Below are 922,746 nucleotides of genomic sequence, written 5' to 3'. Positions count from 1 at the left end.
GGCGCCACGAAAAAAGCTCGAGCCGAAGTCCAGTCGGGCGTACTGGCTGAGCATCAGCCACAGGCGTTCGGGCGCCGACTTGTCGAAACCGTACTGGCGCTTGATGTCTTCCAGTAGCTTGGGGTCCAGGCCGCGACTGGCGCGGGAGCTGGCGTGCAGGGTTTCGACACTGGCTCCGGGGGCGCCGCCACCGATGCCTTGCAGGCGCGCCACTGCCTGCTCCACCGGACCACCGGGGGCGGCCTGAACGATGACGAAATTGACCAGCAGGATGATCAGCAAGGTCGGGATGATCAACAACAGGCGGCGCAAGATGTAGCCGATCATGGTTGGCTCCCCAGGCGCTCGGCCATCTGCGCGTTGGTCAGCGGTGTCGGGCTGACTTGCCACCAGCTGTCCAGGCCCTCGTCGTTGCTCGCTTGCACCTTGGGCAGACCGAAGCGGTTCCACCACACGGTCGAGCTGCCCGGCGGGTAGTAGTTGGGGATCCAGTAGTAGTTCCAGCTCAGCACCCGGTCCAGGGCATGAGCATGGCGGAGCATGTCGGCCTTGGTCTCGGCCTTGACCAGGCCGTCGAGCAGGCGGTCTACCGCGGGGTCCTGCAGGGCCATGTAATTGTTCGAACCCGGGTCGCTGGCCGCGGCCGAGCCGAAGTAGTTGTACAGCTCAAGCCCCGGTGACGGTGACACCGGGTAGCCACTGACGATCAGGTCATAGTCGCGGGCCATCAGCCGGTTGACGTACTGCGAGGCGTCGATGCGGCGGATCTGCAGGGTGATGCCGATCTGCGCCAGGTTGCGCTTCCATGGCAGCAGCAGGCGCTCGAACCCGGCCTGGCCATTGAGGAAGGTGAAGCTCAGCGGCTCGCCTTGGGCGTTGACCAATTGATCGCCCTGCGGTTGCCAGCCTGCCGCTTCGAGCAGGGCGAGGGCTTGCAGCTGCTTGTCACGGATCAGCCCCGAGCCATCGGTGCGCGGTGCCTCGAACACCTGGCTGAACACCTCGTCGGGGATCTGCCCGCTCAAGGGTTCAAGCAACTTGAGCTCCTGGGCATCGGGCAAGGCCCGAGCGGCCAGGGCACTGTTGGCGAAAAAACTCTGCTGGCGGATGTACAGCGAACGCATCATCTGCCGGTTGCTCCATTCGAAGTCCCACAGCAGCGCCAGCGCCTGACGTACTCTGCGGTCCTTGAACACCGGGCGTTGCAAGTTGAAGATAAAGCCCTGGGCAGTTTGCGGCGCGTCCTTGGCCAGGTGCGCCCGTTGCAGGCGGCCATCGTCCAGGGCGGGGCTGGCGTAGCCGAGGGTGTAGGCGGTGGCGGAGAACTCGCGGTTATAGTCGAAGCCGCCACCGCGCAGTACCTGGCGCGCGACTTCGGTGTCGCCGAAGTACTCGATGCGGATCTGGTCGAAGTTATAACGGCCGCGATTGACCGGCAAGTCGCGGCCCCACCAGTTCGGCTCGCGTTCAAAGGTGATGCTGCGGCCATTGTCGACCCGCCCGACCCGGTACGGCCCACTGCCCAGCGGCGCTTCGAAGCCGGCGCCATTGGCAAAGTCGCGGTCTTTCCACCAATGCTCGGGCAGCACCGGCAAGCTTGCAAGGTCCAGGGGCAGGGTGCGGTTCTGGTTGCTTTTGAAGGTGAACAGAATCTGCCGTGGTGCCTCGACTTCGACTCGCTCGACATCGGCAAACTGGGTGCGGTACTTGAGATTGCCCGCTCGCATCAACAGTTCGAAGGTGTAGCGCACATCCTCGGCGCGGATCGGCTGACCATCGGCAAAGCGCGCGCGTGGGTCCAGGTAAAAACGCAGCCAGCGACCGTCAGGGTCGCGTTCCAGTTGCCGCGCTACCAGCCCGTACACCGTATAGGGTTCATCCTGCGAGCGCACCGCCAGCGGCGCATACAACCAGCCATCGACCTCGGCAACGCCGATGCCTTTGTCGATGTAGGGAATCAGGTGGTCGAACTGGCCGATCTCGATGGCCGAACGGCGCAATGTGCCGCCTTTGGGGGCGTTGGGGTTGGTGTAGTTGAAGTGCCCGAAGCCTGCGGGGTAGCGCGGTGCTTCGCCATAGACGGTCAGGGCGTGAACAGGGGCTGACAGGGCGACGCACGACCAGGCAAGGAACAGGCCGAAGACGAACAACTGGAACGGGAAGGGAACAATTCGCAAGCGCCTGACTACCTGAACCACGACTGTGGCTGAAGCTTAGCAGGCCAGCTAAGTGAACAAACCGGCGCTGGGCCGGTTTGTCTGACAACGGTCAGTCCTGACGGCTGGTCACTTCCAGCAGGTGATACCCAAACTGGGTCTTCACCGGACCTTGCACGGTGTTGACCGGTGCGCTGAACACCACGGCATCGAACTCCTTGACCATCTGGCCCGGGCCGAACGAGCCCAGGTCACCGCCCTGGCGGCTCGAGGGGCAGGTGGAGTTGGCTTTGGCGATGTCGGCGAAATCGGCGCCGGCTTCGATCTGGGCCTTGAGTTCGTTGCACTTGTCTTCGGTGGCAACCAGGATGTGACGGGCAGTGGCTCTGGCCATGGGAGTGGCTCCTTGAGGTAAAACGCCAAGCCTAACGCTGATGGCAATCGCGGGGCAAGCCCGCTCCCACAGGCCTCACTCTGTGGGAGCGGGCTTGCCCCGCGAAAAGGCTCACAACCGCTCAGCCGCCTCACGCAGCAAACGCTCGGTCGAATCCCAGCCCAGGCAGCCGTCGGTAATCGACACACCGTACTTGAGCGGTTGTGCACCCAGCGTCTGGCAGCCGTCGAACAGGTGGCTCTCGAGCATCATGCCGACCAGCGAGGTGTCGCCTTGCAGGCGTTGCTCCAGCACCTCGTTGAACACTGCCGGTTGGCGCAGTGGGTCCTTGCCGCTGTTGGCGTGGCTGCAATCGACCATGATCCGCGCCGCCACACCGGCCTTGGCCAATCCTTGACGGGCCAGGGCGAGGCTCTGGCGGTCGTAGTTCGGGCCCTTGTTGCCACCGCGCAGCACCAGGTGGGTGTCGGGGTTGCCCAGGGTTTCGACAATCGCCGGGTAGCCTTGCATGTCCATGCCAAAATGCCGATGGCTGTGGGCGGCACTGCGGATCGCATCGCAGGCAATGCCAACGCCACCGTCGGTACCGTTCTTGAAGCCCACCGGCAGGCCCAGGCCGCTGACCATCTCGCGGTGAATCTGCGACTCGGTGGTGCGTGCACCAATCGCCGCCCAGCTGAGCACGTCATCGAAGTAACCGGCCGCCATCGGTTGCAGCAGCTCGGTGGCCACCGGCAGGCCGCGCTCGAGCATGGCCAGCATGAGGCCGCGGGACAAGGCGATGCCGCCGTGCATATCGTCGCTGCCATCGAGGTGCGGGTCGTAGGCCAGGCCTTTCCAGCCGACGGTGGTGCGCGGCTTTTCAATGTAGGCGCGCATGACCAGCAGTATCTGGTCGCTGACGTCAATGGCCAGGTGCGCCAGGCGTTGGGCGTATTCGCGGGCCGAACGCGGGTCGTGCAGCGAGCAGGGGCCAACGATCACCAGCAGACGCTTGTCTTCGCCATCGAGAATGGCACGTACGGCCTGGCGATGGGCCTGGACCTGGGCGGTGAGGGCCGGGGTGAGCGGCATTTGCTGCTTTAGCAGCAGCGGGCTCGGCAGGCGTTGGCTGACGGCGCTGTTGGCAGCGGTGGGTTCGGACAGTGGCAGAGCGAGGTTGGACGATTGCATGTTCTGGGTTCCCTGGGCGGATGGCGGGGTCTGGCCCGCGCTGTCGGCCCTATCGAGGTGTTCGACAGTTGGCCTGATTGGCGTCATGTGTGAGCGTGCCACCAACATGTGACCGATCGGAGGCGGCAGACTGGCCCGAACGGGATTGGCTAAATCGCCAGGTGCCAAAGCGTGGGTAACGGTGGTAGATGGTGTTCATGTGCTGTTCCTCAATTTGATATCTGTTGGGCCTTGAAACGCAAAACCCCCGGTCGGGGAGCCGGCCGGGGGTTGAGTAGTCTCGTGTTCGGCGGCCCCTTGAAAGTGGGCGCCGGTGTGGGTATCAGCGGCGCCTGTGGCTAAACCAATACCCAAAATAAAACGTTGCCGGGGAGGCCGTCGCGCACTCGCCAGCCACCACAGGGCGCGACAGGCGACCGGTGCTGCAAGCGTGAGTGAGGGTGGTAGGCGACATGTGACTCTCCAGTTGATGCTCCCGAGCTTACTTCAGGCCTTGCCAAGGTTTCAATGGCTAATTTGCATAATAGAGTGCCGGCGCCGCTTACCTAGCATTTCTGCCAGTTTCGTCACCTGGCAGTCAAGGGTTGAATAGGCTTTGCGCTCAGGAGGAATACCTATGACTTGGTTGCTCGAGTTACCTTTACCACGCTTGCCTGTTGGTGAACATCTTGCGGTCGTGGTGCAAGACGAGGATGGCCATGAGGTGAACGGCGACGCAGGCGTCAACCTGGCGATGCTGGACGCCAACGGCTCGCTGGCGCTTGCCATCAGCCCCTGGCAAGGGCAGCAGGCGGGCGATCTGTTGTGGCTCTATTGGGGGGACCAGCCTGCGATAGTCCAGATGCTGAACGACGTCGACGTTAGCAATACCGTGCATGTTTCGCTCCCGGCGCACTACCTGAGCGATGGGCAGATCAGCGTGTACTACGCATTATGGCAGCCCACCCGCGGCTGGCAGGTCAGTGCACCGATACGGGTGCTGGTCAAGCTGAGCCGGCCGGGGCAGACGGCACCTGGCGAGTTGTCGCAGTTGCCTGCGCTGGCGGTGAATGTCGAGGAGGTCACAGCCTCCAACATCAATAGAGTACAACTGAGTATCGAACCTTACCCAGGCATGCGCGTACGTGATCGGGTCGAGGTGGATTGGGGGGGGCAGCGTTTCAGCCAAGTGCTCGACCTTGAGCAAGTAGGCGTCACCTTGTCCTTGACGGTGCCAGCCGAAGTGATTCGTGCGGCCGGCGATGGTGATCGCGCCGAGCTCGCTCCGACCCGACACGTGCTTGTGCAGTACCGGGTCATTGATGAACTGCTCAACAGCAGCGAAGGTGAGCAAAAGAGCCCGTGGTCACCCCGGCTGGAGGTTCCGGTAAAGGTCAATGGCGATCCGTTGCCAGCGGCTTGTGTTGCGATCAGAGGCGAAGGAGGAGGTACCGGGTGCCGGGCGCAAGTCGGAAATCTTGATGAGCGCGACCTGCTGGTTGAGATCTTTACCTATGTCTATCATTTTAGAGTCGGTGATGTGCTGGCGTTACACTTTGACGGCTTTGCTTTCAACGGCGAGCCGGTGCCGTTCCAGCATGAGTCAACGGTGGCTCAGGTGCCGGGACCGGTGACGTTCGTCGTCCCCAACGCATTGGCCAGAACCTTGGGGCGAGGCACTGCAGCCGTGTCCTATCGCCGCCTGCGGGCAGAGACCCCAGACCTGGCATCACCCCAGGTGCCGGTGATCTTTACTGACAGCCGAACACCACTGGCACTGCCCGGAGTGGAGCAAGCCAGTGAAGAAAACTACCTGGAGCCTGACTCGCCAGCGACGGTGCAGATACGCCATTACCCCTGGATCAAGGCCGGGCAAACCGTGCGGATTATCTGGACCGGCAAGCGCTTTGACAACGCTCGGGTGTTCTACGAGCAGGTGCTGACCCTTACCGAAGAAGAGCTTGAGGTCGGCCCGGGCTTCATTGAACGTACCGTTCCCGAACACTATGTGGCGCAGCTCTGGGGCCAGCGTGCTGAAGTCTACTACCTGGTCAACAACGAGCGCTCGGCTTCGTTGTTTCTGCAAATCGGTGATGCGCTCGCGCTGCTCGAGGCACCCGAGGTGCAAGAGGCCCAGGGTGGCATGCTGGCACCCGGTGACATCGGTGAAGACGGCGCCACGCTGGTCATCCCGGCGGGTGAGGATGTACTGCCGGGGAGTTGGGTGACCTATTTCTGGTACGGCTTTGATGAGCAAGGCTTTGCCAGCGAACGACAACAGGTCGAAACCGCAGAGCAACCGCCGGTGTTCAAGGTCCCCCGTGAGATCGTCCTGGCCAGCCAGGGCCAGCACATTCACGTAAGCTACACCGTCAGCAATGCCGCGCGACCTGGGCGCGCCTCGCACGCCCTGAACCTGACAGTGGGCGAACTGGATATCGGCCTGCCGGCTCCCCAGGTGCCCGCAGCCCCCGGAGCAGTACTCGACCCTTTCGATGCGGTCGATGGACTGCAGGTGCGGGTCGTTTACGAGGGTATGCACGAAGGGCAGCAAATCGCGGTCGAGTGGCAGGATGAGCTGGACGAAGACAGCTGGGTCTCGCCGAGCAAGCCGGGCAATGCTACTGGCGTAGTTGACTTCGATGTGCCCGCAGCGGTAATTGGCAGCAGCATTCGGCCGCTGTCGAGCCCGGTCGTGATTCGCTATATCGTCACTGACGGCGCTGAAGATCCACGTTTCTCCATAAAGTTCGAGCTGTCTGTCAAGACGCTTGCTCAATTGCCGCCAACCCAGGTGCTTGAAGCGAACGATGGCGGCCTTGATCTGTCCGACTTTGATGAAAATGCGCATTTTCTGGTCGCGCCCTGGCCATTTATTGCCCTGGGTCAGTGGGCCTGGTTGCGTTTGCATGGCAGCAGCGAAGAGGGGCCGGTCAATCAGACGTTGTTCGAGGGTGTACTGGACGACCCCGAGCAACTCACTGACGGCTTGAACCTGGCGATCGCGCGCGTACTGCTGCTGCAGTTGATCTCCGGCAGCCAATTCACGTTACAGTTCAAAGTCTGTTTCGACGGCTCGGCACTGGAGGCCAACGCCCTGACCTTCGCCCCCCTGCAGCTGATCGTCAAGCCTCTGGGCTGGCATCCCTATGAGGTCAATGGCTGGATCACCGGGCGCTTTGCACCGGTCAGCGGATTTGCCGGAGCACGTTTCAGGCGCAGACCGATCGGCCTGGTGCCACCGATACGTTTCAGTGTCAGTCACCCCGAACTGGCGTCGGTGGACGAAACCGGCGAGGTGACCTTGCTTGCGCCTTTACAGCAAGCCCTGTTCATCTCTGCCGATGGTGCCGATGACCGCCACGCCAGCTATCGCCTGGATGCACCGCTGAAGTGGTACGAGAAGCCGTCCAGGCTGCTGTACACCTTTACCTCGGCACAAGACTACTGCCTGCGTGAAGGCTTGCAGATGCCGACCATTGGCGAGGTGATTCATCGTGAGGGGCAGCGAGGCCTTGGACAATTGTGGAGCGAATGGGGAGATTTGCGCGCGTGCGGCTGGCTGCAAGATGAAGAGGGTAACTGGCCTGGCAGCACCATCGTGTTTCTCGGCTCCCCACCCCAGCCAGAGTATGCCTATAGCCTGTCCATAGGGGTTGGCCGAATTTATCCCATAGCCCACGGCAACATGGTTTATGCAACGGGCTATCGGCTGGCTACGCTTGCCTGCCGGGCATGCACCCCTGCGCATGCGCCTTGCGAGCACGAAGGGTCCCGCCCGGCAGGGGATTCATAGCGGGTAGTGTTTAAGCTCCCGGGCAATCAACATACGCTGGATCTCGCTCGAACCTTCGTAGATCTGGGTAATACGGGCATCACGGTAGTAGCGCTCGACCGGATAGTCCTCCAGATACCCATAGCCACCATGCACCTGTATCGCCTTGGAACACACCCGCTCGGCCATTTCCGAGGCGAACAGCTTGGCCTGGGAGGCCTCGCTCAGGCACGGCTTGCCGGCGCTGCGCAGGCGGGCGGCGTGCAGGATCAACAGCCGTGCGGCGTTGATCTGCACCTGCATGTCGGCCAGCAGGTTGGCAATGCTCTGGTGTTCGTTGATCGGCTTGCCGAACTGGATACGCTCGCGCGAGTACAGCAGCGCCGCCTCGAACGCTGCACGGGCAATGCCCAGGGCCTGGGCGGCGATGCCGATGCGACCGCCTTCGAGGTTGGACAGGGCAATGGCCAGGCCCTTGCCGCGCTCGCCCAGCAGATTGGCCGCCGGGATGCGGCAGTTGTTCAGGGTGACCGCACAGGTGTCGGAGGCGCGGATGCCCATCTTGTGTTCGCTGCGATCGACCACAAAGCCTTCATTGTCGGTGGGCACCAGAAAAGCCGAGATGCCCTTTTTGCCCAACTGCGGGTCAGTGACCGCAAAGACAATGGCTAATCCTGCGCGGCGGGCATTGCTGACGAACTGCTTGGCGCCATTGATCACCCAGTGATCACCCTGCAGTTCGGCGCGGGTGCGCAGGTTGTGGGCTTCGGAGCCGGCTTGCGGTTCGGTCAGGCAGAAGCAGCCGATCACCTGCCCACTGGCCAGGCGTTCGAGCCAGGTCTGTTGCTGTTCGGCGCTGCCATAGGCGAGCAGGGGACCGCAGCCCACCGAGTTGTGAATGCTCATCAGGGCGCCGGTGGCACCGTCGCCGGCGGCGATTTCCTCAACGGCCAGGGCATAGGCGACATAGTCGGTGTAGCTGCCGCCCCATTGTTCGGGCACGACCATGCCGAGCAGGCCCAGCTCGCCCATCTTGGCGACCACGCCATCGTCGATCCAGCCAGCCTTCTCCCAGGCCTGGGCATTGGGGGCGATCTCGCCGCGGGCAAAATCCCGGGCCATGTCGCGGATCATGATCTGTTCTTCAGTCAGTTCCAGGTCTTGCATCTGCGTACTCCAGGCCTTAAAGGCCTTCGAAGAATTGATCCACGCGCGGGCGGTCGAGGCCGGCGAGGGTGGCGGGGTTCCAGCGCGGCTGCTTGTCCTTGTCGATGATCAGCGCGCGCACGCCTTCGATCAGGTCGCCGTGGTCGAACCATTGGCGGTCCAGGTGCAGCTCCATGGCGAAGCACTGCTCAAGGTTCAGATGACGGCCACGGCGCAGCATCTCCAGGGTCACGGCCATGGCCAGCGGCGAGCGCCTGTTCAGCAGCTCGGCGGTTTTCAGCGCCCAGTCGTGGCTGTCGGCCACGGTCACGGCCTGTAGTTGTTCCACGATACTGCCAACCTCGGGCAGGGCGAAGAAGTGATCGATGGCCGGGCGCAGCTTGGCCAGGGGCGCGTCGTCGAGCACCTGGGTGCCAAGCTTGGCCAGCACGCCTTGCAGGTCCTTTAGCGGGTGTTCGCCAAAGTGCAGGCTGTCCAGGCGTTCATCGAGGCTGGCGAGTTTGCTGCTGTCCAGGTACCAGTCGGCCAGGCCGCAGTACAACGCATCGGCGGCCTGCACCTGCACGCCGCTGACGCCCAGGTAAATGCCCAGCTGGCCAGGAAGGCGCGAGAGAAAGTAGCTGCCACCGACATCCGGGAAGTAACCGATGGCGGTTTCCGGCATGGCCAGGCGGCTACGCTCGGTGACCACCCGCAGGTCGGCGCCTTGGGCCAAGCCCATGCCGCCGCCGAGGGTGAAGCCGTCCATTAGCACCAGGACCGGCTTGGGGTAATGATGGATGCACAGGTCGAGGGCGTATTCCTCGACGAAAAAGTCTCGGTGCAGGCTGTCGCCGGCCTTGTAGCTGTCGTACAGCGAACGGATGTCGCCACCGGCGCAGAAACCCTTCGGGCCTTCGCCGCGCAACACCACTGCTCGCACGTGCGGATCATTGGCCCAGGCGATCAGGTGCTGCTGCAGGCTGCGCACCATATCCAGGGTGAGGGCATTGAGGCCGGCGGGGCGGTTGAGGGTCAAGTGACCGATATGGTTGCGAACCTCGGCCAGTACCTGGGCGTCGGTTGCCGCTTGAGCGTGCGCGGTCATCGCTGTCTCCCTGCTTTGTTATTGATTTTCCACGTGTTTTAACACGGTCTGGATAGACGCTAGAGGATGCCCGGATCGTATCAGTGCAATTTTGCTCAGTTCAATGGGTAAAACTGCAGGCTGAATCTGCATTTTTGCATGGGGTGCGGGGCTGATCATCGCGACCAGCCCGCTGCACTCAGCGTGGCAGGCGTCCGCTGACAAAATGCGCCGTGTCGTTGTAACCATGGGTCGAGGCGTGGCCGGGAGTAACCAGCGAATCGATGAAGGCTTCGTCTTCAGCGCTGATCTTCACTGCCAGGGCGCCGCTGTAGGTGTCCCACTGGGCTTCGGTGCGCGGGCCGACAATCGCCGAGCTGATCAGGCGGTTGTTGAGGACCCAGGCGATGGCGAACTCGACCATGCCCACGCCCTTGTCCTGGGTATAGGCGTGGATCTTCTGGGCGATTTCCAGGGATTCGGGGCGCCATTCGGTTTCCAGGATGCGCTTGTCCTGCCGCCCGGCGCGGCTGTTGGCGTCGGGGTTGGCATTGGGCGCGTACTTGCCGCTGAGCACGCCGCGGGCCAGCGGGCTGAAGGGGACGATGCCCAGGCCGTGGTGGGCGGCGGCGGTGAACTGCTCGGGTTCGGCCTGGCGGTTGACGATGTTGTACAGCGGCTGGCTGACCACCGGCTTGGCCACGCCCAGGCGCTCGGCCAGGTTGCAGATTTCGGCGATGCGCCAGCCACGAAAGTTCGACACCCCCCAGTGGCGGATCTTGCCCTGGCGCAGCAGCTCGCCGATGGCGCTGACGCTGACCTCCAGCGGAGTGTTGTGGTCTTCGCGGTGCAGGTAATAGATGTCCAGGTAATCGGTGTCCAGGCGGGTCAGGCTGGCATCGATGGCATTGAAGATGTGCTTGCGGCTCAGGCCGCTGCGGTTGGGCAGGCCGTCGGCGGGGCCGAAGCCGACCTTGGAGGCGAGGATCCAGTCCTGGCGGTTGCGGGCGATGGCTTCGCCGACGATTTCTTCACTGCGCCCGGTGTTGTACACGTCGGCGGTGTCGATGAAGTTGATGCCCTGGTCCCAGGCCTTGTCGATGATGCGCAGCGAGTCTTCGGTGCTGGTCGGCGAGCCGAACATCATGCTGCCCAGGGTCAGCGCAGACACCTGCAGGCCGCTTTGGCCCAGAGGACGGTAGATCATGATCGAAAGTCCCTTCGCGGTTGGAATTCGATCTGTTTTACACAGTTCGCCAAGGGATTAAAAGCATCGCGGGGCAAGCCCGCTCCTACAGATTCGTGGGAGCGGGCTTGCCCCGCGATCGACTCGCTTCAGTTCACCTGCTCAGCCACCGCGCTGGCAATCCGCACCCGCGAAACCCGCAAGGCCACCAGGCTGCCAAACACAATCAACCCCGCCAGCGAATACAGCGCCGCATCGGTGGAGCCTGTCTGGTCCTTGATAAAACCGACCAGGTAGGGGCTGAGAAAACCGGCCATCTGCCCGACCGAGTTGATGATCGCCAGGCCCGCTACCGCCGTACCGGCGCTGAGCAGCGCGGTGGGCATCGGCCAGAACATCGGCAGGCCGGTGAGGGCGCCCATGGTGGCGATGCTCAGGCCGATGATGGCAATGACCGGGTTGTGGCCGAAGTTCACCGCAATCAGCAGGCCCAGGGCGCCCATCAGCATCGGCACCACCAAATGCCAGCGGCGCTCGTTGCGCAGGTCCGCCGAACGCCCGACCAACAGCATGAACACCCCGGCCAGCAGGTAGGGAATCGCGCTCAGCCAGCCGATCAGCAGGGCATCGTTGAAGCCCAGGTTCTTGATGATCGAGGGCAGCCAGAAGTTGATCGCATAAACCCCGCTCTGAATGCAGAAGTAGACGAAACCGAAGGTCCAGATCAGCGGGTTGGCAAACACCGACAGCAGGCTGTCGCTGTTGGTGATCGGTTTGCTTGCGGCATCGGCCTTGAGGTCGGTTTCGATGATCTGCCGCTCGGCCGGGCTCAGCCATTTGGCCTTGGAGTAGCCATCGCTGAGCAGGAAGATCGCCAGAAAGCCCAGCAGCACGGTCGGCAGGCCCTGGATCAGGAACATCCACTGCCAGCCGGCCAGGCCGTGTTGGCCTGCGGCGAAATGATTGAGAATCCAGCCGGAGAACGGCCCGCCCAATAGGCCCGAGACCGGGATCGCCGACATGAACAGGGCCATGATCCGCCCACGGCGGGTCGCCGGGAACCAGCGCGAGAGGTACAACACGATGCCGGGGAAGAAGCCGGCTTCGGCGGCGCCGGTAAACAGGCGCAGCACGTAGAATTCCATGGGCGTGGTGACGAACAGCAGGCAGGTCGACAGCGCGCCCCAGGTGATCATCATCAGGGCGATCCAGCGCCGCGGGCCGAAGCGGTTCAGTGCCAGGTTGCTGGGCAGCCCGCACAACACGTAGCCAATGAAGAAGATCCCGGCACCCAGGCCGTAAATGGTTTCACTGAACTTGAGCGCATCGAGCATCTGCAACTTGGCGAAGCCGACGTTGACCCGGTCCAGGTAATTGAACAGGTAGCAGATGAAAATGAACGGAATCAGCCGCAGGGTAATGCGCCGGTACAGCGCATTGCGGGTGAGGTCGTGGCCTTGGTCAGGGGCAGGGCTGTGTGCCATGATTCTCTCTCTTTTGTTATGTTTATCGCCGCAGCCTGCATCAAGGCGGCTGCTGCAATGAGTCTCGGTGAGCGGGCCGTGGCTGTCTTTGTGCTTTTGCACAGCATTTTTCCTGGACGGCTGTGCCCCGGACCAATCATTGCGAAAACAAGGATCCTCCCATGTTCGAACTGGACCATGACCTGGCGCAAGACATCGTCGACCGGGCAATGGCGATCCTGCCGTGCAACGTCAACGTCATGGACAGCCAGGGCCTGATCCTGGGCAGTGGCGAACCTGAGCGGATCAACACCCGCCATGAAGGTGCGCAACTGGTGTTGGCCAACGGTCGCAACGTCGAGCTCGATGCTGAGGCGGCCAAGTGCCTCAAGGGCGTTCAACCCGGGGTCAATTTGCCGCTCATGCTCGATACGCGGCTGATCGGCGTGCTGGGCCTGACCGGTGACCCGCAGCAGGTGCGGACCTACGCGGAGCTGGTGCGCATGACCGCCGAAATGCTCCTGGCCCAGCGTCACTTGCAAGTTGAGCAACAATGGCGGCGCCAGCGCTGCGATGACCTGCTGGCCTTGCTGCTGGGCGGTGCAGGCGACTCGCCGAGGCTGGTCGACGAAGCCCGGCAACTGGGACTCAAGCCGCAGTTGCCACGTGTTCCCTGCCTGTTCGAACTCGATGCCGGGCTTGAGGCGCAAAGCCTGGCCGGCTGGTTGATGAGCCGTTACCCGGACAGCTGGTGCGTCAGCCCGGCGCGGCAATCGCTGCTGTGGTGCCGACCGGCCACGGTGGCGCTGGATGAACCGAAACTGCTGGAGCGCTTGCAGCGTCACGGCTGGCAGGTGCAGCGCCTGGCCGCAGGTTCGGCGGCGCAAAGCCTTGAGCAACTGCGCCGTGGCTATCGCCGGGTGCGCGACTTGCTGGCCTATGGGCGTGAGGTGGTGCCCGGGCAGCAGGTGCTGCTCCTGAGCCGCTACCGGCTGCCGGCGCTACTGTGGCGTCATCGCAACGACGACGCCCTGGACGAGCTGCTCGAACCGCTGCAACGCATTCGCGCCAAGGACAGCAGCGGCCAGTTGCTGGCTACCTTGCGTGCCTGGTGCGCCCACGACGGCCAGAGTCAGGCCTGCGCCGACGCCTTGGGCATTCATCGCAATAGCCTGCGTTATCGGCTTGAGCGGATTGCCGAGTTGAGCGAGGTTGATCCGCTGCGCCTCGAGGGCATGCTGAGCCTCTACCTGGGTTTGCAACTGTTGCCCGCCAACGTCTGACATGCGTACGGTTGGCCAAGCGCCCAAACCAGGTTGCTGCAGCTTGTGCATCTGACTAAGGCTTGCGTTGGGGCCAGCTGTCAGCATGCAGTCATCTGGATCAGGAGAATCCCCATGAAAATCGTCATCGCCCCCGACTCGTTCAAAGACAGCCTGAGCGCCGAAGGTGTCGCCGATGCCATCGCAAGCGGTCTTGCCCAGGTGCTGCCGCAGGCACAGCTGGTCAAATGCCCGATGGCTGACGGTGGCGAAGGCACCATGGACGCCATCGTCGCCGCCTGTGCCGGCGAACTACGCCACGTGCAGGTGCGCGGGCCACTTGGCGAACCGGTGCAGGCGGCTTGGGGCTGGCTGGGCGAGAGCCGCACGGCAATTATCGAGATGGCCCAGGCCAGCGGTTTGCAGTTGCTCAGCCTGGAGCAGCGCGACGCCTGTCGCAGCAGCACCTTCGGCACCGGCCAACTAATCGGCGCCGCACTGGACGCCGGGGCGCAGCGGATCATCTTGGCCATCGGCGGCAGTGCCACCAATGATGGCGGCAGCGGCATGCTCCGCGCCTTGGGCCTGCAGCTGTTCGATGCACAGGAGCACTCCCTGGCCGAAGGCGGCCTGGCCTTGGGCGGGCTTGCCCGTATTGACGCCAGCGCGCTGGACCACCGGTTACTTGAAGTGCAGTTAGAAGTGGCTGCCGATGTCGACAACCCACTGTGCGGCAGCAATGGCGCTTCGGCGATCTTCGGCCCGCAGAAAGGTGCAAGCCCTGCGCAGGTGCAGGCGCTGGATAAGGCCCTTGGGCATTTTGCCGACCACTGCGCGCAACTGCTGGGCCATGATGTTCGTGATTTCCCCGGGTGCGGTGCGGCCGGCGGCATGGGCTTCGCCGCCAAGGCCTTCATGCAGGCGGCATTTCGCCCGGGTATCGAGGTGGTGGCGCAACTGGCTGGGCTTGAGGTGGCGGTGCTGGGTGCTGACCTGGTCATTACCGGCGAAGGTCGCTTTGACGCCCAAACCTTGCGCGGCAAAACGCCATTTGGTGTCGCCCGCATTGCCCAGCGTCACGGCGTACCTGTGGTGGTGATTGCCGGTACCCTGGGCCAAGGCTATGAGGAACTGTACGGCCATGGCATTGATGCCGCGTTCGCCCTGACCAGTGGGCCAATGAGCCTTGAGCAGGCCTGTAGTCAGGCCGCTGCATTGCTGGAGGCTCGAGCGAGAGATATTGCAAGGTTGTGGCACTTGGGAAGGTGAGATATTCCTTACTCAAATAATGGCCTCTGGATGACGGAGGCTAGCGTCTTTTTGCTATTGCTTTACTCACAAATTCAGGAAATTAAACTGTTTCTACGGTATGAAACAGGTGTTTTTTCTTATGTTAAATAAAATTTACACAGAACGTTGACAGTTGTGAACGGCTAATGGCTCACTGAAAACCATATTGCCGGTAGGGGTTTTCGACCCTGGCAAAAGGAAGATGCATACCAGGGAAGGTAGCCTCGCAGCGCCCGGTTTTACTGCGCGTCAGCGATTTCGCCCTGAGTATGTGTGCGTGTTAATGGCATGACACTCAAGGTTGATAGTGATGTTTACAGAAGCGCTTTCGATTTCAGTCAAACGCAACACGCCCAGCAGCCCTTCGATCGTTCGAGGCAAGGGCTGCTTTCTTTACGACGCAGACGGTCGTGCCTTTCTCGATATGTCCGGTGGTAGCGGGGCGGCCAACCTTGGTTATCAACGCGATGACCTGATCGAGGTCACCCAGCGCCAGGCCGAACTGTTGGTGCACACCGGCTGGAACATCGACAACCCGCATCGCCACGAGATGGTGGCGAAACTCGCACGGTTGGTGCCTTACCTTCAAGCCTCTGTATTTGGCGCCGTGACCGGTGCCGAAGCCATCGAAGTCGCCCTGAAAATCGCCCGTGCCGCCACCGGCCGGCAAGGCGTTGTGTACTTCGACAACGCCTTCCATGGCAAGACCCAAGGGGCCCTGTCGGTTACCTCCAACCCCAACTTTCGCAAACACCTGGCACTTGGCGGCCTGCAGGTCAGCGCGCTGGCCCTGGACTACGCGGCCGAACACGACCCGGCCAGGGCCGCGCAATGGCATGAGCAGTTGTTTGCCTACCTGACCCAAGCCAAACAGACGGGCAGTTTGCCAGCTGCGATGATCATCGAGCCGATTCAGGCGGCTGAAGGCATGTATCCGGTGCCAAGGCCATTGCTGGAGTCGATCGTCGAGCTGGCCAGAACCTTCGGTGTTGTCAGCATATTCGACGAGATCTACACCGGTTTTGGGCGAACCGGTAAGCCGTTTGTCAGTGATCCGACGCTACTGCCCGACCTGTTGGTGCTGGGTAAGGCGCTGGGCAATGGTTTGCCGATTTCGGCGGTGGTCGGACGCACCGAGCTGGTCGATTGCCTGGGCTACGCCGAGCATTCTTCGACGTTTACCTTGATGCCTTTGGTCTGTGCGGTAGCCTCGAAAGTGCTGGATATCTTCGATCAGGAACAACCGTGGCAACTGGCGGCCAGTAATGGCGCGCACTTGCGCCAGGCACTTGAACAATTGGGTCGGGACGATGAGCGAGTGACCCATGTGCGGGGCCGCGGGCTGATGCTCGCCTTCGATTTTGCCGGCGATGTGCTGGCGCTGCGCAATGGCCTGCTCGATCACGGCGTCATCGTCCGCACCGGAGGGTGCAATTCGAACACGGTCAAGCTGACCCCACCGATTGTCATGTCTGGAAGCGAAATCCAGGCATTCATGCAGACGCTGCAAGGCGTTTGCCAAGCCCTCTGATAACAACAACAGGAAAGGGACATCATGTTGCAGGCCTATGTTCGCGCTGCGGGTTCTGATGTGGTTGGCGTAATTGATTCCAGTGGTAGCCACTCGTTTGCATCAATCGAGCGGTTGCGGGCGGCACTCAGCGCCGAAATCACCCGGACTGGACGGGGTGCGGTGGTGCTCTATGCCAGCCACGGGCACCTCATGTATGCCGCGCTGGTTGCCGGTTTGGCCAGTGCTAAACGATTGGTGTTCATCGATCCTGCCAGTGATTTGGCAAGCCTGCAGGCCACGCTCAAGTCGCTGGGTGTCAGCGTGATCCTCAACGGTTCGGTACAGTCGGGCCAAAACTTGGCCACCGATCTTGCGGTGATCGACCTGGGACTGTTCGAGCCTGCTCCGGTGCCAACTGGTGAGTCGCTGCAACTGTGTTGTGAAGACTATGTCATCTTCACCAGCGGCTCGACCGGCGAGGCCAAGGCCATCGTCCAGCGTATCGACGCGCTGAACCAGCATATCGACAACTATGTGGCATACGTCGGCATCTCAGCCCGCAATCGCTTGCTGCAATTGGCATCGGCGGGTTGGGACGCAGGCCTGATGGATATCTTTGCCAGCCTCAAGACCGGCGCAACGCTGTGCAGCCTCAACCCGCGGGAGATGGATTTCGCAGCCATCGACGCAATGATTGTTGCCCATGATCTTGATGTGCTGCACATGACCGTGCCGTACCTGCGCGCGTTCTACAGTCCGGCCTCAACTGCGTATACCGCTGCCAAGCAATTGGTGATTGGCGGCGAGATCATTCATCGCTCGGACATCGAACGTTTCAACCAGTGTTTTGCAGTGGGTTCACAACTGTTCAACGCTTATGGGCCTACTGAGTGCACCACCGCTTTGCACGCCCGTATCAATCAGGGCGAACAGCTACGTTCGGTAACCTGGGCCTTGGACAGTCCGGTTGACGGTGTCGAGGTGGCAGTAACCTTCGAGCCGCAGCAGCCTTACGGCGAAGGCGTCGGTGAATTGTTGCTTTACTCGCCGTGGGTAGCTCGGCGCCTGGACAGTACCAGCGGCCAGATCGTTGCGCTTACCCAGCCCAGCCCGCTTGATCCGCAGCGCCAGTGCTACCTGACCGGCGACCTGGCCTGCCGCGAGCCGGACGGCGCGATTCGCCTGCTTGGGCGCAAAGACTCTATCGTCAAGATCAACGGCCAGAAAGTCAGTTTGGTGCACGTAGAGTCCCAGCTCAAGCGCCTGAGCCAGGTGCAGGAAGTCTGCGTGATCGCCACTCAGGTTCAGGGCAACACAGCGTTGGTCGCCTTTGTCATCGCCAGCGCCCCAGAGATTGACGAAAGCGTTGTGCGTCAGGCGGCCAAGGCGCAACTCCCGGCCCAGCAGGTTCCGGCGCGGTTCCTGTTGCTGAAGCGCTTTGCGCTGAACAGGAACAACAAGATCGACCGTCAGGCATTGGCCGAGATTGCCGCCGGCATGGCCGAGCAACCTCTCGACGCGGGTCAGGCTGAGCCGTTATGGCAGGCAATTGTTCAGGTGCTCGGTGGGCATCAGCCTGATCCGACGCTGAGTTTTATCGACAACGGTGGTGATTCGCTACGGGCGTTACAGGTGGTTGCTGCACTAAAGCGCAAGGGCCTATTGCTGGATCTGGAGGCCTTGCTTTCAGACGGTGCTCTTGAGCAATTGCAGGTGCAGCCGGCAGTGAACAAAGCCCGTGGCAAGCGACAGGCTGCAAGTGAGGCCAGCTTGCCCAACCGGCGTTTCCTGCAAAGCCGGGGCATCAGCGATTTGGACCACTGGAGTCAGGCAATTGTCCTGAACATCAGCGGCGATTTGCCTGCTCAAGCCGTAAGCCAGGCGCTGCGCGCGGTGCTTGGCCATCATGCGATCGAGCAGGGCGTACACGACTTGGGTCAGTTGGGCGCATCGACCGACCTTGCGCAGGCCGTTAGCCAAACGTGCGCTGCCATTTCCTTGAGCAATCAACAGCGCGTCTGTTTCAGCCAGCTACAACAGGTCGACAGCCACCAGTTGATCATCGCTTGTCATCAGTTCGAGGTAGACCGTTATTCGTGGATGCTGCTGGTTGCCGAGCTCGACGAATGCCTGAGCCAGGGCCTGCACTGCATCACCCAATGGCATCGGGCCTTGCGCTTTGACGAGTGGCTGCAAAGCTACCAAGCGTTGCACGCCGAGGTGCGCAACACCGACTTCTGGCAAGCCTTGCCCTGGCAGCAGTGTGCTACGTCGAGTCATCGCGGTGTAGCGTTCCCACGTCGCGAAGCGTTTGTCCGTGCCGAGCTGTCGCTGGGGGCGATTTCGCGCCTGCCAGCCTCGGCACAGGGAATGGCCGAGATCAGTAACCTGCTGCTGGCTGCAATTCTCGGGGCGATGAGCGAGCACGATGACAAGCCTGTACAGAAAGTCCACCTGCTCGATCATGGCCGCGCCTTGGACAAGCAAGGTGCCGATCTCAACAGCGTGTTTGGCTGGTTGACCCTGATCTACCCGATGGTGCAGCAGGTTGGCGGGGTAGAGCTGTATGCACTGGCCGAGCGGATCAAGGCCTATCAGCAGGCAACACAAGGCTTTGCCCACAGTTTCGGCAACCAGTACTTCGGCACTCCCCGGGCCGAGCGTCTGACGGGCGATCTTGACTGCGACTACAGCTACAACTTTCTTGGCGCACTGCAGAGCCACATCGGTAGCCGGGTCAATGTCCACCCGCTGAGTGTGCAGTTGCTGCACGGCAGCCCCAGTCACCATCTGGAGTTCACCGGCTACCTGGTCGATGGCCAGTTGCTGCTCAAAGTCGACTATGACCCCGACCGATACGCCCGCCAGGACCTGGACACTGTGCTCGACAGGATCAGAGCAACCTTGGAGTAGAGAACAACCATGAACGCTGATCACAACAACAAGAAACCCCGTTCACTGATCGCACCGCTGATGTTCGTCGGTTGCCTGATGATCTGGTCGACCAACTGGATCGCCATCTCGCTACAGGTAGAGCGCTCCGACATCGGCTCTTCGCTGATGCTGCGGTTTTTTATTGCCTACCTGGTGTTGTGGCTGTGGCAGCGGTTGTTTGGCACCGTGCAGGCCAAGGTGACGCGTAGCGCTTACCTGCAGATGGCCACCGTGGGGGCGGTGTATTTTTATGCAGGTATCGGCCTGGCCTACCTGGCCACCGCTTATATGGGCAGTGCACAGATGGCGTGCCTGAGTGCGTTGGTGATTTTCTACATCATCGGCCTCAAGCGCCTGCTGTTCAACGCGCCGGTTGCCATACACAGCCTGGTTGGCGGCCTGGTGAGCCTGCTTGGCCTGGGGCTGTTCATGCTCGGCGACGATGCTCGGCCCTTGTCCCTGCCCGGCACCGTGCTGGCCCTGACGTCGTTTCTTGGCGTGGCCCTTGGCTCGGTGCTCTCGGAGCACATTCAGCGCAGCCATGGCCTGGGCACCTTGCACATCAACAAGGTGGCTGCCGGCTGGGCCTGTGCCCTCTACGCACTCAGCCTGCTGCTGACCGGCAAGGGCCTGCAACTGCCTTCGACCCTGGCCGATGCCAGCATCCTGTTGTATCTGGGGGTGATCTGTTCAGCACTGGTGTTCGTGCTGTTCATTGACCTGATCAAGCGGGTAGGGGCAGAGAACGCCGGCTATGTCGGCGTGCTGTATCCGATCGGCGCAAGTTACCTGTCGGTGTGGCTGGGCGAAACGCCCTTGGGCCTGCACATGATGATCGGCAGTGCGCTGGTAATGCTTGGCAGCCTGATCAACTTCAAATGTCGATACAACCCTGGACTGAAGAAACTGGAGTTTTCCTGAATGAACGACCTGCAGATTCGCTTGGCCACTGCGGACGACGCCAATGGCATTTTCAACGCCCATCGCAACTCGGTGGAGCGCCTTTGCACCCAGGATTACAGCCCCGAGCAGATCAGCATGTGGCTCGACGGGCGCTCACCGCAGACCTACCGTGAAGCAATTGACAAGGGCTTGCTGTGGCTGGCCGAGACCGATTCGATTCAGGGTTTCGTCGAGGTCGAGGGCAACGAGATCAGCAAGCTGTTCATTTGCGGTGACGGCGCCCGCCGCGGTATCGGCAGCCGATTGCTTGAGGTGGCTATCGAACACCTGCGCAATGGCGGTGCGCAAATGGCCTACCTGGAAGCCACCCTCACGGCCGAGCTCTTTTACGCCCGGCATGGTTTTCAGAAAATCGGCGAAGGCACCTTCAGCCGAGGGAGCAGCCCGGTCTCGCTGGAGATCGTAAAAATGCAGCGCAGCCTTTGAACTGACAGCTGCTTACTGACAACACATCGTTTTAGTCGCCGCCCTTGAGTCTTTTCGAGGGCGTGGCTTCCTGCACCCGAAAATCGGCACTTGAGGTTACTGAAAATGACAGGGATGTTGTTGAAACTCACCGTTCTTGACCAGAACCTTTGCGCAGGCTGCGGTGCTTGCGCCCTGGTCTGTCCGGAGCAGTTGATCAGCTTCGACCCCGACACGGTCACGCCGGTGCTGGACCTTGCGGGTGATCAGTGCGAGCCCTGCGGTGAATGTCTGGCAGTCTGCCCAGGGCTGCAGCCAGACACGGACCGCGCCGAACAGGAACTGTTTGGCCGCACGCGCACCGCCCAGGAGCGCTGGCTGGGGATCAATCGGGTGGCAATCGGCGCACGCTCGACCGACGCGCACATCGTTCGGCGTTCGGCCAGCGGCGGTACCGCAACCACCTTGCTGCTGACTGCGCGGGCGCATTTGGGCGTGGACCTGACGTTGACCATGGGCCGCCATGCACAGCAAGGCTGGCGCAGTGCTGCGCAAGTGGATGGTGCTGAGCAAGCGATTATCAACAACGCCCAGTCCACCTATCAACTGGCGCCGTACCTCAATGCCTTGCGCGAGTGCTTCGAGCAAACGCCTCAGGCGCGTATCGCCTTGGTTGGCCTGGCGTGCCATGTGCAGGCTATCCGCAAGCTGCAGCGTCGGGACACGGCCATTGGCCGCTGGGCGAAAAGCCAGATTGTCTGTGTGATTGAAACCGCCTGTTCGTCCAACACCTTGCCGGCCGGTACCCGCAGCATCATCAGTGATGTGCTGGCCCAGGACCCACAGCAGGTCACGGATATCAAGTACCGCGAAGGCGAGTACCCCGGACGCTTGCAGGTAACGCTGATCGACAACCAGACCTTGGGCATCGATTTCTGGGAAATCCTCGGCAAGCTCAAGGACAACAAGACTTTTCGCTGCCTGAGCTGCGGCGACTGGATGAGCGGCCTGGCGGACGTCAGCGTCTGTGATGGTGACCCGAATATCTTCGAAGCCAGCCTCAACGGCTCGCAAGAAAAGAAGCATGGCCGTGCGCTGGTGCGTACCGACATGGGCCAGTTACTGGTTGACAGAGCGATTGCCCATGGTCGCCTGGAAACCTGGGCGATTGACCTGAGCGGTTTCAACCTTGGCCTTGAGCGCAAGAAAAACCGTCGGCGTTTCTACGAGACGCAAGATCTGGTGCTGCCCGCCGGCCCAGGCATCGGTGACCTTTTCGACGAGATGGCGTTAGTGGATGACGCCGAACTGATCAACCCCGCCAACTACAGGAGTGCACAATGATCGATTACCCGGACCGACAGATAGATTTCAAACTCGATGGCGAACATCAGGTCTGGGTGAATGTCGATGAGCGCCTGCCTTCGGACAAATCCATCAGCCACCGGATGATTCTGTTCGCGGCACTGGCGGCGCACCCGGTCAAGTTGCGCTCGCTCAACCGTGGCAAAGCCGTGACGCTATTGCTGGATGCCTTGCAACAACTGGGTTTGCAGGTGAAGCAGGAAGAGACCCGCGACTGCGTGAGTATCAGCGGCGACTTCGCTGCTGATACCCACGAGACAGTGGTTGACCTGGGCCCTTCGAGCGCCGCTGCACGGATGCTGATTGGCATGCTGGTAGGCTTGAATGTGCCGTGCATCGTCGATGGCGATGAAACCCTGCGCAATCGCCCCTTCGACTGGATCGTCGAGCCGTTGAATCAGATGGGCGCTGACCTGCGCTACCTGGGCACGCCCGGCTCGCTGCCGGTGCGCATCAACAAGGCGCAATTCAACGGTGGCCATGCCTTGATCCGCATCGGCAGTGCCCAGGCCATCAGCACCTTGCTGTTTGCCGGTGTAGCGGCCCGCAAGGCCCTGTCGATCAGCTACCCGGTGGTGTCTCGGGATCACACCCAGCGAATCGTCAACAGCTTTGGCGACAGCCTGCTCGAACGCCATCACCACATCGAATATCAGCCACGCCAGTGCACGGTGCCCGAGGAGATTTGCATTCCACAAGACCCCTCGGCGATTGCCTATCCGGCTGCGCTGTTCCTGCTGTGTAACCGGGGCCGCGCGCAGCAGCAGTTGACCTTCGACAACGTCTGCCTGAACCCCACACGGCAGGGCTTTTTCACCTGGCTTGGCCTGTGCGGCTTCAAGCTGACCGTGGTGGTGGACAGCGTGCGTCATGGCGAACCGATCGGTCGGCTGATCCTTGAAGGCGGCGGTGAACCCAGGGCTCACGACCTGCGTGACAAGGACCTGTTTCACGCGATGATCGACGAAGTGCCACTGGCCTTGGCGATCGCCTGCCTGTTGCCAGGCCAGGCGACCTTCACCGACCTTTACGAACTGACCTTCAAGGAGTCCGATCGCATCGAGGCGACCCGCCGTACGCTCAATGCCTTCGGGCTGGACTATCAGGTACACGGCTATGACGTTCGTGTAGACGGCGCACAAGTCCCCCATGCGCCCAAGGCCGTGCCAACCTTCGGTGACCATCGACTGTCGATGACTGCTCACGTATTGCTGCTGGCCCATGGGTTACAGGGCACCGTTCTTGAAGGGCATTGCTACACGACCTCATTCCCGGGCTTTGCCGAATGCCTGGACACCCTCACAGGACGCAGTGGCTTATGAGCAGACTTCGATACACCCTCACCGCCTGCGGTGCTGACGGTGTGCAACGCTTGCAGGCGTCGCTGGGCGCGCCCGCACCGACTGAGGTGCAAGTGGCCGTAGACTACACGCTGGTCAGCCCGGGCACCGAGCGACACTACATTCGCCAGGTTGCCCAGAGCGGTGAGCAACTGCCGCTCGGTTACTGTGCTGCGGGCGTTGTCAGCGGGGTGGGTGCGCAGGTCGATCAGTTCACCCCCGGCGACCGGGTGGTGGCCATGGGCTGGAACATCGCCACCCACTCCAACTGGATCAACGTACCGCAGCGGCTGGTCTGCCGGGTGCCGGACGCACTCAGCCTGGACCAGGCAGTACTCGCCACCCTTGGCGCCACAGCGGTACATGCCGCTGACCGTGGCCAGTTGGAGGAGGGCGAGCAGATTCTGGTGGTTGGCATGGGACCGGTCGGCAAGTTGCTGAGCCTGGTGGCCGCGCGGCGCAAGGTTCAGGTCTGGGCGGCTGATCTCAACCCGCACGCCATCGAGACCGGCCTGCCGCTCCGTACCCTTGATCTGCAGGGTGACCTGCAGGCGCTGAGTGGGCGCTTTAGCACGATATTCCTGTGTATTGACGCCGACATCACAGCGCTGCTGCCGCGATTGATCAGCCTGCTCAACCCGCAGGGCAAGGGTCGCGGCCGTTCGCGGCTGGTCAATGTCGGGCGCGTCAGCCTGTCCCTTGAACTGTCCCCGCAGTTGGGCAATGTCGATATCGTCAATGCATCGCGCTGTGGCACAGGCTACCGCGATGACGACTACCACCATGGACGCAAGAGCCTGCTCAGTGTGCCGGGTGAATCAACGGTCGATCACAACATTGCACGCTGCCTGGACGATCTGGTGCACAGCCAAGTGTGGCTGGACTGCCTGCGACGCGAGCAGCAGCCTGTTACCCAAGCGTTGCTCCGCTACAACTCGGCGGCCTTCTTTGCCCCGGGCATTCAACTGATCAATCACCAGGAAGGTTGACGGCATGACGTGTGTATCAATACCTGAGCGCCTGGAGCAAATATTTGCCCGCCATGCGCACGACATTGCCCTGAGCTGCAATGGGCAGACAATCAGCTATGCCCAGTTGCAGGAGTGTTCGGCGGTTGTGGCAGCGCATTTGCTTGGCTTGGGCCTGGCACCGGGCACCACGCTGGCCTTTGATGTGCAGCGCTCGATCGAGCAGGTGGTGCTGATCGTCGGGATGGTGCGGGCGGGCTTGTCGTACTGCTATCTGGACCCAGGCAACCCGGCGCAGTGGAATGCGGCGATCGTCTCGCGCAGTGGCATCGACTGGACCGTCAGCGAAGTACCTTCGGCAAACCTGCTGCTCGCCGACCTGCTCGCGCCGGCGCCGCTGCCGTCGCACTGGCCGGCCTTGAGTGGCGAGGAAGCGGTGTATGTGAACTTCTCCAGCGGCACCACCGGTGCGCCGAAAATCATCCCCTGCACCCATCAGGGCGTGCTTGGCTTTTGTGATCGGCCGCAGCACTTCGCGCTGACCCCGGGCTTTGGCATGCTCTATGCCTCGAACCTGACCTTCGATGCGTCGCAGTTCGAGATCTGGACCAGCCTGCTCAATGGCGGGCAACTGTGCATTCATCCACCCGGGCCACTGACGTTCAGCGCCTTGCAGCGCTACGTCAGGGCAGGGCAGGTCGACAGCTTGTGGTTGACCTCGACGCTGTTCAACACTTTCATAGACATCGACGCGCAATGCCTGCAAGGGGTAAAGCGCTTGATGGTCGGCGGCGAGACATTGTCACCTGCGCACATTCGTCAGGCGTATGACGCAACCTGGGAAATGACGATCTACAACGGTTACGGGCCTACGGAAAACACCATGGGCACCTGTGTTTACGCCATTCCTCGAACCTTCGACGACCACCGCGACATTCCTATCGGCCATGCGGTGGCAGACGCCATCTTATTGGTGGTGCGTGACGATGGCAGTGCCTGTGCTGAGGATGAGCCTGGCGAACTGTTGATCGCTGGTGCTGGTTTGTCCCCGGGGTACCTGGGCGATGCGGCGCAGACACGGGACAAGTTCATCGAACTGGACTGGCAGGGCACTCGGCTGCGTTGCTATCGCAGCGGCGACCTGGTGTCTTGCGACAGCGATGGCCTTTATCGCTTTCACGGGCGTCGCGACGACCAGATCAAGCTGCGTGGCCAGCGAATATCCCTGAGCGAAATCACTGCGGCCTTCAAGCAATATCCGGGCATGCTCGACTGTGCCGTTGTGCTGGATGATCCGGGCGGCGTGGAACACTTGGTGCTGGTTTATCTGCGTAGGTCGGCAATTTCGCCAGCGGACCTGGCCGATTATGGCCGGACTCATTTGCCGCCGTTCATGGTCCCTCAGCGCTTTGTTGCGATCGAGCGGTTTCCCCTGCGCGTCTCAGGCAAGCTCGATACCCACGCCCTGCAACAGCACGTGCGCGGCACCAGCGACCGGGCGGGCGATTCGGGCTCGGACTTTCTGGCGAGCTTTGGCCTGCACAGCCGGAATCTGGCGGCCAGCTTTTTCGACAACGGTGGCAACTCGCTGGCGGCGATCAAGTTGATCGGCAGGGTTAACCAGCAGCTGGGTTGGGAGTGGCTGAGCCTTGCGCAGTTCTACCAGTTGGCCACGTTGGGTGAACTGCTGGCTGTGCTGGACAGTCAGCCGGGGTTGGGTGCATGGCGGCAGGCAAGTGTCGAGCGCTATTACGTGATTGCACTGGAGCAGGAGGCGATCAATGTCTGAGCCATCCGAGGTGTTTTCGATCAAGACTCATCTGGGGCGCTTTGCCGTGCTGCGCGCCACCTCTGAGCAGCAAGCCCGGCAACGGCTGTGGGCAACTGCGGGCAGGCTTGACGATAGCGACGACCAACACACAGTGGAATTGAACAAAAGCCAGTTGTCGATGGTGTATGCGCAACTGTTGGGCAAGCATCTCACTGCCAACAACGTGGTGTACCTGTTCAACCCCGAGCAGGTGGCCGCAGCGTCAGTGGACCTGGCATCGCTAGCCCAGCAACTCAAGCGCTTTCATCCATTGATTGCCTGTCGCGTTGTGCAGGTACAGGGCGAGTATGCGTTCGATCTTGACCCGTTGCCGCCTGCAACCTTGCTGCTGACTGACGTGCCCACCTTCCAGAGTCTGGAGGATTGTGTCGAACACTTCCTGCAGCAGCCGCTCTCACTGTTCAAAGACGATCTGTTCTACCTGTTCAAAGTGCGTATTGGTGAGACGTTGCACCTGGGGGCCTGTTTGCATCACATTCTTGGCAATCATGTCGGTCAGTTCAACGTGTTGCGCAGTGTCCAGCAACTTGCCCAGCAACTGCCAGGCACAGGACAGCCTGCCGACTTCAGCTTTGTCAGCAACAACCTGATGCTGGCCGATGAGTACGAGCGCCAGGTCGACGCTTGCAGTGCCGACTGGGAAGCGCAAAGTCACCGCTATACCCGGCTGGCACGGCTACCCGCACTACCCGCCAACGCCAAGGCACTGCAGTTGCGCGCGCCACTGGCGGTCGATAGCTTGGCACTGGAGGGGCCACAGCGGCTTGCGCAGCTCCTGCAGGTGTACCGGCAAAGCTGCGCCGCTGCCCTGGGAATCCAGGCGGCCATCGTCAATGTGCTGGTTGACTGGGCCGATAGCAGCGTCACCAGCGGATTTTCCACCTATACCGTGCCGATTGCCCTGGAGCCCACGGACAGCCACCTGCAGCAACAGGTGGCACAACTCAATACCACGCTTGCCCAAGCCCTGCTCGGTTATGAGGAGATTCTCGGCGCGTTGCAATTGTACGATTTCACCCCGTCGTTTCTGTTCAATCTGGTTGCACTGACGAGTCAGGATGCGGCATGGCTGCAGCGTTACATTGCCAACCCGGTGACTGAGAAGCCCAAGACCCTGCTTGACCTGACATTGATCAAGTCTGCGCTGGGCCACGAGGTGTTGCTCAATAGCTATTTGCCGGCGGCGCTGGCCGAGTCATTCCTGGCGTGCTTTGTCGCGGGAGTAAAGCAGCTATGAAGCTGATCTGTTTCCCCGACTTTGTCGGCCATCCCATCTGTTTCTCTGCGCTGGCGCGTCAACTAAAGGGCAGGGCGCTGCTGACGACACTCAACTACAGCGATTACTGGCCCTATCCGCGCATCGAGGTGCTGGCCGAACGGATTACTGACGACCATGACCTCGCGGCCATGGATCTGGTACTCGGCTACTCATTTGGTGCCCGGGTGGCTGCCTGTTGTGTGTCACAACAGGGCGCGGCACGGCGTCTGTGCCTGGTTGATCCACCTGCGGTTGCCAGCGTTCAGGGGTACAGCCTGCAGAGCATCGCCCAGCGCCTGGCAACCGACCCGCAATATGCCTACATCGATGACCTGGTTGATGCCCAGTTGGTGGAACGCGACTGCGTGCTGGGCAACATTCAGATGCTCGCGCACTTGCCGCGCCAACCGCTGCCGATTGTGCCGGTCGACGTGTTGCTGTCAGCACAGAGCAGCGTCAGCGAACTGGCCCAGGAGCTGGGACTGCATCGCGCTGCATGCCATCGCTACCACGTTGCGCCCGGCACCAGCCATGCCTCAGTCATCAACGATCCGTGTCTGGCAGCGCTGGTCATGCAAAGCCCAGCGCTGGCATGGCCTACCTTGGCAGGTTAAGGCAGGCTGGGCAGGGTCGATGTCGGCCCTGTGTCCAGCACGGCCAGCTCACCAAAAGACACTGCGGCATCGATGTAACGCAGCGCCGACTTGGCATCTTTCCAGCCCACGTAACCCATCAAGGCCTTGAGCTCCCAGCCGTTGCTGGTGGCCCAGGTGGCGAAGCCGCGACGCAACGAGTGGCCGGTATATAAGGCCGCGGGCACACCGCAGCGTTCGAGGAGGCGCCGCAGCAGGCCGATCAAGCTGTTGCTGTTGAGCGCCTGCTCGCCGAGGTTGCCCCAGCGGTCGAGCTTTCTAAACACCGGGCCGTGGGCGATGCCGGCGACTTCAAGCCATTGCAGATAAGCCTGTACCGGGCACAGCACCTTCAATGCCGGTGCCCGATGGCGCACGCCCAGCGCCTGCCGATCGCCTTTGCTACGCGGCAGGAAGATCGACATTCCGACCCCGGCCTGCGCCTGGATATGCTCGACCTGCAAGCGCGCCAGTTCGTCACCGCGAAAGCCACGCCAGAAACCGATCAACAGCAGCGCCTTATCGCGACTGGCGCGCAATAGCGCAGGCAGGTCGTGTTGGCTGCGGGCGTGTGCGGCTTCACCTTCAAGTACAGCGATTGCCGTTTGCAGGTGTTGCAATAGCAGCGGAGCAGCCTGCCTGGGCTCACTGGGGTGCAGGGTACGAATGCCTTTGAGCACCTGGCGTACCACCGGCGCCTTGGTCGGGTCGGGAAAACCCTGGCTGACATGCCATTGTCCCAGCGCGGCCAGGCGCTGCTTGAGGGTGTTGACCGAGTGAGTGGCAGCGTGGTCGACCAGGTAACGGGCGACGCTGTCTGCCGTGGCCGGAAGAAAGCCGCCCCAGCTCACTTCGAAATGTTCCACCGCTGCTTGATAGCTACGCCGGGTGTTGTCCCGGGTGGCAGCCTGCAGATAGCGCTCGATCGTGTTCATTGCCCCTCACTCGCCAAACGTACCGCACTTGGCACTTTAACGCGGCATTTTAGCCCTTAACATGCGATAAGCCGTGATTATTTTATCTGATGAATGCATTTATCAAGCGCATATGGGTCACTTAATATAGTATGTAAATACATGGTACGTATCACAGTACGAAATCGTAGGAGGCAGCATGGCCCGTGGTGGCATCAACAAGGCAGTCGTGCAAAAGGCGCGGCAGGCGCTGCTGGCACGGGGCGAGCACCCGAGCATCGATGCGGTACGTATCGAACTGGGCAATACCGGCTCGAAAACCACCATCCACCGTTACTTGAAAGAGCTGGAAAGCCAGCACTCAGCCGTGCCCGCAACCGCCGTCAACCTCAGTGATACCTTGGCGGTATTGGTCGAGCAGCTGGCTGCGCAATTGCAGGAGGAGGGTGAGGCGCGGATCGAGCACGCCCGCGAGGCATTCGAGCAACAGCGCCAGACGCTGCTGGCCCAGGTCCAGCTCAGTCAGCAAGCCCTGGCCGCGCTGCAACAGCAGCATGAAATCCAGGCTGCCGCACTGGCCAGCGAATCAGAGGCGCTGGCGACTACCCGCAGCACCTTGCAGAGTGAACAGACACGCAACGCCACGCTCAACCAGGCGGTAGGGGAGTTGAACCTGCGCCTGGCCGACAAGGACGAGCAGATCCAGTCCCTGGAAGAAAAGCACCGGCATGCACGCGATGCGCTCGAGCATTACCGCACGGCCAGCCGCGAACAGCGTGACCAGGAGCAGCGTCGCCATGAATCCCAGGTTCAGCAGTTGCAGGTGGAGGTGCGTCAGTTGCAACAGACCCTGATCGTCAAACAGGACGAACTGACCCGCCTGAACCGCGATAACGAGGGGCTGCTGGTGCAAATCCGCACCCTCAAGGATGCCCAGCGCAGCAACAAGACCCAGAACGAACGCCAGCAGGCGCAGATTCACGGCCTGGAGGTGAGGCTTGCACAGCTGGCGGGCTCACGGGACGAGCTGGAAAAACAGAACAAGGACCTGGCCCTGAGCCTGGCTGAGCGGGTGTCGGAGCTGCGTCGTCAGTTGCAACTGATCGGCAAACAGGAAGCGCTTTTGCGTCAGGCAGAACGCGCCAGCGCCCAGGCTCAGGACAACGGCTGAAGGTTCAGGCGCATGGCGCAGCGGGTGCTCTTGAACTGCAGTTGTTCGCGCCTGAGCTGTTGGCTCAGGGCTTGGCTGAGCTGTGTTTCAGTGAGCAGCTCAAAACCCAGGCGCGCATAGAAAGGCGCATTCCACGGTACCTGCACAAAGGTGGTCAGGGTCAAGCCCTGAAAGCCCTGATCGCTTGCCCACTGGCGGACTGTGGCGATGAGTCGGCGACCCTGTCCCTGGCCCTGGAGCGCCTGTGCAACCGACAGCTCATGAATGAACAGGTCTGTGCCCGCCGGCGTGGCGCAGATAAACCCCTGGGGCGGGTCGTGTTCGTCAGTCAGCAACCATTCATGCCCCGCTTCGATGAAGCCCAAATGATCCTCAAGGCTCATGACCGGGCCACGGGCAATCCACTCAAGGCCAGGATGACGGAGGAAGGCTTGCGCTGCCGAACGCTCGACGGTCGGGAGCAGGGGCGCATCTTCAGGGCGGGCTAGGCGGATGTTCAAGGGCAGGGTGGCAACTGTGCTAAGTGATGCCGCAGTGTGGCCAATTGCCGCTTTTTGCGCAACAGCGCCGGCGCTGCAAGCCTTTTGGACTAACGCGAAAAACGTTTAAGCGCGCTTAGGTATTAAGCCTAAAGCCAGAATCGTTTTTTTTTGCAGAACTGCTATTCATTCAGGCAGCAGTGTGACCCTTCGGTCAACTATAGGCAAAAGGACTGTCTAGCATGTCGATTCAGGCGCAGATTTCCCCTCTCAATCAAAATGTCTCCTCCGCTGCCGTCCTTGAGGTGCCGGACAAAGGCATTCTCACGCTCAGCGAAAGCAGTGAAGTTGCCCTCGACATCAATCCCGAAGCGGTCGCCAGCTATTCGAAAAGCGATGCGGACCTGGTGGTGCAACTGAAAAACGGCGAAAGCATTCGCGTCGCCAATTTCTACGCGCCTGGGCAAGCACCCAGCGAACTGTTTCTGGTTCAGGAAGGCAAGCTGGTGGCGGTTAGCCTGCCTCCGGTTGCGGCAGACGGCGTGCTGGCGGCGACTTACGTTGCCCAGGAAAGCGTAGCCGGTTTTGACTCACTGACCGCCGCCGGCAGTGCCGGCGCGGGTACCGGTGCTACCGTCGCAGGGCTGGGGATGGGTGGCATGTTGCTGGCCGGCGCCGCCGTGATCGGCGCGGGCGTGGCCATCTCCAATAGCAGCGGAGGCGGTGGTGGCGGTGGCGGGGGAGGTGCACAGCCAGGGGACACCACCGCCCCGGCCGCCGCAAGCGGGCTTCAGGTCGCCACTGACGGCAGTTCGTTGAGCGGTAAGGCCGAGCCGGGCGCCACGGTCGGGGTCGACACTAACGGTGACGGCAAAGCCGACACCAGTGTGGTGGTCGGCGCCGATGGCAACTTCCAACTGCCGCTGAACCCGCCACTGACCAATGGCCAGACGGTGACCGTGGTGGTCACTGATCCGTCCGGCAACAGCAGCTCGGCGACCCAGACCAAAGCCCCGGACACCACTGCACCGGCAGCGGCTACCAATGTTCAGGTGGCTGCCGATGGCTCTAGCGTCAGCGGCAAGGGTGAGCCGGGCGCAACTGCAGGTATCGACACCAATGGCGATGGTAAACCCGAGGTGAGCGTGGTGATCGCGCCCGACGGCACCTTCCAGATCCCGCTGACGCCGCCACTGACCAATGGCCAGACCGTGTCTGTGGTGGTCACCGACCCATCCGGCAACAGCAGTCCGGTGGCCCAGGCCAAGGCCCCGGACACCAGCGCACCGGCGCCTGCGACCGAGGTAGAAGTCGCGACCGATGGCACCAGCGTCAGCGGCAGAGGCGAGCCGGGGGCACAGGTAGGGGTCGATACCAATGGCGATGGCCAGCCGGATGTGACCCAGGTGATCGGTGCCGATGGCAATTTCCAGGTGCCGCTCAACCCACCGCTGACCAATGGCCAGACCGTAACGGTGGTGATCACCGACCCGGCCGGCAACAGCAGCGCTGGGGTCAGTGTCCAGGCGCCGGACTATCCCGATGCTCCTCAGGTCAATCCCAGCAATGGCAGCGTGCTGTCAGGGACTGCCGAACCCGGCATCACCCTGGTAATCACCGACGGCGACGGAAACCCGATCGGCCAGACCATGGCCGATGCCAGCGGCAACTGGAGCTTCACCCCGAGCACGGCACTGGCCGATGGCACCGTGGTCAATGTGGTCACCGAAGATGCCAACGGCCATAGCAGCCCGCCGGCCAGCACGGTGATCGATGCCGTGGCACCAAACGCGCCGCTGGTCAATCCGAGCAACGGCGCACTGCTCAGCGGTACTGCTGAAGCCGGCGCGAAAATCGTGCTCAGCGACGGCGACGGCAACCCGATCGGCCAGACCATTGCCGATGCCAACGGCAACTGGAGCTTCACCCCTGGCAGTGCGTTGCCCAACGGCGCGCAGGTCAATGTCGTGGCCCAGGATGCGGCCGGCAATACCAGTGGCCAGAGCAGTGTCAGCGTCGATGCCATCGCCCCGGCGGCGCCCACGGTCAATCCGAGTAATGGCAGCAGCCTGGGCGGTACGGCCGAGGCCAACAGCAAGGTGATCATCACCGATGGCAGTGGCAACCCGATTGCCCAGGTTACGGCCGATGGCAGCGGCAACTGGAGTTACACACCAGGCACGCCGATTGTCGATGGCACGGTCATCAAGGTGCTGGCCCAGGACGCGGCCGGCAACAGCAGCGCCCCCGCCACAACGACCGTCGACAGCTCGGCGCCTTCGGCACCGATCATCTATCCAAGCAATGGCAGCGTTATCAGTGGCACTACCGAAGCCGGCGCCACGGTGACGCTCAAAGACAGTAGCGGCAACCCGATCGGCCAGGTCACCGCCGATGGCAGTGGCCACTGGAGTTTCACCCCAAGCAGCCCGCTGGCCAATGGCACGGTCGTGGTTGCCACGGCCAGCGATGCGGCCGGCAACAGCGCAACCGCTACATCGATCGTGGACAGCGTGGCCCCGGGCGCACCGCTGATCAGTCCAAGCAATGGCGCAACCGTCAGCGGCACCGCCGAGGCCGCGGCCAAGGTGATCCTCACCGATGGCAGCGGCAACCCGATTGGCCAGGTCACCGCCGATGGTAGCGGCAACTGGACGTTCACTCCCGCCAGCCCGTTGCCCAACGGCACGGTGGTCAATGTCACCGCCACGGATCCGGCCGGCAACACCAGCGCCCCGGCCAGCGCTATCGTCGACGCTGTCGCCCCGCCTGCACCCACCGTCAACCTGAGCAACGGCAGCACCCTGAGCGGTATGGCCGAAGCCAACAGCAAGGTGATCCTCACTGACGGCAGTGGTAACCCGATTGCCGAGGTCACTGCCAATGGCAGTGGCAACTGGAGCTATACGCCCGCTTCACCGATCGCCAATGGCACCGTGGTCAATGTGCTCAGCAAGGATGCCGCTGGCAACAGCAGCGCACCTGCCACAGTGACCGTCGACAGTTCGGCACCGGCGGCACCGATCATCAATCCGAGCAATGGCGCCGTCATCAGCGGCAGCGCTGAAGCCGGTGCTACCGTGACCCTGACCGGCAGCGGCGGCAACCCCATTGGCCAGGTCACTGCCGATGGCAGCGGCAACTGGAGCTTCACCCCGGCAAGCCCGCTGCCCAATGGTACCGTGGTGATTGCCAAGGCCACCGACCCGACCGGCAACACCGGGCCACAGGCGGCAACCACAGTCGACAGCGTCGCCCCGGGCGCACCGGTGATCAGCCCGAGCAATGGCGCAACCGTCAGCGGCACCGCCGAGGCCGGGGCCAAAGTGATGCTGACCGATAGCGGCGGCAGCCCGATCGGCGAAGCCATTGCCGATGGCAGCGGCAACTGGACGATCACGCCCACCAACCCGTTGCCCAACGGCACCGTGGTCAATGCCGTGGCCCAGGACCCGGCCGGTAACAGTGGCCCGCCCGCCAGCGCCACCGTAGATGCCCTGCCGCCAGCGGCGCCGGTGGTCAACCCGAGCAACGGCAACACCCTCAATGGCATCGCCGAGGCCAACAGCACGGTCACTCTCAAAGATGGCAGCGGCAACCCGATTGGCCAGGTCCAGGCCGACGCCGGCGGCAACTGGAGCTTCAGTCCGGGTGCACAGTTGCCCAACGGCAGCGTGGTCAATGTCACCGCCACTGACGCGGCAGGCAACACCGGCGCGCCAGGTTCCACCACCATCGATACTTCGCTGCCGTCGATTCCTCACGTCGATCCCAGCAACGGCACAATCCTCAGCGGTACGGCGGATGCCGGCAATACCATCATCCTGGCCCTAAGCAATGGCACCCCGATTGGCCAGGTAACGGTCGATGGCAGCGGCAACTGGAGTTTCAGCCTGGGCATGCCGTTGCCGGACGGCACCGTGGTCACGGTCATTGCGCGCAATCCCACAGGCACCGACAGCGCCGCAGCGGTTGCCACCATCGATGGCGTCGCCCCGGGCGCACCCGTGATAGCCGCCAGCAATGGCGCCGAACTCAGTGGCAGCGCCGAGGCCGGGGCGACCATCATCCTCACCGATGGTGGCGGCAACCCGATTGGCCAGACCACTGCCAATGGCAGCGGCCAGTGGAGCTTCACCCCGGGCAGCCCACTACCCAATGGCACCGTGGTCAATGCCGTGGCCAAGGACGCCGCCGGCAACACCAGCGGGCCAGTCAGCACCACGGTGGATGCCTTGGCGCCATCAGTGCCGTTCATCAACGCCAGCACTGGCGTAGTGATTACCGGCACCGCCGAGATCGGTGCGAAAGTCATCCTCACCGACGGCAGTGGCAACCCGATTGGTGAAACCACGGCCAATGGCAGCGGGGTCTGGAGCTTCACCCCAGGAGCACCACTGGCCAACGGCACCGTGGTCAATGCCGTGGCCAGGGACGCCGCCGGCAATACCAGCGGGCCGATCAGCACCACCGTCGACTCGGTGGCCCCGGCCGCGCCGGTGATCAACCCGGTCAACGGTACGCTTGTCACTGGTACGGCGGAAGCGGGCGCCACCATCATCCTCAAGTACAGCAGCGGCAACCCGATAGGGGAGGTGACTGCCGACGGTAGCGGTAACTGGAGCTTCCTCCCGGGTGTTGGCTCATTGCCCCATGGCCAGGTGTTCACCGCCGTGGCCAAGGACGCCGCTGGCAATACCAGTGCGCCAACCACCGCCACGGTGGACGCGATGCCACCTGCCGCACCGGTAGTGAACCCGACTAACGGCAGCGTACTTGCCGGCACCGCCGAAGCGGGCGCCAAGGTTACCCTTACCGATGGCAGCGGCAACCCGATTGGCCAGGTCAATGCCGATGGCAGTGGCAACTGGAGCTTCACCCCGGCAAGCCCGTTGCCCAACGGCACCGTGGTCAATGCCGTGGCCCAGGACCTTGCCGGCAACAACAGTGGCCCGGGCAGCACCACGGTGGATTCGCAGGCACCCGCCGCGCCAGTCATCAACGCCAGCAATGGCGCGGTGATCAGCGGCACCGCCGAAATTGGCGCGAAGATCACCCTTACCGATGGCAGCGGCAACCCGATTGGCCAGACCACAGCCAATGGCAGTGGCAACTGGAGCTTCACCCCGGGCAGCCCGTTGGCCAACGGCACCGTGGTCAACGCGGTGGCCGAAGACGCCGCCGGCAACGACAGCCCTCCGGCCAGTACCACGGTCGACAGCGTGGCCCCGCCGGCGCCCGTGCTGAACATCAGCGCCGATGGTGCCTTGCTCAGCGGTACCGCTGAAGCCAACAGCCAGGTACGTATCGTGATCAACGGCGACAGCGCCAACCCGATCACAGTCAACGTCAATGGCAGCGGCAACTTCAGCTTGCCCCTGGCACCGCCGCTGATTGCCGGTCAGCCGGTGTCTGCAGTGGCGGTGGATGCCGCGGGCAACCTCAGCGGCCCGAGCAGCGTCACCGCGCCGGACCTGGCGCCACCGACCCTGAGCGTGGCGGAAGCGGCCGACACCTGGATCAACGCTGCCGAAATTGCCAACGGTATCCAGGTCAGCGTCACGGTACGGCCGACCCTGCAGGTCGGCCAGGTGATCACCGTCAACTTTGCCGGGCAGAACGGCTACCAGGTGCAGGCCAGCCATACCCTGACTGCCGGCGACATCACCGCTGGCACCGTCAGCGTGACCCTCAACCCGTCGGGCGGGCCGTTCCCCCAAGGCGCCTCGACCATCACCGCCGACATCAATGGCGGTACCGCCTCGACACCGGTGGCCTTCACCATCGACACCGTGCCACCGGCGACCCCGGTGCTGTCGCTGGTGGGCAACCTGCTGACCATCTCCACTGATCCTGGCACCGAGTTGACGGTGACGCTCACCGTCGGCGGGGTGACCGGAACGGTAACGGTGACGGCCGATAACAGCGGACTGGCGTCGCTGAACCTGCTGACCGACCTGGACATCGACTTCAGTTGGGACCAGTTGCTCAGCGCCCAGGTCTCGGTGGTGGGCCGTGACCCGGCCGGCAACCCGAGCAGCGTTGCGAGCATTGCGATAGGGACCAACATCGAGCAGCCCGTGACCATCGGCGGTTTTGCCGTGGACGTCAGCCTCAACCCGCTGAACCCGCGCTTTGGCTTTAGCGGCAACACCGAGGTGGGCTCGAGCCTGTTGATTCGCGTCATCACCCCGGCACTGGACGTGCAGTTGTTGCCGATTCTCGCCGACGGTAGCGGGCACTTTGCCCTGAACCTGCTGAGCCCGACCATCCTCACCCAACTGGGGCTGAACATTACCGACATCCTCAACCTGGGCTCACAGATCTCCTTCAACGTTATCGCCACCGACAGCCAGGGCAACGACAGCGCGGCCTATGGCATCACCCTGCTGCCCAACGGCTTGTCGTCGATCATCGGCCAGATCAATGTCAACGGCACTGCGGGCGATGATGTGATGTCCGCTGTCAACGGCAGCGCCGAGCACCTGAACGGCGGCGACGGTAGCGACCTGATCTTCAACGTCGGCGCTGGCGATCATGTGGCGGCGGGCAATGGCAACGACACCATCCAGATTACCGCGACCAACTTCGTCAGCATCGATGGCGGGGCAGGCTTCGACACGCTGTTGCTGGCCAATGGCATCGACCTGGACTACAACGCCGTCGGCGTCGGCACCCTCAGCAACATTGAACGGGTCGACCTGGGCAAAGGCGATGCGGGCAGCGTACTGACCCTTACCGCCGCAGAAGTGGGGCTGATCACCGATGCCAACAACACCTTGCAGATCACCGGCGAAAGCAACGACACATTGAATGTGGTGGGTGCGCTCAACACGGGTACCACGCAGACGATCAACGGCCTGGTGTATGACGTCTACGCATTTGGCGTCAACACGCTGCTGGTTGAGGAAAACACGGTCCAGGTCGTGGTTTGATGACGGCGCGCCAGCAGTATGCGCGCAAGGGACGGCAGCACGCGCAAGTAGCCTTGGGGTTACTTGTGCTGGGTCTGCCGATGGTTACGCCAGCCATGCCACTGGACCAGGCGGTCCGGGCCGGGCTGGCCATTCACCCCGAGGTGCGTTCGGCGATGGCCGAAGCCGATCGCGCCGGCACAGAAGTGGAGATTGCCAAGGGCGGCTATTACCCCTCGCTGTCGATGTCCGGCGGGCCCCAGGAGTTTGATTTTGGCGAGGTGGTCTATGACCTCACCGCGTCGCAGATGCTCTACGACTGGGGCCGGGTCAACAGCAAGGTCGACAGTGCCAGCGCCAACCAGCGCAAGCTGTCGGAGGCGGTGCTGGTGGCCCGCGACGATGCGGCGCTGGATATCGTCGAGACCTACCTCGACGTGCTGGCGGCCGAACGCCGGGTCGAGGCGGTGCGCACGCACCTGCAGCGCCTGGGCGGTATCCGCCAGATGACCCAAGACCGCGGTGGCGATGGTTATGCCGATCGCAGTGAACTGGACCGTGCCAATCTCGAACTGGCGCGGGCCCAGGAACAGCTGGCACTGGAGAAGGGCAACCTGCAGGACGCGCGCAACCAGTACCTGATTCTGGTCGGCCAGGAGCCGGATACGTTGAACGACCCCGAACCGATGTCGCTCAAACGCTACCTGGCCAACAGTGACCTGACCCGGGTGATTCACGACGCGCCCTTGCAGCGCAAGGCCCTGGAGGACGCCAACGTCGCCGAAGCCCAGGTCCGCGAGGCCAAGTCGGCGTTGCTGCCGCAACTGAACATCGAGGCTACAGCGCTGCGCCGGGAAGTCGGCGGGCACCCGGAAAGCGACTCGGTGGTGGCCTTGCGTTTACGCATGGACACCTTCCAGGGCTTGTCCAACTTCCGCCGCCCGACGGCTGCCCAGCAACGCCTGGAGTCGGCGCGCTTCAGCGCCGACGCCATGCAGCGCGATATCCGCCGGCAACTGCAAACCCTGTTCGACAATGGCGAAACCCTGGGTTGGCGGGAGCAAGCCTTGCAGGTGCAAGTGACGGAGTCGGCGCAGGTCAGCGAGCTGTACCGCGAGCAGTTCGAAGTGGGCCGGCGTGACGTGATCGACCTGCTTAGCGTGCAGCGCGAACGCTTCGAGGCCGAGCGTCAATTGATCAACCTGCACATCGAACGCAAGCGCATTGAATACCGGGCGGCCGCTCAGGTCGGCTTGTTGGGCCCACTGGTGGAGAATCGGTTGAATGGAAGCTGAGAACAGGATTGCCGGCAAGGTCGTGGCGCTCAATCACGAGCCGGGCAACGATCCGTTGCGCCAGGGCCTGCTGTTATTGTGCCGCCAACTGGGCCGCCCGCTGGGCGATGCCGAGCTGGTCGATGGCTTGGCGCTGGAGCACGGGCGGCTGCCGTTGCGCCTGGTCGCGCGAGCGTTGCGCCGCGCCGATATAACTGCACGGGTCGATCAGTTGCCCTTGGCACAGATGGACAACTACCTGCTGCCGGCGCTGCTGTTGCTCACGGACGGGCGCAGCCTGGTGCTGGTCAAGCTCGAAAATGAACAAGCCCAGGTCCTGGTGCCGCAAAGCGATGGCGGCGTCGAGTGCCTGGCGCTGAGCGAACTGGCGGCGCTGTACAGCGGCACGGCGGTGTTCGCCAAATGCCGTTTCCGGCCGGACGAGCGGGTAGGGGACTACGCCTCGGTGGTGCCCGAGCACTGGTTCTTCGGCCCGCTGAAAAAGCTCTGGCGCTCCTATGCCGAAGTGGCTGCCGCAGCTCTGATGGCCAACGTCCTGGCCATCGCCTCAGCGTTGTTCGCCATGCAGGTGTATGACCGGGTGGTGCCCAATGCCGCCTTCGACACCTTGTGGATTCTGGCCGGTGGCGTGGCCTTGGCGATTGTCCTGGACGGTGTGCTGCGGATCATGCGCGGGCACTTGCTCAACGTGCTGGGCAAGCGCCTTGACCTGCAACTGTCCAGCCTGCTGTTCGCGCGCGTGCTGAGCACGCGGATCGCCGCCAAGCCTGCGTCGATGGGGGCATTCAGCACCCAGGTGCGCGAATTCGAGTCGGTCCGCGAATTCTTTACCTCATCCAGCGCCGCGCTGATCAGCGACCTGCCGTTCGTGGTGGTTTTCTTGCTGATCATCGCCATGATCGGCGGCCAGGTGGTCTGGGTGCCGATTGTCGCTTGCGTGCTGATGGTGTTGCCGGGGCTGCTGACTCAGCGCCTGCTCGGCCGGCTGTCGCGGCAGAACCTGCGCGAAGGGGCAATGAAGAACGGCGTGCTGCTGGAAGCCTTCGAACACCTGGAAACGGTCAAGGCCAGCCGCGCTGAAGGCCGTTGCCTGCAGCAATGGGAAAGCCTGACCGGCGAGCTGTCGAGCACGGCCATGAAAACCCACGCCCTGGCCTCGACCCTGAGCTATGCCTCGAGCATCGTCCAGCAGCTGTGCTACGTCGGTGTGGTGGTGTTCGGCGTCTATCGCATCAGCGACGGTGCCATGACCGTCGGTGCCCTGGTGGCTTGCTCGATTCTTGCCTCGCGGGCAATTGCGCCGCTGTCCCAGGCTGCAGGTATTCTCGGCCGCTGGCAGCACACCAAGGTGGCCATGGAAGGCCTCGACCAGTTGATGGCCGCCGAACAGGAACGGCCCAAGGGCAAACGCTTCGTGCACAAGCCGCAACTGCGTGGGCACTATCGCCTTGAAGGTGTGCGCCTTAGCCTCGGTGATGGCCCGCCAGTGGTGGATATCCAGGCTTTGAACATTCAGGCCGGCGAGCGCGTGGCGTTGCTCGGTGGCAACGGTGCGGGCAAGTCGAGCTTGTTGCGTTTGCTCAGTGGCTTGCTCGATGCCCAGTCCGGGCGCCTGCTGCTCGATGATGTCAGCCTCAGCCAGATCGACCCGGCCGACCGCCAGCGCGGCATTGGCTACCTGCCCCAGGAAGTGGCGCTGTTCCAGGGCAGCCTGCGTGACAACCTCAATCTGGAGAACGCTGCCCTGAGCGACGATGAACTGTTGGAAACCCTCGATGGGGTTGGCCTGGGGGCATTCGTGCGCGGCCATTCGCTGGGCCTTGACCTGCCGATCCTGGGCAACGCCAGCCTGTCCGGCGGGCAACGCCAGGCCGTGGGCCTGGCCCGGGTGCTGCTGCAGGACCCACCGATCCTGTTGCTGGATGAGCCCACCGCAGCCTTCGACCAGACCAGCGAAAAACAGGTGGTCGACTACCTGCAGCAATGGCTGGGCAAACGCACGCTGGTCATCACCACCCACAAGAAGAGCATGCTCGCCCTGGTCGATCGCGCGGTGGTCCTGCGCCAGGGTAGGGTGATCATGGATGGCCCACTGGAGCAGGTGGTGCAGGGCAGCCAGGTGCAGGCCCCGCAGGCCGCAGGAGGTGCAAATGGGCTCTGAACGCAAGGCGGCCAGACTGCGCCGCGAACTGGCCGACCCGCTGCTGGCGGTCACTCACCCGGTCTACCGGCCGCTGTTGTGGCTGTTGCTGGCTTGCATCCTGATTGCTATCGCCTGGGCGGCCTGGGCCGAACTAGACGAGGTCACCCGTGGCGATGGCCGGGTGGTGCCCTACAGCCGCATCCAGAAAATCCAGAGCCTGGAGGGCGGTATCCTTGACCACCTGCTGGTCAAGGAGGGTGACCTGGTCGAGGTCGGCCAACCGTTGCTCCGCCTGGATGAAACGCGGTTTCTGACCACGGTCCAGGAATCGACCAACCAGGCTGACGGCTTGCGCGCAGCGATTGCCCGCCTGGATGCCGAAGTGCTCGGCAAGGCGCATATCGATTTTGCCGCCGACGTCGATGCCGACAGCCCGCTGGCACGCTCCGAGCGCGAGCTGTTCAAGTCGCGACGCGACAAGCTGGTGGAAAACACCCGCTCGATCCAGGCGCAGATCCGCCTGGCCCAGAGCCAGCTCGACCTGGTGCGGCCGTTGGTGGCCAAGCGCGCGGTGAGCCAGATGGAGGCGCTCAAGCTCAGCCAGGACATCGCCACCCTCAACGGCAAGCTCACGGAGCTGAAAAACACCTACTTCCAGGACGCCTACACCGAACGCTCGCAACGCAAGGCCGACCTCAGCGCCCTGGAGCCGATCATCAAGCAGCGCCAGGATCAGCTGCGCCGTACCGAAATCCTTTCGCCGGTGCGCGGGCGGGTCAATACCGTGCTGATCAACACCCGTGGCGGGGTGATCCAGCCGGGCGAGGCGATCATGGAAGTGATTCCAGTGGAGGAGCGCTTGCTGGTCGAGGCCCGGATCAAGCCCCGTGACGTGGCCTTCCTGGTGCCGGGCATGCCGGCCAAGGTCAAGATCACTGCCTATGACTTCTCCATCTATGGCGACCTCAAGGGCACCCTGGAACAGATCAGCGCCGATACCATCGAAGAAGACACCCCGCGCGGCAAGGAGTCGTACTACCAGGTGCTGATCAAGACCGATGGCAGCGTGCTCAAGCGCGGCGATGAAGTATTGCCGATCATCCCCGGCATGGTCGCCGAGGTGGATATCCTCAGTGGCAAGCGCACCGTACTCAACTACCTGATCCGGCCGCTGGTCAAGGCGCGGTTGTATTGACGATAAGCCCGCTCCTACCCAAATGTGTAGGAGCGGGCTTGCCCCGCGATAGGGCCGCAACAGCCCCCCAGTTTTTTACTCTCTAGCAACTACAAAAATCATAATTTCGCGTTTTCCCGCCTGCTCCCAGAATGCGACCTACTCCCTCCCACGGCCACCTGCGTGGGACAACTCAGTAGGGCGCAGACATGACAATCAATAAAACCAAGATCGATACGCTGGTAGTGGGCGCCGGCCAAGCCGGTGTAGCCATGAGTGAGCACCTGAGCCGCCTGGGCGTGCCGCACCTGGTGCTGGAGCGCAACCGTATTGCCGAAGCCTGGCGCACTGGCCGCTGGGATTCGCTGGTGGCCAACGGCCCGGCCTGGCACGACCGCTTCCCGGGCCTGGAGTTCGAAGGCCTGGACCCGGACGCCTTCGCCGCCAAGGAGCAGGTGGCCGACTACTTCGAAGCCTATGCCCGCAAGTTCAATGCGCCGATCCGCACCGGCGTCGAAGTCACCCAGGTGCTGCGCAACAGTGATCGCCCGGGCTTCACCGTGCACACCAGCGACGGTGTAATCGAGGCTCGCCAGGTGGTGGTCGCCACCGGCCCGTTCCAGCGCCCGGTGATTCCGCCGATTGCCCCGCAAGATCCGCGCGTGCTGCAGATGCACTCCGCCGCTTACCGCAACCCGCAGCAACTGCCCGAAGGCGCGGTGCTGGTGGTCGGCGCCGGCTCCTCCGGTGTGCAGATCGCCGATGAACTGCAGCGCGCCGGCAAGCAGGTGTACCTCTCGGTCGGTGCCCACGACCGCCCGCCGCGGGCCTACCGCAACCGCGACTTTTGCTGGTGGCTGGGAGTGCTCGGCGAGTGGGACGCCGAGGCCATGCAGCCGGGCAAGGAGCACGTGACCATTGCCGTCAGCGGCGCCCGCGGTGGCCATACCGTAGATTTTCGCAAGCTGGCGCAGCAGGGCATGACCCTGGTCGGCCTGACCAAGAGCTTTGACAACGGGGTGGTGCGTTTCGAGGCCAACCTGGCCGAGAACATCGCCCGCGGTGACGAAAACTACCTGGCGTTGCTCGACGCCGCCGACGCCTACATCGCCCGTAACGGCCTGGACTTGCCGCAAGAACCCGAAGCACGGGTGATGCTGCCCGACCCGCCGTGCCTGAGCCAGCCGATTCTCGAACTCGACCTGGCCAAGGCCGGCGTCAGCACCATCATCTGGGCCACCGGCTACTCGGTGGACTACAGCTGGCTGCAGGTCGACGCCTTCAAGGATAACGGCAAGCCCCGCCACCAGCGCGGCGTGTCCAGCGAGCCGGGCATCTACTTCGTTGGCCTGCCCTGGTTGTCGCGGCGCGGCTCGGCCTTTATCTGGGGCGTGTGGCACGACGCCCGGCACATCGCCGAACACATCGTCAAACAGCGCAGCTACTTCGATTACCGCGACGCGTCGCAGCGCCAAGCCGAACGCCAACCTGTCAGCCTCATGGGAGCCCGTTGATGCCTACTCATACCCGTATCCGCATGTTCAACACCAAAGACACCTACCCCAACCAGACCCTGGACAACGATTTGTGCCAGGCGGTACGTGCCGGCAACACCGTGTACGTCAGGGGGCAGGTGGGCACCGACTTCAACGGCCAGCTGGTTGGTCTCGGTGATCCAAGGGCCCAGGCCGAACAAGCCATGCGCAACGTCAAGCAACTGCTGGAAGAGGCCGGCAGCGACCTCAGCCATATCGTCAAGACCACCACCTACCTGATCGACCCGCGCTACCGCGAGCCGGTCTACCAGGAAGTCGGCAAGTGGCTCAAAGGCGTGTTCCCGATCTCCACGGGCCTGGTGGTCAGCGCCCTCGGCCAGCCACAGTGGCTGATGGAAATCGACGTGATCGCGGTCATCCCCGAATAAGGAGCCTGCCATGACCTTTTCCATCGTTGGCCGCTGCGCCGAAACCGGCCAGTTGGGCATTGCCATCAGCTCCTCGAGCATTGCCGTCGGCGCGCGCTGCCCGTGGCTGCGCACCGGCGTGGGCGCGGTGTCGAGCCAGAACATCACCTTGCCGGCCCTTGGCCCGCAGATTCTCGACGGTCTGGAGCAGGGCCTGGCACCGCACCAGGCGTTGGACCGCGCCCTGACGCGCAACGGCTACAGCCAGTATCGCCAGGTGGCTGTCATCGATGCCCAAGGGCGCACGGCGCTGTTCAGCGGTAATCACGCGCTGGGCATCCACAACGCGGTAGCCGGTGAACAATGCGTGGCAGCGGGCAACCTGTTGGCCAACAGCGCGGTGATCGAGCGCATGGTCGAGGCCTTCCAGAACAGTGAAGGCTGCCTGGCCGCACGTTTGTTAAGCGCCTTGCAGGCCGGCCAGGACGCTGGCGGCGAAGCCGGGGCGGTGCACTCGGCAGCACTGTCGGTGGTCGGCGAACTGGTCTGGCCGATCGTTGACCTGCGTGTGGACTGGGCCGAGGAGAACCCCATCGGCGAGCTGAGCAAACTCTGGAGCGCTTACCAGCCGCAGTTGCAGGACTACCTGACCCGCGCCCTCAACCCGACGCTTGCGCCCAGCTACGGAGTGCCGGGCGATGAGTGAACTGCGCAGCCGGGCGTTACTGGCCAAGCTGATCGGCTTTGCCACGGTCAGTCGCGATTCGAACCTGGCCTTGATCGAGTTCGTCCGCGACTACCTGCACGGCCTGGGGGTGAGCTGCGCGCTGATCTACAACGCAGAGCGCAGCAAGGCCAACCTGCTGGCCAGCATTGGCCCGGCGGTGGCGGGCGGGGTGGTGTTGTCGGGCCACACCGATGTGGTGCCGGTGGACGGTCAGCCGTGGACACTGGAGCCGTTCAGCCTCACCGAGCGCGACGGCAGGCTGTACGGCCGCGGCGCTGCCGACATGAAAGGCTACCTGGCCTCGGTGCTGGCGGCGGTACCGCTGTTTGTCGCAAGCCCCCTGCGCCGGCCGGTGCACCTGGCGTTCTCTTATGACGAGGAAGTCGGCTGCCTGGGCGTGCGCAGCCTGCTGGAGGTGCTGCCCCAGCGCATCCCACAGCCGGCACTGTGTCTGATTGGCGAGCCCACCGAGCTCAAACCGGTGCTTGGCCACAAGGGCAAACTGGCGATGCGTTGCCACGTACAGGGTGCGCCGTGCCATTCGGCCTATGCGCCCTATGGCGTCAACGCCATCGAGCAGGCGGCGCGGCTGATCGGCCGCCTGGGCGAGATCGGTCAGCGTTTGGCCGCGCCGGAGCATCAGGATGCGCGCTTTGACCCGGCGTTCTCCACCGTGCAGGTCGGCGTGATTGATGGCGGTACGGCGCTGAACATCGTCCCGGCCGCTTGCCGTTTCGACTTTGAAGTACGCGCCTTGCCGGCCTTCGAGCCGCAGGCGGTGGTGGACGAACTGCATACCTATGCGCAGCAAACGTTGCTGCCGGCCATGCAAGCGGTAAAGGCCGACACAGCGATTCGCTTCGAACCGATTTCAGCCTACCCGGGCCTGGCCACAGCACCTGAAAGCGCCGCAGCAAAACTGGTCGCGCAACTGTGCGGCAGCGATGCCTTCAGCACCGTGGCCTTTGGCACCGAAGGCGGCTTGTTCGACCAGGCCGGGATCCCGACGGTGGTGTGCGGGCCGGGCAGCATGGACCAGGGCCACAAGCCGGATGAATTTGTCAGCGTCGAGCAGATGGCGGCCTGTGACCGGCTGATGGACCGCCTGGCCGAGTACCTGTGCACCCACGAATAACAACAAGGAGTCTGCAGTGAAAGATTTCAACGAGTGGAGCAACCTGGCGCAACAGCTGCGCCTGATCGACAGCGCATTTATCCAAGGCCAAGCCTGTCAGGCCGCCAGCGGCGCGCGGTTCGAGGTGATCAACCCGGCCACCGGCACGTTGCTGGCCAAGGTCGCCGCCTGTGGCCAAAGCGACGTTGACCAGGCGGTGCGCAGCGCTCGCCACGCTTTTGAACAAGGCCCCTGGGCGAAGATGGCGCCCGGCGCGCGTAAAACCGTGCTGCTGCGTCTGGCGCAGTTGATGCTCGAGCACCGTGACGAGCTGGCCTTGCTCGATACCCTGAGCATGGGCAAGCCGGTGATGGATGCCTGGAACATCGACGTGCCGGGCGCAGCCCAGGTGTTCGCCTGGTACGGCGAAAGCCTCGACAAACTCTATGACCAGGTGGCGCCGACTGCCAGCAATGTTCTGGCAACCATCACCCGCGTGCCGCTGGGCGTGATTGCTGCGGTGGTGCCGTGGAACTTCCCGCTGGACATGGCCGCCTGGAAGCTGGCCCCGGCTTTGGCCGCCGGTAACAGCGTGGTGCTCAAGCCCGCCGAACAGTCGCCGTTTTCGGCGTTGCGCCTGGCAGAACTGGCCATCGAAGCAGGAGTTCCCAAGGGCGTGCTCAACGTCGTGCCGGGGCTGGGCGAGGAGGCCGGTCGCGCCCTGGGCCTGCACATGGACGTCGATGCCCTGGCGTTCACCGGCTCTACCGAGGTCGGCAAGTATTTTATGCAGTACGCCGCGCAATCGAACCTCAAGCAGGTGTGGCTCGAATGCGGTGGCAAGAGCCCGAACCTGGTGTTCGCCGACTGCCAGGACCTGGACCTGGCAGCCGAGAAGGCCGCGTTCGGGATCTTCTTCAACCAGGGCGAAGTCTGCTCGGCCAACTCGCGGCTGCTGGTGCAGCGTTCGATTGTCGATGCGTTCATCGAGCGCCTGATCGACAAGGCGCGCCAGTGGCAGCCGGGCAATCCGCTGGACCCGGCGAGCCGGGCCGGAGCCATTGTCGACAGCCGCCAGACGCAGCGGATCATGGCCTACATCGAGCAGGCCCAGGCCGAGGGCGCGCAACGGGTGTGTGGCGGACGGCAGCTGACGTTCAACGGTTCGAGCAACTTCATCGAACCGACGATTTTCACGGGTGTCACCGCCGCCATGACCCTGGCCCGTGAGGAAGTGTTCGGCCCGGTGCTGGCGGTCAGTGTGTTCGATGACGAAGACCAGGCGGTGGCCATGGCCAACGATCACATCTACGGCCTGGCAGCGTCGCTGTGGACCGACGACCTCAACCGCGCCCACCGTGTCGCGCGACGCCTGAATGCCGGAACGGTGTCGGTCAATACCGTCGATGCCCTGGATGTCACCGTGCCCTTTGGTGGCGGCAAGCAGTCCGGCTTTGGCCGCGACCTGTCGCTGCATTCGTTCGACAAGTACACGCAGTTGAAGACGACCTGGATTCAGTTGCGTGGCTGAGGGCCCCTGTGGGAGCGGGCGTGCCCCGCGATGAGGCCGGCATTCCAATAACAACAATTCGGAGCAACCGATGAACAGCAATGCAAGCGTGCAAACCGGCGCCCTGGCGCCACCTGCAAGTCGCAAGAAACTCGGCCTCACCGCACTGTTGGCCGTGGCCATCGGCCTGGTGGTGTCCCAGGGCGTGATGGTGCTGATGCTGCAGGGTGTCGGCATTGCCGGCCTGGGCTTCATCGTGCCGCTGGGCCTGGCCTACCTGCTGGCCCTGAGTTATGCCTGTTCGTTCTCGGAACTGGCACTGATGATCCCCCGGGCCGGTAGCCTGAGCAGCTACACCGAAGTTGCCATCGGCCAGTTCCCGGCGATCTTGGCGACCTTCTCCGGCTACATCGTGGTGGCGATGTTCGCGCTGTCGGCCGAGCTGTTGCTGATGGAGTTCATCATCGACAAGGTCTACCCGCACAGCATGCCACCCTTGTCCGTGGCCCTGGGGGTGCTGGCGCTGTTCACCGTGCTCAACCTGTTCAACATCGACATCTTCGCCCGCTTGCAAACCGTGCTGGCAGTGGTGATGACCGTGGTCTTGCTGGTGATGGGCTTGAGTGCGATGAACAGCGACATCGTCGCGCCCAACCCGACGCTGTTCGACAGCGCCCACTGGAACCCGATGGGCCTGGGCGTGATCGCCCTGACGGCAATGGCGGTGTGGGGCTTTGTCGGCGCCGAGTTCGTCTGCCCGCTGGTAGAGGAAACTCGCCGTCCGGAGCGCAACATCCCGGGCTCGATGATGCTCGGCCTGACCATCATCTTCGTGATCATCAGCCTGTACGCTCTGGGTGCCTTGCTCACCGTGCCCCAGGCGGAACTGGCCAGTAACGGCCTGCCGCATTACCTGTTCGCCACCACGGTGTTCGGCGAGGCCGGCAAGGTGTTTCTGGTCACCGCGGCGATCACCGCCACCTGCAGCACCCTCAACAGCTCACTGGCGGCGATCCCGCGCATGCTGTTTGGCATGGCTCGCAACGGCCAGGCGTTCGGCGTGTTCAAACGCCAGGGCAAGCGCAGCGGCGCGCCCTGGGTGGCGGTGCTGTTCATCGCCGCCGTTACCGGCCTGCCATTGCTGCTGATGCACGACCATGCCGACGCGATCAACCAGCTGTTGCTGTCGGCGGCCCTGGCCTGGTTGCTCGCCTACATCATCACCCACGTCAACGTCATTGCCCTGCGCCGGCGTTACCCGCAAGTGGCGCGGCCGTTCCGCACACCGTTCTACCCGTTGCCGCAGCTGTTCGGCATCGCCGGCATGCTGTTTGCGATCTGGAACGTCTCGCCCAGCCCCGACATGACCGTTTCGATTTTTGCCTACGCAGGCCTGGTGCTGCTGATCGTCTCGATCATTGCCGTGCTGTGGATCAAGGGCGTGATGGGCAAGCCGCTGTTCAAGCCCGAGCCGCTGGCAAGCGTGCTGGGCACTCAACACGATAAAAAACCGCAAGGAGACTCGCAATGACCGCTCAAGAGAAACCTGTCCGTAGCACCGGCGACTACCAGGCAGCGGATGCTGCGCACCACATTCATGCCTTCCTTGACCAGAAAGCACTGAACGCCGAAGGCCCGCGGGTGATCGTGCGTGGCGAAGGCCTGGCCCTGTGGGACAACGACGGCAAGCGCTACCTGGACGGTATGTCGGGGCTGTGGTGCACCAACCTGGGCTATGGCCGCAAGGACCTGGCTGCGGCCGCCAGCCAGCAGCTTGAGCAACTGCCGTACTACAACATGTTCTTCCACACCACCCACCCGGCGGTGGTCGAGCTGTCGGAGTTGCTGTTCAGCCTGCTGCCGGCGCACTACAGCCACGCGATCTACACCAATTCGGGCTCTGAAGCCAACGAGGTGCTGATCCGCACCGTGCGCCGCTACTGGCAGATCCTCGGCAAGCCGCAGAAGAAGATCATGATCGGGCGCTGGAACGGCTACCACGGCTCGACCCTGGGTGCCACGGCGCTGGGCGGGATGAAGTTCATGCACGACATGGGCGGGGTGATCCCGGACGTTGCGCACATCGACGAGCCGTACTGGTTCGCCCACGAAGGCAACCTGACCCCGGCCGAGTTCGGCCTGCGCGCGGCGCGCCAGCTGGAAGAGAAAATCCTTGAGCTGGGCGCCGAGAACGTCGCCGCCTTTGTCGCCGAACCCTTCCAGGGCGCCGGCGGCATGATCTTCCCGCCAGAAAGCTACTGGCCGCAAATCCAGCGCATCTGCCGTCAATATGATGTGCTGCTGTGCGCCGATGAAGTGATTGGTGGCTTTGGCCGCACCGGCGAATGGTTCGCCCACCAGCACTTCGGTTTCGAACCCGACACCCTGTCGATCGCCAAGGGCCTGACCAGCGGCTACATCCCCATGGGCGGCCTGATCCTGTCCAAGCGCATGGCCCAGGTGCTGGTGGAGCAGGGCGGAGTGTTCGCCCATGGCCTGACCTATTCTGGCCACCCGATGGCGGCGGCGGTGGCGATTGCCAACCTCAAGGCCCTGCGCGACGAAGGCATCGTCAGCCGGGTCAAGCACGAGACCGGCCCCTACCTGCAGCGCTGCCTGCGCGAGGTGTTCGGCAACCACCCGTTGATCGGTGAGGTGCAGGGCACAGGCCTGGTTGCCGCCTTGCAGTTCGCCGAAGACAAGGCCAGCCGCAAGCGCTTTGCCAACGAGAACGACATGGCCTGGCGTTGCCGCACCATTGGATTTGAAGAAGGCCTGATCATTCGCTCGACCCTGGGCCGGATGATCATGGCCCCGGCCCTGGTGGCCAGCCACGCCGACATCGATGAACTGGTCGACAAGACCCGTACCGCCGTAGACCGTACCGCCCGCGAATTCGGTCGCCTGTAAGCCCACAAGCGGCCGGCGCGCGCGGGCGTGCCGGCCTATTAGAGGAACCGCTTCATGTCCAGATCCTTGCGTTGCTGTGTTCCCTTTGCCTTGGTTGTGCTGTGCAGCGCCGTATCGGCTGCGCCGCAGAACCTCACCGTCATCTCCTTTGGCGGTGCCACCAAGCAGGCCCAGGACAAGGCCTACTTCCAACCCTTCAATGCCAGCGGCGCAGGACGCGTGGTTGCCGGCGAGTACAACGGTGAGCTGTCGAAAATAAAGGCCATGGTCGACGTCGGCCATACCAGTTGGGACGTGGTCGAAGTCGAAAGCCCGGAATTGCTGCGCGGCTGTGACGAAGGCCTGTTCGAACGGCTGGACCCGGCACGCTTCGGCGACCCGGCGCAGTTCGTGCCGGGCACCTTGAGTGAATGCGGGGTGGCCACCTATGTCTGGTCGATGGTCATGGCCTATGACCAGGGCAAGCTGGCCAAAGCGCCGAACTCCTGGGCGGACTTCTGGAACGTCGCCGACTTTCCCGGCAAGCGTGGCTTGCGCAAGGGTGCCAAATACACCCTGGAAATTGCCTTGCTGGCCGACGGGGTCAAGCCCGATCAGCTGTATGACGTGCTTGGCACACCTGAAGGGGTAACCCGCGCCTTTGCCAAGCTGGACCAGATCAAGGGCAACATCCAGTGGTGGGAAGCCGGCGCGCAACCGGCGCAGTGGCTGGTTGCCGGTGACGTGGTCATGAGCGCGGCCTACAACGGCCGGATCGCCTCGGCGCAGAAGGAGGGTATGAAGCTGAGCATCGTCTGGCCGCAAAGCCTGTACGACCCGGAATACTGGGCGGTGGTCAAGGGCACACCGAACAAGGCCTTGGCCGAGGACTTCATCGCCTTTGCCAGCCAGCCGCAGACCCAGAAGGTGTTCTCCGAACAGATCCCTTACGGGCCGGTGCACCGCGAGGCGTTGAAACTGTTGCCCAGCGCGGTTCAGCAACAATTGCCGACGGCGCAAAGCAACCTGGCCGGCGCCCGGGCGGTGGATGCCGGGTTCTGGGTGGACCATGGCGAGGAGCTGGAGCAGCGCTTTAACGCCTGGGCTGCGCGTTGAACTCATCGCGGGGCAAGCCCGCTCCCATAGAGGCAATGCAAAGCCTGTGGGAGCGGGCTTGCCCCGCGATGCGATTCAGGCCAACCAGGCAGCAAACTGCTCCTTGCAGTAATCGACAAACAACTGCGCAGGTTTGGTCAGTTGCGCACGCTTGAGCCAGCCAGCCACCAGTGCAGAACCGGTAACGTCCTCGGCAATCTCCACGCACACCACTTCCTGGCCGTCATAGCTGTAATTGCCATGGGGCTTAGTCACCAGCAGGGCAAAGCCAAAGCCCTGGCCCACCATGCCGCGCACCATCTCGATCGATGGCGAGCTGAAGACGATGTTCGGGCTCAGGTGCAACTCCTCGAAAATGCTCACGAAATAGGTCCGGCTCGGCTGCACATCCAGCAGGATCATCGGTTCCAGGGCCAGGTCGCGAATCGACACCTGGGCCTGCCCGGCAAAGCGATGACCGGCAGGTAGCAACGCATAGGGGCGCTGCGGTGCGGTCAAGGCTTCGGTTTCGATGGTGCTGTCCAGATCGTGCTCATAGAAGATCGCCAGGTCGAAACGCCCACCGGTCAGGCCCTGCACCAGTTCTTGCTGCTCACCGTCCTGCAGGCGGATCTCCACCCCGGGGAAGCGTTGGCGAAAGCCTGCGATCAGGCGCGGCAAGTAGAGTGGGGCAACGGTCTCGAAACAGCCGATGTCGATCTGGCCACAGACCACGTCGTTGTCGGCCAGGGCGTTCTGCTCGAACTCGCGGGCCATGCGCAGCAGCTCCTGGGCCTTGCGGTAGAAGCGTGCGCCACCGGGTGTCAGCGACACGCCCTGGGCGTGATGGCGGATGAACAGCTGTACGCCGAAACTGTCTTCCAGGCCCTTGATCGCGGTGGAAATCGACGGCTGAGCGATGTACAGCTTGCGCGACGCCTCGGCGACGCTGCCGCACTCAACGGTGGTGACGAAGTACTTCAGTTGCCGCAAGGTATAGGACGCCACAGTGCACCTCTGGCTGATTATTTTGCTACACGATACCCCTTGCGCAGCGAGGTGCTGCAGCGGATTTTGCTTGCCACTGAGTATATTTTCCCGGGCTTGCCGTTGATCGCCTGGGCGGCACTGCCGACAAGGGCCAAGCCTCGAATCTGTACGGCGGGCGTTTTTTGCACCGCCCTTGCGAGGTAGTAATCATGAACCAGCCACGTCCCGAAGATGATCCCCTCTGGAAAGATCCCCTGAACAATCCACAGCGTGAGCACGACCCGGTCAGCGACCCGAATGTGCCCAACGAGCCACAGCGCAGCGAGCGCCCCCAGGACATCGAGCGAGTGCCCGATGACCCGCAACTGGACGACCGTCTGCCCGAACCCGACCAACCGACCCCATTGTCGGACGAGCGGCGCTAATCGGCGCTCAGCTCCTGCACTTGCCAGCGCACGGAGCTGACGCCTTTCTCCAGGCTCACCCGGCTGACCAGGCGTTCGAGCTGGGTGGGCGCATCGGGGCTGCCCAGCAGCTCGGCGCGCACCTCAAGCTTGGCCGGGTTGGCCAGGTCTTCACTGTGCAGCGACTGCAGGCGCAGGCCGCCGTTGCCGAAGCTGTGCAGCATCAGGCTGCGCACCTGGATCTCGTCCTCGGCGCGGCAGGTGATACGCACCTCGAAGCGCTGCTCGGCCTCATTGGCCGGCAGCACGTCCTGATGATTCAGACGCTGGGCAATGTCGCGCAGCAGAATGTTGGCGCACAGCACCACGCAACTGCCCAGGGCCGCTTCCAGCAATAGCCCGAGGCTGCACAGCACGCCAATGGCGGCGGTGCACCAGAGGGTGGCGGCGGTGTTCAGGCCGCGCACGTTGAGGCCGTCACGCATGATCACGCCACCACCCAGAAAACCGATGCCCGAGACCACATAGGCGGCAATTCGCGAGGCATCGGTGGCGGCCATGCCCGGTACCGCCTGGGTCATCAGCACAAACAGGCAGGCGCCGGTGCTGACCAGGGCATTGGTGCGCAGGCCGGTCAGGCGCTGACGCAATTGACGTTCGGCGCCGATCAGCGCCCCAAGTACCAGCGCGACAGTGACGCGCAGCAGAAATACTTTCCAATCCATAGCAAACCTCGACTCCACGGCAACGCGCCGCGTTGTCATCGCCCATGGGGCGATGTACATGAACAAAGAGAATGCGCAGGGCCACGGGCCTTGAACACCGTTGAAGGTGCAAGGTGTGCGGGAGGGGAAATGAAGAATGGTCATCCGCAAGGGATGCCAATCGCCACTGACCGCCGGGTTCGGCGAGCCAGTGGCAGGGGAACCTGCTGAACTAGCGCGCCGTGTGGACCTGTCGCAATCGACCAGAGCTACTGTCCAATGCAGGACTCCTGTGTAGGCATGCAAAAATGCGGGCGAGAAACTAACCCTCGATCAGCGCAGGGTCAAGGGTAAAAACATGACAATTGTTGCATCCGCTGCGGATATGCTTTCGTGCTCAGCGGCTTTACCGCGGGCGCATTGTCAGCCTCAAGGTGACGGACAACCAGCACGTGGACAAGGGCGAGCTGCTGCTGGAGATCGACCCCGAGCGTTATGCCCTGGCTGCGTGCCGGTACCACGGCCACGGTGACGGTGCGCGAATAGGGTCGAGGTGGTAGGCTTTGCAGCGATTCTGCCACCCCACGCGAAGCTCGAACGCATGATCCTCAACCTTGTGGTATTTCTCTGTACCCTGATCGGCATGGAGGGCGTCGGCTACCTCGCGCATCGCTACATCATGCACGGCTGGGGCTGGTTCCTGCACCGTTCACACCATGAGCCGCAGCTTGGCGCGCTGGAAACCAACGACGTCTACCTGCTGGCCCTGGCCCTGATCGCCTTCGCCCTGGTGGTGCTGGGCCGCGCCGGGCATGCGCCGTTGCAGTGGGTGGGGGCAGGGGTGGCGGCGTTCGGGGTGATCTATGTGATCGTCCATGACGGCATCGTCCATCGCCACTGGCCGCTGCGGCCACGACCGCGCAACCGCTACCTCAAGCGCCTGTACCAGGCCCATAGGCTTCACCACGCGATCAAGGGCCGGGACAACAATGTGTCGTTCGGCTTTTTGTATGCGCCGCCGCTGCGCAGGTTGAAGCAGCAACTGCGGGTGCGAAGCAATCGTAATCGCGGCTAAATGTGTCGATACCCACGCCCATCGCGGGGCAAGCCCGCTCCCACACGGGAGTGCCTAGGCCCTGCGCGCAATTTCATACAAGATTCCAGCATCCCTCTGGCATTAGGCTGACGTGGTTATCACCTCAAGGCCACCTGCCATGTCCGTATCCCCTCATCAGCGTCTCGAACAACTGGGCATCACCCTCACGCCACCCAGCCCACCGGCTGCCGCCTATCTGCCGTGGGTGCAGAGCGGCAACCTGTTGTTCATTTCCGGGCATATCGCCAAGCACGAAGGCGCCCCCTGGGTCGGCCAGCTCGGCCGCGAACTGGACACCGCCACCGGGCAAAGCGCCGCGCGCAGTGTCGGCCTCGACTTGCTCGCCACCTTACTCGCCGCCACTGGCGACTTGAACCGCATCCATAAAGTGGTCAAGCTGCTGTGCCTGGTCAACAGCAGCAGTGAGTACACCGAACAGCACCTGGTCGCCAATGGCTGCTCGCAGTTGCTCGAAGAGGTCTTCGGTGAGCGCGGCAAGCATGCGCGCAGCGCCTTCGGTGCCAGCCAGATCCCGCGGGGTGCCTGTGTCGAAATAGAACTGATCGTTGAATTGACCAGTGGAGAAACCTCATGAGCCTGCACATCGAAACCCCGCTGCTGGCCTCGCGCCCGTTGAGCCTGGCCAGTGGCCTGGACATCTGGCTCAAGCTCGATGCGCTGCAGCCCAGCGGTTCGTTCAAGTTGCGCGGTATTGGCGCCGCCTGCCAGGCCTATGCCCAGCAGGGCAAGCGCCGGTTCATCTCGTCTTCGGGCGGTAATGCCGGTATTGCCGTAGCCTATGCCGGGCGCTGCCTGGGCCTGGCGGTGACGGTGGTGGTGCCAGAGACAACCACCGAACGGGCCAAACAACTGATCCGCCAGGAGCACGCCGAGGTGATCGTGCACGGCAAGGCCTGGCATGAAGCCAATGCCCTGGCGCTGTCGATGCTGGGCGAGGATGACGCCTATATCCATCCCTTCGACGACCCGCTGCTGTGGCAGGGCCATGCCAGCATGATCGATGAAGTCGCCGCCAAGGGTTTCAGCCCGGATGCGGTGGTGGTCGCGGTGGGCGGCGGTGGTTTGCTGTCTGGTGTCTGCGAGGGGCTGGCGCGCAACGGCTGGGGCCAGGTGCCCGTATTTGCCGTGGAGACCGCCGGCGCCGCATCGCTGGCCGCGGCCATGGCGCAACGGCAACTGATCGCACTGGAAACGGTCAACACCGTGGCCACCTCGCTTGCGGCCAAACAAGTCTGCCAACGGGCTTTCCAGTGGAGCCAGGCAAGGCCGGTGTACAGCCATGTGGTCAGTGATCAGGCGGCGCTGGATGCTTGCGAGCAGTTCCTGCTGGACCAGCGTATCCTGGTCGAGCCTGCCTGCGGTGCAGCCTTAGCCCTGGCTTATGCGCCGACGGCAGCGCTCAAGCAGTACCAGAAGGTGCTGGTCATCGTATGTGGCGGCGTAACCGCGACCCTCGACCAGATCCGCCAATGGCGGGCGGCCTGCTAGTTGGATAGCGTCGTCCATCAGGCCCCCGGGCATCCAGGTGTACGCCTGATCGATGCCCGCTACCAGCACTTTGCCTTTCCCCGGCATTTTCACCTGGAGTACCACATCGGCCTGATGGTCGTCGGTCAGCAGCGCTATGCCGCAGCCGGCACGCGGCAACTGGCAGGGCCCGGAGACATCCTGCTGATGGCCCCGGAGCAGGTACACGACGGTGCCAGCGCCGATGAGCAGGGATACGGCATGCGCATCCTGACCCTCGACCCGCTCTGGCTGGCTGAAGTCAGCCGCGATTTGAGTGACGGCCGCCAGGGCTTGCCTAACCTCAATGCCGCACAGCTGCGTCATCCGCAGTTGCAACAGCAGCTGGATGGCCTGCATCGCCAACGCGATCCGCTGGCATTCCACAGCCAGCTATTGGAAACCCTGGCGCTGCTGTTCGGGCTCGGCTCGACCCTGACGGTCAGCGACCACGGCCAGGGGTTTGACCCGCAACGCTGGCGGCAGCTGCGTGAATGGCTGGAGTCGCGCCTGGACCAGCCGCCAAGCCTGGAAGAGATGGCCGCTTTCGTCGACCTCAGCCCCTGGCAGTTGCTGCGCCGCTTTCGCAACCAGTGCGGATTGCCGCCGCAACAGTGGCTGACCCAATTGCGCCTGGAACGTGCTTTGCCACGGGTACTGGCCGGGCAGCCGTTGAGCACGATAGCCCTGGACCTGGGCTTTTACGACCAGGCCCATTTCAGCCGCCTGTTTCGCCGCACCTACGGTGCGCCACCTCGCGGCCTGGCGCGTTCAAGCTAGTCGCTGCTCGTGCCCACGCTCACGGCCACAGGTTCGCGGTCACGGCTTACCCACCAACCAAACCCCGCCGCCGTGAAGAACATGATCAGGCTGTAGATCGCCGCCGGGATCGCCATGGTCGAGTTGTTCAGCAGGGTAGGGCTCAAGGCCAGGGCGATCGCCAAGGTGCCGTTGTGAATGCCTATCTCCATGCCGATGGCAATCGCCTGACGCTTGGGGATGCGCAACAGCCGCGGCAGCCAGTAGCCGACGCCCAGGCTCAGCAGGTTGAACAATAGCGCCGCGCCGCCGACCACCGGGGCATAGTCCACGACCGTCTGCCAATCCTTGACCATGGCCAGGACGATGGTGAACACCAGAAACAGCGCCGCGATGATCTTCATCGGCCGCTCCATGCGCGTGGCAAACCCCGGTGCCAGGTAGCGAATCAACATGCCCAGCGCCACCGGCAGCAGCACGATGGCAAACACCTGCAAGACCTTGGCGAACTGCAACGGGATAGCCTGGTCGGCAGCCATGAAGTGCGCCAGCGACAGGTTGACCAGCAGCGGCATGGTCAGGATCGCAATCAGCGAGTTGACCGCTGTCAGGGTCACGTTCAGGGCCACGTCACCATGGGCCAGGTGGCTGAACAGGTTGGCCGTGGTGCCGCCGGGCGAAGCAGCCAGCAGCATCAGGCCCACCGCCAGCGCAGGCGCCAGGCCAAAGCCCTTGGCGATCAGAAAGCAGATAAATGGCAGTAGCAGAATCTGGCAGGCCAGGCCGATCAGCACCGGCCTTGGGAACTTCACCACCCGGGCGAAATCGGCCAGGGTCAGGGTAAGACCCAGACCGAGCATGATGAAACCCAGGGCGATGGGCAGGAAAGCACTGAGTAATGGGGATGCGGTCATATCGGTCAGCTCATGCCAAAAGGATGATCGGCAGTGTAGGCGAGGATAGCGTCCTGCGTCGGTAGCACAGCGCATTTGAGCCTGGACAGCGGCAATTTTGGTTTTGCACCTGGGTAGTGGCTAGTTACCATTACTCGACACAGTACTGGAGTTGCGCCGTGCGACGCACAAAACCGAAATGCCTTATCCACTATTCGTCCCAGCCGCTGCAGGTGTTCAACAACAGACGGTTTCAGGTCAATACTCAGCACCGGCTGTATAGCGTGGGTGTGAATCGTGGGATTACTACATGGGGAGGCACACCCCTTAGCGCTATCGTGTTTACAGGTGCGGCAGTTGATGAGTTCGTCCTTCACCCGTTTAACTTCCCTTTCTTTTTCAAGAACCTGATAGGCCAGTACTGGACGCGTGAGAAAGGCGACGTGCAGTTTACTGTCGCGCAGCAGGTCGGCAATGATGTGCTGCATGTCACAGGGCTCAGCTATCTACCCTCCAGTGCAGGCCGGGTCAGGAGCATGAACGCGCGCAGGCTGGCGCTGAACGCCGCGCTGGTGCTGGTGCTTCTGACGTTGATGACGATGGCGCTTACCGATTTCTGGGTCGATATAGGCAAACTGGTGGTCGATTGGCTCAAGGTAAGCTTTTTTGGGGTGTCCTTCGGCACTATGCTGGTGACTTTGCTTATCTGGGCAGTGCTACTGACACCTCAACTGAGCAATGATCATAAAAAGGCCGAGAAATTCAAAGCTGAGCTACAAACGCTGGGGGTTTGGCAAGCGCCATGGGCACGCTGGAAGCGTTTTGGCCTATTGGCAGCGACGGTATTGGGCGTGCCTGCGCTGGTCTGTTACTGGCCGGGTTGATTTCATTACATACCTTGCGGTTTATACGGGACAAACAGTAGCATCCCGGCTTTTACCCCAGGACCCGACTCCCGATGCAGTTTCAGCCCGGCATTCTTGCAGCTCCCGTTCCCGCCCAGGCCCGCCACCTGTTTTTCACCTTGCACTCGCCAGCCGCGCTGCCGGTCGTGCTCGATGCGTTGCTGCAACAGGTTGATGGCAGTGCTGTGGTGGCCGGCTTCGGTGCGCCGCTGGTGACGGCCCTGGGGGGCAGTGTCGACGGCCTGCGCGGGTTTCCGCAACTGACCGCGGCCGTCGACAACCCCTGCACCCAGCACGATCTGTGGCTGTGGCTGCGCGGTGAAGACCGTGGTGACCTGTGGCTGCTCAGCCAGACCCTGGAAAAACTTCTGGCGCCCGCCTTCAGCCTGGCCGAAGCCACCGACGCCTTCCGCCACAAGACCGGCCATGACCTGACCGGCTACGAAGATGGCACCGAGAACCCGGTGGCAGACGCCGCCATCGAAGCTGCGATCCTCTCCAGCGACGTGCCGGGGCTGAACGGCTCGAGCTTTGCCGCCTTCCAGCTGTGGCGCCATGACCTGGAGTGCTTCAAGGCGTTGCCGCAGGCCGAGCAGGACGACATCATCGGCCGCCGCAAGGCTGACAACGAAGAACTCGACGACGCGCCAGAATCGGCCCACGTCAAACGCACCGCCCAGGAAAGTTTCGACCCCGAGGCGTTTATTGTCCGGCGCTCGATGCCCTGGGCCGATGAGCGCGGCGCGGGCCTGGCGTTTCTTGCCTTCGGTCACGCCTTCGATGCCTTCGAAGTGCAACTGCGGCGCATGAGCGGCCTGGAAGACGGCGTGGTCGACGCCCTGTACCGCTTCAGCCGGCCGCTCACCGGTGGCTATTACTGGTGCCCGCCGCTGGGTGCAGGCGGACTTGACCTGAGCGCGGTGCTCGCACGGTAGATCAATCGCGGGGCAAGCCCGCTCCCACAGAGTGTAGGAGCGGGCTTGCCCCGCGACGAAGGCAGCACAAATGTAAGAAAATTTTACGGACTTTTTACGCAGACGCATTACGCGGACGGGGATACTGCCCGCGCATTTCTTCGAGACGTCCTGCCGTGAGCCAAGCCGCATCTTCAGCCAGCGCCCATTCCCCTGTAAAAACCTCGTCACTGAGCCTGTTGATCGCCGCCGCCGGCGTGGTCTATGGCGACATCGGCACCAGCCCGTTGTACACCCTCAAGGAAGTCTTTGCCGGCCATTACGGCGTGCAGGCCAACCATGACGGCGTGCTCGGCATTCTGTCACTGGTGTTCTGGTCGCTGATCTGGGTGGTGACCATCAAGTACGTATTATTCGTGTTGCGCGCCGACAACCAGGGCGAGGGCGGGATCATGGCCTTGACCGCCCTGGCCCGGCGCGCTGCGGCGCCTTATCCACGATTGAGCAAGGTGCTGGTGCTGCTCGGGCTGTTCGGCGCTGCGCTGTTCTATGGCGACAGCATGATCACCCCGGCGATTTCGGTGTTGTCGGCAGTAGAGGGCCTGCAACTGGCCTTCGACGGCATCAACCACTGGGTCGTGCCCTTGGCGGTGGTGGTGCTGGTGGCGCTGTTTCTGATCCAGAAGCATGGCACCGCGCGGATCGGCATCCTGTTCGGGCCGGTCATGGTCTTGTGGTTCAGCGTGCTGGGCGCACTGGGCATCTACGGCATCGTCCAGCGCCCGGAAGTGTTGCTGGCGATGAACCCGGCTTGGGCGGTGAACTTCTTTATTGTCCACCCCGGCATGGGCGTGGCGATTCTGGGTGCGGTGGTGCTGGCCCTGACCGGCGCCGAGGCGCTGTATGCCGACATGGGCCACTTCGGCCGCAAACCCATTGCCCGTGCCTGGATCCTGCTGGTGCTGCCAGGCTTGGTGCTCAATTACTTCGGCCAGGGCGCGCTGATCCTCGGCAACCCGGAGGCGGTGCGCAACCCGTTCTACCTGCTGGCCCCGGACTGGGCGCTGTTGCCGATGATCGCCCTGGCCACCCTGGCGACCATCATCGCCTCCCAGGCGGTGATCTCCGGTGCTTTTTCGCTGACACGCCAGGCCATCCAGCTGGGCTATGTGCCGCGCATGTTCATCCAGCACACGTCCAGCCAGGAACAGGGGCAGATTTACATCGGTACGGTGAACTGGGCGCTGATGGTCGGCGTGGTGCTGCTGGTGATCGGCTTCGAGTCGTCCGGCGCACTGGCGGCGGCCTACGGCGTGGCGGTAACCGGAACCATGCTGATCACCACCTTGCTGGCTTCGGCCGTGGTCCTGCTGCTGTGGAAAGCGCCGCGCTGGCTGGCGGTGCCGTTGCTGCTGGGCTTTTTGCTGGTCGACAGCCTGTACTTTGCCGCCAACGCACCGAAGATTTTCCAGGGCGGCGCCTTTCCGGTGATCGCCGGCATCGCCTTGTTCATCCTGATGACCACCTGGAAGCGCGGACGCAAGATCATTGTCGAGCGCCTGGACGAAACAGCCTTGCCGCTGCCGCTGTTCATCAGCAGCATTGCCGCGCAGCCACCGTATCGGGTGCGCGGTACGGCGGTGTTCCTCACCGCCCGCGCCGATGCGGTGCCCCACGCCTTACTGCACAACTTGCTGCATAACCAGGTGTTGCATGAGCGGGTGGTGCTGCTCACCGTGGTCGCCCAGGACCGCCCGCGGGTACCGGCGGCGCAACGCTTTGAAGTGCAGAGTTATGGTGAAGGCTTCTACCGGGTCAACCTCAACTTCGGCTTTATCGAAGAGCCCGACGTGCCGGCGGCGCTGCAGTTGTGCCACCTCGATGAGCTGGATTTCAGCCCCATGGTCACCACCTACTTCCTCAGCCGCGAAACCGTGATCCCCACCAAGCGTATTGGCATGGCACGCTGGCGTGAGGCGCTGTTTGCCTTCTTGCTCAAGAACGCCAACAGCAACCTCAAATACTTCAACCTGCCGTTGAACCGGGTAATCGAGCTGGGTACCCAGGTCGAAATGTAGGTGCGGCGGTGCAATGCCCCGCCGAGCCTACAGGCAGGTCAGACCTCGGTCAGGTCCGAGGTGAGCGGGGTGGGGGCGTTGACGCTGTCCAACTGCTGGTCAGCCAGGTCCTGGGCCAGGGCCACCATGGTCATGGTCGGGTTCCACGAACCACTGGCAGGCCACAAGGCGCCGCCGGTGACGTAGACGTTCTCTACCCCATGGGGACGGTAGTCGAGGCCGACCACACCTTCGTCCTTGTCACCGATCCACAAAGTCGACCCCTCGTGCACCAGCCCGGCTACCCGGCGTTCGGCAACATCCGGCCGCTGGCTGGTCCAATGGCCGAGGTTGGGGTCGCCATGCCAGTACTCGACCTTGCCCTCGGGGGCGAATACCCGTTCCATCATCTGGAACGTGCCCTCATCCATAGTGTCCCAGGTTTGCCGGTCGTTTTCGTTGGCCAGCACCTGCAGGTTGACGTTGGTGGTCGGGTCGGCCTGTTCGTTGAGGTGGAAGTGGTTTTCCGGGTTGCGGAAATCGAGCTCGCCGAGCACGGCGCAGACAAACACCAGGTAGTCCTTGGACGACTCCAGTTGCGCCATTGAAGCGGTGGCCACGACGTCAGGCATGTAGCGTGCGGCTTTCTGCGCATTTTTCGCAGGCTCCCGGTCCGAGAGCACCGACAACTGTACGTGGTACTGCATGCCATTGTGTTTGTTCTTGCCGGCCAGGTAGATCGCTGCCAGTTCCAGCTCGGCAAGTTTGCCGGCAAACGGATAGTCCTTGCGTGGCACTCGCGCCACCACCGAGGTGATGAAGTGCGCGGTGAATCGATCGCCGGCCCGCTTGACCTGCGGGAAGGAGTTCATCAGCAAGGTTGCCGGCGGCAGGGTACCCATGGCCAGAACAAGCTTGGCGTGGCCGATGTTGATCACCCCGCGCGAGGTTTGCAAAGCGGTAGCGGTGCCATCCTGCTGGTGGATGCGCTCGACAATGCACTCGGTGATGATGCGCAGCGGGCTGCCAGTGCCGGTGGCGGCAAGGTCGGCCTGCTTGCCGGCCAATTCCATGATCGAGGCCGGGGTCGAGAACTTGGCAAAGTCCACACCGCCAGCACGATCGGCAGCAGCGGCCAAGGGTGCTGGCAGCCAGCGCGTGGCCGAATCGATCTTGCCGATGTTGTGGTCGAGCATTTTCTGCAGTTCAAGCTGCAGGGTGCCGTACACCGGGCGCTGCTCGGTGACATGGGCGCGCACTTGTGGGTCGAGCTGGGTATCGATCTTGTCTGCCGGGATCACGTTGAGCAGTTGCTCGGCAGATTCAAAACGTGCCTCGGCGGCCGCGATGGTCTGTTCGGGCCAAAAGGCCATTTCATCCTTGGTCGGGCGCGGGCACCAGGCGCTCCACATGATGCTGCGCCCGCCGAAGAACGGCACCATGCCGTGCTGCCAACCGATATTGCCCGGTGGCTGGCTTGCGGTTCGGGCGGACAGCGTCCAGGGAAAGGTCTCGGAGAAACCGCCGAGGGTTTTCTGATAGGGAATTGGCAGGTTCTGAAAGTGCTCGGGAAGAAAGAACGGCCCGCGTTCGACCATCAGGATCCGTGCCTTGGGGTTACTGCTCAGGATTCGCTCGGCAAAGGCCAGGGAGCAAAAGCCGGTGCCGATGATGATGAAGTCGAACTGTTCCTCTTCACGGACCTGCTTCCAGGCGGATTCAGAGAGAAAAAACACATGGTCCAGCACCTTCTGGGCGTTGGGTGTTTGCGGACCGGGGGTAGGGTAGCCATGACCGAAGTTGGCCGAACTGGTGACTGCACTCATTGTTGCCTCCAATCATTGTTGGCAGAGGGTCTATCGTCCTTGTGCAGCGCTGCGGCTGCGCAGCTAACGCTAGCAGAGCGAAGTGGCAATTCAAGATCACTTGGTCGGGGCCGGGAGCCTCCTCGATCCTCAGGCAACGCCGGAGTATTTCACCGCTGCCGCCGCCCGCGACGGCACATTCAGCGTGCGCAACAACGACGACACATGGATGCGTACGGTGAACGGCGAGATGTCCAGTGCGCGGGCGATTTCCTTGTTGGTCTTGCCCTGGGCAATCAGCCGCAACACCTCTTGCTGGCGTGCGGTCAGGGTGGTTGCCACGGCGCTGGTGTCCAGCGGCAACAGCCCGGAGGGAGCAAAGCGCACCAGCACTTCGCCTTCGCGAATGGCCAGGATGGCCTGGCCGATCTGTTCCGGGGCGATGTTCTTGCCGATGAAGCCGTCGATACCGGCGGCCATCACCTCGCCGATCAAGGCTTCATCGTCGACCATCGACACCACGATCAGGGTGGTGCGCTGCAGTTGCTGACGCAGCTCGACCAATTGGGTGATGCAGGTAAGCCCAGGGAAACGCAGGTCGAGGATCAGGGTATCCGGCGCCTCGCCAGCCCCAGCCAGTCCCAGCACGCTGTCCATGTCGCCAGCTTCTTCGATGCGAGCGTCGGGCAGCAAACGCTGAACGGTACGTACCAGCGCTTCGCGAAACAATGGATGGTCGTCGGCGATGATGATCCGGCATGCCATGGTGAGTGCCTCCCTGGGCCTGGCGTTGCTTGCAGGCATGCTACTGTACCACCGGGTACAGGCGCTGCCCGTTGCGCGTACTGGATATGACGACTGCCGCACAAGGATGTTCCGATGAAGTTCGAGAAAAACACCGAGCTCGACCAGGCCAACCTGCGCATCATTGTCGCCTGCATCGCCGTGGTCTATATCGGCGTTTTGGGCTTTCTGCCCGGGCAGCAGGTCGACACCTACCTGCCGATCGTGATCTACATCATCCTGTTCCTGCTGCTGTCGATCATCCTGCGCCAGGTCATCGTGCGCTGGCCGGGGGTGTATCCGGCCCGGCGCGTTTTCAGCATGGTCCAGGACTACACCGGCACCTGCTTTGGCCTGGTGGTCGGCGGCGAGGCGGCGCTGCCGCTGTATGCGGTGATGGTCTGGGTCAACCTGGGCAACGGCATGCGTTACGGCTCGCGCTACCTGGCGATCGCCACCGTACTGGCGTTGCTGGCGTTGCTGGCCGTTTACCAACTGACGCCTTACTGGCAGGCGCAGCCGTTCATGGTGCTGATGCTGATGATCACCAGCACGGTCATCCCCATCTACGCCCACCTGTTGCTCGAACGTACGCGCAAGGCCTCCGAAGAGGCCACCGCTGCCAATCTGGAAAAATCGCGCTTTCTTGCCCAGGCCAGTCACGACCTGCGTCAGCCCATTCACTCCATCGGCCTGTTTACCGCGTGCCTGCGCGAAGCACGCCTGGGCGATGAAGAGCGGCGACTGGTGGACAACATCGACCGCTCGCTGCTCAACGTGTCGCAATTGTTTCGCTCCATTCTTGATCTTTACACCCTCGACAACGGTCGCCTGCAAGCACGCTTGCAGCGGGTGAAACTGGATGAGTTCCTCCACGATCAGGTACGCCAGAACGCCGAAGCGGCGCGCTGGGCCGGGGTGGAACTGCGCCTGCACCCCGGTGAACACTGGGTGTGGGTCGACCCGGCGCTGCTTGCCACCATGGTCCAGAACCTGCTGTCCAACTGCTTCAAATACGCCGCGCAACGGCCGGTGCTGATTGCCGTGCGCAGGCGCGGTGAGGGGTTGGCCATCGTCATCTACGACCAGGGCCGAGGCATTGCAGCCGATGAGCTGCCTAAAGTCTTCGAGGAGTTCTACCGCGTGCGCCAACTGCGCGACAAGGACGTCGAAGGCGTGGGCCTGGGGCTTTCGATTGTCAGGCGTCTGGGCCGGATGATGAACATTGACGTGGCGATCCGTTCGCGACCCGGCCAGGGCACAGCGGTCAGCCTCCTGGGTTTGGCTCGGGTCAACGCCCCCGCACAACAGGCACAGCGTGAGCACGCCAGCCAGGTTGGCCTGCTGACCGGTTTGAAAGTGTGCCTGGTGGAAGATGACCGCAACGTCCTGCTGGCTACCCAAGCCTTGCTTGAACGTTGGGGATGTGAGGTGCAGGCCGAGTCCAGCGGCCAGGCGCTGGTCAGTGACTGCGATATCATCATTGCCGACTATGACCTGGGCAACCACGCCACCGGCATCGAGTGCATCGACCAGATGCGGGCCCAGCGGGGCAGGGCAGTGCCGGCGCTGATCCTCACCGGGCACGAGGTACAGAAAATCCAGGCGGCCCTGCACGACCGCCAGATCGCGATTTTGTCCAAACCCGTGCGTCCGGCCGAGCTACGCGCGGCCTTGCGCGAGATGCACAAGGCCTCGCTGCCCTCGGCCTAGCTCAGGATCAATAGCGCTGCAGCGGGTTCTGCGGCCGGCCGCTGTTCTTGTTGTAGCAGTGCGCGCTCATGCCCATGCCCATGGAGGCAATGCCGATCATCACGCCGCTGGGCAGTTCGCAGTTGTAATCACCCGACGCGGTGCTGGCGATGTAGTAGGTAGCGCTGTTGTCGTTGCGCACGTTGGAAATCTTGGTCACCGGCTCACCGATGGTGGTCTGTGCAGTAGACTTGAGCCGGTCCTCGTTGGGTTTCATGGTCTGGCAGCCGGCGAGCGCTACCAGCAGGGCGCTGAGCAGGGTGATTTTGCTGAATGCAGGGTTGAGTTTCATGGCGCATCTTCCTTGGTGTTGTTCTGATTTTTACCGGCAAAACGATCCCTCACGTTGCATAATCGCGGCGTTGGGGAACACTGGGGTTGCAAGGAATATAGCGCCAGGGAGGAGGGGGGTCGATTAGCACAAATGGGCTAATGGCATATTGATATGGACTTTTTTGTCGACGACTATGTGGAAGAAATTCATCTGGCTGGTGGGGGTCTTGACCCTTGGTTTTGGCGCCTATGTCCAGGGTTACTGGTTTTTCAATCTCAGGCTCAATGGGGAATATGCAGATGCCCATGTCATCCGTACCTCGCCAGGTACCGTAAGCAGCAGAGGGCATATCGGCGAGAGCAACGGCACGACAGTGATATTCACGACCATTGCTGGCGACTTCGAGAAGGTGACGTTCAGCGGCGAGTTTTCCGGTGTAGAGAGGGGCGATGTGGTCGGGGTGTATTACGACCCAGCCGATGCAGACAACGTGATTCCCGATACCTGGACCCGTTTCATTTTTGCCGCCGTGTTTTTGCTGTTTGCTGCGCTGTGGAGCATCGCCTGGCTTACCTTCTGAGGCTGCATAGCTTGCGGGCAAGACGCTTGGTTAGGCATCATCGGCGCCTTCAATCAAGGATGTCCGCATGCCCATTTATCTTGCAGCAGAACAACAGCTCAACGTCGGAAGTGCCACCGTCATCGAGGCACCGGCGCAAGAGGGACCATTCGTTGTGGTTTTCGAGGACGATGAAGAAACCGGCTACTTTTATGCCCTGGACACCAGCGCTGATGACAACCCGATCCAGGATGCGCTGCATATCTACAACGTTGACGAAATATCCGATCGGGAAAAGCCCTCGACGGTGAAGATAGGTTGGTCCATGGACCATAGCAAGGCGGTGCTGCTGATCAATGACCATCCTCACGCCGTGTTTGATTTCGCCGGCAAGCAAGGCTATTGCCATTCCGGTTTCCCGCCATCGGTGGGCAAGGGCTGGTCGCTGGAGGGGCATGAGTGGAAGGATGACGTGCTGAAGTTGTTTGCCTGAGGGGAGCGAATATAACTCAACTAAATAGTTATTTAGTTGAGTTATACAAATAATGCATAGTTTCCAAACTAAAAGAGGGCGTCGTTTGAGCGAATGCAGTCATTTGAGCGTACTCAATGACTGTGTATCGAAGCAGACACGTTAAAACAGGCTGAATTTGGTCGCAACCTCTACGGTTTTACTGACGTTGTAGCCAACAACACGCCATTGTTCATCTTCTTCACCGAGAAGCACCGCCTCAGTGACGGTCATGTTTGCAAAGGTTGATTGAATCTGGATGGCGGCGTAATGGCCCGCAGGCGCATTGGGCAACTGCTTGGTGAACGAAATCAGTGCACGCTCACGCTGCTTCAATTCGCCCAGGCCCATGCGCAGGCCGCTGAGCCCCTTGACCCAATTGGACTCGGTCGTCGAGGCCTTGAGCGCCGACCCGGCCTCAGGCCAGGTCAAATCGGATCTGCCTGCATCGAGCAGCAGCAAGAACTCCAGGGCTTTTTCGCCAATATGACGTTGCTGTTGCACAGTGCCAGGTTCGGAGAGCGTTACCGTTGATGTGCTGGTGTCGGGCGCGTTGGTGTTGATCGAGATGTCGCAGCCAGCCAGCAACAGCAAGCTGGCGAATACGGTGACACATTGCTTCATGCAAAGCCTCGTGGGTTGAGGGGATCCAGCGGACGATTAAATCGAATACCAGGAGCGATGGCCAGTCGTGGGTGAGGAAAAGAGAAAGAGATTGCGCAGGTTCAGAACGGGCCTACCAAGGGTGTGACGATTCAATACAGCGATACGCATAATGTATATTATGTTAAATCAGGTGCTATGTCATTGCGCTTACAGCTGTCACCTGCACCCTAAAACCGGACTTTGCCACGAATTACCAGAATCTCTAGAAATCAACGACCTATATTCAGATGAGCATTTTTCAGTGTCGACCAATTAACTGTATTTGTATACAGTATAGTTGCTCGCGCCCGCATACCGGCCGAAAGCACCTCCAGAACCGAAAAAGGCCTGGTGCCTGCCCCGCTGATAATGGCTTGTAAACCTACTTTTTAACCAGTAAACCGGAGAGGTTTACAGTGCAAGGAATAGGTTTACAGTATTTAAATTACGCGCTAACTATGTTGTGACTGCCTTAAGGCCATGAGTACCTGATCGGAGAGGCATGCACACTTGCCTTCGATATCGTGGCTTACTCAGAAACAGGGCTGATGAGGGTGACACAGAAACGACTACCTGAGGCCCTCCACCTTGCCGAGGGAGTAATCATTGCTGCTGAGTAGAGAGCCACCGGCTCCTCTATCGCCGGCGCCAGCTTGCTGGAGATGCTGCGCCGGATTGATCACCACTCGCGCATGTTGATTAGTCGTTCCTTGAGCTCAGGTACCAGGAATGCAAATAAATGGTTGTATTGTCGATCGGGCCGATAGGCGTCATCCCGCTCTCTGAGCGCGGCGCGGATGATTGCACGTCGCTTCGCCCAGGTACCCTTCTTGTCTTGTTCGATCAACAGCTCATTTTGCTCAAAGAGTTCCAGTGTCCAACCGAACTGAAGCAGGAATGGTTTGTAGGAGTCGAAAGCCTGGTTGCAGACATTGAGCAGGCGCTCGAATCGGTATCCTATCGGCCGTCCGTATCGCGCACTTAGCATAATGGAAACGGCCCCTTGAAAAGGGTCTGACCAATGGAAGTTGGGAAGCTTGATAGCGGGAAATACATTTGCCATGCGCTCGCGCAAATCGAGCCAGCGTTCCCGGGACTCTGGAGTGTCCTGCCTGCTGAACTCCATCCAGAACGCATGAAAATCGCGGCGTAGCACGTCACTGTTGACCGATGCCTCCAGTGCTTCTCTCTGCGCCTGATAGTCGTTATAGAACACGATCTGCTTCCGGAAGCTAAACGTCAGCTCGTCCAGATAAACGTCAGCCCTCCTCCATTCGTTCACAATGGTGCGGCCGACCAACTGAGGCACGGCGTACCAGCAATCAAACGCCATGCGGCCAGCAGACCTGGACAGCGCCAGCGTCCGATCATTGACGATGAAGACGTTCAGATTGTTCAGGAAGAATATGTCCTCCTCCGCCGTTCTGGTTGCACTAGGGTCGAAATTCTCGAATACCCAGATCATCGATCCGCCGTTGGCCCTATAGAACTCGCGTCGACCGACGATCTCCGTAAGGAACGTCGTGGATAACTGTACTTCGAAGGCGATACGGTCATTGCCCCTCACCACTTGGACGTCTGGCTTGCGCCAGGTGGCACGTTCGGCGACCGCTTGGCCTTTCCAAACTTTCTCTACTTGAGGATCGCCGCACGATCTGTCTGCAACCAAGCTGTCGCGAATGATCCCCTTTAGCCGCAGGTGCGCCGCGCTCTCCTTTTGCGCGTTGTACTTGATCGCTGTGATCTGGGCTGGGCTGAGCTCACCTCTGGTAGAGATATCGCATTTGATGAGGCCTTCGATGGTCGGGTGATGGCGGAAATGGAAAAAACGATGGTGCGTGCGCACCAGTAAAAGAGCGGCGCCGCAGAGCTGACAAACTAACCAGGGCTTGTCTCGATCCAGTACGAAACGTGACGCAAGCTCCGCCCTATCCTGTATGACCAAGGACAATTCGCGGCTCAGGAAGCTGGCGATCTCGATAGGTGCGGCGCTGTCCAGATCCATAACGTCCGTCAGCTTCATGTGTTCAGTAGGCTGAGCGTATTCCAAGGTGCGCACGGCTTTCCTCCATCAGCATCGCAATTTTCGCTGCGATGCTGACCATTCGTAGACTCGGTTTCAACAGACTCAGGACATTAATGCCAACATGCTGCTGGCTAGCAGAGCATTTGACCAAGCCGCTCAGCTTGGCCCGTTAGCCTCTTGCGGTGGTTTACGTGATTTGGGCTGGAAGGCGTAGTGACCTTGTGGCCAAAGCACCTCAGCGACGTAATGGGAAATCGCCAGGCGCTCCTTCATAAAGTCGGGAGCATCGCCCTGCAGCTTATGTCCGATCACCTCATTGTTGTAAAAACGCAGCGTCCTTGAAAAGGCGTACAACATCGACCTGGGCTTGTTCGATTTAGGGTTTTCATAGAGAAGGGAAAAGGCGTTGGCAAACGTCCAATGCCCCTCGAGCTTGTCTTTGTCCGTGACCGATTTATGTCGATGGTACAGGTTGGTCAGGACGACCAGATCGACGTTGCCATAGCGCGCAGGGTCTACAAAAGAATCCTCGGTGAACATGCCCTGCTGTCCGGTCAGGTAGCCTTCCCACTGCTGCATATCCCACGCATCATCGCAGCCGACGACGAGAACGTTGTACTGGCTGAGGTCTGTTTCATCCGGGAACTTTTCATGGGCATCACACAGGTAGTCCTTCAGCTTGTTGTCCATGTGAAGCCCTTTCGTCAAACTGTTACCACCACTGGCAAAGGTCTCTTGAAGCTGAGCGACTGTGTCGTTGTAATCCGGCATCCGCCCTATGGCCCGGATGATGAATTGGCTGCCTGAATCGATTTCTTGCTTGGTCGTGTAGTCGGCACATTTCACCTCAACGTTGAATTTGTAGCCTTCGCTTCGGAAGGAGCAGTCCACATCACGAGGTGGTACCACCTTGTCTTCATAAACGAAGTCGCTGGGGAAATTCAGGGCGTAGTGCGTACATACAGTGAGTTCGACCGCCGCTTGGAGATACTGGGGTTCTGCCGGCGCTGAGTCCTCAAGGCGAAGCTTTTTGTACACCAGTGCCTCAAATTCACGCTGGGTCAGGTGCTCTCCAATACATTCCAATACGAGAGCCAACTCCCTGCGATATGCCGCAGGAGGGATGAACGGGTTGCTGACCGTCACCTCTAACTGTTTTCGAGCAGCAACCGGGTTTTTCATCACGTTCTCCATCGCAATCAGCAGACGATTGTCTGGCCAGGCGCCGGCATTTTTTTGCCGAAGTAGTTGATTGCTGAGGCCGAGCAGCGTGTTTCAAGTGCAGAATCAACCGTCCTGGGGCTCGCTCTCTACCTTGTTGTCACGCCACCGGAAGCAAAGCCTGTCATCATCGTCCATCACCCACAGACCAGACCAAATGGCTAGCCAGTATTGAGCCCTCACAAGGGTTGGCAGCGCCATTAACCGACCCAGCACCTGCAGTGTCGGGCGGGCGCTGAATTTCCGTTTTGAGTAAGCGAATGGACTGTAAACGCGGTACTCAGGTAGGCCGAACCTGAATCGCCAGTAAAGCGCGATCTCACTTTTGGCAAATTTGATCGCATTGCAATTCCAGCGTTTTCCCCAGCGGAATCTCCACTGATCATTCAAAAGCCAGCCCTGGGTCATGTAGGACTGTACGGAATCCAGGGCAGGTAACTCCGCGCCGGTTGATTGCTGGATCACACACTGCCGCAGCTGGATCTCCTCTACCGAGAATGCAATGTCATATTCCTCACCGCCCACAAATGCCTGTACAGGGATATTTGTGAGGTTCCATACGATGGGACGAGCGTCTACATCGCATACCGATACTTTTTCCTGATAGCGGATGCCTGCGCCGATCGCCTCAAAATACAAGTCAACCTTAGCGAGCCTCTCTCCGGTCGAGCGCAGCGCCAGGCGTGAGATCCGTGGCTTAGGGTCTGTGGGCAGTGCTAGGCGTACTGAGTACTCCAAGTGATTCCCTAGCGGATCCCATCGCGCTCCTAGCCGGTGGCGAATAGCCCATTTTTCATGTGACGCAGCGTAGGTTTTGTACAGCAAGGCCTTGGTGACCCTCTGCCAAATCCAGTCTGCAGCCTTGACGACGAGGTTGAACGGAACGGGGATATCCAAGCTTAACTCCTGGTTGCACTGCACAAGCTCAATGACGTGGGCAGTGGATCTTCGAGCAGTAGTGCCGCAGTCTTCGCATCAGCATCACAGCTGTCTCAGTACCCACGGATTTCAGCGCAATGGCCAGCAACGGTGGGTATCGGATGGTGCGCGCCCCAAGCTACAGCCCTAAGTCGATGGCAAAGTATTGATCGCACATTTCCTCTGAAGCTTGGCCATCATCGAGAAGGCGGCGACACAAGCTGTGAACCAGATGTAATCGCAGGGAGTGTCGTATTTCAATACTAGGGTTGAGCACGTGAAAGCGGCCGGCCCGGCTTCGAAGCAAGGCCCTGACAGCGCCTCCAGCCCCGTGGCGCCAATGTCTTTTGCATACAGCCGCGATGGGGGCTCAAGGCCAGGAGCTCGCTTGTAGCTCGAGATTGCTGAATCCAGGATGCGTTCCAAGTCAGAACCGTAGTGCTCAGAAGCCCGTGCCCACACAGCCGTTTCCAAGCTAGTGTCCAAATACTGTCCTTCCCTAATGGTCGTGCGCGAGGTTCGGGTCTGGCATCAGGTCGCTGCGGGCGCTCGTTTATACTGGCGACGACTGAAGCGTAAACCTGGAGGGTTTAGATGTTTATTGAGTTTGACCTCAACCGCAATGATTTCGATGCCCTGATGCGGCATTGCCTGACGTTCCGCCCGGACACAGGCGACCCCCGTGAGGATCAGCGGCTGCTAGATGGACTGCAGGCGCTCTTGGAGGCCATGCGAGAATCAGACCCGTCGCCTGAAGGCTGATGATTGTCACTGTACTCCTCCCCAGAGCTACCTTTCCTTGGCGCCGCCAGGTGATCCTACTCATCCTGCAAACGGTTTCGCATCACTTAACGTGGAGAAGCGTATGACGAGTGTAGTAATCAAGAAAATGGACTTGAAGCGCTTTTCGGCCCTCATCGGGCAGTCTCGTAGCCCGATGACTGAGCTTTTCACCAGGGAAATTGGGTGGTTCTCCAATGAGGACGAAACTGTCCTAGGCGTGCTTCTGATTGATTTCTTCGACAAGGATTTCACAGCTATCTTGCTTGGGAGAGATGCCGTTGGCCGCTATCGCTGCTTCGACCAAAAGGTTTCGATGCAAACGCCTCAACAAGCTCAGGGCTGGCTTGTAGATGGCATTACGGCTGTGACACTGAGCGGTCAGACGGTTTTCGAACAAGCCGATGAAACCGGTGAAGTGATGGATCTCTTCACCCCGATCAAAGCAGAAGAAAAGCTTCACCCCTATTTTCGACTCCTGTCATCTCAACCTTCCCATACAGCGGCAAGGGGCATCATTCGGGAGATGATGCCTCACTATGTGGATATCGACGGCAATTTCATCGAACAATTCCAGACCACAGGCTTTGATGCCAGGGTGTGGGAGCTCTACCTGAACGCCTACCTCGTGGAGGAAGGGCTATTCTTCGACCGCGACCACTATGCACCGGATTTCATCGTTCAAAAATACGGACACACCGTCGCGATCGAGGCAACCATCGTTGGGCGCAAGGGCCAAATTTCGGAGCTCGACTTCGACAAGATCCCTGAGATGACACCGGAGCAAATTAATGAAAAGACACGGGATGAAATGCCCATCAGGTTCGGGAGCCCGCTTTTCTCCAAGCTGCAGAAGAAGTATTGGGAGCTTGAGCACGTAGCTGGCAAGCCCCTGGTAATAGCCATCGCGGATTTCCACGAAAATCAGTCGATGCTTTGGACGTCCACAGCCCTGATCAACTACCTCTACGGTGTGCATCATGACCATCATTATGACGAGTCAGGGAAACTCATCATCACCCCGCAGAAAATCGATAAGCACATCCTAGGCAGCAAGGAAATTCCGTCCGGCTTCTTCTTCCAGGAAGGCGCAGAGAACATCAGTGCAATCATGTTCTCGGCAAGCGGCACCATATCCAAGTTCAACCGGATGGGAAAGCAAGCGGGCTTTGGAGACGACCACGTCATGCTGTTCCGTATGGGCACCTATCACGACCATGACCCCAACGCGTCGATGCCTAAAATGTTCGCTTATGAGGTCAACGAAAGTTGCGGGGAAACCTGGGCCGAAGGCATGAATATGTTCCATAACCCCAATGCCCTATACCCAGTGCCGGAGGGCCTCTTCCCGTCGATCGCACACCACTACTTTGAGGATGACCAGATTGTGAGCCATCTCCCTGAGTTTCACGTCTACTCCTCGATGACTACGATCGCCAACGTTGTGAGTGATGAGGAATGGGAGCGTAGAAAACCGGGTCGCAGCGACTGAGAGAGCAGCTTGGCGCTCGGCAATTCGGGTGCGTTTGAACGCTGAAAGCTAGGCATTCCGGTTGGCGTGCTCTAGCTCAACATGGCCAATCCAAACGGAGAGCCCTTCTGCTACTCACAGGGCCCTCCTGCCTCGATCAGGCTTTGGTAGTTTTCAGTTCAGGCTTCAGGGCGGTGAAGGATTTCTTCAGCTCCCTCCAGTTGGCATTGAGCCATTCCGTTACCTTGCCACGCCCAGGGGACGTCGACTTGAAATGCTCTTTGAGCATCCACTCGACGTACAGGCGGTTATCCTTCGACAAGTCGGATCCTTCCCCATACTCGACTTTCATTTTGTCAGACGACAGGCCTAGGTTGTTCAGGAAGGTAAGCATCTCGTAGCCCTCCTTACGGCTCAGGTGCTTCGCATCCTCATGGATCAGATGCGGATTGTCACCTTCCGTGGCCTTCCAGCTGTACTCGTACCGCAGATCGCTTTTCAAGAGCTTTGGCATGGTTGCAGAACTCATCATACCCGTTGGTGGGCAGTGTCAATATGGTGGCCACCTGGCGAGACTCAACCCCCTCCTGTGCAAAAACCGACATCAAACGCTTACCACGACTCCACGGCCATCGCGCAGGCTAGGTCTGCGTCCTACGGAGCCCGTCTGACCTGGCCTAAAACGTGACGCGCATCACATTTATCAAATATGTGTACCCCCTCCCCCCTTGAAAAACTTCAAGCGAGACGGAGTTTTTATATTTGAGAGCAAAGAAAAAGCGGAGGTCTGGGGCCTCCGCGTGAGCCAGTGCTGAAACGGAAACTTAGGTGCTACCTGTTCCTGTTTTTGCCCTGCTCTTGTCTTGGATCCTGTAATGAAACAAGTTGCATTGATACGGGTGCAGGAGAGGGTCGTCCTTCTTTGGCGGCTTTGCCGCCACCTTCTCTTTGCTGGCAAATACAACCTTACACTCGGAAAAAATTGAATGGAGGGCACCTGCGGTGGCGATTTGCAGGTACTCGTACGCCTGGAGTCAGCGTGTCTGCTGAGCTTGGCTTTGGCCTAGTGATTGTGATTCATTGGTGCCAAGGCTCATGACTTACCGCCGATCCTCTCGAGCAGCCTGTGAATCTGCTTCATGACTCGTCCCAGCTTGCCAAGCTTGTGGTAAAAGACGAGGGGCTCAAGGAAGTGTCCTAGCCGGACTCGAAGGAATTCTCTTTCTGATGCCACCTGATGAAATTCTGGGGTGTCCGCCAAGCCGGCGACGATCATGCACTGGTGGGTCGCCGTCAACTGGCGATGCCGCTCAATCTGATCGGCATGACGATTGCGGTACCAGCCCCCCAGTGTTTGATGTTTGCCCAGCAGGAAGATGTATACCCCGAGCCCCTGTAGGAAAAGCATCCACATGGTGACGTGCAGTCCCAGCCCATTCAAATATTCAGCCAGTTGAGGCGTACTCCGGCAGCACACAGCAAAAAGCATGGGACAGACTGCGGCAGCGATCAGCGCCTCGTTCGTAGAGGGGATTGCGGTAAGCCGAAGGCAGAGGCGTCGTAGCGGGGTCATTTACTGCTCCAGGGTTATAGACCGGTCTCGATCCCGGTTGGAACGAGGTGATGAAGCTTCTCGCCGTCAGGCGAGGCGGTCAAACCAAAACAGACCTACGTTTTTCCCTGCTGCTCCATTACTCAAACGGACACCAGGCAGCGCTATGAAGAGCTGCGTATATCTACGAGCCTGTAGCTGGTGATGCATCATTCCTCGGCGCGTCACCAGCAGGTGCGGCGCTCTTGGCAAGCGCCAAGGATTCCATGGCTTCTGCGAGCTGTTGGCTGAGCTTTTCGGAGGTCGATCTTAGCTGGGAGGCTTCTGCCTTGGCATCCTCGGCCTCTTTCTTGGCACTCGACAACTGCTCTTGAAGCATTTCTTTTGCGCCTTCGGCCCGGGCAGCAGTCATGTTCGCCAAGCCAAGGTCTCCCTCGAGACGCTTCAACGCGTCTTGGTTCTGATAAGCCAGCTTGCTGTGCTGGCGCGCCTCCCCCAGCAAACGTTCGTTGTCACGGATGAGTCGCGTGAGGTCATCCTGGCGCACCATGAGGGTTTGCTGCAGTTGCAGCAGTTCGTGCTGCAGTTGCTGAAGCTGTGTCTCGTGACGACGCTCTTCTTGTTCGCGCTGCTCCTTGATCGCACTTCGGTAATGCTCCATGGCATCACGAGCATGTGCATGCTTCTGTTCCAGATTCTGAATGATCAGTTGATTCAGGTCTATGAGGGTTGCCTGGGAATGCTGGACAAAGAGACGTTTGCCTTCTCATATACTTTTCAGCAGTTTTGCATCGTTCCTGTAGAAAGGACACTGAATGCAATGGAGCATCAGGTGCAACATGCCAGTTTAAAGATTGATATTGCAGCAATTAACCAGCTGGATGTGCTGCTCGACCTTTTGCGAGAGGATTATCGACAAGGGTTGATCGCCAATCAGATGACTGATTTTTTTGAAGGGGTCATCAGGGATAGCCAAAAGGCACTGTGCATTCCTAACAATTCTGACGCGTCTGCTGAAAGCTTGAAGCGGCTGCGCAAGCCAGCTGACGATGCAATGAACCGGCAGCTGGAGTTCTACTTCATCCTGCGCGATTTTATCTTGCCTGGGCTTCAATCCATGCAGGCAAATGTGCTAGTCGCAGCTCGGCAAAGTAACCGCCGAGGCCTATCAGAACAGATGCTGAGTGACGCGCATCAGTTAAGTGAGCTACTTAAGCAGCGCCACCAGTATCGAATGGAGGAGCCACAGCAGCCTTTCACTCTATCTGCTGTGAAGCATTTGAGCTCCCGAGGGATAACGATATCAGGCGAGATGGACACCATGATTGAAAAGGATGATTCTATGATCATTCGTCAGGCTATTAACGCCGACCATCCGCAACTGCTCAACATTTGGCTGCGCTCCGTTCGCGCCACACATCACTTCCTGCAAGAATCCGATATCGAGGCATTGCTTCCTCAGCTCCGCGATATTTACCTACCCGCTGTTGAATTATGGGTTGCGGTAGATGCCGAGGACTGCCCGCTAGGGTTCATAGGGCTCAATGAAAACCACGTAGAGATGCTCTTCATCGAACCAGATCTGCGAGGGAAAGGGATTGGCCGCGCACTGCTGGATCATTCCCGCAGTTCGCGCAGTCAGATGAGTGTTGATGTGAATGAACAGAACCCCGAAGCGGTAGGGTTCTATTTACATTACGGGTTTGTTCAAACAGGCCGTTCTCCGCTGGATGGCGAGGGCCGCCCCTTCCCCTTGCTGCACCTGAGTCTGCCCGGCTAGGGCTGTAATCGTGAATCGCTCCTAAGCTTCTGCTTCGGGGCGATTCATTATTCATCAGGCCGGCATCCATTGATTGGGTAGCAATTGCCCGATCTCACTGGCTCGCTGCGTTGGCAGCCGGGTCAGCACATCTCTGAGATAGGCATACGGATCATGCCCATTCATACGCGCCGATTGGATCAGGCTCATGATCGCCGCGGCTCGTTTACCACTGCGTAGCGATCCGGCGAAGAGCCAGTTCGACCTACCGAGCGCCCATGGCCTGATCTGGTTCTCCACGGCATTGTTGTCGATGGGAACGCCACCGTGATCCAGGTAGCGCGTCAGTGCTACCCAGCGTTTCAAGCTGTAATCCAGTGCCTTGACCATGGTCGAGCCCTCGGGCACAAGCTCACGCAGAGCCAGCATCCACTTATGCAACTTTCTGGCGTAGTTGATCGATGGACCCTGTAACCCACTGAGTTGATCAGTCTGAACTTCAACCAGCGAACCATTGCCTCTATCTATATCGCGCATGCTTGCCAAATGGCCAAGAGGTGAATCCTATGAAATTCGGTCGCCCTTCCCTGCTGTGTTTGAGCTTCCTGCTCCTGCAGGGCTGCTTCGATGAACCCAAGCACATCGACCAAGAGACTGACCGCAGCAAATCCTCGCTGCAAATGCAGCAGCCCAGCACCGATGAGGAAAAAGCGAATGAGCGCCGCTGACGTAGTCCTCTCAATGCAAAAAGAAAACATGAAAACTCGCTACGATGCGCTGCTTCGTGGTGACACCTCGGGCAGCGCTTCTTGGCTCGAAACGCAACTCGGCCAAGCCGACAGTTTGGAAAATGAGCTTCCTGACGATCCAACGAGAATTGCCGATTGGACTGCGCAACGCGCCGCCAATGTAGCCCACCAGTATGCCGGCTACCTCGAAAAACGTCGCCAAGGTGCTCCTCGACAGTATTTTAGTAATCGCGCGCACGCCCTCTATTTCCTCCAACATGTCGCCCCGACCAAAAACGTTGACGGCGCTTGGTTGTTCGGCACACTGCGCCATTGGGAGGACGCCCGTTACCATGGGCTGATCCGCATATACCTTGAAGAACTCGGCGACGGTAACCCAGCCTGCAATCATGTGCTGATCTACCAGCGATTGCTTTCCACCCTCGGCTGCCATGAGCTCATCCCTTTGACGCAAGAGCGCTATTTGCAGGGGGCACTGCAACTGGCATTAGGCTACAACGTGGACGCCTTTCTTCCGGAAGTGATCGGCTACAACCTGGGTTACGAGCAGTTGCCGTTGCACTTGCTGGTGACCGCATTCGAGCTGGAGGAACTGGGGATTGACCCACACTACTTCCGACTTCATGTGACCATCGACAACGCCAGTACCGGGCATGCGTGTAAGGCCGTGCAAGCGCTCCATCAGCTATGGCCCGACAAGGATCAGGGGGATTTCTATCGTCGTGTGAGCAGGGGTTATCGGCTCAATGACCTGGGCTTGGGCGCCGCCGATATCGCTGCTGGCTTCGATCTTGAAACCCAACTGCTGGAATCCTTCGAGCGTAAACGCAACTTTGGCAGTCGCATGCATTCGGACTACTGCCGCCTCGAAGGTCGCACGGTGAATCAATGGCTCGCGGAGCCAGGTCGCATGGGCGAACTCTTCAACGCGCTGCAACGCAAGGGCTGGATTAAACGTGGCCAGGATCCTGCCAACAGCCGCTTCTGGCGACTCGTCGAAGGGCCCACGGCGCTGATGTTCGGGGTATTCAGCCCTTATGAAAGGCAGTTACTTCACGACTGGATTGCAGGTGATTGGTGTGCGACTCGTCGCGCCTACAAAACTGTTCAGGAGAGCGTCTTCGAACAACTCGACGAAAATCTCGGATCGGAGGTCGCACTGGATGTCCTGCTCGCTCACATGGCAGGTGCGCGTCACGCCCTGCCAGACGGTTTAGCGGCGACCCGGCGCTATGGTCGGCTGACCGGGTTGAGTGGAGGTCATGAATGGAACTGACAGCCGAACAACTCCAGGCCGACAGCGCCCTCCTTCAGTTAGGACGGCGCTTGATTGCTGATGGATACACGTTTACCTGTGTAACCCCAGTCACTCAACAGCGCAACCTTGAGCGAACACCAGCGAACCAGAGCCACAGCTTGCGCGATGTGTTCGGCTGGAACCGGTCATTTTTTCCTGGCAACCTTTCACCTGACGAATTGAAACAGATGTGGCTGGCCAATATCCTCGACAAGCACGGCAGCCAGTTGCGTAGCACCGTGCGCTTTTCAACGCTGGGCGATTGGCTATTTCTCCATTCCGGATACCCCACCCTTTCGCACGACGCGGTGTTCTTTGGGCCTGACAGCTATCGCTTTGCTCACGTGATCCAGGCACATTTGCAGCGAGACGCAGGTGAAATAAACCACGCGATCGAGATAGGCTGCGGTACCGGAATCGGGGCCATCCTGATTGCCACCGCGCGTCGTCACGCCCAGGTAACGGCAGTCGACATCAACGATCTGGCGCTGCGCTATACCGCCATCAATGTCGCTCTGGCGGAGTTAGCCAATGTCTCGATAGAACACAGTGATGTGCTGCACGGCATCACTGGCACCTTCGATCTGATTGTCTGCAACCCACCCTACATGCTCGATGCGGGAGAGCGCACTTATCGTCATGGAGGCGGCACGCTGGGAGAAGGTTTAGCCCTGCGTATAGTGGAAGAGTCCCTAGAGCGCTTGGCGGCGGGAGGTACCCTGCTTCTCTATTCAGGGTCTGCAATAGTGGACGGCCAAGATCCGTTCTATAACGCGGTCAAAAGCCTGCTGCAGTCCTCAGAATGGGTCTGGAGTTACCAAGAGGTAGATCCAGACGTATTTGGTGAGCAGTTGCTCGAACCCGGTTATCAATACGTTGAGCGCATTGCTGCCGTTTCGCTCAGCGTGACTCGCCGCAAATGAAGCCGGGGTTCGGAATTGAGGAGGAATTCCTGCTGGTCGATCTGGATAGTCGGCGGGTAGTCGCTGAGCCTGCCGCCGGAGCCCTCACCGCTTGCCATGAGGCGCTTGGACAATACTTTTCTCAGGAAATGTACAAGTCCCAGATCGAAGTGGCGTCTCCGGTCTTTGGCGATTGGCTGCAAGCGCAAGACTTTGTATGTAGCGCTCGCCAACGCCTGTCATCGAGCTTGGCCACTTATGGCCTTGGCATCTACGCTGCCGGCAGCCATCCCTCGGGCAATTGGCAAGCCCAGCAGCCAGCGCCAGGCGAGCACTACCACCAGCTCTTCGAGGATTACCAGCAGGTTGCTCGGCAGAGTCTGGTGTGTGGCCTGCACATCCATGTGGGAGTTGCGCCAGGTTATGACCGAATACGGCTTATCAATCAGCTATTGCCGTGGCTGCCGCTTTTGCTGGTACTCAGTACCTCATCTCCTTTCTGGGAGGGGCAGTTAACTGGCTATCGCAGCTACCGTCGTGTGTTGTGCAACGAATGGCCGCGAATGGGCCTGCCTGAGCGTCTGCTCGACTGGACTGACTACGAACACTATCTCGATTTGCTGCAACGCACAGGGGCTCGACCAGAGTTTGATTGTTGGTGGGCTATCCGGCCTTCACGGCGCTACCCGACCGTAGAATTGCGCATCGCCGATGGTTGCCCGCGGCTAGCAGACGGGCTGTGCATCGCGCTCTTATTTCACCAAATGGTTACCCACTGCCTTGAGACCCGCTCGGAGGACGTTCAGCTCACACGTGAGATGCAATGGGTTACTCAGGAAAACCTCTGGCGTGCAATGCGCCACGGACGTGACGGACGTTTCATCGATCCGCTTTCGCACGCGCCATTGTCGGCTCAGGCCTGGCTGCTCCAGTTGCAGACCCAGTTCGCTGTAGCGCCCGACCACATCGATCACGCCCTGCACATCCTCACCTCAGGCACGAGCGCCGATGTGCAGTTAGCAACCTACGACCGCGCGTTGGCGCGAGGCCTGACTCAGGAACGCGCTCTATGCGATGTCATAGACGAGCAACTTACGCACAGTGCAATGTCAGCCCTCTGAAGGCGTATTCTTCTTCCATCCACGCAGGTTCATAAAGCATAGGCAGAACTGCAGCACTACCAGCGCCCATGCCTGCGTATGCCACCCCCAAATTACCCACAACACGTTGCTGCTGATGAAACAGCAGAAGCCAATCCGGCGGCGTCCAGCCTGCCGCGAACCAATACACCATGCCGCTGCAACCGTCAGCAGCATGGCAGGCCATTGCACCAGGTCAATCAGCGTATCCACTACGTCACCGCTCACCGTTTGTACGCCTCATTTGTCAGCGCTTTAAGGGTCAACCTTCGAAGTCTCTTTGAAGGTCTGAGCCTTGTCACGCAGTCATCGTTCCATTGTTCTGGATGTCGAAAAAATTAAACCTTTGCCAATCGAAAAGATCCCATTCTTTAACGACGCTGTCGTCGCGTCCCCTTCCTTGGAGCGAGCTATGTATCCATTCCTCAAGCGATTCGGTTTTTCCATCGTACTGGGCCTGGCTTCGACCCATGCTCTGGCGTCAACTTCATCCGACTTCGTCAATTCCGCCACCGAAGCAGGTATTGCCGAAGTCGTGGCAGGCAATCTGGCCAAGGAAAAGAGCAAGAATCCCGATATCACAGCATTCGCTCAACAAATGGTCACCGATCACACACGCGCAAACCAGGAGCTGGGGGATATCGCACGCAAGCATGACATCACCGTTCCAGATGAAGCCGCGATGATCGACAAGGCCAAGAGTGTGATATTGGAATGGCGCGAAGAGTCCTTTGACCGCTCGTACCTCAACAACCAGGTCGATGCCCATGAAAAGGCAGTGGCACTTTTCAAGAAGGAAGCCAATTCGTCCGACAATGCTGACCTCAAAGCGTTTGCCAGCGAGGCTTTGCCCAAGCTTGAGCATCACCTTGAACAGGCCAAGCAGCTTCAGGCCAAACATGGACAGAAGGAATGAAACCTGTGGAGGTGGAGCATAGCGAGGTGTAATTCCGCCTTTCAGGGAGGGCACGAAGGCGACCGGCTACTCACATGATGTAATGTTCCGGTCCTCGCTCCACACACGAAAACACGCCGGAAGTTGCGGAGCGAAGGGCATGAACTTCATTGTCTGGGTCGCTGTAATGGGTGTTGTCCTGCTGCTACTGGCCTTGACCTCCGCCTACCTGCGCTGGCTGCCGGTGTCCACCTCGGTAGTATGTCTTGGGTTAGGGGCTGCCCTGGGCCCCGCTGGCCTGGGCCTGCTGCGGCTTGATCTGTCCCAGGCCTCGGGCTGGATGGAACACCTCACCGAAGTCGCTGTGCTGTTTTCCCTTTTTGTCAGCGGGCTGAAGTTGCGACTGCCTTTGCGTAGCCGGAGCTGGCGGATTGCCTTCGGCCTGGCCGGCCCGGTCATGTTGATCTGCATCGCTGGCGTTAGCCTCCTTCTGCATTTCGGCCTGGGCATGGGTTGGGGTGTTTCGGTGTTGATTGGGGCGATACTCGCTCCCACAGATCCGGTGCTAGCGAACCTGGTTCAGGTCAGTGATGCTCAGGACAGGGATCCTGTACGCTTCAGTCTGTCCGGAGAAGCCGGACTCAATGATGGCGTCGCCTTTGCGTTTGTGATTCTCGGCCTATTGCTGGTGCAGCATGAAGGCGGGCATGAGCAATGGTGGCCAGCCTGGCTGCTGCACGATGTGCTCTGGGCCGTTCCAGCCGGCCTGATATGCGGGTATTGGATGGGCAGAGGTTTGGGTTGGCTGACCCTCTACCTACGTACCCGATACAACGAGAGCACCGTCTCACCAAACGATTACCTCACGCTAGCGCTCATCGCGCTGGCTTATGTGGTGGCCGCGTTGATCGGTGGTTATGGTTTCCTCGCCGTGTTCGCCGCCGGACTAGGATTACGCCAGGCGGAAGTACACACAACCCCGGTGACACATGAACCTGCTGAGCACCTGGTACAACCCGTGGTCGGGCATCAACATGTCGCGCCCGAACATGCAGTGAAAGGCGATATCGATGGGTTGGAGGATTCGCAGGTGGCGGCTGGGATCATGCTCGGAGACATGCTCGCCTTCGGCAACCTGGTGGAGCGAGCGATGGAGGTGCTACTGGTAACTCTTCTTGGCGTGGTGCTCGCGGACTACTGGGACGGCCGAGCGCTGATCGTGGCGGCGATGCTGTTTGTGCTGATCCGACCGCTGGGTGTGCTGCTGGTGACAGCGCGCAGTCGCCTGGACCTGCACCAGAAGAGCCTCTTGGGGTGGTTCGGCATTCGGGGCATCGGGAGCTTCTACTACCTTTTCTACTCACTCAACCACGGTTTGCCCCCAGGCATGGCGATGGAGAGCAGTCGCTTTGCGCTTTCAGTGGTGGCCTTGAGCATCGTACTGCATGGGATAAGTACCCAACCACTCCTTACCTTTTACGAACGCGCCAGGCCAGGTCAGCGAAGCCAGGCCGCTGTTCCTGACCGAAAATAGTATCGCTGAGCACCCTCTAGGGTATCTGCCACGATCCCGTGTTGGCGCTGTGCTCTGGCTACATCAGTCGAGGCCACTTGGGGGCTCTGGTGGTCGCCCCGTTTGAACTTCCGCACGTGTCCACTGGCCACTTGTAGAAAGTGGAGGAGAAAATCATGAATGAGTCGAAAGAGCTGCATTCAACGGTGATCTGCACGCAAGGGGGGAGGATTCTGTTCGTGCGTAAAGAGGCTCCCGAATGGTCACTTCCCGGTGGAAAGATTGAGCCCGGTGAGGAACACCTAGAGGCTGCCCGGCGTGAGCTGAGTGAAGAAACCACTCTGCAATTGAGTAGCGCCAAATTCATCGGCCACTACGTCTACCAATCCGAAGAACACTATCTCTATCAGATGCCGGTCGAGCCCACGATAGTGCCGCATCCGTCCGATGAGATTGTGGAATGCCGCTGGTTTACCCCCAGCGAACTGGAACTGGTCAACGTAAAGCCGAATAACCTCGATTTGATATCGCGCGCAGAGCGCTTTCTCAGAAACCGAAATTGAAACCCGCGTCACCCGAGCTGCGCCGAAACGTTATACACCGCTGAACAGGTTGCGCTGAACTTTACGCTACTTAACCGGTAAGCCTTGCAGGCATCAACCGCTGAGGCATTGCGCCGGAACTTTGCTTCCTTGCTGAGGGCCTTCTGGTTCAGACCTATGGATAAATGGAGATGAAGCGATGAGTGCACAATTGAATGGTAAACGTGTGGCCTTTCTGGTTACCGATGGTTTTGAGCAGGTGGAATTGACCGGCCCTCGCGAGGCTCTGGAACAGAGCGGCGCGGTGGTCGATATCCTGAGTGCAAAAGATGGCACGGTGCGCGGTTGGAATCATGACAAACCCGCCGACGAATTTGCGGTGGATGCAACCTTCGAAAGTGCCAACTTCGATCTCTACGATGCCTTGGTACTGCCCGGCGGCGTGCAAAACTCCGACACGATTCGACTGATCCCTGGCGCACAAAAGCTGGTCAAAAGCCATGACGCAGCCGGCAAGCCGCTGGCAGTAATCTGTCACGGCGCCTGGCTGCTGGTGTCGAGTGGCTTGGCCAAGGGCAAGCGGATGACCAGCTACAAGACCTTGCAGGACGATATCCGCAACGCCGGCGGAAATTGGGTGGATGAAGAGGTGGTAGTAGATGGCAACCTGATCACCAGTCGCCAGCCTGATGATATTCCTGCTTTCAATGAGCAGTTGATCAGGGCGCTCACGGGTTGAGCCTGGTGGCCCCTTGTCGGGTATTACCGGCCCGGAGTCAAACCTACATGAGCCTTCCCAACTGCAGGAGAGCTACCATGCGTACCTACCCTACCCCTCCCTTCCCATCCCAACCCCAAAGCGTCCCAGGCTCCCAACGCAAGATGGAGCCCTATCCTGACTGTGGCGAGGAAACTTATGTTGGTCATAATCGGCTTGAGCGCAAGATCGCACTGATTACGGGTGCCGACAGCGGGATCGGGCGTGCCGTGGCCATTGCTTATGCCCGCGAGGGAGCAGACGTTGCCATTGCCTATCTCAATGAACATGAAGATGCGCAGGAAACCGCGCGCTGGGTGGAAGCCGCAGGCCGACAATGTCTGCTTTTACCTGGTGACTTGGCTGAGAAGCGGCATTGCTATGACATCGTCGATAAGACCGTTGAAAAGTTCGGTCGTATCGACATCCTGGTCAACAATGCAGCGTTCCAGATGGCCCATGAATCGCTCGAAGAGATCGCGGATGACGAGTGGGTAATGACCTTCGACGTCAATATCACCGCCATTTTCCGCATCTGCCAACGGGCGTTGGCCTCGATGCCCGAAGGCAGTTCGATCATCAACACCAGTTCGGTGAACTCCGATGACCCATCGCCCACTCTGCTGGCTTATGCGACGACCAAAGGTGCCATTGCCAATTTCACGGCAGGCCTCGCTCAACTGCTGGGGAAAAAAGGAATAAGAGTAAACAGCGTGGCGCCCGGCCCGATCTGGACACCGCTGATCCCAGCTACCATGCCCGATGAAGCCGTCAAAAAATTCGGATCCGGCTACCCAATGGGGCGGCCCGGACAACCGGTTGAGGTCGCTCCGATTTACGTTCTGCTCGGTTCTGATGAAGCCAGCTACATCTCCGGCTCTCGCTATGGCGTAACTGGAGGAAAACCCATCCTCTGAGCGCAATGCTGAGGCTCGCCGACTCGGGCCTCAGCGCTTCTTGTGCACCTCTTCCCTGGCCGTCTTTTGCGCGGTCGAATCGTGGACAGTTCCTGACGTGCCATCTGGTCGGTGTGCATCGTTGTCACGTTCTTCTTCGCCCTGCCCCTTTGCCGGTGCTCCGGTTTTGGAATGACCCCGATCCTAAAACTCGAAAAGTTAAACCTTTGGCCAGAAGATAGACTCTACCCTGTAGCGCTACTCAGGTTTTGTGAGTTGGCGTAGGCATGAAACATCCATTTCTCAATTTCCAGACCAATGGACCGTTGTATCCGAAGCAAAAATAGAACTGAATAGCAGGGCTCACCGCTCGGGTAGGTGTCTGATGCGTACCACGTGTTCTCTCTTACTAATACTCGGCAGCCTGGTCACCAGCGAGGTCTTCGCCGATGCTTGTGATGTAGTCAGCCGCTCCTCCAGCGAGGCTGTAAAGTCGATTGAACGACATACTTGCTACAGTTACAGCAACATGCCAGCTGATGCCATCGACTGGTCCTGCAGCAACGAGAGTAAAGAAATGGTCAGCGCCGAAAAGCGCAAAGTATTGAAATGCGCTGACGGCAGTATTGGCGTTTGCAGTGCGCCGCTTACCCAAGAGTCCTTGAGCAACCCAAAATCCGCAGGACGCGACGTCACACCGGAGCGTCTACCGCTGACCAGCGATGCCCGTGTCATAACCTGGTACTACGACATGGAGCACCTGGGCCAAGCCCGCAGTGATTGCGAACGCAGCGACGGCACCTGGCAGACTCAATAATGAGGGACAAGTCGTTGCCATCGTTGACAATACCCGGCGCACCTTACCCTGGGGGGCCGACCTTTCCTGAAAACACCTTGAATCCCCAGGTGTTGTAAGCGAGCGTGATCGGCACCAGCAGCACCAAGCCGCTCAGCACGAAGAGCTGAGTCGAGGGCGCAGCCGCCGCTTGCGCAAGCGTCAGCGATGGCGGGATCACCTGCGGAAAGAGCGCAACCAGCATCAGCGTGAAAGCCATGACGATCATGCCCAGTGCACAACTCAGCGGCTGCCAGTGGCGCGCCGCGCGCCAAGACCGTGCGAACCCCGCCAGCAGCGCCACGCTCAGGCTCCCGGTGGCAATCAGCAGCCACGGCTGGGTCAGGCGCTGCCAATAACGCTCATCGAGTTGCAGGGTCAAGGCCAGTACCCCACCCAGCGCCAGGATGGACAAGGCGCAGAATATCTGGGCATGGTGTTTAGCCCGTCGCTGCAAATCCCCTTCGCATCGCCAGTAGAGCCAGCAGGCGCCCAGCCACGCGTAACCCACCACCAGCGCCACTGCACAGGCCATAGGAAACGGCGCCAGCCATTCCCGGCCATTGCCACTGTACTGGCCATCGTTGTGCGGCACGCCTTGCATCAGCGTGCCCAGAATCACCCCCTGGCACAGGGTGGCGATGAGCGAGCCCAACAGCAACGCCGCATCCGCTAAGCCCTTGTTCACCACATGCTCGCGGAATTCAAGGCCGACCGCGCGCAGGATCAAGGCCATGAACATCAGCAAAAAAGGCAGGTAGAGGGCTGGCAGCAAGATGCTGTAGGCCATGGGAAACAGGGCCAGCAGCCCGCCGCCGCCGAGCACCAGCCAGGTCTCATTGGCATCCCACACCGGCAGGAGCGTGCGCACCATGATCTCCCGCTGTTCGACACGCCGTTGACCCGCAATGAGCAGGCCGACGCCTAGGTCGGTGCCGTCCAGCAGCACGTAGACCAGCACCGAGAACGCCAGCGCGGCGGCGCTAAGCAGGTCAGCCAATCGACGCCGAGCATGCTTAGCGCCCCCCGCCAAGTTCGGGCTGCGGGCCGCGTTCTTCTTCCCCCGGCGGTTCACGCAACAGTCGCAACAGCAGCCACAGCCCCAGGCTGAATATCAACATATAGAACAGCAGGATGCCCACAGTGCTGGCTATCACCGTTTGCGCCGCCACCGGCGATGCGCTGTCGGCCGTGCGCAGCAGGCCGTAAACGGTGAAGGGCTGACGCCCCACTTCGGTCACCACCCAGCCACTGAGCATGGCGACGAAGCCCGCGGGTGCCAGTACCAGGCTTGCGCGTTGCAACCACTGGGCCTGCAGCAAACGTCCACGCCAACGCAGCACCAGGCCGGCGATACCTTGCGCCAGCATCACCAGGCCCAGGCCGACCATGATGCGAAAGGCGTAGAACACCAACGGCACCGGCGGCAAATCTTGCGCGGGAAATTCATTGAGGGCCGGTATGGTACCGCTCAGGTCGTGGGTCAGGTACAACGACCCCACACGCGGGATGGCCAGTTCAAGATGGTTGCGCTGTTGTGCCATGTCCGGCACGGCGAATAGCCGCAAGGGCTCCCCTGCGCCCGGCGGCGGGCGCTGCCACGAGCCTTCGATGGCTGCTACTTTGATCGGCTGCACCTGCAGCGTGTGCTGGCCATGCAAGTCACCGACGACGATCTGCAGCGGCGCCAATACAGCGATAGCCCACAGTGCCATCGAATACTGCAGCCACGCGCGCGGGTTGCCCGGTACGCGCAGCAATTGCCAGCCCCCTACCCCCGCCACCAGCGTCGCAGTGCCGAGCAAGGCTGCCAGGAGCATGTGCGAAAGGCGATAAGGAAACGATGGATTGAACACGATCGCCCACCAGTCCTGGGCCACGAAGCGCCCCTGGCCATCGATGGCATAGCCGGCAGGCGTGTGCATCCAGGAGTTGGCGCTGATGATCCAGAACGCGCTGAACAACGCCCCCACCGCCACCGCACAAGTCGCGAAAAAATGCAGCCTGGGCCCGACCTTTTTCAAGCCGAACAGCATCACCCCGAGAAAGCCTGCCTCCAGGAAAAACGCCACCAGCACTTCGTAGAGCATCAAAGGGCCGATGATCTCGCCCGCTGCCAGCGAAAGCCCTGACCAGTTGAGCCCGAACTGGTATTCCATGATCAAACCAGAAGCGGCGCCGACCGCAACGGTCAAGGCGAAGACCTTCAGCCAATAGCGATACAGGGTCATCAGCACGGCCTGACGGCGCCACAGCCACAGCGCTTCCAAGGCCATCAGCCACTGCGCCAGGCCAATGCTGAACGCCGCCAGGACAATATGAAAACTGATGGTGATGGCGAATTGAGCCCGGGCAGCCAGCAGCGCCGTGGCGGCATCGCCATATTCAGTCAAGGTACTCGCTCGCCGGCATCCCTACCTTCAACGACGGGCTTTTTCGTCGACGTCATGCAAACGCCGCTCGATCGCGCGCGCCTGGTCCTCCTGCTGCTTGATCGATGTCGGGGTGATCACCTTGTCCACCGCCTCGGTATCCGGGTCCGGCTGCTCGAGCACCGGATCAGGTGCGGGCTTGCCCTGCTGCGCCTGCTCGGAAGAAATGGGTCGTGGGGTCTTGTCGGCGGGTTTCGCTTGAGAATGCTTCATGGGGGTTCTTCCGTAGCAGAGGGCTGTATTCAGAAGAGCCCGGCCACAGCGGAAAGTTTAATCCGTTTGCTTCAGCGCATTTCACCCAGGGTCGCCAGTGCATTACCCAACGCCGCGCCGCGAGCGGTGTTATCGAAGATGCACCAGACCGGCACATTGCAATCGGCGCTGGTCTGCAACCGTGCGGCCAAGCCATGCAAGTACTCGCGGCCATAGGCGCTGTGGTAGATCTGCGGCTCCCCATGCAAACGCCAGTACACCAGCCCTGGCCAGCCTCCCGGTTGAGCATCCGCGGCAAAGCGCGACGGGCTGGCAGCTACTTGAGCAACCTGGAAATCGATGAGCAACGCGTGCGCCGTTGACCATGACCTATGCCGCGGCTCGACCGTTACCCACCCTGCATAGCGCTCACGCAGGTAGGCAAAGAATCGATGAGCGACCGCAGCGTCGTACTCCAGTGACGGCGGCAACTGCAGCAGGAGACAACCAAGACGATCGCCCAAGTGCGCGCATTCATCGAGAAATCTATCGAGCAATCCCTCGCAGGCGTCGAGCCGCTGTTCGTGGGTGATGACCTTGGGCACCTTGACCGAAAAGCGAAACTGTCCAGGCACCGAGGCAGCCCAACGGGCATAGGTTTGAGGGCGGTGAGAACGGTAGAAAGTGCTGTTGATCTCCACCGCGTTCAAGTGTGCCGCGTAGCGCTGTAACTGGCTACCACAGGGGGAAAACTCATCGGCGTGAAGGCGTGACAAGTTCCAGCCGGCGCAACCGAGATGAATCATTCTGACAACCCTCGGTTCAGCGAGGTATCGGCGTTGTGCCGAGACGTACTGCGGCGGCCACGTCCGTGCGCAATGATAAATTCTTCATGATGAATGTCCTCATAGGTGAGTACCTTCCTTGTGGCCGCACTCAACTCGGCTTGGGAGGCGAAAATATTTTAGGCTCCTGCCTCAGGATCGCTTGCAGGCATGTTGCGAGGCTCCTTTTCAAGGCCTGCCTGATCATTGCTCGGTGCGGCGCCACCCAGGGAATCGACGTGGCTGCTACTCCCTGGCGCAGGATGCTCGCGTGATACCGAATTGTTGGCTTCTACGTCAGAGAGTTCTTCCTCAACAGGTGTCTCATCATCTGGCGTGAGAGGGATCTGGGTTTCCTCTGCGCCGGGGGTATGACCGGCTTGATTGTCTGTGCGGGCGATCCCCTGCTGCGGCTTATTACCAGATGCTTGTTTTTCAGTTTCCATGCTGGTTCTCCTGTTGCGCGGAACAATCACGCTTAAAGCTCAGAGGCGCCATGCATGCGCAGAGTGCCGCGTAGCGGACGAATGGGGGCCGTTAAAAGAAGCCCAGCGTGGCGGCCGGGCTCGTGGCTTCACCGTCTGTCATCAGAAAGCGGTGTCTGCTCATCCGCCTCAGGGGTAACCCGTTCAGCGGGATCGTCCCAGTCTTGCGGGCGGTCGCTGTCGGGGCTTTTCAACGGGTCGTATTTGTTGGGATCGTCTGGATCCAGCGTCGGCTCATCGGATCCTGGTTCGGGCCGGGTTGGAACAGAGGATGAGGGTTGATCTTGGAAGCTCGAGTCAGTGGACATATTCACCTCGCCAGCAGGCCCGGTTTTTCCGGGACTTATTGATTCGAAGCGTCTGCAGTCGAAAGGTGCTTGCGGGCAGATGAACGGCTGCAGCTAGGGGGAATCCTGGCAAATGATGGAAATCTTGCCATTGCGCTCGACAAGCGCATATTTGATCTGCGTGACGTCTTCTACTCCCTGATTGGCACGGGCCGCCTCGAGGATGTCGTCCTCGGTCAAGCGGCAGTGACGCATTCGCCAGTGCAGGAACTTGCCGTTCTCGACGACGACCGTGGCGTGGCCATCGAGAAAACGGGCGACCTTGGGCGAGTTCAGTTTGGCCAAAGACAGGCCGACATCAAGAACGATCAGGGTGGCGATCACCAGCACGGCATTGGTGAAGGAAAAGTCTTCTCCAAGCAGGGCTTGCTGGGTGGCCTCGCCAATGATGAGTAAGAGCACAAAATCAAAGGTGGTCAGGTCGGAAAGTGACCGCCGCCCGGCGATTCGGAAAAGCACCATTAACGTAACGTAGATAGCCACAGCGCGCAGGACGGAATCCATGGCCAACTCCTACGGATAGACGAAGGTGGATAGACGAACGATGCTTCCCGAAGCCAGCGACACACGGCCATCGTAGGAGCCGACGCCGTCATTGGCCAAGAGGACATGCAGCGTCGCGATACCTTCCTTATCTGTGCCCAGGTGCAGAAGAAACGTCGGGCCATGAGACAGGGACAAAAAAGGCTGAGGCTGCAGTGACTCGATATTCAGATCACGAAACAATGAACCCTCGAGCAGCAACGCAACCTGGCTGTTCGGCTCACCCTGAGCACGGATGAGCATCGAGCTCGTCGACCCTGATCGCGTGAATGCCTGGTACTCGCAGGTGATTCGCCCATCCATGCTGCCAGCACTGCGCTGACTGAGCGGACCGTTACCAAACAATCCCGCCAGCGTGAGCACGACAATCCCCAGCAACACATACCAGCCGATTCGCTCAAAACGCCAAACGCGACACTGCGAGCGCATGTCCTCCTGGACAGGATGCTGGCGTGCAGGTTGTTCGTCTGCGGGTGACATGCCAATCCCTCCTTCAGCCCCGTTCACCCCGCAGCCAGCACTGATGACATTGCGCAAGCTGCTCCAGGCCGTAGAGCGCAGCCTGTTGGATAACGGCCTGGCGATCACCGCAAAAGCGACGAGTATGGGTAAACACAGCGATTGGTCGGTCGGCGAACGCCCAGGCGAAGCACACGGTACCCGGTGGAATATCGTCTTCTGCAGCTGGGCCGGCGACACCGGTAGTGGCAATGCAAACCTTGACCGGACTGTCGCTCAAGGCGCCGAGTGCCATTTCTCGCGCCACCTCTTCACTCGTCAGCCCAAAGGCTTCGATGGTAAGCGCCTGCACACCCAGAATGCGCTGCTTCGCCGCCGGCGAGTACACCACATAGCCGCTTTCAAACACCTCACCTGTACCGGACTTTTCCGACAGCATGGCAGCCATTCGACCTGCCGTACACGACTCAGCCGTGGTCAATGTCAGCTTGTGCGTCTTGAGGTATTCCAACACAGCATCAACGGAGTCTGGGTTCATGGCAGGCATCCTGTGCGGGATATGCGGTGGACGCGCCTATTTGATATAGGGTGGGCAACACCCTTTGCACAGGGTTCAACTTTTTGAGCGTTCCCCGACCACCCACTGAAAAGCATCGAATAATCCGAAGCAATCAGCCAATAACACTTCCCAAAAGATCATATCTTTGATGACTTCCTGCTAGCACTCGACCCGCGTGTCGGCAGTCAAATATTTCAGTGCCACTTGAAAAAGGTGACGTAGCATGATACGCAACCCGCCCCCTTACAAAAAAAGGCCTGCAAAGAATTTGCCCTTATACAGAACCAGCGGTTATTTGAACAAGCACATCAAATACTACTTGACGCCTACACGTTGCTCGACACTGACTCATTAGACGCTGAAATATTCATTGAATACCAAACGCTCAAAGGCAAAGCAGAACAACGATTTACAGAGGCAATCAAACATTTAAAACTGATCAATAGTAGTGAGTTTTTTGAATCTCCCTGCAACTGAGCCCTTGAAAATAAATGGGCCATTTCAGTGGCCGGAGCGTTGTCTTTCCACCGCTGCCTGAGCCGGAGACCGACAAATGAAATTCTCCAAATTTTGCCAAGCACTTTCCAACAGAGCGGGCAGTTCAAAAACATTCCTGGTTGCGCTAGGCTTGATTGTCGCATGGGCGATAACGGGGCCATACTTTCATTATAACGATACCTGGCAGTTAATCATCAATACCTCCACAACCATCATCACATTCCTAATGGTATTTCTTATTCAAAATACGCAAAATCGTGACAACGACATATTGCACCTTAAGCTCGATGAATTAATCAGGGCTACCAAGGACGCCAAGAATGTGGCTCTCTGCTTAGAGGACCTCGATACCAAAGACCTGCACGTGCTGCGCAAAAAATATCGCATCCTCGGGGAAGCGCAATATCAGGAACCCACCGTGGCAGAAGAAGGTGGCGATGCATTGATTACTAAAAAACTGATTATCGACGATCCTATCCCATCCATGCCTGCGCCGTGCCCAAATGAGGAAACGAAAAAACCATAAGCATTCGGGCTTCTCTTTGCGCACGAACAGTAGCTTTCCCGCCTGTTGGCAAATTACTGTTGAATGACGCTCTTTCATCGGGCTCAAGATGCTGCCTCCTCTACTACCGGAACCGGAAAGCCGGTGTCCGTTGTCGAGCCACAGGGCAGCGCGTAGAAAGGGAAGAACGCACCGCTGACTTACCCTCTTTTGCCCAGCGCCTCAATCAGTTGTGCCTTGGTCATGCTGGAGCGGCCTTTGATATTCTTGCTTCGCGCTTCTTTCAACAGGCTTTGCTTGGTTTGCGTTGCCAGTGACGAGCTTGAAGCGCGCGAATGGCCCTGACGCGTTTTCACGGCGCGCTTGGCCGAATCTGAACGTGCCGTCTTCTTCTCGTTCGAAGGAGTCTTGCTGCCCGACCCACCCGGCTTGTCGCCACCGCCTGACTGCTTGTTGACAGTAGCCCAGGCGCGAGACTCGGCTTCGTCCTTGGAAACCCCCTTGTTCTCATAATTTTGCTCGATGTGCTCGGCCTTACGCTTCTGTTTTTCGGTGTATTTATCTTTGTCTCCGCGGGCCATCGCGTTCACTCCTGAAGGGTGTTTGTTGAACGGTTGAAACCCATTTGATCGTAAAAGTGCGATTGACTGGACCAATGGTCAAACTGGCGCCTTGTGGGTGGATCCGTCCATCGTCGCCATTGAACCCTTCGGGCGACGGGCGACTCCATGTTAAGGAAATCGAACCATTAACTGCCTTCAATTAGGTATCGCCATGAATGCTATCGACCTGCTGCTCCAAGACCACAGGGTGGTAAAGAAACTGCTGGAGGAACTGTCCGCCACCACCGAGCGCGCCGTGAAGAAGCGGGCCGAACTGCTGCAGCGCATCGAGCAGGAGTTACAGATCCACACGGCACTGGAGGAAGAGATACTCTATCCGGCCATCAAACAGGCCGGTGGCAAGGAAGAAGCGAAAATGTACTATGAAGCCAAGGAAGAACACCGTACCGTCGATTCGCTAGTGCTGCCCGATCTGCTGCATACCGAAACCGGTACTACGGAGTTCGCCGGCCGGGTGAAAGTGATGAAGGAGCTCCTCGAACATCATATCGAGGAAGAGGAAAACGAGCTGTTCCCAACCGCCAGAAAGCTGCTCGGCAAATTGATCCTCGAAGAAATGGGCAACACCATGCAGACACAGAAAAAAATTCTCAAGGGCGATCAGCACGCAGCTTGAAAGCCACCCGCGCGGGTTCACTGCCAGGCAAGGAATAATAGCCTGTCATTTCCGTCGATGCCAAGAAAGCCTGGATTTGCACTGGCTATATTCGTCCCGACTCCGCCGCCGCGCTCGCCTCGCCCATGGTGTAAAGCAAGGCGGCCTGCTTAGGACAATACATCCTTGCACAGCGCCTCGATTGTGCCAACCAGCTCGTCGTACTGCACAGGCTTCATCAGATGCCTATCGAACTGCATGTCGTTGCCTTTATGTGGATCCGAATTCACGCCATAACCACTCAAGGCGATCGCCGGGGTGTATTTGTGCACCTTGCCCTGGCGCAGGGAGCTGATCAGTTCATGGCCATTCATGACGGGCATTCCGATATCCGTCAGGATGACGTCGAATCGCTCTTGAAGGGATTTTTCCAGCGCCTGCGTCGGATCGCTATAGCTCTTGACCAGGGCGTCCTCCATTTCCAGTAGCATGCGCATTACGTCGAGGACCTCGGGGGAGTCGTCGACCAGCAACACCTTCAGCCCCTTCAAGCGACCCTGGGGCTCGCCCTGCTCGTCCTCATCCTGTTCGTTCAGGCTTTTTTCAGAGAGTGGCAGGGTTACACTGAAATTGAGCACTATATCCAGAGCAAACGGCGCCCTCTACGTGACGGCAAACCGACGAAATTGCCGTACCGCTATCTGTTCATCTCTGACAGAGGCCGCCCGCTGTCGATTCGCGCATTGTCTAACGTCCTAGATAGGCTGTTTCTGACCATTGAACTGGCACATCCGGGGTTGTTGACTACTTTTTCTGCGCATGACTTTCGCCACACTTTTGCCGACCGCTTCTTGGCTTACCTGGTCGAGCAGCGTGGGCACGACCTGGAGCGCGCCACGGACGAACTCCGGCGAGTCTGCGGTTGGGCTGAGACTTCGGCGATGCCACGTCGTTATGCAAGTCGTTATCTAGCCGAGTCAGCCAACCGCCATAATGCGCAGCGTGCCTCGGCAGCGTGGGGCCGGCTTGACAGTTAAGGAGGCTCGTCGTGACTAAATCAGCCGATCACGAACAGGCATCACCCTCCTCCTCTCTCTCGGCCTACGTGTTCGAGGGTCCGGCTCTGGTTGCGATTCGAACTCGCACTAATGACCAGCCAAGGTATGTCGATACCCGATTGAACGTCTGGACGTGGTACGGCGGCGGCATGGGAATGAGTATTGATTGGCCTAGTCTAAAGTTGAGCTCGGAGTTTTTCGAAATAGCCAAAGCATTTATGGTCTACATGTTAGAAAAATACTCCCCTTCAACTGCATATAGGGCCGCCAGGATGCTCCATCGGATTTCAGAAAGTGACATTTCCTTGAAATTCACTTGGGCAGCCGACGAAATTATTAGCGCATTCTGCAGTTGGAGCAGTCCAAGAGAGTACGTAGTCGTCTTTCGCACGCTTTATCGCTGGGCACTGGATAGAGGAATCATCGGTTTTGATAACGGCATTTATCTAAATATTAAGGACTTTAAAACCGAACGTTCATCTCCCTACTCTCGAATTTTTCTCTCTCAGTCGGGCTTGGAACTCGATGAACGGTTAGCCCCTGGTCCGTGATCATCTTCACCACTTGCAGCTTGAAGCCTTCGTCGAATGTCCTACGTTTGTTGACCATAAAAACCTCCTCGATAGATGCATTTTCCACCTAACGAGGTTTACGCGAATAGCAAGCTCGCCCCAAAACAGTGCAGAAAAAGTGAGCGATTCAGAAATTCATGAGGTTTTGTTACAAGCCATTGTGATCTTATTTTTACTAAGATAGCGTGTCTGTCGTTGGTAGGAGATTTTGTAGGTTAGGAATCACATGCGTACTACATGTTCGTTGAAGGGTCTTACGGTTCTTATTTGGATCGTAAATCTGTGTGCCATCTGTGCGTCAACGCTAAGTTATATCTACCTGTCTTATTACACTTACAAGGAAACCGGCAGTCTGCTTTATTCGCAGATCGTGCTGTTTTCACCCATGGTATTACCCGTATTGTTTGTCGGGCAGATTTATAGGCTGTCCGATCGGATCTCTCCGCGTACGTTATTGATTTTATCCAATGCCTTGGCGTTGTTGGTGGCGGTGTTGGTTTATTCGTTACTGCCGACTGTTGCATTGATTGCGATCCTTGGCGGTATCGCCATTGGCACACTGGACGCGTTGCAGCGGGTGGGCCGAATCGTTGCCATCAAATGCTATTTCAATTCAGCAAATGTCGAATCCACCGTTCCGCTGACCCTGATGGCACAATTCATTGCCGGTGGCATCGCCGGTGCTACAATGGCACTGGTCAAGGGTGATATGATGCCTTGGCACGCGTTGGCAATCACTGCCGTGTTGTTCTCCATAGCCTGCTTCGCCGCCTTTCTGTTGCCCCGCGCGGAACGCCCGACTACCGCCACCACCCCCCAGTCTGCGGCGCTGATCAAAACATTTACGAATTTCATGAGAACCAGCCCGCAACTGCGCCGCAGTTTCTGGAGCTTCATTATTTTCGTCAGCGTTTATCAGGGTTTCTTCAACGTGTCGCGGATTATTCTGCCGGCCCATGTCCTGGGCTTGTCGGAGGGCTATGTGGGTCTGCTGCAAGCGGTCAACAGCGTGGCCGCCCTGGTAGGCGCGATCCTTTACTACAAGCTGAACAAGCGTGGCCACAGACTGGCGCCCCTTTCCATGGCTGCCGCCAGCGCACTGTTCATGATGGTGGCCGCCTATGGTGGAGGCTTGGCCTCTAGCTATGGCGCTTACTTTTTCTATATCTTTTTCTTTGAATTGGCATTTTTCAAGTTGCAATCCGATGTCGTGCTGGCAACACCGGCCAATGCCATGCCGCTGGTTGCGTCAGTACAATATGCGGGTGTTTATGCTGGGATGATTATAACGATATTCTTCGGTTCATTATTGGTCGAGCACATTGGGTTGCTATGGACTAGCGTTATTTTTGCCGTGTGTTATTTGGCGGCTACTCTACTGCTCTCGTTCAGTTTTAAACCTGCTGAACAAGTTATCTAATAGGTTTTCCAACGTTACAAGGTCATGAGATATGCGCCAGAAAGCGCCGATATTTCCGTTCGTTCGTTTTTTTGATCTGGCTAATGGGGTAACAGCATTAAACATTCTGTTGTCTTTTGCGGCGGTAGTCGTGGCGCATCAGGGACGCTTGTCTTGGGCGGCTAGTGTTATTTGTTTGGCGGCGATACTAGACTTCGTCGATGGACACATTGCGAGAACCTGGTTGGCCGGCGACGCGCCACGGCGCGCGTTTGGCAAGCATCTGGACAGTTTTGCCGACCTGCTGAATTTCAGTGTCGCGCCAGCACTTGTCCTGATCCTGCTGCTCCCTTCATCTCTGGCTGTACTGGCGGGTTCTGTCCTGGTGCTGTCCGGTGTACTGCGCCTAGCTGTTTTCGCCATCAATGACCCCGACGCCCCGGTGGGTTATCGCGGTTTGCCGACGACCTATTCCGGTTTGCTGTTCGCGCTAGCTTTCCAGTCAGTGGCGGCGGGCAGGGTCGGCGCTCATGACGTGCTGATGCTGATGTTCCTCATTGCCGTGCTTCAGGTCACGAACCTGAAATTGCCGAAATTCAAGGCCGTTCCCACGGTGGCCTTCATTGCGATTGTCTTTTCCCTCTGCAGTTTTCTCCTCTATCACGCATAACTATACGGAGCGCTTCATGAAACATGTCGTTTTGGTCGACAGCACGGTCAGTGGCCTGCTCGCCTTTGAAGCTGCCAAGCGCCTGGGTTGTCATGTGACATTTATTCACCAGCGCGATACGTCGTTTCTGACAATATCAGTCAAGGGGGATCACTCGAAAATCGAGCCGTACCTTAAACACGTCGACGAATACATTCGCGTCGATTCGCTTGAGGGGGACGAGTTTCACAATCTGCTGGCAAAGCTCAACGACACTCGAAAAATTGATGCGCTGATCTCTACGTCCGAGGCGGCGATTGTTGCCGTGGCCCGGGAAGCCGAGCTGCTCGGTACGCGTTACCCTAGCCATGAAAACCTTTGCGGCGCTGTTTACAAGAGTCGTCTGCGTGAAACCTTGCGCGCCAACAACGTGCGTTCTCCCGACTTCCAGGTCTTGACCGAAAGCCAACTGGCCGAAGGCATCGCGCCTCGGTTGGCGTTGCCGTTTGTGGTCAAACCCACACGTGGTTTTTCCAAACAGTTTTCGGCGATCTGTTTTACCCAACAGGATTTCGACGCATTCGTCGAAAATATCCGTCAGGCCCGTACTGATTCCAATCCGATGATAGATGCCCTGGTCAGCCGCGAATACCTGGTCGAGCAATACGTGAAGGGTACGCTGCACTCTGCTGAAGTCATCGTTCAGGACGGGGTAGTGTCGTGCTACGTTACCACCATTCGTTTCCGCGCCGACTACAACGAAATTCTTGAGATGACGGCAACCATGCCATCGGGTCTGAACACGGCAGCGCGCGATGAAATAAAGGCCTACATCCAGCAGGTATTCACTGCCTTGAAACTGGACATAGGCCTGTATCACGTCGAATTGCTCCGTGACGAAAACGGCCCGTGCCTGGTAGAGATCAATGCCCGCATGATGGGCAGTGTAGCACCGCAGATGTATCGGATGCTGACCGGTATTGATCCATTCGAAATGCTGATCCGTCTGCACTTGGGGGAGATCATCAAGATTGACGATTCGCTGATTGAAACCGCGGGCACCGTGGTCACGATCGCCTCGCGACATGGCGGACGGATTGCCGATAGCTACGACCCTCGAACGCTGCAACCGCTGCTGAATAAGTACGAGATCGAGTTCTGTACTGCCCATGTCGTCCCCGGTCAGCAGGTGAGCGTCTACACCGGCAATATCGGAACCATCGGCCATGTCATTGTGCTCGACAGCTGCCCCTACGCTGCCGCGAAAAAGGGCAACAGTTTTCTGGCTGAACTGTCCTTGCTGTACGGCAACGAACTGGCGAAATACACCGGTCCTGAACTGGCGTAAATCATTGTCATACCGATTTCTGGTGGTCATTGCTGCCCACAATGAAATGTATTTACCTCTATCAATGGAAGACGACATGCAGTCGATGACTTTAGCCGGTCCTTTCGAGTTTTCCGGTAAAGCCGGGACACTGGAAAGCCTTGCCCCGTTTCTGAAAACTGGCCGCGTGCTGCCATTACATCGGTTCACGGTCAGGAACTGGCGCAGTAAGCCACAGGCCATTCTGGATTATTGTGTAAAGCGCTTCGGTGATCATTCATTGATCGTGCGCTCCAGCAGTCTGTCCGAGGATCAGGATGGCACCTCGGGAGCCGGCATGTACGATTCGGTCGGTAATGTGCGCGGGGCAGTGGCATTGAATCAGGCCATTGAACAGGTGATCTGCTCCTACGGGCAAGCCAGCGATTTCGATGAAGTGCTGATCCAGAGCATGGCAACTGGGGTGCTGGCGTCAGGTGTAGCGATGACTCGTGATCCAGAAACCGGCCTGCCTTACTACGTGGTCGATTATGTGCCAGGGCACGAAACGGATGGCGTCACCGCCGGCACCGGTACTGTTCACTCGTTTGTGGCTCTCAAATCCCAGTGCAGTTCAGAACCGGTGGAGCTTAAGGGGTTGTTCGCCCTGCTGGCCGAAGTCGAGCAACTCACTGAGCGCGACGCGCTGGATATCGAGTTCGCGATCACCGAAGGCGGGCCGCTGCTGTTTCAGGTTCGGCCGATGACGGGACAAGGCGTGGAGTACATCGACCCGCACTCGGACCTAGCGTTGCGTTCGGTCCTGGATTCGGAGGTGGTGCTGCTTGAAGGGATGGACAGAAAGACGCGGGAGCCCGAGCACAGCTTCAATGCCTTTTTGGGGCTGATGCCGGACTGGAATCCAGCCGAGATGATTGGCGTCAAGCCGCGACCGCTGGCGTACTCGCTTTACAAGGAGCTGATCACCGATGTGAATTGGGCGTCGGCGCGGTTCCGCTACGGCTACCGCGACATGCGCAACAAACCATTGATGTATCAGTTCAGTGGTTCACCGTACATCTGCATTCCCTACAGCGTGGAGTCGTTCATTCCAGCGGCGCTGCCGTTGTCGATCGTAAACTCGGTGGTCACGGAGTGTTGTGAACACCTGGCAGCTCACCAGTCGTTGCACGACAAAATTGAGTTTTCGATTATTCCCACATGCTTTACACCACAACTGGCGGCCATGCCCGCGGGGTCAATTCCAGCTTTCAACGGATTGAACGCGGCTCAGCATGCGCTCTATCTGGCAGAACTGAAGAGCGTTACCGAGCACATCATCAGCGCCGATGGGCCGTTTTTTTCGGACCTGACGCGACTCCCCCGGATTGAACAAAAAGTCGAAAGACTGGGCAGCCATCAGCAGAGCGAGGATCCGCTTCAGCGATTGCGTCACTCCCTGGCTGACGCAAAGGTGGTAGGGGAAGTTTTTTCCGGCGTAGCGCGGGCGGCATTTGTTGCTACCGCGGTCATCAAGTCGCTGGAAACCATGCAGCGAATTCCAGCGGGTTTCACGGATTCGCTGATCGGCGGCGTATGCACCGTCGGACGCAAGATGGCCGACGACTTCCGGATACTGCACAAAGAAGCGTTTTTGCGTCTGCACGGCCATGTACGTCCCGGCACCTACGATTTGCGCGTGGCCCGATACGATGAAACCCCCGACGCCTATTTCGACTGGAATACGCCGCTGCAACGGGCCCATCGCGATGAGGGGCCGCGGGTGATCAGTCATGAAATCCGCAATGCCGTGCAACAAGCCTTCGACGAGTGTCAGCTACGCGTATCGGCCGAACACTTTTTCAAGTTTCTCGATGCCGCTGTCGCCGCCCGGGAGAAGGTCAAATACTTGTACGGTGCTTTCGTCTCGCAAGCCCTCAAGGCGCTCGGCAGTTGGGGGGAGAGTCATCAGCTGAATCGCGAAGAGTTGAGTTTTGCAAGGCTTGACGATTTTGTCGGCAACCTTGAAGAGGTTCGGCTGGAGATGATTCGCGACCAGATCGCCAACAACCGAGTGCGGTGGCAGTCGACTCAGGGTATCCGCACCCCGGTCATTGTTTGCAAGCCTCAGGATTTGCTGTCCCACGCCATCGAGACGTGCAATCCGAACTTCATCACCCGCAGTGCGACTAACGCGCCAGTGGCGGTGTTGCGGGCAGAAGAAACCAGCAAGCGCAACATCGAAGGCTGCATTGTGCTGATCGAGAGCGCCGACCCTGGTTTCGACTGGATTTTCACTCACCGTATCGCGGGGTTCATTACCGCTTACGGCGGCGAAAACTCTCACATGTCGATCCGTGCCCGGGAATTTGCCATCCCTGCTGCAATCGGCGTCGGGGAGGCGAAGTTTCGTAGTTTGCTGTCGAGTACACGGTTAATTCTCGATTGTGCTGAACGGCGTATCCAGGTGCTGTCGTGACCTTGATAGCCGTCACCATGCTTCGGCTGTTCGATACAACGCGAGAGGAGTGGAGGGATGCGATTGATGGGCGCTGGACATCCTTTCTGTCTCATTGCGGGGTGCTACCGCTTTACATGCCCAATGATGCCCACGTCAGTCGCGACCTGCTGGCGCGGCTTCAGCCGCAGGGTGTGCTATTGACCGGGGGCGGCAGTTGTCAGGCGTTGTCGGGTATTGCCGACCCGCGAGATGAAACCGAAGCCATGCTGATGGCGTGGGCTCTACAGCATCGCCTTCCAGTCCTGGGCGTCTGTCGTGGAATGCAGGTGATGCTCAGCCGTGCCGGGGCAACGCTGGAGCCCGTTGCATCCCACGTAGGCGCCCACGACATTCACTGTCACGGCGCGGTTCGTCGGGTCAACTCGTTTCACGATTACGGCTTTTATGCCGCGCCACCTGGCTATGAAGTCGAGGCAGTCAGTGAGGACGGTGTAATCGAAGCCGTCAGCAACCCCGGCGCAGGTCATAGCGCCGTGATGTGGCACCCCGAACGTAATCAACATTGGGACAGTGCTGACCTTTCCTTGGTCCGCCAGGTTTATGGAGTTTCACCATGAAGGCAATCATTCTTGCGGCTGGACGTGGCAGCCGATTGGGGGCGCTAACTGATCAGTGGCCCAAGGCACTGGTGACGTTCAACGGCATGCCGTTAATCGAGCGAACAGTTCGTACCTTGCGTGCCGCAGGTATTACCGAGATCGGCATTGTCGCGGGTTATCGCAGCGACATGCTCGCGCCCTATGCCGATCGGCTGTTTATCAACCCACTGTGGAGCACAACGGGAATTCGCCAGTCGCTGAGTGCGGCCCATGAATGGCTGGACTCGCAGGCGTGCGTGGTGAGTTATGGCGATATTTTCTATTCGCCTGAACTGGTCAGTGCCCTGATACAAAAAGACGAGGATATCGATCTGGCATTTGATCCCCAGGCGGTGAAACTCTGGCAGCAGCGCTTCGATCAACCTCTGGATGACATGGAGCGATTTGTTATCGATAACGGCAGGATCTGCGAAATCGGCCATCGTGCCGAAACGCTGGAGCAGATCCAGGGACAATACATGGGGCTGTTCAAGTTGACGCCGGCGGGTTGGCATGCACTCAATGGTCAACTGGAACGGCTGAACATCGAGCAGCGTGAACAAGTTGATATGACCTCGCTGTTTTCCTTGCTGATTGAGGCGGGTGTACGGGTCGGCGGGACACCCACAAATGCGCCGTGGGGCGAAATTGACTGCCCTTCCGACGTGCAATTGTATGAGCGGATTTATCCACAACTGTGAGTTTACAACTTAAACTGCCAGTACGTTTCGAAGAAAGTCAAAATCCCCACATTGCATGGCGACGTGGGGTTTCTCATGGGGGCGCCAGACATGACGCGTTGCGCGCAAGCGCAACCAGTAGGCTGATTGCCGAGACTGGTGGCATTAAACATGAAGCCGACCACATCGTGCCAGGCATGTATCCAGCGGGCCGAGAGCTCAAAGCCAAAAAAGGGGAAAGACCTTGAAAGTACTGGCTTTTAGAGCGACTCGACTTTTGAGGTCGGCGCACGGATGGCCAGACCGCCGAACGAAGCACTAGGCTCTGTCTGAAATTCGGAGAAACCGAACATTGCGCTTTCTCCTTTCTGGCGGTCAAGCCAGCGATATCAGCTACGCACAGCCATTGCTGAACGATGTCTGCATCCCGATGAGCAAACGCGGTCGACCTCGCAAGCGCTGCCGCTGGCTTTTGGCCGACAAGGGCTACGACGCTGATGCGCTGCGGCGTTTCTGTGACCGATACCGCATGCAGCCGGTTATTCCTTTGCGTTCGATGAAGCGCAAACCCAAGCCTGGATTGCCTCGCCTGTTTGATCGCCCAAAGTACCGCCAACGCAATGTGATCGAGCGTATGTTCGGTTGGCTGAACGAGAACCGCCGACTCGTGACACGCTTCGACAAGCTCGCAAAAAGTTATGGCGCGATGGTCTCACTGGCTTGCGTCATGCGGTGTCTGCGACACCTTTTTTCAGACAGAACCTAGTATCGACATAGCGCAATGCAGATTTTACGTCCCTCCAGCCCACATAGCTCATCAGTGATTTTAGATCCCATCCACTGGTAGAGGCCCAGCTCGCCCCCCCCTGCGCAGTGAGACCTCGGACGCTTTATCAAGAATTTACGCTCGCCAAAAGAAAACCGACAGCAACTTGATACGCAACCCAATACCCTTTTTGGCACATCTTCGCGTTCTCGAGAGTGCTACATGAACACCCCCACCGAGCAGTTGGAGCAACGGCTCAAGTATCAAGGCATCACCGAAGTCGAATGTGTCGTGAGCGATTTTTCCGGCATCGCCCGCGGCAAGCTTTCCTCGACCAGCAGATTCCTCGAGGAACGTGGCATGCGACTCCCGGAAAGCGTCCTGTTGCAGACGCTGACCGGCGACTTCGTCGAGGACCAGGTCTTCTACGCCCTGCTCGATGAGGCAGGCGTCGACATGATCTGCCGCCCTGCGGCAAATGCCATGTTCCTCATGCCATGGATCGCTGAACCCACCGCCATGGTCATCCACGACACGTTCGACAAGCGCGGCAATCCCATCGAGCTGTCGCCGCGCAACGTACTCAAGCGTGTGCTCAAACTCTACGCCGACAAAGGCTGGAGGCCGGTCGTCGCGCCGGAAATGGAGTTCTACCTGACCAAGCCCAGCAGCGACCCGGACCTGCCGCTCAAGCCCCCTGAAGGCCGGTCAGGCCGACCTGAAAAAGGCAGGCAAAGCTTTTCCATCGATGCGGCCAACGAATTCAGCGCGCTGTTCGAAGACCTCTACCACTGGTGCGAGGCCCAAGGCCTGGACCTGGATACGCTGATCCATGAGGGCGGCCCTGCACAAATGGAAATCAACTTTCGTCACGGCGACGCCCTGAACCTGGCTGACCAACTGGTTGTGTTCAAGCGCACCCTGCGCGAGGCCGCGCTCAAGCATGCGCTCAGCGCAACCTTCATGGCCAAGCCGATCGCCAACGAGGCCGGCAGTGCAATGCACATCCACCAGAGCGTACTGGACGTGGCCACAGGCAAGAACCTTTTCGCCGGAAAAGAGGGTGCCATGAGCGAGCGGCTGCTGCATTACATCGGCGGCCTGCAGAAATACACGCCGAAGCTGATGCCCCTGCTTGCGCCCAATGTGAACTCGTTCCGCCGATTCCTGCCGGACGCCTGTGCCCCGGTGAACGTTGAGTGGGGTGAGGAGAACCGCACCGTAGGCCTGCGTGTTCCAGCTGCGCCAGCGGCCGCCACGCGCGTGGAGAACCGCCTCCCGGGCGCTGATGCCAACCCTTACCTGGCGTTGGCCGCCAGCCTGCTCTGCGGCTATCTGGGCATGATCGAACAGATCAACCCCTCAGCTCCCGTGCAAGGACGTGCCTACGACTGCCGCGGTCTGCGCCTGCCGAGCACGCTCGAGAACGCGCTGGTGCAATTGGAGGATTGCGAAGTGCTCAAGGAGCACCTCGGGCACAGGTTCGTGCAAGGCTACGTCGCCGTTAAGCGTACCGAACACAACAACTACAAGCAGGTGATCAGTGCATGGGAACGTGAGTACCTGCAATTGAGTGTCTGAGCGCACCACCAGGCCATGCACAGCAAAAAAACTCGTTATCGAAAAGGGCTCACTCATCGAGCCACTACACCGTCACGTTTCCATCAAACCCCGCTGGGCAGCGAAATCGCAGGCAGGCCCTGGTGCCTTGCGGTTCAAGATTGAGCAACGAGGCCTCTCCGCCGAAGTGCTCCATGACCTGCCTGACCATCACCAGGCCGATCCCCAGGCCACCTTGCCGGGTGGTGTAGAACGACTTGAACGCTGAGATTTCCTGTTGACGGGTCAAGCCAGGGCCGGTGTCGTCAATGAACAACATCAGCTCGTCGCGGCCAGCGCGCTCCAGCGACAAGCGCAGCGCTCCGCCCTCGGGCATCGCCTCGATGGCATTGGCCAGGACGCTGTTCAGGACTTGCCCGAGCAGCAGCCTGTGGCTGATGACCATGGCCGTGTCGCCGATCTGCGGCTGCGCCTGTATCCGCAACTGGCGAAGTTGCGCCTCGAAGCCACTCAGGGCCTCATGTGTGATCGCTACGAGGTCGAGCGTTTCGGCCTCGCCTCGCAAGGGACGCAGGCATAACAGCAGATCATGCACCCAGCCCGACATTCGGTCGACCTGAGCAATGATATCGGTAATGTTACGAGCGGCCGGCTGATCCGGCGCCATCTGCGCAAGCTCTGCACTGCTGCGGATACTCGCCAATGGGTTGCGCAAACTGTGGGCGACTGCGGTAGACATTTCCACCAGGCCGCCATAGGTCTTGTTCGCTACCAACTGGTCCTGTTGTTCGGTCAACAGCCGCGCGGCTCGCCAGACAATCCAGAACAGCACGAAGTAGATGATCAGCCCACCCACTGTCGTCGCCACCCAAATGAGTCTGCGTCCGCGCTCCAGGCGCTCAATCAGATCGACCGGTTCCTTGTAGATTTCCACCATCACCAGGACCTTGCCCTGATCATCGAGCAGCGGAATGTAGTTCTCGACAAAGAACATCTTCGGCGGCCGGCTGAACTGTTGCTCCAGGCGGCCGGGCTCGACTTCATCGTACCTGGCACTGACACGACCGCCTGAGGTGAAGGCAATCTCCAGCGCCTCGTCGCCACGGACCTTGCGCCCGACCAACTGTGGGTTGGTTGACCAGATAACCTCTCGTTGCGCAGAAAAGATGGTTGCCAGCAGCAGGTCCGGGAGGTTGGACAGGTGATCGAGGAATTCCGAGCGTGCCCGCAGGCGGTTTGCTGCTGTTTCCGGCGTAAGCATTCCGTACTGCGCCGCAGCAAGCACATCGCCCATTTTCATGCCCGTCAGATCGTGGTGGCGGATTTCACCCACTGCGATGGACTGAATGAACTGTGCCGACAGCAGCGCATCGCGCTCCAGGCTTTCATTGACCAGAAAGCGCGTCGACAACCACGCCAACCCCACCGCGACAGCGCTGATGACAACAAAGCTGGTCAACGAGAAGCGCCGCATCAAATTGAACGGTTCGCAGGTGTCAGCGATCCTGGCTTGCAAGTGCATGGCGCCTCCAAGTGTTCAGGCAAAGCCCGAGGACGCCGCTGCCTGGAGGGATGCTTGAACATGACCAGTGTAGTGGTAAGCGAACCAACACCTCGCCGTTTGCGCAGCTCAGCTAGTCAAAAAACTCCATCTCGCTGTAAGGATGGCTTCGGCAGGTCGCCAACCGTGATTTCAGATCACCCACATGCGCTTCCAGCTGATGCCCGTCAGCATAAAGGCCGTCCCTGGGTAGATAGACGGCCCAAATGTAGATCAGGCTGTATTAAATGTCAGCTTTGGCAAAAGCGGATCCGATTGCCGAAAGGATCGTAAACCTCCAGCAGCTTGCCCCAGTCCTGCTCGACAATGTCGGGCCGGCCAAAACCGTAGCGTTTGCCAATCAGCTCGTCGCGAAATTGCTCGATATTACGCATGGGCACAAAAAGGGTGGTGCCTGGGCTTGCGTCGCCGTGATGTTCGGACAAGTGAAGTTGCACGCTGTCCCGGCTAAGGCCCAGATAGAGGGGAAGATCCGCTTCGAAGCGGTGCTCGAACTCAACACTGAAGCCGAGAAAGTCCAGATAGAATTCCCGCGCCTTGGCTTCATCGAACATGCGCAGTATCGGTATGGCTTTTTCAAGTTTAATGGCAGCGCTGCTCGGCTCTGGAGCCAGCAGGGCTGAAGCCGTATTCCAATCCTTGTAGCCCAGTTGCTGCGCCACCATTTCAAGTGCTGCGCTGTGGGATATCGGGTGATTGCTGGCCTCTAGCGAGGTGCGCAAACGCTTGGCCATCCGCTTGGCGTTCTCGATGGTCGACATGATTCCTCCTGGAGTCGAAGCATTTTGGTGCTCGCGTTGCCAAACCTCGACTATCAAGAGAGATGTGAAAGGGTTTGGAGCAGCAATACTTTCACCCATCCTTGACGGAGCGAGCGGCAGGCAGTATCAGCCTGCGCCGATAGTACAGCGCTGGCGCCCAAGCGCGCCATAGATCTGCGACACCACCTGCATCGTGGCGTCTTCGACAGTGCTTTCATTACGGCACAGCACCCAGCCGTGATCGGCAACCGCACGCTCGAACGCCCGGGTACAGGCGACCTGCTCTTCGAGCTTGTACATCACCGTGCTGCTCAACCCACGCGAGCGCGCCGCTGCCCTGGCCCAGGAAATATCAGGGGCGGTCACCACCCCGACATGCAGGTCGGGCACTTGCACGTTGCGCTCGATGTTCAACTGCAGAATCTCTGCGAACGGGACCAGCCGGCGAAACGCGGCATCAGACGGGTACCAGCGATCGATCAGAATGATGCTGTCCGCTGGCTGTTCAGGCAGCACATGCTGGGTAATCCAGGTGCGGCTATCGGCCAGGCGTTGGCACACCTCCAGCTCCAGCTCCCGGCTGGGATGTCTGACGAGTTGGTTGACCAGGGCCATGGTTTCGCCCCGGAAGGGATCGCTTTTTTTCTCGCAAAGCCGGATCACCTTGTTGTTGCCGGCCCGCAGTACTTGGGTGACGGCCTCCAACAGTGTGGTTTTACCGGTCCCCTTGGGCCCATCCAGAGAAACAAACAGCGCACGCTTCATTCTTCACATTACAGTTGGCAGACGGCTTGGATGAACACTCTAACAGGCTAAGGACTAAGCTAGTACGGTGGATCCTCGACTCTCAAGGTGAATGCCATGAGTACTGCCTTGTCGCTGTCTGAACTGGATGCCGCGTTACCCGGTTTGACTCGCAAGATCCGCGTACTCGATGCGCTGGCCTGGCCTGAGGGGGTTGAGGAGGTGTTCCTGGCCCAGTGGCGCAGCGGCAAGGCGCAACTGCCCAAGGTCAAGTTCAGCCCGCGCGAGCACAGCGCCGATATCGCAGCGCTGGAGAGCTTTGTCGGGCATTGCGACCAGGGCCATCCCGCCGGTCGCTTTCTTGCCAGGACCGCCCATAGCTATGCCACTGCCGGGCGCATGCTCGGCGCCATGGGCACCCCTGCCTTTACCCACTACTCGTCGGCGCTGTACCGCCGCCCGGACTTTTACTACCCCCGGCAAAAGCTGAGCATGCTCGACGCCGCCCATTTTTTTCTGAAAACCACCGATGCGCTGTTGGGTGGCAACTGTATTCCCCCCAGCCCTGCCGAGATTCCGGCTGATGTGTTTGCCGCCTGGCTGCAACCGGAGCTGGAGCGTTTTTTTGGTGCCGGGCAGATCACCATCAAGCTGGACCCAGGGCTTGCCGCCAAGGCCATTGCCGGCACCAGCCGAATTCGTCTGCGTGCCAGCGCCTTGTTCAGCGAGCTGGACAAGCAGCAGTTGCTGCAACACGAAGCCTTTGTACACGTGGCCACCGCGCAGAACGGTGCACGTCAGCCCAACCTCAAATGCCTGGCGTTGGGGGCGCCGCGCACTACCCAGACGCAGGAAGGCATTGCCACCCTGGCCGAGCTGCTCACCGGCAGCATGGACATCAATCGCTTGCGGCGCCTGGCCTTGCGCGTGCTCGCGGTGCAGCAAGCGCTCGATGGCGCCGATTTCATCCAGGTGTTTGAAGGCTTCATCAACGCCGGCCAGTCGCCGGAAGAGTCCTTTCGCTCAACCCAGCGGATTTTCCGCGGCGCCAACGTGCGCGGAGGGTCGGCATTTACCAAGGACGCCGCCTACCTGACCGGGCTGCTCGGCGTGCACACCCTGTTGCGTGTGGCGATCCGCGACAACCGCCCGGACCTGGTGGGGCACTTGTTTGCCGGGCGCCTGAGCCTGGGCGACACCCTGCACCTGGCGCCGCTGTTCGAGTCGGGCTGGCTGGTGGGGCCGACCTATGTTCCGACCTGGGCCAGCGACCTGCGACGGCTGGCCGCCAACCTTGCATTTTCGGCCTTTATCGCCCGCATCAAACTGGATGTACTCGACCTGCAACGCTTCATGGACTTTGAAGACGAGCATGAGTAACAGGGCCGCTTTGCGCCCCATCGCGGCGCAAGGCCGCTCCCACAGACTACGCTGGCCTCGCGAAAAATACGGGACCCGCTAATCTTCAGTCCAGAAAGGGACACACCAAGCAACAACCGGTTGGCGTGACAGCTACGATGAGCTGATACGCAAGGCATTCCAGAACGTCAGAGGCACGCCGATCCCCTAGGGAAGCCGATCTTGAATCTACGCATCAAGGGACAGAGCGATGGGACAGGCACTGCTGGTCAAGGTCCGTGGACGGTTAAACCCTGGGCAGAACCAAGGACTCGCAGCAGCAGTCGGCGGGCCTGCCCTGGAGGAGATCCTCAGGGTTCCCGCGCAACCTGCGACGTCCGGCGCAGCAGGCTTGGCAGCGGCGCAAGGGTCAACCTGGTACCGCGCGCAACTGCCGCCGGCCAGCAACCCCTGGGACGCCGCCCATGCAATGCTCTCCCACGGGGCCGCATTCGCAGCCACGGGCGGTGCGCAGATCGAGTTCGTCGAGCCGGACATCGAACAAGGCTGGTTTGCCGAGGTGGCAACGCCTGGGCCTGCGCTTGCAGCCGCTGTCTGTACCTTCCATCCGCAGGATGCGTCGGGACGCAAAGCCGTCTCGGTTGCAGGTAACGACTGGCACCTGCAGAGCCAACATTCACAGCTGGCCAACGCCAGAACCCGCGTCAGCCAGGCAGAGCAACAGGCCATCAGGATCGCTCACCTCGACACCGGTTATGACCCGCATCACGCAAGCCTGCCCCTGCACCTGGACCTGCAGCACCAGCGCAACTTTCGCGACCAAGGCCACCTCAATGACGCCACTGATCGCACGCCCGCCGGTTGGACAGCCATTCGCAACCAAGGCCACGGTCACGCCACGCTGAGCCTGCTGGCAGGCAACCAGATCAGCAACGCTGCGGCCGCCAACGGCTTTGTCGGTTTCATCGGCGGTGCCCCCCATGCGACGGTGATCCCCATACGCATTGCCGACTGGGTCGTGCGGTTCTCGACCAGCACCATGGTCCAGGGCTTTCAATACGCCGTGGACCAGGGCGCACAGGTGTTGTCGATGAGCATGGGGGGTCTGACTTCCCGTGCCCTTGCCGACGCCGTCAACCTGGCCTACGAGCACGGCCTGTTCATGGTTACCGCGGCGGGCAACAACATCGCCAAGGCGCCAACCCCGGGTTCTGTGGTCTTCCCTGCCCGCTTCCAGCGCGTGCTCGCGGCATGCGGCGTCATGGCGGACGGCCGGGCCTACGCCGGTCTCAGCCCGTTCACCCAGCAAGGCAACTATGGGCCGGCGTCGGCGATGCAGACGGCAATGGGCGCCTTTACCCCAAACGTACCCTGGGCTGAGTTTGGCTGCAGCAAACTGGTCAGCATGGATGGCGCCGGCACCTGCGCCGCGACACCGCAATTGGCGGCCGCCGTGGCGCTGTGGATGGGCAGGCACGCCCAGGCGCTCAAGGCTTATCCTGAACCGTGGATGCGTATCGAGGCCGCGCGCTCGGCGCTGTTTGGTTCGGCGTTAAAACACACAGCAGCGATGGGCGCAGATGAAACGCTTGAGAAGATCGGCCGCGGGGTACTGCAGGCCGACGCCATGCTTGAGTTGGCGCCGCCCGCCGCCCAGGACCTCAACAAGACCTCAAACGCTGAACCCAGTTGGGGCTGGCTCAACCTGATCTTCGGCGTCGGCGGCGTCAGTCTCGCGCCCGGGCTGACACCGGCGCAGGCTGAGATGTTTGCGCTCGAGTTGACGCAAATGGCGCAGCGCTGCCGTTTGGTGGACGAGTCCATCCCGGACAGCGATGCCGCCACCGGGATGGCACCTGCCCTGTTCAACCGCTACCTGGAGGCGGCACTTGACGCGGGCAACCCATCAACTGCGCTGAAAGCCTTTCTTGAGCAACAGCTGGGCCGCAAGCAGGCCAGCACAGGCGCTCCCCCTCCCCCTGCAACCCCGGGGCCTCAGATCGAGCGCAAAGCCAAAGTGCTGCCTACACCACCGCGACGCTTGCGGGTTTACGCCCTGGACCCTTCCATCGCCAAGACACTGGACGCTGTCGCGATCAACGAGGCGGTCATCAGCATCCCCTGGGAGGAAAACCTTGCACCCGGCCCGGTCGGCGAATACCTCGAGATTGTCGACATTGACCCGGCCTCTGATCGCCTTTACGACCCGGTCGACCTGAACGAGCCAAAGCTGTTGGGCCAGGACGGCTGGCCGCCCTCCGAGGGTAACCCGGCCTTCCATCAGCAGATGGTCTATGCCGTGGCCATGAAAACCATCAGGAATTTCGAGGAAGCGCTGGGCCGACGCGTTCTGTGGGCGGCACGCTGGGCGAAGTTCACCGATAGCAAAGGCCGCTCGCAGTACAACCCTTACACCGTTCGGCGCTTGCGAATCTACCCCCATGCACTGCGCACCGACAACGCCTACTACAGCCCGGACAAAGTGGCCCTGCTGTTTGGCTATTTCCAGTCTCAATCCGACCCAACCGGGGCCACGCCCGGGGGCACGATGGTGTTCTCCTGCCTGTCCAGTGACATCATTGCCCATGAAATGTCCCATGCCCTGCTCGATGGCTTGCACCGCCGTTTCCAGGACGCCTCGAACCCTGACGTGCCGGCTTTTCACGAAGCCTTCGCCGATATCGTGGCGATCTTCCAGCACTTCTCCCTGCCTGAGCTGGTGCGTTTTCAGGTTCAGCAGGCCCGTGGGCGATTGAGCGCAGCCCGCCTGCTGGCCTCGCTTGCCAAGCAGTTCGGCGAGGGCACCAACCGCGGCGGGCCATTGCGCGACTATCTTGCCGAGGGCGACAAGCCCAAGTATCCCGACGAAATGGAGATACATGCGCGCGGCTCAATCCTGGTGTCGGCGGTGTACGAGGCGTTCCTGAGCATCGTCGACCGCCGTACGGCCGACCTTATCCGTATCGCCACCAATGGCACTGGCCTGCTTCCAAAAGGTGCCCTCCCTCACGATCTGGTCGAGCGGCTGACGGAAGAGACCTGCAAGACTGCCCGACACGTGCTGCGCATGTGCATCCGCGCACTGGATTACTGTCCCGCAGTCGATATCACCTTTGGCGAGTACCTGCGTGCGCTCATCACCGCCGACATCGACCTGGTCGCCGTGGACAGGTTCCACTACCGCGTCGCCTTCATGGACGCCTTCCGAAAACGCAACCTGCTGCCGCGCGACGTGCGCACGGTCTCACAGGAGTCGCTGGCCTGGGGCACGCTGGCCAATCCAAGGCCGGCGTGGTTGGCGGAACTGGTAAAGGACCTTGACTTCGGCTGGGACCTCAAACTTGACCGCGAGGAGATCCAGAGGCTCAACGAAGCCAATCGCTGGAAGCTGTGGACGGGCCTTGACGCTCTTCTCAAACGCCATCCCGAACTGTACGGTGAGTTCGGCCTGCTGCCCGGTGTGCCTAGGTACTCCATTGATGGGGACGTTGTGGCCACTGCGGACAAAGGCAGTACTACCTTTGATGTGCCCAACGTTCGCCCTGCGCGCCGCGTAACGCCCGATGGCGGCTTTCAAACCGAGGTGGTGGCGACGATCCTGCAACGCCGTCGCGTGCCGGTTGACCCCAATGATCCGAACGGGCCGCAGATGTGGTTCCGGGGCGGTACGACGCTGATTCTCGATCCGCGCAAGAACGCCAGCGAAGTGCGTTACGCCATCGTCAAGAACAGTGGCAGCGAAAGCCGCCTGGCCCGGCAACGACAACAGGCCGCCAGCGGATCCCCGAGCGCGCTGCAAGCACTGTATTTTGCGGCAAACCCGAGCGAGCCGTTCGCGCTCCTGCACGCCAGCAATGGAGGGTTCGGCCATGCCCATTAAGCCTCCCGGCTTCACTGTCCGCCACTATTGCCAAGGCATCGGTGACTGTCATCTGCTGCGCTTTGCGCAAGACCAGGGTGCCCCTTACTGGATGCTCATCGACTGCGGCATTCACAGCTCCATCAAGGGCGGCTCGCAGATCATCGACGACATCGTCGCCGACATTCACCAACAGACCGGCGGCAACATCGATGTCCTGGTGCTGACCCACGAGCACACTGATCACAACTCTGCGTTCAGGGCATCCTCGAAACGCTTTGCACCGTTCAACATCGACGAAGTGTGGATGGCCTGGACCGAATCACCCAGCGACCCCGACGCGCAAAGGCTGGACAAGTTCAAGCAGCAGGCGCTCAACGCGCTGTCTGGCGCCAGCCGGCAATTGCATGGCGTGGCTCACCTGGACGCGGCCAAGGCGAGCGCGCCTCTGCGCGAAGGCATCGACGAGTTGCTGGCCTTCAGCTTCGGCGCTCAGGGCGAAACGGTACGCGGTATGCGCGATGCCGCCAGCAAGCTCGCCAATAAAGGCATCAAGTACCTTGAACCCAGCCACGCGCCGCTGAGCATTCCCGGTACATCTGCGATACGGGCCTATGTGCTTGCGCCGTCGCGCAACACCGATTACCTCAACATCGTCGACCGCGTGGGTGAACGATACTCGATGGCCAGCGATGAAAATGGATTGCGCGTTGCCCAGACGCTGTCAAACGCCTTCGCGGCAGCAGCACCCGAGAGTGACTTCACGGACCTGACTGCCCCCTTCGACCCCAGCCTGGGTAGCCGCTTGAGCGACCTTGAGCGGGCAACCAAACCGCACAATGCCATAGCCGCCTTCGCGCATTCGCACTACTTCGGGGCAAGTGAGCGTCAACCGCTGATTGCCTCGAAAAAGCGTGTACGCACCACTGACGCAAACGAGACCGATCAGGCATGGCGCCGGATTGACTTCGACTGGCTCGGCAGCGCTGGCACACTGGCGATGCAGCTCGACAGCAAGACCAATAACACCAGCCTGGTACTGGCGTTTGAAATCGTCGACAGCGGTCGGGTTGTGCTCTTCGCCGCCGATGCGCAAATCGGCAACTGGCTGAGCTGGCAGGACGCGGGCTGGACGCTGCCCGATGGCACCCAGGTGAGTGGCCCGGATCTGCTCAAACGAACCGTCTACTACAAGGTGGGTCACCACGGCAGCGAGAACGCGACGGCCAAAGCCAAGGGCCTTGAACTGATGACAAGCAAGGATCTGAGCGCCTTCGTCCCTACCAACGAGAGCGATGCGAAGAAGGTCAACTGGGGCGAGATGCCCTACCATTCGCTCCTCGCAGCGCTTGAGCAGCAGTGCGGCCCACGGGTTATTCGTGCCGACAACCCGAATCTTCTGGGCGGCCAGGCGCCCTTTACCACACCGTCCGGTTCGATCCAGGCGGTTCGAGTAGGGACTGTGGGTCAAGGCGGTGACCCACGTCGCGTGTGGGTCGAGTTCGATGTGGCCTAGATCGGCTATGATGATCGCCCTTCAGACAGCTGGAAGTCCGATCCCCCATGCTCAAGCCCCTGGTCGTCCTGACGCTCACTTGTGCTGCTGGCTACGTTAGCGCAGCGTCCTCCGAACTTGCCGGGGTCTGGACAGGTACCCTCGGCAAGGCCCGGATCACCGCCTGCTTCAACGCCGCCCCGGACAGCAACGGCAGTTACTACTACCAGCGCTTTCTCTCGCCGATCCAACTGACCCGGGAAAACGCCGACGAACCCTGGATCGAAGACGGCAACACCGGGCTCTGGCAACTGGATACGCCCCAGGGCGATACCCTGACCGGCACCTGGAGCAAGGCCCCAGGTGGCACGGCATTGCCACTGGCATTGACCCGCTCAAGTGCCGAAGGCTGTGGCGGCGACGCCTATAACGCGCCAATGGAAGCCGCAGCGCTGCCAGTCAAGGTGCAGAAAAAAACCTTCAATGGGCACGCCTACCAGGTCAGGACCCAAGGCGCTCAGGTCACCCTCAAGCTGGAAGGCAATGGCTCGGCTATCGGCAAGATCACTCAACACCTGGCACGCCTCGCCGCAAGCCCCGAGGGCCAGAGCGAATTCTTCAGCGAGCGTCGGGAGTTTCTCGGCCGCAACGGCTCGGCCAGCACCAGCGAAATCAGCGTCGAGCCCACGTACTGGTCGTCTGGGTGGATCACCGTCAGGTTCTACCGCTGGAGTGCAGGCTACGGTAGCAGCGGCATCAGTTGGGGCCTGCACAGCTGGAACCTGCAAACGGGCGAAGCCGTCGACCCCTGGACCTGGCTCGGTACGCGGTTTGAGTGGTACAGCCCTTACTCCGGGCACGTCACCCTGCCCAAAGCATTCGCCACCCGGCTCCAGAGCCAGGCCACGGCAGACGCCGACTGCCCAGGTGTGGCGAGTTACAGCAGCTACGACCTGAGTTTCGACACCCAGGGTATGCGCCTGGCCAACCGTCCCAGCGGCGATGGTTGCGACGTCGATGAAACCTTCACGTGGAAGCAGCTTGAGCCGCTGCTCTCGGCGCAGGGTCGGGCCGCGCTGCCAAGCTTGCAGGTGCCGTGAGCAGGCCCCTGAAGGCGAGCGAAGAGTGCCTTGATTGTCATTCGGGGAGTAAGGACTGAAATTTGGCTAACGCACTTTTTACCTGCGCAACATCCACGTCAGTCATTCCGATCCCGACAAGATTGCTGATCACCCGTTCGACCGGCGGTGCGTTGTCAGTGATAATCTTGACGGCCTCCTCGGGTGTATCCGTCTTGCGGATATAACGGGCAAAATCCTCCTTCGTCATCTTTCCTCCGCCGACGAAAAGCTGGAACAACAGATCGCAAACCGGTAGGTGTACTTTCTTATCTGGTTGCTCGGGCTCGGTCCAGAACGCAGAATCGAAAAACACCATTGAGGTGACGGGCTCACCCTCTTGGCGGTAGTAAATCTGAGACGCGTCCTGGAAAACCTCCTGCAAGGTTCCGGCTCGTCCCTCGGAATAGATGATCCCACTGCTCGCCAACGCAAGCAGCACATCCTCACGAATGCTGTTCAGAAAGTACTTGGCAATGTGCGTCGCGAGTGGGGTGAGAGGTTCATGGCCGTAGTGCCAGGTGGGAACGGCCAAACTCTGGTTTTCCGGCTTGAGCTGGGCTTTGCGTTCTTGAGCAATTCGCCATGCCGGCATCATCCAGACGGCCAACTCCTCGGCATATTCCTCGTTGATAAACCAGGTACGTGTATTCTTGTCCTGTGTCAGCACGCTCCCCATGTTCTTGGGCAGTGATGGCGCCTCTTTTTCCAGGCGGTTGATCGAGTCTGTCAGCGCCTTTTCTCCCTGCCCAGCGAATAGACTGCCAAGGTGCGCCGCCTCCATACATCCAGGGCCGCCGCCGCTTGCGACGAGGAAGCCACATTCTGAGAGCATCTGAGCGATCTTTGCTACGGCCCGGTAAGTGTCGCTACCCCGGTTCTCACGATGCCCCCCCATGATCGCGACAGGCCTGCGCCCTTTCTCAAGGTGGTCGTGCAGGAACTTGTTCATCCCCTGCACGATTGATGCATCGTGAAGGGCCTGCATCATTCCAGCAAAGGGATCGGTAATAGTGGTCCGACCGTTCTGCTGAAAATAGAGGTAGCTGAGATAGTCGGCAGTATCGATCACGCTCAGCGGATTATCAGGGGTGAAACCCGACAGCAATTCATCCGCGCTGTAAAGCCCATCGTGGATTGGATTGAATGGCGGATGGGGAACTAGCTTAATTGGCTTGAGCATCATCAACTCCTTCTGAGTTCTTCGCACGTTCCAAGACGTCAACCTTGTTGTCGAGCCCAACCACGACCTTATCTATCAGCGTAAGGAAAAGGCCATGCGCCAGGATTCCGGGCACGGCTTGCAGCTCCTTTGCAAGATCGTCGGGATTGCTGATCTTGCCGAATGAAATGTCGAAGATATGCGCTTGCTGGTCGGTCCAGAACACCGTACCGTCGGCTCGCAGGCGCAACGTTGCCGGAACGCCATAGCGGGCGAGTCGTTGCTCGACCACGCCTAGCGCAAATGGATGTACCTCGACCGGTAAAGCAAACCGCCCCAGCCGTTCAACCAACTTACTACTGTCCACAATGACAATCATCTGACTCGCTGCGGCAGCGGCGATCCTCTCTCTGAAAAGGGCTCCACCGCCACCTTTTATGGCGCGAAACTGGGCATCGATCTCGTCGGCACCATCAATGACAAGATCCAGTTTGCCCAGATCGCCCATCGGTCGAAGGGGAATACCAACAGATACGGCAAGTGCGCCAGTTGCGGATGATGTAGCCGTCGCCGTCAGTTTCAGCCCCTCTTCGGTCATTCGCCGACCGATCTCCCGGACCGCATAGGCCGCAGTACTACCTGAGCCCAAACCGACGACCATGTCGTCCCGAACCTCCTCTACAGCCTTCAGCGCAGCGCGCTGCTTCTGAGCTTCAAGATCTGGCATTGGCTAGCATCCTTGTATAGGCGTCCGCCAAGTTGCTGCTGCCACTAGCCTCAGCCCTCAAGATCTCGTCAGGCACACGGTCCAACAGCACACGTGCCTGCTCGAGCCGGATCAGATGCTCAGCGCTATCATCAGCATCCTCAAACGAAAAGCTCGCAGTTGATGCCACTAGAAAGGCATGTTCAATCATCGACGGCGTCACTTCATTGTCCGGGACCTTGAGCACTCGCCACGGCACAATCTTCCCCTCCCGTTCGAGTAATTCGCACACAGCAGCAACATCGCGGGCGATGGCCTTACCAATTTCTGAGTTTTTGATGGCGGGGTCTACAGCAAGGCGCTCTTCCAGCTGTGTGTACTCTCCTCGCGCTTCATGCCGGATGCCACGATGTTCCCTTGGGATGTGGTGAATCACGAAGTTCGCTGCGCGCTCAATCCAGTCGACGGGGCTTTCAACATTTCCCTGGTGATGCGCAGAGAGACGATGAGCGTCCATCGCGTTCTGCTTACCTTGCTTGGCGTCTCCCCATTTATACATTGAGGCCGATAGATGCGGATTGAAGAATCCAATATTGATCCACGCGCCGTCGTCAAGAGAGGTGACATAATCTATGTACCATTGATCAGCGTTGGATAGCTTTTCCTTGAGGTGCCGTGCAAGAACAAGTTCGTCAACATCATGGCGGTTCGCTGTAGGACGGGGTTGACCCAGGGCATCAAGGATTACGGCAAGATCGCGAGCATGCGACCACGATAAGATCATTCCCCGCCGCCACTCCTTGCGATCGAGTGGCGGAGTGTCCGCCAGCCCTCTATCTGCGAGTAGCTCCGCGGCACGCATCACAGACTGTATACGTGCTAAAACCTCAGCGGGAATCACGGCCTCCATTCTTTTGTCGAACTCAACGACCGACACACTGTCCGCGCCATCGTCGGTTGCGAAGATGTTTGGGTGATTGGCCGCAAGCTTAGTGCCATCCTGAGCCGGGTCAACGTTACGTGGAATTTGGCGAAAAACGGCGCCATCGGTACCTTCGTAGTACCCTCGCAATCCAGGGGTCATCGCAATATCTCCAGAAGTTCGGTGATGTCGTTCCGCACTAATGCATTGCGAAGGCGAGCCTCTGTGCGCAAGACCGGGGTCAAATCTACGCCCTCATTTTTCGGCTCAAATTCGCGGGCGATCAGGCGTCGCCTAGCGCGTGCCACTACAGGGTGATCCCGATAGCTCCGCGCTTTGTGTTCAAGCATGCGCTTCCAAAAGGGCACGCTTTCTAGCCGCAGCAGTACCTGCTCGATAGCCTCATCCAAAGGAGGCGCCGCAGAAAGCGTTTGGAAAAGCGCCTCGCGAATAGCCTCAAGATCCTGCGACAGGATTTGCTCGAAGTGTAGTCGGTCCAGCATGGCGAGGGCTGTCGCTCCGCGCCCGCGAGCCTGCATGGCAGCTGTATCGCGTGTTGCCAGTACGTCTAGTACTGCATCGGGCTTGAGCTCCCCCATGATGATCTTTCCATTCTCGTCCTTCTTCAGGTAATGCAGGCTGGTGCCGATGCCCACGCCATCCACGCCGCAATAGACACAGGCCTCCATATGGGTTCTGTCCATTCCAGCCGACACATAGGTTTCCAGGCCCAATTCGTGGGCGCGATGCATCAGCAACATCCACTCGGCGTCACTGAAAGTCAGAATGATCGGCTCGCTCTTTGGCAGGTTCGAAGCCCCATCCCAGGTGACCTTCTCAAATCCACCTGCCAACACAATGTCAATGGCGGTGTGAGCGATCTCCAGCTTCGCGCCTATCCAGCGAGGATTAGCCGAGTCGCGGTCGTCAAACAGAGGCACGTTCAAGTTGAACGCCGCCGACAGGAACTGGCGTGAACGATCACGCGAAACATTGCCTGCTATGGCTGCCATGAATCGAACCATTTGGCTGGTTGTCATTCGCTCCATGGCAATCTTGCAATCGGCGATACCGTTCACGAACATGACGTTACATGCGCTGGCGACAACGTGCGCAGTTTTGAGCAAGTCGTCCTCGAAGTATCGAGCCATTTGCACGTAGGTGGCAGGATGGGCAACAGAACCGTTATCGAATGGGGGGCGACCAATGTAGGCAGTGCAAGGTGCAGCCACCCCAGCCTGCAACCGAACACGAGCGGCATTGAGTGGCGAGGGCAAGCGATACGCTTCGGCAATTTCGCGGTCAGTCTGCTTGCCTCGATCAATATGCTCAATATGAACAACCGTCCCATCTAGCAGGCGGGCGTCCAGGCAGGTAACGAGGTTATGGCCTTCTCCCGGGTCTGCCAAAGAAAGGCAGGTCTGCCAAAGGCGCAAACCTGCGACGCCGATTCCTTGGTAGCCCGGCGGTAAGGTCACGCCAAACTCAAGCATGTTGTAGGCAACTGCTCTAGCGAGTTGCTCGACACCAGAGAGTCGACGATTGGTCGCTCGGGCACCGTCAATCATAATACTCGTTACGCATAGATAGCGCTGGGCATTGCCTGCCGCTTCAAGCGCAGAGCCAAGTTCGCGGGTACCGGGCGAGACCTTGGAACCGCTGCTCGCTCCGATCTTAATGTCGACGCCACCTTCGCCCGGGTCTATCACTACTGACGTCACATCGCCGGGAAGAACAGGCTGTTCAAAAAGACTCATCACCGCGACTGCCAAACTCACCAGTTCCTTGGCGTCTATGGAGGCCTGAATCAAGGTTGCCAGATCAATAGCAGCATTAGCCTTAAGACTTAGTCCCGGAAATGCAGACGCGACGGTACTCGCGAACGATGCAAGATCCCTTACACTTTCATCGATCGAGCGGCGCCGGATCAACTCTGCCTTCTCGCGACTGATGAAGTCCGGCGTGATTGACCGCTCGACCGCCTGGCGAGCTTCAGCGAGAAGGCGGCGAATCTCACCCAGCAGAACAAACCTGAAATCGCCAACGGCAACTCGCCCCACAGCATCGTCGATCTCGGTTTCCATTAGTACGCCTCCTGAATCTGGAAGGAACTGATGACCGTCTCCATAGAGACAACATCGATTTCTGGGCAGAAACCGTAGGCAGCACTCGCTATATCCATAATGCCTGCCAAACCAGCGTCGACTAGTCGGTCTGACGACGCGACCGCTGCCTCGATAATCTGCCGGCGGTTTTGCGCACGGTCGTCAATGACCGCTACAATCGCCTGTTGGCCGCGCACAGTGCTTGTGTCCTGAGCGTCGGGATAGATAGTCTGACCGTTCTGCGCGACACCGTAGTGGACCCCAAAGCAAACACCTGCCTCGATTTGGAACACTGCCGAAGCTTTTGAAGAGGCGTCGAAGGATGCACCTCCGGGGCCGAAGAATGCGAACGGTTGCTCCGCTCCCCCTAAGAGTCGCCTGATACAGGCAAGCGAAACTTCCCGCAAAGATGCGTCGCGATTCGAGAGAAAGACGATTGAGCCGCCCGCCTTCGCTACCCTGTCTGCAAAAGCGGTAAAGCCGGGAGATATCTGGTCATGTGCAAGATCGCGATCCCAGTAGCCCGCACGCAAGAGCGCATGGACCTTCGAGCAGACCCACTTTTCGCAAAGCGCGCAGGTCTGCGATTCGAGAGTGTTGCCTGTTCGCAGTTGTAGCTGTGCCAACATGTAGGCGCCGTAGGCCATGATCGAAGTGGAAGTGTATCCGGGCAGCAATGCTTGCTCCTTTCCACGCCAAATTTCCCCGAGGTGAGCCGTGAACAGTGCTCTTTGCGCTGCTGGCATAGGTAGTTCACTCGCGACAGGAGCCAGTTGCAGAAGGACCTCGCGCGACTTCTCAGGTGCCAACAGGCTCGTCAAGTCCAGGTCCACGCAGACCACAGGGCAAAGATCGGCATCGCTTGCCGCTCTGACTCGTTCAAGCAGGGTTCGCAGTACCTTCGCTTGTATTGCGGGTGAAGTCCAAGGCTCGGCGCCGATCTGATGCAAGGCCTGCGAGCGAAACCTGACCAGCTTCTGGTCAATCGACATGTCTTCTCTGGGCATAGTTACCACCTTGGACGGATTGATCACGGCGCGGTGAAGGCCTGCTCTGCACTGACCAGTTCGACGAGTCCACGTAAGCCGGTAATAGTCTCGCCCCGCGGAGCACGGCGCGTAGCAATATGCGCAAGCGCAGCAATCGGAGCATCTGCGTAAGCACTCGCTTCGATGACACGACTCACGTGGCCCACAGGATTGGGCCAACCATCAGGCAAACTGATTACGGGTTTGCCGAACACTACCCGTCTCTCCTCAGTAGCACTCAGCGACGCAGCGCATTGTGGCGCAAGAATATGTGTTTCCACATTCGGGCCCTGCCAGTTCCACGGCGGGGTAGCGCCGATACACAGCGCTCTTCCAGCGACCAGTGTCGGACGAGGCGCCCCGGCATACCCTTGCGTGGGATCAGCTGGATTCGTCAACCGTGTCAGAAACCAGAGTTCAGGATGGACGTCATCCAGAGCGATCGATCCGTTTTCTCCGGCGACTCGCCGTCCATAAAGGACCACGCCGGTACCAATGAAGGGCCTTAACCGCTCCTGAATACGGGTGTCAGCAATAGAAATTTGGCGCTGACCGTTAACACGCAAAACCACTGGACTACCGGCTACGCCATTGTCGAATAGCCGTCCCTGGGCCCAATCGCTCCACGTCAAATCAGGAAGATGCATGATCGGAGCCGCTTCCTCGACAAAGATCTGTCCTGCGTTGTCAGGCCAACCGACAACGGCCACATCATAGGCGCCGGCGAATGTACTTAAATCGGCCGCAAAGCATTCGAGGGCATTGTCGTTACAGACCAATGGGTACTCGCGAGCGCCAACAGAGAGCGCCAGCCTTACACCGAGTTCACGCGTGGTCGGGACAACCCGTACCGTCCCCCGCAGCATAGGTGCGGCGAGCGCATCGGGAACAATCAGCCCTAACTTGCGTACTGCGTCGATGGAAAATTGATTGAAAGGCGTGGTAAGTACCTTGCCAACTGTCTCGAGCTCTGCCGCGTGAGATGCAATCGCCGCCAAGTCAGGATTCGTCGTACGTAACTGTGTGATTAACTCCACGAACGGCCCACGTGCGGATGCGGAAGTTAGCACCGTGGCAAGCCATTTAACTGCACCAATGGGCTCGTCCTTAAAAAACGCAGCGTAGTCTTTCAGTCTATCGAATGTGATGGCGGCGTCGACTGGCATTTCCATCTCCCTGAATGATGTAGTCAAGCCATCATCACTATTGTCGAGGGTACGGGTTTTGTCCAGGCAAGGGGCGCGTGTCAACAAGGGTGGAGTAATCGCGAATCGCGATGATGGATAAGCGCGCATAAATAGCGACAAGTACAACCTTGTTAAATGCGATAACGGTACAAGTCAAATGCAATAAACATGCGTTGCCGGGTGCAAGATATTGATCTTCCGGACATTTGCAACATGCGTCTTTATTTTCCTTTGCAGCAGAAAATCCATGCTAAACCTAATGAACCCACGGTGCATTCGATCTGTTACGTGAGCTGCGTAAGCGGCTTCTGTAGGCGCGCGTCTGAGCAAAGCGAATTGTGTGACTCCGATTATTAGCATTGTAATAAATGTCTTGCATCACCCACCACCACTTGGGAGGTTCTGATGAAAAACCAATCGAATCTGGGTACATCCTCATCAGCCTTGCCCCCGCCTACGCGCGGCGCCCAAGCAGGACTCTTCGCGCAGGAATTTTGGGGCATCGATCGTCACCAGTTAATTGCCGGGGCGGCGCAGACCCTACTTAACGTCAGTGCGTGCGATAACATAGCGCGGATCACTTCTGCGCTTGGTAGTGACGTAGGGCTCGATCAATTGGCTGGTTGGGCGGACCAGATCAAGCGCCGAACAGCATCGCCTGACGACGATGCTGATACGGTCGAATTCCTCAATGACCCACGTAATAGCAGTCATGCTCAATGGCACTACGTCAATCTACCACTTCAGGCAACGGACTATAGCCGTGAGCGCTATCCGGCGTTCACGCGTGAGGACGATGTGGTTCAGACGATTACTGCCGGCATCCGAGTGCTGACGGGAAACTCTGACCGCTTCTCCAGGCTGAACGCGCTGCGCCTAGTTGTGCATTGTGTCGGTGACCTGTTTCAACCGGTTCATGTCGGTTGCTCGTATATCGACCTCAAGACGTCTCCACCGAGTCTCGTTTACGATCCGGCGGATGTGCTTTCACGACAGTTGCGCAGTGACACTGGCGGCAATGCCCTGCTGCTACCAATGGGTACCAAAGGCGTTAGCCTGCACAGCTATTGGGATAGCCGCCTCGGTGGGCGCGTGGACCTTGACGATATCGGTGCCGATGCGCGAGTCGCCGCATTTGAGCCAGCCGAGCCGGAAGATGCTTGCGTCTCTTTCAATGACCGGATCACCGAGTACACAGACATCAATGACGCTAAACGGTGTGAGCACATCGACAAACTAGTGGAGCTGATGAATGTGCCGGCTGCCATTGGACTCCTCGCACACACACCGTTGCCTGGACCTCTCGAAAGCTGGCCAGCTGTTTGGGCGACAGACTCACTAGCTGCTGCACGCGAAGCCTATAAATCCTTATCCATCGACCGACCGGTCGGCCCGGAAATGCGCAGCTTTTTCGTTCGCTGGGAGGGCGAGGATGCCTATGTAGCGCGTTGCAAGCCAATCATGTTGCAGCGACTCACCGGCGCGGCTCGTGGACTCGCCGATTTACTGAATGGTGTTTGGTCATGACCACGCCATCGAAACCGATCCGGGCAGTGTTCTTCGACCTGGGCGATACGCTTGGCGAGGCCACTGTCGAGGGCAATCCTCCCCAGCTCGTGCGCTTCGACGTCTTTTCGTATGCGCATCAAGTCCTCGCGCAACTTAAGGCCCATGGCATACGCTGTGGGCTCATCTCCAACACGGGGGAGACGCGCGGCGTTGCCATCGAACGCGTACTTGCCGCCACGGGTATTCTTGAGGACATCGACCCTGATCTACGACTTTACAGTGCTGACGAAGGCGTAACTAAGGCCTCTAGGGAAATCTACGAACGTGCAGCCGCCCGCTTTAACGGAAATGGGACGGAATGCCTCTTTGTTGGCGAGGACAGCAACGAGCGCTCCGTGGCGATGTCGGCCGGCTGGCACGTTTGCCTGCATCCGCAACTGGTCTTCGAGGTGCTCGATGGCGAGGCGTTGCAGTTCCTGCGCTTGACGGTGCCGCAGGCGCTGGCCCACAGCGCCTGGCGAGAAGCATTGCGATCGTTGGCTTTTGTGCCGCTGCATATCTCAGGGCGCAACGGAACGACTGTGATTGGCGCAACCAGCCTGCGAGTAATGCTCAAGTTGGTAACGATGCAGTTTGCGGTGGAGCTGCTGGGAATCGCAGACTTGCCTCAGAAAACGGACCTTTTCCTGCTGCGGGACGATGTCAGCCGCCGCACGGGCTTCCTGCAATCAGCAGGTGACGCCTCCCTCGTATTCACCAATCCAACTGCGCGCTCGCTAATGTTATCCGCTTCTGCAGAAGGCGTTCTGGCCGCCGTCCCGGGGGACCTCCATAATGGTGTCGACTCGCTTCATTTCGACAACGCGCGCCACGGACATGCGCTTAAATTGATGCCCGACCCCATGCTTTGGACCGAGCCTGCTGTCACGTCCGAGATGAGCGCAAGTTTAAGACCAGAGTCCGTGCCGGGGCCGATCCTGGAGGAATTGCGAAGTATCCGAGCCGAAGCGATCGCTCCCACAATCGAACGGTACACCGGACAAAGACCACTTGGTTCAGATGCCGCTAAGCGAATTCGCTCTCGGCATATCCTTTGTGCCGATAATACTCTGGCCGTCGAGCAACTCGTCGCCGATCTGACGGCCGCTGGTCAGGGGCTCTTGCAGGTCGGCTTGCACGCCTTCTCTCATGCTGGCCGTTTTCTGTACAACGTTGAGGCAGAGTTGAGCGGTACCTCGTCCGAACTTGTGTTGGTTACGGCGCATTTGGATTCGACAGCAGCCGTAGACACACACTACGACCCCCGCAAGGATCCAGCACCAGGTGCGGATGATGATGCTAGTGGTATGGCGGCCGTCCTGACGATTGCAGAGTGTTTCGCGCGGCTTGTGGCGATAGGTATTCCCAGGCGCACGGTGCGCTTCGTGCTATTCAATGCAGAAGAACAGGGGCTGATCGGAAGCCGCGCCTATGCGCGCCGGTCAAAGGCGCGCGGCGAAGCCATCGCTGCGGTTTGGCAGATGGACATGATTGGTTACAACCAAGACGCGCCACGCAAGTGGGAGCTACACGTCGGCTGTGAAACGTCGGCGGCGGTCGAGGAACGGTCGGCGCTGCTGGCCGAACTGCTGTCCGGCGTGGTGGCGCAAGTAGCAAATTCACTGCCAGCACCGGCCGTTTTCCGCTCGAACGGCCCAGTGGGGGATCCAGCCGCAGGCCGTAGCGATCATGCCTCATTCCATTCCCACGGCTTTCCAGCATGCTTGGTGAGCGAAGACTTTTTCGTGGACTCACCTGGTGGAGAATTGGCAGACGCGAATCCGAACTATCACGGCCCAGCTGACACGCTGGTCGACCTGTCCTATGCCGCTGAAATCACGCGAGCAGTTGCAGCGGCGGCTTGGTTGTCGGCGACAACTTAGGCAATCCGTTCGAACTCATAACGTGTAGAGAGGTGGCAGTGATGGCGATCGAACTCACCCCCGATATCCAGATTCGTAAAGACGATGATGGGCGCATCCGTCAAATGTCGCATACGCAACGTCAGTACTATCCAGCCGCCAGCGATTTGCTCGCAAGCGGCGTGTCGACTATTGCAGGGCCTCGCGCGCTGGCGGAACAGTACCTGCGCGACTCGGCGTATCTCTACGACTTCTCTGCCGAACAGACCAGCAACTTCGCGGCGACCGTAAGTTCGAGCCCGACCGATGCTGGAGTCGAACTGCGCTTCAAGGAAGAGAAAGTAGTCGGTTCCAGCGTCGCGATTTCCTACGACCAGACCCTGTATGGCTTACCGATCTGGCGCGCAGGCGTTACGGTGCGCATCGACAGTAAAAAAATGGGCGTGACCGGCTCGCACAATACCGCTCACTACGCAGTGCATGCTCAGCGCCCGGCAGCTGACGTCCGTTATTCTCCCAACCGCATGGATGCCGACACCGTACGTACACTCGTGGGGCTTGCGCCTGAAGCTGCTCTGACCGTCAGCGCCACCCGCGCTCTGGTCTACCTGTACAAACCGGCCGAACGATTGGACTCCCAAATTGCTGCGCATGCTGATCCCAATGTGTCGACGGGCGTTGGCGGCGACCTGGCGTTTCCACAATTGCCTCTGCCGCCTGTGCCGCAGGAGATCGTCGCTGGCATGCACTATGTCGTCACTGAAGTGCTGTTCACCTATGAGGCGCCCAGTTGGGGGGTGTTGAACTGGCGCGCCTTTGTGGAGCCAGAGACCGGCGCTGTGCTGTATCTGCGGGCCTTGGTCGCCTGTGCACGTTGCCGTGTGTTCCCCTCAAATCCGGTCTCTGCGATAGGGCAAGTACTTGGAGCGGGATCACCAATTGGCGACTTGGACAACTGCACCGTGCTCACCGATCTCCTCGGCCTGTCGCCCGTGACGCCTGCGGGACTGCAATCACTTGACGGCGAGTATGTCCGCCTGGTCAATCTGGAGGCGCCTGCTGGTACTCTCCCGTCTGAAGCCCCACCCTTCGATTTTGTGTACCCCGCAGACTCTCGCAACTTTGCAGCCTGCAGTGCGTACCACCACTGCGATAGCGTGTTTCGATTGATCCAAGGCATGGGAATTGACGTCAATTCATACTTTAACAACACTGACTTCCCCGTGCCGGTTGACCCGCACGCTTTAGGAGATGCAGTCAATGCCCAAGCGCCTGGGAATGCAATGGGCAATGGTTTGGGTCGACTCGTCTTCGGCGTTGCAAAAGCCGGAACACAATTTGGAATTGCCGCCGACTCACGGGTGGTATGGCACGAGTTCGGCCATGCTGTTTTATGGGAGCATGTTGACTCACCGAATTTCGGCTTTGCTCATAGCCCCGGCGATAGCCTTGCCGCTATCCTCCACGATCCTGGAAGTCGTGCGCCTGATCGCTTTGAAACATTCCCATTCATGAACGCATCCGCCGACATGAACCGCAGGCACGACCGCAAGGTCTCGGACGGTTGGGGCTGGTTCGGCACCAACTGGGATAGACAGTATGGAGGCGAGCAGGTCCTCTCGACGACACTGTTTCGCGTTTACCTTGCTGTTGGAGGCGATTCGGACGACCCCGCCGAGCGGCAGTTCGCCTCAAGATATATCAGTTACTTGATTCTCAAGGGCGTTGGCCTTCTGAGCTTTACTACCCAAGACCCCGATGTCTACGTCTGTGCATTGACCGAGGCGGATGCTACGACGCAAGCGTTTGAGGGGCATCCAGGTGGGGCCCTCAACAAAATCTTTCGCTGGTCGTTTGAGCAGCAGGGACTCTACCAGCCGGACGGAAGCAGTCCGACAAAGACCGGTGCACCACCAGAGGTCGACGTTTATATAGACGATAGTCGCGAGGGCCAGTACATGCCCTACCTCCAGGATCATCGAGGCAGTGCGGATATCTGGAACCGCATCAGTAGCGACAATCTGATAGAGCATCAAATAGCGGTTCCTGGAGTCGAGAGTTTCGCCTACTTACGCGTACGAAATCGAGGCCTGAGTCCTGCGACGATGGTCACGGTCCGTGGATTTCAGTCGCGTAATCCGCAAGCCTCCATTTGGCCGAGCGATTGGAAGCCGCTCGGCACACCCATACTCACCCTTGCGGCACCAATCCCACCAGGTGCTCACACGGTTGTTGGTCCCTTCCCTTGGACGCCCTCTAGTACTAGCGACAGTTTGCTCTTCTCAGTCAGTGCAGCGGGTGATCGCAGCAATCTTGAGGCCATCAATTCTGGCCCCATCCCGAATCGCCGACTTGTCTTGCTGGACAACAATATTGCTGAGCGGCGGTTCTGAGGTTTTGGCGGTGCGGCACCCTCCGCACCGCCAGAAACGCCAGAGCATTCAGCCAGCAGCCACCACACAGTGGCCATTATTACGCCATTACCGCCATTCACCCTACCGTCACCCAATCCTTGTACTAGGATACCTAGCACCCCCCGCCGCAAGCCCAGGATGAAGGCCCAGACGCCGGCGGGTCACTGCACCACCGAACCTCATGGATGACACGATGAATTCGCACTTGCTCTATCCGCAGATCGGCAAAGTCATTGCCAGCACCGGCAGCCGTCAGTTCCCGCGCATGCTGCACGACCTGATCCAGGCCCACCTGACCATCGACGCCACGCAGATCCGCCCGCTGTGTGTGACCTCTACCCCCAACAACGGCGACGCCACGCTGATCAGTGAAACGGTGTTTTCCGCCGACCCGCGTCCCGACGGTGACTTCAACGACCCGTCGTGCCTGCACCTGATTCGCCGCAAGGACGGCCACAGTCACGAGATTCGCGTGCTGCGCGCAGCTCACGGGTTTTCGGCGCGCGAGCGCGGCCACCTGGAAGACATCTCACCCTTGCTGCTGCCCATGCTGGACAAACACATCGATGCCTTGCAGCCCACTGCCGCCGAGCGCAGCGGACCGGAGCGCCTGCAGCAGCGTTTTCTCGAACGCCTGAGCCAGTCGGCCCTGGTACTGTCGCAACGCGAATGCCAGGTATGCCTGGGCCTGCTGGCCGGGCACACGGCGCCGGAGCAGGCCGAGCGCCTGGAGCTGAAGGTCAACACGGTAGAAAGCTACCTGCGCCGGGCGGCGATCAAGCTGGGGATCAGTGGCCGCCATGCGTTGTTGCGCTGGATGTATGCCGACGCTTGAGCAAGGGCCAGTGCCTCAATCACGCGCCAGGGCCTCGATCGGGTCCAGGCGCGCGGCATTGCGCGCCGGCACGAAGCCGAACAGCACCCCGATCAACGTCGAGCAGGCAAAGGCCATGACGATCGAGCCCGGCGAAAATACCATCTCCCATTGTTTGACGAACAATTCGAACAGGTAACCGATCCCGTACGACAAGGCGATGCCGACCACGCCGCCGAACAGGCAGACCATGACCGCCTCAACCAGGAACTGCTGGCGGATATCCGACTGGCGCGCGCCCACCGCCATGCGGATGCCGATTTCCCGGGTCCGCTCGGTCACCGAGACCAGCATGATGTTCATCACCCCGATGCCGCCCACCACCAGCGAAATCACCGCGATCAACGACAGCAGCAGGGTCAGCGAGCGGCTGGTCTTCTGCACCGTTTGCATGATGCTGTCGAGGTTGTTGGTGAAAAAGTCCTTGGTGCCGTGGCGCTGTAGCATCAGCTTGGTCACCTCCTCCTCCACCCGTTTGCTCGGCACACCGTCCTTGACCCGCACGCTGATGCTGTCCAGGTGGCGCTGGCCCAGCACCCGGCCCGCGGCCGTCTCGTAAGGCAGCCAGATGTTCAGGGTGTTGCTGGCGACGAACAGGTTCTTGTTCTGCGCAGTCACGCCGATCACCGTGCACGGCAGGTTGCCGACCAGGATCACCTGCCCAAGCGGGTCTACGCCCTGGCCGAACAGGCGCTTGCGGGTGTTGTGGTCGATCACCACCACCTGCGCCTGGCGCTTGGCATCCTCGGCACTGAAGACGATCCCGGCGGCCAGGGGAATGTTGCGCACCTGGAAGTAATGCTCGCTGACGCCGTTGAGTTGCACATCGACATCCAGGTTGCGATAGCGCACCAGGGTGCTCTGGCCGATCACCGGGGTGGCGCTGTCGACGTAATACAGCGCGTTGAGCGCGGCCACATCCGCCGGAACCAGGGTTTCGATGGCCTTGGCCCGGCTATCGCCGAAGTTGCTCCCCGAGAAGATATCGATGGTGTTGCTGCCGATCGCCTGGATGTCCTTGAGCACATAGCCCTTGGCGCCCTCGCCGATGGCCGAGATGGACACCACCGAGGTAATGCCGATGACGATCCCCAGCATGGTCAGCAAGGTGCGCATTCGATGCGAGAGCAAGGCGATCCAGGCCATCTTGAAGGCTTCGCGGAACAACCCCAGGCTGGCCACCAGACGGCGCCCTGGGCGTGCCGGCGCCGCAGGCTCGCCGACCGGTGTGGCTACAGGGGCGCGAACCGTGCGCCGGTCAGCGACGATTTGCCCGTCGCTGACCTCGATCACCCGTTCGGCGTGGGCGGCGACCTTGGGGTCATGGGTCACCAGGATCACCGTGTGCCCGGCGGCGTGCAGTTCCAGAAGAATGTTCATCACCTCCTTGCCGCTGTGGCTGTCCAGTGCCCCGGTCGGCTCGTCGGCGAGGATCACCTGGCCACCGTTCATCAACGCCCGGCAGATACTCACCCGCTGCTGTTGCCCACCGGATAACTGGCTGGGCCGGTGCGCCAGGTGCCCGGCCAGGCCCAGGCGGGTCAGCAGTTCACGGGCACGCTGGTGGCGTTGGGCCGGCGGCATGCCGGCGTACACGGCGGGAATCTCGACGTTACGCAGAGCGTCCAGGTGCGCGAGCAGGTGGTAGCGCTGGAAGATAAAGCCAAAATGGTCGCGCCGCAGCGCCGCCAGGGCATCGCTGTCCAGGGCGCGGGTTTGCTGGCCACCGACCTGGTAGCTGCCGCTGCTGGCGTGGTCCAGGCAACCGAGGATGTTCATCAGGGTCGACTTGCCCGAGCCGGAGGCACCGATGATCGCCACCAGCTCGCCGCTGTCGATCTGCAGGTCGATGCCCTTGAGCGCAAGAAACTCCCGGTCGCCTGCGCGAAAGCTGCGGCTGACGCCCTGCAGGCGCAGCAGCGGCTCCCCGGCCGTTGGCGCAACGGCGGTGTGCGGGCGCAACTCGGCGGTCATGTCCATACTCATGCGCCCGCCTCCTGGGTGACTGGATCACCGATCACCACCCGGTCGCCTTCGGCAAGGCCCTGGCTGATCTGCACCTTGACGTTGTTGTTGATCCCGGCCTGAACGTTGCGCACCTGGGCGAAGCCTTTGTCGTCGAGGACTTTCACCGGGTAGCTGCCATCGCCGTTACGCGGGCCCAGCGCCGCCACCGGCACAGTCAGCACGCCCTCGGCGGTGTCGAGGACGATATGCACCTGGGCGGTCATCGAGATGCGCAGGCGATGCTCCGGGTTGGGCACCTCGAACAAGGCGTTGTAGAACACCGCGCTGCTCTGCTTGGCGCCACCGCTGGCGTTCTTGTCGGCGCTTTGCGCATAGCCCTGGGGGGCGGGCTCAGTGCCGCGCAGCGTGGCATGGTAGCGCTTGTCCTCACCAAGGATGGTGAAGTACACCGGCTGCCCCGGGCTGATGTGGATCACATCGGCTTCCGAGACCTGGGCCTTGATCGTCATGGTATCCAGGTCGGCCAGCTTGAGCAGCACCGGAGCCAGCTGATTGGCAATCACCGTCTGGCCTTCCTGGGTGACGATGCCGACCACGTGGCCATTGATCGGTGCGTTGATGCGGGTGTAGCCCAGGTTGACCCTGGCCGTGTCGATCTCGACCCGCGCACTCTTGATCTGCGCATCCAGTGAGCGTACCGCCGCTTGCTGCACCAGGTACTCGGATTCGGAGTTCTCGTAGTCCTGGCGCGAGATCGCCTGGTCGCTCTGCAGCGCCAGGTAGCGCTCGTAAACGCGCCTGGCCTGGGTCAACTGAGCCTGGGCCGAACGCCGCTCGGCCTGCAGCTTTTCTTCGTCGACCTCGGCCTGGCGCAGGGTATTGCGCAGCACCAGCGGGTCGATCTCGGCCAGCCACTGGCCCTCGCTGACCTTGTCGCCCAGCTTGACCTTGAGCGACTTCAACTGCCCGGAGACCTGGGCACCGACATCCACCTGCTTGACGCCCTCGAGCATGCCGCTGGCCAGCACGGCATTTTCAATGTCGCCGCGTTCGACCACCGCAGTGATGTACTGCGGCGGTTTGGCCGGGGCCTGGACGGCATACAGGGTGATGCCGAGCACCAGGACTACGGCAGTGGCGAGGCTGATCTTGCGCACGTTGCTGGTTTTCATGACTACCTGCTGTTCAAGGGGGGGCACTACACGGCTCATGACAGTGTCACCTTGCTCGTCAGTGCCTGGCCGTCGTGCCACCACGCCGCCAGGCTGAACACATCCGGCACCTTGAGGATGCTGAAGTGGTTGCCCGGTCCCTGCCACAGCGCCAACTGCGGCAGCAGTGTGTGCCACCCGGCCTGCATGGCGGCATGTTCACGGGCGTTGCCGGCTTCATCCAGACTCGGGTCGTCCACCAGTACCAGGCCTACCGGGCCGCTGTAACGCAACAGCGGCCGGTAGGCGGTGCGCAGCGCCGTGGCGAAGGTACGCACGGTGCCGTCCAGTACCCGCGGGCTTGAACGCTGTGCCAGCAAGCCGTTGCCGACCATGGCGCCATGCAGCTGGCGTAACTGGTCATCGTCACTGGCCTCGGCAAAGGCCAGCGGCTCGATGCCCAGGGCTTTGCCGCTGGACAGTTGCAGCGCCTCGATCAGTCGCTCCAGCGCTTCGGTCAAGGTGTAAGGTCGGCCACAGCTGCTGCCCTCCCCGGGTGCTTCGCTGTCGACCAGGGTCAACGAATGCACCGGGCGCCCCTTGGCCTGGAAACGGGCGGCCATGGCATGGGCCACCCAGCCGCCGAACGAATGCCCGAGCAGATTCAGCGGCCCGTGCGGATACAGTGCCTCGATGGCCCGCACATGGCACTCGGCAGCCGCTTCCACCGAACTGTGCGGCACCGCACTGCCATCCAGCCCGCGCGACTGCAGGCCATACACAGGCCAGTCCGCGCCCAGCGCTTCGGCCAGGCCGATAAAGCTGGTGATGCTGTCACCTGCCCCCGGCACGCAGAACAACGGTGCGTGGGCGCCGTGCCCACTCTGGATCGCCACCGGCCCCAGCACTGGCGCTGCGCCTTGCCCCGTGGCCTGCTCCAGCGCCTGGCTGAGCAGTTGTCCCAGCACCTGAACCTGGGGCGCCTGGAGCATGCTCTGGTGATCCCCCGGCACCGCCACACACTGCAGCTGCTCGGCCGGCAACACCTCGGCCCAGCCCAGCGTCGGGCCGGCATGGCGCAGCAGCGGGTTGACCTGTTGCGCGCAGAACAACTGGACCGGCACCGCCAACGGCGCCACCCGGTAGTGGGCCAGGGCGTGACCATGGGCCAGTTCACGTTCGAAATAATGACGCAACTGCTGGTCGCTGGACGGCGCAAGGTTGGGTATCAGCTGCTCGGCCCGGCAATAGGCCAGCAGCGTTTCGAAATCCTGCACCTGGGGCCGTAAACGCTCGACCTTGGCCAGTTGCGCGCTGCCGGTCTCACCTTGGGCTTGCCAATAGTCGCGACAGTACGCCAGCAGATGCCGCTCAAGCAGATGTGCGCCCTGCCAGCGCGCCTTGCCGCGGTCGGTCAGGCGCGGCACATAGGTATCGATCAGCCCGATAAAGGCGACCTGTTCGTCGGCACCGAGCAACTGGGCGGCGATTTCGTAGGCCAGCACCCCGCCGAACGACCAGCCTGCCAGGCGATACGGGCCATGCGGCTGCAGCGCTCGAATCTGCTGCAAAAGGCGCGCCGCCAGGCACTCCATGGTGCGCAGTTGCGGCTGGCCGGCGGCGATACCCGGCAGGCCGTAGATCGGGAAATCGCCGTCGATGTGCCGCCCCAGCGCCGGGAAGTACAGATCAAAGCCACTGAACTCATGCATCAGGAACAGCGGCGCCTGGCTGCCACCGGCGCGCACGGTCACTACCCCCTGTTCTTCAGGCGGCGCATCGCGCGTTTCCAGGCACGCGGCCAGTTGGGCCACGCTCGGGTGCTGGAACAGCTCCACCAGGGTGGCCTGCGCATCAACCTTGGCCATCTCGGCGACCAGGCGGATCGCCAGCAGCGAATGCCCGCCCAGTTCGAAGAAGCTGTCATGGCGCCCGACCCGGGCCACTTCCAGCACCTGGGCCCAGCAATCGGCCAGGCGTTGTTCCAGCACCGTTGCCGGTGCTTCATAGGCCGTCACGGCCAGGTCCTGCTCCAGCGGCAGTGGCAAGGCCTTGCGATCGATCTTGCCATTGTTGTTCAGCGGTAGCGTCTCAAGGCCAACATAGGCGCTCGGCACCATGTACGGCGGTAGGCGCTCACTCAGAAACCCACGTACGGTCGCCGCTTGCAGCGCAGGATCCTGGCGGGTGAACCAGGCCACCAGGCGCAGCGGTCCCGAATCCAGGCGCAAGGCCATGACCACCGCCTCGTTGATGCCCGGGCAGTGGCTCAGCTGCTGTTCGATCTCACCCAGCTCGATGCGATAGCCGCGGATCTTGACCTGGTCGTCATTGCGTCCCAGGCATTCGAGCTGGCCGTCTTCGCGCCAGCAGGCCAGGTCACCGCTGCGGTACAGCTTGGCCCCGGCAAGCGCGCTGAACGGGTCGTCGATAAAGCGCTCAGCGGTCAATTGCGGACGATGCAGATAGCCCTGGGCGACGCCATCGCCACCGATGTACAGCTCACCGGCCACCCCCAGGGGCACCGGCCGCAGGTGCGTATCCAGCACGTAGACCTGGGTGCTGCCGATCGGTTTGCCGATCGGCACGCTGTTGGCCGCTTGGGCAACGGCCCGCACCCGGCTGGTGGTGGCAAAGGTCGTGGTTTCGGTGGGCCCGTAGCAATGCAGCAGGCGCAAATGCGGGGCGTGCGCCAGCAGGGTCCTGAAGGCTGCCGGGTCGCCGCGTTCACCGCCGCACAGCAGCACGCGCAAGCCTGCCAGGGCATCAGGGAGCAACTGCACGTACTGATTGAACAGTGCCGTGGTCAGGAACAGCACCGTTACCCCCTGCTCGCCCAAGGCCGTGGCAAAGCGTGGTGGATCGATCAGCGTCGGGTGATCGATCACCCGCAGCTGGCCGCCATTGAGCAACGCGCCCCAGACCTCCATCGTACTGGCATCGAAAGCCGGGTTGGCAGCAAAGGCGAAGCGATCCTGCGGGTTGAAGTCGGCATAACCGTCGTTGAGTACCAGGCGGGCAATGCCACGATGGGCCACGCGCACGCCCTTGGGCGTACCGGTGGAACCCGAGGTGTACATCACATAAGCCGCGGCATCGGTGCCCTGGGCCAGGTTCGGGTTGTACCTGGGCTGGGTATCGACGGCCACGGCATCCAGGTCAAGGCGGCGTACGCCCTGCTCAAGCGCGAACTGCCGCAATGTCAGCACCAGCACAGCCTGGCAGTCCTGGATCATGAACAGCTGACGCTCGGCCGGGGCCTGGACGTCCAGCGGCACATACACTGCCGCGCATTTGACAATGGCCAGTTGGGCGATCACCAAAGTAATCGAACGCGGCAGCAGGATCGCTACGTGATCACCCGGTTGTACCCCCTCGTCGAGCAAGTGGTGAGCCAGGCGATTGGCCTGTTCATTGAGTTCACCGTAACTCAGGCGCTGCTCGCCTTCTACTACCGCCACGGCCGAAGGATGGCGCGCCACCCGCTGCTCGAACAGACGCTGCACCGGCGCTTGCGGATACGCCTGCCGATGGCTGGCGTTGAAGGCCCGAACGGTTTGCTCGTGCTCATCCGCGGGCAGCACCGACAGCAGTTCCATGCCTTGCTCCGGCGCCTGGCGCAAGGCGCCGACCAGGCTTTGCAAGGCGTGCTCCTGGTAAGCGCAGATACGCCGCGCATCCACCCCCGGGGCGCATTGCGCCGTTAAGACAAAGCCCTCGCCCAGGTCGTCGATGCTCAGCGCCAGCGGGTAGTTGCTGCGTTCTTCGGCGTGTAGCAACTCGATGCCTTGCCAGGCTAGTTGAGTCTGGCTGTCGACAGCCTGCGCGGTGGCACTGTGGCGATAGTTGAGCAAGGCGCTGAACAACGGCGCACCGGCTGGCAAGGCACTGCAGCGTTGGGCCAGGCCCAGCTGCGCATGCTCGTGTTTGAGCAGGCCGACCAGCCGGCGATTGGCGTCGAGCAGCGCTTCACGTACTGGCAAGGAGCCCAGGTCGATGCGCAACGGCAGGGTGTTGATGAACACGCCAAAGGCCCGCTCCACCCCTTCACCGCCGTGCATGCGCCCCAGCAGCACGGTGCCGAACACCACGCTGTCGCGGCCACTGAGTTGCCCAAGGACCATGGCCCAGGCCAGGTGCATCAGGCTGGCGGCACTGACCCCCAACTGCCGGGCCTGTTCACGAACCTGGCGGGCGAGGTCGGCGTCTATCCAGCGACTGAGCTCGGCCTGCGCCTGCGGGTGTGGCGCGGGATACTGGGCATAGGGTACCGTCGGCTCGTCAATATCGCCCAACTGCTCACGAAAGAATGCTTCGTGCCCCTGCTCGTCGGCACCTTGCAGTATGTGGGCGATGTAGTTGCGGTACGGCACCGGGCTTGGCAACTGCTGCTGGCTGCCCAGCAGGATCGCCTGCAGCTCGGCGCACAACACATCCAGGGCGATATGGTCCATGACCGTGTGATGGAACAGCAGCGTGGCGATGAGCTTGCCGCTGTCGGCCTCCTCCTCGTACACCAGGCGCAGCAGCGGCGCCTGGGTCAGGTCCAGGCGCTGCAGTTGCGCAGCGTGTGCCGCCTCGACCTGCAGCGGTGCCTTGCGCCAGACCACCTGCAGCGGCTGCGCCAGCCCCTCCCAGTACAACGACGTACGCAGGCTGTCGTGGCGTTCGATGACGCGGTCAAGTGCCTGGTGCAGCGCACTCAGGCGCTGGCGGTCAGCCACCGCAAAGCGCGCCCGCAACAGGTAAGTGTCCTCGCCCTCACTGGCCAGGTGATGAAAGAGAATCCCGGCTTGCAAAGGCCCCAGCGGATAGATGTCCTGAACGTTGGCAACGCCACCGGGGACGCTGGCAACGATACGGTCGATGGCCTCCTGGGGTAACGTCACCAGCGGCAGCAGGTCGGGGGTGATGTGTTGGCAATCGGCCTCGATGCGGTTGGCCGGCACCTGCAGGCGCTGATACTGCCCGAGGGTTGCGGCCAGCGCAGCCAGGGTCGGTGTGGTGAACAGGACCTGGATGTCTGCCTGCAACCCTGCGGCGCGCAACTTGGCTACCAGGCTCACCGCCAACAGCGAGTGGCCGCCCAGTTCGAAGAAGTTGTCGTGGCGCCCTACCCGCTCCACTCCCAGCAGCTCGGCCCAGAGGCTGGCCAGCAGGGTTTCGGTCTCGCCCTCGGGAGCCTCGAACGCGCGGCTTGCGAACTCGACCTGCGGCAATGCCTTGCGGTCGAGCTTGCCGTTGGGGCTGAGCGGCAGCGCCTCCAGATGTATGAACAACGCGGGCAACATGAATTGCGGCAAGTGCGCGAGCAACGCAGTGCGCAAGGTTTCAGCAGGCTGTTGTTCACCGGTGTAATAGGCAACCAGTTGCTGCTCGCGAGCGATTACCACGGCGTCCCTGATGCCGGCAATACGGCTCAGGCCGGCTTGGATTTCCCCCAGCTCGATGCGCAAGCCGCGGATTTTCACCTGGTCGTCGTTACGGCCCAGGTACTCCAGATTGCCGTCGGCCAGGTGGCAGGCCAGGTCGCCGGTGCGGTACAGCCGCGCGCCGGGCCGGGCGCCGAACGGGTCATCGATGAAGCGCTCGGCGGTCAGTTCATCGCGGTTCAGGTAGCCACGGGTCACCTGTACGCCACCGACGTACAGCTCGCCCGCCACGCCCTGGGGCACCGGCTGCAACTGATCGTCCAGCACGTACAGGCAGGTGTTGTCGATTGGCTTGCCAATCGGCGGTGAGCCCGGCGGCAACGGCTCGCCGGGTGCCAGGGTCCACACGCTGCAGTCGACCGTGGTCTCGGTGGGGCCGTAGACGTTGTGCAGGCGCACCCCGGGCAGGCGTTGGCGCACCTGGGCGGCCAGCGCCGCCGTCAGCTCGCCACCGCCGCAGACGATATCGCTCAAGCCGGTGCAGCGCTCACTCTGCGGCGCGTCAAGGAACTGCTGCAGCAAGGCCGGGACGAACTGCACGACGCTGACCCGACGCGCTTCGATCAACTGCACCAGGTACTGCGGATCGTGCGCGTTCTGGGCCCGCGCCAGGACCAGGCGCATACCACTGCACAGCGGCCAGAACAGCTCCCAGACCGAGGCATCGAAACTGCTCGGGGTCTTGTGCAGCACCGCGGCCCCTGGCGACGCCGGAAACAGGCGCGCGCTCCAGCTCACCAGGTTGACCACATTGCGGTGCTCGACCATCACGCCTTTGGGCAGGCCGGTGGAGCCGGAGGTGTAGATCACGTAGGCAAGGTTTTGGGCGCTCAGCGCCGGGACCTGTGGTGTGCTGCTGGGCTGCTGCTCCCAGACGGGCTGATCGAGATCGATCAGTTGCCCTGGCCACGCCTGCAACACCTCACGGCTGGCGGCATGGGCCAACACCGCCAACGGGGCACTGTCAGCCAGCATATGGGCGATACGCTCGGGCGGGTAACTCGGGTCGAGCGGCACATAGGCGCCACCGGCCTTGAGAATCGCCAACAACCCCACCACCATCGACAGCCCGCGTTCGACGCAGATTGCCACACGGTCGTCCGGTTTGACCCCCAAGCCAATCAAGTGATGGGCCAGGCGGTTGGCCTGCTGGTTGAGCTGGCGATAGCTCAGTTCGCCCTCTTCACCACACACCGCCACGGCATCTGGCGTGCGGTCGGCCTGGGCCTCGATCAAGCCATGCAGGGTCTGGGTGAGGTCGTAGCCTACGGCCGTCGCGTTGAAGTCCAGCAACAAGCGCTGGCGTTCAAGCCCGTTGATCAAGCCGACATGCCCGGGAATGGCCGCGTCGCTGTTGGCAAACGACCACAACAGCTGCTCCAGATAACCCACGTAGCGCTCGATGGTCGCCCGCTCGAACAGCGCCGTGGCATAGATCAGCGCGCCGGCAAAGCCGTCACCCTGCTCGCCTACACTCAGGCCCAGGTCAAACTTGGCAATGGACGGTTGCCCGCCGACTGCGCTCACCGACAGCTCGCCCAAGTGCAACGCCTGCTGTTCGGTGCTGCCCTGCCAATCCATCGACACCTGATACAACGGCGTATGCGCAAGGCTTCGGCTGGGACGCAGCAGCTCCACTACCTGTTCGAACGGCAGGTCCTGATGTTCCTGGCCTGCCAGCACCACGGCCTTGACCCGCTCCAGCAGGGTTGCCACGTCAGGCGCGCGGTCGGTGTCGATACGCAAGGCGATGGAATTGACAAACATACCGATCAAACCATCCAGCTCAGCCAGCCGCCGGTTGGCGACCGCCGAACCGATGACCACCTCGTGCTGGCCAGACAGCCGCGCCAGCAATACCGCCCAGGCGGCCATGAACACCATATACGGGGTCACACCGTGGCGACTGCAAACGCCTTTCAATGCCTCACTCAGGTGCGGATCCAGGCTCAACTCGACACTCGCGCCACGGTAGTCCTGGCGTTGCGGTCGCGGCCGGTCACACGGCAGGCTGATCAACTCCGGAGCGCCAGCCAAAGCCTTGAGCCAGTAATCGGCCTGGCGCTGCCAGGCCTCGCCACTGAGCCAGCGGCGTTGCCACACGGCATAGTCGATGTACTGCACCGGCAGTGCCGGCAACGGATCGGCCTGGCCGCGAGCAAAGGCCTGGTAGAGCACGCCCAGTTCGCGCAGCAGTACCCCCATCGACCAGCCATCGGCGGCAATATGATGCAGGGTCAGCAGCAACAGGTGCCGTTGTGGCGCCAGTTGCACGACGCAGGCACGCAGCGGCAGTTCCTGATGCAGGGCGAACGGTTGCTGGGCGTGGTTTTGGACCAGGGTCGCCAGCACTTGCGGGTCGCCATCACTGCACTGTTCCCAGACCAGTTCAAAAGCGTCGGCATCGGCCAGCCGTACACAAGGCTGACCGTTCTCTTCGACAAAGCGGCTGCGCAGGCTCTCATGCCGCTCGACCAGGCGGCGTAGCGCCTGTGCCAGTGCCGGCCGCTGCAAGTCACCCTGCAGTTGCAGCACCAGCGGTATGTGGTAGGCGGCACTGGCCTGCTCGAACTGGGCCAGAAACCACAAGCGCTGCTGGGCGAACGACAGCGGCAAGGTAGCGCCACGGGGCGCTATCTCGATGGACGGCAGCAGTGCGCGGCGATTGCTTCCAAGGCTTGCGGCAACCCCCGCCAGGCTGTCATCAGCGAACAGCTCGCCGAGTGCCAGCTCCAGGCCCAGGCGCTGACGCACGTGGGCCAGCAAGCGCATGGCCAACAGCGAATGGCCACCCAGGTCAAAGAAGCGGTCCTGGCGGCCCACCTGTTCAACCTGCAGCAGCTCGCGCCAGACGTCGGCCAGGGCGCATTCCAGCTCGCCCGCCGGGGCTTCATAGGCGCTGCTGGCCAGGGCATCGCGAGTCGGCGCCGGCAAGGCCCGGCGATCGACCTTGCCATTGGCGGTCAGCGGCCAGGCGTCCAGGTGCACAAAGGCCGCTGGCAACATGTAAGCGGGCAAGCGCTGCTGCAAGCCCTGGCGCAATGTGGCGGCCGACAGCGCCGCTCCGTGCCCTAGGTAGTACGCCACCAGCCGCGGCTGGCCCGGTTGGTCTTCGCGTGCCAGTAGCAATACCTCTTCAACGCCTTCTAGCTGGGCCAGTTGACCCTCGATTTCCCCCAGTTCCATGCGTATGCCGCGAATCTTCACCTGATCGTCGTTGCGCCCCAGGTACTCCAGTGTGGCGTCGGCCTGCCAGCGGGCCAGGTCGCCGCTGCGGTACATCCGCGCACCAGGCACCTCGCTGAACGGATCATCGAGGAAGCGCTCGGCACTCAGTTCGGCGCGGCCCAGGTAGCCGCGGGCAACCCCGGCACCGCCGACGTACAGCTCTCCGACGCAACCAAAGGGCACCAGTTGGCGCTGCTCATCCAGCAGGTATACCCGGGCGTTGCCGATCGGCTTGCCGATATCCAGGGCTCCGCCAGGCATGACCTGGCCTGAAGTCGCCACCACCGTCGCTTCGGTGGGGCCATAGTTGTTGATCACCCTGTAGCCCGGATCGCGACTGAACTGACGCAGGCGATCGCCGCCGATCAACAGCGTGCGCAAGGTCGGATGGCGCTGGCCGCGGCTGAACAGGTATTCGGCCACCGGTGTGGGCAAGAAGGCCACTTTCAGCGGCTGCGCGCACCACCATTCAAGCAGCGCATCGAGCTGCTCGTTGCCCAGGTGCTCCGGCGGCAGGTGCAACTGCGCGCCGGCGCACAAGGCCGGCCAGACTTCCCAGGCCATGGCGTCAAAGCCAAAACCGGCAATGCTTGCGCTGTGATCGCCTGGCGTCAGGTCGAACGCGTTGCAGTGCCAATGCACCAGGTTGACCAGGGCCTGGTGCTCGACCATCACCCCTTTGGGCAGGCCCGTGGAGCCTGAGGTGTAGATCACGTAAGCAAGGTTATCGGCAGTCAAGCCTGGCACCCTTGGGTTGTCGTGACGCGCCGGCCAGCTCGGCTGATCCAGCAACAACAGTGGAGCGTCGACAACGCCCAGGCGCTCGCGCAATGCCACCTGGGTCAGCACCACGGCAGGTGCACTGTCGTCCAGCAAATAGTGCAGGCGCTCGTCGGGCTGGCCCGGATCCACCGGCACATAGGCAGCACCGGCCTTGAGCACCGCAAGCAACCCCACCAGGGTTTCCAGGCCGCGCCGGGCAACCACCGCGACCCGGTCGTCGGCGCGTACGCCAAGCCCGATCAGTTGGTGGGCCAAGGCGTTGGCCTGGGCATTGAGTTGGCCATAGCTCAGTGACCGGCTACCCGCCTGGGCTGCACAGGCCTGGGGCGCTTGCGCTGCACGGACCTCGATCAGGCCATGCACGGTCTGTTGCTGGGCATAGTCCTGATGCGTGGCATTGAAGCGGTGCACCAGGCGCTGACGCTCATCAGCACCGACCAGATCAATGTGCGCCAGTGGCGTCTGATCATTGCCGACCATGGCTCGCAGCAGAGTGTCAAAGTACCCCAGGTAGCGGCGCATTGTGTCTTCATTGAACAGTGCCGTCGCGTACTCGAGGGCGCCGACCAGGGTGTCGGCATACTCCCCCAGGGTCAGGGCCAGGTCGAACTTGGCCACTTGGGCGCTGTGCGCCACCGCTTCGAGTTGCAAACCCTCCAGCGCAAGGGCCGCTCCGGTAGTGGCCTGCCAGTTCAGGGTGGTCTGGAACAACGGCGTATGGCTCAGGCTGCGGGCCGGGCGGACAATTTCCACTACTTGCTCGAACGGCAGGTCCTGGTGCGCCTGAGCCTCCAGCAACTGACCCTTGACCCGCTGCAACAGGGACTCTGCGCAGACATCGGCAGTATCGATGCGGATTGCCAGGGTGTTGACGAACAACCCCACTAACGGCTCAAGCTCGGCGCGTATCCGGCCAGCTACCGGGCAGCCAATCACCACTTCGTCCTGCCCCGAAAGCCTCGCCAGGAGCGCAGACCAGGCGCCCAGAACGGTCATATAGAGGGTCACCCCATGACGTTGGGCCAGCATGCGCAGGCCGGCAACAAGTCGCGCGTCCAGTTGCACAGGCAGGCTGGCTCCAGCGAAGTCCTGGCGTTCCGGGCGCGGCCGGTCGCCGGGCACCTTCAACAGCGCCGGCGCCCCTTCAAGGGCGCCGCGCCAGTAGTCGGCCTGGCGTTGCAATTGCTCTCCGGCCAACCAGCGCCGCTGCCACACGGCATAATCGCCGTACTGCAGGGTCAAGGCCGGCAACGGATCTTCACGGCCATCGCGCAAGGCGCAGTAAAGCGCGCTCAGTTCAGCGGTCAACACCCCCAGCGACCAGCCGTCGGCGACGATGTGGTGCACGGTCAACGCCAATACATGGTACTCAGCCCCCAGGCGCAACAGACGGGCTCGCAGCAATGGCCCGTGGGCCAGGTCGAACGGTGCTTCGGATTCTGCACGCAGGTGCTCGGCGAGGGTCTGGGCGCTTACCTGCTCACACCGGAACCAGCCGGCCCTGACGCTTGCGGCAATCACCACCTCGGCGCTGTCCTCGTGGGGCACAAAACCGCTGCGCAAGGTTTCATGGCGCTCAACGATACGCAGCAAGGCACCTTCCAGTGCATCGACGTCCAGAGGGCCGCGCAGGCCCAGGGCCAGGGGCACGTTGTAGGCCTGGTTGCCGCCCTCCATCTGCGCCAGGAACCACAGGCGCTGCTGGGCAAAGGCCATCGGCAGGTGCGTGGTGCGCGGCGTTGCCAGGATCGGCGGCAGTGCACTGCGCCCGGCATTGCCCAGCGCCTTGGCCACCGCCGCCAGTTCGTCGCTGGCGAACAGTTCGGCCAGGGGCAGCTCCACCCCCAGGCGCAGGCGCACTTGCGAGACCATGCGCATGGCCAGCAAGGAGTGGCCGCCGAGGCTGAAGAAGCGGTCGTGACGCCCTACCCGCTCAACTTCCAGCAGCTCTGCCCAGAGCTGCGCCAGGCTGTGTTCCAGCTCGCCTTCAGGCGCCTGGTAGCCCTGTTCGATCAGCGCCGCGCGCTCAGGTTTTGGCAATGCACGGTGGTCCAGTTTGCCATTGGCCGTGAGCGGCAATGCTGTCAGCTCGACAAAGGCCGCCGGCACCATGTACTCCGGCAGATGTGCCTGCAACTGGGCACGCAAGCCCTGCGGATCGAGGGGTTCGACATCCGCCTGGGCAGTGAAGTAGGCCACCAGTCGCGGTTGCCCGGGCTGGTCCTCACGGGCCACCACCACGGCCTCGTTGATCCCCGCCAAGCTACCCAGGCGGCTTTCGATTTCACCCAGCTCGATGCGCACGCCGCGGATCTTCACCTGGTCGTCGTTGCGGCCCAGGTACTCCAGTGTGCCGTCTGCCAGCCAGCGCACCAGGTCACCGCTGCGGTACATGCGTTGGCCGGGCACTGTGCTGAACGGGTCGGCAAGAAAACGTTCGGCGCTCAGCTGCGGGCGGCCCAGGTAACCCCGGGCAACCCCGGCGCCACCGATGTACAACTCGCCCGGCACGCCCAGTGCTACCGGCTGCTGGCGTTCGTCGAGAACATACAGGCGGGCATTGTCCATGGGCCGGCCGATGTGCAGCACAGCGCCTGGCTCCACGGCACCGGAGCTTGCCACCACGGTGGTTTCGGTGGGGCCGTAGTTGTTGACCACGGCAAAGCGTGGGGTGCGGCTGAACTGGCGCAGGCGATCGCCGCCGATCAACAGGGTGCGCAGGGTCGGGTGCTCGATCTGCTGGCTGAAGGCGTACTCGGCCACCGGGGTCGGCAGGAAACTCACATCCAGCGGTTGTGCGCACCACCATTGCAGCAGCGCATCGAGATCTTCATTGCCGTCGGCCACAGGTGCCAGGTGCACGGTGGCGCCGGCACACAGCGCGGGCCAGAGCTCCCAGGCCATGGCATCGAAGCCGAAACCGGCCAGGCTCGAGGTCTGCCGGCCACGGCACAGGTCGAAGGCCCGACAATGCCAGTCGACCAGGTTGCCCAGGCTCTGGTGCTCGACCATCACCCCCTTGGGCTGGCCGGTGGAACCTGAGGTGTAGATCACATAGGCCAGGGTGTTCGCACCCAGCCCGGGCACCTGTGGATCGTCATCACGCGCCGGCCAGTGCGGGCGATCGAGCACCAGCAACGGCACCTCGACAGCCTCCAGGCGCCCACGCAACGCGTGCTGGGTCAGCACCGCCCGTGGCGCACTGTCTTCGAGCAGATAGCGTATGCGTTCATCCGGATGGGCCGCATCAACCGGTACATAGCAGGCACCGGCCTTGAGCACCGCCAGCAAGCCGACCAGGGTTTCCAGGCCGCGCCGGGCGAGCACCGCGACCCGGTCTTCGGGCTGCACTCCCAGCCCGATCAGGTGATGGGCCAAGGCATTGGCCCGTGCATTGAGCTCACCGTAGCCAAGCACCTGGCCAGCCTGGGTGGCCGCAGTATCATCGGGGTAGCGCCGGGCGTGCTCCTCGATACGCCGGTGCAGCGGCAGCACGCCGGTGTGCACGGCCGGGTAGTCGTTGAAGGTTTCCAGCAGTTCGTGGCGCTCGCTGTGCGGCAGCATTTCCAGGGATTTGACCGCCAGCTGAGGCATCTGCACCAAGCTTTCCAGGGTCTGTTGCAGGTAGGCGCACACGCGCTGCGCCGGCACCTGGGCACTGGCCAGCAGGGTCAGGCGCAACCCTTGGCCCAAGTCATCGACGCTCAAGGTCAGCGGATAGGTCGTCGCCTCGACCGCCTGCACCACCTCGATACCGGCCAGGGCGGCGCGCCGTGGTTGCTCGGCGGCCACGGCGCTGTGGCGATAGTTGAGCAAGGCATTGAACAGCGGTACGCCAGCCGTCATCCCGCTGCAGCGCTGGGCCAGCGCCAGCGACGCGTGCTCATGACGCATCAGTGCACTCAGGCGCTGGTGGCTGGCCTTGATTGCCGTTGCCAGGTCGACGTCGTCCAGGTCCACCCGCAGCGGCAAGGTGTTGATGAAGATCCCCAGGGCACGATCGACGGCTTCGGCGCCCAGCAAGCGCCCCATCAAGACCGTGCCGAACACCACCCGCTCGCGCCCGGTCAGGCCGCCCAGCACCCGGCCCCAGGCCAGGTGAAACAGGCTGGCGACACTCACTCCATGGGTTCGCGCCAGGGCGCGCAGGCTTTGGCACAGTGCATCGGGTAGTTCCAGGCTGTGTTCGTTGTGCACCAGGCCATCGCCCTGCATGTCCTGAATCGCGTAGGCCAGGGTCGGTTCGTCGACCTCGCCGAGCATGTCGCGAAAGAACCGCTCATGCTCGGCCTCGTTGATCCCCAGGACCGCCTGGGCCACATAGTTGCGAAACGGCACCGGCGCGCCCAGGCGTTCAGCTTCGCCGCTGAGCAGCGCGACCAACTCATGCTGGACGACTTCCAGCGCACTGTGGTCCAGGGCGATATGATGAAACTGCAAGGTGGCGACCAGCTTGCCGTCGGCTTGCGGCGCTTCGCGCAGCAGGCGGATCAGCGGTGCCTGGGTCAGATCGAAGCCGTCGCGGCGCGCATCGTCGGCCGGCAGATCCAGCAGTTGCAGTTCGGCATGGCGCCAGACCACTTGCAACGGGCTCTGCAGCCCCTGCCAATGCACCGAGGTGCGCAGGATGTCATGGCGCGCGATGACCCCGCGCAATGCAGCCGCGAAGGCCTGCAGCCGTCCCTCATCGGCAAACACGAAGCGCAGTCGTAATACGTAGGGGTCGTGCTCGGCGGCACTGGCATGGTGGAACAACAAGCCCTGCTGCAGCGGCGCCAGGGGGTAGATGTCCTGAACGTTGGCGGCACCACCGGGAATGCAGGCGACGATACCGTCGAGGCTGTCCTGGTCAACGCTGGCCAGATTGAGCATGGCCGGGGTAATGCGCGTGCAACCGGGCGGGATCAGATTGTCCGGCACCTGCACCGCGCCCTGTTTGACCGCCACATACTCACCACGCGCAATCATCGTCACCAGGGCGGCCTTGTGTTCACGCAGCTGCGCCACCAGTGCGGCGTCCGTCAGTACCTGACGGTTGCCTTGTACCGCCAGTTGCCCATCCTTGAGCGCCAGTTGCACATTGTTGGCTGAAAGTGTTTGCAATAGCTCATTGATACTCACAGGACGATCTCCATTCTGTCTGTGATGGCTGCGTAGCCGGCCAAGGTGGGGTAATCGAACAGCGCGCGCACATCGGCTTCCAGGCCGTGGTCACGCAAGCGCGAGGTCAGGCTCACCGCCAACAGCGAGTGGCCGCCCAGTTCGAAGAAATTGTCGTGGCGCCCTACCCGCTCCACTCCCAGCAGCTCGGCCCAGAGGCCGGCCAGCAGGGTTTCGGTTTCGCCCTCGGGAGCTTCAAAGGTGCGGCTTGCGAACTCGACCTGCGGCAATGCCTTGCGGTCGAGCTTGCCGTTGGGGCTGAGCGGCAGTGCCTCCAGGTGCATGAACAGTGCAGGCACCATGAACGGCGGCAGGTGCGCGAGCAGTGCGATACGCAAGGTTTCGGCAGGCTGTTGTTCACCGGTGTAATAGGCAACCAGCTGCTGCTCGCGAGCGATCACCACGGCGTCCTTGATGCCGGCAATACGGCTCAGGCCGGCCTGGATTTCCCCCAGCTCGATGCGCAAGCCGCGGATTTTCACCTGGTCGTCGTTACGGCCCAGGTACTCCAGATTACCGTCGGCCAGGTGGCGGGCCAGGTCGCCGGTGCGGTACAGCCGCGCGCCGGGCCGGGTGCCGAACGGATCGTCGATGAAGCGCTCGGCGGTGAGTTCATCGCGGTTCAGGTAGCCACGGGTCACCTGTACGCCACCGACGTACAGCTCGCCAGTCACGCCCTGGGGCACCGGCTGCAACTGATCGTCCAGCACGTACAGGCAGGTGTTGTCGATCGGCTTACCGATGGGTGGGGAGCCCGGCGGCAACGGCTCGCCGGGTGCCAGGGTCCACACGCTGCAATCGACCGTGGCTTCGGTGGGACCGTAGACGTTGTGCAGGCGCACCCTGGGCAGGCGTTGCCGCACCTGGGCGGCCAATGCCGCAGTCAGCTCGCCACCGCCACAGACGATATCGCCCAGGCCGGTGCAGCGCTCACTCTGTGGTGATTCGAGGAACTGCTGCAACAAGGCCGGAACGAACTGCACGACGCTGACCCGACGCGCTTCGATCAACTGCACCAGATACTGCGGATCGTGCGCGTCCTGGGCCCGCGCCAGGACCAGGCGCACACCGCTGCACAGCGGCCAGAACAGCTCCCAGACCGAGGCATCGAAACTGCTCGGGGTCTTGTGCAGCACCGCAGCCCCTGGCGACGCCGGGAACAGTCGCGCGCTCCAGCTCACCAGGTTGACCACATTGCGGTGCTCGACCATCACGCCTTTGGGCAGGCCGGTGGAGCCTGAGGTGTAGATCACGTACGCAAGGTTTTGGGCGCTCAGCGCCTGGACCAGTGGTGTGCTGCTGGGCTGCTGCTCCCAGACGGGCTGATCGAGGTCGATTATCTGCCCTGGCCACGCTTGCAACAGCTCACGGCTGGCGGTATGGACCAGCACCGCCAACGGGGCACTGTCAGCCAGCATATGGGCGATACGCTCGGGCGGGTAACTCGGGTCGAGCGGCACATAGGCGCCACCGGCCTTGAGAATGGCCAACAACCCCACCACCATCGACAGCCCGCGTTCGACGCAGATTGCCACACGGTCGTCCGGTTTTACCCCCAAGCCAATCAAGTGATGGGCCAGGCGGTTGGCCTGCTGGTTGAGCTGGCGATAGCTCAGCTCGCCCTCTTCGCCACACACTGCCACAGCATCCGGCGTGCGTTCGGCCTGGGCTTCGATCAAACCATGCAAGGTCTGGCTGAGGTCGTGGCCTACGTCAGTGTCGTTGAAATCCAGCAGCATCCGGCGCCGCTCTTCAGCTGCCAGTACCGGCAACTGCGAGAGCTGCCGTCCAGGTTCCTGTTCCAGGGCTTGCACCAGGCTTTGCAGCAACCTCGCCAGTTGCCCGCAGACCCGCTGTGCGCCGACCCAGGCGGTCACCTGGACCGACAGGCGCATACCGTCAGAAAAATCGTCGACGTTGACGCTGAACGGGTAGTTGCCGTGCCCGCCACCGGGCAACGACTCGATCCCTTCGAGCGCCTGATGTTGCGCCTGTTGTGCGCTGATACCGTGCCGGTAGTTGAGCATGGCACTGAACAAAGGCGCCGGTGCGGCCACGCCACTGCAACGCTGGGCCAGGGACAGCGACGCATGTTCATGGGCAAGCAGCTCATTGAGGCGCTGGTGGGTCGCCCGTACCCCTTGCACGACACTCATCCCCTCGAGGTCCAGGCACAGCGGCAAGGTGTTGATGAACATGCCCAGGCCCCGGTCCGCCCCGGCGCCGCCTTGCAAGCGGCCGAGCAGCACGGTGCCGAACACCACGCGGCTCTGGCCGCTGGTGGCAGACACCAGCCGCGCCCAGGCCAGGTGCACCAGGCTGGCGGCACTCACGCCCAACTGCTGGGCCTGGCGCCGCAGGCGGTGATACAGCCCGCTATCCAGTGCCAGCGAGGCCTGATCGAAGGTACTGCCATCGCCCTGGATATCGCTGAGGCCGAACGGCAGGGTTGGTTCGTCGATCTCCGCCAGTTGGGCGCGGAAGAACGCCTCGTGCTCGGCCTCACTGATGGCCAGGCGCGCCTGGGCCACATAGTTGCGGTACGGCACCGGCGGATGTTGCGGCGCCTGGCCACGCAGGTGCTCGCTGATTTCTTCGAGCACGACTTTCATCGCGGTGTGGTCAAGGGCGATGTGGTGGAACTGCAGGGTGGCTTCGATACGTGGGGTATCGACGGACTGGGTGTAGTGCAGGCGGATCAGGGGGGCGGCGCTCAGGTCCATAGCCGGGGGGACGCTATCGCGGGGCAAGCCCGCTCCCACCAAGCTATCTCCCAGCACAGAGGGGACGGTGCGCCATACCACTTGGACCGGTTGTGGCAGGCCGTCCCAGAGCACTGCGGTGCGCAGGATGTCGTGGCGGGCGATGACCTGGTCCAGGGCGCTGGCGAAGGCTTGCAGACGTGCCGGGCTGTCAAAGGCGATGCGCCAATGCAGCAGGTACGGATCCGCCCCGGCGGCGCTCAGGTGGTGGAACAGGATACCTTCCTGCAGCGGTGCCAGGGGGTAGATGTCCTGCACGTTGGCTGCACCGCCCGGCACTGTGGCGACGATGCGCTCGATCGCGGCCTGCTCCAGGGCAATCAGGGGCAGCATGTCCGCAGTGATGTGGCTGCAGCCGTGCGCGATAAGGTTATCCGGCACCGCTACTTGCCGGCCGGTGCCCAGCGCTGCGGCCAGTGCGGCCACCGTCGGTTGGCTCAGCAGCACGCGCACGTCGGACTGCAGGCCTTGCTGGCGCAGGCGCTCGATCAGGGTCACCGCCAGCAGCGAATGGCCGCCCAGCTCAAAGAAGTTGTCGTGACGCCCTACCCGCTCGACGCCCAGGACCTCGGCCCACACGACCGCCATCGCCGCTTCAGTGGCGTTTTGCGGCGCTTCATAGCCTTGTGTGAACAGATCAGCCGGATCGGGATCGGGCAACGCGCGGCGGTCCAGCTTGCCGTGGCTGGTCAAGGGTAGCTGTTCCAGGCGCATCAACGCTTGCGGCACCAGGTGCGCCGGCAATGTGCCGCGAAGGGCCTGGCGCAGTTGCTCAAGGTCGACCTCGGCGGTTGCAGTGAACCAGGCCAACAAACGCTCGCCACGCACCAGTACCACCCCATCGGCTACACCCGGCTGCGCCGCAAGCACCGCCTCGATCTCGCCCAACTCGACCCGCACGCCGCGGATCTTCACCTGGTCATCGTTACGGCCCAGGTACTCCAGCGTGCCATCGGCATTCCAGCGTACCAGGTCGCCACTGCGGTACATCCGTGCGCCCGGCTCGCGGCTGAACGGATCAGCCAGGAAACGCTCGGTAGTCAGTTCAGGACGGTTGAAGTAGCCACGGGCGACACCCGCGCCACCGATGTACAACTCGCCCACCGCACCGATCGGCAGCGGCTGGCGGCGCTCGTCGAGCACATACACTCGGGTATTGGCGATGGGGCGACCGATATGCAGCGCAGCGCCCGGCAGCAACTGCCCGGAGGTGGCGACCACGGTGGTTTCGGTAGGGCCGTAGTTGTTGATCACGGCAAAGCCCGGGTCGCGCTCGAACTGACGCAGGCGATCGCCGCCGATCAGTAGCGTGCGCAGGGTCGGATGCTGGCGTTCGCGGCGCAGGGCCTGTTCAGCCACCGGGGTGGGCAGGAAGCTGACTGCCAGCGGTTGCGCCAGCCACCAGTCGAGCAGCTCATCAACCAGCTCGTTGCCGATGTGCGCAGGCGGCAGGTGCAGCGTGGCTCCGGCGCACAGGGCTGGCCAGACTTCCCAGGCCATGGCGTCGAAACCAAAGCCGGCAACACTGGAGGTCTGCGTGCCAGCCCCCACGGTAAACGCCTGGCAATGCCAGTGCACCAGGTTGGCCAGGGTCTGGTGTTCGACCATCACCCCCTTGGGCTGGCCGGTAGAACCTGATGTGTAGATCACATAGGCCAACTGTTGGGCGTCCAGCCCGGCAACCTGCGGGTTGTGATCGGCTTCGTCCTGCCAGGCGTCGCGGTCCAGATCGACTTGCGGGGTATCGCCGAGCAAGGCCAACGTACTCGCCTGAGCCACCACCAGCGCGGGTAAGCTGTCGGCCAGCAGGTAGGCAATGCGCTCGGCCGGGTATGCCGGGTCCACCGGTACATAGGCGGCGCCGGTTTTGAGCACGGCCAGCAGGCTGACCAGGCGTTCCAGAGTGCGCGGCAGGCACAGTGCAACCCGGTCGCCGAGGCGCACGCCACGGCCGATCAGGTGATGGGCCAGTTGGTTGGCGCGGCGGTTCAGTTCGCCATAGCTCAGGGCCTGACCATCCTGGGTCACGGCCAGCGCTTGCGGAGCGAACTGCGCCTGGGCCTCGACCCTTGCCTGCAGCGTCTGCCCACGGGGGTAGGCCTGACGCGTAGCATTGAAGCCATCGAGCACGTGCTGGCGGGCCAATTCATCGACAATCGGCAACGCATCCACCGTTGTCTGCGGTGCCTGCTCCAGGGCCAGGGCCAACTGCGCCAGGGCCTCGCTCATCCACTGCGCGACCCGCTCGGCACCGATGCCTTCTTGCGCCAGTACACTCAGGGCAAAACCTTCACCCTGGTCATCGACGCTCAAGGTCAGCGGATAGTTGCTGCGCTCTTCGCCGCCCAACAGGCGCACGCCCTGCACACTGGCGTCATCCTGCGCAGGTGCACCGAGCGCGCTGTGGCGGTAATTGAACAGCGCACTGAACAACGGCAATGCCGCCGCCACGCCACTGCAACGCTGGGCCAGGGCCAACGAGGCATGTTCATGGCCCAGCAGCGCCGACAGCCGCTGATGAGTATGTGCCACGGCTTGCGCCACCGGGGCGCTGAGGTCGATGCGCAGAGGCAAGGTGTTGATGAACACACCCAGCGCCCGGTCGGCGCCTTCACCGCCCTGCAGGCGGCCCATCAGCACCGTGCCGAAGACCACGTCGCTGCGATTGGCCAGCACCCCCAGCACCCGCGCCCAGGCCAGGTGGGCCAGGGTTGCGGCGCTGACCCCGCGTTGCCGGGCCTGCTCGCGCAGGCGCCGGGCAACGGCCGCATCGAGGCTCAGGCGGGCTTCTTCGATGGCGCGACCATCGCCCTGTACATCGGCCAGGCCCAATGGCAGCGTCGGCTCGTCAAGGTCGCCGAGCATGTCGCGGAAAAACGCTTCATGGCTCGCATCGTCCGCAGCCAACCGGGCCTGGGCCACATAGGTGCGGTATGGCACCGGTGGCGCCAGTCGCTGGGCATTGCCTGCCAGCAGCGCCTGCATTTCGCCAGCGATCACAGCCATGGCGGTATGGTCGAGGGCCAGGTGGTGGAACTGCAGGATCGCCACCACACGCTGGTTGGCCGGATCTTCGGCGTACACCAGGCGCATCAGCGGCGCACGCGACAGGTCCAGGCGCTGGTGGCGGGCATCGAAGCGCGCCTGCAGGGCATCGATGATCGAAGCACCACTGAGACCGGCGACGGCCGTAACCGCCATGCGCGCCGTGCGCCAGACCACCTGCACCGGCTGCACCAGGCCTTCGCTGAGTACCGCCGTGCGCAAAATGTCATGGCGGTCGATAACCTGCTGCAAGGCCCCGGCCCAGGTGTGCAGGCGCGCCAGGCTGTCGAATGCCAGGCGTGACTGCAGCAGGTAAGGGTCGCCCTGCTCGGCACTCAGGTGGTGATAAAGGATGCCTTGCTGCAGCGGTGCCAGCGGGTAAATCTCCTGCACGTTGGCCGCACCGCCCGGCACCGTGGCGACGATGCGCTCGATACTGGCCTGGTCCAGCTCGATCAGGCTGAGCATGGCCGGGGTGATGTGCCGGGCATCGACCGGTACGCGGTTGGCGGGCACCTGCACTTCACGGCCGCTACCGACTGCCGCCGCCAGCGCCGCCAGGCTCGGCTGGTCGAACAGCACCCGTACGTCGGCGCTCAAGCCAGCCTTGCGCATGCGCTCGATCAAAGTCACCGCCAGCAGCGAGTGTCCGCCCAGCTCGAAGAAATGATCATGCCGACCGATGCGCTCGACCTTGAGCAGCTCTGTCCAGATCGCCGCCAGCGCGGTTTCCACCTCGCCCTGGGGCGCCTCGAACGCCCGGCTGAGCACGGCGTCCCTGTCTGGCTGCGGCAGCGCCTGGCGGTCCAGCTTGCCATTGGCGGTGAGCGGCAGCGCGGCCAGGTGCACATAGGCCGCCGGCAGCATGTAGTCCGGCAACTGCCCTTGCAGCTGGGCATGCAGTTGGTTAATGGCCAGCGTGCCGCCAACGGCGCTGTAGTAGGCCACCAGGCGCTTGTCGCCCGGCGTGTCCTCGCGCAGCACCACGGCCACTTCATCTACCCCGTCACAGGCGCCAAGGCGGGCTTCGATCTCGCCCAGTTCGATACGGAAGCCGCGCAGCTTGATCTGCTGATCGCTACGGCCCAAATAGAGCAAGGTGCCGTCCGCCTGCCAGCACACCCGATCGCCGCTGCGGTACATGCGCGCACCGGGCTCGGCACTGAAAGGGTCATCAAGGAAGCGCTCGGCGCTCAGTTGCGGCTGGCCCAGATAACCCAGGGCAACCCCCTCGCCGCCAATGTACAACTCGCCCACGGCGCCTACCGGAAGCGCTTGCTGACGGGCGTCGAGGACATAACAGCGGCTGTTGCCGATCGGCTTGCCGATGGGGATGCTGCCTGCACCCACGGTGGTGATTTCGTGGGTGGTGCTGAAGGTGGTGGCTTCAGTCGGGCCGTAGCCATTGAGCAGATGCGCCGGGGCGCCGCTGCGCAGCACACGCTCGATCACCGCAGGGTCCAGGACATCGCCGCCGACCAGCAGGTAGCGAAGGTTGCGCAGTGCCGGCAACAGGGCGTCGGCGAACTGATGGAACAGACCGGCGGTCAGCCACAGCACAGTGACCTTGTGTTCAAGCAGGGCAGCGCCCAGGTCCTGGCGCGACAGCACCTGGTCCTGATCGATCACCACCAGGGTGCCGCCGTTGAGCAGCGCTGCCCAGACTTCCAGGGTGCTGGCGTCGAAGGCCGGGTTGGAGGCGAAAGCTATCCGGTCCTGGCTGTTGAAATCGGCGAAGCCGTTGTTGATCACCAGGCGCACGATGGCCCGGTGCGGCACTTGCACGCCTTTGGGCGTGCCGGTGGAGCCGGAGGTGTACATGATGTAGGCCGCTCTTGCGGCGTCTACCCTCAGGCCCGGCGAGATGTGCGGATAGCCGTCGAGCGCAAGGCCGTCGAGTTCGATCCGTTGCGTTACGCCAACCTGCGGCTCGCTGCTGTGGGTCAACAACACCCGCGCCTGGCTGTCCTGGAGCATGAACGCTTGGCGTTCGACCGGCGCGTTGACATCCAGCGGCACATACACCGCTGCACATTTGCTTGCAGCCAGTTGCGCGGCCAGCAGGTCCATGCCGCGCGGCAACAGCAACGCTATGCGATCACCGGGGCACACACCCAGCGCCAGCAGATGATGAGCCAGGCGGTTGGCGCGCTGCTCCAACTGCTGGTAACTCCACTGCAACTGTCCGTGAACCACTGCCGTGGCATCGGGGCTGAGCGCCGCGTATGCCTCGAACAGTGTGTGCAGGGCATGTTCGCGCGGGTAGTCGCGCTGGGTGGCGTTGAAGCCCTGCAACACCCGTTCGCGTTCGTCCGGCGGCAGGCAACTGATGCCGTGCAGGGCGGTGCCGGGGGCCTGTTCAAGGGCCTGTGCCAGGTTGTCGAGTGCGCAGCCCAACAACTGACAGACCTGTTCGCCGTCTACCTGTGCCACGGCCTGGACCGTGAGGACCAGGCCCTCATCCAGGTCGTCGACGTTGACCACCAGAGGATAGTGGCTGCGCTCGTGCGCGCTCAGTTGTTCGATGCCTTGCCAGGCCTTGTGCAGTGGCGCCTTGGCCGGTGCGCTGTGGCGATAGTTGAGCAGGCTGGTGAACAGCGGTTGCGAAGCGGCTACACCGCTGCAGCGCTGGGCCAGGGCCAGGGACGCCTGTTCATGGGCCAGCAAGCGGGCCAGACGCTGATGGGTCAGGCGCACGCCCTCAGCCACTGCGCCAGCGCCGACGCTGACCCGCAACGGCAAGGTGTTGATGAACATGCCCAAGGCGCGTTCAGCCCCTTCGCCACCCTGCAGGCGGCCGAGCAGCACCGTGCCGAATACCACGTCCTCGCGCCCGGACAATTGCCCCAGCACCTGGCCCCAGGCCTGGTGCACCAGGCTGGCGAGGCTGACACCCAACTGGCGGGCCTGGGCGCGCAAGCGGCTGGCCAGGCTCGGCGCCAGGGCCAGGCGGCTGTCGAGCACCGCCGTGCCGTCGCCCTGGGCGTCGCGCAGACCGAACACTTCGGTAGGCTCGTCAATATCGCCCAGCAGTTCGCGGAACAAGGCTTCATCAGCCTGGGTATTGGCACCCAGACGGGCCTGGGCCACGTAGTTGCGGTAAGGCACGCTGTCGTCGGGCAATGCCTGACCTTGCAGCACCGTACTGATGTGCGCCACCAACTGCTCGACGGCGGCGTGGTCAAGGATGATGTGGTGCAGCAGCAACGTCGCTTCATGGCGGCCGTTGGCCTGGGTTTGCAGTAGGCGGATCAGTGGAGCCTGGTTCAGATCAAGAACCGCTGAGGATTCATCGCGGCGCAAGGCCACTCCTACAGAGGGGACGCTGCACTGGACCACTTGCACGGCTTCCTCCAGCCCTTGCCAATGGAAGCTGGTGCGCAGTATGTCGTGGCGTTCGATGACCTTGTCCAGGGCCGCAGCAAAGGCATCCAGCTCGGCTTGTCCGGCAAAGGCGAAGCGCGCCTGCAGCACATAGGGGTCCGCGCCCTCGCGGGCCAGGTGGTGGTAAAGAATGCCCTGCTGCAACGGCGCCAGGGCGTAGATGTCCTGGACATTGGCCGCGCCACCAGGGATCTGTGCCACCAGGCCATCGAGGGCCTGCTGCGACAGCTCGGCCAATGGCAGCATGTCCGGGCTGATGCGGCTGCAGTGCGCCGGGATGCGATTGTCCGGGACCTGTACCCCGGACTCGCGCCCCACCGCTGCCGCCAGGGCCGCGAGGGTCGGTTGGCCGAACAGTACGCGGATATCGGCCTGCAGGCCGAGCTGGCGCAGGCGTGAGGTCAGGCTGACCGCCAGCAGCGAATGGCCGCCCAGTTCGAAGAAGTTGTCGTGGCGTCCTACCCGCTCCACCCCCAGCAGTTCGGTCCAAAGGCCGGCCAGCAGGGTTTCGGTCTCGCCCTCGGGGGCCTCGAACGCGCGGTTTTCGACCTCGACCTGCGGCAGTGCCTTGCGATCGAGCTTGCCATTGGGGCTGAGCGGTAATGCGTCCAGGTGCATGAACAGCGCGGGCACCATGAACTCTGGCAGGTGTACGAGCAGTGCGGCACGCAAGGTTTCCACAGGCTGATGTTCACCGGTGTAGTAGGCAATCAAGCGTTGTTCACGGGCGATCACCACAGCTTCCTTGATGCCCGGCAAACGGGTCAGGCCGGCCTGGATTTCGCCCAGTTCGATACGCAAGCCACGGATTTTCACCTGATCATCGTTGCGGCCCAGATACTCAAGGTTGCCGTCGGCCAAGTGCCGGGCCAGGTCGCCGGTGCGGTACAACCGCGCGCCAGGACGTGAACTGAACGGGTCATCGATAAAGCGCTCGGCGGTGAGTTCGTCGCGGTTCAAGTATCCACGGGCAACCTGCACGCCACCGATATACAGCTCGCCAGCCACACCCTGGGGTACCGGCTGCAGTTGATCATCGAGTACGTACAAGGTGGTGTTGGCAATCGGCTTGCCAATTGGCGTATTGTCCGGTGCGCTGCTGCACTGCCAGGCACTGACGTCCACCGCAGCTTCGGTTGGACCGTAGAGGTTGTGCAGCTCGACCGTTGGCAATTGAGCGTGGAAGCGCCGCACCAGGCTGCCCGGCAAGGCTTCGCCACTGCACAGCACCCGCTTCAGTCGCTCAGTTGCTACGTGGCCATCCGCCAGGAACACATCCAGCATCGACGGCACGAAGTGCAAGGTGCTGACCCCTTCGCTACGGATAATCTCGCGCAGGTACTGCGGGTCGCGATGGCCGCCGGGGCGAGCCATGACCAGCCGGGCACCGGCCTGCAGCGGCCAGAGCAATTCCCAGACCGAGACGTCGAAGCTGAATGGGGTCTTTTGCAGCACCACGTCATCGCTGCCCAGCTGATAGGCGTCCTGCATCCACAGCAGGCGGTTGACCACACCGGCATGCTCGTTCATCACGCCTTTAGGCAAGCCGGTCGAGCCGGAGGTGTAGATCACGTAAGCCAGATGGTTCGCCATCAGGCCGTTGAGGCACGGATTGCGCTCTGGCAGTGCGTGCCAGGTCGGCAGGTCCAGATCAATGATGCCGATGCTGTCCGGTACATGTCGCGTGGCAGCATGCACCAGCACGGCAACCGGCGCACTGTCGGCCAACATGTGACGGATCCGCTCAACCGGATAATCCGGGTCCACCGGCACATAGGCCGCACCGGCCTTGAGAATCGCCAACAGCCCCACCACCATCGACAACCCGCGCTCGACACAGATCGCTACGCGGTCATCAGGTTTGACCCCCAAGCCGATCAGGTGATGGGCCAGGCGGTTGGCCTGCTGGTTGAGCTGGCGATAGCTCAGCTCACCCTCCTCGCCACGCACCGCCACGGCATCCGGGGTGCGCTCGACCTGGGCCTCGATCAGGCCGTGCAAGGTCTGGCCGAGGTCGTAGTTCACCTCGGTGTTGTTGAAATCCAGCAGCACCCGGCGTCGTTCTGCTGCCTCGAGCACCGGTAGTTGCTGCACCGGCAACTGCGGCTGCTGCTCCAGGGCCGTGACCATGGCCTCAAGCACCTGGACCATCTGCGCGCAAATCCGCGCCGCGCCCACTTGCGCAGGCGTCATGGCCACCAGGCGGAAATCTTCGCCCAGATCGTCCACGTTAAGGCTCAGGGGATAGTTGGTGCGCTCCTGGCCTTCGAGTACCTCGATGCCCTGCCAGGCCTTGCGCTGTTCTGCGCTGGCCAGTGCGCCATGGCGGTAATTGAGCATGGCGCTGAACAGCGGCAGCGGCGCGGCAACCCCGCTGCAGCGCTGGGCCAGGGCCAGCGAAGCGTGCTCATGGGCCAGCAGCGCACTCAGGCGCTGGTGGGTGGCATGGGCTGCATCGCGCAGGCTTACCCCTGCCAGGTCTACCCGCAGCGGCAAGGTGTTGATGAACATGCCCAGCGCCCGTTCGGCGCCCTCGCCACCTTGCAGGCGACCCAGCAGCACGGTGCCGAAGACCACGCTGTGCTTGCCACTGGCCGCGCCCAGCAGGCGCGCCCAGGCCAGGTGGAACAGGCTGGCGACGCTGATGCCCAACGCCCGCGCCTGGCGGCGCAGGCCGGCGGCAAGCTCGCCCGACAAGGGCATCTTCACTTCTTGCAGATCACGGCCATCGCCTTGTACGTCACTCAGGCCGTAGGCCAGGGTCGGTTCGTCGATGTCGGCCAGTTGCTCGCGGAAGAACGCCTCATGCTCGGCCTGGCTGATGCCCAGGCGCGCCTGGGCCACGTAGTTGCGGTACGGTACCGGGGCATGTGCAGGTGCTGCGGCGCCCTGCAGGTATGCATTGAGTTCTTCGCCGACCACCTCCAGGGCGGTATGGTCGAGGACGATGTGGTGGAACTGCAGGGTGGCTTCGATGTGCGCGGCGCCGGGAACCTGGGTGTAGAGCAGGCGGATCAGGGGGGCGGTGCTCAGGTCCATTGGCGGGGTGTAGCTATCGCGGGGCAAGCCCGCTCCCACAGATGTAGCTCCCAGCACGGAGGGGACGTTGCGCAGGACCACTTGCAGCGGTTGCGGCAGGCTGTCCCAGAGCACCACGGTGCGCAGCACGTCATGGCGGGCGATGACCCGGTCCAGGGCGGCGGCGAAGGTCTGCAGACGTTCCAGGCTGTCGAAGTTCAGCCGCGAGTAGAGCACATAGGGATCGTGCTCCTGAGCACGCAGGTGGTGATAAAGAATGCCCTCCTGCAGCGGTGCCAGCGGGTAGATATCCTGGATGTTGGCGGCGCCGCCGGCAACGCTGGCGACGATACGCTCAATGGCCGTCTGGTCCAGTTCGATCAGGCTGAGCAGGTCCGGGGTGATCCGGGTGCAGCCGTCAGGGATACGGTTCTGCGGCACCGTCACCTGACGATCATTACCCAGGGTGGCGGCCAGGGCGGCCACGGTCGGCTGGCCAAACAGGGTACGCACATCGACCTGCAGGCCCTCCAGGCGCAGGCGCGCCGTCAGGCTGACGGCCAGCAGCGAGTGGCCGCCCAGTTCGAAGAAGTTGTCGTGCCGACCGACCTGCGCCACACCCAGCAGCTCGGCCCACAGGCGCGCCAGCAAGGTTTCCGTCTCACCCTGGGGCGGCGCAAACGGGCGCTGCTGCAAGGCTGCCTCAGGTGACGGCAATGCCTTGCGGTCGAGCTTGCCGTTGCTGGTCAGGGGCAGTGTGTCGAGGTGAATGTACAGCGCCGGGACCATGTACTGCGGCAACTGCGTCAGTAGCGCCTGGCGCAGGGTGTCCGCATCCTGCGGCTCACCACTGTGATAGGCGACCAGGCGCGGCCCGCTGCTGGCATCTGCTTGGGCCATGACCACCGCCTCACGGACACCGGCCACACGGATCAGGCAGGCCTCGATCTCGCCCAGTTCAATGCGCAGGCCGCGGATCTTCACCTGATGGTCGTTGCGGCCCAGAAACTCCAGGGTCCCGTCTTCACGCTGGCGCACCAGGTCGCCGCTGCGATACAGGCGCTCGCCCTCGACGAAGGGGCTGGCGATGAAGCGTTCGGCCTGTTGCGCCGGCAAGCCCAGGTAGCCACGGGCAACCCCGGCGCCGCCGATGTGCAGATGGCCGACCACGCCCCAGGGTACTGGCCGGTCATGGCGGTCCAGGACATACAACCGGGTGTTGTCGATCGGTTTGCCGATTGGCAGCGCGCCCGGCGGCACCGGCTCGCTGGGCGCAAGGGTCCACACGCTGCAATCGACCGTGGTCTCGGTGGGGCCGTAGACGTTGTGCAGGCGCACCCCGGGCAAGCGTTGACGCACCTGCGCAGCCAACGCCGCAGTCAGCTCGCCACCGCCGCAGACGATATCGCTCAGGCCGGTGCAGCGCTCACTCTGCGGCGCGTCAAGGAACTGCTGCAGCAAGGCCGGGACGAACTGCACGACGCTGACCTGACGCGCTTGGATCAATTGCACCAGGTACTGTGGATCGTGCGGATCCTGAGCCCGCGCCAACACCAGGCGCACACCGCTGCACAGCGGCCAGAACAGCTCCCAGACCGAGGCATCGAAACTGCTCGGGGTCTTGTGCAACACCGCGGCCCCAGGCGACGCCGGGAACAGGCGCGCGCTCCAGTGCACCAGGTTGACCACGTTGCGGTGCTCGACCATCACGCCTTTGGGCAGGCCGGTGGAGCCGGAGGTGTAGATCACGTAGGCCAGGTTTTGGGCGCTCAGCACCGGGATCTGTGGTGTGCTGCTGGGTTGCTTCTCCCAGACGGGCTGATCGAGGTCGATCAGTTGCCCTTGCCACGCCTTCAACAGCTCACGGGTGGTGGCATGGGCAAGCACTGCAAGCGGCGTACTGTCCTTGAGCATATGGGCGATACGCTCGGGCGGATAACTCGGGTCGAGCGGCACATAGGCGCCACCGGCCTTGAGGATGGCCAGCAGGCCGACCAGCATCGACAACCCGCGCTCGACGCAGATCGCCACGCGGTCATCCGGTTTGACCCCCAGGCCAATCAAGTGATGGGCCAGGCGGTTGGCCTGATCGTCGAGCTGACGATAGCTTGACGCACCCTCCTCGCCCTCCACCGCTACCGCGTTCGGCGTGCGCCGCACCTGGGCCTCGAACAACCCATGCAGTGTTTGCCGAAGGTCATGGGGCTGCTCGCTGGCGTTGGCTGCGACCAGCAGGCGCTGGCGCTCTGCCGGCCCCTGCAGTGGCAGTTGCTGCAGCGCTGACTGCGGCTGCTGCTCGAGTGCCTGCAGCACACCGCTCAGCACTTGCAGCAACTGCTCACAGACCCGCTGCGCGCCTACCTGTGGGGTTACCTGCACGGTCATGCGCATGCCATCGCCAAGGTCGTCGACGTTGACGCTTAGCGGGTAGTTGCCATGGCCGCCGCTGGGCAGGGCCTCGATGCCTTCCAGGGCCTCGCGCTGCAGCGCCTGCTCGGCGGCGCTGGCACTATGGCGGTAGTTGATGATGGCACTGAACAACGGCGTTGGCGCGGCCACGCCGCTGCAGCGTTGGGCCAGGGCCAGGGGCGCATGCTCGTGAGCCAGCAGCGCGCTCAGGCGCTGGTGGGTCAGACGCACGCCCTCACGCACGCCCAGGCCGTCCAGGTCCAGGCGCAGTGGCAAGGTATTGATGAACATGCCCAGCCCACGGTCGGCGCCGGCGCCGCCTTGCAAGCGGCCCAGCAGCACGGTGCCGAACACCACGTTGTCGGTGCCGCTGGTGGCCGCCAATAGCCGCGCCCAGGCCAGGTGCAACACGCTGGCAGCGCTCACGCCCAACTGTTGGGCCTGGCTGCGCAGGCGCAGGTACTGGGCGTTGTCGAGTTGCACGGTGGCCAGTTCAAAGTTGCTGACCTGGCCCTGAAGGTCGCTCAGGCCATAGGGCAGGGTTGGCTCGTCGATATCCGCCAATTGGGCGCGGAAGAATGCCTCATGCTCGGTCTCACTGATGGCCAGGCGCGCCTGGGCCACGTAGTTGCGGTACGGCACCGGCGGGTGCTGCGGCGTCTGGCCACGCAGGTGGTCGCCGATCTCCTCGAGTACGACCTTCATGGCGGTTTGGTCAAGGACGATGTGGTGGAACTGCAGGGTGGCTTCGATGCGCGGGGTATCGACGGCCTGGGTGTAGTGCAGGCGGATCAGGGGGGCGCTACTCAGGTCTACTACGGCGGTGTGTTGATCGCGGGGCAAGCCCGCTCCCACAAGCACAGTGGGGACGGTGCGCCATACCACTTGAACCGGTTGTGGCAGGCTGTCCCAGAGCACGGTGGTACGCAGGATGTCATGGCGGGCGACGACCTGATCCAGGGCGTTGGCAAAGGCTTGCAGACGCGCCGGGCTGTCAAAGGCCAGACGCCATTGCAGCAGGTAGGGGTCGGCGTCGACGGCGCTCAGGTGGTGATAGAGGATGCCTTCCTGCAGCGGTGCCAGCGGGTAGATGTCCTGCACGTTGGCAGCACCGCCCGGCACGGTGGCGATGATTCGCTCGATGTCGGCCTGGCTCAGCGTCACCAGGGGCAACATGTCAGGGGTGATACGGGTGCAGTCGGCCGCAATTCGGTTCTGCGGCACCGCGACCTGACGCCCCTGGCCCAGCGCAGCCGCCAGGGCAGCGACAGTCGGTTGGCTGAACAGCACCCGTACATCGGTGGACAGGCTTTGCTGGCGCAGGCGCTCGATCAGGGTCACCGCCAGCAGCGAATGACCACCCAGTTCGAAGAAGTTGTCATGGCGCCCTACCCGCTCGACCCCCAGCACCTCGGCCCACACCGCCGCCATGGTCGCTTCGGCATCGTTTTGCGGTGCTTCATAGGCCTGACCAAGCAGCGCCGCCGGGTCTGGATCCGGCAGCGCGCGACGGTCCAGTTTGCCGTGGCTGGTCAGTGGCCACTGTTCCAGGCGCACGAACGCCTGCGGCACCAGGTGTGCCGGCAGTTTGGTTTGCAGGGCCTGACGTAACGAATCAAGGTCGACCGGCGCAGTTTCGGTAAACCAGGCCAGCAACCGCTCGCCGCGCACCAGTGCCACAGCATCGTCGATGCCCGGTTGCATAGCCAAGGCTGCCTCGACCTCGCCCAGCTCGACCCGCACACCGCGGATCTTCACCTGGTCGTCGTTGCGGCCCAGATAGTCCAGGGTGCCATCGGCATTCCAGCGCACCAGGTCGCCGCTGCGGTACATCCGTGAGCCCGGCGCATCGTTGAACGGGTCGTCGAGAAAACGCTCTGCCGTCAGTTCGGGGCGATTCAGGTAACCCCGTGCCACCTGTGCGCCGCCGATGTACAGCTCGCCAGTAACACCCACTGGCACCGGTTGCAGGCCCTCGTCGAGGACATACACGCGGGTGTTGGCGATGGGCCTACCGATATCCAGCGTGCCGTTCGGCATTACGCGTCCGGAGGTGGCAACCACCGTGGTCTCGGTCGGGCCATAGTTGTTGATCACGGCAAAGCCCGGGTCGCGCTCGAACTGGCGCAGGCGATCTCCACCGATCAACAGAGTCCGCAGGGTCGGATGCTGGCGCTCGCGGCGCAGGGCCTGCTCGGCCACTGGCGTGGGCAGGAAGCTGACTGCCAGTGGTTGCTCCAGCCACCAGTCGAGCAGTTCATCGACATGCTCGTTGCCGATGTGCACCGGCGGCAAGTGCAATGTGGCGCCGGCGCACAACGCCGGCCAGACTTCCCAGGCCATGGCGTCGAAACCAAAGCCTGCGACGCTTGCGGTATGCGTACCGGCCACCACGTCGAAGGCCTGGCAATGCCAGTGCACCAGGTTGGCCAGGGCATGGTGTTCGATCATCACGCCCTTGGGCTGGCCGGTGGAACCGGAGGTGTAGACCACGTAGGCCAGCTGCTGCGCGTTCAGGCCTGGCACATGAGGATTGTCATCGGCCAGGTGGTAGGCGCCCGGCTGGTCGAGGTCGAGCCGTGGCACGTTGTTCGCCAGCCCGTCGATGCGTGAATCGGCCAGCACCAGGGTCGGCGCGCTGTCGGCCAGCAGGTAAGCGATACGCTCGGCCGGGTAGTTCGGGTCCACCGGCACGTAGGCGGCACCGGCCTTGAGCACGGCCAACAGGCCGATGAGCCGATCGGCGCTGCGCGGCAGGCACAGGGCAACCCGATCGCCCAGTTGCACGCCACGCTCGATCAGGCTGTGGGCCAGGCGGTTGGCGCGCTGGTTCATCTCGCCGAAGCTCAAGATCAGGCCGTCCTGGCTCAGCGCCACAGCCTCGGGGGCACGGCGCGCCTGGGCCTCGACCAGGGCGTGCACAGTGTGCACCTGAGGGAATGCCTGTGTCGTTGAGTTGAAGTTTTCCAGTAGTTGCCGACGTTCATCGCCATCGTGGATCGGCAAACCATCGACTGCCGTCTCCAGCCCCTGCTCCAACACCTGCAACAGTTGCTCCACAGCATTGGCCATCCACTGGGCCACCCGCTGCGCGCCAATACCCGGCAGCGCCAGTACGTTGAAGCTAAAGCCTTTACCCAGGTCGTTGACACTCAGGGTCAACGGATAGTTGCTGCGCTCTTGGCCACCGAGCAGGCGCACGCCCGCCCAGATGCCCTCACCTTCGCGTGGCGCATCGTCGGCCGTGTGGCGGTAGTTGAGCAAGGCGCTGAACAACGGCGAGGACACCGCCACGCCGCTGCAGCGCTGGGCCAGGGCCAGGGGTGCGTGCTCGTGGCCGAGCAATGCCGACAGGCTGCGGTGGGTCGCGCGTACCGCAACACGCGCTGCGGCCCCCGTGTCGACCCGCAACGGCAAGGTATTGATGAACATGCCCAGCGCCCGGTCGGCGCCTTCACCGCCCTGCAGACGGCCCATCAGCACGGTGCCGAAGACCACGTCGCGACGGTTGGCAAGTACCCCGAGCACCCGCGCCCAGGCCAGGTGCATCAGACTCGCGGCGCTGACCCCGAGCTGACGCGCCTGGCTGCGCAGGCGCAGGCCAACTTCGACGTCGAGCGCCTGGTAAGCCGTGTCGATGCTGCGACCGTCGCCCTGCACATCGGCAAGACCCAGCGGCAAAGTCGGCTCATCGACGTCGCCGAGCATTTCACGGAAGAACGCTTCGTGGCCGGCCTGGTCGCCCAAGCGCGCCTGGGCCACATAGTTGCGATAGGGCACGGCGGCCGGCAGGGTCTGCGCCTGGCCGAACAGCAGCGCGCGCATTTCGCCGGCGACCACGTCCATGGCGGTGTGGTCGAGGGTCAGGTGATGGAACAGCAAAATCGCCAGCACCTGATGGTTGACCGGGTCCAGGCTGTAGTACAGGCGCGTGAGCGGTGCCTGGGACAGGTCCAGACTCGGCTCGTCCGGCAGCGTGTCGGTTTCGATCACGGCCAGCTCGGCGTTGCGCCAGACCACCTGAACCGGCTGTGCCAGCCCTTGCCAGAGCACTGCGGTGCGCAGGATGTCATGGCGATCGATCACTTGCTGCAAGGCTCCGGCCCAGGCCAGCAAGCGCTCGACGCTGTCGAAGGCCAGGCGGGTCTGCAACAGGTAGGGGTCGCCGTGCTCGGCACTCAGGTGATGATAGAGCACGCCCTCCTGCAGGGGCGCCAGCGGGTAGATCTCCTGCACGTTGCCAGCGCCACCCGGCACAGTGGCAACGATACGCTCGATATCGGCCTGGCTCAGCTCGATCAGGCTGAGCATGTCCGGGGTGATGCGCTCGGCATGGTTCGGCACCCGGTTGGCCGGCACCGCCACCTCGCGACTGCCGCCGGCCGCAGCGGCAAGCGCGGCCAGGGTCGGTTGGGCGAACAGTACCCGCACGTCGATAAGCAGGCCGGCCTTGCGCAGGCGCTCGACCAGGGTCACCGCCAGCAGCGAATGACCACCCAGTTCGAAGAAGTTGTCATGGCGCCCTACCCGCTCGACCCCCAGCACTTCGGCCCACACTGCAGCCATGGTCGCTTCGGCATCGTTCTGCGGTGCTTCATAGGCCTGACCAAGCAGCGCCGCTGGGTCTGGATCCGGCAGCGCGCGACGGTCGAGCTTGCCGTGGCTGGTCAGTGGCCACAGTTCCAGGCGCACGAACGCCTGCGGCACCAGGTGCGCCGGTAGCTTGGCTTGCAGGGCCTGACGTAACGAATCAAGGTCGACCGGCGCAGTTTCGGTAAACCAGGCCAGCAACCGCTCACCGCGCACCAGTGCCACAGCATCGTCGATGCCCGGTTGCATAGCCAAGGCTGCCTCGACCTCGCCCAGCTCGACCCGCACACCGCGGATCTTCACCTGGTCGTCGTTGCGGCCCAGATAGTCCAGGGTGCCATCGGCATTCCAGCGCACCAGGTCGCCGCTGCGGTACATGCGCGCACCCGGCGCATCGCTGAACGGGTCGTCGAGAAAACGCTCTGCCGTCAGTTCGGGGCGATTCAGGTAACCCCGTGCTACCTGTGCGCCGCCAATGTACAACTCGCCGGTAACCCCCACTGGCACCGGTTGCAGGCCCTCGTCGAGGACATACACGCGGGTGTTGGCGATGGGCCTACCGATATCCAGCGTGCCGTTCGGCATTACGCGTCCGGAGGTGGCAACCACCGTGGTCTCGGTCGGGCCATAGTTGTTGATCACGGCAAAGCCCGGGTCGCGTTCGAACTGGCGCAGGCGATCACCACCGATCAGCAAGGCGCGTAGCGTCGGATGCTGACGCTCGCGGCGCAGGGCCTGCTCGGCCACTGGCGTGGGCAGGAAGCTGACCGCCAATGGTTGCTCCAGCCACCAGTCGAGCAGCTCATCGACATGCTCGTTGCCGATGTGCACAGGCGGCAAGTGCAATGTGGCCCCGGCGCACAACGCCGGCCAGACTTCCCAGGCCATGGCGTCGAAACCGAAGCCTGCGACGCTTGCGGTATGCGTACCGGCCACCACGTCGAAGGCCTGGCAATGCCAGTGCACCAGGTTGGCCAGGGCATGGTGTTCGATCATCACGCCCTTGGGCTGGCCGGTGGAACCGGAGGTGTAGACCACGTAGGCCAGCTGCTGCGCGTACAGGCCTGGCACATGAGGATTGTCATCGGCCAGGTGGTAGGCGCCCGGCTGGTCGAGGTCGAGCCGTGGCACGTTGTTCGCCAGCCCGTCGATGCGCGAATCGGCCAGCACCAGGGTCGGCGCGCTGTCGGCCAGCAGGTAGGCGATACGCTCGGCCGGGTAGTTCGGGTCCACCGGCACGTAGGCGGCACCGGCCTTGAGCACGGCCAACAGGCCGATGACCCGCTCGGCGCTGCGCGGCAGGCACAGGGCAACCCGATCGCCCAGTTGCACGCCACGCTCGATCAGGCTGTGGGCCAGGCGATTGGCACGCCGGTTCAACTCGCCATAGCTCAGGGCCAGGCCGTCCTGGCTCAGCGCTACGGCCTCGGGGGCACGGCGCGCCTGGGCCTCGACCAGGGCGTGCACGGTGTGCCCCTGCGCGTAGGCCTGGGCCGTGGCATTGAAAGCGTGCACAAGCTGTTCACGCGCTTGCGCGGGCAGGACTGCAAGCGTCTGAACAGGCAGCGCTGGTGTGTGTTCCAGGGCCTCGACCAAGCTGGCCAATGTCTGTTCCAGCAGCCCACAGAGGCGCTCGGCACCCCATGGCGCGAGGGCCTGCACGCTCAAGCGGAAGTCTTCGCCCAGATCATCGACGCTCACGGTCAAGGGGTAGTCGGTACGTTCCTGGGCCCCGACGATATCGATGCCCGGTGCCACCGGGATGATCTCGGCAGCATCACCGCCCGCGCTATGGCGATAGTTGAGCAAACTGTTGAACAACGGCGTCGGCGCCGCGACCGCACTGCAACGCTGAGCCAGCGCCAACGAGGCCTGTTCATGGCCGAGCAAGGCGCTGAGCCGCCGGTGGGTCGTCAGCAGGGCATCACGCACGCCGTGCTGGCCCAAATCGACGCGCAGCGGCAGAGTATTGATGAACATGCCCAACGCCTGATCGCCACCGGCGCCGGTGCTCATGCGCCCCAGCAGCACGCTGCCGAACACCACACTCTGGCGGGCCGACAACTGCCCGAGCAGGCGGGCGAAGCCCAGATGCAGCACGCTTGCCGGACTCACCCCCAGTTGCCGGGCCTGCTCGCGCAGGCGGCGGCTGAGTGAGGGTGCCAGGCTCAGGCGCGCCTCTTCGAGCGCCTGATCGCCCTTGTCTTGCAAGCCGAACGCCAGGGTCGGCGCGTCGATGTCGGCGAGCATCTGGGTAAAGAAATCCTCATGGGCCTGCTCGTCCAGGGCCAGGCGCGCCTCGGCCAGCACATTGCGAAACGCCACCGGCGCCGCCAGCTGGGCAGTCTCACCGGTCAGGTGCGCGTGAATTTCGCGGCGCACGATATCCAGCGCGGTGTGGTCCATCACGGTGTGGTGGAACGACAGCAATGCCACCCACGCCTCACCTTCGCCGCGGGCATGCATCAGTTGCATCAACGGCGCCTGATGCAGGTCCAGGCGGTAGTGCCGGGGGTCAAAACGGCTGCACAACTGCGCCAACGCCTGGGCGCCGTCCACGGCAACGGCCTCGCGCATCAGCTGCGCCTCGCGCCAGACCACCTGCACCGGCGCGTCGAGGTACTCCCAGTGCAGCGCAGTACGCAGGATGTCATGACGCTGGATCACCCACTGCAGGCCGGCGGCAAAAGCCTCCAGGTGCTCGCGGCTGGCAAAGCGCAGCTGTACTTGCGACAGGTACGGATCACCGTCGCCGGCTGCCAGGTGATGGTAGAGCATGCCCTGCTGCAGCGGCGCCAGGGGGTAGATGTCCTGGACGTTCGCCGCCCCACCCGGGACGCTGGCGACGATTCGATCGATCGCGGCCTGGTCGAGGTCGACCAGCGGCAGCATGTCCGGAGTGATACGAAACGCCGGGCTCAACCAGTCGTCATCCTGTTCAGCGAGCATGGCCAGTAACGCTGGCTTGTGCCGCGACAGTGCCTCCCACAGGTTGTCGTCCAGGGTTTGGTCGTCGCCCAGGACAATCAGGTCCTGGTCTTCACGCTGGAGTCGGATTGCATGGGTGGAGAGCGCAGCCATCAGTTCGCTGAAGAGCATCGGTAAGCATCCTGCTTTGCCAAAAGGGAAATCGTCGACACGCTAATGGATCATGACCGGCCGGTCTGACATGGGAAGTCGGGACAAAGCCGCTCTAGCCCGGGGCCGCCAGGCGGCCCCCGGGTGTTTCACAGACGCCGCCGCGTGCCCAGGCTCGGGATGGTCGTCTCGGGAATCGCTACCTGCAACGGCTGGCGCTGGGTGCTGGCCGCAAGGCCCGCCAGGGTCGGCTGGCTGAACAAGGTCCGTGCATCGACATGCAACCCGGCCTGGCGCATGCGCGCCACCAGGTTGACGGCGAGCAGCGAATGGCCACCCAATTCGAAGAAGTTGTCGTCGCGACCGACCTGCTCGATTTTCAGCACCTGCGTCCAGATGTCTGCCAGCGCCGTTTCCAGCTCGCCCTGTGGCGCCTGGTAGCTGCGGCTGATCACCGCTTCGGCACCGGGGGCAGGCAACGCCTGACGATCCACCTTGCCATTGGCGCTCAGCGGCAGTTGCGCCAGCGCCACATACGCCGACGGCACCATGTACTCGGGCATGCGCGCCAGCAAGTGGTTGCGCAGGACCTCCAGGGCCGGCGCATGGGCACCTTCGCGGCAGGTGAAATAGGCCACCAGGCGCTCTTCGCGCATCAGCACCACGCACTGGCTGATCGCCGGGTGCGCGACCAGCCATGCCTCGATCTCGCCAAGCTCGACCCGCAGCCCACGCAGCTTGACCTGAAAGTCGTTGCGGCCAAGAAAGTCGAGCTGGCCATCCTCGCGGTAACGCACCAGATCGCCGGTACGGTACAAACGATCGCCGTCCACGAACGGGCTGGCGATAAAACGTTGCGCCTGCAAGGCCGGCAACCCCAGGTAACCACGCGCCACGCCGACGCCACCGATATGCAACTGCCCCACCGCACCCAGCGGCACCAGGCGGTCGTGGGCATCGAGTACATACAGGCGGGTGTTGGCGATCGGCCGGCCAATGGGCGGCACCTGCAGCGGCAGCGGTTCATCGGCCCGCAGGGTCCAGGCGGTGCTGTCCACAGTGGCCTCGGTAGGACCATAGACGTTGTGCAAACGCACCTTGGGCAGGCGCTGGCGCACGCTGGCCAGCAGTGCCAGGGTCAGCTCACCGCCGCCGCAGAAAATGTCGGTCAGGCTGGTACAGCGCTCGACACCTGGCACCTCGAGAAACTGATGCAGCAGTGCCGGCACGAACTTGATCAGGGTCACCTGGCGGGCCTGGATCAACTGCACCAGGTAGGCCGGATCGCGGTGCCCGTCCGGTCGCGCCAGGACCAGGCGCAGGCCTGCCGTCAGCGGCCAGAACAGTTCCCACACTGAGCCATCGAAGGTGAACGGCGCCCGTTGCAGCAAGGCATCGCCCGGCCGTGGCAGGCAGATCTGCGAGCCCCAATGCATCAGGTTGCACAGGCCGCGATGCTCGATCATCACCCCCTTGGGCGTGCCCGTGGAGCCCGAGGTGTACATCACGTAGGCCAACTGCGCCGGGCCCAACCCCGGGACCTGCGGATCGTGATCGGCGCCGACTTGCCAAGCGTCCTGGTCCAGGTCCAGCAGGGTTAACCCCGACGGTTCGAACAGGCCACGGGTGGCGCTATGCACCAACAGTACCTGGGGCGCGCTGTCAGTCAGCAAGAATTGCAGGCGCTCGGCCGGGTAACCGGGGTCCAGGGGCACGTAGGCACCACCGGCCTTGAGCACCCCGAGCAAGGCGACCATCATTGCCACCCCGCGCTCGACGCACACCGCCACCCGGGTATCGGGACCAACGCCCAGGCTCAGCAGGCGATGAGCCAGGCGATTGGCCTGGGCATTGAGGGTCTGGTAGTCGAGGCTGGCGTCCTCGCTCTGCAGCGCGATGGCCTGGGGCGTGCGCCGCACCTGGGCCTCGAACAGTGCCGGCAGCGTCTGGTCCAGCGGGCTGTGGCGGTCCTCGGTGCTGTTGAAATCGTGCAACAGGCGCTGCAACTCCGCGGCCGGCACACTGCACAGCGCCTCCAGCGCACCATGGCCACCCTCGGCCAGGGCCTGGCCCAGTTGCCGCAAGGCAGTCGACAGCGCGTCCAGCAGCCGTTGCGCACCGATCGCCCGTGGCGCGCGGACGGCCAACTGCAAGGTCTGCTCCTGATCGTCCACGGTCAGCACCAGGCCATGGCTGAGCACTTCGCTGGCCGCGACCAGGGTCACCCCCGGCAGCACCTGGCCCTGCACCACCGCCCCGTAGCGGTAGTTGATCAGGCTGTTGAACAACGGCGTGCCCGCTGGCAGACCGCTGCAATGCTGGGCCAGGATCAACGGCGCATCTTCATGGCCCAGCAGCGCAGCCAGGCGTCCATGGGTCGCGGCCAGGGCCTGGCTGACCGATTGCCCGGCGAGGTTGACCCGCAGCGGCAGGCTGTTGATGAACATGCCCATGGCGCGATCGGCGTCTTTGCCAGCCATGGCCCGCCCCAGCAGCACCGTGCCGACGGTGACCTCATCGACCACCGCCAGGGTACCGAGCACCTGGGCCCAGGCCAGGTGCAGGAGGCTGGCAAGGCTGGCGCCCTGCTGGCGGGCCAGGTTGCGCAATGTGGCGGTCAGTGCATCGTCGAGGCGCTCGCTGCAGGTGTGCAGTTGATCCTCATCAACGGTCGCACCGCCCAGTCCCGGGATGGGCACAGGCGCCTCGACGCCGACCAGTTGTTCGCGAAAAAACGCCTGGTGGCCAGCCTGGCGCTCGGCAGCGCCACTGAGGGCAACATAGTCACGGTACGCCACAGGCTCAGGCAGTTGCTCACCGCTCCCGGCCATGAACGCTTCAAGTTCGCTCAGTAGTACCTGGATGGACACCGCGTCGTTGACCAGGTGGTGGAAACGCAGCAACCCCAGCCAGCGCCCTTGCTGGCGATCTTCGGCGCTGACCAGTGCCATCATCGGCGCCCGGCGCAAGTCCAGCGGCCGTTGCTGCGGATCGTAATCACTGCGTAGTTGCGCACCGACGTCACCCGTCTGCGCAACCTGGCTCCAGGTTTCGACCTCCAGCTGAGCCTTGCGCCATACCACTTGCTGGGGCTGTTCAAGATCCTCCCAGACAAGGCTGGTGCGCAGGATGTCGTGGCGCTCGATCACCCGTTGCAGGGCCTGGGCAAAGGCTGCCAGGCACTGCGGGTCGGCAAAGGCGAACAACACCTGTTGCTGGTAAGGGTCGCGCACATCGGTGACATGATGGTAGAGCAGGCCCTGCTGCAGCGGCGCCAGCGGATAAATCTCCTGCACGTTGGCGGCCCCTCCGGGCACCGCCGCGACGATACGTTCGATGGCCGCCTGGTCAAGTTCGGTGAGTGCAAGCAGCTCGGGGGTAATCTGTTGGCAGTCGCTCGGGACCCGGTTGGCCGGGACCTGCGCAACCTCGCCAACCACCACGGCGGCGGCCAGGCTGGCCAGGGTCGACTGGCCGTACAGCACCTGCACATCAGCTTGCAGACCCTGCTGGCGCATGCGCCCGATCAGTTGCACCGCCAGCAGCGAATGGCCACCCAGCTCAAAGAAATGGTCCCGCCGCCCTACCCGTTCGACCTTCAGCAACTCGGCCCACAAGACTGCCAGGCGCTGCTCGATCTCACCCTGCGGCGCCTCATGCACGCGGCGGACCTTGGCCGCGTCATCGGCCACGGGCAGCGCACGACGGTCCAGTTTGCCGTTGGCGGTCAGCGGCCAGGCCGTCAGCCTCGTGTAGGCACCCGGCAACAATGCCGCCGACAGGCGCTGGCGCAGGTGCTCGTACAACTCCAGCGGGGTAGCCGCTGCATCGCCAATGAACCAGGCCTGCAACTGGCCGTCGCGCAGCAGCACCACGCACTCGCGCACCCGGGCATGGCTGGCCAGGGCCGCCTCGATTTCTGCAAGCTCGACCCGCACGCCACGGATCTTCACCTGGTCGTCGTTGCGCCCAAGGTATTCCAGGTTGCCGTCGGCGTTCCAGCACACCAGGTCGCCAGTGCGATACATCCGCGCATTGGCAGCCTCGCTGTGCGGGTCGCTGAGAAAGCGCTCTGCCGTCAGTTCCGGGCGATTCAGATAGCCACGGGCGACGCCGCTACCGCCGATGTAGAGCTCACCGACTGCACCGATCGGCAACAACCGGCGCTGGCCATCGAGCACATAGGCTCGGGTATTGGCCACCGGCGCGCCGATATGCAGGGGCTGGCCTGCCTGGACCTGCCCGGCAGTGGCCACCACCGTGGCTTCGGTGGGGCCGTAGTTGTTGATCACCCGGTAGCGCTGCTCACGGCCCAGACGGCGCAGGCGATCACCGCCGACCAGCAAGGTGTGCAAGGTCGGATGCAGCTCGCCCTGGGCAAAGGCATGTTCAGCCACGGGCGTCGGCAGGAAGCTCACATCCAGCGGCTGGGCACGCCACCAGCGCAGCAAGGCCTCGATATCCTCGGCGCCGTCGCGTACCGGCGCCAGGTGCAGGGTCGCGCCGCTGCACAGTGCCGGCCAGACTTCCCAGGCCATGGCATCGAAGCCGAAGCCGGCCAGGCACGACTGCTGGCGGCCGGGGCCCAAGTCAAAGGCAGTGCAACTCCAATCGACCAGGTTGGCGAGCATGCGGTGCTCGACCATCACCCCTTTCGGCTCGCCGGTGGAGCCTGAGGTGTAGATGACATAGGCCAGGCTGTCGGCACTCTGGGCCAGCGACAGCGGGCGACTGTCCAGCGCCTCGTTCCAGTCGCAGCGGTCCAGTTCGATCTGTGGCCGACCATGGGCAGGCAGGCGCTCGCTCAGCGAGGACTGCGTCAAGACCACCTGCGGCGCACTGTCATCGAGCAGGTAAGCCAGGCGTTCAAGAGGTTGCGCCGGGTCGATCGGCACGTACGCAGCACCGCTCTTGAGCACCGCCAGCAAACCGACCAGGGTGTCCAGCCCACGCCGGGCAACCACCGCGACACGTTGCTCAGGCTGGCTGCCCAGGGCGATTAGGTGCCGGGCGAGGATATCGGCCCGGCGGTTCAACTCACCGTAACTCAGCTGCTGGCCGTTGTGAAAGGCGGCCACCGCTTGCGGCCAAGCTGCAGCCTGAGCCTCGATCCGCCGATGGATCAGCGCCTGGCACGCGGCGGGCACCGAGGTGGCGTTCCAGGCCTGCAAACGGGCGTGTTCGCTGGCGGTCAGCACGTCGAAGGCGGCGATGCTCAGTTCCGGTCGTTGCAAACCCTGCTCCAGTACATACAGTAAACGCTCGGCCAGGGCCCGGACCTCCTCGGCACTGAACCAGGCGTGGTTGTAAACCAGGTGCAGGCACGCCTTGGCGCTGTGACTGTTGCCGCGCAGGTGAATACTCAAGGGGGTCGGTCCGTGGCCGTTGCAGATCATCACGGAGTGGCTGGCCGTTTGACCATAACGCAGGTCGTTGTCGTCTTCTTCGTAGGACAGCATCAGTTCGAACAGTTGCGAGCGTTCCTCACGCTGCGCACCCAGCGCCCGGTTCAGGTCACTCAGCGAGAAGCGCTGATGACGAAAATCCTGCTTGAGGGTATCGCCAATGGCGCCCACCAGTTCGGCGAACGACTGGCTGCGGCCGAAGTCCATGTGCAAGGCGCTGACCTGGCTGAACAAGCCCATGGTTGCCTTGAACCTTGCGTTGCTGCGGTTGCGCACCGGCAAGCCGAGTACCCACTCGTCACGTTGCCAGGTACGTGCGCAACACACATGCAGGGCCGCCAGCAACACGTGAAAAGCCGACGCTTGCAGGTCCTGCGCCAGTTGCCGCATGCGTGTAAGCAACCCGGCGTCGAAGGGCAGTTCCAGAGCAGCCGTCGGCTCGGCCGCGATCAGTGCGCCACGCTCACGAGGTGCCAGCAAGGGATCCGGAAGCTGCTTGTACTTGGCCAGCCAGTAGTCGCGATCGCGGGCCTGCCGCGTCGACTGCTGATAGTGGGCGTCGTCATCGATGAAATCGCGGTAGGACGGCGCCGTGTCGGGCAAGGGTTGGCCCTGTTCAAGCAAGCGATAGCAGTCGGCGGTCTGCTTGAACATCTGGTCTATCCCCCAGCCATCGAGGATCAGGTGGTGGGTATGCAGGACAAACAGGTAGCGCCGGTCAGCGATGCGAATCAGCATCGTCCCCCACAAGGGCGCTGTATCCAGCGCATAAGGGCGCTGCAGCCTGGCCTTCATCAAGGCCTGTGCAGCCGCGAACGGCTCGGGGATGGCGCGTAGATCATGCTCGCTAAGGTCGACCGCAAGCCCATCGCTAAAACACTGGCGCGGCACACCGCTGTCCTCGTCCTGCGCCACCAGCACCGTACGCAGGCTGTCGTGCAGGCCCATCAAGTGCACCAACGCCTGGCGTAGCCGACCGGCATCGATGTCGCCGTCGAAGTCGACATAGCCGCCGACGTTGTACCGCGGCGAGTCGCCATGGCTGATCTGGTCCAGCCAGATGTCACGCTGGGCGGCGGTGAGGGCAAAAGTGTTGGCGGCGGGCATGGGGCGGCGGATCCTTGTGGTTGATCATCTGCCGATTCAAGCATTGCCCTGCCAGCAGGCATGACCCCTTAAACCCGGACAGGCACAGGCCTGATGACGGCTGCTGAAAATCGCGTAGGAGATTGGCCATCAGCCAACATTCACCATTGCCTGAGTAGGAATAAGTGGCATTTTCTGTCCCTGTTTTCCATTACAGACGCATCAGCAACACCCGGGCTTGAATACCCTCACCCTTTGTACCGCCCTCGGAGAACTCGACCGCGAGACACCCGCCGTGATGCTTTGACTCAAGGATGACCAGGATATGAAGCAGACCGACAGCCTCGCCTACCGCCCCGACCCGCAGTTGTACCTGCAACTGGGCGAACTGATCGCCAGCACCGGCGCCCAAACCTTTGCCCAGCAGATGCTGCGCCTGGTCGATGCCCAGGTGACGATCCACAAGCTTGACCTCAGTGAGTGGACCCTGGACTCGCGCCAGGCCAGTGTCAGCCGCATCAAGGTGCTGGGCAGTGCCGGCCTTGAGCAGGATCTGCCGACCATGGACTATCTGCACCATCCGCTGCTGCAATCGATCATGCAAATGAAGGACCCGCTATTGATCGAGTTCAGGGCCCCACCCACCACCCGCCATCAACCCCACAGTGCCCACCAGTGCAACCTGGTTTCACGCAGTGGCAACCGCCGCTGGGTGATCTGCTTTCATCGCCTGCCCAGCCAGCGCGGCTTTTCCCTGAGCGAACTGTCGCAACTCAAAAGCCTGTCCGATACCTTGCTGCCGCTGGTCGAGCACCATGGCCAGCTCCTTGAACAAGGCGCCGGCTGCGCCCTGACAGAACTTGACGCCGGCACTTTGCGCCACGCCTTCGGTGAACGCCTGGCACAAGGCGCCATCAGTCTCTCGGTCCGCGAACAGGAAGTGTGCATGGGCTTGTTGACTGGCGGTACGGTTCCACAACTGGCGCAACGGCTGAACCTGAAGACCAGCTCAATCGAAACCTACCTCAAGCGCGCCACCGCCAAGCTGGGGGTCAGCGGCCGCCATGGCCTGGCGAAATGGATGGCCGGTGCCTGAGCTTTGCACCTTTGGTCGATGAATCCGACCAGCAGCATCCTGCATTACAGCAAGGCGGGCTAGTTTGAAAGGCAGTTGGTGTCAGCCTGATCACTCATTCGGGACGTCACAATGAAACGACACGCTCCCCTGCCCGCCCGCACACTCCCCTCGCTGCTGCTGTGCGGCGCTGTATTCACCGGCAACGCCTGGGCCGGTGGCATCCTCATCTACGAGGCCGGCCAGGAAGGCAATGGCCTGGCCAACGCCGGTGCCGCCGCCCTGGCCACCGACCCCAGCGTACTGATGAGCAATCCCGCGGGCCTGACCCAGCTGGCAGGCACCCAGGTCAGCGCCAACGGCCAGCTGATTCTCGGCAACATCCGCTTTTCTCGCGACAGCACCAACCAGTTCGACGGCAACGAAGGTGGCAATGCCCTGCAGTACCTGCCCGGCGCGAGCCTGTTCATCAGCCACCGGCTCGACGAACGCACCGCCATCGGCTTTGGCATGTACGGCAACTTTGGCCTGGCGCTGGACTACGACGATGACTGGGCCGGGCGCTATTTCACCCAGGAAGCAGCGGTGATCGGTGTGTCCTTGCAACCGACGCTCGCCTACAAGATCACCGACGATCTTTCCTTCGGTATCGGTCCGCGCATTCTCTACGGCTACTACCGCACCGAGATGGCGGTCAACAACAACCTGCTCGGCCTCGCCGATCGACCGGACGGCCAGCTCGAATACCAGGACACCGACGTCGGCGTCGGCGTCAACCTGGGCCTGCATTATCGCCTGTCACCGGCTACTCAGCTGGGCCTGGCCTACACCAGCAAGGTCAAGCTCGAGTTCGAGGACAAACCGCACCTGAGCGACATCAGCAACCCGCTGCTCAACCTGGCCTTGCGCCAGTTGGACGTCAACAGCCTGGAGCTGGACATGAATGTCCCGCAAACCGTGCTGCTGAGCGTTGCCCATGACCTCGATCCGCAATGGAAGCTGCTGGCCAGCCTCGGCTGGCAGGACTGGAGCGAGTTCGGCGATATTGGCGTTGAGGTGGATGCCGACGCTGCTGGCAACGTCAGCCGCAGCGTCGACCGCCACTACAAGGACACCTGGCACGCCGCCCTCGGCGCCCAGTACCAGGCCACACCGCGCTTGCGCTGGAGTGCCGGGGTCGGCTACGACACCTCGGCCGTGGACGACAGCGACCGCACCGTCGACAACCCGATGGGCGATACCTGGCGCCTGGCGGCAGGGGTCAACTACCAACTGGATGAAGGGCTGGACCTGCACATGGCCTACACCCTGGTCTGGCTCGGCGACATGGACGTCGAGCAAAGCAAGGCCCGCTCCGGCACGACGCTGTCCGGAAGCTACCGTGACGCGGCGTTGCACATACTCGGCGGTGGCGCCACCTGGCGCTTCTGATCAGGGCTGCCGATTACCGAGGAACCAGCGAAAATAGGGGTTGTTGCCGTCACTGCGCTGCAGCGCACGGGCCTTGCGCGCCCACGCCTGTCGATTGCCGTTGTAGGCGTGCAGGCTCAGGCTGTAAAAGCGCTGCAAGGTCAGCCACTGATCATTCACCGCCCCGGCAACGCCAGGGTCGGCGTTCAGCAGCGGCGGCGCCTGGCGTAACGCCAGCAAGGTTGGCAGGACCCGGGTAATTTCCCCTGGCCGCACCCATGCCGAGTACTCGATGCGCGGCTGATCGTCGGTCACCGCCGCTGCGGTGCCGGCATAGCGTTCAAGCCCCGTGCGATCGGTGATCCAGGTGGCCAGCAAGGCGTGCACCGAATCCACGCCCACCTCGGCCAGCGCGGAGGCCACGGCCGGATGGGAAAACCGCCGGGTGATGCGCGGCACATCCAGTTGCAAGGGCTGCAGCGAGCCGATCAGCAACATCTCGTGGAACTCCGTGGTCCACAGCGAAGCGTGGGGGAACACGTCGATGAAGCTGCGCACCAGTGAACGGCTGTCCTGATCATTCTGGGTTGGCAGCGGCAACCACTGCGCCACCAGCCCGGCCGCTTGCAGGCGCTGTGCGGCCAACTGGTAGAAATCCCGCGAATACAGGTTGACCACCCCGGCCGCAGACGGCGGCGGTGGCTCCAGAGTGATCAGGTCATAGCGCTCGGCGCTGCGCAACAGTTCGCGGCGGCCATCACGCAGGCGAATGTCCAGGCGCGGGTCGTGCACGGCATCGAAATTACCTTTGAACAGCGGCGCGGCCTCCAATACCTCGGGCAACAGCTCGGCCACCACCGGGCGCTCCAAACCTGGGTAACGCAGCATGGCGCCTGCCGTGATCCCGGTACCGAAACCAATCACCAGTGCCGAACGCGGCTCGCCGGCATGGATCAACAACGGCAGCAGTGCCTGCAAGCGCATGTAGCGCAACGACGGCATGGCATCGCCAGTGTTGGAGACACCCTGGATGTACAGGCGGTTGAAAGCTTGGCCCTGGCGTTGCTGGCTGACCACCGCCACGGTCCCGCCCTTGCCTTCGCGGTAATAGGTCAGTGCACCGTTGCGTGCCCCGGGCAGCAGTTCGGCCAGGCGCTGGGGCGGTGTGAGGATGCCGGTCAAGGCGCTGGCCAGCGCCACCGCCACCACCGTGACCTGTGCACCACGCCTCACGCCGTGGCCGCGCCATGTCGCCAGCAGGCCGATCAGCGCCGCAAGCCCGGCCAGCAGCGCCAGGGTGCGCACCAGGCCGAGCCCCGGCACCAGCACGAAACCGGTCAAAACGACGCCGGCGATACCGCCCAGGGTATTGAGCGCCACTACCCGGCCAACGTCACGGCCAACATGTGCGCCATCCACCCCAAGGCGGATCGCCAACGGGAACGCCGCGCCTAACAGCACGGTGGGCAAAAACACCATGCTCAGGGCTGCGGTGGCGAAACGCGCGCACATGCCGGCCAGTTGGTTGCCGGTGGCCTGCACGACGATCAGTTCCGCCTGGGTCTGGGCCAGCACCAGCCAGCGCCCCAGGCCCGCGACCTGCAACAGTGCCAAGAGGCCCGCGCAAGCGATAAGCACGCCAAACAGCCCCCAAGGGTCACGCACGCGGTCGGCGCGCCGTGCATAAAGGGCGCTACCGACGACCAGGCCGCACAGGTAAGTGGCCAGGACCACAGCAAAGGCATAGGCGCGGGTGCTCATGAATTGCACGATCGACTGGCTCCAGACCAGTTCGTACCCCAGCGCTACGCCACCGGCAAGACAGTACAGGCCGATGGCCAGGCGCGCCTTGGGTGTACGCGCGCGCGCGGTCGGCGCGACGGTGCGCACCGCTACCTGGTCGTTACGCCGGGCCAGCCAGGCGCCCAGCCCGGCCAGCAGGTTCATCGTGGCGGCGGCCAGGGCGCTGCCGGTCACCCCCAACTGCGGCAACAGCACAAAAGCGCCAAGCACGGTGCCGACAATGGCCCCGGCGGTATTGGCCGCATACAACCGCCCGCTGGCCTGCGCCAGTTGGCCGTCGCCCGGGGCCAGGGCCCGCACCAATACTGGCAAAGTGCCACCCATCAACAGCGCGGGCAGCCCCACCAGGGCAAAAGGCAACCCCCAGGCCAGCCAGCCAATGGACGCTTCCAGACGAGCAAACAGCGGCGCGCAAACCGCCAGCGCCAGGGTGCTGCCGATACCCAGCAGCGCCACCGCCAGTTCCAGCACGGCATACAGGCGAACCGGCCTGCGCAGGCGATCGGCCCAGCGCCCGAAGAGCAATCCGCCCAAGGCGAGCCCGGCAAAAAACGCACTGATACCGGTAGTCACCGCGTGCACTTCCACGCCCACCACCAGCGACAGCTGCTTGATCCACAACACCTGATAGATCAGCGCCGCAGCGCCCGAAAGCAGCAGCAAGACAGCGGGCAGCCACAGTGCCAGATGTGAGGGGGAGTCAGCGGTACATACCGCATTCGCAGCGCTGGGCCTGGCGGCTGAAGCCATTGACGATACCTGGGCGAGGTGTGAAAAAGGGCGTCCGCCCACAGGCGGACGCGTGTCATGCACTTACTTGGCTTTCATTTTTTCTTCGATCTTCTTGTTCACGTCAGACTCGATCTGGTCGATGCTGAAGCTCGCCGGACGCTGGCTGGGTGGGTACTCGATGAAGGTCTGGAGGAACATGGCGGACTTCTGGGTGCCCTGGAAGAACAGGTAATCGTTCTTCGTCAGCCAGTCGTAGTACTGGTCCGAAACCACGTCTGCACGCTCGTATGGATCCATGCGCAAGTTGAACAGTTTGGGTGCGCGCAGGCAGGTGAACGGTTCGCTCCAGACCGGGAAGCCACCCGGAGCGCGCTGTTCGCAATACACCACCTTCCAGTCGTTGAAGCGCATTGCGACCAGCTCGGCGTCATCGTTGAAGTAGTAGAACTCGCTGCGTGCGCTTTTGTCGGCCTTGCCGGTCAGGTAGTCCAGCTGGTTGTAGCCATCCAGGTGTACCTTGAAGTTCTTGCCGCCGACATCGGCGCCCTTGAGCAGGCGCTCCTTGATATCGGTGTCACCGGCGATAGCGAGCAAGGTCGGGAACCAATCGAGCCCGGAGAACATCTGCGTGCTGACTGTATCGGCCTTGATCTTGCCCGGCCAGCGAACAATGGCGGGAACCCGGTAGGCGCCTTCCCAGTTGGAGTTTTTCTCGTTGCGGAACGGCGTTGTCGCCGCATCCGGCCAGGACCACTGGTTAGGGCCGTTGTCGGTGGTGTAGACGACGATGGTGTTGTCGGTGATTTTCAGGTCATCGAGGGTCTTGAGCAGCTTGCCGATGTCACCGTCGTGTTCCAGCATGCCGTCGGCATACTCGTTGCCGACCATGCCGCTCTGCCCGCGCATCGACTCGCGCACGTGGGTAAAGGCGTGCATGCGCGTGGTGTTCATCCAGACGAAGAACGGCTTGTCGGCCTTGGCCTGCTTCTCGATGAAGTTGATCGCGGCCTGGGTGGTTTCGTCATCGATGGTTTCCATGCGCTTGCTGTTGAGCGCACCGGTGTCCTCGATCTTGCCATCGGCACTGGACTTGATCACCCCCCTGGGCGTGGCCGATTTGAGAAACTCAGGGTCGTCCTTGGGCCAGTACGGGCGCTCCGGTTCCTCTTCGGCGTTGAGGTGGTAGAGATTACCGAAGAACTCGTCAAAGCCATGGTTGGTCGGCAGGTACTCGTCGCGGTCGCCCAAGTGGTTCTTGCCGAACTGCCCGGTGGCATAACCCTGCGCCTTCAGGGCCTGGGCGATGGTTACATCACGCGCCTGCAAGCCTACCGGCACTCCCGGCATGCCGACCTTGGACAACCCGGTACGCTTGGCCACCTGCCCGGTGATGAAGGTCGAGCGCCCGGCCGTGCAACTGTTTTCGGCATAGTAATCGGTGAACATCATGCCTTCCTTGGCAATCCGATCGATGTTCGGTGTCTGGTAGCCAACCACGCCCTTGGAATAGGCGCTGATGTTGGTCTGGCCGATATCGTCGCCAAAAATCACCAGGATGTTCGGCTTCTCGGCCGCGCCGGCAATGCCGGCAGCCAGGGTCGCCGAGGTCGCGAGCGCGACTGCCGACAACCACGTTCTACTGGACTTCATGACGTTGCTCTCCGTTCACGTTACTGTCGCAAGGTCCGCGACTCCGTGCACGCATGATTCCGACTGCTGGCTGGGACCCAGTGCTCTGCGGTTCCGGTGTGGCTGTTACTCCTTGTCGAAGGGATAGACACGGCGCCATTCTTTGGCCATGTCCACCACTGCCCAACCCTGTTGGCCAGCGGCATCCAGCGCCTTGTCCAGGCGCCCTACGTTGCTGTTGCGGTCATAGGCCCACTCACGCTGGCCATCGGTGTGGTGCACCAGCGCGGCAAAGCGCCGGCCCTCACCGGCCATGGTCCATTGCAGCATCTGCAGGTCGCCGTCGGAGTTGCCAAAAGCCAGCAGCGGCCGGCGGCCGATCACCGCCTCGATGCTCACCGGCTTGCCGGGGCCGTCGTCGTTGTGCGCAAGTTTTGCCAGCCGCTCGATGATCGGTTTGCCGTCGCTGTCCTTGTACTCGGCCGCCAGGGTGGTGCCGATCACCTGCTCGGGCGGGATGCCATAGACTTCCTCGGCGAAGGCGCGCATGAAGGCGACCTCGCCGCCAGATACAATATAGGTACGAAAGCCATTGCTGCGCAGGTAATCGAGCAGCTCAAGCATGGGCTGGAAGACCATTTCGGTGTAGGGCCTGCCGGTCTTCGGGTGCCGGGCGCTGGCCAGCCAGCTGCGGCTACGGGCCAGAAAGTCCTCGGTGCTCATGCCGGAGTGGGTGGCGGCGACGATCTTGAGCATGCCGTCCATGCCCTGCTCGGCCAGGGCCTTGTGGTCGTCCTCGAGCACTGCCTGGAACGGCTGCTGGGTCTTCCACTCGGGATGCTCGGGGGCCAGGCGCTTGACCTCGGCCATGGAAAACAGCAGCTCGAAATACAGCGGCTGCTCGCTCCACAAGGTGCCGTCGTTGTCGAACACGGCAATCCGCTCGGCAGGCTTGCGGTAGTTCGGGCTGCCTTCGCCGGTCACGGCGCTGACGAAGGCCTCGATCGCCTGACGCGAAGGCCCGTCGCGCCAGGACGGCAGCGCATCTGCCGCCTGCGCCAGCACAGGTATCAACAACAGCAGGTACAGCATCGATCGCAGGACACTGCTTGGAACTAAACGCTGACCCATGGGACCGTCCTTGCCGCCTGGCGTTTGCCCACTTGGTTAGATCAAGGGTTCAGTGGCTTGAGGCCGTGTCGGACAGCGACCATCTGCCGACGCTGCCCAGCTGGCGGCAAGCGTTGCAAGCTGATGGTGACGTGCCCAGGCGCAGGATCGTTGCCATATCGGGACTTGAAGAAGGCTAGCAAACGATTCTCGGCTGCGCCGGATAATTGCGTGCGCAGCGACGCAAGCGTGTACCTGCCACTGCTGCGGCGCGCCCACAGGTACAGGGCATCGAGCCGAGCCGGCTGTTGCCCGCACTGGTGCCGGGCCAGTTTCCAGGCATAGGCCGGCGAGTCGTGCCAGGCCTGTTCGCGGCGTGCCCGCCCACGCAGGAATTGTCGCCAGAGCGCGCCCAGCTTGGCCCGTGCCAGCCACACCAGCGCTGCAAAGGCCAGCAGGCATCCGCCCAGCAGCAACCCGCCTTCACCGATCCTGATGCTGGCCTGATGGCCCAGGGCGTGCAGGTCTTCGCGGATGGAGAACGGCACCTGGTAACTGAGCGCGTCGGCCGCAAAATCGACCGCCGGCACCCGGGCCTGGTGCACCTCGCCACTTGCTGCATCGCGCCAGTGATAAACGATGGCCGGCAAGCGGTAATGGCCGGCAGCGCCGATCACATAGTTCACCGTATCCTCGCGCTCACCGCCCAGCGTGCCACCGCGCCCGTCGCTCAGTGGCTTGACCCTGGGCACTTGCACATAACGCTTGAGTCCCTCGACCTCGGCCAACTCCGGCGCCGGCAAGAGCATGGCCTGGGCCCCGGGCGCTTCGATACGCAGCCGGCGGGTAATGCTATCGCCGGCCCGTAGTGGTGTGTGCGAGCGCTGGATATCCTGAGTCAGGCTCAGCGTCCGCGCGACCGGTTGCGCGTCATTCGCATTGTCCGCACCGTCCCTGGCCTGAAACACCAAGGGCTGGCTGCTGACCATCAACGGGCCGCTGCCCTGCCCCGGCATGACCTTGAAGGCCAGCGCCGGAATTTCGAAACGCCGGGCCGCCTGCGGGATGATCTGGTAGCTATAGCGCAAGCCGAAGAAGCGCGTGCCGGCGATGTCCCGGTTCAGGTGCTGCGCCTCGCCACCGGGCGGCCCGACCACTGCGTCGGGCAGGTCCAGGGTGGGTAATACCGGGGCGTCGGTGAACCAGGTGTCCACCAGCAGATCGATCTCAAGGCTGACAGTGGCACCGACCATGATCGGGGTATCCGGCACCAGCCGCTGCTCCACCCGCACCTGGGGATCGGCCGCCAGCGCCAGGGGCGACAGGCAGATCAGCAGAGCTGCCAGCAGAGATTTCATTGGTGCCCCTGCGCGGACTGTTGCAGCTGGAACTTGCGTTTGAGGAACTGCGCCGGTGACGTGCCCAGGTTCTCCAGCCATACCTGGTCAGAGGCCGCCACAGGTGTGGGTTGCGCGTGCAGTTTGCCGCCTTCGACAGGTGTCTGGTCTTCAATCACCTTGTCCGGCTTGAGCTCGGGGTTGTCCTGCTGCTGGGCCTGGTAGTCCTTGAGCAGCGCCTGGGCCAACGCCAGGTTGGCCGTGGCCTCGGCGAACTGCGGTTGCAGGCGCAGTGCCTGGCGGTAGGCGGCAATCGCCTGGGCGAACCTGAACAGGCGCACGTAACAGTTGCCCTGGTAAAACCACGCCGAAGCTGTGTCCAGCCGCGCAAGGCTGGCCAGCGCCAACGAGTAGTCAGATGCTTGATAGGCGGCCACGCCTTTCCAGTAAGGGTCTTCGAAGTGCGCGGCGGCTTGCCCATAGCGGCCCTGCTCGAACGCCCAGCGCCCTTGTTGGTCGGCGGTAAAAAAAGCATCGGCCAGACCACTGGCACGCGCAGGCACAGGCCAGTTGCCCAGCAAAGCCACCGCAAGCACGCCGGCCAGCCAGTTGACCCGCCAGCCGCGGCGCACGCCGTACAGCGCCAGCAGCACCAGCGGCCAGCACAGCCAGTAGCCAGCATCCTTCCAGTGCACGCTTGCGCCATCGCCTTGGGCCGCCTGGAAATGCTGCTGGGCATGCAGTTCGATCCAGTCCAGATCATCGTCGTCCAGGGTCAGGCTGCCCAACGGCGCATCAGCCGCCGCAGCGAGGCCCTTGAGCGCCCGGGCATCAAAGCGGCCCTGCACGGGGCGGCCCTGAGCATCCAGGCGTGGCATGCCCTTGGCATCGTGCAGCACCCCGGTGTCCTGGCTGCCGACGGCCAGCACCAGTACCTGCAGATCGCTGTCGTTCAAGCGCTGGCTTAGAGCATCGAACTGGCCAGGGTCGGCGCCATCGGTGAACAGCACCAGGGTACCGGGAGTGTTTTCAGCCTCCAGCAGCTTATGGGCAATGCCCACCACCGCGAGCACGTCCTTGCCAGGTTGGGCAATCAGGTCAGTGCTCAGTGCCTGGATGAAGGTATCAAGCAAATCCGGATCGTCGGTGGCGGGCAACACCAGGTGCGCACTGCCGGCATAGGCGATCAGCGCCGTGCGGGCCCCGGCGCGGCGCTGGACCAGATCATGCAGGGTATGCCGCACGGCCGTCAGGCGGCTGGGCGGGACATCGTCGGCGTCCATGCTGGGCGACAGGTCCACGGCCAGGATCAGCGCTGCGCGGTTGTCGACAAAGTCCGGCAGGTCCTGGGTCCAGGTCGGCCCTGCGGCAGCCAACCCGCCGACGACCAGCACGGCGCCAAGCAGATGTGCCGGGCGCAAGCGCTGACTATCCTCGGGGCGAATCACCAGGTACTCGACCAGGTGTGGGGCTATGATGCCGGTCAGTTGCCGCTTCAGGTCATGCCGGCGCAACCAGGCCAGCGGCAGCAGCACGCCCGGCAACAGTAACAACAACCACCAGGGACGCAGAAAGTGCATAGCGCTGAGGTCGATGTCCATGTTCAAGGCTCCATCGCCACAGCGCGCTGCGCCAGCAGCCAGGCCAGGGCCTGAGCGCCGAGCAACGCCAATAGTGCAGCACCCAAGGGCCAGTAGAACAGGTCGCGCCGTGGCTGGTGGCTGAGGGTGGTCACTGCGTGCGGGGTGATGAGGTCGAGGGTCAGGTAGACGTCTTGCAGGCTATTGCTGTCGTCGGCGCGCCAGAAGCGTCCACCGGTGGTGCGGGCGATACTTTCCAGGGTTTGCAGGTCGACCTTGTCCTCGCCGCTGGCCTCGGGGTCGCCAATACCGATGGTGTGCACCACGATGCCCTGCTGGCGGGCGAGCCTGGCCGCATGCTCAGGGGTGATGGCGCTGCCAGTGTCATTGCCGTCCGTGAGCAGGATTAGCACTTTGTCCCGTTCCTTGGCCGCCGCCAGCAACTTGATGGTCAGGCCGATGGCATCGCCCAGAGCGGTGTTGGGGCCGGCCATGCCAACCCCCGCCTCGTCCAGCAGCGACAGCAGGCTGGCATGGTCGAGGGTCAACGGCGCTTGCGGATAGGCGCCGGTGCCGAACAGGATCAAGCCGATGCGATCGTCCTTGCGCCGCGCGATAAAGTCGCGCACCACCGCCTTGACCGCCGTCAGCCGGTCGCTGCGCTGGCCATCGGCGCCGGTGTAGTCGCGGGCCTGCATGGACTGTGAGATGTCGAGGGCGAGCATCAGGTCGCGGGTCGGTTGCTGATGGGTAATCGGCTGCTCGACCAGCACCGGCCGCGCACAGGCAGCCACCAGCAAGGCAAAGACCAGCAGGTTGAGCGGCAATTGCCAGCCCGCAGACAACACCCCGCTGCTCTGGGGGCGTTTGCCCAGTGCCCGGCTCATGGCCGAGAAGAACGGCACGCGCAGGGCGCTGCGGGCTTCATGATAGGGCTGTGCCCAGCGATACACCGCCCACGCCAGCGGCAGCAGAAGAAACACCCACGGGTACTCAAACCGCCACATGATGGGTCTCGATCCAGCGTCGGCTGGTGCTGAACAGCGCGGCCACCGACGCTTCATCCAGGCTCTGCAACTGGGCGTCCGGCCCGTAGGCGATCTGCTGCAGATCAAAGGCAAAGCCCGCCGGCAGCGGGTACCGCGCATGGGCGGCGAGAAACGCCTGCCAGGACGCCCCGCCAAGGCTGGCCACCGGCGGTGCACCAAGCATCGACAACGCCGTGCGCTTGAGCAGTTCGGGCAACTCGCGCAAGGCCGCCAGGCGCTGCTCGGCAGGCGCTGCGCGTAACTGATCGAGGCGCAGCAGTGCCTGGCGCCGGTAGCGGTCACGCCACCACTGGCGCCAGCGCCACGCGCCCCAGGCGCCGAGGCTGAACAACAGCACCGCCAGCAACACGCCCCAGGCCCAGGTCTGTGGCCAATAGCTGAACGGCGGCGCACCGCTCGCCAGTTCCTTAAGCTGGTCGATTGCCGGCCGCACGGGCGTGCTCATCGCGCCACCTGGGCCAGGCGGCCCAGCTCCTTGCGCAACTGCTCCAGACTGTCCTGACCGGTGCTGATCATCAGCAACGGTACCTGGCTGCGCTGCAGCAGTTCGGCGACATCGCGCAAGCGCCCGGCCAAAAACTCACTCAGGGGTCGGTTGACCTGGCGCTGGCCCACTTGCAGCTCGACCTGCAAAGTGCCCTGAGTGATGGTCAGGTGCCCTTTGTCCGGCACATTCAAGGCAATCGGATCGTAGACCTGAATGGCAATCACATCGTTGTGCGCGCGCAACTGGCGTAGCAACGGCAGGGTCTGTGGGCTCACGCCGGCAAAATCGCTGATGATGCAGATCAGGTGGTCATGCCCGGCCACTGCCACGCAGGTGCGCAGGGCCTGGTCCAGTTGCCCATCGCTGTGGGGGTCTTCGCCCAGCGCCGACAAGCTGTGGTTGGCCCGTGTCACCGCCGCGCACAGGGCCTGCACCCGGCTGCGGCTGCGCAAGGGGCGCACCTGGGCCAGGCCGTCGCTGCCCATCACCAGGCCGCCGACGCGATCGCCGGCGTGAAACGCCATCCAGGCGCACAGCGCCGCCAGTTGCGCGGCGGTCACCGATTTGAAGTAGCGCTGCGAACCGAAATACATGCTCATGCGCTGGTCGACCAGCAGCAAGGTCGGCCGGTCGCGCTCTTCGTTGAAGGTACGCACGAAGGGCTTGCCAAAACGCAGCGAGGCGCGCCAGTCCAGGTGACGCAGGTCATCGCCGGGCTGGTAGTGGCGCAGTTCATCGAAACTTAGCCCGCGCCCGCGCAAACGTGAACCATGGTTGCCCGACAAGATGCTCGACAGCGGCTGCCGGGCGACAAAACTCAGGCCACGGGCACGGGGCTCCAGCGCCATCAGTTGCTCGAGCGCAATGTAGACATAGCCATCTGCGGTCACGCGGTTGCTTGCCATGGGTCGCCCCGTCAGGTCGCAATAGCGACTCTGTCCAGTAAACGGTCGATCACCTGATCGGCGCCTACCCCATCGCTGATCGCGTCGTAAGACAGCTGCAGGCGGTGACGCAGCACCGGGTGGACGATGGCGCGCACGTTGTCCGGGGAGACGAAATCCTGACCGTTCAGCCATGCATGGGCCCGAGCCACGCGGTCAAGGCTGATACCGCCACGGGGACTGGCACCGATGCGAATCCAGCGCCTGAGGTCGGCGTCATAGGGTTCGGGGTGACGGGTGGCGTTGACCAGGTCGATCAGGTAACGGTCGATGGCCGGCGCCACGTGCACCCGCGCCACCTCCTGGCGGGCCGCGAAGATCACCTCCTGGTTCAGGCGCTGCGCTTGCGCAGCGGCGCTGCCAGCGCCCTGGTCTTCGCTGCGCACCAGGCGCAACACCTGGGCCTCGTCCTCGGGCTGCGGGTAATCAAGCTGCAGCTTCATAAGGAAGCGGTCCATCTGCGCCTCGGGCAACGGGTAGGTGCCCTCCTGTTCGATCGGGTTCTGGGTTGCCAGTACCATGAACAGCCCCGCCATCGGATAACTGTGCCCGGCCACGGTGATCTGCCGCTCCTCCATTGCCTCCAGCAGCGCCGCCTGGACCTTGGCTGGCGCCCGGTTGATCTCGTCGGCCAGGATTACATTGCCGAACAGCGGGCCAGGCTGGAACTTGATGCTGTTGCCTTCACTGCCCTGCTGCAGGATCTCGCCACCGGTCACGTCAGAGGGCAACAGGTCGGGGGTGAACTGGATGCGGCGCATTTGCGCGTCCAGGTGAGTGGCCAGGGCCTTTACCGTGCGCGTCTTGGCCAGCCCCGGCAGGCTTTCCAGCAGCACATGGCCGTTGGCAAGCAGCGCCAGGACGATGTGCGCAATGGTGTCGGCCTGGCCGAGGACTCTCTCGGCGACAGACGCTTGCAGCCCCAGGACCTGTGCATGAATGTTCACCCCTGCGCTCCTTGTGCTATCGGTTGTGCTACTGGTGTGAGGTTCGCTAACAATAGTTGCCATGACCTGCGCTGCAAGGCGCTGTTACTGGCCGTTGCGCCAATAGGGCTCGATCGCTTGCAGGCGCGGGTCGTCCGGGGCCACTTCGCGCAAGTGCCGGACATAGCCGAACGCTTGCTCGCGCTCACCGGCCAGGGCATGCAGGTAGATCAGCGAATACAGCAGGTCCGGGTCATCCGGCGACTGTTGCAAGCCACTGCGCAATGCCTGCAAGGCGTCCTCACGCCGTTGCATGCGCGACAGCAGCAAGCCCTGGTTATAGCGGATGCGTGGGTTGCCAGGCACGGCCTCGGCGGCCTGTTCCATCCAGCCCAGGGCCTCTTCGGCCTGGCCGCGCTCGACCAGCAACAGGGCGAGCATGTAGGCCAGGTTGCCACGGTCGGCCGCCGGCATCTTCGCCAGTGCCACGCCGTCGCGCAGCAACCGTTCGGCCTCGTCCGGACGCTGTGCGGCGTTGGCCAGGGTGACCAGGTTGACCCGTGCCGGAACAAAATACGGGTCCATGCCCAGGGCCTTGCGGTACTGCTCCATGGCCTGCTCGTCACGCCCCTGGCGCGACAGCAAAACGGCCAGGTTCAGGCGTCCGCCGGGCAGGTCGGCATTGCCGCGCAGACGCCGCTCGTAGTCGGCCAGCAGGGCCTGGAACATGGCCTGGTTGGCCTGGGGCAATTGGGTTTCCGGGATATCAGCCAGGGCCCGCACGGTTTCATCGCGGACCGCCAGGCGCGGGTCTTCGAGCAGCGGCAGCAGCGGCTGCAGGCGTTGTTCGGCAGGCACGCTGGCAAAACCCGCAACCGCGTAGGCGCGGATCAACGGTTCCGGGTCCTGCAGCGCCCAGCGCAACTGGCTGCTGGCTGCCGGGCCCAGGTCGGCCAACTGGTCGGCGGCGGTGGCGCGGACGATGGCCGGGTTGGCCGGGTCGGCCAGCAGGTAGCCCAGACGGCTGAGGGCGGTCGACGGGTCGGCGCGCACGCCCTGCAACGTCTGCCCGTAATGTACCGGGCGTTTCGGCGTGGCGAACCATTGCGCGATGGCACTGGCCGCCCAGGCCGGTTGGCGGTCCTGGTGGCAGCCGGTGCAGGCGTCGGGGCTGGCGCTCTGCGCGGCAAGGTCCGGGTGCGGGATACGCAGGCTGTGGTCTCGGCGCGGATCCACCTGCATATAGGTCTTGCTCGGCATATGGCAGTTCACGCACTGGGCGCCGGGTGAGCCTGGCACATGATGGTGATGGCTGGGGCTGTCGTAGTCCTTGGCTTGCAAGCCGGAAAAACGCGCAGTGTCGGGCCCGCTGTTATGGCATTGCAGGCACAGGCCATTGCCTTCGATGCGTACCTTGCCGGTGTGCGGGTTATGGCAATCGGTACAGGCCACACCCGCCGCGTACATCTTGCTCTGGGTGAACGAACCGAATTCATACACCTCGCCGTCAATCTGCCCGTCGCCATGGTACAGCCCCTGGCGCAGCGTGGCCGGCAGGCTCTGGTCCAGTTGCGGATGGCCTGGCAACTGGCCGTCGCCCAGCCCCTGACGGCGACTGTGGCAGTAGGCGCACTGCTCGACCATGCCACGGCTGCCCAGCGCCTTGAAATCCACGACCAACCCCTTGCCCGGCACGGCCTCGGCCGGCTTGGCCCGCGCCCAGTCGACATGCTTCTGGCCAGGCCCGTGACAGCCCTGGCAGCCGACGGTCTGCTCCTGCCAGGTGCTGGCGAAACTGTCCTGCTGGTCGTCATAGTGCTTTTGCAGGCGGGTGGAATGGCAGTCGGCGCACATCGCATTCCAGTTCTGGTAGCGGCCCGTCCAGTGCAAGGGGTCGTCGGGCGTAAACCGTTGGCCGGGGTACAGGGAGAACCAGCGCTGCCCGCCCTGCTCCTTGGTCCGGCTGTCCCAGGCGATGGTCAGTGCCTGCAGGCGGCCGCGCGACAATGCCACCAGATACTGCTGCAGCGGCCGGTGGCCGAAGGTATAGAGGATGCGAAATTCCTCGGGCTTGCCCTGCTCGCCTTCGATGTGGACGAAAAAGCCGCCACTCTTGCGGTAGAAGCGCGCCTTGACCCCGGCCTCGTCGAAGCGTACGTCGTCGAAGTTGCCCAGCACATTGGCGGCGTTGGCATCACGCAGGGCCCAGGCATGGTCCGAGTGCTGCCACTGCCCTGTTTGCTCGGCATGGCAGCCCTGGCAGCTATCTGGCCTGGCGTAGCCTTCGGAATTTGTGGCCGCCGCCGGCAAGCGGCCGACCTCGCCAGTTGCCCAGGCAACGCTGGTGACGGCCCAGACCAGCACCAGCAGGCCAAGCCTTGCCGCCGCCTTCAAGGTTCGCTGCTCTCAGGGCGGACCGCCGGCGCGTTGTACCAGTGTTCCCTGGGCACCACCTTCTCCTGCTGCGGGTCGCCCAGGTAGTGTGGCGACATGATCTGCACGCCGAACTCGTTGAACACGTCCTGGATGTTGGCGTGCAGCAGGGTCAGCAGTTCGGCCCGCGGCCGTGGTTCGCTGGGCACGGCCTGGGCCACCAGGCGATATTCGGGGTAGAAGTCTGACAATGCCGTCTGGAAAACCTGCGGCCGGGGTGACTCGAGCACACCCTCGGTGCGCCGCGCCGCTTCCAGCAGCATCGCCTCGACCTGGCGCCAGGGCGTGTCGTAGCCGATGGTGACAGTGGTGTCGACGACATACCCCTGGCCTTGCACCACCCGCGAGTAGTTCTTGGTCACCGCCCCGGTGATCATCGAGTTGGGCAGCGTCAGCACTTCACCCAGCCCGGTGCGGATGGTGGTGGTGAACATGCCAAGCTCGGTGACGGTGCCTTCGTACTCGCCGATGCGCACGTACTCGCCGGGCCGCAAGGTACGCGTGTAGGTGAGGATCAGCCCGGCCGCAGCCTGGCCGACGACGCTGGTGGCGCCCAGGGAAATCATCAGGCCGATCAAGACCGACAGCCCCTTGAACGCCTCGGTGTCGGCACCGGGCAGGTACGGATAGGCCATGGCCAGGGCGAACAGCCAGATCGCCAGTGACGTCAGCCGTGTGGTCGGCTGCAGGGTTTCCTGGTTCAACCAGCTGATCGACCCGGGCCGCGCCAGCCGTTCGAGCAGGCGCTTGCTGAAGGCGATGATGCCGCGCGCAATGAAGAAAATCAGCAGGGCAATCAACAAACCCGGGATGGCCTCGAGCATGCCCGTCAGCACATGGCGCAGCAGCCCATACAAGTAGAGGTTCAGGCTTTCGCCCCAGGGCCGGGTGTAGGGGAAGCGTTGCAGGACGAAGCTGAGCCATTCATAGGTCAGCAGCGCTACCAGAATCCAGCGCACCAGGCCCAGCAAACGCCGCAACAGCGGAAACAGGTTGCTGGCGTCGATCAGCTGGGTTTGACCAATACGCAAGGCGCTGGTGTGCTTACGCACATGCTGGGGCAGCCACGACAGCGCTTTGCGGTGCAACCAGCCCGCGAGCCTGAGCAGCAGCAGGTACACCAGGGTCGCCGCGATGCTCAGCCCCGCAGCACTGAGCAAAAACCGCGGGCTGCGTGCCTGCTGCGCTTCGGACACCACCTGACGCAAGCGCGAGGCCGCCGCCTGCGCCTCCTGCTGAATATTGAGTTCGCCGCCGACCAGGTCACCGGGCGAGACGATGAACGCCCGGCGGTCACCGAGCAGCACCAGGTAGTTGCCCTGGACGGCGTCGACACTGACCGTGTTGTCGAAGCCTTCATCCAGCCGCTCGTTGATCACCTGTTCGGCGCGCTTGACCCGGGCGGCAGGCGCCTCGCCGAGCAGGGTGGCGTGAAAGACCATGATGCTGCGGTTGGCGATCTTCAGTTCTGCAGGTTCTGCGTCAAGCAGCGCCGCTTCCACGGCAGCCCGGCTTGCGCCGCTGACCAGCATCGATGCCAGCAAACAGCATAGCGCCAGGCCGGCAAGGATTCGATTACCCATCTGAGCGCATGTCCACGAGTTGAGTGCTTCCTGGCAACTTTGGCTATCAGCAGCGTAGTACGGTGCCTGAAACCCGCAAACTGACCTACCCTCATAGGCTGGGAGATCAACCACCTGAGCGGGCAGTACCATGCGCAAGGCTTTGACGATGATCGGCATACTCGCCCTCACCCTGCTGTTTGCGGGTACCACCCGTTTATTGGCCGCCGAACCTGCGCAGGCCCCCGCCGACACCGCAATCAAAGTGACGCAGACTGACCTGCAGGCCTTGCAGTTGCGCCTGGACAGCCTCAAGCAGGAGATATCCCAAGCCAGTAACTACGCCCAGCTCGAAGGCCCGCAGGACCGCCTGCAAGTGCTGATGGTCGATATCGACCGGTTGTCCACTGCGCTGCTGCCCGAGCAAGCGCAGTTGCAAGCTCAACTGGAGGTGCTGGGCCCGGCGCCGGTCGACAGCCTGGTGCCGGGCACTTCGGATATCGCCACCCAGCGCACGGCCCTGAGCGAACAGAAAAACAGCCTCGATACCACCCTCAAGGCCCTGGCCACCTTGAAAGACAATGCCAAGAACCTGCTCACGCAGATTTCCGGTCTGCGCCGCAGCATGCTCGAAAGCGAACTGACCTTGAGCACCCACAGCCTGCTCAATCCTGCGTTCTGGTCGCCGCTGTTCCGACCTTCGGCGGACGACCGCCAGCGCCTGCAGGCGTTCATGGCCCAGGTAGGTGAAAGCGCCGCCGCGGTCTGGCAACCGGGCCAGCGGTTCTACACCGTGACGCTGGTGGTTCTGGCGCTGCTGATCTGGACAGTGGGCCGGCGCCTGGTCGACCGTTGGATGGCCTGGTTGTGCATGCACCGCGTACCCGAAGGCCGCCTGCGCCGCAGTTCGCTAGCCCTGGCCTCGGTACTGGCAACCCTGCTGGCCACCGGTATCGCCCTGAACCTGCTGTTCTACGCCTGTACCCACCACTTGCCATTGCCGTCGCCGCTGACGACGTTCTCCGAGGAATTCGAAAAGCTTGCCTACACCTGCGTGCTGATCACCGGCTTGAGCCGCGCGCTGCTTTCGACCACACACCCCTCCTGGCGCCTGCCGGACATTGCCGACCCGGTTGCCCTGGTGCTGCAGCCTTTCGCCCGCTGGCTGGCGGTCGCACTGCTGGTGCTGGTGGCCCTGGTGCAGGTCGCCAGCGCCGCCGGCATGAGCAGCCAGCTGCTGCTCGCCGGCCGGGGCATTGCTGCACTGACCATCACCGTGCTGATCATCGCCTTGCTGGTGCGCACCAGCAGCGCCCGGCGCAGCATGGCCGCCGCCGGAGACGTCCCCGAAGCCGCCTCGACCCTGGCCGGGTTGATCTACACCCTGGCCAGCCTGGCAATGGTCGCCTCGGTGCTGGCGCTGCTGACCGGCTATGTGTCGCTGGCACGTTTTATCACCTACGAGACGGTCTGGATCTTTCTCCTGCTGTCCGGCTTTTACCTGCTGATGCAGGTGTTCAGGGACAGCTGCGAGCACTTCTTTTCACCTCGGCAGGCCAGCGGCAAGGCGCTCAAGGAACTGCTGGGCATCGGTGACCGGCGCCTGGATCAGGTCGAAACCCTGATCAGCGGATTCGGCCGCGCCGCGCTGCTGCTGTTGGCGGTCGTCACCCTGTTCGTTGGCGGCATCGGCACCACCCTCGGGCAACTGGCGAGCAATATCATGGCGTTCCTCGGGGGAGCCGGCCTGCGCCAGTTCAACATCATTCCCGGGCACCTGTTCAATGCCCTGCTGGCGCTGGTGCTCGGCATCTACCTGATTCGTACCCTGCGCCGCTGGCTGGATAACGAGTTCCTGCCCAAGACCGACATGGACCCGGGCATGTGCGCATCCCTCAGCACCCTGTTCGCCAATATCGGCTATGCCCTGGTGATCCTGCTGACCTTGTCGGCGCTGGGAGTGAAGTGGACCAACCTGGCCTGGATCGTCAGTGCCCTGTCGGTGGGCATTGGCTTTGGCCTGCAGGAAATCGTCAAGAACTTCGTCTCCGGGCTGATTCTGCTCACCGAGCGACCGGTCAAGGTCGGCGACCTGATCAGCATCAGTGGGGTCGAGGGCGATATCCGCCGGATCAACGTGCGCGCCACCGAAATACAACTGAGCGACCGCTCCATCGTCATCGTGCCCAACTCGCAACTGATCTCGCAAAACCTGCGCAACGTGACCCTGGGCGGCAGTGCCCAGGGTGTGGCGTCGCTGGAGCTGGTGTTCCCGCTGGACATCGACCCCGAACAGGTGCAAACCCTGCTCTACGAGGTTTACTGCGAACACCCGACCATCCTCGACAAGCCCGCACCGTTCGTACGTTTCAGCAAACTCACCCCGGACGGCATCACCCTGACGGTAACCGGCTACGTCGCCAGCCCGCGAATCGTCGGAGTGACCAAGAGCGAACTGCTGTTCGAGATTCTCAAGCGCTTGGGGGCTGCGGGTATCGAGCTGGCCAAGCCTGCACAGCCCCAAGGCTAACAATGTGGGAGCGGGCTTGCGCCGCGCGGGCGGCGCTCGATCTCCAGAGCGCTGCAAGCCTTGCAGACTCTACCCCATCTCAAGCCTGCACCTTACCGCCATCAGCCAATCCACAGGCCTATAGATACCCATCGCGGGGCAAGCCCGCTCCTACATGGAATCCCCCATCGCTGGCATTAGTTAGCCTGCTTTCTTTTCTCCTCACACCCGGCGATCATAGCCCTCTCCCACCGCCCGCCAGCGAACGAGCTCATGTCCGTCGACACCCGGTTGATTACCCGGCAAATCCTTTCGATTGTCTTCTATACCTTTATCGCCTTCCTGTGCATCGGCCTGCCCATCGCCGTGTTGCCCAGCTACGTGCACGATGAACTGGGCTTCGGCGCAGTCGTCGCCGGCATCACCATCGGCCTGCAGTACCTGGCGACCCTGCTCAGCCGTCCGTTTGCCGGGCGCGCGGCCGATACCCTGGGCAGCAAGCGGGCGATCATCATTGGCCTGGTCGGTATCGCCGCCAGTGGCGCACTAACGTTCCTGTCGGCGCTGACTCTGAGCCTGCCACTACTGAGCCTGCTGGTGTTGCTCGGCGCTCGCGTGCTACTGGGCGTTGCCCAGGGCCTGATCGGCGTCGGCACGCTCAGTTGGGGGATCGGCGCGGTGGGCGCCGAGCATACTGCACGGGTGATTTCCTGGAACGGCATTGCCTCTTACGGCGCGATCGCCATCGGCGCCCCACTGGGGGTGAAGCTGATCGAGCAGGTCAACTTCGCCAGCCTGGGCCTGAGCTTGAGTGCCCTGGCGCTGCTGGCCCTCCTGGTGATCCGCAACCAGCCGTCGATCCCGCTGCTGCGCGGCGAACGCCTGCCATTCTGGGCCGCGTTTGCACGGGTGGCTCCCTGCGGCGTGAGCCTGACCTTGGCCTCGATCGGTTATGGCACCCTGACCACTTTCGTCACCCTGTTCTACCTCGAACAGGGCTGGCACGGCGCCGCCTGGTGCCTGAGCGCCTTCGGCATCTGCTTCATTGCGTCAAGGCTGCTGTTCGTCAACGCGGTCAACCGCTTCGGGGGTTATCAGGTGGCAATGGCCTGCATGGCCACCGAAGCCCTGGGCCTGGCCCTGCTGTGGCTGGCCCCCGTACCGGCGCTGGCCCTGGTCGGTGCGGGGCTGGCCGGTTTCGGCCTGTCGCTGGTGTACCCGGCGCTGGGTGTGGAGGCCATCAAGCAGGTGCCCAGCGCCAGCCGCGGCGCAGGCCTGGGCGCCTATGCGGTGTTTTTCGACCTGGCCCTGGCCATTGCCGGGCCGTTGATGGGCGCGATCGCCGTGTACCTGGGTTATGCCTGGATCTTCTGCGTGGCTGCCTTGTTGTCGCTGCTGGGCGTTGGTTTGACGATGCTGCTGGCGCGGCGCAGCCAGGTCTATTGATCGGCCATATGCAACCCGCCCTGGTGCTTGTCACCCAGGGCATGGTTGAAAAACCGCGCCGCTTCGGCCTGCAAGGACAGGTGGATACCCTCGCGGTCGACACCTTCCGGGTCGTTGCACAACGCGGCCATTTTCTGCCGTTGTTCGTCGTCGCACGGGGCCATGAAGACAAAGTGGCCGGCACCGGCGAGCAATTTATAGTTGGGGGTGACGGGCAGTTTGCGTGCCAGGGCCTGGGCATTCTTGTCGATCGCCAGCAACTGGTCCTTGTCACCGCTGTAGATCAACGCCGGCACCTTGACCTCGGCTAACGCATGGCGACCGAACATCAGACTCAAGGGCGCCATCAGTAGCACTGCCTTGACCCGAGGATCGGCTGTGGCGCCCAGGTCGCCACGGTCTGCGATGAGCACACCGCGAGTCTTGCAGGCGTCGGCATCCAGTGGCCGCTCCTTGCAGTAGCGTTGCAAGCGTTGCAGGTCCGGTTGCGCACCGGAGAGGATCAGCGCCGTCTCGCCCCCCGCCGAGTAGCCGATCACCCCGACCTGCGGGCCGCTGATGTAAGGGGCCAGGAAGGCATCAGCGAGGCTGGCGGTGATGGCGGCGCTGATCTGCAGCGGTCGCCCATAGAGGTTGCTCAGGGTTCCCAGGCGGCTGTGGTCCCGGGCGTTATCGCCTGGGTGAGTCACGGCGACAACGATAAAACCGCGCCGGGCCAGGGCGGTGGCCAGATCATGCAACGCCAGTGGCGTGCCGGTGTTGCCATGGGACAGCAACAACAGTGGATAGCGGCCGATGACCATCGGCGCGCCTTCCCAGGCCTGGACCCGATAGCCTTCCAGGCGGCTACTGCGCTCAGGGCCGCTGGAGGGGTAGAACGCCAGGGCCTGCACCGGTTGTGCATCCAGCGGGTCGGCGAAACTCAGCCGGTGCACCCCGACACTCCAGTGCGCAGCCGGCTCGGCGTGCACCAGCAGCGGGCCGCCCAGCAGGACAAGCATGAGCACTGCGCGAAGACGCCGCATGGGTGCGCACCCTCCCCGGCTGTTTCGATGAACGCTTACGCGTGAGCTTTAAGCGAGCATAGAACGGGCCAGATCGGCGCAGATGAAATCTCAATGAAAAAACCGACTGCGGGCACTGCCGGCAGTCGGTTACTCAGGCGCGGGGATCAGGCGGCGGCGAACAGCTCGTTGCTGATTTGTACCTGGGCGGCGTTGAGCGCCTTGACCCGGTGCTCATCGCCGTAGGCCAGGCCATGGGCACGGACGATCTCAAGGTCGGTGATGCCGATGAAGCCCAGGAACACCTTGAGGAAGTCTTCATGGCCGGCACCGGTAGGTTGACCGGCATGCAGGCCGCCAGCAGTCGACACCAGGATCACCTTCTTGTCGCCGCACAGGCCTTGCGGGCCGGCTTCGGTGTAACGGAAGGTCTTGCCTGCTACCGCCACGCGATCGATCCAGGCCTTGAGCTGGGTGGGCACGGTGAAGTTGTACATCGGGGCGGCCAGCACCACGGCATCGGCGTCGAGGAACTCCTGCAGGGTTTCGGCGCTGAGCCTGGCTTCGTGCTGCTGGGCAGCATCGCGCAGTTCTTCCGGAGTGCCGGCGGCCACCAGGGTCGCGGCGGAGAAGTGACTGATGGCGTCGCCCGCCAGGTCACGGTAGGTCACCTGCAGCGACGGATCGGCGGCTTTCCAGGCTTCGACCACGCTGCGGCTCAGCTGACGGGAGGCGGAATTGTCGCCCAGGATGCTCGAATCGATGTGCAACAGTTTCATGGGACTCTCCTGAATGAAGACCGCAAGTGGGCGATCACGATGGGGACAATCCTACTTGGGCGGCGAATAACTGATAAGTCTGCAAAAATGCGTTAGTTTGTCCTATTGGCAGGACAATGGTGAGCCACATGCAAGACCTCAACGATCTGTTCTACTTTGCCCGCGTGGTCGAAGCCGGCGGTTTTGCCGCCGCCGGCCGCCTGCTGGGCATCCCCAAGTCACGCCTGTCGCGGCGCATCGCCGAGCTCGAAGAACGCCTGGGTACCCGCTTGTTGCAGCGCACCACCCGGCAACTGAAGCTGACCGCCGTGGGCGAGCGCTACTTGCGCCATTGCCAGGCAATGCTGCTGGAAGCGGAAATGGCCGATGAAGCGGTGGCCAGCATGACCAGCGAGCCGCGCGGGCGCTTGCGGGTGTCGTGCCCGGTGGGGCTGGCCCATGAGTTCTTGCCGCAGGTGATCAGCCGTTTCCTGCAACAATACCCGCAGGTGCAACTGGACATGATCCTGCTCAACCGCCGGGTCGACCTGATCACCGAAGGGGTCGACGTTGCCCTGCGCGTGCGCGATCTGGGTGACGAGGACCCGGCCCTGGTCACCCGCCGTTTGCGCCAGGCACAAATGTTTCTGGTGGCCTCCCCGTCCTTCGTCGCTGCGCAGCCGCTCGATCACCCGCAAGACCTGGCCAGCCTGCCGGTACTTGGCGCAGTGGATGCCGACCGCCTGGTGCACCTGCGCCTGCTCGACGCCAAGGGCCGCAAGCATGAGCTGACCCTGGAAGCGCGGCTGGCGATTGACGACTTTGTCGTGCGCAAGGCCGCGGCCATCGCGGGCCTGGGCTTTACCGCGCTGCCGATCATGCACTGCGAAGAGGAACTTGCCCGTGGCGAGCTGGTGCGCCTGCTGCCAGACTGGTCGCTGCCCGGCGGCTACCTGCAGGCGGTCTATCCGCATCGACGCGGATTGCTGCCGGCAGTGCGGGTGTGGATCGATCATCTGGTGGCGGAATTCGCCCAATGCGGGGAGCGTTATGTCTGAAAGCAAACTCAGTGAAGAGCAGGCGGCAGCCTTCTGCCTGAGCCTGCCCGGTGCCCGTGAAGACTACAAATGGGGCGGCGTGCGGGTGTTCTCGGTGGCCGGCAACAAGATGTTCGCGGTGCTTGACCTGGCGGGCGCGGGGTTGTCGTTCAAGGTCGATGGCGATCTGTTTCTGGGCTATGTCGATCGCCCCGGGGTGCGCCCGGCGCCGTACCTGGCCCGGGCCCACTGGATCAGCATGGCAGCGCCCTACCCCATGGGCCGGGCCGAGCTGACCGATTTGCTGCAACGCTCCCACCAGTTGGTGGTCAGGCGCCTGCCCAAGCGCCAGCAGCCGGGCTTGCTTATCTGAGCACCGGCGCCAGGGCAGCGCCAAGCCAACGACCACCGAGCAGCAGGTGGTCGACCCAGAACACTTGATGCACAGCGACAATGCCCCAGAAGCTTGCCTGGAACGACAGCTTGCGGGTCTTGTGGCGAAAGCGTTGCTGCGCCAGCAACGCACCCGGCCAGCCGCCCAGCAGCTCACTGGCATGCAGGACCTTCTCCGGGGTACGCCAGGCCTGGTTGCGGGCCTGTTGCTTGTCGCGCCAGTACAGCAGGAAGCTCGCCAGGCTGGCCAGTGGGTAGGCCAGCGCCGGCAGCCACGACTGCCCGCTCAACAGCATCTGCAAAGCGCCCGCTACGGGTAGCACGCACAAGCCAGCGAAGGCCAGCCACTTGCTCCGGGGGTTGTGCAGGGCGCCGCTGGCAGAGGTTGCGCGGCGCGGTTGCGGCTGACGACGGCTCATGTTCAACCGTGCGCCGTGGCCCAGTCGACCCAGCCGAATGCCCAGGTGCCGAGGATGATCAAGCCAAACACGATGCGGTACCAGGCAAAGGCTGCATAGCTGTGGTTGGCGATGAATTTGAGCAGGCCGCGCACGGCGATCATGGCGAAGATGAACGAGACCACGAAACCGATGGCGAACACCGGGAAATCGTCGGGCTGGAACAGGTCACGGTACTTGTAGCCCGAGTACACCGCAGCACCGACCATGGTCGGCATGGCCAGGAAGAACGAAAACTCGGTGGCCGCTTTGCGCGACAGGCCGAACAACAGGCCGCCAATGATGGTCGAGCCCGAGCGCGAAGTCCCCGGAATCATCGCCAGGCACTGGGCACAGCCGATTTTCAGGGCGTCGCTCCAGCGCATGTCGTCGACCTGGTCGACGCGGATCACATGCTCGCGGCGCTCGGCCCAGAGCATGATCACCCCACCTACAACCAGCGCCGCAGCGACGGTAACAGGGTTGAACAGGTACTCGTGGATGAGGTCGGCGAACAACACGCCCAGCACCACTGCCGGCATGAAGGCAATCAGCAGGTTGACGGTGAAGCGCTGGGCCTGGCGTTGACGTGGCAGCCCCACCACCACCTCAAGGATCTTGCGGCGAAACTCCCAGACCACCGCCAGGATCGCACCCAACTGGATGATGATGTTGAAGGCCATGGCCCGTTCACCACCGAAGTTGATCAGATCGGCGACGACGATCTGGTGGCCGGTACTGGAAATCGGCAAGAACTCCGTCAAGCCTTCGACAATACCTAGAATGACAGCCTGCAGGCCGGTCCAAAGATCCATGTTTCCCCCGTGAGGCAATGCCTGCGGCACGCCCCGTTAAAGTCTTTTAATTGCCAATGGCTGTTCAACGCCTGGCCGTTCTACAAGCGACAGTTGGTCGCAAAGCCAGCAGAAAAGTTCACGCGGCCTTCAGGTTTATCCCGTCGAGGCCGAAATCCTATCAGACCTCTGGGCTAAACGCTGCTGGTACAACGCAACAGGGCTCAGCGAATCAGGCACTTAGCCCTTGGTCGAGTAGGTTCGGCGGATAAACCGTGCTTGCATGGGCAAGACAACAAAAAGAACTGGGGTACGCATTCCATGAAAACGCTTCGTAGTATGTCGATCAGCCGCCGCTTGTGGCTGATCCTGGTGGTGGCCGTGGTGATGCTGGTGACCCTCGGACTGCTGATGCTGCGCCAGATCCATGGCGACCTGTACCAGGCCAAGGCGGAAAAGACCCGCCACGTGGTGCAGACCGCTGCCGGCATCCTGGCCTACTACCAGGGCCTGGAGGCGGCCGGCAGCCTTACTCGCGAGGCGGCCCAGCAACAGGCCCTGAGCGTGGTACGCGGTTTGCGCTATGACCAGAATGACTATTTCTGGATCAACGACCTGGGGCCGAAGATGATCATGCATCCGGCCAACCCCAAGCTCGATGGCCAGGACCTCTCGGCGATTCGTGACCCGGACGGCTTTGCCCTGTTCAACGAGATGGCGGCGCTGGCCAAGGCCAAGGGCGCCGGCAGCATCGACTACCGCTGGCCCAAGCCCGGGGCCAGCGAGCCGGTGAAAAAAACTTCGTATGTGCAGCTGTTCCAGCCCTGGGGCTGGGTGATCGGCTCGGGGGTGTACATCGACGACATGCAGGCCGAGTTCCTGCGCCAACTGCGCGATGCCTCGATCCTTGGCCTGGGTATCGCCCTGGTCATGGCCCTGCTGGTGGTCCTGATCGCCCGCAGCATCGCCCGACCGCTGCAGGAAGCGGTCGACGCCATGGCCACCATCGCCAGTGGCGAGAGTGACCTGACCCGGCGCCTGGACACCCACGGCTTTGATGAAGTCACTCAGCTGGGCACCCACTTCAACAGCTTTACCAGCAAGTTGCAGGGGGTGATCAGCCAACTGCAGGGCGCGGTACATGCCTTGGCGCAATCGGCCAACGACGTCGGCAGCAACGCCGGCCAGGCCCAGCAGCGTAGCGAGCAACAGTCGCAACAAATGGAGCAAGTAGCCACGGCAATCAACGAAGTGACCTACGCGGTCCAGGATGTAGCCAAGAACGCCGAACAGGCTTCCAGCGAAATGCACGATGCCCAGCTGCGTGCCGAGCAAGGCCAGCACAGCATTCACGGCAGCCTGCAGCGCATCGACCAACTGTCGACGACCATTGACGAGGCGGTCCAGGTGATCCGCGCCCTGGCCGGCCAGAGCACGCGCATCGGCAGTGTCCTGGAGGTGATTCGCTCAATTGCCGAACAAACCAACCTGCTGGCCCTCAACGCCGCCATCGAGGCTGCGCGGGCCGGCGAGCAGGGTCGCGGCTTTGCGGTGGTGGCCGACGAGGTACGCCTGCTGGCCCAGCGCACCCAGCAGTCCACCGCTGAAATCCAGAGCATGATCGAACACCTGCAAGGCCAATCGGAAGCTGCGGTAAAAGCCATCGATGCCAGCAGCCAAGCCTCGCGCCAGACCGTCGAGCAGGCCAGTGAAGCCGGGGTCAGCCTGGATGCCATCAGCCAGGCCCTGCACAACCTGACCGCGCTCAACGCCTCGATTGCCAGCGCCACCTTGCAACAGTCGCATGTGGTCGAGGAGATCAACCGCAACGTCACCGAGACTGCCGACCTGTCGCAGCAAACGGCCCTGGCGGCGCAGCATTCGAGTGATTCGGGCAAGGCGCTGTTCCAATTGAGCGGGCAACTTGAGCAGTTGCTGCGACAGTTCCGGGTCTAATCGGGAAATGCTATCGCGGGGCGAGTCGAGGCGTCGCACCGCCGCTCCCACAGCGTGCAGACCCATCCCGCTTGCTAGTGGCGCCTGGCGCGCCACAAGGTACAATCGGCGCCCTTCCCTCGAATCTGCCAAGGAACGCCGATGTCCGGCCTCGAACTGTTCGCCGCCGTGCTCGGCGTCATCGCCGTGTGGCTCACGACCAAGCAGAACCCCTGGTGCTGGCCCATCGGCCTGGTGATGGTGGTGCTGTACACCTGGATCTTTTACGACGTGAAGCTGTACTCGGACATGCTCCTGCAACTGGTCTATGCCGTGCTGCAACTGTATGGCTGGTGGCAATGGACACGCCCGGACCGCCAGCGCGATGCGCGCCAGGTCAGCTTGCTGGAGCCGCATGCAGTGGCCTTCGGCTTGGGCCTGGGGTTGCTCGGCAGCCTCGGCCTGGGCGCGGCCATGGCGACCTGGACCGACGCTGTCCACCCTTGGCTTGACGCCGCCTTGACCGGCTTCAGCCTGGTCGCGCAATGGTGGATGGCGCAAAAGCGTCTGCAGTGCTGGCCGCTGTGGATCATCCTCGATGTGATTTTCGTCGGTTTGTTCCTGTCCAAGGCCATGTACCTGACTGCCGCACTTTACGCCCTGTTCACCCTGATAGCGGTGCAAGGCTGGCGTGATTGGCGACGCGATCCGGCGCTTGCGTTGCCATGAAGGTACTGGTGCTCACCGGCCCTGAGTCCAGCGGCAAAAGCTGGCTCGGCAACGAAATCCAGAGGCGCTTTGGCGGTGAGCTGGTGGGCGAGTACGTCCGTCACTTCATTGACCAACAGGCACGCGATACCTGCTATGCCGACATTCCGGCCATTGCCCACGGGCAGTTGGCCTGGGAAGACGCCGCCCGCGCCCGGCAGCCGCGACTGCTGATTCTCGATACCCACCTGTTGAGCAACATGCTCTGGAGCCGCACGCTGTTTGGCCACTGCCCGGCGTGGCTCGAAGACGCTTTGCTGGCGCGTCATTACGATCTGCACTTGCTGCTCAGCCCCGAGTCGGTCGCCTGGCACGACGACGGGCAACGCTGCCAGCCGCAACTGGCCGAACGCCAGGCGTTTTTTCAGGCTACTGGCGCCTGGCTGACCCTGCACCGCCAGCCTTGCCAGGTGCTGCAAGGTGACTGGCAACAGCGCAAGCAGGCGGCCTTTGCCGCCGTAGCTCACTTGCTCGGTACTTGAATCAATTTCCGCACAACTGTCCATTTCTGAAACACTCCCCTCTACGCAAAACCGCGATCTAAAGCGGCCGCAGTCTGTAAAGGTGAAAGTGTTAAGCGCCTGAGACACTCGACGCCTGTGGCCCTTGATACGCCATGGCGCCCGCAGGATCCAACCCTGCAGGCGGTGAGTGTCTCAGTGGCGTTACACTATTTTTTGACCCTTCCCGATCAATTGTCCCAAGCCGTTGTTTTCCAATAAAAAACAAAAACCGGCACAGCTTCTGCTCTCTTCCTCGCAACGCTGAACAAGGCCAGCGCACCGAAGAAGGAATTGCCATCGTGGGAAAAATTGATAAAGGCATCTACCGCCTCGTGCTGATCAGCTGCGTACTGGGAGCCAGCGTCAACGTTCCGGTCCAGGCAGAAAACGGGATCGTGGTGATTACCCGCGATGTGCAAACACGCAACGCCGTGCGCGCCCCCTTGGTGCCCGATCCGTACCCGACCACGGTCAATACCAACCCCTCGGTGCAGATCCTCAAGCAAACCAACGAGCTCAGCGACGGTGACTTTGCCACTATCAGCAGCGGTGCTGGCATCAGTTCCATGATCACGCAACAGACCAGCAACCTGGGCGGCAATATCAATAACCAGACACAACTGCCCAATCTGGCTGGCGGACGCTCCGGCAACTCCGGCAACGGCATATCCAACATGGTCAACTCTAGCGTGCAGAAAGGCCTGGCGCCCCTGCAGATCTTGACCGGAGGTCAGTGAGATGAAGCATCGGCTGCTGATTCTGGCCATGTTCTGCAGTACACCGGCCCTCGCCCAACCCCCAGTGATCAATAACGCCAACATCGACACCACCGGCGCCCAGTACCAGGGCAACCTTACGGTCAACCAGGCTGCCGGTGATCAACAGCAACAAGCCAACGCCCGGGCTATCGCTGTAGGCCATGGTGCCAGCGCCACTACCCAGATCCGCCAGCGCTTGCGTACCCAGGTCGACCCGAACATGGATGCCCAGTCCGGTATTCAGGGCAACTCCTTCAGCAATGGCAGCGGCGCACTGGGGGTCAACCAGAGCGCGGGCGCCGCCAACCAGCAAGCCAATGCACTGCGGATCAGCATCAGCAGTCAACCGCAAAGTATCGACGACAGCGTCCTCATGCAACAGAACGTGGCGCTGCTCAACAACTCCGATCCAACTGACTCGACACCCGGCTCTCGCCAGGTCACTACCAGTGACCAGGCCTTCACCGGCAGCCGTGGGGTCATTCAGTTGAATCAGAGTGCCGGGGTGGGAAACCGAACGGCCAACACCCTGAGCATCCGGGTCGCAGATTGACCCAAACAGGTAATAACAACACTTAACCTAAAATAAAGTACGGAGAATCACCATGAAACCTTCGATGGCACTCAAGCCTCTGGTTTTCGCAATTGCTGCGGTCATGGCTGTAGCTGTACAAGCAGGGAATGATCCACGTGGTGGCCACAATAACGGCCATAACAACAATGGCCATCACAACAACAATGGTCATCATACCCCTCCTCCTACTAAAATCCCGGTGACCGCCACCGCCAACGCCTGGGACAAACAAAGCAGCACCAACAACAAAATCCGCAACGAAGGTACCGTGAACGAAGCTGAAATGAGCAGCTCGGCCACCGGCACCAGCGGCAACGTCGGCGTCAACGTGGCTGCCGGTGCCGGCAACCAGCAAGACAACGCCGCCGCCATCGCCAACGCCGGTTCCGTCTCGGAAATTGACAACACCTTCGTGTTCGGCAATGCCACCTCGACTGCTAAAGTCTCGCAATACAGCAACCACAACCGCGTCGACAACTACGGCAGCACCAACTCCGCCGTCATGGGTGGCTCGGGCAACAACGGCAGCGGCAACATGGGCATCAACATTGCCGGTGGCGACCTGAACCAGCAGAAAAACACCATGGCGATTGCCAATACCAACGCTGCACTGGGTAACGCAACCGCTACTGCTTCTGCCGAGCAAAACGGCCCTGGCCTGACCGTCAACAACAACGCCGACCGCACCTACCGCGTCGACACTCTGACGGTGACCAAAACCGCCAGCGGCAGTGCTTCCTACGACAAGTCCTTCGAGGCCAGCGGCAGCAGGAGCAACTCGTCGAGCTTTGAAGTGGCCGGTGCCAAGCACTTCGAGGCCAGTGGCTCGAAGAGCTCTGACGCAAGCGGCTCCAGAAGCCATGAAGCCAGCGGTTCACGTGGTGCTACGCTGAACGCATCGCTGGACGTGCAATTCGACGCTAGCCGCGAACGTACCTGGGATTATGGCCGCCGCAACAATGGCAGCCGCACTGACGAAGCCAGTGCTTCGCTGACTGCTTCCCTGGATGCGTCGGTTGAAAAAACCTGGAACAAAGAGTCCAGCTCTTCGTGGGACAAGTCGTATGACTCCTCCTTCGAAAAAGCCTTCGACTCCTCGTTCGAGAAATCGGGCAGCAAGTCGTCCGAGTCTGAGTACGACAAAGCGAAAAGCTACAGTGAAAGCAGCTCTTACGATTTGAGCAATACTTTCTCTTATCAAGTGCTGACTCCAACTGGCTGGGCCAACCCTGTAACCAACACCGCAACCCTGAGTGGTTCGGTCAATGGCGGCAGCGGCAACCTGGGCGTCAACGTGGCGGCCGGTCAAGGCAACCAACAAAGCAACTCGCTGGCCATTTCCAACACCTCGATGTAAATGCTGTGGCCTGGAGGCCCCCTTCGGGGGGCCTTTTTTCAACACCGGCAGGGGGGCATCGAACATGCGCATTTTCGCCTTGGCATTTTTGCTGTGCCTGGCAAGCTTGAGCGAAGCGGCGCAACTGCCGCTTTCGGTGCTGCCAGGAGGCGCGGTGGTATTCAAACCCATCCAGAGCGTACGCGAACGCAAGTTCGCTGACCTTGTGCAACAAAAAACCGATTTCAGTTGTGGCGCCGCAGCACTGGCGACCATTTTGCGTCAGGCCTATTGGCTGGACGTCAATGAAGAACAGATCATCGAAGGCATGCTGGCCCACTCCGACCATGACATGGTCAGGGTCCAGGGCTTCTCCATGCTCGACATGAAGCGTTACGTGGAAAGCCTGGGCATGCGTGCCCGTGGTTACCGGGTAGAAATCGACGCCTTGCAGAATGTCCGTATCCCGGTGGTGGTGCTGATGGACATCCGTGGCTACAAGCACTTTGTAGTCTTGCAGAAAGTCCACAACGGCTGGGCTTACGTCGGCGACCCGGTACTGGGCCACAAACGCTACAAAGTCGGCGATTTCGTCAAAGGCTGGAACGGCATCATCTTCGCCGTCATCGGCCGGGGTTACGACAAGACCAATGCCTTGCTCGACCCGCCGCTGCCGCTGACCGCCAAGAACCGCATCAATACCTTCACCCCGGTGCAAGACGCTGAGCTGATGGATTTCGGGTTCATCCAAAGCGACTTCTTCTAATGACAAGGGAGCATGAGGCTCCGGGAGCATCCCATGAAGACTTCAATCTGGCTCGCCGTGGTTTGTCTGGCTGCCAGCCTGCCCACCCAGGCACAGACGCTCAAACCCATTGAATTGAAGGACCAGGAACTGGCGAACTTGCGCGGGCGCTTTGTCATGCCCGGACGCATCGTCAGCTTCGGCATTGTCATGAGCAGCACCTGGCAAAATGCCAATGGTGAAGTGATTGGCGCCAAATCCTCGATGCAAATTCAACAAACAACGCTAAAACCGCAGTTCTATGTGTCAATGATCGACGAAAAAGGCACCGGTTCCACCCACGCGCAAAGCACCGGCACCGGTAGCGTCAGCGGCGGCAACGGTCTCAACAGTACCGAAGGCGTGACCCAGGTGGTGCGGGCGGCCGGCGACAACAATACCGCCTACAACAACGTCGATATCAACGTCACCAAGGCCAGTCAGGCGCCGGTCACCGCGCAGGAAGGCCAGGCACTGGCCGCAGGCTCGACCCTGGTCGGCGCCAATGGCGCAGGCTCGTTGAGCGTTACGTCCACCGGTAGCGGTGTGCAATTCAACATCGTCGCCAACAACAACCAGGGCAACACCGTGCAACGCCTGGCCCAGGGCGGCCTGATGCAGAACACCACCTTGCTGGGCGCCGGCAACCGGGTCAGCAACCTCACCTCGCTCAATGTCGTGCTGCGTGAGAACGTACCCAGCGCCGGCTCGCTCAATGGCAACCTGGACCAACTCAAAGGCCTTCGCACTCTCGGATTCTGATCTACGCTCAGTCTCATCATATGTAGTCAGAAGGGACGGCTAACCCATGCACCGATCGTTAACGTTCAGAGCTATCGTCTGTTTGAGTGGCCTGACACCGGCAACCATGCTCTACGCAGCAGCCGATCCTCAGGTAGAAGTACTAAAACAAGAACTCATGGAGTTGAAACAACGTTACGAAGCACAACAGAACGCGCTGATGGTCCTCGAACAGCGCGTTCGCCAGGTTGAAGCAGCACCGCAAGCCCCTGCACCCAGACGCTTGACCAAGTCCCCGGCGGAGACCGTCAAGGGCGGCCAGACCGTGGCCAGCGGTGCACCAGGAACCACCGGCAGCTCCTACGGCCAGTCGCTCAAAGACGACTCGGAGCCGGCACAAAGCGTGTCCAACCTGTACGACGAGGCCAGCGGCTTCTTCGGTGGCGGCAGGTTCAGCGTCGAAACCGGCCTGACCTATACCCACTACGACACCCGTGCCCTGGTTCTCAACGGTTTTCTGGCGCTGGACTCGATTTTCCTCGGCAACATCAACCTCGACCGGATCAAGGCCGACAACTGGACCCTGGACCTGACCGCCCGCTATAACCTCGACCAGCGTTGGCAGTTCGATATCAACGTCCCGGTGGTCTACCGCGAATCCACCTATTCCTCGGGCGGTGCCGGTGGCGCCGGGCCGGTGACCTCCGATGCCACCGTCAGGCGCGACCCGACCATTGGCGATGTCAACGTCGGTATTGCTTACAAGTTCCTCGATGAATCGGAAAACTGGCCCGATGCCGTAGCCACCCTGCGGGTCAAGGCGCCCACCGGCAAGGACCCCTATGGCATCAAGCTGGTCAACGACCCGACCAACGACAACCTCTCGGTACCGGAGAGCCTGCCCACCGGCAACGGGGTCTGGGCGATCACTCCGGGCATCTCGCTGGTCAAGACCTTCGACCCTGCCGTACTGTTCGGCAGCCTGTCCTACACCTACAACATGCAGGACTCGTTCAGCGACATCAGCCCGACCATCAACACCAAGGTCCCCGGTGACGTAAAACTCGGCGACTCCTGGCAGATCGGTGCCGGTATTGCCTTTGCCTTGAACGAGAAGATGAGTATGTCGTTTTCGTTCTCTGACCAGTTTGCCAGCAAGAGCAAGATCAAGCCTGACGGTGGCAGCTGGCAGTCGGTGCCGAGCAGCGACTACAACGCGGCCAACTTCAACATCGGCATGACCCTGGCCGCCACCGACAACCTGACCATCGTGCCCAACCTTTCGATTGGCCTGACCGACGACTCGCCGGACTTCTCCTTCAGTCTGAAATTCCCGTACTACTTCTAAGCAAAAAGCCCGCTTCGGCGGGTTTTGATGCTGTGGGAGCGCTGTGGGCTTGCCCCGCGATGAGCATAGGTATCCATCCATCTCTAGCGAGTCAGCCTATTGGTTCTTGATAGGCGTGCTTATCCAGTTGATGTGGTGACGCTGCCGGCCCCTTCCGCCCTTACGTGAACTGACCCCCGAATGTTGGACAGGGGGCGCTAATGATTCAGCGCTTGGGTCCGAAACTGTACCGGACTCAAGCCATTCAGTCTGAGGCTTATGCGCTCTTGGTTGTAATAAGCGATGTAGTCATCTAGCCCTGATGCCAGTTGCTCGACACTTTCAAACGATTCCAGGTAGAAGAATTCACTCTTGAGTGTGCCGAAAAAGCTTTCCATGGCAGCATTGTCCAGGCAGTTACCCTTACGCGACATGCTCTGCTCAATGTTCTTTTCAGCCAGCATGTGCCGGTAGGTCGGCTGGCGGTACTGCCAGCCCTGATCAGAGTGCAGTATCGGTTTGTCATCTTGATTAAGCCGCCCAAAGGCTTGTTCCAACATACTCGAAACCATATTGAATTCGGGACGGCGGTTGGTCTGGTAAGCCAGGATTTCTCCGTTGTACAGGTCCATCACAGGCGAAAGGAACAGTTTCTGCCCCTTTACCTTGAACTCCGTCACGTCGGTTGCCCATTTCTGGTTGGGGGCTTCTGCTTTGAATTCACGCTTGAGCAGATTAGGTGCAACAAGGCCCTCATCGCCCCGATAAGAGCGGTATTTCTTCACCCTGACCAGCGATTTCAGGCCCATCAACTGCATCAATCGCTGCACTTTCTTGTGATTGACTGCCTCGCCATTGTGCCCAAGGGTCGCGGTGATGCGGCGATAGCCGTAGCGCCCTTGGTGCTTGTGATAGACACTGCGTATGCGCTCTTTAAGATCAGCATGCTTGTCAGTCAGCAGTGCTTTGTTTTGGTAGTAGAAAGTACTGCGCGCCAACCCAGCAGCACGTAGTAGCAAAGCAAGTGGATATACATGCCTCAATCCTTGGACGGCCTGCGCTTTTCTGACCGCGCAGTGCGAGGGTCCGCTTGGATCAAGGCATCGAGTTTTTTTAGATAGGCATTCTCTGCACGCAGATATGCCAGTTCTTTGAGCATCTGTTCAGGGGACAGCTCAGCGTCCGGGGGAACAGCAGCGCTCTCTTTGGGTTGTTTGGAAGGCTTGCGGGGCATGCTGGACTCTCGGTGACGATGCGGCTGAAGTGCTTCAACTCCGCCTTCATCGTACAACTTTTTCCATTGCCTGATGCTGCTCGGGCCACGGATATCAAACCGTATACAAGCTTGCTGGGCCGACAGCCCGTCTTGCTCGACGCACTGCAACACCTTCAATTTGAACTGGGCGTCGTAATGGCTGTATTTGGCAATCAAACCTGCAGCACCGTGCTTCTCATAGCCTTTGACCCAGCGGCGCAGGATCGACGGGCTCATGCCATGCTTGAGTGCCACCTCATGAACACTTTTGGCAGACAGACATTCTTCGATCAGTGATTGCTTGAGCGATAGGTTGTATTTCGTCATGGAACACCCTTCGGTGAGGTCAGGTGTCCAACATTCGGGGGGCAGTTCACGTAAGGGCGGAAGGGGCCGGCAGCCTCGCCAAATCAACTGGATAAGCACGCATGCGCAGACCACCCGTGAGCCCTCTTCATAGATCAGGATTAGAGAAGTGTAGATACCTATGCCGCGATTGCTATCGCGGGTCAAGTCCGCGCCTACTCAGCTAGCGAATCTGATGCTTGTGCAGCAGGCGGTAGAAGGTCGGCCGGGACACGCCCAGGACCTTGGCGGCAATGCTCAGGTTGTCGCTGTGGCGATTGAGCACATCGCACAGGGCCTGGCGTTCAGCACGGTGCTTGTAATCTTCGAGGGTGCCGATGCTCGGTGCGCTGGCCTCCTGGCTGAGCAGACCAAGGTCCTGGGGCTCAATTTGCCGACCTTCTGCCAGCACCAGGCCGCGCCGCACCCGATTGGCCAATTCGCGGACATTGCCCGGCCAGTCGTGCTTGCCCATGGCAACCAGGGCATCCTCGCTGAAACTGCGCGGACGACGCCCGGTTTCCAGGCTGTAGAAATGGGAAAAGTGACTGGCCAGCATCGACAGATCACCGTGGCGGTCGCGCAGTGGCGCCGTGACCACCTGCAGAACGTTCAAACGGTAATACAAGTCTTCACGAAAGCGCCCGCTATTGATGGCTTTTTCCAGATCAACGTGAGTTGCCGCCAGGACCCGCACATCCACGGCAATCGGCTGACTACCGCCGACCCGCTCGATGTGCTTCTCCTGTAGAAAACGCAGCAGGTTGGCTTGCAGCTCCAACGGCAGGTCGCCAATTTCGTCGAGGAACAAAGTGCCGCCGTGGGCAGCTTCAATACGGCCGATCTTGCGCTGATGGGCGCCGGTAAAAGCGCCCTTCTCGTGGCCGAACAACTCCGACTGGATCAGGTGTTCGGGGATCGCCCCGCAGTTGATCGGCACAAAAGGCTTGTCGCGGCGCTGGGACTGGCGATGCAGGGTGCGCGCCACCAGCTCCTTGCCGGTGCCGCTTTCACCACGGATCAGCACCGGCGACTCGGTGGGCGCCAGCTTGCTGAGCAGCTTGCGCAGTTCACGGATCGGCCGGCTATCACCGAGCAATTCATGTTCAGGCTCGTCGACATGCACATAGCCTTTGCCCCGCAGGCGCGCCATGCCGAACGCGCGCCCCAGGGTCACCTGGACCCGCGAGACATCGAACGGCAAGGTATGAAAGTCAAAAAACCATTCACAGACAAAGTCGCCAACATTCTGTGCCCGCAACTCCTCAGGGCTCAAGACCGCAATCCATTCGGTATTGCTGCGGCTGATCAGGTCCTTGACCGCATCCGGGTGCTGCAGGTGCGTAGCCTGCAAACGCAGCAGGCCGACATCGCAGGGATGCTCCAGGGCCGAGGTCAAGGTACAGCTGTGCACATCCCAACCGACAGTGCGCAAGCCTGGTAACAAACGATGGCAGTCATCGCACGGGTCGACGATCAGCAGGCGGCGGTTGGATGCAGGCTCTAGCATGACCTATTCCTTGGCGCCAATAGTTGGAATTTTAAGTAGAAACAGTGTGTTGGCAGGCCCGTTTTAACAGTAGCAACGATGCGTCAATCGCCCACTACCGTCTGTCTGCAAAGTATCGTTAGTTGCCTAAGGGCCGGGAATTTTTCTGCGTTTTCAACGTCTGAGGCGGCGACACTTAGTCGCGTTGCGCAAACACGGTTAAATAATTTTCAATAGAGATGTGACTCACCCTGGTGCTGCGTGCATCAGTACAAGTAACTCACCGCTGCGCGATCGCCGCACGGTTTTATTCGATTGTTTGGGCCCACAGAGAGACCGAACCCATGAACGCCCCGCTCCGTGTCAACGAAGCACTGCTGATTGCCGACCACGCCTTCGAACCGTTCCAGTGTGTCGCCTGGGATGTACCCAACGGTACAGGTGAACTGAGCCTGGCAGTCATCGACCGGACCAGCACCCGCATTGGCGCCAAGCAAGTACCCAGCAGCACCTACTCCGACCCTGCGCAACTGGCTCATTTAATTGAAGAAGTGCGCGCCGAGTTGAGCGAAAAAGGTTATGCGCTACAGCCTTGGTCAATGCCAAAGTAAGCACGCTTGTGAGTGTGAAGGCGCACTTCGAACGTGCGCCTTTGCAACTTTGTTAACACTTCCCGCTCAAGCTGCGACACTTGGCCGCAGCACTTTTTAATTTCCAAAAGTTACCTGGTGATTTCCGCCAGTGTCTCCACATGCCGGTAATCGGCATGCAACTGCTGCGCAAGTAACTGCGCCCTGCCCAGCCTGATGGGCGAACTTTCGATGTCCACCAACAGGGTCTGGCACGGCAGCGGCTGCAACGCGTCCCAGGTTTTAATCCGCCCGTCGGTGACGATCAAGCAACGTTGCAGTTGCGTCGGATAGCGCCGCTGGCGCTCCTGCAGCCACTGCCGCGCCTGTTCCAGCGCTGCCAGCAATGGCGTGCCGCCCCCCGCCCCAAGGTCCTGCAACCACGGCTGCAAACTGGCCGACGCCTTGAGCCCATGGCGTTGCCAGCGCGGCGCCGTGCCGCTGGCGGTGAGCAGGGCCAGCCGGGCGCGGTTGCGGTAGGCCTGGTCGAAAAATTCGGCAAGCATGCCTTTGGCGCGGCTCAAGGCCTGATGCCGCCGGGTCGAGGCCGAAGCATCGACGATTACCAGCCACAACTCATGGCTACTGGCCGTGCGTTGCTGCCAGCACAGGTCGCTGCGGGTGCGCGGGCGCCCCTTGAGCAACGTCAGCGGCCAGGCCACCGCACCTTGGCGGGCCGTTTTTGCCCGGCCACGCGGCCCTTGGGCAAGAGAACCTGGGCGGGGTTTGGCATCCGCCGTTGAATGACGACGGATGCTCAGGGCTTTTTTGCCCAGTTCGGCACCTCGCGCCGGGCAGCACTTGGGGTTGCCTGTGGCGCCAGTTCACCCCATTGGCCCTGGCCCTGCTGACCTGCTGATGGCTGCGCCGCAGCGCCGCTGTCGGGCGTTTGTGGCTGTGGTGCGGGAGCCTCGCGACGACGGTGGCGCAAGGCGAATTCGGCCACGGCATCGATATCCTCGGCGTCGATCGCCACGGCACCGCGCCAGGCGGCGTGGGCCCGGGCCGCCCGCAGCCAGACCAGGTCGGCGCGCAGGCCATCGACTCCAGCGGCGAAACAGCGCTCGGTGATCTGCTCCAGCGCCCGGTCGTCCAGGGCAATCTGTTGCAGCCGCTCACGGGCGCTATGGCAGCGCTCGCGCAAGGCGGCCTGGGCCGCTGCCCATTGGCCACAGAACGCCTCGGGGTCAGTGTCGAAATCCAGGCGCCGGCGAATGATCTGGCCACGGGCTTGCGGCAACGGCTGGCCTTCGAGGACCACATTGAGGCCGAAGCGGTCGAGCAACTGCGGGCGCAACTCGCCCTCTTCCGGGTTCATGGTGCCAATCAGCACGAAGCGCGCGCTGTGCCGGTGGGAGATCCCGTCGCGTTCAACCCGGTTGGTGCCGCTGGCGGCGACATCCAGCAGCAGGTCGACCAGGTGGTCCGCCAACAGATTGACTTCATCGACATACAGCACGCCGCCGTCGGCCTTGGCCAACACCCCGGGGGAAAACTGCGCCTTGCCCTGGCCCAGCGCAGCATCCAGGTCCAGGGTGCCGACCAAGCGCTCTTCACTGGCGCCCAGGGGCAATGTCACGAACGGCCCTTCGCCGAGCAAATCGGCCAGGCCGCGCGCCAGGGTGCTCTTGGCCATGCCCCGCGGGCCTTCGATCAGCACCCCGCCAATTTTCGGGTCGATGGCGGTCAGGCACAACGCCAGTTTCAGCTCATCGGCGCCCACTACGGCAGCCAGGGGAAAGTGTGCAGCTTCGCTCATGTCAATTCTCTTCTTCGCCGTCGAGCAACTGCTCCTCGAGGGCTTCACGGTAGTCGCCCGGATCCTGCCACAGCCCGCGCTGTTGGGCTTCGAGCAGGCGCTCGGTGATGTCGCGCAAGGCGTCGGGGTTGTGCTGGCGGATAAACTCGCGAGTCGGCCCATCGAGCACATAGGCATCGGCCAGCGCCTGGTAATGATGGTCGTCGATCAGGTGGGTGGTGGCGTCGAAGGCAAACAGGTTATCGACAGTGGCCGCCAGCTCGAAGGCACCTTTATAGCCGTGCCGCTTGGCCCCGTCTATCCATTTGGGGTTCAGCGCACGGGCGCGAATCACCCGGTTGAGTTCTTCCTTGAGGGTGCGAATGCGCGGCCGGTCCGGCTGGCTGTGATCGCCGTGGTAGCTGGCGACGCTGTTGCCGCCCAGGCTTTCCACGGCGGCGAGCATGCCACCCTGGAACTGGTAATAGTCGTTGGAATCGAGCAGGTCGTGCTCGTGGTTGTCCTGATTCTGCAGCACCGCCTGCACCTGGCTCAGGCGCCGGGCAAAGTCGGCTCGCGCCGGCGTGCCGTCATCGCCAGCACCGTAGGCGAAGCCGCCGTGATTCAGGTAGACCTCGGCCAGGTCCTGGCGGTCATTCCACAGGCGCCCGTCAATGGCGTTCTGCACGCCAGCGCCATAAGCCCCAGGCTTTGCCCCGAACACCCGCCAGCCGGCCTGCCGGCCTGCCTGTTCGGCGTCCAGGCCCTGGGCCTGCAACTCTGCCCGCTCGCTGCGCACCTTGGCCGCCAGGGGGTTGAGCTCATCTGGCTCATCCAGCGCCGCCACCGCTTGCACTGCAGCATCGAACAGCTTGATCAGGTTGCCGAAGGCATCGCGGAAGAACCCCGAGACCCGCAAGGTGACATCCACCCGTGGCCGGTCCAGCAAGCTCAAGGGCAAGATCTCGAAATCGTCGACCCGCTGGCTACCACTGGCCCACACCGGCCGCACGCCGAGCAAGGCCATGGCCTGGGCGATGTCGTCACCGCCGGTGCGCATGGTCGCAGTGCCCCACACCGACAGGCCCAGTTGGCGCAGGTGGTCGCCGTGGTCCTGCAGGTGCCGCTCAAGGATCAGGTTGGCCGAAGTAAAACCAATGCGCCAGGCGGTGGTGGTCGGCAGGTTGCGCACATCGACGGTATAGAAGTTGCGCCCGGTCGGCAGCACGTCCAACCGCCCGCGACTCGGTGCGCCACTGGGGCCGGCAGGCACGAAGCGGCCATCGAGGGCGGCGAGCAGGCCGTGCATTTCTGCCGGGCCGCAGCCGTCCAGTTGCGGGGCAACGTGCTGCTCCAGTGCCTCGAGAATGCTCCGTACCTGCGCCCATTCGGGGCCTTGCGCCAGTTGCACAGCGCCGTTGAGCGTCTGCTCGATCAGTTGGCCGGCATACAGCTCCAGGCGCTCGCGGGTATCGCCCGCGGTGCGCCATGCCTCGTCCGATGTCACCAACAGCGCAGGCCGTGGCCCCTGCCAGGGCTGGCCAAGGTCGCAATCGAGCGGATCGAAGCCCAGGTTCAGCGCCTTGGCCAAGGCCCGCAACAAACTGCCGTTGGCCCCGCGTCCATCGCCCCGCTCGACCCGCAACAGGGCCAGCAGGGTATCGATGCGCAAGCGCCCGGCCGGCGACTCGCCAAACACATGCAGGCCATCGCGGATCTGCGATTCCTTGAGGTCGCACAGGTAGGTGTCCAGGCGTGGCAGCCAGATGGCAGCATCGTCCAGCGCGCCTTCGATCTGCAGCTCGCGGTCAATGTGATTGTCGCGCACCAGCGCGAGGATATCGCGCTGCAACTCCCGGGCCCGGCGCGGGTCGAGCAACTGAGCTTCGTAGTACTCGTCAGCCAGTAGCTCCAGGTGGCGCAACGGCCCGTAGGTTTCGGCGCGGGTCAGCGGCGGCATCAGGTGGTCGATGATCACCGCCTGGGTGCGGCGCTTGGCCTGGGCGCCCTCGCCCGGGTCATTGACGATAAACGGGTAGATGTTCGGCAGCGGGCCGAGCAAGGCATCCGGCCAACAGCTCGCGGACAGGCCAACACCCTTGCCCGGCAGCCATTCCAGGTTGCCATGCTTGCCAACGTGGATCAGCGCATCGGCGGCAAAGCCATGGCGCAGCCAGAAGTAGAACGCCAGGTAACCGTGCGGTGGCACCAGGTCAGGGTCGTGGTAGACCGCGCTCTGGTCCAGCTGGTAGCCCCGCGCCGGCTGGATGCCGACAAAGGTCAGGCCATAGCGCAGGCCGGCGATCATCATGCGCCCGCTGCGAAACATCGGGTCCTGGCTCGGCTCGCCCCAACGTTCGCGCACGGCAACCTGGTTGGCTTCGGGCAAGGCGGCAAAAGCAGCCAGGTAATCGTCCAGGGCCATGCTCTGCATGCACGGGCGCAGGTCGAGGCTGTCGAGGTCGTTGCTGACCCCGCCGAGCAAGGCCTGGATCAGCGCCGTACCGCTCTCGGGCAAAGGCGCCAGCGGATAACCTTGTGCCTGCAAGGCACGCAGGATAGTCAGCGCGGCAGCCGGGGTATCGAGACCGACACCGTTGCCAATGCGGCCATCGCGGGTCGGGTAGTTGGCCAGGATCAGCGCCACGCGCTTGTGCCCATTGGGCAGGCGCGCCAGCTCGCACCAGCGCCGCGCCAGTTCAGCGACAAAGTCCATGCGCTCGGGTTGTGCCCGGTAGCAGACCACGTCGGACTGGCTGCGCTCGCTGCGCCAGGCCAGGTCCTTGAAACTGACCGGCCGGGTAATGATGCGCCCGTCCAGCTCCGGCAAGGCAATGTGCATGGCCAGGTCGCGGGCGCCCAGGCCCTGCTCGCTGGCCTGCCAGGCCGGTTCGTTGTCCTGGGCGCAGATCGCCTGCAGCACCGGGATATCGCGACGGAACGGGCGCAGGTGCGGCTGCTCGGGGCTGGACTGGGCAAAGCCTGTGGTGTTGATGATCAGCGCGGCATCGACCTGGTCCAGCCAGTCTTCCACCTGTTGCAGGCAACCGGCTTCCTTGAGGCTGGCCACGGCGATCGGCAAGGGATTGAGCCCGGCCAGTTGCAAACGCTCGCAGAAGGTATCGATAAAGGCGGTGTTGGCCGCCTGCAAGTGCGAGCGGTAGAACAGGATCGGCACCACCGGTTGCTCCACCTGCCACTGCCCGAACCAATCCTCCAGCACTGCAGCAGCCTTGCGCGGGTGATACACCGCCGTACGCGGCAACTGTTGCGGCTCGCTCCAGGGGTAGTCGCACGCCAGGTACTGACTGGCCAGGCAGTTGAACAGGTTCAGGGCATTGGCCTTGCCGCCCTGGCGCAGAAAGTGCCAGAGCCGCTCGGCCTGATCGGCCGGCACCGTGCTCAGGCTGCTCAGTTCCGGGTCCGGGCGGTCGTCGCCCGGCACCAGGATCAGCTGTACACCACGGGCTGCCAGTTCCAGCAACTGCTCCACACCGTAGCGCCAGTAGCCGACGCCACCGTGCAACGACACCAGGATGACCTTGGCATGACGCAAGACCTCGTCGACGTAAAGGTCGACCGAGGCGTGATTCTGTACCTGCATCGGGTTGGCCAGACGCAGGCTGGGGAAATCCTCGGGCAACTGCTGGGCGGTTTCGGCCAGCAGTGCCAGGTGCGAATCACCGCTGCAGAGGATTACCAGCTCGGCCGGGGTCTGGCCGAGGTCGGCAATGCTGTCGTCCGGTACAAAGCCACCGGGCTGGGTCCGCAGCAGGTGCATGACTCAAGCGCCCAGGGCAGCGCGCAGGCTCGCTTCCAGTTGCAGCGCATCCAGCTCCTGGCCGATCAGCACCAGGCGCGTGGTACGCGGTTCTTCGCTGCGCCAGGCGCGGTCGAAATGCTTGTCGAAACGGGTGCCCACGCCCTGGATCAGCAAGCGCATCGGCTTGCCCGGAATCGCTGCGAAGCCTTTGACCCGCAGGATGCCGTGCTGCACCACCAGTTGGGTCAGGGCGTCGAGCAACAGGCTTTCATCGGCTTGCGGCAATTCGATGGAGATCGAATCGAAGGCATCGTGGTCATGGTCGTCGTGATCGTCACCGTCATGGTGCGAGTCGTGGTGAGTACGGCGCCCATCGATGTGCGCCTCGGACTCGGCGCCCAGGCCCAACAGCACGTCCAGCGGCAGACGGCCGCTGCTGGCTTCGATCACCTTGACCGCTGGCGGCAGCTCTTCTTCGACCTCGGCGCGAACCTTGGCCAGGTCATCGGCAGCGATCAGGTCGGCCTTGTTCAGGACCACCAGGTCGGCGCTGGCCAGTTGATCGGCGAACAGCTCGTGCAGCGGCGATTCGTGGTCCAGGTTAGGGTCGAGTTTGCGCTGGGCGTCGACCTGATCCGGGTAGGCGGCAAAGGTGCCCGCAGCAACGGCCGGGCTGTCGACCACGGTAATCACCGCATCAACCGTGCAGGCGTTGCGAATCTCTGGCCACTGGAAGGCTTGCACCAGTGGCTTGGGCAGGGCCAGGCCGCTGGTTTCGATGAGGATGTGGTCCAGGTCGCCGCGACGGGCCACCAGCTCGCGCATCACCGTGAAAAATTCTTCCTGCACGGTGCAGCACAGGCAGCCGTTGGCCAGCTCATAGACGCGGCCGCTGGCCTCTTCTTCGGTGCAACCGATGCTGCACTGTTTAAGGATTTCGCCGTCGATGCCCAGCTCGCCGAACTCGTTGACGATCACCGCGATGCGCCGCCCCTGGGCGTTGTCGAGCATATGCCGCAGCAGCGTGGTCTTGCCCGAGCCGAGAAAGCCGGTAACGATGGTGACGGGGAGTTTGGCCAGTGTTTTCATGTCGATGCCCTTGGCAGGATGGCGGGCATGCGGGACGATCGCCAAAGGTGTCACGCACCTGGCCTGTTCGCCACCGGATCACCCCGCCCGGTTGAATGTCGGAAACTGTTCGAGGCAGGTCTCCTGGCTTGCATTGCACCGGCCCCGGGGCCAGTCGCACGACGCCTTCCCGCAAGGCTTGCAGTGGCTGTGTCGAACGCTTGAATGCTTACAGTTGCGGGGGCAGCCGCGGCTTGAACCGCGTTCCCGTCTTAGCTTCGGCCAACGCCGAAGAACCTCGAAGCGGCTAGGCTACGCAGTGCCCGGTGAGCGGTCAACTGCTGTCACGATTGACGCCTGCCTGCGCCCGTGATTTGCTAAGGCCATTCGTTTGGGTGCCCTGTAAGGGTGAAACTGGGAAACCGGTGCGTCATACGCTTCTTTATTGAGGTGTACGACAAGTCCGGTGCTGCCCCCGCAACGGTAAGTGAGAAAAGCGTCAGTACCACTGTGCCCGCTGTCTGGCATGGGAAGGTGACGCCTGTGGTGTGGCCACCTGCCCCACCCTCACCAGCCCGGAGACCGGCCCAACGCTAGACCGAACAAACCCGCGGTGGGCGGGCGCTGTTGCAACCCCTGGGCGAATCGCGTGCAGGGGCTCGCTGCGCTTGCCTGTTGCCGACAACACCAAGAGGAAAGCGCCATGCGTACCAGTACCGCCAGTCATTCAGCCGTTACCCCTTCAAGCCTCAGCCAACGCCTGCTGGTTGCTGTCGGCGCTTCGCTGCTGGGCCTGTGCCTGGTGTACTTCGCCGGTTTCTCGCACATCGAAGCGGTGCACAACGCTGCCCACGATACCCGCCACAGCGCCGCCTTCCCTTGCCACTGAGTGCTGCCCCGATGATCAAGCGTATTGCCAGTACCGCAGGCTTTACCGGCCTGCTGGCCGCCCTGCTGCTGACCCTGCTGCAAAGCTTCTGGGTCGCGCCGCTGATTCTTCAGGCGGAAACCTATGAAAGCGCCGCGCCAGCGGTCGAGACGGCCCATGAACATGCCGCCGGCACCGCCGAGCATCATCACGACAGCGAAGCCTGGTCGCCGGAAGACGGCTGGCAGCGGGTGCTGTCGACCACCGGCGGTAACCTGGTGGTGGCGGTCGGTTTCGCCCTGATCCTTGCCGCGCTCTACAGCTTGCGCGCACCGAAGACGGTGATCAGCGGTGCGCTCTGGGGCCTGGGCGGCTTTGCCGTGTTCTGCCTGGCACCGACCCTGGGCCTGCCACCGGAACTGCCGGGCACCGCTGCCGCCGACCTGGCCCAGCGTCAGGCCTGGTGGGTCGGTACCGCTGCCGCCACTGCGGTCGGGCTCGGGTTGATTGTGTTCGCTCACAACTGGCTGCTGAAAGCTCTGGGCGTGGTGCTGCTGGTGGTGCCCCATGTGATCGGCGCGCCGCAACCTGAGGTGCACCAGATGCTCGCCCCAGAAGCCCTGGAAGCCGAGTTCAAGGTCGCATCCCTGCTGACCAACGCCGCGTTCTGGCTGGCCCTGGGCCTGATCAGCGCCTGGCTGTATCGCCGCTCCAGCCAGGCCTGACGGGATGCAGTTGTACCTCGGCCTGGGTTGCCGTCGCGGCTGCCCGGCCGACGCCCTGGGTGAGTTGCTCACCCGCACCCTGCTCGCCCATGACCTGCCGCCCGGCGCGGTCATGGGCCTTGCCAGCATTGACCTCAAGCACGACGAACCCGGCCTGCACGCGCTGGCCCGGCGCCTGGGCGTGCCGCTGCTGTTCTACAGCGCGGCGCAATTAGCCGCATTCGAACACCACCTGAGCCATCGTTCTGCTGTGGCCTACCAGCACAGCGGCTGTTATGGCGTGGCCGAAAGCGCCGCCCTGGCCCTGGCCGCGCAGTTTGCTGGCCAGCCACGCCTGCTGGTACCGCGGACCTTGCAGGCCGACGCCAGCCTGGCATTGGCCTGCAGCAGTGATTTTCGCTGATAATCAGCGCTTTCCAGCCAAGGACACCCCATGACCGTCTATTTCATCGGCGCCGGCCCCGGCGATCCCGAGTTGATCACCGTCAAGGGCCAGCGTCTGATCCATCGTTGCCCGGTGATCATCTATGCCGGCTCCCTGGTGCCGGCCGCCGTGCTCGAAGGGCACAGCGCGCAGACGCTCATCAACAGTGCCGAACTGCACCTGGCGCAGATTATCGAGGCGATCAAACAGGCGCACGACCAGGGCCTGGATGTGGCCCGGGTACACAGCGGTGACCCGAGCCTGTACGGCGCCATCGGTGAACAGATCCGCTACCTGCGCGAACTGGGTATTCCCTATGAAATCATCCCAGGCGTTACCGCCGTGGCCGCCAGCGCCGCCCTGCTCGGCTGCGAACTGACCCTGCCCGACATCGCCCAGACCGTGATCCTCACCCGCTATGGCGACAAGTCACCGATGCCCGCAGGTGAGCAACTGGCCGACCTGGCCCGTCACCGCAGCACCCTGGCGATTCACCTGGGGGTCAAGCACCTGGAGAAGATTGTCGAGGAACTGCGCCCGCACTACGGCGGTGATTGCCCGATTGCGGTGGTTCATCGCGCTACCTGGCCGGATCAGGACTGGGTGCTGGATACGCTTGATGGTATTGTCCGGCAGGTACAGGCCAAGGGTTTTCGCCGTACTGCACTGATCCTGGTCGGCCGGGTACTGGCCAGCGACAGTTTTTCCGAGTCGGCGCTGTATCGCGCCAGCCATGCCCATCTCTATCGCCCCTGACAAAGGATCTGATCATGCTCGAACTGCGCCCCAACTGTGAATGCTGCGGCACTGACCTGCCCGGCGACAGCCAGGATGCCCTGATCTGCTCGTTCGAATGCACGTTTTGCAAGGATTGCGATGAGCGTCAGCTCAAGGGCCAGTGCCCCAATTGCGGCGGAGAGCTGGTCAAGCGACCGGCGCGCTCGGCGGCCAAGCTGGTCAACAACCCGGCCTCGACCCAGCGGATCGTCAAGGAACACGGCTGCACAAGCCACTGAGCTAGTGGGAGCGGGGTTGCCCCGCGATAGCTTTCTGTCAGCTATATCGCTTCGCGGGGCAAGCCCGCTCCCACAACAAGTCCGCTCTGCTCACGGGGTCTGGTACTGGCTCAGGTATTTGTCCAGGGTCGCCTTGTCGCCACTGTCATCCCCCGCCACCTGCCACAAGCGCCGCTCGATGCCCTGGGCCAGCAGGTGCCCCACCGCTGCCTCGATCGCCGACAGTACGCACAGCTGCGCCGGCTCGTTGGTGGTGTAGCCGACCTCGGCTTCCAGCAGTTTCTTGAATTCGATGAACTTGAACACCCCGGCGCTGCGCCCGACCGAGTAGATGGTCTTGCTGGTCATGACGTTGGCCAGGACCTGGCCGCTGCGCACGTCCACCGCCCGCAGGTTGACCGAGACCTGGTCGACCCGGTACTCGCGCGACAGGTCGATGCCCAGGTAACGCGCGCCCTCGCCGCCACTGCGCACGTTGGTGTCGTAGGCAATGATGCCGCCTTCCAGCATCAGGTTGGCCGCCTGCAGCGGTGGCAGTTCACCAAGGATGTTCACCGGGGTGTCGGGCTTTTTCTGCGAGGCGCGGATGATCTTGCGTTCGGTCAGCAGGTTCTGCAGCCCCTCGCGTTCGAGTACCACGAACCAGCCGCTGGCCTGCAGGGCATCCATCAGCATGCTTGCCGCACCCTGGGTGACGCTGGTGGAAAACGAGCTGGCCGGGGTCGGTTTGTATTGCCCGGTCTGGTCGCGAAAGCCGTACACCACCGCCATCAGCCGGCCCTTGGGCCGCGGCATGTTGAGCAGGTCGTAGTAGGTCGAGGCGCGTGGCGTCAGGGTCGGGCTTTCGCTGTCCTGTTCGGCCGACATCGGCTCGCGCAGGCTGCAGCCTTGCAAGGCGGCCAGGATCAGCAGTGTGCTCAGAAATCGTTTCATGGCTGTTTCTCCCCGTTGTCCCGCCCCGTCAAGGGGCCAGGCCGTTGACCTGGATTTCCGAAATCTCACCGGTGACCCGGTCGGTGACCTGAATACTCAAGGCCCCCGAGTCGTCGATGACATTGATGATGAAGGCGTCGGTCTGCAGGCTGCCGGTATTGCCGTTGTTGATGTTGGTCAGCAGTTGCGACAGCAGGCGCGATTCCAGCTGGCTGGTGAAGCGCTCCAGCGCCGAGGTGCTGGCGAAGGCCGAAGCGCGGTCCTTGATCGCCGGGTCGTCGTGATCGTTCTGCGCCTGGGCGTTGTTGAGCAACCAGGTGCCGTTCAACGGGTTGCCGCCGAACGCCGGGTTGACCGGGGTGTAGACCAGCTCCGTGGCGCCGGCCTGGCTGCCCAGGGCGGCCAGCAGCGCGAAGGCCAGGCGGCGGGTTTTGTTATTGTTCATAGCTCGTCCCTCTCCAGATCAGTGGTGTCCTGCAGCAGCATCTGCAGCTTGCGCTGGATGATCTGCGCCTTGACCAGGTCCGCAGCCTCGTAGGCGGCGTCCTTGAGTTCGGTGGTGTTGGGTGGCAGAAAACGCCGGTACATCACCCGTTGCTCGTACTCGACCGTCACCAGGCTGCCCCAGCGCGGGTCGGGCCGTTCGCGTACCACCAGGTTGAAATCCAGGCGGCTGGTGGCACGCAGTCGCTCGGCGAAGCTGTAATAGAAGTCATGGCCGATGTGCGAGATGGTGTTGTCGACGATAAAGCCCATCATCTCGTCCTCGGCGCCGCCCCGGGCGGTGCCGGCCAGCAGCACCAGGGCCAGGGCGCAGGCACTGAGGCGGTTCATTGCCCGGCTCCCTGGGCCAGGCCCTTGCGCGCACCCGCTGCGGTTTCGGCAAAAGCTTTTTCGGCAACGAACTGCCAGTCGCTGTAGTGCTCCAGGCCCTCGAACTCGGCCCACTGCGCGGCAAAACCGCTGCGCTTGCGCGGCATCGCCTGGGAGCGGCTGTAGACGCCAGTGATACGCCCATCGATCGAACGCAGCAGGCCCCAGTCGTCGCTGTGGGTCATCGGGTCCGGGTACAGCCTGCGCAGGTGGCGCCTGGGGTCGGGGTAACGGTTGTCTTCGAGCAGTTCTTCCAGGCTCTGCGGGTACTGAGCGAGTCCCGGCGAGCTGCGAAAGTAGCTGCGCAAGGCCTGGGCGTACTGCGCGCCGACCCACAGCAGCTCGCGTTCGCGTTCGCGCTGGGCGACGCTCGACCACAGCGTGCCGGTGGCCGCCAGGACCATGCCGGTGACGGCGATCAGCAGCAACACGCCCAGGTAGGTGAAGCCTGCCTGCCCGGCCTTACCACTCGGCATAAAGGCTGCCATCACGGGCCCTCCCGGTTGAGCCGCTCTTGATGTCGGCCACTGAACCTGCGACACCTTCAGGCGGCGCTACCACCTGCCACAGGTCGCGGCGTTCGGTGATCGGGTCCAGCGGCGCGCCGCGCAGGTAACGCTGCTCCACCAGTTGTTCGAGCGATTCGGGGTAGCGGCCGGTATCGCCGTAGTAGTGGTCCAGGGCCTCGCGCATCACCGCCAGGCTCTGGCGCAGAGTGGCCTCGCGCGAGGTTTCCAGGCTGTTGAAGTAGCGCGGCATGGCGATGGTCATCAGCGTGGCGATGATCGCCATCACCACCAGCAGTTCGATCAGGGTGAAGCCCCGGCTAGCTTTCATATTGTTCACCACTGCCCGTAGGCGATGCCGTTGAGGCCTTTGCCACGGGCCTGGGAATACACATCGAAAACGTCTTCGCCATCGCGCGGGTTCTGCGCCGGACTGTCATAGGCGCGCAGGCCCCAACCGCCTGGCTCATCGTCCTTGCGCGTCGCCACCAGCGGATCCTGTGGAATGCGTCGCAGAAAGTAGAACTTGGCACCCTTGGCACTGCGCACATCGCGCACGCCATCGACCAGCACCTGCAGGTTCGGCGGGTAGCCGCTGGCGTCGAGGGATTTTTCGATGTAGCCGGCATCGAACGCGCGCTTGTAGGCGTCGATGGCATCGCGCAACTGGTACAGCGCGGTGCGCAGTTCCTGCTCCTTGTTGCGCCGCACCAGGGTTTCGGTCAGCGGCGCGGCAATCGAGGCCAGCAACCCGAGCAGCGCCAGGGTCAGCATCACTTCGATCAGGCTGAAACCTGCCATCGATCGTTTCATGATTCAGGGCCTCACTGCGTCAGGCACAGCCACCAGCGCCTGGTCGTCCGGCACCTCGACACTGCGGTTGAGGTTGCGGATCTGCATGCTGGTTTCGGTGCCGGTGGCAAATTCCATGTCCGACGGGCTCTGGTACGGCAGGTTGCGGATGATCCGCGGGGTGATCGACAGCACCAGCTCCGACTGGCTGTTGTCGCTGCGGTTGCTGCCGAACAGCCGGCCCAGGCCGGGAATATCGCCCAGGCCGGGAATCTTGTTGCCGCTGCCGCCCTGGTCGTTGCGCACCAGGCCCGCCAGCACCTGGGTTTCGCCATCGTGCAGGCGCAGGCTGGTCTGGGCATTGCGGGTGTCGACCTGGACCGGAATGGTGCCCTGGCGGGTCGGCTCCAGCGGCTTGGCGTTGCTGACCTCCAACGCCACTTTGATCGCCACTTCGTTGTTCAGGTGCACCACCGGGGTCACTTCGAGCTTGAGGCCGACATCCAGGTAGGTAACGCTTTCGGTGATCACCGGGCCCTGGGTCGAGGGCACCGAGGTGGCGCTGATGATCGGCACCCGCTGACCGATGTGGATGCGCGCCTGCTCGCGGTTGCTGACGCGGATCACCGGGCTTGCCAGGGTATTGATGTCGTTGTCCTGGGCGTTGATCTTGGCTTGTGGCGCCGGCGCGATACTGATGCGCGAGGAGTTGATGCCGCGCAGTTGGTCGAGAGTGCCCACCGGATTGCCGTCGGCATTGAGAATGCCGAAGGTGTTGGGCCACTGCAGACCGAGCTCGAGAATCCGCGAACGGGCCACCTCCATCACCTCCACCTCCAGCACCACTTCCGGGTTGGACTGGTCCTGGGACTGCAACAGCTTCTCGGCCATGCGCACGGCGTCGGAGGTGTCGCGCATGGTCAGGGTGTTCAGGCGCTCATCAACAAACACATCGCGGGTCTTGAGCATGGTCTTGACCATGTTCAGCGCGGTGTTGGCGTCGATGCTGGTCAGGTAGAAGGTGCGCATCACCAGTTCCTGGTAATCCTTGGTCTTCTGCGGCGAATCCGGGTAGATCAGCAGGGTGTTGTCGTTCACCACCTTCTGGTGCAGCTGGTTCTGTTCCAGCAGCAGGGCCACGGCATCCTCGATGCGCACATCGCGGACGAAAATGGTCGCTTTCATGTCTGGACGCAGGTCCTTGTCGAAGATGAAGTTGAGCCCCGCCACCTGCGACAGCACCTCGAAGATGGTTTTGAGGTTGGCGTCGCGAAACTCCAGGGTCACCGGGCGTTCGAGCTTGGTGCGCAACTGCGGGTTGGGCTGCGCGGTGCGGCTTTGCACCCGTTCGATGTCCTTGCGCAACGCCAGGCCGCCTTCGTTCTGCGGGTCGAGCAGCAGCACTTCGCGCATGTGTCGCTCGGCGCCGAACAGATCGCCTGCGCGCAGTGCGGCCTGGCCCAGGGCGATGCGCTCGCCGAGGTTGCGCATCTGCTCGATCTGGCGCACCGCGTCCAGGGCCCGGCGATTGTTCGGCTCCAGGGTCAACACCCGGCCATAAGCGCTGCGCGCACCGCCGAAGTCATGGCGGCTGCGGTCGCTGTCGGCCTGGGTCAGCAGCGCTTCCACCGCCTGGCGCCGGCCCTGGATCAGGGCGATGTTCAGTTCGGTGTCGCGCGGGTGCTCCTTGAGCGCCTCTTCGAGCTGGGCAATGCCGGCCTCGTACTGGCCTTCGCCGATCAGCGCCTGGGCGTCCTTGCGTACCCCGGAGGTGCCGCATCCGGCCAGGGCGACACACAGGGCCAGCATCAGGTACGGCGCTTTGTTGCACAGCCTGGTGGAAATCATGGTGCGCTCCCTACAGACAAGGTCTGGGACAGGTGCAACGGCAGGTAGACCAGGCTCAGCTCCGTGGCGGAGATCTGCTCGATCCGGTAGGTGTCATCGATCACGTCGCCACGGCGCACGACGTAGAGCTTCTCGCCGCTTTGCAGGAACACCTGCTGATCGGCGCGATCATCCAGGCGGCCGACGAACTGGAACGGCAGCGCCGGCGCGGTGGGCGCCAGGGCCACCGGGGCAATCACCACCGGTTGCTCGGTGACCGTGGTCACTTGCACCGCAGGCTTCCAGCTCTTGCTCGGGAACAGGTCGCGCGGCGTGAGCGGCGCTGCTTTACTGTCCGACTGACCCGGCACCGGCACGCTTGCCGCCACCGCGCTGGCGACGGTCACAGCTGGCTCGCCGTCTTCAGCCGCGTCGTCGAAAAAGTACCCCGGCCCCCAGGCCAGCACCGCGGCGGTGCCGAGAAATCCCAGCCAGGCCAGGCTGCGTTGAGTGTTCATCATGACCTCGACAGATAAAGGGTCATACGGATGCGCCCGGTCAGCTCGCGGTCGCCGATCTTCTTGCGTTGCAGGTCGATGTCTTCGAGCACCAGTGCCGGCAACTGGCCGAGCAAGGCATGCACGTAGCGGCGGATCTGCGGGTAGCTGCCGCGCACCGGCAGGAGGATCTGGTAGCGCGCCAGTTGCGTCTTGGGGTCGACACCCAGGGCGTATTCACCGCGGGCCAGGGTGATCTGCTCGGCCTTGGCCAGGGCGTAGATGCGGTCGATGGCCACGGTGGCCTGGGGCTGGGCCGGCAACTGCTTGTGAAAGTCTTCCAGCTCGTGCCGGGGCACCGATGGCAGCTTCAACGTGCCCTGCTGCAATTGCACGACCTGCGCACGGGCCTGATCACGCTGTTGCTCAAGGCTTTGCAGGTGTTGCCATTGCCCCGGCAGCACCGCGGCGCCATACAGCAGGGCCAGGGCCAACAGCCCGGCACCGGCCAGGCCGACCACGCCAAGCTTATGGGCGCGCTCATGAATAATCAGGCTAGGGACGCGCATTGCCGTTCTCCCAGGTGGCCGACAGGTTGAACTGCACCGGATGCTCGGCCTGTTTGGCGATGATTTCGTGGTTGAGCAACGACACATCGCGCAGTTCGTCACTGGCCTCCAGGCGCTTGTGGAAAGCCAGCATGGCTTCCAGATCGCGCGCCTCGGCGCTGATGCGCAGTTGGCCCTTGCGTGCGTCGGGGGTCAGGGTAAGCAAGGCGACGTCGTCCTGCTCCAGTCCCTCGAGCATGCCGAACAGGCGCTCCCAGGGCCGTTGCAGTTGCTGCGAGACGCTGCGCATCTGCGCCAGCTTTTCAGCCTGCTCACGGCTTTGTGCGGCATTTAGGCTTGGCTCGGCCTGCGGGCGTTTGCCCAGTTGCCGGTCGAGCTGTTCGACTTGTTGCTCAAGCGCGGCCTGCTGTTGAGCCAGGCCATGCTGCAACAGCCCGGCGCCGAGCAGCAGGCTCAGGCCGGCAGCCAGCAGCGCCCAGGCGGGCAGCCCGGTGCGGGTGGGCTGAAAATCCAGCATCAGGCGGCGCATTTCAGGCCACCGCCCGGGACATGTTGCACAGCACGTCGCGTACCGCCAGCGCAGTCGGCGCCAGCTCGCACAGCTGCACGCCGTGTAGCGCTGGCGGTTGCTCCAGGCGGCCCGGCGCATGCAGGTACACCGGCAACTGCCCGTCGCCCTGATGCAGGCCGGCCTGGCGGGCGATCAGCGCCTGCAGGGCCTGATCACTGTCAGCGCTGCCCTGGGCACTGACCTGGTGCCAGGCGCCGTTCTGGGCCAACAGGCAGACACTGCGTTGTGGCTCGGCGAGGACGAAGAGAAAATCGCCCTGGCCCAATTGCTCGGCAAAGTGGTTGTAGGCCGCCATCAGATAGGGCCGCGCCGAGCGCAGGCGCACACCCAGGCTGCGGCACACAGCATCGAGCTGATCGAGCAAGGCTTGCGGCACGGCACTGGCGATACGCGGGCAACCGGCAGCTTCGGGCGAGACGACGATACGCCAGCCCTCAAGACTCTGGCCGTAATGCGCCTCGAAACAGGCCCGGGCATAGTGCTGCAGCTCCGCCGGGGTGCTGATCGCGGCGCTCCACGGCACCAGGCAGAAGCGGCTGTAGTGGGCCGACAGCAGCACCTGCAACTGCGCACCTTTGCACGGTTGCTCAGCCAGCAGGTGTTGCAGCGATTCCAGGGCAACCGCCCAGGCCTGGCTGCGCTCGGCGATAAAGTCCAGGCTGCCCAGCCAGTGCTGTCCTGTTCCCTGGCGTTGGCACAGACCCACTCCCTGGGCGCCGAGCACGGCGATAAAGCGATCAGGCGATAAAAGTGACACGATTGATCTCCTCCAGGGTGGTCCTGCCTTGCTGCACCAGTTCCAGTGCCGAACTGCGCAGCAGGCGCAGGCCGCGTTGGCAGGCCAGGGTCTTGATGTGGGCCAGGGGCTTGCGCTCGACGATCATCTGCCGCAGGTCGTCGTCCAGGTGCAGCAGTTCGGCAATCGCCGTGCGCCCGCGGTAACCACTGCCCCGGCACTGGCCGCAGCCGCTGCCGTGGACGAACCGGTAGTGGTCGACCTGGCCAGGCTCAAGGCCCGAGGCCGCCAGTTCTTCATCGCTCGGCTGGCGGGGGGCGGCGCAGTGCGGGCAGACCAGGCGGATCAGGCGCTGGGCCAGCACCGCGTTGAGCGCCGAGACGAAGCTGTAGGGGTCGACCTGCATCTGGCTGAAGCGGCCGATCACATCGAAGACGTTGTTGGCGTGGATGGTGGTGAACACCAGGTGCCCGGTCAGCGCCGACTGCACGGCGATCTGTGCGGTATCCGGGTCGCGGATTTCGCCGACCATGATTTTGTCCGGGTCGTGGCGCAGGATCGAACGCAGGCCGCGAGCGAAGGTCAGGCCTTTCTTTTCGTTGACCGGAATCTGCAGCACCCCCGGCAACTGGTACTCGACCGGGTCTTCGATGGTGATGATCTTGTCCACGCCGTGGTTGATCTCGCTGATCATGGCGTAGAGGGTGGTGGTCTTGCCGCTGCCGGTGGGGCCGGTGACCAGGATCATGCCGTAGGGTTCGTTGGCCAGGCGACGCAGGCTGCGCAAGGTGTGTGCTTCAAAACCCAGGGCTTGCAGTTGCACGCCGCTGACGCGGTCGGCCAGGTCCTGTTTGTCGAGCACCCGCAGCACCGCGTCCTCGCCGAAAATACTCGGCATGATCGAGACCCGGAAGTCGATCTGCCGGGCGCTGATACCAATCTTGAAACGGCCATCCTGGGGCACGCGTTTCTCGCCGATGTCCAGTTCGGCCATGACCTTGATCCGCGAGATCACCTGGTCGGCGAACTCGCTGCCATTGACCTTGCTGATGCTGTTGAGCACGCCATCGATGCGGTATTTAATCACCAGGCCGTTGCCGGTCACACCCAGGTGGATGTCGCTGGCGTGCATCTTCAGGGCGTCGTACAGGGTCGAGTTGACCAGCTTGACCACCCGGCTCTGGTCTTCGCTGATGCTGGCCAGCGACAGGCTCTGCAGGCTGTCGAGTTCGTTGGCCGCCTCGCCCTCGGTGTCCAGCGAGTCCACGGCGTGAAAGCTTTCTTCGTGGCGGGCCAGAAAGCCCTTGAGTTCGGCCGCCTGTACCAGGTACAGCGGCGCGCCTTGCAGGCACTCATCGATCCAGGCCAGGCGGGCATCGTCGAAGGGGTCGGCGAACACCCCGAGGGTCAGGCCGGCCTGCTGCAGGAGGATGAATTCACGTTTCAGGCACTGGGCCAGGCTGACCCGCTCGAACAGCGGCGTGGCGGCGAACAGGGCCTGAGCGTCGAGCACCGGGTAATGCAGGGTGGCGCCCAGGCTCTGGACGAAGTCGCCAGGCTCAAGGCCGCTGAGTGTTTGCAAGGTATCGAGCAGGCGTTCGCCACGCAGTTCGGCACTGGCCCTGGCCTGGGCCAGCAGCACGCGGCCAAGGGGCGCCGGGGTGCTGGCAACAACGGGGGCAACGCGCGACAACGGTTCCATGGCTTGCTCTCCAACGCGGGGCGCGAAGAGCCTGGTTCAGCCCTGCTCGCGCGTTATTCCCCGGTGAGCAGCTGGTCGTCGTCGGGCCCCGGCGGCCGTATGCCATTACGTCGGCGATCGGCCAGGACCCAGCTACCGTCGAACAACTGCAGGGGGAAACTCTCACTCCTGCTCTGGCGTCGTTCGACGAACCCTGTGTCCGTGTTGGCTGCGCGCGGGTTGTTTCGCGTGATGCCCATCAGGTCGAGGACTGCGCGGGCCAGTTCCGCCAGCGGAAAAGGCTTGAACAGGATATGGCTGACACCCAGTTGGCTGGCCCGCTCACGAACCTCGGCGGTCGGGTGGGCAGTGATCAACACGAAATGACAGTCCGTACCTTGTTGGCGCACAGTCTCCAGTACCTGAAACCCCTCCATGTCGGGCAAGCGATAATCCAGCACGACCACTTCGGGCCGGGTGCGCTCGGCGGCGCCGATTGCACTGTTTCCGTCGTGGGCAACGTGGACGTCGAGGCCTTGCAGAACCAGGTAATCCTGGATATTGCCGGCAAGGGTCTGTTCGTCATCGACTACCAATACTGTGTTCACCAAGGTCCACTCCCTGAAAGCTGCTGGCCCGGTTTCCCGGCCCGGCACGAGTGCGGCCTTGTAGAGGCTTACGCATGCTTCGTGCCAGCGTGATACGGCGCAAATCACTGTGCTATGTCGTTGATTCTGTAAGCATAGACGCAAACGGGTGCTCACCCCTTCCCCAATCCCGGGGGTAGATGGCGTTTTGCCCCTAGCCGTGGCCCCAACATTGGGGGCGGCGTTGCGCTCAGTCGATACGTTGCAGTTGACCGCTATCACGCAAGCGTTGCAACAACGCCTGACGCGCTTGCGTCTGCAGTTGATCGATAAGAAGGGTTTTAGCCAGTGCAAGTCCCTGCTCGCGTTGGACAGGGTCATCCTGGCTTTGGTTCTGCGCACCGGCAAAGGTTTTGCCATTGGCCTCATAGAACGCCAGCACCTGCGCCTGGCTTGGCTCCGGTACGCGGCTGGCGGCTTGAAAGACCTGCTGCGCGGCCATTTCCTGACGGGTGTAGGCGCTAAAGCTCTGGGCATCGAAACCCGCCTCGGCCAGGCGCCGTTCGAAGGTTTGCGCCGAACCGAATGCCTGGCGCAAGTGAGCGATACGCGCCGCTACTTCATCATCGCTGACCGTCACGCCCTGGCGCTGGGCTTCCTGCCACAGCAGTTCGCGGTCGATCAGGTCGTTCAACGCCTGTTGGCGCAGGCGCTTGTAGACGCTGGGGTTGCGGATGCTGGTCAGCGCCCTGCCCTGATCCTCCAGGTACTCGGTAAAGTAACGCTCCAGGCGCAGCTGGCTGATTTCCACGCCATTGACCCGGGCCGCGGGAGGCCCGTCGGCAGCGTGCAGCGACAGGGCCAACAGGCACAGCAGCAAGGGCATCAGGCGGTTCATGGCGACCTCGTTTCAACAACGCTCTGGTAGGCGGCAACCGGGTAGAACACCGGGCCGGGCATTTCAACGGTGACCACATGCGCGCCGTTCAAGCCCTGGCGCCGTCCGGGGCCAAAGCCCAGGGCCGGGGTCAGGCCGGTTTGCACATCATGCAGGCCTTCCAGGGCCAGGGTCAGTTTCTCGCGGCTGGCATCACGCCCGGCGCGTTTGAGCGCTTCTTCGAGCAGTTGCACCGCGCACCAGGTACTGACCTGCAACACGCCCTGACGGCCATCCAGGCCCTGGCGCTGGCGCATCGCAGTGAGCGCTTCGCGCCCTTGCGGCGTCCAGTCACTGGGAATGAACGGATAGGCAAGAAATACCCGCCGCGACCAGTCTTGCGGCACCAATAACAGCTCGCTGGCGACCTGGCTCGATACCGCAAACAGGTAGGGCGTGCGTCCGGACTGTTGCAGGGCCTCGGTCAGCCGGCTGAAACCCGATGCTTTGCCGAGGTAGAAAAGCGCCTGCCCCGGTACGGCCTGCTGCTCGAACGGCGCGACGCTGACGTTGCTCCAGCCACGCTCAAGCAGCGCCTGACGCAGGGTGGCCGCCAGGGCGGCAAAACTGGCGTCGGCATAAACGATGCTGACCTGGGCCTGCTGCAACGACAGGCTGCCTTGGGCGTAGTCGGCCAGGCTGAGCAGTTGCTCGCGTAAACCGGGCAACGGGTCGAACACCTGGGGGCTGCTGGACAACTGTGGGGCTGCGCCGATCATGGGCAGGCGCGCCTGCTCCAGGCGGGCTATCAGGCTGGCATCCAGGGCCGGCGCCATCGGCGCGACCAGGGCGAACACCCGCTCCTGGTCAATCAATTGGCCCAGCGCCTGCTCGGCACTGGCCTGATCAATCCCGGGGTCGAGGTTGACCAACTGCAAGGTGCGGCCATGAATGCCACCTTGGCGGTTGATCTGCGCCAGGCGATCGTTCAGCACCGCCGCCACCACCCGCGCAGGTTCGGCCAGCGCGCCGCGGGTCGGCAGCAAGGTCCCCAGGCGCAGGGTCTGTTCTTCCAGGCCCGGGTCGCGGTCATCGGCCAGGCGTTTGAGGTAAGCCGTCAGGTTGCGCTGATCGGCCATGCTCAGGACAAAGCGCGGCATCGCAGGATCCAGGCGATTGCCGGCCGGGTCGCGCCCCTCCTGAATCGCGCGGGCCACAAGACCCTCGGAATAGGCCGGGTAGCGGCGACCATTGACCTGTCGCGCACCCTGCCCGCCGGCCAGGCGTTGCCAGTTCAGCGACGGCGGGCGCACCCCGCCTTCGGCCCGGCCCAGGCCATCGTTACCGTGACAACTGGCGCAGGGCACGACACTGGCCGGCACCAGCATGTCGGCGGCGCCGACCCGCGCCGACACCTGGGCATCGCTGCTCGACAGGCCTTCGCGGTACAGGCGTTTGCCGGCCTGTTCCTGAGGGCTGAGGTCGAGGGCGCAGGCCAAGGTGCTGGTCACCAGCACGCTCAACAGCAGGCCGATGCGCAGGTGCGCGGGCATGGTCTTCAACGCCCCGCCAAGGGTTGCGACAGCAGCTGCAGGCGCTGGGCAATGGCTTGCGCCGGGGCGTCCGGGCGGATCTTGCTCCAGCGCTTGTTGGCCACGTCACCGGCAATCAGTTGCGTCGAGTGTTGCTCGGGGCTGGGAATCAGGTGGCCCAGGCGCGCCAGCACCCGATCCATCTGCGCCTTGTCGCCGGTCAGGAACAGCCAGTTGGCACTGTCTACTCCCTGTTTTTCGGCAAAGGCCTTGAGCACTTGCGGCGTGTCGTTCTGCGGGTCGCTGCTCAGGGAAATGAAGGTGACCTTGCTGGCAGCCTCCGCCCCCAGGGCCTCGCGCACTTCGCGCAGCTTGCGGGTGATCAGCGGGCAGGCGTCGTTGCAGTGGGTGAAAATCACATTGAGCAGCACCACCCGGTCCTTGAGCACATCTTCGTAAAAACGCAAGCTGCGGCCGTTCTGGTCCTGCAGCACGGTATCGGTGAAGTAGGTGCGGGCATCACGGGTGCCGCCCTCGCTGGCCACCGGCGCCTCTGCTGGCGGCTGCCCGTGCCCTTCATGGGCCAGGGCCACGGAACTGAGGATCCACAAACACAGGGCCAGCGCCAGCCAGTCGGTGCTGCGCATGCCACGTCGGACGGCACTCATGGTTGCACCTCCTGGGCAATGGCAGTGTGCTTGGCGTGCACCCGGCGGGCGCTGAGGCGATCGATTTCGCTGATCAGCGATTGCGGGTCGGTAAAGCCGTAAAAACGCGTCCAGTGGCCGCTGTGGCCATCACCGACCAGGATCAGCGGCGGATGCTGGCCAAGGTCGGCACTGAAGCTGCCCAGGCCCTTGAGGGTTTCATTGATCGCATACGGGGTGCCGGTCAGCCAGCTCCAGCCGGGGCCGTTCTGGAACGTCTGCGCGTAGCCCAGCAGGCGCTTGGGGTCATCGCGCTGGGGGTCGACGCTGATCGACACCATCTGCACCTCGCTGCCGACCCGGCCACCCAGCTGCTTCTGTACCTTGGCCATGATCGACGACACCACCGGGCACACCGTGGTGCAGCTGGTGTAGATAAAGCCCATGACCACCAGGTGGTCGGCCACCAGGTCCTTTTCCAGGCGGACCGGCATGCCGTTCTGGTCAAGCAGCGAGACATCGGCAAAACGCACCGAGGTTTTTTCCTGATGGGCCGCCGGCGCACCATGGGCGCTGTGGTCGACACCGTTATGGGCCAGGGCGGTGCCCAGGCTTGCGGCGAGCAGGCAGAGGCTGAACAGTCTGCAGCGATCGAGCAGTTTCATTGCACACTCCTTGAACCGGCGTCGGATGCTTGTTGGGCGGCCGCAGGCAGAACCCGCAAGCTGGTGTAGTTGTTTTCGGCAAAGCGCTTGCCCAGCGACGGCGCCTGCACGTGCAGGTACCAGGCGCCCGCTTCCAGCGGCTCCAGCGACGCCTCGTAGATGCCCTCGCCGACTTCCCTGACCACGCCGGTGCGGGCCCGCGAGGTGGGCGCAAGAAAGTAGCGCAGGCTCAGGTCCTTGATCCCGGTGCGCGGCGTGCCGTTGCCCTCGCTGATGCGAAAGCGCGCGACATAAGGCTGGCCCTGGACCAGCGCCGAGCGGTCGATAAGGAACTCGATTTGCGGCGCCTGCCGGTGGGGCGCGCTGCTGGACGCTGCCACCTCGGTGCTGAAGCAATGGATGATCTGCGGCTGGTTGAGCAGGAAGGCGACATCGAAGGTGCCCGCAGCCGGCAGCTTGACGGTCGAACTGTAGACCCCCGGCGCCACCTCGCGCAGGCTGCGGTCGATCACCAGCGCAGCACGGGCACTGTGGCCGCGGTTGGCGTAGCCGGACATCGGCGCGTTCATGCCTTCGGCGTAGAAGTAGGTGGTGTTGTCCACCGGGTTGACCACGAACACCGAGTTCTCGTCACGGGCCACGGTCAGGCCCTGGGCCAGCGGCAGGTCGCCGGCCTGGCGCGGCGCTGCAGGCCCGGCCTCGAAACCCTGGACGATGGGCTGGCGACCTTCGCCCAGGCTGCTCAGGTTGATCATGCTGACCTTGGGCGATGCCAGCCCGCGAATGTAGGCATAGGCCTGGGTGAAGGTCAGTTGGTAGGGTTCGGCGGCCACCGGCAGGCTGTGAATCAGCCGGTCGCTGCTGGCGTCGATGACCATTGCCTGGTTCTCCAGGGTATTGAGGACGATGCCGAAGCGCCCGTCATTGCTGAAGCGCATCGGCCCCAGGCCCTGCTTGCCTTCGATCAGATGGCGGCGGCTGTGACTGCGGGCATCGATGACGCTGATGCTGCCGTCACGCCCGTCGGCCACGTAGACCGCCTGGGACAGCTGTGAATAGGCCACCGACAAGGGGTGCGAGCCGACCTTGAGGGTCTTGACCAGGCGCATCTCGCTGGCATCGATCACGCTCAGGGTGCCGCTGTCGCGGTTGCTGACAAAGGCGTAGCGCGAATCGGCGCTGAAAGCGATCTCATGGTGGCCGGCACCGGTGGCGAAAAACTTCAGGGTCTTGCGGCTGGGCACGTCGATCACCGTCACCCCGCTCAGCGCCGGGTCGCTGGCGTTGTTGCCAACCCACAGCAGGCGCTGGTCGGGCTGCATCGCCAGGCGCAGCGGCTGGTTGCCGGCAGGCAGGTTGGCGACGCGCTGGAAGGTCTCGGTGTCGATCAGCGCCACTTCACCGCGCTCTGGTATCGACACATAGACTTGCTTATCGTCCTTGCTCGCCACCCAATCCATCGGCGTGCCCGGCAGTTCGATGCGGGCCAGGGTGCTGGTGACGCCGCCCACCGACACCGACGGGTCGATCACGGTGAGGCTGGCGTCCTTGTTGAGCACCAACAGGAAGTAGCTGTTGAGGTCCAATAGCGGCCGTGCGCCAATGCTGCTCTTGAGAAACAACGCCACCCGCGCCTTGCAGCTGGTGTTGCGGTCCTTGGCCGCCTCGCCGGTCAGCGCAGGGTCGAGCCAGGCGCCAGGAGACACCCCGGACAACGGCTGGCCGCTGTTCTGATCGGTGATCTTGAAGCGTACGCTGGCAAAGCTGCCTTCGCTCAGTACCCCGCCCGCCCCCAATGGCCGCGCCTCGAACTCGACAGTGACACCGTCGCGGCTGAGGGTGTGCAAGGCCTGCGGGTCGCTGTCGGCCAGCTCGCTGCGCGGGTCGCACCACAGGCTTTCATAACTCACCCCCAGGCCGATCAGAGTCAGGCCCGCCAGCAGGCCCAGGTACAGCGGTCGATTCTTCTTGTTCATGACCTCTCCCCCTCGTTTACTGCGCCGGCGGCGTGGCCGGTGGTGTTTCGTTGGTCACCCGCAGGATCCCCCACAGACCGGAGACGTTGCCGTAGGCGGCGTAGTCGCGGAACAGGTAGTCACCCGGCACCGCATTGCTGCCACCGGCGCTGGGCAGCATGAAGCTGAAGTGCGCCGCCGGCAGCACGCTCTCCTGGGCGCCGATGTACATGGCCTGCGGGTTGTAGCCAAAGCGCACCGAACCGATACCGGGCAGGTTCATGGGATAGCCACCGGTATCGGACTTCTCGGCCTGGTAGGCATGCAGCGGCCACAGGTGTCCGTCAAGCTGGTAGGTGATGCCGCGGCTGCCGCCGGTGGGCATCAGCACATGGTTGCGCAGCGGCTGGCCAGGCTTGGCCCAAAGCACCGGGGTTTGCGGGTCGCCGCCGACCAGGGCATTGCTGTAGGCCATGTGGGCGTTGGGCACATCCGCCCAGCCGTTGCCATCGGCATGGCCGAACGGCGCATCCGGGGCCAGGCCGAAGCGGAACCACAGCGGTTCGGTCTTGTAGTTGATGGCCATGTTCGAGTTGTCCTTCGGATCACCTGGCACGCCGTTGCCTTCGGTGGCAATGCCTTCCACCGGCCGGCCATCGGCCCAACGCATGTTGAGCGAACGCTGCCAGAGGGTGGCGAAGTCACGGTAAGTGGTTTGCCCCGGCACCTGCACCGTGGCCGAGGCGCGGCTGGCGCCGTCTTCGCTCCAGGTGGCGCCCAGCGGCAGGATACTCATGGCGCCGATCAGGCCCTTCTGCCCCTGCTTGATGACATCGGCCGGGGTGATGTTAAGGCCGCCGAACTCGATGGCGGTGGTGTTGATGTTGTCCACCGCCCGGCCCATTTGCAGCACCGGCTTGCCTTCGCGCTCCAGGTGCCCGGCGTAGTACTGGTAGACCTTGCTTGGGTAGGCGCCGCTGTTGCCCGCGCGCGGCGGCACGGTCTGCACCGGGTTCTGGCCGACGTTGACACCGTCCGACTTGGTGATGTCATAGGCCAGCAGTTGCGCATGCAGGCCGACATGACTGGAGGGGCGCATCAGGTTGTTGTTGAAGGCGGTGGAGCCTTCGCTGCCCTGGCGGTCGCGCTTGACCACGTTCTGCATCACCGCCGTGCTGGGCAGGTCCGGCATCACCAGGGGCAGGCGGTTCTCCAGGGTGACTTTCAGGCACTCGCCGGCGGCGGCGCGCAGTACCAGCGGCTCGATCGGCACGCCGGGCTTGAGCTTGCCGGTGCCTGGGTCGAGGTCGGCCTTGCGCACGTAGAGGATCGCGGTCGGGTCGTGCAGCGGCCCGCTGTGGCCGCCAATGGTGAAGGTTTCACCGTCTTCGGGGTCGGTCACCGTCACCTGTGGGATGCTGGTGCGCCGGCTGTTGTAGACCAGGGTACCGCCGTTGGCCTTGAGCGGCCCGCCGACATGCTGGCCGGCACCGGCCGGGTCGGTGATGCTCACCCCCAGGGTGTTGCCGAGGATATCGTTGGCCAGCGCCGCGACGATTTCGTAGCTGCGCTGGGTGGTTGGCCGGGTGCCGATACCGTTGCTGTTGGCGGTAAAGCGTGGGCAGATGCCATCGAAGGCCACGGTATTGCGTGCGGCCATCGGTAGGCTGTTGTTGGGCAGCGCGAACAGGTCGTTGCGGCTGGTGGTGTAGTTGCGCATGACCCCCCAGATGCCGTTCCAGTAGCCTTCATGGGCCGCGTCCAGCGAGTACAGATAATCACCGTTGGGCGAGGACGCACTGGAGATCATCGACACCGGCGCCATGAACCCCAGCTGTTCGGAGATCCCCACCATCTGCGAGGACTTCCACCCGGAGTTGGAGCTGTTGCCGAAGCCCGAACCATTCTGCAACCACTTGACGCCGTGCAGGGTCACGTTGTGTTCCTCTTCATGGCCACCGGCATGCATGCGCAGGCGCACGTTGTCACCGGAGTAGGTGCGCAGCATCGGTGTGAACGGGTCGCCCGGCTCTGCCCCGGCGACGTTGATGTGCGGCGGGAACAGCGTGGTGCCACCGGTGGGACCGACCGCCGAGGTGATGGCCGAAGGTGACAGGTTCATCGCCGGGATGGCGCGGTCGGTACGGGTTTGCATGGCATAAGCCAGGTCACCGCCCAGGCCGTCGGCCTGCATGCCGCGCTTGCCATCCGGCGCCACTTTGTTGGGGTCGTAGACACGCAGGGCCAGAGGCTCGTTGCGGTAGTTGACGACGAACATGCCCGGGTCATCCACCGAGATCGCCTGCGGGCACGGCCGGCTCGGGCAGCCCGGGTTGAGACCGCCGCGCGACTCGACCACCGATTCCAGCAGGTTCGAAGCTTTCTGCCGCACAGGCGGATTGATCGCATAGCGGAAGCTGTCGGCGCTGGCCGGGTAGGCCTGGGCATTGGGGATGCCGTCCGGGCCTGCACCGACATACACCCCGGCTTCATAGGCGTGCTGGAAGTCGCTGTACTCAAGGAAGAATTCGCGATAGCTGTCGTTGCGCCCGTCACCGTCGAGGTCGCCGGTTTTCACCACCGCCTGCCACGAGGTCGGCCCGCCGTCTTCACGCAAGGCGCTGTTGTACAGCAGCTCGCCGGTTTCGGCGTGGTACCAGGTGGAGCCGGCCGGTTCTGCCAGTACGGTGGCATACAGGCCCAGTTGCTGGTGAGTCGATGGGCCGAGGTGGTCGTGGGTGAAGATGGTGCCCAGGCCACGGTCGACGTTGTGCACGTTGACCACCGGGTCGACGAACCAGCGCTGCATGGCCGTGCGCGCGCCCATCCAGTCGGCCCGCCCGTAGCGGCCGAAGAACGGGTGCGCCTTGGCCACCGGGCACTGGGCCGTACCTTCGCGGGGGTCACCGGCGCGGCATTCATTGAACTCGCGAATCGCATGGATGCGCTCGACCACGGTGCCGGGGGAAAGAATGCCGTCTTCGTAGTTCCAGCCGTTGGCCGAGCCGTCGGCGGCAGTCAGGTCCCATTTGGGCAGGTGGATATGCTGGCCGATGACATCGGTCGGCGTGCGCACCTGGTAGTCATCCATCTCGTAGTACGAGGGGATCAGGTTGGTGTGCTGGTACATCACGCAGTCGAAGGTGTTCATGCGCATCACCAGCGGCTCCGGTGGGCGCTGCTTGTTGATCACTGCCCAGGCGTCCTCCCAGAGGCTGATGATCCGCGCTTGCGGGAAGTGGTAGCCGACCTTGTTGTACACCGCGTCGAACTGGATGTTGGCGCCTTTGTAGATACGCGGGCGGTCGGCGGTGAAGCTCGAGCTGCCGGTAAAGCTCATGCCGTCCAGGCGCTCGCCGCTGTTGAACTCCCCGGCACCAGAGAACTGGGTCAGGCGCTTGGCGCGGTCATCCATGCACGGCTCGTAGTACGGCGCACCGGCGGTGGGTGCGGCGCCGTTGGTGCGGAAGTTGCGCGCCACTGTCTGTTTGCCGGGCAGCACGGCGTAGCTTGGGTGTTCCAGCTTGGCATGAAAGCTCATGGCCGCCTGCTCGACGTCGGTGCCCTCCTCGGGCAGAAACACGGCCTTGGCCTTGGTGATCGCCTTGGTGAAGTCCAGCGCAGTGGTGGTTACCACAGCTTCGCCACCAGCAGACAGGCCATCCAGGGCGTGGCGCGGCAAGCCGCCGTCCCAGCCACCGACCTGGGCCGGGTCGAGGTTGGCCCACAGGGCGTTGCCGGAGTTTTTCAGCTGTTGCGCCTTGGCCGGGTCGAGCATGTCCAGGGGTGGGGTTGGTGGGCGTTGGCCCACGGTGTTTTCCATACCGCCGATCCAGAACGGAAAGCCCGGGTTCTTCAGGCTGCCGTCGGCGTTGCGGTTGGCTTCGCTGCGATCGACCAGGGCCAGGGAGCCAACAGCACGCGGCGCGGCATCGTGACCTGCATCGTCATCGCCCTCCTCATGCTCGTCGTCATCGTTTTCAGCAACCAGGGTTTGCGCAAGTTTCGGAATCACCGCGACCTTGCCTGGCATCGGCGCCATGGCCTTGCCGGGCAACGGCACCACGGCGGGAATCGGTGTACCGGCGACAATCTCGCCGTCCGGCAAGGCCCGGGCGCCAGCGGCCGGTTTGCCGCTGCGCAGGGCAAACGGCTGGCTGTGATAGCCGTTCTGGTTCTGCCCGGAGACCTCCAGGCGGGTGCCTTCTTCGAACACATCGTGGACCCGCCACATGCTCCACATGCCCTGGGCAAAATGCGGGTAGAAGTGGCAGTGATAGATCGCATCGCCTGCCACCCGGTTGCGGTTGCCCGAGCCGCCGTTGGCGATTTCGTAGGTGTAGCCCACGCCCGGGCCGATGCCCTGGGCATCGACATAGTCGGAGTTGTCGTCATTGGGGTTGAACAGCCATTGGTGACCATGCAGGTGGAAGATGTGCTGCTCGTGGCCGTTGTGGGTGTTGCGGAACTTGACCATGTCACCGATGTAGCTGTGGTTGACGTTGGCCGGTTCCGCCGGGTACAGGGCCATGCTGGCCTTGACCCCGACCTGCTCGGCGCTCGGAGTCTGGCCGGGGCGGATGTTCTCAAGGCCGACGTTGGCCGGCACGTCCACCAGCATCGCCACGTCGCCCACAGTGTGCGAACTCAAGAAGAACTCTTCATAGGCGCACGACAGGCAGTCGTGCATGGGGCCCACGCCCAGGCGGTTGGCCACCACCTCCGCGCCCATGCCGCCGGAGCCATAATTGATCATGAACGAATCGCGGGTCGGCTCCAGCACATGGCCCATCACCGGGTCTGCCCAATAAGCGGGGAAGGCCTGGGTGGAGGCGGCTTCATCGGTGAACTGCGCGGCAAAATCGCGGAACGGCTCCAGGCGGTTGGGTATCGCCGGGTTGCGCTTGCCGATGCTTTCCAGCGGGTAGGTCGAGGCCGGGAAGCTGCCGTCGGCGTTGGAGCCCATGACAATGGCGTCGGATTCGCTGGAAATGATCTCGTTGCCGTCGGTCATGGCAATGATCGGCGCGCCGGCCTTGCCTTCGCGGATCCACGGTTCTTGCTGCGGGTAGCGGGCCTGGTAATCGACGATCGGCTGGCCGGTGGGGGTGCGGCCGCTGCTGCTCAGGCGCATTTCTTCTTCGGTCAGGGTATTACGGAAGGTTCGCCCACCTTTGGGGACCACCACCACCTGGCCGAACAGGCCGTTGGCGACGTTACCGGCCGCACCTTCACCGCCGAAGGTTGCGCCCTGGCTGGTGGCGGCGAAAGCTCCTTCGCGCTCGGCATACAAGGTGTAGGAGCGGCTGGCGCCGGGGGCGATCAGGAAGTTGCCATTGCGCCCGGTGTTGGCGGCGATGTCGGCGATGCTGTTGACCGCCTGCATGCCGTTGACCTGAAAGCCGACATGGCGGTCGGTGACCTGCTCGTCGGCGATAAAGTGCTCTTCACCCTGCAGGTTGCCCTCGCCGGCTTCGTTTTCCTCGCCTTCGGCCTCGTTTTCTTCTTCGTGATCGATGCCGTGCTTGTTCGGGTTGGCCTGGTAGGCCAGCAGGTTCTGCAAGTTGATGGTCAGGCAGTCACCCGCCGCCACCCGCAGCACGATCGGCCGCGGGCGTTTGTCCGGGCGCAGGCTGACCTTGCCCGGCACGGCTGCGCCGCCCGTGGCCAGCGACACCTGGTGCTCATCGACCACGTCGCGGCGCAGGGCGAACATCATGCCATTGGCGTTCTGCGCGCCGAGTCGGTTGAACATCAGTGGCTGGTCCAGCGCCACCACATTGGCCACCAGGTTGCGCTCACAGCGCACGGCGGCTTCGCTGACCTGCTGCCAGCCGAAGGTGGCGGCGGCGATCAACAGTGAAGTCAGGACTGAGCCTTTGATTGGAGTCATCATGGCGTGCCTCTGTGGTGCAAGGGAACTCTGGAAGGGCTTGAGCAAGGCCCATGCCAGATTTTTTATCGTTATTTTTTAAACACTTACAAAGCCTAGTGAATCTTGATTGGGGGTGATTCCCCGGTATTCCCCACTAATCGGGGGTGACCCTATCGCGGGGCAAGCCCGCTCCCACCCACGTCCAAGCCCTGCAGTCGCCGGTACTGGCGCAGCACCTTGGGCACGTAGCGCTGGGTCTCGGCGAACGGTGGCACCACCCGGCCGCGGCGCATCACCGCATCGGGCCCGGCGTTGTAGGCGGCGACCGCCAGGGTGATGTCGTTGTCGAACAGCGTGAGCATGCGCTTGAGGTAGCGCGCGCCACCCTGCACGTTGGCGGCAGGATCAAGCACGTTCTTCACCCCCATGGCCTTGGCGGTGTCGGGCATCAGTTGCATCAGGCCCACTGCACCACTGCTGGAGCGGGCGTTGGGGTCGTAGCGCGATTCGGCCTGGATCACCGCGTGCAGCAAGGCCGCCGGCAGGTCGTTGGCTTGCGCTGCAGCCGCCACCTCTTCGGCGTAGGGCATGCCGGTGATCAATTGCGGGCCGCTGCTGGCCAGGCTCAGCGCCGTCTCGCTGATCACCCGCTGATAGCTGCGCCCCGGCCGGTGCACATTGCTCAACACATAGCTGCCATCGGCCTTGACCGAGATGTACACATCGGCCTGAGCCGGATTGCTGCTGGCCAACCAGGCCAGGATTCCCGCAGTGAGCCAGCGCATCGTGCCACCCTCCCCGTTGCATCCCCCAGAAAGTGGGGCATATGCCCCGATCGCCAGGGCTTTAGCCTACTGACGCAAGCACTGTGCCGCCTTGCCAGGGCCGCAGGGCAAAGGCCCGGCGCAGACGCGCACGGCATTTGCATAAGCCCTTGCAGCACACCTGTGGAGGGCCTGGCAATGAACAACACATACCGCACGCAACACGGCTTCACCCTGCTCGAACTGTTGGTGGTGCTGGTGGTGCTGGGGCTCTTGGCCGGCATCGTCGCGCCCAAGTACTTCAGCCAGTTGGGGCGCTCGGAGGCCAAGGTGGCCCGGGCGCAGATCGAAGGCCTGAGCAAGGCCCTGGACCTGTACCGCCTGGAGGTGGGGCATTACCCCAATTCCGAGCAAGGCCTGCAGGCCCTGGTGGTGGCGCCCAGCGACGAAGTGCGCTGGTCGGGCCCGTACCTGCAGAAGAAGGTCCCGCAAGACCCTTGGGGCCGCAGCTACATCTATCGCCAACCGGGGGAAAACGGCGAGTACGACTTGCTGTCGATGGGCAAGGACGGCCAGCCCGGCGGCGATGGCGAGAACGCCGAGATCACCAGCTGGCAATAACCGGAGGGCGTGCGCATGCGCTATGAACTCAAAGCCTTGGGCAAAGCCGGCGTGGTCGTGCTCCAGGTCGACGCCCAGGACCCGGGCCAGGCCCGCGAGCAGGTCGAGCAGCAAGGCCTGCGGGTGGTCAGCGTGCGCAGTTGCCAGCGCCTGGCCGGCTTGCGCTGGCGGCGCAGCGAGGTGTTCAACCTGGTGTTGTTCAGCCAGGAGCTGACCACCCTGCTCAACGCCGGCCTGCCCCTGATCGATGCCCTGGAGAGCCTGGCCGAGAAAGAGACCGCGCCCCAGGCACGCAAGACCCTCAGTGAGCTGGTGCGCCTGCTGTATGAAGGCAAGTCGTTGTCCCAGGCCCTGGCGCAGTTACCCAGCGTGTTCCCGCCGCTGTACGTGGCGCTGGTGCAATCGAGCGAGAAGACCGGCGCCCTGGGCGATGCCCTGGGCCGTTACGTCGCCTATCGCCAGCGCATGGACGCGGTGCGGCAGAAGATCGTCAGCGCTTCGATCTACCCGCTGTTGCTGTTGTTGGTGGGCGGCGGCGTGGTGCTGTTTCTGCTGGGCTATGTGGTGCCGCGCTTCAGCCTGGTGTTTGAAGGCCTGGGCACGGAGCTGCCATGGATGTCGCGCTGGCTGATGCAGGCCGGGATGTTCCTGCACGCCCACCAACTGGCCATGGGCAGCGGCTTTGTACTGCTGATGGCGCTATTGTTCGGCCTGCGCCGCAACTTGCGCGTGCGCCGCTGGCTGAACCGCCAGCTGCAGCGTTTACCGGCCCTGCACCAGCGCCTGGTGATGTATGAACTGGCGCGATTCTATCGCTCACTGGGGATCCTCCTGCAAGGCGGTATCCCGATCCTCACCGCCATGGCCATGGCCCGCGGCCTGCTCGGCGCGGCCAGTGCACTGCGGCTTGAGCAGGCCTGTGAACGGGTCAAGGAAGGCCTGTCGCTGTCGGCGGCGCTCGAGGCCGGGCAACTGGTGACCCCCGTGTCGCTGCGCTTGCTGCGCGCCGGCGAGCAGTCGGGCAATCTGGGGCAGATGATGGAGCGCAGCGCCGACTTCTACGACGAAGAAATCAGCCGCTGGATCGAGTGGTTCGTGCGCCTGTTCGAACCGCTGCTGATGACCTTTATCGGCCTGCTGATCGGCTTGATTGTGATCTTGATGTACATGCCGATTTTCGAGCTGGCCTCGAGCATCCACTAGATGACAATCCCCGGGCCTTGCTGTATAGATTCGGCCAGCCGAAAAAGGACAGCAGCATGACCGCGCGCTTTACCGACAGCCTTCGCCAGCACAGTGAACCGAGCTGGACCCAGTGCATCGAACACCGTTTCGTCAACGAACTGCTCGACGGCAGCCTGGCCGACCCGGTGCTGATCAACTACCTGATTCAGGACCACCGCTTCATCGATGCCTTCCTGACCCTGCTCGGCGCCGCCATGGCCAGCGCCGACACCTTCGAGGCACGCATTCGCCTGGGGCGCTTTGCCGGGATGATTGCCGGTGAAGAGAACACCTACTTCCTGCGTGCCTTCCAAGCCCTGGGCGTCAGCCAGGCGCAGCGCCTTGAAGCGCCGGATTCAGTGCCGACTGCCGGTTTCAAGGCGATCATGCGCGAGGCCGCCGCAACCCGCTCCTACGCCGCCGCCCTGGCGGTGCTCAACGTTGCCGAAGGCCTGTACCTGGACTGGGCCCTGCGGGCCCGCGAGCCCTTGCCGCCGCGCTTCGAGCACGCCGAATGGATCACCCTGCACAACAGCCCGGCGTTCCAGGACTTCGTCGCCTTCCTGCGCGCCGAACTGGACCGGGTCGGGCCGGATCAGGCGCAGCTCAGCCGCGATTTTTTCCTGCGCAGCGTTGCGCTGGAGCAGGCGTTCTTCGACGCCGCCTACGACCTCAAGGGGTAAGCCATGGATATCTTCGAGCGCCTGAAACAGGCCGCTGCCACCGACTGGCACAGCTACGTCGAGCACGACTTCGTCCGCCAGATGGGTGCCGGCAGCTTGGCGCAACCGGCGTTTCGCCAGTACCTGGTACAGGACTACCTGTTCCTGATCCAGTTCGCCCGCTCCTGGGCCCTGGCCGCCTACAAGAGCCGCACCCTCGCCGATATCCGTGCCGCTCAGGCCGGGCTTGCGGCGATTCTCGATGAAACCGAGCTGCACGTACGCCTGTGCCAGCGCTGGGGGTTGTCGGCCGAAGATCTGGCGGCAACGCCGGAGCATCAGGCCACCGTGGCCTACACCCGCTTCGTTCTCGACTGCGGTGCTGCCGGTGACCTGCTGGACCTGCACGTGGCCCTGGCACCGTGCGTAATCGGTTACGCCGAAATCGGCACCCAACTGACACCCAACGGTGTCCAGGCGCTGGGCGATCACCCGTATCGCGAGTGGATCGGCGAGTACGCCGGCGCCGCCTACCAGGGCGTCGCCACTGCTGCCCGTGCGCACCTGGACGACCTGGCCGCGCGGAGCATGACCGAACGTCGCTTCGAGGACCTGGTCAAGATCTTCGCCCAGGCCTCGCGGCTGGAAGCCGACTTCTGGCAAATGGGGCTGGATGCTGTGGGGTAATTCGCGGGACAAGTGGGAGCGGGCTTGCCCCGCGATGCGGCCCGCACTACCACTGCCGTTTGTCCGGCCGGGTCAGGCCAAGCTTCTCGATGCGGTAACGCAGCATGTCGCGGCTCAAGCCCAGCAACCGCGCCGATTTGGTCACGTTCCAGTCGGTGCGGTCGAGCATCTTGCGCACCATGTCGCGCTCCACTTCCGGCAAGCTCGCCGAGGCCATCTCGCCATTGCCATAGGCTTCGTGCGCCACTGGCGTTGGCATCTCCAGGGGTTCATCCACCAGGCTCATGCACACGTTGAGCTGATGCGGGGCAATCACCTCCTGCGGCGCGAGCAGTACCGTCTGCTCGAGCATGTTGCGCAGTTCACGTACGTTGCCCGGCCAGCTGTAGTTGAGCATCAACTCCTCGGCCTCATCGCTAAAGCGCAGGTTCGGTTTGCCATAGCGCTTGCCGTGCAAGGCCAGGAAATGCCGGGCCAACAGCAGGATGTCTTCGCCACGGGCATACAGCCTGGGCACTTTGATCGAGATGATGCGCAGGCGGAAAAACAGATCACGACGAAACTTGCCCTGCTGCACCATCTGTTCCAGGTTGCAGTTGGTGGCGCTAATGATGCGCAGGTCGACCTTGCGCTCTTTCACCGCACCAATGCGGCGAATGGTGCGGTCTTCCAGCAGTTTGAGCAGCTTGGCCTGGAGCAGCAGGTCCATCTCGCCGATCTCGTCGAGGAACAAGGTGCCGCCGTCCGCAGCTTCGACCAGGCCGACCCGGCGGTCCTTGGCATCGGTAAAGGCACCTTTCTCATGGCCGAACAACTCTGCCTCCAGCAAGTTGGCCGGGATCGACGCACAGTTGAACTCGATAAACGGCCCCTTGCTGCGCACGCCATCAAAATGCAGGGCGCGCGCCACCAGTTCCTTGCCGGTGCCGGTCTCGCCCTCCACCAGTACCGGTGGCAGGTCACCGCTGGCCATGCGCTGCTCGGCATCGAGCAACTGGCCGATGGTGTGCTTGAGGCCAAGCATGGCCGGTGATTCGCCGATCAATGCCTGGCCGCCGGATTTTTGCGCCTCGCGCTCCTGGTAGAACGACAAGGTGCGTTCCATACGTTCGGTGGCCAGGGCCTTTTCCAGCATCAGCTTGAGTTCGGCCAGCACCACCGGTTTGGTCAGGTAGTGGAAGGCGCCCTCTTTCATCGCCAGCACGGCGTCTTCAACATTGCCGTAGCCGGTCATCATGATCACCTTGAGCTCCGGCGCACGCTGGCTCAAGGCCTTGAGCAGCTCATGGCCGTTCATCCCTGGCAGCGAGTTGTCGGTCAGCACCGCATCGGGCTGGCAGCGTGACAGTTGCTCCAGAGCCGCTTCGGCGCTGTGGCAGACGGTGACCTCGAAGCCTTTGCGCTCAAGGTAGGTCTGGATGTTCTCGGCAAGGATTTCATCATCCTCGACTACCAGAATGCTCTGCTCCATGTTCCCCTCCCACTGCACCGTTGAAGATCAGGCAAACACGGGTTCCTTCCTCTTCGCGGCTGGCCAGGCTCACCGAGCCGCCAAAACGTTCCATGATCCGCTTGACCAGCACCAGGCCGACGCCGAGGCCGCCCTGTTTGGTGGTGAAAAACGGCTTGAAGACCATCCGTTCCTGCTGCTGGGTCATGCCCTTGCCGGTGTCGCTCAAGGTCAGTTGCAGTTGCCGGCCGTCTTCAAGGCTGTGCACCGCCAGCTCCAGCCGCCCACCGCTGGGCATGGCTTCCAGGGCGTTGGCGAACAGGCTGTTGAGAATCTGGGTAAGCAACACTGGTTGGCTGATCACCCAGGCCACCTCTGGCGTGTCGACCTGCACCAGGACCTTGTGCCGCTCCAGTTGCTGGGCATAGGCATGACGGGTGTCATCGATCGCCGCCACCAGCTCGACCGCTTCGGCATCGTCGTTCATTGGCCGCAGCGATACCAGCAAGTCGCGTACCCAACGCGACATGCGGTCAACCTGGCTGATGATGTCGCTGATGTTCTTTTGCGCAGGCGCGCTGGCAATGTCCTGGGCCAGCTCGGCGCTGGAGCGGATATTGGCCAGCGGATTGCGCAGGCTGTGGGCCACTGTCGAGGACATCTCGCCCAGGGCGACAAAGGTTTCGCTGGCCACCAGCTGAGTTTGCTGGGTCTGCAGCATGCTCGCCGCGCGGCGCACGATCCAGAACAGGCCAAAGTAGATCAACGCCCCTCCCAGCAGAGTCGAAGCCCAGATCAGCACATAACCGCGCTGGATGCGCCGCACCAGGTCCTGGGGTTCCTTGTACACCTCGACCATCGACAGCACCTTCTTGCCCTGGCTGTCGAACATGGGGATGTAGTTTTCGATGAACAGGTACTGCGGCTCGCGCTGGAACTTCTGTTCTTCGCGGTCTTCGTCGGCCTTGTGATAGCTGGCCGACACCGCCACCTTCGACTCGAAGGACTGGTCAAGATCATCATCGCCTTCGATTTTCTTGCCGATCAGTTCCGGGTTGGTCGACCAGACGATGGTCCGGTCCAGCGCGTAGACATTGGCCAGCAAGGTGTCGGGCAGATGCTCGACATGGTCGAGAAATTCCACCCGGGTGGATTCGGCCAGGGTCGGGGTGACGCTAGGGTGATGCTGGTCCAGGCGCGGGTCGAGCAACTCGCCCATGGTGGTACCCGGCGGGATGCGCGAGTGGCGCACTTCGGCCTGGGCCATGGCCTGGATGAACTGGGCGGTGAGCATGGCATCGCGCTCGACGCTGTCGGTGACCACGAAGCGCGTTGACACATAGCCCAACCCGCCTGCCACCGAAGCGATGATCAACAGGCTGACCAGCGAGAACCAGCGCAACAGGTTGAACTGGCGCAAGGGTTGGCGGGTAGCCTGACTGTCGGGGCCCTCATCGGCCAGTTTCTTGTTGAGCATCTGCATCGGGTCTGATCCTGCCGTGCATGCTTTTTTCTTAGAACTTATAGCCCAGCGCGCCGGCAGGCGTCGTATATCAAAACTAATGGCCTGGGGTGCAGTGATAGTATTTTGCCTCTATTGCAGCTGGCGCACGGCCTCCTCTTCAAGAAACGTCAGCAGGGCCTGGGCATCGTCCTCGCCCAGGCGCAGGTTGGGCATCGCCACGGCGTTGAACTGCTGGTAGAGCGCCATGGCCTGGGGGTCGTGTTCGGCGAGCATGCGGTCGGGCTCGCGAATCCAGCGGCTCAGCCAGCGGTGCTCACGGCGCCGGGTCACCCCCAACAGGTCGGGGCCGACCGCGCGCAGGCCGGAGCTTTGACCATCCTCCGGGCCAAGGCTGTGACAGGCCGCACAACGGGTGCGAAACAGCTCCTCGCCGCTGCTCGGCGGGCGGATCTGCGGGGCGTCGGCGTAGCTTTGCTCGCTGCTGGGCTGTTTCCAGTTCTGCAGGCTGTTGGCCAACTGGTCGGCAAGAATCCACGGGTTTTCAAAGGGCGAGGCCTTCATCCAGCGCCCGGTGGCCTGGTTGCCGACGATCAGGCTGAGGTTATGGTCGCGGCTGCGGCCGTTGTCGACACCTTCGATAAACAGGCCCAGGGTGCGCCGCAGGGCATCGATCTGCTGCTTGTCACCAGTCAAAAAGCGCCAGCCGGGCCCAACCTTGAACTTGCCGGCGTAGGCCTTGAGTACCTCGGGGCTGTCACTGAGCGGGTCGATGCTGATGGAGTAGAAGAACACCTCACGCCCGACCCGCTCGCCCAGCAGTTGCTGGACTTGGCGCAGGCGCGCGGTTTCCAGCGGGCAGGAGTCGCCACAACCGGTGAAGATGAAGTTGATCACCACCACCTTGTCCTTGATCAGGTCGTCGAAAAACCGCAGGTGTTCACCGTCCTGGTCGATCAATTCGGTGTTGGGGAAGTACTGCGCCCCCCAGGGTGTGGCCTCCTCGGCCAGCCCCGGCAGGCTCAGGCACAACCACAGCAACGCCAGGCACCGCGCGATAACGCCCATGGCAACCTCCCCCGGCTATTTGCCGACCTTGACTTGCGGGCCCTTGCCATCACCGCTGCGCCAGGTGGGCAGCGCTGCAGAGTTGACGTACTTGACTCCATCCCAACTGGGCAACGGCGTGGGCATCAACTGCAACTGCCCCGGGTGCTCGATGTCCCAGCGCAGCAGCATCGAGTTGTCCTCGTGCTGGGTGTTGTGGCAGTGCTCCATGTAGGTGCCGGCGAACTCGCGAAAATTGATCGCCACCTCGACGTTGTCCAGGCCATCGGCCTCGCTGCCGATGCGGTAGACGTCCTTGCGCGCCCATTTTTCCCATTCCGGCGGGGCCTTGCCGCCGCGGCTGAGGATGATGCCCTCCTCGAAGTGCACGTGCACTGGGTGGCTCCAGCCATTGCCGCCATTCTGGATCTTCCAGATTTCCAGGGTGCCGAAGCCGCTGGCGCCGGCATCGGTCGGGCCGCTGGCCAGTTGTGGCGCCGCGTTCAGCCGCCGTGGGTCCATGTGGAAGCCAAAGCCGTTGTCAGTCTTGACCGTCCAGGGCGCCTGGTCGGTGCCGTCGGAGCGGCCGAAAATGAAGGTGCGGTGACGAGCCTGGGCCAGGCGGGCAATGTCCGCTGGGTCGTCACGGTGCAGCTTGAGCGGGATCATCACCTTGCCGGCCGCCTTGCCAGGTTTGGCTGGCTCATAGGCACTCGGGTCCATGGCCAGGTCCTGGCCGCTGTAGGCCTTGACGTTGAACTGCAAGACCTTGGTCACCGTCGGGTCGCCCTTGTCCCACTGTGGGCCCTTGCTGGTCTGCTTGATCACCGCCAGGTATTTTTCCGAAAGCACGTCGGCCAGGGCGATCTCTTCCTTGGGACCCTTGCCGGTGTCGTGGGCCTGCAGGTTGACCAGGAACAGCTTGTCGCCGGGCTTGATGCCATTCCTGGCGAAGTTGATCACGATGTCGAAACGCTCGGCGATGCCCTGGGTCGGCAGGATGGCGTTGTGGTCCTGCCGGTCGCCGTCGGCGTCCAGGTCCATGCTGCCGTCGAACGGCACCGCATGCTCCATGATGTTGCCGTCGTTGGCGATCATGTGGAACGGCACCCGCGCATAGGAAAGCCCCGAGCCCTTGGGCCCGGCGAACTCACCCGCGCCGCCCTTGACCTCACGCACCAGCGCCAGCTTCAGGTAGCGCGACACCGAGCCATTGAGAATGCGTAAACGGTAGCTGCGCGCGCGTACATCCAGGTACGGCTTGTACTGCCAGTTGACCAGGATCTGGTCGCCCAGAAAACCGTCGGTGTTGAACGGGTTGAACCATAGCTGGCCGTTCTGGTTCCAGGCCTTGTCGGCAATCAACAGGTTGACGTCATAGTCGCGGTTGCCCCACGACAGCGCCGAACCGCTGGGCAGGCGCAGGTTGACGCCATCGTCAAAGGCCTCGTTGCCGCGGTCCAGGGCGCTGTAGTAGTTCATCATCGCAGCGTTGCCCTTGTAGACGTTCTGCGCGGTGAAATCGAGCATATGGTCGTGAAACCAGTGGGTGCTCATGGTTTCGCGCCAGTCGCCACGAATGCGGATGCTGCCGTTGTCACAGGCTTTGAGCCCCGGGTTGACATCGTTGACCCACAGGGTCTCGCCCGGCGTGCAGGGGAACGCTGCGCGCGGATCTTCGGCGCGGGTGTTGATGCTATCGTAGCCGGCCAGCTGGATCGGCCAGCGATAGTCGTAGTACTGGCCGGGGAAGAAGAACGCATTGGCGTAGCCGTCGCTTTCAGCCGGAGAGTGTCCATTGTGCTCGTGGGTGCTGATGGTGTGCAGGCCAAAGCCGTGGTTGGCTGCAGGATCAATCGGCAAGGCGTTGTAATGGCGCATCAACAGCGGCTGACCGTAGCGCACCATCAGCAGCTTGGCTGGCAGGGTGCCGTCGAAGGTCCATAGCGACTTGTGGTCCTGCAGCGGCATATTGGGATGAAAACGGGTGTCGACGCCCTTGGTAGTCCCCAGGGTATTGGCTTGGCCTGCAGTGTTGTAGTACAGCCCGCCGGGGCCGAATTCGCCGACGCTGTAATGGTGCATCTGCAGGGTATCGCGCAACCCGCCATTGATCCGCGCACCGGCCTGCGCCGTCTTGTAGGCCGCTTGCGGGTAGAACTCGTTCCAGCGCTGGTGCGACCAGCCCTTGCCTGGCGGCCGGCCTTCGGCGGCAGAGCCGATATGCCGGTTGAGGAACTGCTCGATCTGCGCCTGCCAGGGGTTGCGGTCGATGACATTGGCAAACTGCCCAGGGAAAGGTGTCAGTCCCGGTTGTTTGAGAAAGGCATCGAGCAACGCCCCGGGTGGTGAACTGCGTGCGACATTCAACGGGTCTTGCTGCGGCGCCGGGCCGCTGGCGGGTGCCGGGAGCACCAGCAACCCGGCCGGGGTGGTCGGATCCAGCCGCGCCGGGCCGAACTCTTCGAACAGCAACAACTGCTGGCTGAACGGCTGGGCGCCGAACAGCGGGCTGGGCACGCCGTTGGTGGGGTAGTTGAAGCTGGTCTGCAAGGCTGGCGGGCGTTCGTTTTCCTGGCGCGGGGTGTTGCGGTCACCCTCGCCTTCAGGCAGGTCGAAGGCGCCAATGTTGGCCTCTGGTTGCTGCAGGATGGCGTTCAGGGCCCCAGCGGCATCGGCAGGCGGGTCGCTGAAGGCCGACGGATCGCCAGGCTCGGGCGGGTCGACGTCATCGATGGGGCTGGCGCTGGCGTCGGCGAGCAAGGCGATGGCCAGCGCGATGCTCAGAACGCGTGGGGACAGGCATGGGGTTTTCATTATCTTCACCAGATTTGGGACCGGTAATGTCGTTGTGCAATTACTTGGCCATATCTGTATCAAGATATTTAGATGTTATTTATCAGATAGTTAACTCTAATACTTAATGTTTAATTTTATAAAAAGGCTCACCCAGAACCGGGGAAAGTAGGAGCGGGCTTGCCCCGCGATGGGTACCTGCACGTCTCTGGATTGGGTAATGGCGGCAAGGCGCACGGCTTGAGATGGGGTGGCGTCTGCCAGGTGTACGCCGCAAAGGTTTTAGCGCGCTTTAGATCGAGCGCCGCCCGCGCGGCGCATCGCGGGGCAAGGCCCGCTCCCACCCATGGCCTGTGGGTCTATTCGGCCAGTTTGAATGTCAGCAGCACACAGGTCCCCTGGCCCTCTTCACTGCTCAGTTTCACCGCGCCGCCAAAACGCTCCATGATCCGCCGCACCAGCATCAGCCCGACCCCGAGCCCGCCCTGCTTGGTGGTGAAAAACGGCTTGAAGGCCATGCTTTGCTGCTCCTGGGTCATGCCCTTGCCGCTGTCGCACAGGCGCAACGTCAAGCTCTGGCGGCTCTGCCGCACACGCTCGATGCGCAACTCGCCGCCCTCGGGCATGGCCTCCAGGGCATTGGCGATCAGGCTGGTGAAGATCTGCCCGAGCAACACCGGCTGGCAGGTCACCTGAACCGAAGGTATCTCACCCAACTGCAGGCGCACGTCGCTGCGCAACAACTGTGGGGCAAAGCCCTGCAGGCTGTCCTGCAACGCGCGCTGCAGGTCCACGGGCACCGCCGTGTCGTCGAGCGGCCGCAACGACTGCAGCAACTCGCGCACCCAGTGCGACATGCGATCGACCTGGCTGATGATGTCGCCGATGTTCTTCTGCGCCGGGCCCTCTTCGATTTCCTGGGCAAGTTCGGCGCTTGAGCGAATGCTCGCCAGGGGATTGCGCAGGCTGTGAGCCACCGCCGAGGACATCTCGCCCAGGGCCACGTAGGTCTCGTTGTTGACCAGGCGCTTTTGCTGCACCGCCAATTGCCGGGCGGCGCGACGCATGATGCCGTACAGGCTGATGTACACCAGCCCCGCACCGATGGCGGTGGCCAGCCAGATCAGCAGCAAGCCGCGCTCGATACGCAGGATCAGGTCGTGAGGCTCCTTGTAGATCTCGACCATGGCCGTGACGTTGTTGCCGTCGGCGTCGAACAACGGGATGTAGTTCTCGATGAACAGCTGTTCGGGCGGGGTGATGAACTTCTGCTCGGCACGCGCCTGGTCGACATTGTGATAGCTGGCCGACACCCGCATTTTCTGATCGAAAGCATGGTCCAGGTCATCGTCGGCTTCGATCATCTTGCCCACCAACGCCGGGTTGCTCGACCAGATCACCAGGCGGTCCGGGGCGTAGATATTGGCCAGCAGCACGTCAGGCAGGTGCGCGACATGGTCGAGAAACTCGCCCCGGGCGCTGCGTCGCGCCTGCGGGTCGACGTCGGGGAAGGCCTGGTCCAGCCGTGGGTCGAGCAGCTCGCCCATGGTACGCACGTTGGGAATCGAGACGTGGCGCACTTCAGCCTGGGCAATCGCCTGGATGAACTGGGCGGTGAGCAAGGCATCGCGCTCGACGCTTTCATTGATGACGAAGCGGCTGGAGATCAACCCCAGGCCCACCGCCACCGAGAGGATGATCGCAAGGCTCACGAAGGCATACCAGCGCAGCAAGTCGAACGGCTTGCGCCCGCTGGCAGGTGCTGGGCTTGCGATGCTTGCAGGCGACGAATCGAGGTGCGGCTGGCTGCTCATCACTGACTCCTGAATGAACACTCCATAGGTTATAGCCCAGCCCGGGAAAATCCCCGCAGGCTTTCCCCACTTGCCCCCAACCCTGGGGCTCACGCCCCTTCCCCTGGCCTGCGACGACGACCGGGTATTGCCCCGGCAAGCCCTTGCCCCCCGCGGTCTGCGGCGCTTTGACAGTGTGTTGGTACGGATGTTGCCGATGCCTGTGCAGACGACCCAAGTCCATGGGCCCGATTGCAAGAGGGAAGACTCATGCACCGTCCAACGCCCCACCCACTGGCTGTGCTGATCCTGGCGAGCATTATCCAGGCACCGGCCCAGGCCGCACTGTTCGAAGTAGACCCCGGCCCGTACCTGCCGGCAACCGGTGGCTTTGCCGCCTGGTACCAGGACACCCATGGCCGGGTGCTGGACTTGTGCCTGACCAAGGCGGTCAGTTCACGGGTGCCCGGCGCCCCCGGCGCGCCCTCCTACATGTGCGTGCTCAACCCGGCTCCCGGGGTGTTCGACGACACCCAGCCGATCAGTTTCCCGGGCAACTACCCCGATGAAACCTTCTGGTTTACCGCCGATGCCGCCATCGTCGACGCCGCCCGTGGCATCGACCTGAGCTACGGTACCGCCATCGAGGCCGCCTTCGCCGCCGAAGATGTAGTGGATGGTGATCAAGTCAGCTTCGCCCGGGTGCGTATCCGCGTCGATGTGCCCACTGCCGGCACCTACATCGTCACCCACCCCTACGGCGTCGAAGTCTTCGATGTGCCGGCAGCCGGGCGGCGGGCGATCAACATGACCCGCGACATCGGCATCGGCTCGCCGAAAACCTACACCGGCGCGCTCAAGGGCGATGTCGGCCCGTTCCTGCGCGGTGTGGGCGGCCCGTACAACGAAACCAATCCGGCCACCGGCGCCAGCGAACGCTTCATCGGCGACCCGAACCTTGAAGAGGCAGTGACCGGCAGCCCGTTCAACACCAACTTCGTGCGCATCGAGGGGCCCAACGGCCTGGACCTGCGCACCGAGCTGTTTGCAGTCTCGGGCAAGTTGTCGCAAGTGGCGCGGCCAACGCCGGTGATCGCCCAGCGCAGCACCTACTCGCGCCACAGCGAGAACGGCGACCTGCGCGCCCAGCAGGATGTGTTCGTGCAAGCTCCACCGCCACCGGCCAGCGCCACCCTGAGCAGCCAGACGCCCGTCCTGGAGTTAAGCGAGGCCAACAGTACCGGCGCCTGGTACGCCCAGTCGGTGCTCAACCCGGCGCTGCCGATGAACCTGCAGGTGACTGCCGACAACCACCTGGCGATCCCCAGCAGCACGCCCACCACCGTCACCCTGCCACTGACCGACCTGGTGGTGATCCAGCGCGCCGAGTTCAGCCTGGCTTCCGGGCAACTGACCCTGGTGGCCAGCACCAGCGACGAAACCAGCCCACCGGTGCTCAGCGCCAGCACCGGCAACGGCGCCACGATCGGCACCCTGAGCGGCAATGGCGCGGTCAAGACCCTCACCACCGGCCTGTCGCCGATTCCGCCCGCCAAGGTCACGGTGACCAGCGCCAACGGCGGTAGCGACAGCGAAGAAGTGGTGCTCGTGCCATGAACACTCTTACGCCACGTCCCGTAGCAGGAGGCAGCATGAACAATTGGCCACGCCTGGCGCTCTGCGCAGCCGGGCTTTCCCTTTCGCTGGCCGGCACTGCCTGGGCCGGCCTCAAGGCGGTCGACCCCGGCCCCTATACCCTGGCCACCGGGCGTTACCCGATGTGGTACCAGGACCATGGCAACTTGTCGCTGGAGCTGTGCCAGTCGCGGGCGGCAAGCTCGCGGGTACCGGTTTCGGTCCCGCCCAACTACATGTGCACACTGCTGCCCGAGCCTGGCGTCTATGACGATGCCCTGCCGCTGGTATTCCCCGACAACTGGCCGCCGGAGATGTTCTGGTACCTGGCCGAAACCGCGATCCCGGCGGTGGGCAACAGTGGCTATGAACTGGACGTTTATGTCGCCGGCATCGAAGCCGCGTTCGCCAGCGAGAACCCGGTGGACGGCGACCAGCAGAGCTTCGCCCGTATTCGCATCCGGGTCTCGGTGCCCCAGGCGGGCACCTACGTGATCACCCACCCCTATGGCGTGGAAACGGTCAATGTCACCGCACCCGGGCGGCGCGCGATCAACATCACCCGTGACGTCGGCATCGGCGCCCCGGGCGACTTCAGCGGCGTGCTCAACGGCGCCGTCGGGCCGTTCCTGCGCGGGGTTGGCGGGCCCTACAGCGAGATCAACCCGGATACCGGCGCCAGCGAAACCTACATCGGCGACCCGAACATCACCGAGGCGGTCACCGGCAGCCCCAACAACACCAACTTCGTGCGTATCCAGGGTCCGGCCGGGACGATCCAGACCAACCTGTTCACCGTCTCCGGCAAGGTCCTCGACCCCCGCCAGCAGACCCCGGCCGAACTGCAACGGGCCAGCTACCGTCGCACCAGCGCCGGCACCCGCATCGAGGTGTTCGCCAAGGCCCCGAACAATGCCAGCCTGTGCCTGCGGCAAACCCTGGCGCTGGTACCGGGCACACCGCCCTCGCCGTGCCAGTTCAACCTGCTGGCCGACAACAACGGCCTGTTCTTCGCCCAGCACCTGAGCAACGCCGCACCGCCTGCGGTGGTGGTACTGACCGCCACCGACCCGACCGGTGCCACCCGCCCTACGGCGCTGTCGAGCAAGCTCAGCGATGTGGTCAAGGTGACCACCGCGCGCTATGACTGGGCCAACAAGCGCCTGCGCATCGAGGCCAGTTCCAGCGATGAAGTGCAGGTGCCCGACCTGGTCGCCCAGGGCTATGGCCGGCTGTCTAAATCCGGCACCGTGCAGACCCTGACGGTCAACGACCTGACGCAACCACCGGCCACGGTCACGGTCAAATCCGCCGCCGGCGGCAGCGACAGCGAGCCGGTGGTGGTGGTCGGTAATGCACCGGTCGAGGCCGCCAACCGGCCACCGGTGGCCCAGGCCGACAGCGGCAGCACCAGCTTTGGTGTGCCACTGAGCCTGAGCCTCTTGGCCAACGACAGCGACCCGGATGGCGACGTGCCCCTGAGCATCAGCGACCTCACCCAGCCGGCCAGCGGCCAGGGCACGGTAGCGCTCAACGGCAGCGTCGCAGTCACCTACACCCCACCGGCGGTGGTCAATGCACCTCTGGTGGCCACCTTCAGCTACCGCGCCCAGGACAGCAAGGGGCTGAAATCGGCGCTGACCACGGTGACCGTCAACGTCGCCCCGAACCAGGCGCCGACCGCCGTCAATGACAGCGCCGCGACGCTAGGCGTGACCTTGCCGATCAACGTGCTGGGCAACGACACAGACCCGGAAGGTAACCTGCCACTGGCGGTCGCCAGTGTCGGCCAGCCAGCCCCCGGACGCGGCACGGTGAGCACCGACGGCAGCCAGGTCACCTACACCCCGCCGGCCACCGTCACCAGCGCCTTCACCGCCACCTTCACCTACATCGCCCGCGACAGCCTCGGTGCGTTGTCGGCACCGGCCACGGTGACCGTGCAGGTGTCGCCACGGCCCGCGGCGGAAACCTTCGCAGTGACGGCGGCAACGGTCACCGCACGGTCCAACAACCGCTACAACTGGGACATCTCCGGCACTTCGTCGGTGACCACCGGCAACACCATCACCGTGCAGGTCACCACCCCGAGCGGGTTGGTCACCCTGGGCAGTACACCGGTGCCACTGACCGGACGCTGGCGGCTGACGGTGAGCAACAGCACCACGGTGATCCCGACGGCAGCGCCGACGGCGACCATTCGCAGCAGCCAGGGCACCGTGCGCAGCGTGCCAGTCACCGTGCAATAACCGCAGGAGAACGACCATGGCGCGCCTGACCGGTTTGTTGTTGAGCCTGACCCTGATCGGTCAGGCCGCCCTGGCCGACGATTTGCTGGATAACGCTGACCTGGCCATGGGCAGCGACCTGGGCGAGCTGTCGATGCAGCCGCTGGCGCCTTCAAGCGGCCAGCTAGCCCAGGTCGAGCAGAACGGCCAGGCCAACCGCGCCGCCATTGGCCAGGACGGCCAGGCCCTGCTCGGGCGCATCGTCCAGCAAGGCGGCGCCCAGGAGGCGTACATCCTGCAACAAGGCAACGACCTGATGGCCACGATCAACCAGCAGGGCTACGGCAACAACGCCTCGATCAGCCAGAGCGGCAGCAACAACCGCGCGCAGATCGAACAGTACGGCAACAGCAACAGCGCCAGCATCGAACAAGCCGGCAGCGGGCTTTCAAGCTCGGTGATCCAGGCTGGCAACGGTCAGCGCGTGCAAGTCAACCAATACCGTTAAACCTGGAGGCACCACCATGTTCAAGCTCGCTCCTTTAAGCGCCGCCATTGTCCTGGCCGTTGCCGGCCAGGCCATGGCCGACGACAGCCAGTCGACCCAGAACCAGTACGGCACCGAGAACATCGCCGAGGTCAAGCAGATCGCCGCGCCGCTCAGTACCACCACCCAGAACCAATTGGGCCTGGGCAACAATCATGCGGCCAAGCAGGAAGGCGGCAACAGCCAGATCCAGCAAAGTGGCGCCGGTGACTACAACGCAGGTTACGCCGAGCAACTGTTCGAATTCGGCAGCCAGATCAACCAGCACAACGCCGGGGCCCTGAACAACACCCACGCCAGCCAGTCGCTGGGCGTCGAGAACAGCGCCCAGCAGCAGCAACAAGGCACGGGCAACTTCTCGTTCATCTATCAGGACAGCCAGACCGGCAGCCAGGGCACCACCCTGCAGTTCGGTGACAATAACCGTGCCTTTGTCGAGCAGCAATTTGGCGGAGGCGGCAACAACGCCTTGAGTATCCAGGCCGGTAGCGGCAACTACAGCGCCGCCGAACACCTGAACTACAACAATGGCCAGATCGGCATCTACCAGGCCGGCGATGACAACTGGGCCTATGGCGACCAGCGCGAGGGCCAGGACGGCAGCGTGACCATCAACCAGAACGGCAGCGCCAACTCCAGCGAAGTCTGGCAGGACACTCAGCTGGGCAGCCAGGCGGCGGTGACTCAGTACGGGCAGACCAACGAAAGCGTGGTTGACCAGAGCTTCGGCGAGGGCAACCTGGCCAGCATCACTCAGGCCGGCAGTCTCAACGCCAGCTACGCCGACCAGTACGAGTCGATGCAGTCGACCACTTCGCTGTACCAGCACGGCCAGGGCAACCTCGCCTACACCTATCAGCAAGGCGACAACCATGTGCTGACGGTGACCTCCACCGGCACGGGCAACAAGATCCTGGCCAGCAACTGGAAGGGCGACAAGCATGGCGGCCAGTTCGGCAGTGCCCAGCGCGCCGAAATCAACCAGAACGGCACGGGCAACACCGCCAACCTGACCCAGGTCGACAGCAACAACGAGCTGTACTTCGAACAGAACGGTAGCGACAACCTGCTGATCGCCGACCAGCGCGGCACCGCCAACTACGCCACTGGTCTGAGCAGCGGCGAGGCCAACAGCATCAAGGTCGAGCAATCGGGCAGCGGCAACCAGAGCCATACCTGGCAGCTGTACGGCGACAACAACCAGGCCAGTATCAAGCAGGCCGATGGCGTCAACGTCGCCTACGTGACCCAGGGCGGCTCGGTCAACCAGGCCATGGTTGACCAGAGCGGCGCAAGCATGACCGCCACCGTCCAGCAGTTTGGTGCGGGTAACCAGGCGACGGTGTTGCAGCAGTAATTTGGAGCCACTGCCTAGAGCGGGTGGGGGTGGGAGCGGCGGTGCGACGATTCGACTTGCCCCGCGATAGCGGTCTGTCAGTCACATCGCTTCGCGGGGCAAGCCCGCTCCCACAGAGATCGCGCAAGCTTTTTAGATTTTCATCAAGACAGTTGCTCCCACAAAGCCACCTGATTCTCCCCAACTTGACCGTGACTCACCGCAGGGTGGTCACGGTTCTTTTTTTACCCGTATAATGCGAACAATTCGCAACTGCATCTTTTATGTTTCAGGATCTCCGGGTGCCCCCTACCTTCCCCGCCCCCCAGCAACAGCTCCATGGCCTTTATCGCGATCACCACGGCTGGCTCCAGGCCTGGCTACGCAAGCGCCTGGGCGACCGCGAACGTGCCGCCGACATTGCCCACGACACCTTCCTGCGCTTGCTGGTCAGCGGTCGCCTGCCCGGCCACGACGAAGGCCGCAGCTACCTGGTGCAACTGGCGCGCAACCTGATGATCGACCAGTGGCGCCGGCAACGCATCGAGCAGGCCTACCTGGCCAGCATCGCCCACCTGGACGAACCGCAGACGCCTTCGTTGGAGGACCGTGCAATGATCCTGCAGACCCTGCAACAGATCGACCAGATGCTCGACCGCATGCCGGCCAAGGTCCGCAGCGCCTTCTTGCTGTCACGCTTCGAAGGCCTGGGCTACGCCGACATCGCCGAGCGCCTGGGGGTGACGGTCAGTTCGGTGCAGAAGTACATGATCCGCGCCATCCAGGCCTGCTACCAGGTGCTCTACAGCCAATGAACACGGCAAGCGATGCACCGATCGACGCGGCGATTGTCGAGCAGGCCAGTCACTGGCTGATGCTGCACTGGGACGGGCCGCTGGATGCGCAACAGCGCCTGGCCTTCGCCCACTGGCAAGCAGCAAATGCCGAGCACCAGCGCGCCTGGCAACGCCTGCAAGCCCTGCAGCAGACCCTCGCCGCAGTGCCTGCGCAAACCGCGCGCAGCGTGCTCGAAGAGCGCCAGGGCCGGCGCACCCTGCTCAGGCAACTGTGCCTGGTGCTGTTGGTGGGCGGCAGTGGCTACCTGGGCCAACGCCACTTGCCGTGGCGCGAGGCCATGGCCGATCAGCGCAGCGCGCCCGGTGAAGTACGCCGCCTGCAACTGGCCGATGGCAGCCAGTTACTGCTCAACAGCCGCAGCAGCGTGAATATCCAGTTCACCCCACAGGAACGACGCATCCACCTGCTTGAAGGCGAACTGCTGTTGACCAGTGCCAAGGACCCAAGGCCGCTCAAGGTCCAGACCGGCGCCGGTGAAATACAGGCCCTGGGCACGCACTTTGCCGTGCGCGAGCTGCAAGGCGGCAGCCGTGTCGAACTGTTCGAAGGCGCCGTGATGATCCGCCCCAGCGCTGGCCATGAGCAGTTGCTCAAGGCCGGCAACGGCCTGTGGTTCAACGCGCAAGGCTGTGGCCCGCAGCATGCGGCCGAGCGCAACAGCATTGCCTGGGAACACGGCCGGCTGATCGCCGAGCGTCAGCCCCTGGGGCAGTTCCTCGAAGAACTGAGCCGCCACCGGCGCGGTGTCATCCGCTGTGAGCCAGCCGTCGCCCAATGGCCCATTACCGGCGTGTTCGCCCTGGCCGACAGCGACCGCACCCTTGCCGCCCTGCGCGACAGCCTGCCGATCCAGGTGCACTACCTGAGCCGTTACTGGGTGAGCGTCAAGGCACGCTAAACACCTCCCCTGCTCGTTTGAAAAAATATTTGCGCAAACCATTGTCGGTTTGCGGCGCTCGTTCGGGTTAGTCATCAACGCTAACCAATTCGCATTCTCAAAGGAGCCTTCGGGATGCCGAACCTGCTGCCACCCTGCCCGTCCACCCTGAGCCTGGCGATCCGCAATGGATTGTTCGGCAGCCTGCTCAGCGCCGCCTGCTGCTGCCTGGCAATGCCGGCCCAGGCCGAACCTGCCCGCCAGGAACAACGCCTGTACCAGATTCCCGCCGGCAACCTCGACCAGGCCCTGACCCAGTTTGCCGCCAACGCCGGCCTGCTGCTGTCAGTGGATGCCCGCCTGACAGCAGGCAAGCCATCGCTGGGCCTGCAGGGCCACTACTCGCCCGCCCAGGCCCTGAGCAAACTGCTGGCCGGCAGCGGCCTGAGTGCCTACTTCAGTGACGACGGCCGGGTCCTGATTGAGCAGGCCGTGCAAGCCAGCGATGCCCTGGAGCTCGGCGCGACCCGGGTCAAGGACCAGACTGACGAGGACGGGCTCAAGGACTACGGCGTGCCGCGCTCCATCGAAACCCGTAACCTGGAACAGCTGGAACGTTTTCGCGGCCGCTCCAATGCCGACCTGCTCGCCGGTATCGCCGGTGTGCAGACCTCCGACGGGCGCAATGGCGGTGGCATCGAGGTCAACATCCGCGGTATCCAGGGTCAGGGCCGAGTGCCGGTAAAAGTCGATGGCAGCCAGCAATCGCTGGATGTCTATCGCGGTTACGCCGGCACCGCGCAACGGGCCTACATCGACCCGGACCTGATCAGCAGCGTCACCGTCAACAAGGGGCCCAGCCTGGACGCCGCCGCTTCCGGGGCCATTGGCGGTTCGGTAGAGATGCAGACACTGACCGTCGAGGACATCCTCAAACCCGGCGAAACCACAGGCTGGCGCCTGCGCGGCTCGCTGGCGGACAACAGCACAGCCGATGTGCCCAGCGATTACCGGGTGCGCCCGCGCACCGAGCGCAACGACCTGCTGCACGCCCACGACTGGTCACGCAGCCTGGCGTTTGCCCACAAGGATGAAGCCTTCGACCTGGTGGCCGCCTATGCCGAACGGCGCAACAACAACTACTTTGCCGGCAAGCACGGCTATTCGCGCTATGACACCTCGGAAATCAGCGGCGGCGCCCTGGTCGATGCCAACACCGTGGCGCGCAACTACTGGCCCGGTGAAGAAGTGTTGAACTCCAGCACCCACAACAAATCCTTCATGCTCAAGGGCACCCTGTACCGGGAAAACGGCATGGAACTGGGCCTGGGCTACCGCTACATGGATTCGAGTTTCGGTGAAATCATGCCCTCGCAGATTGGCCGCACCGGTCCGTCGATGACCTGGCCACTGGGCGACTTCAAAAAGGACATCGACCGCTACGACGAAGCGTTCTGGATGCGCGCCGACCCCGAGTACTACCAGCAGTGCTCGGCCATCGACGCACCGGTGCCGGACGGCGACAACATGTGGGACAGCACCGGCTGCTATGTGCGCGAGACCCTGGACCCGGTCTACGACTACAGCGGCGCCAACCGGATGGTCCAGTTCAAGCCCGGCAACATGAAGCTGCACACCCTCACCAGCGAATTCAAGTGGCGCCCGGAGGATGACAGCCTGGCGCGCTACATCGATCTCAACGGCCATGCCTGGGCGACCTTCGGGCGCAGCATCATGTACAACAACATCGGCTTTACCGCGCCGCAACGGGGCCAGGGTTACCAGGACGAACAAAGCGAGAAGTACCGCAAATCGCTCGAGTCGGACCTGACCAACCTCAAAATTGGCGGTGATCTGAGCAACACCAGCCGCTGGGTCACCGGTGTCGGTGACTATGCCCTGACCTATGGCGCCTCCTACCTCTATGAGACCATCGACCCCAGCCGCAAGCCCTGGCAGGACGACCTGGAAAACAACCGCATCGAACGCAACGCCTACCGTAACGAGTACAGCCTGAGCAGCGCCCTGGAATACAAGCCGATCCCGGAACTGACCTTCACCGCCGGTGGACGCTACAGTGCTTATCGCATCCACGACCGCAACCGCCAGGCGCTGTATGCCGCACCCGCTGGCGCCGCCCCCGACGCGCCGTGGTGGAACGCCGAGTTTGCAGGCTTTGCCGACAACGCCGAGTTGTCTGGCCACGGTTTCGCTCCGGCCTACAGCGTCAGCTACGCCTTCACCCCGAACCTGATGGCGTACGCCCTGTACAACCAGGGTATGCGCATGCCATCGCTGTTCGAGACCACCCTGGGTGCCTGGTCGGCGCAACCCAACTACGACCTGCGCCCGGAGCGGATGAAAACCTTCGAGGTCGGTGCCTCGCTCAAGGGCAGCAACCTGTTGCTGGACAACGACCAGGCCGGGATCAAGCTGGCCTACTTCAGCAACACCATCGACGACATGGTCACCCGCAACTACCGCTACAACCCCAAAGGCCGCCCCGGCTTCAACGGCGAGCTGAAGATCCGCAACGTCGACAGCTTCACCACCCAGGGCGTCGAGCTGCAGAGCCATTACGACAGCCACTGGTGGTTCGCCGATGCCTCGTACGTCTACAACATCAAGGCCGAAACCTGCGACCGCGCCTTTGCCCAAGCCTTGCGTGACGGCGGCAAAACCGAGACGCCGGACTGCACCACTGGCGGCTTCCAGGGCTCCTACACCAACACCCAGAACCCGCCGCGCTACAGCGTCAACCTGGTGCTGGGCGCCAAGGCCTTCGAGCAGAAGCTGGCGACCGGGATACGCATGCGCTACACCAGCGGGCCGATGTACGTGCTGGACAAGAGCTGGCACGTGGGCACCACCACACCCCAGCAGCACTACCTGGAAGCGCGGATCTACGACTACTTCGCCGACTACCAGGTCAGCGACGAACTCAAGGTCAGTTTCAATGTTTACAACTTCACCGACCAGTACTACCTCGACCCGATGTCACAGAGCATGATGCCGGCGCCCGGTCGTACCTCAAGCCTGGCAGCATCCCTGCAGTTTTAGTGGCTTTTAGCCTCTATCACACTCCAGTGCGCGTAGCAGGGTTTTTCCACCCTGCTTCGTTAATATTTTATTTTTCTTCTGAAGGGTTTACTCACGAATGGTAATTCTTATCATTCTCGACTCCCGAGCGAACCTGGCCTTTCCGTCCAGCCCGCTCACCCTTTGTTTCAGGAGAGATTTGACATGGCGTCGCGCTTCAAACTCAGCCGCATAAGCATTGCCTTGCTGGCGACCCTGGGCTCCACGGCACTCGCCGCGGCCCCGCTGGAGCTGCAACCGGACGAAGTCCAGGTGCAGCCCACCGACCTGCCCGTGGCCGGCAGTCGGCAGGCCATCGAGCTTGAGAACACCCGGGTGCTGGGGACCGCCGAGGAGGAGCTCAAGCAAGCGCCCGGCGTGTCGATCATCACCGCTGAAGACATCAAGAAGCGCCCACCAGTCAATGACCTCTCCGATATCATCCGCCGCGAGCCCGGGGTCAACCTCACCGGCAACAGCAGCAGCGGCGCCCGGGGCAACAACCGCCAGATCGATCTGCGCGGCATGGGCCCGGAAAACACCCTGATCCTCATCGACGGCAAGCCGTCCACTTCACGCAACGCCGTGCGCTACGGCTGGAGCGGCGACCGCGACACCCGCGGCGAAACCAACTGGGTACCGGCCGAAGAAGTCGAACGCATCGAGATCCTTCGCGGCCCGGCCGCCGCGCGCTACGGCTCCGGCGCCATGGGCGGTGTGGTCAACATCATCACCAAGCGCCCGACCCAGGACCTGCGCGGCTCCATGACCCTGTACACCATGCTGCCCGAGGATGATTCCGAAGGCACCGGCAAGCGGGTCAACTTCAGCCTTAGCGGGCCGCTGACCGACAGCCTGATCTTTCGCGTGTATGGCAACCTGAACAAGACCGACGCCGATGACATGAAGATCAACTCGGCGCACCAGGCCACTGAAGGTTCGCTGATGGCCGGCCGCGAAGGCGTACGCAACAAAGATATCAACGGCATGTTGAGCTGGAAGATCGACCCGGCCAACACCGTCGACCTGGAATCGAGCTACAGCCGCCAGGGCAATATCTTCGCCGGTGACACCATGCTCAACGCCGGCGGCGAGTTCGTCGAAAGCCAGGTGGGCAAGGAAACCAACGTGATGCAGCGCTCAAGCTTCGCCGTCACCCACCGCGGCGACTACGACTGGGGTACCTCCACTGCGTCCTTGTCCTACGACCTGACCCGCAACGGCCGCCTCAACGAAGGCCTGGCCGGCTGGGGTGAAGGCGCGCCATCAGGCAGTGCCGGGCGCTTCGAGTCGCGCCTGCGCAACACCCGCGCCACCGCCGAGGTCAACCTGCCCCTGAGCATGGGCCTTGAGCAGGTGCTGACCCTGGGCGGCGAGTACCTCTACGAGTCGCTCAACGACCCAGGCTCACTGCGCCCGCAAAGCTATGACCCGGGCGCAGAGTTGCCAAACTTCGATCGCACCCAGACCAAGTCCACGGCGCGCAGTTTTGCCCTGTATGCCGAAGACAACATCGAAGTCGGCGAAAACACCATCATCACCCCGGGCCTGCGCCTGGATCATCATGAAGACTACGGCGACAACTGGAGCCCGAGCCTGAACGCCTCGCACCAGATCACCGAAGCCTTGAGCATCAAGGGTGGTATTGCCCGCGCCTATAAAACCCCGAACCTGTACCAGGCCAACCCCAACTACCTGCTGTACAGCCGTGGTGCCGGCTGCAACTCCAGCGAAGTCAACGATGGCGGCTGCTACCTGCTGGGCAATGCCAACCTCGAACCGGAAACCAGCGTCAACAAGGAGCTGGGCCTGGCCTACGACAAGGGCACCTGGCGCACCAGCGCGACCTACTTCCGCAACGACTACAAGAACAAGATCGAGGCCGGCAACGACACCTTGTTCCGCCTGCCCAACGGCCGTCGCATCCTGCGTTGGGAAAACACCGGCAAGGCGGTGGTGCAAGGGGTTGAGGGCAACCTGTTCGTCGAGCTGACTCCAGCCCTGGACTGGAACACCAACTTCACCTACATGATCGAGTCCGAGGACAAGAAAACCGGCGAGCCGCTGAGCATCATCCCCGAGTACACGGTCAACTCGACCCTGGACTGGAATGTCACTGACAAGCTGTCGTTCCAGCTCAACGGCACCTACTACGGCAAGCAGGAGGCGCCGACCTACAACGCCCGGGCCAACGAAACCCTGGACAAGAAGGTGCAGAAGGACGTCGATCCGTATGGCATTGTCGGCATCAGCGGGGGTTATGAGTTCACCAAGAACCTGAGCATGCGCGTGGGTGTGAACAACCTGTTCGACAAGCGCCTGTACCGTGAAGGCAACTCGGATGAAGCCGGGGCCCTGACTTACAACGAAGCGGGCCGGGCGTACTTCGCCTCGTTTACCACTTCGTTCTGATGTAAAAAATCTGGGCAGTTGACCCGGTGGGAGCAACTGTCTTGATGAAAATCTAAAAAGCTTGCGCGATCTCTGTGGGAGCGGGCTTGCCCCGCGATAGCGATGTGACTGACACAACGCTATCGCGGGGCAAGCCCGCTCCCACCAGGGTAGTTGTCATGTGTAGGAATTTCCGACAATCCATACCAAAATTTTCAACACTTCTATACTTCCTATACTTTTGTACCCTGATTCGACGTATCGTTGGCGGCTCGCCGGCTCCGGCCCGACCCGTCTTCCTGAATGACTCAGGAAACGGCTTATCTCTTCGTCAAGGAGTTGCGAAAATGCCTACGGTACTGATCGTCGATGATCACCCCACGATTCGTCTTGCGGTGCGCATGCTGCTTGAGCGCGAACGCTACGAGATCGTCGGTGAAACCGGCGATGGCGTTGCCGCCGTGCAGATGGCCCGCGAGCTTCGCCCGGACGTGGTCATTCTCGATATCGGCCTGCCCGGTCTTGATGGCCTGAGCGTGATCAAACGCCTGCACCTGATGGACCACACCCCCAAGATCATGGTGCTCACCGGCCAGCCCGCGCCGTTGTTCGCCCGTCGCTGCCTGGATGCCGGCAGTTCGGCGTTCGTGCACAAGGACGAAGACCTGGAAGCCTTGATCTTCGCCTTGAAAGCCATGATCAAAGGCTACTCGACCTTCCCCGACATGTCGGCCAACCGTGGCCCGCTGGGCAGTGAAGAGCAACGCCTGGCCAGCCTGTCTTCGCGTGAGATGGAAGTGCTGCGCCGCCTCGCCGCAGGCCACTCCAACAATGAAATCGGCGCACGTATGCACCTCAGCCCGAAGACCATCAGCACCTATAAAAGCCGGATCATGGAGAAACTTCAGGTTGGGTCCTTGGTCGATCTTATGGGGCTGACCCATCGCAACAACGTGATCTGAGTCCCCATGAACCTTCGCGCTACCCTTGTGGCCCTGTTGTTCAGCTGCCTGCCGGCTGCGCATGCCAGCGAGCCTGGCGAACCGCGCACCCTACTGGCCCGCTCACTCAGCGGCGGCGAAGGCGTAGCACTGTCAGGCCAAGACCGGCGCTGGCTGACAGAAAAAGGCGTACTGCGCCTGGGCACCTCAAGCCCGGATTACCCGCCCTTTGATATCAATGCCAGCCAGTTCGACTATGAAGGCCTGACAGCCGACTACGCCGGACTGATCAGCGAACTGCTGGGAATACCGCTTGAAGTCAGGCGTTACAGTAGCCGCAAAGCGGCAATCGACGCCCTGCACGCCGGGGCCATCGACCTGCTCGGCAGCTCCAACGGCTTCGAGGCCGCCGATGCCCAATTGGTGCTCAGCCAACCCTATGCCGATGACCTGCCGGTGATCGTCACGCCCCAGGGCAGGACCCGCGCGGTCGACGACGAGCTGGACGGCGTGCGCCTGGCCATGGTCGACCACTACCTGCCCGATGACGAGGTCAAGCATCTCTACCCCAAAGCCCGTCTGCAGCTGTACTCTTCGACCATGGCCGGCCTCTCGGCGGTGTCCCTTGGCCAGGCCGACGCCTTTCTTGGCGATGCCATCAGCAGCGACTACCTGATTGGCAAGAGTTTCCAGGACAGCGTGCACATCTCCCACTTCGTCAAACACGAGCGCGAAACCTTCGCCTTCGCCCTGGCCCGCGACAACCCGGTGCTGTTGCGCTTGCTCGACCATTCGCTGAGTGTCACCAGTGAAACCGAACGCCTGAACATCCTGCGCCGCTGGAGCAGCGGCAGCACCAGCATGCTGCTCGATCGCGGCGCCCTGAACCTGAGCGCCGACGAACGCCGCTGGATCGACCAGCACCCGATTGTTCGGGTGCTGGTCAACAAGTACTTCGCACCCTTGAACTTCAACGACGACCAGCAACAGCCGCGGGGTATTACCGTCGATGTGCTGGAACAGATCAGCCTGCGCACCGGCCTTAAATTCGAGTTCGTCGAGGCCGACGCCGGGGCTGGCATGATCAGCCTGCTGCAACAGGGCAAGGCCGAGCTGGCCAGCACCCTGATCTACAGCCCCGAACGGGCTACCCAGGTCAATTTCACCCGGCCCTACCTGGTCGACCCCTGGGTCCTGGTCAGCCGCAGCGACAGCGACCCGGCGCAGCCACCCGAGCAACTGGCCGGCAAACGTCTGGCAGTGATTCGCGACTCGCCCCTCAAGGCGCAGTTGCTGCAACGCTACCCATCGCTGAACCTGGTCGAGGTCGATAACCCGCTGGCCTTGATGGAGGCGCTGGCACACAAACAGGTCGACCTGGTGCTGAGTTCGCGGATCAACGCCGCCTATTTCATCAGCCGCCTGTTCAAGGACCGCCTGCGTATCGCCTCGCTATACGGCGACCAACCGCTCACCTCGTCCTTTGCCACGCCCCTGGATGAGCCGGTATTGCACGCGATCATCGACAAGGCCTTGCTCAGTATCGCGCCCGATGAGCTGGCGAAGCTGACCAACCGCTGGCGCACCAATGCCCTGATCAGCGACAGCCCCTGGTACAACTATCGCTCGCTGATCTGGCAGATTCTCATCGTCGCAAGCCTGGTGCTGGCCGCGGCGGTGTTCTGGAACCGCTACCTGCGCCACCTGATCCGCCAACGCAGCAAGGCCGAGCAGGCACTGCAACATGAGCTTGGGTTCAGCAAGCGGCTGCTCGAAGAGCTGCGCCTGGCCAAGGATCAGGCCGAGGATGCCAGCCGCGCCAAAAGCACTTTCCTGACGACCATGAGCCATGAGATCCGCACGCCAATGAACGCGGTGATCGGCCTGCTTGAGCTTGCCGTCAGGGACGCTGAACAGGGCCGCGCCGACCGTGCCTCGCTTCAGGTGGCGTTCGACTCGGCCAACGGTCTGCTGGCGCTGATCGGCGACATTCTCGATATCGCCCGCATCGAATCCGGGCACATGCAACTGAACACCGAAGCCACCCACCTGAGCACGCTGGTCGCCGCCACCGTGCGGGTGTTCGAAGGCAATGCGCGGCTCAAGGGCCTGGCCCTGCGCAGCGACCTGCAAGCCATCGACGAAGCCGTGCTGGTTGACCCGCTGCGGTTCAAGCAAGTGTTGTCGAACCTGCTCGGCAATGCGCTGAAGTTCACCGAACAAGGCCAGGTCAGCGTCACTCTGCGCTATGGCCCGCAGCAGCCCGGACAGCTACGCCGGGTACTGCTGAGCGTGGAAGACAGCGGCATCGGCATCAGCGCCGAAGACCAGGCGCGCCTGTTTCATAACTTCGTCCAGGTGGGTGAGCAACCCGCACGCCAGGGCAGCGGCCTGGGGCTGGTGATCAGCCGCACTTTGTGCGAACTGATGGGCGGTCGCCTGAGCCTGACCAGCACCTTGGGCGTCGGTACGCGGATCGACATCGAGTTGCAGTTGCCGGTGGCGACCTTGGCCCAAGCCACACGGGAAGAAATCGAGCAGCCGCTGACCGACGCCGTATTGAACATACTGGTGGTGGACGATTACCCGGCCAACCTCATGTTGCTCGAACGTCAGCTCAGTGTCCTTGGCCACCAGGTCAGTCAGGCCAACGACGCTCATGCGGCACTGGTGCTGTGGCGCCAAGGGCAGTTCGATGTGGTTATCACCGATTGCCACATGCCCGGCATGGATGGCCATCAGTTGGCGCGCCGCTTGCGCAGCGAAGAACACCATCAACAACGCCGCGCTGGCCTGATCCTGGGATTGACGGCCAACGCTCAGGCCGAGGAACGCGAGCGTTGCCTGGCCAGCGGCATGAATGATTGTCTGTTCAAGCCGATCGGGCTCAATGAATTGCGCCGCCATCTGATCGGCATTGCCAGCCCGGCACCCGCCCCTGAGCCAGAGGCACATGCCAGCGGCTTCGATATCGACAACCTCAAGCACCTGACCCTGGGCGACCCGCAGTTGATCGAACGCCTGTTACGGCAACTGGCGCAAAGCAACCGTGACGACCTCCAGGCCCTGCGCGCCCTGGGCCCGACGCCGGCGCGCGATGCCTTGCGCGCCCTGGCCCATCGCATCAAGGGCGGCGCCAAGATGCTCAAGGCCCGTGGCCTGGTGCAACGCTGCGAAGCGCTTGAGCAAGCCTGCGTGGGCGATGCCGCCATCGAGCAACTGCAGGCACTGGCCACGGCCCTGGAGGCAAGCCTGCAGACCTTCGACGGCCAGCTCAAGCAGCGGGTCAGTGCAATTGCAAAGTCGAGTTGATCTGGCTGATCGCATCGACCACATGCTGCGAACCCTGCTGGATCTCCAGAATCACCTCACCGGCCTCATTGGCCAGCTCCACACCCAGGCCGGTACGGCTCAGGCTCGACTGCATGCTGGCCACCGCGGTCAGCGACAGGTCGTGGTTCTGGCGCACCACTTCGACAATCTCCAGGGTCGCCTTGCTGGTGCGCGCCGCCAGGTTGCGCACTTCATCGGCAACCACGGCAAAGCCGCGCCCGTGTTCACCCGCCCGGGCTGCCTCGATGGCGGCGTTGAGTGCCAGCAGATTGGTCTGGTCGGCAATGCCGCGGATGGTCTGAACGATCTGCCCGATCAGCTCCGACTGCTTGCTGACCGCATCGATGCTGCGTGCGGCGGCGTTGAGGTCCTGGGAGATTTCCTCGATGACCTGCACCGTCTGCTGCACCACCTGCGAGCCCTTGCGCGCGCAGGCATCGTTCTGCACCGAGGTGGCGTGGGCCGATTCGGCGGCGGTCTGTTGCGTGCTGACCTGTTGGGTGATGTCACTGGCGAACTTGACGACCTTGTACAGCCGCCCTCGGGTGTCGAAGATCGGGTTATAGGAGGCCTCCAGGTACACCATCTGCCCCAGCTTGTTGACCCGCTCAAAGCGATGGGAATGGTACTCGCCACGATTGAGCGAGGCCCAGAACGCCTTGTAGGCAGCCGACTCACTCTCGCTCTTGTGGCAGAACAGGCTGTGGTGCTGGCCCACCACCTCGTCGAGGCGATAATGCATGGTATTGAGAAAGTTCTGGTTGGCGGTGAGGACCTTGCCGTCAGGGCTGAACTCGATCATCGCCATGGAGCGGCTGATGGCGTTGATCAGGCTTTGGGTCTCATGCTCGTGCACCACCCGCTGGGTGATGTCCGAGGCCACCTTGATCACACTGGTGACATGCTGTTGGGCGCCGTACACCGGCATGTAGCTGGCTTCGAGCCAGATCTCATGGCCTTGTCGGTCGATGCGGGCGAAGGTGCCACTGCGCGGTTCGCCACGGCCCAGGTCACGCCATAGCTGGCGGTACTCCTCGCTTTTGCTGAACGCCTCTTCGCAGAAGATCCGGTGGTGTTTGCCCCGGATTTCCTCGACGCCGTAGCCCATGGTTTTGCAGAAATGCTCGTTGGCGTCGAGAATGATCCCGTCGGGGCTGAACTCGATCATCGCCATGGAGCGGCTGATCGCGGCGAGCTTGGCGGTCATCTGGCCCAGGGCCTGGGTGCAACGCTCGATTTCGGCCAGATCGGACTTGCGATGCAAATCAAACATTTTGCAACACTCCATGCTCGGGATTTGCTGAGCATAGATGGCCACGGGTGCCATGCAAGCACTCTGACATTACCGTATTGAGCCCGCCGACTGACGGTTTCAGCTGCTTTCGCGGACCACCAGTTCAAAGCCCAGGTCCTGGCATTGTGGCTGCCCACGCTTGCCATCGAGCAGGCCCAGCAACGCCTGGGCGGCGCAGCGGCCGATGGCGGCACGCGGGGTGCGGATCGAGGTCAGGCGCGGAACCATGTGCGCTGACGCCGGCAGGTCGTTGAAACCGACCATGGCCACCTGCTGCGGTACCCTGATGCCCTGGCGCATGGCTTCAAGAATCGCGCCCTGGGCCAGGTCGTCGTTGCAGAAGAAGATGCCGTCAATCTCCGGGTGGCGGCTCAGCATCTGGCCAAACAGCTCCCCGCCCAGGCCGATCGAGGACGGCTGCGGGGCGAGCATTTCCCGACCGTAGGCATCCAGGCCGGCCTCGGCCAGGGCCTGGCGAAAGCCTTCGGCACGCTGCATCACCCGCGGATCGAGTTGGGCTGCGATAAAGCCCGGGCGCTTGCACCCGCGCTCAAGCAAATGCCGCGCTGCCGCCCTGCCCGCCTGCTGCTGGGAGAACCCCACGGACATCGCCTGGGCTTCCCCGCCCAATTCCATCATGTGTACACACGGCACACCGCTGCTCGCCAGTAGCTGCTTGGCGGCGTCGCTGCGGTCGAAACCGGTGAGCAGGATGCCGCGCGGCTGGTAGGCCAGGTAGTTGCGGATCAGGTTCTCTTCTTCGGCGATATCGTAGTGATAGTTACCGATCAGCACTTCAAGGCCACGCGGGCGCATGACCTCGTGGATCGCTTCGAGGGTGTCGATGAACAGGTGGTTGGACAGCGACGGGATCAGCACCACGATCGACTGGCTCTGCTTGGAGGCCAAGGCCCGGGCTGCCGGGTTGGCCACGTAGCCGAGGCTGGCAGCGGCGACCTGGACCTTTTCCACCAGCTGCGGGGCAACCGTGCTGATCCCGCGCAATGCACGAGAAGCGGTGATCGGGGAAACCCCGGAAAGCCTGGCCACTTCAGCCAGGGTAGGACGTCCGGTAGTACGAGAGCCGATGCGGGTCATGACGGGTTTTATTTTCGACTTGCAAAGAATGGGGAACGGGCACTAAGGTAGCGCTGTCTCAGACCACAGGCAATGCAAAACTGCATGAGGCCAGGAATGAGCATCCAGACTGCTTTTACAAAATCAATAACATCTGGGTGGGAAGCGCCCGAGGCTCTAGCCGCCTCGCTTCAAGATAGCGCTATCTTGCCCTGCAGGAGGTACCGATGAACCCACCCCTCTCCGCGATTGTGGTCATGGGCGTCGCTGGCTGTGGCAAGAGCTACGTCGGTGCTGCCATTGCAGGCTTGAGCGGCGGTCGCCTGATCGAAGGCGACGACTTCCACCCCGCTGCCAATATCCAGAAAATGAGTGCCGGCATCCCTCTGGACGACGACGACCGTGCCGGTTGGCTGATTCGCCTGGGCGAGGAACTGCAAGCGTGCCTGAAGGCCGGCGAACGGCCCATCCTCACCTGCTCCGCCCTGAAAAAGCGCTACCGCGACGCCCTGCGTCACGCCGTGCCGGACCTGGGCTTCGTGTTTCTCGATCTCACCCCCGCACAAGCCAGCCGGCGCGTGCTGGCCCGCCCTGGCCACTTCATGCCCGCCAGCCTGATCGACAGCCAGTTCGCCGCCTTGGAACGGCCCAATGGCGAAGCGCTGACCCTGCCCCTGGACGCCACCCTGCCGGTGGACAAGCTGGCCATCGAGGTAGACCAGTGGCTAAAGCCCTGCGGTGAGCCGCTGCTGGCGCGAACGGCCTGACCCGGGCTGTTTTCTCGGCTCACCAAAGATAGCGCTGTCTCAACCCGTAAACGCTGCAAAAGTTCCGCCCACAAAAATGACAATACGAGGCACTGAACCATGTTTGGTTTGGCAACTGATACCTACCTGCTGCTCGATGCAGTGGTCACCATCATCGGCCTGGTGCTGCTGATTACCCACTTCAAGGTCCACCCTTTCGTCGCCCTGACCCTGGCGGCCGGCTTTCTCGGCCTGACCTCGGGCATGCCGGTGGCCAAGGTGATGAAATCGTTCCAGGACGGCTTTGGCGGGGTGCTCGGCTTTGTCGGCATCGTCCTTGCCCTAGGCACCATGCTCGGCAAGCTGATGGCCGACTCCGGCGGAGCCGACCAGATCGCCCAGACACTGATCCGCGCCTTCGGCAAGCAGAAGGTGCATTGGGCGATGATGTTCGCCGCCTTCCTGGTCGGTATTCCATTGTTCTTCGAAATCGGCTTCGTATTGCTGATTCCACTGGTGTTCATCGTCGCCCGGCGCTCCGGGGTGTCGCTGATCAAGATCGGTATTCCGCTGCTGGCCGGGCTGTCGGTGGTCCATGGCCTGGTGCCACCGCACCCGGGGCCGCTGCTGGCCATCGGCATCTTCAATGCCGACATCGGCAAGACCATTTTCTACGGACTGATCGTCGCCCTGCCCACGGCGATCATCGCCGGCCCCTTGTATGGCAACTTCATATCCAAGTACATCCCGGGCAACCCGAACAAGGAGCTGATGGACCAGATCGCCCGCGAGTCCGACCAGCAGAACCTGCCCAGCTTCAGCATCACCTTGATCACCGTGCTGCTGCCGGTGTTCCTGATGCTGCTCAAAACCTTCGCCGACGTGGTCTTGCCTGCCGAGCATATCGTGCGCCAGTGGATGGACCTGATCGGCCACCCGATCAGCGCCCTGCTCGCCGCCCTGCTCCTGGCCTTCTACACCTTTGGTGCGGCGCGCGGATTTTCCCGCCAGCAGATCATGAAGCTGCTCGACCAGAGCCTGGCGCCAACCGCGGCGATTGTCCTCATCGTCGGTGCGGGCGGTGGCTTCAAGCAGATGCTGGTGGATACCGGGGTCGGCAATGTGATCGGGCAGATGGCTGTACAGGCCCAGATATCGCCGATAATGCTGGCTTGGCTGGTGGCGGCGGTGATTCGTATCGCCACAGGTTCCGCGACGGTGGCGACCATTACCGGCGCCGGGATCGTTGCGCCAGTGATCGGCATGATGCCGGGGGTCAACCGTGAGTTGCTGGTGCTGGCGACCGGTGCCGGCTCGTTGATTCTGTCCCATGTCAACGATGCCGGCTTCTGGCTGGTGAAGCAGTACTTCAATATGACCGTGGCCGAGACCTTCAAGACCTGGAGCATGATGGAGACCATCCTTTCGGTGGTCGGGATCATCTTTATCATGCTGTTGTCGCTGGTGGTTTGAGGGCCTCTTCGCGGGGCAAGCCCGCTCCCACAGTAACCTCTGTGGGAGCGGGCTAAAAGGCTGCCTTGAAGATCGCCTCGATCTCGCCCTGACTGGCCACCCGCGGGTTGGTCAGGCCACAAGCATCCTTCAGGGCATTGCTGGCCAAGGTCGGAATATCCACCTCCTTGGCCCCCAGCACCGCCAACCCCGGCGGGATATCAATGGCCTGGGACAACTGCTCGATGGCCGCCAACGCCGCGTCGCTGCCTTGCTCGGCACTCATGCCGCCGACGTCCACCCCCAGGGCCTTGGCCACATCACGCAGCCGCGCCGCGCTGACGCTGGCGTTGAAACGCTGCACATGGGGCAACAACACCGCATTGCAAACACCGTGGGGCAAGTCGTAGAAGCCGCCCAACTGGTGCGCCATGGCGTGCACGTACCCCAGCGAGGCGTTGTTGAAGGCCATGCCGGCGAGGAACTGGGCGTAGGCCATGTTCTCCCGGGCCTTGAGATCGCTGCCGTCGGCCACGGCCTGGCGCAGGTTGGCGCTGATCAGCTCGATGGCCTTGATCGCGCAAGCGTCGGTGATCGGTGTGGCGGCGGTCGATACATAGGCCTCGATGGCATGGGTCAACGCATCCATGCCGGTGGCGGCGGTCAGCCCCTTGGGCATGCCGACCATCAGCGCCGGGTCATTGACCGACAGCAGCGGCGTGACATTGCGGTCGACGATGGCCATTTTCACGTGGCGCGCCTCGTCGGTGATGATGCAGAAACGGGTCATCTCACTGGCGGTGCCGGCGGTGGTGTTGATGGCAATCAACGGCAGTTGCGGCTTGGCCGAACGGTCGACACCTTCGTAGTCGCGAATATGCCCGCCGTTGGTGGCGCACAGGGCAATGCCCTTGGCGCAGTCATGGGGCGAGCCGCCGCCCAGGGAGATCACGCAATCGCAACGCTCGCGCTGCAACAGTGCCAGACCCTGCTCGACGTTGGCAATGCTCGGGTTGGGCTTGGCGCCGTCGAAGATTGCCGAATCGATGTCGCGCATCGCCAGCATTTCGGCAATGCGCTCGGCGATCCCGGCCTTGGCCAAGCCTGCGTCGGTGACGATCAAGGCCTTGCGCAAGCCGTATCCGGCAATGGCAGCCATCGCCTCTTCGAGGCAATCGATGCCCATGATGTTGACGGCGGGGATGAAAAACGTGCTGCTCATGGCGAGATCCTCATGCAATGTACCTGTGCCTTGAGGATCTGCCTGTCTGCCCTGCTGCGTGTTGATCTGAGTCAGCCGAGGAACAGCCGGTAGGCCGGGTTGTCGGTTTCGTCCCAGTAGCGGTAGCCCATGGCGTCCAGCGCCTCGGGCAGGCTGGCCTGTTCCTCGTGCGGCACTTCCAGTGCGGCAAATACCCGCGCCTCGGCGGCGCCGTGGTTGCGGTAGTGGAACAAGCTGATGTTCCAGCGCTTGCCCAGGCGCTCGAGAAAGCCCAGCAAGGCCCCCGGGCGCTCGGGGAATTCGAAGCGCAGCACCCGCTCGTCCGCCCCGGGGCCGGCATGCCCTCCCACGGTGTGGCGCACATGCAGCTTGGCCAGCTCGTTATCGGTCAGGTCCAGCACGCTGTAGCCCTGCTCGCGCAGGCCGGCCAGCAACTGCTCGCGGGGATCGGTCTGCGGGTGGGTCTGCACGCCCACGAACAAGCGCGCTTCCTTGCCCGGGTAGTAGCGGTAATTGAACTCGGTGATCTGCCGTCGGCCCAGGGCCTGGCAAAAGGCCCGAAAACTGCCCGGCTGCTCGGGGATGGTCACGGCGATGATCGCCTCGCGCTGCTCGCCCAGTTCGGCGCGCTCGGCGACATGGCGCAGGCGGTCGAAATTGACGTTGGCGCCGGAGTCGATGGCCACCAGGGTCTGGCCTTGCACACCTTCACGCGCCACGTACTTCTTGATCCCGGCCACGGCCAGGGCGCCGGAGGGCTCGGTGATCGAGCGGGTGTCGTCATAGATGTCCTTGATCGCCGCGCACAGCTCGTCGCTGCTGACCGTGATCACCTCATCGACATAATGCCGGCACAGCTCAAAACAGTGGGCACCGATCTGCGCCACCGCCACGCCTTCGGCAAAGCTGCCGACCTGGGCCAGCACCACCCGCTCACCGGCGGCCATGGCCGCTTGCAGGCAGTTGGAGTCTTGTGGCTCGACGCCGATCACCTTGACCTCAGGCCGCAGGTATTTGACGTAGGCGGCGATGCCAGCGATCAAACCGCCGCCTCCGACCGGTACGAAGATCGCGTTCAATTCGCCCGGTTGCTGGCGGAGGATTTCCATGGCCACGGTGCCTTGACCGGCGATTACATCCGGGTCGTCGAAGGGTGGCACGAAGGTCGCCCCTGCGCTGTCCGCAAGCTTCAGGGCATGGGCCAGGGCGTGGGGGAAGCTTTCGCCGTGCAGCACCACCTCGCCGCCCCGGGAGCGCACACCCTGGATCTTGAGCTCCGGGGTGGTGGTCGGCATGACGATGGTGGCGCGCATACCCAGCTCGCGAGCGGCCAGGGCGACACCTTGCGCATGGTTGCCGGCCGAGGCGGTGATCACCCCGCGCTGGCGCTGGGCCGGGGTCAGGCGGCTGAGGCGGGTATAGGCGCCGCGGATCTTGAAGGAAAAGGTCGGTTGCAGGTCTTCACGCTTGAGCAGCACCTGGTTGCCCAGGCTGCGCGACAAGGCCGGCGCCGCTTGCAGGGGCGTTTCGATCGCCAGGTCGTACACCGGGGCGGCAAGGATGCGCCGCACGTAATCAGACAGCAGGTTCAGCGCAGCGGACGGTGTGCGAGGGCTAACGGCAAGGCTGGTCATCAGTGACTCCTGGTTTTTTTAAAGTGCCCAGGAGAGAGAGAAAAAACCCGCCTCCAGGGCGGGTTAGGTGCAAGTGCCAGCTAGCCCGCCAAAACGATAATGGCGGTAATAATGCTGTGCTGAGGCAACTGCAGGAAAGTGTTCATTCCAGCGAAACTAGCGCAGGCGGCCTGGCAAAGTCAAGCCGGTTCGCGGGCCGAGTCCGGCACATCGAACAGCCGGTCGAAGGCCCATTGGAACACGAAGGCATAGACGAAGAAGAAGGCGAACAAACCAAGGTTGGTCAGCAGTGCGGCCCACAGACTGATCTGCAGCCAACCGGCGACCACCGGCAGGAGGATCAGGACCAGGCCGCCTTCAAAACCCAGGGCGTGGATCAAGCGCCGCCACACCGTGCGTGTGCGCAAGGCCTGGCGGGCTTCCCAGTACTCGAATGCCCAGTTGTAGAACATGTTCCAGGCCAGGGCCACGGCCGAGAGAATCAACGACAGCGCAGTGGAGTGGGCCATGCTGGCATCGAAGACCCAGGACAACACCGGCGCCACACACAGCACGGCGATGATTTCGTAGAGAATGGCCTGGACGACCTTGCGCCTCTTGCCTTGCATGAAAGGCTCCCAGTGATTGAACCAGGCCCTACCCTAGCGGCGTTGAGGCAGGGCAGCAATTGAGCTAAATTGAGCCTCCCTCAACTGGCTTGAGCACCGTGTTCGCCAAACTGCCGCTGACGGCTCTGCGCACCTTCGAATCGGCGGCCCGCCTGGGCGGCTTCAAGGCTGCCAGCGACGAACTGGCAGTCACACCGGCGGCTGTGTCGCATCAGATCAAACGCCTGGAAACCCATCTGGGCCTGCGCTTGTTTGTACGCAGCGCACAGGGTGTCAGGCTCAGTGAAGCCGGTGAGCGCCTGTACATCCAGGTGCATCAGGGCCTGGCAAACCTGCAGCGCAGCCTGACTGACCTGCAACCACCCTGCGATCGCCAGCAATTGACCCTGACCACGACTCCGGCGTTTGCCAGCTTGTGGCTGATCCCGCGGCTGGGCGCCTTCCATCGCCAACACGGCGATATCCAGGTACGGGTGCTGACCGGCGGTGATGTGGTCGACCTGCACCGCGACCAGCGTTTCGACCTGGCCTTGCGCGCCGAATTCAATCCCGACCCCGGGTTGCAACGCCTGCCGTTGCTGGCGGAACATTTTTCGGTTTATGCCCCACCCGGTTGGCAGGAACCGCCTGCACACCTGCCACTGTCGTTGCTTGCGGTGCCATGGACGGCAGTCAATGGCCTGGTCATCGACTGGGCCCGCTGGTGTGCCATGGCCGGATGCCAGGAGTGGCTGCATCGGGCGCGCATTCACCACTACGACGATGAACACTTTGCCCTGCAGGCGGCCGCCGCCGGTTATGGGCTGGTGCTGGCCAGCAATGTGCTGGCGGCCGACAGCGTCCGCCAGGGCCTGCTGCAACCCTGGCGCGAAGACGTGCGCCTGGCAGCGGCGCAGTACAGCGCAGTGTGGTTGCCGGGGCGTGAGCGTGAGCCTGCTCTGCGGGTATTTCTGGACTGGCTTGAACATCAGTTGAGGCCTTGAGCAATCGCGGCATCGGTATCTACACATCTCTAATCATGATCTATGAAGAGGGCTCAGGGGTGGTCTGCGCATGTGTGCTTATCCAGAACCAATAGGCTGACTCGCTAGAGATGTGTAGATACCTATGGCAATCGCGGGGCAAGCCCGCTCCCACAGGTTTGGGCCGGCTCATTGGACAAGCCTGTCTTCTGCTGCTTGTATCTAAATCCTACAAGTTTGGCAAAACGTACAACTTCTCTCTAAAGGACAGACGAGGAGCGGGACTATGGCGTACACAGTCATGATGGTGTTTGGCACACGGCCCGAAGCGATCAAGATGGCGCCGCTAGCCCGGGTGCTGCGCCAGTGGCCGGGTATCGAGCTGAATATCTGCTCCAGCGGCCAGCACCGGGAAATGCTCCAGCAAATCCTGCAGGACTTCGGCCTGAGCGTCGATGAAGACCTGCAGGTGATGACCCAGAACCAGACCCTCAACGGTTTGTCGCGCCAGTTGCTCGATCAACTCGACGACGCTTACGCCCGCGTGCAGCCCGACATCGTCCTGGTCCACGGCGACACCACCACCAGTTTCATCGCAGCGCTTGCTGCCTTCAATCGGCAGATCCCCATCGGCCACGTCGAAGCAGGCTTGCGCACCGGAAACCTCAAGGCGCCCTGGCCGGAAGAAGCCAACCGGCGCCTGACCGGGGTGATTGCCGACCTGCACTTCCCGCCCACCACTAAATCCCGTGACAACCTGTTGCGCGAAGGTGTGGTGCTGGAAAACATCGAAGTGACCGGCAACACGGTGATCGACGCCTTGCTGTGGATGCGTGAGCACCTGCACAACAGCCAATGGCACCCGGCGCCCGAATCGCCCCTGGCGCAGTTGCGCAACGACCAGCGCATGGTGCTGATCACCGGGCACCGCCGGGAGAATTTCGGCCAGGGCTTCGAGCGTATCTGCCTGGCCCTGGCCGAGCTGGCCCTGCGCTACCCGGACGTGCAGTTCGTCTACCCGGTGCACCTCAACCCGCAGGTGCAAAAGGCCGTGTACGGGGTGCTCTCGCACCAATCGAACATCCTGCTGGTCGCCCCTCAGGATTATCAGCACTTTGTCTGGCTGATGAGCCGCGCCTATCTGATCCTCACCGACTCGGGCGGGGTCCAGGAAGAGGCGCCGGCATTGGGCAAACCCCTGCTGGTACTGCGCAAGGTCACCGAACGGCCTTCGGTCCTGGAAGGCGGGACGGTGCTGCTGGTGGGCACCCAGACCGAACGTATCGTCAAGGAAACCAGCCGCCTGCTCGATGACAACGACGCCTACCAGCGCATGAGCCGGGTGTTCAGCCCCTACGGTGACGGGCATGCCAGCGAACGCATCGCCGAGCGCCTGAGCCGCTGGCTGGAGGAGAACGCCAGCGAGCCTGCACAACCATGAGCCTGGCCTGGGTCGACTTTCTTACTTATGTTTTGTTCGGCCTCAAGCTGCTGGCCATCACCCTCGCCTGCCTGATGTTCCTGCTCGGCCTGGATGACCTGTTCATCGACATCGTCTATTGGGGCCGCAAGCTGATCCGCCGTTTTCGCATCTACGACAAGTATGAGAAGGCCGACGAGAAACGCCTGTTCGAGGTCAAGGAAAAGCCCCTGGCGATCATGGTCCCGGCCTGGAACGAGGTCGGCGTGGTTGGCGAGATGGCGCGCCTGGCGGCCTCGACCATCGACTACGAGAACTATCAGATCTTCGTCGGCACCTACCCCAACGACCCACAGACCCAGGCCGACGTCGATGCCGTGTGCCTGCACTACCCCAACGTGCACAAGGTGGTGTGCGCACGGCCCGGGCCGACCAGCAAGGCCGACTGCCTGAACAACATCATCGACGCCATCTTGCGTTTTCAGCAGGACGCACGCATCGAGTTTGCCGGTTTCATCCTGCATGACGCCGAAGACGTGATCTCGCCCATGGAGCTGCGGCTGTACAACTACCTGCTGCCCAACAAGGACATGATCCAGATCCCGGTGTATCCCTTCGCCCCTAGCTGGCACGGCTTCACCGCCGGCCACTATGTCGACGAATTCGCCGAGAACCACGGCAAGGACGTCATTGTCCGCGAGGCCCTCACCGGCCAGGTTCCCAGCGCTGGCGTCGGCACCTGCTTCAGCCGCCGGGCGATCAGCGCCCTGCTTGAGGATGGCGACGGCATTGCCTTTGATGTGCAGAGCCTGACCGAAGATTACGACATCGGTTTTCGCCTCAAGCAAAAGGGCATGAAGTGCATCTTCGCCCGCTATTCGATGACCGACCCGCAACTGGCGCTCAAGCGCGACTGGCAGTGGGGCATGAGCCGCGAGTTCGCCCAGGTGATTTGCGTGCGCGAACACTTTCCCCGCGACTGGCAGCATGCAATCCGGCAAAAGTCGCGGTGGATTGTCGGCATCGTTTTCCAGGGCACCCGCAACCTGGGCTGGAGCCGTACGGGCGCACTCAACTATTTTCTCTGGCGCGACCGCCGCGGGTTGTTCGCCTACCTGCTGAGCTTTCTGGTCAACCTGCTGTTGCTGGTGCTGATTGCCATGTGGCTGGTCACCCTGATCGCCCCGAATGCCTGGCGTTTTGCGTCGATCCTCAGCGATAGCCCACTGCTGACCACACTGCTTTGGCTCAACGGCCTGCTGCTGATCAATCGCCTGTTCCAGCGTGGCTTTTTCGTCACCCGCTACTACGGCATCGGCGAAGGCCTGCTGTCGGCGCCACGGATGATGTGGAGCAACTTCGTCAATTTCTTCGCCAACCTGCGCGCCCTGCACCAGGTCATGCAGATGGGCGACTCGCGGCGCGTGGCCTGGGACAAGACCACCCACGAGTTCCCGGCGCTGGGGGCGCCGATGCGCACGCCATTGGGCCAGCACCTGGTAGCCAAGGGCCTGATCACGGACGAGCAACTGCAGGCGGCGATCACCAGCCCGGTGCATCGGCGCCTGGGCCGCCAGTTGCTGCTGCGCGGGCTGCTCGACAGCGAACAACTGGTGCAAAACCTGGCCGAACAGCTCGATTTACCCTGGGCCCCGTTAAATCCATTCAAACTTGAGCGCAAATTGATTACCCTGCTGCCCCGCCGCCTGGCCGTGCACTACGGGGTGCTACCGGTAGCGGAAAACGGCGATACATTGATCCTGGCCAGTGAGACCCCGGTCAGCCAGGTGTCCCTCGGGGTCATCAGCCGTCAACTCAAGCGCCCGGTGCACTACCGCCTGGCGCCCCAGGGCCGGGTTACCCTCGGCTTGCGTTACCACTATCCCAGCCCCTGGCAGAAGGAGGAGACCCGGCACATGCTCGCGGTTCTCGAAAAGCATCAGGACGATGCCGCGTTGCTTGAGCGGGTCAGTCATCACCAAATCATGCTCGGCACCCTGTTGCAGGTGCGCGGCATAATCCCCAGCACCTTGTTCAACCAGGCGTTGATTGATTTCAACCCTGAGCACATGTCCCTGGGCGAGCACCTGATCGCCCGCGGCATCATCAGCGAAAACGTGCTGCAGCGCGCCCTCGCCGACCAGGTCATTGAACAGCAAGCCGCCTATGACCTGACCCGGGAGGTGGCATGAGCTTGCGCCCGCCACTGACGCTGGCCAGCCTGCTGTTGTCGTTGTACACCGTGCATGGCCTGGCCGCGCCCCTGACCGACTTCGAACGCTTTCGCAGCTACCCCTACCTTGAACGCAGCTACCGCGAGGCCAAGGCCGACAACTGGAAAGAGGTCGAACGCCTGACCCGCCACCTGCTCGAACGAGTGCCCAACAACAGCGAAGCCCGCGCCCTGCTGATCCAGGCCCTGGCCCACCAGCGGCGTTACCGCGAGGCCGAGCAAATGGCCGAAACCGCTGACAGCCGCGATAGCGACGCCTTGCTGGAACTGCGCCTGACCTGGATCGAACAGGACCCGCCCGCTGCGAGCCGGGTTGAACACTGGATTGCCAACAGCGGCCTGAACCCGCGCATCCGCCTGTGGCAGGCATACAGCTTGAGCCTGGCCAAGTTTGGCGGTGCAGCCAAGGCCCTGGACTGGCTCAACCACCTGCCGGCCCAGGGCGACGACAACATCCTGCGCATGGCCCGAGCCACCTGGGCCGAGCAGTTGCACAACTGGACCCAGACCATCGCCGCCCTGGCGCCGCTGGCCGAGCGCGACGAACTGCCGGCGAAAGACTGGCAACGCCTGGCCAATGCCTATGTCCAGCGCCTGGACGAAGCGCCGCTGCAACAATTGCTCAAACAAGCGCCCTCGCCCGAGATCGCCCGCCAGACTCGCCTGGCCATGGCCAACCGGGCGATCGCCATGGGCCATGCGGGGCTGGCCCAGCGCTGGCTGCAGTCGCTACCGGAACAGGACCTGCAAGACCCGGCCAGTCGCCAGCAACTCTGGGAGCTGGCCCGCCAGGGTAATGATGCCGAGCTGGTCCGGCGCCTGAGCAACGACTTGCAGCGGCCCTGCCTGGAAACCACCGACTGGCTCTCGCGCCACGACCCCCAGGCGGCGCGCGCTCAGTTCAAAAGCTGCCGAGCCGATGAAGACCGTAAAGCCTGGCTGGTGCTCGAACAGCGCCTGCAAGGCGCCAGTGGCGAGGCCCTTACCGGGCCGATGTGGGAGCGTCTGTACCGCCAGAGCGGCGACCTGCAAGCCCTTGAGCAAGCGAGTTTCCTGCAGCTCAAGCAAGGTCGCGACGCCCATGTGCGGCAGTTGCTCGAACAAGCCTATGACCGCCATCAGGGTCGCCTGCCACAACCGTTGCTGCAACGCCTGGCCGGGCTCTACAGCCAGGCCGACGCACCGCTGGACAGCCGACGCATGAGTGGCCTGATCCCACGGGTCGACGCGGCCAATCGCGCCCTGCTGCTGGCGCGCCTGGCCGAAAACGGCCAGTGCGATGCCGTTCGCCAGGCGATTCCCGCCACCCCTACCGAGGTCGGCCAACTGCGCGCCCTGGGCCGCTGCGCCATGCCCGAGCGCCCCGGTGAAGCGGTCGTCTATTACCAGGCCGCCGAGCGCCTGGGCGATACGGGCAGCCGTCTGCCGCTGGCCTATGCCCTGGAAGCCTCGGGCGACTCCTATGCCGCGCAACCGCTATGGAAGAACCTGGCTGACAGCGAGTGGAGCAACAATGCCCGCCTCACCGCCGCGCGCAGCGCCCTTAACGCCAACAATCCGTACCTGGCCGACGAATACTGGCAAAAGGCGCAGCACCTGACGGCCGATGACTGGGCCCTAGGCGCAGCCATTGCCCAACGCCAGAGCCAGATCAACGAAGCCATGGACTACCAACGCGAGGCACTCAAGCACCAGCCCCGCGCCGACCATTACTACGCCGCCGCAGTGACCGCCGCCCAGGATCGAGACCTAGCGCAAAGTACTGCCTGGTTGGCCGAAGCGGTGCGCAGGGCGCCGGATCAACCGCGCTATCGCGCCGACTACGGCATGCGCCTGGCAGGTTCCCAAGAGCAAGCCACCCGCGCCCGTTCGATCCCCCACCTTGAACGCGCCACACACGACTTCCCCGAGGATTACCGCCTGGGCGAAACCCTGGCCTGGCGTTATGCCGAGGATGAGAACAGCGCAGCGGCGCGCAAGGAGTTGCGCCGGGTACTGGATCTCGAGCAGGACCTGGTCGACGGTGATGACCAGTTCGGCAGCCTGGAGGCGCGCAAGTACCGCCAGCGCCGCGCCCACGAGGCCTTGTCGCGACGCGACAGCTTCACCCTGGCCAGTACCTGGTCGCCAGCCGGGGTGTCGACCAACGACAACTTTCGCGACGAGCGCAAGGATCGCCGCGCCGCCTCGCAGAACGTGCAACTGGCAATGTGGGACCACGCCCTGGGTGAAGAACCGAGCCGCAACGGCAGCACCTTTTCGGTCTATGGCCGGGTGCTGTTTGGCGGCAGTGGCCGCAACGACTACGCGCAAAGCATGGGCACAGGCGTCGGCCTGCGCTACAAGCCGTTGGGCACCAGCAACCTGAACCTGTACACCGAGCTATATCACCAGCGCCAGATCGACGACACCCACTACGCAGGTTTGAGCCTGGGCCAGTTGCTCAGCCCCAGTAAAGTTGGCGACAACTATGGCGACCTGCGCGGCCATGCCGAGTCGAGCAACGATTTGCTGCTGCGCGCTACCGCCTCCTATCTTGATCAAGGCAAATGGCGCAACGACTGGCGGGTTGATGAAGACGAGTGGGACGAGCGCTTTCTCTACCTCGACGCCGCCTGGTGGACCCGCGCCGGCGATCACCAGTGGCTGTCGCGCTACCAGCGCGGGCATACCTGGAAGCTGTCCGGCAATTCACCGCAAACCCTGATGCCCTATGGGTTTCTCGAGTTCTCAAGCCAGGACCCAAGCAACGACTGGCGCCAGGACCTGCGCACCGGCCTGGGCCTGCGCTGGCAGTGGTGGTTCGATGACGACCGCTACAACGCCTATCGCGGTTCGCTGAAAGTACGCGCCGAATACCAGCAGTCGCTGGGCGGCAATCTTTATGAACACGCCAATGGCGTGTTGCTGGGTGCGGAGTTGAACTTCTGATGCGCCGCTTGATCGCTGTGATGCTGTTACTTCTGAGCCTGCCGGCAACGGCCGATGAACGCCTGTTCTATCAACCCCTGAACCGTGACGCGCAGCTGAGCCAGGCGCAATGGCAGGCACTGTGGCAAGCCACCCGCGCCCAGGGCGGAAAAACCCTGATCGTGCAATGGACTGCCTACGGCGACAGCGACTTCGGCGGCGCCCGGGGCTGGCTGGCCAACAGCCTGCGCCTGGCTCACGAACAAGGCCTGCAACTGGTGCTGGGGCTGCACATGGATGCCGCTTACTACCAACGCATCGACGAACTGGACGGCGTCGGCCTTGCCGCCTACTGGAAAGCGCAGTTGGGCAAGTCCCTGGCCCAGCAGCGCACCCTGCGCCAGGATTGGCAATTGCCGGTGGCCGGCTGGTACCTGCCGATGGAACTCGATGACCTGCACTTTCACAGTGCTGATCGCCGCCAGGCGCTGTATACCCAGTTGCAAGATTTCAACCGCCGCCTGGATGCGCCCTTGCACCTGAGCGCCTTCAGTGCCGGACGCCTGAGCCCGGCCGTCAATGCCCGCTGGCTGGAACAACTGGCCAGCCTCAAGCTGCAGGTCTGGTGGCAGGACGGTGCCGGCACCGCGCGCCTGGCGCCCCTGGTGCGCCAGGGCTACCTCGACGCCCTGCCCTGCACTGTCGGCATCGTCAATGAAGCCTTTCGCCAGACCAGCGCCGCCGGCCAGCCCTTCACGGCAATGCCAGCGCCGCCCGCTGCCGGTGCCGATTGTCATGCGCGGGCGATTTTTTCCCTGCGCTATCGCCCCTGGGCCCAGGGAGTATTGCCCCTGGCGGGTCACTGAAACCGTCGTATCGAGCAAGCAGGGGTGCCATGTACAAAACCATCGAACAGCAGGTGCGTCGGCATATCGCACCGCCTGAACTGCGCCAGGAGTTCCGCCAGCACGACTTCGAGCACCTCAAGTCGTTTTGCATACTGGTGTTCGCGGCTAGTCTTGGGATCTGGGTTCTCTTCGACCTGATCGTCAGTTTTCAGGGCAACCAGGGCTTCACTTACCTGTCGGCACTGTTCATTGCAGTGATGGGCATGCTCACCATCGTCCTGGGCTTTGTGCGAAAAGCCGCCCATTTCGATGTGCTCAACCTGATCTTCATCGCCGTGATCACCCTGGCCGTGCGCCTGGTGATCGACGGCCTGCCGCAAGGGCTGCGCCCGGCCTGGATGGTGCTCGGCGCTTCCAGCGTGCTCTACAGCGTGTCGGTATTGCCGGTACGGCGCTGGTCGTTCTTTGCCACGATGCTGATTATCTGGATCAACCTTAACCCTTACCAGGTGCCGGACGTGCACCTGTTCGAACTGCGCGGCAGCCTGTTCCTGTGCTATGCGGTGTTTCTCAACGGCCTGACCCTGTACACCTACCTGAAGATGCGCCAGGCCAAGCTGCACAACTTCTACATGGCCAAGCTGCTGCTCGAGCAGGCCTATGTCGATGCCCTGACCGACATCCCCAACCGCCGCGCGTTCATGGCCACGGCGCAAAAGCACCTGCAGGACGACCCGCCTGGCGCACGCTACCTGGCGATGATCGACATCGACAACTTCAAGAAGGTCAACGACCAGTTCGGCCACGACATCGGCGATGTAGTGCTCAAGCGCATCGCCGGCAACATCAAGGCGTCAATGGCCGAGTTCGAGTACGCACGGCTGGGTGGCGAAGAGTTTGTGGTCTATCTGTGGGGCCTGGACGAGGCCGACATCACCCAACGCATCGACACCCTGTGTCGGCGGGTGCGCGAAGACACGGCCGAGCACCCGGTGACCGTCAGCATTGGCCTTGCGCAAATCCAGCGCCAAGACAGCCTGAACCACGCGCTGGTCAAAGCCGATGAAGCCTTGTACGAAGCCAAGCGCAGTGGCAAGGATCGCTATGTGCTGTGGCGCGCAGCCCAGCCCCTGTAGGAGGTCACTGTGGGAGCGGGCTTGCCCCGGGTACAAACCGGACACATGGTGGACACAAATGTGGTGTGCGACCTCACCCAGCAAGAGCGAAGCGAATTGTGCTGTTGATCTGGCTTTTGATTTTTCGCGATTTCAGGAGGCCGAGTGGAGCGCCGATGGAGGGGGTGCAGGCCCATGGATGGGCCGCAAAGCACCGAGGGACATGGATGTCCCTTCGGTGCGGCCCCTGGAGTCGGTGCGTAAGGAGGGAACCCGGAGCGCAGCGCAGGGCCGGATGATTGAGCGAGCGGTTTTGCTCACTTTTTCCAAGAAAAAAGTGAGCCGCCGTAAGGGCGGAAGGGGTCGGCAGCGTCGCCACATCAACTGGATAAGCACGCCTATCACGAGCCAATAGGCTGACTCGCTAGAGATGTGTAGATACCTATGCTCATCGCGGGGCAAGCCCGCTCCTACAGGCCGCCAAAGCGCTTGTGGAAGCTTTCTGCGGCATCCGGCAGTGGCCCATCGGCCGTTTCCATGGCGCTTTCCAGCCATTGCTCGGCCGCGGTGACGATCAACCGATAGAGGTTGCGGCACAGTTGCCGGGCCGCGCGCCCTTCCCAATCCCCCGGCAGCAGTTCATCAGGCAGTTGCGGGTCGCGCAGCAACAGCTTGCGGTACTCGTGAATCAACAGGATACGGGCCAGAAAACAGGCCTGGGGATCGAGCTCAGGCTGCTCGCGCAGGCTCTGCCAGAGCGGACGGAACAGCTGGATGAACTCGCTGTACTGGGCCGCCAGCACCTCCAGGTTCCAGCTTTCGCGCACTTGCAGGCGCAATGCCTGCGAGGCCAGGACCTCTTCGGCGGTGGTCTGGAAGACGATGGTGTCGTCCTGGGCCCCCAGCTCCAACAAGGTGGCATTGACGTCGCCACGGTCAAAGCGTGGCGAGGCCAGTAGCGTCGGTGCCAATGCGGCAAACCCCTGCCATTCGAGCTCTTCGCGAACCTGTTTGCGCTTGTCGGCGCTCAGCTGGCTCAACATGGCCAGGCACCAGGAACCGTCCCAGGCCGGCAGGTTGGCACTGTAGACACGTTTGAAGGCCTTGTCGAAGCGTCGCCGGCCGGTCCCGGTCAGGCTGTAGTAGCTGCGCCGGCCGACCTTTTCCGCGGTCAGCCAGTTTTCCTTGGTCAGGCGAAAGATCGAAGTACGGATCAACCGCTCGTTGATCCCCATGGGTTCGAGCAACTGAATCAGGCTGCCCAGCCACACCGTGCCGCCATGGGGTTCGATGGCATCGCCATACAGGGTGATGATCAACGAGCTGGCGCGGATGGGTGTCTGCTGCTGAAAACGGCTGATCAGGTGGTTGAGCGGTGTCAGCGACGACATAGGCGGTCCATCGAAAAAGTTGAAATATACCCCGGTGGCTCAGGTGAGTGGAGAAAAATTTAAGACACGCATTACCAACTTTGTAGTTATATTTGCGTATCACGTTATACCTATCACTCACCTGCAGCCAAAGGCACACGCCATGCACTACCAGCACATCCTGTTTTCCATCGACGCCGGCATCGCCCAGCTCAGCCTCAACCGTCCCGAGCAACTGAACAGCTTCACCGGCCCCATGCACGAAGAAGTCCAGCAGGCGCTGGGCCTGGTACGCCAGGATGACAGCGTGCGGGTGTTGCTGCTGCGCGCCGAAGGTCGTGGCTTCTGTGCCGGCCAGGACCTGGCCGACAGCAGCGTGGTACCCGGCGCCGAGGCACCTGACCTGGGCCTGGCCATCGAGCGCTACTACAACCCGCTGGTGCGCAGCCTGCGCGACCTGCCGATCCCGGTCATCTGCGCGGTCAACGGCGTTGCCGCCGGGGCTGGCGCCAATATCGCGCTGGCCTGCGACCTGGTCCTGGCCGCACGTTCGGCAAACTTCATCCAGGCCTTTTGCAAGATCGGCCTGATCCCCGACTCCGGTGGCACCTATGCCCTGCCGCGCCTGGTCGGCATGGCCCGGGCCAAGGCCCTGGCCCTGCTGGGTGAGCGCCTGAGCGCCGAGCAAGCCGAACAGTGGGGGTTGATCTATCGCTGTGTCGAAGACAACGAATTGCATGACCAGGCCATGCTCCTGGCCCGCCACCTGGCCAGCCAGCCCACCTACGGCCTGGGCCTGATCAAGCGCAGCCTGCACGCCAGCCTGGACAACAGCTTCGAGGAGCAACTGAGCCTTGAGCTCGACCTGCAACGCCAGGCCGGACGCAGTGAGGATTACCGTGAGGGGATCAGCGCCTTCATGGCCAAGCGCAGTGCCCAGTTCAAGGGGCGCTGAAGCACCGTTGAGGAGCGCAGTGACGCTGTCGCGGGGCAAGCGCGCTCCTACCCTCCGACGATACGATACACGTTTCTGTATTTGATATTTATTGATGTATCGCATATAAATATCTCCAGCCTCAAAGCCCCCTTCATAAAAGGCTGGAGAACCCCATGTACGCACAACTGGTTGAAACCGGCGTCAAGCGCCTGAAGACCGAAGATGAGATGTCTGCGCAGGAGCGCGACTTCCAGCAGCGCATCGACGCCGAGATCAAGATCGAAGCCAAGAACTGGATGCCCGACGCCTACCGCCAGACCCTGATCCGGCAGATCTCGCAACACGCACACTCGGAAATCGTCGGCATGCTGCCCGAGGGCAACTGGGTCACCCGCGCCCCGACCCTCAAGCGCAAGCTGCAACTGATGGCCAAGATCCAGGACGAAGCCGGCCACGGTCTGTACCTGTACAGCGCCATGGAAACCCTGGGCGCCGACCGCGACAGCGAAATCGCCAAGCTGCACAGCGGCAAGGCCAAGTACTCGAGCATCTTCAACTACCCGACCCTGACCTGGGCCGACGTCGGTGCGGTGGGCTGGCTGGTGGACGGCGCGGCGATCGTCAACCAGGTGGTGCTGCAGCGCACCAGCTACGGCCCCTACTCGCGGGCGATGATCCGCATCTGCAAGGAAGAGAGCTTCCACCAGCGCCAGGGCTACGAAATGCTCCTGACCATGATGCGCCACGGCACTCAGGTGCAGAAGGACATGGTCCAGGACGCCATCAACCGTCTGTGGTGGCCATCCTTGATGATGTTCGGCCCAAGCGATGAACACTCGCCCAACAGTGCCCAGTCCATGGCCTGGAAAATCAAGCGCCAGAGCAACGACGAACTGCGCCAGCGCTTCATCGACCAGACCATCCCGCAACTCCAGGTGCTCGGCTGCAGCGTCCCGGACCCGGCCTTGCGATGGAACGCCGAGCGCGGCCATTACGACTTCGGCGAAATCCAGTGGGAGGAGTTCTACCAGGTGCTCAAGGGCAACGGCCCGTGCAACCAGGAACGCGTTGCCACCCGCCGCCAGGCCATCGAGGACGGTGCCTGGGTGCGCGCCGCCGCCGTTGCCCACGCGCGCAAAAAACACCACAAGAACGTCGCCTGACCGGAGAACCCGTCATGTCCGAATGGACCCTTTACGAAGTGTTCGTGCGCAGCAAGCACGGCCTGAACCACAAGCATGTCGGCAGCGTTCACGCCGCCGACGCGACCATGGCGATCGAGAACGCCCGCGAGCTGTACACCCGGCGCAACGAAGGGGTCAGCCTCTGGGTCGTGCCCTCGGCGTTGATCATCGCCTCGTCCCCGGACGAGAAAGAGCCGCTGTTCGACCCGTCCCACGACAAAGTCTACCGCCACGCCAGCTTCTATGAGCTGCCACCAGAAGTGGGGCATATGTAATGCACCAGCCACTGATACCCTTCCTCCTGCGCCTGGGCGACAGCGCCATGGTCCAGGGCCAGCGTCTGTGCGAATGGTGTGGCCATGCGCCGGCGCTGGAAGAAGAACTGGCACTGATGAACGTCGGCCTTGACCTGGTCGGCCAGGCCCGCAACTGGCTGGAGTATGCCGCCGAGCTTGCCGATGACGGCCGCGACGCCGATCACCTGGTGTTTCGCCGCGACCAGCGCGACTACCGCAATCTGCTGCTGGTCGAGCAACCCAATGGCGATTTCGCCGTGACCATGCTCAAGCAGTTTCTCTACGACGCCTGGCATTTCCAGGTACTGGAGCACCTGAGCCAGTCGCCTGATCCGCGTGTCCAGGGCATTGCCGCCAAGGCGTTGAAAGAAGTCACCTACCACCTGCGCCGCTCCAGCGAGTGGATCGAGCGCCTGGGCGATGGCACCGAAGAAAGCCACCAACGCATGCTTGCCGCCATCCCTCAGGTGTGGCGCTTCACCGTCGAACTGCTCGACAGCGACGCCCTCGAGCAAGGCTTGTTCGAGGCCGGCATCATCGGCGACCCACAGGCCATCGCCGCAGCCTGGCAGCAACAGGTCGCCGCCACCTTCGCCAGCGCCACCCTGCCCTTGCCGCCAGCGGCCAGCCCGTTCTACCTGGACAGCCGCCGCGGTGTGCACAGCGAACACCTGGGCCTGCTGCTGGCCGAAATGCAGTTCCTGCCGCGAGCCTACCCCGATGCCACGTGGTGAGCTGATTGTCAGCGATGGCGGCGCCCGGGATCTGCGCAGCGATGACCTGGGCCAGGCCTGGAACGTCCTGGCCCAAGTGATGGACCCGGAAGTGCCGGTGCTCAGCGTGGTGGAGCTGGGGATCGTCCGCGACCTGAACTGGCACGCCGGCCACCTGCAGGTGGTGCTCACCCCCACCTACTCCGGCTGCCCGGCCACCGAGGTGATCGAGCAGGACATCCGCCAGGCCCTGGAAGACGCAGGCTTTGTCAGCCCGCGGCTCAAGCGTCAGTTGCATCCGGCCTGGACCACCGACTGGATCAGCGCCAGCGGCCGCCAACGCCTGCAGGCCTATGGCATCGCCGCACCGCAAGGCAGCGCCAGCAAGCGCAGCCTGCTCGGCGAAAGCCCGCAGGTGTGCTGCCCGCAATGCGCCAGCAGCCACACCGAGATGCTCAGCCAGTTCGGTTCCACCGCCTGCAAGGCGCTGTACCGCTGCTGCGACTGCCGTGAACCCTTCGACTATTTCAAATGCATCTGAGCGCCCTTTGCCGCGCCTGATCGAGAGTGACCATGAGCCAGTTCCATAGCCTGACCGTCAAGCAAGTCCGCCCTGAAACCCGTGACGCCGTCTCGATCCTGTTCGAGGTGCCGGTTGACCTGCGCGAGCAGTTTCGCTTTGTCCAGGGCCAGTACCTGGTGATGCGCACGCACCTGGACGATGAAGAAGTACGCCGCTCTTACTCGATCTGCACCGGGGTAGACGATGGCGAGTTGCGGGTGGCGGTCAAGCGCGTTGCCGGTGGCCGTTTCTCGGCGTTTGCCAACGATGTACTGGCGGCCGGTGACCGGCTCGAGGTCATGCCGCCGGCTGGCCGTTTCAATGTCCCGCTCGACCCGACACGCCACGGCAACTACCTGGCGGTGGCCGCCGGCAGTGGTATCACGCCGATCCTGTCGATCATCAAGACCACCCTGGAGCACGAACCGCACAGCCGCTTCACTCTGCTCTACGGCAACCGCGCCAGCACCTCGGCGCTGTTTCGCGAACAGCTTGAAGACCTGAAGAACCGCTACCTGCAGCGCCTCAACCTGATTTTTGTGTTCAGCCGTGAACAACAGGACATCGACCTGTACAACGGGCGCATCGATGGCGACAAATGCCAGCTGCTGTTCAGCCGCTGGGTAGACGCGCCGCGCCTGGATGCCGCGTTTATCTGCGGGCCGCAGAGCATGACGGAAATGGTCCGCGACAGCCTCAAGGCCAATGGCCTTGCCCCTGAGCGCATCCATTTCGAGCTGTTTGCCGCCGCCGGCAATCAGCAGCGCCGCGAGCAACGTGAAGCCGCCCGGGACCAGGACCTGCAAAGCAGCCAGATCACCGTGATCAGCGATGGCCGGGCCCTGGCGTTCGACCTGCCGCGCAACACCCTGAGCGTGCTGGACGCCGGCAACGCCATCGGCGCCGAATTGCCCTACTCGTGCAAGGCCGGGGTGTGTTCGACCTGCAAGTGCAAGGTCATCGAGGGCGAAGTGGAAATGGACAGCAACCATGCACTGGAAGACTACGAAGTGGCTGCCGGCTACGTGCTGTCGTGCCAGAGCTATCCGCTGAGCGCCAAGGTGGTGCTGGACTTCGACCAGTTGTAAAGGCAGCGCCTCCTGCCATCAGCCCCGCGGCAACCTGATCTTGAACTGCGCCCCGCCCAGCGCCGACTGCCCCACCGTCAGGGTGCCGCCCTGGCCTTCGATGGCCCGGCGGCTGATCGCAAGGCCCAGGCCGAAGCCACCCGTGGTGCGGTCACGGCTGCGGTCCAGGCGGTAGAACGGCTGGAAGATCAGTTCGCGCTGATCGTGGGGAATGCCGATGCCGTCGTCTTCCACGGTGAGCAGGCAGTGGCCCTGGGGGTCCAGGCTCAGGCGCAGGAGGATCTGCCCGTCGCAGTAGCGCATGGCATTGCGCACCAGGTTCTGCAAGGCCCGGGCGGTCAGCCGGGGGTCGAGGATAAAGCGCGGCAGGTGCTCGTCGGCGCGCACCTGCCATTCAATACCGCGGCCATCGAGCTCCTCGGCAAAGCTGCCAAGGATGCTGTCGACCAGTTCCAGCAATGACACCTCGACCCGCTCGCGGGCCTGATCGGCATTCTGCAGGCGGCTGTAGGACAGCAGTTCAAGCACCAGTTCGTCCAGCTCGCGTACATGGCCAACCAACTGCAGCAAGCGCTTGCGGCAGTCTGGCGGCACTTCGTCGAACAGCAGCACCAGGCCAAAATCCAGGCGCGTCAGCGGCGTGCGCAACTCGTGGGACACGGCATTGAGCAGTTCGCGCTGCTGGGTCAGCAGGCGCTCGACGTCCTGAGCCATGGTATCGAAGACCTGGGCCAACTCGCCGATGTTCGAACGCAGCGGTATCTGCGTGCGCTCCGACAATTGCCCCTGGCCCAGGCGCCGGGCGGTTTCCTTGAGCCGCTCAAGATCTCGCCAGTGCGGCCAGACCCAGAACAGCAGGCAGCCGAGCAAGGCCGCACCAATCAATACCGTCACGCCCCAGGACAGCAGGCTGATGTCCATCGGGTCAGGCGGGGTGGTCAGCGCCACCAGCCAGGTGTCGTCCAGCGGCGCCAATGCAGTTTCGTAGTAGCCCCAGTCGCCCAGGCGCACCACGTTCAGGCCTGCCTTGAGGCGATCACGTTCTTCATAACTCAGGCCGATCTGGTCCTGGCGGCGCAACTCGATGTGCAGCGGGGCAAACTCCGCCGCCAGCTCCTGGGCCTTGGCCGGCCATTCGCTGGGCGCCAGCGCCTCGAACTGCTTGACGATCAGCCGTTGCACGCCTCGCGCCTGGTCCAGGTTGTAGGCGACAAAGCGCTGGTGGAACGCTGCGACAATGGCATCGGGGATCAGGAAGATCGCCCCGGCGTAGGCGACGATGGTGATCAGGTACAAACGGATGAGGATCTTCAGCATGAGCCGCTAGAACTCCCACTCGACCCGGCTGAACAGGTAACCCTTGCCCCACACGGTCTTGATCTTGCGCGCCTCGCCTGCGCTGTCGTCGAACTTGCGCCGCAACTTGGAGATGGCCACATCCACCGAGCGGTCGGTGCCGTTGAACTCGATGCCGCGCAGTTGCTGCAGGATCCGGTCGCGGCTGAGCACCACCCCGGCGTTGCGCGCCAGCACCACCAGCAGGTTGAACTCGCCGCTGGACAGCTCCACCGGTTGTTCACGCCAGAACACATTGCGCTCGGCCAGATCGATGCGCAGGCCGCCGACCACGATCAGCTCGCTGTCAAGGCGCGGCTCGTTGATGCAACTGCGGCGCAGCAAGGTCCGCACCCGGGCCAGCAACACCCGTGGTTCACAGGGTTTGGTCACGTAGTCGTCGGCGCCCATCTCCAGGCCCAGCACCTGGTCGTGGCTGTCGTCGCGGGCGGTCAGCATCAGGATCGGCAGGGCCTGGGATTCGGCACGCAACAAGCGGCACACCTGCAAGCCATCGAGGCCCGGCAGCATCAGGTCGAGGATCACCAGGTCCGGCTTGCTGCGCCGGGCTTCGGCCATCACGTGATCGCCACGGGCAATCACGCTGACGCAGAAGTCATTGCGCTGCAGATAGCTTGCGATCAGTTCGGACAGAGCGCAGTCGTCTTCGACCAGGAGAATGTTGGGCATGGGCAGTTTGACAGGCTGGGAAAGTCAGGCAGGATATAAGAGCTCACGCATTGGCTGGGAAAAGCTTCACACTTTTTTACACATGGCCTACACAGCTTAACTGTTGCCCGTCGGTCGCCTGCCTTAGCATTGCCGGGTCATTTTCGGAAGATCCGCATGTCCAGTTCAAGTCCCGTCCGTCTGCGCGCCCTGCTGCCGCTGTTTCTGATCACCGTTGCCCTGAGTGCCTGCGACGACAAATCGCCGGCCGAAGAGAAGGCGCCACCCAGCGCTGTGCGGGTCGAAACCGTGCGCGTGCAGCCGCTGGCGATCACCACCGAGCTCAATGGCCGCATCCTCGCCCCGCGCACCGCCGAAGTACGCGCCAGGGTCGCAGGCGTGGTGCTCAAGCGGGTGTACCGTGAAGGCAGCGACGTCAAACAGGGGGATGTGCTGTTTCGCATCGACCCCGCGCCCTTCCAGGCCGACTATGACAGTGCCCGCGCAAGCCTTGCCCGCGCCGAAGCCACGCTGTTCCAGGCCCGTCTGCAAGACCAGCGCTACCACGAGTTGATCGGCATCAATGCGATCAGCCGCCAGGAACATGACAACGCCCGTGCCGCCTTTATGCAGGCTGACGCCGATGTAGCCGCAGCCAAGGCTGCGCTCGAGCGCGCCAAGCTCAACCTCGGTTACGCCACCGTCACCGCGCCGATTTCCGGGCGCATCGGCCGCGCCCTGGTCACCGAAGGCGCCCTGGTGGGGCAGAACGAAAGCACGCCGCTGGCAACCATCCAGCAGCTCGACCCGATCCACGCCGACGTCACCCAGTCGACCCGCGAGCTCAATGCCCTGCGCCGCGCCTTGCGTGCCGGCGAGTTGCAACAGGTCGGCCAGGACCAGGCCAGCGCCACCCTGATCCAGGATGACGGCACGCCTTACCCGCTGCCGGGCAAACTGCTGTTCTCGGACATCAGCGTTGACCCCAGTACCGGGCAGATCACCCTGCGCAGCGAGTTCCCCAACCCTGACCTTGACCTGTTGCCGGGCAGTTTCATCCGCGTGCGCCTGGAGCAGGCGGTCAAGCAGCAAGGCATCAGCGTGCCGCAACGCGCCATCCTGCGGGACAGCGCCGGCAACCCGAAGGTCATGCTGGTGGATGCCGAGCAGCGCGTCAGCGAACGCTCGGTGGTGCTGGGCAGCGTGCAGAACGACCGCTGGATCGTCAGCCAGGGCCTCGCCCCCGGCGACCGGGTGGTGGTCGAAGGCCTGCAGCACATCAGCCCAGGCGACCAGGTAGAGGTCGACAACGCGGGCAAGAGCGCCCTCCCCATCGTTCAGTCCACCGGCCAGTGAGGGCCTGATTCATGCCGCAGTTTTTCATTGACCGCCCGGTCTTCGCCTGGGTGGTCGCCTTGTTCATCCTGCTTGCCGGCGCCCTGGCCATCCCGCAACTGCCGGTGGCCCAGTACCCCGACGTAGCGCCGCCGCAGGTGGAGATCTACGCCGTGTACCCGGGCGCCTCGGCGCAGACCATCGACGACAGCGTAGTCAGCCTGATCGAAGAAGAGCTCAACGGCGCCGACAACCTGCTCTACTTCAGCTCGCAAAGCAGCCTGGGCAGCGCCACCGTCACCGCCACCTTCGAGCCGGGCACCAACCCGGACCTGGCCCAGGTCGATGTGCAGAACCGCCTGAAAGTGGTCGAGTCGCGCCTGCCGCGCCCGGTGACCCAGCAAGGCCTGCAGGTGGAGAAAGTCTCCACCGGCTTCCTGCTGATGGTGACCCTCACCGCCATGGACGGCAGCCTCGACGAAGTCACCCTGAGCGATTTTCTCGCCCGTAACGTGATGAACGAGATCCGCCGCCTCAAGGGCGTCGGCAAGGCGCAGCTGTATGGCTCGGAACGGGCCATGCGCATCTGGATCGACCCGGCCAAGCTGATCGGCTTCAACCTCACCCCCGATGACGTCAACGACGCCATTGCTGCGCAGAACGCTCAGGTGGCGCCGGGCAGCATCGGCGATCTGCCGGGCGCCGGCAGCCAGGAAATCACCGCCAACGTGGTGATCAAGGGCCAGCTCAGCACCGTCCAGGAGTTCCAGGACATCGTCCTGCGCGCCAACCCCGATGGCTCCACCGTGACCGTAGGCGATGTCGCCCGGGTGGAGATCGGCAGCCAGGAATACCAGTACGGCACGCGCCTCAACGGCAAGCCTACCAGCGCCTTCAGCGTCCAGCTGTCGCCCGGTGCCAATGCCATGGAGACCGCGACCCTGGTCCAGGCCAAGCTCGACGAGCTGTCGCGTTACCTGCCGCCGGGCGCCAAGTTCGACATCCCCTACGACACCTCGCCGTTCGTCAAGGTCTCGATCCAGCAGGTGATCACCACCCTGCTCGAAGCCATGGCCCTGGTGTTCGCGGTGATGTTCCTGTTCTTGCAGAACATCCGCTACACCCTGATCCCGACCCTGGTGGTGCCGGTGGCGCTGATGGGCACCTTCGCAGTGATGCTGTCGCTGGGTTTCTCGGTCAACGTGCTGACCCTGTTCGGCATGGTCCTGGCCATCGGTATCCTGGTCGATGACGCCATCGTCGTGGTCGAGAACGTCGAGCGGATCATGAGCGAGGAAGGCCTGGAGCCGCGCGAGGCGACGAAAAAGGCCATGAGCCAGATCAGCGGTGCGATCGTCGGCATCACCGTGGTGCTGGTCGCGGTGTTCCTGCCGATGGCCTTCATGAAAGGCTCGGTGGGGGTGATCTACCAGCAGTTCTCGGTGTCGATGGCGGTGTCGATCCTGTTCTCGGCGTTCCTCGCCCTGAGCCTGACCCCGGCCCTGTGCGCGACCTTGCTCAAGCCGATCGCCCAGGGCTCGCACCACGAAAAAACCGGCTTCTTTGGCTGGTTCAACCGCCGCTTCGAAAGCCTGACCAATGGCTACCAGCGCTGGGTGATCCAGGCGCTCAAGCGCAGCGGTCGTTACTTGCTGGTCTACCTGGTGCTGGTGGCCGGGCTGGTGTACGGCTTCAGCCAGTTGCCCTCCTCGTTCCTGCCCACCGAAGACCAGGGCTACACCATCACCGATATCCAGCTACCGCCGGGAGCCAGCCGCGCCCGCACCGAACAGGTGGCAGCGCAGATCGAGGCGCATAACGCCAGCGAACCGGGTGTGGGTAACAGCACGCTGATTCTTGGCTTCAGCTTCTCCGGCAACGGCCAGAACGCGGCCCTGGCCTTCACCACCCTCAAGGACTGGTCCGAGCGCGGTAGCGATGACAGTGCCCAGTCGATTGCCGACCGCGCCAACGCCGCCTTCAGCCAGCTCAAGGACGCCATTGCCTATTCGATTCTGCCGCCGCCGGTGGATGGCCTGGGCACCTCCAGCGGTTTCGAGTTCCGCCTGCAGGACCGTGGCGGCCTGGGCCATGCCGGGCTGATGGCCGCGCGTGACCAGTTGCTGGCCGCTGCCGAAAAGAGCCCGGTGCTGGTCAACGTGCGTGAAAGCGCCCTGGCAGAAAGCCCGCAGGTGCAGCTGGAAGTCGATCGCAAACAGGCCAACGCCCTGGGCGTGTCGTTTGCCGATATCGGCAATGTGCTCAATACCGCGGTGGGCTCGAACTACGTCAACGACTTCCCCAACCAGGGGCGCATGCAACGGGTCGTGGTACAGGCCGAAGGCGATCAGCGCAGCCAGGTCGACGACCTGCTGAAGATCCACGTGCGCAACAGCAGCGGCAAGATGGTGCCCCTGTCGGCGTTCGTCCAGGCCAAGTGGATCACCGGCCCCGTGCAACTGACCCGCTACAACGGCTACCCGGCCATTGCCGTGTCGGGCGAGCCGGCGCCGGGCTACAGCTCCGGTGAGGCGATGAACGAGGTCCAGCGCCTGGTCGACCAGTTGCCACTGGGGATGGGCCTGGAATGGACCGGTCTGTCGCTGCAGGAGCGCCTGTCCGGCGCCCAGGCACCGATCCTCATGGGCCTGTCGCTGCTGGTGGTGTTCCTTTGCCTGGCGGCGTTGTACGAGAGCTGGTCGATCCCGACCTCGGTGCTGCTGGTGGTGCCACTGGGCGTGCTGGGCGCGGTGCTTGCGGTGAGCCTGCGCGGCATGCCCAACGATGTGTTTTTCAAGGTCGGCCTGATCACCCTGATCGGTCTGTCGGCGAAGAACGCCATCCTGATCATCGAGTTCGCCAAAAGCCTGGTCGATGAGGGCCATGACCTGGTCGATGCCACCGTGCAGGCCGCACGTTTGCGCTTGCGCCCGATCGTCATGACCTCGCTGGCGTTCATCCTCGGCGTGGTACCGCTGGCCATTGCCAGCGGTGCCAGCTCGGCCAGCCAGCAAGCGATCGGCACCGGGGTTATTGGCGGCATGCTCAGCGCCACCCTGGCGGTGGTGTTCGTGCCGGTGTTCTTCGTCGTCGTGATGCGCCTGACCGGCAAGCGCCAGGCCAAGGCCCAGGCCTCTGCTCCGGTCGCCAGCGACAGCTGATCTGGACAGACCGCGGCGTGCATGGGAAGGTGATCGGCTGATACCGCCAGGAACCCTGCCCATGCCCGCCGCCGCCCCCTGCTCCATCCTCATCCTCGCCGGCGGTCGCGGCCAGCGCATGGGCGGCCAGGACAAAGGCCTGCTCTACTGGCAAGGCCAGCCGCTGGTTGCCCACATCCACGCCGTGGTGCGCCCACTAAGCGACGATTTGATCATTTCCTGCAACCGCAACCAGGAGCGCTACCGGCCCTATGCCGACCAACTGGTGGGTGATACCGAAGCGGACTTTCCCGGGCCGCTGGCCGGGGTGTTGGCGGGGCTTGCGGTGGCGCGGCATGACTGGCTGCTGGTGCTGGCCTGCGATGCGCCGTTGATCGACCAGGCACTGATCCTTGAGCTGATGAACCTGGCCAACGACCGGCAGGAACCGGCGATGATCCGTCAGGGCGGTTACTGGCAGCCGATGTTCAGCCTGATACCCTGCGCCTTGCGCGCTGACTTTCAGCAGGCCTGGGAAGAAGGCGACAGAGGGGTGCAACGGACCTTGCGCAAGCACCCGGTGCGGGCGCTGGAGTGTGCCGAGGGGGATCGGCGTTTGAGCAATTTCAATACTCCGGATTTGCTGCAACCCTGAGGGACTCATCGCGGGGCAAGCCCGCTCCCACAGATCCTGTTGGAGCGGGCTTGCCCCGCGATTTGCCAGCTAGCGCAAGCGCGACCTGATCCGGTGGCACACGTCCAGCACCTGCTCCACCTCCCCCTCGCCCAGGTCGATCTTGCAGGCCATGTTACCGAACACCTGAGCTGCCAGTGCCTTGAGCTCGCGGCCCTTGTCAGTCAGCAACAAGTTGCGCCGGCGGCGGTCGCTGGGGTCGAGATAGACGGTGAGAAAGCCGTTGTCTGCCAGGCGCTTGACGATCGGTGTCAGGGTGCCGAGGTCGAACAGGGTCAGCTCGCTCAGGGCACTCATCGAAACATCGTCCTGGCCCCATAACCCGGCCATCACCAGCAGCTGCGGGTAGGTCACCCCACGCGCCTTCAGTGGTTCGGCATAGTCGCGGACCATGGCATTGGCGGTGGAGTACAGCGAAAAACAAAGCATCCGGTCGAAATCAAAGGTTGGATCAAGCATGGGCACCTCCGCGCACGCGACTGAATTCATGCACCGCCTCGACCAGGGTCGTGACGGCCTCTGGCGAAGTTGCCGGGCAAATTCCGTGGCCCAGGTTGAACACATGACCATAACCCGGCGCCGCAGGGCCGAAGGCCTGCAAGGTGCGCTGCACTTCGCGGCGAATGCAGGCGGTATCGCCGAGCAGTACGCTGGGGTCAAGGTTACCTTGCAAGGCCACGCTGTGGCCGACCAGTTGCCGGGCCATGCCCAGGTCACAGGTCGGGTCCAGGCTCAGGGCGTCGGCGCCGCTGTCGGCCATCTGCGCAAGCCAGGGGCTACCGCCCTTGGTGTAGAGGATCGACGGCACCCGTTGGCCCTGATGGGTCTTGTGCAAGCGTGCCAGCACTTCACGCATGTAGAACAGCGAAAAGCGCTGGTAGGCGCCGTCGGCCAGCGCGCCACCCCAGGTGTCGAAGATCATCAGGGCCTGGGCACCGGACTCGATCTGCGCATTCAGGCTGGCCGCCACCGCCAGGCTTGTGACCTGGAGAATCTGCGCCAGCAACTCCGGGCGGCGGTAGAGCATGTTCTTGATCAGCTGAAAATCACCTGGCGGCCCGCCTTCGACCATGTAGCAGGCCAGGGTCCAGGGGCTGCCGGCAAAACCGATCAAGGCGGTCCTGGGGTCCAGTTCGCGACGCGCCTGGGCCACGGTCTGGTACAGATACTCCAGGGCTTGGGGCGCGGGCACGCGCAAGCGTTTGATGGCCTGTTCGTCGCGCAACGGATGGCGAAAGCGCGGAACCTCGCCGCGCCCAAAATACAGGCCCAGGCCCATGGCATCGGGCACGCTGAGGATGTCGGAGTATACGATGGCCGCATCCAGGTTGAAACGGCGCAAGGGCTGCAAGGTAGCTTCAGTGGCGTAATCGGGGTTTCTCGCCAGGCTCAGCAACGACCCGGCCCGGGCCCGCAGTTCACGGTACTCAGGCAGGTATCGCCCGGCCTGGCGCATGAGCCAGACCGGCGTGTGCGCGGTCGGCTGACGCAGCAAGGCCTTGATGAAGGTTGTAGTGTGCAAGGACAGGTAACTCGTACAGGATTCGCGAGAATCGTTGGAAAGACCGCCTATCAGTGGCGGTTGGGCACAGCTTGGGCAATCTCGCGGCGCAAAGCCTCGATGGTAGCGCGGTAATCGCTCTGGGCAAAAATCGCTGTTCCGGCGACGAACATATCGGCGCCTGCGGCGGCCACCTGGCCGATGGTCTCCAGGTTGACGCCACCGTCCACCTCAAGGCGGATCGCCCGGCCACTGTCATCGATCAGCTTGCGCGCTGCAGCAATCTTGGGCAATACCGAGTGGATGAACTTCTGCCCGCCAAAGCCCGGGTTGACCGACATCAGCAGGATCAGGTCGAGCTTGTCGAGCACGTACTGTGCAGCATCCAGGGTGCTGGCCGGGTTGAACACCAGGCCCGCCTTGCAGCCCAGGTCCTTGATCAACTGCAGCGAGCGATCCAGGTGCAGGGTGGCTTCGGGGTGGATCGAAATATAGTCGGCACCCGCCTCGGCAAAGGCCTGGATCATCCCGTCCACCGGAGTGACCATCAAGTGCACATCGATGGGCGCGGTGATGCCATGGTTGCGCAGGGCCTTGCAGAACTGCGGGCCCATGGTCAGGTTGGGCACATAGTGGTTGTCCATCACATCGACATGGATGACATCGGCACCGGCGGCCAGTACCTGCTCGGCTTCAGCGCCAAGGCGGGCGAAATCGGCGGCCAGAATCGACGGTGCAATCCAGAACTCTTTCACGGGTGTACTCCATTACTCATTGACTAATCGTTGTCGCGGCCCGGCCTCACGCTGGAGCAGCGCCGCGTTGATCTGCTCGATCAACGCCGCGCTGGGCGCTTCCAGGTGAAAATGGTGGCCGCCCTCATGCCAGTGCACCTGGGTAGCCCAGGGCAAGGCGTGTTTTCTTTTGTCGAACTGGGCACCGGCAAACAACCCCTGGCGCCCGAGCATCAGGTGCAAGGGGCAACTGATCTGGCGTAAAAAATCACAGGCCTGGCGCTCGGTCAGTTGCATGGCCTCCGGCAGCACCAGCCGTGGGTCGTGGCGCCAGCGATAACCGTCGCCAACGCTGAGCAGGTCACGCATGGCCAGCAATCGCGCCCCCTCGGCACACAGGGTACCGTCAAGGCTGTTGCGCCGTTCGTTGATGGCCGCTTCCAGGCTGTCGAACTGCGCTGTCTGCGGTGCCGAAAAGCCATGCAGGCGGGTGCGTAAAGCCAGGCGCAGCAGGCGCTGGGATTTTTTCAGGTGCTCGACAGTATCTTCTTCGGCAATGGTGAACGGCGCTCCCATGCCGTCGACAAACACCATGCTGTCGATCGACTTGTTCAGCGCCGCCAGGATCGACGCTACACCGCTGCCCATGGAATGGCCAAGCACGGAAAAACGATTCCAGCCCAGGCAATCGACCAGGGCGTTCATATCATCGGCGTGCTCCCACAGGTAATAGCCGCTGTCACCGCGACGGTGCTCGGAGCGCCCGTGCCCGGCAAGGTCCGGGGCGACCACGAAACAGTCCTCGAGCAGCGGCGCGATGCGCTCGAACGAGGCGGCGTTATCGAGCCAGCCATGCACCGCGAGCACCGGGTGGCCGTTCTCGTTGCCCCAGATCCGCAGGGCAACATGGTTGCCATTGACATCCAGCGATTGATCGCGCCCTCTGTTGACCAGGCTCATATGCACACATCCCCTATGACTGACTCACCCATCGAAGGCACCCCTCAACCGGCCACGGCCAGTTGTGCGTTGCGCGCCGTCTGTTGCAGCTGTTGCAGGTCGAACTTGCCATTGGCGGTGCGCGGCAAGGTGCCTTCGACACTGATAGACAGTGGCACCTTGTGCGCTTCCAGGCCGTGCCGGCAACGTTCGAGCAACTGCGCAGCCGTCAGGCCCACACCTTGGCCCAAGGTCACGAAGGCCCACAGCCCCTCGCCGACCGATGCATGTTCGACTCCGACCACCGCCGCCGCCTCGACACCGTCGATGGCATAGAGAAAGCTCTCGACCTCGCTGGGGCTGACTTTCATGCCCCGGGACTTGATCACATGGTCCATGCGCCCCTGGAAGTACAGGTAGCCGTCCTGGTCGAGGCTGCAGTAGTCACCGGTGTAGAGCACGCTCTCGCCCGGGTAGGGGCCGGGCTTGAGTTTCTGCGCGGTGGCCTGGGGGTTGCGCCAGTAGCCGGCCATCACCGTGGCCCCGCGAATCACCAGTTGGCCGACCTGGTGCGGCTGGTCGATACGCCGCCCTTCGTCGTCCACCAGCCACAGCTCGGTGTTGGGAATGGCGATGCCGACACTGCCCGGCTTGTCGTCGATGTCTTCGGGCGGCAAGTAGGTGCAGCGCTTGCATTCGGTCAGGCCATACATGGAAAAGATCTGCGCCTGGGGGAACAGGCCCTTCATCTGCGCGATGTGGGTCGGCTTCAGGGCCGCGCCGGTGTTGGTCACCATGCGCACCTGGGGGAAGCTGGCTTCGCGCTTGTGCGCATACTCGTGCAGCAGCATGAGCATGGTCGGCACAAACGGAATCACCGTGACCTGATACTGACGAATCTTCTTGATCAGGAAGATCGGCCAGGTGAATTCCTTTTCCAGCACCAGGGTCGCGCCCGCGCTCAGGGCCATGATCATCTGGTACAGGCCGTAGTCGAACGACAGCGGCAACGAGCACAGCACGTTGTCGCTCGCCTGGTAGCCCAGGTAAGTGTGCAGGGAATTGAGCGCCGCCAGCATGTTGCGGTGGGTGAGCATCACGCCCTTGGGCGCCCCGGTCGAACCGGAGGTGTAGATGATCGCCGCCAGATCCAGGTCAAGGTTGCCGCACGGCAGCGGAATGCCGGCGCCCTGCCCCAGCAGGCTTTCGAAGGTCTGGGTGACTGCCGAGTCGGCTTCACCGTCGAGCAGCACGATGGCCTTGAGGTAACTCAGCTCGGCGGTGCTGGACGACAGGCTGGCGAATTTTTCCGAGGTGGTGATCAGCACCGAAGCTTCGGCATCACGGATGATGTAATCGAGGCTGTCGGCCGGGGTTTCCAGGCCGACATTGACCATCACCCCGCCGGCCCGCAGCACGCCCCAGAACGCGCAGACGGTTTCGACCCGGTTGCCCAGGCACACCACCACCCGCTCCTGGCGCTGCAAGCCATTGACCTGCAGGCCTGCGGCCAAACGGCCGCTGGCATCTTCAAGCTGGGCATAGGTGTAGGTTTCATCGGCATAGATGATCGCGGCTTTGTCCGGGTGCAGGCCGTTGGGGCCCTCCAGGACCTGCTGCAAAAGGACGTCAGACGCCTTCATGCTGCACCTCGTGACGCGCCCGACGCGGCGCGCTCGGCAGACGATGGGCGTCGATGTAGCCGGCCAGACTCGCAACGGTATTGAAGTGGCCAGGGACGATGGTGTCGGGATTGACGAAGAAGCCTTCGATATCGTCTTCGAGGTTGACCAACAGCTCCATGGAGGTCAGCGAGTCCAGCCCCAGGTCATCGCGCAGGTGCGAGTCGGCGTTGATCGCCGTGCTTTCCGGCAGCTTGAGCACCACCCGCAGGATCTCGCTGAGCTGACGCTGGGTCGCGGCCTGGGCGATCGGCGTCGGCTCAGCCACCGCTGGCGCACCGCCGAGCATGGCCGCCAGCGGTACGTCGGCATGGCTGTCGCGGATGTCCAGGGCAGTCTGCCGGGCGCGGGCGAGGAACAACTGACCGTTGCTGACGATCACTTCGGCCGGGTGGCCGTGGCTGTGAAACAGGGTGGGTGATGCCGATGGGCCATAGGCGCCCGAGGCGGTGACAGCAAGGATATCGCCTTCGGCCAGGGTCTCGATCTGCAGGTCACGGGCCAACAGGTCATCGGGGCTGCAGAGCGGCCCGGAGATATGGTACTCGCGCAGCGCAGCGCCGGTGCTGCCGGTGGCATGCACGATACGAAAGTTGCGTTTGAGCACCTGGCCGCTGCCAGCGGCGGCGCCGTGGCAGTTGGTGCCGCCATCGGTGACGGCAAAGGTCTTGCCGTGGTTTTCCTTGATGTTGTCGACGGTCACCAGCAAGGCGCCGCACTTGCCGGCAATGAAGCGCCCGGACTCGACAATGATGCGGGTCTGCGGAAACTGCTGGTTGAACGCCTCGAACAGGGGCACCAGCAATTGTTTGAGCTGGCGGGTGTCGAGTTCGTTTTCGTTCTCGTAGTACTTGATGCCCAGGCCGCCGCCGACGTCGACCATGCGCATGTCCAGGTTGTAGCGCCGGCTCAGGTTGCGGTACAGGCCGAGGATGTACTTGGCATTGTCGTAGACCGACTGCGCGTCGAGGATCTTGGTCCCGTTATAAACGTGGATGCCCTTGATCTGCAGGTTAGGCAGCGCCGCGTAGTCGCCGAAGTTGGCCACTGCGGTGTCTTCCTGGATACCGAAATGGGTCGGCCGACCGCCCATCTTCCACGGCGAGCCGGAGGCAGAGAAATTCGGGTTGATGCGGATCGCCACCGGGGCCACGCAGCCGAGCTCGCCGGCCAGTGCCGACAGCTTGCGCAGCTCGGTCTCGGATTCGACGACGATGGCAAACACCCCGACTTCCAGGGCGCGCCGGTGTTCCTCGGGCTTTTTGTACGGGCCAAGGAAAATGATGTCCTGGGCATCGACCCCGGCCTTGAGGGCGATTTCCAGCTCGCCCAGCGAGCAGACCTCGGTATTGCCGCCATAAGAGCGGATCAGTTTCACCAGGGACAGGTTCGGGTTGACCTTCAGCGCATAGAAGATATCCACGCAGTCCGGCAATGCGTCGCGCAATTCGTTGAAACTGCTGCGTAGCACGGCTTCATCGTAGAGGTAAGTCGGTGTCCCGAACGTCGCTTTTGCCTGGAGGACCAGTTCCTTGGAAAGCTTCATCTGTTGCTCCCTTCGTTCTTATAGTGTGCCGCCGCTGCGCGCGTACCCCGTCCCGGTTGGAGAACACCGTTACAGGGGCGTATAGCGGGATGGCGTCAAGGTTGGTTGCGCACCACTGCCGGGTTTGAGAAGGTCCCGGCATAAAACTTTGCGCGCAAAGTTTGAGAAATTCTGCGGCCGCATTTACCGTGATGTCAAGATAATTCCACGGGGTATGGTCTGCGACACAGCGACACGTGGTTTGCCCGAATTTTCACAGCAGCACAGAGGTAAATCGCCGCACCTGATTCATAACAGCTTCGATATCAGCCAATGAATACGGGGGTTTTATCTGATCCGGTATTAACGTCTGTTTCTGAGTCTGTTTTGTATGCCAGCAGCTTTCTAGAGTCTGCGCCTGTGCCCCTGCCCCACGGCAGGGCGAGCCATACAGGAACTGTGGAAACTAGCCATGAGCACACATCAACAGGCGCAGGCCTATAACTACAAGGTGGTCCGACAATTCGTCGTCATGACGGTGGTCTGGGGGATCGTCGGCATGGCCATGGGCGTCTGGATCGCCTCGCAACTGGTCTGGCCCGAGCTCAACCTCGACCTGCCGTGGACGTCGTTCGGTCGCCTGCGCCCACTGCACACCAGCCTGGTGATTTTCGGCTTTGCCGGTAGCGCGCAATTTGCCGCCAGTTACTACGCGGTACAGCGCACCTGCCAGGTGCGGCTGTTCAGCGACAAGCTCGCCGCCTTCACCTTCTGGGGCTGGCAGGCGACCATCGTGATCATGCTGATCAGCCTGCCCCTGGGCCTGACCACCACCAAGGAATACGCCGAGATCGAATTCACCGGCGCGGTGTGGATGGCCATTGTCTGGGTCGCCTACGGCATCGTGTTCTTCGCCACCCTGATGCGCCGCAAAGCCAAGCACATCTATGTCGGCAACTGGTTCTTCGGCGCCTTCATCGTGGTGATCGCCATGCTGCACGTGGTCAACCACCTGTCGATCCCGGTGAGCTGGTTCAAGTCCTACCCGGTGTACTCCGGCGCCACCGATGCCATGGTCCAGTGGTGGTACGGCCACAACGCCGTAGGCTTCTTCCTGACCACCGGTTTTCTGGGGATGATGTACTACTTCGTGCCCAAGCAGGTCGGCCGCCCGGTGTATTCCTACCGGCTGTCGATCGTGCACTTCTGGGCGTTGATCACCCTGTACATCTGGGCCGGTCCTCACCACCTGCACTACACCGCCCTGCCCGACTGGGCGCAGTCGCTGGGCATGGCCATGTCGCTGATCCTCCTGGCGCCCAGCTGGGGCGGCATGATCAACGGCATGATGACCCTCTCCGGTGCCTGGCATAAGCTGCGCAGCGACCCGATCCTGCGCTTTCTGGTGCTGTCGCTGGCGTTCTACGGCATGTCGACCTTCGAAGGCCCGATGATGGCGATCAAGACCGTCAACGCCCTGTCCCACTACACCGACTGGACCATCGGCCACGTCCACGCTGGCGCCTTGGGCTGGGTGGCGATGATCACCTTCGGTTCGCTGTACCACATGATTCCGAAAGTGTTTGGCCGCGAGCAGATGCACAGTATCGGCATGATCAACGCGCACTTCTGGCTGGCGACCATCGGCACCGTGCTGTACATCGCCTCGATGTGGGTCAACGGCATCGCCCAGGGCCTGATGTGGCGCGCCACCAACGACGACGGCACGCTGACCTACGCCTTCGTCGAGGCGCTGGTGGCCAGCCACCCGGGCTTTATCGTGCGCTTTGTCGGTGGTGTGTGCTTCTTGAGCGGCATGCTGCTGATGGCCTACAACACCTGGCGCACCGTGCGCGTGGCCGATGAAAAACTGGCGCTGAACAACGCCAGCCTGGCCTAGGAGACACGCACATGGATGACTGGCTGTATGCACTGTATTGCCTGAGCGGCGTACTGTTCTTCTACCTGGTCACCAGCGCCTGCCTGCAGCGCCACAGCAGCGAAGTGGACGATCAGGCCAGCCTGATGCCCTTCGCTGACGATCCGGCGGTTGCCCGCCGGGTCGAGGCTGCCACCGGCAAACCGGTGCCGGCGGTGGCGCCGGATGCGGCGCTGAAGGCCTGAACGGGCCTCATCGCGGGTCAAGCCCGCTCCTACAGGCCCTGCGCTGGACCGGTGGGAGCGCGCTGTGATCGCAACCCAACCCGTGCGCAATCAACTACCACCCCTCTCCCGCTCATCGTCGAAGAACGCCTTGCGCCCATCCACCTGGCTGGAGGCCCGTGGCAGGTTGGCCGCCTCTGCCGTGGGCTTCTCGACGTACCAGTAACAGTGCCTGGCGGCGCGGGTAATGGCCACGTACGCCAGACGCAGCACCTCATCCTTTTGCGCATTGTCGAACGCCTGGGCGTCGCCGTCGCGACCCAGCCCCGCCTGGCGATAGACCTGGTTCTTGTAAGGTGAGTGGGTCAGGTACTGGCAGTCGCCGAGCATGAACACCGCGTCGGCCTGCAGGCCCTTGGCACTGTGATAGGTCAGCTGGCGCAGGCGCCGTTGCCCCGCCGGCAAACCGGCCTCGTGGTTGACCAGCGCCTGCAGGTGCTCGGCAATCGCCGCCTTGTCGCTGCTCTTGCGGTACAGCAGCATCACCGACTCACCGTTGCGGTAATGTTCCAGCAGGGTCTGGGCCAGGCTCGCCTCGTCACGCTCGAGCACCTTGACCGGCACCGGTGTCTCGGCCGCCGGGCCGCAGGCCCTGGCCTTCTTGCCGCTGATGGCCGGCGCCGACTTAACGATATGCTCGGCGGCATCGATGATGTGCTGGTGGCTACGGTAGTTGTCGGCCAACATCACCCGCGTGTTGCTCGGCGCCGGGAATTCCTTGCTGAACGCCATGAAGTACTTCGGCGAACTGCCACGCCAGCCGTAGATCGACTGCCAGTCATCGCCCACGCACAGCAACGAGGAATGCTGCGCCACCCGCCCGACCTGCATGGCCGGGCCGCGACGACGGATCTCGCGCAGGCAGGCACGCAGCCAGGAAACGATCTGCGGCGAGACATCCTGGAACTCGTCGATCATCAAGTGCGCCAGCGGCCGCAGCAGCGGGTCGGGCAACAGCTGCAGGTTTTGCGGGTTGTTCTCGCCGAACAGGGCGAACATGCGGTTGTAGCTCATGATTGGCGGCGACTGGCCGAGCAGGTGCGCCTCCAGGGCTTTCCAGTACAGGGCCAAGGCCTCGAAGAACAGCGCGTCGCTGTCACCGGCCGGGAAGCTCATGGCGCCGACCGCCTTGTTGACCTCAAGGCCGAGGTTTTCGATAAAGCCGGCGGCGCCGACAAAGGCATCCAGCAGCGGTGCTGCGCCCAGCTCGCCCTTGACCTTGTAATCAAAGCCCGGACCGGCCACCGCATCACCGGCCAGAGACGAGGTCAGGCGCTTGGCGGCTGCATAGTTTTCTAGCCAAATCACTGGCTTATCACAGAAAGCTTGAAACAGGGTGCGCTTGATCACCCACTCCGCCCACACCGGCAGCTTGGCCCCTGGGCGCTTGTACTGCTGGTTTTCCTTGGGGTCGAACCCCAGCACCACGTAAGCGTCCAGCTCGGCGATATGGCCGTGGAAATGGAAACGGCTGCTGTTGATCTCGACGGTTTCGCGGCTCGGCTCGATACCCTTGATCGGCCAGGCGCCGGCGGCAAACCACAGGTCTTCGATAGTGTCGCAGAGTTCTTCGTCGCGGCTGGCCGACAACTGGGTCACCGCCACGCGCTTTTGCACATCGGGATGATCACGGTCCAGCGCCTTGAGCTGCAGGGCTTCGCGGCGCAGGCTGGCGATCAACTCGGCAAAACGTGGGCTGCTGCCCAGCAGGTCGCGGTAACACAGGTTCAGTTGCTGGCGCTGAGCGTCATTGATACGCAAGTCGAACGGGTTGCTCTCGGCGTTGGCTTCACTGCCGCCGGGCAGTTCGCTGCCCAGGGTCTCGAACGCGCGCACCTGGCTGAAACCCGGCAGGCTGCGCACCAGGGGCAGGATGCGCGAATGGAAGGTGCGTACCAGCTCGCGGGCCTGGACCGGGCCCAGATCCACCTGCCACAAGGCAAACACCTGCAGCAGGCGGTTGATGAAGTCCTTGCGCGACTCACGGGTGAAGGTCACCACGGTCATGGCGTCCAGCTCGTAGCCCAGGTAGTGACGCAGCAGCAGGATGCGCAGCACCAGCGACGTCGACTTGCCGGCACCGGCGCCGGCCACCACACAGGTCGATGGGGTATCGCTGAAGATCATCTTCCACTGCGCCGCACTTGGCTGCGCATGGGGCGCCAGACGCTGGGCGACATCGGCCTTGAAGCGTTTTTTCAGCTCAGCACTCAGCGGTAGGCGCCAGTCGTCGAACAGGCTGTCGTCGATACCCGGCACACCATGGCCCTCGGGCCGGGTGTCGTGGATCACCAGCACCTGGCGCCCGGCCTCGTAGCCGTCGATCCGCCCTTCTTCATAGCCTTCGCGCAGGCCGTCGGCGTGGCCGGTGCGCTGACCGCTGGCATGGCCCTGGAACCACGAGTCGCGGTGTTGCGCCTGCAAACGGCTCAGGCCGCGTCCAAGCATGCGCGCCGCCAGGCGCCTGAACCACGGTAATTGCGCGGGCGCAGTCAACTCCAGGGGTAGCTTGGGACGCTCTTCAGACACACCGACTCCAACAAAATGAAAACCAGCGGCCATGTTCGCTCCATCGGTTGAAAATCACCAGCCGATTGCTTGCAGATCAGTCAATTAGGCGATGAAGCGCACAAACTACCCTAGCTATATATATCGATATATATGATCAAAATCAGTCGAAATTTACGCTTATTTTCGATCAGTGCTTGAGGGATCATTTGCCCATCCACTCACTGTCGAGGACAGCCATCATGCTGCAACTGCGCCCCTTCAACAGCCTTGGCCACGCCAATCACGGCTGGCTCGATGCCCACCACCACTTCTCGTTTGCCCAATACCATGACCCGGCGCGCATGCACTGGGGCAATCTGCGGGTCTGGAACGATGACCTGATTGCCGCCGGCAGTGGCTTCGCGCCGCATCCGCACCGCGACATGGAAATCATCACCTATGTGCGTGAAGGCGCCATCAGCCATCAGGACAACCTTGGTAACAAGGGCCGTACTGAAGCCGGTGACGTCCAAGTGATGAGTGCCGGCACCGGCATCACCCACAGTGAGTACAATCTGGAAAAGGTCGATACGCGCATCTTCCAGATCTGGATCATTCCTGAGCGTGTTGGCCAGGCGCCCTCCTGGGGAACCCGCCCCTTCCCCACGGGTAATCGCGGCGAAGGCTTCGTGACCTTGGCCAGCGGCCGTGAAGGCGATGAGGATGCCTTGCAGATCCGTGCCGATGCACGGCTGCTGGCGGCGACCTTGCGCGCCGGGGAAACCGCCGAGTACCGCTTCACAGCCGGACGCCGCGGCTACCTGGTGCCGGCCAAAGGGCTGGTTGAAGTCAACGGCTTGCGCGCCGAAGCCCGGGACGGGGTGGCGATCGAGGATGAGCAGGTGCTCAGGGTGACGGCGGTGCAGGACAGCGAGGTGGTGCTGGTCGATGTAGCGTGAACTTCATCGCGGGGCAAGCCCGCTCCCACAGGTTAGCAACTACCTGTGGGAGCGGGCTTGCCCCGCGATGCTTTCAGCGATCAGGCAATCGCCGCATCCACCAGTTCCTGGGCCTCTGCCACAAGGCGCTGCAGATGCGCTTCATCGATAAAGCTTTCGGCGTAGATTTTGTAGATATCCTCGGTACCCGACGGCCGCGCGGCGAACCAGCCGTTGGCGGTCATGACCTTGAGGCCACCAATGGCCTGGTTGTTGCCCGGCGCATGGCTGAGGATCTGCTCGATCGGCTCACCGGCAAGCGTGGTCGACTTGACCTGCTCGGGTGCCAGCTTGCTCAGCAGGGCCTTTTGCTGCGGGTTGGCCCTGGCCTCGACGCGGGTGGCAAACGGCTCGCCCAGCTTGGCAGTCAGCTCGGCATAGGCCTGGCTCGGATCACGACCAGTGCGGGCGGTGATTTCCGCCGCCAGCAGCGCCGGAATCAGGCCGTCCTTGTCGGTGGTCCAGACGCTGCCGTCCTTGCGCAGGAACGACGCACCGGCACTTTCCTCGCCACCAAAGCCCAGAGAGCCATCGAACAGGCCGTCGGCGAAGAACTTGAAGCCCACCGGCACCTCATACAGACGCCGCCCCAGAGCCGCCGTCACCCGGTCGATCAGGCCGCTGCTGACCACCGTCTTGCCCACGGCGGCATCGCTGCGCCACTGTGGGCGGTGTTGGTACAGATAGTCGATGGCCACTGCCAGGTAGTTGTTCGGTGCCAACAGGCCATTCGGGGTGACGATACCGTGACGGTCGTGGTCCGGATCGCAGGCAAAGGCCACGTCAAAACGCTCGCGCAGGCCGATCAGGCCCTGCATGGCGTAGGGCGAGGATGGGTCCATGCGGATCTGCCCGTCCCAGTCGACCGACATGAAGCGGAAGGTCGGGTCGACCTCGGTGTTGACCACTTCCAGGTTCAGCTTGTAGTGCTTGGCAATCGCCGACCAGTAACGCACCCCTGCCCCGCCCAGCGGATCGACGCCCAGGCGCAGGTTGGCGCTGCGGATAACGTCGAAGTCGATGACGTTTTCCAGGTCGGCAACATAGTTGCCCAGGTAGTCATGCCGGTGGGTGGTGCTGGCCGCCAGCGCCTGCTCATGGGCAATCTGTTTGACACCATCAAGGCCCGCCGCCAGCAGTTCGTTGGCCTTGGCCTCGATCCACTTGGTGACGTCGCTGTCGGCAGGGCCGCCGTTGGGCGGGTTGTACTTGAAGCCACCGCTTTGCGGCGGGTTGTGCGACGGGGTGATGACGATGCCGTCGGCCAGGCCGCTGCTGCGCCCGCGGTTGTAGCAGATGATGGCGTGGGACACTGCCGGGGTCGGGGTGTACTCGTCATCCTTGGACAGCATCACCTCAATACCGTTGGCCGCCAGCACCTGCAGGGCGCTGGCCGCTGCGGGGGTCGACAGCGCGTGGGTGTCGGCGCCGATGAACAACGGGCCATTGATACCCTTGCTCTGGCGGTACAGGCAGATGGCCTGGGTGATGGCCAGCACGTGGTGCTCGTTGAAGCTCAGGTCCAGGGAGCTGCCGCGGTGCCCGGAGGTGCCGAAGGCAACGCGCTGGGTGGCAATGCTGGCGTCAGGCTGGCCAGTGTAATAGGCGGTCAACAATTTCGGGATATCCACCAGCACGGAGGCCGGGGCCAGTTTGCCCGCCAAAGGACTGAGCTTCATGCAAAACCTCAAAAAAGGATGTTCGGGGTGATAAAAGCACGCAGTTTACTGGCAGTTTGACCAGCAAGCGACCGCCGCTATCCCCAACGCCGTGATTATTTCTGCTGCGGCGCCCACCAGGCCGGAAACATGCGCTGTACACGGGCCTCGGCAAAACGCTCATCGATCAGCAACAGCGTGCCCCGGTCCTGGGTACCACGGATCACCCGGCCTGCCGCCTGGATGACTTTCTGCACCCCGGGATACAGGTAGGTGTAGTCGAAACCTGCGCTGAACAGCCTGGCCATGCGCAGCTTGATCTGCTCGTTGACCGGGTTGACCTGGGGCAGCCCGAGGGTGGCGACAAAGGCACCGATCAAGCGCGTGCCGGGCAAGTCGATACCCTCGGCAAAGGCGCCGCCGAGCACGGCAAAACCCACGCCCTGCCCGTTGGCAACGAATCGTTCAAGAAAGCCCTGACGCTGACTTTCATCCATGCCTGGCGCCTGACGCCATTGCTCAATAGCCGGATAACGCGATTCCAACAGGTTCGAGACCTGTTGCAGGTATTCAAAGCTGCTGAAGAACGCCAGGTAGTTGCCCGGCACGCGGCCAAATTGCTCGGCAATCAGCTCGACAATCGGTGCCAGGGACGCTTCGCGATGCTGGTAACGGGTCGAGACACTGCTGACCAGCCGCACTTGCAGTTGCTCGGCGGCAAAAGGCGACGCGACCTCAAGCCACGCCGTGTCGGCTGGCATACCCAGCAGGTCGGTATAGTAGCGTTGCGGGCTGAGGGTGGCGGAGAACAGCGTGACACTGCGCGCGGCGCTCATGCGCGGGCCGATCAGCGCCGCCGGCACCACATTGCGCAGGCACAGGGTCGACAAGGCCCGCTTGCCCGGGCCCGGGCGTGTGCTGATATCGAACAGAAAATGCTCATCGAACAGGTCGCTGACCCGGATGAACTGCAATGCCTGAAAGAAGAACTGCAACACCGCAGGATCAATGCCGGTCGGCGCCTGGTTGAGCTGCTCCTGGATCACAGAAACACAGTGCTGAAGGGCCTTGAGCAGGGCTTCAGGCAAACCTTCGACCACCCGGTACGGCGCAATTTGATCTTTGTGCAGGGCGTTCCACTGGCGGTTCAGGCGCTCCAGGGCGCTGACCAGGCCCGCCGGCTTGAGCTTGCGCAAGGCCAGCAACTGGCCCTGGTCGAGGCTTGCGCTGTACATCTGCCGGGCCCGCTCGACCAGGTTGTGAGCTTCGTCCACCAGCACGGCCAGGCGCCACTGGTTGGCCTGGGCCAGGCCATAGAGCAAGGCGCTCTGATCAAAGTAGTAGTTGTAGTCGGCCACCAGCACATCGACCCAACGGGCCATTTCCTGGCCCAGGTAATACGGGCAGACCTGATGGGCCAGAGCCACTTCGCGCAAGGCGGCCTTGTCGAGCACTGCCATCGCCTGGGCGGACTGGCGTGCTGCGGGCAGTCGGTCGTAAAAGCCCTTGGCCAGCGGACAGGCGTCGCCATGACAGGCCGTGCCCGGGTATTCACAGGACTTGTCACGGGCAACCAGTTCCAGGCTGCGCAGCGCGCCCTGGGTGCCCGTGGCCATCACCTGCTGCAGCGCCTCCAGGGCCAGGGCACGCCCAGGGGTCTTGGCGCTCAGGAAGAAAATCTTGTCCAGTTGCTGTGGGACTATGGCCTTGAGCAGCGGGAACAGGGTACCGAGGGTCTTGCCGATGCCGGTGGTGGCCTGGGCCATCAGGCAACGCCCGGTGCTGACCGCCTTGTACACGGTTTCGGCCAGCTCGCGCTGGCCCTGGCGAAACTGCCCATGGGGGAATGCCAGGGCCTGTAAACCCTGGTCACGCAAGGCCTGGCGCTGCAACTGCTGCTCGGCCCAGAGCAGAAAGAGTGCGCATTGCGTATTGAAAAACTGCTCCAGCGCCTCGGCGCTCCAACGCGCTTCAATCAGCGTCTGTTCGTCGTTGTCGACATTCAGGTAGACCAGCGCCAGGCGCAGGTGCGAAAGCTTGCGCTGCTGGCACAGCAACCAGCCGTACACCTGGGCCTGGGCCCAATGCAGCTGGCGATGGTTGGCGGGCTGGCGGGCCAGGTCGCCACGGTAGGTCTTGATTTCTTCCAGGCGATTGAGCTGCGGATCATAGCCATCGGCGCGGCCACGCACCTGCAGCGTGGCGTAATGCCCCTCCAGGCTGACTTCCGTTTCATAACCCTCGCCGCGCCCGGCCATGACCCGTCGATGGCCGCTGATGCCCTCCTGGGCGGTGGGCGACGGGGTGAAACGCAGGTCCAGATCACCGACCTTGGCGCTGAACTCGCACAACGCCCGAACCGCCACGCTGTAGTTCATGTTGACCACTGCACATGGCAGACGTCGACCGGCAGGCCGTGTTCGGCGCAGAATTCGATCCAGCGCAGCTGGCTGTCTTGCAGACGGTCGCCCGGGCCCTTGACTTCGATCATGCGGTAGCGCTGCTGCTCAGGCCAGAACTGGATCAGGTCGGGCATGCCTGAACGGTTGCCCTGCAGATCCTCGAGCAGGCGTTCAAAGCAGCGTTTCAGGTGCGCTGCCGGTAGGCAAGCCAGGGCCTGCTCAAGCAGCGTTTCGCTGAGCACCTGCCAGTAAACGAAAGGTGATTGCAGGCCCTGCTTGCTGAGGAAATGACTGCGTATGGTCTGCCGGTAGCGCCCATCATCCAGTTGCCCGAGGCACTGCGCGAACAGCTCACGTCGGCGCGGGTGAAACTCGGCGTCGTGCAGGTCCTGTGGCGCACTCTGGAACGGGTGGAAGAAGGCGCCGGGCAACGGCGCAAATATCGCTTCCCAGCACAGCAGGCCGAACAGGCTGTTGAACAGCGTGTTCTCGACATAGTGCACATGCCCGCCGTCCTGCTCCAGGTGCTGCTGCACCGCCTGCTCCACCCCCATGGCCGCCCATTGTGCAGGCAGCGTCAGGTCGATCAGGCTGACCTTGGGCTTGGCCCGCCGTGGCTGCGGCGGGCCGCCGAGCTTGCGCTGCAATCGCGGCAAGATCCGCGCCAGGGCCTGCACCTCGACTGCGTTGGCCGGTTGAAGGGCCACTTGCGAGGCCAGCGCGAAGGCCGCCGGCCATTGCTCGCTGCGTTCGAGCACACGAATGTGGCGAATCCGTGCTTGCGGGTGCTGGCTGCGCGGGTAGATGCGCAGCGCCAATGGCCAGTCCGCCAGGCGCTCGCTGTGCTGGCCGAGCTGGTACAGAAGGCGTGAACGCCGCCGCTGCAGCCAGGGGTTGTCGCTGTCCAGGGCTTGGACCTGAGCCACCACCTGTTCCAGGGCAGCGCCCTGTTCAAGCCATTCGCCGCACTGATGCAGAGCCAACGCCACATCGATGTCGGAGCGCTGGCGCAGCGCCCGGGAATCGTCGCTGAAGGCCACCTGTTCATAGCGCATCAGGCCAAGGTCGGCCAGCACGAACTCTGACCAGTCCTGATACAAGTTGCCGAAAAACAACAACCGCAGGCGGTCGCACAGTGCCTGCAAGCGCAACTCGATAACCGGCTCGGCAAAACCCGGCAGCCATTCATGCAAAGGCCGAGGCGGCAACTCAAGGGCCTGCAACTGCGCCAGCAACTCGCTTTTGGTGGCCCGTGGGCGGCTCAGCAACGGGCCAAAACCTGTGGCCAGCTCATCCTTGCGCAGCAGGTCAAACAATTGCTCAAGGCTCAGCGGGCTGTCATCCACGACCCAGCCCATGGCCAGGAGCGGCTCAAGCGCCGCCCGGGGTGAGCCGATTTCGGCATACACCAGCTTGCTCGGGCGAAACAGCAGACCCTTGCGCATCACCATACGCACCAGCAAGGCCTGCGCAGCCCGGGGCTGCTGGCGGAACTGCTGAATGAACGCCCGCTCTTGCGCGTCGAGCAGGTCGGCGTAGCGCAGCTCGATCCAGCCAAGCACTTGCTGGAAGTTGTGCAGGTAATAGAACGGCTCGTCGACGGAATGGGCGATCACGGGTTTATAGGCGCTAGCAACAGGAGTACTGGTTATACATACAGAGACGCCATCCTGGCAACCTGTGGGCGACCAACGTACCCTGCGAGCCTGCCACCTGACATCAAGGAACCTCGATGCGCATTCTGTTGCTCTGCCTGATCGGCCTGCTGGCGGCCTGCCAATCCCATCAGGTACTGCCACCACCGGCGCCGATTGCGCCGCAAGGGCGCGATCACCCGGACCTTGGTGTGATCCGCGACTTGGCCAGCGGCCGCAGCCTCACCCCGCAGCAATTGGTCGAGCGCCTGGCCGGGGTACCCAGGGTGCTGGTCGGCGAGCAGCATGACAACCCCGACCACCATGCCGTGCAACTGTGGCTACTGCGCGAACTGGCAAAGCAACGTCCGCAAGGCAGCCTGCTGATGGAAATGCTCACCCCGGACCAGCAGCCAAGGATCGATGCGCTGCACGCCGAAATTGCCGGCGGTGCGCCTGCGAACGACCTGATCCAGGCGCTGGCCTGGCAACCCGGCTGGGACTGGAGCCTGTACGGGCCGCTGGTGACCTATGCGCTACGCCAGCCCTACCCGCTCCTGGCGGCCAACCTTGAACGGGCGCAAATCATGCAAATCTACACCCAGCGCCCAGTGCTTGAAGGCAAGGCCTCGACCACCCGCCAGGTACAAAGCACCTTGCTCGACGATATCCGCCAGTCCCATTGCGGCCTGCTGCCCGAAGCGCAAATGCCGGCAATGCTGGCAGTGCAGCAGCAACGCGACCGGCACATGGCCGAACGCCTGCTGGCCGCGCAGGGCCCTGTCCTGTTGCTGGCCGGGGCCTTTCATGTGCGCAAGGACCTCGGGGTGCCCCTGCACCTGGACGACCTGGGCTCGGCGCAGGGTAACGCCGTATTGATTCTGGCCGAGGTCGGCAAAACCGTGACTGCCGAGCGTGCGGATTTCGTCTGGTACACCGCCGCGCAAGCGGAGCAGGATTACTGCGCCAGCTTGCGCCGCTAGACGACTCTCCGGTCAACGAACCTGCAGGGTACGGCGCAGCTCATCACTGAGCAGACTCAAACCGTACTGCAGGTCATCCTGTTGCCCCGCAGGCCAGCCAAGGCGCAGGTGCTGGTGAAAGTCGCCGCGCAGGCTGAACAGCTCGCCCGGGGCAATCACCAGGCCCTGCTGCAACAAGCGATGGAACAGTGGCCGGGTGTCCATCGGAGCACGCACCCGCGCCCAGATGCAGCTACCCCCTGCGGGCATCTGGAACGCCAGCTGACTACCCAGTTGCAACTGCATCAGCTGGTACAGGTGGCTCAGGCGCTCTTGCAAATACTCGCGTAGCTGCTGCAGGTGCAGGTCGATGCGGCCCTTGCTGTACAGCCGCGCTACTGCCTGCTGGCGCAAGGGTGGCAAGGCAAAGCCACGCAACAGGAACTCGCGGTGCAAAGGCCCGTGCCAGTGCCGGGAAAGCAGGTAGGCATAGGGCGCTTCGGCACCGATGCTGCGCTCCAGAGAAGAAAACACCATCACCCGCCGAGGGTCAACCAGCTCACGCAAGCAGGGCGCAGGCGTCGCGTGCACACACAAGTCGGCATCCTGGTCGTTTTCCAGCAGCCACACCCCGTGCCGGTTCAGCAGCCGGGCCACGGCCTGGCGACACGCCTCGGGCATCAGGCTGCCATGGGGGACGCTCAAGCGTGAGGCGAGCATGGCCAGGCGCACCGGCTCGGTTGCCAGCAACTGGGCAAAACGCGCAAGGTCCAGGCCACCGTCAGCCGCCAACGGCATTTCGATGACCCGCAGGCGCGCCGCCTGGAACACCCGCAACAGCCGCCAGGAACAAGGCGTGACGACCAGCACGGCGCTGTCGCGCAGGTCCAGGGCGGCCAGGGTAGTCTCCAGCAGCGCTCGCACATCCGGCGCCAGGTAGACATCCTCGGCGCTCCAGTACAGCTGCGCCGAGCGGGTGTAGCGCGCCGCCAGCACGGTGCGCAGCTCCAGCTCGCCACAGGGCTGGGGGGCACCGGCAAAGCGCGGGTACTGGCGCAGCAACTGGCGTTCGATACCCAGCAGCGAGGCTTCCAGCGATTTCAGGGTTTGCGCCTGCCCGCCACTAAGCACCAGCATCCGCGTCGATCGGGCATGCTGCTGCAGGTCCTGGAGCAGATCGTCGCCACTGCTCGGCGCAACCTGAGTGGGCGGCACCTTGGCGAAGTACCCGGACTTGGGCACCGGCTGCACCCGCCCTTCATGCTCAAGCATCGAGTAGGCGCATTGCACGGTGGAGATCGACACGTCCAGGCGCTCGGCAAGGTCGCGCAATGACGGCAGCCTGCTGTAGCTGCCCGGTGCCATCTGCTCGATCAGCTCGCCCAGGTAGCGATACACCGTCCGATAGGCAAACTCGCCGTTGTGCCTGGCTTTCATTTGCGCGTGCCAGGCTGGCCGGCCTTGAGCCAGGCCCATGCCGTGGCGGGCAGACGCAGTTGTCGCAAATCTGCCCCGCGACGCTGAATTTGCGCCAGCAACGAGCGGGGCCTAGCGCAAGCTTGCGGCTCGCGCTGGTAGAGCATCTGCAGCAGCGGCAGACTCAAGCCGCTGATGTCGAGCATCCATTGCACCACCGGCTCAGGGGCCGGCAGTTGCTGCAAAGCCTTGTGCATGTACGGCAAAGCCACCAGCATGCCGGGATGGCAGCGGCGCAGGAACACCTCAAGGCGCAGGCCGCGCGAGACAAAAGGCGCGAACAATTTGCACACCAGTTGCGCTTCACTCAGGCCATAGGCCTGCGAAGCAACGTCGTTGGCCTGGGCACGGCGCTGCTGCACTTGTTCGCTGCTCTGCCAGCGCCCCAGCGAGCGATTTTGCACGGCCCGCGGCAGGCCATGGCTTTGCATCTGCAGGCGCGCGCGCCGCAAATAGGCATCAACGCCCTCGCGGTACTCGCTGTCTTCGATGAACTGCGCGTGCAACCCGCTCAGGTGCGCCAGCAGCAGCGGGTTGGCTGTGCCCGAACGGTCACCGGCAAAATACTGCTCGTCGAACCGACAACCGAGGAAACGGTTCAAACGTTCATCGTGGGGCACATCGGGATCGTGAACCAGATCGTCAATGGTGATGAAGCGCATCGCTGGCGCACAGTAATCATCGGCCAGCGCCGACGTGACGGTGCGGGTCTGGCCGAACAACTGTTCCAGATAACGCTGGCGCAACTCGCTCATGCCCGCGCACAGCGAGGCGGCACAACTGTGGATAGGACGGATGCTGAGCAAGTCTTCTTCACGCAGGGCGCGCCGGCTCCAGGCCAGGTAACGCCTGCGCTCGGACAGTGGCTGGGCACTGATGAGGGCATCGATGCCGCCGCGCCAGCCCAGAGCCTGCCGACACAACTCGGCCAGACGCAAGTAGCCATGGCTACCGAAGCCGGCACGCGGCAGCCCTGCCAGCAAGTGCCCAAACAGTAGCAACTCGTTGCGTTCGGCCTGCTGCTGGCTGGCGGATGCCGAGTGCCGGCTGTCGAAAGTCCGCAATTGCTGGTCATTGAGCATCAGCAGTTCGATCCGCGGGTCATCGTGCAGAAATAACGCCGAGAAGCTCTGTTCGATGTTGCGTAGCGCCGTGGTACTCATGCCTGGCTGGCGCACTACGGCGATGCGCAGCTGAAAGGTGCCGGGTGAGCGCGCCGCGATACTCAACTGCGCCGCCCGCAGGCAAGCCAGCGCATGGCTGGAGGTCTGACTGCCATCATGGGCAGCCATCAGCTTGAAACCGGCAATGCGCTCAATGCCGCCAGCAGCAACGATCAGGCGTTGAATCAATAACTGCAAGGACGCCCGCTGCGCTTGCGACAAGTGTTCGAGCAAACGCTGGAGCACTTGCTGATAGATATACTGCATGGCTTGGTCGTGAATAATGCCCATAACGCGCACCTAATTTCCAGAAACGGCAAGCTGATAAAAGCTCTTCTATTTAAGAACTTTCAACCAACAAAGGAGGACGAAAGAATCTCCAATTAAAGAAACATCCTACAATCTCTTAGGAGTGCATCTTGTGAGACCTCTGCCCATGAAGCACCTGTCCTCCTCCGGCACCGCTCCACATCGCCTTGCACCTGACATACGACCTTTCATGCCTCGCTCCTTGAGACGACAGTTGACGAACTATTATCGGGTGCTGCCTGACGAATAACAGATACAGATTTATGTAAAAAAACCATTCAGACTCGACATGGCCGAGGTCATTGATCAGACAATCAATTGTTATTCTTCCTCACGAACAAACATAACGCACAGGCACGCCGCACAGTGCGCAAAGTTAACTGAGAAATATCCCAAACAGCGCGAGGAAAATACTTACAAGAAGTTTGATGTTGGGCTTTTCATGGGCAGCCGATCGCGGGGCAAGCCCGCTCCCACCGGTCTGGTGTAAGTGGGCTTGCCCCGCGATCGGCCATAAAGCTCAAAGAAGGGCATCAGCCCTCGAGGGAAAGGTCCAGCACCAGCCGGCCACCGCAGGGACACTCGTCCATGTAACGATGCGCCGCGACCACCTGTTCGAACGGGTAGGTCTTGATGATCAGCGGCGTCAGCAGCTTGTCGGCGGTGAACTGGTTGATATCGCGCAAGGCGCGCTGCAGGGCCACCTGGTCCTGGCTGATGCCCAGCTCCGGCTTGCCGGTGAAGTTACCGATGCAATGGACGAAGAACTGGATGTTCTTCTGGAACGCAGCGCACGCCGGGAACGGCGTCTGGTTGCCACCCTGCAGGCCATACAGCACCAGGCTGCCGCGCGGTGCCAGGGCATCGCCGAGCAGCGCCATTTGCGGGCCGCCAAGGCCATCGAGGACCATGTCGACACCGCGGTTGTCGGTGTACTTGTTGATCTGCATGAGCAGGTCCTGCTCTTCGGTGACGATCACCTTGTCGGCACCGAGCTTGATCAGGTAGTCGCGCTGATCCGCTTCTTTGGTCGCAGCGAACACCTTCAGGCCCAGGGCCTTGCCCAACTGCACGAAGGCGGGGCCGGCGCAATGGCTGGCGTCGGTGATCAGCGCGGTTTGCCCGGCCTTGGCCCGCGCCAGGTCGACGAAGGCAAAATAGGCGATCAGCAGCGGCGTGTAGTGCACGCTGGCCTCGACCGGCGAGAGAATCTCCGGATAACGGGTCAGGGCGTTGCGCGGCATGACGATGACTTCACCGTAGACCGGGTGCTCGTTGGCGCTGCTGGCCGGGAAGCTGGCAACCTTGTCGCCGATCGCCAGGTCCTCGACGCCCTCGCCCACAGCCGTGACCACGCCCGCCATCTCGTGTCCGATACCGGCCGGCAGGCGCGCCTGGGACGGTGCCAGGTTCTGCCGCCAGAGCACGTCGTACCAGCTGATGCCGATCGCTTCAACGCGAATCTGCACCTCGCCGGCAGCGGGCTGCGCCTGGGCCTGCTCTTCGATCTTGAGCACATCGGCCGGGCCGAACTTGTGGAAACGGATCATGCGGGACATCGCAAACCTCGCCAATTAAACCTCTAATGCCCTGAACTCTATCCGGGCTTTGATGGTTAGACCATCAGTGGCCATTAATAGTCAACATGCTTGTCATTGATTGAGGGTAATACCGCCTCCATCAAATTATGCGGTGCAGGGTAGCAGCCTTTACCCGTAAGATTCACCCCTGCCCCAACCGCATTGTGAAGCCGAGCCGATGAACCGTAACGACTTGCGTCGCGTCGACCTGAACCTGCTGATCGTCTTCGAGACCCTCATGCACGAACGCAGCGTGACCCGCGCGGCCGAGAAACTGTTCCTCGGCCAGCCGGCCATCAGCGCCGCCCTGTCGCGCCTGCGCAACCTGTTCGACGACCCCTTGTTCGTGCGCACCGGGCGCAGCATGGAGCCGTCGGCGCGGGCGGTGGAGATCTTCGCCCTGCTCTCGCCGGCACTGGACTCGATCTCCACCGCAGTGAGCCGCGCCGCCGACTTCGACCCGGCCACCAGCACCGCAGTGTTTCGCATCGGCCTGTCGGACGACGCCGAATTCGCCCTGCTGCCGCAACTGCTCAAACGCGTGCGCGCCGAAGCCCCGGGCATCGTGTTGGTGGTGCGCCGGGTCAACTACCTGCTGATGCCGGCGCTGCTGGCCTCGGGGGAGATCTCCGTGGGCGTGAGCTGGACCAACGACCTGCCGGCCAACGCCAAGCGCAAAGTACTGCGGCGCAGCAAACCCAAGGTGTTGCGCGCCGACAGCATGCCCGGCAGCCTGAGCCTGGACGACTTCTGCGCCCGCCCCCACGCCCTGGTGTCGTTTGCCGGCGACCTGGGCGGATTCATGGACGAGACCCTGGAAAAAGTCGGGCGCAAGCGCCACGTGGTCCTCGCCGTACCGCAGTTCAACGGCCTGGGCAGCCTGCTGACCGGCACCGACATCATCGCCACCGTCCCCGACTACACCGCCGAAGTCCTGACCGCCGCCGGCGGCCTGCGCGCCGAGGACCCACCGCTGGAAGTACAGACCTTCGAGCTGCACATGGCCTGGCGTGGGTCGCAGGATAATGATCCGGGGGAGCGCTGGTTGCGGTCGAGGATTCAGATGTTTTTCGGCAGCGATGAAAACATGTGAGCCAAAAGCTTGGGAGAGCCTGAGTGTAGCCCCGCGCTTTGAGTTACCAAATTTCTAACCACTGAACGAAAGTGGTTTGGGGGATCCGGATAGCCTATGAATGGATTCCACTGAGAGCAAAAAATAATATTAAATTCATGTAGTTATATTTTTATTGATCCATCACCGCCCGTCGTTTTCCACCTTTTTCCACCCTAGTGTACAGATCAACCACATAGGTAACAGAAAAGTACACTCACATAGGTAACACTTTGAGTCTCACGTAGCCATCAATTGCATCCCGCACATTGACTCGGCCTAGGATGATTGGGCCGAAAATCACATCCCAAATCCCATCCTCGATCTGCTCCAGTCCAATGGTCTGGTGTCTCAGAACATTGCCGACATAGATTCTCAGACCTCGACGATGGACGAGGCCAGAGCAGTCAGCGTGAAAGCTCTCAATATGGCTTGAGTAAGTCATCTCAGGAAGTTTCTCCGGAAAGGGACGAGGTGATGGCTCATAGCATGACGCGGGGGTTCTCTGATCCAATGCTTCGTGTAACCGCTCATGGTTGTAGTGCTGCAAGAAGCGATCAAAGTGTTGTTGTTGAGCGGCCCAGGCCAACGCCGGAGGCGATGGAAGCGTGCTTTTAAGCGTCCGATGCATGCGTTCATGCCGACCATTCTGCTCCGGTCTGCCGGGGGCGATTCGCTCAGGAATAATGCCTAGGCGCAGCCACCAGATGGACAATTGGGAAAGGCCTGCACAGCCCTTGCTGGCGAATGGGACACCATTGTCGGTTCTGATGCGCTCAGGCAGACCATTCTCTCGAAACACCCGGGTAAACTCCGCCTGGGTTTCCTCGAGGTTGGTGCTGGGCATGCTGTGGCACGCGAGCAAGAAACGACTGGCGTGATCCATGATCGTCAATGGATAGCACCATACGCCCGCCCCTGTCAGATATTGGCCTTTGTAATCGGCGCTGAATAGCTGGTTGGGCGTATCGGCTTGCTTCAGCGGTTTGGGATAAACCGCCACGCGCTGGCGAAGCCGCCGTGGTTTGACCAGCTCGGCTTGCTTGAGAATGTTGTAGATGGTCGTCTTCGACGGCGGGGCCTGGTCTGGAAAGCGCTTGAGCAATGCTGCCTGAATTTTCTTAGGACCAGGCTCTGTCTCGCCCCGACCACGCAGCTCTATGATCGCCTCGCGGACAGCAGGCGGCACCACCCAGCCCTGAGTCAATCGACGACGGCTATGCTCTTCCAGTCCAGCGGGCCCCTCTTTTTCATACCGCTCAACCCACTTGTAACCGGTCTTGCGACTGACTTCATAGGCTTGGCAGAGCGCACTGAAGCTGGGTGCGCCTTTGATGTAGTCCGCGATGAACAGCAATTTCAGGTCCATAGGTTTCAGCTCTCGCCATGGCATAGTCAGATCCTCACAAGCCGACCCTGCCAGTTAAAAACTGTTACCTATGTGCGTGAACTGATTTGTTACCTATGAGGGTGAGTCGTACCCTAGGTATCTTTTGGGGTACTTTTTACTTTCTGAAAACGATCCCCCAAGTCATGCCTATCGATCTTAAGCCTGCATTCCGGCGAAAACTCAGCGATGCGTTCCTCCCCGCTGTTCCCGATCTGGTAAATACACCGACGGCGAAGTTCCTGGTTTGTACCTACATGTCCAGGCCTCGCTTAAATCGACCAAGGCACCCCCAAGTACTGGCGGATGAAATACCGTTTGCACGGAAAGGAAAACGGGTACGCGATCGGACGTTACGCTAACATCGGATTGAAAGAGGCCCGCGAACTACACGTTGAATCCCGGAAAGACCGCACACGAATGATCAGCCTATTTGCCCGGCCCCATGGCCAGCCCATTGCATCGGATCCAAAATTGATCGGCTATATGTAACATACCGAACCTGCCACACGTTAGCCTGTAGACTCGCCTACATGCGGCTGTTGGGCGACGGACGCTGCACTGGCACTGCAAATTTTTCGAGTGGTGCCGACTGTAGCTGTTAAGCAAGCACAGTAGTCTGACGCCCGCCATTGATTGATAGAGGATGCATTAGGGACGATGTTGAACATCACTGCCGAGGACATAACCCAGCTTAATGATGAAGAACTGCGCAAGCTGGTAGGCGGCCTCTGTAAGGCGGAGTTAAAGGTGAAAGGCCTATCAACCAGTCATGTGCGATTCGGCGGTGACCAGAACGTCAGCGACGGTGGTCTGAACGTTGTCGTCAGACTGCCACCTGAGTACCAGATCGACGACTTCATTCCCCGTAACTGCACGGGGATTCAGGTCAAGAAGTCCACCATGCCCGCCGCAGCCATTCTTGAGGAAATGAAGCCAGCGCCGGAGCGCCAGTTGCGTCGCACGAAAATCATCAAAGGAGGCATGGAAAAACACGATGAGGCTTTTCGTCAGGATCCGCGGTTCAATGAGTTCCTAGCCTTCCTAGTGTGGGAGATCAGTGACAAGCTGCCTCAAGCCAGGGACTGGTGACGGGTGTAGGAATTTACCAATCATTAGCATAGCCGACAATCATCAGCGTCCGGTAAAGACGGCAACACGCGAAATCCGTTCAACCATTGTGCAAGGATGATTGACTTAGCCGGCCGAATGGCATCACGATCTTGCGTGGCGGCTTTCATGGATGGATGCCAGGCGCAGCGGGCGGTGTAGCCAAAGCTCTACGTCTAACTCTCGCATTAAGGCCATCCAGTCAGCTGGCGAAGTGAGGGGGCTGCGTTCACGGAACTCCTTCTAGTGCAATGTGAATGGCATACGAGCATGATTGAGGATTCCAAGATGGCTGAAAATGAGAAGTTATGTGCCCTTTGCTACGATGAGTTTGATCTACAAGACAGCCATCTGCTGCCAAAGCACTTTTATAAATACATAGATCGAATGAAGAAAAAGGGGACAAAAACTCAGTTCAAGACGGATGACAATCGCCTGAACAATCTCGGACGCCAAGTGACGCAGTATCTGCTTGGTAAAAACTGCGAAGGCCGTTTCTCCACATACGGAGAGGACTACTGCGCAAAGCTGATCGCACCCAGACCAAATGCAATGCCGATCATATATGATCATCTCAAGGGGCTTAAAGACTCAAGTCTCTATGCTAAAGATGTTCCAGGCCTAGAATCGCAGAAAATTTACTACCTTGCGCTCAGCATCATTTGGAGAGCATCGAAAGAGGGCTGGCCAAACTACAATTCTATATCCTTGCCAGAAGAAGACTCTCTTGCCATCAAGGACTATTTACTATCGGACGGCGCACCTAACTTCCCAGCAGGCTACTATTTGGAGGTTAGCGTTTCACCATCGACTAATATTTGGACAACAACTTTTCCCACACGCCTGAAAGACGGCACACTTTTCTTCAACTATAACCACCTCGAATTTCATATCAAAAAGGATCAGTTCCTGTTCGACCTGTATTCGCATCCCAACCAAGGTGCCGTACCAATCATTTATAAGCTGAACAGAAAGCGATCCAACAATTTGATGGCAGGCCAGATGAGGGCGTATAAAAACGCCACAGCATCCAAAAAGGTAGTCAGACTGGGTCAAAATTCGGAAAGTACCGAAGATTAAGAACCACAAAGCAGTGAGCGAGCACGTTGTGCTCACTCACTCAATCAACTGCTGAGCCCATACTGCTAAGGTGACCACGCAAAAAACCTCTCATCAAGTACTCGCGGAAAAATACTGCCAATTTCCAGATCATGTAGATGAATCTGATTAGCACAACAATTCCAAAAGCTCCGCCCGCCAACAAAGCGATGAAGCTTAATGGTATGAACAAGAGGTCCAATAACCCGCTGGCCAGCGCATTTTTTAATCCAGGTGGCGAAGCCGTCCTGCTCGTACATCTTCTAGCCCTCCGTGCTTTGACAGCAAACAAGATCTGCCCCATGCGGCCTGTGCAATTGAGGCGTGCAATTCCACGGAAGCGGGTTTTCACATAACCGAACTGGCGTTTGATCACACGAAATGGATGTTCGACCTTCGCTCGCGCCTGCGCTTTGACCTTCTCGATCTTGCGTCTGGCTTTGTAGAGCACGCTGCGTTTGCTCAAGTGTTTGTAGGTGCTACGCGTAAGTAACGCACATTGTAGCCAACCCTACGGGCCTAGTGGGCAAGTGCGCAGTCGAGCGAGGTTTCCCCCACTCCGATCTGGCCGCCGATTATCGATTCAACCCATCGCGCAGCCTCTGGCCCCTGTTCAGTTACAGGATCAGGGCCTTGGCCCGCTCGCGAGCGCTGCGGTAGTCGATGTCTTCTAGGCAGCCGCTGTGGTGCAGGCGATCGGCTTTGAGGCGGGTCACCAAACACCCTCTGGTCATTGTTGTCCTGTAGACGCGGCCCGCAAACTGACAAACATCTGGGCAATATCCTGACCATCACATCGTCGCGATGACAGTCTGCATTTATCGCCGTAACGGAGAAAAGCAAGGCGCGCTAACCTGCAAATCCGCCAACACTTTCTCATACTCCAAATCTCTCTCAGCCTCTCGTGCAGGGATCACCTCGCCATCTAACTGAGCACGCAGGTCATCCCACCGCTCCAATAAAACCTGCCAGTTATGTTCATCGTAGTTCCCTCGGAAGATCACCGGATGCACATCAATGCGTGGTAGCTCCGCCGCTGGAGTACCCCGCTCCAACGCTTCGTCCAGTTGGCGACTCCAGTGACTGCCCACCCGATCGACCCGGCCGATGTGCTGCTCGACCACGCCGGGGTTCCAATCCGGGTGCATGAGAATCACGGTGTGGCAGGCCAGGTGCAGGTTGAGACCTTCGCGATCGACGGCCGACTGGGCCAACAGCACCCGGGGGAAGCTGTCGGGGCGATTGAAGGCCATCTGCAACAGGCGGCGGGTGGACTGCTCCGTGCCGCCATACATCAAGCGGCGAAACCACCCTTCTGGTGGGCATATTCATCCTGCAGGCGGGCCAGAAGCGGCTCCCATTGCAAGGCCACTTCGTCCTGGGTGATGTCGCTGTCGTCCGCATACCGGTCGCTGGCGGCCTCCAGTAAATGGCGGAAGGCCGCGCAGACATGCTCGGGGGTCGGTGATCCGGCCTGATCGCCAGTCAGGCCGAGGATCGCCCGGGTGAACAGCGCCACGGGATGCTTCTCGGCTGCATCAGCCAAGTCCTTGTTGAGTTCGGCGCCCCTGAGGCATCCAAACATGGCCCGGGGCAGTTGCTCGTTTTGGCCCAGCCCCGCATCCAGCCACTTCAGCAGAGGCCGGCGCAGTTGAATTAGCAAGATGGCGCTTAGCTATCCCACATTGGTAAGATTATTACGAACTGCATTTATCTGTATATAAATACAGTATCGTGAATTCTACCGGCCAGGATGGCGAAATTAGCTCCTCGCTGGTCTATCTTGTTTATCCAAGATTGGATTGGAGTAGCTGTGAACGCGAAGCTAGATTTTGACGCAACGAAGCTCTACGAAGCCCTGAAGTACCAAATCCACGTAGCAATTGACTACTGCCACACGCTGGATAAAGACGATGTTCTCTGGATCGAGGTATTCGGCGACGTCACCATCGAAGGCCGAGATCAGATCGAAGTAAAGGAATACAGCGATAGCCTGACCGACAGCCATGAGAACTTCTGGAATACCCTCAATAACTGGCTAAAGCCAGAATTCGACCATTCGCAGTATGCCAACCTTATTCTGCTGACCACCCAGGCTTACGGGGAGCGAACGGCTATCAAGGGCTGGCCTCAATGGAGCGGTGATCAGCGTCTGGCCGCATTGGAAGCCATCCTCAAGGACGCTGAGACTCGCTTCGATAAAAAGCCCCCCGGTGAAGACAGCGAACAAGGTGAGGCTGGAGGAAAGCCGTCTGCCCCCTCAAAAGCGTTGACGCTGCAGCGCAAGGTCATGGCAAAAGAGATGCGCCGGTCGTTGATCGATGCGCTCCCCAAAGTCAAGATCATTACCGAACAGCCAGACTTAGCCGGCTTGATTTCCAGGTACAAAAAAGCCTATCTGAAAAGCATCCATGAGCATCGCACGGACGACTTCCTGAACGATCTCTTCGGGTTCATGACGAGTGCAGTCAAAGTTACTGAAGGCTGGCGATTCACCACGGCGGAGTTCAACAGAAAATTCACTGAGCTAACCGCCCGCTACATGATCGGCTCGGTGAGGTTCCCCCGGGTCAACACTGAATTGATAGAGCGAGAAGCGGCGATACTCGATGTGCGTGAGCGTCCCTATGCCCAGAAGCTGGATGAGATCGGCGGAGAGGAGGATGTAATTCTTGAAGCGACTGCCGATTTGCTGCATGCCCAGGAATACATAGCCGAACTCATAAAAGACTGCACCACCTCCCAAGAAGACGTGGATGGTTACAGCAAGAATCACATGCGCACCCACAGTGCCCACAGATCTGAAGTCATGAGCGACTGCGACCAAAGCTCGCCCCGCACCAAGCTTCAGCAGGCATCCTTGAAGTTTTATCATTCCAGGTGTCGTTTGGACGTTGTGAAATTTCGCAACTTTGAAGACACGCCCGTTGAGTTTCGCAACGGAATCTATCACATGCTCGCGGACGCGGTGCATGCCAGCCCAGCGAAGGAGTTCCACTGGAGGCTCTGGAAATGAGCGCAAAACCAATCGAGCATCTTTTCACGCTCCAGCGCTCTCCGATCGCATTGGCGCCGGTCATCCACAATTTCTTTGCCCATTCCAAGTCTCGGAAACGCGACTTGCTGTTGAGCTATCTGGTTCTGCCCATGGTGCTGTACCCGGCCATGCAGGAATACCTGCTAACCGTGAGGAAGACCAGCAACCTACGCACGCTATGCAAAGAACAGAAACGGCTGGTCGGGCTCACCTACAACACTCAGCAATTCAAATCACTGACAAACGCCGCCCTGCTTGTGCTTCAGACAGAAAAGAGCATCGAGCTCACCGACGATCTGATGGTGAGGTCCATCAAGGACGTTAAGGCTAGCAATGCCAACCCCAAACAGCTCGAAGCCGCCCGCCGGCTGTCCATGGTCTGCGCAGAAGCAGACGTGGTTTCCATCTACAGGACGTTAGGATTCAAGTCTCTATGAAATGCTTTTTGCGGTACATCGGCGTAGTCGACACTCAAGACAAAATTCACCAGGTGCGACTGGAGCCTGGACTCAACGTCATCACGGGCAAGTCGTCCACTGGCAAAAGCGCGATCCTGGAGATCTTCGACTACTGCCTCGGCAGCACCGAGGACACCATTCCAGTGGGGACGATCACCCAACGTGCAGAGACATTCTTCATCGCTCTGCAATTCCCAAGCTATTTCGTCGTGGCCGCCCGTAAGAAAAAATCCGATCGCTGCTTTTTGCTTGAAGTGCAAGGCTCAGACCCTGAGCGGTTGCTTGAGCTCATAGAGCAACCCAAGGCGTTCTTCGATCCCAAGCACTACATGCCACTGGCAGACTTCAAGAAAAGCCTCGGACGGTACTTTGCGATCACCCTGGAGAATGTCGACGAAGACCCCTACCTGAAAGCCGCCGGCCGTAATAAGTCTGCCACCCCGTCAGTACGCAGCTTTTCTTCTTTTATGCTCCAGCATCAGAACCTGGTGGCCAACAAGCACGCGATTTTCTACCGTTTCGACGAGAAGGAAAAACGTGACCAGGCAATCAACCACTTCAAGATCCTGATGGGACTTGTGGATGAGGCCTATTTTGACCTGTACCGGGATCATGAGGTTGCCAAGTACGAGCTCAAGAAAGTCCAAGCGCAGATTCCCAAGCAAGAACAGCGTAAAGAGAAAGTAATCACTCGTTACAACCGTCATCTGGTCGAGTTCAAGACCCTGGCAGGTCTTCCGTTGACCGACGCAACGGCGGAATATATCTACAGCAATCCGGTGCCCATGCTAAAGGCAATCTCTGAGCAGGCCGTAAAAATCGACGTGCTTTCCGATGAGGTCGAGAAGCGCCGAGCTGAGCTTCACAGTCAACGAATCGCTCAGCTCATCGAGAAGCGCAAGCTGCAAGGGCAGATGAGATTGGTCGGTGAGTCTCTGACCTCCGCGACTCAATTCAGCTTGAGCATGACGGCCGACACCTTGCCCGACTCCATTGAGTTATCGGAAGCACACTGCCCCTTGTGCGAGGCCGCCACCAGCACGCCTGCCATGGAGGCCAACAAGCTAATAGACGCGATCGACTGGCTGAATGATGAGCTCAAGTTGTCCGCCTATGCGCGGGAAAGCTTCGCCGCAGAACGCAGGAACATTCAAGAAGATCTCGATAAAGTAAACGCAGAGCTACGTCGCATCCAGGCGGATATCCAGCCTCTCGACGAAGAAATTGCCAAGCTCAAGACGTCCAAGTCGATCGACGAGCAGGCAATCAAGGCCAAACTACGACTTGAGATCGCCATTCAAGAGCAATTGGACAAACCTGAATCAGAGCTGCTCACCCAAGAGAAAAACCTGCGCGCAGAAGTCGATCGTCTTGCCGCCCTCCTGGCGAAATACGACATCAAAGACAGGCTCAAAGCCTTGAGCACCGAAATCGACGCCAAGATGTGTGAAATTGGCAACCAGTTCGATTTCGAAGAAACCTACAAGCCCTCGAAGCTGCGTTTTGACATCGAAACATTCGACCTTTGGTACCAGCAGACCCCGAACACTCGGGTCTACCTGCGCTCGATGGGCAGTGGGGCGAACTGGCTGTACTCCCACCTTGCCTTGTTCATGTCGCTGCATTACCAGTTCGCCGCGCATTCGAACAAAGGGTGCAAGATCCCCCCAATCCTGTTCCTTGATCAGCCTACCCAAGTGTACTTCCCTGCGTCACTGGATGATGCGGAAGACTTTGATGCAAAGGAGCTTGCGAAACAGGCCAAACGTGAAAACGTGGTCGACGCCGACATGAGTGCCGTGACCAACATGTTCACTCAACTGGCGAAGTTCTGCGATGAGACCGGCAAGAAAACCAAGGTAGTCCCGCAAATCATCGTCTCTGATCACGCAGACCGACTTACCTTGGGCGAAGGCTATAAATTCCCGGACTATGTACGGGCCACGTGGAGGACACGAGGCTTCATCGCCGACGAGTAATAGCGACAAGAAGATGGCCGCCGCATGCGCGGGTTACCCTAGCAGGACGGGGTGTTGCGGCGCGTTTGGGGGATCAGCGCTGCAGCATAAACTCCTTTTCCATAGGCTGTTCTGCGTAATGGAAGCTGTACAGACGCCCATCCGTAATCAGCGAGTTCAGCAGAGAGACCGCAGGATTGTTTCACAAACAAGGTCGCTAACCGCTACAGCAAAATTACGCTCAAATCGTATTGAAAGTTCTGCCCAATGGAACCGGGACGTCATGTCTTGGGAAGGATTGATGAAGAAGGAAATAATCGATGCGAAGGAATGATGCTGAGAAACTCTTAAAAGTCGCCGTCGACAACGAGGCTGCTGTATTCAGGGACGGCCAATGGGAGGCGATTGATGCCTTGATTAACCACCGCCAAAAGCTGCTGGTCGTTCAGCGCACCGGCTGGGGCAAAAGCTCTGTGTACTTCATCAGTACTCGAATACTGCGCGATCGCGGGCAAGGCCCGACGATCATTATCTCCCCTTTGCTAGCTTTGATGCGCAACCAGATCGAGGCGGCTCGCCGAATCGGTGTAAATGCCGTCACCATCAATTCCACCAACACTCAGCAATGGGAACAGGCCCGCCAGGACGTACTCGCCAACCGGGTGGACTGCTTGCTGATCTCGCCGGAGCGACTGGCAAACGACGATTTTATGGAAGATATTCTGCAGCCCATCGCAGATCGTATCGGCTTGATGGTCATTGACGAAGCACACTGTATTTCCGACTGGGGACATGATTTCCGGCCCGATTACCGACGCATAGTCAACATTCTGCGTTTCCTACCTGCCAACACGCCACTTTTGGGCACGACTGCGACGGCAAACACGCGGGTGGTGAACGATATCCGCGCCCAGTTTGGTGACATCCACATCGTCCGAGGCCCCCTGACACGTGAAAGCTTGTCGCTGCAAAACTTGACCATGCCGGATCAAGCTAGCCGTCTGGCCTGGCTCGCCCAGACCATCCCAACCTTACCAGGGACGGGCATCGTTTATGCGCTCACCCAGCGCGATAGTGAGCAAGTCGCGCGCTGGCTTCGTGCTAATGGAATCAATGCCGCGCCCTATCACAGCGACGTAGCCAACTCCGACTTTGCCAATAGCGATCAATATCGCCAATACCTGGAAGACCAACTGCTTGCCAACAATCTCAAGGTACTCGTGGCGACCACTGCGCTGGGTATGGGATATGACAAACCCGATCTGGGCTTCGTCATTCACTACCAAGCGCCGAGTTCAATTGTCGCGTACTACCAACAGGTCGGCCGAGCAGGACGGGCGATCGATCATTCTCTAGGCTTGCTGATGTCCGGGGAAGAAGACGAACAGATTCATGATTTTTTCAGACGCGCAGCTTTCCCGCCGCCTAGGCAAGTCAACCATTTACTCCGTGTCTTGGCTCAGTCCAATGGGCTGACGATTCGTGAGCTGGAGGAGCACAGCAATCTTTCCCACGGGCAGATAGAAAAAATCCTCAAGCTTCTGAGCGTCGAAAGCCCGGCGCCGCTCATCAAACACGAAAGCAAGTGGCTGCGTACCCCAGTTCACTACGAATTGGATGAGAACCGTATCAACAGGCTGACCGGGCTGCGGGAGCATGAATGGCAACAGGTTCAGGCATACTTGAGTGAACCTGGCTGTCTGATGGCGTTCCTACGACACGCATTGGATGACCCTGAAGATAGTGCTTGCGGGAAGTGTGAGCGCTGCCTGGGCAGGGAGCTAGTATCAAGTCAGGTAGACAGCCGACTGGTGCATCAAGCGGCAACCTTCATTCGCCATGCCGAGTTTCCGATCAAGCCAAAAAAACAGATCGCCAAGGGAGGCTTTGAGCACTACGGCTTCCCGACCAACTTACCTGCCAACCTTCAGGCAACGGAAGGTCGAGTACTATCCCAATGGCGTGATGGAGGGTGGGGAGAGTTGGCGGCTAACGGTAAGGAACGTGGCTACTTTGACGATGCTCTGGTTACCGCCATGGCTGAGATGATCCAGTCTCGCTGGCAGCCCAACCCCAAGCCTACCTGGTTGTGCTGCGTGCCGTCTTTGGGGCATCCAACGTTGGTACCTGACTTTGCTCAGCGCTTGGCGAATACGCTAGGAATTCCCTTCGTCAACTGTGTGACCAAGGTGAAAGAAAACGAGCCACAAAAGTGGCAGAACAATCGCTTCCATCAGTGCCGTAACCTAGATGGTGTGTTCGCGGTAAATGCGAGCATTCCCGCTGGCCCAGTGCTGCTGGTTGATGACATGATCGACTCAGGCTGGACGATGACCGTCATTGCTGCACTGCTCAAGCAAGCGGGCAGCGACCTAGTCTATCCGCTGGCAATCTCATCTACGGCAAGCAACGCATGATAAATACCAATACTCAGTCGATCCTCCTGTTGACGTCTCACTTCTCAAAATCTGTCGGTGGCGCCAAACCGCTCTCCCCAACGGAATGGGGACGATTTGCTCAATGGCTCAACGCTCATGGGAAGACGCCTGCAGAGCTGGTGACGGCTGATCCACACGTGGTGCTTGAGGGGTGGCAGGATGACAAAATACCGCTGAACCGCGTTGAGCAGTTGCTTGAGCGCGGCCATGCACTGGCATTAGCGCTGGAGAAGTGGAACCGGGCTGGATTGTGGGTGCTGACTCGATCTGACGCCGACTATCCGAAGGCGCTCAAGCACCATCTACGTAACACCGCGCCGCCAGTACTCTTCGGCTGTGGAAATCCGCGACTGCTCAATAAACGCGGTATCAGTGTCGTCGGAGCGCGCAAGGCGGATGATGCCGACCTTGCCTATGCCTCCTCTCTTGGTAAGAGGATAGCGATGGCCGGAATGACCGTCGTCTCAGGTGGCGCGCGGGGCGTCGATGAGGCTGCGATGCAGGGCGGATTGAAACAGGAAGGAACCGTCATCGGCATTATGGCGGATAGCCTGTTATCGGCAGCGCTATCCAGCAAATGGCGCGATGGGCTGATGAACAACAACCTAGTGCTGGTTTCACCATTTTTCCCCGAGGCAGGATTCAACGCCGGCAACGCCATGGCCCGGAACAAATACATTTACTGTATGAGCCAGGCCGCAGTGGTGGTTCGCTCCGAAACCAAAGGCGGAACTTGGAACGGTGCTATCGAAAACCTGAAAAAAGCTTGGGTACCCTTGTGGGTAAAGCAGGATGCAAATCCGGAATCTGGAAATTTCGCGTTGGTGTCGCAAGGCGCGCAATGGCTGGAGTCTTCAGCGGCGCATGTCGATGTCCACAGGCTGAATGCTCAAGCTAAGTCCGAGCCTGAACAAGACCTCGTGTCCGGGTCAGCACCTGCCGACCATAGCGTTTTGATCACGAAGGAAGAGCCCGCCAAAATGGCTCCCGTTGAGGACGACACGGTACAGCATCCCCCCACCAGAGAGGATCTGATCAATGAAGATTCGAGCTTGGCCTCAACTCAGGCTACCGACGTTGGTGAGCTGAGTTTTTATCAATTCTTTCTGCGAAAAATGGCATGTCTGGACGGCCCTGAAACCGCCGATGAGCTGAGCGAGCGCTGGAGCATTTCCAAGAAACAGATCAGCGAATGGCTCAAACAATCAGTCGATGAGGGTCGAGTTCAAAAGCTGACTAACCCGGTGCGCTTCCAGTCGCTGGCACGTGGGAAATCTGAGGACATCCCCGCAGCAAACGCGAGCCAAGTGACCGGTGGACAGATGGGATTCAAACTGGATTGATCGTCCACTCTACGCGCCACTGAGACAACTGCCACACGCTGTCGGATCGACTCCCTGCATCCTGAGACCGCCTCAGGGGCTTTTTCTGTATGAGGGCATAGGCGTGCTGATCGAGTTTGAACTGGTATGGCGCAGAGGCGCTCATGCATCATTGCGCTGACCACCAGCCAGACACGGGTGACCTCAAAGAAAACGCGCGTCTGGCAGAAGCCCTGGCATCAGCGATCAACGACGCCATGAGCCCCGAGCCTGCTTGCGGGGAATCGACAACCACGATTGACCCTCAGTTGTTGAGAGAGGCAATCGCTTTGTTTGGGACAAAGCGATTTCATTCGGGTACCGCTCTTCTATCACCAATGACGTGCACTGAACACCGTCGACCGCCACCCGGGTCCGTGGCAGAAATCGCCATTCGGGATCGCGCATCCTGCTGGGGGTATCAGAGGGCAATTTTGCGGGTATATTTCCGTTTTTTAGAGCCTGAAATCCCGCCCCAGAGCCCTGTCCAAATGTTCTTCGGAGATCCGGACAGTCTCTAACGTGGCGTAACGGCGATTACTTGGTTACTCACGCTGCAACAAGATGGCTCATCCCCCAGCGCCCACAAACGCTGGAGGCAACCAGAGCGACCATTTTTCATCAGACACTCATCGATCACACTGATGATTACTATCGAGACGCCCATCTGTAGGCTAGGCAAAACCGCCTCCTATAATCGCGTCCAAATTTTCCCGTTCCCGCGCCTGCTGCAGGCGACAGTCCCCTTTGGAATCCAGCACCATGTCACGCGTCAACCAGGGCCCTCACGGCCTCCTCGAACATAGTCAACAGAGCGTCATACAGCAGTGGCTGGCGATTCTCTCGGTCGCCGTGGGTGCCTTCGCCCTGGTAACCAGTGAGTTTCTCCCGGTGGGCGTACTCAACGATGTCGCCAGTGACCTGGGCATCAGTGCCGGCCAAGCCGGCCTGATGGTGACCCTGCCCGGCATCATGGCCGCCCTCGCCGCCCCCTTGCTGTCTGTGGGCATTGGCACGTTGGATCGTCGCTATCTGCTGATCGGCCTGACGCTGATCATGATCATCGCCAACTCGGTGGTGGCCTACGCCAGCGACTTCAGCCTGCTGCTGTTCGGCCGCGTGCTACTGGGCATCAGTATCGGCGGCTTCTGGGCGACTGCCATTGCCCTTAGCAGCCGCCTGGCGCCCAAGGGCGTGGGCGTAGCCCAGGCCACTTCGATCATCATGGTCGGTGTGACCCTGGCCACCGTGCTGGGCGTGCCCGTAGGCACCTGGCTCAGTGGCTTGATGGGCTGGCGCATGACCTTTCTGGTCACCGCGCTGGTGGGCGTACCGGTACTGCTGGCGCAGGTCTTCCTGCTACCGCGGCTCACCCCCGAAAAAGCCATTCGCATCGCTGACCTGCCGGCCCTGTTCATCAATCCACAGGCTCGAGTTGGATTGATCGCCGTACTGCTGATTGGCCTGGCGCACTTTGCCGCGTACACCTATGTCGCCCCCTTCTTCAAACAGAATGCCGGCTTCGATGGGCCGACCATTGGCTCACTGTTGCTGTTGTATGGCGTGGCCGGGGTCGCGGGGAATATTTTCGCCGGTTTCGCCGCCAACCGAAGCGTGCGTCACACGCTGTTGCTGGTCGCCCTGATGATCGCCATCAGCACCGCGCTGTTCCCGTACTACGCCACCAGCATGACCGGCGCGGCGATGCTGATCGCACTCTGGGGCTTCGCCTTCGGCGCCTTCCCCGCCTGCGCCAGCATCTGGATGTTCGTGGTAGCGCCCAAGGATGTCGAACGCGGCATGCCACTGTTCGTCGCCATGTTCCAGGTGATTATCGCCTTGGGCTCGTTCTTCGGCGGGCAGATCGTCGACCAGTTGGGTAGCTCGGTACTGCTGAGTTTGGCCACGGCCCTGGTGGGCTGCGGCTTTGTCACTGTGCTGGTCATGGGACGCAACGTCAGCAATAGCCTGGCGGCGCAACCCTGCTGACACAACAGGTAACTGCTGTCTCTGTGGGAGCAACTGTCTTGATGAAAATCTAAAAAGCTTGCGCGATCTCTGTGGGAGCGGGCTTGCCCCGCGAATACAGGCGTTACCCGTGTCAGGCGACTCCATTTCTGGGCCGGCCTCTTCGCGGGGCAAGCCCGCTCCCACAAAATTGAGCACTTTCATCACCTTCGAGTGGCCCTTTGGCGGCAGGGGTTGATACTTCTCTGTACAGGGGGCGTGTTGCGGCTTACGCGTGCCGCGGGAGGTGGTAGATGAACAAGCTTTCGATAGTAGGTGCCGGTATGGTGGGCGAGGCGGCGGCTCAGGTCATCGCCCGGCAAGAGTTGTGCCGCGAGTTGGTGTTGATCGATGTGCAGGGCGAGTTGGCGCAGGGTAAGGCGCTGGACGTCTGGCAGGCGGCCATCGAGTCAGGGTCCGATACCCGGGTCCGTGGCGGGGTCAATGCCCAAATGCTGCAAGATTCCGACCTGGTAGTGATTACCGCAGGCGTGCCGCGCAAGCCAGGCCAATCCCGTCAGGATGTGTTGAGCATCAACCTGCCCATTCTCGATGGCATCCTGCGCGATGTGCGACAGCATGCACCGGATGCGACGCTGTTGGTGGTGTCGAACCCGGTCGACGTACTGACCTATCGGGCCTGGTCCCTCAGCGGGCTGGGGCGCGACAAGGTGTTCGGGCAGGCCGGGGTGCTGGATACCGCGCGCATGAAGTGTTTCATTGCCGAGGCAACCGGGTTTTCCGCGCGCGATATCACCGCGCTGGTGCTGGGAGGCCATGGCGACAGCATGGTGCCGCTGATGCGGTACTGCGCGGTCGGTTCGGTGCCATTGGCCCATTTCCTGTCCACCGAGCAGATCGAGCGGATCGTGGAGCGCACACGCAAGGGTGGCGGTGAGATCCTGGGCTTGAAGAAGCTGGGAAGCGCCTGCGATGCACCCGGCGTGGCCATCGCACAGATGGTCGATGCAATCGCCAATGGACGAAACCGTATATTGCCGACCGTGGCAATCCTCGACGGCGAGTATGGGCGCAAGGGTATCGCCATGGGGGTGCCGTGTGTGTTGGCAGGGCAAGGGATTGCCCGTGTGATCGAGCTGCCCCTGGATGCGCAGGAACAGCGGATGTTCGATGAGTCTGCCGATCAGGTGATGCGTGATATTGCTGAAATGAACGCTCTGTGAGCAGGCGTGCGCTTGCGCACTGCCCTAAAAAAGTTGGACCGTCAGCTAGCCTCAGCGACCTGGGCTCTGTACCTCACAGGACTCAGGTCGCTAAGGCTTCAAGCAATGATACCTTTACCAGACGCGTCCAACCTCACCACTTGTAAGTCAAATCCGCCGTCACCGTCCGCTCCGCACCCAGCAGGCAGCCTACGCTGGCGAAGCATCCCGCAATGTAATACTTATCCGTCAGATTCTTAACGTTCAGCTGCGCCTTCAGGCCATCGAGGCTGGCGTCGGCCTTGCCGAAGTCGTAGCTGAGCATCGCGTCCATCACCGTGTAGTCCGGCACCTTGAAAGTGTTCTGCGCATCGCCGAAGGTCGAACCGGTGTAGCGCACGCCCGCGCCGAAGCCAAGCCCGGCGAACAAGCCACCCTGCACGGTGTAGTCGGACCACAGCGACGCCAGGTGTTTCGGGGTACGGGCCGGGGTCTTGCCCTTGTTGCTCATGCCGGCGGCGTTGGGGTTGTCCTGGCTGACTTCGACGTCGTTTAGGCTCCAGGAGGCGATCACATTCAGGCCGCTAGCCGGCTTGAGCACGGCTTCCACTTCGATCCCGCGCGAGGTGACTTCACCTTCCTGAACGCTGTAGCTCGGCGCCGAGACATCGGTGGTCAGGACGTTCTGCCGGCGCAGATCGAAGGCGGCGACGGTGAGGTAGCTGTCGTAGCCGCTGGGCTGGTACTTCACCCCCACTTCGTATTGCCGGGCGGTTTCCGGCTCGAACGGCGAGCCGCTGCGGTCGGTGCCCGAAGTCGGGATAAAGGATTCGCTGTAGCTGATGTAGGGAAACACCCCGCTGTCGAACAGGTAGCCAAGACCAAGGCGACCGGTGAAATCATCCGCGTCCAGCGTGGTCAGCCCGCCAGTGGTGCGGCCGCTGGCCACGCTGTAGGTGCGGCTGTCGGTGTCCTGGCTGGCCCAGTCGTAGCGCCCGCCCAGCGAGGCGACCCATTTGCCGAGCTTGATCTGGTCCTGCAGGTAGACACCCAACTGGCGGCTCTTTTCCGAGGTGCCGAGCAGGCTGGTGTAACGCGAGGTATCGATCACCACACTGCGGTCCGGCGAATAGATATTGATGGCTGGCGCGTCGCCGGTCTGTACGTCGTTGCTGCGCCGGCTGTGCTGATAGTCGACGCCGCCGAGCAAGGTGTGGTTCAGCGGCCCGGTGTCGAATTTGCCGAGCAACTGGTTATCGACCGCGAAATTGTCATTGCCGTAGTCACGCAGTTGGTAATAGCGATTGAGGGTGGTGCCGGCGATCACCGCGCTGTTGCGGTACAGCTGGTGCTCGTAGCCGGTGAAGTGGGTGTAGCGGGCGTTCTGACGCAAGGTCCAGGTGTCGTTGAGCGCATGGCTGAACTCGTAGCCGAGGCTGGTCTGCTCGGACTTCTCGGCATCGAAACCGGGCTCGTTCAACGAGCGGTGGCGCGGTACCCGGCCATTGGGGTTGGAGCCGTCGAACAGCGAATACGGCATGTTGCTGGTGAACAGGTTCTTGTTGCGCTGGTAGGACGCCAGGATCGTCAGCGAGGTGTCTTCGTCCGGGGCCCAGGTCAGGCTCGGCGCCACATAGACACGGTCGTCCTTGATGCCGTCGATGCTGTTGTCGGCGTCGCGGCCCAGGGCGACCAGGCGATACGCCAGGGTGTTGTGCTGATCCAGTACATCGCCGACATCGGTATAGGTCTGCAGCCGGTTGTCGCTGCCAGTGGAGAAGCCCACCTCACGATGGGCGGCGAAGGTCGGGCGCTTGGACACGAAGTTCACGGTACCGCCCGGCGAGCCCTGGCCGTACAGCACCGAGGCCGGCCCCTTGAGCACCTCGATACGCTCCATGCCCCACGGCTCCGGCGCGTAGTAGCCGATCTGATTGTTGCGCAGGCCGTCGGTGTAGGCGTTGGCGTTTATCTGCTGGAAGCCGCGCACCATGATGGTGTTGTCGGTGGGGTTGTTGCCGGCGACACCGGCGTGCACGCCGGCGGTATAGCCCAGGCCGTCACTGACGGTTTGCGCACCCTGGGCGGTCAGGCGGTCGCGGGTGACCACGGAGATCGACTGGGTGGTTTCCAGCAGCGCGGTGTCGGTTTTAGTGGCGCTGCTGGCGCGGGTCGCCAGGTAGCCATCCACCGGCCCGTTGGGGTTTTGCGAGGCGAGCACGCCCTGGATGCTGGTGGCGTCCAGTTGCAGCGCAGCGCCCTGCTCCGCTTGCGGCACCAACACAAAGCCTGCGGCGGTCTGGGCATAGCTGTAGCCACTGCCGGTGAGCAGATGACGCAGGCCCTCTTCCACGCCATAGCTGCCACGCAGGCCATTGCTGTGCAAGCCGGACACCAGGCGCCCCTCCACCGCCAGGTCGATGCCGGCCTGGGCGGCGAACTGGCTGAGTACGTCGCCCAGCGCACCCGGCGCAATGTTGTACTGCACCGCCTGCTGCTCGGCATGGGCCTGCACGGCGATCCCCAGCGGCAGTGCACAGGCCAGCTGGACAGCAAGGAACAGCGGTTTGAACCGGGCGCGGTTACGTGGTTGCGGCATGGTGAAGCGTCTCCCAGTGTTGAGTTTCATTCTCATAAACTCAACGGACCACCGGGAAAAAGGCGAACCACGCTCCCGAACTTTTTCGACGAATCTATTTTTCGCGCAGTTTTATCCGGGTAATCCACGGCGTCAGCCGGCTGACTTCGATCGGCAGACTGGCTTCGAGCAGTTGAACTGCGCGCTGCGGATTGTCCAGCGGCAACGAGGCGAACACCTGAATCTGCGCGAGCGCCTCGCGGTCGTAGCTGAGCACCCCGGCGTACTGCCGGCCCAACTGCTCCAGCACCTCGGGCAGCGGCACGCCACGGGCCAGCAGGCGGTGTTGCTGCCAGGCCTGGTCAGTGGCCTGTACGTCGATCGGCTGCACACCCTCGAGGCCGTCACGGCGGATGCGCAACTGCTGCCCCGCCGACACCACCGCCTCGCCCGGCCCTTCACTTGGGCGGGCCAGTGTTGTCGATTCGAGCATGCTCAGGTCAGTGGCGTCGGGCTGCCGGGTGACCACGAAACGTGTGCCCAGCGCGCGGATACTGCCGTCGCCGGTCACCACCCGGAATGGCCGTTGGGCATCGACGGCAACCTCGACGCGGATTGCGCCGCGCAGCAATTGCACTTCACGCCCGGAGGTGCTGAAGTGCAGGTTCACCGCGCTGCCACCGGCCAGGGTCAGGCGGCTGCCGTCTTCAAGGCGGGTTTCCTGCCACTGGCCGGGGCCCGTGTCGAGGTCGGCAAACAGCAAGGCATTGGGGTAGTGCTGCCAGGTCAGCCAGCCGGGCATCAGCAGCATCAGGCCGATGCCCAGTGCAGCGCCCAGTCGCTTGTTGCGCCGCCCCCGCTCACTGAACCGCATTTCGCCATCGATCAGCCGGTGCAGCCGGCGACCACCTTCGGGCGTCTGGCGAATGCCGCGCAGGCTGGCCAACAGCCGCTCCATACCTTGCGCGGCCTCGGCGTGCGCGGGGCTGAGTTGTTTCCACTGCGCGTATTCGCGTTCGCTGTGCTCGCGCTCGGCGACGTCATCGGCACTGAGCAGCACCAGCCACTCGGCCGCCTGACGAGCCAGGTCGTTGTCGTCACTCATGAAGGATCACGCAGCGTCTGACAATGCAGCAGCACCTGTACCAGGTACTTCTGCACCATGCGCACGCTGATCCCCAGGTGTTCGGCGACCTGTGCCTGGGGCTGGCCTTCGAGGTAATGCAAGAGAAAGGCTTCCCGCGGCTTGCTGCCAAGACCGTCGAGCAACCGGCAAATCTGCTCCAGCGCATCGAGGGTTTCCCAGATGCGCTCGGCGCTCGGCGCGCCAGGATGCTCCAGGGCAAGCAGGGCCAACTCTTCCAGGTAGGCCTTTTCCAGACGCTGGCGACGGGCGCGGTCGATCAGCAGATTGCGTGCGGTGGTCGCGATATAGCCCCGCGACTGACTGGCCTGCAGCAGCGCATCGCGGGATGAAAGGATGCGTAGAAAGGTGTCCTGAGCCACATCCGCCGCGTTGTGCGCACAGCCGAGTTTCTTGCGCAGCCAGCCAAACACCCAGCCGTGGTGTTCGCTGTAGACATCGTGCATCAGCTTGTTGGAATCAGCCACGGAAGCAGGCTCGGAGAGGGACGGAATTGAGAATTTATCTCATTATTGATTGAATGTGAAAGCGAAGAATACGTCGGGCCGGTGTCGCGCCCCCGCTCGCAAGCGGTGACCGTCAGTCAGCCCGATGCATGACAACGTCCAGGCCTTCTTCCTCGTTGGGAGGGCGAAAATAACTCGTGATCAAATCAAACTCCGCATCAGTGGCCGCAAAGTCATGTTCAGCACGCACGTTCCTGACGTGCAGCCTGCCACGGCAGGTGTCATCGTCGATCTCAATGTAGTGAACGCAGTGAGGCACTTTCGCGGCTTCAGCCAAGCTACGCAGCCATTGGCGGTCTGCGGGCGTATTGGCAGGAAAATCCAGCACGACGCTGACACCCGCCGCCAGCGTGTCGATGACAAGAGGACCCAAAACACCTCGGATACGATGCGCTAGCTGAACGTAATCTGTTACTGACTTGATCTGTTCGGGATAAAGTCTTGATAGCCAATGATCTTCACTCAGCAAAATGGCTGAATGCTCAGTCGCCAAAGACTTCGCCACCGTAGATTTGCCTGATGCAATCTTGCCGCACAGTAGATGAAGTACCGGAGTGTGCATGGGACGTTTCCTTATGTCGACGCACGATGATGGCCTGGTAGACGCGATTGGAACAACAAGTGGTCAGTTTCAAACATCCACTCTAGCCCCCAACGGCCACTCAACACATGAGTAATGCAAAACTTGGCGCGCTCAATTCAGGCCCGCTATCGCTTCAGCGGCCGTGTGCTATGGTTCACCTTCACTTCATCATTCACCGCCCCGAAGCATCTTGGTGCCACAACTCATGCAGTTCGTAAAATATCACGCGGCTGGCAATGACTATCTCGTCTATCACGACAACACTCCATTCGATTGTTCGGCCCAGGCTATCTCGCTGGTAAGCGACCGGCATAGGGGACTTGGCAGTGACGGCATCCTGGTTCCTGTCATTGCGCCCGGCGAGATGCTCTCGGTGCGCATCTTCAATACCGATGGCTCCGAGGCGGAGAAGAGTGGCAACGGCCTGCGTATTTTATGTCGCTACCTTTGGGATCAGGGGATCGTTACCCACGAACCGTTCGAACTGGCAACCAAAGGCGGGAGGGTGCGCTGCCAGGTGCTCGACAACGGCCGACGCATTGCTATTGCCATGGGAGTGGCGACATTTCCCGAGCCCGAACGACACTCAATGGAAGTCGACGGCATGCACCTGCACCTGAACCCAGTATCGATGGGCAACCCCCATTGCGTGGTGTTCGTCGATCAGCCGACTGAAGCACTCGCACGCAAATTCGGGCCCATCATCGAACATTTATCGCTGTTCCCGAACCGAACCAACGTTCAATTCGTGAACGTTGTCGATCGCCAAAACCTGATGGTGCAGATCTGGGAGCGTGGTGTGGGCTACACCCTGTCGTCGGGAACCAGCAGTTGCGCCGCTGCGGCAGTTTCACGCCGGCTTGGGTTCGTTGACGATCAGGTGACCGTGCACATGCCGGGCGGTCAAATCACTATCGAACTCGATGACGATAACAACGTCCTCATGCAGGGCCCGGTGTGCAAGATAGGGCGGTATTCGCTGGATCAAGAGTGTCTGACACAGATCGGTTGAATGCTCTCACACTCGCATATTTGGCCTTTCTCCCCCCAACACCAGCGTCGCTCCTGACCAAGTACACACTCGGGGGCATCCTCTTTTGGCCGAAAAGCAGCCAATCGCGAACGGCTGCTTTCGACCCATTGCAGCCGGTCAGCTTAGGGATAAATCACCCCAAAGCGCACGTTCAGAGCGCCAGCTTATTTAAGCAATGGCTCTCATTCATCCGCTTCTGTAATGGGCGCGTACGCGGCTTTTGCGCGTCTATTGAACGAAGCGATCACCGGTTTGATCGGTTTCACAAGCAGGCCTTGAAATTAGTTTCTTGCGCAAGAGCGCGCATTGCCGGATAATCTAAAAATGTCCGTCATTCGACGGCAACTGAGCAACTCCTATGCCTTCCCCATCAATGGAAGGTGACGGTCGAGGACCTACCCCCTGAGGCAACTCAGGGGGTGGATAGGTCTTAGTTAGGCTCAACCTTTTTTCGCTTTAAAATTCTTTTGTGCACGGGCATCTGCTTCTCTAAGCGGACGAATTTTTTCGATCGCTTCACTGGCATACGGGTAGTTCGTGACTTTGAAACTACCGTTTTTCCCTTCTAGATTTGCTCGAATTTTCGCTGTAATAACCGTGTTAAGAAGCAATAGTAACTCTCTGTCCTCGGAGATCAAAGCTAGTCGACCGTAATAATCGAGTAAGCGCATGCACTGATCGCACCCTGGCGCCTTGATGTCCCACTGAGTGATAAGATTGATACCCTCCAGAAAGAACTGACGATCAGCAGTTTTAGATGTGTCGGCCTGCTGGCTGAGGAAGAAAATACGTTGCTGTTTTGCCTGGTGAAAAGTGAAGAATAGAACGACTATAAGCGATAGCGACCCCGCGAATGCCGATGTGTGACCTCCAAAGAAGTCCCCAAATTGGCCAAGCTGAGAAAGATCAAGGTGAGACGAAAAACTAACCTTTAGATTATTATATCCAGCAACGATCATGTTTGCGACTGGAAGGATCGCGAACAGACTGACTACCAAGAGTAGATAAACCATCCAGCGTGGCGTTTCTTTCAGATAGTTGTAGCGCATAATTTTGTCGACTGCCTGTGGATGAGTTCTGATTGGCGGATAATGATCTTTTATAGACGGGCTCGAAATTTAACTTTCCACTGCGACAGTGGAGTTGCGAATTAACCTGACGAATCCTTTTGCCAGCATGCTGGTCGGATCGCGCGTTAGCTTTCAGTCTGAGCATTTGACAATGGGGTTTGAGCGCTGGGATGACTACGGCGTATTTCCATAAAATGGGCGTAGATTTCCCTATGCTTCCTTAAATGCCCTAGACGTAGCTGTTGCTGTGGCCGATAGCTGCCTGTGGTCTCAGGCAGGTGTTATCAGCTCTTTCGTAAAGCAGACCACCTTCTGGCAACACCTTCATGTAAAAGCCCCTTCGCAGGGGCTTTTTTTACACTTGGAATTTTCGACACTGGACTTTTTCGTGCGAGTCCGTGTACAGCATGAGCTTAATACACATAATAAAACGAGGGTCTTTCACCGAGTAGCCACCGGTATGCTCATTCTTTGAGATAAGGGGGGTTGATCCGGTAGCGAGGTCAGACAATATAGACCCTATACCCATGTTAGTGTTAGGTACGGTAAGAGGGAAATTTTCCCTGACAAGCTTGTCAATGTCATTCGAGTCGAACTCGTGCCTTTTAACCTTGCCGATGCAGTAAATAACCTGATTGCGTCGTGCGACGGTGGTCTCTCGGCTGTTTAGGTTTTTTTCTACGACGGAGTAAGCGTGTCGTAATCCGGCCGTCAGCCACGCACGATCAGCTGTCTGCAGCGTCTTCGGAAGATACGTCCAGCCATTATCCTGAATCGCGTAGGCGAGGTGCTCACAAAATTCATGGACGCGCTGTGCAATCCCTAAGGTTACGTCCGATACATGGTCCGATATTTCAATTAGCGAGGCCCCGGAAAGGGGGATTTGCAGATGAGCGAACCCTTTGCTCACGATTTCACGCACCTGACCTGAGTCAAGGCCGCTCACTTTTTGAATCTCCTGTAACCGGTTGGCTACGGATTCAGCGTTTTTAACATCACGGAAGTACTGGAGGACCCCGTTTGGAACACCCACAACAAGGAAGTTAATGTTACACTCGGCGTAACGCGAGTCGTCTAGGAGGATGATAATGTTCGAGAGCTCATCCATCAGATCGCTGGAAGCGAATATTGACTCCAAATTATCCAGAACAATGATTTTCTTCTCATTATTCACGGAGGCGTACAGCTTGAAGGCCATTAGTAACGGCTCTTCCTGGGTAATATCGAAGCGGTCATTCTGCTTCACCGAACCTTTCAGAAAAGCCGCAGAAAGCTCTCCTACCTTCTCAACGTTGTACCCGAGATTCAAGGCCGTGCCCGGGGCGATGAGGCAGTTGCAAATCTCAGTAGTCAGTGACTTGATGCGTGCAGCATTTGCGCAATTGACAGTCACATACGTGATCCCATCGTCTTCGAGAACTTTTTTGTAGAGCCACGATTTACCGTTGCCGCTTTCACCAAAAATTAGTGTGTGGGAGTTTCGCTTGAACGCCCGCGAAAGCTCCAGCTCGAGCCGGGGCCGCTGCACGTACATATTCACGTTCACTTCGCTGCGCCGAGGCGTAAATACCTCGGTAATCTCTTTCCTAAGCAACATAGAAGTCCATCAATGGTGTGTCGGGGCAGCCCGGCTTGTACCAAGCCTCTCGTCTTTGCATGGTACTCGATTATTGGCACTGATAGCTAAACGACAGCAGTGTTTTATAGGCCAATCGATGGCTCTTCTCTTAGCCGGCATGAGTCATCCAGCTGCGAGGGTGGCCACTGGATGGAACCGGTGCCCGACGTTGGTTCGGTCCTCAGGCTAGAGGACGGGTTCGTCTGCCAGAATCTCAGCTAAAACATCCTATGCAGCAGGATGATGGGCACGATGTTTTCCTCGGGACCGTCACAGATCATCTCGATTTAGAGGCCGTTTTTGGCCGATTGCAGCCTTTCGCGAGAGGCAGCTATGGGTCAAAAGCCGGCCTTCAATATTGGCCGCTTCTGGCCGCAAGCAGCGTCTCAGCCCGCAGGTTCCGGGGCTGCCCAAGTCTGCGCCCGCGCCCTGCCATGTTTCTCACCTTCCCCGCCGAGCCATTGCACATCCGCCGGAAGATGCCATAGGCTGCCGCCTCATCAATCAGTGCTACTGACGTTGGATAAACGATGATCGAACTACAAGGATGTTCCGCGTTTTCCGGTCTGCAGTGCCGGCCCGTTGGGCCCTCTGACGCAGAAATGATCTGCTCCCATCGCCAGGACATGTTTCTTGAGGCAGGCGGGAATCCTGAAGAACTGCGGGTCATGACCCAGCACTTTCGCCCATGGCTGCAAGAGCGGCTCGGTGACGGTCGGTATTACGGGTTCAAACTCCTGGATGGCGACCAACCGGTCGCGGCCATTGGCCTGATGAGCATCGATTGGCCGCCCCATCCAACGCACCCAACCCTGGATAAGCGTGGCTACGTGTTGAATGTGTACGTCCAGCCGGCCTACCGCCGCCGTGGCCTGGCGTCAGCCTTGATGCAAGCGGCTGACGCCGAGTTCGCTCGCCGAGGCATCACCTTCGCAGTCCTGCACGCCACCGAGACGGGCAAACCGGTCTATGAGCAGATCGGTTGGGCTGGAACGTCGGAAATGGCCAAATCCATTCCTTGATAGTGACCTCGCTCGGCCCAATGCTGCTCTTTGCGGTGGGAGGCTATTAGGAGAAGTTCACGACCTTTTCGAGAGCCACGATCAATGAACGTTATTCGTAGCAAAGATTTCACAGCCACTCACGCCTGGGGTGCAGAGGACATAGCAAACATGGATGGCACCACCTGGACCGACCAGCCGTACAAGTGGCATGTCAATGATGGCGAGGAGGTATTCGCTGTCCTCGACGGCACGGTAGATATGCATTATCGCGAGTCAGGCATTGAACAGGTCGTAACCTTGGGGGTGGGTGACGTGTTTTTCGCAGGGGTTGGTTGTGAACATGTTGCACACCCTCACGGCGAAGCGCGGATTCTGGTCATCGAACGTGAAGGCAGCGTTTGAGTTGAGCACCCGAGTGCAGCCGGCCTACCCCCGACTGCACTCCTATTTGACCTGCACGATTCGCAACAGCCAGGCGCTTCCCCCTGTCACAGCAACTCGGGGAAGGCAGCGCCCAGCAGGTCGGGGTCCTTCAGGATCGCTGCACTGCTGGCGATATCCGGTGCCAACCAACGGTCCTGGGCATAGGCCGGGACCCGTTTGCGCAACAACTGCCAGGCAACGCTGGTACCTGCGCCAAAGCGCTGCTCCTTGAGGAACTCGAAGGCCTGGGCCGCCAACAGGTATTCGATGGCGAGGATCTGCGTGCAGTTCTCCAGGGCGCGGTGCAGCTTCAACCCGGCATTGGTGCCCATGCTCAGATGATCCTCCTGCAGACCGGAGGTGACGTAGTTGTCGATGACGGCCGGTTGTGCCAGCTGACGGTTCTCGGCACAGAGTGAAGCGGCCACGTACTGGACAATCATCATGCCCGAATTCACACCCGGTTGACTGACCAGGAAGGCCGGCAAACCGCTGACCAACGGGTTGATCAGGCGATCGAGACGACGCTCGGCAATTGCCCCGATCTCGGCCACCGCGATGGCCAGCAGGTCGGCCGCCATGGCCACGGACTGGCCGTGCGGATTCGCCTGGGAAACCACCCGATACGACTCGGGTGTACCCAGCAACATCGGGTTGTCGGTGGTGGAGTTGAGTTCGGTCTCGATCTGCCGCGCCGCGTGTTCCAGCTGATCACGCGCGGCGCCATGAACCTGCGGGATCGAGCGAATGCTCAAGGCGTCCTGGGTGCGAATGCCATGGCTGCTGGCAATGATTTCGCTACCGTCGAGCAGGCGACGCAAGTTGCTGCCCACGCGCTGCATGCCGGGGTGCGGTTTCAGCGCAATGATTTCAGGGTCGAAGGCATCGAGTTGGCCGCGCAGGGCCTCGAAGCTCATGGCGCTGATAACGTCCGCCCATTGGCTCAGCCGAGTGGCATCGTCCAGGGACAGGCAGCTCAGGCCGGTCATGCAAGGGGTACCGTTGACCAGGCACAGCCCATCCTTGGCTCCCAGCTTGACCGGCGCCAGGCCGACCTCGGCCAAGGCTTGCTGCGCCGGCACGATCTGGTCGCGATAGCTGACCTGGCCGACGCCCAGCAAGCTGATGCTGATATGGGCCATGTGGGTCAGGTACCCCACCGACCCTTGTTTCGGCACCTGCGGGGTGACGTGCTGGTTGAGCAGGGTCAGCAGCGCCTCGACCACCTTGCGCTGAAGGCCGGAACGGCCCTGGCAGAAGTTGATGATCGCCGCGCACATGATGGCCCGGGTCTGCTCGTCCGACAGCGCGGTACCCACGCCGCAGGCATGACTGAGCAAGGTGTTTCGCGACAGCTGGCTGAGCTGTTCGTCCTGCAGCGAGACATTGCACAAGGCGCCAAGCCCGGTGTTGACGCCATAGGCGCGGTCACCGCTGGACACGATGCGCTGGACAATCGCCTGGGCGTTCTCGATCCGCGCCCAGGCCGATGGTGCCAGTTCAAGCTTCGCGCCATGCCGGGCCACAGCCACCACGTCCTGCCAGCGAACGGGCGCGTCGGCGATGATGATTTTTTCGGCAAACGACATACTCGCGATTCCTTAAAGCGAAGCTACGCGACGCTGCACGAAACGATCGACGTATTCGTCCGCAGGCTGGTAGAGGATTTCCTTCGGCGTGCCGACCTGGATCAGGCGGCCGTCCTTGAGAATGGCAATTCGGTTGCCGATGCGCACTGCTTCGTCCAGGTCGTGGGTGATGAAGACGATGGTCTTGTGCAGGGTCTTTTGCAGTTCCAGCAACTGGTCCTGCATTTCGGCGCGAATCAGCGGGTCGAGCGCACTGAAGGCTTCGTCCATCAGGATGATGTCGGTGTCGGCAGCCAACGCACGCGCCAGGCCCACGCGCTGGCGCATGCCGCCCGACAACTGATGCGGGTACGACTTCTCGTAACCCTTGAGGCCCACGGTGTTGATCCAGTGCAGGGCACGCTCTGTGCACAGGGCTTTGCTTTCGCCACGGACTTTCAGGCCGTAGGCGACATTGTCCAGCACGGTGCGGTGCGGCAACAGGCCGAAGCTCTGGAACACCATGCTGATCTTGCGCCGGCGGAATTCGCGCAGGGCCTGCATGTCGTACTGCAGGATGTCCTCGCCATCGACCAGGATCTGGCCGCTGGTGGGGTCGATCAGGCGGTTGAAGTGACGCACCAGGGTCGATTTGCCCGAGCCCGAGAGGCCCATGATCACAAAGATCTCGCCGCTGCCGATGGACAACGAGAGATCGTTGACCCCCACCACGCAGCTGGTCTCGGCCAGGACCTGCTCTTTGCTTTTGTTCTCGCAGATCAGTTTCAGGGCATCTTCGGCACGCGCACCGAATATCTTGAAGACGTTTTTGACTTCGATCTTGTTCATCGTCTGCTTGACGCTCATTTGCCCACCCCATGCCGTGGCCGGCCATAGGCCTGGGTAATGCGGTCGATCACAACCGCCAGAATCACAATGGCCAGGCCCGCTTCGAGGCCGCGGCCCACGTTCAGGGTCTGGATACCGACCAGGACGTCTTCACCCAAGCCACGGGCACCGATCATCGAGGCGATGACCACCATCGACAGGGCCATCATGGTGGTCTGGTTGATACCGGCCATGATGCTCGGCAACGCCAGTGGCAGTTGCACGCCGAACAGTTGTTGCAGGCGATTGGCACCGAACGCATTGATCGCCTCCATGACCTCGCCATCCACCTGGCGAATGCCCAGGTCGGTCAGGCGAATCAGCGGCGGGGCGGCATAGATGACGGTGGCAAAGATCGCCGGCACCTTGCCCAGGCCGAACAGCATCAGTACCGGGATCAAGTACACGAAGCTGGGCATGGTCTGCATGATGTCGAGCAGCGGCATCAACACCGCCCGCAGGCGATCGTTGCGCGCCGACAGGATACCCAGCGGAATGCCGACCAGGACCGAGATCAGCGTGGCCACCAGCATCAGCGCCAGGGTCTGCATCAACTTGTCCCAGAGCCCTACCGCACCGACCAGGAACAGCAAGCCGACGATCACCGCAGTGGGTACGATTCTACGGGTGGCGTGCCAGGCTATACCGCCGACGATGGCCAGCATCAGCCACCAGGGTGTTGCGCGCAGTAAACCTTCAAGATTGACGATGGCCCACAGCAGGGTGTCGGAAATGTGCCGGAACACGTCACCGTAGTTGGTGACCAGCGCATCGACCCAGCCATTGACCCAGTCGGCAATGGAAAACGTGAAGTTTTTGGGAAACATGGATTTCTCTCGAGCAAGTGCGTGAAGCGGACTGCTGTGTGGCATGCCCGGCAGCCGCCGGACCGGCCCACACCCTTCAGAGTGCCGCGTCTACCTTTTTGGCTGCGTCTTCGCTGACCCAGCTGTGCCAGACCTCGGGGTGCTCCTTGAGGAACACCTTCGCCAGTTCCGCCGACTCGATACGGTCCCTGGTCATACGCGCCAGGTTCTGGTTCAGCAGATCGATCGGCAGATTGACCTTTTCCAGCACCGCCACCAGTTCCGGCGCCTGCTCGTGGAAGGTCTTCGACACGCCCACCTTGATGGTCACGGATTTATCCACGCCAGGCTTCTCGTCCAGCTTGACCAGGTCGGCCTGGCCCATCAGCGGGGTTGGCGACCAGTAGTAGAAGAGGATCGGCTCGCCACGCTTGTAGCTCGACAGCACGGCGGCATCCAGTGCCGGGCCGGTGCCCGGACGGAAGTTGGTGTAGGTGTTTTCCAGACCGTAGCTTTTGAGCATTTGGCTGTTGTCCAGCTCGCAGGTCCAGCCGGCCGGGCAGTTGTAGAAGCGCCCCTTGTCCGGTTCTTCCGGGTCCTTGAATACCTGAGCGTATTGCCCCAGGTCGGCAATGCTCTTGAGGTTCGGTGCCTTGGCTTCGAGTTTGCGCTTGGCATCACCTTCGATCACATAACGCGGGACATACCAGCCTTCGACCGCGCCAACCACCGGCGAGCCGACACCGACGACCTTGCCGGCGGCCTGCGCCTTGTTCCAGACCTCGCTGCGCCCTACCCACTCTTCGGCAAACACCTGGATATCGTTGCTGCTCAGGGCGTTCTCCATGGAGATGGAGTTACCCGGCAGGCTGTCGGTGTCACAGCCATAGCCATTTTTCAGCACAAACTGCATCACCTCAGTGAGCAGCATCCCGCTTTCCCAGTTCAAACCGGCGAATTTCACCGGTTTGCCTGACTCGCACCAACCGGCCGCCTGGCTGGCGCCAGCGCACGCCAAGAGCCCTAAGGAAAGTGTCGTGGTCAGCAGAGCCTTTGTAATTGTCATTGTGACGCTCCCAAACATGATGATCACTGCGCAGGAGAAATATTTCACAACAATAAAAAAGGATAAAATAATAAGTCCTGATGAATCACCACGGAAAAAACTATGAAGTTCACACTGCGACAGCTTCGCTACGCGCTCGCAGCGGCCAAGCATGGAAACCTGACCACTGCCGCCATGGAGCTTCATGTTTCACAGCCCTCCATCTCGGCGGCCATCACCGAATTGGAGGAGGTGCTGGGCCAATCGATCTTCATACGCCAACGTGGCCTCGGCATCTCGCTGACCCCCTTCGGTCGTACCGTCATGGTCCAGGCCCGTCGCGTGCTGGCAGAAGCCCAGACCTTTGCCGAGATCAATACCAATGCAGGCGAGTGTGTCGGGGAACTGGTGGTCGGCTGTTTCGAAGACCTGGCGCCCTATTGCCTGCCACAAATCGTGCGACGAATGCAGGAGTCCTGCCCAAGGGTCACTGTCGATATGCGCGATGGCAGCTTCGATTATGTGGGCAAGCGGCTCAGTGAGGGCGCGATAGAACTGGCCATCACCTATGACCTGGGTTTACCGCCGAATACCCATTGCACCCAGCTGTGTCAGCTGACCGCCCAGGTATTGCTGTCAGCCGATCACCCGTTGGCCAAGCAGGCGCGTGTCAGCCTCAAGGCGCTGGCCGAATACACCTTGGTCGTCACCGATCAGGTCCACAGTTGGCAGCATGTGTTGGATCTGTTCAGCTTTTACGACCTGTCACCCGCCGTTGTGCACCGTGTGCGCACCTTCGAGTTGCAGCGCAGCCTCGTCGCCAATGGCTTTGGCGTGGCGCTGATCTATACCCGGCCCTTTGGTGACCGTAGTTACGATGGGCAAGCGCTGGTATGTCGGCCGACTCAGGAGAAGTTGCCAACCCATAGCATTGTATTGGCGCATGATCAGCGCTATCCGCTGACGCCTTCGGCCGAGGCGTTCAAGGAGCTGGCGGTGGCATGGTTTGCGGAGCGACCTTCGTTTGCGTCCGAATGAATAACGGGCGGGACTAATGCCGCATGACGGTGGTTGGTGGGTAGATGAGAGGCCCGGCGTGCTTAATCTAACGACCACAGAAGTGATCACGCGGAACCTGTTGGAGCGGGTTTACCCGCGAACACGGGCGAAGCCCGTGCCATCCAACGCGTTGCCTGCTTCGCGGCGGTTCGGCGTCCCGATGAACCCACCCCCACAAGTTCCCTGCTGACTTCACCAGCCGCGTCGGGCTGGAAGCAGCCGGTTACGATCGAGGGCTATCGACCCAAAGCTGCCTTCGGCGGAGGGCAGCAAACGGCCAAAAGCTGTCAATCAAATACATCTAAAAAACTAGGGCAACTCAGTGATTAATTAGATGGGGCACTGATTGAGCGACAATAAGTTATTATTCCATTGCCTATCGGCATAAGTGCGCAAATACGGAGCTCGACCAGGTTCGCGTACGACACCGATATCTGCACGGGCACCACTTACCGGATCAATCACATAAAAAGTGTTTGTACCGTAGCACGAGTGTGGCCATTGCCAAGTAAGCGCCGACCAAGTTACTTTCCGAACTCCAGACCACCACCGCGCCAATAAGGACTCAGGCCTACCGGGTCGGATCCGGACAGGCCTGACCAGGCGGCATCAGCGGCTCTCAGGCTGCCACCGCAAACTCTACAAACTCTCATCAAGAAACTTGACCACCGTCCCCATGCAAGCCACCCGCTCCTCCACATGGGGCATGTGGCTTGAGTTCTCGAACAATGCCCAGCGGATACCCGGGATCAGGTCCAGGTACGGTTTGACCACCAGCGGCGTGGCTTCGTCGTAGCGCCCTGAGATCAGCAGGCTGGGTACGTTGATTTGCGCCAGGCGGTCGACGATGGTCCAGTCCTTGGTGCTGCCAATGATGTGGAACTCGTTGGGTCCGGTCATGGCGTGGTACACGGTGGGGTCGGCGTCGACCTGGGCGAAGGTGCGGGCCACTTCGTCCGGCCAGGGGTTCAGGCGGCATACGTGACGGTCGTAGAACACGCGGGTGGCGGCGATGTAGTCGGCGGCGGTGTAGTCGCCCACGGCTTCATGGCGCAGTAGGGTGGCCTGCACGTCCTCGGGCAGTTTCTCGCGCAGGCGGTTGGCCTCCTTGACCCAGGTGCGCATGTCTGCCGGAGAGTTGGCGATCACCAGGCAACGCAGGCCCGCCGGGCGCCGTACCGCGTGTTCGCTGGCCAGCATGCCACCCCAGGACTGGCCCAGCAGGGCATAGCGCTGGCTGATACCCAGGTGTTCGAGCAGGTTATCGAGCTCTTCGAGGAACAGCTTCACCGTCCAGAACGACGACGGCATCTGCGGCAGGTGGGTCGAGCGGCCATTGCCCAGCTGGTCATAGTGGATGACCGGGTAGCCACCGGCCGCGACGTCCTTGTAGGCATCGACATAGTCGTAGGTGCAGCCCGGCCCGCCATGCAGGATGACCAGCGGGGTGCGACCACAATCCAGGTCGCCGGTGACGCGGTACCAGGTCTGGTAGTCGCCGAACGGGGCAAAACCTTCATGCGATTTGATGAGTTCCATTTCATCCGGCTCCGTGCGAATCGTGGAGTACACAATATCGCTACACACGGCCCGGCATAACTAGAGAGTTCTCTAGGTTTTCGGATTTTTTACCACTCAGGTGTCGAGCAGACGGTAGTGCACCGCCCGGGCGACCGCCTGGACCCGGTTCTTCGCCCCCAGCTTGTGCATGGCCGAGGTCAGGTGCAGGGACACCGTGGCCAGTGAGCGGTTGAGAATTTCGGCGATCTGCGTCGCGGTCAAGCCGTCGGCAGCCCAGCGCAGGCACTCGAGCTCACGGCGGGTCAGGCGGATGGCGCGCACGGCAGCCTCCTTGCCCAGCAAGGGATAGGCCGCCTCCTGCAAGGCATGGGCGATCAGGCTGAAGTCGCTGAGATTGTTGCGGGCATCGTCCAGGTCGCGCTGACTGGCCTGGGGCCGCAGCCCGGTCAGGGTCGCCAGCCCACCGCGTGGCAGGTGGATGGGCACGGTGACACCGCAAGCCAGCTGCGCATCGCACAGATAGCCCACCACCGGCGCATGGCGCTGGTCGAGCAGGCGCTGCAGGACGGTCTCGCCCTTGGGCAGGTACGACCAGGCGAAGGGTGCGATGGAAGAAACGGCCAGGTGCTGCACCGGGTCGATCTGGTAGAAGCCTGCAGTGCACCACAGCTCCTGCCAATCATTCGGGGTCTGGCGCAGCCTGACCACCGAGGGGGTGATCAGCCCGCCGAGATGATCCAGCGGCACCGGACTGTAGTCGTACACCAGGGCATCGAAGCCCAGTTGCGCCGCAAGGGCAGCGACGCTGTCCATCTGTTCGTCCAGGCTACTGGCCAACGACAGACAGGTATGGAGCTCAGCCAGCTTGGCCTGCATTCCTTGCACTCCTGTGTATATACCCTGTTGGATTTCCATCTTGAAGTCCGCCAAGTAGAATGCCACGGCTCGGCGCGGGACTGCCAGACAAAACCTATAAGAAATACTAGCTTGTAGGCGGCGCACTCTCCTGCGCAGGGTATAGCGCTAAGCCATGGCCAACAGGAGAGTAGCGATGTGGCGTGAGATGCAACCTGACCAGCAGTTCAACGTATCGGTCGATGGCCACAATCTGGTGGTGTACAGCTTTGGCGAAGGGGATGAGGTGCTGCTGTGCCTCAACGGCGGGCCGGGCCTGCCCTGCGACTACCTGCGCGATGCCCATGCCTGGCTCAAGGACAAGGGCATCCGCGTGGTTGCCTTCGACCAGCTGGGGACCGGCGCCTCCGACCGCCCCGACGACGACAGCCTGTGGAACATCACCCGTTACGTGGCCGAAGTCGAGCAGGTCCGCCAGGCCCTGGACCTGGGGCGTGTGCACATGCTGGGGCATTCCTGGGGCGGCTGGCTGGCGATCGAGTACGCCATCCACCATCCGCAGTCGCTGAAAAGCCTGGTCCTGGAAAACACCGTCGGCGACATCCCGCACCTGATCGGCGAGCTGGAACGCCTGCGCAGCGCCCTGGGCAGCGAAACCGTGGCGATGATGCAGCGCTTCGAGGCCATGGGAAACCTTGACCATCCCCAGTACCAGGCCGCCGTCACCCTGCTCAACTACCGCCATGTGTGCCGCCTCGACGAGTGGCCCGCACCGGTCAAACGCTCGCTGGGCGACTGGAATATGGGCCCCTACACCACCATGCAGGGCCCCAACGAGTTTCTCTACATCGGCAACCTCAAGGACTGGAACCGCCTGGAGCACATGGGCAAGTTCCAGATGCCGGTGCTGATCACCACCGGCCAGCACGACGAACTGACCCCTGCCTGCGCCCTGCGCATGAAACTGGCACTGCATGACCAGGCCGAGCTGCACGTGTTCGCCAACAGCAGCCACATGCCGTTCTACGAAGAGCCGCAAGCCTACTTCCCGGTGTTGCTGGATTTCCTGCAGCGCAACCGGGGCTGATCGATGAACCTGGCACGCTACCGGTTCGTCCTGATCCGCCCGTTGCAACTGCTGCCGGTGCTGCTGGGTATCAGCATCATCACCTTCGTGCTGGTCCGCTCGATTCCGGGCGATCCGGCGCGGGTGTTGCTGGGTGCGCGCAGCACCCCCGATGCGATCCAGAAGATCCGCGCCCAGTTCGGCCTGGACGAGCCGCTCTGGGTGCAGTACCTGTACTTCCTGAAGAACCTGCTCAACGGCGACCTGGGCAAATCGCTGCTGTACAAGATCGATGCCCTGCCCCTGATCGCCAGCCGCATCGAACCCACCCTGATGCTGGTGCTGGGCAGCGTGCTGCTGGCGCTGCTCATCGCCGTGCCGCTGGCCATCCTCGCCGCCCGCCACAAGGGCGGCTGGACCGACAACCTGATCCGCCTGTTCACCACCGCAGGCCTGGGCCTGCCATCCTTCTGGCTGGGCCTGATGCTGATCCTGCTGTTCAGCGTGCACTGGGGGCTGCTGCCGGTGTCCGGTTATGGCCGGACCTGGGCCGACAAGCTGCAGCACCTGGTGCTGCCCTGCCTGACCATCGCCCTGGCGCTGTCGGCGGTGCTGGTGCGCAACCTGCGCGCCAGCCTCCTGCTGGAGATGCAGGCCGACCACGTCACTGCGGCCCGCGCCCGCGGCCTGGGTGAAGGCGCGTTACTGCGGCGGCACATCTTGCCCAACGCTATGGTGCCGACGATCAACCTGCTGGCGGTCAACATCGGCTGGCTGATCAGCGGCACGGTGGTCATCGAGAGCCTGTTCTCCTTGCCCGGCATCGGCCAGTTGCTGGTGCGCGGCATCTTCACCCGCGATTACATGGTGGTCCAGGGCGTGGCCATGGTGCTGGCCTGTGCCACGGTGGCGGTGAACTTCATCGCCGACGTGCTGACCACCGCCCTTGATCCGCGGGTGAAGATCCAATGAGCCGCAGCCACAGCCCCACTGCTTCGATCCGCTGGCGCCTGAGCTGGAACCTGGGCAATGGCCGCCTGACCCTGTATTGCGGCCTGGCCATCGTCCTCGGTTGGTGCCTGCTGGCGCTGTGTGCGCCGTGGATCGCCCCGTTCGACCCGCTGTTGCAGAACGCCGAGCTGCGCCTGGCCGCCCCCAGCCTGGCGCACCCCTTCGGCACCGACAACTTCGGCCGCGACGTGCTGTCACGGGTGATCTGGGGCGCGCGTATCGACTTGCAGATGGCCCTGATCGGGGTGATCTTTCCGTTCCTGCTGGGCACCGGCATCGGCGCCATATCCGGCTACATCGGCGGCTTGCTGGATAACGCCTGCATGCGCCTGATCGACATCGTCCTGGCCTTCCCTTTCCTAGTGCTGATGCTGGCGATCATGGCCATTCTCGGCCCCGGCCTTGGCAGCTTTTACATCGCCATGGCGCTGGTGGGCTGGGTGTCCTATGCACGGCTGATCCGCTCACAGATCCTCGTGCTCAAGCACAGCGACTTCGCCCTGGCCGCCAGGAGCCTGGGTTTTAGCCACCGGCGCACACTGTTCGGCCATCTGTTGCCCAATGCCCTGTTCGGCTCGGTGGTGTTCTGTATGTCGGACGCCGTGCTGGTGCTGCTCAACGGCGCCGCCGTCAGTTACCTGGGCCTTGGCGTGCAGCCACCGACCCCGGAGTGGGGCACGATGGTGGCCGAGGGCCAAAGCTTTATCACCCGTGCCTGGTGGATCTGCACCTTCCCTGGCCTTGCCGTGGTGACCCTGGCCATGGGTTTCAGCCTGCTGGCCGATGGCGTCGCCGAACGCCTTGGAGAGCGCTCATGAGCACACCCTTGCTGCAAGTTCGGGAGCTGAGCGTGATCGCCCGCAACGACCGCCGTGAAGTCACCCTGGTCGAGCGCCTGTCGTTCGACCTTGGCCAGGGCGAGATCCTCGGCCTGGTGGGCGAAAGCGGCTCGGGCAAGACCCTGGCCTGCCGTGCCCTGATGCGCCTGCTGCCCTCGCCCGACCTGCGCATCGAGGGTAAGTCTGTGCACCTGGCGGGCCGCGACCTGCTGCAACTGGACGAGGCCGGTATGCGCCGCCTGCGCGGACGCGAGCTGGGCATGATCTTCCAGAACCCCAGCAGCCACCTGGACCCGCTGATGCGCATCGGCGAACAAATCGCCGAGGGCATCCGCCTGCACCAGGGCGCGTCGCGCCGCGAGGCACGGGCCGAGGCCATCGAGGTGCTGCGCCAGGTCGGCATTCCCGATCCGAAGTTGCGGGTCGACAACTACCCCCACGAGTTCTCTGGCGGCATGCGCCAGCGGGCGATGATCGCCGTGGCCCTGGGCTGCAACCCGAAAGTGCTGATCGCCGACGAACCCACCACCGCCCTGGACGTCACCGTGCAGGCGCAGATCCTGCGCCTGCTGCTGGAGCTGCGTGACCGTCGCGGCTTGTCGATGATTCTCATCAGTCACGACCTGGGGGTGGTAGCGCAGACCTGCGACAGCATCGCCGTGATGTACGCCGGACGGCTTTGCGAGCACGGCGACAAGCACGAGCTGCTGGCCCATCCACGCCATCCGTACAGTGCCGGGCTGCTGGCCTGCCACCCTGCGCAGCAACCCCAGGCGCGGCTGATGAATAGCATTGCCGGGCAACCGCCCTTGCTCGATGCCCTGCCCCCGGGCTGTCGCTTCGAGCCGCGTTGCGCCCAGGCGCTGCCGCGGTGCCGCGAGCAGCTACCGGAGCTGCATGAGAGCGGCCCCGGCCACCGCCTGGCCTGCCACACCCCGCTGCTGGCCGGAGGCCCGTCATGACCACGCTGTTGCAGGTCAATGACCTGCATGTGCAGTTTTCCACCGCCGGCGGCGGCCTGTTCGGCCTGCGCCCGCGCACAATCAAGGCGGTCAACGGCGCCTCGCTGACCCTCGCCGCCGGCCAGACCCTGGGCCTTGTGGGCGAATCGGGCTGCGGCAAAAGCACCCTGGCCCGGGCCATCTTGCACCTGAATCCGGTCAGCGCTGGGCAGGTGCTGTTTGACGGCATCGACATGACCCAGGGCCGCAAGGTCGACATCGCCCGCCTGCGCCGCGAGACGGCGATGATCTTCCAGGACCCGTACGCGGCGCTCAATCCGCGCCAGCGCGTCGGCCAGATCCTCGCCGAAGTCCTCCAGGTGCAGCGCAAGGTGCCTGCCGAACGGATCCCGGCGCGGGTCGCCGAACTGCTCGAGCTGGTCGGCCTGCGCGCCGAGCTGGCCGAACGCAAGCCCGGCTCGCTCAGCGGCGGCCAGTGCCAACGGGTCGGCATTGCCCGGGCCCTGGCCATCGAGCCGCGGCTGATCGTTGCCGATGAATGCGTCGCTGCCCTGGATGTGTCGATCCAGGGGCAGATCATCAACCTGCTGCTGACGCTGCGCGAACGCATGGGCCTGGCGCTGCTGTTCATCACCCACGACCTGGGCGTGGTGCGCCGGCTGTGCGACCGGGTGGCGGTGATGTACCTGGGGCAGATCGTCGAGGAAGGCCCGGTGGATGAGGTATTCGACGCGCCCCATCACCCCTACACCGCCGCGCTGATCCAATCGATCGCCGACATCGACCCGGCCCGCCGCCTGCCAGAACGCCCGCTGGCCGGCGAGCCACCGAGCCCGCTGCAACTGCCGTCGGGTTGCGCCTTCCAGCCACGTTGCCTGCATGCGCTGCCTACCTGCAGCGAAACCGCGCCGCCCAGCCACGTACAGGGTGCCCGGCGCCATGCCTGTATCCATCCGCGGCCGCCGTACTGACCCAACAACCATGACCATCAAACGGAGCTTGAGCATGAAACCCACCGCATTGAAGTTACTCACCGCCGCCGTGCTGGCCGCCAGCACCCTGGCCGCCGGCATGGCCCAGGCAGCCGGCGTGCTGACCATCGGCTGCCGTGAGGAGAGCACCACCTTCGACCCGATCAAGAGCGCGCAGAACCGCGACAGCTGGGTTTTTGCCAACGTCTACGACGTGCTGGTGCGCGTGGACAACAGCGGCACCCGGCTGGTCCCGGGCCTGGCCGAAAGCTGGAAGGTCTCTGACGACGGCCTGACCTATACCTTCAAGATTCGCGAGGCCAAGTTCTCCGATGGCTCGCCGCTGAGCGCCAGCGATGCCGCGTTTTCCCTGCTGCGCATCCGCGACAACCCCGGCTCGCTGTGGGCCGACTCCTATAAGATCATCGACAAGACCGAAGCACCGGACGAGCGCACCCTGGTGGTGACACTGAAGAACAAGTCGGTGCCCTTCCTTGCGCAACTGGCCACCGCCAACGTCTCGATCCTGTCGAAAAAGGCCATGGATGCGATCGGCGAGGAGGCCTACGCCCAGGAACCGGTGACCTCCGGTGCCTTCAAGGTTAAAGAGTGGTTGCGCGGTGATCGGGTGATCCTGGAAAAGAACCCGCACTTCTGGGAGGCCGACAAGGTCAGCCTGGATGGTGTGGAGTGGATCTCCATCCCCGACGACAACACCCGCATGCTCAAGGTCCAGGCCGGCGAGCTGGACTCGGCGATCTTCGTGCCCTTCTCCCGTGTCGATGCCCTGCGCAAGGACCCGAGCCTGACCATTCACATCGACCCTTCGACCCGTGAGGACCACCTGCTCATCAACCACGAGAAAGGGGTGCTGGCACAACCTGCGGTGCGCGAGGCGATTGACCTTGCGATCGACAAGAAAGCGCTGGTGGACACGGTGACCTTTGGCCACGGCGAAGTGGCCTATTCATACATTCCCAAGGGCGCGCTCTATCACAACGCCAACAACCTGCAACGCCCCTTCGACCCGGCCAAGGCCCGCGAGCTGCTGAAGAAGGCTGGCGTCGAGGGGCTCAAACTCAACTACGTGGTCAACGCTGGCAACGAGGCCGACGAGCAGATCGCCGTGCTGGTGCAGAAGCAGTTGGCCGATGTCGGCATCACCGCCAACCTGCAGAAGGTCGATCCGACCCAGAGCTGGCAGATGCTGGTCGATGGCGACTACGACCTGTCGGTGATGTACTGGACCAACGACGTGCTGGACCCGGACCAGAAGACCACCTTCGTGCTCGGTCACGACACCAACATGAACTACATGACCCGCTATCACAACGACAAGGTCAAGGAGCTGGTGGCGGCGGCCCGGGTGGAGATCGACCCGGGCAAACGCAAGCAGATTTATCAGGAGCTGCAGAAGCTGGCCAAACAGGATGTCCACTGGATCGACCTGTACTACAGCCCGTACATCAATATTTCGCGCAGCAATATCCAGAACTTCCTGCAAAACCCGCTGGGGCGCTTCACCCTCGAAGAGACGGTGAAACTGCAAGCCGGTGAAAAGACCGCGCAGAACTGAAGCAGCCAATGCCAGGGCCGTCCATCGGGGCGGCTCCGGCGCTGCATCTGGATGCAGCCGACCTGAAACCTGCTAGAAAAGTTTCATATGAGTCATTTTTAAATCATATGAGTGTCAGAGCTTGGCATTTGCGTCACAATGCCCGCTCAGCTAGCAATGTGAGAAACCTCAATGTCCCTTCCGGTAACCGACGAGCGCCTGCTCAAAGCGTTGGCCAATGCCATCGTCGTCCATCCCCGGGCCACGTTGAAAGAACTGGCCGAAGCAGCGGGTGTCAGCAAGGCAACCCTGCACCGATTCTGCGGCACCCGTGACAACCTGGTGAGCATGCTGGAGAGTCATGGTGAACGGACGCTGAATCAGGTCATCCTCGAGGGCGACCTGAAAAACGCCGAGCCGTTGACCGCCCTGCGCCACCTCATCACCGAGCATCTCAAGCATCGTGAGATGATGGTCTTCCTGCTGTTCCAGTACCGTCCTGACACATTCGACGATAGCGAAGCGAACCGACCCTGGCGATCCTATGCCGACGCCCTGGATGCGTTCTTTCTGCGTGGGCAGCAGGCCGGTGTTTTTCGCATCGACATCAGCGCCGCCATTTTTACCGAGATGTTCTTGAGCATGGTCTACGGCATCGTCGACGCCGAGCGCCGCGGACGTGCGGCCAGCGCAACATCGGTCCAGACTCTGGAACTGCTGTTCCTTCATGGTGCCGTGTCGCCCTGCCAGTGAGCGACTTTCAGCGCTCATAACAAGGCTCTTCAAGGAATCCCGGGGCGCCGCTGTAGAAGCTGAAACATTTAGGCTCTGTACGAAATGTATTGCCGCGAAGCCCATGAAAGAAACAGGCGAACAAGAGGATTTTACTGTTTGTAAAAATAATTCCAAACCCGTTTTCAATTCAGCATGGGCGGACTCTGATGCATTTCGCAGAGGGCTTACACAACGGCGACCAGGCACAAATTCAACAGCCACTAGAAAAATAGATATAATCAATCAACAACAAGGCAACAAAAAAGCCGACCACACAGTGCGTTACAAGCCTCCCCTTGTCTGACATATTCAGCGCTGGAAGTTGATCTCTCTCTGCCATTTCCACTCCGGGATCGTTGAGCACAGCATACGCAAACACAGCTGCATCCTCTCCAAAGTGCTTGTCAAATCTACTCAGTAGACGCTCATGCTGCGGGGTCAATATTGTGGGGTCTGCAGTTTTTGCTAGCAAGAAATCTCTAACATCAACTTTAGAATAGGATATAAATGGGTTGATGGGGACCTTGAGGTATTTGTACATTAAGAAGTTAATTTTTTCTTGTTTCAGCGCATAACTATTTGACCATATCTTACGAGCCCGCCTCCGCCCGACTGCGAGAAAAACTCCTAGCAGTATAAGATCCTTGAGCGTGGCAGGAACTGCAAATGGCAGCCAGCCCGTTAAAAAGTCGACTATAGGATGTAAAACGCTGCGCCATGTAACCGCAATACTATGAATAGCCTGTGGTATTTTTTCGAGAATGACAGCCAAACTCAAGCTAACTGAGCCTACCCATGCAATAGACGTATCCCAAAAAGCTTTCCACGCCTTAAGATCATCAAAGATACTGATAAGACCAACGAACCCTGAGAACTTAAGAAAAAACCCTATAAGAAGGCTTATTGCTCTCCACCTGGCCCCATCCAACAAACAACCCTTTTTTTTCATTATCACCCCGAAGACACGGCTAAATTCACTTCATTATTCTCTTATTATTTTTTTGACCTTTCAAGGCCGGCCAATAGTTTCTCCTGAAGAAATTTCCTGGCTTATGGCTATTTCAATATCTGCTCATTTTCGAATTCTCGCTTTCAAGGGATGCTAGGTGCCCAGAGCTTATCCATTCGATATGGCTGATGCACCTGGCCCCTTCCGCCCTTACGGCACTATGCTGCGCTTCGGGTTCCCTCGCTCCGGTGCCTTGCGGAGCATCGCGGCCTACGACTTGCTACGCCAAGTCTCCGTCTCGCGTCTTCGGCTGATGCCGAAGGTGCTACGCACAGCCCCTCCAGACACCTGCGCTCAGCCTTCTGAAGTCGCAAAGTTACGGGCGGCGTCTGGGCTGGCTTTATCTTCGATTGCCCGTTTTAGGGTGACCGTTACATCCATCGTGGGGCAAGCCCACTCCTACAGGAAGCCGGTAGCGACGCCACAGGAGTATCGTCCCTGTGGACTGCGTGAAGAACCATAAAAAAGCCCCTGGACATGATATCCAGGGGCAGGAGTTGGACAGGCCAACCAAAGGAGCCGTTGCCTAGGCCTTTTTCGACCAGCCCCCGCCCAAGGCGCGGAACAGGTCGACCAGTGCCAGCTGACGCTGTGTGCTGGACTGGATATAGGCCGCTTCATTCACAAAATGGCTGCGCTGTGCATCCAGGTAGCGCAGGTGACTGTCTACGCCGCCTTCATAGCGCGCCTTGGCCAGCGCCAGGGTCGCCCGACTGGTATCAACCAGCGCCCGCCGCGCGATTTCCTCACGGCGCAGCGTATCGGTCGCGGCCAGCGCATCGGCGACTTCACGGAATGCGGTCTGGATCGTGCCTTCATAGGCCGCCACCGCCGAGTCCTTGCGCACCTCGGCCAGGCTCAGCCCGGCACGGTTACGGCCGGCATCGAACAGCGGCAGCGACAGTTGCGGCATGAAGCTCCAGCTACGTGAACCGCCGTCGAACAGCCCGGACATCTGCGCACTGGAGGTGCCAAAGCTGCCGGTCAGAGTGATTCGTGGAAAGAACGCCGCCCGCGCCGCGCCGATATCGGCATTGCGCGCTTGCAGCTGTCGTTCGGCGGCGAGGATGTCCGGACGACGCTCGATCAGTGCCGACGGCGCGCCAGGCATGATGTCCTGTAGCACCATCGGCTGATTCGCTCGCTCGCCCGGAATCACCTTGGCCGCGTCCGCGCTGCCGAGCAGCAACACCAGGGCGTTGTAGGCCTGGCGTTGCTGGCGAAGCGAGGATTCAAGCTGCGCACGGGACTGCTCGACCAGCCCCAGCGCTTCCTGGTGGTCCAGCGCAGTGGCCGCCCCGGCGGCGCGCCGCTGGCCGACCAGTGCCAGCGAGTCCTCTCGACTGGCCAGTGTCTGGCGGGTCAGCGCCAGGCTCCGCTCGGCGCCATCGAGCGTCAGGTAGGTCTGGCTGACCTCAGCGATCAGGGCAATGCGCGCAGCGCGGCCAACCTCCTCGGTGGCCAGGTACTGCGCCAGCGCCGCATCGCTCAGGCTCTTGACCCGACCGAACAGGTCCACCTCGTACTCTGGCAGCGACAGCCCTACCTGATAGCTGCTGTTAACACCTTCACCTGCGTCGTTCGACAACTGCGCAGGTAGGTGCTGGCGATTGCCGGAGGTACCGGCATTTACGCCGGGCAGCCGGTCGGCGCGCTGGATCCGATACTGCGCACGGGCCTGTTCGATATCCAGCAGGCTCTGGCGCAGCGAACGGTTATTGTCCAGCGCGGTACCGACCAGCTGACGCAACACCGGATCGACGATAAACGCCTGCCAGTCCAGAGACTCGACCCTCTGGCCGTGATCTACTGCAGCGCCACCCCACTGTGCCGGCACCGGTGCCTCGGGACGCTGATAGGTCGGCGCCAGGGAACAGCCCGCCAGGGTCAAGGCCAGGACCAACGCAACAACACGATTACCCATGACCATCACTCGTTGACCTCGACAGCATGTTGCACAGGAGCAGGCTTGCTTTTAAGCAACGACAGTACCCAGACGAAACAGATCGGCACGAACACCACTCCCAGCAAGGTGGCGCTGAGCATGCCGCCGATCACCCCCGTGCCGATGGCGCGCTGGCTCGCCGCACCCGCACCGCTGGCAATGGCCAGCGGAACCACGCCGAGGATAAAGGCCATGGAGGTCATCACGATCGGGCGCAAACGCAGGCGTGCAGCCTCGATGGCAGCGTCACGCAGGCTGTAGCCCTTCTCCCAGAATTCCTTGGCGAACTCGACAATAAGGATGGCGTTCTTCGCCGCCAGGCCAATGATGGTGATCAGGCCGACCTTGAAGTACACATCGTTCGGCATGCCGGTGGCCATCACCGCCCACACCGCACCCAGGGCGCCGATCGGCACGATCAGCATCACCGTCAGCGGGATCGCCCAGCTTTCATACAGCGCCACCAGCAGCAAGAACACCAGGACGATGGCGAGGCCGAACAGGCCGGCGGCCTGGCCACTGGACACCTGCTCCTGGTACGAAAGGCCGGTCCAGGCATAACCGATGCCCGGCGGCAGCTCGCTGGCCAGACGCTCCATCTCGGCCATCGCCTGACCGGTACTGTGGCCCGGTGCGGCGTCACCGGCGATACGGATCGACGGGTAACCGTTGTAGCGCACCAACTGCACCGGCCCTTCCTCCCAGCGGGTGGTGACGAAGGCACTGAACGGCACCTGCTGGCCATTGGCGTTGGGCGCATAAAGGCGCAGCACACTTTCCGGCGTCATGCGTTCGCCTTGATCGGCCTGCACCACAACACGCTGCTGGCGCCCGGCATTGGTGAAGTCGTTGATCACCGCCGAGCCGAACGCCGTGGCCAGGGTGTTGTTGATCGCTTCGAAGGAGACGCCCAGGGCGTGAGCCTTCTCGCGGTCGATCTGCAGGCGCAATTGCGGCGCTTCGGCCAGACCTTCCATCATTGCGTAGAGAATCACCGGATTGCCGTTGGCTTGCGCGAGCAACTGATCACGAGCGGCCAGCAGCGCTTCGCGCCCCAGGCCGCCGCGGTCCATCAGGCGCAGGGCGAAGCCGCCGGAGTTGCCCAGGCCGTCGATCGGCGGTGGCATGACGGCGGTGATGGTGCCGTCGCCATTGGCTGCAAACTGCGCGTTGATAGCCGCGGTTTCTGCCTCCGCCGACTGCGCCTTGCTACGCACCGACCAATCCTTGAAGGTTGGGAATGCCAACGCCGCGTTATCACCCTGCCCCGAGAAACTGAAGCCACTGACGATGAACGAACTGGCCACCGCTTCACGCGACATCAGGTAGGTCTCAAGCGCTTGGGCCGTATGATCGGTACGCACCCGGCTGGCGCCCGGCGGCAGCTGGACATCGACAATGCTGTAGCCCAGGTCCTCCGACGGTACGAAGGCTTCCGGCAAACGCAGGTAGGAATAACCGAGCACCACCAGGATGCCGACGTAGGCCAGCATCCAGCGACCCGCACGGGCCACCAGGGCGCTGTTCATTACCGAATAACGCTCGGACAGGCGCGCGAAACTGCGGTTGAACGCACCGAAAAAGCCGCCTTTTTCATGGTGCCCATGGGGCACCGGCTTGAGCAGCGTGGCGCACAGCGCTGGGGTGAAGGTCAGGGCCAGGAAGCCGGAGAACAGGATCGACACTGCCAGCGACACGGAGAACTGCTGGTAGATCACCCCCACCGAACCCGACATGAACGCCAAGGGCAGAAACACTGCGGCGAGCACCAGGGTGATACCGATGATCGCCCCGGACACTTGTCCCATGGCCTTGATGGTGGCGTCCACTGGCGACAGGCCTTCCTCACCCATCAACCGTTCGACGTTCTCCACCACCACGATGGCGTCGTCCACCAGGATGCCGATGGCCAGCACCATGCCGAACATGGTCATCATGTTCACCGAGAAACCGAGCAGTTTCATCACCATCAGCGTACCCAGCAGGCACACCGGCACCACGATCGACGGGATCAGGGTGTAACGCACGTTCTGCAAGAACAGGAACATCACCAGGAACACCAGCACCATGGCTTCGATCAGGGTATGAATCACCTTTTCGATGGCCACGTCGACGAAGCGCGAGGTGTCATAGGGTACCGAGTATTCGACGCCTTCAGGGAAGAACTGCGACAGTTCCGCCAGGCGCTCCTTGACCAGCGTCGCGGTCTGGATCGCGTTGGCGCCAGGCGCCAGTTGCACGGCACCGGCAACGGCCGGATGGCCGTCCAGGCGCGAGGACAGGTTGTAGTTTTCGCTGCCAATGGCCACGCGTGCGACGTCGCCCAGGCGCACACTGGAGCCATCGGGGTTGGCGCGCAGAACGATACCGGCGAAGGCCTCCGGGGTATCGAGCGTGCCCTGCACCGCCAGGGTCGCGGTCAGTTCCTGCTCGCTGGCACCTGGCGTGCTGCCGAAGCTGCCGGCCGGCACCTGGACGTTCTGCGCCCGGATAGCGGTGTTGATGGCGTCGATGGACAGCCCGTAGCCCACCAGTTTCTGCGGATCGACCCAGACCCGCATGGCCGCTTCCGAGGCAAAGAACTGCAGCTTGCCAACCCCCGGCACGCGCAACAGTTCGTTGTTGATGTTGCGGGCGGCATAGTCGGCCAGCGCCGTGGTATCGCCACGCTCACCAGCCTTGCTGGTCAGGGCGTAGATCAGCAGAAAGCCGGAGCTGGCCTGCTCGACCTTCAGCCCCTGCGTCAGCACTGGCTGAGGCATGCGCGCCTCGGCTTTTTTCAAGCGGTTCTGCACATCGACCTGGGCCATGTCCGGCGTGGTGCCTGGCTCGAAGGTCACCATCACCTCGGCAACGCCGTTGGAGTTGTTGGTGGACTCGTAGTACAGCAAGCCCTTGGCGCCGTTGAGCGACTCTTCGATGATGCTGGTCACCGACTCCACCAGCACCTTGGCCGAAGCACCCGGGTAGGTCGCGGTAATGGAAATCTGTGGCGGCGCCACGTTGGGATACTGGGCCACCGGCAGCGCGGGGATCACCAGCAAGCCGGCCAAGGAGATGAGCAGTGCCATGACCCAGGCAAAGTTCGGCCGATTGATGAAGAACTTGGACATTCGCTTTACCCTCGCCTTACTTTGCCGCGGCCTGTTGTGCCTGGGTCGCCAGCACCGGCATACCCGGGGCCAGGCCGGCGGGGCTACCGACGATGACTTGATCACCGGCGCGCAGGCCCTCGATGATCTGCCAGCGCGCGCCCTGCATCACCCCGGTGCGCACACTGCGCGCCTCAGCCAGGCTACCGCTGCCGACCACCATCACCCGCGCCTCGCCATTGCTGTCACGCTGCACCGCGCGTTGCGGCACCAGCAGCGCCTGCTGAGCGGTGCCTTGGGGGGTTCGCACACGCACGTACATGCCCGGCAAGAGGATGCCGTCGGCATTGTCGAAACGACCGCGCAGGGTGACCTGGCCGGTACTTCTGTCGACTGCCACGTCGGTAAACATCAGCGCGCCCTGACGCTGAAAGTCGGTACCCTCTACCTGAGCGCTCAACGCCTTGTCGTCACCGCCAGCCAGGTCGCCATTGTTGAGGGACTGACGCAGGCGCAAGGCGTCCGCCGCTGACTGGGTGAAATCGACATAGATCGGGTCAAGCTGCTGGATACGTGCCATCAGCGTGGCGTCGCCCTGCCCGACCAGCGCGCCTTCGGTGGCCAGAGCCCTGCCGATGCGCCCAGAGATCGGCGCGGTGACGGTGGCGTAGCCCAGGTTCAGGCGTGCAGTCTGCACGTCGGCCTGGCCGGAGCGTACGGCCGCTTGCGCGCTGCGCAGTTCGGCGGTGGCGCTGTCGAAGTCCTGCTGGCTGACCGCCTCGATCTTGACCAGCGGTTCATAGCGCTTGAGCCGTGCCTGGGCCTCCTGCTGCACGGCCTGGGCGCGGGCCAGGTCAGCCTCGGCACGTGCCAGGGCAGCCTTGAAGGGCGCAGGGTCGATCTGGAACAGCACCTCCCCGGCGTTGACGTCAGCCCCCTCTTCGAAGCGCTTGTGCAAAACGATGCCCGGCACCCGCGCGCGCACCTCGGCGACCCGCATGGGCTCAACCCGTCCTGGTAACTCGGAGGCCAGGGCCAACGGCTCAGCCACTACGCTCACGACTTGCACCGGGTAGCTTGTGTTGGCCGCAGCAACCTGCTCCTCAGCCGGGCCGCACCCCGACAATGCAATTGCTCCTGCCAACACAACCATCCTTATTGCACCTGTCTTGCCCATCACTCACCCGCGCCTCGATTGAAAACGGTGCAGATGATGCCGACAAAACCCTAATGAGTCAATTTTGTCTCATTAGAATCCATTTAACACCTGTGAGGTAATTCGCAGACGATCCTCCCTATCCACCCAGCGCAGCGGCCTGCCAAGAGCATGCCGTCGCCCCTTTCGCCATTCTCCAGTGCTTTGTTACCCTGCGAGCACGTTGCATTGGAAGCGCTGGCCTTGCCCTCGCAGCAAGCCCCACTTAAACATCAAGGCAGAATGAAAATTAAACGATCACCCATCGCTTTGCTGGCGATCCTATCTCTTACGCCAACAGCGCCCGCCTTCGCAGACACTGCCAATGGCAAGAACCTCTTCGTGCAAAGGTGCGCCGTGTGTCACGGCGCTGATATCAAAGGGACGGGACCACTGGCCAATAAAAGCAGCCCGCCAACACCTGACCTTACCTCGTCGAACTTCAAGCAACGACTCAAGGCGTACCCGGGCGTTATTGTGTCCTCCGTGATACTTCGCCCCAATGGCAATCTGATTCCCAAAACGTTGCAGCAGAACGGTGTAAAGATACCGCCGCACGCCTGGAGCGTTCAGGATCTGCGCGACCTGAATCAATACATGAGCGATGTGATTTTAAAATCACGACGTGCCTAGCAACCTGCTGCGGCTACCGTCAGCGCGCCCGCAGCATCACCGCGGCACGCACGCGCTGCCTGCCGAAGGTGCTCATGCGCTGAAACTCGGCATGGCTCACCGGCAGGTGCTGGCAATCAAGACTTTGCCGCTGGCGGCTGTGATCCACATCCGGATCGTGCAGATAGACGAATTCCTCGTCGCAGCCGGTCACCACGACCCAATGAGGCGCCTTGAGCCGGGTAAATCGGTAGCTGCTGATCAGCACCAGCGGCTTGAAGCCTGCCGACAAGGCCGCCGCCAAGTCCAAGTGCACGCCAATGCGTTGCTCGACACCGGTATCTGCCAATGAGCGGGCAAAGCCGTCTTCGACCAATTGCATGACGGCCTTTTTTTCCGGGCTACGCACCCCATCGAGGAACAGCGAGCCTGCCTGGCTCAGCACCAGGCGCACCGCAAACCCGCGCGTCCAGGCGGCCAGCGCCAGGCCTTGGGGGCTACACCCGCCGTGACCGGCAGTCATGAATATCGTGGTCGCTTCACGCCACAACTGGATTTCTTCGGCGCGATTGAGCGAGCGCTTGCTGTCGATCGCCGCCATGGCCATCAACAGGCACGCCGCACCACAGGTGAATTCCGTGGTTTGCGGGTAATAAGGCACCTGCCGGGCCGGTGGCGGAGCATGGCGCAGGATGCGCTTCTCGTAGCGCAGCGCCTGGGCGTGATCCTCATAGTAGTCATCGACCACGGCAAAACGCCGGTAGCCGTTGGCCTCGTAGAGGCTGATGGCCGCTGGGTTGTCCGCACGAACCTCCAGGCGCAGCCAGGCGCAATTGCGCGTCAGCGCCGTCGCCTGGGCCTGCTGCAGCAAGCGCTGGCCCAGGCCATGCCCACGAAAGGCCCGCCCCACCGCAATGGAGTACAGGCGCGCCAGCGAGGTGCCGCGGTGAAACAGCAGCAGTGCATAACCGGCCAGTTGCCCGTCCTGCTCGGCAACCACCAGGCTGGCATTGGCACGGCTGAGCATCCAGTGAAAATTGCGCGGGCTCAGGCGATCGAGGGTAAAACACGCCTGTTCAAGCGCGACCAGATGGTCGATATCGGCCATCGATGCAAAGCGAAAATCAAAAGCCATGGCAACACCGTAATGTTTGAGTAACGAACCGGGACAGGGGGATTAACCCGTGATTTATTGAAGGTCTGTTCACTTCAACTGGGATCGACTACTCATGTCAGCGGTGCAAGCCAACATGGCCGAAGTATTGGACAAATCCGAACGTTCCACAATAACCCTCAGCGAAGAACCTCCCAGTACGCGGCGCGCCGGCAACCGCCTGCTGATCCTGGTGGAGCGCAAGGAAGACTGGGCCAGCTACCTGCCCAGCGAGAGCCTGATGCTCGCCCAGGACTACCTGGAACACAGCGACGACGGCGCCGGGCGGACCCAGGTCATCAACCTGTGCCGCAACTACAAGTACCTGGGCCAGGGCTATTACTGTTCGCTGCTGGCCGAAGCACGCGGGCACAAGGTGCTGCCGTCGGTACGCAGCATCAGCGAGCTGTCGCGCAAGGCGTTGTACGGTGTGGGCCTGGATGATCTGGAACGCACCCTCGAAGCTGCCCTGGTCAACCATCCCTATGGCAGCACCGAGGGTTTCACCCTGACCCTGTATTTTGGCAAGACCCTCATCACGCCGCTGCAGGCACTGGGCCGGCAACTGTTCGAAGCCTTCCCCTGCCCCATCTTGCTGGTGGAGTTTCGCCGCGGCGAGGCCTGGCAGATCGCCGGAATCAAGGCCGGGGCGCTGCACAAGCTGCGCGATGAGCAACAGCATGTGTTTGCCGACGCGCTGGATGCCTTCAACCGCCGCACCTGGCGCCAACCCGCGTCCAAGCGTATTGCCCGCTTCGACCTGGCGATACTGCACGACCCCGCCGAAGCCTTGCCGCCTTCCAACACCCTGGCACTGGAGCGATTCGTCGAAGCGGGCAAAGCGCTCGACATCGACGTCGAACTGATCGAGAAAAAAGACTATGCGCGGCTTGCAGAATTCGACGCGCTGTTCATTCGTGAGACCACACGGGTCGATGACCATACCTACCGCTTCGCCAAGAAAGCCGAGAGCGAAGGCCTGGTGGTCATCGATGACCCCTCCTCCATCTTGCGCTGCACCAACAAGGTCTACCTGGCCGACCTGCTCAAGCGCCGCAGCCTGGGCATGCCGGCAACGGAGATTCTCTACAAGGATCGGCCCCAGGAGCTGGAACAGGTGGGACGGCGCCTGGGCTTTCCGCTGGTGCTGAAAATTCCGGACGGCTGTTTCTCCCGTGGGGTCATCAAGGTCGCCGATGCGCAAGCCCTGGCCAACGCTGCCCAGGAGCTGTTCGAGCACTCGGTGCTGCTGCTCGCCCAGGAGTACTGCTACACCGAATACGACTGGCGCATCGGCGTACTCAACGGCGAAGCCCTGTACGCCTGCCAGTACTTCATGTCCAAGGGCCATTGGCAAATCTACAACCACAAGGCGCTGGCCGACGAAGTCAATGGCAAGTGCCGGGCGGTGCCTGTCGACCAGGCGCCGCCTGCAGTGGTCAAGCTTGCGGTCGATACCGCGCGCCTGATTGGCGAAGGCCTCTATGGTGTCGACCTCAAGCAGTGCGGTGAGCGGGTGCTGGTCATCGAAGTCAATGACAACCCCAACCTGGACGCCGGCATTGAAGATGCCGTGCTCGGTGATGAACTGTACCGGCGGGTGCTGCAGGCCTTCATCCAGCGCCTGGAACTCAAGCAACGTGGCCAGGCGTGATGATCGAAACCTATTGCATCCATGAGGGCAAGCTGTGCGCGAGCGCTGAACAGCTGGCAACGGTGTGGCTGTGCATTGCACCCGGAGCAGGCGAACGCCAGGCCCTCAACCTGCAACTGGGCATCAGCCTGCAAGCGCTGGAAAGCTCGCTCGATCCGGATGAAGTGGCGCGTATCGAGATCAAGCCCGATCACCTGTTCCTGGTCTGGAAACGTCCGGAAAGCTTCGACGGTCGTGCGTTCAACGTGTCGTCGTTTGGCGTGGTGCTGAGCGAGCAGCGCCTGGTGGTGGTGTGCGCAACCAATTCGTTATTGAACAGTCTGCATGGCGGCACGCTGCTGCAGAGCCCACTGGACGTGCTGATGGCCCTGCTCGATGAAAGCGTGCATCACTACCTGGGCCACTTGCGCGTGGTCAAGCAGGTGGCGCGCGAAATCCAGCAGCAGTTCAGCAGAACGATGGCCCCCGCGCGACTGGTGCAGATGTACAACTTGAGCGAGAGCCTGGTGTATTACGTCAACGCCATCCAGAGCAACGGCGCGGTGCTACAGCTGTTGCGCAGCCACGGTCGGCGCCATGGTTTCAGTTCGGCCCAGCTTGAAACGCTCAATGACCTGATCATCGAGAACGAACAGAGCTACCAACAGGCGAAAATCCACGCCCGGCTGTTCGACAGCCTGATCGAAGCCCGCGCCAACCTGGCCAACAACAGCATGAACCAGGCGCTGCGCAACCTCACCCTGATCAACGTGGTGTTTTTGCCACTGAACCTCATCGCCAGCATCGGTGGCATGTCCGAGTTCAGCATGATGACCTCGGGAGTGCCCTGGTGGCTGGCATTTCCCGGATTGCTGGCGGCCATGGCCGGTCTTGGCGCGGCCATGGCTTACGCACTCAAACGCATGGCGTGACTCATCTTCCTAGACACTTTTACAGGAGTACAACGGTGGAAAATTCAGACATCGGATTGTTCATGCTGGCCCTGATTGCAATCACCGGTGCCCTTATCAGTCTGCTCGAGCATCGCACCAGCAAACCCGCCAACCCTGAAGATCGCTCCCCCGAGTAGGCGCCAGCTCATGCTGGCACCCACCGGCAGCTCAAGGCTGTGAATTGACCAAGCGCAGCCCGGCCGCACTCCCCTGTGCTCGAACCACCGGGTCACAGGCCACAAAATCCTCCTTGCGCAACACCAGCAACGCCAGCAGCGAGACAACCCCGGTGGCCACGTAGAAGTACCACGGTGCAGTGATGTCGCCGGTCACCTTGATCAGCCAGGTGGAAATCAGCGGCGCACTGCCGCCGAACGCCGCCACCGGGATGTTGTAGGCCACGGCGATGCCGGTGGAGCGGATGCGGGTCGGCAGCAGTTCGCTCATTAGCGCGTAGGTCGAGGATGCGTAGAGCCCGAACAGGATCGCCACGGCCATCAGCGGCCAGATCAAGGTGGCCGGGGTGGCGCCGGGCGCGGCCTTGAAGAACCAGTACATGGCCAGGGTCGCCAAGGTGCCGATCACCATCAGGAACGGCTTGCGCCCGTAGCGATCGGTGAAGGCGCCGCCCAGGGGCATGACCAGCGCCGCCGAGAGGCTGGCGACGAACACGTAGAGCAAGGTGGTGCCGCTGTCGAACTTGAGGGTGTTGGCCATGTAGGTCGAGGCGAAGGTCAGCACCAGGTAGAAGATCGAGCTGTGCAGGGTGATGATGAAAAACACCAGGGCAATCGAGCGCTTCCACTGCCAGACTTCACGCAGCGGCGCCTTGGAAGTTTCCCCGGCCTCGACCAGGGCCAGGAACTCCGGGCTGTCTTCCAGCTTCAGGCGGATGTACAGCGAGATGAAGCCCAACGGCCCTGCGATCAGGAACGGAATCCGCCAGCCCCACTCCTGCATCAGCTCGGCGCCCAGGGCCCAGGTCATGCCGTTGGCCACGACGCCGCCCAGGACCAGGCCGAGCACTGCGGTGACCATCAGCCAGCAGGTGGCAAACCCTCGGCGCCCGGGGCCGGCGTACTCGGAAATGAAGCTGGTGATGGTGCCGATCTCGCCACCGGCAGAGAACCCCTGTACACAGCGGATCAGCACCAGCAGCACTGGCGCGGCGATGCCGATGCTGGCGTAGGTCGGCAGCAGGCCCAGCAGAAAAGTCGAGCCGGCCATCATCATCAACACGGTGATCAGGGTTTTGCGCCGGCCGATCTTATCGGCCAGGGGGCCGAAGAACAGGCCGCCCAGGGGCCGGATGAAGAAGCTCAGGGCAAAGGCGGCAAAGCTCGCCAGCAAACTGCTGGTGGGGTCGTCGGAGACGAAGAAGGCCTTGCCGATGTACAGGGCCAGAAAACCGTAGACGCCATAGTCGTACCACTCGATCAAGTGGCCGGAAGTGGCGCCGATGAAGGCCCGGCGCCGCTGGCGCTGGCGCTGGGAATTGGAAGATGACACGCCCATAGTGGGGACTCCTGTCGTGGTGCTATCCATGAAATGCCGTGCTTCAGAGGTTGCTCAAAGGCTCCGTGGGGTCCTGCAACCACTGGCGCAAGCGGGTCTTGAGGATTTTGCCATAGCTGTTCTTCGGCAGCTCGGGGCAGAACAGGTATTTTTTCGGCTTTTTGAACGAGGCCATGCGCGCCAGGAACCACTGACTGAGCCCCTGGGCATCGAGGCTGTGAGGTGTGCGCAACACCACGAAGGCCACCACCGACTCACCCCACAGGGCGTCGGCCTCGCCCACCACGCACACCTCGAACACCTCGGGGTGCTGCATCAGCACTTCCTCGACTTCGCGCGGGTAGATGTTGCTGCCACCGGAGATGATCACATCCTTGCAGCGATCGGTCAGGGTCAGGTAGCCCTGCTCGTCCAGCACGCCAATATCGCCTGTGAGCAGCCAGCCATTGACCAGCGCCTCGCCGGTGGCCTGCGGATTATCCCAGTAACCCTGCATCACCGTGGCCCCGCGCACGGCGATCTGCCCCGGCTCGCCCCGGGCCAGGGGCTGGCCTGCGGTATCCAGCACGCGCACTTCGATGCAGGCATGGGCACGCCCGACCGAAGCGGCGATGCGCGGCCAATCGGCGTGACTGCGGTCAGCGATGACCTCCCGGGACAGCGCGCTGATGGTCATCGGGCATTCACCCTGGCCGTAGATCTGCACCAGGCGCGGCCCGAAGGTGTCCAGGGCCTGGGCGAGGTCCGCCAGGTACATCGGCCCGCCGCCGTAAACGATGGTCTTGATCCCTTCGCCGTCATAACCCTGCTGCCGGGCCTGATCGACCAGGCGCTTGACCATGGTCGGTGCGGCAAACAGGCTGACCTGGCCCAGCTCCCGGGCCAGCTCGAACAGCTCCGCCGGCTCGAATCCTCGGGACACCGGTACCACGTGGCGGGCGCCACAGCGCACATGGATGAAGTTGTAGAGGCCCGCGCCATGGGACATCGGCGCAGCATAGACCACTGCGTCATCAGCGCTAACGGGGTCGACGTCCAGCGGATAGCACAAGGACATGGCGACCAGGTTGCCATGGGACAGCATCACGCCCTTGGAGCGCCCGGTGGTGCCGGAGGTGTAGAACAGCCAGGCAAGATCGGTGTCCGCCTGCGGATGCGGCTCCAGCAGTTCGTCGTCCGCCAACGGGCCTGACAAAGTCGGTTCGGGTACGCCCAGTTCGTGGCAGCCGGCCGGCAGGTTGGTCCCGGTAAAAACCTCGCCGTCATCGGTGTAGACCAACCGCGCCCCGGCGTTGTCAACAATCCAGGCTGCCTCCCGTGGGTGCAGCTTGCTGTTGATCGGTACCGCCACCGCCCCGCTCCACCAGATGGCATAGAGCAGCTCGAGATAGGCGCAGCTGTTTTTCATCAGCAAGGCCACCCGCTCGCCCGCCACGATGCCATGCTCATGGCGCAACTGCACGGCGCGGGCCCGGGCCCGGGCAGCGAAGCCCTGGTAGTCGGCGACCTGCCGGCACCCCTCGAAGAGCGCCGCCCGTCGCGGCCAGCGCTGCGCTGCATCGCGCAGCCAATGGGCGATGTTCATCCTCAGACCTTGATTGCTTGCAAGACGCTTGCGTAGTTGGCCACGGCCATGCCGCCCATGTTGAACAGCAAGCCGAACTCTGCCCCTGGCACACCCAGGCCGATGGGTTTGCCGGTCAGTTGGGCGAACCCCAGGGCATGCATCGAAACCCCGGTGGCACCCACCGGATGGCCCTTGGCCTTGAGCCCGCCGGACAAGTTCACTGGCAAGCGTCCGCCCGGGCGCACGCTTCCGTCGTCGATGGCCCGGTGCCCTTCGCCCCTGGGTGCCAGCCCCATGGCTTCGTAGATCAGCAGTTCGGCGATGGTGAAGCAGTCGTGGACCTCGGCGAAACTCAGGTCGCCCAGGGTCACCCCGGCCTCGCGCAAAGCGCCCTGGATCGCCCGTTGCGGCCCTTCGAAAGCCAGCACGTCGCGGCGCGACATGGGCAGGAAGTCATTCACCTGGGTCATGGCGCGGATCGCCACCTGGCGCTGCATGGAACGGGCGCGCTGCGGCGAGGCAAGGATGATCGCCGCCGCACCGTCACTGATCAGCGAGCAGTCGGTCAGCCGCAGGGGCGGTGCGATCAGCGGGTTGCCCTGGGATACGTTGTTGCAGTGTTCGAAATCCATTACCCGGTGCATCTGCGCCAGGGGGTTGGCCATGGCATTGGCGTGGTTCTTCACCGCGATCGCGGCCATCGAGGCCAATGGGCTGTGGTAGCGTTCGGTGTACTGCTGCGCCACCTGGCCAAACAGCTGGGCGAAGCTCAGCCCAGCCTCCTGCAGGGCATTCTGGTAGCCGGCGCCGGCCAGGGCGCGGGTGACTTCGACGGTGCTGTTGCCGGTCATTTTTTCCGCGCCGACCACCAATACCAGCTCGGCTGCACCGCTGCGGATCGCGTTGATCCCGGCCTGGATTGCCGCAGACCCCGAGGCGCAGGCATTCTCGCAGCGGGTCGCGGGCTTGAAGCGCAATTGCGGGTCAGCCTGGAGCATCAGCGAGGCGGGGAAACCATCGGCCACCAGGCCCGAATTGAAGTGTCCGAGAAACAGTGCGTCGATCTCGGCGGCGTCGATCGCAGCGTCCGCCAGGGCCTCGCGGGTTACCTTGACGATCAGGTCCTCGAGGTTCAAGCCATCCAGGCGACCAAAAGGGCTGTGGGCAGCAGCGACGATGGATACGGAATCGTGAGTCATGGTGATTTTCTTCTGTCCTTGAAGCGCGTATTCCCTACAATGATTCATCGCCTGAATCTCACGCTAGTTGGGGCAACTACGTACGTCAGTAAGTAGTAGCTCAGCAGGGGGCGCCGATAAACCCTAGGCAGGATGCCTGATGAGCGAACACCCGCAGCCTTTCCAGGATCTCGAACGCCTGGCCTTCCAGGTTTCCCCCGCACCGCAGCTGATTACCGGGCATCGACGGATGCTCGACTGCAACCAGGCCTTCGTCCGCCTGTTTGGCTACCCGCGCGAGCACCTGCAAGGCCACCTGACCCTGCTGTTGTACCCTTCTCACGCCGACTACCAGAGCATCGGCGATCGCAGCGAACACTGGCTGCGCAACGGCCCCGGCGCCTTTTACTCGGACGAGCGCTTCATGCAGCATCGCAATGGCGAGGTGTTCTGGGCCCGGGCCCACGGTTTTTCCCTGACGGAGGAGGATCCGTTCAAACTGATGGTCTGGCATTTCGAGCGCCTGGACCGCCAACCGGCGCCGACCATCCAGCTGACCCCGCGCGAACGGGAGATTTCGCTGCATATCGTCAATGGCCTGACCTGCAAGGAGGTGGCCCGCAAGCTGGACATTTCCCACCGCACCGTGGAAGTCCACCGCTCGCGGCTGATGAAGAAGCTTCAGGCCAAGAACAGCGCCGAGCTGGTGTCGAAGATCATCTTTATCAGTTGAGTAGCAGAGCACGCCTTGCGCAGACACTCAATTACCGCATTACACTCAAAGACACCACGCACCCTCGCGGACAGCCCCCGACATGAACAGCACCGCCCTCACCGCCTGCCTGCTCGCACTCTGCCTGGTACTGTCGGCCGGCTGTTCGAGCAAACCCAAGGCTCGCTACCAGGTCGCCAATGCCGGTTCCAACTGCCACGCCAAAGCCGTCCCCCGTGTCGGCGAAGGCGGCCTGGCCTGGGGCGCGACCTTGCAGATCGCCCGGCAGAAGTCCATGAACAACTGCATCCGCTATGCCGGGCGTTCCGGCGGCCTGCCCGATACCTGCAAGGTGGTGCTGGCCGAGTGCAAACGCTAGTCTCGCTGTAATCCATTCGCTATATATTTTTATATATAGCGTTGTCTATTTGCGCGCCTGGCTCTAGTATCCGTGGCGTTCTGCCATTGCGCGTGCCCGCTCGATCGATTCGACCTGACGGCCCCGGGGAGGGAGTTGTCGGTTGTATTGCGTCATGCGCTATATAAATAAATATATAACGATAACGACAAAGGAGCGCCATGACGCCGTTCGCCCCCCGTCCCCTGCTGCTCGCCCTGGCTGCCCTCAGCGCCCAGGCCGCAATGGCAGAGCAGAAAAACACCTTCAGCCTCGGTGAGATCCAGATATCGGCCCCGCAAGATGATGCCTTGGCCACCGGCAGCAGCGTCGTCGAGCTCGAAGACATGCGCCTGCATGATCGCGAAACCGTCGACAAGGCTCTGGCCCTGGCCCCCGGGGTGAACCTCGCCTACATGGGCGGGCGCGCCGAGCAAGTGGTGTACGTGCGCGGTTTCGACCGCCTGCAGGTACCGGTGTACATCGACGGCATCCCCACCTACGTGCCCTATGACGGCAATATCGACCTGGGCCGTTTCACCACCTATGACCTGTCACGCATTGAGGTGGCCAAGGGCTTTGCCTCGTTGCTGTACGGCCCCAACACCCTGGGCGGGGCGATAAACCTGATCACCCGGCGACCTGCCCAAGTGTTCGAAGGTGAAGTGGGCGGCGGCCTGGAACTGACCGACCATGGCAACCTCAACGCCCATCGCAGCTATGCCAACCTTGGTTCCAACCAGGGCAGTTGGTGGATGCAGGGCGGTGTGTCCTATGTCGACTACGACTATACGATGCTGCCGGACGACTTCGAGCCAACCAACAATCAGCAAGGCAAGGGCCGCCGCGAAAACAGCGACAAGCGCGATGCCAAGTTCAGCTTCAAGCTCGGATTGACCCCCAACGACACCGACGAATACGTGCTTGGCTATGTCCAGCAGCAAGGCCGCAAGGGCCAGCCACCCTATGCCGGCGACCTGCCTGCCACTGGCCAGCGCAAGCGCTGGTGGGAATGGCCGAAATGGGACAAGACCAGCCTGTTTCTGGCCACCAATACCCGCTTCGGCGAGCACGGCCTGAAGACCCGGGTTTACCACGATACCTTCAAGAACTCGCTGGAAAGCTTCGTCTACAACAACAGCATCCATGGCGCCATGCAGCCTGGCTTTCCGAGCAAGTACGACGATGAGTCCACCGGTTTCTCGGTCGAAGGCGACCTGGCCCTGAGCGCAGGCAACCGCCTGGGCATCGCCTACCACTTCAAGGAAGACGTGCACCGCTCGCGCGATGGCAGCGACCCGCAAACGCACTTTCGCGACCAGACCCAGTCCATCGCCCTGGAAGACACCCTGCGCCTGAACGACATCTTCAGCGTGGTCGGCGGCGTCTCGTACAATTACCGCAAGAGCCTTGAAGCCGAAAACTTCGGCACCCATGCCGCCTCGCCCAGGATCAAGACCCTGTATGACGAGCCCACCGGCAGCGATGATGCAGTCAACAGCCAGTTGGGCCTGTTCATCAACACCGGCCCGCTGCTGAACATCGATCACAATGGCCAGGTGCGCCTGACCGTCGCGCGCAAGAGCCGTTTCGCGACCATCAAGGACCGCTACTCGACCCGCTTTGGCACCGTGATCCCCAGCCCCGACCTCAAGTCCGAACGGGCCACCCACTACGAGCTGGGCTACAGCGGTGCCATCAACCGCCAATGGACCCTCGACACGGCGCTGTTCGTCAGCAACATCGAAGACTCCATCCAGCAGGTCACCGTCACCCCGGTAACCGGTTGCGCGGCGCCGTGCGGCCAGTACCAGAACATTGCCAAGGCACGTAACCAGGGCGTCGAACTGGGCCTGCGCGGTGATCTGGGCAACTGGGAACTCAGCAGCAGCTACACCTACCTGGACCGTGAAAACCGCAGCAACCCCGCGCTGCGCCCGATCGACACACCGCGCCACAACCTGTTCGCCTCGGCCAGCCTGAACCTCGACGCCTGGCGCCATACCGCCAGCATGGAAGCCGCCTCGCGGCGCTACAACCAGTCCGATGGCAGCCAGATGAGCGCAGGCTACGCGGTGTACAACCTCAAGAGCGGCTACCGCTTGAGCAACGACGTGCGCATCGAGGCAGGCGTGCGCAACCTGTTCGATCGCCTTTATGAATACAGCGAGGGGTATCCGGAAATGGGTCGCAGCTACTTTGTACAGTTCAATGTGCCACTGTAAGGCCTGGCTGCTGGCCCTGGCGCTGGGCGCGGCCAGTGTCCAGGCCGCAGCGCCGCAGCCGGTGGTGGTGCTGACCAGCTACCCGCAAGAGATGATGACGCGCTTCGAAGAGGCTTTCGAGCGCGCCAACCCGCAGTACCGCCTGCAAATCCTCTGGCGCCAGGGCTTCGATGCCCTGCCCTATCTGCGTCAGGCCGATCAGGGCGGCGTCGATGTCTACTGGGCGCCGTCGCCGGGCAACTTCCAGCGTTTGGCCCAGGGCGCCGGCTGGCAGCCGCTGGGTGTCGACCTGGACGGCTTGCCAGAGCGCATTGGCGGCATCGCCCTGCGCGACCACGATGCGCGCTACCAGGCCACGGAGCTTGCCGGTTACGGCTTTGCCATCAATCCGGGTGAATTGACCAAGCTCGGTATGCCTGCCCCGCAAGACTGGCCGGACCTGCTCGATGCCCGCCTGCGCGGGCGCATCGCCCTGCCGGATCCTGCACGGGTCGGCTTTGCCCCGGTACTGCTGGACATCGTCCTGCAGGCCTACGGCTGGGACAAAGGCTGGGCGCTGTGGAGCGAAATCGCCGGCCAGTCACGGCTGGTCGAGCGCGGTGGCACCCTGGTCAGTGACGAGGTGGTCAGCGGCCGCTCGGCGGTGGGTGTGTCGATCGACTTCTTCGTCGCCTCGGCCGTGAGCAACGGCGAAGCAGTCGAATTCGTCTACCCCGCCCATGGCGGGCTTAACCCGGCGCACATCGCCATCACCCGCCAGGCCAGGCAGGTCGAGGGCGCGCGGAGCTTTGTGCGCTTTGTATTGTCACCTGAAGGGCAAACCCTGCTGGCCGACCCGGACATTCGCAAACTGCCGGTACGCCCGGCCGTGTATGCCGATCTGCCAGCGGCCTATCACGACCCCTTTGCCGCCGCCCGCCACGGTGCCTATGCCTACGCCGATGACAGTTCACGCGAGCGCCTGGCGCTGATCACTTGCGTGTTCGATCAGTGGCTTGGCCAGCCCCATGAACGCCTCAGCGCTTTGTGGGCGCGGGTTCACGCAGGTGAAGCCCTGGGCCGTGATCTGGCAGCCGTGCGCGAACTTCTCAGCGCACCGCCCATCGATGAGCAGCAAGCTGCATCAGCCTCGCTGCTGGAACTGTTTGGCCAGCGTCAGGACCAGGGCATGCTGCGCCAGCCGGCCAGCGACCAGGACGCCCTGGGCCGCACGGAAATTGCCTGGCAGTTCCATAGCGCCAGGCAACAGGCGCAAGCCGAGCGCCTGCTGGCGGCCATGGGCCTGTGATGCGTGCTATCGGGATGCTGCTCGGCGTGCTGCTGAGTCAGTCCGCCAGCGCCGCCGCCACCCGCGAAGCCTTCGCCCAGCCCTTGCCGGGCCTGGATAAGCCGCAGCAGCGGGAGCGCTTCTTCCATGGCCGCAGCCTGTTCCGCCAGGCCTGGGTGGTGGCGCCCTCGCGGGACGAAGCGGTCGATGGCCTGGGGCCGTTGTACAATCGCATCAGTTGCATTGCCTGCCACCCCAAGAACGGTCGCGGGCAGGCACCTGCCAGCCCACACGAACCGCTGCGCTCGATGCTGGTCCGGCTGTCACTGCCCGGGCGCGATGCCCAGGGCGGGCCGCTGCCGCATCCTGCCTATGGTGATCAGCTCAACGAATCGGGGATTCCCGGTGTGGCGGCTGAAGGCCAGGCACATATTCGTTGGCAAGAGCAGTTTGTGACCTTGGCCGATGGTCAGCGGGTCGGCCTGCGCTCGCCACAGTTGAGCTTCAGCGAACTGGCCTATGGCCCGTTGGGTGACGTACGGACCTCGATGCGGGTCGGCTCGGGGGTGTTCGGCCTGGGCCTGCTCGAAGCCATCGACGCCAGCACCCTGCAAGCACTGGTCGACGTGCCCAAGCCCGATGGCGTCAGGGGCCGCGTCAACCTGGTGTGGAGCGTCGAGCGCCAGCGCCTTGAGCCCGGGCGCTTTGGCCTCAAGTCAAACCAGCCGGACCTGCGTCAGCAGATTGCCAGCGCCCTGCACGGCGACTTGGGCATTACTTCGCCGCTGTATCCCGAACAGAACTGCATGCCATTGCAAGCTGACTGTCGCCAGGCGGAAAGTGGCGGTGAGCCGGAGCTCGATGCCCTGCAGTTGGGCGACCTGCATTTCTACCTGGCGCACCTGGCACCACCGCCGCGACGTGATCAGGACAACCCCCAGGTGCAGCGGGGCGAGCGGCTATTTGGCGAGGCTGGCTGTGCCCAGTGCCACCGCCCACGCCTGACCACGGGCCAGCATCCGCTGTACCCGCTGTTGTCAGCGCGGCCGATCGAGCCCTACAGCGACCTGTTGCTGCATGACATGGGCCCGGGCCTGGCTGATGGCCGTGATGACTACCAGGCCAATGGCCGCGAGTGGCGTACCCCGCCACTGTGGGGCCTGGGGCTGCTCGAACGGATCAATCCGGGGGCCGGATACCTGCATGATGGCCGCGCGCGTACGCTTGAGGAGGCGGTGTTGTGGCATGGGGGGGAAGCGGCCGTGGCGCGGGAGCGTTTCAAGGCGTTGGTCGCCGATGATCGGCGGGCGTTGCGGGCGTTTTTACAGTCGCTGTAATCCCAATCGCGGGGCAAGCCGAGGGTGTCAGAAATTTTGTGTTTGAGCATAACATGAGTAAAAGGTGCATGTATGCCAACCAAAAAGAAACCGCTCCGAGAGTTACCAAAGGTTCCGAAAGAGCTGCTTGAGCGGTTTTCCGCTACCCCGCTGATGACCGCAGAAGCCATCGAAGAAGCCTCTGCGGCATTCTGAGCGGGTCCTGAGCGCCGAGCTGGGTCATCACCTGGGCTTATCCTCCGGGCGCGCAGCGTCCGGAGGATGAAACCAACCAGCGCAATGGCAAGAGCGGCAAGACCGTGCTAACCAGCGATGGCCCGTTACGGCTGGATATCCCGCGTGACCGGGATGGCAGTTTTTCGCCCATTCTGATCCCCAAGCATGAGCGCCGTTACACCGGTTTCGATGACAAGATCATCGCCATGTATGCCCGCGGGATGACGGTCAGAGAAATCCGCGTCTTTCTCTCCGAGCAGTACGGAACAGAGGTCTCGCCCGACTTCATTAGATCTGTGACCGACGAGGTCATGGAAGAAATTGGCGCGTGTCAACAGCGGCCCCTGGAGCCGATGTATCCGGTCATTTTCTTTGATGCTTTGCGGGTCAAAATTCGTGAAGAAGGATACAGTCAATGCACGAAAGGGCTGCACAGCAGCTCTTTCGTGCCCAGTACTACTTGACGTTCAAGTCACACCTAAGATCCTTTCATACCGGTGCCGCCGTGCCTGGCAAATAGAATGTCCACAAGCATGCTCTTCCAATCAGGTGCCCACTGTGGCCGAGGCCCCGAGAGCCACCCGGCCACGATGTAGCCTTTGGAACTGACATCGTTGGAAGCAAGGGACTTACCGTTAAAGAGTAGGATCTTGATATGCTCATCGGTGAACGTCTTTCCTGGGTTGTTGGCTAACCAACCTGGTCGCTGTTTCGGATACAACGCCAGCGAGCAGGCTGTAGCAAACCACCGTCTTGGCGCGTCTGTCTCTTCTTTCGCGGCATCAGCTGAGGTCTTGTCGTTCAAGAATGCCATGATCCCGATACTGGTCAGGTGAATGCCGTGGGTCTCATCCAGCGCTTGCCTTACTCCTCCCAGGGTCAACACCTTGTCATTGGCCTCAGCCGCCAGCAAAGCCGTTGAAAACGCTGAAACCGAGGTAGTATTCAGGTCGACGTGGACCTTTGATGTCCAGTAATTCATATCATCGAAGAGATTAATTACAGTCAAGGGTTCCCACAGCCCAGAAAAGTCCAGTACGTACTCTTCACCCACATTAAACGTCAGCTGCTTGACCTCGCCAGCAGCTAATGCCTCAAGCTTTCCACCATTTGCCATATAAAAAACGATAGTGCCGGAAGCATTACCATTCCTGCACGTCATGGTAATCGCGCCCACTGCTGGAGCATGTTCAGGACGCATATTATCGAATCTGAATCGATTTTTCCCTGCCTTAATTTCGTGCAGGCACTCATCCCTGTTCACCGTATACTGGCGCTCACCTACCCAAAGGAAAATCATATTATTAGAGGCTACATTCAACGTAACAGTCGAGTAATCCATAGCGTTCACCTTCAAGTTAAACTCATCACCCCAACGACCTCGCACGCACCAACAAGCGCTACTACTTATTGCTCTTGACGCTTGAGTTTTTTAAATTACAACAGCAGAAATCTTAACGCCATTACGGGGCGTATAACGTATGCTTAAGTCTATCGCCGGCCCCAAGCCTTCGCTGCCTGTCACAGTGGGCAAGGAAAAATGCCCTTCGAATAAATCTGTGTGAGTACTTACGTGAGAACACGTATGGCTAGTCGTATTGAAAACTTCAGGATTGTCGCCAGTAAGCGGACTAACACCCATTACATTAACCATACTCCACCTTACGTAGGTAAATTCACGCCGAGCCAAGGCATCCGAAACCCTTCAGTTGCACTGTTATCCAGAACCATGATCGTCGTCTACTGACAAAAATGTCAGGTCACGTGTGTTAACGCACAAACCATGCGGTCAAAACTGTGGTGTGAGTACTTTCGCTCACCGGCATATTCGAGAGGACGTGGCGTTCAACTCGCCGTTGTTTTCCTCCGGACTCACTCCCATCCAACACCGCCTCGACCAGCGCCATGGCCACCTCCAGCGAATGCTGGGTAGCCCAGGCATGGCCGCGACCAGAGGCTTCGGTATGTTCGACGATTTGGCTAAAGGTGGCCGTGGCGGCCTTCAGGTACATCAGCGCATGCACCAAGGCATCTTCGGCGCTGACGCCGCCCAGGACGCAGAGCAATGGCGGGTGGTCGGGGCAACTGTGCACGCTAGTTTCGGCGGTACGGGTGAAGGTGAAGCGCGGGGGATCGGGGACGGGCTTTTTCATGGTCAACTCCTAACTTGTGGAGCCGCCACGCCATCGTCGCCAAACAATCGGGTGGCAGCTGTACGCGGGTTGGCGAACCGGTAAGTTAGGCAAAACCGGCAGGGCCGAAACCCTCCCGCGCACAGCCACCATAGAAAAGCATACTGGCGCTCAAGCCAACTGCCACTACGCAGATGCCAAACGTGTTCAGGGTCGCAAAACCCAATCACCGAAAAATCAGGTGAACGAACGGGCCTAGTGCGCAGCTCTTCCCCGGGAAGCAGATGAAGCCGACAGGTTACGTAGGGTAGATCGAGCGCCGCCTCCGCGGCGCATCGCGGGGCAAGGCCCGCTCCCACCCATGCCTTGGTGCACGGCGACAGCGTGTCCGGTCAAGCAACCGAATCAACATCCAGATGTTAGCTATCTTCGCGGGTGTGCCACATGCGCAGCAGGTAAATGGTGGCGTCTGCGATCTCGTAACGAATCTCGTAGTGCCCGACCAGAATACGCCGTACGTCACGCGGTTTGAACTCTTCCAGGCGCTCGCAGAGGCGCGGATTAGTCAGCAGTGTGGTCGGTACTGTCGCAAGCCACTGCACCGTGTGGGCCTCTGCGGGCTGGTTCACCACCGCCAAATACTCGTAAAGTCGGGCCAGATCGGACAGCGCCTTGCTCGTCCACTTCAACTGCATCAATGCGGTACCGGCAGTGGGGTTTCGCTGCTCAGGCTCTCAGCCCAGGCCTGGACGGCCTGATGGTCGATCACACGGCCAGCATCCACATCAGCCAGGGCCTCGCGGGTCAAGCGGCTACGCTCCTCTTCCTGGTCGAGCCAGGCGTACAGCGCTTGCTTGACGATCCAGTTCTTGGAACGTTCCAGGCGCTCGGCGATTTCATCGACTCGTTCGGCCAGCGCTACAAACTGTCTTGCACCGCATTTTAAAAGCTGGCGAAATCCCTGTGGGAGCGGGCTTGCCCAAAACCATAGAATCTCCAACAGCGTGCCCTCATATCATTCCCAATGATAATAACCTTCGCCCCATTCGATTCGTTGTTAATAGTTACAAATCGCAGAATCCGCCCACTATCAATACATTGGCGGACTCCCCATGGAACAGTCACTCAAACCTTTGCGTTACCCCCTTGCTCTATTGGCTGTAGTGGTGATGAGTGCCTGCGGTCGCGCCCCGGAGGCCGTGCAGGCGCCGGCGGCGACCAAGGTCAGCGTGGCCAAGGTGCTGGAACAACCGATCAACGAATGGGACGAGTTCACCGGGCGCCTGGAGGCACCGGAAACCGTCGAGGTGCGTCCGCGGGTCTCTGGGCAGATCGACCAGGTGGCCTTCACCGAAGGCGCCCAGGTGAAAAAAGGCGACCTGCTGTTCCAGATCGACCCGCGTCCGTTCCAGGCTGAGGTCCGCCGCCTCGAAGCCCAACTGCAACAAGCCCGCGCCACCGCTATCCGCAGCGAAAACGAAGCCCAGCGCGGCGAACGCCTGCGCAGCAGCAATGCGATTTCCGCCGAGCTTGCCGAGTCGCGCACCAGCGCCGCCGCCGAAGCCCGTGCCGGCGTCGCCGCGATCCAGGCACAGCTGGACCTGGCGCGCCTGAACCTGAGCTTCACCCGTGTCACCGCGCCCATCGGCGGCCGGGTCAGCCGCGCCCAGTTCACTGCCGGCAACATCGTCAGCGCCGATGTGACGCCGCTGACCAGCGTGGTCTCCACCGACAAGGTCTACGCCTACTTCGACGCCGACGAGCGCGTGTACCTCAAGTACACCCAGCTGGCGCGCGATGGCCAGCGCGGCCAGAGCACCCCGGTGTACCTGGGCCTGTCCAACGAAAGCGGCAACCCGCACCTGGGGCAGATGAACTTCGTCGACAACCAGGTCAACCCCAAGACCGGCACCATCCGTGGCCGGGCGGTGTTCGACAACACTGACGGGCAGTTCACCCCGGGCCTGTATGCGCGCCTGAAACTGGTCGGCAGCGCCACCTATTCAGCGGTGCTGATCAACGACGAAGCGGTCGGTACCGACCTTGGCAAGAAGTTCGTGCTGGTCATGGACAAGGACAACAAGGCCGCCTACCGCGCTGTGGAGCTTGGACCGAAACTCGAAGGCCTGCGCATCGTGCGCAATGGCCTGAGCAAGGACGACCGCATTGTCGTCAAGGGCCTGCAACGGGTGCGCCCGGGCTCGCCGGTCGACCCGCAGGACACGCCAATGGCCAGTGACGCGACCATCGCCGCCCTCGCCCAACAACGTCAGGCACTCGAAGCCAGTATCCAGGGCAAAGCGGTAGCCACCCCCAGCGTAAAACTCGCCAGTGCTTCGGCACCGCGCGGTTAAGGGATCAGTTCGATGAATTTTTCCAAGTTTTTCATTACCCGGCCGATCTTCGCCGCAGTGCTGTCGCTGCTGATCCTGATCGCCGGCAGCATCTCGCTGTTCCAGCTGCCGATCAGCGAATACCCGGAAGTCGTGCCGCCCACCGTGGTGGTGCGCGCCAACTTCCCCGGTGCCAACCCGAAAGTGATCGGCGAAACCGTTGCCGCGCCACTTGAACAGGCGATTACCGGGGTCGAGAACATGCTTTACATGTCCTCGCAATCCACTGCCGACGGCAAAGTGACCCTGACCGTCACCTTTGCCCTGGGCACTGACCTGGACAACGCCCAGGTGCAGGTGCAGAACCGTGTAACCCGGACCCAGCCCAAGCTGCCCGAGGAAGTCACGCGCATCGGTATTACCGTCGACAAGGCCTCGCCCGACCTGACCATGGTCGTGCACCTGACCTCGCCGGACAACCGCTACGACATGCTCTACCTGTCCAACTACGCCATCTTGAACATCAAGGATGAGCTGGCACGCCTGGGCGGTGTCGGTGACGTGCAACTGTTCGGCATGGGCGACTACTCGTTGCGGGTGTGGCTCGACCCGAACAAGACCGCCTCGCGCAACCTGACCGCCAGCGATGTGGTGGCGGCCATTCGCGAGCAGAACCGTCAGGTGGCGGCCGGTCAACTCGGTGCACCGCCAGCACCTGGGGCTACCAGCTTCCAGTTGTCGGTCAACACCCAGGGCCGCCTGGTCAGTGAAGAAGAGTTCGAAAACATCATCATCCGCTCCGGTGCCAACGGCGAAATCACCCGCCTGAAAGACATCGCCCGGGTCGAGCTCGGTTCCAGCCAGTACGCCCTGCGCTCGCTGCTGAACAACCAGCCGGCGGTGGCCATCCCGATCTTCCAGCGCCCTGGCTCCAACGCCATCGAGATCTCCGATGAGGTCCGGGCAAAAATGGCCGAGCTGAAGAAGGACTTCCCTGAAGGCATGGACTACAGCATCGTCTATGACCCGACGGTGTTCGTCCGTGGTTCCATCGAAGCGGTCGTGCACACCCTGTTCGAAGCGCTGATCCTGGTAGTACTGGTCGTTATTCTGTTCCTGCAGACCTGGCGCGCCTCGATCATCCCGCTGGTGGCCGTGCCGGTATCACTGATCGGTACCTTCGCGGTGATGCACCTGTTCGGCTTCTCGCTCAACGCCCTGTCGCTGTTCGGCCTGGTACTGGCCATCGGTATCGTGGTGGACGATGCCATCGTTGTGGTGGAGAACGTCGAGCGTAACATCGGCCTGGGGCTCAAGCCCCTGGAAGCCACGCAAAAGGCCATGGGTGAAGTGACCGGGCCGATCATCGCCACGGCGCTGGTGCTGTGTGCGGTGTTCGTACCGGCCGCGTTTATCTCCGGCCTCACCGGGCAGTTCTACAAGCAGTTCGCGTTGACCATCGCCATCTCTACGGTGATCTCGGCCTTCAACTCCCTGACCCTGTCGCCGGCCCTGGCCGCAGTACTGCTCAAGGAACACCACGCACCCAAGGACCGTTTCTCGAAAGTGCTCGAGCGCCTGCTCGGTGGCTGGCTGTTCGGCCCGTTCAACCGCTTCTTCGACCGTGCCAGCCATGGCTACGTCGGCGCCGTCGGCCGGGTCATCCGCAGCAGCGGTATCGCCCTGTTCGTCTATGGCGGCCTGATCATCATGACCTGGCTGGGCTTCTCTTCGACGCCTACCGGTTTCGTGCCGGCGCAAGACAAGCAGTACCTGGTGGCCTTCGCGCAACTGCCCGATGCTGCAAGCCTTGATCGCACGGAAGCGGTGATCAAGAAGATGAGCGAGATCGCCCTCAAGCAGCCAGGAGTTGCTGACTCGGTGGCCTTCCCGGGCCTGTCGATCAACGGCTTCACCAACAGCCCCAACAGCGGCATCGTGTTCACCCCGCTCAAGCCGTTCGATGAGCGCAAGGACCCGAGCCAGTCGGCCGCAGCGATTGCTGCCGCGCTGAACGCGCAGTTCGCCGATATCGAAGACGCCTACATCGCCATCTTCCCGCCGCCGCCAGTACAAGGGCTGGGCACCATCGGTGGTTTCCGCCTGCAAATCGAGGACCGTGGCAACCTGGGTTATGAAGCGCTGTACAAGGAAACCCAGAACATCATCGCCAAGAGCCACAACGTGCCGGAGCTGGCCGGGTTGTTCACCAGCTACCAGGTCAACGTGCCGCAGGTCGATGCTGCCATCGACCGGGAAAAAGCCAAGACCCACGGTGTAGCGATCAGCGATATCTTCGACACCCTGCAAATCTACCTGGGTTCGTTGTATGCCAACGACTTCAACCGCTTTGGCCGTACTTACCAGGTAAACGTCCAGGCCGAGCAGCAGTTCCGCCTTGAAGCCGAGCAGATCGGCCAGCTCAAGGTGCGCAACAACCAGGGCGAGATGATCCCGCTGGCGACCTTCATCAAGGTCAGCGACACCTCGGGGCCGGACCGCGTGATGCACTACAACGGCTTCATCACCGCCGAGATCAACGGTGCCGCAGCGCCTGGCTACAGCTCCGGACAAGCGGAGAAAGCCATCGAGAAGCTGCTCAAGGACGAACTGCCCAACGGCATGACCTTCGAATGGACGGAGCTTACCTACCAGCAGATCCTGGCCGGTAACACCGCGCTGTTCGTCTTCCCGCTCTGCGTGCTGCTGGCCTTCCTGGTGCTGGCCGCCCAGTACGAAAGCTGGAGCCTGCCGCTGGCGGTGATCCTGATCGTGCCGATGACCCTGCTGTCGGCGATCACCGGGGTGATTCTGTCCGGTGGCGACAACAACATCTTCACCCAGATCGGCTTGATCGTACTGGTGGGGCTGGCGTGCAAGAACGCCATCCTGATCGTCGAGTTCGCCAAGGACAAACAGGCTGAAGGCCTCGACCCGCTGGCCGCGGTACTGGAAGCCTGCCGCCTGCGTCTGCGGCCGATCCTGATGACGTCGATCGCCTTCATCATGGGTGTGGTGCCGCTGGTGTTCTCTTCCGGCGCCGGTGCTGAAATGCGTCACGCCATGGGTGTGGCGGTGTTCTCCGGGATGATCGGGGTGACCTTCTTCGGTCTGCTGCTGACGCCGGTGTTCTTTGTCCTGATCCGCCGTTACGTGGAACGCAGCCAGGCCCGCAAAGCGGCGCGTGCGCTGAAGCTGGAGACTCATGCATGAACCGCAGTGTGAAACTCTTTGTGCCTAGCCTGCTGGCCCTGGCCCTGGCCGCCTGTGCGGTGGGCCCGGACTACCAGGCACCCGGCACCGCCGCTGCGCAACTGAGCGCGGCCAATGAGCCGACCGCCAAGGCTGCGTTCGACCGCAGCCGCTTTGAAAGCATCTGGTGGAAGCAGTTCGACGACCCGGTACTCAACCAACTGGTCAGCCAGTCGCTGGACGGTAACCGTGAACTGCGTGTGGCCTTTGCCCGTCTGAAAGCGGCGCGGGCGATCCGTGACGATGTCAGCAACGATGCCCTGCCAACCGTAACCAGCCGCGCCAGTGCCGACCTGGGTAAAGGCCAGGTCCCCGGCCAGACCGACGATCGGGTCAACAGCGAGCGCTATGACCTGGGCCTGGACATGGCCTGGGAGCTGGACCTGTTCGGCCGCATCCAGCGCCAGCTGGAAGCCAGCGAGGCTGAGCAGGACGCCGCCCAGGCCGACCTGCAGCAGTTGCAGGTCAGCCTGATCGCCGAACTGGTGGATGCCTATGGCCAACTGCGCGGTGCGCAACTGCGCGAGAAAATCGCCCTGGCCAACCTCAAGACCCAGCAGGATTCGCGGGGCATTACCGAAACCCTGCGTGACGCCGGGGTCGGCAACGACCTTGACGTGGTGCGCGCCGATGCCCGCCTGGCAGCGGTGGAAGCCAGCGTGCCGCAATTGCAGGCCGAACAGGTGCGGGCGCGCAACCGCATCGCCACCCTGCTCGGCCAGCGCCCGGATGCCCTGGCCATCGACCTGTCGCCTGCGCAGCTGCCGGCCATCGCCAAGGCCTTGCCGGTGGGTGACCCGGGCGAGCTGCTCAAACGCCGTCCGGATATCCGCAGCGCCGAACGCCAGTTGGCCGCGGCCACGGCCAACATCGGCGTGGCTACCGCCGACTTGTTCCCACGGGTCAGCCTCAGCGGCTTTCTCGGCTTTACCGCCGGGCGCGGCTCACAGCTTGGCTCTTCGGCCGCCAAGGCTTGGGCCCTGGGCCCGAGCATCACCTGGGCGGCGTTCGACCTGGGCAGTGTGCGCGCTCGCCTGCGCGGCGCCAACGCCGATGCCGAGGGCGCCCTGGCCAATTACGAGCAGCAGGTGCTGCTGGCCCTGGAGGAATCGGAAAACGCCTTCAGTGACTACAGCAAACGCCAACAACGGCTGCTGGCCCTGCTGCGCCAGAGCGAAGCCAGCCGCAAGGCGGCGGACCTGGCCTCGATTCGCTACCGCGAAGGCACGGTGGATTACCTGGTGCTGCTCGATGCCGAGCGCGAACGTCTGAGCGCCGAAGATGCCCAGGCTCAGGGTGAAGTCGACCTGTACCGCGGCATCGTCGCCATCTACAAGGCCCTGGGTGGTGGCTGGCAGGCCGAGAGTGTGGCGACGAACTGATTCAACGGCTCCTTTGGTTGGTTTCTGACCGGCCTTTTGCCCCGCTTGCGGGGCTTTTTTATATCCAATGCGCGGAAAACTGTGGGAGCGGCGATGCGGCGACCCGACTTGCCCCGCGATTGATCTCCACCCCTCTATTACATTTGACGCCACCGGCCCTGGTGACCCAAGCTCAACCCTTTGCAACCGCGACACGCTTCGGATTCACCATGTCCAAACAGCGCCAGTACACGCTCATCAGCCTGACCCTGCTCATCATCCTCGGCCTGGGTGGCTATTTCTGGCGTGACGACAGCCCTGCGCCCACCCCCGCGCTCAAGCACAGCTACAGCAAGGCACTGACCATGGCCCACGACGGCCAGCCCGGCGCTGCGAGGGTGCTCTACCAACAGTTGGGGCGCAGCGACCTGTCGCCGATCCGTCGCGCCAGCCTGTACAGCGAACTGCCCAATTATCCCTCGCCCCTGGCCCTGAAGCTGGCCAGCCGCGACCTGCAACATGACGATCCACTGGTGCGCCGCGCCGCCATTGCCAGCATTCAGGCCATGCTGCCCGGCGCCCAGCGCAGCCTGGTACTCGGCCCGCTGCTCGACGATGAAGAGCAAAGCGTGCGCTTTGCCGTGGTCGATGCCCTGCTCGGCCTGGGGCCGGATGACATCGGCCTGTACTTCGGCCCGCTGCAACAGGTGCTGGAGCAGTACCAGCAGATGCTCGCCCAGCGCCGCGACGATGCCAGCGCGCAATTGCACCTGGCGCAGCTCTACCTGCACGAGAACAGCTACCAGGAGGCGGCACAAGCACTGCAGCGTACCCTGCAATTGGCGCCGGACAACCTCGAGGCCCTGGCCGCCCAGGTACAGTTGCTGGAGCGCCAGAACCAGACCGACGCCTCGCGGCAGCTACTGGCCAAAGCCCTGCAACAACGCCCGGACTCCGCCTTCCTGCAGCACGAACTGGGCCGCTGGCTGCTGCGCCACGGCCAGGACGAGTACGCCCTGCTGGCCTTCGCCAGGGCCCTGGAGCTTGAACCGGACAACAGCGACTACCGCTACACCCTGGCCACCAGCCTGCACCAGCTGGAACAGGTCGATGCCGCGCAAAAACAGCTGGAAACCATCCTCGCCCGGCAACCGGCCAACCGCAAAGCCCGGGTACTGCTGATCGAGTACTGGAAAGAAACCGGTCAGTTGCAGAACGTGCAGGTGCTGCTGGCCCAACTGGAGCAGCAGAACCCCGACGATCCCTTGGTGCAGCAAGGTTTGTAAGACGTAAAGCGACCGCCTGAGAACCCGGTTGAACCCCTCGGCAACGGCCGTGGTCCAGAGAGAGTGTGAGGGCAACAGGCACCGACAGGTGTGCCTGTCCACGCATTATCGAAGGAGACCAGCTGTGGGCGACGCATTAGCCAATGCCGAACGAGCGTTGATTCTGGCTCCAGCGCAGTTGAGCCAACGGGCCCTGTGCCTGCTTGATCAGGCAGGCATCCAGGCCCTGGCGGCTGCCAGCATGGAAGAACTGGGGTGGGCGCTGGAGCAAGGTGTGGGCTTGGCAATCATTGCCGCTGCCTCGCTCAACGGTGCCACTCACTCGGCCCTGCATCAGTACCTTGGCAAGCAGCCACCTTGGTCGGATTTGCCGGTGGTATTGCTGACCGCAGCGCCCAGGCGCGGCCAACGTTCGCCCCACAGCCCTGACACCAGCCTCGGCAACCTGTTCCTGCTGCAATGTCCATTCGAATCTGCCAGCCTCGTCGCCCTCGCCCAATCTTCTTTGCGCGCCCGGCGCCGCCAATACCAAGCCCGCAACCAGAACCAGGAACTGGAACGACAACAGCACCTGCGCCAGGTCGAAAGAATGGAGGCTATCGGCCAGTTGGCCGGTGGCGTCGCCCATGACTTCAACAACTTGCTCACTGGCATCGGTGGCAGCCTGGCGCTGATGGGCACACGCTTGCAGCAGGGCCGCACAGACGCCCTGCCCGGCCTGCTGAACCTCAGCCAGGAGGCCGTCAAACGCGCTACACGCCTGACCCAGGGGCTGCTGGCGTTCGCCAGCCGGCAATCACTCGATGCCCAGCCGGTGCAACTGGGCAGGCTTTTGGGTGCTGAGTGCCTGAGGCCGGTGCTGGGCCCGCAGATCAAACTAAAGGTGCAGATCGCCCCTGACCTGTGGTCGGTCGAAGTCGATCCACTGCAGTTGCGCGAGGCCCTCGACAACCTGCTCAACAATGCCCAGGAGGCCATGCCCAATGGCGGCTGCCTGACGGTCAGTGCCCATAATCAGCACCTTGACGCCAGCCAGTGTGATGGCCATTGCCTGCCTGCCGGTGACTATGTACTGATCAACTTCCATGACAATGGCTGCGGCATGGCGCAGAGCACGCTGGAGCGGGCATTCGATCCATTCTTCACCACCAAGCCGATCGGCCAGGGTACCGGCCTGGGGCTGTCGATGGTGTATGGCTTCAGCAAGCAGTCCCAGGGCCATGTCCAATTGCACAGCCGCATCGGCCATGGTACCCAGGTCGACCTGTTCTTGCCGCGATACGAGCGCCAGCCTGCACCGTCAGCGCCTCTGCAGACGCCGGCATCGGCCACTGGCGCTGCGGCCAACGTGCTGATCGTCGAAGATGACGCTACCGTGCGCCTGCTGGTGCACCAGGCGCTGGATGAGCAAGGCTACGTGTGTAAGGTAGCCGCCGACGCCAATGCGGCCCTGGCGATCCTTCAGGGCGGGGAGCCGGTCGACTTGCTGGTCAGCGATGTCGGGCTGCCGGGCATGAATGGCCGTCAGCTGGCGGAAATTGCCCGTACTTTGCGCCCGGCGCTGAGAGTGCTGTTCATCACCGGCTACGCCGAAACCGCTTTGGTGCGTAATCGCTTTCTCGACCCTGGCATGCAGATGCTCTGCAAGCCTTTCGAGTTCGCTCAGTTGACCGCCAAAGTCGCGCAAATGCTCGGCAAGGGTGGCCAGCCATGAGCCAGATGGAACTCGATAGCCGATTGCAGGTAGCACCACCGGTGCATTCACTGCGAGTGATGACGGTCAACGCCCACAAAGGCTTCAGCCCGCTGAACCGCCATTATGTGCTGCCGGAACTGCGCGAAGCGGTACGCAGCGAAAATGCCGACCTGGTGTTTCTCCAGGAGGTGCTGGGCAGCCATCGCCAGCACGGCCGGCGCCACCGCAACTGGTCGGATGTGCCCCAGTACGAGTTCCTCGCCGACAGCCTCTGGCCGGTGTTTGCCTATGGTCGCAACGCCGTGTACCCCGAGGGTGAGCACGGTAACGCGCTGCTGTCTAAGTTCCCGATCCTGCGCCACGACAACCTCGATGTCAGCGTCCATGGCACCGAGCAACGCGGCTTGCTGCATGCGGTGCTGGCGTTGCCGGCAGACACCCAACTGCACACTGTGTGCGTGCACCTGGGGCTGGACGAACGCCAGCGCCAGCAGCAATTGCGCTTGCTCTGCCAGCTGTTGCACAGCCTGCCCGGCGACGCCCCGGTCATCGTCGCCGGCGACTTCAATGACTGGCGTTTGCGTGCCGACTTGGTGCTCGGCGAATGCGGCTTGCACGAAGTGTTCCGCCAAGCCCATGGCCGCCCGGCGCGCAGCTTTCCAGCACGCTGGCCGCTGCTGTGCCTGGACCGCATCTATCTGCGCAACGCCTGCGCCATGGCACCCAAGGTCATGGGCCGCAGACCCTGGACGCACCTGTCGGACCACTTGCCGTTGACCGTGCAGGTACTCTTGTGAACAGCCCATGGCGAGCGGACAACCAGGTGCAACTGCTGATCAACGGCGAAGACTATTTCGCCTGTGCCTTCGCCGCGATCGCGCAAGCCCGGGCGGAAATTCTCCTGGAAACCTTCATCATCTACGAGGACAAGGTCGGCCGGCAGTTGCAGCAGTTGCTGATCGCGGCGGCGCAGCGCGGGGTAAAGGTAGAGATGCTGGTCGATGGTTACGGCACAGCCGACCTCAGCGTCGATTACCTGCGCGAGCTCAGCGACGCCGGTGTCCACCTGCAGGGTTTTGACCCGAGCCCCAAGCGCCTGGGCATGCGCACCAACCTGTTCCGACGCCTGCACCGCAAGATCCTGGTAGTCGACGGCGAGGTTGGTTTTGTCGGCGGCATCAATTACTGCGCCGATCACCTGGCCGATTTCGGCCCCATGGCCAAGCAGGACTACGCCGTGCAGGTACGCGGGCCGATCGTCGCCGATTTGCAGCGCGCCACCTTGACATTGCTGGAGCAGCGCAGCGCACTCACGCCAGGCAGCCGACGCTGGTGGCAGCGTCGCCTGCCGATCGCCGCCGACAGCGAACAGGCCAGCATCACCCTGTGCATCCGCGACAACCAGGATCACCCCAATGATATCGAGCAACACTATCTACAAGCGATAAACACCGCCCGTGAGCGCATCACCATCGCCAATGCCTACTTCTTTCCCGGTTACCGACTGCTGCGGGCGATTCGCAATGCCGCCCGACGCGGCGTCACAGTCACCCTGGTGCTGCAAGGCATGCCGGACATGCCCTGGGTGCGTCTGTGTTCACGCCTGCTGTACAACTACCTGATCAGCGATGGCGTGCGTATTTTCGAGTACTGCGAGCGGCCGCTGCACGGCAAGGTCGCCCTGGTAGACCGGCAGTGGTCGACCGTCGGTTCGAGCAATCTTGACCCGCTAAGCCTGGCCTTGAATCTGGAGGCCAACCTGATTATCCGCGATCACGCCTTCAATGCCCGCCTGCACCAGCACCTGCACGACCTCACCGCTCATCGCTGCAAGGCGATCAGCCAGCAGCGGGCGTTGCGCGGCTACTGGTGGCGGGCACCGTTGATCTTCCTGACCTTCCACTTCATCCGCCATTTTCCTGGCCTGGTCGGCTGGCTACCCGCCCATGTACCGCGCTTGAAACCGCTGTATGCAGGCAACCGCGCAGCGCATAAAACCACATGAGCAGACATACAACCCCCTGGCGACGCGCCCGGCAACTGCTGACCCTGGCGTTCTTCGTGCTGGTGCCGGTGCTGCTGTTCACTTTGCTGCAGAACCTCGACTGGCAGGAGTTGCGCCGGGCGTTGGCCGCCTACCGCTGGAGTACCCTGGGCCTGGCGTTCGCGATCAGCCTGTGCAGCTTCGCTCTGTTCAGCAGTTTCGACCTGCTCGCACGGCACTACACCGGGCACCAACTGCCAGCACGTCGAGTATTGCCCCTGGCGTTCGTCTGCTATGCCTTCAACCTCAACCTCAGTGCCTGGGTGGGCGGTATCGCTCTGCGCTATCGCTTGTACAGCCGGCAGGGCCTCAAGGTCGCGACCATCACCCGGATTCTCAGCCTGGGCCTGCTGACCAACTGGCTGGGCTATTTTCTACTGGCGGGCAGCGTGTTCATCTGTGGCCTGCCCCGGTTGCCGACCGGCATGGAGATCGGCAACAGCGGTCTGCGCCTGATCGGTGCACTGTTGCTGCTGCTGGCGGCAACCTATTTGCTGGCCTGTGCGTTTTCCCGCCGGCGCACCTGGCGCCTGCACCGGCATCAGATCACCCTGCCCGGCATCCGCCTGGCGGCACTGCAAGCGCTGATGGGAGCCTGCAACTGGTCGTTGATGGCGCTAGTGGTGTTCAGCCTGCTGCCCAACGGCGCGGGCTATCCGACAGTGCTGGCCGTGCTGTTGATCAGCAGCATTGCCGGGGTCGTGACCCATATTCCGGCGGGGTTGGGGGTGCTGGAGGCTGTGTTTCTGACCCTGCTGCAAGGCACGTACAGCAAGGGCACGCTGCTGGCCGCACTGCTCGGCTACCGGGTGCTGTACTTTCTCTTGCCGTTGCTGGTCGCAAGCCTGGTTTACCTGGTACTGGAGCGCCTGGCCAGTCAGCGCGGCGCTGCGGCAAGGTCGGGCAGCGGCGGCTGAGCAGGCGCGAGCATCTCGTGCACCTGCTGGACCAGGTCTTCCAGGCCGAAGGGCTTGGTCATCAAGGCCATGCCCGGCTCGAAGACTTGCTGCTCGGTCACCGCTTGCTCGGCGTAGCCGGTGATGAACAACACTTTTTGTTGCGGCTGCTGCATGCGCAAGGCGCTGGCCACCTGACGGCCGCTGAAGCCGCCTGGCAAACCGATATCGGTGATCAGCAAGTCAACCGTACCCAACTGGCGATACTGCTGCAGCGCCGCATTGGCATTGCCCGCCTCGAAGACTTCATAGCCCTCTTCCTCCAATGCCTCCTTGAGCAGCAGGCGCAAGGTGTGCTCATCATCCACCAGAAGGATACGTTCACCATTGGCCCGGGCGAAGGTCTTGCGCACAGGCTCGTCTGCCAGGCTCTGGGGCAATTCACCCAGAAAACGGGGCAGGAGAACCTTCACCCGGGTACCCTCGCCCGGGCTTGAATCGAGCCACACCCGCCCGCCAGACTGGCGGACGAAACCATAGACCATCGACAAGCCAAGCCCGGTCCCCTGACCAACTGGCTTGGTGGTAAAGAACGGCTCGAAGGCACGGGCGACGACGTCGGCACTCATGCCATGGCCGTTGTCCTGCACCTGCAATGAAAAATAGTCGCCCGCGACCAGGCCATCTTCACCTTCCTGCGCAAATTCATGGCGTTCATTACTGGTGGTGATCCGCAGGCACCCGCCGGCGCCCATGGCATCCCGGGAATTCAGGCACAGGTTGATCAGGGCGTTTTCCAGTTGACTGGCATCGACCAACACCCACCAGGGAGCGGGCTCTACCTTGACCTGTAGGTCAATGTGCGCGCCGAGGGTCTGCTGGACCAGATGCTCGATGTCCAGCACCAACTGATTGACACTGACAGGCTTGGGATCCAGCGCCTGGCGTCGGGAAAAGGCCAGCAAGCGGTGAGTCAGCATGGCGGCCCGCTTCGCCGCGCCGCGGGCGGCATCAAGGTAGACCTGCAGGTTGTCGAAATGCCCTTGGGCGATGCGCCGCTCGAGCAACTCGATGCTGCCGCTGATCCCGGTCAGCAGGTTGTTGAAGTCATGGGCCATGCCCCCGGACAGTAGCCCAATGGCTTCCATCTTCTGACTTTGGTGCAGCAGTTCTTCGGCGTGGGACAACGCTTCTTCGCGCTCACGCTCCTGGGTAATGTCATTGCCAACAGCAGTGAAGCCAAGTTCCGACGGCGCGGCAACCCAGTTGAACCAACGGTAATGGCCATCCTTGTGGCGCAAGCGGCTGACCCTGTTCTCGCTTGTCTGGCCGGCGCGCAGACGCTCGATGACCGACTCGACCTCCTGAAGGTCATCGGCATGGATCAAGCCCATCACCGATGTTCCCAGAATATCCTCTTGCGCCCAGCCCAGCATCTGACTCCAGGCCGGGTTGACGGTGCTGATGCGCAGGTCCGGCAGGACGGTCAGCATGATATTGCTGGACATATGCCAGAACTGGTTGCGATCGGCGGTATGTTCGTGCACCTGGCGCTCGAAGCTATCGGCCAGATGCCGCCACTGCTGTTCGGCCTCGACGCTGGCGGTGGTTTCGATCACCGTGTCGAGAAAGCCGGCCACCGCCCCCCGCTCATCACGGATCGGGCTGTAGCAGAAGGTGAAATAGGTTTGCTCCATGCTGCCGTTGCGGTTGATCAGCAGCGGAAAGTTCTCGATGAAGATCGCCTCCCCGCCAAGGGTGCGAAAGACCAGGGCACCGATACTGTCCCAGGCCTCGCTCCAGACTTCGTCGAAGCCCCGGCCCAGCGCCTCGGGCTTGGCGCCGAGAATGGGCTTGAAGGCATCGTTGTAGATGGTCACCATCTGTGGGCCCCAAACCAGGCAGCCGGGGAACCTCGAGGCCAGCAACATGTCCACCGCGATGCGCAACGGCGCCGGCCACAGGTGCAACGGCCCAAGGGCCGTGCTGCCCCAGTCATGGTTGCGAACCTTTACACTCATCGATCCTGGCATGGGCGAGCTCGGTGGTTGCGGGGAGTCTGACAGTCGGACCTAAACGCCGATGTCTTCGTTCCAGAGCGTTGGCTGCTCTTCAATGAAATCGCTCATCATCTGCACGCAAACATCATTTTGCAGCACGTGCACCTCGACACCTCGGGCCGTTAGCAAGTCTTCCTCGCCCATGAACGTCTGGTTCTCGCCGACAATCACCTGTTTGATGCCGTACAACAAGATCGCGCCGCTGCACATCGGACAAGGCGACAAGGTGGTGTACAGGGTTGCCTGGGCATAGACACGGGCCGGTTGGCGTCCGGCGTTCTCCAGCGCGTCCATTTCACCGTGCAGGATCGCACTACCCTGTTGTACACGACGATTGTGGCCGCGGCCGATGATCTTGCCGTCGTGGACCAGCACCGAGCCAATCGGTATACCTCCCTCGTCACGGCCCTTTTGCGCCTCGTCGATGGCCGCCTGCATGAACTGATCAACGGGTTGGTTCGAAGTGCTCATCCGTTTGTCGACTCCTGTTGCAATGTTGATACGCTTGCCGGGCAGGCTAGCACATCGCTAGCGGGGAATGGCATCCACGGCCACCGCTACTATGCTGAACTGGTTTCTCCTCTGCGGCCTGGGCAGTCCGGGTCCGTTCCAGTATAGGGAGCATTGCAATGAGCAAGAAAATACTGGTGGTGCTGACCAACACGGCCAAATACCCGACGCTCAAGCGCGCCACCGGCCTTTGGCTGGGTGAGGCAGTGCATTTTGTCGACAAGGTCGAGCAGGCAGGCTTCAAGGTCGACTATCTCAGCCCGGCGGGTGGATACGTGCCGATCGACCCACACAGCCTGAGCATGGCCGCTGATGTTGATTGGAAATGGTACAACGACAAAACCTTCATGAACCGCTTGGGTACCACGCTGAGCCCCGGTCAGGTCAAGGCCCAGGATTACAGTGCCATCTACTATGCCGGTGGCCATGGCGTGATCTGGGACTTTCCCGAAAACAGCCAGTTGCAGGACCTGGCACGACGCATCTTCGAAGCTGGCGGCGTAGTCGCCTCGGTGTGTCATGGTGCGGTGGGCCTGCTCAATATCAAGCTCAGTGACAACACTTTGCTGGTCAAGGATCGCGAAGTCACCGGTTTTTCCAACATTGAAGAGCAACTGGCGGAACTGGACAAGGTGGTTCCCTACCTCACCGAAAACGAGCTCAGCGCCCGTGGCGGGCTGTACAGCAAGGCTGAAGATCCCTGGCAGGCCTACGCCATCGCCGACCAGAAAGAAGGCCGGCTGATCACCGGCCAGAACCCGGCATCCGGTGGCGCAGTGGCTGAACTGGTGGTGGAAGCGCTGAAAAAGCGCTGAAGCACTTACCTGGATTGCCGACGGGTACTTCAACTGCGGTAAACCCGGCCTACAGCCGCCGCAGACTGCACTCCTTATGCTGACAGGAACGAGCCGACCAGGAAGGTCGGCTTCCCGTTCAGCATAGAGGTGCAAACATGGCTCCACCCCGTCTTGCCGGCCGCAGTCTGCTCGAACTCCTGATTACCCTTCTGATTGGCCTGGCACCCGTGGCCTGCGGCCTGCTGGTGCTGGCCCTGCAGGTCGAGCGCAAACAGGAAGACACGGCTGCGGTGTCCGCCGTTGAGGCCATTTACGCCATCGACCGGGTCATCGATGCCATGCACAGCACCAGCAACGCCGTGCTCGGGCTGGCGGGGCAGCGTTGCGAGCGAGTCCTCCCGGCCCTGCGCCAGGCAGCCTTGAGGCAACCCAGCGTGCGCTCGCTGGTGCTGATCCGGGACAACCGTGCCTACTGCGGTACCGTACTCGGTAACTTCGATGCGGCCATCGACCCGGGCAACTACTTCAACCAGCGCCTGCGCCTGGACTTGCAGAACCAGATCACCCCGGACATGCCAGTGTTGCACTACCGCCTGCTGGAGCATCCGGTCGGCGTTGTCGCCATCAGCGATGCGAGCACTCTGCAACTGGAGCTGCAAGGCTTCAAGAACGGCATCGTCCTGGCCCTGCAGTTCGGCAGCGATTTTCTCTGGACCAACGGCAGCGGTAGTGACAGTCAAGTACCCAACCATGAAGAAAACAAGCAACGCCAGGTATCGGACAAGCACGGCTACACCGTGCATGCCGGCTACCCCGCCGGCCATACCCGGCAGATGCTGCGCCAGGCCCTGTACTCCACCGTGCCGTCATTGCTGCTGGTTGGCATCCTGACTTCGGCGGTGGTCTATTGGGGCCTGTTCAGGCAGCGGCGCAAACCGACACCGCACGCAGTTTGAACCCACGCCATGAAAAAAGGCCATTGAGCAAACCCTCAATGGCCTTTTTCAATGACCGATCAGATCAGTCGGTGCTCAGCACGCCACGACGGACCTGGTCACGCTCGATCGATTCGAACAGCGCCTTGAAGTTGCCCTCACCGAAGCCATCGTCACCCTTGCGCTGGATGAACTCGAAGAACACCGGCCCCATCAGGGTTTCCGAGAAGATCTGCAGCAGCAGGCGCTTGTCGCCGGCTTCGGAAGAGCCATCCAGCAGGATGCCACGGGCTTGCAGCTCGCCAACCGGCTCGCCATGGCCCGGCAGACGGCCTTCGAGCATCTCGTAGTAGGTGTCCGGCGGCGCAGTCATGAAGCGCATGCCAAGCTTCTTCAAGGCATCCCAGCTCTCGAGCAGGTTGTCGCAGAGGAAGGCCACGTGCTGGATGCCTTCGCCGTTGAACTGCATGAGGAACTCTTCGATCTGCCCGGCGCCCTTGGACGATTCTTCGTTCAGCGGGATACGGATCATGCCATCCGGCGCGGTCATCGCCTTGGAGGTAAGGCCGGTGTATTCGCCCTTGATGTCGAAGTAGCGGATCTCGCGGAAGTTGAACAGTTTCTCGTAGAAGCCGGCCCAGTACGCCATGCGCCCGCGGTACACGTTGTGGGTCAGGTGGTCGATGATCTTCAGGCCCGCACCCGCCGGGTGACAGTCGACACCTTCAATGAACTTGAAGTCGATGTCATAGATCGAGCTGCCCTCTTCGAAGCGGTCGATCAGGTACAGCGGCGCGCCGCCAATGCCCTTGATCGCCGGCAGACGCAGTTCCATCGGCCCGGTTTCGATTTCAACCGGTTGCGCGCCCAGTTCCAGGGCACGGGCATAGGCTTCATGGGCGTTACGCACACGGAAAGCCATGCCGCACACCGACGGACCATGCTCGGCGGCAAAGTACGAGGCGACGCTGTTCGGCTCGTTGTTCAGGATCAGGTTGATGCCGCCCTGGCGGTACAGGTGCACATTCTTGGAACGGTGGGTCGCCACCTTGGTGAAACCCATGATCTGGAAGATAGGTTCCAGGGCGCCCGGGGTCGGCGATGCGAACTCGATGAATTCAAAGCCCATCAGGCCCATCGGGTTTTCAAAGATATCAGCCATGCTCGTTTCCTCATCATCAAAGCGGGTAAATAACGGTCGTTAATTGCTATCGATGTCGAGCAGGCGTGGTGGCGCGCAAGAGATGCCCCTCACACTGCGGGCGAGGTAGTCACCATAGATCAGCTTGAACCCATGACACTTCATATGGACCCATTCTCGGCGGGTTGATTCCCCGAAGGTGGGGAACCTTATTATTGTATGCGTAACCTGATTCTACAGTGCGTAAGCGGTTTTGTCCGCACTTAAGTTGACGCCCGGTGTTAGACGAACGGCTATTCTAGGCAGACAAGCGTTGCCACTCTCCTCGCGTGCACAGGCCAGCCACCATGCCCCTTACGGTAAAACGCCCCGGACGCTGGACCCTGCGAGCCCTGCTACCCTGGGCTGTGGGCGCCATGCCGATACTCTGCGGCCTGTTGATCATGCACCTGCAAGCCGAACGCGAGCTCCAGGCACGCAGCCAGGACACGGCCCGCCAAGTGGTGGCGCAGGTGGAACGGATCCTCGACAACATCTCCGCCGCAGCCCAGGCCTTGCTGCCACTGGCCGGCTCACCTTGCGACGAAAAAAAGCTCGCCCTGCGCGACCAGGTTACCCGGCGCTCGTTCGTGCGCTCGACCAACCTGGAGTATCGCGGCGAGCTGTATTGCAGCTCGCTGTTCGGCCCTTACAGCGAACCCATCAACACCAGTGACTACGTCGACGGCAAACTCTGGCTGATGAACGGCAACTCGGTCACCCCTGGCCACCCCCTGCTGGTGTACCGGGTGGCCGACGGCGATCGCGGCGCCATCAGCACCGTCGATGGCGACCATCTGCTCACGGCCCTGCACCTGATCGGTCCGCACACCCAGTTGTCGCTGCAGGTCGGCCGTTTCTGGATGGACAAGGATGGCATCGTGCGCGAAGGCCTCGTCCCGGCCGCTGCGACGGCGGCGGTACGGCTCAGCTCGCAGCGCTACCCTTTTGCCATCCACAGTGGTTATGGCGCGGACAAAGTCGGCCAGGTGATGCGTGACGAGTACCCCGCCCTGTTCGGCCTGCTGGTGTTTCTCGGGGTGATTGCCGGCGCCGTGTGCCGCTGGCTGCTGCGCCGGGCCAGTTCACCGCGCGCCGAACTGCAACGGGCCATGGACGCCAATGAATTCCTGCCTTACTTTCAGCCGGTGGTGCGCAAAGGCGACTATCGCTGGGCCGGCGCCGAAGTGCTGATGCGCTGGCAGCACCCGCGTGATGGCCTGGTGCGCCCCGACCTGTTCATCCCCTACGCCGAACACAGCGGCCAGATCGTGCCCATGACCCGCATCCTCATGCGCCGCACCGCCGAGCTGCTGGCACCCCATGCCGCCTTGATGGACGAGGGCTTTCATGTCGGCATCAACATCACCGCCGACCATTGTCAGGACCTGGCCCTGTACGACGATTGCCGGGCCTTTCTGGCCGCCTTCCCGCCTGGGCGGGTACTGCTGACCCTGGAGCTGACCGAGCGCAAACTGATCGTCCCCACCGAGATTACCCAGGCGTTGTTTGCCAAGTTGCATGCCCTGGGAGTGATGATCGCCATCGACGACTTCGGCACCGGCCAGTCCAGCCTCAGCTACCTGCGTCAGTTCAAGGTCGACTACCTGAAGATCGACCAGAGCTTCGTCGCCCTGATTGGCGTCGATGCCCTGTCGCTGCACATTCTCGACAGCATTATCGAGTTGTCGGCCAAGCTTGAGCTGGGCATCGTCGCCGAAGGGGTGGAGAACCCGACCCAACGTGACTACCTGGCACGCCACGGCGTCGACTTCCAGCAGGGCTACCTGTTCGGCCGGCCCATGCCGATCGACAGCTTTGTCGAAGCCCTGGCAGCCCAGGTGGAACCCCGGGCACAGCGCGTGGAGGTTGCCGGCTAGGCAACCGCACTGTCATCTATTGCAACCGAGGCATTTGTGTCAAAAGGCATCATTACATCGGTCACGGCGTCGTTCCTGTTCGCCGTGATGTACTACTACACCTCGCTGCTCACGCCGCTCGATGGCGAAGAAGTGTTCGGCTGGCGCATGCTCCTGACCCTGCCCTGCGTGACCCTGTTCATGTTGCTGACCCGCGACTGGCCGCTGGTCACCGGGCTGCTGGCACGGATACGGCAAAAACCGCTGTTGCTGCTCGGCCTGTTCGGAACGTCGTCACTGATGGGCGTGCAGCTGTGGCTGTTCCTCTGGGCACCGCTGCACGGGCGTAGCCTGGAAGTATCGCTGGGCTACTTCCTGCTGCCGCTGACCATGGTGCTGACCGGCCGCCTGGTTTATGGCGAGCGCCTGTCACGCTTGCAAAAGGTGGCGGTGGCCTGTGCCCTGACCGGTGTCGGCCATGAGCTGTACCAGCATGGCAGTTTTGCCTGGGAAACCCTGCTGGTGGCCGCAGGCTACCCGTTGTACTTCGTGTTGCGGCGTCGTTGCGGCACCGACCATCTGGGCGGCCTGTGGGCCGATATGTGCCTGTTGCTGCCGGCTGCGCTGTATTTCGTCATCCAGGGGCCACTGTCGGCCCAGGACCTGGCCGCACACCCGGGGCTGTACGGCCTGATTCCACTGCTTGGGGTGATCAGCGCCCTGGCGCTGATCTGCTACGTGCTGGCCAGCCGCCTGCTGGCCTTCAGCCTGTTCGGCCTGCTCAGCTACGTCGAACCGGTACTGCTGGTGGCCGTGGCCTTGCTGCTGGGCGAGACCATCGGCCCCGACCAGTGGCTGACCTACCTGCCGATCTGGCTAGCGGTGCTGGTGCTGATCCTCGAAGGCGTCAGGCACCTGCTGCGGCACCGGCGGCGTTCGGTGTAAGGCGTACCTGGCGTACCCGGCGCTCTTCCACCGCTACCACGGTCATCTTCCAGTCGTTCCAGACCAGGCTGTCGCCCACCATCGGCAAGCGGTCGAGCAAGCTCATGACCAGGCCCGCCAGGGTCTGGTAATCCTCGGTCGCTTTGGCGGCAAAGCCGGTGCGGGCCTGGATCTGGCTGAGGTTCAGGGCGCCGCTGACGATAAAGCCCTGCTCGTCCTCGACGATGCCCGGCCCCTCCACTTCACTGGCATCGGGCAGCTCGCCGGCAATCGACTCGAGGATGTCGGTCATGGTCAGCACACCGGTGAAGTCACCGAACTCGTTGACCACGAAGGCAATGTGCGTCGACTGGCCGCGCATCTGCTCCAGGGCATTGAGGATACTGAAGCTCTCCAGCAAGTTCAGCGGCGTACGCGCCAGGCTCTCGAGGTCAGGCTGGTTGCCGGCCAGCAGTTCCTTGAGCAGTTCCTTCTTGTGCACGAAGCCCAACGGCTCCTCGATGCGACCGTCGCGGATCAGCGGCAGGCGCGAATAAGAGGAATGCATCAAAGCAGTACGAATCGCGTCGGCTGGCTGTGCCAGGTCAATGGCGTCGACCTCGGCGCGCACGGTCATCAGGGTCTTGATCGGCCGTTCGGCAAGGTTCAGCACACCGCTGATCATCACCCGCTCGCGACGGTCGAACAGTACCTGCTCCTCACCACCCTCGACCAGATCGGCAATCTCCTCGCCGACCTCGTCCGCCTCGATCCGCCGCCCGCCGAGCAAGCGCAATACCGCATGGGCAGTACGCTCGCGCAGCGGCCGATGCTGCTGCAGGCTGCGCTTGCGGCGGGCACGGGCCAGCTGGTTGAACAGCTCGATGAGGATCGAGAAGCCAATGGCCGCGTACAGGTAGCCCTTGGGTATGTGGAAGCCCAGGCCTTCGGCGGTCAGGCTGAAGCCGATCATCATCAAGAAGCCCAGGCAGAGCATGATCACTGTCGGGTGATTGTTGACGAAACGCGTCAACGGCTTGCTGGCAACGATCATGATACCGATGGAGAACACCACCGCGATCATCATGATCGACAGCTCTTCGACCATACCCACCGCAGTGATCACTGCGTCCAGGGAGAACACCGCATCGAGCACCACGATCTGCGCCACGATCGGCCAGAACGCGGCGTGGCGCAGGCTGCCGTTGTGCTGGGCGACATGCCCTTCGAGGCGCTCGTGCAGCTCCATGGTGGCCTTGAACAACAGGAACACACCACCCAAGAGCATGATCAGGTCGCGACCGGAGAAGCTCTTGCCGAAGATATCGATCAGCGGCGCGGTGAGGGTCACCATCCACGAAATACTGGCCAGCAGGCCCAGGCGCATGATCAACGCCAGCGACAGGCCGATCACCCGCGCACGGTCGCGCTGATGGGGCGGCAGTTTGTCGGCGAGGATGGCGATGAATACCAGGTTATCGATACCCAGTACCAGTTCCAGCACAATCAGCGTGGCAAGGCCCAGCCAGGCCGTGGGGTCGGCTAGCCATTCCATGGGCGATCACTCATGTGCAAGAACAGACGGGAAACGTCACAAGGACGGGAGAATGGCCGGGACGGCCAGGTACTGGGGGGCTCCGAGAACGAAGTCATATCAACCTGAAATCAATTGGGGATGTGATCCTACAATTGCAGCAGGCTTTTCTCACAGCATGAAACTATTTCAAATTCTGTATAGCGCTACCCGGTGGGAGCAACTGTCGGTGGGAGCGGGCTTGCCCCGCGACAGCCCGCTCCCACACGGGATCTGTGTTGAGGCCTTTCCATGGGCCATAGAATCTCCAATACCCGCACATCAGCTCTCGGCATCGTGCACGACCACCAGCAGTTGCGCCTGAACCTCGCCCAGCGAGCGCAGCCGGTGCGGGGTCTGGGCGTTGAAATACAGGGCATCGCCGCGCTCCAGGACCACTCGCTCATTCATGAAGTCGACTTCCACCTGCCCCTCATGGACGAACAGGAATTCTTCACCCAGGTGCTCCTTGAACGAAGCATCGCTGAATTCATGGGCCGGGCTGATGATGAACGGCAGCAGGCTGCGGCTGCCGATTTGCGTGGCCAGCACCGTGTAACCCGGCCCCGCCAGGGTCTGGCGCTGGTTGTTGCGCACCAGGCTGTAGCGGGCCTGGCCTGGCTGGTCTTCGGCGAACAGCTCCTCGACATTGACGTTCAAGGCCCGCGCCAGCTTCAGCGCCGCAGCGATTGACGGGGTATTCAGGCCGCGCTCGACCTTGGACAGGTAGCTCTTGGTCATGCCCGACAGTTCGGCCAGCGCTTCCAGGGTGATCCCCAGTTTTTTTCTCAACAGTTTCAATCGGATAGACATGTAACGCAGTTTTCCCAATGCCATGGGCATGTTTTTTCTTGCCAATGACACAATGTGTCATATAGCCTTTGTTGTGTCATGCGATTAACCACCCCGTCACCTTCCAAGCAACCGGGGTGGACACGCCCTGACGCCCCATCACGCCACCGAGGATAGCCCCATGGCCAAGACAATGGCACTCCCCAAGGACCAACTGATCCAGAAGGCCCTTCAGCAGATGCAAGGCTCGCTTGCCGATAATACGTGGACTGTGCGCGAAAAGCTGGCACTGACCTGTCGGATTCTGTTCGACAACGGCCACGATTCCGGCCTCGCCGGGCAGATCAGCGCCCGCGGCCCGCAACCCGGCACCTTCTACACCCAGCAACTGGGCCTGGGTTTCGATGAAATCAGCGCCAGCAACCTGTTGCTGGTCAACGAAGACCTGGAAGTGCTCGAAGGCCAGGGCATGCCCAACCCGGCCAACCGCTTCCACAGCTGGGTATACCGGGCCCGGCCGGATGTGAACTGCATCATTCATACCCACCCGACCCACGTCGCCGCCCTGTCGATGCTGGAAGTGCCGCTTGCGGTCTCGCACATGGACCTCTGCCCGCTCTACGACGACTGCGCGTTTCTCGAAGCCTGGCCAGGCGTACCGGTGGGCAACGAAGAAGGCGAGATCATCAGCGCCGCCCTGGGTGACAAGCGGGCGATCCTGCTCTCGCACCACGGCCAACTGTCGACTGGTGCCAGTATCGAAGAAGCCTGTGTGATCGCCCAGTTGATCGAGCGCGCGGCCAAGCTGCAACTGCTGGCCATGGCCGCCGGCACGATCAAGCCGATTGCACCTGAGCTGGGCCGTGAAGCCCATGACTGGATCTCCCGGCCAAAGCGCCACAGCGCCGCCTTCAACTACTATGCGCGCCAGTGCCTGCGGGTCCATGGCGACTGCCTGAACTGATTGCAGCCGTTCTCATCTACCTTGCGGAGCAAATTTCATGTCCAAGACTTTTCACGGCATCATCGGCTACACCATCACCCCGTTCAGCGCCGACGGCGAGCAGCTTGACCTCGACGCCCTGGGGCGCTCGATCGATCGCCTGATCGAGGGCGGCGTGCATGCCATCGCGCCGTTGGGCAGCACCGGCGAAGGCGCCTACCTGAGCGACCTGGAGTGGCAGCAGGTGGCCCGCTTCAGCCTGGAGCACATTGCCGGGCGAGTACCGACCATCGTCAGCGTCTCCGACCTGACCACCGCCGGGGCGATCCGCCGCGCGCGTTTTGCCCAGGCCCATGGCGCCGATGCGGTGATGGTGCTGCCGGCCGCCTACTGGAAACTCACGGAAGCGGAAATCTTCGAGCACTATCGGGCCATTGGCGCCAGCATCGAGCTGCCGATCATGCTCTACAACAACCCGGCCACCAGCGGCACCGACATGTCGGTGGAACTGATCCTGCGCATCGTGCGCGAGGTCAGCAACGTGACCATGGTCAAGGAGAGCACCGGCGATATCCAGCGCATGCACAAGCTGCAGCAGCTCGGTGAAGGCCAGGTGCCCTTCTACAACGGCTGCAACCCCTTGGCCCTGGAAGCCTTCGTGGCCGGTGCCAGCGGTTGGTGCACCGCAGCGCCAAACCTGATCCCGGCGCTCAACCAGCAGCTGTACCAGGCCGTGCAGGACAATGATCTGAAGGCTGCCAAGGCTGTGTTCTATCGCCAGTTGCCGCTGCTCGAGTTCATCCTCAAGGGCGGCCTGCCGGCCACCATCAAGGCAGGCCTGGGCATGAGCGGCTTGCCGGTCGGTGAACCGCGCAAACCGGTGTTTGCCCTGGACCAGGCCGGCCAGGCGTACTTGCAGGGCTTGCTCAAGCAATTGAGCTAAACGGCTCATGCGCTGTCCGGCGCTGGTAACGGCGCCGGATTTTCTGATTCGCCACAGTATCAGGGAGTACTCCTACACCTTGCGTTGAAATCCCATCTGGGTCGCCTCACGCCTCGCTCCTACCATTCGAAGGCCTTACTGGCCAAACCTTCGTAATGACAGGACCGTCTCAATGAACATCAGGACTTTTTCAGGCTACACCCTGGGCTTGCTTGCCTCGGCCATGGTGCTCGCCAGCACTGCCAATGCCGCACCGCTGACCCGTGACAACGGCGCTGCGGTGGGTGACAACCAGAACTCGCAAACGGCCGGCAGTAGCGGCCCTACCCTGCTGCAAGATGTGCAACTGATCCAGAAACTGCAGCGCTTTGGTCGCGAGCGCGTGCCTGAGCGCGTCGTGCATGCCCGCGGCACTGGCGTGCACGGTGAGTTCGTGGCCTCCAGCGACATCTCCGAGCTGACCCGGGCCAAGGTGTTTACCCCAGGTGAGCGAACCCCGGTGTTCGTACGTTTCTCCTCGGTGGTCCATGGCCTGCACTCGCCGGAAACCCTGCGCGACCCGCGCGGTTTCGCCACCCGCTTCTACACCGCCGATGGCAACTGGGACCTGGTTGGCAACAACTTCCCGACCTTTTTCATTCGCGATGCGATCAAGTTCCCTGACATGGTCCACGCCTTCAAACCCGATCCGCGCAACAACCTTGGCAACGACGCCCGGCGCTTCGATCTGTTCTCGCACATGCCTGAAGCCACCCGCACCCTGACCCTGCTCTACTCCAACGAAGGTACGCCACTGAGCTACCGGCACATGGACGGCAACAGCGTACATGCCTACAAGTTCGTCAATAGAGATGGCCAAACCACCTACGTGAAGTTCCGCTGGAAGACCCTGCAAGGCCAGAAGAATCTTGATCCCGCCGAAGTGGCCAAGGTGCAGGGCCATGACTTCAGCCACATGACCAGCGACCTGGTCAGCTCGATCAACCGCGGCAACTATCCGAAATGGGACCTGTACATCCAGACCCTCAAGCCCGAGCAATTGGCCGGCTTCGACTTCGACCCGCTTGACCCGACCAAGATCTGGCCCAATGTGCCTGAACGCAAAGTCGGACAGATGGTGCTCAATCGCAACGTCGGCAACTTCTTCCAGGAGACCGAACAGGTGGCCCTGGCACCGTCCAACCTGGTCCCGGGCATCGAGCCGTCGGAGGACCGCCTGCTGCAGGGCCGCCTGTTCTCCTATGCCGATACCCAGATGTACCGGGTCGGCGCCAATGCCGCCGGCTTGCCGATCAACCAGCCCAGGGTCAAGGTCAACAACGGCAACCAGGATGGCGCCCTGAACGCCGGGCGCACCGTCGGTGCGGTCAATTACGAGCCAAGCCGGCTGACGCCACGCCCCTCGAGCGAGTCGGCGCGCTACAGCCAGTTGCCGTTGAGCGGTAGCACCCAGCAGGCGGGCATCGAGCGCCAGCAGAACTTCAAACAGGCCGGCGAGCTGTTCCGCGCCTACGACAGCAAGGGCCGTCGCGACCTGATCAACAGCTTCGGTCAGTCACTGGTCACCGCCGATGATGCCAGCAAGCACATCATCCTTTCCTTCCTGTACAAGGCCGATCCGGAGTATGGCAAGGGCGTGGCCAAGGTTGCCGGCGGCAACCTGGTGCGGGTCAAGCAGCTGGCGGCGCAGTTGCAGGACTGAGCATGCGCTGGCGATAACTGCCGGGGCTCTCGCCGGTCCACTTCTTGAACGCCCGGTGAAACGCGCTGGGCTCCTGAAAGCCGGTGTGCTCGGCCACTTCGGCAATACTCAGGTGCATCTGGCGCAGGCATTCAAAGGCCATGGCCCGGCGCACCTGGTCCTTGATCTGCTGGTAGGAGCTGCCTTCGCGCTCCAGTTGCCGGCGAAAGCTGCTGGGGCTCAGGCCCTGGCGCTCGGCCATGGCCAGCAAGGTCGGCCATTGGCCGTACTGGCGAGCGCGCAGGTAGCGATAGACCTGGGCCACCTGGCCATTCTGGTTACGGTAGCGAATCACCAGCCATTGCGGTGCGCTGCGCAAAAAGGTCTTCAGCGCAGCCAGGTCCTGAACCACAGGCAAGCGCAGGTACTCGGCGGCAAACTCGATCTCGGTGTGGCCACAGCCCAGCTGCACGTTGGCGCCCCACAGCAACGGGTCGTCCTCCTGGGCCGGGCGCAGGTCGGTCAGCGCCGTGCGGTCGATGACGATGCGCCGCCCGGCCAGCCAGCACAGCAGGCTGATCACCAGGGCCAGGAAGGTTTCTTCGGCATAGACCCGGGTCAACGGGTCGGCAATAGCGCTGCGCAGGCTGACCACCGCACGCGCGCCCTTGATCGTCAGCGTGGCGCGTATGTCACGCAGGAACAGGGCAAAGTTGTTCAGGCACTGGCGCAGGGCCTTTTCCAGGTTGGGTTCCTGGATCAGGCCACGGCAGATCAGGGCAAAGCTGCCCAGCGGCATGCCATGGCTGTCGAGGTTGAAGAATTCATCGTCAAGGGCCTCGATCAGGATCAACCACAACCGCGCAAAGGCCGACGCCGGCACCCGCGCTGCGGGGACTTGCAGCAGTGCAGGGTCGATGCCGGCGCTGCTCAGCAGCACCGCTGCCCGTTCGGGCTGGGCACGTAGGGCGTGAAGCATGGTGTGGACGAAGTAGATGGCGACTGTATCGTTTTCCCGCATGGCGGTTTCCGCAAGGGTATGGCAAAAAATACCAGTGTCACTGGACAGTTATGGCATAGGCCCGCGCGCAGGCTTTGCCTAGACTCGAAAACAACCTGAAGGTGGCTGTGGGCAGCATTCTGGCAGAGGCCAGGCCTGCCCCGCCACGCTTTCGCACACTGGAGTCGACCATGAATACCCCGGACATCTACGTAGTCAGCGCCGTTCGCTCGGCCATCGGCAGTTTTGGCGGCGCCCTCAAGGACCTACCCTTGGCGGACCTGGCCAGCAGCGTGGCCCGCGCTGCCATTGAACGCGCAGGCGTGGCGCCGGAACAGATCGGCCATGTGGTGATGGGCAACGTTATCCCTACCGAGGCACGCGACGCCTACCTTGCGCGGGTGGCGGCAATGAATGCCGGCATCCCCAAGCAAACCCCGGCCTTCAACGTCAACCGTCTGTGCGGCTCGGGCCTGCAGGCCATCGTCTCGGCGGCGCAGAGCCTGCTGCTGGGCGATGCCGAAGCGGTGCTCGCCGCTGGCGCCGAATCCATGAGCCGTGGCCCTTACCTGCTGCCGCAAGCCCGCTGGGGCGCGCGCATGGGCGATCTGCAGGGCATCGACTACATGCTCGGGATCCTTCACGACCCCTTTGCCGGCTTTCATATGGGCATCACCGCCGAAAACGTTGCCGAGCGCAATGGCATCACCCGGCAGATGCAGGATGAACTGGCCCTGACCAGCCAGCGGCGTGCGGCCCGGGCAATTGCCGAAGGGCGCTTTGCCAGCCAGATCGTGCCGATCGAGATCCCCGGCCGCAAAGGCCCGGTGCGCTTCGAGGTGGACGAGCACGTGCGCGTCGACGTGACCGCCGAGCAACTGGCCGGCATGAAAGCCGTGTTCAAGAAAGACGGCACGGTCACCGCCGGCAATGCCAGCGGCCTGAACGATGGCGCCGGCGCCCTGGTGCTGGCCACCGCTGATTTCGTCAAACGCCATAACCTCAAACCACTGGCGCGCCTGGTGGCCTACGCCCATGCTGGGGTTGAGCCCGAACTAATGGGGCTGGGCCCGGTACCGGCGACCCGCAAGGTGCTGGAAAAGGCCGGTCTGACGGTCGCCGACCTTGATGTGATCGAGTCCAACGAAGCCTTTGCCGCCCAAGCCTGCGCCGTCGCGGGCGAGCTGGGCTTTGACCCGGAAAAGGTCAACCCCAACGGCTCGGGCATCTCCCTCGGCCACCCGGTCGGTGCCACCGGGGCGATCATCGCCACCAAGGCCATCCACGAACTGCAGCGCATCGAGGGTCGTTACGCCCTGGCAACCATGTGCATCGGTGGCGGCCAGGGTATTGCCATCGTCTTCGAACGCGTCTGAACCAAGGAATTGAATGTGACTATTGCAAACATTGCGGTGATCGGTGCCGGCACCATGGGCAACGGCATTGCCCAGGTGTGCGCCGTGGCCGGTTACCAGGTCACCCTGATCGATGTCTCTGACGCCGCGCTTGAGCGCGGTGTGGCCACCTTGCGCAAGAACCTCGAGCGCCAGGTCAGCAAACAGACCCTGGCCGCCGAAGACGCAGCCGCTGCCGTGGCACGGATCAGTACCAGCACAGACTACGCACGCCTGCAACACGCCGAGCTGGTCATCGAAGCGGCGACAGAAAACCTCGAACTCAAGCTGCGCATCCTCAAGCAGATTGCCGCAAGCGTCAGCGACCAGTGCGTGATTGCCACCAACACCTCGTCATTGTCGATCACCCAACTGGGCGCGGCGGTCAGCCAGCCTGAGCGCTTCATTGGCGTGCACTTCTTCAACCCGGTGCCGATGATGGCCCTGGTCGAGATCATCCGCGGCCTGCAAACCAGCGATGCAACCCACGCCAAGGCCCTGGCCCTGACCGAAAAAGTCGGCAAGACCCCGATCAGCGCCGGCAACCGCCCAGGCTTCGTGGTCAACCGCATTTTGGTGCCGATGATCAACGAAGCCATTTTTGTGCTTCAGGAAGGCCTGGCCAGTGCCGAAGACATCGACACCGGCATGCGCCTGGGCTGCAACCAGCCGATCGGCCCGTTGGCCCTGGCCGACCTGATCGGCCTGGATACCCTGCTGGCGATCATCGAGGCCTTCCATGAAGGCTACAACGACAGCAAATACCGCCCTGCTCCACTGCTCAAGGAAATGGTTGCCGCCGGCTACCTTGGGCGCAAGAGCGGCCGCGGCTTCTTCACTTACTCCTGATCCTAGCCCTACCAAGGAGCCCTGCCATGGACGCCGCTTTGCGCTGTGCGAACTTCGAAGAGCGGCGTGACAAGGCCCTTGAACTGTTCGCCGAGAAGGGTTTCGGCCAGGTCAGCATGCGCGAACTGGCCGCGCACCTGGGGCTGACCGCCGGCTCCTTGTACCACCATTTCCCAAGCAAACAGCACTTGCTGTTCGACTTGATCGAAGAGCTCTACGAAGAACTGCTGGCCACCCTCAAACCGCAACGCCGTACCCAGCAGCAATCCCTGGGCGAGGTCATCAAGGCCCACTGGCTCCTGCATACCGAACGGCCGCTGCAGTTTCGCCTGGCCGAGCGTGACCTGTGCTGCCTGAGTGGCGAACAGCAAGCGCACATCAGCCAACTCCGGCAACAGTACGAAACGGCCTTGCTGCGCCTGCTGGCGCCCAGGGCATCGCTGGGCAGCAAGGCACTGCACGCCAGCGCCCATGTCACCGCCAAGCTGCTCAACAGCCTGCCCGGCTGGCTGCAAGCCTCGCAATTGCAAGAGGCCGAGGGCCTTGCACTGATGGAAAGCCTGCTGCTGGGCGGGATTGAACGGACCTTACGGCCTGACGCCATGTGACAGGCCGGGCGCTACTCATTGGGAAACACACTGCGCTGGCCATTGTCACCCGGGCGATGGAAAAACATCACCTGGGCGCCGTCGCCGCCCAGATGGCCCGCGCGATTCCAATGGCTGGACAGATGAATGTAGCGTGTACGCAGCAACAGCTCTTCTTCTGCCGTCAACCCTGGCGCAGGTTGCTCACCCAGGACATACGCACGCAGCTTCGTGGCAATGCCCTGCAACTCCTCGGGCAAGCCTGGGCCTTGCCTATCGTCCAGCGCGCGCAACGGCGCACCGTTGCGGACCCCTAGTTCATGCATGATGCGCAAGTAGATCAACGATAAGCCGGCAAAGACTTCGCGCTCGCAGCGTAACAAGGCAATCACCCGCTTTTGCGGATATAGGTCGCGTTTTGGCACAAAGGGCAGGTCCTCTGACCAGGTCAGCGTGTCGACCGGCAACGCCTGCCATGCCAAGCGATTGTCCAGGTAGTCTTGTTGTGTTCGCAGATAGGCCTGGCTGCGTTCATTGGCCAGGCTGCGTGGTTCGACACTGGTGCGTGGGCGCACCAGCACCACCTGTTCGCGCACTCGCGCAGGGTAACCGCCCCCCACATCCGAATGCGCGCCGGGTACGGTGAAGTCGTTGTCGGTGCGCGTGAGCGGGAAATTCCTGCGCAGTTCATCCCGGGCCGCCAACTGCACGATGGTGCGGGCGGTTCCGGCCTCGAGTTTCATTTCGACACCGGAGTAATCAGCATTGGCAGGGCTGAAGTTACCGTTGAGCACCGCCACGATGGCTGCCACAGAATCGAAAAGGCCAATGAACTGGATGTTCAGATTGTCGTTGGCATTCCAGTCGAAGTGCTCGCAAAGCAGCGTTAGTCGTGCCGGCCAGCGTTTGGCCAGGCCGCTGTTGCTACCTTTGCGCAAGTCATTGGCAAAGTGCCTGGCGGCGGCAGCCCCTCGGCTGAAACCAAACAGATCGAACTGCAGTGCATGGACCTTTGCCTGCGGGTGGTTATCAGACCAGTGGTGCAACTGCTGCAGAACCTGCTGATGCGCCTGCGCTGTCCGAGCAATCACCCCGGTTCGGTAACGACCGCTGGCCTTGGCCAAGGGCGAATCTGCCCCTGCGTTCGTCGTACCGACTCCCTCGATGTAGACCTTGAGGACGTCCTGGCTTGGCTGATACGACTCGTACAAGCGCGCCACGTTGGTCTTGTCGCTGCCGTAGCTGTTGTCCGGGGCATTACCTTGCCCGTCATATCCATACCTTTCGCAATGACGCAGTATTGCCTCGCGTTGATCCTCAAGCCCGGCCCCCGGATCCAGGCAGTGCGCAACGAGACTGCTGTTGGCCAGGTTGTTGCCCGTGCCATCGAAGAACACACCGATGCGCAGGCTGATGCCAGTGTTCATATGCCCATTCCCGGTGACCATTCACAGGGTAGCTATCGAACATCTTCCGCATCGAGAAGGACATCAGCCAGCCACGATGGAGGCCGTAGGAAGTACCAACAGGCCACTAGCGCAACAGTTCCTGGATCTGCTCACCCAGTGTGTCCAGGTCAAAGGGTTTGGCCAGGATCGGCGCCTTGAAGGCAATAGGGCTGCCGGAGTCACGGATCTCTGCTGGGTAGCCGCTGATAAAAATCACCTTCAGGTCCGGTCGCAGCCTGAGCGCAGGTTCCGCGATCTGCACCCCGGAAATACCGCCGGGCAAGCGATAATCGGTGACGATCAGATCCAGGTGCGGCTTGCGGGCCAGAATGTCGAACGCTTGCTTGCCGTCCTCGGCCACCAGCACGTGGTAGCCCTCGCCTTTGAGATAATCCTCGAGAATCATGCGGATCGCTGGCTCGTCCTCGACCACCAGCACTACGTCCTGCGCATCTTCACTCATGCCATTGCCTTGTTCGCTGAAATACTCGATTGCCTGTCCATACGACCCCGGCCTCAGGCAGAGGTTGCCTGCTCCCGGTCACTTTCTCGCAGCACCCGGCTCAGCGGCAGGCGCACAGTGAAGGTCGCACCCTCGCCTTCGATGCTGTGCACACCGATATGGCCACCGTGGGCCAGGACAATCTGTTCGCAAATGTACAGCCCCAGGCCCAGCCCGGCGCTGCCCTGGCTGGAGGCGACCCGCTCGAACTGCTGGAAGATCCGTTGCTGGTTGTGCTCGCTGATGCCAATGCCGTGATCACGCACCTCGATGCAGGCCATGCCGGCGTGCTCGAAGGTACGTACCTGTACCGGGCTTTTTGCCCCGTAGCGCAAGGCGTTGGTCAGTAGGTTGGCAACCACCTGTTCGATCCGGAACTCATCCCATACCCCGTTCAAGGGCACACCTGCGTCAAAATCGATAGGCACCTGGACAGCCGCGGCCTGGGCCTGGAAGTTCTCCACCAGGCCGCCGACCAACTGGCCCAGGTCGAACGCGCTGGGGCGGATCGACAGCTTGCCGGTGCGAATCCGCGACACGTCGAGCATGTCCTCGATCAGGCGGATCAGGCTGTTGATCTGGCGCTCGTCGCGCTCGACCATGGCGCGCATCTTGTCCAGGGTAAAGGCTGCGGCGTTGTCCTTGGCCAGGTGCAGCTTGCGCAGCTGGGTTTCGAGGATCAGGCCGTTGAGCGGCGTGCGTACCTCATGGGAAACAATCGACATGAAGTCGTCACGCATGCGCACCGCATGCTCAAGCTCGCCGCGGGTTACCTGTAGCTGCGCCAGCAGCAGCTCTTGCTCCTCGCGGCTGCGTTCCAGAGCCTCCAACTGCTCGCCAAGGGCCTTGCGCTGGCGGAACAGGTCGACGAACACCGCCACCTTGCTTTTCACCGCCAGGTTATCCAGGGGCTTGTGCAAAAAGTCCACTGCACCGCTTTCATAGCCTTTGAAGGCGTAGTTCATCTCGCGCCCGGCGGCGCTGACAAAGACGATCGGGATATTCTTGGTTTTCTCGGTACCGCGCATCAACTCAGCGAGCTCAAAGCCGTTCATGCCCGGCATCTGCACATCGAGAATGGCCAGGGCGAACTCATGTTCGAGCAACAGTGCCAGGGCCTGGTCGGCAGACTGGGCCTGGTGCACCTCACGGTCTTCACCCTTGATCAACGCCTCGAGCGCCAGCAGGTTCTCCGGCAGGTCGTCGACAATCAGCAGTTTTGCTTGTATGTGCCTTAGCATTCAGGGGCTTCCAGGCTGGCGAGCAGTTGCCCGATGCCATTCAAAGGGAGTATGTAGTCAGGCTGGTGCAAGGCCAGCGCCGCCTGCGGCATGGTCGCCACTTGCGCCTCATCGGGGTCCTGGACGATGGTCCGTCCACCTTGCTGCTTGATCCGTGCCAGGCCACGGGCGCCGTCTTCATTGGCACCGGTCAGGAGCACACCGAGCAGGCCCGGGCCATAGGCGTCGGCCGCCGACTCGAAGAGAAAATCGATCGAAGGCCGGGAAAAGTGCACACGTTCTTCCTGGCTCAACGACAGGCTGAAATCACGCTCCACCGACAGGTGATAGCCCGGTCCGGCCACATAGATGATGCCTGCACCAATGTCTTCCTTGTCACAGGCTTCGCGCACCGGGCGCTTGAGCCTGCGCCTGAACACCTCGGCCAGGTGGCTGCGGCGATCGTCCGGCAAATGCAGCACACACAGCAGCGCAATGTCGAACATCGGCGGTAAGGCATGCAGCACCGTGAGCATGGCATGCACGCCTCCGGCCGAGGCGCCAAGGACAATCGCGCGGACCCCGTTCATGATTTGCGGTAGATCCGTTCGGGCTTTGCCAGTGCCTCGAAGGTGCGTGAGTAGGCGGAGAAATCCAGGGTTTCCTTGCTGCCCAGGACCAGAAAGCCGCGATGGCACAAGGACTCGTGGAACAGGCCGAAAGCGCGGTCCTGCAAGGTCTTGTTGAAGTAGATCAGCACATTGCGGCACGAGATCAGCTGGGTTTCGGAAAACACACTGTCGGTGGCCAGGCTATGGTCGGCGAAGGTGACGTTGTCGCGCAGGCTGCCATCGACCATGGCATTGCCATAGGCCGAAGTGTAGTAGTCGCAAAGTTCGCCACGCCCGCCGGCCTTGCGGTAGTTCTCGGCGTACAAGTGCATGTTCTGCATGCTGTAGATGCCCTGCTTGGCCTTTTCCAGGGAGCTGGGGTTGATGTCGGTGGCATAGATGATGGTGCGCTCGAGCAAGCCCTCTTCGCGCAGCAGGATGGCCATCGAATAGACCTCCTCACCGGTGCTGCAGCCGGCGATCCAGATCTTGATCGACGGCCAGGTGCGCAGCAGCGGCACCACTTCCCGGCGCAACGCCAGAAAGTGCTCGGGGTCGCGGAACATCTCGCTGACCGGAATGGTCAGGAATTGCAGCAACTGCATGAACATACCCGGATCGTGCAGCACCCGTTCCTGCAGCGCAGAGACGGTCTTGAGTTCGAACTGGCGCAAGGCATGCTGGATCCGGCGCTTGATCGAGGCGCCGGAGTAGTCGCGAAAGTCATAGCTGTACTTGAGGTAGATCGCTTCGATCAACAGCCGGATTTCAATGTCTGTGTTGCGTTCGATAGTCAAATTCGCTCCAGTTGCGGCAGCCAGACACGGATCAGCGAGAACAGGCGATCCAGGTCAATGGGCTTGGCCAGGTAATCATTGGCCCCAGCTTGCAGACAACGCTCCTGGTCATCCTTCATCGCCTTGGCGGTGACGGCGATGATCGGCAGCTTGCGCCAGCGCGGGTCCTTGCGGATCAGGCGAGTGGCTTCATAGCCATCCATCTCCGGCATCATCACATCCATCAGCACCAGGTCGATGTCTTCGTGCTGCTCCAGGCGTTCGATGGCTTCGCGGCCATTGCGCCCGATTTCGACAATCGCGCCCTTGTGCTCCAGGGCGCTGGTCAAGGCAAAGATATTGCGCACGTCGTCATCCACCAGCAGCAACTTGCGGCCTTCGAAGACCTTGTCGCGGCTGCGGGCGGTCTTGAGCATGCGCTGGCGTTCATGGGACAACTTGGATTCGACTTTGTGCAGAAACAGCGTCACTTCATCGAGCAGGCGCTCTGGCGAGCGCGCGCCCTTGATGATGATCGAGCGCGAGTACTTGAGCAGGTCGGTTTCTTCCTCGCGGGTCAGGTTGCGCCCGGTATAGACGATCACCGGAGGGAACGCGCGGATGTCATCGTCGGACATGCGCTTGAGCAACTCGTTGCCGAGCATGTCCGGCAGCTTGAGGTCGATGATCATGCAGTCGTAGATGTTCTCGCGCAGCAGCTCCAGGGCCTGCTGGGCCATGCCCACGGCGGTGATCTCGATGTCCTCGTCGCCGATCAGGCGGGCAATGCTTTCGCGTTGCAGGTCGTCGTCCTCGACCAGCAGGATATGCTTGAGCTTCTGCGTAAGCTTGGCTTCCAGGCGGGCAAACACCTGCTTGAGCTCTTCGCGCGTAGCCGGTTTCACCGCATAGCCGATGGCGCCCATGTGCAGCGCCGCCTCGACCCGGTCCTCGACCGAGATCACATGCACCGGGATGTGCCGGGTGCTGGCCTGCTCCTTGAGGCGCTGCAGTACGGTCAGCCCGGAGTGATCGGGCAGGCGCATGTCCAGCAGCACCGCATCGGGGATGAAACTTGCGGCCAGCTCAAAGCCTTCATCGGCGGCCTGGGCCACCAGGCAGCTGTAGCCCAGTTCATGGGCCAGGTCGAACAGGATCCGGGCAAAGTTCGGCTCGTCTTCGATCACCAGGATGCAGCGATTGCTGAACGGGGCCTGGTCGCGGTCGTCGGCAAAGCTTGGCGCCTGGCGTGGCACCGCTTCTGAGACAGGGTCCAGCACGATGGGCGTGGCGACGATCCGCGCAGGCTGATGAATGATCACCGCCCGGCCCTGGTCAATAATCGGCTCATAGCGCTCCGGCAGGATCAGGCTGAACACACTGCCGTTGCCCAGGCTGCTGTCGACGCTGATCTGGCCACCGAGCAACTGTGCCAGGTCACGCGAGATCGACAAGCCCAGACCGGTCCCGCCATAGCGGCGGTTGGTGGTGCCATCGGCCTGGTGGAAGGCTTCGAAAATACTCTGCTGCTGGTCGGCGGCAATGCCGATGCCACTGTCACGTACCGAAAAAACAATGCCGCTTCCGGCCTGCCAGCCTACGCTCAGGCTGACTTCGCCGCGCTCGGTGAACTTCACCGCGTTGGACAGCAGGTTCTTGAGGATCTGCTCCAGGCGCTGACGGTCGGTGTACAGGGTGGGCGGCACCTGCGGCTCGACCACGACGCTGAAGCTCAGTTGCTTCTCGCCGGCCAAGGGCTCGAACAGCGTGCGCAGGCCTTCGGCCAGGCGCGCCACATGGGTGGTTTCCGGGCGAACTTCAAGCTTGCCGGCTTCGACCTTGGCGATGTCGAGAATATCGTTGATCAGGTTCAGCAGGTCATTGCCCGCCGAGTAGATCGACTCGGCAAACTTGACCTGTTCGTCGGAGAGGTTCTCTTCGGTGTTCTCGGCCAACAGCTTGGCCAGGATCAGCGAGCTGTTGAGCGGCGTGCGCAGTTCGTGCGACATATTGGCGAGGAACTCGGACTTGTACTTGCTCGAGCGCTGCAACTCTTCAGCACGCTCCTGCAGCTCGACCTGGGCCTGGTTCAGCTCGCTGTTCTTGTGGTCCAGGGCATCGCGCTGATCGGCCAGGGCTTCAGTGCGCTCGGCCAATTGCTCGTTGGTCTGCTCAAGTTCGGCCTGCTGGATTTCCAGGTTGGCCTGGGACTCCTTGAGGACCCGCGACTGCTCTTCGAGCTCTTCGTTGGCGGTTTTGAGTTCTTCCTGTTGCACCTGCAGCTCTTCGTTGAGCTGCTGGGTTTCGGCCAGGACTTCCTGCAGGCGCTGGCGGTAGCGGGCGCTCTCGATCGAAGTGCCCATGTTGCCAGCCACCAGCTCCAGGAACTCGATGTCGCGTTCATCCAGGCTGCGCAAGAAGCCCAGCTCCAGCACGCCGTTGACCAGCCCGTCGTTGCTGGTCGGCATCACCAGCACGCTACGCGGCAAGCCTTCGCCCAGGCCGCTGCTGACCTTGAAGTAATCGCTGGGCAGTTCATCCAGGCGCAGCAGGCGTTCCTGCATGACCGCCTGGCCAAGTATGCCTTCATGGCTGGCGATGATCTGCTCCTGGGCCGCCTGCTCACTGGACAACCCGTAAGTCGCCACCCGGCGCAGGTTGCCATGCTCGTCGCGGGCATACATCGCACCCACCGCGCTGCCCAGGTAGCCGGCAAAAAACTGCAGGATGTTATTACCCAGCAGCGGCAGGGTCAGTTGCCCCAGCACCCGGCCAGCCAGCTCGGTCTGCCCGGTGCGCAGCCAGGCCTGGCGCTCCAGGCGTCGGTTGGCACGCTGCTGGTCGTCAAGGCTGGCCGCATAACTGCCGGACAAGGCCAGCAAGTCGCGGCGCCCCAGGTAGGCCAGCAAGCCACTGAGCAGGATGACAAACACCAGGTAGGCACTGATTGACACCACGGTGGTGGTGTTGACCGACTCGTTGCGCGCCACCCGCAACTGATGCTCCATGGCGATGAAGGCATCGAACTCCTTGCGGATCTCATCGGTTATGCGCTTGCCGCGCCCTGAGCCGATGGCCTCGCGATAATTGCCGTTGTCGCGGCGCAGGCTGATCATTGCACTGGCGTAGGTGTTCCACTCATCCTGCAGGCTTTGCACGCGCGCCAGGCGCTCGACTTGCTGCGGGTTGTCCGCCACCATCTGCTCCAGGCCCTTGATACCGGCGCCCACCCGCGACTTGGCCACCTCGTAGGGGTCAAGAAAACGCTCGTCGCCAGTGAGCAGGAAACCGCGCATGCCGGTTTCCATGTCGATCGACAACTTGATCGTCTCGTTGGCATTGTTGATGACCCGGTCGGTGTGCTCGACCCACTGGATGGCCGACAGCAGGTAGCTGATGATGGTGATGAACACCACGGCACTGAGCAGTCCGACCCCCAAAGGCAGACCGACGTTGCGGGCCAGCAGTTTACGGAAGCTACGCTGATCGATTGAGGCTGGTTGAATCATCTCAAGACGCCCAAGCAAAGAATGCAAACGAAAGAGTGTGGCCCAATGTGCGAGTAATCGTTCTATTTCCCCAGCAAAAGCCATTCTGCCAGCCTTTGCTACTCCGAGTCTAAACGCCTTTGGCAATTATGCAGGGCATTTAGCCAGCATTTGAGAGGCACCCGCGGCAAACGTTCCCTACTTTTTCATCAGCCGCTATGCTGATCAACCGCAGGTTTTTTGCACGCCGAGGGAACTTCGGGCGACCTGTGGCTTACAGATAGTGAACAAACCCTTGTACAGGAATACCGCCATGCCCCGGACATCCCCGCCCCTGCTCGTCGTCGAAGATGACGACATCGTGCGCATGCTGATAGTCGAGGTGCTGCAGGAGCTGGACTACGAGGTGCTGGAGGCTGCCAATGCGCAACAGGCGCTGACTATTTTGCAAGACTCGCAACAACCCCTGGCCTTGATGATGACCGACGTAGGCTTGCCGGACATGGACGGCAAGGCGCTGGCAGCAAAGGCCCGGGAACTGCGCCCGGAACTACCGGTGCTGTTCGCCAGCGGCTATAACCAAAGCCTGGACCTACCGCCAGGCATGCAGCAGATCGCCAAGCCATTCAGCATCGACCAGTTGCGCGACAAAGTGCAGGATGTCCTCGAGCAGCGCAATGGTGGGAGCGGCGGTGCGGCGGTCCGACTTGCCCCGCGATAGCGGTCCGTCAACCTCATCGCATCGCGGGGCAAGCCCGCTCCCACTGTGCCCAAGGCTGCATGGAATCTGCTTTAATACGCGCTTTTGCCAAGGTTCCCGATCCCATGCCCGCCACCGCCCTCAATGTCCTGGTCATTGGCTACGTCTGGCCCGAGCCGCGCTCTTCGGCTGCTGGTTCGCACATGATGCAGATCCTTGAAAGCTTCTTGCAGCGTGGCTGGCGTATTACCTTCAGCAGCCCGGCCACCGTCGGCGAACACAAGGCGGACCTTGCCAGCCTGGGCATCGCCGAGCAAGCCATTACCCTCAACGACAGCAGTTTCGACCGCTTCGTCAGCGAGCTGGCCCCGGATGTGGTGCTGTTCGACCGTTTCATGATGGAGGAGCAATTCGGCTGGCGCGTGGAGAAACACTGCCCCAACGCCCTGCGCGTGCTGGAAACCTCCGACCTGCAAAGCCTGCGCGATGCCCGTCAGCAACTGTTGCGCCGGCGTTTAATCGAAGGCCTGGACCCCAACGATTTTCGCGCCCTGTTCGCCACCTCCGGCCCCGACCTCTATCGGCAGATGGCCAGTGCCGACCTGACGCTACGCGAACTTGCGGCCATCTACCGCAGCGACCTTAGCCTGATGATCTCCGACGTCGAGATCGACCTGCTGCTCAACGGCTTCGGTGTACCCGAGCACCTGCTGCACTGGTGCCCGTTGATGCTCGACGCACCCAGCGAGCCGTTCAAGCCGTTCGCCGAGCGCGCACATTTCCTCAGCATCGGCAACTTCCGCCATGCCCCCAACTGGGACGCAGTGCTGTGGATGAAGAACAGCCTGTGGCCGATGATCCGCCGGCGCCTGCCACAGGCGCAGCTGCATATCTACGGTGCCTACACCCCACCCAAGGCCACGGCACTGCACAAGCCCGCCGAGGGCTTTCACATCATGAACTGGGCCGAAGATGCCCTTGAGGTCATGAGCAACGCGCGCATCTGCCTGGCACCGCTGCGTTTTGGCGCCGGGATCAAGGGCAAGCTCACCGACGCCATGCAATGCGGCACTCCCAGCGTGACTACTCCTATCGGCGCCGAAGCCATGCATGGCGCCCTGCCCTGGCCCGGCGCCATCGCCCAGACCGCCGAAGGTCTGGCCGAAGCCGCCGCCACCCTGTACAGCGACGAAGCGCGCTGGAACCAGGCACAACAGGACGCACGGCGCTTGCTCGGCGCACGCTACGACCGGCGCCAGCACGCCAGCGCTCTGGTCGAACGCATCGAGTACGCTCTGGCCGACCTCGACCAACACCGGCTGTTCAATTTCACCGGCGCCATGCTCCGCCATCACCAGCACAAAAGCACCCAGTACATGGCCCAGTGGATCGAGGCCAAGAACCGCCTGGCTACAGCGGCCGACGCAGCAGATAAGTGTCCATGATCCAGCCCTTGCGTGCCCGCGCCTGTTCGCGGGCAGCGAGGATCTGCGCCTTGACCTCCTGCAACGGCCCGGCAATCACCAGCTGATCGGCAGTGCCCAGGTAGGCGCCCCAGTAGATGTGCAACTGCGGGTCATCCAGCCCGGCAAAGGCGCACTGGCCATCGAGCATAACCACCAGGTTGTCGATACGCAGCTGTTCGTCCAGGCGCCGCCCGGGCAGCACGGTCAGCGGCTCGCCGATACGGTTCAAGGGGATGCGATGCGCAGCGGCCAGGGCCTGGACGCTGCTGATGCCAGGGATCACCTCAAGCTGCAGCGCGATGCCCATCGCCTGCACCAGCTCAAGAATCCGCAGAGTACTGTCGTACAGCGTTGGCTCGCCCCACAGCAGGAAAGCACCACATTCACCGTCAGCCAGTTCATTTTCGATCAGCTTGGCGTATAACGCCGCGCGCTGCTGGTGCCAGTCCTGAACAGCGCCAACGTAATCACTGGCAGCGCCATCGCGCAACGGATCCTCGACCTGCACCAGGCGATAGCCAGGCTGCTCGATGTAACGTTCAAGAATGTCCTTGCGCAGTTGCAGCAACTCATCCTTGAGCGCGCCCTTGTCGAGCACAAAGAACACCTGGGCACGGTTGAGCCCGTCGATGGCTTCAAGGGTTATCTGGCGCGGATTGCCCGGCCCGATTCCTATCAACAGCAGTTGTTTCATTGCACGTAGACTCCATGGCTCGGCCAGCCCCTATAGTCGGCTGGCCGAAGCACAATGGCAACGTACGGCTGTTTAGAGGATCGAGAAGTTGTAGCTGACGATCACCCGGGTTTCATCCATGTCGCGGGCATACTTCTCATAGTTGCTGCGATAGGTGGAGTTACGCAGGCGTACGCTGACATCCTTGAAGGTGCCACTCTGGATCTGGTACTTGAGCTCACTGTCGCGCTCCCACTCCTTGCCCTCGGCCAGGCTGCCCGGGACCTTGATATGGTCACCGTTGATGTAGCGGGTCAAGAAGCTCAGGCCGGGCACACCCATGGCCTTGAAGTCATAGTCATAGCGCAACTGCCAGGAACGCTCCTGGGCTGCGGCAAAATCGTTGACCTGGGCGTAGTTGACCAGGTACGGGTTGCTGCCATCGAGGTACGGCATGGCGTTCTCGCCATACATACGCTGCCAGCCGGCGCTGAGCTTGTGGCCACCCAGGCTGTAGCCGAGCATGCCGCTCAAGGCGCGGTGATCGATATCGCCGGCGCGGGCACGGCCGATGTCATCACTCTTGATCAGGCGCAAGTCCGCCGACAGGCTGCCGACGCGCAGCGGCTGGCTGGCAACCAGACCAAGGAAATGCTGGCGGTAGATGTTTTCAAGCTTGGCCACCTGGTACTGCGCGCTCAGGCGATCGTTGAACCTGTAGTCGACCCCGGCCATCTCGAAATGGTCGGCAGTCGTGTCGCAGGCATAGCGCTTGTTCTTGCAGTGAACGCGAATGTCCTGGCGGTCGGTAGAGTCCCGCGCGGTGTACTTGTCCAGGCGCGCGACGGTGAACTTCAGGTTGCTGATTTCTTCCGACGTCAGCATCGCCCCGTGGAACATGGTTGGCAGCAAACGCCCATCGTTGTATTTGAGCAACGGCATGTCGGGCATCATCGAGCCGACCTTGAGCACGGTCTGCGAGTAGCGCACTTTACCGGCCACGCCCATCTTCGCGTACTGGTCTTCAGATCGACGCGGATCATGCCCACTGGAAGGCAACAAACCACTGTTGCTGTCGGCGGGACTGGAGTCGAGTTTGATCCCGAGCATACCCACGGCGTCCACACCAAAACCTACAGTGCCTTCGGTATAGCCTGACTGAACATTCAGAATAAAGCCTTGAGCCCATTCTTCGCGCTTTGATGCCCCTTGAGCGGAATTGGTATGACCATCACGAAAGTCGCGATTGAAATAAACGTTGCGGGCTTCGATCTTGGCACTGCTGTCTTCGACAAAACCGGCAGCTTCTGTCGAGACGGCAGCAAACATCGCGAGCAGGCCAACAAGGCTGCGCCCGGGCGCGAGAGGGTATGGGGCAAACATGAGAAGCAACATCCGAAAGAAAGGCAAAAAACAACCGGCGCAGATCCCTGCACCGACAATGCAGCCAACGCCGATGGCAGTCGACGATGACCGACAATCATCGCGCAAGCGCTCTGCAACAGGCCATTGGACCATGGTCTAAGCCACCTGGGGCATCCTCGACTAGTTCCTTGGCCAGCGTCTAAGGCTAATTAATTAAGTTCCACCCCTGGCAATATAAAAGTTTAATGTTTACCCGCCGCGCGAGCACTACTACACTCTTTTTAGTGCGATGTTGTACCCAACCCGGTGGCGGCTGCGTTATTCACTTTGCAACTCATTTTTACGCATGCCGGGCCACTGCAGACTTAAAGGAGTGAAGACAGTGTCCAGACTTGCAGAGTTCCGCGCTGCCGAAAAGGCCCTTCAGGAACAAATGGCGCAATTGGAGGCGCTGAAAAAGGACGCCGGCCTGAAACGCGAAATCGAGTTCGAGAAAAAACTTGTCGACCTGATGAAACACTACAACAAGAGCCTGCGCGATATTGTCGCCATTCTCGACCCCAAGGCGGCCCACAAAGCCCCGGTCAGTGCACCGAAACAACGCCGCGCGCGCGTGGTGAAGGTCTATGAAAACCCCCACACCGGCGAGCTGATTGAAACCAAGGGCGGCAACCACCGTGGCCTTAAAGCCTGGAAAGAACAGTACGGCGCCAAGACAGTCGACAGCTGGTTGCGCACGTGAAAAACTTCTTCACACTTTTTTCACATCCACTGGCTCAGGATGAAGGCTGCTAACGGACTAGCGCCCCATACGCCCGCTTCGGCGGGCTTCTAATTCTTGCGCCCCGCCCCCTAAAGGCGGGGCGCAAATCGTTTGCGCAATCGCTTCAGTTCCGTATCATGACGCCCTGACTTTTTTGCTGGCCATACTGTTGCCAGCCCAATTGCGGAGAGCCCATGAGCCAGAACCCTCTCGACACCTTGCCGGGTGTCACCGCGCAACCGGATGCCGCGACCCACAACTTCGTTTTCAACCACACCATGCTGCGGGTCAAGGACGTTACCAAGTCCCTGGACTTCTACACCCGAGTGCTGGGCTTCAGCCTGGTCGAGAAGCGCGACTTCCCGGAAGCCGAATTCAGCCTGTACTTCCTCGCCCTGGTCGACAAGGCGCAGATCCCGGCTGACGCGGCCAAGCGCACCGAGTGGATGAAATCGATCCCCGGGATCCTCGAGCTGACCCACAACCACGGCAGCGAGAACGACGCCGACTTTGCCTACCACAACGGCAACACCGATCCACGTGGTTTCGGCCATATCTGCATCTCGGTGCCGGATATCCGCGCTGCCTGCGAGCGTTTCGAGGCGCTGGGCGTGAACTTCCAGAAGCGTCTGAGCGACGGCCGCATGAAGCACCTGGCGTTCATCAAGGACCCGGATGACTATTGGGTCGAGATCATTCAGCCAACCGAGTTCTGATTCAGTTCCAGGCTATTCCCTCGCGGGGCAAGCCCGCTCCCACAGAATACTGTTGAGCCTGTGGGAGCGGCGGTGCGGCGGTCCGACTTGCCCCGCGATTGCGATCTACTGATTCTCCCCTCCCCAATCCGCTCAAACCCCATATTTATCGGCGCGCCGCCCTATCGCCGAGGGCTGCTCACGGCAAAAATTCCTCTTGCATATTAGGTATTACGGTATACCATCAGACACATCTAACAATAAACGCGGACCACCGCTGTCTTCCGAGGACCACACCATGATCGACGCAACCGTCTACAAGAACGTCCTGGGCTCCTTCCCCTCCGGCGTCACCGTCATCACCACCCTGGACGACGATGGCCAGGTCGTCGGCCTGACCGCCAGTGCCTTCAGTTCCTTGTCCATGGATCCGCCGCTGGTGCTGTTCTGCCCCAACTACAGTTCCGACTCCTACCCGGTGCTCATTCGCAACAAGCGCTTCGCCATCCACCTGCTCTCCGGTGCCCAACAAGCCGAGGCCTATGCCTTTGCGCGTAAAGGCAAGGACAAGGCGCAAGGCATCGACTGGACCCTGAGCACGCAGGGCAATCCCTTGCTGGCCAACGCCACGGCGATCATCGAATGCGAACTGTGGCGCGAGTACGAAGGCGGTGACCACGCGATCATGGTCGGCGCGGTGAAGAACCTCATCGTCCCCGAGCAGGCCCCCAGCCCGCTGGTGTACTGCCGCGGCAAGATGGCCGAACTGCCGGCCTTTGCCTGAGCCGCACTATTCTCACGACAAGCTGCCTGATCCGACAGACGCCCCATAACAAGATCCGAGGAATGCGCCATGAAATTTTCGTTGTTCGTGCACATGGAACGTTGGGATGAACAGGTCAGCCACCGGCAGTTGTTCGAAGACCTGACCGAACTGACCCTGATGGCCGAAGACGGCGGTTTCAGCACCGTATGGATCGGCGAACACCACGCCATGGAATACACCATTTCGCCCAGCCCGATGCCGCTGCTGGCGTATCTGGCGGCGCGCACCACCACCATCCACCTGGGCGCCGGGACCATCATCGCGCCGTTCTGGCACCCGCTGCGGGTGGCGGGTGAATGCGCCCTGCTCGATGTCATCAGCAACGGGCGCATGGAAGTCGGCCTGGCCCGTGGCGCCTATCAGTTCGAGTTCGACCGCATGGCCGGCGGCATGCCGGCCTCCGAAGGCGGCCAGGCGCTGCGGGAGATGGTCCCGGTGATCCGCGCCCTGTGGCAAGGCGACTACGCCCACGACGGCGAGATCTGGAAGTTTCCCACCTCGACCTGTGTGCCCAAGCCGATCCAGCAACCCGTGCCACCGATGTGGATCGCCGCTCGCGACCCGGACTCGCACAACTTTGCGGTCAAGCATGGTTGCAACGTGATGGTCACCCCGCTGATGAAAGGCGATGAAGAAGTCCTGGACCTTACGAACAAGTTCGAAGCCGCCCTGGCCAACAACCCCGAGGTGGCGCGCCCGCAACTGATGGTGCTGCGCCATACCCACGTGCATGCCGCCCAAGACAGCGACGGCTGGAAAATCGGCGCCCAGGCGATCTCGCGCTTCTACCGCACCTTCGACGCCTGGTTCGGCAACAAGCAGGTGCCGGACAACGGATTTCTGGCGCCGAGCCCCGAAGAAAAGTTCAAGGAACGCCCGGAGTTCGACCTGGACAACATTCGCAAGAACACCATGATCGGTACCCCGGCAGAAATCATCGCGCGCATTCGCTACTACCAGGAACTGGGCGTCGACGAGTTCAGTTTCTGGTGCGACAACAGCCTGCCCCATGCCGAGAAGAAAAAGTCCCTGGCGTTGTTCATCAACGAAGTGGTGCCCGCGTTCCGCTGATGCTCACGTTCGTCGGCCCGGACCTATCCGGGCCGTTGCACGGGCATACTGGATCGGTAGGAGCGGGCTTGCCCCGCGATTGTGCCTTGCCCATTACATCGCCTCGCGAGGCAAGCTCGCTCCTACTTCGGTACCACAGCAGCGAGGTCAGGACGATGAAAACCCTTCAATGCGTGCATCGCAACCACACCATCACCGCCAGCGTCGAAACCCACCCAGGCATCCCCACGCCGTTCAACGCCGGGTGCCTGATCACCGATCCTGAGGGCCACACCAGTCGGCGATTATCGCTGCCGGTGAAGATGGCCTATCTGGCCGATCTTGAAAATGCCCAGCACGCGGCGCTGGCCCATGGCAAATGGCTGGTCGATCAGCAACTGGACAAGCGCCAGCACGTGTTCTGAAGTCTGCTTAGTGCGGGTTGGGCGCGGGCTGTTCCTGCGGCAATGCCAGCCCGTACTCCCCTTGCTGATTCCAGTCGTCGCCAAATAGCTCCGCCGGATGCATGGTTCGGTCGGCGCCATTGCCACACGCCAAGGCGTTGGCCGCGCAATAGCGGTCGCAGCCCCAGCAGATGCGCTCGGGGTGCTTGGGGTTGTTGGGAAAGGGCTTGGCCATGAAATGCCTCAGGCGGGCAATGGGCGAGCTTCAACGCTACTGCGCCGTTGCGTCGCGATCCTTGACTCACATCAAGGCCGGGATTGATCAGCGCTAAAATTGATAATAATCATTATTGTTCGCACAGAAGCTTCCTAGACTCGGGCTCCCCTGCCCAGCCCTGGAAGTCATCATGCGTAGCACCCTCTCGCTCCCTCTGCTGTTGCTGCTGATCAGCCCACTGACCCACGCCAAGGAATACCCCATCGGCGAACCACAGTCGTGCCCGGGCCTTGAAGTCAGTGCGGTGTACCTGCAACCGATCGAAATGGCCCCGGCGGGCATGATGCGCGCCACCGCCGACTCCGACATCCATCTGGAAGCCGACGTCCGCGCCACCGAGAACAACCGCCAGGGTTTCCAGGAAGGCAGCTTCGTGCCCTACCTCAACGTCGCCTTCAGCCTGCACAAGCAAGGCAGCGACACGCCCATCAGCGGTGACTTTCACGCCATGGTCGCCAACGACGGGCCGCATTATGGCGACAACGTCAAGCTGCAAGGCCCAGGCAAGTACCAACTGACCTTCACCCTGCTGCCACCGGCGGGCCACGGCTCGCTGGGCCGGCATACCGACAAGGAAACCGGGGTCGCGCCCTGGTTCGAGCGCTGCGAACTGCACTACGCGTTCGTCTATGCCGGGATTGGCAAGAAAGGCGGTTACTGACATGAAGGCCCTGGCCCTGCTGCTTGCCTGGGCAGCCCTGCCTTTGAGTGCCGCACCGCTGCCAAGCTTCGAGCTGATTTTGCGCGATGGTCACTTTACCCCCGCCCTGCTCGAAGTACCGGCCGGGCAGCGCTTCAAGATCGTCCTGAAGAACTTGGGCGAAGGCCCGGCGGAGTTCGAAAGTACGCCACTGCGGGTCGAGAAAGTGCTGTCGCCCGGGGTGACCAGCTTTGTCGTCATCCACCCCCTGCGCCCCGGCCACTATCCGTTCTTCGACGAGTTCAATCCACAGTTGCCCGAAGGCGGCATCCTCGCGAAATAACCTGTGCAGGAGGTTTCATGAACCAGGCACTGTTCATCGTCTGGCGCGAAAGCGTCGAGGCCTTGCTGGTGATCGGTATTCTTCAGGCCTGGGCCGGCCAGCAGCAAGGCGCCCGGCGCCTGCTCAGGCTTCTCTGGGCCGGCGTGGCCCTGGGCTTGTTGCTCTCGGGGGTGCTGGCGCTGCTGATCCTGGTTGCTGGGCAAGCCATGAGCGGCGCCGGCAACGAATGGTTCCAGGCCGCTCTGGCACTGCTGGCAAGCCTGTTGATGGTGCAGATGGTCGGCTGGATGCACCGGCATGGACGCATGCTCAAAGGTCAGCTGCAACGCCAGGCCCAGCGGCAATTGGCGCGCCAGGGCGGCCTGGGGCTGATGCTCCTGGCCATGCTTGCGGTCAGCCGTGAAGGCAGCGAAACCGTGGTCTTTCTCTACGGTGCCGGCGCCCGCCTGCACGGGCCGCAACTGGGCCTGTTCGCCGTGGGCGGCGTCGCCGGGCTGGTGCTCTCGGGCCTGACCATCGCCGTGCTGCAGGGCAGCCGCCGCTGGCTGTCCTGGCCACGTTTTTTCGCCTTGAGCGAGGCAGTTCTGCTACTGCTCGCCGCGGCCTTGCTGGTCAGCGCCAGCGAACGCATCGGCGGCCAGTTGCTGGCCCTGGAACTGCCCGAGATGGCCTACAGCCTGGTCGGTGACGCGCTGTGGGACAGCAGCCCCTGGCTGAGCGACAGTCATGGCCTGGGCGGTTTTCTCGCCGCCTTCGCCGGCTACCGGGCCAGCCCCAGCGCCCTGACCCTACTGGTGCTGGCGGGCTACTGGTTGAGTGTCGGCAGCTGGTTGCTGCAACGCCGAACAGGCAGCGCACCATGTCCGGCCTGAGCCTGCACAACCGCTGGCTGCAGCGCCTGGGCGACGGCATGCGCCGCCACGCCGGGATGATCCGGCTGCTGCAATGGACGGTGGTGCTGTGCTATGCCCTATTGCTGGTGCTGCCAGCGCTGTTGCCACTGCCCGATAGCCAGGCGCGGATGCTCGACAACCTGACGCTGTTGGCCCAGTTCCTGTTCTGGGGCATCTGGTGGCCATTCGTGCTGCTGTCGATCGTGCTGTTCGGCAGGCTCTGGTGCGGCGTGCTCTGCCCCGAAGGCGCGCTGAGCGAATGGGCCAGCCAGTATGGCAAGGGCATGGGCGTACCGCGCTGGGTACGCTGGGGCGGCTGGCCGACCCTGGCGTTCTGCCTGACCACCCTTTATGGCCAGTTGATCAGCGTCTATGACTACGCTCAGGCGGCGCTGTTGATTCTCGGTGGCTCGACCCTGGCGGCGGTGCTGGTCGGCCTGCTGTTCGTGCGCGGCAAGCGCATCTGGTGCCGCTACCTGTGCCCGGTCAGCGGTGTCTTCGCCCTGCTCGCACGCCTTGCGCCGGTGCACTTTCAGGTCGATGAACAACGCTGGCAAGCCAACGCCGGGCCGCGCCTGCCACCGCCCAACTGCGCCCCGCTGCTGGACATCCGGCGCATGCGCGGCGCCCGTGATTGCCATGCCTGTGGCCGTTGCGCCGGGCAACGCGGCGCGGTGCAGTTGATCGCCCGCTCCAGCAACCAGGAAATCCTTGAATCGGCCACGCGCGCGCCTTCGCCCTGGGATAGCCGCCTGCTGTTGTTCGGGGTGATTGGCCTGGCCATGGGCGCCTTCCAATGGACCGTCAGCCCCTGGTTCATCGCGCTCAAACAGCACCTGGCGCAGTGGCTGGTCGAGGCCGACCTGCTCTGGCCGCTGCAAGACAACGCGCCCTGGTGGCTGCTGACCCACTACCCGCAGCTCAACGACAGCTTCAGCTGGCTCGACGGTTTGAGTATTGTCCTGTACCTGAGTGGCAGTGCCCTGCTACTGGGAGGCCTGTTGTGGCTACTGCTGCGCCTGGCCGCACGCCTGGCGGGCGATCCGGCGCTGTTCTGGCCCTTGAGCCTGAGCCTTACGCCCCTGGGTGCTGGCGGACTGTTTCTGGGCCTGTCGGCGACCACGGTCAAGCTGTTGCGCTATGAAGGCTTGCTGCTGGAGTGGGTACAGCCGGCCAGGGCCACATTGCTGCTCGCGGCCATGGGCTGGAGCCTGTTGTTGGCGAACAAGTTGCTGGCCAGTCACAACCTGGGCAACTGGCGCCGTTGCAGCGCCAGCGCTTGTCTGCTGCTGGCCATAGCCGCAGTGGGCTATGGCTGGTGGTTGCAGTTCTGGGGCTGGGGTTAAACCTTGAAACGCGCCACGGTCTGGCTCAGGCTGCCAGCCATCTGCGCCAGGTCCTGACCGGCGGTGTCGGTGTGTTGCGCACCGAGCAGCACCTGTTCGGAGAGGTTGCGAATACCCACCAGGTTGCGGTCTACCTCGCGGGCTACCAAGGCCTGCTCCTCGGTGGCACTGGCAATCATCAGGTTGCGCTCGTTGATCTGCGAGATCGACCGGGTGATCGCCTCCAGCGCCTCGCCGGCACGTTGCGCCACTTCCAGGGTGCTGTGCACCCGCTCGCTGCTGCTGAGCATGGCGGTCACGGCCTGGCCGGTATCCTGACGAATATTGCCGATCATCTGTTCGATCTCCTGGGTCGAGGCCTGGGTACGATGGGCCAGCGCCCGCACCTCGTCGGCAACCACCGCAAAGCCACGCCCGGCGTCACCGGCGCGGGCCGCTTCGATGGCGGCGTTGAGTGCCAGCAGGTTGGTCTGCTCGGCGATGCTGCGAATCACATCCAGCACGGTGCTGATGTCCTGCACCCGGCCGGCCAGTTGCTGGATGCGCTCGGAGGTGTCCGTCACGCCTTCGGCCAGGACGCTGATCGAGGCCACGGTCTCGCGCACCTGTTCACGGCCACGCTGGGCGGTCTGCTCGGACACCTTCGAGGCTTCGCTGGTGCTCACCGCATTGCGTGCCACCTCATCCACGGCGGCGGTCATTTCGTTGACCGCCGCTGCCGCCTGTTCAATCTCCAGGCCCTGCAACTGCAGGCTGCTGCTGGTCTGGCTGCTGACCGCACTGAGCTCTTCACTGGAGCTGGCCACCCGCTCCACCGAGGCGGCGATGTGCTTGACCATGTTGTTCAGGCTCTGCTGCATGTGCTGCATGTTAAGCATCACGCTGCCCTCGGCACTGGCGTGGGTCGGCACCTCAATGGTCAGGTCGCCCTGGGCGATCTGGCTCAGTACCCGCGCCGCAGTGTCCGGCTCGCCGCCCAGGGGCCGGGTGACGCTGCGGGTCACCAGCAGCGCGGCCGCGATCACCGCCAGCAGGCACAGCACGAATAGCCCAAGCATGTTCAGCCGGGCGTCGTTGTACAGGGCCTGGGCGGCCTGTTCGCGGTCGGCGAAGATCTGCCCTTGCAAGGCCATGAGGGTTTCCAGGTTCTTGTAGACCTCAGCCTCGGCAGGCACTACGTGCTGCTTGAGCTGGGCCATGGCCGCTTGCCCGTCGCCCTGGCGAATCAGTTGCTGCACCTGGGTGAACGCCGCGACATAAGCTTCGCGGCTGCTCTTGAGCGCAGCGTAGGCAGCCTTGCCTTCAGGCAAATAGAACAACGGCTCAAGCGTTGCCAGGGCCTGGGTGATGCGCTGTTTGGTGGTGTCGATGGCCTGCTGTACCTGCAGGTTGTCCTTGTCGATCAGCAGGTCGCGGGTGTTGCGCGCGTTGTCGCGCACACCGGTGGCGATGACCATGATCGGCTCGATCTTCGGCCAGTCCTGCTGGACGATCACCACCGCCTGCTGCTTGAGCGTGGCCAGGTCGTGCAGTGCATAGAAAGCCAGGCCCAGAAGCGCCAGCGGCGCAATGGCAAAGCCGATGAGGATACGTTGTGCTGTGGTCAATCTGTTCATTTCAAAGCCTTACTAGTCGCGTACTTCGAACGCGGGAAACAGCGCGTGGAGGGTGCCCCACAGCTCGGGCAGCAAGCTTTGTGCCGAAGCACTGGGCAACTGCTCATCGAGCATGCGTGCCGTGCGCACCAACTGCACGACGAAGCGTTTGACCCCGAGCGCATTCAAGCGCCGGGCCAGGGTGATGAGTCGGGGGGGATCGATCAGGTGCCAATGCACCGTGGTGCGGCATTCGTAGTCGACGCCGCTGGCCAGCAGGTAGTCGAGGCTGCGCCAGTTGGCCTGGCCACTGCCGCGCACGCCGGTAACCGTTTGGCCGTCCTCGGCCAGGGCCTTGACGTCAAAGCCCACCCAGTCGGCGCCGGGCAGCACCCGGGCCAGGGCCTGGGGCTTGATCCCGGCACTGTGCAGGCCAACGGCAAAGCCCATGGCCCGGACCTGGGCCATGGCCTCGGCCAGGCTGTCCTGCAGGGTCGGTTCGCCACCGCTGAAGACCACGGCGTCGAGCAGGCCCTGGCGCCGTTGCAAAAACTCCAACACCTGCGCCCAGGGCAGCTCAGCGCAGCCCCGGGGCGGGATCAGTTGCGGGTTGTGGCAATAACGGCAACGCCAGGCGCAGCCCTGGCAGAACAGCACGCAGGCCAGCCTGCCGGGGTAATCGAGGGTGGTCAGGGGCACCATGCCCCCGACTCGCAGCGCTGGGGTCATGGGTGCCCGGCCGTTGCCACGCGCTCATTGAAGTGTTGTCGCTCGTTGTGCTCGGACTGTTTGCCGGGGTTGAATGCCGACACCGGGCGGTGATAGCCCATGACCCGGGTCCAGACTTCGCACCGTTGGCGTTGCGCCACGGGCAGGGTGTGCTGTGCAGTCATGATGAAGCTCCTTGCGGTTGAAAATAGGGGGTCAGTGCAGGCTGCCCTGCTGCTGGGCCAGCAGCAGCGCCTCGTCGCACTTGGGACAGAACTCGTGTTCGCCATCCAGGTAGCCGTGTACCGGGCAGATCGAAAAAGTCGGGGTAATCGTCAGGTACGGCAGGCGGAACCGCTCCAGGGCTCGGCGCACCAATTGCTTGCAGGCCTGGGCCGAAGAGATCCGCTCGGCCATGTACAGGTGCAGCACGGTGCCGCCGGTGTATTTGCATTGCAGCTCGTCCTGCAGCTCCAGGGCTTCGAACGGGTCGTCGGTGTAGCCCACCGGCAACTGCGAGGAGTTGGTGTAGTACGGCGCCTGGCTGCAACCGGCCTGGAGGATCTCAGGGAAGCGCTTGCGGTCTTCCTTGGCGAAACGGTAGGTGGTGCCTTCGGCCGGGGTGGCTTCAAGGTTGTACAAATGGCCGGTTTCTTCCTGGAAACGCACCAGAGTGGCACGCACGTGGTCCAGCAGGTTCAAGGCGAAGCGCCGGCCCTGGCCGGTGTGCAAGCCCATCTGGTCGTCGCTGAAGTTGCGCAGCATCTCGTGCAGGCCGTTGACGCCAATGGTCGAGAAGTGATTGCGCAAGGTCCCCAGGTAACGCTTGGTGTAGGGGTACAGGCCGGCGTCCATGTGGTGCTGGATCACCTTGCGCTTGACCTCCAGGCTCTCCATGGCCAGTTCCATCAGGGCGTCCAGGCGCTGCAGCAGGCCGCTGACATCACCTTTGTAGACATGGCCCAGGCGCGCGCAATTGATGGTCACCACGCCCAGCGAGCCGGTCTGCTCGGCCGAACCGAACAGGCCGCCGCCGCGCTTGAGCAGCTCGCGCACATCCAGCTGCAGGCGACAGCACATCGAGCGCACCTGGTTGGGCTGCATGTCTGAATTGAGGAAGTTCTGGAAGTAAGGCAGGCCGTAGCGGGCGGTCATTTCAAACAGGCGCTCGGCGTTATCGCTGTCCCAGGCAAAGTCGTGGGTGATGTTGTAGGTCGGGATCGGGAAGGTGAACACCCGGCCCTTGGCATCGCCGGCCTGCATGACCTCGATGTAGGCACGGTTGAGCAGGTCCATCTCGGCCTGCAGCTCGCCGTAGGCAAAGGGCATTTCCTCGCCGTCGATCACCGGAATCTGCTCGCGCAAATCTTGCGGGCAAACCCAGTCGAAGGTCAGGTTGGTAAAGGGCGTTTGCGTGCCCCAGCGCGACGGCACGTTGAGGTTGTAGATGAACTCCTGGATGGCCTGGCGCACCTGCTCGTAGCTCAGCTGGTCCTTGCGCACATAGGGCGCAAGGTAGGTGTCGAACGAGCTGAACGCCTGGGCCCCGGCCCACTCGTTCTGCAGGGTGCCGAGGAAGTTGACCATCTGCCCCAGTGCGCTGCCCAGGTGCTTGGGCGGCCCGGCCTCGACCCGCCCGGGCACGCCATTTAGGCCCTCGTGCAACAGGCTGCGCAGCGACCAGCCGGCGCAGTAGCCGGCGAGCATGTCCAGGTCGTGAATGTGCAGGTCGGCCTCGCGGTGGGCGCGGCCAATGGCTTCGCTGTAGACCTCGTCGAGCCAGTAGTTGGCGGTGACCTTGCCGGAGACATTGAGCACCAGCCCGCCCAGGGAGTAGCCCTGGTTGGCGTTGGCCTGCACCCGCCAGTCCTCGCGATTGAGGTATTCGTTCATCGAGGTCGCGACCTCGACCAGGGTCTTGCGGTCGCGGCGCAGGCGGCCGTGCTGTTCGCGGTAGACAATGTAGGCGCGCAGCGAGAGGAAATGGCCAGCATCCATCAGCACCCGCTCGACCCGGTCCTGGATCTGCTCGACGTACAGCTTCGAATAGCCTTCCAGATGGGCGAGCACGGCGTCGAGCAAGCCATCTGCTTCGGCCTCGGCATACTCGCCAGTGGCCTTGCCGGCGGCGATCAATGCCTGGCGGATCTTGTCCGCGTCAAAGGCCACCAGGCTGCCATCGCGCTTGTGCAACCGGTTATGCCCTACCCTGATCAGCGTGCTGTGCATTTGCCCTCCAGGCACTACATATAGATATTTATAAAACTGAAAACACAATATGCGGTGTAGGCTACGGGCAAAGCCGGTGGAAGGAATTGATCGATATCAAGTGTGAGAGCGGGATTGCCCCGCGATGAGCCTAGGTATCTACACATCTCTAACCCTGATCTATGAAGATGGCTCAGGGGTGGTCTGCGCATGCGTGTTTATCCAGTTGATTTGGCGAGGCTGCCGGCCCCTTCCGGGTACGACTCACCCAGCAAGAGCGAAGCGAATTGTGCTGTTGATCTGGCTTTTGATTTTTTCGCGATTTCAGGAGGCCGAGTGGAGCGCCGATGGAGGGGGTGGAGGCCCATGGATGGGCCGCAAAGCGCCGAGGGACATGGATGTCCCCTCGGCGCGGCCCCCGGAGTCGGTGCGTAAGGAGGGAACCCGGAGCGCAGCGCAGGGCCGGATGATTGAGCGAGCGGTTTTGCTCACTTTTGCCAAGACAAAAGTGAGCCGCCGTAAGGGCGGAAGGGGCCCGCAGCGTCACCACATCAACTGGATAAGCACGCCTATCAAGAACCAATAGGCTGACTCGCTAGAGATGTGTAGATACCTAGGCTCATCGCGGGGCAAGTCGGGTCGCCGCATCGCCGCTCCCACAGGTTCGGTGAACACAGGTTCAACGTTTCACCCCCCACTCATGTTCATGAAGCGCAAGATCTGCACCTCCCCCTGCGGATTGAAATCATGGCGCAAGGGCTTGCGCCGCAACGCTTGTTGCAGGGCATGGATGATCGGTTGGTCATCCAGCGGATAACGCCTTAACAAACCGCGCAGATCCAGCGAGTCCTCCTGCCCCAGGCACAGCAACAAGCGCCCTTCCACGGTCATCCGCACCCGGTTGCAAGTGGCGCAGAAGTTGTGGCTGTTGGGCGAGATGAAACCGATGCGGGTCGCCGGGTGGCGGGCCAGGCGCATGTAGCGCGCCGGGCCGCCGCTGTGCTCGGCGCTGTCGAGCAAGGCATGGCGGCTGGCAATCAGCGCCCGTACCTGGTCACTGCTGCAGAACGACTCACCGCGCGAACGGCCCACTTCACCCAAGGGCATTTCTTCGATGAAGGTGATGTCGATGCCTTGTTCGATGGCGTACTGCAACAGCGCCGGCACTTCATCGAAGTTGCGCCCCTGCATCACCACGCAGTTGAGCTTGACCCCTTCGAAACCGGCATCACGCGCCGCCTCGATGCCGCGCAGTACCTGATCAAGCTCACCATTGCGGGTAATCGCCCGGAAGCGCTCGGGGTCCAGGCTGTCGAGGCTGATGTTGATGCGCTTGACCCCGGCCTCTACCAGCGGCCGGGCCAAACGCTGCAGTTGCGAGCCGTTGCTGGTCATCACCAGTTCACGCAGGCCCGGCAAGGCGGCAATGTCACGGCACAGCTCGACGATGCCGGGGCGAATCAACGGCTCGCCACCGGTCAGGCGGATCTTGCGCACGCCCTGGCCGACGAACAGCGTGGCCAGGCGTCGCAACTCCTCCAGGGTCAGCACCTGCTGGCGCGGCAAGAAGGTCATGTGCTTGGCCATGCAGTACACACAACGAAAATCACAGCGATCGGTCACCGACATGCGCAAGTAATCGATCTGCCGCCCGAAGCCGTCCTGCATCACAGTGCTCATCGCCTTCCCCTTATTGCACCAGCGGTGAATCGGCGCCCTGCAAGCGGATGCCGCGAATGTCGGCGGCACCGATCAGGGTTTGCAGGTACTGCACCAGCGCTTTTTGCCACACGCCCTGCTGCAACTGGGTGCGGATCGCCGTGGCCACCGCTTCATATGGCAAGGCCTGGCCTTCGATACGCTGGTCGACACTGACCAGGTGCCAGCCGTAACGGCTTTCCAGGGGCTTGAGCGCCAGCCCCGGCGCCAGGGTGAACAACTGGCGCTCCAGCTCCGGCACCGTCTGGCCCTTGCTGATCTGCCCCAGCTCGCCGCCCTGGGCCTTCGACGGGCAGGCCGAGTACTTCTGCGCAAGTTCGGCAAACTGCTCGGGGAACTGCAGCAGGCGTTCATGGAGGATCTCGGCCTGCACCAGCGCCAGGCTGCGCGCCTCGGCATCGTCAGGCGCGCATTCGAGCAGGATGTGCCGCACCGCCAGCAGCGGCGCACTGTGAAAGCGCCCGCGGTTGCTGTCGTAATAGCGCTGGCAGGTGGCCTCGTCACAGATCGGCACCTGCACCTCGCGCTCGAGCAGCAAGCGCGTGGCCGCTTCCTCCTGGTGCTCACCGGCGCCGACCTGCACCGACAACCCCAGCTCGGCAATGCGCTGCTGCATCAGCTCGCGAATCACCAGGGCGCGGGAGGCCATGTAGATGGCCTCCTCGCGATCGGCGGCCGGGTGGTATTGCAGCTCCTGGGCCAGGGCCTCGGGGCTGATCGGTACAGCATTGACACTGATGATCGGCCATTCCTGTTCACTGCTGGCGATCAGTTGCACCGGCGGTTCGATTTCCACTGCCAGGGCACCTGGCCCGGCCTCAATGACCGTCGAATCAACGACGGTCGAAGACCCGCAACCACCGCCGCCACCGTTACTGCCGCCACATCCACATCCGCTAGCCATGGCAACCTCCTCAGACTTTCTGCCGAACGATTTGATAACGCCGCCCCAGGTACCACACCGGCGCGCTGACGATGTGCACCAGGCGGGTGAAGGGGAACAGCACGAACAGGGTCAGGCCCAGCAGCACATGCAGCTTGTACACCAGGCTCACCGGGGCAATCGCCGCCGCCGCTTGCACCGGGCGCAACAGCACGGTGTTCTGCGCCCAGTCGGCGAGCATGACCATCACCGAGCCATCCATATGGCCGGTGGAGGCAACGATGGTCAGCAGGCCCAGTACCAGTTGCGCCAGCAGCACCAGCAGGATGAGGATGTCCGAGGTGCTGGAGGTGGCGCGTACCCGTGGCTCGGTCAGGCGCCGGTGCAGCAGCATGATCAGGCCGATCAGGCACAGCAGGCCGAAGAAGCCCCCCGAAACCATCGCCAGCAGTTGCTTGTGCTCGGTGCTGATCACATGGTGATAGACCGACGCCGGGGTCAGCAGGCCGACAAAATGCCCGGCCAGGACGAACAAAACCCCGATGTGGAAGAAATTGCTCGCCACGCGCATGCCGCGCCTGTCGAGCATCTGGCTTGAGCCGGCCTTCCAGCTGTACTGCGACAGGTCAAAGCGCGCCCAGCTGCCGAGCAAGCAGATGGCCAGGGCCACGTAAGGATAAATCCCGAACAACAACAGGTTCCACTTAGACATTGCCCACCTCCGTGGCCGGCGCGCCGGCCTGGCCTTGATGCTGAAAATCGACCCAGTGCAGCGGTACTGCGCTTTCTTCGCGGGCCTTGCCCGGGGCGCTGGGCAGTGAACTGCAACGCTCCTGCTGCTCGGCCTTGAGAAAGTCCACCGCCTCCTCTTCCCAGATCTTGTCCAGGGCTTCGAGGGAGTCATCGCGTTGCTCGGCCGCCACTTGCTCGCGCAAGTCGGCCACCGCCTGGTGCGGTTCGGCGCCGGCGATCTGCAGCAGTGCCCGGAAGCAACTGGCGTAGGCGCTCTCGCGCTCTTCCAGGCGGGCGGCAAGCAACGCCAGCAGGTGCGCGACATCGGCCAGGCCCTCGCGGGCCTCGAGGTCTTCGCGGGTCGAGAGGTATTCCAGGTACAGCGGGATGTAGTCCGGCAGCTCCTTGACGCCGATGGCAAAGCCCGCCTCTTCATACTGGGCCAGCATGTCGACCATGGCCTGGCCACGGTCGCGGGACTCGCCATGCACGTGTTCGAACAGCAGCAGCGAAAGCGAACGGCCACGGCCGAACAGCGCACCGTAATGCTCCTGGCCATCCATCAGGTCGTTGTTGCAGATCAGCTCCAGCAGCTCGAACAGCGCGCCGCGCTGGCGCGGGCTGATTTCCCGCGCCTGGATGATCGCCTGCTCCAGCTCGTCGCGGCCGGCCACCAGGGTTTCGCTCGGGTAATCGAGCAGCAGCGAAATCACGTTGAGAATGCGCATGCTCATTCCTCCCACAGCTGTACGGTTTTGAGGATGTCGCGGCGGTTGGCTTTCTTTGCCCCGAACATGTTGGTATCGGAGCTGCCGCTGCAACCGCTGCCGAAGCTGAAGCCGCAACCTGCGCGCTCGGCAAAGGCATCGCTCATGGCTTCTTCGCGGTGGGCGCTGGGTACCACATAGCGGTCTTCGTAGTTGGCGATGGCCAGGTAGCGGTACATCTCCTCGACCTGGTTCACGCTCAAGCCGACGTCGCCAAGCACCTTGAGGTCCTGGACGCCTTCGACCTGCTCGGCGCGTTTGTAGGCGCGCATGGCCAGCAGGCGCTTGAGCGCACGTTTGACCGGTTTTTCGTCACCGGCAGTGAGCAGGTTGGCCAGGTAACGCAGCGGAATGCGCAGGCTGTCGACATCCGGAATCACCCCGTTCATGCCCACGGTACCGGCGGCTGCAGCGTTCTGGATCGGTGACAGCGGCGGCACGTACCAGACCATCGGCAAGGTGCGGTATTCAGGGTGCAGCGGCAGTGCCAGCTTCCAGTCGACGGCCATCTTGTACACCGGCGAGCGTTGCGCGGCGTCGATCACCGACTGCGGCACGCCGTCTTCCAGGGCCTGGCGGATCACCGCCGGGTCGTTGGGGTCGAGGAAGATCTCCAGCTGTTTTTCATACAGGTCGTGCTCGTTGGCGGTGCTGGCCACCTCGGCGATGCGGTCGGCGTCATACAGCAGCACGCCCAGGTAACGGATGCGGCCCACGCAGGTTTCGGCGCAGACGGTGGGCATGCCGGCTTCGATGCGCGGGTAGCAGAAGATGCATTTCTCGGATTTACCGCTCTTCCAGTTGAAGTAGATCTTCTTGTACGGGCAGCCGCTGATGCACATGCGCCAGCCGCGGCATTTTTCCTGGTCGATGAGAACGATGCCGTCCTCTTCGCGCTTGTAGATCGCCCCGCTTGGGCAGGACGCCGCGCACGCCGGGTTCAGGCAGTGCTCGCACAGGCGCGGCAGGTACATCATGAAGGTGTTTTCGTACTCACCGTAGATGTCGGCCTGGATCTGGTCGAAGTTCTTGTCCTTGCGCCGCTTGGCGAACTCGGTACCCAGGATTTCTTCCCAGTTCGGGCCCCATTCGATCTTTTCCATGCGCTTGCCCGACACCACCGAGCGCGGCCGTGCGGTGGGCTGGTGCTCACCCAGGGGCGCGGTGTGCAGGTGCTGGTAATCGAAGTCGAACGGCTCGTAGTAGTCGTCCAGGCTTGGCAGGTCGGGGTTGGCGAAGATGTTCGCCAGCACCCGGAACTTGCCGCCGATGCGCGGGTTGATCGAGCCGTTGGCGTTGCGCACCCAGCCGCCCTTCCATTTGTCCTGGTTTTCCCACTCTTTCGGGTAGCCGACCCCAGGCTTGGATTCAACGTTGTTGAACCAGGCGTACTCCATGCCTTCACGGCTGGTCCAGACGTTCTTGCAGGTGATCGAGCAGGTGTGGCAACCGATGCATTTGTCCAGGTTCAGGACCATGCCAATTTGTGAACGGATCTTCATGACAGCACTCCTTATTCGATGTCGGTCGGCAGTGGACGGGGCAGCTCATCGCCGCGCGAACCGTCGAGCCAGTCGACCTTGGCCATCTTGCGCACCACGACGAATTCGTCGCGGTTGCAACCGACCGTGCCGTAATAGTTGAAGCCGTAGGCCTGCTGCGCGTAGCCGCCGATCATGTGGGTCGGCTTGAGCACCACGCGGGTAACCGAGTTGTGGTGGCCGCCGCGGGTCTTGGTGGTTTCGGCGCCCGGCACGTTCACGATCCGTTCCTGGGCGTGGTACATCATCACCATGCCTTCCTTGACTCGTTGGCTGACCACCGCCCGGGCGGTCAGCGCGCCGTTGGCGTTGAAGCACTCGATCCAGTCGTTGTCCTCGATGCCGGCCTTTTTCGCGTCGATCTCCGAGAGCCAGACGATCGGCCCGCCACGGCTCAAGGTGAGCATCAGCAGGTTGTCGCTGTAGGTGCTGTGGATGCCCCACTTCTGGTGCGGGGTGATCCAGTTCAGGACGATCTCGGTCTCGCCGTTGCTGCGCTTGTCTTTAACCCCGGCAATGGTGCGGGTGTTGACCGGTGGCCGGTAGCTCATCAACTGCTCGCCGAACGCCTGCATCCACGGGTGATCCTGGTAGAACTGCTGGCGGCCGGTGATGGTGCGCCACGGGATGTTCTCGTGGACGTTGGTGTAGCCTGCGTTGTAGCTGACGTGGTCATCTTCGAGCCCCGACCAGGTCGGGCTGGAGATGATCTTGCGCGGCTGCGCCTGGATATCGCGAAAGCGGATCGCTTCGTGGGCCTTGGACAACGCCAGGTGGCTGTGGTCGATGCCGGTGAACTGCGACAGCGCCGCCCAGGCCTTGACCGCCACATGGCCGTTGGTTTCCGGTGCCAGCGAGAGGATCACCTCGGCGGCGTCGATGGCGCTGTCGATCTTCGGCCGGCCCTGGCTGATGCCCGGCTCGACTTCGCGGTAGTTCAGCTCACCGAGGAATTTCACTTCGGTGTCGGTGTTCCAGTTGATGCCCTTGCCACCGTTGCCGAGTTTTTCCAGCAGCGGGCCCAGCGAGGTGAACTGCTTGTAGATGTTCGGATAGTCGCGCTCGACCACCTGCAGGTTCGGCGCGTTCTTGCCCGGCTGCGGCGCAACGCCTGCGGTTTTCCAGTCGGTGCCGCCGAACGGCTGGGCCAGTTCACCGACGCTGTCATGCATCAGCGGCACGGTGACCAGGTCCTGCTCGATGCCCAGGTGCCCTTGGGCCATGGCCGAGAAGGCCTTGGCGATGCCCTTGTAGATTTCCCAGTCCGAACGCGACTCCCAGGCCGGGTCGATGGCGGCCGAGAGCGGGTGGATGAAGGGGTGCATGTCCGAGGTGTTCATGTCGTCCTTCTCGTACCAGGTCGCGGTCGGCAGGACGATGTCGGAATACACGCAGGTCGAGGACATGCGGAAATCCAGGGTGGTCACCAGGTCGAGCTTGCCGATGGCGCCCTCATCGACCCATTCGGCCTCTTGCGGCTTGCAGTCGCCGACCTGGCCGATGTCCTCGTTCATCACGCCGTTGCGGGTGCCGAGCAGGTACTTGAGCATGTACTCGTGGCCCTTGCCGGAGGAACCGAGCAGGTTGGAGCGCCAGATGAACATGTTGCGCGGGAAGTTCACCGGGTTGTCCGGCTGCTCGCAGGCAAAGCGCAGGCTGCCTTCGTGCAGGCCCTTGACCACGTAGTCCTTGGGCGCCATGCCGGCTGCAGCGGCATCACGGCAGATGTGCAAGGGGTTGGTGTTGAGCTGCGGCGCGCTGGGCAACCAGCCGGCGCGTTCGGCGCGGATGTTGTAGTCCAGCGCGTGTTCGGGGAACTGGCTCTTGTCGGCCAGGGGCGAGAGCACGTCGTGCATGCTCATCTTCTCGTGGCGCCACTGCGAGCTGTGGGCATAGAAGAAGCTGGTGCCGTTCATCTGCCGTGGCGGCCGGCTCCAGTCCAGGCCGAAGGCCAGGGGCAGCCAGCCGCATTGCGGGCGCAGTTTCTCCTGGCCGACGTAGTGGGCCCAGCCGCCGCCGGTCTGGCCGACGCAACCGCAGAGCATGAGCATGTTGATCAGCCCGCGGTAGTTCATGTCCATGTGGTACCAGTGGTTCATCGCCGCGCCAACGATGATCATCGAGCGGCCACGGGTCTTGTCGGCGTTGTCGGCAAACTCGCGGGCGATCTGGATGGCTTTCTCGCGGCTGACGCCGGTGATCTGCTCCTGCCAGGCCGGGGTGCCGGGCACGCTGGCGTCGTCGTAGTCGCGGGCCACGTTGGCGCCACCCAGGCCACGGTCGATGGCAAGATTGGCCGCCGACAGGTCGAACACCGTGGCCACCTTGACCTGGCTGCCATCGGCCAGGATCAGGCTGCGCACCGGTACGCGGCGGTACTGCACGGCATCGCCGGCAACGTGCTGGAAGTGCTCGTGGCTTTCACCGGCAAAATACGGGAAGGCCACCTCGGCGACATCGCCACCGATCAGGCTCAGGCTCAGGTCGATCTCGCGGCCCTCGCCGCCTTCACGGGCGAGGATGTTCCACTTGCCCTGCTCGCCCCAGCGATAACCGATCGAGCCCTGGGGCGAGACCAGTTCGCCGCCGGCATCGACAGCGATGGTTTTCCATTCCGGGTTGTTGTCCTGGCCAAGGTTGCCGGCCAGGTCCGAGGCGCGCAGGAAGCGGTCCGGCTGGTAACCGTTGCCCGGCGCGGTGCCGAGCATCGGCTTGAGCAGCACCAGCACCGGCAGGTCGGTGTAGCGCTTGGCGTACTCGGTGAAGTAGGCACTGGGCTGGTCCAGGTGAAACTCTTTGAAGATCACATGGTTGAAGGCCTGGGCCAGGGCCGCGTCGGTGCCCTGCTTGGGGTTGAGCCAGAGGTCGGTGAGCTTGGCCACTTCCGAATAGTCGGGGGTGATGGCCACGGTCTTGGTGCCCTTGTAGCGCACCTCGGTGAAGAAGTGCGCGTCGGGGGTACGGGTCTGCGGAACGTTGGAGCCCCAGGCGATGATGTAGTTGGAGTTGTACCAGTCGGCCGACTCCGGCACATCGGTCTGCTCGCCCCAGACCATAGGGGATGCCGGCGGCAGGTCGCAGTACCAGTCGTAGAAGCTCAGGCAGGTGCCGCCCAGCAGCGACAGGTAGCGGGCGCCCGCGGCGTAGCTGACCATCGACATCGCCGGGATCGGCGAGAAGCCCACTACCCGGTCGGGGCCGTACTGCTTGATGGTGTAAACGTTGGCGGCGGCGATGATCTCGGTGACTTCATCCCAGCTCGAACGAATGAAACCGCCCATGCCGCGCTTGCTCTTGTACGAGTCAGCCTTGGCCTTGTTCTCGACGATGCTCGCCCAGGCTTCCACCGGCGCCATGCTCTGGCGCGCCTCGCGCCACAGTTTGAGCAGCGGCTTGCGGATCTTCGGGTATTTCAGGCGGTTGGCGCTGTAGATGTACCAGCTGTAGCTGGCCCCGCGCGGGCAACCGCGTGGCTCGTGATTGGGCAGGTCGTTGCGGGTGCGCGGATAGTCGGTCTGCTGGGTTTCCCAGGTGATCAGGCCGTTCTTCACGTAGATTTTCCACGAGCAGGAGCCGGTGCAGTTGACCCCGTGGGTGGAGCGCACGATCTTGTCGTACTGCCAGCGCGAACGGTAGACGTTCTCCCAGTCGCGCGACTCTTTGCGGGTTTCGCCATGACCGTCGGCGAACTCGCCCTGCTTGCGGTTGAAGAACCGCAGTTGATCCAGTAAATGACTCATGGTGCTTTCCTCTCAGGCTTGCTGCTGCGGGGTTCTGTGCCCCGCCCGGGCAAGGTGTGAATTCGGGGTACTGTCAGCAGGGGGTCGCGGCGCCTTTGCGCGCGTACCACCACCAGGTCACGACGATGCAGCTCAGGTAAAAGCCGACGAACATGTAGAAGGCCATCTGCGGGCCACCGGTCAGGGCCATGGAGCTGCCGAAGGTCTTGGGGATGAAGAACGCGCCGAACGCGCCCATGGCCGAGCTGAAGCCGAGTACTGCGGCCGACTCCTTGCCGGCATCCTTGAGCGCCTGCTCGCGGGCGGCAGCGCCTTTGCCGCTGGCGGCTTTTTCGTGCAGGGTGCGGAAGATCACCGGGATCATGCGAAAGGTCGAACCGTTGCCGATGCCGGTGGTGATGAACAGCAGCATGAACATGCCGAGAAAGCCGTAGAAGTTGCCGCTCTCGCCCTGGGCCGGGATAAAAGCCAGCACGCCGAAGACCATGACGATCATCAGCACGAAGTTCCACAGGGTCACCCGCGCGCCGCCAAGCTTGTCCGCCAGCCAGCCGCCCAGTGGGCGTACCAGGGCACCGACCAACGGGCCAAGGAAGGCAAAGGTCAGGGCATTGACCTGCGGGAAAGCGGTCTTGATCAGCAGCGGAAAGGCCGCCGAGAAGCCGATGAACGAGCCGAAGGTGGCCAGGTACAACCAGCACATCAGCCAGTTGTGCTTGCGCTTGAAGATCACCGCCTGCTCGCTGAACGAGGCCTTGGCGCTGGACAGGTCGTTCATGCCGAACCAGGCCAGCACGGTGACCAGGAGGATGAACGGCACCCAGATGAAACCGGCGTTCTGCAGCCACAGCCGGCCACCGTCGGCCAGCACTTGCGGTTGGCCACCGAGGGCGCCGAACAGGCCGAAGGTGATCACCAGCGGTACGCAGAACTGCATCACCGAGACGCCCAGGTTACCCAGCCCGGCGTTCAGGCCCAGGGCGGTGCCCTGCTGCGACTTGGGGTAGAAGAAGCTGATGTTGGACATGCTCGAGGCGAAGTTGCCGCCACCAAAGCCGCACAGCAGGGCAATCATCACGAACACGCTGTAGGGGGTGTTCGGGTCCTGTACGGCAAAACCCATCCACAGTGCGGGCGCCAGCAGCGAGGCGGTGCTCAGGGCCGTCCAGCGCCGGCCACCGAAGATCGGCACCATGAACGAGTAAAACACCCGGAAGGTCGCTCCCGACAGCCCCGGCAAGGCCGCCAGCCAGAACAGCTGATCGGTGCTGAAGCTGAAGCCGATGGCATTCAGGCGCACGATCACCGTGCTCCAGACCATCCACACGGCAAAGGCCAGCAGCAGTGCGGGGATCGAGATCCACAGGTTGCGGGTCGCGGTTTTCTTGCCGCTGCGGCCCCAGAATGCAGGGTCTTCAGGGCGCCAGTCGTGAATCACCGGGCCTTTGTCAGGCTGTTTAAGAACCGACATGGTCTTCTCCTTGGGCAATACTGGAAAACGGAGGGGCGCCGGCTGCGGGCTGTCTGCCCAGCAGCGGGCGCTTGCGGACTTCGCTGAAGTACATCCAGATGAGCGACACCCAGACCACGCCGTACATCAACATGAAGCAGGAAGAGCGCACGCCGGTCAGGTCGACCAGCGCACCAAACAGAATCGGCAGGACGAAGCCGCCCAGGCCGCCGGCGAGCCCGACGATGCCGGACACCGCGCCCATGTTCTGCGGGTAGTCGTTGGCGATGTACTTGAACACCGAGGCCTTGCCGAAGGCGAAGGCGATGCCCATGACGAACAGCAGCACGGTGAACAGCGCGGGGTTCAGGCCGATGTGAAAATCCAGCGGGCCATTGAGGGTCTGCACCTGCAACTGGGTTTGCGGGTAGGACAGCAGGAACAGGCAGATCCAGCTCACCCACAGCACCCACCAGGTCACGCTCTGCGCGCCCCAGCGGTCCGACATCCAGCCGCCGACGGCGCGCAGCACCCCGCCCGGCAGCGAAAAGCAGGCGGCCAGCAGCGCCGCGCTTTGCAGGCTGAAGCCATATTCCTGGACGTAGTACTTGGTCATCCACAGCGCCAGGGCCACATAGCCGCCGAAGACAATCGAGTAGTACTGGCAGTAGCGCCACACCGCAGGCTCGGCCAGGGCCTTGAGCTGCTCGCCGAGGCTCGCCCCCGAAGCGCTGCGGTGGGCCTTGTTGTCGGCGCTGAGAAACCAGAACAGCAAGGCGGTGATGAACAAGATGGCGCTGAACACTTTCGGTACCAGTTGCCAGCTGCCGGCGGCAATCAGCGCCGGGGCAAGGAACTTGGTCACCGCCGCCCCGGCGTTGCCGGCGCCGAAAATGCCCATGGCCAGGCCCTGATTGTCCTGCTCGAACCACTTGGCAACATAGGCGATGCCCACCGAGAACGAGCCACCGGCAAGGCCGACGAACAAGCCCAGGACCAGGAACTGCCAGTACGCGGTGGCATGGCTGATCAGGTACAGCGGCAACACACAGGCCAGCATCAACAGGAAGAACACGCTGCGCCCACCGAAGCGGTCGGTGAGCATGCCCAGTGGCAGGCGCACCAGCGAGCCGGTCAGTACCGGGGTGGCGGCCAGCAGGCCGAACTGGGTTTCGTTGAGCTGCAGCAGGTCCTTGATCGGCACGCCGAGCACGGCAAACATCATCCAGACCATGAAGCACACGGTGAAGGCCAGCGTACTCATGCCCAGCACCAGGCCTTGGCGTATTCGCGGTTGAGTCATCTTGGGTCTCCAGTCAGGTAGCCATGGGCCGCAGACTAGAGAGGCAAACCCCGAGAAAACTTGACCCCGATCAAAGAAGCCCTGGCGCTACTGGGCCTATGCTTGGGCTGCCTACCTCCAACGAGGTAGCGCCGAAAAACCTCTAAACCCTTTGTTTATCAGGGTGTTGTCAGTTTCCCGCCAGGCTTGGCGGCCAAACTGGCGGTTGCAAACTCTTTAGAGGTAGAGCGCCAGGGACCGGCTGCGAAACGATCAGCTGCAACACCCTGGAGTGCTCCATGTGCCGTTTTCCCCACCTCGCCCCCGGCCCACGCCCATGATCGGCTGGCTGCGCAGCTCGTTGCCTGCCCGCGCAGGCCTTGCGGTGATTCTGATCGCCGTACTGGCCCTGGCCAGCTCGCTCAGCGCCGGGCTGATCGCCTGGTTCAGCCAGGGTGATGCGGCGGCCATCAACACCGCAGGCTCCGTGCGCATGGAGACCTACCACCTGGCCTGGAAGCTGGCCGCCGGCGCCGAGCCCGCCGAGCTCGAGCGCATCCGCGACAGCCTGCAGCAGCGGCTCAACAGCCAGGCGCTGCACGCGGTGCTCGAAGACGGCAAGAACCGCGAATTGCAGGCCAGTTACCAGCAGTTGCAGGACTACTGGCAGCAGACCCTGTTACCGGCCTTGCAAGGTGGCGACGCCGCGGGCTTTCAGGCCAGCACCCTGCCCTTCGTCGACCAGCTCAACCAGTTCGTCAGCCTGCTGCAACAGCAGAGCGAGCATAAACAGGGTTGGCAGCAGGTGATCCAGGGCGCGGCGCTGTTCACCACCATGATCGTCCTGCTGTTTGGCCTGTATGAGCTGCAGTACAACGTGATCAGCCCCTTGAAGGAGTTGGTGGACGCCACCCAGCGCTTTCGCCGTGGCGAGTTCCAGACCCGGGTCAATCATCAGTCCGAGGATGAGCTCGGCGAGCTGGCCACCAGCTTCAACGCCATGGCCCAGACCATCGAAGAATCGCACCGCACCCTGGAAACCCAGGTGCAGCACAAAACCCTCAACCTGCAACAAGCCAACGCCGCCCTCGAGCTGCTGTACCAGAGCAGCCGCAGCCTGGCCACGCGGCTGGCCAACGCCGAAGGCCTCGATGAGTTGATCCGGCGCTTTCAGCAGCGCCTGCCGGGGCTGCGCCTGTCGCTGTGCCTGCACGGCCAGGTGCAGGCACCGGACCAGCAACTGCTGGCCTTGCATGGCGCCGACAGCCGCAAGATCTGCGCGGTCAGCGATTGCGCCAGTTGCCAGCGCCACCAGCGCGGCAACCACCACGCCTTCAGCATCAGCAACCAGGGCAGCACCCTGGGTGAACTCAAGGCGCAGTTTATCGACAGCCATGACCCGCAAGCCTGGGAAACCGAACTGATCCAGGCCCTGGCCAACCTGATCGGCACCTCGCTGTCGCTCAAGCGCCAGCGCGAACAGGACCACCGCCTGGTGTTGCTAGAGGAGCGCGCAATCATCGCCCGCGAGCTGCACGACTCCCTGGCCCAGGCACTGTCGTACATGAAGCTGCAGGTCAGCCGCATGCAAACGCTGATGCGCCGTGGTGAACCGGTGGCGACCCTGGAGAACGTCACCGCCGAACTGCGCGAAGGCCTGAACAACGCCTACCGCCAGTTACGCGAGTTGCTCACCACCTTTCGCCTGCAGATCCACGACGCCGGCCTGGTCCAGGAACTCAAGGACACCGCCGAGGAGTTCTCCCGCCGCGGCGAGTTCCAGGTGCACCTGCACGTCGACAGCCTGGCGTTCGAGCTGTCGGCCAGCGAGCAGATTCACATCCTGCAGATCACCCGCGAGGCGCTGTCCAACTGCCTGCGCCACGCCCATGCGCAGAACGCCTGGCTGCAGTTGCGCCAGCATGGCGAGCAGGTGTGCCTGTCGATCGAGGACGATGGCCGTGGTTTTAGCGGCACCCATGACCTGCGCGAGCACCATGGCCTGAACATCATGGACGAGCGCGCCCGCAGCCTGCGCGGGCAGTTGCACATTGTTGGCCGGGAGCCCCAAGGCACCCGGGTACAGATGGCATTTCGCCCGGAATTTCTCGGGCACTTGAACGAAGGTAACCCTGTATGAACCCCTCCCCGCGCTACCGCATACTGCTGGTCGACGACCACCCGATGATGCGCCGCGGCATCCGCCAGATGCTCGAACTCGAAGACGACTTTGACATCGTCGGCGAAGCCAACCATGGCGAAGAAGCCCTGGCGCTGATCCCCTCGCTGCAACCGGACCTGGTGCTGCTGGACAACAACATGCCGCAGATGAACGGCATTGAAACCCTGCGCCACCTGCGCAGCCAGGGCTTTGCCGGCAAGGTGCTGCTGTTCACCGTGTCCGATGCCGAAGACGACATCCGCGACGCCTTGCGCCTGGACGCCGACGGCTACCTGCTCAAGGACATGGAGCCGGAGCTGCTGATCCAGTACATCCGCGACGCCATGGCCGGCGCCCTGGTGATCAGCCCCGGCCTGACCCGGGTCATGGCCCAGGCCCTGCGCTCGCCCCCGCGCCAGCCGGAAGTGGAACTCACCGAACGCGAGCGCCAGGTGCTCAAGACCATCGCCAGCGGCTACAGCAACAAGGTCATCGGCCACAAGCTGGGCATCACCGAGGGCACGGTCAAGGTGCATGTGAAGAACCTGCTGCACAAGCTTGGCCTGCGTTCACGGGTGGAGGCGGCGGTGTGGGCCATGGAGCACCTGCGCCACAGCGCCTGAACTGCAGACTGCCCCTTTGGAGGTAGACCGGCAGAGGCATGGGCCGCCGGCGCCGCAGGTTTTACCATAGGCGCCAGCGGAGGACGCCATGCTCACCCACCCTTCTACCGTTCTGGTTTTACGTCGTCACCACCTGTTCAGCCAACTGCCGGAGAAAGTCTTCGAAGACGTCTGCGGCCTGGCCATGCTCCGGCGCCTGAGCTGCCATGACACGCTCATGCACCAGGGCGACCCGGCCAAGCGCTTCTTCTTGCTGGTCAGTGGCCAGATCAAACTGTACCGGCTCAGCGCCGAGGGCCAGGAGCACCTGGTGGAAATCATCCAGCCGGGCCAGACCTTTGCCGAAGCGCTGCTGTTCAGCCAGGCCCGCAGCTACCCGGTAACGGCCACCGCGCTCAAGGATTGCGTGCTCATCAGCATCGACGGCGGCCACTACCGCAACGCCCTGGAAGACCAGCCGCAGGTGTGCCTGGCCATCTTGGCGAGCATGAGCATCCACCTGCACCAGCGCCTCAAGGACATCGACACCCTGACCTCGGCCAGCGCCAGCCGGCGGGTGATCAACTTCCTGCTGCAAGAGTGCGACCCGGACACTGGCCGGGTCGAGTTGCAGGTGTCCAAACGCCTGGTGGCCTCAAAGCTGGGCATCCAGCCGGAGACCTTTTCACGCACTCTGCACCGCTTGGTGGAAAGCGGCCTGATTGCCATGGAGCGGCGCAGTATTCATATCCTGGCTGCCAAAGCGCTGGCGGCTTATCAACAGTAGCCGAGTACTCTGCTCATGTTTGGGAGCAGTTGGAGGCCTCTGTACAGACACTGCAAAAATAGCCACCCGCCCCCTCTGAGCGTCTTCAACCAGCCCCCTCTCCGTGAGCCTTCAGCTGAAGTAAACAGACTGCATAGGGGGTAATTCCTAAGACCATCGCTGACCAGCCTCAAGCCGCTTCAGCCGATGCAGTGGCCGTTCAGCCCCGGTCACGGCGTCAGGACCTGTCATTTTTGTCAGTTGTCGGCTTTTGTCGTAGGCCGCTAAATACGGCGTGACCGGCAGAACACTGATCCGGATTGCAACGATTCGCTTATTGATAAGCGGCCAACTGCCGTCTTGACACGCTGTAAATTGCACTTCACGGAGAGAAAAATGGCTAACAATTTGATCCACATTGACGAGCACAGCGGTCACGGCGGACTGCGCATTGCGCTGGCCAGTTTATTGAAAGACGGGCAGGAAGCGGTGTTCGACGTTTGTCTTGTCAGTGACCTGCACCAGCCGGGCTTGCAATTGTTGTCACACGGCTCCTGGTCTGTCATCGGTCGCCCCGATGACCTGACGTTTACCTTGAGCGGCGTGCCTCTGTACAACGCCCCTGCGGCCGATTTCTCATTTGGCTCGCGTGACCATGGCTTGCTTAGAGGCATGGGATTGGCTCTGGATGCAAGAGCGTTTGTCAAGGCGATGTCCCAGTTGGCCAAGGAGATGCGGGACAAAGACGAGACCATGAGTGAGTCCGCACTGGACAGCATGACTGACATAGAGTTTAAGGAGTGGGAAGCCGCGACGGATTACACGCGCCAGGAAACGGGCGACCGGAGTGTGGCATTGATTGGTAAAAACGGCATCGCCCAAGTGTTCGAGTGCGCTGGCGGTGGCAATAGCCCCCACAACTCAAAGGTATTCTTGAAAAGCCTGGTGTTTCCTTCCGGACGTTCTCTGGAGTTTACCTGGCGAGACCGGACGACAGTACCGAAGCTGACCAGGATTGCGGATGCCAACGGCGCCTTGATGACCGCCGAATGGGCATCAGGGACAGGGGCCACCGCACTGCAGAAGGTGGTTGTGTTTCCGGGTTCCAATGAAGAAATCACCTGCACTTGCGCAAGCGAGGACAAGGCTCAGGTCATCACCTTGAAAGGCGTGGGCATCGGCGCGGATGAGCAGGAATACCGTATCGACACCACGGGCGGAAAAATCAAGCAGGTGGAGGTGAAGCGCGTCGATCAGATCACCGGCAGCAACGAAAACGTGACCCACACGGCGCTTGAAGCCGTGACCTATGGCAAGGATGGCAAAGTCGCCACCTACACCACCTCTGCGGCAAACCACTCGAGCGCAACTGCCAACGATGGCTATGAGCCCGTGGTGGCGACCTATACCTATGAAACCGGTAAAACCACGATCACTTATGTTCAGGGTACCGTCATAGGCAAGGATCACACCGGGAGCGAGGCCGAAATCGCCAGGGAGGTGGCGCGTGAGGTGTATAGCTTCGATGCCGACGGTTCGCAGTCGCTGACATCGACGGTTGAAGGTGAAGCCATTACCCAACGTCGTAACGTTAAGCTTGATAGCGCCTCACATACGGCAACTATTACGCTGTCCCGGGAAGTGTCGGGGGTGATGGTTGAAGAAGTGGTTCAGACCTTTGATGCTCGAGGCAATCTGGTGTCGCAGCAACAGGGGAATCAGTTCACCGAGTGGACCTATTACAACGACTACGATAAGTACGAGCTTACCGAGACCACAGAACGCGTCAGCAGCGTCAGCCTAGCCAGCGGCACTGCCAACGGCGTTACCACCGCCGCCCTGTCTCTCTTTGATTACGCCAACCCCATCGGTTGGGGAAATCTGATTTTTGGCAGCCGTGGACTGACCTGGAGTACGGTCAGCTATGTACGGGTGAGCACAACACCCACCGGCAGTCACTACGCGATGGACGCCTTTGAGTTGCCTGTGAAGGTTGGTTATCCGGGTAGCCCCGAGGGATTCTCCACCCACCTTGAGTCTGAGCTGGTCTATTGCAAGGAAGACGAACAAGTCCATGCCCAGCGGTTGACCTATTTTGGCTACGATAAATTTGTGCCTGCCAAACATGCGGCACTGACCCGTGCGTATGTACTGGTGCCGTCGATAAAGTTGACAGTGACCAACCCTTCCTATGAAAAAATCGATATTTCCGCCAAACAGCTGGAGATTGCCAAGGCCGCAGCGAAGACCTATGTCGATCATTTGAATGCGCGCATAAATGACAACAACCAAACGGATACAGACGCCTATAAAGCGGCACTGGCGTCACTGAATGACAATCTCAAGGCCCAGAGCAAATTCAATGGCAGTGGGTTCAAGCTGAAGAAACCCTGGGTGGCCGATACCCTGCAGCTTGAGGATCTGACCTATGAGACCGATGGTAACAACGCCGGTTTTGGCCAGGTCAAGTCGAACACGGTCCAGCAGTTGGACGCCGAAGGCAATAAAGTGGCGGCCTCGAAGGTCACCACCCTTATGACCTACAGCCGGGACAGCCAGAACAAGCGCAAACTCACGGTCAAAACAAGTGTGACGGCTGTGGGGGTGCCCACATTGAACTCAAGCAACACCCTGTCCGAGCTATCGGGCAGGCGCTACCAAACGATCGACAGCAACGCGATAAGCACTCAGATCGAATACGACGAAACGGGACGGGTCAAGACGCGGCAGGTCAAGCAAGGCGACACGCTGATTGTTGCGAACCAGTTCTCTCATCAGGTGCTTAAAGACAGTGTGTACCAGTTCGATCAGCTGACGGCTGATGGTAAAAGTGGCGAGCGCAGCGTATGGAGCCAGAATGGGCGGATGTTACAGTCCTGGGTCTGCGATGAGGGAAACTGGATTCTGCTGAGTGACATGCAACTCGACGGATACGGGCGGCCATCGGTTGATATCAAGTATGACTACGATGCGGCTAACAAGTGCATCCAGAAGTTGCAAACATCCTGGGCTTATCAGGCAAGTTCAAACGAAATCACCACCACACTGATGGATGGGCAAGGCAAGACCCTCGACAGCCAAAGCGTGACGTTCAGCGGCAGTGGCGGCGAGAAGCGAATGAAGCACGGCAGCTTTGAACTGTCACAGCGTCTTGATCTCGGCAAGCGCACCTTGACCCGACAAGTAGCAGATAGCAGTGGGCCGATGCTCAAGGAGACGACAACCTACGACAATCAATGGCGCCCGGTTGCGGCACGCCAGGACTCGGTCAAAGACAGCACGGTGACCCCTTTGACCAGCGCAAGAATGAGCTATGGCTGGAATGGCCTGCTCAGCAAACTAAGCGTACAAGATGGGGTGACGACCGCCTACGGCTATGACCACTTCGGTAGGTTGACAGAGCAAGATTCGGGTGGCGTGGTCATCAACAACAGCTATCAAGCCACGCTGGGGGGAAGTGTTGCAACAGAAGCGACAATCAAGGGGGCGGGCAAGGATGATGTTGCCATATCATTGGGGCGGCAAGCGGTAGACCCGTTGGGACGCTTGAAAAGCCGTACGCTCAATGGAGCGAAGCAAGATTTTGCCTACACCGGTAGTTCGCGGTTGCCAACAGTAGACGCTGCGCAGGGGCCTTCCGTCATGAAGGGGTTTACTTCCACCTGGGATGCCAAGGCCTACACGCTCAGCGAGAGTTGCGTTATCAGCAAGATCGACACAGAAGTAGGTGAGACGGCTACATCGAAAACGCGTTTGAGCCGGTGCGGGCAAGTGCTGGGTTTCACCGACATCAACGGCATCGACATCGTCTACACCTACGATGCATGGGGGCGGTTGACAAAGAGCAAAAGCAGTTTGTGTGAAACCGTATTGAAGTACGCTGACAGTGGCGTGTTGATCGAGGAAGAAGTGAAGGACCTGAGTCGCAAGCTCAGTATGACCATTGCCTATGGCTATGATGTTTCAGGCGATGAGATTTCGCGCTCTTTTACCTGCCCGGGTATGAAGACACTGGTGCTCACGTGTGAGCGCGACCAGACAGGACGCTTGCTCAAGTCGGTGCTGAGCGAAGGCGGGAGTGAACAGACCTGCAACGCCTACGTCTACGATAGCCAGGGGCGGCTAGAGGAGTGGACACGTACCAAAGGACCGGATAAGAGCAAGGTCAGGGAAGCCTATACTTATAATGTGCTAGGGCGAGTTGAGAAATGTGAGCGATCATTTGATGTTTTCAACGTGGTGTCTCAGTTCGAGTTCGATCCAAAACATGCGGATGTAATGAAAAATGCCACGCTCCGCGACATTGCGACGTCCGTAAGTCTTGACGACAAAGGAGCGTTGACATCGAGCGGTATTGAATATTACCCCAACGGGCAGTTGAAAGGCGCCGTGGTGGGGAATTCGCATCGCTATGACCTGAGGTATGATGAAAGTCGTCGTCTGCGTGCGATTTATAACAATTACTGCGGCGCGAACACGCCTGATCCGGAAGGCAGCTGGGGGTGTCAGTATCATTATCGTTTTGGCCGGATTTACGCTAAAACGGTTATCTCCGGGAAAGCGCCATGGGGTCAACGTGGCAGCATGTTGATGCTGAATGAAAGCCGTGGATGTTACTTGCAGCAAGAACATACACGCGAGCTCACCGAGCCTGCCGTTGACGATAGTTCTACAAGCTTCGTGCTGCGTGATTTAACGGGCACTGCCTTCGCCGCCGTGAACGGTACAAACATTAAACATATAGACTACTCAGCGTATGGTGAACGAGGGGCCGGAACGGATGCCGCACTGTTCGGATTCAAAGGCGAAGTTAACTTGCCAATGGACGTTTACTACCTGGGTAATTATCGTGTTTACGACCCGAAGTACTTTTCATTTCTGTCGCGCGATAGTGACAGCCCGTTCGGTCCAGGCGGGCCGTCGGCTTACGCCTACTGTGGTGGGGACCCGGTCAACTATCATGACCCCAGTGGTCATAACAGGGAAATCACGAGTTACAGCTACAACTCCAGCTATCCATTGATGTACAGCCGCGAATTTAGAATCGGTACAGCGGTGCTGGGGCTGTTGCTGGCGCCCTTTACGGGTGGCAACTCATTGGCGATATCGTTGGGGGTTACCGGCCTGGCAGTTGTCGCGGCGGGGTTCGATATTGCCTCGGCGGTGCTGGAGGAGAGTGATCCGGAACTGGCTCGGACCTTGGGGTATGTGGGGTTGGGGTTTGCGGTGGCATCAGGATTGGCAGCTTATGGTGCTGGCAAGCTGGCCTCCCATTCCGCTGGCAGGATGGTTACCCGTGCCGAAAGTAGTGCGCTGGGATGGAGGGCACCAAAAATAGCACCCGGTTCGAGCCCGGCAAAATGGCATGAAATGGTCCCAAGGGGCCGTAACGGGGTTCACATTTGGGCGGCTGATGGCCTTGTCGACGCCGAACGATTGAAGGCTCCTTTGAAAGCCATCGGCCGTAGGGGATCTGACAGTGATATTCACATCTATACTGGAGTACATGGGGAGCCCGCAGGAAAAAACTGGATGACGCAAAAAAACACGTTTATAAAGAGATACCCAGACTTAGACGCTACTCACTTTTACTATCAAGACATCAAATACGACACCCTCAATGTACCCTTTGTTGGGAATTGGAGGGAACTGGAGCGAGCAGTACGCCTTCATCCAAACCTTGGGGGACGGGGTATTCACGTTCACTACATTGGCAGCGAAGCCAAGGCTTTTCCCCTCAGCGTTGAGCAATTAAAAATGCACCATACACTCCCCGGGCATCACGTTCATGCCTATTGCTATAGTTTAAATGATTCTTGGTTACGGAGTACATTTAATCTTGGCCCCATAAACCCTACTAACGGACTTGTTAGAGCCTGGCGCTCGATGTTTCCAAACTCCGTAAATTCTATTATTCATGATCTCAACATCGGCTGGCTTCCATAGGTGATAGTGCGTGGTAAGGGAAGGGTTTTCAGCGTTTACAGAGCAATTCACTGGACCTTACCACGCTCCACGTCTCTCGCTACCTGGGGCGCCCATCACCCCGCCGCCAGACCCTTCCCTGCCCGCTCCAGATTGCGCCACAACCACACCGGCAATACCTCCGGGTCGAGGCTGTCGATCAGGTTCTTCAGGGTCAGGCCCAGCTCGGTATCGCCCTCGATCACCAGGCGGCGGCGAAAGAACAGGGTGTCCGGGTCTTCCTGACGGCTGGCCAGCAACAGGAACTCGCGCCAGTTGCCACGAATGGTCACGCAGGCCTTGGCCCGCTCGGCAATCTGCAGGCCTTCGCGGTTGCGGGTCAGGTACCAGGCCAGATCCAGGTCGGGGATGCGCAGGCACAACCAGCGCCCGCGCAACAGGTCGAACTCGCCGTCGCGCAAGGGCTCGGCCAGGCAGCGGTTGAGCGCCTGCTGCAAGGCCACGCGCTGGATCACGAACGGCACCCGGCGGACCAGCGGCAGCACCTTGTCGGCGCCCTTCAACAGCCATTGCGATCGGCTCAGCACAGGCCCACCTCCTCGACCCGCAACATGCCCGCCTGGCCGTGCCAGTAGCCGTTGCAACCCTCGACACACAGCGGCGGCGTCTCGCCCTGGCGCACCCGGGCAAACGCCTGGACCACCTCGACCATGCCCTGGGCTCGTGGGCTCAGGCGCAGCAAGTCGGCGCCGCAAGCTTGCAGCCCGGCATAATCGGCCAGCAGGTTAGTGACCTCGGCGGACATGGTCTGGATGCCGTTGAGGGTGAACAATGCCTGGCCTTCCTGGCTACTCAGGGCCAGGCCGTCGGGGTAGTTGATGCAGCAGAACTGGCAGTCGTCCTTGGGCCGGTTTTCTGCCCGGGCGGTAAAGCAGCGCGCCGAGTACGCCAGCGGCAGGTGCCCATAGGCAAACACCTCCAACTGCGGCAACGCCCGGCCCAGCTCGGCGATCTGATCGAGCACGGCGCGGATCAGCGTTGCCGAGCATTCCACCGGCGGCACCCAGCGGATCATCCCGCAGTCGAGCAGTTTGGCCACGGCATGACCGTTGTACAGGTTGAGCGCAGGCCCCGCCACGAACGGCAGCTTGCGCTCGGCCAGGTACTGCACCGCGCCCATGTCGTTGGCCTCCACCAGCAGCTCGCCGTTGTCGCACACGCGGCGCAGGCTGGAGAGCTCGGAGGCGGCTTCGATCAGGGTCAGGCTCGACAGCACGATCTGCGCCGGGCTTACCGCCTGCAGCTCGCGGCCCAGGCCAAGCCAGTGGTCGAGGCTCATGGCCCGGCGCTTGGAGCACACGGTTTCACCCAGATAGATGACATCCAGGGGCAAGGCCGACATTTCGCTGTAGAAACGCCCCAATTGTTCCTTGTCCCAGTAGTACAGGACGGGTCCCAGGCTGAGTTTCATGTGCAGTCCCTCATTGCCATGATCGATGGTAAGCACCCAGGGTGGTCTGGCTGCCTTCGGACAAACCGGCCAGCACCTGGCGCCACTGGTCCTTGACCGTGAAGCGTTGCGGCGCCAGGCGGTGGGCGTCGAGCGCGGCGCGCCAGACCTGGGTGACCTGCTCGACATAGGCCGGGCTGCGCTGGCGGCCCTCGATCTTCACCGCCTCGACACCCATGGCGGCAAGCTCCGGCAGCAGGTCGAGGGTGTCGAGGCTGGTGGGCTCTTCCAGGGCATGGAAGCGCTTGCCGTCGACCACGAAGCGGCCCTTGCACAGGGTCGGATAGCCGGCGGGCTCGTCGGGTTGATAGCGGTCGATCAGCACTTCGCTCAGGCGCGCACTCAAGCCCTCGGCGTCTTCGCTCCAGCGCACCGCCTTGGCGGGCGAGCAGACGCCACACAGGTTCGGCGACTCGCCGGTGATGTACGAGGACAGGTGGCAACGCCCCTCGGCCATGATGCACAGGCTGCCGAAGGCGAACACCTCGATCGGCACCGTGGCGCTGGCCGCCACCTGGCGCACCTGGGCCAGGGACAGCACCCGGGGCAACACCGCGCGGCGAATGTTGTAGTGCTCGACGTAGAACGCCAGCGCACGGGCGTTGGTGGCCGAGCCCTGGACCGACAGGTGCAGGTTCAGTTGCGGATGGCGCTCGGCCGCATAGCCCAGCACCCCGGGGTCGGCGGCAATCATGGCATCGACGCCATGGTCGGCGGCGCGATCCACCGCCCGTTGCCAACGCTCCCAGCCCTGGGGCTGCGGGTAGGTGTTGACCGCGACATACAGCTTGCGCTGGTGTTGGCGGATATGGGCGACAGCGGCGTCGAACTGCTTGTCGTCCATGTTCAGGCCGGCAAAGTGCCGGGCGTTGGTGTCATCGCGAAAGCCGACATAGACCGCATCGGCGCCATGGCGCACCGCGGCTTTGAGTGCAGGCAGGTTGCCTGCCGGGCAGACCAGTTGCATGGGTTTTCCTCATCAAAGAAACCTATCTCCACTGGCCTGCACGCGAAAACCTCGAGCCGGCCCGGAGCACTGGAAAAAGCGCTGCCAGTCTAGCCAGCGCTCCCAGTAGAACCTTGACGGCAATCAAGGCCGCTCACTGCATCAGCTCGGCAAATGACAGGAACTGCACGCTGTCGTGCTTGTGCACCTGCTGCTCGCAGTCCACCACTGCCAGGCCATCGGCCCAGCAGGCGGCGCTGAGCATTGCCGAGCTTTGCTGAGGGTGCAGTTGCACGCTGGACTGACCGCCCGCCTCGGGCAGCAGCCGCGCACGCAGGTACTGGCGGCGCTTGTTGCGCTGCAGCCAATCGAAACCGGCAGGCAGCGCCACCGGACGCGGCAGCACATCGCGCACGCCCTGGGCGCGCAACAGGAAGGGCCGTACCACCACCAATGCGGTGATCAGCGCCGCAGCCGGATTGCCCGGCAGGCCGATCCACGGCCGGCCCGCCACCTCGCCAAAAGCCAGGGGCTTGCCCGGCTGGATCGCCAGGCGCCAGAAATCGACACTGCCCAGTTCCTGGATCGCCTGCTTGAGGTGATCCTCCTCCCCCACCGAAACCCCGCCCGAGGTCAGCAACAGGTCGCATTCGGACGCCGCCAGGTTCAGCGCGTGCTTGCTGGCCGCCAGTTCGTCGGCCATCACGCCGTAGTCATGTACTTCCACGCCCCAGCCTTGCAACAGGGCGCTCAGGCAATAGCGGTTACTGTTGTAGATCTGCCCCGGGGCCAGGGGTTGGCCAGGCTCACGCAGCTCATCGCCGCTGCTCAGCAGGCCGACGCGTAAAGGCCGGTAGACCTCGACCCAGGCCACCCCGCAGGCGGCCAGCAGGCCCAGCTCCTGGGCGCGCAGGCGCTTGCCGGCTTGCAGCAGCAGGTGGCCTTCGCGCACCTCCTCGCCAGCCTTGCGCACGTGCTCACCCAGGCTTGCGGCCGGCAGCCAGACCTGTTCGCCCTCGACCCGGCACAGCTCTTGGGGGGCCACGGTGTCGGCGCCCGGCGGCAAGGGTGCTCCGGTGAAGATCCGCACCGCCTGCCCGGGCTGCAACGCAACGCTGGCCTGCTGACCGGCGGCGATGCGCCCGGCCAGGCTCAGGCAACCGCCAGCGGCCGACAGGTCGGCGGCCCGGAAGGCAAAGCCGTCCATGGCGCTGTTGTCCCAGCCCGGCAGGCTGCGCGGGGCATGGATATCAACGGCCAGTACGCGGCTCAGGGCGTGTTCGAGCACCAGCGTCTGCGCCGCCGGCGGTGCGGGTGCCTGTTCGAGCAAATGACGGATGGCCTGATCGACCGGTATCAGCTTGCCGCTGTCGCAGACCGGCGCGCTCATGGCCGCGCTCCACAGGCCTCAAGGGCCTGCTCGGCCTGGACCTTGAGGTGCGGCGCGAAGTTGCACGGGCCGGTGCGGCTGTCCAGCTGGTTTTCGAGGATCTGCGTCCAGGCCGTGCGACAGGCCCCGGGCGAGCCGGGCACACAGCACACCAGCACGCCGTTGCTCATCCCCGCCAAGGCCCGGGACTGCAGGCTGGACATACCAATCTCGGCCAGTGAGACCTGGCGGAACAACTCGCCAAAGCCTTCGACATGCTTGTCCAGCAACGGCAGCACCGCTTGCGGGGTGTTGTCGCGGACGGTGAAGCCGGTACCCCCGGTGGTCAGCACCACCTGCACTGCGGGGTCGGCGATCCAGCGCGAAAGGCTCGCACGGATCTGGTAGATATCGTCCTTGACCAGGTCGCGCTCGACCAGCACATGCCCCGCCGCTTGCAGCAGGTCGACCAGGGTCTGCCCGGAGCTGTCGGTGGCGAAGGTGCGCGTGTCGCTGATGGTCAGCACGGCGATGTTCAAGGGGGTAAAGCTGCGTTGCGCCAGATGGGCCATGGCCTGGGCTTCCCGTGAAATGTGGATGGGCCAAAGCCTGAACCTAAAGCCTGGGCGAACCTATTCCTCCTTGGAGGTATCTCTTGCGCTCAGGGCGCCAGGCGCTGGCGGGTCCACTGTCCGCCGTGATGGCGGTAGTCGAGACGGTCATGCAGGCGGTCGGCCCGGCCCTGCCAGAACTCCATGCGCTCGGGTTTGAGGCAGTATCCGCCCCAGTGCTCGGGGCGGCGCAGCGGCTGTTCGACGAAGCGGCGGATGGTCTGCGCCAGCAAGGCTTGCAGCTCATCACGGTCGGCCAGTGGCTGGCTCTGCGGCGACGCCCAGGCGCCCAGGCGGCTGGCTTCGGGGCGTGAATCGAAATAGCGATCGGAAAGCTGCGAATCAATGCGCGCCACCGGCCCCTCGATACGCACCTGGCGCTCCAGCCCCGGCCAGAAGAAGGTCATTGCCGCATAGGGGTTGGCCGCCAGCTCCTGGCCCTTGGCGCTCTGGTAGTTGCCAAAAAAAGTAAAACCCTCCTGGTCAAAGCCCTTGAGCAACAGCACCCGGCAGTGCGGGCGGCCCTCGGCGTCGACGGTGGCCAGGTGCATGCTGTTGGCCTCGACCGGCTCGCGTTCGGTCTCGCGGGCCTGCGCCAGCCACTGCGCAAACAGGCTCAGCGGCTCCAGGGGCGCAGCGGCCTCCTGCAGGCCACCGAGGGTGTAGTTGCGACGCATCTGGGCAAGGGACAGTGGCATGGCGGTGATCTCCTGTGAAGTTGTGCGCAGTCTGTAAGCTGCGCCCCCACCCCACCTTGATCACCATCAACACCGCAGCCGTTACTTGAGGCCCAGGCGTCGGGCCAGTTTGTGCAGGTTGCTGGGGTCTACCGCCAGCAAGCGCGCGGCACTGGCCCAGTTGTCGCAGCTTATGCGCAGGGCCTGGAGAATGGCCTGGCGCTGGCAGGCATCGACGGCCTCACCGAGGGAGGCAAAGGCCAGGCCGGGGTGCACCGGCACGTCGGCCAGCGGTGTTACGGACGGTGCGCTGTCGAGATCGAGCACCTCGGGCTCCAGGGTGATGATCAGGTTGCGGCTGCCGTCGCGGCTGAGCTGCTTGAGCGCGGCGCGGCTGATCACATGCTCAAGTTCACGCACATTGCCCGGCCAGGCATAGGCCAGCAGTGCCCGCTCGGCCGCCGCCGACAAGCGCAGGCCGCGCAGGCCCAGGCGCGTGCGGTTGAGTTCGAGAAACTGCCCGGCAATCATCAACACATCGTTGCCGCGCTCGCGCAGCGGCGGGATCGGCAGCGGGTACACCGACAGGCGATGGTAGAGGTCGGCGCGAAACAGGCCATCGCGAATGCTGTCGGGCAAATGCCGGTTGGTGGCGGCGATGATGCGCACATCCACGTGCAACGGCTTGTCGGCGCCCAGGCGCTGGATTTCACCGTTCTGCAAAGTCCGCAGCAGCTTGGCCTGGACACTCAACGGCAGCTCGCCGACCTCATCGAGAAACAGCGTGCCGCCGTTGGCGGCATCGAAGCGCCCGGCGCGGTCGCTGCTGGCACCGGAGAAGGCGCCTTTGACATGGCCGAACAGCTCGCTTTCGGCCAGGGATTCGGGCAAGGCTGCGCAGTTGACCTGGATCAGCGGCTTGTGACTGCGTCGCGACAGGCGATGCAGGCGGCGGGCGAACAGCTCCTTGCCGACCCCGGTCTCGCCCAGCAGCAATACGGGCAGCTCAGCGTCGGCCAGGACGTCTATTTCGTTGAGCAACTGCTGCAGCACCGCACTGTGACCAAGGATCTCGGCCTCTTCCACCGGCCTGCGCGGGTCTTGGGTGTCGCTACGCGACAGGCGCAGGCTGCGGTTCTCCTGCTCCAGGCGGGTGACCCGCAGGGCCGCTTCGATCTGCAGGGTGCAGCGCTTGAGCTCATCGCGGGCGTCACTGCCGAACGTCCCGGCCTGCAGGGCATCGAGGGTGATCGCGCCCCACAGCTGGCCCTCCACGTACAGGCTGACGCCCATGCAGTCATGCACCGCCAGGGGCTCGTGCACGGCGGTGTCGAGCAAGCCGTCGTAAGGGTCAGGCAGACGGCTGTCGGGCTCGAACCAGGTCGGCTCGCGCGAGGCCATGATCGCGGCCAGGCGCGGATGCTGGGCAATCACGAAACGCCTGCCCAGGGCCTCGTGGACCAGGCCGATGCAGGCCAGCGGACGCAGGCTGTCACCCTCCAGGCGCAGCAGGCCGACGGCGCCACAGTTGAAGTATTCGCGCAGGGTCTGCACCAGGCGCTGCAAGCGCACGGCATTGGGCAACTCGACGATCAGGTCGGCGGCCAGGCTTTCACGCAACATGGTAGTCATCACCCTCTGTGGTTGTCTCTACCCTGAAGTATCGGGTGAATTTCACCACACCCCGCACAATTGCCCTTGATTTCGCGCAAGTAAAGCTGGCATGGGCGATGCAACCACCTGGCAATCCTTACACACGAACCAGGAAGCCCGATGAACCCGACCGAACTGATCGCCCACATCCTCACCCGTTATCACGACCGCCACCGTCAGCAACTGCCGGAACTGATCCGCCTGGCCCGCCGTGTGGAGCAGGTCCACGGCGGCCATGAACAGTGCCCCAATGGCCTGGCCGATCACCTGCAGGACATGCAGCAGGAACTTGAAGGGCACATGCTCAAGGAAGAACAGGTGCTGTTCCCGCTGCTGCAACGGGGCATGGGCCGCCAGGCCTCGGCGCCGATCCAGGTGATGCGCCTTGAGCATGACCAGCATGGAGAGGCGCTGGCACGCCTGAGCCTGTTGACCCACGACATCAACGCGCCTGACGGTGCGTGCAATACCTGGCGCACCCTGTACCGGGGGCTGGAAGAGTTTCGCGAGGATTTGCTGGAGCATATTCAGCTGGAGAATGATGTGCTGTTTACCAACGCGCAGGCTTGATGTAGCGGCCTTATCGCGGGACAAGCCCGCTCCCACAGGGTTTGAGGTATCTCTGTGGGAGCGGGCTTGCCCCGCGATGCTAATGCCAATAAAACATCGCCTTGGCCAGCACCACGATCACCAGCATATGCCCAAGTATGCTGCAGCGAATCCACCACGCCCGGCCTTCGCTCAGCCGCCCGCGCTGCAACCAGTACGCCAGCAGCAGGTAGTGGCCAATGATGCTCAGGGCCAGGACGATTTTCAGGCTCAACAGGCTGGCAAAGCTGCTGGCCCACGGCTGGCTCAGTGCCGCGCGGTGGTGCCAGGCCAGCACCAGGCCTGCGCCATACAGCAGCAACACCACTCCATGCAGCACCTTGCGCGAACGCAGCGACAAGGCCTGGTCGACCCCGGACTGGGCCGCAGGCGGCACCTGGCGCCGTGCCACACGCCAGATAAACACCTCGAAAAACAGCGTGCCGATAAAGGCGATGGCCGCCAACAGGTGAATCACCAACACATACGGATAGATCATCCTTGCCCCTCCAGGCACTTAACCCGGGTGCCCGTCGACCCGGGCGCGCAGCAGCATCGGCCCATAGCGCCAGGCATACAAGGCAAACGCCAGCACCCAGCACAACCCTGCCAGCCACAAACCCCCCAACGGCAGCCACAGCACCAGCAGGACCCGGCTGACTGCGGCCAGGTTGAGCAGGATGAACGCCAGGGTCATCCCCGCCGGCGGCTGCAACGGCCGACCGGTGTGGCCAAGGCTGACCCGGGCGATCATCGCCAGGATCAGGCCGGCCATGGCGCCGATGGTCAGGCAGTGCACGGCCAGGCTCGGGTTCAAGCCGATGCCCACATGCCACAAGGCCATGCCCAAACACGCCAGCGCCAGCCAGGCGTAGGCCAGGTGCAGCGACCACAGCAGCGGTACCCGCCACAGCCCGCGATCATGCCAGCGCCACAGGCGTACGCCATGCCCCAGCGCCAGGGCGCCGAACAGCAGGCCGATCCAGGTACTGGCTGTCAGCGCCAGGCCTGTGGCATACAGCACCGCCACCAGCGCAGAGCCGCCCAGCAACAGCCAGTCGAGCCAGGGCCAGGGCACCACGGCCGTGGCCCGGCCCAGGCCGCGCTGGGTAAAGAACGGAATCACCCGCCCGCCAATCAGGCCCATCATCGCCGCCACCAGCCAGATACCCGCCAGCACGCCCTGGCGCTGCCAGCCGTCGTGGCCTTGCACCAGCCCATACACCGCCAAGCCATCGACGGCCGCCAGCAACAGCAGGACCATCACCACCGGGTAATTGCGTTGTTGCCGCACGCGCCACAGGGTACTGCCCATCAGTACCGCCACCAGCAGCGGGAAGCCCAGCTCCAGCAGCGCCAGCAACGGCCAGGGCGCATTGCCCAGCCATGCCAGCCGTCCTGCCAGCCACAGCAGCGCCAGGCCTGCCAACGGCTTGCCACTGAGGCCCGGTTGACTGGTCCAGGTCTGCACTGCGGTCAGCAGAAAGCCGGCAATGATCGCCAGGCCAAATCCGAACACCAGTTCATGCCGGTGCCAGGCCAGCCAGCCGCCGGCCGGCTGCCAACTGCCCAGAGCGCCATTGAGAGCGGCCAGCCACAGCGGTATGGCCAGCATCGCCAGGCCACAGCCGGCGAGGAACAACGGCCGGAACGCCAGCCGCAGCAGCGGCGCGATGGCCAGCGCTTTACGGCGATCAAGTACTTGCATCAAGCCTCTCCTTAACAGGGTGCCGGAACCGCACACAAACCCGGCGTCATCATCTGCCATTGGCGCTCGCTTGCCCTTGTCGCACGTCAAGGCGCCTGGCGTATAACCGCGTAGGCTGCCAATGGCTGTTGAACAACCCTGTGCAAGGGCCGTGCCCTGGCGCAATTGCAGGCCGGCGCAGGCAGCATCGGGGTAAAAATGACCCTGCCAGGGTAAATATCACCCAAAGACTCCGGGTATTTTCAACCCTGCCCCATCCGCAGCATGGATAACACGGCAAATGCCGACTGGCCCGGCTCTTGCTCATGCACCACCCCATTTCCCGCCTGAGGATGAACTGCCATGGTTCTGCACCGCGTCCACCACCAGATTTTGCGCAGCCACCACCTGTTCGAGCCGTTGAACGACGAGCAGCTCGATGAACTGATGGGCAACAGCCAACTGCTCAATGTCGACAAGGGCGAACCGCTGTTCCGCCAGGGCGAGCCGGCCGAGGCGTTCTACTTCGTGATCGCCGGGGCGGTGAAGATCTACCGGCTGACGCCGGACGGCCAGGAAAAGGTGTTTGAGGTGATCGGGCCGCGGCAGACCTTCGCCGAAGCGATGATGCTGATGGACACGCCCAACTATGTGGCCTCGGCCGAGGCAGTCGGCCAATCGCAGTTGTACCGGCTGTCGACCGGCACCTACATGCGCCTGCTGCAAAGCAACAGCCGGTTGACCTTCGCCCTGCTCGGCAAACTGTGCGTGCGCCTGCACCAGCGGGTCAATGAAATCGAAACCCTGTCGCTGAAGAACGCCACCCACCGGGTGGTGCGTTACCTGCTGGGGCAACTGATGCATGCGCAACCGGTGGCGCGCCAGTTCGAACTGCCGATGGCCAAGCAGTTGATTGCCGGGCACCTGTCGATCCAGCCGGAAACCTTCTCACGGATCATCCGCCGCCTGATCGATGAAAAGATCATCTCCCAGCAAGGCCGCTGCATCGCCATTCTCGATCGACCACGGCTGGAGCAGTTCGAATGAATGCCCTGCCCGTGTGCCTGTACTGCGAACACACCAACCCGGCCAAAACCAGCACCTGCGAGCACTGCGGCATGCCGTTGCCGGCCACCGCAGCGCTGGCCGGGGCGCGCCAGCAACTGCGTTTTCTGTGGTTCTGTATCGGCCTGACGCTGTTTTGTGTGGCGATGGTGCTGTGGTTGCCGCGCTAGGCTTGCGTCAGTTGCCGATACAACTGCGGCAAGCGCAACGGCAGCTGTTCGGGCTGGCGAATCAGGCTGTAGCCATTGCTGCCGAACATGTACGGCAGGTAGGCGCCGGCTTCCCGGTCGATGGTGATGCAGAACGGTGTGAGGCCCATGCGCCGGGCCTCGCGCACCGCTTCACGGGTGTCCTCGACGCCATAACGCCCTTCATACAGGTCCAGATCGTTAGGCTTGCCATCGGTGAGCAGCAGCAACAACTTGCGCCGCTGCTTGCACTTGCCTAGCACCTGGCTGGCCTGGCGGATCGCCGCACCCATGCGCGTGTAGTAACCGGGCGTGAGCCCCTGGATCGTGCCACGGGTCACATCGTCATAGCGCTGGCCAAAGGCTTTGACTTGCTGCATGCGCACCTGCTGGCGGCGCAGCGAAGAGAAACCGTACAAGGCAAAGTCATCGCCCAGCGTATTGAGGGCCTCGGCAAACAGCAACAGACTGTCGCGAATCACCTCGATGACCCGTTGTTCATCGTTCAGGTGCGCGTCGGTAGACATCGACAGGTCCGCCAGCAACAGACAGGCAAGATCGCGCCGGGTGCGGCGCTGCTCCAGGAACAGGCCACGCTCGACACCCTGCCCCTGCTGGCACTGGACGTGAAAATCCAGCCAGGCCTGCAGGTCCGGCTCGCTGCCCTGAGGTTGATGGCGCAACCACTGACGGTCAGTGCGCAATTGTTCGAACTGCCGGCGCAAGCGCCGCGCTGACGCCTGCAGGTGAGCAGGCAAGGCTTTGGGCGCGGTGTCTCGCGGCTCGAGCATCTGCACATTGGCGAAATCCGCCTGCAGGCGGCCCTGGCGATAATCCCATTCCGGCAGCTTGATGCCTGCGCCCAGGGGAATGTCGTCGACCTCCGCCGGCGGCAGGTCCAGGTGCAGTTTCAGGCCGCCGCCCTTGCGAATTCGGGTGCGCGACAGGGTCAGTTGATCGAGGTCTTCGGCAACCCGGGCGGCCTCCGGGTCTTCGCTGTCGTCCTCCCAACGGTCAAGGTCGACGTGTTCGGTCCAGCTGAACAGGTTCTCCAGGCGCACGATCAACAGGCCGCCCTTGGCCGGGCTGTCATCGATGCGGGTGGCGCGTTTGCGCCCACCCTGCTGCTGGCCGGGGGTGTCGGGTAGCGCGTACTCGGCCTCTTCCAGGTCACCCGCCTGGGGGCTGGCCAGGTGCAGGGGCGGATACAGCCACAGCGGTAGCGGCCAGGCTGCCCGTTCGCTGCGCGGAAAATCCTCGACGCTGCCCGGCGCGCGCAGGGCCTGACGCAAGGCGCGTTCAAGCCGCGCCTCATCGGCGCTCAGCGCGGCCGGATCCGGGCGCAATTGCAGGTGCGCCTCGACCAGCCGCTGGTAGCGGCCGGTCAAGCCGGGAAAGCGTTGCAGCAATGCCCGGGTCCAGCGCTGGTTGTCCCGCCCCCAATGGCGCATCGGCCCCGCCTGCGCCGCGAGCAAGGCCAGCCAGCGATACAGCTCCTCGTTCAAGGCCGCGTCAGGAAACACCGCCAGGTGAGCCGGCAAGCGCAGGTTGTGGGCGTCGCACCAGGCCAGTGGCGCCTGCTTGCAAGTGCCGGCGATCTGCTGCAACAGGCTGCGGCGCAGCAGCAGGTCACGCTCACTGGCCGCCTCCACACCCATACCGCCAGCCCCGCCCATGGCCCGGAACAACAGGGCCAGGCGCTGTTGCCGCGGTGCCAGTTCGACCTGGGCCTCAGGGAAATCGACACTTGCCCGGCGGGTGATGAAGCGATGCCAGAGACTACCGACCCATTCTTCCAATTCGACCGTGAAGGCCATTACGAGGGCACTACCCTGGCCGGTGCGCGCAAGGCGGCGCGAGCGCGCTGGCGAAAGCTCAGCAGGTAGCACACAAGTCCCGCAAGAAAGCCCACGCCACTGACCAGCCGCGCCCAGAACAACCCGCGCAACTGCTCGGTGGTGGACATGAACGGCAAGGCGCTGCCATCTTCGGCCCAGCGCTGCAACAGCACCTGGACCACGCCAGCGGCGGTGAGCAGCAAGGTGATCATCACCATCGACAGGGTCATCAGCCAGAAGCCCCACACTTCCAGGGTCTGCGAGCGCTCATCGGCGGCCTCGCCGAGCCCGCGCAGGCGCGGCATGGCGTAGCTGATCAAGGTCATGACGATCATCGCGTATGCGCCATAGAACGCCAGGTGGCCGTGGGCGGCGGTCAGTTGCGTGCCATGGGTGTAGTAGTTGACCGGTGCCAGGGTGTGCAAAAAGCCCCAGACCCCGGCGCCGAAGAACGCGGTCACCGTGGTGCCCTTGGCCCATAGGGTGGCGGCGCGGTTGGGGTGCTCGCGGCGACGGTTCTTGACCATGCTGAAGGCGAACATGACCATGGCCAGGAAGGGCAACGGCTCCAGCGCCGAGAAGATCGAACCGACCCACAGCCAGACCTCGGGCGCACCGATCCAGAAGAAATGGTGGCCGGTGCCGATGATGCCGGTGATCAGGGCCATGGCGATGATCACGTACAGCCACTTTTCCACCACTTCGCGGTCAACCCCGGTGATCTTGATCAGCACGAAGGCCAGCATCGCGCCCATGATCAACTCCCACACGCCTTCGACCCACAGGTGCACCACCCACCACCAGTAGAACTTGTCACGGGCCAGGTTCCCCGGGTTGTAGAACGAGAACAGGAAGAACACCGCCAGGCCAATCAGGCCGGTCATCATCACCATGCTCACGGTGGTCTTGCGGCCCTTGAGCAGGGTCATGCCGATGTTGTAGAGAAAGCCCAGGCAGACCACGACAATCCCAAGCTTGGTGATGGTCGGTTGCTCGAGGAACTCGCGGCCCATGGTCGGCAGCAACTCGTTGTGGGTCAGCCTGGCCAGCCCCGCATAGGGCACCAGCAGGTAACCGAGGATGGTCAGCACCCCGGCGGCGGCGAATACCCAGAACAGCACGATTGCCAGTTTCGGGCTGTGCAGCTCGCGGTCGGCCTCCTCCGGCACCAGGTAATAGGCCGCGCCCATGAAGCCGAACAACAGCCAGACGATCAGCAGGTTGGTGTGGACCATGCGCGCAACGTTGAAGGGAATGACCGGAAACAGGAAGTCACCGACCACGTACTGCAGGCCCATGATCAAACCGAACAGCACCTGGCCCAGAAACAGGATCAGGGCAAACACGAAGTAGGGTTTGGCAACAGCCTGGGAGGCAAATTTGAGATGGGGATTGGCAATGCTCATTACTCAGCCCTCCTGGTTTGGCGGCCAGCCATTGGTGTTGATGTTCGAGCTCCACTTGAGGAACTCGGCGATATCGTCGACCTCCTGTTCGCTCAGGTTGAACTGCGGCATGGCCCGACGCCCGGGCACGCCCAGCGGCTGCATCTTCATCCAGGCATGCAGGAACGGCTTGAAGCCCTCCTCGCCGCCACGGCGCTTGAACACGTTGCCCAGCTCGGGTGCAAAGTACGCGCCCTCACCCAGCAGCGTGTGGCAGCCGACGCAGTTGTTCTGCTCCCAGACCGTCTTGCCGCGCACCACCGCCTCGGTCAATTGCGCTTGGTTACTGCGTTCGGGAAAGGTCTGTTCGGTGTGGTAGGTCAAGGCCAGGAAAATCAGGAAGAAGAACACGCTTCCCCCGAAATAGATGTTCCTGGCCATGCCCTTGGTGAAGGTCTCTGACATGGTCGCGTCCTCATTGCTTGGCCTGGCCATGATAGAAAGCGCGGGGGCAAAACCTGCTTGATGGCAATCAAGAAACGTTGATGGTTTTACTCGGGTATTAACCGCGAAGGTACAAGCCAAGGCCCAACAGCGCCGCCAGCACCAGGGCCCAGCTGAGCATCAGCCAGCGCCAGCGCTGCGGGCCGTGGCGCAATTCCATGAAGCCATCGGTGATCAACCAGGCCTTGGCCACGGCCAACAACAGCACCAGCGCGCCCTGACCGAGCAGCACCGAACCCAGGCTCAGGCAGGCCAGGGCCAACCAGCACAGCAACAGAAATATCGAAGACGACATCCACCCTCCTCAACCGATCAGGTAGACCAGCGGGAACAACAGCACCCAGACCAGATCGACCATGTGCCAGTACAACACCCCGGATTCGAAGCCGCTGCAACGCTGCGGGCCGTAGCCGTGACGCCAGGCGGTGAGCGCCAGCCAGGCGAGGATCAACAGGCCCAGCAGCACATGCAGAAAGTGAAAGCCGGTGAGAATCCAGTACAGGGTGAAGAAGGTGTTGTGCTCGATGCCCAGGCCCGCGCCCAGCAGGTGGTGATACTCGAAAAGTTTGAGCCCGACATAGACGCAAGCAATCAGCATCGCCGCTAGCAGCAACCCGGCCGCCCGCCGCGACTGCCCCTGGCGTACCTGCACCTGGGCCAGCGCCGCCAGCAGGCCGGCGCTGAGCAGGCTCAGGGTCATGGCCAGGCCCGTGGAGATGTCGAGCAACTGGCGGCTTTGCCCGAACAGTTGCGGCTTGAGCTGCTGGGTAACGCTGAAGGCCAGGATCAGCAGGGCGAACACCGTAAGCTCGGCCAGGATGAACAACCACATCGCCAGGTCGCCCGGCAAAGGCCGGACGCCAGGTTCAAGGGAAGTGGACATCGACCACGTCCATCAGCGCCGCCACCGTCACCGGATCATCGCTCAGTGGCTCGGCCAGGCAGGCCCGGCAGGCTTCTTGCGGCCCCATGCCGGCGCCGATCATGCGCGCGGCAAAGATCAGCAGGCGGGTCGAGGGCACCTCTTCCAGGTCGTGCTGATCCAGCCGGCGCAGGGCCTGGCCGAGCTTGACCAGTTGATTGGCCAGGGCGCCATCGACGCCGGCCTCGCGGCGCACGATAAGCGCTTCTTCAGCGGCCGGCGGGTAGTCCAGGCGCAGGCCGACAAAGCGCTGGCGAGTGCTGGGTTTCATGCCCTTGAGCAGGTTCTGGTAACCGGGGTTATAGGACACCACCAGCATGAACGACGGCGGTGCCTGCAGCACCTCGCCGGTACGTTCGAGAAACAGTTCGCGGCGGCCGTCGGCCAGCGGGTGCAGCACCACCACGGTGTCCTGGCGCGCTTCGACCACTTCATCGAGGTAGCAGATGCCGCCTTCGCGCACCGCGCGGGTCAGCGGGCCGTCCTGCCACCAGGTGCCCTGGGCGCAGATCAGGTGCCGGCCAACCAGGTCGGCGGCGCTCAGGTCGTCGTGGCAGGCCACGGTGTGCAGGGGCAGTTTCAGGCGCTGGGCCATGTGCTGGACCAGGCGGGTCTTGCCGCAACCCGTAGGGCCTTTGAGCAGCACCGGCAAGCCGTGGCGCCAGGCCTGTTGGAACAGCGCCAGTTCGTTGCCTTGCGCGTGGTAGAAGGGTTCGCAGCGAGGTTCTGTGAGGTCCATGGCATACCTGGATAGACAGCGGGTTCGACCACCACGCTAAGAGCCCCTGCGACAACCTGGCAAGCACCGCAGCCGGCAAACTTGATCGCCGTCAAGCGGTCTGCGGCCTGCTCCGGCATAGCCTTTCCCGGCACCAAGAACCTGCGCTCTGTCCTGGCCTGCCAGCACATCGCAAAGGTCTAGCCTGAGGAGAGAAGGAATGCTGATCAGTACCCGAAAAACCTTTGCCCTGAGCCTCTGTTCGGCGTTGGCGCTGGCCTTGCCCGGCAGTGCCAACGCCGAGCAGAAACCCCCGACCGCGACGCCAGCGGCCATGGTCACCAGCCCCGGCGCGCCGGACATGAGCCAAACCGATTTCGATGCCTCCAAAGAGATCTATTTCCAGCGCTGCGCCGGATGCCACGGCGTGCTGCGCAAGGGCGCCACCGGCAAGCCGCTGACCCCGGACATCACCCAGGCCCGTGGCCAGGCCTACCTGGAGGCGCTGATCAGCTATGGCTCGCCCGCCGGCATGCCCAACTGGGGCACTTCCAACGCGCTGAGCAAGGCGCAGATCACCCGCATGGCCCAGTTCATCCAGCACACCCCACCCACCCCGCCGGAATGGGGCATGGCCGAAACCCGCAAGACCTGGAAGCTGCTGGTCAAGCCCGAAGACCGCCCGACCCGCCAACTGAGCAGCCTCAACCTGCAGAACCTGTTCTCGGTGACCCTGCGCGACGACGGCAAGATCGCCCTGATCGATGGCGACAGCAAACAGATCGTCAAAGTCGTCGAGACCGGCTATGCCGTGCACATCTCGCGGATTTCCGCCTCCGGGCGCTACCTGTTGGTCATCGGCCGCGATGCGCGCATCGACATGATCGACCTGTGGCCCAAGGAGCCGACCAAGGTGGCCGAGGTCAAGATCGGCATCGAAGCGCGATCGGTGGAGACCTCCAAGTTCAAGAGCTATGAGGACAAGTACACCATCGCCGGTGCCTACTGGCCGCCGCAGTTCACCATCATGGATGGCGAAACCCTGGAGCCGAAACAGATCGTCTCGACCCGCGGCATGACCGTCGACAAGCAGGAATACCACCCCGAGCCACGGGTAGCGGCGATCATCGCCTCCCACGAGTGGCCGGAGTTCATCGTCAACGTCAAGGAAACCGGCAAGGTCATGCTGGTCAGCTACCAGGACATCAAGAACCTCACCATCACCAGCATCGACGCCGCGCCGTTCCTCCACGACGGCGGTTGGGACAGCAGCCATCGCTACTTCATGACCGCTGCCAACAACTCCAACAAGGTCGCGGTGATCGACTCCAAAGAGCGCCGCCTGACCGCCCTGGTCGATGTCGGCAAGACCCCGCACCCCGGCCGTGGCGCCAACTTCGTGCACCCGCAGTACGGCCCGGTGTGGGCCACCAGCCACCTGGGCGATGCCGGTATCTCGATGATCGGCACCGACCCGCTCAAGCACCCGCAGTACGCCTGGAAACAGGTCGGCTCGCTCAAGGGCCAGGGCGGCGGCTCGCTGTTCATCAAGACCCACCCCGCGTCGCGCCACCTGTACGTCGACACCACCTTCAACCCCGACCCGAAAATCAGCCAGTCGGTGGCAGTGTTCGACATCGACAAACTCGATGCCGGCTACAAGGTGCTGCCGATTGCCGAGTACTCGGGGATCAAGCAAGGCGCCCTGCGCGTGGTCCAGCCCGAATACAACAAGGCCGGTGACGAGGTCTGGTTCTCGGTGTGGAACGGCCAGACCGAGGAGTCGGCGCTGGTGGTGATCGACGACAAGACCCTGGCGCTCAAGCAGGTGATCAAGGACAAGCGGCTGATCACCCCGACCGGCAAGTTCAATGTCTACAACACCCAAAACGACATTTATTGAGCTTCATCAACGCAAGGAGCCGTCATGAAAAATACTCTGCTTTCACTGCTTGGCCTGCTCGCCAGTGCCAGCCTGCAACCGGCAGTGGCCGCTGATGGGCTGGCACTGTTCCAGAGCAAGTCCTGCGTTGCCTGCCATGCCGTCGACAGCAAGCTGGTAGGGCCTTCGCTCAAGGACGTGGCGGTAAAAAACGCAGGTGTCAAAGGCGCCGCCGACACCCTGGCCAGCCACATCAAGAACGGCACCCAGGGCAACTGGGGGCCGATCCCGATGCCGGCCAACGCGGTCAGCGATGATGAAGCAAAACTGTTGGCCAATTGGGTCTTGAGCCTCAAGTAAGCCACCCAAGGAGGGCGTCATGAACACCTGCAACGGCGTTGTCAGCCTGACGGCCCTCCTGCTCTGCTTGCCTGTTTTCGCCGCGCCTGACGCCCAGCGCCAGGCGCAGCTCAAACACCTGCTGGCCCAGGACTGCGGCGCCTGCCATGGCCTGCACCTGACCGGCGGCCTGGGCCCGGAACTGACCCCAAAAGCCCTGGCCGGCAAACCCCGCGACAGCCTGATAGCCACGGTGCGCTTCGGCCGCCCGGGCAGCGCCATGCCCGCCTGGCAGGCGCTGCTCAGCAGCGAAGACATCGGCTGGCTGGTCGATCACCTTTTGCAAGGAGCACCCACCCCATGATCCGAAGCCTGATCCTGCCCGCCGCCGCGGCGCTGCTGCTGTCCGCCTGTGCGCAAGCGCCGCTGCGCGGCAGTGGCGACCTGGGCCTGGTGATCGAGCGCGCCAGCGGCAGCGTGCAGATCATTGAGACCAGCCACGGCCAGGCCCTGACGCGGCTCGACGGGCTGGGCGACTTGTCCCATGCCTCGGCGGTGTTTTCCCGCGACCAGCGCTACGCCTACGTGTTTGGCCGCGATGGCGGCTTGAGCAAAATCGACCTGCTCAAGCAGCGCATCGACAAACGCCTGATCCAGGGCGGCAACAGCATCGGCGGCGCGATCAGCCAGGACGGCAGCTTGATTGCGGTGTCCAACTACGTGCCCGGCGGGGTCAAGGTGTTCGATGCCGCGACCCTTGAGCTGGTCGCCGACATCCCCGCCACCCTGCTGGCCGATGGCAGCAAACGTTCGCGGGTGGTCGGCCTGGTCGACGCGCCGGGCCAGCGTTTCGTCTTCAGCCTGTTCGACAGCGGCGAGATCTGGAGCGCCGACTTCAGCCAGGGCAACACCCCGCAGATCACCCGCTACAGCGATATCGGCAAGCAACCCTATGACGCCCTGATCACCGCCGACGGGCGTTACTACCTGGCCGGGCTGTTCGGCGAAGACGGCATGGCCCAGCTCGACCTCTGGCACCCGGAACGCGGGGTCAAGCGCGTGCTCGGTGATTACGGCCGCGGCCAGGCCAAGCTGCCGGTGTACAAGATGCCGCACCTGGAAGGCTGGGCGCTGGCGGACAACCAGGCATTCGTGCCAGCGGTCGGCCGTCATCAGGTGCTGGTGATGGATGCGCGCAGCTGGCAGCAGACCGCCGCCATCGCTGTTGCCGGGCAGCCGGTGTTCGTCACCGCGCGCCCGGACGGCCGTCAGCTGTGGGTCAACTTCGCCTACCCGGACAACGACCGGGTGCAAGTCATCGACAGCGAATCCCACCAGGTGATTGCCGACCTCAAGCCCGGCCCGGCCGTACTGCACATGGAGTTCACCGGGCGTGGCGACCAGCTGTGGCTATCGGTGCGTGACGCCGATCAGGTCCAGGTCTGGGACCCCTACCGCCTCAAGCGCCTCGCCAGCCTGCGCGCCGCCGCGCCCAGCGGCATCTTCTTCAGCAGCCGCGCCCAGCAGATGGGGTACTGAGATGCCAGCGCACAGCCTTGAACGCCGCTTGATCGAACGCTTTCAGCATGGCATGCCGGTCTGCGCCGAACCCTACCGGGAGATGGCGCAGCAACTGGACTGCAGCCAGGATCAGCTCATTGCCTGCCTGCAACAGATGGCCGAGCGTGGCAGCCTGTCGCGCATCGGCCCGGTGTTCGAGCACCGTCACGCCGGCGCCAGCACCCTGGCGGCCCTGGCCGTGCCTGCCGAGCGCCTGCAGCAGGTGGCCGCGCGTATCAGCCAGTTCCCCGAAGTCAATCACAACTATGCCCGCGAGCATCACTACAACCTCTGGTTCGTGCTCACCGGGCCGGATCGCCCGCACCTGCAACAGGTCCTCGACGAGCTCGAGGCCGACACCGGCCTGACCCCGCTCGACCTGCCGATGCTCACCGCTTACCGCATCGACCTGGGCTTCGCCCTGGCAGAAGCACCATGAACCGCGCACTGGATGCCGGGCAAAGCCTGGCCCTGCGCCGTCTGCTCGAAGCGGGCCTGCCCCTGCTGGCGCGCCCCTATCAGCACCTGGCGCAGCAGATCGGTGCCGAGGAGCAACAGGTCCTGGCGCAGGTCCGGCAGTGGCAGCAGCACGGTCTGTTCCGTCGCCTGGGCCTGGTCCTCAATCACCGCGCCCTGGGCTATACCGCCAACGCCATGCTGGTGCTGGACATCCCCGATGCGCTGATCGACGAAGTCGGCCAGCGTCTGGGGCGCGAGCCGCAGGTCAGCCTCTGCTACCAGCGCCCGCGTCGTTTGCCGCAGTGGCGCTACAACCTGTTCTGCATGGTCCATGGCCGCCAGCGCGAGCGGGTCGAGGCGCAGATCACGGCGTTGCTCGAGCGGCACCTGCTCAGCGACCTGCCCTATCAGATCCTGTTCAGCACCCAGGCCTTCAAACAGTGTGGTGGCCGTTTCGCCCCCGCCAGCCACGGAACTTGCTCCCATGGATGAACTTGACCGGCGCCTGATCAACCGCCTGCAACTGGGCCTGCCGCTGGTGCCGCAGCCCTGGCAGGTGCTGGCCGAAGAACTGGGCAGCAGCAGCCAGCACCTGCGCGAACGCCTGCAGCGGCTGCTCGACGACGGCAGCCTGACCCGCTTCGGGCCGATGTTCGACATCGAGCGCCTGGGCGGCGCCTTTACCCTGGCCGCGCTGACGGTGCCCGAAGCACGCTTCGAGGCCGTCGCCGCCACACTGGCGGCGATGCCCGAAGTCGCCCACAACTACCGCCGCGAGCATGCCTGGAACATGTGGTTCGTACTCGCCTGCGCCAGCCCCGAGGCACTTGACCACGCCCTGCAGCGCATCCACCAACGCACCGGCCTGGCCCCGCTGAACCTGCCCAAGGAGGAAACCTACCATGTCGGTTTGTACTTCTCGCTCTGAACAGGCCCTGGCCCTGCGCCTGGTAGCCCTGACCCAGGCCGGCCTGCCGCTGGTGGACGATCCCTGGGCCTGGCTGGCCGAGCAGTTGCAGCTCAGCGTCGAGGCAACCCTGGCGCTACTCAAGGGCCTGCAGGCCGACGGCGCGATTCGGCGCATCGCCGCCGTGCCCAATCACTACCGCCTGGGCTATCGCTTCAACGGTATGACCGTCTGGGATGTCGACGACACTCAGATGCCGCGCCTGGGCCGGTTGATCGGCGCCCAGCCCTTCGTCAGCCACTGCTACCGGCGCCCACGTAACGGCCGCTGGCCGTACAATCTGTTCGCCATGGTCCATGGCCGCAGCGCCACCGAGATCGACAGCTACCGCGAACACCTGCGCTATTTGCTGGGCAATGCCTGCCGGGCCGACGAGATGCTGGTCAGCAGCCGCATCCTGAAGAAGACCGGCATTCGCCTGCCCGCCAGCGCCCTGGGTCAAGGAGCCTGACATGCTCAGAATCAGCCATTACCTGCGCGCCTTGGCCGGCACCAGCCCGGCGCCACGCAGCAGCCCACCGGGCAGCCCGCGCCCGCCGGTGGTGATCTGGAACCTGCTCAGGCGTTGCAACCTGACCTGCAAGCACTGCTACGCCACCTCGGCCGACAGTGTGTTTCGCGATGAACTGGACAGCGAGGCGGCCCTGCAGGTGATCGACGACCTGGCCGCTGCCGGGGTCAAGGTGCTGATCCTCTCCGGCGGCGAGCCGCTGCTGCGCGACGACCTGTTCCTGCTCAGCGCCCATGCCCGCGACAGGGGCATGTTCGTTGCCCTGTCGAGCAACGGCACCTTGATCGATGAAAGCAACATCGCCCGGGTGCGCGCCGCCCGGTTCGACTATGTCGGCATCAGCATCGACGGCCTGGAGGCCACCCACGACGCCTTTCGCCAGCTCAAAGGCAGCTTCGCCCGTTCGCTCAAGGCCATCCGCCTGTGCCGCGAACAGGGTATTCGCGTCGGCATGCGCACGACCCTGACCCAAGACAACCACGCCCAGTTGCCGGCCTTGCTGGCGCTGATGCGTGAGCACGATGTCGACAAGTTCTACCTCTCGCACCTGAACTACAGCGGCCGTGGCAAACGCAGCCGCAAGCTCGACGCCCTGCAGCAGATGAGCCGTGAGGCGATGAACCTGCTGTTCGACCGGGCCTGGGAGGATATCGAGCACGGCCGCGACAGTGACTTTGTCAGCGGCAACAACGACGCCGATGCCATCCTCTTGCTGCAGTGGACCGAGCGCCATCTGCCTGAACACGCAGCGCAACTTGAGCAGATGCTGCGGGCCTGGGGCGGCAATGCCTCGGGCAGCGCCATCGCCAATATCGACAACACCGGCGAGGTTCACCCGGACACCTACTGGTGGCAGCATTCGGTGGGCAATGTGCGCCGCACGCCGTTTCGCACCTTGTGGCTGGACGAGCCCGACCCGCTGCTGCTGCGCCTGCGCCAGCACCCTCGCGCGGTAACCGGGCGCTGCGCCGCCTGCCGCTGGCTGAGCATCTGCAACGGCAACACCCGTACCCGCGCCTGGGCCGCGGGTGACCTCTGGGGCCAGGACCCCGGCTGCCACCTGAGTGATGAAGAGATCGGCCTGCCGCCCTCGCCCGGCATTCCTTGCGTGATGACCTGACAACCTGACCGGGCAAGGCGCCGAGACAGCCGCCACCCCGGCACCCCTGATGATGGATCAAGGAGCGCCCTCATGCATTGTGCCTCTGTTCTACCCGCAGCCCTGCACTCGCCCTTCAACCCGGGCGAGGTGGCCCTGGTCGGCGCCGGCCCCGGCGATCCGCGCCTGCTCACCCTGCGCGCCTGGAGCCTGCTGATGCAGGCCGATGCGGTGGTCTATGACCGCTTGATCAGCAGCGAGCTGCTGGCGCTGATCCCGCCGGGTTGCAACCGCCACTACGTTGGCAAGATCAGCGGCTATCACAGCCTGCCCCAGGCGCAGATCAACCAGCTGCTGGTCGATCTGGCAAACCAGGGCCTGCGCGTGGTGCGGCTCAAGGGCGGCGACCCGTTCGTCTTCGGCCGCGGCGCCGAAGAGCTCGAGTTTCTCCTGCACCAGGGCATCGATTGCCAGGTGGTACCGGGCATCACGGCCGCTGCCGGCTGCAGTGCCTACGCCGGCATTCCCCTGACCCACCGCGAGCTGGTCAACTCCTGCCGCTTCGTCACCGGTCACCTGCAGCACGATGGCGAACTGAACCTGCCCTGGCAGAGCCTGGCCGACGACAGCCAGACCCTGGTGTTCTACATGGGCCTGGCCAACCTGCAGGTGATCAGCGCGCAATTGATCGCTGCCGGGCTTGCTGCCGATACCCCGGCGGCGCTGATCAGCCGCGGCACCTGCGCCGACCAGCAGGTGCTGCGCGGCACCCTCGGGCAGTTGCCGACGCTGGCCCGGCACTGCCCTGCCGCGACTCCGACCTTGACCGTGATCGGCAAGGTGGTCGGGTTGTTCGCCGAGCAGACGCTGCGCTACCCGGCAAGCTTTTCCAGCCGGCAGACTGCAGCGCAGCTTACGCCCGCTCAGACCGTCCTGGAAAACTGACCCTGGCGCCCGCCGCCAAGGTAGGCGTCAAACGCCATGGCGGTGTTGCGCATCATCAAGTGGCCCTGGGGCAGCAACTGCAGGGCATCCTGCCCCAGGGTCAGCAGTTGGTCATCCACCTGCTCGGCCAACTGCCCCAGGGCATCGGCGAAGTAGTCGTTGAAGCGGATCCCATGGGCCGCTTCCAACTGAGCGAAGTCGACCCGGCCATGGCACATCAGCTGGTTGATCACCTCGCGGCGCAGCACATCGTCGGCGTTGAGGCGGTAGCCGCGCTGGATCGGCAGCAGGCCCTGGTCGAGCCGCGCATAGTATTGGGAGAGCAGCTTGACGCTCTGGCTGTAACTGTCGCCGACCTTGCCGATGGCCGACACGCCCAGCCCGATCAGGTCACAGTCGGCATGGGTCGAGTAGCCCTGGAAGTTGCGCTGCAGGGTGCCGTTGGCGCGGGCCAGGGCCAGCTCGTCGTCGGGCAAGGCGAAATGGTCCATGCCGATGTACACGTAACCGGCCTCGGTCAGGCGCTGGATGGTCAGCTCCAGCAGCTCCAGCTTGCGCTCTGGTGGTGGCATGTCTTGTGGACGGATCATCCGTTGCGCCCGCACCTGTTCAGGCAGGTGTGCGTAGCTGTAGGCGGCGATGCGATCCGGGCGCAGGTCAATGATCTTGCTCAAGGTCACATCGAAGCTGTGCACGGTTTGCAATGGCAGGCCGTAGATCAGGTCGACACTGACCGATTTGAAGCGCGCCTGGCGCGCTGCCGCCACCAGGGCGTAGATCTGTGCCTCGCTTTGCCGGCGATTGACCGCCGCCTGCACATCGGCGTCGAAATCCTGCACGCCGAAGCTCAGGCGGTTGAAGCCCAGGCCGCGCAGCATTTGAACCTGCCCGGTGCTGATGGTGCGCGGATCGACCTCGATGGAAAACTCGTGAGCATCGCTGTCGTCGAGGTTGAACGCCTGGTGCAGGCAGTCCATCAGCTCGGCCAGTTGGGCGTTGCTCAGGTAGGTCGGCGTACCGCCGCCCAGGTGCAGTTGGGTCAATTTGCGGCTGCGTTCGAACAGCGCGCCCTGCATGGCAATCTCACGCTTGAGGTAGCCCAGGTACTCGGCCGCGCGATGGGTCTTGCGGGTGATGATCTTGTTGCAGGCGCAGTAGTAGCACAGGCTCTGGCAGAACGGGATGTGGATATAGGCCGACAGCGGTTTGGTTGCAGCGCCCTGGTTGCTGGCCTGCACCGCTTGCAGGTAATCATCGAGGGCGAAGGCCTGATGAAACTGCGGCGCGGTCGGATAGGAGGTGTAGCGTGGCCCCGGACGGTCGTACTTTTTCACCAGGGCGCGGTTGAATTCAAAGGCTGGCATCGTGGTCGACCCATTGCTGATGGAGGGAAAGCCCCGGGCTGCTCGGTGCGAACAACTGGCAGATGGCATCCACTTCCACACGGCCGGCGGGCAATATGCTGATGTAACGCACTGACAGCTCAACCAGCCCGGCCCGGCTCATGGCCTCCAGCTGGCACCAGGCGCTGGCGAAGTACTGGGTAAAGTCCACCCCGTAACGGGCCTCGAAGGCCTGGATATCCAGCTCCAGGTCACAGGCCAGGCGCTCGGCCAGCCGTTGGCGCAGCTGGTCATCGGCCTCACAGCGCCAGCCTCGACAGGTGGCCAGCTGGTCGTTGCCAAGCGCTTGCAGGTAGTGCGCAAGCGTCAGGGCATTCTGGGTGTAGAGCTCGTCGAACTGGCTGATGGCGCCAAGGCCCAGGCCAACGTGGTCGCAGTAACCGTGCCGGGTGAAACCCTGGCAATTGCGGCGCAGGCGCCCGCGTTCCTGGGCGATGGCCAGGTCGTCGTCGGCGCGCACGAACTGGCCCAGGCCGATGTGCTGGTAGCCTGCGGCGAGCAACTGGGCAAAACACAGCTGACGCATCCGGGCCTTGTCAGCCGGGCTGCACGGCGCTTGCCGGGCGCTGTGGGCATAACGCGCCGGTGGCTTTGCATAATCGAAGACCTGCAGGCGGTCAGGCTCAAGCTCGATCAGGGTGGCCAGCTTGCGGGCGAAGCTGTCCAGGGTCTGCCAGGCGTGACCGTAGCCAAGGTCGACGCTCACCGAACGAAAATCGAAGGTGCGCGCCGCATCGATCAGCGAGTGAATCGGCGCCGGGTTCTGGCAGCGGGCGGGCGACGGCAGCGCGTCCTGGCGACAATCGGGCACCCCGATGCTGACATGGTTGAAACCCAGGTCACGCAGCAAGCCCATGGTCGCCCAGTCGGTGTGGTGCAAATCGACTTCGACGCCGTAGTCGCCCAGTTCGTGTTCAAGAAAGTTGAAGCGCCTGCGCAGTTGCTCCATCAACCCTTGCAGCACCTGGGCACTCGGGGTGGCACCACTGAGTTGAAACTGCTCGATGCGCTGGTCGGCGCCCAGGTGGCAGCCCACCAGGGCAATCTCCCGTTGCAGGCAGCGCAGGTAGGCGTCCTGCTGCTCGCCACCGAGGCCGGCCGGCAACTGCACGCTCAACGACAAGGGCCGGTGCTGCTGGCGGCTGGCGCGCAGGGCACGCAGGGCATCCAGCGAACCGATGCCGGCATGGAACCTGCGGGTATCGGCATGCCCCCCAGGCTCACCCGGCCAGTGCCCGTGCGCGGTGGTCTGCTGCCAGTGGCGATGGAGTGGATCAAGCATGGCGGGGCTCCGAGACGGGCTACGGAGCCTCAGTGTCCGCCGAGTCCGGCCTGCAGGCCTTGATTTGCATCAAGCGCCGCGCGGGTGGCTACCAGCTCAGGTAGAACATGGCCTTGGCCAGCAACAGGATCAGCAGCAGATGGATGAACACACTGTGGTGAATGAACTTCACCCGGCCACTGCTCATGCGCCCGCTCCTGAACAACAGCATGGCCGCCAGAAAATGCACCAGGACGCTGGCAGCGAGGGCAATCTTGAGCAGCAGCAAGGTGGCAAAGGACGACGCCAAGGGCGCGGCCAGCAGCGGCGCATAGCGCAGGGCGACCATCCCTGCCCCGGCGCCGAACAGCACCAGCAGCACCCAGGGCATCAGTTGCCGGGCGCGTTGGCCGATGGCTTGTTCCAACAGCAGCATGAGCTTGGCCGGTAGCTGCTTGCGGATGTGTTCCAGGAACAGCACCTCGAAGAACACCGTACCGATGAAGATCACTGCGGCGAACAGATGCAGGGTTAACAGCAGCGGGTAGAGCATCGGGGCCTCGGCGGGTGGCTGGCGCTGAGGTCCAGACTAGCGCAGCGGCAGGCCTGGGCGGTTGACGGCAGTCAACTAATTCCAGGTGGGAGCGAGCTTGCCTCGCGATGCGATGTTCGCCTGGCAGAACGCATCGCGGGGCAAGCCCGCGCCTACAGCGCGCATGGCTTTTGCGATTCTGCGCCGCTTTTACATTTCTGTGCGACACATCCCATTTCAGGGGCTCCCGTGTCACCCGCCGTGGTGGTAGCTTGGAAAAGTTTTGTTGCATTCATCCTTTCTCATCACTTGCCTGCAAAGGAATGTCCCCCGCAATGAATTTCGCCCTGAAAAAACTGGCTGCGGCCACCCTTGTGTTCGCTGGCCTGGCATCGGTCACCTCGCCTGCCCTTGCCAACATCACCCCACAGCAAAGCGCGGCCATCCTCAAGAGTTTCACTGACGCTTCGGTCAAGGACTTCCGCCAGTTCCTCGCCAGTGTGGCGAAAAGCGATCTGGCCAAGGCCGACAAGCTCGACCAGAGCATCGCCGCGTTTCTCGGCAACAAGCCGCTGACGGCCGAGCAGCAGAACGAAATCCATCGCTTGCTGGGTATCTATGCCCGGGTCAAGTACGGCGCGGCGGCCACCCAGACCCTGCGTGAGCTGGTGGCCATTCCGACCTTCCGCGTCGAGGGCGTCGAGCAGCACGACAACCCCGAGTTCATCAAGATCGCGGCAAAGATCAAGGACCTGGCCCAGGCCTTCAACCTGAACTTCCGTAACATCGACAACCGTGTCTATGAAATCTCCCTGGAAGGCCAGGGCGATGAAGTGGTCGGTATTCACGCCCATGCCGACGTGGTGCCGGTGACGCCGGAGAACTGGGTGCTCAAGGATGGCACCCGCCTCGACCCGTTCAAGGTCACTCTGGTGGGCGACCGCATGTATGGCCGCGGCACCGAAGACGACAAGAACGGCATCGTCGTGGCGATGTACGCCATGAAGATCATCAAGGAAGAAAAGCTGCCGCTGGCACGCAACTTCAAGCTGCTGGTCGACACCACCGAAGAGACCAGCGGCGACGCCATCCCCTACTACTTCGAACGCAACCCGACACCCAACTACAACCTGGCACTGGACGGTGGTTACCCGGTGGTGATCGCCGAGAAAGGTTACGGCACGGTCATGGCCAGCTTTGCCCGCCGCGCAGGCGACGGCAAAGGCGCCGAAATCACCGGCTTGACCGGCGGCCTGGCCACCAACCAGATCCCTTCGACCTCGGTGGCCACTCTGGTGACCGACAAGCCTGCCGAGCTGGCGGCGGCCCTGCAAAAAGCCGGTGTTCAGTACGCCAAGGCCAATGGCGGCAACTTCGAGGTCAGCGCCAAGGTCGATGGCAAGGACGTCAAGCTGACGGTCACCGGCGTCTCGGCGCACTCCTCCGAGCCTGAGTCCGGGGTCAACCCGGTGGCGCGGATGCTCGACTTCATCAATAGCCTCGACGGCAAGGTCGCGCTCAAGCACAACCACATCACCGACGCCGCCCGTTACGCTGCCGACAACTGGGGCCTGGACTACCTGGGCGGCAAACTGGGTGTCGGCTTCTCCGACAGCTTCATGGGCCCGCTGACCACCTCGCTGACCTACGTCGGCCTGGACGACAAGGCCTTGAAGCTGGCGGTCAACCTGCGCGTGCCCAAGGGCAAGAGCCCGGAAGTCTTGAAGAAAGAAATCGCCGACAAGCTGGGTGCCTGGAGCAAGCAGAGCCATATCGCACCGACCTTCGATTACTCGATCGCCGCGCCGATGTTCCGCAACCCCGAGGGTGAATGGGTCAAGGCGCTGCTGGCCGTGGCCAGCGAAAACCTGGGGATGAAGCACGAGTTCGGCACCTCCGCCGGCGCCACCTCGGTGCACGAATTGCCCAATGGCGTGCAGTTCGGCCTGGCCATGCCCGACGTCAAGTACACCGGGCACAACGACAACGAGTTCAAGACCGTGGAGCAGTTCCTGCTGGACCTGCAGGTGGTGACGGAAATGATGGGGCGTGTGGGGCAATTGCCCAAGCTTTGATCCTGCTGCTGTCTACCCAGGGCTGCTTCGCAGCCCATCGCGGCGCAAGGCCGCTCCCACAGTGGGGGGCCTTGCGCCGTTTTTCTTCAGTGATATCATTTTGACGTCAACTAATTTACCATCGCCGCGCTCTTCTGCGTGGCACCGCCTTTTTTAATGCAGCGAAGTCCAGCCCCGCACGGAAGCGAAGCACTCAACACGCCGTTAAAGGATTAAACCGTGACTCCTGTGATGTTCCGCAAGACCCTGCTCGCCCTGGCCGTAACCGCCACTGCCCTGCCCGCCCTCGCCGAAACTGTCCAGCTGACCAACGCAGGCTTCAAGAGCGAACACCAACGCTACAGCGGCAATCTTGAGATCAACGGTGCCTACACCGGCGGCAGCGATGAAGATGCCATCGAACTCAATGGCTCAAGCATCGAGAAAGACCTGATTCTCAACGCCACCATCAACAGCACCGGTGACTTCGCCGGTGGCGTCGACATGGATGTCTGGGAAGGCACGCAACCCTGGGTCGCCAATAGCATCGGCGGCGACGTGATCAACAAGGGCAGCATCTCGGCCATCGGCGGTGGCGCCAACGCGCTGATGATCGACCCGGCCAAGATCGGCGGCAGCGTCATCAACCAAGGCCTGCTCTACGCAGAAGGTGCTCCACTGACCGACGGTGGCGGCCGCGACGTCGCCCGTGCCCTGGACTTCTCCGGATCGTCGGTGATCAAGGGCAACCTGCTCAATGACGCCAGCGGCAAGATCATCGCCAAGGGTGAAGATGCCAAAGGCATCAACCTTGAAGGCGGCGAGATCCTCGGCAAGGTCATCAATCGCGGCCTGATCGAAGTCACCGGCGCAGGCGCCACCGGCATCGACGCCACTAGCAGTGGCTCGGGCATGCACACCGACATGGTCGACTTGATCGGCATCGAGAACCACGGCACCATCATTGCCAATGGCGATGACGCCGAGGGCATCCGTATCGATGGTGCCAGCTTCACCGGTATGAACAACCACCTGATCAACACCGGCACCATCCGCGCCGAAGACGCCGCCATCGCCATCGGTTTCAGTGACTTCGACGGCCCGGGCGCCCAGCCCTGGTACAAGGAGCATGGCGACTTCAACGTTTTCAACAACGGTACGATCATCTCTGCCGATGAAGCCATCGACGCCTCGGAAAGCAACCGCCCGGTCGAGCTGATCTTGCGAAAAGGCAGCGTCATCGTCGGCAACCTGATCGACCTGAGCAACATCGATGTCGAAGGCGATACTTCCTTCACTGGCACCGACAGCCGTGCTGATGGCTCCAACATTCGCCTCAAGGACGGCGGCTGGATCGAGGTCGGCAGCGCAAGCGACGACCGCAAAACCACCCTGACCCTCGAAGCCCCACACACCAGCATCGACGGCAACCTGTACGTCGCCGGCAACTCTGCCCTGGGCCTGAACCTGAGCAACGCCACCAACGCCAGCAGCGCCGTGCTCAAGGTCACCGGCACCACTCAGTTCGGCCAGGGCGCGCAGCTGCAACTGGCGGCCAAAGGCGAAGATTTCAACGCCAATGGCAGTACCTACAAACTGCTCGAAGCCGGCCGGATCGAGCTGCTCGGCGCAGACGGCGAAACCGTCGACCCGAATGCCAAACTCAACCTGGTCAGCACTTCTGCGCTGCTCAAGGTCGACAGCTACACCGTCGACAACCAGCAGGTAGTGGCCGTCGTCACCGGCAAAGGCAAGGAAGAAGTCGATCAGATCATCACCAACCAGGGCGGCTCGGCCAACAGCCAGCAAGCCCTCGGCAGCCTGACCGCCGACGGCATGATCGGCAAGCTGGCCGACAACGACCCGTTCAAGCAGGCCCTGCTCAACGCCGATGAGGCCCAGGTCGCCAAGCTGGCCTCGGAACTGACCCCGGAAACCAACGGCGGCGCGACCCAGGCCGCCACCACCAGCCAGAACCTGGTGAGCAACGTCACCGGCAACCGCACAAGCGCCCTGCGCGGCGCCTCCTCGGGTGAAGGCTTCAAGGAAACCGGCGTCTGGGTGCAGACCCTGTACAGCGACGCCAGCCAGGACCTGCGCGACGGCGTGGCGGGCTACAACGCCTACAGTCGCGGTATCGCGGTCGGTGCCGATGGCAAGCTCAACGACAACCTGACCCTGGGCCTGGCTTACAGCTTCATCAATACCGACGTCAACGGCAAAAGCGGTAACCAGACTGAAGTCGACAGCCATGCCTTCACCCTGTACGGCGGCTTCGAGCAGGGCAACTATTTCGTCGATGCCAGCCTGACCTACGGCGTCAACGACAATGAAAGCACCCGCTCCATCGCCGGCACCCGCGCCAAGGCCAACTACGACAGCGACCTGCTGGGCCTGAACCTGGTCGGTGGCTACACCTACCACATCAACTCGCAGATGCTGGTTGAACCGCGCCTGGCCGCCCGTTACAGCCTGGTCAACATCGACGGCTACCGCGAGAAGGGTTCTTCGGCAGCCTTGAAAGTCGAAGACCAGCGTTACGAGGCCATCGAGCTGGGTGCAGGCCTGCGTGTGGCCGGCAGCTTCCCATTGGGCGCAGGTACCCTGGAGCCGCAAGCCAAGCTGATGGCCTATCACGACTTCGCCGCTGACGAAGCCAAGAGCACCTCGACCTTCCTGCTCGGCAGCACGCCGTTCGTGACCAGCGGTGCCAAGGCGGCGCGTGACAGCTATGAAGCCGGCGTAGGTGCCGATTACAAGCTGGGCGCGGTGACCCTGGGCGTCAACTACGACTACATTGGCAAGTCGGGCTTCGATGCTGACGTGTTCTCGGCGAAAGTCCGTTACGACTTCTGATGCGTAACCGCCTGGCCGGCCCACGCCTGTGGGCCGGCGCCTGTCGAGCCTTGGGGGCGCTGCTGGTCAGCGCCCTTCTTGGTGCCTGCCAATCCCCTTATTCAGCACTGCAGCAACTGGCGCAACAGCACGGCCGACACCTGGAAATCGTGCCGGGCCAGCCGTTTCCGCTAGCCCTGCTGGCGCCTGAACAACCTGCAAACAAGCGTCTACGGGTGTACCTGGAAGGCGACGGCCATGCCTGGGCCACGCCCAGCCAACCCAGCCTCGACCCGAGCCCACGCAACCTGTTGGTTGCGCGCTTGGCAATCAATGACCCAACACCCAATGCCTACCTTGCACGGCCATGCCAGTTTGTCACGGCCGCCGGCTGCACAGCCGCGCTGTGGACCGACCGCCGCTTTTCCCAGGAGGTCGTCACCAGCCTCAGCCAGGCGCTGGACCGGCTCAAGCAGCAGTTTGGCAATCGCGAGTTCGAGTTGGTGGGCTATTCAGGTGGCGCGGCGCTGGCCGTGCTGCTGGCCGGACAACGGGACGATGTGACGCAGATTCAAAGTATCGCCGGCAATCTGGACCCGCACTTGTGGGTGCAGCGCAAAGGCCTTTCGCCGCTGAAGGGTTCCCTGGACCCGATGGCGTACAAGGCGCGTATCCAGTCATTGCCCCAACGCCACCTGGTGGGAGGTGGCGATGCGGTGATTGGCGCTGAAATCATCAGCAGTTTTCGCGGCACTGCAGCGTCGCGCCCCTGTAATCAACTCCTGATCCTGCCTGACGCCACCCACGAGTCGGGTTGGGAACCGGTGTGGGCGACCTGGAGCACCCGGCCCATCGAGACCTGCCGCTAAGCTCGACAGCCACTGTGGTAAATGCCGCACCTGATAATTTTGCCAGTTACCCAGGACCTCATGCCCCTTTAGACTCCCATCGTGGTTAGCACTGGCATGCCGTGGGTCTATGCCTAATGTTCATTCGACACTGCAGGCGTCCTGTATGCAAACCCTGATTCGGAGCATGTCCGCAAAGAAATACATCGCATTGGCTGCGCATGAGCGATGCAAGAACACCCTGGTCAGTTGGGCCTTTGACAACCGCACCGCGCTAGCTCGCCACACACTCTTCGCAACCCGTGCAACAGGCAATCTGATCCAGCGTGCCACCGGCATCCACGTCAGCAAAATGCTCAGTGGCCCCCTGGGAGGGGACCAACAGATCGGCTCGCTGATAGCGGAGGGTAAAATAGATGTCCTGATTTTCTTCTGGGACCCCCTGGGCAACTTTCCCCACAGCTGCGACGTCAAAGCATTGCTGCGCCTGGCAACCGCCTGGAACATCCCGATTGCCAGCAACGAGACAACGGCCAACTTCTTGCTTCAGTCACCCTTGTTCGAGCAGCAGGTGAGGATCGCCATTCCTGGCGAAGCAATGTCCTAGGGACTTCACTGTGCCCAACGCGCCTCGCTGTTCTGCAACGCCGAAGCAATGGTCGCCAACGTGCTATCGGGCAGTGTGTCCGGCAACAAGTCGGTGCCGGAGCTGACATACAACTGCGCGTAGGCGTTACGCAACTCGGCGTACGAGAGGTCGCGTTTCAACTGCGTCTGCAGGTTGTTCAGCTCGCCCTGGATCAACTCCAGCTCACCGATGTTCTGGGTCTGGTAGCGGTTGCGCAACTGCTCTGCGATCTGCCCGTCCAGTGCCGCCAGCTCTTCGCTGGTGCGGAACTGACGCGCGGCCTCGTTGTAGTTGGCGTTGGCCACGTACAACTGCGCCAGTACCGCCATCGACATGGCCTGGCGTCGTGCCGCCGCGACGTCTTCACCGGCTTTGGCAACCTTGATCGCCGCCGGGGCCGACAACACGTTGAACAGGTTCCAGGTCACCTTGACGCCGTAGTCCGCCCAGCTCTGATTGACCAGAAAGGAGTTGCTGTCGTAGTGCCCACCGGCCGAGAACTCAAGGCCCGGTAGCAAGCGCAGCATGGCCTTGCGGGTTTCTGCGGCGCTGATCCGTGCCTGGTAATCCTGTTCGCGCAACTCAGGACGGCTGGCCAGGGCCTGCTGTTCCAGGCGGGTGAAATCCCCCTTGAACTGCGGTACCTCGTAGCCTGCTTCCGGTGCCAGGGTGAACTCGGTGTTCAGCGGCAGGTTGATCAAGGCCGCCAGTTCAGTCTTGGCCAGCGACAAGGCGCGGCGCTGCTCTTCGAGCTGGCGGGTGGCCTCGATCAGGGCGCGCTGATAGCTGAGCGACTGCACCGGATCGCCGATGCGCTGGCTGCTCATGTGCTGGCTGTTGTCCCGGGCCTCGGCCACCCGGCCCATCAGGCTGTCGATCTGGGTCAGCAGGCGCTGCGCCGCAACCGCCCGCCAGTACGCCGAACGTACGTCCTGGGTAATGGTGTGAATGACCTTGCGCCGCCGCTCCTGGAGAATCAGGCGCTGGTCGGCCTGCTGCTTGGCGCTGACGTAACTGACACCAAAGTCGAGCACGTTCCACACCATGGTCAGGTCCGCCACCTCGCGGTCGCGGTCCTGGGAGGTCGAAGGTTCCAGAGACTGGGTACCGGTCTGCACGCTCTGGCTGCTCGAGGCGCTGACATTGTTGCGCCCGGCATAACCGGCTTCCATGGCCATGCGCGGCAGCATGTCGAAGCTCGCCAGGTCGACCTGACGCTTGGCCAGGGCTTCCTCCATGACCTTGAGGCGCGATTCGAGGTTGTATTTCACCGCCCGTGCCATGGCCTGGTGCAAGGTCAAGGGACCGCTGAGCGGTTCCTGGTCCTTGAACATGTTGACCAGGTCAGTGCGCGCCCGCGCCTCGCTAAGGCTGCGGTCAATCGGCTCGCTGGTCACCGCACATCCGCTGATTGCCAGCGCGAGCACGCTGGCACTGAACAGTTTCTGACTTTTCTTCATCCTTGGGCCGCCCCCTGGTACGGCTCGATCATTTCTGAATAAGTGCTGGCGTTTCAGGTCCGGTTGCCGATCTGTGTCGGCTGTGCCAGAGCCATGGCCAATTCGCGTACAGGACGCTGTTCGGCGTCCTTGATGTTCTGCAACTGCTGCTCCAGCGAGGCGGCGCCAAACACTGCGCGCAAGCCTTGCGCAGGGTCGGTGGTGCGCCACTGCTTGCCGTCGAACACACGCATCGACTCCCCCTCCTGCGCCGCCTCCCGGGCGAACAGGCCGGCAAAGGTACTGCTGCCGAAGACCCCAGCGTCACCGCCACCAAAACCGAGGAAGCCCAGCCCTGCGCTGTCGCCACCACTGTCACTGCTGGCGAACACCTGGGCGATGAAGCTCGGCGCACTGAGGCCGTTGTGAATGAAGATATTGCCCAGGGTATCGATGCCGCTGCCCAGGGTGCGCTCTTCGAACAGCGGCGCGGGCAGCAAGGGCGAGGTGCTGGCAACCGCAGGCACCAGCGGCACCTGCGGTTGCAGCACTGGGGTCGTCAATGTCGGGTTGCTCAGAGGCGGGTTGACCCGGAACTCCAGATCACCGACATCCTGGCTCAGCAATTGGTACAGCGGGCTGTTCATCGACACTGCCAGGGCATTGCCGGCGCCATCGCGGATGCCGCTGTTCAGGGCGTTCAGGCTCACGCCCAGGCCGCCCTGCCCGCTGACATTGCCCAGGGTCACCCGATAGGTGCGGGCATCCAGTTGTTGTACCGATTGCACCACTGCGGTGGCACTGCCGCTGGCCAGGACGCTGAAATCACTGGCATCCACGCCGCTGACCGCCTCGTCGAAGCTTAAGGTGTAACTGAGCGTCGACGCCCCGGGTGCCCCCGGGGCATCCACGACAATCCCGGCCGGGCGTGGTGCCCGGGCATCGACGATAACCTCTGCGGTGTTGCCGACATTGTTCAAACCGATGCGTGCATCGTTGCCGCGGGCATCGCGCACGGTGCTGCCATTAAGCTCCAGGCTGGTCGCCAGGCTCAGGCCATGGCTGGCTTGCAAGCCCGGGGTGATGCTCAGGCGGAACACCAGGGTGTCGCTGCCGGAGCCGGACACATACTCGGCGTAGGCCACACGGCCATTGTCGAGGGTGACCGCCAGGCGTGGCGCACCGTCGCCGGTATCGACCAGTACCGTTTCATCCAGCTGCACGCTGAACTCCAGGCCCTGCCCGGCCACATAGCTGCCGGCTGCGGGGACCGCCACGGCGGTGACGCTCGGCGCCACCCGGTCGATACTGTAGGTGCTGCCTTGCAGGCCTGCACCCAGGGCGTTGCCAGCGGTATCAAGGATACCGCCGGAGACACCGACCAGGTCCAGGCGCACGCTGCCGACGCCGCTGAGGTTGTCGACCAGCACGCTGTAGGTGCGCCCATCGATCGCCGTGACGCTGCTGATGCGCCCGGCGACGCTGCCACTGAAGGCCAGGGCGAAATCGGCCGGGTCGACGCCACTGACGTTCTCGTCGAAGGTCACGGTGTAGCGCAGCGAGCTGCTGTTGCTTGGGCTGACATCCACCCGCACGATATCCGCCACTTGCGGCGCCGCGGTATCGACCAACACGCCGCTGGTGTTGCCGGCAGCACTCAGGGCCGGGTGCAAGGTGTTGCCCGCCGCATCGCGAATCGCACCGCCATTGAGGTCCAGGGTGCTGCCCAGCTGTATGCCATCGGCATCGTTGTTGCCCGCCTGCACGCTGTACTGGAACAGCAACTGGGCTGTGCCGGAACCGGAAACGTAGGTGGCATAGCGGGTGACCCCACCGATGCTCAACTGCAGGCGCGGCGTGCCCGCCAGGGTGTCGACGATCACCGATTCGCTGGCGTTGACGGTAAAGCTCAGGACGTCACCTTCGTTGTAACTGCCAGCACCGGGTACCGCCACGCTGGCAATCGTCGGCGCGACGCGGTCGATCTGCAGGCCCAGACTCTGCGCGGAACCGGGCAGCGCATTGCCGGCCACATCGGTAACATCGCGCGTGTTGGCCAAGGCCAGGTGAATTTCACCGACCCCGCTCAGTTCGGCCACGAACACCCTATAATTGCGGGCATCCAGGGCGCTGACGCTGATAATCCGCCCCTGCACACTGCCCCCCAGCAGCAGGGTGAAATCCTCGATGCCGACGTTGCGCACGTCCTCGTTGAAGCTGACGTCGAAGCTTGCGTTACTGGCATTGCTCGGTCCCTGGGTCCGGACCGTGATCGCCTGGACACTGGGTGCCACGGTGTCGATCACCACCCCGGAGCCATCGCCCACACCGTGCAGGCTCAGGTCCATCTGGTTGTTGGCCTGGTCGTGGAACGACGGCATGGCCATGATCGTGAACACCTGGATACCCGCGCCCGGCGCCGTGTTGTCGTTGGCCTGGACCTGGTACTCGAACACCAGCGCCGTGCTGCCGGAGCCAGACACATAGTGGGCGTTGACGTTGCGGCCACCGATATCGACGATGATCCACGGCACGAAGGTGACGTTGACGATTTCGCTGGTGTTGACGGTGAAGCGCAGCACATCGCCGGCGTTATAGGCGCCGGCTGCGGGCACATCGATGGAGACGATGGTCGGTGCGACCCGGTCGATGCTGTACAGCGCACCACCCAGGCCACCCGCCAGAGTGTTGCCGGCACTGTCGACAATGCCGGTGCCGCTGGCCTTGAGGTTCAAGGCCAGGGTGCCCTCGCCGCTCAGGCCACCCACCACCACGGTGTAGGTGCGCGCGTCCACCGCCAGCACCTGGGTGATGCTGCCACTCACGCCACCGGTCATCTGCAGGGTGAAATCGGTGGCATCCACACCACTGACCGCCTCGCTGAAGGTCACGGTGTAGCGCACGGAACCGGCGTTGCTCGGGCTGCTGTCGATGGCGACAATGCCGCTGGCCTGAGGCAGCACGGCATCGACATTGACCCCGGTGGTGCTGCCGACGCTGTTGAGTGAGGCCACGGCGCTGTTGCCACTGGCGTCGCGAATCGTGCCGCCATTGAGCAGCAGTTGGTTGCCGAGGCCGATGCCGTTGGCATCAAGTTGGCCGCTGCTCACCGTCAGGCGGAACAACAGCGCGCCAGTTCCCGAACCCGACACATAGTCGGCGAACACCGTACCGCCGGTGTCGAGGGTGATCTGCAGGCGCGGCGTGCCGCTGACCGTCACGGCCTCGCTGAGGTTGACGGTAAAGTCCAGGTTCTGCCCGGCAATGTAGGTGCCATTGGCCGGCACGCTGACGCTGGTGACCTGCGGCTCGATGCCATCGATGACCAGGTTGCGGTTGGCCCCCAGCGAATGGGCGCTGCCCGGCGTTGGCAAGCTCAGCACGGCGTCGTCTGAGGTAACGTTGCGAATCACCGCGCCATTGAGGGCCAGGGCGCTGTTGCCGCTGTAGTCCAGGTCGGCGCTGCTGTCGCCGGCCTGCACGGTGTACTGGAAGGTCAGGGTATTGCTGCCCGAACCCGACACATAAGTGGCATTGCGGTCGATGAGGCCGGTTTCCAGCAGCAAGGTCGGGATGCCGCCGGTAGTATCGACTGTAACCGCCTGATCGAAGGTCACGGTCAGGCTCAGGGTGTCGCCGGTCTTGTAGTTGCCATTGGCGCCGCTGCTCGACACATCGGTGACTTGCGGATTCAACGAAGCCACCTGGATGGCGATGCTGTCGCTGTCGGACAACGCCCCGCCACTGCCGCTGCCGCCCTGGTCGTTGGTGATGATCTGCAGGCTGGCCGCACCGTTGTAGCCCGCGACCGGTGCGAACAGCAGGCCATTGAGCGCGGCATTGATGTCGCCCTGGCTGCCGACGAAGGTCATGGTCCCATCGCTTGCGCCGCTGCCGACCAGGAAGGTCAGGCCACTGATGCCCGACAAGCTCAGCAGGCCGTGACTGGCGGTCAGGGTCACTTGCAGGTTGCCGCTGCCGGCATCCGGGTCGCTGACGCTGATCAGGTTGCCGTTGCCACTGCTGAAAATCAGCGAGCTGTCCTGGCGTACGCTCTGGCTGGCCGGTAGCTGGTTGACCGGTGCGTCGTTGACCGCAGCGATGGCCAGTGTCACCACCTGGTTGGTGACCTGCGCAGCGCCGGAACCGTTATGGCCGCCATCGTTGTAGCTCAGCGTCAGGTTGACATTGCCGCTGGCGTTGGCTGCGCCAATATAGGAAAGGCTGTTGCTGGCGATAAAGGCGTTGATGTCCGCCACCGTACCGAGCAGCGACAGGCCCGAACCCACACTACTGACCGTAACGCCTAGGCCGCTGCTGGCACTCAGTTGCCCGGCGGCCACGCTCAGGTCCAGGGTAACCAACCCGCTGCCGGCATCGATATCGGCGATGGAGATGCCCGAAACCGTGCCGGCGGTATCTTCGCTGAAGTTGAGGCTGCCGGGCGCGGTGATGGTGCCCGCGTCATTGACCGCCTGCACGGTGACGGTGCTGCTCGCCGCCGCGCTGTTGCTGGAGCCGTCGTGGACCGTGAAGGAGACGGTCCGCGCGCCGCTGTCGGGGTTGTCCGAGCTGTTGCTGTACGCCACCGCGCGCAAGGCGCTCTGCCACTGCGCAAGGGTGGCGGTGGCGCCGACGGAGTTCAGGCTGAGCACCCCGGTCGCGGCGTTGTAGCTGGCGCTGATGTTGCCCATGCTGGCCGGGTTGTTGATGAAGCTCAACACGTCCTGGCCGGCCTGGAAATTGGCGCTGATGCTGACGCTGGCGCTGGCCAGCGTGCCGCTGTCCGGGTCGCTCAGGGTCAGCCCGTTGTCGACGGCCACGGCCGCGCCATTTTCGACATAGCCTGAGGAGGCGCCCGAGGTATTGACCAGGGGCGTGTCATTGACCGCCTGGACGCTCACGGTGCAGGTCGCCGCAGGGCTGTCGAGGGCACCGTCGTTGACCACGAAACTCAAGGTCCGGGTGGCGGTGTTGGGTGTGTCGCTGGCGTTGCTGTAGGTCACTGCGCGCAATGCCGCCTGCCATTGCGCCAGGGTCGCGCTGGCGCCAGCGGAAGTCAGGCTCAGCACGCCCGTGCCGGCGTTGTAGCTGGCGCTGATGTTGCCCATGCTTGCCAGGTCGTTGCTGAAGGCCAAAAGGTCCTCGCCGGCCTGGAAGTTGCCAGTGATGCTGACCCTGGCGCTGGCCAGGGTGGCGTTATCCGAATCACTCAGGGTCAGGCCGCTGTCGACCGCCACCGGGGTCGAAGCGACATTGTTGCCCTCCACGAACACGGCGCTGCCACTGCTGCCGGTCAACGTCGGCGCATCGTTGACTGCAGTGACGGTGATGCTGGCGCTGTCGGTTGCCACGGAGAAGGCGCTGGTGCCACCGCTGGCCGTGGTGTCGAGCTTGCTGCCCTGCTGCCCTGCCGAGGCGCCGGTCTGGTCCCAGGCCTTGTAGGTCAGGCTCGCCACGGTGCTGGTGGAGCCGTCCGGCACCAGCCGGACCTTGTCGGTGCTGCGCAGGAGCAAGGCGCTGCTAGCGCTCACCGCGCCGATATCGGTCCAGGTGCTGCCGTCGGTGCTGTACTGCCAGGTGCCGCTGCCGCTGTTCAGGCCGAGGATGGCAATGCCGCTGACAGCACCCGTGTCGACATCGCTGACGCCGGCCAGGAAGCTGCCCACGGTTTGCCCGGCGTTGTTCAGTTGGCCATCGGTGATGCCGTTCAGCACCGGTGCGGTCGGCACCAGAACCGGCGCATCGTTGACCGCCGTGATGGTGATCTGCGCTTGTGCGGTACCGGACGAGAAGCTGCTGGTCGCACCGTTGCTGCTGGTGTCGGCAGTGCTGCGCACACCGTTGCTCGACGCCGTGCCGCTGGTCTGGTCCCAGGCACGCAAGGTCAGGCTGGCGCTGCCGGCGTTGGCACCATCGGGGACGAAACGCACCTGCGAGCTGCTCGACAACAACAGCGCGGCGCTACCGGACACTGCCCCCATGTCGGTCCAGGCCAGGCCGTCGCTGGAGTACTGCCAGACGCCGTTGCCCGTGGAGGCTATCACCGCGATACCGCTCAACGAGCCGGCACCGTCCACATCGCCATGGGTCAAGCCGGCGAGGATCGTGGCAACCAGTTGCCCGCTCGAGGTGCTGTCTTCGTTAGTGCCCGGCAGCAGGAACGGCCCGCCCGACAGGCTCGGCGCATCGTTGCTGGCCAGCACCGTCACCGTCGCGGCAATGGCCACAGACGTGGTGTCTACCCCGCCATTGCTGGTGCCACCGGTGTCCTGCAGGCTGCTCAGGGTGATCACCCGGCTGCCGGTGGTCGGCGCATTGCTCAGGTTGCTGTACTGGACACCGTCGATCAGGGTCTGAACCAGGCTGGTGCTGATGCCCGCCACCTTGCTCAAGGTGACCGTGGCGGTTGAACCGCTGAGTGTGATCGAGTAGCTGAAGCCGTTAATGGCCGTGGTGCCCGAGGCACCGTTGAGCAGGTCAAGGTTGCTGCCGTCGAGGGTCAGGCGCTCGTACCCCAGGTCACTGACGTTGCTGACCGTGAAGGTCAACTGGCTGATGCCCTGGCCGGCCTCGATGGTCGACACCAGCACCGTGTTGAACAGGTCGACCGGCGCGCCGCCTTCGGTAAAGGTCGGTGTGCCGGCGCTGGCGCTCACGGTGGGCGCATCGTTGACGGCGACGACCGCAATGGTCACCGAGGCGCTGGTGGTGCTGGCGCTGTCGCCGTCATTGATGCTGACCTGCACCGTGCGGCTCAGGGTCGAGATATCCGCGCCGTTGCTGTTGCTGTAGGTCAGGTTGCGCACCAGTGCCTGCACGGCAGCGGCTGTGGCATTGGCGTTGAGCGAGACCACCAGGTTGTTGCTGGCGCTGCCACCGGCGAAGGTGCCGATGAGCACCCCGCCGTAGCTCAGGTTGCTGCCCGAGACCCCGATCTGTCCTGCCCCGGTGCCCTGGTTGAAAATACTCAGCAGGTCCTCGCCGCTGGCCCGGTTACCGGTGATCGACACCGTGACGTTGCCACCGTTGAAGTCCGCCGAGTCGCTGTCACTGACCAGCGCATTGCCGCCGGCATCGAGCAGCACTGGGGATGCGCCTTCGACAAAGCTGGCGCTGTCGCCATTGAGGTTGCTCACCGTGGGCGGATCATTGAACTTGGTGGTGAAGTTCAGCGTGGTGTTGTTCTTCACCCCTTTGAAGATTGCGCCGTCGCCGTCGACAAAAGTCTTGGCATCCAGGCGGATGGCGTAACCGGTGCCCAACGCCAGGGTGATCGACGGGTCGATGGTCCAGGTGCTCCCCGAGCCGGTGATCTGCCCGCTGCCGATGGCGATGGTCTCGACCACGACACTGTCGGAGGTGCGCACGATATAGATGTTGCCCGTGCTGCCCTTGGTCACCGACTCATTGAAGGTCAGCACGATGTTGGCTTGGGGATCGACATTGACGCCGTTGTCGCTGGGCGTCGAGCTGACCACGATCGGTGGCCGGTCGTTCTGGATGTACTGGTTGCCGGCGCTGCCGTTGACCCCGCCATACAGGTCGATGTCGCCATCGCCGTCGAAGTCGGCGGCGCGGTAGGTGCTGCCGGTGTGATCGACCAGGGTCAGGCCGGCCAGCGGCGACTGGGCCAGGGTTTGCAGGGTGAAGGTGCCGTCACCGTTGCTGCGGGCATAGGCGAAGGCCGAACCGTTGGCGCCGGTCTGGTAAAGGATATCGGCGTCGCCGTCACTGTCGAAGTCGGCCACCACCATGCGCCCGAACGCGGCCGGTGACGGGAACGTGGCGGTTGACTGGCTGCTGAAGCTGCCGCCGTCGTTGCGCAAGTACACGCCGGTGCTGGCGTTGTTGCCGGCCAGCACATCGATGTCGCCGTCGCCGTCGATGTCGGCGGCGAAGTAGTTGCTGCCGTTGTGATCCGGTAGCGTCAGCCCGGCGAAGGGCGATTGCGCCAGGGTCAACAAGGTAAAGGTGCCGTTGCCGTTGCTGCGCGCGTAGGCGAAGGCCGTACCGTTGGCGCCGACCTGGTAGAGCAGGTCGGCGTCGCCATCATTGTCGAAGTCGCCGGCCAGCATGCGCGAACCGGCCCCCGGTGCCGGGAAACTCGCCGTCGACTGGCTGCTGAAGCTGCCGCTGTCATTGCGCAGGTAGGTGCCGGTGGTGCTGTTGACGCCCGCCAGCACATCCAGGTCGCCGTCACCGTCGAAGTCGGCGACATGGTAGTTGAAGCCGGTGTGGTCCGGCAGCGTCAGCCCGGCAAACGGTGACTGGGCCAGGGTTTGCAAGGTGAAGGAGCCGTTGCCGTTACTGCGCGCATAGGCCCAGGGCGTACCGTTGCCAACGGTCTGGTAGAGGATGTCGGCATCGCCATCATTGTCAAAATCACCGACCACTACCCGGCTGCCAGCGCCGATGGTGGTGCCGCTCAGCGGCGCGGTGCCGGTGCTCCAGGTGGTGGCCAGCAACCCCTGGTAATCATTGAGCGCCAAGGCGGTGGCCTGGACCTGGCCGCTGCTGCGTTCCAGGGTCCAGTTGCCGCCCAGTGCGCTGGCGCCGGTGTCGTCGACGGACGCACCGATGTCGGCGGCGGTCAGGCTCGCCAACTGGCTGACAAAGGCCTGGCCTGCGTCATCCTTGCCAACCTGGCAGCCATAGAGCATCAGGTCGCCGTCGGCCTTGAGCGACTGGCCGATGGACTGCAACGCCTCGCCATGATCGGCCAGGTTAGCGCTGTTCAACCAGACATTGCCCAGTTGCACGGTACCCGAGGCGCCGTGGGAAAACACGTGGATGGCATCCAGGTCGCTGCGGCCCTTGAGGTAGTCGGCCATCTGCTGCAGGCCGTCCTTGCTCGGGTCGAGCACCACCACCTCACTGCCCGCCGGCAGGCCTTTGAGGGCATCCTGCGGGTTGTTGATCTGGCCATCGACGAACACCACCTCATGACGCTGGCTGGCGCCGGCGGCGCCAGCATCTGCCGAGGCCAGCGCCGCCTTCTCGGCAGGGGCGCCGTCGGTTGCGGTGTCCTTGGCAGGGTCGGCTTCAGCCGTCGCCTCCTGGGCGACCACCGCGACCGAGGCGTCGAACATGATCCGCGGCTCCAGGGCCAACAGCAGCGGTGCCTGAGCGGCAGCAGCGCAGACGCCGGGCACTGGCTGGCCCGGGCGTTTGAATCGGTCGATGAACTTCATGGTGCACCTCACGCTGTACGGGTTGTTGCCCTGGAACTGCTATGGAACTGCGCTGGCAACGGTGGCGCAAATCAGGCGCCACCGCACCGTTTTGTCATCAGGGTCGCGAAGGGAAGATGCCTTCGGTGGCGATGATCATGCTTATGCCCAGGTACGGGCTGCGCTTGTCGAACGGCTGGCTGCCGCCGACATTGCTACAGGTTTGCGGCCACAGGCTGGTCAGGGCGGTGGGGTTGCCGTAAACGTTGACCGTCCCCAGGTTGACATCAGCGCTCTGCGCCAGCACCAGAGCGGGGCCGCCCTTGTCGGTGCTGGCCGCTTCGGTCGAAACCAGCACCTGATGGCTGTGAATCGGCATTTGCTGCACGCTCAAGGTCATGCTCTGGCTGCCTGCCGACTCGCCAAGATCCACGTTCACCAGGCCAGGCCCCTGGCCCCAGCCCACAGGCGAGCGGCCTTGCAGGTCGGGCAAGCCGAACGTCGTCTGGCCGTTGCCACCGTAGGTGACACCCAGGATGGAGAACAGCGCGGCGTTCTGGGAAATCGCCATCAACTGCCCCGTGCACATCGCATAACCACGCGGCGCAAAGTTGCCACCGAACATCTTGATCTCACCGATAAAGGGCTCACTCATCTGGCATTACCTGTTTTTGGGGTTGTGGGTGTGAACAGATCAGATCAAGGCGCTCAGGGCTGCGGCTCGCGCTCGCGGTGCAGCACAGCCTGCAGCACATGACGGCCATCGGGTTCCGGCTGCACCGGGGTCATCAACAGCAGCCATTCCTGCTGCTCTGGGCCAATGACGCGGTAGACGCCCTGCTGCGGCAACAGGCCGGCGGGCAAAGCGAAAAACACCAGGAAGCACTCGTGGCGGGCACTCATCGCCACGCCCTGGGTCAACTGCACGCGCTCGATGGCCACGCGGTTGTCCGCGCCCAGCCATAGCGCAAAGGCATAGGGGTCGGCCGCTTGCAACTGGGCAAACGTCGGCATGGGGAACTGGGCTGCTACGTTCATGAGGCCTCCGTGCTCAGGCAAACCGAGGTGTCAGCTTCACGGCGCAGGCGGCGGTAGACCCCCGACTCGCCAATCGGCACAAAACCGAGCCGGGCGTACAACTGCTGCGCCGGGTTGTAGTGCTCGACACTGAGCTCGCACGCCAGCCCCTGCTCGTCGGCGCGTTGCAGCAGGTTCGCGAGGATGGCGCTGCCGATGCCCTGGCCGATGCAGGCGGGCAACAGAGCGATATCGATAAGGTTGAGCGCGGTCTGCCCCCAGAACAGGTACAGACGGCCAATGGCCTGGCCCTGGCGCTCGATCAGAAGAAACTCGCCGTCCGGGTAATGGGCCTGGTAATACTGGTGCTGGGCCGCGAACTGCTGGCTGAGAAACTGCGCAATCTGTTCGGCCGACCAGCCGCTGTGGCGCATCTCGCCGGCACGGGTGGTGGCATACAAATGCTCGAGCAAAGGCAGGTCGCCTTGGTCGATGGGGCGGAAACTCAAACCGAGTGGGTTCATCGTGTGGAGCATCCCTGCGAGCTGCTGCGCGTTGATCCGTACGCCCCAATACCCCACGTCAGGCGTGAGATCATTGTGATGGCATCTTATGCTAATCGTCTGACAATCGCACTCTCAAAATCCGCTTTCTCTTACTCCTAACGCGGCCATTCGTCGCCAGGCCGCTGCCAGCAGCGACTGGCCTTGGCCTTCGACTACCACCAGCCCGCGAACCGGACGCTGGAGCGGGCCTGGCGCGCTGCTTTGCAGCGCAAAGCGCACACCGTACTGCCCGTGCAAGGGTTGCGCCCGGTGGTTCTCGTCACGGCGGATGGCAATGGGCCCCTGATGGTCGGAAACCAGCGCTTGCTGATCGATGGCGCCGACCCCGGTGGTATCGATTTCGCTCAAGGTGACCGGCAGTGAAGCACGCAACGGATCGTCGGCGACAAAGTGCCCGGACGCGCCGGCTTCGACCCGCCACAAATCCGCCTCGGCCAGATAACCCCGCAGGCGCACGCCCTCCTCGACCACGGCGGCCAGCGGCAATTGCGCGGCAATCCAGCGGCCTGGTGCCAGGCCTTCGGCCAGGTCGCGCACCACCCCGGCGTGCGGCGCGCGCAGGCTCAGGCGCTCGCGTTGGGCGGCGAGCCCGCGGTACTCGGCCAGCGCCTCGGCCAGCCGTTGCTCGATGATACCGCTGTCAGCGGCGGTTTCGCTGCGTCCAGCCTGGCGGCGCAACTGCACCTGAAGGATCTGGATTTCCTGGCGCACAATCTTCAGGCGCGAATCCAGGTCCGGTGACTGCAGCACTACCAGCAACTGATCCTGGGTCACCCGCTCGCCGTCCTGCACCTTTATTTCGCGGATACGCGCCGCCGTCGGTGCATGCAGGGCGCTGACCCGCGAGGCTTCGAGCAACGCCGGCACCTCGACGTCGCTGCGCCACGGCAGTACCAGCAACAGCAATAAGGCGAGAAGGCCAAGGCCGAGGCCCAGCACCTTGCGCGGCTGCGCCCGCTGGCGCTGCTGCCACCAGTGGCGGCCCTCCTGGTAGATCGGCAAGGCGATGAACCAGGTCAGCTCCACCAACATCAGGAAAATGCCCAGCGCCTTGAAGAACAGGTGATACACCGCCAGGGCAATGCCCAGGAACAGCACCGCACGCCACAGCCACGAGGCGTAGCCCCAGGCCAGCAAACGCCGGCGCAAGCCCGTCGACAAGGGCTCGGGCGCCGCCTCGCCATAACCGAACAGCGCCTCGCGCAGGCGCCAGCGGCACACGGCAAAGGCCCGGCCCTGCAGGTTGTCGACCGCCCACAGGTCGCTGAGCAGGAAGTAGCCGTCAAAGCGCATCAGCGGATTGAGGTTGATCGCCAGGGTGGTGATCCAGGTGGCGCTGGCCAGCATGAACGCCGCCGTGCGCCCTGCCCCATCGGGTAGCAATGACCAGGCCAGCAGCGCCACGCAGGCCAGCAACAGCTCGGCGAGCACGCCGCCTGCGCCGATCAGCAAGCGGCTGCGGCGGTCCTGCACCCGCCAGGCATCGCTGACATCGGTGTAGAGCATCGGCAACAGCACCATGAACGCCAGGCCCATGCTCGGCACCCGGCAACCGGCGCGCTTGGCCATGTAGGCGTGGCCAAATTCGTGGCACAACTTGGCAAAGCCCAGGGCAATAGCGAAGGCCACCGCGCCGCCCAGGCTCAACAGGTGCGGGAAGGTGGCAAGAAAGCGCTGCCAGTCACGCAGCACCAGAAACAGCCCCAGGCACAGCACCGTCGGCAGGCCGTAGCGCAACAAGGCCGGACCGAATCGCGCAAGCCAGGGCCAGGTGCGGTTGAGAAAGGCATCCGGGCGCCACAGCGGGATGCGAAAGAACAGGTATTTGTGCAGCAGCTGGGTCCACAAGCCCTGACGCTGGCGAGCGGCCTTGTCGGCGTAGCTGGCACGCTGCTCATCATCGCTGGCCGTGACCAGGTCATGGCCACGCAAAAAACGCAGCAACTCGTCGATGGCTGTGCTCGGCAGCGGCATGCCCGGTTCCTGGTTGGCCGCTGCCAGCACCCGCGCCGGATCACCCAGCGCCCAGTGACGCAACAGGCGCATGGCCGGCGCCCCGAGTTTGAAATAGCGCCCGCGCAGCGGGTCGGCCAGGGTCCATTGCGCCGCGCCGTCCAGCCCTGGCGCGGCGGGCGACAGTTGCAGGTCCGGGCGCAGCGCCGGCAACATCACAGGCCCACCGTCTGCCGTAGGGCCGCCAACGGTCGACGCAGTACATACAGCGCCAAAGGCGCGCGCTGGCCGAACAGTTTGGCGGTGCCGCGCAAGCCAATGCGCGGCGGTGCCTCGATGAAGCGCGCATCCAGGCGGTAGGCCAGTTGCCCGGCCGGGGTGGTCTGCGCCTGGTAGGCCGTACGTTCAAGCTCGGCGCCGTGGCGGTGCAGCGGGTCGCTGTCGAGAAACAACGCGACCTCGGCACCGGGCTCAAGGCTCAGGGCATCGGCCACCGGCAGCTCGATGCGCAGTTCGGCCTGGGCCGGGTCGGCGATTTCCAGCAGGCGCTCGCCGGTTTGCAGTGGCTTGCCGGTCAGGCGCTGGGCATCGGCGAACACCGCAATGCCGGCGCGCTCGGCGCGCACCTCGGCACGTGCCAGCAACTGGCGGGCGTAGTCGCGCTCGGCGCGCTTCTGCTCAACCCGAGCCGCCAGCAGGTCCAGCCGGGCGCTGGATTCGCTATCGGAAAAGGCCCGCTGGGTATTGGCCTTGAGCTCGGCCTCGGCAACCCCGAGGGTGCGCTCGGCGACGTCGGCCTGGGCCTTGAGGCTGGTGGCGTCAAAGCGCACCAGCACCTGCCCGGCCTGCACCGTCTGGTTGGGTTTGACCAGGAACTCGGCAATCACCCCATCCAGCGGCGCGGCCACCACCTGACCGTTGCGCGGCACCACTTCTGCCGGCGCCAGCACCGACTGGCGCACCGGCACCAGCAGCACCAGCAGGGCTGCGGCGGCTATTGCCCAGCGGGTCCGCGCCGGCCAGCGCAGGCGCCACGGCTTGTCCGGCTGCAAGGCCAGCCAGGCATGGCTGTAGCAGTCGCCCAGGTGGCTGAGCAAGCTGTGCTCGGCCTCGACCCAGGGGGTGTCGCGGGCCAGCCACACGCCACCAAAGACTTCGCCATTACGGTCCTTGAGCGGCAACCAGAAGGCATGCGCCGCCGACAACGACTGCCAGTCCTCGCGGCTGGCCTGATCGAAATCGTCCGCGCTCAGCGGCCCGCTGACACCCAGCCGCGCATGGTTAGCCAGCTGCGCGGCGGCATGCTCGATGAACGCCACGAACGGCGCATTCGGCTCGACCACGCTGATACCGGTCAACGCCCGCACCTTGCCGGCAATCAGCAACGCGGCGTGGCGAAAGCCGAAGAGCGCCTGGGAATCGTTGACCATGCTGAACGCCAGGGTCTGGACCGAAGTCGCAGCACGGGCCTGATGCTCCAGGCGCAAATACTGCGCCAGCAGTTGCTCCATGGCATTGGGAGCGGGCGCGTTCATGGCTGCGTGGCAAAGTGCGCGGTGCCGCTCATGCCAGCCAGCAGCCCGCGACTGTTGGCCGGCAGGGTGGCGATCAGCAGCAGTGTCTGGCTGCCTTCATCGATGCGCGCCCCCAGGCGCTTGACCACGGCCTCCAGCGGCGCGCCGGTTTCGTCGGGGACAAAACTGAAGGTCTGCTCAGGCTTGAGCTTGCCCAGCCAGCGCGAAGGCACTAACAGGTGGACTTCCAGGGAGCGGTTGTCGACGATCTCCAGCAACGGCGCGCCGTTGGCCACGCTTTCGTGGGCCTGGACCTTGCGCGCCACCACCTGGCCGTCGAACGGCGCCTTGACCTGGCAGCGTTGCACCTGCACCTGGTAGACCTGCGCCTCGGCCTGGGCCTGAGCCTGACGGGCCTCGGCCAGGGTCACTTCGAAACGCCCGACCGAATTGAGCGCGGCCAGTTGCTGCTTGTTGCGCAACTCTTCGCGGGCCGCACGCACGGCGGCGCCGGCGGCATTCTGTTGCGCCTGATAAGCGCTGCAATCGAAACGCACCAGCACATCGCCCTTGTTGAACGATTGGCCTTCGGCAAATGGCATGTCCACCACACGCCCGGCCAGCTCGCTAGCCAGCACCGCCTGGGAGCGCGCGCGCAGCACACCGCGCACTTCACTGGCGCTCGAAGTGGCGCCGTCGAGCAGCGGATCGCTCTCGGCAGCAGCCTGCGCCAGGCTACCGAACATCACCAACAACAGGCACCACGCTCCGTGCTTCATCTCGCTGCATCCTTTCATTGTTGGTTGTATGCGGTGTATATCGGTTGCAGCGGCGCAAAACTGACTGCCGTTGGTCAGCAGCCGATAACGAGCAGGCCAGGCACCACCCTACGCACCAGGCACAGGCGTCATGGCGAGTGTAGTAGCGCAAGAACGTGCGCGAAGAAATGCGCGACTGCATTTGAGGTAAGTGGCAGGATGCTATCAGTGTTTTTCGAAGCGCGGTAGCAGGCGCAAGAGGGGCTCAGGTATTTTTTATCGCCCGGCGATCTGGCCTGCGACAGCAGCCAGCACGGTGAGGGAAGGTGGGAACGGCCGTACTTGAGAACTCAGGCAGCCTGCGCCGAAACGAAAAAAGACGCCGAAGCGTCTTAATTCAATGACCTACAGATAAACCCTGTAGATCGATATTTGGAGCGGGAAACGAGACTCGAACTCGCGACCCCGACCTTGGCAAGGTCGTGCTCTACCAACTGAGCTATTCCCGCGTCGTGATGGGGGTTATTGTAACGATTCGAAAAATATCGTCAAGCCCTTGATTCAAAAAAGCTTTATTTCTGCTCCGAGCCTTCGCGCAGGTGCGGCCAGGCGGCGCGCAGGTAGTGCACCATCGACCACAGGGTCAGGCCCGCCGAGACCATCAGCAAGGCATAGCCCAGGATCACCCAGAAGGTCAGCACCGGCGGGTTGGCCAGCAGGATCACCAGGGCGAGCATTTGCGCTGCGGTTTTCCATTTGCCCAGGTTCGACACCGCCACATGCGCCCTCGCCCCCAGCTCGGCCATCCACTCGCGCAGCGCCGAGACCACGATCTCGCGACCGATGATCACCGCCGCCGGCAAGGTCAGCCAGAAATTGGCGTGCACTTGCACCAGCAGCACCAGGGCCACCGCCACCATCAGCTTGTCGGCCACCGGGTCCAGGAAGGCACCGAACGGCGTGCTCTGCTGCAGGCGACGGGCCAGGTAACCGTCCAGCCAGTCAGTGGCCGCGGCGATGGCGAAGACGCTGCTCGCTGCGATATAGCTCCAGTGATACGGAACATAGAACAGCAAAATGAAGATCGGAATGAGCAGGACGCGAAGAACGGTAAGCAGATTTGGAATATTCATCGGCACAACTGGCTGCAAAGTGAGCGGGCATTCTACTCGCTATGCAGGTTGGCATAAATCGACTCGGCAAGCTTTTTACTGATTCCCGGTGCCTTGGCGATTTCCTCGACGCTGGCGCGGGTCAGCTCCTGCAGGCCACCGAAGTGCTTGAGCAGGTCGCGGCGGCGCTTGGGGCCGACGCCGGCAACACCTTCAAGGGTCGAGGTACGCCGGGCCTTGCCGCGGCGGGCGCGGTGGCCGGTGATGGCAAAGCGGTGGGCTTCGTCACGGATCTGCTGGATCAGGTGCAACGCCGGTGAGTCGCCCTTGAGGGTGAACTCATGGGCCACGTCATTGAGGTACAAGGTCTCGAAACCGGCCTTGCGCGTGGCGCCTTTGGCCACCCCGAGCAGGATCAGGTCGGGCACCGCCAATTCCTGCAGCACTTCACGGGCCATGTTTAGCTGGCCCTTGCCACCGTCCACCAGCAACACATCGGGCAGCTTGCCCTCGCCGTCCTTGAGCCGGCCAAAGCGCCGGGTCAGGGCCTGGTGCATGGCCGCATAGTCATCTCCAGGGGTCACGCCCTCGATGTTGTAGCGACGGTAGTCACTTTTAAGCGGCCCTTCCGGGCCGAATACCACACAAGAGGCAACGGTGGCTTCGCCGCTGGAATGGCTGATGTCGTAGCACTCCAGGCGCTGCGGGGTTTCATCCAGGGCCAGGACCTGGGCCAGGGCCTCGAAGCGCGATGCCATGTGCTGACGGTTGGCCAGGCGTGCGCCCAGCGCCTGCTCGGCGTTGGTCACCGCCAACTGCTGCCAGCGCGCCCGGGTGCCGCGCACCCGGTGGCTGATGGTCAGCTCGCGGCCGCGCAGGGTCTGGATGGCGGCGCTGATGGCGGCGAAGTCCTCATGCACCACGTTGACGATCAACTCGCCCGGTAATTCGCGCTCGGCATTGGCCACATAGTATTGCGAGAGGAACGCGGCCATGACCTCGGCCACTTCCTCCTCGATACCCACTTGCGGGAAGAAGTTTTTGCTGCCCAACACCCGCCCGCCCCGCACGCTGATCAGGTGCACGCAGGCGCCGCCGGGGTTGACGAAAGCGGCGACCACGTCGACATCGCCGCTGCCGCCTTCCATGCTCTGCTGGTCCTGGACCCGACGCAGCAAGGCGATCTGGTCGCGCAGCTCGGCGGCCTTCTCGAATTCCAGGGCCATGGCCGCCTGCTCCATCTCGGCGTTCAGCTCGTTGGTCAGCTGGTGGCTGCGACCTTCGAGGAACATCACCGAGTGACGCACATCGACCGCATACTCCTCAGCCTCGACCAGGCCGACACAGGGCGCCTTGCAGCGCTTGATCTGGTATTGCAGGCACGGCCGGGTACGGTTGCTGTAGTAGCTGTCTTCACACTGGCGAACGAAAAAGGTCTTCTGCAGCAGGCTCAGGCTTTCGCGGATGGCCCCGGCACTGGGGTACGGGCCGAAATACTTGCCCTTTTGCTTCTTGGCCCCGCGATGGATACCCAGGCGCGGGTAGTCGCCGTCGGACAAAAACACATAAGGATAGGATTTGTCGTCGCGCAACAGGATGTTGTACGGCGGCCGCCATTCCTTGATCAGGGTCTGCTCGAGCAGCAGCGCCTCGGTCTCGTTGGCGGTGATGGTGGTTTCGACCTGGGCGATGCGCGCCACCAGGGCAGCCGTCTTCGGCGCCAGGCCAGTCTTGCGAAAGTAACTGGCGAGGCGCTTCTTGAGGTTCTTGGCCTTGCCCACATACAGCAGCCGGGCTTCACCGTCGAACATCCGGTAAACGCCCGGGCGACCGCTGCAGGTCGCCAGGAAAGCGCTTGAATCGAACACAGGTGTCATGAGTGCGCTCAGAGACTGGCGTCAACCATGCCGTGGCGGACCGCCAGCAGCGTCAGCTCGACGTCGCTGGTGACCGAGAGTTTTTCGAAGATCCGGTAGCGGTAAGTATTGACCGTTTTCGGTGACAGGCACAGCTTGTCGGAGATGATCTGCACCTTCTGGCAGCCAACGATCATCAGGGCAATCTGGATTTCGCGCTCCGACAAGGCATCGAACGGCGAGCCTTGCGGCTGGAACGACTTGAGCGCCAATTGCTGGGCGATCTGCGGGCTGATGTAGCGCTGGCCGGCAAACACCAGGCGAATGGCCTGGACCATTTCATCCAGCCCCGCACCCTTGGTCAGGTACCCGGCTGCACCGGCCTGCAACAGGCGGGTGGGGAACGGGTCTTCTTCACAGACAGTCACCGCCACCACTTTCACGTCCGGGTGGCTGCGCAGCAGCTTGCGCGTCGCCTCCAGGCCGCCGATACCGGGCATTTTTACATCCATCAGGATCACGTCGGGCTTGAGTTCACGCGCGACTTTCAGCGACGCCTCGCCGGAGTCGGCCTCACCCACCACCTGCAGGCCATCGATATCGGCCAGCATGCGCGTGATGCCCGTACGCACCAGATCGTGGTCATCGACCACCAGCACCCTAATCAAGCAGACACCTCGCACTGCGGCGGTAATTGGATCCCGCCACCTTAGCAAAAAATACAGCCGTAGACCTAACGGAACCCGTCATTTGTCTGACGTCATTTTTCATTTTCCTGACAGCCGTCCATACAGCCCGCGCCCATAGCCAGCCGCCCTGGTCGGCGGCCGCGGCGCGTGTTCGGCGAGGCTGCCGAGCAATTGCTGAACAGCGGCCCGGTCGGCCACTGCCGCCAGGCGAAAGCTGCTGAGCAGCTGTTCTTCCTCGGCATTCAGGCTGCTGTGTTGAACTGGCGTATGCACGCCGCTCAACACATACAAGGCATCGACCCCGCGCGCCGCCACGGCGGCGAGGTAGTCGGCCTTGGGTGTGCGTTCGCCGCTTTCATACTTGCCCTGGGCGTTGGGCTCTACCCCACCGATGTCGCCAAAGGCGCGCTGGGTGAGGCCCAAACGTTCTCTTTCTTCCCTGATACGCGAACCGATTCCGTTCATTGATCTGACGTCCCTTGTCCAGCATCCGGATGGATGAGCGCACACCCTTCAATGGCGTGCCTCGAACGAAGTCCGAACTATGCCGCGATCGGCTGCGCTGCACAAGTCGAAGCCCGAGCTACCTGTCCAGGCTTGTCAGGACAACCGCTACACGTCTTGCAGTGCACACCCGCACTTCATACACAAGGCCAGATTAAATAGACAACTTGGTGCAAAGACCAAAGTGCCATCACCCGCGCAATTGAACTCAATAAGACAGGCACGACAGGGAGAATAAAGAAGTCCAAAACAACAGGCAAAAGCACCGTCAAAAAAACCGTAAAAGAGGCGAAAAGCCACCAGGTCAACGACTTTCTGACGCCATTTTCACGGCAAAATGCCGATATCGGTTTTTTGACGCCCAACTAATATCAAACTTTAAGTTATTGTTTTTTAACGGTTTTTTAACTTTAACAGAGGCGGTTTAAACTTTATCAAACACAATGTTAGATCCCGCTTGCCGAAGTTAAAAAAACTCCCTTAGGATGTAATAAGACAACCAAAAACGCTTGCATCGCCTCCCGTTAGCGCGCTGCTTTTGCTTGCGCGTCTGCCACCTTGACCACACCGTTTAACTGAGTATCTCGGTCAGCTTGTGCTGCGCCCGGAGAGAGGGAACTATGAATATCAGTATCTTTGGATTGGGTTATGTGGGCGCTGTCTGTGCCGGTTGCTTGTCCGCCCGTGGGCACCAGGTACTGGGCGTGGATATCTCGCAGGCCAAGATCGACATGATCAACCAGGGCAAGTCGCCGATTGTCGAACCGGGCCTTGAACAGTTGCTGCTCGATGGCGTGCGCCACGGTCGCCTGCGCGGCACCACCGATGTCCAGGCCGCCGTGCTGGCCACCGAGATGTCGCTGTTGTGCGTCGGCACCCCAAGCAAGAAGAACGGTGACCTGGACCTGGTCTACATGGAAGCGGTATGCCGCGAAATCGGCACCGCCCTGCGTGACAAGGCCAGCCGCCATACCGTGGTGGTGCGCAGCACCGTGCTGCCCGGCACCGTCAAGAACGTGGTGGTGCCGATCCTCGAAAAGTACTCCGGCAAGCGCGCCGGCATTGATTTCGGTGTCGCGGTCAACCCCGAGTTCCTGCGTGAAAGCACTGCGATCCAGGACTACGACTTCCCGGCCATGACCGTGATAGGCGAGCTGGACACCCATTCCGGCGACCTGCTGCAGTCGCTGTACAAGGGCCTGGATGCGCCAGTGATCCGCAAGTCGATCGAAGTCGCCGAGATGATCAAGTACACCTGCAACGTCTGGCACGCGACCAAGGTCAGCTTCGCCAACGAGATCGGCAACATTGCCAAGGCTAGCGGTGTCGATGGCCGCGAAGTGATGGACGTGGTCTGCCAGGACTACAAGCTCAACCTGTCGCGCTACTACCTGCGCCCAGGCTTCGCCTTCGGTGGCTCGTGCCTGCCCAAGGACGTGCGCGCCCTCACCTATCGCGCCGGCCAGCTGGACGTCGAGCACCCGCTGCTGGCCTCGATCATGGCCAGTAACCGCAACCAGGTGAAAAACGCCTTCGACCTGATCGCCCGCCAGGATAAACGCCGCATCGGCCTGCTGGGCCTGAGTTTCAAGGCCGGCAGCGACGACCTGCGCGAGAGCCCGCTGGTGGAGCTGGCGGAAATGCTCATCGGCAAAGGCTTTGACCTGACCATCTACGACGCCAATGTCGAGTATGCCCGGGTGTTCGGCGCCAACCGCGAGTACATCGAGTCGAAGATCCCCCACGTGTCCTCGCTGCTGTGCAACGACCTGCAGCAGGTGATCCGCGAAGCCGAAGTGGTGGTGCTGGGCAACAACGACGACCGTTTCGCCCAGGCCCTGGAGGCCAGCGCCGACAAGCAGATCATCGACCTGGTCGGTTTTATGGCCCATGCCAGCGATGCCCGGCAAGAAGGTATCTGCTGGTAAGGCCCCGCTACGCCAGCCAGAGCGTACTCCACCCAGAAAGTACCCGGCGATTCACCCAGGCTGCGCGCCTGACTGACTGCCCACCCACTTGTCGCCCGGCCGACCCTGCCTTGGCCAGGCGCGAACAGTGCGCATGTCATTCAGGCGGGCGCGGCCCGAACACAGGAGCAACGACTACATGGAACGACAGCAACAGCCGCCTCACCTGCAGACAGCCGCGCGCTTTTGCGCCTGGGCCTGCCTGTTCGGTCTGATCGCGCTGGCGTCGCAGATGGTCGCGCCGCAGTACCTGGATCCTGCGCACCATAAGTTCATCTTCATCATCGGTGCGCTAGGTATGTGGCGCTATGGCAACGCCATCGTCCATTATCTGCGCGGCATGTACTTTTTGCACTGGAAGTTCCCGCGCATGCGCAAGGCGGTCGAGCGCATGGGCGATGCGGCGCTGCCGGCGCACATGTTCATGGTGGTGACCAGCTTCCGCATCCCCAGCCACACCACCTTCAAGGTCTACCAGTCGGTGTTCCAGGAGGTGCAGCGGCTGCAGGTGCCGTGCACGGTAATCGCCTCCATCGTGGAAAAGGGCGACGAGCAGTTCATCAAACAGATCATGCGCAACGAGGTCAAGGACCGCGACGACATCAAGCTGGTGATCGTCCGCGCCCGTGGCACCGGCAAACGTGACGGCCTGGCCCACGCCTTCCGCGCCCTGTCACGGCAGATGCCGCTGGAGGATTCGGTGGTCGGCGTGGTCGACGGCGACACCATGATGCTGCCCGGCTGTGTCGAGCGCGCGGTCAAGCTGTTCGCCTACCTGCCCAACGTCGGCGGCCTGACCACCAACGAGTTCTGCGAGGTTGAAGGCAGCAACCTGATGCGCCAGTGGCACTCGATGCGTTTTGTCCAGCGGCACATCAACATGTGCTCGATGGCACTGTCGCACCGGGTGCTGACCCTGACCGGGCGGTTGTCCTTTTTTCGCGCAAGCGTGATGACCGACCCGGATTTCATCCGCGACGTCGAGGCGGACTTTCTCCAGCACTGGCGCCTGGGGCGTTTTCAGTTTCTGACCGGTGACGACAAGTCGTCGTGGCTGAGCCTGATGCGCGCTGGCTGGGACACCTTCTACGTGCCCGACAGCAACACCCTGACCGTCGAGCATCCGCCAGACAACAGCTTCTGGCGCGCCACCCGCCAGTTGATGTTCCGCTGGTACGGCAACTCGCTACGGCAGAACTTTCGCGCCACCGCCCTGCTCGGCCGCGCCCGCCTGGGCCTGTTCACCCTGTACGTGCTGCTCGATCAGCGGGTGTCGATGTGGACCTGCCTGATGGGCCTGACCGCTTCGGTGGTGGCCGGCATCGTGTTCGGCATCCAGTACCTGCTGGTGTACCTGTTCTGGGTGCTGCTGTCGCGCAGCATCGTCACCGTGCTGTTCCTGTTTGCCGGCCACCCGGTCAGCCCGGTGTACCCCTTCGTTCTTTATTACAACCAGATCATCGGCTCGCTGATGAAAGTCTACGCGCTGTTCCACATGGACCAGCAAAGCTGGACCCGGCAGAAAACCACATTAAGCAACGGCAGCGTCAGCTTCGATGCCGCCCTGAACCGCTGGTCCTCGAAAGCGATGCTGCTGTCATCCATCGCGATTTTCTTCGGGGTCATCTCGGTTCTTCTCGAACTCACGCAACGTTAAGGAAAGGCGCCTGCCATGAGTAGCTCAAGTACACCCGCAGTACCGGCCAACGTAGTCCACGAAGCGATCGACGAACGCCAGTACGTGCGCACCAAACTCAACGCCCGGGTCAAGCTCAGCGCGGCCGGCCAGGCGCCGTTCGACAGCACCCTGCAGGACATCTCCCTGGGCGGCATCGGCCTGCTCCACGCCGAGCCGCTGAAGATCGGCAGCCTGTACCACGCCTCGATCCAGCTGCGCCTGAACCAGGTCGACCTGAACATCGACAGCCAGATCAAGATCGTCTCCCAGCGCGACCAGGAGGTCGGCGCCCAGTTCGTCGAACTCGACGCGCAGAAGCGCGACATCCTGCGCTACATCATCAGCGCCTACCTGTCGGGCGAGATCGCCGACATCAATGGCCTGTTCAACGTGATGCAGCGGGAAAACTACATCAAGGAGCGCAAGCACAAGTACGCCAGCCCGCGCAGCTCGAGCGAGCGCCTCAAGGCCACCCTCGGCACCCTGCTGTATGCCGCCGCGGGCATCGCCGCACTGGGCTTTGTCGCCTACAAGTGCTACCTGCTGTTCTTCCGCATCCCGGCCGTGCAGGCCCAGGTTTCGGCCAATGCCCAGGTCATCAGCATGCCCGACAACGGCTATGTGAAGTTCCTCCTGGCACCGGGGCAGACCGAGGTCAAGGCCGGCATGCCGGTTGCGAACATCTCCACCCAGCTGGCCACCAGCTTCACCCGCCCGGCCGACCTCAAGGCGGTCGCCGACCTTGCGCCCGGCGACCTGCAGACCCTGCTCGGGCGCGCCAGCATCGAGACCGTGATCAACAGCCCGTGCGACTGCGAAGTCTACTTCCCCAGCAAGCCCCTGGACGGCTACGGCTACAAGCAGGCGCCCCTGGTGCATTTGCTGCCCAAGGATGAAGGCCTGTTCGTCACCGCCAACGTGCCCTTCGACAAGCTCGCCGACATCAGCCGGGTGAGTTCGGTGGAGCTCAAGGTGTTCGGCCTCGACCAGGCATACAGCGGCAAGGTCATCGATTCGCGGGTGGATGAGGTCAACAAGAACCTGGCCCTGACCATCGCCCCCGACAGCCCGCTGCCCCGCGCCGCGTACCAGAAACCGGTGGCGGTGGACCTGTACCTGGGCCTGCCGTTCACCGCTTCGCGCTGAGCACCTGCAAGGAAGGAATAGGCAATGAATGCGAAGACGCCCTCCCGCCTGCTGCTGGCCAGCCTCGGCCTGGCCTGCGCCAGCAACGCCCTGGCCGGGCAAAGCCTGGAGCAGATCCGCTATGCGCTGTACAAAGACCCCAGCGCCAATGTCAGTGCCGACCTGCGCGCCCTGGCCGACCGCGGTGACCTGGCGTCCAAGCTGCTGCTCGGTGATGTGCTGGCCAACAGCGATGGCGCCAACCGCGCAGAAATCATCGGCCTGTACAAGGACGCTTTCGCTGACGGCCGTGGCCAGGTCCCGGCGCTGGCCTCGCTGGCGCGCCTGCTGGATCGCACCCCGAGCCTGCAAAAAGGCCAGCAGCCATGGATCGCCCAGGCCCTGACGCGCTACCCGGCAACTCTGGACCCACGCAATGCCAGCACCACCCTGGAGGTGTTCCTGGTTTACCCGCAGCTGGTCCCCACCGAGCAGGCGGCGCAGTTGCTGGCGCTGTACCAGCAGTCGTGCCTGCTCAATTGCCGCCCCGAGCTGTACCAGGCGGTGCTGGCCGAACGTCAGGGTGACCGCGCCGGCGCCGAACACTGGTACCAGCAGGCGGTACGCGTGGATGTGCGGGCGATCGATCGCTATTACCGTTTTCTCGGCGACGACCAGGACCGCGCGTTCCCGGCCTTTGCCCAAAGTCTCGAAGCGCTGCGCCCGACTCTTGCGGTAGAGATCGTGCACCGCATCGGCTCCTTGCTCGACAGCATCAACAGCGTGCAGCGCGCCGAACAGGAAGCCGACCGCTACCAGCGCCAGGCCAGTGCCATGGGCCCGGCGCGGGTGCAGCCGGACGCCGCGCAGCTGGCTCTGGAAAAACAACGCAGCGATGCCCTGGACCTGGCCCGGGCGCAAGCCCATCGCTGGCGCGACAACGCCGTCGAGCGCGGCTTCGTCCCGGCCATGGTGTCCAAGGCCAGCTTCATGATCTCCAACCCCACCGAGCACAACGCCGAAGAGACCCAGGCGCTGATCGACCAGGTCAAGCTGCGCGAGGCGACCCGGGCCAAGGCCCTGCAGGCCTCGTTCTACATGGTCAACAACTGGCTGACCCTGGACCCGGACAAGGCCCGCGCCTTGATCGACGAGCTGCTCGCCAGCCGCTACCCCGATGCCGAGCTGCTGCTGGCCGACTACTACAGCAAGGGCGTGGCCGACCAGCCCGACCAGGACAAGGCCCTGGAGATTTTCCAGGCCCAGGCTCAAGCCGGCTCCACCGCTGCCTGGTATCGCATGGCCACCCTGCACGCTTACGGGCGCGCCCTCTGCCATGACCCGGTCAAGGCCTACACCTATGCCCAGGTGGCCCTGGCACTGGGCGAGAGCGGTGCGCGCAGCCTGGTCAAGCGCCTGGAAAAGACCCTGAAAAAGGATGATATCGAGCGTGCCCTGGCGGCGCGTGCCGATCTGTTGAAGGAGGCAACCCTGTGAAAGCCCATCACACCCTGTTCGGCGCCCTGCTGACCCTGACCCCGCTGTACCCGGCGCAGGCCCTGGAAGAAGTCACCGGCCCCGAGGCCGACAGCAGCGAGCCGGTGCGGATCAGCGACGCCAGCACGCCGGTGATCACCTCGGAGTTTTTCAACAAGCTCACCGTGCAAACCGGCTACGGCCCTGAAAACTCCGAAGTCGGCCGCAGCCGCGAGATGTTCTACAGCTTGCGCTACGAGCCGTCGTTCGCCTGGTACTCGCCGGAAAAACGCTGGGCCAAATGGATGGTCTACGGACGCCTGTGGTTGAACTACGACTCCAGCGAATCGGCCAGCGTGCAGAACGAAAACGCCAACAACCTCGACCGCGAACAGCCCGAAGGCTGGTACGCCGAGCTGCGCGAGCTGTATGTCAAACGCAACCTGCTCGGCGACGACCCGCGCTTCTCGCTGTCGGCCGGGCGCCAGCGCTATTTCGACGACTACGGCATCTGGTGGGACGACAGCATCGAGTCGCTGCGTTTGAACTACAACGACACCTTCTCCCGTGGCTTCGTCGCCGTGGCGCAGAAGTTCTACAACTACAACAGCGACGTCAATCGCCTGGCCGACAGCGAAGAGCGCACCACCTACCTGATGGGCGAATACGCCTACCGCTGGAGCGAGCACAACTGGGCCGGCATGCGCCTGATGCACGAGAACGACCACAGCGGCCACGACGCCGAAGACCGCTATGACTTCAAGGGCATGCGCTACGGGCTGTTCTTCAAGGCCGATGACCTTAACGTGACGCCGCTATTCAGCGACTACCACCTGGAGCTCGCAGGCCTGGACGGCAAGGTCGACAACACTGACGTCAACGGCGTTACCAGTACCGGCCACAACGCCAGCGGCTGGGCGGCCCTGGGCGAGATCGGCAAGCGCTTCCACGACCTGCCATGGACACCCCGGGTGGCCCTGCGCGGCGGCCTGACCGACAAGCCGAGCAACGACAACGACGGCTTTCGCCTCAATGCCATCCAGTCCGACCGCATCACCCGCCAGGGCAGCTACAGCACGCGCCTGGCCAGCTCCTTCGTCAGCCTCGATCTGCGCAACCTGAGCTACTACGGCATCGCCCTGGAAACCAACCCGACGCCACGCAGCGCCCTCGATTTTCGCCTCACCGAGCTCAAGCTGCGCGACGCCAACGGCACCCTGCCAATCCGCCTCGAAGGCGACCAGCGCAGCGAGCGCAACCGCGCTATCGCCCAGGGCAACCACGGCGGCGGCAAGGAGGTCGGGCAGATGTTCGACCTCAACTACTACTGGAAGATGTTCCCGGTGGCCATCGACGGCAAGCACCTGGACGTCAACGCCCTGGTCAGCGCCAGCTACCTCAACGCCGGCAACGCCCTGGACAGTGGTGATGACTACCAGCTGACCGTCGGCGTCGTGGTCAGCTACTAAGGACGCAGCCCAAGATGATCTTCGCCTCCAACGTCTTCCTGTTCCTTTACCTGCCGCTGTTCCTGGCCGTGTACTTCCTCGCCCGGGCGCCGTGGCGCTCGACGGTGATCGTCGCCGCCAGCTACATCTTCTACGCCTGGTGGCGGCCGGACTTCTTGCTGTTGTTCGTCGCCATCACCTACTGGAACTACTGGTTCGGCCTGCGCATCAAGGCGCGCCTGGATGCCGGCGACAAGCGCTGGGCGTTTCGCCTGCTGTGGATCGGCATCATCGGCAACCTGTCGACCCTGGGCTACTTCAAGTACGCCAACTTCGGCGCCGAGGTGCTGGCCGCCCTGCTCGCGCCGCTGGGCATCAACACCTTCACCCTGGAGACGATCTTCCTGCCGCTGGGCATCTCCTTCTATGTCTTCCATGCCCTGAGTTACATCGTCGATATCTACCGCAAGGACGCTACGCCGACCAACAACTTCATCGACTTTGCCGCCTTCGTCGCGCTGTTCCCGCACCTGGTGGCCGGCCCCATCCTGCGCTACAGCCAACTGGCGCCACAGCTGCGCCAGCGCAGCCACTCGCTGGAGCTGTTCTCCCTGGGCGTGTGCCGGTTCATGCTCGGCTTCATCATGAAAGTGCTGATCGCCGACCAACTGGCGCCGATCAACGTGCTGTTCATCAGCGAAGGCACCCTGCAACTGAGCGATGCCTGGTTCGGCCTGGTGGTCTCGACCCTGCAGCTGTACTTCGACTTCGCCGGCTACAGCCACATGGCCCTGGGCCTGGCCTTGATGATGGGGTTTCGTTTTCCGGAAAACTTCAACCAGCCCTATGTGTCGCAGAGCATCACCGAATTCTGGGCACGTTGGCACATGACCCTGGCGCACTTTCTGCGCGATTACGTGTACATGCCACTGGTGCGCAAGCGCATCGCCGGGGCGCTGCCGGCGCTGGTCTACACCATGCTGCTGTCGGGCCTGTGGCATGGCGCCAGCTTCGCCTTTATCTGCTGGGGGCTGTTCTTCGGTTTGGGCATGGTCATCGAGCGCAAGTTCAACCTGGCGACCAAGGTCACCACGCCCTACCACCTGGGCCGCAACCTGCGCACTTTCGTGCTGATCATCCTGAGCATGCCGCTGTTCTTCACCAACGACCTGCGCCACAGCCTCGACATCTACCAGGCGCTGTTCGGCTTCAACGGCCTGGGTTCGCTGGAGCTGTACGTGCTCGGCGCCTCGAAGATGGCCATGTCGTTCGCCGCCATTGCCCTGTGCTGGCTGGTGCTGGCCGGCAGCAACAACGTGCGTTTTTACGCCGGCAACAAGCAGCAGTACTTCATGCGCCATGTCGGCGGCCTCAAGGCCCTGCTGCTCTGGGCCGGATTCGCCCTGGCGCTGAGCAGCCTGGCGGCGCATTCGTTCTCGCCGTTTTTGTACTTTCAGTTCTAGGAGCGCGCCATGTACCCGGTCATGAATTCGGCCAGCAAGGTCAACGGCATTGCCTTCGGCGTGTTGCTGGCGGGGATGTTCGTCTACTCGCTGCCACCGGTGTTCAGTTTTGCCCGCAACCAGAGCCAGGCCTGGAACCTGTTCGTCGACGGCAAACTGCTGCGCAAGTTCGAGCAGGTCTACGACAAGCGCTTTTTCCTGCGTGAGCCGTCGCTCGAGCTGTGGGCCAACGCCCAGTACCGGTTGTTCGACGAAGGCACCAAAGGCGTGGTGCTGGGCAAGGACGGCTGGCTCTACACCAACCAGGAGTATCGGGTGCCGAACGACCTTGAAGCCAACCTCGACGGCCAGCTCAAGCAGATCGCCGAGATCGAGCAGCGGCTCAAGGCCCACAACAAGCGCCTGATCCTGTTGCCGCTGCCGATGAAGGTCGATGTGTATGCCGCGCACACCGAGCGCGCGGTCGACCCACGGGCGATCAGCCTCTATGACCGTTTCGTCGAACGCCTGCAGGCACAGGACACGCCGGTCACGCCGCTGCGTTCGGCGTTCCTGGCCAACCTCGCCGGCCCCGCGCTGTTTCTTAAATCCGACACCCACTGGAGCCCCGAAGGCGCACGCCTGAGCGCCTATGAGCTGGCCCGCCAGCGTCCGGAACTGCTGGGCGACGAGCGCTACCTGTCGCACAAGGTTGCCGACAAGACGATCAAGGGCGACCTGATGAACTACATCCAGTTCAACCACGCGCAACTGGCGCCGCAGTTCGGCTCCAACCAGATCGCCCTGTACGAAACCATCAAGGCGCAGCAGGACGCCAGCGACCTGTTCGCCAACCAAAGCCAGAGCCTGATGCTGGTGGGCACCAGCTACAGCAAGATCGATGACTGGAACTTCACCGGCTTTCTCAAGGAAGCACTCAACCGCGACCTGCTCAGTGTTTCGGTGGAGGCCCGCGGGCCGTTCGAGGCGATGAGCCAGTTCCTCGCCAGCGACCAGTTGAGCAACCCCGAGATCGACACCGTGGTCTGGGAGTTCCCCCTGCGCACCCTGCTCGCCCACCGCCTCGGCGCCCTGAGCCGCCCCGGCCAGACCCAACATTTCTAAGGAGAGACTGATGAATACCGCACTGCAACGCCTGCTCGCCACTTCCGCCCTGCTGCTGGGCAGCGCCGCCCTTCATGCCGCCGAAGGCAACGCCGACCTGTACGACGCCGTGGCACCCGCCGACTCGGCGTTCGTGCGCGTGCTCAACCTGTCCAGCAGCAACATCGACGTCACCCTGAGCGGCAAGATCAACGCGCAACGGGTCGCCGCCGGTCAACTCAGCGGCTACCGCTTCACCCCGGCCGGGGTGCACAAGATCGCCGTCGGTAGTACCGCCATCGAGCCGCAGCTCAAGGCCAACGCTGCCAGCACCGTGGTCTTTGACGGCAGCACACTGACCTTGATCGCCGACAAGTACGTCAATGAGCCAAAGAAAGCCCAGGTTGCCTTCTACAACCTGACCTCGGCCCCGGCTGCGCTCAAAACCCTCGACGGCAAACACGTGATCGTCGACCCGTTGGGCAAGGACCAGACCGGCAGCCGCATGGTCAACGAGATCAAGATCGGCTTTGCCGCCTACGTCGCTGAGCAGAACGTGGCCAGATTCGATGAGCTGTTCCTGAAAAAAGGCCGCTCCTACAGCTACGTACTGCTGCCCAAGGGCGCCGGCTACCAGAGCATGAGCCTGGCCAACAGCATCGACCCGAGTGAGTGATCATGAAGCGCATTCTTCCCCTTGGCCTGGCGGCCCTGCTCGGTCCTCTGCTGAGCACCCCGGGCGTGGCCGCAGAAGCCGCCAAGGCCAACTGCACCAGCCTTGAGTGCATGGTCTGCCCGGGCCTTGGCAACCCGCAGAACTACGCCGAAGGACGCATGAAGCTGATGCGTGAAATCGTCCCGGGCAAGGAGCGCTGGCTGTTCCGCTCGGCGGTCGACCTGACCAACGATTTCGGTATCCCGACGCCCATGCGCCCGGAGTTCGCCCGCTTGATGGCCGCCTTCCGCCAGCAGGGCATCCACGTGGCCATGGCGGTGCAGCCGACCCGTGGCCTGATGCACCGCGACAAGCTTTACCCCGACAAGCTGCACGACTTCGACTTTGCCCGCGCCAGCGGCAACCTGGAAAGCTACCTGCAACAACTGCGCGCGGCAGGCGCGGTGGTGCCGCCGTTGATGCAATTGGTGCAGAGCCCGCCCAAGGGCGAGTACTTCTTTCGCCGTGACCACCACTGGACTCCGGCCGGCGCCGAAGCCACGGCGCGGCTGGTGGCCGAAGAGGTCCGCCGCCAGCCGTTTTACGCCCAACTGAGCAAAAAGCAGTACCGCACCGAACCTGGGGTCATGGTGCCCAAGGACGGCACCCTGAACCTGGCCCTGAGCTATATCTGCGGCAACAATTATGGTTTCCAGTATGTGCGCGGCTACCAGACCATCCCCGCAGCCGACGGCGCCGAGGCGCTGTTCGACGATGCGCCGGACCCTGAGGTGATCCTGGTCGGCGACAGTAACGCCGCCGCCCGTGAAGACGAGAGCAAGCAGTTCAACTTCGACGGCTACCTCAAGCAATACCTGCAAGCCGATATCCTCAACTACGCCCTGCCCGGCGTCGGCCAGGACGGCTCGCTGCTCGAATACCTGCTGTCGGAGAACTACAAGCCCAAGGCGCCGCCCAAGCTGATCATCTGGGAGTTGCCGGCCAACTACCAGTTGGAGTCCGAGGCGATGTACCGCCAACTGATTCCGGCGGTCAAGGGCGGCTGCCCGGTGTCTACCGAAGTCCTGGCCAACCGGGTGCAGCGCCCGCCGCTGCGGGTCAATGAGCGTATCGAGCTGCTCAGCAACGCAGGCGAAGGACGCAAGAACCTAAACAGCGGCCAGGGTTTTCTCGATATCCGTATCAGCGACAAGAACGTCAAGGATTTCTACCTGATCGTCTATTACGACAATGGTGCCCGCGACAAGGTCTGGTTTCGCCGCGAAGCGGTGGTCACTGGAGGTCAGTACTACCTTGAGCTGAGTAGGGCCAAAGAGTTCGCCGGGGCCAACCTGCTGTCAGTGTTCATGGAGCCGACCAAGCCCGGCACTGCCGCCACCCAAGTGGAAACCCGACTATGTCTGTAAAGACCTGGGCAGCGCTGGGCCTGGGCTTGTGCGCCAGCCTGCAGTTGGCCGACAGCCTGGCGGCCAGTTCGATCTGGCCGCCACGGGCCAGCGCGCAGTCGGCGATGATCGCCGACTACCGCACCCTGCGCTGCAGCAAGGAAGTACCGCCGCCCTACACCGGCAACTTGCAGCTGCAAAGCAAGTACGACCAGCGCGATGCCAGCAAGTCGACCCTGCGCAGCAGCCCGGACGCCAACAGCGAAGAGATCGGCAAGCAGGTCAAACCCTTCATCGGTGGCCTGATCTACGCCAGCAAGCGTTTCCAGCGGGCGAAGAGTCCACAGGAGGCGAACATGGCCCTGGCCTGCCAGGACCAGTGGCTGGAGCGCTGGGCCCAGGCCGGGGCCTTGCTCAACCCCGACGCCAGCAGCACCGGCATGGCCGCGCGCAAATGGGCGGTAGCCGCCATGGCCTCGACCCTGCTGATGACCCAGGCCGCCAGCGACGCCAAGCAGCAATTGACGCCAGCGCAGAAGGCCTGGTTCAGCCAGCTGGGCGAACGCATCATCACCGAGTACCAGCCACGTCGCACGCCCGGCTTTACCTGGTTCAACAACCATGACTACTGGGCAGCCTGGGCCGTAGCGGCGACCGGCATGCTGGTGCAGCGCGACGACTTCATCCAGTGGGCAGACGGCAACCTGCGTCGCGGCCTGCGGCAAGCGGTCAAAGCCAGCGACGGCAGCTACGCCTACCTGCCCCTGGAAGTGGCGCGCAGCAAACTGGCCGCCACCTACAGCCAATACGCCCTGGTGCCGCTGGTGCTGCTGGCGGAATCGGCGCGGGCCAACGGCCTGCCGTGGAGCAATGAAGATCAGCAGACCCTGGAACTGCTGGCCAATTTTGCCGCCCGCAGCATCCTCGACCCCGACGGCCTGCCCGAGCTCAAAGGCCAGTCGCAGGCCGACGTCGCCCCCTACAAACTGGCCTGGCTGATCCCCTTTCTGCAGCGCGCCCCGGGCCATCGCCTGGCCCGCCAGCTGTATGACAGCGAGGATGGCGAGGTCGACAACTACAGTCAGATCGGCGGCCCACTCAAGCCGTTCTATCCCAAACTGCCGTAACCCAAGGACGAACCGTCATGGCCATGCTTGCCCGCCCGCTTACCCTTTCCTGCCTGGCGCTGCTGTTCAGCGCCGTAGCCCAGGCTGCCAGCCAGAGCTTGCCGTTACAGCAATCGCTAAGCACAGTAAGCAGCGCCGAACACCAGCGCGACCTGCAGCACTTGCAGCAACAGCTCAGCCAGGCCGTGCAACTGCAGGTCGACGAACGCCCGCGCCCGGCGGGCCGCGCCAGTGTCAGCCTGCAACCGATGTTCTCGTCCCAGGCGGGCAGTTGGCCGTTCGAGCCGTTCGTCAACAACGGCCTGTTCCGCGCCATCGCCGGCTACCAGGCGCATCACCCGCAAGCGCTGTTGGTGCGTGGTGGCAGCATTACCCTGGCGCAGTTGCACGATGCCCTCAACGATCCAAAGATCCTCAAGCGCTACAAGGACGGCTACCTGCTCAGCTACCCGCTGGTGATCGCCAGCGACGGCGGCCTGCTGCTCGAAGGCACCAGCCTGTACCTGTACAGCTACTCCGGCACGGCGCTGATCAACCAGGGCTGGCTGGGCCTGAAGCAGTCGCGCCTGGAAAGCGTGGCCGGCGACAAACCCGGCAGCACCGACCGCGCCTGGCGGCCGTTCGTGGTGGCCTGGGCCGGTAGCCACACCCAGGTGCTGGGCTCGACCCTCAAGCGCCTGGGCTACAACGCCAACCTCTCGCGCGGCCTGACCACCGCCCTGAGCAGCCAGCAAGCAGCGACCACCCACCCGGCCACCGTACTCATCCGCGACAGCCAGTTCCTCGAGCTGTCCACGGCGCTAGAGCTACAGCACAGTCGGGCGCAGATCGACAACAGTCAGTTCGGCCAGTCCCAGCAATACGCCATCGACGTGCGCGACAGCCAGGTAAGCCTGCGCAACAACCAGCTGCGCGGCATCGACAACAACAGCGGCATCCGCCTGCGCGGCCAGACTCACGGGCGTATTGAAGGCAACCTGATCCTGGGTGCACACAAGGCAGCGATCGAGGTCAGCGAACAACAGGGCGCCCTGCTGCTGAGCGCCAACCTGATTGGCGACAGCCGTGGCAACGGCATCCAGCTGCGCAACCTGGCGCCGACAGCGGCGGCGGCGCTGCTGATCAGCGACAACCTGATCGGCAACAGCCAGGGCAGCGCCGTGGATGCCAGCGAAGTCGGCGCCGTGAACCTGATCAACAACCGCATCGGCAACACTCCCGAATACGCCGTCAGCCTGCGCAACGCCACGCCACTGGCCGGCCCCCTGACCTTGAGCGGCAACACCCTGGGCACGGCCGGCAAGGCGCTGGTGCGGGTTGAGGGTATGCAGCAGGTGGTGCTGGGGCCGAACACCTTCGAGGGCAAGCCGATCCTGCAGAACCTGCTGATTGGGGATTTGTTAGCCGTACAGGGGCCACTGTTACAGGCGCTCCAGCGCCCGGGATGCGTGGTGCGGGTCGAGCTAGTCAATCGCCCGCTGCATGCGCACAAAGCACTCGTCTTCGCCGACACAGACAAAGCCCTGGCGCAGGTACAGGAGCCGTGCCGGGTTGCTGCTGAACACCATCAGGCGCAGCAGCGGCAAGTGCCGTTGCCGGGTCCAGTCAGCCAGTTGCGTTAATACCCAACTGCCGATGCCCCGGCCGCGACAGCTTTCCAACAGGTGCAGTTCACGGATGAACAGGGCCTGGCGGTCCTGGCTGAGGCTGAAGTAGCCCACCGGTTGCTGGTCTTCGCTGATCAGCCATTGCTCGCGCCACTCCCAGGCCTGGTCGAAGGCCTCTTCCTGCCAGAGCAGGTCGAACTCGCGGTAATAAGGCAGCATGGCCCGGCGGGTGAGGTCGCGGGCGAAGGTGCGGTGCTGGTCGGTGGCGGGGGTCAGTTGCAGGGTCATTTATGGTTCTCTTCGCGGGGCAAGCCCGCTCCCACAGTGTAGGAGCGAGCTTGCCCCGCGATGCTGTTCAGGGTTCGAATTCATCGGCGTAGCATACTGGCGAACTCCCCGGCCCCCGACGCTCCAGCTCATCCTCAAGCCATTGCGCCAGCACCGTGGCATTGTTGCGTGCAGTGTCCTTGCCGGCATACAGCAAGGTCAGATCGCCCTGCCCGGCCATGCCCAGCAGTTTCCACCAATGTGCCGGCTGCGCGCTCAGTTCCTGGCGGTAGCGCTCGGCAAACCCGGAGAAATCCACTTCACCGCCATGAAAAGCCTGGCGCAGCACCGTTGAAGGCGCCACCTCAGGCATCCACACCGCCTGCAACTGGTCCTTGCGCTTGTTGCGCGGCCACAACCGGTCAACCAGCACGCGCTGGCCATCGCTGGCCTCAAGCGGATCATAAACACGTTTACAGCGGATCATCACTTCGCTCCAGCAGGTGGTTCACAGATCCTAGGACTTTCCTTGACCGAGGTCACGGTGCAGCCGGCGATTGTTTTTATCATGGCCAGGCAAGGCTTGATCCTTTCTGCTAACCCGGACCCGTCATCATGACCACCCCGACCCTGGCTGGCAGCCCATCGCTGACCAACCACGACCCACGCCCGCGTCTCGATCACAAACCCGGCCGCACCACCCTGACCCTGTTCTTCGGCCTGCTCGCAGCAGGCCTTGTGTATACCGCCTGGAGCCTGTTCCGCGACATCGATGCCACCGGCACTGTGGTCACCACCTGGACGCCCTTTTTATTGCTCGGCCTGGCGTTGCTGATTGCCCTGGGCTTCGAGTTCGTCAACGGTTTTCACGACACCGCCAATGCCGTGGCCACGGTGATCTACACCCATTCGCTGCCGCCGTCGGTGGCCGTGGTGTGGTCTGGCTGTTTCAATTTTCTCGGCGTACTGCTGTCCAGTGGCGCGGTGGCCTTCGGCATCATCGCCCTGCTGCCGGTCGAGCTGATCTTGCAAGTCGGCTCCTCGGCGGGTTTTTCCATGGTCTTCGCCCTGCTGCTATCAGCGATCATCTGGAACCTGGGCACCTGGTGGCTGGGCCTGCCGGCATCGTCCTCGCATACCCTGATTGGTTCGATCATCGGCGTCGGCATCGCCAACGCACTGATGCACGGGCGCGACGGCATCAGCGGGGTGGACTGGAGCCAGGCCAGCAAGGTCGGCTATTCACTGTTGCTCTCGCCCCTGGTGGGTTTTGCCTGTGCGGCGCTGTTGCTGCTGGCCCTGCGCATGCTGGTCAAGCGCCGCGAGCTGTACCAGGCGCCGGTGGGCAACACCCCACCGCCCTGGTGGATTCGCGGGCTGCTGATTCTCACCTGCACCGGGGTGTCCTTCGCCCATGGCTCCAACGACGGGCAGAAAGGCATGGGCCTGATCATGCTGATCCTGGTTGGCACCTTGCCCATGGCCTACGCCCTGAACCGAACCATGCCAGCCGAGCAATCCTTGCAGTTCGCCGCTGTGGCCGAAGCCACCCAGCAGGCCTTGCAGCGCAGTGCGCCGCACACCGCGGTGGACGACCCCCGCCAGACTCTCAGCGCGTTCATCCGCCAGCCGCAGGCCAGCGCCGAACTGCTGCCGGCCCTGGCAGAGCTGGCCGGCATGATCGGTACCGAGGTAAAGGGCTATGGTTCGCTCAACCGCGTACCCGCCGAGGCCATGGCCAACGTGCGCAACGATATGTACCTGACCTCCGAGGCCATCCGCCTGATCGACAAACACCAGTTGGGCAACTTCGATGCCGATACCCAGGCCAAGGTGCAGGTGTTCAAGCAACAGATCGACAGCGCCACCCGTTACATACCAGTGTGGGTGAAGATCGCCGTGGCCATCGCCTTGGGGCTTGGGACCATGGTTGGCTGGCGGCGCATCGTCGTGACCGTCGGCGAGAAGATCGGCAAGACCCACCTGACCTACGCCCAGGGCGCCTCGGCCGAACTGGTGGCGATGTGCACCATCGGGGCTGCGGACATGTACGGGCTGCCGGTGTCGACCACCCACGTGCTGTCGTCCGGGGTGGCCGGGAGCATGGTCGCCAATGGCTCGGGCCTGCAGATGCGCACCGTGTTCAACCTGATGATGGCCTGGGTGCTGACCTTGCCGGCGGCGATTGTGTTGGCTGGCGGGTTGTACTGGGTGTTGCGGCAGGTGTTCTGACTTGACTGTACCGGCCTTATCGCGGGGCAAGCCCGCTCCCACCGGTTAGCGCCGCGCGACCATCACCCAGTCGCGGTGGCGCTCCGGGCCGCACTCGAACAGCGCCTCGCCAACCTTGGCAAAGCCATTGCGCTGGTAGAAACGGATAGCCCGGGCATTCTGTTGGTTGACCGTCAGGCGAATGGCCCCGCACACCTTGGCCAAGGTGTCGTCGAGCAACAGCTGCGCAGCACCGAGGCCATGTTGCTCGGGCAGCACATAGCAGCGGCTGAGCTCCGGCAGGCCGTCTGCCTCGGCAATCCCCAAAACCTGGGGTGCCGTGTCGATCAGGCTGTAGCCCACCACTTTACCCAGGTACTCCAGCACCCGCAGGCGCTTGCGCCGGTTGAGCAGGTGCAGGACAAAATGCTCGGGCTGCAGCTGGGTGTCGATGTATTCCTGCAACGCCTGGGCGGCAGCATCCGGGGGGCTGGCCAGGGCGAAGGTCTGGCCGGCAACATGGCTGAGTGCCTCGGCATCACTGGGCCGGGCAACACGGGTAGTGAAGGGCATGCAGCAACATCCTGTCGATCGGGCGATACCTCCATGGTATGCCCGATCCCCTAGAAGGCAAAACAGGAACAACCAAAGGCGCCCCAAAAGCCCTGAAAGTCACTGACCGGTACCGAAGATTGCCGAGCGCGCTGATGGTGGTGGGCATGCACCGCACAGGCACCCACGCATTGATGCACCTGGGCGGTGAGCGCAGCGCCCTGGCGCCAGTGCCCGGGCACCTTGGCCACCGGCGACCAGTCGGGCAATACCGGCAGCGTCGGCGGGTCGAGCCGGGCGAACTCGGCGGCGCCGTACACCACCTTTCCATCGACCAGGGTCAGTACCGATTCCAGGTGCTTGATCGCTTCGGCGTCGATGCTGAAATAGTCGGCGCTCAACGCCGTCAGGTCCGCCAGTTGGCCGACCTTGATCTGGCCCTTGTTGCCCTGCTCGCTGGAGAACCAGGCGCTGCCATGGGTGAACAGCGACAGCGCGGTATCGCGGTCCAGGCCCTGCGGGTACAGCTCCAGGCCGCCGACAGTACGCCCGCTGACCAGCCAGTACAGTGAGGTCCAGGGGTTGTAGCTGGACACCCGGGTGGCATCGGTGCCGGCGCCGACCGGGATGCCTTCAGCGAGCATGCGCTTGATCGGCGGCGTGTGCTGGGCGGCCTTGGCGCCGTAGCGCTCGACGAAGTATTCACCTTGGAAGGCCATGCGGTCCTGAATGGCAATACCGCCGCCCAAGGCTTTTACCCGCTCGATGTTCTTCGGGCTGATGGTTTCGGCATGGTCGAAGAACCACGGCAGTCCGTTGAAAGGGATATCGCGATTGACCTTCTCGAACACCTCGAGCATGCGCGAGATCGATTCGTCGTAGGTGGCGTGCAGGCGAAACGGCCAACGCTGCTCCACCAGATGGCGCACCACCGGCTCTAGATCGCCCTCCATGCTGCCAGGCAGGTCCGGACGCGGTTCGAGAAAGTCCTCGAAGTCGGCGGCGGAGAACACCAGCATCTCGCCGGCACCGTTGTGGCGCAGAAAGTCGTCGCCCTGGCCGTATTTGACGCTGCTGGTCCAGTTCTTGAAGTCGGACAGTTCTTCCTTGGGCTTTTGGGTAAACAGGTTGTAGGCGATGCGCACAGTGAGTTGCCTTGTCTTGGCCAACTGCTCGATAACCGCATAGTCATCGGGGTAACTCTGATAGCCGCCACCGGCGTCGATGGCACTGGTCAGGCCCAGGCGGTTGAGTTCGCACATGAACTGGCGCGTCGAGTTGACCTGGTATTCCAGCGGCAGCTTCGGCCCCTTGGCCAACGTCGAGTAGAGGATCATCGCGTTGGGCCGGGCGATCAACATGCCGGTCGGGTTGCCGTTGGCATCGCGCTGGATCTCGCCTCCTGGTGGGTTGGGCGTGTTGCGGTCGTAGCCGACCACACGCAGGGCGGCTCGGTTGAGCAAGGCGCGATCGTACAGGTGCAGGACGAACACCGGCGTGTCTGGCGCCGCCTGGTTCAACTCGTCGAGGGTCGGCAAACGGCGCTCGGCGAACTGGAACTCGTTCCAGCCTCCCACCACCCTCAGCCACTGCGGCGCGGGCGTGCGCAAGGCCTGCTCCTTGAGCAGGCGCAAAGCATCGGCCAACGACGGCACGCCTTCCCAGCGCAGCTCCAGGTTGTAGTTCAGGCCGCCGCGGATCAAATGCAGGTGCGAATCGTTGAGCCCGGGGATCACCGTGCGTTGCTTGAGGTCGATGACTTGGGTCGCCGGCCCGCGCAAGGCCATGACCTGGGCATCATCGCCCACCGCCACGAAGCGTCCATTGCGAATGGCCACCGCAGTTGCTTGCGGCCGCTCGCGGTCTACCGTGTGCAGCAGGCCGTTATGCAGGATCAGCTCGGCCGCCACAGCCGTTTCGGTGCCGCGTAGAATGGCTCCGGCGGCCAGTGGCGCCGTCGAGTACATGGCCCCGGCGGCGCCCACCACGGAACTGGCAGCGATAAAACGGCGGCGACTCTGCTGATCCTGGTTCATGGCGGCTCCTGAGGCGCGGCATTGCCGGGCGAACAAAAGCTAAACGATAGACCAGCGCCGACGCCGTACCAGTCAACGCCGACGAAACAACGGCCGCGGCTCGATCACCGAACGCCCGTACAGCACGCTCATCCCCGCCAGCCCCTGCAACGCATCCGTAGCGCATTTGTCTTCACGCACCGCATAGCTGTCGAAGCCGCACTGGCGCATATGGCTGAGCTGGTCGCGCAGCACATCGCCAATGGCGCGCAGCTCGCCGTGCCAACCCAGGCGAGTGCGTAGCAGGTAGGCCTGGCTGTAGCCACGGCCGTCGCGAAAGCTGGGGAAGTCGACGGCGATCAGCGGCACCTGCGCCAGCCACGGCCGCAGCGGCTCGACTTCGTCGTCCGGCCCCAGCCACAAGCCGTCGCGACCCGGCAGGCGCTGGGCGCGAGTGGCGAGCCAGCTGGCCAGCGGCAAAATCAGCAGGCCGTCGGGCAGCACTTCGCCGGGTTCGCGCAACAACTGCCAGGGATCCGGCTCGATCAACTGCGCCTCGCCGTTGCGCAGGGCAATCACATTACGCATATCAACTCCTCCGGGCGCTTGCCGTAGACCCGCTCCTTGAAGGGTTCCAGGCCGACCCGACGCACGGTGTCGACAAACGGTTCGTCCAACTCGCGGTAGGCGCAATAGGTAGCGATGATCTGCTCGATCACCCGCGGAATCTGCGCAGCGCTGAACGACGGGCCGATGACCTTGCCCAGGGTGCTGTGCTTGCCCTGGGCGCCGCCCAGGGTGACCTGGTACCACTCGCTGCCGTTCTTGTCGACGCCAAGAATGCCGATGTTGCCGATGTGGTGATGGCCGCAGGCGTTGATGCAGCCAGAGATGTTCAGGCTCAGTTCACCCAGGTCGTGCAGGTAGTCCAGATCATCGAAGCAGCGCTGGATCGACTGGGCAATGGGGATCGAGGTGGCATTGGCCAGGGCACAGAAGTCGCCACCCGGGCAGGCAATGATGTCGGTCAGCAGGCCGATGTTGGCAGTCCCCAGACCGCGCTCGCAAGCCAGGCGCCAGAGCGCATGCAGGTCGCGCTTGCGCACGTCAGGAAGAATCAGGTTCTGCTCGTGGGCAATGCGGATCTCGCCGAAGCCGAACTGCTCCGACCAGTCGGCCACCGCCTCCATTTGCTCATCCGTCAGGTCGCCCGGTGGCGAGCTTTCCCCCGGTTTGGTCGAGAGCACCACGCTGGCGTAACCGGGGACCTTGTGCGGCTTGACGCAGCAGGCCACCCAGCGGGCGAAGGCATGGTCCTGGGCCAGGTGCGTGTCGTAAGCCAGTTCAGTGTCGACGACGCTGTCGTAGGCCGGCGGCTCGAATGCGCTAGCGACGCGCTGGAACTCGTCCTCGGTGAGTTGCGCCGGGCCATCCTTGATGTGCTGCCACTCCTGCTCCACCTCGCGGGAGAACGCCTCGATGCCCAGCGCCTTGACCAGGATCTTGATCCGCGCCTTGTACTTGTTGTCGCGTCGGCCATGGCGGTTGTAGACCCGCAAAATGGCCTCGACATACGACAGCAGGTGCTGCCACGGCAGGCCCTCGCGGATCTGCAAACCGAGGATCGGCGTACGCCCCAGGCCGCCGCCGACCATGACCCGCAGGCACATCTGGCCATGGCCATCGCGGTACAGGTAGAGGCCGATGTCATGCATCATGATCGCCGCGCGGTCCTCGATGGCCGAGCAGATGGCGATCTTGAACTTGCGTGGCAAGAACAGGAACTCGGGGTTGATGGTCGACCACTGCCGCAGGATCTCGGCCAGCGGCCGCGGGTCGAGCAGCTCATCGGCGGCGACCCCGGCAAAAGCTTCGGTGGTGATGTTGCGCACGCAGTTGCCCGAGGTCTGGATCGCATGCATCTCGACTTCGGCCAGGCGCTGGAGGATGTCCGGCACCTGGGCCAGCTCGATCCAGTTGAACTGGATGTTCTGCCGGGTGGTGAAGTGCCCGTAGCCGCGATCGTATTCTCTGGCGATCTGCGCCAGGGTACGCATCTGCTGCGCCCCCAGGGTGCCGTAAGGGATGGCCACACGCAGCATGAAGGCATGCTTTTGCAGGTACAGGCCGTTTTGCAGGCGCAGGGGCAGGAACTCTTCTTCACTCAGTTCGCCAGCCATGAACCGGCGTACCTGATCGCGAAACTGCGCCACGCGCTCGAACACCAGCGCACGGTCATACTCGTCATAGTGATACATGGTTCGGACCTCATCAGGGAGGCCCTTACTATGGCTTTTGGGTGTACTGGGTTACAGATTCAGGTTATCGGGATTAATACGGATCAGATGAGCTGGGCGCCTCACCTGGCAAGGCCTTGCGCCTGACGCTGGCGGTACACCCCCGGCGTCATCTGCGCGTAGCGCGCAAAGAAGCGGCTGAAATACGCCGGGTCCTTGAAGCCCAGGCTGTAGCAGATCTCGTTGGCCGAACTGCCGGTGAATAGCAGCATGCGCCGTGCCTCCTGCATCAAGCGTTCAAGAATCAGCCGCTTGGACGGCAGGTCGGCGATGCGCCGGCACACTTCGTTGAGCCGCGCCTCGGTGACACCCAGGCCCCGGGCGTAGCGCGCCAGCGGCCAGTGTTCGAGGTAGTGGGCCTCGATCAGTTCGTTGAAGCGGTGGAACAGTTGCAGGTCGTCATGGCGGGTCTGGCGTGCCGGCAGCGAGCGCGCGCACAGCCGCAGCAGGCTGGTCATGATCAGCCGCGTCAGGCTTTGCAGCGCCGCCTCGCGCCCGGCCTCGCCGGTGTTGATCTCACGGTGCAGCTCACCGAACAGCAGCGCCAGCCGCCGCGCCTCGGCGGCGTATTTGGGTTCCAGGCCGCTCAAGGCGACACAGGCCGGGGCCACCTGCGGCCCCGGCGCCAGGCTGGGATCGGCTTGCAGCAGTTGCCAGACCAGTTGCTGGCGCACGGTCAGGACATGGCCGTCGGCGTCGGGCTCTGTGACAAAAGAATGCGGAATGGTCGGCGGTGTCAGAAAGAACATCGGCCCCGATTCGACGTACTGCTGGTCATCCAGGTACACCCGCACCGTGCCGCTATTGACGTAATGCACCTGGAAAAACCGGTCATGGCGGTGCACCGGCATGTTGCGACCGAAGAACCCGGCCAGGTTGCCAAGCTTGTCGTAATGCACCTCGGCATCGCTGTAGCGCTGATCGTAGACCTGGCCGATGTTGATATTGGGGATTGGCTGGCGCTCGTTCATGGCCCTGCTCGCTGTTCTTGTTGTTGTGCCACCAGCTTACTCCTGCAGCAAGCCGCTTGCATTTCGTTAACATCTTAATTATAACGTTAACACATTAACAATTATTCGAGCAGGGACCCTGCCCTGCCCCAGCCAGGAGAACCCCATGAGCCGTGCCTTGCACGATGCTGCCAGCGGTACCCTGTTCGGCGTTGCGCTGAACTACCAGGGGCTGCTTGACCAGCATCTCGCCGCATTCGAGCAACCGCCGTACCAGAAGCCGCCGGTCAAGCCGGTACTGTTCATCAAGACTCCCAACACCCGTAACGGCCATGGCCAGCCGGTGGTCTATCCGCACGGCATCGAGCACCTGCAACCGGGCCCGGCCCTGGGCGTGGTGATCGGCAAGCGCGCTACCCGGGTCAGCGTCGACAACGCCCTGGCGCATGTCGCCGGCTACACCATCGTCAATGAATTCAGCCTGCCCGAAGACAGCTACTACCGCCCGGCGGTCAAGGCCAAGTGCCGCGACGGCTTCTGCGCCCTGGGCCCTGAGCTGGTGCCGGCCACGCAGGTTGCCGACCCGCAGCAATTGAGCATCAAGCTGTTCATCAACGGTGAACTGCGCCAACACAACAGCACCGCCAACATGGTCCGCAGCATCGCCCAGCTGATTAGCGAAATCAGCGAGTTCATGACCCTGCATGAAGGCGATGTGCTGATCACCGGCACCCCGGAAGGCCGCGTCGATGTGCTGCCGGGCGATCAGGTTGAAGTCGAGATCAGCGGCCTGGGTCGCCTGACCAACAGCATCGTTGCCGCCCAGGAGAATCGCTGATGAAACACGCACGTATCCGCTACCAGGGTGAAGTCCACGCCGTTACCGTCGAGGCCGACAATGCCGTGCGCCTGGCTGATGGCCGGCTGTTGCCGCAGCAGCAGGTCGAGTGGCTGCCGCCGGCCACCGGCAGCATGTTCGCCCTGGGCCTGAATTACGCCGACCACGCCGCAGAGCTGGCCTTCACTCCGCCTACCGAGCCGCTGGCGTTCGTCAAGTCGGTGGGCACCTACACCGGCCACAACCAGGTCAGCTGGCGCCCGGACAACGTCGCCTACATGCACTACGAGTGTGAACTGGTGGCGGTGATCGGCAAGCCGGCGCGCAACGTCAAGCGTGAAAATGCCCTGGAGTACCTGGCCGGCTACACGGTGTGCAACGACTACGCCATCCGCGATTACCTGGAGAACTACTACCGGCCCAACCTGCGGGTGAAAAACCGCGACGCCACCACCCCGGTCGGGCCATGGATCGTCGACGTCGCCGATGTGCCGGATGCCAGCAACCTGACCTTGCGCACCTGGATCAACGGTGAGCTCAAGCAGCAAGGCAGCACCCAGGACATGATTTTCGACATCCCCTACCTGATCGAATACCTGTCCAGCTTCATGACCCTGCAGCCGGGCGACATGATCGCCACCGGCACCCCCGAGGGCCTGGCCGACGTGGTACCGGGCGATGAAGTGGTGGTCGAAGTCGAAGGCGTCGGGCGCCTGGTCAACCGTATTGTCAGCGAAGCCGAGTTCTTCGCCCTCAACCGCCAAGAGGCATGAGCAAGATGATCAAACACTGGATCAACGGCCGTGAGGTCGAAAGCAAAGATGTGTTCGTCAACTACAACCCGGCCACTGGCGAGGCCATTGGCGAAGTCGCCAGCGGCGGCGCCGAGGAAGTCGCCCAGGCCGTAGCGGCAGCCAAAGAAGCCTTCCCCAAGTGGGCCAACACCCCGGCCAAGGAACGCGCCCGGTTGATGCGCAAGCTCGGTGAACTGATCGAGCAGAACGTGCCGCAACTGGCCGAACTGGAAACCCTCGACACCGGTTTGCCGATCCACCAGACCAGGAACGTGCTGATCCCTCGCGCTTCGCACAACTTCGACTTCTTCGCCGAAGTCTGCACGCGCATGGATGGCCACAGCTACCCGGTCGACGACCAGATGCTCAACTACACCCTGTACCAGCCGGTGGGTGTGTGCGGGTTGGTGTCGCCATGGAACGTGCCGTTCATGACCGCCACCTGGAAGACCGCGCCGTGCCTGGCACTGGGCAACACCGCGGTGCTGAAGATGAGCGAACTGTCGCCGTTGACCGCCAACGAACTCGGCCGCCTGGCCGTGGAAGCCGGGATTCCCAACGGTGTGCTCAACGTCATCCAGGGTTATGGCGCTACCGCCGGTGATGCCCTGGTGCGCCACCCTGACGTGCGGGCGATCTCCTTTACCGGCGGCACCGCCACCGGCAGGAAGATCATGCAGACCGCGGGCCTGAAGAAGTACTCCATGGAGTTGGGCGGCAAGTCGCCAGTGCTGATCTTCGAAGACGCCGACCTTGAGCGCGCCCTGGATGCGGCGCTGTTCACCATCTTCTCGCTCAATGGCGAGCGCTGCACCGCCGGTAGCCGCATCTTCATCCAGCAAAGCGTGTACCCGCAGTTCGTCGCCGAGTTCGCCGCACGGGCCAAGCGCCTGATCGTCGGCGACCCGCAAGACCCGAATACCCAGGTAGGCTCGATGATCACTCAAGCCCACTATGACAAGGTCACCGGCTACATCAAGATCGGCATCGAGGAAGGCGCCACCCTGCTCGCTGGCGGCCTGGAGCGCCCAGCCAACCTGCCGGCGCACCTGGCCCGTGGTCAGTTCATCCAGCCAACGGTGTTTGCCGATGTGAACAACGACATGCGCATCGCCCAGGAAGAGATCTTCGGCCCGGTGGTGTGCCTGATCCCATTCAAGGACGAAGCCCAGGCGCTGCAACTGGCCAACGACACCGAGTATGGCCTGGCCTCGTACATCTGGACGCAGGACATCGGCAAGGCGCATCGTCTGGCCCGTGGCATCGAGGCGGGCATGGTGTTCATCAACAGCCAGAACGTGCGCGACCTGCGCCAACCGTTCGGCGGGGTCAAGGGCTCGGGCACCGGCCGCGAGGGTGGGCAGTACAGCTTCGAGGTGTTTGCCGAGATCAAGAACGTGTGTATCTCGATGGGCAGTCATCACATTCCGCGCTGGGGCGTCTGACCCCCTGGAGGAGCGGGCTTGCCCCGCGATGCGGTGTTGCTGCCAATGCACAATCGCGGGGCAAGCCCGCTCCCACAACAAGAACAACAATTTTCAGGAGTTCCATCATGGGCGAAGTCGTCCTCGCAGCCAAAGTCTGCCACGTACCTTCGATGTACCTGTCCGAACTGCCCGGCAAACATCACGGCTGCCGCGCAGCGGCGATCGCCGGGCACAAGGAAATCGGCCGCCGCGCCCGCGAGCTGGGCGCCGACACCGCCGTGGTGTTCGACGTCCACTGGCTGGTCAACAGCGGCTACCACATCAACTGTGGCGAACACTTCAAGGGCACCTACACCAGCAACGAGCTGCCGCACTTCATCAAGAACATGGACTTCGAGTACCCCGGCTGCCCGCAGTTGGGTGAACTGATAAGCCAGGAAGCCAACGCCGCCGACGTACGTACCCTGGCCCATAACATCCAAAGCCTTGAACTTGAGTACGGCACCCTGGTGCCGATGCGCTACATGCACATGGATGTGCCAGACGAACAAAAGCTCAAGGTCGTGTCGATCGCTGCCTGGTGCGCCTGGCATCGCCTGGAAGACAGCTTCGCCTTCGGCGCCGCCGTGCGCCGGGCCATCGAAAAAAGTGACCGCAAGGTGCTGGTGCTTGCCTCGGGTTCGCTCTCGCACCGTTTTTCGGACGACCGCAATGCCGAAGCCAACATCCACAACTGGACCCGCGAGTTCGACAAGCAGATGGACCTGCGGGTAGTCGAGCTGTGGAAGCAAGGCCGCTTCAAGGAGTTCTGCGCGATGCTCCCGGACTACGCCAAGCACTGCTACGGCGAAGGCGGCATGCACGACACGGCGATGCTCCTGGGCCTGCTCGGCGGCGCCGACTACGACAAGCCGGTGCAAGTGCTGACCGAGCCGTTCGGCAGCTCCGGCACCGGCCAGATCAACGCCATCTTCCCCCTGTAACAGCCCCCTGTGGGAGAGCCTCATGCCGCATTTCATTGCCGAATACACCGACAACATCGAGCAACAGGCCGACCTGCCCGGCCTGTTCGAGAAGGTCCATGCCAGCCTGGGCGCCAGCGGCGTATTCCCGCTGGGTGGTATCCGCAGCCGTGGTGTACGCCTGGACACCTGGCGTATGGCCGATGGCAAGCATGACTACGCCTTCGTCCACATGACCCTGAAGGTCGGCCACGGTCGTGACCTGGCCACCCGCACCCAGGTCGCCCAGGCGCTGTTCGAGGTGATCACCGCGCATTTTGCCGAACTGCAAGGCCAGCGCCTGCTGGCCCTGTCATTCGAGATGATCGAGCTGCACCCGCAGCTGAACTTCAAACAGAACAACGTCCACGCCTTTCTCCACAACCAGGCGGGTTGAACCACAGCCACCCGCCCTACCACAACGGCCCTCTGACAAAAAGTACAAGATCATGAGCCCAGCCAATACCGCAGAACTCGCCGCCCTTGCCCAACATGACTCGACCCACAGCAAGATCACCTGGCGGCTGATGCCGCTGCTGCTGATCTGTTACCTGTTCGCGCACCTGGACCGCATCAACATCGGCTTTGCCAAGATGCAGATGAGCAGCGACCTGCACTTTAGCGACACGGTCTACGGCTTTGGTGCCGGGCTGTTCTTCATCGCCTACGCGTTGTTCGGAGTGCCGAGCAACATGGCCCTGGACCGGATCGGGCCACGGCGCTGGATCGCCACCTTGATGGTGGTCTGGGGCACGCTGTCGACCAGCATGCTCTGGGTCGAGTCGGCCCAGGGGTTCTATGTTTTGCGCTTTTTGCTCGGGATGGCCGAAGCCGGCTTCTTCCCCGGCATTCTGGTCTACCTCAACCGCTGGTACCCGGCCCGCCGCCGTGGGCAGATCACGGCGCTGTTCGCCATCGCCGTACCCATGGCCGGTGTGGTTGGCGGGCCATTGTCCGGAGGCATTCTTGAGCTGTTCCACGACGCCGCCGGGCTGCGTGGCTGGCAGTGGATGTTCCTGATCGAGGGCGCGCCGGTAGTCTTGCTCGGCCTGGTGGTGCTCAAGTGCCTGCCGGACAGTTTCGAAAGCGTCAGCTGGCTGAGCAGCGAGCAGAAACAACGCCTGCGCGAGCAACTGAGCCAGGAGGAGCAACGTAAATCCATCACCTCCTTCGCCGGCATCCTGCGTGACAGCCAGGTCTGGCTGCTGGTGGCGGTGTACTTCGCGGTGATGCTGGCGGTCAACACCCTGGCCTTCTGGATGCCGACCCTGATCCACGGTGCCGGCATCGGCAGCGATGGCCGGGTCGGCCTGCTCAGCGCTGTGCCTTACCTTGCCGGGTGCTTTTTCATGATTGCCTGCGGGCGCTCCTCCGATCGTCAGCGTGAACGCCGCTGGCACCTGTGCGTACCGCTGCTGATGTCGGCCATCGGCATTGCCATGGCAGGCCTGGTGCCGGGCAACCCGGTGCTGGTCCTGGGCGGGCTGATCATCGCCGGCATGGGCGCCAGCGCCGCCTTGCCGATGTTCTGGCAACTGCCCCCGGCGTTCCTGTCGAACACCACCCAGGCCGCCGGCATCGCCCTGATCAGCTCGTTCGGCAGCATCGCCGCGTTCCTCGCCCCTTACCTGATCGGCTGGATGCGCGACACCACCCAGAGCGCCAGCCTTGCGCTGTTCGTGCTGGCGCTGTTCATCACCCTGGGCGGCTTGCTGGTGCTGCGCACCAAGGCTGCCATCGTCAACCCTCAGTAAGAGACTTTGCCATGCTTGACCACAGCCAGATCCTGCACGCCGCCGCTCAGCTGGAGCGCGCCGAACGCAGCCGCGAACAGGTGCGGCAGTTCTCCCTGGAGCACCCGGGCATCAGCATTGAAGACGCCTACGCCATCCAGCGTGCCTGGGTTGCGCAAAAGATCCGCGACGGGCGCAAGCTGGTCGGCCACAAGATCGGCCTGACCTCGCGGGCCATGCAGGTGTCGTCGAACATCAGCGAGCCGGACTACGGTGCGCTGCTCGATGACATGTTCTTCGACGAAGGCAGCGACATCCCCTTCGAGCGCTTTATCGTGCCGCGGGTCGAAGTGGAGCTGGCGTTCGTCCTCGGCAAGCCGCTCAAGGGACCGAACGTGACCCTGTTCGATGTGCTCGACGCCACTGAATGGGTGATCCCGGCGCTGGAGATCATCGATGCACGCATCCAGCAGATCGACCCGCAGACCCAGGCCACCCGCAAGGTCTTCGACACCATCTCCGACAACGCCGCCAACGCCGGCGTGGTTATGGGCGGACGCGCGGTGCGCCCCGGCGATATCGACCTGCGTAAGGTGCCGGCGGTGCTCTACCGCAATGGCGTGATCGAAGAGTCCGGAGTCTCGGCGGCGGTGCTCAACCACCCGGCCAAGGGCGTCGCCTGGCTGGCCAACAAACTGGCGCCCTATGATGTCACCCTCGAAGCCGGGCAGATCATCCTCGGCGGCTCCTTCACCCGCCCGGTGGCGGCCAACCCCGGCGACACCTTCCATGTCGACTATGACATGCTCGGTTCGATCGCCTGCCGTTTCGTTTGAGGACTTGCCCATGGACATGCCCGTCAACCGCTTCAAACAACGCCTGCAACGCGGCGAAGCGCAAATCGGCCTATGGCTCGGCCTGGCCGAGCCGTACTGCGCCGAGCTTGCCGCCAACGCCGGCTTCGACTGGCTGCTGATCGACGGCGAACACGCGCCCAATGACCTGCGTGGCATGCTTGGCCAGTTGCAGGCCATTGCCCCTTATCCGGCCCAGGCGGTCATCCGCCCGGTAATCGGCGACACTGCGCTGATCAAGCAGGTGCTGGATATCGGCGCGCAAACCCTGTTGGTGCCGATGGTCGAAAGCGCCGAGCAGGCGCGCGAGCTGGTGCGCGCCATGCACTACCCGCCCAAGGGTGTGCGCGGCGTCGGCAGTGCCCTGGCGCGGGCCTCGCGCTGGAACAGCATCCCCGCTTACCTGGACCAGGCCGATGAGCAGATGTGCTTGCTGGTGCAGATCGAAAGCCTGCAAGGGTTGGAAAACCTCGACGCCATCGCTGCGGTCGAGGGCGTTGACGGGGTGTTTATCGGGCCGGCGGACTTGAGCGCGTCCATGGGCCATCGCGGCAATCCTGGGCACCCCGAGGTACAGGCGGTGATTGAGCAGGCGATCGTACGGATTCAACAGGCCGGCAAGGCGGCGGGGATTCTCAGTGCCGATGAGACCCTGGCGCGGCGCTACCTGGAACTGGGCGCCGGGTTTGTCGCGGTGGGAGTGGATACCACGGTGTTGATGAAGGGGTTGCAGGGGTTGGTGGGTACGTTCAAGGGGGATGTGGTGGCGGTGTCCGCTCCATCTGTGTATTGAATGGGCCGGCCTCATCGCGGGGCAAGCCCGCTCCCACAGGATTCTACCGCCGTACCTGCTTCAACTCCTCCAGCAAGCCCAGCAGCGCCTGCAGCTTCTGCTCGCCAAACTGCTCCTGGATCCGCTGGTAGTTGCCCTCCATGCACTGGCTCATCGAGGCAAAAATCTCCTCGCCTTTGTGCGCCAGGTTGACCAGCACCCGGCGCTGGTCATGCTCGGCCTTGCGCCGGCTGACCAGCCCGGCAGCCTCCATGCGCACCAGCACGCCCGTCATGCTCGGCTTGAGGATGCAGGCCAGCTCCGCCAGGCGGTAGATCTCCATTTCCCCCTGCTGGCGCAAGATACGGATCACCCGCCATTGCTGCTCGGTCAGCCCATGCTGGTTGAGCGAGGGGCGGAAAAAACCCATGGCCGCTTCGCGGGCTTGCAACAAGGTCAGGGTCAGGGAGGGGCGTGGCTGGGGCATGGAAGGGCTAATCTTCAGGCTATTTTGTTAACACTTTAACAAAATCAGTGCCTTGCCACAGCCCTGGCACCGGCAGTCAAGCCGTGCGGCAGGCAGGATCAAGACGCCCGCGTGCTACAGGGCCTTAATGGAGCCCATCAGTACTTCACTTTTCAGGCTGCGCCATGATCAACATCGAAACGCCGACCTACTACACCGCCACCAAAAAATACAACCTGAGCTTCCCCACCCTGGAAGAGGACGTGGACGCCGACGTGGTCATCATCGGCGGCGGCTTCTCCGGGATCAACACGGCCCTGGAGCTGGCGGAAAAAGGCATCACCAATATCGTCGTGCTCGAGGCCCGCTACCTGGGCTTTGGCGGCACCGGGCGCAATGGCGGGCAGATCATGGCCGGCATCGGCCACGACCTGGAGAAGATCAAACAGCACGTCGGCGACGACGGTCTGCGGCAGATCTTCGAGATCAGCGACCTGGGCGCCGACATCATCAAGAAGCGTATCGCCAAGTACGCCATCGACGCCGACTTCTGCCACGGTTACGGCTACCTGGGCTTCAATGCCCGCCAGGAAAAGACCCTGCGCGCCTGGGAAAAGGACTTCAAGTCGGTCAACTCCCAGCACGAGATCCGTTTTCTCGGTGGCAGCGAGGTCAAGCAGATCATCGGCTCCGACGCCTACAGCAGTGCCCTGCTGCACATGGGCGGCGGCCATGTGCATTCGCTCAACCTGTTGCTCGGTGAAGCCAAGGCGCTCAGCGAACACGGTGTGCGCCTCTTCGAGAACAGCCCGGCGCTGCAGGTGCAGTACGGCGAACGCATCCGCGTGCGTACCGGGCGCGGTTCGGTGACCGCCAGCAAGCTGCTGTGGGCTTGCGACAGCTTCCTCAACAAACTGGAACCGGAGCTGCACCGCTCGACCATCAACACCTACGCCTTCCAGATGATGACCGAGCCGCTGTCGGACGAACTGATCCAACGCATCAGCCCGATTCGCGGCGCCTACAGCGACATCCGCCCGGTGATCGACTATTACCGCGTAACCAACGAAAACCGCCTGCTGTTCGGCGCCGCCACGCCACTGGTGGAGCACATCCCCCGTGATCTCAAGGCCTGGAACCGCAACCTGATGCTGAAGATCTTCCCCTACCTCAAGGACGTGAAGATCGACCTGGCCTGGGGTGGGCCAATGGCCTGCAGCCCCAACCTGTTCCCGCAGATCGGCACCTTGCCCGGTCGGCGCAACGCCTTTTACGTGCAAGGTTATTCCGGCTTTGGCGTCACCCCCAGCCACATCATCTGCAAGGTCCTGGCCGAAGGCATGAGCGAAGGCTCGGCGCGTTATGACCTGATCAGCTCGGTGCCACGCCCGACCATCCCGGCCAAGGACCAACTGCGCTCAGTGCTGCTGACCGCTGGCAAATCCTGGCACCAGTTGTCCGGCTATTGGAATGGCCGGCGCTGAACTCATTTCCATTCAACCCTCAAGGAACACTGCCATGACCCTGACTGCCATCAAACAGACTATCCAGCTCAACGAACTCGACGCCTGGGGCACCGTAGCCGACCTGGGCTCGGAAATACTCGAAGGCGAAGTGCGCGCCTTCGGCAAGATGACCTTCGGCGCCCCGACCGACCCGGTCAGCAGCGCCTACTTCGGCACCACCACCGGCAAGTTCCGCATGGTCTACCCGTTCAACGAACAGGCGGTGGTGGTCACAGGCCAAGTGCGTTTGACCGATGAAGCAACCGGAGTGAGCCGCACCTACAACCCGGGTGACAGCTGGTTCGTCAGCAAGGGCACGCCTGTGTTGTGGGAGATTCTCAGCGAGAGCTTTGTGAAGCATTACTTTGCGGTGGTCTGACTAACAGCATCGCGGGGCAAGCCCGCTCCTACCAGTCCTGTGGGAGCGGGCTTGCCCCGCGAAGACTTTCCCCAAACACCCACCAAAGCGCCGCCAGGCGCCGCGCAAAAGCCCCCGCTCCCGCATAAATCAATTCGACATTCAAACTGTCGACAATCCCCAGGTACGCGTCGCCATACAAGCGCTGCTGCTGGTCATCCAGCTCCGGCCTGAAACGGCGCAACGCCTGAGCAAACAACTCGCCCAAACGCGCCAGGTACGCCTCGAACCCGGCACAGATCACCGGCCGTAATTCGCTCGGAGGGAAGAACGCCGTGCGTAGCATGAAGCGCAGATGCGCCGAGGCCTGGTAACGCTCATTCAAACGCTCGGCAAAGCGCTGCCCTGGCAGTTCACTGGCCGGCACCTGTTCGGCAAAGCAGGCCTCCAGGTACTCATGTTCGGTCTGCAACGCTCGCTCGTAGACCACCTGGAACAGGTCATCCTTGCCGGCGAAATGCGCATACAAGGATGGCTTGCGCATGCCCGCGGCGGCGGCGATATCGTTCAGCGACGACGCGTCATAACCCAGCTCGGCGAACTGTTCGACGGCAATCGCGCAGATCTTTTGCGCCGACGGCGTCAGGCTTCTCATAGCGGTGTCTCCCACAAACAAAACGGATCAGTGGCCAGCCAGGCCCTGCAGATGCGGCTCGGCATCGCGGGTACTCACATGCACCAGCACGGCGACGAATACCGCCGAACAGCCGAGCAACAGCGCCCAGTGCGCCGCGCCCAAGGGCGCCATGATGCCCGACAATGGCGTGGCGAACGACGAAATGATCAACTGGAACGCCCCCAGCAAGGCCGCCGTCGAACCCAGTGCCGTGTTCTGCGAAGACATCACCAGGGACATCAGGGTCGCTTCGGCAATGCCCAGGCCGAACATCGCCACAGCCATGCCGGCCACGATGCCCGCAAGCCCCGCCGAACTCAGCGCACCTGCCAGTACCAGTACGGCACCGACCAGCATGCAGGCCGCGCCCCAGCGCGCCAGGCGCACCAGGCCCTTGCGCGCCACCAGGCGGCCAGCAGTGATGGCGCCGAGCAAAATGGCCACGCCGGTAGCCCCGAACAACGTGCCGAAGGCCTCCACCGAAAGGCCGAAATGATGCTGGTAGACGAAGGCCGCCCCCCCGATGTAGGCAAACAGAAAGAAGAACACCGCCGACAAGGCCAGCGCCGGGCGCAGAAACTGGCGGTCAGAGGCGATACGCACATAAGTGCGCAGGAACGCCCGTGGCTGCCAGGCCATGCGCTTGTCCTGGGGCAAGGTCTCCTTGAGCATCAGCGCCGAGTTGATCAGCACCAGTACCCCCAGTACCGCCAGCACCAGCATGATCGCCCGCCAACCCAAGTGCGCACCGACAAAGCCACCCAGCGCCGGGGCGATCACCGGGGCCAGGCCTTCGATGGTCATCAGCAAGGCGAAGATCTGCGCGGCCCGCGCACCTTCGGCAACGTCGCGGACCATGCTCATGATCACCACCAGGGTCAGGGCGCTACCCAGGCCCTGGATAAAGCGCGCCAGCAGCAGGCTATTGAGGTCTGGCGCTGCTGCAGCGGCCAGGGAGCTGAGGACGAACACCAGCAAACCGGCAAGCAATGGTCGGCGCCGGCCGAGGGTATCGACCAGTGGGCCGAACAACAGTTGCCCGGCGCCCATGGCCAGGAGGAACACGGTCAGGGTCAGTTGCACACCGGCATAGGAGGTGGCGAACTCGCTGGCAATGCTCGGCATGCTGGCCAGGTACATGTCGACCGCCGAGGGCCCGAGGGCGCCGATCAGGGCCAGAGAAATGGCAAAGCCGACCCGGGCGGTCGGCGTGGAGGCTGCACTGTGCATAGGTTCGATTCCAGATAAAAACAAGACCCGGCTGGCGTTTACCGCTCAACCTACCTATCGGTAGGTAGCCGGATCAGGCGAGCCTATACAGACCGCATCCTGCGGTCAAGTCAGCGGTGATGAAGTGCTGCTCAGCCCAGGCTGCTGGCGCGGTAGTCCTTGGGCGATTGTTCGAACTGCTTCTTGAACGAGCGGCTGAAGTGCGCCGAGTCGGTGAAGCCCCATTTATAGGCAATGGTGGTGATCGATTCGCGCTGCAGCACCGGGTTGGCCAGGTCGGCGGCGCTGCGTTTGAGCCGCGCGCGCTGGATGTAGCGGCAGACACTGTCGTCCTGCTCTTCGAACAGGCGGTAAAGGTGGCGCACCGAGATATTCAGGCGGTTGGCGAGGCTGACCGGGGTCAGGTTGGCCTGGCCGAGGGAGTCGTCGATGACTTTCTGCACATAACTGCGCAGGTTGGCGCCTTGCAATGAAGCCGGCATTGCCGTGAGCTCATCGCTGCCTTCCAGGGCCGAACCGAGCAATGACAAAAAGGCACTGTGCAGGGCCTGGCCCTCGCCCTGCTCGCCTTCCCCGGCATGCTGCTCCTTGCACAGCTGGTCCATCAGCAGGTGCAGCATGCGCCCGCAGGCACGGGTCTGGGAAATCTTGCCGAAGGTGTGGCGCTCGCCGCCCAGTTGCTTGCACACCTCGGCCCGCGACAACGACAGCGAGGCGTGCTCGATCAGGCCGAAGGGCATGATCTCGCAGGCGCCGGCGGCGTCCATCAGGAGCATCTCGCCGGGTGCCAGCTGGATGCTGACGCCGTTCTGGGTGATCTGCGAAAAGCCGGTGCGCTGGCTGACCAGAAAGCAGTGCTGGTCGTTGTCGCGGTCGCTGTTCAGGCCCTTGCGGCGGATCAGCCCGGCATTGGTGCGCAGGTTGGCCAGGGCCAGGCCGCCGCGCGACCAGGTGGAAATCTCACCGATGAACAGCGCGGGGTTGAACGCCAGTTCCGTCTCGTACACCCCACAGATGTTCTGCATCGTTGCGTTCCAGCGTTCCAGCGCAGGGCTGCTGGCGTGATGGATACTCATGGGCACCTCCACAATGGCATCTTGTTTTTGTTGCGCAATAGTTAACATGTTATCTATGTAGGCGCAACGTGCTTGAAGCAGCCAGGGTGAAAGCAGGTTTGATGCCAGCTGGCCGGGTCAGAGCCCGGCCATCAGCGCCGCGAGGCCTTGCAGCGCAGCCAGCAGGTGCTGGCGTTGCTCGGGGCTCAGGCGGATGTAGCGACGAAAGGCCGGCAGACGGCTGACCACCTCGCTGGCGCCGATATGTTCAAGGGTCAGGGTCCACTGGCCCTCGTGCCTTTGCAGCCGCAGGCGCTTGAAGTCCAGGGGCATCAGCGCCTGCAGCAAGGCCGCCTGCGCCTGTAGGCGACCCTGCACTTGAGCCTGTAGCGCCGGTGTGCCCTTGCGCAGGCGCACCCGCAGCCCGCTGCGCCGCAACGACCCGCTGTGGTGCAGCTCCAGGTGGGCGTTGCCCTGGTCGCTGGCAGGCAGTTTCAGGCTGAACTCGGTCAGCACCAGGTGCATCAGCAGGTGTGCCTCACAGCGCTCGCGCACCTGCACCGTCTGCCCGGCCCAGTCGAAGCAGCCCTGCCCCGGAGCAAGTACGACAAAACTGTCCAGCCCCAGGTTGGCCTGCACCCGCTGCAGGGTCAGCCCCGGCCGATAGCCGGCCGGCGCCCGTTCAGACAGCCTTTGCCACAGTTGGCGCAGGGCAATAGCCATGTGCAGTCCCCGGTTGGTGAGCGAATTCGCGCGCCAGCACCTCTTCTACCGAGGCCGGCTTGAACGGATTGACCTTCTGCACCACCAGGGTCCAGAACAGCGCATACACCGCCGTGCCGCCCAGCATCAGGCCAAAGGGCACGTAAATGTCGGCCGGGTCCATGCCGGGCGGGGTGATGAAGCACATGCCCAGGACAATACCGACGCTGGAGAGGATCTGCGGCAACGGAAACAGCGGCGAGCGATAGGCCCGTGGCAAGTCCGGGCGGCGGATACGCAGGATCACCACCGACAGCGTCACCAGCAGGTAGGCGGTGCTCCAGGCACACACCGCCGCCAGCACCAGGTGCATGATGCGGTCGGTATTGCCGCCCAGCCACAAGGCATGCAGGCACGGAATCAGCGCGGCAACGAGGATACACAGCAGCGGCGTTTTAAAGCGCGGGTGCAGGTAGGTGAAAACCTTGGGCAAGGCGCCGTCGACGGCCATGCCGTAGAGAATCCGCGGCACCCCGGCCATCAGCGTGTTGATGGTCGCAGCACCGGCAAACAGAAAGCCGATGCCCAGCCACAGCGGGCCGATATCGCCCATCACTTGTTCGGCAAAGCGCGGAATGGCCATGGGCGTGTCCAGCAGGTGCACGCCGCTGGCGGCATCGAGCAGCACGTTCTCGACCTGGCGCTTCATCGCCGCGCCGTAGATGAACATGCACGTCGCCACCCCCAGCAGGCCCAGGGCCATGGCCCGCGGCATGCTTTTGGCCGACTGGCGCAAGTCCGGAGCCAGCGGCGTGACGAACTCGCAGCCGACGAACATGAACATGGCCATGCCCACCAGCGAAAGGATGGTCATCAGGTCCGTGCCCACCAGCGACACCCCGAACCAGCCCGAAAGCTCCACCGCCGGCGCGGCAACCAGGCCCAGCACGCCAAAGACCATCAGGGTGGTCCACATGCCGAAGGTGAGGATGATCTCGGCCTTGCCGAACACACTGACACCAAAGGCATTGAGGATGGCGAAGACGATCACGAAGCCCACGCCCAGCAGCCATGAGCCACCGGCCGACTCGGCCAGGGTGTTGAGGTGTTCGAAGTTCACCAGGGCCATGACCCCGGCCAGCATGGTCTCGGCGGTGCCGGCGAAGACGTGGACGATCAGGTAGGCCGACAGTGTGCCGGTAATCGCGAAAAAACGGCCCATGCCGCAGTTGATGTAGTCGTAGACCGCGCCGGTGGTCGGCAGGATCGACGCCGCTTCGGCAAAGGTGGTCGCCTGCGCCAGCATCATCACCACGGCGATCAGCATGGCCACGGCGAAGGCGCTGCCGCCGATACCAAAGCCCATGGTCGCGGTGAGGATTACCGGGCTTGCCATGATCAGGCCGATGGTACTGGCAAGGGCGGTGGGAAAGCCGACCGTGCCGCGATGCAGGTGCGCACTGAGCGTGTCGTTGAGCGACATGGCAAAAGACCTCGAGCAGAAGAAGACAGTGCGCCTACTCTGCTCCCGGCGGCAATGGCCGTCTTGCCCGAGGCTGCCGTAAAGGTTGTAGCTGGCTGCCAGGCTCAGAACTGCACGTCGAGTATGACGTTGTCCAGGTAGGTACCGGCGGGTGGTGTGGCCTGGTCGGTGTAGACCTTGGCGTTGTAGTTGAAGATCTGGCTGCCGGTGCCGGTGCCCGCGCCAGGGTTGATATCGGCGTCGGTACTGGCCCGACGGGCCGTGGTCAGGCTGCCCCAGCGCACACTGCCGGCGCTTTTGAAGATGTCATAGGCCAGGTAGTTGTTGGCCGCCGACTTCATCCGTCGGCGCCCGGCGGACACATTCTGGCCATCGTCCAGCCCCACGGTATAGTTGCTGCCCTTGGTGCAGGAGACGTTGACGTTGCTGCTGACCGTACTGAAGCCTGCCACCACCGGGGCGTTGCCGAAACTGATGTTGGGGCTGGTGATCTGGCAGTCGTTGGTCACCGTTACGCTCACCGTCAGGCTGGTGGTGCCGGTAAGGTTCTGCCGGCCCAGGCAGATGGTGCCGATACCAATCCCCCAGCAATAGCTGATGTTCCAGTACACCGACAGGGTTTCCTGGTAGAGGCCGGCGGCGACGTTGCTGCCGGTCAGGCTCTTGAGGTAGATCGGCACCGACTTGGGCGTAGTGCCATTGAGCAGGCCCAGGGCATCGAGAATGCCGTTGCGGGCAAAGTCGTAGGGCTGGCCACGGGTGATGGCAAAGTTGGTGGTGTTATTGGCATACAGGGTGTAGGCAATCACATCGCCAGTGGGCCCGACCATGCCGGTACTGCCCACCGGCGGGGTGAAGGTTGCATAAAAATGATCATCGCTGGCCAGCAGGCTCACCAGCGAGCCTGTGCATTGCAGCCCGCCATTGAGGGTCGAGGCCGACTGCACCGCGTTGCGTACCAGGGTCGAACTGACGCTGCCGAAACTGGCCGGCGCGGTGTCGATCACGCTGCACAGCGCCTGTGCCTGCGCGCTGGCCAGCAGTGCCAGGAGCGTCAACAGGCGTTTCATTGACACACCAACGGGCCGATCAGCGGCACCTGGTCCTGCTCGGGCGCCAGCGTGAACTGCACCCGGCAACTGCCGCCATTGGCGATTTGTACCTGCAAGCCGTTGTCCTCGGCAAGGCCTTCCAGGTACACCAGCCCGTCCCAGCCCACCACCGCCAGCGCCCCGCTCTGCTCGTGGCGTACCTGGCTGCCCAGGGGCAATACCTGGTTGTGGCTATCGACCAGGACGATGCTGGCCGCCACCACCCGGTGCAGCGGGAACTCCAGCAGGTAACCGCTGCCACGGCGCACCGCGACCCGCTGCTCGACCTGCGGGGACTGGACGTTGGCCGGCAGCTCCATCGGGTCGATTTCGTACTTGGCCCGGTAGTAGGCGCTGCTCCAGGGCACCAGCAAGTGACCATTGCTGTCGGTGCGCCCGATCAACTGGTTTTCATAACGCACCGGCACCTGGGCAAAGCCTGCGGTGCTGACCACCACAAACGCATCGTCGATGCGGTTGGCGGCGAATATCCCAGCGTCCATCCACACCAGCGAGCCACTGGCATCGGCCCAGCGGGTCATACTGTCACTGCTGCCGTAGGCACCGGCCTGCAGTTGCACCGACTGCAGGCGCCAGGTGAGGTCGGCCTGGCGATAGGCCTGGCGGTCGCCGTCGGCGTAACCGAGGTTGAAGCCGACCCCGCCTTCGCTGGGCACTGCGCGGCTGTAGTTGACCCGTTGCTGGCGCTCGCCGTCCTTGTTGCGCTCGACGCTGAAGCTCAGGGTGCCGCGCAAGTCGAACGGGATCACCAGTTGCGCCTGCACTGCCCATTGGCTGTCGCCGATCTCGCGGTTGGCCGACAGGTACAGGCTGCTGTTGCCCCACAGCGGCTTGCTCCAGCTGAGGTTGAGCAAGCGGGTGCGCGAGTTGTCACCGGCGCGCACATCGAAATAACCGGCGCCGAGGCTGCCGTAACGCTCGAGGTTGACGCTCAGGGTGACCTGCTCGCTGCGCTGGCTCAGGCGGGTGTAGGGGCTGTCGACCAGCGACAGGTCGGCATAGTCGCCGCGCCGCTGCAGGCGCTGGTAATTGAAACCCAGGCGCTGGCTGTTGTACTGGTAGCCGAAGCTCAGTTGCTGGCCGCTGCGGCTGTCGAAGCGGCTCTGGCTCAGGGCGGCGTTGACCACCCCCCAGTTGCCCACCTGCCAGTTGCCGCCCAGCCCGCCAAGGGCCAGGGATTGCGCCGCCTCGGCGTGGCTTTCGAGGGTGAAGCTGTCGCTCAGGCCGTAGCGCAGGCTCCCGGCAGCGACCCCCGGGCCATAGGCAAAGTCGCGAATCGCATAGTCCCGGCGCAGGCTGCCGGCGGCCAGCGAGAAGTCTGCCAGGCCCTTTTGCAACAGGCTACTGGTGACATAGAACGGCAAGGTGGTCGACACCTGGCGGCCGAGGGCATCGGTGGTGACCACCACCGCTTCACCTGCGCCATTGATAAATGGCACGTTGGTCAGGGTGTAAGGGCCTGGCTGCAAGTCGGCACTGGAGCTTTTGTAGCCATTGATGAACAGGTCGACCGACGACGGCACCGCCGCTTCACCGGCAAACGCCGGCAATGGGTAGGTGACCAGGTCCGGGCGCACGGCGAAGTCCCGTGACAGTTGCAGGCCACCCAGGCGCACCGAACTGGTCCAGGGCAAGGCGCCGCTGAGCACGTCACCGGCTTCCAGGGTCAGCAGGCGTGCTTCGTCGGTGTAGCGCCAGGTGGTGTCGTAGCGGCGAAAGCCTTCCTGGCTGTCGGCAAAATCGTTGCCGCCCAGCGACTGACGCCACTGGCCGGTGGTCGACAGCGTGCCCCAACCGTCGAACAGACGCAGTTCGTTCCAGGCCGCCAGATATCGGCCACCGTCGTCGGTATCGTTCAAATACAGGTCATAGTTGAGCAGCGCGCCAAAGCTACTGCGGGCCTCGCTGGCCGGGTACAACTGGCGGTTGCCGATGCGCTGGGTCGGCAGCCAGCTGGGCGGGACTTGCACGACCAGGCGCTGGCCCTGGCTGTCGTAGTCGGTGTGCAGGCCAGGGATGCTGTCCAGGGCCACTTCGGCGCCGTACTCGCCCGGCAGTTCGATACCGGCGGCCTGCAGATCAGCGCTGGCCATGTACAGGCGCCCGGCGCGCTGCTGCACCGCGACCAGCTCAGGGCTGCTCATCTGATTGACCACCAGTTCCAGGAACAGCGGCGCATCGGCAACCGCTTCGAGGGAGGCCGGAGGCGGCGGCAGCTCGCCGGCCAACAGCGAACCACAACCCAGCACGGTCAGGCCACAGGCCCGCAGCGCCGACGAGATGCTCACACACAGTATCCGACCATTACCGGGTCCTCCCTGGCCCCTGTTGTCTTGCCGCTAACAGTGCTTCATTGGCCCTGGCTCAGGGTCTGCGCCGGTTCCTGGCCGTTGACCCGGCCCTTGAGCACCGAGGCCGCCGTCATTGGCTGCGGCGCCGGCCAGCGCATGGTCGCGCCGGGCAGTACATAACCGAGCAAGCCATCCACCAGCGGCCGGCTTTGGCCGCCCTGTTGCAGCACCACATCAGTCAGGCGTGCATGCACAGGGCCCGTGTTGCGGATTTCCACATAGGGTTTGCCCTGCACCAAGACCTGACGCCAGCTCAGTGCCGGTTTGCCCAGGGCACTGGCACTGCGCTGGCCGCTGGCATCGGCCTTGCCCCAGAGGCCCTCGCCGTAGACGAACAGCGGCACCGAATAGCGCATCTGGAAGCGGATCGCCGCCTGGGCCTTGTCGGCACTGGCCGCTGCCGGCAACGCCGGGGGAATTTCATCGATGATGATCCGGTAGGCCTGTTCCTGGCCGATCGGCGAGGCGCCGGTGCGGGTCAGACGGATCAGTTGCTTTTGCCCCGGGGCGATATTGGCCACTGGCGGACTGCCGATAATCTCGCGCTGGGCCTGGTACTGATCGTCAAACTCGCCCTGGCGCCAGGCGAACACCCGCACCTGCAGGTTGGCCGGCGCATCGCCGCGGTTTTCCAGCCACAGCGCACCGGCTTTCTGGTTGGCCTCAAGGACCGGATCGATCGGCCAGATCAGCACCGACGTGGCAGCCTGCAGCGGTGCACTGCCCAGCAGCGCCGCCATGCAGGCCAAAACGTTGTAGCTCAAGCGCGAACTGCCAGCGCCTACTTCCATGCACACACTCCTTTGATTGAAATCTTCCACGGACGCCTAGAACGTCAGCACCACCTGCACCACATCGGTATAGCTGCCAGCCGGCAGGATGCCGGTCAGTTGCGCGCGGGCGTAGACCGGCAGCTTGATCGCCGTCGGATCGCCATAGCTCACCGCAACGCTCTGGTTGATGCCCAGGGCCTGGCTGAAGCCGGCGTCGCGAAACAGCTCATAGGCCACCAGCGATGTACCGCTGCTGCGCTTGAGGTTGCGCGTGCCGCTGGCACTGTTGAGGCCGGCATCGACACTCATGCTCAGGCTCACCCCCGGTGTGCATTGCAAGGTCACCGTGGTGCCGCCCAGGGCGGTCGTCACGCTGCTGCTCGACAGCGCCGAATAGCTGCCGAAATCCAGGTTGCCGTAGTTGCTCACTCCGCCCACCACCAGGCAACCGGCGGCCACCGTGGCGCTGACCTGGAAGGTGCTGGTGGTGACCGCCGCCAACGGCAGCGGCACGCCCCAGGCAACCATGGCCAGCAGCGCGGGCACACCGCGGGTCATGGCTCAGAAACTCAGCTCGACCGCGACCGTGTCGGTGTACACACCGGCCGGCAGCCCCGCCTTGCCCTTGGCCAGGCCATAGAGATTGACCGTCTGGGCCACGCCGGTGCTGGTGGGCAAGGTGATGGTGCCATCGATGGCCAACACCGTGCTGTGCCCGGCGTCGGTATAGAAGTCATAGGGTACGTAGTTGGCGACGCCGTCGTACAGCGCCCGTGTGCCACCCGCCGACTGGCTGTCGTGGGCGCCGGCACGCACCTTGACAGTCGGCACCGTGCCGCTGGAGCACAGAATGCTCATGGCCCCGCCGCCACCGCCCAGCACCTGCCCCGAGGCGTTGACGAACAGCGCATCCTGGGTGCCGAAGTTCAGCGCACCGAAGTTCAGGCCGCTGCTGCCACTGCCGCCGTTGACCTGGCAACTGGCGATCAGCGTCAGGGTGGCGGTGATATTGCCGGTCACCGTGGCCGCCTGGGCCTGGGCCGCGAGCGCCAGGCCGACACCGGCGAAGATCAAACGTGAAAGGTTTGGGTGCATGAGTCACTCCTTGCGTGCTACCAGTCCAGGGTCACCATCAGGGTGTCGCGGTAAATACCGGCCGGCAGCGCCTTGGGATGGGCGACCACCGCACCGTAGATCGGAATCGGAATCTGCGCGGCGCTGGTGATCGCAAAGTTGCGGCTCTGGCCGATGGCATAATGGGCGCGCCCGGAAGGATCGGCAGACAGCTCATAGGCAATCAGTTCGCGGCCATTGCTCAAGCGCCGGGTGGCGCCATTGCCGTTGGTGCCGCCATTGATGCTGACAGTAAAGGCCCCCACCGCCGGGTTGCAGCGTACTTGCAGGCTGCCGTTGCCGGCTGATTCTTCGATGGCCGAACGCAGCGGGTTGGTCCAGCTCGGGCCCTGGCTGCCAAAGTCCAGCACGCCGCCGCCGGAGGTTTCCAGAGCGCTTGCATCGCCACTGATCTGACAGGCACTGCTGATCACCAGGCGCGCCTGGATCTGCCCGCTCACGGCCGCGAAGGCCATGGGGCTGATCAACAGCATCGGGGCAATGCCCAACAGCAATACGTGTTTCATACTGCCAGTTCCTTTAGCAGGCGCCGCCCCGGTTACCAGGTGACGGTGACTTTGAGCAGATCCGAGTAACGCCCCACCGCCGGCACCTGGGCCAGACGATCGATACGCGCGTACAACGGCAGCGCCACCGAGCCGCTATCCGGCACCCGGGCATGCTGCACGACATTGACCGGCAAGGGCTCACGCCAGGCCGGGTCCTGATACAAACGGTAGGGAATGGGCTGCGCCGCAGGCTGGTTGCTGGTCAGGTAACGCACTTCGCCAATGCCGCCGTGCTGGCCGCCATCGACCTGCACCTGATACGCCGTGTCGGGGTTGCATTCCAGGCGTGGCGGGCGCAAGGCCAGCAGTTGGCTGCTGAGCGGTCCGGCCGGGGCATCCAGGCGCGTGGTGCGGCCGAAGTCGAGCATCCCCAGGGCCTGGGCGCCAGCATCGCGGGGTTGGTGGATGAGTACGCAGCCGCGCTGCACTTCCACTTTGACTTCAACCATGAAATCGGCGGCGCCTGCCATGCTGGCCGTGATCAGCCCAAGCAGTGTCGCCAGAACGCGTCCCTTCACCGTGTCATCCTTCAACGCAGGATTGATCTGACCTTGAGGGTAGCAGTGAAGGAAAAACCTGCCAGTTCGCAGGGAAATGTATAGCCCAGGTACAAGATTTCCCCGCCCCTGTTCGGTGTACACAGGTCCCGTGTGGGGCCGGTACAACCTGCACATCTGGAGTTGTCTGAATGACGACCGCTACGCGCTCGATCGCGGGGCAAGGCCCGCTCCCACCGGGACGGTGTACGCAGTTCAAGAGCGGGGCTTGCCCTGCGATAGAAATCATCACCTATCACCATTACAAGATCACTGGCCGCCCTCAATCATATTGGTTAAATTACCCGACCTCGCTCAAGGTGACGGGTGAGCAGCAGCGATTCAGCCAGGGCCGGCATGCGAGCAGCCGACGGCAGTGATCGACTATCTGGAACTGGCCAGGCCGCTAAGAGATAGCGTCGGCGGCAACGCCAGGTAATACACGCCGATGCAGGCGCCGCCCATCATTGGGAGCAAGAGCCATGAATGAACTGCTGCTGCGCCGCCTGCAACTGCCGGAGCCGATCGGCCAGGTGCTGATCGTCGGTGATGGCCAACGGTTGTTGGCGCTGGAATTCGATGAGCCCGAAAAGCGCCTGCTGCGGCTGCTGCGCACCCGCTTCGGCGCAGACGTGCAACTGCGCGAAACCGCCGGGCTGGCTGACCTCGCCGAAGCCGTGCAGGCCTACTGCTCGGGCCAGTTGCAGGCATTCGATAGCGTACCCTTGGCGGCGGGCGGTACCCCGTTCCAGCAGCGCGTGTGGGCGGCATTACGCGCAATCCCCGCAGGCAGCACCCGCAGCTACGGCCAGATTGCCGCAGCGCTCGGCAACCCGGCAGCCGCCCGGGCGGTGGGCCTGGCCAATGCCTTGAACCCGGTGAGCCTGGCCATCCCCTGTCATCGGCTGGTCGGCAGCAGTGGTGCGCTGACCGGTTATGGCGGCGGACTCGAACGCAAGCGCTGGCTGCTGGAGCATGAACGTCACTGGGGGTAATCGCCCGCTGCCACCTAGGCTGTTGCCGTTCAAAAATCCCAGCGAGTGGTCAGCATCAAATTGCGCGGATCACCATACGACATCGAGTTATAGAAACCGATGTTGGTGTAGTAACGCTTGTCGAACAGGTTGTTGGCATTGACCGTTGCCGATAGGTTCTCGGTGATCTGGTAACGGGCCATCAGGTCCACCAGCCAGAACGGATCCTGGGCAAATTCCTGGTCAATGTCCTTGGGCCGGTTGTGCAGCACCTGCCAACCCTTGCCCTGCCAGCGCGCACCGCCACCGACGGTCAGGCGTTCCAGCGCACCCGTAAGCTGGTAGCTGGTGTAGAAGCTGACCTGATCTTCCGGCTCCCAGGTCGACACTTTCTTGCCGTCGTCATCGCGGATCACCTTGTGGGTATAACCGGCCTGCAGCTGCCAACCCGGCGCCAGCTCACCCGATACTTCGGCTTCGAAGCCCTTGGTCTTGGCTTTCACGCCCATCCAGGCAAAACCCACAGCGGGGTTGGTCGGGTCGCCGTTGTACTGGTTGTCTTCGACGGTACGGTTGCTCTGGTGGATCTCGAAGTAGGCAAGGCTGGCGTTGACCCGGCCGTCGAGGAATTCACCCTTGAGGCCCACTTCGTAGTTCTGCCCTTCGTCCGGGTCCAGCAACCGGTCGTTGCGGTCGCGGAACCAGGCGTCCTGGGGCATGAAGATATCGGTGTAGCTGGCATACAGCGAGTAGGTGTCGTTGAGGTCATAGACTGCGCCCAAGTAGGGGATCAGGCGGTCGTTTTCCTTGTTGTTGGCATCGATCCCGTCGTAGCTGTAGTTGACCAGGCGTCCGCCGAGCAGCAGGGTCAGGTCGTCGGTCGGGTGCAGCCGTGCGGTAAGGTAGGTGCCGTTCTGCCGCACTTTGTCGTCGGTGCGCGCCGCCACCGGGCCCCAGTCGGGCTCGCCAATGTCACCGTTCCAGTTAGGGAAGTCCTCGATGATGTCGTCGGCGTAGGTGACATCGCGGTAGTCCTTGCCCTTCCAGCGCGAGGCCGTGTAGGAATTGCCGATCACCAGTTCATGCTCGCGGCCCAACAGCTGGAACGGCCCGCTTGCGTACAGGTCGAGGGAGTTGCTCACAGTCTCGCCGGTGTACTTCTGCGCATAGATATCGGCGGTGCCGTCCTTGCCTGGCTGGTAGCCCTGGATCGAGCCGAGCGGCGCGTGGTAGCCGTTGATCTTGTGATCAAGCTGGGCCTTGGCCACCCAGCCGTTGTCCAGGTGATGCTCAAGGCTTGCGAACACGGTGCGGGTGTACTGCTCCCAGGTGCTCCATTTGGCCGCGTTGTTGAAATGATGCGAGACATTGTTGGTGTCGCCATAGCCATTGTACAGCGGCACGGTGCCCGACCAGCTGGAGCCTTTGGGGTTGTTGTCCTGGTAGTCGGCGCCGACGGTCAGCAGGGTATCGGGGTCGAGGTCGAACTCGAGGATGCCGTAGTAGACGCTGGTCTTGCGCTCGTAGTGATCGAGAAACGAGTGCTTGTCCTGATAGGCTGCCACCGCCCGGCCGCGCACATTGCCGTTGTCAGTCAGCGGGCCGCTGACGTCCAGCTCGCTGCGGTAGTTGTCCCAGGTGCCGGCACCGAGGGCGAAGTGGCCCTTGAACTCGGCGGTCGGCTTCTTGCGCACCAGGTTGATGGTCGCGCCGAGGGAGCCTGCGCCAGTCAGCAAGCCGGTGGCGCCTTTGAGCACTTCGACGCGGTCGTAGATGGCCATGTCGCTGAGGCTGTTGCCGGCCGAGTAACCGACGTTGCGCGAGGTCGAGGGAATGCCGTCGTACTGGAAGTTGCTAATGGCAAAGCCGCGCGCGTAGTAGCTGTTGCGTTCGGTGTCATAGGCCGAGACGGTGATGCCCGGGGTGTGGCGCATCACGTCGTCGATGTTGTTGAGGCCAAAGTCATCCATGTGCTGGCGGGTCACCACGGTGATCGACTGCGGCGTCTCGCGCGGGGTCAGAACCAGGCGGGTGGCGGTGGCGATGGTGCCGGGGGTGTAGGACCGGCTCTCTTCAGTGATGGTGCCCAACTGGTTGCTGGTGACCTCGGTGGCACTGAGGCTGATCGCCCCCGCCTCGTTCACTTCACGCACCAGGCTGTAGCGCCCGTCCGCCTCCTTGATCAGCGCCAGGCCCTTGCTGGCGAGCAAGGCGCGCAGGCCTTCTTCGACCTCGTACTGGCCGTGCAGGCCTTCGCTGCGCAGGCCCTGGGTCAATGCCGGATCAAACGACAGCACCACCCCGGCTTCGGCGGCAAAGCGGGTCAGCACCTGGCCCAGATCGTCCTGCGCCAGGTCGTAAGTACGCGTGGCCGCTTCGGCCTGGGCCAGGCTCAAGGGCAACAACAGCGCGCAACAGCGCAGGGCGTGGTGGATCCGGCGACTTCTCATTCGATGCGTTCTCTTCTGGTTGGCATTCAGGCAGTGGGCCTGCCTTCCATGAGTCGAACGACAAGACGAATTAATATCATTTACATGAAAATTTATTTATCTAACGTGCCTCTACTGTCACCCAGTAGGGCGTGCGCTGGCTGACGCGTACCGGCAGCGTACTTTCCAGAGCACGGAAGATCTGCGCCTGGTCATCGAGCCTGAAGGTGCCGCTGATGCGCAGCCCGACCACCTCTGGCGCGCAGCGCAACCAGCCGCGTCGGTAACGCGCCAAGTCGGCGATAAAGGCCCCCAGGTACTGTTCGTTGGCGATCAGCAGGCCTTTGCTCCAGGCGTCCAGGTTACTTTCCAGTGGTGAACTGAGCACCAGCGCCGGGTTGGCAAAACGGCATTGCTCACCGGCCTCCAGCAGCGCCCCGCCACCCTGCTCGCCCGGCAGCACCCGCACCTGGCTTTCGAACACGGCCAGGCGAGAGGTGTTTTCGCCGGCCAGCACCGAGAAGCGCGTGCCCAGCGCCTGCAGCGTGCCGTGCCGGGTTTGTACCAGGAAGGGTCGATTGGCCGGGTCCTTGGCGGTCGTGACCAGCACCTCGCCATCGCGCAGCACCAGCAAGCGCTGCTGCGGGTCGAAACGTACATCCAGGGCACTGGCAGTGTTGAGCTGGACCTGGCTGCCGTCATCGAGGGTCAGGCTCAGGCGCTCGCCGGTACGGGTCTGATAGTCGGCAAACCAGGCGTCTGGCCGGGCTTGCTGATAGCCGGCCCAGCCCAGGCCACCGGCACCGGCCACCAGCACCAGACCCTTGAGTGCGCTGCGGCGGCTCATCGCCGACAGCGCCAGGGTGCGCCCGGCCAGGCCCGCAGGCATCTGCTGCAAGCGTTGCTGGACCCGCTCGACCTGCTGCCAGGCCCAGCGATGTTGTTCATCAGCCTGCATCCAGGCGTGCCAGGCGGCGTGTTCGGCGGCGCCTGCGCTTTCATCGCCCAGACGTGCGCGCCAGGCGGCGGCCTGTTCGAGGGCGGCGATTTGGCGCGAATCCAGTGCGGGCATCAATCGGCCTCGTGTTGCAGGCTGTACAGCGTGCAGTGGTGCAAGGCCTTGGCGATGTCGCGGTTGACCGTGACCACCGAGATGCCGAGGGTGGCGGCGATGGCCTTGTAGGTCATGCCATCGAGCTGCGACAGCAGAAAGGCCTTGCGCACCCGGGCACCTAAACCTGCGAGCATGGCGTCTAGCTCACAAAGGGTTTCCAGCAGGATGGCCCGGGCTTCGGCCGAGATGTCCAAGGCTTCGGGTTGCTCGGCCAGGGCTTGCAACCAGGCGCGTTCGAGCCGGGCGCGGCGAAAGTGATCGATCATCAGCCGGCGGGCGATGGTCGCCAGGTAGCCCCGGGGTTCGCGCACATCGCGTAGCCGGTCGCTGGCGTCGGCGGCGCTGAGCACCCGCACGAACACGTCCTGCATCAGGTCGGCCGCCAGGGCATGGCACGCCACCCGCGGGCGCAGCCAGGCGGTGAGCCAGCGGTGATGGGCCTGGTACAGATGGCTGACCTGCTGGTGCAGGGCGGGGTTGGCGTCGGACATGGTGATGTGAAAATTAAATGAGAATTTCTATCATTCTATGCGAATGAGGGAAGTGCTTGGAAGTGCAGTGGTGGCTCTATCGCGGGGCAAGCCCGCTCCCACAGGTGAAGTGATACGAGTGGGAGCGGGCTTGCCCCGCGATAGCGAGTGCAGCCATTACCCATTCAGGGTTACTCCATCAACGTGATTACCGCCTGCACCGTCGCGCCGCATACTCGTTTGCAGCCCCCCGCCAGGAATCTTTGATGAAAATCGAACTGATACAGCTCGCCGGCCGCGACGGCGATACCGCCTACAACCTGCAACGTACCCTCGAAGCCATCGCCAATTGCGCCGCCGACACCGATCTGCTGGTGTTCCCGGAAACCCAGCTGATGGGCTTTGCCAATGCCGAGCAGTTGCCCGAAGTTGCCGAAGCAGTGGACGGCCCGAGCGTTGCGGCCGTGCTGCAGGCACTGCGTGAACGTGATGTCGCGGCGGTGATCGGCCTGGCCGAAAAAGCCGACGGCCACTACTACAACACCTCCCTGTTGCTGACCCCCGAAGGCATCGCCCTGCACTACCGCAAGACCCACCTGTGGCCTTCGGAACGCGGCCTGTTCACTGCCGGTGATCGCTACGCCACGACCCGCTGGAAAGGCCTGCGTATTGGTCTGCTGATTTGCTACGACATCGAGTTGCCGGAAAGCAGCCGCGCCCTGGCGCAACTGGGCGTCGATCTGATCGTGGTCAGCAACGGCAACATGGACCCCTACGGCCCGGTGCACCGCACCGCGATCATGGCCCGCGCCCAGGAGAACCAGGCTTTCGCCCTGATGGTCAACCGCGTCGGCGCTGGCGATGACAACCTGGTGTTCGCCGGTGGCAGCGCCGTGGTCGACCCCCATGGGCGCCTGCTGTTCGAGGCCGGGCGCGAAGCTTGTCGGCAGGTCATCGAACTGGACCTTGCGCAACTCGACCACGCTCGCCGTGCCTACGACTACCTGGCCGACCGCCGCCTGCAACTGCCCGGCCAGCGCCTCGACCACGCCGATGGTCGCCGCGAACTGCTGATTCCCTGAGCGCTGCCTCTTACAACAACAAGATCCCGGAGTGCCCCCATGAAGTCGATCCGCCGCCTGCCCCTGGCCCTGGCCGCGCTGCTGAACCTCGCCGCCGCCCAGGCTGCCGCGCCCAGCGTGCACATCTACAACTGGTACGACTACATCGCCCCCAACACCACCAAGGAGTTCCAGCAGGCTTCGGGTATCGCCCCGGTGTATGACGTGTTCGACAACAGCGATGTGATGCAGAGCAAGCTGATGGCCGGGCGCAGCGGCTATGACGTGGTGTTCGCCAGTGGCGACCTGTTGCCCAACCTGATCAAGGCCGGGGTGCTGGCCGAACTCGACCGCAGCCAGTTGCCCAACCTGCCGCACCTGGACCCGCAGCTCCTCGCCAAACTGCAGGTCAACGACCCCGGTAACCGCTTCGCCGCACCGTACTTGTGGGGTACCACGGGCCTGGGCTACGACGTCGACAAGGTCAAGGCGCGCCTGGGCAGCGATGCACCGCTCAATTCCTGGGACCTGATCTTCAAGGAGGAAAACATCGCCAAACTGGCCGACTGTGGCGTGGCCATGCTCGATGCGCCCAACGAGATCATCCCCATCGCCCTGCACTACCTGGGCCTGCCCTACAACAGCAAGAACCCCGAGGACTACCGCAAGGCCGAGGCGCTGCTGCTCAAGGTGCGCCCGCACATCGCCTACTTCGACTCTTCGCGCTTTATCTCGGACCTGGCCAACGGCAACGTCTGCGTGGTGCTGGGCTGGTCGGGTGGCGTATTCGACGCAAGGCTCGCCGCCGACAACGCCAAGAACGGCCGCGATATCCGCTACAGCATCCCCCGCGAAGGCGCACCGTTCTGGCTGGAAAGCATGGTCCTGCTCAAGGATGCGCCCAACCCGCAACAAGGCCTGGCCTTTATCGACTACATGCTGCGCCCCGAGGTGATCGCCGCCTCGACCAACTACCTGGGCTACCCCAACGCCAACAAGGACGCCGCTCCACTGGTGAATGCGAAGATCCGCGACAACCCCTCGGTGTACCCGCCCCAGGCGGTGCTGGATACGCTGTTCGCCCTGGAGCCATTGCCGCTCAAATTTGAACGCATACGCACCCGGGTGTGGAGCAAGGTCAAGACTGGAAGTTAGTGGCTCAATCTTCCAGGGGCTTGGGTGGTGGCAGGGGCTTGGCAGGTTTTGCCGGCTTGGCCGGTTTGCCCTCCTTGCCTGGTTTGGCGTCCTTGGCCGTTGCCGCGTCGGCTTTCTGCTCGGCAACGGTCGGCGCCACGATGGCTTTCTCTGCGGCTGGCAACTGGTCGACCGCGTCGAAAATCGCCTTGGGCTCAACTGTACCGGTGTGTTCTATGCGGTGCTGTTCACCATCCTTGCCCACCAGTACCACCTGGGTGACCACCGTATCCCGGGCGCTGAACTTGAACTGGCGGATCAGCGCCATGGTCGCCTGTTGATCCAGAAACTTGTCATCGCGTTTGCCGATCATGCCGGCGACGCTGTAGATCACCAGCTTGCGCTCCTCAAAGGCAGCCTTGGTGGCCGGATCTTTCAAGGCCTCGTTCAATCCGCGCAAGGTCGGGTCGGCGGTGCTGGGGGCAAGGACAATCAAGGGACGCGCCTTGTTCAGGTCCTGGGCCAAGGGGTCGTCGCTCTCGGCAGCGAGGGCAGGACCGGCAACAACGGCCAACAAGGCGGCGAGGGTCAGTGACCGAACAAGCATGCGCATCTCCTTTCAATTTCCATGTATCAAAGACTACATATCGCGACGAAAGATTCGGGTTGCGAGCCTAAACTACAGGGCCAGATGAGTGGGCAAGGCAAAGGTAACTTCCGATTACCAAGTGCGACCTTGGAGGCATGCCGAAAGGCCTGTCATCCGATTCTGAGGATAGCTGAAGGCCGTCAGCCATGCCCGTAGACCACCCTGGAAAAAGGCCTTTACCATGAGCGTTGCTGACACCCTGCTGTTACTGCTGATCCTTGTCACGGCCCTGGGCTGCGGGTTGATGGGCGGGTTGTTCTTCGCCTTTTCCAACTTCGTCATGCAAGCCCTGGAGCGCATCCCGGCGCAGAGTGCGGTCAGCGCCATGCAGTCGATCAACCAGGTGGTGCTCAACCGCCTGTTCCTTGCGCTGTTTCTGGGCACCGGCGTGACGTGCGCGGTGCTGCTGAGCTGGGCCTGGCTGCGCTGGCCACTGCCCGGCAGCCTGTGCATCGGCATTGGCAGCGGCCTGTACCTGCTTGGCAATGTGCTGGTGACCTTGCTCTTCAACGTGCCGCGCAACCAGAGCCTGGCACGCCTGGACCCGGCCAGCAGCGAGGCGGCCAGCGCCTGGCCCAGCTATGCGCGGGTGTGGAAGCGCTGGAACCATGTGCGCACCATTACCGCGCTGGCGGCGACGGCGTGGTTGATGGTGGCGTTGCTGAGGGTGGTGTGGGCTCAATGAGACAGGGGGCTGCTCCCACAGGGATCTCTCCAGCTTTGAAAAAGCTGTGCAAGGCAGTTGCTCCCACAATGAGGCCTTTCCATAGACCATAGAATCTCCCACAGGGTTCGCTAGAACAGCCCCATCTGCCGATCGATCAGCGTCGTGAAGTCATCCTCCACGAACGGCAGAATCGCATCCGCCACCGGCTGCAGTTGCCGGGTCAGGTAGTGGTCGTAGTCGATCGCCGAATGCCGCGTCTCCAACGGCTCAGGCCCGGCCAGGGTAATCACGTAGCTGATCCACCCACCATTCTGGTACTGCCGCGGCCGGCCCTGGCGATCGTTGAAGTCGTCGGCCAGGCGCGCCGCACGCACGTGCGGCGGCACGTTGCGCTGGTAGTCGGCCAGCGGCCGGCGCAGGCGCTTGCGGTAGATCAGCAGTTCATCCTGCTCGCCGGCCAGGGTCTTGCGCACATATTCGCGCAAGTACTGCTGGTACGGCTGGCGCTTGAAGATCCGCTCGTATAGCTCCTGCTGGAACTGCCGGGCCAGTGGCGACCAGTCGGTGCGCACGCTTTCCAGGCCCTTGAAAACCATTTCTTCATGCCCCTCGCCACGCCGCACCAGGCCGGCGTAACGCTTCTTGCTGCCCTCCTCGGCACCGCGAATGGTCGGCATCAAGAAGCGCTTGTAGTGGGTCTCGTACTGCAGCTCCAGGGCACTGTCCAGGCCGAAGCTCTCGCGCAGATGCTCGCGCCACCACTGGTTGACCTGCTGCACCAGCTCACGGCCGATACGCGCCGCGTCCGCTTCGCCGTGGGCGCCCTTGAGCCAGACGAAGGTGGAGTCGGTGTCGCCGTAGATCACCGCATAACCCCGGGCCTCGATCAGCTCACGGGTGCGGCGCATGATCTCGTGGCCGCGCATCGTGATCGATGAGGCCAGGCGCGGGTCGAAGAAGCGGCAGCCACTGGAACCGAGCACGCCGTAAAAGGCGTTCATGATGATCTTCAGCGCCTGGGACAGCGGCGCGTTGTGTTCGCGCTTGGCCGTCTCGCGGCCCTGCCAGACCCGCTCGACAATGGCCGGCAGGCAGTGCCGGGTACGCGAGAAGAACGCGCCGCGAAAGCCCGGCACCGAGCTCTCAAAGCCCGGCTCGCGCAAGCCTTCGATCAGCCCCAGCGGGTCGATCAGGAAGGTGCGGATAATCGACGGATACAGGCTCTTGTAGTCGAGCACCAGCACCGACTCGTACAACCCCGGCCGCGAGTCCATGACAAAGCCACCAGGGCTGGCCTCTTCCGGACGCTCGCCCTGGTTCGGCGCGACGAAACCCTGACGGTGCATCAGCGGCATGTACAGGTGACAGAACGCCGCCACCGAGCCGCCGCTGCGATCGGCCGGCAAACCGGTGACCGTGGCCCGCTCCAGCAGGAAGGTCAGCAGCTCAGTCTTGGCGAAAATCCGCGTCACCAGCTCGCAGTCCTTGAGGTTGTAGCGGGCCAGGGCCGGCTTGTCCTCGGCGAACATGCGGTTGATTTCATCCATGCGCTGGTACGGCGTATCGATGGCCTTGCCTTCGCCGAGCAGGGTCTGGGCGACGTTCTCCAGGCTGAACGAGGGAAAGCTCCAGGTCGCCGAGCGCAGCCCTTCGATACCGTCGATGATCAGACGCCCGGCGGCACCGGCAAAAAAGTGCGCGCGGCTGCCGTGCTCGCGCCAGTCCATTGCCTCACCGCCGCGCCCCAGGCGCAGCGGCACCTTGAGCTGGGTGGCGTGGTGCTGCAGCACGCGCAGGTCGAACTGCACCAGGTTCCAGCCGATGATCGCATCGGGGTCGTGCAGGGCCAGCCAGTCGTTCAGGCGCTCGAGCAGTTGGCTGCGGCTGTCGCAGTATTCGAGGTCGAAGTCCACGCCCTCGGCCTCGCCATTGGCCGGGCTAAGCATATACACCTGGCGCTGGCCGCAGCCTTCAAGGGCAATGGAGTACAGCTCGCCGCGCTCGGTGGTTTCGATGTCCAGCGACACCAGCTTGAGCGTGGGGCGGTAGTCGGGGGCAGGCTTGAGTTGGGCATCGACCCACACGCCGCTGGCCTCGAGCGTACCGCTGAAACTGACCGGGGCGGTAATGAAACGCTCCATCAGGTAGCGCTCGGGCGGGCGTACATCGGCTTCGTAGATTTGCACTCCGCTTGCGCGCAGGCGTTTTTCCAGCTGGATCAACTGGCGGTGCTGGCGGCAGTACAGGCCCAACACCGGCCGCTGCTCGAAGTCGCGCAGGGCCAGTTCGCGCAACTCGACATCGCGCTCGCCGCGCAGCACGCTTTCGGCCTGCTCACGCTGCTCGGCGGGGATGAACGCCACCGAGGTCTGCGGCGCCAGCCGCACCCGCTGCGGGCCCTGATCGGTGGCCAGCCAGAACTCGACCACGGTACCGGCGGGGGTGTCGCGCCAATGCCGGGTCAGGACAAAGCCCTGCTGTAACTCCACCGCTGCAACCTCAAAAACACCTGTGTATGCGCCGATTCTACCCGTCCGCGCCGCTGCCTGCCGAACTTAGCTGAGCACCCGTGCACCCGGGGCGAAACCGTGCCCCTGGGCACGCCCGGCAATCAGCAAGGCCAGGCCGATCAGCGCCAGCAACACCCAGGAAAAACTGCCCACGCCCCACTGGCTGAGCAGCACGCCACCGAGCAGGCCGCCGGCGGCAATCGCCGAGTTCCAGACCGTGACGATCATCGACTGCGCCACATCCGCGCCCTCCCCGGCGGCGTCGGCGCTGGCGGTTTGCAGCAAGGTCGGCGCACCGCCATAGGTCAGGCCCCAGAGCGCGACACTGGCATACACCAGCGCTGGCGACTGGCTGACAAAACCGAGCACCAGCGCCACCACGGCAAAGCCGAACAAACTCAGCAGCACCATGTTGCGCAGGTGCTTGTCGATCAACGCACCAACCACGCCGATACCGGCCAAGGCGGCGATGCCGAAGGTCAGCAGGACCATGCCGGTGCTTGCCGCAACCCCCACTGAGGCCAGGAACGGCACGATGTAGGTGTACAGCACGTTGTGCGCCAGCACCCAGGTGAGGATCACCAGCAGCACCGACAACACCCCGGGTGTCCGCAACACCTGGACGATGCCCGGACGCTGGCCTGGAGCATGGCCATCAAAGTCCGGCACCTTGCACAACACCCAGACCACCAGCAGCAGGGTTGCGGCCGAGACCAGGGCAAAGGTCATACGCCAGCCCAGCAGCTCGCCCAGCCAGGTGCCCGCCGGCACCCCCAGCGACAAGGCCAGCGGCGCGCCGATCATCGCCAGCGCCATGGCCCGGCCCTGTTGCTCGGGGCTGACCATGCGCCGCGCATGCCCGGCAATCACGCCCCAGGCCAGGCCCGCGGCAACGCCGGTCATGAAGCGGGCGAGCAACGTCAGCCAGTAAGCACTGGACAAGGCCGTCACCGTGTTGAACAGCAAGAAGCCGACAATCGCCAGCAACAACACCGGCCGCCGGCGCCAGCCCTGGGTCAGGGTCACCAGCGGGATGGCGGTGAGCAGCGAGCCCAGGGCATAGACGCTGACCATCTGCCCGGCCATGGCCTCGCTGATCTGCATGCCGCTGGAGATCTGCCCGAGCAGGCCAGCAGGCAGGGTTTCGCTGAGGATGGCGATAAACCCGGTCATGGCCAGGGCCAGCAGGCCGCTGACCGGCAGGGGCTGAGCCAGTGCGGCGGGCCCATCGGCCGTGCAACTCATCTGGGTCATGGTGAAACTCCTGTAGGAAAGATGGGCAAACCTTAAGCTTGCGGCGACTACGGAAAAAGACGAGTACAATTCCGCTCATAACGGACATTGACGTCCGCAATCAGGGAACGCAGATGGATAGCCTCAGTGGTTTCGTGGTGTTCGTGCAGGTGGCGGAAACCGGCAGCTTCGTCGGCGCCGCCCAGTCGCTGGGGGTCAGTGCTTCGGCCATTGGCAAGCGCGTGGCGCGCCTGGAAAGCCGCCTGGGGGTGCGTCTGTTTCACCGCAGCACGCGCAGCATCACCCTGACCGCCGAGGGCAACCTGTTCCTGGAACGCAGCCGGCGCATCCTCGCCGAGATCGAAGCCACCGAGCTGGAACTGTCCCAGGCCCGCGAGGTGCCGCGCGGGCGCCTGCGTATCAGCCTGCCGCAGGTAACCGCACTGGTGATGCCGGCCTTGAGCGAGTTCATGGCCCAGTACCCGGCCATCGAACTGGACCTGGATTTCGACGACCGCATGGTCGATATCATCGGCGAAGGGTTCGATGTGGTGATGCGTGGCGGCACGCCCAGCGACTCGCGCCTGAGCGCGCGCTTTCTCGGCCACTTCCATCATGTCCTGGTGGCCTCACCGACCTACCTGGCAAACAATGGCACCCCTACCCACCCCGACCAGTTGGCCCGACACACCTGCCTGCATTACCGCTTCCCCAGCACCGGCAAGCTTGAACAATGGCCGTTGCGCCAGGAACCGGCCGGGCGTGAATACCAGATCCCGGTGTCGATGGTCTGCAATCACGTCGACACGCGCATCTGCTTTGCCGTGCGTGATCGCGGCATTACCTGCATTCCGGATTTCACCGTGCGTCAGCAGCTGCAGCGCGGTGAGCTGGTGACGGTGCTCGATGACTATATGGAGCGGCGCGGCAGCTTCTACCTGCTGTGGCCGTCCGGGCGGCAGGTACCGCCACGGCTGCGGGTGTTCATCGACTTCATGAGCACGCGGGTGCTGCCGCAATATTAGTCATATAAATAATCCAGCCCGTGACTGGGCCGCTGCGGCACATTTTCCAGCAAGAATTCACCCAGTGCCTGGACCTGGCGCGCCTTGGGGCTGGCCTGTAGCCAGGCCAGGTAGTAGCCCTCGCCCGTGGCCACTGCTTGGGGAAAGGGCGTAACCAGGCGCCCGGCGTCGAGTTCGCCACGGGCCAGCAGCAGGTCGACCACGGCCACGCCCAGGCCTTGCTGGGCCGCCGAGATGCCCTGATCCAGGGTATCGAACACTTGCCCACGCTCCAGGTTGACCCCTGCGCCCCCCGCCCGTTTCAACCAACGCCGCCAGTCACGGCGATCCGGCGAGGGGTGCAGCAGCTCGCAGCGGGCCAGGTCTGCCGGGTAACCGGGCTGGCACACCGGCACCAGCCATTCGTCAAACAGCTTGAGGCTGGCGATGTCTGCGCCGAAATGGCCGTCTGCCAGGAGAATTGCGCAGTCGTAGGGCTCGCTGTAGAAGTCCACCGTGTCGATGTCCATCCACACGCTGCTCAGTTGCACCTGAGGGTGCTCTGCACCTTGCTTGAACAGCGCCAACTGCCTGAGCAACCAGCGCACGGTCAGGGTCGAGGGCGCTTTCAGACGCAGATGCTGGCGGTCCTGCTTGAGCAGGCCACAGGCGTTTTCGATGATCTTGAAGCCGACCTTGAGCTCCTGGGCCAGCAGCCGGCCCGGCTCGGTCAACGTCACTTTCGGCCCGCGCCGCTCGAACAGCGCGCAGTCGAACAGACCTTCGAGGGTCTTGATGTGATGGCTGATGGCGCCTTGGGTCAGGGCCAGTTCTTCAGCGGCGCGGGTGAACGAGCCATAGCGCGCGGCCACCTCGAACGCCCTCAGGGCTGGCAATGCGGGGATGCGTTCGGTCATGGTCGCCCAAAGCATGAGTAAAACTAATAGAAAGCCACAGTAACAGGCGTTTTACAACCTGATGGGGCCTGCCGAGAATGCCGCTCCTGATAAAAACGCCGAGACATGCCGATGAACAGTGCCCTGCTTGCCACCTATGCTCTGACTGTCCTGCTGCTGATTGCCAGCCCCGGCCCGGTGGTGGCACTGGTGGTCAACACCACCGCCCGCGCCGGGCGCAAACAGGCGCTGCTGACCGCCCTGGGCACCAACGGCGCGTCGCTGGTGCTGATTGCCCTGGCGGCGCTGCTGATCATCAGCAGCGCCGCCCTCAACCCGCTGCTGCTCAGCGCCCTGAGCCTGTTTGGCTGCCTGTTCATCGGTTACCTGGGCTTGAGCGCCCTGGCCGAACTGCGCCAACCCGCCGCTGCAGCCGAGCCCCTGGCGCCTCGTCAGGGTGGCTTGTGGCAAGGCTTTGCCATCGGCCTGTCCAACCCCAAGGACATTCTGTTCTTCGTCGCCTTCTTCCCGCAGTTCATCCAGGTCACCGAGCACTTCAGCCACAGCCTGATGCTACTGGCGCTGGTCTGGCTGGTGCTCGACCTGGGAATCCTGGGCCTTTACATCCTGGCGATCGGACGCCTGGCCGAACGCATCAACCGGCGCCTGATCAGTGCCATCAGCGCGGTGGTACTGTTGCTCATCGCAGTCGTGGGCCTGGGTTATAACCTTGGGCAACTGCTGCCCTGACGGGCTACGCTTCCGGGCGCGGGCCCGGGCGGGTAGAATGACGCGCCACATCCCAGGCCAGCCACACTATGGACAGTCGGATTGAACCCTGAACAGCGCCGTCGTCTCAAAGGCAACACGCAACCCCGCCCAGCCCCGAATTGCAGAGGCACCTATTTGATCCGCTCGCCCCTTTTGCACGGCCTGCTCGCTGTCGTGCTACCTGCGTCGGCACTGGCAGCCGGCGTGCAGATCGATCCACATGCCGACCTGTTATACCGCCAGGCCCTGACCTTGCTGGAACAGGCCGACAGCCAGAACGCCAGCTTCAGCCTCAAGACCAGCACCACCGACCAGGACCTCGCCCAGCAAGGCCAGGCCCTGGGCCGCACCCTGGCTCCGGCGGTCAGCCTGTTGAAAAAAGCCGCAGACCGCAATCATCCGGTGGCCCAGTATCGCCTGGCGCTTTATTACATCACCTACCTGCCTGCCGCGCAGATCGCCGAAGCCGCCTGCCCGCTGCTCGAAGCCAGCATGAACCAGGGCTTCGCTCCAGCAGCCCTGGGCATTGAAAACTGGTGCCCCAGCTATAGCCGCAGCGAGTATCGCGCCGCCCTCGAAAGCGTGCCGAACATGGCCAGCCTCTACGCCTCCTACTACCCGCAACCGGCTGTGCGCCTGTTGTGCCACCGCGAAAAACCACAAGGCCTGGCCATGCAGTGGGGCCGCCAGCGCGACTACCAGGCCGAGGCCTACCGCCTGCTGGCCAGCGCCGACCCGGCGCAGAGCAAGGCCTACTGGCAAAAAGCGGTGGAGATCAATGGCTGCATCGCGGCGCAGCGGCGCCTGGTCAACAATCAATATTGACCCTGGGCGCCGGCGCTGACAGCAAGATCGTTCAAGCCAGTGGCCCATGGCTCTGGCATGCTGTACAGCCTTGTTCATTTGTCGTTGCCGCCGTCCATGTCCAGTCCGCCGTTTGCCCGTCAGGCTTTTACCCGTGGCGCCATCGCCATCCTGCCGTTGTCCCTGGCTGTCGCGCCCTGGGGCCTGCTCGCAGGTTCCATGGCCATCGAAGCCAACCTCACTCCCTGGGAAGGCCAGGGCTTGTCGGCCATTGTCTTTGCCGGGGCCGCGCAACTGGTGGCGATCGGCATGCTCAAGGGCGGCGCCAACCTGTTCTCGATCCTGCTGACCACCCTGCTGCTGACCTCTCAGCATTTGCTCTACGGCTTGTCGATGCGTCCGGTACTGTCAGGCCTGCCGACCCGCTGGCGGCTGGGCCTGGGCTTTTTGCTCACTGACGAATTCTTTGCCCTCACCAGCCAGTACGACAAGCAGCAGTTCAACCGCTGGTACGCCCTGGGGGTGGGCCTGACCTTCTACATTGCCTGGAACCTGTTCACCCTGGCCGGGATCATCCTCGGCCAGAACATCCCGCACCTGGACCAGTTGGGCCTGGACTTCTCCATCGTCGCCACCTTCGTCGCCCTGATCGCACCGCTGGTGCGCAATCTGTCGACGGTGGTGTGCGTGGCGGTGTCGCTGTTCTGCTCGGTGCTGTTCAGTTACTGGCACTGGGACATCGGCCTGGTCGCCGCCGGCCTGCTGGGCATGAGCGCCGGTTTCATCTGCCAGAAGTTCAGTGGAGCACGCGCATGATCTTCGCCCTGATTATCGGTATGGGCCTGCTGGTGTTCCTCAATCGCTATGCCTTTCTGGAGCCACGCCTGCCCTTGCGCCTGAGCTCCAATGCCCGGCAGTTTCTTGGCTTCGCCGTACCCGGCATGCTCACCGCGATCTGCGGGCCAATCGTCTTCCTGCCCGGGCACCAGCTCGACCTGAGCCTGAGCAACCCCTACCTGAGCGGATCGATTGTTGCCGTGGCGCTGGTTTTGTTGACCCGTAGCGTGTTGATCAGCATGCTGCTGAGCATGGCTTTCTTCTTTGTCTTTCGTTGGTGGTTGAACGGCAGCCCATGAACCCTGCACACAAGGAACAGACGCGTTTCTGGCAAGCCTCGGCGCTCGGTGACACCGAAATGCTGCATGCGCGTTATTTTCAGCAGCGCTTTGCCCCCCATGTGCATGAAGGCTACGTGATCACCATCATCGAATCCGGCGCCCAGCGCTTCTGGCACCGAGGCAGCGAACACCTGGCACCGGTAGGCAGCATGGTGCTGATCAACCCCGACGAGCTGCACACCGGCGCCAAGGCCAGCGAAGACGGTTGGCGCTATCGTGGCTTCTATCCCGACTGCGAGCGCATCACTGGGGTGCTCGACGAGCTGGAGCTCAAGCGCGACGGCCTGCCGCGCTTCGACGCCAGCGTGTTGCACGACCCACAACTGGCCAAGGCGTTCAGCTGGCTGCACTGCTCGGCCGAACAGGGTGCCAGCGCCCTGGAACAACAGACTGCCTGGCGCGAAGCCGTGTTGCTGCTGGTGCAGCGCCACGCTCGTAGCGGCGAGGCCCGAGCACCAGGCAACGAGCCCGGGGCCGTGGCCCGGGCCAAGGAATTGATGGACAGCCGCCTGGCATATCCGCCGTCATTGGAGGAGCTGGCCACGGCGGTCAACCTTTCGCCGTTTCACTTTGCCCGGGTGTTCCGCCAGGCCACGGGCTTGCCGCCCCATGCCTGGCTCAAGCAACGACGCTTGAGCCGCGCCCGCGAGCTGTTGAAAAACGACTGCCTGCCGTTCAACGTCGCCTTCGCCCTGGGTTTTGCTGACCAGAGCCATCTGAACCGCCAATTCAAGCAAGCCTATGGCGTAACGCCCGGCGAGTATCGGCGCGCCTGCACTCACTGACGGACTGACCCCATGCCCTACCCGCTTGCCTACCGCTGGTTCATTCACAAGGGCCTGACCGATTGGGAACCCTGGTACTTCTGCGACACCCAGGCGTCGCTGCAACAGGCGCCGGACCTTGGCAAGAACGCCTTTGCCACCCGCGCCTTCGCCAAGGAGACCGGGGCAGACTTCCAGGTGTACCTGTTCGCCCGCCGCCAGGACCGGGAAGACTTCGCCTTCTTCGTGGTGCGCGACGGGGTGATCGAGGACAAGGTGATCACCGTGCACCTTTCGTTTGCCGACAAGCTGGAGCTGCGTGAACGCCTGAGCCATGCACAGGTGACCCAAAGCTTCAGCCAGTGGGTCACCGAGGTGGCACTGGCCGATGCGCTGGAATGGATGAGCGAGGAAGACCTGGAGGACTGACAGGCGCCCTATCCAACCCGCGCCAGGCTCGCCAGCACCGCCTCGATCTCCACCAGTACCGCCGGATCATCCAGGGTCGAGGGCGCGGTATAGGGCTGCTGATCGGCAATCTTGCGTAGCACCGCGCGCAAGATCTTGCCCGAACGGGTCTTGGGCAGGCGCTTGACCACCCGCACCTGGTTGAAACACGCCAGGGCACCGATCTGCTCGCGCACACTGGCCACCAGCTCGCTCTGCAACTGCGCCTGAGCGATGTCCTGGCCGCCCTGGAGCACCACCAGCGCCAACGGTACCTGGCCCTTGATGTCATCGTGCACACCAATCACTGCACATTCGGCCACCGCCGGGTGGCGGGCCACCAGGTCTTCCATCTCACCGGTGGACAGGCGATGCCCCGAGACGTTGATGACGTCGTCGGTGCGGCCCATGATGTAGACAAAACCGTCCTCGTCCAGGTAGCCGCCATCGCCGGTATGGTAATAGCCCGGGTAGGTCTTGAGGTACGCCTCCAGATAACGCGAGTGATCGCCCCACAAGGTCTGGCTGCAGCCCGGGGGCAATGGCAAGGCAATGACGATCGAGCCTTGCTGGTTGGCGCCGAGCAAGTGGCCATCGTCGTCCAGCACCTGCACGTGATAGCCCGGCACCGCCCGGTTGCTTGAGCCCGGCCGTGCGGCACTGCCCTCAAGGCCCATGCACGGCGCGGTCACCGGCCAGCCGGTCTCGGTCTGCCACCAATGGTCGTGCACAGCCTTGCCGCTGGTTGCCTCCAGCCACTGATGGGTACTGGAATCAAGCTTCTCACCGGCCAGGAACAACTGGCGCAGGGAGCTCAGGTCATAGCGGCGCAACAGCTCGCCGTCAGGGTCCTCCTTGCGGATCGCGCGCATGGCGGTGGGTGCACAGAACAGGCCGTTGACCCGGTACTGCTCGACCACCCGCCAGTAGGCACCGGCATCCGGCGTGCGAATCGGCTTGCCCTCGTAAAACACGGTGGTGCAACCGTTCATCAGCGGCCCGTAGACGATCAGCGAATGGCCGACCACCCAGCCGACATCCGAAATCCCCCACCACACGTCGCCGGCCTGCATGCCATAGATATGGCGCATGGCAAACCCCAGGGCCACGGCGTTGCCGCCGTTTTCACGGACGATGCCCTTGGGTTTGCCGGTGGTGCCGGAGGTGTACATGATGTACAGCGGGTCGGCGGCTGCCAGCTCAACCGGTGCCACCGGGTTGGCTGTGGCGACGGTATCGAGCCAGTCCAGGTCACGGCCTTCGAGCAGCGCAGCGCGGGCTTGCGGGCGCTGCAACACCAACACCTGGCGTGGCTGATGCGTGGCCAGTTGCAAGGCGCGATCGACCAGCGGCTTGTATTCGATGACCCGGTCGAACTCCAGCCCGCAGGAAGCGGTGAGCAGCAGCGTGGGCCGGGCATCGTCGATGCGCAGGGCCAGCTCGTTGGCGGCAAAGCCGCCGAACACCACCGAATGCACCGCGCCGATGCGTGCGCAAGCGAGCATGGCCATGGCCGCCTGGGGCACCATGGGCATGTAGATGATCACCCCGTCGCCCTTCTCTACCCCAAGCTCGCGCAACAGCCCGGCCAGGCGCGCCACCTCATCGCGCAATTGCGCGTAGGTGTACTGTTGCTGGCTGCCGGTCACCGGCGAGTCGTAGATCAGCGCAGTCTGCTGGCCACGGCCTTGCTCGATCTGATGATCGAGGGCCAGGTAGCAGCTGTTGAGCTGGCCGTCGGCAAACCACTGGTGGCTGCCATCGGCATTTTCACTAAGGGTTTGTCGGGGCTTGCGGTACCAGGCCAGGTGGTCAGCCTGTTCGGCCCAGAAACTGGCGGGGTCGGCGATGGAGCGGGCATAGCTGTGCTGATAGGTCATCGACTGGAAACCCTGAACTTGTTGTTATTAATAAAGGGCGAGCTTCGAGTATGGACTGCAGCGGCCAGTCTGCCATGGGACTTAAGTCGCATCTTGCCGGTATGATGGGCGCCGTCCAATTTCGAGCCTGTCGCCACGCCCATGCATACCCTTGAAGACCTCAAAGCCGGCCGCCTGGCGGGCATCTCCCGCCTCGACCTGGCCTGCGGACTGAAGCAGTTCCCGCGGGAAATTTTCGACCTGGCCGACAGCCTGCAAGTGCTCAACCTGACCGGTAACCGCCTGAGCGACTTGCCCGAGGACCTGGGCCGCCTGCACAAGCTCAAAGTGTTGTTCTGCTCGCAAAACCGCTTTCGCCATTTACCCGAAAGCATCGGCCAGTGCCCGATGCTGGAAATGGTCGGCTTCAAGGGCAACCAGATCGAGCAGGTCAGCGCCGCCGCCCTGCCGCCGCGCTTGCGCGCCCTGGTGCTGACCGATAACCGCATCGAGACCTTGCCCGAGGCGCTGGGCAACTGCAGCGAGCTGCAAAAGCTGATGTTGGCCGGTAACCGCTTGAGTGAACTGCCGGCGGCCCTTGCACGCTGCACCAGGCTCGAGCTGCTGCGCCTGTCCGCCAACCGCTTGCCGGCCCTGCCCCAGTGGCTGCTGCAAATGCCGCGCCTGGCCTGGCTGGCGTACGCCGGCAACCCCATGGCGGCGGGTTTCTGCACGCCGGCAGATCCAGGCCATTGCCAGGTCGTTGACTGGCAGCACATCACGCTTGAACAGGTGTTGGGCCAGGGCGCGTCCGGGGTCATCCACCAGGCCCGCTGGCAACAGCAGAGCGCGCCGGTGGCGGTCAAGCTGTACAAGGGCGAGATCACCAGCGACGGCTTGCCGCTCAACGAAATGAGCGCCTGCATTGCGGCGGGCGATCATCCGCAACTGGTGCGCCTGGCCGGGCGCATCGACAACCACCCGCAGCAACTACCGGCGCTGGTGATGCAGTTGATCGAGCCGAGCTGGTTCAACCTCGCCGGGCCGCCGAGCCTGGACTCGTGCACCCGCGATTGCTATCCGCCGCAGCGGCGCTTGAGCCTGGCCTGCGTACGGCGCCTGGCCTGTGGACTTGCCTCGGTCGGTGCGCACCTGCACGGGCATGGCATCACCCATGGCGACCTGTATGCGCACAACGTGCTGTGTGATGAGGATGGCGATTGCTTGCTGGGGGATTTTGGTGCGGCGTCGTTCCATCCGCTTGATGGCAGCGTGGCAGCCGCCGCGTTGCAGAGGATCGAAGTGCTGGCGTTCGGGGTGTTGCTGGGGGAGTTGCTGGCGTGTTGCGAGGAGGATTGCGAGGTTTTGCGCGCGGTGCAGCAGGCGTGTGTGCAGGTTGAGGTGATGCGCCGACCGGCGTTTGCCGAGGTTTGTCAGCAACTTCGCGGCGTCTGAATCGCGGGGCAAGCCCGCTCCCACAGTGGGAGCGGGCTTGCCCCGCGATGAGGCCCGAAAGGCTTACCTCAACCCGCCAGACCTACGTAGACATTCTGCACGTCATCGTTATCGTCGATCGCGCCCAGGAAGGCTTCAACCTCTGCCATCTGCTCGTCGGTCAGGCCGCTGACCGGGTTTTTCGGGGTGTAGCCGATTTTCGCCGAAACCACGGTGAAACCTTGAGCAGGCAGGGCTTTCTGCACGGCATCCAGGTCGGTGGTGTCGGTGATGAACAGGGTCGCGCCCTCTTCTTCGCCTTCGGCAAAATCCTGGGCCCCGGCTTCGATGGCGGCCATTTCCGGGTCGGCGTCAGGGCTGTTCGGCGTGGCTTCGATCAGGCCGACATGGTTGAAGTCCCAGGCCACCGAGCCCGAGGCACCCAGTTGGCCCTTGCGAAACAGTACGCGGATCTGCGCCACGGTGCGGTTGACGTTATCGGTCAGGCACTCGACGATCAGCGGCACTTGATGCGGGGCAAAGCCTTCATAGGTCACAGCGGAGTAGTTCACCGCATCGCCGTCCAGGCCGGCACCCTTGCGGATCGCCCGCTCCAGGGTCTCGCGGGTCATCGAGGCCTTCTTGGCCTGTTCGACGGCCAGGCGCAGGCGTGGGTTCATGTCCGGGTCGGCACCGGCCTTGGCAGCGATCTGGATCTCCTTGGACAGCTTGCCCATGATCTTGCCTTTGGCGTTGGCTGCGGTTTCTCTATGCTTGGCTTTCCACTGTGCGCCCATCTCGACTCTCTTGTTTCAGGTGCCGGTCAGGTAGCGACCGGCCAAAGTGGCGAGCAGTTTATACGCTCTGCAAGCCATCGACAAAAAAACCCTTCAGGCCTTGAGATCGAGCGCCGGCGGTGCCCCGCGACAGGCCCCTAAGCCGCCTCCCTGCCCCGCGCCACCGCCTGCGCCGCTGCCAGCATCGAGCGCAACAGCACCGCGCAGCCATCGGCCAGGTCTTGCGGCGCGGCATTCTCGATCTCGTTGTGGCTGATGCCGCCTTCACAAGGCACGAAAATCATCCCGGCAGGCCCCAATTCAGCGACAAAGATCGCATCATGCCCGGCGCCACTGACGATATCCATGTGCGAAAGCCCCAAGCCCTTGGCCGCGCTACGCACCGCCTCCACGCAGCCCTGGTCGAAGTACAACGGCGGGAAGTCCGCTGTCGGCGTCAGGCTGTGGGTCAGCCCATGCTGCTGGCACGTGCTGCTGATGACATCCTTGACCTGGGCAATCATCGAGTCCAGCCGCGCCGGCTCCAGGTGACGAAAATCCAGGGTCATGCGCACCTCGCCCGGGATCACGTTGCGCGACCCCGGGTAAGCCTGCAGGCAACCGACCGTGCCACAGGCATGGGGTTGATGCTCCAGGGCCACGCGATTGACCGCCGCCACCACCGCACTGGCGCCGACCAGGGCATCCTTGCGCAGGTGCATGGGCGTGGGCCCGGCATGGGCCTCGACGCCGCGCAGGGTCAGGTCGAACCACTTCTGTCCCAATGCCCCCAACACCACGCCGATGGTCTTGTGCTGGTCTTCAAGGATCGGCCCCTGCTCGATATGCGCTTCGAAATACGCCCCTACCGGATGGCCGCTGACCGCCCGTGGCCCGGCATAGCCAATGGCATTGAGCGCCTCGCCCACCGTGATGCCCTCGGCATCGGTCTTGGCCAGGGTCTGCTCCAGGGTGAACTTCTGTGCAAACACCCCCGAGCCCATCATGCACGGGGCAAAGCGCGAGCCTTCCTCGTTGGTCCACACCACTACTTCCAGCGGCGCTTCGGTTTCTACCTTGAGGTCATTGAGGGTGCGCAGCACTTCAAGGCCGGCCAGCACGCCAAAGCAGCCGTCGAATTTGCCGCCGGTGGGCTGGGTGTCGATATGGCTGCCGGTCATCACCGGCGGCAGTTGCGGGTTGCGCCCCGGGCGGCGGGCGAAGATATTGCCGACGCCATCAATCGTGACCGTACAACCGGCCTCCTCGGTCCATTTGACGAACAGGTCGCGGGCCTGGCGATCCAGGTCGGTCAGGGCAAGCCGGCAGACGCCGCCCTTGACCGTGGCGCCGAGCCTGGCCAGGTCCATCAGCGATTGCCACAAGCGGTCGCCGTTGATATGGCGCTGAGTCGATTGCAGAACGTCCTGAGCGGTTTGCATGATTCTCTCCTGCATCACGGGCCTGGCCTCTGCGGGCCATGGCGGTTACACGGTAGGTTTGAGATTGGTCGCGCGGGCCGCCCTGAGGCTGCCAAGGCCGTAGTAGATCAGCCCGCCCAGGGCGGAGCCGGTGAACCAGCCAAAGTCGTAGAACCAGCTGAAGGCGGTGCTGTGCAGCGACAGAAGGGTCAGCGCCACCGGCACACCGAAGGCGATGAAGCCGGCGGCGTTCCAGGCCGGGTAAACGTCGTCGCGGTACAGGCCGGCCAGGTCCAGGGTCTGTTTGCGAGTGATGAAGTAGTCCACCACCATGATCCCGGCAATCGGCCCGAGCAGGCTGGAATAGCCCAGCAGCCAGTTGGAATAGACGCTCTCCAGGCTCACCTCACTGACGATCCAGCCGAGCTTTTTCAGCAATTCGTGGCCCATCAACAGCAAGCCCACCAGGCCGGTGAGCAGCACCGCCGTGGTGCGACCGATCCATTTCGGCGCCAGGTTCTGGAAGTCGTTGGTCGGCGAGACGATGTTCGCCGCGGTGTTGGTCGACAGCGTGGCGATGATGATCAGGGCCATGGCCAGCGCCACCCACACCGGGCTCTGGATATGCCCGATCAGGCTGACCGGGTCGGACACGGTCTGGCCCACCAGCGAGGCAGAGGCTGCAGTCAGCACCACGCCCAGGGCGGCGAACAGGAACATGGTCAGCGGCAGGCCGAAGATCTGCCCGAGGATCTGGTCCTTCTGGCTTTTCGCATAACGGCTGAAGTCGGGAATGTTCAGCGACAAGGTGGCCCAGAAACCGACCATGGCGGTCAAGCCGGCAAAAAAGTAACCATACACACTGGCGCCTTCGGGGCGCTTGGGCGGCTGGGCCATCAGCTCACTGATCGAGACGTTGGGCAAGGCCCACACCAGCAACCCGGCACCGACCAGCACCAGCAGCGGCGCCGACAGGGTTTCCAGCCACTTGATCGATTCGGCGCCACGCAACACCACCCACAGGTTGAGGCACCAGAACAGCATGAAGCCGATCACCTCGCCGGTGCCGCCCAGGGCTTTCCAGTCCGCCGACAGCGAGCCGAGGAACAGGTGAATGGCCAGGCCGCCAAACATGGTCTGGATACCGAACCAGCCACAGGCCACCAAGGCGCGGATCAGGCACGGCACATTGGAGCCAATGATGCCGAATGACGAGCGCAGCAGCACCGGGAAAGGGATGCCGTACTTGGTGCCGGGAAAGGCATTCAGGGTCAGCGGGATCAGCACTACGGTGTTGGCCAGCAGGATCGCCAGCAGTGCTTCGCCCACGCTCAGGCCGAAATAGGCGGTGAGTACACCACCCAGGGTATAGGTCGGCACGCAGATCGACATGCCGACCCACAGCGCAGTGATGTGCCATTTGTTCCAGGTGCGCTCGCGCACCTTGGTCGGGGCGATGTCGTGGTTGTACCGGGGGCTGTCGAGGACGTCGCTGCCGGCGTCGAGTTCATACAAGCCGTCGCGTTCGCTCACCTGCGATCTGGTCTGCTGCATGGCCGCTCCACTGTTGTTGTGTTTTTGGGAGTTGGTTGCATTGCACGGGCATAGGGGCAATCACGGTTACCCATGAGAAATCTTGACCATTTCCACAAGCTGTCAAGAACGACAGGACCACTGGTCGTTTTCTTTCAGTACGGCAAAAACGATAAAATCCTTTTTAATCAGTTATTTAACATTCGAATAAGCTTATAAATTAAATATTTGCCCTATCGAAAATCGCCGACTAGATTCAGTTCCTGACAGCGATGACAGGTTTTCACCTACGCTGAAAACAGTACAAAACCTAGAACCGGTAACAACCGGTCAAGCCTGCGAGGAGCATCTGATGACGCTTATGATTCGTGGCGCCACCCTGATTACCCATGAAGAAAGCTACCGTGCCGATCTGTTGTGTGCCGACGGCGTGATCAAGGCCATCGGCAGTGACCTGGAGGTCCCGGCCGGTTGTGAAGTGATCGACGGCAGCGGTCAGTACCTGATGCCTGGCGGCATCGACCCGCACACCCACATGCAACTGCCCTTCATGGGCACCGTGGCCAGCGAGGACTTCTACAGCGGCACCGCTGCAGGCCTGGCTGGCGGTACCACCTCGATCATCGATTTCGTGATCCCCAACCCGCAGCAGTCCTTGCTCGAGGCCTTTCACCAGTGGCGTGGCTGGGCCGAAAAATCAGCCAGCGACTATGGCTTTCATGTCGCCGTGACCTGGTGGAGCGAACAGGTGCGCGAAGAGATGGGCGAGCTGGTCAGCCGACACGGGGTCAACAGCTTCAAGCATTTCATGGCCTACAAGAACGCGATCATGGCCGCCGACGACACCCTGGTGGCCAGCTTCGAACGGTGCCTGGAACTGGGCGCGATCCCCACCGTGCATGCCGAGAACGGCGAACTGGTCTATCACCTGCAGCGCAAACTGCTGGCCCAGGGCATCACCGGGCCGGAAGCGCACCCGTTGTCGCGGCCATCGCAGGTAGAGGGTGAAGCGGCCAGCCGGGCGATCCGGATTGCCCAGACCCTGGGTACCCCGGTGTACCTGGTGCATGTATCGACCAAACAGGCGCTGGACGAGATCACCTATGCCCGGCAGCAGGGGCAAAAAGTCTATGGCGAAGTCCTGGCCGGGCACCTGTTGCTGGACGAGGACGTCTATCGCCACCCGGACTGGCAGACCGCCGCAGGCTATGTGATGAGCCCACCCTTCCGCCCGCGCAAGGAAGGTCACCAGGAAGCGCTGTGGGGTGGCCTGCAATCGGGCAACCTGCACACCACCGCCACCGACCACTGCTGTTTCTGCGCCGAACAGAAGGCTGCCGGGCGTGACGACTTCAGCCGCATCCCCAATGGCACCGCCGGGATCGAGGACCGCATGGCAGTACTGTGGGACGAAGGCGTCAACACCGGCAAATTGTCGATGCAGGACTTCGTCGCCCTGACCTCGACCAACACCGCGAAGATCTTCAACCTGTTCCCGCGCAAGGGCGCCCTGCGCGTGGGCGCCGATGCCGACCTGGTGCTCTGGGACCCGCAGGGCACGCGGACCATTTCGGCGGCCACGCACCATCAGCAGGTGGACTTCAACATCTTCGAAGGCAAGACCGTACGCGGCATTCCCAGCCACACCATCAGCCAGGGCAAGCTGGTCTGGGCCAACGGCGACTTGCGCGCCGAACGCGGCGCCGGGCGCTATATCGAGCGGCCGGCGTACCCGGCGGTGTTCGATCTGCTGAGCAAGCGCGCCGAGCATTCAAAGCCGGTCGCTGTTAAGCGCTGAAAAAGCATCGCGGGGCAAGCCCGCTCCCACAGACACCACCCAGGCTGTGGGAGCGGGCTTGCCCCGCGATCAAAAAAAAATAAAAAAAGAGGAAACCACCGTGATCGATGCCCTCAACCACCTCCCCCGACCGTCGCAAAGCAACGCCACCCTCGCCGAGCACTTCAGCGACCTGGCCCCGCCGCTGAACGCCCGCCAGGCCACCCTGGAAGCCTCACGCTGCCTGTACTGCTTCGATGCTCCGTGCGTCAACGCCTGCCCCAGCGAGATCGACATTCCCTCGTTCATCCGCAACATCCACCAGGAGAACGTCCAGGGCGCCGCGCAGAAAATCCTCTCGGCCAACATCCTCGGCGGCAGTTGCGCGCGGGTCTGCCCCACCGAGATCCTCTGCCAGCAGGCCTGCGTGCGCAACCATCACCAGGAATGCGCGCCGGTGCTGATCGGCCTGTTGCAGCGCTATGCCGTGGACCATGCCGAGTTTGCCCAGCACCCGTTCCAGCGCGCTGCCAGCACCGGCAAGCGCATTGCCGTGGTCGGCGCAGGCCCTGCGGGGTTGTCCTGCGCCCACCGACTGGCCTGGCACGGTCATGAGGTGGTGATCTTCGAAGCCCGGGAAAAAGCCGGTGGCCTCAATGAATACGGGATCGCCAAGTACAAGCTGGTGGACGACTTCGCCCAGCGTGAAGTGGACTTCGTCCTGCAGATCGGTGGCATCGAAATCCGCCACGGCCAGGTGCTGGGCGACAACCTCAGCCTGGCCGAGCTGCAACAGCAATTCGACGCGGTGTTCCTTGGCCTGGGCCTCAATGCCGTGCGCCAGCTGGGCCTGACCAACGAGGCCGCGCCGGGCATGCTCGCCGCCACCCACTACATCCGCGAACTGCGCCAGGCCGACGACCTCACCAGCCTGCCGCTCGCCGAGCGCTGCATCGTCCTCGGCGCCGGCAACACCGCCATCGACATGGCCGTGCAAATGGCCCGCCTCGGCGCGCGCGATGTCAACCTGGTGTACCGCCGTGGTGTCGAGGACATGGGCGCCACCGAGCACGAGCAACACATCGCCAAGCAAAACCAGGTGCGCCTGCTGACCTGGGCCCAGCCCGAGGAAGTCTTGCTCGACGATCAGGGCCGGGTGCGCGGGATGCGCTTTGCCCGCACGAGGATGGTTGACGGGCGCCTGCAAGCCAGCGGGGAAACCTTCGAGCTGGCCGCCGATGCCATTTTCAAAGCCATCGGCCAGACGTTCGATAACAGCGCCTTGAGTGACAGCAGCGGCCAGCAACTGGCCCGCGACGGCGAACGCATTCGTGTCGACGAACAACTGCGCACCAGCCTGCCCGGCGTGTATGCCGGTGGCGACTGCACCCAGCTCGGCCAGGACCTCACGGTCCAGGCCGTGCAGCACGGCAAGCTGGCCGCCGAGGCCATGCATGCACACCTGATGCTCAATGTGGAGGCTGCATGATGGCTGACCTGTCGATCGAATTCGCTGGCATCAAGGCGCCCAACCCGTTCTGGCTGGCCTCCGCACCGCCCACCGACAAAGCCTACAACGTGGTCCGCGCCTTCCAGGCCGGCTGGGGGGGCGTGGTCTGGAAAACCCTGGGCGAAGACCCCGCCGCGGTCAACGTCTCCTCGCGCTATTCGGCGCACTACGGGGTCAACCGCGAGGTCATGGGCATCAACAACATCGAACTGATCACCGACCGTTCGCTTGCGATCAACCTGCGCGAAATCACCCAGGTGAAGAAGGACTGGCCCGACCGTGCGCTGATCGTGTCGCTGATGGTGCCGTGCGTCGAGGAATCGTGGAAAGCCATCCTGCCACTGGTCGAGGCCACCGGCGCCGACGGGATAGAACTGAACTTCGGCTGCCCCCACGGCATGCCCGAACGCGGCATGGGCGCAGCGGTCGGCCAGGTGCCGGAGTACGTCGAGCAGGTCACCCGCTGGTGCAAGAGCCACTGCTCGCTGCCGGTGATCGTCAAGCTGACACCCAACATCACCGACATCCGCCAGTCGGCCCGCGCCGCCCATCGCGGTGGCGCCGACGCGGTGTCGCTGATCAACACCATCAACTCGATCACCAGCGTCGACCTCGAACGCATGGTCGCCCTGCCGATCGTTGGCGACATGAGCACCCACGGTGGCTACTGCGGTTCGGCGGTCAAACCGATCGCCCTGAACATGGTCGCCGAAATCGCCCGCGACCCGGCCACCCAGGGCCTACCGATCAGCGGTATCGGCGGCATCGGCAGCTGGCGTGACGCTGCCGAGTTCGTCGCCCTGGGCTGTGGCGCTGTGCAGGTATGCACGGCGGCAATGCTGCATGGTTTTCGCATCGTCGAAGACATGAAGGACGGCCTCTCGCGCTGGATGGACAGCCAGGGCTACCGCAGCCTCAAGCAATTCCAGGGCCGCGCCGTGGGCCACACCACCGACTGGAAGTACCTGGACATCAACTACCAGGTGGTGGCCAAAATCGACCAGCAGGCGTGCATCAACTGTGGTCGCTGCCACATCGCCTGTGAAGACACCTCGCACCAGGCCATCACCAACCTCAAACAGGCCGACGGCAGCCACCGCTATGAAGTGATCGACGCCGAGTGCGTGGGCTGCAACCTGTGCCAGATCACCTGCCCGGTACAGGACTGCATCGAGATGGTCCCGCAGGACACCGGCAAGCCGTTCCTCGACTGGCTGCATGACCCGCGCAATCCTTATCGCGAAGCGTCCTGAAACAGCAGGTATAAACCGCGAGGGAGGATCATTGATCCTCCCTCGCGTGCTTTAGCTCAACGCAGATCGCTGCGCCGGTACAAACTCAACCCCACCGCCAGCGCCGCCAGCATGCCGGCGCAACTGCGGTTGATCCATTGCAGGGTGCGCGCCGAAAACCGCCGCATGGCATGACGGCCGCCATAGGCGTAAACGGCCATCATCACGCCATCGATCGCCGCGCTGGTGATCGCCAGCACCAGGTACTGCTCGGCCACTGGCTGATCGGGACGAATGAACTGCGGCAAAAATGCCGAGAAAAACAACAAGCCCTTGGGGTTGGACAAACCGACGAACAAGGCCCGCAAAAAGGCGGAACGGCCTGTGGCGCCGGCGCTGATACCGCTGCGTTGCAAGGCGCTGGTCGGCGCACGCCAGAGCACCCAGGCCAGGTACAGCAGGTACACCGCACCCACCCACTTGACCACACTGAACAGCTGCTCCGAAGCCTGCAGCAGCGCGCCCAGGCCGCAACCCACTGCGGCAATCAACAGCAGGTCGGAGAGCATCGCCCCGGCCATGCCGAACCCCGCCACGCGCATGCCGTGGGAAGCACCATTGTTCAGGGCCAGGAGCATGGCCGGGCCGGGGGTGATCATCACCGCGCCGGCGGCGATGACGTAGAGCAGCAGGGTCGAGGCTTCCATGACAGGCTCCGCAGGCAGAAAGCCCCAAGCATGCCTTGCTCAGGTGGATCATGGCAATCGTGCCGGCCAGTGAATGCCTATATCATGGTGACTACAGGAACCCCCCACGAGGAAGGAATCGTCATGCTGTACCGCTTGGGCGCCGATGGTCTGGTGCTGTTTCACTTGTTGTTCATTGTCTTCGTGCTGTTTGGCGGCTTGCTGGTACTCAAATGGCGCGGCGCAATGTGGTGGCATTTGCCGGCAGTGTGCTGGGGCACCGCCGTGGAGTTCTTGCACCTCACCTGCCCGCTCACCGCCTGGGAAAACCACCTGCGCCAGGCCTCGGGCCTGGCCGGTTACGAAGGCGGTTTCATCGAGCACTACATCTGGCCAATCATCTACCCGGCCGGGCTGACGCCGGGCATCCAGCTGGTGCTTGGCTCGGTGGTGGTGCTGGTCAACGGTCTGGTCTACCTGCGTGTGGTGCGCCAGTGGCAGGCGCGCCGTCAGCAACGCATTGCCTAGCGGGTGGCAACGATGAACAGCCGCGGGAACGGCAACAACACCGTGCCATCGGCCGCAGGCGGATACGCCTGCTCCATGGCCTGCAGGTAGTACTGAAGAAAGTCTGCCTGCTCCTGGGCCTCCAGCGCCGCCAGATACGGCCGTAGCGCCGAACCCTTGAACCACTCCACCACCGCCTGCGCGCCGCCCACCAGTGGGTGGTAGTAGGTGGTGCGCCAGACATCGACCCGTCGGCAGTGAGGGCTGAGCACATCGTAGTAGTAGGCGGCGGTGTGCCGAGGCGGCAACTTCAGGTCGCCAACCTTGCTGGCCCAGGTACCAAGCTTTGCGATCTCGCGAATCTGCCGATGGGCCGGCTCATCGAGGTTGTCCGGGGTCTGGATGGCCAGGCTGCCACCAGCCGCCAACTGGCGCACCAGGTGCGGGTACAGCAATGCGTGGTCAGGCAGCCACTGCAAGGAGGCGTTGGCGAGGATCACATCGACGCCCTGCTCGCTGCGCCAGTTGCCGATATCGCCCACCTCGAACGCCAACTGCGGCAAACGCTGGCGGGCGGCAACAATCATGTCTTCGCTGCTATCGAGGCCGCTCACCTGTGCCCCGGGGTAGCGAGCGGCAAGCACTTGCGTGGAGTTGCCCGGGCCGCAGCCAAGGTCCACGGCGCTGGCCACCGCCTGGTTGGGCAATGCTGCCACCAGGTCGCGCACCGGGCGCGTGCGTTCGTTTTCGAAAGTGCTGTACTGGGTGGCAGACCAGGTCATCGCAGGTTTCCTTTTAGTGGCTTTGGGAATTCGAGCGTGGCCCTAGCATGCCGGTTAGCCGCTGATTAGCATAGGTCTCTACGCCGCTCTGGATTGTGAGATGGCGGCAAAGCGAGGTGAGCTGTGTACACCGTCTTGGTGGGAGCGGGCTTGCCCCGCGATGCGAGGTAACTGACAGAATGCTATCGCGGGGCAAGCCCGCTCCCACAAGGGATCTGTGTTGAGGCCTTTCATGGGCTAAATACTTATGCGCCGATCAGAAAACCTCGCGCAGCAACGCCGCCAGCTTGCCGGCGGCAAAGCGCAGTTGTGCAGATGTCAGGGCAGTGAAGCCGATGATTACCGCAGGCGGCAGTTGCACCTGCTGGCAGAAACTGCCAATCGGCTGCAGGTGCAGGCCTTGCTGGGCAGCGCGCTGGCAAAACGCCTGCTCATTGCTCCCCGCCGGTAACCACAGGACAAAATGCAAGCCGGCCTGCTGCCCGGTCACCGTGAAGCGGCCCGGGGCTTGCTCGGCCAGGCACTGGAGCAGCAGGTCGCGGCGCTGCTGGTAAGCCTGGCGCGCCTGGCGCAGGTAACGCACGAAACTGCCATTGGCCAGGTACTCGGCCAGGCCCAACTGCTCGGTAATCCCCACCGCCCCACCGGTACCCTGCAAGGTGGCCAGCAGTTGCCCGCGCAGGTTGGCCGGTACCAGCATGAAGCCCACGCGCAGGCCGGCGAACAAGGTCTTGTTGAAACTGCCGCAGTAGATCACCCGATCGCCGTGATCCAGGGCCTTGAGCGCCGGCAGCGGCGCATTGTTGTAATTGAACTCGCTGTCGTAGTCATCTTCGACGATCCAGGCATCGGCACGCTTGGCCCAGTCCAGCAGCATCAGCCGCCGCGACACCGACAGGGTGACGCCCAGTGGTGACTGATGCGCAGGGGTGACGCACGCCAGGCGCGCATCCAGATGGATCTCCAGCACCTGTTCGTCGATGCCCTCGGCGGTGACCGGCACCGCGACCACCTGCGCCCCGGCCCGCTCGAACAGAGACCGGGCGGTGCGGTAGCCAGGGTCTTCGACGCAGGCCTTGTCGCCCGGGCGAATCACGCTGCGCGCCAGCAGATCGATGCACTGGCGAATGCCGCTGGTAACGATCAACTCCGAGGCATGGCAGCGAATACCCCGGTAGCGCCGCAGGTAGTCGGCAATCTGTTCGCGCAAGGCCGGCAGGCCTGCCGGGTCCGGCGCACTGAGCTGGGCAGGTGGTGCACTGCTCAACGCCTTGACCAGCGCCCGGGACCAGGCTTTCACCGGGAACAGCGCCGGGTCCGCCAGGCGCGCGACGAACGGCACGCCGACTTGCACGCCACTAGTCACCGAGGCCGCTACCTCACCGGCCGGTTGCCCCGGGCCCGGATTGCTGCCGGCGGCGATGAACAGGTCGGGAATGACCGCGCAGACCCGCGTACCCGAGCCGGCCACCCGGCTGACATAGCCTTCATCGCGCAGGCGCTCGAACACCAGTTCCAGGGTCCCGCGCGACAGCTGCCAGCGCTCGGCCAGGGTGCGCGTCGAGGGCAAGCGGGTGCCGGCTGGCAAGCGTTTGTCGAGTATCGCATCGCGCAAGGCGGCGTAGGCGCCTTGCTGCTTGCCCTGGGCCAATGCTGTGGGCAGCGGTAGATCGAGGGCGATGGCGGCTTTGCCTGTGCGCATAGTGGTCCAATAAAATTCTGCCTTAATGGCGCTGTCGATTAAACCACATCAGCCTTTAAGGTTTGCGCATCGACGCCAAGGAAATGTTCAATGCGCCCCACCCCTTCGCCCGGCCCACGGACCTGGCTGCTACTGTTGCTGATGATTGTCTGCCTGCCGCGACTGGCCCTGGACATCTACCTGCCCGCCCTGCCCGATATCGCCGCGGCCCTGCAGGCCAGCGACGCCCAGGTGCAACTGACGCTGACCCTGTACATGACCGGCTACGCCCTGAGCATGCTGATCAGTGGCCCGTTGTGCGACCGCTTTGGCCGCCGCCCGCTGTTGCTGCTCGGCGGCACGCTGTACCTGCTGGCGAGCCTGGCCTGTAGCCTGGCCAGCAGTGTCGAGGTGATGATTGCCGCGCGCCTGTTCCAGGCCCTGGGCGGTTGCTGCGGCGCAGTAATCGGCCGGGTGATGGTGCGCGATCACTTCGACCGCCAGCAACAGGGCCACCTGTTGGGTTACCTGTCCATGGGCATGGCCTTGTCGCCGATGATCGCGCCCTTGCTGGGCAGCCTCATCGAAACCGCCCTGGGCTGGCGCTGGATCTTCCTGCTAATGAGCCTGAGCGCCGCCCTGAGCCTGCTGCTGATCGCCCTGCGCCTGCCGGAAACCCGCCCGCCGCAACCTGCCGGGCAGCGCCACGAAGCGGTGCTGAAGGTGTACCTGCGGCTGCTCGGCGACGCCTATTTCATGCGCTATTCACTGGCGATTGCCTGCGTGTACTGCACCTACTTCCCGTTCATCGCCGAGTCCTCGACCCTGCTGCAGCGCAGCCTGGGCCTGAGTTCGCTGCAATACGCGGCGGTGTTTGCCGTCACCGTCGCCGGCTACCTGGCCGGCTCGCAACTGTTTCGCCGGCGCAGTGAACACTACAGCGCCGACGCCTTGCTCGGCCAGGCCCTGTTCCTGAACCTGGCCGGTGCGTTATTGCTGCTGCTCGCCACCCGGCTGTGGCCCGAAGCGCTGCTGGCAATCGTCGTGCCGATGCTGCTGATCATGCTCTCGGTGGGCCTGGCGATTCCAGCCTGCCAATGGGCGGTGCTGCAACCCTATGCAGCCATCGCCGGCAGCGCCTCGGGGTTGTTCTTCTTCATCCAGATGGCCTTCACTGCCCTGTGCAGCCTGGTCGTCGGCCAACTGTCCGATGGCACCGCCGGCCCGCTGGCGGGGATGACCGCGCTGGCCAGCCTGGGCTTTGCCCTGGTGCTCAAGCGGCTGCGCAGCGAAGCGATTACCCTCAAGGCCAGTTCCGGCTAACATGGGCGATTACCTCACCTGCCGGAAAGCCTGCCATGAGCCTGACCATCCGCCCTGCCCGGCGCGACGACGCCGCCCAGATCCTTACTTTCATCACTGAACTGGCCGACTACGAACGCGCCGTCCACGAGGTGATCGCCTCCCAGGCCGACATCGAGCGCACCCTGTTCGATGACGGTGCCAAGGCCCTGAGCCTGATTTGCGAACGCGATGGCCAGGCCATCGGCTATGCGGTGTACTTCTACAGCTATTCGACCTGGCTGGGGCGCAACGGCATCTACCTTGAAGACCTGTACATCACTCCGCAACAGCGCGGGGGCGGTGCCGGCAAACAGCTGCTGCGCCACATCGCCATCGAAGCCTGCGAGAACGGTTGCGGACGCCTGGAGTGGAGCGTGCTGGACTGGAACGAACCGGCCATCGAGTTCTACAAATCCCTCGGTGCCCTGCCCCAGGATGAATGGGTGCGCTACCGCCTTGAAGGCGAAGGACTCAAGGCTTTTGCCCGCGGTTGAACGGCTGGGCAAGGCCGGCGCGATCGGCTAAGGTGCGCGCCTTGCCCCTCTCTCGCCTTGCCAAGGAATGCACCCAATTGAAGGCTCTGTTTCGCTCCCTCCCGTTGCTGTGCCTGGGCGCTGCCCTGACGGCGTGCAGCATCACTCCCGCCGATCCCATCAGCTTTCGTGAAAATGGCAAGTACGGGCTCAAGGACTCCACCGGCAAAGTCATTGTCGCACCGACCCTGGAACTCCAGCCCACCTATCATGAAGGCCTGGCACCCGTGCGGATCGACAACAAATGGGGCTTCATGGACCGCCAGGGACAATTGCAGATCCCTGCCCGCTACACCAAAGTGGACGGTTTCTCCATGGGCCTGGCGGGTGCCTGCCTGACGCCCGATTCCTGCGGCTACATCGATACCAAGGGGCGCACAGTGGTGCCCTTCGACTATGAATGGGTGGAATTCTTTCGAGAAACCCAGGACGGCCTGGCCATCGTCAAAAAAGACGGCCGCTACGGCATGCTCAACCGCAAGGGCGAAGTGGTGATCCCGCTGCGCTTCAGCCATCGCCCGCTGTGCCAGGATGGTTATGTGGTGGTTTACGAGAATGGCCTGGGTGGCCTGATGAGCACCTCCGGCAAACAGGTACTGCCCTTCCAGTACGACGGTATCGCCTACAACACCTGGGGCGGACGGCTGATCAACGACAATCTGCTGAGCGTATCCAAGGAAGGCAAATGGGGCTTCGTCGACCTCACGGGCAAGGTGGTACTGCCCTTCATCTACGACAGCCGGGCCTTTTTCCGTGACGGTCAGGCCATTGTAAAACGAGAAGGCAAGCACTACCGGATCGACCGCAAGGGTAACGAAACAGCGCTGGAATACGAACCGCTGAAGCTCCCCTGAAATGCTGAGAACCTCTTCAAGCAGGCAGTACCGACTCGGCGGTGATCTTTAAGGATCGTCTGATATCACCCCGACTTCTGCCTGCTTAAAGTGCCGGCATGAGATTGAAGACGTACCTGCATCAGATCAACCCGATCCTTTCCACCCCCAATGCGGCGCGGCGCTTGTTACGCATCTTTGCCCTGGTGCTGCTGGTTGGCATTTTGGGAGGGGTCTACAACTTTCTGTTGTTCACCTTCACCAATGAAGTGTCGCAACGCCGTGGCTACATGAGCAGTGCCATTGCCGAAGCGCATACGTTCTTCACCACCCGCCAGGCCTTGCTCGAAAGCCTGAGCCTGTCCGCTACGCGTAAATCACGAACGCCTGCACCGGCCTCCGATGAAGAGATCCACCTGCTGCTGGGCAATGGCCTCGACAAGCAGTGGCGTATCGGCTTGACCCAGCGCATGCGCGACAACCTGAAAGCCAAGCAGGTCAATCTGCTCTACGTCAGCAGCGGTAGCCACGCCCAGGTGAAACGCCTGTACACCGCAACCACGATGCCAAAAGCCTTCCCCCAGGCGATGCTGAACCGCCTGGAAACCCTCACCCGCGAAAATGCAGCACCCCACGAGGAGCTTTGGCTGACCCATCAGTCGGCCCGGCATTCACAACTCTATATTTTCATCCGCCTGGACGCGCGTGACGTCAACTCCGGCTGGCTGGGGCTGGAAATGGACGGCAGCAAAGTCTCCAGTGCCTTGAACGACCAGAGCGCCGGTGAATTCCTGATGTACAACGCCCAAGGCATGTTGCTGTTCAGCAACAGCCACAGCCCGCACTTGAGCCAGAATCTGCTGCAGCTGCAGCGTGAGAACTTCTTTGGCCTGGTCGGTGAGGGCTGGCTGCCCGATCATCTGGTGATTCGCAAACAACTCAAGTCATCCGATTGGCAACTGGTGTATTTCATCAGCCTGCAAGCGCTGCTCGCGGCCTTGGTGCCACAACTGGCAGGCGCCCTGCTGTTCTGCCTGCTGAGCATCAGCCTGGTGTGGCTGCTGATCCGACGCCTGGAGGTGCGTTTCATCAACCCGACGATTCACCGGATCCAGGCGGTGGTCGAAAGCGAATTGTTCAGCCGTGATGTAATCCAGACCGCCCCCGTGGCCCTGTGTGTGCTGCGCCGTAGCGACGGTCAGATCGTGCTGGAAAACACCCTGTCGCAACAATGGCTGGGCCAGGGCAGCGAGCGCGAACAACTGTGCCCTGGCTGGATTTGCGAGGCATTCGATAGCCCGTCGGCGACCCTCACCGACTATTTTCAGACCGCTGACGGACGCCACCTGTACTTGAGCGGTGCGCCGAGCCGCTACAAGGGTGAGGAGGTCCTGCTGTGCGCCTTCAGCGACATCAGCGCGCGGACCCAGATCGAAGAGGCCTTGCAGCAGGCACGCCAGCTGGCCGATGCCGCCAACGAAGCCAAGACCCTGTTTCTGGCCACCATGAGCCACGAGATCCGTACGCCGCTGTATGGCGTGCTGGGCACCCTGGAACTGCTGGCGCGCACCCCGCTGGATGTCCAGCAGCGTGATTATCTGCGAGCAATCGAAGGCTCCTCGGCGACGTTGTTGCAACTGATTTGCGATGTGCTGGACGTGTCAAAAATCGAAGCGGGTCAATTGGTGCTGGAGTCCAACGAGTTTTCCCTGTTGGAGCTGGTCCAGGAAAGCATCCACGGCTATGCGGCCGCCGCTCGCAGCAAAGGCCTGATGCTGTATAGCTGCCTGGACCCGAAGCTACCGGAACGGGTTATCGGCGACACCACGCGAATCCGTCAGATCCTCAATAATCTGCTGAGCAATGCCGTGAAGTTCACTGACGCAGGACGAGTGGTTTTGCGGGTCCGGCTGCTGTCCCAGGAGGGCGAGCGCAGCAACGTGCAGTGGCAAGTGTCAGACACCGGCAAAGGCGTCAGCCAGAACGACCAGGCGTTGATTTTCGACCCCTTCTATCAGATCAACGGCAATGCCAATGTGGTGGCCGGCACGGGCTTGGGCCTGCCCATCTGCCAGCGCCTGACCCATTTGATGAACGGCAGCATCCGCATGGTCAGCGAGCAGGGTCTGGGTAGCAGCTTTTCTTTGACCCTGCCGTTGGTGCAGCCCTCTGGCAGCAGCGCCCCCAGCGCCATGAACGCATTGCTGCCGGAGGTCATTTATGTGGTTTCCCCCATCCGTGAACTGGCCGAAGCCATCAGTGGCTGGTTGCGACGCTGGGGCGCCCGCCCGCACATCGGGCGTCCGCCCCGGGCGGAACTTGCCGCGCAAAGTGTGGTGATTGAACTGCACCCCGACGCGTTCGAGCAACGCCTTGAACCCCAGTGGCGCGGACCGCTAGTGCTCGCCAGCGCTGATGGTAGCAACGAACCGCAAATCATGTCCGGCGCCTGGAAGGTCAACCTCAACGACTTGCCGGCTATTCACCAGGCCGTAAGCCTGGCTCAGGGACTGTGGGTGGCAACGCCGCAAGAGGCACTCGAGTTGGTCGACCTCAAGCCGCTGGGTCTGCACATTCTTGTGGCCGAAGACAACGTTATCAATCAACTGATCCTGCGCGATCAACTCGAAGAGCTTGGCTGCACCGTGGCATTGGCCGCCAATGGTAAAGAGGCGTTGTCACTCTGGCCCAACGGGCAATTCGATGCGGTCCTGAGCGACGTCAACATGCCTGGTCTCAATGGCTACGAGTTGGCTCGGGAACTGCGCGACCTGGGTTGCACGGCGCCGATCATCGGTGCCACCGCCAACGCCCTGCGCGGTGAAGCGGCCTTGTGCCTGGCAGCGGGCATGAACCACTGCCTGGTCAAGCCTTTCACCCTCAGAGACCTGTTCAATTACTTGGCGCCTTATGAAAGAACTGCCCATGAAGCCCTGTAGCATCCTGATTGTCGAAGACCACCCGTTCCAGCATCTGTACATGCAGCACCTGTTCAGCGAACTGGGTGATTTCCATCTGGAGGTGGCAAGCGATGGCGCAGAGGCGCTCGCGCGATTGAAGCGGCGTGAGTTCGACCTGGTCCTCACCGATCTACTGATGCCCGGCATGGATGGTGTGCAGTTTATCCAGGGCCTGGCAGCCCTGCGCTGCCGGCCCGCCCTGGCGATCATGAGCGCCACCTCGCGACGGATGATGATGGCGGCCGGCCTGGTTGCCCGCAACCTGGGGCTAAGGGTCATCGGCCTGCTCTCCAAACCGGTGCAAGCCACTGCCCTGCGCAACCTGACAGAGCAACTCATGGACGTGCGCAACGCCACCCTGCCCGCAGCGACTCCAGGCTTCGAGCGCCAGACGATCCTCGATGCCCTCGGCAATGGTCAACTGCAGGCCTGGTTTCAACCCAAAAAGGCCCTGGCCAATGGTCGCATCGTCGCAGCCGAAGCGCTGGTGCGCTGGATGCACCCCGAGTACGGTGTGCTGCTGCCGGGCATGTTCCTGACCGCACTCAAGCTGTACGGCCTGGAAGAACCGCTGTTGTGGCGGGTGTTGGGGCAGGCGATCAAGGCCCAGGCGCAATGGCGGGCGCTGGGCTATGACATTCCGGTGTCGATCAACCTGCCCACGCACCTGCTCAACAGCCATGACCTGGCGGATCGCATTCTGGCGTTTGTCCACGAGCAACACGGCGTGCCGGGTAGAATCTGCTTTGAGCTGATGGAATGCTCGGTGCCACAGGACATGAGCAACTTCTACGCCGGTGCCTGCCGTTTGCGGATCATGGGGTTTGGCCTGTCGCAAGATGATTTCGGCAAAGGCTACAGCTCTTACATGAACCTGGTATCAACGCCGTTTACCGAACTGAAGATCGACCGGGCACTGGTCCAGGGCTGCAACGAGAACGAAGAGCTGGCCCAGGCCTTGACCAGCATTGTGGCGTTGGGCCGCAAGCTGGGGCTGACCGTGGTGGCCGAAGGCGTGGAAACCGCGCAGGAACTTGCTCTGTTGCGTAAAATCGACTGCACTCAGGTCCAGGGTTTCCTGATTTCCCACGCCGTGTCTTCGAGTCAATTCCAGCAATTGTTGACCCATGACGGTCCGGCGAGTACCTATTGACCCGAACATACGTGCTCAAGAACGCCTACTGTTTCGAGGTCAACGTGCATAACCGCTTTACGCTCAGCCACCGGGTGGCCACGCGATGAATCAACCCAATGCCTTCTTCGAGAGGCTGGCCAATAGTTCACTGCGCTTGCACGCCGGCCTGACTGTCCTTTGTGCAACCGCTGTGTTGCTGATCGGTATCAGCTATTGGGGGGTGCAACGCACACTCGAAGAACAGCACGACACCGTGCGCTTCCACTTTGCCCGGCTCCTGGAAAACCTGCACGAGCAGGAGGCTTTTCTCAACACCGTGTCTGTGCAGACTGCCATGGGTGAGCTACCGGCTGCAGTCGCCTCTCCCCTGGCATTGCAACAGGCACTGCCCAATGAAGGCCCTGATATCGTTCAAGGGCAACAGCATTCGTTTTCCCTGCCCTTCAGCGTGAAGATCGACGCAGAAAAGGTTGCAGTGAGCCAGCACCCGAAAATTTACACCCTGGGCGCGCACCTGGCCGACTACTACAGCGCCTTCTGGTCTGCCTCGCACTTTCAGTCACCCCAGGTGTTTCTGTTCAACGTTCCGGACAACTTCGATATTGCCGTGCCTGCCGCTGGACGGTTGCGCGGCGCCGGCCAGATACAGGGCGGTACCTTCGTCGCAGTGATGCAGCATGTACTGCAGCGCCTGCACGACAGTAACCCCCGGCCGCTGGACGGTCGGGTGCACTGGGTACAATACAACGCGGCATCCGACAACGAGGCCATCCCCTCCGTGCTCGGTTACATCAACATCGACCTGGCTTCGATTCACCGGGACATTCAGGGCGCCAGCCCCTGGGTCGTCGTCGCTTCACTGCTCAACCTGTCCCAGATCAACAACATCGAGCGGATCATGCAGTGGTCGATCTATGACCATTTCACCCTGATCGCCCCCTCTGGCCAAGCACTGATCGGCACGGTGAAGCCGCAGGTGCACCTGCATGAAGGGCTGAACTTCAACAGTGACGGCCTGGTGTTCAAAGTGTCGAGCACCGGCGAGCGCCCCTGGTCGGGGATCTACGTCATCAGCGTGAAGAGCTTCCTCAATTACGCCCGCTGGCCGTTGCTCGGCCTGTTGCTGGCGCTGCTGGCGGCGTTGGCCGGTGGCTGGGCATTCAATCGCTGGTACAAGCGCCGGGTCGTGCTCCCGGCCCACAGGGCCCACGAAAGCATCGCTGAAAGCGAGGCATTCAGCCGCGCCGTTATCGACTCGGCGCCTACCGGCCTGTGCGTGATACGCCGCAGTGACCACAGCGTACTGCTGGAGAACCTGCGTGCCCAGCAATGGCAGGACAGCACCAAGCTGATCAGTGCCCTCAACCGCCAGCACGACCTCACCCACTCCGGGCAGACCGACCTTGAGAGTGACGGTCGACACCTGCATGTCGACTTCATCTCCACCCGCTATCACGGTGAGGACGTCTGGCTCTGTGCGATTCACGATGTCACCCGCAGGGTCGAGGACGCCGCCGCGCTGGAAGAGGCGCGCAAGGACGCAGATTCCGCCAACGAGGCCAAGACCCGGTTCCTGGCCACCATGAGCCACGAAATCCGTACGCCCCTGTATGGCGTGCTGGGTACCCTGGAACTCTTGGGTTTGACTGCGCTTGAGCCTCGCCAGCGGCAGTACCTGGATACCATCCAGCGTTCTTCGGCCACCTTGTTCCAGTTGATCAGCGATGTACTGGATGTGTCGAAGATCGAGTCCGGGCAGATGACCCTGGAAACCCAGGACTTCTGCCCTCTGGAACTCACCGAAGATACCTTGCGCACCTACAGTGCATTTGCCCAGGCCAAGGGTTTGCAGCTATATGCCTGTATTGACGCCACTCTCCCTGACCGGGTGCGCGGCGATCCGCTGCGCATCCGCCAGATCCTCAATAACCTGCTGAGCAACGCCATCAAGTTCACTGAGCACGGGCGGGTGGTATTGCGACTGCGCGTGGTGGAACAGCACGGCGAGGCAGTCAGCCTGCAGTGGCAAGTCAGCGATTCGGGCATCGGCATCTCCCAGGCCCAGCAGGTTCAGTTGTTCGATCCGTTCTATCAGGTCCGCGATGCCTCCAGTGAAGCGGGCGCCGGCTTAGGCCTGGCGATTTGCTGGTGGCTGTGCGAGTTGATGGCCGGCCAGCTCAAGGTGGTCAGCGAACCTGGCCTGGGCAGCAGCTTCTCCCTGCAACTGACCCTTGAACAGCGCCCGGGCAAGCTGGCCGATTGTCCGGATTTGCAGGCGAGCGCTGCGCAGGTTTGCGTGCGTGCCCCGACCCAGGAGCTGGCGCAACACCTGTGTGCCTGGCTCAACCGCCTGGGTGCCCAGGCCTGGCCCGCTGGCGCCGAGATGAAACCGGCAACGGTCGCGACACTGTTGGTAGACATGTTACCCACAGACAACCAGGCACCCTGGCCCGGTACACGGATTATCGCCGCCGCTGGCGCGCCGAATCCGCCGCAGCATGCGGCCCATGGCTGGGACGTCGATGCCCATGATGTACGGGCAATCGCCTGGGCCGTGTACCTGGCGCAGCAAGGCGCCGACCCTGAACATCAACTACCGCCGCCGCACCCGGCCCTGCCCCTGAACCTGCGGGTACTGGTGGCCGAAGACAACCCGATCAACCAGGCCATCATCGAAGAACAACTGCAAGCCCTGGGTTGTGTGGTAACGGTGGCAGACAATGGTGAACAGGCGCTCGCCCAGTGGCTGCCCGGGCTGTTCGACCTGGTGCTCACTGATGTCAACATGCCCATCACCAATGGCTACGAACTGGCCTCGGCGTTGCGCCAGCAAGATAGCCAGGTGCCGATCATCGGGGTCACGGCCAATGCACTGCGCGAGGAAGGTGAACGCTGCGCCGCCGTGGGCATGAATGCCTGGCTGGTCAAGCCGCTGACCCTGCACACCTTGCGCACGCAATTGCTCAAACACTGCAAAGCCGAGCAGATCATCAGCCCCCCCCTGCCCCCGCCGCCGCAACCGGCCTCCCCCCCGTTGCAACTGTCCGTGAAAATGCGTGAACTGTTTGTGCGCACCCTGCAACAGGACATGCAAGGCACCCTCGCAGCGCTGGAGCGTGGCGATGCCGACGGCGTTGCGCAGAAACTTCACAGCATGGCCGGATCCTTGGCCGTGGTGCATGCTGCCGAGCTTGCCCAAGCCTGCGCCGAACTCGAGTGCCGCCTCACCGGGCTGATCATCACCCCGCCCCTGGCGCTGGCGGTACGCAACATCCTTGAACAGCTGAGCGCCCTGCTGCTCAGCGTTGAATGATCAACCCCGTATTTTCAATAGCGCTTAAGGATGACCAGGTCATGGAGAAGTTAAACGTTGTCATCGCTGATGATCACCCGATCGTGTTGCTTGGCGTACGCGAGCTGGTCGAGCGCGATGTGCATTTTCGTGTAGTCGGCGAAGCCATCAGCTCCGACGGTCTGGTTGCACTGCTGGAGCAACAGCCGGTAGACCTGATCATCACCGATTTCAACATGCCCGTGGACTCCCCCTACGGCGATGGCCTGAAGCTTGTGGGCTATTTGAAACGGCGCTTCCCGGACGTGCAGATCCTGGTGCTGACCATGATCAGCAACCCGCTGATCCTGACCCGGCTGCATGAACTGGGCGTGCTCGGCGTTATCCAGAAAAGCCAGTTGCACAACGACATTGCAGTCGCACTCAAGGCCGTCGCCACGGGCAAGCCGTTTCGCAGTGTCGGGCCTGCGCGAACCTCGGTGGTGGAATCCACCTGCGCCCTGGACGAGCGCTTCGCCCGGCTCTCGCCCAAGGAACATGAAATATTGCGTCTGTTTGTCGCCGGGCTGAGCGTCAACGATATCGCCCGTATGCAAAACCGAAGTACCAAGACCATCAGCGCGCAGAAGGTCGCCGCCATGCGCAAACTGGAAGTCACCAGCAATCAGGACTTATTGGCCTATTGCCTTGAACGTAAACTGTTCGACTAGGCTTATAAGGATCGTCTGATTCTTGCCGCCCGGTGTCCTTTGTATTGTGTCCCTGCACTTACATGCAACACTTCAAACACATACGGACATCACGATGAAAACGTTCACCCTGGCATTCATGACCCTGTCGATCCTCGCCGCCACCGGTAGTGCATTCGCCGCCGACCCGGTGCCGACCAAAGCCGGCTCCGGCACGATCAGCTTCACCGGCCAAATCAACAATGACGCCTGCTCGGTACAAGGCTCGGACCTGAACAAGTCGATTTCCGTGCCCATGGGCAACGTGTCGATCAAAGACATGGGCACCGCCGCCGCGCCCATTGGCAACGGCACACTCAGCGCCGAAAACTTTGACATGAAGATCAGCTGCAACAAGGGCACCAAAGTGTCGATGATCTTCCAACCCAAAACCGGCGCCGGTTCCGGCCTGGTCGAGGGCACCAAAGTGCTGCGCCTGATCGACGGCCTGGGGGCTGCGAAGAACGTCGGTATCGCGCTGCTCGATGGCAACGGTGCGCTGATCGACCTGACCTCGGACACCACCGCCCGTGTCGAAAACACCCTGCAGGACGGCAACACCTCGCTGAAGTTCTCCGCCGCCTACGTCACCACTGGCGCCCTGGACACGGTCGTCGCCGGTCGCGGTGACGCCACCCTGCCATTCGTTCTGCAGTACGAATAACCCCACTGCGGGTTTGACCTGGAGCGGGGCCTGGCTGCCCCGCTCTGTCTCTTTGCAATAACGCGGTATTCATTATGTTGCTACGTCACCCCCTACGATTTTGCCTGGGCATTCTCGGCATGCTCGCGTTCACCCAGGCCAGCGCCGGAATCTCTTTGAGCGGCACCCGCCTGGTCTTTGATGGCAAACACAAAGAGGCAGGCATCACCGTACGCAATAGCGGTGAAGACGTGTTGATCCAGTCCTGGGTCGATCGCGATGGTCCTGACACCACGCCGGTGCCTTTCGCGGTGACTCCACCCCTGGCGCGGGTGCCTGGCAACGAACAGCAGTTGCTGCGGGTTATCTATGAGGGCGCCGGCATGCCGTCGGACAAAGAGTCGGTGGTCTGGCTCAACGTCCAGGAAATTCCTCAGGCGGCGAAAACGCAAAACACCTTGCAACTCGCCGTACGCCAGCGCATCAAAGTGTTTTTTCGCCCGCAAGGCTTGAGCAGCAACGCCTACCTTGCCCCTGCGCAACTGCAATGGACTGTGCTGCAGCAGGCAGGAAAAACCTCCCTGAGGGTCGAGAACCCTGGTCTCTACCATGTGTCCATGGGGGATATAACACTGCACTCAGGCCAAACCAAGGAAACCGTCGTTGACTCGATCATGATCGCGCCAGGTGAGCATAAAGCCTTCGCGGTAAAACACATCAACAGTGCACAGGCTGCGCAGTTGTCGTTCACCAGCATCAACGACTATGGCGCGCAAGAGCGTTACGCCACACCACTGGGCAACACCGCGCCAGCAACTGCCGAGTTGATCAAAGCGTCGCCTTGACGCGCCCATTGGGTTGCCCACTACCTCTCCCGCACTTTACTTCGCTCCGCTCGGTTTCGTATCGGGGGTGATATAGGTTCTTTGCATGTCTTTACTCACCGGCTGCAGACTTGCTCATGGCGTTCACCCTGGCAAGCGATCGTCTTCGCCTGCTGCCTTGCAAATCCCCCCGACGCTTGGCCCACTGTTTGTTGCCCTGGCATCCTGCCTTGGCCCTGATGCCAGCGCAGCGACCGCCAACGACCATGCGCCAGAGCAGGTCGAGCAATTCAATACTTCGTTTCTGCAGGGCGCCCCCTCGTCGGTGGATGTGCAATTACTGCTCTCGGCCAGCAGCGTATTACCGGGCAGGTATCGGGTCGACCTGTACAGCAACGAGATGCTGGTAGGCCGTCGTGATATCGATTTCCGGCGCCATCCCGACAGCGGCAAAGTCGAGGCCTGCCTGACCCTGGACATGCTCGAGCAACTGGGCATCGACATGAAAAAACTCGAAGCCGCAGGCAAACTCAACCTCGATGACCCGCAGGGCTGCTACGACCTGCCAGCGTTGATTGCCAAGGCTACCCAGCGCTATGACGCCAGCCGCCTGCGCCTGATGGTCAGTGTGCCGCAAATTGCCCTGCAACGAGGGATGCGCGGCTATGTCGACCCGGCGTTGTGGGATCACGGCGTATCGGCAGCATTCCTCAACTATCAGTTGAGCAGCAGCCGCAACAGCACCGACAACGCCACCACCTTCTCCAACAACCTGGGGCTGCGCAACGGTATCAACCTGGGCGCCTGGCGACTGCGTAACGAATCGAACTTCAGCAGCAGCACCGGCCAACCCAACAGGTTCAAGAGCAACCGCAGCTACGTGCAGCATGATGTGACCGCGCTGAAGGGGCAATTCAGCGCCGGCGAGATCTTTTCCGACGCCGATGTGTTCGACAGCGTGCGCTATCGTGGCCTGAAACTGGCCTCGGACCAGGGCATGCGGGCCGACAGTGAGCGCGGCTACGCCCCGATCATCCGTGGCGTGGCACAAACCAGCGCCACCGTGGAGATCCGCCAGAACAACTACATCCTCTACACTGCCAACGTACCGCCGGGCCCGTTTGAAATCAGTGATATCTACCCCAGCGGCTCGAACGGTGACCTGCAGGTGACCATCATCGAAGCCGATGGCACGCGCCGGGTCACGGTGCAGGCATTTTCCAGCCTGCCGATCATGGTGCGCGAAGGTCAGCTGAACTACAGCCTCTCGGCGGGCCAGTACAACAGCAACAGTGAAGGCCTGGCCACGCCAAAATTTGTCAGCGGCACACTGGCCTATGGCATCAGCAGCAACCTGAGCGGCATCCTTGGGCTCCAGGCCAGCGAGAACTACCAGGCGCTGGCGCTGGGTGCCGGGCGCAACACGGCCATTGGCGCCGTGTCTGTCGACCTCACCCACTCAAGCAGCCGCACCCCGGGGCAATCGGTCCGGGGCAACAGCCTGCGGGCGCTGTACGCGAAAACCTTCACCGGCACCGACACCAGCTTCACCCTGGCTGCCTACCGCTATTCGACCGAGGGGTATCGCACCCTGACCAACCATGTCGAAGAGCTCGATAGCGACAGCCAAAGGCGCACCGGCAATTCGAAAACCCGGACAGACCTGACCATCAACCAGAGTATCGGCCGCAACCAGCAGTATGGCAGCGTCTACCTCAATGCCAGCGACCAGCGCTACTGGGGCCGGGGCGGCTCCCAGAGCCTGTCGGCCGGTTACAGCAACTATTGGGGTGAAGTGAGTTACAACCTTGACGCCACCTACAGCAAAGACGTCGGTGATTTCGGCCCCTCGAACAACGACACCCTGTTCAACCTGTCCGTGTCATTCCCGCTGGGCTCCAAACCTCGCGCGCCACGTGCCTTCGTCTCGGCCAGCACACAGAAAAACAACGACACCGCGCAAGCAGGCATCAACGGTTACCTGTCAGAAGACAGCGACACCTATTACTCGGTGCAAGGCGGCAACAGCAGCACCGGCGGCAGCACCGCATCGGCCAACATCAACACCCGCACCGCTGTTGCCGACATCAGTGCCGGTTACAGCCAGGGGCGTGGCTACAACTCGCAAAGCCTCAACCTGGCAGGCTCGATCGTCGCCCATGGTGGCGGCATCAACCTTGGCCAAACGGTGGGCGAAACCTTCGCTCTGGCCCAGGTCCCCGACGTATCAGGGGTCAAGATTGGCAGCTACAGTGGAGCCAAAACCGGCGCCAACGGCTATGCAGTGGTACCCAACGTGCAGCCGTATCGGGTCAACTGGATCAGCCTGGACACCCGCGACCTGGACACCGGTATCGACATGGACAATGCGACCCAGCAGGTCGTGCCACGGCGTGGCGCCGTGGTGCTGGCCCGCTATGCCAGCAAGAGCGGCAGGCGGGTGCAATTCGAACTGTTCGATGCCCGGCATCAGCCAATCCCGTTCGGTGCATCCCTTGAAGACCAGGCCGGCAAACAGCTGGCGATCTCCGACCCCAGCGGCAAGGCGCTGGCATTGATGGAAAAGGACGCTGGCGAGTTGGTGATCAGATGGAATGACCAACACTGCACCGCCGCCTACGCGCTACCCGAGCGCAACCCGGCGCTGAACTACGAGCGCGTACCATTGGTGTGTCAATCGCCCTTGCCTTGATCGCGGGAACAGGAACTGTTCTATCCTTCACCCCATCGACGGTTGCGGATATCGACATGTGCCCCCCGGACACCAGGCTTTTGCAAAGCTGGCAGCACAACGCCCACGCCTGGATCAAGGCCGTGCGCAGCGGTGCCATCGACAGCCGCCAGCAGGTTACCGACCAGGCCATCCTGCTCGCGGTGCTGGGCCGTCAGCCTGGGCGTGTGCTGGACCTGGGCTGCGGCGAGGGCTGGTTGCTGCGGGCGCTGGCTGAGCGGGGCATCGATGCCGTCGGGGTGGATGGCGACCCGACCCTGGTCGAGGCTGCGCGCAGCGCAGGCTCGGCGACCGTCTACCTGGCCGATTACCAGGCATTGACTCAAGCCACAGTGGATGTGGGCCACGACTACGACCTGATCTGCGCCAACTTCGCCCTGCTGCACCAGGACATCATCCCCCTGCTCTGCGCCATGAACACCCTGCTCGCCCCTGGCGGCGCCCTGGTGATCCAGACACTGCACCCCTGGACGGCAAGCGCCGGCGATTACCAGGATGGCTGGCGCGAAGAAACCTTCGCCGGATTCAAAGGCCAGTGGCAGCCGATGCCGTGGTACATGCGCACCTTGTCCAGTTGGATCACTGCCCTGGACATGGCGGGCTATAAACTGCTGAGCCTGCAAGAACCGCAGCACCCGCAAAGCGCGCTGCCGCAGTCGTTGTTGCTGATCGCGCAACCCTACTCACCCTAAAAGACAGGATGTACAGCATGAGCGATGCGCCAAAAGTAAAAGGACCGGCCTCGTACTTTCCCTCGATCGAGCAAAAGTACGGCCAACCCATCAGCCACTGGCTGGGCCTGCTCGGCACCCTCAGTGGCAAGAAGCATATGGAACTGGTGGCCTGGCTCAAGGCCGAGCATGGCCTGGGCCATGGCCACGCCAATGCGCTGGTGGCGCACTTTCTGGCGGCGGCAAACACGCCATAGCGCCGCCGTGCAATGCTGGTCATCGAACACCTGCACAAGTCCTACAGCACCGCCCAGGGCAAACTGGCGGTGCTGCAGGGTGTCGACTTGCAACTGGCCCGGGGCGCCAGCCTTGCGCTGATGGGCGAATCGGGCAGTGGCAAGAGCACCCTGCTGCACCTGATCGCCGGGCTCGACCGCGCCGACAGCGGGCGCATCCTGATCGATAACCAACCCCTCGACGGTCGCCTCGAATCAGCCTTGGCGCGCTGGCGCCGGGAAAGCATCGGCTTGGTGTTCCAGCAGTACAACCTGATCAGCAGCCTCGATGTGGCCGCCAACCTGAGCTTTCAGGCCCGGCTGGCCGGACGGCTTGACCGCCAGTGGCTGGGCTGGCTGAGCACCCGCCTTGGCCTGGACAGCTTGCTGCAACGCTACCCGGAGCAATTGTCCGGCGGCCAGCAGCAGCGGTTGGCCATTGGCCGAGCGCTGGCCGCCCGCCCGGCGCTGGTGCTCGCCGATGAGCCCACCGGCAGCCTTGATGAGGCCAGCAGCGATGAAGTACTGGCGCTGATGCTGCAGCTGGTCAACGAGGCCGGCAGCAGCCTGCTGATGGTGACGCACAGCCCGCGCCTGGCCGCGCGCCTTGAGCGGCGTTGCGTCCTGCACGCCGGGCGTGTGCACGCCGAGGCCAACTGATGAAACCGCTGCTGATTGCCCTGCAGGCGCTGCTGAGTCACTGGCGGCGTCATCGCTTGCAGTTTTTCAGCATCTTCACCGGCCTGTGGCTGGCCACCGCGCTGTGGACCGGAGTGCAAGCGCTTAACAGCCAGGCCCGCGCCGACTATGCGCGCGCCGCTGCAGTGCTGACCGGCCCCGGGCAAGCGCAACTGCTGGCGCGTGATGGCGGGCGCTTCGAGCAAGCGCTGTACCTGCAACTGCGCAGGCTCGGCTGGCAGGTCTCACCGCTGCTCGAAGGCCGCTTGCGGATTGGCGGGGAGCATCCGCTGACGGTGCGCCTGATCGGCATCGAACCGCTGAGCCTGCCCAGCACTGCCGCCGTTGCCGGCATTGCCATCCCTTCCTTCGATCTGCAGGCGTTCATCAGCACTCCCGGGCAAGCCTGGATTGGCCCAGATACTTTGCAGCAACTGGGCTTGAGCAACAGTGAGCAAGCCACCAGCAGCGACGGTCAGCGGCTGCCGCCGTTCGTTGTGCAGCCGCAGTTGGCGCCCGGGGTGATTGTGCTGGACATCGGCCATGCGCAGACCTTGCTGCAGGCGCCGGGGCAATTATCACGGCTACTGCTGGCCGGTGAGCCCAGACCCTTGCCGGCAGATCTCGCCCAGCGCCTGACCCTGCAAGCGCCCAGCGATGACGGCGATCTGCAGCGGCTGACTGACAGCTTTCACCTCAACCTCACGGCCCTGGGCCTGCTGGCCTTCGTTGTCGGGCTGTTCATTGCCCACGCCGCCATCGGCCTGGCCCTCGAACAGCGCCGTGGCCTGATCCGCAACCTGCGGGCCTGCGGTATCAGCTTGCACACGGTACTGCTCAGCCTGACGCTGGAACTGGGGGTGTTCGCCGTGCTCGGCGGCCTGGCCGGGGTGGCCAGCGGCTATGGGCTGGCTGCCGCGCTGTTGCCCGACGTCGCCGCCAGTGTGCGCGGCCTGTATGGCGCCCAGGTTGCCGGGCAACTGAGCCTGCCGGCCGGGTGGTGGCTGACCGGCGTGCTGGTGAGCATTCTAGGCGCCTTGCTCGCTGGCGCCAGCAGTGTGCTGCGCGCCGCACGCCTGCCGTTGCTGGCCCTGGCCCAAGCGCAAGCCTGGCGCATGGCCCAAGGCCCCTGGCTGCGCCGCCAGGCTATGGCTGCAGGGCTGTTGCTGTTGGTCGCGCTAGGTTGCTGGCAATGGGGCAACAACTTGATCAGCGCCTTGATCCTGCTCGCGACGCTGTTGTTGGCGGCAGCACTGCTGCTGCCCGCCCTGCTCGACGGCGCATTGGCGTGGCTGGCCCACGGCTGTCGCGGCGCGCTGGCGCAATGGTTCATTGCCGACAGCCGCCAGCAACTCCCCGCGCTGAGCCTGGCGTTGATGGCACTGCTGTTGGCCTTGGCTGCCAGTGTCGGTGTGGGCAGCATGACCGAGGGCTTTCGCAAGACCTTTACCGGCTGGCTCGATCAGCGCCTGTCCGCCGATCTCTACCTCACGCCGCAAGACACCCCCCAGGCCTTGCAGATCAACGCCTGGCTCGCCCAACAAGCGGCCGTCACCGTGCTGCCCAGCTGGCGTGCGGAAATTCGCTTGCAGCAGTGGCCGGTGCAGGTTCAGGGCATCATCGACCACCCCGCCTACCCCACCCGTTGGCCACTGCTTGAGCAAAGCCCGCAGGCCTGGGCGCAACTGGCGAGCGCCCGGGGCGTCATGCTCAGTGAGCAGTTGGCCCGACGATTGGGCCTGCGCCTGGGCGACAGCCTTGAGCTCGCAAGCGACACCCTGACCGTCGTCGGGATCTACGCCGACTATGGCAACCCCAAGGGCCACCTGCTGGTCAATGCCGGCTGGCTGCGCGCTCACCTGCCCCAGGCGACATTGAGCGCCCTGAGCCTGAACCTTGCCCCCGAGCGCATCGCCCCGCTCAAGGCCGAACTGCAGCAACGCTTCGCTCTGGACGACAGCCGCGTGGTCGAGCAGGCCACCTTGAAGCGCTGGTCCACGGAAATCTTCAGCCGCACCTTTGCCGCCACCACGGCGCTCAACAGCCTGACCCTGGGGGTAGCGGGCATCGCCTTGTTCATCAGCCTGCTGACCCTGAGCCAGAGCCGCCTGGGCCAGTTGGCGCCGCTGTGGGCCCTCGGCGTACGGCGCCGTCAGTTGGCGTGGTTGTCGCTGGGGCAAACCCTGCTGCTCAGCAGCCTGACCGTGCTGCTGGCGGTGCCCCTGGGACTGTTGCTGGCCTGGTGCCTGGTGGCGGTGGTCAACGTCCAGGCCTTTGGCTGGCGCCTGCCGCTGCACGTGTTTCCCGTACAGTTGCTGCACCTGGCCGCGCTCGGCCTGTTGACCAGCCTGCTGGCCAGTGCCTGGCCGTTATGGCAACTGGCGCGACGCCAGCCCAGCGAGTTGTTGAGGCAGTTTGCCGATGAAGCCTAGCCTCTGCCTGTTGATCGGTTCATTACTGCTGAGCGCTTGCGATCAGCCTGCGCCAGCGCCCAAAAGCTTTGCCGGTTTGGCTCAGGACGCAGCAGCCTTCAAGCAGGTGACGCGTAACCAGCCGCTGGTCTTTCCCCTCGACCACGCTGCCCACAACGGCTTTCGCATCGAATGGTGGTACGTCACCGCCAACCTTACCGATCGCCAGGGCCGTGACTGGGGCGCACAGTGGACCCTGTTCCGCTCGGCCCTGCGCCCAGGCGCGGAAACAACCGGCTGGAACAGCCCCAATCTGTGGCTGGGGCATGCCGCGCTGACCGGCCCCGGCGGCCATCAGTCCAGTGAAACCCTGGCCCGCGGCGGCATCGGCCAGGCAGGCGTCGAGGCCCGGCCATTTCGCGCCTGGATCAACGATTGGTCATTGCAGGGCAGCGACGACATCGGGCGCCTGCACATGAGCGCCAATGGCAAGGGTTTCAGCTACAGCCTCAACCTGCTCAGCAGCGGCCCACTGGTATTGCATGGCGCCCAGGGCTACAGCGAAAAATCCGGCAAGGGTCAAGCGTCGTACTATTACAGCCAGCCGTTCTACCAGGTCAGTGGCGAGGTCGAACGCGACGGCCAGCGCCTTGAGGTTACCGGCGTTGCCTGGCTCGACCGTGAATGGAGCAGCCAGCCCCTGGCGCCTGGGCAATCGGGTTGGGACTGGTTCTCCCTGCACCTGGACAGCAGCGCCAAGCTGATGCTGTTTCGCGTGCGCGAGCAGCAAGGCGCGCCCTACCGTGCCGGTACCTGGATCAGTGCCGACGGCACTGCGCAGGCGCTGCAGGGCGAGCAGATCCAGCTGCAGGAACTGGCCTGGAGCAAACAGGACAACGGCCGCAAGGTGCCTACCCGCTGGCGGGTGCAGGTGCCGGAGCATGGCGTGGATGTGCAGGTGGATGCTTTGGAGCCCAAGGCCTGGATGCAAACGCGCTTCCCCTACTGGGAAGGGCCAGTGCGCTTTAGTGGGAGTGTGAGCGGCATGGGGTATCTGGAGATGACTGGCTACTGATCACCACAGCCCATCGCGGCACAAGGCCGCTCCCACATGACCGCTGTCTACCACTGAATTCGCAGCATGCAGCAATTGGGTGGGAGCGGGCTTGCCCCGCGATAGCATTCTGTTAAACACAAACACCCAGCAACCGCGCAGCGCCACTGCACGGTTGCCCTCGGCCAGGTCAGGTAAATGTCATGGTCTTGGAGAACTCGGCCCACGGATGCTGGTCAAGCCGGAACGATACCCTCACATTACCGGGGCGGGTGTTAGTGATATCAACGTGGAAATCGAAAAATCGATCGCCCAGAGAAATCACCGCAGTATCGCCGGGATAACCGACAATCCTTGCGCCGTTGGTGACGGTTACCGTCGCATAGTTGGCGTTGGTAATGATGTGAGTGTCATAACAGATGCGATTCACGCTTCGACCATCGGCCTTTGCCCCTGTCGCCAGTTGAGCGCGCGCCCTCATGGCTCCGTTGCTCTTGTCAAACAGCCAAGTCTCGACGAATGCCAAGCCAGCGGCCACATCAGGGTGTCCTGCAACCGATGCCGTAACCGTGGTGCTCTCGCTTGAACAGCGCACCATCTCGTGAGCCTCACCATGCTCGCCCAGCGTTACGGTCTTTTGCGTCGAGCCATCGGCAAAGCGCCCATTGCCACTCAGTCTCAAGCTCACCTCCTGCCCCTCGAGCCCCTTGACCAGTACGCCACTGGTCTCCCTGGGGTGGCGCCAGTCGCCCGGGAAAGCCGCCGTGCTCAGCCCCCTGGTCGAGACTGTCAGGGCAACGGGTGCCAAGGTACGCACCTCATAGCCGCGTTCGGGTGCTTCGACTGCATTCTCGAAATCCCCTGTGCCACTGAGGTCGACCCACAACTGGATGCTCAGCCGTGAACCATCGGCCAATATCTCGAGCGCCGAACGGGGAATAGGCCTGCTTAACCCCTGTTCCGTCTCGGCCTGGGTGATTGCCTCACCGTCTACAAGCGGCAACTCCCAAGCGCTACGCGCCCCTTGAGTACCGCGCAAGGTGATCCAGACCACCTGCCCTTCGGCAATCTCATTCCAGGGTTGGACCGTCAAGGTTGCATCACCTGAGAACGATGCCAGGATCAGCTGATTCCCCATTGCCTCTTCAATCTGCGGTTCAATCAACGTCACCGAAGCTTGCTTGATTCGGTAACCACGCGAAGGGAAAACCACTGCCTCTTGCTCTTGCGCATCCGGATGCAGCCCAACCGCCATGTGCACGTCTATCTGGCTATTATCGGAGAAGCGACGCAAATCATTGCGGCGCGTACGTGCTAGCACACCCAGGTCAACTTCACCTGGCGTCACCGCCTGGCCCTGCGCCAAGGCCAAGCTCAAGGGCTCACCGGAAACATCCGTGCCGTCTATACGCAACCAGTAACGCTGCTGCTCGCCAATCCCATTCCACGGCGACACCACCACCGTCGCATCCCCCGGGAATGACTGTAAGTCCAGCACATTCCCCTTGGCCTCCTCGATTCGCGGCTGCGGTGGGTTGCTGATGGCCCGGCCAATGAACAGTTCCAGGTAGTCCGAGTAGCGGCTCTGTTCGCCCGGCTCCCGAACGATGTAGCGCACCCGAACCTGGTGATTGAGGCTAGGCAGGATGTCTTCCTCCGGCACACTGAAAGGCAAGTCCTGGGCACTGGTCACCGGGATATAGTCGAAAAAATTGCCTGCGGCGATCGGGCTCAGCCACTCCAGGTGCACGTCCTGGCCGGGTGCCATGCCGGTGTAGATCGGCGCCACGGCGGTGGCGACGATCAGGCCGACCGGGTCCAGCGCACCATCTTCGGCCTCTTCCACCTCGGGCATTACCAGCTCGGGGGCCGGCTCGCCCACCCAGAGCTCGAGGGTTTCCGACACCCATGGCTCGCCCGAAGCGTTGTGCACCTGGTAGAAAAGCTCCAGCTTGCCACCCTTCAGGGCCCGGATATGCTCGGCATCCAGCACGAATATCACCTCATTGCCGACCTGACTGCCGCTAAGCGGTCGTTGCTCGGCATAGGTATAGGGCCTACCGTCCTCGCGGATACCCTGCCAAAACACGCGCACTTGCTGGCCAGCGATCATGCCCAGCCACGCCGGGATTCGCACCACTGCCCGAGACAGATCGTCAGGCAGATAGTTCTCGTCACGGCCATCCACATCCGGCTCGCGCAACTGTGTGGCCACCCCGCGTACCCCGATCGCTGTGGTTCGCGAACGCAATGGCTTCGGGAAACCCGTGCGGATCACTTGGTAAGAGACATAAGCCAGGCCACCGGCAATGGCCTGCACCACGGCATTGGGCAAGGCGTACTCGATACGCCGCGGCGGTGGAATCTGCGGCACCCGCACAGGCTCCGATTCATGGGGCGGCAAGGCCACTGCGCCGTCGGTGAAGCCACGCCACTGGAACACCACCTCATCACCCGGGATGAAGCTGGGGAAATCGGCGACGGTGAACAGCAGCGGATCCATCGGGCCCAGATCGCCGAGATCAATGAAACCTTCACTGTCCAACGGCTCGATCACAGGCCTGGGTAGCAGAAAGGTGCTGATCTCGACGAAGGCGTAGCTGGGCAGCGAGGCGCCATCGGACTCGTTACCCACCTCATCCTCCAGCAAATAAAGCACCAGCAGCTCTTCCGCGTCGCCTGCCGCTTCGATCACCTCGAACGGCACATGCACAGGGATGATCTTGCCGACCTCACCTTCGACAACCCGATGCACGACCTTGACCCCACCCCAACTGAGCACCAGGGCATCGCCAACCTCCATGTAGATCCAGGGATAGACATGGGCGATGACCCCAGGTTGAGCGACATCCCAGTCAATCAGCCCCGGCGGCATGATCGGAAACATCAGGCCCGTATGGTGGGGGCTGCCTGGGTTGGGGTTGGGGCCGCCCGGCAGGGTCGTCTTGATCTTTACCTTGAGCGCTGCCGAGGATTGCTCGTCGCTACTGAGCGCTTTGACCGTGAACCAGATCTCATGAACGTCCTTGGGCACCCTGTTACTGGGTACATAGATGAACAGCAGTTCATTGACATCCTCAGGCCGAACCACATACGCCGTTGGTGTTACCGGGGTAACCTTGTCCCCGCAGTAGATTTGCACCTGGTCCCCTGCCGCCATTTTCAGGTAAGGCTCCACCAGCACCAGCATACCCTTGCTGTCCCCCTGCAGCGCCCGAATCCCGATGCCGCCCTGCACACCCTCAGGATGATCCTCGAAGAGTTTCATATGGGGGATACGCACATGCGAATCTTCCAAATTACGGACCTGGTTCACCCGTAAAAACCAGGGGCGCGGGTCGTCGCTCGATTGCAGCCGGTACCGCGAGGCCAGGCTGCTGAAGCGCACGGTTTTGCTAAAGCGTGTCCAGCTGCCGGCTTGCGGCAACTGGAACGTCAAGGTGACTTCCTCGACCTCACTGTCGATCACATCGAACACACAATCACCAGCAATCAGCGGCACGCTGACCACCTGCCCGACATGCCCCAGGATCCGTGCACTGCCACTGAGTTCAACCTGCACATAGGCGGCCTCGGTCAGACCGAGGCTGTCGAAGCACACCCGGTTCGCCGAGCGCCCGTTGGCCAGGGCACCGTTAGTTGCGCGTGCGCGAACGCCTTGCCCCGCCTCATGTTGTTCATCGTATGGGAATACGTCGCTGAAGCGCACCGGCACATGACGGGAGACGCTCCCGTCCAATTGCCCACTGACCAATACGGTCTCGGCGTAAGGGTCGCTCAGCCAGAGCACCTGTTCGCCCTGTTCATCCAGTTGGACATCCGCCGCCTGGCTACCATCGGCAAAGCGCGCCGAACCGTTGACGGTGACCCGACCGGTGGCGTTGGCTCGCCCCACCAGGGTGACTGCACACGTCAGTTGTTCCAGCGCCCAGTCGGCCGGCAACGCCGAGCCGGCCAGGCCGCCGTCGGACACCAGGATATGCAACTGGCCCTGGCGCACGCGGTAGCTGGCCAGTGGAAAATCCACCGCCTGGCCAGGGTTCGCTTGGCCACGCAAGTCCACGCGCACCTGCAGGGTCAGTTCACTGTCGTCCGCAAGGTTGGTCAGAAAGCTGCGTGGCAGCGCCACCGTCAGGCCGAAGCCGACCATACCGGCATCCACCGGGTGCGCCTCAAGCAACGCAAGCACCTGCCCGCCACTGCGCGCCTCCAGCCAAAGCTGCTGGCCCAGGGCAATGAACGGCCAACGTCGCAGGGTCACCAAAGCATCGCCGTCAAAGCTGTCCAGATCCAACTGCTCGTCCCAGGCCTGCTCGATAGCCGGACGGGGCAAGGCACCGAGCGCAGGCTTGAGCACCTGGACGGTCGTCGGAGGGGACGGGACCGCCTCCAGTTCATTGCGCAACACCTGATAGCGGAGCATCACACTGCCGGGGATATTCGCCCCCACCGCACTGCTGGGCACGTTTACTATTACCGTGCCGCTGACGCTGCCATCGACTTCCATCAGGGTTGGCGTTCCCAGACCGGGCGTCCCCTCCCAGACCACCTGAATTCGATCGCTGGCGCGCATGCCGTCATAACGGATGCGTACCTGAGCCACTTCCACGCCAAGCAGAGGGTCATAGTGGCCATCGACTGCTCCCACTAACGCTGGCTCCAACAACTGTGGCGTGCGCGACCGCAACTCAAGCTCCAGGCTGTGCGAAGGCAATGGCCGTGTAGTACCCGCCAGCACCACCTGGTAGTCCACCGTGACGCTGTGGCCCAGGTTGACTTGGGCGATGGCCTGCGGCACCTCGAAGGGCAAGGGCTGATTGGCCTGAGCGACCGTCTGACGTTGCGTATAATCGCCACCCTCAGCCGCGCCCTTCCAGGCCAGAGTGACCTCGTCTCCCACCCGCATGCCAGGGAAACTCACCGACACCTGGACACCCTCGGGATAGTCGTAAGGGTCAAGGCCTGTCGCCGCATCTTCAACAATCGGAGCAGGCAACAGCCCAGCGCTACTGACCTGCAACTCCAGCACCGCCGACTGTCGCCAACCGGTGCTGCGGCTGTTGGCCATGCGCACACGGTAATACAGCAGGAGGCTACCGGACTCGAGCAAACGGATATGCTCACTGGTTACGTTGATCGGGATAGGTGCAGTGCCGGCAGCCTGGCCCGCGGTCACGATCCGCGTGGTTTCATGCAGGGTGGGCTTGCTGTCCGCCATGCTACCCAGCCACACCAGGGTGATCTCGTGCCCTGCCGTACGCCCCAGATAATTGGGAACCATCACCGTGGCACGGGTCACGTCGTAGGCCAGCAGCCCGTCTGGCGCCTGGCTGACGCTGGGAGCCTCAAGCGGTAACGGCTGTCCTGTGAAACCCACGGTCAGGCGTTGCGAGCGCCGTTCATTGCCGGTAACAACGCTATAGTCGATTGCCGCCAGGCCACTGGCCAGGGCCCAGACCCGGTCATTGGCAATCCTGAACGCCAGTGTCTGTGGCAGCGGGCCGTCGACGGTCTGCTCCAGCCTCACTTCAGTCGGCAGGCCGGAGTCGATATAACCGACAAAACGCAGGCTGACCTTATCGCCAATGGCGAAGTTCGGCGCTTGGGCCTGCACCTCGATGAACAAATCGTCATCGCCCAGCTGTGCCAGGTCGATGTAGCCGTCAGGCCCCACCTGGGGCAAGGTCACGGCGGGCAATCTGGCTTGGCCGGTATCGACCACCACTGAGACATGCGGCGCCCAGGCCATGCTGGTGTTATAAACCTTGTCGTGCACTTCCCAGGTGACGACCAGGTTGGGGCTGTCACCCGCCTCGAGAATATCCGCGCCGCTCACCTGCAGCTCCAGTGGTGTGTTCAGATCCTCGGGCGTGACCGTATGGGTACGCATGACGCCGCCCCAGCTCAAGCGGACAACGTCGCCAACCGCCTTGTTCTCATAGTGGAACACGCGCACCCTGACTCCGTCGCGCAAGTGTTCGGCAGTCACCGGGTTGGCCCCGACTTCTGCGGCCACCAGCCCCTGGTGGCCGGGAGCTGGATCGGTATCCTCGCCTCCTGGGCGATCGAGCTTGACCAACACTCGCAGAGGCCGCGAGCGGGCATAGATCAAACCACTGCGCATGACCTGGTAATACAGCGCCCGCTCTCCGGGGAGCAATCGTTCTGCTGGCACGTACAGCGACAAGGGCCGATTCAGATCTTTGTCGGTGACTTTGAACTCACTGTTGAGCGGCTCGCTTTCGCTCTCCAGCATGACCTGCACCAGGTCGCCCGAACGCAGCGCGGCGAAAGCGGGAATGGTGGTCAAAACCCCGCGCAGGTTCGATTCGACCACATCCAGATTGATGCCGCCGTCAAAGCCAGCCACCGGCGTGGCCAAGCGCAGAACCGTCAGAGGGGGGAGGTCCTGGGCGGTCGCTAATGGGGTATCGGCTTGCAGATCGGTCATGGGACTTGCTCCAATGCATCAATGCCCCGAGAACGCCCCAGGGCCCGATAGAATGTCGATTGGCCCTTTACTTGAAAGAGCCGGCCCGCAGCGCGGGCCGGTTCATATTTAATGCCTCGTTTTCGATGCCAACAACTGACAGAAATGCTAGGTTGCAGTGCACCCGGAATCATGGCCCTTGCAGGCACATTGAGGGCTAAATGCTCAGTTGGCACTCCATGGCCTGCGACAACAAGCTTGAACCCTCACGCAGTGGCTCCGGGGCACCGACTGGCTGGAAGCCATGGGCCTGGTACAAGCGCATCGCCGGGGTATCGGCGAGCGTGACACCCAGGCGCACCTGGTGCACCGCAGCGCTTGCCGCCCACGCCAGTGCCGCCTTGAGCAACGCACTGCCGGCGCCCAGCCCCCGCGAAGCCGGGTCGACCCACATCTGATACAGGTCCGCCGCACCCGGCTCGGCCGCAGACAATTTGCACCAGACCAGCCCGCATGCCGCGTCACCATGAAAAGCGAAAAACGCCCGGTCATTGCCATCGGCAGCGGCCGCCGCGATCCGCGCGGCCCAGTTTTCATCGGTGCGTTGCGACTCGGACTCGAAGGTACTGCCAAAGGCATCCGGCGAATCGCGCAGCGCCCGCAGGCGCAGGTCGCGGTAGGTTGGCCATTCATGGGGTGAAACGGGACTAATGCTGATCACAAGGCTTCCTGCGCTAATTGACCCTAAACAGCTGCCAGACTAACACCAAGGTGCGATCATGCCGCCCTTCAGTGACTGCGCAGGATCGATGCACGATGTTTTCAGCAAGATGGAACTGGCTGGCCCTTACCCTGTTACCCACCCTGACCCTGGCCGCCACGGCAGAACAAGTGCCGTTGAGCCGGGTGTTCCAGGACTGGCGGGTGGCCTGCGACAACACCCGCCGCTGCACGGCAGTGTCGGGCAGCACCGACAACCCGGGCATGGGCCTGTACATCGTCCGCGAAGCCGGGCTCAAGGGCAGCACCCGGGTCAGTGCGATCAGCTACGACGACATCAGCCTGCGTTACGAATTTCACCTCGATGGCCACCCTACCGAACCATGGAAGTACGGTTCGACAGCGCGTGAGTACTATTACCTTGAGGGCGACGCCGCCGTTGAAAAGCTGCGCGAGCTGAGCATCAGCGACACCCTGAGTTCCAACAGCAACCATGGCGAGCGCCGGGTATCGCTGCAGGGCTTGAGCGCCACATTGCTGTTGATGGATTCGGTGCAAGGGCGCATCGGCCATCCCAGTGCATTCATGCGCCCGGGGTTCCAGCCGGACAGTCGCCTGCCCACCGCCCCGGCCACGCCCAGACTGCCGCGTTTTACCCTGGCGCCGACCTTGAGTGAGGCCGAGCAACAAGCAATCGGCGATGCCATGATCGCGCAGACCAAAGACGAGTTGAGTGCCTCCCCCCATCAGAACTGGAAAGCCCAGGCCGAGGTCTACCCCCTGGACCCGGCCCATGCCCTGGTGCGCCTGCGTTACGGTTGCGCCGAAGACGGTTGCAACCACAGCCTCTACCGCGTCTCACGCGCAGCGCCGTACCAGGCGACGCCATTGGAACTCAAAGCAGACCCCAAGGCTCACTTTAGCCCCGACCTGTATGGGCAGATCAGCTTCAATCCGGTTAGCGGCCAATTGAAAATCTACCGCGAAATGGGCAAGGACTGCGGCGAAAGCTCGGTCTGGCAGTACGACGGTGCGGCCATGCAGCTCAAGGACCGGCGGACGATGTGGCACTGCGACAGCATCAACGAGGAATACTGGCCGGTGCTCTGGCGCGCCAAGGGTTGATTCAGGCGCCCAGGTCATCCCAATACGGCGGCGTACCGATAGCGTCGAGAAAATAGTCCCAGACCCGCCGCACCTTCTGCGAGCGCAGGCGGTTTTCCGGCGACAGCAGGTGAATCTGGCTGGGCGTCGCCTCCACGGCGCCTTCCCAGTCGGGCAGCAACTGCACCAGGGCCTTGCTGGTAAAGCTGTGTTTGCTGAACAGCCAGGAGGGGAAGAACACAATACCCCGCCCGGCCAGGGCCGCCTCGACCAGCACCTGGGCATTGTTGCTGCGCAGCGGCCCCTGGACGTCGACCACTTCAACGCTCTCGCTGCCCGGGCGGCGCAAGTGCCAGCGTTGCGCGCCGCCCGTGCCTTTGTAGACCAGGCAACAGTGCTGGCGCAGGTCCTGAGCGGACGTCGGATGGCCATGTCTGGCGAGGTAATCGGGGCTGGCGCACAGCACATAACGCTGGGTGCAGATCTGCCGCCCGATCAGCCCCGAATCCTCTAGATGGCCGACGCGAAAGGTGATGTCGGCGCCCTCCTGCACCGGGTCGATATAGGCATCGGTGGCGGTCAGTTCCACGCTCAGTTCCGGGTACTGCTCCTGCAAGCCATTGAGCAGCCGGACGATATGCAGATGGGCGAAGGCCACCGGCGCGTTGATCCGCACCAGGCCACGAATGTCGCCGGCCTTGCCGCTGATCGACTCGTCAGCGGCATCGAGCAATTCCAGTACCTCGCGGATCTGCAGGTAATAGCGCTCGCCGGCCTCGGTCAGCTTGACTGCCCGGGTGTTGCGATACAGCAACTGCTGCCCGATCTCGGATTCGAGCGCGGCAATGAAGCGTGACACCGACGAGGCAGGTACCTGAAAGTGCCGGGCGGTGGCGGAAAAGCTGCCGGTCACGGCCACCCTGGCGAAAAACCGATGGGCTTTGAGGTGCATGAACGGCTCCGGCAACGGGAAATTCGGCCAGTGTATTGCTTTTTTAGCAATAGAGTTTTGACTTTTACCTTTATTGTAGCTGTTTTGGCAAAAACCTAGGATGGCGCCATTCCACTTGGAGCGCCACCCATGAATGACCTGTTTGCCCCCTACCCCCTCGGCCCATTGACCCTGAGCAACCGTTTGGTCATGGCCCCGATGACCCGCTCTCGCGCGCCTGAAGACATTGCCACCGAACAGATCGCCCTGCACTACACACAGCGCGCCAGCGCCGGCCTGATCGTCTCCGAAGGCACGCCGATCTCCCGCCAGGGCCAGGGTTACCTGTTCAACCCGGGCATCTTCAGCGCGCAGCAGATCCAGGGCTGGAAGCTGGTGACCGACTCGGTGCACAGCGTCGGCGGCAAGATCTTTGCCCAGCTGTGGCACGTCGGCCGGGTGTCGCACACCTCGATTCAGCCCGACGGCCAGGCCCCGGTCAGCGCCACCGGCAAGGTTGCCCAGGGAGCGGTCGCCTTCGGCTATGACGAGCGCGGCGAACCGGGTTTCGTCCCCACCTCGACACCGCGCCCGCTGACCACCGATGAAGTCGGCCAGGTGGTCGCAGACTTTGCCCAGGCCGCAGCCAACGCCATCGATGCCGGTTTCGACGGCGTCGAGATTCACGGGGCCAACGGTTACTTGCTCGAACAGTTCCTCAACCCGCGAGTCAACGATCGCAGCGACCGTTACTCGGCGGCCACTCTGGAAAACCGCCTGCGCTTTGTCTTTGACGTGGTGGACGCCGTGGCTAGCCGCATCGGCGCCGACAAGGTCGGTATCCGCATCTCGCCGTACGGACAGTTGTTCGATATGCCGCTGTACCCTGAAATCGACGAGACCTACGCGGCGCTCTGCGCGGGCATGGGCGCACGCGGCATCGCCTACGTGCATGTGATGGACCAGAGCCACTTCTTCCTTGCCAGCGAAGGCGCCCAGGCTCAGGAGCAGGCACTGCGTGATTTGCTCAGTCAATGCAAGGCGCAGCTGGGCCGCACCGCGCTGATCCTGGCCGGCAACATGACCCTGGAGCGCGCCCAGGACCTGGTCGACGCCGGCCTGATCGACCTGGCAGGTTTTGGCCAACCCTTCATCGCCAACCCCGACCTGGTTGCACGCCTGAAAAATGGCTGGCCCTTGACCCCCGCGGACCGCGACACCTACTACGGTGGCGGGGCCAAAGGCTACATCGACTACCCGCCGTACCAGCCGGCCTGACCCACCAGCGCAGCGCGTGGCATTATTGGCGAAATCGCTGTCCCCTTTTGTTCGCTCGCTTGTCATCAAGGGCATGTGAACCCAAAAGAGAGCGCAACAATGCCCGCACTGACCCGCCACCGAACGCGCCTGGCGTCTTCGTTTTCATCGCCCACCCTGTGCCTGGTGCTCGGTCTGGTATCGCTGGCTCCCCTGACGGCACTGGCCGACGCCGCCACCCGCAGCTACCAGGTACCGGCAGGGGAGCTGGGCACGGCGCTGACCCGCTTCGCCGCCCAGGCCGGGGTCAGCCTGTCGGTGGACCCCGGCCTGGTCAATGGCCGGCGCAGTGCCGGTTTGAGTGGCAGTTTCAGCGTTGACGAAGGTTTTGCCCAGCTGCTGCAGGGTTCTGGCCTGCAACTGCAACCGGTGGCTGCCGGTGCCTACACCCTGGTGCCAACCCCGCACAGCGCCGATGCAGTGGAGATCGCCCCAACCAGCATCCTCGGCGCTCACACCGACAACGACGATGGCCAGCGCTACGCCGGCGGCCAGGTCACCCGTCGCGGTTCGCAAGGTTTGCTCGGTTCGCGGGACTTCATGGAAACGCCCTTCAGCATGACCACCTACACCAGCGAGGCGATCAAGGGCCAGCAGGCGCGGACCCTCGGCGACCTGATCGCCAGCGACCCGTCGGTGCGCGCCACCAACCCGGCCGGTGGGCGCTTCGAGCAGTTCACCATTCGTGGTTTGAGCCTGTTCAACAGCGATGTCGCCTATAACGGCCTGTACGGCATCCTGCCAACCTACTCCATCGACATGGAAATGGCCGACCGCGTCGACATCATCAAAGGCCCCAGCCAGTTGATCAACGGCATCTCACCACGGGGCAGTGTCGGCGGCGGCATCAACGTGGTACCCAAGCGCGCCAGCGACAAGCCGATCACCGAGTTCACCGGCAGTTACGCCTCAGACAGCCAGGTCGGCGGCGCCGTCGATATCGGCCGGCGCTTTGGCGAGGACGGCAAGTTCGGCCTGCGCTTCAACGGCGTCAAGCAATCGGGCGACACTGAGTGGGACCAGCAGAGCGTCGACCGCGAGATGGCCGTGCTCGGCCTGGACTTTCGCGGCGAGCGGCTGCGCCTGTCGACCGATATCGGCCACACCGAGCGCGACACCGACGCGCCCCAGGAGCGTGTGATCATCGGCGCCACTGCCAAGGTCCCGGATGCCGAGGATGTGCGGCGCAACTACGCCCAGGCCTGGAGCAAGGCGCGCACCAACGATACCTTCGGCACGCTGAACGCCGAGTTCGACATCAATGACGCGCTGATGGCCTATGGCGCAGTCGGCGCACGCAAGAGCAACCACGAATTCCTCCGGCACAACGTGCCGGTTTCCAACGATGCCGGCGACTTCAGCGTCCAGCCCCGCGACTTCACCCGCGATGAAAACGTGCGCACCGCCACCGCCGGCCTACGCAACTGGTTCCAGACCGGCCCGGTGAGCCACGAGCTCAACCTGGCGGCCAACTACTTCTACATGGACTTCGAGAACGGCGGCGGTCGTTATGCCGCAGGCTCGAGCAATCTTTATAACCCGCGACCTACCCCTACCCCCGGCACGTTGCTGCGCTCGGATGCCAAGGTCTACACCGAGAACCGCTTCAGCGGCGTGGCGCTGTCCGACACCCTGGGCTTTTTCGACCAGCGCCTGCTGCTGACCCTGGGCGCGCGCTGGCAACGGGTCCAGGTCGACGACTGGAGCGATGGCATCAAAGGCGACACTGCCTATGACGAAGAAAAGCTCTCACCCTCGGGCGGCATCCTGTTCAAGCTCAGCGACCAGCTCTCGCTGTATGCCAACTACATGGAAGGCTTGAGCCAGGGCAAGATCGCCCCGTCGACCTCGATCAACGAAGACCAGATCTTTGCACCGTTCATCAGCCGTCAGGTGGAAATCGGCGCCAAGTACGACCTGGGCAACTTTGCCCTGACCGCCAGCGCCTTTCGCATCAAGCAACCGGCCTACGAGACCAACGCCACCACCCGGGTGTTCGGGCCCAACGGCAAGCGCGAGAACAAGGGTGTCGAGCTCAATGTATTTGGCGAGCCGCTCAAGGGCTTCCGCTTGCTGGGTGGGGTGATGTACATCGACAGCGAACTGACCGACACCGTCGGTGGTACTTTCGATGGCAACCGCGCGCCGGCAACACCGCAGTACAACGTCAGCCTGGGCGCCGAGTACGATGTGCCGGCCCTGTCCGGGCTGACCCTGACCGCACGCGGCATCCACTCAAGCTCGCAGTACCTGGACCAGGCCAACAGCAAGCAGATCGACGGCTGGGAGCGTTACGACCTGGGTGCGCGCTATGCCTTCAAGCTCGACGACAAGGACATCACCTTGCGCGCCAGTGTCGAGAACGTGCTGGACGACCGCTACTGGGCCTCGGCCGGCGCCTCCGACGACAGCGAAGCGGGCTTGACTCTGTCGACGCCACGAACCTATCTGGTATCGGCGACCCTGGGCTTCTGAAGGCAATCTTTATAACGATCGCGGGGCTTGTGGGAGCGGCGGTGCGGCGATCCGACTTGCCCCGCGATGAGGCCCGCCCAAACAACACATCTGCTCGCTACTCTCCCCTGAACGCCGCCTCAATCAGCGCAATATCAATCTTGCGCATGCCCATCATCGCATCGAAGGCGCGCTTGGCCGCCGCGCGGTCAGTGCTGGTCACCGCCTCGATCAACAGCCGTGGCGAAATCTGCCACGACAGCCCCCACTTGTCCTTGCACCAGCCGCAAGCGCTTTCCTGGCCGCCATTGTCGACAATGGCGTTCCACAAACGATCGGTTTCGGCCTGGTCTTCAGTCGCGATCTGGAATGAAAACGCTTCGCTGTGCTTGAACAGCGGCCCGCCGTTGAGCCCCACGCAAGGGATGCCCAGCACGGTGAATTCGACGGTCAGCACGTCACCTTGCTGGCCCGAAGGAAAGTCGCCCGGCGCTCGGTGCACCGCCCCGACCTTGCTGTCGGGGAAGGTCCGGGCGTAAAAGGTCGCAGCCTCCAGCGCTGTGCCGTCGTACCAGAGGCAGAGGGTAGTTTTATTGCTCATTCTGATTCTCCTCGGTGGGTCAATGCCAGGTTGATTCTAGACCTCAAGACAACCTACAGCGCGCCATGCAACTGCCCCAGGTCCGCCGCCAACTGCAACCTGGCGGTGTACCAGTTGACCTGCGCCTCCACGCGCCGCTGCTCGGCGATGGCCAGTTCATTCTGCGCCCTGAGCAGTTCGATGATGCTGCCCACCCCGGCCTTGTAGCGCCCCAATGCGACCCGCTGGGATTGCCCGGCGCTGCTGACAAAGCTGCGGCTGATCGCCAGTGCCCGGGTGCGGGCATCCAGGGCCTGACGGCTCTTCCAGACGTTGAGGGCGACTGTGCGCTCGGTCTGTGCCACGGCCTGTTCGCGGGCGCCGGCTTCGTAATCGGCGGCGCGGGCACGTCGGCGGCTGAGAAAGCCGTCGAAGATCGGCACAGTGATTTGCACCCCGACACTCCAGGTCTCGATCTGCTGGCGCGTCGATACCTGGTCGATCGGCGTGTCCTGCTGCTGGTAGCTGCTGAACAACGACACCTTGGGGCGCCCTTGCGCCCGCGCTTCATCCGCCTTGGCGCGGGTTGCGGCCCACTCGGCGCGGGCCTTGTCGATGGCCGGGTGCTGGGCCCTGGCTTGCGCCATCAGCGCATCGACACTGGCCATGAACTCAGCCTCCTGCCCCGCCGGTTCGTTCAAGGCCGCAAGTGTCAGCGGTGCCGAGGGTGACAGCCCCAGGGCACTGGCCAGGGCACCTTGCGCCGCGGCGTATTCACCCTCGGCCAATACCCGTTCGAGCTGCGCCTGTTCATGGGTGGTCTGCGCCTGCAGGCGATCGCTCTGCTCGCCGGCCCCGGCCTGGTATTTGGCCGTAGCCGCCTTGAGGCTGTTGGCCGCCAGGGACTCGGCACTGCGCTTGGCCTCGAGCAAGGCGGCGTTGGCCTGGACCTGGTAGAAGGCTTTGCTGGTGTCGAGCACCGTTGCCTGGATTTTCTCCACGCGGCTGCTGCTGGCGGCGTTCAACACTTGGCGGGCGCCCTCGACTTTCGCCGCCCGCAGGCCAAAGTCATACAACACCCAGCTCAGGTCCAGGCCGTAGCTGTTGGTGCGGGTGCTCAAGGTCGAGTCGGCTTCGGGAAAGTTGTCGTAGCGCGTCTTGCGGTTGGCGCGCCCACTGCTGAGCTGGGCTTGCACGGTCGGCCAGTACGCCGAATGCGCGGCATCAAGGTTGGCCTGGCTGCTCAGTTGCGACAGCCAGGCCTCGCGTACCTCAGGATCGGCGCACAGGGCCATGGCGACGGCAGTGGACAAGCCCAGCGGCTCGGACAGTGATACATGGCCGGGGCAGGCATCGGCGGCCGCGCCTTGCACATGGGTGCAGACAACCAGCAGCCCTGCCAGCCACCCGTTGAACAGGTGCCTGTTCATGACGGGGACGCCGCACCCTGGACCACGGCGCCCGGTTCCTCGACCGTCTCGATCAGCGGCCCGTCATACACCACCCGGCCATTGTCGAGCGCCAGCACCCGGCGTGCCGAACGAATGGTATCGGGCCGATGCGCGACAATGATGCGGGTGATGTTCAGCGCTTGCAGCGCGTGGTTGACCGCCGCCTCCCTGGCAATGTCGAGGTGGCTGGTGGCTTCGTCGAGAAACAGCAGTTTGGGCCGCCGGTACAGAGCCCGCGCCAGCAAAATTCGTTGTTTCTGCCCACCCGACAGCACCGTGCCCATGTCGCCCACCAGGGTGTTGTAGGCCATGGGCATCTGCGCGATATCGTCATGTACCGCCGCCATGCGCGCGCACTGTTCGACCCAGCGCGGGTTGGCCTGGGCACTGAAAAAGCTGATGTTGTCGGCTATGGAGCCGGCGAACAGCACATCGTCCTGCAACACCGTGGCGCTGACCCGCCGTAGCCGCTCCAGGTTGTGGCTATCGATCGCCACACCGTCAAGCAGCACACTGCCACTGACCGGGGTGAGGATACCGAGCATGACGTTGAGCAAGGTGGTCTTGCCGCCACCCGAGGGGCCGACAATAGCCAGTGAATCCCCGGCGTCGATGCGCACCGACACCTCGTCCAGCACATAGGGTTCATGGTCGCTGTAGCGGAACTTGAGTTGGCGCACTTCAAGGCTTGGCACGCTATCGACCGCGTCGTTGTCGTCGGCCTCTGCAGAGGCGGCGCGTTCGGGCACCTGCAAGAGGATATCGGCCAGGCGTTCGCCATGCAGGCGCAGCATCAGCACATCGACCAGCTTGTCGATCAGACCGGCCACACGGCTGTTGAACTGTTCCTTGTAAGCGTTGAAGGCGATGAGCATACCGGCGCTGAACTGGCCCTCGAGCACCAACCGGGCGCCGAGCCAGATCACCAGCAAGGTCACCAGGCCGAACAACAGGCCATTGAACGCGCGGTAAGCCAGCTCCAGCTTCTGCGGGCGCAAGCCGGCGTTGATTTCCTCGACCAGCAGACTGCCCCAGGTACTGGCCCGCTGCTCCTGATGGCCGAACAACTTGAGGGTGCGTACCCCGCGCATGCTTTCCAGGAAGTAGCTCTGCTGCCGGGCGGCGTGCACCAGTTGCTCTTCGCTGGCGCGGCGCAACGGGCCGAACCAGGCCCAGCGAGCCAGGGCATAGATGAGCATGGCGATCAGGGCGATCAGGGCCAGTGGCGGGCTGTAGGCGAACATCAGGCCCAGGGTCACCAGGGTCATCAGGCCATCGAGCAGGGCCTCGACGAACGAGGTGGTCAGGGTGTGCTGGATCGCTTTCAGCGAACCGAAGCGCGAGACGATATCGCCCAGGTGGCGCCGCTCGAAAAAGGCCACGGGCAAGCGCACCAGGTGGCGGAAGACATTGATCTGCCATTGGCTGCCGAGCAGCGTGCCCAGGTACATCAGGGCCCAGGAGCGGGCCAGGGCCAGGCTTTGTTGCATCAACAAGAGCAAGCCGAAACCGATCGCCAGCACCGCCAGCAGGTCAAGGTCGGCGCTGACCAGCACCTTGTCGATCACCGTTTGCAGGAAGAACGGGCTGAGCACCATGCACAGCTCCAGCGCCACCGCCAACAGCAGTACATGGCTGAGCACCCCGCCAAAGCCTTGCACCCGTCCCAGCAATTGGCGCAAGCGCAGCGGCGGATTGGCCGGCCCCGGCTGGAAGTCGCTCTGTGGCCACAGCTCCAGCGCCACGCCGGTGAAGGCTGCCGACACCTCCTCGAATGACAGTTTGCACACCCCGCGCCCCGGATCGTGCAGCGTCACCCCACGCGGCCCCACCTCCTTGAGCACCACGAAGTGGTTGAAGTTCCAGTGCAGTACACAGGGCAAGCGCAACTGCCCCAGCGCCTGCAACTCCAGGCGCAATGGCCGGCTGGCCAGGCCCAACTGGGCGGCCATGGCCATCAACTGCTTGAGGGTCGCGCCCTTCATTGACGGCGACAGCTTCTGGCGCAGGGAAAACAGGTCGTGGTGCTGGCCATGGTAACCGGCGATCATCGCCAGGCAGGCCTGGCCGCACTCGGCGGCCTCGGCCTGTAGCACCATGGGCAATTTACGGCCAATACCGAAAGCCAGGGCCTGGTGCATGTTCAAAGGCGTTTCCCTATGCCGCGCAGGGGTTCAAGCAGCCACTCATAGAGCGGCATATTCTCCTGCAAGATGTCTGCGTCCAGTTGCATGCCCGAGCGCAAGCGCTCGTTCAAACCGCGCCCGAGCATGCTTTGGTGTTCGAGGGTGACCCTGACCCGGTACAACGGGCCCTGTTCGCGCTGCTGCTCGGAGACACCGCCCACGCTCATGATTTCATCGGCCGGCAACGCGCTGCGCGACACCGACGCCACGGTGCCGCGGGCCAGGCCGAAATGCTGATAGGGATAAGCCTGATAACGCAGGCGCACCGCATCCCCGGCGCGAACGAAGCCCGCCGAACGGCTGGGCACGTAGAGTTCGGCGTACAGTTGGGCATCCTTGGGCACAAGGCTTAGCAGCGGTCGGTTACCGTCGGCACGGGTACCGTTGACCACGCCAATGGCCGTCACTTCGCCACTGGCCGGCGCGGTAATCAGCACCTGACGTTTGACTTCACTTTCCAACAGGCTGCCCTGGCTCTGCGACAACCGCCGCTCAAGCTCAGCCAACTGCTTGCCCTGGTTGAACGGCAACTCGGCAAGCTCGGCGCGCAGGGTCGCGATGTCGTTGCGCAACGACAACAACGAACGGCTCAGTTCTTCGCTGCGCAGACGCACCTCCAGCACGGCATCCTGCTTTTCCTGAAGCTGGTCGCGCGACACATAATCCTGGCGCTGAAGCTCGGCGTAGCGCGCGGCGATGCCCTGGGCCAGCCCCAGGCGCTGGCGGCTGATGCCCATTTGGCTGACGACTTTGCCCTGCTCGCTTTGCAGCACGGCCAGGCGCCGGCGCTTGCCTTCGAGCTCTTGCAGGTGCAGCGCCTGGGTTGTGGTGATCTCTTCAGCCAGGCTGGCGTTACGCCGCTTGATCAAGCCACTGATGGCGACGTGCGCACCACCGGCTTCGGCATACAGGTCACTGCCCAGGGTCATCAATGTCGCGCCCGCCTCCACTGTCTGCCCTTCGACGGCGGCGAGGCCCTGGACCACCCCCGGCTGCGGCGCGAATACCTTGATCAGGCCACCCTGGGGCACCAGCACACCGGCCACGGTGGCGCGGCGGGTATAGGTGGCGCAGGTCAGAAACACGATCAGCAGCACGCTGAACAGCACTGCACCCAGCGCCGCCCAGCGCAGCGGCACGGGCGACACCAGCAGCACACTGCCCAACTCCTTGTCACGCCGTGCGTGCACGGCTTCGCTCCTGAATAACATGCCACTTCACAACCCGGCGAACAATGTTGATAACACGCAAGAGCATAACGGCGGGTTAAGCCGCCGGCACTAGCACACTTGTGCTATTGCACTTAAAACGTTGGCATTACTAACTTGTCCGGGGATCGAAACAGCCAACAACTGCTATTTAAACTGTGATCGATCTCTCATTTATTGTCCGTAAAACTCTGCGCCCAGGCCCTCTCCTGGGGGGATCAACCTAGGACGAACCCACCGTATCAACGAGGTATCAAGCTCATGAACCCTGCACAGAACATCGATATGACCAGCGCCGCGCCAGCTACCCTGCGAGTGCTGGACGATCAGGAAGTGGATCAGGTAAGCGGCGGGTTTTCCGTCAGCGCCGGCTCCTGGACACTGACCGGCGGTTCCTACAACTTCGGCGCTGGCGCCGGCTACCGTTTTGATTTGTACCGGGGCGGTGCGCACCAAGGCAGTTACACGATGTGTAAATAAGCACCGTCGTTATATACATCGATTGTAAGTAAAGGGCCCTTGCGGCCCTTTGCTTTATATATAACGGGGCGCTCTCACCGGGTAGCAGCTTGAAGTTGGCCAGGTTTCTGCGATGATGCCTGGCCAACACCCACGCTCGCTACCCGGCAGGATTGAAACACCATGGTTGATGCAAGATGGAACTGGCTGGCCTTGATGCTGCTGCCAGCCCTGGCCCTGGCCGAGCCGGAGCCGGTGCTCAAGCAGTTCAAGCAGTGGGTCGTGGGTTGCGACAACACCCTGCGCTGCACCGCGGTGTCGCGCAGCGTCGATCAGGGCATGGGCCTGGAGTTTATGCGCGAAGCCGGGGTCGAAGGGGCCATGGCGTTGACCCTGTTCACCGACGACAGTGTCAACCTGAGCGCAAAGTTGCTGGTCGACGGCGGCCCGGCGCCAGCGGGATTTCGACCGGCCTCGCAGGGAGAAATGCGTTATCACGCAAAAGGCGACGTTGCGGTACGGTTGTTGCGCCAGTTGCGCAACGGCCAGGACCTGACCCTCGACACTGGCGACGGCCAGCGCCAGGTATCGCTGCAGGGCCTGAGTGCAGCCTTGCTGTTCATCGATTCCGTGCAAGGACGTATCGATCACCCCAGCGCCTTCGTGCGCCCGGGTACGCGGCCAGACAGTCAAGTGCCGCCAGCCCCGCCAACGCCCACACTTGCCCCTTTCACACCGGCGCCAGGGTTGAGCGAAGCCGAACAGAAAGCAATCGCTGACGCCGTCATCGCCATCACCCGGCTTGACTGGAACGAGCCCGGTGTTGACAACTGGCAAGCCGAAGCCGAAGTGTCGCCCCTGGACCCGACCCATGTCGTGGTAGGCCTGCGTTACGGTTGTGGCAGCCAGGGCTGCATGTACAGCTACTACCGCGCCTTGCGAACCGCACCCTACCAACCCACCACGCTGCAGATCTCGGTCCCCCCCTACGATATTCTGGGCGGCGAGATGTTTGGCTTTTTCAAGTTCGACCCGGCCCGCGGCGAGCTGACCCAGTGGCAGCCGGGCGGGCGCTACTGTGGCGCCAATGCAACCTGGCGCTACGACGGTAAGGTGATGAAGCTCAAGGCATTTCGCCGGATGAGCTGGTGCGACAGTGTCGATACCACCCATTGGCCGCAGGTCTGGCGTACGCAGGAATAGCGCCAGGCATACAGCTTGGCGCGCGCTTTGGATACACTGCGCGCTTTGCCCCAAGAGCTCATGCGCATGGATGCCCTCGCCCGTTTCGCCCTCAAGCCCCTTGCCGCGGGCCTGGGTGTGCTCACCCTGGCTGCTTGCAGTCTCATCCCTGCCGGTGGCGAGGCCGATCCGCCAGGTGACGGCCACCTGCCCCAGCACCCGCGTCAGGCCCCCGACTGGCGAGCCCTGAACCTGGACGAAGATCAGGACTGGCTATTGATCGACCTTAACAGCCTGGAGCATGAGGGCGGCATTACCTACGCCTGGACCGGCATCCAGCGCCAGCGCTACCCCATGAAGTACGGCCAGGCAGTGATGGCCCTGCATAGCCGCGAGCGCCTGGCGTTCTATTGCGAACGCCAACTCATCAGCCGGCAAAGCCAGTACTTCCTCGACAACGACAATCGCGTCGACAGCACCAGGCTCAAGGCCCAGTCCTTCAGCGCGTTTTACCGACAGGCACCGCTGTACTATCAACGCTTGTTCGACGCCGCCTGCCAGCCGCCGGCCGAGCTTGCCAAACTTGCGCCGCTCAAAGCCCGCACGCCGTTGCCGCCGCCGTTCCTGCCGCCCAGGGCCACGCCTGAAGTGCTGGCGGCCATCGCCGCCCTGGACCTGCCGGCACCACGCCTGACCCTGCACAGGCTGGACTACCGCATCGATGCGAAGCCAACCGGCGGGGACGCTACCGTCGACAGGCCGCGTCAGGTGTTCTTCAGCAACGACCAGCGCACAGGCCAACTGTTGTTGCAAGCCGTGGACCCGACGATAGCGCAACAGCTGCAACTGAGCTTTCGCGGCCTGTTCGATCTGGCGGCACGCGGTATCGACATCATGACCGGGCAGGAGCAGGACGCGAGCGACAGCCTGAGCGCACTGTCATTCACCGGCGACTGGCAGAACCTGCCCGCCCATGGGCAACTGAGCTACACCCTCAGTTATGCCGGGCAAACGGCGAGCATTACCCGCACCACCCACTGTCAGGTCGGCAAGGCACGACCGGCCAGCACCTTGCACCCTGCCCTGCAGGGCAGCGCCAAGCCGCTGAGCTGTACCTGGCAGAGCGCGCGCGGCAACCGTTGGGTCGAAGGCTACAGCTACCTTGGCGACTACGGGGTGTTCGTCCGCACCCGCGAAGACAACCCGCTGGGCACCTGGCGCTGGAAAATCGAGTCGCTGCAGTGAGCCTTTACAGTGAATCAGTGCAGGACGGTGGCAAAGGCCGCGTCCATGCGCTCGCGGTCGTAGTCCAGTAGCCACGGCTGGTGCTGGCGGTACAGCAGCGAAAGCACGTCATGGTTGGGGCCCACCACATCCATGCCGCGATCGTCATAGGGCAAGGCCATCAGCCGCTGGTTGAGGTTGAACAGGTAGACACCGCAGCAAGGGCTCGGGCGAATGGTCCCCGGATTATCGGCCAATGCACACCAGAGCACCGGTTGCAGCAGCGACAGTGGCGCCTCGAAGGCGAGGTGCAACCAGTACTCGGGTTGGTGCTCTTCGAACCAGTCGTCCGGGTCCAGCCGCTGGCTCCACAGCGAGCGTTGGGCGGGGATGCGAATACCGGCGGCACGCAGGTCGCGCAACACGTCGCGATGGGCAAAACCGTTACCGTTGGAGTGCACGCGCAGGCACACCACCATCGATTGCTCGCCGGCAAACAGGTCGCGGCACACCGTGGTTGCCTTGCTGACCGCCAGCAGAAAGCGCTCGAGGGTCCCGGCGCCTTCGGCCAGCTCGAAGCGCAGGCCTTGCGGGTAGCTATAGAACAACGGCCTGGCAAAGGCCAGGCCGTTGAAGATGTGCTGGATTTGCACTTGTAAAGTCACGATACCTTCCTGGCTGTCGGCCCCTTGCTGCCGGGGCCAGAGTCCTTAGATGTGCTTGCTCCCACAGGTCTGGGAATATGCCCTCAGTGCGGTGCGCGCGGGATGGTCTTGAGCAGGTCTTGCGGGCTGATGTGCCCCACCACCTGCTGCACGCTGCCCGGTTGCGGCAGGCCGAGGATGTGCCCCTTCATCTTGCCGATGACATGCATCTCGCACGGCTTGCAGTCGAACTTCAGGGTCAGCACTTCGTCGCCGTGAATCAGTTGCATCGGCGCGACCTTGGTGCGTACACCGGTGACGCCCTTGGCCTGCTTGGGGCACAGGTTGAAGGAGAAACGCAGGCAGTGCTTGGTGATCATCACCGGCACTTCGCCTGCCTCTTCGTGGGCCTCGTAGGCGGCGTCGATCAGCTTGACCCCGTGACGGTGATAGAAGTCGCGGGCCTTCTGGTTGTAGACGTTGGCCAGAAACGACAGGTGCGACTCCGGGTACACCGGCGGCGGATTGCTCTCGGCCTTGCGGCCACCACGCGGGTGAGCCTGGACACGTGCCGCGGTCAAGGCGTCGATGACCTCGCGGCGCAGGGCCTTGAGCTGCGAGTTGGGAATGAAGTAGGCCTGCGGCGCATCGAGCTGAACGCCGGTGGCGTGGTACTCGGTGGTGCCCAATTGGCCGAGCAGGTCGCGCAGTTGCTCCAGCGCCTGCTCCGGCTTGTTGGCCAGGCCGAACGGGCCGTCCAGGGCAACGCTGGCACTGATGCCTTCCTCGCTGGTGGCGGTCAGGGCCAGACGCTGCTCGTCCAGCTTGGCCACCCAGGCCAGGCCGATCCGGCGCTCGGCCGAGGTCTTCTGCAGGGCTTGCTGCCAGTTGTGATCGAGGTTGCGGCTCAGCGGATGATTCGGCCGCAGCTGGTGCAGACCCTTGGGCATCTCGTTGGGCTCGACACGGTAGCGATAACGCTTCTCGCCGTCTTCATCGTACTCGCCCTTGGGTTCGGCGATGTTGGCGCGGAAACCCACCACTTCACGTTTGACCAGCACATTGAGGCCGTCGCCGTTGGACAGCGGCTCGTGGGTGACCACCTGCAGGTCACGCTTGCCGACTTTCTCGACCACGCCCACTGGCAAACCGGTGAAGGTCGGCGAGTCGAAGGCGCCGATATCGATCTTGCGCTCGCTGACGAAGTAGTCGGTGCTGCCGCGGTGGAAGGTCTTGTCCGGATCGGGCAGGAAGAAATGCGCGGTGCGCCCGCTGGAGGCACGTGCCAGGTCCGGGCGGTCTTCGAGCACGGCGTCCAGGCGCTGGCGGTAGTAGGCGGTGATGTTCTTCACATAGCCCATGTCCTTGTAGCGCCCTTCGATCTTGAACGAGCGCACACCAGCTTCGACCAGGGCGCGGATGTTGGCGCTCTGGTTGTTGTCCTTCATCGACAGCAGGTGTTTCTCGTAGGCGATCACCCCACCCTTTTCATCCTTGAGGGTGTACGGCAGGCGGCAGGCCTGGGAGCAGTCGCCACGGTTGGCGCTGCGGCCGGTCTGGGCGTGGGAGATGTTGCACTGGCCGGAGAACGCCACGCACAGCGCACCGTGGATGAAGAACTCGATCGCCGCGTCGGTCTCGTCGGCAATCGCGCGGATTTCCTGCAGGTTCAGCTCGCGGGCCAGCACCAGTTGGGAAAAACCGGCCTGATCGAGGAACTTGGCCCGGGCCAGGGTGCGGATATCGGTCTGGGTGCTGGCGTGCAGCTCGATCGGCGGGATGTCCAGTTCCATCACCCCCAGGTCCTGGACGATCAGCGCATCGACACCGGCATCGTACAGCTCGTGGATCAGCTTGCGCGCCGGCTCCAGTTCGTTGTCGTGGAGGATGGTGTTGATGGTGGTGAACACCCGCGCGTGGTAGCGCCGGGCGAATTCCACCAACTGGGCGATATCGCTGACTTCGTTGCAGGCATTGTGGCGCGCACCGAAGCTCGGGCCGCCGAGGTACACGGCGTCGGCGCCATGCAGGATAGCCTCGCGGGCGATGGCGACATCGCGGGCGGGGCTGAGCAATTCCAGGTGATGCTTGGGCAGGGACATGTTTTTTTAGTCAGGCTGTCACGGTCGAGGCGCGCATTGTAGCGGCGAAACGCCCGATCGGCACCCGGAGCCTGCCCGATGGCGTACCCAAGCGGGTCAAGCCCGCTCCCACAAAACCTGTGGGAGCGGGCTTGACCCGCGATCAGGCCAGTACAGCCACAGCAAAAACTCAGGCCTTGGCCGCCATCGCGGTCACTTCCACGCGCATGCCTTCCACCGCCAGCGCAGCTACGCCAACCGCGGCGCGCACCGGCCAGGGCTTGGCGAAAAAGCGCTGGTAGACCGCGTTGAAGGCTGCGCGATCCGCCATGTCGGTGAGGTAGATGGTCAGGTGCAAGACCCGGTCCATGGAGCTGCCAGCGCGCTCCAGGGCGACTTTCAGCGCCTGCAGGGTGCACTCGCTTTGAGCAGTGATGTCGCCCAGTTCCAGGCTGCCGTCGGCACGGGTGGGGATCTGGGTCGAGACCAGGATGCCACCGAAACCGGCGACGTCGGAGGAGATCGAGTCGGCGTCCGGGTCGGGAGTGAAGCTGATGTCTTGGTTAGCCATGGGTACCTCGTGTCGGGGGAAATAAAAAAGGGCGGTTACCCGCCCCTTCCTGTTACTTGGCGCTGCCAAGCGGCGGCGTGCGCGGTGGCACCAGGCGCTTGGAGCCAGTGGACTCGAACGCAGCCGCCAGGCGCAGCAACGACGAATCGTCGTAGGCGCGGCCGGCAAAGGTCAAGCCCACCGGCATGCCGATATCGGCCATCACGCCCATCGGCACGGTCACCGTCGGTACGCCCAGGTGACGGATCGCCAGGTTGCCGTTGGCCACCCACACGCCATTGCTCCAGGCAATGTCGGCCGACGCCGGATCGACATCGGCATTGGCCGGGCCGACATCGGCGACGGTCGGGAAGACCACTACATCGAGCTTGAGCCGGTCCATCCAGTCTTCAAGGTCGATGCGCCGGGTTTTCTCCAGCCCACGCAGGCCGTCCGGCACCGTGCTGATCTGGTCCCACGGGGTGATGCCGCGCTCGGCCATGCGCACGTATTCGTCCATGCCGGCCGCCAGGTCGCCTTCACGGTTGGGCAGCGTGCCCGGATCATGGGGGAAAATCTTCGGCCCGTCGACGTCGACCAGGCGATTGAGCTTGGGGTCGCCGTTGGCCTTAAGGAAATCGTCGAAGGCCCAGGCGGTCAAGTCCCACAGCTCATGGTGGAGGAACTCCTTGGAGACCAGGCCGCGATTGAACACGGTCGGCGCGCCAGGGCGATCACCTTCACAATTGGAAACCAGGGGGAAGTCGACTTCGAGCACTTCGGCGCCAGCCGCTTCCAGGGCCTTGCGCGCCTGCTCCCACAGGGCGATCACCGATGGTCGGGTGTTGATCCGCTGGCCGGTCGGGCCGCCAATGCCCGGGGTATCGCTGGTGCCGGCTTCAGGGTCGGCATTGATGTACATGCGCGGCACGCCGAAACGCTTGCCCTTGAGCGCCGCAGCATCGACTGCAAGTTCATGGTACGACGCCGGGCGCACCGAGGCGACGCTGGGGATCGGCACCCAGGGTTGCAGACGCCACAGGTCGCCGCGCGTGTCAGGGTCTTCGGCGACAACGATGTCGAGTACTTCCAGCAGGTCGGCCATGGTTCGGGCAAACGGCACCACCACGTCCATGGTCGGCGTCAGCGGCCAGTTGCCGCGCACCGAAATCACTCCGCGCGATGGCGTGTAGGCACACAGGCCGTTGTTCGAGGCCGGGCCGCGGCCACTGGACCAGGTTTCTTCGGCCAGGCCGAAGGCGGCGAAGCTTGCGGCGGTGGCGGTACCGGCACCGTTGGACGAGCCGGAGGCGAACGGCGCGGTCAAGTAGTGCGCATTGTACGGGCTCTCGGCGCGGCCATAGACGCCGCGCTGCATGCCACCGTTGGCCATGGGCGGCATATTGGTCTTGCCCAGGCAGATGGCGCCGGCTGCGCGCAGGCGTTCAATGGTGAAGGCGTCGCGGTAGGCCACCAGGTCAGCGAAGGCCGGGCTGCCGGAAGCGGCGGTCAGGCCCTTGACCAGGTAACTGTCCTTGGCGGTGTACGGGATGCCGTCGAGGGGGCCGAGGGTCTGGCCCTTGGCCCGGCGCTCATCCGACGCCTGTGCTTCGTTCAAAGCTTCAGGATTGCGCACCACCACGGCGTTGAGCTTGGTGGCAGTGTTCGCGCCGTCGTAGGCGTCGATGCGTGCCAGGTAGGCCTGGACCAGTTCAACCGAGGTGGTCTGGCCGGATTCGAGCGCAGCGCGCAGCTGGGCAATGGAAACCTCTGTGACTTCGATCATGCTGTTACCGCCGACGGTTGCTGGCTGACTGGGTGAAGGCTTCCATCACACGGGGTCTGGAGCACAGGGACTTCACGGGTTTGAAGATGGGTTCTCATAGTTGTTCTCATTGCACGGCATGACGCGGCAGGGTCTGGACGAATTACCTGAGCGGCCTATTTAGCACCAAAAATGCCCACAGAGGAACGGGGACCCAGCGGGCAGCGGTGCATTCAGGCACGTGCGGGGCTGCAAAATCAGCCCGTTCGTTCCAGCAAGCCATAGCGAATCGATGCCCCAAGCGCAAAAACGTCCACAGAGGTAGTATGCGTCTTTCGCGCTCACGGAAGACTTCGCACATGTTCAAAGCACTGTTCGCCAGGCTGTTCAACAGTACTCCTACCGAAGATGCATTTGCCCAGGCTTTCATCAAGGCCGCCCGTGCCGGCGGTTATGCCGAGCCTCTGGAGTACCTGGCCGGCGAATTTCGCCTGCGTTATGGCGAAAGTGGCTACTTCAACTTGCACAACGCCTACCGCGACTACTTGAATGCCGACAAATCGCGCAAAGCCGAGGTGCTCGGTAGCTACCTGCGTGCCCTGATCGACACCCGCACCACCTCGGCGCCACAGGCCCTGGAGCAAGTACGCCCGTTATTGCGGCCGGTCATCCGCAACCTGGCCATGCTCGAGGAAGTCCGCCTGCACCATGTGCGCAGCGAAGGCTGGGACTCCCCCTGCCCATTGGCCTGGCAGCCATTCTCGGCCGATTGCGTGACCTTGCTGGCAGTCGACTACCCAGACACCACTTCGACCCAGACCATGGGCCCGCCAAAAGACTGGGGCATACCCCTGGAGCAGGCGCTGGCAATCGCCCTGGACAACCTGCGCGACGCCAGCCCCGATGCCTTCGAGCCGATCAGCCCCGGTGTCTATCAGGGTGCCTGGAAAGACGGCTACGACACCAGCCGGGTGCTGCTGCCCGACGTCCTGCAACGCCTGCCGCTCAAGGGCCAGCCGGTGTTCATGATGCCCAGCCGCGATGTGCTGCTGGTCACCGGCGACAACGACGCCGAAGGCCTGCGACAGATGGTCGAGTTGAGTTTTCATGCGCTGGAAAACGGCCGCGCGCAGTCCAGCCTGATCTACACCTACCAGGACCGCCAGATCGTCCCGTTCCAGGTCCGGGACGCGCACCTGCAAGCGCGCCTGGGCGACTTGCAGCGGCTGCTGCGCCACGGCATCTATAGCTCGCAGAAAGAGTTTCTCGAGCAGATCCACGAAGCCCACCCCGAAGACATCTTCGTCGCCACTCACAAGCTCTACAGCAACGGCGGCGACCACGGTAGCAGCTTCTCGATAGCAGCCTGGACCCAGGGCGTGCCTACCTCGTTGCCGAAAACCGACCGGGTAATCTTCGTCCAACCGCAGCAAGACGGCACCGCAATCACCCAGGTGGTGGCCTGGCCTGAAGTCGAGTCGCTGCTGGGCGAGTTGCTGAACAAAGATCGCGACCTCTACCCACCGCGCTATCGCACCCAGGGTTTCCCCAGCGTCGAACAGTTGAGCCGGTTCACGCCCATGGACTGAGGTCGCGGCCTATTCGCCATCTTTGGCACTGCGTACCAGATTGTCGCGCAAGTGCACCACGGCCTGTTGCAAGGCGGCGAATTGCGCGGGCTCCAGGCCCGTCTGTGGAAAGCTGCTGGCGGATAGCGCCTGGCGCAACTGACGGCCATTGTCAGTCAGGGTGATACGTACCTGGCGCTCATCCTCCGGGTCACGCAGACGCAACAGATAGCCTGCCGCTTCGAGCTTCTTGAGGATCGGGGTGAGGGTATTGGATTCAAGAAAGAGCTTTTCACCCAGACTGCTGACGGTCTGATTGTCCTGCTCCCAGAGTGCGACCAAGGTGATGAACTGGGTGTAGGTCAGGCCAAGCTGATCGAGCATCGGCTTGTACGCCTTGCCAAACGCCAAGTTCGAGGAATACACGGCAAAACAGAGGAACTCGGAGAGTTTCAGTGCCGGGCCTGGAGGCGTGTCGTTGCTTTTCATGGGGATCCTTTAACCAGCAAATGCAGCCTGGCGGCCTTCATGGCCGCTGGCTGCGTGGTTGACCCAGATCATACCTGCCGTCCCCTGGCTGTTGCTGTGCTTTTATCAGTCGGTCACCACCTTCAGGGCGACGTCGATGTTGCCGCGAGTGGCCTTGGAGTACGGGCAGACCTGGTCGGCAGCATGGACCAGGGCGCTGGCCACCTCAGGATCGAGACCCGGCAGGTGAGTGGTCAGCCGCGCTTGCAGGAAGTACGCCGCTCCGGTCTGGCCCAGGTCGACTTCGATCTCCACCGCAAGGCCTGCCGGCAGAGTCACCTTCATCTCCTTGGCTACCAGTTCGACTGCGGCGATGAAGCACGCCGACCAGGCGCCGGAGAACAGTTGCTCGGCGGTCGGGTGCGGCTGGATGGCGTTGAAGGTGTGCACCGGTTTGTTGCTGCCCGGCGAAGACAACTGGATATCCAGGCCTCGGGCGCTGCGGCCGGCTTCGCTGAAGGTGGTGTGGGTCTTGCCGGTAACCAGTACTTTTTCGATCTTGCTCATGGGGGCATCCTCAAAGGGTTATGTTTTATCTCATTCGATTAAATCGCATGCGATGTATAAATAATCCGCTAACCCCAGATAACCGTCAACAGCCCATGCCGGCGTTGCGACGAATGGTCAGGACCCCGAGATGTTTGGCCTGGGGCTGGATAAAAGCGGCTCAAAGCCCCATCCTCCCCGCCTTTTGCCCGCGCGCCTGATCTGCCAAGGAGTTCCCCATGCACGACCTGCCACTGACCGCCGCCGATTTCGAGTTTCTCGAAGCCACCTTGCAGACCTACGGTGATGATCACTCAGTGCTCAACGCCTCCGAGCTTGACGGTTACTTCACCGCCCTGGTCTCAAGCCCCGTGCAGGTGGATATCAACGAATGGTTCCCGGCCATCTGGGGTGGGCAGATGCCCGAGTGGCAAAGCGCTGCAGACTGTCAGCGCTTCGTCGAGCTGTGTGCCCGTCACCTGAACAGCCTGGCGACTCAGCTGGTTGAAACGCCAAAGACATTTGCACCACGCCTGGAGCAGACGGAACACCAGGGCCAGCCTCTGCCGCTGGCGGAGGAATGGTGCTTTGGCTACTTGCGCGGCATGACCATCGCCAACTGGCCTGTGCTGCCGGAGGCGCAAGCGAAGGCCTTGCAGGTGATTACCGGGTGGGCCGAGCAGGACCAGTTCGAACTGCCAGCGGACCTCGACGTGGCCCTGCACCGTCAGCGTGTGGTGGCGATTGCCCCGGCGGCGCGGGCGTTGCACGACTACTGGTTGGCGCAGCGCTGACTATAGCCAATCGCGGGGCAAGTCGGGTCGCCGCATCGCCCCGCGATGAGACTTACTTGAGATCAAACCGATCCAGGTTCATCACTTTGGTCCAGGCCGCGACGAAGTCCTTGACGAACTGCGCCTTGGCGTCGCTGCTGGCATAGAACTCCGACAAGGCCCGCAACTGTGAGTTGGAGCCGAACACCAGGTCAACCCGGGTGCCGGTCCACTTCACCGCGCCAGTCTTGCGGTCACGCCCTTCGAACGCTTCGTTGGCCGCCGACACCGGCTTCCACTCCACGCCCATGTCCAGCAAGTTGACGAAGAAGTCGTTGCTCAGCGTGTCCTTCTGTTCGGTGAAGACACCGTGCCGGTTCTGTCCGTCACTGACCCCCAGCACTCGCAGGCCGCCCACCAGCACGGTCATTTCCGGGGCGCTGAGGGTCAGCAGTTGCGCCTTGTCGATCAACAGGGCCTCGGCCGGTACCCGGTAGCTGCTCTTGAGGAAGTTGCGAAAACCATCGGCAATCGGCTCCAGAAAGCCGAACGATTCAACGTCGGTCTGCTCCTGGGAGGCATCCATCCGCCCCGGGGTAAAGGGCACGCTGAGGGTGACCCCGGCGTTTTTCGCCGCCTGTTCCACTGCGGCACTGCCCGCCAGCACGATCAGGTCGGCCAGGGAGATTTTCTTGCCAGCGCCCTGGGCACTGTTGAAATCCGCCTGGATGCCTTCAAGGACGCTCAGGACTTTGGCCAGTTGCTCCGGCTGGTTGGCCTGCCAGAACTTCTGCGGCGCCAGGCGCAAGCGCCCGCCATTGGCACCGCCGCGCTTGTCGGAGCCACGGAAGGTCGAAGCCGCCGCCCAGGCCGCGGACACCAACTCGGCCACCGACAGCCCCGAGGCCTGGAGCTTGGCTTTAAGGCTCGTCACATCACTGTCGTCGACCAGGGCATGGTCGAGTGTGGGGATCGGGTCTTGCCAGAGCAGCTCTTCACCCGGCATCTCTGGCCCCAGGTAACGGGACAGCGGGCCCATGTCGCGGTGGATCAGCTTGTACCAGGCACGGGCGAAGGCGTCGCTCAACTGCTCGGGGTTGGCCAGGAAGCGCCGGGAAATCGGCTCGTAGATCGGGTCGAAACGCAGCGACAGGTCGGTGGTCAGCATGGTCGGATTACGACGCTTGGCCGGGTCGTGGGCATCGGGGATGATCCCCGCGCCCGCACCGTTTTTCGGCGTCCACTGGTTGGCCCCGGCCGGGCTCTTGGTCAACTCCCACTCGAAAGCGAAGAGGTTTTCCAGGTAGTTGTTGCTCCAGCGGGTCGGCGTGGTGGTCCAGGTCACTTCCAGGCCACTGGTGATGGTGTCGGCGCCCTTGCCGGTGCCAAAGCTGTTGCGCCAACCCAGGCCCTGTTCCTCAAGGCCTGCAGCCTCCGGTTCCGGGCCGACGTTGTCGGCGGGGCCGGCGCCATGGGTTTTGCCGAAAGCGTGGCCGCCCGCGATCAGCGCCACGGTCTCTTCATCGTTCATGGCCATGCGGGCGAAGGTTTCGCGGATGTCCTTGGCGGCGGCAATCGGGTCGGGATTGCCCTCCGGGCCTTCCGGGTTCACGTAGATCAGGCCCATCTGCACAGCAGCCAGCGGGTTTTCCAGGTTGCGGCCCTGGTCTGTGCGGCTCTCTTCGTTGCCATGCTGCTCAGGCTCGGCCACCAGGGTGCCCTCACCCGGCTCTTGCATCGGCTGCGGGCCCTTGCCGTAACGGGTGTCGCCTCCCAGCCACTTGTTTTCCGAGCCCCAGTACACGTCTTCATCCGGCTCCCAGACATCCGCGCGGCCGCCAGAAAAACCGAAGGTCTTGAAGCCCATGGACTCCAGCGCCACGTTGCCGGTGAGCACGATCAGGTCGGCCCAGGAAATGCTCCGCCCGTACTTCTGCTTGATCGGCCACAACAACCGCCGCGCCTTGTCCAGGCTGACGTTGTCGGGCCAACTGTTGAGCGGGGCGAAGCGCTGTTGACCGGAGCCTGCGCCGCCTCGGCCATCGCCGGTGCGGTAGGTACCGGCGCTGTGCCAGGCCATGCGGATGAACAGCGGCCCATAGTGGCCGAAATCCGCCGGCCACCAGTCCTGGGAATCGGTCATCAGCGCATGCAGGTCGTGTTTGAGGGCTTGAAAGTCCAGGTTTTTGAACGCTTGGGCATAGTTGAAGCCATCGCCTTGGGGATCGGCTTGCGATGAGTGCTGGTGCAGGATCTTCAGGTTCAGTTGGTTCGGCCACCAGTCGCGGTTCGTCGTACCACCGCCAGCGGCATGACTGAACGGGCATTTCGATTCAGTAGACATGGGTGAGCTACCTTTAAGTCCAGCGTTTTAATTATCTCCACATCAGGTCCGGCCGGCACCCGCCAGCGCATCTTCAAGGCTAGTCCCGGCCCCGGTAGTCAGCAAATAGACGCAGTATTGCCGGACGATAGCCATAATCTCTTATACCCGCCCAGGGATGGAGCAGATCTTGGAAACAGGCGCCCAGCCCTGAGGTCATGATCATGAACAGCCGTGCGCGTCGTACCGCCTTCCACGAAGCAGGGCATGTCCTGGCCTTCTGGTGGAACGCCATGGCGATCAAGCGGGTAACGGTGCGTACCCGGGCCGAGGCCCTGATCGGACCGATGGTCGATTTGCGCGGCAACCTGCAGACGGTCAAGGGCCTGGTCGAGGCCGACTATCTGGTGCCGCTGCCCGCCTTCGAGCCGCCGGGCATCGCCGAATACTTGCCGTCGATGATCGACCTGATCGAGCGCGACCTGCTCAATTGCCTGGCGGGACCGGTGGCCGAAGCGGTTTACCGGCGCTGCCCGGATGATCGGTTTCTCACCAGCAGCGGCGCCGGTGATCGGCGTCGGGCCCATGAACTGATCGCCCTGTTGCCCGCGCGCAGCAGGCGTGATGCCGAATCAACCGCACTGGTGCGCTGCCATAGCCTGGTTCGCCGCTACTGGCCTGCACTGCAGGCGGTCGCCGAACGCTTGCGCGAGCAAGGCACGCTGGATGGCGACAGCCTGATTGAACAGCTCTGCCGGCTGACGGGCGAAACACCGCAACGGCTCGGCAACCTGCTGACCAGCCTGGACCGGCCAGCAGCGCGGCCATGGGAGCGCGCGGCAGTGACGCGCAAAGGTTCCGGCTGACTCAGTGCAACGCCTGGGTCACCAGGAAGTTCACCAGCTCCGGCTCGTCGTCCAGTTCGATCGAGCGGACCGGCCTTGGCAAGGTGTCGAACACCGAGCGCCAGAAGGCGTGGGCAGTTTCGTCCTGGTCGTAGTAACGCACCAGCCACTGCTCCTGCCCGCTGGCCAGTACCTGACTGGCCAAAGCGCTGGCAATGCCCTTGCGCCGGTAGCGCTTGAGGATGAACAGGTCGGCCAGCTCCAGCGCATCGATACCGGGCAGTTCGCTGCGCTCCACCAGCAGGAAGCCTGCGATGTAGCCGTCGACCAGGATCAGGTTGGCGCTCCACTGCGGTTCTTGCCAGTAACGCTGCAGGTGCTCGTCGTGGATATAGAAACGACCGTCGACATCGACGTCTTCCTGCTCCCAGTCCGAGGATTCATAGGCATAGAACTGATAGAGGTTGTGGATCAGTTCGGCTTGCTCGGGGCTGGTTTGTACCAGTTCGACGGTGAGGTCACTCATGGCTGGACCTCATGCAGGGGAAAATCGACGGCATTGGTATCTCGATAGTTGAACGAACAGCGCGGGCGCTATTGTTTACAAAAGCCGGGGCCAATGCCATCGCAAAAGCGTGTCAGCGCTCAGGCAGTGCCGCGACTGCTTCAATTTCGATCTGCATGCCGTCGAGTGCCAGGCGCGGTACCGGGATCAGCGTACAGGTTGGCGTCATGTATGCACCCCAGGCGCGCCGGGCTTGCTCACCCCACACACGCAAACGGGTTTCATCGTGGTCGACGATCAGCAGGGTCAGCTTGAACACATCGGCCAGGGTCGCGCCTTTTGACGTCAGGGCGATCTGCAGGTTGGCCAGGGCCTGGCGTGCCTGTTCGGCAAAATCCCTCGACAGCCGTCCCTCGAGGTCTTCCCCGCCCTGCCCGGCGATGTACAGCAGCCTCGCGTTGGCGGCGACCTCAGCGACATGGGAGTAGGCGTTGGCCGTGGGGTCGTAGAGGCCTTCGGGGTTGGACAGGTGGAATGCTGTGGTCATGGTGCTGCTCCGAATGGTGGACGCGGCGAGTATCAAACCTTGAGTTAAGTAGAGGTCAAGCGCAGATTTAAGGTGGCTGGAATAATGCCATCGCGGGGCAAGCCCGCTCCCACAGCGGGCTTGCCTGAAGTGCATCCGCTTGCCGATACTGTGTTTTTACCATTAGTGAACCGCTATGCCCATGGAACTTCCCGAGACCATCCGCCCCTTGTTCGTGGCTGCGGGCTGGCCTGCTCAAGTGACTGCCCCGCAGGCGGGCATCGTGCCCAGCGACCACCCCGCCCACGACCTGCTCATGGCGTTCAACGGCTTGTGCGTCGGCCACTGCGGCGCGGGTCAAGAATGCGCTGCCGGCGACATCGAGTTCAGGGCCAAGCCTGGCCTGCACCACGAAAAAATCATCAAAGCGATGCAACGCAAGCTGAACACCACCCTGGTGTGCATCGGCGATGTCCACCACGGCCATGGCGCGCTGTTTGTCGACAGCCAGGGCGCCTGCTACCTCATGAGCCAGGTGCACGACGCCTTCTGGCTGCAAGCCAGCACCTTCGCCGATGCCGCAGAAGGCCTGCTGCTGGGCCGCAAGCCACACACGCAACTTCTCTGAACAGTCAGGCGCAAATAAGACAAATTGCTGGCCCCCTGCTACCCGCATCATTGGCAAACTCGCTGTCTTTTCAGCAAGTTAGGTAGGTGCTATGCGGGCTTATGGATTGACCCTGGCAGCGTTTCTTCTCGTCGCACTCCCGCTCGGCGCCCAGGCCAAAGCCTTGGGTAACAACGACCGCTTCATGTGCAGTTGGGGCTCGGACATGGCCGCTGGCGCACAGCAATCGAAGCTGTCCGGGGTGACCCTGTACACCGCGCGCAAACGCCTGCAGGTGCGCAAGTTTCCCAAGCCCTGGATGCGCATGACCGCCATGGGTATCACCGAGCAGACCTACAACAGCCAGTCGCGCCTCAAGCCTGCCGCCATCAAGCAGACCTACTACGAACAATGCGTCAGCCACGCGCTGGCGCGGCGCTGACCCGGTATCTTGAGCTTCGCCCCTCACGAGCGCCGCGTGTCCTCGACCTGACATTTTTGCCAGTTGTGCGGACATCGGCACAGGCCTACTTTCTTGAGGCAACAGCAACTTCACATGCAGAGCTGCAAGACTCGAGGGTTGGCGCAATGAGCAACAGACTGAACGGTACAGTGAAATGGTTCAATGATGAAAAAGGCTTCGGGTTCATTACCCCGGACAGTGGTGGCGATGATCTGTTCGTGCACTTCAAGGCCATCGAAAGTGATGGATTCAAATCACTGAAGGAAGGGCAAAAAGTCTCCTTTGTCGCCGAGAAAGGCCAGAAAGGGATGCAGGCCGCCCAGGTAAGAGTGGAGTAAAGCCAAGGATTTCCCAGCTGTTTCACGCATCAGGAGAAGCGCTCATGTCCAGAAATCCTCGTCCCCCTGTTGGCTCGACCGAAAGTGAACTGAGCGTTTCCACTCCCAGCTGGCAGGAGCAGGACATCTTTTTTCAAATCGGCCCCTCAACGCCAGGCGGATTGATCCTGCGCGAAGGCCAGGTGGTGAGTTACGAACTGGTGCAAGGCCCGCAAGGGCAATGGTTCGCGGTCGATATCCAGATCATCGAAGAGCCGCCGCTAAACTAGCCTGAATAGCCCGTGTATGATCCCTGGCAAATTCATCCGCCAAGGATTTCGGGATGACCAGCGACTTTCATGGCAGCTGCCTGTGCGGCGCCATCACCTATCACATCAGCACCTCGATCAAGGCCGTGACCCATTGCCATTGCAGCCAGTGCCGCAAAGCCCATGGCGCAGCCTTCGCCACCTACGGCAGCGTGCCTGCGCAAGCCTTGAGCTGCAGCGACCCACAGGCGATGCTGCGGGTGTTCAAATCGTCGCCCACGGTCAGCCGCAGCTTTTGCTCAGGCTGCGGCACGAGCCTGTTCTGGGCCAATGCCAGTGGCGACTATCCGGACTGGCTCAGCGTAGCGCTGGGCACCCTGGACACCCCTTTCGAGCCCACCCGGCAAAAACATGTGCATGTGCAGTCCAAAGCCTGCTGGCTGGTGATTGCGGATGGCTGGCCGCAACAGCAGTGAGCGCAACGACTTCACCTCAAGGACGCAGCATGTATCGTTTGTTTTACCCCGGCATCGGCCTGTTGATGACACTGGCCATGCCGGCTCAAGCCAGCAGCCTGTGCCCTCGCGCCAACACCGAAGCGCAGATGTATGACTGCATGCAGCAAGCCCTCAAGCGCTCGGACCGGCAATTGAATGAGCTCTACCATGCCCTGGTCGCACGCTTCAAGGACGAAGGCGCAACACCTGGACGCCCGACCCAGGACCTGGCGCTGAAAAAAGCCCAGCGCGCCTGGATCGCCTTTCGTGATGCCAGTTGTGAGTTCGAAACCTACGAATCCGTCGGCGGCAGTGGTTATGGCACGATCCACACCCACTGCCTGCTGCAACAGACCCAGGCCAGGGTCGAGTATCTGAAACGAGTCACCGGCATGCCTTAGACCGGCGTGCTGGCGGCCTCGCTGGCGATGGCTGCGCGCACTGCGGGCCGCTGGGCAATACGCGCAACGTACGCTGCCAGTGCCGGCCATTGGCCAATGTCGATGGCGAACAGCGGCAACCAGTTCAGCACGGTAAACAGGTACGCGTCGGCGACGCTGAAACTGCCCCTGAGGTAATCGCTGCTGGCCAGGATCTGCTCCAGATAGTCCAGGCGCTTGAACAACTTCTCGCGAAAGATCGCCTTGGCCGCCTCCGGCAACTGGGCATTGAACAAAGGGGCACTGCCGGCATGCATTTCCGTGCTGATGAAGTTGAGCAACTCCTGCAACCGTGAACGCTCCCAACTGCCATTGGCCGGTGCCAGGCCAGCCTGGGGCTTGAGGTCGGCCAGGTACTGGAGAATGGCCGGACCTTCGGTCAGAATTTCACCGTTGTCCAGCTCCAGCGCGGCCACATATCCCTTGGGGTTGATACTGCGAAAGTCGCGGCCGTCGGCGGTGGCTTTGCTCTGGTTGTTGACCCGCACCAGCGCGAACGGCAGGTCCAGTTCACGTAGGATGATATGTGGCGCCAGTGAGCAGGCATGAGGGGCGAAGTAGAGTTTCATCGGGTGTCTCTTGAGAGGATCCAGAGGCACAGGATCAGCCAGCAGTTGCACAAGATAAACTTAGGATTCCAGCAACCGATCATTAGCAGCGCTTATGTCAGGTACGGACTTGCGCACATGCCGCAGCAGTGCCTGGGCAGCAGGTGACAGCTGGCCTGCTACGCTACCGACCAGGCCGAAACGCCGGTAGATCGGCGGATGCAGGTCATACACACGCACCGAGCGCAGGTCTTTAGGCAAGGTCGAGGCCGGCACAATCGACACGCCCATGCCCTCGCCCACCAGGGCAAACGCGGTGTGCCAGTCACGCACCGTCAGGCGCACGTTGCTCAGTTGCAGCCCCGCCTGTTGGACCAGGCTCTGGCCATGCAAATAACAGCCACCGGTGGCAACCACGAACGGCTCATCGACCAGCTGCGCCAACGTCACCGGGCTCAGGCTGCCGCGCCGGGCCAAGGTGTGTTCGCGCGGCACCACCGCCACCCAACGGTCATGCCCGAGCATCAGCGGCGAGCGATGCGCCACGGGGTTCATCACCACGCCCAGGTCGATATCACCTGTGGCCAGCCAGCTCTCCACCTCCTCGTCGGTGCCCTCCAGGCAAATCACTTCAATGCCCGGGTGCAGGCGCTTGAAGCGCTGCAACAACGGCGGCAGCAGCGAGGCGAACAATGAAGGAAAGGTCGCCAGGCGGATACGCCCCAGGTGACAACCACGGCTGGCATCGACCAGGTTCTGAATCGACTCAAGCTCAGCCACCATACGCCGTGCACGGACCAACACCTGCTCGCCCAGCGCAGTGACGCTGGTGTGCTTGCGCTCGCGCACGAACACCTGCACCCCCAGCGTCGCCTCCATCTGGCTGATCGCTTGGCTCGCGCCAGACTGGGTAATGCCAAAGGCCTCGGCGGCGCGCGAGACATTGCCGGCATCGGCCACGGCGACCAGCAGCTTCCAGTGCATCAGGTTCATCATGAGCGTGGTCTTCCAGAACTCACCAAGGCGATGCCGCTGATCTTACCGAGATTGCCCGGCCCCGGAGAACCCTCCTCACCTTACAGCCGATACTCGACCCGGTCCGCCTCCACCGGCGTCGGCACTTCCCAGCGAAAGTACATGCGTTCGATGTCCTTGTTGCGCAACGAGGTGTCACGCCGGGCGTTGCGGCGCATCAGCTCGCGCTCGCTCTGCTCCAGGTACACCAGGTGCACATCGGCGTCATAGCTGTAGAGCAGGTCCAGGGTCTTCTTGCGCATCTGCTGTGACAGGTGCGTGCTGTTCCACACGAAGGGTTCACGGCGGCGCAGCAGGGCCTTGGCCTTGTCGATCGCGTACTGCGCCACCGGGCCTTTGTCGCCGTGGCCCAGCCCCAGTTCCTGGCGGGCATCATCGAACGACACCACGGCAAGCGTGGGCGCATGCTCGCTGACCCAGGTGTCCTTGCCGCTGGCCGGCAGGCCCGCCAGCATGATCACCTGCGAGCCCTGCACCTCACGGTACAGGCTGTACTGCGGCAACACCGAGGCACCGCGAAAGTAGCAGCGTCGGGTGTAGTCATCGGCAAAGACCTTGGGCTGGTGCAGGCAGCCTTCGTCGTCGGCCAGCAGACGGAACACCTCGATGTCATCGAGTATCCCCTGCTTGCCAGCAAAACCGCGGCCCTGCATGTCGGCGCTGGCAATCGCGCAGAGCATCCACACCGGCAACTCCCAGGACAGGCGATGGAGGATCTGCTCGGCCGAACGCCCGCTCTTGTCCCCGGCCAGGGCAAAGAATGGCAACTGATGCACGTTGATGATCCGGCAGATGGTTTCACGCAGCTCGAATGGCACCCCAGCCTGCCACAGCAGGATGCGTGCATCCACCGCGCCACGGCGCGAATGCCCGGGCTGGCCGACCTTGCCGGTGATTTCATCGATCACCGTGCACGACGGCTTGGCAATGTCGTGCAGCAACGCGGCGTAGAACAGCACGAACTGCTGCTCGGGGTTGGCGCGTTGGTACACCGGGTCTGCGAGCAAGGCATCGACCACCATCACGGTGTGGGTCCAGACGTCGCCTTCCTGGTGGTAGACCGGGTCCTGGATGGTCGCCGCCAGGGCGCGCAGTGACGGGATCGCCTCCAGCAGTGCGGGGTAGTCGACTGCGCGACCGGGGCCGGGCATCAGTTCTTGCAATGTGTTCATGTCCATATCATTGAATTCCTTGTTCGGCGGCCGCAAGGCTCGCCCAGGTGACCTGCGGCACGGGTGCATACAGGTCGACACCGTCAGCCAGCAGGTTGGGGATATACGGCTGGCGCAGGTGATGTTCATCAGCCTCGAGGATGGCCTGGACGAAGTCGTGGCGTACCCATTTGATTCGCCCGGTGGTGTGTTCGGCGCTCTCGATCTTCAGGTACAGGCCTTCCATCAGGTCGGAGCGGTCACCCTGGTTCCAGGCCTTGGCAAAGTCCAGTCGCTGGCGGGCGATGACCTCGGCGAAGGCGTCTTTCCAACGGCGCGACTTGGCCTGCGAATGGCCGACCAGGGCGAGCACATCCTTGAGCCTGGGCGGTGCGATCCCTTCGAACAGCACCGGCACCGACAGCACCGGCCCGCCCGCAAGCAGTTGCTGGCGCCGGGCAGTGGAGAGGAACACCTGCTCTGCGCGGTCCCAGATATCGAACTCGAAGAACAGGTGCGGCAACTGGTCGTAAAACACGCTGTGGCGCTTGCTCATCACCTCACCGAACAGCACGTAGCGGTCTTCCAGGTGCTCGAGCAACCAGTCTTCGTGACAGACCGCCCATTGCTTGAACTGGCTGAACTGGCGCTCGCGGCTGCCACCGGCCAGGTAATGGCCGCGCGACTGCAACAGCAGCTCGCCAGCAGCGGAAAAACTGATCGCGGCATTGGCGCCATCGAGCTTTTCCTCGACCACCAGGTACTGGCCCTGCAGTTGGCTGTAGGCCAACTGGTCATGGTCACTGTCGCCGGCTTGCAGGCGGGAACTTTGCAGGTGCGGGGTGCGCGGGTATTTGTACAGGTCGAGCTGCGCGAGCTCGCGGATATCGAGTGTCATGGGTCTTCTCCAAAAGGGGGAAAACCGACGACAGCGGGCAGGTGAAAGTGCGTGCGCAGGCAGGCACCAACAGGCTTAAACGTCCGTCGTCGGCATCAGGCGTGTTGGTTGGCGTGGGGCACTGGCTTCACCTAAATAATGAGGGGTGGATCTGAGGGCGCGAATTGGAAACGAGATGGGGGTGGGCTGTCAAGTACTATCGCGGGGCAAGCCCGCTCCTACAGGATGGCATCTGTGGGAGCGGGCTTGCCCCGCAATAATCCTTCACCAGCAATCGCTACTGGCCGGCCGAAGATCTCGTCGGCTCGTTCAACCAGCGCTGCTGCAACCGCTGCAATTGACCATCGGCGCGCTCCAGGGCCAAGGCGGTGAACAGCTTCATGTGTCTATCCCAGGTCGAGTTAATAGCCAATTAATATCATTGAGCTTACAGCATGCGCGTGGAAATGCTGAAAGGACCAGACAATGCCCACTAAGCTTCCCAGGAGAAACATCCCCATTGTGAGTTCAAGCGATGAGACAACGACTTTGCTACCTTGCAAGCTCAATCCTGATGCTGAGCACCAGCCTGAGCAGCCAAGCCTATGAGTCAGACTTTCATTACGGCCTGACTTACTGGCTGGCAATGCAGGCCGGTTTCAACCCACAGCAAAGCCAGGAGATTGCCAACGGCGATGAATTTACCGATACCGGCTTGCTCGATGCCAAACACCTGATCATTCGTGAGCTGTGTTTCGGCCAGCAGGAAAACGCCAGCGAACTGACCCGTCAGTTGCATTTTCGTGCGCAGCAACCACCACCTGCGCCACCGTCTTCACGGCCGGTCAACAACGCTGAAAATTTCTCCGAAGAGCAGATCAACATCGAACTCACCGACGCCAGGGTCAACCACAGCCAGTGGCTTTTCAGCTTTGGTAGAGCGCTGCACGGCTGGCAGGACACTTACGCGCATACAGGGATATCGCAACACTACCCGCCGTGCGCCGAACAGTGGGTTTGGACCCATGCCGAAGAACGTGGCGGTGCACTCTTTCACCAGGCAGACCGCACCCATGTCTATCCCTTCGACTGCCAGAGTGCTGCTCAAACCACCTTTGGCTACCTGCTTGACTATCGCAAGACGATGCCGCCACCGGCTCCGGTCACTGACTGGGGGAGTCTGCGCGAACAGGTGTTCGCGTTCTGCCAGCTCAAGACCAGGACAGACAAGTTCCTGTGGCTCCAGGCTCATGCCGTGCCCCAGGCCCGTGCCATTGCCGGCAACATCAGTTTGTCTGACGGTGAGCAAAGCTTCTTTAGCGCCCCGCCCATCGATTTACGCCCCCCCAGACCTGTGCTCGTTTCTACTTTGGCCGCCGCCAATGAAAGCTCGACAACACCGCGCGAGCTGGACAAAGACTCACAACGTCTTCTGCAATCAATTCTCAAAGTGCCGATCAAGTTTTCGCCTCAAGCCCGGCAATGGGCCGAAGAATTCCTTCAAGCCTGGCTGACCAGTCCACCAGAGCAGCTACCGCAAGCACTGGCGAGATTTTTTGCAGAGCAGAATCTCACCATCAATGACCCTAATATCGACAAGCTGCTACGCCTGCGCATGACTGATCGTGGGCGGACTGATGAACCGGACTTTCCACCGGAAAAATACTTCGGTGCCAAGCAAGGCTTCATACGCGCCGAAGCCAATAACTGGCGGATACTGCTGGTACCACCACGAGGACAGGAAACCCCGGCCCTGGTGGATGAGCAAGCGGTAGGCAACTTCAACCTCATCGCCATCCTCAGGCAGGCCCCCAATGCTGTGTTGATCATCAGGACCAGGCCTGGCACCGAGGGTTATGTGATCGAAGATCTGCAGGTGCAGGTGTTTCATTGACCTGTGGCAACGACTTGTTGGTCGATAAGCGCCGCCGAGTAATCGCCAACGGTGAGACAGTGTTCAGGACACCAGTGTGCCGGACGGTGAAGGCAATGCAATTGCCTTTTGCCAAGTACCGGGCCTATAGTCGCAGCCGGCGTTATCCACGCCAGCCGTCCGCGCAAAGGGCCGTGCCCAGGTTGTACACCCCACATTCTTGTCTACGACTCCCGGCCTGACAGCGGACAAGGCTCGCACAAGGAGTTCGTATGTCCGCTCGACTGTCGCCGCCGTCCCACGATGGGCGCATCAACCTCGAACAACAGCGCAAACGCGCCAAGGAACTGCTCCAGCGCCTGCGCTCGGGTGCTGCGCCCGAGCAGTTGGCACGGCTCAATACTGCCACTGCGCGCCTGGCCGATGCTCAATGGCTGATTGCCCGCGACCTGGGCTTTACCAGTTGGCCGACACTCAAGGCGCATGTCGACGCCATCGACTTTGCCGCCCGCCACCCACAATTCGTCGCCGATGACGAAGCCGCTACCCAGCATTGGCGCTGTGGCAACGACATCAGTCACAGCTTGCGCCTGGCCGGTTTTACCGGCGCCTTTCACATGCTCAGCGACCCTCTGGTCATGGGCCCGGTGCGCGATGTGCCAGCAGCGCCCTATCGCGCCCTGCGCTGCGACTACATCAGCCAGGCCTATGGCCTGGAGTACGCAGAGGTACAGCGCAAGATGGCGGACGAATACGCCGCCCTGACGGGGTTGGACGGCTGTCACAGCGCGGTGCTCTGGTGCGAGGCGGATGCCTATGACCAGCTGTTTCTGATCCGCCTGCTGGCCACGCTGGATAACCCGCCACAGCGCCTGGAACTGATCGAGATCGACCGCATGCCCGGGGTCGAGCGTTTTATTGGTATCGGCCAACTGGCCCCCGAGGTGCTGGCCTGGTTATGGCCACAACGCCGGGCAGTGGATGCGCCCATGCTGCAACTGGCACGCGAGGCCTGGGCCGCTTACTGCGCGCCGTCACCACAAGCCTGGGCACAGCTGGCCCACCGCCAGGACCTGGCCCTGCCCCTGCTCGGCGCTGCGCTGTTGCGTCAGTTGCAAGAGCTGCCCGGGGTGGACGATGGCCTGTCGCTCAGCGAGCGTCTGGCACTGCAGATCATCAGCGAATCAGGCCAATTACCCTTCGGCCGGGTGTTCGTCGAACTGATGGGCAAACACGAGCCACTGCCCTATCTGGGCGACCTGATGTTCCATGCCTTGTTGCGCCCGCTGATCGATGCACCGACGCCCCTGATCCATGAGGCGCACGCTGAGCTTGAGTGGCCGCATCGACCGTTGCGCCTCACCCCTCTGGGCGAGCAGGTACTGGCGGGCCGCGCCTACTGGCTTGACCAGCAGGCCCCGGAGCGCTGGGTCGGCGGCGTGCGGCTAAACGCCAGGCAGGCTCACTGGGCACTGGACCACTCACTGTGGCCGGTGTGGCGCCAATAGCAACGCTCAAGACCCAGCACGGGGAACAGCACGAGCAAGGACACAATGCGCATGCCACTCTCCTGGTCAACTGAATCAGCGTTGCACAGCGGTGGTTTTCAGCCAGGTCTGAAAGTGCAGCGAGCCGACGATGGCATCGGCATCCGGGGTCAGCGAACGATCGTCGATCGGCGCTCCGAAATAGGTAGCCGCAGGGTCGCTGATCACTTCCCTGGCATCCTGATTGTGCGCAAGGTAGCTGCGCACAAAGTCGGCCAGCGGCAGGCGCTCGGGGCCGGCGACTTCGAGGGTGCGGTTGGCCGGTGCTTGCTCGACGAGGTTGGCCAGGGTCAAGGCCACGTCAGCCGAGGCCACTGGTTGCAGAGCGGCGCTGGTCAGGCGTACACAGTTGCCGTCGGCGCCGGAATAAGCGATCGCCCCCATGAACTCGAAGAACTGGGTAGCGCGCAGGATGGTATAGGGCATACCCGAGGCCTTGATCAGTGCCTCCTGGGCCAGCTTGGCGCGAAAGTAGCCACTGTCCTGCATGCGCTCGGTGCCCACCACCGACAGGGCGATGTGGTGACGGACCCCGGCGATTTGTTCCGCCGTCAGCAGGTTGCGCCCTGAAGTCTGGAAAAACGCCAGCACTGCGGCGTCTTCGAACGACGGCGAGTTGGCCACATCGACCACCACATCGGTGCCCTGCAGCGCTTGTTCCAGGCCTTCGCCAGTGAGGGTGTCGACCCCGGTCTTGGGCGAGGCGGCGAGCACCTTGTGGCCGTTTGCGCGCAGGTTGTTGCACAGCTGGGTGCCGATCAGGCCGGTACCCCCGATCACGACGATTTTCATGGCTGCTGCTCCCGGGGCGTGTGGCAGCCCTCTATTTTACGCCGCGCAGAGACAGCCCGCAGGCCAGCGGACGAGCGTCATCGTGGCTGATCCGGTACAGTACGCGCCGCTCGAGAGATGGATCCCGGGCTAATTGTCTACGGAGTTATGCAGTGAAAAACCTGAGCAAAGCTATCGCCTCCGGCCTGTTCGTCCTGGCCCTGGCAGGTTGCACCGGCGCCCCGATGAAAACCCAGCACTACAATGCCGACCAGTACACCGTGATCGGCCACAGCGAAGCGAGCGCCACCGGCCTGTTGGTCCTGGGTATCATTCCGGTTCGTCAGAACAGCCGCTTTGTGCGCGCGCAGAATGCCGCGATCAATGCCAAGGGCGGCGATGCGATGATCAACACCCAGGTTCAGGAAAACTGGTTCTGGGCCTGGGTACTGACCGGTTACACCACCCGCGTCTCCGGTGATGTGGTCAAACTGAACAACGTTCAGTAACCCCTGGATCGCGGGTCAAGTCGGCCGCCGCACCGCCGCTCCCACAGGGTGTGCAGGTTTGACCCGCGACGAGGCCCTCAAGCCAGGTATCGGCGAAACCATGCCAGGGTCCTGTCCCACGCAAGGTTGGCAGCCGCTTCGTCGTAGCGCGGTGTCGAATCGTTGTGAAAACCATGGTTGGCACCGGGGTAGAAATAGACCTCGTAGATCTTGCCCGCAGCCTTCAGCGCCTGCTCGTACGCCGGCCACCCTTCATTGATGCGGGTATCCAACTCGCCGTAATGCAACAGCAGCGGCGCCTTGATCCTGGGAACATCCGCAGCATCAGCCTGGCGCCCATAAAACGGCACTGCGGCGCCCAGTTCCGGATAAGCCACGGCTGCCGCATTGGCCACCCCGCCGCCATAGCAAAAACCGGTGATACCAACCTTGCCGGTGGTTGCATCATGCTTGACCAGCCATTCGATGGCCGCGAAAAAATCGTTCATCAGCTTGGTCGGATCGACCTTGGCCTGCAGCTCCTTGCCCTTCTCGTCATTGCCTGGGTATCCGCCAAGCGAACTCAAGCCGTCGGGGGCCAGGGCGACGAAGCCGGCCTTGGCCAGGCGCCGGGCAACGTCTTCGATGTAGGGATTGAGGCCACGGTTTTCGTGCACGACCACCACACCCGGGACCTTGCCCGCAGCCTTGGCCGGACGCACCAGGTAAGCACGCACCTGGCCATGGCCCTTGGCCGAGGGATAGTCGACATACTCGGCGAGAATGTCCGGATCGGTGAATGCCACCTGCTCGGCCAGGGCGTAGTCCGGGCTGAGCGCCGCCAGCATGGCGCCTGCGGACAGGCCGGCCACGGTGAAGGCCGCCGCACGGTCGAGAAACTCGCGACGGTTGATCAACCCATGGGCGTAGTAGTCATAAAGCTCGAGCAGTTCGGGGGCGAAGTCTTTAGCGCTAAGGCGGTCCATGGCGGTGCTCGCAGGCAGGGGCAATAGAACACAAGCATAGTAGGCCCGGCACCTGAGGCATCCGGCCGTTCACTTCCAGCTCCACATGCGATAACTGGGGCGTGGCTGGCCAGACGGTGACGACGCTGCGCCAACGGGAGAAAAAGGGCTGAGCCGTTTCGCGGGGCAAGTGGGAGCGGGCTTGCCCCGCGAAATATCCAACATCCACCACCTGCATCCCCTGCTCCAGCGTAGAATCGCGCCATTGCCGTTTTTGCCTGGAGTCACCCTTACCGATGCCCGCCCTCCACCACTTCGTCAACCCGCCAGCTGAGCCGATCAAGAGCCAGATCCTGCAGATGGTGGTCGACAACCTGACCGACATCAGCAGCGTCGCCCTGCCACCGAGCAACCCGCTGTACAGCCTGTACCAGTACGGTATCGGCTTCGAGGTGCACCTGTACCTGCAGGCCATGGACGGATCGCGTGGCATGCCGGTCGAGCTGATCGTGGCCATGGACCTCGACGATCCCGAGCAGGTGGTGGGTTTCCTGCTGTACCTGCCGCTGCAGGAGGATCCTGAGGCGTGCTCGGTTGCCTATCTGGCCGTGCAGGCCGGCCAGCGTCGCCAGGGTATCGCCCGCGCCATGCTGGCGCAGGTGACCGCACGCTACCCCCATGCCGAGCTTGGCTGCGTCGCCAGCAAGGTGCCGGTGTTCGAGGCGCTGGGCTTTCAGGTGACCGGCGCGCGCGGCCCGCAAGTACTGATGAACACACGTGCCGAGCCCAGTACCGGGATTGCGCTGGTACTGGATGTGGCGCCGATCTACCGCACCCTGGAAGTGCAGCAGATTCACAGCTACCTGCTCAAGCAACACGGCAAGCGCGCCATGGTCGATGCCGAAAAACAACGCGACCGTCACCTCGATCAGCTCAGCCGCAAAGCGCGGGCCCTGGCTGTCGAGCGCCTGGGCGAAGGCCCTTGGCTGGACAGTGGTCGCGGCGTGCGGCTGGTCTAGCTGACCTTCGCGCCCTGGCTCATCAGCACCTGCAGCACAAAGCGGGTGCCCTGCTCCACCTCGCCCTGGCGGCAGGCGACCCCCAGGTGCCGCCACAAGCCAGGCCGCAGCGGGCGCATGCTGATGCGCCCGTCGCGCTCCGGCGCCGCCGCTTCATGGGGCAGCAAGGTGGCGCCATAACCCGCCGCCACCAGGCTTTTCACCGCATCGTTGTAATTGAGCTGGATCCGCGCCGGCGGTTGCAGGCCGGCGCTGGCAAACCATTCGCTGGTGACCCGCGACAGCTGGGTGCTGCTGTCGTTGAGGATCAACGCGCGGCTGGCCAGCCAGGCCGGGCTGATCCGCGCCGGGGGTGACCAACTGGCGGGGATGAAGGCCATTATCGGGTCGCGCCGCCACGGGCGAATCTCCAGGCCCTTGATCGCCGCCTGCGGCAGTGCCACCAGGCCGATATCGAGGCTGCCGTCCTGCAGGCGCGCCAGGGATTCGCTGGAGGTCAGCACCTGCACCTGCACATCGATGCCCGGATGCTGCATCCCGAGAATATCCAGAGCCTGGGGCAACAAGTGGGCGATGGCACCGGTCGATGCCCCCAGGCGCACCCGCCCGGCCAGGCCCTGGACCTGACGCCGCACATCATCCAGCGCCTGTTCGGCATCGGCCAGCAGGCGCCGGGCGCGTTCGAGCAGGGTTTCGCCGATGGCCGTGGGGCGGATCTGCCCGCGCTTGCGCGACAGCAACGGCGCGCCGATACGCGCTTCGAGGTCGGCAATGTGCAGGCTGACCGTGGGCGGCGCCAGGTTGAGCAGCCGCGCCGCCTGGGCAAAGGAGCCGAGGTCGGCGATCACTACCAGGGTACGCAGCCGGTCGAGGCTGATCTCGCGCATAGGCTTATCATTCAGAAAACATGAAGCTGAACATCATGATATTCAAATTTTCTTTCGTCCAGCCACAGGCGAAGATGACCGCTCATTTGTCACCTTTGCACGAGAGCATCCATGCACCAGCCCCTGGTTTTTATCGACGGCGACCAAGGCACTACCGGCCTGCAGATCCATGCCCGCCTGAACGGGCGCAGCGACCTGCGCCTGCTGACCCTGCCAGCGGCCGAACGCAAGAACCTGCAATTGCGCGCCGAAGCGATCAACAGCGCCGACGTAGCGATCCTCTGCCTGCCGGACGACGCCGCCCGTGAAGCAGTGGCAGCCATCGTCAACCCGCAGGTACGGGTGATCGACGCCAGCTCCGCGCACCGCACTGCACCAGGCTGGGTGTACGGTTTGCCGGAACTCGATGACGGGCAGGCCGAGCGTATCGCCCAGGCCAAGCGGGTCAGCAATCCGGGGTGCTACCCGACTGGTGCCATTGCCTTGCTGCGGCCTTTGGTTCGCGCCGGGTTGCTGCCGGCGGACTATCCGCTGACCGTGAACGCGGTGTCGGGTTATTCCGGTGGTGGCCGGGCGGCGGTCGAGCGCCATGAAGGGCCCGATGCAGACAACGCCCAGGGCGTGCTGGTGTATGGCTTGCACCTGGACCACAAGCATGTGCCGGAGATCCAGCAGCATGCCGGCTTGTCGCAACGTCCGGTATTCGTGCCCGGCTACGGCAGCTACCGCCAAGGCATTGTGCTGACCATTGCCCTGCAGACCCGGCTGCTGCCGGTTGGCGTGACTGCCGCGGGCCTGCAGGCATGCCTGGCCGAGCATTACCACGGCGCGCGCTATGTGCAGGTGGCGCCGCTGCAGTTGGGGGCATCAGCTGTGCAACTGGACCCGCAGGCGCTGAACGACAGCAACGACCTGCACTTGGCGGTGTTTGCCAATGAGCAGCATGGCCAGGTGCTGCTGAGCGCCGTGTTCGACAACCTTGGCAAGGGCGCTTCGGGTGCGGCAGTGCAGAACCTTGAGCTGATGCTGGCGGCGATGGTCTGAAGGCTCAATCGCGGGTCAAGCCCGCTCCCACACAGGTTTTGCATCAATCCTGTGGGAGCGGCGGTGCGACGATTCGACTTGCCCCGCGATCGCTTCACACCGCCCGCAACACCTGCAACGGCACCCACCCCGACGCACTCCCTTTGCTACACCACACCCAACCATTCAACTGCCGGCCACCCACCAGGCAATCGCCCGGATCCACCTCAAGCTCCCGGGCGCAGTAGTCCTCCAGGGCGAGCCCCTGATCATCGCCCAACCGCTCGATCACCTGCCCCGGCACCCAGCCATCCTGTTGCCCGGGTGTGCTGCACAGGTACCAGTGCTCCCAGCCCTCATCACCTTGGTAACGCTCGCCGATGCCAAGAAGTGCCCCCTTGGCAAAGGTAATTGGCTCGGGGTATTCACTTCGGTGTGCTTGGATCACCAGAAACTTCACGGGATTCACCTCCATTTGAAAATCCACGGCACTGCCGCCATCCTGAGTGCTCTGCCGCTTACGCGATGGGCTCAGCCGGGAAGAATATCGTCATGTGCGCCAAACCAGTAGTCACCGCCCACGCTGCCGGTTGTGTCCGGGTGCGCGGGGCCCGCGAACACAACCTGAAGAATATCGATGTCGATATTCCCCGTGATGCGCTGGTGGTGTTCACCGGCGTGTCGGGCTCGGGCAAGTCGTCGCTGGCCTTTTCTACCTTGTACGCCGAAGCCCAGCGCCGCTATTTCGAATCGGTGGCGCCCTATGCGCGTCGTCTGATCGATCAGGTCGGAGTGCCGGCAGTGGACTCGATCGAAGGCCTGCCACCCGCAGTGGCTCTGCAGCAGCAACGCGGCACGCCCAGTGCACGCTCGTCAGTCGGCAGCGTGACTACGCTGTCGAGCCTGATCCGCATGCTCTATTCGCGCGCTGGCAGTTACCCGGCCGGGCAGCCGATGCTGTTCGCCGAAGACTTCTCAGCCAATACCCCGCAAGGTGCCTGCCCGGAGTGCCATGGCCTGGGCCGGGTCTTCGATGTCAGCGAGGCGTCAATGGTGCCCGACCCGTCGCTGACTATCCGCGAACGGGCGGTGGCTGCCTGGCCCATGGCCTGGCAGGGGCAGAACCTGCGCGACATCCTCGTGACCCTGGGCTATGACGTCGACATCCCCTGGCGCGAACTGCCCCAGGAACAGCGCGACTGGATCCTGTTCACTGAACAAACCCCCACCGTACCGGTGTACGCGGGCATGACGCCTGCGCAAACCCGCCAGGCGCTAGAGCGCAAGCTCGAACCCAGTTACCAGGGCACCTTCAGCGGTGCCCGGCGCTATGTCCTGCACACCTTCACCCACTCGCAAAGCGCCTTGATGCGCAAGCGCGTCTCGGCCTTCATGCGCGCCAGCCCCTGCCCGGCCTGCGCTGGCAAGCGCCTGAAGGCCGAGGCGCTGACGGTGACCTTTGCTGGCAAGGACATCGCCGAGCTGTCGCGCCTGCCACTGCTGGGCCTGGCTGAACTGCTCAAGAACGTGGCCAGCGCCGACTACCTCAACCTGCCTGATGAAGCCGGCGCCGTGCTCAGCCATGCGCAAACCCGCCAGGCCCGCGAGCAGCGTGCGGCCCGTGGCGACAACCCCCATGCAGGCGGCGCGGACGTGCGCCACACACCCAACCTGTCGGTGGAAAAGCGCCTGGCCGCGCAACGCATCGCCGCCGAGCTGCTGGAGCGCATCACCACATTGATCGACCTGGGTCTGGGCTACCTGGACCTGGAGCGCAGCACCCCGACCTTGTCCTCGGGCGAACTGCAACGCCTGCGCCTGGCCACCCAGCTCAACTCACAGTTGTTCGGCGTCATCTATGTGCTCGATGAACCGTCGGCCGGGCTGCATCCGGCCGACAGCCAGGCACTGTTCGACGCCCTGCAGCGGCTCAAGCAGGCCGGTAACTCGGTGTATGTGGTCGAGCATGACCTGGACACCATGCGCCGTGCCGACTGGCTGGTCGACGTCGGCCCGGACGCCGGTGAGCACGGCGGCCAGGTGCTGTACAGCGGCCCGCCGGCGGGGTTGGCGAAGACCGAAGCCTCGCGCACGCGCACCTACCTGTTCAACGAAAACCCACCTGCGGTTCGCGAACCGCGCGCACCCCAGGCATGGCTACAACTTGAAGGCATCACCCGCAACAACCTTGATCAGCTCGCCGTGGCCTTTCCGCTAGGCTGCTTCAGCGCCGTCACCGGGGTGTCCGGTTCGGGCAAATCGAGCCTGGTCAGCCAGGCGTTGCTCGACCTGCTCGGCGAGCATCTGGGCCAGGCCCGTAACCAGGACGATGCGCAAGAACAGAACCTGGAGGACCCACCCGAGCCAACCAGCGGCGGCTGGATCAGCGCTGGCCTGGAGCATATCCAGCGCCTGGTGCCGGTGGACCAGAAACCTATCGGCCGCACTCCGCGCTCGAACCTTGCCACCTACACCGGCCTGTTCGATCACGTGCGCAAGCTGTTCTCGGCAACGCCCCAGGCGCAGGCGCAAGGCTTCGATGCCGGGCAGTTCTCGTTCAACGTCGCCAAGGGCCGCTGCCAGACCTGCGAGGGCGAAGGCTTTGTCAGTGTCGAGTTGCTGTTCATGCCCAGCGTCTATGCGCCCTGTCCGACCTGCCACGGCGATCGCTACCACCCCGATACGCTGGCCATCACCTGGCAGGGTTTGAACATCGCCCAGGTCCTGCAACTGACGGTGGACCAGGCCAGCCAGCGTTTTGCCAAGCAGCCCGCCGTCCACCGTGCCCTGCGGGTACTGCAGGATATAGGCCTGGGCTATCTGCGCCTGGGCCAGCCGGCCACCGAGCTCTCCGGTGGCGAAGCGCAGCGCATCAAGCTGGCGACCGAGTTGCAACGCCTGGCCCGTGGCGCCAGCCTGTATGTGCTGGACGAGCCGACCACCGGCCTGCACCCCCAGGACATCGACCGCCTGCTGCTGCAACTGCAGCGCCTGGTCGAGGCCGGGCACACGGTGATCGTGGTCGAACACGACATGCGCGTGGTGGCCCAGAGCGACTGGGTGATCGATATCGGCCCCGGGGCTGGCAACGCCGGCGGCAAACTGGTGGTGTGCGGGCCGCCGGCGCAAGTCGCGGCCTGTGCCGACAGCCGCACGGCAGGATTCCTGGCCAGGGCGCTGGCTTGCGACCAGGAATTTACGTAGCATCCTGCGCTTTTTCCCCGGCAGCACCCTGCTGCCGGGCCGCTCTTCAGGTCGCTCATGAGAACACCCCCGCTACGCGCCGATGTCCTGGCCGGACTCACCACCGCCTTCGCCCTGGTGCCCGAGTGCATCGCCTTCGCCCTGGTGGCCCACCTCAACCCGCTGATGGGCCTGTACGGCGCCTTCATCATCTGCACCCTGACTGCCCTGTTCGGCGGCCGCCCGGGGATGATTTCCGGCGCGGCCGGCTCCATGGCGGTGGTCATCGTCGCCCTGGTGGTCAGCCACGGCGTGCAGTATCTGCTGGCCACAGTGTTGCTTGGCGGGCTGATCATGATCGCCTTCGGCCTGCTGCGCCTGGGCAAGCTGGTGCGCATGGTGCCGTATTCGGTGATGCTCGGCTTCGTCAACGGCCTGGCGATCATCATCGCCCTGGCCCAGCTTGAGCACTTCAAGGCCGACGGCGCCTGGCTCAGCGGTGCACCGTTGGCCCTGATGCTGGGGCTGGTGGCGCTGACCATGGCCATCGTCTATCTGCTGCCACGCCTGACCCGCAGCGTGCCGCCGGCCTTGATCGCGATCCTCGGCGTCGGCGCAGGCGTCTACCTGCTCGACCTGCCGACCCGTACCCTGGGCGACCTCGCCCACATCGCCGGCGGCCTGCCGGCATTGAGCTGGCCGCAAGTGCCGTGGAACCTTGAAACCCTCAAGGTGATTGCCCCCTACGCGCTGCTGATGGCCCTGGTCGGCCTGCTGGAAACCCTGCTGACCCTCAACCTCACCGACGAAATCACCGAAACCCGCGGCCATCCCAACCGCGAATGCGTGGCGCTGGGCGTGGCCAACATGACCAGCGGGCTGTTCGGTGGCATGGGCGGTTGCGCGATGATCGGCCAGACCGCGATCAACCTGAGCTCCGGCGGCCGTGGCCGGCTGTCCGGGGTGGTCGCAGGGGTGATGATCCTGATGTTCGTGCTGTTCCTGTCACCGCTGATCGAGCGCATTCCGCTGGCGGCGCTGGTCGGGGTGATGTTCGTGGTGGCCCAGCAGACCTTCTCGTGGGCCTCGTTGCGGGTGCTGCACAAGGTGCCGGTCAACGATGTGCTGGCGATCATCGCCGTGACCCTGGTGACGGTGTTCACCGACCTTGCCACCGCCGTGCTGTGCGGCATCGTCATCGCCGCGCTCAACTTTGCCTGGCAACAGGCCCGCGAGCTGTATGCCGACAGCCACACCGAAAGCGACGGCAGCAAACGCTACCAGGTCCATGGCACCTTGTTCTTCGCCTCGACCACACCGTTCCTCAACCAGTTCGACCCGGCCAATGATCCGGCCCAGGTGACCCTCGACTGCCGACACCTGAACGTGGTCGACTACTCGGCGATTGCCGCGCTCAAGACCCTGCGCGAACGCTACAGCAACAACGGCAAGCATCTGCACGTGGTGCACCTGTCCGCACGCTGCAAGCAGTTGCTCAAGCGCGCCGGGCAGGCGCACTGAGCCGGCTCACGGCGCGCCGAACATCGCTGTCCAGTAGATCCCCGCATCACTCTTGGGATCGACCGCGTAGGCAGCGCCCAGTTCGCTGAACTGCGGGTTCATCAGGTTGGCGCAGTGGCCGGGGCTGGCCAGCCAGCCATCGACCACCTTGCGCGGGGTGTCCTGCCCGGACGCGATGTTCTCGCCAACCTGCTGGCCGGCGTAGCCGGCAAGCTCGGCGCGATCCCCCGGGGTGCGGCCGTCGCGGTCCTTGTGGTCGAAGAAATTGTTGTTGGCCATGGCCCGCGTATGGCTTTCAGCGGCGCCGGCCAGGGTGGCGTTCCAGGCCAGTGGCGTGGTGGCATTGAATGGCTGGCCACCGCACTGGCGCGCCTGGCTGCGGGCTGAGTTGATCATTTCCAGGACCTTCTGCCCTTCAGCCTGCCAGTCACCCAGGCGCCCGGCCAGTAACGGCCGCGCCAGGACAATACGCCAGTCGCGGCCCTCGCGGCTGACCCCGACATCGACGAACTGCGGGTCGAGCACCACCTGGCAGAAACTCTCCTGCACCGCTTTCATGGCCGACTGCGCATCCCGTGGCCCGGACAGGCTGATGGCCTGAACGTTGACCATCGGGTAGCTTTTCTGCGCCAGGGCCTCACGCAAGTCACCCACGCTGTTGGCCGGCAACACCAGCCGCGGATCGCTGGCCAGCGGCGGCAGCTCCATCGAGGCCTGCCCGCCACAGCGCTGTGCCTGGCTGCGGTAGGCATTGATCGACTCGACCAGCTGCGACTCGTCGCTGGCCTGAGCCGTCAGGGTGAACGCCAGCCCCAGCGAGATCGCCGCCAGGTGCACAACGGATGAGATGGCACGCATGTAAATCTCCCTTGAACGGACTGCGCAGATGATGCCCGAAGTCGCCCGTCGTCTGACAGCCGGAATGTTTTGAGCGCGGCGCGGTCGACCCTGTAACGGGAAGTTGTACTTCCTCGCCACTCAAGGGTTCGAGCATGCGCCTGCTGACGATTGTAACCTGCCTGGTACTGGTGCTCTCAGGCGCCCAGTCGATGGCGGCAGACCCCAAGGCCCAGGTGGCCGAAGACAAAGCCCAGGCGCTGGAGCAAAAGGCCGCCAGCAACCCGGACGCCCCACCTGCCTCCAAATCCCAAGCCATTACCAAGACCGAGGTCCAGGCCGTCGACCCGGCCGGTGCAGCGGCGCTGGATGACGCCATCACCTGCCTGGCACGCAGTATCTACTGGGAATCCAAGGGTGGCCAATCGGCGGACATGGAAGCGGTGGCCAATGTGGTGATGAACCGCGTCGGCCACCAGGGCTTTCCCGATTCGGTATGCGGCGTAGTCAAGCAGGGTTCGGAAACCGGCGCCTGCCAGTTCTCCTGGTGGTGCGATGGCCGCTCGGACGATGTCCAGGAAGAGGCGCGCTACACCCTGGCCAAGGAGATCGCGCGCAAGGCGCTGAACAAACAGTTGCCCGACCGCACCGGTGGCGCCCTGTACTTTCACGACCGGCACGTGCGCCCGGACTGGTCGAAGACCTTTGCCCGGACGGCCGAGACCCATGAATTTCTGTTCTACAAGCCGCGCAATGGCGAGTCGCACTAGCGCTCTCAGTGGGACGAAAGCCGCCGGCAAGTTAGCGCGTGGCGGGTCTGGCCAAGCGTTGTTTGATTGCTTGAATATCCATATTTCTAGTCCTCATCGAGGGGCAAGCCCTCAACTCAGATCCCTGGTGGGAGCGTGCTTGCCCCGCGATAGCTTTCTGTCAGCTAAATCGCATCGCGGGGCAAGTCGGACCGCCGCACCGCCGCTCCCACATTTTAATTGCGTACCACCATCGCCCTGATGCTCTCGAACAACTCCCGCTGCGCCTGCTGCGCGGTAATCTCACCCTTCGCTGCCGCATGAGACAACGCCTGCGCCGCGCCGATCATCGCCCGCAAGCCTGCCACACCAATCTCGCCGCTGCCGCTGAACGGCGCCAGCAACGCCCGGCATTTGCCCATGAACACCGCCTCATACGCGTGCTTGATCTGCTCAAGCTCCGGCGAGCCGGCCAGCGCGGCAATGACCCCGGGGATTTCCCGGCCCTGGGTCAGCACACAGTCGACGTAGGCGCTGGCAATCACCGCAGCGGTACTTTCAAGGGTCGGTTCGCAGGCGGCCAGGGCGGCATCCATCACCGCTGTCTGGCGCTCATCAAAGGATTGATAGAGCGCCGCCAGCAGCCCCGCCCGGGTACCAAAATGGTCATACACCACCGGCTTGGTGACCCCGGCCAGCTCAGCCAGGCGCCCAAGGCTCAGGGCTTCGCTACCCTCTTCGCGGACCAGGCGCCAGGCTGCGTCCAGCAGTTGCTGCTGACGGTCTTGCCGAGACAGGCGCCGGCGCGGTTGCGCATCGCTTGACATGATTACCTACCAAAAGTAACTTACCAAAGGTAACTTACACCCAGCATACAAGTTATGCCCCCTTCCCCGCAATTCGCAGGAGTCCTTGCCATGCATGCACTTGTGGTTGTCGCTCATCATGATCCAAGTTCACTGACCCATAGCCTGGCGGCCAAGCTGGCTGAAGGCCTGGCGCACAACGGCCACAAAGCCGAGGTTGTCGACCTGTTCGCCGAAGGCTTCAACCCGCTGTTCGGTCCTGCCGACCACGCGGTTCATCATGGCGCCACAGCCCCCGCCGATGTACTCGCCGAGCAGGCGCGCATCGACCGCAGCGAAGCCTTGGTGCTGGTCTATCCGGTGTATTGGTGGTCGATGCCGGCGCTGCTCAAGGGCTGGATCGATCGGGTCTTCGTCAATGGCTGGGCCTTCGACTTCAGCCCCCAGGCGCCGCTGGTCAAAAGGCTTCGGCACCTCAATGTGCACCTGGTCGGGGTCGGCGGCGCCGATGCCGCAACCTATGCCAAACATGGTTATGAGCAGGCCATGAAGACCCAGATCGATCACGGCATTTTCGATTATTGCGGCGCCCGGGTGCTCAGCTCGACCTTGCTGCTGGACGCCGAAAGCGCAGACCCCGGCCCTCATCTGCGCAGCATGTTCGAGCGCGGTCGCACGCTGTTCGCTGAACTGTCCGAGCCCGCCTGACGCTGCGGCTTACTTGCTCTCGCGGCGGTCGTTGATCCACCTCACCACCTGGGTGGAGAACTGCGCCGGCGCCTTGCGCCCCAGGCGCCGTGACAGGTCGAGGATAGTCTGTTGGGCCAGGGCTTCTTCCATGCGCTTTTGCGCGGTGAGCATCACCGCGTGAATGGCGCAGGTGCCGTCGATGGCCCAGGCCGGCGCCACGCCCTCGAACAGCGCGCAGCGGTCGCGCACATCGCGGCAATCGAAAATCGCCTTGTGCCCGTCAATGGCCGTGACGATATCCAGCACGGTGATCTCATCCGCAGGCCGGGCCAGCCGGAAGCCACCGCGCACGCCTTCGGTGGCCACCACCAGCCTGGCCTTGGCCAGTTTGGTGAAGACCTTGGCCAGGTACTCGTGCGGCACCCCCTGCAATTCAGCCAGGTCACGCACGCTGGCTTCGCGGCTTTCGCCCAGGTCGTCGACCAGAAACAGCAGGCAATGCAAGCCGTACTCGACGCCGGCGCTATACAGGGACATAACAATCTCCGACTGAATTTGTCGTAAATTCTAGCAGCTTACTCCGCCCGCCAGCAAATGCGCTCCTGCTCACGGTGGGTTTAAAAAATACTTGCACGATTTAACTACGACCAATACAGTCGTAGTTATCCGGTGCGACCGGAACCCACCCGTCTTCTTTCTCGGAGCAGAACATGCAACAGCACATCCTGATCATTGGTGCCGGTTTCGGTGGTATGTGGAGCGCCCTGAGTGCCACCCGCCTGCTCGACCTGCACGGGCGCAACGACGTCAGCGTCAGCGTCATCGCGCCCCAGGCCGAACTGCGCATTCGTCCGCGCTTCTACGAAACCGACGTTGAGCAAATGAAGGCACCGCTGGCCGCACTGTTTGCCGCCGTGGGTGTGAACTTCATTCAAGGCGCGGCGCACGAAATCGACGTGGCAGGCAAGCGTGTCGCTTACCGCGATGGCCAGGGCCAGCAGCGGGTGGTGGACTATGATCGCCTGGTCATGGCCAGTGGCAGCGGTGTGGTCCGGCCAAACCTGGCCGGGCTGGATGAACACGCGTTCGACGTCGACCAGATCGAATCGGCCAGCCGCCTGGAGCAGCACATCAAGGCACTGGCGCACCTGCCCGCTTCAGCAGCGCGCAACACCGTGGTGGTGGCCGGCGGCGGCTTTACCGGCATCGAGACCGCGAGCGAAATGCCCGCGCGCCTGCGTGCGGCCCTGGGCCTGGACGCTGAGGTGAGGGTGATCATCATTGATCGCGGCAGCAAGATCGGCGCCTCCCTGGGCGAAGGCATCAGCCCGGCGATCATCGAAGCCAGCGCTGCGCTGGGGGTCGAATGGCGGGTCAATGCCTCGGTGGCCTCGGTGGATGCCGATGGCGTAACCCTCGCCGATGGCCAGCGCATCGAAGCGAAAACCGTGGTCTGGACCGTCGGCGTACGAGCCAGTGCGCTCACCGAACAGGTGCCCGGACAACGCGACCCCCATGGCCGCCTGCACGTCGATGGCAACCTTAAAGTCATCGGCCAGGACCATGTGTTCGCCACCGGGGACGTGGCCTACGCCGCCACCGACGACCTCGGCAACCACGCCCTGATGACCTGCCAGCATGCCATTGCCCTGGGCCGGCATTCAGGCAACAACGTCGCCGCCGACCTGCTTGGCGTTGCGCCGCTGCCCTACCGTCAGCACAAGTACGTCACCTGCCTGGACCTGGGTGCCTGGGGCGCGGTGTACACCGAGGGCTGGGAGCGTGAGGTCAAACTGATCAAGGATGAAGCCAAGACCCTCAAGCAACAGATCAACTCGGTCTGGATCTACCCGCCTGCGGCTGATCGCGCCATCGCCCTGGCCGCGGCCGACCCGCTGATTCCCGTCGTGGCCTGAGTGGCTCAGGCGTGTGACAGCAACGGAAACATCAGCCTGGCGCGCTCGATGAACTGACCGGCCTGGCCGAGCACGAACAGGCTGTCATCCGACACGAGCGGCTGCGCCAGGAAGCCGGTTGCATCCAGCGGAGTAAACCCCAGCACCACCCCGGTGGTCTGGGGTGTACTCAGTTCTGTAACCAGTGCCTGCAGGTCGAGCGCTTGCCGGGCGAATACCTCATAGAGCGTCATCACGCCATCGACGGTTTCCATCACCACATAGGCCTGCAGCACTGGCGAATAGTGGACGCAGTCTTTGAAAAACGAGGTGCAATAGAACATTGTCTGCGCAGGATTACTGCACATCGCCAAGCGTGCGGCGGGTATGGCACAGTCGATCGCGCTGATGAAGCGCAGGCGCTCAAGCGGATCGTCCATGTTCACCTTGTTAAAGCTGCAAGGCTGCGCTGGCGCCACTGACACCGCGCTGTACTCATGCTCGATCACGCGGCGAAAGCCGAACTTGGGGTAGTAATCGAGCACCGTGTCGTTGGCAAACAGGTAGATCAGCTCGCACTGCCCCTGCCATCGGTCCAATACCCGCTGCAGCAGCACGCGGCTCAGACCTTTGCCGCGATACTGCGGCGCGACCATCACCGTACCGATCTGGATGCAGCGCATGGGCTTGCCCTGTACCTGGAAGTACATCAGATTGACCGCGATATTGGCCACGATCTGCCCGTCATGGAGCAGTGCACAGGGCTGATAGCCCTCCCCCCAGTAGCCGTCCTGGTACCACTGCTCGAAATCGAACTCGAAGGTTTGCCGGGTCAAGGCATTGAAGCTTGCGCGCTGCAGTGGATTGTCCTTGAAGCCTTCGAGCAGCGTGAATGTCTGGCCCGCGAACAACAGTTCCATGGTTGTTTACCCTTGATGTGCCTGACGGCCACACTATTCCCGCGCCCTTGGCCAGTCTGTAGGAAAATTGTAAAGGGCAGTCGCAGCCAGTGATTGCACCTTGCCTCACTGCACAGGTAGTATTGAGAACGATTCACACTAACACCTTCGGGAACGCCAACCGGTGCCAACCTCCTCCACCCACAAGCTGGGCTTTTTTTTCAGCGACCACCACCGTTGGCTCCTGCAGCATATCCACAAGCGTTTGCGCAACCGCGCCGACGCCGAAGACACCGCCGCCGAGACCTTCTGCCAGATGCTAGCCGCCCAGGTCGATCCGGCGAGCATCCAGCAACCGCGCGCCTACCTGTCGACCATCGCCCGCCGGCTGATTTTTGACCGCCACCGTCGCCGGCAACTGGAACTGGCCTACCTGGAACGCTTGTCGGCCCTGCCCGAGCCCCTGGCGCCCTCCCCCGAAGAGCAACTGCTGCTGATCGAAGCGCTGGTGAGCATCGACCAGGTGCTCGACGGCCTGCCGATGATCGTCAAGGCCACCTTCCTTTACAGCCAGCTCGACGGCATGAGTTACGTCGATATCGCTCGCAAGCTCGAGCTCTCCGAGCGTACCGTCAGCCGCTACATGAAGCAGGCCCTGAGCCAGTGCTATCTCAGTGAGCTGGCGCCATGAACCGGCAGCGCCTGGACCCGAGCGCAGAAGCCGCCATCGACTGGATGGTGCGCTTGAGTTCGGGCAACTGTGACGCCCAGGCGCACAGCGACTTCAGCCAGTGGCTGGGCAGTGACCCGGCCCACGCCCAAGCCTGGGCGCGCTTGCAGGAACGCCTGGGCGGCGCCTGCCAGACCATGCGCAACTTCGAGCGCCGCGCCCCTGGCCAGGCCGGTGAGGCGCGCCAACTGTTGCTGCAGGGCAACGGCTCGCGGCGCGAACTGTTGCGGGCCTTCGTCGGTATTGGCGTGCTCGGCGGTGGCCTGTGGCTGGGTGCGCACAGTGACATGGGCAAAACACTGCTGGCCGACTTGCGCACGGCCAAAGGCGAACGCCGGGACTTCACCCTGGCCGATGGCAGCCGCCTGAGCCTGAATGCCGGCAGCGCCGTCGACCTGCATTTCGATGCACAGCAGCGGTTGCTGATCCTGCGCCGTGGCGAATTGATCATCCAGGTCGCCGCCGACCCGCAGCGGCCGTTGCGGGTACGCAGCGCCCAGGGGGAAATGCGCGCCCTGGGCACACGCTTTCTGGTCAGCCAGGAGGCCGAGGCCACGCGCCTGGTGGTGCTCGAACATTCGGTCCGCGCGCGCTTGTTCAACGGCTTTGAGCTGGATGTACAGGAAGGCCAGGCCGCACTGCTGGGGGGCGAACGTATCCAGGCCCTGGGCAATGGCGAGCGCCATCGCGCCGACTGGCTCAGCGGGCGTCTGAATGTGCTGGATGATTCCCTTGAAGCGGTGATCGAAGCGCTGCGCCCCTACTACCGCGGGATTGTCCGGGTCGAACCCGAGGTACGCGGGCTGCGCGTGCAAGGTGTATTCCCCTTGGACGAACCGCAGCGGGCCTTCGCGGCGCTGGCCGAAACCCTGCCGGTCAAGGTCGATCAGTACAGCCCATGGCTGACGCTGATTCGGACGAAAACCCCGCAACAAAAATAATTTATGCAAATCACTCGTATTTGTGTCCGGTTTTCATTTCTCATCGCACCTATCTCCTGACACGCCAACATAATCAGGAGAATTCCGTGCTCAACCCTTGGTCCCACGCCCTTCCTGTCGCCGTGGCCCTGGCCACGCTGGCCAGCACCGTTCAGGCCCAGGAGCAGTCCCTGAGCTTCAACCTGCCAGCCGCCTCCCTGGCCAGCACCCTCAACGCCATCGCCAGCCAGAGCGGCCGCATCGTTTCCCTGGACCCTGCGCTGGTACAGGGCAAGCAGGCGCCGGCCGTGGTTGGCAGGATGAGCGCCGTGCAGGCCATGCAACAAGCCCTGGCCGGCAGCGGCCTGCAGTTGCTGGTCACCGAACAGGGCAACTTCAGCGTGCTGCCGAGCATCGACGCCGGCAACGCCCTGGAGCTGGGCGCCACCAGCATCAGCGGCAGCGGTGTCGACCCGGCCACCACCGAGGGCAGCCGCTCCTATGCGGCGCGGGCGACCACCATTGCCAAGGGCAGCCACACGCTCAAGGAAATCCCCCAGTCGGTAACGGTCATGACCCGCCAGCAGATGGACGACCAGAACATCGTCAGCCTCAAAGACGCCGTCAACCAGACCACCGGCCTGGTCGGCCTGCAGGGCGTGGGCCCGGGCCTGATCATTTCTTCGCGCGGCTTTCAGATCGACGACTGGCAGTACGACGGTGTGGCGATCCAGCGCAACACCTACTCGCTGGGCAACTGGGCAACCCAGGACCTGATCTTCTTCGACCGCATGGAAGTGCTGCGCGGCGCTTCAGGTCTGCTGCAAGGTACCGGCAGCCCGGGCGGCTCCGTCAACCTGGTGCGCAAGCGCGGCCAGGCCACGCCTACCGTGACCGTCACCGGCAAGGCTGGCAGTTGGGACCACTACGGCCTGCAACTGGATGCCGGCGGCCCGTTGAACGACGCCGGTACCGTGCGCGGGCGCTTCGTCGCCGATGAAGACCAGAGCGACTCGTTCATCGACTATGCCTGGAGCAAGACCCACTCGCTATATGGCGCACTGGACTTCGACCTGAACGAAGCCACCACCCTGGGCCTGGCGGTCAGCCAGTCCAACGGCGAGTCGCGGCCGATGCTGCGCGGGCTGCCGCGTTATGCCGATGGCAGCGGGCTGGATGTGTCGCGTTCGACCTTTACCGGCTCGCGCTGGAACCACTCCGAGATCGACGTCACCACCCTGTACGCCGACCTTGAGCACCGCTTCAACGATGACTGGAAATTCCACGTTGGCGCCGTTCGCATGAGCGAGACCAACAAATCGACCCACCAGCGCGTGCAAACCGTTGACGACGCCATCAACTACGATGGCAGCGGTGTCAGCTATGCCGACTGGGTGACCGATTTCGACTCCACCAAGGTCGGTGTCGACATGAACGTGGTCGGCAAATTCGACGCCTTCAACCTTGAGCAGGAAGTCACCCTGGGGGGCAACTACGCCAAGCTGACCACCGATGACCGTTACGCGCGCACCTTCAACGACAGCACCGACAACATCTTCGGTATCGACCATAACCGCCCGGATATCAGCTACGACAGCTTGCTCGACAAGCCTAATGGCCGTGGTTACAGCGGCGGCTACGACGTTAGCCAAAAAGGCTTGTATGGCGTCTGGCGGGTCAAGCTGGCCGAGCCGTTGACCCTGGTGCTCGGTTCGCGGGTCAGCTGGTTCGACTACAAGTACGACTCCACCATGTACAGCGCCATCACTCGCGCCCCTTCGACCAGCCCGACCAGCACCATGACCGAAAGCGGCGAGGTTACCCCGTACGCCGGCATCATCTACGACCTTTCCCGCGAATGGTCGTTGTACGCCAGTTACGCCGACGTCTTCGTGCCACAGACCGAACGCGCTGTCGGCAACGCGGCGCTCAAGCCGATCATCGGCAGCAACTACGAAGTGGGCATCAAGGGCGAATTGCTCGACGGCCGCGTCAATACCTCGCTTGCGGTGTTCCGTTACGACCAGGAAAACCGCGCGACTACCGACCTGGCTTCAGGTTTTGCCTGCGATGACTGGTACTGCTCGATGGCCTCGGGCAAGGTGCGCAGCCAGGGTGTCGAGGCCGAAGTCAGCGGCGAAGTACTCAGCGGCCTGCAACTGTTTGCCGGCTACACCTACAACACCACCACCTACCTCGACGACCCGGACAACAAGGGCAAGGTGTTCAGCACCTGGACCCCCAAGCACATGCTGCGCATGTGGGGTAACTACCAGCTGCCCGGTGACTGGAGCAAGGTCAGCACTGGCCTGGGCTTCACCGCGCAGACCCACACCCTGGGCTACGAGCACACCTACGACGTGCCCGGCTACGCGGTCTGGAACGCGCGCCTGGCGTACCAGATGACGCCGGAAGTGGGCCTGGCGCTCAACGCCAACAACCTGTTCGACAAGCACTACTACGTCGCGGCCTACAACCAGCTCAACGGCAACAACAACTTCGGCGACCCGCGCAACTTCACCTTTACCGTGAAGTACACGCCGCAGTTCTAGGTTGACCGTTCCAGGCTGATAGTGCCGGCCCTATCGCGGGTCAAGCCAGCTCCTTCACCTCGGTGGGAGCGGGCTTGACCCGCGATATAAAGCCATTGACCACGATATACAACAACGGCCCCACCGAGACGAACACCGCCGTCAGCACCCAGTACGGCAACACCGCCCGCCACGACCTGCCCCGCTGCCGCGCATCGCGGTACATCCAGACGCACGCCAATACCGCCAGCAAGTACAGATCGATCACCACTTGAGCGGTGTCCGGTCGGGATATCAACTCAAGCCCGAACGCCAGTAAAGACTGCTCGGCAATGAGCATGGTGTAGAGGGTGTAGGCACTGAAACCAACCAGGGCGACCAGCGCCAACCAGGGCTTTTTCATCGGGTGTCATCCTTGAGCAACGTAAATGATTTTTTCGCGTTTTTGTTGCCTGTGCTGGCCTCATCGCGGGGCAAGCCCGCTCCCACAGAGATCGCGCACGCTTTTTAGATGCTACAACGGCCACTGCGCCAACGGCCAGTACTGCCCCTTACGCGATTCGAACAGGGTGAAGTGCCGCGCGCGCAGCGCGAACGCTGTCGGCACCAGGGCTTCAGGCTCACGGCCCTGGTAGTCGCGGGCCAGGGTCAGGTGCGCAAGGTAGTCCCGTGACTCCTGGGTAAAACCCAACGCCAGCATTGCCTGCTGCAATCCATAAACCAGCTGGCGCAACGCCACGGGTGTGTGGCTGGGCACCAGCACCAGGGCCTTGGCCGGGCGCCACACCTCGAGGCGGTCGAGCATCAGCGTCAGCGGCTCACCCGCTACCTTCACTGCCGCAGCGGCCGCCAGAATCGTCGGCAACTGCACCGTCGGCACCGCCCCGACAAACACCAGGGTCAAATGAAAATTCGCCGACGGCACCGGCCTGCCTGTGCCCAGCGCCAGTTCGCCGCGCCAGCGGGCAATGGCCCGGCGCTGCTCTGGCACGCAGTCGAGGGCGAAGAACAGCCGCTTGAACGGCTCAGCGGTTTCGCCAGTTCCCGGGTCCATGCCACACGCTCCTTGGGTCGTTTGACCGAGTCTAGCGCCTGCAGGAAGGTGCCGTCAGTCGCCGTTTTGATATTTTTATTTTCATTAAATTGATTTATGAAATAAATCGTGTCATTTCTATGCGCACCCCACCCACCGGAGTCAAGAATATGAACAAGACCGGACTTCTTTTAGGCGCCCTGATGCTCAGCGCTTGCAGCGCAATGGCCCAGGCCGAGCAAGACAGCCTGCGCATTGGTATCGAGGCCGCCTACCCGCCTTTCTCCTACCGCACGCCGCAAGGTGAGCTGGCAGGCTTTGACTACGACATCGGCAACGCCCTGTGCGCGCAGATGCAGGTCAAGTGCCAGTGGGTGATCCAGGAGTTCGACGGCATGATTCCGTCGCTTAAGGTGCGCAAGATCGACGCGGTGCTGTCGTCGATGTCGATCACTGAGGACAGGCTGAAGTCGGTCGACTTCAGCGACAAGTACTACCACACCCCCGGCAAGTTCGCGATGAAGGCCGGCAGCCAGCTCAATGACCCAGTCACCGACCTCAAGGGCAAGCGGGTCGGCGTACAGCGCGCCTCGACCTACGACCGCTTCGCTACCGAAAAACTGGAAAGTGCCGGCGTCGAAGTGGTGCGCTACGCCTCGCAGAACGAAGCCTTTCTTGACCTTGCCGCCGGGCGCCTGGACGCGACCCTGGCCGACATCGTCAACACCACCGAAAGCTTCATCAAGACCCCGTCCGGACAAGGCTTTGCCCTGGCCGGCCCGGATATCAGCGACCCACAGTACTTCGGCCGCGGCGCCGGGATCGCCGTGCGCAAGGGCGACAGTGCCAACCTGGCCAGGCTCAACGCCGCCATCGCCGCGATCCGCGCCAACGGCACCTACCAGCAGGTGCAAAGCAAGTACTTCCCGTTCGATATCTACGGCCAGTAAGCCTGGCTGGCGAGGACTTTCATCATGCTTCATGGCTACGGATCGAGCATTCTCGATGGCGCCTGGCTGACCATCAACCTGGCTTTGCTGGCCATGGCCCTGGCCATCAGCCTGGGCCTGATCGGCGCCGCCTGCCGGTTGTCGCCACTCACCTGGCTGGCACGCCTGGGCGAGCTGTACACCACGGTGGTGCGTGGCATTCCCGACCTGGTGCTGATCCTGCTGATCTTTTATGGCGGCCAGGACCTGGTCAATCGCCTGGCGCTGGCCCTGGGTTACCAGCAGTACATCGACATCAACCCGTTCATTGCCGGGGTCTGCACCATGGGCTTCATCTTCGGCGCCTACCTGTCAGAGACCTTCCGTGGCGCCTTCCTGGCCATTCCCAAGGGCCAGGCTGAAGCCGGCATGGCCTACGGCATGAGCGCCCTGCAAGTGTTCTGGCGGATCAGCGTGCCGCAGATGGTGCGCCTGGCACTGCCGGGCTTCACCAACAACTGGCTGGTGCTGACCAAGTCCACCGCGCTGATCTCGGTCATCGGCCTGCAAGACATGATGTTCAAGGCCAAGAACGCGGCCGATGCCACCCATCAGCCGTTCACCTTCTTTCTTGCCGTGGCCGGCCTGTACCTGCTGCTGACCAGCCTGTCGCTGCTGCTGTTGCGCGGTGTCGAGAAACGCTACTCGGTCGGCTGCAAAGCCGCCGAACTGTGAAAGGAGTTGCCTGATGCTCGACTATCAATTGATCTGGCAGAACCTGCCGCTGTACCTCAACGGCATCTTGCTGACCTTGAAAGTGCTGTTGATCTCCCTGGCCTGTGGCCTGGCGCTGGCGATTCCGTTGGCACTGATGCGGGTCGCGCGCAGTTGCCTGCTGCGCTACCCGGCCTGGCTCTACACCTATGTGATTCGCGGCACGCCGATGCTGGTGCAGCTGTTCCTGATCTATTACGGCCTGGCCCAGTTCGAAGCTGTGCGCCAGAGCGTGCTGTGGCCCTACCTGTCCAGCGCGACCTTCTGTACCTGCCTGGCTTTTGCCATCAATACCAGCGCCTACAGCGCCGAGTTGCTGGCCGGCAGCCTGCGGGCCACCGCCCGTGGCGAGGTCGAGGCGGCGCGGGCCATGGGCATGTCGCGCCTGACGCTGTACCGGCGCATCCTCCTGCCTTCGGCCCTGCGCCGGGCCCTGCCGCAATACAGCAATGAAGTGCTGATGATGCTGCAGACCACAAGCCTGGCCTCGATCGTCACCCTGGTGGATATCACTGGCGCGGCAAAAACCTTCAATGCCCGTTACTACCTGCCCTTCGAGGCCTTCATTACCGCCGGGCTGATCTACCTGGCCCTGACCTTCATGCTGGTGCGCCTGTTCAAGCTGGCCGAGCGCCGCTGGCTGGCCTACCTCGCCCCGCGCAAGCACTAAGGAGCTTTCATGCAGCAAATTGACCATGTTCTGCCCTGGAGTGCCTGTGGCACCCAGCGCACCCTGCGTCTGTTCCGCTTCGGCAAAGGTGCGCGCAAGGCCTATATCCAGGCTTCGCTGCACGCCGATGAACTGCCCGGCATGCGGGTGGCGATCGAACTCAAACGACGCCTGGGCGAACTCGAAGCCCAGGGCCGTCTCAACGGTGTGATCGAGTTGGTGCCGCTGGCAAACCCGATCGGCATCGGCCAGATGTTCCAGGCCACCCACCAGGGCCGCTTCGAGTTCAACAGCGGCAAGAACTTCAACCGCGACTTTCCGCCTTTGACCGAAGCACTGGTCGCACGCCTGGAGGGACGCCTGGGCAGTGATGGCGCCGCCAACGTGGCAACGATTCGCCAGGCCATGGCCGCCACCCTCGCCGAGCTGCCCGCAGCGCGCAGCGAGCTCGACGGCCTGCGCCGCCTGTTACTGCAAAGTGCCTGCGACGCCGACCTGGTGCTGGACCTGCACTGTGATTTCGAGTCGGTGATGCTCCTCTACGCCCTGCCGCAGAACTGGCCAAGCCTGCGCTCGCTGGCAGCGCGCCTGGGCGCCGAAGCCGTGCTGCTGGCCGAAGACGCCGGCGGTGACGCCTTCGACGAAGCCTGCGCGGTGCCCTGGCTGCGCCTGCGCGAGTACTTCCCCGAGGCCGACATTCCCCTGGCCTGCGTGGCCACCACGATCGAGCTGCGCGGCATGGCCGACACCGAGCGTGAACCCTGCCAGGCCAGCGCCGAGCAGATTCTCGGCTACCTCGCCGAGCAGGGCCTGATCAGCGGCGACTGGCCGCCAGCGCCCGAGCAGTGCTGTGCGGCCACGCCCTTTGCCGGCGCCCAGTACGCCTATGCCGAACACCCGGGGGTGGTCAGTTATCTGCAGCCACTGGGTGCGCGGGTGACGGTTGGTGACCCGCTGTTCGAGGTCATCGACCCGCTGACCGATCGCCACAGCGTGGTCAGGGCCAACACCGACGGCATCCTCTATGCCCGTGAGCGCCTGCGCTTTGCCCAACCCGGCCTGTGGCTGGCCAAGGTCGCCGGCAATACGCCGATCCGCCAGGGCCGCCTGCTCACCGACTGACACCAGCGAGTACTCACTGATGAACAAACTGCAAATCAACGACCTGCATAAAAGCTACGGCAACCATCAGGTGCTCAAAGGTGTCTCGCTGCAGGCCCAGGCCGGTGATGTGATCAGCATCATCGGCTCCAGCGGCTCGGGCAAGAGCACGTTCTTGCGCTGCATCAACCTGCTCGAACAACCCAACGCCGGTAAGATCCTGGTCAACGGCGAACAGCTCAAGCTGCGCAATTGCCCCCGCGGCGGGCTCCGGGCCGCCGACCCGCGTCAGTTGCAACGCCTGCGCGCACGGCTGAGCATGGTCTTTCAGCACTTCAACCTGTGGTCGCACATGAGCGCCCTGGACAACGTCATGGAGGCCCCGGTGCAGGTGCTGGGCATTAACCGCAAAGAGGCCCGCGACAAGGCCGAGCACTACCTGAACAAGGTCGGCGTCAGCCATCGCCGCGATGCCTACCCTGCACACATGTCCGGTGGCGAGCAGCAGCGGGTGGCCATCGCCCGCGCCCTGGCCATGGAACCGGAAGTGATGCTGTTCGACGAACCGACCTCGGCGCTCGACCCCGAGCTGGTCGGCGAAGTACTCAAGGTCATGCAGGACCTGGCCAGTGAAGGCCGGACCATGGTGGTGGTGACCCATGAAATGGGCTTTGCCCGGGAAGTGTCCAACCAGTTGCTGTTCCTGCACCAGGGCATTGCCGAAGAACGCGGCCACCCGCGCGAAGTGCTGGCCCGGCCACAGTCCGAGCGCCTGCGCCAGTTTCTCGCCGGTAGCCTCAAGTAAGCCTGCGCCTTGCCTGGGCTGCGCGCCGGGGCAAGGCATGGGATACACTGCGAGCCATCTTTCAGGGAGCCTTGCAACGGATGTCGAGCACGCCGAAGAACACCACCGTCTATGCCTCGCCGGTCATGCGCAAGCTGTCGCAAAGCCTCGCCGAACTGCAACCGTCGTTGCGCAAGGTGGCCGATTACATTCTGCGTCACCCGCTCAAGGCGGCTACCCTGACCATCGAGGAAATGGCCCAGGCCACCGCCACCTCGCCCGCTGCGGTCAACCGCCTGGCCAAGGCTCTGGACCTGGGCGGCTACAGCGGTATGAAGGCGGAGCTGGTGAGCACCCTGCAACAAATGGTCTCGCCGGTGGACAAGCTGCGCAATGAACTGGCCCAGCGCCCCGGCGGCGAATTCGGCCTGCACGAGCAGATCCACAGCGCCAGCAGCAACCTGGAAACCACCCGCAGCATCAACCAGAGCGAAACCTTCGAGGCGTTCATCGGCAGCCTGAGCCAGGCCCGCAAGGTCTATGTGCTGGGCTTTGGCAACAGCGTCTACCTGGCCGGGCTGGCGGCCTCGACCCTGGTGCCGTTCTGCGCCGACACCTGCGCCATCAGCATGGAAGGTGGTAACGAAAACGCCGCCTACCGCCTGGCAGCGATCACCGACCAGGACGTGCTGCTGGCCATCTCGCTGCCGCGCTACTCCCAGGACACCCTGCAACTGGCGCGTTTTGCCCACGAGCGCGGCGCCACGGTACTGGCGATTACCGACTCGCCGGCCTCGCCACTGACGCCCATTGCGCGCCACACGTTATTCGCCGCAGCCGACCACCCGGTGCTGACCAGCTCCAGCATTGCCGTGCTGGCACTGATCGAAGGCCTGGTGGCCGGCGTCATGGCGCGCAACAAGGAGGCCGTGAAGCTGGCCACCGAACTGACCGAGAGCGTGATGTCCTACCTGCATGTGCCGGGCGGCAAAATCCCGCGCAAGTGAGGCGGCAAAAACGCGGCAGGTGGATTAGGCTGTGTACGCGCCTTCGCGCGATCACCTTTCCAGGAGCTGAACGACAATGGATTGTTTTTCACCCAGCGATAAGCTGTTCATGCATCAGGCCTTGAGCGAAGGCCGCCGCGCCCTGCCCGCCTGCCTGCCGAATCCGCCGGTGGGCTGTGTGCTGGTGCGCAATGGCCAGATCATCGCGCGCGGCTTTACCCAGGCCCCGGGGCAACCGCATGCCGAAGCCATGGCCATGACCCGCTTCGTCGGCGATGCCGACGGCGTCACTGCCTATGTGACACTCGAGCCCTGCTCCTTTCATGGCCGTACCCCCTCCTGCGCCAATGCCTTGATCGAACGCGGCATCCAGCGCGTGTTCGTGGCCATGCTCGACCCTGACCCACGCAATGCCGGAGCGGGCATCAGGCGACTCGAAGAGGCCGGTGTCGAGGTGCATCTGGGCCTGTTGCAAGCACAAGCCGCAGGCGACCTGGGCCGCTACCTGAACCAGAGCGCTGGTGCTGAATCGTTAACGCCCGGTCTTGGCGCCTAGCACTATGGTCGAGCCCTTGCGCCGTAACATTTAGTACAAACCCCGGTCACGATTGTTTATGCTGGCGGGCTTATGCCATGGCGCATCGCCACATTCACAAGTATTCGCCCATGAAAATCTTCCTCGTTCTACTGTTCGTTTTCTCGGTTGCCTACGTCCATTTCCGTGGCCGGGTGCGGCACAAAGTCACCCGCCAGCTGGGTGATCACTCAAGCTTCCTGGCCCCGGTCAACGTGTTCCTGTACCTGTTTTCCAAGCTGCCGGCCAAGCCTTACCTGCCCGTCGAGTCCTTCCCCGAGCTCAAGCCGTTGCAGGACAACTGGCAGGAAATCCGCGCCGAGGCCCAGCAGTTGCTGCACGTCGGCGAGATCAAGAGTTCCAAGAACTACGACGACGTCGGTTTCAACTCATTCTTCAAGAGCGGCTGGAAACGCTTCTACCTCAAGTGGTACGGCGAAAGTCACCCCTCGGCCATGAAGCTGTGCCCGCGCACCACCGAACTGCTGCAAGGCATCGGCACGGTCAAGGCGGCGATGTTCGCCACCCTGCCGCCAGGCTCCAAGCTGGTTCGCCACCGCGATCCCTACGCCGGTTCCTACCGCTACCACCTGGGCCTGGACACGCCCAACGATGATGGCTGCTACATCTGCGTCGATGGTGAAAACTATGCCTGGCGCGATGGCGAGGGGGTGATTTTCGATGAGACCTACATCCACTACGCCGCGAACCAGACCGAGCACAACCGCATCATCCTCTTCTGTGATGTCGAGCGCCCGCTCAAGTACCGCTGGGCCACAGCGTTCAACCGCTGGTTCAGCAAGAATGTCATGGCGGCAGCAGCAGCGCCCAATGATGCCGGCGACAAGACTGGCGGTATCAACCGCCTGTTCACCCGCATCTACAAGATCCGTGAGCGCGGCAAGGCACTGAAGAAGCGCAACCGTACCCGTTACTACCTGGAGAAGTGGGCGGTGGTGGCGGCGCTTGTGCTGGTGTTTGTTTACATCTGATCTGCCCTGCGATATGACCAACGGCATCCCACCTTCGGAAAAACTGGCTTCACTGTCTTAGTTGCCAACCACACCAAGGTGAAGACAATGAGCATGATGGACTGGGATGCCTACCGTAAGCAGTTGATGGCCGGCATCGGCGATCTCAAGCAACTCTCTCCCGACACCGTGAACGGCTACATGACCGCCAGCGGCGCCGGGGCCAAGACCAACCACCTGGACGCCAAGACCCGCGAGCTGATTTCCCTGGCCGTGGCCGTCACCACCCGCTGTGACGGCTGCATCGCCGTGCACTCGGCCCAGGCGGTCAAGCACGGCGCCAGCCGCGAGGAAATCGCCGAAGCCCTGGGCGTGGCGGTGGCGATGAACGCCGGGGCGGCGCTGGTGTATTCAGCACGGGCCATGGACGCTGTGGGCAAGACCAGCCAGTAACGCCATCATCAAGACAACTGTGCGCCCTGCCCCGGCGCACAGTCGATCAGTCGCTTAGTTGACCCGGACCAATTGCGCACGTTGCGCGACTGGCACAGCATCGAGCATGACGATGTTCAGATCGCCCTGGGCTCGACCCGCAGTCAAAGGGCTGCCCATGTCGGCTGAAACACCTTCGGGCAACTTGTACATCGCGCCAGTGAGTGGGTCGACGATCAGCATGCCGACCAGACCGCCAATCAGGATATTGCCCCAGTACCAACCACTCAGACCGCTATCGAGGGTCACCGACTTCTCAGTGTAGCCATCCTTCCTGAACTGCAGGGTATAGGTCTGCCCCTTGAAGTAACCGCGCCCGGACTTGAGGGTCACAGTACTTGGCGTACTCCCGGAGTGAACCAGCTTGCCATCCTTGTCGAGGATGTCGAATGAAACGCCAGGCGGGACACTCGACACCGCCACCGGATAACGGCTGTCGCCTACAATGCTTGCACAACCGGACAACACCGTAGCCGCTGTCAGAGCAGCTACACCCATGCATTTGCGAATACTCATCTGCAGATTTCCAATCCGGATTTGCCTTCATTGGCCTGACTGCTCGGTGCAGTCGGGCGAATTGTAATCATTGCGATGTCATTAAGCCATCATCGAGTACCACATAAACAGTTGCACGCAAACGCCAACACTTTCAGACTCGCCGCTCACGCTGCAAGGAACCCCCATGATCCACATCCGCCCCATGACCGCCGCTGACTTCGCGCTTTTCTGGCCAACCTTCCAGGCCATTGTCAGTGCCCGCGAAACCTATGCCTTCGACCCGGCCATGAGCCAGGAACAGGCCCGCCAGTTGTGGCTGGAAACGCCACTGCGCACCCTGGTGGCTGAAGAAGGCGGTGTGCTGCTGGGCTCCTACTTTCTCAAGGCCAATGCCGCCGGCCCCGGCAGCCATGTGAGCAATTGCGGCTACATGGTCTGCGATGCCGCCCGTGGCCGTGGTGTGGCCCGATTGATGTGCGAACACTCCCAAGGCCTGGCGCGCGAGCTGGGCTTTAGCGCCATGCAGTTCAACTCGGTGGTGTCGAGCAACGAGGTGGCGGTGGCCTTGTGGCAGAAGCTGGGTTTCGCCATTGTCGGGCGCTTGCCCAACGCTTATCGCCACGCACGCCTGGGGCTGGTGGACAGCCTGGTGATGTACAAGTGGCTGGAAGAACCCAAACAGCCGATGCTGATCGGGCGCAAGAATATCGAGGCGGTGGTGTCGCGCAAACGCGGACGTTGAGCTCAACCTTGTGGGAGCGGGCTTGCCCCGCGATATTCAAAGGCCTATCAACAACTGGAAACTGATCTGGGCAAATGCGCAAGCCGTTGACTGCAAAGGTTTTCGGTGTTCAGATGCGCGCCAGTTTCAGGTGTCCTGCGCCGCCGTGCGCAGGGTGAAACGGGAAGCCGGTGCGTCATCTCCATGACCAGTCCGGCGCTGCCCCCGCAACGGTAAGCGAGCGAAGCCTTCGAAACACCACTGTGCCTTGGCATGGGAAGGTGAAGGCCTTCATGACCCTCGCAAGCCCGGAGACCGGCCTGAAGCCTTTGTTTGGCAACCCCGCGGTGGGCGGGCGCAGGCCGGTTGGCGTTCGCCTGCGCGCGCCATGCCTCCATGCGTTGTTCCCTCCGGGATTCATTCTTCCTGTTGATTGTGGAACGACATGTCCCGTAACTCCAAGCTTCACACCCTGGCGGCCAATGCCCTGGCCCCCTGCCTGGCCTTCGCCTTGCCGGCTTTCGCCGATGACAGCCAACCCTCTGCCCTGGCCCTGCCCTCCACGGCCATCACCAGCAGCAGCGACAACGAAACCGTCAGCCTGGCCACCCCGCTACCCGCTGGCTCGCGCCTGAACCTCAGCGCCATGGACACCCCGGCCAGTACCAGCAGCCTCACCGGCGAGGCCATCGAAGGGCGCAACAACCTCACCGTGCAGGACGCCGTGACCCGCTCGCCGGGCATCACCTCGGTGGCCACCCCGGGCAACGGCAACACCGCCTTGTCGGCTCGCGGCTTCAGCGGCCACGGCTCGGTGATGACCCTGTTCGACGGCTCGCGGATGTACACCGGCGCCGGTACCCAGAGCTTCCCGGTCGACCCGTGGATGGTCGAGCGCATCGATGTGATCCGTGGCCCGGCCTCGGTACTGTATGGCGAAGGCGCCACCGGTGCGGTGATCAACGTGATCCCGAAAAAACCGTTTGCCGGCGAGATCCGCAACCACCTGCGCCTGGGCTACGGTTCCTACGATCGTCAGCAACTGGGCCTGGACAGCGGTGGTTCGCTGAGCGAGCAGTTGAGCTACCGGGTGACCCTCAACCGCCAGGAAGGCAACGGCTGGATCGACCGTGGCGATTCGAAGAACCTGGCCATGAGCGCAGCCCTGCGCTTTGACCCCAGCGACGACCTGAGTTTTACCCTCGCCCACGAGCGCGGTGACGCCGACCCGATGAACTACTTCGGCACGCCGCTGATCGACGGCCATTACCGCGACAGCCTGCGCAAGAAAAACTACAACCTCAAGGACTCGGCCCAGCACTACCACGATGAGTGGACCCGCTTTAACACTGACTGGGTGATCAGCGACGCGATCAGCGCCAGCAACCAGCTGTACTACCTCAAGAGCCGCCGCCATTGGCGCAACGCCGAGGACTACACCTGGAACAGCGGCGTTAGCCAACTGGAGCGCGGCAGCTACCTGGAGATCAAGCACGACCAGGAACAGGTCGGCGACCGCCAGAGCTTCACCTTCGACCATTCGCTGTTGGGCCTGGCCAGCAAGACCGTGGTCGGCGCCGAGTACAACCGCATCCGCTTCGGCATCGACAGCAACTCGCCGTACAACGACATCGGCGGCGATTTCATCGACCCGTGGAACCCGGCGCCCGGCTACTTCCACAGTAAAGACCCGACCCGCCCGCAATCCGACAGCACCACCCGCACCTTTGCCCTGTTCGCCGAGAACCGCACCCAGCTGTCGGAGCGTTGGTCGCTGGTGACCGGCATTCGCCGCGACCAGAACCATATCGACCGCACCAACCTGGTCAACGACAGCCGTAGCGACCGCAGCCTGAGCGGCGGCAACTGGCGCGCCGGGCTGGTGTTCGCGGTCAACGACGAACTGAGCCTGTACGGCCAGTACTCCACCAGCGAGGATGGCGTCAGCGACCTGGCCACCCTGAGCCCGAGCCAGCAGCAGTTCGACCTGACCGAAGCCAAGCAGACCGAATTTGGCCTCAAGCAGCTGTTCTGGGATGGCCGTGGCGAGTGGACCCTGGCGGCCTACCATATCGTCAAGAAGAAGCTGCTGGTCGACAACCCGACCACTCACCAGAAAGAACAGGCCGGTCAGCAGACCTCCGATGGCCTGGAAGCGACCCTGGAACTGGCCCTGGCCAACCAGTGGCAGGTCTCGGCCAACGCCTCGGTGGTCCGCGCCAAGTACGACGACTTTGACCAGACCGTGGGTGGGCAGACCGTTTCGCGTGCCGGCAATCGCCCCAGCAACGTGCCACGGCGTACCGCCAACCTGTGGGTCAGCAAAGGCTTTAGCCACAACGTCGATGCCGGCGTGGGCCTGCGCTATGTCGATGAGCGCTATGCCAACACCGCCAACTCCCAGAGCGTGCCGGGCTTTACCGTGGTCGATGCCAACCTGGGCTGGCAGGTACTGCCGGATGTGCGCCTGGGCCTGCAGTTGAACAACCTGCTGGACCGCCGTTATACGGCCACCGCGCACAGTGGCGAGCAGTGGCTGATGGGTGAGCCACGGTCGTATTTTGCGACAGTGGATTACACATTCTGAGGTGAACCGGGGCTGCGTTGCAGCCCATCGCCGGCAGCGCCGGCTTCCACGGTAGCGAGTCAGCCTATTGACTCTTGATAGGCGTGCTTATCCAGTTGAGGTGGCGACGCTGCCGGCCCCTTCCGCCCTTACGGCGGCTCACTTTTGTCTTGGCAAAAGTGAGCAAAACCGCTCGCTCAATCATCCGGCCCTGCGCTGCGCTCCGGGTTCCCTCCTTACGCACCGACTCCGGGGGCCGCACCGAAGGGACATCCATGTCCCTCGGCGCTTTACGGCCCATCCATGGGCCTGCACCCCCTCCATCGGTGCTCCACTCGGCCTACTGACATCGCGAAAAATCAAAAGCCAGATCAACAGCACAATTCGCTTCGCTCTTGCTGGCTGAGGTCGCACACCACATTTGTGTTCACACCGCGCTGTTGATCTTGATCTTGATCTTGATCTTGATCTTGATCTGCAGCGACTTCAGTAGGCCGAGTGGAGCACCGATGGAGGGGGTGGAGGGCCATGGATGGCCCGCAAAGCGCCAACGGGCAGGAAGCCCGTGTGGCGCGGCCCCTGGAGTCGGTGCGTAAGGAGGGAACCCGAAGCGCAGCGCAGGGCCGGATGCAGGAGCAGGCGGTTTTGGTTCCTTTTGCCAAGACAAAAGGGACCCGCCGTAAGGGCGGAAGGGGCCGGCAGCCTCACCACATCAACTGGATCAGCACACATGCGCAGACCAACCCTGAGCCCTTTTCATAGATCAGGATTAGAGATGTGTAGATACCGATGCTCATCGCGGGGCAAGCCCGCTCCCACAATGTGGACTGCCCGCGATGGGCCGAAACACAGCCCCAAATCTCAAGTAGACAGCTTATGTATACTGGCAGGCTCGCATAAAGCGACAAGGTTAAGCCCACTGATCTGCTGTCGGGAGCGCCAAGGATGCTGCCAGGTTCCACCTCCCCTTCTACCCCGCTCGCCCGCCTGCGCGGCAAGGTCGGTCTGTACTTTGTCGCCGCCCTGTCGGTGCTGGCCGGCATGACCGATGCCATCGGCTTCATGGCCACCGGCGATTTCGTCTCGTTCATGAGCGGCAATACCACGCGCCTGGCGGTATCGCTCGGCGCAGGCGAACTTGCGCCGATTCTGCGCATTGCCGCCGTGCTGCTGGCCTTTGTCGTCGGCAATGCCCTGGGGGTGGTGATCGCCCGCCTCAGCGGCCGCCGGCCGTGCCCGTTATTGCTGATCATCGCCGCGCTGCTGGCGCTGGCGGCGTTGCTGCCCGGCGCCGCGCAACTGCCGGCACTGGTGGCGGCGGTGACCGCCATGGGCATGATCAACGCCGTGGTCGAAGAAGTGAACGGCCTGCCGATCGGCCTGACCTACGTCACCGGCGCGCTCTCGCGCTTCGGCCGTGGCCTGGGCCGGGCGCTGCTGGGTGAGCGCCGTCAGGGCTGGCGGGTGCAGTTGATTCCCTGGACCGGGATGTTTGTCGGCGCCGTGCTCGGGGTGCTGCTGGAGCAGGCATTCGAGCTTGCCGCCCTGCTGTTCAGCGCCCTGCTGGCTGCCGCGCTGGGCTTGATCTCGCTGAAGATCCCACGGCGCTGGCAGCTCAGGTACATGCCCCGCTAGAACGAGCTACAGGCAGGTCGCCAATGCAGCGATGCGACGACGGGATAGGTCGTCGTGGGACGTGGCATAGTAGCTGACGATGGTGCGACCAGTATCGCCACGTATATCGGCAAAGAATTCGGCCTCGCGGGTGTACACGGTGAAACCGCCTTGCTTGCCAGGCTCCAGGTAACCGCTGGCATCAACCCCAAACACCGCTTCGTCCTGCCAACCGAACTGGATGCACTGGGCAACCACATCCGCCACCTTGCTCGAATTGAACTGCATGGCCGGCGCCTGGCTGCGTGCCGCCTCCATGGCCGAAGACGCACAACCGGCCAATACTGTTGCCGCAACCACCAGCAAAACTGCGCGCATGACACACCCTCGTCAAAAAAACGCGACTGTATCACCCAGCCGCCATCCGCGTCGTGCTTTGCCGCGCCAGGCATGCGACCATCGCCCACCCCGTCAGGATCAGCACCGTCCCCATGCACGTCTCCCGCACCACCTTGATCATTCGCCGCATCGGCGCCTGGCTGCTCGATACCCTGCTCGCCCTCGGCGCCTGGTTCGCCCTGGCCCTGCTGGGCCTTGGCCACGGCGAAGGCGGCATGCTGCTGATGCAACTGCTGTACTTCCCGGTCTTTGAATACCTGATGCGCGGGCAAACCCCGGGCAAGCTGCTGTTGGGGCTGACGGTGATCAACCGCGCCGGCCAGCCGCCGAGCCTGTTGCAGGCACTGCTGCGCGGCATCACCCGGCCGATCGAGGCAGCCTTTGGCCTGATCGTGGTCTGGCTGTGCGCCGAGTCGCGCTATTGCCAACGGCCCGGCGACAAGCTGGCGCGCACCTGGGTCATCGATACGCGCGACCTCAAGGCACTGCGCCAGCAATTGAGCCAGGAGTGAACTACAACGGTTCGTCGGCCTCTGCCGCTTCAACTGCGCGCTTGTTGGCAAATCCGATGGCAAGGCCGATCACGCCGGCCGCATACAGCCCGGCCAGGCACAGAAACACCGACAGTTCCAAATCGAAAATCGCCTGCGTAATACCCGCCATCGCCAACAGCAGCAGGCTGCCAAACACGTTGGTATCGGGGTTCTGGTGATTGAGCAGAAAGGTACCCAACATCGACAGGGACACCAGGCCCAGGCAGATGATGATGTAGGTGAAGGCCGTGTAATCCCAGAACAGGAAGACATTGACCTTGATGGTGTAATAGATGATGTAGCCGATCAGCGTGATGCAGCCGATCACACCCAATGCCAGGGCGGTACCCTTCCAATTGCTGGTGTTCTGGTCCAAACCTGTCTTCCCTGAATGATAAAAAACGCAGGCAACTCTACCACCAATCCGCCGCAATGCCCCGCGCGCTGCAGCACATCAACAAACACGCGCTGAATTTCTGCCAGACTTGCAGCCTTCAGGTATCAGGATGACTGCATGAATCACGATCTGCTCTGGGTGCTCGGCTTGCTGTTCACCGCCGTGGCCCTGTTCATCGCCAACCGGCCACGCATGGACGTGGTCGCCCTGTTGGTGATTGTCGCTTTGCCGCTGCTGGGCATCATCAGCGTGCAGGAAGCCCTGGCCGGTTTCAGCGACCCCAACGTGGTGCTGATTGCCGCCCTGTTCGTGATCGGCGAAGGCCTGGTGCGTACCGGCATTGCCTACCGCATCGGCGAGTGGATGGCCGAGCGCGCCGGCAACAGCGAAGCTCGGCTGATCGTGTTGCTGATGGTCTGCGTAGCCGGGCTGGGCTCAGTGATGAGCTCCACCGGGGTGGTGGCGATTTTCATCCCGGTGGTGTTGAGCATTGCCGCGCGCATGCGCATCTCGCCCAGCCGCCTGATGATGCCGCTGGCCTTCGCCGGGCTGATCAGCGGCATGCTCAGCCTGGTGGCGACCCCGCCCAACGTGGTGGTGCACAGTGAATTGGTGCGCCACGGCGCAAGCGGCTTCAGTTTTTTCAGTTTTACCCCGTTCGGCCTGGTGGTGCTGCTGCTCGGAGTTGGCTACATGCTGCTGACCCGCCACTGGCTGGGCGGCGAAGTGCGCAAGGACGGCAGCGCACAAACCCGCCGCACCCTGCTCGACCTGATCATCGACTACAAGCTCGCCGGCCGCGAACGACGCCTGCGCGTGCGCCCCGGTTCACCGCTGATCGGCCACAGCCTCAGCGAGTTGAAACTGCGCACCGAACACGGCGCCAGCGTGGTCGGCATCGAGCGCCAGCACAAGTTCACCACCCGCGTGCTCAGCCCCGATTCGAGCACCACGGTGCATGAAGGCGACGTACTGCTACTGGACCTGTTCGCGCCCAAGGACGACCTGCGCAGCCTGTGCCAGAACATGCAACTGGAACCGCTGCACTTCAAGGCCGCCTATTTCATCGACCAGTCCCAGGAAGTGGGCATGGCCGAAGTGGCGGTGCCGCCCGGCTCATTACTGATCGGCAAGAGCCTGCTGGAACTGACCTTCCGCAGCCGCTGGGGGCTCAACGTGGTCGGCCTGCGCCGCGACCAGAACGCCATCGACGAGCAACTGGTAGAAGAAAAACTCAAGCTGGGCGATACCCTGCTGGTGATCGGCACCTGGAAAGCCATTCGCCAGTTGCAGACCCAGCCTCGGGACTTCCTGGTGCTAAGCCTGCCGGCAGAAATCGATAACGTTGCCCCCGCCGGCAACCGCGCACCCTATGCGCTGATCAGCCTGGCGGTGATGGTCGCGCTGATGGTCAGCGGCGTAGTGCCCAACGTGATTGCCGCCTTGATCGGCTGCCTGCTGATGGGCGCCGGGCGCTGCATCGACATGAACAGCGCCTACCGCGCCATTCACTGGCAGAGCCTGGTGCTGATTGTCGGCATGCTGCCCTTTGCCCTGGCCCTGCAGAAAACCGGCGGCATCGCCCTGGCCGTGCACGGCCTGGTGCAGATGCTCGGCAGCGCCGGCCCCTATGTGATTCTTGCCAGCCTGTTCACCATTACCGCGATCATCGGCCTGTTCATCTCCAACACCGCCACTGCAGTGCTGATGGCGCCCGTGGCGATCAGCACCGCCGAGCAACTGGGAGCCTCGCCCTACCCCTTCGCGATGATCGTCGCCCTGGCGGCGTCGGCGGCGTTCATGACCCCGGTGTCATCGCCGGTCAACACCCTGGTGCTCGGCCCCGGCCAGTACCGCTTCGCCGATTTCGTCAAGATCGGCGTGCCCTTCACGGTGCTGGTGATGGTGGTCAGCGTGATCATGGTGCCGTGGATTTTTGCCCTGTGACGGCGGCCTGCTTTTGCTGCTTGAGGGTTTCGGCCGCCTGACGCCAGTCCCGTGCCCAGCCATCAAGCACCACCTTGAGGTTATCGGCGGTCATCACCTGATCGTCGTTCTCCAGCGGCAGGCCGGTGCCTTTGCGCACCACTTCGGCGACCACCGTACGGCTGCCGCCATCGAGGAAGGCCGCCTCGGTGGCGATCACGCTGTCCAGGTCGCGGATGCCCACGGCGCTGCTGACCCCAGCCGCCACCAAGGTCACCGGCAGGTATTCATAGAAGTGCAATGCCTGGGTATAGGCGCCCACCGAAGTGATCGCCGGGCGGATGATCAAGGTGTGCGGGCCGGGTTCCTCGACCAGATTCAGAACCTTGCCCAGCTCGCGCTTGAGCGCTGCGTCGTAGTAACCGGTGACCGCCGTCAGGGTGCTCGCCGGGATCCGCTTGCTGGCTTCAGGCCGTGGGTAGAACTGGCTGGGGGCGATGTACACCTGGCTGTAGCGTTCCATGCGCAAGCTCGGGCTGACCCAGCGCAACACCGAATCCCCGGAGGCGGTTTTGTGTTCGCTCAACTGGTCATAGTTGCGCAGAAAGCCCGAGTACTCCTTGGGGCTGACCTTGTTCTGGCTGCAACCTGCCAGCAACAGCGAAACACTCAACAGCGGTACGATCAATTGCTTGCGCATGCTCAGCCTCCAAAGCCGTCGTTGGCCGGGTTCGGCGTGGTGGTGGAACGGTCGACGTGCAGCTCACCCTGGCTCATGATCCAGTGCACCAGTTCAGCCAGGGGGATCTTGTAGCTGTACTCCATCCACTGGTTGCTGGTCGGGCTGTAGCGCTCAAAATAATGGCTGAGGACCATGTGCCTGCCATCGCTGGACAAGCCCAGCCGCGAGTCCTGATAACTGAGCAGCGCATTGCGCCAGAGCTCCTGGGTGCGCAGGTCGAGGGTCAGTGACTGGCTGCTGTCGAAGCTGTCGATCGGGTGTGTAGCCGGCATGGAGAACTCCCTGGTTTGAACTGGCCACAGAGTGCGCTCCGGCTTTTGCTGGCAGATGTCCCGTTTGTGTCAGGCCGGCAGGATTATTGCGAGATTGAAATATATGACCGCCAGCGCAGAATGGTTTTAGATATGCACTTTTCACGCCCATGGACCACAACGTGAGCAGACTGCTGATTGTCGATGACGACATGGAAATTTGCGCCCTGCTGAAGAAGTTCTTTCTTCGTCACGGCTACGACGTCGACCTGGCCGGCAATGGCGATGCCATGTGGGTCGCCATTGAACTCAACCGCCCGGACATCATCATCCTCGACCTGATGCTGCCCGGCGAAGGCGGTCTGAGCCTGTGCCAGAAGCTACGGGCCAACACCGGCATCCCGATCGTCATGCTTACCGCCATGGATGAGCTGAGCGATCGCATCGTCGGCCTGGAGCTGGGCGCCGACGACTACCTGGGCAAACCCTTCGATGCCCGCGAGCTGCTGGCGCGCCTGCGGGCGGTGCAACGCCGGGCCGGGGAACAACTACGGCCGGCCAGCGAAGAAAGCCGGCCGGTGATCCACTTCGACAACTGGCAACTGGACGTGACCCGGCGCGAACTGCGCACGCCCGAAGGGGTGATGGTGCCGTTGTCGGCCGGCGAGTTCGACCTGCTGCTGGTGTTCCTTGAGCATCCGCAGCGCATCCTCACCCGCGAACAGTTGATCGACCTCGCCCGCGGCCAGGGCCACGAAGCCTTCGACCGCAGCATCGATGTGCAGGTCAGCCGCCTGCGACGCAAGATCGAGCCTGACAGCAAGCGCCCGGAGCTGATCCGCACGGTGCGCAACGGCGGTTACCTGTTCAGTGCCAAGGTCAGCCGCTCATGATCCGCCTCGACCTGCGCCGCGACAGCATCAGCCGGCGCATCGCCCTGACCATCATTGTCGCGATGCTGACCTCGGTGGCGCTCAACGTATTGTTCGTGCAACTGGCCGGGGTGTGGGCGCGCCCGCCGCTGGGCCAGACCGGCCTGCTGGAACAGATCGCCATCACCACCCGCACCCTCGAAGCCGCACCGCCCGAGCTGCGCCCGACGCTGGCCGCGGCGGCCAGTAACCCGCAGCTGCAGGTGCAGTGGAGCCGCCAGCGCGCCGACCTGCAACTGCCCGGCCCCGGTGCGCGCATTACCCTGGAGCAAGCCCCGCCCCTGCAGCGCCTGCTGGCCGACAGCCCGCGCCATCTTGAAGGCTTCCAGCCCAGCGACTGGCCGGCAGACAGTCCCGATGCCCATTACAAACTGGTCATGCAGATCAACGACGGCAGCTGGCTGGCCTTCACTCCGCCCTACCGCAGCTGGGGGCTGAGTTCGGCTCTGCGCTTTACCATCATCGGTGTGCTGGCGTTGGTTGCCGCATTGCTGGTGGCCTGGGTCGGCACCCGTCAGCTGGCCGGCCCGCTGCAGCGTTTTGCCCGTGCGGCGCGGCGCTTTGGCAGTGATTTTCGCGCGCCGCCCATTGGCCTTGAAGGCCCGCACGAATGGCGCCAGGCGATCACCGCCTTCAACACCATGCAGGCGCAAATCCAGCACTTCGTGGCCGAACGCACACAGATGCTCGCGGCCATTTCCCATGACCTGCGCGCGCCCCTGACGCGCATGCGCCTGCGCGGCGAGTTCATCGACGACCCGGAACAACAGCGCAAGCTGTTTCGTGACGTCGATGAAATGCAGAGCATGATCAACGCGGCGCTGGGGTTCTTCCGTGACGAGACCCGGCTGGAAGAAACTACCCCCTTCGACCTCGCCGAACTGCTGCAGACTCTGATCGACGACTACCGCGACCAGCAGATCAATGTGGCATTCACCGGGCCTGCCAACCTGGTGTTCAACGGGCGGCCCCTGGGTTTGAAGCGCGCTGTGACCAACCTGCTGGAAAATGCCCTGAAGTACGCCTGCGAACCCCAGGTGCAGTTGAGCAGCAGTGCCCATGGCATCGTGATCGAAATCAGCGACCGCGGCCCGGGTATCCCCGAAGCCTCGCTGGAACAGGTGTTCATGCCGTTCTTTCGCCTGGAGTCCTCGCGCAACCGCGACACCGGAGGCGTTGGCCTGGGATTGTCGTCGGCACGTTCGGCGGTGCGTGAGCAAGGCGGCGAGTTGCTGCTGAGCAACCGCCAGGGTGGCGGCCTGCGGGCACGTATCGAGTTGCCACGATGAGCAAATGGCGGCCACGGCGGCCCGAGCTGCGCGACCTGGGCCTGGCCCTGTACCTGTTGAGCCTGGTGCTCCCGGCGGTACACAACGACGATCACAACTGGCTGCTCGAGGTGTACAGCCAAAGCACCAACTCCGGCTTCATGGCCTTGATCCTGGGCTTGCCGGCAGTGCTTTACGGCTACCCCGCCTGGCTGGCCAACCCCTTGTTCCTGGCCGCCTATCGCAGCCGCAGCGCCAAGCGGCGCCTGATCTACGCCCTGCTCGCCTTGCTCGCGGGGCTGTCGGTGCAGTGGCAACTGGTGACCTGGCAGGATGAGGACGGCCGGTTTGTCGTCACCGGTTATACCTGGGGGTATTACCTGTGGTTGTTGTCGTTTGCCTGGGTGGCTGGGTGCGGCGTCAGGCGCATGATGAATCCGCTCTCACCGCACCTCAGCGTTGCAGCGAGTCCAGGGTCAGGCCTGCCAGGTACACCACCTTCGGGTCCGGATCATTGAGGCTCGCGCGCAACGCGATCAGCGCCGGTGCCAGTTTGCGTTTGCCCAGGCGACGGTTATCCAGCACACAGGCAGCATGGCGGCGAATGGCGACATGCTCGGACGCCAGGCCGCGCACCACTTCCTCGATATCGCCATTGCTGATGGTGCAGTAGCTGGAGCCTGGTTTGAGCGTCTGCTCTGCATCCGCTGCGCACTGCGGATAGCGCTGCAGCAGGGTCTCGAGGGGCCGGTAATCCACGACCAGCCCCTGCGCGCCCTGATCGCGAAAAGCCCTGAGATTGGCGCAGCAGCCGGCCACCGCGAAGGTCGCCAACTGCGGGTCAGCCGCCTGCGCCAGCAGCCAGTCAACATCGCCGAGGTAGCCCAACGCGCTGGCACTCCAGTTGCGCGTGCTGGGTTCTTTGCCACCCACCACTTGCCCACGCAGCGCCGCTATTGCCGCCGTGTCGGCCACCCCGGCCAGGCCTAGAATCATCGCCGCCCGCCATCGGTCCGGGCCCTTCTGCAGCCTGTGCAGCAACGCCGCCGTTGCGCTGGCGCCACGAGCAATCAGCCAGCGGCTTGCCTCCTCAGCATCAATTGCCTGAGGACGCGAAAGGCAACTGAGGTAGTAGCTCACCTGCTGGTCTTCTGCGAGCGCGGCAACGCGTCGGCGCTCCTGTTCGGTGACATCCTGCTCGGGAAAATGCTGCAGAAACTGTCGTGGCGAAAGGCTTTTGGCCGCAAGCTCCGGGCCGCCATACTCATCATGGAAAAACACAATGAAGTCCTTCGCCACTCGTGGATCTTTAGCGTAGATACGGTTCAGGGCCTTGGCGGCGCGCGCTACGGTCCTCAAAAAGCGCAGCTCGGCAGCTTGCCAGGCATCAGGCCCGGCGCGATTGGCATGGGTCTGCAGCGGCTCATCCAGCGCACTCAGCCCTGCGTTGGCGTAATCGTCCGGTTGCCAGTCCCAGCGCCAGTCCGCCGGGTTCCAGCGCACGCCCCAGAAACCTTCCTGCTTGCGCCGAGGATGATCCTCATCCAGCGCCACCAGGCTGTTGGCCGCAAATGACGGCAAGTCGATGACCCGCTCCTCTTCACGGTAGCTGGCATGAAAAGCGGCGGCGTAAAGGGGGGCGACACCTTCGGCAAGCAGCGCTTCAAGCGTTGCCCGGGCCGAGTCGACCAGGCTGTTTTCCAACGCTTTCCAGTCCATATTTCAACCCCCTTCCCTGCCAGTAAAAACAAAAGCCCGACCGAGGCCAGGCTTAAAGGCGGCCAACTTGGCTTAGACATCGACGTCTGTCAACTTCGCGCAAGGCCTTAACGACGGCTTAACCCACTGGGGGCTATCCTGAACGCCTCCCTTCAGAACGTTTGGCCCACCTCGGTGGGCCTTTTTTGTTGCTGCAAAATACGGCGCCCATGAGGAAACAAAATCCTGCAAACACAGTCTGAGTTTGTACCTTCCCTACCGCCCTGCGGATCAAGGACCTCAGTGCTGAAACAGCTGACGCAAATCGCCGTGATCACCAGCGTACTGGCCGCCTCCGGCTGCTACTACCACGATTACGATCGCGACGATTACCGCCGTGGCGACCGTGACCATCGTTACTCCCGCGACTGGGATGACCGCGACGACCACGACTATCGCCGCTACGACAAGCGCTATCGCGATGACGACCGCTACCGCAACTACGACCATGACCGCCGTCGCGACCGTGACGACGATGATGATGACGATTGATCGGCCCTGCTGTGCCTTTAACTCGTGGGTGGTGCCGCCGGCGGCGCCCTGGGCAACAACCTTGCCGACGATGACCGAAATAGCTCCAGTGGGCATAAGCACAAGCGTAAGCATAAGCACCGTTAAGCGCCTGCCCTGCACTACAGAGGGACAGTCACAACGTCATCGCGGGGCAAGCCCGCTCCCACAGCCTCACTCCGTCAGCAAGAGCGAAGCGAATTGTGCTGTTGATCTTGATCTACCCGGCCCCGTTAACCAGAAGCGACACCGCAGCGAGGGAACCCGAAGCGCAGCGTAGGGCCCCTGGTGGGGCAAGAATTTTTGCTTACTTTTTTTTCGATTGAAAAAAGTAAGACGCCGTAAGGGCGCAAGGCACCATCAGCGCCCCCCCGGCAAATGGATACGCTCACCCAAAGCAGCGCCACCCCGCCAACTTCCCCCTACCCCAACAAAGCCCGAGGCCACCCCACAATCTGCTTGGCCCGCGGCTGCGCATAGGTTCGCACCTTGGACGTAGTCAACTTCAAGCGCACCAGCGATTCCGCCAACGCCACCGCCGCCGTCACCCCATCCACCACCGGCACCCCGGTGCGCGCCTGGATCTGCTCCTCCAGCCCGACCATGCCACCACAGCCCAGGCAAATCACCTCGGCCTTGTCCAACTGCACCGCCTTCTCAGCCTCCCCCACCACCGACTCGATGGCCCGCTGCGGGTCTTCTTCCAGCTCCAGCACCGCCAGCCCACTGGCACGCACCGAAGCGCAGCGGCTGTCCAGCCCGGCCAGTTTCAGGCGGTCCTCGATCAGCGGCACCGTGCGGTCCAGCGTGGTGACCACCGAATAGCGATGGCCCAGCAACATGGCCACGCTGGCCGCCGCCTCGGTGATATCCACCACCGGCACGTTGAGCAGCTCCTGCAAGCCTTCACGGCCATGCTCGCCGTACCCGGCCTGGATCACCGCATCGAACGGCTGGTCATAGCTGAGCACCCGCTCCATCACCGCCACCGCCGCCAGGTAACTCTCGAAGTTGCCCTCCACCGACTCTGCACCAAATCGCGGGGTCAGGCCGACGATCTCGGTACCGGGCGAGGCCACGCTGCGGGCCTGGCGAGCGATGGCGTCGGTGATCGACACGGTAGTGTTGACGTTTACGACCAGTATTCTCATTGCAGTATTCCTTGTGCAGAACTCAGTGCTGGGCGCTGTCGACGGCAATGTGCTCGCCGGAACAGTCCACGTAGTGTTTGTTGCGATCGCAAATCAGGTAGTACACGCCGCCGGCAATGGCGGCGCCGAAGAACCAGGAGAACGGCGTCAGGGCGCTGAAGGCCGGCACCAGCGACAGCACCACGGCGGCAATGGCCGAGGGCACCAGGGCGGCTACCGCCTTGTAGTTGACCCCGCGGGTGTAGTGGTAGGTGCCGCTGGCCGCTTCGCTGTACAGGTCCGGCACATGCACCTGGGCCCTGCGGATCAGCCAGTAGTCGACCATGATGATTCCGTACAGCGGCCCCAGCAGCGCGCCCAGGCCAGAGAGGAAGTAAACGATCACTAGCGGGCTGTTGTAGAGATTCCACGGCAGGATCAGCACCGCCAGGGTGGCGCTGATCAAACCGGCGCGGCGAAAGTTCAGGCGGCTCGGCGCCAGGCTCGACAACACGAAGGCCGGTGCTACGAAGTTGGCCATGATGTTCACCGCCACGGTAACGATCAAAAAGGCCAGGCAACCCAGGACCAGGAAGGTCTTGTCGGGGATCGCGGCCACGATCTGGGTCGGGCTGTCGATCACCCGGCCATCGATGCTGAACTGCGCCCCGGCGAGCACGAAGCTGATCACCGCAAACACCAGGATATTCACCGGCAGGCCCCAGAAGTTGCCAACGCGAATGGTCTTGCGGCACGGCGCCGACCGGGCGAAGTCGCAGAAGTTGAGGATCAGCGTGCCGTAGATCGCCAACCACAACGCACCACCGGCAAACACCTGGGTCCACATCGCCCAGCCGGTCAGCGGCTCACCCACCGACCAGGCCAGCTGGCCATCGACCCGCAAGTACATCCAGATCGCCAGGATCAGCACGGTAGAAAGAATCACGGGCCCGGCGAAGGATTCGTACTTGCGCACCATCTCCATGCCGAAGGCGAGAATCACCAGTTGCACCAGCCAGATGGCGACAAAGCTCGCCCAGCCAAGGCTGGACAGGCCAAGAATCGCATCATGATCAAAACGGGCCAGGTCCGGCGCCACCGCCACCAGCAGCACCCGCAATACCACCGAGGCCAGGTAGGTCTGGATGCCGAACCAGGCAATGGCGATCACCGCGCGAATGATCGCCGGCACCTGCGCACCGTAGATGCCAAAGCTCATGCGGCTGATCACCGGGAACGGCACCCCGGTTTTCTGCCCCATGTAGCCGGACAGGTTCATGAAAAAATACACCAGCACGGCGCCGATGCTCAGCGCCGCGAGCATCTGCCAGCCAGACAGGCCGAGAGCGAACAGGCCCATGGCGAAGGAATAGTTGGCGATGTTGTGCACATCATTGGTCCACAAGGCAAAGATGCTGTAGCCGCCCCAGCGTCGGCCTTCGGCCTTGGTCGGCGCCAGGTCGGCATTGTGCAGCCGGGGGCTCAGGGCCCCTGCCTCGGCTGACACGGCCTGCGGCGGCAGGTAGGCGGTTTGCAGCGGGTTGGAGGTGTCCAATTGCATGTTCCCCGGGCTCCTTCTGCAGCCCCTCTGATGAAGGTACTGCAGCAATTATTGTTGGATTTGAAGAGTGGGACCGCAGTGTTGGCGCTGCCTTGCGCCTGTGCATACAAATATTGCATACAATTTTTGTATTACGATTTTTGCTGAACAATTTGCATGCCAGACGGAGTGTGTTGACCACTCTTCCGCCGTTTGCGGTGCTAGGTATCCAATTGATTTTTATTTAATAAAAATTTTCTGATACGGCGCTGAAAGGCTGATTTAGCTGACCAAACGGTCAATCGCCAGAGAGGGAAAATTGAGAATCCTGGTAACGACGCAGGTAACATGTATCCACTTGATAGATACCCAAGTACACACAACCAACAACAAATCGAACACAATCCCATAAAGACTCAGAATGGTGCAGACAGCCCACATTTACGGCATGCTTATAAGGTCAAGGCATATCGGAGCTGGTAATGACGGAAAAACACCCCGCATCCACGGTAGAGCGCGTCTACCAAGGGGTTCACGAGGCCATCAGAAAACGCACCCTGCGCCCCGGCATGAAGCTGGGCGAGTCGTCGTTGGCCGAGCTGTTCAAGGTCAGCCGCACCTCGGTGCGCGCTGCCCTCAAGCAACTGGAAGCCGACGGCCTGGTGTCCACCGAGCTGAACAAGGGCGCCTGGGTATCGCTGCCCAGCGACGATGACATCCGCTCGGTGTTCGAAACCCGGCGCTTGATCGAAATCGGCATCGTCACCGAGCTGTGCCGACGCGCCGACCCCACCATCCTCGCGCCGCTGCACCAGCACGTTGGCGAAGAAGAAGCTGCCGCCGACGCTGGCGATCACGCCCGCTACGTGCACCTGCTCGGCGAGTTCCACCTGCGCCTGGCCGAGGTGCTCGACAACCCGGTGCTGCTCGACTGGTTCCGCAAACTGATCGAACGCGGCTCGCTGTACGCCTCGACCCTGGATGACGAGCGCCATGAAGCCTGTCGCGGCAACGAGCACCTGCGCTTGCTGGGCTTTATCGAAGCCGGTGACCAGACCGCAGCCATCGACCTTGTGTGCACCCATTTGCGCGGCATCGAAGAGGCAATCCTCAAGGCCACACAAACCCTCAAGGCCGACTACCACCCGCTCAAGCACCTGCTCGGCTAACCAGCGTCGCAGCTGCGGGTTCGCATTCAGAAATCCACTGCAACCGATTCCAATATTTAATTTGTGGATAGGTACGGTCTTTCTATAGGGTGTGAATCAGTAGCTGGCAAAGGGCTGGGAAATGATCGATCGTGTGTTCGTCAACGCTGTTGCTGCCGATGGCAGCCCGCTCAACCTTGCGGTTGCCGACGGGCGCTTTGTCAGCCTGGGCCGCGAGCGGCCAGCCAGTGCAGGCGCCGAGGTCATCGATCTGGCCGGCCACCTGGTGCTGCCAGGGCTGGTTGACGGTCACATCCATCTGGATAAAAGCTTTGTCGGCGACCGCTGGCACCCGCATCAACCTGCCGGCAGCCTGCGTGAACGCCTGGCCATCGAAAAACGCGAATTGGCCAGCGCCCCACCGATGCTCGAGCGGGCCGAGGCGCTGATCCGCCAGGCGGTGTCGTTCGGCACCGTGGCCATGCGCTGCCATGTCGACGTCGACGCCAGCACCGGCCTGCGCCACCTGCAGGCGCTGCTGGAGGCGCGGGAGAAATGGCGCGGCATCGTCGACATCGAACTGGTGGCCTTCCCGCAGGCTGGCGTGATGTCCTGCCCCGGCACTGCCCAGGTGCTCGATGAGGCGATCCGTGAAGGCGCCGACGTGATCGGCGGGATCGACCCCACCACCCTCGACGGCGACGCCGACGGGCAACTCGATGTGGTCTTCGGCATTGCCGAACGCCATGGCGTGAAAGTGGATATCCACCTGCACGAACCCGGCCTGCAAGGCATCGAGCAACTGCAACGCATCAGCGCCCGAACCCGCGCCGCCGGCCTCAGTGGCCGGGTCGCGGTGAGCCATGCCTATGCCCTGGGCCAGGTCGACGATGACGTGCTGGCCCGCACCGCCGCCGCCCTCGCCGAAGCCGGGGTGGCGATCATGACCAACGCCCCCGGCGATCACGGCTTCCCGCCGATTCTGCGCCTGCGCGGCGCCGGGGTGAACCTGTTCGCCGGCAACGACAATATCCGCGATGCCTGGTGGCCCTACGGCAACGCCGACATGCTCCAGCGCGCCATGCTCATCGGCTACCGCTCGGGCTTCTACCGTGATGACGACTTGAATGTGGCCCTGGCCATGGCCACCACCGCGGGCGCGGCAGTGCTGGGCAAAAGCGACTACGGTCTGAAGGTAGGTAATGAAGCGACGTTTATTGTGCTCAAGGCTGACAACGGCGCCGCCGCAGTCGCCGCCGCACCTGCCGAGCGCCGCCTGGTGCGCCGCGGCCAGTTGGTGCCAGCAGCGCCGACGCTGCAGTTCGAGGTCCGCACCCACTGAACAAACAAATTTCTGCCGGCTTGCGCCGCAGAGAAAGACAATCGCCCATGGGCGATGCAACACAAAACCCCAGAACAACAACGACAGAAGGTGTTCCATGTCGAAGTCCAATTACTACGCTCCCCACGGCGGCCATCCGGCGCAGACCGAACTGCTGACCGACCGTGCCATGTTCACCGAGGCCTACGCGGTCATTCCCAAAGGCGTGATGCGTGACATCGTCACCAGCCACCTGCCGTTCTGGGACAAGATGCGCATGTGGGTCATCGCCCGCCCGCTGACCGGCTTCTCGGAAACCTTCTCGCAATACATCGTCGAAGTCGCGCCAGAAGGCGGCAGCGAGCGTCCTGAGCTGGACAAGAACGCCGAAGCGGTACTGTTCGTGGTCGAAGGCGAAATCGACATCACCCTGCAAGGCAAGCCGTACACCCTCAAAGAAGGCGGCTACGCTTTCATTCCGCCGGCCGCGGAGTGGAGCCTGCGCAACAACAGCGGCAAGAACGTCACCTTCCACTGGATCCGCAAGCACTACCAGGTGGTTGAAGGCCTGGCCCTGCCCGAAGCCTTTGTCACTAACGAAAAAGACATCGCGCCGATCCCGATGCCGGGCACCGATGGCGCCTGGGTCACTACGCGCTTCGTCGACATGGCCGACATGCGCCACGACATGCACGTCAACATCGTCACCTTCCAGCCGGGCGGCGTGATTCCGTTCGCTGAAACCCACGTCATGGAGCACGGCCTGTATGTGCTTGAAGGCAAAGCCGTCTACCGCCTGAACCAGGACTGGGTCGAGGTCGAAGCCGGCGACTTCATGTGGCTGCGCGCTTTCTGCCCGCAGGCTTGCTACTCCGGCGGCCCGGGCCCGTTCCGCTACCTGCTGTACAAGGATGTCAACCGTCACATGAACCTGGTGCTCAACCCGCAGCGCTAAGTTTCACGGTTGCATGAAAAATCCCGCAGGCCATACGGTCTGCGGGATTTTTTGATTCAAGGAACGATGATGCACTGAGCAAAATACGCTGGAACGTTAAGTCACACCGCCTGAACATGTCCCTGCGTTGCAGTTAATGGTTGTACTCGTGAAATTGCACATACCATCACAATCGCGACACCGAGTAGCAAGAACAGCGGCTCTGTGTAGGTCCCGCTGTGGTCACGAAGAATGCCAAAACTCAAGGGCCCGAGTGCAGCAACGAGATAGCCGATAAAAAGAGTGAACACTGTCCACGCACTCGCCTCTTCGGGTGATGAGGTCTGGTCAATGGGCAGCGTCATCCCCAACGTGAAAGCGGCACCTAAACCTAGGCCGGCCAGGCCGATGAAGATGATCGGCGCCACCTGTGGAGCAAACGCCAAACCTGCAAGTCCAACAATCGTTACCACTGCGGCGAGGGTCAGCCATTTGTGTTTATTGAGCGAGCCTCCAGCAAGCATTCCCATTGCCAGGTTGGCGACTGCGCTGACTAGAGTATAGAAACCGAGCAATAGTCCGGGGTCCATCTCAGCGAAACTGGTTTGCGCGGCCAACGGTGCAAGCCATGCGAGCAGTGCATAAGTCAGAAATTGACTGCATCCAAAGTACACGGCGATTGCCCAGGCATTCATGTTGCTCCAGGGAAGTCTGACGAATTCTAGCGCTCGCCGTGGAGGCGATGATGGGTGAGCTAAACGTTTGCCCAGCACTGACCAACTGATAACCGCAGTGAGGCAGAGAATCGCCCAAACACCAATGCCAGTGCGCCAGCTACCGGTATGCTCGGCGATGGGACCCGTGAAAATCGCAGCGGCAGTCGATCCAACGCTCAAGCCGGTCGCATAAACGCCCATCAACAACGATGCTTTGTGCGGGAAGTGGCTTTTTACCCAGCCCCCCACTAAAGACCCAGCCACTGCGATACCAATACCTGATAGCACTGTTGTAGCCAGCAGCGAATAGGTTGACCCTGCCAAGGCTCGTGTAACGATTGCAGCACCTAACACTAGCAATGCAACCACCACTGCCCGGTCAGCGCCCAAACGGTTAGCGACCCAGGGGGCGATTAACGCGAACACGCCCATGCACAGATCCGGAATGGTGGTCAACAACGATGCCTGAGCAAAGCTGAGCCCAAATTCCTCTTGTATTGTAAGGAGTACAGGGCCAATCGAGATGATCGCGGGACGCAGCGCAAAGGAAAGAATCAGTAATCCTACGATTGCAAAAAGGGTCCTTTTCGCAGTTGATCGCTCGGGTTGAGTTTTGTTCGTCATGCAGCCATCCTGTTTGGGTTGAGCATTGCCCCTCGGGCATTTACCCCGCCACGTTAACCATGACGCCAATTCGATGAGTGACAACTATCGTCGCCCAAGTGACAACCAGAATGTGTTGTTCAAGAGCAGAAACCCAGAGGATTATCAGTTCGTAGCGCAACCGGTAACGGTGATGCCCAGTCACTACTCAGACGGCAGCTATGTCGTTCCGCACAGTCATTTTCGCGGTCAGTTGCTTTATGCTGAAGAAGGTGTGATGCGTGCAGCCACTGATGGCGGAATCTGGTTGCTGCCCGCCAAACGAGCGCTGTGGATTCCTGCCGGTATCATTCATGACCAAACAATGTTGGGGACGGTGAAGGCCCGCTCGCTCTACATCGATCCAACCATCGCCCAATCACTGGGTTCCAGGTGCAGGGTGATCGAAGTCTCAAACCTGTTGAAAGCCCTTATTCTGGCGCTCGTCGATGAGCCTATCGAGTATTCACTCGAGGGAAGATGCCAGCATATCGTGGCACTGATTCTGGAGGAGATCAGCCTCTCCAAATCTGCCCCGCTCGAGATTCCATGGCCAAAGGACAAGCGGCTGATTGCAGTATGCGAGGCCATTTTCAAGTGCCCGCAACGCTCATTGACAATCGAGTATTGGGCGGACCAAGTGGGCACAAGTCCGCGGACGCTGATGCGTTTGTTTGCACGGGAGACGGGGTTGAATTTTCGCTACTGGGTACAGCAAGTCAAGTTAGTGGAAGCCCTTGGCCGTCTCGAACAAGGCGAACCGCTGGCGATGGTGGCCAATGCTCTTGGTTACGCCAGCCCTAGTGCCTTCACTGCGATGTTTCGTAAAGCACTGGGTGAATCCCCCAGAGAGTACCTGGCACCACGCCGGACAGCTTGAGCACTCTGATGCCCTTGCTCGCCACTCAGAGCTAAGTGGTCTGCCCTAAGCGCGGCATCTATCACAAGGAATGCATTCATTGATTGAAGGACGGCAACTCATGCTCAAAACAGTGCTCGCTACTTGCGCGTGCTGGGCACTGTCCTCAGCTTGGGCACAAGGGGAGATGACCGATGCGCTGTACCGGGACGACGGCTCCCCCATTGAGTACTATCTGCAGTCACTCGACCCAAACCAGAGCTCCCGTAGCCTATTGGTGGTGGTCCAAGGTTCTGATTGCAACAGCGTTCGGCAGAATCGTGCCATCTCCGAGCACCTGAGCAAAGCCTTGCCGACAGCAGATATGTTGACGATCGAGAAGTACGGAATCGATGCATCCTTGACCTACAACCAGGATACCGAACGGGTCGATTGTCCTGCTGCTTTTCAGCAGCAAGATAGCCTTGAACAACGAGTGCAAGACTACCGAGCAGTGATTAGTCACCTACGTCAGAAGCGCGGCTATCAGCGGGTTGTTGCAATAGGAGGCAGCGAAGGCGCAGTGGTAGTCAATTTGCTAGCCGCACAACAAAACTACCTCGACGCCAGCATTGCCTTCAATGGTGGCGGACAGTGGTTCATAGACGATGTGCTGCACAGCATTGACGTATCTTCCATCCCAGAGGCGCAGAAGCTCGAGTCAGCAAAAGGCATTCGTGAGTTCGCCGCACACATCATGCACAACCCACCGTCCGAGCTGGTGGTGAGTAATCACGGCTATGCCTGGTGGAAGCAGATGCTGGAACTCGATCAATTAGCCGTGCTGCAGAACACCCACTCACCCGTACTTATCATTCAGGGTGGCGCCGACCAAGCGGTCTCGACTGTTGCCGTGACGCAGATGGTCGAAAAGCTCAAACAATCCGGAAAATCCAATATTGAGTACCGCACTTATTTGCAACTGGATCATCGCCTGAACGGTTCGGACGGCATCAGTCAGTTCGGCGCAGTCGTGGAGGACATGGCCACGTGGCTGCAGGCCAACAACGTGGGTCACAGATAGATCCGGATCGAAAACACGTACCCTGAATCCCGACTTTTGAAAGAGTCCCGCAGGCCATACGGCCTGCGGGATTTTTTGTGCCTGGTGCCGGGCTATCAGTTGGCCGGCTTCCAGGTGCCCCGCTCTGCCGCCTCACGGAACCTGGCCCGGTTGGCCGGGGTGTCGGCGGGCTCCGACTCGCCGAAGATGGCCTTGAGCCAATGGCCGTCGGTGGGGTTGGGGAAGATGATGTACTGGCCGCCGAACCTGCTGCGGCTGGCATCGACCAACTGCGCGCGCTTGTCGACGTTGTCGACATAGAAGCTGCGTTCGAAGTCGTTGAGGTTGTCACCGAGCATCAGCAGCACGTTGTACTGCTCGGCGATCTTGTGCTGGGCCGGCTCCTTGTTCGAGCTTTCGCGCAGGATGGTCACGTGGGCCTCGTCCGCGTATGGCACTTTGAGCGCGCGCAGGTTGTTGAGCGCGTACTCGTAGGTCTTGTCACCCTGGTCACGGCTGGATACGTAGAAGATCTCTACCCCGCGCGACTTGGCGTAGTCCAGAAACTCCAGCGCCCCCGGGGTCAGGGTCGGGCCGTTGGCGGCCACCCAGCGGTCCCACACCGCGTCATCGAAGAACTCCTTGTCCTGGCCGATCAGAAAGCCCCAGTAGGTGTTGCTGCTGAGGATGGTGTCGTCGATATCGCTGATGATCGCAGGCTTCTTGTCGCCGGGCTTCTGGTTGGCCAGGGCCTGGTCCAGGCGCGCCTTGGCGACGTTGAAACCCTGGTAGTACAGTGCACGGAATTCCGCGGCGGTCTGGCGCCAGGCCACCGCATCGACCAACAGGTTGGAGCGCAACGCAGCAGGTTCGCCAGCAGGCGCCTGAGCATGCACCAGGGGGGCGGCCAGCAACAAAGCGGCCAGGGAGATTGCGTTCTTGAGCTGAAGCATCGGGGGCTTTCCTTGTGATCTCCCGCTCTTGGGCGGCAGGAGTTGGGCTACTCATACCCCAGCCAGCAAAGCATCACAATCGACACGACGCGCGGCTGCAACATTGTGGCGCACCCGCGCATCTTGGTCAGCCCGGGTTGCTGAACAGCACCCGCTTGAAGGCTTCGGCGGCCAGGTGCACTTGCACCGACCAGTCATCTGCGGCGTCGCTGCCAGCGTCATCGGAAATGTACTTCAGGCACAGGAAAGGAATGCCTTCGTTGCGCGCGATCAGCGCCAGCACGTAAGCCTCCATGTCGACGATCTCGTACGGGGCATCACCGTGACTGGTTTCGAAATTGTCACCGCTGCCACAGGTACCCTGGGGCAATCCCGCGATGAGCTCACCGTGTTCGAGCAGCACCGGGATACCCGCAAGCGGCGTCTCATACCGGGCAAACCCCAGCGGCGTGACATCCATATCGCGCTGCACGAAGCGCGTGCAGCAGACCAGCGCACCCTTGCCATGGCCGCGACTGCCCGCAGAACCAAGGTTGACGATCAACCTGGGCTTGCGCTGATGAATGGCCTTGGTCAGAGCGATCGCGGCATTGACCTTGCCGATACCGGTGAACAGCGTGTTCAGCTCGGTGAACAGCTCGCCGGCCTCCGCCTCGAGGGCAAAAACGAACAGGGTGTCGTCCAGGGAAATATCGGGAAATTTCTGGGTCAGCATCATGGCGCAAGGATTCCAAATGGGCTGCAGAGAGCGCTGCCAATCTAGGCCAAGCCCCGACCGGGCGCAAGCTTGAGCGCCGCAAGCCAGCACGATACTGGCAAAGTGATACCTGCTCCGCTAGCATGCCGCTGAAAACCGGCGCTGGCCGGTTGGCCGCAAGGCCGTTTGCGGAGAACGATACACGTGCTGCTGAGCATCCCGACCCTGCTGCTGGTAGCGGTTTTCATATTTGCCCTGATGGGCCTGCTGACCCTGCATGCCTGGAGCCGTGGCGTGCGCGAGCAGACCCTCGGTTACCTGGGCGGCATGCTGCTGTTGGCCGCCCTCGGCGTCACCCTGATCAGCCTGCGCGGCATCGTCTACGAATTCGTCGCCCTGGTCCTGGGCAACATCGTCCTGCTGCTGGCGGCAGCGCTGAACTGGACCTCCATGCGCGTGTTCGCCGGGCGCGCGCCGCACCTACCAGGTATCGCCGCCGGTGCGTTGCTGTGGGCCGCGTGGGGCCTGACCCCAAGCTTCTATGCAGACCTCGGTCAGCGCGTGAGCCTGTATTCGTTGCTGGTCAGCGTGTATGGCGGGCTGTCGATGTTCGAGTTGTGGCGCGTGCGCCAACGCCTTGAGGTCGCCTATCTGCCGGCGGTGCTGCTGATGGTGATACACACGGTCTTCTACGCCGTACGCGCCCTCGCCGATCATGGCCTGTCGCTGCAACATGCGATTGCAGGCGAAGGCAGTGGCACCGGGTTCTTCTCGTTCATGCTGTTCGAATCGATGCTCTACGCCATCGGCATTGCCTATGTGACCCTGGCCATGGTCCGCGAGCGTACCGAGCTCAAGTTCAAGGCCGCCGCCTACGCCGACCCGCTCACCGGCATCGGCAACCGCCGCGCCTTCATGGCGCAAGGCGAGCAACTGCTGGCCAACTGCGCCCGCCGTGGCCAGTCGGTGGCCTTGCTGCTGTGCGACCTCGATCACTTCAAGCGCCTCAACGATGTCTACGGTCACCAGACCGGCGACCAGGCGCTGATCGCCTTCAGCCAGGTGACCCGCCAGAGCGTGCGCCAGGAAGATGTGTTCGGCCGTATCGGCGGCGAAGAGTTTGCCTGCCTGCTGGCCAACACCGACGAACCAACGGCCCTGCGCGTGGCCCAGCGCATTTGCAACAACTTCTACCAGTGGCCGCTGCTCGAACCTGGCCTGCTGAGTGTCAGCGTCGGTATCGTCAGCAGCGGCAACCCCGCCGAGCACGACCTGTCGCGCCTGCTGTCGATGGCCGACAGCGCCTTGTACGGGGCCAAGCACCAGGGCCGCAACCGCGTGCAGCTCTATCAACCGCCGAGCGAGCCGGCGCCGCAACTGCCCGCCCGTAGCGCCTGAGCCTGCGCCTCATTCGCTGGCCAAGGTTCGCGCAAGCTCGGCGGCCAGCTCCTTGACCATGGCGTCCGCAGTCGGCCGATGGATGATCGCCACTTCCATGGCATCGATCGACGGCAGGCCATGGGCCGCGGTCAGTTGCAGATGCTCGCTGGTGACCGCCCGCCGCGGCAGCAGGCTGATGCCCATGCCGTTGGCCACTGCCGCCTGCAGGCCGCTGAGGCTGGAGCTGGTGAAGCTGATGCGCCAGCGCCGGCCCATGCGCTCGATGGCGCCGATCATGTCGTCACGGTACAGCCCGCGTGGCGGAAAGGTCACCAGCGGTACCGGGTCCTGGTCGAAAGCCGGGTTCTTGGCGCTATCGATCCATTGCAGCTTCTCTGGCCAGCACGCCACCGCCTCGCGGCTGTTGCGCCGCTGCTTGAGCAGGATCAGGTCCAGTTCACCGTTGTCATAACTGCTGCTCAGGTCGCGGCACAGGCCACTGGTGACTTCCAGCTTGACCTGCGGGTGCTTGCGGTTGAAGGTCGAGAGCAAGTGGGTGGTGCGCCCGGCAGCGAAGTCCTCCGGCACCCCCAGGCGCACCGTCACGGCCACCGTCGCACCGGACATCGCTTCGAGCATTTCATCGTTATAGGCCAGCATCTGCCGGGCGTAGCCGAGCAAGGTCTGCCCGGCGTCCGTGGGCAGCACGTCGCGGTTGCCGCGCTCGAGCAGCTTGTGCCCAACCATCTCCTCCAGGCGCCGCACCTTCTGGCTCACTGTCGACTGGGTCGAGTGCAGGCGCGCCGCAGCCGTGGTGAAACTGCCGCAGTCGCTGACCATGACCACCGCGCGCAACAGGTCGAGGTCGAACAGGGGTCTATTCGATTTTTCACTGACGGACATGTTTTTATTTAGCTTCTAAATGGCGAATTCGATTTCTAACATGGCCGAACCTTGCGAGCAAATCGGTACGATAAGTAATTACCCCAGCCCTGCGCGCTCCCCTGATTAGGCTGCGAACCTCCAGAGCGAGGAGTTTCGCCATGAGCCAATCACCACCTTCCCCCGCAGCGTCCTCCACGCCTGCCTCAAGCTGGGACCTGTTTCACATCAGCCAACGCCTGCGACAGCGTCCGACCCTGGCAGACGTGGCTAACAATCTGCTCCATGCGCTCATCCCCGACGCCGCAAGGACAGCGGTGGATCAAGCGCCTTTCTATCTCGCACAGCCCTCCGGGCAACAGGCTGCGCCTTGGCGTTTTACCCCACTTGCGGATTTGCTCATCCAGCGCTACCTGCTCAACCAGGCTATTGAGCAACCGGCGGGGAGCGTGGTGACGCAGATCGCCAGTGGCACAGAGCCGGGGACGCCCTTGATCAGCCAGTCCGACATGAGCGAGATCCTTGAGATCGGTGGCCCGCGATTGCTGGGTGTCTTTGCCTCACAACTGCTTGATTTCTGGAACGCCAAGGACGGGCAAGCGCTGAATTTACTGCAGCGAATTTCAACGCTTGTGGCAAACGACGTGCTGGCAGAAGCCAGAAAATTACCGGGTGGCCAGCAGCAATGGCTACAACTGCACACCAGCATTGTGTTCTTCAAATCAAGCCTGCCTGACGGTTCATGTCTAGGCATCGCCATCAGGCACACCGACCGCTCAGCCAGCGCAGTGCTGTACACCCTGAACAGCGGGCTTGTTGCATATGCCAGTGCCAATGCACTGGAAGCTCATTTGAGTGACCCGCTCAGTGAGCCCAATCCCGGATTTCGCCCTGGGCAGAATCTGTTCGAGGCCTTTGCAACGGGATTGCTGGAGCAACAACTCCAAGGGTTGGCTGCCATTGTGCCCGGCGACTTCAAGACCGCAATCGCACTGGCTCAGCACGTCGACGCACTGATCGAACTCAACGAGCTGTTCTACCGACTTCATGCACCGTCCACCTCAGCATCGGGCCAATCGAGCTATCCACTACCGGCCTGGATACATCAAGCCAGCGCCGCAGACCGCCAGATGGTTGCCAGGCAACTCGGCACACTGGCAACGCTTGAGCAGTCGAACCAGGCCATTGCCCTACCCAGCCTTGCGCGTTACACCGCTGATGTACTCGATGCGCAGATGACACACGATCACCCAGGGCAGGCACTGCCGCTTGCCACCGATTTCATCGTTCAGGTCGTCGATTACACACCGCCGTTCTTTGATCCTTTTCACCTGACGGGAGGCAGCTCATCGCATCCAGAAAAGCCGCGCGCGCTCATCCAGATAGCGGCCCTCAACACCCAGGCGCTGCCGCTGGAGCGCTCACAGATCAGCTTGCACTCAGGGAAAGCGGTACCGACCTGGGCCACCACTGCCTACTTTCGCCAGTTAATCAGTCGTGTGGATGTGGGCAAGACCTATCCGGCATTCCTGCAACACACATTGCTCGACGACGCGCCTCAGGCCACCCTCCAACAAACACTGTTTATTGAACGTTTGCGCATTCTGTTGCCAATTCTCCTGATCACTCCAGGGCCGCAAGGAAAAGGTACACTCACGGAGGCAGCAAGGCATTGCGTTCTCGCCGCCTTCGCCGCAGGCACCGACTCGCCCAACGGCAGCGTCCAGTTCAGTCAACTGACCTTGCAACTGAGCCACAGCGCAAACCAGGCGGTGGATGCACAAGGCATGTTCATGATTGAACCGGTAAGCCCAACACCCGATCTATTGGTCCTGTACGCACCGCACTGCACCCCACAACTCATGGAGTTCAGTTCACGAGCGGCTCTGTTAGCCCGCCTAAAACAACCGGGACCATTGCACGATGCAGTGCTCGACGCCCTGCCTGAAGGACCGGTCCGTACCGCGCTGCGCCGGGGTGAAAACTGGAGCCCTGCGCTGGACAGCAACTATCTTGGCGGCGAGTTTGGCTCAAGCCGCAAGACGCTCCAGTTGACGCAGGCCCCTGTCACTAGCCATGCACTTGCTCTTGTCTATCGGGCCAACGCCCAATCCCTGATCGAACAAGCGCGTCAGACAACGACGTCCGATGCCGAGCAGAACTGGATCAGCGCAGAAAAGTCCATTGCTCTGGTGCTGTCGGTATTGCTACCGATGTTTGAGGGCCCGCTCGCTGACATTGCCTGGATCGCCCAGTTCTATGCCAGTGTCTATGCACTGCATACGGCTGCACTGACCCATGATCCTCAAGCAGAAAAAAGCGCACTGGTGGAGGTGCTGATACAGGCATCGCTGCTACTCATGCATGGGAGCGTGCGCACAGCCAGAGAGGGTACGAGCACAGTCAGGCCGGCAAGGGAACTTGGCAATGAGATTCACAAACAGCGTTCGCTTTTGCATCTGCCCCAGTACCCAACCCATACCCTGCTGGATTTCAGTGGCTGGAGTTCCCCGACTCTTTCCAGAAAAAATCTCGAACAATTGCGTGCATTGGCCCTTGCCCCCATCGACCCGCTTGATGCCGCGTTGAAGGATGCAGATCAGCAAGGGCTGTTCTCCTACCAGGGTAGAACTGTTGCACGTTTGCCCCATGGCTGGTTTGAAGTCGAGCAAAGTACAGATCAGTCCTGGAGGATTGTCGATCCCCACTCATCCACACCTGGCCCGTTTATCGTTCAAGGCAGCACGGGTCACTGGCAACTGGACTTGCGCCTGCGCCTGCGCGGCGGGGAGACAGTTTCCAATGCGGCACTTAAACGGTTAAAGACACAGATGCACCAAGCCCACCTGTTGCTCACGCATGAGGGTGACGAAATAGCGGCAGCCAAGCGCTTTCGCGGGCTACCGATTGAAGTCGAAGAGCAGCTGGATGCAAAAGCTCAAGCTCGGCTAGCCTGCGCCAGTAAGCTGGAAAGCCTGATGGCGAACTCGCCTGATCAACTCACCTCACAAACCATCCGCCAGCTGCGCTCAAGTGCGCAACGCTTGCAGCGTACGGGACGAGGTTTGCGTATCGAGCGCCTTAAAGCCTTACCCCCAACCGCCACCGGGATAGACTTTCTTAATGATCAGCACGAGATTGTCATCACCCGCCTGGGTGAGCGCACCGATGTGTCGGGCGGCAAAGGCACAGACTTTCTGCTGGAGTTCTCGGTACAGGACCGCCAAGGCAAGCCACTGGCCTACGCACACTTCCACTACGGCTCCGCCAGCAGCGCCGAGCGCGACTACCAGGCCGCTCACATCAAAAAGCCCGAGCAGCGCTTCATGGGCTTGAGCGCACAGAGGGATCAGGCAAACCGAGGAATGCCGGTAACCGCCATTTACCGTGATCGCATCAGCCCGCAACTGGCTCGCAAGCTCTTCCTCAGAAGCTGAGCAGCGCTTAACTGCTTTCCAGCAAAAGATCGAGCAACCACAACCCCGCCGGCCCTGGCGGGGTCAGTTTCGACCAGGCCACATCCACCGCAATCGGCCGTGGCCAGCCGCGCAACGCAAGCTCGCTCAACCGCCCCTGGCCATACTGCCGGACCAGGCCATGGGGCAACTCGGCCCAGCCAAAACCTTGCTCGGCCATTTCCAGCAAGCCCAGGTAGTCCGGCGCCGACCACACCCGCCCCTGGGGTTTGTTTTCGCTCTCGGTGTAGGTGTTCAAATACAACTGGCGATGCCCGGCCAGGTGCGCCTGGGTCGGCTGCGGCAACTGCGCCAGCGGATGCTCGCGCGCGACAAAAACCCCCATCATCGCCTGGGCGGCCAAGCGCGTGGCGGCCACATCCGGCGGATAACCCGTCTGCGCGGCGAGAATCCCCAGGTGCGCACGGCCGCTTTGCAGCAGATTCAGTACATCACCGGCCTCGGCCAGCATGCACTCAAGCTCGACGTCCTGGTAGCGCTGCTCGAAACGCTGCAGCACCTGATGGGTCGGGCTGAACTGATGCATATCGGACAAGACAATGGTCAACCGTGGCTCGACCTGGTCGGCCAGGCGAATGCTCAATTGGTCCAAACGCTCACTGGCGGCGAGGATCTCCTGCACATGCCCCAATACCTTGCGCCCGGCCTCGGTCAGCACCGGCTGGCGAGCCTGGCGGTCGAACAGGCTGACGCCCAGGTCCGCCTCGAGGTTGGCGATGGCGGCGCTGATGGTGGATTGGCTTTTGCGCAGCTTGCGCGCGGCGGCGGAGAAGGAGCCTAGGGCGGCGGCTTCTACGAAGGCATGGAGGGCTTCGGGGGAGTAGCGCATGGGGTATCGCGTTTTTCGATGGGTAGGGTTCCAGTATATTCAACGGGTAGAAAAAACATCGTGTTTCGGCATAAAAAACCGAGCGAACAATTCAGATTGCGATTTGATACTTAATTTGCCATAAATGTTACGGCGATGAACCTTTATCGTCTCCACCGACAGCGAGAGCTTTCCGGCTATTTCTTTATTAGAAAAGCCACTCAGCAACAACCTGAGCACATCACTTTCACGCGTTGTGATTTGTGTGCCAAGCTGGGCAATCGCTTCTTGCCATTGCGGTGGCTCAGCGAGGCTTTTCTCTGCCTCAACTTCAAAACACATGCGTTGGTGCATGAGCGCAGTCACCCAGGGCTTGATAATATCAAGCATGGTTATTTGTTCTTGACTAAAACGAACCTTGCTGCCCACAGAAATGCATAACGTCCTGTCGCAATCGAGCTGCACATTGTATTGCACCTCATCGACCGAAATGTACTGCGCAAAGTATTGATGGTAGTACTCGGTTTCAAGAAAGTATTCCGGTGCGATATCCAGCAAGTGGAAGAAACCGCTCTGTGGATTTTCTCGGTTCGCGATATAAAACGGATCCAGAAGATAAAGCCCCTTCACATAGCGATGGATAAAGGCATTCACCTCTTCGGCATCTGCCACCTCAGGTAGACTCACCACGTCCACGTGCTGGTTGCTGAAAATCAGTACAACCCAGTTATCGATGTGCACGTACTCATTCAATACACGCACCAGTGAACTCCAGAACTCTGGACGGTTCAACTGCATGATCAGTTTCCCAATCGATCGGTGCCACGCCAGGCTATGGAGGTCGAACGGCATTTTCTACCCCTTCTGGGTTAGGGATTGCTCGGTCAGAGGTAAGTATTCGTGGGTATTTACTATTCGCTAGTGGCCGGTATAGTCACTGCCAAGGCCTAGGATGGCCAGCAGGGTACAGTGTCTAGACAAGGATGTTGCATGAAAAAATCACATTTGCGAACGCTTTTATCGGCGTCACTGCTCTGTGCAGGGATAAGCACCTCAGTGGCGGCCCCAGAGCCCGGGATGTACCTGTATAACTGGTTCGGACTTCTCGCCCCGGAGACCCCTAAAGCGTTTGAGCAGGAAACCGGCACCAGGCTGCATATGGATGCGTTCGATAGCGCCGACATCATGCAGAGCAAGGTAATGGCCGGGCGCACCGGGTATGACGTGGTGGTGGCGACCTCCAATGTGTTGCCCAGCCTGATCCAGGCGGGTGTACTCCAGCCTTTGGATCGTGAGCAACTGAGTAATTTGTCGCACATTGACCCTGACATCTTGGCCCAGCTTGCGGTCAACGACCCTGGCAATCGCTACGCTGTGCCGTATTTATGGGGCACTACCGGCATTGGCTATGACGTTGACAAAGTCAAAGCGGCATTGGGTGAGCATGCACCGGTGAACAGCTGGGATTTGATCTTCAAAGAAGAAAACATCAGCAAGCTCCAGTCCTGTGGCGTGGCAATGCTTGACTCGCCCAGTGAGATCATTTCAATTGCACTGCATTACCTCGGGCTCCCTAGCAACAGCAAGAACCCGGAGGACTACCAGAAAGCGCAAGCCCTGCTGTTAAAAATCCGCCCTTACGTCCTCTACTTCGACTCATCCCGAATCGACGCCGACCTGGCCGACGGCAATATTTGTGCGGTGGTGGGATGGGCCAATGGTGCGCTTGCTGCACAGGCCATAAACGAGAAGGCCAAGACTGGACGCAAGATCACCTACAGCCTGCCTCGCGAAGGCGCGCTGGTCTGGTCGGAAAACCTGGTTCTGCTAAAAGACGCTCCCCACCCCAAGGAGGGCATGGCATTTATCAACTACATGCTGCGACCCGACATTATTGCCAAGACGTCAAACCACACGCTCTACCCTAACGCAAATAAAAACGCCACTGAATTTGTCGAACAGACGTTGCGGGACAATCCCTGGATTTATCCAGACAAAAAGACCATCGCTACACTTGTTCCACTCGAGCCACTGCCATTGAAGCTGGAGCGAATCCGCACACGGGTGTGGACCAAAGTGAAGAGTGGTGTGTGATCTGAAGTGAAGTGTCGCCTGCTGCTCACTGCAAGCCTTTGCTTGTGCCTCGGCGAAGGTCGAGCAGCGATGCTCAGGCTACTCAGATCGTTACAGCGCAAAAAGGGAGCAGCGGATGTTCAGCCCAGCCCATCAGTCGCACTTCAGTTTGACCATCGACGGCATTGAGCACGACTTTCAAGTACTCGCATTCAACGGAGAGGAGGCAATCAGCAGGCCTTACTTCTTCAACGTGGCGCTTGTTAGCGAGCGCGCTGACCTGACGCTCGAAAGCCTTGTCGACCTCGAGGCTTTTCTGAGCTTCGACAATCAGGGTAACGGCATTCATGGACGGATTTACCACATCGTTCAAAGCGCTGATGAACAGCACTTGCAGCACTACAACCTGGCCCTCGTACCGCACTTGTCTTACTTGCGCCACCGAATCAACCAGAGGATCTATCAACAGTTCTCGGTACCGAAAATCATTGCCTTGGTATTGGAAGAGCATGGGATTGTGGGCAACGCTTACCGCTTTCATCTAGGGTCGACCTACCCCGCGCGTGACCACTGCACCCAATACGGCGAAACGGATTTGCACTTTGTTCAGCGCTTGTGCGAAGAGGAAGGTATCCACTTTCACTTCCAGCACAGTGCTCACGACCACGTGCTGGTCTTTACGGATGATCAAGCGGCTTTTCCCAGGATTGGGCAAACCACGGCTTTTGGACAAGCGCACGACAGGGTGGCCAACCAGCCACTGATCAGTCGACTCAACCTGCGTGTGGGGCCCCTCACCCGTCGTCAAGCTGAAGGGCACAGTGACCAGACCCGCTTAGCCAGTGGCCATGTGCTGGAAATCTCCGGCCATCCGCGTCAAGCGTTGAACGCTCCATGGCTACTGACTCAAGTGATCCACGAAGGCAAGCAACCGCAGGTATCAGGTGAGAACGTCGCCAGTGGCAACCCTGACAATGAGGATGACTTTCAACAGGGTTACCGCAACCGCTTTATGGCGCTTCCGTGGGACCTCACCTATCGTCCGCCTTTGGCCCACGACAAGCCTCAGGTGTCCGGCAACCAGACGGCTGTAGTCATCGCGGTGGAAGACGAGGAGAAGCGCCTTGGAAGAGTAAAGGTCAAACTCCCCTGGGACCGCGACGATAGATTTGACGACAAGAGCAGTTGCTGGCTTAGGGTGGCCTCCCATTGGGATTGTGAAATGACGTCTCCTCGAGCGGGTATGGAAGTCATGGTCACATTTTTCGAAAGCGATCCCGATCAGCCGCTGGTCAGTGGCTGCTTATGTTGTCGCTAATACACCTCGGTGGGAGCGGGCTTGCCCCGCGAACACGGGCGTAGCCCGTGCCAGGCCACTCCATTTCTGGACCGGCCTGTTCGCGGGGCAAGTCGGGTCGCCGCATCGCCGCTCCCACAGAGACAGCAGGATGCCTTCCTAAAGCTCACACGGCGGCACGTGCTGCCGGCAAGACGACGGCCTAGTTCGCCAGCACTTCGTCCAGTGCCTGCTCGAGGGTGCTGACCGTACGCTCGATATTGTGCAGCTTTTCGAGGCCGAACAGACCGATGCGAAAGGTCTGGAAATCGGCCGGCTCGTCGCATTGCAACGGCACGCCGGCGGCGATCTGCAGGCCATGGTCGGCAAATTTCTTGCCGCTCTTGATGCCGGCATCATCGGTGTAGCTCACCACTACGCCAGGGGCCTGAAAGCCGGCTGCGGCCACGCTTTTGAAGCCTTTGCCAGTCAACATTGCGCGCACCCGATCGCCCAAAGCCTGTTGCTCGCCGCGAACCTTGTCGAAACCATACGCGTGCATCTCTTTCATCACCTCGCTAAACCGTGCGAGAGAATCGCTGGGCATGGTTGCATGGTAGGCATGCCCGCCCTGTTCGTAGGCTTGCATGATCTGCAGCCACTTTTTCAGGTCGCAGGCGAAGCTGCTGCTCTGCGTCTGCTCGATGCGCTCGAGGGCCAAATCACTGAACATCACCAGGGCGCAACAAGGCGAGGCGCTCCAGCCTTTCTGCGGTGCGCTGATCAGCAGGTCGACTGCGCACTTGTGCATATCAACCCAAATCGTGCCTGAGGCGATGCAGTCCAGCACGAACAGGCCGCCCACCGCATGCACGGCGTCGCCGACGGCCCGCAGGTAGTCATCGGGCAGGATAATCCCAGATGAGGTTTCCACGTGAGGGGCGAAGACAATCTGCGGCCTCGAAGCCTCAATGGCTGCCAGCACTTCATCCAGAGGCGGTGGTGCGTAGGCAGCCTGGCGACCCGTGTCGACCGGTCGGGCTTTGAGCACCGTGGTGGCCGCCGGGATCTTGCCCACCTCAAGGATCTGGCTCCAGCGATAGCTGAACCAACCGTTGCGTATCACCAGGCATTGCTGGTCGGTGGCAAACTGTCGCGCTACCGCTTCCATGCCGAATGTGCCGCTACCCGGCACGACCGCAACAGCCTGGGCGTTGTAGACCTGTTTCAGGGTCCTGGAAATGTTGTTCATCACGCCTTGAAATGACTGCGACATGTGGTTGAGCGAGCGGTCGGTGTAGACCACCGAGTACTCGACCAGCCCCTCAGGATCAATACTGGGGTATAGCTTTGACATGGGGTGACTCCTTTGGCAGAGATGTCCGTGGTATCGACCCTGCCCTATGCTTTGGCAAATGACAAGGTAGCTATCGGCCCAAAACTGCCGGTGGGTCAGCAGTTACTTGTGCGGGCTTGCCCCGCGAAGAGGCCAACCCAGAAATGGAGTTGCCTGGCACGGACTACGCCCGTGTTCGCGGGGCAAGCCCGCTCCCACACCTGTCCAGATATCGCTTTAGTGACCGCTTCGGGTCGAATCGACCCGCTGTTCGCCGTGCGAGATCCACACCTCCATCCAGCTCAAAAGCACCTACCAGACCAACGCCCACTCCTTTGACCCAAATCAATCCACCCGCTCTGGTTCGCGAGACGATGCTCCAAAGCATGGAGCGGATCGATCAGCAGCCAACGCCATCGATTCATGTGCGCAGCATTGCATAAGGAGCCCGTTATGACCTCGCTGAACCACGTACTGGTTGCCACCGACTTGTCCACCCCGGCCCGCAACGCCGCAGAGCGCGCGGCACTGTTGAGCAAGGCGCAGCAAGCAGCGCTGGATTTGCTCTACGTTGCCAATCCGGCCCCTTTCGAGCGTCTCAAGCAGGTTGTGGCACCGGATGAAGCCCTGCTCACACGCGTGCTGGAAACCGCGGGCGAGAAGCTTCACGCACTGGCTGCCATGCTGTTCGCCCGCTACGCCATTGCCCCTGGTGTGCAAGTCGCGCCCGGCACAGTTGCCACAGAAATCACCCGGGTGGTGCAAGACAAACGCACTGATCTGCTGGTATGCGGGGCCAAGGGGCAGAACCTGGCGCGGCGCCTGTTGCTGGGCTCTACCGTGCAACGAATGCTCAACCGCATGCCCTGCCCTTTGCTGGTGGTCAAGCAGGCACCCCGGGATGCGTACCGCAGGTTGCTGGTGCCGGTTGATTTTTCGCCCTCATCGCTGCGCGCCATCGAACTGGCAAAAGCAATTGCTCCGCAGGCCGAGATCATCCTCCTGCATGTGTACGAAGCGCCCTTCGAAAGCAGCATGCGCTTCGCCCATATCGACCAGGACACGCTCACTCACTACCGCAATGTCATCAAGAAAGACGCCGTGGAACAACTCGCCGCCTTGAGCCAAGCCGCCGGGGTGGCCGATGCTCGGCAGATCGTGGTGCACGGCGACCCATCCTGGCGGATCCTGGAGCAAGAGCAGGAACTGGACTGCGATCTGATCGTGATCGGCAAGCAGGGTGAAAGCGTGCTGGAGGAGTTGCTGATTGGCAGCGTCACCAAGCATGTGCTGAACGAATCCCGGTGTGATGTGTTGGTGTCGTTGTAGGTTGTGTGTAGTGTCGAGAAAGCTGGATGGTGAAGCCCATCCAGCACGATTGATCGTAGCCCTTGTTCCCTGTTTGCGGCGTTGCTGGCAAACAGTAGATAATTCGACGGGCCCTACCAACCGGGCTCTCACTCGACATTTAAAACAAGGACGTGCAATGGGCATCCCACTCCCCCTCTGGCTCATTCTCACGGGCGTGACCGCTTACCTTGCAAGTACCCGAGGGCGATCAGGGCCAAGATGGTTTGCCATCGGGCTGTTCCTTCCCGGTATAGCCCTGATCGCCTTGTTGTTAATGCCACGACTGGCAAAAACCGGTGTTGACGCGCTGGTGCATGAAGACCTGCGCCCCTGCCCTGCCTGCGCCCAAGCGATCAATGCAGCAGCCTCACACTGCAAACACTGCGCAGCCGAAGTGGAGCCTATTGCCGTCAGGGATCGCAGCGGTTGGGTAGTACGCTTCACTGCCCAAACCGATGAGGAATTTGAACCCTTGGCAGCCCAGATGGCGCTGATCGACCTACCAACGATTCTCGATGAAGCACCTCACGTTTTCGCCGGCCCGTTTGAAGAAAAGGCCGAAGCACACAATGTGCTCAAGTACCTGAAATCCAACCATAGCCTGGATGGACTGGTGACCTGGCGAACAGTGACGAGGTAGCAAAACCAGCCTAGCCGCTAACCTCGCCTGGGTAACGTTTATGCAGTCGCATCCAACGCCATTCTGTACTCGATAACGCCAGGCTTTTCGGCAATCCAGTCGTATAGCCGTTGGGCGGTGTGATTGGTCTCCTGGGTGTGCCAGTACAGCCGGTCGCAGTTCTTTTCCCGCGCCTGGCCTTGCACGTATTCGATCAGTTTCTTGCCGATCATCTGGCCTCGTACACTTGGGCAGACGTACAGGTCTTCCAGGTAGCAGAAGTCATTGCGGCCCCAGGTTGAACGGTGAAAGACGAAGTTGACGAATCCGTAGATCTGCTCGCCATCAGAGGCTACCGCGCAATGCACAGGTTCGTTGCGGTCAAAGAAGCGGGCCCAGGTTAGCCGGGTGGTCTGCATGCCTATATCGACCTTGTAGAACGCCTGATACTTGGCCCAGTACTCGCACCACTGCTCGAAGTCTTTTTGCTCTGCGGGGCGAATCGATAAAACCTGTTGTAGTGCTGTCATGCTCACTCCTTGAAAGCGGCGTCGGCCCCAACTGCTGTCAGTGCACTGGGTGACAGATTTATAGCGCGCCAGTGGCCCGTCTATACACTCCAATTTTTGATATTTGGCCAGACCACTTTAGAAAATCCACACCAGCGATTAGAGGCAGTACATGGCCAATAGCAGGCGTTGAAAGTTTGCGCCTGGTCTCTCGACGCGTCTGTTGCGAAATTGCGGTTTTAGAAGCCGTGTCTAGACTCCAGACGCTCCCTTTCCGGAGCGCGGAATGCTGAGTGTGAGGCAAGCCCCTCACTGAAGTTCGCAGATTCGACTCCGTCCAATGCTTCTTACGAATGCAAGGACGTCGATGATGACTTACGCATTGAAAACGCTTTCTGCCTCGATCTTCTGTCTGTCGCTGGGCATCACCTGCACCCAGGCGGCGGACCCGGCAAGCGCTTCGCCCACGATTACCCTGCCTGCTGCTGGCGTGCAGATGCCTGCGGAGTACGTGAAGGCCATGGTCATGCACACTACCGGCGCCGGCTCCAAGTACCCGTTCACCGGGCGCGATAAGGACGGCACGTTCCTCGAGGGCGGCAACACCTACAAACTGCGTCTGCCACCGAACCCGCCGGCGGCGCTGTTCTGGGCGGTTACGGCGTACAACATCACCGACGGCACCATGCCCGAAACCAGGCAACTGCTGCCATCCACCAACAGCTACTACGATATCCCCACGCAGGCCGATGGTTCAGTGGAAATCTGGTTCGGTCCGGATAAACCGGCGGATGTTGCTGATACCGCGTTCATCCAGACCATCCCCGGCCGCAACTTCCTCGTTGCCCTGCGCCTGTATGGCAGTGAGGACGCTTTCTATGACCAGACCTGGAAACCCGACGACGTCATCAAGGTGAAGTGACCACGCTTGGCGAGTGGACGGATATGCTCCGTGCCCTCAGTTCACCGGCAAGGCTATCGGGCGCATCGGCGCCGCATCAGCGCCGCGCAATTTCAAAGAAGCGCCGACGAAAGCGAACTGGTAAACCTTGTCCCGGGACAACCCTTCCAGGTTGACCAACTCGATGATCGGCGCACCCTGCATGGCCAACAAGTAGGTGTGCAGCGGCAGGTAGTTGCCCTCGACCTCTGAGGGGAAGGTTTCAAAACTCAGGTTGTCGGCACCCACGACCATGGCCCCGCTGTCCTCCACCAGGAACTTCGCCGCATCCAGGCTCAGGCCTGGCGGGTTGGCCATGTAGGCCTGGGCGTGCTCGTAGTCACGCATGCGGCCGGTACGGATCAGCACTACGTCACCCTTCTCCAGCACCACGCGCTGTTTGCTCAGTGCCTGCTGCAGATCGCTGCGAGTGACGCGGTAATTGTCCGCCAGTTGCTCCAGGCCCTTGGCCGCGGCGACATCGATCATCACCCCGCGGGCGATGATCGGTGGCAGCTTTTCTGCACCCGTGACATTCCAGCCACGGTCACCCAGGTGCTGGTCGGCACGGAAACCGTTCCAGATCTTGCCGTCCAGGCCAAAGTGATTGAGCGCGTCGATGTGGGTACCCATGTGGGCATACATGGACACCGCTGAACCGCTGTAGCTGACGTGCTGGTTCATCGGTTCGCCGACCTGCATCGGGTCGGCGATCACATTGCCGTGGGGGGTATGGGTCATCCACATCTGATAAGGCGGATCACCCGCCGCTTGCCAGCTGGGCATGCCGACAAAGTACTCCACTGCCAGGTCGTAGGCCTGTGCCCCATTGACCCGGCCCATGATCGCCGCCTGCGACTGCGGGGTCATCAGGTTCAGGCGACCGATCTCGTCCTTCGCCCCCCAGGGGCTGATACCCACCTCGGGCTTGGCCTGCGCAGCAGCACTGCACAGTGAACTGAACAGCGACAACAGCGCCAGCCCGGTAAGGTTTTTGATCCACGAACGCTGCAACATGACATGACTCCTGTAAGGGGAGTGCTCATGTTATTGACTGTAATTTCATAGATAATCAGCCTTTTCATTGATTGATATTCAACCCAGGAGAAAATATGGATGTATTGGCGGCTATGCGCACCTTTCGCCGTGTGGTTGAGCGCGGCAGCTTCAGCCTGGCTGCCGTCGACCTGGGCCAATCCACAGCGGCGGTGAGCAAGCAGGTGCGGCAACTGGAGGAACGCCTGGGCAGCCTGTTGCTGCTGCGCACCACCCGCCGCATGAGCCTGTCCGAGGCTGGCCAGGCGTACTTCAGCGAATGCTGCCACCTGCTCGATGAACTGGACGCCCTGGAACGTGCAACCCAGGACGGCTCCCGCGAACCCAGTGGCCGCTTACGGGTCAACGCCCCGCTGTCGTTCGGCCTCAAGGTACTGTCGCCGATCCTGGTGGGGTTCATGCAGCGCTATCCGGAGCTCAAGGTCGAACTCACTCTCGACGACCGCCTGCTGGACGTGGTCAGCGAGGGCTTTGATGTGTCGCTGCGCATACGCAGCCACTTGCCGGACTCCTCACTGGTCGCCCGACGCCTGGGCGAAGTCGAGCAAGTGATCTGCGCCGCACCGGCCTACTTGCAGGCCAACGGCACGCCCCAGAGCGTCGACGACTTGCGCGAGCACAGCTGCCTGGCCTACCGCCTGGCCGAGCATCCCGGCATCTGGCAACTACAAGGCCCGCAAGGCAATAGCCGCCTGGAACTGCCGGTGCGTCTTGCGGTAGACAACAGCCTGATGCTGAGCGAGATGTTGCTGGCGGGCCTTGGTATCGGCGCCCTGCCCTCGTTCATTGCCCGGCCGTTGCTCGACAGCGGCCAATTGCGGCAACTGCTCCCTGGCCAGTCAATGCCTCGGCGCTCGATCTATGCGCTGTACGCAAGCCACAGGCATGTGTCACAGAAGGTCCGGGTGTTTGTCGATTTTCTCGCCAGTGCGTTGGAGGCGCTACCGCCGACGGGCATGCCTGCAGGCGCAATGACGCTGAGGGATTGAACCTGCGCTTGTACGGTTGTTTGCTAAGCGCGATTGAATATGTCCTGGTGGTTTGGTTCGAGTGTCAATGCTCAGACCGCACTATGTTGGGCGAGGTTGCAATACTGCCCTTTGAAATACAGCAACGGTTGAGTAGCAGCCGCTTCTTGCAGGTTTAACGCTTTCACTTCACCCACTACGATCAGGTGATCACCTGCTGTGTGTTCGGCGTGAATTTCGCAATCAAGCCAGTGCAGACTGCCGGTAAGGATCGGATTGCCCAGCGGTGATGTCCGCCACTCGACGCCGTGCCACTTGTCCGTGCCTCGCCGAGCGAACTGGTTGGAAATGTTGACCTGCTCACCCGACAGGATATTGACTGCGAATCGACCGGCCTGGCGAATTTTGGGATAACTGGCCGAGCCGGACATCACGCTGAAGGACACCAGCGGCGGGCTCATCGACACGCTATAGAACGACTGACACGTGAAGCCAATCGGCTCGTCATTCATGTGCGAGGTAATCACCGTGATACCGGATGCGTAGTGCCCGAGCGCCTCGCGAAAGCACAGTGGCTCGATGGCCGTACTGGGAAGTGACATGGGAGGTCCTGGATATAAAGTGCAGCCCGAAAGTGCCAAGGAAGGCCTGAAGCAGCAGCGCCTTCAAGCGACCGCTGCAATCCTTCCCGCACACCCCTTCAGCGTTTAGCTCAGCACGCGTTGGAAAGTTCGCTGCGGACAATGTCTGCGCCTGCACTCAATGCATTGAGCTTGCCGCTTGCAACCCGACGCGGCAAAGGCGCCATGCCACAGTTGGTGCAAGGGTAGAGCTTGTCGGCATCGACAAACTGCAGTGCTTTTCGCAGGGTGTTGGCGACTTCCTCGGGTGTTTCGATCGCATGGTTTGCCACGTCAATGGCCCCGACCATCACTTTCTTGCCTCGAATGAGTTCAATCAGATCCATCGGAACATGAGAGTTGTGGCATTCCAGCGAGACGATATCGATACTGGACTTTTGCAGCTTGGGGAACGCCTCTTCATACTGGCGCCACTCGGACCCCAGCGTCTTTTTCCAATCGGTATTGGCTTTGATGCCATAGCCATAGCAAATATGCACGGCCGTTTCACACTTGAGGCCTTCAATGGCCCGCTCCAACGTGGCAACGCCCCAGTCATTCACCTCGTCGAAAAAAACATTGAAGGCGGGTTCGTCGAACTGGATGATATCAACTCCGGCAGCCTCCAACTCTCTGGCTTCCTGATTGAGAATCTTGGCGAATTCCCACGCCAGTTTTTCGCGACTTTTATAGTGGTTGTCATACAGTGTGTCGATCATCGTCATGGGGCCTGGTAGCGCCCATTTGATGGGTTGCCTGGTTTGCTGACGCAAGAACTTGGCATCTTCAACAAACACTGGCTTTTGCCGAGCAACCGCCCCCACAACCGTTGGCACACTCGCATCATAGCGGTCACGAATCCTGACGGTCTCACGTTTCTCGAAATCAACGCCGCTGAGGTGCTCAATAAAGGTAGTGACAAAATGTTGGCGTGTTTGTTCGCCATCGCTGACAATATCGATACCGGCCTGTTGCTGTTCGTGCAACGACAGCCGCAACGCATCCTGTTTGCCCTCGATCAGCTCATCACCCTGCAACTTCCAGGGCGACCACAATGTCTCAGGCTGTGCCAGCCAAGCGGGTTTAGGCAAGCTGCCAGCAGTGGATGTAGGTAGTAATTTTTTCATCATGAATGACCTTGTGCTTATTCGATTCGTCAAAGGGCGTAATTAGCGGACCACTGCTCAAGCACCGTCTGGTAGGGCTTGATGAAGTGTTCCTCCACAAACGCGCCTTGCTCAAGCGCCAGCCGGCTACGCTCTTCTCGATCATAAACAATTCGAGTCAATGAATAATCCTGATGCTTCAAACTGGGCTGGTAGGTTTTCCCTGCAGCAGAGTTCGCGTTGTAGATCTCAGGCCGGTAAATTTTCTGAAACGTATCCATTGTGCTGATAGTGCTGATAAGTTCAAGCGTGGTGTAATCACCAAGCAGATCACCAACAAAGTAAAAAGCCAACGGCGCAACGCTATTCGGCGGCATGAAATAGCGTACTTTCAAGCCCATTTTAGCGAAATACTCATCGGTCAACGAATATTCATCTTGCAGGTACTCAACACCCAACACAGGATGCTGATGCTCCGTCTGATGATAGGTCTTGCTACTCGAAACACTCAAGCATATGACAGGGGGCTTGTTAAAATTATCTTTATAGGCGCTTGAATTCACGAAGCATTTAAACAGCTTGCCATGCAGATCGCCGAAACCCTCTGGCGTACTGAACCCGGCCTGCTCCTTGTTGTGCTTTAGCAGCAGCACACTGAAGTCATAATCGCGCACGTACGAGGAAAAATTATTCCCTGCAATACCCTCAATGCGCTCATTCGTTTGCCGATCAAAAATAGTCGTTTTCAATATTTCAATCAACGGCAGGGCATCGCCACTGCTTTCACCCTCGAGACTCATCTCGACAGAAATGATTTCAAGCTCGACCGCATAACGATTGCCTTGAGGGTTATCCCAATGCGCCAGGGCATTGAAACGGTTGTCAATCATCCTCAAGGTATTGCGCAAATTTTCCTGGCGACTCGTACCTCTCGCCAAGTTAGCAAAGTTGGTGGTGATGCGCGTACTGCCTGAAGGATGATAATTCTCATCGAAGCAGATGCGCTTGATAGCAAATGCAAACTCTGTACTCATTGTGATCTGACACCCTAATCCCTGAGATAACCCTGAATGTACTTCAGTACTTGCCATGTTTGTTTTGAGGCGATTGTCCGGAGTAAACGGTCATGTGACAAACTCATTTTTTTTGCACACAACGTTAGTTTTGCTCATGATCGATTTGAGGTACCTGGCGAAATGCCGTCTTTGTGGGAGCGGGCTTGCCCCGCGAACACGGGCATAGCCCGTGCCGGGCAACTCTATTGCCTGAATCGGCCTCTTCGCGGGGCAAGCCCGCTCCCACAACACCCGAAACGCTCCCCTCTTTACCTGTCTATAACTTCATAGTTTATGGTGGTAGGCCATGAAGCGAGAGAACAGGCCATGTATCGCATCTCCGAGCTTGCGCAAAAGGTGGCGTTGAGCCGCTCCACCTTGCTGTACTACGAAAAGCTGGGGATAGACCGGTCATTGCTGCTTGAGCGCCTGCGGGCCCTGGAGCAAGAGCTGGTCACCGCCGTAGACAACGACGAGTACAACCTGACCCTCTGGGCCGAGGGCAGTGCCTACATCATGGGGTTTGCCAACGCGCTGGACAGCTGGAGGCGATTGCTCAAACCCCAGGGGTTCCTGGTGGTCAGTGACCTGATATGGCTAACCGCCAAGCCCCCCGCGCGCGCGGCGTCGTTCTGGCAGAAAAACTACCTGACACCGCTGCGTGAAAAAGTTGCAGGGCTGTCCGCCGACCGCTTCGCCTCAAAGGCCCTGGTTGACCTCAAGGATGAGCTCGATATCCACCAGCGCTTTCTGGATGACTACGGCTATCAACTGTTCGTCCTGCAAAAAGAACGTGCTGACTTTTAATCAACACTTTGCTCGGCCTGATCGACCAAGACAGTAGAGAAAAACTCACTATGACGCTGAACATCCGCAACGAACAACCTGAAGACATCAAGCACATCACCGCGCTGACCATCGCCGCATTTGCACAGGAAGAACATTCCAGCCACACCGAACACTTTATTGTCGATGCCCTGCGTCGCGCCGGGCAGTTAACCGTTTCGCTGGTTGCAGTGGAGCATGATGAAATCCTTGGGCATGTCGCGGTTTCACCGGTCACAGTGTCGTCTGGCGCTACCGGCTGGTACGGGCTCGGGCCCATCTGCGTGCGGCCGAACCGGCAGGGCCAAGGCATAGGTTGCGCCCTGATGAACGCCGCCCTGGCCAGGTTGCGGGAGCAAGGGGCCGCTGGCTGCGTACTACTGGGTGATCCTGGTTATTATGCTCGCTTCGGCTTCAAGGCTCATGCGGGCCTGGAGTTGCCCGGGGTGCCGCAAGCCTACTTCCAGACGCTTTCCTTCTCTGGTGATTTGCCAGAGGGCACTGTCCAATACCACGAGTCTTTCGACGCCACCGAGTGAGCCATAAGGCGCCTGGCGGTATTCAGCTGCCGGCCAAGCGGTACAGACCTTGCGCGTGAGATACCTTGAGCCCGGCACGCTGCAGGTTTCGCCGGCTTTGCGAGTTTGCCAGGGCCGTCGCGGCTACCCATGTGCTGCCCAGGGCCCTGGCTTGCTCCACGCGATGGGCAATCAGGGCCCCGTGGTAGCCGCGGCCTCGTGCGGCTTTTCGCGTGGCCGCAGTTCCCAGATAGGCGACACCATTGGCCGCAAGGTACATCACCGCACCTGCAACGACCTCGCCCGCCTCTTTGATCACATAAATTTTCAGACTGTCGTTCGGGTCTGCCCCCCCGAACGACGCCTGGGTCACTTCACGCTGGGCTGGCGTGGAGTGAAAGCCTTGCCCATGAACGTCTGTGAATGCCGATAGCGACAGCGGGGTGACCTCCTCTACGGCATAGCCATGCGGTGTCAGTTGCGCCTGCTCAATCGCACAGGCCAACTGCACATGCGTCCATCCCTTCAAACGCTCAAGCCTGCGGTTGGCCAAGAGCGGGGACTGCTCAAGCGACGAAACTGTGCCAATGAGCGGCGTGACGGTTGCGGGCAGGGACGCTGTCAACAGATCCACAATGGCCTGCGGCTGCGTTACCTGATCACCATAGACTCGATTGAACATCGGACTGGATGAAGCCTGTACTTGAAGACATCTCGTGGTCGCGCTCATCAAGATACGCGCCCCGTAGGGGTTGCCTTCTACTTGCATCAGATTTTCCACGCGAGACTGAAGGTAATCTCTTTCCGCTGCCTCGATTTTCAGCGCCATTTCCCTGTGCATTGCTCCTGCCCTCCAGTGCTGAACAACTTGCAGGATACGCTGCGCCTCCATCGTCGCCAACACGACTCGCTGGCGAGGCCAGGATCGATCATTTACTGCCTAGAAAAAGGTGAGTTTCAGACTGGCATGGGCTATCTTGCGGCCCTCGAAACCGGCTCGAATTCATGGAGGAAAAATTGCGGATATACATTACAGGTGCTTCGTGCGCGGGCGTGACCACCTTGGGCCAGAACCTCGCAACTGAGCTCGACGCACGCCAGGTCGATGTCGATGACTTTTTCTGGATGCCAACGAACCCGCCTTTTACCACCAAGCGGCCAGTCAGTGAGCGCGTACCCTTGATCCAGCAAGCACTCGGTGATCAGGACTGGGTGCTGAGCGGTTCCTGTATTGGTTGGGGCGATGAGCTGATTGCCCATGCCGATCTGATCGTGTTCGTTGTGACCGCGACGCCCGTTCGCCTTGAACGGCTGGCCGCCCGCGAAAAGGCGCGTTTTGGCGATCGGATCGCACCCGGTGGCGACATGCATGAGATACATGTGGCCTTTCGGGAGTGGGCCTCGCAGTATGACGACCCTAACTTTTCAGGACGCAACCGCGGCTGGCACGAGGCGTGGATATCAGCGCAGACGGCGCCGGTCTTGCGGATTGACGGGACGAGGCGTGCTGAAGTGATGGTAGCGGATGTGCTTGATGCGTTGTCGCAAGTACCGCGCTAGGTTCATACGAAAAATGTATGTACCCATTTTTGGGGAGCGAGCTTGCCCCGCTCCCACAACGATCACTGCTGACCTCGCCGGCCTCTATGGATTGTTAGTGTCGCTCGCGTTGTGTCGTCAGCGCCTGAGTGCTTCCTTCTTCATTGCCTGATGAGCGCGCCAGAAACTCGGTAATCAGCGTTGTAATCTGCTGTTGGATCTGCTCACGGGGACGACCGCGGTCACCATCCGTACAAATGATGCCATCACCCGGCACGTCTTCTTCGAGCAGTGCCTGCGCGCCAGGTTTGCACACCGACATGAAGCTGAAATGGCTTGCGTCGCTGATTTCAACGTACTGGCTTGACGCCGGGGGTAGGCGTTGCGCCAGGTTGGCCGACTCCAACTGGGCGGGAAGCTCCTGGGAGGGCACGCCGGCCGCGATCACCAGCGCAGGGACCGGCAGCGCCGCGAGGCTTTCATCGGTCAAGCCGCGTGAAAGACCCAGGTCCAATGCCACCACCGCAGTGACACGTGTATCGCGCAAGTCGGCGGCCAACGCGGCTTTTGCTTCTGGGGTACTCGCCGGGTTCATCTGTTTGTAAACGCTGCAACTGGCCAACTGCGGCTGGGTTTTGCAGTCATGGGCGAAACGCTCTGGGTCGAAACGTGCACCACCAATCTCCAGGGCGGTCCAGCCGCCCAGGGAATGCCCCACGACAGCGATGCGCTGCTTGGCGACCACGCCAAATTTTTCAGGTTGAGTGGTGACCGCCTCGATGGCGCGACGCAGATCGACGGGGCGCTGCCATAGCTGCGCCGCTGCTTGAGGGCTGCGGTCATGGGTTGTGGTGCCGGGATGGTTGACTGCGGCGACGATGTATCCGCTATGCGCCAAAGCACTGGCAAGCCAGGCCTGGTTACCCCAGTTACCCCGGTATCCGTGGGAGAGCACTACCAAGGGGTGCTCGCCCGCAGTGGGCGGTGCGTTACGGACGGCAGAAGCGCCAACAAACACCACATTGTCGGCGATCAGTTGCGCGGCCGCGGTGGTTGCACTGGGGTACCAAACGACCATCTCCAGTGCTCGCTCATTGGGCGAGGCCGACAATGTCGAAGAATAGAAGCCGACAGAGCTCTCGTCAGCGAGAGCCAGGGTTGTCAGGCAGGTCAGAAACAGAGCGCCGAAAGCTGTTTTCAATGTTGTTATCTTCCGTGATGAACAAAGGGGCTCGCCGTTAGGTCTGCCTTTCGTACGCGAGGGCTGTGGACTCAACCGGAAGTTGTAGCACGATTGGAGGTGGCGTCATATGTCAGGGAATTACGATCTCCTCGAAAAAGTGCACACCCACCTCGACGTTCGGGCGTACTCCCAGTACCTCCCCTGCCATGCTCTGCAATACCGAGTGGTCGGCCGGGGGGTCCTGTGCGCCGATCCAGGGCCGGTATTTGCGCGGGCGGACTGAACAGCAGATTGCCTTGAAAACTGTGGACCTCAATGCCGGCGCGATAGTGCACAGAGCCGAAATCGACGGCACGGGTCAATATGCCGTGCCCACTGAGCACATCACCGTGAGGCCCGCTCAGGCGCCTGCTCAGCGAGCCCAGTTCCAACCCCAGCAGGCGGGTCGGGGTATCTTCAGCCCTCGCCTCCCATCCATCGCCCTCGATGGAAAACACCCTGACCGGCCCCGGCCAGACAATGCCTCCCAGCTCGCTACCGGGCGCCAGCATGCAGCCTTCCAGGCGCCACTCGGAGAATCGGAAATGGGCACCGAACGGAAAGTGGAACTCAACCTTGCCTGGCTCACACCTTAAGCCTTGCACGTCGGTAGCCGCCACCGTCTCCAGCGTCGCCGAGCCATGGTGTTGCCATAGCTCCAGGCGCGGGTCCACTGTGGGAGCGGCGATGCGGCGATCCGACTTGCCCCGCGAGGCGCTGCACAGGCAGGGTAAAATTTGTAACCACACTGCATGCTGATCGCGGGGCAAGCCCGCTCCTACAGGGTGGATTTTCCATCGTTTTTTACGATGGAACCTATTTTTTACATAGGCAAAAAATCGATGACAATGACCTCACCAAAACACACCTTCAGGTGACGTCATGAAACTGCAAGCCACTCAAAAATCCTTCGCTGAGCGCATCGTCCATGCCGTCGGCTTTGAAGTCATCGCCGTGCTGATCTGCGCGCCGATCGGCGCCTGGTTGCTGGATCGCTCGATGCTCGAGGTCGGAGCCTTGGCAGTGGTGTTGTCGACCGTGGCGATGGTCTGGAACATGCTCTACAACGCCGCTTTCGACCGCTTCTGGCCAGCCAGCCGGGTGGCGCGCACGGTGAAGGTCCGCGCCCTGCACGCCGGTGGCTTTGAAACCGGTTTTGTGGTGATCGGCGTACCGATCGCGGCGCTGATGCTCGATGTGTCGCTGGTGCAGGCGTTTGTGCTGGAGATCGGCTTCTTCGCCTTCATGCTGCCCTACACCATGGCCTACAACTGGGCCTACGATACGCTGCGCCAGCGCCTGGTGAGCGCACCGGCAAGCGTGGTCCGGGCGCAGTAACGCAGATTCATGGCAGCGTGCTACTGCTTTGGAGCCCACGAAGCGTATGATGGCAATACGGCCGACCGCTTTGGTTGGGTAAGCAACATGTAGCAGATGTAGGATGCAGCGATTCCAGCAACGGATGGCTCGACTTACTCCGTGTGACTGAGATCGAATCATGAGCGGTAATCTGTGGGTGTGGGAAGAAGAAGAGCTGCTGGCACTGCGCAAGGCATTTGCCGCACTCAAGGCCAGGCAACGCCAGACCGAGCGGGTTTCCCAGCGGCGCATGGCCGCCGAGCTTGGGGTCAGCGTGACCACCCTCAATGCTTATATGACCGGCAAACGCGCACTGGACGTCAAGTTCGCGCTGATGTTCGAGCAATTGACCGGTATTCCCACCCGCAGCTACAGCCCACGCCTGGCCGATGAGATCATCAGCCTCAAGCACCAGCGCAAACCTGCGGTCTAGGCACGCCGCGCCAACTACATTTGGACACCGCTTGGCCACGTGAAATTTATCTGGTAGTTTTTCATGAAAAAATACCAATAAAAATTCACGAGGCCCGTCATGTTCAAGCAGTCCGCCCAGCATGTCGCCAGCGTCTACGCCCAGACCTACCCTACCCCCATCCCTTTGCGCCCGACCCTGCAGGAGCGCCTGGACACCGAAGTGCTGATCATTGGCGCCGGCTTCAGTGGCCTGCAAACCGCCCTGCGTCTGGCCCTGGCTGGCAAGCGGGTGACGTTGCTCGAGGCCAGCCGCGTGGCCTGGGCGGCCTCGGGGCGTAACGGCGGGCAGGCATTGCTGGGTTGGTCGTGCGACATGGCGCCGCTGGAAAAGTCGCTGGGCCAGGAGCGTGCGCGGCGGCTGTGGGACAGCATGCGCTGGGCGGCCAGTGAGATGCGCGAGCTGCCGGTGCGTCACGGCTTCGAGGTCGACTACCGGCGTGGCAGCCTGTGGGCTGCGGTGCTGCCCCGGCGCGTGGCGATGCTGCACGAAGCCCGGCGTGAGGCCGAGGACAAATGGGGCTATGACCAGTTGCGGGTGATTGAACGCGACGAACTGCCGGACTGGATCGGCAGCCCGCGCTACCAGGCGGCGCTGCATGACGCCGAAGGCGCCCACCTCAACCCGCTGAAACTGGCCCAGGGCCTGGCCAGTGCTATCGAGGCGGCCGGCGGGCGCATCTTCGAGCAGAGCCGGGTGCTCAGTTACCGTAACACTCCGGCCGGTTTTGTTGCCCGCACCGACCAGGGCGAGGTACGCAGCGAGGTGCTGGTGCTGGCCTGCAACGCCTACATCGACCAGCTCGACCGCCCACTGTCGCAGCGCCTGCTGCCGGTGGGCTCCTACCAGGTCGCCACCGCGCCGTTGGACCCGGCCCTGGCCCGCTCGCTGCTACCACACAACAGCTGCGTGATCGATAACCAGTTCGTCCCCGACTACTTTCGCCTGACCCCGGACCATCGCCTGCTGTTCGGTGGCGGCTGCACTTACCTGGGTGGCATTCCCAAAGACGTCGCCGCTGCCACACGCCCCGTCATGGAGCGGGCTTTCCCACAACTGCAGGGGGTGGCCATCGACTACGCCTGGGGCGGCCATATCGACTGCAGCCTACGCCGCACCCCGGACATCGGCCGCCAGGGTCAGCGCTACTGGCTGCAAGGTTTTTCTGGCCATGGCGTGCTACCGACCCTTGCAGGCGCCCGGGCGGTCAGCGATGCGATCCTCGGCGACCACGATTTGCTGGCGTTGTACCAGGCCATCGACAACGGCCGCTTCCCTGGCGGCGACCTGCTCGCCGCCCCGCTGGAAGCCGCCGCCAAGGCCTGGTACCGCCTGCGCGACACTCTTTGAGAGGAACATCCGATGGACATGCAGGAAGAAATCGAAAGCCTGGCAATCCTCATCCGCGACCTGCGCAAGCACCGCAACTTGACCCTCGGTGAGTTGGCCGAGCGCATCGATCGCTCGGTGGGCTTTTTGTCCCAGGTCGAACGCGGCCTGTCACGGCCGACCGTGGCCGACCTGACCGCCATCAGCGAAACCCTGTGCGTACCGACCACTTACTTCTACAACTTGAGCAAACCGCGGCAAGTGGACTGGGTCACCCGCCCCGATGAGCGGCGCACCCTTTACTACGCTGCCGGGATCACCGACGTGCTGGTATCGCCCAAGCTAACCGGCGGCTTTTCCATGCTCGAAAGCCACCTGGCACCGGGCGCCAGCAGCGGTGACGGGCATCTGGACGACAGCTCCGAACAAGGTGGCTTTGTGCTCGAAGGCGAGTTGAGCCTCTGGCTCGATGACGCCGAGACGCCGGTCACCCTGCAGGCCAACGACAGCTTTCAGTTACCACCGCACAGCCAGTTTCGCTACGCCAACCTGACCGAACACACTACCCGGGTGCTCTGGGTATTCCGTTGAAACCAAGCGCAGGATCGCACGTGATGACAACAATAAAAGACTGCCCTGATCTGCTGAGTGAAGTACGCGCCTTCCGCGCCGAGCATCCTCAGGTGCGTTATGTCGACTTGATCAGCCTGGATATTCCCGGGCATTTCTATGGCAAGCGCTACCCCATCGACATGCTCGAAAAGGTCGCCGCCGGCAGCGCCCTGAAGCTGCCGCAGAACTGTGTGCTGCTGGGGGTTCAAGGTGGCCTGCACCCCATTGGCGACTACTGTTTCAACGACGGTGACCCAGACGCCCCCCGGCGCCTGATCCCCGGCACCCTCAAGCCGGTGCGCTGGGAGAACCAGCCCCTGGGGCAGATGCTGATCAGCTCCGACGGCACCGCCGCACCGATCGAGTTTGAGCCCCGCGAAGTGCTGGCGCGGGTACTGCAGCGCCTGGAACGCCGTGGCATTCGTCCGGTGGTGGCCTTTGAGCTGGAGTTCTACCTGTTCGACCGCACCTTGAAGGACGGCCTGCCACAGTTCCCCCGCGACCCCTTCAGCGATGATCCGGACGACCAGCCGAACATGCACATCGAGCGCCTGTCGCGCTACTCCGATGTGCTGCGGGAGATGGTCGAGGCGGCCAACGAGCAAGGCGTGGACGCCAACGTGATCACCGCAGAACTCGGCCCCGGCCAGTTCGAGATCAACTTCGGCCACTGCGACGATGGCCTGCGCGCCGCCGACTGGGCCGCATTGTTCTGCCGCAGCACCCGCGGCGTGGCACTCAAGCACGGCCTGCGCGCAAGCTTCATGAGCAAACCGTACCTGGACGCACCGGGCAGCGGCATGCACGTACATGTCAGCCTCTATGATCAGCAGGGCAACAACCTGCTGGCCGCCGATGAGCAGCGGCCGTTGCGCCACGCCGTGGCCGGTTGCCTGGAGCTGTTGCCACAGTGCATGCCGATCTTCGCCGCCAACCACAACGCCATGCGCCGCTACGGCGCCATGGTCAATGCCGCCAGCCGCGCTAGCTGGGGCTTTGAAGACCGCGACGCGTGCATCCGCATCCCCGAGTCAGACCCGCGCAACCTGCGCATCGAACACCGCCTGGCCGGTGCCGACGCCAACCCCTACCTGGTGCTGGCGGCGATTCTCAGCGGCATGGAGCATGGCCTGGAGGCCGGCAAAGAGCCCATTGCCCCGCTCAATGAAGACCGCAGCAGCGGGATCGACTTTCCCAAGGACATGCTCGCGGCGGTGGCGGCCATGCGGCATCACCCGGTGGTCAATGAGCGGCTGGGTAGTGAGTTCGTCATGGTCTACTGCGAAAACAAGCACCAGGACCACCTGGCCTTCATGCATGAGGTGAGTGCGCGGGAGTATCGCTGGTTTCTATAGACGTTATCGCGGGGCAAGCCCGCTCCCACAGGTAGTGTAGGAGCGGGCTTGCCCCGCGAAAGTGTCTCAGTCCGATTTACTGGGGCCAATTGCTGCCTCCAGCCATTGGCAAAAGCTCGCAGTCAAGGCCTCCCCTTCACTGTTGCGGTGCACCAGCCAGGCCCATTTCGGGCCGCGTACAGTCTGTTCGGTCAGGGCCACCAAGTGGCCTTGCGTCCGCGCCTGCTCGGCCAGCAAGGCACTGACCAGGGCAATCCCCAGGCCCTGGCTGGCAGCGTCGAGCAACTGCCCGGAGTCAGAAAAATTCAGGCCCTGCATGGTCTGCCCCAGCGCCTCGCCGCCCTGGGTGCTCCAGTAGCTCCAGTCCATTTCCCGCTCGCCGTGCAGCGTGGTGCGCTGCTGTGGCTCGAGGTCGAGCAGGCGTGGGTGACACGCCGGATACAAACGGTCCTGGAGCAAGACCCGAAAGCTGCATTCGGCCTGGGCACTGATGTCGTCGCGCACCGCGATGTCGATGGTCTGGGTGGCCATGTCGGGGATCTCGTCACTGGTGAACAACCAGACATCCACCTGCGGGTGCAAGCGATGGAACTCGCCCAGGTGCGGCACCAGCCAATGCCGGGCAAAGGCCGGGGTGGTATTGACCACCAACTGGTTGGGTTTGCGGTATTGCTCAAGGCGACGGATACCCACGGTCAATTGCTGGAGCATCACCTGGGTGGTGCTGAGCAGGTCAACGCCGGCATCGGTGAGCGCCACACTGCGCCCTTCGCGATAGAACAACGGCTGCTCCAGGTAGCTCTCCAGGCTGCGAATCTGCTGGCTGATCGCCGACTGGGTCAGGTGCAGCTCTTCAGCGGCCTTGTGAAAACTGCCCAGGCGCGCCGCCGCTTCAAAGCCGCGCAAGGTGTTCAGGGGTGGCCAGTGTTTCAGCATGATTGATAAGCCCAGCTAATCATATATCGGCAAAAACCATCGTTTGTCCTGTGGTAAAGCGCAGTTATAGCATGGTCACCCAGCAACCAGCTGAAAACAATTACTTAACTCAAAGGCAATCACCATGCACAACGACAGCGCCACCAACAACGGATGGTTCATGCCCGCCGAATGGGCCCGACACACCGCTACCTGGATGGCCTGGCCGCACAACCAGGCCCTGTGGGAGTCAACCTGGGGCGTGACCCTGGCCGATGTGCAGGTCGATTTCGCCCGGGTCGCCAACGCCATTGCCCGGTTCGAACCGGTGAAGATGGTGGTCGACCCCAGCGCGGTCGCCCAGGCCCGCGCCTTGTGCGGGGCAAACATCGAGCTGATCGAGCTTGCGATCAACGACAGCTGGTGCCGCGACTCCGGCCCAAGCTTCATCTGCCATCCGCAGCAAGGCCTGGCCGGGGTCAGCTGGCGCTTCAACGCCTGGGGCGGCAAGTCGGCCCACGACCTCGATGAAGGCCTGGCACGGCGCGTGCTCAATGGCCTGGGCCTGGAGTGCTTGGGCAGCCACCTGGCCAACGAAGGCGGCGCTATTCACGTCGACGGTGAAGGCACGCTGATCACCACCGAGTCGGTGTTGCTCAACCCCAACCGCAACCCAGGGCTGGGCAAGCAGGACATCGAGGAGATCTTCACCCGCCTGCTGGGCGTGAACAAAGTCATCTGGCTGCCGGGCGACCCGGACTTCGTCACCGGTGATGTAACCGATGGCCATGTCGACGGCGTGTGCGCGTTTGCCCGCCCGGGTGTATTGCTGGTCGACGCGACCCACGACAAGCACTCCACCTACGCCCAGGTGGTCAAAGAGAACCGCCGCGCCCTTGAACTGGCAACCGACGCCCGTGGCCGTCGCTTCGAGCTGATCGATCTGTACGAAGCGTCTGCCGCAGTCGATACCGACGCCGAAGTGTTCTGCGCCTCCTACACTAACTTCTACCTGTGCAACGACGCCGTGATCATGCCGGCCTACGGCATCGAAGCCGACCTGCAGGCCGCCGCCACCTTGCAGCAAGCGTTCCCCGACCGCGAAGTGGTGCCGGTACTGATCAACCAGCTGGCCCACGGCGGCGGTGGCGTGCACTGCATCACCCAGCAGCAGCCCGCCTGGCCGCTGGCCGGAGGCAAGCGATGAGCCGCGTGACTGTCGCCAGCCTGCAACTGGCCTGCAGCTGGAACCTGGCCGACAACCTCGATCGCGCCGAGCAACTGGTTCGCGAAGCAGCCGCTGCCGGTGCGCAACTGATCCTGCTGCCGGAGCTGTTTGCCACACCGTACTTTTGCATCGAGCAGAATCACGAGCACCTGGCGCTGGCCCAGCCCTACGAGCACAGCCCGCTGCTGCAGCGCTTCGCCGCCCTGGCGGCGGAGCTGGGCGTGGTGCTGCCGCTGAGCTGGTTTGAAAAGGCCGGCAACGCCTACTTCAATTCGCTGACCGTGGCCGATGCCGATGGCTGCCTGTTGGGTGTCTATCGCAAAACCCACATTCCCAACGCCATCGGTTACCAGGAGAAGGAATACTTCAGCCCCGGCGACACCGGTTTCAAAGTCTGGGACTGCGCCATCGGACGCATCGGCGTGGGCATCTGCTGGGACCAATGGTTCCCCGAGACCGCCCGCTGCCTGGCCCTGCAAGGTGCCGAGATCCTGTTGTTCCCCACCGCCATCGGCTCCGAGCCCGGCGCTGCGGCGCTGGACTCGCGCGACCACTGGCAACTGACCCAGCGCGGCCACGCCGCGGCCAACATCCTCCCGGTGATCACCGCCAACCGCACCGGCGTTGAAGTGGCGCCCAGCGATGCCGAACTGAGCATGCGCTTTTATGGCTCGTCGTTCATCACCGACCATAAGGGTCAACTGCTGGCCGAAGCCGATCGTGACACTCCCTGCGTGCTGCTGGCCGAGCTGGACCTGGCCCACATGCGCGAGGAGCGCCTGACCTGGGGCGTGTACCGCGACCGCCGCCCGGACATGTACGGCACCCTGTTGAGCCTTGACGGCCGCCACCCACACAGCACCTGGAGGCAAGGCGCATGAATGCCCTGAAAACCCTGCTGGCCCTGTCCCTGGCCCTGAGCTGCGGCTTGGCCAGCGCCGAAGACAAAGTCCTGCGGCTGTACAACTGGGCCGACTACTTTGCCGAAGACACCCTCAAGGACTTCACCGCCCAGACCGGCATCAAGGTCATCTACGATGTCATGGACAGCAGCGAAACCCTCGAGGCCAAGCTGCTCTCGGGCAACAGCGGCTACGACCTGATCTTCCCCGGCGACACCGTGGCCGAGCGCCTGGCCCGCGCTGGCGCCTTGCAAAAGCTCGACCCGGGCAAGCTCGAGCACCTGGCAGATATCGAGCCCGGCCTCAAGCGCCTGCACCTGCGCTACCCCAACTCACGCGAGAGCACCGTGCCCTACACCTGGGGCAGCATCGGCCTGACCTACAACCGCGCCGCCATCGAACAGCGCATCGCCAATGCCCCGGTCAACAGCCTCGACCTGTTGTTCAAGCCCGAGAACGCCGCCTTGCTCGCCGACTGCGGGATTTCGATGATCGATTCCCCCGATGAAGTGCTGGCGGTGGTACTCCACTACCTGGGCAAGGATCCGCGCAGCGGCAAGGCCGACGACCTGCTCGCCGCCCGCCAGATGCTGGGGGCGATCAAGCCGTACATCCGCAAGTTCCAGTCGCAACCGGTGACCCAGCTGGTCAATGGCGAAACCTGCATTTCCCTGGGCTACAGCGGCGACATGATCCAGGCCCAACGCACCGCCGACTCCGCCGGCAAGGCCATGGAGTTCCGCTACCATGTGCCGGTGGAAGGCACGACCATCTGGATGGACAGCATGGCGATACCCGCCGATGCCGCCCACCCGGAATACGCCTACGCTTTTATCAACTTCGTCATGCAACCCCAACAGATGGCTGCCATCAGTTCGTTCACCGGCTACCCCACCTCCAGCGCCAAGGCGCGGCCGCTGGTCGACCCGCTGATGCGGGATAATCCGGACATCTACATCAGCGACGATGTCTACAAGCGGCTGATTCCGGGCAAGGACATCCCCCAGAAAGACATGCGCGCGCGCATGCGTGCCTGGACCACCCTGAAAACGTCTTCGGCCCATTGAGCCACCACAGAGAGCAACCTAGATGACACCCCGTCGTACCTTCCTCAAGCACCTGTCAGTAGCCGCCGGCGTCGCCAGCCTGGGCCTTGGCCCGCTGCGCCTGGCCATGGCCGCCGACGATCGCTGGTTCATGCCCGAAGAAGACCAGGCCCAACAGCGGATCTTCCTGGCTTACGCCGCCGATGAAACGGTCTGGGAAGACCAGGCCGATGACGTCAACGACTGCATCGCCAAACTGGCCAGAACCATCGCCAAGTACCAACCGGTCACCGTGCTGTGCCACCCCGAAGACCTCGACGTGGCGCGCGAGGAATGCGGCACCGACAACACCGAATTCCTCGCCGTGGCCCTGGACGATATCTGGATCCGCGACTACGGCGGCTGCTTCGTCATCGACGATGATGGCAAGCGTGCGCTGATGGATTTCAACTTCAACGGCTGGGGCAACAAGCAGCGCCACCGCAACGACAACCGCGTGGCCAAAAAGCTCGCCAACGCCCTGGCCATCCCCTACCTGCAAAGCGAGCTGACCGGCGAAGGCGGCGGCATTGAGGTGGATGGCCACGGCACCGCGATCATCACCGAAAGCTGCTGGGTCAATGCCAACCGCAACCCTGACTGGAGCCGCGCCGACGTCGAGGCCGAGCTCAAGGCCAACCTCGGCTTGCGCAAGATCATCTGGCTGCCGGGCATCAAGGGCCGCGACATCACCGATGCTCACGTCGACTTTTACGCACGCTTCGTCGAGCCGGGGGTGGTGATCGCCAACCTCGACAACGACCCCGACTCCTACGACTACGAGGTCACCCGCAAACACCTGGAAATTCTCAAACAAGCCACCGACGCCGACGGCCGCCCCTTCACCGTGCACCTGCTGCCACCGCCGCGCACACCGCGCAGCAACCGTTTTACCCGCGACAACCCGGATTTCGCCGCCGGCTACATCAACTACCTGCCGATCAATGGCGCAGTGATCGCACCGCAGTTTGGCGACGCGCAGGCGGATGCCTACTGCAAGCAACTGCTCGCCAAGCTGTACCCGGGGCGGACCATCGAACAGGTCAACATCGACGCGATTGCCGCGGGCGGCGGTGGCATTCACTGTGTGAGCAAGAACATGCCGGCTTGAGGTGTCGCAAGGTTTGACAAGCGTTTGCGCCAGGCCCGAACATGAGCCCCTTGAGCACACCAGGAGGTTTACCGATGAGCAAGGCACCCTATGTCCCACCTCGGGTCTGGAAGCATGACGCGCCGTCTGGCGGCGAGTTCGCCAACATCAACCGCCCGGTGGCCGGCCCGACCCACGACAAGGTCCTACCGGTAGGCAAGCAGCCGCTGCAGCTGTATTCCCTGGCCACTCCCAATGGCGTGAAGGTCACCATCCTGCTCGAAGAGCTGCTGGCCCTGGGGCATGCCGGCGCCGAGTATGATGCCTGGCTGATTCGCATCGGCGAGGGTGATCAGTTCTCCAGCGGCTTCGTCGAGATCAACCCCAACTCGAAGATCCCCGCCCTGCTCGACCGCAGCGTGGAACCGCCAATCCGGGTGTTCGAGTCGGGCTCGATCCTGCTCTATCTTGCAGAAAAATTCGGCGCGTTACTGCCCACCGACCTGGCCGGGCGCAGCGAAACCTTGAACTGGCTGTTCTGGCAGATGGGTGCGGCGCCTTACCTGGGCGGCGGCTTCGGTCACTTCTATGCCTACGCGCCGGAGAAGTTCGAGTACCCGATCAACCGCTTCACCATGGAAGCCAAACGTCAGCTGGACGTGCTTGATCGGCGCCTGGCGCAAAGCACCTACCTGGCCGGCGACAGCTACAGCATTGCCGATATTGCCGTGTGGTCCTGGTATGGCCAACTGGCGCTGGGCCGGCTGTATTCGGCGGGCGAGTTCCTCAGTGTGCAGGAGTACCCGCATGTGCAACGGTGGGCACAGGCGATTGCCGAACGCCCGGCAGTCGTGCGCGGCCTGCGGGTAAACCGCACCTGGGGCGATGAAGCCACGCAAGTCGCGGAGCGGCATCAAGCGCAGGACCTGGACTGAGTGGAGGCCTTGTTCCAGGATGGAGCATTACAAATCGCTACTGCAGGCGCTGTTCTTCATCAGCTTGACCGCAGGACTGGGCTACCTGTCGATTCGCAGCATGGACAAGATGCGCGATGCCGCCAAGCGCGAATTCGAGGCGGCGCTGCGCCGCCATCATATCGAGCACTACCAGGTGCTGCGTGATCGCACCCGCAACACCTACCACCCGGAGATGACCCAGATCCACCGGATACTGCTCGATGATAAAGGCCAGCATTACCTGTACGTGCACATCAGCAATTCGCCGGGAGTGCTGCAGCCACTGAGCCATGAGCGCGCGTTGTTGGCGTTGGCCCAGGGTTGAGCGCTCGATAGCGCGAGGGATCGGTCATAATCCCTTGCGCTATCGCACATTTGATTGATCAATGGATGATCCTGTTGAAACCACTGAAAAACCGTTTTCTTGCCATCGTCATGCAGGTGGAGCTCACCCTCAACCTCTGGGTCGGTGGCGGCTTCATGATCTGGGTGCTGATTGACCGGGATGCCACGCGCTATTTTGAACCCTATGCAGTATTCGCCATCATCAGCCTCTGCCTGTTCTTCGCTAGCGCATGGTTTGTCCGCTGCCCTTTGTGCAACAAGTGCATGCCCCACCTGTACAAGCCTGGTGAAGGACTGTTGATGCACCGGGTGATGCGTGTGCATGAGGTCTTCACGCACAAGGTGATCGAGTGCCCCGAGTGCAAGCAGTTGGTGAAGCTACGCGACTAGCCGCCTACCGAGCATACCGACCAGGGCACCAGCCATCGTCAGCAGTACATCGGCGCTGAACCGTGCGCTGTAAACGGGCAGGAAGTCCCGATCGCGGGTGATGAAGTTGATGCCGGTGTTGAACAGTGCGTGGTAACCATTGGGGAAAAATGCCAGCAGGCACAGCACCACCACCAGGCCCAGGCTCCAACCGCCGGCCGTGTCATAGGATTGGCTGCGTAGCCAGAGGAAGATCCAGGTGAGCACGGCGGCGAAGATCGGGGTCCAGATTTGCCCGGTGATGGCGTCGTAGAATTCCAGGGTGAAGTACATGAGGGTTGCTGAGTCCTTTCGTTGAAACGGGCCGAGCATGCTATCACGCTACACACTGGCCACGACTCACCTCTGGGGCTCAATCAGGACCGCTTCCAACCGGTCGAGCCCGCTCCCGTAAAAGAACGAGAACGGCCGTCCGGCCTGATAGGCAACGTTGCCACACATCTCACGCAGACCTGCACGCCCGGCATCGGCCGCATCAAACGGTTGGTAGGGATGCTCGCCCAGCGAGCCGAACTCGAACGTCAGCCACGACGATCGCACCTTGCCATAAGACGCCTGGCTTTTCAGGCTGACCCTGGGCCCGCCCGCCTCCAGGCGCACACGCAAGTCGCGGTCATCGAAATACAGGCTGGCGGGCAGGCGCAGCGCTACCTGATCCTGGGTGAGCATGTCCATGTCACCGACCAGTTGCGCGCCATCGACCTGGAAGCGGGTGATCATGAAGGGCATCCGCGCGATAATCGCCGCATTGACCTGGCACATCACCTCGCCACTGATCGTGCGGTTGCCGGCAAAGGCATAGCGTCGCTCGCTGTCACTGACCAGGGTATCGAGCGCCACCTCTGGCGCAAAATCGAACTGCAGGGGCAACATCTGGCGCCCCAACGCGGTGATGCTGGCTGGCGCCGGGCCCATCTCCCGCCCGGCTGCATTCAAGCGTCGGGCCTGGCTGTAATCCAGCTCCAGTTGCAGGCTTGAAACCACCGACTGACGCGCCTTCAAGACAGTATCGAGTTGACTGCGCAGACCTTGCTGCTGCATTGGGCTCAACGCACTTTCATCCCCGCGCAGCACCACCGTGTCGCTGCGCTGGGGGTCCAGCTCGACCTGCAGCCGCTGCGGGTCGAGTTGCTGCGAGGCCAGCACCTGCTGAACCGCCTGCTGATAGCCCTCGTGCAATAGCGTCGAGTCATAGCTCAGGTGGGCACCGCCCTGAAATTGCAGTTCGGCCAGCACCACCTTGTGCGCCTTGAACAACGCCAGGCCAATCAAGGCGACCAGGCCAATGCCCGAGCCGACCATCAGCTTCCATGTGTTACTTCCCTTCATCTACCTGCCGGCTCCTGAAACCTGACAAAACCCACTTCAAAGCCCTGGGAACGACGCTCGCTCTATGGCCTCGCGTGCCAGCAGGACGCGCTCGGAAACCACTTCCCAAGAGGCCGAAAGCGCAATCGCCTCCATGGCCGAAGACCACTTGAGGTAGGCGTGACTGACCGTGAGATATCCCGCCGGTGGTTTTTTGCTCGAGGTGTAGTAATGATCGAAGTAGTAGCTATCGACGATAGGCACCGAGCGCTTGCTACAGCCGACTGGTGAAGGTTCGGCGTACCGGTCCAGGCACCTGTCGAGCGACCTGGAGAGCAAACGCACCACGTTCTGTTCGGCTGAACGGCTGGGGCTGATCTGATCATTGAGCCATTCTTCGTAACTGGGATGCCTGGCCCTGTCCTTGGCCCACAAGGCTTCGGCAAACTCCCGATCCTGCCTGACCTCCTCTTCTGTCTTTTCCTTCCATTTCGGCTGACAGCCAGACAGCGCTATTGCCAGAAGTACGCATACCACTGAACGTTGCAACATTTGACCTTCCCTGTGCGTGGATCCTGCAATAGCATACCGCCACTTCGCTTCTATGCCGATGATTCTGCTGCCCATGGCGATTTCGGTTTTTTGCCTGTGGGCGGACTGGAAAATCTACGCGACCGCAATAGCGGCGGCGATGCTGGTGGTAGCGCTGAGCAGGCAAACGTCAACAGCGATGCGATCCCAAGGCAACAGATGAGCAGCCTGGCAACTGCCAATGCGAGCCCGACCGGCCGGCCCCGCACCCGCTCCACGCCCCTGGCGGCCCGGCCAATGCGAGTAGCCATCCTCCCCCTCCCGTCATAGCATGCTGCCTATCGCTCAGCACGCCAAACGGACTTGGAAGATGAACGCCAACACACAGCTCGACGCCAGTACCCTGGGCCTGAACGAACAGCGCCTGCGCGCCCTGGCTCACCGCGATACCCTGGAAACCTGCAGCCTCGAGCAACTGCGCGATGTACAACTGCGCCGCTTGCGCTGGTCGCTCAAGCATGCCTGGCGCAACGTGCCTTGGTACCGCCATCAGTTTGAAGCCCAGGGACTGCACCCCGAGGATCTCCAGCAACTCGAAGACCTCGCGCGCTTCCCCTTCATCGGCAATGCCGAGCTGCAACATCACTATCCATTCGAACTGTTTGCCGTGCCTGCGCACCAGGTCGTGCGCCTGCAGGCCTGCAACGACGGCAGCACCCGCTCGCCGGTCACTGGCTACACGCGCAACGACCAGGAGGTCTGGGCGACGCTGGTCGCGCGCTCGCTGCGCGCCGCCGGGGCCCAGGCCGGCGACCGCCTGTACGTGCTCGGCGGGCAGGACGCCTTGAGTGCCAGCAACGGTATCCAGCTGGGCGCCGAACGCCTGAACTGTGCGCTGATCCCCCTGGCGGCGCGCCAGGCCAGCCAGCAGGTACGCCTGCTCTGTGACTTCCAGCCGCAGATGCTCATCGCCACACCGTCCCACTTGTTGGCCCTGGCCAATGAACTGGAGCGCCAGAACATCGCGGCGTCGGCACTGCCCTTGCGCATGGCGCTGATCGGCCCGCAACCGTGCAGCAGCAGCCTGCGCCAGGAACTGGAACAGCGCCTGGGCATCCAGACCCTGACTCTGTACGGCGTACCGGCCCTGATGGACCCGGGTATCGGCATGGAATGCCTGGAAACCCGCGACGGCGTGACCCTCTGGGAAGACCACTTCTACCCGGAGATCATCGACCCGGACAGCGGCACACCACTGCCCGACGGCAGCTTCGGCGAAGTGGTGCTGACCAGCTTGAGCCGCGAGGCCCTGCCGATGATCCGTTACCGCACCGGCGATATCGGCCGCCTGTTGCCTGGCACCGCCCGCAGCATGCGCCGCCTTGAACGCCTCACCGGTAACAGCGCCACTACCTTGCGCCAGAGCGCCTGAACAAGAGCCGGTCAATGATTACCATGCACCTATTGAAAGTCTCCGATATCCGCCGCGAGAGCGCCGACACCGTCTCTATCGCCTTCGAGGTACCCGCGCACCTGGCCTCGACCTATCGCTTCGAGCAGGGCCAGTACCTGCAACTGGAGGCGCAGTTGCAAGGTGAAGCGGTACGGCGCTCCTATTCGATTTTCAGCGCCCCCACCGACGGTGAACTACGCGTAGCTATCAAGCACGTGCAACAGGGACGCTTCTCGAGCTACGCCAACACCCAACTGGCGGTGGGCGACGCATTGCGGGTGATGCCACCGGCTGGCTCCTCGTACCGCCCTGAACCGCAAGCCCAGGTCCATCACTGCCTGGGCATGGCCTCAGGCAGCGGCATAACGGCGCTGCTGCCGATCATCAAGACAACCCTGGACAGCGATGAGCGCAGTCGCTTCACCCTGGTCTACGGCAGCCGCGACCGCGCCAGCATGCTGTTTGGCGAACGACTGGAGGCACTGAAGGAGGTGTATGCGCAACGTCTGCAATTGATCCTGCTGTTCAGCCGTGAAGCCAACAACAACGGGCTACCGTCCGGACGCCTGGACATTGCCACCTGTGATTGCCTGTTCCGTGAATGGGTAGACGTCAGCCTGCTGGACGCGGCGTTCGTTTGTGGCCCACAGGCCATGGTCGAGACGGTGGCTGGGGCGCTGAAGGATTACGGCCTGGCAGCCGAGCGCCTGCATTTCGAACGTCTTGCCGAGCCGCAGCCTCTGCGCGATGCCCTGCCCTCCTGAACCGCGCGGGCCTTGCGCTGACGGGCAGCGCAAGGCGAACGTTCGCTCAATCGCGGTCGCGATGGTCGGCGACGCCGCGCATCCAGTAGCCCTTGCTGCGGACCAATCGACGTGGAATCGAACACGCCTCGGTGAGGTAGTCACGCACCTCATTGACACTCTGGGCTTCACCGGCGATCCAGAACTGCCCAACCCCCGACGGCAATTGCAGACTGTCGATGCCCTTGAGCAACAGATTGCTACCGGCTGCATGTTCATCGCGGAAGAACCACTCACAATTGACTACGGCCAGCGAGTCCAGCGCTTGCAGTTCGGTCATGGTTTGAGCCTCCAGTACCACCAGGGCGCGGTCTCCCGGCGACAGGCTCTCAAGGATGCTCATCACCGCCGGAGTGCCGGTCTCGTCTGCCGCCAGCAACATCCATTCGGCATCTTCCTGGGGGGCAAACCCGCCACGCAATGCCGAGCAACCGATCTGATCGCCGAACTGCGCCTGCTCGACCCAGCGTCCGGCCGGGCCATGGTCATGGCGCACGAAATCGATATCGACATTACCCGACTGCGGGTAGTGCCGGCGAATGGTGTAGGCGCGGCTGACCTGGCTGCCACCGGCAGGCAGGAACAGCTTCAGCCATTGGGACGGCTGGCACGATAACGCCGTGGCGAACAGATCGCCCTTGAAGGTGACACGCCGCACCAGCGGCGTGACATCACGGATATCGATCACATCGAGGTTGTACTTCAACTTCTTGCGAAACTCGAACATGAATACTCCAGATTTACTTGGCTTTCGCCTTAGGTGAACGGGCCAGCCAGACAATGGCCAGGACAGCGCAGAACAGCCACGCGCTGGCGAGGGAGAAATCGTTCAGCGCCAGCATGTGGGCCTGGCGGTCGATGGTTCGTGCCAACGACTCCAGCGCGCCCTGGGCCGACAGCCCGAGATTGTTGAGGTTGTCCTGAGCCTGGGCGCTCCAGTGGTCGAACGGGGTCATGCGTTCGGCCAAGTCAACCTGGTGCTGACGTGCGCGGTGATCCCAGAAAGCCGGGCCGAGCGACACCGCAAAGCTGGCACCGGTCATGCGCAAGGCGTTCTGCAGGCCGAGGGCCGCCGGAATCTTCTCCGGTGGCAGGCGCGACAGCGAAATCGCCACCAGCGGGGTAAACAGGAATGCCGTGCCGGCGCCCATCAATACCGAGTTCCAACCGATGAACTGAATGTCCAGGTTGGTCTCGAAGTACATGCGCCACAGCGATGCGCCGATCCAGCAAATGAACGCCATGCTCGCCAGTACCCGCGCGTCGGTATGCTGCATCAGCCTGCCGATGAAGGGCGCCAGCACCACCCCGGCGATTCCCAGGGGGGCGGTGGCGATACCGGCCCAGGTCGCGGTGTAGCCCATTTCGGTTTGCAACCACAGCGGTACCAGCACCAGCGAGGCAAAGTACAGGGCAAAGCCCAGGCTCACGCTCAGGGTTCCGATGGCGTAGTTGCGTTCCTTGAACAGGCGCAGGTCGAGAATCGGATGCTGCGCGGTCAGCTCCCAGGTAATCAGCGAGGCGAACCCCAGCACGGTAATCACCGCCAGGATGCGAATCGGTGCGGCAGAGAACCAGTCCAGGTCCTGGCCCTTGTCGAGCAGGATCTGCAGCGAACCGACGGCAACCATCAACAGCAGCAGGCCGACCACGTCCACCGGCAATTTGCGTGTTGGGTTGTCACGCCCGTTCAACACCTGACCGAGGGTCAGCAGAATGAAGATGCCCACCGGCACGTTGATATAGAAGATCCACGGCCAACTGATGTTGTCGGTCAGGTAGCCACCGAGAATAGGACCGCACACCGGCCCCAGGAAGGTGGTCATCGACCACACCACCAGTGCCGTGGTGCGCCGCGCGGGCGGAAAGATCGCCACCAGCAGCGCCTGTGAAAGCGGCGCCAGGGGGCCGCAAACGGCGCCCTGGAACACCCGGAATACCAGCAGCGAGGTCAGGTTCGGCGCCAGGCCGCAGCACACCGAGGCCAGCACGAACAACACCACGGCACTGAGGAACAGCTTGACCTGGCCAAAGCGCTGAGCCAGCCAGCCGGTGAGCGGCAGGCCGATGGCCAGGGAGATGCTGAACGAGGTCAGCACCCAGGTGCCCTGGTCAGGGGCCACGCCGAGGTTGCCGGAAATGGTCGGCACCGCAACGTTGGCGATGGTGGTGTCGAGCACCATCATAAAGTTGGCCATGCCGATCGCCAGCGCGCCGAGGACCAGCGTGCCACCGCTCAATGGCTCGATGGGACGCTTGGCGCTGCTCATCGATCGTTCCTCGATACACTCAGTTTCGAGCCTTGCAGGTTTTCGGCAATGATCCGGTTGACCAGTGCTTCGCTGCCGCTACCCATCTTGCCGTAGACCTCGGTGTTGTCCTGGACGCTGCTGGGCACCTGTTCGTCCGGCTCACCCAGGGTAGCCTTGGCGGTCATCGAAAGGCCGATGCGCAACGGGTGACGCAGCACTTCTTCGCGGTCCAGGGCGATGCGCACCGGCACCCGCTGCACCACCTTGATCCAGTTGCCGGTGGCGTTCTGCGCCGGGATGGTGGCGAACGCCGCGCCGCTGCCGGCTTCGATACCCTGGATGCGGCCGTGGTAGACCACGCTCTCGCCATACAGGTCGGCAAACAGCTCGACCCGCTGGCCGACCTTGATCTGGCCCAGTTGCGACTCTTTGAAGTTGGCCTCGACCCAGACTTTATCCAGCGGCACCAAACCCATCAGCACGGTGCCCGGTTCGATGTGCTGGCCCACTTGCACCGCGCGCTTGGTGATCAGGCCGTCAACCGGCGCCGGCACCTTGGTCCGCGCCAACGCCAGGTAAGCTTCGCGCACACGCTCGGCGGCGGCGGCCACCTGCGGATGGCTTTCCACCGTAGTGCCCTGGATACGCGCCTGCAGCCCGACCAATTTGGCCTCGGCCGCACGCAGGCCCGACTGGGCGATCTGCGCGGCTTCTTCGGCATGGTGCAGGTCTTCGCCGGAGACACCGCCCTGGGCGATCACCGACCGGCGCCGTTGCAGGTCCTGGTTGGCCCGGTTGGCTTCGGCCTGGCGTAGCTTGACCTGGGCGAGCAGATCGTTCTCTTCGGCGAACAGGCTGTTGACTGTGCGCACGGTCAGGGCCAGTTGGTGAGTGGCGGAGTCCAGGCTCAAGCGCGCATCGGCCGGGTCGATTTCAACCAGGGTGTCACCCGCCTTGACCGTATCGGTGTTCTGGATGTTTACCGCAGTGGCGGTACCACGTACCTGGGCGGAGATCAGCACCACGTCGCCCCGTACATAGGCGTTGTCGGTGCTTTCATACGTGCGGCCATACACCCAGTACCACAGGCCGGCAGCCACAGCCGCGGCCAGGGCAACCAGGGTAATGAGCAGGAAAATCGGGCCGCGGCGCGACTTGGCCGGTGCCGGGGCTGGGGTTTGGGTGGCGTCAGTCATGAGAGGTTCCTGCAAGCGTAGTGGAGTTCTGATCGGCTTCTTTCCAGCCGCCGCCGAGCGCGCGCAGCAGGCCGGCATGGTTTTGCAGCGCCGAGGTCTTCAACTGGACCAGTTGCATGCGCGTGTCGAGTACCCGGGTCTGGGCGTCGAGCACATGCAGAAAATCAGTGAGACTTTGCCGGTAACGCAGGTTTTCCAGGTCGTAGACCTGTTCGACCTCATCCAGCCCCTGCACGGTTTTCAGGCGCTGGCCCTCAATGGCACGCAGTTGCGAGACATGTCCGGCCACTTCACTCAGGGCGTTGACCAGGGTCTGGTTGTAGCTGGCCACGGCTTCGGCATAACTGGCCTGCTGGGCCTGGTATTGGCCACGTAAACGCCCGGCGTCGAAGATCGGCAAGGTCACTGCGGGGCCCACGCCATAGGTACGGCTGTCGTGGTGGAAAAGGTTCTGGAAGCTGAAGCTCTGGAAGCCTGCGAATGCGAGAAGGTCGATGTTCGGATAAAACGCCGCACGGGCGGCGCCAATGCGCTTGCCTTGTGCTTCGACGCGCCAGCGCTGGGCAACCACATCGGGCCGGCCACCGATCAACTCGGCCGGCAGATGGCCCGGCAAGGCCACGCGCTGGCGCGGGTCAGCGACTTTGGGCTGCCATTGCTCGCCCCAGCCCGGGCCCTTGCCGGCCAGAGCCGCCAGCCGTAACTGATAGCCACGGGCGGCGCCTTGCAGGCGCGCCTGCTCGGCTTCGAGCAAAGGGATTGGCCCACGTGCCCGCACCACGTCAACCTGCGTGCCCAGACCAGACTTCAGCCGGTTTTCACTCAACTGCAGGATACTGCGGCGTTGTTCCAGGGTCTGATTGACAATGGCCTGCTGTTCGAGCACACCGCCCAAGGCGAACCAGGTTTCCACCAGGCTGCCACTGAGCGCCAGACGGGCGACCGCCTGATCGGCCTCGGCGGCGCGCAGGCTACCCACCGCTGCTTCGTTCAGAGAACGATTGAGGCCCCACAGATCAAGGTTGTAACGCCCTTGCAGCAACGCCTGGCCATCGGTGTGCCAGACCCCGGCTTCATCGGCACCGGTCTTGTAGTGCTGTGAATCCTGGCTACGCAGGATCTGGGTCATGGCCGACAGGCTCGGCCGGGTATTGGCCAGGGTGATGCCGGCATCGGCTTGCGCCCGCTCGATACGCGCACTGGCAATAGCCAGGCTAGGCGAGGTGTCCAGGCCGGCAGCCAGCAGGCGATTGAGGTCAGCGTCATTGAAGCTCAGCCACCAGCGATCATCTGCCGCAGATGAGGGCTGGGTAGCGGCGTGTTCGATGTCCAGACCGGCCTCGAGCTGTTCGGGTGACAAGGGTTTGGGTGGTTCAGGGCTATGCCCGGGGCTGACGCAGCCTGGCAATGCCAACAGCAGACAGATCGCCAGCCAATGCTGAAGCGAATAAGAGGATTCCATCACAACATCCTTGAAGGGTTGGGTTGCAACGGGATGATAAGTAGCCCCTGGCATATTGAAAATTGCAATAAACCGAGACTAGACTTGCGTTTTTTGCAAAGGACTGCGAAATGAACCTGCCTGATCTGAACTTGCTGCTGACCTTCGACTCGATGTTGCGCGAAGGCAGCGTCACTGGCGCCGCCGAGCGCATGAACCTGAGCATTCCCGCCATGAGCCGGCGCTTGTCGAACCTGCGCGAAGCCATGGGCGACCCGCTGTTCGTGCTGGCCGGCCGCCGCCTGGTCCCAACGCCCCTGGCTCTGGACCTTGCGCCCCAGGTGCACAACCTGCTGGAAGAGGCGCGCAATGTGCTGGGCACTAAACAGAAGCTCAACCTGGGCACGGTAAAGCGAGTATTCACCCTGCGCACCGAGGATGGCTTCACCGGCGCCTGGGCCCTGCGCCTGAGTCAACGGGTGGCGCAACAGGCCCCGCATGTGACCTTGAGTTTCATGTCCCAGGGCAACGAGGATGTCGCCGCCCTGCGCGACGGCCTGATCGACCTCGACATCGGCATCGCCGGGCCCCTGGGGCCCGAGGTCTACAAGCAACGCCTGTACATCGACACCTTCGTTGGCGTGGTCAACAATCAGCACCCCCTCGCGCGCCAGAGCAGCGTCAGCGCCGAGGACCTGGTGGCCTTCCCTCACCTGTCGGTGTCACGCCGCGGCCGCACCCGCGGCCCGTTGGATCTGGAGCTGGAAAAGGTCGGCTTGCAACGCAAGGTGCAGTTGGTGGTCCCGGGCTTTCAGGCGGCCATGCAACTGGCCAGTTCCTCGGACATGATTGCGGTGATCCCGCAGCGCTTCGTCGAATGGTCGCTGCCGCTACTGCCGCTGCACATTTTCCAGCTACCGCTGGAGACCCCCGGCGGCGAGTTCTGCCAGGCCTGGCACCCGCGCGTGAACAATGACCAGGTACATCGTTGGTTGCGCCAATTAGTGCAGGAATGTTCCTGCAGCTGAACCGGTTATTCTGCAACGGGCGCCAAATGCGAGCGCCCCGCAGCAGTTCTCGCACACAAAAAAACCGCCCACAGTAGCCAGCGACAAAAAGCGCCCACAACCCCTCCTCCAGGCAATCGTAGATTGCATGTTTCGAAATTTACATCTCGTCACACTTCTCTCTAAGTTGTGGCTCGTGCAAACCAGCATTTACCCCACAACAACGACGCGCCACTGATGGACAACCTGTGTGCGTAGTCTTACTTGTACCGGAGCAGATTGATGATGGATCGTAATGGTTTCTCTCTTGACCGTAGGGGCCTTCAAACCTCGCAGGAGTATCTGGCAAGCCTGAGGGATGGCAGGGAAGTTTGGATCAACGGCGAGCGGGTCGAAGATGTCACCGAACATCCCGCGTTTCGCAACGCGGCGCTGATGAACGCTCGCTTCTACGATGCACTGCATGACCCCAAACTGCGTGACAAGCTCACCATCGAGATCGACGGTGCCCCTGGCCTGCGCTGCCACCGCTTCTTCCAGGCACCGCGCACGGTCGAAGAACAGGTCGCCGCACGCGACGCGATCGCCGAAACCGCCCGCCTGAGCTATGGCTGGATGGGCCGCACTCCGGACTTCAAAGGCGCCTGGATCGGCACCTTCGGCCCTAACCGCGACCTCTACGGCGAGTACGCCGAAAACGCCACCCGCTGGTACAACTTCAGCCGCGAACGCCTGCCGTTCATCAACCATGCCGTGGTCAACCCGCCGGTGGACCGCAACCAGGACCCAAACACCTCCAACGTCTTCGTGCGCGTCGACGAAGAAACCGCGGACGGTCTGTACATCAGCGGGGCCAAGGTGGTGGCCACTGGCGCGGCACTGACCCAGTACACGTTCGTTGCCCACTACAACGTCATGTACCAGGACAAAAAGTATTCGCCGATCTTCATGATCCCCACCGGTGCCAAAGGCGTGAAGCTTATCTGCCGGACCTCCTACGAGCAGGCGGCGAGCAAGAACGGCAGCCCGTTCGACTACCCGCTGTCGAGCCGCATGGACGAGAACGACTGCATCCTGATCTTCGACCGGGCCTTCGTGCCGTGGCAGGACGTGTTCATGTACGGCGTGGAGATGTCCAACAGCTTCATCCAGAAATCCGGCTTCTTCGGCCGCACCCTGATGCATGGCTGCACCCGCCTGGCGGTGAAGATGGACTTCATCTGCGGGCTGTTTCTCAAGGCCGTGGAAATCTGCGGTACCCGTGACTTCCAGGGCGTTCAAGGGGCTGTGGGCGAAGCCATCGCCTTGCGCCACATGCTCTGGGGCCTTTCCGACTCCATGGCCTATCGCACCGAAAACTGGAACGAGGAATTCCTGCTGCCCAACCTGGAATCGGCCCTGGCCTACCGCGCTACCGCTGGCGATGCCTACAGCCGGGTGATCAACCTGATCCGCAAGACCGTGGCCAGCGGCTTGATCTACCTGCCCTCCCACGCCAAGGACTTCCTCAATCCCGAGGTCAGACCCTTCCTGGACCAGTACGCCCGTGGTTCCAACGGCATCGACGCCGAAGAGCGCGCCAAGACCCTCAAGCTGCTGTGGGACGCGATCGGTACCGAGTTCGGTTCGCGCCACGAACTGTACGAGGTCAACTACTCCGGCAGCTACGAGAAGAGTCGTCTGGACACCCTGCACATCGCCAGCCATTCCGGGCGCACCGAGCAAATGCGCGCCCTGGCCGAACAGTGCATGGCTGAGTACGACCTCAATGGCTGGACCGCCCCGGACTTCAAAAAGGCCTACGCTGCGGGTTGAGGCTGCCGCGTAACTGAACCTTCGCTGTCGTCGAGGGGCTGTCGCCCGCAGGCCAATCCGGCCTGCGGACGCCGCCCTCTCACGCGTGCCGCGCACGCTTGAGTGCACGCACATCTCCATGTGTGAATCCTTTCAGCGCTGCTGATGGATACACCTTAGAAGAACATTGCCAGCTTGTCGGCTGCGTTTTGTGCAACAGTCAATTGCGCGTTTTCAGGCAGTGCAACCTAGCGCCAGATCATCAGCCCGATGGGCATCCTGACCAAGGGTAAGGTTGGGACTGCACCTTGGCAGCCAAAACCCGCCATTACTTTGTGAAGTTTCCACTGGCTTTGAAAATGTAAAAGTAACCCACGCCAGTAGCCCCTTCCGTGGACAACGAACAGTCACTGTCGACGCTGAGCCGGTCCCAGGATTCCAAACCCTTGGTTCCCGCCTTGACGGCCTTCTGCTCAGCATCCCGCTTGGCACGATTACAACCTTCCACTGGATTGGGTGGGTTTATCGCACCTGCTGCGATTGCGGCAACACCTTCAAACTTCACTGTATCCGCGCTCGCCATCGGGATCGTGCCGACAGTCACTGCCAGCACAAACCATGCGTTTCTCAGAACGGGCATGTTGCTCTCCTTTTTCCAGCCGTTAGCGAAGCCTAGCCCAACGGTGTCTCAAGATTTTCGCTCAAGCTCTATTGCTGAGGCGCTGAAGAAAATGATGACCCCTGGGATCAACAGTGCCAGCAGGTATTGACCGGGATGCACCCATAATCCGATGGCCCAGAGTGCCAACAGTGCACCACCGACGATGCGTCGTTGGCGCGGAGTAAACCGCTCTCGAAATGCTTCCAGCTTCTTGCGCAACGCCATTACCACTCTCCCCCTTTGAATAGCCAGATGCTAGGCTCACCGCCCTGTGTGCACGAAGCAGCACAGTGAGTCAGGTCGTCAATCTAGCGAGCATGAGTAATGGAAGCAAAGGCATTCGCGCGAACACTGAAAGCCTCGATCAACGAGGTTAAATCACAGGGTCAGGAGACCCTTCACTGCGACAGTCTTGTGAATCATATTGACGCGCTTGTCGAAGCCACCTCGCAAAACAGCAACTCAATCAGCCAATCAGGACAGAACGCAATCAAGACCATGCTGCTACTGAACGGTGGTGCAGCAATCGCCCTGCTGGCGTTCATTGGCAAGCTTTCAGACAACAACAGCGGCGCAATCCCGGACTTCGCATATGCCCTGACGGCCTTTGTGACAGGGGCATTGGCCATCGGAATCAGCGCTTGCCTGACTTGCCTTGCGCAGATCGCATTTGACAGCAATGTAACGTGGCACAACACAGTCGGCACCACCTTGCAATTGAGCTGCATCGTCTTAGGCCTGACTTCAATACTGATCTTTGCCTTCGGCACCTATGCCACCTACCAAGCGCTCTTGTGCCTGGCCACTTGCGCGTAATCCATCGAACAACAGGTATTCGCCATGAAGGCACTTTCAATTCGCCAACCCTGGGCCTGGCTGATCATCCACGCCGGCAAAGACATAGAGAACCGCAGCTGGCACACGACATTACGCGGGCGGTTCTGCGTGCATGCCTCACAGGGCATGAAGCGCACCGACTACGCCAGAGTGGCGCAGTACGCTGCTGAACGAGGGGTAGCCGTCCCCCCCCCTTCGAGGCACTGGCGCGCGGTGGTATTGTTGGTTCGGTTGAGCTGGTGGATAGCGTCGATGCCAGCGCATCGCCGTGGTACATGGGGGAAAAGGGATTCGTGCTGCACGCCCCCCGCCCTTGTGAGTTCATTCCCTTGAAGGGCCGATTGGGGTTCTTTGAGGTGCCGGAGGCGCTGCCTTGCCAGAAACTAACGAAGCAGTTGAATGATTAAATCAAAAATCATAGGACTGAGCGGAATGTACACCACCATCCAGTAGCGTTCCCAGCATCACAAAGCTTGCAATTGCATTTCGAGCAATCGATTTGAATTCTCGGAGGCCTTTATTCATCATCAAAACTCCTGGTTTTGTAGTCGGTGATGTTGTTCTGTTTTCGCTAGGGGAATTCGAATCCCCTACCTGGTTTGTGCATTGACTCACATAGGTCTGGTTGATGGTTACTGGGGAGTTCCCAATAACCATGGTTATAGGTGCCACTGTGCAGGTCGCATGAAGCCAGGCTCGCTCACTCCTATGATTTCTGTAGTGGCAATATTACATTGCCCCACTCCTAGACTAAACATTCGAGGAAAATTTTCTCACCTGCCAATGGATTGTCCGCCCTACAACTCTGACCATCGTCATCGATTTTGATCCAGCCCATACGCAGCGGCCCTGACCACGTCCACTGGTCAGCTTTGAGGCATACAGGGTGGAAACAGGCGTCTACTAGTGGTCATGCCCTCTGGCTCTACGAAGAAGACGCCAATCGAGGTATGCCGCCCATGAGACGCCTCCAGAAGATCACCCAGCAGCGCCGCCGGCAGTTGCATGTTCACTTGCCGCCCAGCGAATTGAACGAGGTGTTGTATGGCGATGGAACAGGCCGAGTGCGACAGGTCCGCGAAGCAGTAGGAAGCAGGCTTGTGTTTGAAGGTTTGGCCAGGGGCAATGCTCCTGATGACCTCTACCCACGCCACAGGTGACGACAGCATCATGGCATCTCAGAAAGGTTTTTCCCGCGAGGAAGCAGACAACACCGCATCGACTTCGGCGTTTCGTTCCCGCGAGGAACGTGTCGCCAACGGTAAGCGACTGCGTGGGCAGATCCCTCGCGAGGAGCACGCCAAGTGGAAATCCCCTCGGCAGCGCGATGTCATCTCCATACTGGAGAAATCCAACCGTGACCGCCTTCAAGATCTAGTACCCATCCGCTACGGGCGGATGCTTCGTAGCCCTTTCACCTTCCTGCGCGGGTCGGCCGCGCTGATGGCGCATGACTTGGCTAGCGGACCGAATATCCGCGTGCAGGTGCAGGCCTGCGGCGACTGCCACTTGCTCAATTTTGGCCTGTTCGCAACACCCGAGCGCAACCTGGTGTTCGACCTCAACGATTTCGATGAAACCCTACCGGCGCCCTGGGAGTGGGACATCAAGCGCCTAACCGTGAGCTTCGCCGTTGCCGCACGCGACGGTGGCGCTTCCGATGCCCGTGCACGCGAGGTTGCCGTTGCCTGCGTACGGGCATACCGCGAAAATCTGCGCCGTTATTCGAAGATGAATCCTCTGGAAGTCTGGTACTCGCGCCTAGACGCACAGACATTGCTGGATGCAGCACCCGACGTGAAGGCGCGTAAGTTTCGTCAGCAGTTGTTCGACCGTGCCCGCGAGCGGGTGATGGAAAGTGTCTTCCCGAAGATCGCCGGCGTGGTTGGAGGGCACCCGCGTATTGTGGATCAACCGCCAGTCATTCAGCACGTCAGCGACCCAGACTTCATAGAGCGTGCCCAACAGGGCCTGATTGACTATCGCCAGAGTCTTTCCGACGAACGCCGCGTGTTACTCGATCGCTATCGCCTGGTGGATGCTGCACTAAAAGTCGTCGGTATCGGTAGCGTCGGCACGCGGTGCTACATTGCTTTGCTATTTTCCGAGGAAAACCACCCACTGATTTTACAGTTCAAGGAGTCCTGTCGTTCCGTCCTCGAACCTTACGCAGGCAAGAGTCAATTCAAGAATCAAGGCCAACGGGTGGTGATGGGACAGCGCCTGATGCAATCGTCCAGCGACATCTTCCTGGGTTGGACGCGGGGCCGGGCCGGATATGACTTTTTCGTGAGGCAGTTGCGCGACATGAAAATGTCGGTACCACTTGAACATATCAATGCCGTGCAGTTGGAGCGCTATGCGGATTTTTGCGGCCTGACCCTCGCACGCGCTCACGCCAAGTCGGGCGACGCGGCAACGATCGCAGGCTACCTGGGAAAGGGCGACGCCTTCGACGAAGCACTGGGCGATTTTGCCCTGCGCTATGCCGACCAGACCGAACACGACCATGAGCAACTGCTCAAGGCGGTGAACTCAGGTCAAGTGAAAGTGCTTACAGAAGAGGAGTGAATGGGAGTTATCGAAACTCAAGCAAAGCGCATGCAAGGAGGTGACACGCGGTGCAAACACCTTCGTTGCGAAAATGATCGAAATCATGCGCAAGCGTAAGGCTGCTCCCCTTGAGTAAGCAGCATTACGCATTCTTCGGCGTTGTGGTTTGACGCTCGCGCAGTTGCCCCTCAGTAGCGGAACTTGCCGCCATGAATGTCCTGCAGCACCTGCTCAGTCACGCGCACGTAGGTTTCGGTGCCCGGTAGCCAAGCGTAGACCGGGTCCTCGCCGGTTTGGCTGGGGTCGAAGGCTTCGGTCCTTAGTTTGGTTTTCTGGTATTTGAACGTGCCGGTGGTTTCCATGCAGGTCCTGATGCGCAGGAACATCGGCACCGCGTAGTGGGGCATCTGGCGTTTGACGAAGCGCAGCAGGTCGCAAAAATCCAGTTGTTCCAGCGGAGCCGATGGGGTGATGGCCGCCATCCCGGCGCGACCGTTGGTGTTCTTGATTTCCACACCGTAGGCCACGGCTTCGGCGATGTGGGGATGTTGCACCATGATGTTTTCGACTTCGGTGGTGGAGACGTTCTCGCCTTTCCAGCGGAAGGTATCCCCTAGGCGGTCGACGAATTGGGCGTGGCCAAAGCCGATATCGCGAATCAGGTCGCCGCTGTTGAAGTAACGATCGCCCTTTTCGAAAACGTCGTACAGCACCACCTTTTTGCTCTTCTCCGGATCGGTGTAACCGTCGAATGGGGAGTCGTCGTCGATCTTGGCCAGCAACAAACCTTGGCCACCCTTGCCGACTTTCTGCATGAAGCCGTTCGCGGTGCGCCGCGGCTCACCGGTGTCGTGTTCGTACTCCACCAGCGACCAGGCATTGATGGCAAAGCCAATGGTGTTTTCGAAGTTGAGGATGTTGGTAAAGCCGATGTTGCCGTCACTGGCGGCATAAAACTCGCAGACCCGTTCGATGTTGAAGCGACTCTTGAAGTCGTTCCATACGCCCGGGCGCAGGCCGTTACCAATCATTTTCACCACCGGGTTGTCACCATCGTTGCCGGCGGGCGGCTGGTCGATCAGGTAGCGACACAATTCACCGACGTAGCAAATGGTGGTGGCCTTGAATTTGCGCGTGTCATTCCAGAACTGACTGGCGCTGAATTTGCGGCGGATGGCGAACCCCGAGGCGCCGGCCAATGCCGAGCCCCAGCTCACGCACAGCCCGGTGCCGTGATAGAGCGGCAAGGTGCAATAGACGATGTCATCGGGGCGCATATCCAGGGCGATCATGCCGAAGCTACCGTAGACTTTCATCCAGCGCCCGTGCTTGAACACCCCGGCCTTGGGCAAACCGGTGGTGCCGGAGGTGTAAATGTAGAAGCAGGCGTCGTCCAGGTAGACCTGCTGGGTGGTCGCCGGATTGACAACGGGGTGCGCTTCGCTGGCGCGGCTCAGGTTGATGTAACCCTCCGGGGCGACGCCCGCATCGAGAGTGGTGTCGGTGTCGGCCAGGAAGAACGTGCTCAGCTCATCGATGGCAACTTCGTTACGCACCGCGTCAAAGGATGGCACCAACTCTTCGCCGACGATAATCGCCGAGGGATTGACCAGGCTCAAGCTGTGGATCAGGACGTTGTTGGTCTGCGAGGTGTTGAGCATGGCGCAGATACCGCCGATCTTGCTGACCGCCAGCACGCTGACCAGCAATTCCGGGCGATTTTCAATGAATATGCCGACCACATCGCCTTTTTTCAGGCCACGGGCAAGCAGGTAATGGGCGAAGCGGTTGGCCCACTGGTTGACCTGTTCATAACTGAAACGAGTGTCCTTGTAGAGCAACGCCGGCCCTTGAGGGTTGCGCGCAACCGCCTGTTCGAAGGCCAACCCCAGGCCGCAGGGCTGATCGACCTTGAGCTTGGAAGCTTTGATTCCCCTGACGAGCCGAGGAATGGCCCGGGCGATCAAGGGGATTTTGCGCAGCATCATGCCCCAGGTAATCATGTCGCTATTGCTACTCATGTCACCTCCTAGTGAATTGACCGTGGCGGCCAGGCGGTTGGACAAGCGCCTGACCGGCCGATCGTTTTATTGATGTGCACGCCATGTAAAAAGTCCTCGCGCAGCGGGGTGCGCGAGGACGCCTGTTGCCAAGCCTCAGAACTCGTCGGCGACCGACTCGAGGATCTTGCCCATCAAGTAAACCGTGGTGCGTGCGACTTGCTTGACCGCCTCTTTTTCTTCGTCGGTCACGACCCAGCGGTCGATGGCTGCGTTGACTTGCTCGGAGTGTTTCTCGTCGATGATCGCGTGGGCGACAAAGAAGGTAAGTTGTTGGTCGGTCAGCTTGAGATGGTTCTTGCAGACATCCATCAATGGCTCGAGGTGCTCGTAGCAGTCCTCGGCCCAGAAGCTGTAGCCCAGCCGTGGAATGATGCCGCGGCACACAGAGACGAAATCCAGGTAGCCGTAGAACGCCTCTGTGGCCGGCAACATCGGCTTATCGAACTCGGACTTGTCGACGCCAATGGCGATCAGGTCGTTGTACGCCATGTTTTCATGACCCAGTTCTTCCAGCGCATGCTTCATCGCAAAACGCAGCAGGCCGACCTTTTTATGGTCCTGGTTCCAGCACGCCACCGCCTGGTTGATCGAGTTGTTTTTGGTGTAGTGATACACCTGGACAATCGACTTGATGTAGAGATCACGCTGCAACTCGGGGCGTTTCATCATCTGGAAAAAGCGGCCGGCCTTGATCTTTTCCCATTCGGCATCACAGACGGCTTTCAGCTCTTTGCGAAACGCGGTCACTTCAGTCATTTCACTCTCTTCCTTGGCGGATTGATAAATCATTCATGACACTTTTTATAATTTCAGGCAAACACGGACTTACAGGCGCAGTACAGACTTAATGATATAGATGAACTTGGAGAAGAACCCCAGGCCTTCGATAGTGTCCCAGTGCTCCATCAGCACACCGTTTTCCACACGGTAGATATCGATCACCTTGTAATTCACGGTAAAGAACCTGTGTTTGGCCCAGTGCTTGGCATACAGGAAGACATAATCGCCTTCGGCGCAGACCCGTTCAATACTGGCACCCGACTCGGGGAATGTTTTGAAGAACTGCGTAAAGTAGGTCTTGAAGCCTTCGCGGCGCGGTGGAATAAATACGTTGTTGTGCTGCACATAATCTTTGGCAATCAACGTATCGGCGACCGCCAGTTCCCGCTGAACAAACATGCGTTCGTAAAACTCGATGACCACTTCTTTGTTCCTGGCTTCCATCTTGGATCAACCTCAATGTTGTCGTTGTTTTTGGATGCTCATCCCGCCAGTGACTGCCTCGCAGCACGGGCGGCCAAGGTGTAGCGAATCAAGTCATCAATGTTCTTCAAGTCTGCAGGGCAGCTTTGCAGGCCGAAGAAGGGCGTGACCGACGGCATCAGATCGCCTTTGTACAGGGCGTAGTAGTGATCACCGCGAGCTTTGATCTGGAAGAAGATTCCATCCTGATCAAAGACGAAGCTGTCGAACTTCGGTGCAAGCCGTGGTTTAACGTAGGTGATGAAGGTTTTGAAGCCGCCTTCCAGGGCGACCAGCGAGGCGCCGGTCATCGCCAATCCGTTGACCACGTTCTTGACCGGGGAATGCTTGTCGACGATAAGTCGCGAGAGCTCGACGCACTCATTCTCGTAGTTGGGCCCGGAGAACCGTACCAGCTGTTCATGGCTGATGAATTCGCCCGACTCGTGAGGGAAAGGCGTAATACGCTGAGTGCCGATAATTTCACCATCATAATAAAAGGCAAACACGTAGGAACGCGGGTCGTAGTCATCCAGGCATACGGTGTCGTCGACCGCGTTACCAAACAACGTCTTGTAGTAGACCTTTCGCTGCCCGTACAACCGGCTGCGGGCACGAGACAGTTCGAGAAACTGCGCGGGCGTCACCACCTGTCTGACCTTGACCTTGTCAGACTGGCACAAGTCTTGAAGTACTGAATCATAGAAACTGTAGATTGCCGAACCGGCTGAATCATCCTTGACCAACTGCATATTTGCCGAAGGCAAGGCAGCCTTATTACTTGCGAGTGACGGCATGAGAATTCCCTTCTTATTGTGATTTGTAGTATTCAACTCAGCCCAGCGCACAACCTAAGTTCCCACAGTACAAGACATAGCTTCGCCTCCTTGCGTAGATGCCTACAAGTTGATGATTAGCTGACTGCGCACAGCAAGGCACGCACCCCTCTTATCGCGGGCGTGCCTTTAAACCAAAGCGACTTGCAGTTAAACCGGTGGCAGCGAGCTCAAGGCGCGACGGATCTGCTCTGCGCGCTCGCCCAGCACTTGGGGCGTAGCCAGTGGAAGGTCCGCATGACCCAGGTTGAAACCGTCACCGACAAAGCGGGCCAGTACATGCAGGTGAGCGTGGCCCACGGTCTGCCCGGCCACCGCGCCATCGCACAGCAGCAGGTTGATACCTTCACAGGGGTGTTCATTGAGGCTCAAGCCGCTTTCACGCAGGGCGGCTGCCACCCGTTGACCCACACGCATCATGTGGCCACAGGTTTGAGGAGGGATATCACCCAGGCCGCTTGCGTGGGCCTTGGGAATGACCAGGACATGGCCAGGAGTAATCGGCTGGATAGAGAGAAAGGCCAGGCACTGCTCGTCTTCGTAGACAACGGCAGCCGGTGATTCTTTCTTGGCGATTGAACAGAAAATGCAGTTCACGATTAGCTCCCTTTATTGTAGTAGGTGCAAACCCGGTGGAGGCATGAAGATCCGGTTTGCTACAGCCTGCATTCCATTAGCAGTTGACCGCATAGCTTGAGGGTGAAGTTACCCTTGGCATTTCACATCTGTACACGGGAGTTTTGAAATTTTTTGTATCTTAACTCTAGAAAGTAGCTAATAGATTGATTTGAATGAGTTTTACTAATGTTAATTTTTGTATCTGTGCTTTGTCAGGCTGTGTGGGCGGTGTTGTTGGGCTGTAGGAGGGATATTTATAGATTACCGTCCAAGGCCCTCAAGGCCCTCAAGGCCGAGGATGGTGATGCGATCAAAGGCCCGGTTTCCGGTGGGTCGCAAGGTTGCTGCGCTTGAGTGAACAGCATTGCGGCCTGTGCCGGGCATTTTCGATCGTGCGGCCGCCGGCTTCAGTTACACATCGGACAGCACCGGGGGAACACCAGCTCGGTCAATGCGATAGTGGGCTTGGTCATCGTGGTGTTCTTGGTGAGTGTTAGGTCTTCGCAAACTCAACGTTAGCCAAGAACCACGATGACCATCCTCTTTCGCCCATAGGGCGCCTTCGGCTGGTTCAGTTACAGCACTTCCTGGGACACGATCCGTTTTCGCTGGTCAATCGCTATGGCAACACCTGCCAATACAATGGCAAGGGCGTAAGCAAATAGCCCCAAATTCACGCCCAGGATCATCTTCTCAGAGCCGTCAGAAAGAACCATCGACCCGCCGTAGCCATCCCGAAACCAGTAAGCCATCAAGAATCCGCCGGTTACAAAAATGGTGAGAAGGCTCGCAAGCCGGAGATTATTCTTGCCCCAGACAAGCCAGGTACTAAATGCTCCAAGCGCGGTGTTGGTAAACAGCTGCCAGACCTCATGAAGCCGTGCGTGTGGCTCCCACGCCTGGTTGAAGACATGAGTCTCGTTGACTTCTAAAATCGGTACGACAACCGCATAAAAGACGATTCCAACCGTCACCAACAGCTTCGCAAACATCAGCAACCTCCTTGCTCGTGATTTAGGCGTTACCTGCCCTTCCCGGCACTGTAGCGCGGACCTGGCCGCCCATCCAGTGTGGGTGGGAAGCCAGTTGCTTACCAGACCCGACACCTCTCGGTGATGCGCGCGGCCTCATCCAACACTCGGCCCTGACGAGTGAAATCCCATCCCTTTCCTCACCTTCCAAAACCTGCGCATTTGAATGATCAAAAACTCCAGACAAACCCCAGTCGGATATCCCTTGTCATTTTCCAGCAAGATTTAACTTTCGGAGGATGGCCAATTGATATCTGCGACGGTACATTCTGTTCTTGCTGCGCCATTGAATAAGGAATGGGCCCATCCAAAGCCCGAGCCGCTCTATAGGCAGCCCAAGCGCTCAGAAGATAAGGAAGTAACCATGGGAAGAGAAGAATGGCTGTTGGTCGAGGCCATCCAGATAGAGTTAGATTCGGCGAGTGACGCACTGTACAAACTCGATAATCTGGAACAGCACCTCGATGTACATCAACTCGAAGACCCCGAAGATAATCGCCATGACATGGCGCAACAAATTCTTCGATACCACCTTGAAGCTTCCTTTCGGGGGATTGGGGTGCTGGCCGAGCGGCTAGGTGCGCCCTCTATTGAGCGCGAAGTTGCGGACTCACGCAAAAACCGGACGTACCTCGAAAAGACAGGTCGACCGTTTGACGGTGAAATCCATTCCGAAGCCTTAGCCCAAGCCTACGCGTGCTTCGCGCCGCTACGGGCCATGAGCAATGCCAAGGCGATTACTACCCACGAAGTACTGCGCAACATCCTTCTAAAAACCGCTGTCATCATCTCCGATCGCGATCTCCGCCCCAAGAATGAATCAGAGGTGCGGAATGCTGTTCTTGAGATCTGCAGGTACTCGTTCACCGATGCGATGAGAGAGGTGGGCGTACCGAAAATTATCAAGCACACCAAAGGCGATATCGGCATCCCTTCTCTACGCACCATGGTGGAATTCAAATTCATAGACTCCAAGGCCGAAATGAAAGCGAGCCTGGATGGCGTGTATGCCGATATGAAAGGCTACAACCATCCTGATTGGGACACATTCTACGGCGTGTTTTATATGACCCAGCCCTTCTACACCCAGGATGAAGTTGAGAAGGAGTTCGAGCTGGTAAATGCCGACAAGACTTGGAAACCTATCGTCGTAAATGGCGCAGGCGGTCGAATCAAACCTGTCAAATAGCCTCAACGCGCTCAAGAAAGCCTCGCCGGCAGGCTATCGATAGCGGCTGCCCGCGATGAATGAGGTCAGCCTTCACCACGGCGACTGCCTGGAGGTAATGAAGTCGATCCCCAGCGCCAGCGTTGACCTGGTGCTGGCTGACCTGCCCTACGGCACCACCCATTGCGCCTGGGACGTAATCATTCCATTTGCCCCGTTGTGGGAGCAGTACTTGAGGATCGCGAAACCAGAGGCTGCCATCGTACTCTGCGCAGCTCAGCCGTTTGCGTCGATGGTAGGCTCAATGCCCAAGGCCTGATCGACCTGAACACCTGCCAATTTCCACTGCCTCGCCCCCCCTAATGAAGAACGCCCGGATGTTGTCCGGGCGCTAAGGGATATGACCACTAAATCCTGCGTTTACTCTTCGTCATCTGGTAGCCATAGCTCGACGCCTCGAGGACCAACATCCCAGTTATGGTGAAGAATTTCGCCACTTACAAAGGCCCCGGATGCACCAGTAAACACGCAATCATTGATATTGGCGTTGCGAAAATCAGCTCCATCCATCTTGGTCCCTCGGAAGTAAGCACTGCGGAGGTAAGCCCCACGAAGGTCAACACCCCTCAAATCCGCATAACTAAAATCAGTGCCCCAGCCATAAGCACCTGGCTGAACGACCGGATCTACCGTAACAGTGTAAAACTTAGCGTTACTAAAGTTTGCATGGTTAGCCTTTTTTACATCGTAAAACCAGTCGTAGTGAATCAGACTTCCCGGCGCCTGCAGATAGCTATAGTCAGGGACTTTTTTTCGCTTCAGAACACTACTGATTCGAGCGAAGAGCAACGAGCTGAAGTGGAAGCCGGCAAAATCCACACCGCGTTTATTCGCAGCGACAGCAAGAGGCACCTGGTCACGCAAGCATTCAACCAACGCGTCGAACTGCAACAAAAATCGTGCCCGTCGAAATTCACCAACGTAGGGTTGCTTCCAAAAACCTTGAGAGAAGCAATGATCTGCGTATCGAGAGATCATTCGATCATCTGCGTTGATCTTGTGATATTTCATGCCATATTCTTTGGCAATAATACGCAAACAAATGGCGCGAGTAGCCGGGCCTGCGCTAATCAGCTGAGCACGAATAGCTCTGTTAAATGCTGACGGACAACCATTTTGCAGGTCTTGGAGCAGAACGCGGGCGTCTGACTTGAAAGCAGAAAGCGAAGGAGTTTCAGGAAATTTCATGGCCTAGCCTCTCACGGTCAACGCTAAGCCCTAGTATCAGCTGACCATTCAAGGTGGCAACATGAGAAGGTGAAACGACGGTGCAGAGGCTTTTCCTAGCTAGGGCTGAAGGCCACCGTCAATGGCACCGGGATATATTCGAAAAAATCCAGATGATCGTCAAGCCCATCTTCATCTTGCCTGAGGTCAACCCCTTCTCACCCTTCTCGTATTGTGTTTGCCACAAAGCACGTCAAAGCGAGCTAGGTTGGGCCAATCCCGTACAAGCCGGCCTTGAAGGCCTCCTGCTTTTCCTCGCATGCCTGGCAATGATGCTCTCCTTCTCGCTCCCTGGTCAGATTACCAAGCGGCACGTCAGTGCTCTGGAAACCGCTATCAAAGCTCGGCGGGAAAAGGAGACAGGAAATGCAAACGATGCACCAAAGGCGAAGGGCGACTAGCCACGTCTCTGATTGTCATCTCTTCAACTTTCAATACGGCGTTTGCTTTTTTGGCTGACGCCTCGAAGGCCTCAAGCTCCTTTGCGGAAACGATGAAAAGGATGCGGAAGCAATCAGGCCTCAAACGCGAAAAAAACCGAGAGCCCAAAAACGCAAAAAGCCCTGACTAATCAGGGCTTTGGAATTGGCGGAAGCGTAGAGATTCGAACTCTAGGATAGTTGCCCATCGACGGTTTTCAAGACCGTTGCCTTAAACCACTCGGCCACGCTTCCTCGTATTGCGGGCGCCATAATACCGAAATGAAACAAGCTGTCAAACTCTCTATGTGGCTGCTTTGCGCGGCTCTGTTATGATCTTTGCATCTGAACGTTACAAACCCACAGGAGTGTCGCCATGCGCGAACAGGATTACGCCGTCAATCACGGCCAGCAGGTCGAGCAGCAGGAGGTCAGCCGCGTCCTGCGTAACACATACGGGTTGCTGGCTATCACCCTCGCTTTCAGCGGCATCATGGCCTATGTGGCGCAGCAGATGCGCGTTGGCTACCCGAACATTTTCGTGGTGCTGATCGGCTTCTACGGCCTGTTCTTCCTCACCAACAAGCTGCGTGATTCGGTCTGGGGCCTGGTGTCCACCTTCGCCCTCACCGGCTTCATGGGCTTCTTGCTCGGCCCGATCCTCAACCGTTACCTGGGCATGGCCGGTGGCGCTGAAGTGGTCAGCTCGGCGTTTGCCATGACTGCTCTGGTGTTCGGTGGTTTGTCGGCCTATGTGCTGATCACCCGCAAGGACATGAGCTTCCTCGGTGGCTTCATCACCGCCGGTTTCTTCGTGCTGATGGGTGCGGTACTGGCGAGCCTGTTCTTCCAGATCAGCGGCCTGCAGCTGGCGATCAGCGCCGGTTTCGTGCTGTTCTCGTCGGTGTGCATCCTGTTCCAGACCAGCGCGATCATTCACGGTGGCGAGCGCAACTACATCATGGCGACCATCAGCCTGTATGTGTCGATCTACAACCTGTTCGTCAGCCTGCTGCAGCTGTTCGGCCTGATGAGCCGCGATGACTGATCGCTTGCTGGTGTGATGTGTTGAGAGAAAGCCCGCTTCGGCGGGCTTTTTTGTGCCCGCTGTCCGGGACTTGCTTGCCTGTTTGCTTCATCGCGGGGCAAGCCCGCTCCTACAGTGGTTGATAGCACTACCGGAATCGGGTGTGGGCCCGTAGAATGCGCTCCTTTTTTCTTCCGGGGCAGCACTCCCATGAGTTCAATCGAGCAAGGACCTGGCGCACCCGCGCAGGCCAATGAACTGGTCCTTGGCCTTGAAGACCGCCCGCGGCCGTTGATTGCCATGCTGGCGGCATTGCAGCATCTGCTGGCGATCATTGTGCCGATCGTGACCCCTGGCCTGCTGATTTGCCAGGCGCTGGGGGTGTCGGCCCGTGATACCAACCTGATCGTGTCGATGTCGCTGGTGATCTCCGGGATCGCTACCTTCGTCCAGTGCCGCCGTTTCGGGCCTTTTGGCGCCGGGCTGTTGATTGTCCAGGGCACCAGCTTCAACTTTGTCGGGCCGTTGATTGCCGGTGGCGCGCTGATGGTCAAGCAAGGCACGCCCGTTGAGGGCGTGATGGCGGCGATTTTCGGTGTGGTGATTGCCGGTTCGTTCGTGGAGATGGGCATTTCGCGCATCCTGCCGTTCGTCAAGCGCCTGATCACTCCGCTGGTGACCGGTATCGTCGTGCTGATGATCGGCCTGACCCTGATCAAGGTCGGCCTGATCAGCATGGGCGGCGGCTTTGCGGCGATGGGCAACGGCACCTTCGCCAATGGCGAGAACCTGCTGCTGTCGGGCGTGGTGCTGGCGATCATCGTAATCCTCAATCGTATTCCAGTGGTGTGGATGCGCAGTTGCGCAATCGTCATCGCCCTGGCCGTGGGCTATGCCCTGGCCGGCTACCTGGGCCGCCTGAACTTCACCGGCATGCATGAAGCGGCGCTGTTCCAGGTGCCGGTACCGCTGCATTTCGGCCTGGGTTTCTCCTGGGCGCTGTTCATTCCGATGCTGGTGATCTACCTGGTGACTTCGCTCGAAGCCATTGGTGATGTCACCGCCACCAGTAAGGTCTCGCGCCAGCCGGTGGAAGGCCCGCTGTGGATGCAGCGGATCAAGGGCGGCGTGCTGGTCAACGGTGCCAACTCGCTGCTGGCCGGGGTGTTCAATACCTTCCCCAGCTCGATTTTCGCCCAGAACAATGGCGTGATTCAGCTGACCGGGATTGCCAGCCGCCATATCGGTGTGTGGATTGCCGCGATGCTGGTGATCCTGGGCCTGTTCCCAAGCGTGGCCGGGGTGATCCAGGCGGTGCCGGAGCCGGTGCTCGGTGGCGCGGCGATGGTGATGTTCGGTGCGGTGGCGGCTTCGGGGATCAATATCCTGGCCAGCATCAGCCTGGACCGCCGTGCACTGCTGATCATTGCCGTGTCGTTGGCCTTGGGCCTGGGGGTGGCGCAGGTGCCGGAGTTCCTCGCACACATGCCGTCGGCGTTGCGTAATGTGCTGGAGTCGGGGGTGGCGACTGGGGGGATTTGTGCCCTGGTGCTGAACTGGTTCTTGCCGGAGCCTAAAGAACAGGCTTGAGATTGAGGTTGCCCCGATCGCGGGTCAAGTCGGGGCGTCGCACCGCCGCTTCCACAAGGAGCGGGCTTTTTGCTTTATCATGCCGGCAGATTTGCTGAAAGAGCCTTCCATGAAGTTCGCCATTGCGGTTTTCTCTCCGGCCCATGCGCCCTCCTCGCGCCGCGCCTTGCGCTTTGCCCAGGCAGCACTGGCCGGCGGGCATGAGATTGTCCGGCTGTTTTTCTATCAGGACGGTGTGCACAGCGCCTCGGGCAATGTCGTGGCGCCCCAGGATGAGCTGGACCTGCCCACCGAGTGGCGCGCCTTCGTCGGTGCGCAGCAGCTCGACGCGGTGGTGTGCATCGCCGCTGCCCTGCGCCGCGGTGTGCTCAATGCCGAGGAAGCCCAGCGCTATCAGCGCCCGGCGGTCAACCTTCCGGCGCCCTGGGAGCTGTCCGGGCTTGGCCAGTTGCATGAAGCGGCGCAAGTTGCCGACCGGCTGATGTGCTTTGGAGGCGATTGAGATGGCCAAGTCTTTGTTGATTATCAGCCGCCAGGCACCCTGGGCCGGGCCGTCCGCCCGCGAGGCGCTGGACATCGCCCTGGCCGGCGGTGCCTTCGATTTGCCACTGGCCATGCTGTTTCTCGATGACGGCGTGTTCCAGCTCGCCCCAAGCCAGCAACCGGCGCAGGTGCAGCAGAAGAACCTTGCCGCCAACCTGCAGGCACTGCCGATGTTTGGTGTCGAGGAGCTGTTCGCCGCCAGCAGCAGCCTGCACGAGCGCGGGCTTGCCGCCGACACCCTGAGCCTGCCGGTTCAGGTGCTGGATGACGCCGCGCTGTCGGCGTTGATCGACCGTTTCGACCAGGTGGTAACCCTCTGATGAGCACCTTGCATGTGATTTCCCACTCGCCGTTCGGTGACAACCGCCTGAGCAGTTGCCTGCGCCTGCTGGGCCAGGCGGACGGCCTGCTGCTGTGTGGTGATGCGGTGTACGCCCTGCAGCCGGGCAGCGAGCCGCTGCGCAGCCTGCAGGCCAGCCAGCTGGACGGGCGCCTGTATGCCCTGGACGAAGACCTGCAAGCCCGCGCCATTGCCATCAGCGGCCTGGGCCAGGCCATCGACTACCCGGCGTTCGTTGAGCTGTCACTGCGCTACGACAAGGTCAACAGCTGGCTATGAGCACCCTGACTGTCGGCGAGCGCAGCATCGCCCTGGACAAAGACGGCTACCTGGTCGAACTGGGTGATTGGTCCGAGGAGGTCGCCAGCGCCCTCGCCGCCCATGAAGACCTGGAGCTTACGGCCGAACACTGGGAAGTGCTGACGTTGTTGCGCGCCTTCTACCAGGAGTTCGAGCTGTCGCCGGCCACCCGCCCGCTGATCAAGTACACCGCGCTCAAACTGGGCGCGGACAAAGGCAACAGCCTGCACCTGAACCGCCTGTTCAAGGGCACCCCTGCCAAACTTGCCGCGAAACTTGCGGGCCTGCCGAAGCCGACCAACTGCATATGACCGACCACCGCCCGCTGATCACCGAAACCCCGGCCGAACACCCGTTTGCCCAGTTCGTGCGCATTCTTGGCAAGGGCAAGCGCGGCGCCCGCGGCCTGAGCCGGGAGGAAGCCCGTGAGGCCATGGGCATGCTGCTCGATGGCAAGGTCGAAGAGACCCAGCTGGGCGCCTTCCTGATGCTGCTGCGGCACAAGGAGGAAAGCCCCGAAGAACTGGCCGGTTTCACCGAAGCCCTGCGCCAGCGCCTGCAAGCGCCGCCGATCGCGGTGGACCTGGACTGGCCGAGCTACGCCGGCAAGAAGCGCCATCTGCCCTGGTACCTGCTGGCCGCCAAGTGCCTGGCAGCCAATGGCGTGCGTATCCTGCTGCACGGCGGCGGCGCGCACACCGCCGGACGGCTGTACAGCGAGCAAGTGCTGGAGATGCTCGACATTCCCCTGTGCCGGGACTGGAACGCCGTCGCAGAGGCCCTGGACAGCCACAAGCTGGCCTTTGCCCCGTTGCAGGACTGGGCACCGCGCCTGCAACGCATGATCGACCTGCGCAACACCCTGGGCCTGCGCTCGCCGATTCATTCCCTGGCCCGGGTGCTCAACCCGTTGAACGCACGCTGCGGCCTGCAGAGCATCTTCCACCCCGGCTACCAGGCCGTGCACCGCGAGGCCAGCCGCCTGCTCGGCGACACGGCGATTGTGGTCAAGGGCGATGGCGGCGAGATCGAGATCAACCCGGACACCAGCAGCCACCTGTATGGCACTGCGGGTGGCGTCGATTGGGATGAAGAATGGCCTGCCCTGGCCGCCCAGCGTCACGTCAAACCGGCGCGCCTTGAGCCCGAGCAACTGCTGGCAGTATGGCGCGGTGATGAGCACAACAGCTATGGCGAACTGGCCGTGGTGGCGACCATGGCCCTGGCCTTGCGTGGCCTGGGTCATGCCCGTGAAGAAGCCTTCGCCCAGGCCCAGCGCTACTGGGACCTGCGCAACTGATCGAACAAGCCGATCAAACAGGCCCGGACTTTGCGCTATTCGTTCGAACCCAGCTCCGTACACTGGGTTCTATATCAGAATGAATCGCCAAGGAGCGCAGCATGGGCCTGTTGATCGACGGACGCTGGCACGACCAGTGGTATGCAAGCAGCAAAGACGGCGCCTTCCAGCGCGAAAGCGCACAACGGCGCAACGCCCTGCCCGCCGCCGAACCCGGACGCTACCACCTGTATGTATCGTTGGCCTGCCCCTGGGCCCACCGCACCCTGATCTTTCGCACGCTCAAGGGCCTCGAGCAGCTCATCGACGTGTCGGTGGTCAGCTGGCTGATGGGCGAGCATGGCTGGACCTTCGACCCGGGCAACGGCTCAAGCGGCGACAAGCTCGACCACCTGCACTTCCTGCACCAGCGCTACACCCGCGACGATCCGCACTACAGCGGCCGGGTCACGGTGCCAGTGCTGTGGGATAAACAGGAACAACGCATCGTCAACAACGAGTCGGCAGAGATCATTCGCATCTTCAACTCCGCGTTTGACGGCCTGACCGGCAATCGTCTGGACCTGTACCCCGGCCCCTTGCGCAAGCAGATCGACGCACTGAACGAGCGGATTTATCCGGCAATCAACAATGGCGTCTACCGGGCAGGCTTTGCCACCTCGCAGGCAGCCTACGAGCAAGCATTTGATGAGGTATTTGCCGAGCTGGATCACCTGGAGCGGTTGCTGGGTACCCAGCGCTACCTGGCCGGCGAGTACCTGACCGAAGCCGACTGGCGCCTGTTCACCACGCTGATTCGCTTTGATGCGGTGTACCACGGGCACTTCAAGTGCAACCTGCGGCGCATTGCCGATTATCCGCACCTGTCCAGCTGGCTACGAGAGTTGTACCAGTGGCCGGGGATCGCCGAAACGGTGAACTTCGAGCATATCCAGAAGCATTACTACATGAGCCACAAGACCATTAACCCGAACGGGATAGTGCCCAAGGGGCCGTTGCAGGATTTTGCGCTGGGGCATGATCGGGAGCGGTTGGCGGGGCGGGGGATATGGCGCAAGGCCGGGGAATAGGGTTGGGGCCATCGCGGGGCAAGCCCGCTCCCACAGAATTGTGTAGGAGCGGGCTTGCCCCGCGATGCGGTTACGACTGCTGGGCGCCTTCGAACCAGGCCAGCTTCTCGCGAAGCTGTACCACCTCGCCAACAATCACCAGGGTCGGCGCATGCACTTCATGCTCGGCCACAAGTTTCGGCAAGTCGGCCAGGGTGCCGGTAAACACCCGCTGATTCGGCGTGGTGCCCTGCTGAACCAGCGCCGCCGGGGTATCCGCCGCCCGTCCGTGACGAATCAGCTCGGCACAGATGGTCGGCAAACCTACCAGCCCCATGTAGAACACCAGGGTCTGTGCTGGCGCCACCAGGTCATGCCAAGGCAGGTCGCTGGTACCGTCCTTGAGGTGGCCGGTGACGAAACGCACCGACTGGGCGTAGTCGCGGTGGGTCAGCGGAATACCGGCATAGGCCGAGCAACCACTGGCCGCGGTGATCCCCGGCACCACCTGGAACGGAATGCCTTGGGCCGCCAGCTCTTCGATTTCTTCACCGCCACGGCCAAAGATGAACGGGTCGCCACCTTTGAGGCGCAACACACGCTTGCCCTGACGCGCCAGGTCGACCAGTTGCTGGTTGATCTGCGCTTGTGGCACGGCGTGGTCGGCGCGACGCTTGCCGACGTAGATGCGCTCGGCATCACGCCGGCACAACTCGATGATCGCCGGGGCGACCAGACGATCGTAGAGCACCACGTCGGCCTGCTGCATCAGGCGCAAGGCGCGGAAAGTCAGCAGGTCCGGATCACCGGGGCCGGCGCCGACCAGGTACACCTCACCCGGCGCCTGGTAGCTGGCACCGTCGATCTTGGCTTGCAGCAGACGCTCGGCTTCAGCGCCCTGCCCGGCCAGTTGCCGCTCGGCGATCGGGCCCTGGAAGACATCTTCCCAGAAGCCGCGACGCTGATTGACGTCCGGGTACAGCGCTTTGACCTTGTGCCGAAAGCGCGCGCCCAGCCCGGCCAGCTCGCCATAGGCGGCAGGGATCCAGGTTTCAAGCTTCGCCCGGATCAGCCGCGCCAGCACCGGCGCATCGCCGCCGCTGGACACCGCAACCACCAGCGGCGAGCGGTCGACAATGGCCGGAAAGATCACCGAACACAGCGCCGGCGCATCGACCACATTGACCGGTACGCAGCGCTGCTGGGCATCCGCCGAGACCTGGGCGTTGAGCGCCTGGTCGTCGGTGGCGGCAATGATCAGCTGGCAACCGTCGAGGTCGCCCACCTGATAACCACGGTCAAGGAGTTCACCACTGCTGTGCCGGGCAAGCTCGGCCAGTTGCGCGTCGATTTCGGGCGCCACTACCCGCAGTACAGCTCCGGCGTCGGCCAGCAGACGCGATTTGCGCAGGGCAATCTCGCCTCCGCCGACGATCAGCACACGGCTGCCGCGCAGTTTGTGGAACAGCGGCAGGAATTCCATTTAACCGATGACCTCCAGGCCACCCATGTACGGCTTGAGCACCTCGGGTACGCGGATCGAACCGTCGGCCTGCTGGTAGTTCTCCAGCACCGCCACCAGGGTACGGCCGACAGCAAGACCGGAACCGTTGAGGGTGTGCACCAGTTCCGGTTTGCCGGTTTCCGGGTTGCGCCAGCGCGCCTGCATGCGGCGGGCCTGGAAATCGCCACAGTTGGAGCACGAGGAAATTTCGCGGTACTTGTCCTGGCTCGGCACCCAGACTTCCAGGTCGTAGGTTTTCACCGCACTGAAGCCCATGTCGCCCGTGCACAGCGCCAGGACCCGGTACGGCAGCTCCAGGGCTTGCAGCACGCGCTCGGCGTTGGCGGTCAGGCCTTCGAGGGCTTGCATGGATTTGTCCGGCTCGACGATCTGCACCATCTCGACCTTGTCGAACTGGTGTTGGCGGATCATGCCGCGAGTGTCGCGGCCCGAGGCACCGGCTTCACTACGGAAGCACGGGGTGTGGGCGACGAACTTGATCGGCAGCTGCTTGGCATCGAGGATCTCGCCGGCCACGATGTTGGTCAGCGACACTTCGGCGGTCGGGATCAGGTAGAAGTCGGCCTCGCCGTCACGGCTGATCTTGAACAGGTCTTCCTCGAACTTGGGCAGCTGGCCGGTGCCTTGCAGCGCCGGGGCCTGGACCAGGTACGGGGTGTAGGCTTCTTCGTAGCCGTGCTCACTGGTGTGCAGGTTGATCATGAACTGCGCCAGGGCGCGGTGCAGGCGTGCGATCGGGCCGCGCAGCAGGGCGAAACGGGCACCCGACAGCTTGGCGGCGGTTTCGAAGTCCAGGCCGCCGCTCAGCTCGCCGAGGGCGACATGGTCCTTGATCTCGAAGTCGAAGGTAGGCAGGGTGCCCCAGCGGCGCACTTCGACGTTGTGATCTTCATCGGCACCGACCGGAACGCTAGCGTCCGGCAGGTTGGGGATGGTCAGCAGGATCGCATCCAGTTCGGCCTGGATGCCGTCCAGCTCGACCTTGCCTGCGGCCAGCTCGCCCGCCATGCGCTCGACGTCGGCCATCAGCGGGGCGATGTCTTCACCCTTTGCCTTGGCCTGGCCGATGGATTTGGAACGGGCGTTACGCTCGGCCTGCAGTTGTTCGGTACGGGTCTGCACCACCTTGCGGCGTTCTTCCAGTGCCTCGATGCGCGCGACATCCAGGCTGAAGCCACGGGAGGCCAGGCGGTCCGCCACTTCCTGAAGTTGGCCGCGTAACAGTTTGGAATCGAGCATATCGTTCTCTCGTTGGTTCAGAATTTGGTCAAAGACAGGCCGGCCCAGGTTGCGAGCAGCCCGCCAAATACACTGGCTCCGGCATACCCGAAGGCCAGCGGCGCCTGCCCGCTTTCGAGCAGGCGCACGGTATCCAGTGAAAAGGATGAAAAGGTTGTCAGACCGCCGAGAAAACCGACGATCAGGCCCGCACGCAGCTCGACCGGCACCAGCGGGCGATGTAGAAACAGCCCGTAGAGCAAGCCGATCAGCAGGCAGCCAATCAGGTTGACCGCCAGCGTACCGAGATAGAAGTGGCGTGGCCAGTGGGCATTGACCCAATTGGCGGTGGCAAAGCGCAGCAAGGTGCCGGCGATACCGCCGGCGCTGACTGCGGCGATCACGGCAATCATGGTTTTCTCCGCTGTCGCGGGCTGTTGCGGTCGAGTTCGGCCAGGTGCTTGAGCTTCTCGCCGATCTTCAGCTCCAGGCCGCGCGGCACCGGTTGGTAGTAATGGCGCGGCGCAAGGTTGTCGGGGAAGTAGTCTTCGCCCGCAGCGTAGGCATCCGGCTCGTCGTGGGCGTAACGGTACTCGTCGCCATAGCCCAACTGCTTCATCAACTTGGTCGGAGCGTTGCGCAGGTGCAGCGGCACTTCCAGCGAACCGTGCTCGCCGGCCTCGCGCAGGGCGCTCTTGAAGCCCATGTACACCGCGTTGCTCTTCGGTGCGCAGGCAAGATAGGTAATGGCCTGGGCCACCGCCAGCTCGCCTTCGGGGCTGCCCAGGCGCTCCTGCACGTCCCAGGCCGCCAGGCACAGGCTCAGGGCGCGAGGGTCGGCGTTGCCGATGTCTTCGCTGGCCATGCGTACCACGCGACGGGCAATGTACAGCGGGTCACAGCCACCATCGAGCATGCGCGCGAACCAGTACAAGGCGCCATCGGGGTTGGAGCCGCGTACCGACTTGTGCAGCGCCGATATCTGGTCGTAGAAGGCTTCGCCGCCCTTGTCGAAACGTCGGCGACTGTCACCAAGCAGGCTCTGCAACAGCTCGACGGCGATCTCGCCGCCGTCCTCGGCAAGGTCCGAGGCGTTCTCGAGGAAGTTGAGCATGCGCCGGCCATCGCCATCGGCGGCGGCCATGAGCATCCCGAAGGCTTCGTCGCCAACCCGCAACTGGCGCTTGCCCAAACCACGCTCTTCGCTCAGGGCGCGGTTGACCAGCTTGCGCAGCGCAGCCTCATCGAGGCTTTTCAGCACATAGACCCGCGCCCGCGACAGCAGCGCGTTGTTCAGCTCGAACGAAGGGTTCTCGGTGGTGGCGCCAATGAAGATCAGCGTGCCGTCTTCCACATACGGCAGGAAGGCGTCCTGCTGGGACTTGTTGAAGCGGTGCACCTCATCGACGAACAGGATGGTGCGCCGCCCGTACTGCCCGGCCTGCTGCTTGGCGATGTCCACCGCATGGCGGATTTCCTTGACCCCGGCCAACACCGCCGAAACGGTCTCGAAGTGGGCATCGCAGAACTGCGCCAGCAGCCGCGCCAGGGTGGTCTTGCCGACCCCGGGCGGGCCCCAGAAAATCATCGAGTGCAGGGCGCCCGCTTCCAGTGCTTCGCGCAGCGGTTTGCCGCGGGCCAGCAGGTGCTCCTGGCCGACGTACTCGTCCAGGTTGGCCGGGCGCAGGCGCGCGGCCAGGGGCTGGGCTACGGGGTCGCTACGAAACAGGTCCATGGGCGGCGCTACTACCTCTTACTCGGAGATGACATCCGCACCCTTGGGGATGTCGAACTTGAATTTGCTCGCCGGGATATTTTCATTGGCCTTGACCCCGGTGAACAGGATGTTGGTACGCTGGCCAACGCTGTCGATCAGTTGCATGTCATTGACCAGGCCACGACGGAAAGACAAGCGCAGCGAGTCGAACAGGGTGTCCCTGGTTTTCGGCTTGAGGGTGAAATCCATGACTTCGCCCTGCTCCTTGGAGGTGATGTCGAAGCTCTGGCTGATCTTCGAAACGTCACCCGAGAGCAGCAGCGCCGGGGTTTCGGTCAGGCGCTGGTCAAGCTTCTTGATGGTAGCCTGTTCCAGGTCCGGGTCCCACAGGGTGACGTTCTTGCCGTCCGACACCACCACCTGCTCGGCCGGTGCATCGGTGTGCCAATAGAACAGGCCTGGGCGCTGCACGGCCATCTGCCCGGTGGTTTCCTGCAGCTGGGTGCCGGTACCATCGAGGGTCAGTTGGGAGAAACGTGCCTCGATGGTCTTGGACTTTTCCAGCAACTGGGTCAGGCGCGCCACATCGGCCTCGGCGGCAATTGCCGAAGCACTGGACAGGGCCATGGCGGAAACCAACAGCATGCGAATCAGGCGCATGGAAATCCTCGTTGCAGTATGAAGGGGCCGGCGGCCGTCACTGGCCGCCAGCAGGTTGGTTCATTAGTCGCGCGATGGCCCGGGGGCAATCACTTCGCGCGAACCGTTGGTGTTCATGGCAGTGACCACACCGGCCATTTCCATTGCTTCGATCATGCGCGCGGCGCGGTTATAGCCGATCTTCAGCTTGCGCTGCACGGCGGAGATGGAGGCACGACGGCTTTCCAGCACGAACTGCACGGCTTCGTCGTACAGCGCGTCGGTTTCGGCATCGTCGCCGTCCCCGCCGCCACCGCCGCCATCAAAGCCGCTGCCGGCCTCTTCGACGCCGTTGAGGATGTCGTCGTTGTAGTCCGGCGCGCCGCGCAGTTTCCAGGCCTCGACCACGCGATGGACTTCCTCGTCGGAAACAAAAGCGCCATGCACGCGAATCGGCAGGCTGGTGCCCGGCGGCATGTAGAGCATGTCACCGTGACCAAGCAGCTGTTCGGCGCCACCCTGATCGATGATGGTCCGCGAGTCGATCTTGCTCGATACCTGGAAGGCCATCCGCGTCGGGATGTTGGCCTTGATCAGGCCGGTGATCACGTCCACCGACGGCCGCTGGGTCGCAAGAATCAAATGGATACCCGCAGCACGGGCCTTCTGCGCGATACGGGCGATCAGTTCTTCGACCTTCTTGCCGACGATCATCATCATGTCGGCGAACTCGTCGACCACCACCACGATGGTTGGCAGGGTTTTCAGCAGCGGCGGCACGTCGTCCATGCTTTCGCGCTTGAACATCGGGTCGTAGATCGGCTCGCCGGCTTCCTCGGCGTCCTTGACCTTGCGGTTGAAGCCGGCCAGGTTACGCACGCCCATGGCCGCCATCAGCTTGTAGCGCCGCTCCATCTCGGCCACGCTCCAGCGCAGGGCGTTGGCGGCGTCCTTCATGTCGGTGACCACCGGGCAGAGCAGGTGCGGGATGCCTTCGTAGATCGACAGCTCGAGCATTTTCGGGTCGATCATGATCAGCTTGGCGTCTTCGGGGCCGGACTTGAACAGGATCGACAGGATCATCGCGTTGACGCCCACCGACTTACCGGAACCGGTGGTACCGGCCACCAGCAGGTGCGGCATCTTCGCAAGGTCGGTGATGACCGGCTTGCCGCCGATGTCATGCCCCAGGGCCATGGTCACCGGCGACTTGGCTTCGTCGTATTGCGGCGACGACAGCACCTCGGAAAAACGCACGATCTGCCGGTCTTCGTTGGGGATCTCGATACCGACGGTGGTCTTGCCGGGAATCACTTCAACCACCCGCACGCTGGTCACCGCCAGCGAGCGGGCGAGGTCCTTGGCCAGGTTGGCAATGCGGCTGACTTTCACGCCAGCAGCCGGCTGGATTTCGTAACGGGTGATCACCGGGCCCGGGTGGATCGAGTCCACCGAGACTTCGACGCCAAATTCCTTGAGCTTGATTTCCAGCAGGTGACCGACACCGGCCAGGGATTCTGGCGAGTAATTGACCTGCTTCTTCTCGGCAGGATCGAGGATCGAGATCGGCGGCAAGGTGCCTTCGATGGCGCTGTCGACGAACAGCGGTGCCTGCTTTTCTTTCTGTACGCGCTTGCTCGGCTCCGGCACTTTGACCGGTGCTGGCATGATCACCGGCGCCGGCTGCTGGACGCGTTCGGCCACATGTTTGCTCAGGGCCTGGTCGCGCTCGATGATGCGCTCCTTGGCCTTGGCCTGTTCGCGGCGATCCGGCGCGACCGGGGCGACCACTTCGTGGACCTGGTCATCGACCTCACGCAACTGCGCCACCAGGCGCTTGCGCTCGTTGCGCGCCTCCCACCAGCGGTTGGCAGCCCCCTGGAACAGCTCGAAGAGATCGAGGGTGATCTTGCCGGTGATGTCCATGACCTTGAACCAAGACAAGTCGGTGAACACGGTCAGGCCGAACAGGAACAGGGCAATGAACATCAGGGTACTGCCCTGTACGTTCAGGGCGTTCTTGGCCAGGTCGCCAAGGCTTTCACCCAGCGCGCCACCGGCCGATGCCGGCAGGCTGGCGGCGGAATGGAAATGGATATGCGCCAGCGCTGCGCCCGACAGCACCAGGAACACCAGGCCGATCAGGCGCCAGGAGAACAGCCAGCCGCTCCACTGCCACGGCTGGTGGCGTTCGCGGAAGATCTGCCAGGTCTTGATCGCCAGCAGCAACGGGAAGATGTAGGCGAAATAGCCCAGGACCATGAACAGGATGTCGGCGAAGTAGGCACCGGCACGGCCGGCGGCGTTCTGCACCTGCTCGACGTTGCTGGTGTGGCTGAACCCCGGGTCGGCCTGATCATAGGTCAGCAAGGCCATCCACAGGTACAGGCACAGCGCGCCCACGGCGATCAGTGCACCTTCCTTGAGCCGATAGTGCAGCTGCTGGCGCCAGAGCGGCACGGGCAAGGGACTGGGTGTTGCGGTGGATTTCTTCAAAACGCGTCTATTCCTGCGCTCGTTGCGCGTCCAACAGTGATTGACCCAACTGAACAGTCAACAAACCACTACTTTTAACATTACTGCCCGCCCACCGCCATGGCGGCACGCCAGAAGGAAGCGTAAACGGGGGCCAATTTCCTATACAGCAATTTGAGCACGCATTTTCTTTTGTGACAAAGGCTTATGCGGTGTTTTTGTACAAGTGTGACAACAAAGGCCCCAGCAAGTTGCCTGTTGGAGCGGGCTTGCCCCGCGATGCGGTGTAACTGACAGCCTGCAATCGCGGGGCAAGCCCGTTCCCACAAGAGATCTGCGGACATCAGACAGTTGTACCCACTTGTCCCTCAAGGCTTTTTCAGGCCATGCTGGGCGCCCTCCCCTCCTCCCTCACTGGACCACGATGCTGACCTGGCTGAGCCGCGACTCCCTGACCTTCCCGCCGCTGGACAAAGCCCTGCGCGATCCCAACGGCCTGCTCGCCGCCGGTGGCGACCTGAGCGCCGAACGCCTGGTACAAGCCTATCGCCATGGCTGTTTCCCCTGGTACCAGGACGGGCAGCCGATCCTCTGGTGGTCACCCGACCCACGCACCGTGATGTTTCCCGACGAATTGCACGTGTCACGTTCGCTGCGCAAATTCATCCGCCAGGGCCACTACCAGGTCAGTTTCGACCAGGACTTCGCCGCCGTCATCCAGGCCTGTGCCGCACCTCGCGACTATGCCGACGGCACCTGGATCACCGACAGCATGCAGTCGGCCTACCTCACGCTGCACCAGCAGGGCTTCGCCCATTCGGTCGAAGTACGCCAGGACGGCGAGCTGGTGGGCGGCCTGTACGGCCTGGCCATGGGCCGGCTGTTCTTTGGCGAGTCAATGTTCAGCCGCGCCGACAACGCCTCCAAGGTCGGTTTCGTGACCCTGGTCGAACACCTGCGCCAGGCGGGCTTCGTCCTGATTGATTGCCAGATGCCGACCGATCACCTGCACAGCCTCGGCGCCCGGGCCATCGCTCGCGCCACCTTTGCCGACTACCTGCAGCGCTACCTCGATCAGCCCAACGGCGCCAGCTGGGTTTGTTAGGCGAGTTTTTCCAGCTGGCTTACACTTAAAACTAAAGCACCTCCCGAGGGGTTGATCATGACAGAGCTGGCGCGGTTGAAGTTTTATGCCACTCAACCCCATTCCTGCAGCTACCTGCCTGACGAACAAGCCACCACGCTGTTTCTCGACCCGAGCCAGCCGATGGATGTCAATGTCTACGCAGACCTGTCGGAAATGGGTTTCCGGCGCAGCGGCGACCACCTGTATCGCCCGCACTGCCAGAACTGCAACGCTTGCGTGCCGGCGCGGATCCCGGCCGCGCGCTTTCTGCCCAATCGCCAGCAAAAGCGCATTCTCAAGCGCAACGCCGACCTGACCGTCAGTGCTGCCCGCCCGGCATTCAAAGAAGAGTATTTCGAGCTGTACCGGCGCTATATCGAGCAACGTCATGCCGATGGCGACATGTATCCACCCAGCCGTGACCAGTTTTCCACCTTCCTGGTGCGTGACCTGCCGTTTTCACGCTTTTACGAGTTCCGCCTGGACGGCCGCCTGCTCGCGGTGGCGGTCACCGACCTGCTGCCCAACGGCCTGTCGGCGGTCTACACCTTCTACGAACCGGACGAAGAGCGGCGCAGCCTGGGCCGCTTCGCAATCCTCTGGCAGATTACCGAAGCCCTGCGCCTGGATCTGGACGCGGTCTACCTTGGCTACTGGATCAAAAACTGCAAAAAGATGAACTACAAGACCCAGTACCGCCCCATCGAGCTGCTGATCAATCAACGTTGGGTGACGTTGAACTGAAATCATTGGCTTGAAGTCCATTTTTCGGGCACAATGCACGCCACTTTTTTTGCCTGGCGCAGTTGTGCACCGGGCCATTAACTGGACACCGAGGGCTTTACTGCATGTCGAAAGAAGACAGCTTCGAAATGGAAGGCACTGTCGTCGACACCCTGCCCAACACCATGTTCCGTGTGGAGTTGGAAAATGGGCACGTCGTTACCGCGCACATCTCCGGAAAGATGCGCAAGAACTACATTCGTATTCTGACCGGTGACAAGGTCCGCGTCGAACTGACGCCTTATGACCTGAGCAAAGGGCGCATCACCTACCGCGCCCGCTAAGCGACACCAACAAAAACGCCCGGCTAACTGCCGGGCGTTTTTGTTTGCCTTCAGAAAAGTATCGCGGGGCAAGCCCGCCCCCACAGCGCTGAACGTGTGGGAGCGGGCTTGCCCCGCGATCAGCCGCTACGCCATCTCAGCCGTGGTCTCGAAGTCGAACACCAGTTCGCCATCGCGGATGTCGATGTGCACCACACCGCCATGCTCGGCCAGCTCGCCGAACAGGATCTCTTCGGCCAACGGCCGCTTGATCTTGTCCTGGATCAGCCGCGCCATCGGCCGTGCGCCCATCTGCGCGTCGTAGCCACCGGCCGCCAGCCAGCCGCGCGCCGCATCGCTCACCTCGAGCAACACGCGCTTGTCTTCCAGCTGCGCCTGCAGTTCGATGAGGAACTTGTCCACCACGCTCTTGATCGTCTCGTGACTGAGGCGACCAAACTGGATGATGGTGTCCAGACGGTTGCGGAACTCCGGCGTGAAGCTCTTCTTGATCACTTCCATGGCGTCAGAGGAGTGATCCTGATGAGTAAAGCCTATAGAGGCTCGCGCAGCAGTCTCAGCACCGGCGTTGGTGGTCATGATGACGATGACGTTACGGAAGTCCGCCTTGCGCCCGTTGTTGTCGGTCAGGGTGCCGTGGTCCATTACCTGCAACAGCAGGTTGAAGACTTCCGGGTGGGCCTTCTCGATTTCATCGAGCAGCAACACGCAGTGCGGCTGCTTGGTGATGGCCTCGGTGAGCAAGCCGCCCTGGTCGAAACCGACATAGCCCGGAGGCGCGCCGATCAACCGCGAAACGGTATGCCGCTCCATGTACTCGGACATGTCGAAACGCACCAGTTCGACACCCAGGGCCTTGGCCAGCTGCCGCGCCGCTTCGGTTTTACCGACACCGGTAGGGCCGGCAAACAGGAACGAACCCACCGGCTTGTCCGGCGCCTTGAGGCCGGCACGGGACAGCTTGATGGCGGTCGCCAGCGAATCGATCGCCGCATCCTGGCCGAACACCGTGAGCTTGAGGTCGCGCTCCAGGTTACGCAGCAGCTCCTTGTCGGAACTGGTGACGTGTTTTGGCGGAATCCGCGCGATCTTGGCGACGATATCCTCGACTTGCGGCACGTCGATGCGTTTGACGCGCATCGCTTCCGGCTGCAGGCGCTGATAGGCGCCCGCCTCGTCGATCACATCGATGGCCTTGTCGGGCATGTGCCGGTCGTTGATGTAGCGCGCAGCAAGTTCGGCAGCTGCGCGCAGCGCCTCATCACTGTACTCGATGTTGTGATGACTCTCGAAACGCCCCTTGAGCCCACGCAGGATGCCCACGGTGTCTTCCACCGATGGCTCGCTGACATCGACCTTCTGGAAGCGCCGCGCCAGGGCCCGGTCTTTCTCGAAGATGCCACGAAATTCCTGGAAGGTGGTCGAGCCGATGCAACGGATATCACCCGACGACAACAGCGGCTTGAGCAGGTTGGAGGCGTCCATGACCCCGCCGGAGGCCGCACCGGCACCGATGATGGTGTGGATCTCGTCGATGAACAGGATCGCCTGCGGACGTTTGCGCAGCTCACCGAGCAGCGCCTTGAAGCGCTTCTCGAAATCGCCGCGGTACTTGGTACCGGCCAGCAAGGCGCCCAGGTCCAGCGAGTAGACTACGCTCTGGGCCAGCAGATCCGGCACCTGGCCGTCGACAATGCGCTTGGCCAGGCCTTCGGCGATGGCGGTTTTACCGACACCGGCCTCACCGACCAGCAGCGGGTTGTTCTTGCGCCGACGGGCGAGGATCTGCGCCACACGCTCGACTTCGAGCTCGCGACCGACCAGCGGGTCGATGCGCCCTTGCCGGGCCTGTTCGTTGAGGTTGCTGGCATAGGCATCCAGGGGATTGCCCGAGGAAGTGGTTTCACCGCCCTCCTCGTCCTGCATGTCCTGCTCGCCTTCGGAGTGCTCACCATGACCAGGCACCTTGGAGATGCCATGGGCGATGTAATTGACCACGTCGATGCGGGCCACGCTCTGCTGTTTAAGCAGGAACACGGCCTGGCTTTCCTGTTCGCTGAAAATCGCTACCAGCACATTGGCGCCGGTAACTTCACGCTTGCCCGAGCTCTGGACATGGAAGACTGCGCGCTGCAATACCCGCTGGAAGCCCAGGGTTGGCTGGGTTTCGCGGTCCTCGTCATGGACGGGGATCAACGGCGTGGTGGAGTCGATAAACTCCTGCAGGTCGTGTTTGAGTTTGTCGAGGTTCGCGCCGCAGGCACGCAAAACGGTTGCGGCGGCCTCATTATCCAATAGTGCCAGCAGCAGGTGCTCGACGGTCATGAACTCATGACGCTTCGAACGTGCCTCCTTGAAGGCCAGATTGAGGGTGACTTCGAGCTCGCGGTTTAACATAGCTTCACCTCATACCCAAGTGGCCGGCGATTAACCGTCCTTCTCGATTTCACAGAGTAGCGGATGCTGGCTTTCCCTTGCGTATTGGTTGACCTGCATGGCCTTGGTCTCGGCGATGTCACGGGTAAACAATCCGCACACTGCCCGTCCTTCTGTATGGACGGCCAGCATGACCTTGGTCGCCAGCTCGCGATTCAGGTTAAAAAACACCTCGAGCACTTCGACGACGAAATCCATCGGTGTGTAGTCATCGTTAAACAAAACCACCTTGTACATGGGTGGCGCCTGCAGGGCCGGTTTGGCCTCCTGTACCGCCAGGCCAGAACCATCGTCCTCATGCGATTGCGGGCGATCCTGATTGAATGTTAGTCGAATCTGGCTATGTGCATGCATGGAAAGAATTTCATCATTTCGACAGGTTGGTTTGTAGGTTGACCGCACAGACGACGCGGGACAGCCGTCGCCTCACCTTGACTATCGGCAAAACGGTGTTACAACCAATAAGAACCCACCGTGGTCGATAAAGATCCGCGCAGTCAACCAGAATTTTCGCAGGTTCATATGCGGATGGAGTGGATGATACTCCAGTGATGGAGTCCTTTGCAGAGGGATATGAGGATGGCAAGCGGTAAAGTCAAGTGGTTCAACAACGCCAAGGGCTATGGCTTCATTAATGAAGACGGGAAAACGGACGATCTGTTCGCGCACTACTCGGCGATCCAGATGGACGGTTACAAAACCCTGAAAGCCGGGCAGACCGTCAACTTCGAGATCATCCAGGGCCCCAAAGGCTTGCATGCGGTGAATATATCGAACCCCGCCGCACAAACCACCGCCTCCCCCACACCCAGCGCGGAAAAAGCTAACGCCTGACCCATCCCACAGACAAAAAAAACCGGCCAGCCCGCAAGGGCTGGCCGGTTTTCTTGCGCCACTTACATGTGTTTGATCAACGCATTACCGAAACCGGAGCTGCTGACCAGCGTCGCGCCATCCATCAGGCGCTCGAAATCGTAGGTGACGGTCTTGGCGGCGATGGCACCGTTGGTGCCCTTGATGATCAGGTCGGCCGCCTCGGTCCAGCCCAGGTGACGCAGCATCATCTCGGCCGAAAGAATCACCGAACCCGGGTTGACCTGGTCCTTGCCGGCGTATTTCGGCGCAGTGCCATGGGTGGCCTCGAACATCGCCACGGTGTCGGACAGGTTGGCGCCCGGCGCAATGCCGATACCGCCGACTTCCGCCGCCAGGGCGTCGGACAGGTAGTCACCGTTGAGGTTGAGGGTGGCGATCACGTCGTATTCAGCCGGGCGCAGCAGGATCTGCTGGAGCATGGCATCGGCAATGGCGTCCTTGACGATGACTTCACGGCCGGTTTTCGGGTTCTTGAATTTCATCCACGGGCCGCCGTCGAGCAGTTCGGCGCCGAATTCGTTCTTGGCCACTTCGTAGCCCCAATCCTTGAAGGCACCTTCGGTGAACTTCATGATGTTGCCCTTGTGCACGATGGTCAGCGACTTGCGGTCGTTATCCACTACATATTGCAGGGCCTTGCGCACCAGGCGCTGGGTGCCTTCCTTGGAGACCGGCTTGATGCCGATGCCGCAATCCTGGTCGAAACGGATCTTGGTGACGCCCATTTCCTCTTTCAGGAACTTGATGACCTTGGTCGCCTCGGGCGAGCCGGCCTTCCACTCGATACCGGCATAGATGTCTTCGGAGTTCTCACGGAAGATCACCATGTCGACATCACCGGGTTTTTTCACCGGGCTTGGCACACCCTCGAACCACACCACCGGACGCAGGCAAACATACAGGTCCAGTTGCTGGCGCAGGGCAACGTTGAGGGAACGGATACCGCCACCGACCGGGGTGGTCAGCGGACCCTTGATGGAGACCACGTAGTCCTTGACCGCATCCAGGGTTTCCTGGGGCAGCCAGGTGTCCTGGTCGTAGACCTGGGTGGCTTTCTCACCGGCGTAGACTTCCATCCAGGAAATCTTGCGCTTGCCCCCATAGGCTTTTTCTACCGCAGCATCAACCACTTTGATCATGACGGGGCTTACATCTACGCCAATGCCGTCGCCTTCGATGAACGGGATGATCGGATTATCAGGAACATTGAGAGAATGGTCCGCATTGACGGTGATTTTGTCGCCGACTGCCGGAACCTTGATTTTCTGGTATCCCATGCTGCACTCCGTTTTTTTGGTGTGGTTCGTCATCTGGATCCCCTGAGCGTACCCCAGTTGAACAGCAACGGGAACCATGGGCGCAAATGGCCGGGAAACAGGCAATAACACCTACGTCTTTGGTCTAAAAAAGCCTCGACGACCTGTTGATCTTGATCAATACGACCAAGGCTTTGGTATACTCGCCCGGTGACCAAAGGGTCACTGGGGGGCGAACCGTCTGAAACCAGACCTGCGGCCCCGACCAGGCTGGGCTGTTACCGCAGTTCAGCCGCTTGACACTCGACTGATGCAATCCACCATCACCGCCCAGAATCTTCGACCTTCTGCTCATGGATGTGTCTGAGCGAAGCGCCTACCCTGCGCACCTCGAGATTCTGCGCACGCTCAGCAAAACAGAGAGTTAACCCGAATATGCCCACCCGATCCAAGATCATCTACACCTTCACCGACGAAGCCCCCGCCCTCGCCACCTATTCACTGCTCCCCGTCATCGAAGCCTTTACCGCTTGTGCCGAAATCGCAGTAGAAACCCGGGACATCTCTCTGGCCGGCCGCATCCTTTCTGCCTTCCCCGAACAGCTCGGCGCCGACAAGCAAGTGGCCGACCACCTGGCAGAACTGGGCCAACTGGCGACCACGCCAGAAGCCAACATCATCAAGCTGCCGAACATCAGCGCCTCGGTACCGCAGCTCAAGGCCGCGATCAAGGAACTGCAAGCCAAGGGCTTCAACGTTCCAGACTACCCGGACACCGTGACCAACGACGCCGAGAAAGAAGCCCGCGCTCGCTACGACCGCATCAAGGGCAGCGCCGTGAACCCGGTCCTGCGCGAAGGCAACTCCGACCGCCGCGCCCCGCTGTCGGTCAAGAACTACGCGCGCAAGCACCCGCACAAGATGGGCGCCTGGGCTGCCGACTCCAAGTCCCACGTGGCCCACATGAGCCAGGGCGACTTCTACGGCAGCGAGAAAGCCGCGCTGATCGAAGCCGATGACAGCCTGCGTATCGAACTGCTGGACAAGAACGGCAACACCACCGTTCTGAAAGAAAAAACCGCGGTCAAGGCCGGCGAAATCATCGACTGCGCGGTCATGAGCACCAAGGCGCTGCGTAAGTTCATCGCCGCCGAGATCGAAGACGCCAAAGCCAAGGGCGTACTGCTGTCGGTGCACCTGAAAGCGACCATGATGAAGGTCTCCGACCCGATCATGTTCGGCCAGATCGTTGCCGAGTACTACCAGGACGCGCTGAACAAGCACGCTGCAGTGCTGGAGCAGATCGGTTTCAACCTGAACAACGGTATCGGCGACCTGTACGCCCGTATCAAGACCCTGCCAGCCGAGCAGCAGGCGCAGATCGAAGCTGACGTCAAAGCCGTCTACGACGTTCGCCCTGCCCTGGCCATGGTCAACTCCGACAAGGGCATCACCAACCTGCACGTGCCGAGCGACGTTATCGTCGACGCCTCGATGCCGGCGATGATCCGTGATTCGGGCAAGATGTGGAACACCCAAGGCCAGCTGCAAGACACCAAGGCGGTGATTCCGGACCGTTGCTACGCGACCATCTACCAGGCCGTCATCGAAGACTGCAAGCAACACGGCGCCTTCGATCCGACCACCATGGGCAGCGTGCCGAACGTTGGCCTGATGGCGCAGAAAGCCGAAGAATACGGCTCCCACGACAAGACCTTCCAGGCCAAGGCCGACGGCGTGATCCGTGTGGTTGATGGCAAGGGCAACCTGCTGCTGGCCCAGGACGTCGAAGCCGGCGACATCTTCCGCATGTGCCAGACCAAAGACGCGCCGATCCAGGACTGGGTCAAGCTGGCCGTCAACCGTGCCCGCGCCAGCAACACCCCGGCGCTGTTCTGGCTAGACCCGCTGCGCGCCCACGACGGCGTGCTGATCGAGAAGGTCCAGCAGTACCTCAAAGACCACGACACCGCTGGCCTGGACATCCGCGTCCTGTCGCCCGTGGAGGCCATGAAGGTTTCCCTGCAGCGCATCCGCGCCGGCCAGGACACCATCTCGGTCACCGGCAACGTACTGCGCGACTACCTGACCGACCTGTTCCCGATCATGGAGCTGGGCACCAGCGCCAAGATGCTGTCGATCGTCCCGCTGATGAACAACGGCGGCCTGTTCGAGACCGGCGCCGGCGGCTCGGCACCCAAGCACGTACAGCAACTGGTTGAAGAGAACTTCCTGCGCTGGGATTCCCTGGGCGAGTTCCTGGCCCTGGCCGCCTCCCTGGAGCACTTGGGCTGCGCCTACGCCAACCCGAAAGCCAAGGTACTGGCGGCGACCCTGGACCAGGCCACCGGCCAGTTCCTGGACACCAACAAGTCCCCGGCACGCAAGGTTGGCGGCATCGACAACCGTGGCAGCCACTTTTACCTGACCCTTTACTGGGCCCAGGCCCTGGCCGCCCAGAGCGACGACGTCGCCCTGCAAGCGCGCTTCGCCCCACTGGCAAAAGCCCTGGCCGAGAACGAAGCGACCATCGTCGCCGAGCTCAACGCCGTTCAGGGCAAGCCGGCTGAAATCGGTGGCTACTACTACCCGGATGCCGAGCTGACCCGCCAGGTGATGCGCCCAAGCCAGACCTTCAACGGCGCGATCGCCGCGCTGTAAGGTTCGCTTGAAGTAACCCCAGAAGCCCCGGCCACGCACCGGGGCTTCTGCGTTTCAGCAGCCCGTTGGCGCTCAGGCCACCGCTGAACGCAGCGCCCTGTCGAGGTCGGCGATCAAGTCGCGATGATCCTCGATACCCATCGACAGCCGCAGCAGGTTCTCGCCGATACCCATCGCCGCCTTCTGCTCATGGCTCAGGGAGTTGTGCGACATGCTGTAGGAGTGGTTGATCATGCTCTCCACTCCACCGAGCGAGTCGGCCAGCACAAAAATCTCCAACTGCTCGACCACCCGGTTGACGGTGGCCCGGTCACCCTTGATCTTCATCGCCACCACCGCGCCGCCGGCGCGCATCTGCCGCTTGCACAGCTCATGCTGCGGATGGCTCGGCAGCCCCGGGTAGTAAACCTGCTCCACTTGTGGATGGCTTTCCAGGAAGCTGGCGACCTTGAGGGCATTGGCGCACTGGCGCTCCATGCGCACGTCGAGCGTCTTCAGGCCACGCAGGGCCAGGTAGCAGTCGAACGGCCCCTGGATCGCCCCCACCGCCATGCCGATCTTGCGCAGGCGCCCCAGCAATTCTTGATTGGCCGCCACCACCACGCCACCGGTCAGGTCGGAATGACCGCCGATGTACTTGCTTGCCGAATGCATGACCAAGTCCACACCCAGGGTGATCGGCTGCTGGTTCCAGGGCGAGCAGAAGGTATTGTCGATGCAGGTGAGGATGTCGCGCTCACGCGCCAGGTCGCACAGCGGGCGAATATCGACCAGGCCGAGCAAGGGGTTGGTCGGCGATTCGATCCAGATCAGCCGGGTATTGGGCTGGATCGCGGCCGCCACCGCCTGCAGGTCGTTGAGGTCGATGTACGTGGTGGTCAGCCCTGACGTACGGCTACGGTAATCTTCCAGCAGACGGAAGGTGCCGCCATACACGCCGCTCATCACCACGACATGGGAGTCCTTGGGCAACAACTCCAGCACCGTAGCCGTGGCCGCCACACCCGAGGCACAGGCCAGCGCGCCACAGCCCTCTTCAAGGGCGGCCACGCAGCTCTCGTAGGCGTGACGCGTCGGGTTGCTCACCCGGCTGTAGGCATACTCGGGCTGATCGTCCAGACCGCGCTTGGCAAAGGAGCTGGCGGTGTAGATGGCCGGGAAGATGGCGTTGTCGGCAAAGGCCGATTGTTCGCCGGCATGGATGGTACGGGTTGCGAAACTGCTCTTGCGCTCGGACATGGCCTGACTCACGAAACGGGGGAAATAGTTGCCCAGTGTATGCGCAGCGGCCATCGATATGTTCAGCAACACGTGCTTGTTTTTCATCAGCCTCTGCCCAGTAATATGTATTACCTGAGTGTCTGGCCGGCGAACTGTAATGGGCCTCCCCTACGGAACCGGAAGAACCACCATGCCCACGACCCACCCCGAACCCGTCGTCCGTCATTACGACACCCTGCTTTCACCGCTCGAATCCGAAGAACAGCCTGACTGGTTGCAACGGGCGAGCCCCGAACAACGCCGCCGCCTGCAGGAGCTGCAAAAAACTGGCCGCCAGGCTCGCGCGCAAGCCATGCAAGCCTTTTCCAAACTGCTGAGCTTGTACGACTTTGCCAAGAGCTCATTATCAACACTCTCCCGCCCGCTCTTCACACCTGCAATCTTCTTGAAAATCAACGAGCAACAGGCGTTGAGCCCCAACTATCAAGAGTACGTCGACCGAAGCTACCAGTCCTACCTCAAACGCCAGCTCGAATCGCCAACACTGCTCGCCGCCAAGCAGCAGGCCTACCTGGCGACACTGCGCGAAGAAGCCACCATCGCCACCATCAAGGGCGACTTGGGTAAGGATGGCAAGGCAATCCTCAAGTGGATACTGGAGACTTTTGATTCTGGTTCTTCCGAATTCACCCAAAAGGGTCCATTCGTCAATGCGGCGCTGACGCAAATATCATCGCTTCACCTGAACGCAAAGGTCGAGCTTGACCAGATCATCGTGTTCGGCCCTGACCTGGACGATGCACCCTGTGTTGCCTACGTGCCTGGCCACCCCCGGCATCCGCTCAAGCAATACAAGACCCGCACGGATTTTTTCGCAAGCCTCCGACGCGACTGGCAGCACGCCGGGTTCCAGGCCTTCATGCGCCGCTTCATCCCCATGTCGCAGCAACAAACGGTGTTCGCCAGTTGGCGCGACCCTGATGCCCTGATCACCCTTCCGATAACCTGCACCCCACTGGACCAAGGGTTACGGCCCTATGTCTCGAAACGAATGGTCAAGCGGCTACTGGACGATGCCCGCTACCTGCTGCCGGAGAGCGATAAACAGGCCCAGGCGCTGGACAATCTTGACGCCAGCTTCGCCTCAATGATCGAGGAGCACCTGATGATCGGTGCCGGCGTCGGCATCCGTTCGGGTGAGGAAGAGGAAGGTCTGCCACCTTCCGACTGGATCACCCGCCTGCATCCTGTACTGACGGATCAAGGGGATACATTCTGGCGTCCTGACCTGAGCCCCTACCGGCTTCCCCTGAACAAAAATGATGCCGGAGGGCCGGATGCCCGCGGCTTGTATGACTATGCAAGCGAAAAGGCTATTCTCATCAATGATGCGTTCTATCGGGTCAACGAATACGCCCCGGGCAGTTGGTGCATCCGCACGGCAGTCAATACCCAGGCCTATAGCCCCAAGCTCTATCACAATGGCGCCGGCGCCTGGCACCACAGTCTGGAGCGGCCGGAGTACTGGGGGCGATTGGCACTGCTACGAAGGCTGGGCCCCCTGACGCTCGACATTAGCGACGAGCGCTTACTGCTGCTGGGACGGGTCAGTGGCGTGACTAACGCACAATTGCGCCGCGTCTATCAACTCAACCAACCCACACCTGCCCTGCTCCGGTATGCCCTTGCCCGTGAACGAGCGCGTAATGAGACAACGATGGCTATTGAGCTGCTGAAGCAAGGGAAACCATTGCCCGCCGGCTTCGAGGCAAACGTCGTCACGTCCTTTTACGAGGCTGTCAATGCGAAAAGGGTCCGGCGTAATGCAGACGACCCCACCCCATCCCCTCAAGGACAATGCGACGCGAGCTGCAACGCGCCGCCCCCCAGCCTGTTCGTCCGCTGGCTGCCACGACTGATCCGCGGCATCCACGAGCATCGCTTTGAGCTGGCCCAGATCGCGCCTGACGCTACCGTCCTGGAGCTGCGCCGGCGCTATCCGGACATGCCGCTGCTCCTGGCCCAGCAGCTCCTTGATGAAAATCGAGAACACGTAGCCAGGGAACTGAACCAGGGCAATCCCCTACCCCTGCCTATGGCCGAGCTAGCCCAGGAAAGCGCTGAGCAAGGACGGTTGACGCAGGCGCTGGACGGATTCATGCAGCCCTGCTGCAGTAACCAGGACACTTGGATTCTGGCGGTGCGCCTGATGGAATTCTTGCCTGGTTGGCCACCCGGTGCCGCGCTGTTGTTGCGAGAAGGCGGGCGTTTCGGGCCAGTGCTGGCCAGTTTGGGTGTAACCGACGTCGAAAGCACCGTGATCTATCAGGACGAGGACGAAGGCTGGTTCACCGTAGACAACGATCAAGTACTCCTGGCCCAGGACAGGAGCGAGTACGGCTTCTACCGTAGCCTGCTGTATGCCTTGAACGGCACTCAACGCAGCCAACTTGGGTTTGGCCTGAACGAAGCCGAGCGCTTGCACCAGCAGTTGCGGGAGCTAGCCACGGCGCGCCCGCTGCGCGCAGCCCTGCTGCTTGACCTGCCTGTGCGCCGGCGCTGGCTGGTTGCTCCGGCCGCCGAAGCCACCTACCGCGCCCCCGATGCCCTGGCAAGCAACCGGTTGTTCGGCCATGAGCCTATTCGGGACCGCCTTGTACGCTTGCTCACCACTGCAGATCCAGTGTCCATCTTCAGGCACCGGACCGCGGTGGTCGAAGACTTCATTGCGCAGATGCTGCGCAGCGATGTATCCATTAGCGAACTAACACGGCAACTGGAAGATGAACGTGCACTGCTGCATCGTACGTTTGACAACTGGGTCGCCCAGGCTGGGCCAGAGAATCGCCGATCGGCCCGTCGGCGCGCCGCCGATAGACTGCTGGCCGGATGGGAAGCACGCATCACCCTGAGCCAGCACCCGGTGCACCTGAACGATGAGGCATTGGACGAGCTGCCGCCCCTGCCGGTTCGCCTGCCTGCCGTCAATCAGTTGATCGTGCAAAGTACACAGATTACCCATATCCCTGACGCCTTCCTGGGCAACCTGCCAAACTTGCAGACAATGGACCTCAGCGATCTCCCCCTGCAAGCGTTGCCTCCCGCCCTTGGCACGCTGCAACGGCTACGCCGCCTGGACCTGTCGCGGACCCGGCTTGCGCCCAGCGCACTGAGCCCACTGGCCAGCCTGCCGCAGCTGGAGCACCTTTGGCTCAATGACATAAACAACACCCTGCACAGCTGGACTGTCGAACAGATGGCCTACATCACCTCCATACGAACCCTGCGCAGTTTGGAGATACGCGCTTCAAGCGCCCGGTTTGATCCCGGCGTGTTTGCCCAGCTGGCCAATCTGCCAGCGTTGCACACCCTGGAACTGAACTCGAATGACATAACGCTCAGCCCCCAGGACATCCAGGACCTGGCCGGCCTGGTGGGCCTGCGCCGCCTGAATCTTTCGCGCAATCCGCTGGGCCTGACACCGGACGTCAGCAGGATGCTGGCACTGGAAGAACTCGACCTGTCCACCCCGCAGACACTGCTCACGCAGTGGCCCAACGGCCTTGAACGGCTGCCCAGGATTCATTGCGTCAACCTCAGGCATATGGAAATCAGCGACGTGCCCGTGGGAGCGGGCGCCATACGCGGCCTGCACATGTTCTGGGGTTCACTGCCACTCCCCGTACGTACGCGCTTCCTGCAGGAGCGAAGGGAGGCGGGTATCGTCATCGACTGGCTCGACAGCACAAGCGATAGCGATGACCACACCAGCTCCGATGACTCCGACGAGCACGTTTTGCTACCTGATGCAAACTGGCAAACGGACACGGCGAAACTGCTCACCGGCATGTCCGCCACGGAGCAGGAACAGGTGTCAAGGCTGGTCAACGGCACGGATCCAAGACGGGCCGAGTTCTTCTCTCTGCTACTGCGCATCCACTACTCCAGACAGGCTCGCATTCTCGGTGCCGCCATGCTGCAACGGATACAGGCCGTGATCCGCGGCGCACTTTCCACGCAGTTGCGCGACGCGCTTTACGAAACGGCTGCCGAAGCGGTTAACTGCGTTGACCTTGATGCCTTGGTATTCTCTCAACTTGAAACCCTGGCCGAAGCCGATCGAATCCTGCAAGAACACACCGACGAATCGGCCACCGCGGCGTTGCTTGACCTGGGCACCAGCCATTGGCGAGCGCACCGCCTCGACCACTATGTCACCCAAAACTTCGAGACCTGGCAACAACAAGGGCATACCGTTGATGACGCAGAAGTGGAGTTGTACTTTCGCATCGCTTTGGCCGAGCGCTTGAGATTACGCAACCAGCCTGTCGTACAGGTGCACACCACTTCCACCCGCTGGATCACGCAAGCCATGCTCGACGATGGCGAGGCGGCCGTGCTCGCCGACCAGCCGAACCTGCTACCTGCCTACCTGCTTGACCAGCCCTATTGGCAACGCTATCTCGACTATGCCTACGCCCCGCGCGTCGCAGTCATTTACCGCTGGCGCGATCGCATCGGCGAATACCTGGATGCCATGGGCGATACTGATGTGCTACCCCCTACCCTGAACGATACCGAACGACAACATCTGCATCGCGTGCTGGTTGACAGCGGTCGATTACCCCCTTTCTTCGAGCTGCCCGCCGACCTCAGTTTCAACGACGAACAGGTCCGCGCAGCCTATGGTGCGCTGCTACGATTGGTGAATCAGGCCAAGCTCGACCTGACCAGGGATATCCTGTTGAGCCAGGCGGGCCAGGACAACGAACCGCAGCCCGGACCCTCGCGACGAACCTGATCGTAAGCATTGCAAAACAGCTTGTGTGCTACTCCCAAGCCAGCGAGAGCGGTTAAGCTCGCTGGCCCTACTCCAGACCCGGGAGATGCCCATGACCTGGCAACCGCACATCACCGTCGCCACCATCATCGAAGACCAGGGCCGCTTCCTGCTGGTCGAGGAATTCAAGGCCGGCAAGCACGTCTACAACCAGCCGGCCGGCCACCTGGAAGCCAACGAAACCCTGCTTGAGGCCGCCCTGCGTGAAACCCTTGAAGAAACCGCCTGGGAGGTCGAACTGACCGGCGTGGTCGGCATCTACCTCTATACCGCCCCGAGCAATGGTGTGACCTACCAACGCGTGTGCTTCGCCGGCCGCCCCCGCAAACATCACCCCGAGCGCGCCCTTGACAGCGACATCGTCCGCGCCGCTTGGCTGACCCGCGACGAGCTGCTGGCAGACCCCGGACGCTGGCGCAGCGAGCTGGTGCCGCGCTGCATCGACGACTACCTGGCCGGCCCGCTGCACAGCCTGGCGTTGATCCGCGACTGACAGCGACGATGCCTTGACGGCCGCAGCCTGATAGAATCGTTGTCTTTTTCCAGATACACAGCCGGTACCTATGACCAGTCCAGCCCTTTACGAACCCGCAAAGACCCGCGTCATCGTCGGCATGTCCGGCGGCGTGGACTCTTCCGTCTCCGCCCTCCTGCTGATGGAGCAGGGCTACCAGGTGGAAGGCCTGTTCATGAAGAACTGGGAAGAGGACGACGGCACCGAATACTGCACCGCCCGCGAAGACCTGGCCGACGCCCAGGCCGTGTGCGATCGCATCGGCATCAAGCTGCATACCGCCAACTTCGCCGCCGAGTACTGGGATCACGTCTTCGAGCATTTCCTCGAAGAGTACAAGGCCGGGCGCACGCCGAACCCGGACATCCTGTGCAACCGCGAAATCAAGTTCAAGGCCTTCCTCGACTACGCCCTGATGCTCGGTGCCGACCTGATCGCCACCGGCCACTATGTGCGCCGCCGCGACACCGACGGCCGTACCGAGCTGCTCAAGGGCCTGGACCCGAACAAGGACCAGAGCTACTTCCTGCACGCCGTCGGCGGCAAGGAAATCGCCCGCACCCTGTTCCCGGTCGGCGAGCTGGAGAAGCCCGAAGTCCGTGCCATCGCCGAGAAACACGGCCTGGCCACGGCAAAGAAGAAAGACTCCACCGGTATCTGCTTTATCGGCGAGCGCCGCTTCAGCGACTTCCTCAAGCAATACCTGCCGGCCCAGCCCGGCGAGATCCAGACCACCGACGGCGAAGTCATCGGCCGCCATCATGGCCTGATGTACCACACTATCGGCCAGCGCCAGGGCCTGGGCATTGGCGGCCTGAAAGACGCAGGCGACGAGCCGTGGTACGTGCTGGAAAAGGACCTGGCCCGCAACGTGCTGGTGGTCGGCCAGGGCAACGAACACCCGTGGCTGTTCTCCCGCGCCCTGCTGGCATCGGAGATTTTCTGGGTCAACCCGATCGACCTGTCCAGCCCACGGCGCCTGACCGCCAAGGTGCGCTACCGCCAGAGCGATCAGGACTGCACCCTGGAACAAACCCCGAACGGCTACCGCGCGGTGTTCGACGAACCACAACGGGCGGTGACCCCGGGTCAGTCGGTGGTGTTCTATGATGGCGAAATCTGCCTCGGCGGCGGTGTGATCGAAACCGCCGAGCCGTGGAGCGCCCGCGCATGAATGCCATGCAAGAACAGTTGATTGCCTTGGGTGGCGTGTTTCAGGCCGCAGTGCTGGTTGACCGTATTGCCCGTACCGGCCAGGCCAGCGAGGCCAACCTTGGCTGCATGCTCGGCAGTTTGCTGGTGCGCGACCCCAAGGATACCCTCGAGGTATTCGGCGGCGACGATCTGAACCTGCGCGACGGCTACCGCGCCCTGGCAAGCGCCCTGGAGCGCGACCCGGGCAGCCTGCAGCGCGAGCCGCTGCGTTATGCGCTGTCGATGCTGGGCCTGGAGCGCCAACTGGCCAAACGTGGCGACATGCTCGACGTGATCGGCAACCGCCTGCCGCAGATCCAGTCCCAGGCCGAGCATTTCGGCCTGGTGCATGAAAACGTCATCGCTTCCAGCGGCGCCCTGTACCAGGACACCCTGAGTACCCTGCGCCAGCGGATTCAGGTGCACGGCGACATGCGCCACCTGCAGCAGCCCAGCAATGCCTCGAAGATTCGCGCCCTGCTGCTGGCCGGCATCCGCGCCGCGCGCCTGTGGCGACAGCTGGGCGGGCATCGCTGGCAATTGGTGGTGAGCCGGCGCAAATTGCTTAAAGAGCTGTATCCGATGCTGCGTGGCTGAAAAGCATCGCGGGGCAAGCCCGCTCCCACAGGTATTCACTCCAACGCTGTGGGAGCAGGCTTGCCCCGCGATGAGGCCAGCAAAATCTTCAGATTTACCGGCAGACCATTTGTCAGCCACCCGACCTGGGCGCATTTTTCATGTATGATATGCGCCCTCTTAAAAGCCTGACTGTCCGAGAACACCCTATGCAGCTTTCCTCGCTCACTGCGGTTTCCCCTGTTGACGGCCGTTATGCCGGCAAAACCCAGGCCTTGCGCCCTATCTTCAGCGAATACGGCCTGATCCGTTTCCGCGCCCTGGTCGAGGTTCGCTGGCTCCAGCGCCTGGCCGCCCACTCGCAAATCCCTGAAGTACCAGCGTTTTCTGCCGAAGCCAACGCCGTACTCAACGCCCTGGCTGATGACTTCGCCCTCGAGCACGCCGAGCGCGTCAAAGAGATCGAGCGCACCACCAACCACGACGTCAAAGCCATCGAGTACCTGCTCAAGGAGCAGGCCGCCAAGCTGCCAGAACTGGCCAAGGTCAGCGAGTTCATTCACTTCGCCTGCACCAGCGAAGACATCAACAACCTGTCCCACGCCCTGATGCTGCGCGAAGGCCGCGACAGCGTGCTGCTGCCGCTGATGCGCCAGATCGCCCAGGCCATCCGTGAGCTGGCCCACCGCTTCGCCGAGGTGCCGATGCTCTCGCGCACTCACGGCCAACCGGCTTCGCCCACCACCCTGGGCAAAGAGCTGGCCAACGTCGTTTACCGTCTGGAGCGTCAGATCGCCCAGGTTGCAGCAGTACCGCTGCTGGGCAAGATCAACGGCGCCGTGGGCAACTACAACGCTCACCTGTCGGCCTACCCGCAGATCGACTGGGAAGCCAACGCCCGCGCCTTCATCGAAGACGAGCTGGGCCTGGTGTTCAACCCCTACACCACCCAGATCGAGCCGCACGACTACATCGCCGAGCTGTTCGACGCGATCGCCCGCTTCAACACCATCCTGATCGACTTCGACCGCGACATCTGGGGCTACATTTCCCTGGGTTACTTCAAGCAGCGCACCATTGCTGGCGAAATCGGTTCCTCGACCATGCCGCACAAGGTCAACCCGATCGACTTCGAAAACTCCGAAGGCAACCTGGGCATCGCCAACGCCCTGTTCCAGCACTTGGCCAGCAAGCTGCCGATCTCGCGCTGGCAGCGTGACCTGACCGACTCCACCGTACTGCGCAACCTGGGTGTCGGTTTCGCCCACAGCGTGATTGCCTACGAAGCCAGCCTCAAGGGCATCGGCAAGCTGGAGATCAATGAAGCCCGCATTGCCCAGGACCTGGACGCTTGCTGGGAAGTTCTGGCCGAGCCGATCCAGACCGTCATGCGCCGCTACGACATCGAGAACCCGTACGAGAAGCTCAAGGAGCTGACCCGCGGCAAAGGCATCAGCCCTGAAGCGCTGTTGACCTTCATCGATGGCCTGGACATGCCAGCCGAGGCCCGTGCCGAGCTGAAGAAGCTGACCCCGGCGAACTACATCGGTAACGCTGTGGCTCAAGCCAAACGCATCTGATCTGCGCCCTGCGCGTAAACGCCCGGCTCAGCCGGGCGTTTTTATTCCAGAAAGAAAATTACTTTTTTTCAATAGGTTACACATGAATCCTGATACTCCTCTGCAGCTTCTGGGCGGCCTCACTGCCCGCGAATTCATGCGCGACTACTGGCAGAAAAAGCCCCTGCTGGTACGCCAGGCCTTCCCCGACTTCGAAAGCCCGATCGACGCCGACGAACTGGCCGGCCTGGCCCTGGAAGAAGAAGTCGAATCGCGCCTGGTTATCGAGCACGGCGAGCGTCCATGGGAACTGCGCCGCGGCCCGTTCGAAGAAGACGCTTTCAGCACCCTGCCTGAGCGCGACTGGACCCTGCTGGTGCAAGCAGTGGATCAGTTCGTCCCGGAAGTCGGCGAGTTGCTTGAGCACTTTCGCTTCCTGCCCAGCTGGCGCATCGACGATGTGATGATCAGCTACGCAGCGCCAGGTGGCAGCGTCGGCCCGCACTTCGACAACTACGACGTGTTCCTGCTGCAAGGCCAGGGCAAGCGCAACTGGAAGATCGGCCAGATGTGCGACAGCGACAGCCCGCTGCTCGAGCACGCCGACCTGCGCATCCTCGCCGAATTCGAGCAGAGCGGCGAGTGGACCCTGGAACCGGGCGACATGCTCTACCTGCCACCACGCCTGGCCCATTACGGTATCGCCGAAGATGACTGCCTGACCTACTCGGTGGGCTTCCGCGCGCCAGGCGCCGCTGAAGTACTGACCCACTTCACCGACTTCCTCAGCCAGTTCCTGCCTGACGAAGAGCGTTACACCGACGCCGATGCCGAGCCGGTCAGCGACCCGCACCAGATCCAGCACGACGCCCTCGACCGCCTGAAAAAACTGCTCACCGAGCACATGGGTGACGAGCGCCTGCTATTGACCTGGTTTGGCCAGTTCATGACCGAGCCGCGTTACCCGGAGCTGGTCAGCGGTGAGGCGCTGGACGAAGCCGAGCTGATCGAGAGCCTGGCCGAGGGCGCGATCCTGATCCGCAACCCGAGCGCGCGCCTGGCCTGGTCGGAAGTCGATGACAACCTGCTGCTGTTCGCCAGCGGCCAGAGCCGCCTGCTGTCGGGCGAGCTGCGCGAACTGCTGAAGCTGATTTGCGCCGCCGACGCGTTGCATATTGAAAACCTTGAGCAGTGGCTTGAAAACGATCAAGGCATTACCTTGATCTGCGAACTGGTCAAACAAGGAAGCCTGGGGTTCGCCAATGAATAAGATTCGCGTCCGTCTTGCCGACTGGCAGAAAGACAACGCCGACATCCGCCGTATTCGTGAAGCCGTGTTCATCGCCGAACAGAACGTGCCGCCGGAGCTGGAGTGGGATGCCGACGACAACACCGCCGCGCACTTCCTGGCCCTGGAGGGTGACTACGCCATCGGCACCGCCCGCTTGCTGCCCGACGGCCAGATTGGCCGGGTCTCGGTGCTCAAGGACTGGCGTGGGTTGAAGGTCGGTGACGCACTGATGCAGGCAGTCATCGTCGAGGCGCAGAACCGCGACCTCAAGCAACAGATGCTCAGCGCCCAGGTGCACGCCACGCCGTTCTACGAGCGCCTTGGCTTCAAGGTGGTCAGTGAAGAGTTCCTCGAGGCAGGCATTCCGCACGTGGACATGGTTCGCGAGTCGCGCGAGCTGGTTTAAAAGCATCGCGGGGCAAGCCCGCTCCCACTGCTGGCAGCAGACCAGTGGGAGCGGGCTTGCCCCGCGATGCGGATGGCCTCTGGCATGCCTTTGAGGCCGTCGGTCACGGCAATCAGCACGTCCTCGACGCCGCGCGTCTTGAGGTCGTTGAACACCTTCATCCAGAACTTCGCACCCTCGGTGTTCTCGATCCAGATACCCAGAATATCGCGCCGTTCGGCAGAACGCCCAGCGCCAAGTAGATCGCTTTGTTGCGAACCAGGCCTTCTTCGCGAATTTTGACCCGCAGCGCATCAAAGAAAATGACCGGATACATCGACTCCAGGGGCCGCTGTTGCCACGCACCAATTTCTTCCATGACCTCGTTGGTGACGGCGCTGATGAAGTCAGGCGAGACGCCTGTTCCGTACTGTTCGCAGAGAAAGATGCTTGTTGAGAAACCGGTGATCGCGATACCCATGTTTTAAATATTTACCACATTCAACCCTCCCGGACGGAGTGTGATGCGTATCCACCCCACAGGAAACCGCACATGCCAATCCAACCGACAACCCACCGGGTCCAACATTTCGACACCCTGGTGTCACCGCTCGAGAGCAAGGAAGAACCGACCTGGCTACGGCGCGCCACCCCCGAACAACGTCGCTTGCTGCAAGAACATCACAAGGCCGGACGGCAGGCTCGAGCCCTGGCCATGCAAGATTTTGCCGACATTCAGAGTCTGTACGAATACACCGAAACAGCACTGGATCAGTTGGACCGCAATGATTTCACCCCTGAGGTCTTCCTGCATGCCCATCAGCGCCTGGGGCTCAGCAAGAACTACAAGGACTACCTCCAACCGTTACTCTCTGCTTCCGCGCTACGCACGGCAAAACTCAACGCCTACCTGGCAACCCTGCGCGAAGAAAGCACGATCGCAACCATCAAGGGCTATCTCGCCAAGGACGGTCAGACCATCATCAAGTGGATACTGGACGCATTCGAAGCGGGCTCGCCCGAATTTACCCAGCACGGCCCCTTCATCGGAGCGACCCCGATAACGTGCTCCTCAGTGCGCTTGCTCAAGGACGTGGAACTTGCCGACATGATCCTGTTCGGCCCGGACCTCGATGAGTCCCCCTGCGTTGCCTATGTTCCTGGCCACCCACGACATCCGCTCAAGCAGTATGCCAGCCGTACGGGCTTTTTCACCGAGTTGCGGCGACAACTGCTGGACAGCAAGTTCCAACATTTCCTGCAGCGCTTCATTCCCTTTGAGCAACAGCAGCGGATCTTTGCCGCGTGGCGTGATCAGGAGCAGTTGTTCGACTTATCCATTTCCAGTGTTGCGCTTACGCAAGGACTGGCCCCCTATGTACACGCGAATATGGTTAAAAGGCTGCTGGATGACGCCACCTACCTGGTGCCGATCGACACTGCCCATGCCCAACGCCTGGACTTTCTTGAAGCCAATTTCGCCACGACCATAGAGGAGCACCTGATGATCGGGGCTGGCCCGGGCGTCAGTTCCGGCGAAGAAGACGAAGGCCTTCCCCCTTCCGAATGGATTGCACCCTTGCATTGGGTGTCCGAGCCAGACGGCGCCATCAGGCGCTGGAGAGCCGACCTGAGCAACTTCACGCTGGGCAGCCCCACCTCCCCCGTCGAACCGGACGCTCAGGGCATCCATCACTTCAACAATTACCAGGCGATCCGCATCAACCAGGAACTCTATCGCGTGCAGGAAACTGCCGGGGGGAGTTGGCGTATCGCACACCCGAAGGACCCAAAAGCCTTCGGCCCTGCGCTGCACCATAACGGTTGCGGCGCCTGGCATCACAGCCTGGAACAACCGGCTCGTTGGAGTCGCTTGTCGCTATTACGCCGCCTGGGGCCACTTGTCGAGGGTTTCAGCGATGACAGGTTGCTGATGCTGGGCCGCATGAGTGGCGTGAGCAATGCCCGGTTACGTCGCGTCTACCTGCTCGATCGCCCTGCGCCCGCCCTGCTTCGGTATGTAATCGCCCGTGCCCGCGCCTATGACGAAGCCGCCTACGCCATCAACCTGATACGCCAGGGACAAGCACTGCCCGAAGGGTTCGACACGCCAGTGGTTCAGGCTTTCCAGCGCCTCGTCGTGCAAGCCCTCGGATTACCGAGCCCCCACCGGGTACGGCGCGACTCTGACGACGAATCACCACCTGAACAATGCGAGGCGAGCTGCACTGCTCCACCTGCCGAGCTGCTTGGATCCTGGACTTCAAGGTTGTTGAACAGCATTTTCATACATCGATTCGAACTGTCCCAGGTGCCGCCGGACCTGACCGTGCACACGCTGCGACAGCACTATCCAGACCTGCCCCTGCACGTTGCACAAGAAATGCTTGAAAACAATGTACGCTGTGTGGCGGAACAACTCAGGCTTGACCACTCGGCCCTGGAGTTCACCGAACAGGTCCTGGCAGTCCAGCAGCAAGCACGCCTTGCTCAGGCCCTGGAAGGCTTCAGCACACCCTGGGCGGACAACCAGGACGCTCGGATCCTGGCTTTTCGCTTGCTGGAGTTCCTTCCCGGGTGGCAAGCCGGTACGCCGCTGCTGCTGCGCTCGGAAAACCGTTTTGGCAGCCCCCTGGCCCGCCTGGGCACGGTCGATGTCGACACCCCCACGGTCTACCAGGACCGCGAAGAGGGCTGGTTCGCCAGTGGAATAGACGAGGTACTTCACGCCCATGACTTGAGCGAATACGGTTTTTACCGCAGCCTGCTGGCTGTCATGAGCGACACTCAGCGCCAAAGCCTCGGGCTTGGCCTGAACGAGGCCGAACGCCTGTATCAAAACCTGCGCGAGCTGGCCACCACCCGACCGCTGCGGTCGGCACTGCTCCTGGATCTTTCCGTTGAGCACCAATGGCTAACCCCTCCCGAAGTGGAAGCGCTCCGGAGCAGCCTTGAGAGGATTCCTACCTCTCTTTTTTTAAATCAACTTAATGTGCACGAGCGTCTGACACGCCTGGTCAGTAGTCACACGCAATTCGGCGAAACGGGCACCACGAACATCATCGAGAATTTTATTCGCGACACCTTACAGCGCAACCAACCCCTCGGGCCGCTGGTATCGCAACTGGAAGTTGAGCGCCAGCAGCTTGAAAGTACGCTGCATGACTGGAGCGAGCGTCTTTTCAATAGCATGCGCCGAAGTGAGGGCTCGCTCCTACCGCCTGCTACAGTCGAAATACTCGCTCTGGGGACCAGGGAGACTTGTCGTCAAATCACGCAAAGAATACTGCACGCATGGGAAGCACGGATCGCCCTGCGTACAACGGCATTAACGTTTGATATGATGGTCCTCGACTTCCCCCCTCTGCCTGCGGCACTTCCCGCAGTGACCCAATTGGTCGTCCGGGGAAGTACGCAAGCGCTTCCCGCGCAATTTCTCGAGCACATGCCAAACCTCGTGACGCTCACGATAGACGGGCTTATCACGCAGTTACCAGCAGCATTGGGGCAGTTGCACGCACTGCGTCGCCTGGACCTTTCCGGAACGCGGCTTGCCCCCGCCGCCTTGGCGCCCCTGGCCAGCCTGACTCGACTGGAACACCTGCTACTCAATAACATATCGCTACCAGCCTTTAGCTGGAGCGCTAATAACATGCGCCATGTCACGGCCAGCCCTGCCTTGCAGAGTCTGTCCATTCACGGTTCGAACGCTCGCTTCGATCCCGGCGTCTTCGCTGTCCTGGGCAGCCGATCGTCCCTGCACACCCTGCTACTGGGAGCGAATCAGCTCAGCCTTGACGAACAGGATGTGCAGGCCCTCGCCAACCTCACACAACTGCGTCGACTGGACCTTTCCAACAACCCACTGGTACGCACACCCGACGTCAGTCGAATGCAGGCCCTGGAGGAGCTTGACCTGGCAGACTCACAAATCAGCCAATGGCCAACAGGCCTGGAACAGCTGCAGAACCTTCAGCACATTGATCTCAGAAATTTGCAAATCACAGAACTTCCGGTAGGAGCAGGCAACCTGCCAGGATTACATTTATCACACCATCACCTGACGCCGGATGCATACAGCCGATTCATACAAGAAAGGGCCATCGCAGGTACTGAAACCTTTTCAGATTCCGACATGGAGACCGACGACCGCTCGGAAGATTTCGACAGCGAGACCGACGACCGCCCGGAAGACTCACCCGCACATTGGGCGCCCTCCGTGAACTGGCAAGGTCGCGCCTTGGCCCTGCTCGACGGCATGTCGGAACAGGATCGTCAGCGAGCCAGCCAGTTGGTGAGCTTAAATCAATCCCGGGTTGAGTTCATCGAGCTACTGATCCGCATGAGCCGGTCCGCGCAGGCCCGGATGCCTGGCGCTCGAATGCTTGAGCGGATTCAGACTGTCATCAGGGGCGCCTTTTGCACCGATCTACGCCGGGTATTATTTGAAATAGGGGACGAAGCGGTTGCCTGTGTCGACCGTGACGCATTGGTATTCTCGCAAATAGAGGACGTGGTCGAAGCCCACAATTCGCTATCAAAAGCCGACGACGAGTCGGGCACAGCAGTGCTCATCGCCATGGGCACCAGCCACTGGCGGGCGCAATACCTCAAGATGTATGTAACCAGCAACATCAACGCATGGCAGAATCAAGGGCATCCCATCGAGTACAGTGAAATCGAACTGTACTTTCGTTTAGCGTTGGCCACACGCCTGGGGTTACGCAACCAACCCGGCACCCAAGTGTATACCAGCTACACCACCTGGATCACCCCGGGCATGATCGATACCGCCGAGGCCGCGATACTGGACAACCAGGCAGCGCTTTTGCCACATTACCTGCATTCGCAGCAGTACTGGCAACACTACCTCGATTCCACTCAGTCCATGCGCATAGAAGCCATCAATCATTGGCGCGCGCGCATCGGAGAATACCTGGATGCCATGGGCAGCGAAGCGGATGTACCGCCAACACTGAGCGACTTCGAATCGCATCGATTGCATCAGGTGTTGGTCGATATCGGCTATCTAGGCCCTTTGGAGACCTTGAGCGGGGATCGGCGCCTGAACGACGCTCAGGTACGAGCGGCCTACGAGGCGCTGGGCCGGATGGTGGATCAGGCCAGGCTGGAGCTGACCGAGGCGGTCCTGCAAAGCCAGGCACGCATGGACGCAGAGCCGCAACCGGGCCCCTCTCGCCGCAACTGATGCCTTGAAAACGCGCGGTTCTGCCCTGGCGAAAGCGGGCAGGGCCGCTGCTAAAGATGCGCTCCCCTTACCGAAGCCGCTACAAATTTGCCATCATCTGAGTTCCACTCGCGGAGAAATTTGCCATGCGGTTACGCCCCTTACTTGCGACCCTCATCCTGAGCATCAACGTCTCGGTGCAGGCCGCCACTGAAATCATCACGCCGAATCACCGCACCGGCGAAGACCTGCTACCGGCGGCGCAGTCCTTTCTCGGCAACGATGGCAGCGTCACAATCGTCGGTAACCAGCTGATCGTCAAGACCGAAAATGCACGCAAGATCACGGAACTGCGCGCCCTGATCGAGCAACTCGATACCGCGCCCAAACGCCTGCTGATCAGCGTCGATACCAGTGACAGCAACGACCAGTACGACCCCGATGGCAGCCGCGTCATTCGCCACAGCACCAGCAACCGCACGGGCGGCCTGCAACAGATCCAGGCCAGCGAAGGCTCGCCAGCACTGATACAGATGGGTCAGAGCGTGCCGCTGACCAACGTGCAAGCGAACTACTACGGCGGACTCCAAAGCCAGACCCAATACCGCAATGTCACTCAGGGCTTCTACGTCACCGCCAGCGTCACCGGCGAGACCGTGCACCTGAACATCAGTACCAACAATGACCGAATGAGCCAGGAACGCCCTGATGTAGTGAAGGTGCAAAGTACCGACACAAAAGTCAGCGGCAAGCTGGGTGAGTGGATCACCCTGGCAGGGGTCAATCAGCAGAGTCAGGCCGAACGCAGCGCTTCAGCCCTCACCTACAGCACCCAGCGCGGTGAAAACATGACATTACGGGTAAAAGTCGACACCCTGGACTGAAGTCAGACAAATCAAGGCCTCGACCCAAGGCCTTAAAACTGACCGGCAAGTCGTATTAGACCAAAGATGTAGTGCCACGAAAAAAGCACTACAAAACATTTGACGCCCCCATAACGTCGAGGCATGATGGCCCCGCTCCCGCTCATCAGAGGCCCTGGCAAGGGCTTTCGAGGCGCGCTCTAACCTACCCACCTGAGCCGCTTCGTGTCTGTACCGCCCACAAGGCAGTTGGACGAGATTGCGACTGCAACGAAGTTGTCCCGAGGGACGGAAGCGCATTAAAAAGGTACCCGGCAGCACTGTTCACTGCAGTTCGGCAACCACGAGCCACCCTGCAGCGAAAACCTTGCCCACCTGCTCACTTCCCCTTTGAGCCCCATCGTTCGACCGTCGCACATTTCGCCCATACTGAATCTTTGCCAGGCTTCTGATCTGCGCAGTAGAGAGCGCGATTTTTTACCCAAGACCGATGCGACGAGGTTTATTTCCATGGCACTGACACGCGAACAGCAAATTGCAGCCCTCGAAAAAGACTGGGCCGAAAACCCGCGCTGGAAAGGCGTGACCCGTACCTACACCGCCGCTGATGTCGTACGTCTGCGTGGCTCGGTCCAGCCTGAGCACACCCTGGCCCGCATGGGTGCCGAGAAGCTGTGGAAGCTGGTCACCCAGGGTGCACACCCGGCCTTCCGTCCAGAGAAAGATTTCGTCAACTGCATGGGCGCCCTGACCGGCGGCCAGGCTGTACAACAGGTCAAGGCCGGTATCCAGGCGATCTACCTGTCCGGCTGGCAAGTGGCTGCCGACAACAACTCGGCCGAGTCCATGTACCCAGACCAGTCGCTGTACCCGGTGGACTCGGTCCCAACTGTGGTCAAGCGCATCAACAACTCGTTCCGTCGCGCCGACCAGATCCAGTGGAAAGCCGGCAAGAACCCGGGCGACGATGGCTACATCGACTACTTCGCACCGATCGTGGCTGACGCTGAAGCCGGTTTCGGCGGCGTGCTGAACGCCTATGAGCTGATGAAGAACATGATCGAAGCAGGCGCCGCTGGCGTTCACTTCGAAGACCAGCTGGCCTCGGTGAAAAAATGCGGCCACATGGGCGGCAAGGTACTGGTGCCCACCCAGGAAGCCGTGCAAAAGCTCAGCGCTGCTCGCCTGGCTGCTGACGTTGCTGGCGTACCGACCATCATCCTGGCCCGTACCGACGCCAACGCCGCTGACCTCTTGACCAGCGACTGCGACCCGTACGATCAGCCATTCGTGATGGGTGAACGCACCCCCGAAGGCTTCTACAAAGTCCGCGCCGGCCTGGATCAAGCCATTGCCCGCGGCCTGGCCTACGCCCCTTACGCCGACCTGATCTGGTGCGAAACCGCCAAGCCGGACCTGGACGAAGCCCGTCGCTTCGCCGAAGCGATCAAGAAGGAATACCCGGACCAGATCCTGTCCTACAACTGCTCGCCTTCCTTCAACTGGAAGAAGAACCTGGACGACGCAACCATTGCCAAGTTCCAGCGCGAGCTGTCGGCCATGGGCTACAAGCACCAGTTCATCACCCTGGCCGGCATCCACAACATGTGGCACGGCATGTTCAACCTGGCGCACGATTACGCCCGCAACGACATGACCGCCTACGTGAAACTGCAAGAGCAGGAGTTCGCTGACGCCTCCAAAGGCTACACCTTCGTGGCTCACCAGCAGGAAGTCGGCACCGGCTACTTCGACGACATGACCACCGTTATCCAGGGTGGCAAGTCTTCGGTAACCGCACTGACCGGTTCGACCGAGGAAGAGCAGTTCCACTGATCACGCAACGCTTGCTGAAATTCGGGTGACACGCAAAACCCGGGGCCTGTGATGGGGCTCCGGGTTTTGTTTTTGTGTAGGAGCGGGCTTGCCCCGCGATAGCGATCTATCAGTTACATCGCCACCGCAGGTCATGCCCGCTCGTACAGGCTATGCTAGGTGCATAACAACACCAAGGATTGGCCATGTCCCGCCCCGTCACCCTGCTCTGCCTGGCCCTGTTCGGCGCTGCCTTCTATCTATATGCACTGGCCAGCGGCAATGCGCTGCTGGGCTTGGCAGTCAAGCCGATCCCGGTACTGGCCCTGATCTACTGGCTCAGCACTGCAGAACCCACTCACTATCGGCGCTGGATCATCATCGGCCTGGGCTTTTCCTTGCTCGGTGACATTCTGCTGGCCGTGCCGGGCGACCTGTTCGTGTTTGGCCTGGCGGCCTTCCTCTGCGCGCACCTGGCTTACCTGCGTGGCTACCTGGGCGAAAGCCGCCAGCCGGCACCCGCCGCCCTGCTAGCCTCGGTAGTTGCCGGGGCCGCATTGCTGGGGCTGCTAGTCAGCTCCGGCCTGGGAGAACTGCTGATTCCCGTCAGCGTGTATGCCCTGGCGATCAGCGCCATGCTCTGGCGCGCCCTGGCCTGTGGCGGGCTCGCGGCTCTGGGCGCAGTCGCGTTCGTGTTTTCCGACAGCCTGATCGGCATCGACCGCTTCGTCAGCCCGTTTGGCGCCGCCCAATACCTGATCATCCTTGCCTACTGGCTGGGCCAGTGGGCGATTGCAGCCTCGGCCTACACCAGGCAATCGGCAAAAGCCTTGATCCAGAGCGCGGCAGGGCAAGAAAAAACAGGTTAAAACACAGGGTGTGGAAACTTGCAGGTGCCGGCTATGTTGCACAACTTTGTAGTTGACTCGAACAGTAGGACTAATCGCACAACCTCAAATGATATTAATTATCATTACGAAGCAACCAATTCATTACGCGTTGCAAGAAACATAATTAACAGAACCCGGGGCAATGCCCGGTCCACGTGGCCTGCAGGCTGTTACGAAAGATTTTTGTTCTTAATCTTACGAATAAATTTGCTGCAGAAATTTTACTTGCACCGGGTTTACCCATAAAATCAGCGCGATAGATTTCGCTGCGACATATCGTCACTGCTCTACTTCTTTTCAAGCCGCAGAGACTGGTCTCTGTATAAGGATTTTCAGCATGCCCGATTCGACAGGACTCATCGCCCACAACTGGGGCTTTGCCATTTTCCTTTTGGGTGTCGTAGGCCTGTGTGCCTTCATGCTCGGTCTGTCCGCCCTGCTCGGCAGCAAGGCCTGGGGCCGCAGCAAGAACGAACCCTTCGAGTCCGGCATGCTGCCCACTGGCGGCGCCCGCTTGCGCCTGTCAGCCAAATTCTATCTGGTCGCGATGCTGTTCGTGATCTTCGATATCGAAGCCCTCTTTCTCTTTGCATGGTCTGTGTCCGTCCGCGAAAGCGGCTGGACCGGATTCGTCGAAGCACTCGTTTTCATAGCAATTCTGTTGGCAGGTCTTGTCTACCTATGGCGCGTCGGGGCACTTGATTGGGCTCCCGAAGGTCGCCGCAAGCGGCAAGCGAAGCTGAAACAATGAGGCTTTGGCAATGCAATACAATCTCACCAGAATCGACCCGGATGCTCCCAACGAGCAATATCCAATCGGAGAACGGGAAACCGTCTCCGATTCGCTGCTAGAGGACCAGGTCCACAAGAACATCTTCATGGGCAAACTTGAAGATGTGCTCAGTGGCGCGGTCAACTGGGGGCGTAAGAACTCCCTGTGGCCCTACAACTTCGGTCTCTCTTGCTGCTACGTGGAAATGACCACGGCCTTTACGGCGCCCCACGACATCGCGCGCTTCGGCGCCGAAGTCATCCGGGCATCGCCGCGCCAGGCCGACTTCATGGTCATCGCCGGCACCTGCTTCATCAAGATGGCGCCGATCATCCAGCGCCTGTACGAGCAGATGCTCGAGCCCAAGTGGGTCATCTCCATGGGTTCGTGCGCCAACTCCGGTGGCATGTACGACATTTACTCGGTCGTTCAGGGGGTCGACAAGTTCCTCCCCGTGGATGTCTATGTCCCTGGCTGCCCGCCTCGCCCTGAAGCCTTCCTGCAAGGCTTGATGCTGTTGCAGGAGTCGATTGGCAAGGAGCGTCGTCCTCTTTCCTGGGTTGTCGGCGATCAAGGCATTTACCGTGCCGAGATGCCGTCGCAGAAAGAGCAACGCCGTGAACAGCGCATCCAGGTCACCCACCTGCGCAGCCCCGACGAAGTCTGATCCAGCGACCTGTTGCCTGCGCACGCGCGACAGGCAGCCTGGCTTCATTCTCTACGTTGACCCAAAGCGACCGAGACCATGACAGCGGACACCGCTATTTATATCCCGCCTTACAAGGCTGACGACCAGGATGTGGTCGTCGAACTGAACAACAAATTCGGCCCCGAAGCGTTCGTCGCCCAGGAAACCCGCACCGGCATGCCGGTGCTTTGGGTTGCCCGCGAAAAACTCAAGGACGTGCTGAGTTTCCTGCGCAATGTCGCCAAGCCGTACAGCATGCTGTACGACCTGCACGGCGTCGACGAACGCCTGCGCACCCAACGACGCGGCCTGCCGGGTGCCGACTTCAGCGTGTTCTACCACCTGCTGTCGGTGGAACGTAACAGCGACGTGATGATCAAGGTGGCCTTGAGCGAAGGCGACCTGAACCTGCCTACCGTCACCGGCATCTGGCCCAACGCCAACTGGTACGAGCGTGAAGTCTGGGACATGTTCGGCATCGACTTTGCCGGCCACCCGCACCTGACCCGGATCATGATGCCGCCGACCTGGGAAGGTCACCCGCTGCGCAAGGACTACCCTGCCCGCGCCACCGAATTCGATCCGTACAGCCTGACCCTGGCCAAGCAGCAGCTCGAGGAAGAAGCAGCGCGCTTCAACCCTGAAGCCTGGGGCATGAAACGTCATGGCACCAACGAGGACTACATGTTCCTCAACCTGGGCCCGAACCACCCTTCGGCCCACGGTGCCTTCCGTATCGTTTTGCAGCTGGACGGCGAAGAGATCGTCGACTGCGTCCCGGACATCGGCTACCACCACCGTGGTGCCGAGAAGATGGCCGAGCGTCAGTCCTGGCACAGCTTCATCCCCTACACCGACCGTATCGACTACCTCGGCGGGGTGATGAACAACCTGCCGTACGTCCTGGCGGTGGAGAAGCTGGCCGGCATCCAGGTGCCGCAGAAAGTCGACGTGATCCGCATCATGCTCGCCGAGTTCTTCCGCATCACCAGCCACCTGCTGTTCCTGGGTACCTACATCCAGGACGTCGGCGCCATGACCCCGGTGTTCTTCACCTTCACCGACCGCCAGCGCGCCTACACCGTGATCGAAGCCATTACCGGTTTCCGCCTGCACCCGGCCTGGTACCGTATCGGTGGTGTCGCCCACGACCTGCCACGCGGCTGGGAAAAGCTGGTCAAGGACTTCGTTGACTGGCTGCCAAAGCGCCTCGACGAATACACCAAGGCCGCCCTGCAGAACAGCATCCTCAAGGGCCGGACCATCGGCGTTGCCGCCTACAACACCAAAGAGGCCCTGGAATGGGGCGTCACCGGTGCCGGCCTGCGTTCGACCGGTTGCGATTTCGACCTGCGCAAGGCGCGCCCGTACTCCGGCTACGAGAACTTCGAGTTCGAAGTACCGCTGGCCAGCAATGGCGATGCCTATGACCGCTGCATGGTTCGCGTCGAAGAAATGCGCCAGAGCATCAAGATCATCGACCAGTGCCTGCGCAACATGCCCGAAGGTCCGTACAAGGCGGATCACCCGCTGACCACGCCGCCGCCCAAAGAGCGCACGCTGCAGCACATCGAGACCCTGATCACGCACTTCCTGCAAGTTTCGTGGGGCCCGGTCATGCCGGCCAACGAGTCCTTCCAGATGATCGAGGCGACCAAGGGCATCAACAGTTACTACCTGACGAGCGACGGCGGCACCATGAGCTACCGCACCCGGATCCGCACCCCGAGCTACCCGCACCTGCAGCAGATCCCTTCGGTGATCCGCGGCAGCATGGTTGCGGACCTCATTGCGTACCTGGGCAGTATCGACTTCGTTATGGCTGACGTGGACCGCTAAGCATGAACAACACGCTTATCCAAACCGACCGTTTCGCCCTGAGCGAAACCGAGCGCTCGGCCATCGAGCACGAGATGCATCACTACGAGGATCCCCGCGCGGCGTCCATCGAAGCCCTGAAGATCGTTCAGAAGGAACGCGGCTGGGTGCCGGACGGCGCCATCTATGCCATCGGCGAAGTGCTCGGCATTCCTGCCAGCGACGTCGAAGGCGTGGCGACCTTCTATAGTCAGATCTTCCGTCAGCCGGTTGGCCGGCACATCATCCGCGTCTGCGACAGCATGGTCTGCTACATCGGCGGCCACGAGTCGGTAGTCAGCCAGATCCAGAGCGAGCTGGGCATCGGCCTGGGCCAGACCACCGCCGACGGCCGCTTCACCCTGCTGCCGGTGTGCTGCCTGGGTAACTGCGACAAGGCCCCGGCGCTGATGATCGACGACGACACCTTTGGCGACGTGCAACCTGCCGGCGTCACCAAGCTGCTGGAGGGTTACGTATGACCATCACTTCCTTCGGCCCGGCCAACCGCATTGCGCGCACCGCCGAAACCCACCCGCTGACCTGGCGCCTGCGTGACGACGGCGAGCCACTGTGGCTCGACGAGTACCAGGCCAAGGACGGCTACGCCGCCGCGCGCAAGGCCCTGGCGCAGATGTCCCAGGACGATATCGTCCAGACCGTGAAAGATTCCGGGCTCAAGGGCCGTGGCGGTGCGGGTTTCCCCACCGGCGTCAAATGGGGCCTGATGCCCAAAGACGAGTCCATGAACATCCGTTACCTGCTGTGCAACGCGGATGAAATGGAGCCCAACACCTGGAAAGACCGCATGCTGATGGAGCAACAGCCCCATCTGCTGATCGAAGGCATGCTGATCAGTGCCCGGGCACTCAAAGCCTACCGTGGCTATATCTTCCTGCGTGGCGAGTACACCACTGCGGCGGCCAACCTCAACCGCGCGGTTCAGGAAGCCAAGGCCGCCGGCCTGCTGGGCAAGAACATCCTCGGCAGCGGCTTCGACTTCGAGCTGTTTGTCCACACCGGTGCCGGTCGCTACATCTGCGGTGAAGAAACCGCCCTGATCAACTCCCTCGAAGGCCGCCGTGCCAATCCGCGCTCCAAGCCGCCCTTCCCGGCCGCTGTCGGCGTGTGGGGCAAGCCGACCTGCGTGAACAACGTCGAAACCCTGTGCAACGTGCCGGCCATCGTCGGCAACGGCATCGACTGGTACAAGTCGCTGGCCCGCGAAGGTTCTGAAGACCACGGCACCAAGCTGATGGGCTTCTCCGGCAAGGTCAAGAACCCCGGCCTGTGGGAACTGCCGTTCGGCGTCACTGCCCGCGAGCTGTTCGAAGACTACGCAGGCGGCATGCGCGATGGCTTCAAGCTCAAGTGCTGGCAGCCAGGCGGCGCCGGTACTGGTTTCCTGCTGCCCGAGCACCTGGATGCGCAAATGTACGCCGGTGGCATCGCCAAGGTCGGCACCCGCATGGGTACCGGCCTGGCCATGGCCGTGGACGACAGCGTCAACATGGTCTCGCTGCTGCGCAACATGGAAGAGTTCTTTGCCCGTGAATCCTGTGGCTTCTGCACCCCTTGCCGCGATGGCCTGCCGTGGAGCGTCAAGCTCCTGCGCGCCCTCGAGAAAGGCCAGGGCCAGCAGGGCGACATCGAGACCCTGCTGGGTCTGGTCGGCTTCCTCGGCCCAGGCAAGACTTTCTGTGCACACGCCCCGGGCGCCGTTGAGCCGCTGGGTAGCGCGATCAAGTACTTCCGCCCTGAGTTCGAGGCTGGCATTGCCGCCCAGGCACCGGCTGCTGCCGCTGCCGGCCTGCGCCCGGACCTGGCGAAGCCGATTGTCGTCGGCGCATAACAAATAACAAGGCGGGCGGTCCGTGCCGCCCGCTGCCTGTACAGCTCGCCCGGGGATACCTGGCGCGGGCTGCAGGCACACAGATTTCCATTAGCCACGCCCGCAGACGCGGGCCAACGAAGAACTTTGAACCATGGCCACTATCCACGTAGACGGCAAAGAGCTCGAAGTCAACGGCGCAGACAACCTGTTACAGGCGTGTCTGTCGCTCGGCCTCGACATCCCCTATTTCTGCTGGCACCCGGCGCTCGGTAGCGTCGGTGCCTGCCGCCAGTGCGCGGTCAAGCAATACACCGACGAGAACGACACCCGTGGTCGTATCGTCATGTCCTGCATGACCCCTGCCACCGATGGCAGCTGGATCTCCATCGAAGACGAAGAAGCCAAGGTATTCCGTGCCAGCGTCGTCGAATGGCTGATGACCAACCACCCGCACGACTGCCCGGTGTGCGAGGAAGGCGGTCACTGCCACCTGCAAGACATGACGGTGATGACCGGCCACAACGAGCGCCGCTACCGTTTCACCAAGCGTACCCACCAGAACCAGCAACTGGGCCCGTTCATCTCCCACGAGATGAACCGCTGCATCGCCTGCTACCGTTGCGTGCGTTACTACAAGGACTACGCTGGCGGTACCGACCTGGGCGTGTTCGGTGCCCACGACAACGTCTACTTTGGGCGTGTTGAAGACGGCACCCTCGAGAGCGAGTTCTCCGGCAACCTCACCGAGGTCTGCCCGACCGGTGTGTTCACCGACAAGACCCACTCCGAGCGCTACAACCGCAAATGGGACATGCAGTTCGCCCCGAGCATCTGCCATGGCTGCTCCAGCGGTTGCAACATCAGCCCGGGCGAGCGTTACGGCGAACTGCGTCGCATCGAAAACCGCTTCAACGGTTCGGTCAACCAGTACTTCCTCTGCGACCGTGGCCGTTTCGGCTATGGCTACGTCAACCGTGAAGACCGTCCACGCCAGCCACTGCTGGCCGATGGCAGCAAGCTGAGCCTGGATGCCGCCCTGGACAAGGCCGCCGACATGCTGCGCGGGCGCAATATCGTCGGTATCGGCTCGCCGCGCGCCAGCCTCGAAAGCAACTATGGCCTGCGTGAGCTGGTCGGTGCCGAGCACTTCTACTCGGGCATGGAAGCCGGTGAACTGGCGCGCGTACGCCTGGCCCTGCAAGTGCTCAACGACAGCCCGCTGCCGGTCCCGACCCTGCGCGACATGGAAGACCATGACGCGGTGTTCGTCCTCGGCGAAGACCTGACCCAGACCGCAGCCCGCGTGGCCCTGGCCCTGCGCCAGTCGGTCAAGGGCAAGGCCGAAGCCATGGCCGATGCCATGCGCGTTCAGCCTTGGCTCGATGCCGCGGTGAAGAACATCGGCCAGCACGCCATGTACCCGCTGTTCATCGCAAGCCTGGCCGAAACCAAGCTCGATGACGTTGCCGAAGAGTGCGTGCACGCAGCCCCTGCAGACCTCGCCCGCATCGGTTTCGCCGTGGCGCACGCCATCGACCCGAGCGCACCTGCCGTCGACGGCCTGGATGCCGAAGCCCTGGCCCTGGCCAAGCGCATCGCCGACGCCCTGGTGGCGGCCAACCGTCCGCTGGTGGTTGCCGGTACCTCGCTGGGCTCCAACGCCCTGATCGAGGCCGCGGCCAACATCGCCAAGGCCCTGAAGCTGCGTGAGAAGAACGGCTCCCTGAGCCTGGTGGTCCCCGAGGCCAACAGCCTCGGCATGGCCATGCTCGGTGGCGAGTCGATCGATGCCGCCCTGGACGCGGTGATCGAAGGCCGTGCCGACGCCATCGTCGTGCTGGAAAACGACCTGTACAGCCGCGTTGCCGCTGCCAAGGTCGACGCTGCCCTGGCCGCTGCCAAAGTGGTCATCGTTGCCGATCACCAGAAAACCGCCACCAGCGAGCGCGCTCATCTGGTGCTGCCGGCGGCGAGCTTCGCCGAAGGCGACGGCACCCTGGTCAGCCAGGAAGGCCGCGCCCAGCGCTTCTTCCAGGTGTTCGATCCGACCTACCTGGACAGCAGCATCCTGGTTCACGAAGGCTGGCGCTGGATGCACGCCCTGCGTGCCACCTTGCTCAACAAACCGGTCGACTGGACCCAGCTGGACCACGTCACCAGCGCCTGCGCCGCCGCTGCGCCGCAACTGAGTGGCATCGTCAACGCCGCGCCGTCCGCTTCGTTCCGCATCAAGGGCATGAAGCTTGCGCGTGAGCCGCTGCGCTACTCCGGCCGTACCGCCATGCGCGCCAACATCAGCGTGCATGAGCCGCGTACCCCGCAAGACAAGGACACCCCGTTCGCCTTCTCCATGGAAGGTTACTCGGGTTCGGCCGAACCGCGCTCGCAAGTGCCGTTCGCCTGGTCGCCAGGCTGGAACTCGCCACAAGCCTGGAACAAGTTCCAGGACGAGGTCGGTGGTCACCTGCGCGCAGGCGACCCGGGCACCCGCCTGATCGAAACCCAGGGCGACAAGCTGAACTGGTTCGCCAGCGTTCCGGCGGCATTCGCCCCGGCCCGCGGTACCTGGCAGGCGGTGCCGTTCTACCACCTGTTCGGCAGCGAAGAGAACTCTTCGCGCGCAGCACCGGTGCAAGAGCGTATCCCGCAGGCCTACGTTGGCCTGGCCAAGTCCGAGGCCGACCGCCTGGGGGTCAACGATGGCGCCCTGCTCAGCCTGAACGTCGCAGGCCAGACCCTGCGTCTGCCGTTGCGCATCAATGAAGAACTGGGCGCAGGCCTGGTTGCCCTGCCCAAAGGCCTGGCCGGCATTCCGCCAGCCATCTTCGGTGCATCCGTCGAAGGCCTGCAGGAGGCAGCACAATGACCTGGTTCACCCCTGAAGTGATCGATGTGATCATCACCGTCATCAAGGCCATCGTGGTCTTGCTGGCCGTGGTGGTCTGCGGTGCGCTGCTCAGCTTCGTCGAGCGGCGCCTGCTGGGCTGGTGGCAGGACCGTTACGGTCCGAACCGCGTCGGCCCGTTCGGTATGTTCCAGATCGCCGCCGACATGCTGAAGATGTTCTTCAAGGAAGACTGGAACCCGCCCTTCGTCGACAAGGTGATCTTCACCCTGGCGCCGGTGGTGGCCATGAGCGCCTTGCTGATCGCTTTCGCGATCATCCCGATCACCCCGACCTGGGGTGTCGCGGACCTGAACATCGGCCTGCTGTTCTTCTTCGCCATGGCCGGTCTGTCGGTATACGCGGTGCTGTTCGCCGGCTGGTCGTCGAACAACAAGTATGCCCTGCTCGGCAGCCTGCGGGCCTCGGCCCAAACCGTGTCGTACGAAGTGTTCATGGGCCTGGCGCTGATGGGCATCGTCGCCCAGGTCGGCTCGTTCAACATGCGCGACATCGTCGACTACCAGGCGCAGAACCTGTGGTTCATCATTCCGCAGTTCTTCGGCTTCTGCACCTTCTTCATCGCTGGCGTCGCCGTGACTCACCGTCACCCGTTCGACCAGCCCGAAGCGGAACAGGAACTGGCCGACGGTTACCACATTGAATATGCTGGCATGAAGTGGGGCATGTTCTTCGTCGGTGAGTACATCGGCATCATCCTGATCTCGGCGCTGCTGGTAACCCTGTTCTTCGGTGGCTGGCACGGCCCGTTCGGCATTCTGCCGCAACTGTCGTTCGTCTGGTTCGCCCTGAAGACCGCGTTCTTCATCATGCTGTTCATCCTGCTGCGCGCTTCGATCCCGCGCCCGCGTTATGACCAGGTGATGGACTTCAGCTGGAAGTTCTGCCTGCCGCTGACCCTGATCAATTTGCTGGTGACCGCTGCGCTTGTGTTGCTCAACACGCCAGCTGTTGCGGCCCAGTGAGGATTTGACCCATGTTCAAGTATATTGGCGACATCGTTAAGGGCACTGGCACCCAGCTACGCAGCCTGGTAATGGTGTTCTCTCACGGTTTTCGCAAACGTGACACCCTGCAGTACCCCGAAGAGCCGGTCTACCTGCCGCCACGCTACCGTGGCCGCATCGTCCTGACCCGCGACCCGGATGGCGAAGAACGCTGTGTAGCGTGCAACCTGTGTGCCGTGGCCTGCCCGGTGGGTTGCATCTCGCTGCAGAAAGCCGAAACAGAAGACGGTCGTTGGTACCCGGAGTTCTTCCGCATCAACTTCTCCCGTTGCATTTTCTGCGGCCTCTGCGAGGAAGCCTGCCCGACCACCGCGATCCAGCTCACGCCGGATTTCGAAATGGCCGAGTTCAAACGTCAGGACCTGGTGTACGAGAAAGAAGATCTGCTGATCTCCGGCCCCGGCAAGAACCCTGATTACAACTTCTACCGTGTTGCAGGTATGGCCGTTGCCGGCAAGCCCAAAGGCGCCGCGCAGAACGAAGCCGAGCCGATCAACGTGAAGAGCTTGCTCCCTTAAGGAAGAAAGATGGAATTCGCTTTCTATTTCGCATCCGGTGTCGCAGTGGTGTCCACCCTTCGGGTGATCACCAACACCAACCCGGTGCACGCCCTGCTCTACCTGATCATTTCGCTGATCTCCGTGGCGATGACCTTCTTCGCCCTCGGCGCGCCGTTCGCCGGTGTCCTGGAAGTGATCGCCTATGCTGGCGCCATCATGGTGCTGTTCGTCTTCGTGGTGATGATGCTCAACCTGGGGCCGGCTTCGGTCGCCCAGGAGCGCGGCTGGCTCAAACCGGGCATCTGGCTCGGCCCTGTGGTGCTTGGCGCACTGCTGCTGGTCGAGCTGCTGTACGTGCTGTTCGCCAGCGAAAGCGGCGCCGGCATCGGCCACACCACCGTTGACGCCAAGGCCGTCGGCATCAGCCTGTTCGGCCCTTACCTGCTGGTGGTGGAACTGGCCTCGATGCTGCTGCTCGCTGCAGCGGTGACGGCTTTCCACCTCGGCCGCAACGAGGCGAAGGAGTAATCACATGCCAGCAATTCCTCTCGAACATGGCCTGGCAGTCGCCGGCATCCTGTTCAGCCTCGGCCTCGTTGGCCTGATGGTGCGCCGCAACATTCTTTTCGTGTTGATGAGCCTGGAAATCATGATGAACGCCTCGGCATTGGCCTTCATCGTTGCGGGCAGCCGCTGGGCGCAACCGGATGGGCAGATCATGTTCATCCTGGTGATCAGCCTGGCAGCGGCCGAGGCCAGTATTGGCCTGGCGATCCTGCTGCAGCTGTATCGCCGCTTCCACACCCTCGACATCGATGCAGCCAGTGAGATGCGCGGATGAACCTTCTCTTTCTGACGTTCGTATTCCCCCTGATCGGCTTCCTGCTGCTGTCGTTCTCGCGCGGTCGCTGGTCCGAGAACCTGTCGGCGCTGGTCGGTGTCGGCTCCATTGGCCTGTCGGCCATCGTCGCCGCCTACGTGATCTGGCAGTTCAACGTCGCACCGCCGCAAGGCGGCGCGTACAGCCAGCTGCTGTGGCAGTGGATGTCGGTGGACGGTTTTGCGCCGAACTTCACCCTGTACCTGGACGGCCTGTCGGTGACCATGCTTGGCGTGGTCGTTGGCGTGGGCTTCCTGATCCACCTGTTCGCCTCCTGGTACATGCGCGGTGAAGCCGGCTACTCGCGCTTCTTCGCCTACACCAACCTGTTCATTGCCAGCATGCTGTTCCTGATCCTGGGCGACAACCTGCTGTTCATTTACTTCGGTTGGGAAGGCGTGGGCCTGTGCTCGTACCTGTTGATCGGTTTCTACTACAGCAACCGCAACAACGGTAACGCCGCACTCAAAGCCTTCATCGTCACCCGTATCGGCGACGTGTTCATGGCCATCGGCCTGTTCATCCTGTTCCAGCAACTGGGCACCCTGAACATTCAGGAACTGCTGGTGCTGGCCCCGCAGAAGTTCCAGGCGGGTGATTTCTGGATGGTCCTGGCGACCCTGATGCTGCTCGGCGGCGCGGTCGGTAAATCGGCCCAGCTGCCACTGCAGACCTGGCTCGCCGACGCAATGGCCGGCCCTACTCCGGTTTCGGCGCTGATCCACGCGGCAACCATGGTCACCGCAGGTGTCTACCTGATTGCCCGTACCCACGGCCTGTTCGCCCTGGCACCCGACGTGCTGCACCTGGTCGGTGTGGTCGGCGGCGTGACCTTGGTACTGGCAGGCTTCGCAGCCCTGGTTCAGACCGACATCAAGCGTATCCTCGCCTACTCGACCATGAGCCAGATCGGCTACATGTTCCTGGCCCTGGGCGTGGGTGCCTGGGAAGGCGCGATCTTCCACCTGATGACCCACGCCTTCTTCAAGGCCCTGCTGTTCCTTGCCTCCGGTGCGGTGATCGTTGCCTGCCACCACGAGCAGAACATCTTCAAAATGGGCGGCCTGTGGAAGAAACTGCCACTGGCCTACGCCAGCTTCATCGTCGGTGGTGCAGCCCTGGCTGCCCTGCCGCTGCTGACCGCCGGCTTCTACTCCAAGGACGAGATCCTCTGGGAAGCGTTCGCCAGCGGCAACAACGGCCTGCTGTACGCCGGCCTGGTCGGCGCCTTCATGACCTCGCTGTACACCTTCCGCCTGATCTTCATCACCTTCCACGGTGAAGCCAAGACCGAAGCTCACGCTGGCCACGGCATCGCCCACTGGCTGCCACTGGGTGTGCTGATCGTGCTGTCGACCTTCGTCGGTGCCTGGATTACTCCACCACTGGCGGGCGTGCTGCCGCAAAGCGTCGGCCATGCCGGCGGTGAAGCCAAGCACAGCCTGGAAATTGCCTCGGGCGCCATCGCCATCGCCGGTATCCTGCTGGCCGCGATGCTGTTCCTGGGCAAGCGTCGCCTGGTCACCGCGATCGCCAGCAGCAGTATCGGTCGTGTGCTGTCGGCCTGGTGGTTCGCCGCCTGGGGCTTCGACTGGATCTACGACAAGCTGTTCGTCAAACCTTACCTGCTGATCGCCCACATCCTGCGCAAGGATCCGGTAGACCGCAGCATTGGCCTGATTCCGCGTATGGCCAAGGGCGGTCATGCCGCCATGAGCAAAACCGAAACCGGTCAGCTGCGCTGGTACACCGCTTCGATCGCCGTAGGTGCCGTGCTTGTTCTCGGTGCCGTTGTTATGGCTGCGGTCTGATATGAACCTTGCGACTTTGCGAAAGGAATTGAGCCCGTCATGATTTTGCCTTGGCTGATCCTGATCCCCTTCATCGGCGGCCTGCTGTGCTGGCTGGGTGAGCGCTTCGGCGCCACCCTGCCGCGCTGGATTGCGCTGCTGACCATGTCCCTGCTGCTGGCTACCGGCCTTTGGCTGTGGGCCAACGGCGACTACACCCTGGCCCCTGCGCCGGGTGCCGCACCACAGTGGGCCTACGAGTTCAAAGTGCTGTGGATCGAGCGCTTCGGCATCAGCCTGCACCTGGCCCTGGACGGCCTGTCGCTGCTGATGATCCTGCTCACCGGCCTGCTCGGTGTGCTCTCGGTACTGTGCTCCTGGAAAGAGATCACCCGCCACGTCGGCTTCTTCCACCTCAACCTGATGTGGATCCTCGGCGGCGTGGTCGGTGTGTTCCTGGCTCTGGACCTGTTCCTGTTCTTCTTCTTCTGGGAAATGATGCTGGTGCCGATGTATTTCCTCATCGCGCTCTGGGGTCACAGCTCCTCGGATGGCAAGAAGACCCGGATCTACGCCGCGACCAAGTTCTTCATCTTCACCCAGGCCAGCGGCCTGATCATGCTGGTGGCGATCCTCGGCCTGGTCCTGGTCAACTACAGCAACACCGGGGTAATCACCTTCGACTACACCCAGTTGCTCAAGGCCGAGCTGCCAGCTGGCACCGAATACCTGCTGATGCTCGGCTTCTTCATCGCCTTCGCGGTCAAGCTGCCGGTGGTACCCTTCCACTCCTGGCTGCCTGACGCTCACGCCCAGGCACCGACCGCAGGCTCCGTGGACCTGGCGGGTATCTTGCTGAAAACGGCGGCCTACGGCCTGCTGCGTTTCGCCCTGCCGCTGTTCCCCAATGCCTCGGCCGAGTTCGCACCGATCGCCATGACCCTGGGTCTGATCGGGATTTTCTACGGTGCGTTCCTGGCCTTCGCCCAGACCGATATCAAGCGCCTGATCGCCTTCTCCAGCGTCTCGCACATGGGCTTCGTGTTGATCGGTATCTACTCCGGCAGCCCGCAAGCCTTGCAAGGTGCGGTGATCCTGATGCTGGCGCATGGTGTGTCGGCTGCGGCGCTGTTTATCCTCAGCGGCCAGCTGTACGAGCGTCTGCACACCCGTGACATGCGTCAGATGGGCGGTTTGTGGCACCGCATCGCCTACCTGCCAGCCGTCAGTCTGTTCTTCGCCGCTGCCTCGCTCGGTATGCCGGGCGCCGGTAACTTCGTGGGTGAATTCCTGATCCTGATCGGCACCTTCGCCGTCTCGCCATGGATCACCGTCATCGCCACCTGCGGCCTGGTGTTCGGTTCGGTCTACTCGCTGATCATGATTCACCGTGCCTACTTCGGCCCGTCGAAGTCGGATGAAGTCCTGGCTGGCATGGATACCCGCGAATTGATCATGGTACTGGGCCTGGCTGGCCTGCTGATCCTGCTGGGCGTCTACCCGCAGCCGTTCCTCGACACTTCCGCTGCAACAATGACAGGTGTGCAGCAGTGGTTCGGCTCCGCTTTCACTCAACTCGCTTCGGCCCGGTAAGAGCGCTATGGACCTGACGATTCAACACTTTATCGCGCTTGCGCCACTGCTGATCCTCACCATCACCACTGTCGTGGTGATGCTGGCGATCGCCTGGCGCCGCAACCACTCACAAACCTTCCTGCTGTCGACCGTGGGCCTGAACCTGGCCCTGCTGTCGATCATCCCGAGCTTGAAGGTCGCGCCACTGGCAGTGACCCCGCTGCTGACCATCGACAACTTCGCCTGCCTGTACATGGCGCTGATCCTGGTCGCCACCCTGGCCTGCGTCACCCTCGCCCATGCTTACCTGGGTGATGGCGGCAAGGGTTACCCGGGCAACCGCGAAGAACTGTACCTGCTGATCCTGATGGCTGCCCTGGGTGGCCTGGTGCTGGTCTGCGCGCAACACCTGGCGGGCCTGTTCATTGGCCTGGAGCTGCTGTCGGTACCGGTCTACGGCCTGGTCGCCTATGCCTTCTTCAACAAGCGCTCGCTGGAAGCCGGCATCAAGTACATGGTGCTCTCGGCCGCCGGTTCCGCTTTCCTGCTGTTCGGCATGGCGCTGCTGTATGCCGACGCTGGCAGCCTGAGCTTCGACGGCATCGGCAAGGCCCTGGCAACCACCAGCATGCCGAGCATGATCGCCCAGCTGGGCCTGGGCATGATGCTGGTCGGCCTGGCGTTCAAACTGTCGCTGGTGCCGTTCCACCTGTGGACCCCGGACGTGTACGAAGGTGCTCCGGCACCGGTTGCCGCCTTCCTGGCCACCGCCAGCAAGGTTGCCGTGTTCGCCGTCGTGGTGCGCCTGTTCATGCTCTCCCCTGCTGCCAGCAGCGGCGTGCTGACCACCGTGCTGTCGGTGATCGCCGTGGCCTCGATCCTGATCGGTAACCTGCTGGCGCTGACCCAGAGCAACCTCAAGCGCCTGCTCGGTTACTCCTCGATTGCCCACTTCGGCTACCTGCTGATCGCCCTGGTGGCGAGCAAGGGCCTGGCCGTTGAAGCCATCGGCGTGTACCTGGTCACCTACGTGATCACCAGCCTCGGTGCCTTCGGCGTGATCACACTGATGTCCTCGCCATACAACGGCCGTGACGCCGACGCCCTGTATGAGTACCGTGGCCTGTTCTGGCGCCGTCCGTACCTGACCGCGGTACTGACCGTGATGATGCTGTCGCTGGCCGGTATTCCGCTGACCGCAGGCTTCATCGGCAAGTTCTACATCATCGCCACCGGCGTCGAGTCGCAGCTGTGGTGGCTGGTCGGTGCCCTGGTGATCGGTAGCGCCATCGGCGTGTTCTACTACCTGCGCGTGATGGTCACCCTGTTCCTGATCGAGCCAAACCTGCGTCGCCACGACGCCCCGCTGAACTGGGAACAGCGCACCGGCGGCGTCATGCTGCTGGCCATTGCGATCCTCGCCTTTGTGCTGGGTGTTTACCCGCAGCCGTTGCTGGACATGGTTCAGCATGCAGGCCTGCAACTGATCGGCTGATCGTTGCTGCAATGACAAACACCCCGCCTCGGCGGGGTGTTTTCGTTTTCGCCCTGCCACTCAGGCGCAATTGGGCCCAAGGGCCTTGTTTGTCTTGATTGATGACGCTCTGCGCGCCCGCGGGCCGGGACTCTTCTGCAGGCCAGGCTCAAGTGCGGCCTTGCGCACCTCGCCACTGGCACGGGGTAGATGGACCTGCGGGTCTGGCATCCCACTGGGTGACAACTCATGGGTCATTTCGAACTCGGCCCGTACTGACCAGCCACACGCCTCGGTAGTGCATTGCAGATACGCGATTCGAAGAAAGATATGACGCCCTTCACTGGTACGTATGCGCATACGGCTTTTGCAGTGAGGGCAGACCAATTTGTAGGTACTCAACCGCGCCTCCCTAAGCAATCAGCTGCCACCGGAGAGAACACTGGAAAAGCCACAGTGGCGAACGTGGCAGCCTCTCTGGCCGCCCGTGTCTCGTTCATCAACCTGCTAATCTGCTGTAAGCTCTCTAATAGAGCGAAGTAGGATTTTACCTTCGCTTCATGTTTTCTTTTCATCGTTGACGTAGTTCCTTTGAAGTGACGTTGAATGTTACAGAACGAGATTACTCAATTTGAGTATTTTATTACGGATAATCTTATCAACAGGCCTTTCGGATATACAAAATGAGTAACCGGGATTTTGCTGCTGTCTTGAGCCGACTCAAACTCATCACCGCTTCGAGCACGGACTCCGGACTGTCACAGGCACTGGGGGTCAGCCCGCAAACCCTCAGTAGCTGGAAAGGACGCAACAGCATCCCTTACGCGATTTGCGTAGACATTGCCGCCCGTTCAGGCATTTGCCTGGACTGGCTCCTGCTGGGCGAAGGCCCGCAACAGCGCACCCCTGCAGCAGGGCGGCCCACTCAGGAGCAGGAGACGCAGGTGCTGGCGCAATTACGCGCCCTGAGCGCCGCTGACGTGCAATTCATTGCGCTGATGATTGAGGAAAAGCAGCGGCTGCGCGTGCTGGAAAACAAACTGGAGCAGTTGTGCAGCCTGCTCGTCCCTGCAGTTCAAAAGCCATGATCAGCCTCGCAGCCGCTGCAGGATGTCTTTCAGGTCGGCAGAATCCAGCCAGATCATCACCTTGATGCAAATCGGTATCACCACGACCGAACCGAAGAACGCCGCGACACCGTTCGACAGAAAGGGCGCCGTCAGCAGCACCAACGGTGTGAACAGATAGCCGACGCCGGCGGACAGGAGCAGCGAGCCGATACGCTGCCAGGCTTTCAATAGCCCGCGGGTACTGACTACCAGCCAGGCGCCCAGCAGTGCACCGAAAAGGGCATCGCCATCCACTACCGGCACGGAGAATGCCAGGCCCAGGCCGACGAAGGTGCTGGAGAGGTTGGCACTGGTTGCTTCACTCATTCTCCACCTCGCCAGGCCCGCCAGGCACTTCAAGGTCAATGCTCTGGTGATAGGCCTGCAGCGCCTTGCGCGTGTGCTCGACCACCGCGTGCAGATAGCAGACATTCAATGAACCACCGTCGCCCTCGCGCAGGTCGGCCAGTTGCTTGTACCCCCGCTCACGCAGTTGCCAGCGCCATTGGGCAAACTCCCTGGCCACCTGGATCATTGCACTGTGGGCGGCCACCCTGAGCCGCGCATCGCTGGTTGCCGGTGCCAGGCGCAGGCGCTCGCGCAAGACCTTGACCTCAACCTTGGGCCAGAACGGATCGTGATGAATCAATACCTCATCACCGACCATCGAACAGACTTCGTCATGCATGACGTGCTCCTCAAACTGTGCGTTACACCGCCATTACTGGTGACGCAACATGCCGTATCGCAGGGCCTTGATCACGGCGCCGACGCGGGTGTTCACCGCAAACTTGCGCAGGATGTTGCCGATGTGGAAGTTCACGGTCGACTCCGTGCATTGAAGAATCCGGCCAATTTCCCATGACGTCTTGCCATAGGCACACCAGAGCAAGACTTGCTCCTCCCGGGCGGTCAGGTAGATGGGGGGGGCGTAAGCGTCGGCGTTACTCGGTGTTACTGGCAAATGTGAAAGCATGGTCAGTCTCCGCAGGGACAAACCCGGGGAAACCCGGGTCGGGAAGGAAAGAGGTCCACCATACGAAGAGCACGACGGCCCATGCGAGCTGCGGCATTTGTCCCCTGCTAGCCTACAAAACCGCGCAGAACAACGCCGCGTGCTCTGTTCGCCCGTTCGGACGTCTGACATGCCAATAGCCCTTTGCGCCTTGACTCGGAGCCCCGATGCGTTGTCCCCTGCCCCCTCGTACCTACCTGGCCTTGTTGGTCGCCTGCAGCACCTCCAGCTATGCCAACGACAGCATCGAACTCGGCCAGGTGCTGATCCAGGAACAGGAGCACAGTGAACTGCAGGACGCTCGCCAGCGCCTGCTGCAGGTGCCCGGCGCCAGCAACCTGATCGACATGCAGCGGGTGGAGCAAGGTCGGGTCGCCAGCAACCAGGATGTGCTCGCCTACCAGCCGGGGGTGTTCGCCCAGTCGGCCGGCAACGATGGCATCAAGCTGTCGATCCGTGGCTCGGGGATCAACCGGGCGCCCGGCGCCCATGGCTCGGGTGTCTACACAATGTTCGACGGCCTGCCGTTGACCGGCCCGGGCGGCACCCCCTATGAACTGTTCGAGCCGCTATGGCTGAGCCGCGCCGAGGTGCTGCGCGGCGCCAACGGTTTCGACAAGGGCTCGTTGGCCCTGGGCGGCGCTATCGACTATGTCACCCACACCGGCCGCGACGCAGCACCGTTGCAACTGCGCTACGAGCTGGGCAGCCGTGGCTATGCCAAGCGCCAGATCAGTTCCGGCCAGGTCCTGGGCGACCTGGACTACTACCTGGCGCTGACCGACTCGGAGTACGACGGCTACCAGGATCACAGCAGCGGCAGCAGCAAGGGCATCGCCGCCAACGTCGGCTACCGTTTCAATCCCAATCTGGAAACCCGTTTCTACCTGCGCTACCGGGAAACCGAGAACGACCTGGCCGGGCGCTTGACCAAGGCGCAGATCAAGCACGATCCGCGTGCGGCCAACCCGGCCTACCTGAGCCGCGATGACAGCCGCCCGCAACCAGGCAGTACCTGGCTGGGAAACAAGACCACCTTCTACCTCGATGACGATTCGCAACTGGAAGCCGGCCTTGTCTATCACGACTATCCGATGGACCTGCGCGAAGGCCCGATGCGCCTGAAGGTCGCCTACAGCGACGTCAGCGGCACCCTGAATTATCAGCGCCGCCACACCCTGTTCGGGCACGAGAGCAAAACCACCGTCGGCTGGCGCACCACCAAGCACTTGCCTAACAGCGGAGCTTCGCAATACACGCGGGTGAATGGGGTATTCGGCGCGAAAACCCGTGATTTCACTTACCAGGGCTCGGACACTGTCCTGCATATGGGCAACGACCTGGAGCTGATCCCCGACCTGTGGCTGACCAGCGGCCTGGCGATGATCTACACCCGTCGCGAAAGCGCAGTGACCTATCCCGACAACGGCGGCAAGGTCAGCCAGCATGACTGGGACTACGCCCCGCGCCTGGGTCTGCGCTACGACATCAACCCGCAGTTGCAGGTCTATGGCAACCTGAGCCGTTCGGTAGAGCCGCCACACCCGTGGTCGCTGATCTGGAGCTCGACCAGCACCACCCAGCCTATCGAAATGCAGAATCAGACCGCCACCACCCTGGAACTGGGAGCCCGCGGCGATTCGACAATCGGGCGCTGGGACCTGGCCTGGTATTACTCACAAGTGCGCCATGAGCTGTTGGCGGTGGAGATCGTGCAGGGCCTGCCCGCCAAGGAATACAACGCCAGCCCCACCGTCCACCAGGGCGTCGAAGCCGGCCTCGACAGCCTGCTCTGGGAACGCGCCGCAGTCGGCAAGCTGAGCCTGCGCCAGGCCTACACCTTCAGCGACTTCCACTACCGCGACGACGATCACTTTGGCAGCAACCGCCTGCCGGGCATCCCCATGCACTACTACCAGGCCGAACTGCGCTTCGACCTGCCCAGTGGCCTGTATGCCGGGATCAACACGCAGATGGCCTCCAAGGTCCAGGTCGACTACGCCAACAGCTACCCGGCCGACGCCTATGCCATTGTCGGCGCCACCCTGGGCTACAACGCGCCGAAACAGGACTGGCAGGCCTGGCTGGAGCTGCGTAACCTGACCAACCAGCGCTATGCCGCCACCGTCACGCCTGGCTATGACGACAAGGGGGCAGACATTGCCCGCTCGACTCCCGGTGAAGGATTGGCTGTGTATACCGGCGTGTCGTACAGCTTCCGCTAACTGGGCAACTGCACCTGCGGCTTGGTCGAGACGAAGATCGCCCAGCTGGACATGAACAGCGCGGCGATCAACGGCCCGATGACGAAGCCGTTCAGACCGAACACCGCAAGGCCGCCCAGGGTCGAGACCAGGATCAGGTAGTCGGGCATCTTGGTGTCCTTGCCGACCAGGATCGGCCGCAGTACGTTGTCCACCAGGCCGATCACGAACACGCCGAAGACAGCCAGCACTACGCCTTTCCAGAAGGCGCCGGTGGCGACGAAGTACACCGCCACCGGCGCCCAGACGATCCCCGCCCCCACCGCTGGCAGCAGCGACAGGAAGGCCATCAGCACGGCCCAGACCAGGGCGCTGGGGATGTCCAGAATCCAGAAGATGACCCCGCCCAGGGCACCCTGGGTCACCGCCACCAGCAGGTTGCCCTTGACCGTGGCGCGCACCACGCGGTTGAACTTCAGTTGCAGGCGACGCTTCTGCTGCTCGGCCAGCGGCACTGCCGTGCGGATCTTGCGCGCAAGCTCGGCACCGTCACGCAAAAAGAAAAACAGCAGGTAGAGCATGATGCCGAAGCTCACCAGAAAATCGAAGGTGCCCTGGCCAAAGCTGAAAGCCTGGGTGGCGAAGAACTGGCTGCCCTGCAGGGCGCCCTTGGTGATCTTGTCGCGCAGGCCCGCAAGGTCGCCCATGCCCATGCGCTCGAGTACATTCTGGGCGAAGGCCGGGAGGATATTCTTGAACCGTTCGATGTAAGCCGCCAGGTCCAGCTCGCCGCTCTCGATGTTCTTGTACAGCGCAGCACCCTCTTGCACCAACAGGGTACTGATGATGATCACCGGCAAAATCGCGATCACCAGGCAGATCAACAGGGTCAGCCCCGCGGCCAGGTTGCGCCGCCAGCCCAGGCGGGCCAGCAGGCGTCGTTGCAACGGGGCAAAGACGATCGCAAGGATCACCGCCCAGAACACCGCGCCGTAGAACGGCAGCAAGATCCAGATAAAGGCGAGGGTGACCAGCACCAGCAACAGCAGCAGCGCCTTGTGTTGCATGACGGTTTCGTTCATGTGCGCTCCTAGTGTGTTGTATTCGTTAGTGCGCCGGGCAGTGGCAAAAGTGCCGTTGATGCAGATCAATAGCTGTCGAGCGCAACCGGGGTAGCATCCGCGCCTTTTGCCGCAGCCTGATCATGACCCATTTCGCCAAACCCGAACTGCTCGCCCCCGCCGGCTCGCTGAAAAACATGCGCTATGCCTTCGCCTACGGCGCCGACGCCGTCTATGCCGGGCAACCGCGCTACAGCTTGCGCGTGCGCAACAATGAATTCGATCACGCCAACCTGGCGCTGGGCATCAAGGAAGCACAGGCCCAGGGCAAGCGTTTCTATGTGGTGGTCAACATTGCCCCGCACAACGCCAAGCTCAAGACCTTCCTCAAGGACCTGGCGCCCGTGATCGAGATGGCCCCGGATGCACTGATCATGTCCGACCCCGGTCTGATCATGCTGGTGCGCCAGCACTTCGCGCAGATGCCGATCCACCTTTCGGTGCAGGCCAACACGGTGAACTGGGCCAGCGTCGAATTCTGGCGCAGCCAGGGTTTGACCCGGGTGATCCTGTCGCGCGAGCTGTCGCTGGAGGAGATCGAGGAGATCCGCCAGCAGGTACCGCAGATGGAGCTGGAAGTGTTCGTCCACGGCGCCCTGTGCATGGCCTACTCCGGCCGCTGCCTGCTCTCGGGCTACCTCAACCGCCGCGATGCCAACCAGGGCAGTTGCACCAATGCCTGCCGCTGGCAGTACAAGGCCACTGCGGCCCGCGAGAACGTCACTGGGGAAATCGTCCGCGAGGTGCAACCGACCCTGGGCCTCGGCGCGCCGACCGAGCAGGTTTTCGTGTTGCAGGAAAGCAACCGTCCCGATGAAGACATGCCGGCCTTCGAAGACGAGCACGGCACCTACATCATGAACGCCAAGGACCTGCGTGCGGTGCAGCACGTCGAGCGGCTGTCGCGCATGGGCGTGCACTCGCTGAAGATCGAAGGCCGGACCAAGTCGCACTTCTACTGCGCCCGCACCGCCCAGGTCTATCGCCAGGCCATCGACGATGCCGCAGCCGGGCGCGCATTCGACCGCAACCTGATGCTCAACCTCGAATCGCTAGCCCAGCGCGGCTACACCGAAGGCTTTTTGCGTCGGCATGTGCACGATGAATACCAGAACTATCAACGTGGCAATTCAGTGTCCGAGCGTCAGCAGTTCGTTGGCGAGCTCAGCGGTGAGCGGGTCAACGGCCTGGCGCAAGTGCAGGTGAAAAACCGCTTTGCCGTGGGTGACCACCTGGAGCTGATGACGCCCAAGGGCAACTACCACTTCGACCTGCATCAGTTGCGTGATCGCCAGGGCAGGGAGATCGAGGTGGCACCTGGGGATGGGCACACGGTGTACCTGCCCATCCCTGAGCAGGTCGATTTGACCTTCGGCTTGCTGCTCAGGGATTTGGCACCGTGAATCGCGGGGCAAGCCCGCTCCCACAAAGGCCCCACTCTGCCTTCATCGATGGGCCAGGGATACCCCTGTGGGAGCGAGCCTTGCCCCGCGATGAAGCCAGTGCAGCCCTTCAGATTAAGGGACGGACCTGGCTACGGTCGCCCCCTCAGCCTCGCGAATCACCTGCAGACGATACTGCGGATCGGCCTTGATTTGCGCCTCGGTGAACGGTATCACCTGCCACTGCTTGGCCGAGAATGCCCGGGTCTGATCGCCAGCATGGGCCGAACCCGCTTCGCTGGACTCGGAAAACGCCAACATGCCCAAGGCATGCGGCCCCTGGTCATCGAAGGTTACTACTTGCAGGTAACTGGTGCCGCTGACCACCAGGCGTTTGCCCGGTGCGACCGGCACACTCTGGATCGCGTTGTACACCCCGAGGCTGGCCGGCCCACCGTGGATCGGCGTACCGTCAGCAGCCTGCTGGATCTGCCCCCAGTGCAGCCCTGCGCCATCGCCTGTCCTGGCTACTTCGGCCACTGACGCCAGGGCCGCTTCGCGCAAGGCGCCAGCGACTTTCGGCTGATCAATGGCAAGCCCGCGCGGGGTGTGCTGCGGGTCCTTGGCATCGAATCCGACCCGCCAGACATCCTGACGCGCCTGCAATGCCGTCATGATGTTCTCAAAGTGCACAAGGCCAATGCCGCTGTCGAGGTTGGCGCGAAGGTCCCAGGCCTTGAGACTGGCACACAGTGCAGTGAGCTGGCTATCGCCCCCCTGTCCTGCACACCACGTGAGCAGGTCGGGCATGACCAGCTCGGCGACGTAGACCTGGTTATCCATGACCATCTGCTGCAGGTCGGCCGGGCTGATCCTGCCCTTCTCGTTCAGGCTCGCCAGGCGTTGCAAGGCAAAGCGGCTACGCGGGCCCAAGGGTTGATCCTCACGGCTGACCAGCACGGAGTAACCACGCAGTGGCGCGGCCGGGTTGACCATCCAGGCCGAATCGTTGGAGTGCTGGACAAAATCAGTGCGGCTCAGGCTCGGCAGCAATTGCGCCGGAAAAATGCCAGCCTGCGCGGCACGTGGGTCGGTCTTCCAGTGACAGGCACTGCGCGAGCCGTCGAGCACAATCATCTCCTGATCCGCAGCAGGATCGCTGCACTGAGCGAGCAAGGCGGCATCGACGTAGGGTACCACCGACTGGTTCAGGTACAGCGCCCGCCCCTTGGCATCTACCGCCAGGGTGTTGACCCAGGGAATGCCCTGCAAGCGCTGCACCGTGGCTTGCAGGCCTTTGAGGCTATCGGCGCGATTCATGCTGTCCCACTGCTCCAGCACCCGGGTGTTTTCCAGGTTGGCGTCACGCAGGCTGAAAGCATGTCGGCTATCCCAGTCCAGGCGCCCTGGCCATTGCACGATCGGGCCGAATACCGAACTGTAGGCATCGTGGCTCAGCGTCTTGAGCTGACCGTCGTCACCCTTGAGCGTCACACTCAGGCGCTGGCGAGTCAGTGGCAACGACTTGCCGTCGAGCAGGTAACGGGTCGGATCCTTGGGGTCCAGCTCGAGCCGATACAGGGTGAAGTGCTTGGAAGTGTCGACGGTGTGGGTCCAGGCCAGGTGCCGATTGAAACCGATATTGATCAACGGCAGCCCGGGCAACGCCGCACCCATCACATCAAGAGTGCCCGGCAAGGTCAGTTGCATCTGATAAAAACGCATGCCACCGGCCCAGGGGAAGTGCGGATTGGCCAGGAGCATGCCGCGACCATTGAATGAACGCTCGCTGCCGACAGCCACGGCGTTGCTGCCGCGCTCCACGGCAAACTGATCCTGACGCGTCTGGGCGGCGCCAAGATCCGGGCGCAATTGGGCGGCGACATGGGGCGGGGTGGCCCCGGCCAACGCCTCGGCAAACTGGCCAACGCCGCCTTCGACCAGCAGCCTGCGTGTCAGCTTGACCAAATCCAGTGTGGTGATCGGGCGCAGCCACTGCGCCTGCAGGCATTGCGGCCCCTGCCCCTGCGCCTTGAACTCAGCCAGCGCACGGTTGTAGCCCTTGGCGTAGCCTTCAAGGCGTGCGCGCATCGCCGGTGGCTGCGCCTGCCAGAAGCCGAACACCGCGGTGGGTGGGTTCAGCCAGTTGAAAAACACATCACTGGGCAGGTTCTCGCGCTGCTCGAAGGTTCGCTGCGCGGGGCCGAAGTAGCGTGAACGCTCGCCATTGACGGTGACCACTTCATTGGCCAGCAGGCAGAGGTTGTCCTGCGCATAGGCGTAGCCGATGCCGTAACCCAGCCCCTGCTCGTCCCGCGCCAGGATGTGCGGAACCCCGAAGCTGGTACGACGGATCTCGGCAGACGCATCGCCTACCGCTACCCGCGCCAGGGCTGGAAGGCTGAGCCCGGCGAGCAAGCCGGCCACAAAGAGGCTTGCAAAGGAATGAGGCTTGATCACGCGAACTCCGGCTTCATCAGGGAAAAGATCATCCTGACTAAACGAAATTCATTGGAAAAATTTACCGGATCGGCCCCGCTAGTACGTCTTTAGAAGGTAAACCTGCAGATTTTTTTTGTCGGGTACTGCAGTTTTGCCGCGCTCATTCGTCTTATAGGTGTAGGCAAACACTTTTGCTTACCTGGACAGGCCACGGATCGGCCACGAAATGGAGCATTCACATGTACAACCAGCAACAGTCAGCGGCAATAGCTGGAACTGGGCACTGTAACAGCCAACCAGTGACTGAGAAAACCACGACCGGCGAGTATGAGCGCGCTGGCAACGAACACATCCGCGAACTGCTCAGGGCTTTTGGCTTGCGCACCAGCCTGATCCGCCTGAAGGTCATCGATGCCTTGCACGTGGCCGATCGCAACGGGCGCAGCATTGGCGTACGCGGGGTGCACAGCCAACTCGAACAGCTCGATATTCCGCTGTCGTTTCTCAGCGTTCGCGAAGTGCTCAAGCGCTTGTGCGCCGAAGGCGTAATCATCCTGGGCAGCGACAAGTGCTACAGCCTCAACCCCCAGGCCCGTACGGTGCTGGAGCAAGCTATTTCGCGTTGAGCGCCCGGCCGGCCATCAGCCGGCCGCGCTTGCGGCCTCAGGGCTTGACCTTGCGCCGCATGATGCCATTGACCACCACCACAACGACCGCCACGGCGATGGCGATGTACTGGAACACCTGCTCACTGATCGTCCCTTGCTTTTGCAGGTACGACAAACCGAGCATGATCCCCAGCACCAGCAGGGAGATCAGGATGGAATATTTCAGGCGTTGACCTTGAGTCATTGGGTAGTTCCTTGCGACATCGGCGAAGAGGCCCGACGCGGGCCGTGCGCATGATACATCGTCATGTACCAGCCAGCGGACAATTTCCCGCTTCTGTCGACACCTGGGCCTGGCCAACATGGTGTCCCGGGCTGATGCCCAGACGAACGGAAGACAACCATGTTCATGCGCACCCTGCTGGGCTGCCTGATACTCCTGGGTCCCCTCCTCAAGGCCCACGCCTTGCCTACCGAAAACGTGCCCTCCAGCGTGCTCAAGAGCCTGGGCACTGAACTGGCCGACAATGCAAGCAACAGCCAGTGGCAACAATTGTGGCAGCGCACCCGGCATGCCGGCCACTTGGGCAGCGGAGCGCAAACCGTCCATTTTACAGTACCCCAGGCGCAAATCCCGGCGCTGGTTGCACAGACCCTGACTAACGCTGACGAGGCCGGGCCACTGAAACAGACCCAGGTACGCTATCGCCGCGACTTTCACCCCAGAGTCATAGGCAAGGCCGCAACAGGCGAGCTCAGCGCTGTTTGCGTATGGGTCGACTGGCGCAGCTTTCCCACACAGGCAATCAACCGACCCGCTGGCCACCTGCAGCAGGTCAGCCTCCTGCTGGCCCGCCCCTGCGATTGAGCATGGGTTGCCCAACCAGACTGGGGTTTGTTTTTGGACAAGCCCCGATAATCAAGGCCTTACGCCTTAAGCAGTGCTCCATTCCCACCTAAGGCTCCCCAAGAGCCTACAAGCTGCATGCGCAAAGCCCACCTTTCCCGCCCTACTTGCTGCCTAGCCTCCGTTCTACCCGCTGGCCGAAAATCCAGCTCAAGCCAGACAGGCGCAACGCGGTGTTGATGCTGCCTGGAATGGCTTGAGCCGCTTGGCACGGATGCTCAAGCATCTGCGTGCCAACCTATCGCCTACAAGGAAGTCATCATGGAACTGAGCGACCTCAAGCAAATAGATATCGAGCAACTGCCCCATTCCCTGCAGATGCTGATCGAGTGCCTGGGCATCGAAAACGCCTACAACCTGACCTGCGCCTATGGCGGGCGTCCCAAGTACATCCCCAAGCATCGCGAACGAACCGCCCTGGCGCAGATTCTGCCCGCCCCGGCGCTGGATGCGCTGATCAAGCGCTTCGCCGGCATGGCCCTGGAAATCCCCAAGGTCGACCATTTTTTGCGCCAGTTGCGCAATCAACAAATCCAGCGCGAAAGCGCCAATGGCCTGTCACGCAGCATGCTGGCCAATAAATACGGCCTGAGTTTGCGCCAGATCGGCAACATCCGCCGCCAGGAGGCCGATGCACGCTGAGCCATAGCCACCGCAGTCTTCACCAGCAACCCCCAACCCGCACAACCACTGTGCACCCTCGATAAGGAAATCACCCATGCCAACAATTGATAAGGATCTGATCGGATCGGTCATGAACGCCCTGCCACTGGACCGGATGATTGCCGGTCCCTTGCAGGCAATGGTTCAGGCCCAGGTGGCGGCGAGCCAATCCTATGCCGACTTTCTCATGGGCGTTTGTGTCGAGAACGGCAAGGCCGTCGCTGTCGAGTTCAGCTACGACGAAAGCATCACGGATGAGAACGGTGAGTCCAAAGGCACCGTCACCAAGCAGATGCGCATTCCGCTGATGGCGGCGATTGCCCACCCCAACATTGCCATTGAGGAAGGCAGCGTCGAGTTCGAAGTGACCATCACCCAGCAGGCCGAGTCCAGTCGCGAAACCGCCGGCAGCGCAAGCACTGCGGCCTCCTTCGGCTTCGGCAGGTTCAAGATGGAACTGAAAGGCGAGGTCAGTCACAAGTCGACCCAAACCCGCAAGACCGACACCCGCGCCCGCTACGCCTTCAACACCAAGATACGGCGCCAGGATCCTCCGGAGGCGCTAATGCGTGTTATCGATGCACTGACCAACGCGGCGACCAAACCGGTCACTGCCAACATCGGCAGCGGCAACACCTCGGGCAGCCGAGTGCAAGAGTAAGCGCAAGGGCCCATGACCACCGGCCCCTTCCCGTGGAGGGGCTCCAGCCACATACTCCAGGAGTACATACACTTGGACGCTAGCGCCCCGAACAATGCGCCGATCATCGCCAGTGACCTCTGCGACATCACCCGCGGGCTGCAAGAAGCGGCTGCCGCCACCAACAACCTGATCGCCCAGCAATACATCCAGCTCTTCGACCAGTTTTTCGACTACGACCCGGACGCACTGGGCACACCGATGAAGGCCAAGATGGTCGAGGTCGGCATGGACGATCAGCACAAAATGCAGATTCCGCTGATTGCCCTGGTTTCGCCCCGAGGGCTGGCGCTCGAACGCATGCAGGTCGACCTGTCAGTGAGAATCCAGAACACCGAGACCGGCGAAGGCAATGCAGACCTGCCGCGCGAGCGCTTTTACGTGACGGTCGGCAGCCAGGCCAAACGTCAAGGCGACGCGGCCCGTGACCCTGACGAAGTACAGATCCGCATGCAGTTCCAGGCCTGTGAGCCGCCCGAGGCACTGAACCGCCTGATTGAGGAATACACCAACCTGATCAGCCCGCAACGCCTGCCTCCCCCCCCCCAGCCCACGGACGACAACAACGAGTTCATCGAAGCTGCCACCGTACGCTGACACCGCCCTTAGAAATCACGCTTGTAGAAGATATCCAGGGAGCTGGCCAGGCCGCTGGCCGCCTCCAGGTAGACCTTCTTGCTGAGCTTGTAGCGCAAGGCGATGGTGTTGGCCGGCTCGAACACCCCGACACCGTAACGCAGGCTCAGGCGCTCGGTCAGGTTGCCACTGGCGACCACGGCGGTGGTGTTGCCACTGCCCTGGGTGTCCAACTGAAAGTCATCGATGCCCAGGCTCGACGCCAGGCTGCCGGTAATGCCGGCACTGCCGGCAAGGCCGAGGCCCAACGCCGCTTCAGCGAGCATGTTGTTGTCCTCGCCCGTGGTTCCCAAGGGGCGTCCGAGCACCAGGTAAGACAGGGCCTGCTCCTGACTCATGGCCGGCTCCGAGAACACCTGGGTAGTCGGTTGCTCGGCGCTGCCGCTCAAGCGGATACCGGCAATCACGTCATCGGTTTTACGAATCGCCTCGATGTCCAGGTAGGGCTGGTCGATGGGACCGGCGAACAACAGGCGCGCACGGCGAATGGTCAGGCGCTGGCCGTAGGCGCGGTAGCGACCGTCGGCCAGGCTCAGTTCACCGCGGGTATCGAGGTTGTCGCCGATGTGCACGTGGCCAAGCAGGTTGGCGGTCAGGCCAAAGCCGCTGAACGAGAGTTTCTCCTGGCCAACCTGGACGTCGATGTCCATGGCCATGGCCATCGCTGGCTTGCCCTCCTCGGTCTGCTGGCCGAGGATCACCGTGTCATCGGAAACCTTCACTGTCGAGGGCGGCAACTCACGTACGGTGATCTTGCCCTTGGGAACCAGCACCTTGCCGGTTACCGCAAGCTTGTCATCTACCAGACTGATCGTAAGGTCCGGGGCGACTTCGAGGGCTGCATAGGGTTCGACGTTGACCGGCAGGCGCTGGCCTTGCAGCGCCAGATTGACCGCCAGGGCCTGACCCCAACCCACCTGCCCACTCAAGCTCCCTTGACCGCTCTCGCCGCTTTTCCAACTGCCGTTGAGCTGCACCTGTTCACCGGCGATCAACGCTTGCAGTTGCAGGTCCTCAAGGCTGATCGGCAGTTCCGCGCCGCTGATTTCACCCTGCACAAGGTTCAGGCTGCCATTGACCTGAGGCGCCATCAAGGTGCCGGACAAACGCCCGCTGCCGTTGAGCTGGCCATTGAGGTGTTCGACCATCGGGGCGAAGGGACGGGCGATGGCCAGGTCCAGGCCGCTGAGGCGGAAGTCACCGCTCAGCGGCTTGTTTTTTGCCAACGGATCGAGCCGGGTATTCACCGCCAACTCGCCGAGCTTGCCGCCCTGGAAATCCAGGCGGGTGTCGATGCGCCTGGGCCCCAGGGTACTTTGCAGGCGCAGGGTTTGATAAGGGAAGTCCAGCCACTGCTCTTTTTCGCGCACACGCAAGGTGCCGCCACTGGCATCGACAAGGAGGGTGCCCTTGGGGCCGCTGGCCGGCACATCAAGATTGATGTCGGCGTTGAGCAGCCCCTGCCAGGCAAAATCCTTGGGCAGCCACTGCGCCAGGCTTTGCAGCGGGAACTGCTTGAGGTGATAGCGCAGGCGCGGCTCGGGCGCCAGGCGCTGGTCTTCGCCACACAGGCTGGCCGGGCCGGAACGCCAGCAATGGGCGCCAAAATCTACCTGACCGCTGGCCAGACGTTGCAGTTTGGCCGGTGCCTGCAGGCGCCAATCCTGGCCACCGGCCTGGATTTCGCCGCTGGCCAGGCGACCGCGCCAATTGCCCTTGTCCAGTTGCCCATCCAGGCCCAGGTCAAGCTTCATTTGTGGCCCGTCCAGGGCCAGTTGCAGTGTTTGCTGGCGAATATCACCTGCGCCCTTGGCGGTGAGCATCCCCAGGTTGGTATCGCCCAGACGAATGCTGCCAGCCTCAAGATCGATGACCGCGCGTTGCGCCTTGTCCAGGCGTGCATCCAGGCTCAGGCGCTGCACGCGGTTGTCAGCCTGGGCCAGTTGCTGGCCCTGCAAGATGAAACTGCCCTGGGGGGCCTGCAAGGTACCGGCGACCTCCAGGCGGCCCTTGACCTGGCCTTGCAACTGCGGCCAGAGCTGGCCCAGGCGCGGCAGGTTGATGTCGATCTGCCCGGCCAGGCGCTGTTGCAAGCTGCCGCTGCCATTGATGTGGTTATCGCCCAGGCGGATATCCAGGGTGCCCAAGGTCCATTGCTGCCCTGCCCCTTGCGCCACTGCTTTAAGCACCGCGGGCTGGCCACGCAGGCGGCCCTTGAGGTCAAGGTCGGCATCCAGGCGCAATTCTGCGTTTTTCATTTCACCCTTGCTGCGCAACGGGCCGGCCAGGGTGCCGGGCAATTCGGCCAGCCAGTACGCCGGGTTCAGCGCCGACAGCTCCAGCGCTGCATCCCAGGCTACGCCATCGGCAAACTGCACAGCGACACTGCCGGCGGCCTTGCCTTGGCCTGCGGTCAATTGAAGTTGCGCCAGGCTGACCTGCTGCAGATCACCCTTGAACGGACTGGCAAGGCTGAAGGCACCGGCCGGGCCATCCAGCTCACCGTTGAACTCACCTTGATAGTTGCCATCACGGTACTGCACTTGGCCCGTGAAGCGGCGCAAGGCAACGTCCGGTGCCGGTTGCATTGGATACAGGCGCAGCCAGGGGAAGTCCAGCCAGTCGATGCTGGCTTGAGCGCTCAAGCCTTGCTGCCAGTCAACCTTGGCCTTGAGCTTGAGTGCTTGCTCGGCGCTGGCAATAAGATCCAGGGCACTGAGCTCGGCGCCCTTGGCGTCGACCCGGCCCTGCAGGTTAAGCGCCACCGGCCCCTGTTCGGCCGGCAGGCTGGCCGAGCCAAGCAGTTGATAGCCGCTTTTCAGGTTGCCCTTGGCACTCAGCTGCAGCTTGTCAAATTGCAGGGTGTCGGGGAGTTCGGCCAAGGGTTTGAACGACTCGCTGCTGATCTGCAGTTGCGCTGGCAGATGGTCGGCCAGGGCTTGCACCTCGCCGCTCAGCCGCGCTTGCAGGTAGCCGCTGCTATCCGCCTTGATTTTGAGGGTTTTCTGCAGCTCGCCATCCACCTGCAATGCCAGTTGCCAGGGTTGCCCGTCGACACTGGGCAACTGCAATTGGCCCTGGGCCTGCAACGGCCAGTCGGCTTCGGGCTTGAGCAAGCCCTGCAGGGTCAGCTTGAGGCCATCGCGTTGCAGTTGCAGACTGTCGATCTGCAAGCCGCCCGGGGTCCAATGAGCCGACAGTTGCAACTGGCTCAACTGCTCGCTGCCGTCCAGACGCAGCAGACCCACGCGTACCTCACCCAGTTCGATAGCCACCGGTAATTTGAGCTCCGGCAGTTGCAACGGCCCGCTGTCGGGCTTGGGTTCGCCAGGAGCAAAAGCCAGGTTGACCTGATCGACGTGCAACTGTTCGATGCACAAGGTCATGCGCAGCAGGCAGGCCGGCGACCAGGCCAGTACCGGCGCCACCAGCTCGACCCGGTCGCCGCCCTGCTCCCAGAGCACGCGTTCGGCTTGCCAGCGCCCGGCCAGGCGCCCCTGGAAGTTGTCCACCTGCAGCCCCGGCACCAGCCCCAGCGCCCAACGGCTGCCGGCCTGGGTACCGAGCATCAGGCCCACGGCCAGCAATGCCAGTACGAGTACGGCCAGCAGCCCGGCGATGATGATTTTGCTAACCCGACTCACAGTTCCGGCCCCATGGAGAAGTGCAGACGCAAACCGCCGTCGTCATCCAGCGCGCGGGCCAGATCCAGACGCAGCGGCCCGACTGGAGACACCCAGCGCACACCAATACCGACACCGGTCTTGAGGCTGGGAAACTCCAGATTGTTGAATGAGTTGCCCTGGTCGATGAAGGTCGCCAGCCGCCATTTTTCGGTGACCGAATACTGGTACTCAGCGCTGCCGGCCACCAGGTAACGGCCGCCTATGCGATCGCCGTCGGAGTTCTTTGGCGACAGGGTCTGGTAATCGTATCCGCGCACGCTCTGGTCGCCACCGGCAAAGAAGCGCAGCGAGGGCGGCACCGAACTCTTGTAACTGTTGGTGGCGCTGCCGCCGAACTGCACGCGGCCGAGCAAGCGATGGTTCTGGCCCAGGGTGGTCAGGCCCTTGAGCAACACATTGGCATGCAGCAGGTTGGTGTCGGAGACCAGTCCTTCCTTGGCCGCCTGCACATCGAACTGCAAACGGTAGCCGTTGTGCGGGTCGATGCGGTTGTCGCTGCGCAGGTAGGAATAGCTGATACCCGGCATCAGCAGGTTGCTCAGGCCTGAGTCGTCCCCAAGCTTGTATTCTTCACGCTGGTATTTGAGCGAAATCACCCGCTGCCAGCCGCTGGGCAGCTTGCTGTGCCATTCAGGGCCAACGGTGAGCAGTTTGCTCAAGGTGTCGGTGCCGGCAATTTCTTCGTTCTGGTAGCCACCGGCAAAACGCAGTTTGTCGGTCAGTGGCGGGTCCAGGGGGATGTCGTACCACAGGCCGACGTTCTGCCGCGGCGCCGACAGCTCGGTCTCCCAGCCATAACTGTGGCCTTGCGGGTTGACCCAGTGGCGCGTCCAGTTGGCCTTGCCACGTGGCCCGACGTCGGTCGAAAAACCCAGGCCCAGGCCCATGGTCCGTGGCTTGCGGGTATCGAGCTGAACGGCCACCGGAATGCTTTGCTCGACAGCGGCGGTAGGCGCCGCATCGACCCGCACGCCTTCGAAGTAGCCGCTGGACTGCAGGGCGTTGTTGAGCTCGGCGATCAGCTCGGAATCGTAGGGGGTATCGGCCTTGAACGGCACCATGCGCTGCAGCAGATCGTCATCGAGCGGCGTATCGCCAGCGAAGCTGACCTTGCCCAGTCGGTAACGCGGGCCGCTTTGGTAGACCAGCTCGATGTCGGCGACCCCAGCCTGGGGATCGACCGCCAGGCGCTGGCGGACGAAGTGGCCGCTGAAAAAGCCGTAGCGCGAGGCCTGGTTCTGGATCAGCCGCTTGGCGTCCTCGTAATGACCATGGTTGAGCACCGCGCCTGTGCGCAGCGCCTTGCTGTCGGGAATGCGGAAGGCTTTGAGTTCGCTGGCCGGGCCATCGATGCGGATGGTCACATCACGCAGGTGCACCGGCTCGCCGGGCTCGATGCGCAACACCAGTTGCGGGCCCTTGTCCGCCTTGGCCGGCGGCTTGACCTCGCTGTCGATCTGCGCCTGGTAATAGCCCAGGGCCTGGGAGGCTTTGCGCGCCTGCTCGACAGCACCGCGACTGAAGCGCAGCAGCGCCTCTTCATCGCGTTTACCAAGGCTGCCGATATAGCCTTCGACATTGGCCTTGAGTTCGTTATTGGCAGGTTTGACCCGAACCACCAGCTCGCTTTGCGCATACGCGCCGATGCTGGCAACCCATAGAATCAAACCGCAGGTGAATCGTCCTGAATACGTCATAGGCGCGGATGCTACCAGAGCTTGGTGGCAGCATGGAGCCCAAGGTTTTCCTCACTGTTGCGCAATTCAGGCCCGAGCCTGCCGGGACGACTGCGGATTCGGGTGAAAGAACACGTGCTCACGGACTGGTCCTACGGCAATCTCACCAATTTCCTCGTAGCCCTGACGCTGATAAAACGCCAGGTAGTGTTCGTTGCCGGTGTCCAGCACCACCCCCTGGGAGTGCTCATCCACAGCGCACCAGTCGTGCACTGCCTGTAACAATTGTTCGCCGTAGTGCTTGCCCTGAAACTGCGGGTGAATCCCCAGCAGCGGCAGCACATGCACCGCATCACTGGGCAGGCAGGCCATCAGTGCGGCCTGGTAATCCAGGTAGCGGCGAGTACACCGAAACCCGGTGCTGAGTACCATACGCATACGCCAGGCCCAGCTTTCGGTGATGCCCAGGCGCCGCTGCGGCGGGGCAATCAGGGCAATGCCGATCAGCCGGTCCTCAACCAGCAGGCCAATGGCTGGCAGTTCCTGGAAAAAATGCTGCTTGACCAACTCGCGCACGGTGGCGCGAATGCGCTGGTCGAACCCCGGGCGCTGGGCTTCGAACAGAAATGCGAAGGTGGGTTCGTGGCGATAGGCGTGATACAGCAACGAGCGCGCTTCGCGGCTGTAGCCGCCATCGAGCAGGCGCACTTGCGCCGGCGCGGCAGTCGATTCGGGCATGCTGGCAAACCTCCGGAAAATGGGCATTCATTGCCTTTGAGGTGTTCGGGGTGCCAACGTTCACCTCGTGCCACAGGTTAGCAACCTATCGAGTGGCTCGCCACGCTGGCCGACACCGCCAATGTCGGCTAGCATCCTGGGTTTTACCAGGATTGTGCTTGCCATGAAGATCGTCTCGTTCAACATCAATGGCCTGCGAGCCCGGCCCCACCAGTTGGCGGCGTTGATCGAAAAGCACCAGCCCGATGTCATCGGCCTGCAGGAAACCAAGGTCAGCGACGAGCAGTTCCCGCTCGCCGAAGTCCAGGCCCTGGGCTACCACGTGCACTTTCATGGGCAGAAAGGCCACTATGGTGTCGCCCTGCTCTCGCGCCAGGCACCGCTGAGCCTGCACAAGGGCTTTGGCAGCGACGAGGAAGACGCCCAGCGCCGGTTCATCTGGGGCACCTTCGCCGATGCCGATGGCACGCCGATCACCATCATGAACGGTTACTTCCCCCAAGGCGAAAGCCGTGATCACCCGACCAAATTTCCGGCCAAGCAACGCTTTTACAGCGATCTGCAAGCGCTGCTGGAAAACCAGTTCAAGAACGACCAGCCGTTGCTGGTGATGGGCGATGTCAATATCTCGCCACAAGATTGCGACATCGGTATTGGTGCCGACAACGCCAAGCGCTGGTTGAAGACCGGTAAATGCAGCTTCCTGCCCGAAGAGCGCGAGTGGATGGAACGCCTGAAGAGCTGGGGCCTGGTCGACAGTTTCCGCCATCTGCACCCGGAAGTCGCCGACCGCTTCAGCTGGTTCGACTACCGCAGCCGCGGCTTTGAGGACGAGCCCAAGCGCGGCCTGCGCATCGACCTGATCATGGCCTCCCAGGGGCTGCTGCCACGGATCAAGGACGCCGGGGTCGACTACGACCTGCGCGGGATGGAAAAGCCCTCGGACCATGCGCCGATCTGGCTTGAACTGGGCTGACTGCACCAAGGCTGACAACGCCGCTCTCACAGGCCATGGGTGGGAGCGGGCTTGCCCCGCGAAGAGGCCAGTACAAGCAATACATTAGGTGCTGACCAGATTACGACCGCTTCGCGCTCAATCGCGGGTCAACCCCGCTCCCACAAGGGATCTGTGTTGAAGACTTTCCATGAAGCATGGAATCTCCCACAGAGCTGCATTCCAATGTCATCTTTTGGTCACGCTCTGGTCTTAATCTCCCGGCACACCCTTTGCCCATGAGTGCCAGACGGCATGTTGCGCCACCTCTCCCTGCTCTTGCTTTGCCTATTCCCGCTGCTAGGCGCCGCTGACCCGCAGGCGCAATTGCGTATCCAGGGTTCCAACACCATCGGTGCCGCATTGGCACCGGCGCTGGTCGCAGGTCTGCTCGAACAACAAGGCGCCAGCGCCATTAGCATCCTGAGCACCGATGCCGCCAACGAACACCAGGTCCGTGCACAGGACGCCAACGGCCAGCCGTTGCGCATCGATATCGCCGCCCACGGCTCCAGTACCGGTTTCACCGCACTCAAGTCCGGCCAGGCGGAGCTGGCGGCTTCGTCGCGGCCGATAAAGACCTCGGAGCTGAGCGAGCTGCAAACCCTGGGCGACCTCAACAGTGCCGCCGCCGAGCAGATCATTGCCCTGGATGGTATCGCGGTGATCGTCCATCCCGACAACCTGCTACCTCAACTGACCACCACCGAGCTTGCGCAGGTTTTTTCCGGGCAGATCAACCGTTGGGAACAACTGGGTATCGCTAACGGGCCCATCAACCTGTACGCCCGCGATGACCGCTCCGGCACCTTTGAAACCTTCAAGGCCCTGGTCCTCGACCCGGCACAGCACGCCCTGGCCGACAACGCCCGGCGCTTCGAATCGGCCGAACAACTGGCAAGCAGCGTGCTCGGCGATCGTCAGGCCATCGGTTTCAGCAGCCTGGCCACAGTGCATGGCGCCAAGGTCGTGGCGATTGCCGATGGTGAGTCCCAGGCCATGCTGCCGACACCGGCCCTGGTGGCCAGCGAAGATTATCCGTTGTCGCGCCGGCTGTTCTTCTATCTGCCGCCCGGCCAGGCCAACCCGCTGGCCCGTGCCTTGGTCGAGTTCGTCCAGAGCCCCCAGGGCCAGGCCATCGTTACCCGCAGCGGCTTCGTCGGCCAAGAGCTGCAAAGTGTCAAGGTTCAGCTGCGCCGCGATATGCCCCAGCGCTACCTGAAGCTTGCCAGCGATGCCCGGCGCCTGTCGGTCAACTTCCGTTTCCAGGAAGGTAACGCCAGCCTCGACAACAAGGCCCTGCGTGATGTGCAGCGGGTCGTTCGCTACCTGCAGGCGAAGCACAAGCTGGTCGGCAACGTGGTTCTGGTGGGGTTCGGCGATGCCAAGGATGACCCGCAGCGCGCAGCCCTGCTCTCGCGCCTGCGTGCCATGGCGGTGCGCCGGGAACTGGCCCGTAGCGGCGTCGAATTGCGCGAAATTATCGGCCTGGGCGATGAACTGCCGGTGGCAGCCAATACCGCTGAAGAAGGCAGGATCCGCAACCGTCGGGTCGAGGTGTGGGTCTATTGAAGGCACGCCCCTGCCCCATTCAGGGCAGGAGCGCAAGGCGGTCAGAAGTCGTAACGGGTGGTCAGCATGAAGTTGCGCGGGTCACCGTAGTAACCGCCTTCATAGAAGCCCAGGTTGCTGAAGTACTTCTTGTCGGTGAGGTTGTTGCCATTGAGGGTAACCGACAGTTGTTCGCTGACCTGGTACTTGGCCATGGCATCGAGCACCCAATAGCTGGACTGGGTGTAACGAAAATCGCTGCTGTTGCTAGCCGGGTTCCACACGTCTTTCCAGACCTTGCTCTGCCAGTTGGCCGAGCCACCGATGGTCAGCTTGTTGAACTGGCCCGGCAGGCGGTAGTTGGTCGATAGGCGCAGCAGGTTCTCCGGCTCGACGGTGGAAATCTTGTCACCCTCGCCATCACGGGTCACGCGATGGGTAAAGCCACCCTGCACCTGCCAGCCGGGCGTCAGCTCACCGGCCACCTCAAGCTCGAAGCCTTTGCTCTTGGCACCTTGCACTGCGCGGTACACGGTCTTGTTGGTGACCGGATTAAAGCCGACATCTTCTGGCAGGTTGTTCTGTTTGACCTCGAACACCGCAAGGCTTGCGTTCAGGCGCCCGTCAAAGAATTCACCCTTGAGGCCCAGCTCGTAGGCATCGCCCTCCTCCGGCTCGATCATTTTGCCGTTTGCATCCTGCTCGCTTTCATGCGGTTTGAAGATGCTGGTGTAGCTGGCATAGACCGAGTAGTTGTCGTTAAGGTCATAGACCACCCCGGCATAGGGCACTACTACGCCGGTTTCCTGCAGGTCCTGGGTTTTGCTGCGCTGGCCGCTGGCAACATTGAGCGATGAGCTGTCGAGTTTCCAGTTCGACACCCGGCTGCCGACGATCACCGCCAGGTCGTCAGTGGGCTTGAAACGCCCGGTCAGGTAGGCCGCGGTTTCCTTGAGGTCGGTATCGGCCTTGCTGATCGGGCGCCCCCAGTCCGGCTCGGGGAAGTCACCACTCCAGCCATTGACGGTTGGCACACTGTCGAAGAAGAACGGCCAGTTGCTTTCATGGGAGCGGATATCGCGGTGCGACAGCCCGGCCACCAATTCATGCTCGCGGCCCAACAGCTGGAACGGGCCATTGGCGTACAGGTCGTAGGCATTCTGGCTGGTCTGGTAGCGGTAGCGCCCGCGCCAGATCGACATGCCGCTGCCATCCACCGGGTTGGGGTTGCCACTGGCCGCCGAGCCCAGGGTGATCGGTGAGTCCGACTCACTGCGGCTGACCGACGCCTTCACCGACCAATCGTTGGCCAGGCGCTGTTCCAGGGTCACAAATGCGTTGTCGGCAGTGTTGTCCCACTGGCTCCATTTGGTGCCGGGGTTGAACGAGCGGGAAAAGCTGAATTTGTTGCCGTTGCTGTCCACCAGCGGCGTCGACGCACCCCAGGATGAGCCGTCCGGGCGGTTGCTCTGGCGGCTGAGGCCGACGCTGAGCAAGGTGCTGTCGGTGAGGTCGGCTTCGACAATGCCGTAGAACACCTGCTTGTTCTCTTGCAGGTGATCCATGAACGACTGGCCGTCTTCATAGGCGGTGACGAAGCGCCCGCGCACATTGCCCGACGGGGTCAGCGAACCGCCGATGTCGAACTCGCTGCGGTAGGTGTCCCAACTGCCGACACCGGCCGAGATGTAACCCGACAGCTCCTTGGTCGGGCGCTTGCGCACCAGGTTGACGGTTGCCGACGGGCTGCCGAAACCACTGAGCAAGCCGGTGGCGCCGCGCAGTACTTCAACACGGTCGAAGATGACCATGTCGGTCTGGTCGATGCTGTTGCCGAACCGAAACGCGGCCGGAATGCCATCGATCTGGAAGTTGTCGATGTCAAAACCGCGGGCCTTGAACGCGGCGCGGCTGCTGTCGAGCTTGGTGACGGTGATGCCCGGGGTCTTGCCCAGCACATCGCTGATGTTGGTCAGGCCCTGGTCGTCCATCTGCTGACGGGTGATGACACTGACCGACTGCGGGGTTTGCCGCGGCGACAGGGTCAGCTTGGTCGCGGTGCGGGTCGCCCCAGTGGTGTACGAGCCGCTGCCTTCGGTGGTTTCGCCCAATGAGGAGTCATTGATGGCCGTTGCTCCCAGTTCCAGCGTTCCCTTGCCTTGCTCTTCGGCCAGCAGCGCGCTAGCCGGCAGCATCAGGCTAACGCCCAGCACTGCCACGGCCAACGGATGACGCTGCAGCTTCAAGGTAACGGCTTCCCCTGCCATCACCCCTGACTTGAACGCTGTGTGTTGGTGCACTTGCAAACCCCTTCGATGGTCAATCTGTTGTGATTGGCCAATCACGACTGTTGTTGTTTTTATGCGCCGCAACGATGAATGGCTGCGGCGAAGGGTGCAGAGAGTATTTCTTAATAATAATTGTTTGCAAATGTTAAATGGAAATATTACCAAACACTTGGCAAAGAAATGTTACAGCGCCGCCCTTCCCCACTACGCCCGCGGGTCTAGGCTTGTCCTTAGTGACGCCGGGCCCCTCTGACGGCTGCCAAGCCGCCATGTCGGAGTCACTGTTGCTCAGCAACGTCGACAATAAGGAGGGGCTCATGGCAGCTCTACAGGTATTTTTCGATAACGACTTCCTTGGCACCAGCCTGTGGTTCTGGCTGGCTTTTCTCGGCATCGTCCTGACCTTGCTGGTACTGGACCTGGGCGTGCTGCACCGCAAACTGCACGAAATCGAAATGCGCGAAAGCCTGCTGCTGTATGGCGGCTATTTCAGTGTCGGTATGCTGTTCGGCGTGTGGGTTTGGTTCGAACTGGGTGCGCAGAAAGCCCTGGAGTTCTACACCGGCTTTTTGATCGAGCAATCGCTGTCGATGGACAACGTGTTCGTCATGGCGATGATCTTCAGCTTCTTCGCCATCCCCCGCCGCTACCAGCACCGGGTGCTGTTCTGGGGCATCCTCGGGGTTGTGGTGCTGCGCGCGATCATGATCGGCCTGGGCAGTGCCCTGGTGCAGGAGTTCGGCTGGATCCTCTATGTGTTCGGCGCTTTCCTGCTGTTCACCGGAATAAAGATGCTGTTCTCCGGGGAAGAATCCCACCCGGACCTGGCGAACAATCCGGTACTGAAGTTCGTCCGGCGCCACCTGCGGGTGACCGACGAGTTGCATGGCCCACGCTTTTTCGTGCACCTCACCCCAACCGGGCAAAGCAAAGCATTGCGCTATGCCACGCCGCTGTTCCTGGCCCTGGTCCTGATCGAGCTGGCCGACCTGGTGTTCGCCGTCGACAGCGTGCCGGCGATCTTCGCCATCACCCAGGACCCGTTTATCGTCTACACCTCGAACATCTTCGCGATACTCGGGTTACGCGCCCTGTACTTTGCCCTGGCAGCGCTGATGCACCGCTTTATCTACCTCAAGTACGCCCTGGCGCTGGTGCTGGTGTTCATCGGTGGCAAGATTTTCTACCACGGCCTGATCGGTACCGTACCGCCGATGCTGTCGCTGGGGGTGACCATCACCCTGCTCAGCGGTGGAATATTGTTTTCGCTGTTCTCGACCCGTTCACGCAGCAAGCCCACCGCTGAAAAAGAGGTGGGCTTGCACGGCAAACATCAGTGACCGCTGCGGAGCATTTCCCTGGGCACGTACTTGCCGATCTCGTACTTGCCGATCGCCGCGCGGTGCACCTCATCCGGGCCATCGGCCAGGCGCAAGGTGCGCTGCATGGCGTACATGTAGGCCAGCGGGAAGTCGGCCGAGACACCGGCGCCGCCGTGGATCTGAATCGCCCGGTCGATAACCTTGAGGGCCACGTTCGGCGCCACCACCTTGATCTGGGCGATTTCACTGCGCGCAACCTTGTTGCCAACGGTGTCCATCATGTAGGCGGCCTTGAGTGTCAGCAGCCGGGCCATGTCGATTTCCATCCGTGAATCGGCGATCTTGTCGACGTTGCCACCCAGGCGTGCCAGTGGCCGGCCGAAGGCGGTGCGTTCTACCGAGCGCTTGCACATCAGCTCCAGGGCCCGCTCGGCCATGCCGATCGAACGCATGCAGTGGTGGATACGGCCCGGGCCAAGGCGCCCCTGGGCGATCTCGAAACCGCGCCCCTCGCCAAGCAGCACGTTTTCGTAAGGCACGCGCACGTTCTCGAACAGCACTTCGGCGTGGCCATGGGGTGCATCGTCGTAACCAAACACCGGCAATGGGCGAACGATCTTCACCCCGGGGGTGTCGGTGGGCACCAGGATCATCGAGTGCTGCTGGTGGCGCGGGCCGTCAGGGTTGCTCAGGCCCATGAAGATCATGATCTTGCAGCGCGGATCGCAGGCACCGGATGTCCACCACTTGCGGCCGTTGATCACCCACTCGTCACCGTCACGCACCGCGCGGGCGGCCATGTTGGTGGCGTCGGACGAGGCCACGTCGGGCTCGGTCATCGCGAACGCCGAACGAATGTCGCCGCGCAGTAGCGGCTCGAGCCACTGACGTTTTTGTTCTTCGTTGGCGTAGCGCACCAGCACTTCCATGTTGCCAGTGTCCGGTGCTGAACAGTTGAACGGCTCGGGGCCCAGCAGCGAGCGGCCCATGATCTCGGCCAGGGGTGCGTATTCAAGGTTGCTCAGGCCCGCGCCCAGTTCCGATTCGGGCAGGAACAGGTTCCACAACCCCTCGGCCTTGGCCTTGGCCTTGAGCTCTTCCATGATCGCGGTCGGCTGCCAGCGGTCGCCTTCGGCAACCTGGCGCTCGAACACCGCTTCGGCGGGATAGACATAGGCATCCATGAACGCCGTGACACGTTCGCGCAGCGCCTGGACCTTGGGTGAATAGGCGAAATCCATGGGCAGTACCTTCAATGGAAAGGGATCTGATATCGATCCTAGATCAGTCAGCAAAATCCACCTAGCCTATTCTCGGCGTGTATTAACATTCATAACCGATATATGATCCACCTATAACACCAACAAGAGCAGCGCCCATGAACCTGAGCAAGGTCGACCTCAATCTGTTCATCGTCTTCGATGCCATCTACACCGAAGCCAACCTGACCCGGGCCGGGCAGATTGTCGGTATCACCCAGCCGGCGGTGTCCAACGCCTTGGCGCGCCTGCGTGAAACCTTCAACGACCCGCTGTTCGTGCGCACCGCCCAGGGCATGGTGCCTACGCCCATGGCGCAGAATATTATCGGTCCGGTGCGCAATGCCCTTTCGCTGCTACGGGTGTCGGTGCAGGAAAGCCGTATCTTCAACCCGCTGCAAGCCAACAAGACGTTTCGCATCAGCATGACCGATCTCACCGAGGCGGTTATCCTGCCACCGCTGTTCCAGCGCCTGCGTCGCCTGGCCCCGGCCGTGGTGATCGAGAGTTTCCCGTGCAAACGCCGGGAGACCACCAAGGAACTGGCTGCTGGACGCCTGGATTTTGCCGTCGATGCGCCGCTCAACACCGACCCGCAGGTGCGTCACGTCAAACTGATGCAAGACCGCTACGTGTGTGCCATGCGCCAGGGCCACCCGCAGTTCAAGGACAAGCTCAGCCTGGATGACTACCTGGCCTTGACCCACATTCATATTTCCAGCCGCCGCAATGGCCTGGGTTATGTCGACCTCGCCCTGGGCAAGATGGGCGTGCAGCGCAAGATCGCCTTGCGCTCCCAGCACTACCTGATGGCCTCGCAGGTATTGCAGCAGACCGACATGGTCATGACCGTTCCGGAACGCTTTGCCCGCCGTCATCAGCTCAACCACGTCAATCTGCCAGTCGATGTACCCGCGCTGGAAACCCACCTGTACTGGCATGAAAGCACCGACCAGGACCCAGCCAACCGCTGGATGCGTGAACAGATCATCGAACTGTGCCAAAGCGTGGTGGCGCAGGATGAGCGGGCGGCCAGGGCTGAAACCTGAATAGGCGCGGGGATTGCCCCAGCAATCCTTGCTTGACGTATACGTAAACCTGCAATTAGCTTAGCTCCATACCTTTTTCCGAGCCAAGCAATGAGCAGCCAGACCTACAGCATCTCCGACCTGTCCCGCGAGCTGGACATCACCACCCGGGCCATTCGCTTCTATGAAGAACAGGGCCTGCTCAGCCCGGAACGCCGTGGCCTGGAACGGGTGTATTCAGCCCGCGACAAGGTCAGCCTGAAGCTGATCCTGCGCGGCAAGCGCATCGGCTTTTCCCTGGCCGAGTGCCGTGAGCTGATCGAACTCTATGACCCTACCAGCGGTAACCTGAAGCAACTGCACAGCATGCTGGCAAAGATCGCCGAACGCCGTGCCCAGCTTGAGCAGCAACTGCTCGACATCCAGCAGATGCAGCTGGAGCTGGATACCGCCGAAGAGCGTTGCGAGCAAGCCCTTGCCGCGACCCTGAACAACCAGAAAAACAGCCATTGAGCCCAGAGGAACCCTGCCCATGTCATTGCCTGAAAAAGTCCGCCTGGTCGAAGTCGGCCCGCGTGACGGCCTGCAGAACGAAGCCCAGCCCATCAGCGTCGCCGACAAGGTGCGGCTGGTCGATGACCTGAGTGCGGCAGGCCTGCCCTACATAGAGGTGGGCAGCTTCGTCTCGCCCAAGTGGGTACCGCAGATGGCCGGCTCCGCCGAGGTGTTTGCCAATATCCAGCAATACAGCGGTGTGACTTACGCGGCGCTGGCGCCGAACCTGCGTGGGTTCGAGGATGCGCTGGCCGCCGGGGTCAAGGAGGTAGCGGTATTCGCCGCAGCGTCCGAGGCGTTCTCCCAGCGCAACATCAACTGCTCGATCAGCGAAAGCCTGCAGCGCTTTGTGCCAATCATGGACGCCGCGCGGCAACACGGGGTGCAGGTGCGCGGTTATGTGTCCTGCGTATTGGGCTGCCCCTATGAAGGCCTGATCAGTGCCGAGCAGGTCGCTCCGGTGGCGCGTGAGTTGTACAACATGGGCTGCTATGAAGTGTCGCTGGGCGACACCATCGGCACCGGCACCCCCGGGGCGACCCGGCGCCTGTTCGAAGTGGTCGGCGCCCAAGTGCCACGCGAGCAACTGGCCGGTCACTTCCATGACACCTACGGCCAGGCCCTGGCCAACGTCTATGCCAGCCTGCTCGAAGGTATCAGTGTGTTCGACAGCTCTGTTGCGGGCCTTGGCGGCTGCCCCTACGCCAAGGGCGCCAGCGGTAACGTTGCCAGTGAAGACGTGTTGTACATGCTCCAGGGCCTGGGCATCGACACCGGAATCGACCTGGAGCGCTTGATTGCCGCTGGCTTGCGTATCAGTGAAGTACTGGGCCGCGCCAGCGGCTCGCGGGTGGCTCGCGCCCGTCACGCACAGTAAACACACGCGGTAACAGCCCGGTCGGCATCTGGGTGTTACCGCTCCCGCACTTTTCAGGGAAATTCCGGGTAACACGGAAACAAATCGACAGAATTTTCCGGGTCTATTTTTCAGGAAAATCTTCAAACCATTGATTTTACTGGGTTTTAAAAAGTTGGCACGGCACCTGCTATATCTCAGGTACAAGAACAATAAAAAGTGCGACACACCCAATAAAAATAAGACGAAACGACTCTGACATAACAAGAACAACACGACAGAGGCGCAGCTAACAGATTTTTTTGGAGAGGATGTGCTTTCCAGGGGCTCGCCCCGCAACCGGACTCAAAACAATAAAACTACCCCAAGGTAGCTCAGGTCATGGTTGGATCAGCAATGATGAAAGTCTATCCGCGCTCAAAAAAATACGTTTGCTCTTGATCCCGGATGGGGATCGCCAACGAAGCAGAGGCAACGGTCGCCAAAAACAATAACAGGCCGCCCTCCAATAATAAAAAAAGAGCACGCAACAATCTTTGAGGGGAGCCTAGGCTCCCCTCAGTGCTTCCTGCCCTCCCCGTTTTCATCCTCGTCGTCCTTCTCGAAGCGGTTCACCACCAGTGGCATCACACCCAGCACCAGCAACGCCAGCAACGTACTGATCACCGCGGTCGCTTCACGCCCGACACCGGCGGCGACGCCGATGGCCGCAGTCATCCACAAACCCGCAGCGGTGGTCAGGCCTTTGACATGCCCGGGTTCCTGGTCATGGCCCTTGAGAATGGTCCCGGCACCGAGAAAGCCGATGCCGGCAACGATCCCCTGCACCACCCGGCTCAAAGCCGCATCGTCTGCGCCCGCCATGCGCGGTACCAGCACGAACAGGGCCGCCCCCAGGGCCACCAGCATATGGGTACGCACGCCAGCAGCCTTGCCCTTGAGTTCGCGCTCAAAACCCAGAATAGCCCCCAGCAGCGCTGCCATGATCAGGCGCACGCTGACCTGGGTGAGCTGTTTGGCATCGGTGATATCGGCGAACTCTGCCACCAGGGTGATCCAGACTTGATGCCACCAGGCGTCCATGGCGTGTGTCCATGCAAAAGGGGTTAATCGATGGACATCGGCATTGCCGGCAAGTGCGCCACTGACCGCTGATCGGTTGCCGCCAGCATCCACTGTATTGGTGCGGTCCCAAACATAAGACCCCAGTAACGAGGACGCGGCCATGCCCATTGAAATTGACCCGAGCAACCAGCGCTGCACCCTGATCAGCGAGGCCATGCATGTCCAGGGTGAGGCTCGCGACGTGCGGATCGTCACCGACGAAGCCCTGCGCATGTCGGTGGCGGAGCTCGAAGGCGTGCGTGTACCGATCACCGAGCAGGAAGCCGATGCCCTGACTGTAGCGGGTGCGGTGGATGGTCGCAGGCACCTCAAGCAGACCGAGCAAGGCTCGATTATCTGAGGCCTGCAGGGATTTCAGGGGAAATCTGATACGGTTTTTATAGAAATATCTGAGACTGTTATGCAAACAGATGGGACGCCATAGTGCTCTGGCCTGATCGAGGCCTGATGAGCGACGAACCATGAGCGATAGAATCCCCGTCCAGATCGTTGAAATTGCTGAGCCTTCCACCTTCAAGAAGAAGCCTGCCAGCAGCGACAGACACATCCATACCCGTAGTTTTACCGGCTTGTTTCGTAACCTGCGCCTGGCTGGCGCGGGTTTTCTGTTTTTGCTGTTCTTTGGCACCGTCTGGCTGAACTGGGGCGGTCGTCAGGCCGTGCTTTGGGACCTGGCTGACAGCAAGTTCCACATCTTCGGCGCCACGTTCTGGCCGCAGGATTTCATCCTGCTCTCGGCCCTGTTGATCATCTGCGCCTTTGGTCTGTTCGCCATCACCGTGTTCGCCGGCCGGGTGTGGTGTGGCTACACCTGCCCACAGAGTTCCTGGACCTGGATCTTCATGTGGTGCGAGAAGATCACTGAAGGCGAACGCAACCAGCGGATAAAACTCGACGCTGCGCCCTGGAGCCTGAACAAACTGGCCCGGCGCTCGGCCAAGCACACCTTGTGGCTGGGCATCAGCCTGCTCACCGGCTTGACCTTCGTCGGCTACTTCACCCCCATCCGCCCTCTCGCCGAAGAGCTGTTCACCCTGCAACTGGGCGGCGTCAGCCTGTTCTGGATCCTGTTCTTCACCGGCGCCACCTACATCAATGCCGGCTGGATGCGCGAAGCGGTGTGCATGCACATGTGCCCCTATGCCCGGTTCCAGAGCGTGATGTTCGACAAGGACACCCTAACCATCGCCTACGACCCGGCACGCGGCGAGTCGCGCGGCCCGCGCAAGAAAGAGGTCGACCACAAGGCCAAGGGCCTGGGCGATTGCATCGATTGCCATATGTGCGTGCAGGTCTGCCCCACCGGCATCGACATCCGTGACGGCCTGCAGATGGAGTGCATCGGTTGCGCGGCCTGTATCGATGCCTGCGACTCGATCATGGACAAGATGGGCTACGCCCGTGGCCTGGTCGGCTACAAGTCCGAACACACCCTGCAAGGCGGCACTACCAATTGGCTGCGCCCGCGCCTGCTCGGTTACATCACCGCCCTGGTGGTGATGATCGGTGCCCTGGTCATCGCCCTGAATCAGCGGCCGATGGTGTCGATGGACGTGATCAAGGACCGCGGCCTGTTCCGCGAGAACAGCCTGGGCCAGATCGAAAACATCTACACCCTCAAGGTCATCAACAAGACCCAGCAGACCCAGCACTATCGCCTGCGCCTGCTCGATGCAGAAGGTTTCGAGCTGCACGGCAAGACCGAGTTCAGCCTGGCTGCCGGGGAAATGAGCGACGTGCCGGTGTCGGTAGCAATGTTGGCCGACCGCCCGCAAAGCAGCTCCCAGGACATCAGCTTCGAACTGCTCGACACCGACGAGCCGGGCATCCGCAGCGTTGCTCATAGCCGTTTTGTCGCGCCTTTGAACCGCTGATCCCATACACTGCCCGAGCATCCGAAACCTTTCGAGCCATGATGAAACGCTACGAGAAATTTGCCGACGACATTGCCGAACTGATTCGCTCCGGGGTCCTGGGCCCCGGCCAGCGTGTACCGTCGGTGCGATACGCAAGCCAGACCCACGGCGTCAGCCCGTCCACGGTGTTCCAGGCCTATTACCTGCTGGAACGCCGTGGGCTGATCCGCGCCCGGCCGCGCTCGGGCTACTTCGTCAACGCCCATGCGCCGCGCCAGTTCAGCGAGCCGCAGATCATCGAGCAGGCCAGCGAATCCACCAAAGTGGATGTCAGCGAGCTGGTGTTCTCGATCCTCGACTCGATCAAGGACCCGCAAACCGTGGCCTTTGGCTCGGCTTTCCCCAGCCCCAACCTGTTCCCGCTACCGCGCCTGGCCCGTTCCATGGCCAGCGCCAGCCGCGAGATGGACCCGCGGATGGTGGTCACCGACCTGTCGCCGGGCAACCCGCAACTGCGTCGGCAGATCGCCTTGCGCTACATGGTTGGCGGCCTGATGCTGCCCATGGAAGAATTGCTGATCACCAACGGTGCGCTGGAGGCGCTGAACCTGTGTCTGCAGGCGGTGACCGAGCCGGGCGACCTGGTGGCGATCGAGGCACCGGCCTTCTATGCCTGCCTGCAGATCCTCGAGCGGCTCAAGCTCAAGGCCGTGGAAATCCCTGTGCATCCGCGCGAAGGCATCGACCTCGGGGTGCTGGCCCAAACCCTGGCCAAGCACCCGGTCAAGGCCGTGTGGTGCATGACCAACTTTCAGAACCCGGTGGGCGCAAGCATGCCGGAAGAGAAGAAACAACAACTGGTTGAACTGTTGCGCGAGCATCAGGTGCCGCTGATCGAAGACGATGTCTACGCTGAGCTGTATTACGCCCAGCAGGCGCCTAAGCCGGCCAAGGCCTTCGACACCGACGGCCTGGTGATGCACTGTGGCTCGTTCGCCAAGAGCCTGGCACCGGGCTATCGAATCGGTTGGGTAGCGGCCGGGCGTTACGCGCAAAAGATCGAACGGCTGAAGCTGATGACCTCGCTGTGTGCCTCGATGCCGGCCCAGGCGGCGATTGCCGACTACCTGCAACACGGCGGCTACGACCGTCACCTGCGCAGGCTGCGCTATGCCCTGGAAGAACAGCAGGCGGCCATGCTCGCCGCCATCGCTCGCTACTTTCCGGCGCAGACCCGGGTCAGCCATCCGGCCGGCGGCTACTTCCTGTGGCTGGAGTTGCCCGAGCAGATGGACTCGCTCAAGCTGTTCCAGATGGCGTTGGCGCAAGGCATCAGCATCGCCCCCGGGCCGATCTTTTCCCCGACTCGGCGCTTTCGCAACTGTATCCGCTTGAACTACGGCAGCCCCTGGACCGAACAATCGGAAAAGGCCATGGAAACCCTGGGCAAGATCGTTCGCTCGTTCTGATTGTCATCGCTGCTCAGTTGTTGAGTACCGATGGGGACGCTACATTTGCCACTGTCCCTCAGGTCGGAACGCCCGCATGTCGTCGAGTGAAGTGCAGTCCCTTCGCCTGCAGCTTGAACAACTGCAGCAGCAGAACAGTCAACTCAAGGCGCAACTGGCCGAGCTCAAGTGCGCAGAGCCTGCCGAGTCAGAGCAGGCCCTGACCGATACCCAGCAGCGCTACCGCTTTCTGTTCGATGCCATGGACGAAGGCTTCTGCATCATCGAGTTCTTCGACGGCCCCCACGGCCCGCTCAGTGACTACATCCATGTCGACGCCAACGCCGCCTACGCCAAGCATGCCGGTATCGACAATGTAATCGGGCAGAAACTGCGCGAAATGGTGCCCGACGAGGCCGATGGCTGGCTCGCCCGCTATGGGCCGGTACTGCATAGCGGCGAGCCGATCCGCTTCGATCAGGAACTGGTCGCCACCGGCCGGCACCTGGATGTCTGCGCCTTTCGCATGGAGCCGGCCAGCCGCAAGCAGGTTGCGGTGTTGTTCCAGGACGTCACGGCGCGCAAACATGCGGAAGCCGCACTCAAGCACCTCAATGAAGAGTTGGAGGAACGCGTTGCCCAGGCGGTGGCCGAGCGCAGGGTGCTGACCGATGTGGTCGAGGCGACCCTGGCGCAAATTCATGTGCTGGACCTGGATATGCGCTGGCTGGCAATCAACAGTGCTGCCCGCGAGGGCTTTAAACGGGTGTTCGGCCTGCCCCCCAGCGTTGGCGACAGCATGCCTGAGGCCATGGCCCAATGCCCCGACGATTGCGCCCGAGGGCTGCGGCTGTGGGCCCGAGCCCTCACGGGAGAGGCGTTCGCCGAGGTCGCCGAGTTTGGCCAAGGTGACCAGCATCGTCACTTCGAACTGCGTTTCAGCCCGCTGCATGACCAACACGGGCAATTGATCGGCGCTTACCTGTTCGCCTACGACATCAGCGAGCGGGTGCAGGAACAGAGGCGCCTGCGCAAGACCGAAGAAGCCTTGCGTCAGTCGCAAAAGATGGAAGCGGTAGGCCAGCTCACCGGCGGTATCGCCCATGACTTCAACAACCTGCTGACCGGCATCCTGGGTTCGCTGGAGCTGTCGCGCAAAATGCTGGGCCGCGGCTTGCATCAGGAAATCGACGCCTACCTGCGTACCGCGCAAGATACCTGCAACCGCGCCGCAGCGCTGATTCACCGCCTGCTGGCCTTCTCCCGGCGCCAGACCCTGGAACCTCGCACCATCGATGTCAACCGCCTGGTGAGCGGCATGGTCGAACTGATCCGCCGCAGCGTCGGCCCGCATATCGACATCGAGCTGTTCACCGCCAGTGCCCCGTGCCGCGCCAGCATCGACCCTTCGCAGCTGGAAAACGCCCTCCTCAACCTGTGCCTCAATGCCCGTGACGCGATGTCGGCGGGGGGCCGGATCAACATTGAAACCCGTCACCTGCAGGCCGATGAGCAGGCCGCCACACACCTGGACCTGACGCCCGGCGACTACCTGATGCTGAGCGTCAGCGACAACGGCAGTGGCATGCCCCCTCATGTACTGGCGCGGGCCTTGGAACCGTTCTACACCACCAAGCCGACGGGCCAGGGCACAGGCCTTGGCTTGCCGATGGTCTATGGCTTCGTGCGGCAGTCCGGCGGACAAGTGCGGGTGTACTCCGAACCCGGCCAGGGCACCAGCGTGCACCTGTACCTGCCACGGTTGGAGTCCGCTGCCATGCCTGCCAGTGAGCCGCTGGCGCACGTGCGTACTCGCCGTGACTTGCGCGACATAACCGTGATGCTGGTGGACGATGAAGCGACCATCCGCATGCTGGTGGGCGAGGTGCTCAGCGACCTGGGCTATGAGCGCATTGAGTTTGCCGACGGCCACAGCGCCCTGGCGGCGTTACAAAAGGGCGTCAGCATCGACCTGTTGATCAGCGATGTCGGTATGCCCGGGGGCATGAACGGCCAGCAACTGGTCGCCGCCGCCCGTAAGCTCAGGCCAGGGCTGAAAGTGCTGTTCATTACCGGTTACGCCGAACAGGCCGTGCTTGGTAACGGTGTGTTCGAACCCACAACGCGGCTGCTGACCAAACCCTTCAGCCTCGATAGCCTGGCCCAGCGCATCGAGGAGATGATCGGCTGATCAGCGCCCGCCACCCAGATCGAGGAAGCTGCCGGTGGCATACGAGGCCTTGTCTGACAGCAGCCAGATGATCGCCTCGGCCACCTCCTCGGCCTGGCCGCCACGGCCCATGGGGATGCTGGGTTCCAGCTTGCTGACCCGATCCGGGTCGCCGCTCAGGGCATGGAACTCGGTAAAAATGTAGCCCGGACGCACGGCATTGACCCGCACGCCTTCGCCGGCGACTTCCTTGGCCAGGCCCAGGGTGAAGGTGTCCAGCGCCCCTTTGGAGGCGGCGTAGTCGACGTACTCGTTGGGCGAGCCCAGGCGTGCAGCCACCGACGACACATTGACGATACTGCCACCCTGCCCGCCATGGCGTGTCGACATGCGCAGCAACGCATGCTTGGCACATAGCATCGGCCCGACCACGTTGGTCTTCATCAGCTTGAGCAGGCGAAACTCGGAGACTTCCTCGACCCGGCTCTTCTGGCCAATGGTGCCGGCGTTGTTGACCAGGGCGGTAACCGGCCCAAGCTCGGCATCAACGCGCTGGAACAGCAAGATGATCTCGTCCTCGACACTGACATCGGCCTTGACCGCAATGGCCTCGGCGCCCAACTCGCGGACTTCGGCCAGTACACCCTGGGCCGCCTCGTCATCGCTCAGGTAATTGATACAGATGCGGTAGCCGGCCTGCGCCGCCAGGCGTGCGGTGGCGGCGCCGATGCCGCGGCTGGCGCCAGTGATCACGATAACCTTGTCCATGGATACTCCTTGCTCCCAATGGCGTTAACCCTTCAAGGCTAACGCAGTCGGGCTCGCGCGCAAAGACCTCAGGCCGAAGGGGGTGACGTTGGCGCCTTGGGCTCGGGCTTGCGCAGCGGGTACAGGTGCTGGCGCACAATGCCTTCGGGCAAATCCTTGCCAAACACACCGTAGCGCGCCGGCCATTCCTTGGGCGGCAGCTTGAAGGTGCCGAACAGCATGTCTACCAAGGGCGTGTGGATCGCGTAGTTCTTGTAGATGTAGTCCTTGTGCCGGGCGTGGTGCCAATGGTGATAACGCGGCAGCACCAGCAGGTAGTTGAGCCAGCCTCCGTCGATACGCACGTTGGCATGGGCCAGTACTGCCTGGACCCCGACCAGGATCACATAGGCGTTCATCGCCTGGGGCGAGAAGCCCAGCAGGATCAACGGCGCCAGCACACCGGTGCGGGTCAGGAGGATTTCACAGAAGTGGATACGCGAACCGGCCAGCCAGTCCATGTGCGTGCTCGAATGGTGCACCGCATGAAAACGCCACATCCACGGCACCACATGGTACAGGCGATGCAACCAGTACTGACCGAGGTCGGCGACGAACACCGCGAGCAAGAACTGCACGACGATCGGCAGGCTCTGCACCTTGGCCTGCAGGGTATCGGAGAGCACCCAGCCGGCCAGCCAGCTGGACGACGCGGTGACGAAAATCAGGATGAACTGCACCAGCATGTGGCTGACGAAAAAATAGCTGAGGTCGGTGCGCCAGTGCGGGCGCAGGATGTTCTGCTGCGGATCCTTGGCATAGAGCTTTTCCAGCGGAATGAATATCAGCGCCGAGATCAGCAGCGCCAGCACGAACCAGTCCAGCCCCAGCGAGTACGGGGTCTGGCCGATGGTTTGGGTCTGGATGTTGGTACCCCCGAGGAACATTGCCAGCCCCGCCGCGCTGATGCCGGTAAAGCCCAGGCGCTTGCGTTTGTTGAGGAGGATGTTCAGGGTGCCCAGGGCAAAGGCCAGGATCAGCCCGATCAACAGCGTGGTTCGCGCAAACTGCACGCTATAGACCTTGCGAAACTCGGCAAAGGTCAGCCACTGGGGGAACAGGAAGCACAACACCGCCAGCAGGCTGAGCAGCCCCAGGGCGGCCGAGATGTAACCGCTGATTCGCCCTTGGCCGAGCTTGAACGCGTCGTGGCCGTGGCGTTGGAAATAGGCCTTGATTGCCTGCATGTATCGCTGTTCCTTCAAAGTGGGGGCTCCGTGCGGCGCGGAGTATACCGGCCTGCGGCCGCCAGTGAAGCGCTGCGTGCCTGGTCAGCTGACAAATCTGTAATCCACTGCTCAGTTTGCTGACAGACTGCACTGGCTAAGGTCGTGCCATCCCAGCCCCTGGAATGGCACCCATGCTTCGACACCCCACCCGCCGCACCTTCGTCAAGGGCTTTGCCGCCGGCAGCGCCCTGGCCGGTCTCGGCCTCTGGCGCCTGCCGGCGTTTGCCGCGCCCAACGTGTTTGCCAATGAGCTTGGCGGTGAACACTTCGAGCTGTTCATCGGCCAGACCCCGGTGAACCTCACTGGCCGGGCGCGCACCGCACTGACCATCAACAACAGCCTGCCCGGCCCGACCCTGCGCTGGCGTGAAGGTGACACCGTGACCCTGCGGGTGCGTAACCGCCTGAACGAGCCGACCTCGCTGCACTGGCACGGGATCATCCTCCCGGCCAACATGGATGGCGTGCCGGGCCTGAGTTTTGCCGGCATTGAAGCCGGAGGTGAATACCTCTATCGCTTCACCCTGGAGCAGAGCGGCACCTACTGGTATCACAGCCATTCCGGCTTGCAGGAACAAGCCGGTGTCTACGGGGCGATCGTCATCGAACCGAAAGTGCCCGAGCCCCACCACTATCAACGCGACTATGTCCTGCTACTCAGCGACTGGAGCGACCAGGCCCCCGATGAGCTGATGGCGACCCTGAAAAAGCAATCGGACGCCTTCAACTACCACAAGCGCACCGTTGGTGATTTCATCGACGATGTCGCCACTAACGGCTGGCAGCAAAGCGTTGCCGAGCGCAAGGCCTGGGCCGCCATGCGCATGAGCCCCACCGACCTTGCCGATATCAGCGCCGCCACCTACACCTACCTGCTCAACGGCCTGCCGCCGGACGGCAACTTCACCTGCCTGTTCCAACCCGGTGAAACCGTGCGCCTGCGCCTGATCAACGGCTCGGCGATGAGCTACTTCGACTTCCGCATTCCCGGCCTGAAACTGACGGTGATCGCCGCCGATGGCCAGCCGGTGCAACCAGTCGAAGTCGATGAGCTGCGCATTGCCGTGGCCGAGACTTATGATGTGCTGGTGCGTGTAGGCGACTTGCCCGCCTACACCCTGTATGCCCAGAGCATGGACCGTAGCGGTTATGCCCGCGGCACCCTGGCGCGCAGCAACGGGCTGAGCGCCGAGGTGCCGCAACCCGATCCGCGACCGATCCTGAGCATGGCCGACATGGGCCACGGCGCCATGGCGGACATGGGCGGCATGGACCATAGCCAGATGGCCGGCATGGACCACTCGATGATGGTTGGGATGCAGCAGCATCCGGCCAGCGAGACCGGCAACCCGCTGGTCGACATGCAAACCATGAACCCCAAACCCAACCTCGCCGACCCCGGTATCGGCCTGCGCAACAACGGCAGACGGGTGCTGACCTATGCCGACCTGAAAAGCACCTTCGCCGACCCCGACGGCCGTGAGCCGTCACGGGAGATCGAGCTGCACCTGACCGGGCACATGGAACGCTTTGCCTGGTCGTTCAATGGCATCAAGTTCTCCGACGCCGAGCCACTGCGCCTGACCTACGGCGAGCGCCTGCGCATCACCCTGGTCAACGACACGATGATGGCCCACCCGATTCACCTGCATGGCCTATGGAGCGACCTGGAAGACGAACATGGGCGCTTCCAGGTGCGCAAGCACACCCTCGACATCCCCCCGGGCAGCCGCCGCAGCTACCGAGTCAGCGCCGACGCCCTGGGGCGCTGGGCCTATCACTGCCACCTGCTCTATCACATGGAAATGGGCATGTTCCGCGAGGTACGCGTCGATGAATGAGCCGATCTTGCGTCCGCTGCTCGGCGGCTTCGCGCTGCTCGCCTTGCTGGCCAGTGAAGAGGCACGCGCCCAAGCCATGGATCACGCCGCCATGGGCCACGGTGCCATGAACCATGGGGGCATGAACCACAGCATGGCAACAGACACGCCGCGTACCCCGCTGCGACCGATTACCGACGCCGACCGCCAGGCCGCCTTCCCACCATTGCCCGGCCATCAGGTCCACGACCGGCAGACCAACTGGGCGGTGGTCGTCGAACAACTGGAGTACCAGAACTTCGACAGCAGTAGCGCCCTCAAGTGGGACGCCAACGCCTGGATCGGTGGCGACATCGACCGCCTGTGGCTGCGCAGCGAAGGCGAGCGCGAGCAGGGTGTGACCCACAAGGCCGAGCTGCAGGCGCTCTGGGGCCATGCCATTAGCCCCTGGTGGGAGCTGGTCGGTGGCCTGCGCCAGGACTTCAAGCCAGCCAATGGCCAGACCTGGGCCGCTTTCGGCATCCAGGGTACACCTCTGTATGGCCTGGAGCTGGAAGCCACCCTGTATGCCGGCGAGCGTCAGCAAACCGCGCTGCGCCTGGAGAGCAGTTACGCTATCCTGCTGAGCAATCGCTGGATCCTCGAACCGTCGCTTGAGGCCAACGTCTATGGCCGCAACGACGCGACACGGGACCAGGGCCGCGGCCTTGCCGACAGCGAGATCGGCCTGCGCCTGCGCTACGAAATCACCCGCGGCTTTGCCCCTTACCTGGGTATCAGCTTCAACCGGGCTTACGGCAACAACGCCGAACAGATCCGTGATGAGCATGGCGACATCGGCCATACCCGTCTGGTCGCCGGGGTTCGCCTGCGTTTCTAGAAGTGGAGAAGTACATGCTGAGCAAAAAAATCGTCGCCTTCGGCCTGCTGGCCCTGAGCACCCTGGCCCAGGCCGGGCAGACCATCGATGTGTACCGTGACCCCAACTGTGGCTGCTGCAAGGAATGGATTACACACCTGCAAGACAACGGCTACACGGTCAACGACCATGTCGAGCCCAACATGAGCGCGGTCAAGCAGCGCCTGGGCGTCGAACCGCGCCTGGCCTCGTGCCATACCGGGGTGATCGACGGCAAGTTCATCGAAGGCCATGTACCGGCTGAACAGATCAAGCTGCTGAGCAAACGCGCCGATCTCAAGGGGCTGGCGGTACCGGGCATGCCCATGGGCTCGCCCGGTATGGAAATGGGTGACCACAAGGACGCCTACCAGGTCATCGGCCTGACACGCGAGGGCAAGGACGAAGTGGTCGCCAACTACTGATCCGCCGCTGATGCTCAGTTACTGGGCGCTGTTTCTCAGCGCCTTCGGCGCCGCGACCTTGCTGCCGCTGCAATCGGAAGCCGTGCTGGTCGGCCTGTTGCTGCGCGAGCCCGAGGCACTGCTCAGCCTGCTGCTGATCGCCACCGCCGGCAATGTCCTCGGTTCGATCGTCAACTGGCTGCTGGGCCGTGGCATCGAGCACCTGCGCGACAAGCGCTGGTTTCCATTCAAGCCCGAACAGCTGGCAAAGGCCCAGCAACGTTACCAACGCTACGGCCAGTGGTCGCTGCTGCTGAGCTGGATGCCGGTGATCGGCGACCCGCTGACCCTGATCGCCGGAATCATGCGCGAGCCGTTCTGGCGCTTCCTGGCGCTCGTCACGCTCGCCAAGGCCGGCCGTTACCTGGTACTGGCACTGCTGACCCTGGGCTGGATGCAGTACTAGCGCCCCCAGATCTGCGCCTCGCTCCAGCCCAGTTCGGCAAAGTCCTGGGCGCGCAGGTGCGCCTCCTCTTCGCAGAAAAACTCGTCCAGTTGTGGCGCGTGTACCGACGTGTCGCAGAGCATCGCATGCACCTGACCACGGTGGTGGATCTGGTGCTCGAACAGGTGCGAGAGCAGGCGCAGGCGTTGCTCGCGCTGCACCCAGTCAGGCCGCACGATGCTCACGTAGCGGTGCAATTGGTCGTCATGCAACTGGCTGCAGTAGGCGATCAAGCGGTGATCGGCCTGCGACTGTTCGCCGTACAGGTCCTGGCAGGTGGCAAAAGGCTCCTCGGGCTCGAAGAAGCGCTGGCTGTCCGGGTCGGGCGCTTCGCCGCGCTGCTCGCATTCCAGGGCCTGCAGGTAGAACCAGTCGACGGTAAGGATGTGGTTGAGGGTGGCCTTGATCGACGGGAAAAAACTTGCCCGCGGGGCAACGAACTCGTCCTGGCTCAGTTGCATGCAGGCCTTGTACACCCTGTGATTGGCCCAGCCATTCTGGTAAGCCATGGTCAGCAGGTGGTGCGAAAGAGGTTCGGCCATGATCGACTCCTCAGCAGAAGCGTTGCAATTGCATCTCCCGCAAGCGGCTGAGCGTGCGCCGGAACGGGAACTCCAGATACCCTTGAGTGTAGAGCGCTTCCAGGGCCACCTCGGCCTCCAGGTAGAGGGCGATCCGACGGTCGTAGCATTCATCGACCAGGGCGATGAAGCGCCGCACGCTGTCGTCGTGCACCGACAACTGCGGCAGCTCACGGTCCCCGGCCAGCACCCGCTGGGCGCCATCCTCGGTGCCACGGGCGATCTTCGCCGGACGCTGGCGGGCGCCCAGGGCCGGCACCTCGCCAAGCGCGATGGCCTGGAAACTGTCGCACAGGGCCATGAAATCCATGGCGGCAAAGGGTTGTTCACACAGGTCGGCGTAACGGCACCAGAGTACGCTGTCGCAGCGCTGCACCACATTCAGTTGGCGTGAACCGATCTGTAACGGCTGGTCGGTAGCCGGTTGTTCGCCGCGCAGTTGTTCGAAGACCTGGGCCAAGGCTGCAGGCTGGCCTTTTTCGGCAATCCAGTAGCGCTGTGTCACCGCGCCGGGGTGCAGCCGATGGTCCTGCTCCCCCGCCACCGCAACCACCAGCATATGCTGCTCAATCGCGGCAATCGCCGGCAGGAAGCGTTCACGGTTGAAACCGTCGTTGTACAACTGGTCAGGTGGCTGGTTAGAAGTGGCGACGATCACCACACCGGCCTCGAACAACACCTGGAACAGGCCGCCCAGAATGATCGCATCGCCGATGTCGTTGACGAACAGCTCGTCGAAACACAGCACGCGGATCTCTTCAGCCAGGGACAAGGCCAGGGCCTGCAAGGGCTCGGCGGTGCCGTTGAGCTGAAACAGGCGTTGGTGCAGCCAACGCATGAAGTGGTGAAAATGCTGACGCCGGGCCGGTACCTGCAGGCAGCCGTGGAACTGGTCCATGAGCCAGGTCTTGCCACGCCCCACGGGGCCCCAGAGGTAGACGCCCTGAGGCGTTTCACCGCGCTGCAAGGCTTCGAAACAGGTGTTCAGGGCGGTGGCGGCCTGCAACTGGGCCGGGTCGCTGACAAACCCCTGGCTGGCAATGGCCTGCTGGTAGCGGGCCAGGGGAGACTGTTCGGTGAAGCAGGACATGCGCGGCGTCCATGGCAAAAGTGGGCATTCTGCGGCGTGCGCGTGTCGCGGGGCAAGCCCGCTCCTACTTCAGCCCGACCTTGAGCAGCGCTCCATCGCTCTCATCGGTCAGCAGATACAGATACCCATCCGGCCCCACCCGCACATCACGAATCCGCGCCTTGAGCTCGCCAAGCAGGCGCTCCTCATGCACCACCTTGTCACCGTCAAGCTCCAGGCGAATCAGCTCCTGGGCCGCCAGCGCGCCAATGAACAGGTTGTGGTCCCAGGGTTTGAAGCGCGGGTTGTCGTAAAACGCCATGCCGCTGATGGCCGGGGATTTCTCCCAGACGTGGTGCGGATCGACCATGCCATCGACATGCTTACCCTTGGCTTCAGGGATCGGCATCAGCGAATAGTTGATGCCATGGGTGGCGATTGGCCAACCATAGTTTTTGCCCGGTTTGGGGATATTGATCTCGTCGCCGCCACGGGGCCCGTGCTCGTGGGTCCACAGTTCGCCAGTCCAGGGGTTGAGCGCAGCGCCTTGCTGGTTGCGGTGGCCGAACGACCAGATCTCGGGACGGACATTGTCCTGGCCGACGAAAGGATTGTCCTTGGGCACCGTGCCGTCCGGCAGGATGCGCACCAGCTTGCCCTGCAGCTTGTCCAGGTCCTGCGCGGTCGGCCGCTGGTTGTTCTCGCCCAGGGCGATGAACAGGTAGCCGTCACGATCGAAGACCAGGCGCGAGCCAAAATGATTGCCGCTGGAGAGCTTGGGCTGCTGGCGGAAAATCACGTTGAAGTCTTCAAGCTTGGCGTTGTCGGCCGCCAGGCGCCCGCGCCCCACTGCTGTACCCGCCGTATCGCCCTCGCCGCCGCCTTCGGCATAGGACAGATAGACCATACGATCCTGCTTGAAGGTCGGTGAAAGGACGACATCAAGCAGACCGCCCTGGCCCTTGGCCCACACCTGAGGGACGCCGCCCAGGGCAGGCCCGACCTTGCCCTCGGGGCTGACGATGCGCAGGTTGCCGGCCCGCTCGGTCACCAGGATGCCCTGGCCGTCCGGCAGGAACGCCAGGGCCCAGGGGTTGCGCAGGCCTTCGGCGAGGGTACTGACCTTGACGCTGCCCTCCTCGCTTTTGAAGTCGCGTTCGGGCGCGGCATAGGCCAGCAGCGGCAACAGCGCCGCGGTGATCAGGGTGGGTAACCAGGTGCGTGGGGACATCAGCGATTCCTTCCAGGGAGGGCCCGTTACTCAGGGCGTGGGCGCAGGTGCGCGTGGCGGCCGGGTGGGTTCCAGGCGCGGTGTGGTCTGTTCGCGGCGGATGTTTTCACCGTTGCCGATACCGCGGTTGTCCAGGGTCGGCGGGCGCGGGTTGGGCTGGGTCGAAGGGCCGCGCACCGGCGGCGTAGCGGGGACGCTGCCCTGGCGGCTGTTGGGGTTGGCGCGCATGATCGGGCTGTTGTAGGGGTTGTTGTTGCTGGCCGCCAGCTGCAACGGCCCGGCAACGGGCGCAGCCTGCAGCGGCGAACTCAAGAGCAGGGCCATCGCCAGGCCCGACAGGGATCGGTTCACGCTATTCACCTCCGGTCGGCGCCGAAAACCGGCGCGCCCAAGCGTTGGATAGCCTAAGGCGCGACAGGTTCGCCGGGAAACCTCGATTTCCCTTGGAGGTGATTCATTTTGTTACTGGATCAGCCATCGACCTTGTGCCGGGCGGCATACAGGCAAAGCATCTCCATGGCCAGGGTCGCGCCGGCCAGGGCGGTGATATCGGCATGATCGTAGGCCGGTGCGACTTCTACCAGGTCCATACCCACAAGGTTGATGCCGCGCAGCCCACCGAGGATTTCCAGGGCCTGCACCGTGGTCAGCCCCCCACACACCGGGGTGCCGGTGCCAGGCGCGTAGGCCGGGTCCAGGCAGTCGATGTCGAAGGTCAGGTACACCGGTTGTTCGCCGACCCGTTGACGAATCGCCTCGATGATCGCCTGGGTGCCGCGCTGGTGCACCTGGCGGGCGTCGAGCACGGCGAAGCCCTGGGTGTCGTCATTGGTGGTGCGCAGGCCGATCTGCACCGAGCGCGCGGGGTCCACCAGGCCTTCGCGGGCGGCATGCCAGAACATGGTGCCGTGATCGACGCGCTGGCCCTCCTCGTCCGGCCAGGTGTCGCTGTGGGCATCGAAATGGATCAGCGCCAGCGGACCATGCTTGCGGGCATGAGCCTTGAGCAGCGGGTAGCTGATGAAATGGTCGCCGCCCAGGGTGAGCATGGCGCAGCCGGCTTCAAGAATTTGCTCGGCATGGGCCTGGATGCTCTCGGGCACGGTGTGCGGGCTGCCGTAGTCGAAGTTGCAGTCGCCGTAATCGATCACCGCCAGATGGTCGAAGGGGTCGAACTCCCAAGGCCAGTGCCGGGCCCAGGCCTGCTGCACCGATGCGGCACGAATGGCCCGTGGCCCGAAACGCGCACCGGGACGGTTGCTGGTGGCCGTATCGAACGGCACGCCGCTGACCACCACATCAACCCCGCGCAAGTCACGACTGTAGCGGCGGCGAGAGAAACTGGTGATACCGGCAAAGGTGTTTTCGGCGATGGTGCCGTACAGGCTGTCACGGGTGATGGCCTGGTCATTATCGGGGGCGAGGTCCATGGTCGGGCTCCTGGTCTGTTGTTATTGGCGGCTACGGAAAGCGGTCCACAGGCGAGTGCGCTGGCGCATGTCGGCCAGGCTCATGCTGCGGTCGGCAAACAGCCGCGCACGCACTTCGTCCGAGGGGTAGATGTCCGGGTCGCTGCGCACCGCTTCATCCACCAGCGCCGTGGCGGCCTGGTTGGCATTGGCGAAGAACAGCGTGTTGGTCAACGGCGCCACCGACTCGGGGCGCAACATGAAGGCGATGAAGGCGCGGGCCGCTTGTGGATGCGGTGCGTCCTTGGGCATGACCAGGTTGTCCTGCCAGATCAACGTCCCTTCGCGGGGAATGCGGTAGATCACCTGGTACGGCTTGCCGGCCTTGTGCGCCTGGTCGGCGGCCATGGCCGCATCGCCGTTGTAGGTCAGGGCCAGGCACACGCTGCCGTTGGCCAGGTCGTTGATCTGCCGGCCGTTGGCGACATAGCTGATGGACGGCTGCAATTGTTTGAGCAGCGCCTGGGCCGCCGCCAGATCGTCTTTGTTGCGGCTGTAAGGATCCTTGCCCAGGTAGTTCAAGGCCACGCCGATCACCTCCTGGGGCGAGTCGGACATGGCAATCCCGCAGCCCTTGAGCTTACTGGCGTACTCGGGCTTGAACAGCAGGTCTAGGCTGTTCAGGGGGGCATCGCCGACCCGCTCGCGTACCGCCTCAAGGTTCATGCCCAGGCCCAGGGTGCCCCAGGTGTAAGGCACGGCGTACTGATTGCCAGGGTCGACTTCAGCCAGCTTGGCCAGCAGGTCCTTGTCGAGGTTGGCATAGCCGGGCATGGCCTGGGCCTGCAGGGGCTGCAGCGCGCCTGCGGTCAGGGCGCGGGCCAGCAGGCTGGCGGATGGCACCACCACGTCATAACCACTGCCACCGGTAAGCAACTTGGTTTCCAGTACTTCGGTGGTGTCGAAGGTGTCGTAGCGCACCTTGTAGCCGGTTTCCTGCTCGAAACGCTGCAAGGTTTCGGGGGCGATATAGTCAGCCCAGCTGTACAGATTGAGGACTTTTTCCTCGGCCTGCACCGGCAAGGCCAAAAGCAAGGACAACAACCACAGGGATGTACGCATGTCGGGCACCTTTGTCAGTGGATGCCGCCAGCATGCCTGCCGGGTTACATTACTAAAATGACAAGTCAATTAACCTGACATTCATCGGGAGCAATGTTTGATGTTGGGACAACTGCACGACCTCGACCTGCACCTGCTGCGGCTGTTCGTCACTGTAGTCGAGGCCGGTGGCTTCAGCGCCGCCCAGGGCGTGCTGGGCTTGAGCCAACCGAGCATCAGCCAGCAGATGGCGCGCCTGGAAACCCGCCTGGGCTATCGCTTGTGCAGCCGCGGCAAGGGCGGTTTCCGCTTGACTGCCAAAGGTGAAGCGCTGCTCAAGGCCACCCGTGAACTGCTGGTGCAGATCGAAGCGTTCCGCCACCAGGCCAATGGCGTGGCCGGGCGTTTGCTCGGTGAGGTGCGCATCGGCATCTCCGAGGCCCAGGAAAGCAGCGTGACCCTGCGTCTGGCGCAGGCCATCGAGCGCTTTCGCCAGCGCGACGAATCCGTGCGCCTGGAACTGGTCAGCGCCATGCCGGCAGACCTTGAGCGCCAGTTGCTGCAGCAGCGCCTGGACCTGGCCATCGGTTATTTTTCCGGCAAGCAGGCCGCGTTCGACTACACGCCGTTGTTCGAAGAAAACCAGCGCTTGTACTGCGCCAGCCACCATGCGCTGGCCGGCCTGCCTGAAGTGAGCCTGCACGCCTTGCAGCAGGCCGACCAGGTCGAACACCCCTACCGCTTCCAGAGCCGCCAGGAGCCCTTTGACGGCACCAGCGGCACCGCCCGTTCAGAGCAGGTCGAAGGCGCCCTGGCTTTCATCCTCTCCGGCCAGCACATCGGCTACCTGCCCTGCCACTACGCCGAGCCCTGGGTCGAGCGCGGCCTGTTGCAGGGCCTGGACCCGGCGTTGGATTTCGCCGTGCCGTTCGTCCTGGCACGTCACCGCGCCCAGGTGCCCAGCGACGCCCAGCAGGCCTTTGCCAGCGACCTGCTGGCTGCCTTCGCCTGACTCAGTAGGCCAGCGACCAGGTCAGGGTGTAGGTGCGACCACGCCCCTGGTAGTCGTAGAGGTAGGCCGGGCCATAGGTGGGCGAGTAGAACAGCGTCGCGCGCTGGCCCCAGACGGTGCTGTACTGCTTGTCGAGCAGGTTCTGGATACCGGCGCTGAAGGTACCGAAGCCGGTGTCCTGGCTGCCCAGCAGGTCGAAGGTGGTGTAGCCGCTGATGGTGTGATCGGCATCGTCCTTGAGGGTGAAGGCATGGTTGGCCTGCAGCCGCGCACTGCGGCCATCGCCCTTCCAGCCCACGAAAGCGGTGGACTTGGACAGCGAAGCATAACGGGCATCGCGCTTGATCCAGTCGCCGTTCTTGTCTTCTTCCTCCGAGCGCACCAGGTGCAGGGTGCTGCCCGCTTCCCAGCCACTTTCGAAGTGGCGGGTCAGCGCGCCTTCAAAGCCGAAGTCGCGGCTTTTCTGTTCTTCGACGTTGATGGTCAGGGTGGCCATGTCGGTGGTGATGATCTTGTCCGACCAGATGTAGTACACCGCTGCCTGGGCGTCCCAGTCCAGGTCGGCGTAGCGCCAGCCCAGTTCCACCTGGCGGCTCTTGATCCCCGCCAGCGGGTTGTCTTCAACGCTCAGGCCCGGCTTGCCGTAGTACTTGGCCGGGTCCGGCAGGTCGAAGCCTTCGCCGTAGTTGCTCCACAGCTGGTGACCGTTCTTGAAGTCGTAGATCGCGCCGAGGTTGAACAGGTTGACCTGGTAATCGTTGTTGCCGCCAGGCACGTTCTTGAAGTCGCCGACATCGACGTCCATCTGCTGGCGCCGCGCGCCGCCGGAAACCGTCAGGTTATCGGTCGCCTTCCAGTCCAGTTGGGCGTAGGCCGAAATACCATCGACCCGGTAGCTGGGGTAGCGCGCCGCCTTGCTGGCTTCATCCAGGTCCAGACCACCGCTTGCGGATGACGTCCGGGCGTTGAAGGTGGTCTGCTCGGCATTGAACCGCTCGCGGTCCAGGTCCACGCCGTAAGTCAGCTTGAGGCTGTCCCACTGCTTGGCAAGCAGCGCCTTGAGGCTGCTGACCTCGAAGTTCTGCTGCGACGCGGCAAAGTACACGCCCTTGGAACCTGCCGGTTTGCCGGTGTTGTAGTAGGGGAACGGGTAGAAGTTGTCGTCTTCCTTGCGGTACGAGGCCTGCAAGTAGAAATCCTGGCCGAGCACATCGCTGTGGTGGTAGTTGGCATTGAGCAGCAGGCGCTTGGTACGTGGCTCGAGGTCGGTGGAATAACCGCCGCGCAGCTCGGCATCTTCCAGGTCCGAGGGGCCGTTGTAGTTCAGGTTGGGAAAATAGATGCCGGTGCTGCCGTGATTGCCCGAGTCATAGTACTGGGCCAGCAGGTCGAGGCTCTGCTCGTCGTTGAACTTCAGGCCCAGGCTGCCGAGCAGGTCGAGGGTGCGGTTGTACTGCAGGTCGGTCTGGGTGTTGTCGATGAAGATCTGCTCGCCGGCACCGTCGTAGAAGGCTTCGTTCTGCTCGGCGGACACACCCAGGCGCGCGTTGATCCGCTCGTTGCCGCCACTGATCGACTGGGCGACGCGGGTCGCGAGGTCATCGCTGTTGTTGAAGCCGCTGCTGGCACCCAGTTGGGTTTCAAAGCGCGCCGGGCCTGCCTCGCCCTTCTTGGTGACGATATTGATGATTCCGCCAGTGGCGCCGCCGCCGTAGAGGGCGCTGGCACCGGAGAGCACCTCGACGCGCTCGACGTTGAACGGTGAAATGCTGTCGAACTGACGCGACAGGCCACGCGAGCTGTTCTGGCTGACGCCGTCGATCATCACCAGCACGTTGCGCCCGCGCATGTTCTGGCCATAGTTGGTGCGCCCTTCCGGCGCCAGGTCCAGGCCCGGCACCAGCTTGCCGATGGCCTCCTTGAGGCTGACGCCGCTGTCGATCTGCTCGCGCAACTGCTGCTGATCGACCACCCAGACGGTACCGGGAATTTCACTGATCGAGGTGCTGGTGCGCGACGCCACGCTGACTTCGATGGGCTTGAGGCTGACGCTTTGCACAGCTGCGCTCTTGCGCAGTATCACGGTGTTCTGTTCGCTGAACTGCCAGCTCATGCCACTGCCGGCCAGCAGGTTTTGCAAGGCCTGGGCGATGCTGTAACGGCCGATGAGTGCCGGGCTTTGCCGGCCGGCCACGTCCTGGCTGGTGAACAGCAGGTGCAGGCCGGCCTGGTCGGCGAATGCGGTCAGGGCCTGGTCAAGCTGCTGCGCTGGCAGGTCCAGGGATACTTCACGTTCCTGCTGGGCAGTGGCGGCTGCAACCGTATCGCTGGCATACACCTGCAGGTTACCGAGCAAGGCGGCAACGGCAGTCGAAGCCAGCAGGACGTGTTTGAAATAACCGGTGGAACGGGCGATTGGCTTGAGCGGACCCTTCACTGTTTTCTTCCAGGCAAATGGTTGTAAATGAGAATGGATTGCTGATCAGTCTCACTACGACGATTGGGCGCAGAAGAACTTGCAGTGGGAAAACAAGAATATTTTTGCAGCATCGCGGGGCAAGCTCGCTCCCACAGATTCTGTAGGAGCGGGCTTGCCCCGCGAAGAGGTCCCTCAGTACACCACAGCCAACCAGGGCAGGTAGGTCACCTTCAACGCATAACGCTGCTCCAGGGTACGCAACAACCCTTGCGGATCGTTCAGGTCAAACACCCCGCTGACCTGCAGCGCTGCCAGTTGCTGGTCCGACAACACGATGCGCCCATGCTGATAACGTTCAAGCTCGGCCAGCACTTCGCGCAGCGGCTTGGCGTTGAAGATCAGCTTGCCGCGTTGCCAGGCGGTTTGCGCCCGAGCGTCGGGCGAGGTTTCCAGCACCCGCCCGCCGACCCGCGCCTGGCCCTGGGCAACCACCACGCGATTGCCACCACCGTCACGACGCACACTGAACACTGCCGCACTGCCCTGTACCGGCTCGGCACCCGCGTCGACCACAAACGGCCGCGGGTCGGCCGCCGGTTCGAACAACGCCTCGCCGGCCTTGAGCAAGACCCGACGCTCGCCGCTGCTGAAATCCACCGACAGGGCACTGCCACTGTTGAGGGTGACCTGTGAGCCATCGGTCAGGGTAATGCGCTGCTGCTGACCGACCCCGGTGTGGTAGTCGGCGAGCAAGGCCGGCGCCTGCTGCAGACCGCCGTATCCGACCACGGCCAGCACCAGCGAAGCCGCCAGTGCCGCGCCCCAGCGCCGCCGACGTGGCGCCGGAGCGACCACCTCCGCCGCGGCGCGGGTTTGCCCCAGGTCAGCCCACAACGCCTCGGCCTCGCTGGCGGCCTGGGCATGGGCCGGGCTCAGCGCGCACCAGCGCTGGTAGCGCGCCTTGTCGCTGGCGCTGGCGTTGCCAGAATGCAGCAACACCTGCCAGTCGAGGGCATCATCGGACACATCGCTGATCGGTTGCGGCGCGGGCATGGCGAAGGCATCAGTCATGGTTGTGTTTGAGCCAGTCGCGGCAATGGCGCAGGGCCTGGCCGATGTATTTTGCCACCATGCTCTCGGAAACGCCCAGCCGTTGTGCGATCTGCGCCTGGGTCAGGCCATCGACACGGTTGAGCAACAACGCCTGGCGGGCATTGGCCGACAACTGCAACAAGGCTTCATCGAGCAGGTCCAGGCGTTCGCTGGCCAGCAGCGCCGCTTCCGGCGCTGGCGCCGGGCACGGTACCTGGCGCGCCGCTTCACTGTCGTCCAGATGACCGCTCATGCGTTGCTCGCGGCGCAACGTGTCGATGGCCAGGTTGCCGGCCACGCGAAAGATGAAGCTGCGCGCATGCACGACCGGCAGCTCCTGCTGCTCGATCTTCACCAGCTTCAGGTAGGTCTCCTGGGCGACGTCGGCAGCGCGCTGACGATCACTCATACGTCGGGTCAGGAACAGCAGCAGGTCATCGTAATGCTCCTGGAAGCTTGCCAGCAGCCCGGACACGGGAGAGGTCAACATGAAGGATTCAAGGGGCCAGTGAGAGAAGTTAGCGAGCGTTAATGAGAACAAGTATCTTTCATAACACAAGATACTTTCAACGCCGTTGTGTATTTGCCACACTCGAAGCTGTACTTCTGTTCTGGAGCGGCGTCCGTGACCCGATTCTTCCGTCTATGCCTGGCCCTGCTGTTGATCGCCGGTTTGAGCGCCTGCGCCCTGTTCCAGGCGCGCGACCCGGTCAACATCAGCGTGATCGGTATCGACCCCCTGCCCGGCCAGGACCTGGAACTGCGCATGGCAGTGAAGATCCGCGTGCAGAACCCCAACGAAACTGCGATCGATTACAACGGCATCGCCCTCAACCTTGAGGTCAACGGCCAACCGCTGGCAGCCGGCGTGAGTGATAAAAGCGGCAGCATCGGCCGCTTCAGCGAAAGCGTGCTGGTGGTACCGGTGAGCATCACCGCCTTCTCGGTGCTGCGCCAGGCCGTGGGCCTGAGCCAGGTGCGCAACCTCGACGGTTTGCCGTACACCGTGCGCGGCAAACTGGCCGGCGGCGCGTTCGGCACTCGCCGGTTCAGCGACAGTGGCCGCCTCAACCTGCCGCAAGCGGCCGGCGCGCCCTGGTAACCATCAGTCCTGGTTGATGAAGCGCACCCCGGGCTTGCTGCGCTCATCCACGCTCAACTCGAAGATATCCGGCCGCGCATAGTGGCCGACCACGTCGAAGTCATAACGGGCGCGCACCAGTTGCGCGGTATCGATTTCGGCGCACAACAGCCCACGCTCGGCCACCAGCGGCCCGGCCAATACCTCGCCCAGCGGCCCGACAATCACACTGCCACCGGCAATCAACTGGCGCTCACCCGGCCAGCCGGCCACCTCGATGCCCAGCGCGTTGGGCGAGTCCTGCACCTGGCAGGCGCTGATCACGAAGCAACGGCCTTCGGCGGCGATATGGCGCATGCTCATCTGCCACAGTTCTCGCTCGTCCACCGTGGGTGCGCACCACAGCTCCACACCCTTGGCGTACATCGCCGTACGCAGCAGCGGCATGTAGTTTTCCCAGCACACGGCGGCGCCGATACGCCCGGCACGGCCCTCGATCACCGGCAGTGTCGAGCCGTCGCCACGGCCCCAGATCAGCCGCTCGGTGCCGGTGGGCATCAACTTGCGGTGCACCGCCACAAGGCCCTGCTCGGGCTCGAAAAACAGCACGCTGCAATACAAGGTATGGCCGCTACGCTCGATCACTCCCAGCACCAGGCTGGCGCCAGTGCGTGCCGACAAACCCGCCAAGGCGTCGGTTTCGCTGCCGGGCACGTCGATGGCATTGGCAAAATAGCGGGCGAACGCTTCGCGGCCTTCAGGCAGGCGGTAGCCCAGGCGCGTGCCGAAGATTTCGCCTTTGGGATAACCACCCAGCAGCGCTTCCGGCATCACGACCAGGCTGGCGCCGGCATCGCTGATGGCCTGCTCGTAGGTAAGGATCTGCTCCAGGGTATGCGCTTTGCCTTCAGGCGATGAACCGATCTGCAAGGCGGCGACGATGGACGTGGTCATGGGTGCAAGCTCCGGGTGGGCGATGGGTATTGCAGATTGTCGGCGCCGGGCTAATCATGAATAAAGACCACTTCATTTCTGAATGATATGAACTCTGCGAATATCACTGATATCGACCTCAACCTGCTCAAGGTCTTCGAAGCCCTGCATGACGAAGTCAGCGCCAGCCGCGCGGCCGTGCGCCTGGACCTGACCCAATCGGCAGTCAGCGCTGCCTTGCGGCGTTTGCGCAAGGTTTATGGCGACCCGCTGTTCACCCGCACCGGGCGCGGCCTGACGCCCACCCTGCGGGCCAATCAGCTCAAGCCACTGATCAGCGAAGCACTGAACAAATGCCGGCAGAGCCTGGCCCTGCTCGATCCACAGGCCGAGCAGTTCGAAGGCCGGGCGGTGACCCTGGGCCTGTCCGATGATTTCGAGATCGCTTATGGCCGCGCCTTGATCGAGCAGGTGCAACGGCTGGCCCCGGGCCTGCGCCTGATCTTTCGCCAGACCCACAGCCAGATCGTCGCCCGCGCCTTGCTTGAGCGCAGCCTCGACCTGGGACTGACCTCGGGCGGGTTTTCTGCCCGCCTGCTCAGCCGCCGGGTACTCGATGAAGGGGATTACCTGTGCCTGCTCGACCCGCACAGCCTGGCGCCTGGGCAAAATGCGTTAAGCCTGGATGAGTTCGTGGGGCGGGAGCAGATTCTGGTGTCGTCGCAAGGTTTTATCGGCATTGTTGACGAGGCCCTGGCCGAACGGGGCTTGAGCCGCCGGGTGGCGGCATCGACCAGTCATTTTGCGGCCCTGGCTTACCTGCTCAAGGGCAGCCAGCACCTGGCCACCCTACCCGGTCATGCCGCCCGGGCCATTGCCGAAACCGCCGGCCTGGTGGTGCTGCCATGCCCGCTGGCCTTGCCGCGCTATCCGGTGGAACTGGGTTGGCGCACCGGCGGGCAACCGGACCCGGCCCTGGAGAAAGTCCGCGAAGCGGTGCTGGCAGTATTTGCCTGAAGCTTACTTGGCCGCCGCCATCAGTTTGTTGACTTCACTGCGGACCATGTTGGCGTACTCGGGCGGCGACATGCCGTCCAGTTCTGCCCGGACCCATTCGGCCCACTTGCCCTTGCGCCGCGGCTTTTCCGCGATCAGCCGGGCGGCTTCGCCCTTGGCCTTGCCCAGGTTGGTCTGCCAGAGCTCGAACAGCCGGGCTTTCTCGTCCTCGATCTGCGCCCGTTCGGCGAAGCTCTTGTTGGCCAGATTGAAACTCATGAGGGGTGTCCTGCCGCTGAAAAATAGGCGCTATCTTACACTGTAGCCGCCGGCACTCGGCAAACCACTGCAACTTTCCGCACCTGCCGGCATCCACTGTTCAATGCCCATCAACTGACGAGGAAGCACCCATGGCCAGGAAAACCACCGTGCAAGGCGATGCCGAGCAAATCAAGGATCAGGCGTTCAGCGAATTGCAGGCGCTGATCGAGGAGTCAGAAAAGCTGCTCAATGACAGCGCCGCACTGGTAGGTGAAGAAGCCGAAACCCTGCGGGCCCAGGTCGGGGTGAAATTGAAGCAGGCCCGTGACGCGGTCACTAGTGTGCGCAGCAAGGCGCAACCGGTGGTCGATGCGACCCAGGATTACATCGGCGGCCATCCGTGGCAGACGGTGGCGATTTCGGCCGGGTTTGGCCTGGTGGTCGGCCTGTTGCTGGGGCGCAGGTCTTAGTAACCATCGCGAGGCAAGTCGGGTCGCCGCATTGCCCACATCGATAACCTCAAACTCGGTGGGAACGGGCTTACTCCACAGGCCGACCTTTTGCCTCGCAGATTTGTAAGCAATCATTGTCAGATCCACGGTTTTGCTGGCCTTTAGCGGTAAAAAATCTTACAACTGATAGTCATTCGCCATTATCTCGGTTCTCGCCCACCTACCCTGCAAGGTAGAATGGACAAAATCGGGAGTTTCAATGAACCACACCAGTCTCAGCGCCGCCGAACTAGATGCCATCACCGATGCCGCCGCGCAGTGGTGCCTGCGCCTGCAAGCTGAAGACTGCAGTGCCGCTGAACGACGTGCATTCGAGCAGTGGCTGGTGGCCCATCCGGCGCATCTGCAGGAATACCAGGCGATGATGGACATCTGGCAGACCGCCGACCATTTGCCGCGAACCTTCCCTGACAACGTCGTGCCCCTGTGGCAGCCGCGGCGCAGCCACTGGCAGCAATTTGCCACAGCCGCAGCCATCGCCCTGCTCACCCTGCCGGCAGGTGCCTGGATCGGTTGGGAACAGGGCTGGCTACCCAACAGCTATCAGTCCCTGGAGACCGGCGAGCGGGTCAATCGCGTTGTGCTCAGTGATGGCAGCACGGTCGAACTGAACCTCAACACCGAGTTGCGCTACACCAACTACAAGGACGAGCGGCGGGTCACCCTGATCAAGGGTGAGGCGTTCTTCAAGGTCAGCCACGACAGCCAGCACCCTTTTGTGGTGCATGCGGCCAACGGCTGGACGCGGGTGACCGGTACCCAGTTCAATGTGTGGAAGTACGATGATCAGGTCAAAGTGACCCTGGTCGAAGGCTCGGTGCTGGTCAGCAGTGATGGCAACGCCAGTGACAGCAGCTATCGCCTTGGCCCGGGCATGCAGGCCAGCTACAAGGCCGGCGACTATGAACCGCACCTGAGCCAGACCTACAGCCAGGACAACAGCCTGGCCTGGCGCAACGGCAAGTTGATCCTCGACAACCAGAGCCTGGCCCAGGCCCTGCCGATGATCAACCGCTACCTGGAAAAACCGCTGCTGCTGGCTGACTCCAGCACTGGCAGCATCCGCATCAGCGGCATCTACAACACCAGCGAGATCAAGCGCCTGGTCAGCACCCTGCCCAAGGTGCTGCCGGTGTACCTGACCCAGAACAAGCACGGCAACATGGTTCTGAACCGCATCTCGCCGCCCCCTGCCAAAGGCTGAGCCTGACGCTCAGCCCTCTTGCCACGCTAGAGCATCATCGCCGCCAACCAACCGAACGCCAGCAACGGCAGGTTGTAGTGGATGAACGTTGGCACCACAGTGTCCCAGATATGATGATGCTGGCCATCCACGTTCAGCCCCGAGGTCGGCCCGAGGGTCGAATCCGATGCGGGCGAGCCGGCATCGCCCAGGGCGCCGGCGGTACCGACGATGCACACCGTCGCCACGGGATCGAAGCCCAGTTGCACGCACAGCGGCACGAAGATCGCGGCCAGGATAGGCACGGTGGAAAACGACGAGCCGATGCCCATGGTCACCAGCAACCCCACCAGCAGCATGAGCAGCGCGCCGACACCCTTGCTGTGGTTGATCCAGGCCGCCGAAGCCTCGACCAGGGTCTTGACCTCGCCGGTGGCTTTCATCACCTCGGCAAAGCCGGAGGCGGCAATCATGATGAAGCCGATCATGGCCATCATTTTCATGCCTTCGGTGAACAGGTCGTCGGTGTCTTTCCAGCGCACGATGCCCGACACCGAGAAGATCAGAAAACCAGCCATGGCGCCGATGATCATCGAATCCAGCCACAGCTGGATGATGAACGCCGCGGCAATGGCGACGCCGGCGACCAGCAGGGTCAGCGGGTTGTAACTCACCGCCACCTGCTCGACCTGCTCAATCTTCTCCAGGTCATAAACGCGCTTTTTGCGATAGCTGATGAACACCGCCACCAGCAAGCCGAAGAGCATGCCCGCCGCCGGAATGGCCATGGCGTGGGTCACACTGACACCGCTGACATCCACGCCACTGCGGCTGACACTGCCCAGCAAAATCTGGTTGAGGAAGATGTTGCCAAAGCCTACCGGCAAGAAGATGTACGGGGTGATCAGGCCGAAGGTCATCACACAGGCCACCAGCCGCCGGTCGATCTGCAGCTTGGTCAGCACGTACAGCAGCGGCGGCACCAGCAACGGAATGAAGGCGATATGGATCGGCAGGATGTTCTGCGAGGAAATCGCCACGACCAGCAGCAGGCCGATCAGCAGCCATTTGACCTTGCCGCCATTGCTATGGCCCTGGCGGTCGATCATGGCCAGGGCGCGATCGGCCAGGGCATGGGCCATACCCGACTTGGCGATGGCCACGGCAAAAGCACCGAGCAAGGCATAGGACAGCGCCACTGTGGCACCGCCACCCAGGCCGCCATTGAAGGCCTTGAGCGTGCCTTCGATACCCAGCCCGCCAACCAGGCCACCGGCCAACGCACCAATGATCAGGGCAATCACCACATGCACGCGGGACAGGCTCAATATCAGCATGATGCCGACCGCGGCAATTACTGCATTCATTCTGTGACCTCTAGAAACCAGACAAAAAGCGACCGATCCGGCGACAGACTGCTCAAGAGCAGTGGCCGAACGACAGGTATTTTTATGGGAGGGCGCACACTTTGAAGCAGCCCCTCGCGCTTGTCAAAAAAACGCCTTGGCGGGCTGCGACAACGTGTCGCTTGAGTAAATCAAAACGACGCATTTGAATTGAACGTTTGAATAAAGAAAACGGCATCGCGGCCGATACAGTCGGCAGCCTCAATCTTTCAGGATCCAAGGACTTCGCCATGCCGTTCAGACAACTTTCCATTCAGTGGAAAATCACCCTGCTCGCCGGCTTGTGCCTGGCCGGCATCGTCACCCTGCTGGTTGGCCTCTCGCTGTACCGCATGGAGCACAGTACGCAACTGGTCAAGGCCAGCAGCATGCAGATGCTCACCGAAGCGGCCCAAGGGCGCATCGAGTCCCAGGGCGAAGTCCAGGCGCTGAACATCCGCCGCCAGTTCATGGACGCTTACCAGTACGGTGCCGGCTTCTCCCGCCAGGTACTGTTCTTGCGTGAACAGGCCGAGAAGCGCTTTCTCGATGCTTTCGACCTGCGCGAAGACATGACCCGCCAGGTGCGTGCCGCATTGCAGGCCAACCCCGACCTGCTCGGCCTGTCGCTGGTGTTCGAAGCCAACGCCCTGGACAACAAGGACTCGCTGTTTGTCGACCAGAAAGAACTGGGCAGCAACGAGACCGGCCGCTTCGCCCTGTACTGGTCGCAGCCGACCCCGGGCCAGCTGACTTCCATGGCGCTGCCTGAGCGCGACATGAACGACACTAGCATCGGCCCCAGCGGCGAGCCGGCCAATACCTGGTCGGTGTGCCCGCGTACGACCCGCAAGGTCTGCGTGGTCGAGCCCTACTTCTATGAGATCAACGGCCAGCAGGTGCTGATGACCAGCATCGTGTTCCCGTTGATGGCGGCCGACAAGGTCATCGCCACCCTGTCTATCGACATCAACCTCAACAGCCTGCAGGCCATGAGCCAACAGGCCAGCCGCAATCTGTACCAGGGCCAGACCCAGGTCGGCATCTTAAGCCCCGTGGGTCTGCTGGCCGGTTACAGCCCGGACGCCAGCAAGCTGGCACAACGCTTCGACAAGGTCGACCCGGAAAAAGGCGCCGAACTGATCCGCCTGCTCGGCGACAGCACGCCCCTGCACAGCATCCACCACGATCAGCGCCTGAAAGTGCTCGCCTCATTCGCGCCGATCCCTGGCGGCAAGCCCTGGGGCGTGCTTCTCGATGTACCGGAAAGCGCCCTGACCGGCCCGGCCGAAGCCCTCAAGCAAGAGCTCGACCAGCGCAATACCAGCGGCACCCTGATCGAGCTGGGCCTGGGCCTTTTGGCAGCGGTTGTCGGCCTGTTGCTGATCTGGCTGATGGCGCGCACCGTGACCCGACCGATCCTCGGCGTGGCCGCCATGCTCAAGGACATCGCCAGCGGCGAAGGCGACCTGACCCGCCGCCTGAACTACGACAAGCAGGACGAGCTGGGCGAACTGGCCGGCTGGTTCAATCGCTTCCTCGACAAGCTGCAACCGACCATTGCCGAGGTCAAGCGCTCGGTCCAGGCGGCGCGCGATACCGCCGACCAGTCCTCGGCCATCGCCAGTCAGACCAGCGCCGGCATGGAGCAGCAGTACCGCCAGGTCGACCAGGTGGCCACCGCCTCCCACGAGATGAGCGCCACCGCCCAGGACGTCGCCCGCAGCGCTGCACAAGCTGCCCAGGCTGCCCGCGATGCCGACCAGGCCACCCGCCAGGGCCTGGCGGTGATCGACCGTACCACCAGCAGCATCGACACCCTGGCCGCCGACATGAGCACCGCCATGGGCCAGGTCCAGGGCCTGGCTGAAAACAGCGAGAAGATCGGTTCGGTGCTGGAAGTGATTCGCTCGATTGCCGAGCAGACCAACCTGCTGGCCCTCAACGCTGCCATCGAGGCCGCGCGTGCCGGTGAAGCCGGTCGTGGTTTTGCCGTGGTCGCCGACGAAGTCCGCAACCTCGCCCGCCGCACCCAGGAATCGGTGGAAGAAACCCGCCTGGTCATCGAGGAACTGCAGGCCGGTACCCAGGAAGTGGTCGGCGCCATGGACAGCAGCCACCGCCAGGCCCAGGGCAGCGTCGAACAGGTCGGCCAGGCGGTTACCGCGCTGCAGCAGATTGGCGATGCGGTCACGGTGATCAGCGACATGAACCTGCAGATCGCCAGCGCTGCTGAAGAGCAGAGCGCCGTAGCCGAAGAGATCAACAACAACGTGGCGACCATCCGTGACGTCACCGAGTCGCTGTCTGAGCAGGCCAACGAATCGGCGCGGGTCAGCCAGTCGCTCAATAGCCTGGCCAACCAGCAGCAGGGGCTGATGGATCAGTTCAGGGTGTAACAGCTTCGCGGGGCAAGCCCGCTCCTATTCATCTGTAGGAGCGGGCTTGCCCCGCGATCGGTCTACTACACTTGCCAGACTCCCTACCCTGCGAGCGAGGCACAATGAAGCCGATCATCTCCCTACTGGCCAGCGCCTTGCTGGCGCTGAGCCTGGTCACCACCAGCCACGCCGCCAACCCCACCACACCCATCCGCTTCGGCGACATCACTTGGGAAAGCGGCAGCCTCACCACCGAGATCCTGCGGCTGATCGTCGAGAAAGGCTACGGCTACCCCACCCAGACCCTGCCCGGCAGCACCGTAAGCATGGAAGTGGCCCTGGCGCGCAACGACATCCAGGTCATCGGCGAGGAATGGGCCGGCCGTAGTCCTGCCTGGATCAAGGCTGAGCAAGCCGGCCAGGTGTTCAGCATTGGCGATACGGTGAAAAATGCTGATGAGGGCTGGTATGTGCCGGCCTATGTGATCAAGGATCTTGCGCCGGAGCTGCGCTCGGTGACCGACCTCAAACAGTACAAGGCGGTGTTCAAGGACCCCGAATCCCCCGACAAGGGCCGCTTCCTCAACAGCCCCAGCGGCTGGACTTCCGAGATCGTCAACAGCCAGAAGCTCAAGGCTTATGGCCTGGACCAGGACTTCGTGAACTTTCGCAGTGGCTCGGGCGCGGCCCTCGATGCTGAAATCACCTCAGCCATCAAACGAAAAAAGCCCGTTTTGTTCTACTACTGGAGCCCTACCCCGCTGATGGGTCGCTACGAGCTGGTGCGCCTGGAAGAACCCGCTTTCAATGCCCAGGCGTGGAACACCCTGACCGACGCCAGCCACCCGAACCCGCAAGGTACGCGTTCGTTGCCAGCGAAATTGTCCATTGGTGTTTCGGCGCCGTTCAAAAAGGACTATCCACAACTGGTCGAATTCTTCGACAAGGTCGACCTACCCATCGACACGCTTAACAAGACCCTGGCGCAGATGAGCGAAACTCGCGAATCGCCCAAGGATGCGGCGCTCAGGTTCATGCGTGACAACCCTGCTCTCTGGAAAGCCTGGCTACCCGCTGAAGTCGCGGGCAAAGTCGAGGCAGGCCTGTGAGTGGAGGCTTTCCCCAAGCACTGCATTTCTCATTTGCCGATGCCGTCAACCGCTTTGTCGATTGGCTGGTGCTGGCTTACGGCGATCAGTTGCGTAACCTCTCCGATGCTTTGCTGCAGGTGCTGGTTGGCCTGGAGAACCTGCTGCGCCTGACGCCTTGGTGGCTGTTGCTGTTGATCGTCGCGCTGATGACCTGGCACGCCAGCCGCAGCATCAGCCGCGCCCTGGTACTCAGCGGCCTGCTGTTTCTGATCGGCGTGGTCGGCCTGTGGGACAAGCTGCTGCAAACCTGCGCGCTGGTGCTGGTCAGTACCGGCCTGTGTGTGCTGATCGGCATCCCGCTGGGCATCCTCCTGGCCAGCCGGCCCCTGGCGCGCAAGCTGCTGATGCCGCTGCTCGATGTCATGCAGACCCTGCCCAGTTTCGTCTATCTGATTCCGGTGTTGATGCTGTTCGGCCTGGGCAAGGTACCGGCGATCTTCGCCACCTTGGTCTACGCCCTGCCGCCGTTGATCCGCCTGACCGAACTGGGCCTGAGCCAGATCGACCCGAGCCTGACCCAGGCCGCTCACGGCCTGGGCGCGAGTCGCTGGCAGCGATTGCGGCGGGTGCAGCTGCCGCTGGCGATGCCGAGCATCATGGCCGGGCTCAACCAGTCGGTGATGATGGCCCTGTCGATGGTGGTGGTTGCCTCGATGATTGGCGCCCGCGGGCTGGGCGAGGATGTGCTGGCTGGGATTCAGACACTCAATGTCGGCAAAGGGGTCGAGGCGGGTTTGGCGATTGTGGCGTTGGCGATGGTGATCGACCGGATTACCCAAGCCTATGGACGCCCTTCTCAGCCGCGTCCGACGAAGAATTAGCAGGCTGCCAACTTTGCAACACAACCCAAGCCCCGTACCATGCAGTGCAGCAGCGCACATGTATAAACCACAAGGACTGCAGTACCGCATGGACATCGAAAGCATCAAGCAACAACTGGCCAAACCCGCCACACGCTTTTTTGCCGGCGGCTTTCGCCCCAATGACAGCGACAGCGAAAGCTGGCTGGGCCGGGTGTTTCTGTATGGCGCCGATGAAGGCATCCCGTGCAACGATGCTGGCGAACAATTGCTGCCCTATGCTCAATTCCATCTGGCCAATCTGCCCTTCTGCAGTCCACTGCTCGAAGGTGTTGAGGTACTGACGCTGTTCATCGCCTATGAGTTTCCCGAGCACTTCGAACCCATGGGCAACAACTGGCTGATCCGCGAATACCGGGCGGACGATGAACGGGTGCGCAAGGACCTGAACGCACCCAACTCGTTTCTCAAGGCCTTCCCCCTGCGTGCCGAAGCGGTTGCCGAGGACTATCCGTTATGGGATGGCGGCGGTGCTCCGGATGAGCTGGTCAGTGAGATCGTGAAACTGGAGCGCGATGGCATCATCGAAAACTACTACGACCACGTAAACCACGCCTATGAACACAAGATTGGCGGTTACCCTTCGTTCTGCCAGTCAGGGATCGACCCAGGTGATGGCTTCGAATTCGTGTTCCAGATCTCGTCCGACAGCAAGATCAACCTGAATGTCGTCGACAGCGGCAGCCTGATGTTCTGGAAGCACAGGGTCACTGGCGAATGGGCCATTTACTACGATTTCTATTGAGCGCCCATGGCCCAGTACACCATCGCCATACTTGCTGCCGGGCACTTGCCCGGCATCATCAAGCTGGTGCGCCCGTTCAGTAGCGAAAGTGTTGCCACGATTGCGCGCAAGATCGGTACAGCGCAGCCGGTGATCAGCCTCGACACCCAGGACTTTTCGCTGGAAATCGGCGAGGAGGACGGCATCACGATGCAACACAACCTTTTGCTGACGCTCATCGGTGCACTTGAGCACGCCGGCGCCACCGTAGAGATCAAACTTCACCTTGATGACTGCACGGAGGTGGTATCAATGGAGGCGTTGCACAACCTGCTCGAAAGCGAGCTGATTTACCTGGCGCAAGCGCACGACTGAGCACCGCAGCATCACGAATTGAGCACCTTCCTGCGCGGCAGTTCAATGCTGACACGCAAGCCGCCCAGGGGGCTTTCCTGCAGTGCCATTTGCCCCCCCCAAGCCTCGACGATGTCGCGCACGATACCCAGGCCCAGACCATGACCGTCGACTTGCTCGTCGAGCCGGGTGCCCCGCTCAAGCACTTGTTCACGGGCCGTTTCCGGGATGCCTGGGCCGTCGTCGTCGACCCATAGGCAATAGTGTTGCGGCTGCGCTTCAATGCTCAGCCGTACTTCGCTGTCCGCCCATTTGCAGGCGTTGTCCAGCAGGTTGCCCAACAGCTCAAGCAGATCTTCGCGGTCCCAGGGCAGGAGCAGACCCGGCGGCACGCGCTTGCTCAGCTCCAGGCCGTCGCCATGGATCATGCCCAGGGTCGACAGCAGTCCGGGCAGCTCGGCATCACAGTCAAACTGCGCGCCTGGCAAGGCATCACCGGCCAGTCGTGCGCGGTTGAGCTCGCGGCTCAGGCGCTGCTGGATCTGCGCGAGCTGATCACGCAACTGCTCGCGGACCTCAGGCAGGTCTTTCAGGCGCTCGCTGGAGGCCAGGCTGAGCAGCACCGCCAGCGGCGTCTTCAGCGCATGCCCCAGGTTACCCAGGGCATTGCGCGAACGGCGCAGGCTGTCTTCAGTGTGGGCCAGCAGATGGTTGATCTGCGCCACCAGGGGTTCGAGCTCGGTGGGCACCTGGGTGTCGAGCTGCGAACGCTGGCCTTGCTGCAGCTGGGCGATCTGTTCACGGGTACGTTCGAGCGGGCGCAGTGAGCGGGTCACGGTAATGCGCTGGAGCACCAGGACCAGCAACAGCGCGATAAGGCCCAGGCCCAGGCCGATCTGCTGCATGCGCCTGAAACCATCGCGTACCGGCGTGTAGTCCTGGGCGACACTGATCGAAATGGCCCGGCCCAGGCGCCGGTAGTCGGCGCGCAATACCAGCAGTTGCTGGCCTTCAGGCCCCAGCTCCAGGCCCGTGTGTAGCCCGGGCATTTGCGGCGCAGGCATGTCCATGTCCCATAACGAGCGCGAACGCCAGTTGCCGCCTTCGAAATCGATGCGGAAGTAGTAGCCGGAAAAAGGCCGCTTGTAGGCCGCGGAAATCCGTCGCTCGTCCAGTTCAAGCCCGCTCTGGCCACGCACCAGGGCCACCAGCAGGTTCTCGCTTTCCTTGCGCAGGCCGGTCTCCAGGTAGCGCTGCAGGCCCGCTTCGAACAACCACAGGCTGAGCTGGGCCAAGACCAGGCCCACCAGCACCAGTACCGCGATCAGGCCAAGGCTCAAGCGTGCCTGGATCGACTTCACTCGGTGCTCCCGGCATAGCGATAGCCCTGGCCGCGGCGGGTTTCGATCACACTGCGGCCAAGCTTGCGGCGCAGGTGGTTGACGTGCACTTCCAGGACGTTGGAATCGCGTTCGGTCTCACCGTCATAGAGGTGTTCGGCCAGGTGACTTTTTGACAGGATCTGTTGCGGGTGCAGCATGAAATAACGCAGCAGGCGAAACTCGGCGGCCGTCAGCTGGATGTCGACACCGGCGCGGGTCACGCATTGGCGGCCTTCGTCCAGCTGCAAGCCGGCGGCTTCCAGGGTCGGCTGGTTGGCCAGGCCGCGAGCACGGCGCAGTAGTGACTGAATGCGCAGTTGCAGTTCTTCCGGGTGAAACGGCTTGCTCAGGTAGTCATCGGCACCGGCCTTCAGGCCCTCGATACGCTCAGCCCAGGAACCACGCGCGGTGAGGATCAACACCGGTGTCACCAATCCCGAGGCACGCCACTGGGCCAGCACCTCAAGGCCCGGCAAGCCCGGCAGACCGAGGTCGAGGATGATCAGATCATAGGGCTCGCTGCTACCCTGGTAGACCGCATCCCTGCCGTCGGCCAGCCAGTCGATGGCATAGCCCTGGCGTTGCAGGCTCTGGGTCAGCTCATCGGCCAGCGGTACGTTATCCTCAACCAGTAACAGGCGCATCAGTCATCTTCCTCGTCTTTGAGCAGCGCTCCATTGCTTGCATCAAGCTTGATCTCGCGCACCACGCCTTCAGGGGTCAGCAATTCGACCTCGTACTCGTACCGACCGTGCTTCTCTTCAAGCTCCGCCTCCAGCAAGGTTGCCCCGGGATAGCGTCCCAGGGCATCTTTGAGCAGGTGTTCCAGCGGTAGGATGATGCCTTGCTCACGCAACTGCAGGGCCTCATCCTGATCGAGGTCGCGGGCCGATACCAGCGAGCTGAGGGCCAACAGCGCAATGAGAACGGTCTGTGCTGTTCGCATGCAAGGGTTCATCAGGTGTCCTGGGCGTCCTTGAGGACTTCACCGGTCTTGGCATCCAGATCCACATCCCATTCGACGTTCTGGGCGTCACGCAGCTCGACCTTGTAGACGTAACGGCCGTAGACGTCTTCCAGCTCGGAATCCTTGATGGTGGCGCCTGGGTGCTTGGCCAATGCCTTGGCGTTCAAATCATCCAGGGACATGATGGTCTTGGCCTGAACCAGCTTGACCACGTCACTGGTCGGGATGTCTTTAGCCAGTGCAACGTTGGCGCTCAGGGCCAGGGCAGCAGTGGCGAACAGGGCAGTCAAAGTTTTCATCGCGTCTCTCCGTTGAGATAAAAATTGTTTCTACGGGACCTAGAATATCCAACCGAACTTAATTGAAGCTGAAAACAACTGGCGACATGATAGCGCAGCCCTGCCCCACTTCTGGACCGCTGTTCTTTATAATTCTCGGCTCAAGGTAGTGAGGCCCGTATGAGCGCAATCCATATCAAGTACCCGGCCCTGACTCTCAAGGCCGGCAGCCGTGCCTTGCAACGCATACGCGAAGGCGGCTTGCAGGCCGCCGATGTCGGCGTGTTGCCAGGCGCGGCCGGCGGCCCCAAGGCCCTGGGCATTCAAGGCCTGGACCTGGCCCTGTTCGGCCACTGGCTGCCCGGTGCACCCCGTGAACGAGCATTGATTGGCGCTTCGGTCGGCTCCTGGCGCTTTGCCAGCGCCTGCCTGCCCAACCCGGCCCAGGCCCTGCAACGACTGGGACAGCTGTATACCGAGCAGGACTTTGCCAAGGGCGTAACCCCGGCCGAGGTCAGCCGCAGCAGTCAACGCATGCTCGATGATTTGCTCCAGGGGCGTGACGCGCAGATCCTGGCAAGCCCGGATTACCGCCTGAACATCATGGTGGTGAAAAGCCACGGCCTGCTTGCCGATGATCACCGCGGGCGCCTGGGCATGGGCCTGTCATCGGTCATCGCCGACAACCTGATTGGCCGCCCGCGCCTGTCGCGGCACTTCGAGCGGATCATCCTGCACGATGCCCGCAGCATCCCTCCCCTGCGGCCACTGACAGACTTCCCTTCACGCTGCCTGCCCCTGGATGCCGCCAACTTGCGGCATGCCCTGCTGGCTTCCGGATCGATCCCCATGGTCATGGAAGGTGTGCGCGATATCCCCGGTGTGGGCCCGGGAACCTATCGCGATGGCGGGTTGCTGGACTACCACCTGGACCTGCCCTACGCCGGCGATGACCTCGTGCTCTACCCGCACTTTACCGACAAAGTCATCCCTGGCTGGTTCGACAAGGCCTTGCCGTGGCGCCGCGGCGATGGTGAGCGGCTGCGCAATGTCCTGCTGCTGGCACCCTCACCTCAGTACCTGGCGAGCCTGCCGTACGGCAAGCTGCCAGACCGCAGCGACTTCAAGCGCTTCATGGGCGACGCCGGCAGCCGGCAACGCTACTGGCACAAGGCAATGGCCGAGAGCCGGCGTCTGGGCGACGAACTGCTTGAACTGATAGAAACCGGCGAGCTGCACACGCATCTGCAACCACTGAAGTAACCATGCTGGTAAACTGGCCGCCAGCATTGGTTTACAGAGTCAAGACATCGTGGAAATCTTCAAAGAGTTTACGTTCGAATCGGCCCACCGCCTGCCCCACGTGCCTGAAGGGCACAAGTGCGGCCGCCTGCATGGTCATTCGTTCAAGGTTGCCCTGCACCTGACCGGCCCGCTCGATCCGCATACCGGCTGGATCCGCGACTTCTCCGAGATCAAGGCGATTTTCAAACCGCTGTACGAGCAACTGGACCACAACTACCTGAACGACATCCCTGGCCTGGAGAACCCGACCAGCGAAGTGATCGCCAAGTGGATCTGGGACCAGGTCAAGCCGCTGTTACCGGAGCTCTCCAAGGTGCGGATTCACGAGACCTGCACCAGTGGTTGCGAGTATTACGGCGACTGAGTCAGTAATTAATTTGAAGAGACCACCCTGCGGGGTGGTTTTTTTTGGCTGGCGTTCACTGCTGTAGGAGCGGGCCTTGCCCCGCGATGCGATGTGGCTGACAGAATGCTATCGCGGGGCAAGCCCGCTCCTACAGTCGAGGCAAACGCAAGAAAGACAAAACCCCTACCTGCAGATGCAGATAGGGGTTTCGGAATTTAATCTTGACGATGACCTACTCTCACATGGGGAAACCCCACACTACCATCGGCGATGCATCGTTTCACTGCTGAGTTCGGGATGGGATCAGGTGGTTCCAATGCTCTATGGTCGTCAAGAAATTCTGTTGCCAGAAGGTCTTGTTTAAGACACTCCAGCGAATCGGGTATGTGATGGTTTGTGAGGTACAAATTCTCGGCTTTGTGTCTTCACAACACCGCAATCTGATGCTCTTTCGAGTACTCAAATTGCTTGGGTGTTATATGGTCAAGCCTCACGGGCAATTAGTATTGGTTAGCTCAACGCCTCACAGCGCTTACACACCCAACCTATCAACGTCGTAGTCTTCGACGGCCCTTCAGGGAGCTCAAGGCTCCAGTGAGATCTCATCTTGAGGCAAGTTTCCCGCTTAGATGCTTTCAGCGGTTATCTCTTCCGAACATAGCTACCCGGCAATGCCACTGGCGTGACAACCGGAACACCAGAGGTTCGTCCACTCCGGTCCTCTCGTACTAGGAGCAGCCCCTCTCAAATCTCAAACGTCCACGGCAGATAGGGACCGAACTGTCTCACGACGTTCTAAACCCAGCTCGCGTACCACTTTAAATGGCGAACAGCCATACCCTTGGGACCGGCTTCAGCCCCAGGATGTGATGAGCCGACATCGAGGTGCCAAACACCGCCGTCGATATGAACTCTTGGGCGGTATCAGCCTGTTATCCCCGGAGTACCTTTTATCCGTTGAGCGATGGCCCTTCCATACAGAACCACCGGATCACTAAGACCTACTTTCGTACCTGCTCGACGTGTCTGTCTCGCAGTCAAGCGCGCTTTTGCCTTTATACTCTACGACCGATTTCCGACCGGTCTGAGCGCACCTTCGTACTCCTCCGTTACTCTTTAGGAGGAGACCGCCCCAGTCAAACTACCCACCATACACTGTCCTCGATCCGGATAACGGACCTGAGTTAGAACCTCAAAGTTGCCAGGGTGGTATTTCAAGGATGGCTCCACGCGAACTGGCGTCCACGCTTCAAAGCCTCCCACCTATCCTACACAAGCAAATTCAAAGTCCAGTGCAAAGCTATAGTAAAGGTTCACGGGGTCTTTCCGTCTAGCCGCGGATACACTGCATCTTCACAGCGATTTCAATTTCACTGAGTCTCGGGTGGAGACAGCGCCGCCATCGTTACGCCATTCGTGCAGGTCGGAACTTACCCGACAAGGAATTTCGCTACCTTAGGACCGTTATAGTTACGGCCGCCGTTTACCGGGGCTTCGATCAAGAGCTTCGCGTTAGCTAACCCCATCAATTAACCTTCCGGCACCGGGCAGGCGTCACACCCTATACGTCCACTTTCGTGTTTGCAGAGTGCTGTGTTTTTAATAAACAGTCGCAGCGGCCTGGTATCTTCGACCGGCATGGGCTTACGGAGCAAGTCCTTCACCCTCACCGGCGCACCTTCTCCCGAAGTTACGGTGCCATTTTGCCTAGTTCCTTCACCCGAGTTCTCTCAAGCGCCTTGGTATTCTCTACCCAACCACCTGTGTCGGTTTGGGGTACGGTTCCTGGTTACCTGAAGCTTAGAAGCTTTTCTTGGAAGCATGGCATCAACCACTTCGTCGCCTAAAGGCAACTCGTCATCAGCTCTCGGCCTTAAGATCCCGGATTTACCTAAGATCTCAGCCTACCACCTTAAACTTGGACAACCAACGCCAAGCTGGCCTAGCCTTCTCCGTCCCTCCATCGCAATAACCAGAAGTACAGGAATATTAACCTGTTTTCCATCGACTACGCTTTTCAGCCTCGCCTTAGGGACCGACTAACCCTGCGTCGATTAACGTTGCGCAGGAAACCTTGGTCTTTCGGCGTGGGAGTTTTTCACTCCCATTGTCGTTACTCATGTCAGCATTCGCACTTCTGATACCTCCAGCAAGCTTCTCAACTCACCTTCACAGGCTTACAGAACGCTCCTCTACCGCGTCACCTAAGTGACACCCGTAGCTTCGGTGTATGGTTTGAGCCCCGTTACATCTTCCGCGCAGGCCGACTCGACTAGTGAGCTATTACGCTTTCTTTAAAGGGTGGCTGCTTCTAAGCCAACCTCCTAGCTGTCTAAGCCTTCCCACATCGTTTCCCACTTAACCATAACTTTGGGACCTTAGCTGACGGTCTGGGTTGTTTCCCTTTTCACGACGGACGTTAGCACCCGCCGTGTGTCTCCCATGCTCGGCACTTGTAGGTATTCGGAGTTTGCATCGGTTTGGTAAGTCGGGATGACCCCCTAGCCGAAACAGTGCTCTACCCCCTACAGTGATACATGAGGCGCTACCTAAATAGCTTTCGAGGAGAACCAGCTATCTCCGAGCTTGATTAGCCTTTCACTCCGATCCACAGGTCATCCGCTAACTTTTCAACGGTAGTCGGTTCGGTCCTCCAGTCAGTGTTACCTAACCTTCAACCTGCCCATGGATAGATCGCCCGGTTTCGGGTCTATACCCAGCGACTAAACGCGCTATTAACACTCGCTTTCGCTACGCCTCCCCTATTCGGTTAAGCTCGCCACTGAATATAAGTCGCTGACCCATTATACAAAAGGTACGCAGTCACCTAACAAGTAGGCTCCCACTGCTTGTACGCATACGGTTTCAGGATCTATTTCACTCCCCTCTCCGGGGTTCTTTTCGCCTTTCCCTCACGGTACTGGTTCACTATCGGTCAGTCAGTAGTATTTAGCCTTGGAGGATGGTCCCCCCATATTCAGACAAAGTTTCTCGTGCTCCGTCCTACTCGATTTCATGACCAAGAGATTTTCGCGTACAGGGCTATCACCCACTATGGCCGCACTTTCCAGAGCGTTCCGCTAATCTCAAAGCCACTTAAGGGCTAGTCCCCGTTCGCTCGCCACTACTAAGGGAATCTCGGTTGATTTCTTTTCCTCAGGGTACTTAGATGTTTCAGTTCCCCTGGTTCGCCTCTTGCACCTATGTATTCAGTACAAGATACTCAGCTTATGCTGAGTGGGTTCCCCCATTCAGAGATCTCCGGATCAAAGTCTGTTTGCCGACTCCCCGAAGCTTATCGCAGGCTACCACGTCTTTCATCGCCTCTGACTGCCAAGGCATCCACCGTATGCGCTTCTTCACTTGACCATATAACCCCAAGCAATCTGGTTATACTGTGAAGACAACATTCGCCGAAAATTTGTAATGTCTCACAAATTTTACCTTAGCCTGAACACACACCAGTGAAAGTGCTGTCCAGTCTATCTTTCTATCACATACCCAAATTTTTAAAGAACGATTCTGAAAAAGTTCAGAAATCAATATTCGAAGCGAATATTCATTTCTAAGCTTTGACATGGTAACAAAGGGGTGGTGGAGCCAAGCGGGATCGAACCGCTGACCTCCTGCGTGCAAGGCAGGCGCTCTCCCAGCTGAGCTATGGCCCCAACAAGAAACTGGTGGGTCTGGGCAGATTCGAACTGCCGACCTCACCCTTATCAGGGGTGCGCTCTAACCAACTGAGCTACAGACCCAGTCAAGAGCTGTTACCGATATCGTCTTCTTCAATGAATCAAGCAATTCGTGTGGGAGCTCATAAGACAGCTGATGTCTGTCGATTAAGGAGGTGATCCAGCCGCAGGTTCCCCTACGGCTACCTTGTTACGACTTCACCCCAGTCATGAATCACACCGTGGTAACCGTCCTCCCGAAGGTTAGACTAGCTACTTCTGGTGCAACCCACTCCCATGGTGTGACGGGCGGTGTGTACAAGGCCCGGGAACGTATTCACCGCGACATTCTGATTCGCGATTACTAGCGATTCCGACTTCACGCAGTCGAGTTGCAGACTGCGATCCGGACTACGATCGGTTTTGTGAGATTAGCTCCACCTCGCGGCTTGGCAACCCTCTGTACCGACCATTGTAGCACGTGTGTAGCCCAGGCCGTAAGGGCCATGATGACTTGACGTCATCCCCACCTTCCTCCGGTTTGTCACCGGCAGTCTCCTTAGAGTGCCCACCATTACGTGCTGGTAACTAAGGACAAGGGTTGCGCTCGTTACGGGACTTAACCCAACATCTCACGACACGAGCTGACGACAGCCATGCAGCACCTGTGTCAGAGTTCCCGAAGGCACCAATCCATCTCTGGAAAGTTCTCTGCATGTCAAGGCCTGGTAAGGTTCTTCGCGTTGCTTCGAATTAAACCACATGCTCCACCGCTTGTGCGGGCCCCCGTCAATTCATTTGAGTTTTAACCTTGCGGCCGTACTCCCCAGGCGGTCAACTTAATGCGTTAGCTGCGCCACTAAAATCTCAAGGATTCCAACGGCTAGTTGACATCGTTTACGGCGTGGACTACCAGGGTATCTAATCCTGTTTGCTCCCCACGCTTTCGCACCTCAGTGTCAGTATGAGCCCAGGTGGTCGCCTTCGCCACTGGTGTTCCTTCCTATATCTACGCATTTCACCGCTACACAGGAAATTCCACCACCCTCTGCCCTACTCTAGCTCGCCAGTTTTGGATGCAGTTCCCAGGTTGAGCCCGGGGATTTCACATCCAACTTAACGAACCACCTACGCGCGCTTTACGCCCAGTAATTCCGATTAACGCTTGCACCCTCTGTATTACCGCGGCTGCTGGCACAGAGTTAGCCGGTGCTTATTCTGTCGGTAACGTCAAAATACTCACGTATTAGGTAAGTACCCTTCCTCCCAACTTAAAGTGCTTTACAATCCGAAGACCTTCTTCACACACGCGGCATGGCTGGATCAGGCTTTCGCCCATTGTCCAATATTCCCCACTGCTGCCTCCCGTAGGAGTCTGGACCGTGTCTCAGTTCCAGTGTGACTGATCATCCTCTCAGACCAGTTACGGATCGTCGCCTTGGTGAGCCATTACCTCACCAACTAGCTAATCCGACCTAGGCTCATCTGATAGCGCAAGGCCCGAAGGTCCCCTGCTTTCCCCCGTAGGGCGTATGCGGTATTAGCGTTCCTTTCGAAACGTTGTCCCCCACTACCAGGCAGATTCCTAGGTATTACTCACCCGTCCGCCGCTGAATCGAAGAGCAAGCTCTTCTCATCCGCTCGACTTGCATGTGTTAGGCCTGCCGCCAGCGTTCAATCTGAGCCATGATCAAACTCTTCAGTTCAATACTGCTTGGGTTTTGAGAAAACCCTAAACTTGGCTCAGCAATCTCAAATGACTTACTTTTAAATCTTTCGATTTTCGTGTAGCCACTTGTGATGCTGATAATCTTTTTGACTATCAGCCTGAGCTCACAAGCACCCACACGAATTGCTTGATTCAGTTGTTAAAGAGCGGTTGGTTAAGAGCTTTTCGTCTCAACCGAGGCGCGCATTCTACGCTTTCCTCAGGGTCTGTCAAGCGTTTATTTTGAAGTTTTTCGTTTCACTTCAAGCACTTGACTCGCTGCGATCTCTCGTTAGCGGGAGGCGAATTCTACAGCGTTTCAATCCGCTGTCAACCGCCTTTTTCACCACTAGCGATCTTTCGATCGAAGCCCTTCCAACACCACCCTGAACTGCTAACTCTTTGAAACTCAAGGAGTTTTCAGTTCCGACTGCGCCGGAAGTGGGGCGAATTATAGAGAAATTAAATCGGGCGTCAAGGCTTAATTTAGAAAAGCCTGAACAAAAGAATAATGCGCAGTATATTGCTCATTTTTTGGCCTTTGCGCATCATAATATGCCCACGCTTCTTCTTATATAAGGAATGCCCCTTCGCAATGAACAGCCAACCCCGCAGCCTGGCCGCCACGCTCTTCCCTATCGGCTTGCTGCTGATCGCCATGGCCTCGATCCAGTCCGGCGCCTCCCTGGCCAAGAGCATGTTCCCGGTCGTGGGGGCCCAGGGCACCACCACCCTGCGCTTGATCTTCGCCAGCATCATCATGCTCCTGCTGCTGCGCCCCTGGCGCGCCAAGCTCAGCGCCAGCACCCTGCGTACCGTGATCATCTACGGCATGGCCCTGGGCGGAATGAACTTCCTCTTCTATATGTCATTGCGTACCGTACCCCTGGGGATCGCCGTGGCACTGGAGTTCACCGGCCCCTTGGCCGTAGCCCTGTATGCCTCACGAAGGGCCGTGGATTTTCTCTGGATTGGCCTGGCGGTCATTGGCTTGCTGTTGTTGATTCCGATTGGCCAGACCGGCGCCGGTATTGACCTGGTCGGCGCGGGCTACGCGCTGGGAGCCGGGGTATGTTGGGCGCTGTACATTCTATATGGGCAAAAAGCCGGTGCTGAGAACGGCATCCAGACTGCTGCCCTGGGCGTGATGATTGCCGCGCTGTTCGTCGCCCCCTTTGGCATCGCCCACGCTGGCAGCGCCTTGCTGACCCCCGCACTGCTGCCGATTGCCCTAGGCGTAGCGATACTGTCCACAGCCCTGCCGTACAGCCTGGAAATGGTTGCCCTCACGCGCCTGCCAACACGCACCTTCGGCACCCTGATGAGTATCGAGCCTGCCTTTGGTGCACTCTGCGGCCTGCTGTTCCTCGGTGAGGTGCTGAGCGTTGCGCAATGGCTGGCAATCGCCGCGATCATCACCGCGTCGGTCGGTGCCACCTTGTCGCTGCGCAAGGAGAGCCCGCCGCTGGTCGCCGCCGACTGATTTGAGAAATATTTGCATTTAAATAGACACTGGTCATTGTGCCGGGCAGCCACCATCTTTAAGCTGTAACTCAACGTCAATCTTGTAGATATCTAATTGACCAGGCAGGGACGCGAACAAGCCGCAGGACGACGGACAGGACATTAGACACGGGCGCCAGACCCGGTAAGCATTAAGGACAGGAATGAAACGAATTTTGCTCATCCTAGCCATATTGGCTGTCGCGGGATGCGCGGCGACGGCGAAGACCGAAGTCAAACGAGGCAAGAAAGGCCTGCATATCAATTGTTCTGGTCTGTCTTCATCCTGGGAAAAGTGCTACACCAAGGCCGCCGCCTCATGTGGCAGCAAAGGTTATAAGGTAATTGCCCGCTCAGGTGACGACGATGCCGAACCCGGGGACTACCCCTTCGGTCTCAACCCTGCCGGCTACACCAGCCGCAGCATGATCGTGCTCTGCAAGTAAAGACTTTCCAGTAAAAAGGGCAGCCCATGGGCTGCCTTTTTTGTGTCATGCCGCGACAATCAAATTGCCGCAGTACGCTGCTGCAGCCATTGCAGGGCCGCGCCTTCAAGCAAAGGTGCCAGACGCTCGCGCACCTGGGCATGGTAGCCATTGAGCCAGTCACGTTCCTCGCTGCCCAGGCGCTCTGTCAGCAGGCAACGGGTGTCTATCGGGCACAACGTCAGGGTTTCGAACTCGAGGAAGTCGCCAAACGCGCTTTTGCCCACCTCGCGGTTGAATACCAGGTTCTCGATACGCACCCCCCATTCGCCCGGGCGATAGGTTCCCGGCTCAATCGAGGTGATCATCCCTGCCTGCATGGCAGTTTGTGCTGCGGCGACCGCCTGGTAGGCAATGACCTGCGGCCCCTCATGTACATTCATGAAGTAACCGACGCCATGCCCGGTGCCATGCCCGTAGTCGACTTGCTCGGCCCAGATGGGCGCCCGGGCAATGGCATCGAGCAGTGGCGACAGTATGCCCCGCGGGAAGCGTGCCCGGGACAACGCGATAACTCCCTTGAGCACGCGGGTGCAGTCGCGCTTTTGCTCAACAGTTGGGTTGCCGATCGGCACCATCCGGGTAATGTCGGTAGTGCCGCCCAGATACTGCCCACCAGAATCGATCAGCAACAGGCCATCGCCTTCAATTCGGGCGTGAGACTCATCGGTCGCGCGGTAATGCGGCATGGCGCCATTGGCGTTGAAGGCCGCAATGGTTGAAAAGCTCAAGGAGACGAACCCAGGTCGACGGGCACGCGCAGCACTGAGCTGCTCGTCCACCGTCAGTTCGGTGACCGGCTCACCACGCTCGCGGGCCGCCTCGAACCAGGCGAAGAATTCACACAGCGCCGCGCCATCCTGCTCCATGACGTTGCGGATATGGCCAAGGTCGGCCGTGCTTTTGCACGACTTGGACAATGTGGTCGGATTCAACCCTTCAATCAGGCGCACCCCCTTGACGGTATTGCCCAACAAGCCGCTGGTTACGCGGGCCGGATCGAGCAAAAGGCTCGCGCCGGCAGGGATGGCCGCCAGCGCCGGGCCCACCTCTGCATAATCGCGCAAAGTGATGCCGTCGACCTTCAGCACATGGCGTAAATGTTCGTCGATCTTGCGCAGGTCGACGAACAGTGTCGCCTGGTCCTGGCTGATCAAGGCAAAGGAGACGAACACCGGATTATAGGAGACGTCGCTACCGCGCAGGTTGAACAGCCAGGCAATGTCGTCCAGGGTTGCGATGAAGTGCCAGTCTGCGCCGCGTTCGCGCAGGGTCTGGCGCAGGTTGGCCAACTTCTCGGCGCGACTGACGGTGGCCTCGGGTGGCAGGTGCTGGTACACCGGATTGGTAGGCAGCGCCGGGCGCTCATCCCAAACCTGCGCCAGAAGGTCTTTTTCAGTGAACAACTGGATGCTGCGTGCCTTGAGTCGTTCGCCCAACTGACGTGCGGAGGCCAACGCCATCACCGCCCCGTCAACCGCAACCACCCCGCCTTCAGGCGCCTGCTCGGCCAACCAGTCCAACGGCCCGGGCTGGCCCGGCTGCAACTTCACCAGTTCGATGGTGCTGCCCGCCAGTTCCTTTTCCGCCTGTTCCCAATAGCGGCTGTCAGCCCACAGGCCGGCGAAATCGGCAGTGACGATCAAGGTACCCACCGAACCGTGGAACCCGGACAGCCATTGCCTGGCCTGCCAGTAGCCTGGCAGGTACTCGGAAAGATGTGGGTCGGCCGACGGTACCAACAGGGCGTCGACACCCTCGCGCTGCATTACTTCACGAATACGTGCCAAACGCGTATTCACCGCTTCCTGCGTTGAAGACTGAGTGTTCATGCTGACTCCTGCTACCACGGCATCCATTGTTATTGACGCAGATAATGGAGCAGGCTTCAGCCCCGGGCAACTGCCCAGAAGGGTTGTGACTGTAACGAGGCCTTTATCGCCCGCACAGCCTGGTCGATATCCTGCATCTGGGTATAACGTCCCAGACTCAGGCGAAGGGTCTGGCGCGCGGCCTGAGGCTCGTGCCCAAGCGCCAGCAACACGTGGGAAGCAGCATTGGCTGCCGAGTTGCACGCCGAGGTGGATGAGAAAGCCAGGGTGTGCGCCAACTGCTGGAAATCAGGATGCTCGCCTCGGAAGGTCAGACTTAGCGTGTGCACAACGCGCTGCTCGGCACTGCCATTGAGCTGTATCCCGGGGATGTCGAGCAATTGTTCGCGCAGCCGTTGCTGCAAGTGGCGGATACGTTCGGACTCTTCTGCGAACAGTGACTGGGCCAGAGAAAACGCCTCGCCCATGCCGACGATCTGATGCGTCGCCAGGGTCCCGGAGCGCAGGCCACCCTCATGCCCGCCGCCATGCATCTGTGCCTGCAACAAGGGCCTGGCACGCTCACCGACATACAGCGCACCTATACCTTTGGGCCCGTAGACCTTGTGCGCGGAAAAGGACATCAGATCGACCTGCCAACGGGACAGTTCGATCGGCAACTTGCCTGCGCCCTGCGCCGCATCCACGTGCAGCAACGCGCCATGCTTACGAACCACATTGGCCAACGCTGGAATGTCGTTAACGGTCCCCAGTTCGTTATTCACCAGCATGACTGAAACCAGGAAGGTATCTTCGCGCAGAGCACCACGCAGCGCCTCGACGCTGATCAGGCCCTGGTCATCGGGCGCGAGCAAGGTCAGGCTGAAGCCGTCCCGCTCCAACTGGTGCAGCGTATCGAGCACTGCCTTGTGCTCGAGCTGGCTACTGATGATATGACCACCCTGACGACCCTGGGCGAGCCCTTTAAGTGCCAGGTTGTTCGATTCGGTGGCACCGGACGTCCAGATGATCTGCTCGGCCTGGGCACCGACCAGCCCGGCCACCTGCCCCCGCGCATGCTCCACGGCCTCGCGGGCGCTACGCCCATAGCAATGGGAGCTGGAGGCCGGATTACCGAAATTGCCCGAGGCGCCCAGACACGTGACCATGGCCTGGATGACTCGCTCGTCGACCGGTGTCGTGGCGGCGTAGTCGAAGTACAACGGTAGGGTATTCATGACAGCAGGCTCTCTGGTTGTCGTCGCCTTTTGAAGCAGGCGCTTCCTAAATCCATGTAGGCAGGTTCACGAGTCATAGTGCATCAATCTTTTATAGAACTGTAAATTATTGATTTGTATATTTATATAACCAAAAACCAACCATCAATTACCCCGCTGAACTTCTGCCGCTTCAGGACTTCACAATCAGTACAGCCCTGCACGGAAGAAATCGCAATGCAACAGGGAAGCAAAGCCAGTGAAAGGCCCCTGAATCACGTCGAGGATCTGCCCATGCTCCGATCGACCGACCGCAAGCAAGGCGTGGTCTTGCTCGATACCCGTCAGCGCACACCCGAGCATGAACACAGCGTGCACTTGAAGCTTGCCGAACGACTGGCGCAACTGTTCGGCACCGAAGTGGTAACCCCCAGCAAACCGCCGACAGCCAGGGAGAACTTCTACTACCTGCCCACCGAAACCCTGATTGGCACCGAACACTATCGGGACATGGGCATTGCCGCCGCCACGGACCTGTTTGGCGGCCTGGTCAGCCAGCCCTACATGGCGACCAAAGCAATCTCTCACCCGCTCCTGGCCGATGCGCGCTTCCCGCTGGGCTGGACCGATGACTTTGCCCGCCTGGCCCAGGATGCGCTGTTGCGTGGCTACAGCGTTTTCAGCCTGGCCGATGCGGTTCGCGCAGCGCAACTACTACTGCGCGAGGGTCCGCTACGGCTCAAGCCCGTGCGTGCTACCGCCGGCCGCGGGCAAAGGGTGATCGACAGCATGAAAGCACTGGAGCAGGCGCTTGGCGGCATGGATGAGCAGGAAATCGCCCTCTGCGGCCTGACCCTGGAGGAAAACCTCAGCCAGGTGCAGACCTTCAGCGTCGGTCAGGCCTTGGTGGCCGGGATCCTGTGCAGCTACTACGGCACCCAGCAACTGACCCGCGACCACCAGGGCGAGGAAATCTACGGGGGTTCCGACCTGGTGCTGGTACGCGGGGACTATGATGCCCTGCTGCAACTGGAGCTGGAAGATCACCTGCGCCTGGCCATCACCCAGGCCAGGACCTACGAACAGGCAGCACTGCAAGCCTTCCCCGGTTTTATTGCCTCTCGGCGCAACTACGATGTGGCGCGTGGCCTCAACAGCCAGGGCAAGCTACGTAGTGGTGTGCTCGAACAATCCTGGCGCATCGGTGGCGCCAGCAGTGCCGAGGTTCTGGCGCTGCAGGCATTTGCCGCGGACCCTGCGCTCAACCGCGTGCGCGCCTCTACGCATGAGGCCTTCGATGCGCCGCCGTTGCCCGCCGATGCCACGATTTTTTATCAGGGGGACGACAGTGAACTCGGACGCGTCTGCAAATACGCACGGATCCGCGACTATGACCATCCATAGCGAACCGATCGAGATCCAGGTAGATGGCCAAACCATCGCTGGGACCATCGTCAGCCCCGGCGCCAAGGTTCCCGGGATCCTCTTCGTCCACGGTTGGGGCGGCAGCCAACAGCGCGACCTGGCCAGAGCCAAGCAGATCACTGGCCTGGGTTGTGTGTGCATGACCTTTGACCTGCGCGGCCACGAGAAAACCCAAAGCCAGCGCCTGAGCGTAACCCGCGAGCAGAACCTGGCCGACCTGGTTGCCGCCTATGATCGGCTGGTCAGCCACCCGGCAGTCGACACCAGTGCCATCGCCCTGATCGGTAGCAGCTATGGCGGTTACCTGGCGACCCTGCTGACGGCATTGCGCCCAATCAAATGGCTGGCATTGCGCGTCCCGGCGTTGTACTGGGATGACGAATGGAGCCTGCCTAAACAGGCACTCGACCGTCAACGCCTGGGCGACTACCGTCAGCGCCCGCTAGGCCCCGGCGACAACCGCGCGCTGGGCGCCTGCGCCGAATTTGCCGGGGACGTGCTGCTGGTCGAGTCAGAGCAAGACAGTTACGTGCCACATAGCACCCTGATGAGTTACCGCTCGGCGTTCGTCAGCGCCCATTCGCTGACCCACAGGATCCTCGACGGCGCCGACCACGCCCTGTCCACCGACCGTAGCCAGAAAGCCTACAGCTCGATACTCGGTGCCTGGATCAGTGAGATGGTCATTGGCGCGCGGCTTGATCGCTACCCGCACCATTCACCCTGGTACTCCTGAGGCCATCGGCAATTGGCAATGCAACCCGTGCTCCGCAGTGCGTGCCAGGCTGCTGAGGGTCTGAAAAGCATTGAAATTGACGCCCCGGGCCTGGTGCTCACGAATCAACTGCAGGAAGGGTTCCTGCTCAAAGCTGCTGACCGCCGCTTCCCAGGCCGCCCGCGATTGCCACTGCAGGTACTGCAGGACCCGGCTGCCATCGTCGCTGGCCTGAATGCTGGCAGCGACCAGGCCGCCATGCTGCACGGCCAACTGCTCGCTCCGTGCTACCAGGGCCTGGGCCAGGGCGTGTTGACGCGCCGGTGCAACCTCGAATTCGATCATCTGGGTAAAACCCAGACTGTTAGCTGAAACCCCCATGAACTGCTCCCTCTGCCTTTGCCCTTGCGGTGCGATGGCAGGCAGGGTAAAACCTCCAGTTAACTAGAGGTCAAGAGAATTGTGCCATGCCCGAGTCAGCCCAGAGCGTCCTCAGCGTTGGTCAGCTATCGGCGCGCAGCGGCGTTGCCGTCACCGCCCTGCACTTCTACGAAAGCAAGGGCCTGATTTACAGCACGCGCAGCGCCGGCAACCAGCGGCGCTACTCGCGCGATACCCTGCGCCGGGTCGCGGTGATCAAGATGGCGCAGCGCCTGGGCATCCCCCTGGCAACCATTCATGCCGCACTGCAGACATTACCGGTGGGCCGTGCACCGAGTGTGAAGGACTGGCAGCGGCTATCGGAGCAATGGCGCCAGGACCTGAGCCGGCGTATCGACAAGCTGATAGTGCTGCGTGACCAGCTCGACAGCTGCATCGGCTGCGGCTGCATGTCGCTGCAAAGCTGCCCGCTGCGCAACTGTGACGACCAACTCGGCGAACAGGGCCCGGGGCCGCAATTGCTGGAGCCGGGCGCAGAGCGCGACGACTAGAAGGTGCTTTCCCACCACAGGCCGCGCAAGCATAGGTGTCTACACATCTCGCGATTGGGTGATGGCGCAAAGGCGCAGGGCTTGAGATGGGGTAAACCTTGCCAGGTGTTCGCCGCAAGGCTTGTTGCACCCTTGAGATCGAGCGCCGCCCGCGCGGCGCATCGCGGGTCAAGCCCGCTCCCACCCATGGCCTGTGAAGCGGCGCTCTGCGTCTTGTGTGCAACGGACAAACGCGCAGCCCACATCGTATCAAATCAGGATCAGCCCGCAACGGCCCCAAGGCGTCGCCGGTAATCGCTGGGGGCAAGCCCGGTCACCTTGAAGAACACTTTACGAAAGGCGCCCGGGTCCTGGTAACCGACGCCCCAGGCAATCTGGTCAATCGAGCGGTTAGTGAACTCAAGCATCCGGCACGCCCGGCCAACCCTGACCTGCTGGCAATATTCGGTAGGCTTGAGACCGGTGGCGCTGCGAAAACGGCGCAGGAAGGTGCGCTGTTCAAGGCCCGCGCAAGTGGCCATGGCGGCCAGCGAAACCTCTCGCGCACCGCTGCCTTGCAACCAGTGCTGGACTTTGAGCACTGCCTCGTCGCCATGATCCAGGCGCGGGCTGAAGACGCTACCGGGGTGTTGCCCGCCCCTGACCCGTTCGACCGCCAGAAAGCGCGCGGTCTCCGCCGCCAGGGTCTCACCCAGGTAGCGCTCGACCAGTCTCAGGCCCAGGTCGGTCCAGGCCATCAACCCGGCCGAGGTAATGATGTCGCCATCATCGAGCAACGGCAGGTTGGCTTCGACCTGAACCCGAGGAAAACGCTCGGCCAGTGATTGCGCGAAATTCCAGTGCGTGGTTGCCGGGCGACCATCGAGCAGGCCGCTGGCAGCGATGAAGAACACCCCGACGCAGACCGACACCAGCAACGCCCCGTCAGCATGCCATTGGCGCAGGTTGGCACAATAGCGTTCGAGCACATCGGGCGCAGGGGCCTGGGTCAGGCTCGGCGGAACAATCATCGCCCGCACCCGGTGCCCCGTGCCAGGGTGGGTGTCGAGGGTTACCTGCAATGGCTGGCCCGGGCTCTCGCTCCAGTGGCTGATACGCAATTGCGGTCGCTCCAGCGCACCCAGTTCCAAACGCAGGCGGTTGGCCACGGCGAACAGATCGGTCAAGCCATGGACAGCGGCCAACTGCGCGCCGGGATAGACCAGCACGCCAATTTCCAGAGTGTCCTGCGCCGTTGCCATTGTCAGTT

Annotated in this window: 759 protein-coding genes, 4 tRNA genes, 3 rRNA genes, 22 pseudogenes and 3 riboswitches (1 of these 791 cut by a window edge); of the genes and pseudogenes, 426 read left to right on the top strand and 362 right to left on the bottom strand. The window is 62.3% G+C overall.

Going from position 1 to position 922,746, the window contains the following annotated elements; all coding sequences use genetic code 11:
* From EXN22_RS14450 to EXN22_RS14435, 4 genes are all read right to left on the bottom strand, one after another.
* A protein-coding gene (locus EXN22_RS14450; RefSeq protein ID WP_130264699.1) for a microcin C ABC transporter permease YejB crosses the window boundary here: on the bottom strand, nt 1-327 show its start. It extends 732 nt beyond the left edge of the window; the window shows 327 of its 1,059 coding nt (coding positions 1-327); it begins with the start codon at nt 325-327; the stop codon falls past the left edge of the window.
* Nucleotides 324-2,177, bottom strand: a complete 1,854-nt coding sequence (locus tag EXN22_RS14445) for an extracellular solute-binding protein (RefSeq protein ID WP_407691928.1) — start codon at nt 2,175-2,177, stop codon at nt 324-326. Before EXN22_RS14445 ends, EXN22_RS14450 begins: the two co-directional genes overlap by 4 nt.
* Before the next feature lie 91 nt (nt 2,178-2,268).
* Nucleotides 2,269-2,550 (bottom strand): peptidylprolyl isomerase, encoded by a 282-nt coding sequence (locus tag EXN22_RS14440; protein ID WP_130264698.1) that lies wholly within the window; start codon nt 2,548-2,550, stop codon nt 2,269-2,271.
* A 111-nt stretch (nt 2,551-2,661) separates the two neighbouring features.
* On the bottom strand, nt 2,662-3,723 hold the full coding sequence (locus EXN22_RS14435; protein ID WP_130264697.1) for a 3-deoxy-7-phosphoheptulonate synthase: 1,062 nt from the start codon (nt 3,721-3,723) through the stop codon (nt 2,662-2,664).
* A 616-nt stretch (nt 3,724-4,339) separates the two neighbouring features.
* On the opposite strand from EXN22_RS14435, the gene EXN22_RS14430 reads away from it, so the two are divergent.
* Nucleotides 4,340-7,498, top strand: coding sequence for a hypothetical protein (locus tag EXN22_RS14430; RefSeq protein WP_130264696.1), 3,159 nt, complete (start codon nt 4,340-4,342; stop codon nt 7,496-7,498).
* On the opposite strand, the gene EXN22_RS14425 is transcribed toward EXN22_RS14430, so the two are convergent.
* The 4 genes from EXN22_RS14425 to EXN22_RS14410 all read right to left on the bottom strand — a co-directional run bounded on the left by EXN22_RS14425 (nt 7,493) and on the right by EXN22_RS14410 (nt 12,380).
* Nucleotides 7,493-8,644, bottom strand: coding sequence for an acyl-CoA dehydrogenase family protein (locus EXN22_RS14425; RefSeq protein ID WP_130264695.1), 1,152 nt, complete (start codon nt 8,642-8,644; stop codon nt 7,493-7,495). The two genes, EXN22_RS14430 and EXN22_RS14425, sit on opposite strands and share 6 nt — an antisense overlap.
* Before the next feature lie 16 nt (nt 8,645-8,660).
* Nucleotides 8,661-9,731, bottom strand: a complete 1,071-nt coding sequence (locus EXN22_RS14420; protein WP_130264694.1) for an enoyl-CoA hydratase/isomerase family protein — start codon at nt 9,729-9,731, stop codon at nt 8,661-8,663.
* 178 nt (nt 9,732-9,909) lie between these two features.
* Nucleotides 9,910-10,917, bottom strand: coding sequence for an aldo/keto reductase (locus EXN22_RS14415; protein ID WP_130264693.1), 1,008 nt, complete (start codon nt 10,915-10,917; stop codon nt 9,910-9,912).
* 128 nt (nt 10,918-11,045) lie between these two features.
* Complete coding sequence (locus tag EXN22_RS14410; RefSeq protein WP_130264692.1) at nt 11,046-12,380, bottom strand: MFS transporter; 1,335 nt, start codon at nt 12,378-12,380, stop codon at nt 11,046-11,048.
* Between the two features lie 161 nt (nt 12,381-12,541).
* On the opposite strand from EXN22_RS14410, the gene EXN22_RS14405 reads away from it, so the two are divergent.
* The 12 genes from EXN22_RS14405 to EXN22_RS14350 all read left to right on the top strand — a co-directional run bounded on the left by EXN22_RS14405 (nt 12,542) and on the right by EXN22_RS14350 (nt 28,102).
* On the top strand, nt 12,542-13,642 hold the full coding sequence (locus EXN22_RS14405) for a sugar diacid recognition domain-containing protein (protein ID WP_130264691.1): 1,101 nt from the start codon (nt 12,542-12,544) through the stop codon (nt 13,640-13,642).
* Nucleotides 13,643-13,756: 114 nt separating this feature from the next.
* Entirely contained in the window at nt 13,757-14,890 is a 1,134-nt protein-coding gene (locus tag EXN22_RS14400) for a glycerate kinase (RefSeq protein ID WP_130264690.1), read from the top strand.
* A 331-nt stretch (nt 14,891-15,221) separates the two neighbouring features.
* Nucleotides 15,222-16,442 (top strand): aspartate aminotransferase family protein, encoded by a 1,221-nt coding sequence (locus EXN22_RS14395; RefSeq protein WP_130264689.1) that lies wholly within the window; start codon nt 15,222-15,224, stop codon nt 16,440-16,442.
* Nucleotides 16,443-16,466: 24 nt separating this feature from the next.
* A complete protein-coding gene (locus tag EXN22_RS14390) occupies nt 16,467-19,337 on the top strand; it encodes an AMP-binding protein (RefSeq protein ID WP_130264688.1) in 2,871 nt (956 codons plus the stop codon).
* A gap of 9 nt (nt 19,338-19,346) precedes the next feature.
* Nucleotides 19,347-20,279 (top strand): DMT family transporter, encoded by a 933-nt coding sequence (locus EXN22_RS14385; protein ID WP_130264687.1) that lies wholly within the window; start codon nt 19,347-19,349, stop codon nt 20,277-20,279.
* On the top strand, nt 20,280-20,747 hold the full coding sequence (locus tag EXN22_RS14380) for a GNAT family N-acetyltransferase (protein WP_130264686.1): 468 nt from the start codon (nt 20,280-20,282) through the stop codon (nt 20,745-20,747).
* 105 nt (nt 20,748-20,852) lie between these two features.
* Nucleotides 20,853-22,070: a Coenzyme F420 hydrogenase/dehydrogenase, beta subunit C-terminal domain gene (locus EXN22_RS14375; RefSeq protein WP_165392214.1), complete on the top strand. Its 1,218-nt coding sequence runs from the start codon at nt 20,853-20,855 to the stop codon at nt 22,068-22,070.
* A complete protein-coding gene (locus EXN22_RS14370; RefSeq protein ID WP_130264685.1) occupies nt 22,067-23,413 on the top strand; it encodes a 3-phosphoshikimate 1-carboxyvinyltransferase in 1,347 nt (448 codons plus the stop codon). Before EXN22_RS14375 ends, EXN22_RS14370 begins: the two co-directional genes overlap by 4 nt.
* Nucleotides 23,410-24,420 carry an alcohol dehydrogenase catalytic domain-containing protein gene (locus EXN22_RS14365; RefSeq protein WP_130264684.1) on the top strand — a complete coding sequence of 337 codons (1,011 nt, stop codon included), beginning with the start codon at nt 23,410-23,412 and terminating at the stop codon, nt 24,418-24,420. Before EXN22_RS14370 ends, EXN22_RS14365 begins: the two co-directional genes overlap by 4 nt.
* A gap of 4 nt (nt 24,421-24,424) precedes the next feature.
* Nucleotides 24,425-26,188, top strand: coding sequence for a non-ribosomal peptide synthetase (locus EXN22_RS14360; RefSeq protein WP_130264683.1), 1,764 nt, complete (start codon nt 24,425-24,427; stop codon nt 26,186-26,188).
* On the top strand, nt 26,181-27,467 hold the full coding sequence (locus tag EXN22_RS14355) for a hypothetical protein (RefSeq protein WP_130264682.1): 1,287 nt from the start codon (nt 26,181-26,183) through the stop codon (nt 27,465-27,467). The genes EXN22_RS14360 and EXN22_RS14355 overlap by 8 nt, the downstream gene beginning before the upstream one ends.
* Nucleotides 27,464-28,102: an alpha/beta hydrolase family protein gene (locus EXN22_RS14350; RefSeq protein WP_130264681.1), complete on the top strand. Its 639-nt coding sequence runs from the start codon at nt 27,464-27,466 to the stop codon at nt 28,100-28,102. The genes EXN22_RS14355 and EXN22_RS14350 overlap by 4 nt, the downstream gene beginning before the upstream one ends.
* Here EXN22_RS14350 and EXN22_RS14345 read toward each other — a convergent pair.
* Nucleotides 28,099-29,055, bottom strand: a complete 957-nt coding sequence (locus EXN22_RS14345) for a site-specific integrase (protein ID WP_130264680.1) — start codon at nt 29,053-29,055, stop codon at nt 28,099-28,101. The genes EXN22_RS14350 and EXN22_RS14345 overlap by 4 nt on opposite strands.
* A gap of 178 nt (nt 29,056-29,233) precedes the next feature.
* On the opposite strand from EXN22_RS14345, the gene EXN22_RS14340 reads away from it, so the two are divergent.
* On the top strand, nt 29,234-30,205 hold the full coding sequence (locus EXN22_RS14340; RefSeq protein WP_130264679.1) for a DNA-binding protein: 972 nt from the start codon (nt 29,234-29,236) through the stop codon (nt 30,203-30,205).
* Here EXN22_RS14340 and EXN22_RS14335 read toward each other — a convergent pair.
* Entirely contained in the window at nt 30,190-30,705 is a 516-nt protein-coding gene (locus EXN22_RS14335; protein WP_130264678.1) for a GNAT family N-acetyltransferase, read from the bottom strand. The two genes, EXN22_RS14340 and EXN22_RS14335, sit on opposite strands and share 16 nt — an antisense overlap.
* Before the next feature lie 221 nt (nt 30,706-30,926).
* Between EXN22_RS14335 and EXN22_RS14330 the strand changes: the two genes are divergently transcribed.
* The 12 genes from EXN22_RS14330 (at nt 30,927) to EXN22_RS14275 (ending at nt 51,469) form a co-directional block, all read left to right on the top strand.
* Nucleotides 30,927-37,619, top strand: coding sequence for an Ig-like domain-containing protein (locus tag EXN22_RS14330; RefSeq protein ID WP_130264677.1), 6,693 nt, complete (start codon nt 30,927-30,929; stop codon nt 37,617-37,619).
* A complete protein-coding gene (locus EXN22_RS14325; protein ID WP_130264676.1) occupies nt 37,619-38,893 on the top strand; it encodes a TolC family protein in 1,275 nt (424 codons plus the stop codon). Before EXN22_RS14330 ends, EXN22_RS14325 begins: the two co-directional genes overlap by 1 nt.
* A complete protein-coding gene (locus tag EXN22_RS14320; protein ID WP_130264675.1) occupies nt 38,883-41,054 on the top strand; it encodes a type I secretion system permease/ATPase in 2,172 nt (723 codons plus the stop codon). The genes EXN22_RS14325 and EXN22_RS14320 overlap by 11 nt, the downstream gene beginning before the upstream one ends.
* Nucleotides 41,044-42,231 (top strand): HlyD family efflux transporter periplasmic adaptor subunit, encoded by a 1,188-nt coding sequence (locus EXN22_RS14315; RefSeq protein WP_130264674.1) that lies wholly within the window; start codon nt 41,044-41,046, stop codon nt 42,229-42,231. Before EXN22_RS14320 ends, EXN22_RS14315 begins: the two co-directional genes overlap by 11 nt.
* A gap of 188 nt (nt 42,232-42,419) precedes the next feature.
* Nucleotides 42,420-43,724 (top strand): flavin-containing monooxygenase, encoded by a 1,305-nt coding sequence (locus EXN22_RS14310; protein ID WP_130264673.1) that lies wholly within the window; start codon nt 42,420-42,422, stop codon nt 43,722-43,724.
* A complete protein-coding gene (locus tag EXN22_RS14305) occupies nt 43,724-44,134 on the top strand; it encodes a RidA family protein (RefSeq protein WP_003201555.1) in 411 nt (136 codons plus the stop codon). Before EXN22_RS14310 ends, EXN22_RS14305 begins: the two co-directional genes overlap by 1 nt.
* Nucleotides 44,135-44,144: 10 nt before the next feature.
* Complete coding sequence (locus tag EXN22_RS14300; protein ID WP_130264672.1) at nt 44,145-44,819, top strand: DUF1028 domain-containing protein; 675 nt, start codon at nt 44,145-44,147, stop codon at nt 44,817-44,819.
* Complete coding sequence (gene argE / locus EXN22_RS14295; RefSeq protein ID WP_130264671.1) at nt 44,812-45,975, top strand: acetylornithine deacetylase; 1,164 nt, start codon at nt 44,812-44,814, stop codon at nt 45,973-45,975. Before EXN22_RS14300 ends, argE begins: the two co-directional genes overlap by 8 nt.
* 16 nt (nt 45,976-45,991) lie before the next feature.
* Nucleotides 45,992-47,485 carry an aldehyde dehydrogenase gene (locus EXN22_RS14290; protein WP_130264670.1) on the top strand — a complete coding sequence of 498 codons (1,494 nt, stop codon included), beginning with the start codon at nt 45,992-45,994 and terminating at the stop codon, nt 47,483-47,485.
* Between the two features lie 70 nt (nt 47,486-47,555).
* Nucleotides 47,556-48,995, top strand: coding sequence for an APC family permease (locus EXN22_RS14285; RefSeq protein ID WP_130264669.1), 1,440 nt, complete (start codon nt 47,556-47,558; stop codon nt 48,993-48,995).
* Nucleotides 48,992-50,374, top strand: coding sequence for an aspartate aminotransferase family protein (locus EXN22_RS14280; protein ID WP_130264668.1), 1,383 nt, complete (start codon nt 48,992-48,994; stop codon nt 50,372-50,374). Before EXN22_RS14285 ends, EXN22_RS14280 begins: the two co-directional genes overlap by 4 nt.
* A 54-nt stretch (nt 50,375-50,428) precedes the next feature.
* Nucleotides 50,429-51,469, top strand: a complete 1,041-nt coding sequence (locus EXN22_RS14275) for an ABC transporter substrate-binding protein (RefSeq protein WP_130264667.1) — start codon at nt 50,429-50,431, stop codon at nt 51,467-51,469.
* A gap of 75 nt (nt 51,470-51,544) precedes the next feature.
* On the opposite strand, the gene EXN22_RS14270 is transcribed toward EXN22_RS14275, so the two are convergent.
* On the bottom strand, nt 51,545-52,456 hold the full coding sequence (locus tag EXN22_RS14270; protein WP_130264666.1) for a LysR substrate-binding domain-containing protein: 912 nt from the start codon (nt 52,454-52,456) through the stop codon (nt 51,545-51,547).
* A 191-nt stretch (nt 52,457-52,647) separates the two neighbouring features.
* On the opposite strand from EXN22_RS14270, the gene EXN22_RS14265 reads away from it, so the two are divergent.
* Complete coding sequence (locus tag EXN22_RS14265) at nt 52,648-52,863, top strand: hypothetical protein (RefSeq protein ID WP_130264665.1); 216 nt, start codon at nt 52,648-52,650, stop codon at nt 52,861-52,863.
* Here EXN22_RS14265 and EXN22_RS14260 read toward each other — a convergent pair.
* Entirely contained in the window at nt 52,860-53,567 is a 708-nt protein-coding gene (locus tag EXN22_RS14260) for an MgtC/SapB family protein (protein ID WP_130264664.1), read from the bottom strand. The two genes, EXN22_RS14265 and EXN22_RS14260, sit on opposite strands and share 4 nt — an antisense overlap.
* A 392-nt stretch (nt 53,568-53,959) precedes the next feature.
* Here EXN22_RS14260 and EXN22_RS14255 point away from each other — a divergent pair.
* From EXN22_RS14255 to EXN22_RS14235, 5 genes and pseudogenes are all read left to right on the top strand, one after another.
* Nucleotides 53,960-54,052: pseudogene (locus tag EXN22_RS14255) on the top strand (biotin/lipoyl-binding protein); the annotation flags it as partial.
* A gap of 95 nt (nt 54,053-54,147) precedes the next feature.
* Nucleotides 54,148-54,621 (top strand): sterol desaturase family protein, encoded by a 474-nt coding sequence (locus EXN22_RS14250; RefSeq protein ID WP_130264663.1) that lies wholly within the window; start codon nt 54,148-54,150, stop codon nt 54,619-54,621.
* A 139-nt stretch (nt 54,622-54,760) separates the two neighbouring features.
* Nucleotides 54,761-55,237 (top strand): RidA family protein, encoded by a 477-nt coding sequence (locus tag EXN22_RS14245; protein WP_130264662.1) that lies wholly within the window; start codon nt 54,761-54,763, stop codon nt 55,235-55,237.
* The gene (locus tag EXN22_RS14240; protein ID WP_130264661.1) at nt 55,234-56,151 is read left to right on the top strand and encodes a pyridoxal-phosphate dependent enzyme; all 918 of its coding nucleotides are present in this window, start codon (nt 55,234-55,236) and stop codon (nt 56,149-56,151) included. Before EXN22_RS14245 ends, EXN22_RS14240 begins: the two co-directional genes overlap by 4 nt.
* Nucleotides 56,152-56,949: an AraC family transcriptional regulator gene (locus tag EXN22_RS14235; protein ID WP_130264660.1), complete on the top strand. Its 798-nt coding sequence runs from the start codon at nt 56,152-56,154 to the stop codon at nt 56,947-56,949.
* Here the strand turns inward: EXN22_RS14235 and EXN22_RS14230 are convergent.
* The gene (locus EXN22_RS14230) at nt 56,946-57,842 is read right to left on the bottom strand and encodes a bile acid:sodium symporter family protein (RefSeq protein WP_130264659.1); all 897 of its coding nucleotides are present in this window, start codon (nt 57,840-57,842) and stop codon (nt 56,946-56,948) included. The genes EXN22_RS14235 and EXN22_RS14230 overlap by 4 nt on opposite strands.
* A gap of 158 nt (nt 57,843-58,000) precedes the next feature.
* Here EXN22_RS14230 and EXN22_RS14225 point away from each other — a divergent pair, with 158 nt between their 5' ends.
* The 3 genes from EXN22_RS14225 (at nt 58,001) to EXN22_RS14215 (ending at nt 61,718) form a co-directional block, all read left to right on the top strand.
* Complete coding sequence (locus tag EXN22_RS14225; protein ID WP_130264658.1) at nt 58,001-58,705, top strand: hypothetical protein; 705 nt, start codon at nt 58,001-58,003, stop codon at nt 58,703-58,705.
* A gap of 74 nt (nt 58,706-58,779) precedes the next feature.
* Nucleotides 58,780-59,661, top strand: coding sequence for a Dyp-type peroxidase (locus EXN22_RS14220; protein WP_130264657.1), 882 nt, complete (start codon nt 58,780-58,782; stop codon nt 59,659-59,661).
* 155 nt (nt 59,662-59,816) lie between these two features.
* Nucleotides 59,817-61,718: a potassium transporter Kup gene (locus EXN22_RS14215; RefSeq protein WP_165392213.1), complete on the top strand. Its 1,902-nt coding sequence runs from the start codon at nt 59,817-59,819 to the stop codon at nt 61,716-61,718.
* 38 nt (nt 61,719-61,756) lie between these two features.
* On the opposite strand, the gene EXN22_RS14210 is transcribed toward EXN22_RS14215, so the two are convergent.
* Nucleotides 61,757-63,523: a GMC oxidoreductase gene (locus EXN22_RS14210; protein ID WP_130264656.1), complete on the bottom strand. Its 1,767-nt coding sequence runs from the start codon at nt 63,521-63,523 to the stop codon at nt 61,757-61,759.
* Between the two features lie 129 nt (nt 63,524-63,652).
* The gene (locus tag EXN22_RS14205) at nt 63,653-64,267 is read right to left on the bottom strand and encodes a LuxR C-terminal-related transcriptional regulator (RefSeq protein WP_130264655.1); all 615 of its coding nucleotides are present in this window, start codon (nt 64,265-64,267) and stop codon (nt 63,653-63,655) included.
* Between the two features lie 114 nt (nt 64,268-64,381).
* On the opposite strand from EXN22_RS14205, the gene EXN22_RS14200 reads away from it, so the two are divergent.
* Nucleotides 64,382-65,998 (top strand): hybrid sensor histidine kinase/response regulator, encoded by a 1,617-nt coding sequence (locus tag EXN22_RS14200; protein ID WP_130264654.1) that lies wholly within the window; start codon nt 64,382-64,384, stop codon nt 65,996-65,998.
* A gap of 7 nt (nt 65,999-66,005) precedes the next feature.
* Here the strand turns inward: EXN22_RS14200 and EXN22_RS14195 are convergent, their stop codons facing one another.
* Nucleotides 66,006-66,329, bottom strand: a complete 324-nt coding sequence (locus EXN22_RS14195; RefSeq protein ID WP_130264653.1) for a hypothetical protein — start codon at nt 66,327-66,329, stop codon at nt 66,006-66,008.
* 175 nt (nt 66,330-66,504) lie between these two features.
* On the opposite strand from EXN22_RS14195, the gene EXN22_RS14190 reads away from it, so the two are divergent.
* Both EXN22_RS14190 and EXN22_RS14185 read left to right on the top strand, forming a co-directional pair.
* Nucleotides 66,505-66,891: a DUF3592 domain-containing protein gene (locus EXN22_RS14190; RefSeq protein ID WP_130264652.1), complete on the top strand. Its 387-nt coding sequence runs from the start codon at nt 66,505-66,507 to the stop codon at nt 66,889-66,891.
* Nucleotides 66,892-66,958: 67 nt separating this feature from the next.
* Nucleotides 66,959-67,363 carry a DUF2251 domain-containing protein gene (locus EXN22_RS14185; RefSeq protein ID WP_130264651.1) on the top strand — a complete coding sequence of 135 codons (405 nt, stop codon included), beginning with the start codon at nt 66,959-66,961 and terminating at the stop codon, nt 67,361-67,363.
* A gap of 141 nt (nt 67,364-67,504) precedes the next feature.
* On the opposite strand, the gene EXN22_RS14180 is transcribed toward EXN22_RS14185, so the two are convergent.
* The 4 genes from EXN22_RS14180 to EXN22_RS14165 form a co-directional block, all read right to left on the bottom strand.
* The gene (locus tag EXN22_RS14180; RefSeq protein ID WP_233281626.1) at nt 67,505-67,975 is read right to left on the bottom strand and encodes a DUF4019 domain-containing protein; all 471 of its coding nucleotides are present in this window, start codon (nt 67,973-67,975) and stop codon (nt 67,505-67,507) included.
* Nucleotides 67,976-68,705: 730 nt separating this feature from the next.
* Entirely contained in the window at nt 68,706-70,085 is a 1,380-nt protein-coding gene (locus EXN22_RS14175; RefSeq protein WP_130264649.1) for a DUF6035 family protein, read from the bottom strand.
* Nucleotides 70,086-70,208: 123 nt separating this feature from the next.
* The gene (locus EXN22_RS14170) at nt 70,209-71,234 is read right to left on the bottom strand and encodes a hypothetical protein (RefSeq protein ID WP_130264648.1); all 1,026 of its coding nucleotides are present in this window, start codon (nt 71,232-71,234) and stop codon (nt 70,209-70,211) included.
* A gap of 105 nt (nt 71,235-71,339) precedes the next feature.
* Entirely contained in the window at nt 71,340-72,170 is an 831-nt protein-coding gene (locus EXN22_RS14165) for a hypothetical protein (protein ID WP_177413986.1), read from the bottom strand.
* A gap of 615 nt (nt 72,171-72,785) precedes the next feature.
* On the opposite strand from EXN22_RS14165, the gene EXN22_RS26170 reads away from it, so the two are divergent.
* A complete protein-coding gene (locus EXN22_RS26170) occupies nt 72,786-72,953 on the top strand; it encodes a hypothetical protein (protein ID WP_165392212.1) in 168 nt (55 codons plus the stop codon).
* A gap of 103 nt (nt 72,954-73,056) precedes the next feature.
* Complete coding sequence (locus tag EXN22_RS14160; protein ID WP_130264647.1) at nt 73,057-74,463, top strand: glycosaminoglycan attachment protein; 1,407 nt, start codon at nt 73,057-73,059, stop codon at nt 74,461-74,463.
* A gap of 136 nt (nt 74,464-74,599) precedes the next feature.
* Here EXN22_RS14160 and EXN22_RS14155 read toward each other — a convergent pair whose 3' ends face one another.
* The 3 genes from EXN22_RS14155 to EXN22_RS14145 all read right to left on the bottom strand — a co-directional run bounded on the left by EXN22_RS14155 (nt 74,600) and on the right by EXN22_RS14145 (nt 76,655).
* Complete coding sequence (locus EXN22_RS14155) at nt 74,600-74,956, bottom strand: hypothetical protein (RefSeq protein ID WP_130264646.1); 357 nt, start codon at nt 74,954-74,956, stop codon at nt 74,600-74,602.
* Between the two features lie 579 nt (nt 74,957-75,535).
* Nucleotides 75,536-76,015: a hypothetical protein gene (locus EXN22_RS14150; RefSeq protein ID WP_130264645.1), complete on the bottom strand. Its 480-nt coding sequence runs from the start codon at nt 76,013-76,015 to the stop codon at nt 75,536-75,538.
* 163 nt (nt 76,016-76,178) lie between these two features.
* Nucleotides 76,179-76,655 (bottom strand): hypothetical protein, encoded by a 477-nt coding sequence (locus tag EXN22_RS14145; RefSeq protein WP_130264644.1) that lies wholly within the window; start codon nt 76,653-76,655, stop codon nt 76,179-76,181.
* Nucleotides 76,656-77,336: 681 nt separating this feature from the next.
* Here EXN22_RS14145 and EXN22_RS14140 point away from each other — a divergent pair.
* Nucleotides 77,337-77,774, top strand: a complete 438-nt coding sequence (locus EXN22_RS14140; RefSeq protein ID WP_130266823.1) for an acetyltransferase — start codon at nt 77,337-77,339, stop codon at nt 77,772-77,774.
* 54 nt (nt 77,775-77,828) lie between these two features.
* Here the strand turns inward: EXN22_RS14140 and EXN22_RS14135 are convergent.
* Nucleotides 77,829-78,194, bottom strand: a pseudogene (locus tag EXN22_RS14135) (IS66 family transposase); the annotation flags it as partial.
* Between the two features lie 125 nt (nt 78,195-78,319).
* On the opposite strand from EXN22_RS14135, the gene EXN22_RS26165 reads away from it, so the two are divergent.
* Genes EXN22_RS26165 through EXN22_RS14120 form a run of 4 tightly spaced genes read left to right on the top strand, consistent with a single transcriptional unit; the run spans nt 78,320 to nt 81,822 of the window.
* Entirely contained in the window at nt 78,320-78,481 is a 162-nt protein-coding gene (locus EXN22_RS26165) for a hypothetical protein (protein WP_165392211.1), read from the top strand.
* On the top strand, nt 78,468-79,778 hold the full coding sequence (locus EXN22_RS14130) for an iron-containing redox enzyme family protein (RefSeq protein WP_130264643.1): 1,311 nt from the start codon (nt 78,468-78,470) through the stop codon (nt 79,776-79,778). The genes EXN22_RS26165 and EXN22_RS14130 overlap by 14 nt, the downstream gene beginning before the upstream one ends.
* Entirely contained in the window at nt 79,769-80,722 is a 954-nt protein-coding gene (locus tag EXN22_RS14125) for a methyltransferase (protein WP_130264642.1), read from the top strand. Before EXN22_RS14130 ends, EXN22_RS14125 begins: the two co-directional genes overlap by 10 nt.
* On the top strand, nt 80,719-81,822 hold the full coding sequence (locus tag EXN22_RS14120) for a carboxylate-amine ligase (RefSeq protein ID WP_130264641.1): 1,104 nt from the start codon (nt 80,719-80,721) through the stop codon (nt 81,820-81,822). Before EXN22_RS14125 ends, EXN22_RS14120 begins: the two co-directional genes overlap by 4 nt.
* Here the strand turns inward: EXN22_RS14120 and EXN22_RS14115 are convergent.
* On the bottom strand, nt 81,811-82,017 hold the full coding sequence (locus EXN22_RS14115; protein WP_407691974.1) for a hypothetical protein: 207 nt from the start codon (nt 82,015-82,017) through the stop codon (nt 81,811-81,813). The genes EXN22_RS14120 and EXN22_RS14115 overlap by 12 nt on opposite strands.
* A 235-nt stretch (nt 82,018-82,252) precedes the next feature.
* On the opposite strand from EXN22_RS14115, the gene EXN22_RS14110 reads away from it, so the two are divergent.
* From EXN22_RS14110 to EXN22_RS14085, 6 genes are all read left to right on the top strand, one after another.
* Complete coding sequence (locus EXN22_RS14110) at nt 82,253-82,756, top strand: DUF4142 domain-containing protein (protein WP_130266822.1); 504 nt, start codon at nt 82,253-82,255, stop codon at nt 82,754-82,756.
* 139 nt (nt 82,757-82,895) lie between these two features.
* Nucleotides 82,896-84,269: a cation:proton antiporter gene (locus EXN22_RS14105; protein ID WP_130264639.1), complete on the top strand. Its 1,374-nt coding sequence runs from the start codon at nt 82,896-82,898 to the stop codon at nt 84,267-84,269.
* 155 nt (nt 84,270-84,424) lie between these two features.
* Nucleotides 84,425-84,811 (top strand): NUDIX domain-containing protein, encoded by a 387-nt coding sequence (locus tag EXN22_RS14100; RefSeq protein WP_130264638.1) that lies wholly within the window; start codon nt 84,425-84,427, stop codon nt 84,809-84,811.
* A 178-nt stretch (nt 84,812-84,989) separates the two neighbouring features.
* Entirely contained in the window at nt 84,990-85,529 is a 540-nt protein-coding gene (locus tag EXN22_RS14095; RefSeq protein WP_130264637.1) for a type 1 glutamine amidotransferase domain-containing protein, read from the top strand.
* A gap of 77 nt (nt 85,530-85,606) precedes the next feature.
* Complete coding sequence (locus EXN22_RS14090; RefSeq protein ID WP_130264636.1) at nt 85,607-86,464, top strand: SDR family oxidoreductase; 858 nt, start codon at nt 85,607-85,609, stop codon at nt 86,462-86,464.
* 364 nt (nt 86,465-86,828) lie between these two features.
* Nucleotides 86,829-87,260: a hypothetical protein gene (locus tag EXN22_RS14085; protein ID WP_130264635.1), complete on the top strand. Its 432-nt coding sequence runs from the start codon at nt 86,829-86,831 to the stop codon at nt 87,258-87,260.
* Between the two features lie 43 nt (nt 87,261-87,303).
* Here the strand turns inward: EXN22_RS14085 and cydB are convergent, their stop codons facing one another.
* The 8 genes from cydB to EXN22_RS14040 form a co-directional block, all read right to left on the bottom strand.
* A complete protein-coding gene (gene cydB, locus EXN22_RS14080; RefSeq protein ID WP_130264634.1) occupies nt 87,304-88,278 on the bottom strand; it encodes a cytochrome d ubiquinol oxidase subunit II in 975 nt (324 codons plus the stop codon).
* A 16-nt stretch (nt 88,279-88,294) separates the two neighbouring features.
* The gene (locus EXN22_RS14075; RefSeq protein ID WP_130264633.1) at nt 88,295-89,671 is read right to left on the bottom strand and encodes a cytochrome ubiquinol oxidase subunit I; all 1,377 of its coding nucleotides are present in this window, start codon (nt 89,669-89,671) and stop codon (nt 88,295-88,297) included.
* A gap of 27 nt (nt 89,672-89,698) precedes the next feature.
* On the bottom strand, nt 89,699-89,923 hold the full coding sequence (locus EXN22_RS14070; protein ID WP_130264632.1) for a hypothetical protein: 225 nt from the start codon (nt 89,921-89,923) through the stop codon (nt 89,699-89,701).
* Between the two features lie 71 nt (nt 89,924-89,994).
* Nucleotides 89,995-90,708 (bottom strand): DUF72 domain-containing protein, encoded by a 714-nt coding sequence (locus EXN22_RS14065; protein WP_130264631.1) that lies wholly within the window; start codon nt 90,706-90,708, stop codon nt 89,995-89,997.
* A 158-nt stretch (nt 90,709-90,866) separates the two neighbouring features.
* Entirely contained in the window at nt 90,867-91,172 is a 306-nt protein-coding gene (locus EXN22_RS14060; protein WP_130264630.1) for a hypothetical protein, read from the bottom strand.
* A 440-nt stretch (nt 91,173-91,612) separates the two neighbouring features.
* Nucleotides 91,613-92,062, bottom strand: coding sequence for a DUF421 domain-containing protein (locus tag EXN22_RS14050; protein ID WP_130264628.1), 450 nt, complete (start codon nt 92,060-92,062; stop codon nt 91,613-91,615).
* A gap of 9 nt (nt 92,063-92,071) precedes the next feature.
* The gene (locus EXN22_RS14045) at nt 92,072-92,581 is read right to left on the bottom strand and encodes a hypothetical protein (RefSeq protein ID WP_130264627.1); all 510 of its coding nucleotides are present in this window, start codon (nt 92,579-92,581) and stop codon (nt 92,072-92,074) included.
* Between the two features lie 13 nt (nt 92,582-92,594).
* Nucleotides 92,595-93,098 (bottom strand): CinA family protein, encoded by a 504-nt coding sequence (locus tag EXN22_RS14040; RefSeq protein WP_130264626.1) that lies wholly within the window; start codon nt 93,096-93,098, stop codon nt 92,595-92,597.
* Between the two features lie 574 nt (nt 93,099-93,672).
* Between EXN22_RS14040 and EXN22_RS14035 the strand changes: the two genes are divergently transcribed.
* The gene (locus tag EXN22_RS14035; RefSeq protein WP_130264625.1) at nt 93,673-94,143 is read left to right on the top strand and encodes a low affinity iron permease family protein; all 471 of its coding nucleotides are present in this window, start codon (nt 93,673-93,675) and stop codon (nt 94,141-94,143) included.
* A gap of 179 nt (nt 94,144-94,322) precedes the next feature.
* Here the strand turns inward: EXN22_RS14035 and EXN22_RS14030 are convergent, their stop codons facing one another.
* On the bottom strand, nt 94,323-94,703 hold the full coding sequence (locus EXN22_RS14030; protein ID WP_130264624.1) for a termination factor Rho: 381 nt from the start codon (nt 94,701-94,703) through the stop codon (nt 94,323-94,325).
* A 193-nt stretch (nt 94,704-94,896) separates the two neighbouring features.
* Here EXN22_RS14030 and EXN22_RS14025 point away from each other — a divergent pair, with 193 nt between their 5' ends.
* Nucleotides 94,897-95,361 (top strand): hemerythrin domain-containing protein, encoded by a 465-nt coding sequence (locus tag EXN22_RS14025; RefSeq protein WP_130264623.1) that lies wholly within the window; start codon nt 94,897-94,899, stop codon nt 95,359-95,361.
* A 149-nt stretch (nt 95,362-95,510) separates the two neighbouring features.
* Here EXN22_RS14025 and EXN22_RS14020 read toward each other — a convergent pair whose 3' ends face one another.
* Nucleotides 95,511-95,819 (bottom strand): response regulator, encoded by a 309-nt coding sequence (locus tag EXN22_RS14020; RefSeq protein WP_407691973.1) that lies wholly within the window; start codon nt 95,817-95,819, stop codon nt 95,511-95,513.
* 150 nt (nt 95,820-95,969) lie between these two features.
* Between EXN22_RS14020 and EXN22_RS26530 the strand changes: the two are divergent.
* From EXN22_RS26530 to EXN22_RS13965, 10 genes and pseudogenes are all read left to right on the top strand, one after another.
* Nucleotides 95,970-96,377 (top strand): annotated as a pseudogene (locus EXN22_RS26530) (site-specific integrase); the annotation flags it as partial.
* An 11-nt stretch (nt 96,378-96,388) separates the two neighbouring features.
* Nucleotides 96,389-96,949: a hypothetical protein gene (locus EXN22_RS14010; protein ID WP_233281625.1), complete on the top strand. Its 561-nt coding sequence runs from the start codon at nt 96,389-96,391 to the stop codon at nt 96,947-96,949.
* Between the two features lie 247 nt (nt 96,950-97,196).
* Nucleotides 97,197-98,390: an MFS transporter gene (locus tag EXN22_RS14005; RefSeq protein ID WP_130264621.1), complete on the top strand. Its 1,194-nt coding sequence runs from the start codon at nt 97,197-97,199 to the stop codon at nt 98,388-98,390.
* A 31-nt stretch (nt 98,391-98,421) separates the two neighbouring features.
* Nucleotides 98,422-99,039, top strand: coding sequence for a CDP-alcohol phosphatidyltransferase family protein (locus EXN22_RS14000; protein ID WP_130264620.1), 618 nt, complete (start codon nt 98,422-98,424; stop codon nt 99,037-99,039).
* A gap of 16 nt (nt 99,040-99,055) precedes the next feature.
* Nucleotides 99,056-100,366, top strand: a complete 1,311-nt coding sequence (locus tag EXN22_RS13995; protein WP_130264619.1) for an ATP-grasp domain-containing protein — start codon at nt 99,056-99,058, stop codon at nt 100,364-100,366.
* Nucleotides 100,367-100,442: 76 nt separating this feature from the next.
* Nucleotides 100,443-102,803 carry a PEP-utilizing enzyme gene (locus EXN22_RS13990; protein ID WP_130264618.1) on the top strand — a complete coding sequence of 787 codons (2,361 nt, stop codon included), beginning with the start codon at nt 100,443-100,445 and terminating at the stop codon, nt 102,801-102,803.
* Entirely contained in the window at nt 102,800-103,402 is a 603-nt protein-coding gene (locus EXN22_RS13985; RefSeq protein ID WP_130264617.1) for a gamma-glutamyl-gamma-aminobutyrate hydrolase family protein, read from the top strand. Before EXN22_RS13990 ends, EXN22_RS13985 begins: the two co-directional genes overlap by 4 nt.
* Entirely contained in the window at nt 103,399-104,124 is a 726-nt protein-coding gene (locus EXN22_RS13980; protein WP_130264616.1) for a phosphocholine cytidylyltransferase family protein, read from the top strand. The genes EXN22_RS13985 and EXN22_RS13980 overlap by 4 nt, the downstream gene beginning before the upstream one ends.
* Nucleotides 104,125-104,455: 331 nt before the next feature.
* Nucleotides 104,456-104,869: pseudogene (locus EXN22_RS13975) on the top strand (IS5 family transposase); the annotation flags it as partial.
* A gap of 222 nt (nt 104,870-105,091) precedes the next feature.
* A complete protein-coding gene (locus EXN22_RS13965) occupies nt 105,092-106,450 on the top strand; it encodes a glutamine synthetase family protein (RefSeq protein WP_130264615.1) in 1,359 nt (452 codons plus the stop codon).
* Nucleotides 106,451-106,514: 64 nt separating this feature from the next.
* Here the strand turns inward: EXN22_RS13965 and EXN22_RS13960 are convergent, their stop codons facing one another.
* The 4 genes and pseudogenes from EXN22_RS13960 to EXN22_RS13945 form a co-directional block, all read right to left on the bottom strand.
* Nucleotides 106,515-107,951, bottom strand: coding sequence for a sensor histidine kinase (locus EXN22_RS13960; protein WP_130264614.1), 1,437 nt, complete (start codon nt 107,949-107,951; stop codon nt 106,515-106,517).
* A gap of 112 nt (nt 107,952-108,063) precedes the next feature.
* Nucleotides 108,064-108,159, bottom strand: a pseudogene (locus EXN22_RS26360) (glutathione transferase); the annotation flags it as partial.
* A 61-nt stretch (nt 108,160-108,220) separates the two neighbouring features.
* Entirely contained in the window at nt 108,221-108,751 is a 531-nt protein-coding gene (locus tag EXN22_RS13950; RefSeq protein WP_130264613.1) for a glyoxalase superfamily protein, read from the bottom strand.
* Between the two features lie 126 nt (nt 108,752-108,877).
* Nucleotides 108,878-109,516: a dTMP kinase gene (locus EXN22_RS13945; protein ID WP_130264612.1), complete on the bottom strand. Its 639-nt coding sequence runs from the start codon at nt 109,514-109,516 to the stop codon at nt 108,878-108,880.
* 96 nt (nt 109,517-109,612) lie between these two features.
* Between EXN22_RS13945 and EXN22_RS13940 the strand changes: the two genes are divergently transcribed.
* The 4 genes from EXN22_RS13940 (at nt 109,613) to EXN22_RS13925 (ending at nt 117,308) form a co-directional block, all read left to right on the top strand.
* Nucleotides 109,613-110,875: a flavohemoglobin expression-modulating QEGLA motif protein gene (locus EXN22_RS13940; RefSeq protein ID WP_130264611.1), complete on the top strand. Its 1,263-nt coding sequence runs from the start codon at nt 109,613-109,615 to the stop codon at nt 110,873-110,875.
* A 229-nt stretch (nt 110,876-111,104) separates the two neighbouring features.
* Nucleotides 111,105-114,734 (top strand): S8 family serine peptidase, encoded by a 3,630-nt coding sequence (locus EXN22_RS13935; RefSeq protein ID WP_130264610.1) that lies wholly within the window; start codon nt 111,105-111,107, stop codon nt 114,732-114,734.
* Nucleotides 114,724-116,229: an MBL fold metallo-hydrolase gene (locus tag EXN22_RS13930; protein WP_130264609.1), complete on the top strand. Its 1,506-nt coding sequence runs from the start codon at nt 114,724-114,726 to the stop codon at nt 116,227-116,229. Before EXN22_RS13935 ends, EXN22_RS13930 begins: the two co-directional genes overlap by 11 nt.
* Before the next feature lie 47 nt (nt 116,230-116,276).
* The gene (locus EXN22_RS13925) at nt 116,277-117,308 is read left to right on the top strand and encodes a hypothetical protein (RefSeq protein ID WP_130264608.1); all 1,032 of its coding nucleotides are present in this window, start codon (nt 116,277-116,279) and stop codon (nt 117,306-117,308) included.
* Nucleotides 117,309-117,345: 37 nt separating this feature from the next.
* On the opposite strand, the gene EXN22_RS13920 is transcribed toward EXN22_RS13925, so the two are convergent.
* The 6 genes from EXN22_RS13920 to EXN22_RS13895 are packed head-to-tail and all read right to left on the bottom strand — an operon-like array spanning nt 117,346 to nt 124,415.
* Nucleotides 117,346-118,509, bottom strand: a complete 1,164-nt coding sequence (locus EXN22_RS13920) for an LOG family protein (protein WP_130264607.1) — start codon at nt 118,507-118,509, stop codon at nt 117,346-117,348.
* Nucleotides 118,493-119,215 carry a ribose-5-phosphate isomerase RpiA gene (gene rpiA / locus EXN22_RS13915; protein WP_130264606.1) on the bottom strand — a complete coding sequence of 241 codons (723 nt, stop codon included), beginning with the start codon at nt 119,213-119,215 and terminating at the stop codon, nt 118,493-118,495. The genes EXN22_RS13920 and rpiA overlap by 17 nt, the downstream gene beginning before the upstream one ends.
* Complete coding sequence (locus EXN22_RS13910) at nt 119,202-120,278, bottom strand: hypothetical protein (RefSeq protein WP_130264605.1); 1,077 nt, start codon at nt 120,276-120,278, stop codon at nt 119,202-119,204. The genes rpiA and EXN22_RS13910 overlap by 14 nt, the downstream gene beginning before the upstream one ends.
* Nucleotides 120,275-122,200, bottom strand: coding sequence for a hypothetical protein (locus EXN22_RS13905; protein WP_130264604.1), 1,926 nt, complete (start codon nt 122,198-122,200; stop codon nt 120,275-120,277). Before EXN22_RS13905 ends, EXN22_RS13910 begins: the two co-directional genes overlap by 4 nt.
* A complete protein-coding gene (locus EXN22_RS13900; protein WP_130264603.1) occupies nt 122,200-123,228 on the bottom strand; it encodes a hypothetical protein in 1,029 nt (342 codons plus the stop codon). Before EXN22_RS13900 ends, EXN22_RS13905 begins: the two co-directional genes overlap by 1 nt.
* 23 nt (nt 123,229-123,251) lie before the next feature.
* On the bottom strand, nt 123,252-124,415 hold the full coding sequence (locus EXN22_RS13895) for a hypothetical protein (protein WP_130264602.1): 1,164 nt from the start codon (nt 124,413-124,415) through the stop codon (nt 123,252-123,254).
* Between the two features lie 426 nt (nt 124,416-124,841).
* On the opposite strand from EXN22_RS13895, the gene EXN22_RS13890 reads away from it, so the two are divergent.
* From EXN22_RS13890 to EXN22_RS13875, 4 genes are all read left to right on the top strand, one after another.
* The gene (locus tag EXN22_RS13890; RefSeq protein WP_130264601.1) at nt 124,842-125,963 is read left to right on the top strand and encodes a S1/P1 nuclease; all 1,122 of its coding nucleotides are present in this window, start codon (nt 124,842-124,844) and stop codon (nt 125,961-125,963) included.
* Complete coding sequence (locus EXN22_RS13885) at nt 125,960-127,867, top strand: M28 family peptidase (protein ID WP_130264600.1); 1,908 nt, start codon at nt 125,960-125,962, stop codon at nt 127,865-127,867. Before EXN22_RS13890 ends, EXN22_RS13885 begins: the two co-directional genes overlap by 4 nt.
* 41 nt (nt 127,868-127,908) lie before the next feature.
* Nucleotides 127,909-130,239: a hypothetical protein gene (locus EXN22_RS13880; protein WP_130264599.1), complete on the top strand. Its 2,331-nt coding sequence runs from the start codon at nt 127,909-127,911 to the stop codon at nt 130,237-130,239.
* Nucleotides 130,240-130,453: 214 nt separating this feature from the next.
* Nucleotides 130,454-131,095, top strand: coding sequence for a helix-turn-helix transcriptional regulator (locus tag EXN22_RS13875; protein WP_130264598.1), 642 nt, complete (start codon nt 130,454-130,456; stop codon nt 131,093-131,095).
* Between the two features lie 15 nt (nt 131,096-131,110).
* Here EXN22_RS13875 and EXN22_RS13870 read toward each other — a convergent pair whose 3' ends face one another.
* The 5 genes from EXN22_RS13870 to EXN22_RS13850 all read right to left on the bottom strand — a co-directional run bounded on the left by EXN22_RS13870 (nt 131,111) and on the right by EXN22_RS13850 (nt 177,654).
* Entirely contained in the window at nt 131,111-133,114 is a 2,004-nt protein-coding gene (locus tag EXN22_RS13870) for a MacB family efflux pump subunit (protein ID WP_233281734.1), read from the bottom strand.
* A 2-nt stretch (nt 133,115-133,116) separates the two neighbouring features.
* On the bottom strand, nt 133,117-134,274 hold the full coding sequence (gene macA, locus EXN22_RS13865) for a macrolide transporter subunit MacA (RefSeq protein ID WP_130266821.1): 1,158 nt from the start codon (nt 134,272-134,274) through the stop codon (nt 133,117-133,119).
* A 35-nt stretch (nt 134,275-134,309) separates the two neighbouring features.
* The gene (locus EXN22_RS13860) at nt 134,310-148,817 is read right to left on the bottom strand and encodes a non-ribosomal peptide synthetase (protein WP_130264596.1); all 14,508 of its coding nucleotides are present in this window, start codon (nt 148,815-148,817) and stop codon (nt 134,310-134,312) included.
* Nucleotides 148,814-171,163 (bottom strand): non-ribosomal peptide synthase/polyketide synthase, encoded by a 22,350-nt coding sequence (locus EXN22_RS13855; protein WP_130264595.1) that lies wholly within the window; start codon nt 171,161-171,163, stop codon nt 148,814-148,816. The genes EXN22_RS13860 and EXN22_RS13855 overlap by 4 nt, the downstream gene beginning before the upstream one ends.
* A 128-nt stretch (nt 171,164-171,291) precedes the next feature.
* The gene (locus EXN22_RS13850) at nt 171,292-177,654 is read right to left on the bottom strand and encodes a non-ribosomal peptide synthetase (protein WP_130264594.1); all 6,363 of its coding nucleotides are present in this window, start codon (nt 177,652-177,654) and stop codon (nt 171,292-171,294) included.
* A gap of 304 nt (nt 177,655-177,958) precedes the next feature.
* On the opposite strand from EXN22_RS13850, the gene EXN22_RS13845 reads away from it, so the two are divergent.
* Together EXN22_RS13845 and EXN22_RS13840 are read left to right on the top strand one after the other, a co-directional pair.
* On the top strand, nt 177,959-178,729 hold the full coding sequence (locus tag EXN22_RS13845; protein ID WP_130264593.1) for a helix-turn-helix transcriptional regulator: 771 nt from the start codon (nt 177,959-177,961) through the stop codon (nt 178,727-178,729).
* A gap of 111 nt (nt 178,730-178,840) precedes the next feature.
* Nucleotides 178,841-180,139 (top strand): OmpP1/FadL family transporter, encoded by a 1,299-nt coding sequence (locus EXN22_RS13840; RefSeq protein ID WP_130264592.1) that lies wholly within the window; start codon nt 178,841-178,843, stop codon nt 180,137-180,139.
* Here the strand turns inward: EXN22_RS13840 and EXN22_RS13835 are convergent, their stop codons facing one another.
* From EXN22_RS13835 to EXN22_RS13785, 11 genes are all read right to left on the bottom strand, one after another.
* Nucleotides 180,140-182,671 (bottom strand): fused MFS/spermidine synthase, encoded by a 2,532-nt coding sequence (locus EXN22_RS13835; protein ID WP_130264591.1) that lies wholly within the window; start codon nt 182,669-182,671, stop codon nt 180,140-180,142.
* Nucleotides 182,672-182,734: 63 nt separating this feature from the next.
* Nucleotides 182,735-184,303 (bottom strand): arylsulfatase, encoded by a 1,569-nt coding sequence (locus EXN22_RS13830; RefSeq protein WP_130264590.1) that lies wholly within the window; start codon nt 184,301-184,303, stop codon nt 182,735-182,737.
* Between the two features lie 105 nt (nt 184,304-184,408).
* Nucleotides 184,409-185,413, bottom strand: a complete 1,005-nt coding sequence (locus EXN22_RS13825) for an HAD family hydrolase (RefSeq protein WP_130264589.1) — start codon at nt 185,411-185,413, stop codon at nt 184,409-184,411.
* 41 nt (nt 185,414-185,454) lie between these two features.
* Entirely contained in the window at nt 185,455-186,750 is a 1,296-nt protein-coding gene (locus EXN22_RS13820; RefSeq protein WP_130264588.1) for a BatD family protein, read from the bottom strand.
* Nucleotides 186,747-188,330, bottom strand: coding sequence for a VWA domain-containing protein (locus tag EXN22_RS13815; RefSeq protein ID WP_130264587.1), 1,584 nt, complete (start codon nt 188,328-188,330; stop codon nt 186,747-186,749). The genes EXN22_RS13820 and EXN22_RS13815 overlap by 4 nt, the downstream gene beginning before the upstream one ends.
* 2 nt (nt 188,331-188,332) lie before the next feature.
* The gene (locus EXN22_RS13810) at nt 188,333-189,316 is read right to left on the bottom strand and encodes a vWA domain-containing protein (protein ID WP_130264586.1); all 984 of its coding nucleotides are present in this window, start codon (nt 189,314-189,316) and stop codon (nt 188,333-188,335) included.
* Nucleotides 189,303-189,803, bottom strand: a complete 501-nt coding sequence (locus EXN22_RS13805) for a DUF4381 domain-containing protein (protein ID WP_130264585.1) — start codon at nt 189,801-189,803, stop codon at nt 189,303-189,305. The genes EXN22_RS13810 and EXN22_RS13805 overlap by 14 nt, the downstream gene beginning before the upstream one ends.
* The gene (locus EXN22_RS13800; protein ID WP_130264584.1) at nt 189,800-190,750 is read right to left on the bottom strand and encodes a DUF58 domain-containing protein; all 951 of its coding nucleotides are present in this window, start codon (nt 190,748-190,750) and stop codon (nt 189,800-189,802) included. The genes EXN22_RS13805 and EXN22_RS13800 overlap by 4 nt, the downstream gene beginning before the upstream one ends.
* A gap of 11 nt (nt 190,751-190,761) precedes the next feature.
* On the bottom strand, nt 190,762-191,736 hold the full coding sequence (locus tag EXN22_RS13795; RefSeq protein ID WP_233281624.1) for an AAA family ATPase: 975 nt from the start codon (nt 191,734-191,736) through the stop codon (nt 190,762-190,764).
* Nucleotides 191,737-191,820: 84 nt separating this feature from the next.
* Nucleotides 191,821-194,109, bottom strand: coding sequence for a tetratricopeptide repeat protein (locus EXN22_RS13790; protein ID WP_130264582.1), 2,289 nt, complete (start codon nt 194,107-194,109; stop codon nt 191,821-191,823).
* Entirely contained in the window at nt 194,106-195,731 is a 1,626-nt protein-coding gene (locus EXN22_RS13785; RefSeq protein WP_130264581.1) for a mechanosensitive ion channel family protein, read from the bottom strand. Before EXN22_RS13785 ends, EXN22_RS13790 begins: the two co-directional genes overlap by 4 nt.
* Before the next feature lie 130 nt (nt 195,732-195,861).
* Here EXN22_RS13785 and EXN22_RS13780 point away from each other — a divergent pair, with 130 nt between their 5' ends.
* Nucleotides 195,862-198,240, top strand: a complete 2,379-nt coding sequence (locus EXN22_RS13780) for a DUF3772 domain-containing protein (protein WP_130264580.1) — start codon at nt 195,862-195,864, stop codon at nt 198,238-198,240.
* Between the two features lie 252 nt (nt 198,241-198,492).
* Nucleotides 198,493-199,665 carry an MFS transporter gene (locus tag EXN22_RS13775; RefSeq protein WP_130264579.1) on the top strand — a complete coding sequence of 391 codons (1,173 nt, stop codon included), beginning with the start codon at nt 198,493-198,495 and terminating at the stop codon, nt 199,663-199,665.
* Here the strand turns inward: EXN22_RS13775 and EXN22_RS13770 are convergent.
* Complete coding sequence (locus tag EXN22_RS13770; protein ID WP_130264578.1) at nt 199,659-200,690, bottom strand: alpha/beta hydrolase family protein; 1,032 nt, start codon at nt 200,688-200,690, stop codon at nt 199,659-199,661. The genes EXN22_RS13775 and EXN22_RS13770 overlap by 7 nt on opposite strands.
* A gap of 146 nt (nt 200,691-200,836) precedes the next feature.
* The gene (locus EXN22_RS13765; protein ID WP_130264577.1) at nt 200,837-201,448 is read right to left on the bottom strand and encodes an FMN-dependent NADH-azoreductase; all 612 of its coding nucleotides are present in this window, start codon (nt 201,446-201,448) and stop codon (nt 200,837-200,839) included.
* Between the two features lie 128 nt (nt 201,449-201,576).
* Between EXN22_RS13765 and EXN22_RS13760 the strand changes: the two genes are divergently transcribed.
* Complete coding sequence (locus EXN22_RS13760) at nt 201,577-202,485, top strand: LysR substrate-binding domain-containing protein (protein ID WP_130264576.1); 909 nt, start codon at nt 201,577-201,579, stop codon at nt 202,483-202,485.
* The gene (locus tag EXN22_RS13755) at nt 202,478-202,837 is read left to right on the top strand and encodes an MmcQ/YjbR family DNA-binding protein (RefSeq protein WP_130264575.1); all 360 of its coding nucleotides are present in this window, start codon (nt 202,478-202,480) and stop codon (nt 202,835-202,837) included. The genes EXN22_RS13760 and EXN22_RS13755 overlap by 8 nt, the downstream gene beginning before the upstream one ends.
* On the opposite strand, the gene EXN22_RS13750 is transcribed toward EXN22_RS13755, so the two are convergent.
* Together EXN22_RS13750 and EXN22_RS13745 are read right to left on the bottom strand one after the other, a co-directional pair.
* Nucleotides 202,830-203,276 (bottom strand): DUF1294 domain-containing protein, encoded by a 447-nt coding sequence (locus EXN22_RS13750; protein WP_130264574.1) that lies wholly within the window; start codon nt 203,274-203,276, stop codon nt 202,830-202,832. The two genes, EXN22_RS13755 and EXN22_RS13750, sit on opposite strands and share 8 nt — an antisense overlap.
* A gap of 2 nt (nt 203,277-203,278) precedes the next feature.
* Complete coding sequence (locus EXN22_RS13745; RefSeq protein WP_130264573.1) at nt 203,279-204,109, bottom strand: undecaprenyl-diphosphate phosphatase; 831 nt, start codon at nt 204,107-204,109, stop codon at nt 203,279-203,281.
* A gap of 300 nt (nt 204,110-204,409) precedes the next feature.
* On the opposite strand from EXN22_RS13745, the pseudogene EXN22_RS26700 reads away from it, so the two are divergent.
* From EXN22_RS26700 to EXN22_RS13700, 10 genes and pseudogenes are all read left to right on the top strand, one after another.
* Nucleotides 204,410-205,138, top strand: a pseudogene (locus EXN22_RS26700) (cache domain-containing protein); the annotation flags it as partial.
* Between the two features lie 171 nt (nt 205,139-205,309).
* Nucleotides 205,310-206,044, top strand: coding sequence for a methyl-accepting chemotaxis protein (locus EXN22_RS26695; protein WP_407691972.1), 735 nt, complete (start codon nt 205,310-205,312; stop codon nt 206,042-206,044).
* Nucleotides 206,045-206,185: 141 nt separating this feature from the next.
* Nucleotides 206,186-206,752: a nicotinamide riboside transporter PnuC gene (gene pnuC, locus EXN22_RS13735; protein ID WP_130264571.1), complete on the top strand. Its 567-nt coding sequence runs from the start codon at nt 206,186-206,188 to the stop codon at nt 206,750-206,752.
* Complete coding sequence (locus EXN22_RS13730) at nt 206,749-207,273, top strand: AAA family ATPase (protein WP_130264570.1); 525 nt, start codon at nt 206,749-206,751, stop codon at nt 207,271-207,273. The genes pnuC and EXN22_RS13730 overlap by 4 nt, the downstream gene beginning before the upstream one ends.
* 320 nt (nt 207,274-207,593) lie before the next feature.
* The gene (locus EXN22_RS13725; protein WP_130264569.1) at nt 207,594-208,031 is read left to right on the top strand and encodes a hypothetical protein; all 438 of its coding nucleotides are present in this window, start codon (nt 207,594-207,596) and stop codon (nt 208,029-208,031) included.
* A gap of 1 nt (nt 208,032) precedes the next feature.
* Nucleotides 208,033-208,605 carry an adhesin gene (locus EXN22_RS13720; protein WP_130264568.1) on the top strand — a complete coding sequence of 191 codons (573 nt, stop codon included), beginning with the start codon at nt 208,033-208,035 and terminating at the stop codon, nt 208,603-208,605.
* A 52-nt stretch (nt 208,606-208,657) separates the two neighbouring features.
* Nucleotides 208,658-209,983, top strand: a complete 1,326-nt coding sequence (locus tag EXN22_RS13715; RefSeq protein ID WP_130264567.1) for a heme utilization protein — start codon at nt 208,658-208,660, stop codon at nt 209,981-209,983.
* 64 nt (nt 209,984-210,047) lie between these two features.
* Complete coding sequence (locus EXN22_RS13710; RefSeq protein WP_130264566.1) at nt 210,048-210,728, top strand: C39 family peptidase; 681 nt, start codon at nt 210,048-210,050, stop codon at nt 210,726-210,728.
* A gap of 33 nt (nt 210,729-210,761) precedes the next feature.
* Nucleotides 210,762-211,508, top strand: a complete 747-nt coding sequence (locus EXN22_RS13705; RefSeq protein WP_130264565.1) for a hypothetical protein — start codon at nt 210,762-210,764, stop codon at nt 211,506-211,508.
* Nucleotides 211,509-211,554: 46 nt separating this feature from the next.
* Complete coding sequence (locus EXN22_RS13700; protein WP_130264564.1) at nt 211,555-212,835, top strand: hypothetical protein; 1,281 nt, start codon at nt 211,555-211,557, stop codon at nt 212,833-212,835.
* Between the two features lie 197 nt (nt 212,836-213,032).
* Here EXN22_RS13700 and EXN22_RS13695 read toward each other — a convergent pair.
* Both EXN22_RS13695 and EXN22_RS13690 read right to left on the bottom strand, forming a co-directional pair.
* A protein-coding gene (locus tag EXN22_RS13695) for an IS3 family transposase (RefSeq protein WP_233281623.1) occupies nt 213,033-214,396 on the bottom strand; the annotation gives its coding sequence in 2 pieces (ribosomal slippage) (nt 213,033-213,922 and nt 213,922-214,396; 1,365 coding nt in all).
* Nucleotides 214,397-214,598: 202 nt separating this feature from the next.
* On the bottom strand, nt 214,599-215,924 hold the full coding sequence (locus EXN22_RS13690; protein WP_130264563.1) for a sigma-54 dependent transcriptional regulator: 1,326 nt from the start codon (nt 215,922-215,924) through the stop codon (nt 214,599-214,601).
* A gap of 323 nt (nt 215,925-216,247) precedes the next feature.
* Here EXN22_RS13690 and EXN22_RS13685 point away from each other — a divergent pair, with 323 nt between their 5' ends.
* The gene (locus tag EXN22_RS13685; protein ID WP_038995105.1) at nt 216,248-216,514 is read left to right on the top strand and encodes a hypothetical protein; all 267 of its coding nucleotides are present in this window, start codon (nt 216,248-216,250) and stop codon (nt 216,512-216,514) included.
* Nucleotides 216,515-216,624: 110 nt separating this feature from the next.
* Here EXN22_RS13685 and EXN22_RS13680 read toward each other — a convergent pair whose 3' ends face one another.
* The 4 genes from EXN22_RS13680 to cobW form a co-directional block, all read right to left on the bottom strand.
* On the bottom strand, nt 216,625-217,194 hold the full coding sequence (locus EXN22_RS13680; protein ID WP_130264562.1) for a vWA domain-containing protein: 570 nt from the start codon (nt 217,192-217,194) through the stop codon (nt 216,625-216,627).
* 95 nt (nt 217,195-217,289) lie between these two features.
* Nucleotides 217,290-218,291 carry an ATP-binding protein gene (locus tag EXN22_RS13675; RefSeq protein ID WP_130264561.1) on the bottom strand — a complete coding sequence of 334 codons (1,002 nt, stop codon included), beginning with the start codon at nt 218,289-218,291 and terminating at the stop codon, nt 217,290-217,292.
* 1 nt (nt 218,292) lies between these two features.
* The gene (gene cobN / locus EXN22_RS13670) at nt 218,293-222,051 is read right to left on the bottom strand and encodes a cobaltochelatase subunit CobN (RefSeq protein ID WP_130264560.1); all 3,759 of its coding nucleotides are present in this window, start codon (nt 222,049-222,051) and stop codon (nt 218,293-218,295) included.
* A gap of 3 nt (nt 222,052-222,054) precedes the next feature.
* Nucleotides 222,055-223,122, bottom strand: coding sequence for a cobalamin biosynthesis protein CobW (gene cobW, locus EXN22_RS13665; protein ID WP_130266820.1), 1,068 nt, complete (start codon nt 223,120-223,122; stop codon nt 222,055-222,057).
* A gap of 96 nt (nt 223,123-223,218) precedes the next feature.
* Nucleotides 223,219-223,417: riboswitch (cobalamin riboswitch) on the bottom strand.
* A gap of 59 nt (nt 223,418-223,476) precedes the next feature.
* Nucleotides 223,477-223,706: riboswitch (cobalamin riboswitch) on the top strand.
* 98 nt (nt 223,707-223,804) lie between these two features.
* Here cobW and EXN22_RS13660 point away from each other — a divergent pair.
* From EXN22_RS13660 to EXN22_RS13640, 5 genes are read left to right on the top strand one after another with little or no spacing between them, the layout of a single operon-like run.
* Nucleotides 223,805-223,990, top strand: a complete 186-nt coding sequence (locus EXN22_RS13660; RefSeq protein ID WP_130264559.1) for a CbtB domain-containing protein — start codon at nt 223,805-223,807, stop codon at nt 223,988-223,990.
* A gap of 11 nt (nt 223,991-224,001) precedes the next feature.
* Nucleotides 224,002-224,694 carry a CbtA family protein gene (locus tag EXN22_RS13655; RefSeq protein ID WP_130264558.1) on the top strand — a complete coding sequence of 231 codons (693 nt, stop codon included), beginning with the start codon at nt 224,002-224,004 and terminating at the stop codon, nt 224,692-224,694.
* A gap of 4 nt (nt 224,695-224,698) precedes the next feature.
* Entirely contained in the window at nt 224,699-225,097 is a 399-nt protein-coding gene (locus tag EXN22_RS13650; protein WP_130264557.1) for a cobalamin biosynthesis protein, read from the top strand.
* 30 nt (nt 225,098-225,127) lie between these two features.
* Nucleotides 225,128-225,874 carry a precorrin-4 C(11)-methyltransferase gene (cobM, locus tag EXN22_RS13645; protein WP_130264556.1) on the top strand — a complete coding sequence of 249 codons (747 nt, stop codon included), beginning with the start codon at nt 225,128-225,130 and terminating at the stop codon, nt 225,872-225,874.
* Between the two features lie 14 nt (nt 225,875-225,888).
* Nucleotides 225,889-226,134, top strand: a complete 246-nt coding sequence (locus tag EXN22_RS13640) for a DUF1272 domain-containing protein (RefSeq protein WP_130264555.1) — start codon at nt 225,889-225,891, stop codon at nt 226,132-226,134.
* A 90-nt stretch (nt 226,135-226,224) separates the two neighbouring features.
* Here the strand turns inward: EXN22_RS13640 and EXN22_RS13635 are convergent, their stop codons facing one another.
* The 20 genes from EXN22_RS13635 to EXN22_RS13540 all read right to left on the bottom strand — a co-directional run bounded on the left by EXN22_RS13635 (nt 226,225) and on the right by EXN22_RS13540 (nt 248,042).
* Nucleotides 226,225-227,067, bottom strand: coding sequence for a CsgG/HfaB family protein (locus EXN22_RS13635; RefSeq protein WP_130264554.1), 843 nt, complete (start codon nt 227,065-227,067; stop codon nt 226,225-226,227).
* Nucleotides 227,068-227,095: 28 nt separating this feature from the next.
* Nucleotides 227,096-227,512, bottom strand: a complete 417-nt coding sequence (locus EXN22_RS13630; RefSeq protein WP_130264553.1) for a curli assembly protein CsgF — start codon at nt 227,510-227,512, stop codon at nt 227,096-227,098.
* Nucleotides 227,509-227,901: a curli production assembly/transport protein CsgE gene (gene csgE, locus EXN22_RS13625; protein ID WP_130264552.1), complete on the bottom strand. Its 393-nt coding sequence runs from the start codon at nt 227,899-227,901 to the stop codon at nt 227,509-227,511. Before csgE ends, EXN22_RS13630 begins: the two co-directional genes overlap by 4 nt.
* Nucleotides 227,898-228,428, bottom strand: coding sequence for a type II secretion system protein (locus tag EXN22_RS13620; RefSeq protein ID WP_130264551.1), 531 nt, complete (start codon nt 228,426-228,428; stop codon nt 227,898-227,900). The genes csgE and EXN22_RS13620 overlap by 4 nt, the downstream gene beginning before the upstream one ends.
* On the bottom strand, nt 228,403-228,777 hold the full coding sequence (locus EXN22_RS13615) for a type II secretion system protein (protein ID WP_130264550.1): 375 nt from the start codon (nt 228,775-228,777) through the stop codon (nt 228,403-228,405). The genes EXN22_RS13620 and EXN22_RS13615 overlap by 26 nt, the downstream gene beginning before the upstream one ends.
* Nucleotides 228,778-228,782: 5 nt before the next feature.
* Nucleotides 228,783-229,259, bottom strand: a complete 477-nt coding sequence (locus tag EXN22_RS13610) for a type II secretion system protein (RefSeq protein ID WP_130264549.1) — start codon at nt 229,257-229,259, stop codon at nt 228,783-228,785.
* 3 nt (nt 229,260-229,262) lie between these two features.
* Nucleotides 229,263-231,086 carry a secretin N-terminal domain-containing protein gene (locus EXN22_RS13605; protein ID WP_130264548.1) on the bottom strand — a complete coding sequence of 608 codons (1,824 nt, stop codon included), beginning with the start codon at nt 231,084-231,086 and terminating at the stop codon, nt 229,263-229,265.
* On the bottom strand, nt 231,083-231,583 hold the full coding sequence (locus EXN22_RS13600) for a hypothetical protein (RefSeq protein ID WP_130264547.1): 501 nt from the start codon (nt 231,581-231,583) through the stop codon (nt 231,083-231,085). The genes EXN22_RS13605 and EXN22_RS13600 overlap by 4 nt, the downstream gene beginning before the upstream one ends.
* A complete protein-coding gene (pilO, locus tag EXN22_RS13595) occupies nt 231,583-232,131 on the bottom strand; it encodes a type 4a pilus biogenesis protein PilO (RefSeq protein ID WP_130264546.1) in 549 nt (182 codons plus the stop codon). The genes EXN22_RS13600 and pilO overlap by 1 nt, the downstream gene beginning before the upstream one ends.
* Nucleotides 232,118-232,660, bottom strand: a complete 543-nt coding sequence (locus EXN22_RS13590) for a pilus assembly protein (protein ID WP_130264545.1) — start codon at nt 232,658-232,660, stop codon at nt 232,118-232,120. Before EXN22_RS13590 ends, pilO begins: the two co-directional genes overlap by 14 nt.
* Nucleotide 232,661: 1 nt before the next feature.
* Nucleotides 232,662-233,459 carry a hypothetical protein gene (locus EXN22_RS13585; RefSeq protein WP_130264544.1) on the bottom strand — a complete coding sequence of 266 codons (798 nt, stop codon included), beginning with the start codon at nt 233,457-233,459 and terminating at the stop codon, nt 232,662-232,664.
* Nucleotides 233,440-235,140 (bottom strand): GspE/PulE family protein, encoded by a 1,701-nt coding sequence (locus EXN22_RS13580; RefSeq protein ID WP_130264543.1) that lies wholly within the window; start codon nt 235,138-235,140, stop codon nt 233,440-233,442. The genes EXN22_RS13585 and EXN22_RS13580 overlap by 20 nt, the downstream gene beginning before the upstream one ends.
* Before the next feature lie 53 nt (nt 235,141-235,193).
* The gene (locus tag EXN22_RS13575) at nt 235,194-235,730 is read right to left on the bottom strand and encodes a response regulator (RefSeq protein ID WP_130264542.1); all 537 of its coding nucleotides are present in this window, start codon (nt 235,728-235,730) and stop codon (nt 235,194-235,196) included.
* A 226-nt stretch (nt 235,731-235,956) separates the two neighbouring features.
* Nucleotides 235,957-236,604 carry a SurA N-terminal domain-containing protein gene (locus tag EXN22_RS13570; protein ID WP_130264541.1) on the bottom strand — a complete coding sequence of 216 codons (648 nt, stop codon included), beginning with the start codon at nt 236,602-236,604 and terminating at the stop codon, nt 235,957-235,959.
* Nucleotides 236,601-238,136, bottom strand: coding sequence for a cytochrome c/ABC transporter substrate-binding protein (locus EXN22_RS13565; RefSeq protein ID WP_130264540.1), 1,536 nt, complete (start codon nt 238,134-238,136; stop codon nt 236,601-236,603). Before EXN22_RS13565 ends, EXN22_RS13570 begins: the two co-directional genes overlap by 4 nt.
* A gap of 5 nt (nt 238,137-238,141) precedes the next feature.
* Complete coding sequence (locus tag EXN22_RS13560) at nt 238,142-238,783, bottom strand: SCO family protein (protein WP_407691927.1); 642 nt, start codon at nt 238,781-238,783, stop codon at nt 238,142-238,144.
* A complete protein-coding gene (locus EXN22_RS13555) occupies nt 238,780-239,427 on the bottom strand; it encodes an SCO family protein (RefSeq protein WP_130264539.1) in 648 nt (215 codons plus the stop codon). Before EXN22_RS13555 ends, EXN22_RS13560 begins: the two co-directional genes overlap by 4 nt.
* Nucleotides 239,424-241,403 (bottom strand): YncE family protein, encoded by a 1,980-nt coding sequence (locus EXN22_RS13550; protein ID WP_130264538.1) that lies wholly within the window; start codon nt 241,401-241,403, stop codon nt 239,424-239,426. The genes EXN22_RS13555 and EXN22_RS13550 overlap by 4 nt, the downstream gene beginning before the upstream one ends.
* Nucleotides 241,404-241,419: 16 nt before the next feature.
* On the bottom strand, nt 241,420-247,278 hold the full coding sequence (mnxG, locus tag EXN22_RS13545; RefSeq protein ID WP_130264537.1) for a manganese-oxidizing multicopper oxidase MnxG: 5,859 nt from the start codon (nt 247,276-247,278) through the stop codon (nt 241,420-241,422).
* 149 nt (nt 247,279-247,427) lie between these two features.
* Nucleotides 247,428-248,042 (bottom strand): lytic transglycosylase domain-containing protein, encoded by a 615-nt coding sequence (locus EXN22_RS13540; protein WP_130264536.1) that lies wholly within the window; start codon nt 248,040-248,042, stop codon nt 247,428-247,430.
* 177 nt (nt 248,043-248,219) lie between these two features.
* On the opposite strand from EXN22_RS13540, the gene gspG reads away from it, so the two are divergent.
* From gspG to tenA, 4 genes are read left to right on the top strand one after another with little or no spacing between them, the layout of a single operon-like run.
* The gene (gene gspG, locus EXN22_RS13535) at nt 248,220-248,642 is read left to right on the top strand and encodes a type II secretion system major pseudopilin GspG (protein WP_130264535.1); all 423 of its coding nucleotides are present in this window, start codon (nt 248,220-248,222) and stop codon (nt 248,640-248,642) included.
* Between the two features lie 15 nt (nt 248,643-248,657).
* Nucleotides 248,658-249,845 (top strand): type II secretion system F family protein, encoded by a 1,188-nt coding sequence (locus EXN22_RS13530; protein ID WP_130264534.1) that lies wholly within the window; start codon nt 248,658-248,660, stop codon nt 249,843-249,845.
* Nucleotides 249,846-249,901: 56 nt separating this feature from the next.
* Nucleotides 249,902-250,549 carry a TenA family protein gene (locus EXN22_RS13525; RefSeq protein ID WP_130264533.1) on the top strand — a complete coding sequence of 216 codons (648 nt, stop codon included), beginning with the start codon at nt 249,902-249,904 and terminating at the stop codon, nt 250,547-250,549.
* 3 nt (nt 250,550-250,552) lie between these two features.
* A complete protein-coding gene (gene tenA / locus EXN22_RS13520) occupies nt 250,553-251,215 on the top strand; it encodes a thiaminase II (RefSeq protein WP_130264532.1) in 663 nt (220 codons plus the stop codon).
* Between the two features lie 46 nt (nt 251,216-251,261).
* Here tenA and EXN22_RS13515 read toward each other — a convergent pair whose 3' ends face one another.
* The 5 genes from EXN22_RS13515 to EXN22_RS13495 form a co-directional block, all read right to left on the bottom strand.
* Nucleotides 251,262-252,686, bottom strand: coding sequence for a sigma-54-dependent transcriptional regulator (locus EXN22_RS13515; RefSeq protein ID WP_130264531.1), 1,425 nt, complete (start codon nt 252,684-252,686; stop codon nt 251,262-251,264).
* Nucleotides 252,655-254,148, bottom strand: a complete 1,494-nt coding sequence (locus EXN22_RS13510; protein WP_130264530.1) for a sensor histidine kinase — start codon at nt 254,146-254,148, stop codon at nt 252,655-252,657. Before EXN22_RS13510 ends, EXN22_RS13515 begins: the two co-directional genes overlap by 32 nt.
* A gap of 111 nt (nt 254,149-254,259) precedes the next feature.
* Nucleotides 254,260-255,195, bottom strand: coding sequence for an SCO family protein (locus EXN22_RS13505; RefSeq protein WP_130264529.1), 936 nt, complete (start codon nt 255,193-255,195; stop codon nt 254,260-254,262).
* Nucleotides 255,196-255,210: 15 nt separating this feature from the next.
* On the bottom strand, nt 255,211-257,991 hold the full coding sequence (locus EXN22_RS13500) for a multicopper oxidase domain-containing protein (protein ID WP_130264528.1): 2,781 nt from the start codon (nt 257,989-257,991) through the stop codon (nt 255,211-255,213).
* Nucleotides 257,992-258,329: 338 nt separating this feature from the next.
* The gene (locus tag EXN22_RS13495) at nt 258,330-259,784 is read right to left on the bottom strand and encodes a sensor histidine kinase (RefSeq protein ID WP_130264527.1); all 1,455 of its coding nucleotides are present in this window, start codon (nt 259,782-259,784) and stop codon (nt 258,330-258,332) included.
* A 249-nt stretch (nt 259,785-260,033) separates the two neighbouring features.
* On the opposite strand from EXN22_RS13495, the gene EXN22_RS13490 reads away from it, so the two are divergent.
* The 10 genes from EXN22_RS13490 to EXN22_RS13445 all read left to right on the top strand — a co-directional run bounded on the left by EXN22_RS13490 (nt 260,034) and on the right by EXN22_RS13445 (nt 276,966).
* A complete protein-coding gene (locus tag EXN22_RS13490) occupies nt 260,034-261,380 on the top strand; it encodes a hypothetical protein (RefSeq protein WP_130264526.1) in 1,347 nt (448 codons plus the stop codon).
* A 35-nt stretch (nt 261,381-261,415) separates the two neighbouring features.
* Nucleotides 261,416-263,647, top strand: a complete 2,232-nt coding sequence (locus EXN22_RS13485) for an Ig-like domain-containing protein (protein WP_130264525.1) — start codon at nt 261,416-261,418, stop codon at nt 263,645-263,647.
* A gap of 16 nt (nt 263,648-263,663) precedes the next feature.
* A complete protein-coding gene (locus EXN22_RS13480) occupies nt 263,664-264,134 on the top strand; it encodes a curlin (protein ID WP_130264524.1) in 471 nt (156 codons plus the stop codon).
* A gap of 16 nt (nt 264,135-264,150) precedes the next feature.
* A complete protein-coding gene (locus tag EXN22_RS13475; RefSeq protein WP_130264523.1) occupies nt 264,151-265,530 on the top strand; it encodes a curlin in 1,380 nt (459 codons plus the stop codon).
* A 281-nt stretch (nt 265,531-265,811) separates the two neighbouring features.
* Complete coding sequence (locus EXN22_RS13470) at nt 265,812-266,324, top strand: sigma-70 family RNA polymerase sigma factor (protein WP_233281621.1); 513 nt, start codon at nt 265,812-265,814, stop codon at nt 266,322-266,324.
* Nucleotides 266,321-267,265, top strand: coding sequence for a FecR domain-containing protein (locus EXN22_RS13465; protein WP_130264521.1), 945 nt, complete (start codon nt 266,321-266,323; stop codon nt 267,263-267,265). Before EXN22_RS13470 ends, EXN22_RS13465 begins: the two co-directional genes overlap by 4 nt.
* Before the next feature lie 114 nt (nt 267,266-267,379).
* Nucleotides 267,380-270,304, top strand: a complete 2,925-nt coding sequence (locus EXN22_RS13460) for a TonB-dependent receptor (RefSeq protein ID WP_130264520.1) — start codon at nt 267,380-267,382, stop codon at nt 270,302-270,304.
* Nucleotides 270,305-270,487: 183 nt separating this feature from the next.
* A complete protein-coding gene (locus tag EXN22_RS13455; protein ID WP_130264519.1) occupies nt 270,488-272,734 on the top strand; it encodes a FepA family TonB-dependent siderophore receptor in 2,247 nt (748 codons plus the stop codon).
* 326 nt (nt 272,735-273,060) lie between these two features.
* Entirely contained in the window at nt 273,061-273,675 is a 615-nt protein-coding gene (locus EXN22_RS13450) for a response regulator (protein WP_130264518.1), read from the top strand.
* Nucleotides 273,676-273,681: 6 nt separating this feature from the next.
* A complete protein-coding gene (locus EXN22_RS13445) occupies nt 273,682-276,966 on the top strand; it encodes a transporter substrate-binding domain-containing protein (protein WP_130264517.1) in 3,285 nt (1,094 codons plus the stop codon).
* Here the strand turns inward: EXN22_RS13445 and EXN22_RS26690 are convergent.
* The 3 genes and pseudogenes from EXN22_RS26690 to gntR form a co-directional block, all read right to left on the bottom strand.
* Nucleotides 276,941-277,372, bottom strand: a pseudogene (locus EXN22_RS26690) (methyl-accepting chemotaxis protein); the annotation flags it as partial. The gene EXN22_RS13445 and the pseudogene EXN22_RS26690 sit on opposite strands and share 26 nt — an antisense overlap.
* A 153-nt stretch (nt 277,373-277,525) precedes the next feature.
* Nucleotides 277,526-278,155, bottom strand: a pseudogene (locus EXN22_RS26685) (PAS domain-containing protein); the annotation flags it as partial.
* 204 nt (nt 278,156-278,359) lie between these two features.
* On the bottom strand, nt 278,360-279,379 hold the full coding sequence (gntR, locus tag EXN22_RS13435) for an HTH-type transcriptional regulator GntR (protein WP_130264515.1): 1,020 nt from the start codon (nt 279,377-279,379) through the stop codon (nt 278,360-278,362).
* A gap of 206 nt (nt 279,380-279,585) precedes the next feature.
* Between gntR and EXN22_RS13430 the strand changes: the two genes are divergently transcribed.
* Both EXN22_RS13430 and EXN22_RS13425 read left to right on the top strand, forming a co-directional pair.
* A complete protein-coding gene (locus tag EXN22_RS13430) occupies nt 279,586-280,125 on the top strand; it encodes a gluconokinase (RefSeq protein ID WP_130264514.1) in 540 nt (179 codons plus the stop codon).
* A gap of 99 nt (nt 280,126-280,224) precedes the next feature.
* Nucleotides 280,225-281,577: a GntP family permease gene (locus EXN22_RS13425; RefSeq protein WP_130264513.1), complete on the top strand. Its 1,353-nt coding sequence runs from the start codon at nt 280,225-280,227 to the stop codon at nt 281,575-281,577.
* 52 nt (nt 281,578-281,629) lie between these two features.
* Here EXN22_RS13425 and yiaY read toward each other — a convergent pair whose 3' ends face one another.
* The 3 genes from yiaY to EXN22_RS13410 form a co-directional block, all read right to left on the bottom strand.
* Nucleotides 281,630-282,778, bottom strand: coding sequence for an L-threonine dehydrogenase (yiaY, locus tag EXN22_RS13420; RefSeq protein WP_130264512.1), 1,149 nt, complete (start codon nt 282,776-282,778; stop codon nt 281,630-281,632).
* Nucleotides 282,779-282,849: 71 nt separating this feature from the next.
* Nucleotides 282,850-284,412, bottom strand: a complete 1,563-nt coding sequence (gene ilvA / locus EXN22_RS13415) for a threonine ammonia-lyase, biosynthetic (RefSeq protein WP_130264511.1) — start codon at nt 284,410-284,412, stop codon at nt 282,850-282,852.
* A gap of 179 nt (nt 284,413-284,591) precedes the next feature.
* On the bottom strand, nt 284,592-285,020 hold the full coding sequence (locus tag EXN22_RS13410; protein ID WP_130264510.1) for a PACE efflux transporter: 429 nt from the start codon (nt 285,018-285,020) through the stop codon (nt 284,592-284,594).
* A 98-nt stretch (nt 285,021-285,118) separates the two neighbouring features.
* Here EXN22_RS13410 and EXN22_RS13405 point away from each other — a divergent pair, with 98 nt between their 5' ends.
* The 6 genes from EXN22_RS13405 (at nt 285,119) to EXN22_RS13380 (ending at nt 294,529) form a co-directional block, all read left to right on the top strand.
* Nucleotides 285,119-286,003, top strand: coding sequence for a LysR substrate-binding domain-containing protein (locus EXN22_RS13405; protein WP_165392210.1), 885 nt, complete (start codon nt 285,119-285,121; stop codon nt 286,001-286,003).
* Between the two features lie 265 nt (nt 286,004-286,268).
* Entirely contained in the window at nt 286,269-287,423 is a 1,155-nt protein-coding gene (wecB, locus tag EXN22_RS13400; protein ID WP_130264508.1) for a non-hydrolyzing UDP-N-acetylglucosamine 2-epimerase, read from the top strand.
* Complete coding sequence (gene nfrB / locus EXN22_RS13395) at nt 287,420-289,594, top strand: cyclic di-3',5'-guanylate-activated glycosyltransferase NfrB (protein ID WP_130264507.1); 2,175 nt, start codon at nt 287,420-287,422, stop codon at nt 289,592-289,594. Before wecB ends, nfrB begins: the two co-directional genes overlap by 4 nt.
* Nucleotides 289,591-292,566 (top strand): NfrA family protein, encoded by a 2,976-nt coding sequence (locus tag EXN22_RS13390; protein ID WP_130264506.1) that lies wholly within the window; start codon nt 289,591-289,593, stop codon nt 292,564-292,566. The genes nfrB and EXN22_RS13390 overlap by 4 nt, the downstream gene beginning before the upstream one ends.
* Nucleotides 292,566-293,411 carry a DUF4434 family protein gene (locus EXN22_RS13385; RefSeq protein ID WP_130264505.1) on the top strand — a complete coding sequence of 282 codons (846 nt, stop codon included), beginning with the start codon at nt 292,566-292,568 and terminating at the stop codon, nt 293,409-293,411. The genes EXN22_RS13390 and EXN22_RS13385 overlap by 1 nt, the downstream gene beginning before the upstream one ends.
* A gap of 29 nt (nt 293,412-293,440) precedes the next feature.
* Nucleotides 293,441-294,529 (top strand): GGDEF domain-containing protein, encoded by a 1,089-nt coding sequence (locus EXN22_RS13380; RefSeq protein WP_130264504.1) that lies wholly within the window; start codon nt 293,441-293,443, stop codon nt 294,527-294,529.
* A 449-nt stretch (nt 294,530-294,978) separates the two neighbouring features.
* Here the strand turns inward: EXN22_RS13380 and paaX are convergent, their stop codons facing one another.
* Nucleotides 294,979-295,899 (bottom strand): phenylacetic acid degradation operon negative regulatory protein PaaX, encoded by a 921-nt coding sequence (paaX, locus tag EXN22_RS13375; RefSeq protein WP_130264503.1) that lies wholly within the window; start codon nt 295,897-295,899, stop codon nt 294,979-294,981.
* A gap of 142 nt (nt 295,900-296,041) precedes the next feature.
* Between paaX and paaG the strand changes: the two genes are divergently transcribed.
* The 6 genes from paaG (at nt 296,042) to paaE (ending at nt 300,658) form a co-directional block, all read left to right on the top strand.
* The gene (gene paaG / locus EXN22_RS13370; RefSeq protein ID WP_130264502.1) at nt 296,042-296,833 is read left to right on the top strand and encodes a 2-(1,2-epoxy-1,2-dihydrophenyl)acetyl-CoA isomerase PaaG; all 792 of its coding nucleotides are present in this window, start codon (nt 296,042-296,044) and stop codon (nt 296,831-296,833) included.
* 155 nt (nt 296,834-296,988) lie between these two features.
* The gene (gene paaA, locus EXN22_RS13365) at nt 296,989-297,978 is read left to right on the top strand and encodes a 1,2-phenylacetyl-CoA epoxidase subunit PaaA (protein WP_130264501.1); all 990 of its coding nucleotides are present in this window, start codon (nt 296,989-296,991) and stop codon (nt 297,976-297,978) included.
* 14 nt (nt 297,979-297,992) lie between these two features.
* A complete protein-coding gene (gene paaB / locus EXN22_RS13360; protein WP_130264500.1) occupies nt 297,993-298,274 on the top strand; it encodes a 1,2-phenylacetyl-CoA epoxidase subunit PaaB in 282 nt (93 codons plus the stop codon).
* Entirely contained in the window at nt 298,274-299,029 is a 756-nt protein-coding gene (gene paaC, locus EXN22_RS13355; RefSeq protein WP_130264499.1) for a 1,2-phenylacetyl-CoA epoxidase subunit PaaC, read from the top strand. Before paaB ends, paaC begins: the two co-directional genes overlap by 1 nt.
* Nucleotides 299,016-299,549, top strand: a complete 534-nt coding sequence (paaD, locus tag EXN22_RS13350; protein ID WP_130264498.1) for a 1,2-phenylacetyl-CoA epoxidase subunit PaaD — start codon at nt 299,016-299,018, stop codon at nt 299,547-299,549. The genes paaC and paaD overlap by 14 nt, the downstream gene beginning before the upstream one ends.
* A 32-nt stretch (nt 299,550-299,581) precedes the next feature.
* A complete protein-coding gene (paaE, locus tag EXN22_RS13345) occupies nt 299,582-300,658 on the top strand; it encodes a 1,2-phenylacetyl-CoA epoxidase subunit PaaE (RefSeq protein ID WP_130264497.1) in 1,077 nt (358 codons plus the stop codon).
* 18 nt (nt 300,659-300,676) lie between these two features.
* Here paaE and EXN22_RS13340 read toward each other — a convergent pair whose 3' ends face one another.
* Entirely contained in the window at nt 300,677-301,975 is a 1,299-nt protein-coding gene (locus tag EXN22_RS13340) for an ATP-binding protein (protein ID WP_130264496.1), read from the bottom strand.
* 6 nt (nt 301,976-301,981) lie between these two features.
* Nucleotides 301,982-302,683 carry a response regulator transcription factor gene (locus EXN22_RS13335; RefSeq protein ID WP_130264495.1) on the bottom strand — a complete coding sequence of 234 codons (702 nt, stop codon included), beginning with the start codon at nt 302,681-302,683 and terminating at the stop codon, nt 301,982-301,984.
* Between the two features lie 156 nt (nt 302,684-302,839).
* On the opposite strand from EXN22_RS13335, the gene EXN22_RS13330 reads away from it, so the two are divergent.
* The 3 genes from EXN22_RS13330 to mobA all read left to right on the top strand — a co-directional run bounded on the left by EXN22_RS13330 (nt 302,840) and on the right by mobA (nt 307,792).
* Entirely contained in the window at nt 302,840-304,018 is a 1,179-nt protein-coding gene (locus tag EXN22_RS13330; RefSeq protein WP_130264494.1) for an efflux RND transporter periplasmic adaptor subunit, read from the top strand.
* Between the two features lie 11 nt (nt 304,019-304,029).
* On the top strand, nt 304,030-307,158 hold the full coding sequence (locus EXN22_RS13325) for an efflux RND transporter permease subunit (protein WP_130264493.1): 3,129 nt from the start codon (nt 304,030-304,032) through the stop codon (nt 307,156-307,158).
* 61 nt (nt 307,159-307,219) lie between these two features.
* The gene (gene mobA, locus EXN22_RS13320; RefSeq protein WP_130264492.1) at nt 307,220-307,792 is read left to right on the top strand and encodes a molybdenum cofactor guanylyltransferase MobA; all 573 of its coding nucleotides are present in this window, start codon (nt 307,220-307,222) and stop codon (nt 307,790-307,792) included.
* Between the two features lie 69 nt (nt 307,793-307,861).
* Here the strand turns inward: mobA and EXN22_RS13315 are convergent, their stop codons facing one another.
* From EXN22_RS13315 to EXN22_RS13290, 6 genes are all read right to left on the bottom strand, one after another.
* Nucleotides 307,862-308,290, bottom strand: a complete 429-nt coding sequence (locus tag EXN22_RS13315; RefSeq protein WP_130264491.1) for a MarR family winged helix-turn-helix transcriptional regulator — start codon at nt 308,288-308,290, stop codon at nt 307,862-307,864.
* The gene (gene hemE, locus EXN22_RS13310; RefSeq protein ID WP_407691971.1) at nt 308,283-309,287 is read right to left on the bottom strand and encodes a uroporphyrinogen decarboxylase; all 1,005 of its coding nucleotides are present in this window, start codon (nt 309,285-309,287) and stop codon (nt 308,283-308,285) included. Before hemE ends, EXN22_RS13315 begins: the two co-directional genes overlap by 8 nt.
* A 116-nt stretch (nt 309,288-309,403) precedes the next feature.
* A complete protein-coding gene (gene rpe, locus EXN22_RS13305) occupies nt 309,404-310,087 on the bottom strand; it encodes a ribulose-phosphate 3-epimerase (protein WP_130264489.1) in 684 nt (227 codons plus the stop codon).
* A 12-nt stretch (nt 310,088-310,099) separates the two neighbouring features.
* A complete protein-coding gene (locus tag EXN22_RS13300) occupies nt 310,100-311,026 on the bottom strand; it encodes an alpha/beta fold hydrolase (RefSeq protein WP_130264488.1) in 927 nt (308 codons plus the stop codon).
* Between the two features lie 44 nt (nt 311,027-311,070).
* Nucleotides 311,071-312,648: a class I adenylate-forming enzyme family protein gene (locus tag EXN22_RS13295; protein ID WP_130264487.1), complete on the bottom strand. Its 1,578-nt coding sequence runs from the start codon at nt 312,646-312,648 to the stop codon at nt 311,071-311,073.
* Nucleotides 312,635-314,233: a phosphopantetheine-binding protein gene (locus EXN22_RS13290; protein ID WP_130264486.1), complete on the bottom strand. Its 1,599-nt coding sequence runs from the start codon at nt 314,231-314,233 to the stop codon at nt 312,635-312,637. The genes EXN22_RS13295 and EXN22_RS13290 overlap by 14 nt, the downstream gene beginning before the upstream one ends.
* Nucleotides 314,234-314,684: 451 nt before the next feature.
* Here EXN22_RS13290 and ccoN point away from each other — a divergent pair, with 451 nt between their 5' ends.
* On the top strand, nt 314,685-316,112 hold the full coding sequence (gene ccoN / locus EXN22_RS13285) for a cytochrome-c oxidase, cbb3-type subunit I (RefSeq protein WP_130264485.1): 1,428 nt from the start codon (nt 314,685-314,687) through the stop codon (nt 316,110-316,112).
* Between the two features lie 11 nt (nt 316,113-316,123).
* Complete coding sequence (locus EXN22_RS13280) at nt 316,124-316,336, top strand: cbb3-type cytochrome c oxidase subunit 3 (RefSeq protein WP_233281619.1); 213 nt, start codon at nt 316,124-316,126, stop codon at nt 316,334-316,336.
* A gap of 90 nt (nt 316,337-316,426) precedes the next feature.
* On the opposite strand, the gene EXN22_RS13275 is transcribed toward EXN22_RS13280, so the two are convergent.
* On the bottom strand, nt 316,427-318,937 hold the full coding sequence (locus tag EXN22_RS13275; RefSeq protein ID WP_130264484.1) for a UvrD-helicase domain-containing protein: 2,511 nt from the start codon (nt 318,935-318,937) through the stop codon (nt 316,427-316,429).
* A 188-nt stretch (nt 318,938-319,125) separates the two neighbouring features.
* On the opposite strand from EXN22_RS13275, the gene EXN22_RS13270 reads away from it, so the two are divergent.
* The gene (locus EXN22_RS13270; RefSeq protein WP_130264483.1) at nt 319,126-319,824 is read left to right on the top strand and encodes a pirin family protein; all 699 of its coding nucleotides are present in this window, start codon (nt 319,126-319,128) and stop codon (nt 319,822-319,824) included.
* A gap of 80 nt (nt 319,825-319,904) precedes the next feature.
* On the opposite strand, the gene pgm is transcribed toward EXN22_RS13270, so the two are convergent.
* The 3 genes from pgm to EXN22_RS13255 form a co-directional block, all read right to left on the bottom strand.
* Nucleotides 319,905-321,542 (bottom strand): phosphoglucomutase (alpha-D-glucose-1,6-bisphosphate-dependent), encoded by a 1,638-nt coding sequence (gene pgm, locus EXN22_RS13265; protein ID WP_130264482.1) that lies wholly within the window; start codon nt 321,540-321,542, stop codon nt 319,905-319,907.
* 95 nt (nt 321,543-321,637) lie between these two features.
* Nucleotides 321,638-323,899 carry an ATP-dependent DNA helicase gene (locus EXN22_RS13260; protein WP_130264481.1) on the bottom strand — a complete coding sequence of 754 codons (2,262 nt, stop codon included), beginning with the start codon at nt 323,897-323,899 and terminating at the stop codon, nt 321,638-321,640.
* On the bottom strand, nt 323,896-325,539 hold the full coding sequence (locus tag EXN22_RS13255; protein ID WP_130264480.1) for a VRR-NUC domain-containing protein: 1,644 nt from the start codon (nt 325,537-325,539) through the stop codon (nt 323,896-323,898). Before EXN22_RS13255 ends, EXN22_RS13260 begins: the two co-directional genes overlap by 4 nt.
* Nucleotides 325,540-325,655: 116 nt before the next feature.
* On the opposite strand from EXN22_RS13255, the gene EXN22_RS13250 reads away from it, so the two are divergent.
* Nucleotides 325,656-326,540, top strand: coding sequence for a ChaN family lipoprotein (locus tag EXN22_RS13250; RefSeq protein ID WP_130264479.1), 885 nt, complete (start codon nt 325,656-325,658; stop codon nt 326,538-326,540).
* A gap of 12 nt (nt 326,541-326,552) precedes the next feature.
* Here EXN22_RS13250 and EXN22_RS13245 read toward each other — a convergent pair whose 3' ends face one another.
* The 3 genes from EXN22_RS13245 to EXN22_RS13235 all read right to left on the bottom strand — a co-directional run bounded on the left by EXN22_RS13245 (nt 326,553) and on the right by EXN22_RS13235 (nt 331,026).
* Nucleotides 326,553-327,956, bottom strand: coding sequence for an aminotransferase-like domain-containing protein (locus EXN22_RS13245; protein WP_130264478.1), 1,404 nt, complete (start codon nt 327,954-327,956; stop codon nt 326,553-326,555).
* Nucleotides 327,953-329,425 carry a hypothetical protein gene (locus tag EXN22_RS13240; protein WP_130264477.1) on the bottom strand — a complete coding sequence of 491 codons (1,473 nt, stop codon included), beginning with the start codon at nt 329,423-329,425 and terminating at the stop codon, nt 327,953-327,955. Before EXN22_RS13240 ends, EXN22_RS13245 begins: the two co-directional genes overlap by 4 nt.
* A gap of 575 nt (nt 329,426-330,000) precedes the next feature.
* The gene (locus EXN22_RS13235) at nt 330,001-331,026 is read right to left on the bottom strand and encodes a zinc-dependent alcohol dehydrogenase family protein (RefSeq protein ID WP_130264476.1); all 1,026 of its coding nucleotides are present in this window, start codon (nt 331,024-331,026) and stop codon (nt 330,001-330,003) included.
* A 199-nt stretch (nt 331,027-331,225) separates the two neighbouring features.
* On the opposite strand from EXN22_RS13235, the gene EXN22_RS13230 reads away from it, so the two are divergent.
* The gene (locus EXN22_RS13230) at nt 331,226-332,140 is read left to right on the top strand and encodes a LysR family transcriptional regulator (RefSeq protein WP_130264475.1); all 915 of its coding nucleotides are present in this window, start codon (nt 331,226-331,228) and stop codon (nt 332,138-332,140) included.
* A gap of 235 nt (nt 332,141-332,375) precedes the next feature.
* Here EXN22_RS13230 and EXN22_RS13225 read toward each other — a convergent pair whose 3' ends face one another.
* Nucleotides 332,376-333,551, bottom strand: a complete 1,176-nt coding sequence (locus EXN22_RS13225) for an integrase core domain-containing protein (protein WP_130264474.1) — start codon at nt 333,549-333,551, stop codon at nt 332,376-332,378.
* A gap of 140 nt (nt 333,552-333,691) precedes the next feature.
* On the opposite strand from EXN22_RS13225, the pseudogene EXN22_RS26795 reads away from it, so the two are divergent.
* The 3 genes and pseudogenes from EXN22_RS26795 to EXN22_RS13210 all read left to right on the top strand — a co-directional run.
* Nucleotides 333,692-333,935, top strand: a pseudogene (locus EXN22_RS26795) (Arm DNA-binding domain-containing protein); the annotation flags it as partial.
* 270 nt (nt 333,936-334,205) lie between these two features.
* On the top strand, nt 334,206-334,637 hold the full coding sequence (locus tag EXN22_RS13215) for a hypothetical protein (protein WP_130264473.1): 432 nt from the start codon (nt 334,206-334,208) through the stop codon (nt 334,635-334,637).
* 306 nt (nt 334,638-334,943) lie between these two features.
* Nucleotides 334,944-335,735 carry a hypothetical protein gene (locus tag EXN22_RS13210; protein WP_130264472.1) on the top strand — a complete coding sequence of 264 codons (792 nt, stop codon included), beginning with the start codon at nt 334,944-334,946 and terminating at the stop codon, nt 335,733-335,735.
* A gap of 340 nt (nt 335,736-336,075) precedes the next feature.
* Here the strand turns inward: EXN22_RS13210 and EXN22_RS13205 are convergent.
* The 4 genes and pseudogenes from EXN22_RS13205 to EXN22_RS13190 all read right to left on the bottom strand — a co-directional run.
* A pseudogene (locus tag EXN22_RS13205) lies at nt 336,076-336,237 on the bottom strand (transposase); the annotation flags it as partial.
* 38 nt (nt 336,238-336,275) lie between these two features.
* Nucleotides 336,276-336,472 (bottom strand): annotated as a pseudogene (locus EXN22_RS13200) (AAA family ATPase); the annotation flags it as partial.
* A gap of 99 nt (nt 336,473-336,571) precedes the next feature.
* A complete protein-coding gene (locus EXN22_RS13195; protein WP_130264471.1) occupies nt 336,572-337,048 on the bottom strand; it encodes a C-terminal helicase domain-containing protein in 477 nt (158 codons plus the stop codon).
* On the bottom strand, nt 337,048-337,416 hold the full coding sequence (locus EXN22_RS13190; RefSeq protein ID WP_130264470.1) for a hypothetical protein: 369 nt from the start codon (nt 337,414-337,416) through the stop codon (nt 337,048-337,050). Before EXN22_RS13190 ends, EXN22_RS13195 begins: the two co-directional genes overlap by 1 nt.
* A gap of 150 nt (nt 337,417-337,566) precedes the next feature.
* Between EXN22_RS13190 and EXN22_RS13185 the strand changes: the two genes are divergently transcribed.
* From EXN22_RS13185 to EXN22_RS13150, 7 genes are all read left to right on the top strand, one after another.
* The gene (locus EXN22_RS13185; RefSeq protein ID WP_130264469.1) at nt 337,567-338,769 is read left to right on the top strand and encodes a hypothetical protein; all 1,203 of its coding nucleotides are present in this window, start codon (nt 337,567-337,569) and stop codon (nt 338,767-338,769) included.
* Entirely contained in the window at nt 338,766-339,227 is a 462-nt protein-coding gene (locus EXN22_RS13180) for a three component ABC system middle component (RefSeq protein ID WP_130264468.1), read from the top strand. Before EXN22_RS13185 ends, EXN22_RS13180 begins: the two co-directional genes overlap by 4 nt.
* On the top strand, nt 339,224-341,227 hold the full coding sequence (locus tag EXN22_RS13175; RefSeq protein ID WP_130264467.1) for a DUF3732 domain-containing protein: 2,004 nt from the start codon (nt 339,224-339,226) through the stop codon (nt 341,225-341,227). The genes EXN22_RS13180 and EXN22_RS13175 overlap by 4 nt, the downstream gene beginning before the upstream one ends.
* 299 nt (nt 341,228-341,526) lie before the next feature.
* Entirely contained in the window at nt 341,527-343,623 is a 2,097-nt protein-coding gene (locus tag EXN22_RS13170) for a RecQ family ATP-dependent DNA helicase (protein ID WP_130264466.1), read from the top strand.
* Nucleotides 343,620-344,987 carry a DNA-processing protein DprA gene (locus tag EXN22_RS13165; protein ID WP_130264465.1) on the top strand — a complete coding sequence of 456 codons (1,368 nt, stop codon included), beginning with the start codon at nt 343,620-343,622 and terminating at the stop codon, nt 344,985-344,987. The genes EXN22_RS13170 and EXN22_RS13165 overlap by 4 nt, the downstream gene beginning before the upstream one ends.
* Before the next feature lie 780 nt (nt 344,988-345,767).
* Nucleotides 345,768-346,994, top strand: coding sequence for an MFS transporter (locus tag EXN22_RS13155; protein ID WP_130264463.1), 1,227 nt, complete (start codon nt 345,768-345,770; stop codon nt 346,992-346,994).
* A 272-nt stretch (nt 346,995-347,266) separates the two neighbouring features.
* On the top strand, nt 347,267-348,196 hold the full coding sequence (locus EXN22_RS13150) for a malate dehydrogenase (protein WP_130264462.1): 930 nt from the start codon (nt 347,267-347,269) through the stop codon (nt 348,194-348,196).
* A gap of 133 nt (nt 348,197-348,329) precedes the next feature.
* Here the strand turns inward: EXN22_RS13150 and EXN22_RS13145 are convergent, their stop codons facing one another.
* The 4 genes from EXN22_RS13145 to EXN22_RS13130 all read right to left on the bottom strand — a co-directional run bounded on the left by EXN22_RS13145 (nt 348,330) and on the right by EXN22_RS13130 (nt 352,965).
* Entirely contained in the window at nt 348,330-350,774 is a 2,445-nt protein-coding gene (locus tag EXN22_RS13145) for a TonB-dependent siderophore receptor (protein WP_130264461.1), read from the bottom strand.
* A gap of 94 nt (nt 350,775-350,868) precedes the next feature.
* Entirely contained in the window at nt 350,869-351,858 is a 990-nt protein-coding gene (locus tag EXN22_RS13140) for a FecR family protein (RefSeq protein ID WP_130264460.1), read from the bottom strand.
* Complete coding sequence (locus EXN22_RS13135) at nt 351,855-352,343, bottom strand: sigma-70 family RNA polymerase sigma factor (protein ID WP_130266817.1); 489 nt, start codon at nt 352,341-352,343, stop codon at nt 351,855-351,857. The genes EXN22_RS13140 and EXN22_RS13135 overlap by 4 nt, the downstream gene beginning before the upstream one ends.
* Nucleotides 352,344-352,476: 133 nt before the next feature.
* A complete protein-coding gene (locus tag EXN22_RS13130) occupies nt 352,477-352,965 on the bottom strand; it encodes an AAA family ATPase (protein WP_130264459.1) in 489 nt (162 codons plus the stop codon).
* A 226-nt stretch (nt 352,966-353,191) separates the two neighbouring features.
* Between EXN22_RS13130 and dapF the strand changes: the two genes are divergently transcribed.
* Complete coding sequence (dapF, locus tag EXN22_RS13125; RefSeq protein WP_130264458.1) at nt 353,192-353,998, top strand: diaminopimelate epimerase; 807 nt, start codon at nt 353,192-353,194, stop codon at nt 353,996-353,998.
* A gap of 461 nt (nt 353,999-354,459) precedes the next feature.
* On the opposite strand, the gene EXN22_RS13120 is transcribed toward dapF, so the two are convergent.
* Together EXN22_RS13120 and EXN22_RS13115 are read right to left on the bottom strand one after the other, a co-directional pair.
* On the bottom strand, nt 354,460-355,068 hold the full coding sequence (locus EXN22_RS13120; RefSeq protein WP_130264457.1) for a hypothetical protein: 609 nt from the start codon (nt 355,066-355,068) through the stop codon (nt 354,460-354,462).
* Between the two features lie 376 nt (nt 355,069-355,444).
* Nucleotides 355,445-356,623, bottom strand: coding sequence for an AAA family ATPase (locus EXN22_RS13115; RefSeq protein WP_233281731.1), 1,179 nt, complete (start codon nt 356,621-356,623; stop codon nt 355,445-355,447).
* Nucleotides 356,624-357,237: 614 nt separating this feature from the next.
* Between EXN22_RS13115 and EXN22_RS13110 the strand changes: the two genes are divergently transcribed.
* Together EXN22_RS13110 and EXN22_RS13105 are read left to right on the top strand one after the other, a co-directional pair.
* The gene (locus EXN22_RS13110; protein ID WP_130264455.1) at nt 357,238-357,729 is read left to right on the top strand and encodes a GNAT family N-acetyltransferase; all 492 of its coding nucleotides are present in this window, start codon (nt 357,238-357,240) and stop codon (nt 357,727-357,729) included.
* 84 nt (nt 357,730-357,813) lie between these two features.
* Nucleotides 357,814-358,113 carry a cupin domain-containing protein gene (locus EXN22_RS13105; RefSeq protein WP_130264454.1) on the top strand — a complete coding sequence of 100 codons (300 nt, stop codon included), beginning with the start codon at nt 357,814-357,816 and terminating at the stop codon, nt 358,111-358,113.
* Between the two features lie 86 nt (nt 358,114-358,199).
* Here the strand turns inward: EXN22_RS13105 and EXN22_RS13100 are convergent, their stop codons facing one another.
* The 4 genes from EXN22_RS13100 to EXN22_RS13085 form a co-directional block, all read right to left on the bottom strand.
* Nucleotides 358,200-359,723: an HAL/PAL/TAL family ammonia-lyase gene (locus tag EXN22_RS13100; RefSeq protein WP_130264453.1), complete on the bottom strand. Its 1,524-nt coding sequence runs from the start codon at nt 359,721-359,723 to the stop codon at nt 358,200-358,202.
* Nucleotides 359,724-359,735: 12 nt separating this feature from the next.
* Nucleotides 359,736-360,569: a quaternary amine ABC transporter ATP-binding protein gene (locus tag EXN22_RS13095; RefSeq protein WP_130264452.1), complete on the bottom strand. Its 834-nt coding sequence runs from the start codon at nt 360,567-360,569 to the stop codon at nt 359,736-359,738.
* Nucleotides 360,566-361,417, bottom strand: coding sequence for an ABC transporter permease (locus tag EXN22_RS13090; protein WP_130264451.1), 852 nt, complete (start codon nt 361,415-361,417; stop codon nt 360,566-360,568). Before EXN22_RS13090 ends, EXN22_RS13095 begins: the two co-directional genes overlap by 4 nt.
* A 76-nt stretch (nt 361,418-361,493) precedes the next feature.
* A complete protein-coding gene (locus EXN22_RS13085; RefSeq protein WP_233281730.1) occupies nt 361,494-362,414 on the bottom strand; it encodes an ABC transporter substrate-binding protein in 921 nt (306 codons plus the stop codon).
* On the opposite strand from EXN22_RS13085, the gene EXN22_RS26345 reads away from it, so the two are divergent.
* Nucleotides 362,317-362,568, top strand: a complete 252-nt coding sequence (locus EXN22_RS26345) for a hypothetical protein (RefSeq protein WP_233281752.1) — start codon at nt 362,317-362,319, stop codon at nt 362,566-362,568. The two genes, EXN22_RS13085 and EXN22_RS26345, sit on opposite strands and share 98 nt — an antisense overlap.
* Nucleotides 362,565-363,479: a LysR family transcriptional regulator gene (locus tag EXN22_RS13080; RefSeq protein ID WP_130264449.1), complete on the top strand. Its 915-nt coding sequence runs from the start codon at nt 362,565-362,567 to the stop codon at nt 363,477-363,479. Before EXN22_RS26345 ends, EXN22_RS13080 begins: the two co-directional genes overlap by 4 nt.
* 351 nt (nt 363,480-363,830) lie before the next feature.
* On the opposite strand, the gene EXN22_RS26680 is transcribed toward EXN22_RS13080, so the two are convergent.
* From EXN22_RS26680 to EXN22_RS13065, 3 genes are all read right to left on the bottom strand, one after another.
* Complete coding sequence (locus EXN22_RS26680) at nt 363,831-363,965, bottom strand: DUF3892 domain-containing protein (protein WP_218567647.1); 135 nt, start codon at nt 363,963-363,965, stop codon at nt 363,831-363,833.
* Nucleotides 363,966-364,139: 174 nt separating this feature from the next.
* Complete coding sequence (locus tag EXN22_RS13070) at nt 364,140-365,039, bottom strand: proline iminopeptidase-family hydrolase (protein WP_130264447.1); 900 nt, start codon at nt 365,037-365,039, stop codon at nt 364,140-364,142.
* A 96-nt stretch (nt 365,040-365,135) separates the two neighbouring features.
* Nucleotides 365,136-365,897, bottom strand: coding sequence for a LuxR family transcriptional regulator (locus tag EXN22_RS13065; protein WP_130264446.1), 762 nt, complete (start codon nt 365,895-365,897; stop codon nt 365,136-365,138).
* Between the two features lie 175 nt (nt 365,898-366,072).
* On the opposite strand from EXN22_RS13065, the gene EXN22_RS13060 reads away from it, so the two are divergent.
* From EXN22_RS13060 to EXN22_RS13030, 7 genes are all read left to right on the top strand, one after another.
* Complete coding sequence (locus tag EXN22_RS13060; RefSeq protein ID WP_130264445.1) at nt 366,073-366,963, top strand: proline iminopeptidase-family hydrolase; 891 nt, start codon at nt 366,073-366,075, stop codon at nt 366,961-366,963.
* Nucleotides 366,964-366,966: 3 nt separating this feature from the next.
* Nucleotides 366,967-367,914 carry an ABC transporter permease gene (locus EXN22_RS13055; RefSeq protein ID WP_130264444.1) on the top strand — a complete coding sequence of 316 codons (948 nt, stop codon included), beginning with the start codon at nt 366,967-366,969 and terminating at the stop codon, nt 367,912-367,914.
* Nucleotides 367,911-368,771 (top strand): ABC transporter permease, encoded by an 861-nt coding sequence (locus EXN22_RS13050; protein ID WP_130264443.1) that lies wholly within the window; start codon nt 367,911-367,913, stop codon nt 368,769-368,771. The genes EXN22_RS13055 and EXN22_RS13050 overlap by 4 nt, the downstream gene beginning before the upstream one ends.
* The gene (locus EXN22_RS13045) at nt 368,768-369,754 is read left to right on the top strand and encodes an ABC transporter ATP-binding protein (protein WP_130264442.1); all 987 of its coding nucleotides are present in this window, start codon (nt 368,768-368,770) and stop codon (nt 369,752-369,754) included. The genes EXN22_RS13050 and EXN22_RS13045 overlap by 4 nt, the downstream gene beginning before the upstream one ends.
* Nucleotides 369,751-370,725 carry an ABC transporter ATP-binding protein gene (locus EXN22_RS13040; protein WP_130264441.1) on the top strand — a complete coding sequence of 325 codons (975 nt, stop codon included), beginning with the start codon at nt 369,751-369,753 and terminating at the stop codon, nt 370,723-370,725. The genes EXN22_RS13045 and EXN22_RS13040 overlap by 4 nt, the downstream gene beginning before the upstream one ends.
* A 34-nt stretch (nt 370,726-370,759) precedes the next feature.
* Nucleotides 370,760-372,301, top strand: a complete 1,542-nt coding sequence (locus EXN22_RS13035) for an ABC transporter substrate-binding protein (protein WP_130264440.1) — start codon at nt 370,760-370,762, stop codon at nt 372,299-372,301.
* A gap of 171 nt (nt 372,302-372,472) precedes the next feature.
* Nucleotides 372,473-373,033 carry a TetR/AcrR family transcriptional regulator gene (locus tag EXN22_RS13030; protein ID WP_130264439.1) on the top strand — a complete coding sequence of 187 codons (561 nt, stop codon included), beginning with the start codon at nt 372,473-372,475 and terminating at the stop codon, nt 373,031-373,033.
* 232 nt (nt 373,034-373,265) lie between these two features.
* Here EXN22_RS13030 and EXN22_RS13025 read toward each other — a convergent pair whose 3' ends face one another.
* The 4 genes from EXN22_RS13025 to EXN22_RS13010 all read right to left on the bottom strand — a co-directional run bounded on the left by EXN22_RS13025 (nt 373,266) and on the right by EXN22_RS13010 (nt 380,277).
* A complete protein-coding gene (locus tag EXN22_RS13025; RefSeq protein WP_130264438.1) occupies nt 373,266-374,003 on the bottom strand; it encodes a hypothetical protein in 738 nt (245 codons plus the stop codon).
* Nucleotides 374,004-374,589: 586 nt separating this feature from the next.
* Complete coding sequence (locus EXN22_RS13020; protein ID WP_130264437.1) at nt 374,590-375,993, bottom strand: efflux transporter outer membrane subunit; 1,404 nt, start codon at nt 375,991-375,993, stop codon at nt 374,590-374,592.
* Nucleotides 375,993-379,121 (bottom strand): efflux RND transporter permease subunit, encoded by a 3,129-nt coding sequence (locus tag EXN22_RS13015; protein ID WP_130264436.1) that lies wholly within the window; start codon nt 379,119-379,121, stop codon nt 375,993-375,995. The genes EXN22_RS13020 and EXN22_RS13015 overlap by 1 nt, the downstream gene beginning before the upstream one ends.
* A gap of 16 nt (nt 379,122-379,137) precedes the next feature.
* Complete coding sequence (locus EXN22_RS13010) at nt 379,138-380,277, bottom strand: MexC family multidrug efflux RND transporter periplasmic adaptor subunit (RefSeq protein WP_130264435.1); 1,140 nt, start codon at nt 380,275-380,277, stop codon at nt 379,138-379,140.
* A gap of 261 nt (nt 380,278-380,538) precedes the next feature.
* On the opposite strand from EXN22_RS13010, the gene EXN22_RS13005 reads away from it, so the two are divergent.
* Nucleotides 380,539-380,928: a cytochrome c gene (locus EXN22_RS13005; RefSeq protein ID WP_130266816.1), complete on the top strand. Its 390-nt coding sequence runs from the start codon at nt 380,539-380,541 to the stop codon at nt 380,926-380,928.
* A gap of 19 nt (nt 380,929-380,947) precedes the next feature.
* On the opposite strand, the gene EXN22_RS13000 is transcribed toward EXN22_RS13005, so the two are convergent.
* The gene (locus tag EXN22_RS13000) at nt 380,948-382,042 is read right to left on the bottom strand and encodes a GNAT family N-acetyltransferase/peptidase C39 family protein (RefSeq protein WP_130264434.1); all 1,095 of its coding nucleotides are present in this window, start codon (nt 382,040-382,042) and stop codon (nt 380,948-380,950) included.
* A 94-nt stretch (nt 382,043-382,136) separates the two neighbouring features.
* Between EXN22_RS13000 and EXN22_RS12995 the strand changes: the two genes are divergently transcribed.
* From EXN22_RS12995 to EXN22_RS26490, 3 genes are read left to right on the top strand one after another with little or no spacing between them, the layout of a single operon-like run.
* Complete coding sequence (locus EXN22_RS12995; RefSeq protein ID WP_130264433.1) at nt 382,137-383,714, top strand: RimK family protein; 1,578 nt, start codon at nt 382,137-382,139, stop codon at nt 383,712-383,714.
* Nucleotides 383,714-384,625 carry a magnesium transporter CorA family protein gene (locus tag EXN22_RS12990; RefSeq protein WP_130266815.1) on the top strand — a complete coding sequence of 304 codons (912 nt, stop codon included), beginning with the start codon at nt 383,714-383,716 and terminating at the stop codon, nt 384,623-384,625. The genes EXN22_RS12995 and EXN22_RS12990 overlap by 1 nt, the downstream gene beginning before the upstream one ends.
* Before the next feature lie 35 nt (nt 384,626-384,660).
* Nucleotides 384,661-384,783, top strand: coding sequence for a hypothetical protein (locus EXN22_RS26490; protein ID WP_267903246.1), 123 nt, complete (start codon nt 384,661-384,663; stop codon nt 384,781-384,783).
* A gap of 31 nt (nt 384,784-384,814) precedes the next feature.
* Here the strand turns inward: EXN22_RS26490 and EXN22_RS12985 are convergent, their stop codons facing one another.
* The 3 genes from EXN22_RS12985 to EXN22_RS12975 are packed head-to-tail and all read right to left on the bottom strand — an operon-like array spanning nt 384,815 to nt 388,927.
* Entirely contained in the window at nt 384,815-386,161 is a 1,347-nt protein-coding gene (locus EXN22_RS12985) for an MFS transporter (protein WP_130264432.1), read from the bottom strand.
* 43 nt (nt 386,162-386,204) lie between these two features.
* On the bottom strand, nt 386,205-387,746 hold the full coding sequence (locus tag EXN22_RS12980; RefSeq protein ID WP_130264431.1) for a class I adenylate-forming enzyme family protein: 1,542 nt from the start codon (nt 387,744-387,746) through the stop codon (nt 386,205-386,207).
* Between the two features lie 2 nt (nt 387,747-387,748).
* On the bottom strand, nt 387,749-388,927 hold the full coding sequence (locus EXN22_RS12975) for an acetyl-CoA acetyltransferase (protein WP_130264430.1): 1,179 nt from the start codon (nt 388,925-388,927) through the stop codon (nt 387,749-387,751).
* A 139-nt stretch (nt 388,928-389,066) separates the two neighbouring features.
* On the opposite strand from EXN22_RS12975, the gene EXN22_RS12970 reads away from it, so the two are divergent.
* The 6 genes and pseudogenes from EXN22_RS12970 to EXN22_RS12945 all read left to right on the top strand — a co-directional run.
* Nucleotides 389,067-389,639: a LuxR C-terminal-related transcriptional regulator gene (locus EXN22_RS12970; RefSeq protein ID WP_130264429.1), complete on the top strand. Its 573-nt coding sequence runs from the start codon at nt 389,067-389,069 to the stop codon at nt 389,637-389,639.
* Between the two features lie 82 nt (nt 389,640-389,721).
* Nucleotides 389,722-389,997, top strand: a complete 276-nt coding sequence (locus tag EXN22_RS12965) for a hypothetical protein (protein WP_130264428.1) — start codon at nt 389,722-389,724, stop codon at nt 389,995-389,997.
* Nucleotides 389,998-390,197: 200 nt separating this feature from the next.
* Entirely contained in the window at nt 390,198-392,240 is a 2,043-nt protein-coding gene (locus tag EXN22_RS12960) for a TonB-dependent receptor plug domain-containing protein (protein ID WP_130264427.1), read from the top strand.
* A complete protein-coding gene (locus tag EXN22_RS12955; protein WP_130264426.1) occupies nt 392,227-393,528 on the top strand; it encodes an ABC transporter substrate-binding protein in 1,302 nt (433 codons plus the stop codon). The genes EXN22_RS12960 and EXN22_RS12955 overlap by 14 nt, the downstream gene beginning before the upstream one ends.
* Nucleotides 393,528-394,844, top strand: a complete 1,317-nt coding sequence (locus EXN22_RS12950; RefSeq protein ID WP_130264425.1) for a di-heme oxidoreductase family protein — start codon at nt 393,528-393,530, stop codon at nt 394,842-394,844. The genes EXN22_RS12955 and EXN22_RS12950 overlap by 1 nt, the downstream gene beginning before the upstream one ends.
* A gap of 72 nt (nt 394,845-394,916) precedes the next feature.
* Nucleotides 394,917-395,467, top strand: a pseudogene (locus EXN22_RS12945) (transposase); the annotation flags it as partial.
* Nucleotides 395,468-395,538: 71 nt separating this feature from the next.
* Here the strand turns inward: EXN22_RS12945 and EXN22_RS12940 are convergent.
* From EXN22_RS12940 to EXN22_RS12925, 4 genes are all read right to left on the bottom strand, one after another.
* Nucleotides 395,539-396,402 carry a hypothetical protein gene (locus tag EXN22_RS12940; protein ID WP_130264424.1) on the bottom strand — a complete coding sequence of 288 codons (864 nt, stop codon included), beginning with the start codon at nt 396,400-396,402 and terminating at the stop codon, nt 395,539-395,541.
* 427 nt (nt 396,403-396,829) lie between these two features.
* Entirely contained in the window at nt 396,830-397,213 is a 384-nt protein-coding gene (locus EXN22_RS12935; RefSeq protein WP_177414017.1) for a hypothetical protein, read from the bottom strand.
* 398 nt (nt 397,214-397,611) lie between these two features.
* On the bottom strand, nt 397,612-397,887 hold the full coding sequence (locus tag EXN22_RS12930) for a type II toxin-antitoxin system RelE/ParE family toxin (protein ID WP_130264423.1): 276 nt from the start codon (nt 397,885-397,887) through the stop codon (nt 397,612-397,614).
* Nucleotides 397,887-398,108, bottom strand: coding sequence for a CopG family ribbon-helix-helix protein (locus EXN22_RS12925; RefSeq protein WP_130266814.1), 222 nt, complete (start codon nt 398,106-398,108; stop codon nt 397,887-397,889). Before EXN22_RS12925 ends, EXN22_RS12930 begins: the two co-directional genes overlap by 1 nt.
* A 196-nt stretch (nt 398,109-398,304) precedes the next feature.
* On the opposite strand from EXN22_RS12925, the gene mexE reads away from it, so the two are divergent.
* The 8 genes from mexE (at nt 398,305) to EXN22_RS12885 (ending at nt 410,081) form a co-directional block, all read left to right on the top strand.
* Nucleotides 398,305-399,546, top strand: a complete 1,242-nt coding sequence (gene mexE / locus EXN22_RS12920) for a multidrug efflux RND transporter periplasmic adaptor subunit MexE (protein ID WP_130264422.1) — start codon at nt 398,305-398,307, stop codon at nt 399,544-399,546.
* A 12-nt stretch (nt 399,547-399,558) separates the two neighbouring features.
* The gene (locus EXN22_RS12915) at nt 399,559-402,738 is read left to right on the top strand and encodes an efflux RND transporter permease subunit (RefSeq protein ID WP_130264421.1); all 3,180 of its coding nucleotides are present in this window, start codon (nt 399,559-399,561) and stop codon (nt 402,736-402,738) included.
* The gene (locus EXN22_RS12910; protein WP_130264420.1) at nt 402,735-404,159 is read left to right on the top strand and encodes an efflux transporter outer membrane subunit; all 1,425 of its coding nucleotides are present in this window, start codon (nt 402,735-402,737) and stop codon (nt 404,157-404,159) included. The genes EXN22_RS12915 and EXN22_RS12910 overlap by 4 nt, the downstream gene beginning before the upstream one ends.
* 209 nt (nt 404,160-404,368) lie before the next feature.
* Nucleotides 404,369-405,424 carry a tetratricopeptide repeat protein gene (locus EXN22_RS12905; protein WP_130264419.1) on the top strand — a complete coding sequence of 352 codons (1,056 nt, stop codon included), beginning with the start codon at nt 404,369-404,371 and terminating at the stop codon, nt 405,422-405,424.
* A gap of 124 nt (nt 405,425-405,548) precedes the next feature.
* Nucleotides 405,549-407,138, top strand: a complete 1,590-nt coding sequence (locus EXN22_RS12900) for an ATP-binding protein (RefSeq protein ID WP_130264418.1) — start codon at nt 405,549-405,551, stop codon at nt 407,136-407,138.
* Nucleotides 407,135-407,917, top strand: a complete 783-nt coding sequence (locus tag EXN22_RS12895; protein WP_165392209.1) for an endonuclease/exonuclease/phosphatase family protein — start codon at nt 407,135-407,137, stop codon at nt 407,915-407,917. Before EXN22_RS12900 ends, EXN22_RS12895 begins: the two co-directional genes overlap by 4 nt.
* The gene (gene clsB, locus EXN22_RS12890; protein WP_130264417.1) at nt 407,914-409,125 is read left to right on the top strand and encodes a cardiolipin synthase ClsB; all 1,212 of its coding nucleotides are present in this window, start codon (nt 407,914-407,916) and stop codon (nt 409,123-409,125) included. Before EXN22_RS12895 ends, clsB begins: the two co-directional genes overlap by 4 nt.
* Entirely contained in the window at nt 409,122-410,081 is a 960-nt protein-coding gene (locus EXN22_RS12885; protein ID WP_130264416.1) for a lysylphosphatidylglycerol synthase domain-containing protein, read from the top strand. The genes clsB and EXN22_RS12885 overlap by 4 nt, the downstream gene beginning before the upstream one ends.
* Here the strand turns inward: EXN22_RS12885 and EXN22_RS12880 are convergent.
* Nucleotides 410,042-412,081: a hybrid sensor histidine kinase/response regulator gene (locus tag EXN22_RS12880; RefSeq protein ID WP_130264415.1), complete on the bottom strand. Its 2,040-nt coding sequence runs from the start codon at nt 412,079-412,081 to the stop codon at nt 410,042-410,044. The genes EXN22_RS12885 and EXN22_RS12880 overlap by 40 nt on opposite strands.
* 51 nt (nt 412,082-412,132) lie before the next feature.
* A complete protein-coding gene (locus EXN22_RS12875) occupies nt 412,133-412,591 on the bottom strand; it encodes a nucleoside deaminase (RefSeq protein ID WP_130264414.1) in 459 nt (152 codons plus the stop codon).
* Nucleotides 412,592-412,749: 158 nt separating this feature from the next.
* On the opposite strand from EXN22_RS12875, the gene EXN22_RS12870 reads away from it, so the two are divergent.
* Together EXN22_RS12870 and EXN22_RS12865 are read left to right on the top strand one after the other, a co-directional pair.
* The gene (locus EXN22_RS12870) at nt 412,750-413,445 is read left to right on the top strand and encodes a type 1 glutamine amidotransferase domain-containing protein (RefSeq protein WP_130264413.1); all 696 of its coding nucleotides are present in this window, start codon (nt 412,750-412,752) and stop codon (nt 413,443-413,445) included.
* Nucleotides 413,446-413,582: 137 nt separating this feature from the next.
* Nucleotides 413,583-414,383, top strand: coding sequence for a CSS-motif domain-containing protein (locus tag EXN22_RS12865; protein ID WP_130264412.1), 801 nt, complete (start codon nt 413,583-413,585; stop codon nt 414,381-414,383).
* A 64-nt stretch (nt 414,384-414,447) separates the two neighbouring features.
* Here the strand turns inward: EXN22_RS12865 and hppD are convergent, their stop codons facing one another.
* Nucleotides 414,448-415,524 carry a 4-hydroxyphenylpyruvate dioxygenase gene (gene hppD, locus EXN22_RS12860; RefSeq protein ID WP_130264411.1) on the bottom strand — a complete coding sequence of 359 codons (1,077 nt, stop codon included), beginning with the start codon at nt 415,522-415,524 and terminating at the stop codon, nt 414,448-414,450.
* Nucleotides 415,525-415,850: 326 nt separating this feature from the next.
* Here hppD and EXN22_RS12855 point away from each other — a divergent pair, with 326 nt between their 5' ends.
* Nucleotides 415,851-417,422 carry an EAL domain-containing protein gene (locus tag EXN22_RS12855; protein ID WP_130264410.1) on the top strand — a complete coding sequence of 524 codons (1,572 nt, stop codon included), beginning with the start codon at nt 415,851-415,853 and terminating at the stop codon, nt 417,420-417,422.
* A gap of 36 nt (nt 417,423-417,458) precedes the next feature.
* Nucleotides 417,459-418,346, top strand: coding sequence for an EamA family transporter RarD (gene rarD / locus EXN22_RS12850; RefSeq protein ID WP_130264409.1), 888 nt, complete (start codon nt 417,459-417,461; stop codon nt 418,344-418,346).
* On the opposite strand, the gene EXN22_RS12845 is transcribed toward rarD, so the two are convergent.
* Nucleotides 418,309-419,880 carry a TerC family protein gene (locus tag EXN22_RS12845; protein ID WP_130264408.1) on the bottom strand — a complete coding sequence of 524 codons (1,572 nt, stop codon included), beginning with the start codon at nt 419,878-419,880 and terminating at the stop codon, nt 418,309-418,311. The two genes, rarD and EXN22_RS12845, sit on opposite strands and share 38 nt — an antisense overlap.
* Nucleotides 419,881-420,180: 300 nt before the next feature.
* On the bottom strand, nt 420,181-420,711 hold the full coding sequence (locus tag EXN22_RS12840) for a helix-turn-helix domain-containing protein (protein WP_130264407.1): 531 nt from the start codon (nt 420,709-420,711) through the stop codon (nt 420,181-420,183).
* 160 nt (nt 420,712-420,871) lie between these two features.
* Here EXN22_RS12840 and EXN22_RS12835 point away from each other — a divergent pair, with 160 nt between their 5' ends.
* From EXN22_RS12835 to EXN22_RS12825, 3 genes are all read left to right on the top strand, one after another.
* A complete protein-coding gene (locus EXN22_RS12835) occupies nt 420,872-421,654 on the top strand; it encodes an aldolase (RefSeq protein ID WP_130264406.1) in 783 nt (260 codons plus the stop codon).
* Between the two features lie 37 nt (nt 421,655-421,691).
* Nucleotides 421,692-422,576, top strand: coding sequence for a dihydrodipicolinate synthase family protein (locus EXN22_RS12830; RefSeq protein WP_130264405.1), 885 nt, complete (start codon nt 421,692-421,694; stop codon nt 422,574-422,576).
* Between the two features lie 223 nt (nt 422,577-422,799).
* Nucleotides 422,800-424,278, top strand: coding sequence for a catalase (locus EXN22_RS12825; RefSeq protein ID WP_407691970.1), 1,479 nt, complete (start codon nt 422,800-422,802; stop codon nt 424,276-424,278).
* Here the strand turns inward: EXN22_RS12825 and EXN22_RS12820 are convergent.
* Nucleotides 424,247-425,278, bottom strand: a complete 1,032-nt coding sequence (locus EXN22_RS12820) for an AraC family transcriptional regulator (RefSeq protein WP_130264403.1) — start codon at nt 425,276-425,278, stop codon at nt 424,247-424,249. The two genes, EXN22_RS12825 and EXN22_RS12820, sit on opposite strands and share 32 nt — an antisense overlap.
* A gap of 170 nt (nt 425,279-425,448) precedes the next feature.
* Here EXN22_RS12820 and EXN22_RS12815 point away from each other — a divergent pair, with 170 nt between their 5' ends.
* From EXN22_RS12815 to EXN22_RS12805, 3 genes are read left to right on the top strand one after another with little or no spacing between them, the layout of a single operon-like run.
* A complete protein-coding gene (locus tag EXN22_RS12815; protein ID WP_130264402.1) occupies nt 425,449-426,633 on the top strand; it encodes an acetyl-CoA C-acyltransferase family protein in 1,185 nt (394 codons plus the stop codon).
* 15 nt (nt 426,634-426,648) lie between these two features.
* On the top strand, nt 426,649-427,500 hold the full coding sequence (locus EXN22_RS12810) for a 3-hydroxybutyryl-CoA dehydrogenase (RefSeq protein ID WP_130264401.1): 852 nt from the start codon (nt 426,649-426,651) through the stop codon (nt 427,498-427,500).
* Nucleotides 427,501-427,526: 26 nt separating this feature from the next.
* Nucleotides 427,527-428,108: a TetR/AcrR family transcriptional regulator gene (locus tag EXN22_RS12805; RefSeq protein WP_130264400.1), complete on the top strand. Its 582-nt coding sequence runs from the start codon at nt 427,527-427,529 to the stop codon at nt 428,106-428,108.
* An 11-nt stretch (nt 428,109-428,119) separates the two neighbouring features.
* On the opposite strand, the gene EXN22_RS12800 is transcribed toward EXN22_RS12805, so the two are convergent.
* From EXN22_RS12800 to EXN22_RS26670, 7 genes and pseudogenes are all read right to left on the bottom strand, one after another.
* The gene (locus EXN22_RS12800) at nt 428,120-429,514 is read right to left on the bottom strand and encodes a phospholipase effector Tle1 domain-containing protein (RefSeq protein ID WP_165392208.1); all 1,395 of its coding nucleotides are present in this window, start codon (nt 429,512-429,514) and stop codon (nt 428,120-428,122) included.
* Nucleotides 429,515-429,620: 106 nt separating this feature from the next.
* Nucleotides 429,621-429,998, bottom strand: coding sequence for a response regulator (locus EXN22_RS12795; protein WP_130264398.1), 378 nt, complete (start codon nt 429,996-429,998; stop codon nt 429,621-429,623).
* A 53-nt stretch (nt 429,999-430,051) separates the two neighbouring features.
* Complete coding sequence (locus EXN22_RS12790) at nt 430,052-431,278, bottom strand: hybrid sensor histidine kinase/response regulator (RefSeq protein ID WP_130264397.1); 1,227 nt, start codon at nt 431,276-431,278, stop codon at nt 430,052-430,054.
* A complete protein-coding gene (locus EXN22_RS12785; protein ID WP_130264396.1) occupies nt 431,272-431,847 on the bottom strand; it encodes a chemotaxis protein CheB in 576 nt (191 codons plus the stop codon). Before EXN22_RS12785 ends, EXN22_RS12790 begins: the two co-directional genes overlap by 7 nt.
* Nucleotides 431,844-432,665, bottom strand: coding sequence for a CheR family methyltransferase (locus tag EXN22_RS12780; RefSeq protein ID WP_130264395.1), 822 nt, complete (start codon nt 432,663-432,665; stop codon nt 431,844-431,846). The genes EXN22_RS12785 and EXN22_RS12780 overlap by 4 nt, the downstream gene beginning before the upstream one ends.
* Nucleotides 432,662-433,891 (bottom strand): annotated as a pseudogene (locus tag EXN22_RS26675) (response regulator); the annotation flags it as partial. The gene EXN22_RS12780 and the pseudogene EXN22_RS26675, both read right to left, overlap by 4 nt.
* 98 nt (nt 433,892-433,989) lie before the next feature.
* Nucleotides 433,990-436,153, bottom strand: a pseudogene (locus EXN22_RS26670) (CHASE3 domain-containing protein); the annotation flags it as partial.
* 292 nt (nt 436,154-436,445) lie between these two features.
* On the opposite strand from EXN22_RS26670, the gene EXN22_RS12770 reads away from it, so the two are divergent.
* Together EXN22_RS12770 and EXN22_RS12765 are read left to right on the top strand one after the other, a co-directional pair.
* Nucleotides 436,446-436,853: a response regulator gene (locus EXN22_RS12770; protein ID WP_130264393.1), complete on the top strand. Its 408-nt coding sequence runs from the start codon at nt 436,446-436,448 to the stop codon at nt 436,851-436,853.
* Nucleotides 436,854-436,957: 104 nt separating this feature from the next.
* Nucleotides 436,958-438,277 carry a glycosyltransferase gene (locus EXN22_RS12765; RefSeq protein ID WP_130264392.1) on the top strand — a complete coding sequence of 440 codons (1,320 nt, stop codon included), beginning with the start codon at nt 436,958-436,960 and terminating at the stop codon, nt 438,275-438,277.
* Here EXN22_RS12765 and cobF read toward each other — a convergent pair.
* Both cobF and EXN22_RS12755 read right to left on the bottom strand, forming a co-directional pair.
* On the bottom strand, nt 438,243-438,992 hold the full coding sequence (gene cobF / locus EXN22_RS12760; protein WP_130264391.1) for a precorrin-6A synthase (deacetylating): 750 nt from the start codon (nt 438,990-438,992) through the stop codon (nt 438,243-438,245). The two genes, EXN22_RS12765 and cobF, sit on opposite strands and share 35 nt — an antisense overlap.
* Nucleotides 438,993-439,064: 72 nt before the next feature.
* Nucleotides 439,065-440,300 (bottom strand): OprD family porin, encoded by a 1,236-nt coding sequence (locus tag EXN22_RS12755; RefSeq protein WP_233281707.1) that lies wholly within the window; start codon nt 440,298-440,300, stop codon nt 439,065-439,067.
* On the opposite strand from EXN22_RS12755, the gene EXN22_RS26340 reads away from it, so the two are divergent.
* From EXN22_RS26340 to EXN22_RS12730, 6 genes are all read left to right on the top strand, one after another.
* Nucleotides 440,196-440,444, top strand: coding sequence for a hypothetical protein (locus tag EXN22_RS26340; protein ID WP_233281754.1), 249 nt, complete (start codon nt 440,196-440,198; stop codon nt 440,442-440,444). The two genes, EXN22_RS12755 and EXN22_RS26340, sit on opposite strands and share 105 nt — an antisense overlap.
* 274 nt (nt 440,445-440,718) lie before the next feature.
* Entirely contained in the window at nt 440,719-441,078 is a 360-nt protein-coding gene (locus EXN22_RS12750; protein WP_130264389.1) for a histone-like nucleoid-structuring protein, MvaT/MvaU family, read from the top strand.
* A 215-nt stretch (nt 441,079-441,293) separates the two neighbouring features.
* A complete protein-coding gene (gloA, locus tag EXN22_RS12745; RefSeq protein WP_130264388.1) occupies nt 441,294-441,815 on the top strand; it encodes a lactoylglutathione lyase in 522 nt (173 codons plus the stop codon).
* Between the two features lie 277 nt (nt 441,816-442,092).
* The gene (locus tag EXN22_RS12740) at nt 442,093-442,578 is read left to right on the top strand and encodes a flavin reductase family protein (protein ID WP_130264387.1); all 486 of its coding nucleotides are present in this window, start codon (nt 442,093-442,095) and stop codon (nt 442,576-442,578) included.
* Between the two features lie 69 nt (nt 442,579-442,647).
* The gene (locus tag EXN22_RS12735) at nt 442,648-443,691 is read left to right on the top strand and encodes an LLM class flavin-dependent oxidoreductase (protein WP_130264386.1); all 1,044 of its coding nucleotides are present in this window, start codon (nt 442,648-442,650) and stop codon (nt 443,689-443,691) included.
* A gap of 155 nt (nt 443,692-443,846) precedes the next feature.
* Nucleotides 443,847-444,095 (top strand): hypothetical protein, encoded by a 249-nt coding sequence (locus EXN22_RS12730; protein ID WP_130264385.1) that lies wholly within the window; start codon nt 443,847-443,849, stop codon nt 444,093-444,095.
* 7 nt (nt 444,096-444,102) lie between these two features.
* Here the strand turns inward: EXN22_RS12730 and EXN22_RS12725 are convergent, their stop codons facing one another.
* The gene (locus EXN22_RS12725) at nt 444,103-444,309 is read right to left on the bottom strand and encodes a DUF3079 domain-containing protein (protein ID WP_130264384.1); all 207 of its coding nucleotides are present in this window, start codon (nt 444,307-444,309) and stop codon (nt 444,103-444,105) included.
* A 172-nt stretch (nt 444,310-444,481) separates the two neighbouring features.
* Between EXN22_RS12725 and EXN22_RS12720 the strand changes: the two genes are divergently transcribed.
* From EXN22_RS12720 to EXN22_RS12705, 4 genes are read left to right on the top strand one after another with little or no spacing between them, the layout of a single operon-like run.
* Complete coding sequence (locus EXN22_RS12720) at nt 444,482-445,012, top strand: iron transporter (RefSeq protein WP_130264383.1); 531 nt, start codon at nt 444,482-444,484, stop codon at nt 445,010-445,012.
* Nucleotide 445,013: 1 nt separating this feature from the next.
* The gene (locus EXN22_RS12715) at nt 445,014-445,334 is read left to right on the top strand and encodes a cupredoxin domain-containing protein (RefSeq protein WP_130264382.1); all 321 of its coding nucleotides are present in this window, start codon (nt 445,014-445,016) and stop codon (nt 445,332-445,334) included.
* A gap of 17 nt (nt 445,335-445,351) precedes the next feature.
* Nucleotides 445,352-446,206 (top strand): FTR1 family protein, encoded by an 855-nt coding sequence (locus EXN22_RS12710; RefSeq protein ID WP_130264381.1) that lies wholly within the window; start codon nt 445,352-445,354, stop codon nt 446,204-446,206.
* Nucleotides 446,194-447,573 (top strand): 4Fe-4S binding protein, encoded by a 1,380-nt coding sequence (locus EXN22_RS12705; RefSeq protein WP_130264380.1) that lies wholly within the window; start codon nt 446,194-446,196, stop codon nt 447,571-447,573. Before EXN22_RS12710 ends, EXN22_RS12705 begins: the two co-directional genes overlap by 13 nt.
* Here the strand turns inward: EXN22_RS12705 and EXN22_RS12700 are convergent.
* The 12 genes from EXN22_RS12700 to EXN22_RS12645 form a co-directional block, all read right to left on the bottom strand.
* Nucleotides 447,570-449,189 (bottom strand): methyl-accepting chemotaxis protein, encoded by a 1,620-nt coding sequence (locus EXN22_RS12700; RefSeq protein ID WP_130264379.1) that lies wholly within the window; start codon nt 449,187-449,189, stop codon nt 447,570-447,572. The two genes, EXN22_RS12705 and EXN22_RS12700, sit on opposite strands and share 4 nt — an antisense overlap.
* Nucleotides 449,190-449,201: 12 nt before the next feature.
* The gene (locus EXN22_RS12695; protein ID WP_130264378.1) at nt 449,202-449,897 is read right to left on the bottom strand and encodes an anaerobic ribonucleoside-triphosphate reductase activating protein; all 696 of its coding nucleotides are present in this window, start codon (nt 449,895-449,897) and stop codon (nt 449,202-449,204) included.
* Nucleotides 449,894-450,061: an anaerobic ribonucleoside-triphosphate reductase gene (gene nrdD / locus EXN22_RS26485; protein WP_130264377.1), complete on the bottom strand. Its 168-nt coding sequence runs from the start codon at nt 450,059-450,061 to the stop codon at nt 449,894-449,896. Before nrdD ends, EXN22_RS12695 begins: the two co-directional genes overlap by 4 nt.
* Nucleotides 450,062-450,092: 31 nt before the next feature.
* Complete coding sequence (locus EXN22_RS12685; RefSeq protein WP_130264376.1) at nt 450,093-452,105, bottom strand: ribonucleoside triphosphate reductase; 2,013 nt, start codon at nt 452,103-452,105, stop codon at nt 450,093-450,095.
* Between the two features lie 666 nt (nt 452,106-452,771).
* Complete coding sequence (gene moaA / locus EXN22_RS12680) at nt 452,772-453,764, bottom strand: GTP 3',8-cyclase MoaA (RefSeq protein WP_130264375.1); 993 nt, start codon at nt 453,762-453,764, stop codon at nt 452,772-452,774.
* 10 nt (nt 453,765-453,774) lie between these two features.
* Nucleotides 453,775-454,707 carry a peptidylprolyl isomerase gene (locus tag EXN22_RS12675; RefSeq protein WP_130264374.1) on the bottom strand — a complete coding sequence of 311 codons (933 nt, stop codon included), beginning with the start codon at nt 454,705-454,707 and terminating at the stop codon, nt 453,775-453,777.
* A gap of 10 nt (nt 454,708-454,717) precedes the next feature.
* A complete protein-coding gene (gene narI / locus EXN22_RS12670; protein ID WP_130264373.1) occupies nt 454,718-455,398 on the bottom strand; it encodes a respiratory nitrate reductase subunit gamma in 681 nt (226 codons plus the stop codon).
* A complete protein-coding gene (gene narJ / locus EXN22_RS12665) occupies nt 455,391-456,146 on the bottom strand; it encodes a nitrate reductase molybdenum cofactor assembly chaperone (RefSeq protein ID WP_130264372.1) in 756 nt (251 codons plus the stop codon). Before narJ ends, narI begins: the two co-directional genes overlap by 8 nt.
* A gap of 2 nt (nt 456,147-456,148) precedes the next feature.
* Nucleotides 456,149-457,687 carry a nitrate reductase subunit beta gene (gene narH, locus EXN22_RS12660; RefSeq protein ID WP_130264371.1) on the bottom strand — a complete coding sequence of 513 codons (1,539 nt, stop codon included), beginning with the start codon at nt 457,685-457,687 and terminating at the stop codon, nt 456,149-456,151.
* Nucleotides 457,688-457,698: 11 nt separating this feature from the next.
* Nucleotides 457,699-461,466 (bottom strand): nitrate reductase subunit alpha, encoded by a 3,768-nt coding sequence (locus EXN22_RS12655; protein WP_130264370.1) that lies wholly within the window; start codon nt 461,464-461,466, stop codon nt 457,699-457,701.
* Between the two features lie 73 nt (nt 461,467-461,539).
* Nucleotides 461,540-462,937 (bottom strand): NarK family nitrate/nitrite MFS transporter, encoded by a 1,398-nt coding sequence (locus EXN22_RS12650; protein WP_130264369.1) that lies wholly within the window; start codon nt 462,935-462,937, stop codon nt 461,540-461,542.
* Complete coding sequence (locus tag EXN22_RS12645; RefSeq protein WP_130264368.1) at nt 462,924-464,219, bottom strand: MFS transporter; 1,296 nt, start codon at nt 464,217-464,219, stop codon at nt 462,924-462,926. The genes EXN22_RS12650 and EXN22_RS12645 overlap by 14 nt, the downstream gene beginning before the upstream one ends.
* 316 nt (nt 464,220-464,535) lie before the next feature.
* On the opposite strand from EXN22_RS12645, the gene EXN22_RS12640 reads away from it, so the two are divergent.
* The 4 genes from EXN22_RS12640 (at nt 464,536) to EXN22_RS12625 (ending at nt 473,673) form a co-directional block, all read left to right on the top strand.
* Nucleotides 464,536-466,338: a HAMP domain-containing protein gene (locus EXN22_RS12640; RefSeq protein WP_130264367.1), complete on the top strand. Its 1,803-nt coding sequence runs from the start codon at nt 464,536-464,538 to the stop codon at nt 466,336-466,338.
* Nucleotides 466,335-466,982, top strand: coding sequence for a two-component system response regulator NarL (gene narL, locus EXN22_RS12635; RefSeq protein WP_130264366.1), 648 nt, complete (start codon nt 466,335-466,337; stop codon nt 466,980-466,982). The genes EXN22_RS12640 and narL overlap by 4 nt, the downstream gene beginning before the upstream one ends.
* 88 nt (nt 466,983-467,070) lie before the next feature.
* Complete coding sequence (locus EXN22_RS12630) at nt 467,071-467,748, top strand: Crp/Fnr family transcriptional regulator (RefSeq protein WP_130264365.1); 678 nt, start codon at nt 467,071-467,073, stop codon at nt 467,746-467,748.
* 375 nt (nt 467,749-468,123) lie between these two features.
* On the top strand, nt 468,124-473,673 hold the full coding sequence (locus EXN22_RS12625) for an RHS repeat-associated core domain-containing protein (protein ID WP_130264364.1): 5,550 nt from the start codon (nt 468,124-468,126) through the stop codon (nt 473,671-473,673).
* 95 nt (nt 473,674-473,768) lie between these two features.
* Here EXN22_RS12625 and ubiT read toward each other — a convergent pair whose 3' ends face one another.
* The 7 genes from ubiT to norR all read right to left on the bottom strand — a co-directional run bounded on the left by ubiT (nt 473,769) and on the right by norR (nt 480,388).
* Nucleotides 473,769-474,239, bottom strand: a complete 471-nt coding sequence (ubiT, locus tag EXN22_RS12620) for a ubiquinone anaerobic biosynthesis accessory factor UbiT (RefSeq protein ID WP_130264363.1) — start codon at nt 474,237-474,239, stop codon at nt 473,769-473,771.
* Nucleotides 474,233-475,123 carry a U32 family peptidase gene (locus EXN22_RS12615; protein ID WP_130264362.1) on the bottom strand — a complete coding sequence of 297 codons (891 nt, stop codon included), beginning with the start codon at nt 475,121-475,123 and terminating at the stop codon, nt 474,233-474,235. Before EXN22_RS12615 ends, ubiT begins: the two co-directional genes overlap by 7 nt.
* Nucleotides 475,124-475,133: 10 nt before the next feature.
* Nucleotides 475,134-476,129, bottom strand: coding sequence for a ubiquinone anaerobic biosynthesis protein UbiU (ubiU, locus tag EXN22_RS12610; protein ID WP_130264361.1), 996 nt, complete (start codon nt 476,127-476,129; stop codon nt 475,134-475,136).
* 133 nt (nt 476,130-476,262) lie between these two features.
* The gene (locus tag EXN22_RS12605; protein WP_130264360.1) at nt 476,263-477,498 is read right to left on the bottom strand and encodes a molybdopterin molybdotransferase MoeA; all 1,236 of its coding nucleotides are present in this window, start codon (nt 477,496-477,498) and stop codon (nt 476,263-476,265) included.
* Complete coding sequence (moaB, locus tag EXN22_RS12600) at nt 477,495-478,049, bottom strand: molybdenum cofactor biosynthesis protein B (protein WP_130264359.1); 555 nt, start codon at nt 478,047-478,049, stop codon at nt 477,495-477,497. The genes EXN22_RS12605 and moaB overlap by 4 nt, the downstream gene beginning before the upstream one ends.
* Nucleotides 478,050-478,138: 89 nt before the next feature.
* Entirely contained in the window at nt 478,139-478,786 is a 648-nt protein-coding gene (pdxH, locus tag EXN22_RS12595) for a pyridoxamine 5'-phosphate oxidase (RefSeq protein WP_130264358.1), read from the bottom strand.
* Between the two features lie 81 nt (nt 478,787-478,867).
* Nucleotides 478,868-480,388 (bottom strand): nitric oxide reductase transcriptional regulator NorR, encoded by a 1,521-nt coding sequence (gene norR, locus EXN22_RS12590; protein WP_130266812.1) that lies wholly within the window; start codon nt 480,386-480,388, stop codon nt 478,868-478,870.
* Between the two features lie 165 nt (nt 480,389-480,553).
* Between norR and EXN22_RS12585 the strand changes: the two are divergent.
* A pseudogene (locus tag EXN22_RS12585) lies at nt 480,554-480,988 on the top strand (hemerythrin domain-containing protein); the annotation flags it as partial.
* Nucleotides 480,989-481,067: 79 nt separating this feature from the next.
* Here EXN22_RS12585 and EXN22_RS12580 read toward each other — a convergent pair.
* Entirely contained in the window at nt 481,068-481,505 is a 438-nt protein-coding gene (locus EXN22_RS12580) for a CopD family copper resistance protein (RefSeq protein ID WP_130264356.1), read from the bottom strand.
* A gap of 18 nt (nt 481,506-481,523) precedes the next feature.
* Nucleotides 481,524-482,714: an NnrS family protein gene (locus EXN22_RS12575; RefSeq protein WP_130264355.1), complete on the bottom strand. Its 1,191-nt coding sequence runs from the start codon at nt 482,712-482,714 to the stop codon at nt 481,524-481,526.
* Between the two features lie 342 nt (nt 482,715-483,056).
* Between EXN22_RS12575 and EXN22_RS12570 the strand changes: the two genes are divergently transcribed.
* On the top strand, nt 483,057-483,740 hold the full coding sequence (locus EXN22_RS12570; RefSeq protein ID WP_130264354.1) for a Crp/Fnr family transcriptional regulator: 684 nt from the start codon (nt 483,057-483,059) through the stop codon (nt 483,738-483,740).
* Nucleotides 483,737-483,928 (top strand): protein DnrP, encoded by a 192-nt coding sequence (locus EXN22_RS12565; protein WP_130264353.1) that lies wholly within the window; start codon nt 483,737-483,739, stop codon nt 483,926-483,928. The genes EXN22_RS12570 and EXN22_RS12565 overlap by 4 nt, the downstream gene beginning before the upstream one ends.
* Here EXN22_RS12565 and EXN22_RS12560 read toward each other — a convergent pair.
* The 6 genes from EXN22_RS12560 to EXN22_RS12535 all read right to left on the bottom strand — a co-directional run bounded on the left by EXN22_RS12560 (nt 483,925) and on the right by EXN22_RS12535 (nt 489,334).
* Nucleotides 483,925-485,763: a nitric oxide reductase activation protein NorD gene (locus EXN22_RS12560; protein WP_130264352.1), complete on the bottom strand. Its 1,839-nt coding sequence runs from the start codon at nt 485,761-485,763 to the stop codon at nt 483,925-483,927. The genes EXN22_RS12565 and EXN22_RS12560 overlap by 4 nt on opposite strands.
* Nucleotides 485,763-487,190, bottom strand: coding sequence for a cbb3-type cytochrome c oxidase subunit I (locus EXN22_RS12555; RefSeq protein ID WP_130264351.1), 1,428 nt, complete (start codon nt 487,188-487,190; stop codon nt 485,763-485,765). The genes EXN22_RS12560 and EXN22_RS12555 overlap by 1 nt, the downstream gene beginning before the upstream one ends.
* Nucleotides 487,191-487,193: 3 nt before the next feature.
* A complete protein-coding gene (locus tag EXN22_RS12550; RefSeq protein WP_130264350.1) occupies nt 487,194-487,634 on the bottom strand; it encodes a c-type cytochrome in 441 nt (146 codons plus the stop codon).
* Between the two features lie 97 nt (nt 487,635-487,731).
* The gene (locus EXN22_RS12545) at nt 487,732-487,968 is read right to left on the bottom strand and encodes a cytochrome C oxidase subunit IV family protein (protein ID WP_130264349.1); all 237 of its coding nucleotides are present in this window, start codon (nt 487,966-487,968) and stop codon (nt 487,732-487,734) included.
* Between the two features lie 9 nt (nt 487,969-487,977).
* The gene (locus EXN22_RS12540) at nt 487,978-488,556 is read right to left on the bottom strand and encodes a cytochrome c oxidase subunit 3 (RefSeq protein WP_130264348.1); all 579 of its coding nucleotides are present in this window, start codon (nt 488,554-488,556) and stop codon (nt 487,978-487,980) included.
* Nucleotides 488,540-489,334 carry a CbbQ/NirQ/NorQ/GpvN family protein gene (locus EXN22_RS12535; protein WP_130264347.1) on the bottom strand — a complete coding sequence of 265 codons (795 nt, stop codon included), beginning with the start codon at nt 489,332-489,334 and terminating at the stop codon, nt 488,540-488,542. Before EXN22_RS12535 ends, EXN22_RS12540 begins: the two co-directional genes overlap by 17 nt.
* A 199-nt stretch (nt 489,335-489,533) precedes the next feature.
* Between EXN22_RS12535 and EXN22_RS12530 the strand changes: the two genes are divergently transcribed.
* From EXN22_RS12530 to cobA, 10 genes are all read left to right on the top strand, one after another.
* Entirely contained in the window at nt 489,534-491,216 is a 1,683-nt protein-coding gene (locus EXN22_RS12530) for a nitrite reductase (RefSeq protein WP_130264346.1), read from the top strand.
* Nucleotides 491,217-491,240: 24 nt separating this feature from the next.
* On the top strand, nt 491,241-491,555 hold the full coding sequence (locus EXN22_RS12525) for a c-type cytochrome (protein WP_130264345.1): 315 nt from the start codon (nt 491,241-491,243) through the stop codon (nt 491,553-491,555).
* 19 nt (nt 491,556-491,574) lie between these two features.
* Nucleotides 491,575-491,898: a c-type cytochrome gene (locus EXN22_RS12520; RefSeq protein WP_130264344.1), complete on the top strand. Its 324-nt coding sequence runs from the start codon at nt 491,575-491,577 to the stop codon at nt 491,896-491,898.
* The gene (locus EXN22_RS12515; protein WP_130264343.1) at nt 491,895-493,073 is read left to right on the top strand and encodes a cytochrome D1 domain-containing protein; all 1,179 of its coding nucleotides are present in this window, start codon (nt 491,895-491,897) and stop codon (nt 493,071-493,073) included. The genes EXN22_RS12520 and EXN22_RS12515 overlap by 4 nt, the downstream gene beginning before the upstream one ends.
* A gap of 1 nt (nt 493,074) precedes the next feature.
* Nucleotides 493,075-493,533: an Lrp/AsnC family transcriptional regulator gene (locus EXN22_RS12510; protein WP_130264342.1), complete on the top strand. Its 459-nt coding sequence runs from the start codon at nt 493,075-493,077 to the stop codon at nt 493,531-493,533.
* A complete protein-coding gene (gene ahbB / locus EXN22_RS12505; RefSeq protein ID WP_130264341.1) occupies nt 493,530-494,045 on the top strand; it encodes a siroheme decarboxylase subunit beta in 516 nt (171 codons plus the stop codon). Before EXN22_RS12510 ends, ahbB (EXN22_RS12505) begins: the two co-directional genes overlap by 4 nt.
* Nucleotides 494,038-494,481 carry an Lrp/AsnC family transcriptional regulator gene (locus EXN22_RS12500; RefSeq protein ID WP_130264340.1) on the top strand — a complete coding sequence of 148 codons (444 nt, stop codon included), beginning with the start codon at nt 494,038-494,040 and terminating at the stop codon, nt 494,479-494,481. Before ahbB (EXN22_RS12505) ends, EXN22_RS12500 begins: the two co-directional genes overlap by 8 nt.
* Entirely contained in the window at nt 494,456-494,971 is a 516-nt protein-coding gene (ahbB, locus tag EXN22_RS12495) for a siroheme decarboxylase subunit beta (protein WP_130264339.1), read from the top strand. Before EXN22_RS12500 ends, ahbB (EXN22_RS12495) begins: the two co-directional genes overlap by 26 nt.
* A gap of 1 nt (nt 494,972) precedes the next feature.
* Complete coding sequence (gene nirJ, locus EXN22_RS12490) at nt 494,973-496,151, top strand: heme d1 biosynthesis radical SAM protein NirJ (RefSeq protein WP_130264338.1); 1,179 nt, start codon at nt 494,973-494,975, stop codon at nt 496,149-496,151.
* 72 nt (nt 496,152-496,223) lie between these two features.
* Nucleotides 496,224-497,075 carry a uroporphyrinogen-III C-methyltransferase gene (gene cobA / locus EXN22_RS12485; RefSeq protein WP_130264337.1) on the top strand — a complete coding sequence of 284 codons (852 nt, stop codon included), beginning with the start codon at nt 496,224-496,226 and terminating at the stop codon, nt 497,073-497,075.
* Here the strand turns inward: cobA and hemN are convergent.
* The 3 genes from hemN to EXN22_RS12470 form a co-directional block, all read right to left on the bottom strand.
* Nucleotides 497,054-498,439, bottom strand: coding sequence for an oxygen-independent coproporphyrinogen III oxidase (gene hemN, locus EXN22_RS12480; RefSeq protein WP_130264336.1), 1,386 nt, complete (start codon nt 498,437-498,439; stop codon nt 497,054-497,056). The two genes, cobA and hemN, sit on opposite strands and share 22 nt — an antisense overlap.
* Complete coding sequence (locus tag EXN22_RS12475; protein WP_130264335.1) at nt 498,426-499,760, bottom strand: oxygen-independent coproporphyrinogen III oxidase; 1,335 nt, start codon at nt 499,758-499,760, stop codon at nt 498,426-498,428. Before EXN22_RS12475 ends, hemN begins: the two co-directional genes overlap by 14 nt.
* Nucleotides 499,761-499,848: 88 nt before the next feature.
* Nucleotides 499,849-500,292 (bottom strand): hypothetical protein, encoded by a 444-nt coding sequence (locus EXN22_RS12470; protein WP_130264334.1) that lies wholly within the window; start codon nt 500,290-500,292, stop codon nt 499,849-499,851.
* Between the two features lie 314 nt (nt 500,293-500,606).
* Between EXN22_RS12470 and EXN22_RS12465 the strand changes: the two genes are divergently transcribed.
* From EXN22_RS12465 to EXN22_RS12450, 4 genes are all read left to right on the top strand, one after another.
* Nucleotides 500,607-502,346 carry a dipeptidase gene (locus tag EXN22_RS12465; protein ID WP_130264333.1) on the top strand — a complete coding sequence of 580 codons (1,740 nt, stop codon included), beginning with the start codon at nt 500,607-500,609 and terminating at the stop codon, nt 502,344-502,346.
* Nucleotides 502,347-502,577: 231 nt separating this feature from the next.
* Nucleotides 502,578-505,181, top strand: coding sequence for an autotransporter family protein (locus tag EXN22_RS12460; protein ID WP_130266811.1), 2,604 nt, complete (start codon nt 502,578-502,580; stop codon nt 505,179-505,181).
* Entirely contained in the window at nt 505,181-506,029 is an 849-nt protein-coding gene (locus tag EXN22_RS12455) for an alpha/beta hydrolase (RefSeq protein WP_130264332.1), read from the top strand. The genes EXN22_RS12460 and EXN22_RS12455 overlap by 1 nt, the downstream gene beginning before the upstream one ends.
* A 145-nt stretch (nt 506,030-506,174) precedes the next feature.
* Complete coding sequence (locus tag EXN22_RS12450; RefSeq protein ID WP_130264331.1) at nt 506,175-506,615, top strand: methylglyoxal synthase; 441 nt, start codon at nt 506,175-506,177, stop codon at nt 506,613-506,615.
* Between the two features lie 5 nt (nt 506,616-506,620).
* Here EXN22_RS12450 and EXN22_RS12445 read toward each other — a convergent pair whose 3' ends face one another.
* The 13 genes from EXN22_RS12445 to EXN22_RS12385 all read right to left on the bottom strand — a co-directional run bounded on the left by EXN22_RS12445 (nt 506,621) and on the right by EXN22_RS12385 (nt 527,178).
* Complete coding sequence (locus tag EXN22_RS12445; protein WP_130264330.1) at nt 506,621-508,096, bottom strand: TolC family protein; 1,476 nt, start codon at nt 508,094-508,096, stop codon at nt 506,621-506,623.
* A 53-nt stretch (nt 508,097-508,149) separates the two neighbouring features.
* A complete protein-coding gene (locus EXN22_RS12440) occupies nt 508,150-517,269 on the bottom strand; it encodes a DUF4347 domain-containing protein (protein ID WP_130264329.1) in 9,120 nt (3,039 codons plus the stop codon).
* Between the two features lie 97 nt (nt 517,270-517,366).
* Complete coding sequence (locus EXN22_RS12435) at nt 517,367-517,903, bottom strand: phage tail protein (RefSeq protein WP_130264328.1); 537 nt, start codon at nt 517,901-517,903, stop codon at nt 517,367-517,369.
* Between the two features lie 53 nt (nt 517,904-517,956).
* A complete protein-coding gene (locus EXN22_RS12430) occupies nt 517,957-518,286 on the bottom strand; it encodes a DUF6916 family protein (protein ID WP_130264327.1) in 330 nt (109 codons plus the stop codon).
* Complete coding sequence (locus EXN22_RS12425) at nt 518,283-518,789, bottom strand: GNAT family N-acetyltransferase (RefSeq protein ID WP_130264326.1); 507 nt, start codon at nt 518,787-518,789, stop codon at nt 518,283-518,285. Before EXN22_RS12425 ends, EXN22_RS12430 begins: the two co-directional genes overlap by 4 nt.
* 114 nt (nt 518,790-518,903) lie before the next feature.
* Nucleotides 518,904-521,003: an efflux RND transporter periplasmic adaptor subunit gene (locus EXN22_RS12420; protein ID WP_177414016.1), complete on the bottom strand. Its 2,100-nt coding sequence runs from the start codon at nt 521,001-521,003 to the stop codon at nt 518,904-518,906.
* On the bottom strand, nt 521,000-522,319 hold the full coding sequence (locus tag EXN22_RS12415) for an efflux RND transporter periplasmic adaptor subunit (RefSeq protein ID WP_130264324.1): 1,320 nt from the start codon (nt 522,317-522,319) through the stop codon (nt 521,000-521,002). Before EXN22_RS12415 ends, EXN22_RS12420 begins: the two co-directional genes overlap by 4 nt.
* On the bottom strand, nt 522,316-523,077 hold the full coding sequence (locus EXN22_RS12410) for an efflux RND transporter periplasmic adaptor subunit (protein WP_130264323.1): 762 nt from the start codon (nt 523,075-523,077) through the stop codon (nt 522,316-522,318). Before EXN22_RS12410 ends, EXN22_RS12415 begins: the two co-directional genes overlap by 4 nt.
* Before the next feature lie 412 nt (nt 523,078-523,489).
* Nucleotides 523,490-523,565 (bottom strand) — tRNA-Gly (locus tag EXN22_RS12405).
* 63 nt (nt 523,566-523,628) lie between these two features.
* Nucleotides 523,629-524,189: a CDP-diacylglycerol--glycerol-3-phosphate 3-phosphatidyltransferase gene (gene pgsA, locus EXN22_RS12400; RefSeq protein ID WP_038612268.1), complete on the bottom strand. Its 561-nt coding sequence runs from the start codon at nt 524,187-524,189 to the stop codon at nt 523,629-523,631.
* 32 nt (nt 524,190-524,221) lie between these two features.
* Nucleotides 524,222-526,045 (bottom strand): excinuclease ABC subunit UvrC, encoded by a 1,824-nt coding sequence (gene uvrC, locus EXN22_RS12395; RefSeq protein WP_130264322.1) that lies wholly within the window; start codon nt 526,043-526,045, stop codon nt 524,222-524,224.
* A gap of 8 nt (nt 526,046-526,053) precedes the next feature.
* Nucleotides 526,054-526,692 carry a response regulator transcription factor GacA gene (gacA, locus tag EXN22_RS12390; protein ID WP_130264321.1) on the bottom strand — a complete coding sequence of 213 codons (639 nt, stop codon included), beginning with the start codon at nt 526,690-526,692 and terminating at the stop codon, nt 526,054-526,056.
* A 99-nt stretch (nt 526,693-526,791) separates the two neighbouring features.
* Complete coding sequence (locus tag EXN22_RS12385) at nt 526,792-527,178, bottom strand: helix-turn-helix domain-containing protein (protein ID WP_130264320.1); 387 nt, start codon at nt 527,176-527,178, stop codon at nt 526,792-526,794.
* 659 nt (nt 527,179-527,837) lie between these two features.
* Between EXN22_RS12385 and EXN22_RS12380 the strand changes: the two genes are divergently transcribed.
* The 11 genes and pseudogenes from EXN22_RS12380 to EXN22_RS12330 all read left to right on the top strand — a co-directional run.
* Nucleotides 527,838-529,145 carry a nucleotide sugar dehydrogenase gene (locus tag EXN22_RS12380; protein WP_130264319.1) on the top strand — a complete coding sequence of 436 codons (1,308 nt, stop codon included), beginning with the start codon at nt 527,838-527,840 and terminating at the stop codon, nt 529,143-529,145.
* 178 nt (nt 529,146-529,323) lie between these two features.
* The gene (locus tag EXN22_RS12375) at nt 529,324-530,841 is read left to right on the top strand and encodes a glycosyltransferase (protein ID WP_130264318.1); all 1,518 of its coding nucleotides are present in this window, start codon (nt 529,324-529,326) and stop codon (nt 530,839-530,841) included.
* A 15-nt stretch (nt 530,842-530,856) separates the two neighbouring features.
* Complete coding sequence (locus tag EXN22_RS12370; protein ID WP_130264317.1) at nt 530,857-532,008, top strand: PilZ domain-containing protein; 1,152 nt, start codon at nt 530,857-530,859, stop codon at nt 532,006-532,008.
* A gap of 24 nt (nt 532,009-532,032) precedes the next feature.
* Nucleotides 532,033-533,484, top strand: coding sequence for an SEL1-like repeat protein (locus EXN22_RS12365; RefSeq protein WP_130264316.1), 1,452 nt, complete (start codon nt 532,033-532,035; stop codon nt 533,482-533,484).
* On the top strand, nt 533,481-534,932 hold the full coding sequence (locus EXN22_RS12360) for an alginate export family protein (protein ID WP_130264315.1): 1,452 nt from the start codon (nt 533,481-533,483) through the stop codon (nt 534,930-534,932). The genes EXN22_RS12365 and EXN22_RS12360 overlap by 4 nt, the downstream gene beginning before the upstream one ends.
* Nucleotides 534,933-534,946: 14 nt before the next feature.
* Nucleotides 534,947-536,374 (top strand): MBOAT family O-acyltransferase, encoded by a 1,428-nt coding sequence (locus tag EXN22_RS12355; RefSeq protein WP_130264314.1) that lies wholly within the window; start codon nt 534,947-534,949, stop codon nt 536,372-536,374.
* A gap of 9 nt (nt 536,375-536,383) precedes the next feature.
* On the top strand, nt 536,384-537,478 hold the full coding sequence (locus EXN22_RS12350) for an alginate O-acetyltransferase (RefSeq protein ID WP_130264313.1): 1,095 nt from the start codon (nt 536,384-536,386) through the stop codon (nt 537,476-537,478).
* A 10-nt stretch (nt 537,479-537,488) separates the two neighbouring features.
* The gene (locus EXN22_RS12345) at nt 537,489-538,133 is read left to right on the top strand and encodes an alginate O-acetyltransferase AlgF (protein ID WP_130264312.1); all 645 of its coding nucleotides are present in this window, start codon (nt 537,489-537,491) and stop codon (nt 538,131-538,133) included.
* A 2-nt stretch (nt 538,134-538,135) separates the two neighbouring features.
* A complete protein-coding gene (locus EXN22_RS12340) occupies nt 538,136-539,539 on the top strand; it encodes an alginate O-acetyltransferase AlgX-related protein (RefSeq protein WP_165392207.1) in 1,404 nt (467 codons plus the stop codon).
* Nucleotides 539,530-540,645, top strand: coding sequence for a polysaccharide lyase (locus EXN22_RS12335; protein WP_130264310.1), 1,116 nt, complete (start codon nt 539,530-539,532; stop codon nt 540,643-540,645). The genes EXN22_RS12340 and EXN22_RS12335 overlap by 10 nt, the downstream gene beginning before the upstream one ends.
* A gap of 17 nt (nt 540,646-540,662) precedes the next feature.
* Nucleotides 540,663-541,793, top strand: a pseudogene (locus EXN22_RS12330) (right-handed parallel beta-helix repeat-containing protein); the annotation flags it as partial.
* A 315-nt stretch (nt 541,794-542,108) separates the two neighbouring features.
* Here EXN22_RS12330 and EXN22_RS12325 read toward each other — a convergent pair.
* Nucleotides 542,109-542,540 (bottom strand): GNAT family N-acetyltransferase, encoded by a 432-nt coding sequence (locus tag EXN22_RS12325; RefSeq protein ID WP_130264309.1) that lies wholly within the window; start codon nt 542,538-542,540, stop codon nt 542,109-542,111.
* 67 nt (nt 542,541-542,607) lie between these two features.
* Nucleotides 542,608-543,006, bottom strand: coding sequence for a DUF488 domain-containing protein (locus tag EXN22_RS12320; RefSeq protein WP_130264308.1), 399 nt, complete (start codon nt 543,004-543,006; stop codon nt 542,608-542,610).
* Nucleotides 543,007-543,134: 128 nt separating this feature from the next.
* Here EXN22_RS12320 and EXN22_RS12315 point away from each other — a divergent pair, with 128 nt between their 5' ends.
* Complete coding sequence (locus EXN22_RS12315) at nt 543,135-544,751, top strand: inorganic phosphate transporter (protein WP_130264307.1); 1,617 nt, start codon at nt 543,135-543,137, stop codon at nt 544,749-544,751.
* A 45-nt stretch (nt 544,752-544,796) separates the two neighbouring features.
* On the opposite strand, the gene EXN22_RS12310 is transcribed toward EXN22_RS12315, so the two are convergent.
* The 5 genes from EXN22_RS12310 to hpaA form a co-directional block, all read right to left on the bottom strand.
* A complete protein-coding gene (locus tag EXN22_RS12310) occupies nt 544,797-545,303 on the bottom strand; it encodes a GNAT family N-acetyltransferase (protein ID WP_130264306.1) in 507 nt (168 codons plus the stop codon).
* A 50-nt stretch (nt 545,304-545,353) separates the two neighbouring features.
* Entirely contained in the window at nt 545,354-547,192 is a 1,839-nt protein-coding gene (locus tag EXN22_RS12305) for an amidohydrolase (protein WP_165392280.1), read from the bottom strand.
* A gap of 198 nt (nt 547,193-547,390) precedes the next feature.
* Nucleotides 547,391-547,885, bottom strand: coding sequence for a DUF934 domain-containing protein (locus tag EXN22_RS12300; RefSeq protein WP_130264304.1), 495 nt, complete (start codon nt 547,883-547,885; stop codon nt 547,391-547,393).
* Entirely contained in the window at nt 547,873-549,555 is a 1,683-nt protein-coding gene (locus tag EXN22_RS12295; protein WP_130264303.1) for a nitrite/sulfite reductase, read from the bottom strand. The genes EXN22_RS12300 and EXN22_RS12295 overlap by 13 nt, the downstream gene beginning before the upstream one ends.
* A gap of 101 nt (nt 549,556-549,656) precedes the next feature.
* Nucleotides 549,657-550,565, bottom strand: coding sequence for a 4-hydroxyphenylacetate catabolism regulatory protein HpaA (gene hpaA, locus EXN22_RS12290; protein ID WP_130264302.1), 909 nt, complete (start codon nt 550,563-550,565; stop codon nt 549,657-549,659).
* A gap of 145 nt (nt 550,566-550,710) precedes the next feature.
* Here hpaA and EXN22_RS12285 point away from each other — a divergent pair, with 145 nt between their 5' ends.
* The 8 genes from EXN22_RS12285 to hpaI all read left to right on the top strand — a co-directional run bounded on the left by EXN22_RS12285 (nt 550,711) and on the right by hpaI (nt 557,984).
* Nucleotides 550,711-551,382 (top strand): fumarylacetoacetate hydrolase family protein, encoded by a 672-nt coding sequence (locus tag EXN22_RS12285; RefSeq protein WP_130264301.1) that lies wholly within the window; start codon nt 550,711-550,713, stop codon nt 551,380-551,382.
* Nucleotides 551,382-552,155: a fumarylacetoacetate hydrolase family protein gene (locus tag EXN22_RS12280; RefSeq protein WP_130264300.1), complete on the top strand. Its 774-nt coding sequence runs from the start codon at nt 551,382-551,384 to the stop codon at nt 552,153-552,155. The genes EXN22_RS12285 and EXN22_RS12280 overlap by 1 nt, the downstream gene beginning before the upstream one ends.
* A 5-nt stretch (nt 552,156-552,160) precedes the next feature.
* On the top strand, nt 552,161-553,621 hold the full coding sequence (gene hpaE / locus EXN22_RS12275) for a 5-carboxymethyl-2-hydroxymuconate semialdehyde dehydrogenase (protein WP_130266810.1): 1,461 nt from the start codon (nt 552,161-552,163) through the stop codon (nt 553,619-553,621).
* Between the two features lie 107 nt (nt 553,622-553,728).
* On the top strand, nt 553,729-554,586 hold the full coding sequence (hpaD, locus tag EXN22_RS12270; protein WP_130264299.1) for a 3,4-dihydroxyphenylacetate 2,3-dioxygenase: 858 nt from the start codon (nt 553,729-553,731) through the stop codon (nt 554,584-554,586).
* Between the two features lie 22 nt (nt 554,587-554,608).
* Nucleotides 554,609-555,001 carry a tautomerase family protein gene (locus EXN22_RS12265; RefSeq protein ID WP_130264298.1) on the top strand — a complete coding sequence of 131 codons (393 nt, stop codon included), beginning with the start codon at nt 554,609-554,611 and terminating at the stop codon, nt 554,999-555,001.
* A 52-nt stretch (nt 555,002-555,053) separates the two neighbouring features.
* Nucleotides 555,054-556,358, top strand: a complete 1,305-nt coding sequence (locus EXN22_RS12260; RefSeq protein ID WP_130264297.1) for an MFS transporter — start codon at nt 555,054-555,056, stop codon at nt 556,356-556,358.
* Nucleotides 556,359-556,369: 11 nt separating this feature from the next.
* Nucleotides 556,370-557,173: a 2-oxo-hept-4-ene-1,7-dioate hydratase gene (gene hpaH, locus EXN22_RS12255; protein ID WP_130264296.1), complete on the top strand. Its 804-nt coding sequence runs from the start codon at nt 556,370-556,372 to the stop codon at nt 557,171-557,173.
* A gap of 10 nt (nt 557,174-557,183) precedes the next feature.
* Nucleotides 557,184-557,984 carry a 4-hydroxy-2-oxoheptanedioate aldolase gene (gene hpaI / locus EXN22_RS12250; RefSeq protein WP_130264295.1) on the top strand — a complete coding sequence of 267 codons (801 nt, stop codon included), beginning with the start codon at nt 557,184-557,186 and terminating at the stop codon, nt 557,982-557,984.
* A 43-nt stretch (nt 557,985-558,027) separates the two neighbouring features.
* On the opposite strand, the gene hpaR is transcribed toward hpaI, so the two are convergent.
* On the bottom strand, nt 558,028-558,450 hold the full coding sequence (gene hpaR / locus EXN22_RS12245) for a homoprotocatechuate degradation operon regulator HpaR (protein ID WP_130264294.1): 423 nt from the start codon (nt 558,448-558,450) through the stop codon (nt 558,028-558,030).
* Nucleotides 558,451-558,614: 164 nt separating this feature from the next.
* On the opposite strand from hpaR, the gene EXN22_RS12240 reads away from it, so the two are divergent.
* Nucleotides 558,615-559,913, top strand: coding sequence for an NAD(P)/FAD-dependent oxidoreductase (locus EXN22_RS12240; protein ID WP_130264293.1), 1,299 nt, complete (start codon nt 558,615-558,617; stop codon nt 559,911-559,913).
* 34 nt (nt 559,914-559,947) lie between these two features.
* On the top strand, nt 559,948-560,313 hold the full coding sequence (locus EXN22_RS12235; protein WP_130264292.1) for a cupin domain-containing protein: 366 nt from the start codon (nt 559,948-559,950) through the stop codon (nt 560,311-560,313).
* A 28-nt stretch (nt 560,314-560,341) separates the two neighbouring features.
* Here EXN22_RS12235 and EXN22_RS12230 read toward each other — a convergent pair whose 3' ends face one another.
* From EXN22_RS12230 to EXN22_RS12175, 12 genes are all read right to left on the bottom strand, one after another.
* Nucleotides 560,342-560,947, bottom strand: coding sequence for a TetR/AcrR family transcriptional regulator (locus tag EXN22_RS12230; protein WP_130264291.1), 606 nt, complete (start codon nt 560,945-560,947; stop codon nt 560,342-560,344).
* Nucleotides 560,948-560,974: 27 nt separating this feature from the next.
* Nucleotides 560,975-562,198: a multidrug effflux MFS transporter gene (locus EXN22_RS12225; protein ID WP_130264290.1), complete on the bottom strand. Its 1,224-nt coding sequence runs from the start codon at nt 562,196-562,198 to the stop codon at nt 560,975-560,977.
* Between the two features lie 131 nt (nt 562,199-562,329).
* The gene (gene feaR, locus EXN22_RS12220) at nt 562,330-563,274 is read right to left on the bottom strand and encodes a transcriptional regulator FeaR (RefSeq protein WP_130264289.1); all 945 of its coding nucleotides are present in this window, start codon (nt 563,272-563,274) and stop codon (nt 562,330-562,332) included.
* 117 nt (nt 563,275-563,391) lie between these two features.
* Nucleotides 563,392-563,976, bottom strand: a complete 585-nt coding sequence (locus EXN22_RS12215; protein ID WP_130264288.1) for a DUF3156 family protein — start codon at nt 563,974-563,976, stop codon at nt 563,392-563,394.
* Nucleotides 563,936-565,438: an APC family permease gene (locus tag EXN22_RS12210; RefSeq protein ID WP_130264287.1), complete on the bottom strand. Its 1,503-nt coding sequence runs from the start codon at nt 565,436-565,438 to the stop codon at nt 563,936-563,938. The genes EXN22_RS12215 and EXN22_RS12210 overlap by 41 nt, the downstream gene beginning before the upstream one ends.
* 104 nt (nt 565,439-565,542) lie before the next feature.
* Complete coding sequence (locus tag EXN22_RS12205) at nt 565,543-566,508, bottom strand: Csu type fimbrial protein (protein ID WP_130264286.1); 966 nt, start codon at nt 566,506-566,508, stop codon at nt 565,543-565,545.
* Nucleotides 566,505-568,832 (bottom strand): fimbria/pilus outer membrane usher protein, encoded by a 2,328-nt coding sequence (locus tag EXN22_RS12200; RefSeq protein ID WP_233281727.1) that lies wholly within the window; start codon nt 568,830-568,832, stop codon nt 566,505-566,507. Before EXN22_RS12200 ends, EXN22_RS12205 begins: the two co-directional genes overlap by 4 nt.
* Before the next feature lie 68 nt (nt 568,833-568,900).
* The gene (locus EXN22_RS12195; protein ID WP_130266809.1) at nt 568,901-569,641 is read right to left on the bottom strand and encodes a fimbrial biogenesis chaperone; all 741 of its coding nucleotides are present in this window, start codon (nt 569,639-569,641) and stop codon (nt 568,901-568,903) included.
* Between the two features lie 87 nt (nt 569,642-569,728).
* A complete protein-coding gene (locus tag EXN22_RS12190) occupies nt 569,729-570,232 on the bottom strand; it encodes a Csu type fimbrial protein (protein ID WP_233281706.1) in 504 nt (167 codons plus the stop codon).
* A 3-nt stretch (nt 570,233-570,235) separates the two neighbouring features.
* Entirely contained in the window at nt 570,236-570,769 is a 534-nt protein-coding gene (locus EXN22_RS12185; protein WP_130264284.1) for a Csu type fimbrial protein, read from the bottom strand.
* A gap of 17 nt (nt 570,770-570,786) precedes the next feature.
* On the bottom strand, nt 570,787-571,314 hold the full coding sequence (locus EXN22_RS12180) for a Csu type fimbrial protein (protein ID WP_130264283.1): 528 nt from the start codon (nt 571,312-571,314) through the stop codon (nt 570,787-570,789).
* Nucleotides 571,315-571,346: 32 nt separating this feature from the next.
* A complete protein-coding gene (locus tag EXN22_RS12175) occupies nt 571,347-571,874 on the bottom strand; it encodes a Csu type fimbrial protein (RefSeq protein ID WP_130264282.1) in 528 nt (175 codons plus the stop codon).
* Between the two features lie 500 nt (nt 571,875-572,374).
* Here EXN22_RS12175 and EXN22_RS12170 point away from each other — a divergent pair, with 500 nt between their 5' ends.
* Nucleotides 572,375-572,887, top strand: coding sequence for a methylated-DNA--[protein]-cysteine S-methyltransferase (locus tag EXN22_RS12170; protein WP_130264281.1), 513 nt, complete (start codon nt 572,375-572,377; stop codon nt 572,885-572,887).
* A 29-nt stretch (nt 572,888-572,916) separates the two neighbouring features.
* On the opposite strand, the gene EXN22_RS12165 is transcribed toward EXN22_RS12170, so the two are convergent.
* The 3 genes from EXN22_RS12165 to EXN22_RS12155 form a co-directional block, all read right to left on the bottom strand.
* Entirely contained in the window at nt 572,917-575,316 is a 2,400-nt protein-coding gene (locus EXN22_RS12165; RefSeq protein WP_130264280.1) for a TonB-dependent siderophore receptor, read from the bottom strand.
* A gap of 100 nt (nt 575,317-575,416) precedes the next feature.
* The gene (locus tag EXN22_RS12160) at nt 575,417-576,367 is read right to left on the bottom strand and encodes a FecR domain-containing protein (protein WP_130264279.1); all 951 of its coding nucleotides are present in this window, start codon (nt 576,365-576,367) and stop codon (nt 575,417-575,419) included.
* Nucleotides 576,367-576,900, bottom strand: a complete 534-nt coding sequence (locus EXN22_RS12155) for a sigma-70 family RNA polymerase sigma factor (RefSeq protein WP_130264278.1) — start codon at nt 576,898-576,900, stop codon at nt 576,367-576,369. Before EXN22_RS12155 ends, EXN22_RS12160 begins: the two co-directional genes overlap by 1 nt.
* A 245-nt stretch (nt 576,901-577,145) precedes the next feature.
* Between EXN22_RS12155 and EXN22_RS12150 the strand changes: the two genes are divergently transcribed.
* Both EXN22_RS12150 and EXN22_RS12145 read left to right on the top strand, forming a co-directional pair.
* On the top strand, nt 577,146-577,961 hold the full coding sequence (locus EXN22_RS12150; RefSeq protein ID WP_130264277.1) for a carbon-nitrogen hydrolase family protein: 816 nt from the start codon (nt 577,146-577,148) through the stop codon (nt 577,959-577,961).
* Between the two features lie 39 nt (nt 577,962-578,000).
* On the top strand, nt 578,001-579,095 hold the full coding sequence (locus tag EXN22_RS12145) for a polyamine ABC transporter substrate-binding protein (protein ID WP_130264276.1): 1,095 nt from the start codon (nt 578,001-578,003) through the stop codon (nt 579,093-579,095).
* A 4-nt stretch (nt 579,096-579,099) separates the two neighbouring features.
* Here the strand turns inward: EXN22_RS12145 and EXN22_RS12140 are convergent, their stop codons facing one another.
* Nucleotides 579,100-579,681 (bottom strand): DUF4174 domain-containing protein, encoded by a 582-nt coding sequence (locus EXN22_RS12140; protein WP_130264275.1) that lies wholly within the window; start codon nt 579,679-579,681, stop codon nt 579,100-579,102.
* Nucleotides 579,682-579,904: 223 nt separating this feature from the next.
* On the opposite strand from EXN22_RS12140, the gene EXN22_RS12135 reads away from it, so the two are divergent.
* A complete protein-coding gene (locus EXN22_RS12135) occupies nt 579,905-580,408 on the top strand; it encodes an anthrone oxygenase family protein (protein ID WP_130264274.1) in 504 nt (167 codons plus the stop codon).
* A 110-nt stretch (nt 580,409-580,518) separates the two neighbouring features.
* Here the strand turns inward: EXN22_RS12135 and EXN22_RS12130 are convergent, their stop codons facing one another.
* Nucleotides 580,519-582,879 carry a DNA polymerase II gene (locus EXN22_RS12130; RefSeq protein WP_130264273.1) on the bottom strand — a complete coding sequence of 787 codons (2,361 nt, stop codon included), beginning with the start codon at nt 582,877-582,879 and terminating at the stop codon, nt 580,519-580,521.
* Between the two features lie 66 nt (nt 582,880-582,945).
* Entirely contained in the window at nt 582,946-584,145 is a 1,200-nt protein-coding gene (locus EXN22_RS12125; protein WP_130266807.1) for an MFS transporter, read from the bottom strand.
* Nucleotides 584,146-584,267: 122 nt separating this feature from the next.
* Between EXN22_RS12125 and EXN22_RS12120 the strand changes: the two genes are divergently transcribed.
* Entirely contained in the window at nt 584,268-585,158 is an 891-nt protein-coding gene (locus EXN22_RS12120) for a LysR family transcriptional regulator (RefSeq protein ID WP_130264272.1), read from the top strand.
* On the opposite strand, the gene EXN22_RS12115 is transcribed toward EXN22_RS12120, so the two are convergent.
* The gene (locus EXN22_RS12115; RefSeq protein ID WP_130266806.1) at nt 585,155-586,054 is read right to left on the bottom strand and encodes a LysR substrate-binding domain-containing protein; all 900 of its coding nucleotides are present in this window, start codon (nt 586,052-586,054) and stop codon (nt 585,155-585,157) included. The genes EXN22_RS12120 and EXN22_RS12115 overlap by 4 nt on opposite strands.
* A 111-nt stretch (nt 586,055-586,165) precedes the next feature.
* Between EXN22_RS12115 and EXN22_RS12110 the strand changes: the two genes are divergently transcribed.
* From EXN22_RS12110 to EXN22_RS12085, 6 genes are all read left to right on the top strand, one after another.
* Nucleotides 586,166-586,783 (top strand): LysE family translocator, encoded by a 618-nt coding sequence (locus EXN22_RS12110; protein ID WP_130264271.1) that lies wholly within the window; start codon nt 586,166-586,168, stop codon nt 586,781-586,783.
* A 156-nt stretch (nt 586,784-586,939) separates the two neighbouring features.
* A complete protein-coding gene (locus EXN22_RS12105; RefSeq protein ID WP_130264270.1) occupies nt 586,940-587,629 on the top strand; it encodes a sel1 repeat family protein in 690 nt (229 codons plus the stop codon).
* Nucleotides 587,630-587,725: 96 nt separating this feature from the next.
* Nucleotides 587,726-588,424: an AzlC family ABC transporter permease gene (locus EXN22_RS12100; protein ID WP_130266805.1), complete on the top strand. Its 699-nt coding sequence runs from the start codon at nt 587,726-587,728 to the stop codon at nt 588,422-588,424.
* Nucleotides 588,421-588,744 carry an AzlD domain-containing protein gene (locus tag EXN22_RS12095; RefSeq protein ID WP_130264269.1) on the top strand — a complete coding sequence of 108 codons (324 nt, stop codon included), beginning with the start codon at nt 588,421-588,423 and terminating at the stop codon, nt 588,742-588,744. The genes EXN22_RS12100 and EXN22_RS12095 overlap by 4 nt, the downstream gene beginning before the upstream one ends.
* Nucleotides 588,741-589,571: an AraC family transcriptional regulator gene (locus EXN22_RS12090; RefSeq protein WP_130264268.1), complete on the top strand. Its 831-nt coding sequence runs from the start codon at nt 588,741-588,743 to the stop codon at nt 589,569-589,571. The genes EXN22_RS12095 and EXN22_RS12090 overlap by 4 nt, the downstream gene beginning before the upstream one ends.
* A gap of 12 nt (nt 589,572-589,583) precedes the next feature.
* Nucleotides 589,584-589,979 carry a hypothetical protein gene (locus EXN22_RS12085; RefSeq protein ID WP_130264267.1) on the top strand — a complete coding sequence of 132 codons (396 nt, stop codon included), beginning with the start codon at nt 589,584-589,586 and terminating at the stop codon, nt 589,977-589,979.
* Nucleotides 589,980-589,987: 8 nt separating this feature from the next.
* On the opposite strand, the gene EXN22_RS12080 is transcribed toward EXN22_RS12085, so the two are convergent.
* On the bottom strand, nt 589,988-591,877 hold the full coding sequence (locus EXN22_RS12080) for a propionyl-CoA synthetase (protein ID WP_130264266.1): 1,890 nt from the start codon (nt 591,875-591,877) through the stop codon (nt 589,988-589,990).
* Nucleotides 591,878-592,018: 141 nt separating this feature from the next.
* On the opposite strand from EXN22_RS12080, the gene EXN22_RS12075 reads away from it, so the two are divergent.
* Nucleotides 592,019-593,311, top strand: a complete 1,293-nt coding sequence (locus tag EXN22_RS12075) for a leucine-rich repeat-containing protein kinase family protein (RefSeq protein WP_130264265.1) — start codon at nt 592,019-592,021, stop codon at nt 593,309-593,311.
* 68 nt (nt 593,312-593,379) lie between these two features.
* On the opposite strand, the gene EXN22_RS12070 is transcribed toward EXN22_RS12075, so the two are convergent.
* The 3 genes from EXN22_RS12070 to EXN22_RS12060 form a co-directional block, all read right to left on the bottom strand.
* The gene (locus tag EXN22_RS12070) at nt 593,380-594,087 is read right to left on the bottom strand and encodes a YebC/PmpR family DNA-binding transcriptional regulator (RefSeq protein ID WP_130264264.1); all 708 of its coding nucleotides are present in this window, start codon (nt 594,085-594,087) and stop codon (nt 593,380-593,382) included.
* 137 nt (nt 594,088-594,224) lie between these two features.
* A complete protein-coding gene (locus tag EXN22_RS12065) occupies nt 594,225-595,508 on the bottom strand; it encodes a Zn-dependent hydrolase (protein WP_130264263.1) in 1,284 nt (427 codons plus the stop codon).
* A 45-nt stretch (nt 595,509-595,553) separates the two neighbouring features.
* A complete protein-coding gene (locus EXN22_RS12060) occupies nt 595,554-597,041 on the bottom strand; it encodes an NCS1 family nucleobase:cation symporter-1 (RefSeq protein WP_130264262.1) in 1,488 nt (495 codons plus the stop codon).
* Nucleotides 597,042-597,372: 331 nt separating this feature from the next.
* Between EXN22_RS12060 and hydA the strand changes: the two genes are divergently transcribed.
* The 3 genes from hydA to preA all read left to right on the top strand — a co-directional run bounded on the left by hydA (nt 597,373) and on the right by preA (nt 601,560).
* Nucleotides 597,373-598,818, top strand: a complete 1,446-nt coding sequence (gene hydA, locus EXN22_RS12055; protein WP_130264261.1) for a dihydropyrimidinase — start codon at nt 597,373-597,375, stop codon at nt 598,816-598,818.
* Between the two features lie 100 nt (nt 598,819-598,918).
* A complete protein-coding gene (locus EXN22_RS12050; RefSeq protein WP_130264260.1) occupies nt 598,919-600,286 on the top strand; it encodes an NAD(P)-dependent oxidoreductase in 1,368 nt (455 codons plus the stop codon).
* The gene (gene preA, locus EXN22_RS12045) at nt 600,283-601,560 is read left to right on the top strand and encodes an NAD-dependent dihydropyrimidine dehydrogenase subunit PreA (RefSeq protein WP_130264259.1); all 1,278 of its coding nucleotides are present in this window, start codon (nt 600,283-600,285) and stop codon (nt 601,558-601,560) included. The genes EXN22_RS12050 and preA overlap by 4 nt, the downstream gene beginning before the upstream one ends.
* Before the next feature lie 56 nt (nt 601,561-601,616).
* Here the strand turns inward: preA and EXN22_RS12040 are convergent, their stop codons facing one another.
* Nucleotides 601,617-602,246 carry a LysE family translocator gene (locus EXN22_RS12040; protein ID WP_130264258.1) on the bottom strand — a complete coding sequence of 210 codons (630 nt, stop codon included), beginning with the start codon at nt 602,244-602,246 and terminating at the stop codon, nt 601,617-601,619.
* A gap of 123 nt (nt 602,247-602,369) precedes the next feature.
* On the opposite strand from EXN22_RS12040, the gene EXN22_RS12035 reads away from it, so the two are divergent.
* Nucleotides 602,370-602,753, top strand: coding sequence for a DUF2784 domain-containing protein (locus tag EXN22_RS12035; RefSeq protein ID WP_130264257.1), 384 nt, complete (start codon nt 602,370-602,372; stop codon nt 602,751-602,753).
* On the opposite strand, the gene tam is transcribed toward EXN22_RS12035, so the two are convergent.
* A complete protein-coding gene (tam, locus tag EXN22_RS12030; RefSeq protein ID WP_130264256.1) occupies nt 602,750-603,514 on the bottom strand; it encodes a trans-aconitate 2-methyltransferase in 765 nt (254 codons plus the stop codon). The two genes, EXN22_RS12035 and tam, sit on opposite strands and share 4 nt — an antisense overlap.
* A 256-nt stretch (nt 603,515-603,770) precedes the next feature.
* Nucleotides 603,771-605,216, bottom strand: a complete 1,446-nt coding sequence (gene pdxR / locus EXN22_RS12025; protein ID WP_130264255.1) for a MocR-like pyridoxine biosynthesis transcription factor PdxR — start codon at nt 605,214-605,216, stop codon at nt 603,771-603,773.
* Nucleotides 605,217-605,306: 90 nt separating this feature from the next.
* Between pdxR and EXN22_RS12020 the strand changes: the two genes are divergently transcribed.
* From EXN22_RS12020 to EXN22_RS11950, 15 genes are all read left to right on the top strand, one after another.
* The gene (locus EXN22_RS12020; RefSeq protein ID WP_130264254.1) at nt 605,307-606,518 is read left to right on the top strand and encodes a multidrug effflux MFS transporter; all 1,212 of its coding nucleotides are present in this window, start codon (nt 605,307-605,309) and stop codon (nt 606,516-606,518) included.
* 35 nt (nt 606,519-606,553) lie between these two features.
* Nucleotides 606,554-607,033, top strand: a complete 480-nt coding sequence (locus EXN22_RS12015) for a GNAT family N-acetyltransferase (RefSeq protein ID WP_130264253.1) — start codon at nt 606,554-606,556, stop codon at nt 607,031-607,033.
* A 41-nt stretch (nt 607,034-607,074) separates the two neighbouring features.
* A complete protein-coding gene (locus EXN22_RS12010; RefSeq protein ID WP_165392206.1) occupies nt 607,075-607,926 on the top strand; it encodes a WG repeat-containing protein in 852 nt (283 codons plus the stop codon).
* A 98-nt stretch (nt 607,927-608,024) separates the two neighbouring features.
* Nucleotides 608,025-610,844 carry an ATP-binding protein gene (locus tag EXN22_RS12005; RefSeq protein WP_130264251.1) on the top strand — a complete coding sequence of 940 codons (2,820 nt, stop codon included), beginning with the start codon at nt 608,025-608,027 and terminating at the stop codon, nt 610,842-610,844.
* Entirely contained in the window at nt 610,831-612,018 is a 1,188-nt protein-coding gene (locus tag EXN22_RS12000; RefSeq protein ID WP_130264250.1) for an EAL domain-containing response regulator, read from the top strand. The genes EXN22_RS12005 and EXN22_RS12000 overlap by 14 nt, the downstream gene beginning before the upstream one ends.
* An 85-nt stretch (nt 612,019-612,103) precedes the next feature.
* Nucleotides 612,104-615,313, top strand: coding sequence for a hybrid sensor histidine kinase/response regulator (locus EXN22_RS11995; protein ID WP_130264249.1), 3,210 nt, complete (start codon nt 612,104-612,106; stop codon nt 615,311-615,313).
* 41 nt (nt 615,314-615,354) lie between these two features.
* Nucleotides 615,355-616,002, top strand: coding sequence for a response regulator (locus EXN22_RS11990; protein WP_130264248.1), 648 nt, complete (start codon nt 615,355-615,357; stop codon nt 616,000-616,002).
* Between the two features lie 94 nt (nt 616,003-616,096).
* On the top strand, nt 616,097-616,684 hold the full coding sequence (locus EXN22_RS11985) for a fimbrial protein (RefSeq protein WP_130264247.1): 588 nt from the start codon (nt 616,097-616,099) through the stop codon (nt 616,682-616,684).
* Nucleotides 616,685-616,758: 74 nt separating this feature from the next.
* The gene (locus EXN22_RS11980; protein ID WP_130264246.1) at nt 616,759-617,508 is read left to right on the top strand and encodes a fimbrial biogenesis chaperone; all 750 of its coding nucleotides are present in this window, start codon (nt 616,759-616,761) and stop codon (nt 617,506-617,508) included.
* An 85-nt stretch (nt 617,509-617,593) separates the two neighbouring features.
* On the top strand, nt 617,594-620,179 hold the full coding sequence (locus EXN22_RS11975; RefSeq protein ID WP_130264245.1) for a fimbria/pilus outer membrane usher protein: 2,586 nt from the start codon (nt 617,594-617,596) through the stop codon (nt 620,177-620,179).
* A gap of 56 nt (nt 620,180-620,235) precedes the next feature.
* Nucleotides 620,236-620,910, top strand: a complete 675-nt coding sequence (locus EXN22_RS11970) for a class I SAM-dependent methyltransferase (protein ID WP_130264244.1) — start codon at nt 620,236-620,238, stop codon at nt 620,908-620,910.
* 17 nt (nt 620,911-620,927) lie between these two features.
* On the top strand, nt 620,928-621,146 hold the full coding sequence (locus EXN22_RS11965) for a DUF4287 domain-containing protein (protein ID WP_130264243.1): 219 nt from the start codon (nt 620,928-620,930) through the stop codon (nt 621,144-621,146).
* A gap of 12 nt (nt 621,147-621,158) precedes the next feature.
* Nucleotides 621,159-621,824 (top strand): ABC transporter ATP-binding protein, encoded by a 666-nt coding sequence (locus tag EXN22_RS11960; protein ID WP_130264242.1) that lies wholly within the window; start codon nt 621,159-621,161, stop codon nt 621,822-621,824.
* Nucleotides 621,824-624,274 (top strand): FtsX-like permease family protein, encoded by a 2,451-nt coding sequence (locus tag EXN22_RS11955; RefSeq protein WP_130264241.1) that lies wholly within the window; start codon nt 621,824-621,826, stop codon nt 624,272-624,274. The genes EXN22_RS11960 and EXN22_RS11955 overlap by 1 nt, the downstream gene beginning before the upstream one ends.
* Entirely contained in the window at nt 624,264-625,328 is a 1,065-nt protein-coding gene (locus EXN22_RS11950; protein ID WP_130264240.1) for a lipocalin-like domain-containing protein, read from the top strand. Before EXN22_RS11955 ends, EXN22_RS11950 begins: the two co-directional genes overlap by 11 nt.
* Nucleotides 625,329-625,497: 169 nt before the next feature.
* Here the strand turns inward: EXN22_RS11950 and EXN22_RS11945 are convergent, their stop codons facing one another.
* The gene (locus EXN22_RS11945) at nt 625,498-631,758 is read right to left on the bottom strand and encodes a hypothetical protein (RefSeq protein WP_130264239.1); all 6,261 of its coding nucleotides are present in this window, start codon (nt 631,756-631,758) and stop codon (nt 625,498-625,500) included.
* Between the two features lie 196 nt (nt 631,759-631,954).
* Nucleotides 631,955-632,458 carry a GNAT family N-acetyltransferase gene (locus EXN22_RS11940; protein ID WP_130264238.1) on the bottom strand — a complete coding sequence of 168 codons (504 nt, stop codon included), beginning with the start codon at nt 632,456-632,458 and terminating at the stop codon, nt 631,955-631,957.
* 95 nt (nt 632,459-632,553) lie between these two features.
* On the opposite strand from EXN22_RS11940, the gene EXN22_RS11935 reads away from it, so the two are divergent.
* The gene (locus EXN22_RS11935) at nt 632,554-633,582 is read left to right on the top strand and encodes a DUF1176 domain-containing protein (protein WP_130264237.1); all 1,029 of its coding nucleotides are present in this window, start codon (nt 632,554-632,556) and stop codon (nt 633,580-633,582) included.
* Between the two features lies 1 nt (nt 633,583).
* Here the strand turns inward: EXN22_RS11935 and EXN22_RS11930 are convergent, their stop codons facing one another.
* Nucleotides 633,584-634,513 carry a LysR family transcriptional regulator gene (locus EXN22_RS11930; RefSeq protein ID WP_130264236.1) on the bottom strand — a complete coding sequence of 310 codons (930 nt, stop codon included), beginning with the start codon at nt 634,511-634,513 and terminating at the stop codon, nt 633,584-633,586.
* Nucleotides 634,514-634,642: 129 nt separating this feature from the next.
* Here EXN22_RS11930 and EXN22_RS11925 point away from each other — a divergent pair, with 129 nt between their 5' ends.
* Nucleotides 634,643-635,770 (top strand): alkene reductase, encoded by a 1,128-nt coding sequence (locus EXN22_RS11925; protein WP_130264235.1) that lies wholly within the window; start codon nt 634,643-634,645, stop codon nt 635,768-635,770.
* A gap of 99 nt (nt 635,771-635,869) precedes the next feature.
* The gene (locus EXN22_RS11920) at nt 635,870-638,284 is read left to right on the top strand and encodes a TonB-dependent receptor (protein ID WP_130264234.1); all 2,415 of its coding nucleotides are present in this window, start codon (nt 635,870-635,872) and stop codon (nt 638,282-638,284) included.
* A 97-nt stretch (nt 638,285-638,381) separates the two neighbouring features.
* On the opposite strand, the gene EXN22_RS11915 is transcribed toward EXN22_RS11920, so the two are convergent.
* From EXN22_RS11915 to EXN22_RS11900, 4 genes are read right to left on the bottom strand one after another with little or no spacing between them, the layout of a single operon-like run.
* Entirely contained in the window at nt 638,382-638,864 is a 483-nt protein-coding gene (locus EXN22_RS11915) for a VOC family protein (RefSeq protein ID WP_130264233.1), read from the bottom strand.
* Nucleotides 638,865-638,917: 53 nt separating this feature from the next.
* Nucleotides 638,918-640,273, bottom strand: a complete 1,356-nt coding sequence (locus tag EXN22_RS11910) for a TolC family protein (protein ID WP_130264232.1) — start codon at nt 640,271-640,273, stop codon at nt 638,918-638,920.
* Complete coding sequence (locus EXN22_RS11905; RefSeq protein ID WP_130266803.1) at nt 640,270-642,435, bottom strand: peptidase domain-containing ABC transporter; 2,166 nt, start codon at nt 642,433-642,435, stop codon at nt 640,270-640,272. The genes EXN22_RS11910 and EXN22_RS11905 overlap by 4 nt, the downstream gene beginning before the upstream one ends.
* Nucleotides 642,436-642,437: 2 nt before the next feature.
* Entirely contained in the window at nt 642,438-643,691 is a 1,254-nt protein-coding gene (locus EXN22_RS11900) for an HlyD family secretion protein (RefSeq protein ID WP_165392205.1), read from the bottom strand.
* Between the two features lie 258 nt (nt 643,692-643,949).
* Between EXN22_RS11900 and EXN22_RS11895 the strand changes: the two genes are divergently transcribed.
* The 3 genes from EXN22_RS11895 (at nt 643,950) to EXN22_RS11885 (ending at nt 646,574) form a co-directional block, all read left to right on the top strand.
* Nucleotides 643,950-644,168 carry a hypothetical protein gene (locus EXN22_RS11895; RefSeq protein ID WP_130264231.1) on the top strand — a complete coding sequence of 73 codons (219 nt, stop codon included), beginning with the start codon at nt 643,950-643,952 and terminating at the stop codon, nt 644,166-644,168.
* A 162-nt stretch (nt 644,169-644,330) separates the two neighbouring features.
* A complete protein-coding gene (locus tag EXN22_RS11890; RefSeq protein ID WP_130264230.1) occupies nt 644,331-645,350 on the top strand; it encodes a DUF1176 domain-containing protein in 1,020 nt (339 codons plus the stop codon).
* A 66-nt stretch (nt 645,351-645,416) separates the two neighbouring features.
* A complete protein-coding gene (locus EXN22_RS11885; protein WP_130264229.1) occupies nt 645,417-646,574 on the top strand; it encodes a hypothetical protein in 1,158 nt (385 codons plus the stop codon).
* 14 nt (nt 646,575-646,588) lie between these two features.
* Here the strand turns inward: EXN22_RS11885 and EXN22_RS11880 are convergent, their stop codons facing one another.
* From EXN22_RS11880 to EXN22_RS11865, 4 genes are all read right to left on the bottom strand, one after another.
* Nucleotides 646,589-647,218, bottom strand: a complete 630-nt coding sequence (locus tag EXN22_RS11880; protein WP_130264228.1) for a DUF3885 domain-containing protein — start codon at nt 647,216-647,218, stop codon at nt 646,589-646,591.
* 83 nt (nt 647,219-647,301) lie between these two features.
* A complete protein-coding gene (locus EXN22_RS11875) occupies nt 647,302-649,299 on the bottom strand; it encodes a peptidase U32 family protein (RefSeq protein ID WP_130264227.1) in 1,998 nt (665 codons plus the stop codon).
* Between the two features lie 169 nt (nt 649,300-649,468).
* Nucleotides 649,469-649,849 carry a RidA family protein gene (locus EXN22_RS11870; RefSeq protein WP_130264226.1) on the bottom strand — a complete coding sequence of 127 codons (381 nt, stop codon included), beginning with the start codon at nt 649,847-649,849 and terminating at the stop codon, nt 649,469-649,471.
* 52 nt (nt 649,850-649,901) lie between these two features.
* Nucleotides 649,902-651,614, bottom strand: coding sequence for an amidase (locus EXN22_RS11865; protein ID WP_130264225.1), 1,713 nt, complete (start codon nt 651,612-651,614; stop codon nt 649,902-649,904).
* A 338-nt stretch (nt 651,615-651,952) separates the two neighbouring features.
* Between EXN22_RS11865 and EXN22_RS11860 the strand changes: the two genes are divergently transcribed.
* Nucleotides 651,953-653,182 (top strand): hypothetical protein, encoded by a 1,230-nt coding sequence (locus tag EXN22_RS11860; RefSeq protein ID WP_130264224.1) that lies wholly within the window; start codon nt 651,953-651,955, stop codon nt 653,180-653,182.
* A gap of 9 nt (nt 653,183-653,191) precedes the next feature.
* Here the strand turns inward: EXN22_RS11860 and EXN22_RS11855 are convergent, their stop codons facing one another.
* Both EXN22_RS11855 and EXN22_RS11850 read right to left on the bottom strand, forming a co-directional pair.
* Nucleotides 653,192-653,650, bottom strand: coding sequence for a MarR family winged helix-turn-helix transcriptional regulator (locus tag EXN22_RS11855; protein ID WP_130264223.1), 459 nt, complete (start codon nt 653,648-653,650; stop codon nt 653,192-653,194).
* A 105-nt stretch (nt 653,651-653,755) separates the two neighbouring features.
* Entirely contained in the window at nt 653,756-654,196 is a 441-nt protein-coding gene (locus EXN22_RS11850; RefSeq protein ID WP_130264222.1) for an Ohr family peroxiredoxin, read from the bottom strand.
* 218 nt (nt 654,197-654,414) lie between these two features.
* Between EXN22_RS11850 and EXN22_RS11845 the strand changes: the two genes are divergently transcribed.
* Nucleotides 654,415-654,969: a UPF0149 family protein gene (locus tag EXN22_RS11845; protein WP_130264221.1), complete on the top strand. Its 555-nt coding sequence runs from the start codon at nt 654,415-654,417 to the stop codon at nt 654,967-654,969.
* 52 nt (nt 654,970-655,021) lie between these two features.
* On the opposite strand, the gene katG is transcribed toward EXN22_RS11845, so the two are convergent.
* A complete protein-coding gene (gene katG / locus EXN22_RS11840) occupies nt 655,022-657,292 on the bottom strand; it encodes a catalase/peroxidase HPI (protein WP_130264220.1) in 2,271 nt (756 codons plus the stop codon).
* 203 nt (nt 657,293-657,495) lie between these two features.
* Between katG and EXN22_RS11835 the strand changes: the two genes are divergently transcribed.
* On the top strand, nt 657,496-658,137 hold the full coding sequence (locus tag EXN22_RS11835; RefSeq protein WP_130264219.1) for a hypothetical protein: 642 nt from the start codon (nt 657,496-657,498) through the stop codon (nt 658,135-658,137).
* Nucleotide 658,138: 1 nt separating this feature from the next.
* On the opposite strand, the gene EXN22_RS11830 is transcribed toward EXN22_RS11835, so the two are convergent.
* Together EXN22_RS11830 and EXN22_RS11825 are read right to left on the bottom strand one after the other, a co-directional pair.
* On the bottom strand, nt 658,139-658,642 hold the full coding sequence (locus EXN22_RS11830) for a GNAT family N-acetyltransferase (RefSeq protein ID WP_177414014.1): 504 nt from the start codon (nt 658,640-658,642) through the stop codon (nt 658,139-658,141).
* A 112-nt stretch (nt 658,643-658,754) separates the two neighbouring features.
* Entirely contained in the window at nt 658,755-659,168 is a 414-nt protein-coding gene (locus EXN22_RS11825; protein WP_130264218.1) for a RidA family protein, read from the bottom strand.
* Nucleotides 659,169-659,343: 175 nt separating this feature from the next.
* Between EXN22_RS11825 and EXN22_RS11820 the strand changes: the two genes are divergently transcribed.
* The 6 genes from EXN22_RS11820 to EXN22_RS11795 all read left to right on the top strand — a co-directional run bounded on the left by EXN22_RS11820 (nt 659,344) and on the right by EXN22_RS11795 (nt 661,701).
* Complete coding sequence (locus tag EXN22_RS11820) at nt 659,344-659,775, top strand: SUKH-3 domain-containing protein (protein ID WP_130264217.1); 432 nt, start codon at nt 659,344-659,346, stop codon at nt 659,773-659,775.
* Nucleotides 659,776-659,866: 91 nt separating this feature from the next.
* Complete coding sequence (locus EXN22_RS11815; RefSeq protein ID WP_130264216.1) at nt 659,867-660,196, top strand: hypothetical protein; 330 nt, start codon at nt 659,867-659,869, stop codon at nt 660,194-660,196.
* A gap of 146 nt (nt 660,197-660,342) precedes the next feature.
* Nucleotides 660,343-660,555 carry a cold-shock protein gene (locus EXN22_RS11810; RefSeq protein WP_130264215.1) on the top strand — a complete coding sequence of 71 codons (213 nt, stop codon included), beginning with the start codon at nt 660,343-660,345 and terminating at the stop codon, nt 660,553-660,555.
* Between the two features lie 44 nt (nt 660,556-660,599).
* Entirely contained in the window at nt 660,600-660,824 is a 225-nt protein-coding gene (locus EXN22_RS11805) for a cold shock domain-containing protein (protein WP_130264214.1), read from the top strand.
* Nucleotides 660,825-660,877: 53 nt separating this feature from the next.
* The gene (locus tag EXN22_RS11800; RefSeq protein ID WP_130264213.1) at nt 660,878-661,279 is read left to right on the top strand and encodes a GFA family protein; all 402 of its coding nucleotides are present in this window, start codon (nt 660,878-660,880) and stop codon (nt 661,277-661,279) included.
* Between the two features lie 29 nt (nt 661,280-661,308).
* On the top strand, nt 661,309-661,701 hold the full coding sequence (locus EXN22_RS11795) for a lysozyme inhibitor LprI family protein (RefSeq protein ID WP_130264212.1): 393 nt from the start codon (nt 661,309-661,311) through the stop codon (nt 661,699-661,701).
* Here the strand turns inward: EXN22_RS11795 and gstA are convergent.
* The 4 genes from gstA to EXN22_RS11775 form a co-directional block, all read right to left on the bottom strand.
* Complete coding sequence (gstA, locus tag EXN22_RS11790; protein ID WP_130264211.1) at nt 661,698-662,309, bottom strand: glutathione transferase GstA; 612 nt, start codon at nt 662,307-662,309, stop codon at nt 661,698-661,700. The two genes, EXN22_RS11795 and gstA, sit on opposite strands and share 4 nt — an antisense overlap.
* Before the next feature lie 60 nt (nt 662,310-662,369).
* Entirely contained in the window at nt 662,370-663,284 is a 915-nt protein-coding gene (locus EXN22_RS11785) for a LysR family transcriptional regulator (protein WP_130264210.1), read from the bottom strand.
* An 80-nt stretch (nt 663,285-663,364) separates the two neighbouring features.
* The gene (locus tag EXN22_RS11780) at nt 663,365-664,501 is read right to left on the bottom strand and encodes an AAA family ATPase (protein ID WP_130264209.1); all 1,137 of its coding nucleotides are present in this window, start codon (nt 664,499-664,501) and stop codon (nt 663,365-663,367) included.
* 1 nt (nt 664,502) lies between these two features.
* On the bottom strand, nt 664,503-665,372 hold the full coding sequence (locus tag EXN22_RS11775) for an RNA ligase family protein (RefSeq protein ID WP_130264208.1): 870 nt from the start codon (nt 665,370-665,372) through the stop codon (nt 664,503-664,505).
* Between the two features lie 514 nt (nt 665,373-665,886).
* Here EXN22_RS11775 and EXN22_RS26665 point away from each other — a divergent pair.
* From EXN22_RS26665 to EXN22_RS11765, 3 genes and pseudogenes are all read left to right on the top strand, one after another.
* A pseudogene (locus EXN22_RS26665) lies at nt 665,887-666,015 on the top strand (hypothetical protein); the annotation flags it as partial.
* Nucleotides 666,016-666,066: 51 nt separating this feature from the next.
* Nucleotides 666,067-667,245: a hypothetical protein gene (locus tag EXN22_RS11770; RefSeq protein ID WP_130264207.1), complete on the top strand. Its 1,179-nt coding sequence runs from the start codon at nt 666,067-666,069 to the stop codon at nt 667,243-667,245.
* Nucleotides 667,246-667,496: 251 nt separating this feature from the next.
* Nucleotides 667,497-668,732, top strand: coding sequence for a DUF1835 domain-containing protein (locus tag EXN22_RS11765; RefSeq protein WP_130264206.1), 1,236 nt, complete (start codon nt 667,497-667,499; stop codon nt 668,730-668,732).
* A gap of 75 nt (nt 668,733-668,807) precedes the next feature.
* On the opposite strand, the gene EXN22_RS11760 is transcribed toward EXN22_RS11765, so the two are convergent.
* Nucleotides 668,808-669,563 carry an SDR family oxidoreductase gene (locus tag EXN22_RS11760; protein WP_130264205.1) on the bottom strand — a complete coding sequence of 252 codons (756 nt, stop codon included), beginning with the start codon at nt 669,561-669,563 and terminating at the stop codon, nt 668,808-668,810.
* A 152-nt stretch (nt 669,564-669,715) separates the two neighbouring features.
* Here EXN22_RS11760 and EXN22_RS11755 point away from each other — a divergent pair, with 152 nt between their 5' ends.
* On the top strand, nt 669,716-670,051 hold the full coding sequence (locus EXN22_RS11755; protein WP_130264204.1) for a hypothetical protein: 336 nt from the start codon (nt 669,716-669,718) through the stop codon (nt 670,049-670,051).
* A 77-nt stretch (nt 670,052-670,128) separates the two neighbouring features.
* Here the strand turns inward: EXN22_RS11755 and yghX are convergent, their stop codons facing one another.
* Nucleotides 670,129-671,016 carry a YghX family hydrolase gene (gene yghX, locus EXN22_RS11750; protein ID WP_130264203.1) on the bottom strand — a complete coding sequence of 296 codons (888 nt, stop codon included), beginning with the start codon at nt 671,014-671,016 and terminating at the stop codon, nt 670,129-670,131.
* Between the two features lie 275 nt (nt 671,017-671,291).
* On the opposite strand from yghX, the gene EXN22_RS11745 reads away from it, so the two are divergent.
* The gene (locus tag EXN22_RS11745) at nt 671,292-672,014 is read left to right on the top strand and encodes a GNAT family N-acetyltransferase (RefSeq protein WP_130264202.1); all 723 of its coding nucleotides are present in this window, start codon (nt 671,292-671,294) and stop codon (nt 672,012-672,014) included.
* Here EXN22_RS11745 and EXN22_RS11740 read toward each other — a convergent pair.
* Complete coding sequence (locus EXN22_RS11740) at nt 672,011-672,901, bottom strand: LysR family transcriptional regulator (RefSeq protein ID WP_130264201.1); 891 nt, start codon at nt 672,899-672,901, stop codon at nt 672,011-672,013. The two genes, EXN22_RS11745 and EXN22_RS11740, sit on opposite strands and share 4 nt — an antisense overlap.
* A gap of 111 nt (nt 672,902-673,012) precedes the next feature.
* Between EXN22_RS11740 and argC the strand changes: the two genes are divergently transcribed.
* A complete protein-coding gene (gene argC, locus EXN22_RS11735) occupies nt 673,013-673,945 on the top strand; it encodes an N-acetyl-gamma-glutamyl-phosphate reductase (protein ID WP_130264200.1) in 933 nt (310 codons plus the stop codon).
* Nucleotides 673,946-674,039: 94 nt separating this feature from the next.
* Here the strand turns inward: argC and EXN22_RS11730 are convergent, their stop codons facing one another.
* Entirely contained in the window at nt 674,040-674,384 is a 345-nt protein-coding gene (locus EXN22_RS11730) for an SH3 domain-containing protein (RefSeq protein ID WP_130264199.1), read from the bottom strand.
* Nucleotides 674,385-674,476: 92 nt separating this feature from the next.
* Here EXN22_RS11730 and EXN22_RS11725 point away from each other — a divergent pair, with 92 nt between their 5' ends.
* Nucleotides 674,477-677,128 (top strand): excinuclease ABC subunit UvrA, encoded by a 2,652-nt coding sequence (locus EXN22_RS11725; RefSeq protein ID WP_233281704.1) that lies wholly within the window; start codon nt 674,477-674,479, stop codon nt 677,126-677,128.
* Between the two features lie 57 nt (nt 677,129-677,185).
* Complete coding sequence (locus tag EXN22_RS11720) at nt 677,186-678,628, top strand: SulP family inorganic anion transporter (protein WP_130264197.1); 1,443 nt, start codon at nt 677,186-677,188, stop codon at nt 678,626-678,628.
* 6 nt (nt 678,629-678,634) lie between these two features.
* Here EXN22_RS11720 and EXN22_RS11715 read toward each other — a convergent pair whose 3' ends face one another.
* Nucleotides 678,635-679,486, bottom strand: coding sequence for a CAP domain-containing protein (locus tag EXN22_RS11715; RefSeq protein WP_130264196.1), 852 nt, complete (start codon nt 679,484-679,486; stop codon nt 678,635-678,637).
* 134 nt (nt 679,487-679,620) lie between these two features.
* Between EXN22_RS11715 and EXN22_RS11710 the strand changes: the two genes are divergently transcribed.
* A complete protein-coding gene (locus EXN22_RS11710) occupies nt 679,621-680,235 on the top strand; it encodes a cell wall hydrolase (protein WP_130264195.1) in 615 nt (204 codons plus the stop codon).
* A gap of 215 nt (nt 680,236-680,450) precedes the next feature.
* Here EXN22_RS11710 and EXN22_RS11705 read toward each other — a convergent pair whose 3' ends face one another.
* Complete coding sequence (locus EXN22_RS11705) at nt 680,451-681,041, bottom strand: TetR/AcrR family transcriptional regulator (RefSeq protein ID WP_130264194.1); 591 nt, start codon at nt 681,039-681,041, stop codon at nt 680,451-680,453.
* A 90-nt stretch (nt 681,042-681,131) separates the two neighbouring features.
* Here EXN22_RS11705 and EXN22_RS11700 point away from each other — a divergent pair, with 90 nt between their 5' ends.
* Nucleotides 681,132-681,728 (top strand): NAD(P)H-dependent oxidoreductase, encoded by a 597-nt coding sequence (locus EXN22_RS11700; protein ID WP_130264193.1) that lies wholly within the window; start codon nt 681,132-681,134, stop codon nt 681,726-681,728.
* A gap of 9 nt (nt 681,729-681,737) precedes the next feature.
* On the opposite strand, the gene EXN22_RS11695 is transcribed toward EXN22_RS11700, so the two are convergent.
* The gene (locus tag EXN22_RS11695; protein ID WP_130264192.1) at nt 681,738-682,247 is read right to left on the bottom strand and encodes an RrF2 family transcriptional regulator; all 510 of its coding nucleotides are present in this window, start codon (nt 682,245-682,247) and stop codon (nt 681,738-681,740) included.
* Between the two features lie 173 nt (nt 682,248-682,420).
* Here EXN22_RS11695 and EXN22_RS11690 point away from each other — a divergent pair, with 173 nt between their 5' ends.
* Nucleotides 682,421-683,626: an NAD(P)/FAD-dependent oxidoreductase gene (locus EXN22_RS11690; protein ID WP_130264191.1), complete on the top strand. Its 1,206-nt coding sequence runs from the start codon at nt 682,421-682,423 to the stop codon at nt 683,624-683,626.
* 5 nt (nt 683,627-683,631) lie between these two features.
* Here the strand turns inward: EXN22_RS11690 and EXN22_RS11685 are convergent, their stop codons facing one another.
* Entirely contained in the window at nt 683,632-684,525 is an 894-nt protein-coding gene (locus tag EXN22_RS11685; protein ID WP_130264190.1) for a GNAT family N-acetyltransferase, read from the bottom strand.
* A gap of 163 nt (nt 684,526-684,688) precedes the next feature.
* Here EXN22_RS11685 and EXN22_RS11680 point away from each other — a divergent pair, with 163 nt between their 5' ends.
* The 3 genes from EXN22_RS11680 to EXN22_RS11670 all read left to right on the top strand — a co-directional run bounded on the left by EXN22_RS11680 (nt 684,689) and on the right by EXN22_RS11670 (nt 688,706).
* Nucleotides 684,689-685,195, top strand: a complete 507-nt coding sequence (locus EXN22_RS11680; protein WP_130264189.1) for a sigma-70 family RNA polymerase sigma factor — start codon at nt 684,689-684,691, stop codon at nt 685,193-685,195.
* On the top strand, nt 685,192-686,175 hold the full coding sequence (locus EXN22_RS11675; RefSeq protein ID WP_130264188.1) for a FecR domain-containing protein: 984 nt from the start codon (nt 685,192-685,194) through the stop codon (nt 686,173-686,175). Before EXN22_RS11680 ends, EXN22_RS11675 begins: the two co-directional genes overlap by 4 nt.
* An 86-nt stretch (nt 686,176-686,261) precedes the next feature.
* Complete coding sequence (locus EXN22_RS11670) at nt 686,262-688,706, top strand: TonB-dependent siderophore receptor (RefSeq protein WP_130264187.1); 2,445 nt, start codon at nt 686,262-686,264, stop codon at nt 688,704-688,706.
* Nucleotides 688,707-688,746: 40 nt separating this feature from the next.
* Here the strand turns inward: EXN22_RS11670 and EXN22_RS11665 are convergent, their stop codons facing one another.
* Nucleotides 688,747-689,088: a DUF2834 domain-containing protein gene (locus tag EXN22_RS11665; protein WP_130264186.1), complete on the bottom strand. Its 342-nt coding sequence runs from the start codon at nt 689,086-689,088 to the stop codon at nt 688,747-688,749.
* 111 nt (nt 689,089-689,199) lie between these two features.
* Nucleotides 689,200-689,739 carry an RNA 2',3'-cyclic phosphodiesterase gene (thpR, locus tag EXN22_RS11660; RefSeq protein WP_130264185.1) on the bottom strand — a complete coding sequence of 180 codons (540 nt, stop codon included), beginning with the start codon at nt 689,737-689,739 and terminating at the stop codon, nt 689,200-689,202.
* Between the two features lie 149 nt (nt 689,740-689,888).
* Here thpR and EXN22_RS11655 point away from each other — a divergent pair, with 149 nt between their 5' ends.
* The 9 genes from EXN22_RS11655 to EXN22_RS11615 all read left to right on the top strand — a co-directional run bounded on the left by EXN22_RS11655 (nt 689,889) and on the right by EXN22_RS11615 (nt 696,981).
* Nucleotides 689,889-690,668, top strand: a complete 780-nt coding sequence (locus EXN22_RS11655; protein WP_130264184.1) for an ABC transporter substrate-binding protein — start codon at nt 689,889-689,891, stop codon at nt 690,666-690,668.
* Nucleotides 690,669-690,692: 24 nt separating this feature from the next.
* The gene (locus EXN22_RS11650) at nt 690,693-691,382 is read left to right on the top strand and encodes an ABC transporter permease (protein ID WP_130264183.1); all 690 of its coding nucleotides are present in this window, start codon (nt 690,693-690,695) and stop codon (nt 691,380-691,382) included.
* A 13-nt stretch (nt 691,383-691,395) separates the two neighbouring features.
* The gene (locus EXN22_RS11645) at nt 691,396-692,091 is read left to right on the top strand and encodes an ABC transporter permease (protein WP_407691950.1); all 696 of its coding nucleotides are present in this window, start codon (nt 691,396-691,398) and stop codon (nt 692,089-692,091) included.
* Nucleotides 692,092-692,100: 9 nt separating this feature from the next.
* Entirely contained in the window at nt 692,101-693,213 is a 1,113-nt protein-coding gene (locus EXN22_RS11640; RefSeq protein ID WP_130264182.1) for a succinylglutamate desuccinylase/aspartoacylase family protein, read from the top strand.
* A 19-nt stretch (nt 693,214-693,232) separates the two neighbouring features.
* Nucleotides 693,233-693,997 (top strand): ABC transporter ATP-binding protein, encoded by a 765-nt coding sequence (locus EXN22_RS11635; RefSeq protein ID WP_130264181.1) that lies wholly within the window; start codon nt 693,233-693,235, stop codon nt 693,995-693,997.
* Between the two features lie 80 nt (nt 693,998-694,077).
* Complete coding sequence (locus EXN22_RS11630) at nt 694,078-694,983, top strand: MurR/RpiR family transcriptional regulator (protein WP_130264180.1); 906 nt, start codon at nt 694,078-694,080, stop codon at nt 694,981-694,983.
* Nucleotides 694,984-695,059: 76 nt separating this feature from the next.
* A complete protein-coding gene (ribD, locus tag EXN22_RS11625) occupies nt 695,060-695,539 on the top strand; it encodes a bifunctional diaminohydroxyphosphoribosylaminopyrimidine deaminase/5-amino-6-(5-phosphoribosylamino)uracil reductase RibD (protein ID WP_130264179.1) in 480 nt (159 codons plus the stop codon).
* A 110-nt stretch (nt 695,540-695,649) separates the two neighbouring features.
* Nucleotides 695,650-696,549, top strand: a complete 900-nt coding sequence (gene lpxO / locus EXN22_RS11620) for a lipid A hydroxylase LpxO (RefSeq protein ID WP_130264178.1) — start codon at nt 695,650-695,652, stop codon at nt 696,547-696,549.
* A gap of 87 nt (nt 696,550-696,636) precedes the next feature.
* Nucleotides 696,637-696,981: a carboxymuconolactone decarboxylase family protein gene (locus tag EXN22_RS11615; protein ID WP_130264177.1), complete on the top strand. Its 345-nt coding sequence runs from the start codon at nt 696,637-696,639 to the stop codon at nt 696,979-696,981.
* Between the two features lie 54 nt (nt 696,982-697,035).
* Here EXN22_RS11615 and EXN22_RS11610 read toward each other — a convergent pair whose 3' ends face one another.
* Nucleotides 697,036-697,536, bottom strand: coding sequence for a hypothetical protein (locus tag EXN22_RS11610; RefSeq protein ID WP_130264176.1), 501 nt, complete (start codon nt 697,534-697,536; stop codon nt 697,036-697,038).
* A 166-nt stretch (nt 697,537-697,702) separates the two neighbouring features.
* Between EXN22_RS11610 and EXN22_RS11605 the strand changes: the two genes are divergently transcribed.
* The 3 genes from EXN22_RS11605 (at nt 697,703) to EXN22_RS11595 (ending at nt 702,440) form a co-directional block, all read left to right on the top strand.
* Complete coding sequence (locus EXN22_RS11605) at nt 697,703-698,260, top strand: GNAT family N-acetyltransferase (RefSeq protein WP_130264175.1); 558 nt, start codon at nt 697,703-697,705, stop codon at nt 698,258-698,260.
* A gap of 111 nt (nt 698,261-698,371) precedes the next feature.
* Nucleotides 698,372-698,577, top strand: a riboswitch (cobalamin riboswitch).
* A gap of 107 nt (nt 698,578-698,684) precedes the next feature.
* Nucleotides 698,685-700,826 carry a TonB-dependent receptor gene (locus EXN22_RS11600; protein WP_130264174.1) on the top strand — a complete coding sequence of 714 codons (2,142 nt, stop codon included), beginning with the start codon at nt 698,685-698,687 and terminating at the stop codon, nt 700,824-700,826.
* Nucleotides 700,827-701,750: 924 nt separating this feature from the next.
* Nucleotides 701,751-702,440 carry a YoaK family protein gene (locus EXN22_RS11595; RefSeq protein WP_130264173.1) on the top strand — a complete coding sequence of 230 codons (690 nt, stop codon included), beginning with the start codon at nt 701,751-701,753 and terminating at the stop codon, nt 702,438-702,440.
* 6 nt (nt 702,441-702,446) lie between these two features.
* Here EXN22_RS11595 and EXN22_RS11590 read toward each other — a convergent pair whose 3' ends face one another.
* Entirely contained in the window at nt 702,447-702,797 is a 351-nt protein-coding gene (locus tag EXN22_RS11590; protein WP_130264172.1) for a hypothetical protein, read from the bottom strand.
* A gap of 113 nt (nt 702,798-702,910) precedes the next feature.
* Between EXN22_RS11590 and EXN22_RS11585 the strand changes: the two genes are divergently transcribed.
* A complete protein-coding gene (locus EXN22_RS11585) occupies nt 702,911-703,330 on the top strand; it encodes an RDD family protein (RefSeq protein ID WP_130264171.1) in 420 nt (139 codons plus the stop codon).
* 1 nt (nt 703,331) lies between these two features.
* Here the strand turns inward: EXN22_RS11585 and EXN22_RS11580 are convergent, their stop codons facing one another.
* On the bottom strand, nt 703,332-703,727 hold the full coding sequence (locus tag EXN22_RS11580) for a hypothetical protein (RefSeq protein ID WP_130264170.1): 396 nt from the start codon (nt 703,725-703,727) through the stop codon (nt 703,332-703,334).
* Between the two features lie 138 nt (nt 703,728-703,865).
* Between EXN22_RS11580 and EXN22_RS11575 the strand changes: the two genes are divergently transcribed.
* A complete protein-coding gene (locus EXN22_RS11575; RefSeq protein WP_130264169.1) occupies nt 703,866-705,695 on the top strand; it encodes an SLC13 family permease in 1,830 nt (609 codons plus the stop codon).
* On the opposite strand, the gene EXN22_RS11570 is transcribed toward EXN22_RS11575, so the two are convergent.
* Nucleotides 705,667-706,374 (bottom strand): DUF3313 domain-containing protein, encoded by a 708-nt coding sequence (locus EXN22_RS11570; RefSeq protein WP_130264168.1) that lies wholly within the window; start codon nt 706,372-706,374, stop codon nt 705,667-705,669. The genes EXN22_RS11575 and EXN22_RS11570 overlap by 29 nt on opposite strands.
* A 2-nt stretch (nt 706,375-706,376) precedes the next feature.
* Nucleotides 706,377-706,688 carry a hypothetical protein gene (locus tag EXN22_RS11565; protein WP_130264167.1) on the bottom strand — a complete coding sequence of 104 codons (312 nt, stop codon included), beginning with the start codon at nt 706,686-706,688 and terminating at the stop codon, nt 706,377-706,379.
* 149 nt (nt 706,689-706,837) lie between these two features.
* Here EXN22_RS11565 and EXN22_RS11560 point away from each other — a divergent pair, with 149 nt between their 5' ends.
* Genes EXN22_RS11560 through EXN22_RS11550 form a run of 3 tightly spaced genes read left to right on the top strand, consistent with a single transcriptional unit; the run spans nt 706,838 to nt 709,385 of the window.
* Nucleotides 706,838-707,560 carry a response regulator gene (locus EXN22_RS11560; protein ID WP_130264166.1) on the top strand — a complete coding sequence of 241 codons (723 nt, stop codon included), beginning with the start codon at nt 706,838-706,840 and terminating at the stop codon, nt 707,558-707,560.
* Complete coding sequence (locus tag EXN22_RS11555; RefSeq protein ID WP_130264165.1) at nt 707,557-708,888, top strand: sensor histidine kinase; 1,332 nt, start codon at nt 707,557-707,559, stop codon at nt 708,886-708,888. The genes EXN22_RS11560 and EXN22_RS11555 overlap by 4 nt, the downstream gene beginning before the upstream one ends.
* On the top strand, nt 708,885-709,385 hold the full coding sequence (locus tag EXN22_RS11550) for a hypothetical protein (protein ID WP_130264164.1): 501 nt from the start codon (nt 708,885-708,887) through the stop codon (nt 709,383-709,385). The genes EXN22_RS11555 and EXN22_RS11550 overlap by 4 nt, the downstream gene beginning before the upstream one ends.
* Here the strand turns inward: EXN22_RS11550 and EXN22_RS11545 are convergent.
* Nucleotides 709,321-710,586: a DUF4303 domain-containing protein gene (locus EXN22_RS11545; RefSeq protein ID WP_130264163.1), complete on the bottom strand. Its 1,266-nt coding sequence runs from the start codon at nt 710,584-710,586 to the stop codon at nt 709,321-709,323. The genes EXN22_RS11550 and EXN22_RS11545 overlap by 65 nt on opposite strands.
* A 282-nt stretch (nt 710,587-710,868) precedes the next feature.
* On the opposite strand from EXN22_RS11545, the gene EXN22_RS11540 reads away from it, so the two are divergent.
* Both EXN22_RS11540 and EXN22_RS26335 read left to right on the top strand, forming a co-directional pair.
* Nucleotides 710,869-711,117 (top strand): hypothetical protein, encoded by a 249-nt coding sequence (locus tag EXN22_RS11540; protein ID WP_177414012.1) that lies wholly within the window; start codon nt 710,869-710,871, stop codon nt 711,115-711,117.
* 24 nt (nt 711,118-711,141) lie between these two features.
* Nucleotides 711,142-711,243, top strand: a pseudogene (locus EXN22_RS26335) (bacteriocin); the annotation flags it as partial.
* Nucleotides 711,244-711,557: 314 nt separating this feature from the next.
* On the opposite strand, the gene EXN22_RS11535 reads toward EXN22_RS26335, so the two are convergent.
* The gene (locus EXN22_RS11535; protein ID WP_130264162.1) at nt 711,558-712,286 is read right to left on the bottom strand and encodes an aspartate/glutamate racemase family protein; all 729 of its coding nucleotides are present in this window, start codon (nt 712,284-712,286) and stop codon (nt 711,558-711,560) included.
* A 22-nt stretch (nt 712,287-712,308) separates the two neighbouring features.
* Nucleotides 712,309-713,826 (bottom strand): NCS1 family nucleobase:cation symporter-1, encoded by a 1,518-nt coding sequence (locus EXN22_RS11530; RefSeq protein ID WP_130264161.1) that lies wholly within the window; start codon nt 713,824-713,826, stop codon nt 712,309-712,311.
* Between the two features lie 461 nt (nt 713,827-714,287).
* Between EXN22_RS11530 and EXN22_RS11525 the strand changes: the two genes are divergently transcribed.
* The 3 genes from EXN22_RS11525 to EXN22_RS11515 all read left to right on the top strand — a co-directional run bounded on the left by EXN22_RS11525 (nt 714,288) and on the right by EXN22_RS11515 (nt 717,229).
* Complete coding sequence (locus tag EXN22_RS11525; protein WP_130264160.1) at nt 714,288-714,974, top strand: GntR family transcriptional regulator; 687 nt, start codon at nt 714,288-714,290, stop codon at nt 714,972-714,974.
* Between the two features lie 121 nt (nt 714,975-715,095).
* Nucleotides 715,096-716,295, top strand: a complete 1,200-nt coding sequence (locus tag EXN22_RS11520) for an amidohydrolase family protein (RefSeq protein ID WP_130264159.1) — start codon at nt 715,096-715,098, stop codon at nt 716,293-716,295.
* 97 nt (nt 716,296-716,392) lie between these two features.
* Nucleotides 716,393-717,229: a bifunctional allantoicase/(S)-ureidoglycine aminohydrolase gene (locus tag EXN22_RS11515; protein ID WP_045201227.1), complete on the top strand. Its 837-nt coding sequence runs from the start codon at nt 716,393-716,395 to the stop codon at nt 717,227-717,229.
* A 101-nt stretch (nt 717,230-717,330) separates the two neighbouring features.
* On the opposite strand, the gene EXN22_RS11510 is transcribed toward EXN22_RS11515, so the two are convergent.
* Nucleotides 717,331-718,548 carry an MFS transporter gene (locus tag EXN22_RS11510; protein ID WP_130264158.1) on the bottom strand — a complete coding sequence of 406 codons (1,218 nt, stop codon included), beginning with the start codon at nt 718,546-718,548 and terminating at the stop codon, nt 717,331-717,333.
* 73 nt (nt 718,549-718,621) lie between these two features.
* Here EXN22_RS11510 and EXN22_RS11505 point away from each other — a divergent pair, with 73 nt between their 5' ends.
* Nucleotides 718,622-719,446 carry an AraC family transcriptional regulator gene (locus tag EXN22_RS11505; protein ID WP_130264157.1) on the top strand — a complete coding sequence of 275 codons (825 nt, stop codon included), beginning with the start codon at nt 718,622-718,624 and terminating at the stop codon, nt 719,444-719,446.
* A gap of 100 nt (nt 719,447-719,546) precedes the next feature.
* Nucleotides 719,547-720,488 carry an alpha/beta hydrolase family protein gene (locus EXN22_RS11500; RefSeq protein WP_165392204.1) on the top strand — a complete coding sequence of 314 codons (942 nt, stop codon included), beginning with the start codon at nt 719,547-719,549 and terminating at the stop codon, nt 720,486-720,488.
* Between the two features lie 95 nt (nt 720,489-720,583).
* Here the strand turns inward: EXN22_RS11500 and EXN22_RS11495 are convergent, their stop codons facing one another.
* Together EXN22_RS11495 and EXN22_RS11490 are read right to left on the bottom strand one after the other, a co-directional pair.
* Nucleotides 720,584-721,420 (bottom strand): 5'-nucleotidase, lipoprotein e(P4) family, encoded by an 837-nt coding sequence (locus tag EXN22_RS11495; protein WP_130264155.1) that lies wholly within the window; start codon nt 721,418-721,420, stop codon nt 720,584-720,586.
* Between the two features lie 127 nt (nt 721,421-721,547).
* Complete coding sequence (locus EXN22_RS11490; protein WP_130264154.1) at nt 721,548-722,138, bottom strand: 5'-methylthioadenosine/S-adenosylhomocysteine nucleosidase family protein; 591 nt, start codon at nt 722,136-722,138, stop codon at nt 721,548-721,550.
* A 183-nt stretch (nt 722,139-722,321) separates the two neighbouring features.
* Between EXN22_RS11490 and EXN22_RS11485 the strand changes: the two genes are divergently transcribed.
* Nucleotides 722,322-723,515, top strand: a complete 1,194-nt coding sequence (locus tag EXN22_RS11485; RefSeq protein ID WP_130264153.1) for a GGDEF domain-containing protein — start codon at nt 722,322-722,324, stop codon at nt 723,513-723,515.
* Between the two features lie 9 nt (nt 723,516-723,524).
* Here EXN22_RS11485 and EXN22_RS11480 read toward each other — a convergent pair whose 3' ends face one another.
* Entirely contained in the window at nt 723,525-724,400 is an 876-nt protein-coding gene (locus tag EXN22_RS11480; protein ID WP_130264152.1) for a LysR substrate-binding domain-containing protein, read from the bottom strand.
* 140 nt (nt 724,401-724,540) lie between these two features.
* Between EXN22_RS11480 and EXN22_RS11475 the strand changes: the two genes are divergently transcribed.
* On the top strand, nt 724,541-727,816 hold the full coding sequence (locus EXN22_RS11475) for a hypothetical protein (RefSeq protein ID WP_130264151.1): 3,276 nt from the start codon (nt 724,541-724,543) through the stop codon (nt 727,814-727,816).
* Between the two features lie 7 nt (nt 727,817-727,823).
* On the opposite strand, the gene EXN22_RS11470 is transcribed toward EXN22_RS11475, so the two are convergent.
* Together EXN22_RS11470 and EXN22_RS11465 are read right to left on the bottom strand one after the other, a co-directional pair.
* Nucleotides 727,824-728,684 (bottom strand): LysR family transcriptional regulator, encoded by an 861-nt coding sequence (locus tag EXN22_RS11470; RefSeq protein WP_130264150.1) that lies wholly within the window; start codon nt 728,682-728,684, stop codon nt 727,824-727,826.
* Between the two features lie 39 nt (nt 728,685-728,723).
* Nucleotides 728,724-729,515, bottom strand: a complete 792-nt coding sequence (locus EXN22_RS11465; RefSeq protein WP_130264149.1) for a response regulator transcription factor — start codon at nt 729,513-729,515, stop codon at nt 728,724-728,726.
* Nucleotides 729,516-729,653: 138 nt separating this feature from the next.
* Between EXN22_RS11465 and EXN22_RS11460 the strand changes: the two genes are divergently transcribed.
* A complete protein-coding gene (locus tag EXN22_RS11460) occupies nt 729,654-730,757 on the top strand; it encodes a polyamine ABC transporter substrate-binding protein (protein WP_130264148.1) in 1,104 nt (367 codons plus the stop codon).
* Between the two features lie 115 nt (nt 730,758-730,872).
* Entirely contained in the window at nt 730,873-732,054 is a 1,182-nt protein-coding gene (gene tssI, locus EXN22_RS11455) for a type VI secretion system tip protein TssI/VgrG (RefSeq protein ID WP_130264147.1), read from the top strand.
* Nucleotides 732,055-732,235: 181 nt separating this feature from the next.
* Here tssI and EXN22_RS11450 read toward each other — a convergent pair whose 3' ends face one another.
* A complete protein-coding gene (locus tag EXN22_RS11450) occupies nt 732,236-733,369 on the bottom strand; it encodes an aminotransferase class V-fold PLP-dependent enzyme (protein WP_130264146.1) in 1,134 nt (377 codons plus the stop codon).
* A 432-nt stretch (nt 733,370-733,801) separates the two neighbouring features.
* On the opposite strand from EXN22_RS11450, the gene EXN22_RS11445 reads away from it, so the two are divergent.
* Together EXN22_RS11445 and EXN22_RS11440 are read left to right on the top strand one after the other, a co-directional pair.
* Complete coding sequence (locus tag EXN22_RS11445; protein ID WP_130264145.1) at nt 733,802-734,677, top strand: universal stress protein; 876 nt, start codon at nt 733,802-733,804, stop codon at nt 734,675-734,677.
* A 157-nt stretch (nt 734,678-734,834) separates the two neighbouring features.
* Nucleotides 734,835-735,338, top strand: a complete 504-nt coding sequence (locus tag EXN22_RS11440) for a zinc ribbon domain-containing protein (protein WP_130264144.1) — start codon at nt 734,835-734,837, stop codon at nt 735,336-735,338.
* Nucleotides 735,339-735,376: 38 nt separating this feature from the next.
* Here the strand turns inward: EXN22_RS11440 and EXN22_RS11435 are convergent, their stop codons facing one another.
* Nucleotides 735,377-735,847: a GNAT family N-acetyltransferase gene (locus EXN22_RS11435; protein ID WP_130264143.1), complete on the bottom strand. Its 471-nt coding sequence runs from the start codon at nt 735,845-735,847 to the stop codon at nt 735,377-735,379.
* A 346-nt stretch (nt 735,848-736,193) separates the two neighbouring features.
* Here EXN22_RS11435 and EXN22_RS11430 point away from each other — a divergent pair, with 346 nt between their 5' ends.
* Complete coding sequence (locus EXN22_RS11430; RefSeq protein ID WP_233281703.1) at nt 736,194-736,748, top strand: DUF1214 domain-containing protein; 555 nt, start codon at nt 736,194-736,196, stop codon at nt 736,746-736,748.
* 36 nt (nt 736,749-736,784) lie between these two features.
* Here the strand turns inward: EXN22_RS11430 and EXN22_RS11425 are convergent, their stop codons facing one another.
* Complete coding sequence (locus tag EXN22_RS11425; RefSeq protein WP_130264142.1) at nt 736,785-737,783, bottom strand: cyclase family protein; 999 nt, start codon at nt 737,781-737,783, stop codon at nt 736,785-736,787.
* A 95-nt stretch (nt 737,784-737,878) separates the two neighbouring features.
* Here EXN22_RS11425 and EXN22_RS11420 point away from each other — a divergent pair, with 95 nt between their 5' ends.
* Complete coding sequence (locus EXN22_RS11420; RefSeq protein WP_130264141.1) at nt 737,879-738,811, top strand: LysR family transcriptional regulator; 933 nt, start codon at nt 737,879-737,881, stop codon at nt 738,809-738,811.
* Between the two features lie 71 nt (nt 738,812-738,882).
* Here EXN22_RS11420 and EXN22_RS11415 read toward each other — a convergent pair whose 3' ends face one another.
* The 3 genes from EXN22_RS11415 to EXN22_RS11405 all read right to left on the bottom strand — a co-directional run bounded on the left by EXN22_RS11415 (nt 738,883) and on the right by EXN22_RS11405 (nt 741,550).
* Nucleotides 738,883-739,392, bottom strand: coding sequence for a flavin reductase family protein (locus EXN22_RS11415; RefSeq protein WP_130264140.1), 510 nt, complete (start codon nt 739,390-739,392; stop codon nt 738,883-738,885).
* Between the two features lie 110 nt (nt 739,393-739,502).
* Nucleotides 739,503-740,537: a methionine synthase gene (locus EXN22_RS11410; RefSeq protein ID WP_130266800.1), complete on the bottom strand. Its 1,035-nt coding sequence runs from the start codon at nt 740,535-740,537 to the stop codon at nt 739,503-739,505.
* Nucleotides 740,538-740,566: 29 nt separating this feature from the next.
* Complete coding sequence (locus tag EXN22_RS11405; RefSeq protein ID WP_130264139.1) at nt 740,567-741,550, bottom strand: DUF1852 domain-containing protein; 984 nt, start codon at nt 741,548-741,550, stop codon at nt 740,567-740,569.
* Nucleotides 741,551-741,898: 348 nt separating this feature from the next.
* On the opposite strand from EXN22_RS11405, the gene EXN22_RS11400 reads away from it, so the two are divergent.
* Nucleotides 741,899-742,378 (top strand): MerR family transcriptional regulator, encoded by a 480-nt coding sequence (locus EXN22_RS11400; protein ID WP_130264138.1) that lies wholly within the window; start codon nt 741,899-741,901, stop codon nt 742,376-742,378.
* A 50-nt stretch (nt 742,379-742,428) separates the two neighbouring features.
* Nucleotides 742,429-742,935, top strand: a complete 507-nt coding sequence (locus EXN22_RS11395; protein WP_130264137.1) for a GNAT family N-acetyltransferase — start codon at nt 742,429-742,431, stop codon at nt 742,933-742,935.
* A 22-nt stretch (nt 742,936-742,957) separates the two neighbouring features.
* Here the strand turns inward: EXN22_RS11395 and EXN22_RS11390 are convergent, their stop codons facing one another.
* Nucleotides 742,958-743,755, bottom strand: coding sequence for a GNAT family N-acetyltransferase (locus EXN22_RS11390; RefSeq protein WP_130264136.1), 798 nt, complete (start codon nt 743,753-743,755; stop codon nt 742,958-742,960).
* A 176-nt stretch (nt 743,756-743,931) separates the two neighbouring features.
* Between EXN22_RS11390 and EXN22_RS11385 the strand changes: the two genes are divergently transcribed.
* Complete coding sequence (locus tag EXN22_RS11385; protein WP_130266799.1) at nt 743,932-744,474, top strand: ATP-binding protein; 543 nt, start codon at nt 743,932-743,934, stop codon at nt 744,472-744,474.
* 94 nt (nt 744,475-744,568) lie between these two features.
* Here EXN22_RS11385 and EXN22_RS11380 read toward each other — a convergent pair whose 3' ends face one another.
* Nucleotides 744,569-745,654, bottom strand: a complete 1,086-nt coding sequence (locus EXN22_RS11380) for an alpha/beta hydrolase family protein (RefSeq protein WP_130264135.1) — start codon at nt 745,652-745,654, stop codon at nt 744,569-744,571.
* A gap of 903 nt (nt 745,655-746,557) precedes the next feature.
* Between EXN22_RS11380 and EXN22_RS11375 the strand changes: the two genes are divergently transcribed.
* From EXN22_RS11375 to EXN22_RS11355, 5 genes are all read left to right on the top strand, one after another.
* Nucleotides 746,558-747,013, top strand: coding sequence for a multidrug/biocide efflux PACE transporter (locus EXN22_RS11375; protein ID WP_130264134.1), 456 nt, complete (start codon nt 746,558-746,560; stop codon nt 747,011-747,013).
* Nucleotides 747,014-747,173: 160 nt separating this feature from the next.
* Nucleotides 747,174-747,467, top strand: a complete 294-nt coding sequence (locus EXN22_RS11370) for a helix-turn-helix domain-containing protein (protein WP_130264133.1) — start codon at nt 747,174-747,176, stop codon at nt 747,465-747,467.
* 99 nt (nt 747,468-747,566) lie between these two features.
* Nucleotides 747,567-748,856: an NAD(P)/FAD-dependent oxidoreductase gene (locus tag EXN22_RS11365; RefSeq protein WP_130264132.1), complete on the top strand. Its 1,290-nt coding sequence runs from the start codon at nt 747,567-747,569 to the stop codon at nt 748,854-748,856.
* 12 nt (nt 748,857-748,868) lie between these two features.
* Nucleotides 748,869-749,426 carry a helix-turn-helix domain-containing protein gene (locus tag EXN22_RS11360; RefSeq protein WP_130264131.1) on the top strand — a complete coding sequence of 186 codons (558 nt, stop codon included), beginning with the start codon at nt 748,869-748,871 and terminating at the stop codon, nt 749,424-749,426.
* 23 nt (nt 749,427-749,449) lie between these two features.
* Entirely contained in the window at nt 749,450-750,802 is a 1,353-nt protein-coding gene (locus tag EXN22_RS11355; RefSeq protein ID WP_130264130.1) for a glutamine synthetase family protein, read from the top strand.
* A 66-nt stretch (nt 750,803-750,868) separates the two neighbouring features.
* Here EXN22_RS11355 and EXN22_RS11350 read toward each other — a convergent pair whose 3' ends face one another.
* Nucleotides 750,869-751,738, bottom strand: coding sequence for a LysR substrate-binding domain-containing protein (locus EXN22_RS11350; protein ID WP_130264129.1), 870 nt, complete (start codon nt 751,736-751,738; stop codon nt 750,869-750,871).
* Nucleotides 751,739-751,862: 124 nt separating this feature from the next.
* Between EXN22_RS11350 and EXN22_RS11345 the strand changes: the two genes are divergently transcribed.
* The 7 genes from EXN22_RS11345 (at nt 751,863) to EXN22_RS11315 (ending at nt 757,713) form a co-directional block, all read left to right on the top strand.
* The gene (locus EXN22_RS11345) at nt 751,863-752,924 is read left to right on the top strand and encodes an agmatine deiminase family protein (protein ID WP_130264128.1); all 1,062 of its coding nucleotides are present in this window, start codon (nt 751,863-751,865) and stop codon (nt 752,922-752,924) included.
* Nucleotides 752,921-753,826 (top strand): N-carbamoylputrescine amidase, encoded by a 906-nt coding sequence (aguB, locus tag EXN22_RS11340; protein ID WP_130264127.1) that lies wholly within the window; start codon nt 752,921-752,923, stop codon nt 753,824-753,826. Before EXN22_RS11345 ends, aguB begins: the two co-directional genes overlap by 4 nt.
* A complete protein-coding gene (locus tag EXN22_RS11335) occupies nt 753,823-754,914 on the top strand; it encodes an extracellular solute-binding protein (protein ID WP_130264126.1) in 1,092 nt (363 codons plus the stop codon). The genes aguB and EXN22_RS11335 overlap by 4 nt, the downstream gene beginning before the upstream one ends.
* Before the next feature lie 22 nt (nt 754,915-754,936).
* Nucleotides 754,937-756,043 (top strand): agmatine deiminase family protein, encoded by a 1,107-nt coding sequence (locus EXN22_RS11330; RefSeq protein ID WP_130264125.1) that lies wholly within the window; start codon nt 754,937-754,939, stop codon nt 756,041-756,043.
* A gap of 74 nt (nt 756,044-756,117) precedes the next feature.
* Complete coding sequence (gene yghU, locus EXN22_RS11325) at nt 756,118-756,957, top strand: glutathione-dependent disulfide-bond oxidoreductase (protein ID WP_130264124.1); 840 nt, start codon at nt 756,118-756,120, stop codon at nt 756,955-756,957.
* 19 nt (nt 756,958-756,976) lie between these two features.
* Entirely contained in the window at nt 756,977-757,303 is a 327-nt protein-coding gene (locus EXN22_RS11320; protein WP_130264123.1) for a hypothetical protein, read from the top strand.
* Between the two features lie 74 nt (nt 757,304-757,377).
* Entirely contained in the window at nt 757,378-757,713 is a 336-nt protein-coding gene (locus EXN22_RS11315; RefSeq protein ID WP_130264122.1) for a hypothetical protein, read from the top strand.
* Here EXN22_RS11315 and EXN22_RS11310 read toward each other — a convergent pair.
* The 3 genes from EXN22_RS11310 to EXN22_RS11300 form a co-directional block, all read right to left on the bottom strand.
* On the bottom strand, nt 757,702-758,025 hold the full coding sequence (locus EXN22_RS11310) for a hypothetical protein (RefSeq protein ID WP_130264121.1): 324 nt from the start codon (nt 758,023-758,025) through the stop codon (nt 757,702-757,704). The two genes, EXN22_RS11315 and EXN22_RS11310, sit on opposite strands and share 12 nt — an antisense overlap.
* 66 nt (nt 758,026-758,091) lie before the next feature.
* The gene (locus EXN22_RS11305; protein ID WP_130264120.1) at nt 758,092-759,081 is read right to left on the bottom strand and encodes a hypothetical protein; all 990 of its coding nucleotides are present in this window, start codon (nt 759,079-759,081) and stop codon (nt 758,092-758,094) included.
* Between the two features lie 36 nt (nt 759,082-759,117).
* Nucleotides 759,118-759,612, bottom strand: coding sequence for a hypothetical protein (locus tag EXN22_RS11300; RefSeq protein ID WP_130264119.1), 495 nt, complete (start codon nt 759,610-759,612; stop codon nt 759,118-759,120).
* A 349-nt stretch (nt 759,613-759,961) separates the two neighbouring features.
* Here EXN22_RS11300 and EXN22_RS11295 point away from each other — a divergent pair, with 349 nt between their 5' ends.
* Together EXN22_RS11295 and EXN22_RS11290 are read left to right on the top strand one after the other, a co-directional pair.
* Nucleotides 759,962-761,023: a phenylacetate--CoA ligase gene (locus tag EXN22_RS11295; protein ID WP_165392203.1), complete on the top strand. Its 1,062-nt coding sequence runs from the start codon at nt 759,962-759,964 to the stop codon at nt 761,021-761,023.
* A 14-nt stretch (nt 761,024-761,037) separates the two neighbouring features.
* Nucleotides 761,038-761,808, top strand: coding sequence for an FAD-binding oxidoreductase (locus EXN22_RS11290; RefSeq protein ID WP_130264117.1), 771 nt, complete (start codon nt 761,038-761,040; stop codon nt 761,806-761,808).
* A 46-nt stretch (nt 761,809-761,854) separates the two neighbouring features.
* Here EXN22_RS11290 and EXN22_RS11285 read toward each other — a convergent pair whose 3' ends face one another.
* The 4 genes from EXN22_RS11285 to EXN22_RS11270 are packed head-to-tail and all read right to left on the bottom strand — an operon-like array spanning nt 761,855 to nt 766,757.
* On the bottom strand, nt 761,855-762,574 hold the full coding sequence (locus tag EXN22_RS11285) for a siderophore-interacting protein (protein ID WP_130264116.1): 720 nt from the start codon (nt 762,572-762,574) through the stop codon (nt 761,855-761,857).
* Nucleotides 762,575-762,587: 13 nt separating this feature from the next.
* Nucleotides 762,588-764,117, bottom strand: coding sequence for a DHA2 family efflux MFS transporter permease subunit (locus EXN22_RS11280; protein ID WP_130264115.1), 1,530 nt, complete (start codon nt 764,115-764,117; stop codon nt 762,588-762,590).
* On the bottom strand, nt 764,114-765,295 hold the full coding sequence (locus tag EXN22_RS11275) for an HlyD family efflux transporter periplasmic adaptor subunit (RefSeq protein WP_130264114.1): 1,182 nt from the start codon (nt 765,293-765,295) through the stop codon (nt 764,114-764,116). The genes EXN22_RS11280 and EXN22_RS11275 overlap by 4 nt, the downstream gene beginning before the upstream one ends.
* Nucleotides 765,288-766,757: an efflux transporter outer membrane subunit gene (locus EXN22_RS11270; RefSeq protein WP_165392202.1), complete on the bottom strand. Its 1,470-nt coding sequence runs from the start codon at nt 766,755-766,757 to the stop codon at nt 765,288-765,290. Before EXN22_RS11270 ends, EXN22_RS11275 begins: the two co-directional genes overlap by 8 nt.
* Nucleotides 766,758-766,867: 110 nt before the next feature.
* Here EXN22_RS11270 and EXN22_RS11265 point away from each other — a divergent pair, with 110 nt between their 5' ends.
* A complete protein-coding gene (locus EXN22_RS11265; protein ID WP_130264112.1) occupies nt 766,868-767,764 on the top strand; it encodes a LysR family transcriptional regulator in 897 nt (298 codons plus the stop codon).
* A gap of 261 nt (nt 767,765-768,025) precedes the next feature.
* Nucleotides 768,026-769,558 (top strand): 4-hydroxyphenylacetate 3-hydroxylase family protein, encoded by a 1,533-nt coding sequence (locus EXN22_RS11260; protein WP_130264111.1) that lies wholly within the window; start codon nt 768,026-768,028, stop codon nt 769,556-769,558.
* Nucleotides 769,559-769,865: 307 nt separating this feature from the next.
* Here EXN22_RS11260 and EXN22_RS11255 read toward each other — a convergent pair whose 3' ends face one another.
* Nucleotides 769,866-770,177, bottom strand: coding sequence for a hypothetical protein (locus tag EXN22_RS11255; protein ID WP_130264110.1), 312 nt, complete (start codon nt 770,175-770,177; stop codon nt 769,866-769,868).
* Nucleotides 770,178-770,225: 48 nt separating this feature from the next.
* On the bottom strand, nt 770,226-770,423 hold the full coding sequence (locus EXN22_RS11250) for a hypothetical protein (protein ID WP_130264109.1): 198 nt from the start codon (nt 770,421-770,423) through the stop codon (nt 770,226-770,228).
* 99 nt (nt 770,424-770,522) lie between these two features.
* Between EXN22_RS11250 and EXN22_RS11245 the strand changes: the two genes are divergently transcribed.
* Both EXN22_RS11245 and EXN22_RS11235 read left to right on the top strand, forming a co-directional pair.
* The gene (locus tag EXN22_RS11245; RefSeq protein ID WP_130264108.1) at nt 770,523-771,014 is read left to right on the top strand and encodes a hypothetical protein; all 492 of its coding nucleotides are present in this window, start codon (nt 770,523-770,525) and stop codon (nt 771,012-771,014) included.
* A 1,146-nt stretch (nt 771,015-772,160) separates the two neighbouring features.
* Nucleotides 772,161-773,606 (top strand): DUF2252 domain-containing protein, encoded by a 1,446-nt coding sequence (locus EXN22_RS11235; RefSeq protein WP_233281701.1) that lies wholly within the window; start codon nt 772,161-772,163, stop codon nt 773,604-773,606.
* A gap of 170 nt (nt 773,607-773,776) precedes the next feature.
* Here EXN22_RS11235 and EXN22_RS11230 read toward each other — a convergent pair whose 3' ends face one another.
* The 6 genes from EXN22_RS11230 to EXN22_RS11205 form a co-directional block, all read right to left on the bottom strand.
* Complete coding sequence (locus EXN22_RS11230) at nt 773,777-775,609, bottom strand: long-chain-acyl-CoA synthetase (protein WP_130264107.1); 1,833 nt, start codon at nt 775,607-775,609, stop codon at nt 773,777-773,779.
* A gap of 135 nt (nt 775,610-775,744) precedes the next feature.
* Nucleotides 775,745-776,407: an iron-containing redox enzyme family protein gene (locus EXN22_RS11225; RefSeq protein ID WP_130264106.1), complete on the bottom strand. Its 663-nt coding sequence runs from the start codon at nt 776,405-776,407 to the stop codon at nt 775,745-775,747.
* A 69-nt stretch (nt 776,408-776,476) separates the two neighbouring features.
* Nucleotides 776,477-776,875: a nuclear transport factor 2 family protein gene (locus EXN22_RS11220; protein ID WP_130264105.1), complete on the bottom strand. Its 399-nt coding sequence runs from the start codon at nt 776,873-776,875 to the stop codon at nt 776,477-776,479.
* Nucleotides 776,876-776,913: 38 nt separating this feature from the next.
* Nucleotides 776,914-777,690 (bottom strand): hypothetical protein, encoded by a 777-nt coding sequence (locus EXN22_RS11215; RefSeq protein ID WP_233281700.1) that lies wholly within the window; start codon nt 777,688-777,690, stop codon nt 776,914-776,916.
* Between the two features lie 189 nt (nt 777,691-777,879).
* Entirely contained in the window at nt 777,880-778,326 is a 447-nt protein-coding gene (locus EXN22_RS11210) for an HIT family protein (protein ID WP_130264104.1), read from the bottom strand.
* A 596-nt stretch (nt 778,327-778,922) separates the two neighbouring features.
* Entirely contained in the window at nt 778,923-779,339 is a 417-nt protein-coding gene (locus tag EXN22_RS11205; RefSeq protein ID WP_130264103.1) for a hypothetical protein, read from the bottom strand.
* A gap of 403 nt (nt 779,340-779,742) precedes the next feature.
* Between EXN22_RS11205 and EXN22_RS11200 the strand changes: the two genes are divergently transcribed.
* Together EXN22_RS11200 and EXN22_RS11195 are read left to right on the top strand one after the other, a co-directional pair.
* The gene (locus tag EXN22_RS11200) at nt 779,743-780,567 is read left to right on the top strand and encodes a PD-(D/E)XK nuclease domain-containing protein (protein WP_130264102.1); all 825 of its coding nucleotides are present in this window, start codon (nt 779,743-779,745) and stop codon (nt 780,565-780,567) included.
* Between the two features lie 55 nt (nt 780,568-780,622).
* Complete coding sequence (locus tag EXN22_RS11195) at nt 780,623-780,865, top strand: class I SAM-dependent methyltransferase (RefSeq protein WP_130264101.1); 243 nt, start codon at nt 780,623-780,625, stop codon at nt 780,863-780,865.
* A 101-nt stretch (nt 780,866-780,966) separates the two neighbouring features.
* Here the strand turns inward: EXN22_RS11195 and EXN22_RS11190 are convergent, their stop codons facing one another.
* A complete protein-coding gene (locus tag EXN22_RS11190) occupies nt 780,967-781,794 on the bottom strand; it encodes a pentapeptide repeat-containing protein (protein ID WP_130264100.1) in 828 nt (275 codons plus the stop codon).
* A 625-nt stretch (nt 781,795-782,419) separates the two neighbouring features.
* Nucleotides 782,420-782,507, bottom strand: a tRNA-Ser gene (locus EXN22_RS11185).
* A 121-nt stretch (nt 782,508-782,628) separates the two neighbouring features.
* Between EXN22_RS11185 and EXN22_RS11180 the strand changes: the two genes are divergently transcribed.
* From EXN22_RS11180 to EXN22_RS11145, 8 genes are all read left to right on the top strand, one after another.
* Nucleotides 782,629-783,300 (top strand): Bax inhibitor-1/YccA family protein, encoded by a 672-nt coding sequence (locus EXN22_RS11180; protein WP_130264099.1) that lies wholly within the window; start codon nt 782,629-782,631, stop codon nt 783,298-783,300.
* Nucleotides 783,301-783,489: 189 nt separating this feature from the next.
* Nucleotides 783,490-784,869 carry a nucleobase:cation symporter-2 family protein gene (locus tag EXN22_RS11175; protein WP_130264098.1) on the top strand — a complete coding sequence of 460 codons (1,380 nt, stop codon included), beginning with the start codon at nt 783,490-783,492 and terminating at the stop codon, nt 784,867-784,869.
* A gap of 109 nt (nt 784,870-784,978) precedes the next feature.
* Nucleotides 784,979-785,371 carry a sulfurtransferase complex subunit TusD gene (gene tusD, locus EXN22_RS11170; RefSeq protein ID WP_130264097.1) on the top strand — a complete coding sequence of 131 codons (393 nt, stop codon included), beginning with the start codon at nt 784,979-784,981 and terminating at the stop codon, nt 785,369-785,371.
* 1 nt (nt 785,372) lies between these two features.
* Nucleotides 785,373-785,732, top strand: a complete 360-nt coding sequence (gene tusC, locus EXN22_RS11165; protein WP_130264096.1) for a sulfurtransferase complex subunit TusC — start codon at nt 785,373-785,375, stop codon at nt 785,730-785,732.
* Nucleotides 785,732-786,031, top strand: coding sequence for a sulfurtransferase complex subunit TusB (tusB, locus tag EXN22_RS11160; protein ID WP_130264095.1), 300 nt, complete (start codon nt 785,732-785,734; stop codon nt 786,029-786,031). The genes tusC and tusB overlap by 1 nt, the downstream gene beginning before the upstream one ends.
* Nucleotides 786,028-786,363 carry a TusE/DsrC/DsvC family sulfur relay protein gene (locus EXN22_RS11155; protein WP_130264094.1) on the top strand — a complete coding sequence of 112 codons (336 nt, stop codon included), beginning with the start codon at nt 786,028-786,030 and terminating at the stop codon, nt 786,361-786,363. The genes tusB and EXN22_RS11155 overlap by 4 nt, the downstream gene beginning before the upstream one ends.
* Complete coding sequence (locus EXN22_RS11150) at nt 786,360-787,352, top strand: glycosyl transferase family protein (protein WP_130264093.1); 993 nt, start codon at nt 786,360-786,362, stop codon at nt 787,350-787,352. The genes EXN22_RS11155 and EXN22_RS11150 overlap by 4 nt, the downstream gene beginning before the upstream one ends.
* Before the next feature lie 101 nt (nt 787,353-787,453).
* Nucleotides 787,454-788,422: a glutathione S-transferase family protein gene (locus tag EXN22_RS11145; RefSeq protein WP_130264092.1), complete on the top strand. Its 969-nt coding sequence runs from the start codon at nt 787,454-787,456 to the stop codon at nt 788,420-788,422.
* A 70-nt stretch (nt 788,423-788,492) separates the two neighbouring features.
* Here EXN22_RS11145 and cysG read toward each other — a convergent pair whose 3' ends face one another.
* The 6 genes from cysG to ftsK all read right to left on the bottom strand — a co-directional run bounded on the left by cysG (nt 788,493) and on the right by ftsK (nt 795,996).
* Nucleotides 788,493-789,884, bottom strand: a complete 1,392-nt coding sequence (cysG, locus tag EXN22_RS11140) for a siroheme synthase CysG (RefSeq protein WP_130264091.1) — start codon at nt 789,882-789,884, stop codon at nt 788,493-788,495.
* On the bottom strand, nt 789,885-791,165 hold the full coding sequence (gene serS / locus EXN22_RS11135; protein ID WP_130264090.1) for a serine--tRNA ligase: 1,281 nt from the start codon (nt 791,163-791,165) through the stop codon (nt 789,885-789,887).
* Nucleotides 791,166-791,182: 17 nt separating this feature from the next.
* The gene (crcB, locus tag EXN22_RS11130) at nt 791,183-791,557 is read right to left on the bottom strand and encodes a fluoride efflux transporter CrcB (protein WP_130264089.1); all 375 of its coding nucleotides are present in this window, start codon (nt 791,555-791,557) and stop codon (nt 791,183-791,185) included.
* Nucleotides 791,554-792,879 (bottom strand): replication-associated recombination protein A, encoded by a 1,326-nt coding sequence (locus EXN22_RS11125; protein WP_130264088.1) that lies wholly within the window; start codon nt 792,877-792,879, stop codon nt 791,554-791,556. Before EXN22_RS11125 ends, crcB begins: the two co-directional genes overlap by 4 nt.
* Before the next feature lie 18 nt (nt 792,880-792,897).
* A complete protein-coding gene (gene lolA / locus EXN22_RS11120) occupies nt 792,898-793,521 on the bottom strand; it encodes an outer membrane lipoprotein chaperone LolA (RefSeq protein ID WP_130264087.1) in 624 nt (207 codons plus the stop codon).
* Between the two features lie 63 nt (nt 793,522-793,584).
* A complete protein-coding gene (gene ftsK / locus EXN22_RS11115) occupies nt 793,585-795,996 on the bottom strand; it encodes a DNA translocase FtsK (protein ID WP_130264086.1) in 2,412 nt (803 codons plus the stop codon).
* A 403-nt stretch (nt 795,997-796,399) separates the two neighbouring features.
* On the opposite strand from ftsK, the gene aat reads away from it, so the two are divergent.
* The 3 genes from aat to infA all read left to right on the top strand — a co-directional run bounded on the left by aat (nt 796,400) and on the right by infA (nt 798,168).
* A complete protein-coding gene (aat, locus tag EXN22_RS11110; protein WP_130264085.1) occupies nt 796,400-797,080 on the top strand; it encodes a leucyl/phenylalanyl-tRNA--protein transferase in 681 nt (226 codons plus the stop codon).
* A 57-nt stretch (nt 797,081-797,137) separates the two neighbouring features.
* On the top strand, nt 797,138-797,845 hold the full coding sequence (locus tag EXN22_RS11105) for an arginyltransferase (RefSeq protein ID WP_130264084.1): 708 nt from the start codon (nt 797,138-797,140) through the stop codon (nt 797,843-797,845).
* A gap of 104 nt (nt 797,846-797,949) precedes the next feature.
* Nucleotides 797,950-798,168, top strand: a complete 219-nt coding sequence (gene infA, locus EXN22_RS11100) for a translation initiation factor IF-1 (RefSeq protein ID WP_002553999.1) — start codon at nt 797,950-797,952, stop codon at nt 798,166-798,168.
* A gap of 126 nt (nt 798,169-798,294) precedes the next feature.
* On the opposite strand, the gene clpA is transcribed toward infA, so the two are convergent.
* On the bottom strand, nt 798,295-800,565 hold the full coding sequence (clpA, locus tag EXN22_RS11095; RefSeq protein WP_130264083.1) for an ATP-dependent Clp protease ATP-binding subunit ClpA: 2,271 nt from the start codon (nt 800,563-800,565) through the stop codon (nt 798,295-798,297).
* A 30-nt stretch (nt 800,566-800,595) separates the two neighbouring features.
* Nucleotides 800,596-800,958 carry an ATP-dependent Clp protease adapter ClpS gene (gene clpS, locus EXN22_RS11090; RefSeq protein WP_009400967.1) on the bottom strand — a complete coding sequence of 121 codons (363 nt, stop codon included), beginning with the start codon at nt 800,956-800,958 and terminating at the stop codon, nt 800,596-800,598.
* Nucleotides 800,959-801,183: 225 nt separating this feature from the next.
* Between clpS and cspD the strand changes: the two genes are divergently transcribed.
* Nucleotides 801,184-801,438 carry a cold shock domain-containing protein CspD gene (gene cspD / locus EXN22_RS11085; RefSeq protein ID WP_165392201.1) on the top strand — a complete coding sequence of 85 codons (255 nt, stop codon included), beginning with the start codon at nt 801,184-801,186 and terminating at the stop codon, nt 801,436-801,438.
* A gap of 62 nt (nt 801,439-801,500) precedes the next feature.
* On the opposite strand, the gene icd is transcribed toward cspD, so the two are convergent.
* On the bottom strand, nt 801,501-802,757 hold the full coding sequence (gene icd, locus EXN22_RS11080; RefSeq protein ID WP_130264082.1) for an NADP-dependent isocitrate dehydrogenase: 1,257 nt from the start codon (nt 802,755-802,757) through the stop codon (nt 801,501-801,503).
* A 414-nt stretch (nt 802,758-803,171) separates the two neighbouring features.
* Between icd and EXN22_RS11075 the strand changes: the two genes are divergently transcribed.
* Nucleotides 803,172-805,397, top strand: a complete 2,226-nt coding sequence (locus EXN22_RS11075; RefSeq protein WP_130264081.1) for an NADP-dependent isocitrate dehydrogenase — start codon at nt 803,172-803,174, stop codon at nt 805,395-805,397.
* A 72-nt stretch (nt 805,398-805,469) separates the two neighbouring features.
* Here the strand turns inward: EXN22_RS11075 and EXN22_RS11070 are convergent, their stop codons facing one another.
* Nucleotides 805,470-806,636 (bottom strand): trans-sulfuration enzyme family protein, encoded by a 1,167-nt coding sequence (locus EXN22_RS11070; protein ID WP_407691969.1) that lies wholly within the window; start codon nt 806,634-806,636, stop codon nt 805,470-805,472.
* Nucleotides 806,637-806,808: 172 nt separating this feature from the next.
* Here EXN22_RS11070 and EXN22_RS11065 point away from each other — a divergent pair, with 172 nt between their 5' ends.
* The 7 genes from EXN22_RS11065 to EXN22_RS11035 all read left to right on the top strand — a co-directional run bounded on the left by EXN22_RS11065 (nt 806,809) and on the right by EXN22_RS11035 (nt 816,998).
* Nucleotides 806,809-811,419 carry an NEL-type E3 ubiquitin ligase domain-containing protein gene (locus EXN22_RS11065; protein WP_165392200.1) on the top strand — a complete coding sequence of 1,537 codons (4,611 nt, stop codon included), beginning with the start codon at nt 806,809-806,811 and terminating at the stop codon, nt 811,417-811,419.
* A 91-nt stretch (nt 811,420-811,510) separates the two neighbouring features.
* The gene (locus EXN22_RS11060) at nt 811,511-811,951 is read left to right on the top strand and encodes an NUDIX hydrolase (protein ID WP_130264079.1); all 441 of its coding nucleotides are present in this window, start codon (nt 811,511-811,513) and stop codon (nt 811,949-811,951) included.
* 70 nt (nt 811,952-812,021) lie between these two features.
* Complete coding sequence (gene mnmA / locus EXN22_RS11055; protein ID WP_130264078.1) at nt 812,022-813,146, top strand: tRNA 2-thiouridine(34) synthase MnmA; 1,125 nt, start codon at nt 812,022-812,024, stop codon at nt 813,144-813,146.
* A complete protein-coding gene (gene hflD, locus EXN22_RS11050; RefSeq protein ID WP_130264077.1) occupies nt 813,143-813,763 on the top strand; it encodes a high frequency lysogenization protein HflD in 621 nt (206 codons plus the stop codon). Before mnmA ends, hflD begins: the two co-directional genes overlap by 4 nt.
* A 188-nt stretch (nt 813,764-813,951) precedes the next feature.
* Nucleotides 813,952-815,322 (top strand): adenylosuccinate lyase, encoded by a 1,371-nt coding sequence (purB, locus tag EXN22_RS11045; RefSeq protein ID WP_130264076.1) that lies wholly within the window; start codon nt 813,952-813,954, stop codon nt 815,320-815,322.
* 82 nt (nt 815,323-815,404) lie between these two features.
* A complete protein-coding gene (locus tag EXN22_RS11040; RefSeq protein WP_130264075.1) occupies nt 815,405-816,571 on the top strand; it encodes a ribosomal protein uL16 3-hydroxylase in 1,167 nt (388 codons plus the stop codon).
* Nucleotides 816,564-816,998, top strand: coding sequence for a GNAT family N-acetyltransferase (locus EXN22_RS11035; protein ID WP_130264074.1), 435 nt, complete (start codon nt 816,564-816,566; stop codon nt 816,996-816,998). The genes EXN22_RS11040 and EXN22_RS11035 overlap by 8 nt, the downstream gene beginning before the upstream one ends.
* 71 nt (nt 816,999-817,069) lie before the next feature.
* Here EXN22_RS11035 and EXN22_RS11030 read toward each other — a convergent pair.
* Nucleotides 817,070-817,422 (bottom strand): annotated as a pseudogene (locus EXN22_RS11030) (transposase); the annotation flags it as partial.
* Between the two features lie 108 nt (nt 817,423-817,530).
* Between EXN22_RS11030 and EXN22_RS11025 the strand changes: the two are divergent.
* The 17 genes from EXN22_RS11025 (at nt 817,531) to nuoN (ending at nt 841,036) form a co-directional block, all read left to right on the top strand.
* Entirely contained in the window at nt 817,531-822,186 is a 4,656-nt protein-coding gene (locus EXN22_RS11025) for an NEL-type E3 ubiquitin ligase domain-containing protein (RefSeq protein WP_130264073.1), read from the top strand.
* 125 nt (nt 822,187-822,311) lie between these two features.
* Nucleotides 822,312-823,049, top strand: coding sequence for a secretin N-terminal domain-containing protein (locus EXN22_RS11020; protein ID WP_130264072.1), 738 nt, complete (start codon nt 822,312-822,314; stop codon nt 823,047-823,049).
* 489 nt (nt 823,050-823,538) lie between these two features.
* Nucleotides 823,539-824,864 (top strand): isocitrate lyase, encoded by a 1,326-nt coding sequence (gene aceA / locus EXN22_RS11015; RefSeq protein WP_130264071.1) that lies wholly within the window; start codon nt 823,539-823,541, stop codon nt 824,862-824,864.
* Nucleotides 824,865-825,049: 185 nt separating this feature from the next.
* Nucleotides 825,050-825,712 carry a lysoplasmalogenase gene (locus EXN22_RS11010; RefSeq protein ID WP_130264070.1) on the top strand — a complete coding sequence of 221 codons (663 nt, stop codon included), beginning with the start codon at nt 825,050-825,052 and terminating at the stop codon, nt 825,710-825,712.
* 358 nt (nt 825,713-826,070) lie between these two features.
* Nucleotides 826,071-826,484 (top strand): NADH-quinone oxidoreductase subunit A, encoded by a 414-nt coding sequence (locus EXN22_RS11005; protein WP_010220397.1) that lies wholly within the window; start codon nt 826,071-826,073, stop codon nt 826,482-826,484.
* 10 nt (nt 826,485-826,494) lie between these two features.
* Nucleotides 826,495-827,172 carry an NADH-quinone oxidoreductase subunit B gene (locus EXN22_RS11000; protein WP_130264069.1) on the top strand — a complete coding sequence of 226 codons (678 nt, stop codon included), beginning with the start codon at nt 826,495-826,497 and terminating at the stop codon, nt 827,170-827,172.
* A gap of 78 nt (nt 827,173-827,250) precedes the next feature.
* Complete coding sequence (gene nuoC, locus EXN22_RS10995) at nt 827,251-829,032, top strand: NADH-quinone oxidoreductase subunit C/D (RefSeq protein WP_130264068.1); 1,782 nt, start codon at nt 827,251-827,253, stop codon at nt 829,030-829,032.
* A 2-nt stretch (nt 829,033-829,034) separates the two neighbouring features.
* The gene (gene nuoE, locus EXN22_RS10990; protein WP_130264067.1) at nt 829,035-829,532 is read left to right on the top strand and encodes an NADH-quinone oxidoreductase subunit NuoE; all 498 of its coding nucleotides are present in this window, start codon (nt 829,035-829,037) and stop codon (nt 829,530-829,532) included.
* Nucleotides 829,529-830,902, top strand: a complete 1,374-nt coding sequence (nuoF, locus tag EXN22_RS10985; RefSeq protein ID WP_130264066.1) for an NADH-quinone oxidoreductase subunit NuoF — start codon at nt 829,529-829,531, stop codon at nt 830,900-830,902. The genes nuoE and nuoF overlap by 4 nt, the downstream gene beginning before the upstream one ends.
* 133 nt (nt 830,903-831,035) lie before the next feature.
* Nucleotides 831,036-833,750 carry an NADH-quinone oxidoreductase subunit NuoG gene (gene nuoG / locus EXN22_RS10980; protein WP_130264065.1) on the top strand — a complete coding sequence of 905 codons (2,715 nt, stop codon included), beginning with the start codon at nt 831,036-831,038 and terminating at the stop codon, nt 833,748-833,750.
* A complete protein-coding gene (gene nuoH / locus EXN22_RS10975; protein ID WP_038996049.1) occupies nt 833,747-834,754 on the top strand; it encodes an NADH-quinone oxidoreductase subunit NuoH in 1,008 nt (335 codons plus the stop codon). The genes nuoG and nuoH overlap by 4 nt, the downstream gene beginning before the upstream one ends.
* An 11-nt stretch (nt 834,755-834,765) precedes the next feature.
* Nucleotides 834,766-835,314 carry an NADH-quinone oxidoreductase subunit NuoI gene (gene nuoI, locus EXN22_RS10970; RefSeq protein WP_009400993.1) on the top strand — a complete coding sequence of 183 codons (549 nt, stop codon included), beginning with the start codon at nt 834,766-834,768 and terminating at the stop codon, nt 835,312-835,314.
* A 9-nt stretch (nt 835,315-835,323) separates the two neighbouring features.
* Nucleotides 835,324-835,824 carry an NADH-quinone oxidoreductase subunit J gene (nuoJ, locus tag EXN22_RS10965; RefSeq protein WP_038996050.1) on the top strand — a complete coding sequence of 167 codons (501 nt, stop codon included), beginning with the start codon at nt 835,324-835,326 and terminating at the stop codon, nt 835,822-835,824.
* Nucleotides 835,825-835,828: 4 nt separating this feature from the next.
* On the top strand, nt 835,829-836,137 hold the full coding sequence (nuoK, locus tag EXN22_RS10960; RefSeq protein WP_130264064.1) for an NADH-quinone oxidoreductase subunit NuoK: 309 nt from the start codon (nt 835,829-835,831) through the stop codon (nt 836,135-836,137).
* On the top strand, nt 836,134-837,987 hold the full coding sequence (gene nuoL, locus EXN22_RS10955; protein WP_130264063.1) for an NADH-quinone oxidoreductase subunit L: 1,854 nt from the start codon (nt 836,134-836,136) through the stop codon (nt 837,985-837,987). Before nuoK ends, nuoL begins: the two co-directional genes overlap by 4 nt.
* A 39-nt stretch (nt 837,988-838,026) precedes the next feature.
* The gene (gene nuoM, locus EXN22_RS10950) at nt 838,027-839,559 is read left to right on the top strand and encodes an NADH-quinone oxidoreductase subunit M (RefSeq protein ID WP_130264062.1); all 1,533 of its coding nucleotides are present in this window, start codon (nt 838,027-838,029) and stop codon (nt 839,557-839,559) included.
* Between the two features lie 7 nt (nt 839,560-839,566).
* Nucleotides 839,567-841,036 (top strand): NADH-quinone oxidoreductase subunit NuoN, encoded by a 1,470-nt coding sequence (gene nuoN, locus EXN22_RS10945; protein WP_130264061.1) that lies wholly within the window; start codon nt 839,567-839,569, stop codon nt 841,034-841,036.
* Nucleotides 841,037-841,096: 60 nt separating this feature from the next.
* Here the strand turns inward: nuoN and EXN22_RS10940 are convergent, their stop codons facing one another.
* Nucleotides 841,097-841,417 (bottom strand): ogr/Delta-like zinc finger family protein, encoded by a 321-nt coding sequence (locus EXN22_RS10940; RefSeq protein WP_130264060.1) that lies wholly within the window; start codon nt 841,415-841,417, stop codon nt 841,097-841,099.
* Between the two features lie 281 nt (nt 841,418-841,698).
* Here EXN22_RS10940 and EXN22_RS10935 point away from each other — a divergent pair, with 281 nt between their 5' ends.
* Complete coding sequence (locus EXN22_RS10935; RefSeq protein WP_130264059.1) at nt 841,699-842,103, top strand: helix-turn-helix domain-containing protein; 405 nt, start codon at nt 841,699-841,701, stop codon at nt 842,101-842,103.
* On the opposite strand, the gene EXN22_RS10930 is transcribed toward EXN22_RS10935, so the two are convergent.
* Genes EXN22_RS10930 through EXN22_RS10920 form a run of 3 tightly spaced genes read right to left on the bottom strand, consistent with a single transcriptional unit; the run spans nt 842,104 to nt 843,100 of the window.
* The gene (locus EXN22_RS10930; RefSeq protein WP_130264058.1) at nt 842,104-842,451 is read right to left on the bottom strand and encodes a putative holin; all 348 of its coding nucleotides are present in this window, start codon (nt 842,449-842,451) and stop codon (nt 842,104-842,106) included.
* Nucleotides 842,444-842,812 carry a head completion/stabilization protein gene (locus EXN22_RS10925; RefSeq protein ID WP_130264057.1) on the bottom strand — a complete coding sequence of 123 codons (369 nt, stop codon included), beginning with the start codon at nt 842,810-842,812 and terminating at the stop codon, nt 842,444-842,446. Before EXN22_RS10925 ends, EXN22_RS10930 begins: the two co-directional genes overlap by 8 nt.
* 33 nt (nt 842,813-842,845) lie before the next feature.
* Nucleotides 842,846-843,100 carry a helix-turn-helix domain-containing protein gene (locus EXN22_RS10920; protein WP_130264056.1) on the bottom strand — a complete coding sequence of 85 codons (255 nt, stop codon included), beginning with the start codon at nt 843,098-843,100 and terminating at the stop codon, nt 842,846-842,848.
* A 206-nt stretch (nt 843,101-843,306) separates the two neighbouring features.
* On the opposite strand from EXN22_RS10920, the gene EXN22_RS10915 reads away from it, so the two are divergent.
* Entirely contained in the window at nt 843,307-845,364 is a 2,058-nt protein-coding gene (locus EXN22_RS10915) for a TonB-dependent receptor family protein (RefSeq protein WP_130264055.1), read from the top strand.
* Here the strand turns inward: EXN22_RS10915 and EXN22_RS10910 are convergent.
* A complete protein-coding gene (locus EXN22_RS10910) occupies nt 845,361-846,425 on the bottom strand; it encodes an AI-2E family transporter (RefSeq protein ID WP_130264054.1) in 1,065 nt (354 codons plus the stop codon). The two genes, EXN22_RS10915 and EXN22_RS10910, sit on opposite strands and share 4 nt — an antisense overlap.
* A 122-nt stretch (nt 846,426-846,547) precedes the next feature.
* Here EXN22_RS10910 and trhP point away from each other — a divergent pair, with 122 nt between their 5' ends.
* Nucleotides 846,548-847,867 (top strand): prephenate-dependent tRNA uridine(34) hydroxylase TrhP, encoded by a 1,320-nt coding sequence (gene trhP / locus EXN22_RS10905; RefSeq protein ID WP_130264053.1) that lies wholly within the window; start codon nt 846,548-846,550, stop codon nt 847,865-847,867.
* A gap of 114 nt (nt 847,868-847,981) precedes the next feature.
* Here trhP and pvdQ read toward each other — a convergent pair whose 3' ends face one another.
* The gene (pvdQ, locus tag EXN22_RS10900; RefSeq protein WP_407691949.1) at nt 847,982-850,306 is read right to left on the bottom strand and encodes a bifunctional acylase PvdQ; all 2,325 of its coding nucleotides are present in this window, start codon (nt 850,304-850,306) and stop codon (nt 847,982-847,984) included.
* 221 nt (nt 850,307-850,527) lie between these two features.
* Between pvdQ and EXN22_RS10895 the strand changes: the two genes are divergently transcribed.
* The gene (locus tag EXN22_RS10895) at nt 850,528-850,914 is read left to right on the top strand and encodes a fe2+ zn2+ uptake regulation protein (RefSeq protein ID WP_165392199.1); all 387 of its coding nucleotides are present in this window, start codon (nt 850,528-850,530) and stop codon (nt 850,912-850,914) included.
* Between the two features lie 37 nt (nt 850,915-850,951).
* Here EXN22_RS10895 and EXN22_RS10890 read toward each other — a convergent pair whose 3' ends face one another.
* On the bottom strand, nt 850,952-851,140 hold the full coding sequence (locus EXN22_RS10890; RefSeq protein WP_093384931.1) for a hypothetical protein: 189 nt from the start codon (nt 851,138-851,140) through the stop codon (nt 850,952-850,954).
* 159 nt (nt 851,141-851,299) lie between these two features.
* On the opposite strand from EXN22_RS10890, the gene EXN22_RS10885 reads away from it, so the two are divergent.
* From EXN22_RS10885 to EXN22_RS10870, 4 genes are all read left to right on the top strand, one after another.
* Nucleotides 851,300-851,764 (top strand): hypothetical protein, encoded by a 465-nt coding sequence (locus tag EXN22_RS10885; RefSeq protein ID WP_130264051.1) that lies wholly within the window; start codon nt 851,300-851,302, stop codon nt 851,762-851,764.
* A gap of 300 nt (nt 851,765-852,064) precedes the next feature.
* Nucleotides 852,065-852,445, top strand: coding sequence for a Mor transcription activator family protein (locus tag EXN22_RS10880; RefSeq protein WP_130264050.1), 381 nt, complete (start codon nt 852,065-852,067; stop codon nt 852,443-852,445).
* Nucleotides 852,446-852,521: 76 nt separating this feature from the next.
* Nucleotides 852,522-853,127: a DUF2589 domain-containing protein gene (locus EXN22_RS10875; protein WP_130264049.1), complete on the top strand. Its 606-nt coding sequence runs from the start codon at nt 852,522-852,524 to the stop codon at nt 853,125-853,127.
* A gap of 102 nt (nt 853,128-853,229) precedes the next feature.
* A complete protein-coding gene (locus tag EXN22_RS10870; RefSeq protein ID WP_233281726.1) occupies nt 853,230-853,763 on the top strand; it encodes a DUF2589 domain-containing protein in 534 nt (177 codons plus the stop codon).
* 8 nt (nt 853,764-853,771) lie between these two features.
* Here the strand turns inward: EXN22_RS10870 and EXN22_RS10865 are convergent, their stop codons facing one another.
* The 3 genes from EXN22_RS10865 to EXN22_RS10855 all read right to left on the bottom strand — a co-directional run bounded on the left by EXN22_RS10865 (nt 853,772) and on the right by EXN22_RS10855 (nt 859,902).
* Entirely contained in the window at nt 853,772-857,446 is a 3,675-nt protein-coding gene (locus tag EXN22_RS10865) for a translocation/assembly module TamB domain-containing protein (RefSeq protein ID WP_130264047.1), read from the bottom strand.
* Entirely contained in the window at nt 857,443-859,185 is a 1,743-nt protein-coding gene (locus EXN22_RS10860) for an autotransporter assembly complex protein TamA (protein WP_130264046.1), read from the bottom strand. The genes EXN22_RS10865 and EXN22_RS10860 overlap by 4 nt, the downstream gene beginning before the upstream one ends.
* 66 nt (nt 859,186-859,251) lie before the next feature.
* Entirely contained in the window at nt 859,252-859,902 is a 651-nt protein-coding gene (locus EXN22_RS10855; RefSeq protein ID WP_130264045.1) for a GNAT family N-acetyltransferase, read from the bottom strand.
* A gap of 163 nt (nt 859,903-860,065) precedes the next feature.
* Here EXN22_RS10855 and xthA point away from each other — a divergent pair, with 163 nt between their 5' ends.
* Both xthA and EXN22_RS10845 read left to right on the top strand, forming a co-directional pair.
* Nucleotides 860,066-860,878: an exodeoxyribonuclease III gene (xthA, locus tag EXN22_RS10850; protein WP_130264044.1), complete on the top strand. Its 813-nt coding sequence runs from the start codon at nt 860,066-860,068 to the stop codon at nt 860,876-860,878.
* A 273-nt stretch (nt 860,879-861,151) separates the two neighbouring features.
* Nucleotides 861,152-862,468: a substrate-binding domain-containing protein gene (locus EXN22_RS10845; protein WP_130264043.1), complete on the top strand. Its 1,317-nt coding sequence runs from the start codon at nt 861,152-861,154 to the stop codon at nt 862,466-862,468.
* 41 nt (nt 862,469-862,509) lie between these two features.
* Here the strand turns inward: EXN22_RS10845 and EXN22_RS10840 are convergent, their stop codons facing one another.
* Nucleotides 862,510-864,747: a TonB-dependent siderophore receptor gene (locus tag EXN22_RS10840; RefSeq protein ID WP_233281699.1), complete on the bottom strand. Its 2,238-nt coding sequence runs from the start codon at nt 864,745-864,747 to the stop codon at nt 862,510-862,512.
* 305 nt (nt 864,748-865,052) lie between these two features.
* On the opposite strand from EXN22_RS10840, the gene EXN22_RS10835 reads away from it, so the two are divergent.
* Complete coding sequence (locus EXN22_RS10835; protein WP_130264042.1) at nt 865,053-866,075, top strand: TerC family protein; 1,023 nt, start codon at nt 865,053-865,055, stop codon at nt 866,073-866,075.
* Here EXN22_RS10835 and EXN22_RS10830 read toward each other — a convergent pair.
* Nucleotides 866,069-867,298 carry an acyl-CoA dehydrogenase gene (locus tag EXN22_RS10830; RefSeq protein ID WP_130264041.1) on the bottom strand — a complete coding sequence of 410 codons (1,230 nt, stop codon included), beginning with the start codon at nt 867,296-867,298 and terminating at the stop codon, nt 866,069-866,071. The genes EXN22_RS10835 and EXN22_RS10830 overlap by 7 nt on opposite strands.
* A gap of 137 nt (nt 867,299-867,435) precedes the next feature.
* Between EXN22_RS10830 and EXN22_RS10825 the strand changes: the two genes are divergently transcribed.
* The 3 genes from EXN22_RS10825 to EXN22_RS10815 all read left to right on the top strand — a co-directional run bounded on the left by EXN22_RS10825 (nt 867,436) and on the right by EXN22_RS10815 (nt 869,776).
* Nucleotides 867,436-868,365: a LysR family transcriptional regulator gene (locus EXN22_RS10825; protein ID WP_130264040.1), complete on the top strand. Its 930-nt coding sequence runs from the start codon at nt 867,436-867,438 to the stop codon at nt 868,363-868,365.
* A 90-nt stretch (nt 868,366-868,455) separates the two neighbouring features.
* Nucleotides 868,456-868,857 carry a MerR family transcriptional regulator gene (locus EXN22_RS10820; RefSeq protein ID WP_028944211.1) on the top strand — a complete coding sequence of 134 codons (402 nt, stop codon included), beginning with the start codon at nt 868,456-868,458 and terminating at the stop codon, nt 868,855-868,857.
* Nucleotides 868,858-868,876: 19 nt separating this feature from the next.
* Nucleotides 868,877-869,776, top strand: coding sequence for a hydroxymethylglutaryl-CoA lyase (locus EXN22_RS10815; RefSeq protein WP_130264039.1), 900 nt, complete (start codon nt 868,877-868,879; stop codon nt 869,774-869,776).
* Between the two features lie 537 nt (nt 869,777-870,313).
* Here EXN22_RS10815 and EXN22_RS10810 read toward each other — a convergent pair.
* Nucleotides 870,314-870,838 carry an MgtC/SapB family protein gene (locus tag EXN22_RS10810; protein WP_130264038.1) on the bottom strand — a complete coding sequence of 175 codons (525 nt, stop codon included), beginning with the start codon at nt 870,836-870,838 and terminating at the stop codon, nt 870,314-870,316.
* A 142-nt stretch (nt 870,839-870,980) separates the two neighbouring features.
* Between EXN22_RS10810 and EXN22_RS10805 the strand changes: the two genes are divergently transcribed.
* The 4 genes from EXN22_RS10805 (at nt 870,981) to EXN22_RS10790 (ending at nt 876,375) form a co-directional block, all read left to right on the top strand.
* Nucleotides 870,981-871,220: a DUF3203 family protein gene (locus EXN22_RS10805; RefSeq protein ID WP_130264037.1), complete on the top strand. Its 240-nt coding sequence runs from the start codon at nt 870,981-870,983 to the stop codon at nt 871,218-871,220.
* Between the two features lie 121 nt (nt 871,221-871,341).
* Nucleotides 871,342-872,754, top strand: a complete 1,413-nt coding sequence (gene ccoG / locus EXN22_RS10800) for a cytochrome c oxidase accessory protein CcoG (RefSeq protein WP_130264036.1) — start codon at nt 871,342-871,344, stop codon at nt 872,752-872,754.
* Nucleotides 872,755-872,795: 41 nt separating this feature from the next.
* Nucleotides 872,796-874,205, top strand: a complete 1,410-nt coding sequence (gene mapR / locus EXN22_RS10795) for a GntR family transcriptional regulator MpaR (protein WP_130266792.1) — start codon at nt 872,796-872,798, stop codon at nt 874,203-874,205.
* A 76-nt stretch (nt 874,206-874,281) separates the two neighbouring features.
* The gene (locus EXN22_RS10790; RefSeq protein ID WP_130264035.1) at nt 874,282-876,375 is read left to right on the top strand and encodes a hybrid sensor histidine kinase/response regulator; all 2,094 of its coding nucleotides are present in this window, start codon (nt 874,282-874,284) and stop codon (nt 876,373-876,375) included.
* On the opposite strand, the gene EXN22_RS10785 is transcribed toward EXN22_RS10790, so the two are convergent.
* Nucleotides 876,376-877,122, bottom strand: coding sequence for an SDR family oxidoreductase (locus tag EXN22_RS10785; RefSeq protein WP_130264034.1), 747 nt, complete (start codon nt 877,120-877,122; stop codon nt 876,376-876,378).
* Between the two features lie 68 nt (nt 877,123-877,190).
* Complete coding sequence (locus tag EXN22_RS10780; RefSeq protein ID WP_130264033.1) at nt 877,191-878,348, bottom strand: sterol desaturase family protein; 1,158 nt, start codon at nt 878,346-878,348, stop codon at nt 877,191-877,193.
* A 173-nt stretch (nt 878,349-878,521) separates the two neighbouring features.
* On the opposite strand from EXN22_RS10780, the gene EXN22_RS10775 reads away from it, so the two are divergent.
* Genes EXN22_RS10775 through EXN22_RS10760 form a run of 4 tightly spaced genes read left to right on the top strand, consistent with a single transcriptional unit; the run spans nt 878,522 to nt 881,978 of the window.
* Nucleotides 878,522-880,231, top strand: coding sequence for a copper resistance system multicopper oxidase (locus EXN22_RS10775; protein WP_130264032.1), 1,710 nt, complete (start codon nt 878,522-878,524; stop codon nt 880,229-880,231).
* Entirely contained in the window at nt 880,224-881,090 is an 867-nt protein-coding gene (locus EXN22_RS10770) for a copper resistance protein B (RefSeq protein ID WP_130264031.1), read from the top strand. The genes EXN22_RS10775 and EXN22_RS10770 overlap by 8 nt, the downstream gene beginning before the upstream one ends.
* A 14-nt stretch (nt 881,091-881,104) precedes the next feature.
* Entirely contained in the window at nt 881,105-881,533 is a 429-nt protein-coding gene (locus EXN22_RS10765) for a DUF411 domain-containing protein (protein ID WP_130264030.1), read from the top strand.
* 10 nt (nt 881,534-881,543) lie between these two features.
* The gene (locus EXN22_RS10760; protein ID WP_130264029.1) at nt 881,544-881,978 is read left to right on the top strand and encodes a YqaA family protein; all 435 of its coding nucleotides are present in this window, start codon (nt 881,544-881,546) and stop codon (nt 881,976-881,978) included.
* Here EXN22_RS10760 and EXN22_RS10755 read toward each other — a convergent pair.
* From EXN22_RS10755 to EXN22_RS10730, 6 genes are all read right to left on the bottom strand, one after another.
* A complete protein-coding gene (locus EXN22_RS10755; RefSeq protein ID WP_130264028.1) occupies nt 881,975-882,559 on the bottom strand; it encodes a DinB family protein in 585 nt (194 codons plus the stop codon). The genes EXN22_RS10760 and EXN22_RS10755 overlap by 4 nt on opposite strands.
* A gap of 10 nt (nt 882,560-882,569) precedes the next feature.
* Complete coding sequence (zapE, locus tag EXN22_RS10750; RefSeq protein ID WP_130264027.1) at nt 882,570-883,688, bottom strand: cell division protein ZapE; 1,119 nt, start codon at nt 883,686-883,688, stop codon at nt 882,570-882,572.
* Between the two features lie 64 nt (nt 883,689-883,752).
* Nucleotides 883,753-884,898 carry a PQQ-dependent sugar dehydrogenase gene (locus tag EXN22_RS10745; protein WP_130264026.1) on the bottom strand — a complete coding sequence of 382 codons (1,146 nt, stop codon included), beginning with the start codon at nt 884,896-884,898 and terminating at the stop codon, nt 883,753-883,755.
* 30 nt (nt 884,899-884,928) lie between these two features.
* On the bottom strand, nt 884,929-885,249 hold the full coding sequence (locus tag EXN22_RS10740) for a hypothetical protein (RefSeq protein WP_130264025.1): 321 nt from the start codon (nt 885,247-885,249) through the stop codon (nt 884,929-884,931).
* A gap of 119 nt (nt 885,250-885,368) precedes the next feature.
* Nucleotides 885,369-886,328: an agmatinase gene (speB, locus tag EXN22_RS10735; RefSeq protein WP_130264024.1), complete on the bottom strand. Its 960-nt coding sequence runs from the start codon at nt 886,326-886,328 to the stop codon at nt 885,369-885,371.
* Between the two features lie 21 nt (nt 886,329-886,349).
* The gene (locus tag EXN22_RS10730) at nt 886,350-887,429 is read right to left on the bottom strand and encodes a polyamine ABC transporter substrate-binding protein (protein ID WP_130264023.1); all 1,080 of its coding nucleotides are present in this window, start codon (nt 887,427-887,429) and stop codon (nt 886,350-886,352) included.
* A 100-nt stretch (nt 887,430-887,529) separates the two neighbouring features.
* Here EXN22_RS10730 and EXN22_RS10725 point away from each other — a divergent pair, with 100 nt between their 5' ends.
* Nucleotides 887,530-888,420, top strand: coding sequence for a LysR family transcriptional regulator (locus EXN22_RS10725; protein WP_130264022.1), 891 nt, complete (start codon nt 887,530-887,532; stop codon nt 888,418-888,420).
* A 1-nt stretch (nt 888,421) separates the two neighbouring features.
* On the opposite strand, the gene EXN22_RS10720 is transcribed toward EXN22_RS10725, so the two are convergent.
* The 3 genes and pseudogenes from EXN22_RS10720 to EXN22_RS10710 form a co-directional block, all read right to left on the bottom strand.
* Nucleotides 888,422-890,857 (bottom strand): TonB-dependent siderophore receptor, encoded by a 2,436-nt coding sequence (locus EXN22_RS10720; protein ID WP_130264021.1) that lies wholly within the window; start codon nt 890,855-890,857, stop codon nt 888,422-888,424.
* 174 nt (nt 890,858-891,031) lie between these two features.
* Entirely contained in the window at nt 891,032-891,910 is an 879-nt protein-coding gene (locus EXN22_RS10715) for a FecR family protein (RefSeq protein ID WP_130264020.1), read from the bottom strand.
* A 4-nt stretch (nt 891,911-891,914) separates the two neighbouring features.
* Nucleotides 891,915-892,421: pseudogene (locus EXN22_RS10710) on the bottom strand (RNA polymerase sigma factor); the annotation flags it as partial.
* Between the two features lie 135 nt (nt 892,422-892,556).
* On the opposite strand from EXN22_RS10710, the gene EXN22_RS10705 reads away from it, so the two are divergent.
* The gene (locus tag EXN22_RS10705; protein ID WP_130264019.1) at nt 892,557-893,033 is read left to right on the top strand and encodes an LEA type 2 family protein; all 477 of its coding nucleotides are present in this window, start codon (nt 892,557-892,559) and stop codon (nt 893,031-893,033) included.
* A gap of 3 nt (nt 893,034-893,036) precedes the next feature.
* Here EXN22_RS10705 and EXN22_RS10700 read toward each other — a convergent pair whose 3' ends face one another.
* Entirely contained in the window at nt 893,037-893,966 is a 930-nt protein-coding gene (locus EXN22_RS10700; RefSeq protein WP_130264018.1) for a carbon-nitrogen hydrolase family protein, read from the bottom strand.
* Between the two features lie 87 nt (nt 893,967-894,053).
* Between EXN22_RS10700 and EXN22_RS10695 the strand changes: the two genes are divergently transcribed.
* Nucleotides 894,054-894,962 carry a LysR family transcriptional regulator gene (locus tag EXN22_RS10695; RefSeq protein WP_130264017.1) on the top strand — a complete coding sequence of 303 codons (909 nt, stop codon included), beginning with the start codon at nt 894,054-894,056 and terminating at the stop codon, nt 894,960-894,962.
* Nucleotides 894,963-894,965: 3 nt separating this feature from the next.
* On the opposite strand, the gene EXN22_RS10690 is transcribed toward EXN22_RS10695, so the two are convergent.
* Nucleotides 894,966-895,220, bottom strand: a complete 255-nt coding sequence (locus EXN22_RS10690; RefSeq protein ID WP_130264016.1) for a hypothetical protein — start codon at nt 895,218-895,220, stop codon at nt 894,966-894,968.
* A gap of 131 nt (nt 895,221-895,351) precedes the next feature.
* Here EXN22_RS10690 and EXN22_RS10685 point away from each other — a divergent pair, with 131 nt between their 5' ends.
* Both EXN22_RS10685 and EXN22_RS10680 read left to right on the top strand, forming a co-directional pair.
* Entirely contained in the window at nt 895,352-895,672 is a 321-nt protein-coding gene (locus tag EXN22_RS10685; RefSeq protein ID WP_130264015.1) for a DUF883 family protein, read from the top strand.
* 241 nt (nt 895,673-895,913) lie between these two features.
* Nucleotides 895,914-896,918: a FecR family protein gene (locus tag EXN22_RS10680; protein WP_130264014.1), complete on the top strand. Its 1,005-nt coding sequence runs from the start codon at nt 895,914-895,916 to the stop codon at nt 896,916-896,918.
* Nucleotides 896,919-896,944: 26 nt separating this feature from the next.
* Here the strand turns inward: EXN22_RS10680 and EXN22_RS10675 are convergent, their stop codons facing one another.
* Nucleotides 896,945-898,264 (bottom strand): Na+/H+ antiporter family protein, encoded by a 1,320-nt coding sequence (locus EXN22_RS10675; RefSeq protein ID WP_130264013.1) that lies wholly within the window; start codon nt 898,262-898,264, stop codon nt 896,945-896,947.
* 269 nt (nt 898,265-898,533) lie between these two features.
* Here EXN22_RS10675 and EXN22_RS26660 point away from each other — a divergent pair.
* The 6 genes and pseudogenes from EXN22_RS26660 to EXN22_RS10650 all read left to right on the top strand — a co-directional run.
* A pseudogene (locus tag EXN22_RS26660) lies at nt 898,534-899,775 on the top strand (PDC sensor domain-containing protein); the annotation flags it as partial.
* Between the two features lie 150 nt (nt 899,776-899,925).
* Complete coding sequence (locus tag EXN22_RS26655; RefSeq protein ID WP_407691968.1) at nt 899,926-900,681, top strand: methyl-accepting chemotaxis protein; 756 nt, start codon at nt 899,926-899,928, stop codon at nt 900,679-900,681.
* A 104-nt stretch (nt 900,682-900,785) separates the two neighbouring features.
* Nucleotides 900,786-901,772, top strand: a complete 987-nt coding sequence (locus EXN22_RS10665) for an ABC transporter substrate-binding protein (RefSeq protein WP_130264011.1) — start codon at nt 900,786-900,788, stop codon at nt 901,770-901,772.
* Nucleotides 901,769-902,635 carry an ABC transporter permease gene (locus tag EXN22_RS10660; protein WP_130264010.1) on the top strand — a complete coding sequence of 289 codons (867 nt, stop codon included), beginning with the start codon at nt 901,769-901,771 and terminating at the stop codon, nt 902,633-902,635. The genes EXN22_RS10665 and EXN22_RS10660 overlap by 4 nt, the downstream gene beginning before the upstream one ends.
* 88 nt (nt 902,636-902,723) lie before the next feature.
* Complete coding sequence (locus EXN22_RS10655) at nt 902,724-903,419, top strand: DUF1963 domain-containing protein (RefSeq protein ID WP_130266791.1); 696 nt, start codon at nt 902,724-902,726, stop codon at nt 903,417-903,419.
* 6 nt (nt 903,420-903,425) lie between these two features.
* On the top strand, nt 903,426-903,773 hold the full coding sequence (locus tag EXN22_RS10650) for a hypothetical protein (RefSeq protein ID WP_130264009.1): 348 nt from the start codon (nt 903,426-903,428) through the stop codon (nt 903,771-903,773).
* 11 nt (nt 903,774-903,784) lie between these two features.
* Here EXN22_RS10650 and EXN22_RS10645 read toward each other — a convergent pair whose 3' ends face one another.
* The 4 genes from EXN22_RS10645 to EXN22_RS10630 are packed head-to-tail and all read right to left on the bottom strand — an operon-like array spanning nt 903,785 to nt 906,400.
* Entirely contained in the window at nt 903,785-905,113 is a 1,329-nt protein-coding gene (locus EXN22_RS10645; RefSeq protein WP_130264008.1) for a sensor histidine kinase, read from the bottom strand.
* Nucleotides 905,110-905,778 carry a response regulator transcription factor gene (locus EXN22_RS10640; protein ID WP_130264007.1) on the bottom strand — a complete coding sequence of 223 codons (669 nt, stop codon included), beginning with the start codon at nt 905,776-905,778 and terminating at the stop codon, nt 905,110-905,112. Before EXN22_RS10640 ends, EXN22_RS10645 begins: the two co-directional genes overlap by 4 nt.
* The gene (locus EXN22_RS10635; RefSeq protein WP_130264006.1) at nt 905,778-906,092 is read right to left on the bottom strand and encodes a PepSY domain-containing protein; all 315 of its coding nucleotides are present in this window, start codon (nt 906,090-906,092) and stop codon (nt 905,778-905,780) included. The genes EXN22_RS10640 and EXN22_RS10635 overlap by 1 nt, the downstream gene beginning before the upstream one ends.
* Nucleotides 906,092-906,400, bottom strand: a complete 309-nt coding sequence (locus tag EXN22_RS10630) for a PepSY domain-containing protein (protein WP_130264005.1) — start codon at nt 906,398-906,400, stop codon at nt 906,092-906,094. Before EXN22_RS10630 ends, EXN22_RS10635 begins: the two co-directional genes overlap by 1 nt.
* 159 nt (nt 906,401-906,559) lie before the next feature.
* On the opposite strand from EXN22_RS10630, the gene EXN22_RS10625 reads away from it, so the two are divergent.
* Both EXN22_RS10625 and queD read left to right on the top strand, forming a co-directional pair.
* Nucleotides 906,560-907,642 (top strand): patatin-like phospholipase domain-containing protein, encoded by a 1,083-nt coding sequence (locus EXN22_RS10625; RefSeq protein WP_130264004.1) that lies wholly within the window; start codon nt 906,560-906,562, stop codon nt 907,640-907,642.
* A gap of 49 nt (nt 907,643-907,691) precedes the next feature.
* Nucleotides 907,692-908,048: a 6-carboxytetrahydropterin synthase QueD gene (gene queD / locus EXN22_RS10620; protein ID WP_010226613.1), complete on the top strand. Its 357-nt coding sequence runs from the start codon at nt 907,692-907,694 to the stop codon at nt 908,046-908,048.
* Nucleotides 908,049-908,249: 201 nt separating this feature from the next.
* Here queD and rrf read toward each other — a convergent pair.
* From rrf to EXN22_RS10595, 5 genes are all read right to left on the bottom strand, one after another.
* Nucleotides 908,250-908,365 (bottom strand): 5S ribosomal RNA (gene rrf / locus EXN22_RS10615).
* Between the two features lie 144 nt (nt 908,366-908,509).
* Nucleotides 908,510-911,399: ribosomal RNA gene (locus tag EXN22_RS10610) — 23S ribosomal RNA — on the bottom strand.
* A 223-nt stretch (nt 911,400-911,622) separates the two neighbouring features.
* Nucleotides 911,623-911,698, bottom strand: a tRNA-Ala gene (locus EXN22_RS10605).
* A 10-nt stretch (nt 911,699-911,708) separates the two neighbouring features.
* Nucleotides 911,709-911,785: transfer RNA gene (locus tag EXN22_RS10600), tRNA-Ile, on the bottom strand.
* An 85-nt stretch (nt 911,786-911,870) separates the two neighbouring features.
* A 16S ribosomal RNA gene (locus EXN22_RS10595) occupies nt 911,871-913,407 on the bottom strand.
* The 16S, 23S and 5S rRNA genes sit together here with 2 tRNA genes alongside, the layout of an rRNA operon.
* Nucleotides 913,408-914,004: 597 nt before the next feature.
* Here EXN22_RS10595 and rhtA point away from each other — a divergent pair.
* Together rhtA and EXN22_RS10580 are read left to right on the top strand one after the other, a co-directional pair.
* On the top strand, nt 914,005-914,892 hold the full coding sequence (rhtA, locus tag EXN22_RS10585) for a threonine/homoserine exporter RhtA (protein ID WP_130264003.1): 888 nt from the start codon (nt 914,005-914,007) through the stop codon (nt 914,890-914,892).
* Nucleotides 914,893-915,076: 184 nt separating this feature from the next.
* Nucleotides 915,077-915,358: a hypothetical protein gene (locus tag EXN22_RS10580; RefSeq protein WP_130264002.1), complete on the top strand. Its 282-nt coding sequence runs from the start codon at nt 915,077-915,079 to the stop codon at nt 915,356-915,358.
* 59 nt (nt 915,359-915,417) lie between these two features.
* Here the strand turns inward: EXN22_RS10580 and EXN22_RS10575 are convergent, their stop codons facing one another.
* Nucleotides 915,418-917,229, bottom strand: a complete 1,812-nt coding sequence (locus tag EXN22_RS10575) for an aminopeptidase P family protein (protein ID WP_130264001.1) — start codon at nt 917,227-917,229, stop codon at nt 915,418-915,420.
* A gap of 56 nt (nt 917,230-917,285) precedes the next feature.
* Entirely contained in the window at nt 917,286-918,446 is a 1,161-nt protein-coding gene (locus tag EXN22_RS10570; RefSeq protein ID WP_130264000.1) for a cysteine desulfurase family protein, read from the bottom strand.
* Between the two features lie 273 nt (nt 918,447-918,719).
* On the opposite strand from EXN22_RS10570, the gene EXN22_RS10565 reads away from it, so the two are divergent.
* Nucleotides 918,720-919,829, top strand: a complete 1,110-nt coding sequence (locus EXN22_RS10565; protein WP_130263999.1) for a DUF3182 family protein — start codon at nt 918,720-918,722, stop codon at nt 919,827-919,829.
* Entirely contained in the window at nt 919,816-920,586 is a 771-nt protein-coding gene (locus tag EXN22_RS10560) for an alpha/beta hydrolase family protein (protein ID WP_130263998.1), read from the top strand. Before EXN22_RS10565 ends, EXN22_RS10560 begins: the two co-directional genes overlap by 14 nt.
* Here the strand turns inward: EXN22_RS10560 and EXN22_RS10555 are convergent.
* Nucleotides 920,556-920,946: pseudogene (locus EXN22_RS10555) on the bottom strand (antibiotic biosynthesis monooxygenase). The gene EXN22_RS10560 and the pseudogene EXN22_RS10555 sit on opposite strands and share 31 nt — an antisense overlap.
* Nucleotides 920,947-921,032: 86 nt before the next feature.
* Between EXN22_RS10555 and soxR the strand changes: the two are divergent.
* On the top strand, nt 921,033-921,497 hold the full coding sequence (gene soxR / locus EXN22_RS10550; RefSeq protein WP_130263996.1) for a redox-sensitive transcriptional activator SoxR: 465 nt from the start codon (nt 921,033-921,035) through the stop codon (nt 921,495-921,497).
* A 260-nt stretch (nt 921,498-921,757) separates the two neighbouring features.
* Here the strand turns inward: soxR and EXN22_RS10545 are convergent, their stop codons facing one another.
* On the bottom strand, nt 921,758-922,738 hold the full coding sequence (locus tag EXN22_RS10545; protein ID WP_130263995.1) for a GlxA family transcriptional regulator: 981 nt from the start codon (nt 922,736-922,738) through the stop codon (nt 921,758-921,760).
* Nucleotides 922,739-922,746 lie beyond the last annotated feature (8 nt).

The sequence above is a fragment of the Pseudomonas tructae genome (assembly GCF_004214895.1).
GTDB lineage: Bacteria > Pseudomonadota > Gammaproteobacteria > Pseudomonadales > Pseudomonadaceae > Aquipseudomonas > Aquipseudomonas tructae.
This window is presented reverse-complemented; position numbering and strand designations above follow the sequence as displayed.

Coding starts and splice junctions, on each gene's coding strand:
- EXN22_RS14440 (WP_130264698.1), bottom strand. CDS start 2,550: ATGGCCAGAGCCACTGCCCGTCACATCCTGGTTGCCACCGAAGACAAG.
- EXN22_RS14435 (WP_130264697.1), bottom strand. CDS start 3,723: ATGCAATCGTCCAACCTCGCTCTGCCACTGTCCGAACCCACCGCTGCC.
- EXN22_RS14430 (WP_130264696.1), top strand. CDS start 4,340: ATGACTTGGTTGCTCGAGTTACCTTTACCACGCTTGCCTGTTGGTGAA.
- EXN22_RS14425 (WP_130264695.1), bottom strand. CDS start 8,644: ATGCAAGACCTGGAACTGACTGAAGAACAGATCATGATCCGCGACATG.
- EXN22_RS14420 (WP_130264694.1), bottom strand. CDS start 9,731: ATGACCGCGCACGCTCAAGCGGCAACCGACGCCCAGGTACTGGCCGAG.
- EXN22_RS14415 (WP_130264693.1), bottom strand. CDS start 10,917: ATGATCTACCGTCCTCTGGGCCAAAGCGGCCTGCAGGTGTCTGCGCTG.
- EXN22_RS14410 (WP_130264692.1), bottom strand. CDS start 12,380: ATGGCACACAGCCCTGCCCCTGACCAAGGCCACGACCTCACCCGCAAT.
- EXN22_RS14405 (WP_130264691.1), top strand. CDS start 12,542: ATGTTCGAACTGGACCATGACCTGGCGCAAGACATCGTCGACCGGGCA.
- EXN22_RS14400 (WP_130264690.1), top strand. CDS start 13,757: ATGAAAATCGTCATCGCCCCCGACTCGTTCAAAGACAGCCTGAGCGCC.
- EXN22_RS14395 (WP_130264689.1), top strand. CDS start 15,222: ATGTTTACAGAAGCGCTTTCGATTTCAGTCAAACGCAACACGCCCAGC.
- EXN22_RS14390 (WP_130264688.1), top strand. CDS start 16,467: ATGTTGCAGGCCTATGTTCGCGCTGCGGGTTCTGATGTGGTTGGCGTA.
- EXN22_RS14385 (WP_130264687.1), top strand. CDS start 19,347: ATGAACGCTGATCACAACAACAAGAAACCCCGTTCACTGATCGCACCG.
- EXN22_RS14380 (WP_130264686.1), top strand. CDS start 20,280: ATGAACGACCTGCAGATTCGCTTGGCCACTGCGGACGACGCCAATGGC.
- EXN22_RS14375 (WP_165392214.1), top strand. CDS start 20,853: ATGACAGGGATGTTGTTGAAACTCACCGTTCTTGACCAGAACCTTTGC.
- EXN22_RS14370 (WP_130264685.1), top strand. CDS start 22,067: ATGATCGATTACCCGGACCGACAGATAGATTTCAAACTCGATGGCGAA.
- EXN22_RS14365 (WP_130264684.1), top strand. CDS start 23,410: ATGAGCAGACTTCGATACACCCTCACCGCCTGCGGTGCTGACGGTGTG.
- EXN22_RS14360 (WP_130264683.1), top strand. CDS start 24,425: ATGACGTGTGTATCAATACCTGAGCGCCTGGAGCAAATATTTGCCCGC.
- EXN22_RS14355 (WP_130264682.1), top strand. CDS start 26,181: ATGTCTGAGCCATCCGAGGTGTTTTCGATCAAGACTCATCTGGGGCGC.
- EXN22_RS14350 (WP_130264681.1), top strand. CDS start 27,464: ATGAAGCTGATCTGTTTCCCCGACTTTGTCGGCCATCCCATCTGTTTC.
- EXN22_RS14345 (WP_130264680.1), bottom strand. CDS start 29,055: ATGAACACGATCGAGCGCTATCTGCAGGCTGCCACCCGGGACAACACC.
- EXN22_RS14340 (WP_130264679.1), top strand. CDS start 29,234: ATGGCCCGTGGTGGCATCAACAAGGCAGTCGTGCAAAAGGCGCGGCAG.
- EXN22_RS14330 (WP_130264677.1), top strand. CDS start 30,927: ATGTCGATTCAGGCGCAGATTTCCCCTCTCAATCAAAATGTCTCCTCC.
- EXN22_RS14325 (WP_130264676.1), top strand. CDS start 37,619: ATGACGGCGCGCCAGCAGTATGCGCGCAAGGGACGGCAGCACGCGCAA.
- EXN22_RS14320 (WP_130264675.1), top strand. CDS start 38,883: ATGGAAGCTGAGAACAGGATTGCCGGCAAGGTCGTGGCGCTCAATCAC.
- EXN22_RS14315 (WP_130264674.1), top strand. CDS start 41,044: ATGGGCTCTGAACGCAAGGCGGCCAGACTGCGCCGCGAACTGGCCGAC.
- EXN22_RS14310 (WP_130264673.1), top strand. CDS start 42,420: ATGACAATCAATAAAACCAAGATCGATACGCTGGTAGTGGGCGCCGGC.
- EXN22_RS14305 (WP_003201555.1), top strand. CDS start 43,724: ATGCCTACTCATACCCGTATCCGCATGTTCAACACCAAAGACACCTAC.
- EXN22_RS14300 (WP_130264672.1), top strand. CDS start 44,145: ATGACCTTTTCCATCGTTGGCCGCTGCGCCGAAACCGGCCAGTTGGGC.
- argE (WP_130264671.1), top strand. CDS start 44,812: ATGAGTGAACTGCGCAGCCGGGCGTTACTGGCCAAGCTGATCGGCTTT.
- EXN22_RS14285 (WP_130264669.1), top strand. CDS start 47,556: ATGAACAGCAATGCAAGCGTGCAAACCGGCGCCCTGGCGCCACCTGCA.
- EXN22_RS14280 (WP_130264668.1), top strand. CDS start 48,992: ATGACCGCTCAAGAGAAACCTGTCCGTAGCACCGGCGACTACCAGGCA.
- EXN22_RS14275 (WP_130264667.1), top strand. CDS start 50,429: ATGTCCAGATCCTTGCGTTGCTGTGTTCCCTTTGCCTTGGTTGTGCTG.
- EXN22_RS14265 (WP_130264665.1), top strand. CDS start 52,648: ATGAACCAGCCACGTCCCGAAGATGATCCCCTCTGGAAAGATCCCCTG.
- EXN22_RS14260 (WP_130264664.1), bottom strand. CDS start 53,567: ATGGATTGGAAAGTATTTCTGCTGCGCGTCACTGTCGCGCTGGTACTT.
- EXN22_RS14250 (WP_130264663.1), top strand. CDS start 54,148: ATGATCCTCAACCTTGTGGTATTTCTCTGTACCCTGATCGGCATGGAG.
- EXN22_RS14245 (WP_130264662.1), top strand. CDS start 54,761: ATGTCCGTATCCCCTCATCAGCGTCTCGAACAACTGGGCATCACCCTC.
- EXN22_RS14240 (WP_130264661.1), top strand. CDS start 55,234: ATGAGCCTGCACATCGAAACCCCGCTGCTGGCCTCGCGCCCGTTGAGC.
- EXN22_RS14230 (WP_130264659.1), bottom strand. CDS start 57,842: ATGACCGCATCCCCATTACTCAGTGCTTTCCTGCCCATCGCCCTGGGT.
- EXN22_RS14220 (WP_130264657.1), top strand. CDS start 58,780: ATGCAGTTTCAGCCCGGCATTCTTGCAGCTCCCGTTCCCGCCCAGGCC.
- EXN22_RS14210 (WP_130264656.1), bottom strand. CDS start 63,523: ATGAGTGCAGTCACCAGTTCGGCCAACTTCGGTCATGGCTACCCTACC.
- EXN22_RS14205 (WP_130264655.1), bottom strand. CDS start 64,267: ATGGCATGCCGGATCATCATCGCCGACGACCATCCATTGTTTCGCGAA.
- EXN22_RS14200 (WP_130264654.1), top strand. CDS start 64,382: ATGAAGTTCGAGAAAAACACCGAGCTCGACCAGGCCAACCTGCGCATC.
- EXN22_RS14195 (WP_130264653.1), bottom strand. CDS start 66,329: ATGAAACTCAACCCTGCATTCAGCAAAATCACCCTGCTCAGCGCCCTG.
- EXN22_RS14190 (WP_130264652.1), top strand. CDS start 66,505: ATGTGGAAGAAATTCATCTGGCTGGTGGGGGTCTTGACCCTTGGTTTT.
- EXN22_RS14185 (WP_130264651.1), top strand. CDS start 66,959: ATGCCCATTTATCTTGCAGCAGAACAACAGCTCAACGTCGGAAGTGCC.
- EXN22_RS14170 (WP_130264648.1), bottom strand. CDS start 71,234: ATGAAAAACCCGGTTGCTGCTCGAAAACAGTTAGAGGTGACGGTCAGC.
- EXN22_RS26170 (WP_165392212.1), top strand. CDS start 72,786: ATGTTTATTGAGTTTGACCTCAACCGCAATGATTTCGATGCCCTGATG.
- EXN22_RS14160 (WP_130264647.1), top strand. CDS start 73,057: ATGACGAGTGTAGTAATCAAGAAAATGGACTTGAAGCGCTTTTCGGCC.
- EXN22_RS14155 (WP_130264646.1), bottom strand. CDS start 74,956: ATGCCAAAGCTCTTGAAAAGCGATCTGCGGTACGAGTACAGCTGGAAG.
- EXN22_RS14150 (WP_130264645.1), bottom strand. CDS start 76,015: ATGACCCCGCTACGACGCCTCTGCCTTCGGCTTACCGCAATCCCCTCT.
- EXN22_RS14145 (WP_130264644.1), bottom strand. CDS start 76,655: ATGGAGCATTACCGAAGTGCGATCAAGGAGCAGCGCGAACAAGAAGAG.
- EXN22_RS14140 (WP_130266823.1), top strand. CDS start 77,337: ATGATCATTCGTCAGGCTATTAACGCCGACCATCCGCAACTGCTCAAC.
- EXN22_RS26165 (WP_165392211.1), top strand. CDS start 78,320: ATGAAATTCGGTCGCCCTTCCCTGCTGTGTTTGAGCTTCCTGCTCCTG.
- EXN22_RS14130 (WP_130264643.1), top strand. CDS start 78,468: ATGAGCGCCGCTGACGTAGTCCTCTCAATGCAAAAAGAAAACATGAAA.
- EXN22_RS14125 (WP_130264642.1), top strand. CDS start 79,769: ATGGAACTGACAGCCGAACAACTCCAGGCCGACAGCGCCCTCCTTCAG.
- EXN22_RS14120 (WP_130264641.1), top strand. CDS start 80,719: ATGAAGCCGGGGTTCGGAATTGAGGAGGAATTCCTGCTGGTCGATCTG.
- EXN22_RS14115 (WP_407691974.1), bottom strand. CDS start 82,017: ATGCTGCTGACGGTTGCAGCGGCATGGTGTATTGGTTCGCGGCAGGCT.
- EXN22_RS14110 (WP_130266822.1), top strand. CDS start 82,253: ATGTATCCATTCCTCAAGCGATTCGGTTTTTCCATCGTACTGGGCCTG.
- EXN22_RS14105 (WP_130264639.1), top strand. CDS start 82,896: ATGAACTTCATTGTCTGGGTCGCTGTAATGGGTGTTGTCCTGCTGCTA.
- EXN22_RS14100 (WP_130264638.1), top strand. CDS start 84,425: ATGAATGAGTCGAAAGAGCTGCATTCAACGGTGATCTGCACGCAAGGG.
- EXN22_RS14095 (WP_130264637.1), top strand. CDS start 84,990: ATGAGTGCACAATTGAATGGTAAACGTGTGGCCTTTCTGGTTACCGAT.
- EXN22_RS14090 (WP_130264636.1), top strand. CDS start 85,607: ATGCGTACCTACCCTACCCCTCCCTTCCCATCCCAACCCCAAAGCGTC.
- EXN22_RS14085 (WP_130264635.1), top strand. CDS start 86,829: ATGCGTACCACGTGTTCTCTCTTACTAATACTCGGCAGCCTGGTCACC.
- EXN22_RS14070 (WP_130264632.1), bottom strand. CDS start 89,923: ATGAAGCATTCTCAAGCGAAACCCGCCGACAAGACCCCACGACCCATT.
- EXN22_RS14065 (WP_130264631.1), bottom strand. CDS start 90,708: ATGATTCATCTCGGTTGCGCCGGCTGGAACTTGTCACGCCTTCACGCC.
- EXN22_RS14060 (WP_130264630.1), bottom strand. CDS start 91,172: ATGGAAACTGAAAAACAAGCATCTGGTAATAAGCCGCAGCAGGGGATC.
- EXN22_RS14050 (WP_130264628.1), bottom strand. CDS start 92,062: ATGGATTCCGTCCTGCGCGCTGTGGCTATCTACGTTACGTTAATGGTG.
- EXN22_RS14045 (WP_130264627.1), bottom strand. CDS start 92,581: ATGTCACCCGCAGACGAACAACCTGCACGCCAGCATCCTGTCCAGGAG.
- EXN22_RS14040 (WP_130264626.1), bottom strand. CDS start 93,098: ATGAACCCAGACTCCGTTGATGCTGTGTTGGAATACCTCAAGACGCAC.
- EXN22_RS14035 (WP_130264625.1), top strand. CDS start 93,673: ATGAAATTCTCCAAATTTTGCCAAGCACTTTCCAACAGAGCGGGCAGT.
- EXN22_RS14030 (WP_130264624.1), bottom strand. CDS start 94,703: ATGGCCCGCGGAGACAAAGATAAATACACCGAAAAACAGAAGCGTAAG.
- EXN22_RS14025 (WP_130264623.1), top strand. CDS start 94,897: ATGAATGCTATCGACCTGCTGCTCCAAGACCACAGGGTGGTAAAGAAA.
- EXN22_RS14020 (WP_407691973.1), bottom strand. CDS start 95,819: ATGGAGGACGCCCTGGTCAAGAGCTATAGCGATCCGACGCAGGCGCTG.
- EXN22_RS14005 (WP_130264621.1), top strand. CDS start 97,197: ATGCGTACTACATGTTCGTTGAAGGGTCTTACGGTTCTTATTTGGATC.
- EXN22_RS14000 (WP_130264620.1), top strand. CDS start 98,422: ATGCGCCAGAAAGCGCCGATATTTCCGTTCGTTCGTTTTTTTGATCTG.
- EXN22_RS13995 (WP_130264619.1), top strand. CDS start 99,056: ATGAAACATGTCGTTTTGGTCGACAGCACGGTCAGTGGCCTGCTCGCC.
- EXN22_RS13990 (WP_130264618.1), top strand. CDS start 100,443: ATGCAGTCGATGACTTTAGCCGGTCCTTTCGAGTTTTCCGGTAAAGCC.
- EXN22_RS13980 (WP_130264616.1), top strand. CDS start 103,399: ATGAAGGCAATCATTCTTGCGGCTGGACGTGGCAGCCGATTGGGGGCG.
- EXN22_RS13965 (WP_130264615.1), top strand. CDS start 105,092: ATGAACACCCCCACCGAGCAGTTGGAGCAACGGCTCAAGTATCAAGGC.
- EXN22_RS13960 (WP_130264614.1), bottom strand. CDS start 107,951: ATGCACTTGCAAGCCAGGATCGCTGACACCTGCGAACCGTTCAATTTG.
- EXN22_RS13950 (WP_130264613.1), bottom strand. CDS start 108,751: ATGTCGACCATCGAGAACGCCAAGCGGATGGCCAAGCGTTTGCGCACC.
- EXN22_RS13945 (WP_130264612.1), bottom strand. CDS start 109,516: ATGAAGCGTGCGCTGTTTGTTTCTCTGGATGGGCCCAAGGGGACCGGT.
- EXN22_RS13940 (WP_130264611.1), top strand. CDS start 109,613: ATGAGTACTGCCTTGTCGCTGTCTGAACTGGATGCCGCGTTACCCGGT.
- EXN22_RS13935 (WP_130264610.1), top strand. CDS start 111,105: ATGGGACAGGCACTGCTGGTCAAGGTCCGTGGACGGTTAAACCCTGGG.
- EXN22_RS13930 (WP_130264609.1), top strand. CDS start 114,724: ATGCCCATTAAGCCTCCCGGCTTCACTGTCCGCCACTATTGCCAAGGC.
- EXN22_RS13925 (WP_130264608.1), top strand. CDS start 116,277: ATGCTCAAGCCCCTGGTCGTCCTGACGCTCACTTGTGCTGCTGGCTAC.
- EXN22_RS13920 (WP_130264607.1), bottom strand. CDS start 118,509: ATGCTCAAGCCAATTAAGCTAGTTCCCCATCCGCCATTCAATCCAATC.
- rpiA (WP_130264606.1), bottom strand. CDS start 119,215: ATGCCAGATCTTGAAGCTCAGAAGCAGCGCGCTGCGCTGAAGGCTGTA.
- EXN22_RS13910 (WP_130264605.1), bottom strand. CDS start 120,278: ATGACCCCTGGATTGCGAGGGTACTACGAAGGTACCGATGGCGCCGTT.
- EXN22_RS13905 (WP_130264604.1), bottom strand. CDS start 122,200: ATGGAAACCGAGATCGACGATGCTGTGGGGCGAGTTGCCGTTGGCGAT.
- EXN22_RS13900 (WP_130264603.1), bottom strand. CDS start 123,228: ATGCCCAGAGAAGACATGTCGATTGACCAGAAGCTGGTCAGGTTTCGC.
- EXN22_RS13895 (WP_130264602.1), bottom strand. CDS start 124,415: ATGCCAGTCGACGCCGCCATCACATTCGATAGACTGAAAGACTACGCT.
- EXN22_RS13890 (WP_130264601.1), top strand. CDS start 124,842: ATGAAAAACCAATCGAATCTGGGTACATCCTCATCAGCCTTGCCCCCG.
- EXN22_RS13885 (WP_130264600.1), top strand. CDS start 125,960: ATGACCACGCCATCGAAACCGATCCGGGCAGTGTTCTTCGACCTGGGC.
- EXN22_RS13880 (WP_130264599.1), top strand. CDS start 127,909: ATGGCGATCGAACTCACCCCCGATATCCAGATTCGTAAAGACGATGAT.
- EXN22_RS13875 (WP_130264598.1), top strand. CDS start 130,454: ATGAATTCGCACTTGCTCTATCCGCAGATCGGCAAAGTCATTGCCAGC.
- EXN22_RS13870 (WP_233281734.1), bottom strand. CDS start 133,114: ATGGACATGACCGCCGAGTTGCGCCCGCACACCGCCGTTGCGCCAACG.
- macA (WP_130266821.1), bottom strand. CDS start 134,274: ATGAAAACCAGCAACGTGCGCAAGATCAGCCTCGCCACTGCCGTAGTC.
- EXN22_RS13855 (WP_130264595.1), bottom strand. CDS start 171,163: ATGCTCTTCAGCGAACTGATGGCTGCGCTCTCCACCCATGCAATCCGA.
- EXN22_RS13850 (WP_130264594.1), bottom strand. CDS start 177,654: ATGCCCGCCGCCAACACTTTTGCCCTCACCGCCGCCCAGCGTGACATC.
- EXN22_RS13845 (WP_130264593.1), top strand. CDS start 177,959: ATGAAGCAGACCGACAGCCTCGCCTACCGCCCCGACCCGCAGTTGTAC.
- EXN22_RS13840 (WP_130264592.1), top strand. CDS start 178,841: ATGAAACGACACGCTCCCCTGCCCGCCCGCACACTCCCCTCGCTGCTG.
- EXN22_RS13835 (WP_130264591.1), bottom strand. CDS start 182,671: ATGGCTTCAGCCGCCAGGCCCAGCGCTGCGAATGCGGTATGTACCGCT.
- EXN22_RS13830 (WP_130264590.1), bottom strand. CDS start 184,303: ATGAAGTCCAGTAGAACGTGGTTGTCGGCAGTCGCGCTCGCGACCTCG.
- EXN22_RS13825 (WP_130264589.1), bottom strand. CDS start 185,413: ATGGGTCAGCGTTTAGTTCCAAGCAGTGTCCTGCGATCGATGCTGTAC.
- EXN22_RS13820 (WP_130264588.1), bottom strand. CDS start 186,750: ATGAAATCTCTGCTGGCAGCTCTGCTGATCTGCCTGTCGCCCCTGGCG.
- EXN22_RS13815 (WP_130264587.1), bottom strand. CDS start 188,330: ATGGACATCGACCTCAGCGCTATGCACTTTCTGCGTCCCTGGTGGTTG.
- EXN22_RS13810 (WP_130264586.1), bottom strand. CDS start 189,316: ATGTGGCGGTTTGAGTACCCGTGGGTGTTTCTTCTGCTGCCGCTGGCG.
- EXN22_RS13805 (WP_130264585.1), bottom strand. CDS start 189,803: ATGAGCACGCCCGTGCGGCCGGCAATCGACCAGCTTAAGGAACTGGCG.
- EXN22_RS13800 (WP_130264584.1), bottom strand. CDS start 190,750: ATGGCAAGCAACCGCGTGACCGCAGATGGCTATGTCTACATTGCGCTC.
- EXN22_RS13785 (WP_130264581.1), bottom strand. CDS start 195,731: ATGGGTAATCGAATCCTTGCCGGCCTGGCGCTATGCTGTTTGCTGGCA.
- EXN22_RS13780 (WP_130264580.1), top strand. CDS start 195,862: ATGCGCAAGGCTTTGACGATGATCGGCATACTCGCCCTCACCCTGCTG.
- EXN22_RS13775 (WP_130264579.1), top strand. CDS start 198,493: ATGTCCGTCGACACCCGGTTGATTACCCGGCAAATCCTTTCGATTGTC.
- EXN22_RS13770 (WP_130264578.1), bottom strand. CDS start 200,690: ATGCGGCGTCTTCGCGCAGTGCTCATGCTTGTCCTGCTGGGCGGCCCG.
- EXN22_RS13765 (WP_130264577.1), bottom strand. CDS start 201,448: ATGAAACTGTTGCACATCGATTCGAGCATCCTGGGCGACAATTCCGCC.
- EXN22_RS13760 (WP_130264576.1), top strand. CDS start 201,577: ATGCAAGACCTCAACGATCTGTTCTACTTTGCCCGCGTGGTCGAAGCC.
- EXN22_RS13755 (WP_130264575.1), top strand. CDS start 202,478: ATGTCTGAAAGCAAACTCAGTGAAGAGCAGGCGGCAGCCTTCTGCCTG.
- EXN22_RS13750 (WP_130264574.1), bottom strand. CDS start 203,276: ATGAGCCGTCGTCAGCCGCAACCGCGCCGCGCAACCTCTGCCAGCGGC.
- EXN22_RS13745 (WP_130264573.1), bottom strand. CDS start 204,109: ATGGATCTTTGGACCGGCCTGCAGGCTGTCATTCTAGGTATTGTCGAA.
- EXN22_RS26695 (WP_407691972.1), top strand. CDS start 205,310: ATGGAGCAAGTAGCCACGGCAATCAACGAAGTGACCTACGCGGTCCAG.
- pnuC (WP_130264571.1), top strand. CDS start 206,186: ATGTCCGGCCTCGAACTGTTCGCCGCCGTGCTCGGCGTCATCGCCGTG.
- EXN22_RS13730 (WP_130264570.1), top strand. CDS start 206,749: ATGAAGGTACTGGTGCTCACCGGCCCTGAGTCCAGCGGCAAAAGCTGG.
- EXN22_RS13720 (WP_130264568.1), top strand. CDS start 208,033: ATGAAGCATCGGCTGCTGATTCTGGCCATGTTCTGCAGTACACCGGCC.
- EXN22_RS13715 (WP_130264567.1), top strand. CDS start 208,658: ATGAAACCTTCGATGGCACTCAAGCCTCTGGTTTTCGCAATTGCTGCG.
- EXN22_RS13710 (WP_130264566.1), top strand. CDS start 210,048: ATGCGCATTTTCGCCTTGGCATTTTTGCTGTGCCTGGCAAGCTTGAGC.
- EXN22_RS13705 (WP_130264565.1), top strand. CDS start 210,762: ATGAAGACTTCAATCTGGCTCGCCGTGGTTTGTCTGGCTGCCAGCCTG.
- EXN22_RS13700 (WP_130264564.1), top strand. CDS start 211,555: ATGCACCGATCGTTAACGTTCAGAGCTATCGTCTGTTTGAGTGGCCTG.
- EXN22_RS13690 (WP_130264563.1), bottom strand. CDS start 215,924: ATGCTAGAGCCTGCATCCAACCGCCGCCTGCTGATCGTCGACCCGTGC.
- EXN22_RS13685 (WP_038995105.1), top strand. CDS start 216,248: ATGAACGCCCCGCTCCGTGTCAACGAAGCACTGCTGATTGCCGACCAC.
- EXN22_RS13675 (WP_130264561.1), bottom strand. CDS start 218,291: ATGAGCGAAGCTGCACACTTTCCCCTGGCTGCCGTAGTGGGCGCCGAT.
- cobN (WP_130264560.1), bottom strand. CDS start 222,051: ATGCACCTGCTGCGGACCCAGCCCGGTGGCTTTGTACCGGACGACAGC.
- cobW (WP_130266820.1), bottom strand. CDS start 223,122: ATGAAAACACTGGCCAAACTCCCCGTCACCATCGTTACCGGCTTTCTC.
- EXN22_RS13660 (WP_130264559.1), top strand. CDS start 223,805: ATGCGTACCAGTACCGCCAGTCATTCAGCCGTTACCCCTTCAAGCCTC.
- EXN22_RS13655 (WP_130264558.1), top strand. CDS start 224,002: ATGATCAAGCGTATTGCCAGTACCGCAGGCTTTACCGGCCTGCTGGCC.
- EXN22_RS13650 (WP_130264557.1), top strand. CDS start 224,699: ATGCAGTTGTACCTCGGCCTGGGTTGCCGTCGCGGCTGCCCGGCCGAC.
- cobM (WP_130264556.1), top strand. CDS start 225,128: ATGACCGTCTATTTCATCGGCGCCGGCCCCGGCGATCCCGAGTTGATC.
- EXN22_RS13640 (WP_130264555.1), top strand. CDS start 225,889: ATGCTCGAACTGCGCCCCAACTGTGAATGCTGCGGCACTGACCTGCCC.
- EXN22_RS13635 (WP_130264554.1), bottom strand. CDS start 227,067: ATGAAACGATTTCTGAGCACACTGCTGATCCTGGCCGCCTTGCAAGGC.
- EXN22_RS13630 (WP_130264553.1), bottom strand. CDS start 227,512: ATGAACAATAACAAAACCCGCCGCCTGGCCTTCGCGCTGCTGGCCGCC.
- csgE (WP_130264552.1), bottom strand. CDS start 227,901: ATGAACCGCCTCAGTGCCTGCGCCCTGGCCCTGGTGCTGCTGGCCGGC.
- EXN22_RS13620 (WP_130264551.1), bottom strand. CDS start 228,428: ATGGCAGCCTTTATGCCGAGTGGTAAGGCCGGGCAGGCAGGCTTCACC.
- EXN22_RS13615 (WP_130264550.1), bottom strand. CDS start 228,777: ATGAAAGCTAGCCGGGGCTTCACCCTGATCGAACTGCTGGTGGTGATG.
- EXN22_RS13610 (WP_130264549.1), bottom strand. CDS start 229,259: ATGAAACGATCGATGGCAGGTTTCAGCCTGATCGAAGTGATGCTGACC.
- EXN22_RS13605 (WP_130264548.1), bottom strand. CDS start 231,086: ATGATTTCCACCAGGCTGTGCAACAAAGCGCCGTACCTGATGCTGGCC.
- EXN22_RS13600 (WP_130264547.1), bottom strand. CDS start 231,583: ATGAACACTCAACGCAGCCTGGCCTGGCTGGGATTTCTCGGCACCGCC.
- pilO (WP_130264546.1), bottom strand. CDS start 232,131: ATGCGCGTCCCTAGCCTGATTATTCATGAGCGCGCCCATAAGCTTGGC.
- EXN22_RS13590 (WP_130264545.1), bottom strand. CDS start 232,660: ATGCGCCGCCTGATGCTGGATTTTCAGCCCACCCGCACCGGGCTGCCC.
- EXN22_RS13580 (WP_130264543.1), bottom strand. CDS start 235,140: ATGGAACCGTTGTCGCGCGTTGCCCCCGTTGTTGCCAGCACCCCGGCG.
- EXN22_RS13570 (WP_130264541.1), bottom strand. CDS start 236,604: ATGAACCGCCTGATGCCCTTGCTGCTGTGCCTGTTGGCCCTGTCGCTG.
- EXN22_RS13565 (WP_130264540.1), bottom strand. CDS start 238,136: ATGCCCGCGCACCTGCGCATCGGCCTGCTGTTGAGCGTGCTGGTGACC.
- EXN22_RS13560 (WP_407691927.1), bottom strand. CDS start 238,783: ATGAGTGCCGTCCGACGTGGCATGCGCAGCACCGACTGGCTGGCGCTG.
- EXN22_RS13555 (WP_130264539.1), bottom strand. CDS start 239,427: ATGAAACTGCTCGATCGCTGCAGACTGTTCAGCCTCTGCCTGCTCGCC.
- EXN22_RS13550 (WP_130264538.1), bottom strand. CDS start 241,403: ATGAACAAGAAGAATCGACCGCTGTACCTGGGCCTGCTGGCGGGCCTG.
- mnxG (WP_130264537.1), bottom strand. CDS start 247,278: ATGATGACTCCAATCAAAGGCTCAGTCCTGACTTCACTGTTGATCGCC.
- EXN22_RS13540 (WP_130264536.1), bottom strand. CDS start 248,042: ATGCGCTGGCTCACTGCGGGAATCCTGGCCTGGTTGGCCAGCAGCAAT.
- gspG (WP_130264535.1), top strand. CDS start 248,220: ATGAACAACACATACCGCACGCAACACGGCTTCACCCTGCTCGAACTG.
- EXN22_RS13530 (WP_130264534.1), top strand. CDS start 248,658: ATGCGCTATGAACTCAAAGCCTTGGGCAAAGCCGGCGTGGTCGTGCTC.
- EXN22_RS13525 (WP_130264533.1), top strand. CDS start 249,902: ATGACCGCGCGCTTTACCGACAGCCTTCGCCAGCACAGTGAACCGAGC.
- tenA (WP_130264532.1), top strand. CDS start 250,553: ATGGATATCTTCGAGCGCCTGAAACAGGCCGCTGCCACCGACTGGCAC.
- EXN22_RS13515 (WP_130264531.1), bottom strand. CDS start 252,686: ATGGAGCAGAGCATTCTGGTAGTCGAGGATGATGAAATCCTTGCCGAG.
- EXN22_RS13510 (WP_130264530.1), bottom strand. CDS start 254,148: ATGCAGATGCTCAACAAGAAACTGGCCGATGAGGGCCCCGACAGTCAG.
- EXN22_RS13505 (WP_130264529.1), bottom strand. CDS start 255,195: ATGGGCGTTATCGCGCGGTGCCTGGCGTTGCTGTGGTTGTGCCTGAGC.
- EXN22_RS13500 (WP_130264528.1), bottom strand. CDS start 257,991: ATGAAAACCCCATGCCTGTCCCCACGCGTTCTGAGCATCGCGCTGGCC.
- EXN22_RS13495 (WP_130264527.1), bottom strand. CDS start 259,784: ATGAGCAGCCAGCCGCACCTCGATTCGTCGCCTGCAAGCATCGCAAGC.
- EXN22_RS13490 (WP_130264526.1), top strand. CDS start 260,034: ATGCACCGTCCAACGCCCCACCCACTGGCTGTGCTGATCCTGGCGAGC.
- EXN22_RS13485 (WP_130264525.1), top strand. CDS start 261,416: ATGAACAATTGGCCACGCCTGGCGCTCTGCGCAGCCGGGCTTTCCCTT.
- EXN22_RS13480 (WP_130264524.1), top strand. CDS start 263,664: ATGGCGCGCCTGACCGGTTTGTTGTTGAGCCTGACCCTGATCGGTCAG.
- EXN22_RS13475 (WP_130264523.1), top strand. CDS start 264,151: ATGTTCAAGCTCGCTCCTTTAAGCGCCGCCATTGTCCTGGCCGTTGCC.
- EXN22_RS13465 (WP_130264521.1), top strand. CDS start 266,321: ATGAACACGGCAAGCGATGCACCGATCGACGCGGCGATTGTCGAGCAG.
- EXN22_RS13460 (WP_130264520.1), top strand. CDS start 267,380: ATGCCGAACCTGCTGCCACCCTGCCCGTCCACCCTGAGCCTGGCGATC.
- EXN22_RS13455 (WP_130264519.1), top strand. CDS start 270,488: ATGGCGTCGCGCTTCAAACTCAGCCGCATAAGCATTGCCTTGCTGGCG.
- EXN22_RS13450 (WP_130264518.1), top strand. CDS start 273,061: ATGCCTACGGTACTGATCGTCGATGATCACCCCACGATTCGTCTTGCG.
- EXN22_RS13445 (WP_130264517.1), top strand. CDS start 273,682: ATGAACCTTCGCGCTACCCTTGTGGCCCTGTTGTTCAGCTGCCTGCCG.
- gntR (WP_130264515.1), bottom strand. CDS start 279,379: ATGACCCGCATCGGCTCTCGTACTACCGGACGTCCTACCCTGGCTGAA.
- EXN22_RS13430 (WP_130264514.1), top strand. CDS start 279,586: ATGAACCCACCCCTCTCCGCGATTGTGGTCATGGGCGTCGCTGGCTGT.
- EXN22_RS13425 (WP_130264513.1), top strand. CDS start 280,225: ATGTTTGGTTTGGCAACTGATACCTACCTGCTGCTCGATGCAGTGGTC.
- yiaY (WP_130264512.1), bottom strand. CDS start 282,778: ATGAGCAGCACGTTTTTCATCCCCGCCGTCAACATCATGGGCATCGAT.
- ilvA (WP_130264511.1), bottom strand. CDS start 284,412: ATGACCAGCCTTGCCGTTAGCCCTCGCACACCGTCCGCTGCGCTGAAC.
- EXN22_RS13410 (WP_130264510.1), bottom strand. CDS start 285,020: ATGCAAGGCAAGAGGCGCAAGGTCGTCCAGGCCATTCTCTACGAAATC.
- wecB (WP_130264508.1), top strand. CDS start 286,269: ATGGCGTACACAGTCATGATGGTGTTTGGCACACGGCCCGAAGCGATC.
- nfrB (WP_130264507.1), top strand. CDS start 287,420: ATGAGCCTGGCCTGGGTCGACTTTCTTACTTATGTTTTGTTCGGCCTC.
- EXN22_RS13390 (WP_130264506.1), top strand. CDS start 289,591: ATGAGCTTGCGCCCGCCACTGACGCTGGCCAGCCTGCTGTTGTCGTTG.
- EXN22_RS13385 (WP_130264505.1), top strand. CDS start 292,566: ATGCGCCGCTTGATCGCTGTGATGCTGTTACTTCTGAGCCTGCCGGCA.
- EXN22_RS13380 (WP_130264504.1), top strand. CDS start 293,441: ATGTACAAAACCATCGAACAGCAGGTGCGTCGGCATATCGCACCGCCT.
- paaX (WP_130264503.1), bottom strand. CDS start 295,899: ATGTCGTCGCTGACACCGCTCAACCACCTGATCAGCCGTTTTCAGCAG.
- paaG (WP_130264502.1), top strand. CDS start 296,042: ATGCACTACCAGCACATCCTGTTTTCCATCGACGCCGGCATCGCCCAG.
- paaA (WP_130264501.1), top strand. CDS start 296,989: ATGTACGCACAACTGGTTGAAACCGGCGTCAAGCGCCTGAAGACCGAA.
- paaB (WP_130264500.1), top strand. CDS start 297,993: ATGTCCGAATGGACCCTTTACGAAGTGTTCGTGCGCAGCAAGCACGGC.
- paaC (WP_130264499.1), top strand. CDS start 298,274: ATGCACCAGCCACTGATACCCTTCCTCCTGCGCCTGGGCGACAGCGCC.
- paaD (WP_130264498.1), top strand. CDS start 299,016: ATGCCACGTGGTGAGCTGATTGTCAGCGATGGCGGCGCCCGGGATCTG.
- paaE (WP_130264497.1), top strand. CDS start 299,582: ATGAGCCAGTTCCATAGCCTGACCGTCAAGCAAGTCCGCCCTGAAACC.
- EXN22_RS13340 (WP_130264496.1), bottom strand. CDS start 301,975: ATGCTGAAGATCCTCATCCGTTTGTACCTGATCACCATCGTCGCCTAC.
- EXN22_RS13335 (WP_130264495.1), bottom strand. CDS start 302,683: ATGCCCAACATTCTCCTGGTCGAAGACGACTGCGCTCTGTCCGAACTG.
- EXN22_RS13330 (WP_130264494.1), top strand. CDS start 302,840: ATGTCCAGTTCAAGTCCCGTCCGTCTGCGCGCCCTGCTGCCGCTGTTT.
- EXN22_RS13325 (WP_130264493.1), top strand. CDS start 304,030: ATGCCGCAGTTTTTCATTGACCGCCCGGTCTTCGCCTGGGTGGTCGCC.
- mobA (WP_130264492.1), top strand. CDS start 307,220: ATGCCCGCCGCCGCCCCCTGCTCCATCCTCATCCTCGCCGGCGGTCGC.
- EXN22_RS13315 (WP_130264491.1), bottom strand. CDS start 308,290: ATGCTTGATCCAACCTTTGATTTCGACCGGATGCTTTGTTTTTCGCTG.
- hemE (WP_407691971.1), bottom strand. CDS start 309,287: ATGCGCCAGGCCGGGCGATACCTGCCTGAGTACCGTGAACTGCGGGCC.
- EXN22_RS13300 (WP_130264488.1), bottom strand. CDS start 311,026: ATGAGCCTGGTCAACAGAGGGCGCGATCAATCGCTGGATGTCAATGGC.
- EXN22_RS13295 (WP_130264487.1), bottom strand. CDS start 312,648: ATGAAGGCGTCTGACGTCCTTTTGCAGCAGGTCCTGGAGGGCCCCAAC.
- EXN22_RS13290 (WP_130264486.1), bottom strand. CDS start 314,233: ATGAAGCTTTCCAAGGAACTGGTCCTCCAGGCAAAAGCGACGTTCGGG.
- ccoN (WP_130264485.1), top strand. CDS start 314,685: ATGAGCACACATCAACAGGCGCAGGCCTATAACTACAAGGTGGTCCGA.
- EXN22_RS13280 (WP_233281619.1), top strand. CDS start 316,124: ATGGATGACTGGCTGTATGCACTGTATTGCCTGAGCGGCGTACTGTTC.
- EXN22_RS13275 (WP_130264484.1), bottom strand. CDS start 318,937: ATGGCCGCTGGTTTTCATTTTGTTGGAGTCGGTGTGTCTGAAGAGCGT.
- EXN22_RS13270 (WP_130264483.1), top strand. CDS start 319,126: ATGCTGCAACTGCGCCCCTTCAACAGCCTTGGCCACGCCAATCACGGC.
- pgm (WP_130264482.1), bottom strand. CDS start 321,542: ATGAAGCTCAGTCCTTTGGCGGGCAAACTGGCCCCGGCCTCCGTGCTG.
- EXN22_RS13260 (WP_130264481.1), bottom strand. CDS start 323,899: ATGAACTACAGCGTGGCGGTTCGGGCGTTGTGCGAGTTCAGCGCCAAG.
- EXN22_RS13250 (WP_130264479.1), top strand. CDS start 325,656: ATGCGCATTCTGTTGCTCTGCCTGATCGGCCTGCTGGCGGCCTGCCAA.
- EXN22_RS13245 (WP_130264478.1), bottom strand. CDS start 327,956: ATGAAAGCCAGGCACAACGGCGAGTTTGCCTATCGGACGGTGTATCGC.
- EXN22_RS13240 (WP_130264477.1), bottom strand. CDS start 329,425: ATGCAGTATATCTATCAGCAAGTGCTCCAGCGTTTGCTCGAACACTTG.
- EXN22_RS13235 (WP_130264476.1), bottom strand. CDS start 331,026: ATGTCCCGCATGATCCGTTTCCACAAGTTCGGCCCGGCCGATGTGCTC.
- EXN22_RS13230 (WP_130264475.1), top strand. CDS start 331,226: ATGAACCGTAACGACTTGCGTCGCGTCGACCTGAACCTGCTGATCGTC.
- EXN22_RS13225 (WP_130264474.1), bottom strand. CDS start 333,551: ATGCCATGGCGAGAGCTGAAACCTATGGACCTGAAATTGCTGTTCATC.
- EXN22_RS13215 (WP_130264473.1), top strand. CDS start 334,206: ATGTTGAACATCACTGCCGAGGACATAACCCAGCTTAATGATGAAGAA.
- EXN22_RS13210 (WP_130264472.1), top strand. CDS start 334,944: ATGGCTGAAAATGAGAAGTTATGTGCCCTTTGCTACGATGAGTTTGAT.
- EXN22_RS13195 (WP_130264471.1), bottom strand. CDS start 337,048: ATGTATGGCGGCACGGAGCAGTCCACCCGCCGCCTGTTGCAGATGGCC.
- EXN22_RS13180 (WP_130264468.1), top strand. CDS start 338,766: ATGAGCGCAAAACCAATCGAGCATCTTTTCACGCTCCAGCGCTCTCCG.
- EXN22_RS13175 (WP_130264467.1), top strand. CDS start 339,224: ATGAAATGCTTTTTGCGGTACATCGGCGTAGTCGACACTCAAGACAAA.
- EXN22_RS13170 (WP_130264466.1), top strand. CDS start 341,527: ATGCGAAGGAATGATGCTGAGAAACTCTTAAAAGTCGCCGTCGACAAC.
- EXN22_RS13165 (WP_130264465.1), top strand. CDS start 343,620: ATGATAAATACCAATACTCAGTCGATCCTCCTGTTGACGTCTCACTTC.
- EXN22_RS13155 (WP_130264463.1), top strand. CDS start 345,768: ATGTCACGCGTCAACCAGGGCCCTCACGGCCTCCTCGAACATAGTCAA.
- EXN22_RS13150 (WP_130264462.1), top strand. CDS start 347,267: ATGAACAAGCTTTCGATAGTAGGTGCCGGTATGGTGGGCGAGGCGGCG.
- EXN22_RS13145 (WP_130264461.1), bottom strand. CDS start 350,774: ATGCCGCAACCACGTAACCGCGCCCGGTTCAAACCGCTGTTCCTTGCT.
- EXN22_RS13140 (WP_130264460.1), bottom strand. CDS start 351,858: ATGAGTGACGACAACGACCTGGCTCGTCAGGCGGCCGAGTGGCTGGTG.
- EXN22_RS13135 (WP_130266817.1), bottom strand. CDS start 352,343: ATGCACGATGTCTACAGCGAACACCACGGCTGGGTGTTTGGCTGGCTG.
- EXN22_RS13130 (WP_130264459.1), bottom strand. CDS start 352,965: ATGCACACTCCGGTACTTCATCTACTGTGCGGCAAGATTGCATCAGGC.
- dapF (WP_130264458.1), top strand. CDS start 353,192: ATGCAGTTCGTAAAATATCACGCGGCTGGCAATGACTATCTCGTCTAT.
- EXN22_RS13120 (WP_130264457.1), bottom strand. CDS start 355,068: ATGCGCTACAACTATCTGAAAGAAACGCCACGCTGGATGGTTTATCTA.
- EXN22_RS13115 (WP_233281731.1), bottom strand. CDS start 356,623: ATGTACGTGCAGCGGCCCCGGCTCGAGCTGGAGCTTTCGCGGGCGTTC.
- EXN22_RS13110 (WP_130264455.1), top strand. CDS start 357,238: ATGATCGAACTACAAGGATGTTCCGCGTTTTCCGGTCTGCAGTGCCGG.
- EXN22_RS13105 (WP_130264454.1), top strand. CDS start 357,814: ATGAACGTTATTCGTAGCAAAGATTTCACAGCCACTCACGCCTGGGGT.
- EXN22_RS13100 (WP_130264453.1), bottom strand. CDS start 359,723: ATGTCGTTTGCCGAAAAAATCATCATCGCCGACGCGCCCGTTCGCTGG.
- EXN22_RS13095 (WP_130264452.1), bottom strand. CDS start 360,569: ATGAGCGTCAAGCAGACGATGAACAAGATCGAAGTCAAAAACGTCTTC.
- EXN22_RS13090 (WP_130264451.1), bottom strand. CDS start 361,417: ATGTTTCCCAAAAACTTCACGTTTTCCATTGCCGACTGGGTCAATGGC.
- EXN22_RS13080 (WP_130264449.1), top strand. CDS start 362,565: ATGAAGTTCACACTGCGACAGCTTCGCTACGCGCTCGCAGCGGCCAAG.
- EXN22_RS13070 (WP_130264447.1), bottom strand. CDS start 365,039: ATGGAACTCATCAAATCGCATGAAGGTTTTGCCCCGTTCGGCGACTAC.
- EXN22_RS13065 (WP_130264446.1), bottom strand. CDS start 365,897: ATGCAGGCCAAGCTGGCTGAGCTCCATACCTGTCTGTCGTTGGCCAGT.
- EXN22_RS13060 (WP_130264445.1), top strand. CDS start 366,073: ATGTGGCGTGAGATGCAACCTGACCAGCAGTTCAACGTATCGGTCGAT.
- EXN22_RS13055 (WP_130264444.1), top strand. CDS start 366,967: ATGAACCTGGCACGCTACCGGTTCGTCCTGATCCGCCCGTTGCAACTG.
- EXN22_RS13050 (WP_130264443.1), top strand. CDS start 367,911: ATGAGCCGCAGCCACAGCCCCACTGCTTCGATCCGCTGGCGCCTGAGC.
- EXN22_RS13045 (WP_130264442.1), top strand. CDS start 368,768: ATGAGCACACCCTTGCTGCAAGTTCGGGAGCTGAGCGTGATCGCCCGC.
- EXN22_RS13040 (WP_130264441.1), top strand. CDS start 369,751: ATGACCACGCTGTTGCAGGTCAATGACCTGCATGTGCAGTTTTCCACC.
- EXN22_RS13035 (WP_130264440.1), top strand. CDS start 370,760: ATGAAACCCACCGCATTGAAGTTACTCACCGCCGCCGTGCTGGCCGCC.
- EXN22_RS13030 (WP_130264439.1), top strand. CDS start 372,473: ATGTCCCTTCCGGTAACCGACGAGCGCCTGCTCAAAGCGTTGGCCAAT.
- EXN22_RS13025 (WP_130264438.1), bottom strand. CDS start 374,003: ATGAAAAAAAAGGGTTGTTTGTTGGATGGGGCCAGGTGGAGAGCAATA.
- EXN22_RS13020 (WP_130264437.1), bottom strand. CDS start 375,993: ATGGTCATGGGTAATCGTGTTGTTGCGTTGGTCCTGGCCTTGACCCTG.
- EXN22_RS13015 (WP_130264436.1), bottom strand. CDS start 379,121: ATGTCCAAGTTCTTCATCAATCGGCCGAACTTTGCCTGGGTCATGGCA.
- EXN22_RS13010 (WP_130264435.1), bottom strand. CDS start 380,277: ATGGGCAAGACAGGTGCAATAAGGATGGTTGTGTTGGCAGGAGCAATT.
- EXN22_RS13005 (WP_130266816.1), top strand. CDS start 380,539: ATGAAAATTAAACGATCACCCATCGCTTTGCTGGCGATCCTATCTCTT.
- EXN22_RS13000 (WP_130264434.1), bottom strand. CDS start 382,042: ATGGCTTTTGATTTTCGCTTTGCATCGATGGCCGATATCGACCATCTG.
- EXN22_RS12995 (WP_130264433.1), top strand. CDS start 382,137: ATGTCAGCGGTGCAAGCCAACATGGCCGAAGTATTGGACAAATCCGAA.
- EXN22_RS12990 (WP_130266815.1), top strand. CDS start 383,714: ATGATCGAAACCTATTGCATCCATGAGGGCAAGCTGTGCGCGAGCGCT.
- EXN22_RS12985 (WP_130264432.1), bottom strand. CDS start 386,161: ATGGGCGTGTCATCTTCCAATTCCCAGCGCCAGCGCCAGCGGCGCCGG.
- EXN22_RS12980 (WP_130264431.1), bottom strand. CDS start 387,746: ATGAACATCGCCCATTGGCTGCGCGATGCAGCGCAGCGCTGGCCGCGA.
- EXN22_RS12975 (WP_130264430.1), bottom strand. CDS start 388,927: ATGACTCACGATTCCGTATCCATCGTCGCTGCTGCCCACAGCCCTTTT.
- EXN22_RS12970 (WP_130264429.1), top strand. CDS start 389,067: ATGAGCGAACACCCGCAGCCTTTCCAGGATCTCGAACGCCTGGCCTTC.
- EXN22_RS12965 (WP_130264428.1), top strand. CDS start 389,722: ATGAACAGCACCGCCCTCACCGCCTGCCTGCTCGCACTCTGCCTGGTA.
- EXN22_RS12960 (WP_130264427.1), top strand. CDS start 390,198: ATGACGCCGTTCGCCCCCCGTCCCCTGCTGCTCGCCCTGGCTGCCCTC.
- EXN22_RS12955 (WP_130264426.1), top strand. CDS start 392,227: ATGTGCCACTGTAAGGCCTGGCTGCTGGCCCTGGCGCTGGGCGCGGCC.
- EXN22_RS12950 (WP_130264425.1), top strand. CDS start 393,528: ATGCGTGCTATCGGGATGCTGCTCGGCGTGCTGCTGAGTCAGTCCGCC.
- EXN22_RS12940 (WP_130264424.1), bottom strand. CDS start 396,402: ATGGATTACTCGACTGTTACGTTGAATGTAGCCTCTAATAATATGATT.
- EXN22_RS12935 (WP_177414017.1), bottom strand. CDS start 397,213: ATGAAAAAGCCCGTCCCCGATCCCCCGCGCTTCACCTTCACCCGTACC.
- EXN22_RS12930 (WP_130264423.1), bottom strand. CDS start 397,887: ATGCAGTTGAAGTGGACGAGCAAGGCGCTGTCCGATCTGGCCCGACTT.
- mexE (WP_130264422.1), top strand. CDS start 398,305: ATGGAACAGTCACTCAAACCTTTGCGTTACCCCCTTGCTCTATTGGCT.
- EXN22_RS12915 (WP_130264421.1), top strand. CDS start 399,559: ATGAATTTTTCCAAGTTTTTCATTACCCGGCCGATCTTCGCCGCAGTG.
- EXN22_RS12910 (WP_130264420.1), top strand. CDS start 402,735: ATGAACCGCAGTGTGAAACTCTTTGTGCCTAGCCTGCTGGCCCTGGCC.
- EXN22_RS12905 (WP_130264419.1), top strand. CDS start 404,369: ATGTCCAAACAGCGCCAGTACACGCTCATCAGCCTGACCCTGCTCATC.
- EXN22_RS12895 (WP_165392209.1), top strand. CDS start 407,135: ATGAGCCAGATGGAACTCGATAGCCGATTGCAGGTAGCACCACCGGTG.
- EXN22_RS12885 (WP_130264416.1), top strand. CDS start 409,122: ATGAGCAGACATACAACCCCCTGGCGACGCGCCCGGCAACTGCTGACC.
- EXN22_RS12880 (WP_130264415.1), bottom strand. CDS start 412,081: ATGAGTGTAAAGGTTCGCAACCATGACTGGGGCAGCACGGCCCTTGGG.
- EXN22_RS12875 (WP_130264414.1), bottom strand. CDS start 412,591: ATGAGCACTTCGAACCAACCCGTTGATCAGTTCATGCAGGCGGCCATC.
- EXN22_RS12870 (WP_130264413.1), top strand. CDS start 412,750: ATGAGCAAGAAAATACTGGTGGTGCTGACCAACACGGCCAAATACCCG.
- EXN22_RS12865 (WP_130264412.1), top strand. CDS start 413,583: ATGGCTCCACCCCGTCTTGCCGGCCGCAGTCTGCTCGAACTCCTGATT.
- hppD (WP_130264411.1), bottom strand. CDS start 415,524: ATGGCTGATATCTTTGAAAACCCGATGGGCCTGATGGGCTTTGAATTC.
- EXN22_RS12855 (WP_130264410.1), top strand. CDS start 415,851: ATGCCCCTTACGGTAAAACGCCCCGGACGCTGGACCCTGCGAGCCCTG.
- EXN22_RS12845 (WP_130264408.1), bottom strand. CDS start 419,880: ATGGAATGGCTAGCCGACCCCACGGCCTGGCTGGGCCTTGCCACGCTG.
- EXN22_RS12840 (WP_130264407.1), bottom strand. CDS start 420,711: ATGTCTATCCGATTGAAACTGTTGAGAAAAAAACTGGGGATCACCCTG.
- EXN22_RS12835 (WP_130264406.1), top strand. CDS start 420,872: ATGGCCAAGACAATGGCACTCCCCAAGGACCAACTGATCCAGAAGGCC.
- EXN22_RS12830 (WP_130264405.1), top strand. CDS start 421,692: ATGTCCAAGACTTTTCACGGCATCATCGGCTACACCATCACCCCGTTC.
- EXN22_RS12825 (WP_407691970.1), top strand. CDS start 422,800: ATGGTGCTCGCCAGCACTGCCAATGCCGCACCGCTGACCCGTGACAAC.
- EXN22_RS12820 (WP_130264403.1), bottom strand. CDS start 425,278: ATGCGGGAAAACGATACAGTCGCCATCTACTTCGTCCACACCATGCTT.
- EXN22_RS12815 (WP_130264402.1), top strand. CDS start 425,449: ATGAATACCCCGGACATCTACGTAGTCAGCGCCGTTCGCTCGGCCATC.
- EXN22_RS12805 (WP_130264400.1), top strand. CDS start 427,527: ATGGACGCCGCTTTGCGCTGTGCGAACTTCGAAGAGCGGCGTGACAAG.
- EXN22_RS12800 (WP_165392208.1), bottom strand. CDS start 429,514: ATGAACACTGGCATCAGCCTGCGCATCGGTGTGTTCTTCGATGGCACG.
- EXN22_RS12795 (WP_130264398.1), bottom strand. CDS start 429,998: ATGAGTGAAGATGCGCAGGACGTAGTGCTGGTGGTCGAGGACGAGCCA.
- EXN22_RS12790 (WP_130264397.1), bottom strand. CDS start 431,278: ATGCTAAGGCACATACAAGCAAAACTGCTGATTGTCGACGACCTGCCG.
- EXN22_RS12785 (WP_130264396.1), bottom strand. CDS start 431,847: ATGAACGGGGTCCGCGCGATTGTCCTTGGCGCCTCGGCCGGAGGCGTG.
- EXN22_RS12770 (WP_130264393.1), top strand. CDS start 436,446: ATGCCCCGGACATCCCCGCCCCTGCTCGTCGTCGAAGATGACGACATC.
- EXN22_RS12765 (WP_130264392.1), top strand. CDS start 436,958: ATGCCCGCCACCGCCCTCAATGTCCTGGTCATTGGCTACGTCTGGCCC.
- cobF (WP_130264391.1), bottom strand. CDS start 438,992: ATGAAACAACTGCTGTTGATAGGAATCGGGCCGGGCAATCCGCGCCAG.
- EXN22_RS26340 (WP_233281754.1), top strand. CDS start 440,196: ATGACCATCACGAAAGTCGCGATTGAAATAAACGTTGCGGGCTTCGAT.
- EXN22_RS12755 (WP_233281707.1), bottom strand. CDS start 440,300: ATGTTTGCTGCCGTCTCGACAGAAGCTGCCGGTTTTGTCGAAGACAGC.
- gloA (WP_130264388.1), top strand. CDS start 441,294: ATGAGCCAGAACCCTCTCGACACCTTGCCGGGTGTCACCGCGCAACCG.
- EXN22_RS12740 (WP_130264387.1), top strand. CDS start 442,093: ATGATCGACGCAACCGTCTACAAGAACGTCCTGGGCTCCTTCCCCTCC.
- EXN22_RS12735 (WP_130264386.1), top strand. CDS start 442,648: ATGAAATTTTCGTTGTTCGTGCACATGGAACGTTGGGATGAACAGGTC.
- EXN22_RS12730 (WP_130264385.1), top strand. CDS start 443,847: ATGAAAACCCTTCAATGCGTGCATCGCAACCACACCATCACCGCCAGC.
- EXN22_RS12725 (WP_130264384.1), bottom strand. CDS start 444,309: ATGGCCAAGCCCTTTCCCAACAACCCCAAGCACCCCGAGCGCATCTGC.
- EXN22_RS12720 (WP_130264383.1), top strand. CDS start 444,482: ATGCGTAGCACCCTCTCGCTCCCTCTGCTGTTGCTGCTGATCAGCCCA.
- EXN22_RS12715 (WP_130264382.1), top strand. CDS start 445,014: ATGAAGGCCCTGGCCCTGCTGCTTGCCTGGGCAGCCCTGCCTTTGAGT.
- EXN22_RS12710 (WP_130264381.1), top strand. CDS start 445,352: ATGAACCAGGCACTGTTCATCGTCTGGCGCGAAAGCGTCGAGGCCTTG.
- EXN22_RS12705 (WP_130264380.1), top strand. CDS start 446,194: ATGTCCGGCCTGAGCCTGCACAACCGCTGGCTGCAGCGCCTGGGCGAC.
- EXN22_RS12700 (WP_130264379.1), bottom strand. CDS start 449,189: ATGAACAGATTGACCACAGCACAACGTATCCTCATCGGCTTTGCCATT.
- EXN22_RS12695 (WP_130264378.1), bottom strand. CDS start 449,897: ATGACCCCAGCGCTGCGAGTCGGGGGCATGGTGCCCCTGACCACCCTC.
- nrdD (WP_130264377.1), bottom strand. CDS start 450,061: ATGACTGCACAGCACACCCTGCCCGTGGCGCAACGCCAACGGTGCGAA.
- EXN22_RS12685 (WP_130264376.1), bottom strand. CDS start 452,105: ATGCACAGCACGCTGATCAGGGTAGGGCATAACCGGTTGCACAAGCGC.
- moaA (WP_130264375.1), bottom strand. CDS start 453,764: ATGAGCACTGTGATGCAGGACGGCTTCGGGCGGCAGATCGATTACTTG.
- EXN22_RS12675 (WP_130264374.1), bottom strand. CDS start 454,707: ATGGCTAGCGGATGTGGATGTGGCGGCAGTAACGGTGGCGGCGGTGGT.
- narI (WP_130264373.1), bottom strand. CDS start 455,398: ATGTCTAAGTGGAACCTGTTGTTGTTCGGGATTTATCCTTACGTGGCC.
- narJ (WP_130264372.1), bottom strand. CDS start 456,146: ATGCGCATTCTCAACGTGATTTCGCTGCTGCTCGATTACCCGAGCGAA.
- narH (WP_130264371.1), bottom strand. CDS start 457,687: ATGAAGATCCGTTCACAAATTGGCATGGTCCTGAACCTGGACAAATGC.
- EXN22_RS12655 (WP_130264370.1), bottom strand. CDS start 461,466: ATGAGTCATTTACTGGATCAACTGCGGTTCTTCAACCGCAAGCAGGGC.
- EXN22_RS12650 (WP_130264369.1), bottom strand. CDS start 462,937: ATGTCGGTTCTTAAACAGCCTGACAAAGGCCCGGTGATTCACGACTGG.
- EXN22_RS12645 (WP_130264368.1), bottom strand. CDS start 464,219: ATGACTCAACCGCGAATACGCCAAGGCCTGGTGCTGGGCATGAGTACG.
- EXN22_RS12640 (WP_130264367.1), top strand. CDS start 464,536: ATGATCGGCTGGCTGCGCAGCTCGTTGCCTGCCCGCGCAGGCCTTGCG.
- narL (WP_130264366.1), top strand. CDS start 466,335: ATGAACCCCTCCCCGCGCTACCGCATACTGCTGGTCGACGACCACCCG.
- EXN22_RS12630 (WP_130264365.1), top strand. CDS start 467,071: ATGCTCACCCACCCTTCTACCGTTCTGGTTTTACGTCGTCACCACCTG.
- EXN22_RS12625 (WP_130264364.1), top strand. CDS start 468,124: ATGGCTAACAATTTGATCCACATTGACGAGCACAGCGGTCACGGCGGA.
- EXN22_RS12615 (WP_130264362.1), bottom strand. CDS start 475,123: ATGAAACTCAGCCTGGGACCCGTCCTGTACTACTGGGACAAGGAACAA.
- ubiU (WP_130264361.1), bottom strand. CDS start 476,129: ATGCAACTGGTCTGCCCGGCAGGCAACCTGCCTGCACTCAAAGCCGCG.
- EXN22_RS12605 (WP_130264360.1), bottom strand. CDS start 477,498: ATGAGCGCGCCGGTCTGCGACAGCGGCAAGCTGATACCGGTCGATCAG.
- moaB (WP_130264359.1), bottom strand. CDS start 478,049: ATGGCCCATCTGGCGCAACGCAGCTTTACCCCCTTGAACATCGCCGTG.
- pdxH (WP_130264358.1), bottom strand. CDS start 478,786: ATGCCACTGTCCCTTGCCCAGATGCGTCGCAACTACACCCTCGGTGGC.
- norR (WP_130266812.1), bottom strand. CDS start 480,388: ATGTTGCGTGAAAGCCTGGCCGCCGACCTGATCGTCGAGTTGCCCAAT.
- EXN22_RS12580 (WP_130264356.1), bottom strand. CDS start 481,505: ATGATCTATCCGTATGTGTTGGTGATTCACCTGTTGGCGGCCATCGCC.
- EXN22_RS12575 (WP_130264355.1), bottom strand. CDS start 482,714: ATGCAAGTACTTGATCGCCGTAAAGCGCTGGCCATCGCGCCGCTGCTG.
- EXN22_RS12570 (WP_130264354.1), top strand. CDS start 483,057: ATGGTTCTGCACCGCGTCCACCACCAGATTTTGCGCAGCCACCACCTG.
- EXN22_RS12565 (WP_130264353.1), top strand. CDS start 483,737: ATGAATGCCCTGCCCGTGTGCCTGTACTGCGAACACACCAACCCGGCC.
- EXN22_RS12560 (WP_130264352.1), bottom strand. CDS start 485,763: ATGGCCTTCACGGTCGAATTGGAAGAATGGGTCGGTAGTCTCTGGCAT.
- EXN22_RS12555 (WP_130264351.1), bottom strand. CDS start 487,190: ATGAGCATTGCCAATCCCCATCTCAAATTTGCCTCCCAGGCTGTTGCC.
- EXN22_RS12550 (WP_130264350.1), bottom strand. CDS start 487,634: ATGTCAGAGACCTTCACCAAGGGCATGGCCAGGAACATCTATTTCGGG.
- EXN22_RS12545 (WP_130264349.1), bottom strand. CDS start 487,968: ATGTCGTCTTCGATATTTCTGTTGCTGTGCTGGTTGGCCCTGGCCTGC.
- EXN22_RS12540 (WP_130264348.1), bottom strand. CDS start 488,556: ATGTCCACTTCCCTTGAACCTGGCGTCCGGCCTTTGCCGGGCGACCTG.
- EXN22_RS12535 (WP_130264347.1), bottom strand. CDS start 489,334: ATGGACCTCACAGAACCTCGCTGCGAACCCTTCTACCACGCGCAAGGC.
- EXN22_RS12530 (WP_130264346.1), top strand. CDS start 489,534: ATGCTGATCAGTACCCGAAAAACCTTTGCCCTGAGCCTCTGTTCGGCG.
- EXN22_RS12525 (WP_130264345.1), top strand. CDS start 491,241: ATGAAAAATACTCTGCTTTCACTGCTTGGCCTGCTCGCCAGTGCCAGC.
- EXN22_RS12520 (WP_130264344.1), top strand. CDS start 491,575: ATGAACACCTGCAACGGCGTTGTCAGCCTGACGGCCCTCCTGCTCTGC.
- EXN22_RS12515 (WP_130264343.1), top strand. CDS start 491,895: ATGATCCGAAGCCTGATCCTGCCCGCCGCCGCGGCGCTGCTGCTGTCC.
- EXN22_RS12510 (WP_130264342.1), top strand. CDS start 493,075: ATGCCAGCGCACAGCCTTGAACGCCGCTTGATCGAACGCTTTCAGCAT.
- ahbB (WP_130264341.1), top strand. CDS start 493,530: ATGAACCGCGCACTGGATGCCGGGCAAAGCCTGGCCCTGCGCCGTCTG.
- EXN22_RS12500 (WP_130264340.1), top strand. CDS start 494,038: ATGGATGAACTTGACCGGCGCCTGATCAACCGCCTGCAACTGGGCCTG.
- ahbB (WP_130264339.1), top strand. CDS start 494,456: ATGTCGGTTTGTACTTCTCGCTCTGAACAGGCCCTGGCCCTGCGCCTG.
- nirJ (WP_130264338.1), top strand. CDS start 494,973: ATGCTCAGAATCAGCCATTACCTGCGCGCCTTGGCCGGCACCAGCCCG.
- cobA (WP_130264337.1), top strand. CDS start 496,224: ATGCATTGTGCCTCTGTTCTACCCGCAGCCCTGCACTCGCCCTTCAAC.
- hemN (WP_130264336.1), bottom strand. CDS start 498,439: ATGCCAGCCTTTGAATTCAACCGCGCCCTGGTGAAAAAGTACGACCGT.
- EXN22_RS12475 (WP_130264335.1), bottom strand. CDS start 499,760: ATGCTTGATCCACTCCATCGCCACTGGCAGCAGACCACCGCGCACGGG.
- EXN22_RS12470 (WP_130264334.1), bottom strand. CDS start 500,292: ATGCTCTACCCGCTGCTGTTAACCCTGCATCTGTTCGCCGCAGTGATC.
- EXN22_RS12465 (WP_130264333.1), top strand. CDS start 500,607: ATGAATTTCGCCCTGAAAAAACTGGCTGCGGCCACCCTTGTGTTCGCT.
- EXN22_RS12460 (WP_130266811.1), top strand. CDS start 502,578: ATGTTCCGCAAGACCCTGCTCGCCCTGGCCGTAACCGCCACTGCCCTG.
- EXN22_RS12455 (WP_130264332.1), top strand. CDS start 505,181: ATGCGTAACCGCCTGGCCGGCCCACGCCTGTGGGCCGGCGCCTGTCGA.
- EXN22_RS12450 (WP_130264331.1), top strand. CDS start 506,175: ATGCAAACCCTGATTCGGAGCATGTCCGCAAAGAAATACATCGCATTG.
- EXN22_RS12445 (WP_130264330.1), bottom strand. CDS start 508,096: ATGAAGAAAAGTCAGAAACTGTTCAGTGCCAGCGTGCTCGCGCTGGCA.
- EXN22_RS12440 (WP_130264329.1), bottom strand. CDS start 517,269: ATGAAGTTCATCGACCGATTCAAACGCCCGGGCCAGCCAGTGCCCGGC.
- EXN22_RS12435 (WP_130264328.1), bottom strand. CDS start 517,903: ATGAGTGAGCCCTTTATCGGTGAGATCAAGATGTTCGGTGGCAACTTT.
- EXN22_RS12430 (WP_130264327.1), bottom strand. CDS start 518,286: ATGAACGTAGCAGCCCAGTTCCCCATGCCGACGTTTGCCCAGTTGCAA.
- EXN22_RS12425 (WP_130264326.1), bottom strand. CDS start 518,789: ATGAACCCACTCGGTTTGAGTTTCCGCCCCATCGACCAAGGCGACCTG.
- EXN22_RS12415 (WP_130264324.1), bottom strand. CDS start 522,319: ATGAACGCGCCCGCTCCCAATGCCATGGAGCAACTGCTGGCGCAGTAT.
- EXN22_RS12410 (WP_130264323.1), bottom strand. CDS start 523,077: ATGAAGCACGGAGCGTGGTGCCTGTTGTTGGTGATGTTCGGTAGCCTG.
- pgsA (WP_038612268.1), bottom strand. CDS start 524,189: ATGAATATTCCAAATCTGCTTACCGTTCTTCGCGTCCTGCTCATTCCG.
- uvrC (WP_130264322.1), bottom strand. CDS start 526,045: ATGACACCTGTGTTCGATTCAAGCGCTTTCCTGGCGACCTGCAGCGGT.
- EXN22_RS12385 (WP_130264320.1), bottom strand. CDS start 527,178: ATGAACGGAATCGGTTCGCGTATCAGGGAAGAAAGAGAACGTTTGGGC.
- EXN22_RS12380 (WP_130264319.1), top strand. CDS start 527,838: ATGAATATCAGTATCTTTGGATTGGGTTATGTGGGCGCTGTCTGTGCC.
- EXN22_RS12375 (WP_130264318.1), top strand. CDS start 529,324: ATGGAACGACAGCAACAGCCGCCTCACCTGCAGACAGCCGCGCGCTTT.
- EXN22_RS12370 (WP_130264317.1), top strand. CDS start 530,857: ATGAGTAGCTCAAGTACACCCGCAGTACCGGCCAACGTAGTCCACGAA.
- EXN22_RS12365 (WP_130264316.1), top strand. CDS start 532,033: ATGAATGCGAAGACGCCCTCCCGCCTGCTGCTGGCCAGCCTCGGCCTG.
- EXN22_RS12355 (WP_130264314.1), top strand. CDS start 534,947: ATGATCTTCGCCTCCAACGTCTTCCTGTTCCTTTACCTGCCGCTGTTC.
- EXN22_RS12350 (WP_130264313.1), top strand. CDS start 536,384: ATGTACCCGGTCATGAATTCGGCCAGCAAGGTCAACGGCATTGCCTTC.
- EXN22_RS12345 (WP_130264312.1), top strand. CDS start 537,489: ATGAATACCGCACTGCAACGCCTGCTCGCCACTTCCGCCCTGCTGCTG.
- EXN22_RS12340 (WP_165392207.1), top strand. CDS start 538,136: ATGAAGCGCATTCTTCCCCTTGGCCTGGCGGCCCTGCTCGGTCCTCTG.
- EXN22_RS12335 (WP_130264310.1), top strand. CDS start 539,530: ATGTCTGTAAAGACCTGGGCAGCGCTGGGCCTGGGCTTGTGCGCCAGC.
- EXN22_RS12325 (WP_130264309.1), bottom strand. CDS start 542,540: ATGACCCTGCAACTGACCCCCGCCACCGACCAGCACCGCACCTTCGCC.
- EXN22_RS12320 (WP_130264308.1), bottom strand. CDS start 543,006: ATGATCCGCTGTAAACGTGTTTATGATCCGCTTGAGGCCAGCGATGGC.
- EXN22_RS12315 (WP_130264307.1), top strand. CDS start 543,135: ATGACCACCCCGACCCTGGCTGGCAGCCCATCGCTGACCAACCACGAC.
- EXN22_RS12310 (WP_130264306.1), bottom strand. CDS start 545,303: ATGCCCTTCACTACCCGTGTTGCCCGGCCCAGTGATGCCGAGGCACTC.
- EXN22_RS12300 (WP_130264304.1), bottom strand. CDS start 547,885: ATGCGTAATGTGATTGCCCTGCGCAACGGCGAGGCGCAGTTGATCGAG.
- EXN22_RS12295 (WP_130264303.1), bottom strand. CDS start 549,555: ATGTATCACTATGACGAGTATGACCGTGCGCTGGTGTTCGAGCGCGTG.
- hpaA (WP_130264302.1), bottom strand. CDS start 550,565: ATGAACGAGCGCCAGCCAATCCCCAATATCAACATCGGCCAGGTCTAC.
- EXN22_RS12285 (WP_130264301.1), top strand. CDS start 550,711: ATGAGCCGTGCCTTGCACGATGCTGCCAGCGGTACCCTGTTCGGCGTT.
- EXN22_RS12280 (WP_130264300.1), top strand. CDS start 551,382: ATGAAACACGCACGTATCCGCTACCAGGGTGAAGTCCACGCCGTTACC.
- hpaE (WP_130266810.1), top strand. CDS start 552,161: ATGATCAAACACTGGATCAACGGCCGTGAGGTCGAAAGCAAAGATGTG.
- hpaD (WP_130264299.1), top strand. CDS start 553,729: ATGGGCGAAGTCGTCCTCGCAGCCAAAGTCTGCCACGTACCTTCGATG.
- EXN22_RS12265 (WP_130264298.1), top strand. CDS start 554,609: ATGCCGCATTTCATTGCCGAATACACCGACAACATCGAGCAACAGGCC.
- EXN22_RS12260 (WP_130264297.1), top strand. CDS start 555,054: ATGAGCCCAGCCAATACCGCAGAACTCGCCGCCCTTGCCCAACATGAC.
- hpaH (WP_130264296.1), top strand. CDS start 556,370: ATGCTTGACCACAGCCAGATCCTGCACGCCGCCGCTCAGCTGGAGCGC.
- hpaI (WP_130264295.1), top strand. CDS start 557,184: ATGGACATGCCCGTCAACCGCTTCAAACAACGCCTGCAACGCGGCGAA.
- hpaR (WP_130264294.1), bottom strand. CDS start 558,450: ATGCCCCAGCCACGCCCCTCCCTGACCCTGACCTTGTTGCAAGCCCGC.
- EXN22_RS12240 (WP_130264293.1), top strand. CDS start 558,615: ATGATCAACATCGAAACGCCGACCTACTACACCGCCACCAAAAAATAC.
- EXN22_RS12235 (WP_130264292.1), top strand. CDS start 559,948: ATGACCCTGACTGCCATCAAACAGACTATCCAGCTCAACGAACTCGAC.
- EXN22_RS12230 (WP_130264291.1), bottom strand. CDS start 560,947: ATGAGAAGCCTGACGCCGTCGGCGCAAAAGATCTGCGCGATTGCCGTC.
- EXN22_RS12225 (WP_130264290.1), bottom strand. CDS start 562,198: ATGCACAGTGCAGCCTCCACGCCGACCGCCCGGGTCGGCTTTGCCATT.
- feaR (WP_130264289.1), bottom strand. CDS start 563,274: ATGAGTATCCATCACGCCAGCAGCCCTGCGCTGGAACGCTGGAACGCA.
- EXN22_RS12215 (WP_130264288.1), bottom strand. CDS start 563,976: ATGGCTATTGCCCTGCGCCAACTGTGGCAAAGGCTGTCTGAACGGGCG.
- EXN22_RS12210 (WP_130264287.1), bottom strand. CDS start 565,438: ATGTCGCTCAACGACACGCTCAGTGCGCACCTGCATCGCGGCACGGTC.
- EXN22_RS12205 (WP_130264286.1), bottom strand. CDS start 566,508: ATGAAACGCCTGTTGACGCTCCTGGCACTGCTGGCCAGCGCGCAGGCA.
- EXN22_RS12195 (WP_130266809.1), bottom strand. CDS start 569,641: ATGGCGGCGCTGCTGGGCAGTGCACCGCTGCAGGCTGCCACGTCGGTG.
- EXN22_RS12190 (WP_233281706.1), bottom strand. CDS start 570,232: ATGACCCGCGGTGTGCCCGCGCTGCTGGCCATGGTTGCCTGGGGCGTG.
- EXN22_RS12185 (WP_130264284.1), bottom strand. CDS start 570,769: ATGCACCCAAACCTTTCACGTTTGATCTTCGCCGGTGTCGGCCTGGCG.
- EXN22_RS12180 (WP_130264283.1), bottom strand. CDS start 571,314: ATGAAACACGTATTGCTGTTGGGCATTGCCCCGATGCTGTTGATCAGC.
- EXN22_RS12170 (WP_130264281.1), top strand. CDS start 572,375: ATGAATGAACTGCTGCTGCGCCGCCTGCAACTGCCGGAGCCGATCGGC.
- EXN22_RS12165 (WP_130264280.1), bottom strand. CDS start 575,316: ATGAGAAGTCGCCGGATCCACCACGCCCTGCGCTGTTGCGCGCTGTTG.
- EXN22_RS12160 (WP_130264279.1), bottom strand. CDS start 576,367: ATGCCCGCACTGGATTCGCGCCAAATCGCCGCCCTCGAACAGGCCGCC.
- EXN22_RS12155 (WP_130264278.1), bottom strand. CDS start 576,900: ATGTCCGACGCCAACCCCGCCCTGCACCAGCAGGTCAGCCATCTGTAC.
- EXN22_RS12150 (WP_130264277.1), top strand. CDS start 577,146: ATGAAAATCGAACTGATACAGCTCGCCGGCCGCGACGGCGATACCGCC.
- EXN22_RS12145 (WP_130264276.1), top strand. CDS start 578,001: ATGAAGTCGATCCGCCGCCTGCCCCTGGCCCTGGCCGCGCTGCTGAAC.
- EXN22_RS12140 (WP_130264275.1), bottom strand. CDS start 579,681: ATGCTTGTTCGGTCACTGACCCTCGCCGCCTTGTTGGCCGTTGTTGCC.
- EXN22_RS12135 (WP_130264274.1), top strand. CDS start 579,905: ATGAGCGTTGCTGACACCCTGCTGTTACTGCTGATCCTTGTCACGGCC.
- EXN22_RS12125 (WP_130266807.1), bottom strand. CDS start 584,145: ATGAGTTGCACGGCCGATGGGCCCGCCGCACTGGCTCAGCCCCTGCCG.
- EXN22_RS12120 (WP_130264272.1), top strand. CDS start 584,268: ATGGATAGCCTCAGTGGTTTCGTGGTGTTCGTGCAGGTGGCGGAAACC.
- EXN22_RS12115 (WP_130266806.1), bottom strand. CDS start 586,054: ATGACCGAACGCATCCCCGCATTGCCAGCCCTGAGGGCGTTCGAGGTG.
- EXN22_RS12110 (WP_130264271.1), top strand. CDS start 586,166: ATGAACAGTGCCCTGCTTGCCACCTATGCTCTGACTGTCCTGCTGCTG.
- EXN22_RS12100 (WP_130266805.1), top strand. CDS start 587,726: ATGTCCAGTCCGCCGTTTGCCCGTCAGGCTTTTACCCGTGGCGCCATC.
- EXN22_RS12095 (WP_130264269.1), top strand. CDS start 588,421: ATGATCTTCGCCCTGATTATCGGTATGGGCCTGCTGGTGTTCCTCAAT.
- EXN22_RS12090 (WP_130264268.1), top strand. CDS start 588,741: ATGAACCCTGCACACAAGGAACAGACGCGTTTCTGGCAAGCCTCGGCG.
- EXN22_RS12085 (WP_130264267.1), top strand. CDS start 589,584: ATGCCCTACCCGCTTGCCTACCGCTGGTTCATTCACAAGGGCCTGACC.
- EXN22_RS12080 (WP_130264266.1), bottom strand. CDS start 591,877: ATGACCTATCAGCACAGCTATGCCCGCTCCATCGCCGACCCCGCCAGT.
- EXN22_RS12075 (WP_130264265.1), top strand. CDS start 592,019: ATGCATACCCTTGAAGACCTCAAAGCCGGCCGCCTGGCGGGCATCTCC.
- EXN22_RS12070 (WP_130264264.1), bottom strand. CDS start 594,087: ATGGGCGCACAGTGGAAAGCCAAGCATAGAGAAACCGCAGCCAACGCC.
- EXN22_RS12065 (WP_130264263.1), bottom strand. CDS start 595,508: ATGCAAACCGCTCAGGACGTTCTGCAATCGACTCAGCGCCATATCAAC.
- EXN22_RS12060 (WP_130264262.1), bottom strand. CDS start 597,041: ATGCAGCAGACCAGATCGCAGGTGAGCGAACGCGACGGCTTGTATGAA.
- hydA (WP_130264261.1), top strand. CDS start 597,373: ATGACGCTTATGATTCGTGGCGCCACCCTGATTACCCATGAAGAAAGC.
- preA (WP_130264259.1), top strand. CDS start 600,283: ATGATGGCTGACCTGTCGATCGAATTCGCTGGCATCAAGGCGCCCAAC.
- EXN22_RS12040 (WP_130264258.1), bottom strand. CDS start 602,246: ATGGAAGCCTCGACCCTGCTGCTCTACGTCATCGCCGCCGGCGCGGTG.
- EXN22_RS12035 (WP_130264257.1), top strand. CDS start 602,370: ATGCTGTACCGCTTGGGCGCCGATGGTCTGGTGCTGTTTCACTTGTTG.
- tam (WP_130264256.1), bottom strand. CDS start 603,514: ATGACCTGGTCTGCCACCCAGTACAGCACTTTCGAAAACGAACGCACG.
- pdxR (WP_130264255.1), bottom strand. CDS start 605,216: ATGCGCACAGGCAAAGCCGCCATCGCCCTCGATCTACCGCTGCCCACA.
- EXN22_RS12020 (WP_130264254.1), top strand. CDS start 605,307: ATGCGCCCCACCCCTTCGCCCGGCCCACGGACCTGGCTGCTACTGTTG.
- EXN22_RS12015 (WP_130264253.1), top strand. CDS start 606,554: ATGAGCCTGACCATCCGCCCTGCCCGGCGCGACGACGCCGCCCAGATC.
- EXN22_RS12005 (WP_130264251.1), top strand. CDS start 608,025: ATGAGATTGAAGACGTACCTGCATCAGATCAACCCGATCCTTTCCACC.
- EXN22_RS12000 (WP_130264250.1), top strand. CDS start 610,831: ATGAAGCCCTGTAGCATCCTGATTGTCGAAGACCACCCGTTCCAGCAT.
- EXN22_RS11995 (WP_130264249.1), top strand. CDS start 612,104: ATGAATCAACCCAATGCCTTCTTCGAGAGGCTGGCCAATAGTTCACTG.
- EXN22_RS11990 (WP_130264248.1), top strand. CDS start 615,355: ATGGAGAAGTTAAACGTTGTCATCGCTGATGATCACCCGATCGTGTTG.
- EXN22_RS11985 (WP_130264247.1), top strand. CDS start 616,097: ATGAAAACGTTCACCCTGGCATTCATGACCCTGTCGATCCTCGCCGCC.
- EXN22_RS11980 (WP_130264246.1), top strand. CDS start 616,759: ATGTTGCTACGTCACCCCCTACGATTTTGCCTGGGCATTCTCGGCATG.
- EXN22_RS11975 (WP_130264245.1), top strand. CDS start 617,594: ATGTCTTTACTCACCGGCTGCAGACTTGCTCATGGCGTTCACCCTGGC.
- EXN22_RS11970 (WP_130264244.1), top strand. CDS start 620,236: ATGTGCCCCCCGGACACCAGGCTTTTGCAAAGCTGGCAGCACAACGCC.
- EXN22_RS11965 (WP_130264243.1), top strand. CDS start 620,928: ATGAGCGATGCGCCAAAAGTAAAAGGACCGGCCTCGTACTTTCCCTCG.
- EXN22_RS11960 (WP_130264242.1), top strand. CDS start 621,159: ATGCTGGTCATCGAACACCTGCACAAGTCCTACAGCACCGCCCAGGGC.
- EXN22_RS11955 (WP_130264241.1), top strand. CDS start 621,824: ATGAAACCGCTGCTGATTGCCCTGCAGGCGCTGCTGAGTCACTGGCGG.
- EXN22_RS11950 (WP_130264240.1), top strand. CDS start 624,264: ATGAAGCCTAGCCTCTGCCTGTTGATCGGTTCATTACTGCTGAGCGCT.
- EXN22_RS11945 (WP_130264239.1), bottom strand. CDS start 631,758: ATGACCGATCTGCAAGCCGATACCCCATTAGCGACCGCCCAGGACCTC.
- EXN22_RS11935 (WP_130264237.1), top strand. CDS start 632,554: ATGTTTTCAGCAAGATGGAACTGGCTGGCCCTTACCCTGTTACCCACC.
- EXN22_RS11930 (WP_130264236.1), bottom strand. CDS start 634,513: ATGCACCTCAAAGCCCATCGGTTTTTCGCCAGGGTGGCCGTGACCGGC.
- EXN22_RS11925 (WP_130264235.1), top strand. CDS start 634,643: ATGAATGACCTGTTTGCCCCCTACCCCCTCGGCCCATTGACCCTGAGC.
- EXN22_RS11920 (WP_130264234.1), top strand. CDS start 635,870: ATGCCCGCACTGACCCGCCACCGAACGCGCCTGGCGTCTTCGTTTTCA.
- EXN22_RS11915 (WP_130264233.1), bottom strand. CDS start 638,864: ATGAGCAATAAAACTACCCTCTGCCTCTGGTACGACGGCACAGCGCTG.
- EXN22_RS11910 (WP_130264232.1), bottom strand. CDS start 640,273: ATGAACAGGCACCTGTTCAACGGGTGGCTGGCAGGGCTGCTGGTTGTC.
- EXN22_RS11905 (WP_130266803.1), bottom strand. CDS start 642,435: ATGCACCAGGCCCTGGCTTTCGGTATTGGCCGTAAATTGCCCATGGTG.
- EXN22_RS11900 (WP_165392205.1), bottom strand. CDS start 643,691: ATGTTATTCAGGAGCGAAGCCGTGCACGCACGGCGTGACAAGGAGTTG.
- EXN22_RS11895 (WP_130264231.1), top strand. CDS start 643,950: ATGAACCCTGCACAGAACATCGATATGACCAGCGCCGCGCCAGCTACC.
- EXN22_RS11890 (WP_130264230.1), top strand. CDS start 644,331: ATGGTTGATGCAAGATGGAACTGGCTGGCCTTGATGCTGCTGCCAGCC.
- EXN22_RS11885 (WP_130264229.1), top strand. CDS start 645,417: ATGGATGCCCTCGCCCGTTTCGCCCTCAAGCCCCTTGCCGCGGGCCTG.
- EXN22_RS11875 (WP_130264227.1), bottom strand. CDS start 649,299: ATGTCCCTGCCCAAGCATCACCTGGAATTGCTCAGCCCCGCCCGCGAT.
- EXN22_RS11870 (WP_130264226.1), bottom strand. CDS start 649,849: ATGGCTAACCAAGACATCAGCTTCACTCCCGACCCGGACGCCGACTCG.
- EXN22_RS11865 (WP_130264225.1), bottom strand. CDS start 651,614: ATGATCGAAGTCACAGAGGTTTCCATTGCCCAGCTGCGCGCTGCGCTC.
- EXN22_RS11860 (WP_130264224.1), top strand. CDS start 651,953: ATGTTCAAAGCACTGTTCGCCAGGCTGTTCAACAGTACTCCTACCGAA.
- EXN22_RS11855 (WP_130264223.1), bottom strand. CDS start 653,650: ATGAAAAGCAACGACACGCCTCCAGGCCCGGCACTGAAACTCTCCGAG.
- EXN22_RS11850 (WP_130264222.1), bottom strand. CDS start 654,196: ATGAGCAAGATCGAAAAAGTACTGGTTACCGGCAAGACCCACACCACC.
- EXN22_RS11845 (WP_130264221.1), top strand. CDS start 654,415: ATGCACGACCTGCCACTGACCGCCGCCGATTTCGAGTTTCTCGAAGCC.
- katG (WP_130264220.1), bottom strand. CDS start 657,292: ATGTCTACTGAATCGAAATGCCCGTTCAGTCATGCCGCTGGCGGTGGT.
- EXN22_RS11835 (WP_130264219.1), top strand. CDS start 657,496: ATGAACAGCCGTGCGCGTCGTACCGCCTTCCACGAAGCAGGGCATGTC.
- EXN22_RS11830 (WP_177414014.1), bottom strand. CDS start 658,642: ATGAGTGACCTCACCGTCGAACTGGTACAAACCAGCCCCGAGCAAGCC.
- EXN22_RS11825 (WP_130264218.1), bottom strand. CDS start 659,168: ATGACCACAGCATTCCACCTGTCCAACCCCGAAGGCCTCTACGACCCC.
- EXN22_RS11820 (WP_130264217.1), top strand. CDS start 659,344: ATGCCCATGGAACTTCCCGAGACCATCCGCCCCTTGTTCGTGGCTGCG.
- EXN22_RS11815 (WP_130264216.1), top strand. CDS start 659,867: ATGCGGGCTTATGGATTGACCCTGGCAGCGTTTCTTCTCGTCGCACTC.
- EXN22_RS11810 (WP_130264215.1), top strand. CDS start 660,343: ATGAGCAACAGACTGAACGGTACAGTGAAATGGTTCAATGATGAAAAA.
- EXN22_RS11805 (WP_130264214.1), top strand. CDS start 660,600: ATGTCCAGAAATCCTCGTCCCCCTGTTGGCTCGACCGAAAGTGAACTG.
- EXN22_RS11800 (WP_130264213.1), top strand. CDS start 660,878: ATGACCAGCGACTTTCATGGCAGCTGCCTGTGCGGCGCCATCACCTAT.
- EXN22_RS11795 (WP_130264212.1), top strand. CDS start 661,309: ATGTATCGTTTGTTTTACCCCGGCATCGGCCTGTTGATGACACTGGCC.
- gstA (WP_130264211.1), bottom strand. CDS start 662,309: ATGAAACTCTACTTCGCCCCTCATGCCTGCTCACTGGCGCCACATATC.
- EXN22_RS11785 (WP_130264210.1), bottom strand. CDS start 663,284: ATGATGAACCTGATGCACTGGAAGCTGCTGGTCGCCGTGGCCGATGCC.
- EXN22_RS11780 (WP_130264209.1), bottom strand. CDS start 664,501: ATGGACATGAACACATTGCAAGAACTGATGCCCGGCCCCGGTCGCGCA.
- EXN22_RS11775 (WP_130264208.1), bottom strand. CDS start 665,372: ATGACACTCGATATCCGCGAGCTCGCGCAGCTCGACCTGTACAAATAC.
- EXN22_RS11765 (WP_130264206.1), top strand. CDS start 667,497: ATGTCCGCTCGACTGTCGCCGCCGTCCCACGATGGGCGCATCAACCTC.
- EXN22_RS11760 (WP_130264205.1), bottom strand. CDS start 669,563: ATGAAAATCGTCGTGATCGGGGGTACCGGCCTGATCGGCACCCAGCTG.
- yghX (WP_130264203.1), bottom strand. CDS start 671,016: ATGGACCGCCTTAGCGCTAAAGACTTCGCCCCCGAACTGCTCGAGCTT.
- EXN22_RS11745 (WP_130264202.1), top strand. CDS start 671,292: ATGCCCGCCCTCCACCACTTCGTCAACCCGCCAGCTGAGCCGATCAAG.
- EXN22_RS11740 (WP_130264201.1), bottom strand. CDS start 672,901: ATGCGCGAGATCAGCCTCGACCGGCTGCGTACCCTGGTAGTGATCGCC.
- argC (WP_130264200.1), top strand. CDS start 673,013: ATGCACCAGCCCCTGGTTTTTATCGACGGCGACCAAGGCACTACCGGC.
- EXN22_RS11725 (WP_233281704.1), top strand. CDS start 674,477: ATGTGCGCCAAACCAGTAGTCACCGCCCACGCTGCCGGTTGTGTCCGG.
- EXN22_RS11720 (WP_130264197.1), top strand. CDS start 677,186: ATGAGAACACCCCCGCTACGCGCCGATGTCCTGGCCGGACTCACCACC.
- EXN22_RS11715 (WP_130264196.1), bottom strand. CDS start 679,486: ATGCGTGCCATCTCATCCGTTGTGCACCTGGCGGCGATCTCGCTGGGG.
- EXN22_RS11710 (WP_130264195.1), top strand. CDS start 679,621: ATGCGCCTGCTGACGATTGTAACCTGCCTGGTACTGGTGCTCTCAGGC.
- EXN22_RS11705 (WP_130264194.1), bottom strand. CDS start 681,041: ATGTCAAGCGATGCGCAACCGCGCCGGCGCCTGTCTCGGCAAGACCGT.
- EXN22_RS11700 (WP_130264193.1), top strand. CDS start 681,132: ATGCATGCACTTGTGGTTGTCGCTCATCATGATCCAAGTTCACTGACC.
- EXN22_RS11695 (WP_130264192.1), bottom strand. CDS start 682,247: ATGTCCCTGTATAGCGCCGGCGTCGAGTACGGCTTGCATTGCCTGCTG.
- EXN22_RS11690 (WP_130264191.1), top strand. CDS start 682,421: ATGCAACAGCACATCCTGATCATTGGTGCCGGTTTCGGTGGTATGTGG.
- EXN22_RS11685 (WP_130264190.1), bottom strand. CDS start 684,525: ATGGAACTGTTGTTCGCGGGCCAGACATTCACGCTGCTCGAAGGCTTC.
- EXN22_RS11675 (WP_130264188.1), top strand. CDS start 685,192: ATGAACCGGCAGCGCCTGGACCCGAGCGCAGAAGCCGCCATCGACTGG.
- EXN22_RS11665 (WP_130264186.1), bottom strand. CDS start 689,088: ATGAAAAAGCCCTGGTTGGCGCTGGTCGCCCTGGTTGGTTTCAGTGCC.
- thpR (WP_130264185.1), bottom strand. CDS start 689,739: ATGGACCCGGGAACTGGCGAAACCGCTGAGCCGTTCAAGCGGCTGTTC.
- EXN22_RS11655 (WP_130264184.1), top strand. CDS start 689,889: ATGAACAAGACCGGACTTCTTTTAGGCGCCCTGATGCTCAGCGCTTGC.
- EXN22_RS11650 (WP_130264183.1), top strand. CDS start 690,693: ATGCTTCATGGCTACGGATCGAGCATTCTCGATGGCGCCTGGCTGACC.
- EXN22_RS11645 (WP_407691950.1), top strand. CDS start 691,396: ATGCTCGACTATCAATTGATCTGGCAGAACCTGCCGCTGTACCTCAAC.
- EXN22_RS11640 (WP_130264182.1), top strand. CDS start 692,101: ATGCAGCAAATTGACCATGTTCTGCCCTGGAGTGCCTGTGGCACCCAG.
- EXN22_RS11635 (WP_130264181.1), top strand. CDS start 693,233: ATGAACAAACTGCAAATCAACGACCTGCATAAAAGCTACGGCAACCAT.
- EXN22_RS11630 (WP_130264180.1), top strand. CDS start 694,078: ATGTCGAGCACGCCGAAGAACACCACCGTCTATGCCTCGCCGGTCATG.
- ribD (WP_130264179.1), top strand. CDS start 695,060: ATGGATTGTTTTTCACCCAGCGATAAGCTGTTCATGCATCAGGCCTTG.
- lpxO (WP_130264178.1), top strand. CDS start 695,650: ATGAAAATCTTCCTCGTTCTACTGTTCGTTTTCTCGGTTGCCTACGTC.
- EXN22_RS11615 (WP_130264177.1), top strand. CDS start 696,637: ATGAGCATGATGGACTGGGATGCCTACCGTAAGCAGTTGATGGCCGGC.
- EXN22_RS11610 (WP_130264176.1), bottom strand. CDS start 697,536: ATGAGTATTCGCAAATGCATGGGTGTAGCTGCTCTGACAGCGGCTACG.
- EXN22_RS11605 (WP_130264175.1), top strand. CDS start 697,703: ATGATCCACATCCGCCCCATGACCGCCGCTGACTTCGCGCTTTTCTGG.
- EXN22_RS11600 (WP_130264174.1), top strand. CDS start 698,685: ATGTCCCGTAACTCCAAGCTTCACACCCTGGCGGCCAATGCCCTGGCC.
- EXN22_RS11595 (WP_130264173.1), top strand. CDS start 701,751: ATGCTGCCAGGTTCCACCTCCCCTTCTACCCCGCTCGCCCGCCTGCGC.
- EXN22_RS11590 (WP_130264172.1), bottom strand. CDS start 702,797: ATGCGCGCAGTTTTGCTGGTGGTTGCGGCAACAGTATTGGCCGGTTGT.
- EXN22_RS11585 (WP_130264171.1), top strand. CDS start 702,911: ATGCACGTCTCCCGCACCACCTTGATCATTCGCCGCATCGGCGCCTGG.
- EXN22_RS11575 (WP_130264169.1), top strand. CDS start 703,866: ATGAATCACGATCTGCTCTGGGTGCTCGGCTTGCTGTTCACCGCCGTG.
- EXN22_RS11570 (WP_130264168.1), bottom strand. CDS start 706,374: ATGCGCAAGCAATTGATCGTACCGCTGTTGAGTGTTTCGCTGTTGCTG.
- EXN22_RS11565 (WP_130264167.1), bottom strand. CDS start 706,688: ATGCCGGCTACACACCCGATCGACAGCTTCGACAGCAGCCAGTCACTG.
- EXN22_RS11560 (WP_130264166.1), top strand. CDS start 706,838: ATGGACCACAACGTGAGCAGACTGCTGATTGTCGATGACGACATGGAA.
- EXN22_RS11555 (WP_130264165.1), top strand. CDS start 707,557: ATGATCCGCCTCGACCTGCGCCGCGACAGCATCAGCCGGCGCATCGCC.
- EXN22_RS11550 (WP_130264164.1), top strand. CDS start 708,885: ATGAGCAAATGGCGGCCACGGCGGCCCGAGCTGCGCGACCTGGGCCTG.
- EXN22_RS11545 (WP_130264163.1), bottom strand. CDS start 710,586: ATGGACTGGAAAGCGTTGGAAAACAGCCTGGTCGACTCGGCCCGGGCA.
- EXN22_RS11535 (WP_130264162.1), bottom strand. CDS start 712,286: ATGAGAATACTGGTCGTAAACGTCAACACTACCGTGTCGATCACCGAC.
- EXN22_RS11530 (WP_130264161.1), bottom strand. CDS start 713,826: ATGCAATTGGACACCTCCAACCCGCTGCAAACCGCCTACCTGCCGCCG.
- EXN22_RS11525 (WP_130264160.1), top strand. CDS start 714,288: ATGACGGAAAAACACCCCGCATCCACGGTAGAGCGCGTCTACCAAGGG.
- EXN22_RS11520 (WP_130264159.1), top strand. CDS start 715,096: ATGATCGATCGTGTGTTCGTCAACGCTGTTGCTGCCGATGGCAGCCCG.
- EXN22_RS11515 (WP_045201227.1), top strand. CDS start 716,393: ATGTCGAAGTCCAATTACTACGCTCCCCACGGCGGCCATCCGGCGCAG.
- EXN22_RS11510 (WP_130264158.1), bottom strand. CDS start 718,548: ATGACGAACAAAACTCAACCCGAGCGATCAACTGCGAAAAGGACCCTT.
- EXN22_RS11505 (WP_130264157.1), top strand. CDS start 718,622: ATGAGTGACAACTATCGTCGCCCAAGTGACAACCAGAATGTGTTGTTC.
- EXN22_RS11500 (WP_165392204.1), top strand. CDS start 719,547: ATGCTCAAAACAGTGCTCGCTACTTGCGCGTGCTGGGCACTGTCCTCA.
- EXN22_RS11495 (WP_130264155.1), bottom strand. CDS start 721,420: ATGCTTCAGCTCAAGAACGCAATCTCCCTGGCCGCTTTGTTGCTGGCC.
- EXN22_RS11490 (WP_130264154.1), bottom strand. CDS start 722,138: ATGATGCTGACCCAGAAATTTCCCGATATTTCCCTGGACGACACCCTG.
- EXN22_RS11480 (WP_130264152.1), bottom strand. CDS start 724,400: ATGTCCGTCAGTGAAAAATCGAATAGACCCCTGTTCGACCTCGACCTG.
- EXN22_RS11475 (WP_130264151.1), top strand. CDS start 724,541: ATGAGCCAATCACCACCTTCCCCCGCAGCGTCCTCCACGCCTGCCTCA.
- EXN22_RS11470 (WP_130264150.1), bottom strand. CDS start 728,684: ATGCGCTACTCCCCCGAAGCCCTCCATGCCTTCGTAGAAGCCGCCGCC.
- EXN22_RS11465 (WP_130264149.1), bottom strand. CDS start 729,515: ATGCCGTTCGACCTCCATAGCCTGGCGTGGCACCGATCGATTGGGAAA.
- EXN22_RS11460 (WP_130264148.1), top strand. CDS start 729,654: ATGAAAAAATCACATTTGCGAACGCTTTTATCGGCGTCACTGCTCTGT.
- tssI (WP_130264147.1), top strand. CDS start 730,873: ATGTTCAGCCCAGCCCATCAGTCGCACTTCAGTTTGACCATCGACGGC.
- EXN22_RS11450 (WP_130264146.1), bottom strand. CDS start 733,369: ATGTCAAAGCTATACCCCAGTATTGATCCTGAGGGGCTGGTCGAGTAC.
- EXN22_RS11445 (WP_130264145.1), top strand. CDS start 733,802: ATGACCTCGCTGAACCACGTACTGGTTGCCACCGACTTGTCCACCCCG.
- EXN22_RS11440 (WP_130264144.1), top strand. CDS start 734,835: ATGGGCATCCCACTCCCCCTCTGGCTCATTCTCACGGGCGTGACCGCT.
- EXN22_RS11435 (WP_130264143.1), bottom strand. CDS start 735,847: ATGACAGCACTACAACAGGTTTTATCGATTCGCCCCGCAGAGCAAAAA.
- EXN22_RS11430 (WP_233281703.1), top strand. CDS start 736,194: ATGATGACTTACGCATTGAAAACGCTTTCTGCCTCGATCTTCTGTCTG.
- EXN22_RS11425 (WP_130264142.1), bottom strand. CDS start 737,783: ATGTTGCAGCGTTCGTGGATCAAAAACCTTACCGGGCTGGCGCTGTTG.
- EXN22_RS11420 (WP_130264141.1), top strand. CDS start 737,879: ATGGATGTATTGGCGGCTATGCGCACCTTTCGCCGTGTGGTTGAGCGC.
- EXN22_RS11415 (WP_130264140.1), bottom strand. CDS start 739,392: ATGTCACTTCCCAGTACGGCCATCGAGCCACTGTGCTTTCGCGAGGCG.
- EXN22_RS11410 (WP_130266800.1), bottom strand. CDS start 740,537: ATGAAAAAATTACTACCTACATCCACTGCTGGCAGCTTGCCTAAACCC.
- EXN22_RS11405 (WP_130264139.1), bottom strand. CDS start 741,550: ATGAGTACAGAGTTTGCATTTGCTATCAAGCGCATCTGCTTCGATGAG.
- EXN22_RS11400 (WP_130264138.1), top strand. CDS start 741,899: ATGTATCGCATCTCCGAGCTTGCGCAAAAGGTGGCGTTGAGCCGCTCC.
- EXN22_RS11395 (WP_130264137.1), top strand. CDS start 742,429: ATGACGCTGAACATCCGCAACGAACAACCTGAAGACATCAAGCACATC.
- EXN22_RS11390 (WP_130264136.1), bottom strand. CDS start 743,755: ATGCACAGGGAAATGGCGCTGAAAATCGAGGCAGCGGAAAGAGATTAC.
- EXN22_RS11375 (WP_130264134.1), top strand. CDS start 746,558: ATGAAACTGCAAGCCACTCAAAAATCCTTCGCTGAGCGCATCGTCCAT.
- EXN22_RS11370 (WP_130264133.1), top strand. CDS start 747,174: ATGAGCGGTAATCTGTGGGTGTGGGAAGAAGAAGAGCTGCTGGCACTG.
- EXN22_RS11365 (WP_130264132.1), top strand. CDS start 747,567: ATGTTCAAGCAGTCCGCCCAGCATGTCGCCAGCGTCTACGCCCAGACC.
- EXN22_RS11360 (WP_130264131.1), top strand. CDS start 748,869: ATGGACATGCAGGAAGAAATCGAAAGCCTGGCAATCCTCATCCGCGAC.
- EXN22_RS11355 (WP_130264130.1), top strand. CDS start 749,450: ATGACAACAATAAAAGACTGCCCTGATCTGCTGAGTGAAGTACGCGCC.
- EXN22_RS11350 (WP_130264129.1), bottom strand. CDS start 751,738: ATGCTGAAACACTGGCCACCCCTGAACACCTTGCGCGGCTTTGAAGCG.
- EXN22_RS11345 (WP_130264128.1), top strand. CDS start 751,863: ATGCACAACGACAGCGCCACCAACAACGGATGGTTCATGCCCGCCGAA.
- aguB (WP_130264127.1), top strand. CDS start 752,921: ATGAGCCGCGTGACTGTCGCCAGCCTGCAACTGGCCTGCAGCTGGAAC.
- EXN22_RS11335 (WP_130264126.1), top strand. CDS start 753,823: ATGAATGCCCTGAAAACCCTGCTGGCCCTGTCCCTGGCCCTGAGCTGC.
- EXN22_RS11330 (WP_130264125.1), top strand. CDS start 754,937: ATGACACCCCGTCGTACCTTCCTCAAGCACCTGTCAGTAGCCGCCGGC.
- yghU (WP_130264124.1), top strand. CDS start 756,118: ATGAGCAAGGCACCCTATGTCCCACCTCGGGTCTGGAAGCATGACGCG.
- EXN22_RS11320 (WP_130264123.1), top strand. CDS start 756,977: ATGGAGCATTACAAATCGCTACTGCAGGCGCTGTTCTTCATCAGCTTG.
- EXN22_RS11310 (WP_130264121.1), bottom strand. CDS start 758,025: ATGTACTTCACCCTGGAATTCTACGACGCCATCACCGGGCAAATCTGG.
- EXN22_RS11305 (WP_130264120.1), bottom strand. CDS start 759,081: ATGAAGGGAAGTAACACATGGAAGCTGATGGTCGGCTCGGGCATTGGC.
- EXN22_RS11300 (WP_130264119.1), bottom strand. CDS start 759,612: ATGTTGCAACGTTCAGTGGTATGCGTACTTCTGGCAATAGCGCTGTCT.
- EXN22_RS11295 (WP_165392203.1), top strand. CDS start 759,962: ATGAACGCCAACACACAGCTCGACGCCAGTACCCTGGGCCTGAACGAA.
- EXN22_RS11290 (WP_130264117.1), top strand. CDS start 761,038: ATGATTACCATGCACCTATTGAAAGTCTCCGATATCCGCCGCGAGAGC.
- EXN22_RS11285 (WP_130264116.1), bottom strand. CDS start 762,574: ATGTTCGAGTTTCGCAAGAAGTTGAAGTACAACCTCGATGTGATCGAT.
- EXN22_RS11280 (WP_130264115.1), bottom strand. CDS start 764,117: ATGAGCAGCGCCAAGCGTCCCATCGAGCCATTGAGCGGTGGCACGCTG.
- EXN22_RS11275 (WP_130264114.1), bottom strand. CDS start 765,295: ATGACTGACGCCACCCAAACCCCAGCCCCGGCACCGGCCAAGTCGCGC.
- EXN22_RS11270 (WP_165392202.1), bottom strand. CDS start 766,757: ATGGAATCCTCTTATTCGCTTCAGCATTGGCTGGCGATCTGTCTGCTG.
- EXN22_RS11265 (WP_130264112.1), top strand. CDS start 766,868: ATGAACCTGCCTGATCTGAACTTGCTGCTGACCTTCGACTCGATGTTG.
- EXN22_RS11260 (WP_130264111.1), top strand. CDS start 768,026: ATGATGGATCGTAATGGTTTCTCTCTTGACCGTAGGGGCCTTCAAACC.
- EXN22_RS11255 (WP_130264110.1), bottom strand. CDS start 770,177: ATGCCCGTTCTGAGAAACGCATGGTTTGTGCTGGCAGTGACTGTCGGC.
- EXN22_RS11250 (WP_130264109.1), bottom strand. CDS start 770,423: ATGGCGTTGCGCAAGAAGCTGGAAGCATTTCGAGAGCGGTTTACTCCG.
- EXN22_RS11245 (WP_130264108.1), top strand. CDS start 770,523: ATGGAAGCAAAGGCATTCGCGCGAACACTGAAAGCCTCGATCAACGAG.
- EXN22_RS11235 (WP_233281701.1), top strand. CDS start 772,161: ATGCTCCTGATGACCTCTACCCACGCCACAGGTGACGACAGCATCATG.
- EXN22_RS11230 (WP_130264107.1), bottom strand. CDS start 775,609: ATGAGTAGCAATAGCGACATGATTACCTGGGGCATGATGCTGCGCAAA.
- EXN22_RS11225 (WP_130264106.1), bottom strand. CDS start 776,407: ATGACTGAAGTGACCGCGTTTCGCAAAGAGCTGAAAGCCGTCTGTGAT.
- EXN22_RS11220 (WP_130264105.1), bottom strand. CDS start 776,875: ATGGAAGCCAGGAACAAAGAAGTGGTCATCGAGTTTTACGAACGCATG.
- EXN22_RS11215 (WP_233281700.1), bottom strand. CDS start 777,690: ATGCCGTCACTCGCAAGTAATAAGGCTGCCTTGCCTTCGGCAAATATG.
- EXN22_RS11205 (WP_130264103.1), bottom strand. CDS start 779,339: ATGTTTGCGAAGCTGTTGGTGACGGTTGGAATCGTCTTTTATGCGGTT.
- EXN22_RS11200 (WP_130264102.1), top strand. CDS start 779,743: ATGGGAAGAGAAGAATGGCTGTTGGTCGAGGCCATCCAGATAGAGTTA.
- EXN22_RS11195 (WP_130264101.1), top strand. CDS start 780,623: ATGAATGAGGTCAGCCTTCACCACGGCGACTGCCTGGAGGTAATGAAG.
- EXN22_RS11190 (WP_130264100.1), bottom strand. CDS start 781,794: ATGAAATTTCCTGAAACTCCTTCGCTTTCTGCTTTCAAGTCAGACGCC.
- EXN22_RS11180 (WP_130264099.1), top strand. CDS start 782,629: ATGCGCGAACAGGATTACGCCGTCAATCACGGCCAGCAGGTCGAGCAG.
- EXN22_RS11175 (WP_130264098.1), top strand. CDS start 783,490: ATGAGTTCAATCGAGCAAGGACCTGGCGCACCCGCGCAGGCCAATGAA.
- tusD (WP_130264097.1), top strand. CDS start 784,979: ATGAAGTTCGCCATTGCGGTTTTCTCTCCGGCCCATGCGCCCTCCTCG.
- tusC (WP_130264096.1), top strand. CDS start 785,373: ATGGCCAAGTCTTTGTTGATTATCAGCCGCCAGGCACCCTGGGCCGGG.
- tusB (WP_130264095.1), top strand. CDS start 785,732: ATGAGCACCTTGCATGTGATTTCCCACTCGCCGTTCGGTGACAACCGC.
- EXN22_RS11155 (WP_130264094.1), top strand. CDS start 786,028: ATGAGCACCCTGACTGTCGGCGAGCGCAGCATCGCCCTGGACAAAGAC.
- EXN22_RS11150 (WP_130264093.1), top strand. CDS start 786,360: ATGACCGACCACCGCCCGCTGATCACCGAAACCCCGGCCGAACACCCG.
- EXN22_RS11145 (WP_130264092.1), top strand. CDS start 787,454: ATGGGCCTGTTGATCGACGGACGCTGGCACGACCAGTGGTATGCAAGC.
- cysG (WP_130264091.1), bottom strand. CDS start 789,884: ATGGAATTCCTGCCGCTGTTCCACAAACTGCGCGGCAGCCGTGTGCTG.
- serS (WP_130264090.1), bottom strand. CDS start 791,165: ATGCTCGATTCCAAACTGTTACGCGGCCAACTTCAGGAAGTGGCGGAC.
- crcB (WP_130264089.1), bottom strand. CDS start 791,557: ATGATTGCCGTGATCGCCGCAGTCAGCGCCGGCGGTATCGCCGGCACC.
- EXN22_RS11125 (WP_130264088.1), bottom strand. CDS start 792,879: ATGGACCTGTTTCGTAGCGACCCCGTAGCCCAGCCCCTGGCCGCGCGC.
- lolA (WP_130264087.1), bottom strand. CDS start 793,521: ATGCGCCTGATTCGCATGCTGTTGGTTTCCGCCATGGCCCTGTCCAGT.
- aat (WP_130264085.1), top strand. CDS start 796,400: ATGCTGACCTGGCTGAGCCGCGACTCCCTGACCTTCCCGCCGCTGGAC.
- EXN22_RS11105 (WP_130264084.1), top strand. CDS start 797,138: ATGACAGAGCTGGCGCGGTTGAAGTTTTATGCCACTCAACCCCATTCC.
- infA (WP_002553999.1), top strand. CDS start 797,950: ATGTCGAAAGAAGACAGCTTCGAAATGGAAGGCACTGTCGTCGACACC.
- clpA (WP_130264083.1), bottom strand. CDS start 800,565: ATGTTAAACCGCGAGCTCGAAGTCACCCTCAATCTGGCCTTCAAGGAG.
- clpS (WP_009400967.1), bottom strand. CDS start 800,958: ATGCATGCACATAGCCAGATTCGACTAACATTCAATCAGGATCGCCCG.
- cspD (WP_165392201.1), top strand. CDS start 801,184: ATGGCAAGCGGTAAAGTCAAGTGGTTCAACAACGCCAAGGGCTATGGC.
- icd (WP_130264082.1), bottom strand. CDS start 802,757: ATGGGATACCAGAAAATCAAGGTTCCGGCAGTCGGCGACAAAATCACC.
- EXN22_RS11075 (WP_130264081.1), top strand. CDS start 803,172: ATGCCCACCCGATCCAAGATCATCTACACCTTCACCGACGAAGCCCCC.
- EXN22_RS11070 (WP_407691969.1), bottom strand. CDS start 806,636: ATGTCCGAGCGCAAGAGCAGTTTCGCAACCCGTACCATCCATGCCGGC.
- EXN22_RS11065 (WP_165392200.1), top strand. CDS start 806,809: ATGCCCACGACCCACCCCGAACCCGTCGTCCGTCATTACGACACCCTG.
- EXN22_RS11060 (WP_130264079.1), top strand. CDS start 811,511: ATGACCTGGCAACCGCACATCACCGTCGCCACCATCATCGAAGACCAG.
- mnmA (WP_130264078.1), top strand. CDS start 812,022: ATGACCAGTCCAGCCCTTTACGAACCCGCAAAGACCCGCGTCATCGTC.
- hflD (WP_130264077.1), top strand. CDS start 813,143: ATGAATGCCATGCAAGAACAGTTGATTGCCTTGGGTGGCGTGTTTCAG.
- purB (WP_130264076.1), top strand. CDS start 813,952: ATGCAGCTTTCCTCGCTCACTGCGGTTTCCCCTGTTGACGGCCGTTAT.
- EXN22_RS11040 (WP_130264075.1), top strand. CDS start 815,405: ATGAATCCTGATACTCCTCTGCAGCTTCTGGGCGGCCTCACTGCCCGC.
- EXN22_RS11035 (WP_130264074.1), top strand. CDS start 816,564: ATGAATAAGATTCGCGTCCGTCTTGCCGACTGGCAGAAAGACAACGCC.
- EXN22_RS11025 (WP_130264073.1), top strand. CDS start 817,531: ATGCCAATCCAACCGACAACCCACCGGGTCCAACATTTCGACACCCTG.
- EXN22_RS11020 (WP_130264072.1), top strand. CDS start 822,312: ATGCGGTTACGCCCCTTACTTGCGACCCTCATCCTGAGCATCAACGTC.
- aceA (WP_130264071.1), top strand. CDS start 823,539: ATGGCACTGACACGCGAACAGCAAATTGCAGCCCTCGAAAAAGACTGG.
- EXN22_RS11010 (WP_130264070.1), top strand. CDS start 825,050: ATGTCCCGCCCCGTCACCCTGCTCTGCCTGGCCCTGTTCGGCGCTGCC.
- EXN22_RS11005 (WP_010220397.1), top strand. CDS start 826,071: ATGCCCGATTCGACAGGACTCATCGCCCACAACTGGGGCTTTGCCATT.
- EXN22_RS11000 (WP_130264069.1), top strand. CDS start 826,495: ATGCAATACAATCTCACCAGAATCGACCCGGATGCTCCCAACGAGCAA.
- nuoC (WP_130264068.1), top strand. CDS start 827,251: ATGACAGCGGACACCGCTATTTATATCCCGCCTTACAAGGCTGACGAC.
- nuoE (WP_130264067.1), top strand. CDS start 829,035: ATGAACAACACGCTTATCCAAACCGACCGTTTCGCCCTGAGCGAAACC.
- nuoF (WP_130264066.1), top strand. CDS start 829,529: ATGACCATCACTTCCTTCGGCCCGGCCAACCGCATTGCGCGCACCGCC.
- nuoG (WP_130264065.1), top strand. CDS start 831,036: ATGGCCACTATCCACGTAGACGGCAAAGAGCTCGAAGTCAACGGCGCA.
- nuoH (WP_038996049.1), top strand. CDS start 833,747: ATGACCTGGTTCACCCCTGAAGTGATCGATGTGATCATCACCGTCATC.
- nuoI (WP_009400993.1), top strand. CDS start 834,766: ATGTTCAAGTATATTGGCGACATCGTTAAGGGCACTGGCACCCAGCTA.
- nuoJ (WP_038996050.1), top strand. CDS start 835,324: ATGGAATTCGCTTTCTATTTCGCATCCGGTGTCGCAGTGGTGTCCACC.
- nuoK (WP_130264064.1), top strand. CDS start 835,829: ATGCCAGCAATTCCTCTCGAACATGGCCTGGCAGTCGCCGGCATCCTG.
- nuoL (WP_130264063.1), top strand. CDS start 836,134: ATGAACCTTCTCTTTCTGACGTTCGTATTCCCCCTGATCGGCTTCCTG.
- nuoM (WP_130264062.1), top strand. CDS start 838,027: ATGATTTTGCCTTGGCTGATCCTGATCCCCTTCATCGGCGGCCTGCTG.
- nuoN (WP_130264061.1), top strand. CDS start 839,567: ATGGACCTGACGATTCAACACTTTATCGCGCTTGCGCCACTGCTGATC.
- EXN22_RS10935 (WP_130264059.1), top strand. CDS start 841,699: ATGAGTAACCGGGATTTTGCTGCTGTCTTGAGCCGACTCAAACTCATC.
- EXN22_RS10930 (WP_130264058.1), bottom strand. CDS start 842,451: ATGAGTGAAGCAACCAGTGCCAACCTCTCCAGCACCTTCGTCGGCCTG.
- EXN22_RS10925 (WP_130264057.1), bottom strand. CDS start 842,812: ATGCATGACGAAGTCTGTTCGATGGTCGGTGATGAGGTATTGATTCAT.
- EXN22_RS10920 (WP_130264056.1), bottom strand. CDS start 843,100: ATGCTTTCACATTTGCCAGTAACACCGAGTAACGCCGACGCTTACGCC.
- EXN22_RS10915 (WP_130264055.1), top strand. CDS start 843,307: ATGCGTTGTCCCCTGCCCCCTCGTACCTACCTGGCCTTGTTGGTCGCC.
- EXN22_RS10910 (WP_130264054.1), bottom strand. CDS start 846,425: ATGAACGAAACCGTCATGCAACACAAGGCGCTGCTGCTGTTGCTGGTG.
- trhP (WP_130264053.1), top strand. CDS start 846,548: ATGACCCATTTCGCCAAACCCGAACTGCTCGCCCCCGCCGGCTCGCTG.
- EXN22_RS10895 (WP_165392199.1), top strand. CDS start 850,528: ATGTACAACCAGCAACAGTCAGCGGCAATAGCTGGAACTGGGCACTGT.
- EXN22_RS10890 (WP_093384931.1), bottom strand. CDS start 851,140: ATGACTCAAGGTCAACGCCTGAAATATTCCATCCTGATCTCCCTGCTG.
- EXN22_RS10885 (WP_130264051.1), top strand. CDS start 851,300: ATGTTCATGCGCACCCTGCTGGGCTGCCTGATACTCCTGGGTCCCCTC.
- EXN22_RS10880 (WP_130264050.1), top strand. CDS start 852,065: ATGGAACTGAGCGACCTCAAGCAAATAGATATCGAGCAACTGCCCCAT.
- EXN22_RS10875 (WP_130264049.1), top strand. CDS start 852,522: ATGCCAACAATTGATAAGGATCTGATCGGATCGGTCATGAACGCCCTG.
- EXN22_RS10860 (WP_130264046.1), bottom strand. CDS start 859,185: ATGACGTATTCAGGACGATTCACCTGCGGTTTGATTCTATGGGTTGCC.
- EXN22_RS10855 (WP_130264045.1), bottom strand. CDS start 859,902: ATGCCCGAATCGACTGCCGCGCCGGCGCAAGTGCGCCTGCTCGATGGC.
- xthA (WP_130264044.1), top strand. CDS start 860,066: ATGAAGATCGTCTCGTTCAACATCAATGGCCTGCGAGCCCGGCCCCAC.
- EXN22_RS10845 (WP_130264043.1), top strand. CDS start 861,152: ATGTTGCGCCACCTCTCCCTGCTCTTGCTTTGCCTATTCCCGCTGCTA.
- EXN22_RS10835 (WP_130264042.1), top strand. CDS start 865,053: ATGGCAGCTCTACAGGTATTTTTCGATAACGACTTCCTTGGCACCAGC.
- EXN22_RS10830 (WP_130264041.1), bottom strand. CDS start 867,298: ATGGATTTCGCCTATTCACCCAAGGTCCAGGCGCTGCGCGAACGTGTC.
- EXN22_RS10825 (WP_130264040.1), top strand. CDS start 867,436: ATGAACCTGAGCAAGGTCGACCTCAATCTGTTCATCGTCTTCGATGCC.
- EXN22_RS10820 (WP_028944211.1), top strand. CDS start 868,456: ATGAGCAGCCAGACCTACAGCATCTCCGACCTGTCCCGCGAGCTGGAC.
- EXN22_RS10815 (WP_130264039.1), top strand. CDS start 868,877: ATGTCATTGCCTGAAAAAGTCCGCCTGGTCGAAGTCGGCCCGCGTGAC.
- EXN22_RS10810 (WP_130264038.1), bottom strand. CDS start 870,838: ATGGACGCCTGGTGGCATCAAGTCTGGATCACCCTGGTGGCAGAGTTC.
- EXN22_RS10805 (WP_130264037.1), top strand. CDS start 870,981: ATGCCCATTGAAATTGACCCGAGCAACCAGCGCTGCACCCTGATCAGC.
- ccoG (WP_130264036.1), top strand. CDS start 871,342: ATGAGCGATAGAATCCCCGTCCAGATCGTTGAAATTGCTGAGCCTTCC.
- mapR (WP_130266792.1), top strand. CDS start 872,796: ATGAAACGCTACGAGAAATTTGCCGACGACATTGCCGAACTGATTCGC.
- EXN22_RS10790 (WP_130264035.1), top strand. CDS start 874,282: ATGTCGTCGAGTGAAGTGCAGTCCCTTCGCCTGCAGCTTGAACAACTG.
- EXN22_RS10785 (WP_130264034.1), bottom strand. CDS start 877,122: ATGGACAAGGTTATCGTGATCACTGGCGCCAGCCGCGGCATCGGCGCC.
- EXN22_RS10780 (WP_130264033.1), bottom strand. CDS start 878,348: ATGCAGGCAATCAAGGCCTATTTCCAACGCCACGGCCACGACGCGTTC.
- EXN22_RS10775 (WP_130264032.1), top strand. CDS start 878,522: ATGCTTCGACACCCCACCCGCCGCACCTTCGTCAAGGGCTTTGCCGCC.
- EXN22_RS10770 (WP_130264031.1), top strand. CDS start 880,224: ATGAATGAGCCGATCTTGCGTCCGCTGCTCGGCGGCTTCGCGCTGCTC.
- EXN22_RS10765 (WP_130264030.1), top strand. CDS start 881,105: ATGCTGAGCAAAAAAATCGTCGCCTTCGGCCTGCTGGCCCTGAGCACC.
- EXN22_RS10760 (WP_130264029.1), top strand. CDS start 881,544: ATGCTCAGTTACTGGGCGCTGTTTCTCAGCGCCTTCGGCGCCGCGACC.
- EXN22_RS10755 (WP_130264028.1), bottom strand. CDS start 882,559: ATGGCCGAACCTCTTTCGCACCACCTGCTGACCATGGCTTACCAGAAT.
- zapE (WP_130264027.1), bottom strand. CDS start 883,688: ATGTCCTGCTTCACCGAACAGTCTCCCCTGGCCCGCTACCAGCAGGCC.
- EXN22_RS10745 (WP_130264026.1), bottom strand. CDS start 884,898: ATGTCCCCACGCACCTGGTTACCCACCCTGATCACCGCGGCGCTGTTG.
- speB (WP_130264024.1), bottom strand. CDS start 886,328: ATGGACCTCGCCCCCGATAATGACCAGGCCATCACCCGTGACAGCCTG.
- EXN22_RS10730 (WP_130264023.1), bottom strand. CDS start 887,429: ATGCGTACATCCCTGTGGTTGTTGTCCTTGCTTTTGGCCTTGCCGGTG.
- EXN22_RS10725 (WP_130264022.1), top strand. CDS start 887,530: ATGTTGGGACAACTGCACGACCTCGACCTGCACCTGCTGCGGCTGTTC.
- EXN22_RS10715 (WP_130264020.1), bottom strand. CDS start 891,910: ATGACTGATGCCTTCGCCATGCCCGCGCCGCAACCGATCAGCGATGTG.
- EXN22_RS10700 (WP_130264018.1), bottom strand. CDS start 893,966: ATGACCACGTCCATCGTCGCCGCCTTGCAGATCGGTTCATCGCCTGAA.
- EXN22_RS10695 (WP_130264017.1), top strand. CDS start 894,054: ATGAACTCTGCGAATATCACTGATATCGACCTCAACCTGCTCAAGGTC.
- EXN22_RS10690 (WP_130264016.1), bottom strand. CDS start 895,220: ATGAGTTTCAATCTGGCCAACAAGAGCTTCGCCGAACGGGCGCAGATC.
- EXN22_RS10685 (WP_130264015.1), top strand. CDS start 895,352: ATGGCCAGGAAAACCACCGTGCAAGGCGATGCCGAGCAAATCAAGGAT.
- EXN22_RS10680 (WP_130264014.1), top strand. CDS start 895,914: ATGAACCACACCAGTCTCAGCGCCGCCGAACTAGATGCCATCACCGAT.
- EXN22_RS10675 (WP_130264013.1), bottom strand. CDS start 898,264: ATGAATGCAGTAATTGCCGCGGTCGGCATCATGCTGATATTGAGCCTG.
- EXN22_RS26655 (WP_407691968.1), top strand. CDS start 899,926: ATGGAGCAGCAGTACCGCCAGGTCGACCAGGTGGCCACCGCCTCCCAC.
- EXN22_RS10665 (WP_130264011.1), top strand. CDS start 900,786: ATGAAGCCGATCATCTCCCTACTGGCCAGCGCCTTGCTGGCGCTGAGC.
- EXN22_RS10655 (WP_130266791.1), top strand. CDS start 902,724: ATGGACATCGAAAGCATCAAGCAACAACTGGCCAAACCCGCCACACGC.
- EXN22_RS10650 (WP_130264009.1), top strand. CDS start 903,426: ATGGCCCAGTACACCATCGCCATACTTGCTGCCGGGCACTTGCCCGGC.
- EXN22_RS10640 (WP_130264007.1), bottom strand. CDS start 905,778: ATGCGCCTGTTACTGGTTGAGGATAACGTACCGCTGGCCGATGAGCTG.
- EXN22_RS10635 (WP_130264006.1), bottom strand. CDS start 906,092: ATGAACCCTTGCATGCGAACAGCACAGACCGTTCTCATTGCGCTGTTG.
- EXN22_RS10630 (WP_130264005.1), bottom strand. CDS start 906,400: ATGAAAACTTTGACTGCCCTGTTCGCCACTGCTGCCCTGGCCCTGAGC.
- EXN22_RS10625 (WP_130264004.1), top strand. CDS start 906,560: ATGAGCGCAATCCATATCAAGTACCCGGCCCTGACTCTCAAGGCCGGC.
- rhtA (WP_130264003.1), top strand. CDS start 914,005: ATGAACAGCCAACCCCGCAGCCTGGCCGCCACGCTCTTCCCTATCGGC.
- EXN22_RS10580 (WP_130264002.1), top strand. CDS start 915,077: ATGAAACGAATTTTGCTCATCCTAGCCATATTGGCTGTCGCGGGATGC.
- EXN22_RS10575 (WP_130264001.1), bottom strand. CDS start 917,229: ATGAACACTCAGTCTTCAACGCAGGAAGCGGTGAATACGCGTTTGGCA.
- EXN22_RS10570 (WP_130264000.1), bottom strand. CDS start 918,446: ATGAATACCCTACCGTTGTACTTCGACTACGCCGCCACGACACCGGTC.
- EXN22_RS10565 (WP_130263999.1), top strand. CDS start 918,720: ATGCTCCGATCGACCGACCGCAAGCAAGGCGTGGTCTTGCTCGATACC.
- EXN22_RS10560 (WP_130263998.1), top strand. CDS start 919,816: ATGACCATCCATAGCGAACCGATCGAGATCCAGGTAGATGGCCAAACC.
- soxR (WP_130263996.1), top strand. CDS start 921,033: ATGCCCGAGTCAGCCCAGAGCGTCCTCAGCGTTGGTCAGCTATCGGCG.
- EXN22_RS10545 (WP_130263995.1), bottom strand. CDS start 922,738: ATGGCAACGGCGCAGGACACTCTGGAAATTGGCGTGCTGGTCTATCCC.